738 protein-coding genes, 9 tRNA genes, 3 rRNA genes, 1 other RNA gene, 20 pseudogenes and 1 riboswitch (2 of these 772 only partly in view) are annotated in these 922,746 nt (G+C 44.3%); of the genes and pseudogenes, 311 read left to right on the top strand and 460 right to left on the bottom strand.

Annotated elements, in window-relative coordinates; genetic code table 11:
* From ACGHVY_RS09125 to ACGHVY_RS09210, 18 genes are all read right to left on the bottom strand, one after another.
* Positions 1 to 304, bottom strand: partial view of a KdsC family phosphatase gene (locus tag ACGHVY_RS09125; protein ID WP_390598546.1) — the 5' portion only. 203 nt of this gene lie to the left of the window's left edge; only the first 304 of its 507 coding nucleotides appear in the window; the start codon lies at positions 302 to 304; its stop codon lies beyond the left edge, outside the window.
* A gap of 1 nt (position 305) precedes the next feature.
* The gene (locus tag ACGHVY_RS09130) at positions 306 to 1,355 is read right to left on the bottom strand and encodes an N-acetylneuraminate synthase family protein (RefSeq protein ID WP_390598548.1); all 1,050 of its coding nucleotides are present in this window, start codon (positions 1,353 to 1,355) and stop codon (positions 306 to 308) included.
* Positions 1,352 to 2,101, bottom strand: coding sequence for a cytidylyltransferase domain-containing protein (locus ACGHVY_RS09135; protein ID WP_390598550.1), 750 nt, complete (start codon positions 2,099 to 2,101; stop codon positions 1,352 to 1,354). The genes ACGHVY_RS09130 and ACGHVY_RS09135 overlap by 4 nt, the downstream gene beginning before the upstream one ends.
* 25 nt (positions 2,102 to 2,126) lie before the next feature.
* The gene (locus ACGHVY_RS09140; RefSeq protein ID WP_390598551.1) at positions 2,127 to 3,311 is read right to left on the bottom strand and encodes a UDP-N-acetyl glucosamine 2-epimerase; all 1,185 of its coding nucleotides are present in this window, start codon (positions 3,309 to 3,311) and stop codon (positions 2,127 to 2,129) included.
* Positions 3,312 to 3,318: 7 nt separating this feature from the next.
* Positions 3,319 to 4,521, bottom strand: a complete 1,203-nt coding sequence (locus ACGHVY_RS09145) for a capsular polysaccharide biosynthesis protein CapF (protein ID WP_390598328.1) — start codon at positions 4,519 to 4,521, stop codon at positions 3,319 to 3,321.
* A complete protein-coding gene (locus ACGHVY_RS09150; RefSeq protein ID WP_390598330.1) occupies positions 4,521 to 5,612 on the bottom strand; it encodes a polysaccharide biosynthesis protein in 1,092 nt (363 codons plus the stop codon). The genes ACGHVY_RS09145 and ACGHVY_RS09150 overlap by 1 nt, the downstream gene beginning before the upstream one ends.
* A 17-nt stretch (positions 5,613 to 5,629) precedes the next feature.
* Complete coding sequence (locus tag ACGHVY_RS09155; RefSeq protein ID WP_390598332.1) at positions 5,630 to 8,056, bottom strand: GumC family protein; 2,427 nt, start codon at positions 8,054 to 8,056, stop codon at positions 5,630 to 5,632.
* Positions 8,057 to 8,065: 9 nt separating this feature from the next.
* A complete protein-coding gene (locus ACGHVY_RS09160) occupies positions 8,066 to 8,899 on the bottom strand; it encodes a polysaccharide biosynthesis/export family protein (RefSeq protein WP_390598553.1) in 834 nt (277 codons plus the stop codon).
* 16 nt (positions 8,900 to 8,915) lie between these two features.
* Positions 8,916 to 10,844: a polysaccharide biosynthesis protein gene (locus ACGHVY_RS09165; protein WP_390598555.1), complete on the bottom strand. Its 1,929-nt coding sequence runs from the start codon at positions 10,842 to 10,844 to the stop codon at positions 8,916 to 8,918.
* A 290-nt stretch (positions 10,845 to 11,134) separates the two neighbouring features.
* The gene (locus ACGHVY_RS09170; protein ID WP_390598556.1) at positions 11,135 to 11,704 is read right to left on the bottom strand and encodes a UpxY family transcription antiterminator; all 570 of its coding nucleotides are present in this window, start codon (positions 11,702 to 11,704) and stop codon (positions 11,135 to 11,137) included.
* Between the two features lie 141 nt (positions 11,705 to 11,845).
* Positions 11,846 to 14,887, bottom strand: coding sequence for a hypothetical protein (locus ACGHVY_RS09175; protein ID WP_390598558.1), 3,042 nt, complete (start codon positions 14,885 to 14,887; stop codon positions 11,846 to 11,848).
* A 45-nt stretch (positions 14,888 to 14,932) separates the two neighbouring features.
* Positions 14,933 to 16,171: a hypothetical protein gene (locus ACGHVY_RS09180; RefSeq protein WP_390598560.1), complete on the bottom strand. Its 1,239-nt coding sequence runs from the start codon at positions 16,169 to 16,171 to the stop codon at positions 14,933 to 14,935.
* On the bottom strand, positions 16,105 to 17,214 hold the full coding sequence (locus ACGHVY_RS09185) for a FimB/Mfa2 family fimbrial subunit (protein WP_390598562.1): 1,110 nt from the start codon (positions 17,212 to 17,214) through the stop codon (positions 16,105 to 16,107). The genes ACGHVY_RS09180 and ACGHVY_RS09185 overlap by 67 nt, the downstream gene beginning before the upstream one ends.
* 239 nt (positions 17,215 to 17,453) lie before the next feature.
* Entirely contained in the window at positions 17,454 to 19,262 is a 1,809-nt protein-coding gene (locus ACGHVY_RS09190; protein WP_390598563.1) for an Mfa1 family fimbria major subunit, read from the bottom strand.
* A gap of 11 nt (positions 19,263 to 19,273) precedes the next feature.
* Positions 19,274 to 20,713 carry a DUF3868 domain-containing protein gene (locus ACGHVY_RS09195; protein ID WP_390598565.1) on the bottom strand — a complete coding sequence of 480 codons (1,440 nt, stop codon included), beginning with the start codon at positions 20,711 to 20,713 and terminating at the stop codon, positions 19,274 to 19,276.
* Between the two features lie 12 nt (positions 20,714 to 20,725).
* Positions 20,726 to 21,310 carry a DUF3575 domain-containing protein gene (locus ACGHVY_RS09200; RefSeq protein ID WP_390599666.1) on the bottom strand — a complete coding sequence of 195 codons (585 nt, stop codon included), beginning with the start codon at positions 21,308 to 21,310 and terminating at the stop codon, positions 20,726 to 20,728.
* Between the two features lie 419 nt (positions 21,311 to 21,729).
* A complete protein-coding gene (locus ACGHVY_RS09205; RefSeq protein WP_390598567.1) occupies positions 21,730 to 22,935 on the bottom strand; it encodes a site-specific integrase in 1,206 nt (401 codons plus the stop codon).
* A gap of 128 nt (positions 22,936 to 23,063) precedes the next feature.
* Complete coding sequence (locus ACGHVY_RS09210; RefSeq protein ID WP_390598569.1) at positions 23,064 to 24,572, bottom strand: DUF3078 domain-containing protein; 1,509 nt, start codon at positions 24,570 to 24,572, stop codon at positions 23,064 to 23,066.
* A 189-nt stretch (positions 24,573 to 24,761) separates the two neighbouring features.
* Here ACGHVY_RS09210 and ACGHVY_RS09215 point away from each other — a divergent pair, with 189 nt between their 5' ends.
* The 4 genes from ACGHVY_RS09215 to ACGHVY_RS09230 all read left to right on the top strand — a co-directional run bounded on the left by ACGHVY_RS09215 (position 24,762) and on the right by ACGHVY_RS09230 (position 31,817).
* Positions 24,762 to 26,372 (top strand): CTP synthase, encoded by a 1,611-nt coding sequence (locus ACGHVY_RS09215; protein WP_390598571.1) that lies wholly within the window; start codon positions 24,762 to 24,764, stop codon positions 26,370 to 26,372.
* 25 nt (positions 26,373 to 26,397) lie between these two features.
* Positions 26,398 to 28,254 (top strand): membrane protein insertase YidC, encoded by a 1,857-nt coding sequence (yidC, locus tag ACGHVY_RS09220; RefSeq protein WP_390598573.1) that lies wholly within the window; start codon positions 26,398 to 26,400, stop codon positions 28,252 to 28,254.
* 80 nt (positions 28,255 to 28,334) lie between these two features.
* The gene (gene bexA, locus ACGHVY_RS09225; RefSeq protein ID WP_390598575.1) at positions 28,335 to 29,666 is read left to right on the top strand and encodes a multidrug efflux MATE transporter BexA; all 1,332 of its coding nucleotides are present in this window, start codon (positions 28,335 to 28,337) and stop codon (positions 29,664 to 29,666) included.
* A gap of 48 nt (positions 29,667 to 29,714) precedes the next feature.
* A complete protein-coding gene (locus ACGHVY_RS09230; RefSeq protein ID WP_390598577.1) occupies positions 29,715 to 31,817 on the top strand; it encodes a prolyl oligopeptidase family serine peptidase in 2,103 nt (700 codons plus the stop codon).
* 114 nt (positions 31,818 to 31,931) lie between these two features.
* Here the strand turns inward: ACGHVY_RS09230 and ACGHVY_RS09235 are convergent, their stop codons facing one another.
* The 4 genes from ACGHVY_RS09235 to ACGHVY_RS09250 all read right to left on the bottom strand — a co-directional run bounded on the left by ACGHVY_RS09235 (position 31,932) and on the right by ACGHVY_RS09250 (position 35,053).
* Positions 31,932 to 32,438 (bottom strand): flavin reductase family protein, encoded by a 507-nt coding sequence (locus ACGHVY_RS09235; protein WP_308746909.1) that lies wholly within the window; start codon positions 32,436 to 32,438, stop codon positions 31,932 to 31,934.
* A gap of 18 nt (positions 32,439 to 32,456) precedes the next feature.
* Complete coding sequence (locus ACGHVY_RS09240; RefSeq protein ID WP_390598579.1) at positions 32,457 to 33,455, bottom strand: MBL fold metallo-hydrolase; 999 nt, start codon at positions 33,453 to 33,455, stop codon at positions 32,457 to 32,459.
* A gap of 153 nt (positions 33,456 to 33,608) precedes the next feature.
* Entirely contained in the window at positions 33,609 to 34,706 is a 1,098-nt protein-coding gene (locus tag ACGHVY_RS09245; RefSeq protein WP_308746902.1) for a PspC domain-containing protein, read from the bottom strand.
* A 20-nt stretch (positions 34,707 to 34,726) separates the two neighbouring features.
* Complete coding sequence (locus tag ACGHVY_RS09250; protein ID WP_022139283.1) at positions 34,727 to 35,053, bottom strand: PadR family transcriptional regulator; 327 nt, start codon at positions 35,051 to 35,053, stop codon at positions 34,727 to 34,729.
* Positions 35,054 to 35,217: 164 nt separating this feature from the next.
* Between ACGHVY_RS09250 and ACGHVY_RS09255 the strand changes: the two genes are divergently transcribed.
* Positions 35,218 to 35,712 carry a GNAT family N-acetyltransferase gene (locus tag ACGHVY_RS09255; RefSeq protein WP_390598582.1) on the top strand — a complete coding sequence of 165 codons (495 nt, stop codon included), beginning with the start codon at positions 35,218 to 35,220 and terminating at the stop codon, positions 35,710 to 35,712.
* Between the two features lie 56 nt (positions 35,713 to 35,768).
* On the opposite strand, the gene ACGHVY_RS09260 is transcribed toward ACGHVY_RS09255, so the two are convergent.
* The 3 genes from ACGHVY_RS09260 to uvrA (ACGHVY_RS09270) form a co-directional block, all read right to left on the bottom strand.
* Complete coding sequence (locus tag ACGHVY_RS09260; protein ID WP_308746900.1) at positions 35,769 to 37,280, bottom strand: peptide MFS transporter; 1,512 nt, start codon at positions 37,278 to 37,280, stop codon at positions 35,769 to 35,771.
* Between the two features lie 98 nt (positions 37,281 to 37,378).
* Entirely contained in the window at positions 37,379 to 37,858 is a 480-nt protein-coding gene (gene ybaK / locus ACGHVY_RS09265) for a Cys-tRNA(Pro) deacylase (RefSeq protein ID WP_308746899.1), read from the bottom strand.
* 81 nt (positions 37,859 to 37,939) lie between these two features.
* Positions 37,940 to 40,765, bottom strand: a complete 2,826-nt coding sequence (gene uvrA / locus ACGHVY_RS09270) for an excinuclease ABC subunit UvrA (RefSeq protein WP_308746908.1) — start codon at positions 40,763 to 40,765, stop codon at positions 37,940 to 37,942.
* Positions 40,766 to 40,922: 157 nt separating this feature from the next.
* On the opposite strand from uvrA (ACGHVY_RS09270), the gene ACGHVY_RS09275 reads away from it, so the two are divergent.
* A complete protein-coding gene (locus ACGHVY_RS09275; protein ID WP_390598585.1) occupies positions 40,923 to 42,689 on the top strand; it encodes a LysM peptidoglycan-binding domain-containing protein in 1,767 nt (588 codons plus the stop codon).
* Between the two features lie 7 nt (positions 42,690 to 42,696).
* Entirely contained in the window at positions 42,697 to 43,431 is a 735-nt protein-coding gene (locus ACGHVY_RS09280; protein WP_390598587.1) for a porin family protein, read from the top strand.
* Between the two features lie 79 nt (positions 43,432 to 43,510).
* Here ACGHVY_RS09280 and ACGHVY_RS09285 read toward each other — a convergent pair whose 3' ends face one another.
* From ACGHVY_RS09285 to ACGHVY_RS09305, 5 genes are all read right to left on the bottom strand, one after another.
* Entirely contained in the window at positions 43,511 to 43,954 is a 444-nt protein-coding gene (locus ACGHVY_RS09285) for a DUF4293 domain-containing protein (RefSeq protein ID WP_308746896.1), read from the bottom strand.
* Positions 43,955 to 44,061: 107 nt separating this feature from the next.
* Positions 44,062 to 44,397, bottom strand: a complete 336-nt coding sequence (locus tag ACGHVY_RS09290) for a DNA-directed RNA polymerase subunit omega (protein WP_007752374.1) — start codon at positions 44,395 to 44,397, stop codon at positions 44,062 to 44,064.
* Between the two features lie 14 nt (positions 44,398 to 44,411).
* Complete coding sequence (locus ACGHVY_RS09295) at positions 44,412 to 45,215, bottom strand: outer membrane protein assembly factor BamD (RefSeq protein ID WP_390598589.1); 804 nt, start codon at positions 45,213 to 45,215, stop codon at positions 44,412 to 44,414.
* Positions 45,216 to 45,439: 224 nt separating this feature from the next.
* Entirely contained in the window at positions 45,440 to 45,865 is a 426-nt protein-coding gene (locus tag ACGHVY_RS09300; RefSeq protein ID WP_308747330.1) for an amino acid-binding protein, read from the bottom strand.
* Between the two features lie 32 nt (positions 45,866 to 45,897).
* On the bottom strand, positions 45,898 to 47,196 hold the full coding sequence (locus tag ACGHVY_RS09305) for a phenylacetate--CoA ligase (RefSeq protein ID WP_308747331.1): 1,299 nt from the start codon (positions 47,194 to 47,196) through the stop codon (positions 45,898 to 45,900).
* Between the two features lie 134 nt (positions 47,197 to 47,330).
* Here ACGHVY_RS09305 and uvrB point away from each other — a divergent pair, with 134 nt between their 5' ends.
* Positions 47,331 to 49,364: an excinuclease ABC subunit UvrB gene (uvrB, locus tag ACGHVY_RS09310; RefSeq protein ID WP_390598591.1), complete on the top strand. Its 2,034-nt coding sequence runs from the start codon at positions 47,331 to 47,333 to the stop codon at positions 49,362 to 49,364.
* A gap of 404 nt (positions 49,365 to 49,768) precedes the next feature.
* Here the strand turns inward: uvrB and ACGHVY_RS09315 are convergent, their stop codons facing one another.
* A complete protein-coding gene (locus tag ACGHVY_RS09315; protein ID WP_308747333.1) occupies positions 49,769 to 50,473 on the bottom strand; it encodes an SGNH/GDSL hydrolase family protein in 705 nt (234 codons plus the stop codon).
* Positions 50,474 to 50,916: 443 nt separating this feature from the next.
* On the opposite strand from ACGHVY_RS09315, the gene ACGHVY_RS09320 reads away from it, so the two are divergent.
* On the top strand, positions 50,917 to 51,393 hold the full coding sequence (locus ACGHVY_RS09320) for a hypothetical protein (protein ID WP_308747334.1): 477 nt from the start codon (positions 50,917 to 50,919) through the stop codon (positions 51,391 to 51,393).
* A 272-nt stretch (positions 51,394 to 51,665) separates the two neighbouring features.
* Positions 51,666 to 52,094, top strand: coding sequence for an Hsp20/alpha crystallin family protein (locus ACGHVY_RS09325; protein ID WP_390598593.1), 429 nt, complete (start codon positions 51,666 to 51,668; stop codon positions 52,092 to 52,094).
* A 122-nt stretch (positions 52,095 to 52,216) separates the two neighbouring features.
* On the opposite strand, the gene ACGHVY_RS09330 is transcribed toward ACGHVY_RS09325, so the two are convergent.
* Genes ACGHVY_RS09330 through ACGHVY_RS09350 form a run of 5 tightly spaced genes read right to left on the bottom strand, consistent with a single transcriptional unit; the run spans position 52,217 to position 58,144 of the window.
* On the bottom strand, positions 52,217 to 53,332 hold the full coding sequence (locus ACGHVY_RS09330) for an ABC transporter permease (RefSeq protein WP_308746199.1): 1,116 nt from the start codon (positions 53,330 to 53,332) through the stop codon (positions 52,217 to 52,219).
* 25 nt (positions 53,333 to 53,357) lie between these two features.
* Positions 53,358 to 54,461 carry an ABC transporter permease gene (locus tag ACGHVY_RS09335; RefSeq protein ID WP_390598595.1) on the bottom strand — a complete coding sequence of 368 codons (1,104 nt, stop codon included), beginning with the start codon at positions 54,459 to 54,461 and terminating at the stop codon, positions 53,358 to 53,360.
* A gap of 2 nt (positions 54,462 to 54,463) precedes the next feature.
* Positions 54,464 to 55,942 carry an ATP-binding cassette domain-containing protein gene (locus ACGHVY_RS09340; RefSeq protein ID WP_390598596.1) on the bottom strand — a complete coding sequence of 493 codons (1,479 nt, stop codon included), beginning with the start codon at positions 55,940 to 55,942 and terminating at the stop codon, positions 54,464 to 54,466.
* 15 nt (positions 55,943 to 55,957) lie between these two features.
* Positions 55,958 to 56,869 carry an HlyD family secretion protein gene (locus tag ACGHVY_RS09345; protein WP_390598597.1) on the bottom strand — a complete coding sequence of 304 codons (912 nt, stop codon included), beginning with the start codon at positions 56,867 to 56,869 and terminating at the stop codon, positions 55,958 to 55,960.
* 15 nt (positions 56,870 to 56,884) lie between these two features.
* Positions 56,885 to 58,144 (bottom strand): TolC family protein, encoded by a 1,260-nt coding sequence (locus ACGHVY_RS09350; protein ID WP_390598598.1) that lies wholly within the window; start codon positions 58,142 to 58,144, stop codon positions 56,885 to 56,887.
* A 172-nt stretch (positions 58,145 to 58,316) separates the two neighbouring features.
* Here ACGHVY_RS09350 and ACGHVY_RS09355 point away from each other — a divergent pair, with 172 nt between their 5' ends.
* Positions 58,317 to 59,210 (top strand): helix-turn-helix domain-containing protein, encoded by an 894-nt coding sequence (locus tag ACGHVY_RS09355; protein ID WP_390598600.1) that lies wholly within the window; start codon positions 58,317 to 58,319, stop codon positions 59,208 to 59,210.
* A gap of 3 nt (positions 59,211 to 59,213) precedes the next feature.
* Here the strand turns inward: ACGHVY_RS09355 and ACGHVY_RS09360 are convergent, their stop codons facing one another.
* The 19 genes from ACGHVY_RS09360 to glmS all read right to left on the bottom strand — a co-directional run bounded on the left by ACGHVY_RS09360 (position 59,214) and on the right by glmS (position 85,370).
* Positions 59,214 to 60,260 (bottom strand): mannose-1-phosphate guanylyltransferase, encoded by a 1,047-nt coding sequence (locus tag ACGHVY_RS09360; RefSeq protein WP_308746205.1) that lies wholly within the window; start codon positions 60,258 to 60,260, stop codon positions 59,214 to 59,216.
* A gap of 461 nt (positions 60,261 to 60,721) precedes the next feature.
* Positions 60,722 to 63,142 (bottom strand): GumC family protein, encoded by a 2,421-nt coding sequence (locus ACGHVY_RS09365; RefSeq protein ID WP_390598601.1) that lies wholly within the window; start codon positions 63,140 to 63,142, stop codon positions 60,722 to 60,724.
* 10 nt (positions 63,143 to 63,152) lie between these two features.
* The gene (locus tag ACGHVY_RS09370; RefSeq protein ID WP_390598602.1) at positions 63,153 to 63,956 is read right to left on the bottom strand and encodes a polysaccharide biosynthesis/export family protein; all 804 of its coding nucleotides are present in this window, start codon (positions 63,954 to 63,956) and stop codon (positions 63,153 to 63,155) included.
* A gap of 34 nt (positions 63,957 to 63,990) precedes the next feature.
* The gene (locus ACGHVY_RS09375; protein WP_390598603.1) at positions 63,991 to 65,130 is read right to left on the bottom strand and encodes a glycosyltransferase family 4 protein; all 1,140 of its coding nucleotides are present in this window, start codon (positions 65,128 to 65,130) and stop codon (positions 63,991 to 63,993) included.
* A 45-nt stretch (positions 65,131 to 65,175) separates the two neighbouring features.
* Entirely contained in the window at positions 65,176 to 66,234 is a 1,059-nt protein-coding gene (locus tag ACGHVY_RS09380) for a glycosyltransferase family 4 protein (RefSeq protein ID WP_390598605.1), read from the bottom strand.
* Entirely contained in the window at positions 66,231 to 66,590 is a 360-nt protein-coding gene (locus ACGHVY_RS09385; RefSeq protein WP_136013463.1) for a DapH/DapD/GlmU-related protein, read from the bottom strand. Before ACGHVY_RS09385 ends, ACGHVY_RS09380 begins: the two co-directional genes overlap by 4 nt.
* Positions 66,591 to 66,718: 128 nt before the next feature.
* Positions 66,719 to 67,771 (bottom strand): glycosyltransferase, encoded by a 1,053-nt coding sequence (locus tag ACGHVY_RS09390; protein ID WP_390598607.1) that lies wholly within the window; start codon positions 67,769 to 67,771, stop codon positions 66,719 to 66,721.
* A gap of 15 nt (positions 67,772 to 67,786) precedes the next feature.
* Positions 67,787 to 68,944: a glycosyltransferase family 4 protein gene (locus ACGHVY_RS09395; protein ID WP_390598609.1), complete on the bottom strand. Its 1,158-nt coding sequence runs from the start codon at positions 68,942 to 68,944 to the stop codon at positions 67,787 to 67,789.
* Between the two features lie 83 nt (positions 68,945 to 69,027).
* Positions 69,028 to 70,212, bottom strand: a complete 1,185-nt coding sequence (locus ACGHVY_RS09400) for a hypothetical protein (protein ID WP_390598610.1) — start codon at positions 70,210 to 70,212, stop codon at positions 69,028 to 69,030.
* A 108-nt stretch (positions 70,213 to 70,320) separates the two neighbouring features.
* Positions 70,321 to 71,553: a lipopolysaccharide biosynthesis protein gene (locus ACGHVY_RS09405; RefSeq protein WP_390598612.1), complete on the bottom strand. Its 1,233-nt coding sequence runs from the start codon at positions 71,551 to 71,553 to the stop codon at positions 70,321 to 70,323.
* A 122-nt stretch (positions 71,554 to 71,675) separates the two neighbouring features.
* On the bottom strand, positions 71,676 to 72,941 hold the full coding sequence (locus ACGHVY_RS09410; RefSeq protein WP_390598613.1) for a nucleotide sugar dehydrogenase: 1,266 nt from the start codon (positions 72,939 to 72,941) through the stop codon (positions 71,676 to 71,678).
* Positions 72,942 to 72,967: 26 nt separating this feature from the next.
* Positions 72,968 to 73,936, bottom strand: coding sequence for an SDR family oxidoreductase (locus ACGHVY_RS09415; protein WP_390598614.1), 969 nt, complete (start codon positions 73,934 to 73,936; stop codon positions 72,968 to 72,970).
* Positions 73,937 to 73,978: 42 nt separating this feature from the next.
* Positions 73,979 to 75,112, bottom strand: coding sequence for an MraY family glycosyltransferase (locus ACGHVY_RS09420; protein ID WP_390598616.1), 1,134 nt, complete (start codon positions 75,110 to 75,112; stop codon positions 73,979 to 73,981).
* Between the two features lie 23 nt (positions 75,113 to 75,135).
* Positions 75,136 to 75,714 (bottom strand): UpxY family transcription antiterminator, encoded by a 579-nt coding sequence (locus ACGHVY_RS09425; protein ID WP_308746222.1) that lies wholly within the window; start codon positions 75,712 to 75,714, stop codon positions 75,136 to 75,138.
* A gap of 350 nt (positions 75,715 to 76,064) precedes the next feature.
* Entirely contained in the window at positions 76,065 to 77,012 is a 948-nt protein-coding gene (locus ACGHVY_RS09430; RefSeq protein ID WP_308746223.1) for a site-specific integrase, read from the bottom strand.
* A gap of 245 nt (positions 77,013 to 77,257) precedes the next feature.
* Positions 77,258 to 80,485 (bottom strand): carbamoyl-phosphate synthase (glutamine-hydrolyzing) large subunit, encoded by a 3,228-nt coding sequence (carB, locus tag ACGHVY_RS09435; protein WP_390598617.1) that lies wholly within the window; start codon positions 80,483 to 80,485, stop codon positions 77,258 to 77,260.
* 9 nt (positions 80,486 to 80,494) lie between these two features.
* Positions 80,495 to 81,574, bottom strand: coding sequence for a glutamine-hydrolyzing carbamoyl-phosphate synthase small subunit (gene carA, locus ACGHVY_RS09440; RefSeq protein WP_390598618.1), 1,080 nt, complete (start codon positions 81,572 to 81,574; stop codon positions 80,495 to 80,497).
* 27 nt (positions 81,575 to 81,601) lie between these two features.
* The gene (locus tag ACGHVY_RS09445; RefSeq protein ID WP_308746226.1) at positions 81,602 to 83,485 is read right to left on the bottom strand and encodes an amidophosphoribosyltransferase; all 1,884 of its coding nucleotides are present in this window, start codon (positions 83,483 to 83,485) and stop codon (positions 81,602 to 81,604) included.
* Between the two features lie 40 nt (positions 83,486 to 83,525).
* Positions 83,526 to 85,370, bottom strand: a complete 1,845-nt coding sequence (gene glmS, locus ACGHVY_RS09450) for a glutamine--fructose-6-phosphate transaminase (isomerizing) (protein ID WP_390598620.1) — start codon at positions 85,368 to 85,370, stop codon at positions 83,526 to 83,528.
* Between the two features lie 362 nt (positions 85,371 to 85,732).
* Between glmS and gltB the strand changes: the two genes are divergently transcribed.
* The 4 genes from gltB to ACGHVY_RS09470 all read left to right on the top strand — a co-directional run bounded on the left by gltB (position 85,733) and on the right by ACGHVY_RS09470 (position 94,299).
* The gene (gene gltB, locus ACGHVY_RS09455; RefSeq protein ID WP_390598622.1) at positions 85,733 to 90,280 is read left to right on the top strand and encodes a glutamate synthase large subunit; all 4,548 of its coding nucleotides are present in this window, start codon (positions 85,733 to 85,735) and stop codon (positions 90,278 to 90,280) included.
* 69 nt (positions 90,281 to 90,349) lie between these two features.
* Entirely contained in the window at positions 90,350 to 91,696 is a 1,347-nt protein-coding gene (locus ACGHVY_RS09460; RefSeq protein ID WP_390598624.1) for a glutamate synthase subunit beta, read from the top strand.
* A 4-nt stretch (positions 91,697 to 91,700) separates the two neighbouring features.
* Positions 91,701 to 93,368 carry an asparagine synthase B gene (asnB, locus tag ACGHVY_RS09465; RefSeq protein WP_308747163.1) on the top strand — a complete coding sequence of 556 codons (1,668 nt, stop codon included), beginning with the start codon at positions 91,701 to 91,703 and terminating at the stop codon, positions 93,366 to 93,368.
* Between the two features lie 172 nt (positions 93,369 to 93,540).
* On the top strand, positions 93,541 to 94,299 hold the full coding sequence (locus ACGHVY_RS09470; protein ID WP_390598625.1) for a glycerophosphodiester phosphodiesterase family protein: 759 nt from the start codon (positions 93,541 to 93,543) through the stop codon (positions 94,297 to 94,299).
* A gap of 91 nt (positions 94,300 to 94,390) precedes the next feature.
* On the opposite strand, the gene ACGHVY_RS09475 is transcribed toward ACGHVY_RS09470, so the two are convergent.
* Complete coding sequence (locus tag ACGHVY_RS09475) at positions 94,391 to 94,687, bottom strand: thioredoxin family protein (RefSeq protein WP_308747165.1); 297 nt, start codon at positions 94,685 to 94,687, stop codon at positions 94,391 to 94,393.
* Between the two features lie 315 nt (positions 94,688 to 95,002).
* Here ACGHVY_RS09475 and dapF point away from each other — a divergent pair, with 315 nt between their 5' ends.
* From dapF to ACGHVY_RS09505, 6 genes are all read left to right on the top strand, one after another.
* Positions 95,003 to 95,815 (top strand): diaminopimelate epimerase, encoded by an 813-nt coding sequence (dapF, locus tag ACGHVY_RS09480; protein WP_390598627.1) that lies wholly within the window; start codon positions 95,003 to 95,005, stop codon positions 95,813 to 95,815.
* Between the two features lie 37 nt (positions 95,816 to 95,852).
* Positions 95,853 to 97,085: an LL-diaminopimelate aminotransferase gene (locus ACGHVY_RS09485; protein WP_390598629.1), complete on the top strand. Its 1,233-nt coding sequence runs from the start codon at positions 95,853 to 95,855 to the stop codon at positions 97,083 to 97,085.
* A gap of 72 nt (positions 97,086 to 97,157) precedes the next feature.
* Positions 97,158 to 97,919, top strand: a complete 762-nt coding sequence (locus ACGHVY_RS09490) for a hypothetical protein (protein ID WP_390598631.1) — start codon at positions 97,158 to 97,160, stop codon at positions 97,917 to 97,919.
* 143 nt (positions 97,920 to 98,062) lie between these two features.
* On the top strand, positions 98,063 to 98,419 hold the full coding sequence (locus tag ACGHVY_RS09495) for a P-II family nitrogen regulator (RefSeq protein WP_308745811.1): 357 nt from the start codon (positions 98,063 to 98,065) through the stop codon (positions 98,417 to 98,419).
* A gap of 14 nt (positions 98,420 to 98,433) precedes the next feature.
* Positions 98,434 to 99,873 carry an ammonium transporter gene (locus ACGHVY_RS09500; RefSeq protein ID WP_390598633.1) on the top strand — a complete coding sequence of 480 codons (1,440 nt, stop codon included), beginning with the start codon at positions 98,434 to 98,436 and terminating at the stop codon, positions 99,871 to 99,873.
* A 146-nt stretch (positions 99,874 to 100,019) separates the two neighbouring features.
* Positions 100,020 to 102,209 (top strand): glutamine synthetase III, encoded by a 2,190-nt coding sequence (locus tag ACGHVY_RS09505; protein ID WP_390598635.1) that lies wholly within the window; start codon positions 100,020 to 100,022, stop codon positions 102,207 to 102,209.
* Between the two features lie 126 nt (positions 102,210 to 102,335).
* Here ACGHVY_RS09505 and ACGHVY_RS09510 read toward each other — a convergent pair whose 3' ends face one another.
* Complete coding sequence (locus ACGHVY_RS09510; protein ID WP_390598637.1) at positions 102,336 to 102,896, bottom strand: RNA polymerase sigma-70 factor; 561 nt, start codon at positions 102,894 to 102,896, stop codon at positions 102,336 to 102,338.
* A gap of 214 nt (positions 102,897 to 103,110) precedes the next feature.
* Between ACGHVY_RS09510 and ACGHVY_RS09515 the strand changes: the two genes are divergently transcribed.
* From ACGHVY_RS09515 to ACGHVY_RS09535, 5 genes are read left to right on the top strand one after another with little or no spacing between them, the layout of a single operon-like run.
* Positions 103,111 to 104,046 carry a FecR family protein gene (locus ACGHVY_RS09515; protein WP_390598638.1) on the top strand — a complete coding sequence of 312 codons (936 nt, stop codon included), beginning with the start codon at positions 103,111 to 103,113 and terminating at the stop codon, positions 104,044 to 104,046.
* Between the two features lie 43 nt (positions 104,047 to 104,089).
* Positions 104,090 to 107,470 carry a TonB-dependent receptor gene (locus tag ACGHVY_RS09520; RefSeq protein ID WP_390598640.1) on the top strand — a complete coding sequence of 1,127 codons (3,381 nt, stop codon included), beginning with the start codon at positions 104,090 to 104,092 and terminating at the stop codon, positions 107,468 to 107,470.
* A gap of 40 nt (positions 107,471 to 107,510) precedes the next feature.
* Complete coding sequence (locus ACGHVY_RS09525; protein ID WP_390598641.1) at positions 107,511 to 109,463, top strand: RagB/SusD family nutrient uptake outer membrane protein; 1,953 nt, start codon at positions 107,511 to 107,513, stop codon at positions 109,461 to 109,463.
* A gap of 34 nt (positions 109,464 to 109,497) precedes the next feature.
* Positions 109,498 to 110,766, top strand: a complete 1,269-nt coding sequence (locus ACGHVY_RS09530; RefSeq protein WP_390598643.1) for a discoidin domain-containing protein — start codon at positions 109,498 to 109,500, stop codon at positions 110,764 to 110,766.
* 37 nt (positions 110,767 to 110,803) lie between these two features.
* Complete coding sequence (locus tag ACGHVY_RS09535) at positions 110,804 to 113,776, top strand: M60 family metallopeptidase (protein WP_390598645.1); 2,973 nt, start codon at positions 110,804 to 110,806, stop codon at positions 113,774 to 113,776.
* A gap of 104 nt (positions 113,777 to 113,880) precedes the next feature.
* Here the strand turns inward: ACGHVY_RS09535 and ACGHVY_RS09540 are convergent, their stop codons facing one another.
* The 5 genes from ACGHVY_RS09540 to ACGHVY_RS09560 all read right to left on the bottom strand — a co-directional run bounded on the left by ACGHVY_RS09540 (position 113,881) and on the right by ACGHVY_RS09560 (position 121,022).
* Complete coding sequence (locus ACGHVY_RS09540) at positions 113,881 to 114,459, bottom strand: HdeD family acid-resistance protein (protein ID WP_390598647.1); 579 nt, start codon at positions 114,457 to 114,459, stop codon at positions 113,881 to 113,883.
* 219 nt (positions 114,460 to 114,678) lie between these two features.
* Positions 114,679 to 117,039 carry an LruC domain-containing protein gene (locus ACGHVY_RS09545; protein ID WP_390598648.1) on the bottom strand — a complete coding sequence of 787 codons (2,361 nt, stop codon included), beginning with the start codon at positions 117,037 to 117,039 and terminating at the stop codon, positions 114,679 to 114,681.
* Positions 117,040 to 117,241: 202 nt separating this feature from the next.
* Positions 117,242 to 119,101 (bottom strand): SLC13 family permease, encoded by a 1,860-nt coding sequence (locus tag ACGHVY_RS09550; RefSeq protein WP_390598649.1) that lies wholly within the window; start codon positions 119,099 to 119,101, stop codon positions 117,242 to 117,244.
* A 556-nt stretch (positions 119,102 to 119,657) separates the two neighbouring features.
* Positions 119,658 to 120,803: an iron-containing alcohol dehydrogenase gene (locus ACGHVY_RS09555; RefSeq protein WP_390598651.1), complete on the bottom strand. Its 1,146-nt coding sequence runs from the start codon at positions 120,801 to 120,803 to the stop codon at positions 119,658 to 119,660.
* A gap of 78 nt (positions 120,804 to 120,881) precedes the next feature.
* Entirely contained in the window at positions 120,882 to 121,022 is a 141-nt protein-coding gene (locus ACGHVY_RS09560) for a hypothetical protein (protein WP_390598653.1), read from the bottom strand.
* A 359-nt stretch (positions 121,023 to 121,381) separates the two neighbouring features.
* On the opposite strand from ACGHVY_RS09560, the gene trpB reads away from it, so the two are divergent.
* The 12 genes from trpB to ACGHVY_RS09620 all read left to right on the top strand — a co-directional run bounded on the left by trpB (position 121,382) and on the right by ACGHVY_RS09620 (position 132,801).
* Entirely contained in the window at positions 121,382 to 122,563 is a 1,182-nt protein-coding gene (trpB, locus tag ACGHVY_RS09565) for a tryptophan synthase subunit beta (protein ID WP_390598654.1), read from the top strand.
* Positions 122,564 to 122,610: 47 nt separating this feature from the next.
* Positions 122,611 to 124,017: an anthranilate synthase component I family protein gene (locus ACGHVY_RS09570; RefSeq protein WP_390598656.1), complete on the top strand. Its 1,407-nt coding sequence runs from the start codon at positions 122,611 to 122,613 to the stop codon at positions 124,015 to 124,017.
* Between the two features lie 53 nt (positions 124,018 to 124,070).
* Entirely contained in the window at positions 124,071 to 124,637 is a 567-nt protein-coding gene (locus ACGHVY_RS09575) for an aminodeoxychorismate/anthranilate synthase component II (RefSeq protein ID WP_308745789.1), read from the top strand.
* A gap of 4 nt (positions 124,638 to 124,641) precedes the next feature.
* Positions 124,642 to 125,637, top strand: a complete 996-nt coding sequence (trpD, locus tag ACGHVY_RS09580) for an anthranilate phosphoribosyltransferase (RefSeq protein WP_390598659.1) — start codon at positions 124,642 to 124,644, stop codon at positions 125,635 to 125,637.
* Between the two features lie 2 nt (positions 125,638 to 125,639).
* Entirely contained in the window at positions 125,640 to 126,419 is a 780-nt protein-coding gene (trpC, locus tag ACGHVY_RS09585) for an indole-3-glycerol phosphate synthase TrpC (protein ID WP_390598661.1), read from the top strand.
* Positions 126,420 to 126,448: 29 nt separating this feature from the next.
* Positions 126,449 to 127,072 (top strand): phosphoribosylanthranilate isomerase, encoded by a 624-nt coding sequence (locus ACGHVY_RS09590; protein WP_390598663.1) that lies wholly within the window; start codon positions 126,449 to 126,451, stop codon positions 127,070 to 127,072.
* Positions 127,073 to 127,091: 19 nt separating this feature from the next.
* Positions 127,092 to 127,865, top strand: a complete 774-nt coding sequence (gene trpA / locus ACGHVY_RS09595; RefSeq protein WP_390598664.1) for a tryptophan synthase subunit alpha — start codon at positions 127,092 to 127,094, stop codon at positions 127,863 to 127,865.
* Positions 127,866 to 128,105: 240 nt separating this feature from the next.
* The gene (locus ACGHVY_RS09600; RefSeq protein ID WP_308745794.1) at positions 128,106 to 129,146 is read left to right on the top strand and encodes an asparaginase; all 1,041 of its coding nucleotides are present in this window, start codon (positions 128,106 to 128,108) and stop codon (positions 129,144 to 129,146) included.
* A 555-nt stretch (positions 129,147 to 129,701) separates the two neighbouring features.
* The gene (locus ACGHVY_RS09605; RefSeq protein ID WP_022137887.1) at positions 129,702 to 130,067 is read left to right on the top strand and encodes a PleD family two-component system response regulator; all 366 of its coding nucleotides are present in this window, start codon (positions 129,702 to 129,704) and stop codon (positions 130,065 to 130,067) included.
* Between the two features lie 15 nt (positions 130,068 to 130,082).
* Positions 130,083 to 131,243 carry a sugar transferase gene (locus ACGHVY_RS09610; protein WP_308745795.1) on the top strand — a complete coding sequence of 387 codons (1,161 nt, stop codon included), beginning with the start codon at positions 130,083 to 130,085 and terminating at the stop codon, positions 131,241 to 131,243.
* A gap of 14 nt (positions 131,244 to 131,257) precedes the next feature.
* On the top strand, positions 131,258 to 132,202 hold the full coding sequence (locus tag ACGHVY_RS09615) for a glycosyltransferase family 2 protein (RefSeq protein WP_390598667.1): 945 nt from the start codon (positions 131,258 to 131,260) through the stop codon (positions 132,200 to 132,202).
* Positions 132,154 to 132,801: an acyltransferase gene (locus ACGHVY_RS09620; protein WP_390598668.1), complete on the top strand. Its 648-nt coding sequence runs from the start codon at positions 132,154 to 132,156 to the stop codon at positions 132,799 to 132,801. The genes ACGHVY_RS09615 and ACGHVY_RS09620 overlap by 49 nt, the downstream gene beginning before the upstream one ends.
* A gap of 560 nt (positions 132,802 to 133,361) precedes the next feature.
* Here the strand turns inward: ACGHVY_RS09620 and ACGHVY_RS09625 are convergent.
* Together ACGHVY_RS09625 and ACGHVY_RS09630 are read right to left on the bottom strand one after the other, a co-directional pair.
* The gene (locus ACGHVY_RS09625) at positions 133,362 to 133,973 is read right to left on the bottom strand and encodes a LuxR C-terminal-related transcriptional regulator (protein ID WP_308745798.1); all 612 of its coding nucleotides are present in this window, start codon (positions 133,971 to 133,973) and stop codon (positions 133,362 to 133,364) included.
* Entirely contained in the window at positions 133,963 to 134,667 is a 705-nt protein-coding gene (locus ACGHVY_RS09630) for a hemerythrin domain-containing protein (RefSeq protein ID WP_291589486.1), read from the bottom strand. The genes ACGHVY_RS09625 and ACGHVY_RS09630 overlap by 11 nt, the downstream gene beginning before the upstream one ends.
* Before the next feature lie 206 nt (positions 134,668 to 134,873).
* Between ACGHVY_RS09630 and ACGHVY_RS09635 the strand changes: the two genes are divergently transcribed.
* From ACGHVY_RS09635 to ACGHVY_RS09655, 5 genes and pseudogenes are all read left to right on the top strand, one after another.
* The gene (locus ACGHVY_RS09635) at positions 134,874 to 136,049 is read left to right on the top strand and encodes a phosphoribosylaminoimidazolecarboxamide formyltransferase (protein WP_308745799.1); all 1,176 of its coding nucleotides are present in this window, start codon (positions 134,874 to 134,876) and stop codon (positions 136,047 to 136,049) included.
* Between the two features lie 183 nt (positions 136,050 to 136,232).
* Positions 136,233 to 136,385 (top strand): annotated as a pseudogene (locus ACGHVY_RS09640) (flavodoxin domain-containing protein); the annotation flags it as partial.
* Positions 136,375 to 136,578 (top strand): annotated as a pseudogene (locus ACGHVY_RS09645) (DUF2023 family protein); the annotation flags it as partial. The pseudogenes ACGHVY_RS09640 and ACGHVY_RS09645, both read left to right, overlap by 11 nt.
* 54 nt (positions 136,579 to 136,632) lie before the next feature.
* Positions 136,633 to 136,842: pseudogene (locus ACGHVY_RS09650) on the top strand (TQO small subunit DoxA domain-containing protein); the annotation flags it as partial.
* A gap of 201 nt (positions 136,843 to 137,043) precedes the next feature.
* A pseudogene (locus ACGHVY_RS09655) lies at positions 137,044 to 137,347 on the top strand (SPASM domain-containing protein); the annotation flags it as partial.
* A 160-nt stretch (positions 137,348 to 137,507) separates the two neighbouring features.
* Here ACGHVY_RS09655 and ACGHVY_RS09660 read toward each other — a convergent pair.
* The gene (locus ACGHVY_RS09660; protein WP_390598670.1) at positions 137,508 to 139,814 is read right to left on the bottom strand and encodes a family 20 glycosylhydrolase; all 2,307 of its coding nucleotides are present in this window, start codon (positions 139,812 to 139,814) and stop codon (positions 137,508 to 137,510) included.
* A 70-nt stretch (positions 139,815 to 139,884) separates the two neighbouring features.
* A complete protein-coding gene (locus ACGHVY_RS09665) occupies positions 139,885 to 141,048 on the bottom strand; it encodes an IS4 family transposase (protein ID WP_002561845.1) in 1,164 nt (387 codons plus the stop codon).
* 284 nt (positions 141,049 to 141,332) lie between these two features.
* On the opposite strand from ACGHVY_RS09665, the gene ACGHVY_RS09670 reads away from it, so the two are divergent.
* Positions 141,333 to 142,247, top strand: a complete 915-nt coding sequence (locus ACGHVY_RS09670; RefSeq protein WP_390598672.1) for a cation diffusion facilitator family transporter — start codon at positions 141,333 to 141,335, stop codon at positions 142,245 to 142,247.
* Positions 142,248 to 142,386: 139 nt separating this feature from the next.
* Here the strand turns inward: ACGHVY_RS09670 and ACGHVY_RS09675 are convergent, their stop codons facing one another.
* The 3 genes from ACGHVY_RS09675 to ACGHVY_RS09685 form a co-directional block, all read right to left on the bottom strand.
* Positions 142,387 to 144,708 (bottom strand): TonB-dependent receptor domain-containing protein, encoded by a 2,322-nt coding sequence (locus tag ACGHVY_RS09675; RefSeq protein ID WP_390598673.1) that lies wholly within the window; start codon positions 144,706 to 144,708, stop codon positions 142,387 to 142,389.
* 85 nt (positions 144,709 to 144,793) lie between these two features.
* Positions 144,794 to 145,174, bottom strand: a complete 381-nt coding sequence (locus tag ACGHVY_RS09680) for a hypothetical protein (protein WP_308745803.1) — start codon at positions 145,172 to 145,174, stop codon at positions 144,794 to 144,796.
* A gap of 46 nt (positions 145,175 to 145,220) precedes the next feature.
* Positions 145,221 to 146,819 carry a TrkA C-terminal domain-containing protein gene (locus ACGHVY_RS09685; protein ID WP_308745804.1) on the bottom strand — a complete coding sequence of 533 codons (1,599 nt, stop codon included), beginning with the start codon at positions 146,817 to 146,819 and terminating at the stop codon, positions 145,221 to 145,223.
* Between the two features lie 184 nt (positions 146,820 to 147,003).
* Here ACGHVY_RS09685 and ACGHVY_RS09690 point away from each other — a divergent pair, with 184 nt between their 5' ends.
* The 7 genes from ACGHVY_RS09690 to ACGHVY_RS09720 are packed head-to-tail and all read left to right on the top strand — an operon-like array spanning position 147,004 to position 156,877.
* Positions 147,004 to 147,879, top strand: a complete 876-nt coding sequence (locus ACGHVY_RS09690; RefSeq protein ID WP_336617217.1) for a calycin-like domain-containing protein — start codon at positions 147,004 to 147,006, stop codon at positions 147,877 to 147,879.
* 18 nt (positions 147,880 to 147,897) lie between these two features.
* Entirely contained in the window at positions 147,898 to 148,572 is a 675-nt protein-coding gene (locus ACGHVY_RS09695; RefSeq protein WP_308745812.1) for an HmuY family protein, read from the top strand.
* A gap of 2 nt (positions 148,573 to 148,574) precedes the next feature.
* Positions 148,575 to 150,719, top strand: coding sequence for a TonB-dependent receptor domain-containing protein (locus tag ACGHVY_RS09700; protein ID WP_390598675.1), 2,145 nt, complete (start codon positions 148,575 to 148,577; stop codon positions 150,717 to 150,719).
* A gap of 35 nt (positions 150,720 to 150,754) precedes the next feature.
* Positions 150,755 to 155,155 (top strand): cobaltochelatase subunit CobN, encoded by a 4,401-nt coding sequence (locus ACGHVY_RS09705; protein ID WP_390598676.1) that lies wholly within the window; start codon positions 150,755 to 150,757, stop codon positions 155,153 to 155,155.
* 52 nt (positions 155,156 to 155,207) lie between these two features.
* Positions 155,208 to 155,906, top strand: a complete 699-nt coding sequence (locus ACGHVY_RS09710) for a hypothetical protein (RefSeq protein WP_167965844.1) — start codon at positions 155,208 to 155,210, stop codon at positions 155,904 to 155,906.
* 33 nt (positions 155,907 to 155,939) lie between these two features.
* Positions 155,940 to 156,554 carry a MotA/TolQ/ExbB proton channel family protein gene (locus tag ACGHVY_RS09715; RefSeq protein WP_167965846.1) on the top strand — a complete coding sequence of 205 codons (615 nt, stop codon included), beginning with the start codon at positions 155,940 to 155,942 and terminating at the stop codon, positions 156,552 to 156,554.
* Positions 156,551 to 156,877 (top strand): DUF2149 domain-containing protein, encoded by a 327-nt coding sequence (locus tag ACGHVY_RS09720; RefSeq protein ID WP_308745808.1) that lies wholly within the window; start codon positions 156,551 to 156,553, stop codon positions 156,875 to 156,877. Before ACGHVY_RS09715 ends, ACGHVY_RS09720 begins: the two co-directional genes overlap by 4 nt.
* A 220-nt stretch (positions 156,878 to 157,097) precedes the next feature.
* Here the strand turns inward: ACGHVY_RS09720 and ACGHVY_RS09725 are convergent, their stop codons facing one another.
* Together ACGHVY_RS09725 and ACGHVY_RS09730 are read right to left on the bottom strand one after the other, a co-directional pair.
* Positions 157,098 to 157,766: a bifunctional 4-hydroxy-2-oxoglutarate aldolase/2-dehydro-3-deoxy-phosphogluconate aldolase gene (locus ACGHVY_RS09725; RefSeq protein ID WP_390598677.1), complete on the bottom strand. Its 669-nt coding sequence runs from the start codon at positions 157,764 to 157,766 to the stop codon at positions 157,098 to 157,100.
* Positions 157,767 to 157,840: 74 nt separating this feature from the next.
* Positions 157,841 to 158,866 (bottom strand): sugar kinase, encoded by a 1,026-nt coding sequence (locus tag ACGHVY_RS09730; protein WP_024988009.1) that lies wholly within the window; start codon positions 158,864 to 158,866, stop codon positions 157,841 to 157,843.
* Positions 158,867 to 159,118: 252 nt separating this feature from the next.
* On the opposite strand from ACGHVY_RS09730, the gene ACGHVY_RS09735 reads away from it, so the two are divergent.
* On the top strand, positions 159,119 to 160,183 hold the full coding sequence (locus ACGHVY_RS09735; RefSeq protein WP_390598678.1) for a LacI family DNA-binding transcriptional regulator: 1,065 nt from the start codon (positions 159,119 to 159,121) through the stop codon (positions 160,181 to 160,183).
* Between the two features lie 30 nt (positions 160,184 to 160,213).
* Positions 160,214 to 161,704, top strand: a complete 1,491-nt coding sequence (locus ACGHVY_RS09740) for a UxaA family hydrolase (protein ID WP_390598680.1) — start codon at positions 160,214 to 160,216, stop codon at positions 161,702 to 161,704.
* Positions 161,705 to 161,816: 112 nt separating this feature from the next.
* On the opposite strand, the gene ACGHVY_RS09745 is transcribed toward ACGHVY_RS09740, so the two are convergent.
* Genes ACGHVY_RS09745 through ACGHVY_RS09760 form a run of 4 tightly spaced genes read right to left on the bottom strand, consistent with a single transcriptional unit; the run spans position 161,817 to position 166,243 of the window.
* Positions 161,817 to 163,421 carry an MFS transporter gene (locus tag ACGHVY_RS09745; protein WP_390598682.1) on the bottom strand — a complete coding sequence of 535 codons (1,605 nt, stop codon included), beginning with the start codon at positions 163,419 to 163,421 and terminating at the stop codon, positions 161,817 to 161,819.
* Entirely contained in the window at positions 163,418 to 164,488 is a 1,071-nt protein-coding gene (locus tag ACGHVY_RS09750) for an HlyD family secretion protein (protein ID WP_390598684.1), read from the bottom strand. The genes ACGHVY_RS09745 and ACGHVY_RS09750 overlap by 4 nt, the downstream gene beginning before the upstream one ends.
* Positions 164,489 to 164,502: 14 nt before the next feature.
* A complete protein-coding gene (locus ACGHVY_RS09755; protein ID WP_390598686.1) occupies positions 164,503 to 165,822 on the bottom strand; it encodes a TolC family protein in 1,320 nt (439 codons plus the stop codon).
* Positions 165,803 to 166,243, bottom strand: coding sequence for a MarR family winged helix-turn-helix transcriptional regulator (locus tag ACGHVY_RS09760; protein ID WP_390599667.1), 441 nt, complete (start codon positions 166,241 to 166,243; stop codon positions 165,803 to 165,805). Before ACGHVY_RS09760 ends, ACGHVY_RS09755 begins: the two co-directional genes overlap by 20 nt.
* Positions 166,244 to 166,422: 179 nt before the next feature.
* Between ACGHVY_RS09760 and ACGHVY_RS09765 the strand changes: the two genes are divergently transcribed.
* Genes ACGHVY_RS09765 through creD form a run of 3 tightly spaced genes read left to right on the top strand, consistent with a single transcriptional unit; the run spans position 166,423 to position 168,698 of the window.
* A complete protein-coding gene (locus ACGHVY_RS09765) occupies positions 166,423 to 167,022 on the top strand; it encodes a hypothetical protein (protein WP_390598687.1) in 600 nt (199 codons plus the stop codon).
* Complete coding sequence (locus ACGHVY_RS09770; RefSeq protein WP_390598689.1) at positions 167,023 to 167,319, top strand: winged helix-turn-helix domain-containing protein; 297 nt, start codon at positions 167,023 to 167,025, stop codon at positions 167,317 to 167,319.
* Positions 167,320 to 167,345: 26 nt separating this feature from the next.
* Complete coding sequence (gene creD / locus ACGHVY_RS09775) at positions 167,346 to 168,698, top strand: cell envelope integrity protein CreD (protein WP_390598691.1); 1,353 nt, start codon at positions 167,346 to 167,348, stop codon at positions 168,696 to 168,698.
* Between the two features lie 598 nt (positions 168,699 to 169,296).
* On the opposite strand, the gene ACGHVY_RS09780 is transcribed toward creD, so the two are convergent.
* From ACGHVY_RS09780 to ACGHVY_RS09945, 34 genes are all read right to left on the bottom strand, one after another.
* A complete protein-coding gene (locus ACGHVY_RS09780; RefSeq protein ID WP_390598692.1) occupies positions 169,297 to 169,503 on the bottom strand; it encodes a hypothetical protein in 207 nt (68 codons plus the stop codon).
* Between the two features lie 20 nt (positions 169,504 to 169,523).
* Complete coding sequence (locus ACGHVY_RS09785; protein WP_390598693.1) at positions 169,524 to 169,916, bottom strand: ribonuclease H; 393 nt, start codon at positions 169,914 to 169,916, stop codon at positions 169,524 to 169,526.
* Positions 169,916 to 170,434: a hypothetical protein gene (locus ACGHVY_RS09790; protein ID WP_390598694.1), complete on the bottom strand. Its 519-nt coding sequence runs from the start codon at positions 170,432 to 170,434 to the stop codon at positions 169,916 to 169,918. The genes ACGHVY_RS09785 and ACGHVY_RS09790 overlap by 1 nt, the downstream gene beginning before the upstream one ends.
* Positions 170,435 to 170,608: 174 nt before the next feature.
* Positions 170,609 to 171,271: a hypothetical protein gene (locus ACGHVY_RS09795; protein ID WP_390598696.1), complete on the bottom strand. Its 663-nt coding sequence runs from the start codon at positions 171,269 to 171,271 to the stop codon at positions 170,609 to 170,611.
* Between the two features lie 12 nt (positions 171,272 to 171,283).
* Positions 171,284 to 171,781 carry a hypothetical protein gene (locus ACGHVY_RS09800; protein ID WP_390598697.1) on the bottom strand — a complete coding sequence of 166 codons (498 nt, stop codon included), beginning with the start codon at positions 171,779 to 171,781 and terminating at the stop codon, positions 171,284 to 171,286.
* Between the two features lie 15 nt (positions 171,782 to 171,796).
* On the bottom strand, positions 171,797 to 172,027 hold the full coding sequence (locus tag ACGHVY_RS09805) for a hypothetical protein (RefSeq protein WP_390598698.1): 231 nt from the start codon (positions 172,025 to 172,027) through the stop codon (positions 171,797 to 171,799).
* A gap of 88 nt (positions 172,028 to 172,115) precedes the next feature.
* Positions 172,116 to 172,670 (bottom strand): hypothetical protein, encoded by a 555-nt coding sequence (locus tag ACGHVY_RS09810; protein ID WP_390598699.1) that lies wholly within the window; start codon positions 172,668 to 172,670, stop codon positions 172,116 to 172,118.
* An 11-nt stretch (positions 172,671 to 172,681) separates the two neighbouring features.
* Positions 172,682 to 173,209 carry a hypothetical protein gene (locus ACGHVY_RS09815; protein WP_390598701.1) on the bottom strand — a complete coding sequence of 176 codons (528 nt, stop codon included), beginning with the start codon at positions 173,207 to 173,209 and terminating at the stop codon, positions 172,682 to 172,684.
* Position 173,210: 1 nt separating this feature from the next.
* Positions 173,211 to 174,254: a hypothetical protein gene (locus ACGHVY_RS09820; protein ID WP_390598703.1), complete on the bottom strand. Its 1,044-nt coding sequence runs from the start codon at positions 174,252 to 174,254 to the stop codon at positions 173,211 to 173,213.
* Positions 174,251 to 174,733 carry a hypothetical protein gene (locus ACGHVY_RS09825; protein WP_390598705.1) on the bottom strand — a complete coding sequence of 161 codons (483 nt, stop codon included), beginning with the start codon at positions 174,731 to 174,733 and terminating at the stop codon, positions 174,251 to 174,253. The genes ACGHVY_RS09820 and ACGHVY_RS09825 overlap by 4 nt, the downstream gene beginning before the upstream one ends.
* Positions 174,733 to 175,002 (bottom strand): hypothetical protein, encoded by a 270-nt coding sequence (locus ACGHVY_RS09830; protein WP_390598707.1) that lies wholly within the window; start codon positions 175,000 to 175,002, stop codon positions 174,733 to 174,735. Before ACGHVY_RS09830 ends, ACGHVY_RS09825 begins: the two co-directional genes overlap by 1 nt.
* Positions 174,983 to 175,456 carry a hypothetical protein gene (locus ACGHVY_RS09835; protein ID WP_390598709.1) on the bottom strand — a complete coding sequence of 158 codons (474 nt, stop codon included), beginning with the start codon at positions 175,454 to 175,456 and terminating at the stop codon, positions 174,983 to 174,985. Before ACGHVY_RS09835 ends, ACGHVY_RS09830 begins: the two co-directional genes overlap by 20 nt.
* Before the next feature lie 25 nt (positions 175,457 to 175,481).
* Complete coding sequence (locus tag ACGHVY_RS09840; RefSeq protein WP_390598711.1) at positions 175,482 to 175,868, bottom strand: hypothetical protein; 387 nt, start codon at positions 175,866 to 175,868, stop codon at positions 175,482 to 175,484.
* Between the two features lie 188 nt (positions 175,869 to 176,056).
* Positions 176,057 to 176,572, bottom strand: coding sequence for a hypothetical protein (locus tag ACGHVY_RS09845; RefSeq protein ID WP_390598713.1), 516 nt, complete (start codon positions 176,570 to 176,572; stop codon positions 176,057 to 176,059).
* A 135-nt stretch (positions 176,573 to 176,707) separates the two neighbouring features.
* Positions 176,708 to 177,301: a tyrosine-type recombinase/integrase gene (locus ACGHVY_RS09850; protein WP_390598715.1), complete on the bottom strand. Its 594-nt coding sequence runs from the start codon at positions 177,299 to 177,301 to the stop codon at positions 176,708 to 176,710.
* A gap of 32 nt (positions 177,302 to 177,333) precedes the next feature.
* Entirely contained in the window at positions 177,334 to 178,140 is an 807-nt protein-coding gene (locus ACGHVY_RS09855; RefSeq protein WP_390598717.1) for an N-6 DNA methylase, read from the bottom strand.
* A 66-nt stretch (positions 178,141 to 178,206) separates the two neighbouring features.
* On the bottom strand, positions 178,207 to 178,506 hold the full coding sequence (locus ACGHVY_RS09860) for a hypothetical protein (RefSeq protein ID WP_390598718.1): 300 nt from the start codon (positions 178,504 to 178,506) through the stop codon (positions 178,207 to 178,209).
* Between the two features lie 14 nt (positions 178,507 to 178,520).
* On the bottom strand, positions 178,521 to 179,105 hold the full coding sequence (locus ACGHVY_RS09865; protein ID WP_390598719.1) for a hypothetical protein: 585 nt from the start codon (positions 179,103 to 179,105) through the stop codon (positions 178,521 to 178,523).
* Positions 179,106 to 179,136: 31 nt separating this feature from the next.
* The gene (locus ACGHVY_RS09870; protein ID WP_390598721.1) at positions 179,137 to 179,331 is read right to left on the bottom strand and encodes a hypothetical protein; all 195 of its coding nucleotides are present in this window, start codon (positions 179,329 to 179,331) and stop codon (positions 179,137 to 179,139) included.
* Positions 179,332 to 179,348: 17 nt separating this feature from the next.
* Complete coding sequence (locus ACGHVY_RS09875) at positions 179,349 to 180,560, bottom strand: hypothetical protein (protein ID WP_390598722.1); 1,212 nt, start codon at positions 180,558 to 180,560, stop codon at positions 179,349 to 179,351.
* A 78-nt stretch (positions 180,561 to 180,638) separates the two neighbouring features.
* On the bottom strand, positions 180,639 to 181,019 hold the full coding sequence (locus ACGHVY_RS09880; RefSeq protein ID WP_390598724.1) for a hypothetical protein: 381 nt from the start codon (positions 181,017 to 181,019) through the stop codon (positions 180,639 to 180,641).
* Positions 181,007 to 181,291, bottom strand: coding sequence for a hypothetical protein (locus ACGHVY_RS09885; RefSeq protein ID WP_390598725.1), 285 nt, complete (start codon positions 181,289 to 181,291; stop codon positions 181,007 to 181,009). Before ACGHVY_RS09885 ends, ACGHVY_RS09880 begins: the two co-directional genes overlap by 13 nt.
* 1 nt (position 181,292) lies before the next feature.
* A complete protein-coding gene (locus tag ACGHVY_RS09890) occupies positions 181,293 to 182,177 on the bottom strand; it encodes a hypothetical protein (protein WP_390598727.1) in 885 nt (294 codons plus the stop codon).
* An 11-nt stretch (positions 182,178 to 182,188) separates the two neighbouring features.
* Positions 182,189 to 182,845, bottom strand: a complete 657-nt coding sequence (locus tag ACGHVY_RS09895) for a hypothetical protein (protein WP_390598728.1) — start codon at positions 182,843 to 182,845, stop codon at positions 182,189 to 182,191.
* Between the two features lies 1 nt (position 182,846).
* Entirely contained in the window at positions 182,847 to 183,032 is a 186-nt protein-coding gene (locus ACGHVY_RS09900; RefSeq protein ID WP_390598730.1) for a hypothetical protein, read from the bottom strand.
* Positions 183,033 to 183,058: 26 nt separating this feature from the next.
* Positions 183,059 to 183,472: a hypothetical protein gene (locus ACGHVY_RS09905; RefSeq protein WP_390598732.1), complete on the bottom strand. Its 414-nt coding sequence runs from the start codon at positions 183,470 to 183,472 to the stop codon at positions 183,059 to 183,061.
* A complete protein-coding gene (locus ACGHVY_RS09910; protein WP_390598733.1) occupies positions 183,469 to 183,651 on the bottom strand; it encodes a hypothetical protein in 183 nt (60 codons plus the stop codon). Before ACGHVY_RS09910 ends, ACGHVY_RS09905 begins: the two co-directional genes overlap by 4 nt.
* Positions 183,652 to 183,839: 188 nt before the next feature.
* Complete coding sequence (locus ACGHVY_RS09915) at positions 183,840 to 184,883, bottom strand: ubiquitin carboxyl-hydrolase (protein WP_390598735.1); 1,044 nt, start codon at positions 184,881 to 184,883, stop codon at positions 183,840 to 183,842.
* Between the two features lie 2 nt (positions 184,884 to 184,885).
* Positions 184,886 to 185,356, bottom strand: coding sequence for a hypothetical protein (locus tag ACGHVY_RS09920; RefSeq protein ID WP_390598737.1), 471 nt, complete (start codon positions 185,354 to 185,356; stop codon positions 184,886 to 184,888).
* A 1,348-nt stretch (positions 185,357 to 186,704) separates the two neighbouring features.
* On the bottom strand, positions 186,705 to 187,973 hold the full coding sequence (locus tag ACGHVY_RS09925; protein WP_390599668.1) for a reverse transcriptase domain-containing protein: 1,269 nt from the start codon (positions 187,971 to 187,973) through the stop codon (positions 186,705 to 186,707).
* Between the two features lie 10 nt (positions 187,974 to 187,983).
* Positions 187,984 to 188,634: a hypothetical protein gene (locus ACGHVY_RS09930; protein WP_390598738.1), complete on the bottom strand. Its 651-nt coding sequence runs from the start codon at positions 188,632 to 188,634 to the stop codon at positions 187,984 to 187,986.
* 14 nt (positions 188,635 to 188,648) lie between these two features.
* On the bottom strand, positions 188,649 to 188,858 hold the full coding sequence (locus tag ACGHVY_RS09935) for a hypothetical protein (RefSeq protein WP_390598740.1): 210 nt from the start codon (positions 188,856 to 188,858) through the stop codon (positions 188,649 to 188,651).
* Positions 188,859 to 188,860: 2 nt separating this feature from the next.
* Entirely contained in the window at positions 188,861 to 189,136 is a 276-nt protein-coding gene (locus tag ACGHVY_RS09940; protein WP_390598741.1) for a DUF3846 domain-containing protein, read from the bottom strand.
* Positions 189,137 to 189,439 carry a hypothetical protein gene (locus ACGHVY_RS09945; RefSeq protein WP_390598743.1) on the bottom strand — a complete coding sequence of 101 codons (303 nt, stop codon included), beginning with the start codon at positions 189,437 to 189,439 and terminating at the stop codon, positions 189,137 to 189,139.
* 25 nt (positions 189,440 to 189,464) lie between these two features.
* On the opposite strand from ACGHVY_RS09945, the gene ACGHVY_RS09950 reads away from it, so the two are divergent.
* Positions 189,465 to 189,902 (top strand): hypothetical protein, encoded by a 438-nt coding sequence (locus ACGHVY_RS09950; protein WP_390598744.1) that lies wholly within the window; start codon positions 189,465 to 189,467, stop codon positions 189,900 to 189,902.
* Positions 189,903 to 189,949: 47 nt separating this feature from the next.
* On the opposite strand, the gene ACGHVY_RS09955 is transcribed toward ACGHVY_RS09950, so the two are convergent.
* Together ACGHVY_RS09955 and ACGHVY_RS09960 are read right to left on the bottom strand one after the other, a co-directional pair.
* A complete protein-coding gene (locus tag ACGHVY_RS09955; RefSeq protein WP_099290273.1) occupies positions 189,950 to 190,192 on the bottom strand; it encodes a hypothetical protein in 243 nt (80 codons plus the stop codon).
* Positions 190,193 to 190,266: 74 nt separating this feature from the next.
* On the bottom strand, positions 190,267 to 190,893 hold the full coding sequence (locus tag ACGHVY_RS09960) for a hypothetical protein (RefSeq protein WP_390598746.1): 627 nt from the start codon (positions 190,891 to 190,893) through the stop codon (positions 190,267 to 190,269).
* Positions 190,894 to 192,596: 1,703 nt separating this feature from the next.
* Between ACGHVY_RS09960 and ACGHVY_RS09965 the strand changes: the two genes are divergently transcribed.
* The gene (locus tag ACGHVY_RS09965; protein WP_390598748.1) at positions 192,597 to 193,685 is read left to right on the top strand and encodes a hypothetical protein; all 1,089 of its coding nucleotides are present in this window, start codon (positions 192,597 to 192,599) and stop codon (positions 193,683 to 193,685) included.
* A gap of 86 nt (positions 193,686 to 193,771) precedes the next feature.
* On the opposite strand, the gene ACGHVY_RS09970 is transcribed toward ACGHVY_RS09965, so the two are convergent.
* From ACGHVY_RS09970 to ACGHVY_RS09995, 6 genes are all read right to left on the bottom strand, one after another.
* On the bottom strand, positions 193,772 to 195,571 hold the full coding sequence (locus tag ACGHVY_RS09970; RefSeq protein WP_390598750.1) for a M20/M25/M40 family metallo-hydrolase: 1,800 nt from the start codon (positions 195,569 to 195,571) through the stop codon (positions 193,772 to 193,774).
* A 443-nt stretch (positions 195,572 to 196,014) separates the two neighbouring features.
* Positions 196,015 to 196,284 carry a hypothetical protein gene (locus tag ACGHVY_RS09975; RefSeq protein ID WP_390598751.1) on the bottom strand — a complete coding sequence of 90 codons (270 nt, stop codon included), beginning with the start codon at positions 196,282 to 196,284 and terminating at the stop codon, positions 196,015 to 196,017.
* Positions 196,285 to 196,387: 103 nt separating this feature from the next.
* Positions 196,388 to 196,870: a hypothetical protein gene (locus ACGHVY_RS09980; protein ID WP_390598752.1), complete on the bottom strand. Its 483-nt coding sequence runs from the start codon at positions 196,868 to 196,870 to the stop codon at positions 196,388 to 196,390.
* Complete coding sequence (locus ACGHVY_RS09985) at positions 196,825 to 198,309, bottom strand: KilA-N domain-containing protein (RefSeq protein WP_390598753.1); 1,485 nt, start codon at positions 198,307 to 198,309, stop codon at positions 196,825 to 196,827. Before ACGHVY_RS09985 ends, ACGHVY_RS09980 begins: the two co-directional genes overlap by 46 nt.
* Positions 198,306 to 198,692 (bottom strand): hypothetical protein, encoded by a 387-nt coding sequence (locus ACGHVY_RS09990; protein ID WP_390598754.1) that lies wholly within the window; start codon positions 198,690 to 198,692, stop codon positions 198,306 to 198,308. The genes ACGHVY_RS09985 and ACGHVY_RS09990 overlap by 4 nt, the downstream gene beginning before the upstream one ends.
* Positions 198,693 to 198,694: 2 nt before the next feature.
* On the bottom strand, positions 198,695 to 199,135 hold the full coding sequence (locus tag ACGHVY_RS09995; RefSeq protein WP_390598755.1) for a hypothetical protein: 441 nt from the start codon (positions 199,133 to 199,135) through the stop codon (positions 198,695 to 198,697).
* 272 nt (positions 199,136 to 199,407) lie between these two features.
* Between ACGHVY_RS09995 and ACGHVY_RS10000 the strand changes: the two genes are divergently transcribed.
* From ACGHVY_RS10000 to ACGHVY_RS10040, 9 genes are all read left to right on the top strand, one after another.
* Positions 199,408 to 200,709, top strand: a complete 1,302-nt coding sequence (locus ACGHVY_RS10000; protein WP_390598756.1) for a DUF935 family protein — start codon at positions 199,408 to 199,410, stop codon at positions 200,707 to 200,709.
* 2 nt (positions 200,710 to 200,711) lie between these two features.
* Positions 200,712 to 201,293 (top strand): hypothetical protein, encoded by a 582-nt coding sequence (locus ACGHVY_RS10005; RefSeq protein ID WP_390598757.1) that lies wholly within the window; start codon positions 200,712 to 200,714, stop codon positions 201,291 to 201,293.
* A complete protein-coding gene (locus ACGHVY_RS10010; protein ID WP_390598759.1) occupies positions 201,290 to 202,090 on the top strand; it encodes a hypothetical protein in 801 nt (266 codons plus the stop codon). Before ACGHVY_RS10005 ends, ACGHVY_RS10010 begins: the two co-directional genes overlap by 4 nt.
* Before the next feature lie 42 nt (positions 202,091 to 202,132).
* Entirely contained in the window at positions 202,133 to 203,386 is a 1,254-nt protein-coding gene (locus ACGHVY_RS10015) for an ATP-dependent Clp protease proteolytic subunit (protein WP_390598760.1), read from the top strand.
* A 132-nt stretch (positions 203,387 to 203,518) separates the two neighbouring features.
* Positions 203,519 to 204,568: a hypothetical protein gene (locus ACGHVY_RS10020; protein WP_390598761.1), complete on the top strand. Its 1,050-nt coding sequence runs from the start codon at positions 203,519 to 203,521 to the stop codon at positions 204,566 to 204,568.
* 79 nt (positions 204,569 to 204,647) lie between these two features.
* The gene (locus tag ACGHVY_RS10025) at positions 204,648 to 204,944 is read left to right on the top strand and encodes a hypothetical protein (RefSeq protein WP_390598762.1); all 297 of its coding nucleotides are present in this window, start codon (positions 204,648 to 204,650) and stop codon (positions 204,942 to 204,944) included.
* A gap of 12 nt (positions 204,945 to 204,956) precedes the next feature.
* Positions 204,957 to 206,300 (top strand): DUF2586 family protein, encoded by a 1,344-nt coding sequence (locus ACGHVY_RS10030; protein ID WP_390598763.1) that lies wholly within the window; start codon positions 204,957 to 204,959, stop codon positions 206,298 to 206,300.
* An 8-nt stretch (positions 206,301 to 206,308) separates the two neighbouring features.
* Positions 206,309 to 206,764: a hypothetical protein gene (locus tag ACGHVY_RS10035; RefSeq protein ID WP_099290257.1), complete on the top strand. Its 456-nt coding sequence runs from the start codon at positions 206,309 to 206,311 to the stop codon at positions 206,762 to 206,764.
* Positions 206,765 to 206,773: 9 nt separating this feature from the next.
* Entirely contained in the window at positions 206,774 to 207,256 is a 483-nt protein-coding gene (locus ACGHVY_RS10040) for a DNA N-6-adenine-methyltransferase (protein WP_390598764.1), read from the top strand.
* Positions 207,257 to 207,388: 132 nt separating this feature from the next.
* On the opposite strand, the gene ACGHVY_RS10045 is transcribed toward ACGHVY_RS10040, so the two are convergent.
* From ACGHVY_RS10045 to ACGHVY_RS10055, 3 genes are all read right to left on the bottom strand, one after another.
* Complete coding sequence (locus tag ACGHVY_RS10045; protein WP_390598765.1) at positions 207,389 to 208,258, bottom strand: nucleotidyl transferase AbiEii/AbiGii toxin family protein; 870 nt, start codon at positions 208,256 to 208,258, stop codon at positions 207,389 to 207,391.
* Positions 208,259 to 208,261: 3 nt separating this feature from the next.
* Complete coding sequence (locus tag ACGHVY_RS10050) at positions 208,262 to 208,846, bottom strand: type IV toxin-antitoxin system AbiEi family antitoxin domain-containing protein (RefSeq protein ID WP_390598767.1); 585 nt, start codon at positions 208,844 to 208,846, stop codon at positions 208,262 to 208,264.
* Positions 208,847 to 208,912: 66 nt separating this feature from the next.
* Positions 208,913 to 209,686, bottom strand: a complete 774-nt coding sequence (locus ACGHVY_RS10055; RefSeq protein WP_390598769.1) for a metallophosphoesterase — start codon at positions 209,684 to 209,686, stop codon at positions 208,913 to 208,915.
* Positions 209,687 to 209,893: 207 nt separating this feature from the next.
* Between ACGHVY_RS10055 and ACGHVY_RS10060 the strand changes: the two genes are divergently transcribed.
* The 39 genes from ACGHVY_RS10060 to ACGHVY_RS10250 all read left to right on the top strand — a co-directional run bounded on the left by ACGHVY_RS10060 (position 209,894) and on the right by ACGHVY_RS10250 (position 253,050).
* Positions 209,894 to 210,247: a hypothetical protein gene (locus ACGHVY_RS10060; RefSeq protein WP_390598770.1), complete on the top strand. Its 354-nt coding sequence runs from the start codon at positions 209,894 to 209,896 to the stop codon at positions 210,245 to 210,247.
* A gap of 292 nt (positions 210,248 to 210,539) precedes the next feature.
* Entirely contained in the window at positions 210,540 to 214,409 is a 3,870-nt protein-coding gene (locus ACGHVY_RS10065) for a phage tail tape measure protein (protein ID WP_390598771.1), read from the top strand.
* Positions 214,410 to 214,428: 19 nt separating this feature from the next.
* Entirely contained in the window at positions 214,429 to 215,421 is a 993-nt protein-coding gene (locus tag ACGHVY_RS10070; RefSeq protein WP_390598773.1) for a DUF6046 domain-containing protein, read from the top strand.
* Positions 215,412 to 216,764 carry a hypothetical protein gene (locus ACGHVY_RS10075; protein WP_390598774.1) on the top strand — a complete coding sequence of 451 codons (1,353 nt, stop codon included), beginning with the start codon at positions 215,412 to 215,414 and terminating at the stop codon, positions 216,762 to 216,764. The genes ACGHVY_RS10070 and ACGHVY_RS10075 overlap by 10 nt, the downstream gene beginning before the upstream one ends.
* The gene (locus ACGHVY_RS10080) at positions 216,748 to 217,650 is read left to right on the top strand and encodes a hypothetical protein (protein WP_390598776.1); all 903 of its coding nucleotides are present in this window, start codon (positions 216,748 to 216,750) and stop codon (positions 217,648 to 217,650) included. Before ACGHVY_RS10075 ends, ACGHVY_RS10080 begins: the two co-directional genes overlap by 17 nt.
* Positions 217,647 to 219,329, top strand: coding sequence for a hypothetical protein (locus ACGHVY_RS10085; RefSeq protein ID WP_390598778.1), 1,683 nt, complete (start codon positions 217,647 to 217,649; stop codon positions 219,327 to 219,329). The genes ACGHVY_RS10080 and ACGHVY_RS10085 overlap by 4 nt, the downstream gene beginning before the upstream one ends.
* An 8-nt stretch (positions 219,330 to 219,337) precedes the next feature.
* A complete protein-coding gene (locus tag ACGHVY_RS10090) occupies positions 219,338 to 221,605 on the top strand; it encodes a hypothetical protein (RefSeq protein WP_390598780.1) in 2,268 nt (755 codons plus the stop codon).
* A 67-nt stretch (positions 221,606 to 221,672) separates the two neighbouring features.
* Entirely contained in the window at positions 221,673 to 221,846 is a 174-nt protein-coding gene (locus tag ACGHVY_RS10095; protein WP_390598782.1) for a histone H1, read from the top strand.
* Positions 221,847 to 221,966: 120 nt separating this feature from the next.
* Positions 221,967 to 225,716: a hypothetical protein gene (locus ACGHVY_RS10100; RefSeq protein ID WP_390598784.1), complete on the top strand. Its 3,750-nt coding sequence runs from the start codon at positions 221,967 to 221,969 to the stop codon at positions 225,714 to 225,716.
* 48 nt (positions 225,717 to 225,764) lie between these two features.
* Complete coding sequence (locus ACGHVY_RS10105) at positions 225,765 to 226,070, top strand: hypothetical protein (RefSeq protein ID WP_390598785.1); 306 nt, start codon at positions 225,765 to 225,767, stop codon at positions 226,068 to 226,070.
* A gap of 23 nt (positions 226,071 to 226,093) precedes the next feature.
* Positions 226,094 to 226,408: an RNA-binding protein gene (locus ACGHVY_RS10110; RefSeq protein ID WP_390598787.1), complete on the top strand. Its 315-nt coding sequence runs from the start codon at positions 226,094 to 226,096 to the stop codon at positions 226,406 to 226,408.
* Positions 226,409 to 226,468: 60 nt separating this feature from the next.
* A complete protein-coding gene (locus ACGHVY_RS10115) occupies positions 226,469 to 227,158 on the top strand; it encodes a hypothetical protein (RefSeq protein WP_390598789.1) in 690 nt (229 codons plus the stop codon).
* The gene (locus tag ACGHVY_RS10120) at positions 227,151 to 228,092 is read left to right on the top strand and encodes a hypothetical protein (protein ID WP_390598791.1); all 942 of its coding nucleotides are present in this window, start codon (positions 227,151 to 227,153) and stop codon (positions 228,090 to 228,092) included. Before ACGHVY_RS10115 ends, ACGHVY_RS10120 begins: the two co-directional genes overlap by 8 nt.
* A 4-nt stretch (positions 228,093 to 228,096) precedes the next feature.
* Positions 228,097 to 228,984: a hypothetical protein gene (locus ACGHVY_RS10125; protein ID WP_390598793.1), complete on the top strand. Its 888-nt coding sequence runs from the start codon at positions 228,097 to 228,099 to the stop codon at positions 228,982 to 228,984.
* Positions 228,974 to 229,546 (top strand): hypothetical protein, encoded by a 573-nt coding sequence (locus ACGHVY_RS10130; RefSeq protein ID WP_390598794.1) that lies wholly within the window; start codon positions 228,974 to 228,976, stop codon positions 229,544 to 229,546. Before ACGHVY_RS10125 ends, ACGHVY_RS10130 begins: the two co-directional genes overlap by 11 nt.
* Positions 229,543 to 231,612, top strand: a complete 2,070-nt coding sequence (locus ACGHVY_RS10135; RefSeq protein ID WP_390598796.1) for a hypothetical protein — start codon at positions 229,543 to 229,545, stop codon at positions 231,610 to 231,612. Before ACGHVY_RS10130 ends, ACGHVY_RS10135 begins: the two co-directional genes overlap by 4 nt.
* Positions 231,613 to 231,728: 116 nt before the next feature.
* Positions 231,729 to 232,262, top strand: a complete 534-nt coding sequence (locus ACGHVY_RS10140) for a hypothetical protein (RefSeq protein WP_390598798.1) — start codon at positions 231,729 to 231,731, stop codon at positions 232,260 to 232,262.
* 284 nt (positions 232,263 to 232,546) lie between these two features.
* Positions 232,547 to 233,773 (top strand): hypothetical protein, encoded by a 1,227-nt coding sequence (locus ACGHVY_RS10145; RefSeq protein ID WP_390598799.1) that lies wholly within the window; start codon positions 232,547 to 232,549, stop codon positions 233,771 to 233,773.
* A gap of 75 nt (positions 233,774 to 233,848) precedes the next feature.
* Positions 233,849 to 234,916 (top strand): exonuclease SbcCD subunit D, encoded by a 1,068-nt coding sequence (locus tag ACGHVY_RS10150; RefSeq protein ID WP_390598801.1) that lies wholly within the window; start codon positions 233,849 to 233,851, stop codon positions 234,914 to 234,916.
* Positions 234,904 to 237,228, top strand: a complete 2,325-nt coding sequence (locus tag ACGHVY_RS10155; protein WP_390598803.1) for an SMC family ATPase — start codon at positions 234,904 to 234,906, stop codon at positions 237,226 to 237,228. Before ACGHVY_RS10150 ends, ACGHVY_RS10155 begins: the two co-directional genes overlap by 13 nt.
* Positions 237,203 to 237,688 carry a crossover junction endodeoxyribonuclease RuvC gene (locus tag ACGHVY_RS10160; RefSeq protein ID WP_390598804.1) on the top strand — a complete coding sequence of 162 codons (486 nt, stop codon included), beginning with the start codon at positions 237,203 to 237,205 and terminating at the stop codon, positions 237,686 to 237,688. Before ACGHVY_RS10155 ends, ACGHVY_RS10160 begins: the two co-directional genes overlap by 26 nt.
* An 89-nt stretch (positions 237,689 to 237,777) precedes the next feature.
* Positions 237,778 to 238,380: an RNA polymerase sigma factor gene (locus tag ACGHVY_RS10165; protein ID WP_390598806.1), complete on the top strand. Its 603-nt coding sequence runs from the start codon at positions 237,778 to 237,780 to the stop codon at positions 238,378 to 238,380.
* Positions 238,364 to 238,984, top strand: coding sequence for a hypothetical protein (locus ACGHVY_RS10170; protein WP_390598808.1), 621 nt, complete (start codon positions 238,364 to 238,366; stop codon positions 238,982 to 238,984). The genes ACGHVY_RS10165 and ACGHVY_RS10170 overlap by 17 nt, the downstream gene beginning before the upstream one ends.
* Positions 238,981 to 240,348 (top strand): DnaB-like helicase C-terminal domain-containing protein, encoded by a 1,368-nt coding sequence (locus tag ACGHVY_RS10175; protein WP_390598810.1) that lies wholly within the window; start codon positions 238,981 to 238,983, stop codon positions 240,346 to 240,348. The genes ACGHVY_RS10170 and ACGHVY_RS10175 overlap by 4 nt, the downstream gene beginning before the upstream one ends.
* A gap of 64 nt (positions 240,349 to 240,412) precedes the next feature.
* Positions 240,413 to 241,219 (top strand): KilA-N domain-containing protein, encoded by an 807-nt coding sequence (locus ACGHVY_RS10180; protein ID WP_390599669.1) that lies wholly within the window; start codon positions 240,413 to 240,415, stop codon positions 241,217 to 241,219.
* 31 nt (positions 241,220 to 241,250) lie between these two features.
* Entirely contained in the window at positions 241,251 to 241,505 is a 255-nt protein-coding gene (locus tag ACGHVY_RS10185; protein WP_390598811.1) for a hypothetical protein, read from the top strand.
* An 80-nt stretch (positions 241,506 to 241,585) separates the two neighbouring features.
* Entirely contained in the window at positions 241,586 to 242,620 is a 1,035-nt protein-coding gene (locus ACGHVY_RS10190; RefSeq protein WP_390598813.1) for a toprim domain-containing protein, read from the top strand.
* A gap of 1 nt (position 242,621) precedes the next feature.
* Positions 242,622 to 244,337, top strand: coding sequence for a PHP domain-containing protein (locus ACGHVY_RS10195; RefSeq protein WP_390598815.1), 1,716 nt, complete (start codon positions 242,622 to 242,624; stop codon positions 244,335 to 244,337).
* Positions 244,334 to 246,511: a DNA polymerase III subunit alpha gene (locus ACGHVY_RS10200; protein WP_390598817.1), complete on the top strand. Its 2,178-nt coding sequence runs from the start codon at positions 244,334 to 244,336 to the stop codon at positions 246,509 to 246,511. Before ACGHVY_RS10195 ends, ACGHVY_RS10200 begins: the two co-directional genes overlap by 4 nt.
* Before the next feature lie 21 nt (positions 246,512 to 246,532).
* The gene (locus ACGHVY_RS10205) at positions 246,533 to 247,306 is read left to right on the top strand and encodes a PolC-type DNA polymerase III (protein WP_390598819.1); all 774 of its coding nucleotides are present in this window, start codon (positions 246,533 to 246,535) and stop codon (positions 247,304 to 247,306) included.
* Positions 247,307 to 247,310: 4 nt separating this feature from the next.
* Complete coding sequence (locus ACGHVY_RS10210) at positions 247,311 to 247,577, top strand: hypothetical protein (protein ID WP_390598821.1); 267 nt, start codon at positions 247,311 to 247,313, stop codon at positions 247,575 to 247,577.
* 29 nt (positions 247,578 to 247,606) lie between these two features.
* Positions 247,607 to 248,131, top strand: a complete 525-nt coding sequence (locus ACGHVY_RS10215) for a hypothetical protein (RefSeq protein WP_390598822.1) — start codon at positions 247,607 to 247,609, stop codon at positions 248,129 to 248,131.
* A 165-nt stretch (positions 248,132 to 248,296) separates the two neighbouring features.
* Positions 248,297 to 248,590 (top strand): hypothetical protein, encoded by a 294-nt coding sequence (locus tag ACGHVY_RS10220; protein WP_390598824.1) that lies wholly within the window; start codon positions 248,297 to 248,299, stop codon positions 248,588 to 248,590.
* A gap of 11 nt (positions 248,591 to 248,601) precedes the next feature.
* Positions 248,602 to 249,060, top strand: a complete 459-nt coding sequence (locus tag ACGHVY_RS10225) for a glycoside hydrolase family protein (protein ID WP_390599670.1) — start codon at positions 248,602 to 248,604, stop codon at positions 249,058 to 249,060.
* A gap of 8 nt (positions 249,061 to 249,068) precedes the next feature.
* Positions 249,069 to 249,281 (top strand): hypothetical protein, encoded by a 213-nt coding sequence (locus ACGHVY_RS10230; protein WP_390598826.1) that lies wholly within the window; start codon positions 249,069 to 249,071, stop codon positions 249,279 to 249,281.
* Positions 249,274 to 249,870, top strand: coding sequence for a DUF6549 family protein (locus ACGHVY_RS10235; protein ID WP_390598827.1), 597 nt, complete (start codon positions 249,274 to 249,276; stop codon positions 249,868 to 249,870). Before ACGHVY_RS10230 ends, ACGHVY_RS10235 begins: the two co-directional genes overlap by 8 nt.
* 121 nt (positions 249,871 to 249,991) lie before the next feature.
* Positions 249,992 to 250,438 (top strand): DUF5675 family protein, encoded by a 447-nt coding sequence (locus ACGHVY_RS10240; RefSeq protein WP_390598829.1) that lies wholly within the window; start codon positions 249,992 to 249,994, stop codon positions 250,436 to 250,438.
* Positions 250,429 to 252,015: a phage terminase large subunit gene (locus ACGHVY_RS10245; protein ID WP_390598830.1), complete on the top strand. Its 1,587-nt coding sequence runs from the start codon at positions 250,429 to 250,431 to the stop codon at positions 252,013 to 252,015. The genes ACGHVY_RS10240 and ACGHVY_RS10245 overlap by 10 nt, the downstream gene beginning before the upstream one ends.
* A 15-nt stretch (positions 252,016 to 252,030) precedes the next feature.
* Positions 252,031 to 253,050: a hypothetical protein gene (locus ACGHVY_RS10250; RefSeq protein ID WP_390598832.1), complete on the top strand. Its 1,020-nt coding sequence runs from the start codon at positions 252,031 to 252,033 to the stop codon at positions 253,048 to 253,050.
* A 108-nt stretch (positions 253,051 to 253,158) separates the two neighbouring features.
* On the opposite strand, the gene ACGHVY_RS10255 is transcribed toward ACGHVY_RS10250, so the two are convergent.
* Positions 253,159 to 254,061 carry a helix-turn-helix domain-containing protein gene (locus ACGHVY_RS10255; RefSeq protein WP_390598834.1) on the bottom strand — a complete coding sequence of 301 codons (903 nt, stop codon included), beginning with the start codon at positions 254,059 to 254,061 and terminating at the stop codon, positions 253,159 to 253,161.
* Between the two features lie 159 nt (positions 254,062 to 254,220).
* Here ACGHVY_RS10255 and ACGHVY_RS10260 point away from each other — a divergent pair, with 159 nt between their 5' ends.
* The 12 genes from ACGHVY_RS10260 (at position 254,221) to ACGHVY_RS10315 (ending at position 261,917) form a co-directional block, all read left to right on the top strand.
* Positions 254,221 to 254,439, top strand: a complete 219-nt coding sequence (locus ACGHVY_RS10260; RefSeq protein WP_390598835.1) for a hypothetical protein — start codon at positions 254,221 to 254,223, stop codon at positions 254,437 to 254,439.
* A gap of 13 nt (positions 254,440 to 254,452) precedes the next feature.
* A complete protein-coding gene (locus tag ACGHVY_RS10265) occupies positions 254,453 to 255,577 on the top strand; it encodes an aldo/keto reductase (protein WP_390599671.1) in 1,125 nt (374 codons plus the stop codon).
* Between the two features lie 12 nt (positions 255,578 to 255,589).
* The gene (locus ACGHVY_RS10270) at positions 255,590 to 256,639 is read left to right on the top strand and encodes a cyclophilin-like fold protein (RefSeq protein ID WP_390598837.1); all 1,050 of its coding nucleotides are present in this window, start codon (positions 255,590 to 255,592) and stop codon (positions 256,637 to 256,639) included.
* 1 nt (position 256,640) lies between these two features.
* Entirely contained in the window at positions 256,641 to 257,219 is a 579-nt protein-coding gene (locus ACGHVY_RS10275; protein ID WP_390598839.1) for a DapH/DapD/GlmU-related protein, read from the top strand.
* Entirely contained in the window at positions 257,216 to 258,211 is a 996-nt protein-coding gene (locus ACGHVY_RS10280) for a flavin reductase (protein WP_390598840.1), read from the top strand. Before ACGHVY_RS10275 ends, ACGHVY_RS10280 begins: the two co-directional genes overlap by 4 nt.
* A gap of 6 nt (positions 258,212 to 258,217) precedes the next feature.
* A complete protein-coding gene (locus ACGHVY_RS10285; protein WP_390598842.1) occupies positions 258,218 to 259,033 on the top strand; it encodes a carboxymuconolactone decarboxylase family protein in 816 nt (271 codons plus the stop codon).
* Positions 259,034 to 259,041: 8 nt separating this feature from the next.
* Positions 259,042 to 259,611 carry a flavodoxin gene (locus tag ACGHVY_RS10290; protein WP_390598844.1) on the top strand — a complete coding sequence of 190 codons (570 nt, stop codon included), beginning with the start codon at positions 259,042 to 259,044 and terminating at the stop codon, positions 259,609 to 259,611.
* A gap of 134 nt (positions 259,612 to 259,745) precedes the next feature.
* Positions 259,746 to 260,027: an HU family DNA-binding protein gene (locus ACGHVY_RS10295; RefSeq protein WP_390598845.1), complete on the top strand. Its 282-nt coding sequence runs from the start codon at positions 259,746 to 259,748 to the stop codon at positions 260,025 to 260,027.
* 207 nt (positions 260,028 to 260,234) lie between these two features.
* Positions 260,235 to 260,516, top strand: a complete 282-nt coding sequence (locus ACGHVY_RS10300) for an HU family DNA-binding protein (RefSeq protein WP_390598847.1) — start codon at positions 260,235 to 260,237, stop codon at positions 260,514 to 260,516.
* 8 nt (positions 260,517 to 260,524) lie between these two features.
* Positions 260,525 to 261,112 carry a hypothetical protein gene (locus ACGHVY_RS10305; RefSeq protein WP_390598849.1) on the top strand — a complete coding sequence of 196 codons (588 nt, stop codon included), beginning with the start codon at positions 260,525 to 260,527 and terminating at the stop codon, positions 261,110 to 261,112.
* 51 nt (positions 261,113 to 261,163) lie between these two features.
* Positions 261,164 to 261,466: a hypothetical protein gene (locus tag ACGHVY_RS10310; protein ID WP_390598851.1), complete on the top strand. Its 303-nt coding sequence runs from the start codon at positions 261,164 to 261,166 to the stop codon at positions 261,464 to 261,466.
* 130 nt (positions 261,467 to 261,596) lie between these two features.
* Complete coding sequence (locus ACGHVY_RS10315; RefSeq protein WP_390598852.1) at positions 261,597 to 261,917, top strand: hypothetical protein; 321 nt, start codon at positions 261,597 to 261,599, stop codon at positions 261,915 to 261,917.
* A 310-nt stretch (positions 261,918 to 262,227) separates the two neighbouring features.
* Here ACGHVY_RS10315 and ACGHVY_RS10320 read toward each other — a convergent pair whose 3' ends face one another.
* The 6 genes from ACGHVY_RS10320 to ACGHVY_RS10345 all read right to left on the bottom strand — a co-directional run bounded on the left by ACGHVY_RS10320 (position 262,228) and on the right by ACGHVY_RS10345 (position 269,636).
* Positions 262,228 to 262,491 carry an HU family DNA-binding protein gene (locus ACGHVY_RS10320; RefSeq protein WP_390598854.1) on the bottom strand — a complete coding sequence of 88 codons (264 nt, stop codon included), beginning with the start codon at positions 262,489 to 262,491 and terminating at the stop codon, positions 262,228 to 262,230.
* 59 nt (positions 262,492 to 262,550) lie between these two features.
* Positions 262,551 to 263,531 (bottom strand): 6-phosphofructokinase, encoded by a 981-nt coding sequence (gene pfkA / locus ACGHVY_RS10325; protein WP_390598856.1) that lies wholly within the window; start codon positions 263,529 to 263,531, stop codon positions 262,551 to 262,553.
* A gap of 2 nt (positions 263,532 to 263,533) precedes the next feature.
* The gene (locus ACGHVY_RS10330; RefSeq protein WP_390598858.1) at positions 263,534 to 263,755 is read right to left on the bottom strand and encodes a winged helix-turn-helix domain-containing protein; all 222 of its coding nucleotides are present in this window, start codon (positions 263,753 to 263,755) and stop codon (positions 263,534 to 263,536) included.
* An 18-nt stretch (positions 263,756 to 263,773) separates the two neighbouring features.
* Positions 263,774 to 266,332, bottom strand: a complete 2,559-nt coding sequence (gene glgP / locus ACGHVY_RS10335; RefSeq protein ID WP_390599672.1) for an alpha-glucan family phosphorylase — start codon at positions 266,330 to 266,332, stop codon at positions 263,774 to 263,776.
* Between the two features lie 202 nt (positions 266,333 to 266,534).
* Positions 266,535 to 268,754: a patatin-like phospholipase family protein gene (locus ACGHVY_RS10340; RefSeq protein ID WP_390598860.1), complete on the bottom strand. Its 2,220-nt coding sequence runs from the start codon at positions 268,752 to 268,754 to the stop codon at positions 266,535 to 266,537.
* A gap of 12 nt (positions 268,755 to 268,766) precedes the next feature.
* Complete coding sequence (locus tag ACGHVY_RS10345; protein WP_390598861.1) at positions 268,767 to 269,636, bottom strand: helix-turn-helix domain-containing protein; 870 nt, start codon at positions 269,634 to 269,636, stop codon at positions 268,767 to 268,769.
* 200 nt (positions 269,637 to 269,836) lie between these two features.
* Here ACGHVY_RS10345 and ACGHVY_RS10350 point away from each other — a divergent pair, with 200 nt between their 5' ends.
* The 15 genes from ACGHVY_RS10350 to ACGHVY_RS10420 all read left to right on the top strand — a co-directional run bounded on the left by ACGHVY_RS10350 (position 269,837) and on the right by ACGHVY_RS10420 (position 283,823).
* A complete protein-coding gene (locus ACGHVY_RS10350) occupies positions 269,837 to 271,270 on the top strand; it encodes a TolC family protein (RefSeq protein WP_390598863.1) in 1,434 nt (477 codons plus the stop codon).
* Between the two features lie 16 nt (positions 271,271 to 271,286).
* Positions 271,287 to 272,282: an HlyD family secretion protein gene (locus tag ACGHVY_RS10355; protein ID WP_390598865.1), complete on the top strand. Its 996-nt coding sequence runs from the start codon at positions 271,287 to 271,289 to the stop codon at positions 272,280 to 272,282.
* Complete coding sequence (locus tag ACGHVY_RS10360; RefSeq protein ID WP_390598867.1) at positions 272,279 to 273,460, top strand: ABC transporter permease; 1,182 nt, start codon at positions 272,279 to 272,281, stop codon at positions 273,458 to 273,460. The genes ACGHVY_RS10355 and ACGHVY_RS10360 overlap by 4 nt, the downstream gene beginning before the upstream one ends.
* The gene (locus ACGHVY_RS10365) at positions 273,457 to 274,635 is read left to right on the top strand and encodes an ABC transporter permease (RefSeq protein WP_390598869.1); all 1,179 of its coding nucleotides are present in this window, start codon (positions 273,457 to 273,459) and stop codon (positions 274,633 to 274,635) included. The genes ACGHVY_RS10360 and ACGHVY_RS10365 overlap by 4 nt, the downstream gene beginning before the upstream one ends.
* A 241-nt stretch (positions 274,636 to 274,876) precedes the next feature.
* Positions 274,877 to 276,379, top strand: coding sequence for a F0F1 ATP synthase subunit beta (gene atpD, locus ACGHVY_RS10370; RefSeq protein WP_390598871.1), 1,503 nt, complete (start codon positions 274,877 to 274,879; stop codon positions 276,377 to 276,379).
* A gap of 25 nt (positions 276,380 to 276,404) precedes the next feature.
* The gene (locus tag ACGHVY_RS10375; RefSeq protein ID WP_390598873.1) at positions 276,405 to 276,662 is read left to right on the top strand and encodes a F0F1 ATP synthase subunit epsilon; all 258 of its coding nucleotides are present in this window, start codon (positions 276,405 to 276,407) and stop codon (positions 276,660 to 276,662) included.
* 5 nt (positions 276,663 to 276,667) lie between these two features.
* Positions 276,668 to 277,735, top strand: coding sequence for a F0F1 ATP synthase subunit A (atpB, locus tag ACGHVY_RS10380; RefSeq protein WP_390598875.1), 1,068 nt, complete (start codon positions 276,668 to 276,670; stop codon positions 277,733 to 277,735).
* Between the two features lie 32 nt (positions 277,736 to 277,767).
* Positions 277,768 to 277,983 carry an ATP synthase F0 subunit C gene (atpE, locus tag ACGHVY_RS10385; protein ID WP_289300029.1) on the top strand — a complete coding sequence of 72 codons (216 nt, stop codon included), beginning with the start codon at positions 277,768 to 277,770 and terminating at the stop codon, positions 277,981 to 277,983.
* 18 nt (positions 277,984 to 278,001) lie between these two features.
* On the top strand, positions 278,002 to 278,523 hold the full coding sequence (gene atpF / locus ACGHVY_RS10390) for a F0F1 ATP synthase subunit B (RefSeq protein ID WP_390598877.1): 522 nt from the start codon (positions 278,002 to 278,004) through the stop codon (positions 278,521 to 278,523).
* Positions 278,508 to 279,065: a F0F1 ATP synthase subunit delta gene (locus ACGHVY_RS10395; protein WP_390598879.1), complete on the top strand. Its 558-nt coding sequence runs from the start codon at positions 278,508 to 278,510 to the stop codon at positions 279,063 to 279,065. Before atpF ends, ACGHVY_RS10395 begins: the two co-directional genes overlap by 16 nt.
* A gap of 4 nt (positions 279,066 to 279,069) precedes the next feature.
* Entirely contained in the window at positions 279,070 to 280,650 is a 1,581-nt protein-coding gene (atpA, locus tag ACGHVY_RS10400; protein WP_390598881.1) for a F0F1 ATP synthase subunit alpha, read from the top strand.
* 4 nt (positions 280,651 to 280,654) lie between these two features.
* Positions 280,655 to 281,518, top strand: a complete 864-nt coding sequence (gene atpG / locus ACGHVY_RS10405; protein WP_390598883.1) for an ATP synthase F1 subunit gamma — start codon at positions 280,655 to 280,657, stop codon at positions 281,516 to 281,518.
* A 13-nt stretch (positions 281,519 to 281,531) separates the two neighbouring features.
* A complete protein-coding gene (locus ACGHVY_RS10410; protein ID WP_390598885.1) occupies positions 281,532 to 282,362 on the top strand; it encodes a lipopolysaccharide kinase InaA family protein in 831 nt (276 codons plus the stop codon).
* Positions 282,359 to 283,156, top strand: a complete 798-nt coding sequence (locus ACGHVY_RS10415) for a metallophosphoesterase family protein (RefSeq protein WP_390598887.1) — start codon at positions 282,359 to 282,361, stop codon at positions 283,154 to 283,156. The genes ACGHVY_RS10410 and ACGHVY_RS10415 overlap by 4 nt, the downstream gene beginning before the upstream one ends.
* Positions 283,137 to 283,823: a hypothetical protein gene (locus tag ACGHVY_RS10420; protein ID WP_390598888.1), complete on the top strand. Its 687-nt coding sequence runs from the start codon at positions 283,137 to 283,139 to the stop codon at positions 283,821 to 283,823. Before ACGHVY_RS10415 ends, ACGHVY_RS10420 begins: the two co-directional genes overlap by 20 nt.
* Positions 283,824 to 283,886: 63 nt before the next feature.
* Here ACGHVY_RS10420 and ACGHVY_RS10425 read toward each other — a convergent pair whose 3' ends face one another.
* Both ACGHVY_RS10425 and ACGHVY_RS10430 read right to left on the bottom strand, forming a co-directional pair.
* Complete coding sequence (locus ACGHVY_RS10425; RefSeq protein WP_390598890.1) at positions 283,887 to 285,206, bottom strand: phage integrase SAM-like domain-containing protein; 1,320 nt, start codon at positions 285,204 to 285,206, stop codon at positions 283,887 to 283,889.
* Between the two features lie 377 nt (positions 285,207 to 285,583).
* Positions 285,584 to 286,027, bottom strand: coding sequence for a GNAT family N-acetyltransferase (locus ACGHVY_RS10430; protein ID WP_308745019.1), 444 nt, complete (start codon positions 286,025 to 286,027; stop codon positions 285,584 to 285,586).
* Positions 286,028 to 286,231: 204 nt separating this feature from the next.
* On the opposite strand from ACGHVY_RS10430, the gene ACGHVY_RS10435 reads away from it, so the two are divergent.
* Positions 286,232 to 287,212: a linear amide C-N hydrolase gene (locus ACGHVY_RS10435; protein WP_390598892.1), complete on the top strand. Its 981-nt coding sequence runs from the start codon at positions 286,232 to 286,234 to the stop codon at positions 287,210 to 287,212.
* Between the two features lie 2 nt (positions 287,213 to 287,214).
* On the opposite strand, the gene ACGHVY_RS10440 is transcribed toward ACGHVY_RS10435, so the two are convergent.
* Positions 287,215 to 287,565 carry a helix-turn-helix domain-containing protein gene (locus ACGHVY_RS10440; RefSeq protein WP_308745017.1) on the bottom strand — a complete coding sequence of 117 codons (351 nt, stop codon included), beginning with the start codon at positions 287,563 to 287,565 and terminating at the stop codon, positions 287,215 to 287,217.
* 166 nt (positions 287,566 to 287,731) lie between these two features.
* On the opposite strand from ACGHVY_RS10440, the gene ACGHVY_RS10445 reads away from it, so the two are divergent.
* Positions 287,732 to 288,259, top strand: coding sequence for a DJ-1/PfpI family protein (locus tag ACGHVY_RS10445; protein ID WP_390598894.1), 528 nt, complete (start codon positions 287,732 to 287,734; stop codon positions 288,257 to 288,259).
* Between the two features lie 393 nt (positions 288,260 to 288,652).
* On the top strand, positions 288,653 to 291,772 hold the full coding sequence (locus ACGHVY_RS10450) for an ATP-binding protein (protein ID WP_390598895.1): 3,120 nt from the start codon (positions 288,653 to 288,655) through the stop codon (positions 291,770 to 291,772).
* 13 nt (positions 291,773 to 291,785) lie between these two features.
* Here the strand turns inward: ACGHVY_RS10450 and ACGHVY_RS10455 are convergent, their stop codons facing one another.
* The 7 genes from ACGHVY_RS10455 to ACGHVY_RS10485 form a co-directional block, all read right to left on the bottom strand.
* Entirely contained in the window at positions 291,786 to 292,586 is an 801-nt protein-coding gene (locus ACGHVY_RS10455; protein WP_308745014.1) for a LytTR family DNA-binding domain-containing protein, read from the bottom strand.
* Complete coding sequence (locus ACGHVY_RS10460; RefSeq protein ID WP_390599673.1) at positions 292,579 to 293,610, bottom strand: sensor histidine kinase; 1,032 nt, start codon at positions 293,608 to 293,610, stop codon at positions 292,579 to 292,581. Before ACGHVY_RS10460 ends, ACGHVY_RS10455 begins: the two co-directional genes overlap by 8 nt.
* 43 nt (positions 293,611 to 293,653) lie before the next feature.
* Entirely contained in the window at positions 293,654 to 294,958 is a 1,305-nt protein-coding gene (locus ACGHVY_RS10465) for a TolC family protein (RefSeq protein ID WP_390598896.1), read from the bottom strand.
* Between the two features lie 2 nt (positions 294,959 to 294,960).
* On the bottom strand, positions 294,961 to 297,993 hold the full coding sequence (locus ACGHVY_RS10470) for an efflux RND transporter permease subunit (protein WP_390598897.1): 3,033 nt from the start codon (positions 297,991 to 297,993) through the stop codon (positions 294,961 to 294,963).
* A 10-nt stretch (positions 297,994 to 298,003) separates the two neighbouring features.
* Complete coding sequence (locus tag ACGHVY_RS10475) at positions 298,004 to 299,071, bottom strand: efflux RND transporter periplasmic adaptor subunit (protein WP_390598899.1); 1,068 nt, start codon at positions 299,069 to 299,071, stop codon at positions 298,004 to 298,006.
* A gap of 193 nt (positions 299,072 to 299,264) precedes the next feature.
* A complete protein-coding gene (locus ACGHVY_RS10480; protein WP_390598901.1) occupies positions 299,265 to 299,606 on the bottom strand; it encodes a type II toxin-antitoxin system RelE/ParE family toxin in 342 nt (113 codons plus the stop codon).
* A complete protein-coding gene (locus tag ACGHVY_RS10485) occupies positions 299,596 to 299,871 on the bottom strand; it encodes a hypothetical protein (RefSeq protein ID WP_390598902.1) in 276 nt (91 codons plus the stop codon). The genes ACGHVY_RS10480 and ACGHVY_RS10485 overlap by 11 nt, the downstream gene beginning before the upstream one ends.
* A gap of 121 nt (positions 299,872 to 299,992) precedes the next feature.
* On the opposite strand from ACGHVY_RS10485, the gene ACGHVY_RS10490 reads away from it, so the two are divergent.
* The 19 genes from ACGHVY_RS10490 (at position 299,993) to ACGHVY_RS10580 (ending at position 325,430) form a co-directional block, all read left to right on the top strand.
* The gene (locus tag ACGHVY_RS10490; protein ID WP_390598904.1) at positions 299,993 to 301,294 is read left to right on the top strand and encodes a Na+/H+ antiporter NhaC family protein; all 1,302 of its coding nucleotides are present in this window, start codon (positions 299,993 to 299,995) and stop codon (positions 301,292 to 301,294) included.
* A 106-nt stretch (positions 301,295 to 301,400) separates the two neighbouring features.
* Complete coding sequence (locus ACGHVY_RS10495; protein WP_390598906.1) at positions 301,401 to 301,952, top strand: 30S ribosomal protein S16; 552 nt, start codon at positions 301,401 to 301,403, stop codon at positions 301,950 to 301,952.
* 181 nt (positions 301,953 to 302,133) lie between these two features.
* Positions 302,134 to 303,129, top strand: coding sequence for a GntR family transcriptional regulator (locus tag ACGHVY_RS10500; protein WP_390598908.1), 996 nt, complete (start codon positions 302,134 to 302,136; stop codon positions 303,127 to 303,129).
* Positions 303,130 to 303,204: 75 nt separating this feature from the next.
* Positions 303,205 to 304,980 (top strand): L-fucose isomerase, encoded by a 1,776-nt coding sequence (fucI, locus tag ACGHVY_RS10505; RefSeq protein WP_308745006.1) that lies wholly within the window; start codon positions 303,205 to 303,207, stop codon positions 304,978 to 304,980.
* 100 nt (positions 304,981 to 305,080) lie between these two features.
* Positions 305,081 to 305,719, top strand: coding sequence for a class II aldolase/adducin family protein (locus ACGHVY_RS10510; protein ID WP_308745005.1), 639 nt, complete (start codon positions 305,081 to 305,083; stop codon positions 305,717 to 305,719).
* Positions 305,720 to 305,738: 19 nt separating this feature from the next.
* Positions 305,739 to 307,169 (top strand): rhamnulokinase family protein, encoded by a 1,431-nt coding sequence (locus ACGHVY_RS10515; RefSeq protein WP_308745004.1) that lies wholly within the window; start codon positions 305,739 to 305,741, stop codon positions 307,167 to 307,169.
* Between the two features lie 6 nt (positions 307,170 to 307,175).
* Positions 307,176 to 307,568: an L-rhamnose mutarotase gene (locus tag ACGHVY_RS10520; protein WP_308745003.1), complete on the top strand. Its 393-nt coding sequence runs from the start codon at positions 307,176 to 307,178 to the stop codon at positions 307,566 to 307,568.
* A gap of 20 nt (positions 307,569 to 307,588) precedes the next feature.
* Complete coding sequence (fucP, locus tag ACGHVY_RS10525) at positions 307,589 to 308,905, top strand: L-fucose:H+ symporter permease (protein ID WP_390598911.1); 1,317 nt, start codon at positions 307,589 to 307,591, stop codon at positions 308,903 to 308,905.
* A 191-nt stretch (positions 308,906 to 309,096) separates the two neighbouring features.
* Positions 309,097 to 309,651 (top strand): RNA polymerase sigma-70 factor, encoded by a 555-nt coding sequence (locus ACGHVY_RS10530; RefSeq protein WP_308745000.1) that lies wholly within the window; start codon positions 309,097 to 309,099, stop codon positions 309,649 to 309,651.
* Positions 309,652 to 309,704: 53 nt separating this feature from the next.
* The gene (locus ACGHVY_RS10535) at positions 309,705 to 310,691 is read left to right on the top strand and encodes a FecR family protein (RefSeq protein WP_390598914.1); all 987 of its coding nucleotides are present in this window, start codon (positions 309,705 to 309,707) and stop codon (positions 310,689 to 310,691) included.
* Positions 310,692 to 310,881: 190 nt separating this feature from the next.
* The gene (locus ACGHVY_RS10540; protein WP_390598916.1) at positions 310,882 to 314,232 is read left to right on the top strand and encodes a SusC/RagA family TonB-linked outer membrane protein; all 3,351 of its coding nucleotides are present in this window, start codon (positions 310,882 to 310,884) and stop codon (positions 314,230 to 314,232) included.
* A 13-nt stretch (positions 314,233 to 314,245) separates the two neighbouring features.
* Positions 314,246 to 315,847: a RagB/SusD family nutrient uptake outer membrane protein gene (locus ACGHVY_RS10545; protein WP_390598918.1), complete on the top strand. Its 1,602-nt coding sequence runs from the start codon at positions 314,246 to 314,248 to the stop codon at positions 315,845 to 315,847.
* A 31-nt stretch (positions 315,848 to 315,878) separates the two neighbouring features.
* Entirely contained in the window at positions 315,879 to 316,835 is a 957-nt protein-coding gene (locus ACGHVY_RS10550; protein ID WP_390598919.1) for a glycoside hydrolase family 18, read from the top strand.
* Positions 316,836 to 316,932: 97 nt separating this feature from the next.
* The gene (locus ACGHVY_RS10555; RefSeq protein ID WP_390598920.1) at positions 316,933 to 318,546 is read left to right on the top strand and encodes a BT_3987 domain-containing protein; all 1,614 of its coding nucleotides are present in this window, start codon (positions 316,933 to 316,935) and stop codon (positions 318,544 to 318,546) included.
* 181 nt (positions 318,547 to 318,727) lie between these two features.
* Positions 318,728 to 319,660 (top strand): glycosyl hydrolase family 18 protein, encoded by a 933-nt coding sequence (locus ACGHVY_RS10560; protein ID WP_390598921.1) that lies wholly within the window; start codon positions 318,728 to 318,730, stop codon positions 319,658 to 319,660.
* Positions 319,661 to 320,014: 354 nt separating this feature from the next.
* A complete protein-coding gene (locus ACGHVY_RS10565) occupies positions 320,015 to 321,286 on the top strand; it encodes a DUF1735 and LamG domain-containing protein (RefSeq protein ID WP_390598923.1) in 1,272 nt (423 codons plus the stop codon).
* 824 nt (positions 321,287 to 322,110) lie between these two features.
* The gene (locus ACGHVY_RS10570) at positions 322,111 to 323,802 is read left to right on the top strand and encodes a helix-turn-helix domain-containing protein (protein ID WP_390598925.1); all 1,692 of its coding nucleotides are present in this window, start codon (positions 322,111 to 322,113) and stop codon (positions 323,800 to 323,802) included.
* Positions 323,803 to 323,978: 176 nt separating this feature from the next.
* Positions 323,979 to 324,638, top strand: a complete 660-nt coding sequence (locus ACGHVY_RS10575; protein ID WP_390598926.1) for a DUF4840 domain-containing protein — start codon at positions 323,979 to 323,981, stop codon at positions 324,636 to 324,638.
* 99 nt (positions 324,639 to 324,737) lie between these two features.
* Positions 324,738 to 325,430 (top strand): DNA alkylation repair protein, encoded by a 693-nt coding sequence (locus ACGHVY_RS10580; RefSeq protein ID WP_308744989.1) that lies wholly within the window; start codon positions 324,738 to 324,740, stop codon positions 325,428 to 325,430.
* A gap of 76 nt (positions 325,431 to 325,506) precedes the next feature.
* On the opposite strand, the gene ACGHVY_RS10585 is transcribed toward ACGHVY_RS10580, so the two are convergent.
* From ACGHVY_RS10585 to potA, 4 genes are all read right to left on the bottom strand, one after another.
* On the bottom strand, positions 325,507 to 326,838 hold the full coding sequence (locus ACGHVY_RS10585; protein WP_390598928.1) for an ABC transporter substrate-binding protein: 1,332 nt from the start codon (positions 326,836 to 326,838) through the stop codon (positions 325,507 to 325,509).
* Positions 326,839 to 326,927: 89 nt separating this feature from the next.
* Positions 326,928 to 327,719 (bottom strand): ABC transporter permease, encoded by a 792-nt coding sequence (locus ACGHVY_RS10590; RefSeq protein ID WP_308744987.1) that lies wholly within the window; start codon positions 327,717 to 327,719, stop codon positions 326,928 to 326,930.
* The gene (locus ACGHVY_RS10595; protein ID WP_022137161.1) at positions 327,713 to 328,513 is read right to left on the bottom strand and encodes an ABC transporter permease; all 801 of its coding nucleotides are present in this window, start codon (positions 328,511 to 328,513) and stop codon (positions 327,713 to 327,715) included. The genes ACGHVY_RS10590 and ACGHVY_RS10595 overlap by 7 nt, the downstream gene beginning before the upstream one ends.
* Positions 328,514 to 328,524: 11 nt before the next feature.
* Positions 328,525 to 329,916: a polyamine ABC transporter ATP-binding protein gene (gene potA / locus ACGHVY_RS10600; RefSeq protein WP_390598930.1), complete on the bottom strand. Its 1,392-nt coding sequence runs from the start codon at positions 329,914 to 329,916 to the stop codon at positions 328,525 to 328,527.
* A 138-nt stretch (positions 329,917 to 330,054) separates the two neighbouring features.
* On the opposite strand from potA, the gene ACGHVY_RS10605 reads away from it, so the two are divergent.
* The gene (locus ACGHVY_RS10605; protein WP_390598932.1) at positions 330,055 to 331,158 is read left to right on the top strand and encodes a redoxin domain-containing protein; all 1,104 of its coding nucleotides are present in this window, start codon (positions 330,055 to 330,057) and stop codon (positions 331,156 to 331,158) included.
* A 131-nt stretch (positions 331,159 to 331,289) separates the two neighbouring features.
* Here the strand turns inward: ACGHVY_RS10605 and ACGHVY_RS10610 are convergent, their stop codons facing one another.
* From ACGHVY_RS10610 to ACGHVY_RS10720, 23 genes and pseudogenes are all read right to left on the bottom strand, one after another.
* Positions 331,290 to 333,854: a glycosyltransferase family 1 protein gene (locus ACGHVY_RS10610; protein WP_308744984.1), complete on the bottom strand. Its 2,565-nt coding sequence runs from the start codon at positions 333,852 to 333,854 to the stop codon at positions 331,290 to 331,292.
* 38 nt (positions 333,855 to 333,892) lie between these two features.
* Positions 333,893 to 335,554: a glycogen/starch synthase gene (locus tag ACGHVY_RS10615; protein ID WP_374047377.1), complete on the bottom strand. Its 1,662-nt coding sequence runs from the start codon at positions 335,552 to 335,554 to the stop codon at positions 333,893 to 333,895.
* Between the two features lie 201 nt (positions 335,555 to 335,755).
* The gene (locus ACGHVY_RS10620) at positions 335,756 to 336,220 is read right to left on the bottom strand and encodes a V-type ATP synthase subunit K (protein WP_308744983.1); all 465 of its coding nucleotides are present in this window, start codon (positions 336,218 to 336,220) and stop codon (positions 335,756 to 335,758) included.
* Between the two features lie 73 nt (positions 336,221 to 336,293).
* Complete coding sequence (locus ACGHVY_RS10625; protein WP_390598935.1) at positions 336,294 to 338,129, bottom strand: V-type ATP synthase subunit I; 1,836 nt, start codon at positions 338,127 to 338,129, stop codon at positions 336,294 to 336,296.
* Positions 338,126 to 338,731: a V-type ATP synthase subunit D gene (locus ACGHVY_RS10630; protein ID WP_004297640.1), complete on the bottom strand. Its 606-nt coding sequence runs from the start codon at positions 338,729 to 338,731 to the stop codon at positions 338,126 to 338,128. The genes ACGHVY_RS10625 and ACGHVY_RS10630 overlap by 4 nt, the downstream gene beginning before the upstream one ends.
* 43 nt (positions 338,732 to 338,774) lie before the next feature.
* Complete coding sequence (locus tag ACGHVY_RS10635) at positions 338,775 to 340,100, bottom strand: V-type ATP synthase subunit B (protein ID WP_308744981.1); 1,326 nt, start codon at positions 340,098 to 340,100, stop codon at positions 338,775 to 338,777.
* A gap of 33 nt (positions 340,101 to 340,133) precedes the next feature.
* Positions 340,134 to 341,891, bottom strand: coding sequence for a V-type ATP synthase subunit A (locus ACGHVY_RS10640; protein ID WP_308744980.1), 1,758 nt, complete (start codon positions 341,889 to 341,891; stop codon positions 340,134 to 340,136).
* Positions 341,892 to 341,908: 17 nt separating this feature from the next.
* Entirely contained in the window at positions 341,909 to 342,751 is an 843-nt protein-coding gene (locus tag ACGHVY_RS10645; protein ID WP_308744979.1) for a DUF2764 domain-containing protein, read from the bottom strand.
* Positions 342,752 to 342,762: 11 nt separating this feature from the next.
* Positions 342,763 to 343,353 carry a V-type ATP synthase subunit E family protein gene (locus ACGHVY_RS10650; protein ID WP_308744978.1) on the bottom strand — a complete coding sequence of 197 codons (591 nt, stop codon included), beginning with the start codon at positions 343,351 to 343,353 and terminating at the stop codon, positions 342,763 to 342,765.
* Between the two features lie 454 nt (positions 343,354 to 343,807).
* Positions 343,808 to 343,918 (bottom strand): 5S ribosomal RNA (rrf, locus tag ACGHVY_RS10655).
* 72 nt (positions 343,919 to 343,990) lie between these two features.
* Positions 343,991 to 346,870, bottom strand: a 23S ribosomal RNA gene (locus ACGHVY_RS10660).
* Positions 346,871 to 347,017: 147 nt separating this feature from the next.
* Positions 347,018 to 347,091 (bottom strand) — tRNA-Ala (locus ACGHVY_RS10665).
* A gap of 54 nt (positions 347,092 to 347,145) precedes the next feature.
* Positions 347,146 to 347,222: transfer RNA gene (locus ACGHVY_RS10670), tRNA-Ile, on the bottom strand.
* 163 nt (positions 347,223 to 347,385) lie between these two features.
* Positions 347,386 to 348,915: ribosomal RNA gene (locus ACGHVY_RS10675) — 16S ribosomal RNA — on the bottom strand.
* The 16S, 23S and 5S rRNA genes sit together here with 2 tRNA genes alongside, the layout of an rRNA operon.
* A 965-nt stretch (positions 348,916 to 349,880) precedes the next feature.
* A complete protein-coding gene (locus ACGHVY_RS10680; protein ID WP_390598937.1) occupies positions 349,881 to 350,219 on the bottom strand; it encodes a hypothetical protein in 339 nt (112 codons plus the stop codon).
* Positions 350,220 to 351,657: 1,438 nt separating this feature from the next.
* Positions 351,658 to 352,665 carry a hypothetical protein gene (locus ACGHVY_RS10685; protein WP_390598938.1) on the bottom strand — a complete coding sequence of 336 codons (1,008 nt, stop codon included), beginning with the start codon at positions 352,663 to 352,665 and terminating at the stop codon, positions 351,658 to 351,660.
* Between the two features lie 22 nt (positions 352,666 to 352,687).
* Entirely contained in the window at positions 352,688 to 353,902 is a 1,215-nt protein-coding gene (locus tag ACGHVY_RS10690; RefSeq protein ID WP_390598940.1) for a clostripain-related cysteine peptidase, read from the bottom strand.
* 82 nt (positions 353,903 to 353,984) lie between these two features.
* Complete coding sequence (locus ACGHVY_RS10695; RefSeq protein WP_121767081.1) at positions 353,985 to 354,386, bottom strand: hypothetical protein; 402 nt, start codon at positions 354,384 to 354,386, stop codon at positions 353,985 to 353,987.
* 77 nt (positions 354,387 to 354,463) lie between these two features.
* On the bottom strand, positions 354,464 to 355,084 hold the full coding sequence (locus ACGHVY_RS10700) for a murein L,D-transpeptidase catalytic domain-containing protein (protein ID WP_390598942.1): 621 nt from the start codon (positions 355,082 to 355,084) through the stop codon (positions 354,464 to 354,466).
* Between the two features lie 138 nt (positions 355,085 to 355,222).
* Positions 355,223 to 356,083, bottom strand: a complete 861-nt coding sequence (locus ACGHVY_RS10705) for an RNA polymerase sigma factor RpoD/SigA (protein ID WP_002561589.1) — start codon at positions 356,081 to 356,083, stop codon at positions 355,223 to 355,225.
* A gap of 182 nt (positions 356,084 to 356,265) precedes the next feature.
* The gene (locus ACGHVY_RS10710; RefSeq protein WP_308746576.1) at positions 356,266 to 357,801 is read right to left on the bottom strand and encodes a trypsin-like peptidase domain-containing protein; all 1,536 of its coding nucleotides are present in this window, start codon (positions 357,799 to 357,801) and stop codon (positions 356,266 to 356,268) included.
* Positions 357,802 to 358,020: 219 nt separating this feature from the next.
* A pseudogene (locus tag ACGHVY_RS10715) lies at positions 358,021 to 358,134 on the bottom strand (dipeptide epimerase); the annotation flags it as partial.
* An 82-nt stretch (positions 358,135 to 358,216) separates the two neighbouring features.
* A complete protein-coding gene (locus tag ACGHVY_RS10720; protein ID WP_390598944.1) occupies positions 358,217 to 359,203 on the bottom strand; it encodes an NlpC/P60 family protein in 987 nt (328 codons plus the stop codon).
* Between the two features lie 98 nt (positions 359,204 to 359,301).
* On the opposite strand from ACGHVY_RS10720, the gene rnpB reads away from it, so the two are divergent.
* The 3 genes from rnpB (at position 359,302) to ACGHVY_RS10735 (ending at position 364,359) form a co-directional block, all read left to right on the top strand.
* An RNA gene (gene rnpB / locus ACGHVY_RS10725) (RNase P RNA component class A) lies at positions 359,302 to 359,665 on the top strand.
* Positions 359,666 to 359,686: 21 nt separating this feature from the next.
* A complete protein-coding gene (locus ACGHVY_RS10730) occupies positions 359,687 to 361,006 on the top strand; it encodes a YihY/virulence factor BrkB family protein (RefSeq protein ID WP_308746578.1) in 1,320 nt (439 codons plus the stop codon).
* 56 nt (positions 361,007 to 361,062) lie between these two features.
* Positions 361,063 to 364,359 carry a S41 family peptidase gene (locus tag ACGHVY_RS10735; protein WP_390598945.1) on the top strand — a complete coding sequence of 1,099 codons (3,297 nt, stop codon included), beginning with the start codon at positions 361,063 to 361,065 and terminating at the stop codon, positions 364,357 to 364,359.
* A 73-nt stretch (positions 364,360 to 364,432) separates the two neighbouring features.
* Here ACGHVY_RS10735 and ACGHVY_RS10740 read toward each other — a convergent pair whose 3' ends face one another.
* The 6 genes from ACGHVY_RS10740 to pstC all read right to left on the bottom strand — a co-directional run bounded on the left by ACGHVY_RS10740 (position 364,433) and on the right by pstC (position 369,534).
* Positions 364,433 to 364,978 (bottom strand): nitroreductase family protein, encoded by a 546-nt coding sequence (locus ACGHVY_RS10740; RefSeq protein WP_308746580.1) that lies wholly within the window; start codon positions 364,976 to 364,978, stop codon positions 364,433 to 364,435.
* A gap of 1 nt (position 364,979) precedes the next feature.
* The gene (locus ACGHVY_RS10745; RefSeq protein WP_308746581.1) at positions 364,980 to 365,582 is read right to left on the bottom strand and encodes a riboflavin synthase; all 603 of its coding nucleotides are present in this window, start codon (positions 365,580 to 365,582) and stop codon (positions 364,980 to 364,982) included.
* A 364-nt stretch (positions 365,583 to 365,946) separates the two neighbouring features.
* Positions 365,947 to 366,636, bottom strand: a complete 690-nt coding sequence (gene phoU, locus ACGHVY_RS10750; RefSeq protein ID WP_308746582.1) for a phosphate signaling complex protein PhoU — start codon at positions 366,634 to 366,636, stop codon at positions 365,947 to 365,949.
* Between the two features lie 57 nt (positions 366,637 to 366,693).
* On the bottom strand, positions 366,694 to 367,452 hold the full coding sequence (pstB, locus tag ACGHVY_RS10755; RefSeq protein WP_308746583.1) for a phosphate ABC transporter ATP-binding protein PstB: 759 nt from the start codon (positions 367,450 to 367,452) through the stop codon (positions 366,694 to 366,696).
* An 8-nt stretch (positions 367,453 to 367,460) separates the two neighbouring features.
* Complete coding sequence (pstA, locus tag ACGHVY_RS10760; protein ID WP_390598948.1) at positions 367,461 to 368,336, bottom strand: phosphate ABC transporter permease PstA; 876 nt, start codon at positions 368,334 to 368,336, stop codon at positions 367,461 to 367,463.
* A gap of 1 nt (position 368,337) precedes the next feature.
* Positions 368,338 to 369,534 (bottom strand): phosphate ABC transporter permease subunit PstC, encoded by a 1,197-nt coding sequence (pstC, locus tag ACGHVY_RS10765; RefSeq protein WP_390598950.1) that lies wholly within the window; start codon positions 369,532 to 369,534, stop codon positions 368,338 to 368,340.
* Positions 369,535 to 369,711: 177 nt separating this feature from the next.
* On the opposite strand from pstC, the gene ACGHVY_RS10770 reads away from it, so the two are divergent.
* The 4 genes from ACGHVY_RS10770 (at position 369,712) to ACGHVY_RS10785 (ending at position 374,532) form a co-directional block, all read left to right on the top strand.
* A complete protein-coding gene (locus ACGHVY_RS10770) occupies positions 369,712 to 370,524 on the top strand; it encodes a PstS family phosphate ABC transporter substrate-binding protein (protein ID WP_390598951.1) in 813 nt (270 codons plus the stop codon).
* A gap of 50 nt (positions 370,525 to 370,574) precedes the next feature.
* Positions 370,575 to 372,317: a glutamine--tRNA ligase/YqeY domain fusion protein gene (locus ACGHVY_RS10775; protein ID WP_390598953.1), complete on the top strand. Its 1,743-nt coding sequence runs from the start codon at positions 370,575 to 370,577 to the stop codon at positions 372,315 to 372,317.
* A 103-nt stretch (positions 372,318 to 372,420) separates the two neighbouring features.
* The gene (locus ACGHVY_RS10780; protein WP_308746588.1) at positions 372,421 to 373,863 is read left to right on the top strand and encodes a tetratricopeptide repeat protein; all 1,443 of its coding nucleotides are present in this window, start codon (positions 372,421 to 372,423) and stop codon (positions 373,861 to 373,863) included.
* Between the two features lie 30 nt (positions 373,864 to 373,893).
* On the top strand, positions 373,894 to 374,532 hold the full coding sequence (locus tag ACGHVY_RS10785) for a DedA family protein (RefSeq protein WP_308746589.1): 639 nt from the start codon (positions 373,894 to 373,896) through the stop codon (positions 374,530 to 374,532).
* A gap of 56 nt (positions 374,533 to 374,588) precedes the next feature.
* Here the strand turns inward: ACGHVY_RS10785 and ACGHVY_RS10790 are convergent, their stop codons facing one another.
* Together ACGHVY_RS10790 and tpx are read right to left on the bottom strand one after the other, a co-directional pair.
* The gene (locus ACGHVY_RS10790) at positions 374,589 to 375,473 is read right to left on the bottom strand and encodes a DUF3078 domain-containing protein (protein ID WP_390598955.1); all 885 of its coding nucleotides are present in this window, start codon (positions 375,471 to 375,473) and stop codon (positions 374,589 to 374,591) included.
* 156 nt (positions 375,474 to 375,629) lie between these two features.
* Complete coding sequence (gene tpx / locus ACGHVY_RS10795) at positions 375,630 to 376,130, bottom strand: thiol peroxidase (RefSeq protein WP_390598957.1); 501 nt, start codon at positions 376,128 to 376,130, stop codon at positions 375,630 to 375,632.
* A 137-nt stretch (positions 376,131 to 376,267) separates the two neighbouring features.
* Here tpx and ACGHVY_RS10800 point away from each other — a divergent pair, with 137 nt between their 5' ends.
* From ACGHVY_RS10800 to ACGHVY_RS10815, 4 genes are all read left to right on the top strand, one after another.
* Positions 376,268 to 376,831, top strand: coding sequence for an HdeD family acid-resistance protein (locus ACGHVY_RS10800; protein ID WP_390598958.1), 564 nt, complete (start codon positions 376,268 to 376,270; stop codon positions 376,829 to 376,831).
* 83 nt (positions 376,832 to 376,914) lie between these two features.
* Positions 376,915 to 377,394: a DUF4494 domain-containing protein gene (locus ACGHVY_RS10805; protein WP_005678170.1), complete on the top strand. Its 480-nt coding sequence runs from the start codon at positions 376,915 to 376,917 to the stop codon at positions 377,392 to 377,394.
* A gap of 6 nt (positions 377,395 to 377,400) precedes the next feature.
* Positions 377,401 to 378,075, top strand: a complete 675-nt coding sequence (locus ACGHVY_RS10810) for a YggS family pyridoxal phosphate-dependent enzyme (protein WP_390598960.1) — start codon at positions 377,401 to 377,403, stop codon at positions 378,073 to 378,075.
* Between the two features lie 15 nt (positions 378,076 to 378,090).
* Positions 378,091 to 379,068 carry a dihydroorotate dehydrogenase-like protein gene (locus ACGHVY_RS10815; RefSeq protein WP_390598962.1) on the top strand — a complete coding sequence of 326 codons (978 nt, stop codon included), beginning with the start codon at positions 378,091 to 378,093 and terminating at the stop codon, positions 379,066 to 379,068.
* Positions 379,069 to 379,193: 125 nt separating this feature from the next.
* Here the strand turns inward: ACGHVY_RS10815 and ACGHVY_RS10820 are convergent, their stop codons facing one another.
* Entirely contained in the window at positions 379,194 to 380,519 is a 1,326-nt protein-coding gene (locus ACGHVY_RS10820) for a PhoH family protein (protein ID WP_390598964.1), read from the bottom strand.
* Positions 380,520 to 380,651: 132 nt separating this feature from the next.
* Here ACGHVY_RS10820 and ACGHVY_RS10825 point away from each other — a divergent pair, with 132 nt between their 5' ends.
* Positions 380,652 to 382,142 (top strand): bifunctional folylpolyglutamate synthase/dihydrofolate synthase, encoded by a 1,491-nt coding sequence (locus ACGHVY_RS10825; RefSeq protein ID WP_390598966.1) that lies wholly within the window; start codon positions 380,652 to 380,654, stop codon positions 382,140 to 382,142.
* On the opposite strand, the gene ACGHVY_RS10830 is transcribed toward ACGHVY_RS10825, so the two are convergent.
* The 21 genes and pseudogenes from ACGHVY_RS10830 to dnaN form a co-directional block, all read right to left on the bottom strand.
* On the bottom strand, positions 382,110 to 382,484 hold the full coding sequence (locus ACGHVY_RS10830; RefSeq protein ID WP_390598967.1) for a RidA family protein: 375 nt from the start codon (positions 382,482 to 382,484) through the stop codon (positions 382,110 to 382,112). The genes ACGHVY_RS10825 and ACGHVY_RS10830 overlap by 33 nt on opposite strands.
* A gap of 106 nt (positions 382,485 to 382,590) precedes the next feature.
* Positions 382,591 to 382,812: pseudogene (locus tag ACGHVY_RS10835) on the bottom strand (DUF805 domain-containing protein); the annotation flags it as partial.
* 264 nt (positions 382,813 to 383,076) lie between these two features.
* Entirely contained in the window at positions 383,077 to 383,703 is a 627-nt protein-coding gene (locus ACGHVY_RS10840; RefSeq protein WP_390598968.1) for a sugar transferase, read from the bottom strand.
* Between the two features lie 52 nt (positions 383,704 to 383,755).
* Positions 383,756 to 384,586 (bottom strand): glycosyltransferase, encoded by an 831-nt coding sequence (locus ACGHVY_RS10845; protein ID WP_390598969.1) that lies wholly within the window; start codon positions 384,584 to 384,586, stop codon positions 383,756 to 383,758.
* A gap of 180 nt (positions 384,587 to 384,766) precedes the next feature.
* Positions 384,767 to 385,813, bottom strand: a complete 1,047-nt coding sequence (locus tag ACGHVY_RS10850) for a glycosyltransferase family 4 protein (protein ID WP_390598971.1) — start codon at positions 385,811 to 385,813, stop codon at positions 384,767 to 384,769.
* A complete protein-coding gene (locus tag ACGHVY_RS10855) occupies positions 385,814 to 386,905 on the bottom strand; it encodes an EpsG family protein (protein WP_390598972.1) in 1,092 nt (363 codons plus the stop codon).
* A 91-nt stretch (positions 386,906 to 386,996) separates the two neighbouring features.
* A complete protein-coding gene (locus ACGHVY_RS10860) occupies positions 386,997 to 387,986 on the bottom strand; it encodes a glycosyltransferase family 2 protein (protein WP_390598973.1) in 990 nt (329 codons plus the stop codon).
* A gap of 14 nt (positions 387,987 to 388,000) precedes the next feature.
* Positions 388,001 to 389,116, bottom strand: coding sequence for a polysaccharide pyruvyl transferase family protein (locus ACGHVY_RS10865; protein WP_390598975.1), 1,116 nt, complete (start codon positions 389,114 to 389,116; stop codon positions 388,001 to 388,003).
* Positions 389,117 to 389,157: 41 nt separating this feature from the next.
* Positions 389,158 to 390,429 (bottom strand): Coenzyme F420 hydrogenase/dehydrogenase, beta subunit C-terminal domain, encoded by a 1,272-nt coding sequence (locus ACGHVY_RS10870; RefSeq protein ID WP_390598977.1) that lies wholly within the window; start codon positions 390,427 to 390,429, stop codon positions 389,158 to 389,160.
* Entirely contained in the window at positions 390,372 to 391,370 is a 999-nt protein-coding gene (locus ACGHVY_RS10875) for a glycosyltransferase family 2 protein (protein ID WP_390598979.1), read from the bottom strand. Before ACGHVY_RS10875 ends, ACGHVY_RS10870 begins: the two co-directional genes overlap by 58 nt.
* Positions 391,355 to 392,818: a polysaccharide biosynthesis protein gene (locus ACGHVY_RS10880; protein ID WP_390598981.1), complete on the bottom strand. Its 1,464-nt coding sequence runs from the start codon at positions 392,816 to 392,818 to the stop codon at positions 391,355 to 391,357. Before ACGHVY_RS10880 ends, ACGHVY_RS10875 begins: the two co-directional genes overlap by 16 nt.
* A 117-nt stretch (positions 392,819 to 392,935) precedes the next feature.
* A complete protein-coding gene (locus ACGHVY_RS10885; RefSeq protein WP_390598983.1) occupies positions 392,936 to 394,036 on the bottom strand; it encodes a chain-length determining protein in 1,101 nt (366 codons plus the stop codon).
* Between the two features lie 5 nt (positions 394,037 to 394,041).
* Positions 394,042 to 396,456 (bottom strand): SLBB domain-containing protein, encoded by a 2,415-nt coding sequence (locus tag ACGHVY_RS10890; RefSeq protein WP_390598985.1) that lies wholly within the window; start codon positions 396,454 to 396,456, stop codon positions 394,042 to 394,044.
* Positions 396,434 to 397,030, bottom strand: a complete 597-nt coding sequence (locus ACGHVY_RS10895; RefSeq protein ID WP_390598986.1) for a UpxY family transcription antiterminator — start codon at positions 397,028 to 397,030, stop codon at positions 396,434 to 396,436. The genes ACGHVY_RS10890 and ACGHVY_RS10895 overlap by 23 nt, the downstream gene beginning before the upstream one ends.
* A gap of 365 nt (positions 397,031 to 397,395) precedes the next feature.
* Complete coding sequence (locus ACGHVY_RS10900; protein ID WP_390598987.1) at positions 397,396 to 398,334, bottom strand: tyrosine-type recombinase/integrase; 939 nt, start codon at positions 398,332 to 398,334, stop codon at positions 397,396 to 397,398.
* A 427-nt stretch (positions 398,335 to 398,761) separates the two neighbouring features.
* Positions 398,762 to 400,468, bottom strand: a complete 1,707-nt coding sequence (locus tag ACGHVY_RS10905) for a tetratricopeptide repeat protein (protein WP_390598988.1) — start codon at positions 400,466 to 400,468, stop codon at positions 398,762 to 398,764.
* Position 400,469: 1 nt separating this feature from the next.
* The gene (gene rlmB / locus ACGHVY_RS10910; RefSeq protein WP_308744237.1) at positions 400,470 to 401,213 is read right to left on the bottom strand and encodes a 23S rRNA (guanosine(2251)-2'-O)-methyltransferase RlmB; all 744 of its coding nucleotides are present in this window, start codon (positions 401,211 to 401,213) and stop codon (positions 400,470 to 400,472) included.
* A 56-nt stretch (positions 401,214 to 401,269) separates the two neighbouring features.
* Complete coding sequence (gene recN, locus ACGHVY_RS10915) at positions 401,270 to 402,931, bottom strand: DNA repair protein RecN (RefSeq protein WP_390598990.1); 1,662 nt, start codon at positions 402,929 to 402,931, stop codon at positions 401,270 to 401,272.
* 16 nt (positions 402,932 to 402,947) lie between these two features.
* Positions 402,948 to 404,165, bottom strand: a complete 1,218-nt coding sequence (gene coaBC / locus ACGHVY_RS10920) for a bifunctional phosphopantothenoylcysteine decarboxylase/phosphopantothenate--cysteine ligase CoaBC (protein ID WP_308744235.1) — start codon at positions 404,163 to 404,165, stop codon at positions 402,948 to 402,950.
* Positions 404,165 to 404,944, bottom strand: a complete 780-nt coding sequence (locus tag ACGHVY_RS10925; protein WP_308744234.1) for an exonuclease domain-containing protein — start codon at positions 404,942 to 404,944, stop codon at positions 404,165 to 404,167. Before ACGHVY_RS10925 ends, coaBC begins: the two co-directional genes overlap by 1 nt.
* Before the next feature lie 109 nt (positions 404,945 to 405,053).
* A complete protein-coding gene (dnaN, locus tag ACGHVY_RS10930; protein WP_308744233.1) occupies positions 405,054 to 406,175 on the bottom strand; it encodes a DNA polymerase III subunit beta in 1,122 nt (373 codons plus the stop codon).
* Positions 406,176 to 406,327: 152 nt separating this feature from the next.
* On the opposite strand from dnaN, the gene ACGHVY_RS10935 reads away from it, so the two are divergent.
* Entirely contained in the window at positions 406,328 to 406,702 is a 375-nt protein-coding gene (locus ACGHVY_RS10935) for a DUF3127 domain-containing protein (protein ID WP_044653421.1), read from the top strand.
* A 534-nt stretch (positions 406,703 to 407,236) separates the two neighbouring features.
* On the opposite strand, the gene ACGHVY_RS10940 is transcribed toward ACGHVY_RS10935, so the two are convergent.
* The 5 genes from ACGHVY_RS10940 to ACGHVY_RS10960 all read right to left on the bottom strand — a co-directional run bounded on the left by ACGHVY_RS10940 (position 407,237) and on the right by ACGHVY_RS10960 (position 412,472).
* On the bottom strand, positions 407,237 to 408,811 hold the full coding sequence (locus ACGHVY_RS10940; RefSeq protein ID WP_390598992.1) for a DUF3352 domain-containing protein: 1,575 nt from the start codon (positions 408,809 to 408,811) through the stop codon (positions 407,237 to 407,239).
* An 83-nt stretch (positions 408,812 to 408,894) separates the two neighbouring features.
* Entirely contained in the window at positions 408,895 to 409,653 is a 759-nt protein-coding gene (locus ACGHVY_RS10945) for an MBL fold metallo-hydrolase (RefSeq protein ID WP_308744231.1), read from the bottom strand.
* 8 nt (positions 409,654 to 409,661) lie between these two features.
* Entirely contained in the window at positions 409,662 to 410,651 is a 990-nt protein-coding gene (gene murB, locus ACGHVY_RS10950; protein WP_390599674.1) for a UDP-N-acetylmuramate dehydrogenase, read from the bottom strand.
* 19 nt (positions 410,652 to 410,670) lie between these two features.
* Positions 410,671 to 411,519, bottom strand: a complete 849-nt coding sequence (locus ACGHVY_RS10955) for a DUF4348 domain-containing protein (RefSeq protein ID WP_390598994.1) — start codon at positions 411,517 to 411,519, stop codon at positions 410,671 to 410,673.
* Positions 411,519 to 412,472, bottom strand: a complete 954-nt coding sequence (locus ACGHVY_RS10960) for an NAD-dependent epimerase/dehydratase family protein (protein ID WP_308744229.1) — start codon at positions 412,470 to 412,472, stop codon at positions 411,519 to 411,521. The genes ACGHVY_RS10955 and ACGHVY_RS10960 overlap by 1 nt, the downstream gene beginning before the upstream one ends.
* 135 nt (positions 412,473 to 412,607) lie before the next feature.
* Here ACGHVY_RS10960 and kbl point away from each other — a divergent pair, with 135 nt between their 5' ends.
* Both kbl and ACGHVY_RS10970 read left to right on the top strand, forming a co-directional pair.
* Complete coding sequence (gene kbl, locus ACGHVY_RS10965; RefSeq protein ID WP_308744228.1) at positions 412,608 to 413,795, top strand: glycine C-acetyltransferase; 1,188 nt, start codon at positions 412,608 to 412,610, stop codon at positions 413,793 to 413,795.
* A gap of 78 nt (positions 413,796 to 413,873) precedes the next feature.
* Positions 413,874 to 414,281, top strand: coding sequence for a DUF2721 domain-containing protein (locus tag ACGHVY_RS10970; protein WP_308744227.1), 408 nt, complete (start codon positions 413,874 to 413,876; stop codon positions 414,279 to 414,281).
* A gap of 69 nt (positions 414,282 to 414,350) precedes the next feature.
* Here ACGHVY_RS10970 and ACGHVY_RS10975 read toward each other — a convergent pair whose 3' ends face one another.
* From ACGHVY_RS10975 to purU, 9 genes are all read right to left on the bottom strand, one after another.
* A complete protein-coding gene (locus ACGHVY_RS10975) occupies positions 414,351 to 414,830 on the bottom strand; it encodes a ferritin (protein ID WP_308744226.1) in 480 nt (159 codons plus the stop codon).
* 141 nt (positions 414,831 to 414,971) lie between these two features.
* Positions 414,972 to 416,132: a diaminopimelate decarboxylase gene (lysA, locus tag ACGHVY_RS10980; RefSeq protein WP_390598996.1), complete on the bottom strand. Its 1,161-nt coding sequence runs from the start codon at positions 416,130 to 416,132 to the stop codon at positions 414,972 to 414,974.
* Between the two features lie 77 nt (positions 416,133 to 416,209).
* Positions 416,210 to 417,529 carry an aspartate kinase gene (locus ACGHVY_RS10985; RefSeq protein WP_308744224.1) on the bottom strand — a complete coding sequence of 440 codons (1,320 nt, stop codon included), beginning with the start codon at positions 417,527 to 417,529 and terminating at the stop codon, positions 416,210 to 416,212.
* Positions 417,530 to 417,542: 13 nt separating this feature from the next.
* Positions 417,543 to 418,268 carry an ATP-binding cassette domain-containing protein gene (locus ACGHVY_RS10990; RefSeq protein ID WP_308744223.1) on the bottom strand — a complete coding sequence of 242 codons (726 nt, stop codon included), beginning with the start codon at positions 418,266 to 418,268 and terminating at the stop codon, positions 417,543 to 417,545.
* Positions 418,253 to 418,864 carry a bifunctional phosphoribosyl-AMP cyclohydrolase/phosphoribosyl-ATP diphosphatase HisIE gene (gene hisIE, locus ACGHVY_RS10995; protein ID WP_390598999.1) on the bottom strand — a complete coding sequence of 204 codons (612 nt, stop codon included), beginning with the start codon at positions 418,862 to 418,864 and terminating at the stop codon, positions 418,253 to 418,255. Before hisIE ends, ACGHVY_RS10990 begins: the two co-directional genes overlap by 16 nt.
* A 195-nt stretch (positions 418,865 to 419,059) precedes the next feature.
* Positions 419,060 to 419,812, bottom strand: coding sequence for an imidazole glycerol phosphate synthase subunit HisF (hisF, locus tag ACGHVY_RS11000; protein ID WP_390599001.1), 753 nt, complete (start codon positions 419,810 to 419,812; stop codon positions 419,060 to 419,062).
* 52 nt (positions 419,813 to 419,864) lie between these two features.
* The gene (hisA, locus tag ACGHVY_RS11005) at positions 419,865 to 420,587 is read right to left on the bottom strand and encodes a 1-(5-phosphoribosyl)-5-[(5-phosphoribosylamino)methylideneamino]imidazole-4-carboxamide isomerase (protein WP_390599003.1); all 723 of its coding nucleotides are present in this window, start codon (positions 420,585 to 420,587) and stop codon (positions 419,865 to 419,867) included.
* A 91-nt stretch (positions 420,588 to 420,678) separates the two neighbouring features.
* A complete protein-coding gene (gene hisH, locus ACGHVY_RS11010) occupies positions 420,679 to 421,269 on the bottom strand; it encodes an imidazole glycerol phosphate synthase subunit HisH (RefSeq protein ID WP_308744219.1) in 591 nt (196 codons plus the stop codon).
* The gene (gene purU, locus ACGHVY_RS11015) at positions 421,269 to 422,126 is read right to left on the bottom strand and encodes a formyltetrahydrofolate deformylase (protein ID WP_308744218.1); all 858 of its coding nucleotides are present in this window, start codon (positions 422,124 to 422,126) and stop codon (positions 421,269 to 421,271) included. The genes hisH and purU overlap by 1 nt, the downstream gene beginning before the upstream one ends.
* A 442-nt stretch (positions 422,127 to 422,568) precedes the next feature.
* Between purU and ACGHVY_RS11020 the strand changes: the two genes are divergently transcribed.
* From ACGHVY_RS11020 to ACGHVY_RS11035, 4 genes are all read left to right on the top strand, one after another.
* Positions 422,569 to 422,642: transfer RNA gene (locus ACGHVY_RS11020), tRNA-Asp, on the top strand.
* 52 nt (positions 422,643 to 422,694) lie between these two features.
* Positions 422,695 to 422,768 (top strand) — tRNA-Asp (locus ACGHVY_RS11025).
* Between the two features lie 155 nt (positions 422,769 to 422,923).
* Positions 422,924 to 423,520 (top strand): type 1 glutamine amidotransferase family protein, encoded by a 597-nt coding sequence (locus ACGHVY_RS11030; protein WP_308746021.1) that lies wholly within the window; start codon positions 422,924 to 422,926, stop codon positions 423,518 to 423,520.
* A 22-nt stretch (positions 423,521 to 423,542) separates the two neighbouring features.
* Positions 423,543 to 424,001, top strand: a complete 459-nt coding sequence (locus ACGHVY_RS11035; protein ID WP_308746020.1) for a hypothetical protein — start codon at positions 423,543 to 423,545, stop codon at positions 423,999 to 424,001.
* A 69-nt stretch (positions 424,002 to 424,070) separates the two neighbouring features.
* Here the strand turns inward: ACGHVY_RS11035 and ACGHVY_RS11040 are convergent, their stop codons facing one another.
* Positions 424,071 to 424,763 carry a flavodoxin gene (locus ACGHVY_RS11040; protein ID WP_390599006.1) on the bottom strand — a complete coding sequence of 231 codons (693 nt, stop codon included), beginning with the start codon at positions 424,761 to 424,763 and terminating at the stop codon, positions 424,071 to 424,073.
* Positions 424,764 to 424,849: 86 nt separating this feature from the next.
* Complete coding sequence (locus ACGHVY_RS11045) at positions 424,850 to 425,896, bottom strand: alpha/beta hydrolase (RefSeq protein ID WP_390599007.1); 1,047 nt, start codon at positions 425,894 to 425,896, stop codon at positions 424,850 to 424,852.
* 241 nt (positions 425,897 to 426,137) lie between these two features.
* Here ACGHVY_RS11045 and ACGHVY_RS11050 point away from each other — a divergent pair, with 241 nt between their 5' ends.
* Positions 426,138 to 427,037, top strand: a complete 900-nt coding sequence (locus ACGHVY_RS11050) for a helix-turn-helix domain-containing protein (protein WP_390599009.1) — start codon at positions 426,138 to 426,140, stop codon at positions 427,035 to 427,037.
* A 62-nt stretch (positions 427,038 to 427,099) separates the two neighbouring features.
* On the opposite strand, the gene ACGHVY_RS11055 is transcribed toward ACGHVY_RS11050, so the two are convergent.
* The 11 genes from ACGHVY_RS11055 to ACGHVY_RS11105 form a co-directional block, all read right to left on the bottom strand.
* The gene (locus tag ACGHVY_RS11055) at positions 427,100 to 427,519 is read right to left on the bottom strand and encodes a pyridoxamine 5'-phosphate oxidase family protein (protein ID WP_390599010.1); all 420 of its coding nucleotides are present in this window, start codon (positions 427,517 to 427,519) and stop codon (positions 427,100 to 427,102) included.
* A 91-nt stretch (positions 427,520 to 427,610) separates the two neighbouring features.
* On the bottom strand, positions 427,611 to 428,489 hold the full coding sequence (locus ACGHVY_RS11060; protein WP_390599011.1) for a helix-turn-helix domain-containing protein: 879 nt from the start codon (positions 428,487 to 428,489) through the stop codon (positions 427,611 to 427,613).
* Between the two features lie 99 nt (positions 428,490 to 428,588).
* Entirely contained in the window at positions 428,589 to 429,920 is a 1,332-nt protein-coding gene (locus ACGHVY_RS11065; protein ID WP_308746015.1) for an MATE family efflux transporter, read from the bottom strand.
* Between the two features lie 311 nt (positions 429,921 to 430,231).
* A complete protein-coding gene (locus ACGHVY_RS11070) occupies positions 430,232 to 430,390 on the bottom strand; it encodes a hypothetical protein (RefSeq protein ID WP_390599013.1) in 159 nt (52 codons plus the stop codon).
* A gap of 39 nt (positions 430,391 to 430,429) precedes the next feature.
* Positions 430,430 to 431,959, bottom strand: a complete 1,530-nt coding sequence (locus ACGHVY_RS11075; RefSeq protein WP_390599014.1) for an STM4011 family radical SAM protein — start codon at positions 431,957 to 431,959, stop codon at positions 430,430 to 430,432.
* 33 nt (positions 431,960 to 431,992) lie between these two features.
* A complete protein-coding gene (locus tag ACGHVY_RS11080; protein WP_390599016.1) occupies positions 431,993 to 433,267 on the bottom strand; it encodes an STM4012 family radical SAM protein in 1,275 nt (424 codons plus the stop codon).
* The gene (locus tag ACGHVY_RS11085; RefSeq protein WP_390599017.1) at positions 433,264 to 434,118 is read right to left on the bottom strand and encodes an STM4013/SEN3800 family hydrolase; all 855 of its coding nucleotides are present in this window, start codon (positions 434,116 to 434,118) and stop codon (positions 433,264 to 433,266) included. Before ACGHVY_RS11085 ends, ACGHVY_RS11080 begins: the two co-directional genes overlap by 4 nt.
* Positions 434,105 to 435,115 carry an STM4014 family protein gene (locus tag ACGHVY_RS11090; protein ID WP_390599019.1) on the bottom strand — a complete coding sequence of 337 codons (1,011 nt, stop codon included), beginning with the start codon at positions 435,113 to 435,115 and terminating at the stop codon, positions 434,105 to 434,107. Before ACGHVY_RS11090 ends, ACGHVY_RS11085 begins: the two co-directional genes overlap by 14 nt.
* Positions 435,116 to 435,120: 5 nt before the next feature.
* Positions 435,121 to 436,194, bottom strand: coding sequence for an STM4015 family protein (locus tag ACGHVY_RS11095; RefSeq protein WP_390599020.1), 1,074 nt, complete (start codon positions 436,192 to 436,194; stop codon positions 435,121 to 435,123).
* A 210-nt stretch (positions 436,195 to 436,404) separates the two neighbouring features.
* Positions 436,405 to 437,538 (bottom strand): OmpA family protein, encoded by a 1,134-nt coding sequence (locus ACGHVY_RS11100; RefSeq protein WP_308746010.1) that lies wholly within the window; start codon positions 437,536 to 437,538, stop codon positions 436,405 to 436,407.
* Positions 437,539 to 437,693: 155 nt separating this feature from the next.
* Positions 437,694 to 437,885: a hypothetical protein gene (locus ACGHVY_RS11105; protein WP_390599021.1), complete on the bottom strand. Its 192-nt coding sequence runs from the start codon at positions 437,883 to 437,885 to the stop codon at positions 437,694 to 437,696.
* Between the two features lie 188 nt (positions 437,886 to 438,073).
* Here ACGHVY_RS11105 and ACGHVY_RS11110 point away from each other — a divergent pair, with 188 nt between their 5' ends.
* The gene (locus ACGHVY_RS11110; RefSeq protein WP_390599023.1) at positions 438,074 to 439,006 is read left to right on the top strand and encodes a YihY/virulence factor BrkB family protein; all 933 of its coding nucleotides are present in this window, start codon (positions 438,074 to 438,076) and stop codon (positions 439,004 to 439,006) included.
* Between the two features lie 389 nt (positions 439,007 to 439,395).
* Here the strand turns inward: ACGHVY_RS11110 and ACGHVY_RS11115 are convergent, their stop codons facing one another.
* Entirely contained in the window at positions 439,396 to 439,692 is a 297-nt protein-coding gene (locus tag ACGHVY_RS11115) for a YtxH domain-containing protein (protein WP_390599024.1), read from the bottom strand.
* A 30-nt stretch (positions 439,693 to 439,722) separates the two neighbouring features.
* Positions 439,723 to 439,983 (bottom strand): GlsB/YeaQ/YmgE family stress response membrane protein, encoded by a 261-nt coding sequence (locus ACGHVY_RS11120; protein WP_005678085.1) that lies wholly within the window; start codon positions 439,981 to 439,983, stop codon positions 439,723 to 439,725.
* Positions 439,984 to 440,239: 256 nt separating this feature from the next.
* Between ACGHVY_RS11120 and ACGHVY_RS11125 the strand changes: the two genes are divergently transcribed.
* Positions 440,240 to 440,506 carry a hypothetical protein gene (locus ACGHVY_RS11125; RefSeq protein WP_390599026.1) on the top strand — a complete coding sequence of 89 codons (267 nt, stop codon included), beginning with the start codon at positions 440,240 to 440,242 and terminating at the stop codon, positions 440,504 to 440,506.
* 83 nt (positions 440,507 to 440,589) lie between these two features.
* Here the strand turns inward: ACGHVY_RS11125 and ACGHVY_RS11130 are convergent, their stop codons facing one another.
* From ACGHVY_RS11130 to ACGHVY_RS11200, 15 genes and pseudogenes are all read right to left on the bottom strand, one after another.
* Positions 440,590 to 440,886 (bottom strand): YtxH domain-containing protein, encoded by a 297-nt coding sequence (locus ACGHVY_RS11130; protein ID WP_390599027.1) that lies wholly within the window; start codon positions 440,884 to 440,886, stop codon positions 440,590 to 440,592.
* Between the two features lie 268 nt (positions 440,887 to 441,154).
* Positions 441,155 to 442,111: a manganese catalase family protein gene (locus tag ACGHVY_RS11135; protein WP_390599028.1), complete on the bottom strand. Its 957-nt coding sequence runs from the start codon at positions 442,109 to 442,111 to the stop codon at positions 441,155 to 441,157.
* 152 nt (positions 442,112 to 442,263) lie between these two features.
* A complete protein-coding gene (locus tag ACGHVY_RS11140; protein WP_390599029.1) occupies positions 442,264 to 442,779 on the bottom strand; it encodes a porin family protein in 516 nt (171 codons plus the stop codon).
* A 57-nt stretch (positions 442,780 to 442,836) separates the two neighbouring features.
* Positions 442,837 to 443,964, bottom strand: a complete 1,128-nt coding sequence (locus tag ACGHVY_RS11145; RefSeq protein WP_390599031.1) for an OmpA family protein — start codon at positions 443,962 to 443,964, stop codon at positions 442,837 to 442,839.
* Positions 443,965 to 444,529: 565 nt separating this feature from the next.
* Entirely contained in the window at positions 444,530 to 445,735 is a 1,206-nt protein-coding gene (locus ACGHVY_RS11150) for a carboxymuconolactone decarboxylase family protein (protein WP_390599033.1), read from the bottom strand.
* Positions 445,736 to 445,867: 132 nt separating this feature from the next.
* Positions 445,868 to 446,272: pseudogene (locus ACGHVY_RS11155) on the bottom strand (aldo/keto reductase); the annotation flags it as partial.
* 125 nt (positions 446,273 to 446,397) lie between these two features.
* Positions 446,398 to 446,481: pseudogene (locus tag ACGHVY_RS11160) on the bottom strand (aldo/keto reductase); the annotation flags it as partial.
* A gap of 163 nt (positions 446,482 to 446,644) precedes the next feature.
* A pseudogene (locus ACGHVY_RS11165) lies at positions 446,645 to 446,848 on the bottom strand (cystathionine beta-lyase); the annotation flags it as partial.
* Positions 446,827 to 446,985, bottom strand: a pseudogene (locus ACGHVY_RS11170) (DUF3737 family protein); the annotation flags it as partial. The pseudogenes ACGHVY_RS11165 and ACGHVY_RS11170, both read right to left, overlap by 22 nt.
* A gap of 86 nt (positions 446,986 to 447,071) precedes the next feature.
* On the bottom strand, positions 447,072 to 447,338 hold the full coding sequence (locus ACGHVY_RS11175) for a cyclophilin-like fold protein (protein WP_390599675.1): 267 nt from the start codon (positions 447,336 to 447,338) through the stop codon (positions 447,072 to 447,074).
* Complete coding sequence (locus ACGHVY_RS11180; protein ID WP_390599035.1) at positions 447,339 to 447,590, bottom strand: hypothetical protein; 252 nt, start codon at positions 447,588 to 447,590, stop codon at positions 447,339 to 447,341.
* Between the two features lie 12 nt (positions 447,591 to 447,602).
* The gene (locus tag ACGHVY_RS11185; protein ID WP_390599037.1) at positions 447,603 to 448,634 is read right to left on the bottom strand and encodes an alpha/beta hydrolase; all 1,032 of its coding nucleotides are present in this window, start codon (positions 448,632 to 448,634) and stop codon (positions 447,603 to 447,605) included.
* A gap of 131 nt (positions 448,635 to 448,765) precedes the next feature.
* Positions 448,766 to 449,971 carry an MFS transporter gene (locus ACGHVY_RS11190; RefSeq protein WP_390599676.1) on the bottom strand — a complete coding sequence of 402 codons (1,206 nt, stop codon included), beginning with the start codon at positions 449,969 to 449,971 and terminating at the stop codon, positions 448,766 to 448,768.
* Positions 449,972 to 450,455: 484 nt separating this feature from the next.
* Positions 450,456 to 451,223, bottom strand: coding sequence for a class I SAM-dependent methyltransferase (locus ACGHVY_RS11195; protein WP_390599039.1), 768 nt, complete (start codon positions 451,221 to 451,223; stop codon positions 450,456 to 450,458).
* 220 nt (positions 451,224 to 451,443) lie between these two features.
* On the bottom strand, positions 451,444 to 453,111 hold the full coding sequence (locus tag ACGHVY_RS11200) for an ISL3 family transposase (RefSeq protein WP_390599040.1): 1,668 nt from the start codon (positions 453,109 to 453,111) through the stop codon (positions 451,444 to 451,446).
* Between the two features lie 129 nt (positions 453,112 to 453,240).
* Between ACGHVY_RS11200 and ACGHVY_RS11205 the strand changes: the two genes are divergently transcribed.
* A complete protein-coding gene (locus ACGHVY_RS11205; RefSeq protein WP_390599677.1) occupies positions 453,241 to 454,998 on the top strand; it encodes a 1-deoxy-D-xylulose-5-phosphate synthase in 1,758 nt (585 codons plus the stop codon).
* A gap of 89 nt (positions 454,999 to 455,087) precedes the next feature.
* Here the strand turns inward: ACGHVY_RS11205 and ACGHVY_RS11210 are convergent, their stop codons facing one another.
* Positions 455,088 to 455,978, bottom strand: a complete 891-nt coding sequence (locus tag ACGHVY_RS11210; protein ID WP_390599042.1) for a helix-turn-helix domain-containing protein — start codon at positions 455,976 to 455,978, stop codon at positions 455,088 to 455,090.
* 153 nt (positions 455,979 to 456,131) lie between these two features.
* Between ACGHVY_RS11210 and ACGHVY_RS11215 the strand changes: the two genes are divergently transcribed.
* Positions 456,132 to 456,803 carry a YitT family protein gene (locus ACGHVY_RS11215; RefSeq protein WP_390599044.1) on the top strand — a complete coding sequence of 224 codons (672 nt, stop codon included), beginning with the start codon at positions 456,132 to 456,134 and terminating at the stop codon, positions 456,801 to 456,803.
* 81 nt (positions 456,804 to 456,884) lie between these two features.
* On the opposite strand, the gene ACGHVY_RS11220 is transcribed toward ACGHVY_RS11215, so the two are convergent.
* The 3 genes from ACGHVY_RS11220 to ACGHVY_RS11230 form a co-directional block, all read right to left on the bottom strand.
* Positions 456,885 to 460,256 (bottom strand): S41 family peptidase, encoded by a 3,372-nt coding sequence (locus ACGHVY_RS11220; protein ID WP_390599046.1) that lies wholly within the window; start codon positions 460,254 to 460,256, stop codon positions 456,885 to 456,887.
* 22 nt (positions 460,257 to 460,278) lie between these two features.
* Positions 460,279 to 461,100, bottom strand: a complete 822-nt coding sequence (locus tag ACGHVY_RS11225; protein WP_390599048.1) for an MBL fold metallo-hydrolase — start codon at positions 461,098 to 461,100, stop codon at positions 460,279 to 460,281.
* Positions 461,101 to 461,329: 229 nt separating this feature from the next.
* Entirely contained in the window at positions 461,330 to 461,869 is a 540-nt protein-coding gene (locus ACGHVY_RS11230; RefSeq protein ID WP_390599050.1) for a flavodoxin family protein, read from the bottom strand.
* Between the two features lie 193 nt (positions 461,870 to 462,062).
* On the opposite strand from ACGHVY_RS11230, the gene ACGHVY_RS11235 reads away from it, so the two are divergent.
* Entirely contained in the window at positions 462,063 to 462,752 is a 690-nt protein-coding gene (locus tag ACGHVY_RS11235) for a Crp/Fnr family transcriptional regulator (RefSeq protein WP_390599052.1), read from the top strand.
* 72 nt (positions 462,753 to 462,824) lie between these two features.
* Here ACGHVY_RS11235 and ACGHVY_RS11240 read toward each other — a convergent pair whose 3' ends face one another.
* The 8 genes from ACGHVY_RS11240 to ACGHVY_RS11275 form a co-directional block, all read right to left on the bottom strand.
* Positions 462,825 to 464,102 carry an alginate export family protein gene (locus ACGHVY_RS11240; RefSeq protein WP_390599054.1) on the bottom strand — a complete coding sequence of 426 codons (1,278 nt, stop codon included), beginning with the start codon at positions 464,100 to 464,102 and terminating at the stop codon, positions 462,825 to 462,827.
* Positions 464,103 to 464,130: 28 nt separating this feature from the next.
* A complete protein-coding gene (locus ACGHVY_RS11245; protein ID WP_390599056.1) occupies positions 464,131 to 464,922 on the bottom strand; it encodes a cytochrome c biogenesis protein in 792 nt (263 codons plus the stop codon).
* A complete protein-coding gene (locus ACGHVY_RS11250; RefSeq protein WP_390599058.1) occupies positions 464,919 to 466,163 on the bottom strand; it encodes a cytochrome c biogenesis protein ResB in 1,245 nt (414 codons plus the stop codon). The genes ACGHVY_RS11245 and ACGHVY_RS11250 overlap by 4 nt, the downstream gene beginning before the upstream one ends.
* A 22-nt stretch (positions 466,164 to 466,185) precedes the next feature.
* Positions 466,186 to 467,667, bottom strand: coding sequence for an ammonia-forming cytochrome c nitrite reductase (gene nrfA / locus ACGHVY_RS11255; protein WP_390599060.1), 1,482 nt, complete (start codon positions 467,665 to 467,667; stop codon positions 466,186 to 466,188).
* Between the two features lie 42 nt (positions 467,668 to 467,709).
* Complete coding sequence (gene nrfH / locus ACGHVY_RS11260) at positions 467,710 to 468,306, bottom strand: cytochrome c nitrite reductase small subunit (protein ID WP_291591735.1); 597 nt, start codon at positions 468,304 to 468,306, stop codon at positions 467,710 to 467,712.
* Between the two features lie 162 nt (positions 468,307 to 468,468).
* Positions 468,469 to 468,960 carry a DUF4625 domain-containing protein gene (locus ACGHVY_RS11265; protein WP_390599062.1) on the bottom strand — a complete coding sequence of 164 codons (492 nt, stop codon included), beginning with the start codon at positions 468,958 to 468,960 and terminating at the stop codon, positions 468,469 to 468,471.
* On the bottom strand, positions 468,957 to 471,116 hold the full coding sequence (locus ACGHVY_RS11270; RefSeq protein WP_390599064.1) for a TonB-dependent receptor: 2,160 nt from the start codon (positions 471,114 to 471,116) through the stop codon (positions 468,957 to 468,959). The genes ACGHVY_RS11265 and ACGHVY_RS11270 overlap by 4 nt, the downstream gene beginning before the upstream one ends.
* A gap of 85 nt (positions 471,117 to 471,201) precedes the next feature.
* Complete coding sequence (locus tag ACGHVY_RS11275) at positions 471,202 to 471,516, bottom strand: hypothetical protein (protein WP_390599065.1); 315 nt, start codon at positions 471,514 to 471,516, stop codon at positions 471,202 to 471,204.
* Positions 471,517 to 471,679: 163 nt separating this feature from the next.
* Here ACGHVY_RS11275 and ACGHVY_RS11280 point away from each other — a divergent pair, with 163 nt between their 5' ends.
* The 4 genes from ACGHVY_RS11280 to ACGHVY_RS11295 all read left to right on the top strand — a co-directional run bounded on the left by ACGHVY_RS11280 (position 471,680) and on the right by ACGHVY_RS11295 (position 472,901).
* A complete protein-coding gene (locus ACGHVY_RS11280; protein ID WP_390599067.1) occupies positions 471,680 to 472,024 on the top strand; it encodes a DsrE family protein in 345 nt (114 codons plus the stop codon).
* A gap of 119 nt (positions 472,025 to 472,143) precedes the next feature.
* Complete coding sequence (locus ACGHVY_RS11285) at positions 472,144 to 472,314, top strand: hypothetical protein (RefSeq protein WP_390599069.1); 171 nt, start codon at positions 472,144 to 472,146, stop codon at positions 472,312 to 472,314.
* 61 nt (positions 472,315 to 472,375) lie between these two features.
* A complete protein-coding gene (locus ACGHVY_RS11290; RefSeq protein WP_390599071.1) occupies positions 472,376 to 472,696 on the top strand; it encodes a hypothetical protein in 321 nt (106 codons plus the stop codon).
* Between the two features lie 34 nt (positions 472,697 to 472,730).
* Complete coding sequence (locus ACGHVY_RS11295; RefSeq protein WP_390599073.1) at positions 472,731 to 472,901, top strand: hypothetical protein; 171 nt, start codon at positions 472,731 to 472,733, stop codon at positions 472,899 to 472,901.
* 61 nt (positions 472,902 to 472,962) lie between these two features.
* Here the strand turns inward: ACGHVY_RS11295 and ACGHVY_RS11300 are convergent, their stop codons facing one another.
* From ACGHVY_RS11300 to ACGHVY_RS11310, 3 genes are all read right to left on the bottom strand, one after another.
* Complete coding sequence (locus ACGHVY_RS11300; RefSeq protein ID WP_390599075.1) at positions 472,963 to 473,580, bottom strand: HU family DNA-binding protein; 618 nt, start codon at positions 473,578 to 473,580, stop codon at positions 472,963 to 472,965.
* Positions 473,581 to 473,851: 271 nt separating this feature from the next.
* Positions 473,852 to 476,098 (bottom strand): hypothetical protein, encoded by a 2,247-nt coding sequence (locus ACGHVY_RS11305; protein ID WP_390599077.1) that lies wholly within the window; start codon positions 476,096 to 476,098, stop codon positions 473,852 to 473,854.
* Positions 476,099 to 476,316: 218 nt separating this feature from the next.
* Positions 476,317 to 476,371, bottom strand: a tRNA-Ser gene (locus ACGHVY_RS11310).
* Between the two features lie 840 nt (positions 476,372 to 477,211).
* On the opposite strand from ACGHVY_RS11310, the gene ACGHVY_RS11315 reads away from it, so the two are divergent.
* Positions 477,212 to 477,616: a hypothetical protein gene (locus ACGHVY_RS11315; protein WP_390599079.1), complete on the top strand. Its 405-nt coding sequence runs from the start codon at positions 477,212 to 477,214 to the stop codon at positions 477,614 to 477,616.
* 286 nt (positions 477,617 to 477,902) lie between these two features.
* On the opposite strand, the gene ACGHVY_RS11320 is transcribed toward ACGHVY_RS11315, so the two are convergent.
* Together ACGHVY_RS11320 and ACGHVY_RS11325 are read right to left on the bottom strand one after the other, a co-directional pair.
* Positions 477,903 to 478,448 carry a hypothetical protein gene (locus ACGHVY_RS11320; protein ID WP_390599081.1) on the bottom strand — a complete coding sequence of 182 codons (546 nt, stop codon included), beginning with the start codon at positions 478,446 to 478,448 and terminating at the stop codon, positions 477,903 to 477,905.
* A 6-nt stretch (positions 478,449 to 478,454) separates the two neighbouring features.
* Positions 478,455 to 478,841: a hypothetical protein gene (locus tag ACGHVY_RS11325; protein ID WP_390599083.1), complete on the bottom strand. Its 387-nt coding sequence runs from the start codon at positions 478,839 to 478,841 to the stop codon at positions 478,455 to 478,457.
* Positions 478,842 to 479,490: 649 nt separating this feature from the next.
* Between ACGHVY_RS11325 and ACGHVY_RS11330 the strand changes: the two genes are divergently transcribed.
* The 5 genes from ACGHVY_RS11330 to ACGHVY_RS11350 all read left to right on the top strand — a co-directional run bounded on the left by ACGHVY_RS11330 (position 479,491) and on the right by ACGHVY_RS11350 (position 482,435).
* Positions 479,491 to 480,210: a WGR domain-containing protein gene (locus ACGHVY_RS11330; protein ID WP_390599085.1), complete on the top strand. Its 720-nt coding sequence runs from the start codon at positions 479,491 to 479,493 to the stop codon at positions 480,208 to 480,210.
* Positions 480,211 to 480,321: 111 nt separating this feature from the next.
* The gene (locus tag ACGHVY_RS11335) at positions 480,322 to 480,687 is read left to right on the top strand and encodes a hypothetical protein (protein ID WP_390599086.1); all 366 of its coding nucleotides are present in this window, start codon (positions 480,322 to 480,324) and stop codon (positions 480,685 to 480,687) included.
* 61 nt (positions 480,688 to 480,748) lie between these two features.
* Entirely contained in the window at positions 480,749 to 481,150 is a 402-nt protein-coding gene (locus ACGHVY_RS11340; RefSeq protein ID WP_390599087.1) for a DUF5071 domain-containing protein, read from the top strand.
* An 82-nt stretch (positions 481,151 to 481,232) separates the two neighbouring features.
* Positions 481,233 to 481,838: a hypothetical protein gene (locus tag ACGHVY_RS11345; RefSeq protein WP_390599088.1), complete on the top strand. Its 606-nt coding sequence runs from the start codon at positions 481,233 to 481,235 to the stop codon at positions 481,836 to 481,838.
* 24 nt (positions 481,839 to 481,862) lie between these two features.
* Positions 481,863 to 482,435 (top strand): GrpB family protein, encoded by a 573-nt coding sequence (locus ACGHVY_RS11350; protein ID WP_390599090.1) that lies wholly within the window; start codon positions 481,863 to 481,865, stop codon positions 482,433 to 482,435.
* Positions 482,436 to 482,599: 164 nt separating this feature from the next.
* Here ACGHVY_RS11350 and rsgA read toward each other — a convergent pair.
* A pseudogene (rsgA, locus tag ACGHVY_RS11355) lies at positions 482,600 to 483,292 on the bottom strand (ribosome small subunit-dependent GTPase A); the annotation flags it as partial.
* A 96-nt stretch (positions 483,293 to 483,388) separates the two neighbouring features.
* On the opposite strand from rsgA, the gene ACGHVY_RS11360 reads away from it, so the two are divergent.
* Complete coding sequence (locus ACGHVY_RS11360) at positions 483,389 to 484,078, top strand: hypothetical protein (RefSeq protein ID WP_390599092.1); 690 nt, start codon at positions 483,389 to 483,391, stop codon at positions 484,076 to 484,078.
* Positions 484,079 to 484,172: 94 nt separating this feature from the next.
* Entirely contained in the window at positions 484,173 to 484,448 is a 276-nt protein-coding gene (locus ACGHVY_RS11365) for a putative quinol monooxygenase (RefSeq protein ID WP_390599094.1), read from the top strand.
* Between the two features lie 141 nt (positions 484,449 to 484,589).
* Here ACGHVY_RS11365 and ACGHVY_RS11370 read toward each other — a convergent pair whose 3' ends face one another.
* From ACGHVY_RS11370 to ACGHVY_RS11385, 4 genes are all read right to left on the bottom strand, one after another.
* The gene (locus ACGHVY_RS11370; RefSeq protein WP_390599096.1) at positions 484,590 to 485,006 is read right to left on the bottom strand and encodes a pyridoxamine 5'-phosphate oxidase family protein; all 417 of its coding nucleotides are present in this window, start codon (positions 485,004 to 485,006) and stop codon (positions 484,590 to 484,592) included.
* A 79-nt stretch (positions 485,007 to 485,085) separates the two neighbouring features.
* Positions 485,086 to 485,910, bottom strand: coding sequence for a DUF6597 domain-containing transcriptional factor (locus tag ACGHVY_RS11375; protein ID WP_390599098.1), 825 nt, complete (start codon positions 485,908 to 485,910; stop codon positions 485,086 to 485,088).
* A 37-nt stretch (positions 485,911 to 485,947) separates the two neighbouring features.
* Positions 485,948 to 487,429 (bottom strand): ammonia-forming cytochrome c nitrite reductase, encoded by a 1,482-nt coding sequence (nrfA, locus tag ACGHVY_RS11380; protein WP_390599100.1) that lies wholly within the window; start codon positions 487,427 to 487,429, stop codon positions 485,948 to 485,950.
* A 39-nt stretch (positions 487,430 to 487,468) separates the two neighbouring features.
* The gene (locus tag ACGHVY_RS11385; protein ID WP_390599102.1) at positions 487,469 to 489,829 is read right to left on the bottom strand and encodes an ATP-binding protein; all 2,361 of its coding nucleotides are present in this window, start codon (positions 489,827 to 489,829) and stop codon (positions 487,469 to 487,471) included.
* A gap of 188 nt (positions 489,830 to 490,017) precedes the next feature.
* On the opposite strand from ACGHVY_RS11385, the gene ACGHVY_RS11390 reads away from it, so the two are divergent.
* On the top strand, positions 490,018 to 490,581 hold the full coding sequence (locus ACGHVY_RS11390; protein WP_390599104.1) for a 3'-5' exonuclease: 564 nt from the start codon (positions 490,018 to 490,020) through the stop codon (positions 490,579 to 490,581).
* 118 nt (positions 490,582 to 490,699) lie between these two features.
* On the opposite strand, the gene uxuA is transcribed toward ACGHVY_RS11390, so the two are convergent.
* The 5 genes from uxuA to ACGHVY_RS11415 form a co-directional block, all read right to left on the bottom strand.
* Entirely contained in the window at positions 490,700 to 491,869 is a 1,170-nt protein-coding gene (gene uxuA / locus ACGHVY_RS11395) for a mannonate dehydratase (protein WP_390599105.1), read from the bottom strand.
* A 38-nt stretch (positions 491,870 to 491,907) separates the two neighbouring features.
* Positions 491,908 to 492,720 carry an SDR family oxidoreductase gene (locus tag ACGHVY_RS11400; protein ID WP_308746487.1) on the bottom strand — a complete coding sequence of 271 codons (813 nt, stop codon included), beginning with the start codon at positions 492,718 to 492,720 and terminating at the stop codon, positions 491,908 to 491,910.
* 20 nt (positions 492,721 to 492,740) lie between these two features.
* Positions 492,741 to 493,811, bottom strand: coding sequence for a substrate-binding domain-containing protein (locus ACGHVY_RS11405; RefSeq protein ID WP_390599108.1), 1,071 nt, complete (start codon positions 493,809 to 493,811; stop codon positions 492,741 to 492,743).
* 375 nt (positions 493,812 to 494,186) lie between these two features.
* A complete protein-coding gene (locus ACGHVY_RS11410; protein WP_308746485.1) occupies positions 494,187 to 494,474 on the bottom strand; it encodes a YtxH domain-containing protein in 288 nt (95 codons plus the stop codon).
* A gap of 43 nt (positions 494,475 to 494,517) precedes the next feature.
* A complete protein-coding gene (locus ACGHVY_RS11415; protein WP_308746484.1) occupies positions 494,518 to 494,763 on the bottom strand; it encodes a GlsB/YeaQ/YmgE family stress response membrane protein in 246 nt (81 codons plus the stop codon).
* 219 nt (positions 494,764 to 494,982) lie between these two features.
* Between ACGHVY_RS11415 and ACGHVY_RS11420 the strand changes: the two genes are divergently transcribed.
* A complete protein-coding gene (locus tag ACGHVY_RS11420) occupies positions 494,983 to 496,185 on the top strand; it encodes an MFS transporter (protein WP_308746483.1) in 1,203 nt (400 codons plus the stop codon).
* A gap of 96 nt (positions 496,186 to 496,281) precedes the next feature.
* Here ACGHVY_RS11420 and ACGHVY_RS11425 read toward each other — a convergent pair whose 3' ends face one another.
* Both ACGHVY_RS11425 and ACGHVY_RS11430 read right to left on the bottom strand, forming a co-directional pair.
* Positions 496,282 to 497,763, bottom strand: a complete 1,482-nt coding sequence (locus ACGHVY_RS11425) for a RagB/SusD family nutrient uptake outer membrane protein (RefSeq protein ID WP_390599111.1) — start codon at positions 497,761 to 497,763, stop codon at positions 496,282 to 496,284.
* A 14-nt stretch (positions 497,764 to 497,777) separates the two neighbouring features.
* A complete protein-coding gene (locus ACGHVY_RS11430) occupies positions 497,778 to 500,903 on the bottom strand; it encodes a SusC/RagA family TonB-linked outer membrane protein (RefSeq protein WP_390599113.1) in 3,126 nt (1,041 codons plus the stop codon).
* 160 nt (positions 500,904 to 501,063) lie between these two features.
* Between ACGHVY_RS11430 and ACGHVY_RS11435 the strand changes: the two genes are divergently transcribed.
* From ACGHVY_RS11435 to bioD, 6 genes are all read left to right on the top strand, one after another.
* Entirely contained in the window at positions 501,064 to 502,173 is a 1,110-nt protein-coding gene (locus ACGHVY_RS11435; protein WP_390599115.1) for a DUF4421 domain-containing protein, read from the top strand.
* Positions 502,174 to 502,264: 91 nt separating this feature from the next.
* Complete coding sequence (bioA, locus tag ACGHVY_RS11440; RefSeq protein ID WP_390599116.1) at positions 502,265 to 504,679, top strand: adenosylmethionine--8-amino-7-oxononanoate transaminase; 2,415 nt, start codon at positions 502,265 to 502,267, stop codon at positions 504,677 to 504,679.
* Between the two features lie 222 nt (positions 504,680 to 504,901).
* A complete protein-coding gene (locus ACGHVY_RS11445; RefSeq protein WP_390599118.1) occupies positions 504,902 to 506,056 on the top strand; it encodes an 8-amino-7-oxononanoate synthase in 1,155 nt (384 codons plus the stop codon).
* Positions 506,053 to 506,712, top strand: a complete 660-nt coding sequence (locus tag ACGHVY_RS11450; RefSeq protein ID WP_390599120.1) for a DUF452 family protein — start codon at positions 506,053 to 506,055, stop codon at positions 506,710 to 506,712. Before ACGHVY_RS11445 ends, ACGHVY_RS11450 begins: the two co-directional genes overlap by 4 nt.
* Before the next feature lie 10 nt (positions 506,713 to 506,722).
* The gene (gene bioC, locus ACGHVY_RS11455; RefSeq protein ID WP_390599122.1) at positions 506,723 to 507,490 is read left to right on the top strand and encodes a malonyl-ACP O-methyltransferase BioC; all 768 of its coding nucleotides are present in this window, start codon (positions 506,723 to 506,725) and stop codon (positions 507,488 to 507,490) included.
* The gene (gene bioD / locus ACGHVY_RS11460) at positions 507,487 to 508,134 is read left to right on the top strand and encodes a dethiobiotin synthase (RefSeq protein ID WP_390599124.1); all 648 of its coding nucleotides are present in this window, start codon (positions 507,487 to 507,489) and stop codon (positions 508,132 to 508,134) included. Before bioC ends, bioD begins: the two co-directional genes overlap by 4 nt.
* A 42-nt stretch (positions 508,135 to 508,176) precedes the next feature.
* Here bioD and ACGHVY_RS11465 read toward each other — a convergent pair whose 3' ends face one another.
* The 5 genes and pseudogenes from ACGHVY_RS11465 to ACGHVY_RS11485 all read right to left on the bottom strand — a co-directional run bounded on the left by ACGHVY_RS11465 (position 508,177) and on the right by ACGHVY_RS11485 (position 516,277).
* The gene (locus ACGHVY_RS11465; protein ID WP_390599126.1) at positions 508,177 to 509,736 is read right to left on the bottom strand and encodes an ATP-binding protein; all 1,560 of its coding nucleotides are present in this window, start codon (positions 509,734 to 509,736) and stop codon (positions 508,177 to 508,179) included.
* A gap of 390 nt (positions 509,737 to 510,126) precedes the next feature.
* Complete coding sequence (locus tag ACGHVY_RS11470; protein WP_390599678.1) at positions 510,127 to 512,493, bottom strand: PAS domain-containing protein; 2,367 nt, start codon at positions 512,491 to 512,493, stop codon at positions 510,127 to 510,129.
* Positions 512,494 to 512,580: 87 nt separating this feature from the next.
* Positions 512,581 to 513,105, bottom strand: coding sequence for a biotin/lipoyl-containing protein (locus ACGHVY_RS11475; protein ID WP_390599128.1), 525 nt, complete (start codon positions 513,103 to 513,105; stop codon positions 512,581 to 512,583).
* A 61-nt stretch (positions 513,106 to 513,166) separates the two neighbouring features.
* On the bottom strand, positions 513,167 to 514,678 hold the full coding sequence (gene accC / locus ACGHVY_RS11480) for an acetyl-CoA carboxylase biotin carboxylase subunit (protein ID WP_308746472.1): 1,512 nt from the start codon (positions 514,676 to 514,678) through the stop codon (positions 513,167 to 513,169).
* A gap of 55 nt (positions 514,679 to 514,733) precedes the next feature.
* Positions 514,734 to 516,277: pseudogene (locus ACGHVY_RS11485) on the bottom strand (acyl-CoA carboxylase subunit beta).
* Between the two features lie 190 nt (positions 516,278 to 516,467).
* Here ACGHVY_RS11485 and ACGHVY_RS11490 point away from each other — a divergent pair.
* The 3 genes from ACGHVY_RS11490 (at position 516,468) to ACGHVY_RS11500 (ending at position 520,166) form a co-directional block, all read left to right on the top strand.
* On the top strand, positions 516,468 to 517,055 hold the full coding sequence (locus ACGHVY_RS11490; RefSeq protein ID WP_308746470.1) for a DUF3575 domain-containing protein: 588 nt from the start codon (positions 516,468 to 516,470) through the stop codon (positions 517,053 to 517,055).
* Positions 517,056 to 517,079: 24 nt separating this feature from the next.
* Positions 517,080 to 518,531, top strand: a complete 1,452-nt coding sequence (locus ACGHVY_RS11495) for a DUF3868 domain-containing protein (protein WP_308746469.1) — start codon at positions 517,080 to 517,082, stop codon at positions 518,529 to 518,531.
* 135 nt (positions 518,532 to 518,666) lie between these two features.
* Positions 518,667 to 520,166 (top strand): L-lactate permease, encoded by a 1,500-nt coding sequence (locus ACGHVY_RS11500; protein ID WP_390599130.1) that lies wholly within the window; start codon positions 518,667 to 518,669, stop codon positions 520,164 to 520,166.
* Positions 520,167 to 520,277: 111 nt separating this feature from the next.
* Here the strand turns inward: ACGHVY_RS11500 and ACGHVY_RS11505 are convergent, their stop codons facing one another.
* Genes ACGHVY_RS11505 through ACGHVY_RS11530 form a run of 6 tightly spaced genes read right to left on the bottom strand, consistent with a single transcriptional unit; the run spans position 520,278 to position 530,508 of the window.
* Positions 520,278 to 521,546: a Calx-beta domain-containing protein gene (locus ACGHVY_RS11505; RefSeq protein ID WP_390599132.1), complete on the bottom strand. Its 1,269-nt coding sequence runs from the start codon at positions 521,544 to 521,546 to the stop codon at positions 520,278 to 520,280.
* A 23-nt stretch (positions 521,547 to 521,569) separates the two neighbouring features.
* Positions 521,570 to 521,791, bottom strand: a complete 222-nt coding sequence (locus tag ACGHVY_RS11510; RefSeq protein WP_390599134.1) for a hypothetical protein — start codon at positions 521,789 to 521,791, stop codon at positions 521,570 to 521,572.
* Between the two features lie 14 nt (positions 521,792 to 521,805).
* Positions 521,806 to 523,212: a RagB/SusD family nutrient uptake outer membrane protein gene (locus ACGHVY_RS11515; protein ID WP_390599135.1), complete on the bottom strand. Its 1,407-nt coding sequence runs from the start codon at positions 523,210 to 523,212 to the stop codon at positions 521,806 to 521,808.
* A gap of 12 nt (positions 523,213 to 523,224) precedes the next feature.
* A complete protein-coding gene (locus tag ACGHVY_RS11520; RefSeq protein ID WP_390599137.1) occupies positions 523,225 to 526,530 on the bottom strand; it encodes a SusC/RagA family TonB-linked outer membrane protein in 3,306 nt (1,101 codons plus the stop codon).
* 10 nt (positions 526,531 to 526,540) lie between these two features.
* The gene (locus ACGHVY_RS11525) at positions 526,541 to 528,808 is read right to left on the bottom strand and encodes a prolyl oligopeptidase family serine peptidase (RefSeq protein ID WP_390599139.1); all 2,268 of its coding nucleotides are present in this window, start codon (positions 528,806 to 528,808) and stop codon (positions 526,541 to 526,543) included.
* Entirely contained in the window at positions 528,805 to 530,508 is a 1,704-nt protein-coding gene (locus ACGHVY_RS11530) for a S8 family serine peptidase (protein WP_390599141.1), read from the bottom strand. Before ACGHVY_RS11530 ends, ACGHVY_RS11525 begins: the two co-directional genes overlap by 4 nt.
* A 574-nt stretch (positions 530,509 to 531,082) precedes the next feature.
* On the opposite strand from ACGHVY_RS11530, the gene ACGHVY_RS11535 reads away from it, so the two are divergent.
* Positions 531,083 to 531,262 (top strand): hypothetical protein, encoded by a 180-nt coding sequence (locus ACGHVY_RS11535; protein ID WP_390599143.1) that lies wholly within the window; start codon positions 531,083 to 531,085, stop codon positions 531,260 to 531,262.
* Between the two features lie 211 nt (positions 531,263 to 531,473).
* On the opposite strand, the gene ACGHVY_RS11540 is transcribed toward ACGHVY_RS11535, so the two are convergent.
* Both ACGHVY_RS11540 and ACGHVY_RS11545 read right to left on the bottom strand, forming a co-directional pair.
* Positions 531,474 to 531,881, bottom strand: coding sequence for a helix-turn-helix domain-containing protein (locus ACGHVY_RS11540; protein WP_308744752.1), 408 nt, complete (start codon positions 531,879 to 531,881; stop codon positions 531,474 to 531,476).
* Positions 531,882 to 531,931: 50 nt separating this feature from the next.
* Positions 531,932 to 532,225 (bottom strand): type II toxin-antitoxin system HigB family toxin, encoded by a 294-nt coding sequence (locus ACGHVY_RS11545; RefSeq protein ID WP_390599146.1) that lies wholly within the window; start codon positions 532,223 to 532,225, stop codon positions 531,932 to 531,934.
* Between the two features lie 234 nt (positions 532,226 to 532,459).
* On the opposite strand from ACGHVY_RS11545, the gene ACGHVY_RS11550 reads away from it, so the two are divergent.
* Positions 532,460 to 533,209: a GNAT family N-acetyltransferase gene (locus tag ACGHVY_RS11550; protein WP_390599148.1), complete on the top strand. Its 750-nt coding sequence runs from the start codon at positions 532,460 to 532,462 to the stop codon at positions 533,207 to 533,209.
* A gap of 81 nt (positions 533,210 to 533,290) precedes the next feature.
* On the opposite strand, the gene ACGHVY_RS11555 is transcribed toward ACGHVY_RS11550, so the two are convergent.
* From ACGHVY_RS11555 to ACGHVY_RS11570, 4 genes are read right to left on the bottom strand one after another with little or no spacing between them, the layout of a single operon-like run.
* A complete protein-coding gene (locus tag ACGHVY_RS11555; protein ID WP_390599150.1) occupies positions 533,291 to 534,400 on the bottom strand; it encodes an AAA family ATPase in 1,110 nt (369 codons plus the stop codon).
* Positions 534,401 to 534,403: 3 nt separating this feature from the next.
* Positions 534,404 to 535,111 (bottom strand): RNA ligase family protein, encoded by a 708-nt coding sequence (locus ACGHVY_RS11560; RefSeq protein ID WP_390599152.1) that lies wholly within the window; start codon positions 535,109 to 535,111, stop codon positions 534,404 to 534,406.
* Between the two features lie 46 nt (positions 535,112 to 535,157).
* Complete coding sequence (gene prfH / locus ACGHVY_RS11565) at positions 535,158 to 535,778, bottom strand: peptide chain release factor H (RefSeq protein ID WP_175628934.1); 621 nt, start codon at positions 535,776 to 535,778, stop codon at positions 535,158 to 535,160.
* A gap of 4 nt (positions 535,779 to 535,782) precedes the next feature.
* Positions 535,783 to 537,180 (bottom strand): RtcB family protein, encoded by a 1,398-nt coding sequence (locus ACGHVY_RS11570; RefSeq protein WP_390599154.1) that lies wholly within the window; start codon positions 537,178 to 537,180, stop codon positions 535,783 to 535,785.
* A 488-nt stretch (positions 537,181 to 537,668) separates the two neighbouring features.
* On the opposite strand from ACGHVY_RS11570, the pseudogene ACGHVY_RS11575 reads away from it, so the two are divergent.
* A pseudogene (locus ACGHVY_RS11575) lies at positions 537,669 to 537,881 on the top strand (thioredoxin domain-containing protein); the annotation flags it as partial.
* 139 nt (positions 537,882 to 538,020) lie between these two features.
* Here the strand turns inward: ACGHVY_RS11575 and ACGHVY_RS11580 are convergent.
* The 10 genes from ACGHVY_RS11580 to ACGHVY_RS11625 form a co-directional block, all read right to left on the bottom strand.
* Positions 538,021 to 539,190 (bottom strand): metallophosphoesterase, encoded by a 1,170-nt coding sequence (locus tag ACGHVY_RS11580; protein WP_390599156.1) that lies wholly within the window; start codon positions 539,188 to 539,190, stop codon positions 538,021 to 538,023.
* A gap of 36 nt (positions 539,191 to 539,226) precedes the next feature.
* Positions 539,227 to 540,393 carry a metallophosphoesterase gene (locus ACGHVY_RS11585; RefSeq protein ID WP_390599158.1) on the bottom strand — a complete coding sequence of 389 codons (1,167 nt, stop codon included), beginning with the start codon at positions 540,391 to 540,393 and terminating at the stop codon, positions 539,227 to 539,229.
* A 25-nt stretch (positions 540,394 to 540,418) separates the two neighbouring features.
* Entirely contained in the window at positions 540,419 to 541,876 is a 1,458-nt protein-coding gene (locus tag ACGHVY_RS11590; RefSeq protein ID WP_308744743.1) for a RagB/SusD family nutrient uptake outer membrane protein, read from the bottom strand.
* A gap of 27 nt (positions 541,877 to 541,903) precedes the next feature.
* Positions 541,904 to 545,296 carry a TonB-dependent receptor gene (locus ACGHVY_RS11595; RefSeq protein ID WP_390599160.1) on the bottom strand — a complete coding sequence of 1,131 codons (3,393 nt, stop codon included), beginning with the start codon at positions 545,294 to 545,296 and terminating at the stop codon, positions 541,904 to 541,906.
* 10 nt (positions 545,297 to 545,306) lie between these two features.
* Positions 545,307 to 546,482 carry a FecR family protein gene (locus tag ACGHVY_RS11600; RefSeq protein WP_390599162.1) on the bottom strand — a complete coding sequence of 392 codons (1,176 nt, stop codon included), beginning with the start codon at positions 546,480 to 546,482 and terminating at the stop codon, positions 545,307 to 545,309.
* An 85-nt stretch (positions 546,483 to 546,567) separates the two neighbouring features.
* Positions 546,568 to 547,116 (bottom strand): RNA polymerase sigma-70 factor, encoded by a 549-nt coding sequence (locus tag ACGHVY_RS11605; RefSeq protein WP_390599163.1) that lies wholly within the window; start codon positions 547,114 to 547,116, stop codon positions 546,568 to 546,570.
* Positions 547,117 to 547,182: 66 nt separating this feature from the next.
* Positions 547,183 to 547,899 (bottom strand): LytR/AlgR family response regulator transcription factor, encoded by a 717-nt coding sequence (locus ACGHVY_RS11610; protein WP_390599165.1) that lies wholly within the window; start codon positions 547,897 to 547,899, stop codon positions 547,183 to 547,185.
* A complete protein-coding gene (locus ACGHVY_RS11615; protein WP_390599166.1) occupies positions 547,896 to 548,939 on the bottom strand; it encodes a sensor histidine kinase in 1,044 nt (347 codons plus the stop codon). Before ACGHVY_RS11615 ends, ACGHVY_RS11610 begins: the two co-directional genes overlap by 4 nt.
* Entirely contained in the window at positions 548,936 to 550,045 is a 1,110-nt protein-coding gene (locus tag ACGHVY_RS11620) for a sensor histidine kinase (RefSeq protein ID WP_390599168.1), read from the bottom strand. The genes ACGHVY_RS11615 and ACGHVY_RS11620 overlap by 4 nt, the downstream gene beginning before the upstream one ends.
* 120 nt (positions 550,046 to 550,165) lie before the next feature.
* Complete coding sequence (locus ACGHVY_RS11625; protein ID WP_390599170.1) at positions 550,166 to 552,643, bottom strand: carboxypeptidase-like regulatory domain-containing protein; 2,478 nt, start codon at positions 552,641 to 552,643, stop codon at positions 550,166 to 550,168.
* A gap of 368 nt (positions 552,644 to 553,011) precedes the next feature.
* Here ACGHVY_RS11625 and ACGHVY_RS11630 point away from each other — a divergent pair, with 368 nt between their 5' ends.
* Positions 553,012 to 553,407: a type II toxin-antitoxin system HicB family antitoxin gene (locus ACGHVY_RS11630; RefSeq protein ID WP_390599172.1), complete on the top strand. Its 396-nt coding sequence runs from the start codon at positions 553,012 to 553,014 to the stop codon at positions 553,405 to 553,407.
* Between the two features lie 199 nt (positions 553,408 to 553,606).
* Here the strand turns inward: ACGHVY_RS11630 and ACGHVY_RS11635 are convergent, their stop codons facing one another.
* The 36 genes and pseudogenes from ACGHVY_RS11635 to ACGHVY_RS11810 form a co-directional block, all read right to left on the bottom strand.
* Positions 553,607 to 554,419 (bottom strand): IS982 family transposase, encoded by an 813-nt coding sequence (locus ACGHVY_RS11635; protein WP_390599174.1) that lies wholly within the window; start codon positions 554,417 to 554,419, stop codon positions 553,607 to 553,609.
* A 71-nt stretch (positions 554,420 to 554,490) separates the two neighbouring features.
* Complete coding sequence (locus ACGHVY_RS11640; protein ID WP_390599176.1) at positions 554,491 to 555,159, bottom strand: SMI1/KNR4 family protein; 669 nt, start codon at positions 555,157 to 555,159, stop codon at positions 554,491 to 554,493.
* 497 nt (positions 555,160 to 555,656) lie between these two features.
* Positions 555,657 to 557,345 carry a group II intron reverse transcriptase/maturase gene (ltrA, locus tag ACGHVY_RS11645; protein WP_390599178.1) on the bottom strand — a complete coding sequence of 563 codons (1,689 nt, stop codon included), beginning with the start codon at positions 557,343 to 557,345 and terminating at the stop codon, positions 555,657 to 555,659.
* Positions 557,346 to 557,421: 76 nt separating this feature from the next.
* On the bottom strand, positions 557,422 to 557,586 hold the full coding sequence (locus ACGHVY_RS11650) for a hypothetical protein (RefSeq protein ID WP_390599180.1): 165 nt from the start codon (positions 557,584 to 557,586) through the stop codon (positions 557,422 to 557,424).
* A gap of 311 nt (positions 557,587 to 557,897) precedes the next feature.
* Positions 557,898 to 558,236, bottom strand: coding sequence for a hypothetical protein (locus ACGHVY_RS11655; protein ID WP_390599182.1), 339 nt, complete (start codon positions 558,234 to 558,236; stop codon positions 557,898 to 557,900).
* Between the two features lie 32 nt (positions 558,237 to 558,268).
* Positions 558,269 to 558,637 (bottom strand): hypothetical protein, encoded by a 369-nt coding sequence (locus ACGHVY_RS11660; protein WP_390599183.1) that lies wholly within the window; start codon positions 558,635 to 558,637, stop codon positions 558,269 to 558,271.
* A 69-nt stretch (positions 558,638 to 558,706) separates the two neighbouring features.
* Positions 558,707 to 559,021, bottom strand: a complete 315-nt coding sequence (locus ACGHVY_RS11665) for a hypothetical protein (RefSeq protein WP_008761633.1) — start codon at positions 559,019 to 559,021, stop codon at positions 558,707 to 558,709.
* A 72-nt stretch (positions 559,022 to 559,093) separates the two neighbouring features.
* A complete protein-coding gene (locus ACGHVY_RS11670) occupies positions 559,094 to 559,561 on the bottom strand; it encodes a macro domain-containing protein (RefSeq protein ID WP_044299318.1) in 468 nt (155 codons plus the stop codon).
* Positions 559,562 to 559,994: 433 nt separating this feature from the next.
* The gene (locus ACGHVY_RS11675) at positions 559,995 to 560,330 is read right to left on the bottom strand and encodes a hypothetical protein (protein ID WP_390599184.1); all 336 of its coding nucleotides are present in this window, start codon (positions 560,328 to 560,330) and stop codon (positions 559,995 to 559,997) included.
* Positions 560,331 to 560,491: 161 nt separating this feature from the next.
* The gene (gene ltrA / locus ACGHVY_RS11680; RefSeq protein WP_390599185.1) at positions 560,492 to 561,958 is read right to left on the bottom strand and encodes a group II intron reverse transcriptase/maturase; all 1,467 of its coding nucleotides are present in this window, start codon (positions 561,956 to 561,958) and stop codon (positions 560,492 to 560,494) included.
* 724 nt (positions 561,959 to 562,682) lie between these two features.
* Entirely contained in the window at positions 562,683 to 563,054 is a 372-nt protein-coding gene (locus ACGHVY_RS11685; RefSeq protein ID WP_390599186.1) for a hypothetical protein, read from the bottom strand.
* Positions 563,055 to 563,096: 42 nt separating this feature from the next.
* Positions 563,097 to 563,498, bottom strand: coding sequence for a DUF6578 domain-containing protein (locus tag ACGHVY_RS11690; protein ID WP_390599188.1), 402 nt, complete (start codon positions 563,496 to 563,498; stop codon positions 563,097 to 563,099).
* Positions 563,499 to 563,578: 80 nt separating this feature from the next.
* Complete coding sequence (locus ACGHVY_RS11695; RefSeq protein ID WP_390599190.1) at positions 563,579 to 563,950, bottom strand: hypothetical protein; 372 nt, start codon at positions 563,948 to 563,950, stop codon at positions 563,579 to 563,581.
* Positions 563,951 to 564,045: 95 nt separating this feature from the next.
* The gene (locus ACGHVY_RS11700; RefSeq protein ID WP_390599192.1) at positions 564,046 to 564,672 is read right to left on the bottom strand and encodes a hypothetical protein; all 627 of its coding nucleotides are present in this window, start codon (positions 564,670 to 564,672) and stop codon (positions 564,046 to 564,048) included.
* 76 nt (positions 564,673 to 564,748) lie between these two features.
* Positions 564,749 to 565,198, bottom strand: a pseudogene (locus ACGHVY_RS11705) (tyrosine-type recombinase/integrase); the annotation flags it as partial.
* A gap of 1,112 nt (positions 565,199 to 566,310) precedes the next feature.
* Positions 566,311 to 566,799 carry a hypothetical protein gene (locus ACGHVY_RS11710; RefSeq protein ID WP_390599193.1) on the bottom strand — a complete coding sequence of 163 codons (489 nt, stop codon included), beginning with the start codon at positions 566,797 to 566,799 and terminating at the stop codon, positions 566,311 to 566,313.
* A gap of 55 nt (positions 566,800 to 566,854) precedes the next feature.
* A complete protein-coding gene (locus ACGHVY_RS11715) occupies positions 566,855 to 567,445 on the bottom strand; it encodes a sugar O-acetyltransferase (RefSeq protein ID WP_390599195.1) in 591 nt (196 codons plus the stop codon).
* Positions 567,446 to 567,463: 18 nt separating this feature from the next.
* Positions 567,464 to 568,006: a hypothetical protein gene (locus ACGHVY_RS11720; protein WP_308744716.1), complete on the bottom strand. Its 543-nt coding sequence runs from the start codon at positions 568,004 to 568,006 to the stop codon at positions 567,464 to 567,466.
* Positions 568,007 to 568,040: 34 nt separating this feature from the next.
* Positions 568,041 to 570,233 carry a glycosyltransferase gene (locus ACGHVY_RS11725; RefSeq protein WP_390599197.1) on the bottom strand — a complete coding sequence of 731 codons (2,193 nt, stop codon included), beginning with the start codon at positions 570,231 to 570,233 and terminating at the stop codon, positions 568,041 to 568,043.
* Positions 570,230 to 571,261, bottom strand: coding sequence for a pesticidal protein Cry7Aa (locus ACGHVY_RS11730; protein WP_390599199.1), 1,032 nt, complete (start codon positions 571,259 to 571,261; stop codon positions 570,230 to 570,232). The genes ACGHVY_RS11725 and ACGHVY_RS11730 overlap by 4 nt, the downstream gene beginning before the upstream one ends.
* On the bottom strand, positions 571,261 to 571,392 hold the full coding sequence (locus tag ACGHVY_RS11735; protein ID WP_308744713.1) for a hypothetical protein: 132 nt from the start codon (positions 571,390 to 571,392) through the stop codon (positions 571,261 to 571,263). The genes ACGHVY_RS11730 and ACGHVY_RS11735 overlap by 1 nt, the downstream gene beginning before the upstream one ends.
* A 224-nt stretch (positions 571,393 to 571,616) precedes the next feature.
* Positions 571,617 to 573,161: a PKD domain-containing protein gene (locus tag ACGHVY_RS11740; RefSeq protein ID WP_390599200.1), complete on the bottom strand. Its 1,545-nt coding sequence runs from the start codon at positions 573,159 to 573,161 to the stop codon at positions 571,617 to 571,619.
* Between the two features lie 31 nt (positions 573,162 to 573,192).
* Complete coding sequence (locus tag ACGHVY_RS11745; protein ID WP_308744711.1) at positions 573,193 to 574,302, bottom strand: sialidase family protein; 1,110 nt, start codon at positions 574,300 to 574,302, stop codon at positions 573,193 to 573,195.
* Between the two features lie 12 nt (positions 574,303 to 574,314).
* On the bottom strand, positions 574,315 to 575,775 hold the full coding sequence (locus ACGHVY_RS11750) for a RagB/SusD family nutrient uptake outer membrane protein (RefSeq protein ID WP_390599202.1): 1,461 nt from the start codon (positions 575,773 to 575,775) through the stop codon (positions 574,315 to 574,317).
* Positions 575,776 to 575,789: 14 nt separating this feature from the next.
* Positions 575,790 to 579,053 (bottom strand): SusC/RagA family TonB-linked outer membrane protein, encoded by a 3,264-nt coding sequence (locus ACGHVY_RS11755; protein ID WP_390599204.1) that lies wholly within the window; start codon positions 579,051 to 579,053, stop codon positions 575,790 to 575,792.
* Positions 579,054 to 579,123: 70 nt separating this feature from the next.
* Complete coding sequence (locus ACGHVY_RS11760; RefSeq protein WP_390599206.1) at positions 579,124 to 580,548, bottom strand: sialate O-acetylesterase; 1,425 nt, start codon at positions 580,546 to 580,548, stop codon at positions 579,124 to 579,126.
* Positions 580,549 to 580,567: 19 nt separating this feature from the next.
* Positions 580,568 to 581,803: an MFS transporter gene (locus ACGHVY_RS11765; protein WP_390599208.1), complete on the bottom strand. Its 1,236-nt coding sequence runs from the start codon at positions 581,801 to 581,803 to the stop codon at positions 580,568 to 580,570.
* A 3-nt stretch (positions 581,804 to 581,806) separates the two neighbouring features.
* Positions 581,807 to 583,447, bottom strand: a complete 1,641-nt coding sequence (locus ACGHVY_RS11770; protein ID WP_390599209.1) for an exo-alpha-sialidase — start codon at positions 583,445 to 583,447, stop codon at positions 581,807 to 581,809.
* A 117-nt stretch (positions 583,448 to 583,564) separates the two neighbouring features.
* Positions 583,565 to 584,476, bottom strand: a complete 912-nt coding sequence (locus tag ACGHVY_RS11775; RefSeq protein ID WP_390599210.1) for a dihydrodipicolinate synthase family protein — start codon at positions 584,474 to 584,476, stop codon at positions 583,565 to 583,567.
* A gap of 24 nt (positions 584,477 to 584,500) precedes the next feature.
* Positions 584,501 to 585,529, bottom strand: a complete 1,029-nt coding sequence (locus ACGHVY_RS11780) for a hypothetical protein (protein WP_390599211.1) — start codon at positions 585,527 to 585,529, stop codon at positions 584,501 to 584,503.
* 47 nt (positions 585,530 to 585,576) lie between these two features.
* Positions 585,577 to 586,329, bottom strand: a complete 753-nt coding sequence (locus ACGHVY_RS11785; protein ID WP_390599213.1) for a FadR/GntR family transcriptional regulator — start codon at positions 586,327 to 586,329, stop codon at positions 585,577 to 585,579.
* A gap of 417 nt (positions 586,330 to 586,746) precedes the next feature.
* On the bottom strand, positions 586,747 to 589,167 hold the full coding sequence (locus tag ACGHVY_RS11790) for an ABC transporter permease (protein ID WP_390599215.1): 2,421 nt from the start codon (positions 589,165 to 589,167) through the stop codon (positions 586,747 to 586,749).
* Positions 589,164 to 589,880, bottom strand: a complete 717-nt coding sequence (locus ACGHVY_RS11795; RefSeq protein WP_390599217.1) for an ABC transporter ATP-binding protein — start codon at positions 589,878 to 589,880, stop codon at positions 589,164 to 589,166. The genes ACGHVY_RS11790 and ACGHVY_RS11795 overlap by 4 nt, the downstream gene beginning before the upstream one ends.
* A 21-nt stretch (positions 589,881 to 589,901) precedes the next feature.
* Complete coding sequence (locus ACGHVY_RS11800; protein WP_390599679.1) at positions 589,902 to 592,307, bottom strand: ABC transporter permease; 2,406 nt, start codon at positions 592,305 to 592,307, stop codon at positions 589,902 to 589,904.
* Between the two features lie 12 nt (positions 592,308 to 592,319).
* Positions 592,320 to 593,567, bottom strand: coding sequence for an efflux RND transporter periplasmic adaptor subunit (locus ACGHVY_RS11805; protein ID WP_308744703.1), 1,248 nt, complete (start codon positions 593,565 to 593,567; stop codon positions 592,320 to 592,322).
* A 119-nt stretch (positions 593,568 to 593,686) separates the two neighbouring features.
* On the bottom strand, positions 593,687 to 594,988 hold the full coding sequence (locus ACGHVY_RS11810) for a TolC family protein (protein ID WP_308744702.1): 1,302 nt from the start codon (positions 594,986 to 594,988) through the stop codon (positions 593,687 to 593,689).
* 376 nt (positions 594,989 to 595,364) lie between these two features.
* Between ACGHVY_RS11810 and ACGHVY_RS11815 the strand changes: the two genes are divergently transcribed.
* Genes ACGHVY_RS11815 through ACGHVY_RS11830 form a run of 4 tightly spaced genes read left to right on the top strand, consistent with a single transcriptional unit; the run spans position 595,365 to position 600,294 of the window.
* Positions 595,365 to 596,723, top strand: coding sequence for a sigma-54 dependent transcriptional regulator (locus tag ACGHVY_RS11815; protein WP_308744701.1), 1,359 nt, complete (start codon positions 595,365 to 595,367; stop codon positions 596,721 to 596,723).
* Between the two features lie 7 nt (positions 596,724 to 596,730).
* Entirely contained in the window at positions 596,731 to 597,984 is a 1,254-nt protein-coding gene (locus tag ACGHVY_RS11820) for a HAMP domain-containing sensor histidine kinase (protein ID WP_308744700.1), read from the top strand.
* A gap of 56 nt (positions 597,985 to 598,040) precedes the next feature.
* A complete protein-coding gene (locus ACGHVY_RS11825; protein ID WP_390599220.1) occupies positions 598,041 to 599,066 on the top strand; it encodes an AI-2E family transporter in 1,026 nt (341 codons plus the stop codon).
* 55 nt (positions 599,067 to 599,121) lie between these two features.
* Complete coding sequence (locus ACGHVY_RS11830) at positions 599,122 to 600,294, top strand: glycosyltransferase (protein WP_390599222.1); 1,173 nt, start codon at positions 599,122 to 599,124, stop codon at positions 600,292 to 600,294.
* Between the two features lie 37 nt (positions 600,295 to 600,331).
* Here the strand turns inward: ACGHVY_RS11830 and ACGHVY_RS11835 are convergent, their stop codons facing one another.
* Both ACGHVY_RS11835 and ACGHVY_RS11840 read right to left on the bottom strand, forming a co-directional pair.
* A complete protein-coding gene (locus tag ACGHVY_RS11835; protein WP_390599223.1) occupies positions 600,332 to 601,576 on the bottom strand; it encodes an ABC transporter permease in 1,245 nt (414 codons plus the stop codon).
* A 31-nt stretch (positions 601,577 to 601,607) separates the two neighbouring features.
* Complete coding sequence (locus tag ACGHVY_RS11840; RefSeq protein WP_022138953.1) at positions 601,608 to 602,807, bottom strand: pyridoxal phosphate-dependent aminotransferase; 1,200 nt, start codon at positions 602,805 to 602,807, stop codon at positions 601,608 to 601,610.
* 181 nt (positions 602,808 to 602,988) lie between these two features.
* Between ACGHVY_RS11840 and ACGHVY_RS11845 the strand changes: the two genes are divergently transcribed.
* Complete coding sequence (locus ACGHVY_RS11845) at positions 602,989 to 604,224, top strand: fucose isomerase (RefSeq protein ID WP_308747113.1); 1,236 nt, start codon at positions 602,989 to 602,991, stop codon at positions 604,222 to 604,224.
* 515 nt (positions 604,225 to 604,739) lie between these two features.
* Here the strand turns inward: ACGHVY_RS11845 and ACGHVY_RS11850 are convergent.
* The 7 genes from ACGHVY_RS11850 to ACGHVY_RS11880 form a co-directional block, all read right to left on the bottom strand.
* Positions 604,740 to 605,555 (bottom strand): fimbrillin family protein, encoded by an 816-nt coding sequence (locus ACGHVY_RS11850; RefSeq protein ID WP_308747112.1) that lies wholly within the window; start codon positions 605,553 to 605,555, stop codon positions 604,740 to 604,742.
* A gap of 23 nt (positions 605,556 to 605,578) precedes the next feature.
* On the bottom strand, positions 605,579 to 607,081 hold the full coding sequence (locus ACGHVY_RS11855) for a fimbrillin family protein (protein ID WP_390599226.1): 1,503 nt from the start codon (positions 607,079 to 607,081) through the stop codon (positions 605,579 to 605,581).
* Between the two features lie 34 nt (positions 607,082 to 607,115).
* The gene (locus ACGHVY_RS11860; protein WP_390599228.1) at positions 607,116 to 609,554 is read right to left on the bottom strand and encodes a polysaccharide lyase family 8 super-sandwich domain-containing protein; all 2,439 of its coding nucleotides are present in this window, start codon (positions 609,552 to 609,554) and stop codon (positions 607,116 to 607,118) included.
* A 5-nt stretch (positions 609,555 to 609,559) separates the two neighbouring features.
* Positions 609,560 to 610,489, bottom strand: a complete 930-nt coding sequence (locus tag ACGHVY_RS11865) for a DUF5017 domain-containing protein (RefSeq protein WP_390599229.1) — start codon at positions 610,487 to 610,489, stop codon at positions 609,560 to 609,562.
* Between the two features lie 17 nt (positions 610,490 to 610,506).
* A complete protein-coding gene (locus tag ACGHVY_RS11870) occupies positions 610,507 to 612,129 on the bottom strand; it encodes a RagB/SusD family nutrient uptake outer membrane protein (protein ID WP_390599231.1) in 1,623 nt (540 codons plus the stop codon).
* A gap of 23 nt (positions 612,130 to 612,152) precedes the next feature.
* Positions 612,153 to 615,317 (bottom strand): SusC/RagA family TonB-linked outer membrane protein, encoded by a 3,165-nt coding sequence (locus ACGHVY_RS11875; protein WP_390599233.1) that lies wholly within the window; start codon positions 615,315 to 615,317, stop codon positions 612,153 to 612,155.
* A gap of 63 nt (positions 615,318 to 615,380) precedes the next feature.
* Positions 615,381 to 616,580 (bottom strand): glycoside hydrolase family 88 protein, encoded by a 1,200-nt coding sequence (locus ACGHVY_RS11880; protein ID WP_308747106.1) that lies wholly within the window; start codon positions 616,578 to 616,580, stop codon positions 615,381 to 615,383.
* 271 nt (positions 616,581 to 616,851) lie between these two features.
* Between ACGHVY_RS11880 and ACGHVY_RS11885 the strand changes: the two genes are divergently transcribed.
* From ACGHVY_RS11885 to ACGHVY_RS11900, 4 genes are all read left to right on the top strand, one after another.
* Positions 616,852 to 620,841, top strand: a complete 3,990-nt coding sequence (locus ACGHVY_RS11885) for a two-component regulator propeller domain-containing protein (protein WP_390599234.1) — start codon at positions 616,852 to 616,854, stop codon at positions 620,839 to 620,841.
* Between the two features lie 162 nt (positions 620,842 to 621,003).
* On the top strand, positions 621,004 to 622,083 hold the full coding sequence (locus ACGHVY_RS11890) for a glycoside hydrolase family protein (protein ID WP_390599680.1): 1,080 nt from the start codon (positions 621,004 to 621,006) through the stop codon (positions 622,081 to 622,083).
* Between the two features lie 45 nt (positions 622,084 to 622,128).
* The gene (locus ACGHVY_RS11895) at positions 622,129 to 624,177 is read left to right on the top strand and encodes a polysaccharide lyase family 8 super-sandwich domain-containing protein (RefSeq protein WP_390599236.1); all 2,049 of its coding nucleotides are present in this window, start codon (positions 622,129 to 622,131) and stop codon (positions 624,175 to 624,177) included.
* A gap of 386 nt (positions 624,178 to 624,563) precedes the next feature.
* Positions 624,564 to 625,919 carry an ATP-binding protein gene (locus ACGHVY_RS11900; RefSeq protein ID WP_390599237.1) on the top strand — a complete coding sequence of 452 codons (1,356 nt, stop codon included), beginning with the start codon at positions 624,564 to 624,566 and terminating at the stop codon, positions 625,917 to 625,919.
* A 79-nt stretch (positions 625,920 to 625,998) separates the two neighbouring features.
* Here ACGHVY_RS11900 and ACGHVY_RS11905 read toward each other — a convergent pair.
* A pseudogene (locus ACGHVY_RS11905) lies at positions 625,999 to 626,148 on the bottom strand (Arm DNA-binding domain-containing protein); the annotation flags it as partial.
* A 400-nt stretch (positions 626,149 to 626,548) separates the two neighbouring features.
* Between ACGHVY_RS11905 and ACGHVY_RS11910 the strand changes: the two are divergent.
* Positions 626,549 to 626,872, top strand: coding sequence for a hypothetical protein (locus tag ACGHVY_RS11910; protein WP_390599239.1), 324 nt, complete (start codon positions 626,549 to 626,551; stop codon positions 626,870 to 626,872).
* An 84-nt stretch (positions 626,873 to 626,956) separates the two neighbouring features.
* Here ACGHVY_RS11910 and ACGHVY_RS11915 read toward each other — a convergent pair whose 3' ends face one another.
* From ACGHVY_RS11915 to ACGHVY_RS11925, 3 genes are read right to left on the bottom strand one after another with little or no spacing between them, the layout of a single operon-like run.
* On the bottom strand, positions 626,957 to 629,326 hold the full coding sequence (locus tag ACGHVY_RS11915; RefSeq protein ID WP_390599240.1) for a polysaccharide lyase family 8 super-sandwich domain-containing protein: 2,370 nt from the start codon (positions 629,324 to 629,326) through the stop codon (positions 626,957 to 626,959).
* Positions 629,327 to 629,345: 19 nt separating this feature from the next.
* Positions 629,346 to 631,229 (bottom strand): alpha-L-fucosidase, encoded by a 1,884-nt coding sequence (locus ACGHVY_RS11920; RefSeq protein WP_390599242.1) that lies wholly within the window; start codon positions 631,227 to 631,229, stop codon positions 629,346 to 629,348.
* Between the two features lie 31 nt (positions 631,230 to 631,260).
* Positions 631,261 to 631,425, bottom strand: coding sequence for a hypothetical protein (locus ACGHVY_RS11925; RefSeq protein WP_308745435.1), 165 nt, complete (start codon positions 631,423 to 631,425; stop codon positions 631,261 to 631,263).
* Positions 631,426 to 631,486: 61 nt separating this feature from the next.
* Here ACGHVY_RS11925 and ACGHVY_RS11930 point away from each other — a divergent pair, with 61 nt between their 5' ends.
* From ACGHVY_RS11930 to ACGHVY_RS11960, 7 genes are read left to right on the top strand one after another with little or no spacing between them, the layout of a single operon-like run.
* Positions 631,487 to 634,687 carry a TonB-dependent receptor gene (locus ACGHVY_RS11930; protein ID WP_308745436.1) on the top strand — a complete coding sequence of 1,067 codons (3,201 nt, stop codon included), beginning with the start codon at positions 631,487 to 631,489 and terminating at the stop codon, positions 634,685 to 634,687.
* A gap of 23 nt (positions 634,688 to 634,710) precedes the next feature.
* The gene (locus ACGHVY_RS11935) at positions 634,711 to 636,375 is read left to right on the top strand and encodes a RagB/SusD family nutrient uptake outer membrane protein (RefSeq protein ID WP_390599243.1); all 1,665 of its coding nucleotides are present in this window, start codon (positions 634,711 to 634,713) and stop codon (positions 636,373 to 636,375) included.
* A gap of 30 nt (positions 636,376 to 636,405) precedes the next feature.
* Complete coding sequence (locus ACGHVY_RS11940) at positions 636,406 to 637,368, top strand: DUF5017 domain-containing protein (RefSeq protein ID WP_390599245.1); 963 nt, start codon at positions 636,406 to 636,408, stop codon at positions 637,366 to 637,368.
* 44 nt (positions 637,369 to 637,412) lie between these two features.
* A complete protein-coding gene (locus ACGHVY_RS11945; protein WP_390599246.1) occupies positions 637,413 to 638,900 on the top strand; it encodes a fimbrillin family protein in 1,488 nt (495 codons plus the stop codon).
* Positions 638,901 to 638,928: 28 nt separating this feature from the next.
* The gene (locus ACGHVY_RS11950; RefSeq protein WP_308745440.1) at positions 638,929 to 639,630 is read left to right on the top strand and encodes a DUF4627 domain-containing protein; all 702 of its coding nucleotides are present in this window, start codon (positions 638,929 to 638,931) and stop codon (positions 639,628 to 639,630) included.
* Positions 639,631 to 639,656: 26 nt separating this feature from the next.
* On the top strand, positions 639,657 to 640,457 hold the full coding sequence (locus tag ACGHVY_RS11955) for a fimbrillin family protein (protein ID WP_390599248.1): 801 nt from the start codon (positions 639,657 to 639,659) through the stop codon (positions 640,455 to 640,457).
* Positions 640,454 to 642,133 carry a DUF4955 domain-containing protein gene (locus ACGHVY_RS11960; protein ID WP_390599250.1) on the top strand — a complete coding sequence of 560 codons (1,680 nt, stop codon included), beginning with the start codon at positions 640,454 to 640,456 and terminating at the stop codon, positions 642,131 to 642,133. Before ACGHVY_RS11955 ends, ACGHVY_RS11960 begins: the two co-directional genes overlap by 4 nt.
* Before the next feature lie 3 nt (positions 642,134 to 642,136).
* On the opposite strand, the gene ACGHVY_RS11965 is transcribed toward ACGHVY_RS11960, so the two are convergent.
* The 17 genes from ACGHVY_RS11965 to ACGHVY_RS12045 all read right to left on the bottom strand — a co-directional run bounded on the left by ACGHVY_RS11965 (position 642,137) and on the right by ACGHVY_RS12045 (position 673,731).
* The gene (locus ACGHVY_RS11965) at positions 642,137 to 646,174 is read right to left on the bottom strand and encodes a two-component regulator propeller domain-containing protein (protein ID WP_390599252.1); all 4,038 of its coding nucleotides are present in this window, start codon (positions 646,172 to 646,174) and stop codon (positions 642,137 to 642,139) included.
* Between the two features lie 564 nt (positions 646,175 to 646,738).
* The gene (locus ACGHVY_RS11970) at positions 646,739 to 647,830 is read right to left on the bottom strand and encodes an O-antigen ligase family protein (RefSeq protein WP_390599254.1); all 1,092 of its coding nucleotides are present in this window, start codon (positions 647,828 to 647,830) and stop codon (positions 646,739 to 646,741) included.
* 520 nt (positions 647,831 to 648,350) lie between these two features.
* Positions 648,351 to 649,139, bottom strand: a complete 789-nt coding sequence (locus tag ACGHVY_RS11975; RefSeq protein ID WP_308745445.1) for a hypothetical protein — start codon at positions 649,137 to 649,139, stop codon at positions 648,351 to 648,353.
* A gap of 4 nt (positions 649,140 to 649,143) precedes the next feature.
* Positions 649,144 to 649,830, bottom strand: coding sequence for a M23 family metallopeptidase (locus ACGHVY_RS11980; protein WP_390599256.1), 687 nt, complete (start codon positions 649,828 to 649,830; stop codon positions 649,144 to 649,146).
* Positions 649,831 to 649,861: 31 nt separating this feature from the next.
* Entirely contained in the window at positions 649,862 to 651,529 is a 1,668-nt protein-coding gene (locus ACGHVY_RS11985; protein WP_390599258.1) for an ISL3 family transposase, read from the bottom strand.
* Positions 651,530 to 652,443: 914 nt separating this feature from the next.
* A complete protein-coding gene (locus ACGHVY_RS11990; protein ID WP_390599260.1) occupies positions 652,444 to 652,980 on the bottom strand; it encodes a DUF5043 domain-containing protein in 537 nt (178 codons plus the stop codon).
* A gap of 1 nt (position 652,981) precedes the next feature.
* Positions 652,982 to 654,790, bottom strand: coding sequence for a hypothetical protein (locus ACGHVY_RS11995; RefSeq protein WP_390599262.1), 1,809 nt, complete (start codon positions 654,788 to 654,790; stop codon positions 652,982 to 652,984).
* Position 654,791: 1 nt separating this feature from the next.
* Positions 654,792 to 655,850, bottom strand: coding sequence for a hypothetical protein (locus ACGHVY_RS12000; RefSeq protein ID WP_390599264.1), 1,059 nt, complete (start codon positions 655,848 to 655,850; stop codon positions 654,792 to 654,794).
* Positions 655,851 to 655,878: 28 nt separating this feature from the next.
* Entirely contained in the window at positions 655,879 to 657,684 is a 1,806-nt protein-coding gene (locus tag ACGHVY_RS12005) for a transglutaminase-like domain-containing protein (RefSeq protein WP_390599265.1), read from the bottom strand.
* Between the two features lie 65 nt (positions 657,685 to 657,749).
* Positions 657,750 to 661,799 carry a family 20 glycosylhydrolase gene (locus tag ACGHVY_RS12010; protein ID WP_390599267.1) on the bottom strand — a complete coding sequence of 1,350 codons (4,050 nt, stop codon included), beginning with the start codon at positions 661,797 to 661,799 and terminating at the stop codon, positions 657,750 to 657,752.
* A gap of 14 nt (positions 661,800 to 661,813) precedes the next feature.
* On the bottom strand, positions 661,814 to 664,426 hold the full coding sequence (locus ACGHVY_RS12015) for a glycoside hydrolase family 3 N-terminal domain-containing protein (RefSeq protein WP_390599269.1): 2,613 nt from the start codon (positions 664,424 to 664,426) through the stop codon (positions 661,814 to 661,816).
* 23 nt (positions 664,427 to 664,449) lie between these two features.
* A complete protein-coding gene (locus ACGHVY_RS12020; RefSeq protein ID WP_390599271.1) occupies positions 664,450 to 666,330 on the bottom strand; it encodes an alpha-L-fucosidase in 1,881 nt (626 codons plus the stop codon).
* 14 nt (positions 666,331 to 666,344) lie between these two features.
* The gene (locus ACGHVY_RS12025) at positions 666,345 to 668,627 is read right to left on the bottom strand and encodes a glycosyl hydrolase family 95 catalytic domain-containing protein (RefSeq protein WP_390599273.1); all 2,283 of its coding nucleotides are present in this window, start codon (positions 668,625 to 668,627) and stop codon (positions 666,345 to 666,347) included.
* A gap of 260 nt (positions 668,628 to 668,887) precedes the next feature.
* Positions 668,888 to 669,727: a histidinol-phosphatase gene (locus ACGHVY_RS12030; RefSeq protein ID WP_390599275.1), complete on the bottom strand. Its 840-nt coding sequence runs from the start codon at positions 669,725 to 669,727 to the stop codon at positions 668,888 to 668,890.
* A gap of 35 nt (positions 669,728 to 669,762) precedes the next feature.
* Positions 669,763 to 671,631: an ABC-F family ATP-binding cassette domain-containing protein gene (locus ACGHVY_RS12035; protein WP_390599277.1), complete on the bottom strand. Its 1,869-nt coding sequence runs from the start codon at positions 671,629 to 671,631 to the stop codon at positions 669,763 to 669,765.
* Between the two features lie 27 nt (positions 671,632 to 671,658).
* On the bottom strand, positions 671,659 to 672,465 hold the full coding sequence (locus ACGHVY_RS12040) for a DUF3805 domain-containing protein (RefSeq protein WP_308745457.1): 807 nt from the start codon (positions 672,463 to 672,465) through the stop codon (positions 671,659 to 671,661).
* A gap of 72 nt (positions 672,466 to 672,537) precedes the next feature.
* Positions 672,538 to 673,731, bottom strand: coding sequence for a hypothetical protein (locus ACGHVY_RS12045; protein WP_167966319.1), 1,194 nt, complete (start codon positions 673,729 to 673,731; stop codon positions 672,538 to 672,540).
* 243 nt (positions 673,732 to 673,974) lie between these two features.
* On the opposite strand from ACGHVY_RS12045, the gene ACGHVY_RS12050 reads away from it, so the two are divergent.
* The 7 genes from ACGHVY_RS12050 to ACGHVY_RS12080 all read left to right on the top strand — a co-directional run bounded on the left by ACGHVY_RS12050 (position 673,975) and on the right by ACGHVY_RS12080 (position 684,351).
* Positions 673,975 to 674,664, top strand: a complete 690-nt coding sequence (locus ACGHVY_RS12050; protein ID WP_390599279.1) for a response regulator transcription factor — start codon at positions 673,975 to 673,977, stop codon at positions 674,662 to 674,664.
* 9 nt (positions 674,665 to 674,673) lie between these two features.
* On the top strand, positions 674,674 to 676,455 hold the full coding sequence (locus ACGHVY_RS12055) for an ATP-binding protein (RefSeq protein WP_390599281.1): 1,782 nt from the start codon (positions 674,674 to 674,676) through the stop codon (positions 676,453 to 676,455).
* 134 nt (positions 676,456 to 676,589) lie between these two features.
* On the top strand, positions 676,590 to 677,528 hold the full coding sequence (locus tag ACGHVY_RS12060) for a DUF5106 domain-containing protein (protein WP_390599283.1): 939 nt from the start codon (positions 676,590 to 676,592) through the stop codon (positions 677,526 to 677,528).
* Positions 677,529 to 677,553: 25 nt separating this feature from the next.
* A riboswitch (cobalamin riboswitch) is annotated at positions 677,554 to 677,763 on the top strand.
* A 187-nt stretch (positions 677,764 to 677,950) separates the two neighbouring features.
* Positions 677,951 to 679,993: a TonB-dependent receptor plug domain-containing protein gene (locus tag ACGHVY_RS12065; protein ID WP_390599285.1), complete on the top strand. Its 2,043-nt coding sequence runs from the start codon at positions 677,951 to 677,953 to the stop codon at positions 679,991 to 679,993.
* Between the two features lie 15 nt (positions 679,994 to 680,008).
* Positions 680,009 to 681,988: a YncE family protein gene (locus tag ACGHVY_RS12070; RefSeq protein ID WP_390599286.1), complete on the top strand. Its 1,980-nt coding sequence runs from the start codon at positions 680,009 to 680,011 to the stop codon at positions 681,986 to 681,988.
* A 30-nt stretch (positions 681,989 to 682,018) separates the two neighbouring features.
* Positions 682,019 to 682,771: a DUF4465 domain-containing protein gene (locus ACGHVY_RS12075; protein WP_390599287.1), complete on the top strand. Its 753-nt coding sequence runs from the start codon at positions 682,019 to 682,021 to the stop codon at positions 682,769 to 682,771.
* A gap of 200 nt (positions 682,772 to 682,971) precedes the next feature.
* Positions 682,972 to 684,351: a tryptophanase gene (locus ACGHVY_RS12080; protein ID WP_390599288.1), complete on the top strand. Its 1,380-nt coding sequence runs from the start codon at positions 682,972 to 682,974 to the stop codon at positions 684,349 to 684,351.
* A 90-nt stretch (positions 684,352 to 684,441) separates the two neighbouring features.
* Here ACGHVY_RS12080 and ACGHVY_RS12085 read toward each other — a convergent pair whose 3' ends face one another.
* The 4 genes from ACGHVY_RS12085 to mutY form a co-directional block, all read right to left on the bottom strand.
* Complete coding sequence (locus ACGHVY_RS12085) at positions 684,442 to 685,074, bottom strand: 4'-phosphopantetheinyl transferase superfamily protein (RefSeq protein ID WP_390599289.1); 633 nt, start codon at positions 685,072 to 685,074, stop codon at positions 684,442 to 684,444.
* A gap of 72 nt (positions 685,075 to 685,146) precedes the next feature.
* The gene (locus ACGHVY_RS12090; protein ID WP_390599290.1) at positions 685,147 to 686,499 is read right to left on the bottom strand and encodes a gliding motility-associated protein GldE; all 1,353 of its coding nucleotides are present in this window, start codon (positions 686,497 to 686,499) and stop codon (positions 685,147 to 685,149) included.
* Between the two features lie 77 nt (positions 686,500 to 686,576).
* Positions 686,577 to 687,068, bottom strand: coding sequence for a single-stranded DNA-binding protein (locus ACGHVY_RS12095; RefSeq protein ID WP_390599291.1), 492 nt, complete (start codon positions 687,066 to 687,068; stop codon positions 686,577 to 686,579).
* Between the two features lie 87 nt (positions 687,069 to 687,155).
* Complete coding sequence (gene mutY, locus ACGHVY_RS12100; RefSeq protein WP_390599681.1) at positions 687,156 to 688,205, bottom strand: A/G-specific adenine glycosylase; 1,050 nt, start codon at positions 688,203 to 688,205, stop codon at positions 687,156 to 687,158.
* Between the two features lie 211 nt (positions 688,206 to 688,416).
* Between mutY and ACGHVY_RS12105 the strand changes: the two genes are divergently transcribed.
* The 3 genes from ACGHVY_RS12105 to ACGHVY_RS12115 all read left to right on the top strand — a co-directional run bounded on the left by ACGHVY_RS12105 (position 688,417) and on the right by ACGHVY_RS12115 (position 692,400).
* Positions 688,417 to 688,692, top strand: coding sequence for an HU family DNA-binding protein (locus tag ACGHVY_RS12105; RefSeq protein WP_390599292.1), 276 nt, complete (start codon positions 688,417 to 688,419; stop codon positions 688,690 to 688,692).
* Positions 688,693 to 688,976: 284 nt separating this feature from the next.
* Positions 688,977 to 690,551 carry a ribonuclease E/G gene (locus ACGHVY_RS12110; protein WP_390599293.1) on the top strand — a complete coding sequence of 525 codons (1,575 nt, stop codon included), beginning with the start codon at positions 688,977 to 688,979 and terminating at the stop codon, positions 690,549 to 690,551.
* A gap of 100 nt (positions 690,552 to 690,651) precedes the next feature.
* The gene (locus ACGHVY_RS12115) at positions 690,652 to 692,400 is read left to right on the top strand and encodes an AAA family ATPase (protein ID WP_390599294.1); all 1,749 of its coding nucleotides are present in this window, start codon (positions 690,652 to 690,654) and stop codon (positions 692,398 to 692,400) included.
* 5 nt (positions 692,401 to 692,405) lie between these two features.
* Here ACGHVY_RS12115 and ACGHVY_RS12120 read toward each other — a convergent pair whose 3' ends face one another.
* A complete protein-coding gene (locus tag ACGHVY_RS12120) occupies positions 692,406 to 693,962 on the bottom strand; it encodes an ATP-binding protein (RefSeq protein ID WP_390599295.1) in 1,557 nt (518 codons plus the stop codon).
* A gap of 472 nt (positions 693,963 to 694,434) precedes the next feature.
* Between ACGHVY_RS12120 and ACGHVY_RS12125 the strand changes: the two genes are divergently transcribed.
* The 6 genes from ACGHVY_RS12125 to ACGHVY_RS12150 all read left to right on the top strand — a co-directional run bounded on the left by ACGHVY_RS12125 (position 694,435) and on the right by ACGHVY_RS12150 (position 698,798).
* Positions 694,435 to 694,740, top strand: coding sequence for a DUF4248 domain-containing protein (locus ACGHVY_RS12125; RefSeq protein WP_308747221.1), 306 nt, complete (start codon positions 694,435 to 694,437; stop codon positions 694,738 to 694,740).
* 418 nt (positions 694,741 to 695,158) lie between these two features.
* On the top strand, positions 695,159 to 695,776 hold the full coding sequence (locus tag ACGHVY_RS12130; RefSeq protein ID WP_308747222.1) for a hypothetical protein: 618 nt from the start codon (positions 695,159 to 695,161) through the stop codon (positions 695,774 to 695,776).
* On the top strand, positions 695,766 to 697,145 hold the full coding sequence (gene dnaB / locus ACGHVY_RS12135) for a replicative DNA helicase (RefSeq protein ID WP_390599296.1): 1,380 nt from the start codon (positions 695,766 to 695,768) through the stop codon (positions 697,143 to 697,145). The genes ACGHVY_RS12130 and dnaB overlap by 11 nt, the downstream gene beginning before the upstream one ends.
* Before the next feature lie 192 nt (positions 697,146 to 697,337).
* On the top strand, positions 697,338 to 697,859 hold the full coding sequence (locus ACGHVY_RS12140; protein WP_390599297.1) for an HU family DNA-binding protein: 522 nt from the start codon (positions 697,338 to 697,340) through the stop codon (positions 697,857 to 697,859).
* A gap of 142 nt (positions 697,860 to 698,001) precedes the next feature.
* Positions 698,002 to 698,337, top strand: a complete 336-nt coding sequence (locus ACGHVY_RS12145; protein ID WP_390599298.1) for a hypothetical protein — start codon at positions 698,002 to 698,004, stop codon at positions 698,335 to 698,337.
* An 11-nt stretch (positions 698,338 to 698,348) separates the two neighbouring features.
* Positions 698,349 to 698,798 carry an N-acetylmuramoyl-L-alanine amidase gene (locus ACGHVY_RS12150; protein ID WP_294554796.1) on the top strand — a complete coding sequence of 150 codons (450 nt, stop codon included), beginning with the start codon at positions 698,349 to 698,351 and terminating at the stop codon, positions 698,796 to 698,798.
* 62 nt (positions 698,799 to 698,860) lie between these two features.
* Here the strand turns inward: ACGHVY_RS12150 and ACGHVY_RS12155 are convergent, their stop codons facing one another.
* The 17 genes and pseudogenes from ACGHVY_RS12155 to ACGHVY_RS12235 all read right to left on the bottom strand — a co-directional run bounded on the left by ACGHVY_RS12155 (position 698,861) and on the right by ACGHVY_RS12235 (position 719,782).
* A complete protein-coding gene (locus ACGHVY_RS12155; RefSeq protein ID WP_390599299.1) occupies positions 698,861 to 701,407 on the bottom strand; it encodes a zinc-dependent metalloprotease in 2,547 nt (848 codons plus the stop codon).
* Positions 701,408 to 701,515: 108 nt separating this feature from the next.
* Complete coding sequence (locus ACGHVY_RS12160) at positions 701,516 to 702,850, bottom strand: ATP-binding protein (protein WP_390599300.1); 1,335 nt, start codon at positions 702,848 to 702,850, stop codon at positions 701,516 to 701,518.
* Between the two features lie 184 nt (positions 702,851 to 703,034).
* A complete protein-coding gene (locus ACGHVY_RS12165; RefSeq protein ID WP_390599301.1) occupies positions 703,035 to 704,030 on the bottom strand; it encodes a lysylphosphatidylglycerol synthase transmembrane domain-containing protein in 996 nt (331 codons plus the stop codon).
* 81 nt (positions 704,031 to 704,111) lie between these two features.
* On the bottom strand, positions 704,112 to 705,047 hold the full coding sequence (locus tag ACGHVY_RS12170) for a phosphatase PAP2 family protein (protein WP_390599302.1): 936 nt from the start codon (positions 705,045 to 705,047) through the stop codon (positions 704,112 to 704,114).
* Between the two features lie 83 nt (positions 705,048 to 705,130).
* Positions 705,131 to 705,781 (bottom strand): CDP-alcohol phosphatidyltransferase family protein, encoded by a 651-nt coding sequence (locus ACGHVY_RS12175; RefSeq protein WP_308746548.1) that lies wholly within the window; start codon positions 705,779 to 705,781, stop codon positions 705,131 to 705,133.
* A gap of 56 nt (positions 705,782 to 705,837) precedes the next feature.
* Positions 705,838 to 706,305: a GtrA family protein gene (locus ACGHVY_RS12180; RefSeq protein ID WP_308746547.1), complete on the bottom strand. Its 468-nt coding sequence runs from the start codon at positions 706,303 to 706,305 to the stop codon at positions 705,838 to 705,840.
* 14 nt (positions 706,306 to 706,319) lie between these two features.
* Positions 706,320 to 706,799 (bottom strand): phosphatidylglycerophosphatase A, encoded by a 480-nt coding sequence (locus ACGHVY_RS12185; RefSeq protein WP_167966379.1) that lies wholly within the window; start codon positions 706,797 to 706,799, stop codon positions 706,320 to 706,322.
* Positions 706,800 to 706,889: 90 nt separating this feature from the next.
* Positions 706,890 to 708,179: an inositol-3-phosphate synthase gene (locus tag ACGHVY_RS12190; RefSeq protein WP_308746546.1), complete on the bottom strand. Its 1,290-nt coding sequence runs from the start codon at positions 708,177 to 708,179 to the stop codon at positions 706,890 to 706,892.
* 108 nt (positions 708,180 to 708,287) lie between these two features.
* Positions 708,288 to 708,694, bottom strand: a pseudogene (locus ACGHVY_RS12195) (carboxypeptidase-like regulatory domain-containing protein); the annotation flags it as partial.
* Positions 708,695 to 708,768: 74 nt separating this feature from the next.
* A complete protein-coding gene (locus ACGHVY_RS12200; RefSeq protein WP_390599303.1) occupies positions 708,769 to 710,061 on the bottom strand; it encodes a sensor histidine kinase in 1,293 nt (430 codons plus the stop codon).
* A 25-nt stretch (positions 710,062 to 710,086) separates the two neighbouring features.
* A complete protein-coding gene (locus tag ACGHVY_RS12205; protein ID WP_390599304.1) occupies positions 710,087 to 711,436 on the bottom strand; it encodes a sigma-54-dependent transcriptional regulator in 1,350 nt (449 codons plus the stop codon).
* 96 nt (positions 711,437 to 711,532) lie between these two features.
* On the bottom strand, positions 711,533 to 713,023 hold the full coding sequence (locus ACGHVY_RS12210; RefSeq protein ID WP_390599305.1) for a TolC family protein: 1,491 nt from the start codon (positions 713,021 to 713,023) through the stop codon (positions 711,533 to 711,535).
* Between the two features lie 131 nt (positions 713,024 to 713,154).
* Positions 713,155 to 715,767, bottom strand: coding sequence for an ATP-binding protein (locus tag ACGHVY_RS12215; protein ID WP_390599306.1), 2,613 nt, complete (start codon positions 715,765 to 715,767; stop codon positions 713,155 to 713,157).
* 83 nt (positions 715,768 to 715,850) lie between these two features.
* A pseudogene (locus ACGHVY_RS12220) lies at positions 715,851 to 715,997 on the bottom strand (ABC transporter permease); the annotation flags it as partial.
* Positions 715,998 to 716,007: 10 nt separating this feature from the next.
* Positions 716,008 to 717,255 (bottom strand): efflux RND transporter periplasmic adaptor subunit, encoded by a 1,248-nt coding sequence (locus ACGHVY_RS12225; RefSeq protein ID WP_390599307.1) that lies wholly within the window; start codon positions 717,253 to 717,255, stop codon positions 716,008 to 716,010.
* A gap of 164 nt (positions 717,256 to 717,419) precedes the next feature.
* Entirely contained in the window at positions 717,420 to 718,793 is a 1,374-nt protein-coding gene (locus ACGHVY_RS12230; RefSeq protein WP_390599308.1) for an NAD(P)/FAD-dependent oxidoreductase, read from the bottom strand.
* Between the two features lie 83 nt (positions 718,794 to 718,876).
* A complete protein-coding gene (locus tag ACGHVY_RS12235; RefSeq protein WP_308746554.1) occupies positions 718,877 to 719,782 on the bottom strand; it encodes a glucosaminidase domain-containing protein in 906 nt (301 codons plus the stop codon).
* 110 nt (positions 719,783 to 719,892) lie between these two features.
* Here ACGHVY_RS12235 and cdd point away from each other — a divergent pair, with 110 nt between their 5' ends.
* The 7 genes from cdd (at position 719,893) to ACGHVY_RS12270 (ending at position 727,996) form a co-directional block, all read left to right on the top strand.
* Positions 719,893 to 720,375 carry a cytidine deaminase gene (cdd, locus tag ACGHVY_RS12240; protein ID WP_390599309.1) on the top strand — a complete coding sequence of 161 codons (483 nt, stop codon included), beginning with the start codon at positions 719,893 to 719,895 and terminating at the stop codon, positions 720,373 to 720,375.
* A gap of 2 nt (positions 720,376 to 720,377) precedes the next feature.
* Positions 720,378 to 721,217, top strand: coding sequence for a helix-turn-helix domain-containing protein (locus tag ACGHVY_RS12245; protein WP_308746538.1), 840 nt, complete (start codon positions 720,378 to 720,380; stop codon positions 721,215 to 721,217).
* An 87-nt stretch (positions 721,218 to 721,304) separates the two neighbouring features.
* A complete protein-coding gene (locus tag ACGHVY_RS12250; RefSeq protein WP_308746537.1) occupies positions 721,305 to 721,886 on the top strand; it encodes a DUF417 family protein in 582 nt (193 codons plus the stop codon).
* A gap of 98 nt (positions 721,887 to 721,984) precedes the next feature.
* The gene (locus ACGHVY_RS12255) at positions 721,985 to 723,358 is read left to right on the top strand and encodes an FAD-dependent oxidoreductase (RefSeq protein WP_390599310.1); all 1,374 of its coding nucleotides are present in this window, start codon (positions 721,985 to 721,987) and stop codon (positions 723,356 to 723,358) included.
* Positions 723,359 to 724,152: 794 nt separating this feature from the next.
* A complete protein-coding gene (locus ACGHVY_RS12260) occupies positions 724,153 to 725,835 on the top strand; it encodes an ABC-F family ATP-binding cassette domain-containing protein (protein WP_390599311.1) in 1,683 nt (560 codons plus the stop codon).
* 49 nt (positions 725,836 to 725,884) lie between these two features.
* Positions 725,885 to 726,709: an NAD(+) diphosphatase gene (gene nudC, locus ACGHVY_RS12265; RefSeq protein ID WP_390599682.1), complete on the top strand. Its 825-nt coding sequence runs from the start codon at positions 725,885 to 725,887 to the stop codon at positions 726,707 to 726,709.
* A gap of 114 nt (positions 726,710 to 726,823) precedes the next feature.
* Positions 726,824 to 727,996, top strand: coding sequence for a DUF418 domain-containing protein (locus ACGHVY_RS12270; RefSeq protein WP_390599312.1), 1,173 nt, complete (start codon positions 726,824 to 726,826; stop codon positions 727,994 to 727,996).
* Between the two features lie 33 nt (positions 727,997 to 728,029).
* Here the strand turns inward: ACGHVY_RS12270 and ACGHVY_RS12275 are convergent.
* Positions 728,030 to 728,295, bottom strand: a pseudogene (locus tag ACGHVY_RS12275) (Fic family protein); the annotation flags it as partial.
* 421 nt (positions 728,296 to 728,716) lie between these two features.
* Here ACGHVY_RS12275 and ACGHVY_RS12280 point away from each other — a divergent pair.
* A pseudogene (locus ACGHVY_RS12280) lies at positions 728,717 to 729,970 on the top strand (IS1182 family transposase); the annotation flags it as partial.
* Positions 729,971 to 729,993: 23 nt separating this feature from the next.
* Here ACGHVY_RS12280 and ACGHVY_RS12285 read toward each other — a convergent pair.
* Together ACGHVY_RS12285 and ACGHVY_RS12290 are read right to left on the bottom strand one after the other, a co-directional pair.
* Positions 729,994 to 730,989: a transposase gene (locus tag ACGHVY_RS12285; RefSeq protein WP_390599313.1), complete on the bottom strand. Its 996-nt coding sequence runs from the start codon at positions 730,987 to 730,989 to the stop codon at positions 729,994 to 729,996.
* Positions 730,955 to 731,287 (bottom strand): hypothetical protein, encoded by a 333-nt coding sequence (locus ACGHVY_RS12290; protein ID WP_390599314.1) that lies wholly within the window; start codon positions 731,285 to 731,287, stop codon positions 730,955 to 730,957. The genes ACGHVY_RS12285 and ACGHVY_RS12290 overlap by 35 nt, the downstream gene beginning before the upstream one ends.
* A gap of 118 nt (positions 731,288 to 731,405) precedes the next feature.
* Between ACGHVY_RS12290 and ACGHVY_RS12295 the strand changes: the two are divergent.
* Positions 731,406 to 731,822: pseudogene (locus ACGHVY_RS12295) on the top strand (transposase); the annotation flags it as partial.
* Between the two features lie 81 nt (positions 731,823 to 731,903).
* Here the strand turns inward: ACGHVY_RS12295 and ACGHVY_RS12300 are convergent.
* The 3 genes from ACGHVY_RS12300 to feoB all read right to left on the bottom strand — a co-directional run bounded on the left by ACGHVY_RS12300 (position 731,904) and on the right by feoB (position 734,725).
* Positions 731,904 to 731,975: transfer RNA gene (locus ACGHVY_RS12300), tRNA-Cys, on the bottom strand.
* Between the two features lie 51 nt (positions 731,976 to 732,026).
* Entirely contained in the window at positions 732,027 to 732,242 is a 216-nt protein-coding gene (locus ACGHVY_RS12305) for a hypothetical protein (protein ID WP_390599315.1), read from the bottom strand.
* A complete protein-coding gene (gene feoB, locus ACGHVY_RS12310) occupies positions 732,239 to 734,725 on the bottom strand; it encodes a ferrous iron transport protein B (protein WP_308746754.1) in 2,487 nt (828 codons plus the stop codon). The genes ACGHVY_RS12305 and feoB overlap by 4 nt, the downstream gene beginning before the upstream one ends.
* 166 nt (positions 734,726 to 734,891) lie before the next feature.
* Between feoB and tilS the strand changes: the two genes are divergently transcribed.
* The gene (tilS, locus tag ACGHVY_RS12315) at positions 734,892 to 736,172 is read left to right on the top strand and encodes a tRNA lysidine(34) synthetase TilS (protein WP_390599316.1); all 1,281 of its coding nucleotides are present in this window, start codon (positions 734,892 to 734,894) and stop codon (positions 736,170 to 736,172) included.
* Here the strand turns inward: tilS and ACGHVY_RS12320 are convergent.
* Positions 736,157 to 736,993, bottom strand: coding sequence for a 4Fe-4S dicluster domain-containing protein (locus ACGHVY_RS12320; RefSeq protein ID WP_308746756.1), 837 nt, complete (start codon positions 736,991 to 736,993; stop codon positions 736,157 to 736,159). The two genes, tilS and ACGHVY_RS12320, sit on opposite strands and share 16 nt — an antisense overlap.
* 234 nt (positions 736,994 to 737,227) lie before the next feature.
* Between ACGHVY_RS12320 and rho the strand changes: the two genes are divergently transcribed.
* From rho to ACGHVY_RS12435, 23 genes are all read left to right on the top strand, one after another.
* Positions 737,228 to 739,414 carry a transcription termination factor Rho gene (gene rho, locus ACGHVY_RS12325; RefSeq protein WP_390599317.1) on the top strand — a complete coding sequence of 729 codons (2,187 nt, stop codon included), beginning with the start codon at positions 737,228 to 737,230 and terminating at the stop codon, positions 739,412 to 739,414.
* 296 nt (positions 739,415 to 739,710) lie between these two features.
* Complete coding sequence (locus ACGHVY_RS12330; RefSeq protein WP_308746758.1) at positions 739,711 to 741,177, top strand: sulfatase-like hydrolase/transferase; 1,467 nt, start codon at positions 739,711 to 739,713, stop codon at positions 741,175 to 741,177.
* Between the two features lie 89 nt (positions 741,178 to 741,266).
* Positions 741,267 to 743,120 (top strand): ATP-binding protein, encoded by a 1,854-nt coding sequence (locus ACGHVY_RS12335; RefSeq protein WP_390599318.1) that lies wholly within the window; start codon positions 741,267 to 741,269, stop codon positions 743,118 to 743,120.
* On the top strand, positions 743,117 to 745,081 hold the full coding sequence (locus tag ACGHVY_RS12340; RefSeq protein WP_390599319.1) for a histidine kinase dimerization/phospho-acceptor domain-containing protein: 1,965 nt from the start codon (positions 743,117 to 743,119) through the stop codon (positions 745,079 to 745,081). Before ACGHVY_RS12335 ends, ACGHVY_RS12340 begins: the two co-directional genes overlap by 4 nt.
* A 39-nt stretch (positions 745,082 to 745,120) precedes the next feature.
* On the top strand, positions 745,121 to 746,443 hold the full coding sequence (locus tag ACGHVY_RS12345) for an MATE family efflux transporter (RefSeq protein ID WP_390599320.1): 1,323 nt from the start codon (positions 745,121 to 745,123) through the stop codon (positions 746,441 to 746,443).
* Between the two features lie 57 nt (positions 746,444 to 746,500).
* Positions 746,501 to 747,823, top strand: coding sequence for a signal recognition particle protein (gene ffh, locus ACGHVY_RS12350; protein ID WP_308746762.1), 1,323 nt, complete (start codon positions 746,501 to 746,503; stop codon positions 747,821 to 747,823).
* Between the two features lie 207 nt (positions 747,824 to 748,030).
* The gene (locus ACGHVY_RS12355) at positions 748,031 to 748,897 is read left to right on the top strand and encodes a cytochrome c biogenesis protein ResB (protein ID WP_390599321.1); all 867 of its coding nucleotides are present in this window, start codon (positions 748,031 to 748,033) and stop codon (positions 748,895 to 748,897) included.
* Entirely contained in the window at positions 748,894 to 749,682 is a 789-nt protein-coding gene (locus ACGHVY_RS12360) for a cytochrome c biogenesis protein (RefSeq protein ID WP_390599322.1), read from the top strand. The genes ACGHVY_RS12355 and ACGHVY_RS12360 overlap by 4 nt, the downstream gene beginning before the upstream one ends.
* A gap of 17 nt (positions 749,683 to 749,699) precedes the next feature.
* Positions 749,700 to 751,082 (top strand): cytochrome c peroxidase, encoded by a 1,383-nt coding sequence (locus ACGHVY_RS12365; RefSeq protein WP_308746765.1) that lies wholly within the window; start codon positions 749,700 to 749,702, stop codon positions 751,080 to 751,082.
* A gap of 133 nt (positions 751,083 to 751,215) precedes the next feature.
* Complete coding sequence (folD, locus tag ACGHVY_RS12370; RefSeq protein ID WP_390599323.1) at positions 751,216 to 752,097, top strand: bifunctional methylenetetrahydrofolate dehydrogenase/methenyltetrahydrofolate cyclohydrolase FolD; 882 nt, start codon at positions 751,216 to 751,218, stop codon at positions 752,095 to 752,097.
* Complete coding sequence (locus tag ACGHVY_RS12375; protein ID WP_390599324.1) at positions 752,094 to 753,248, top strand: CapA family protein; 1,155 nt, start codon at positions 752,094 to 752,096, stop codon at positions 753,246 to 753,248. The genes folD and ACGHVY_RS12375 overlap by 4 nt, the downstream gene beginning before the upstream one ends.
* Before the next feature lie 64 nt (positions 753,249 to 753,312).
* A tRNA-His gene (locus ACGHVY_RS12380) sits at positions 753,313 to 753,388 on the top strand.
* 140 nt (positions 753,389 to 753,528) lie between these two features.
* Positions 753,529 to 754,803 (top strand): tyrosine-type recombinase/integrase, encoded by a 1,275-nt coding sequence (locus tag ACGHVY_RS12385; protein WP_390599325.1) that lies wholly within the window; start codon positions 753,529 to 753,531, stop codon positions 754,801 to 754,803.
* Between the two features lie 394 nt (positions 754,804 to 755,197).
* Positions 755,198 to 755,725, top strand: a complete 528-nt coding sequence (locus ACGHVY_RS12390) for a hypothetical protein (protein WP_390599326.1) — start codon at positions 755,198 to 755,200, stop codon at positions 755,723 to 755,725.
* A 160-nt stretch (positions 755,726 to 755,885) separates the two neighbouring features.
* Entirely contained in the window at positions 755,886 to 757,826 is a 1,941-nt protein-coding gene (locus tag ACGHVY_RS12395) for a hypothetical protein (protein WP_390599327.1), read from the top strand.
* Positions 757,827 to 758,518: 692 nt separating this feature from the next.
* Entirely contained in the window at positions 758,519 to 759,535 is a 1,017-nt protein-coding gene (locus tag ACGHVY_RS12400; protein ID WP_055230324.1) for a DUF3871 family protein, read from the top strand.
* Between the two features lie 290 nt (positions 759,536 to 759,825).
* Positions 759,826 to 760,098: a hypothetical protein gene (locus ACGHVY_RS12405; RefSeq protein ID WP_151942304.1), complete on the top strand. Its 273-nt coding sequence runs from the start codon at positions 759,826 to 759,828 to the stop codon at positions 760,096 to 760,098.
* Positions 760,099 to 760,252: 154 nt separating this feature from the next.
* The gene (locus tag ACGHVY_RS12410; RefSeq protein ID WP_270547427.1) at positions 760,253 to 760,840 is read left to right on the top strand and encodes a tyrosine-type recombinase/integrase; all 588 of its coding nucleotides are present in this window, start codon (positions 760,253 to 760,255) and stop codon (positions 760,838 to 760,840) included.
* A 587-nt stretch (positions 760,841 to 761,427) separates the two neighbouring features.
* A complete protein-coding gene (locus tag ACGHVY_RS12415) occupies positions 761,428 to 761,748 on the top strand; it encodes a hypothetical protein (RefSeq protein WP_117943105.1) in 321 nt (106 codons plus the stop codon).
* A 16-nt stretch (positions 761,749 to 761,764) separates the two neighbouring features.
* The gene (locus ACGHVY_RS12420) at positions 761,765 to 762,472 is read left to right on the top strand and encodes a hypothetical protein (protein ID WP_167509082.1); all 708 of its coding nucleotides are present in this window, start codon (positions 761,765 to 761,767) and stop codon (positions 762,470 to 762,472) included.
* A gap of 27 nt (positions 762,473 to 762,499) precedes the next feature.
* Positions 762,500 to 763,156, top strand: coding sequence for a hypothetical protein (locus tag ACGHVY_RS12425; RefSeq protein ID WP_390599328.1), 657 nt, complete (start codon positions 762,500 to 762,502; stop codon positions 763,154 to 763,156).
* Positions 763,157 to 763,641: 485 nt separating this feature from the next.
* A tRNA-His gene (locus ACGHVY_RS12430) sits at positions 763,642 to 763,722 on the top strand.
* Positions 763,723 to 764,078: 356 nt separating this feature from the next.
* Complete coding sequence (locus ACGHVY_RS12435) at positions 764,079 to 764,540, top strand: hypothetical protein (protein WP_390599330.1); 462 nt, start codon at positions 764,079 to 764,081, stop codon at positions 764,538 to 764,540.
* On the opposite strand, the gene ACGHVY_RS12440 is transcribed toward ACGHVY_RS12435, so the two are convergent.
* On the bottom strand, positions 764,529 to 765,119 hold the full coding sequence (locus ACGHVY_RS12440) for a hypothetical protein (RefSeq protein ID WP_390599331.1): 591 nt from the start codon (positions 765,117 to 765,119) through the stop codon (positions 764,529 to 764,531). The two genes, ACGHVY_RS12435 and ACGHVY_RS12440, sit on opposite strands and share 12 nt — an antisense overlap.
* Positions 765,120 to 766,733: 1,614 nt before the next feature.
* Here ACGHVY_RS12440 and ACGHVY_RS12445 point away from each other — a divergent pair.
* Positions 766,734 to 767,861, top strand: a complete 1,128-nt coding sequence (locus ACGHVY_RS12445; RefSeq protein ID WP_390596623.1) for an ISAs1 family transposase — start codon at positions 766,734 to 766,736, stop codon at positions 767,859 to 767,861.
* A gap of 154 nt (positions 767,862 to 768,015) precedes the next feature.
* Entirely contained in the window at positions 768,016 to 768,249 is a 234-nt protein-coding gene (locus tag ACGHVY_RS12450; RefSeq protein ID WP_390599332.1) for a PspC domain-containing protein, read from the top strand.
* Between the two features lie 79 nt (positions 768,250 to 768,328).
* Here the strand turns inward: ACGHVY_RS12450 and ACGHVY_RS12455 are convergent, their stop codons facing one another.
* Complete coding sequence (locus ACGHVY_RS12455) at positions 768,329 to 770,212, bottom strand: DNA polymerase III subunit gamma/tau (RefSeq protein ID WP_390599333.1); 1,884 nt, start codon at positions 770,210 to 770,212, stop codon at positions 768,329 to 768,331.
* Positions 770,213 to 770,436: 224 nt separating this feature from the next.
* Here ACGHVY_RS12455 and ACGHVY_RS12460 point away from each other — a divergent pair, with 224 nt between their 5' ends.
* Together ACGHVY_RS12460 and ACGHVY_RS12465 are read left to right on the top strand one after the other, a co-directional pair.
* Positions 770,437 to 770,733: a septum formation initiator family protein gene (locus ACGHVY_RS12460; RefSeq protein ID WP_308745487.1), complete on the top strand. Its 297-nt coding sequence runs from the start codon at positions 770,437 to 770,439 to the stop codon at positions 770,731 to 770,733.
* A gap of 3 nt (positions 770,734 to 770,736) precedes the next feature.
* A complete protein-coding gene (locus tag ACGHVY_RS12465) occupies positions 770,737 to 771,078 on the top strand; it encodes a hypothetical protein (RefSeq protein ID WP_390599334.1) in 342 nt (113 codons plus the stop codon).
* Positions 771,079 to 771,210: 132 nt separating this feature from the next.
* Here ACGHVY_RS12465 and ACGHVY_RS12470 read toward each other — a convergent pair whose 3' ends face one another.
* Together ACGHVY_RS12470 and ACGHVY_RS12475 are read right to left on the bottom strand one after the other, a co-directional pair.
* Positions 771,211 to 771,813: an OmpH family outer membrane protein gene (locus ACGHVY_RS12470; RefSeq protein ID WP_308745485.1), complete on the bottom strand. Its 603-nt coding sequence runs from the start codon at positions 771,811 to 771,813 to the stop codon at positions 771,211 to 771,213.
* 28 nt (positions 771,814 to 771,841) lie between these two features.
* Positions 771,842 to 772,075 (bottom strand): hypothetical protein, encoded by a 234-nt coding sequence (locus ACGHVY_RS12475; RefSeq protein ID WP_024987742.1) that lies wholly within the window; start codon positions 772,073 to 772,075, stop codon positions 771,842 to 771,844.
* 135 nt (positions 772,076 to 772,210) lie between these two features.
* Here ACGHVY_RS12475 and ACGHVY_RS12480 point away from each other — a divergent pair, with 135 nt between their 5' ends.
* Together ACGHVY_RS12480 and ACGHVY_RS12485 are read left to right on the top strand one after the other, a co-directional pair.
* The gene (locus ACGHVY_RS12480; protein ID WP_308745484.1) at positions 772,211 to 773,671 is read left to right on the top strand and encodes an aminoacyl-histidine dipeptidase; all 1,461 of its coding nucleotides are present in this window, start codon (positions 772,211 to 772,213) and stop codon (positions 773,669 to 773,671) included.
* Entirely contained in the window at positions 773,652 to 774,800 is a 1,149-nt protein-coding gene (locus ACGHVY_RS12485) for an endonuclease/exonuclease/phosphatase family protein (protein ID WP_390599335.1), read from the top strand. The genes ACGHVY_RS12480 and ACGHVY_RS12485 overlap by 20 nt, the downstream gene beginning before the upstream one ends.
* Positions 774,801 to 774,914: 114 nt before the next feature.
* Here ACGHVY_RS12485 and ACGHVY_RS12490 read toward each other — a convergent pair whose 3' ends face one another.
* From ACGHVY_RS12490 to ACGHVY_RS12555, 14 genes are all read right to left on the bottom strand, one after another.
* Entirely contained in the window at positions 774,915 to 776,525 is a 1,611-nt protein-coding gene (locus ACGHVY_RS12490) for an AAA family ATPase (protein ID WP_390599336.1), read from the bottom strand.
* Positions 776,526 to 776,632: 107 nt separating this feature from the next.
* A complete protein-coding gene (locus tag ACGHVY_RS12495) occupies positions 776,633 to 777,808 on the bottom strand; it encodes a mechanosensitive ion channel family protein (RefSeq protein WP_390599337.1) in 1,176 nt (391 codons plus the stop codon).
* Between the two features lie 142 nt (positions 777,809 to 777,950).
* Positions 777,951 to 779,768, bottom strand: a complete 1,818-nt coding sequence (locus tag ACGHVY_RS12500) for an alpha-L-fucosidase (RefSeq protein WP_390599338.1) — start codon at positions 779,766 to 779,768, stop codon at positions 777,951 to 777,953.
* Between the two features lie 148 nt (positions 779,769 to 779,916).
* Positions 779,917 to 782,991, bottom strand: a complete 3,075-nt coding sequence (locus ACGHVY_RS12505) for a glycoside hydrolase family 2 TIM barrel-domain containing protein (protein ID WP_390599339.1) — start codon at positions 782,989 to 782,991, stop codon at positions 779,917 to 779,919.
* 26 nt (positions 782,992 to 783,017) lie between these two features.
* Positions 783,018 to 785,342: a family 20 glycosylhydrolase gene (locus ACGHVY_RS12510; protein WP_390599340.1), complete on the bottom strand. Its 2,325-nt coding sequence runs from the start codon at positions 785,340 to 785,342 to the stop codon at positions 783,018 to 783,020.
* Between the two features lie 18 nt (positions 785,343 to 785,360).
* A complete protein-coding gene (locus ACGHVY_RS12515; RefSeq protein ID WP_390599341.1) occupies positions 785,361 to 786,944 on the bottom strand; it encodes a sulfatase in 1,584 nt (527 codons plus the stop codon).
* A 228-nt stretch (positions 786,945 to 787,172) separates the two neighbouring features.
* Positions 787,173 to 788,507: a PL29 family lyase N-terminal domain-containing protein gene (locus tag ACGHVY_RS12520; protein WP_390599342.1), complete on the bottom strand. Its 1,335-nt coding sequence runs from the start codon at positions 788,505 to 788,507 to the stop codon at positions 787,173 to 787,175.
* 37 nt (positions 788,508 to 788,544) lie between these two features.
* A complete protein-coding gene (locus tag ACGHVY_RS12525) occupies positions 788,545 to 790,479 on the bottom strand; it encodes a DUF5006 domain-containing protein (protein ID WP_390599343.1) in 1,935 nt (644 codons plus the stop codon).
* 33 nt (positions 790,480 to 790,512) lie between these two features.
* Entirely contained in the window at positions 790,513 to 792,318 is a 1,806-nt protein-coding gene (locus ACGHVY_RS12530) for a RagB/SusD family nutrient uptake outer membrane protein (RefSeq protein WP_390599344.1), read from the bottom strand.
* 16 nt (positions 792,319 to 792,334) lie between these two features.
* Entirely contained in the window at positions 792,335 to 795,664 is a 3,330-nt protein-coding gene (locus ACGHVY_RS12535) for a SusC/RagA family TonB-linked outer membrane protein (RefSeq protein ID WP_390599345.1), read from the bottom strand.
* Between the two features lie 333 nt (positions 795,665 to 795,997).
* Entirely contained in the window at positions 795,998 to 796,963 is a 966-nt protein-coding gene (locus ACGHVY_RS12540) for a PD-(D/E)XK nuclease family transposase (RefSeq protein ID WP_390599346.1), read from the bottom strand.
* A gap of 660 nt (positions 796,964 to 797,623) precedes the next feature.
* The gene (locus ACGHVY_RS12545; protein ID WP_390599347.1) at positions 797,624 to 799,618 is read right to left on the bottom strand and encodes a response regulator; all 1,995 of its coding nucleotides are present in this window, start codon (positions 799,616 to 799,618) and stop codon (positions 797,624 to 797,626) included.
* A 141-nt stretch (positions 799,619 to 799,759) separates the two neighbouring features.
* Positions 799,760 to 800,509, bottom strand: a complete 750-nt coding sequence (locus ACGHVY_RS12550) for a nucleotidyltransferase family protein (RefSeq protein ID WP_308745470.1) — start codon at positions 800,507 to 800,509, stop codon at positions 799,760 to 799,762.
* Between the two features lie 10 nt (positions 800,510 to 800,519).
* Entirely contained in the window at positions 800,520 to 801,950 is a 1,431-nt protein-coding gene (locus ACGHVY_RS12555; protein ID WP_390599348.1) for a phosphotransferase, read from the bottom strand.
* A gap of 112 nt (positions 801,951 to 802,062) precedes the next feature.
* Here ACGHVY_RS12555 and ACGHVY_RS12560 point away from each other — a divergent pair, with 112 nt between their 5' ends.
* Positions 802,063 to 806,010: a two-component regulator propeller domain-containing protein gene (locus ACGHVY_RS12560; protein WP_390599349.1), complete on the top strand. Its 3,948-nt coding sequence runs from the start codon at positions 802,063 to 802,065 to the stop codon at positions 806,008 to 806,010.
* Between the two features lie 144 nt (positions 806,011 to 806,154).
* Here the strand turns inward: ACGHVY_RS12560 and fsa are convergent, their stop codons facing one another.
* The 7 genes from fsa to ACGHVY_RS12595 form a co-directional block, all read right to left on the bottom strand.
* Positions 806,155 to 806,811 carry a fructose-6-phosphate aldolase gene (gene fsa / locus ACGHVY_RS12565; protein ID WP_308745467.1) on the bottom strand — a complete coding sequence of 219 codons (657 nt, stop codon included), beginning with the start codon at positions 806,809 to 806,811 and terminating at the stop codon, positions 806,155 to 806,157.
* Positions 806,812 to 806,878: 67 nt separating this feature from the next.
* Positions 806,879 to 807,931 carry a class I fructose-bisphosphate aldolase gene (locus ACGHVY_RS12570; RefSeq protein ID WP_308745466.1) on the bottom strand — a complete coding sequence of 351 codons (1,053 nt, stop codon included), beginning with the start codon at positions 807,929 to 807,931 and terminating at the stop codon, positions 806,879 to 806,881.
* Between the two features lie 28 nt (positions 807,932 to 807,959).
* Positions 807,960 to 808,706, bottom strand: a complete 747-nt coding sequence (gpmA, locus tag ACGHVY_RS12575) for a 2,3-diphosphoglycerate-dependent phosphoglycerate mutase (RefSeq protein ID WP_390599351.1) — start codon at positions 808,704 to 808,706, stop codon at positions 807,960 to 807,962.
* Positions 808,707 to 808,945: 239 nt separating this feature from the next.
* Positions 808,946 to 811,456, bottom strand: a complete 2,511-nt coding sequence (locus ACGHVY_RS12580) for a zinc-dependent metalloprotease (protein WP_390599352.1) — start codon at positions 811,454 to 811,456, stop codon at positions 808,946 to 808,948.
* Between the two features lie 17 nt (positions 811,457 to 811,473).
* Entirely contained in the window at positions 811,474 to 812,901 is a 1,428-nt protein-coding gene (locus tag ACGHVY_RS12585; protein ID WP_308745463.1) for a RagB/SusD family nutrient uptake outer membrane protein, read from the bottom strand.
* Between the two features lie 22 nt (positions 812,902 to 812,923).
* A complete protein-coding gene (locus ACGHVY_RS12590; RefSeq protein WP_390599353.1) occupies positions 812,924 to 816,517 on the bottom strand; it encodes a SusC/RagA family TonB-linked outer membrane protein in 3,594 nt (1,197 codons plus the stop codon).
* Between the two features lie 19 nt (positions 816,518 to 816,536).
* The gene (locus ACGHVY_RS12595; RefSeq protein ID WP_390599354.1) at positions 816,537 to 817,604 is read right to left on the bottom strand and encodes a FecR family protein; all 1,068 of its coding nucleotides are present in this window, start codon (positions 817,602 to 817,604) and stop codon (positions 816,537 to 816,539) included.
* A gap of 321 nt (positions 817,605 to 817,925) precedes the next feature.
* Here ACGHVY_RS12595 and ACGHVY_RS12600 point away from each other — a divergent pair, with 321 nt between their 5' ends.
* Positions 817,926 to 818,354 (top strand): hypothetical protein, encoded by a 429-nt coding sequence (locus ACGHVY_RS12600; protein ID WP_308745460.1) that lies wholly within the window; start codon positions 817,926 to 817,928, stop codon positions 818,352 to 818,354.
* Between the two features lie 1,065 nt (positions 818,355 to 819,419).
* Positions 819,420 to 819,932, top strand: a complete 513-nt coding sequence (locus ACGHVY_RS12605; protein WP_209319475.1) for a hypothetical protein — start codon at positions 819,420 to 819,422, stop codon at positions 819,930 to 819,932.
* 538 nt (positions 819,933 to 820,470) lie between these two features.
* On the opposite strand, the gene ACGHVY_RS12610 is transcribed toward ACGHVY_RS12605, so the two are convergent.
* The 5 genes from ACGHVY_RS12610 to ACGHVY_RS12630 form a co-directional block, all read right to left on the bottom strand.
* A complete protein-coding gene (locus tag ACGHVY_RS12610) occupies positions 820,471 to 820,986 on the bottom strand; it encodes an RNA polymerase sigma factor (RefSeq protein WP_390599355.1) in 516 nt (171 codons plus the stop codon).
* Positions 820,987 to 821,081: 95 nt separating this feature from the next.
* Positions 821,082 to 822,548 (bottom strand): ATP-binding cassette domain-containing protein, encoded by a 1,467-nt coding sequence (locus tag ACGHVY_RS12615; RefSeq protein WP_390599356.1) that lies wholly within the window; start codon positions 822,546 to 822,548, stop codon positions 821,082 to 821,084.
* 378 nt (positions 822,549 to 822,926) lie between these two features.
* The gene (gene pulA / locus ACGHVY_RS12620) at positions 822,927 to 824,927 is read right to left on the bottom strand and encodes a type I pullulanase (protein ID WP_390599357.1); all 2,001 of its coding nucleotides are present in this window, start codon (positions 824,925 to 824,927) and stop codon (positions 822,927 to 822,929) included.
* Positions 824,928 to 824,990: 63 nt separating this feature from the next.
* Positions 824,991 to 825,557, bottom strand: coding sequence for a crossover junction endodeoxyribonuclease RuvC (gene ruvC / locus ACGHVY_RS12625; protein ID WP_308744593.1), 567 nt, complete (start codon positions 825,555 to 825,557; stop codon positions 824,991 to 824,993).
* Complete coding sequence (locus tag ACGHVY_RS12630) at positions 825,554 to 825,856, bottom strand: DUF4286 family protein (protein ID WP_024988766.1); 303 nt, start codon at positions 825,854 to 825,856, stop codon at positions 825,554 to 825,556. The genes ruvC and ACGHVY_RS12630 overlap by 4 nt, the downstream gene beginning before the upstream one ends.
* A gap of 115 nt (positions 825,857 to 825,971) precedes the next feature.
* On the opposite strand from ACGHVY_RS12630, the gene ACGHVY_RS12635 reads away from it, so the two are divergent.
* A tRNA-Ala gene (locus ACGHVY_RS12635) sits at positions 825,972 to 826,045 on the top strand.
* 391 nt (positions 826,046 to 826,436) lie between these two features.
* On the opposite strand, the gene ACGHVY_RS12640 is transcribed toward ACGHVY_RS12635, so the two are convergent.
* Positions 826,437 to 826,649 carry a hypothetical protein gene (locus ACGHVY_RS12640; protein ID WP_390599358.1) on the bottom strand — a complete coding sequence of 71 codons (213 nt, stop codon included), beginning with the start codon at positions 826,647 to 826,649 and terminating at the stop codon, positions 826,437 to 826,439.
* Positions 826,650 to 827,132: 483 nt separating this feature from the next.
* Complete coding sequence (locus ACGHVY_RS12645) at positions 827,133 to 828,149, bottom strand: energy transducer TonB (RefSeq protein ID WP_308744590.1); 1,017 nt, start codon at positions 828,147 to 828,149, stop codon at positions 827,133 to 827,135.
* Positions 828,150 to 828,529: 380 nt separating this feature from the next.
* Between ACGHVY_RS12645 and ACGHVY_RS12650 the strand changes: the two genes are divergently transcribed.
* From ACGHVY_RS12650 to ACGHVY_RS12685, 8 genes are all read left to right on the top strand, one after another.
* Positions 828,530 to 831,523: a SusC/RagA family TonB-linked outer membrane protein gene (locus ACGHVY_RS12650; protein WP_390599359.1), complete on the top strand. Its 2,994-nt coding sequence runs from the start codon at positions 828,530 to 828,532 to the stop codon at positions 831,521 to 831,523.
* Between the two features lie 26 nt (positions 831,524 to 831,549).
* On the top strand, positions 831,550 to 833,163 hold the full coding sequence (locus tag ACGHVY_RS12655) for a RagB/SusD family nutrient uptake outer membrane protein (protein WP_390599360.1): 1,614 nt from the start codon (positions 831,550 to 831,552) through the stop codon (positions 833,161 to 833,163).
* Between the two features lie 101 nt (positions 833,164 to 833,264).
* Positions 833,265 to 834,284: a phenylalanine--tRNA ligase subunit alpha gene (gene pheS / locus ACGHVY_RS12660; RefSeq protein WP_308744587.1), complete on the top strand. Its 1,020-nt coding sequence runs from the start codon at positions 833,265 to 833,267 to the stop codon at positions 834,282 to 834,284.
* A gap of 98 nt (positions 834,285 to 834,382) precedes the next feature.
* Positions 834,383 to 835,582, top strand: coding sequence for an MFS transporter (locus ACGHVY_RS12665; RefSeq protein WP_308744586.1), 1,200 nt, complete (start codon positions 834,383 to 834,385; stop codon positions 835,580 to 835,582).
* Positions 835,579 to 836,256 carry an endonuclease III gene (gene nth / locus ACGHVY_RS12670; protein WP_390599361.1) on the top strand — a complete coding sequence of 226 codons (678 nt, stop codon included), beginning with the start codon at positions 835,579 to 835,581 and terminating at the stop codon, positions 836,254 to 836,256. The genes ACGHVY_RS12665 and nth overlap by 4 nt, the downstream gene beginning before the upstream one ends.
* Positions 836,257 to 836,348: 92 nt before the next feature.
* On the top strand, positions 836,349 to 837,608 hold the full coding sequence (locus ACGHVY_RS12675) for a phosphoglycerate kinase (RefSeq protein WP_308744584.1): 1,260 nt from the start codon (positions 836,349 to 836,351) through the stop codon (positions 837,606 to 837,608).
* A 254-nt stretch (positions 837,609 to 837,862) separates the two neighbouring features.
* Positions 837,863 to 839,047, top strand: a complete 1,185-nt coding sequence (locus ACGHVY_RS12680) for a DUF418 domain-containing protein (protein WP_390599362.1) — start codon at positions 837,863 to 837,865, stop codon at positions 839,045 to 839,047.
* 10 nt (positions 839,048 to 839,057) lie between these two features.
* Positions 839,058 to 841,262, top strand: a complete 2,205-nt coding sequence (locus ACGHVY_RS12685) for a tetratricopeptide repeat protein (RefSeq protein WP_308744582.1) — start codon at positions 839,058 to 839,060, stop codon at positions 841,260 to 841,262.
* Between the two features lie 58 nt (positions 841,263 to 841,320).
* Here the strand turns inward: ACGHVY_RS12685 and ACGHVY_RS12690 are convergent, their stop codons facing one another.
* From ACGHVY_RS12690 to ACGHVY_RS12710, 5 genes are all read right to left on the bottom strand, one after another.
* Positions 841,321 to 841,902: a Maf-like protein gene (locus tag ACGHVY_RS12690; RefSeq protein ID WP_308744581.1), complete on the bottom strand. Its 582-nt coding sequence runs from the start codon at positions 841,900 to 841,902 to the stop codon at positions 841,321 to 841,323.
* 79 nt (positions 841,903 to 841,981) lie between these two features.
* Entirely contained in the window at positions 841,982 to 842,503 is a 522-nt protein-coding gene (locus ACGHVY_RS12695) for a KdsC family phosphatase (RefSeq protein WP_390599363.1), read from the bottom strand.
* Positions 842,484 to 843,278 (bottom strand): DUF2520 domain-containing protein, encoded by a 795-nt coding sequence (locus ACGHVY_RS12700; RefSeq protein WP_308744596.1) that lies wholly within the window; start codon positions 843,276 to 843,278, stop codon positions 842,484 to 842,486. Before ACGHVY_RS12700 ends, ACGHVY_RS12695 begins: the two co-directional genes overlap by 20 nt.
* A gap of 7 nt (positions 843,279 to 843,285) precedes the next feature.
* Entirely contained in the window at positions 843,286 to 843,621 is a 336-nt protein-coding gene (locus tag ACGHVY_RS12705; RefSeq protein WP_390599364.1) for a hypothetical protein, read from the bottom strand.
* A gap of 2 nt (positions 843,622 to 843,623) precedes the next feature.
* Positions 843,624 to 844,160 carry a nitroreductase family protein gene (locus ACGHVY_RS12710; protein WP_055221928.1) on the bottom strand — a complete coding sequence of 179 codons (537 nt, stop codon included), beginning with the start codon at positions 844,158 to 844,160 and terminating at the stop codon, positions 843,624 to 843,626.
* 101 nt (positions 844,161 to 844,261) lie between these two features.
* On the opposite strand from ACGHVY_RS12710, the gene ACGHVY_RS12715 reads away from it, so the two are divergent.
* Positions 844,262 to 844,537: a hypothetical protein gene (locus ACGHVY_RS12715; RefSeq protein ID WP_308744579.1), complete on the top strand. Its 276-nt coding sequence runs from the start codon at positions 844,262 to 844,264 to the stop codon at positions 844,535 to 844,537.
* Here the strand turns inward: ACGHVY_RS12715 and ACGHVY_RS12720 are convergent.
* From ACGHVY_RS12720 to ACGHVY_RS12730, 3 genes are all read right to left on the bottom strand, one after another.
* Entirely contained in the window at positions 844,472 to 845,014 is a 543-nt protein-coding gene (locus ACGHVY_RS12720) for a beta-class carbonic anhydrase (protein ID WP_390599365.1), read from the bottom strand. The genes ACGHVY_RS12715 and ACGHVY_RS12720 overlap by 66 nt on opposite strands.
* A 139-nt stretch (positions 845,015 to 845,153) precedes the next feature.
* On the bottom strand, positions 845,154 to 846,953 hold the full coding sequence (locus ACGHVY_RS12725) for a RagB/SusD family nutrient uptake outer membrane protein (RefSeq protein ID WP_308744577.1): 1,800 nt from the start codon (positions 846,951 to 846,953) through the stop codon (positions 845,154 to 845,156).
* A gap of 12 nt (positions 846,954 to 846,965) precedes the next feature.
* Entirely contained in the window at positions 846,966 to 850,082 is a 3,117-nt protein-coding gene (locus ACGHVY_RS12730; protein ID WP_390599366.1) for a SusC/RagA family TonB-linked outer membrane protein, read from the bottom strand.
* A 238-nt stretch (positions 850,083 to 850,320) separates the two neighbouring features.
* Between ACGHVY_RS12730 and ACGHVY_RS12735 the strand changes: the two genes are divergently transcribed.
* The 6 genes from ACGHVY_RS12735 to ACGHVY_RS12760 all read left to right on the top strand — a co-directional run bounded on the left by ACGHVY_RS12735 (position 850,321) and on the right by ACGHVY_RS12760 (position 856,052).
* Positions 850,321 to 851,319 carry a GNAT family N-acetyltransferase gene (locus ACGHVY_RS12735; RefSeq protein WP_308744575.1) on the top strand — a complete coding sequence of 333 codons (999 nt, stop codon included), beginning with the start codon at positions 850,321 to 850,323 and terminating at the stop codon, positions 851,317 to 851,319.
* A 174-nt stretch (positions 851,320 to 851,493) separates the two neighbouring features.
* Positions 851,494 to 851,898: a methylmalonyl-CoA epimerase gene (mce, locus tag ACGHVY_RS12740; protein WP_308744574.1), complete on the top strand. Its 405-nt coding sequence runs from the start codon at positions 851,494 to 851,496 to the stop codon at positions 851,896 to 851,898.
* Between the two features lie 29 nt (positions 851,899 to 851,927).
* Positions 851,928 to 853,481 carry an acyl-CoA carboxylase subunit beta gene (locus tag ACGHVY_RS12745; protein WP_390599367.1) on the top strand — a complete coding sequence of 518 codons (1,554 nt, stop codon included), beginning with the start codon at positions 851,928 to 851,930 and terminating at the stop codon, positions 853,479 to 853,481.
* 32 nt (positions 853,482 to 853,513) lie between these two features.
* Entirely contained in the window at positions 853,514 to 854,434 is a 921-nt protein-coding gene (locus ACGHVY_RS12750) for an OadG family transporter subunit (RefSeq protein WP_308744572.1), read from the top strand.
* A 24-nt stretch (positions 854,435 to 854,458) separates the two neighbouring features.
* Positions 854,459 to 854,890: an acetyl-CoA carboxylase biotin carboxyl carrier protein gene (locus tag ACGHVY_RS12755; RefSeq protein WP_390599368.1), complete on the top strand. Its 432-nt coding sequence runs from the start codon at positions 854,459 to 854,461 to the stop codon at positions 854,888 to 854,890.
* 1 nt (position 854,891) lies between these two features.
* A complete protein-coding gene (locus ACGHVY_RS12760; RefSeq protein WP_308744571.1) occupies positions 854,892 to 856,052 on the top strand; it encodes a sodium ion-translocating decarboxylase subunit beta in 1,161 nt (386 codons plus the stop codon).
* Between the two features lie 160 nt (positions 856,053 to 856,212).
* Here the strand turns inward: ACGHVY_RS12760 and ACGHVY_RS12765 are convergent, their stop codons facing one another.
* A complete protein-coding gene (locus ACGHVY_RS12765; RefSeq protein WP_308744570.1) occupies positions 856,213 to 857,217 on the bottom strand; it encodes a class II fructose-bisphosphate aldolase in 1,005 nt (334 codons plus the stop codon).
* A gap of 371 nt (positions 857,218 to 857,588) precedes the next feature.
* Between ACGHVY_RS12765 and ACGHVY_RS12770 the strand changes: the two genes are divergently transcribed.
* The 5 genes from ACGHVY_RS12770 (at position 857,589) to ACGHVY_RS12790 (ending at position 864,045) form a co-directional block, all read left to right on the top strand.
* Positions 857,589 to 857,843: a type B 50S ribosomal protein L31 gene (locus ACGHVY_RS12770; RefSeq protein ID WP_004300906.1), complete on the top strand. Its 255-nt coding sequence runs from the start codon at positions 857,589 to 857,591 to the stop codon at positions 857,841 to 857,843.
* Positions 857,844 to 858,013: 170 nt separating this feature from the next.
* Positions 858,014 to 858,421 (top strand): hypothetical protein, encoded by a 408-nt coding sequence (locus ACGHVY_RS12775; RefSeq protein WP_308744569.1) that lies wholly within the window; start codon positions 858,014 to 858,016, stop codon positions 858,419 to 858,421.
* Between the two features lie 177 nt (positions 858,422 to 858,598).
* Complete coding sequence (locus tag ACGHVY_RS12780) at positions 858,599 to 859,654, top strand: efflux RND transporter periplasmic adaptor subunit (RefSeq protein WP_390599369.1); 1,056 nt, start codon at positions 858,599 to 858,601, stop codon at positions 859,652 to 859,654.
* On the top strand, positions 859,651 to 862,686 hold the full coding sequence (locus tag ACGHVY_RS12785; protein WP_390599370.1) for an efflux RND transporter permease subunit: 3,036 nt from the start codon (positions 859,651 to 859,653) through the stop codon (positions 862,684 to 862,686). The genes ACGHVY_RS12780 and ACGHVY_RS12785 overlap by 4 nt, the downstream gene beginning before the upstream one ends.
* Before the next feature lie 87 nt (positions 862,687 to 862,773).
* Positions 862,774 to 864,045 carry a TolC family protein gene (locus ACGHVY_RS12790; protein ID WP_390599372.1) on the top strand — a complete coding sequence of 424 codons (1,272 nt, stop codon included), beginning with the start codon at positions 862,774 to 862,776 and terminating at the stop codon, positions 864,043 to 864,045.
* A gap of 95 nt (positions 864,046 to 864,140) precedes the next feature.
* Here ACGHVY_RS12790 and ACGHVY_RS12795 read toward each other — a convergent pair whose 3' ends face one another.
* From ACGHVY_RS12795 to ACGHVY_RS12835, 9 genes are all read right to left on the bottom strand, one after another.
* Positions 864,141 to 865,376: a sodium ion-translocating decarboxylase subunit beta gene (locus tag ACGHVY_RS12795; RefSeq protein WP_308744565.1), complete on the bottom strand. Its 1,236-nt coding sequence runs from the start codon at positions 865,374 to 865,376 to the stop codon at positions 864,141 to 864,143.
* On the bottom strand, positions 865,376 to 867,205 hold the full coding sequence (locus ACGHVY_RS12800; protein ID WP_390599373.1) for a biotin/lipoyl-containing protein: 1,830 nt from the start codon (positions 867,203 to 867,205) through the stop codon (positions 865,376 to 865,378). The genes ACGHVY_RS12795 and ACGHVY_RS12800 overlap by 1 nt, the downstream gene beginning before the upstream one ends.
* 29 nt (positions 867,206 to 867,234) lie before the next feature.
* Complete coding sequence (locus ACGHVY_RS12805) at positions 867,235 to 867,495, bottom strand: OadG family protein (RefSeq protein WP_308744563.1); 261 nt, start codon at positions 867,493 to 867,495, stop codon at positions 867,235 to 867,237.
* Between the two features lie 659 nt (positions 867,496 to 868,154).
* Positions 868,155 to 868,991 (bottom strand): FecR family protein, encoded by an 837-nt coding sequence (locus ACGHVY_RS12810; protein WP_390599374.1) that lies wholly within the window; start codon positions 868,989 to 868,991, stop codon positions 868,155 to 868,157.
* 8 nt (positions 868,992 to 868,999) lie between these two features.
* Positions 869,000 to 869,590, bottom strand: coding sequence for an RNA polymerase sigma factor (locus ACGHVY_RS12815; protein ID WP_390599375.1), 591 nt, complete (start codon positions 869,588 to 869,590; stop codon positions 869,000 to 869,002).
* 77 nt (positions 869,591 to 869,667) lie between these two features.
* A complete protein-coding gene (locus ACGHVY_RS12820) occupies positions 869,668 to 871,242 on the bottom strand; it encodes a peptide chain release factor 3 (RefSeq protein ID WP_390599376.1) in 1,575 nt (524 codons plus the stop codon).
* A gap of 5 nt (positions 871,243 to 871,247) precedes the next feature.
* The gene (gene rfbD / locus ACGHVY_RS12825; RefSeq protein WP_308744559.1) at positions 871,248 to 872,096 is read right to left on the bottom strand and encodes a dTDP-4-dehydrorhamnose reductase; all 849 of its coding nucleotides are present in this window, start codon (positions 872,094 to 872,096) and stop codon (positions 871,248 to 871,250) included.
* The gene (locus ACGHVY_RS12830) at positions 872,097 to 872,642 is read right to left on the bottom strand and encodes a DUF4924 family protein (RefSeq protein WP_390599377.1); all 546 of its coding nucleotides are present in this window, start codon (positions 872,640 to 872,642) and stop codon (positions 872,097 to 872,099) included. It lies immediately after the preceding gene.
* A gap of 10 nt (positions 872,643 to 872,652) precedes the next feature.
* A complete protein-coding gene (locus ACGHVY_RS12835; protein ID WP_390599683.1) occupies positions 872,653 to 873,306 on the bottom strand; it encodes a LysE family translocator in 654 nt (217 codons plus the stop codon).
* 583 nt (positions 873,307 to 873,889) lie between these two features.
* Between ACGHVY_RS12835 and purL the strand changes: the two genes are divergently transcribed.
* The 4 genes from purL (at position 873,890) to ACGHVY_RS12855 (ending at position 883,050) form a co-directional block, all read left to right on the top strand.
* Positions 873,890 to 877,594 carry a phosphoribosylformylglycinamidine synthase gene (gene purL, locus ACGHVY_RS12840; protein WP_390599378.1) on the top strand — a complete coding sequence of 1,235 codons (3,705 nt, stop codon included), beginning with the start codon at positions 873,890 to 873,892 and terminating at the stop codon, positions 877,592 to 877,594.
* Positions 877,595 to 877,868: 274 nt separating this feature from the next.
* Positions 877,869 to 881,885, top strand: coding sequence for a two-component regulator propeller domain-containing protein (locus tag ACGHVY_RS12845; RefSeq protein WP_390599379.1), 4,017 nt, complete (start codon positions 877,869 to 877,871; stop codon positions 881,883 to 881,885).
* The gene (locus tag ACGHVY_RS12850; RefSeq protein WP_390599380.1) at positions 881,882 to 882,433 is read left to right on the top strand and encodes a chromate transporter; all 552 of its coding nucleotides are present in this window, start codon (positions 881,882 to 881,884) and stop codon (positions 882,431 to 882,433) included. The genes ACGHVY_RS12845 and ACGHVY_RS12850 overlap by 4 nt, the downstream gene beginning before the upstream one ends.
* Before the next feature lie 68 nt (positions 882,434 to 882,501).
* Positions 882,502 to 883,050: a chromate transporter gene (locus ACGHVY_RS12855; protein ID WP_308744553.1), complete on the top strand. Its 549-nt coding sequence runs from the start codon at positions 882,502 to 882,504 to the stop codon at positions 883,048 to 883,050.
* A gap of 73 nt (positions 883,051 to 883,123) precedes the next feature.
* On the opposite strand, the gene ACGHVY_RS12860 is transcribed toward ACGHVY_RS12855, so the two are convergent.
* Positions 883,124 to 884,710 carry a glycoside hydrolase family 10 protein gene (locus ACGHVY_RS12860; protein ID WP_390599381.1) on the bottom strand — a complete coding sequence of 529 codons (1,587 nt, stop codon included), beginning with the start codon at positions 884,708 to 884,710 and terminating at the stop codon, positions 883,124 to 883,126.
* Positions 884,711 to 884,727: 17 nt separating this feature from the next.
* Between ACGHVY_RS12860 and uvrA (ACGHVY_RS12865) the strand changes: the two genes are divergently transcribed.
* On the top strand, positions 884,728 to 887,499 hold the full coding sequence (uvrA, locus tag ACGHVY_RS12865; protein WP_390599382.1) for an excinuclease ABC subunit UvrA: 2,772 nt from the start codon (positions 884,728 to 884,730) through the stop codon (positions 887,497 to 887,499).
* 113 nt (positions 887,500 to 887,612) lie between these two features.
* Here the strand turns inward: uvrA (ACGHVY_RS12865) and ACGHVY_RS12870 are convergent, their stop codons facing one another.
* From ACGHVY_RS12870 to ACGHVY_RS12915, 10 genes are all read right to left on the bottom strand, one after another.
* Positions 887,613 to 888,959: an energy transducer TonB gene (locus tag ACGHVY_RS12870; RefSeq protein WP_390599383.1), complete on the bottom strand. Its 1,347-nt coding sequence runs from the start codon at positions 888,957 to 888,959 to the stop codon at positions 887,613 to 887,615.
* Between the two features lie 125 nt (positions 888,960 to 889,084).
* Entirely contained in the window at positions 889,085 to 889,636 is a 552-nt protein-coding gene (locus ACGHVY_RS12875; protein WP_390599384.1) for a DUF6705 family protein, read from the bottom strand.
* A gap of 12 nt (positions 889,637 to 889,648) precedes the next feature.
* Positions 889,649 to 890,248, bottom strand: coding sequence for a hypothetical protein (locus tag ACGHVY_RS12880; protein ID WP_390599385.1), 600 nt, complete (start codon positions 890,246 to 890,248; stop codon positions 889,649 to 889,651).
* A 255-nt stretch (positions 890,249 to 890,503) separates the two neighbouring features.
* Positions 890,504 to 891,175, bottom strand: a complete 672-nt coding sequence (locus ACGHVY_RS12885) for a hypothetical protein (RefSeq protein WP_390599386.1) — start codon at positions 891,173 to 891,175, stop codon at positions 890,504 to 890,506.
* Positions 891,176 to 891,262: 87 nt separating this feature from the next.
* Complete coding sequence (locus ACGHVY_RS12890) at positions 891,263 to 892,318, bottom strand: hypothetical protein (protein ID WP_390599387.1); 1,056 nt, start codon at positions 892,316 to 892,318, stop codon at positions 891,263 to 891,265.
* A 34-nt stretch (positions 892,319 to 892,352) separates the two neighbouring features.
* Positions 892,353 to 894,167 carry a transglutaminase-like domain-containing protein gene (locus ACGHVY_RS12895; protein WP_390599388.1) on the bottom strand — a complete coding sequence of 605 codons (1,815 nt, stop codon included), beginning with the start codon at positions 894,165 to 894,167 and terminating at the stop codon, positions 892,353 to 892,355.
* Between the two features lie 170 nt (positions 894,168 to 894,337).
* The gene (locus tag ACGHVY_RS12900; RefSeq protein WP_390599389.1) at positions 894,338 to 895,888 is read right to left on the bottom strand and encodes an O-antigen ligase family protein; all 1,551 of its coding nucleotides are present in this window, start codon (positions 895,886 to 895,888) and stop codon (positions 894,338 to 894,340) included.
* A gap of 258 nt (positions 895,889 to 896,146) precedes the next feature.
* Positions 896,147 to 896,632: a hypothetical protein gene (locus ACGHVY_RS12905; protein WP_390599390.1), complete on the bottom strand. Its 486-nt coding sequence runs from the start codon at positions 896,630 to 896,632 to the stop codon at positions 896,147 to 896,149.
* Between the two features lie 4 nt (positions 896,633 to 896,636).
* Entirely contained in the window at positions 896,637 to 896,867 is a 231-nt protein-coding gene (locus ACGHVY_RS12910) for a hypothetical protein (protein ID WP_167966660.1), read from the bottom strand.
* Positions 896,864 to 898,294, bottom strand: coding sequence for a carbon starvation protein A (locus ACGHVY_RS12915; protein ID WP_390599391.1), 1,431 nt, complete (start codon positions 898,292 to 898,294; stop codon positions 896,864 to 896,866). The genes ACGHVY_RS12910 and ACGHVY_RS12915 overlap by 4 nt, the downstream gene beginning before the upstream one ends.
* A 109-nt stretch (positions 898,295 to 898,403) precedes the next feature.
* Between ACGHVY_RS12915 and ACGHVY_RS12920 the strand changes: the two genes are divergently transcribed.
* Positions 898,404 to 899,855, top strand: a complete 1,452-nt coding sequence (locus ACGHVY_RS12920; protein ID WP_390599392.1) for a glycoside hydrolase family 10 protein — start codon at positions 898,404 to 898,406, stop codon at positions 899,853 to 899,855.
* Positions 899,856 to 899,960: 105 nt separating this feature from the next.
* Here ACGHVY_RS12920 and ACGHVY_RS12925 read toward each other — a convergent pair whose 3' ends face one another.
* From ACGHVY_RS12925 to ACGHVY_RS12935, 3 genes are read right to left on the bottom strand one after another with little or no spacing between them, the layout of a single operon-like run.
* Positions 899,961 to 901,160: a DUF4369 domain-containing protein gene (locus tag ACGHVY_RS12925; RefSeq protein WP_390599393.1), complete on the bottom strand. Its 1,200-nt coding sequence runs from the start codon at positions 901,158 to 901,160 to the stop codon at positions 899,961 to 899,963.
* A 7-nt stretch (positions 901,161 to 901,167) separates the two neighbouring features.
* A complete protein-coding gene (locus tag ACGHVY_RS12930; RefSeq protein ID WP_390599394.1) occupies positions 901,168 to 902,589 on the bottom strand; it encodes a RagB/SusD family nutrient uptake outer membrane protein in 1,422 nt (473 codons plus the stop codon).
* Between the two features lie 20 nt (positions 902,590 to 902,609).
* Positions 902,610 to 905,879 (bottom strand): SusC/RagA family TonB-linked outer membrane protein, encoded by a 3,270-nt coding sequence (locus tag ACGHVY_RS12935; RefSeq protein ID WP_390599395.1) that lies wholly within the window; start codon positions 905,877 to 905,879, stop codon positions 902,610 to 902,612.
* Positions 905,880 to 906,221: 342 nt separating this feature from the next.
* Here ACGHVY_RS12935 and ACGHVY_RS12940 point away from each other — a divergent pair, with 342 nt between their 5' ends.
* Entirely contained in the window at positions 906,222 to 907,934 is a 1,713-nt protein-coding gene (locus tag ACGHVY_RS12940) for an ISL3 family transposase (RefSeq protein WP_390599396.1), read from the top strand.
* Positions 907,935 to 908,011: 77 nt separating this feature from the next.
* Here the strand turns inward: ACGHVY_RS12940 and ACGHVY_RS12945 are convergent, their stop codons facing one another.
* The 7 genes from ACGHVY_RS12945 to ACGHVY_RS12975 form a co-directional block, all read right to left on the bottom strand.
* Positions 908,012 to 910,372 (bottom strand): PDZ domain-containing protein, encoded by a 2,361-nt coding sequence (locus ACGHVY_RS12945; RefSeq protein ID WP_390599397.1) that lies wholly within the window; start codon positions 910,370 to 910,372, stop codon positions 908,012 to 908,014.
* Between the two features lie 232 nt (positions 910,373 to 910,604).
* Positions 910,605 to 912,728, bottom strand: a complete 2,124-nt coding sequence (hepC, locus tag ACGHVY_RS12950; RefSeq protein WP_390599398.1) for a heparin-sulfate lyase HepC — start codon at positions 912,726 to 912,728, stop codon at positions 910,605 to 910,607.
* A gap of 16 nt (positions 912,729 to 912,744) precedes the next feature.
* Positions 912,745 to 914,433: a RagB/SusD family nutrient uptake outer membrane protein gene (locus ACGHVY_RS12955; RefSeq protein ID WP_390599399.1), complete on the bottom strand. Its 1,689-nt coding sequence runs from the start codon at positions 914,431 to 914,433 to the stop codon at positions 912,745 to 912,747.
* A 12-nt stretch (positions 914,434 to 914,445) separates the two neighbouring features.
* Positions 914,446 to 917,427 (bottom strand): SusC/RagA family TonB-linked outer membrane protein, encoded by a 2,982-nt coding sequence (locus tag ACGHVY_RS12960; RefSeq protein WP_390599400.1) that lies wholly within the window; start codon positions 917,425 to 917,427, stop codon positions 914,446 to 914,448.
* Between the two features lie 24 nt (positions 917,428 to 917,451).
* Positions 917,452 to 919,224: a RagB/SusD family nutrient uptake outer membrane protein gene (locus ACGHVY_RS12965; RefSeq protein WP_390599402.1), complete on the bottom strand. Its 1,773-nt coding sequence runs from the start codon at positions 919,222 to 919,224 to the stop codon at positions 917,452 to 917,454.
* A 10-nt stretch (positions 919,225 to 919,234) separates the two neighbouring features.
* Positions 919,235 to 922,477, bottom strand: coding sequence for a SusC/RagA family TonB-linked outer membrane protein (locus ACGHVY_RS12970; RefSeq protein WP_390599403.1), 3,243 nt, complete (start codon positions 922,475 to 922,477; stop codon positions 919,235 to 919,237).
* Positions 922,478 to 922,514: 37 nt separating this feature from the next.
* On the bottom strand, positions 922,515 to 922,746 hold the end of the coding sequence (locus ACGHVY_RS12975) for an alpha-L-fucosidase (RefSeq protein ID WP_390599404.1). The gene runs 1,187 nt beyond the window's last position; the window shows 232 of its 1,419 coding nt (coding positions 1,188-1,419); its start codon lies beyond the right edge, outside the window; it ends in the stop codon at positions 922,515 to 922,517.

Genomic DNA, 922,746 nt, shown 5'->3' on the forward strand with positions numbered 1-922,746 from the left:
CACCTATATAGGCAACTTGTGCCAAAGTGATCGATAATTCCTTACACAGATTCTTTACAATAGAAAGTTTATCTTTTACTCCAAGATAACAATAATCCACTTTCAATTTATCTGCACGACGTTGTACTATTTGAGTATTCTCACCAGTAATAATCCCCACGGGAATATGAAGATTGTGGGCAAATAGCACACCTGCACTATCATATGTGTTGAACTTCTTTAATTCTACATTGTCAGCATCATAATACATCCCCCCATCAGTCCACACCCCGTCAATGTCGGTAAGAATAAGTTTCGGCAGCATATTATAAGATGTACTTTGGGTAAATTATTTCATTGGCAGGAATATCTTCCTTAACAGTATGGCCAATTACTAAATCCTTCTGGCTCCATTTGAAACCATCGCCAGGACTAAGCATATGTATATCTTCTTCTGTAATAATCCCACCAGCTTTCAATGCACGTTTGCTTGCAATAGAACGTTCAAGCTTCTCCTTGGCAGTAGTAACATTCTTATCGATATACAAATCCTCAGTTCCAAGCCATTTTTCTGCAATACGAATGTCCCTAATCATACGGTTTACACCATCGGGTCCCAATGAACCAGCCTGGTCGGTACCTTTCATGTGACGGTCTATAGTGATATGCTTCTCTATAATCTCAGCTCCCATACCTACTGCTACCACAGGAGCCGAAATACCGATAGTATGATCTGAAAAACCTATTGGATACTGGCTATAGTGTTTCTTCAAATAACTGATAGTTTTAAGATTAAGATTATCAGGATGTGTAGGATATTGTGATACACAATGTAATATTGAAATATTGGAATGGTAACGCGTAATCGTGTCAAGAGCATTATCAAGTTCTTGTTTTCCTGCCATACCAGTAGAAAGAATTATAGGTATCTTAGTTTCTGCCATCGCTGCAAGCAAAGGAAGATTGGTAAGATCACGACTCGCTACTTTCAAATAGTCGGGAGTAAAAAGTTTAAGCAATGACATGCAACCTTTAGCACAAAGTGTCTCAACAAAATCGAGACCTTTTTCCTTAGCATACTTATATACTTCATAATGAGCCTCGTCATCAAGTTCAAGAAAGGCACGATGTTCGCCATAAGTACGACCAAATGAATTAGGAGTATCGTAGATACGATTCATCTGTGAATTAGTCAGTTCTTCGTTAAGATCACGCTTAGTCATCTTAACTGCATTCATTGGCCTTAAATCTATACCAAATGTTTCCTCTTTAACAGGACGAGAAATCAATTCGACTATTAACTTTGCCACATCAACAGAACCATTATGGTTTTGACCAATCTCACCTATAATATAAGTTTCACCTTTAGTTATCATTTTGAATTTTTATTTATTTGTTGAACCATTGCATTATAAGTATCCGGATGCTCATCGAGATAAGACACAACTTCATCAATTGTAGGATATGGATTTACCTTACAAAGCTCAGCATAAACTTTCTGTGCATTAGCAAAATCTTCAAGCGTATCTATTGTAAGGCGTATATTCGAACGACCTTTAAGACAAATAGGGCCTTCAATCCATTCTACCTTAAAAATTGCAGGGTTTGAATATATGTAGTTAGTTACATGTTCATGATAGATTTTCTCACTTGTTAAACGCTGTACCTTCTTTAATGCATCTAAAGAGACATATTCTGCCCAAAAGCCAAAATGAGTTTTAATGGAAGGGAAACCGTTAATATCAAAACTAATATACTCAGCATCAGCCTTATTTGCAACTTCAACCAATTTCTTAATTGAGTTCAGCTCAAGAAAAGGATTATCAGAGCAGATACGGATGATTCTATCCACTCCATTTGCTTCTGCTGCATCTATAAAACGCTTCAAAACATCATTTTCTTCCCCTCTAAAGCATATTATATTACGTTCTTCACAAAACTGTTCTATTACATCATTCTCAGAACCTACTGAGGTAGCAATAATAATCTTTGTATCTGCAATCTGATTTAATTTATCTACAAGCAAATCCAAAATACAATTATTATTATAAAATGGGCGTAACACTTTATGCGGTAACCTAGTTGACCCCATACGAGCCTGAACCAAAAATGCAGTTTTCATGTATTATTTTTTACTTATATAGAATTTATTTCTTTCTCCAAACCATCTTATCAACCACACCAGTATAACTCTGAATAATCTTCACCACCTTGTTGGCAACATCCTCAACATACACAGGTACAGGTATCCCATTATCCCCCTCGGCATTCATAGCAATAGCCGTATCTACAGCCTGAAGAAGAGATTTTTCGTCAATGCCTGCAAGGATAAAGCCAGCCTTGTCCAACGATTCGGGACGTTCAGTACTGGTGCGGATACAGACAGCCGGAAAAGGATGCCCCACACTGGTAAAGAAACTGCTTTCCTCGGGCAGGGTACCTGAATCACTGATCACAGCAGCAGCATTCATCTGCAGGCAGTTGTAGTCATGAAAACCGAGAGGCTCGTGGCGAATTACACGTTTATCCAATTGGAAACCGCTCTTCTCAATGCGGTTGCGCGAGCGCGGATGACAACTGTAAAGGATAGGCATGTCATACTTCTCAGCTATGGCATTGATGGCATTGAACAGTGAAAGGAAATTCTCCTCTGTATCTATGTTCTCCTCGCGGTGGGCACTGAGCAGAATGTATTTGCCCTTCTCCAAACCGAGACGTTGATGAATGTCGCTGGCTTCTATGTCAGCAAGATTGGCATGCAATACCTCAGCCATGGGACTACCGGTTACATAGGTACGTTCTTTGGGAAAACCACACTCGTGAAGGTATCTTCTTGCGTGCTCGCTGTATGCCAGATTTACATCACTGATGATATCAACAATACGTCGGTTGGTCTCCTCAGGAAGACATTCATCCTTGCAACGGTTTCCTGCCTCCATGTGGAAAATGGGAATATGAAGACGTTTTGCTGCGATAGCACTCAAGCAAGAATTGGTATCACCTAATATAAGCAATGCATCAGGTTTGATCGCATTCATTAATTTGTAGGAGCAGTTGATTATATTGCCAACCGTTGAACCCAAGTCGTCACCTACGGCATCCATATAAACCTCAGGATCGGCTAATTTCAAATCCTTGAAAAAAACTCCGTTGAGGTTGTAATCATAGTTCTGACCGGTATGCGCCAAAACTGTATCAAAGTATTTGCGACACTTGGTGATAACTGCCGCAAGACGAATAATCTCCGGTCTTGTACCTACTATGATAAGAAGTTTCAGTTTGCCGTTATCCGCAAACTTTACATCGCTATAATCTGTTTTAATATCTGCCATAATGTATTTATTCTACGGGTAAGAAATAAGTGTCCGGACAATTGGGGTCAAATGCCTCGTTGGCCCACATGAGGGTTACCAAATCGCAAGTATCAGAGAGGTTTATGATATTGTGAGTATAGCCGGGCAACATGTGTACAGCCTCTATCTTATCACCGCTAACCTCAAAATTCAACACTTCGTCAGAATCTATCCGGCGTTGCTGAATGAGAGCCTTACCCGATACAACAATAAAAAACTCCCATTTCGTATGATGCCAATGCTGCCCCTTGGTAATACCGGGCTTACTGATGTTCACACTAAACTGACCACAGTTCATTGTCTTCAGTAACTCGGTGAAACTCCCACGGTCATCTACGTTCATCTTCAACGGAAAGATTACCTTTTCTTGGGGTAAATAGCTAAGGAAGGTACTATAAAGTTTCTTGGCGAATGAGTTCCCGGGAATCTCGGGCATTACCAATGTTTGGGGCTGTGCCTTAAAGGATTCGAGTAACGAAACGATTTCACCAAGGGTTGCTTTGTGGGTAGTAGGCACAGCACAGTAACGCCCGTCAGCATTAAGGACTGTCTCCACACCGTCAAACTCACAATGATGTTCTTCACCTTGCAAAGCATTTATCATTTCTTTTACAAGGTCATCAATATAAAGAAGTTCAAGCTCTGCACCGGGATCATTAACCTGTATGGCAAGGTCGTTGGCGATGTTGTTGCAGAATGTGGCAACCGCACTGTTATAATTAGGACGACACCATTTGCCAAAGAGATTCGGGAAACGATAGACCAATACTCTGGCACCTGTTTCTCTACCATATTCAAAGAACAGTTCCTCACCCGCCAACTTGCTCTTACCGTAATCGCTGGTACCGTAACGGCCAATCAGGGTTGCCTGGATGCTACTTGACAACATCACGGGGCAATTGTTCTTATGAGCCTTCAAACAATCGAGCAACATTGACGCGAAGCCGAAGTTGCCGCTCATAAACTCGCTATTCTCTTTGGGACGGTTTACACCTGCCAAATTGAAAACAAAGTCACAGTCAGAACAGTAAGCATCCAGTTCCTCCTGACTACTGTCTATGTCATACTCATAAACAACGTCAATAACAAGACCGCCATAACAGCGGGCCTTTCCTTCCTTTATATTGTTGAGTTCGGCACAAAGATTCTTTCCTACAAAACCTTTGGCACCTGTAACCAATATCTTCATTATTCTGAACGGATTTCTTTAGACTTTGCACGCTCTATTAAACCGAGATCTTCCTGAATGAAACGTAAGCGCATAAGCTGTTCCTTCATCCCCTCAACATCCAGACGTGCGGTATTGTGAGAGTGATAGTCCTCAATTGCTGAAACCTTCTCATTACCTTCCACAAAGAACTTGTCATAGTTGAGGTCACGAGTGTCGCAAGGAATGCGGTAGTAGTTGCCGCAATCAATAGCTTTTGCCATTTCCTCACGGGTAACCAAAGTCTCATAGAGTTTTTCACCGTGACGGGTACCGATGATCTTAACCTCGGTTTCACCGTATTTAGGATCAATCCTGGAATAAATCTGCTTCAAAGCTTCAGCAAGCACATCCAAGGTGGCGGCAGGAGCCTTCTGTACGAAAAGGTCACCATTGTGACCATGGGTAAAGGCATAGACAACGAGGTCTACCGCATCATCCAAAGTCATCATGAAACGGGTCATATTGGGATCGGTAATGGTTATGGATTTACCCAACATGATTTGTTCCACCCACAAAGGAATAACCGAACCACGCGATGCCATTACATTGCCATAGCGGGTACAACAGATAGTCGTCTGAGCACCTTCACCTAATTCCCGTCCCTTCGCAATAGCCACCTTTTCCATCAAAGCTTTGGAGATCCCCATGGCATTGATGGGATAAGCCGCCTTGTCAGTAGAAAGAACGACTACATTCTTCACGCCGTGATCAATGGCTGAAAGCAGCACATTGCTTGTGCCCATCACATTGGTCATGGCCGCTTCCATAGGGAAGAATTCACAGGAAGGCACCTGTTTCAAAGCGGCAGCAGCAAACACATAGTCCACTCCACGCATCGCAACATCCACAGATTCACGGTTACGAACATTACCAATATAAAACTTCACCTTTGACGCCTGTTCGGGATGCTGTGCCTGAAGATGGTGACGCATATCATCCTGTTTCTTTTCATCCCGTGAAAAAATACGGATTTCCTTGATATCACTTGTGAGAAAACGACGGAGTACGGCATTACCGAATGAACCTGTACCACCTGTGATTAACAGGACTTTGTCTTTAAACACTGACATATCTTTGATATTTTTTATTAATTAGTCTTGTTTTTTACCTTATGCTCCCCATAACCGTAACCATAACCATATCGTTTACCATAGCCATAGTATTTGCCATATTTACCATAACCATAGTAATAGCCATATTTCTTCTTCTGAAGATTCAAACCATTGATGGCAATACAGAGATTAGGCAGTTTATTGTTTTCGGCAAGTTCGTTAATCAAAGTGAACTCTGCCTTACGGGTGTAATCAGCACGACATACATAGACGGATAAATCCGCCACACGTCCTATTAGCAAAGTATCTGTTACCATACCTACCGGAGCCGTATCCAATATCACATAATCAAAGCTCTTCTTAAGTGTTTCAACAGCTTTCTCCAATCCGTCACGAGCCAATAACTCTGTCGGATTAGGAGGAACTGTACCACCAGGAAGAATATATAAGTTCTTGTTTATATCAGAAGCCTGTACCAAATCAATCAGATTTATAGCAGGATTAGTCAGAAACTGGGTAATACCATGCTCCTTTCTAGGTATGTTGAAGACCTTATTCAAGCCCGGTTTACGGATATCAAGCCCTACAATTACAACTTTCTTGCCTAACAAAGAAAGACTGATAGCCAAATTAGCGGATACAAAAGACTTCCCTTCACCACTCACTGTAGAGGTCACTAAAATTACATTCTTGCCATTTTCAAGCATGAACTGAAGATTGGTACGGACATTACGGAAAGTCTCGCTCATCAAATTGTTCTGATTCTCAAATACGGCAATAGAACCCGTCTTTTCATCTGCCAATGGAATATCACCAATAACAGGAAGCGAAGTCAGTTTTTCAACATCTACACGACCTTCTATCTTAAATTTGGTCAGACCAATCAGATAAATGATACCTACCGGAATACCTATTCCAAATACCAAAGCCGCAAGATAAATCGTACTCCGCTTCGGAGAAATTGGAGCGCCGTCCGCCTGTGCCTCGTCAATAATCTTGGCATTATTGGCTATAGCAGCCAAAACAATGGCATTCTCCTCACGCTTTTGAAGTAACATCAGATACAAGCCAGACTTGATTTCCTGCTGGCGGGCAATACTAACAAACTGACGTTCCTGAGTGGGCGCGTCACTGATACGACGAGAATAGCGGCCTGCCTCACGAGCTAAATCCGCCCTCGTAATTTCCAGACCTTTCAGCATTGCATCCAAAGTGGTCTGTATGTTGCCACGCATCGCACGGATGCTGGCATTAAGATTTACAATTGCCGGATTGTTTTCAGTCGATGTACGCAACAGACGGTTACGCTCGGACACCATTTCATTATACCGGTCAATTGCTCCCGCTACACTAGCATCCTGTAAACCGACATTCGAAGGCAACACTTCATATTCGGCACCCTGCAGATATCTTTGCAAATCCATGACAAGATTAATCTGAGTCTGATTCTCCACGCGTTTCTTCTCATATTCGGCATTACCAGCCAAGGCTATTTGGGCTTCACTTGTCAAATCCGTAATACCTGCGCTACGCTTGAAGTTCTCCAAATCACGCTCTGTACTGCCCAGTTCTTTTGAGATAATACCGATACGTTCGTCAATAAACTCGGCTGTTCTCTGAGCCACCTCATTCTTGTCATTGTTGGCATTGATATTATACATTTCAAGCAGCTTGTCTATATAGTCCTTACCACGTTGGGTATTGGAGTTTTTAAGTGAAACGGTTACTACTGAAGTAGCCTTCGAGGTAGGGATTATTGACAGGGAACCGGCGTATCCTTTCGCTACAGAAAAAGGTCTGTTAATATAAGCCGTGATATGGCGTTCTTTTGTTACACTCTCAGGACGAAGTGATGACAAGGTATCGTTGTTCGCAAAAAAAGCAATTGTACCTTCATCGGTCGGGAGTACGGCAGGCAATTTCTCAAAACGTTTCCGGTACTCTTTTTCTCCCACCTTAATCTGTACATCCATCACACCGGAAGGTTGCAAGGACATATCTACTTCCATTGTCTGAGGAAGTTTATCCGCTTCCTGAGGAGTCAGGCTCACTAAGACAGGAGAAGTGCGATACAGTTCCTTTTTGGGAAACCTGTCCTCGTCCATATAAGTCACGAACAATCCCAGAGAACTGACCACCTCCCTTGCCAATGTTCTGGAACTCAAAACTTCAATTTCATTCTCTATATTACCCGATGAGGAGACAAAACCGTTCATCCCCATCTTTTCCAGTTCGGATGACATATTCGCACCACCGCCTTTCTTCTCATCCTTGATCAGGACTGTGGCGGAAACATTATAAATGGGGGTTGTCAAACGTAAATACCCCCATGCTAAGGCAACACAGACTATTACCGAAGCTACGAACCATGGCCAATGAATCAGATAATGGAAAAGGATTTCCTGAATATTGATCTGCTCTTCAGATTGTACTCCCGTTTTTTCTTTTCTTTCCTCAATCATATGATGTTATTATCTGAAGATTGTTACTAATAAACTTGCTAATGAAATCAAGATAGATGTAGCTGAGAACCAAATACTCGTACTGTTGCTGATATCCGAATTACGGGCCTTCGCCTTATTCGGAGTCACATATACAATATCATTCTGCTGCAACCAGTAATAAGGGGAAAGCAGAGTTTCAGCCTTATTCAAATCCAACGTTATGATCTGCTGCTTACCGTCAGCATCTTCACGAATCAATTTTACATTGTCACGCATTCCATAAATCGTCATGTCACCTGCCATGGCCAAAGCCTCCAACAGGTTCACTTTCTCATTGCTGATAGTGAATGTACCGGGACTGGCAACTTCACCCAATACGGAGATTTTATAGTTGACCATACGGGCGGTAACAATCGGAGTTTCTTTGATGTAAGGTTTCAGCTTCTCCATTATCATTTGCTCCACTTCCTTTTTGGTCAGTCCACCAACTTTCAATATTCCCAATACGGGAAAATTGATATTACCCTCATTATCTACCAGATAAGTCTGTTGGGAGGATTGGGAAGCACTCTGTGAGTTTCCGGCAGTCATACCGGCAGAACCGGTCGCGGTCAAGTTGAAAGGAGCCGCCAGTTCAGGGTTGGTACATGACACCACAACAGTAAGCTGATCTTTCGGCATTATCCTGGCATCATACAAAGTTTCCTGTTGGACAGCCTGTCCCACCACTTCAGAATCCTGCAGATAAGGAACTTTCTTATAGGACTGGCAGGAAGCAAGCAGAAAGATGGCAACTAAGCAGGAAAGTATTCCCCTAGCTTTTATCTGCATACTTGTAGCAATGCAAAATGATGTATTCATAATATATTCTAGTTTATTATTCTTTATCCAGTACCTCAAATCGCGGAGAATTCTTCGACTTGAATTCAGGCACTACTTTCTTCATCAGTCTGACCGTATCCATTATCTCTACAGCACGGGAAAGTCTCTCAAACTCTGTGTACGTATCAAGAATATCGGCATATTCATAACGACGGACTTTAGCAATCATAATCTTCTTGTTCTCAGTCGGAATCGTATTTTCCTTATCACTCAATACTTCCTCATAAAGCTTCTCGCCAGGGCGCAAGCCAGTGAATTCTATTTTGATATCCTCACCCGGACGGTAACCCGCCAGTTCAATCATACGGGTAGCCAAGTCTACAATCTTAACAGCCTTACCCATCTCAAAGACAAAGATTTCATTACCCTCTCCCATCGTAGCAGCCTCCATTACCAGGCGACAGGCTTCGGGAATGGTCATGAAGAAGCGGATGATATCAGGATGAGTGACTGTGACAGGGCCGCCATTCTCTATCTGTTCCCTGAAACGGGGAATGACCGAGCCATTGCTGCCCAATACGTTACCAAAACGGGTCGTGATGAATTTGGTATGACCTTTCACTTTTCCCTCACGAATGGCACAACCCAGACTTTGAACATAGATTTCAGCCAGACGTTTGGAGCATCCCATAACATTCGTTGGATTCACGGCCTTATCAGTGGAAACCATGATCATTTTTTCAGCACCATACTCCACAGCCATATCAGCTACCTGACGGGAACCTGTGACATTCACAAGGACAGCTTCGCAAGGGTTTTCCTCCATTAAAGGCACATGCTTGTAAGCGGCGGCATGAAAGACAACCTGAGGATGGTAAAGGTCAAATACCATACGTACGCGCTCTTTCACACGAACATCACCGATCACCGGAATAAAATCTATGGTAGGATAATTCTTTTCAAATTCCAAACGGACATTATGCAAGGGAGTTTCAGCAGAATCGAACATGATGAGTTTCTGAATACCCATCTGTACCAACTGACGGCAAAGTTCGCTGCCGATACTACCCGCAGCACCTGTTACCAGTACAACCTTACCCCGGAATTCTTCCGCAACCTGACGAAGGTTTATATTGATTTCGGCACGTCCCAGCAAATCTTCAATCTTGATGGGACGTACCCACTGATGGAAGTTTCCGTCAGAATCCGCCTCACTGATGGTAGGTGCAATCAGAGTTTTAAGGGAATTGCTCTTACAGTATTCCAAGAGACGGTTTTCCTCCAGACGGGTATCTTCGTAACGGGCAAAAAGAATACCCTTAATACCACGCTTACGCATGATATAGTCGACATCCGATTCATTTTCAAAGTAATAAATGGGAAGATCAGCCAGGCGCCGGCGGCTGTTATTCTTGCCATAGACATAAAAGCCCGCAACCTTATAATGCGCACTGTCGCGGAGACGGATTTTCAGGGCGACACTCTCTTCGTCAACACCATAAATAAGGATACGTGTGTTCTTTTTATTTACCCAGTCCAACAAGAAGTCATAGGTGATAATAAGTGATACACGAAAGACTGTCAGCGCAGCCAGTGTCAACAAACCGTCAAACAAGAGATAGGAAACTTTATAATTATCAGGTAACAGCGTTTCAGATATAATCCAAAAGGAAATCACTGACAAACATCCGACCTTGAACAGGACGGCACACATGATGCGCCAAAGCTCACGTGCCTGAGAAAAGCGGATGGTATTACGATAGGTGTGGAACAACAGAGCTCCTGCAATAGTTGCCACAAAAGAAACTCCGACAAACTGGCAAAGCATCCAATCGTTCATCGGAACATGTGCCATATAATGAATGACAGCATAAGCTACCAACGAACATAAGACAGATATTACTGTGTCAATCCCCAAAATAATCCAATAACTCAAGTAATTCTTACGAACATATTGAGCTATACCCCTTAATGTCTTTTCCATTATAGTATAAACGAATAAATTATATTTCAAATTGATTTATTTGACCGATAATTATCACCTTTGATATTTACATACATTTTCACATTGCATCTTTATAAAAAAATGCAATTCATAAATACTTTCATGGATTTTTATTTATTCGAGAGGTTATCGGCATATAGATATAACTTTTTATTGCCGATATCAGATAGACTGTCTGCTAGATTTTGCAAACTTTCATTACATTCTTGTAGTAAAATCCCCATACCCCCATAAAATAAACCGATGATTAATCGTGTAATTCCCCTTTTTTATGATACCGGCTCTACACATCCTACCGGTATATCTACACATGCACACCCTAGCATTGTCAATCGGACAGCAACCTTTGATTTCCCATTCACATTTACCAGCTCCCCTTCCAGTCCTGTTAATGGTCCTTTGATAACCCGTATCTTCTCTCCCGGTGCCAATGGCGATGTGCTCATACTAATCGTCTCATCCGAATAGTCGAGCATAAATTTGAATCGCAACATTTGCTGGTCGGGAATGACGGCCGGAGTACTCTCCCCACGGAGTACCATGTAACGGCTGATTGCGGATAAAGTCAAAACTTCTTTTTGTTCATGCGGATCAACGTGAACGAAAATCATCATCGGAAGTAATACCCGATCAACAACTTTACGGCGATCGCTCCATTGATGCACTTCCTGTTGAATCGGAAGGAAGTTTTCAATCCCCATTTTGGTAAGACGCTCACTCGTTTTTTTCTCGTGACAGACACGTACAATTGCCACTAACCAACGTTTAGAGCGCGCTACGCTTCTGCCAATCACATCTGTTGGCAGAACTTTTCGATCGTCATTTTTGTTAATGATCATGTATTTTTACCCTTCATTTTTCCGTCACTTTACAGACAACGGAATGAATTTGGTTGCAAAGATAGATAAAATTATAAATAGCAAACAAGAAAAAACACTTTCTTTTTACTCACAAATCTAAATATATGGTTAAAATGGGTATTACTTTTCCACACAACGAACAAAGCAAGCATCCTTGCCTCCACTTGTACCCCAACTGCCCATAGGATAGAAATCAAATGTAAAATAATTGAAGTCCCAAGCTACATTGTCTGTCATTGTATTATTTATTTTATTCTGACCGGTCTTGTCATACCAGTATATTGCACCGGGACGCATATAGATGTCATAAAACAATGGACAGTCTTTAACACCATGAGGATATAGAGCGGTGCTATCTGTCGGGAAATATGTATTTCTACTTGAAGCGTATCTTAAAATTCCTTTATATTGATTTCCTGCCGATTCACCTCGAAAATCCTTTCTATGTCCATAACCGGAAGCACCTATCGGAAAGAAAAGATTTTTTCCTGTTCGTTCGTTATAAACAAAACAGCCTCTCATTCCGCGTATTTTTGAGGTTGTGTAATCATAACCGTATACATCATTAAGATCATCAGCAACTTCTTTTGCCCCATCTCCATATAATACTCCATATCCTTGTTTAATATCTCCACTATCAAACAAGGCCTGATAGTCTGCGGCACTGGCAACCTTCCAACCGGTTTTAGGCTCTGTGAAATCAGAATTTTGGGTTATATCACTCCACTTTTTCTTTTCACTGCTTCCGGCTATTGTAAACAAGCCATCTGCAGGATATGATTTGTTGAAATCTTCCGGTTTGACATTAACCCAATATTCTTTGGGATTTTTATTATTCAACGCATCAATAGGATAATCCCAATTACCACGCCCAAACAGAGAGCCCTCGTCCAAAGGTGATTCCGCTTCTTCTGTTTTTGTCCTCATGTTCTTGGTATGCCATCTCGTTCCGCCTGCTATCAGATCGTCCGGGCTGTCACCCTGCCGTACAAATATCAAGTGATAACAAGTATAGTTGTGATATTCAATCCTTATAATAGCATAACGGGAAGTATTGGCATCACATGTTCCATCAAAATTGACATTAAAATCAATCTCGGAACCTGTTTTTCCATATACGGTATCTTTTATACATTCTGACATCCCACTTCCTTTATCAAGATTGACAACCCGGCCTGCACTGCCATCACTGTTGCAATATCTTACAACATATGCTTTCCACGGTCCTTCTGACACAAACGTTTCAAACCGGGTTGCATTCTCCTTTGGCAAGCGTTTCAACACCACATGAAACGGATCACTCTTTCCGTTACTGCGATATATGCCTTTGGGATTTACAATACGACGCACCTGATAAATGGTTACCATATTTTCAAACAGCTTTTCCAAACCTTTCAGCTTGGTAGTAATCTTGACTTCCGCTTTCCGATGATATGCAACATAAGGATTGTTGCCTGTATAAGCCGTTTCTTTTATTAATTGTTTGGCACGTGTATACATCGGAATAAATACATTGTATGTATTCATTTCGGTGGGATCTTTCTCCACACGGTATGTATCTTCCAAATCGGAGCCAGTTGTAGTATGTTCTCCCACGCTCATCTCTGTGTATGTGCGCTCCCCTCTTTTAGGAGCTTTCTCATAATGTTCTTTATTCGAATCTACATTTACCGAAGTGGTCGTCGTAGGAATAACCAGATCTACCGTCTTATGTAACGACAGAAAGCCATTCCATTGTTTATCATTCGGGCTGTCCATTTGATAATAATACACCGACTTATCTGCATTGTAAGGAGCCCAACGATTGTCCTGGATTTCCGCCTTTATATATTCAATTTCACGTCCACCGGTATTAACCTTGATGGGGTACATCATAGAGTGATTATATAGGTATGAAATAAAATAGGGCTCCGGAGTTACCACACCCGGTTCCGGTTCTTCATATTCGATATGCCAGTCTACATCATTGGCGAAATTGTTGAATCTCAGCGTTAGCTTGTAATGACAGTTACGCTTGGCGTTATAATCTTTATAAATATCCTGTCCAAGCATGAACCGATATTTTATAGGACCGTTACCAAGCTTTTCCGAATTGATGGATATGTAATAAGCATCGACCTCTACATATGTACCATACGGTTTATCGTCTTTATGTATATAACCGGGATCTCCAGGCATTCCCGGAGCATCAAGACCATCTTTTCCATCAGCATCCTGCCGTTTATCCTTGCCTTCCCCCTGTATATTCTCATAAAAGTAAACGGCAACAGAGTCTTCGTGATGCGAACCATAATAAGGTTTCCCCCGTGTAATACGCGGCCCTTTATATTCATGGTCGAAATCTGTCGGTGGGTCACCTTTATAGTATTTTATCTCTTCGCCATCCAACAATGTCTTGTCCAGCCCGTATCCTTCCGCACCTATATTATTCTCCTTCCCTAAATAACATTGTGACGGGATATCCTTTATCTGCACCGATTTAAGGTATACAAAAACACCTTCTTTCAGGCGACTGCCGTCATAAGCGACTGTAAGCTTCGAAGCAGCCCGGCGTAACCACGAATGCAGGTAGATAGTCGGCCTGTTGATGGTAAGAGGTTCATCTTCCGGCTGGTCTTTCTTGGTTGATGTGAAATATCCAAGCATCTGACTGTTCCTGCCGACCTCACCGGATACATTATGCCAGGTAAGCGGCATACGCTTGAGTCCCTCCTTGGTCTTGATATAATCGGAATACTTGGTAAGAAGATCGGGAATATTGGCAACTGCATAGATATAGTATCTGCCAAAAGGTATTTCTTTCAATTTGAAAGTGGCACGCGGGGTCTGCGTCTCTGCCGAGATATTATTGTCTGCATCCGCATCCACACGTTTTTCATCAGTTGTTTCAAAATCAAAAATCTGACGGCTCTGATTCTCTACAAGATTTCCGTCTTCGTCATACAACAAAATATAAAGTGTCTCTATCGCCTTAATCGCATTTCCCGCTGCTCTTGTGCTCCGCGTAAGCCCGGAAGCCATGGGACGGAAATCCACTGTGGCGGATACTATACTCTTGCCTTCCCCGATAGATTCCGGCCTTTCAAACCAGTCATCCACACAACTTGCCGCACTGAAAGCAAGTATGAAAAGAAGTGTATATAACGTGTAACGTCTCATCATTTTATCGTATTATTATTCTTTCTTATTTTGTTGTTTCTATTCCATTTATAATCCGAAATCCGGCTCAAGAATAACCTCACTATATGGTATTACATCTACTTTTACGCCTTCCTCCCAGAAAGTGACGTCAACCAGTACATGAGTGTTTCGGAAAAGGGCTTTCAGATTCGGGAAAGGCTGGGTAAACGACAGTTCGTTCTCTTCCGGAAGTCCGGTCCCACCTTCAGGATGCTTCTCTGTCAGATGAAGCGTCATTGTGTAGACTTGCTCTCCATATTCCTGCGTTCTGTCTTTGAGATTTTTGCTTTCCGGCAGATAAAACACAGGAAAAATCTCTTTGCCGGGAGTAGGTGCTTCATTCACATGGTACGTGAGACCGGAAACGAGTGTCGGAGAACGGACGATAACTTCTTCGTGAGTCTGTCCGGAAGGGATATCGTAATCCTGTATCCATCCTCTCCTATCCGCCAAGCTCGCATCGTCCAGATGTTCCTGTGACTCATCAGCCATTTTCTTCAGCCACTCGATCCAAAAAAGCGGCTCGTCCTCAAAGAACATTTCTTTTTCCTTTTTATGGGGGATCAGATAAGTTTCCCCGACTATTCCGGAAACAGCAATTGCGTCCACACTGACAGCATTCTCACGCTCGTTCGTGAAACGGAATGTGAACTTGGTAGCGGCACGGACCAAATAGAACTGCCGCTCTACCAAGCTCTCCTCATTGACCGGAACATCATACACCGAACTCATGGGAATGGGGATTTTATAGTCGGGGGCGAAATGCAGTTCGTCCACAATGCTCCTGAATGTATTATCGCCTGCTGCCAATGCTTCCAGTTTTCCGTGAAGCTCGGAAGATACACTCTTTTCGTTGGCTATCAGGTATATTTTCTTAGTTTCATTCCGCGTAACCTTTAAAACCCTGAAACACTCAGTTTGAGGTGTGTTACCGAAGTCTACATATACATTGTGCTCCACACTGCCGTCCGCATGAAGGATAACGATGCGCAGCGTATACATATATTCGACAGGATTATCTGCCGGGGTATCAATGGCGCGGGTTTTGTCAAGAAGAGCAGTACGAAGGATAAGCGTAGCGGTGTGGTCGTCCGGCCATACTTCGTCCATATAGCCATTCGTTCCGCTACTACATGCTGCCAACAACAATGCCCAACTGACAAATGCTGCCGTCCATATCATATGTTTCAGTATTTCTTTCACTCTATATCTACATTGGAACGCACCACTCTCCATGAAAGGATTTGTATTACTGTACTTACCCATTTATTGTCTTCATCAAGGAAAAATGTCATGTTATACTCATCTGCCCGGTCGAGAAATTCCTGTTCGGACATATTCCTGTTACATTCGCCTCTTACCAACAGAGCGTAGTCGATAACCGGAATGGAAACGACTAATTTTCCTTCGGTAGTACGAATCGTCAACATCGGACGTGGGTACTGATTCCAGTCTCTTTTCACCAGCCTGCTTACCGTAAGTTCTGCTACGGCTGCTTTGACTGTTGTTACAGCACGGTTCCCGGCTTCGGATATTACACTCGCACCGGCTTTTGTTGGTATATCAACGCCTGCTTCACCCGAATAGGTAGACCAGGCACGATAGGTAATCGGCTCGTCATTGATCAATGAATTATCATGTGCCATCCAACCGTTCCGGTCTTCGATGCTAAAGACAAAGTCGTCAGCGTTTATATCTTCTCCGGAAAGATGCTGAAGCACCACACGGAAGACATTCGTATCTTTTGTCAGCGGCATGACGTATGTATATTCGCCCCCGTCATCATTTACAGGCAGACTGACATCGAGAGTGCCATGAAACAACGGATGTAAGTCATTCTTGGAACAAGTGATATATTTTTGTGTATCTGTTGTTGCATCCGTCACTATATCATATTGCCGTTTCAACTTACAATGCAAATCTTCCAGATGACAGCCATGCGATGCGTCGGGCAAAGTGAAGGATTCTTCATTGTCAAGTCCGCACCAGGCGACAAGGTGATAATCACCAGGGGCAAGGTCGAGAGTCATGGTATAATCGCCTGACGCAAGGATACTGCCTTGTTCGGCAGACTGCCATACCAACTCTCCATCGGGATTGAATGCGTAAAGTCTGACGGACTTCACTTCATGAGCAAAAGCGTCGGCAAACTTCAAGTTCATGTCATAACGGAATTTCAGACGGTAGCGCACGGAGCAGTCACCTTCATCGTTATAAATCATGCCGTCACACGACACGAGCAGGAAGGCACTCACTGCGACTGCCAGCACTGTTATTCCCCATTTTTTGATATAAGACAGTGTGTTCATTATCTATCATTTCTTATTAATGATCATATATATAGTCTGTGACCGAAACCACAGTGGAAATGTCTGATTAAGTGGAAACCCTGAATCTTCTTCGGATTTCAAAATGGCATCTCTCTTTGCGCCGATGCCCAAGCGCTTTCTTTACATTAAAAAGATGGCGGAACTCTTTCCCGACGGGAAGCGTCCCGCCATCAGGATTACTTAGTGGTTGTTTTTATGGTTCTGTTTACTATGAATAATCACCATTCCAAATCAACATTCTGTTTTACAACTCTCCATGAAAGGATATTGATTTGTGCAGCAAGATAAGTGTCATCGTCTGTCGGATGTTGCGGAATGATTTTTTCATCAGGATTCAAAACCGGAGTTCCGAGACCAGCTACCGAGTTGATGGCAATATCGTAAATATGGTTACGTACTACACCGTACTTACCTTTAGTATCTTCGGCACTTTCTTCATGCTTGATGTCAGTATAGTAATATGTTTGACCGGATGACCATACCCTTGCACCGATCGAATTCTTATTGGCAAGTACTTTATTTACCTCATCGTGAGTAGCGTACGCTTTTCCATCTGCTTTATAGAATGTTACATCTTTTACCGTTTCTTCATTCAATTGCAAATAGCTCAAATATCTTTTGCTTTCTTCTGAAGAATTATCTGCTACACCTGCCTCTATTCCGGAAACAAGTTTCACCATATCCTTGCTAATTGATACCAGTTTCTCATCTTCGCCATCTACTTCTTTTGTATAAATCTGAGTATTTACAGTACCCAACATTGCCGTCAACGCGCCATCTTCCGTATACTGAGTTCCGCCCCATTCCGCCAGACTAAGAGGAGTAGCAACATTATTCTCATCTACCGTCACCAATACTGCTGCAATAATCGCCTGAGTACGATTGCTTGGTTCATCAGCCGGGGTGTAAGTGGACTTTGTTCCATCATTATTATCCGCAGCATTTTCAAGACAGTATGCATTGTGCCCATCATATGAGGTAGAATTTCCATTCTCAACTCCTTTAGTGCCAACCTTTTTAGATATTTCATTATATGATAAATAACCAAGTGTAACATCTGCCGGATTCTGCGCCCAATAAGAACGATAAAGAGCAGGCATATTCCAAGTCCAACCTAAATTCCAGTTAGAAGCTACTTTTTTGAAAAGATATGTCTTGTCAGCAGTACCCGTCACATCCCATCCGGTGAAAATGGCATATACCACTTTTGCATCTGCTCCTTCACCAACAGTAATATTAGTTTCACTGTCTTTTGCTGTTTTCAACGGAACAGCCACATAGTCTTGGCCACCCAATGTTACTGTTTTAGGAGAAACACTTTCTTTCCATGCAGTATACAATCTTGCTTTAGCCCATACACGCTCTACATAGATATTTACCGGATCATCAATGGCTGCATCAGGTTTAGTTTTCAACTTATCTGCAGTTACCTCAACTTCACAACAGAATTTTTCGGAACCAAATACAGAACTTGTCATCAAGAAACCCTCCTTAGTAGAACCTGACGACGCTATTTCATCACGAAGCTGATTCAAAGACTTGTTAGCATCGCCTAAGAAACAGCCGGCACCGACCCCACCGTTAAGCACCGCAACCATAGACTTAAGACCATCTACATTGTCATCCTTATCCGTTTCAATAACAAGTACAGCATTCACCTTTTCTTCAATATTAGGCATTTCGCCTTCACCACTTCCCAAATCTTTACCTTCAAGTGAATAATCATAATAATTCTTCCCTTCACGTCTTACCGGACAAGCAGAACCATCTGCTTTGAAGAAATAGAAACGTATCGATTTCACCTCATTTTCATTTGCCAGTCCTTCTTCAAACAAATCTCCATCCTGATTTCCGGGATTCACAGTAGCACGCGTTCTGATAGCAGCCGGATTCGCGATCTGAACAGACAGGAAACGGCTTTGACCGTCAAATTCCGGACTGTCGTTTTCGGGCATAATTTCATCGTTGGAACAAGCACTAAATGCCATTACTCCAAGCAAGCCCCAAAATAAATTTGATAACTTCATAAAATTAAATGTTAATGGATTAATAAATTATTTTCAGCTTTCTCTATTTTATCTATTTCAATAAGGATTATCTCAGCCTGCTCTATTCCCATCGCCTTCGCATCATTCAGGAATCCTCGCGCACTATCATAGTCCTCAACAAGGAAGGCATATGCCCCACGGGCGTAAACAGCTTGTGGTGAATTTCCCGCTTTCGGAAGATAGCGCTTTGCACTTTCAAGATCCTTACGTTGCATTGCGGAATTCGCCGCATTCAAGTTGGCCGTCTCATCATCAGGATACATTCTCACAGCCGTTTCGAACACATCGTTAAATTCTGCGCTTCCCGGTTCGTATGTCCGTGCCACGAGATAAAACTCATTGAGACTGAGTTTCTGAGGTTGTGTCCGCATGATGCGTTTTATCTCTTCCACATCACTGAAGCTGCGGATAACATAGTCTATACGATAATCGGTATGACGCAATGCCGGATAACAGTTCTGCAACAAGAAGCGGTATTCCTCCGGATAAGTCCGCTTTATCTTCGCTTCTTTTGCATCCGGTTCCAGACTACTGTCAATCATGTTCAGTATCTCTGTGCGGTGTGCCAGATTTGTCTTCTCAACATAGCGCCGCAACCCTGCCCAATCTTCCGGCTCATAGTCCGTGATTATCACACTATCCTTGAAATGATATAGCTGATTGATATAATGTTTCAATGCCGCCGTACGGCCTATTGCCAAATCCCGATTATGAGAGTACGGACTTTCAGGCGACGCATACCCCTTAAGCCATACCGAAGTAATAGTGATATCCTTGTCGTTCCGTACAGAATCGATGGAAGCTTGGATTTTACTCAATTCATGTGTATTCCGACGATATTCAGGATAAATAACCGTCTTATCGACCGGGAAATCAATGAAGGCCGAGCCGGAAAGCGAACGGCTCTTGACCGCCTCTGCCTGAGGGTAGACATAGAGCAACTGCGGAGAAAGAGGAACCACTTCCATATAACCTCCCAACGGCTCTACACATTCTGCCAATAGCGTGTTGCAGCAGCCGTAATCGCTACGATACAATTCCAGTGCGGCTCCGTTCATCCATCCATAATAAGGGATAATGGCATGGTATGCCACATCGGAGGGTTTTGAACGTGCTTTGAATGACATTTCTTTTGCACCGGACAGCATACTTTCGCCATTACGCACATAATAATAGTAACGTTGGCGGCCATAAACTCCTATTGACGGAAGCTCGAGCGTATCTGTCGCACACACAAAGCGGGGAGTAAGCAATACAGCCCTGTTTACGTCCACATCCAAAGGTGACAAGCCCATGTTCATGTCAACCACTATATATTCACCGTTCCGTTCAATCCTGAGACTATCGGTGGTCACCCCGACAGTTTGCTGGGCATTCAGCATACAGCCTGCCCCCAACAATGCTGTTATAATAAGAATTATCCGTTTCATAACTAAACGCTTTTAGAATAAATAGACTAGATTTACCGCCGCTTTAGTAGGCCCGAAGTAATTATGCGGTTTATTTTCACCGACTTTCTTCCCACATCCGGCACACCTGAAGCGGTCATAGCGGGTATAGGAATAGCCTACACCGATTTCGGCTTCGATATTCCAATGCCGCCCTAATATCCAGGCATAACCATAAGCAACGCCTGCACCAACAAACCATCCTTGATACCGAGTGTCTTTAAGAGTAGAAAAATCTGTGCCCAATAGGTTGAAATCAGTATCTATACCACCGATATTATACTGCCCACCATGTAAATGAGCTCCAACAAAATGCCCCGCAAAGCGGTCACAGAACCAATAACGGGCTTCAGGCTGCACAGCCCAGTGCTTCCACCGACGATCATGTGATAATGTCCATGCATTGAGCTCTCCGGAAACGTCCAATGTCCAACGGGGAGCAAGCCCTACCTCAAGACCCGTATTTATATTCAGAAAAACATCGGATAGAATATTGGTCTTTATTGCCACATCCTGTGCACTGGCCGGGTGAGCCACCATATTCATGACTATTATCAGAAGAAAAATCCCTAGCTTCATCATTTGTGTGTATTCTTATGCTAAATATTTGTTGTTATTTCCCTCGGAATAGCATTCAAACAGACAGCAATAAACAGATTAACAGTTTACTGATAATCCAAGAATATAACTTGTTTTTAGTTTCCCTTTTAAATATGTTTATGCCCCAATTCTATCTGTTCGATAGCTTAATCCGATACTTCTCTTATCAAGAAAAGTACCGCTAATACTAATAGCTGATATTTACATATTTGCATTATATCGGCACGGTAATCTGCTTAACATTTGACAAAAAATGCTAATATTTTTTGTTGCGAAACAAAAAAGTTTATTCAATATAATATCGTATAGCTTATTTTTTGTAATTTCGCGCCATCTAATACTTTTCTTGATAAGAAAAGTACCGGGGTTAACAATGTGTTTTCATACTTTTTCTGTTATTACAACGAATTGATAATAAGACTATTAGCTTTATCAATAGCAGAAGTATCCAATGAAGCAAGATAAATTTTCGTAGTATTTTCAGAATCGTGCCCCATAGCTTCACAAATAACCGAGATAGAGATGTTTTTGCTTTTAGCTATGCTTGCCCAAGCATGGCGGGCAACATATGTTGTCAATACAACATTCAGACCCAACAGTTTTCCAATCATTTTTAATTTCCTGTTTATCAGGTGTGCCGCATTCTGATATTGCCGCCTCTCATTTTTACCTGTATCTTTTATTATCGGCAGCAGATAAGGCGTATCTACCGTATCATACTTGTTGATAATCTCCTGCATGGGCTTTTCCCATTTGATAAAAAGCTGCTGGTTCGTTTTATGACGCCGATAGGACAAGATACCGTTCCGGATATCTTTCTTTTTAAGAAATGCCATATCCACAAATGACATCCCGCGGGTATAGAACGAAAACATAAAAATATCCCGGGCATAATCCATCGACGGGGAAAACCTCAACTCCATATCCCTTATCTGACGAATGACTTTCATGGGTACAGCACGCTTCATAGTCTTGTCAATTCCGGTATACACATGTTTGAACGGATTACGCTGCACGGTCAGCTCCTTGTCTACGGCACGGTTATATATTGCCCGCAAGTTTCTCATATAATAGGAAGAGCTGTTGGGGCATACTCCGGCAGATTTCAAATACGTTTCATACTCGACCATAAGGACGGAATCGACTCCTTCAATCAGTATATCGCCACGATTTCCCATGAAACGCTCGAAACTATTCAGAGCCGCCGTGTAGGTTTCGGCAGTACGTTCTTTACCGATCTGCTCCAATTGCGTAATAAGCTCCCGACCAAACGAAAGAAAACCGCCGACGGAAGGAGATTGGTAAGATCTCACTACATCTTCTGAAGTAAAGGTATCTTCAGAACGCTCGAGTCTCAGGACTATTTCCCGAAGACGGGACTGATCTTCCAAAACACATTTCTTCAATGTAACCAGATAACGTGTACGAATTGCATCATCAACAGGAATGATGATTAACGACAATCGTTTGTCCCATTCTGAGGGAAAAAGCTTGTAGCCGGTGTTTATCCATCTCACAACCCTGTTATGAGTCACTTGATAAAACAAAGTCCCCTCTTTTTCAAGAACAGAGGATGGACGAAATTTAACTTTTACTGTTGCCATATAAGTTATATTTTGAATTAAACAATTAGTGATATAACAAATATGGAAATAAAAAAAAGAGACCGAATAACTTTTTATTGTTAAACTGTCTCTTTCTATTTCTTTTTTAGGGTTTACTTAGAATCCATCTACCATTTATAATTAATACCGAAACTGAGCAATTCTTTCAACTGGAAGAAACTGTCGCCCTCAGTCGGTTTGGAACTGTCATCAAAACGGGTATGCACATAAAGTTTGGTGGAGAGATAACGGTTCAGGACAAAGTTGAATGTGTTCTCCCATTCAACACGTGCCCAATGATAATTGGTCAGATAATTGAGACGGGATTCCAACGTTACAGCAGAGATAATGGTCCAGTTGAGCGTTGACTGTAATTGGGAACCGAAGTCATTCTTGGAACATTTACCTTCATCCAAACCGAATTTGACTTCATCTACTTCTGAACTGCCGATATAACGCAGGTTGTAAGTCAACGGCGCCATAAAAACGGAAAGGTTGAATTTCTTCTTATTCAGTTTGTAGTCCATACCCACACTGACAGCCAAATCTGCCGGTGACATGAATGTTGAAACCAATTCTTCGGCATTTGCTTTATAACCGTTGAAGAACTGGGTCTTAAATTCTGAAGAAATGGTATAATACCAATTCTTCAGAGCTCTTAAACCTAATTTATTATACAAACGGAACTGGTCGGTATTAAACAAATATTTATGGTATTTGTCCGAAGGAGTGGACGTCATACCCACTTTAGCTTCGAGCTGATTCTCGAACAGGACCTTTTCGTTATCATTGTAATTTGCGAAAACCTGAAAAGTCGCCAAGCCGGAAAAGTTACTTTCGCCACCCTTGTACCAGTTATCCGAGAGGTGGTTCTGGCTGATTTGCAGCGATCCGCTACCACCGGTCACCCACCAGTTAGGACGGCTGATCTTTATATCTGCCTTACCTACATTATCATCCATGTTTTCCGGCTGGAAGAGATGAACGACACTGGCTTTTGGAGATATTTTCGGTTTTATGTCGCGACGGAAAACATCACGGCTCATAATGCGGTCTTCCGTAGTGACTACCAGTTCCGGTTTTTGCAGATAAAGGTTCATCAATGCCTTATTGACTATTGTATTGGCACGTTGGGTCTTGGTAAATGCCAGCGTGTCATAAGGAAGAAGTCCGGCCGTAAGCTGGGGAGTGGTATCCGGCAGTGCGGGTTTCCATTCCAGCTTTGAATATTGTGCCATCGGAGCATAATAATATGCCAGCGGAGTAAACAAGCGGAAGTAGTCGGGATCGGACGGAATGTAACGTGCGGGCACAGACAGATCATTCAGATAATCCAACTGGGCAATATACTTATTATATAAATAAGAAACCGTATCCAATTTTGGAGTCGGGCCCGACATATTAAGTTTGAGCATCAAATATTTCTGAAGCTCTGCTGAAAGCGTATCCGCTTTCACAACTTTGGCTTTTGCCACAACTTTTGAAGTTTTGACTGTCTTGGCGGGTTTAACCACTTCAGGGGCAGGTTGCACCGAGTCTACCGGAAGTGCAGAATCATCGGCAGGCTCCTGTGCGTAAAGCGATAACGATAATAGTGACAGGATAAAAGCTGAACATAAAGTAGTAATTCTCATCATATTTGTCTATGGTTTAGGCTGCAAAGCTACATTATTTTGTTCAGAAATCATAGGAATCTTTTAAAATTGCATTTTTTAATAAATTTGTAGAGACGAAAGACAGCATTCTTCCTCTTTTTTTTATAATTTTGCGCTTTTTAAGTTCGTAAGAATACTACTAAGTAAACAATTTTTAAAACAGTTATAGCTGTGGGAGAAACAAAGTATATTTTCGTCACCGGTGGTGTTGCCTCTTCATTAGGAAAAGGGATCATCTCATCATCCATCGGTAAGTTGCTGCAAGCAAGAGGTTATAATGTAACCATCCAAAAGTTTGACCCGTACATCAATATTGACCCGGGAACATTGAATCCTTATGAGCACGGAGAGTGCTACGTAACTGTAGACGGTCATGAAGCCGACCTCGACTTAGGACACTATGAGCGTTTCCTGGGCATACAAACGACAAAGGCGAACAACATTACTACGGGACGTATCTACAAGAGCGTGATCGACAAAGAACGCCGTGGAGATTACTTAGGAAAGACAATCCAGGTGATTCCTCATATCACGGACGAGATCAAGCGGAATGTGAAACTGCTGGGTAACAAATACAAATTCGATTTTGTTATCACCGAAATCGGCGGTACGGTAGGTGACATCGAGTCACTCCCCTACCTCGAAAGCATCCGTCAGTTGAAATGGGAACTCGGGAAGAACGCTCTTTGCGTACATCTGACTTATGTTCCTTATCTTGCCGCTGCCGGAGAACTGAAAACAAAACCGACACAACATTCGGTAAAGGAACTTCAGAGTGTAGGTATCCAGCCGGACGTATTGGTATTGCGTGCCGAGCATCCACTGAGCGACGGATTGCGCAAAAAGGTGGCACAATTCTGTAATGTGGACGATAAGGCGGTAGTACAGTCTATCGATGCGGAAACAATCTACGAAGTGCCCATCCTGATGCAGGCACAGGGTCTGGACAGCACTATTCTCGAAAAGATGGGACTGCCGGTAGGAGAAACTCCGGGGCTCGGTCCTTGGCGCAAATTCCTGGAACGCCGTCACGCCGCCAAAACTAAAGAACCGGTCAATATCGCACTAGTTGGAAAATATGATTTGCAGGATGCTTACAAATCTATCCGTGAGGCTTTATCACAGGCAGGTACTTACAACGACCGCAAGGTGGAAGTTCATTTCGTAAACAGCGAAAAGCTGACTGATGAGAATGTGGGCGAAGCACTAGAAGGCATGGCAGGTGTCATGATCGGTCCGGGATTTGGCCAACGCGGTATTGACGGCAAGTTTGTCGCTATCAAATACGCACGTACACATGATATTCCGACTTTCGGTATTTGTCTGGGTATGCAATGTATTGCCATTGAATTTGCACGCAACGTACTGGGATATGCCGATGCCAACTCACGTGAAATGGATGAAAAGACTCCGCACAACGTGATAGACATCATGGAAGAGCAGAAAGCCATCACTAACATGGGAGGCACAATGCGTCTGGGTGCTTACGAATGTGTATTGCAGAAGGATTCCAAGACTTATCAGGCTTACGGACAGGAGCACATTCAGGAACGTCACCGTCACCGCTATGAGTTCAACAATGACTACAAGGCACAATACGAGGCTGCCGGCATGAAATGTGTAGGTATCAACCCGGAATCGGACTTGGTGGAAATTGTAGAAATCCCGGCTTTGAAGTGGTTCGTTGGTACGCAATTCCATCCGGAATACAGCAGTACGGTATTGAACCCGCACCCGTTGTTCGTAGCGTTTGTGAAAGCGGCTATCGAAAACGAAAAGTAATTAGTAATTTGTAATTAAAATAAGAATGGATAAAAACACCATCACAGGTCTCGTTTTAATAGGTATATTATTGGTAGGATTCAGTTTTCTGAGCCGCCCCAGCGAGGAGCAGATAGCTGCGCAAAAGAGATACTACGATTCTATTGCCGTAGTACAACAGCAAGAGGAAGCGCTGAAAGCGAAAACGGAAGCTGCACTGGCTAACAGTAAGCAAGAGACTGCCGCATCGGTAGCCGATTCTTCCGCTCTGTTTTTCAATGCCATACATGGAACCGACTCCAAAGTCAGTATCCAGAATAATGTAGCGGAAATCACTTTCACGACTAAAGGCGGACGTGTATATTCAGCTATGCTGAAGGATTACATGGCACAGGACAAGAAGACTCCGGTCATGCTGTTCGACGGTGATGATGCTTCGATGAACTTCAACTTCTACAACAAGGAAGGTGCTATCCAGACAAAGGATTACTTCTTTGAAGCTGTAAACAAAACGGACAGCAGCGTTACTATGCGTCTGGCTGCAGACAGCGACAGTTATATCGACTTCATCTACACCCTGAAACCGGACAGTTACCTGATGAACTTTGAAATCAAGGCGACAGGCATGGCGGACAAACTGGCAAGCACCAACTATGTGGACATCGACTGGTCACAACGTGCCCGCCAACTGGAGAAAGGGTTCACTTACGAGAACCGTTTGTCTGAACTGACTTACAAGGTCACGGGAGATAACGTAGATAACTTGTCGGCTGCCAAAGATGATGAAAAGAAGTTGGAAAACCGCATCGACTGGGTGGCTTTCAAGAACCAGTTCTTCTCTTCTGTATTTATTGCCGAGCAGGATTTCGAAAAAGTTTCTGTAAAATCGAGAATGGAACAGCAAGGAAGCGGATATATCAAGGATTATTCGGCTGAAATGAACACGTTCTTCGATCCGTCAGGTAAGGAACCGACAGAGATGTATTTCTATTTTGGCCCGAACCACTTCAAGACGCTGAAAGCACTGGATAAGGGTCGTACCGAGAAATGGGAACTTCATAGACTGGTATATCTGGGCTGGCCGTTGATTCGCTGGATTAACCAATTCATCACAATCAACGTATTCGACTGGTTGTCCGGCTGGGGGTTGAGCATGGGTATCGTACTGTTGATTCTGACTATCATGGTGAAAGTCGTGGTTTATCCGGCTACCTGGAAAACTTATATGTCTTCTGCCAAGATGCGCGTGCTGAAACCGAAAATCGACGAAATCAACAAAAAGTATCCGAAGCAGGAAGATGCGATGAAGAAACAGCAGGAAGTGATGGGACTTTACAGCCAATACGGGGTAAGTCCGATGGGCGGCTGCCTGCCGATGCTGTTGCAGTTCCCTATCCTGATGGCTTTGTTTATGTTCGTGCCAAGTGCTATCGAGTTGCGTCAACAGAGTTTCTTGTGGGCGGACGACCTTTCCACTTATGACGCGTTCATCACATTCCCGTTCCATATCCCGTTCTTGGGCAACCATCTCAGCTTGTTCTGCTTGCTGATGACAGTAACCAACATCTTGAACACGAAGTACACGATGTCTATGCAGGATACCGGTGCACAGCCGCAAATGGCTGCTATGAAATGGATGATGTATCTGATGCCGATTATGTTCTTGTTTGTCTTGAATGATTATCCGTCAGGTTTGAACTATTACTATTTCGTGTCGACATTGATTAGCGTGGGTACTATGATTCTGCTTCGTAGAACGACTGACGAAACGAAGTTACTGGCTATCCTTGAAGCCAAAAAGAAAGACCCGAAACAAGCGAAGAAGACCGGATTTGCTGCCCGCCTGGAAGCGATGCAAAAGCAACAGGAGTTATTGCAACAGCAAAGACAGAATAAGAAATAAGGAATAAAATCCTATATATTCTGAGAAAGCCGGACATCCTATTATGGTTGCCCGGCTTTCTTTCTCTAAAAATAAAACATATGAAAACTAAATACACTTATAAACAAATTTGGACGATCACCTATCCGATCCTGATCAGTCTGATTATGGAACAACTGATCGGTATGACGGACACGGCTTTTCTCGGACGTGTCGGTGAAATCGAACTGGGGGCATCCGCCATCGCAGGTGTGTACTATCTCGCTATCTTTATGCTGGCTTTCGGCTTCAGTATCGGAGCGCAGATATTGATTGCCCGTCGCAACGGAGAAGGGAATTACAAAGAAATAGGTCCGATATTTTATCAGGGCATCTATTTCTTATTGGCAGTGGCAGCTATACTGTTCACACTATCCATCGTTTTTTCACCATATATATTGAAGAATATCATTTCTTCTCCGCACATTTACGATGCAGCCGAGAGTTATATACACTGGAGAGTCTATGGATTTTTCTTCTCTTTTGTCGGTGTGATGTTCCGTGCATTCTTCGTCGGTACGACACAGACCAAGACACTGACACTGAACTCGGTCGTAATGGTGCTCTCAAATGTAGTATTCAACTATATTCTGATTTTCGGTAAATTCGGTTTCCCACAACTGGGGATTGCCGGTGCTGCCATCGGTTCTTCACTGGCCGAAATGGTTTCGGTGATTTTCTTCATCATCTATACCTGGAAACGAATTGACTGCAAGAAGTATGCACTGAATATCCTGCCTGAATTTAGGGGAGAAACGTTGAAAAGAATCCTTAATATTTCCGTGTGGACAATGATTCAGAACTTTGTCTCCTTATCGACATGGTTTATGTTTTTCCTGTTCGTGGAACATTTGGGAGAACGATCGCTGGCAATCGCCAATATTATCCGTAACGTGTCGGGGATTCCATTTATGGTCGCTATGGCTTTTGCCGCCACTTGCGGTTCATTGGTCAGTAACCTGATCGGTGCAGGAGAACAGGATTGTGTACGGGGAACGATCCGTCAGCATATCCGTATCGGATATGTATTCGTACTGCCGATATTGATTTTCTTCAGCCTGTTCCCGGAGCTGATTCTGCGTATCTATACAGATATGCTGGACTTAAGGGCCGCATCTATCCCCTCACTTTGGGTATTATGTTCAGCCTATCTGGTGTTGGTGCCTGCCAACGTGTATTTTCAGTCGGTATCGGGCACGGGCAATACACGAACAGGACTGGCTATGGAACTTTGTGTACTGGCTATCTACGTGGCTTATGCAGCGTACTTTATATATTATCTGCGAGTCGATATTGCATTCTGCTGGACTACGGAGCACATATACGGTATTTTTATCCTCATCTTCTGTTACCAATATATGAAAAAAGGAAACTGGCAGAAAAAGAAGATTTAAATCCTTTTTTCACTATCTTCGCAAGAAAATAAACATTTTATAAAATATATGAGACAAGCTAATTTATTTATGATGTCGGCAGCAATGTTGTTAGCTGCCTGCGGTGGAACCAAAGACGCAGGCAAGACAGACCAGGTGCTTATCGAGAAATCGGATATTAAGATTGAAGGGAAGCGCATGACTCCCGAAGCACTTTGGGCCATGGGACGTATCGGCGGATTCGCAGTATCGCCCGACGGAAAGAAAATTGCGTATACGGTGGCTTATTACAGCGTACCGGAAAACAAGAGTAACCGCGAAATCTTCGTGATGAACGCAGACGGTAGCGACAATCGGCAAATCACCCGTACCCCCTATCAGGAGAATGAGGTGACATGGATCAAAGGGGGCACCAAGCTCGCTTTCCTAAGTAACGACAACGGAAGCAGCCAGCTCTACGAGATGAATCCCGACGGCAGCGGTCGCAAGCAACTGACCGACTACGACGGTGACATCGAAGGATATTCTATCTCACCGGACGGCAAGAAGCTCTTGTTTATCTCACAAGTAAAGACGAAAGAAAGTACAGCCGACAAATATCCGGATCTGCCTAAAGCTACCGGCATTATTGTCACTGACCTGATGTACAAACATTGGGATGAATGGGTGACAACGGCTCCGCATCCCTTCGTTGCGGATTTTGACGGCAACGGCATCTCCAATATCGTGGATATTCTGGACGGTGAGCCGTATGAAAGTCCGATGAAGCCTTGGAGTGGCATAGAGCAACTTGCCTGGAATACAACCTCGGACAAAGTTGCTTATACCTGCCGTAAGAAGACAGGACTGGCGTATGCGGTTTCTACCAATTCGGATATTTATGTCTATGACCTGAATACAAAGAAGACTGAAAATGTCACCGAAGAGAATAAGGGATATGATACCAATCCGCAATATTCACCGGACGGCAAGTATATCGCTTGGCAGAGTATGGAACGTGACGGTTACGAAGCTGATCTGAACCGTCTGTTCATCATGAATCTGGAAACCGGTGAGAAGCGTTTTGTCAGCAAGGCTTTCGAATCGAATGTGGATGCTTTTGTCTGGGGCGCAGACGCCAAGACTATCTATTTCACAGGTGTATGGCATGGAGAGTCTCAGATTTATGTGCTGGACTTGGCGAATGATTCCGTAAAGGCGATAACTTCGGGAATGTATGATTACGAAGGTGTGGCTCTTTTCGGTGACAAGCTGATTGCCAAGCGTCATTCTATGAGTATGGGTGACGAGATTTATGCAGTGGCATTGGACGGTACAACCACTCAATTGACACAGGAGAATAAACAGATTTATGACCAGTTGGAAATGGGTAAAGTGGAAGGCCGCTGGATGAAGACGACAGATGGCAAACAGATGTTGACGTGGGTAATCTATCCGCCACAGTTTGATCCGAACAAGAAATATCCTACTTTGTTGTTCTGTGAGGGTGGGCCTCAAAGTCCGGTCAGCCAGTTCTGGTCTTATCGCTGGAATTTCCAGATTATGGCGGCCAATGATTATATCATTGTCGCTCCGAACCGCCGCGGTTTGCCGGGATTCGGTGTGGAATGGAACGAACAGATCAGTGGTGATTACGGCGGTCAATGCATGAAGGACTACTTCACGGCTATTGACGAGATGGCAAAAGAGCCGTATGTAGACAAAGAACGTTTGGGATGCGTGGGTGCCAGCTTCGGAGGATTCTCCGTATATTGGTTGGCCGGACATCATGACAAACGCTTCAAGGCATTTATTGCCCATGACGGTATCTTCAACATGGAAATGCAATATCTGGAAACTGAAGAGAAATGGTTTGCCAACTGGGATATGGGCGGCGCATACTGGGAAAAACAGAATCCGGTGGCACAGCGTACTTTCGCCAACTCCCCTCACCTCTTCGTAGACAAATGGGACACTCCGATTCTCTGCATCCATGGAGAAAAAGATTATCGTATCCTGGCTAATCAAGCGATGGCTGCTTTCGACGCTGCCATAATGCGTGGTGTTCCTGCCGAGTTACTGATTTATCCTGATGAGAACCACTGGGTTCTGAAACCACAAAACGGGGTGTTGTGGCAACGTACTTTCTTTGAATGGCTGGATAAATGGGTAAAAGAGGCTCCATCAAAATAAAAATCCGACCGGACAAGATAAACCTTGGAAGATAGGAAACAAAAAGAAGCCCCTGTTCTCAATCTCTTGAGTTCAGGGGCTTCCCCATTGCATTCATAAAAAAATCCGCTAAATTTATTCCGAATATATATTTTCAATTTCTACAATATACATCTTATGAAAACCGCCATGTGCACCACCATACCACTTTTCCAGTGATTCTTTATCCAGGAAACATTCCGGTTTGATACCGTCCGCATAGAGTTTCTTACATTCCAGGCTCAAGCGGGCTTGCTCGAACAGCACATTTCCTTCCTCTGTAAATATAGGTCTCAATCCGGTTTCTTTCACTTTATCTACATTCCGTCCGGATTTGGAGCCACAGACTGCATGGATTTTCTTATTTTCTTCTCCCAAGAAAGAAAGTGTCAAGTGATCATTCTTTTCTATAAATTCATATGTATAGCGCTCGGGACGAACGAAAACAAAAGCAACGGGCTTATTCCACAACCAGCCGATACCGCCCCAACTTGCCGTCATTGTATTGAACTTCTCTTTCGTGCCGGCTGTAACCAGCATCCATTCTTTTCCGATAGCTTCGAAAAAGTTTTCTTTCAAGTCTTTAATTTCCAGCTTCTTCATCTCTTTATTCATTTATAGTTATTTCTTTTTATTCAGTTTTACAATCTCTCCCAAACAAGGGATTTCTACCGGAATCTTTCTTTTCTTCGCTTCTGCCGAAAAGACTTTCGGGGGATCATGCAACGGTTCGTCAGACAAGTCGAATGTGCCGTAATGCATCGGGATAGTAAGTCCGGCATGCATTTCTTCCGCCGCAGTCAATGATTCGTAGGGCGAGATATGGTTAGGACGCATAAACCAGCGGGGTTTGTACGCGCCTATTCCCAACAAGGCATAATCCGGCGGCCCGAATAAGTCAGGGATTTCACGGAAGTGGCTGGAATAGCCTGTATCTCCGCTATAATATAGAGAAAGCCCATCACCTTGCAACATAAAAGCTCCCCACAGCCGTTGCCCGCCATCACGCACGGAACGTTTGCTCCAGTGTTGTGCCGGAAGGAAAGTAATCTTAAGCCCTTCGTCTTCCATCTGCTGATACCAGCCGGCTTCAATAATCTTCATCTCAGGAAACCAACTCTGGATAAGTTCCCCTGTCCCCAGTCCGCAGAAAAGTTTCATTTGCGGATTGTTCTTCAAAAGGCGGGCGATACTTTGTTTATCCAGATGGTCGAAATGGTCGTGACTGACAAGCAGGTAGTCAATCCCTGTAAAGATGTCAGGATTCGCGGGAAATTCGCTCTGTCGCTTTACAAAAGGAATATTACCGAACACCGGATCGAACATGATTCTTTTGCCTGCCAACTGAAGGAAGAAAGAATTATGCCCCAGCCATATCAAAGAGTCTCCTATCACCGCATCCAATGAACGGAGATAGCAAACTTTCGGATTCCATTTTACCGTCTTCTTTTCTTTGCGCTGGGGATTGGGCGAGAGGCGCCATTTCAACACGCTTCCCATCCCCGGACGGAAACGGTGCTGCCTGTTAAAAAAGCGTCCGCGTACCATCGGATTTCCCCGCCAATATGGATTGACGGTAGTCAAACGTTCGTTTCTCCTAAAACATATATGTTCACCCATTTTTATCTCTTGAATACGTCCTTACAAACTTAATAAAAATTCTCGACTTACGATAAATAAAAACAAACAAAAAATGTACCCCGGACACACTATCGGGGTACATTTAGTTATAAAAGAATAAATATTATCCTTTTTTAATAGAATGAGCGTTAGTTAAGAGCAGTGTAAACTGTATAAAGGCAGATGCCAACCAAGGGCTGAAAGATTAATAATCATAATGACGGCACCCAATATCCATAGGATTAGCAGTGACCATTTCAAGCCTGCCCCCATCGGTGACCAGTGGAACAACTGGCGAAGAATGGTATAAAGGAAAGCTCCCAATGGAATACCGATCAAGGCAACTCCGGCAATCGTGCCAAGCAACGTCATCATTGGAGATATGGAAGTAACCGGTATCCAGTTGACAGCAGGCAACATCTCGTAAAGTAAAGCACCACCACTGACCGCTATTGCAACAGCCGCAAACACCAAAGCTACCAATACAACAGCAAGCACAAACAACACAGGACAACAGATAATCACAAGGGCTACCAGGAATATCTTAAAGAGAACGGCTGCGATGGAAACAAATACATCTCCCACTTTCTGAAGAAACGTACGGGGCTTGCCGGAGTTCATATAGTTGTTGACCCCGTCTGCTACCCGTTCAAAACCATCCGTCACCGTTTTACCTATATTCTCAATAGTCACTGCCTCTCCGCGCATACTCAGCTTTTCTGCTGCCGTATGAGCTTCCGGAATAACAATCCATCCGATAATATAGAGGATAATCATCGGGCAATAAGGAACAAATACCAGAATTATCATCAAGATACGTACCAATGTGATATCCCAGCCAAAATAGGCGGCCAGCCCTGACGCTACCCCACCCAGCAATTTATTGTCCGGGTCACGAAACAAACGGCGCGGAGCAGCGGTACGTGTATAGCTTTGGCCGGCAGAGGCGGACTGTTCCGTTTTTTTCTGCGAATCCGCATCATCCTCAACAATCCCGAAATCTTCCGGCTTCCCTACACGGGCTATGATTTCTTCTACATCCGAAACAGTAATGACCTGTTTTCCTTCGGCTATCTTCTCAGCAAACAGTTCGGCAATACGCATTTCAATATCGTTTACGATTTCTTCCGCACCTTCCTGTTTACGAAAGTAATGTTTCAGATTAGACAGATAATTGTCTAGCAGACGGTAGGCATCATCATCTATATGATAGACAGTTCCTCCTAAATTGATGGTCAATGTCTTTTTCATTTTAATTTCTTCTTTTCGGATTATCTATTGGCAATATGGTTCACTGTTTCGTTCAACTCTTTCCAGGATATTTCAAGTTCTCCCAAAAAGGCCTCTCCACTTTCTGTAAGTTTATAATATTTGCGTGGCGGTCCTTGTGTAGATTCCACCCATTCATAACTTAACAGGTCGTCATTCTTCAGACGTGTCAGCAAGGGATACAAGGTACCCTCTACTACAATCAGTTGAGCTTCTTTCAGCTTCTGAATAATATCTGAGGCATAAGCAGGCTCCTTATGCAGCAAAAGCATGATGCAATATTCGAGCATGCCCTTTCTCATTTGGGATTTTACATTGTCTACTTTCATTATTCTCTTCTTTTGTATGGCACAAATATATGCATTACTTTAGTACCTTGCATTGCAAAGTACTATAAATTAATAATAATTAAAACATTAGAGAGGCTACACCTTATTATAAAAAGAAATAATGGTTATATTTGCGCCCGTTAAACCACAAAAAGAAAATACGTATGTTTACTATTCGAAAAGCAACGGTCGCCGATTGCGAACTTATCAATAGGATGGCAAAGGAAGTTTTTCCCGCCACTTACAAGGAAATCTTATCTCCCGACCAACTGGATTATATGATGGACTGGATGTATGCCCCTCAGAATATTCTCAAGCAAATGGAAGAAGGGCATATCTATTTTATCGCTTACAAGGATGGTGAATTATGCGGATACGTTTCTGTGCAACAACAGGAAAAGGATGTTTTCCATCTTCAGAAAATTTATGTACTCCCCCATTTTCAAGGAACGCACTGCGGTAGTTTCTTGTTCAAGGAAGCGGTCAAGTATATCAAGGAAGTGCATCCGGCACCTTGCCTGATGGAACTAAATGTAAATCGCAATAACAAGGCGTTACAGTTTTACGAACACATGGGGATGAGGAAACTGAGGGAAGGTGATTTTCCAATTGGAAACGGATATTATATGAATGATTATATCATGGGACTGGATATTTGATAAAAAAGGCTTGCAAAGTAATTTGCAAGCCTTTTTTCATTAGGATAATTAATTTATTATTTCGCTACACGTTCCAGCCATTTCAACATGAAGATCATTGTAAACATTGAAATCATACAAGCTACAACAAACACTGTCCACGTCATCCAGATAGGAATTGATTCATATAAAATCGCACCAATTACAAGCAATTGATTGCCCAGGGCAGTCGCACCTAGCCATCCTCCTTGCATGATACCCTGATATTTGGGCGGAGCAACCTTAGACACGAATGAAATACCCAACGGAGAGATATACAACTCGGCAACTGTCAAAATCAAGTAAGTAAACATCAACAGGAACGGAGTTACTTTTACCGGTGAAGTTCCGACCGCAATAATGTCTTTGTGCAAGGGCAGATTAGCAAAATAAGAGCCGACAGCCATTACTATAAATGCTAATGCAGCTATTCCCATACCGATAGCAATCTTTTTAGGAGTTGAAGGTTCTTTACCACGTCTGCGCTGACTGGCAAAAACAGCCATAATCACCGGAGTCAGGAAGACTACGAAGAATGGATTCAACGACTGGAAAAGCTCTGCTGAAATCGGCATACCGAGCAGATTCAAGTCTGTATATTCCTTTGCAAAATAAGTCAATGTCAAGCCATTCTGATGGAATGAGAACCAGAAGAAAATAACCACTCCAAACACAGCAAACAAAGCATACATACGCTGCTTCACTTCCTGGGCACTCATTTCTACAGTAGCAGAAGACGTAGCAGCGGCAGCTTTCTTACTCGGATCCGGGAAATTTTTCTTATTCAATAAATAAATGGTCAGGGAAATAACCATAGCAATGATAGCTACTCCAAACGCATAATGGAATCCTGTTGTAAAGACATTCAGATAATCAGAAGCAAAGGCCGTATAATCCTGTACCGGAGCTGTAGACGCCTTTGCCACTAATGTATGGTATGTTTCAATTGCTTCAGGCGACAGAGTACCTGCCAAATGACCATGACACAAAGCAGGAAGGTCAGCGTCATAATTATATCCGAAAGTAGACAACCACCAGTTACGTACCCCAACAGCAGCAAACGGAGCAAATATAGCACCGATATTAATAAACATATAAAACAATGAAAAACCGGAATCACGCATACTGGCGTACTGAGGATTATCATACATCTGTCCTACCAATGCCTGCAAATTCCCTTTGAATAACCCATTACCAAATGCAATAACAAACAAACTAACGCATGTGATAACTAAAAAAAGCATCCGGTTATCCACCGGAGTCTTTGATGGAATAGCCAACAATAAATAGCCGACCGCCATCAGTACGATTCCCGCAAAAATAGTTCCTTTGTAATTTCTCGTTTTATCAGCAATAATACCGCCGAGCAAAGCAAGAATGTAAATAGAAAAATAAAAAGTTGAGTAAATAAATCCTGCTTCTTTTCCATTCATACCAAACTTGGCTTGTAAGAAAAGCACAAGGATTGCCATCATAGTATAGAAGCCAAAGCGCTCGCCTAGATTGGCCAAAGCGGCTGCTACCAGTCCTTTAGGGTGTTTGTTAAACATAGAATATAAGTTATTAAATTAATGATTTATTTGTCGGTAATCACATATATTTTGCAAATATATACTTTTTCTTGAATTTTGCACAATTATCTATCCAACTAGTCCTCAAATAAACGACAAATTTCCGCTCTTGATTCGCGAACCAAATCCTCCGGCGCTAATTTTATCTGAAGTCCCCTCACACCGGCACTTACATAAATATACGGAAATTGCTGACAAGTTTCATGAATATAGGTAGGAAAATGCTTCTTCATGCCGATAGGAGAACAACCGCCCCGGATATAGCCGGTAAGTGGAAGAAGTTCTTTCACAGGTATCAAATCGCACTTTTTATTACCGGAAGCCTTGGCTGCCAATTTCAAATCGACTTCGTGTTCGCCCGGAATGACACAAACAAAATATCCGCTTTTGTCGCCATGCAGAACAAGTGTTTTGAATACCTGCTCTATGTTCTCACCTAAGTTAGCCGCCACATGGATGGCACTCAAATCGTTCTCATCAACCTCGTAGGGAATCAATTCGTAGGCTATCTTCGCCTTATCCAACAGCCGTGCGGCATTCGTTTTATTGATTTTCATTTTCGTTGTATTTAAAGATATGATATGATAAGTGCCAACCCGTCGAAGACTGTTCGACAAGTCGGCACTTTATAACTCAGATTAAAGTCCCAGTTCTTCGCGAAGAAACTTGGGTGTATATCCCTTATGGCTCTTCGCAACTTCTTCAGGTGTTCCGTAACCGAGGAGCTCTCCCCCGCCCTTACCACCTTCAGGCCCCATATCGATGATATAATCCGCCATTTTTATCACATCCAGATTATGTTCGATTACAATAACCGTGTTGCCCTTGTCTACAAGTTTGTTCAGTACCCCCATCAGTACCCGTATATCTTCAAAATGAAGACCGGTAGTCGGTTCGTCAAGGATATAAAGGGTTTTGCCCGTATCCCTTTTTGAAAGCTCCGTTGCCAGTTTCACACGCTGGCTCTCGCCGCCGGAAAGCGTAGTGGAAGACTGTCCCAACTTGATATATCCCAATCCGACATCCTGCAGAACTTTGATTTTATTCAAGATTTGCGGCACGTTTTCAAAAAATTCTACGGCACGGTTGATGGTCATGTCAAGTACATCGGCAATGGATTTTCCTTTGAAACGGACTTCCAGCGTTTCACGGTTATAACGTTTGCCATGGCAAACTTCACAGGGCACGTAGACATCAGGAAGGAAATTCATTTCAATAGTCTTATATCCGTTTCCCGTACATGCTTCGCAACGCCCGCCCGAAACATTAAAGGAGAAGCGCCCCGGTTTATAACCGCGAATCTTCGCTTCCGGCAATCCCACAAACAAGTTACGAATATCCGAGAACACACCGGTATAAGTAGCCGGATTGGAACGCGGCGTACGCCCCAGCGGAGACTGGTCGACATTCACGACCTTATCTATATTTTCCAATCCTTCGATAGAATCATATTCCAAAGGATCCTGCAAAGAACGATAGAACTTCTGCGAAAGAATAGGCTGCAATGTCTCATTTATCAAGGTAGACTTCCCGCTTCCCGACACTCCCGTTACACAAATCAGTTTTCCTAGCGGAAACTCGACAGTAACATCTTTCAGGTTATTACCCTTCGCCCCTTTCAGCCAGATAGATTTTCCGTTTCCTTTTCTACGCTTGGCGGGAACCTCTATCTTCATTTTCCCGTTCAGATACTGGGAAGTCATTGTTTCAGTCGTCAACATCTCCTGCGGAGTTCCGGCAAAGACCACTTCCCCCCCCAGACGTCCGGCTTTCGGTCCCATATCAATTACGTAATCGGCAGCCAGCATCATATCTTTGTCATGTTCCACTACAATCACGGAGTTTCCCATATCACGAAGCTCTTTCAATGAATTGATAAGACGTAAATTATCGCGTTGATGCAGGCCGATACTCGGCTCATCAAGAATATAAAGCACATTCACCAACTGGGAACCTATCTGTGTAGCCAGGCGGATACGTTGGCTCTCCCCGCCGGAAAGGCTGACCGAGCTACGGTTCAAAGCCAGATAATCCAAACCGACATCCAACAGGAACTTCAAACGTGTACGAATCTCTTTCAGAATCTCTACTGAGATTTTCTTCTGTTTGTCGGAAAGAAATTCGTCAACTTTCATCAACCAGTCATATAACTCATTGATATCCATGTTGGCCAGTTCATTGATATTCTTATCGTGAATCCGGAAATGCAATGCTTCCTTATTCAAACGAGCCCCTTTACATTCAGGGCAAACAGTGGTTTTAGCAAATTGCTCCGCCCATTTCTGCGCTGTAGCAGAAGCGTCTTTCTCCTGCAACATTTGAATATACTTCACAACCCCCTCATAAGTAACGAAGTAATCAGAAGAAGTACCAATCAGTGAACTCTTGATTTTAATCCGTTCATCAGAACCATACAAGACTTCGTCAATCGCATCGTCGGGCAATTCTTTCACAGGCGTTTTCAAAGTCGCGTCATACTTTTCGAGTAACGCGCCTATCTGCCAGAAAATCATGGCATTCTTATATTTGCCCAAAGGTGCTATGGCACCTTCATATATAGAAAGGTCACGGTCGGGAATTACCTTATCCACGTCAATCTGATTAACCACACCCAGCCCTTTACACCTCGGACACGCTCCTTGCGGAGAGTTGAACGAGAAATTATGCGGAGCCGGCTCACGGTAAGACAATCCTGTGACCGGACACATAAGACGTTTACTGTAATGACGGATACTTTCGGATTGGGCATCCAGAATCATCATCAGACCGTCTCCCTGACGCATGGCAGTAGCCACGCTCTGTTTCAGACGCCGGTCGTCCTTTTCTGTGACCACCAATTTATCAATAACGACTTCTACATCATGATTCTTGTAGCGGTCGAGTTTCATGCCATGCGTTATTTCACGCACTTCACCATCCACCCGTACATATAAATATCCTTTTTTGCGTACCTGCTCGAACAGTTCCCTGTAATGTCCCTTGCGGGCGCGAACCAAAGGGGAAAGCAGATATATTTTCTTTCCTTTATAATCTTTCAGGATCAAATCCAGAATCTGTTCCTCAGTATATTTCACCATTTTCTCGCCGGACAGGTACGAATAAGCCACTCCCGCACGGGCATAGAGCAGACGGAGATAATCGTATATCTCAGTCGTTGTCCCTACGGTAGAACGGGGATTCTTATTCGTGGTTTTCTGTTCGATGGAAATAACCGGACTCAAGCCTGTTATTTTATCGACATCCGGACGTTCCAAGTTGCCCAGGAAATTACGGGCATACGCTGAAAAGGTTTCGATATAACGGCGTTGTCCTTCAGCAAAAATGGTATCGAAAGCCAAAGAAGATTTACCACTGCCGCTCAATCCGGTAATGACCGTCAGACTATTACGGGGTATTTCGGCATCAATATCCTTCAAATTGTGCACGCGCGCACCGTACACGTTAATATATTCTGTTTCCTGCATATTCATATCCTTCATAAATGCTGCAAAATTAATGTTTCCACCCGAAATATGCTCCTAAAAAAGCAGAATATTATTTTCTTAACTCAAATCTTATGAAGATATAGGGCATTATTTGTACCTTTGTTCCTTGATTTCAAGAACCAATAGTTATAATTTGATGAAACCGATAAACCGAATATTCTTATTTCTGCTTTTTATAAGCGTTTCATACGCGGTCAGTTATGCACAGGAAAACCAATCCTATTTCTTGCATACCATCGAAAAAGGACAAAGTTTATACTCTATTTCCAAGATGTACAATGTCACCACATCGGATATTGTCCGTTTGAACCCCGGTTGCGACGAGAAAATCTACGCCGGACAAACGATCAAGATTCCCAAAGGAAAAGAGAGTCAAAAAGGAGAGACATTCCATACAATTCAAGCCGGAGAGACTTTATACAAACTGACAACCATGTATAATGTATCCGCAAAAGATATTTGTGAAGCCAATCCCGGTCTGAGTGCCGAGAACTTCCGCATCGGACAGGTTATCCTGATCCCGCAGAAAAAAGAGGAAAAGGCCATCACTACTCAGACACCGGCCGAACCGAGCAGCAATATCCAAGGTCCGGTAGTTCCCAGATGCAAGGATATGCATAAGGTGAAACGCAAAGAAACTATTTTCAGCGTGAGCCGTGAATATGGAATCAGCGAACAGGAACTGATTGCCGCCAATCCCGAATTGAAAAAAGGAATGAAAAAGGGACAATTCCTTTGTATCCCCTACCCGGCAACAACTACTGTACAGCCTACTCAAAAAGAAGATCCTTACGCTATTCCCCCAAGCAACAGTGAACTTTTCAGCAAGAGTAAAGAGGCTCCCAAAGAAATGTCTACCATAAAAGCTGCATTAATACTGCCTTTCCAGGAAGACAAACGTATGGTGGAATATTACGAAGGCTTCCTTATGGCAGTAGACAGTTTGAAACGTACAGGAACTTCACTCGACTTATATGTATATGATAGCGGCAAAGAAGTTTCTACATTAAATGCGATTCTTGCCAAAAACGAGATGAAGAAAATGGATATAATCTTCGGCCCGATGCACCAGAACCAAATCAAACCATTATCCGATTTTGCGGAAAAGAATGATATCCGCCTGGTGATTCCTTTCTCCAAGAAGGGTGAGGAAGTATTCAATAATCCCGCTGTTTATCAAATCAACACGCCACAATCATACTTGTATTCGGAAGTTTACGAGCACTTCAACCGCCAATTTCCTAATGCCCACGTTATCTTTATTGAACCGGCAAGTGCCGATAAAGAGAAAGCGGAATTTATCAGTGGACTGAAGCAAGAGTTGAAAAACAAAGGAGTATCAATGCAAACTGTTAACGAGAGTGCAACAAAAGAAACATTAAAAGCGGCACTTCGTAGCGGAAAAGACAATATTTTCATTCCAACCACAAGCAAGAATGTATTACTAATCAAGGCACTTCCCCAGTTGACCTTGTTAGTCAGGGATAACCCTGAACAAAACATTCATTTGTTCGGTTACCCGGAATGGCAAATCTACACCAAGGATTATCTGGAAAGTTTCTTTGAACTGGATACATATTTCTATTCCTCGTTCTACACGAATACCTTGTTTCCGGCTGCCGTGCGATTTACCAACAATTATCACAGATGGTACAGCAAGGATTTAGCAAGCGAGTGGCCTAATTACGCAATGCTCGGATTTGACACCGGCTTCTTCTTTTTGAAAGGATTGTCACGTTATGGCTCAGAACTTGAAAACAACCTGGCTAAAATGAATCTGACTCCCATCCAGACCGGATTTAAATTCCAACGTGTAAACAACTGGGGCGGATTTATTAATAAGAAAGTGTTCTTCATACGTTTCACTAAGAATTTTGAATTAGTAAAACTAGACTTCGAATAATACGAAAATGATAAAGATAAAACCATTTTTGATTGCCACACTCCTGCTCACAGGTTTTACCCTTCCTGCTATTGCTCAAATCGGAGAAGCACGAAACAATTTATCTGTGGGTATCAACGGCGGCGTCAACTTGAATAGTACCTCTTTCACTCCGACCGTCAAGCAAAACAGCCTGATGGGAATCACCGGCGGATTGACGGCACGTTATATTTCTGAAAAGTATTTTGCCATGATTTGTGGCGCACAGGTCGAATTGAATATCTCACAACGGGGATGGGATCAGTTATTCGAAACTGTATCACTAGATGCCAATGGGTATGAAGTGACTTCCAAGGATCCCACCAAAACTTATACCCGGAAGATGACGTACATTGATATTCCCTTTCTCGCCCACCTTGCTTTCGGACGAGACAGAGGATTGCAGTTCTTCGTCCACGCAGGTCCTCAAATCGGCTTTCTGATAAGTGAATCAGAGACAATAGAAGGAATAGACATGAACAGTCTGTTGGATACCCAGAAAGCACTATACGGTGTCAAAATTCAAAATAAATTCGATTACGGTATTGCCGGTGGCGGCGGTGTGGAACTCAGAACAAAAAAAGCCGGCAGTTTCATTGTAGAAGGACGTTACTACTTTGCCCTATCCGATTTTTACAGTACAACGAAGAAAGACTATTTTGCACGTGCGGCACATGGGACAATTACCATAAAGCTCACTTATTTATTTGATTTGAAAAAATAGAGCATCGCTTTAGAGATCAAAAAGCGCCGCTTTAGGATGACTAAAGCGGCGCTTTACGTATCAGATATGAATGCTCAAATTACCTCAACCTATCTGCTGCCTTTACCATCACCTCATCCCGTCCGATAGCGCGAACAGCCAATATATTCAGGATAATAGAAACAAGCGGCAAGCATAGCGCCCAACCAATACGGAACAAATTCGCGTCATTTTTCAATGCAAAATAAAAAGCAAGGAAAGCGATGTAATAACCTACCAGTAACAGGCTATTAAAGATTGTCATACGAATCTGCAACATACGGTTCTTAAACAAGAAAATTGTAGCGGCAGCCACCAAGGTACTAAGCATTAAAATGCCAAATAATCCCCATGTAGACTGGAAAGTGCCATTTACCCCCATCCCCAAAGCCTTGAAGGGATGCTCTCCCGTCGTATCAATAAAATAGCCCATCGGCAGGCACATCGCCGCAACCAGCAATCCTGCAACAATCAGTAAATAAACTGTTTGAATCCGTTGAATCATAAGTTTTCTAATAGTAGTTAAGTTAAACAATAATAGCCAAGCAATAAGGAGCAGGGATCAGTATCCCACTTACTACTTGACTATCAATTCTTTCGTCAGAAAATAAATTACTGAAGTTTTTCTTTTTCCTTAGCAGGATTTCTATAATATATTTTCCCTTCGATGTATTCTTGCGTAGCAATCAAATCCGGTTTCGGCAATTTCTCATAGTAGCGAGAAATTTCGATTTGCTCTCTATTCTCAAATACCTCTTCCATATTGTCAGTATATGAAGCAAACTCTGCCAATTTCTTAGAAAGATCGTTTTTGATTTCCACACTGATCTGATTAGCACGCTTACCAATAATGGCAACAGTTTCATAAACATTCCCTGTGTCAGAACAGAGTTCCATCATGTCACGGGTTACCGTCGTAGTAGGAGCATTCGTTTTTTTGTAGTCCATAAATCTATTTAAATTTAGTCTTTAATTACTTTCTGTGATTCATTGAATATCTTTTCCGCCTCTTTCAGGTATTTGCTTTCCGGAAATTCATTCTTAAAAGCATAATATTCATCAACCGTTTCACGGTAGCGGTCCATTTTCTTATCTTCCACACTATAAATAGCCATTTCGTGCCTTGCACGCAGAATCAAGATGGAAAGTTCTTCGCGATAATCGGTATAAGGATAATCTTTCAGAGCATTCTGAGCTGTGATAACACAAGACTCATAGTTATTGCCCATGTAATTACCCAAATTATAATACAGTCTGGCTGAATAAAGCTCCTTCAGCACCAACTTATCCTGCAAAGCAAAAATCATATCCTGTGCTTCCTGCTTCTTTGTGCTGTTCGGAAAATATTCCATGAACATCTGCAACTGCTGGATAGCCTGATAAGTGCTTGACTGATCCAAACGCGGTTCCGGTGTATCCAGATACAACGCCTTACCTGCATGGAAACGTGCCAGTTCAGTAAAAGTACCACGGGGGTATGTGTTGAAATAGGTGATAAATGTCTGGGCGGCCGTCTGATAATCTTTCTGGTTATAGTAGCTCATCCCCAACATATACAAAGACTCTTCCGCCTTGTCGGTTCCTTTAAGAATGGTGATTAACTCATTCAACAGAGTAGCCGAACGGTTATACTGCCCTTTCGCAAAATAGTTTTTGGCGGCTTCGTACTTGTATTCGTAATCGGTGCTTTTCAGCAATTTATTATACTCCCCACATGAAGTAAGAGTGGCTGCCGCAAGCAAAGTTATAATGATATTTTTCTTCATCCTATTTAAAAATAATGCGCAAAGTTACTTATTCGCTGGGAATTTAGCAATTAATCTATGTTTTTTAATACATAAAAGGCGTTAAACATCGACAAAAGGGGAGAAAATGACGTCAAACCGTAAACAATATGCGGTGAACAAACTGCACTATCCACTAAAAGCACAGCCCATCCACCGCATATTATTTGCCATTCATTGTTTACTTCCTACATTCAATCTGAAATTTACAGTTTATACAAGTCGCTCGCTGCCAACAAGTCGACCTTCTTTTCTTTCAGCACTTCGATGCACTTATCCAGATTGCTGGGGCGGATCACCACATTAGCGATATTGTTATTGGCAAACGAATACATATATTCGATAAAGACCCCTTCATCAGATAAGAATCCCAGTACTTTAGCCAACGCGCCCGGTATGTTCGGGCAGCTAATGCCGACCACATCAGTCACATTCACTGCAAAATGGTTATCTTTCAAAGCTTTATATGCTCTATCCGGGTCGGATACGATTCCACGCAAAATACCAAAATCGGCATTTTCTGCGATGCACAAGGCAGAAAGATTGATATTTTCTTTCGCCAGCACTTCAGTCACTTCCGTCAAACGGCCTGACTTATTTTCCAAAAAGATAGAAAGTTGTTTTGCTACCATAATTGTAAAGTATTATATTGTAAGTTCAGGTATTAAATTTTTCTGTTATCAATCACTCGCTTCGCTTTGCCTACGCTACGCTCAATGCTGCGCGGCTCTACCAGCTTCACGTTGACTCCCAAGCCGAGCACGCTTTGCAGGCGTCCCGCCAGTTTCTTCTTCAAAGCCAGCATCTTGTTAATCTCGTCGGAATAGAAATCCGGACGAACTTCCACCTGAAGCTCCATCGTATCGGTATTGTTTTCACGACCTACTATCAACAGATAATGCGGTTCAAATTCCGCCATCTCGAGAATAACAGATTCGATTTGCGTCGGGAATACGTTTACACCACGGATAATCAGCATATCATCACTACGTCCCAGGATGCGGTCCATTCGTACCAATGTACGGCCACAAGAACACTTATCGTAATGCAAAGCGGTCAGATCGCGCGTACGGTAACGAAGCAACGGCATACCTTCTTTAGTAAGATGTGTAAATACCAGTTCGCCTGTTTGACCGTGCTCTACCGGTTGCAAAGTATTCGGATCGATAATTTCGGGGAAATAATGGTCTTCATTCAAGTGAGTGCCATGCTGGCATTCACACTCATAGCCAACCCCCGGCCCGGCTATTTCACTCAAGCCATAAATATCATAAGCCTTGATGCCCAGCTTTTCCTCGATTTCATGACGCATATTTTCCGTCCAGGGTTCCGCACCGAACGCGCCGACCTTCAACTTGAATTCTTCACGCGGCAGACCGGAATCCTTGATAGCATCCGCCAAATAAAGTGCATAAGAAGGTGTACAACAAAGTACCGTAGAGCCGAAATCATGCATCAAAGTAATCTGTTTCTCCGTATTTCCACTGGACATCGGGATAACGGAAGCCCCAATATTTTCAGCTCCGGCATGTGCGCCCAACCCGCCCGTGAAAAGACCATATCCATAAGATACCTGGAATATATCAGAACGGCCTGCCCCATATGCGGTAAAAGCACGGGATATGCACTCCGCCCATGAGGACAGGTCCTTACGGGTGTATCCAACGACAGTCGGCTTTCCGGTAGTACCGGAGGATGCATGGATACGTACAATCTGACTCATCGGCACCGCACAGAGTCCGAACGGATAATTATCTCTTAAATCATGTTTCGTGGTAAACGGCAGTTTCACAATATCATCAATGCTATTGATATCATCGGGAGTAACCCCCATCTCCTGCATCTTCTTCCGATAAAAAGGCGTGTTGTGATAAACGTAATCTACAATTTTCTTGAGTCGTATGCTTTGAATCTTGCGAAGGCTTTCGCGGTCCATACACTCAATGCTCTCATTCCAAATCATGTGTTTCTGGTATTACTAGTTGTATGAATCTGTTTTTTGATATTAATATGTTGCAAAGTAAAGGATTTATTTGGAAAAATGATTTGTAATCTCGATTATTTTGCCGAATATTGCTCCACTTTTTAGGATTAACTATGAATTTTGAACTAACATCAGCTTACAAGCCTACCGGGGATCAGCCGGAAGCTATCGCACAACTGACTGAAGGGATACTCCAGGGAGTCCCTGCACAGACTTTATTGGGAGTCACCGGCTCGGGAAAAACATTTACCATTGCCAATGTGATAGCCAATATCAACAAACCGACATTGATTCTGAGTCATAATAAAACGCTGGCCGCACAGTTGTATGGCGAGTTTAAAGGATTTTTCCCCAATAATGCGGTGGAATATTACGTTTCTTACTATGATTACTATCAGCCGGAAGCCTATCTGCCAAGCAGTGATACATATATAGAAAAGGATTTGGCTATCAATGACGAAATTGACAAGTTGCGTCTTGCCGCCACCTCCGCCCTACTCTCCGGACGAAAAGATGTGGTGGTAATCTCTTCCGTGTCCTGCATCTACGGTATGGGAAATCCGTCGGACTTTTACAAGAATGTAATCGAGATAGAACGGGGACGCATGATGGATCGCAACGTATTCCTTCGCCGGCTGGTAGACAGTTTGTATGTGCGTAACGATATTGACCTCAACCGTGGTAATTTCCGCGTGAAAGGTGATACGGTGGATATTTACCTGGCTTATACGGACAATCTGCTTCGTGTCACTTTCTGGGGAGATGAAATTGATGGCATAGAGGAGGTAGACCCTATTACGGGTGTCACTACCGCTCCATTGGATGCTTACAAGATTTATCCGGCGAATCTGTTTATGACTACCAAAGAAGCCACTCTCCGCGCTATTCACGAAATAGAAGACGACTTGACCAAACAAGTGGCTTTCTTTGAGTCCATCGGCAAAGAATATGAAGCTAAACGGCTCTATGAACGGGTCACTTACGATATGGAAATGATTCGGGAACTCGGTCATTGTTCCGGTATTGAAAATTATTCCCGCTATTTCGACGGTCGTGCTGCCGGTACCCGCCCCTACTGCCTGCTTGACTTTTTCCCGGAGGATTTTCTGATAGTCATTGACGAAAGCCACGTCAGCGTACCGCAAATCCGCGCTATGTACGGGGGAGACCGTGCACGTAAAATCAATCTTGTAGAATACGGTTTCCGTCTGCCTGCCGCTATGGACAACCGCCCGTTGAAATTTGAAGAGTTTCAGGAGATGGCGAAACAAGTCGTTTACGTCAGTGCCACACCGGCAGATTACGAGTTAATCCAGTCTGAAGGTATTGTTGTGGAACAAGTGATCCGCCCTACCGGCTTGTTGGATCCGATTATTGAAGTCCGTCCGAGCCTGAATCAGATTGACGACTTGATGGAGGAAATCCAACTGCGGATCGAGAAGGAAGAACGTGTGCTTGTCACTACGCTGACCAAACGAATGGCGGAAGAGTTGACAGAATACCTTCTTAACAATAATGTAAGGTGTAACTATATCCATAGCGATGTCGATACCCTCGAACGTGTCAAAATCATGGATGATCTCCGGCAAGGAATCTATGATGTACTAATCGGGGTGAATCTGCTTCGTGAAGGATTAGACCTCCCTGAAGTGTCCCTTGTAGCCATTCTTGATGCAGATAAAGAAGGATTCCTCCGCTCACATCGCTCTCTGACACAGACCGCAGGACGTGCCGCACGTAATGTAAACGGAAAAGTGATCATGTATGCCGACAGGATGACGGACAGCATGAAGTTGACCATTGACGAGACTAACCGTCGCCGTGAAAAACAATTGGCGTATAATGAAGCAAACGGCATTACTCCACAACAAATCAAGAAGGCTAGAAACCTGGCCGTATTTGGTAATGCAAACTCCGAAGCAAATGAATTGCTGAAAGAGAAACATGCTTATATTGAACCTGCCACGCCCAATATCGCAGCCGATCCGGTGGTACAGTATATGAGTAAACCGCAAATGGAAAAGAGTATCGAGCGTACCCGCAAACTTATGCAGGAAGCTGCCAAGAAGTTGGAATTCATTGAAGCTGCCCAATATCGTGACGAATTACTGAAACTGGAAGATTTAATGAAAGAAAAATGGGGATAAGATTTTTCATTCTCCATCTATTACGGAAGATGGAGAATCTTAACAAGTCTATAATACTGGAAGCAAACATTTAACGAGTGTTATAAAAACACTAATCATTCACTGATAATTTGCAAATATCACGAAAGTCCGTATCTTTGCACTGTGTTTTTCATAGTATTAGATTTAAGGTTAACAAAGGTTGGAGCAAGGCGTTGCTCCTTTTTTTATGCCCATACTTATCCTGCATTTCTTATTTCAGCACAGCATATAAAAATAGTGACGCTATCCGGGTAGGATACCGTCACTATCGTAACCACATAGCGTCACTATACCAACCGGATAGTGACGCTATTTTATTCACTAGTTTCGACTACAAAAATTCACTTATTTATGACCGATGTATCAAAGTCTGCCAATATTCTTTAAAGCGCCTTGTCTATCGCTGCTTTAATCAACGGCTCCATTATATCATATCCCTCACCCGTCGGATGAACCCCATCTTTTGTATATTGAGGATTCAAAGCTTGATTATCATCGGCCACCATTGCCTTATAATAATTAACGAACGGAATTTTATTAGCTTTAGCATAAGCCTCTATACGGGCATTCAAAGCCTGAATCTTCTGTGGAGCATCCTTTATCTCCATTCTCCATTTAAAAGCCGCAGCAGGAAGTACAGAAGTCAATATCACCTTTATCTTATTTGCCTTAGCCAGTTCGACCATAGAAACGATATTGCCAAAAGTATAATCTTCATTGTAAGGATTCGTGTTTTCTGCCACATCATTGGTTCCGGCATTAATGACTACCAAAGCCGGAGAAAGATTTATCACATCTTCACGGAAGCGCAGCAAGAACTGATAGGAAGTCTGTCCGCTAATACCACGACCGATATATCCGTTCGTCTTAAAAAAGTCCGGATGAGTCCGCACCCATCCTTCGGTAATGGAATTTCCCATGAACACAACCCTTTTCTCTTTTTTTGCCGGTTTCGGCAATGCTGCATTCTCTTTAGCATAGCGAGCCAGGTTTGCAAAATCCTTTTTCTGAGCAAATGTCTCTCCTATTGAGAAACTAAAACAAATAACAGCCAATAATACCCACTGGCCTATCCTTTTCCTTTTCATCTTTATATTTTTAAGTATTAGTGTATTAATTGCACGCAAAGATAAAGATTTCTCTTATATTTCGTTGCTTAACCAGCAAATAAGCGTTAATGCGAGCCCTCAAATCCTTAATCTATGTTATATAACATATTGTTTTTCTTGAATTATTTGCTATTGTCGCAAAAGTCCGTACCTTTGCAATGTGTTTTTCATAGTATTAGATTTAAGGTTAACAAAGGTTGGAGCAAGGCGTTGCTCCTTTTTTTATGCCTATACGTTTGGAATCCTAAAAAGAATAGATGAGATGCTATCGGTTATAACGCCAAACACGTGGATACCTATTCAGGATTAAAAACCAATATCCGGGAACTATTTGCAAGAGTAAAAATATTTATCGACTTAGCAATAGACACCCCCATTTCATTTGGAGAGAAAATTATAATTGAAAAATAATAATAATAATAATGGAACAACAACCTCAACTCAACGACCACAACAAGCAGGAGTATCCTCCCATGCATACAGCAGAGCATTTATTAAACGCTACCATGGTAAAAACCTTCGGTTGCCCGCGCTCCCGCAACGCCCACATAGAAAGAAAAAAAAGCAAATGCGACTATATTCTTTCATCTTGCCCGACAGCGGAGCAAATACAAGCTATCGAAAACAAGGTAAATGAAGTTATCAGTCAGAATTTACCAGTAACTGTCGAGTTTATGACACACGAACAGGCAAAGGACATCGTAGACCTAAGCAAACTGCCCGCTGACGCCAGCGAAACACTTCGCATCATTCGTATTGGAGATTATGATGCCTGTGCCTGTATCGGCGCGCATGTATCCAATACCTCTGAAGTTGGAAGTTTCAAAATCATTAGTTATGATTATGATGAAGAAAGACAAACGCTAAGATTAAGATTCAAATTAGTCGAGAAGAAATAAACAGATTATCAAATTAATACCTATATTATATAAAATAAATAAAAACAGAACACATTTTGGCATCAAACAGGTAAAATTGACATTGTTTTAATGACAAATAGACAAATTTAGTCATAAAAATCTCCTGGCATAAGGTTTGCACTATTAAGAGTGAACGACGGTTCAAGAACAGACGGTGAATACCGGAATAATCCCCACCACCGGAAGTGAAAGTTCCGAAGTTCAAACTTGAATTAATAAAATGTTTAACTTAAAGATAGGAGACTAAAATTATGATGCCTGTTAGAAGAACTCAAAGTTGGTTACCAAGTATCTTCAATGATTTCTTTGATAACGATTGGATGGTAAAAGCAAATGCTACTGCACCGGCAATTAACGTTTTGGAAACAGAGAAAGAATACAAAGTAGAACTGGCTGCTCCTGGTATGACAAAGGACGATTTCAATGTTCGCATTGATGAAGACAATAACCTTGTCATCAGCATGGAGAAGAAGACTGAAAACAAAGAAGAGAAGAAAGATGGTCGCTATCTGCGCCGTGAATTCTCATACTCTAAATTCCAGCAAACAATGATTCTGCCGGATAATGTAGACAAAGAAAAAATTGCCGCATCCGTAGAACATGGCGTTCTGAACATCGAACTTCCGAAACTCTCAGAAGAAGAAGTGAAGAAACCGAATAGACAAATCGAAGTAAAATAATACGGTAACCAACTAAATCACTGGGAACAGTGATGGAAATGATAAAGACAGCTCTTTCCAATAAAAAGGAATGGGCTGTCTTTTTATATACATATAGATGTATCCCTTTACGCAGATGTTCCTTATTGATTCTTCCGATAACTGACCACCGCCCAACTATTAAACACAACTGCAAAGGACAGCAATATTCCCAACTGTGGTAATAAATCAAAGAACCCACTTCCTTTGAGATACACCATGCGCATCACTTCCATGAAATAACGCAAAGGATTGAGCCTGGTAATCCATTGTGCCCACTCCGGCATACTGCTAACCGGAGTAAACAGCCCGCTCATCAATATCAAAATCAACAGACAGAACCACATCACGAACATTGATTGCTGCATCGTAGCCGAATAGTTGGAAATGACAAGTCCGAAGCCGGACATCACCAACACGAAAAGAACCGCAAAGAAGTAAATCAACATAAAATGCCCGACAGGTACTATACCGTAAATCAACCATGCCAATATGAAACATAAAGTCAACACAATGAAGCCAATCAACCAATAAGGCAGTAGTTTGGCAAGAATAAAGACGAACTTCGGAACCGGCGTCACATTGATTTGCTCAATTGTCCCCACTTCCTTTTCGCTAACCACATTCAAGGCAGGCAGAAAGCCGCAAATCAACGTCAGCAACATAACCATCAATGCCGGAATCATGTAAAGTTTATAGTTCAAATTCGGATTAAACAATCCCTGGGTATCAATACGGATAGAAGGAAAAGCCCCGGAAACGGTAGCTGCTTCAGGACGTTCCGAACGTAGTTCGGCAGCATAGTCATTGACAATAGAAGCCAAATAAGAACTTCCAAGTCCCCCCTTCGTTCCATTCACAGCATTGGCAGCTATCAAGATATGAGCATCCTCGCCGTTCATCCAGTCCCGTTCCAGATGCCTCGGTATCTCCATTACAATATCCGTCGTTCCGGTTTCAATATTCCGAAGTCCTTCCTCATACGAAGCCGGCACTTCCACCAGACGGAAATAAGTGGAAGCAGCAATCTTATTCACCAGTCGCCGGGAAATAGCCGAATGGTCATTATCCACTATATTCAGTTCGACATTCTTGATTTCCAGGTTTACCGCCCAAGGCATCAGCAGCATAATCATACACGGAAAAACAAGAATCAGTTTCGGTAGAAACGAATTGCGCAGCAATTGTTTAAACTCTTTTTCTATCAGGAACTTTATCATAAGTAATTATCCATTTAGCCCATTATCATTCCAAGCGATATTTGAATTTCTTGAAGCTGACTGTTATAAGCACCGTCGCCATCAACAACAAAATACCAATCTCCTTACATACCAATACCACCGGCACACCTTCAATCATCAGTTTCCGCACCGCCTGAATATACCAACGCGCCGGGAGTATATCCGATATCCACTGAAGTATCACCGGCATACTTTCTATAGGGAAAATCATCCCCGACAACAGCATAGTAGGCATCATTAGCATCAAGCCCGATACCAACATAGCAGCAACCTGCGTCTGCGTTACCGATGAAATCAGCAACCCCAAAGCCAAAGACACAAAAATAAACAACAGAGATACCGTTATCAACCAAAACAAACTTCCCGCTACCGGGACATCCAGCACAAAAACCGAAAGTAGCAGGATAGTTATCAAATTGACAAACGACAAAACAAAATAAGGTACAGCCTTCGCCAAAATAATAAATAACGGTTTCACCGGCGAAACCAACAATACTTCCATAGTCCCTGTCTCTTTCTCGCGAACGATGGAAATGGAAGTCATCATAGCACAAATCAACATCAGAATCAGCCCCATCACCCCCGGTACAAAATTATAAGCACTTTTCATCTGAGGATTGTACAGCAGCTTTATGTCAGGAGTCAGACAGGCAACCGATACATCGGGCGGCAACATCTCCTGCCCTGCCATAGAGACAATTCCAGTCGCATAATTAACCTGCGAGGTCGACATATTCGGATCCGTCGCATCAACAATCAACTGTACACGAGCATCTCCCGCATAAAGCCCGTCCATAAAACGTTCACCAAAAACAACTGCCATGTCAATCTCACTCCTCAGAAAAGCAGCTTCCATCTCTTGAGGTGAATGAAAACAGGCAGTAACCGTAAAATACTCACTGGCATCCAAACGATCAATAATCTTCCGTGTCACCATATCATTAGAAGGATCGAGTACAGCCAGGCGTACATCTTTCACTTCTGTACTGATGGTAAAGCCAAACAGAATAATCTGCACAACCGGCATCCCCAGCAGAATCAACATCGTCCGCCGGTCACGGAAAATATGGTAAAACTCTTTCTTTACAAAAGCAATAAACTGTCTCATAATCAATCTGCTTTGCGCACCGCACTGCGGGCTAATTTTTGGAAAACATCATCCATCGTCTCCACTCCGAATTGCTTTTTCAGACGGGCAGGCGTGTCAAGAGCCTTGATCTGTCCGTCCACCATAATAGAAATCCGGTTACAATATTCCGCTTCGTCCATATAGTGCGTAGTTACAAATACAGTAATCCCCCGGTCGGCAGCCTGATAAATCAATTCCCAAAATTGCCTTCGCGTGGCAGGATCCACTCCCCCGGTCGGCTCATCCAGAAAAACGATTCTCGGCTCGTGGAAGATTGAAACCGAAAAGGCAAGTTTCTGCTTCCACCCCACAGGAAGGCTTTTCACTAAAGTATCCCGCTCGGCAGAAAAGCCCAAACGCTCCAGCAATTCCTCAGTCTTCCGTTCTATTTCCTGCTCTTTCATTCCATAGATTCCGGCAAACAGGCGGATATTCTCCCATACCTTCAAATCTTCGTATAAGGAAAACTTCTGGCTCATGTATCCGATATGTTTCTTTACCTGCTCCGCCTCTCGGAAAATATCATATCCTGCCACCTTTCCCACGCCCGATGTCGGTCGGCTCAGCCCGCAAAGCATTCGCATAGCCGTTGTCTTTCCGGCACCGTTAGCACCCAGAAAGCCAAAGATTTCTCCCCGGTTCACTTGAAAGGAGATATGATCTACTGCGGTAAAACTGCCGAAACATTTGGTTAGCCAGCTCACTTCAATCACGGGTGCCGTCTCATGCCGTACTTCATCCCGTTCCAACGAAGGCGGACAAAGGATAGAAGCAAATTGTTGCAGAATACGCTCAGGCGTATCGATGCCATGAATTTGTCCATGATTGATAAAAGCGATCCGGTCGCATTGACGGGCTTCGTCCATAATAGGAGTCGAAACAACAATCGTAATCCCCTGCTTCCGCAAATTCCTGAGCATCTGCCAAAACTCCTTGCGCGACACAGGATCCACACCCGTAGTTGGCTCGTCCAGAAATAAAATATCAGGTTTATGAATTAACGCGCAACTCAATGCCAGCTTCTGCTTCATCCCCCCCGATAAGGCTCCTGCCCTTCTCTTTTTGAACGGTTCTATCTGCTGATAGATATCCTTGATCAAGTCGTAATTCTCCCGAATTGTTGTATGGAATACCGTAGCGAAAAACTCCAGATTCTCTTCCACCGAGAGGTCTTGATAAAGTGAAAAGCGACCGGGCATATATCCTACACGCGTACGAATCTGTTTATAGTCCGAAGTTACATCCAATCCGCCGATAGCCGCCGTCCCCTTATCAGCCAGCAATAGAGTAGTCAGGATACGGAACAAGGTACTCTTTCCCGCACCATCGGGGCCAATCAGCCCGAAAATCTCTCCCTGCTCTACCGCAAAAGAAACTCCTTTCAGCACTTCCACCTTTCCATAGCTTTTGCTGATTTCTTGCGCAACCACTATGGGTTCTCTTCCGTCTGCCACTTTCATCTCGATTCTCCGTTTTCAGTTTCCAGCCTTCAGTTTTACTCCGCCATACATGCCTATCTTCAGTTCTCCGTCATTTTTCACAGCTATTTTCACGGCATATACCAGATTAGCGCGTTCATTCTTTGTCAGAATAGTTTTAGGAGTAAATTCCGAACGGTCGGAAATCCATGTAATCACGCCCGGATAGGCTTTCTGCTCCGAATTTCCGTAATCGGCATAGACAGTCACCTTATCCCCCAGTTTCACTTGTGACAACTGTCCGGAAGTTATATAAGCCCGCAAGTACATTCCGTCAGTTTCCGCCACTTTAAATAATGGCCTGCCGACAGATGCCAGTTCACCGGCTTCCGCATATTTTGCCAGTACCGTACCTTCAAGAGGCGACTGGATATGGCATTTGTCTAACTGGTCTTCCACCTGTGCCACCTGTATGGCTACCGAATTTCCCTGTTCCGTCAGACTATTCGTACTGTTCAGCAATGATGATTCCTGGGCAACAAGCTGCCTCTCGAGCAATTTAACCTGTGCATCCCAGTCATCCAACTGTTTCCGGTTTGCCGCACCCGCAGCAAGCAAATTCTCCACCCGTTTCTTTTCACGTTCGGCCGTAGCAATCTGCTGTTTGGTAGCGGCAATCTGTTTGGCAAGGTCAGGACGCTGGCTTTCCACGGATTTCATACTGGCTTCCAGTTGCAGCTTCTTCAGATATAACTGCACGGTATCGACCAACCCGACTTCTTCACCCGCTTTCAACCTTGTACCTTCCTCTACGTCCAACTTTAACAATTTTCCGGCAGCTTCGGCAGAAACAATGACTTCCGTAGCTTCAAACGTACCGGTCGCGTCATAATCAGGTGTTCCATTTCCGCAGGCAGACAACATCACCAATGCCATCCCCCATATTCCTATCTTCGTTATTCCTTTCATATCCTGAGAAGTTATTTAATAATTCGTTGTATATTTCAATTGATAAATGCCCATCAGCCGCTGAATTTCATGCAGGGCTTTCGACTGACGCGCCAAGTTCTCATTAGTCAGTTCCCGAAGCATCTCGGTCACGGTCAATGTTCCATTAGCCACCTTTGCCTCCGCCGCTTTACGGATATTGGTACGCAGACGGATAATCTCATTATCATCCTCCATCTGCTTCTCCAACGAACGAATCGCCTGATCCTGCTGCGTCATTTGCAAACGCGTATTGAAAAGAAAGACATCCCGGTTATTGTCCAACTGACGGCGTTTGGTTTCAATCACCCGCCGGTCGTTTTTCAACGTATATAAACTACCGAAATTCCACGAAAGTCGGACACCTGCAATATAATAAGGAGAGAATTCATTCTTCAGCATATTCAGCCCCGGATTTCCATAAGCTCCTTGTACAAACAATCCGAATTGTGGAAGATGGCGCACATTGAGTGCTTTCTTCTGCACTTGCAATCCGGCTCCCTGTGCATCAAACAAGGACAGCTCCGGCCGGTGTATTTCACTGATAGCTGAAATCTCATTCTGAGGAACGGGCTTCTCCAAAGTTACCGCCTGAGACAGTTCTTCCCCTACCAGCAACGAAAGCATTTTCAAATAGGCGGCACGTGACGAAACAAGGTCTACCCTCTTCTGACGGGTATTCAACTGCTCCACTCTCACAGCGTCCAAATCTGCTTGATTGGCTATTCCATTTTCCACATAAGCAGTAATCTGACGATAATTCCGTTCCAATTCATCTTGCAGTAATGCATTCTGCCGCAATTGCTCGTCAAGCAGCAGAATCCCGAAATACAAATCATTCACACGGCTGTTCAATGCATACATATCCACATTCAGCTTTTCTTTTTCTATCTCAGCTTCCGCCGTTACCTGTTTCTTCTGCATCCGGATTCCGCCACCATCCCAAATTTTCTGTTGCAATTCCAACATTACCTGATACTGGTCTTTAGGTAATCCTTTTATATCCACTCCGGGAAGTTTCACAGGAATTTCCGTCACTTCACTCTGGTAAGAAGCTTTGGCCGAAAGAGCCAACTGAGGCAAATATCCCTTGGCTGCATTTTCCAAACTATATTCCTTTGTTTTCTCGACCAAACCGTACTGATGTACCAGCGGATAATTTTCCTGCGTTTTCCGTTGACATTCTTCCAACGTAATTTGCGCATACACACCCGATACAAACAATAAAAAGGAGAAACTGAAAATCATTCTTTTCATACGCATTATTACTTTATATTCTTCGATTTCTTCGGAAGACAAAGATAGGCCTTTTGAAGATACATTCACATTCTGAAAGTCTGCAAATATGTCCTGATAGTTCGATAAAACAAAAGAAAGAAAGGTCGTTTGGAGCTTTTTATTATCTTTGCCGGAAAACTGAAGAACAAAGATGGAAAAGAAAACACCCCTGAATATAGGACTGGAAATACTAGGGAATCTGGATATCGTCCGGCATAATGAGTTCCGTTTTATATCCCCGCACTTCGGGTTCGTAAACAGTTTTGCCAGACTGGAGTCGCTTCTTATCACATTAGATCAGCCATACCGCATAAAGGAAGGACGTATTGCAATTATCAAACAAGGGTATGCACGAGTACTAATCAATCTGATAGAAGAGACTTTTCAACCGGGCAAGATGTTGTTAATAGTTCCTAATTCCATTCTTCAGCTCATTGAAGTATCTCCGGATTTTGACATGCAAATGGTAGCGATGGATTCCGAGTTTCTTCCTATAACCGGCAAGGATGACTTCTTCACTCATCTCTCACAATTACAGAAAAACATCATATTATCTCTGACGCCACAAGAAAGCTACCAATTTAAAAGTTATTTTGACCTCATGTGGAACATATTACAAGAATCACCCTTCCACCGGGAAGTAATTCAGCATTTACTGGTCAGTCTCTTATATAATATAGAATATCTTGCCCATAATAACGGGAATGCACAAAACCACCAGACACGCCAGGAGGAAATCTTTCAACGTTTCATTTCGTTGGTCAATACCTATAGTAAAAAAGAGCGTAACGTCGTTTTTTATGCAGACAAACTATGTCTCACCCCACGCTATCTTAACACGGTCGTTCGGCAAACCAGCCAACAAACAGTAATGGACTGGATAAACCAGTCCATTATACTAGAAGCTAAAGTATTGCTAAAACATAGCAATCTGCTTGTTTATCAAATTTCTGATGAATTGAATTTTCCTAATCCTTCTTTTTTCTGCAAGTTTTTCAAACGGATGACGGGAATAACGCCACGCGAATATCAAAACCCGAAATAAGCCTTATTTTGAAAATTCCTTGATACGTTGTTCTTCTTCCAGTTTGCAAATCAGCAACGTATTGTCTTTTTCGGCAATGATATATCCATCCAGTCCCTGCACTACCACCCGTTTTTCTTCGCTGGTATGCACAATACAGTTCTTACTGTCATACAGGCGGATATCGGCTCCAACTGTGGCATTACCTGATTTATCCTGTGGCAATAATCCACGCAGTGCTCCCCATGTACCCAAGTCCGACCAACCGAACGAAGCCGGCAGTACATAGATTTCCTGTGCTTTCTCCATCACTGCATAGTCAATAGAAATACTTTCGCACGTGGGAAACAACTTCTTAATCGTTTCACTCTCCTTCTCTGTATAGAAATCCGGAAAGATACGGTCGAAAATCTGTGCAATCCCCGGAGCATATACACGCATCACGGAAGTTATAGTACGCACATTCCATACAAAGATCCCGGCATTCCAAAAGAAATTGCCTTCTGCCAAATACTTCTCTGCAGTCTCCTTATCCGGTTTTTCCTTGAATGAATCTACTGTGAAAATCTCCTTATCTGTCATTATCTGTTCTCCGGCAGCAATATATCCATATCCGGTTTCCGGACGAGTCGGCTTGATACCTAGAGTAACAATAGCACTGCTATCATTCGTAAAACGAAGCGCTTTCTCCACCACCCGACGAAATTCTCCCGTATCAAGAACCAATGCATCCGAAGGAGTCACTACGATATTTGCATTCGGGTGTTTCTTTTTAATCTTCCAACAAGCATAAGCTATACAAGGTGCCGTATTCCGTGCACAGGGTTCCGCCAGAATGTTACTCTCCGGCATCTCCGGCAACTGTTCCCGAACAATATCAATATATTTTTCAGAAGTTACCACCCACATATTTTCCTTCGGGCAAACACCGTCAAAACGATCGGCCGTCAACTGAATCAGTGACCGTCCGCATCCCATTACATCAATAAATTGTTTTGGACATTCCGGTGTACTCATCGGCCAAAAACGGCTGCCAATGCCTCCAGCCATTATTACGACATGATTATCCATACCTGTTATTCTCCAATTTTTTAAATAATTGCGCAAGTTACTCCAAAATGTCCGAATTTACAAGGAAAACAAAAGAAACTAACCAAAACATCTATAACGCATGGTCCTTTTATCCTAAAGCATAGCTTTAAAGGTCACAAAGCTACGCTTTATGTTTATCTCTTATTCGTACTCCAGTTTCCGTCTTTGCTTGCTATAAAAAATATATCAACGATCTTCGCAGACAGTTGATATAAAAGGAAATCACACCGGCTTTTAGCCGACATGAGGGCGTGGACCAGGAACATACCGCTGTACGTTTCCTGACCTACAAAATGTAGGGTTCTTCATGTGTGTAGCATGAAGTTAGGGACCTACATATTCCATCTCACTTTGTGTAAAAGTATTAAAAGCACTTTATGTCATATCGACCTGTATATATCAGAATACAGGCAGAGATATAATGTCTATTTATTCAGCATTTATTCTTTATCTCCATGATTTTCTCCATAGCCGTAACCGTAGCCATAACGTTTGCCATAACCACAGTACTTACCATATTTGCCATAACCATAATAATAGCCGTATTTTCTTCTCTTCAAATCCAAACCATTAATAGTAATGCAGAGATTAGGCAATTTATTATTCTCGGCAAGCTCGTTGATTAAAGTAAACTCTGCCTTACGTGTGTAATCAGCACGACAGACATAGACGGATAAATCAGCTACACGTCCGATAAGCAACGTATCAGTTACCATACCTACCGGAGCCGTATCCAATATCACATAATCAAAATTCTTCTTCAACGTCTCAATAGCCTTCTCCAATCCGTCACGAGCCAATAACTCTGTCGGATTAGGCGGAACGGTTCCGCCGGGAAGAATGAACAGGTTCTTGTTTATGTCAGAAGGCTGTACCAAATCCATCAGATTCGTGGTTGGATTAGTCAGATATTGAGTTATACCATGTTCTTTTCGAGAAAGATTGAATACTTTATTCAGTCCCGGTTTACGAATATCAAGACCGACTATTACTACTTTCTTTCCTAATAAAGAAAGGCTGATAGCTAAATTGGCAGATATAAAAGACTTTCCTTCACCACTAATGGTAGAAGTTACCAAAATTACATTCTTACCATTCTCAAGCATAAACTGAAGATTGGTACGGATATTTCGGAAGGTCTCGCTCATGAGATTGTTCTTATTCTCAAAGACGGCAATAGTTCCAGACTTTTCATCTGCTAATGGAATATCACCGACAACAGGAAGCAATGTCAGTTTTTCAACATCCCCCCTACCTTCAATCTTGAACTTAGTTAATCCAATCAGATAGATAATACCTACCGGAAGCCCCATTCCTACAACAAAAGCAGCCAAATAAATCATCATTCGCTTAGGAGAGACAGGCTTATCATCCGCTAATGCCTCATCAATAGTCTTGGCATTATTTGCAGTAGCCGCCAAAGTTATGGCATTTTCTTCACGTTTTTGAAGTAACATCAGATAAAGTCCCGCTTTGATTTCCTGCTGACGGGCGATGCTGACAAACTGACGCTCCTGAGTAGGAGCATCATTAATACGACGAGAATAACGATTCGCTTCACGAGCTAAATCATCTTTTGTAATTTGCAATCCTTTCAATGTAGCATCCAATGTAGCTTGCACATTGCTGCGCATTGCTCGAATACTAGTATCCAAATTCACGATGGTCGGATTATTCTCTGTCGATGTACGTAGTAAGCGCTTTCTCTCAACCAACATTTGATTATATCGGTCTATCGCGCCAGCCGATGCGGCATCTTGGAGTCCAATATTACTAGGCAAAACCTCATATTCATAACCTTTCATATAGCGTTGCAAGTCCATCACCAAATTAATTTGAGTCTGATTTTCTACGCGCTTCTTTTCATATTCCGCATTACCCGTTAATGCAATCTGAGCTTCACTTGTCAAGTCAGTAATGCCAGCAGTACGCTTGAAGTTCTCCAGATCCTGTTCTGTACTTCCTAACTCCTTAGAAATAATGCCAATACGTTCATTTATAAATTCCGCAGTCTTTTGTGCCACTTCATTCTTATCATTATTAGTATTGATATTATACATCTCAAGCAACTTATTGATAAAGTCTTTTCCGCGTTGTGTATTTGAATTCTTTAGCGAAAGCACAGCAACTGAAGTAGTCTTTGAAGTAGGAGCTATTGACAAAGCTTCACTATATCTTTTTGCTACAGACATCGGGCGACTTATAAAGGCTTTAATATGTCGTTCCCCCTCTTCTCCTTTCTGTAGATTCACTGCCAATGTATCTTTATTTTCAAAAAAAGCAATTGTACCTTCATCTGTTGGGAATACAGCAGGCAACTTATCAAATCGCTTCTGATACTCTTTGTCTCCTACTGTTATTAAGACATCCATCATTCCATTCGCCAATAAGGTCATTCTTACCTCCATCGTTTCTGGAAGTTTTTCAGCCTCCTGCGGCGTCAGACTTACTAGCACGGGAGAAGTACGATAAAGTTCTTTTCCCGGAAATGCATCTTCATCCTTATAAGTCACAAATAAGTTCAACTGATTCACAACTTCACGAGCCAACGATTTAGACCGTAATACTTCTATTTCATTATCTATATTTTTGGATGATGACATAAAACCATCAAGCCCCATTCTTTCAAGTTCGGAACTCATACTTTTTCCACCACCTTTTTCTTCATCTTTTATCAGAACAGTAGCAGAAATATCATAAACAGGAGTTGCTATATGCAAATATACCCATGCAAAGATTATGCAAGCTACTACCGAAACAACAAACCAAGGCCAATGAATCAGATAACGAAAAAGAATCTCTTGAATATTAACCTGCTCTTCAACCTGTCCATTGTACCTTTCCTTATTTTCCTCCAACATAATAGATTTATTATTTTAAAATTGTTACCAACAGACTCGCTAACGACACTAATATAGAAGTAGCGGAAAACCAAAGACTTGTACTATTGCCAATATCCGAATTACGAGCTTTCGCTTTGTTAGGAGTTACATAGACTATATCATTTTGTTGTAACCAATAATAAGGAGACAAAATTGTCTCTGCTCTATTAAGGTTCAGAGTTATAATTTGTTGTTTACCATTGGCGTCCTCACGAATCAATTTCACATTGTCACGAAGTCCATACACTGTCATATCTCCTGCCATAGCTAATGCTTCCAATAAATTCACTTTCTCATTATTGATAGTGAATGTACCGGGATGGGCAACTTCTCCAATGACTGATATTTTATAGTTTACCATGCGAACAGTGACAATAGGAGTCTCCTTAATATAAGGCTTCAGTTTTTCTACAATCACTTGTTCAGCCTCCTTTTTCGTTAAGCCTCCCAATTTCAGCTCACCTAATACAGGAAAGTCAACAGTCCCCTCATTACTTACAAGATAAGTTTGTAATGTAGGCTGAGAGGTTATGTATCTATTGGCGTCACTAACATTCACTGTTCCAGCCACAGTAAGATTAAATGGCATCGCCAATTCCGGACTAGTACATGACACAGCAATAGTCAACAAATCCTTTGGCATTATCTTAGCATCGTACATTTTCTCTTGTTGACTTATTTGTCCTACTATTTCCGTATCCTGAAGATAAGGCACTTTTTTATATGACTGACATGCGACCAATAAAAAAGACAACATCAGTCCAAATGGTAATTGTTTATACACTCTATTCATACTATTTTTCTCATTTTTTTACTACTTACATTTTTTATTCACAACAAGATACTCTATCATTTCTATGAGAAAAGAGGTCTGTTAAATAGTTAATATATTTTTCAGTCACTTTTTCCCAAGTATAATTTTCCAAAATAAGATTTCTATTGAATTCAGTAGAAGCAAATATTTCTATTTCATGGGTTATACTATATTCAATCGCACTACATAAATCTTGTTCATCTTCCGCTCTTACCCATACAGCTTTGTCATCCTGCAATACTTCCCTGTTACCTTCAATATCAGATGCAATTATTGGCACTGACAATCCCATTGCTTCTAATAATGCGACAGACAGTCCCTCGCTTGTAGAGGGAATGCAAAATGTATATGAATTCTCTATCAAAGATGTTTTTTCCTCCCCATATACAGCACCCGTAAAAATAATATCATTCGACCGGCTTGCTAATAATCTCAAAGAGTTTACATATTCAGGATTCGCATCATTATTTCCTGCTATCACTAATTTGTAACCAGCATGATTGGACTTTATAAATGCATTAATCAAAACATCTATATTCTTAACGGGTACAATACGTGCAACCACAAGAAAATATTTTTTAGAAAGCAGCCCATATTTATTTAGAAATTGCAGCTTGTCCTCAACCAATGCCGGAGGATTAATGGCCGTAGGAATCGTAACCACATTTTTTCGGTAATTCCTATTATAATAGTCACTTTGCGCATTACTTACCGTTATCACATTTTTGTTGATTTTTGCCGAAAACCATTCCATAAACCGAAGAATTTTTTTTTGCTTCATGCTATATTTAGTATTCTTCCATTCATGTCCATGTCCTTGCATAACAGATTTTATTCCAAACAGACATGCTAAGGGACTTGACAATGCCGGAGGCCAAGCATTGTAATGAATGACATCAATATGTTTTTCTCTGAATACTGCATTGATTGTTGATTTTAAACCAAGTAAAGGCTTGCATAAAAACATACTTTTAGGACCTTTTTGATAAATCACCTTAAACCCATTAATCCACTCAACTGAATAATGGTCGCTTTCGCAGTATACAATGGGTTCATGCCCTTTCTTTACCAGTTCTGTTGCCAAATTATACATGTAAGATTCTATTCCACCCAATTTACGAATATCCCTACCTCCAATAAATGCAATTTTCATATCTTCTGAAATGTTAACTATAAACCGTTTGAAACATACGTTTTTTCACAGCAGTCCCATATACCTTTCGGTAAATTTTTCTTTAGAAAACCCATCTACTAAAAGCTGATACCCATGATTACCTAGTTGAATCCTCAGAGATGAATCAGCCAAAAGTTTAACTAACGACTCAGCAATACTGTTACTATCACCTATATGATGTAAATAGCCGTTTTGACCATTGTGAACAATATACTTGTTATCTCCTACATCAGTAGCAACGATAGGAAGGCAAGCATTTAATGCCTCAAGCAAAGAATTACTTGTTCCTTCAAATATACTCGTAGAAAGATATATGTCAGCTTTATCCAAAAGTTCAGGAATATTATCGGGAGCAATAATAATTTCAACGTAATTTTCAAGAGAATGTCTTTCAATCCATTCTCTGATTTGTGTTTCAAGTTTTCCATATCCCACTATAAGATATCTATAAGGAATATTATTTTGCGATAAGATTTTTACAGATTTAATGGCTGTAAGATAATCCTTTGGCTCTACAAATCTGCCAACAGAAATTATCATAGGCACATCCTTAGCTTTTCTACTTATTTGCGGAGATATATTCTCAAAGCAATTATGGATAACGATATTTTTCTTTTTGTTAAAACCGTTTTCTGAGAAAAACTCAGCCCCCGAATAGCTATTGTAAATTGTATAATCAGTCAGATAATTATGAATCAATCGTTCGAGAATCTTCTTCTTAAATGGTAATCTCGAACTCCTTATGCCTCCGAAGATCTTCTTTACTCCGCATATCCTTCCTATAATAGTCCCGAACACATTACAAAATGTAAGATAATTGAATAACGAATCAAATTGCTTTTCTCTAAAAACTTTTGTAATGGATTTTAATTTCGCATATTGACTACCAACAGGGATGAAAATCTCTATCAAAGAATTGGATTTCAAGATGTCGACATTTTTAGGTTCTGCGCCCTCCAAACCATAGAAAGAGATAAAAGTTACAGAGCATCCTTGTTCACCAAGACACTTTGCCAACAAACAAGCTTGTTTTTCCGCTCCCCCTGCATTAATAGTTGGAGAAAATATTGCAACTTTTTTCATTCTACCACTCTATCTTTGATATAACGTGCAGGATTACCTGCCCATACTTGATTGGCTGGAATATCCTTTGTTACCACAGATCCAGCACCAATAATGCTACCTTCTCCAATAGTCACGGAGTTACAAACAATTACATTCATCCCTATAAACACATTGTCTCCAATATGAACCTCTCCAAGACGGAATTGACGTCCCGGTTTACTAGGATCAAGATAATGAGTTAGTATTTTCACACCAGAGGTTAATGCCACTCCATCACCGATATGTACATATTCCGGATGCATTGTATCAATCAACACGCCGCCGTAGATAAAAACCTTTTTTGGTCTTTTCGATTTGAACTGTACTCCAGCCATCTTTAGAAAGAACCACCGATGATGCCCCCTTATCGGCAAATGTGCCAACATTAGCCATAAATACGACCACAGTCGTTTAAAAGAAAAATATTTAAACATATAGAATAAATTATAGAATAAGCTTTTCTCTACTTAAACAACCCCACAAAACTATTATTTCCTTCATAATGATATGGTTGTACGATCTTCATCTTCAAAGTTTTTATCATGGCATAACCTAAAGCCTTCACATCATCTACATCCACAACATACCCTCTTTCAGGCGTCACAATCCTGTCAATAATAGGAACACTACGTGTAGCAACTACAGGAACCTGCAACCACATCGCTTCATGTAGTACATTTGGATTACCTTCTCTACGCGAAGGTAGAACAAAACAGTCAGCATATTTCATATAGGGATAAGGATTGTCTTGAAATCCAACAAAATCAATACATTCTTCCAAGTGTTTATTTGATATTAAACTTTGTAACATACGGTAATATTTCAAATTTTTTGAATGATCACCTACTATAGTTAGTCGCAAGTTGGCGTTAGTTCTTTGTACATTAGCAAAAGCTATAATCAACGTATCAAGCCCTTTTATAGGATGTACTCTTCCACAATATATAAAGTTTATTGTCCCCTCTATAAAAGGATTTTTCGAGTTCTTAAGTCTTTCAGATATTATTTCCGTATCAATTGGATTAGGAATCATCCTCATCAAACTTGTTAGATGTGGAAAAACCTTTTGTAATTCACTTTTCATCTCATCAGATTGCAACACTATCGCTGACGCATTCCCATAAGTCAACCATGCTAGCATTTTGATATCAGGCCGCCACGCACTCCAACCAGTATTATTACGAATAATAATATTCTTCACCCCAGCTATTCGTGCGGATAAAATTGTACGAGGATTCAAATAATGAAGCGATGAAAATACCGCATAGGGATGTTCACGCTTTATAAGACAATACATGCGCCACGATACGAAATCCCAAATATTTCGTATTTTTATATGTATTGTCAACATCCATTGAGGTACAAATTTTTTCAAATCACCCACCTTTTCACATACAAATACGATTTTTACTTCATACTCACTGCGGGGTAGCATCTTTGCAATAGTAAGTGTGACACGTTCTGCGCCACCGACATCGCTTGGGGTAAAAAACAAAATCTTCTTTCTGATTTTCATTATTTATATCAATTTTCACAAAAGAGGCTTAGATTCAATTATTTTCTTGATAATCATACTATTTCCTTCAATACTAAACTTCTCCTTGCATGTTCGACAAGCATTATCACCTAACGTTTTTCTCAATTTTTCATCGCTAAACATACGTTCCATAGCATAAGCCAACACGTCTGTATTGTTTGGTTCAATAATAAAAGCATCCTTTTCATGCGTTAGCCAGTTCATTGCCTCGCCCACGCGAGTTATAATAATAGCCTTTGATGCAGCCATGTATTCACCTAATTTAGTTGAAAAACAATATTTATTTTGTTTAGTCGTTAGCTTGTTTATTACAACGAATGTAGCCTTAGATAGATATTCACACAGTTCATTATTAGGTAGATAACCTGCAAACTGTACCTTTTCCCTTATGCTATACTTATCTATAATTTCAAATATCGCCTTTTCATGTTTTGTTTCTTTCGGATTGCCTGTTGAAATAAAACGTACGTCAAAAGGTAATCTTTTTGATGCTTTTGCAAAAGCCTCCAACATATCTAAAAATCCATCTTTTTGCTGAGAAAGCGTTCCTGAATGGAAGATATATGGAACATCAGCTTCATCACTTCTATCTATCATCTCATATTGCGGAAAGTCAACCAAAATAGGAACTTTCATTATACAAACATTTGCAGAACAATGTTGTCTTGCATAGTTTACCAAAGCATCACTTATCGCTATCACACCATCTAATTTCGGCATAACTTTATGTTCAAACGCAGTACGCAATTTAATTCGTTTAGGTGTCTCTTCCGATGTACCAAATGGGAGTTCACATAATTCCTGCATGTATAATGCTCCACATAAATGTGCTATTTTTTGTATCTCAAATGAATAAGGATCACATCCGTTATACGCATAAACTACATCTCCTGCCAACAAATATCTTTTAAGATAACGTTTCAGTCGATAGCGATCACAATAATCATTTATGCGACGTATAATTATATTGCTCTCACGTAGTGGTGTACCTTTTATGTAACAAAAAGGTATCCTTTCGTATACACCTTTCCCTACTGTATTCTTAGGCTTTTTGCCATATACTTCTGTACGAGTATAAATAAGAACTTCACACTCTATGCCTTGGCTTATCCAAGCTTTAGCATAGCAAACTATGCGTTTTACTGCAGCCATTCCATTAGGAAATGGTTCTTTTGTGATTATATAGACTTTCATATTATTGCAGATATAAATTTCTTGCAGATTATTCGTGAATATTACCTTTTCTTTTGAGGGTTAAACACGCCATAAAACCAAAAAGTAGTAAAAATTGGAATCGATAATATTTGATAAGATATAGCAGATAAACAAATCAGAATTGCTAGTCCCCAAGTTCTCTTCTCATAACTATCTTCTGCCAATTTTCTTGATGACAGAAATAATATAATAAAAAAGAATATACCTAATATAAAACCATACATCCCCAGTATCTTCATTAATCCATTTGCCAATGCATAATTTGTGGTTATATGGGTCCTAAAAAATGAATGCTCAAAATTCCTGCTATATCCCAAAATGGGATCATTCATTAAATTCATCCATTCAAAGGGAATTGCATCTAACCTATCTATTGACCCTCTGTATTGCCCTTTCTCCATCGTCTTAGCAGCCCATTCAAAAGAATCTTCCAGATAAGATACATCTTGAGCCTTTATTATTTTATCGTTTATTTTATTTGACATAAAATCTAATTGAGATATACCATAAATTATCGGAAGCATGACAAACAAGAAGATAAATATGGATTTTAAATTAATTTTCCTTATAAGAAAGATGGAATAGGTTACTAAAACAGATACGAAACCTGTAGTAGACATTGTCGATATCAAAGCAAGCAAAAGCCACCAAATATTGCTGTTTTTTCGGAATTTTATTCCATTTTGACAAAGATTACAAAAGATAGCTAAAGTTAGCATAATAGCAAAACGACCAGGCTCCCATGAACATCCTGCATTCCTCAGTATTCCCTGTTTTGATAATCCTTTTACAGGATCCATTAAAGTAAAGATATATAAAACATTATTGCCCATATTCGTTTCTTGAAATAATCGGAAAAATGAGGTAGAAGCTGGAATAAGCAAAACTATAATCCAAAAAAACAAAGCTATCTTACAAAACCAGACCATCACACGTTCATATATTGGAAGCAAGCGATAGCCATATATTTGATTTTGAATATATGCTATAATTATAGCATACACCATAAAGAAATGGTATGATAATTCTTCTGTTGTAAAAATCTCATATTTGAGTAACGAAAAGATCGCCCATAAACCATATATTACCAATATTCCTAAGAAACGCTTATCACGAAAAGATACTTTATTCCGTTTACATAAAATATAAGTTAATATTATAGGAAAAAGTAAAGGTACAGGATTACCAGACAATGTTGTGACCATACGACTAGTCTCGGGCGTAGCCTGACCCATATATATAACCATGACAAATATGTAGAAATAGTCAAACCGACTAACTGCTTTATTTATAGCCTCTATCATTAGTATGTATTAAGATAATCTCACGAATTGTCTATAATAAATAAATATTGCGAGAAAATAAGAAACAGAACTAATGATGCGCGTAGCTATTGCCCCATATAAACCAAAAACATATACTCCTAGTATATATCCCACAATCGCAATACCGCCACTAATCCATGCTACATTTCTTATGGGTTTCCCTTTCCCATGAGCACCTAAAAAACGATTGAAAACATCTCCTAATCCTTGCATCATACTTCCCACTGCTAAAAAACAGGCATATACTGCAACTGACTGATAAGATTCATCATAAAGTATGTCAACTATTGGAAAGATGAGCAATATGAAACCTAAGAGTGATAGTAAAGACATCCCTATTGTACCCACAATAATTTTACGCGAGATTGTACTTTGAGAAGCAAATTGTTTGAAGTAGGTTGTACCTATAACATTAGGAAGCATCGCCAATGGACTGGTAACAGTTAAAGCTAATGTATAAAAGCCCACGTTCACATTATTACTTGCATATAAACCTAGACTTATGCCAGCCACATATTGTACCGACACATTTGCCAACGATCCATAATATACCTCTAAACCATATTTCTTATTTTCTTTATATAAAATCTTCAGAGATTTTTTTAGGTTAGAAAACGATGGAGAATTCTTCCATATCAGAATGATTAAAATAACAACAGATATTCCATTTTGTAGCCATAACATTTTCTCTACACTCGCACCGTATTTGCGATAGATAAAATATGCAAGCAACAAATATATCAATGATGGGAATACTCGAGCCGCTGCAATCATTGATATACTATTATCACCTTGTGACGTAGTATTGATATAGTTCAGCAATATAGCGGGACTACAAACTGGCAACACCCAGTAAAACAAATATGCGTAGTCCTTATGAAGAACAAGTTGATGAACTAATCCACAAATACACATCAAAATGACTAGTACAAATACAGTAATGCACAATATCGTAATTACAGCTCCTTTCAATTCAGCACACTCTTTTGGCGATTTTGCAACCGCCAATAATCTGCTACCAGAAACAAAATACCCTAACAATAATATACCGGAAAAAAATGCTATAAAATTGTTTATATAACGAACATCACCATAATCAGCAGGAGATAGTGAATGTGTGTTAAGAACAGAAACGACAACTCCTAACACAACCCCTATAAATGTTGTGCTATACAACAGAATGATTTGAGAAAAACTTTTACTATAAAACTTTTTTATCACAGTACAAAAAGAATCAGAAATTAGTATATACCTAAAAAAGAGGATATGTGTTTGAAGTGTACCTCAATAATTAGACAACAAGCTTTTAAGGATCACTCCAATTCTAACACATCCTCAATTTATTAGAGCTTTCCGTCAACTAACTCCCTATCCATGACACCTTTCACATCATAGATTATATGTTGCTTGTTTAGCATTGATACAACATCTAATGGTTTGAACTCATCATGGGCCACTGCCATAATTGCGGTATCAAATTTATCAACAGGAAGTTCGTTGGTAATGTCAATGCCATATTCATATTTTGCTATGACAGGATTGGCCCACGGATCGTAAACGGTGATATGAGCATTATATTCCTGCAATGCACGGTAAATATCAACTATTTTCGTATTACGAACATCCGGACAATTTTCTTTGAAGGTAAAGCCTAAAATAAGAATATTTGAATCTAAAACTTGAATGCCTTTCTTTAACATCAACTTAACTACTTGCGTGGCAACATATTCCCCCATGCCATCATTCATACGACGACCTGCTAAAATTATTTCGGGATTATAGCCATAACGTTGTGCACATTGTGCCAAATAGTAAGGGTCAACACCAATACAATGACCGCCTACCAGTCCTGGCTTGAATGGAAGAAAATTCCACTTCGTAGAAGCGGCTTCCAACACATCAAGTGTGTCAATATTCATCTTGGTAAAGATTTTAGAAAGTTCGTTCACGAAAGCAATATTGATATCCCGCTGTGAATTTTCTATCACTTTGGCAGCTTCGGCTACTTTTATTGTGGGGGCAAGGTGTGTCCCGGCAATAATTACAGAAGCATATACTTCGTTCACTTTCTTCCCTATCTCTGGAGTAGAACCGGAAGTTACTTTCTTAATCTTTTCAACAGTATGTAATTTATCTCCCGGATTAATGCGTTCAGGAGAATAGCCTGCAAAAAAATCTTCATTAAATTTCAAGCCTGAAACTTTTTCGACTACAGGAATACACTCGTCTTCTGTCACACCGGGATAGACTGTAGATTCATAGACTACAATATCTCCTTTTGAAATAACCTTACCAACTGTAGTACTTGCACTATAAAGTGGTGTCAGATCCGGATTGTTGTTCTCATCTACAGGTGTAGGAACAGCAACTACATAAAAATTACAATCCTTGATCTTTTCAATATCCGCCGTACAAGTAAAGCCATTGGCTAGTGCTGATTGTAATAACTCATCGGACACTTCAAGCGTAGCATCGTGACCAGCCATTAAAGCATCTACACGCGATTGATTCATATCAAAACCGACAGTTCTATATTTTGTCGAAAAAAGACGGGCTAAAGGAAGTCCAACATAACCAAGACCGATTACGCAAATTTTAATCTCATTCATTACTTTATGTTATTGTTGTTGATTTATTAAATATTTTCCCAATACCAACGTACAGCCTCTCTTAAGCCATCGCGCATACTATATTGGGGTTCATAGTTAAGAAGGGTCTTAGCCTTATCAATACAAGCTAAAGAATGTGGAATATCTCCCTGTCTATTCGGTCCGTGAACCACTTCTACATTAGAGATATCAGAGTCATATTCACTTAGAAATTCTTTCAGATAACCTACAAGCATATTTAATGTAGTGCGTTCACCAAAAGCAGTGTTATATACTTGGTTTACAGCATTAGGATTAGTAGTAGTTATAGCCAGTAGATTCATCTGTATTACATTATCAATATAGGTAAAGTCGCGACTATATTCACCATCACCATTAATTACCGGGCTTTCGTGTGCCATGAATTTCTTCACAAACAAAGGAATTACCGCTGCATACGCTCCAAAAGGATCTTGACGACGACCAAATACATTAAAATAACGCAATCCGATATATTCCAAACCATATGTCTTTGCAAAAACATCGGCATATAATTCATTTACATATTTAGTGATTGCATAAGGAGATAACGGCTTACCAATCACATCCTCCACTTTAGGTAAAGATTTACTATCACCATAGGTGGATGAACTTGCTGCGAATACAAAACGTTTTACCCCCGCGTCACGAGAAGCAACCAACATATTGAGAAAACCACCGATATTCACATCATTCGTCGTTATCGGATCTTTTATAGAACGCGGAACAGAACCTAAGGCGGCTTCATGTAATACGTATTCCATACCATCAACAGCTTTACAGCAATCATCCATTTTACGAATGTCACCTACCATTAACTCAAAAGTAGATGGATAATTTGCCAACAAAGGCAAAATATTTTCCGATTTTCCCGTAGCAAAATTATCTAAGCAACGCACTTTGTGCCCTTGTGACAATAAATGCTCACACAGATTGGAACCTATAAATCCGGCTCCACCCGTTACTAATACTTTCATGTTTATTGTATTTTAATTAATCTACTTGAATATGTTTATCAATCATATAATATGCAGATAAGTCTTGTACCACTTTCTTCCAGTTATCTTTTCATGTTTTACAATCGCACGATTTATAATAATATGTAATACGCACCAAAACACTAAGTCAAACAACAGCATAAATGTCGCATTTATATAAAAAGACAATATAAAATTAGCTGCTACTAGAAAGAGCGATAATAATAATAATGTAACCATTACAGTACGTACCCTCATTCCTGTACGTAACAGTTTATGATGAATATGATTCTTATCCGGTAAAAAAGGATTACGACCATCTTTTGCTCGAGAATAAAACACACGTACTACATCAAGTAAAGGAATAAGCAGCGTAGAAATAGTTACCATATTCAGATTTAATTCAAACGGATCCCAAGACTCTTGCCGTGTCCAAAAATGAAGAATCAAAAAACTAAGTATATAACCAAGAGTAAGACTTCCGGCATCTCCCATAAAGAGTTTTCGACCTGATACGCTAAATACATTATAATAATAGAAAGTAGCGACCACTCCCAAAGTAGCAGAAGCTAAAAGAGCATGAGTCCACTGACCAACAAATGCACAAACTATGATTAACAATCCCAATGCAATACAAGTAAGTCCTGAAGCCAAACCATCAATTCCATCTATCAAATTAATGGCATTCGTGATATAGACCACAAGAAAAACAGTTAAAGGCATGCCAATAAATGCAGGAATAGTATTAAGTCCCAATAATCCTCCCAAATCATTAATCCAGAGACCGGAAAGTGGTAAAAAAGAGGCTGAAAGAATCTGCACCACAAATTTATAACGATAACTCACCCCTACCAAATCATCCGCTACTCCAACAAGATAAAGCAATGTTGTGCCGGCAACGAGGAAAAGATAACGCATGAACAAGCTGGATGACCATATAGGAGCAACAGGTTCATTCATGTAATAACGAACCCCTGTAATAATACACAAAGATATTAATATAACAGGCAAAAAAGCTAAACCACCCAAACGAGGAACAGGAGTTTTATGTACTTTACGGGCATCAGGTACATCAAACAGACGTTTCTTATAGGAAATAAATATTATTCTTGGAATAACAATAGTGGCTAATAGTACTGAAAGTAAAAAAGTACCCCCAATATAAATATACATCATAACAATTTATCGTATTTTTAGGCTTAATTCTTTTCTCCAACCGGTTCCACATACCCCACCGGCATATCTGCACAAGCACAACCTAACATATTGAGCCTAACGGCAATCTTACTTTTTCCTTCTACCATCACAAGTTCCCCTACAAGCCCTGTCAAAGGACCTTTAACTACACGTACTTTCTCACCACGCGCCAAAGGAGCACTATTCATACAAACTGCTTCATCCGAATAATCGAGCATAAAGCGGAAACGAGCCATTTGTTCATCTGGAATTACAGTCGGACTGCTCTCACCACGCATTACCATATACCGACTTACTGTAGAAAAAGAAAGAACTTCTTTACGTTCTTTCGGATCTGCATGCACAAATACCATCATCGGAAGCAAAACGGATTCAACCACTTTACGACGGTCGCTCCATTGATGTACTTCCTGTTGGACCGGTACAAAATTCTCAATTCCCATTTTGGCTAAACGCTCTGCCACTTTCTTCTCGTGATGCATACGTACGAGAGCTACATACCAGCGTTTAGAGTGTGCTACGCCTTCCCCTGTCCCAATATTAGGCCCAGCATTTAAAGTTCCTTCTTTTCTTAGAATCATACTTTTTTACCCCTTATGTTTCTGTTACTTCTTAGGTAACGGAAACATAGGCGGCTGAAGACCTGCCACAATAACAAGAAGAAATGCATACAAATGGGGAAGTTTGAGAATTTTCTGCCTGATTTACAGAGTAATTCTTTCAGTGCAGACAATAGGAATCATTGAACATGAGACAAATACATTTCATGTTCGGATACATTTTTATTATATATTTAAATAAAAAGAGAAAAAAAAGGAAATTTGCTTGTACGCTATTAACAAATTTGTCTATATTTGCACCGAATAATTTCCGTTACCTAAGAAGTAACAACCGCGCATTCTAACTGAATATCAACTATTTAATACAATCATTATAAAATTCCCCTGCAATTCCTCACGTAAGAATAATTCAATCGGTTTACTTTTGTACGTTCGTCAAGTTCAAAGCCTTTTAGATAAATTTGTGTTGTCTTGATAGATTTATGGCCTAACGATTCACTTATCATTTCAATAGGAACTCCCCGATATTTAGCTGTAGTAGCCCAGGAATGCCGGAATGTATAAGAAGTTATGGCTGAATGAATATGTAACCTTTTGGCCAAGCTCTTCAGGTCGTTATTAAAACGACGCAAGGTGGATTGATATTCTTTATAGGCAGCCTCTTCGTCCCGCTTGTTCTTTCCGCTTAATATATAGAAAAGATAATCAGGATGTTCGGGAAGAGTTGACGAGTGGAAATTACGAAGTTGGGAGACAGTGTCTGACGCCGACTCTAATATTTCCACACTCATGGGAGTTCCTGTCTTAATACGATTGTATTTCAGAATATTTCCTTCCAGATTAGATTTTTCCAGATGAGCCAAATCGACAAAAGGCATTCCACAGAATAAAAACAATAGATTGGCAATGGCCTGTGTCCGTCGTAACTTATCGGACTGCGGGTCTTTGTAAAGCAACGTATGTAGTTCGTTTACCGGAATAGCTTTCTTCTGACGAGTATCCACTCCGGTGAATACATCACGAAACAAACGATGCACATAAGGAGCCTGGTGAGCATCTACCCCTTTATTATATATGCAACGTAACATCCGCATATAAGTAGAGATAGTGTTAAGCTTCAAGCGACAAGCCAACAAGTAGTTGCTGTATCGCCTCAAGTTCTCACGAGTAATTTGGCTGAATGACACACACGATGTCCTACAAAACACAGTGAAAGAGCGTAGCGCATTTTCATAAACATGTGCTGTAGCATAGCGCCCCTCACGGCGCAAGCACTCCACATAATTGTTTGCACATACAGTAAATCCGTCTTTTCTCATAATTTACTATTTATTAATTTATAAATTCAGCATGATATTACGAGAAATAGAACGAATTTCCAATAAAGATGGCTATTAACTAAGATTTTCTTATAAAATTTTTAATAACCTATACGATTTAATACTTAAATTGGCGTATCAGTCAGAAAGTAAACAGAAAAAGGCCATTCCCGAATAAACAGGAATGACCTTCTACTTTTCATTTCAACACGATGTTATCATGCTATCAAAAGCATGACATCCTGTTACTTATATTCCGCCCAACTCTTGATAGCGATATCATCGATACTCATCGTGCAGAAAGCATTAATGAATGCACTTGCGAGACGGGCATTCGTAATCAACGGAATATTCAGATCGATAGCCGCACGACGGATTTTGTATCCGTTGTCCAACTCTCCGGCTGTCAGGTTCTTCGGAATGTTGACTACCATATCAATCTCTTTGCTATGGAGCATTTCCAAGGCTTGCGGATGTCCTTCTTCACTCGGCCAATAGACATGAGCACTCTCAATACCGTTTTCGGCAAGTGCTTTGTGTGTGCCACCGGTCGCAAAGAGTTTATACCCCTTATTCACCAACATACGGGCTGCATCCATCATATCGGCTTTCTGCTTCATCGTACCTGTAGAAAGCAGGATATTCTTTTTAGGGATGCGATAACCTACGGAAAGCATTGCTTTCAACACAGCACAGGAAGTATCAGTACCGATACAGCCGACTTCACCGGTAGAAGCCATATCTACCCCCAACACCGGATCGGCTTTCTGCAAACGGTTGAAGGAGAATTGAGAAGCTTTGATTCCAACATAATCCAGCTCGAAAAGATTCTTTTCCGGTTTTTCGACAGGCAAGCCGAGCATGACTTTCGTTGCCAGTTCGATAAAGTTTATCTTCAATACTTTACTGACAAACGGGAAGGAACGGCTGGCACGAAGGTTACATTCGATGACCTTGATATCATTGTCTTTTGCCAAATACTGGATATTGAACGGGCCGGAGATGTTCAGAGCCTTGGCTATTTCGCGGCTGATACGTTTGATACGGCGGACTGTCTCCACATATAGCTTTTGTGGAGGGAACTGAATAGTAGCGTCACCGGAGTGTACGCCCGCAAACTCGATATGTTCGCTGATAGCGTATGCTACGATTTCCCCATTTTGAGCTACGGCATCCATTTCCACTTCCTTGGCATGCTCGATAAACTGGCTTACCACTACCGGATGCCTCTTCGATACGTTAGCAGCCAGTTTCAAGAAACGTTCAAGTTCTTCCTGATTGGAACAGACATTCATCGCGGCGCCTGAAAGTACATAAGATGGACGGACAAGCACGGGGAAACCTACTTCGTCAACAAACTCGTTGATGTCATCCATAGAAGTCAGTTCCCGCCAACGCGGCTGGTCTACTCCGATACGGTCGAGCATGGCAGAGAATTTTTCGCGGTCTTCGGCGTTGTCAATGCTCTTGGCGCTTGTACCGAGGATATTGATGTTCTGTGCATCCAGGCGCAACGCCAGGTTATTCGGAATTTGTCCACCGGTAGACACGATGACACCATGCGGATTTTCGAGTTCCAGAATATCCATTACACGTTCGAAAGTCAGTTCGTCGAAGTAGAGACGGTCACACATATCGTAATCCGTAGATACGGTTTCGGGATTATAGTTAATCATGACGCTGCGCCACCCTTCCTTGCGGATTGTGTTCAATGCCTGCACGCCACACCAGTCGAACTCTACCGAAGAACCGATACGATAGGCACCGGACCCCAGTACGACGATAGATTTATGGTCACCAAGATAATGAACATCGTTTGCTACGCCACTATAAGTAAGATACAGATAGTTAGTCTGTGCAGGATATTCGGCTGCCAGCGTATCAATCTGTTTCACAACCGGAAGAATACCTACACTCTTACGATGCTTGCGGACATAGAGAATGCCATCCTCCATATCACCTTCGTAGCCAATGCCACGGGCAACCTGAAAATCCGAGAAACCTTGAACCTTAGCTTTACGAAGCAGTTCGTACGGCAAGTCTGCAATCTGTTTGTGGTTGTTTCCCCAGCTATGCAACTCTTCAGAAGTTTTCATGATGTTCATCAGCTTCTGAAGGAACCATTTGTCTATTTTCGTCAGTTCGTGCACCTGGTCGATAGTGTACCCGGCACGGAATGCTTTCGAGATGACAAAAATACGTTTATCGGTCGGTTCACGAAGTGCTTTGTCAATATCTGGAATAACCAATTCCTTATTTTCCACAAACCCGTGCATGCCCTGCCCTATCATCCGAAGACCTTTTTGAATAGCTTCTTCAAAGGTACGACCGATGGCCATTACTTCACCGACTGATTTCATGGAAGAGCCCAATTCCTTATCTACTCCATGGAACTTACCCAAGTCCCAACGAGGAATTTTACATACTACATAATCCAAAGCCGGCTCGAAGAAAGCGGAAGTCGTTTTCGTTACAGAGTTTTTCAAGTCGAAAAGTCCGTATCCCAATCCTAGCTTAGCGGCAACGAAGGCCAACGGGTAGCCGGTCGCTTTGGAAGCCAAAGCCGATGAACGGGAAAGACGGGCATTTACCTCAATTACCCGATAATCTTCGGATTCCGGGTCGAAAGCATATTGCACGTTACATTCACCGACAATACCGATATGACGGATGATGCGTATAGCCAGTTCGCGGAGCTTATGGTATTCTTTGTTGGTTAGTGTTTGAGAGGGAGCAATAACGATAGACTCACCGGTATGGATACCCAGCGGGTCGAAATTCTCCATATTACAAACTGTGATACAGTTGTCGAAGCGGTCGCGTACTACTTCATATTCCACTTCTTTCCAGCCACGAAGTGATTTTTCCACCAGCACTTGCGGAGAGAAAGAAAAAGCCTTTTCTACGAGAACGTCCAGTTGTTCCTCGTTATCACAAAAACCGGAACCCAGACCACCCAACGCATAAGCAGCACGGACAATCACCGGATAACCCAATTCTTTCGCAGCACAACGGGCCGCTTCCGCATTTTCGACGGCTTCGCTCTTGATAGTCTTTACATTAATTTCGTTCAGTTTCTGCACGAAAAGTTCACGGTCTTCGGTATCCATAATAGCTTGCACCGGAGTACCGAGTACCTTTACATTATATTTTTCGAGGATTCCTTCCTTATATAAGACCACACCGCAATTCAAGGCCGTCTGCCCACCGAATGCAAGCATAATGCCTTCGGGCTTCTCCTTCTGAATCACTTTCTCCACAAAGTACGGAGTCACCGGCAGGAAGTAGATTTGGTCTGCTACTCCTTCGGAAGTCTGCACGGTAGCAATATTCGGGTTGATAAGAATCGTTTCAATCCCCTCTTCTTTCAAGGCTTTGAGTGCCTGCGAACCGGAATAGTCGAACTCACCGGCCTCACCGATTTTCAGGGCACCGGAACCCAACAGCAATACTTTCTTTATATTTTCTTTCATGATTGTCGGTTATTTAAGCAGGTTTACAAATTCGTCGAACAGAAATTCCGTATCCGTAGGGCCACTGGCTGCTTCCGGATGGAATTGTGCTGAAAACCAAGGATTCGTCTTATGCTTGATTCCTTCGTTGGAACCGTCGTTCATGTTGATGAAAAGCGGCTCCCAATCTGCCCCTAACGTATTATTGTCTACGGCATAACCGTGATTCTGGGAAGTGATGAAACAACGTTCCGTACCTACCATACGCACAGGTTGGTTGTGGCTACGATGTCCGTACTTCAATTTATATATCTTGGCTCCACCGGCTTTCGAGAGTAATTGGTTACCCATACAGATTCCGAAGATAGGAAGTTTTTCGTTTTCCATTGCTTTGCGGATATTTTGTACCGCAGCGTCACAGGTATCCGGGTCGCCCGGTCCGTTGGAAATAAATAATCCGTCAAACTCGAGTCCGTTGAAGTCATAATCCCAAGGCACACGAATCACTTCGACATCACGTTTCAGCAGACAACGGATGATATTAGTCTTTACTCCACAATCTACAAGAACAACTTTCTTTTTATCCGCACCTTCATTATAGCGAATCACTTCCTTGCAACTTACTTTATCTACGTAATTAACGCCTGCATAAGCAGCTTCGGGAAGATTATCCGGGGCATCGTCAAAAACAATTTTTCCCATCATCACACCATGTTCACGAAGTACTTTAGTCAGTTCGCGGGTATCAATGCCCGTGATACCGGGTACTTGCTCACGCTTCAGCCAGTCGCCAAGACTCTCGGCTGCATTCCAATGGCTATATTCATAAGAATAGTCACTTACGATAATCGCTTCCGCATGGATTTTCTCACTTTCCATAAAAGTTGCAAGCCCGTTCGGTCCGATAGTAAAAGGGGGAACTCCGTAGTTACCTATCAGAGGATAGGTAAGCGTCATCAACTGTCCGGCATATGAAGGGTCGGTGAGACTCTCGGGATATCCGGTCATGGCAGTATTGAAAACTACTTCGCCCGCCACCGGCTTCTCGTAGCCAAACGACTTACCGGAGAACCGGCTCCCGTCGTCAAGGATTAATGTCACATTTCTCATTCTTATTATTGAATCATTGTATGGTTGTTAGAATTGATACATTTGCTCAATGTAATTGATGAATGCCCGGTTCACCATTTTCACACCACCTGGTGTAGGATAATTGCCGCTGAAGTACCAATCGCCCGTATGATTCGGACAAGCCTCATGAAGCCCTTCCAACGGCTGATAAACGATTTCTACTTTGGCTTTCGTCCCTTTCGGTGTCAGCAGTTCCACCATTTTGGCGGAGATTTCTTCATCAGTGAAAGGAGCATAGATGTCTTTTACATAGTTCACCATCTGCTCTTTCGGTAGTCCTACCTGGTCTTTGGATTTACGATAAGCAGCCGCAATCACATCTTTCATATCACGTTCTTTCAAAAGCTCGATAGCTGCCTTGAAAGCGATAAATTCGCTCATCTTCGCCATGTCTATACCGTAATAATCAGGATAACGCACTTGTGGAGAAGAAGATACGATGACAATCTTCTTCGGGCTGAGACGGTCGAGAATACCGATAATACTTTGTTTCAGTGTCGTGCCACGCACAATGCTGTCGTCAATTATCACCAGGTTGTCGACACCGGGTACAAGACTTCCGTATGTAATGTCATATACATGCGCTGCCAAGTCATTGCGGCTGTTTCCTTCAGCAATGAAAGTACGGAGTTTGATATCCTTGATAGCCACCTTTTCACTACGGATACGGCGGGAAAGGATGACTTCCAGTTCTTCCATATTCGGATTATGCCCCAATGCGGCAATCTGCTGCACTTTCTCTTCGTTCAGATAAACGTCCAGTCCTTGCAACATACCGTAAAAAGCTACTTCTGCAGTATTCGGGATAAAAGAAAAAACCGTATGATCGATGTCATTATTGATAGCCTTCAGGATTCTCGGAACCAATTTCTCGCCCAGTAGCTTTCTTTCTTTATAGATATCTACATCACTACCACGGGAAAAATAGATGCGTTCGAAAGAACAAGCCTGTTTTTCACGAGGCTTATTAATTTGTGATGTCCGCAGTTTACCTTCTTTGCTAATTAACAAAGCCTGTCCGGGTTGCAGTTCTTTAATTTCCTCTACAGGGACATTGAAAGCTGTCTGGATAACCGGACGCTCGGAAGCTAAAACAGCTATCTCGTCATCCTGATACCAGAATGCGGGGCGAATCCCCCACGGGTCGCGGATAGCGAAAGATTCACCGCTTCCGGTCAGTCCGCAGATAACGTATCCCCCATCCCACTCACGGCTGGAAGTACGCAATACATTAGCCAGGTCGATATGCTCTTCTATATAATTGGTGATACCCATACCGGTGAGCCCGTCGGCCTCGGCAAGATTAAAGACACGTTCTACTTCACGATCAAGACGGTGTCCCACTTGCTCCAGCATGATATAGGTATCGGCATATTTTCGCGGATGCTGGCCGATAGCTGTAATACGGGCAAAGATTTCGTCCACGTTCGTCATATTGAAGTTACCGCAGAGAGCCAGATTCTTGGCGCGCCAGTTGTTTCTTCTCAAAAACGGATGTACATAAGAGATTCCGGATTTCCCGGTGGTAGAGTAACGGAGATGTCCCATATATGCCTCACCGGCAAAAGGCAAAGTTCGTTTGGCATACTCCGCATCATGCAGTTGTTCGGGAGTCAAATCCTTGAAATTGGTCTGCACATTTTCAAAGATTTCGGTAATAGCACCGGAACCCAGAGCACGTTCGCGAAACATATATTCTTCGCCCGGATTGGCTTCCAGTTTCACGCAAGCCAGTCCCGCACCTTCCTGCCCACGGTTGTGCTGCTTCTCCATCAGCAGATAAAGCTTGTTCAAACCATACATCCACGTTCCGTACTTCTTTTCGTAATACTCCAGCGGTTTAAGCAGGCGTATCATGGCAACGCCACATTCATGTTTCAATTGTTCCATTTATACAAATCCAAATTACCTGTTATATATATTACAAGGATTATTCCACAGTGACAGATTTAGCTAAGTTCCGGGGCTGATCCACGTCCATTCCCTTACAAACCGCAATGTGATAAGCAAGCAATTGAAGAGGTACCGTAGTAATTAACGGATTAAGACACTCGATTGTTTCAGGAAGCTCGATACTGCAATCGGCAATCTTGCTGATAACCGTATCTCCTTTTGTCACAAAAGCAATCACCTTTCCCTTCCGCGCCTTGATTTCCTGAATATTGCTCAGCACTTTTTCATACAAAGCGTTTTGGGTGACAATCACTACTACGGGCATTTCCGCATCAATCAAAGCAATCGGACCGTGCTTCATCTCCGCAGCCGGATAACCTTCAGCGTGAATATACGAAATTTCTTTCAACTTCAACGCACCTTCGAGAGCTACGGGATAACTATATCCGCGTCCCAAATAAATAAAATTATGCGCATAGGTGAATGTTTTCGAGAGCTCCGCCAATTTATCATTCAACTCCAACACTTCTTTCATCTTCTCAGGAATCTGATTCAATTCCCGCACGACCGAAAGATAATACTGCTCGTCAATCATTCCTTTTTCTTTAGCTAATGTCAATGCCAGCATCGCCAACACAGTGACCTGTCCCGTGAATGCTTTGGTAGAGGCCACTCCAATCTCCGGGCCTACGTGAATATACGAACCGGTGTGAGTGGCACGGGGAATCGAAGAACCGATAGCATTACAAATTCCATATATAAATGCCCCACGGCTCTTTGCCAATTCCACCGCAGCCAATGTATCGGCAGTCTCACCACTCTGCGAGATGGCAATCACTACATCTTGTTCGTTAATCACAGGGTCGCGGTAACGAAATTCGGAAGCATACTCCACTTCTACCGGTATGCGGCAGAAACTCTCAATCAGTTGTTTGCCGATAAGTCCGGCATGCCAGGAAGTTCCGCAAGCCACAATAATAAAACGTTTGGCACTCAGCAGTCTCTCCTTATTATCAATCACTGCCGAAAGCACTACGTTGTCCGCATCTACATTGATACGTCCGCACATACAATCATGGATACAGTCCGGCTGTTCGAAAATCTCTTTCAACATAAAGTGCGGATAACCGCCCTTTTCCAATTGTCCGAGATTCAGTTCCACTTTCTTCACCTCAGGAGTCATTTCTACATTATTCAAATCAACGACTTTCAAATCTTCCCTCCTGCTTATTACAGCAATCTCTCCGTCTTCCAGATAAACCACCTTATCTGTATATTCTACAATCGGAGTGGCATCCGAAGCTAGAAAAAATTCATCTTCTCCAATACCCACCACCAACGGGCTGCTTTTACGGGCTGCGATAATCTCATCCGGATGCTCTTTATCAAGAACGGCAATCGCATAAGCACCAATCACCTCTCCCAGTGCCAACTGAACGGCGGCCAGCAAACTAACCTGATTGGTAACTTTCATGTATTCTATTAATTGAACGAGGACTTCGGTATCTGTACTGCTTTTAAAAATGTAGCCTTTGGCTTGAAGTTTTTCTTTGAGGACGGCGTAGTTTTCAATGATACCGTTATGAATGAGAGCGAGTTTTTCGGAAGAAGAGTAATGAGGATGGGCATTAGCTGAACAAGGTTCCCCGTGAGTGGCCCAACGGGTATGGGCAATTCCGATTGTACCGGAAATATCTTTCTGTGTGACGAAATTTTCGAGTTCGGAGACTTTCCCTTTCGTCTTATACACATTCAACTGTTGGTTATCACTGATTAATGCTACCCCTGCGCTGTCATATCCACGATACTCTAATCGTTTCAACCCTTTTATAAGGATGGGGTAGGCTTTTCTTTTACCAATATAGCCTACTATTCCACACATATTATGATATTTTTATTTCGGCTGCAAATATACACATTCCAAATAACATAAAGATAATAATTTCGATATTTATTTGACAGAAACGCATAAAAAAGTTACAAACACATCAAAACGTTAAATAATACAATCTTTTTATCTCAAAAAGAAACAAATTACAATCACTTTCAAATAATAGATAGCAAGCTAACAAATTAAAAGCTATTCAAATGATTTTAATTACAAATTAAAAGAATAAAGAACAGACTTTGTTTTTCGTGTCACAGAAAGGTAACATCTTACTATCATTATGAAATTAAATATTTATTTTTGCCAAACATTTTGATACATCAAATAGGTATTATCATACAATAAAGCTAGTAAGAATGAAGAAACAAGAACTTTTTAACAACGAAACAGAAGGATTCCCTTACCAACGACAGTCCAAACAGACGGGCTTGTACGAAGCGGCATACGAACACGATGCCTGCGGTGTTGGTATGCTGGTAAACATTCACGGAGAAAAGTCACACGACATTGTTGAGTCGGCTTTAAAGGTATTGGAGAACATGCGCCACCGTGGCGCCGAGGGTGCGGACAACAAGACCGGAGACGGTGCAGGCATTATGTTACAAATCCCGCATGAGTTTATTCTATTACAAGGTATTCCCGTTCCGGAAAAGGGACGTTATGGTACCGGTCTGCTTTTTCTGCCCAAAAATGAAAAAGACCAGTCAGCTATTTTGAGTATCATCATCGAAGAAATCGAAAAGGAAGGACTTACGCTGATGCATCTGCGAAACGTCCCGACCTGCCCGGAAATCCTGGGAGAAGCGGCTTTGGCTAATGAGCCGGATATCAAACAGATGTTTGTCACCGGATTTACGGAAACAGAGACCGCCGACCGCAAGCTATATCTAATCCGTAAGAGAATCGAAAATAAAATCCGGATGTCAGCCATTCCGACAAAAGAGGACTTTTATGTTGTTTCGCTCTCCACAAAAAGCATTATATATAAAGGTATGCTTTCGTCATTACAGCTACGCAACTATTATCCCGACCTGACAAATAGTTACTTTACCAGCGGACTGGCTTTGGTACATTCCCGCTTCAGTACCAACACGTTCCCGACATGGGGATTGGCACAGCCTTTCCGTCTTCTGGCACACAATGGCGAAATCAATACGATTCGCGGTAACCGCGGCTGGATGGAAGCCCGCGAAAGTGTACTATCCTCTCCCACTCTCGGAGATATAAAAGAAATTCGTCCTATTATACAGCCGGGTATGAGTGACAGTGCTTCACTGGATAATGTCTTGGAATTTTTAGTAATGTCGGGATTGAGCCTGCCTCACGCAATGGCAATGCTTGTACCGGAGTCTTTCAATGAGAAAAATCCCATCAGTGAAGATTTGAAGTCTTTTTATGAATACCACTCTATACTAATGGAACCTTGGGACGGGCCTGCCGCCCTGCTGTTCAGCGACGGACGTTTTGCCGGTGGTATGCTCGACCGTAACGGCCTGCGTCCCGCCCGTTACCTGATTACGAAAAATGACATGATGGTGGTTGCTTCGGAAGTCGGCGTAATGGATTTCGAACCGGGAGATATTAAAGAAAAAGGACGGCTGCAACCGGGTAAGATTCTATTGGTTGACACGGAAAAGGGCGAAATATATTACGATGGTGAACTGAAAAAACAACTGGCGGAAGCTAAGCCTTACCGCACATGGCTGTCTACCAACCGTATCGAACTGGACGAATTGAAAAGCGGACGCAAAGTGCCTCATCATGTAGAGAACTACGACCGGATGCTCCGTACTTTCGGCTATTCAAAAGAGGACATCGAAAAACTGATTATGCCCATGGCCAGCACCGGCGCAGAACCAATTCATTCAATGGGTAACGATACTCCTTTGGCAGTGCTTTCGGACAAACCGCAATTGCTTTACAATTATTTCCGCCAGCAATTCGCCCAAGTGACGAATCCACCGATCGACCCGCTACGCGAGGAACTGGTGATGTCATTGACGGAATATATCGGTGCTGTCGGCATGAACATTCTGACACCGAGCGAAAGCCACTGCAAGATGGTGCGTCTGAACCATCCGATTCTAAGCAATACCCAATTGGATATTCTATGTAATATCCGCTATAAAGGTTTTAAGACTGTAAAGCTTCCAATGCTTTTTGAAGTAAAGAAAGAAAAGGCTGGTCTTCAGGAAGCACTAAGCGAACTATGCAAAATGGCGGAAGAATCCGTGACGGAAGGCGTGAACTATATCATTCTGAGTGACCGTGATGTGGATGCCGACCATGCAGTAATCCCGTCTCTCTTAGCAGTAAGCGCTGTTCATCATCACCTGGTTTCCGTAGGCAAACGCGTTCAGACTGCACTGGTAGTAGAAAGCGGCGAGATACGCGAAGTGATGCACGCAGCCTTATTACTTGGTTTCGGAGCGAGCGCATTGAATCCGTATATGGCATTTGCAGTGCTTGACAAATTGGTGAAAGACAGAGATATACAATTGGACTATGCTACAGCCGAGAAAAATTATATCAAGTCCATCTGCAAAGGTTTGTTCAAGATAATGAGTAAGATGGGTATCTCTACCATCCGTTCATACCGCGGTGCAAAGATTTTCGAAGCTGTCGGTTTGAGCGAAGAGTTAAGCAAGGCTTATTTCGGGGGACTCGGTTCACCGATTGGCGGTATCCGGTTGGAAGAGATTGCCAGAGATGCCATTGCTTTCCACGAAGAAGGCTTTGCCGAAAAAGCCAGCGGTTTATTGCCGAACAAAGGGTTATATTCTTTCCGCAAAGACGGAGAAAAGCATGCATGGAATCCCGAAACAATCAGTACGCTACAATTAGCTACCCGACTAGGCAGTTATAAAAAATTCAAAGAATATACCCACATGGTAGATGAAAAGGAGAAACCTATCTTCCTGCGTGATTTCCTGGGATTCCACCGCAATCCGATTTCTATCGACCAGGTAGAGCCGGTAGAGAATATCCTGCACCGTTTTGTTACGGGGGCCATGTCTTTCGGCTCTATCAGCAAAGAGGCTCACGAGGCAATGGCTATCGCCATGAATAAGATTCACGGACGCAGTAATACCGGTGAGGGCGGCGAAGACGCTTCCCGTTTTCAGCCGCTACCGGACGGCACTTCTTTGCGAAGTGCAATCAAGCAGGTTGCTTCGGGACGTTTTGGTGTAACGGCGGAATACTTGGTCAATGCAGACGAGATTCAGATTAAGATAGCCCAAGGAGCAAAACCGGGTGAAGGCGGACAACTTCCAGGATTCAAAGTAAACGACGTAATTGCCAAGACACGCCACTCTATTCCAGGAATTTCTCTGATTTCTCCCCCGCCCCATCACGATATTTATTCGATTGAGGATTTGGCTCAATTGATCTTCGATTTGAAAAACGTGAATCCACAAGCCAAAATTAGCGTAAAACTGGTTGCGGAAAGTGGTGTAGGCACGATTGCCGCGGGTGTGGCAAAGGCAAAAGCGGACTTAATCGTTATTTCCGGTGCCGAAGGGGGTACGGGAGCCTCTCCCGCTTCTTCTATCCGTTATGCGGGTATCTCTCCCGAACTGGGATTGAGCGAGACACAGCAGACATTGGTATTGAACGGACTCCGTGGTCAGGTGGTTCTGCAAGCTGACGGACAATTGAAAACCGGACGGGATATTATCTTAATGGCATTGATGGGAGCCGAAGAGTATGGTTTTGCCACTTCTGCACTGATTGTATTAGGTTGTGTGATGATGCGTAAATGTCATCAGAATACTTGTCCTGTGGGAGTTGCCACACAGAATGAGGAGTTACGTAAACGTTTCCATGGACGCAGTGAATATTTAGTCAACTTCTTCACATTCCTGGCGCAGGAAGTCCGTGAACATCTGGCCGAAATGGGATTCACCCGAATGGATGATATTATCGGACGTACAGACTTAATTGAACGTAAGTCCAGAGCAGATGACCCGAATCCGAAGCATGCGTTAATTGATTTCACCAGGATGCTGGCACGTATTGATAACGTTGCTGCCATTCGTCATGTCACCGACCAGGATCATGGAATCTCTACTGTAAAGGATGTGGCTATCATTGATGCCGCTCAAGATGCTATTGAACACGAGAAAGAAATCTCCCTGGAATATACGATCGCAAATACAGACCGAGCAATAGGCGCCATGCTTTCAGGAGTTATCGCGAAGAAACATGGTGCTAAGGGATTGCCGGAGCACACGCTGAATGTGAAATTCAAAGGCTCGGCAGGCCAGTCTTTCGGTGCTTTCCTTGTACCGGGCGTCAACTTCAAACTGGAAGGTGAAGCGAACGATTATTTGGGTAAAGGGCTGAGTGGAGGACGTATTGCCGTACTTCCCCCTATCCGTAGTAACTTCGAAGCTGACAGGAATACAATTGCAGGTAATACATTGCTTTATGGTGCCACAAGTGGTGAAGTGTATATCAACGGACGTGTAGGAGAACGTTTCGCTGTACGCAACTCGGGTGCCATCGCTGTAGTGGAAGGTGTAGGCGACCACTGTTGCGAATATATGACCGGCGGACGCGTCGTAGTCCTCGGGCAGACCGGACGTAACTTTGCTGCCGGTATGAGTGGCGGTGTAGCCTATGTATGGAACAAAGACGGTAACTTCGATTATTTTTGTAATATGGAGATGGTGGAATTATCCCTTATCGAAGAGGCAAGCTACCGGAAAGAATTACACGAACTGATTCGTCAACACTACCTGTACACAGGTTCCAAACTGGCACGAACAATGCTTGATGACTGGAATCATTATGTAGATCAATTCATCCAGGTAGTACCCATCGAATACAAAAAAGTATTGCAGGAAGAACAGATGAGAAAGTTACAACAGAAAATTGCAGATATGCAAAGAGACTATTAACCATCAACCGGCAAGGTACCGGAACCAGTTTTCTATGACTAAAATTAAACTTAAAAACTTAAAAAGAATATGGGAGACCCTAGAGCTTTTTTAAATATACCCCGGCAGGAAGCGGGATACCGCCCTGTAAGCGAACGAATCACTGATTACAGTCAGGTAGAACAAACGTTGAATACAAACAGCCGTAAGTTGCAGGCTTCCCGCTGCATGGATTGTGGCGTACCGTTCTGCCACTGGGCATGCCCGATAGGGAATAAACAACCGGAATGGCAGGATGCATTATTCAAAGGAAAATGGAAAGAGGCATACGAAATCCTGTCATCTACTTGTGATTTTCCAGAATTTACAGGACGTATCTGTCCTGCCCTCTGTGAAAAATCCTGTGTGCTAAAACTGTCATGCGACCAACCTGTGACGATTCGTGAAAACGAAGCGGCCATTGTTGAAGCAGCTTTCCGCGAAGGATATATACAGGTACAAAACCCGAAAAGAAACGGAAAAAAAGTAGCGGTTATTGGTGCGGGGCCTGCCGGACTGGTTGTAGCGAACCAGTTGAATCTGAAAGGATACAGTGTTACATTATTCGATAAGGACGAAGCTCCCGGCGGACTGCTCCGCTTTGGCATCCCCAACTTCAAACTAGATAAGAATGTGATCGACCGCCGCATGAATATATTAGTTGCGGAAGGAGTAAAGTTTGAAATGGGAGTAGAAATTGATGTCAATCACTTGCCGGAAGGATTCGATGCTTATTGTATCTGCACAGGAACACCGACAGCACGCGATTTAAGCATTCCGGGAAGAGAATTGAAAGGTATCCATTTTGCCCTCGAAATACTGGCTCAACAAAACAGGATTTTGGCAGGGCAGACTTTCCCAAAAGATAAATTAGTGAATGCCAAAGGAAAAAAGGTGCTTGTCATCGGTGGTGGAGATACGGGGTCCGATTGTATCGGAACCAGCGTGCGCCAAGGAGCCATCAGTGTAACTCAAATTGAAATCATGCCCAAACCACCTGTGGGACATAATCCGGCTACTCCGTGGCCGCAATGGCCGATAGTCTTCAAAACGACTTCCAGCCACGAAGAAGGTTGCACACGCCGTTGGTGCCTGACTTCCAACCAGTTCCTCGGAAAGAATGGAAAAGTGACAGGCGTAGAAGTAGAAGAGGTGGAATGGGTTCCGGCAACAGACGGTGAACGCCCGACAATGAAACCTACCGGAAAAAAAGAGGTAATAGAGGCGGATATGGTATTGTTGGCTATGGGATTCTTGAAACCGGAGCAACCGCAATTTGCCGATAATGTATTTCTTGCCGGAGATGCAGCTACCGGAGCCAGTTTGGTAGTACGCGCCATGGCAGGCGGACGGAAAGCCGCCACAGAGATAGATGCTTATTTAATGACTAAAAATTAAAGTTATGTGTGGAATAGCAGGTATACTCAACATAAAAGCCCAAACCAAGGAGCTAAGAGATAAAGCACTGAAAATGGCTCAGAAAATCCGTCATCGCGGGCCGGACTGGAGCGGAATCTATGTAGGCGGAAGTGCCATCCTGGCACACGAACGTCTTTCTATTGTCGACCCGCAAAGTGGCGGGCAACCCTTATACTCGCCCGACCGTAAACAGGTGCTCGCCGTAAACGGTGAAATCTACAACCACCGCGATATTCGTGCAAAATATGCCGGGAAATATGATTTTCAAACAGGCAGTGATTGCGAGGTTATTCTTGCCCTTTATAAAGATAAAGGTATCCATTTCCTGGAAGATATCAGCGGTATCTTTGCCTTTGTCCTTTATGACGAAGAGAAAGATGAGTTCCTGATTGCCCGTGACCCTATCGGCGTCATACCTTTATATATAGGTAAAGACAAAGACGGAAAAATCTACTTCGGCAGCGAACTGAAAGCTCTTGAGGGATTTTGCGATGAATACGAATTATTCCTTCCGGGACATTACTATTACAGTAAAGAAGGAAAAATGAAACGATGGTATTCACGTAGCTGGACAGAATATGAAACAGTAAAAGATAACGATGCGAAAGCCGACGATGTGAAAAAAGCATTGGAAGATGCCGTTCATCGTCAGTTAATGAGTGATGTACCTTACGGAGTACTTCTTTCCGGTGGCCTGGACAGTTCTGTCATTTCCGCCATTGCGAAGAAATATGCAGCCAAACGTATAGAAACAGACGGAGCAAGTGATGCATGGTGGCCGCAACTTCATTCTTTCGCCATCGGTTTGAAAGGTGCACCCGACCTGATAAAAGCGCGTGAGGTCGCTGAATATATAGGTACGGTACATCACGAAATAAACTACACCGTGCAGGAAGGGCTGGATGCAATCCGTGACGTTATCTATTTTATCGAAACATATGATGTAACCACCGTGCGGGCTTCCACTCCTATGTATCTATTGGCACGTGTCATCAAGTCCATGGGTATCAAGATGGTGTTGAGCGGTGAAGGTGCCGATGAAGTTTTCGGTGGTTATCTCTATTTTCACAAAGCCCCTACTCCACAGGCATTCCACGAAGAAACAGTACGTAAACTATCGAAACTACATATGTATGATTGTCTCCGAGCCAACAAAAGTTTATCGGCCTGGGGTGTAGAGGGACGTGTCCCCTTCCTCGATAAAGAGTTTCTTGATGTAGCAATGACGCTGAATCCGAAAGCCAAAATGTGTCCCGGAAAAGAAATTGAAAAGAAAATCGTACGTGAGGCTTTCGCCGATATGCTGCCGGAAAGCGTGGCATGGAGACAGAAAGAGCAATTCAGTGACGGTGTAGGATATTCCTGGATTGATACATTGAAAGAAATAACCACCGCTGCGGTAAGTGACGAACAAATGACACACGCAGCCGAACGTTTCCCAATCAATACTCCACAAAATAAGGAAGAATATTATTACCGCAGCATCTTTGAAGAGCATTTCCCCAGCGAAAGTGCGGCCCGCTGCGTACCGAGTGTTCCCAGTGTAGCCTGCTCTACAGCAGAAGCGCTGGCATGGGATATTGCCTTCAAAAATCTGAACGAGCCAAGCGGACGCGCAGTAAAAGGAATACATGAAGAAGCCTATACTTAACTCGTCAAAAAGTAATAGAATGGATTATTTCTGTTACTCTTTTGTAGCATTTCTATTCTAAAATTCCAAGGATTAACGCAGATTAGCACATTATTGTCTGATTTGCGTTTTCTTTTTTATAATTTTGAAGCCAAACCCAATTAATCTATTAAACCTTTTAAAGACCAAACAAATGAATTTAAAGAAAATGATGATGGCTTCTGCCCTTTTAGTAACTACTTGCTGTATGCAGGCACAGACAAAAGTAATTGCCCACCGTGGTTTTTGGAAAACTCCGGGTTCATCACAAAACAGTATAACCGCACTTCAAAAAGCAGATTCCATCGGCTGCTACGGTTCAGAATTTGACGTATGGATTGCCAAAGATAACAAGTTGGTTGTCAACCATGACCCCGTTTATAAAATGCGGCCAATGGAATATTCCAAAGGGGATGCACTGACCGGACTGAAACTCTCCAACGGAGAAAACTTGCCTAGTTTAAAGCAATATCTGGAAGCAGGAAAAAAATGCAATGCCAAATTGATACTTGAGCTTAAAGCGCATAGCACCAAGAAACGTGAGACAAAAGCCGTACAGGAAATTCTTGCTATGGTAAAGAGTATGGGATTGGAAAACCGAATGGAATATATCACTTTCTCTCTGCATGCTATGAAAGAATTTATCCGCCTGGTACCTGCTGGAACTCCGGTATTTTATCTGAATGGTGAATTATCTCCAAAAGAATTGAAAGAACTTGGTGCTGCCGGACTTGACTATCACATGGGAGTGATAAAGAAACACCCCGAATGGATTAAAGAAGCTCATGACCTTGGCCTGAAAGTTAATGTATGGACAGTGGACGAAGCAGAGGACATGAAATGGCTGATTGAAAATAAAGTAGACTTCATCACTACCAATGAACCGGTTGTCTTGCAGGAAATCTTAAAATAAACCGGTCTTCAGATACAAACAGCGTGGATAAAGTGGGCATCAACACTCATTTCATCCACGTTTTTACATAAAAATATATCAGGCAGTATCATTATTTGAAATCATCTAATACATCTTTCAGCTCTTCCACCGTCAGTTCTCCTACCTGCCGCCACAGTTCATGCCCTTTATGCAATAAAAGAAAAGCAGGTACAGTCTCTACATTATGTGCATCAGCCACTACTCTGCTTTCTTCTGCATTCACTCTTATCAATTCTACCGTTCTCTTTTCGTAAGTACGGAGTACAGGACCTATCCACTCATAATGAGGCGACCAATCCGCATAGAATACAACCAAAACTAAATGGTTGGTTCTTGCTGCCACTTCTAGTTGTTTTTGTATATCCATAATCTTCTATATTATAATATTGTATGTGGTAGAACAATGAATATAGAAAAAGGTTCTATCATGAGAAAACACCTCAAAAAACTTCATATATTATGGAAGAATATGCAAGACACATCTGTTAAATAATAATTTCAAAGAATCAACCGCCATATTATTTCATTTTAAAACTTAGATAGCATATATAGAAAACGATTGAAAGTTTCCTAAAAACAAATAGAGATTAGATATACTTTCATATAAAATATAAGCCAAAAAGTCATACCTTTGTAACGTTATAAAACAAAAGGATACAACAATAGATAAATAAAAAGCAAAATGACAACCAAAATCAAGTTCACAAAAATGCATGGAGCGGGAAATGACTACATATACGTAGACATCACCAAATGTCCGGTAGCAGCCCCTGAAAAGAAAGCAATCAAATGGAGCAAGTTTCATACAGGAATTGGAAGTGACGGACTCATTTTGATTGGAAACTCTGATAAGGCTGATTTCAGTATGCGTATTTTCAATGCAGACGGTTCGGAAGCCATGATGTGTGGCAACGGAAGCCGTTGCGTAGGCAAATATGTATATGAATACGGCCTAACCGATAAAACAGAAATCACACTGGATACATTGTCGGGAATAAAAATACTGAAACTTCACGTAGAAGGGAAAACAGTTACCGCAGTTACAGTAGATATGGGCCGTCCGTTGGAAACAGAAGAAGTTCATTTTGAAGAGAAGTATCCTTTCCGGTCAACTAAAGTATCAATGGGAAATCCTCATCTAGTTACTTTTGTGGATGATATTACCCGAATTAATTTACCGGAAATCGGTCCTGAACTGGAGAATTATCATCTTTTCCCTGACAGAACAAATGTAGAGTTTGCACAAATTGTCGGCAAAGACACCATACGGATGAGAGTTTGGGAAAGAGGTTCAGGAATTACCCAAGCTTGCGGGACAGGTGCTTGCGCCACAGCAGTAGCCGCCTTCATCAACGGGCTTGCAGGAAGAAAAAGCAATATAATAATGGACGGCGGCACAGTCATCGTTGAATGGGATGAAGCATCGGGACATATATTGATGACGGGACCGGCAACCAAAGTCTTCGATGGGGAAATTGAAGAAGTTGAGAGTTGAAAATGAATACTGTATAGAAACTTAAAACAATAACAATATGGCATTAGTAAATGAACATTTTTTGAAGTTACCGGGAAGTTACTTATTCTCGGATATAGCGAAAAAGGTAAATACTTTCAGAATAACGCATCCCAAACAGGACATCATCCGGCTAGGTATCGGTGATGTTACTCAGCCGCTGCCCAAAGCCTGTATCGAAGCAATGCATAAAGCGGTAGAAGAACTGGGCAATAAAGATACATTCCGCGGATATGGCCCTGAACAGGGATATGATTTTTTGATTGAAGCAATTATAAAGAATGATTTTGCCCCACGCGGGATTCACTTTTCCGCTTCTGAAATATTTGTCAGCGACGGGGCAAAAAGCGATACCGGAAATATAGGTGATATTCTTCGCCATGACAATAGCGTAGGCGTTACAGACCCCATCTATCCGGTATATATTGACAGTAACGTCATGTGCGGACGTGCCGGAGTACTGGAAGAGGAAACGGGCAAATGGAGCAATGTTACATATATGCCCTGTACGAGTGAAAACAACTTCATTCCTGAAATCCCGGACAAACGAATAGATATTGTCTATCTCTGCTATCCGAACAACCCAACCGGCACAACACTAACCAAACCGGAACTGAAGAAATGGGTGGACTATGCTTTGGCAAACGACACGTTAATCCTGTTTGATGCCGCATATGAAGCATATATCCAGGACGAAAACGTCCCCCACTCTATCTACGAAATTAAAGGGGCGAAGAAATGTGCCATTGAATTCCGTAGCTTCTCAAAGACAGCAGGATTCACCGGAGTACGTTGCGGATACACGGTAGTACCGAAAGAGCTTACTGCCGCAACGTTGGAAGGCGACCGCATCCCGCTCAACAGATTATGGAACCGCCGCCAGTGCACCAAGTTCAACGGTACTTCCTACATCACCCAACGGGCTGCGGAAGCTGTTTACAGTGCGGAAGGCAAGGCACAGATTAAAGAAACGATTAACTATTATATGACCAACGCAAAAATCATGAAGGAAGGACTGGAAGCTACCGGATTGAAAGTTTACGGTGGAGTGAACGCGCCCTATTTATGGGTGAAAACTCCGAATGGCCTATCCTCATGGCGATTCTTTGAACAGATGTTGTATGAAGCCAATGTTGTCGGCACTCCCGGTGTGGGCTTCGGACCAAGTGGCGAGGGATATATCCGCCTAACCGCTTTTGGTGAACGCAACGACTGTATTGAAGCTATGAGAAGAATAAAAAACTGGCTCTGATAGTATTTCGCGCGCTACTATATACATGGACCGTACATCCACATTTTTCTAACTTTTAAAGGTAAAAAGACGATGAAAACGACGATTAACAAAAAAAAGGGGGTAATAACAGTAGCATTATTACTGACAGGGCTTGTACCATCCGCGATGATGGCACAAGATAAAGTAGAAGCCTCCGTAGGAGCTGATTTAGTAAGTGGTTACATTTGGCGTGGCCAGGATTTGGGCGGAGTCAGTATTCAGCCTTCACTGGGAGTCGCTTACAAAGGTGTCTCACTCGGAGCATGGGGTTCTGTAGGATTCGAATCGACAGATACAAAAGAGTTGGATTTAACTCTTGGTTATTCGATAGGTGGTTTTAGCGTTTCGGTGACAGATTATTGGTTTAATACACAGGTGGCAACTGGTGTAGACGATGATGGAGAAACGATTTATACAACCAATAAGTATTTTAAGTATGCCGCTCATTCTACGGCTCATGTGTTTGAAGCACAGGTCGGATATGATTTCGGTCTGCTAGCCATCAACTGGTACACGAACTTTGCAGGTGCCGACGGAGTGAAAGAGAATGGTAAAAGGGCTTACTCTTCCTATCTTGCCCTTAGCGCACCGTTCAGATTGGGTGGTCTTGACTGGGCTGTAGATTTAGGCATGGTACCTTGGGAAACAACTTTCTACAATGGCTATACAAGCGGGTTCTCTGTCTCTGACGTCAGCCTCAGAGCTTCCAAGGACATCAAAATAACAGATTCCTTCTCCGTCCCGGCATTTGCCAAAGTATCTGTCAATCCACGCACGGAAGGAGCTTATTTCACATTCGGACTAAGTTTTTAAGAGAGAATTTAGAATATCAAAAGAGTGTATAGGGGCAAGGTGGTTAGAGTTTAGATTTTATCGGTTTGTTGTATGGTAACCTGCTATGGCTACCACTACCCTATACCTCTTTCTTTACAGATCAACAGTAATAATTAAGGTATATGAAAAAGATTGAAGCTATTATCCGTAAAACCAAATTCGAGGACGTGAAAGATGCTCTTCTCGAAGCGGACATCGAATGGTTCTCTTATTATGATGTAAGAGGTATTGGGAAAGCACGCCAAGGACGCATCTACCGCGGTGTAGTCTATGACACCAGTACCATCGAACGAATACTTATCTCTATTGTCGTACGCGACAAGAATGCCGAGAAAACGGTACAGGCCATCATCAAGGCCGCGCAAACCGGAGAAATAGGCGACGGACGTATCTTCGTCATCCCCATCGAGGATGCCATCCGCATCCGCACTGCCGAACGCGGCGACATAGCCCTCTACAACGCCGAACAAGAACATTAAATATATAAATTATTATGGATATAAAATATAAGAAACACAGCTTTACGAAGCTGTGGATAGCCACTACTATGTTCATTTTGTGCTGTTTTACTATGGATTTGTCAGCACAAGACAAAGCCGCTGCCGATACTGTTGCAGCAATTACAGAGACAATTACTGAAGTTTCAACACTCCCTGCCGAACCTACGGGAGAAGCTCCGGATACTATCGGCGAACTGGCTTTAGGATTAAATACGGTTTGGATGTTACTTGCAGCTATGCTCGTGTTCTTCATGCAACCGGGATTTGCCCTGGTAGAAGCAGGTTTCACAAGAGTAAAGAATACCGCCAATATTCTGATGAAGAATTTTGTAGATTTTATGTTCGGCTCTCTACTTTACTGGTTTATCGGTTTCGGGCTTATGTTCGGCGCAGGCGGATTCATCGGAATGCCCCACTTCTTCGACCTGTCTTTCATGGATAACGGGCTGCCCAAAGAAGGATTCCTTGTTTTCCAAACCGTATTCTGCGCCACTGCCGCTACCATTGTATCAGGAGCAATGGCGGAACGTACGAAATTCTCCATGTATCTGGTTTATACAATCTTTATCAGTGTGCTGATTTACCCGATTTCCGGTCATTGGACTTGGGGCGGCGGTTGGCTGATGAACGGTGAAGCAGGTTCTTTTATGATGAACCTTTTCGGAACGACCTTCCATGATTTTGCAGGTTCCACTGTTGTTCACTCGGTAGGTGGATGGCTTGCTCTGGTAGGTGCCGCCATTCTTGGCCCGCGTATCGGCAAATACGGTAAAGACGGTAAATCAAGAGCTATTCCGGGACATAACCTGACAGTTGCCGCCCTGGGTGTATTTATCCTTTGGTTCGGATGGTTCGGGTTCAACCCCGGTTCCCAGTTGGCAGCAAGTACCGAAGCAGATGCAAACGCAATCTCACATGTATTCCTGACAACCAATCTTGCGGCCTGTGCCGGTGGTTTCTTCGCTCTGGTAATCAGTTGGATGAAGTATGGAAAACCCTCTTTGTCATTAACACTGAATGGTGTACTGGCAGGCTTGGTAGGTATCACCGCAGGATGCGATGCCGTATCTCCCGCAGGAGCCGCGTTGATTGGTGCTATCTGTGGCGTTGTGATGATATTCTCAGTTGACTTTATTGATAAAGTCCTGAAAATCGACGACCCGGTAGGCGCTTCTTCCGTACATGGTGTTTGCGGTTTCTTAGGAACGATTCTTACAGGTTTGTTTTCCACCAGCGAAGGTCTGTTCTATGGATACGGTTTCGGATTCCTCGGAGCACAAATCTTCGGAGCACTTGTAGTCGGAGTCTGGGCAGCAGGTATGGGATTCATCATCTTCAAGGCTCTTGATAAAATTCACGGTCTGCGCGTTCCGGCACGTGTCGAGGAAGAAGGACTTGATATTTACGAACACGGAGAATCCGCTTACAACTAAAAATGTCTGCTTATAAACTAATAAAACAGACTATATAGATTTAAAAACAGATTTCTATCTCGGGCGGGTTTGACCGCCTTCCCGGGAACTATACAGAGAAAGATTATTTGCTCTAACATATTTAACAACAAATCAAATTAGGTATTATGTCAAAACTAAGATTCAGAGTAGTAGAAACAGCTTTCAAGAAGAAAGCGGTTGAGGTAGCAACCCCTGTCGAACGCCCGTCGGAGTATTTCGCCAAGTACGTATTCAACAAGGAGAAGATGTTTAAATACCTTCCCAGCAAGGTATATAATGCACTGATTGACGCTATTGACAATGGTGCTCCGCTAGACCGCAGCATTGCCGACGAGGTAGCTGCCGGCATGAAGAAATGGGCTATCGAGATGGGAGTCACCCATTATACACACTGGTTTGCGCCGCTGACCGAAGGTACGGCAGAAAAACACGATGCTTTCGTAGAACATGACGGCAAAGGCGGCATGATGGAAGAATTCACGGGCAAGCTGCTTGTACAGCAGGAACCTGATGCTTCCTCTTTCCCGAACGGTGGTATCCGAAATACATTCGAAGCCCGTGGATACAGTGCCTGGGACCCTTCATCTCCTGCATTTATCGTAGACGACACTCTTTGTATCCCGACCGTATTTATCGCATATACCGGCGAAGCCCTCGACTACAAAGCACCACTATTGAAAGCACTTCGTGCCGTGGATAAAGCAGCAGTAGACGTTTGTCACTACTTCAACCCGGAAGTGAAGAAAGTAGTTGCCTATTTGGGTTGGGAACAGGAATACTTCTTAGTGGACGAAGGTCTGTATGCCGCACGCCCGGATTTGTTAATGACAGGCCGTACATTAATGGGACACGACAGCGCCAAAAACCAACAGTTGGAAGACCATTACTTCGGTGCTATCCCTACCCGTGTTGCCGCATTTATGAAAGACCTTGAAATTGAAGCTCTAAAACTGGGTATCCCCGTAAAGACCCGTCACAACGAGGTTGCACCCAACCAGTTTGAGTTAGCTCCCATCTTTGAAGAATGTAACCTGGCAAACGACCACAACTTGCTAATCATGTCATTGATGCGTAAAGTAAGCCGTCGCCATGGCTTCCGCGTATTGCTTCATGAAAAGCCGTTCAAAGGCGTCAACGGTTCCGGCAAACACAATAACTGGTCATTGGGAACCGACACGGGCATCCTATTGATGGGTCCGGGCAAGACTCCTGAAGACAACTTGCGGTTCGTTACATTCGTAGTAAATACGCTAATGGCAGTTTATCATCATAACGGGTTACTGAAAGCATCTATCTCCAGTGCCACCAACGCCCACCGTTTAGGAGCGAATGAAGCACCGCCGGCAATTATTTCGTCTTTCCTGGGTAAGCAGTTGTCGCAAGTATTGGATCATATAGAAAACAGTACAAAGGATGACTTAATCAGCCTCAGCGGCAAACAGGGCATGAAACTGGATATTCCGCAGATTCCCGAATTGCTGATTGACAATACCGACCGGAACCGCACCTCTCCTTTCGCCTTCACCGGCAACCGTTTCGAGTTCCGTGCCGTAGGTTCCGAAGCAAACTGTGCTTCCGCCATGATTGCATTGAATGCAGCCGTAGCCCACCAGTTAACGAAATTCAAGAAAGACGTAGATGCCTTGATTGAAAAAGGAGAACCGAAAATCTCTGCCATCCTCGAGATTATCCGCGGATACATCAAAGAGTGTAAAGCCATTCACTTTGACGGCAACGGTTACAGCGATGAATGGAAAAAAGAAGCAGCCCGCCGCGGTCTGGATTGTGAAACAAGCGTTCCTGTCATCTTCGACAACTACCTGAAACCGGAAACGATTGCCATGTTCGAAGCTACCGGCGTAATGACAAAAAAAGAACTGGAAGCCCGCAACGAAGTGAAATGGGAAACGTACACGAAGAAAATCCAGATTGAAGCCCGTGTACTGGGTGACTTGGCAATGAACCATATCATCCCGGTAGCAACCCAGTATCAAACGGATTTGATTAATAACGTCTATAAGATGCAATCCCTGTTCCCGGCAGAAAAGGCAGCCAAGTTATCCGCCAAGAACCTGGAACTTATCGAAGAGATTGCCGACCGTACCGCTTTCATCAAAGAGCATGTAGACGCAATGGTGGAAGCCCGTAAAGTGGCAAACAAGATTGAAAGCGAACGAGAAAAAGCCATTGCCTACCATGACACCATCACTCCGGCACTGGAAGAAATCCGTTACCACATCGACAAGCTGGAACTCATTGTCGACAACCAAATGTGGACGCTTCCGAAATACAGGGAACTATTATTCGTAAGATAGAAAAAGAAAAATGCCCGATGAAGATTTTTTCATCGGGCATGGAATAGAGATTATCTACTTCTTTTGTTGGTTGTTTTAAGTTTGCAGTGGAGGGGTGCCGTGAGGCAGTCCTCTTCTTTTTATACCCTACACACTCAAGAAGATAATCAACAGGCGTATGTTCTCTCTTAAGAAACGCAGAGTGATAGTCATATTCTTTTCCACCGTCTTTTCTGAAATAGCAAGTTTCTCTGCGATTTCACGGTTGGTGCACCCTTCCTTACGGCTCAATCGGAATATTTCCTGTTGGCGGGGAGAAAGCTCCTTCAACAACTGTTCTATGTATTCTCCCAATTCATGTGCCTCTATCTCCTCTTGAATCCCATGCCAATCATTACCATTTTCAGTGATAGTATCCAAAACTGTCAGCTTATAAGCGTTCTCATTAAAACTTTTCCGCATATGGCTAAAGATAAGATTGCGGGTGGCTATAAAAAGAAATCCCTCAAAACTTTCATTTTCTTTTAAAGATTCACGATAATTCCAGAGTTTCAGAAACACCTGTTGGACAATATCCTCAATATCTGCATCCGAAGTAATATAAAGACGGGAAAAGTTACAAACCTTTCCCCAATATCTTTTATATATTATAGAAAATGCGTCATTATCACCTTTTTTCAGTGCAGCTATCAATTCACGGTCTGTCATAAGATTTATTAATTACAGGCGCAAATATAAGTACTAATATTAAATATGAGTATATAAACGCTAAAATTATTATACGCCCATCCCCAATTATTCCTCTATACCATACCAAAAGTCCCCAATTCAAACATAAAATTCACCCTTCCGAAAAAAAGTTCTTTTTAAGGGAGGGTTAAAATATAGTTGCGAGTATTTAATGTAGATAAGCAGAAAAAGAATGGAAAAAAAAGAGGTAAACAAATTAATTAAAGGCTTACTGGCTGACAAACTCAGTTGGGAAGAAAAAGAAAAGTTGTCCCGAGACAAATTGGTAGAAGAAAGGATGAAACGGCAATGGAGACACGCTGCGGAAAATCCCGAAGACCGGGAAATGGGAGAACGGGTATGGAAACGTCTCGAAAAATGTAGAAAGCCTGCAAAACCAACCCGCTATCAATTCTCCTTCCAACGCTTTGCTGTTGCCGCTTCCATCATTTTGTTTGTCATGGCGGGAAGTTTATGGCTTTTAAAACAAAATTGGGAAAGTACAACAGAGTATATCGGTTTCACTGCCGACAAGGCCTTGATGTATATGCTTCCTGACAGTTCAAAAGTATGGATGAAGACAGGCAGCAATATACGTTACGCAAAAAACTTCGAGAGCCAAAGGGAAGTCTGGTTGGAAGGCGAAGCGTTATTCGATGTGACCAAAGGAAAGAAACAACATTTTATAGTACATATTCCCAAAGCGTTTATCGAAGTAAAAGGAACTTCTTTTCAAATCAAAAAGAACAAGTACAATAAAAATGAAGTAGCCCTGTTTGAAGGAAAAGTAGAATTCAATATCCAGTCCACCAACCAATGTATCGCCATGAATCCGTTGGATAAAATAATCTATGACCCGGAGACTGCAGACATAACAGTGGAAAAAGTAGAACATATGAATTGGGAAAACGGACGTTATCTGTTTACGGACATCACACTAACACAACTAATAGAAATTATCAACGACAGATATGGTTCGCAAATCACTCTTGGCAAAGATGTGAATAAGAAATATAAATATTCGGGAAGCCTCTACCATGATGAGACTTTGGAAAATGTAATCAAGAAACTATGTTACAGCATGAGCTTGAAAGTCGAGAAAAAAGGAGAAGAAATTCTCATTTACTAATATCTTTTTTATTAATCATTTAAATAACTAAAAATCTAAAAGCATGGAGAACAAAACATTCTCAACCAAGCAACGGTACGTAAAATGTATCATCTTGGCACTGCTGCTTTATCCGATTACTTTGTTTGCCGCTTATGGGCAAATAGCAGTGAAAGGAGAATCCCTCAGTGTCAAAGAAGCAATCCAACAAATTGAAAGACACAGCAACTACGTCTTTTTCTACAATGCGACATTGCTCAAAGAAATGGGAAAAAAGAACATTGATTGTAAAGGTTCTATTGAAAAGGTCTTGAATGAAATATTCAAGAACACGAATATAGAATATATGATTGATGGCAATGAAGTCGTCTTAAAAGTAAAAAGTGCTCCGGTAGCGCCCCAGCAAACCAAACAAAAGAAGCGTACTGTGACGGGTACAGTATTTGATGCGAACACAAAAGAAACCTTAGTCGGCGCAAACGTAAAACTAAAAGGAACCGATGTCGGTACTATCACTGACCTGGACGGTAATTTCAGTATCAGCGTCAACAGCAGTAAAGATGTGTTGGTAGTATCATATATGGGGTATAAGACAGTAGAACAAGCCGTTGAGGACATGGGAGTCATAAAAATCGAATTACCATCCGACAGCGAGTTGCTGAATGAGGTAGTGGTCGTAGGATTCGGAACGCAGAAAAAGGTATCCGTAGTAGGCTCTATCACCAACGTCAAAGCCGCTTCGCTGAAAGTTCCCACTTCCTCATTAACCAACTCTTTCGGCGGACGTCTGGCAGGCGTAATCGCCACAACTTCCAGCGGAGAACCGGGCAAGGATGCCTCGCAATTTTACATTCGCGGCATCGGAACATTTGGCGGACGTGCCACTCCGTTAATCATGTTAGACGGAGTGGAAATCAGTTCCACAGACCTGAATTACATTCCTGCCGAAAACATTGAAAGCTTTTCTATTCTGAAAGATGCTTCCGCCACGGCAATCTATGGTGCACGCGGTGCAAACGGTGTAATGCTGGTAACGACAAAATCCGGAAAGGAAAACGAAAAGACCCGTATCAATGTCAGTGTGGAAAACTCATTCAATGTGCCTATGAGTTTCCCAGATTTTGTAGACGGAGTCACCTACATGGAAATGGCCAACGAAGCACGTTATACCCGTACCGGAACTTATGACGGCCTGCTTTACACACAGGAACAGATTAACAACACCCGTGCCAACAAGAATCCGTACGTATATCCTAATGTCAATTGGAAAGACCTGATGTTTAAGAATATGTCTATGAGCCAACGGGCAAACATCAATGTCAGTGGTGGTGGTTCAAAGGCAAACTACTACTTGAGTTTACAAGCAAACCACGACTCCGGTGTCTTGAATAACAAGAAACTTTATTCATTCGACAATAACGTAAACGTATGGAGTTATACTTTCCAAAGTAATGTGGATTATAAACTCACTCCTACTACAAAAATACAATTACGAATGAATGCTCAACTCCGCAATAGCGGTGGTCCAAAAACCAGTACAACCGATTTATTTGCAGAAATGTTATCGGCCAATCCTGTTAACTTCCCCGCTTACTATCCAAGTAGTGTCGCCCCTTCCGGAGTTGATCATATGTTATTCGGTAATGCATTCTATACAGGTAACTTGCTATACAAAAATCCATATGCAGACTTAATGACCACCTATGGAGAAGATTTTCAATCAACCATCCTAACCACAGTCAAAGCAGAACAGGAGTTGGACTTTATCACCAAAGGACTTAAACTGACCGGATTAATCAGTTTTAAAAACTGGTCGAAATCTTACTTCACCCGCACAATCGAACCTTATTATTACATGGCAAAAACAGGTTCTTATGATCCATATGACCCTGAAGCCGCAAACTATACCTTAGAACGTGTAGGTACTAGCGGAAAGGACTTCATCACTCAATCCGACCCTGAAAAATCTGCCGACCGTACTTTCCAGTTTCAGGCAGCCTTGGAGTGGTCACGCAATTTCAAAGGAATCCACGACCTATCAGCGATGTTACTCTACCTACAACGTGAATACCGTGTCAACCCATTACCTACCCGTAATCAGGGAATATCCGGCCGTTTCACCTATGCTTATGACCAGCGTTACTTGTTCGAGGCCAATTTCGGTTATAACGGAACCGAGCGTCTGGCTTCTGGTCACCGCTTCGAAATGTTCCCTTCCTTTGCAGCAGGCTGGGTCATCAGCAATGAAAAATTCTTCGAGCCAATAAACAGAATTGTCACAAACCTTAAAATCAGAGGTTCATGGGGGTTAGTCGGTAATGATGAAACAGGAACGACAGATATACGTACCGGAGCTAAAGGTCCCCACTTCATTTATCTGACTAATGTAAATCTGAATGATGACAATCACCAATACACTACTGGAGTAGATATGAACGTTACTTACAAAGGTCCTGCCGTCACACAATATGGCGTGACAAATGCAACCTGGGAACGGGCGGAAAAACTAAACTTAGGTGTTGACCTCGAATTATTCAGCAAACTATCTTTGACTATCGATATCTTTAAAGATAACAGAAGCAATATCCTGCTCCGTCGTGAACGTTTCCCCGAATATTTGGGATATGAAAACGCTAAACCCTGGGCTTCTATCGGTAAGGTAGAAAACAAAGGGTTGGAAATTGCAATGAACTACGTACAAGAGATTGGCAAAAACTGGAGTTTCGACCTGCGAGGTACATTTACTTATAACCGTGCCACTCAAGTATATTCTGACGAAGCATATCGTGCAGAAGAATATCGCCGCCATGACGGAAAATCTCTGAACGGTACATGGGGATACGTTGCCGAGCGTCTTTTCGTTGACCAAGCAGACATTGACAACAGCCCGACACAAAAATTCGGTAACTCACCGATGCCAGGTGATATTAAGTATAAGGATATGAATGGAGATGGAATTATAGACGGCTCCGACCAATGTGAACTCTCCCCTTATGGTTCCACTCCGGGCATCATGTATGGCTTCGGTTCCACCATACGCTACAAAAATTTCGACCTCGGGTTCTTCTTCCAAGGGGCGGCACAACGGAAAATCATGGTCAGTGGTATCCACCCGTTCGGAAATACCCGAAAGAATGTTCTGCAATTTATTGCGGATGATTATTGGAGCGAATCCAATCCCAACCCAGACGCAGCTTATCCCCGTCTCGAATACCGTGATGACGCAAACAACAACCGCCAAAACAGCAGCTACTGGTTGCGCGACGGCTCATATATGCGTCTGAAAAATGCCGAGCTCGGTTATACTTTCAAATACGGACGTATCTATCTGATTGGAAATAATCTGCTGACATTCAGCAAATTCAAATTATGGGATCCGGAATTGAGTTGGAACGCTTACCCGCTGTCACGTACCTTCAGCATAGGCATGCAACTCAATTTCTAAAAGAAATTTTCAAATAGTATAAAATACAAGAAATCTATATATGAAATCAAATATACTTTATAAATTCATTATCGGAGCAGCCGTAATGACAACCAGCCTTACATCATGTAATTACCTGGATGTAGTGCCTGTAGAACAAGCTACCCTTGACGACGCTTACAAAAAGCCGGAACTTACATTAGCCTACCTATATTCTTGTTATAGCGGATTGAAAAAGTGGAATCCGGTGGACTACTACAACGAAGATGTAGCATCCACCGACGAATATGTACTTCCGCCCAACTGGAACGGAGACGCCTATAATATACAAACCAACCAACGCTCGTCAGCTACCGGCGGTGGTTGGACCTGGCGTTATTGCGGATATGACCCTATCCGCACATGTCACTTATTTTTAGAAATAGTAGACAAAGCCCCCAACCTGACAGACGAACAACGCACCACATGGAGAGCGGAAGCGGAATTCCTTATAGGTTACTACCATTTTATGGTATTACGCAAATATGGTCCCTGCCCCATCATGGACCATGCATATCCGTCAGATGTGACGGGCGACGATATGCCGGGACGTTCACACTATGACGCCGTGACGAAGTTCATTACCGACCAAATAGATAAAGCAATGCCTAACCTGCCCGACCGCTGGACAGGTGGAGACTGGGGACGTGTAGATAAAGTGGTGGCAAAAGCTATCAAAGCGCGGGTACTTCTTTATGCGGCATCTCCCCAATGGAATGGAAATAAACTGTACGAATCAGGACGGTTAAAATGGGAAAATAGCCGTTGGGAAACTCCGGGATATGGGAAACAGCTTGTCAGCCCTGTATATAGCGAGCAAAAATGGATAGATGCCAGAGACGCTTGCAAGGAAGCATTGGATTTCGCCCTGCGCCAGAATCTCGAACTCTACCAGGAATCCAACTTCGACGAACTGAAAAATGTAGATGCCAGCCAAAAAGACTTTATGAAATATGTATTCCGCATGCGTTATGCTTTGCTATCACGTGCAAATGCCACAGGCAAATGTCAGGAAGTTGTTTGGGGACTTGCCGACCAAAGCAGCATTGTCAATGGTTGTCTTCCTCGCCGAATGTTTAAAAAGACAGATAACACATGGCAGGACGGATGGTCAGGCGTATCTCCTACACTCGAAGCTATCAAACAGTTCTATACCAAAGATGGTTATCCCATTACCGACGAGAGCCGCTTCTATCCTCAGGACGAATGGTACGACATTGCCGGACAAAACATTATAAACAGTGAACCCTCCTACTCGGGAGAGCTTAATGCCAATGAAATCATTAAGTTAAACACCCATCGTGAACCACGTTTCTACGCCTGGATGGCTTTCAGCGGCGGAGAATACGGAACCAAACTTGTAAAAAACGCACCAATCATACTGAAAATGAGAGATTCGGAAGCACAAGGATATAATCCCAGCATCTCAAGCAGAGATTATTGCCGCACAGGTTTCCTTTGCCAAAAATGGGCTCACCCCGGACTTGCATATAGCGAAAACGGCTCGGACAACAACGGTTCGTTAACTGCCCCACGTCCTATTATCCGTATGGCGGAACTATATCTGAACCTGTCAGAGTGTTATGCAGCCTTAGGAGAAGAAGATAATTTCTTAGGAGCAATCAATCCGGTTCGTACCCGCGCAGGTATCAATGCCTTAAAGGCAAGTGATGTGACCAAAGGCAAAGACGACATGACAGAGTGGGTACGCAGGGAACGATTCATCGAGTTCTATGGTGAAGGCATCCGTTTCTACGATATGAGACGCTGGTTGAAAGGCAAGGAAATTATGGGCAAGGGACTTCACGGATTGAATATGGTAGGCTATGTAGGTCCGACTTTTACGCAATTCAACCAGGAGACAGTAATGCCCGAATACACAGAAGTATCATGGGACGACCGTTTGTACTTAATGCCTCTTTATTATGAAGAAGCGGACAAAAGCGAGAACCTGATACAAGCACCAGGATATTAATCTTTAAACGATTTAGATGAAAAGAAAATCAGTTATGAAAAAATATATTTATATGACCGCTTTGGCTTTATCCAGTCTGGGAATATTGTCAATAGCCAGCTGTTCTGACGATGATTTTAAGAACAAACCTCAGACAATCGACATCAACGACATCGCACTCACCCCTATCAACGGCGGATGCGAAGTGGAATGGACCCCTGACCCGGAAGACAATAACTTTGTCTTCCTTCACATAGAATTTACAGACCATGATAACAAACCTCGTTCTTATAATGTCAGCCGTTACGGAAGCGAATTGGTTACTCCATTCGTAAAAGACGAAGACGGAAACCCGGTTCTCAACGAAAATGGAGAATCGGTAAAGATGGTTATCAAAGATTTAGTAAACCAGGAATATGCATTGCATTTCTATGCTTACAATAATGATAATAACCGCATTGATTTGGGAAGCCGTTCCATCACTCCATTGGATTACAAGCAATGTACTCCCGACTCTATTTTTGCAGTAAGTATCTCTGCAAAAGGCGGACGAAAAGTGATACTGGAATGGAAAGAGCCTCAAATCAAAACCAGTTCCACTTCCGACAAGGTGTTTTTCAGATTCAAATTCGGAGAGGATATTGTGGAAACCAAAAACATTGATTTGGGAATACACCATGCAGAATTTATCTTGGAAAATTCCGGTGAATGTACCGTAGAGTACGGTACGGTATCAGCTATCGGAAAAGAATGGGTGAGAAAGTATAACGGCACTCTCAATGTGGTCAAATTCTACACTCAGGAATTGTGGGAAGCCAAGGACAAAGCAGGTTGGACAGCAACTTGCGAATCCGTACAAGAAAGCGAAGGGCCTGTCAGTTCATTGATAGACGGTAATATTAATACCTTCTGGGCATGTAGCTGGAATCCGGCAATCTTCCTCGATAAATACATAATTGACATCACACTACCGGAAGAGCAAGATATGGTAGGAGTAATCCTACAACAAAGACAAAGCAATTCTATGGGTTATTGGCGCTTGGTTCAGCACTTTTCCATTGAAGTGAAAACAGAAGATTCCGAAGAATATACAATGGTCATTCCGGAAGGAACTTTAACGAATGAAGGAGCGACGGATAAGGATAATTTGGGTACTGCTTATCTGGCAAAACAGAACTTCGACCTTGAGCAGATTTACCGGACCAAGCAGATTCGTTTGTGTCTATGGGACCCGCTGAACAGTGAATTTACAGAAAACCCGCAAAACCTTTGTATGGGTGAATTTGGTATCCTTATTAAAGACCCTGCTAAAAACGATGAGTAACCTTGAATATTATAATAAACCAATTAATCAAAACACAATGAAGAAAATTTTATTCACTCTATTATGCTCCCTCTTTCTTTTCACCGCCTGCTCCGATGACGATGAAAGAAGTGAAGCAGCCCCCTATCTCCGAATACCGGAGATAGCCCAATCGCTGCATTACTTGAAAGACGTTCAAAGGGAAAACATAAAAATAGAAACGAACTGTGAAGACTGGACTATCACATCTGATAAAGACTGGTGCGACGCGCACCGTATCAGTAGTAATCCGCAGATGTTCCGTTTGGCATTGGACGAAAACAATGAACTGAACCTGCGTGAAGCCAAACTTACCCTGAAAGCAAGCGGAATTACAGAAACAATCACAGTGAAGCAACTCGGAACTCAACCGGCTATCCTCGTAAGTCCTGAAAAACTGGATAACCTATCCGACACAAAAAATAATTATGAATTGGTAATCACTACGAATGTGTCCAGTTTCAAATGGGATATTCCTGAAGAAGACAAGACTTGGCTTTCAATAAGTGAAGCACCGATGGAAGACCTTACACGCACCATGATAGACAGCAAGTACATACTTACTGTACAAAGTAATATCGAAATGAAAAAGCGTTCTTCTACCATCATATTCACAGGTACAGGAAACGAAGAGGAACATCCTACGGCAGAGCTTCCCATTACTCAAAGGAAACGTTCTACAGACGCGGGAGATGTTGAGGTTGGAGAAGATATAAAAATTAAGCCAGGTAACGCATGGGCAAGTTCGGAACATCCTAGCCAGCCAATCAAGAACTCATACGACGGAGCACTGGGAAATGACGCACCTTATCATACACATTGGTTTGACCCCATTGAATTCCCCGTAATCCTGGAATTCTATTTTGATGGAACACAAGATATGGACTATATCGTGTATTACGCCAATAACAACAATAAATTCAAGAAAGTGAAAGTGTATTATCTTGATAGCAAAGATATTATTTCTTTCAATCAGGATAGCGAACGTCCTACAACCTCTCCATCAACAGGTAAAAAATGGATAGAAGTAAACAAAGAATATACACTACAAGAAACACAAAGTGCCCAAAAACTTATTCTGCCGGAACGCTTGCAGCAAGTAACGGGTATTAAGATAGCAGTGGAAGAATCATACGGAGCAGGTGCCGCCTGTAATGAAATGGAATTCTATCGCAGCAATGCTTCCCATCTTGATGCACAACTATTGGGAGTTTTCAAAGACATCACCTGTTGCGAGTTGAATGACAATGTTACAGACGATGACATAAACAGCCTGCCCGGATACTTTGCACAACTGGCTTTCCAAATCAAGGAAGGGACTTATACCGACTGGGAAAAGAAATTCCGTATCCAGGATTACAATCCATACAGCGATGTATTCCAAACAGCCGATGCCATGTTAATAAAGAAATATGGTAACCAGGATAACATTACAGGCATACATGTAGAGGCAGGAGACAACATCATTGTATTGGTAGGCAATACACATAATAATGAAATCTCTCTTCAAGTACTTGGAGAAGAAACAGTCAATAGTGATAACGGAGCGTATGTACAAACAGAATCTCCTACCACAGCTCAAACGATTCAACTGACCAAAGGAGTCAATAAGGTCGCAATAGATAAAACAGGTATGCTCTTTATCTTATATACAGCCGATCCTACCAATGCGCAAAACCAACCTATCCGTGTACATATCCCTTATGCAAGCGGAAAGGTCAGTGGATTCTTCGATTTGGAAACGGATAAAACAGACGCTAAATATACAGAACTACTTGATAAGGCAAATTACAAATACTTCGGTGTACGGGGAAAAGAAATCATATTCTACTTCCATACATCGGAACTAAGGAAAGTAGCACCTAACAATATTGTGGCAGCTATTAACTTATGGGACGATATTGTCGGTTGGGAGCATGAGATAATGGGCTTTAATGGTGACTTACGCAAAAAATATAATAATCATATCTTTGCCATTTCACCCGAAGGCAGCTATATGTGGCAGTCTGAATACAGAGTAGGATTTGTATATACCTATCTCGAAAATATCCTGTTGCCTGAAAACGTAAAAGCAAAAGAAGACAATGCCTGGGGACCTGCGCATGAAATCGGACATATCCATCAAAAAGCGATTAACTGGCCGGGATGTTCCGAATCATCCAACAACTTATTCTCCAATTATGTCATCTACAAGATGGGGAAATATCATTCACGGGGGTATGGACTTTGCCGTGTCGCAAAGACACGATTCGTAGACAATGATCCATGGGTTACATTCGGAGAAGCTACGCATCAAAATGAGGATACGGAAATACATATGCGTATGTACTGGCAATTATTCATCTATTATCATCTATGCAAAGACAATAAAAACTTCTGGCCTGAGGTATTTGCCAAGATGCGTGAAAAATATGCCGGAGTTTATACGGAAAGTAATCCGGGTAAATCACAAATGATGTTTGTAGAAGCCGTATGTGAAACAGCTAAGGAAGACTTAACCGATTTCTTTGACTTTTGGGGATTCTTCACACCAGTAGATGACCTAAAAATCGAACAGTACGGTACATTCACCTACACGGTTACAGAAAGTATGATTAATACAACGAAATCGAGCATTTCCAAGTATAAGAAAGCGGCTCCTATCCAGTATATCGAAGACCGGAAGAAAGCATGGTTCGAATCGGGTCTTAACGAATATCGTGATAAGGAGTCCGGCGATGTCGGTTATTATACGCAGTTCCAAGGAACAAACGCAACATTCAATAACGATGACGTAACCGCTACTATATCAGGAAAAGAAATCACCGTAGCTTCAAATGTAGGAAACAAAGCCGTTGCATTTGAGGTCAGAAAAGGAAACAGTAGTGATGGGGAACTCGTTTATTTCTCCAACGACTTCAAGTTCACTCTTCCCGACAATATTAAAACGAGTGAAGTGAAATTATGGGCTGTTCAAGCAGATGGTGCCCGAAAGAGTATTAAAGTGAATTAGAATACCCGACTAACACAAGACACTATTATATATGAAAAAGGACTATTCCATATTTTAAATGGAGTAGTCCTTTGTTTTTAAGCCTCTTTAAAATAATATCAAAATCATTCGATAATCTTTGCATCCTCAATATCGTCATCGTTATGTGACATCGGAGTCTGTGGACGGCGGCGCGCAAACTTGAACCAGTTTATCAACTCAGAAAGCGAATAAACCAAGCTGCTGATACCGATAATGATAAATGCAGTATTGCGCACACCTGTCGGATTAAACAAAGCAACGATACCTGCAAGAAGAATCAAAACAGGAATCAGATAAAATGCTCCGGGAACAGGCATCCAGCGACGAGCCGCAGACAGAGAAGCAATCTGTTGCACACCACCCATAATCAGAATAAACCCTAATAAAAACATCAGGACATCCGCAAAAAACTCAGGCATTACAATCAACCAAAGTCCGAATAACAAGCTACCGATTCCTTCAATCGGGAAACGTGGAACGACTTCATCTTCCACCCTTTTCCGTCCGAAATAACCAAAAAGACTAATAACACCAGGAATCAAAAAAGCGACTCCCACTGTAATAACAATATAACTGGCAGCCGCATTCGGCCAAATCACCAGGACCAAACCTATCACGAGTGCAAAGAGAATACGAATAAGGGAATAATTAATTGTTTTCATAAATTCTATATTTTTTTCACCTAGTCTGTTTCAATACTTTTGCGAATATAAGTGTTTCTACTGATATATAAAAATAACAAATAAACATTGTAATAAGTTCGTAACAAATTCACTATAGCTATCGCATCTCACAATTGGACGACCAGACTGATGACAATATTTACCTTGCTGTCCGTTTGCTCCATAAAGATGAAAGCGGAAAAATAAAAGAGGAAAAATTTAGTAGTTTATCACCTTGTCGCTGTTCGAAGACGTAACATACCAATCTGTATTAGTACTCTGATCATGTGCCCAATCCGCAAACTTACCATACGCCTCTGTTATCACAGTTCTTTCTGTCGGATAAGCAAATTTATCGGGGACACAAAGAGCCCATGTATTATTGACAGCCTTGATAACCTCAAGTACATTACTATCTGCCAACTGACCGTTCGCTGTTGCCGAGTTAAATTGGTTCAAATGAACTTCCGTCCTTTTTTCGCCAGTCCCCTGATAGGCTATGAAGAAGTCTAAATTATTTGTCACACTCGGAATGGATACGGCATTTTTAAGTTTAACCGTCATCTCAAGAGTATATACATCTGTAAGAGATGTACTTGCATTTCCAGTATTCAGCATAGGACGTTGTGTGCCTGTATACCCATATACATAATGTGCATCCCCAAACAAAGGTATGACAAGTTCACTGCCATTCGTCTCATATGACGCATTTTCAAATATACGGGAAGCAGACAAGGAACCGGCTCGTTGAGTTGCGCCCGCACCAAAGTCCACCGCTTCCACATTACTCTTATTTATTCCCAGTATTCTTAATCCGGCACCCAATTGCTTCACGGCACCAACTGCCCGAAGGTCAACTGTATATTTTAATTCTTTCACTTCATTACCGGCAGTGGGCAAAGTCACGTTTAATACAATATCATTGAAATCATAGTCGCCTGCTTTCGGATAATTATCTTCGAAAGCATAAGAATAAACGGCATTTCTAATCTCTACATCGTCGGGGTTATCATCAGAATCATAACCTTCTCTTATACATCCATTTTTATCCTCATCAGCAGGAAGCAAAAAATCAGCTTTTCCCGGATTGCAATAGGTAGCGGAGTTTTGCAATCCCTTATACACCAGCCAATCAAAAGCAGACCATTCCCATTGTGCCGTACCGTGAGATGTCTGGTCTTTTATTTCGCAAATAATATTATTCGTTATTTTAAAATCGGAATATGGCAATTCTGAAACATTACCTACTATTTCATCAATCTTCAATAAAGCCTTTCCAACAGTAGGGCCAAAAATATATTTGCATAAATCAGCCTTCTCGCAAACCAACATAGACTGTGCTTCCATCTCAATCTTGCCATTACTCCCATTTCTGCTTAGTTCTCCGCAAATAGCCTCAGAAGTATGCCCCATCAGCAGTTCACCAAACTGGAATTTATTTTCGACTTTGATATGACAGCCATTTTTGATAGACGTATTATTGTTCCCCTCTATGTCTTCAGCCCCAATAAAACCATGATTCACCAACATCATGCCATTGGTAGAAGCCATATACTTATCCAATTCAAGTTCTCCATAATTATAGAATTCACCTACACCCCCATTAAAATCTAAAACCGAACAATTAATATTTCCCGCATTGTAGTTCTTGCATCCAGCAGAACCATTTGTTATTCGGATATCTCCATCACCTTTGATACTTCCACCTTTCAACACAGTCATATATGAAGCGGCAGTTAATATTAAACTTGCATCATCATCTATTTCTATTTTTCCTCCATCTTCTACTATAACCTCTGTGATATTATCAAACTGAACCGAATTGTTAATAACCCACGTGCTATTATTGGGAATAATTACTTTCACTGTCTGAGCTCCCCCACTAGTTCCGCTATTCTTAAATCCTGCTTTAAAAGTATTTCCTTCCCCAATCTTAAACCAACGCTCACTTTGGCCGAAAACAGGAAATTGGTCATAGTTACCACCCCATCCAGCGTCTGCACCAAGATCCCATCCTGGTTGTATAACAGTAGCTTCTGTCATTTTACCAGCAATAAACTCTGCTGTATAAGGAGCTTCCATGGTAGGTATTCCTCCCATTGTCACACCCCGTGACGTAGAACATGCAGATATATCTTTATCTCCGAAATAAGCTCTTACCTCCCCATTTTGAATCGTTACCGGCTGCACAAGATAATGTCCTTCCTTATCCACACGTGCAACAAATACTTTATCGAGTGCGGTCGCACAGTCCATCACGACATCTAAAGAGGCGTTTTGATTCACAGTACCTTCCGCCAACAGTTTGGCATTGCTTTCCGGATTTAACGGATTCGCATCAAATATCCGTATCGGATAATCCTCTCCCAAATCACCGTCCACCGCAACGTGCGCAGTCACACTGCGGGCCATAGTCCAATCTCCGTCAGGATCGATATTCTTTACCGGAAAAGTTTCTTCGTAAATCTGTCTCAGTTGGTCTGCGTTAAACAGGTTTTTCTCATTATCCACGCAACTGATAAAAGCGGCAGAGGTTGCCAATAACGAAAAGGTCAACGCTTTTGCAATGTTTTGTTTCATAATCTCTAAATGCTTTAGTTCGTTTTATTTATGCGAAAAATCGATCACCCCTAATATGCTGATAATCTGCCAGCAAAGATAATTGTATTTGTAGACATAAAATAAAAAAAGACCATATTTTTCTGAAGTGCCCCCTAAAAGTTAGACAAAAACTTTTAGGGGGCACTTCAATTCAATACAGCCTTCATTTTTTCTTCTTTAATCAAAAGGGGAAGATTAAAGGTAAAACAAATATCATCACAATCCCCATAACAATCTGCAATGGTAATCCAACCTTTACATAATCCATAAAAGTATATTGTCCGGCAGGCATTACCAATGCATTAGGCGGTGTAGAGAATGGAGAAGCAAAACACATGCTTGCCCCCACCGTCACGGCAAACAGGAATGGAACCGGGCTGACTCCGATTTGTATGGCACTCTGCAAAGCAATCGGCGCAAGCAATACTGCCGTAGCCGTATTACTGATAAACATAGTCATCAACGATGTCGTGAAATAAATACCTGCCATTAATGCCAAAGGCCCATAAGTCCCCAAACCATTGACCAAAGTGTTTGATATATACTCCGAAGCCCCTGTTTTCTCCAAAGCCAAAGACATGGGAAGCATGGCGGCAATCAATACGATACTTTCCCAATTAATCGTTTTATAGGCAGCTTCCACATTCCGGAAACATCCGGTCAAGACCATCAATATGCCCGCTATCATTACGGCAGTAACCGGAGCAACCGGAATAAAGTCGAATACCATCATTGCCACCATCAACACCATGATAGCGGCAGCTACCGGAGCCTTATAATCCAAAGTAACTTTAGCCGCCTCTGCCAAAGGCTGTCCTAAAACGACCCAATCGGAATCTTCCTTGCTGAGACGCGCTATGTTGTTCCACGTACCCTGCACTAAAAGAACATCACCGCTATGAATCCGTTCATTACCCAAATCCTGCAATAAATATTCTTTTTTACGACGAATCCCCAATACATTGACATTAAATAAATCACGGAATCCGGCTTCTTTGATGGTTTGGTTTATCAAATTGGATGCCGGCATTAATACTATTTCCGCAATCCCTATGTCATAGAAATCAAGAGAATTTGTTGAGCTTTTTGTTTCCTCAGTTGCATGGTCGTCCAATATTTCCAATAGATAATCCTCTGCAAACAATTGAATCTTTTCAAAGTCGCCCGTTATATATAGAATATCTTCTGCCTGCAACACAGTGTCCGGTGCCGCAAACTTCTGCGTGATAGTTTTCAGAAAACGATGCTGTGACGCATCCCCACGACGGACTTCTATAATATTAAGCCCATATTTGCGGCGGATATCCAAATCAATAATCGTCTTACCCAAAAGACGTGACTCCCCTATCACCTGCAAACGGAATAAATTACTTGAAAGTCCGTATTCATTGACCAATTGCTTCAGTGATTTACCCGAACGGGAATTGTCATCCTTCTTTCCTTTCTTGGAAAGAAACCATTTACTAAGCGGCATCAACACCAGTGTACCGACAGCTACACAAACAAGACCTACCGGCAGGAACGAGAAGAAAGAAAGCGGTTCGAGCCCGGCTGAAGTCAGTGTGTTTTGTATCACAAGGTTCGGTGGAGTACCGATTAAAGTCATCATACCACCCATACTGCTTGCGAAAGCCAACGGCATCAGCAACCTGCTCGGATTCATTCCGGCACTCATCGCCAGGCTGACCACAATAGGAAGCATCAGCGCCACCGTTCCGGTATTGCTGACAAACGCACCAATGGCAGAAGTCACCAGCATGACCAATAGAAACAGGCGTGTTTCACTCGTTCCCGCAAGTTTAAGGATACGGGAACTTATCATTTTTGCCAGCCCTGTCTGGAAAATAGCCCCGCCTACCACAAACAATCCAATCATCATAATGACTACCGAATTGGAAAAACCGGAAAGAGCTTCATCGGGGGTTAATATCTGAAAAATGAGTAAGGCCACCAACGCACAGAGCGCCACAATATCCGAACGAATCTTACCGTTCACGAAAAAGATAGCCGAAAGAACGAGAATAATAATGGTTATTAACATAAGTGTAATTAAATGATTATTTTATTCTGACTTTATCAAAGACCAATTCAGGCAGACAAAAATAGAAAATATTCCCACTTGATAAAAACAAATTAGATATGTTTTCAGTCCTAACACCAAACAAGAAACAAACAGCACCATAAGTGACTTACTAATAAGCTACATTAAGTTGATTACCGGGCACTCACTATCTTCACCACACTTCAATCAACTTAAAATGAAACAGTTATTATGAATAAAAGCCAGATTTATTGGCTTTCACCATCCTTCCCCCTTTCACTCGTAATGGCTATGACAGCCATATATATACAGCATGTTGGATATATATGGCTAAGACATTGAGTATATATCCCCAATACGCAGGGTATATATACCTTGTACCTCAACTATTAATACCCTACATATCAAACATTAACATCTGACAATTCAACAGTTAATAGCTAACAGGGAATTTGCTTATAGTATATTCTGATCAGCTATAATGAAAGTGAACCCTGCTTATAAACATCTATGAATATAAGACCATTTGCAAGGTAACACAAAAAATAAAAAAGAATCAAAGTGCAGTTTCTAATATCTTACGTGCAACAGTTCCTGTCACAGTTCCGTTCTCCCCATACTCAACACCACGCTCATTGAAACGGCGTTCGATTTCCAGGATAGTCTCCTGCCCTATGTTTTCTTCATGCAGACGGGTAGTCAGTCCCAGTGAGCGGAAGAATTCTTCTGTATTGCAGATTGCTTTATCAATCCGTTCTTCTCTCGTACCGGAAGTGATTCCCCATACTCTTTCACCGTATTGTAGCAGCTTATCACTTTTCTCTTCACGAAGCACTTGCAGAGTAGCAGGAAGAACGATTGCCAAAGTATGGCCATGAGTCAGTCCGTGCAATGCAGTAATCTCGTGACCAATCATATGAGTGGCCCAATCCTCAGATACCCCCATGGCAATAAAGCCATTCAGCGCCATGGTGGCCGAAAGCATGAAGTCAGCCATCAGTTGATAATCGTGCTGGTTCTCACGGATTTTCGGTGCAATTTCTACTAATGTTTGCAGAATACCTTCTGCCCAGCGATCCATGACGCGGCTCTGCCCCGGAGTAGTCATATATTGCTCCATCACATGTACAAAAGTATCCGCCAGTCCGCATGCCACCTGATGAGGCGGTAACGTAAAGGTTACTTCCGGATCGAGAATAGAGAATATCGGGTAATTGGCATAGAAAGGATATTTCTCTTTTGTCTCACGACGGGAAATTACCGCCCCGTTATTCATTTCCGAACCGGTAGCGGGAAGAGTCAATACAGTAGCAAGCGGCACTGTATGGGTGGCAGGACGTCCGGCAAGTACCAACTCCCAGGCATCACCGTCGTACAGGATACCTGCGGAAATCAGTTTTGTGCCGTCAATCACAGAACCGCCGCCAACGGCCAATAAATAATCTACTTTCTCTTCTTTACCCAAAGCAATCGCCTTACGGAGAGTTTCGATAGCAGGATTGGGCTCAATCCCCCAAAACTCTATGGTAAAATGATTCTTCAGCGCTTCCTTTACTTGATTATACACACCGTTTTTCTTCACGCTTCCACCGCCAAAAGTAATCATAATACGTTTGTCGGACGGAATCTCTTTAGCCAGCCGGGCAATCATCCCGTGACCCAATATCAGTTTCACGGGATTTTGAAAGATAAAATTTTCCATATCTTGTCTCTTGTTATTATTTCGGTTATAATTCACTATCCATACAAAGATACTCGAATTATCCGAAACCTTTCAGAATCAGGCAACAAATTGTTGCGCAATGGAAAGAACCATAGCCGACAGCCAAGGTTGCATATCTTCTGCCACCAATAACCAATAAAGCAATAATATAATGAAAATGGCAATAGCGATGCCTACTAAGACTTTTCTCTGTTTCATACTTGTTTTTGTTTAAAAATTCAATATTTATAAGAACAGTTCAGCTCCGAAATTGTTCTATAATCAGAAAAATGAAGGCAAAAAAGAAAAAAAGTAATATTTTGTTTGCAGTTTCAAACAAAGTGTCTATATTTGCCCCCATAAAATAACAAAAGACAATGAGAACTATATTAGTAAATACATATTGGTGGTGGCGCCCGTTACAACTCCGACAGTCGTAAGGGAGCAGTGCTCGTATGTATATACCTCATTAAAGATATAACAGATTTGAAAGAGCCCTGTCGCAGCTTGCGACAGGGCTCTTTTTATTTACCCGTTTTTGAACAAGAATCAAATAATAACATAAAAAAGATAGGATTATGAAAAGTTTTCTAGTTGACCAGGATGGCTATTACGGAGAATTCGGTGGAGCTTACGTGCCGGAGATTCTCCACAAATGTGTAGAGGAACTGAAGAATAAGTACCTCGAAGTAATTGAAAGTGAAGACTTCAAGAAAGAGTTCGACCAATTGCTACGTGACTACGTAGGACGCCCTTCCCCACTCTATCCGGCAAAGCGCCTTTCAGAAAAGTACGGTTGCAAATTGTATCTGAAACGGGAAGACTTGAACCATACGGGTGCCCACAAAATCAACAACACCATCGGACAAATCCTGCTGGCGCGCCGCATGGGAAAGAAACGTATCATTGCCGAAACGGGTGCCGGACAACATGGCGTGGCAACCGCTACCGTATGCGCACTGATGGATATGGAATGTATCGTTTATATGGGAAAGACGGATGTAGAACGCCAGCGTGTCAACGTAGAGAAAATGAAAATGCTGGGAGCTACGGTAATCCCTGTTACTTCGGGAAACATGACCCTGAAAGATGCCACTAACGAAGCGATCCGTGACTGGTGCTGTCATCCTGCCGATACTTATTATATCATCGGTTCCACCGTAGGCCCTCATCCTTATCCCGATATGGTGGCACGCCTGCAATCTGTTATCAGCGAAGAAATCAAGAAACAGCTCATGGAGAAAGAAGGACGCGATTATCCCGATTATCTGATAGCCTGCGTAGGCGGCGGAAGCAATGCTGCCGGAACTATCTACCACTATATCAATGACGAACGGGTAGGCATTATCCTGGCGGAAGCCGGTGGTAAAGGTATAGAGACAGGAATGACCGCCGCTACCATCCAACTTGGAAAAATGGGAATCATCCACGGAGCACGTACATACGTCATTCAGAACGAAGACGGACAGATTGAAGAGCCATACTCTATTTCTGCCGGACTGGATTATCCGGGAATCGGTCCGATTCATGCCAACCTTGCCGCACAAAGACGTGCCAACGTATTGGCCATTAATGACGATGAAGCCATAGAAGCTGCTTACGAACTGACGAAACTGGAAGGAATCATCCCCGCACTGGAATCGGCACATGCACTAGGCGCTTTAAAGAAACTGAAGTTTAAACCGGAAGATGTGGTTGTACTGACGGTTTCGGGACGAGGTGACAAAGACATCGAGACTTACCTAGCGTTTAACGATTAGCGACAACTGATTAATAGACAGACCATCAAAATTCAAGATTAATAAAAATGAAAACATTTAATTATACTACCCATTGCAAACAGGTGCTCGGAGATATGCATACTCCTGTCAGCATCTACCTGAAAGTGCGCGATATGTATCCGCAGTCTGCATTAATGGAAAGTTCCGATTTTCATGCCGGAGAGAACTCTTTATCATTTATTGCTCTTTGCCCGCTGGCAAACATCGGCGTAAACAACGGTATCGTAACAGCCAATTATCCGGACGGCAGCCGTACCGAAGAGCCGTTAACTAAAACATTCACTGTAGAAAAAGCCATGAATCGTTTTATCAGCCAGTTCCAAGTGACCGGAGAAAATAAAAATGTATGTGGACTTTACGGATATACCACTTTCAACGCAGTAAAGTATTTCGAGCACATCCCGGTGAAAGAAAGTCATGATGAAGAGAACGACGCAGCAGATTTACTATACATATTATATAAGTATGTCATTGTCTTCAACCACTTCAAGAATGAATTGACACTAGTAGAAATGGCATCCGAAGGAGAAGAAAGCGGTCTGCCGGAACTGGAAGCCGCCATCGAAAACAGAAATTATGCTTCTTACAATTTCTCAGTGACAGGCCCCGTCACCAGCCCTATCACGGACGAAGAGCACAAAGCAAATGTCCGCAAAGGAATTGCGCATTGTATGCGCGGCGATGTTTTCCAAATCGTAATCTCCAGAAGATTCATCCAACCTTATGCCGGGGACGATTTCAAAGTTTATCGGGCACTGCGCAGCATTAATCCTTCCCCTTATCTTTTCTATTTCGACTTCGGCAGCTTCCGTATCTTCGGCTCTTCACCGGAGACACACTGTAAAATTGAAAATGGGCGTGCATATATCGACCCGATTGCAGGCACCACCCGGCGTACCGGCAATGTTGTCCAAGACCGTGAACAGACTGAAGCGTTGCTTGCCGATCCCAAAGAAAATGCCGAACATGTGATGCTGGTAGACCTCGCAAGAAATGATCTTTCACGCAATTGCCATGATGTACGGGTACTTTTCTACAAAGAACCGCAATATTACAGTCATGTCATCCACTTGGTAAGCCGTGTCAGTGGTGTGCTGAATGAAGGGGCGGATAAAATAAAAACATTTATCGACACTTTCCCGGCCGGTACACTTAGCGGTGCACCGAAAGTACGTGCCATGCAACTAATCAGCGAAATCGAACCTCACAACCGCGGAGCGTACGGCGGTTGCGTCGGTTTTATCGGACTAAACGGCGAACTGAATCAAGCTATCACCATCCGCACGTTTGTAAGCCGCAACAATGAATTATGGCTTCAGGCTGGTGGAGGTATTGTGGCACACAGCCAGGACGAATACGAACTGCAAGAGGTGAACAATAAGTTGGGAGCATTGAAAAAAGCAATTGATCTGGCTGTAAAATTAAAGAATTAGACGGGCAACAAAGAAAATAATTTAAGCAACAATTTTACGAAGAAAATAAAGAAATGAAAATATTACTTTTAGATAACTATGACTCTTTCACCTACAACTTACTGCACGCAGTGAAAGAATTGGGAGCTACGGATGTAGAGGTAGTCCGCAATGACCAAATAGAACTTGATGAAGTGGAACGGTTCGATAAAATCATCCTGTCTCCCGGACCGGGTATACCCGAAGAAGCGGGATTGCTATTACCTATTATAAAGAGGTATGCTTCTACCAAAAGTATTCTAGGCGTTTGCCTGGGACATCAGGCTATCGGCGAGGCTTTCGGAGCACGTCTGGAAAATCTGAAAGAAGTATATCACGGGATACAGACTCCTGTCAGTATCCTTAGTCAGGATATACTTTTTGAGGGATTGGGAAAGGAAATTCCTGTCGGACGATACCACTCCTGGGTAGTAAGCCGGGACGGTTTTCCAGACTGCCTGGAAATAACGGCAGAAAGCAAGGAAGGACAAATCATGGCATTGCGCCATAAAACTTATGACGTACATGGCATCCAATTCCATCCCGAGTCCGTATTAACTCCGCAAGGAAAAGAAATTATCAAAAACTTCCTAAACGATTAAAGTTATGAAACAGATTCTATACAAACTTTTCGAGCATCAATATTTGGGACGCGATGAGGCGCGTACTATCTTGCAGAACATCGCACAAGGAAAATACAATGATGTACAGGTGGCATCACTAATCACTGTCTTCCTGATGCGTAACATTTCCGTTGAGGAATTATGCGGTTTCCGTGACGCATTGCTTGAGATGCGCATCCCGGTAGATTTGAGTGAGTTCGCTCCGATAGATATTGTAGGAACCGGTGGTGACGGAAAAAATACGTTCAACATTTCTACGGCTTCCTGTTTTACGGTGGCCGGGGCAGGCTTCCCGGTAGTTAAACATGGAAATTATGGGGCAACATCAGTGAGCGGAGCCAGTAATGTGATGGAACAACATGGTGTGAAGTTCAGCAGTGATGCGGATCAACTGCATCGTAGCATGGAGCAGTGTAATATTGCTTACCTGCATGCCCCCTTGTTCAATCCTGCTTTAAAAGCGGTCGCTCCGGTTCGCAAGGGACTTGCCGTACGCACTTTCTTCAATATGCTCGGCCCGTTGGTGAATCCGGTATTACCGGCCTATCAGCTTTTAGGGGTTTACAATCTCCCGCTGCTACGTCTCTATACCTATACTTATCAGGAAAGTAAAACGAAATTTGCCGTTGTCCATAGTCTGGACGGATATGATGAAATCTCTCTGACCAGTGAATTTAAAGTGGCAACCAGCGGCAACGAAAAAATTTATACTCCTGAAAGCCTCGGGTTCTCCCGTTATAAAGACACCGATTTGGATGGTGGGCAAACACCGGAAGATGCCGCTAAAATCTTCGATAACATCATGAATAATACAGCGACCGAAGCTCAGAAGAATGTAGTGGTTATCAACTCCGCTTTTGCCATCCACGTAATTTGTCCGGAGAAAACGATTGAAGAGTGCATTGCCATAGCCAAAGAATCGCTGGAAAGTGGACGGGCATTGGCTACTTTGAAGAAATTCATTGAATTAAACAGTTAAACATGAAAGATATATTATCCGAAATTATAGCCAACAAACGATTTGAGGTCGATCTGCAAAAGCAGGCTATTTCCATCGAACAGTTGCAGGAAGGCATCAGCGAAGCTCCGGCTATCCGCTCCATGAAACAAGCACTGGTTTCTTCAAAATCAGGTGTGATTGCAGAATTCAAACGACGTTCGCCGTCTAAGGGATGGATAAAGCAGGGAGCGCTCCCGGAAGAGATTATTCCGTCTTATGTGAAGGCAGGCGCTTCCGCCCTCTCTATCCTCACCGACGAGAAGTTTTTCGGCGGGAGCCTGAAAGACATTCGTACTGCACGCCCTTTGGTAGAGGTTCCTATTCTCAGAAAGGATTTCATCATTGACGAATACCAGCTTTACCAGGCAAAAATCGTCGGCGCGGATGCCGTGCTCCTTATTGCGGCTGCCCTGGAACTGGAAAAATGCAATGAGCTTGCAGAGAAAGCTCACTCTCTGGGATTGGAAGTCCTGCTGGAGATTCACAATTCTGACGAATTGGGCTATATCAATAAGGAAGTGGATATGGTAGGAATCAACAACCGTAATTTAGGAACTTTCTTCACTGATGTGGAAAACTCTTTCCGACTGGCAGGACAACTTCCCCAGGACGCAGTGTTGGTATCCGAAAGCGGCATTTCTGATCCCGAAACTGTAAAACGTCTCCGGGCAGCCGGATTCCGCGGATTCCTGATTGGTGAAACATTTATGAAAACCGGACAACCGGGAGAAACTTTACAGAATTTCCTGCAGGCAATATAATAAACTAATTATTCAAAACGGACAGCCCTATGATCAACGGAAAAATTATCAAAGTATGCGGTATGTGTGAAGCTGAAAACATACGGGACGTAGAATCACTTGAAGGTATTGACATGCTGGGATTTATCTTTTATCCCAAATCTCCCCGGTATGTCTACGAGCTTCCGGCCTATCTCCCTATCCATACCCAACGTGTCGGAGTTTTTGTGAATGAGGACAAACAGGTAGTCAGCATGTTTGCGGATCGCTTCGGACTGGACTGTGTGCAACTGCACGGAAATGAGTCTCCGGAATACTGCCGGTCACTGCACGCCACAGGATTGAAAATCATCAAAGCCTTTTCAGTAGCCCGCCCCAAGGATCTGGTAAAGGTAAATGAATATGAGAAGGCGTGCGACCTGCTCCTGTTCGATACCAAATGCGAGCAATACGGCGGTTCGGGCAACCAGTTCGATTGGAGTATCCTATATACATATAACGGGCATGTGCCTTTTCTGCTAAGCGGTGGCATCAACCCTTACAGTGCCAATGCGCTGAAAGACTTCAAGCACCCCTGCCTTGCCGGATACGACCTCAACAGCCGTTTTGAGTTAAAACCGGGAAAGAAGGATCCGGAACGTATCCGGACATTCCTGAATGAACTAAAATCATAATTTTAAAATTCCAATAATCATGAATAGAATTAATCAACTTTTCAATAGCAATAAGAAAGATATACTTTCTATTTATTTCTGTGCCGGTGATCCTACCCTGGACGGTACTGCCGATGTAATCCGTACGCTCGAAAAGCACGGAGTCAGTATGATTGAAGTCGGGATTCCTTTCAGTGACCCGATGGCAGACGGCATTGTCATTCAAAATGCCGCTACCCAGGCATTACGCAATGGCATGTCCCTTAAACTTCTTTTTGGACAATTGCGCGACATTCGCAAAGATGTGAATATACCGCTTGTACTTATGGGATACCTGAACCCAATCATGCAGTTCGGATTTGAAAACTTCTGCCGTCAATGCACGGAATGTGGCATTGACGGAGTTATCATCCCCGATCTTCCTTTCCGTGATTATCAGGAACGGTACCGTATCATCGCCGAACGCTACAACATCAAAGTCATCATGCTTATCACACCGGAAACCAGCGAAGAACGGGTACGTGAAATTGACGCGCATACAGACGGATTCATCTATATGGTTTCATCCGCGGCAACCACCGGGGCGCAACAGGATTTCAATGAACAGAAACGGTCGTACTTCAAGAAGATAGAAGACATGCATCTGAATAATCCGTTGATGGTAGGATTCGGCATCTCCAACAAAGCGACTTTCCAGGCAGCTTGCGAACATGCTTCGGGAGCAATTATCGGCAGCAAATTTGTCACTTTGCTTGAAGAAGAAAAAGACCCGGAGAAAGCTATCCTGAAATTGAAGGAAGCGTTGAAAAAATAATGATAGCCAGCAGTAAGTAGTTAAAGTAATCAGACCGGCTATTATCGCACAGTCCTATGGACTTTGACTACTTACTTTTAAAGATACAGGAACCTTTTCTTTTAAATCATCGTATATTCCCGTATAAATATTCATATTTACTATATTTTCGCACAAACTAGAAACAAATTCATAATTTACTATTCATAATTTGTAATTAATCGGTATCTTTGTCAGCGTTTTAACAGAAATTCAACGATTATGAAAGTAGATACTCCCTCTGTTTTGTTAATTTACACAGGTGGAACTATCGGAATGATAGAAAATCCTGAAACGGGTGCTTTAGAGAACTTTAATTTCGACCATCTGCTCAAACATGTTCCTGAGCTGAAAAGATTCAACTACCGCATCTCTTCCTATCAATTCGAGCCCCCTCTCGACTCTTCAGATATGGAGCCTGCTTATTGGGCAAAACTGGTAAAGATTATCAATTATAATTACGAGTATTTTGATGGTTTCGTCATCCTTCATGGGACAGACACCATGGCTTACACCGCTTCCGCTTTAAGCTTTATGCTGGAAAACCTAAGCAAACCCGTTATCCTCACCGGCTCGCAACTTCCTATCGGTACCTTGCGGACAGATGGAAAAGAAAATCTGATTACCGCCATTGAAATTGCTGCCGCAAAGAATCCGGACGGCACAGCCATCGTTCCCGAAGTATGTATATTCTTCGAGAATCACTTAATGCGCGGCAACCGCACCACCAAAATCAATGCGGAAAACTTCAACGCATTCCGATCCTTCAATTACCCTCCATTGGCACGCGTAGGTATCCATATCAAATACGAGCCCAATCTTATCCGTAAGCCCGACCTTACCAAGCCTTTAAAACCACATTATCTGTTCGATACGAATGTAGTCATACTGACGCTCTTTCCCGGTATTCAAGAGAGTATCGTAACTTCTCTCCTGCATGTTCCCGGATTGAAAGCAGTAGTCATGAAAACCTTCGGTTCAGGAAACGCACCACAAAAGGAATGGTTTATCCGCCAATTAAAGGAAGCCACCGAACGGGGGATTATCATCGTCAACATCACCCAATGTGCTTCGGGAGCTGTGGAAATGGGACGCTACGAGACGGGAATGCATCTTTTGGAAGCCGGTGTCATCAGCGGATATGACAGCACTCCCGAATGTGCCATCACCAAATTGATGTTCCTATTAGGACACGGATTATCCAATCAGGATATCCGAAACAAAATGAACTCCTGCTTAATAGGGGAAATCACCAAACCTTGAGTGTATAATATATATCCATTATATATTCATTGAAGTCCCTTAATCTTCTCTTTTACATAATCCTGTAAAAGAGAAGATTAAGGATTTTTCCCATCCGAAAGAGTGTCAATCAAACCCGATAGAGCCAAAGTAAAACCAAAACAGAAGTATATTTGCTTTCCTTACATAAAACAGCCCTGAATACATCTTATATATAAGATATGCAACTATTTTTGTCTGAGATTTGATTAAAACAATCAAGCAATATAACTATATGATAAAAAAAACAATGCTATTCATGCCAATCACTGGAATAACAATGGCAGATACTATTAAACTGAGTATTGACTTGTCGGCTACGAAGCTACCAAGAATAATCGTCATGAACAGATTAACATCATTAAACTCTTGCTGATTTACATTTTATAGAGAAAGTTATACATATCACGAATTTTAGCTCCCTATATTAAGAGTTTATTCTAAAATAATATCTATATTTGCACAGTGTTACAAATCAGTGACAACAAGCTAATCTATAAATCAATAACAAAGCAAGCAATAGAAAAGTCTATTCATATGAAAAAAAAAATTTTACTAGTCGACGACAAGGCGACAATCGGAAAAGTGGCCGGTGTTTATTTAGGAAAAGATTATGATTTTACCTATTTGGAAGATCCTATTAAAGCTATAGAGTGGCTTAATGAAGGAAATATGCCCGATCTTATCATTTCGGATATCCGTATGCCACTTATGATGGGAGATGAATTTTTAAAGTACATGAAGAATAACGAGTTATTCAAGTCAATTCCCATCGTCATGCTATCCAGCGAAGAAAGTACGACAGAAAGAATCAGATTATTGGAAGAAGGAGCTGAAGACTACATTTTGAAGCCATTCAATCCATTGGAACTTAAAATCCGAATAAAAAAGATTATCGACTAACACCAAAATTCCTACATGCAATATTTTATTTATATAGGCAAAGATAGTAAAACAATCGAGCTGTTCTCCAAACTAAGTATAGGGGTATTTTATGCGATATCGAATTGTAATAAAGCTATCAAAGTGCTGGATAAGATACGGGAAAAATATGACACTGCTCTGTTTTTTGAGCAGGTAAGCCTGTCTAAAGATATTGCTGATATACGCTATATGCGCCAAAAATATCCGGGACTTTATATGGTACTTGTGATTGACTCTTTATCCAAAGAGGAAGCAGCAGAGTATCTCAAAGCAGGAATTAATAATACCGTCAAATACGAGACTACTCACGAAGCCCTGACCGACTTATCAACCTTCCTCAAACGCAGGAAAGAACAGAAGATTAAGGCTCTTCAGCTCAAAGCACAGAATATAAATGCTTTTAAGTTGCCGCTATGGAAAAGAGTTTTTGATATATTCTTTTCGGGAATGGCAATCCTATGCCTTTCTCCTCTTTTGATACTCACGGCATTAGCCATCCGGATAGAGAGCAAGGGGCCTATTATCTACAAATCCAAACGGGTAGGAAGCAATTATCAGATATTCGATTTCCTCAAGTTCCGTTCGATGTATACCGATGCCGACAAGCATCTGAAAGACTTTAATGCCCTTAACCAATATCAGGAAGAAGAACAGGACATTTGGGGAGAAGAAGAACAGGAAACAGCACTCAACGAAAATGCCGATGAAGAAGAAATTCTCCTGATATCTGATGACTTCGTTATCACCGAAGAAGATTATATCCACAAGAAATCCAAAGAAAAAAACAACGCTTTCGTTAAACTGGAGAATGACCCGAGAATAACGAAGATTGGACGTTTTATCCGCAAATATAGTATTGATGAACTGCCACAGCTCATCAATATATTAAAAGGAGATATGTCGATAGTAGGCAACCGCCCTCTCCCGCTCTACGAAGCCGAACTACTGACCAGCGACGAGCATATCGACCGTTTTATGGGACCGGCAGGGTTAACCGGCCTGTGGCAAGTGGAAAAAAGAGGTGAAGCCGGAAAACTTTCCGCCGAAGAACGCAAGCAACTGGATATCACCTATGCAAAGACATTCTCTTTTGGGCTGGATATAAAAATTATTTTGAAAACAGTTACTGCATTTATTCAAAAAGAGAATGTATAATCCTCTTTCGGACGATGGACTCCTATATCTACATAATAGATGATTTGGTATTCTTCTTCACAGGGGCTTTATTCCTATATCTTTTTGTAATGGCAGTAGCTTCACATTTCAAGCACATCATCTATCCCAAAACTCAAAAGAAGTACAATTGCGCTATTCTCATCCGAAAAGATAGCCCGCTCCTTGCCATCCATAAAGAAGGGCCTTATGAGTTTATCGCTTATAATGACTTATACCAAAGCATCATCAGTTTAGACAAAGAACAGTATAGCCTGGTACTTATCCTATCCGATACGGCTTATGCCCTGTCGCCACGACTGATGGATAATATATATAATGCCTACGATTCAGGCATACAAGCCATCCAATTGCATACAATCACAGAAAACCGCAAAGGTTTTCGAAACCGTTTCTGCATCTTATGTGATGAAATAAAAAACAGTCTTTACAGAGCAGGAAACACACAGTTCGGATTATCTTCCAATCTACTCGGAACCAATATGGCTATTGAATTGGAATGGCTGCAAAAGAATCTGAAAAGCTCAAAAACCAATATCGAACGTAAGTTGCTCCGGCAGAATATCTATATCGATTACCTGCCGGACGCCATTGTTTACTGTCAATCCGCTCCTGCCTGCCCATACCGGAAACGTATCCGGAAGATGGCTTCCTATTTACTCCCTTCCTTATTAGAAGGAAACTGGAGTTTCTTTAACCGAATTATACAGCAATTGATACCTTCTCCGTTAAATTTATGTATCTTCGTAGGTGTTTGGGCTTCATTGATTACAAGATACAACTGGACTGCATCATTTAGCTGGTGGGTTCTGCTTTTCGGCTTATTGATTACATACAGCCTGGCAATCCCTGATTATTTGGTAGAGGATAAAAAGAAGAAAAAACATTCAATATGGAGAAAAAGACATTTAAACAACGAATTAAAGGAAACCCCGGCTTAAGACAGGCTGTCCACCGCTTCGTCATGCATCCCGTGAAGACCCGCCCTAACTGGTGGATACGTCTTTTCGGTTTCATCTATCTGAAACGTGGCAAAGGCTCTGTTATATATCGTAGTGCACGCAAAGATCTTCCACCCTTCAATCGGTTCTCGCTAGGGAAATATTCTGTTGTAGAAGACTTCTCCTGCCTTAACAATGCAGTCGGCGACTTGACGATCGGAGATTACACCCGCATCGGATTAAGAAATACAATCATAGGCCCCGTTCATATCGGCAATCACGTCAATCTGGCCCAGAATGTGACTGTCACAGGGCTCAATCACAATTATCAGGATGCTGAAAAGATGATTGATGAACAAGGGGTCAGCACACAGCCGGTCGTTATTGAAGACGATGTATGGGTAGGCGCCAATTCGGTGATTCTTCCGGGGGTAACTTTAGGAAAACATTGCGTAGTGGCTGCCGGAAGCGTAGTCAGCCGTCCTGTTCCGCCCTATTCCATATGTGCGGGATGCCCTGCTAAAATTATCAAGGCGTACAATTTTGAAACAAAAGAATGGGAAAAAGTAGAAAAAGTACCTGTCAGTAACCATAAATAATGAGAATAGTTGCGCAATATACCTGATATTGGTGATTGTGGAGCATACTGAAACCCACTACCTTTGCAGTATCAGAATTGAATTAATTAGTCATAATTTTATTACGTAGCCACATTTAAGTAAAAATGAAATAGAGTCCCGCCGAAGCGATTTCGTCGGGATTTTGTTTTTAATATATCGTCAAGCATAGATAATATCCTGCCAAACCTACAAATAAGTGCACAATCAAATTTCAGAACCAAAAAAAACGAGCCAATTCCTTTATGGAACCACTCGCCTCACATCAGAAAAGCCTTAAAGGCTTTTCTTTTCATTACCTCTTTTTTCCTGAAAACTAATCTTCTTTTTACCCTAAAACGTTTACCTATTGTTATCCTTTTACCTTCTATTAAAACTTTCCTATTGAACTAAAACTTTAATACCTTAAATTTATTGTCTAATCTAATACCTTCTATTTTCTTTTATCTTATAAACTAATAGCAATTTCCCAATTGCACTGCAAAGGTACGAATAATTTCCGTGTGCGCAAACGGTTTTATATTTAATAACATTTCAGCCGACTACAAATCTTTCACATCACTCAGCGCAACCAGCTTATTTACAATAGCATAGATAGTTAAACCGGCTGCACTATGTATTTGCAATTTTTTGCTAATATTCCTCCTGTGAGTGATGACTGTGTGAATGGATAAAAACAGTTTTTCCGCAATTTCCTTATTTGTCATTCCTTTCACCACACAGATCACGATTTCTTTCTCCCGCTGACTAAGTGCATCCTGATTATCTGTTTCTTCTTCCTCTGAAGCCACATCCAACAAACCGGTAATCTTCTTAGAAAGTATTTCCAAATCATCGAAGATAGAAATAGACTCATCGTACTTGCTCAACAAGGAAGCGTCTACAAAAGAAGTGACCAAAGCTATCACACGTATTCTTTTACCGGACATTTCTTCCCGGAACTTACCCACATCGAAATAATCGCCGAAAGTCGGATTGACAATCAGCATATCAGGACACTGCGTCCGGACACAATCATGCAACGCTTCGACAGAAAGCAATTCGATGGGTTGTATCTTTACATTAGAAAGACGTTTTAAAGCAGCAGTCAATCCGCCGCGAATAATCACAGAGGTTTCCGCAATCGCAATTCGGATAACTTCGTTATTTTTCATTTTCTCTAATCCTCCTTTCCAAGTTCAGAATAGCAGGAACAAAAATATAATCTTCCACCTTACAATGAGATTCCAAACCGGCCTCACAAGCATAAATATCAAAAAGAGCCGCATTTAAAAGATTCTCATTGGCCTTGGCTGGACAATATTTAATAATAATATTCTTAAGTTCCGTCAACTTCTCTCCTACCTGGTCATGATGCTTGGAGAATGTACTGATTTGATAATTCTTCGGAGCATTCCCCGCAATCAACGCATCGACATACTTGAACACGGTTTTCTCTTCATAATCCATATGCTTACGTACTTCGCGTGTATATTCATCGAAAAACTTCAGAATAAGAAAAGCGACATCATCCTGTGAGCAGTCGATAGCCTCAATCAGTTTGCGCCGTATAGCGGGAAGAGAAAAATCAAGGAAATAACTATGTGCTTGTCGCAAATAGTCAATTAATCCCGGTATGGAAATATTATCTTTATCACCGTTCAACCGTGAAAAGCCTTCAGCTATGAAATTGACCACAATCAGAAAAGTCTGGCAGTCTACCCCGTTCTGCTCACAGACTTCTTTCACTGTTTTATCTCCGAAACCCAAGGATAGTCCGAAACGGCTCATCACTTGCAATAAAGAATAATCGTCACTGATGAGATCAATCATCTTATCAGTTGATTTATATTTTTGTAAATTATCCATCGATACCTACTTTATATTAGAGACTGCAAAGAAACGGAATATTTCACTGAAACGCAATCATTATTTATAGGTATTTTGAATCATTACAAAATCCAAAATACTAATTACATGCTACTATTTTGCATAGCAAACCTAGGTGCGCATCTCTTTTTTTAGTAATTTTGTCGCTATCAATTTGTAATTAATAACTCATAATAATTAATAAAATGGCAAACGAACTCGAATTGAAATACGGCTGCAACCCCAATCAAAAACCTGCCCGTATTTTCATGAAAGAAGGTGAACTCCCCATCGAAGTACTGAACGGACGTCCCGGCTATATCAATTTGCTGGACGCATTCAACAGTTGGCAATTAGTAAAAGAACTGAAAGAAGCTACCGGACTACCGGCTGCCGCTTCCTTCAAGCATGTCAGCCCGGCGGGTGCCGCCGTTGCAGTGGAGATGAGCGATACACTGAAAAAGATTTATTTTGTGGATGACGTGAAACTGTCACCACTGGCAACAGCATACGCACGTGCGCGCGGTGCAGACCGCATGTCGTCTTACGGTGATTTTATCGCATTGTCCGATACTTGTGATGAAGAGACAGCACGCATCATCAATCGTGAAGTGTCGGATGGCGTTATCGCACCGGATTATACCCCCGAAGCTCTGGAGATTCTGAAAAATAAAAGAAAAGGTACATATAATGTAATAAAGATAGATCCGGCCTACCGTCCGGCTCCTATCGAACACAAAGATGTTTTCGGCGTAACTTTCGAACAAGGAAGAAATGAACTGAAAATTGACGAAAGCCTTTTGGAAGAGATGCCCACATCCAACAAGGAAATTCCGGCTGATGCCAAACGTGATTTGATTATTGCCTTAATCACCCTGAAATATACGCAGTCCAACTCCGTATGTTATGCAAAGGACGGACAGGCAATTGGCATCGGTGCAGGCCAGCAATCCCGTATTCACTGTACACGCCTGGCGGGCAACAAGGCTGATATCTGGTATTTGCGCCAACACCCGAAAGTGATGAACCTGCCATGGATTGAAAAGATTCGCCGTGCCGACCGCGACAATACCATAGACGTATATATTTCAGAAGACCACGAGGATGTATTGGCAGACGGCGTTTGGCAGCAGTTCTTTACTGAAAAGCCGGAAGTACTGACTCGCGAAGAAAAACGTGCCTGGCTGGATACCATGACGGGAGTAGCCTTAGGATCGGATGCTTTCTTCCCTTTTGGAGATAATATCGAAAGAGCACATAAAAGCGGTGTCAGCTACATTGCACAACCGGGCGGTTCTGTTCGTGACGACCATGTTATCAGCACTTGCGACAAGTATAATATGGCAATGGCATTTACGGGTATCCGCTTGTTCCACCATTAAAAAACAACCCCTATAAAAGGGAAGATTTACATAAGTTAATCCCAACTTTTACCAAAGTTAACTTCTTATTTTATATATCCCCATTTATAATGAATATGAGACTGTTATTCCATTATAAATGGGGATTTCCTATTTCTAAAGGACACCCTATCTTTGCGGCATTACATTTAAAACAAAATCAAGATGAATAAAATTGGAGTATTTTATGGTTCCACTACCGGAACGACAGAAGACCTTGCCCGCCGGATTGCAGAGAAATTGGATGTCTCTTCGGAACACGTATTCGATGCATCCAAACTTACAGAAGCATTGGTAAATGAATATGATGTGCTGGTGTACTGAAAGAATCATCCCTGGTGAAATCAGGATTTTCCTTAATCACATTTATGAGTTTAAGAAAGGCGTACGCAACATGGTACTCTATACAATGAGCAGGGAGCACGAAGAGTTTGCCGTCCGCCGGTTGAAAAATCAGAAAATCAGTTATATGATACAAGAAGTAGGTACGAATAAAATCAACCTGTTTTTTGCGGTGGGAAATACCCATTAGATTATCTATTACAATCTAAGCTACCCAAAAACAAATGGAGAAGAACTGGCACAATTTCCACTTACTAATATAAAGAATGATTACGTAGCCAAAGTAGCCCCGGGAAAACATAGCCTTATCATTCCATTAGGCAGCAAGGCAACCCTGACAATAAGAGACAATACACTGAACAATCTGCCTGAGGGCCGGTATGAACTAATCTTAGTTTTTCTAAAATTAGATTGGCAGTATGCAATGATTTAATTCCCGTTATATATAAATTTATTCGTCTGACAGTTGTTGAACTTTCGTCTGACAACTGTCAGACGAAAAAGAAACAATTGTCAGACGAATAAAATCATGCATCATCAGTCATAAATTCATTCAGTATTAACGACTAATTTGCACAAGTTCGAAATTAGTTCATAACCGTGCGAGAATAAATTAACCCTATGCAAACATGCCCTAATAAAAGTGCTCGACTTCATCCGTACCACCCGGAAAGAAGGAATTATCTGTGCCAGCTACGGATGCGAAGGGTTTCTGGGAAACTATGAAGGAGAAGTACGAAGATGATTTTGGGGAAATATGGCAAACGAGATTCCAACCTTACCGTGACCGTTCGTGGATGAAAAAAGACGAATGTGCCCGATGCAAATACTTCCGCTATTGCCAAGGCAATGGCATGCATTTACGAGACAATGAAGAAAACCTATTGGTATGCCATCTGAACAGACTGACGGATACTTCCACTAAAAATTCGAAATAAAGAGGTTCTCACCCTATATATAGTTACTGAATCTATAAGATGACATATTCTAAAAGAGGCAAAGCGGATAAAAGTATCACTACTTTCACCCGCTCCTGACCTAACCTAAACTTGACCTAATATTACAATTCTAATGATAACTGATTATTAGAGAACATTTTTATTCATGTTTCAACCATTCTTTCGGAAGAACCGTCTTTTCACCTTTATCGTTTACCAATTCCATTTGCAGCACACCGCCATTGCAATCGAAGTAACGTACTTCCATCGGATGCAATCCGGCCTTCAATGCTTTCTGCACGATAATCTCTACCGGAGAATGTGCACCATCGTTATCTCCTAGCAACTCGCCATCGAGCTTCAATGTGCTACCGTCGTCCGAGAGAAGAGCAAATGTATAAATGCCGTCGGCAGGAACTTCGAGATAGCCGGTCAGCACCAGTCCGATGTCTCCCTTCACTTCTTCGGGAATAGATACGGATTCTACAATGTACTCTCCTTTTACAGGAGCCGCGTCAATATCCGCACAGAGATTTCCGCGGAAGTCGTGCCATACAGCTTTCAGTCCGGGTTGTAAAGAAGCCGGTGTTGTTGCTGCTTCCGCATAAGGGGCTTTGATATATTTTGTACGTACCACGTCCGAAGGAGAACCGTCCTTGCGGAAAGTACGGAAAGTAAAATCCGTTGTTTCCTTTACTTTCAGGGCACCGTCATAAAGAGACGATTTCCTGGTAGGCATACTTCCATCCGTTGTATAGCGGATTTCAGTGTCCGGCAACGGACAAGTCAAATTCACCGTAGCATCATCAATAAATGCGTTCACCTTATAAAATCCCTGCAAATCGGGGATACGGTAATTTACTCCCATCACATCCATACGTTTGAATTGCGGAACAAGCTGACAGTAGAATTCTTCTAGTCCCGGTTTGGCTGCCGGCTCTGCCCAGGCTATTTCGCTCAATGCCATCATACGGGGAACAATCAAGTATTCAACGCGCTTCATCGTCGGAACCCATTCCGCCCAAAGATTGGCCTGTACACCCCAGATATATTCTTTCTGTTCCGGTGACAGTCTGTCATCCGCATATGGGTCGAATGCCAGTATTTTCTTAACCGAATTCTGGTCTTGAGCATAGTCGAAGTAGAAATATTCGTTCGGGCAGGCAATCACTTTTTGTTGTTGCGTTGTTGCCGTAGGCAGTGCATCCTTCGCCCAACTTCTCCACCATGTAATGGCAGCGTCCGAAGATAATCCGTCCTTCACCACTTCATCCCAGCCTACGAGTTTCTTTCCATTGGCATGGAAGAATTTTTCCATATCACGTACGAACCATGCTTGAAGTTCTTCCACCGAACCCAATTTCTCTGTGCGGATACGTTTCTGGCAACGAGGACATTTCTTCCAATTATTCTTTTCCACTTCGTCTCCACCCATATGTACATACTGATAAGGAAAAAGTTCGAAGACTTCCTTGAAGACATTCCGGCAGAACTCCAAAGTCTCATCTTTACCCGGACAGATGGGAGAAGAGAATATCTCTCCCCACCCAATCAGTCCGTCGCAAGCTAAATCAGGATACTGGCTGATAGCTGCCAGAAAATGCCCCGGCATATCAATCTCAGGAATCACATCAATCCCTCTCTGTGCGGCATATGCCACTATCTCTTTAATATCATCGTGTGTGTAATAACCACCATACAACGTGTCGCCCTCTACAATGCGTATCTTGTCCTCAGGAATCTGAAAATCCGTATTATCTTCCTCTATCGCACGCTCCATGCAAGTACGGTCGTGCGTATTGAATTTCCTCCATGCCCCTTTTTCAGTCAGCAGCGGATATTTTTCAATCTCGATGCGCCACCCCTGGTCGTCAGTGAGATGCCAGTGGAATTTGTTCAGTTTGTATAAAGACATCAAGTCCAATATATGTTTTACTTCCTCTTTATTCCAAAAGTGGCGGGAAGCGTCCAACATAAATCCGCGCCATTCAAAGCGAGGTGAGTCTTCTATCTGTACGGCAGGAATGGAGTAAGTCCGCTTCACACCCTGTATTTCCACCTCAGCGGGAAGTAACTGACGAATAGTGGTAATAGCGGAAATAATACCCGAATAGTCATTAGCTTCTACTTGAATAAATTCGGGTGTGGACTGAAGCTTGTAAGAACCGGGCTTCCCGCCGGTATTCTCCAATTGGAAGTAGACATCCACCTGATTTTTATCAGCAGTGACTTCTACAGAAGACGATACTACGTTTCGAAGAATCTCCTGCAAGTAACCGACTGCCGGAAAGAGTGACTGGTCGGATACTCCAATCTTCATTTCATCTTTAAAAACGAAAGCGCCCGACTGCTCGGTCAGACTTACAGGGGTAGGCAAAATTGCAACTTCTTGCTTGACAACAGATGTGCAAGCAGAAAACGCACAAGCTGATACAATCAGTAGAGAGATACTTAGTTGTTTGAACATGGGTTAACTATATTAATAAATTAATTGTCCTGTTCACTAGTGTCCCGTTAAAATCGGGACGAGTTATTAATTAATCAAATAATCCCGGAATAAGGGGATTAAATTGTTCTTTGACATCATTGAAATTAGTCTTATTAAACAGCTCTTGTAAAGGCGTTTTATCTGTTAATGAGATGCTAAGAATCTGCAAGACCTCATAAGTTGAACGATTCAGTTGCATATCATATTGGACAATAGCTACTAAACAATAGGTGATGATAGCAACACTAATCTGTATTCGAACCGCATTCTCGGTAGTACCCCAGAACCTTTTTATCTTAAGGTGTTGTTTCAGCCATTTGAAGAAAAGTTCCACGAACCATCTTTTCTTATAAAGATTGGCAACATCAAGTGCAGATATGTGTTTGGCATTCGTCAGGAATGTGAATTCACGATCATCCTCTTCATCATAGAAACGGATGACTCTGAATGATTCAGGATACTTCTTTTCAGAAGTGTACCCTATCAGTTTCACTTCCGCATCTGAAAGGATATTCTTCGGCATTCTACGCTTCCATTTACAGAACTTGCATTTCAGATTAGACTTCGCTCTGACTACAAAGAAAGAACCTGTAAGATGAATCCGATAAAGTTCTTTAAACGAGTCATACGCTCTGTCAAATATATAATAAGCATTTGGCTCATAATTAATTGCGGACATTTCTGTTGAATCATGCCTGGATGCTGTAGTTACTGTATAAAAGGCTGGAAGTTGTGCTTCTATGTCATAAAGGACATGAGCCTTAACTCCACCTTTTTTCTTACGGAACTTCGCCCAAGGGAATGTAGCCAAACATAAAGGAATCGTAGTGGAATCAAACGCATACTTCCTTCCTGGAATATCCAAGATGTGAGTCGATCGTTTTTCACATGCTTCCTTCATCATATAGAAAGCAAAATCTTCGAAGATTCTGTAATCCCGATTCTGATTGGCAGATGCAAGCGTAGTTTTGGCAATGGGCTCACGACCCAATCCCAAATGATAACGCTTTCCTTGATGTGCTTCCAAAGCTACAATCAAGTCACGAAGACTTTCACGATTACTGAGTTGACCGAACATCATTGCAAGTAACTGACTCCAGCAAGTGAAATGTTTCACATAACGATTGCCATCATACTTGTCTACAAGTCTTCTGAACTTATCATTGTTCAAGAATTCTACTAACTGAGCGAAAACATATTTATCTTGGTTCATTTGAGGTCACCTTAATTGACCTCAAAGGTATGATTTCAAATCGTCGCGCCTAAAAAGTAGTATCTAATAGACTATATTTCAATTATTTCAAAGAACTATTTATCCACTTTTACGGGACAGTAATGTGTCCTGTTTTTAATTGGCCATCTATATATAATACAACTAAAACAGGTAAACTACTAAAAGAGAATGAAAAGTTTTTTGTATCCCGGATTCACAAATTGCTATAAATGATTATCTTTGAACCCAATTATCACAACAAATAAGGATAAAGACCCGCTTAAATGTCAAGAGAAAATATCTTAATCAAAACCTCATGGATTAGCACCATCGGCAATGCAATCCTGTCTGCATCAAAAATCATTATTGGTTTGTTAGCCGGAAGTCTGGCTGTACTTGGAGATGGTATCGATTCGGCAACGGATGTAATCATCTCTATCGTCATGATTTTCACGGCACGGGTCATCAGCCGTCCGCCTTCAAAAAAGTATGTGTTCGGCTATGAGAAAGCAGAAGGCATCGCGACCAAGATTCTGTCGCTTGTGATATTTTATGCCGGTATGCAAATGCTACTGTCGTCCGTCACAAGCATCTTTTCGGATGAAGTGAAAGAAATCCCATCGGCTATCGCCATTTATGTGACTATATTCTCTATTGTCGGCAAACTGCTGCTGGCTTCGTATCAATACAAACAGGGAAAGAAAATAGACAGTTCGATGCTGACGGCAAATGCGATAAATATGCGTAATGATGTTGTCATTTCGGCAGGAGTCTTATTAGGCTTGCTTTTCACTTTTATATTCAAATTACCCATACTCGATGCGATAACGGGATTAATTATCAGTCTCTTTATCATCAAATCGTCCATCGGAATTTTTCTTGATTCAAATGTGGAGCTTATGGATGGAGTTAAAGATGTCAATGTATATAATAAGATATTCGAAGCTGTCGAGAAAGTACCGGGAGCAAGTAATCCACACCGGGTCAGGTCGAGAATGATAGGAAACCGGTATATAATCACACTCGATATAGAGGTAAATCCGCATATAACGATTACACAAGCACATGAGATTGCCGGAGCGGTGGAGAAAAGTATCGAAAGCTCGATAGACAATGTCTATGATATTTTGGTGCATGTGGAACCTGCGGGAGAATGCCAGACGGATGAGAAATTTGGCGTGGACAAGGATATGGTCTGATGCGGCTATACCTTGATATTTTTCGTCTCACCTTTCTCTTTCATTTAACACCGACTCTCTGAAACCACTTGATACATAGTACTAAAAAAAATGGTGACAGGTTGTATGCAACCCATCACCACCCGAAAAAAAATAATTATTAATAACTAATCTTCACCCCGGCAAAGAAGCTTCTCGGCAACGAAGGACCATAGATATAGCCCGAATCACGGTCGGGTCCTTGATCGAAGTCATTCTGATAAGCGTTGAAAATATTCTGTATTCCGGCGTTCACCTGCAAGTTCATTGACTTATAAAGTTTGAAGTCATAGGCAGCTTTCAGTCCGATGTCGAAAAAGTCTTTCGTATTTACCGCAATCGGCTTATCAAGGAATCCAGGCACGACTTCGTGAGGAATCAACATTGAACCGGTATATGTACCGGAAAGAGCGATAGACAACGGTTTGACCGGAGTATATGTCGCAGTGAAATAACCATAAGTATTCGGTGTACGCATCATTTTCTTTACTGCCGGCGCATCCGGATTCCATTCATGAGGTTCACTATAATGGCTTTGCTGCAAAGTGACTCCTGCTTGAATCTGGAATTTGCTCAGATAGGCCATCTTTCCTTCCAACGTAAATCCCATTACCCGCGCCCCCGGTGCATTATAACGGGTACGTGTCAGAATGCCATCCACTACTTCTCCATCAGTGAGAGCAAAGACATCGGATAATTTGGTATAAAAACCCTCCACGAGGAAGTTTACCTGGAATGCACCAAAACGCTGGTAAATATCTGCAGAAACGCTCAGACTCTGCGACCTTTCTTCTTTCAGGTTATCAGCAAGTTCAACCATTGCCACATTACCCCCTACGTTCTCGACGTGCAAATCCTCATCGAAAGCCTGTGGAGCACGGAAACCGGAAGAATAACTTAAACGAAGATTGATATCTTTAGTCGGATTGAATCGCAGATTGGCACGAGGGCTGAAAATGAGATGATCTATCAGATTATGCTTGTCAAAACGACCACCAATCAGGAATCCCCAATGTTCATTCTTCCATTCATTCTGCAGGAAAGCACTACCGATATTTACTTTCTGGTCTACTGTGCGGTTGTATCCCCACATATTATCTTCCAGTTTGTCCTGATTAAATTCTACTCCGGCAGTAAAGTCGGAAGGCATGAAAATACATTTACCGAAACTGTACACATACTGTGAGCCTGCCATCCAGTTTAAGTCCGTTGTATTTCCATAAGCATTCAAGTCTTGTCCGCCGCCATAATAGCTGTCGCGGTTGATATGCTGTGCGGAAGCGAATACGTTGAAACGATGTTTTTCATTAGGTGAAAAATAATCGAATTTCACGCCACCGCCATTAATAGAATGTTCTGTTTGTTCGGCTACATTCGCTTCATGAGGCGGGCGGTTCAGCAAGTCTCCTCCCCTACGGAATTCTTCCATGTGGTGATATTCGAAAGTCAGTTTTGAATAAGTACTTGTCTTCAGGAAAGAACGGAAACCGACGGTCTGTCCATGTATTTTAGGGATTTCAGAGTATCCGTCTCCATCATGGTCATATGCGGAACGATGACGATTCTGACCAAAGATATATAAACCGGCACGCTGGTCCTCCGTCACAAGTGAAGCATTCAGTGCCGTACTGTTATCGAAAGCATCTCCGTCACCAATCCCCGTAATCGTATGAGACAACATACCCGAATTACGAATCGGCTCTTTGGTGATGATATTGATCGTACCCGCAATAGCAGACGAACCGAACAATGCCGAACCACCGCCACGCATCACTTCTACACGCTCTATCATACTGGCAGGAATCTGCTCGATGCCATATACACCGGAAAGCGCACTGAAAATAGGACGAGAGTCCAACAGAATTTGTGTATAAGGCCCGTCCAGTCCGTTGATACGCACTTGCTGAAAGCCGCAATTCTGGCAATTGGATTCTACACGTACTCCCGGCTGAAAACTCAACCCTTGTGCTAAAGTCGTCGAGTTGGTATTCTCAAAGATTTTCAAATCAACCACATTCACCAATGTCGGTGCCAAACGACGAGTCGTTTCATTACGGTTGGCAGAAACTACCACGCCATCCAATGCCACTGCGTCTTCTTCTATTTCAAAATCCTCTTCCAAGGTACGTCCCTTTTTCAAGGTTACATTCCGCCTTACCGTTTTATAACCGACAGAACTTACTTCGAGCACGAAATTCCCTTCGGGAAGATTCTTCAAAAAGTAATGTCCGGTAGCATCAGTTACGGTTCCGATGGTAGTACCCTTCAATGCCACTGTGATATATGGCAGATGCTCCTTCGTGTTTTTGTCAAGGATATGACCGATAATGTTAGCATCCGATTTACGTAATTCCGGATGATTAGGATGTTCATGGGCTTGTCCTCCGAGAGCAGGCAACAGTGCACAACACAAGTAGACAAGCGAAAAGATATATTTCTTCATTTTTCGTTTGTAATTCGTTCTTCGTTAAGTATTCACATGAAAAAGCAAATAATATCCTACCTCGAACAAGGCAGAATGTCATCAGTTAAATAGCGAAAAAACGAAATGCGGGCGGAGCGCGGAGTGCAATCACTCCATGATAAGGAGAACGAAAATGTGTATGCTGCAGACAGCCGAGCAACAGACACAATAAAAAAGGAATAAAAAGGGAAAGAGCAAATACAACAGCCGCACCGTCCGCCATCAAATGAGACAGGAGATGAATATGTATCAGTTCGACTGTTGAATGCTGATGTGCCGCCCCTTTCTTAAACGGATGTGAATGCACGATTGTCACGCCGTTGACCACATGCACGTGGGCAAAGAATGTAAGACTTGCCAGATACGACACAAAGAGTATCGGCAAGAAACAGCGCATGATATTCAATAACAATCGTTTCACCTCATTTTTACTTTGGGACGGCAAAGATACAAACTATTTGTTTAACAATCAATGCTTCTACGGAGTACTGTTAATATACAGCCGAAGCTATCACTTGTATAAACAGGATCAGGAATACCATAGCAATCGGATAAACGGTCGCATATGCCACGCTGGGGATATTACTGTCTACCATCGAATCGGCGGCAGCCAAGCCGGGTGTACTGGTCATACCACCGGTAATGGTTCCCAATAAATCGAGCAAACTGATCTTGAACACCAGGCGTCCGACAATAGTTGCAATAAGCATCGGCACCAAAGTAATGGCAGCCCCTACTCCGAACATCAGCAATCCGCTTTCCTGAAAAGTGGCTACGAGATTCTTGCCGGCGGAAGTTCCGACTTCGGCCAGGAAAAGAAGCAGACCTAACTGGCGCAGCAACTGATTGGCAGGCCCCGACATCGACCAGATGACAGGCCCGGTCTTACCAACAGCACTCAGTACAAGGGCTACCATCAGGACTCCCCCGGTCAATCCCGGCGAGAATGACAGGCTTTCGGAAAAAGAGATATTTATTTTACCGAACAATACTCCCAGTACAATACCCATTGCAATCGGGAAGAAATCAGTATCAGAAAGTTTCTTTGCATTGTTACCCAATAGTCTGGCTACTCCTTTGATCCCTTCTTTTTCACCGACTACCATCAGTTTATCACCAAATTTCAAAGCCAAATCGGGAGATGGGGACAGGTCGATACCGCTTCGCCGAACACGGGTTACCGTACAACCGAAATTCTTCTGCAAATTCAAATCTCCAAGCTGCTTGTTAATCATATCTTTTTTGGTGAGCAACAAAGATTCTATTTCCTGTGTCTTATCCAAAGGAAGCTCTCCTTCTTCACGATCACCGACTAATAGAGCTAGTTGATTCAACGATTCTTCACTACCTACTGCCTGAATATAGTCTCCCTCGTGCAATACTGTATGAGCGGTAGGAATGGATATTTCATCTTTATGCTTCAAACGGGAAATAACAGCCCCCGTCATGGCACGTGCATTGATTTGCATCAGGCTACGGTTGAATACATTCCCGTTGGTAATGCGATAAATACAAGTGCTAAGTTCCGGGAATTGTCCGCGGCGTTCTATTTCCAGACGTCGTGCTTCCTTATCCAAATCCACCCGCATGATTTTAGGCAGCAGTTTGACAAACAAAATCACACCGATAACTCCGAACGGGTACGCAATACCATAAGCTATGGAAGCCAAAGGTGAGTGTGTGCTGTCGATGGCGACGGCCAAACCCGGCGTACTGGTTAGTGCTCCGGCAATCAGGCCTACCACACTGGGTGTGTCGATGTCAAACGCATACTTCAATCCTACTGCTGTGAGACAGGCGGAACAAATGATAAGCATGGTAATAAGGATCAGCGTCTTTCCCTTGCTACGGAAAGAATCGAAAAATCCGGGCCCTGCCTGAATACCGATGGTAAAAATAAAAAGCACCAAACCGAAATTTCCCAGTTCTTTGGGAATGATAACACCAAAGTGCCCGAAAAGAAGCGCGATAAAGATTACCGCCGACACATCAAGAGATAACCCCTTAATTTTAATTCTTCCCAACATAAATCCCAATGCGACAATCAGGAAAAGGGAGAAATAAGAGGAATGCAACAAGTCAATAAACATAAAAATAAAGGTTAGTTAGTTTTAAGGGCGCAAAGGTACGGATTTTATTTCAATCCGCACAACATACCTACATATGATTAATGCTCCAACTCTTTTTCATTTCTTTTGGGTATTTTATCACTTTACACTTCCCTGTAACTTTGCCACCGGAAATTTAATTAATCATTATCTATCAAAATTAAGTATGAAAATCTTAAACTTTTGGATGGTCGCCATTATGGCACTATCATTCTCAACAACATTTGTTTCCTGTAGTGACGACAACGATGATACAAATCTCGCAAAAGAAATTGCCGGCATTTACAATGGATATTCAGTCGGTGAATGTAATATGTTCTCTGATTATTTATTGGGCAATCAATCTACCGTAACAATTACCGCCAACGAAAACGGTACCATCAATTTGGTATATAAATCCGGTTCAGGAGATTTCACCCTGAATAATCTGAAATTATCTTCCAAATCATTCAGTGGTTCGGGCGAAGTTGCGATGTCTATGGGTGGTGGCACGGGTAGTAGCTACGATTACACATTAGAAGGTAGTGTAAATGAGTCTAACGTATTAACCTTGAAGGCTAATGTAGACATTCCGGCACCGATGGGAAAGATGGAAATAATATTCATGCAGGGAGAAACCCCGATAACTTATAATATAGCCGCCACCTATCAGTATAACAGTTCATTATCTATCAGTGTTATGGGTTCATCCTACGGTTCGACCAATGACTGCAAGGCTGTTATCAAACGTGCATCGGATACAACGGCAGACATTACTCTAAGTGGCTTCGCTAATTTGACAGGCGGTGGCGGTAACATGAGTTTAGGTGATTTCACCATCAACGGAGTAAATGTAACAGCCGGAGCAAACGGAACCTATTCACTTAGCTTGGGAGAATATGAATCTACCGACAGCACAGGAAAAGCTATCACAGGAGAAAGCCTGAGCGGTACAGTCGCAGCAGACGGTACAGCTACCATCAACACTGACTTCAAACCAGGCAGTATGCCAATGGCTATTTCCGCAGTCTTTACAGGAAGCAATACAGCAAGTGCAGAATAAACAATCCAAATGAAAGAAATGAGAAGAAGCAGTAACGCTATTTTCAAATATACAATAATGCTGGGAGCGGCTATGTCGCTCTCAGCTTGTAATGGAATATTTGAAAATATTTATGACGCCCCCATCGAAACTGAGATGGAAATCAAAGAAAACAGTTTCTCGCAAGTCAAGACTGTTGAATATACAGAATGGGCATACATTGAGCTATCCAACCGCAAGGTAACGACCGTACCGATCGGGGAAGAATACGAAAGCCAAATTCCCGAGGATTGGGATTTTGCAATTCACCGTTATGATATAAAGACCAACGGTGGCGCTGCCTGCCAGACTAGCTACACAAGTATTGATGACCTGAAAACAAGTGGAAAGCTCCCCGATGAAAAAGACTTTGTAAAAGATGAATGGACGACTGATAAAATAGCTATTGACATGTCGGGCATGATGGATGGAAACATTGTTTACACGGAATCTTACCGTAATGCTGTTTTATCCGGTTGGCTGGATGTGAACACCTCTACAATGCCACCTGTGTACACCATGTCGAACCAGGTCTTTCTGATACGCATGAAAGACAATACATACGCAGCTATCCGTTTCACCAACTACATGAATGCCAGAGGTATAAAAGGATATATTGATTTTGATTTCTCATATCCGCTTGATTTCGACGACAACAACGAAACCAATAACTAAGAATGAAACCTATATTTATTATATCAGCACTGTTTTTTTCCTTTATAGCAACTTGTGCCACATTCGCACAACAATCAACTTATCACATCAGCGGACGTGTAACAGATACAACCGGGGACCCACTTCCCGGTGCTACGATTTCTATCAAAGGAAAAGGAACCGGAACCATCACAACCGCTGACGGTTCATACACTCTCCGATTACCCGAAACAGGTACATATCTTATCACGGCTTCTTACGTGGGTTATCAAACTCAGGAAAAAAGACTAATCGTAGGACGGGAAAAAAAATTAAACTTCTGTTTATCGGAAGACCAGTTTGACTTGGGAACCGTAGTAGTGACAGGTACACGTACCCCCAAACTGCTGAAAGACGCTCCTATCATCACCCGCGTAATCACGGCAGATGATATCAAGAAAGTAGACGCAACCAATGTAGGACAATTATTACAGTCCGAACTGCCGGGAATTGAATTTTCTTATTCAATGGACCAGCAGGTTTCTATCAATATGCAGGGATTTGGCGGCAATTCAGTACTCTTCCTTGTAGATGGCGAACGGCTGGCAGGTGAAACTCTAAATAACGTCGACTACAACCGACTGAACCTCGACAACGTGGAACGGGTGGAAATCGTCAAAGGAGCGGCATCTACCCTGTATGGTTCAAGCGCAGTGGGTGGAGTAATTAATATTATTACCCGTGAATCCGAAGATGCATGGAACCTAAACTTAAACAGCCGCTTCGGGGAACATAACGACCAGCGATATGGCGGAACTTTCAGCTTCAAAGCCGGAAAGTTCAATAGCCAGACGAATGTACAGCATACGGTATCCGACTCTTACGACGTGCCGGAAGGAGATGTCACGACTATCTTCGGCAACCGTACATGGAACGTAAAAGAACGTCTTGTGTACAAACCGTCCGACCAACTCAAACTGACGGCCCGCGGTGGATATTATTTCCGCGAACGGGACAAGACAGGTGATAGCAAGGACCGTTATCGTGATTTCAACGGCGGGCTGAAAGCCAACTATGACTTCAATGTCATGAGTAACCTGGAAGTTGCCTACACATTCGACCAATACGATAAAAGCGACTATCTGACTTCATATAAATATGATATACGTGATTATAGCAACGTACAACATAGTGTACGGGCACTTTACAATTATACATTCAATGACAAGAATATCCTGACCGTAGGCGGAGATTATATGCGCGACTATCTGTTGTCGTATCAATTCACGGATAACGGAAGCCATACGATGCACTCGGCAGATGCATTCGGTCAATTCGACTGGAACCCGACTGAACATTTCAACGTGATTAGCGGTGTACGCTTTGACTACTTCTCACAATCCAGTGTGCGCCACGTCTCACCGCATATCGGATTAATGTATAAAATAGCCAATTGCTCGCTCCGTGGTTCGTACTCACAGGGCTTCCGCTCTCCTACACTCAAAGAAATGTACATGAATTTCGATATGGCGAACGCTATGATGATTTACGGTAATCCCGACCTGCAATCGGAAACGAGCCATAACTTCTCGCTCTCTGCCGAATATACCAAAAGCCGTTACAACTTCACCGTATCAGGATACTACAATCTGGTCAATGACCGGATTGACCTGACTTCTTTTCGTGATACGGACGGAAGATGGGCACAACTATATATCAATACGGAGAAAGTGGACATCGCCGGTGTAGATATCAATGCTTCCGCCAAATATCCCTGCGGATTGGGAGTGCGCGTTTCTTACGGATACGTCCACGAGTTTATGCGTGATGGCCAAATGAAGTTCTCCAGCACTCGCCCACATTCTGCGACAGCACGTATCGAATATGGCAAATCGTGGAATAACTACCAATTCAACCTCTCGTTGAACGGTCGCGCCTTATCCAAGGTGGAAACAAATAAATATGTCGGAAACAACCCGGATGAAGGAACTACCGGAGTAAGTTATCCCGGCTACACAATGTGGAACTTAACTTTAACACAAGGTATCTGGAAAGGAATCAGTCTCAATATGGCTGTCAACAATATATTCAATTATATCCCCAGCTATTATGATGCAAATTCTCCCTATACCCTGGGAACTAATATTTCTATCGGACTGACATTAGACGTAGACCGGTTCTTCAAATAAGAAAAAATAAAACTACATACAAAGCTAAAAATAAAATGAAAAAGAAAAGTAAAATCATCTTAGGCGTGTGTATTGTCGCAGCCGTCCTGATAGGCATATCTATCTGGAACGCCTGGTTCAGCGCCACAAAGATTGCTTTCGTCAACTTCCAGACCATACAGCAGGGAAGCATATCGAAAGCCAACGATAACTCATCTATCAAACTCAGTGAAGTGTCTCTCGACAATCTGGACCGCCTGACGGGTTATGACATGGTATTTGTCAACGGCATGGGCTTGCGTATTGTCGAGGAGCAACGTCAGCAAATACAGCAGGCAGCGGACAAAGGCGTGCCCGTATATACTTCCATGGCAACAAATCCTGCCAACAATATTTGTAATCTTGACAGTGTGCAACAGAATCTGATACGCGGCTATCTGTCGAACGGCGGAAAAACCAACTACCGGAATATGCTGAACTATATCCGCAAGGTGATTGACGGCAAAGCCTCTTCCGTACCGGAAGTGGAAGACCCGGCAGAAAGACCGTCCGACATGCTGTATCATGCCGGACTTACGAACCCAGACGATGAACTGGAATTCCTCACCGTCGCTGACTACGAGAAATTCACGAAAGAGAACAATCTTTATAAAGAGGGGGCAAAGAAAATTATGATTACCGGACAAATGGCGGATGCCACCGGACTGATTAAAGCACTCGAAAAAGAAGGGTACAATGTTTATCCCGTGCAGTCAATGACAAGGTTTATGTCTTTCATCTACAAAATTGAACCGGATGCTATCATCAACATGGCACATGGACGTATGGGCGATAAAATGGTGGATTACCTGAAAGAAAAAAATATCCTGCTATTTGCCCCGCTCACCATCAACAGCCTTGTAGATGAATGGGAAAAAGACCCGATGGGAATGGCAGGCGGATTCATGTCACAGAGCATCGTAACCCCTGAAATCGACGGAGCGGTTCGCCCCTTTGCGTTATTTGCACAATACGAGGACGAAGAAGGATTGCGCCATTCCTACGCCGTCCCCGAACGTTTAAAGACTTTTGTATCTACGATAAACAATTACCTGAATCTGAAAACAAAGGCGAACAATGAGAAAAAGGTGGCTATCTATTATTATAAAGGACCGGGACAGAACGCATTGACCGCTGCCGGAATGGAAGTGGTTCCTTCACTTTACAATCTTCTGGTTCGTATGAAACAGGAAGGATACAACGTATCCGACCTGCCAGCCAATGCCGAAGAACTAGGCAGAATGATACAGGCGCAAGGAGCCGTATTCAATACTTATGCAGAAGGAGCATTCAACGATTTCATGCAGAACGGACACCCCGAGCTGATAACCAAAGAGCAATACGAAAACTGGGTGAAAGAATCGCTCCGCCCAGAGAAATACAAAGAAGTAGTGGATGCTTTCGGTGAGTTCCCCGGAAATTATATGGTGACTCCCGACGGCAAACTGGGGATTGCCCGCCTGCAATTCGGAAATGTCGTCTTACTGCCGCAGAATGCTGCCGGAAGTGGTGATAACTCTTTCCAGGTAGTGCATGGCACGGACATGGCTCCGCCACACACCTATATCGCTTCATACCTGTGGATGCAACACGGCTTCAAAGCCGACGCTCTTATCCATTTCGGTACGCATGGCAGCCTTGAATTCACTCCAAGAAAACAAGTGGCATTGTGCAGCAATGACTGGCCCGACCGTTTGGTAGGTGCGGTACCTCATTTTTATATCTACTCTATCGGTAATGTAGGAGAAGGCATGATGGCTAAACGCCGTTCTTATGCGACGTTGCAATCTTACCTCACTCCGCCTTTCCTCGAAAGCAGCGTACGCGGCATCTACCGGGAGTTGATGGAGAAGATTAAAATCTATAATAACTCCCAGAAGGAGAATAAAGACCAGGAATCCCTGGCTGTAAAGACGCTGACTGTGAAGATGGGTATCCATCGTGACTTGGGTTTGGACAGCATTGCCGGCAAACCTTATTCGGAAGACGAAATCGCCCGCGTAGAGAACTTTGCCGAAGAGCTCGCTACGGAGAAAATCACAGGACAGCTCTATACCATGGGAGTTCCTTACGAACCGGAACGGATTACTTCGTCCGTCTATGCAATGGCGACAGAGCCTATCGCTTACAGTCTTTTGGCGCTTGACAAGCAACGCGGCAAAGCTACGGATGCCGTCAGCAAGCACCGCAGTCTCTTTACACAACAATATCTGTCTCCTGCCCGTTCATTGGTGGAAAAGCTGATGGCTAATCCTGCATTAGCTACGGATGAACTGATTTGCCGCACCGCAGGAATCACACCGCAGGAACTGGCAAAAGCACGTCAGATAGAAGCCGACCGCAACGCCCCGAAAGGCATGATGGCCATGATGATGGCTGCGGCAGCCAAAAAAGATAATGCAGAAAAAGGAAATGCCGGCAACGGTCATCCTGCTATGGCAGGAAAAGGAAAATCTCCTCATGGCAAAATGCCCGAAGGAATGAAAGAAGCCATGAAGAAAATGGGAGCTGACATGGACCCGAAGAAAGCCATGGAAATGGCTAAATCAATGGGGGCAAGTCCTGAAGCTCTGAAAAAGATGGAAGCCGGAATGAAGGCGAACAAAGAGAAAGCGGAAGCCGCTAACACTTCAGGCAAACCGGAAACTGCAACAGAAAAAAAGGAAAAGCCACAAGGGATGACAGCCATGATGGCCGCTATGGGACAAGCTCCGAAAGAATATAATAAGGAAGAAGTAGAATTCGCATTAGCTGTGAGCGAAGTAGAACGCACCATCAAGAATGTGAATAACTATAAGAGCGCCCTTCTGACAAGCCCTGAAAAAGAACTTGGCAGCCTGATAAATGCCTTGGACGGCGGCTACACCGCCCCTACTCCGGGCGGTGACCCGATAGCGAATCCGAACGCATTGCCTACGGGACGTAATATGTACGCCATCAACGCTGAAGCAACTCCTACGGAGTCTGCCTGGGAAAAGGGTATCGCTCTTGCCAAACAAACGATTGAAACGTATAAACAACGTCACAACGATTCCATACCACGCAAGGTGAGCTATACTTTATGGTCATCCGAATTTATCGAAACCGGGGGTGCTACTATCGCGCAAGTTCTTTATATGTTGGGCGTAGAGCCTGTACGTGATGCTTTCGGTCGTGTCAGTGACTTGAAGTTGATTCCTTCCGCAGAGTTGGGACGCCCGCGTATTGATGTAGTAGTGCAGACTTCCGGACAACTCCGCGACCTTGCCGCTTCCCGCCTGTTCCTAATCAACCGGGCAGTGGAAATGGCTGCCGCTGCCAAAGACGACACGTATGAGAATCAAGTAGCAGCCAGCGTGACAGAGGCCGAACGTGTATTGACGGAAAAAGGATTAAGCCCGAAAGATGCCCGCGAAATATCTACATTCCGTGTATTCGGCGGAGCCAACGGTTCGTATGGTTCGGGTATTCAGGAAATGGTGGAAGCCGGTGACCGCTGGGAGAACGAATCGGAAATTGCCGCAACTTATCTCAACAATATGGGAGCTTACTATGGCAATGAGAAGAATTGGGAAGTCTTTCAGAAATTTGCTTTCGAAGCTGCGTTAACCCGTACAGATGTGGTGGTACAGCCCCGTCAAAGCAATACATGGGGAGCGTTAAGCCTCGACCACGTTTATGAGTTTATGGGTGGAATGAACCTTGCCGTGCGCAATGTGACCGGCAAAGACCCGGATGCTTATCTCAGTGATTATCGCAACCGCAACAATATGAAGATGCAGGAGCTTAAAGAGGCTGTCGGAGTGGAAAGCCGTACAACAATCCTGAATCCCGCCTATATTAAAGAAAAGATGAAAGGCGGAGCTTCCTCAGCCAGTGAATTTGCGGAAGTTATCACAAATACCTATGGATGGAATGTGATGAAACCTGCTGCTATCGACAAAGAGCTTTGGGATAATATCTATAATGTATATGTAAAGGATGAGCTCAACCTAGGAGTAAAGAAATACTTCGAACAGCAGAACCCTGCCGCCCTGGAAGAAATGACAGCCGTCATGCTGGAAAGCGTCCGCAAAGGATTGTGGAAAGCAAGCGAGGAACAAGTAGCAGAGCTGAGCAAACTGCACACGGAAATAGTAAACACCTATCGTCCGTCCTGTTCGGGATTTGTTTGCGACAATGCGAAGCTGCGCGATTTTATCACTTCAAAATCCAACGCGCAAACAGCCGCACAGTATAAAGAGAACATTTCTAAAATCCGTGAAGCCAAGACAAACGGAGAAGATAAAGGAGTGGTGATGAAAAAAGAAGAGATGAACCAGGCTGCGGAACAGCAGACAAATACATTGAGCAATGTAGCCGTAGGCATCGCTGTTATCATCGTCATACTCGCTCTGATACTCTTTGTGCGCAAGCGCCGCAAAAACAGTCAGGTGTAAATCAGGAACCGGTAATTTAGAATTTGTAATCAGTAACTTGTAATTAACAATAATGGATACAGTTGTCCTTGTACTTATGCTTCTTACAGCATTCAATTTTCTGTTGAAGCAAACGTTTTGGAAAGCAATAGCGGTGGGTGCTATCGCTGCTGTCTGCGCTGTGTTTGCCGGATTGATGTGGCCGTATGCCATCGAGCAATCGAAATCACAGATAGCCAACTGGCTCGGCAACCAGCCCTTGATGCTGGATACCTCTGTGATTCTGAGTATCGAGGTCTGCATACAAATGGCTTATGCCATGCTGGCTGTCCACGTAGCCAATGATTATCCGGTCAAGCCGCGCATGATAGTGATGTACCGCTTTCTACGTTGGTTCCCGGGATTATTGATTTTCCCGGTTTTATTCAGCGGATTGGTATATCTCATCTTTGCATTTCCCGGCACTTCTTTTCAAACGATAGCCTGGAGTTACGCCGCCTTTATCCTGGTAGTGATACCCTGCGGAAGATACCTGTTGCTTTATCTCCTTCCGGAGAAGGAACTGCGGCTGGAACTTTTCTTCCTGACCAATGCACTGGTAGCCATACTGGGCATCGTTGCAACCGTCAATGGAAAAACGTCGGCAGCAGGTGTCAGCGAAATAGACTGGAAAGCGTTGTTGGGCGTGATAGCTATCGCATTGGCCGGTGGAGTCTTAGGACTCTTCTGGTGGAATATCCGAAGCAGGCGAAAAGAAAAAAGCATGAAATAAATAAAGAAATAACTTATTAAATAATCAACAACAATGAACTACATATCAGATATATTGTATTGGATTTCAACAGGATTGCTTGTTCCTGTCATCGTGTTATTAATCATCCTTTTCTGCCGGGCTATATTACTTGCCGGCAGTTTCTACGGCCAGTATTTATCCATCCGTAAGACAGAAGCCCTGCTCCGCAACGAGCTGGGGAAATTAACTCCGGATACTGTCGGGGATTTAAGTTCCAAACTGCCGGAGAAATCCCGTTCACTTGTCATCATGTACATGCGCCAAGTGCTGGATGCCCGTGATACTCCCGCGCAGGTACAACGTCTGCTTGCCAACTTTGAGATTGCTGCCGACAAAGACCTTGCTATCTCCAAAACGTTGACGAAGCTCGGGCCAATCTTAGGATTGATGGGCACATTGATTCCAATGGGCCCCGCCCTCGCCGGACTGGCAAGCGGTGATATCGCTTCGATGGCTTACAATATGCAGATAGCCTTTGCAACGACCGTAGTCGGACTGGTGGCAGGCGCAGTAGGTTTCCTCACGCAGCAGGTAAAACAACGTTGGTACTTGCAGGATATGACCAACCTCGAATTTATCTCCGAGTTACTCAATGAAAAGCGAAACAATAAAACCACAGAGAAATGAAACACAACTTATTACGAAAAGAAGACGATGCCGACCCTATCAGCGTAGTATCCAATTTGTTCGATGTTGCTATGGTTTTCGCTGTCGCCTTGATGGTGGCTCTTGTCAGCCGGTATAACATGACGGAAGTGTTTTCGCAGGAAGACTTCACAATGGTGAAGAATCCTGGCAAGGAGAACATGGAAATCATCACCAAGGAAGGAGAAAAAATAAACCGCTACACCCCGTCCGAAGACCAGGACAAGAAAGAAGGAAAACGAGGCAAGAAGGTAGGCATTGCCTACGAACTGGATAACGGGGAAATCATCTACGTACCGGAATAATCAACCGACATATTCACGGATAATATGCACGCATATTATCCATAAAACAAGCCACCGAAATGAGTCACTCATTCCGATGGCTTATCCCCTTTAAACACCTTTAAACAAAATGAAAATATGCCTCATTTACTAACTAAACTAACTAACCCTTCGAGGCATATTTTAAAGAGGCTGTCGCACAGCCCCCTTTCTTATATAGATGGCTCTCGCCCTCTAAATCTTATTTACGAGCTTCAGCGATATAGCCGAGAGCTTCTTCGCATTTTGCAGTTATATAAGCCCAGTCTTCTGCTGCCACTTTATCTTTCGGGAACAGTTTAGAGCCCATACCTACGCAGAATACGCCGGCTTTAATCCATGCAGTCAGGTTTTCTTTTGTAGGTTCTACCCCACCGGTCACCATCAGCTTAGACCATGGCATCGGAGCCATCAAGCCTTTTACAAAGTTTGTTCCGTAAACGTCACCCGGGAATACTTTGCAAAGGTCGCAACCTACTTCCTGAGCGAAACCAACTTCAGATACAGAACCACAACCCGGAGTATAAGCTACCGAACGACGGTTACATACCTTAGCAATTTCAGGATTGAACAACGGGCCTACTACGAAGTTAGCACCCAGTTGCAAGTACAAGGCAGCAGTAGCCGGGTCAACGATAGAACCGATACCAATAGCCATTTCAGGACATTCCTTTGCTGCAAATTTCACGATTTCAGCAAATACTTCCTGTGCGAAATCACCACGGTTGGTAAATTCAAAGGCACGAACGCCACCGTCATAACAAGCCTTTACTACTTTCTTTGCAACTTCTACATCTTTGTGATAGAATACAGGAACCATTCCTGTAGAGCCGATTTTATTCAATACGGCTATTTTATCGAATTTTGCCATCTTATTATTTACTATTTTAAAAATGAATTGGTAAATGAGTTGTTTTTTCAAACTCTCAACTCTCTATTTTCAGCTTATCTTTGTACGCGACCGCTTGCGTCACCACCAGCCAATGCTTCAACTTCTTCTACAGAAACAAGGTTAAAGTCACCATTGATAGTATGTTTCAAAGCAGATGCAGCCACAGCAAATTCAAGAGCTTCGCCCTGGTTAGGTTTAGTCATCAAACCGTGGATGATACCACCGGAGAAAGAGTCACCACCACCTACGCGGTCGATAATCGGGTCGATATCGTAACGTTTTGAGGTATAGAATTCTTCGCCGTTGTAAATCATGGCTTTCCAGCCGTTGTGAGTAGCAGAGAAAGATTCGCGCAATGTAGAAACCACATATTTGAATCCGAATTCTTTCATCATCTGCTGGAAGATACCTTTGTAGCCTTCAGCGTCAGTGTGGCCAGCCTCAACATCTGCGTCCGGTTTGAAGCCCAGGCAAAGTTCTGCGTCTTCTTCGTTGCCGATACATACGTCAACAAACTGCATCAACGGCTTCATGATAGACTGTGCTTTTTCTTTTGTCCACAGTTTCTTACGGAAGTTCAAGTCAACAGAAACAGTTACACCGTGACGTTTTGCAGCTTCGCAAGCCAGACGGGTCAATTCGGCAGCCTTGTCAGAGATAGCCGGAGTGATACCGGACCAGTGGAACCAGTCAGCACCTTCCATGATAGCGTCAAAGTCGAAGTCAGCAGCGTCGGCTTCAGCAATAGCAGAGTGAGCGCGGTCATAGATAACCTTGCTGGGACGCATAGAAGCACCAGTTTCAAGATAGTAGATACCTACACGGTCGCCACCACGAGCAATAAAGTCTGTCTTTACACCATACTTACGCAATGCGTTAACAGCAGACTGTCCGATTTCGTGTTTCGGCAATTTAGTTACGAAATAGGCGTCATGTCCGTAGTTGGCACAGCTCACGGCAACGTTCGCTTCTCCACCACCATATACTACATCAAAAGAATCAGATTGAACAAAACGAGTATTACCCGGAGTTGATAATCTAAGCATGATTTCGCCTAATGTAACGACTTTCTTTCCCATAATCTTATGTTTTAAATTCTAAGTTATTAATATTATGAACTTTCAATTTATCATTTTACGCCCATTTTTATTGTTAACACACTGACTATATGCTTATTAAACCAATAAAAGGTTAACGTCACATACCTTTCGTGTGCGGGCACAAAGATACAACAATTTTCGTAATTACAAAAATTGTTATATATTTGTATCGAAAATATTAAGATTATTATTGTGTGCGAGCACATATACCTATATTAATAAGGTTATCGTATGAATAAATTGCCCGAAAGGATTAGAATCAAAGACATCGCCCGCCTGGCGGATGTATCGGTGGGAACAGTAGACCGCGTCATTCACGGACGTAGCGGAGTATCGGAAGCAAGCAAAAAACGCGTAGAAGAAATCTTGAAGCAGCTTGACTACCAGCCTAACATGTACGCCAGCGCTTTGGCATCCAACAAGAAATATACATTTATCTGTCTTTTGCCGGAACATTTGGAAGGTGAATACTGGACAGCCGTGGAGCTGGGCATCCATGAAGCTATCGCTACCTATTCGGACTTCAATACTTCAGTGAAAATCAACTATTACGACCCATACGATTATCATTCGTTTGTCGACGCAAGCGAAGCGATTCTGACTCTTCAGCCGGACGGAGTGATGGTAGCTCCCACCGCCCCCCAATATACAAAGGGATTCACCGACCAGTTGCAAGCATTGGATATACCTTATATATATATAGACTCCAATATCAAGGACGTTCCTCCCCTCGCCTTCTTCGGTCAGAACTCACGCCAAAGCGGATACTTTGCCGCACGGATGATGATGTTACTGGCACGGGACGAGAAAGAAATCGTTATTTTCCGTAAAATACATGAAGGAATTGTAGGTTCTAACCAGCAGGAGAACAGAGAAATCGGTTTCAGGCAGTACATGGAAGAACATCATCCGTCTTGTAATATACTGGAGCTCGACTTGCATGCCGAACGCAATGACGAAGATAACGAGATGCTGGATGAATTCTTCCGCGCCCACCCGACAGTGAAGAACGGAATCACCTTCAACTCCAAAGTCTACATCGTCGGCGAATACCTGCAAAGTCGCGGAAAGAAAGATTTCAATCTGATAGGCTATGACCTTCTGGAACGGAATGTCACCTGCCTGAAAGAAGGAAATGTATCCTTCCTCATCGCCCAGCAACCGGAACTACAAGGCGCCAACGGTATAAAAGCTCTTTGCGACCACCTCATCTTCAAAAAAGACGTGACTTGCATCAACTATATGCCTATCGACTTGTTAACAGTAGAAACAATTGACTATTACCATAGCAAATAACAACGAAATACAACTTTACAAGTACATTACATGGAAACAAAGTATTTAAGAATTAATCCTGCCGACAACGTTGCCGTTGCCATTGTTAACCTCCCGGCAGGAGAGCATCTTTCTGTAGATGGCATTGAAATTACATTGAACGAAGACATTCCCGCCGGACACAAATTCGCATTGAAGAATTTCGCAGAAGGTGAAAATGTAATCAAGTACGGTTATCCTATCGGACATGCCCGAATGGCCAAACAGCAGGGTGACTGGATGAACGAGACGAATATCAAGACCAACCTCGCCGGATTGCTGGAATATACCTATAACCCAATTCAGGTTTCTTTGGATATTGCCCGCAAAGACCTTACCTTCAAAGGTTATCGCCGCAAAAACGGTGACGTAGGCATAAGAAACGAAATATGGATTATCCCGACCGTAGGCTGCGTGAACGGTATCATCGGCCAATTGGCTGAGGGGTTGCGTCGCGAGACTGAAGGCAAAGGCGTGGATGCCATCGTTGCTTTCCCGCACAACTACGGCTGTTCCCAACTTGGCGACGACCATGAAAATACGAAGAAGATTCTTCGCGATATGGTGCTTCATCCCAATGCAGGAGCAGTGTTGGTAGTAGGCTTGGGATGCGAAAATAATCAGCCGGACGTATTCCGCGAATTTCTAGGCGAGTTTGATGAAGACCGTGTGAAGTTTATGGTCACTCAGAAAGTGGGCGACGAATACGAGGAAGGCATGGAAATCCTGCGCGATTTGTATGCGAAAGCCTCTAAAGACGAACGTACCGATATTCCTTTGTCCGAGCTCCGTGTAGGTCTGAAATGTGGTGGTTCCGACGGTTTCTCCGGTATTACTGCAAATCCGTTGCTGGGTATGTTCTCCGATTTCCTGATTGCACAAGGCGGCACAAGCGTACTGACTGAAGTACCGGAAATGTTCGGTGCAGAGACTATCTTGATGAACCGTTGCGAAAACAAAGATTTGTTTGAGCAGACTGTACATCTGATTAATGACTTCAAAGAATACTTCCTGTCGCACGGAGAACCTGTCGGTGAAAACCCGTCTCCGGGAAACAAAGCGGGCGGTATCTCTACATTGGAAGAAAAAGCGTTGGGATGCACACAGAAATGTGGAAAGAGTTATGTATCCGGCGTGATGCCTTATGGCGAACGTTTGCAGAAGAAAGGGCTTAACCTGCTTTCTGCTCCGGGCAATGACCTGGTGGCAGCTACCACTCTTGCGGCAAGCGGATGCCATATGGTACTTTTCACAACCGGACGTGGAACGCCATTCGGTACTTTTGTCCCGACAATGAAGATTTCCACCAACTCGACTTTGGCTAAAAACAAACCGGGATGGATTGACTTCAACGCAGGTGTCATCGTAGAAAACGAACCGATGGAGAAGACTTGCGAGCGCTTCATTGACTACGTTATCAAAGTGGCAAGCGGCGAGTTCGTTAATAACGAAAAGAAAGGTTATCGTGAAATTGCTATCTTCAAGACAGGCGTAACTTTATAAATCGCTTCTTATTCCGTATTCTGATAAAAAGAAAATATTGTTAGAATTATAATACGAGTTGCTATCCCCTCACTCAATGACAAATTGAACGGGATAGCAACTTTTTTTTATATTAAACCATATCGTCACCCGTTCTTTTAAATGTGACACGAAGCGTCTTATGAAACGGAATGAAACGGGAAACAACAGCAATGATGATTGATATAACCAGTAGATAGCCCAGTATTTCTTTCAGTGCAAGCAATAAACTTTGCTGTTGCAAGGTGGTATATAAAGAATTAGTTGCCAGTTGTGCCGCCTCGGCATTTCCGTGCCCCTGCGCCAGTGCATTGTTCAAAGACTGGCTATACCGTGACGCTGCCAGCGGGTCGGCAGTCGTTATAGTCTCCGACAAAGAATACATATATTTTTGTTCCAGCCGGTACAATACATTGTTATAAAACGAAGTAGCCATAATAGGCGTCAATACGGAACGGAAAATAATCAGAAAGAAAGCATTAGACAATAAGAATTTCGGATTCAAATCTTCTACGGCAAACAAAGCAAAAGCTATAATCAAAACCAACATTCCCAAGCCACGAAAGAATATAGGCAGATATAACATCTCATAGGTACTATTCGGAGAGATACCGAAATACAGGATACCGAAGAATATCACAAAGCAACTCATTCCCCCCGCTATCAGAAAACGGAAACGCCAACGCTGCCAGCGAAACCACCAGAAACAGATAAACGCACCGACTATATATCCGGGAAGCAGATAGATATAAAGAGAATAGGTATGCGTAGTATCCACTTTCAGAATAATAGTCAGATAGTTGGTCAATAAAGTGGTCGATGTACTGAAAAACATGACAAGCATCATATAGAGATAACCGACAATCGCTTTGGCTTGAAATAAGGGCGCAAGACTTACATAAGGCTTCTCCGAACGGCTCTGATACCAGATAAACAAGGCAATCAATATAGGGGCAATGATGATATACGCGCATATCTTACCGGACGCCATCCAGTCGAGCACTTTTCCATAATTGATAACATACATCAACATCAGCAGTCCGGTCGATATAACAAACATTTCACGAATATGCAAGTCGGACAAGGCAACGGCTTTAATAGGGCGGTTATGACGGAAACAGATGATAACAAACAAGATAGCCATCAAAATCAGTACCATCATAAAGTAATACATATATTTCCAGTTATAATGATAGGCCAACTGAGCAGTTACCAGCATCGATGCCTGTCCCCCACCGTACACCAACGGATAAAAATAAGAATAGAACTCGCTGCGTACATTCTTCCGGCTGAAAATCTTTTGGGCGTAACGGATAAACCACAGCATAAGAAACCCTTTCAGGAAGCCGACGGTAAAACTGCACACAATCAGAATATCGGCATTCTGTGTACGGGCGCAAACCCAACTCAAGAAAAATTGCAGTACCAGGTCAATCAACAATAGTGATTTCACGGAAAAGGCAGCCAGGACTTTAGGAATAATGGGATATGCGATAGCCATACCTGCCGAAGCGGCATAATATCCCATTGTTATGTCTTCCGAATTCGTACCGAGTGTATTCGAAACTTCGAGCATACTACCCGTATAGGAACCATTGAGCATAGTGACGGGAAGAATCACGATGAAGATACTGACAAGTCCGAGCCAATCGGGCACCCATTGACGGACAGGTGCTTCCAATTCCTTCATCGTTATCATTTGCGCAGAGCTTCTGTTTCCACCATCATGCCGGCTCTCAACTGTGCCATTTCTTCCGAAGAGACATCTTCCAGTTCAATCCGTACCGGTATCCGCTGTTGTACCTTTACAAAATTTCCGGCGGAGTTATCCGTAGGAACCAATGAATATTTGGAACCTGTCGCTTCGGAAATAGCGGTGACTTCTCCACGGAAAATCTTTCCGGGCACTGCGTCCACTTTTATACGTACTTGTTGGCCGATATAGATATTGGCAATCTGCGTTTCTTTATAATTGGCGGTAATCCATTTGTCCTTGTTGCGTACCAGATAAGAGATGGTCTGTCCCGTCTGTACATACTGACCCGGTTCCAAAGTCCGCCTGCCCATGTATCCGTCATAGGGAGCCATAAGAACCGTATAAGACAAATTCAGTTTAGCCAAGTCAAGGTCTGCTTCCTTACGCAAAATGGCGGCTTCCGCACTCGTTGTTTTCTTGCTTGTTTCCGTATATTGCGAGAGTACCGACTGTTTCTGAGCAACCAATGCCTGATAACGCGCCTTTGCCGCTTCATAGGCAGCTTTAGTTTGCTCAAACTGCTGCTCCGGGACGGACTCTTCTTTCAACAAACGTTCAAAACGATGATAATCCTGCTCCAGTTGCCAGAGTTTCGCTTCAGCTTCAGCAATATTGGCGTCCTGCACCGCAATATTCTTATGGGAAGTCTCAATACCCGAATGAAGCACTTCCTGCGAACCATGTGCATCCAGCAAAGCAGCTTCCGCTTCCTTCACCTTGATTTGATATTCACGGTTATCAAGCACCAGTAAGGTATCTCCCTGACGCACATATTGATGTTCTTTAAAACGTACATCTTTTATATAGCCCGAAACCCGCACATTCAAAGGCGCCACATATTGGTCTACAAAAGCGTCATTCGTCACCTCATAATTTACATAACGCCAAAAGTAAGTGGCAGTCCACCAAAGGCCGGAACCTGCCAGACAGATACATACCAAATTTAAAATAATATTGCGAACCCTGAGCTTTTTCAGCCTCTTCTGTTTTTCTTTCAATCCATTTGCCATATCTGTTCTGTATATTAAAGACGACCACAAGCCTTCTGAAGTTGATAATAAGTATAAATCACACGAGTACGTGCAGTAACCAACTGCAACTCGACATTCAGACGGACGGAATTTGCGTCGAGCAAATCAGTCAGGATAGCCAGTTGATTCAGATAACGGTTCTGCATGATACGGTAATTTTCTTCCGCTTGCCGGACGGACAGTTTCAAAGCCTCTACCCTCTGCATGGCTTCCCGATGCCGCAAAAATGAGGAACGTACTTCCATGCGGATTCCCTGCATCTTCTGCTCTTCCTCGTTCTTCCGCAAGGACATCATCATTTTGCTCTCTTTTATTTTATGATTGTTCTTATACAATGAGGATAAAGGATAAGAAACCGATACGCCCACATTCCAGTTATTATTATACATATCCGCCAAGGTGCGCGAAACAGGACGTGCCAATGTATTCGATGCATATAACGATATGCCGGGTAATGAGAAAGACTTGGTTGAACGGATTTCATTCCTAGCCAATTCCGTTTGTGCACGAAGCAATTTCATCACCGGGTCATTCGCATAAGCCTGAACGATATAATCATCATAAGATTGCAAGGCAACTGCTTGATAAAGCAGGGCAGTATCCGGCTGCAATAATACATTCTCGTCCTGTCCCAACAGAATATCAAGTTGCTGTGATACAAGCACAATGCTGTTTTCCGTTTCCTGCAAAGACAGGCGGTCGTTAGTCAATTGCATCTCACTTCGCAATACATCATTATTGGTAATCAGCCCTTCTTTTTTCATCCGCCGTATATCGTGCAACCGAAGTTCCGATTCTTCAATGTTTCGCATCAATATCTCATGCTGCTTAAAGAGACTGAAGAGATTCATATACTGATTCAGCAGTTTCAGTTTAATCTCCGCGCGGTCGGTCAAAGTCTGCAATTCGGCAACTTGCTTTTCAATATCCGCCTTATGGATAGCACTTCGGATTTTACCGCCCTGATAGAGAGGTTGCGCCAAATCAATCGCATAATTTTGTGACCAATCCGGCGCGTCCGGGTAGAGAGGTGCGGACAGTCCCCGTTCCCAGACAACGGGTTGACCGACGAATCCGCCTTTCAGTCCAATCTGTAGTTCCGGTAGTCGCGCAGTTCTTGCAGTCCGTGTCCGTTCCTGCGCCATAGATTCTTTCATTGCATCCGCCTGAAGTTGCAGGCTATATTGTACGCCCCGTTCAAAGAGCTGGTCGACAGTAAGAAATAAAGAGTCTGTTTGTGCGTTTGTCAATTGGGGAAAAGTAAACAGGCCGAATAAAATTGCCGGATATAGTTTATACTTTTTCAAGGACATCGTAGACAGTATTTAATTCAGATAACATCGTTTCAATACTTTCAATACCGATAATGTGTTCTGCATATACATAAACCTGGTCTAAAACCGGACGAATCTGCTCTTTAAACTCTTCACCCTCCGGAGTCAGAAACACCAGTTTATTACGGCGGTCGTTCGGGTCTTCTTTCCGGCAGACGTATCCTTTCTTTTCCAGATTACTCATCAAGTTAGTCAGGCATGCTTTATCCTTCGCTATACGCTCCGCCAATATCTGCTGGCTGATGCCTTGTTCGTGCCATAAACAGCTCAATACTTGAAGCATCTCGAATGTAATACCTGCGTTGTTCTTCTTTAATGTCCGTTGCATAGACCGGCGAAAAGCCATACGTGTGCGGACAATCTGTAACATGAGTTCCCTGAACTCCGCTCCTTCTCTCATTCTAATAATCGTTTTTATCTTTTCGGGTACAAAGGTACGTATTCTTATCGAATTAGTCAAACATTTGACTAATTTCATCTATCCAACTTCTTTTTTGAACCTATTTATTGAAATAATCAGATAAAATCTTGTTCATCTTAAATGTTTTATTTTACTTTGCATCACAAAGTACTTTTCATATGAATAAAGATAAAGCATTAGAATCGGTAAATGAGATAAAAGAATTGATGGAAAAGTCCTCAAAGTTTATCTCTGTTAGCGGACTTGCCGCAATCTTGGCAGGCATTTACGCATTGGCTGGCGCGTACATCGCAACACTGGTTATCACACCGGAGACGCATTTAATCGTCACATTGGAATTAATGGCTATAATAGCCTTGTCGGTATTGGCAGCCGCAGCCGTTACTGCCGGCATCCTGTCCTACTGTAAATCCAAGAAGACAGGACAGAAGTTTTTCAGCCGGCTCACTTATCGGGCATTATGGAATTTTTCGCTTCCGATGCTGGCAGGCGGCATTGTATGTATTTCTATCCTGATGCACGGGTATTATGATATTCTGGCATCTGTCATGCTTCTATTCTATGGGCTGGCTTTGGTCAATGCATCCAAGTTTACCTATTCCAGTGTGGCATGGCTGGGATATGCTTTCATTTGCCTGGGCGCTATCGACTGTTTCTGGGCGGGTCATTCACTTCTGTTCTGGACGATAGGTTTCGGCGGTTTCCATATCCTTTATGGTATATTGTTCTATTTACATTACGAAAGAAAGAAATCATAAATGATAGAATCATTCCAATATATTAATAAAGCATTCGAAAGCAAGGTACGACTGGGTATCATGGCTGTTCTGATGGTTAATGAGGAAGCTGACTTCAATTTTCTGAAAGAGCAGCTCGCATTGACCGACGGCAACCTTGCCAGTCATACCCGTGCCCTGGAAGAACTGGGGTATATCGTATGCAACAAAAGTTTTGTCGGACGAAAGCCGCGAACTGCCTTTCAAGCGACTTCGCAAGGCAGGGAAGCTTTCAAAGCTCATATTGAAGCTCTGGAGCAATTTCTAAAATCAAAATAATTCATTTATCTAAACACTATCAGCTTATGGACGGTTTCAATGAAAATTCAAACGAGCAACAAGTACAGCAACCTATGGGATGCCTACACCGTTTCTCCAAAACAATCAAGGTTGTCATCATCGGGGGATTAATCCTTCTTCTGATGATTCCTATGTTCATGATTGAAAATCTTATTTCCGAACGGGGACGCACGCAGGAAGAAGCAATCAATGAGGTAAGCGAGAAATGGAGTCTCGCACAGACCGTTACCGGTCCTTATCTGAATATCCAATATCCGGTGGTTACAGAGAACAACGGAGAAAAGAAGGTGTCAATCAAAGACCTGATACTCTTCCCCGACGAACTTTTGATTAACGGGCAACTAAAGACCGAAATCCTGAAAAGAAGTCTCTACGAGGTCAATGTGTACCAATCGGAACTGACTCTGAAAGGTTCTTTCAGTTCGGAAGAACTGATAAAGAGCAGAATAGATATGGGGCAACTGCAATTCGACAGAGCTGCTATTTGTCTGAATCTGACCGACATGCGTGGTATCAGCGAACAGATTAGTATCACCCTCGGAGACTCCGTCTATGTATTTGAGCCGGGAATGGATAACAGAGGGATTGATAATACGGGCGTACACGCCATTGCGGATTTATCGGAACTGAAGAACAATAAGAAACTGCCTTATGAAGTAAAAATCAAACTGAAAGGCTCGCAATCCATCAACTTCATTCCACTGGGTAAAACAACCCGCGTCGACCTGAAAGCCAATTGGAACACACCGAGCTTTACAGGAAGCTATTTACCCAATAACCGGGATATTACCGAAAAAGAATTTTCGGCACAATGGCAAGTCCTGAACTTGAACCGGAACTACTCACAAGTAATGATTGACTATACCAATTCCAATATCAAAGACATAGATAATTCCAGTTTCGGCGTCAACTTCAAGATTCCGGTAGAGCAGTATCAGCAATCCATGCGTTCAGCGAAGTATGCTATCCTAATTATCCTGTTGACATTCGGAGTTATCTTCTTCACTGAAATTATGAATAAAACCCGTATTCATGCTTTGCAGTATTTGTTAGTGGGATTGGCACTCTGTCTATTTTACAGTCTGCTCCTCTCCTTCTCCGAACACATAGGCTTCAACCCTGCCTATCTGTTATCTGCCGCACTGACTATTATACTGGTAGGCGGATATATGTTCGGCATCACCAAGAGAAAGAAACCGTCATTAATCATGTCCGGGTTATTGGGAGTCCTCTATCTTTATATATTTGTCCTTATCCAGTTAGAGACTTTTGCTCTGTTGGCAGGCAGCTTGGGATTATTTATTATCCTGGCAATGGTGATGTATTTCTCAAAGAAAATAGATTGGTTTAATGAATAATCAGCTTTTCTTCTGAAACACTTGACAAACGACTTTTTATTTTGTATCTTTGAAGAAAGAAAAGTGATAAACAGCATGAGTAATATAAGAAAAATAGATACATAAATAGCATTTAAACTGATATTTTTTAGTATCAGAAGAAATATGGTATAGGGCAATAGTCTAACGATTATTGCCCTATTTTGTTTATATTTTTACTTAAATCATTTAATCTATTTCCGAAAAACGCAAAAAATAGTTTTTAATAAACTTGGATACCGTTTATAATAAACTATCCAAAAGACTATTCAACTTTAATATCAACTCCCTGTTTATCAGGAGTTAATTTTAGGGAGGTGTGCTATTCCTAACATACAGCCGTACATGAGCCGGTTAATATTAGAATTTGTTTCGAGTACAAAGATATACAGAGTTATTCAATATAAGACGTTAATTGTCAGATTTTTGTGTCGATTTTCACTTTCCGACAAAAGTGAAAGGAGTATCGAACTCATTACGAGATACATGGACGATAAAAGCCCCCGAAAAAACGTTGTTTTCGAGGGCTTTTGATGTTTTACAAACCTGTCCATTTTTGAAGGGAACCGGTTGTTCGGGGTCAATCGGCGTATCGTCGATTGACGGGTTTGACGTGTATCTCGATACGTCTGTCGTCCAAGATTCGGCGGACGGCTTTCCATAGGGGAAGTTTTTCTACTCCGGCCAGTTTCATGGCCTCAACTATCATTGTGTTTTCAACTAATTGGAGGTAGTCTTCTTCCCGAATCTCGATGTATTTGTGAAGGTCTTTTTTGAGTCTTGCCATAAGTCGCGAGTTTTGAGTTGTTATTTCTCGCCGAAATCAGCGGGCGTTTCGCCCCAAAGGGAATTGTTCCAGTGGAGCACTTCGATTTTGTCGATTTCGGAGGCCATCGCTTTGAGAAAAATTTCCGCTTTTTTGAGTGCGGCGTTTCTTTTGCGCGAGGCTGTTCGTTTCTCGTTAAACCACGTCAGGGCTGTAAGACTGTCGGTGTAGATGATTGCCGGACTGAAACGATGTTCGATGATGTATTTTGCGGCTTCGACAACGCCCAAAAATTCACCGATATTGATGGTCTGGTTTCCGATATTCCGTTCAAAGAGGAGTTCGCCGGTGGCCAAATCAACGGCTCTATACCGGGTAACTCCTCTTTTCATCGAATGTGCCCCGTCGGTGGCTATTCCACGTTGCGGGCGCATTACAAACCGGGAATGGTCGGTGTGCTGAATCCGTCGTCGGCCATTCTCCGCAGAAGTCTTGCGGCAGCGGATTTGAAGCTGTTGATTACGCCTTCCAAGTTTTCGATGTCGGTGCGGCGTTGTAACAGGGAGACAACTCCCGATACTGTCTTGCTGGAGTATGAATTACCTCTCAGCGGGTCGAAGTAAACGGTTTTGTTTCCGAAGTTGACGGTTACCCGGTAGGTTTCACCCGGTATCACCAGTGTGTCGATCGTGGCCTTGAAAAGAAGCGGTGTAGCCGCTATTACGACAAAACCGTTGCGTGAGTGCATTGCTTTGAGTTCGACCGAATACAATATGTTCGGCTGGACTTTGCCTTTCAGGTCTTCAGACAATACACAAATTTTCTTTTTGTAAGGTGAATCCTCACGTACTCCTCGCAGTTGCTTCGTCTTCGAATGGCGCGACACGAATCCAATGATCTCGCCTGTTCTTTCCGAGGTCGCAAATTTTAATTGCGTTCGCTCTGATATCATACTCCGTTCTCATATTATTCCAATCTGGTTTTACGGTCAATTAACAAAATGTAAATCAGTCATTATTATTAAAATCATATCGCAAATTTATATTTTCATTTCGGAGTAAGCAAATAAATTTACGACTATTTTTCGACCGATAAACGGGCTATTTACAGAGAAAAACGAAGCCTGTTACCACAGTCTTTCGTCTTCGGAAAAATGGCTGAAACGTTCGTCTGTAGTGGATGTTGAGTGGTTTCCGTGACATTTCCAGTACCGATAGACTCTTTCGCTTTTCCCCATACGGAAATAAATATCGTCGGCATTGATATATTGCACCCCTTGCTCGGTGGCTGGATTGATCCATGTGGCGGAATTTTCTATCCGAGGGTTCTTCCCAACGTATAATTTTTGCTTTTCAGCCCCGAAAATGAAGATGTTCTGCATCCGCACGTCATCGTCCACATCGAACCGACGGGCGTATGCGGCAAAGTCGTAGATGTCGGTTTGGAGCAGGCTTCCTCCGAAGTATGCTGCCGCGCTGTCCTTCAGCTTGCAGAATGCCCGATTCAACGGCTGGCGAAGTCGGATTTCGTTCAGCCGCTGAATTGTGACGGCATCATTGGTGACGTACACTACACGGAATCCGTTTCGGGTGGTGTCGCATACTTCGAGATGCCGGACGACTTCCTGTGCCCGGTTGATGCTGTCGTCTATCGGGTCTCGTGTGCTGATACAGTCTTTCAGCAGTCCAATACAGATGATCAGTATCAGGAGTATCCACGGAAGAAGCCGGAAGCCTATCCGCCAGCGGATTTCCCGTTCGGTCTGTCGTTTTAACTCTTGTTCTGTCATGGCGCTATTGGATTAAATGTGTTTCGGAAGGATTAGCAATCCCCGTTTGTTGAGCTCTGCACGGAGCATTTTCACTAATTGCTCCAAGGTTTTCACTTCCTGCCTTTCGCCGGCTTTGCGATGAAACAGCGGGGCGAAATAGAGTTTGTGGTCGTCCTTGGTCGGATACGAGAGGCCGCCGAGGCAGATTTTGTCCGTCCGTATCTGGAACAGTCCGTTGACCAGTTGACATTGTTTGGAGGACGGTACCGTGATTGCGTATTCGGGAAGAGCCCCGGCTACCATTTTCAGGATAGGCCGGATGACTTCATCCGCATAGTTCGGTACTGAGATTGTCAATTTCGGCACGGGTTGCATATCGGCCTCGGCACGTTCGATTGTGTCGAGCTGTTCGGAGACTTTCGCATCGCGCCGAAAGTAGCTGTTTAACAGTTCTTCTATTGTCATAACGTTGCTTTTGATGGTTCGTGTAAATAAAGAATAATGGTCCGGACGAGGGAACCGGTGCAAGCCGCCCTGTTATTTTTATGCGGCAGCTTCGTCGATGTGCTGTTGCGCTTCCTCAACAGAGGAAATTGCTTCGTCGATGGCATCGATGGCATCGGTCATACGGGAGCCGTTGTCCGATGATTGGAGGCTTTCTGGCATGTTGTCGTAGGCGTCCTGTTCTTCGTCCTTGATCTCGTTCAATGATGCGATGATTTCGTCGAGGGAATCTTTCACATCTTCGAGTTGTTTTCGTCTGTCTTTGTTCATGATTGATTGGTTTTATTGATATGAGTGGATGATAACTTTCCGGAAATTTCTCGGGATTCTGAGTGCATTTAGTTTTTTCACAAGACAATCAAGGCGGGCAATAACCTGATGCCGGGGCGAAACAGACGATGTCCCCTGTCTTGCGGGAGAATATGGTTACGCTTACTCCGATTTGCTTTCGGGCGGCTTTCTTCGCGTCCCGCAAGCGGACGAAAGAGAGCCGGTTTCCGTACCATTTGTCGCAGAACCAATAGTTCGTGGTTGTGAGCTTTGAGGTTGTGATACCGGTAGCGGTATCTGTTTGGGAAGCAAGCAGCAGTTCTGCCGCATTCCGGAGAAAGTCCGGCCAGTCATGGTACGGCATTTTCGACTGCCAGAAGTAGTCTTTGAGTATTAACGGTTGAATACTGGCTTCTTTTCCGGTATGGTAGCCTAAAATGTCTGCGTAGGAGATTTGGGTGGTGCCGTCCGATAATGCGGAGACGCAGACCCCGCCATTACGACCGGTCGGCTCGAATTTGCCCCAAACGGATTTCACTTGTCGAACCGCAACTTCCGGCATGCCGTTTTCGTTTGTTCCGTCGTGCAACAATACCGAGGCGGAATGACGGAGTTTCTTCGCTAATGATTTCGATATGAACATGGTATCAGTATTTAGAACGGTAACAGCAATACGGTATAGCTAACGATTCCCTCGCCTTCCCATCCTCGCATTTTCAGAGCGGATTTCAGGTTCGTATAACATTTCACAAACCGAGAATATGGGCTATTTTGGTAGTGTTGACGTTCTATCTCGAATCTTTTTGCATTGGCCAGATTCAGCAATTCATCATCACGACACCCCATGTGAAGTCCGTCGGTTTTGATTTGCCTGAACAGTTCGCTGATTTCCGAGAAGTTTTTCTCTATAAGAGAGACGCTATCACAGTATTCCGGATATAGTTCTCGTATAACCGGAAGGAATTTCGTAACTCCTTTCAGTTTGAGCCGGGGATTATTCTTTGCGATTTTTCGTAATTCCCGGAAAAGTTTTTCGACTTCTGTAAGCTGAATCCGCTCCCTTTTTTCAAGGTTTATGAAGAGTGTATTGGAATTACTGACACGTATGAGATTGTCTGTGATCTCATAAACAACGCCCTCGATAAGAGGACGCAGGAGGTATTCTTTTCTATCTGTTTCCATGTTAATCGGTCATTTGTATGAATCGAACATAGTCTTCGGTATCGTTAAAGCCTTCATCGTTAATGCGTTCGGCCAATTCGTCGAGTGTCAGGCGTTCGACTTCATATTCGGTTTCGTCCTCTTCGTCGATAACACTGCGGGAAGGACTGTTTCGCCAGGCGTCGAGCAGTTCGGCGTCCGAAACATTGCGTTTCAGATGATTGCAACTCCAAACGAAAGCATAGAACCGTTCTTTGCTGGAAAGGGAGCTAATGTCGTCCGCCGTTGCCGAACGAAGGAAATTACCGGCAAATTCCTGTACATCGTCTTCGTGGATGTCCTGTACGCCGATGTGCCATGAATTGTCCGCGCTATTCCGTCGCATGTATTTTACCTGAAGCAGCATGTTTCGACGATAGTCAGCCGGAGTGTCCCCGAATATTCTACGGATCTCTGCAATGGCATCGTCGGTCAGGCAAACAAAATCACCGTCTCGAAAAGGAGGCAGATTCGGTTTTACCTGCTCCTCATTCATAACGGAATGAAGATGCTGCTCGATGCACAATTCTTTGTAGTAATTCCAAAGTGTTACGAGCCAGTCGATGTTGACTTCGTAGAGGTGGCGTTGCGTGTCTCGTTCGTTGGTTTCCGGATTGAACAACGTACACGTTCCATCTGGGCGAACCTCTTCCAGTTTGTACATGGTATAGACGGGATAATCACCCTCTTCTTCGACGTAAACTACATGCGGAAGCCATCCTTCAGGATGTTCCTTTGCCTGGCTGATGTTGTGAATAAGATGATTGCTGATGGTCGTGAGTTGTTCATGGTATGACTGCACGTGGAGACTGTCGGGTGTGTTCGCTTTCTGGATGACACGATAGTCTTCCCATAGATGGGCATCCGATACGCCTTGCACGTAGGCGTCGTACTCCGCTTGGGTAGAAAATTCGATGTCATGAACTGCGCCGCCGTTGTCCATCAACCATTCGGCTGACGGGATTTGGCCGGTTTCGTTATAGTATTTGGTGGCATCGCCACCGAAGATGATTGTTGCTTTTGTCATTGTTCAGGGTGTTTGGATAAGTAATCTTGAATGGATTCGTAGCGATTCGGTATGGCTGCATTCTCGTTGAACCCGTTCAAGCAATGCAGCAGTGCCTTTTCCATGCTGACGTACCGACGCGAGAAAGATTGGATATTGTCCAGGCAGTAAGCCTCTATGGCATATTTGAACGGGGCAACTCGCGGGCCGTCTTCTTTGCGGAGTTCCACATACCATCTGAAATCAAGTCGCAGGCGGAAACCGTCCGACTCTCCGTTTTTCATCAGACGTTCTTCGTCCAAAAGCCTGCGAACGTAAGCGGCATCGAGCGGGCCGTCATACTCTCTGTAACATTTAATTCGGGCAGTGTAAACAGCAGCGTATTGCCGGATGTCGTCTTCGGTAAGACGATATTCTTTCGGATAGAAGTCCAGCACTTCTTTTGTTGTGACGGAAATGATTCGTCCGTCTATTTCAATTTCGTAAGTCTTATTTTCCATTACATGTTTTTGTTAGTGAATTTGGGTCGTGCTCGCTGAACGATGCGCAGATCGGTATAACCGATGGCTTTCAGTTCATTGAGCAAATCCCTGTATTCGTTTTCTTGCGCGGGAGACGTATCGGCGATTACACCGGCATAGTCTGCGGCTCCGTGTTGACCGACGTGCATGTAGGAGGTAGTCATATAGCTACTTCGGCTCCACGGCTCATCCGGAAAGAGTGCGATGATGTCACCGTTCTTCCATCTTCTAAAAACTACCTTCGTCATGGCGGCCGCAGATTTCTGTGTTCACGATGATATCGCCTACGGTTTTCGTATCATGGTGGAGCCGGTCGAGGATGTCGTCGATGTTCTCCTCGGATACGTCGTCACCAGTCCGGTTTTCGATGTCGTAGCGAACAGTGACGTAAACCGTCTTGACTTCGGTTGCCCGAGAACCGATGTTGTTTCCGGCGATACCATCGGGAGACGTAATGTCGAATTTCATCAGTCGGGCAAGGCGGTCGTACTCCTCGTCGTAGAACCGGTTGTATTCGTCCTGATACTCGTCTTTGTAGCAGGTGCCGCTGTTGGGGGCCTCCGGGTCCTCCGGCTCGATGAATGCGTCGAAGGGCAGTTGGTGTTTGTCTACCAGACGGGCTACTGCCAAGTCGCTGGCAATCTCCATGATGGACGAGTTGATTTCGTCTTTGTTTTCTTTGTAATACAGGTGTAAGTCCATATTGCTGTTTTTTAGAATGTTATTTTTACGATTCGGGAGGGTGTATTCCGAGTGCGAAAGCAAGAAAAGCGAGCGTTCCCGCATAATGTTCGGGGTGAATATCGAGTCTCTGCTCAATGGTGCCGTCATGGTCATCAATGCCGCCGGCTTTCAATCGACCCATCTCGTCCAGATGAACATGGGTTATATTGATATTCCGTGAACCGGATCGTCCGTGAAAAAGCATCGTCACGGGATAGCCACAGCCTCCGTGCTCATCGGTTATCGGATACGACGTGATAGCTCCGCCATGTCGGATAAGCAGGCACTCGATGAGCCGTTTTGCCTGCTGTTGCAATTCTCTTTGACGCTCTTGCAGTTGGAAGTATTCCTGTACGGTCGGAGCGTCGTTGTCGGGATAGTCCCGACGCATGTAGGCCGTTATGGCAGCCTTTGTCGAACCGTAATCATGAATTTCTCCGCCCGCGATGATGAAACTGCTCAGCATTTCGGCGTCCGATGCGCCTTCAGACTGCCGGTACACCTGACAGAAAATATCGTCCGCGTGGTCGATATGCGTGTTGCCGGTCGATTTGTACTTGACAGTATAGTCTTTGTATTTCATAATTTGACGATGTATTTTTCTATTAACTCCGCACGTAGTTTTCGGTTGCCCTGTGCAATGCGGGCGATGAGTTTCTGAATGCGTTTGTTTGCCAGTTCGGCGATTTCCTGCGGTGTCGGCTGGGGCATTGCGAATTTCCGGCAGGTCTCGGAGCAGTATTTCTGGCGGGCACGAAGCGGTTTTCCGCAGACCGGACAGCGGCGCTTGCCATCCTTTTCGAGAATCCCCAATACACCAGTATGGAGACCTTGCCACCATTCCAGACGGTCTATTTCGTAAGCCTGAAGAGTTACGTTGTTGGAGAAGTCTCGGGCCTCCAGTTCGACCGAGATTTCGGAGTTCTCCACGATGACTTTGATGGCCGGGTCGTCATAGGGAGTGCCGTCGTTATCGAACCAGATGATGAAGGTCGGATCGTCCTGTTCGGCATAATCGCCCAACGAGAGTTCCGTCAGACCATTGTTTTTCAGAATGGCCACGATGGCGGCCATGATATTGCTTATGTTGTCCATAAAGAAGAGGTTTTATAAAGATTAGTTGATATGTTGAAGAGACCGGCGTTACCCGTCTCTTGATTTTTCAAAAAAGGTGGAGCTGTCGGGACTCACGTCTGGACAGCTCCGGTTATCATTATGGCGAATGATGTATCAATAATTGAGTTGGATGGTTCCGTAAACTCCGGCAATCTCTTCCTGTCGGATTCCCAGATAGACCATTGTCACTTGCGGCGACGAATGTTTGAGAATCATCGATAACAGGATCAGCGCTTCGGTTGTGCGTCCCATCGATTCGTAAACGTAGCGACCGAAAGTCTTGCGGAAAGTGTGGCTGGAAAACCGTTTGATCGGCAGCCGATACTTCACCCGTAAATATTTCAGGGTGTCGTTGATGTATTGCGCAGTATAAGGTTTCTTCGTTTTGGGGTTGCAGATGACCGGTAACCGTTTGTCCGGTGAGCCGAGTAGTTTATATAGCGACGTGATCCGCCGCTGTACGTTTTCGTTGAACGGAATCTGGCGCGTCTTGCCGGTTTTCTGTTCGATTTTGTAGAGAGAGTCTCTTTCGAGTACGTCTTTCCATGTCATTGACCGGACATCGGATACACGGCAAGCCGTACAGAAAGAGATGCAACAGTAAAGTTCCCAGAGGTAATTGCCGTCATCGTGAAGGCAGGAAAGCAGACGGATGAAATCCTTGAATTCCAGCGGTTCGGCAGTGGTAATTTGACCTTTGACTGACATGGGCAAATAGAATTTACGTTAATGATACGGCATCAGGTGCCTGTTTGAGGTGTCGGGGATTCCTGAAAGAGGTCCATGACTTTCGCCCACGTTTCCCGCATTCGGAAATAGTCGTCGTAGCCTTCCTGATTGATGAAGAAGACGAAAGGCGGAATGTCGGCCTGCTTGAAGTGGTTGTACTCTTTTTCGTCGAGCTTGCGGACAGAGGGAAGCCCTGTTCTGCATAGTGCTTCATTGACAATCCATGCTCCCCGGAAGTTGTTCATACGGAGTGAATCGATGCAGACTACCTCACCCACACAGCCGTTTATCAGGAAGTTGCACACGCACATCAGGCAGCAGGTGTAGTCGATGTCCCATGCGACCAGGTAGCTTTGCGGACGGTCGGCCTTGGCCGCCAACAGCGTCCGGCCGCTGCCTGCCGTGGGGTCGCATATTGAGATGATTTTGGACGGCGATTCTTGCTTGTCCATAACCATCTTCGACATGAGGTCGGTGATGTGTGCGGGCGTGAAGAACTGGCCTTTCTGTTGCTGGCCGCTCTGGGAGGTCAGAGCCATGAACAGGTCGCCGAAAGCATCGTACCAGCCGTGCCGTTCGATTTGCTGCGACATGATTTGTATCCATGTGGCGAACATGTCGTAAAATACTTTGGTCTGCTCTTTATTGTACCTCCAATCGGAGAGCGGAGGCGTGTCGGGGAGCGAGAACCCGTGTACGATGTAGCGCAGCAGGTCTTGAAAGACGGTCTTCACGTCCAGTCCGTTCCGATACGTGAAGTCGTTGATCTGTTTTTCCAGTTCCCGGACTTCTGCCGGAGCATTGTATCCTTTACTCATAACAGTTGAAGAATAAAAAAGGCGGAGAACTTTCGCTCTCCGCCTCGGGTGAATAAATTGTGTTTACTATGTCGTTTCATCGGGTATTTCACAGCCCGTATAGGGATGATATAACGGTGTGTTGCCGACCGCTTCGGCGTCAATGGCAAAGCTGCCGAGTTCCACATCATAGAAGAGTTCCAGTTTCATCGGTTCGGTGGAGGCAATGTGTTCGGCCTCCGATTGCGACAAACCGGAAATCATCAGGCTTTTTACCCTTTTACGGAAAGTTTTCGGGTTGGTTTGGGGTGTCGTCCAAACCTCAACGATTTCCTCTTCGTCATCGGTAATGGCGACAGAGTGGTTGAGAGTATGCAATTCTTTCATCATTTAGGTTCTTCTTATTCTTCGTCCCAATAGTTTTTCTTGTACAGCTCCCGCTGCTGGTCGAAAGACAAAGAGTTCCACCAGGCGTCGAGGTCCTCGGCACCGCCGGACAGCCGTTTGTTTTCTTCCGGGTCAAAGTGTTTCCACCACTGGTACATTCGTTCTTTGTACTCTTTCAATGAGACGAAATAGTGAGCCTCTTCGCACGAGTCGCACCAAAAATCATCACTGGAATCATCAATGTCCGAGATGTATTCATTGGTATTGCCATCGACCCATGCCCGGATCTGAATGTCACGGGAGCCGCAACATTCGCATACGTTGATTTGACTTTCATCTTCCTCCTCCCTTTCGGTAACGAACCTTTGTCCGTCATAGAGTTCGCACGCCCGTTCCACGATTTTGTCGCGGGCGTTGTTGCCCAGTTCGGCATAGAAGCGTTCGGCTGCACCTGACAACGTAACGCTGCTCAGACCGCACCATTTTGCCCAGAAATGGTCGGACATGCTCCCGAATACGGTTTCGCATTCCGTTTTGCTCCAGCGGTTCCACATGTAGTAGAAGAAGCTGGATACGATGTTTTCGTTTGTTCGTTTCATATTTTAGATAGATTGTATAGATTATTGTCGGTCAAAAAATGAAATCGACGATGACACGTTTGTCGCCGGAGAGTAATCTCTCGTGATTTACATCATCGTATTTGTAGGTGCTGTATTTCTTCGCTTCACGGATATATTCTCCACGCACCCAGACCGGAGCGTTTTCGTGGTCCGAGAAACGGAAAAGCTCTCCTCTTTTGAGTGCTCGGATTGTTTTCTGCTCCATAGCCACCAGTCGTTTATTTATGCGGCAATCCCAAGTTGTCGGGCGGCATTCCGCATTTCTTCGTAGCTGATGCGATGACAGCCGGCCGTCAGAATGTCGTTCTTGTATGAATTGATAGTCCAATTATGGTTGTTGGCATCATGGACAAGGTCATGTCGGAAGTCGGCTTCGTTTTTGTGGAAAAGTTCAACCAATTTCCAAAGGCGGACAGCTTCCTTGGTTTTGACCTGAATGCCCATTGAGGTCTCGATGTGTCCGTTACGTACCCGGAGCAGTGCATTGAAGTCAAGACCGCGGGGAATGGAGAACCATCTACTTGAGATTTCCCCCGAGTACCACAGTTCTTTTTTCTCCTCGAAAGACATGTCGGCTATGAGGTGTCGCTCCTTTTCCTCACGCAACCATCTCTCACGACGTTCGGCATACTGCTGCTCCCGTAGTTCTTTATTACGACGATTGATTGCGTCCTGCCGTTCTTTACGTTCGGCAAAATGCTCCCACAGCAGCGGATCGCCGGTACGGTCAATAAAGAGTTGAGAGAGCTTGGCTTTGTATTCTGCGGCTGATGCGGGCTGAAGCAGACCTCGTGTAAGAATATCGAGGAACAACTCCTGATGTTCGGACTTGTTTTCTCTCGGCAGCTCACTGGAATAACGAGGTCGTTCGCCTGTTACGGTCCAGAATTTCGTTTTGTCTTTTTTGGCGGTACTGCTCAATTTGGTCAGTACCGGTATGAGCCAGCGACCGGTTGCAGACTTTTGCCGTTTGTCGAGCCCCCAGAATTCAATCCAGCGACCGATGTTGAGCAGGCATTCTTTGACATGTTCCGTATAGTTTTGAGTACGGGATTTCTGTTGTGCATTGATGTATTCGCTGATTTTTTCTATCTGATCGACGATGTAATAGGCCGATTCGCAGTAACTGCTTTCCGACAGCTTGTCTTTGTACAGGGAAACTGACCGATGCGTGTCGAAAACCTGTTCTCCGCAAGGAATCGCATTCCGCACCATGCCCATGTGTTTGCCGGTGGTGCTGGAATAAGTACGGGTTGTTACCAGATAGGCTATTTGCCCTTGTTGATTCGTTTCTATAGAGGCACATCGGAAATGTGAACCATAGGAATAAATATCTTTGCCCTCGAAATAGAAGTTGCGCCCATTCCGTGCGCTATCCTGACTTTGATGTGCCCATAGATGGGCAACCATCGGGGCATCTACGACGTATCTCATGATGTTTCTGTTTTATCTGTTGAAGAATAGTTGAAAATGAAAAAGAGAAGGCGATGACCTTCTCTCTCGTGTTAATTTTTATAATCGTTCGAGAACCTTCCGGAGGAATTTTTTGCTCAGAACCTGTTTGCAGACTGTGACACCGGACCACCCGTTACCGGAGTTCTTGTCGAGCAGTTCCCTTATGAATGTCAGCCAATCTTTGACCGGCTTTTTGTTCAGTACGACCAACAGGCGTTCCGCTTGAATCGTCCAGTCGTGGAATTCCGGAGACCAAGGGGCGTTTGTCAGCTCGGACATGGAAATCGTGAACATGTTTTTCCCGATTGGTTTGACGGCCGGATTTTGCCCTACGCCGCGCACTGTATCGGCAATAGCCTGTTCAATACGTTCTTTCTCCCGTTTATACTGTTCTTCCAAACGGTCGAGTGTGTTGATTTGGTCAGCTAAAATACCCATCCGACAAAAGGTCTTTTTATGCCGAGTTCCTCGCTTGCCTCACCACTTCCGCATTCACATTCGCCGACGGGTTGTCCTGAACCGCATTTGCAGAGATCGATGCCCCAATGATTGACGCAATGATTGCAGTTACAAAAGACCTGCGGAAGATGTTCTCCCATAAATCCGATACGGTCGAAAACTTCGCGGCTCATGCTGTTACTTGCACCGTTCTCGAATGTTACAGTCATCGCTCCGCATACGCATTCCTGAATATATTGTACGGGGGTCATATTACGCAGTTTTAAGTTGGAATTCGATGCCGGAAGGCAGTTTGGTGTAGTCCACTTTTTTCAGGAAGCGGTCAAATTGTTCCTGTGTAACGATGTCGTTCTTGGAAGCATAGTCCCGCCAGTTGAATACGCCCGTGTTTCGATGGTCGTAGTAGATGAAGTTGTCGAGTGGCATTCCGCAACGGAGTACATGGAGTTTGACGGAAAGTTCCAAATCTATTTTTGCCTTCTCATTTGCGGCAGCGGACTTGAGGTCATTGATTTTTTTCCGCTTGGCAGCAAGTTGGGCTTCATGTCTGCGCTTTTTGATGTTTGCCGGCAGGTAATAACCTTCGGCAATTCGGGATTCCACAAGCTGGAATTCTTCCGTAGTAAGAGGGGTAAACTGATAGCGGACGGAGGTGTCCTCAAATTGTTCTCCGGTCAGTTTTTCAAGTTGTTTGATTGCAGCACAGGCTTCCTCCTCCCAACGGGCGGGTATGCCCATCATCTGAAGCAGGTAGGTAAAGTAAAGTTGGTCTTCCGCCTCACGAAGAAATCGGTCGTACTCTTGTTGGGTAATACGGAGTTCGCTCATTGTAACCTCCTTGGAACTGTTTCGCAGGTGGTAGAATCCGTTGCCTTGCGCATACATCGGTGCTCCTTTGGCATCGCACAGGTGTAAGGCGATGAACGGGCGCAGTTCGGGAAAGGCCTCTGCAATTTGTTCATGGCAACACCCGGCCATGCACCATTTCCAGACGCCGTATTTGTCCTTTTCGTAGATGGTTGCTGTAACGCCGAAGTCGGCATATCCGTTGCGGCAGTCATCATCGAGCTGTACCTTAACGTCTATTTTGTAGCCGTTTATGATTTTTGTTGCGTTATATTTCAGTTTGTCAGCCATTGCGATATGTGTTAGTTTGTTGATAATGCAAATTCCGGGAATGGGAGTTCCAGACCGAATGTGCGGAGATGTTCGGTCTGTTCTTGCCGGTTGTCTTCGGTAATTTTATCATCGATGTAAGCCTGACATTCGCTTTTGATCTGCTCGATTCCATCATTACCGAAAAAGCCCCAGCAACTGTCCAGTATTTCGGTGTCGTCATCCTCCGGCGTAACCTGAAATCCGTACACTTCACCATGCAGGTATTCGTTGTATGTGTCGATTTCATTTTGGAGGTATTCCTCGATTTTCTTGCGGCGGGATTGCGTGAGCACTTTCCAGCCGTATTCCTTTTTTACCTGTGCGACACTGACCGCCACTATTCCGAACCATCCGCTGTCCCATCGGCACGAGAAGGGGCCGGATGAAATGCTGAGACCACTGTGGTCATAGAGGAAAAGGTTCAAAGCGATATGCTTTTGCAGGAATGATTTCCGAATGTTTCCGGGGCGGCCGTCGCATACTTCGTCGAAGTCGAAATGTTCGTCGAACTCCTTTTCGGGACGGTAATGCCGGTGTGCCGTGTAGAACGTACCGAGGTTGCTCCACTCGCGCGGACTTTCGGGACAGTCATCGTAGTAGATATTGATGTGGTGTCCTTTATAGGTTATTTGTTCGTATCTGTTCATATCAGTATGTATAAGCAGTTTCCAACTCGCTTTCGTAATTCTCGAAAGCTATAAGGTTATCTTCGTCCGTCACATCCTGATCCCAGAACAGTTCGACAAAACGTTCTATCACATCCCGCATGGCGCGGGTGTATTGTTGGAGGTATTTTACGGCCCTCGTGCGCCAATCTGTCGTTTCGTATTGCATGATGATTTATGATTTTGATTGTTCATTCAAATGTCGTTTCGGTAGTCGAGCAGGTATTGCTCGAAATGGTTCTCACAAATGATCTGGTTACGGTCAATGTCTGTGGAAAAATCATCCCACTTGTAACCGTAATCTTTCAGTAATTCTTCTTGCTCTGATCGGCTGAAATCCGTTACGTCGATTTCGCCTTCCCGCCAAAGCATGTTGTCCGTTGCGAATTTTCGGACTTCGGGCACATTGTGCGCATCGTGCAAAAACTCTGTCGGGTATCCGAGATACCGCTGATAAATCCGATTGGATTCCGTTTCAGCACACGGTAGCAAATCACGGTGGCAGGTATTCGGCTCACAATACCAGAATACCGTGTCCGATATTTTCAAGCAGAATTGCAGTTGGTCGGGATCGGTGCATTGAATGTGCGGGTTTAGAAGTCGCTTCATGCGATTTCAAATTGTACCGAGAAGTGGAATTCTTTTCGGAGGTGAACAATTTCCGCCATCGCTTCCGGGTCCTTCCCGTATGGATAGAAGATGGTGAACTGGCGGGTCAGGCATCGGATGCCTTTCTTTCGCAGTTTGTACAGCAGGTATGCCCTGCGTCTGAGTTGTTTCTTATTCATTGTCGTTACATTTTTAGAAGATACATAATGATGCGACTACCGATGTGGGGCATGGCTTTATCCTTCTGATGTATGGTCTTCCGGAAGGATCCTGAGGCACGGCGTGTAGCCAGCGCCTCAGGATCCTCTCAAGGAAGACGAACTGAAAGTATCGGCCCATCACATCAAGCCTGCCAGGCGATGACGGCCTACTTCTTACGCCACTGGGCCATTTTCTTTTTGACGTCGATGCCGTTGTCGTCGAGCATCTTTTTCAGTGCGGCCAGCAGACGCCATCCGTTGCCGTCTTTATACTCTTCGGCCTTGGCCGAAAGGAACGCAAGCGACTGGTATTTGTCCAATCGCCGCCCTCTGTCGTCAATGGCCGTACAGTCGTGGAACCGAATGAGGTTTTGCATGGTGTAGAATGCGCCGGCACCCTTGTAGGCATCTACCCACACCTTGCTCTGGGGTGTGGCGTGCTTCATCTTGAACCGCTTGTCGTTGAACTTCTTCACGGCATTGTAGAGCTGGGTGGCATTTTTAGCCGCTCCGATATGGTAGGCTGCAAGACGCAGCGGGCTGTAGAGTTTGGGGTGCAGGTCTTGTACGAAGATGTTGTGGCTGCCGAGACGCTTGTAAGGAATGCACTTGCATTTCTTGACCGGCAGGCTCTCGACATGCGTTTTCAGTTGTTCGATGTAATCTTCCGCCATAGCCGTAGCGACCTTGACGTTGAACCAGCGGTTCCTATCTGCGAAGTTCTCGGGGTCGTTGCGCTCCATCTTCATTTGAGCACGCAGTTCGTCGAGCAGCATCCTCCACTCGTACTCATAGCCCAGACGGTGGATCATCTCGGTCACGCCAACCGGACTCCAAGCGCCATAGTCCTTGTAGGAGAGCATGTGGAACATCTGCGCCATGACGAAGCGGCGGAACAGACGGCGGTTGGGTACGGTTCCCTTTTCGAGGATGTAATCGAAAATCGGGTCGTTGTCGTCCAGAATCGACAGCTTGCCGTCCTTGTTCGAGGCGACATAATCGCCGCCGTTGGCTCCCTGCATGGCAAACAGGCAGCTCACGTCCACGCCGACACTGCGGAGCGCCTCGATGCGTTCGTGCGCCGTTTTGGGCAGTTGTGCTTGTTTGATTGATGCCGCAGGGTTTTCTGCGATGGTAACTTTTTTGCCTGCGATTGCAAGTTCCGTCCCGCATGTCGGGCACGTAACATTCGTCTCTTGTTTTCTTCTCATGATTAAATAGTTGATTGATTATTATTCGGCTCTACCCATTGTCTGAGTATTACCAGATCCTTGTCTTCTTTGCTCTGCCAGAACCACCTGCCGAACTTCTCGGGATTCCATTTGAAGCCGCCGAGCAGTTGGCAGAGGATGAATAGTTCCAGTTCGATTTGTGATTTGTCGCGCCGCTCTCCATAGAGCATGTCATCGTCATTCAGTTCCCTTTCCGGCAATGCCATGAAATAGCGGCGCGATGTACTCTCGCTGCGTTCCGACGGAATCGAGTGCTTGTAACGACGGTACAGTTCTTCCACTTTCGAGAAGAACTCCTCTTCACTGCAATGCGGCACTCCGAGAACGCCTTCATACGAGCCGTCCCGGATGACGTACTTGCCGTTTACTTTGAGACTTCGCGTTTGGAAGTCGACCTTGAAACGCGCCCCGTTCTCTACAGCACGGACAGTTTCCTGATAGATATTGTCCATAGCTCCTATGAATTGGCTATGTCCGTTCTTCTGAAGGCGGGAATGCTCAGCTTCAGATTGTCGTTAATCAGGAATTTCCTGTCGCACTCGCAGATGATGTGGGTGTCCGTTACCCGTTTGATTCTCCGTGTAACTTCGTCATGGGAGGTGTATGGCTTCCCGTCCCTGGTCCCGTTATCTATATCTCCCGAGATATGGTACCAGTTTCCGATTTCAATGTCTTTTACGTTCATTTTTTATCTGGTTAAATTGTTTGTCATTAAATGCACTCGAATCGCTGACGCATGGCTTTATAGCGTTGATGACTACAGTCTGTCCTGGATCCAGAACCAGGTAATCGCCTGGTCAGGATCCAGGTAGAATACTGTATGTTAAATTCGATTCCTCGTGCAAAATCGGGCTGCGTTGCCCGTAAGTCTCAATCAGGCCGGCACATTGCTTTATCAGTTCGATATGAGCAGCTATTCAGCTACGGACCTTGTCCACAGGCATCTAATCAGATGCCTTGGACTACGGTCCTTGATGTTATTAGCTGCACCATTAAACTCCTGACCTTGACCTTTTCACTTTGTGCTAAGTTTTGCGGTTCTTAGGATCGTGGCACGTTGCTTTAATATGTCGATGTGCGCCGCGATTTGAAGTCCGGGCAGCGACGTCGTGTTCCTGATAGTGAATAACGACGTCATTGCCGGGACTTCATTGCTTGCGGCACGCTGATTCTTGTCCCCTGAACCGCAGTTTTCCGTGCTGAAATCTCATTCGGACGGTACATTCCTTTATTTTCCTGATGTGCGCAGCTCTGTTCTGCTGGCCTTTGCTCTCCTCCATCCATTCGGATGGAGGGGGCAGCTCAGGCCGCAAGTTCAAGAGCTGCATAACTGAAATTCCGACCTTGACTTTTTTTGTAGCTGTGTACTCAGCTTCTCATGATCCTCAGAATATCGGCATATTGAATCATATTCCTTGAATCATGCTTTTTGTGCTAAAGAAGAAGTTCTCATAATGACGGCACATTTCTTTATTTGCTTGATGTTGCCCGCGAGAGCCAAGCTCTTGAGGAGTCTGAAGGTGATGGTTCGATCACCTTCAAGACTCTCGATAGAGCTGGGTTACGCGCGGGAATCTCAAACTCATTCCTCGAACTTCTGCTGATGTGTTTCAGTTTCTTTCGTGCAGATGTCTGGCTGGATGGCACATTACTTTATCACTTTGATGGTTACAGGCTATTGCCAGAAGAAATCCTGAGTGAAACCGGTCGATAAACCGGATTTCACTCAGGATAATTCTGGTTAAATTACCTGTAATATGAATTCCAGCCCTTCATCAGCTTGCCGTGTACTCGGCATTGTTACAGTGATGCTACCAGCGTGTTGTACGCAGCTCGACTTGTCAGCATGGCATTCCGCATGCAGCCAATCGTCAGGTAGCCGGGGATGTTGCCTCCGGTTTTGGAGCGATTTGCTTTCACATTGCGACCACGCCCCCGGACGATACATCCGTCAGACTTGTTTCTGACATATCCCAGACCTCCGACTTTGCGTTTGCCGGTTGCAACTGCCCGCAGACAATCCATGACAAACATATTCAGTTGGTCAAGGTCTTTCCGCACGTTACATACGGGAAGAATCTGTGTCGCCCAACTGAACTCGCCGTTGCCCTTGTACAGGTAACGGTTCACGGCATGGACGGCTTTCGTCAGCGTCGTGTCCCGACAGCGAATCGTTCGTTGCTCGATCTCTTTCTGGAAGGTTTTGATACGGCTGGATGAGAGCGAAATCATCTTGCCTTTGATGCTGTACCCGAGAAATTTGAACCAGTTGTCTGCGGTAAGGTACTCCACCTTTTTCGGATTGAGCTTCATGGACTTTCCGGCAAGTCGCTTTTGGAGCAGTTCCATTGCTTTTTCATAGTCGGCACCGACAAAGAGCATGTCATCCGAATAGCGTACATAGTAGCCGTTCAGTCCCGACAATTCTGTGTCGAGGTCGTACAGGAGCACATCGGCCAGCCAGCTTGCTACGGCGCAGCCCTGCTTGAGGGACTGGTAGCGGCTTTGGAGGGTGTTGTGCTCGTCGAAGTAGAGGTCCGAATGGTAGTATTTGCGGAGTACGTCGATGAGAACCGAGCGGCCGTGTTTGGCCTCAACCTTATCGAATGCCTCATCGACGAATTGAATCGGTACACTGTCAAAATACTTCGAGAGGTCGGCTTTCCAGCCCAAAACTCCGTTCTTTGCAGCGTTCACGATTTGATGACTGACTTCGGTAACCACTCGGCCGCAGCCTATTCCTGTCTGGTAGGACTTGCAGGTTTCGTGGAGCATTTCAGGCATCAAGTCAAACAGGAGGTCGTTGGCGATACTGAGTATCACACGGTCCATCGGCTCGTTTACATACACTGTGCGGAACTCGCCGTTGTCTTTGGGTATTTGAGCCGTATGGGGCGGCGAGATTTCATACTTTCCCAGCATCATGGCTTCAGCCATTGCCAGCCGGGTATGTTCGTCGGTCAGCCGGATGAGCTGGTCTTTCCGGATGTCTTTGCCCACACCTTTCTCGATTGCTTTCGTCCATCGCTCGATGTCGAAAAACATTTGCAATATCTTATCTGCCATTATTTGTGATTCTTTATGCACTTTCCACAACAGGGATAACCTGCTCGTCTGGCAGCAGCATCTCTTCGTTCGAGAGATAGTAGTATATCTCTCCATCCACCTCCTCTGCCTCATCCGAAATAGGTGCTCCAGTCTTATCGTCAATCAGCCTGTTTTCCAAACTTATCAAGGATACCAGAACATCTTCTTCATCGTGTGTTCCCCGGAATATGGTCAGTTTCCTTGCTAAATATTCTCTATTCTCCCACGTTATGGTCTGGAACATATCTTCCACCTCCGGGAAATTGTGGCAAAGAACCGAAAACAGCCTGTAAGCATCGTTCTGGAGCATCAATACGATACTTTCCATCAGGCAAAGTTGAGACTCTTTGAGCATGGCAGACAGCACATTCATCCCGGCGCCGTTTGTTTCTGCCGCCATCATAGCTTGCCAATATCCATTACTGGACAAGTCCAGCCAAGGAAGCAGTTCGGCAGCCCTTACAGAATAGGAAACTCCAACTTCTTCAGGATTATCCTCGTCCGTGGAAATGAGTTCTATTAACGTGTCGGCGCTAACAGGGTCTTTTACTGGCAAGCATACTTGCATTTTGCGGAGGGTGTCCGTGCTGTCATCAGCCCATTGGACGTAACCGCCGAATCTTATAAAATCGTATCTGCTCATTTTTCTTCTCTGTTTTATACTCCAAGCTCCTCTGGCTCTCCGTCATCAATAACCCTATAAAAACGATCTCCATCCGCCCACTTTTTGGCTGCGATACTCAGTTCAAACGCCTCTTCAATGGACAATCCGTTGGCAGGTATGGATAGTAGCATTTCTCCCATGCACACATCGCTTTCCATGTACTCCTTTTTCAGCTTGTCGAGCGTTATTTTATCTTTATCCATAGCTACTTGATTTGTTCGTCATTGCACACGAGCACATCCCCGACAATGTAGTCTGATATACTCGGGTAGTTTTCTTTGAAAATGCGTGTTGCCTCAGGGTTATATGCGAGGTCGTTTATTTTTCCCTCTTCGTTCACGACCATGATTTCCGTTTCGTCCAGAAATACAAGTTCGATGTCTCCGCCGACTATTGCCTGCATTTCTTCCAGCGTAAAGTCGGTTCCATTGGCAGGTTGCACCGATTGGCGCGTCCCGTTTGTTTTTATGATTTCCGCCATTTATTTCTTATGTGTAAAAGTTATTATGGTTTGACCGTCATAACCGAATTTTGCTTTTAGACCAAAAGCCTCGGCATCGGAACTGATGCAGCAGATGTCCCAAACATTTAGTGCATGGGCACAGGTTATGACAGTGTTGTTTTCTGAGATAAGCGGTGATTTGCCTTTCAGCGCAGCACCGCCGCATATTCCGCGCAGGATTACTCCGCGCTGGTGGGTAGTAAGTTCTTTTGTTTCCATCGGCAAATCGGAATTTGTTAAAGAATAGATGCTATCCGAATAATCCGGTCGGAATTCGGGCATATTTTTTTGTCGGCATAAGTTCAGATTGCACGTATCCGACCTGTTTCAGAATCCGAAACAAGGAGCACACGGAGCTGTCAGCACGCGGATTCCGACCCAGACGAGCAAGAGCAAGCCTGCGACAAATACCGTGTTCAGAATGGCGTCCTGCCGTTTGCGGGCAAAGGCGATTATCTTTTTCATGGCTTTGATTATTACGGTTCGACTGCAATCGGGCATAAAAAAGGCACGAGTTTCCGCCCGTGCCTGCACCGATTATTTCACACTGCGTTATGCCGCCGGCGTCGGCGATGGTGGCAGTATCGGCATTTTAATGATACGGCACCTCTCGTTGATGAGCACACGATATACCCGCATGAGGTTGCGCCCGCGAAAACTGCTGACCGTTACACTTTGCACGCCTGCTTCACCCAAACGTTTCAGCGTGGGTTTGGCAGCTTTGAAATGCTTGAAGCAGCCGTAACTCTCAGTTCCGGCATTGTTATATACGTCTATCATATTCTGTTCTTGTTACATTAGTTTTTTGAGGAATTTCCACGCCTGCGGGCTATATCTCCGGCACACGAAATTCTCTAACGATTCGGTGCGTTCATATCCGCAATTCTGGCATAAGTACCGCACAAATTTGTGCGTGATGAAGTGCAGCATCCCCGTTTCATGGCTTTTACAGCGGTCGAAATACGGAGAGATGCCGAGCGCAAAGTGGGCAGAAAAATTTTCCGCCACTTCATTGAAAGCGATGAGTTTATACATGGCATGAAACAAGAAAGACAGCGCACATTTTCTGCACGCTGTCCTGCTTCGATTGTATAGGGTTCGTTATGCCGTTACGCTGCTATCGCTACGGTTTCCGCTCCGTTTCTCGGTTTTCTGCCACGTCTGCGGGCAGGCTGTTCCGCCACCGTTTCGGCAACGGCTACGGATGTCGCACTTTCGGCAACAGGTTGTTCGGCAGGCTGTTCGGTCTGCACCTCTTCGGGCTGGGCGATGTCTTTGGGCAGTTCCACACGGAAATTCAGTGCCTCCATGAGTGCTTTGGTGGCATTGTGGATGTACTTCTTGCGGTCGCGGGCAGAGCGTTCCAAGTCCTTTTTGGTCGGCATTAACCCGATTCGCGCCCATACGCTCGCATCGAGGTCGAAGACTTTGACCGTAATGCCTGCGGAGGTGCGAATGATGAGCCGGTGCGGAGTTCCTGCACGGAGTTTCGAGCGGATACCGTCGTTCGATTCACGGAGCAGCGATTCTTTCGTCTTCACTTCCCAGAAAGTCGTTACCACGTTACGCAGTACACGGAACATTTCGTCCTGCGTTTTCACGGTCGCTTCGTAATCGGCACCGAAAAAGTGCATAGCCGTGTTTTTGCCGTCTTTGCCGGCATACTCGAAAACCACACCTGCGGCATTAACTGCCATGTTTGCAAACTGTTCTGCATTTAACTTACTGATTGCCATAATGATAAAATTTAGTTGGTTTCTATGCGATAGTGCATATTGAGGGCACTGCGGAATCGAACCGCACGTTCTGCGGATGGCAAAACGGCACGACCTGTGCGTGCCCAAAAATCGCACGCTACCTTTCACCCGATAGCGTGCAGATTTCATCTCAATTTGCACCTCACTAAAACGCGCCCTATACTCGCTATTTCGGAAAAAAGCCCTATATTTGCATCGTTCACACGCAAAGACGATTTTCCGCTGTCATGGCAAGCCCGACTACTCCAATTTCGACGGGTGCTTCTTTGGCACGTCCCCCGTCTTTTCCAACGGGGCAGCTAACATTCGGGCGGTTGGCGGCTGGTGATTATGGGCATGACATTGGCAATGCTCTTTTCTCAAGCTCCGTGCGGATTGTTTTTACCGCATAGCGATTTTTATCTCCGGCTGCGCAAGGGCAGACTTATGGCATTATTTTATCGCCTCCCTTTTCCATACGACTCTCGCCCTCCCAAATTCACGGGCTTTGCGTATGCGGACAAAATACACGTATTTCGACCGTTCCGACTTGCTACATTGGTTTGTAGTCCTGCGCGGTGTGGTTGTTTGACACCCTCTTTAATCGCTCCAAAGCGAACAGGCGAATTTTTGTTTGTCCGAGCTACAAAAATAGGTTTCCCACAAAAAAGGCTCTTTGTTTCTCGCTGTTGCGGTTTTTGCTGTCTGTTTCTTACTTACTGACTTTTTTTGTTTTTACTATTTACAGACTTGTTGCGGTTGTGTCGCTTTTGAAAGTCTGTATATTTTTTGTTTCTGTTTTCCCCGTCTGTTTGTCGGGGCTGTTTCCCTTTCGGTTCAATTCAACAATAACACAAAGTTTCTAATCCTCCAAATATTTTTTTTCGCTTGAATCAAAAAACGGCTCTAAAATGAGAGTGAACGCCCGCGCGCGAGGGTTGTTTTTATTCGATTGAAAATCAATCTATTACAGAAAAGAAAATTTTTTTTTCAAAAAAATATAGGGTTCAATGCTTAAAAACAGACTGAAAGAAAAACTATATATATTGATAGTCAATTATTTGCGAGTTAAAAACAGACTAAAAAACAAGGGAGAAAAATTTTTTGCTTTCAATCCGAAAGAATCAAAGGTCTATTTATAGACTTTTAGTTTCACTTTTCTACAAAGTGAAGGCATTAAAATACTGAATAACAGCATACTAATAATTTTAAAAAGAACGGGGTGGGTACTACCTCCGGTGCGGATTCGATACGCGCCCTACGGCCTGATTTTCAAGTCCCGTTTTTGGCTCTGACTTTTTTGTTCAAAGTTTGACATGATTCCGGGGGATTATTTGCTCAAAACAGCATGTGCTTTGCATAGGAGGAAGCATGTCCGGTTATAGACAGACTTTGCAAGCATTACCGTCGGTCCGTTGTTTCTTCCGGATTTTATCGATGCTTATTATTTATTGCTTTGGACGATACGATTATACCGTTATAATTCGGACGCTAAAAATGTTCTTGTGTGGGGGTTTTGTATAGCCGGTCGCATATATAGTCTTGCATAGAAATTTGTGTGCTAATGTATTATCGAATTTTTTGTTGAAACTTTTATTAGGTTTCCCTAAAAAGAAAATTGATAATTTAAGTCCGCTTTTCCACGACAATCTATATCTTTGCCTAAAGTAAACCTGTATATAATTTATAGATGCCCTTACCGTATGAGTAAATGCAAGTCGGCAATCCATGATTTCTTCCGATGTTACAGACCGGAGAATGAGACGCACGAACTGGCCATAGAACAGTTTTGTGCCCAGCGACGTTTTGTGGTCTCCATCGATGGAACGCCCGACAAGCGTTTGCCCGTAACATACGAGCAATTCCGCCAATGGTTCGAGACGGATATGCCCCGGCGCGGTGATGTCGTGGACCTTGTGGGGCAAGGGATTTCAGGGATTGTCGAAACGGTAGGAGTAAATCAATCCGTATGCTTGTACGTCTCGATCAGAGGAGAGGAATTGAACACCTCTTCCGGATGTTTCGAATATACCTCGTTGGAGATAGCCGACGAGGAGTCGGTTCTCCGTCTGCAACGGGCGCTTTATCGGGAGGGATTGGTTTGGAACCGATGGCGCAACAGAATCAGACCGCGCGAAATACCCAAAGAAAATGTCCAGTACCAGATCAGCGTATTGGGTCGGAAAATCGGCTACGGCGTGTTTCGGGAAATCGATGCCGAGGGACGGATTGTCATGTACTGCATGAAACCGGAGGACGGCCCGGTGCGTTATTCGTTGCGTGAAGTCGTCGGACCGGCAGAAGATTACCAGTTGGAGCCTATCAATGTCGGACAGCGTGAGGAGCTGGCAAAAGAGCTGGAAAAGGCCGGTGTCCTTTGGAACGGGTTTTACAAACGGATCGAGCCTGTCAATTATCTGGTTCCGGCAGGAAAAGGCTACTACTACCTGGACGAATTCTGGGAGGTATGCAAGACCATCGAGCAAGGCAAGGCCAAAGGAGTGAAGTATTTCAATAACGGGAATTATTCCCGGTATCGGGAACCGATGGAGGAACTCCGAAGGTATATTTTGAAGGAACTGGGTGCCGGTGCTGTCTCCCGTTCTGAAGAGACCGTGTATTACTACTTGAAAGAGTTCTGGAAGGTTTGTAAAACGACGGATAAAGGACGTCGGAGAGATATAAAGCGCGCCAAAGCCGGTAACTATTCTCCGGATGAAGAGAGTATGAAAAAACTCGCTTTACAATTACAGGAGAAGCGAAAAGAACAATTAGCAAAGTTAAAATATTAGCCAAGTGATTTGTTTATGGAAGTTATCCCATAAACAAATCAAGAATGAACTTTCGATTGGTAGAACTCTTGTAATGCAATATAACATCATTCGATTGTCTGCTGCAACTCCGTTATCCACAGCGGTTCGGGATTGGGATCGCCGAGGATATACACCTCGCGATATTGCCGTCCCGGTTTCAATCCTTGTCTTTTTACCTGTTTGCCAAGTTCGCGCCATGTTTTGCCAATGGTTTTCAAAGGGCCTCTATGGACAGCAACGGCAGCCTCGACGGAAGGCAACACCATTACCTCGTAACCGTCGCCTGCGATTGCTTCGTTGCCGACCGGATATGCCGTAACGACATCGACTTCATACCCGTTCGGAAGCCGGCGCATTTCGTATAGGGCCATGCCTATCGCTCCGATGGCTGCACCCTGGGCGTTGAGTGCACGGTAGAGTTCATAGAGCCCGTTTTCTATTACAGGAACAAGCTCTTTGTCGCCGAACCCCGAAGCGGTATGGCGGGTGTAGGCGACACGAACTGCCGGCAGCGTTTTTATTTCGGCGGTGAAATCCGTGTTTCTCGGCGGCACGATGAACGAATGATTCGTTTTGCGTCCGCTCGTCTTTTTCGCCATGAGAAACTTTACGGCAGCAAGGGCATGAGTGGCGGCTACATGAAAAATTTCCTCGACTGACACCGATTCGTCGGCAGCACTGCACCGCCAGCTGTCGGGACCGTACCAATAGGCCGGCGTCCCCTTGTATCTCCAATAACGGCAGTCGCTGATGGCAATGTCGGGCGTCATGACTGGACGGCGCCCGATCAGTTCCTCGGCCGCATCTTGCAGCATGTGCGCCGCTTCGCCGTCCGGATCGGAGATGTCGGCGGAGTCGATACCCTCCCAAAAGAGTTCGGCCTCGGGATAGCGTGCTACGATTTCACGGATCTTGCGGAACACGGCATAAGGATCCGTACCCACGGGAATGACGGTCGTGGCAGAGAACGTGCAGTCGGGGGCGATTACACAGAGCAGAGTGCCGCCACGCACGGTACAGATGTCGGTCGTTATCCGGCTCAGTTGTTCGGCATGCCCTGCACCGCGCAGTTCCGTATGCCGCTTTACCCATTCGGCATCCGCCAGTTTTTCGGCAAGAAGCGGCGGAAGCGTTATTTCGATATGTTCCAGCTCGTCCAAATCGCGGATGATGTCGGCGGCGATCCGGATAGCGCTGCGCGAATCGTTGGAATAACCGGCTATGGCGCCGGGTGTCGCAATACGGACGGAATACTGCATGTAGCCCTTCGAGGCGAAGCTGACGGCCTCCGTGCCGGAGGGTTCGGCCGAGAATACGCAGTCCGCCGCCATCTCTGAGGGAATCCGCTCGAACAGATAACCCGTTCCCCGACCATAGCCCGTTTCCTCGTCGGAGACGAGCGAGATGGAGACCTTGCCAGGAAGATACGCTTTCAGCCGGGCGACATACGTGTAGGCGAAGAGCATGGCCGCAACGCCGCCCTTCATATCGCCTGCACCGCGTCCCCAGACCATTCCGTCTGCGACCTTGCCGCTCCACGGATCGTCCGTCCATCCCGGTTCTTCTCCTGCGGGCATCGTGTCGAGGTGTCCGTTGAACATTACGTGCCGACCCTTTCCGGATAATTCGACCGAAGAGATCAGATTCGGCAGCGACTCCTGAATGGCAAGCGTCCTGTAAGGCAACTTCGCCTGCTTCATATATTGTTCGACCAACTCCATTGCATCGCGGGTATCGCCCGGCGGATCGGCTGTCTTGCACCGGACGAGGGCGGAGCAAAGCTCAATCATCCGCTGCTTGTCTTCCTCGACCCACTGCAAGATTTTCGTTTTGATTTCTTCATATATAAATTGCTTGCCCATCATAAATAAATTATTTATTACCAACTGTTTAATGTGATTGGGCGGCAAAGATAGCCAACTTATCCGAAACAAAATATTTATAAAAAATCTTTTTGCTTATTTAGCAATTTGCATATCGGTATCGGTAGGAAACAAAACCAATACCGACACACGATTGCAAAATCCATAAATAGAGCACACTTAAAAATAAAATCATATACTGGAAGTATTTCCATGTATCGGTATTCTCTATCTTCTTCTAAAGAAGAAGCAAGGTAGAGGGTATAAATAAAGCACTTCCGCTACGCTCCAGTGTTTATTTATACCCTTTAATGCTCACCCCTAAAGGGGTTCGCTATGTTTTTCTTTTAGTAGATAAAAAGAGAAAAGTAAGATAGTAGTATAGTATATATAATATATTACTGCATCTTACTTTTCTGTTTTATAGAATCGGAAATAGTAGCCGGTCAGCCTCCATCGGGACTTTTCCTATGCCCGTAGGTCTGCTCGAACTTCTCCCTGAAAGCCTTTACCTCCTCTTTGGGCAGATAGCGGCGCACTTCGCCGCAGAGCCGGTCATACTCCTCCAGAGAAAGCGTATCGAGGTCTGCCATTTCAATCTCCACGTCCGGATGTAACCGCCGGAAATAGAATCCCGCCGCCTGTGCATATTCGCCTTTGCAGGCCCGGCTGACCGTCTTGACGGATGTTCCGGTGATTTCGGCGCACGACTGCATCGACTTGAATACGGCGACCAGTATGCGTGTGTGGCCGAACAGCAGCACCTGTTTCGGGTGCCGGAATGAACTGTTACTTTTTCCTTTGTGTTTCATGCGGTTTTCATTTTGTTATACGTTGCAGGATTCGGGTAACAAGCGGGATGTTTTCCATGTTGATCCACTCTTTTGCCACGTTCCAGCTCAGTGATTTGCTAAAACAGATACTCTTTTCCATGAGGATATGATACGACAGACGCCCTTCCGTCGGTTTGAGTTTCAGGTCATGCAGTTCACACAGCCCGTTCTTCCAGAATATGCAGCCGCGCTGCGTCTGGAGGGCCTGCACCATCAGTATCGGGAACGGGATGGCTCCGACCAGCATACCGACAGCCCAGAATGTAATCCGCAGTCTTTCCTCATATCCGGCCTCTATCAGTCGCCAGATGTCTTCCGGTGTGCCCAGACAAGGTGTCAGGCATTGTCTCCGGCAACGGGGACAGTCGCAGCTCACGGGATAGCGTCCCGTCGCCCTTGAAATCTTCTCGGTCAGTTCCTTGCTCATTCTGCTTCCTTCGGTTGTTGTTCGGCATTTCTTCTGTTCCACAATTCGATGATTTTCTCCCGACCGAGTAATGACCATCGCTTACGGGTACCGAATGCCCATCGTTTCTGGGTTTTAGGATTCGTCCAATAGTACGGCACGTTGATTTGCCATTCCCGGTATTCCGGCAGGACTGTCCATTGCTTTTTCACGAACCGACAAATGCCGCTATCTTCCAGGAATCTACTCATGCGGCTGGCTGAAATACCAATTTCCCGGGCCAGTTGTGTGGGTGTGAAATAATCCACACCTTCCGTCAGATGGCTGTACGGGTTCTCCACCCGCCGGCGTCCGGACGGCAGTTCCGGTTGTCGTGGCGGCTCTTTGCTCCACAGTTCGAGAATCTGGTCACGGCCGATCTTGCTCCACCGCTTCCGTGTTCCGGCCGCATAACACTTGCCGGTGCGCAGGTTATTCCAGTAATACGGCATGTCGATCTGCCAGCTTCGATACGGCATGAAGGCCACCCACTGGTTTTTAGAGAACTTGCAGATGCCTTTCTCAGCAAGAAACTGATGCAACTGCCGGGGTGTCGTGTTCAGCTCCTGCGCAAGCCATGTCGTCGAATAAAAGTCCCGTCCCTCAATCAGGTTGTCGTAAAACTCCACCTTGTAGGAATCGGCGTCGATGCGTTCCTGTTGCAGGTGTATTTCATGCCGTTGGGCGATAATCATCTGCTGCGCCTCGTCGAGGCTTTGCGGCACAGGCAGATTCTCTGTGGTGTTCATGCCGCTTTCAGGTCGGGGTTCCAACGTGGCATACCCCCGTGTCATCAGTTCGTTGATTTTCGTGTTGCACCACTGCGAGAACTCCGGCGACAACTGCCGGGCGAACTCCATCGCCAGTTCTTCATCGATCCATGTCGCCCCGTTGTTCCGGCCGCGCGTAGTGAATATCTGGCTGTCGAGGCTCTCCGAGATGCCCTTCTCGACCAGATGCTGGCGGTAGCGGACGAAATCCGCCTTGCGCAGAATCTCTGCCGGAAGTACGCCGAAACTGCGTGCCATCTGCGTGGCGTTGATCATCATCTTGTTGTTGGCGGCACGAAAAGAAATCGGATGGTCCTGATAGCTGAACACCACGTCTTCCTGCGTCGTGTGCTGCGTTGCTTTGGCAGACTGTATGGCCGCATCTTCGAGCAGTTCATTCAGCCAGGTCTCCACTGCGGCGCACTTCTTTGCCGCGATGGAATTTTCGCGCCGCATAGGGCGGATCAGCTTATAGACATCGTATGGGCTGATGGCCCACATCTCGCGTCCTTTCTTGCGGAACGGAATCTGAATACTGGAGGGCAACTGGCGGATGGCCGCCTTGTCGGTCAGCAGTTCTTCCCGTCCCAATACTTTGCAGAGGTCATGCAGATTCACCCATGCCAAGGTTTTGTCATCGTTGAACAGCACCCTTATCGGATACTCTTCACATGGTATTGTGCTACTTTTCATTTTGTATTACTTTTCATCTCTTTTCCTTCTAAATCACGTTGTTTGCAGAATTTCCGGAACTCCTTGCGCCGCTCGTCATACGCCTGCCGTTTGTGTGCGATCTCACGTACTGTGAAATAGCGACGCTCCACTCCGCAAAGGCGGTCGTACTCCTGCAATGTCAGGTTATCGATATCCGAAAGTTCAATTTGCACATCGGGATGCGCGTGCCGGAAATAGAAGCCTCCGGTGGCCACATACTTGCCTGTGCAGGAAAACGATATGCTTTGGAGATTGATACCTGAAAAATCCGCCGCGCTGTGCAGCGAGCGTACCACAGCGATGAGTACATACGCTCCGTTGAAGACCAGCAACTGCTTCGACGGTAAAAATGGACCTTTCATTTTCATAACTCATTGGTGTTTGGTGTGGAGACCAGTTCTTCATGGGTAAACCGTTGTTGCGCTTGTATGAAGATGTAGGAGTCGGAACACACGAGACCGGTCAACATCATCTGCGACATGCTCTCCAGCAGGTACATGCCGAATGCAGGGTCGGTACAGCAAAGGAACGGCAGGGCGAAAGATTCTTCCGCCAGAGAGTGTTCCGTGGCAGCATCGACGGCAAATCGTTCGTCCGGCGGTATGCCGTACATCTTGCCCAAAAGGTCTATCCACAAGGCGAACCCTGCGATAAATTCGGCAATCTTTTCTTCCGGTTCCAGTTTCACGGATTGCAGATAGTGTGTCATGTCAAAATAAGTTCGGGTATCGGTGGCGGTGAACAGCAAATCCGGAAACTCACCGAACCGAAGTCTGAACCCTTGATGATTTTCTATTGTTCTCATTTCTCAAAAATATTAAATTTTGCAGGCAAATATATACTTTTCGGCTCAATTTTGGCTATAAATTTGCCTGTATTTTTTTTCGTTATTAGTTCATACATAGCAATTTACAATTAGTTTTTCCGCATAAAAACAGACAAAAAGTCTGTAAATAAACGTCCGCCTATTTTGTATGGTAAACCGAACATATTGGAACCGATTTGTTCGTATGGTCTGAGGGTGTCGGATAACCCATTTTTTCGGGATCAAACTATTCTTTTTGAAACCCGAAAAAAATGCAGGAAGAAGGAACATTTAACCGCGAACTACTCGAAAGCATATTCCACACGTCGAAAAAAACGATTCAGGAATACGTGCGGGAAATCGAACGGCACAACCGCTACCGTTCGGTGCGCTCGAACATGCAGTTGGGGACCATTCTCGACGACCGGGCGCGTCTGATCGACCTGTACGATGCATGTCTGCAACAGGATGCGCATATCCGCGCCGTCATCGAGACGCTCGAAAGCCAGATTCTCGGAGACCGCTATATGCTTGCCCGTCAGAACGACAAGGGCAAGTACGTCAAAGACATCAAAGAGAGCCAGAAGATACAGGGTTCGCAGTTCGACAAGATTATCCGTGGTGTCATCGAGGCCAAGCTCTACGGCTACACGCTGCTGGAAATCATGCCCGATATCGACCCTGATACGGGTCGCCTAAAAGAAGTGAACAGTATCGAGCGTCGCAACGTCCTGCCCGAACAGGGTATCGTCGTCAAGCGGCAGGGCTTGTGGCTTCCGCACTGGGACATCCGCTCGGCCGCCTACAGGAAACGTTATGTGCTCATCAAGACGGGAGACCTGGGACTTTTCTCGGCCACGACACCGTTGATTCTCGCCAAAAAGTTCACGGTCGCCAACTACGTCAATTTCAGTCATACCTACGGCCAGCCCATCATCCACGGAAAGACCGTCAGCGAAAACAACATGGACCGCAAGCGTCTGGCGCAGGACATCTCCAATGCCGCCCAGAACAAGGTGATCGTGACGGGGTTGGAAGACGAGGTGGATATCAAGACCTTCACCATGTCCAACAGCGAGAAGATTTACACCGGCCTGATTCAGTTTGCCAACCGGGAGGTCTCGAACCTTATTCTCGGCTCCGAGTCAATGGCCGGAGGCATGCAGTCGTATGTCGGTTCCACCAAGGCACATCAGGACATCTTCCGCGACCGCATCGAGGTGTACCGCCGTTACATCGAGAACGTGATGAACGAGCAGATCATCCCCCGGCTCGTAGAGATGGGCTATATCCCCGCCGGACTGGAATTCAAGTATTCCAACCGCATCGACATGAACAACGAGGACCGTATCAAGCTCTACGCGCTCATCACGGACAAATACGAAGTGGCGGCGGACGAAATCGAGAAAGAGTTCGGTATAGCGGTTGGCAAGCAGCTCAACGTGATACCCGGTATGGGAGGCGGCATTGCAGTCGGCGGAAGTTCCTCCGACCGGGGCATCATGTCGGACGAGGAATACTACAAACGTTACGGTCATCCCCGTGGTGTAAAACAAACCGATACCAACCCGTAGCCATGAGAATCACCCTCGAACAATTCTGCGAGCAGTGGGCACCGAAAGGCAACGGCCGGTATCTGCCCAACAAGATGGAGTTCAACACCCATGACTTCGTGACAATGGCCGGCGAATACTCCAAGAGCCGGTTCCGCACCAGCTTTGCCGAAGGCGGCTTTTACGGCAGCGGCAAGCCGTGGCCAAAGCGCAAATCACGCTGGGGTCGGAAATTCACCCATCCCGTAATGAACGAAACCGGAACTTTGGCGCGCTCCATCACCGGGGAGGTCAGTCGTATGGACAAAACCAACATCACCCAACGCGGCTACGGTGAACTGAGGAAGATTTTCCGCCGGGGAGCCCATTATACCATCCGAACCAAACCGACCAACCATAACCAGCATGGACAATATGGACACCTAAAATGCTATGCTGCCATACACAATACCGATCCAGCGCTGAAACTTTATAAAGTTAATAAAGGTAGTGATAAACTACCTGAGCAACGGCAGTTTATCGGCATCAGCCCGAAATTGAACCATACCATCAACCAACTGTTTATCCCCATCCTGTTCCGGGGATTTCCCTTTCCGAACCCATGATCAGAGACAAGAAACCATATAATCCACCCGTAAACGGTTCCGCTCTCGGAGCGGAACAACCTGCGGTCGTCGTGCCCGAACAGGTATCGGAGAATCCGTTCGTGAACATGTATCAGGCTGTCCGCCGTGCCATCCTCACATTGCGGGCAAATCCGGAAGAGCCGCAAAGTCCGCCGTTTTTCAAGACCATCATGATCGACACGGGGCAGTTCTCCCGAATCGTGCGCAGCGAGAATCTGGAAATGGAAATCGCCTTTCCGGCCATCTTCATCCGCTTTGTGAACGTGCGCTACCTCGTACAGCAGCAACGTATCGGCGAGGGCCGCGCCACCATGCGCATCCGCTTCATCCTCAATACGCTCAATCACACCGATCCGGAGCGGGAATGCGACCCGTTCATCGTTTTCCAGCGGTTGAACGTCGCCATTCAGGATGCCAAAAGCCATGAGCCGGCACTCACGGAGCGGTGCAATCTCCTTTACTTCGACATGCCTGTGACGACCAACATGTTGCAGGCGTACTGGGTGGATTACGAGGTCTGGTTCCGGGAATCCTCCGCCTGGAAATACCGGAACTGGGTCGAACGCTATCTGGTCATGCCGCCCTTCACGCAACATGCCGATGCTCCGCAGCACGACACGGCAGGACACGGGCATCACGCCGAGCCGGTTTACGAAAAGGTTACGGGATTCGAGCCGTCGGTCGATGTGCCGGACCTGCCGGAGGAGGATGAAAAAGAACCCGAAGAGGAAAAGCCGGACGAGGATGTCCCGAATGACCCCGGAAGCGGATTATAAACCATTTCACACGAGCGAAGCTATTCTTACCCAAAGGAAAAGATGAACACGGAAACTTTTGAACATATCGTCTGTCAGTCGGGCGCCGGTCGTCCGGCTTCCATCCGCTTCTTCGGCCGCATCACGGAAGAGAGTGCAGGGCGTTTCAGCGAGGCGTTCGACTTTTTGGAGAACATCGTGCGTCCCTCCCTTATCCGGGTACTCATCAACTCGGAGGGTGGCTCGGTACTGCACGGCATGACGGTCTATGCCGCCATACAGAACGCTTCGGTGCCTACCGAATGCGTCATCGAAGGCATGGCCGCCTCGATGGGCTCCGTCATCTGGGCCGCCGGGGACAAGTCGTTCATGCGCGATTACGGCATTCTGATGATTCACAACCCGTTCCTGCCTGACGATGACGGGGAACAATCCGATTTGGTCAAAGCCTTCACAACGCAGATCGAGACCATTTACCGCAAGCGGTTCGGGTTGAGCCGCGAGAAAGTCCGGGCCATCATGGACGGAGATACCGGGCAGGACGGGACATTCTTCGATGCCGCGGCAGCCGTGAAGGCGGGCATCATCCCCGAAAGCCATGTGCTGAAGACCAATAAGCAGCTTCGGGATAAAGTCCGCGCCGATCTGTCGGGTATCACGGACACGGCGGCCATACAAGCCGTAATGAGCCGTATTACCCCGTCCGAAACAGAGAATCACCCTTCGGAGAACAAAACCTCTATTCTTAATACGAAACTTAATCACACATCCATGAACGAAGAGAAAACATTATCCCCGGAATACAGCGCGGTGGTCGCTTCGCTCGGCATGCAGGAGAAGAACGGGGTCAAGGACGTGCTCTCCCGCATCTCGGAGCTGGCCGGTGTGGAGGCCAGACTGGCCGAAGCGGACAAAGCACTGAACGACGCAAAGACCGTCATCGCCGGTAAGGACGCCACCATCGGCAATCTCCAGAAAGACCTTGACAGTGCCACAGCCCGCTTGCAGGCTTATGAACAGAAAGAGGCCGATGCCAAAGCAAGTGCCATTCAGAGCTTCTTGCAGAAAGCTGTGGACGAAGGCAAGATTGAGGCGGATACGGTGCCCGGATGGAAAGAGATGGCTGCCACGAACTTCCAGTTGGTGCAGGACACCATCGGTTCGATTCCCGCCCGCGAGAAAATCAGCGAGCAGATCGCCACCGACCCCGACAACGCCAAAGCGGCCGCCGATGCCCTGAAGAGTGCCGGCCAGAAGATGGCCGAACAGGTCGAAGCCGTCGTGGGCAAGGACTTCGCCTTCAAGAAACTGCAATAGCCCCGTCCGGCGGGAGACGTACCGTCCCGCCACCTCGATACACATAAACTGATTTGCCGGAAGTGGTTTACCGCTTTGAGTCGATGCTCCCTGTTCGCGGCCGAGATTCTAACCCAGAAAATCACTAACACAATGGCAGATACAGTAACTTTCTTACAGAACGGCTATGCCGGAGAGGTGTTGGAAGACCTGCTCACCTACACGGCGCAGGGCAACGACACCTTCCGCGAGGGTCTGATCCACATCAAGTCCGGCATCCAGCATAAGTACACTCTTCCCGCCATCCGGCTGGGAGACATCATTCAGGACAACGTCCCCACTCCCCAGAGTTCGCACGGAGCCAAAGGCGAGAACGGCGAGAACGAATACCAGTTCACGGAGCGTCATCTCGAACCCGCCGAGTTCATGGTTTACCTCGAATTCAACCCGCGCGATTTCGAGGCGTATTGGAAGTTCGCGCAGCCGACGGGCAACCTCGTCTTCCGCGAGCTCGATCCCAAGTTGCAGGCCACGATGCTGCGCCTTCTGATGGACAAGAAAAACGAGTTCATCGGCAATGCCATCTGGACTTCGGCCAAGGGCGGTGCGGCCGCCGCAGGCATCACGGCTCCTGCCGGTGCCGTGCAGATCGGAGCCGGTAAGGAGAAATACTTCGACGGCGTAATCAAGCGTATCATCGACAACGTGAACGCCACCGACGCCCAGACCATCGCAGGCGGTCAGTGCATCGTCTCCGGTACGACCGAGCTCAAGGACGGTGCTGCGGTCGAGGCAGCCCTCTACTCGATGTGGCGGAAATGTCCCAAGCAGATCCGCAAGCGCTCGGGCCTGAGCATCGTCATGGGCTGGGAAGCGTGGGACGCCTACGATCAGTATATCACCGACAAGATGGTGAAATACTCCGAGAACAGCGAGGTGAACCGCTACCGCTTCAAGGGCAAGCGCATCATCCCGATCACGGGCGTGCCGGAGCACACCATCGTCATGGGCAACTTCACGTCGGGCATGGACTCCAACCTGTGGATGGGCGTAGACTACGCCAACGACACCGAGGTCCTGAAGGTGGACCGTCTGCAATCCAACTCGGAGCTCTTCTTCTTCCAGATGCGCATGAAGATGGACGTGAACATTGTCAAGCCTGCCGAGATCGTCGTCCATACGGCCTACACCAAAACGGCATAACCCTTTACCGAATCACCGAATATCAACGTGCGGGGGATGGACACCATACTCCATCCCCCTTTTTCATACCGAACTATCTATGGCAAAGACTCAAACGACCATTCCCGAAACAGATACCGCCCAGCCGGATGCGACAGTAGCCGCACCGCCGGCAGCAACCGTAGAGAAAGATACGGCAACCGAGAAATCCCCGAAGAAAGAACAGGTACAGAAAGCGGCGGCCGAGATTCCTGCTGCGGCGTTGGCCATCCTCGGAAAGTTCCCCGACTACAAGGAACTCTACATCGATGCCGACGGCAGCATGTACACGCCGCAGACCGCTCCGGCCATCCGGGGCAAAGCTATTCTTTACAAGAATCCCTATTACAAATCATAACACGCAGGCGATATGGCATTAGGCAATGTAATCATCAAGGATGTGGACGGCAACCTGCCGTATGCCGCATCCGCAAGCAACGAGAAAATCACGGGCCTGCTGTTCGACGTATCGGGGCAGCCCGACCTTTTTACCTCCGGTTACGGTAAAAGCAACGAGGCGAACGTGGCGCTGGGCGATGTAATCTGCATCACCAGCCGCAAATCCTCCGTGCAGGACTTCGGCATCAAGGAGCGTGTCGCGTGCGACCTTGACGAAGAGACGAACGAAAACTTCCTGTTCGGCATTCCGGCCTATCACATCCGCGAGTTTTTCCGCATGAGCGGCAACATCGACGGTTCGGGGCGCCTGTATGTCATGTTCGCGGACTGCTCCGAGAACTGGGATGCCCTCGACGTGATGCAGCGTGCCGCAGACGGGCTCATCTCGCAGGTGGGTATCTGGACCGAGCAGCCGCTGTGGAAACTCAACGGCGAGCAGGAAAAATACAACCTGAACCTCGTCAAAGGCATCAACGACAAGGCAGTGGCTCTGGCCGAGCTGAACCAGCCTCTGTCAGTGGTACTGTGTGCCAACCCGTCCAACACGGGCGGCGACACGGAAGAGGCGAAGGTCATCGACCTGAACCGCATTCCGTCGGCCATCTGCGAATCGTCCCGTACCAGCGTCATCTTCGGCCAGGCCCGAAACGACCAGAACGCGACGATTCAGTACCGCAACCCGAACCATACGCCGGTCGGTTTTCTGGGTGCTGTCATGGGTGCCCTTGCCAAGGCAAGCGTTCACGAGTCCATCGCCTGGGTGCGTCAGTTCAACCTCTTTACCGACGATTTCCAGCAGATCGAACTCGGGTTCGGCGACCTTACGCTCGATGCCGAGGACGAATTCGTATCGACCAACCTGTACGAATCCCTCTCGCCGGTGCTGCTGGACGAGCTGGATGACAAGGGATACATTTTCCCCATCAAGTATTCTGGCCGGGAGAACGGTATCTACATCTCCAAAGACCAGACCTGCTCCAACGGAGACTACCGCACCATTGCCCGCAACCGCACCATCAACAAGAGCCGCCGTGCCGTGCGCGAAGCCTTGCTCCCGTATCTGCACAGCCCTCTGATGGTGAATCCTGCAACGGGCTTTCTCGCACCCTCGAAAATCACGGCCTTCAAGACCCTGATCGGTGACATACTGGCCAAGATGCAGACGGCGCAGGAGATCAGCGGCTATGCCGTGACCATCGACCCCAACCAGAACGTGCTGGTGGACGATACGCTGCGCATCAGCTATGTCATCGTACCTGTCGGCGTGGCCGTGAAAATCTATGTCGAGGAGGGCTTATCACTAACCGCTAAATAGATGTAAACATGGCAATCATAAACAACGTCGCATACTCTTGGTCGATGATTACCCTGGCCAGTACGGCCTTGGGCATCGAGGAAGGCTCCACCGTACTCGAAGGCGTTTCGGGTATCAAATGGAGCAAGAAACGCAAAATCGAGCCCAACTACGGTCTGGGCGGGAAACCGGTCAGCCGGGGTTTCGGCAACATCTCCTACACGGCGAGCATCACGATGGACTATGCCACGCAGCAGACCCTACGCTCTACCTACGGCAGTCTGATGGACATCGGAGAGTTCGACCTGATCATCTCGTTCGCCAACCCGATGGCCAGCGACGACTGGACGACCACCACCGTCACGCTGAAAGGCTGTATCTTCAGCGAGGACGGCATGGAGAGCCAGCAGGACGACACCAATATCGTGCATGAATTCGACCTCAATCCGTTCGATATCCAAATCGGTGACGGGGATACCATTTAGGGACGGATTATGGATGTAACTTTTGAAGGAAAATCCTCGACAGGGAAAAACGAATGGCTCACACCGCCACATATTCTGCGGCGGTTGGGGCCGTTCGATTTGGACCCTTGCGCTCCCGTGGACCGACCGTGGAATACGGCGGCACACCATTACACCATCGAAGATGACGGGCTCAAGCAACAATGGTTCGGGCGCGTGTTCTGCAATCCTCCGTATGACACGGCACTCATCGTACAGTTTATCAGGCGTTGCGTGGAACACCGCAATGCCATTGCCTTGACTTTTGCGCGAACAGACACAAGGTTATTCCACGAGCAGGTGTTTCCGAATGCGGATTCCATTCTGTTTATTAAAGGACGTCTGAGTTTCTATCACGTGACAGGACAGCAGGGAGGTACGGCAGGCGCTCCGTCCTGCCTGATCGCTTTCGACAAAGAAAATACCGCAGTGCTGGAACGCTGCGGTATCGAAGGTAAATTGGTAAAAATTTGAGAGTTATTTACTGTTTTCGTGTTCCGGAGATATGCCGACAGGCCGGAGTGTGACCAGAAAATCTAAAAAGGACAGTAAAGCGTTACTGAGATAAACGATGGCATCTGATTTCCATGCAGATACCATCGTTTATTATGCTTGAATATAAAGTGTTTCCCAGTATTTCTGCAATCGTTCTTTTATTACGGTCATTACTGTTTCAAAGGACAGCTCCTCCGTGTATTTGATTTTCCGCAAGAAGCCTTTCCAGAAAGCAATACGTGTCGGATTTTTCACGAACCCTTCCGTAAACAAGATGTGATCCGGTTTGTATCCGGTTTCTCTATTCGAGAAGGTGGCGACAATAGCCTGTTGCAACATCTCTTCGTTCACTTTGTTGCTTACCAGAATGCGGTACACGTCAAAAAAGTCTTTCATCCGGCTGTTCTCTTCCGCCAGATCAATCATGGCTTGAAATTTCTCCGCTACGACCGTTTCCAATGAATAGGCCATGATATTGACAGCCGGAGTTTCTTTCAGCAATACCGGATAGTCCAGTTCTTCGGGTTTCGGTGTAATTACATCTCCGAACCCGATATCCATTGAAATGATTTGACGGATGGTATCCATCCGAGCCGTAACATGGAGTCGTATGCCATGATATTCCTTGTTTACCGTAATCTCTTCAGCCGAGATGCTTTCTGTGTCGAACGTCACACCATCCTCCGGACAAGACACGGCGCATATCTCCTCGAATGCCATTTTTACAAACTCCTTGTCCCTGCTGATTTTATCGCCGAGGAAGTCTATGTCCAAGGTCGGACGTGCACGGAACTGTTCGTGAGCATACAGCAACGCACCACCTTTCAGAAAGAGTCTCTCCCGAAAACGGCTTTGAGACAGGCGATACAACAAGCGTTCTTGAATGTAACGGGTCAATATGAGCTGGTAACCCAACTTTTCCGCTTTGGATATGTTCAGGAGCTTTGCCCTGACTGATTTTCCATAATCTTTTTCTCCCATATTTTATAGCTGTATTTCCAGATATTTTTTCATTGTCGATGCTACACGCATAATTTTGGCGTATTTCATCAGTTTATCGATGTCCCGCGTCTGGCGGTTCAGGTAGTTTTTCAGTATCTCGGAGCTGACATCAATACCGACTTTGTTCCGGTGTTTTATGGCGTCACAGACCGATTTTTCGATGTCATAAACGGGAACAGCAATCCCTTCTATGACGGTATGTGTGATTCCGGTTTCATAGGCCACTTCATCCCATCGATATATCGTAATGGGAGGATATTCAGGAGCCCTTACTTTTCTGTTGCGCGCTATGGCAATATAATACTCAGTCGGTATTTGGGTGGTCAGTCCATAATGAGACCATGCAGAGTACATACACAGAACACCCCCCGGAATGACTTTCTCAACATCAATCATGGTTTTAGCCATTTCATCCGGCAACAGATACACACCTGGGCGTATGCGAACCAAATCTCCGTTTCTGACCAGTTCCAGTACCTTGTAATACGTTGTGCGGTTTACGGCCTTCGCCTGATTCGCAGTAATGTAGCCTCCATTATTCCGTATGATGTTCTCAATATGCTCCATGTCTTCTTTTATCTTTTGTACAAAGTTACCACAAATTTTCAATACAGTGGTACATTTGTACAAAGATTATTCCTCGACTATCTCAATATATCGAGTCGGATCAAATGAAATATGCTCATTGCCACCGACATATCCTAATTGATTCGACAGGCATCTGGTGTTTCTGATCGTTGCGTCGATGTTTCGGTGAGAGTGCCCGTATATCCAATATTCAATCGGACACGCTTCGATATAGTCTGTCAGGTCCACCATAAACGCTCCGTTGATCGGACTGTCTTGAAATTCAGGAGCCATCAGCAGCGATGAGGGGACGTGATGTGTCGTGACCACGATGTGCTTGGCCTTGCTCCGTTTTACGGCCTCGTTCAGAAACCGAAAACAGCGAAAATGCTCCTCGTTGAAGCGGGTCCACCTCAGTATGTCGTTCTCGCAACGGATATTCCTAAAATCATTCACACGCATAACGGTTTCCGCAGCTTTGTCGAACGGAATCTGTGCCCACAGAGTTGTCACGATCAAATCGACTTCCGCACCCCATGATACAATGTGATTGTTGTAATAACGAACATTGGGACGAAGGGCATAACTCCATCCGTCTTCCATCGTTGCCATATCGAATCCCCGGTAAAACTCATGATTGCCCGGAATAGCGATTACTTGTTCGTAATGGTCGGCTGCCCAGTCCCAAAACGGATGTCGCTCACAGTATTTATCGCCCAGATGTCCGATGTCACCGGCAAGAACAAGAATATCTCCCGTTACGGTCAAGGGATGTTTCTGCAAAAAACGGCTGTTTTCATCAAATTCCAGATGAAGGTCGCTTGCGTATTGTATCTTCATTTTCTCTATATATCAATATCGTTGTTATCTGACGGAATATGACCGCAAAAGCAGGTTCTTATCCTATATATAAACAGGTCTCGTATTACCTCGAAACCTGTTGCAAGATACGAATAAACAGGCAGATAGGCAATTTTTATCTGCGAAATTACACCCGTTGAAGCGATAAAGCCGCTATTCCTTTTTGTAACCAAATATCACGCAGAAATGGAAGATAAGAATCTTACGCTGGAGCAGGAAGCCCAGATTAAGGAGAAAGCGGCCGCGCTGAAGGCCGAGAAGAAAGTCCGCAAAGTCTATCCGATGGTCGTGTTCGGCGATACGGAATGCGGCGAGAAAGAGTTCTACGTCGCCTACATGGGCGAACCGACCTTCCCGCAGTTCTCGAAGTTCATGGCGGCATCGAAGAAGGACGAGGTGAACGCCATGCGTCAGCTCGCCCGCGACTGCTTCCTCGACGGCGACAAGGAACTGGTGGACAACGAATCGCTGTTCCTCTTCGGTCTGATGTCGCAGCTTTCGGAGATCATCACCACCCGTCAGAGCCTGCTGGTAAACTGATAGACACCTGGGCGGTACGTGACGACCAGCGGATTCGTCAGCGGCTGATCTATATCCGCCACTACTTTCCGGGTGTTCATCTCGACAGCATTACGGACGAGGAGTTCGCCATGCTCTCCGAGGAGGCGTTGTGGCTTCACCAGCAGGTACTCGTCTCCCGTCTGACCCTGCAACCGCCGTCTCCCTGATCCGCTTCCCGAAGCCTCGCAGCCCTTGTGACTGCGGGGCTTTCCTTTTCAGTCCCCGGCAGCCGAAAAGGGCTATTCTTTCAACGGATGTAAACACGCTATTCATGGCTCAAACGCAGAATTACGAAGTCTATTACGATATAAGGGTCAATGCCACGGAAGGAACCGAGCAGGTCACCGCCTTTGCCAATGCCGTCGAGAAGCTGAGCAAGGGCCGTGTGAGCTTTGCGCCGGTCGTGACCAACATCAACGAGATGATGCAGGCCGTGGAAAAGACCTTCCGTGGTAAGAACGGCAAGAAGAAGGATTTCAACTTCGACCTGGAAATCCGGACCGGCGAGACGGAGAAGCGGCTGGAGGGTGTCAAGAACCTGCTGACCGAAATCAAAGAGCTGACGCAGGGCATCAGGCTGACCATCAATCCCGGTGAGAAAATCGACGGCCGTGCGCTCCGTAATCAGACCAATAAGCTGGTCGGCAAGAAAAAATTGGACGAGCAGCAGGCCGAGGCGAAACGGAATGCCGCTTCGGCAGTCAAGAGCGTCATGGACACCCAGCGGACGGTCACCCGTTCCATCGGCAAAATCAACTCGGCCCTCGCTCATTTAGAGAAAGGGCGTGAAGTAAACATCAAGACCGATGCGGCCCGTGTACGCTTGCAGGAGATTCTCACACTTTTAGGCAATATCCGGGGTGCTGCCTCTATGACGCTGCATCTGGGTACGGCAGCTCCGGCAACCTCCGTTCCTGTCGGTCCGGTCGTGCGGCCTCCGTATGCTCCGGTCGCGGCGGCCGGACTCTCCGACAAAGAGCAGGCGGGGCTGAACAAACGTCTCTATGCGGACGAGGCCATGAACCGCCAGCGCATGCAGCAGGCCAAAGAGAAAGCCGCCTTGCAGGTGGAGACCTTCCGCCAGATGTCGGAGATCCGTGCCGCCGAGCGTGTCGCACGCCAGCGGGAAAACGAACGTGCGCGTGCCGACCGGGAGTTGCGCAAGACATCCGAGCGCACCCGCCGTGAGGAACTCAACGCGGAGAAGAAACGCCGTCAGGCCGAGGAGACCCAGCGGCGGCGCAACGCAGCCCGTGCGGTGACTTCCATGCGCCGTCAGGCGGCTTTCGAGGATTCCGTGTACGGCAGTAAACGCCGTGCGGCCATCAACCGCATTCAGTATTCCAAGGCTCCGTCGTGGCGGAACCTCCCGATGGCCGGGATGCTCAACGCCTATATGGCCTACAACTTCCTGCGCACGCAGTTCACGGAGGCCGTCGAGTATTCCAACATCATGCAGTCGGCACACTCGATTCTCCGGGTTGCCGATTCCGACCTGGCGACCTTCGAGGGACGTTTCGACCGGATGGCCCGGTACGTGCGCCGCATCGGCGTTGAAACCAAATTCACGGCCATCGAGGTGGCGGGTGCGGTGAAATTCCTCAGCATGGCCGGTATGGGTATCGAGACCATCAACGAATCGATCCGCCCGATTACGAACCTTGCGCTCATCGGGGACAACGACATCTCGCAAATCGCCGACCTCGCCACCAACATCCAGACCGGCTACAACATCAAGAACACCAGCATGGGCTCGGTGGCCGACATCCTGGCCTCTACCGTTTCGCGTTCCAACGTGAACATCATCGAGATGGCCGAATCCTTCAAGATGGCGGCCGGTTACCTGCGTCTGTCAGGCGTCGATTTCACGGAGGCGTCCGCCGCTATCGGCGTTCTCGGCAACATGGGTATCAAGGGAACGATGGCGGGTACGGCTTTGCGAGCCATGTCCACCCGTTTCGCCAAGCCGACCAAAGAGGCACGGGAGGCGTTGGACCGCCTGGGTGTGAAATTTACACGCATGGAGGACATCTACGGCAAGCAGGTGGAAAAACTGCGTCCGCTGGCCGACATCTTCGAGGACCTGAACAAGAAGGGGGCGACGATGGCCGACATGCAGACCATCTTCGGCAAGATCGGAGGCAACGCCGCCATGATGTTCGTCAGCAACTACGGACAGCTCCGCACGCTTGCATCGCAGAACCGGGCATCGCAGGGCATCTCCTCCGAGCTGGCACAGGTCAAGCAGGACACGACCAAGGGGTTGTGGTACCAGATGACCTCCCAGCTCACGGAATCCTTCATGCAGGGGTACGAACTCGTCGAGCCGGTCATCCGGAGCACGCTGAAAGACTTCCTTGCCAAGTTCAATTCCCGCGAGTTCGCCCGAGGACTCGCCTCCATCGGGCAGGGCGTCATGAGCCTGCTCTCCGTGCTGGGCAACTTCGCTTCGTGGATGACCCGCAACTTTTACTGGATCGAGCCGCTTCTGTTCACGGGCTTTGTCGCCACGCGGCTGTTCAAACTTGCCGGTGCCCTGACCAATGTCGGTGTTGCGGTCGGCTTTATCGGCAAACAGGCCGCCGGTAACTCCATCGCCGAGCTGGTTTCCGGTCTGACCGGCCTGACCGGTGCCCGAGGAATCAAAGCACTCTCTTTCGGGAACAAACGGGCACTTGTCACAGCCTTGCAGGCCGCCGGAGTCAGCGGCAAGGGAGCGATGGGACGTGCCTTGCTGCAAGGCGGTGCCGGTTCCTTCGCCGCCCGTGCCGGATTCTCATCGCTGTTCTCCTCGCAGGTCGCTACGGGCGGCGGTCTGGTCGGTGCCGCTGGTTCCCTGAGTGCCATCGGCACAACCGCCGTAGCCGCCACGGCCGGCATTTCGGCCTTAGTGGGTGCGTTAGGCTGGGTCGCTTACAAAACATGGCAGATTAAGAAAGCCAAAGATGCCGTACTGGAAGACATTACCGCCAACGAGAAATACCGCTATCCGGTTATTGAAGACCTGTACGCGGCCTTGCACAAAACCTACCAGCAGGCCCTCGACACCAAAAAGGCGGTGGACGACCTGACCACGGGCAAGACCATCGAGGAGAGCAGCGGCCATAAGATCGGCGCTTTTACCAAAAACTGGTGGTCCGGTTGGGCCGGGAGCTTCGCCGTCGGTGCGTCGGAGGGAATGCTTACGATCGACGATGTGTACAGTCCGGAAGACGCCCGTCAGGACGACAGCCGCGAGGCCATTACGGCCATTGCCCGCCGTGACAGCCAGTCGCGTCTGAATGCCGCCTACGCCGAGTTCGGCAAGATGTCCGACCCGTTTGAAGTCCGTGCCTTTATCGAGAACATCGCCCTCAAATACGGCCAGCAGGCGGTAACGGCAGCCGAAGCCGCAAAGAAACTCGGTCTGGACAAACCTTTCTGGTTCGAGCGTAACGGCAAGGTTACCTATACTAACGCTCTCGGAGACCTGCCGGAGGTGGCTGCGGCCTATACACCTACCTACGCCGCCTACCAGAACAGCACCACCGTGAAACACATTACCACGGCGGCGCAAGGCTATCTCGACGCCATCGAAAGCATGGCCGGAGCCCGTGCCCTGATCGAAAAGTCGGGATTCGACTACGGCGAGCTGCCCCGTGGCGGCTTTACGCAGAACAAAGACGGGCTATGGGTGCAGAAGGCTTTGAACGCGCAGGCTACCGACAAGGAGCGTCAGGAGATGCTGGCCGGCCGGCAGCGTGTGCACCACCTGTTGGTAAACCTTTCCGGCACCCTGCGCCAGGTATTCGGCGGTTCTTCGGAAGCCGCGGAAAACATCCTCCGCAAGGCGGGTTTCTCGGCCGCGCTCTACGCCAACGAGCCGGACTCGAATGATACCTCCCCGTTCAACGCCAACCGCATCACGAACATAGGAGATGACGACGGCGGCGCGGGCGGCAACTACTCCGGTACGGGGCGTCTATCTTCGGCGGCTCCCAAGCAGGTCATCGTCAACATCACCAACCTGATGAGCGTGGAGACCATCGACCTGTTGAAATCGCCCGAAGGCCAGACCGCCGAGATCCAGCACTTCAAGGAACAGATGGCGCAGGCCCTTATCGACGTGGTGCATGACTTCGACGCCTCGTGGAACGGTTAATTAACGAAAAGACAACGACATGAAGAACCTATTCGGCAGCAGATTGCTCAATATCGGAGCCTCGACACTTCTCAGCGGAGGCATCCTTTCGCACGGCGGACTGGGCGGCTACATCAGCGATACCGTCCGTCGCGCCATCGGTCTGGGACTCGCGGAGTTTCAGGACGGTGCCGTGCACTACTTCTCCAAGAACAGTGACATCCTGAAACGTGCCGTCATCCAGTTCGCCTGCCAGACCGCCTACGGCATGCTCCGCTCTTACCCCCGCTATATCAAATACTGGGAACAGAAAGAGCGGGACAAGTACCTCGAAACGCAGTCGCAGAGTGCCATCGTCAACAAATCGGGACAATACTACCAGCTCATCAAGGAGCAGCAGGCTGTGGCCGAGAAGAAGAACTACACCGACAGCATCGTGGGTCGCACGGTGGCGGACTACATCGAATTGAAAATCAGCGGTGAGGGAACCTACTACGACAAGGAAAGCGGCAAGGTGGAGCCCAACAGCAAATACGGGCTGATCACCTTCGTCGATTTGGGTCCGCAGGTACAGCTTTCCTCGAAGAACAACATCGTGCTGACCACGGTGCAGGGCCGCGACTATACCCGCAAGGAGTTCATTTCGGGCGGAGATCTGGAATTTACCGTAAACGGTCGGATAACCAGCAAATATCCCGACGTGTATCCGGAAGCCGAACTGTCTAAATTCCTGAAAATCGTCCAGTACAAAGGTGTCATCGACTGCGACAACACCATCCTGCGGCAGTTGAAAATCTCGCAACTCATCATTCTGGGTTACTCGCTTCCAACCGCCGAATACCGAAACGTGCAGCCCTATACCTTGCAATGCGTGGCGGTGGAACCCTCCGAGGCGGTAGAGCTGATTTCCAAAGATGCGGAGGTCGTGGACGAAGCCATCGAACATACGAACAAATGGATCAAGTGGGTACGGTTCGGCACCGACGTCATCGACCCGACCTCCATACTAAAATTGAACAACCTATGGCTGTAGCACCGCTCGACGTACTATGCTGTCGTATTTCCATCGGCGATCCCGACCCGGGGAACCCGATGGCGATACAGAACCCCGTCACACTCACGGAGGTGCAAAATGTCGAAATCGTCGAAACCTACAAGAAGCTCATCGGCACGGCGACCATCCGCTTTCCAAAAGGGACCGTTTTCCGTTCCACCATCGTCGGAACTGCCACCCTCGAAGGCAAGGATGCCAGCCGGATAACCACCGAGGTCATGCAGGACGGCGTGGTCATTGAGAAACGTTCCAGCTACTCGGCGATGGACGCCACGACCTTCAAAATCGGGCAACGGGTGCGTATCCGTTTGGGATATAACGGGATGTTGCGCACGATGTTCGACGGGTACATCACCGGCTACAACACCGAGAGCAGCTTCGAGTTGAAATGCGAAAATATGGCCTACAAGCTCAAACTGAAACAGGCTCCCAAGTTCGAGACGCCGGCATCGGGCACGAATGTGAATGATGTGATGGAAGGCAAACACAACCTTCTGAAAGATACCGGGTTCAAACTGCACTCCGAGACCAAACGGTTCGACATCCAGATCGGAAAAATTAAAATCACCGACAACTTCACCGTGGCCGACATCCTCTCGGCGTGGAGCCGTTACCGCATTTACTGCTTTCTGAAATACGACGAGAACAGTCCCGACCAGATGCCTGCCATCGCCATCGGCCGCCCGTATTCATCGGCCAAGAGCCAGCCCCGGTTTCCGGAAGACACGTCGTCCGGCCCTTTCCGCATACGCTTCGACACGCACGTGGCATCGTCGGACTTGAAAGTGCTCAAAACCGACCCGAAATTCCTTGCCGTGCAGGCCAAGGCATTGGGTTCGGACGAGAAATTCTTCGAGGTAACGGTGCGCCTGAATCCCGACTACGACCCGAATACTCCCGGCAGCAAGGAGTTTCAGACCGTGAACGCCACGCAAATCAGCAAAAAGACGCACAAGGTCACGGGCAACACCACGGCCAGCGGCGCACAGACCCGCACGAAAGCCGACCTCTCGACCTACACCATCGTGCCCTACATGTCGCCGAACATGAAAATCAATTCCGACAAGCTCGTCGAGGAGGCCATCGAATACTTCCGCAGCTACAACCTGAACGGCATCAGCGGTTCGGTGACGCTCTTCGGGGATTTCGGGTTATATCCGGCTTGCCAGGTGGAGCTTACCGATGACCGGAACCCCGCCAAGAACGGCACCTATATCGTCGAGGAGGTTACGACCACCTTCGGGACGGGAGGCTACCGGCAGAAAATCACGATACCGCATAAAATCAAAGGAACAAAGACAACGTATGGAGACAAAGCATAACTCACAGGACAACAACCGGCGGATGATACAGGAGGCGATCCGCAAAATCGCATTGGGGCGCAGTATCGAGCGTATCGAGATGGCTCCGGGCGGCATGGGCGGTGTGGGTACCGCCCGCATGATTCACGGCTATGTTGCCAAGATACATGACGACCCCGGCGATGAAGAGTTCGCCGACTACGGCGGCACGGTGGACGTGGGCGAATATCCCGACGAGACGGCCTCGGCGGGCGGTATCATCCACAAAGGCGTGTTGCTGGCTGCCGCGCGGAACAACGAGGGCGGTTTTCTCATCGTGCCGACTCTTTTCTCGGAGGTAACCATCGTCCTGGACGCTGCCACCCGCCATGCCTACATCGTCAACTACTCCCATGCCGAGACCATCCGCATGGAGGCACACTCCGAGGTACGTATCGGTATGACGGAAACCGAGGCTCTCGACCCCGACAGCGACTCCTCGCCCGACTACGACGAACTGGAACCGACCGGAAACGAAGCCCATACCAACTACACGGCCGACGGTATCACGGCAACGGTCAGGAACGACAGCGGCAAAGAGTCGTCGGTCGTGCAGGGTGCGGAAGAGATCACGCAGACCGTCGATAAGTCGGAAGTCAAACAGACCGCCGACAAAATCGTGCATAAGGTAAATTCCACGACCGTTGCCGTAGCGGATAACAAAGTGACGCTCGGCGACGAAAACGCCACCGAACCGCTTGTTTTGGGGAACGAGCTGGCGCAGCTCATGCTGGACTTCCTGACAGAGTGCAGCAAGATCATGACACCTACGCTGATGGGAACCATGCAGCCGCTGAACTTCCCCAACTTCCTCTCGCTGACCTCCAAGATTCAGAAATTCCTGTCCAAAACCTCCTATACCAAATGAGCGTTACCCTTCATCCCGGCATCGGCGGTCTGGATCCGCAGAGCCTGTGTTACAGCATCTACCGCCAGTTATACCAGACCTTCTTCAACGCCCAGGAGCGCAAGAGCGAGGAGAATCCTTACGGAGTGGAGGAAGGTGACGACACGTCCATCCGTCTGCACAACACGGCTTACGGGTTTGCCGAGGCGATTTCGTCCGGTGTTTCCGGGGAGGGCGGCGGCACCGGTAACTGGGCCGGCTATCTGCCCAGAAGCGGCGGCGACATGCAGGGGCCGTTATGCGCCGACTACGGCTTTGCCGCCGGCATCGACAACCGTCGTCTGCTGGAAACGTACCGCACCTCGCAAAGCGATGACGAGGGAAACATCATCGGTTACACCTACGGTATCCGCCTGACCGGCGACGTACATGTCGGCGGCAACCAACTCTTTGTGGGCGGTATGCAGCCGCTCCGTTGCGAGCAGGCTACCGGTACGATTTACCTGAGCGGGAAACGGGTCGATTTCGCCGACGCCCACCTTTCCCTGACCGGAAGTATCCTGTTGGGCGAAGCCAAAGAAAACGGAGTGCTCCTGACTTCGGACAACCTGCTCATTCATGGACGCGAAGTCTATTACGGCGGTAATGCCAACCTTCCCACCGTGGACTGGTCGATGCACGACGCTACTGTCGCCGGTTCCCTCAAAGTCACGGGAGCGGCGACACTCTCCGGAAAGCTGCGTGCCTTGCAAGGCGTGGAGTTGGGAGACGGCGGGCGTCTGCTCTTCTCCGTTCTCGGGAAGAGTGTATCCTGTCTGAGCGACCTTACCTTTTCAGCCGGATGCGGCGTGCGAATCAGCGGAGTTACCGTACTCAAAGGTTCCAGTGTGAGCGACATCCGGTTGGAGGGTGCCGACGGCGACCTGCTTGTGGGCGGCGACCGCACGGTTAAAATCCGGTTGATGTCGAACCTCACGGACATCGACGGCGAGCATGTCCTGCTCTCCCCATACGGGGCGGCGTACTTTCCCGACTCCATCCGGGTGCGGCACAACTACGGCGGGGACTTGCTCTCATCGTACCGCACCGACAGCGAGGACGAAGGCATCATCATCCATAAGCGGCTGCGCTTCGGAAGCACGGGCGGCTGCTATCTGAACGGAGAGGACGACATGCTGGCCTTCGTTTCCCGCAGCGACCACACCCAATCTCCCGGCGGTCAATACGAACAGGTTGCAACACTATTGTTCCATGCACCCTCGACCAGCCGTTACGCTCCGCTGACCCGAACTTCAAACTCCCTGCGCATCGGTACATTCGGGGACTTTATCGTCGCCCTGAATCCCGTCGAGGTCACGGGGCACATCGGTATCGACGGGAGCTTCACCCGTCTTACGGCGGAGGGGCTATTCTTTACCGACGACATCTGTCTCAGACAGGTTAAGGACGGCATCCGTCACAGCGGTAACGCCTATTTCGACGGCAGCCTCTCCTCGGAGCGGTTCACCTCCGGAATGGCCGGTACCGGTTGGGCGATCCTGCGCAGCCGAACGACGGGAAGCATCTCGGCGACCTTCGACGAACTGACCGTCCGGAAACGGATGCGGCTTTACGAACTGGAGGTGCAGCGTTCCTCGGCGACCAACGGAGCCTTGTGGGTAACCGATACCTGTTCGGGGGACAGTGTCGAGAAACTGTAAATCAGACTATGGCCCTATACGAATATTCCCGATTCAAGATACGCATCGACCCCGGTTCCAAGAAACGGCAGGGCTTGCACACCGGAGACGTCGTGCGCCGTCAGTACGTGGACGGCACACAGACCTTTTACAGCCTGATGGTCGTACTGACCACCGGTGAGGACTCCGTGCCATTGCCTGACGGGAAGGAGGCATCGTCGCCGTATTTCATCGGTGCGCTCATCGAGGGTGACGAGCCCCGCGACGGGGAGCTGCTGGATTTCGTGCGCCTCACGAGCCTGACCGATGAACGGCGCAGCGGCGCCATGTACCTGACCGCTTCGGACGAAGAAGCCCCGTACATGGATGTCATCGACGGCATGGGGACGGAACGTTCCTTGTTCCGCCCAGCATCGCTTGCCGCGTTCGGTTGCAGTGACAACGTGACATGGAGCTATCATTATCTCCCCTCGGAAGGTCCGGCCAGCCGGATTATCCGAATCACCCGTTCTACCGGTCAGACGGCAGCTTCAGTCGGTTTGCAGATTCCGTTTCCCCGGTCCGTCTCCCATCCCCAGCGTCTGGTCATTTCCTTCCGTATCCGTGCCTCCAAGGAGCTGTCCGCCGTACCGTTGCGCTTCGGGTATGCCGACGGCACAGAGACGGAAGGACAGGACACCGTGGACGTTACGACCGAATGGCAGTACCGGTTGTGCCTGATTACGGTGGATTTCCCTGCGGAATATGCCCGCGTACTGGCTTTCGACCTTTCCGGACATCTTGAACAGGGTGACTGGTGCGAGGTAGGCGACCTCAATGTCTGTCTGTTAGAAGACCTTTCCTCCTTTTCCGAAGCCGCCAAAATCCGTATCGGGCGCATCACGGGAGTTATCGACCCGCTGTTCGGCATGCTGCAAGGTTACGGGGCTTACTTTCAGCGTCTGTACGCCACGCGGGATGTCCATGTGGCCGGTACGCTGACCGCGGGTGACGAGGGCGGCTTCGGCAGCACTTTCTACGCCGGACGCATTCACAAGAACTGCATCCTCAATTCGCTGAACGGCAATTTCACCACGACGGTCGCGCGCCTTTCATCCCACTCTCCAAGCGGTATCGGCAAAAACATCCTGCTCCCCGTTAGCGGCGGGACATTGCTTTGCCAGAAAGAAGCATGGACGGAGAAACACGCGGGCGAGCATTACTGTCTATCGTTCTGGTGCTACTGCCCGTCCAAACAAGAAACCTCGTTCGATATTCTTCACGGGGGAAAGGTGCTTGCCAGCCTTATAATGCCCCAATCCTGGCAACGGGTACATATCGCTTTCGACATCGAACCTGTCCCCGGTAGCGACCTTTGCATCGATTTCCGCACCGAGAACCGGGTAGTCTGGTTTTTCAGTTCCCCACAACTCGAAAAAGGGAACGTTCCAACGCTATATCAACCCACGGACGACACCTTGAACGAAACCGACGAATACGGGGCGTGGTTCTGCCGGGGCGGTGTGGGCGGCACGATCCAGCACCCTCTGCTGCGGTTGGAGCCGGACGGTTCCATCCGTGCCGGCAACGATTCGTTCGTCATCAACCCCGACGGCAGCGGATACTTCTCCGGCGGCCGTTTCCGCTGGAACAAAGACACCATCATCTTGCAGGATGTCACCATCCGCTGGGAGGACCTGGACGAGGAGATGCAGGAACAGATGAGACCCCGTTTCGTCACCGTCGAGGGCGGTACGGTGTTTCATTATTCCGATGCCGTTTCCGGCCATCTCTGCGACCCGACGGAAATCCTCCTGACCGGTACGGCGCAAAACCTGACAGCGGATTCCTGCCGTTGGGAACACCTCGCCGCGGACGGCGGATGGAAAGACACCGGAGGGAACACGTCCGTTTACACGCTCACGCCGGACTTTCCCGGCTGGGAAGGACGGAACGTACTGACGCTCCGCTTCGTCGTCCGGTCGTCCGGCACATCGTATCATGCTACCCATACCGTCTCCAAACAATACGACGGCAGTGACGGCTATTCTTTGCATGTGGAGTCCGATTCGGGTACCGTTTTCCGTAACGAGATAGTCGAGACGACACTCCGTGCCCGCCTCTACAAAGCCGGGACGGAGATTACGGACCGGATTCCCGATGAACAGTTTCTCTGGAGCCGTATCAGCGACGATGCCGGGAGCGATGCCCTTTGGAATGCGGAAGACCACCGGGGACGCACGCTGCGGATTACCGGGGAGGATGTGTGGCGCAAGGCGGTATTCAACTGCGAGGTATTCAATCAGGCAATGCGATAAACAACCGCGTTACGGGTGAAATTCCAAAAAATTCCTATCTTTGCGCCTGAAAATAAAAAACATTGATATGAAAGAACTTGTAGAAAAAATCAACGGACTGATGGAGTCCTTCTCGAAAGATGCCAAGGCTCAGATGGAAGCCGGAAACAAAGCTGCCGGCACCCGTGCCCGCAAAGCATCGTTGGAACTGGAGAAAGCACTGAAAGAATTCCGTAAGGTTTCGATCGAGGCTTCGAAGTAAGTCCGTTCGGCAACATCGAAAAAGAAGCATGGCCAAAGGGCCATGCTTCTTTTGTTTTTACCGTTCTCGGTTATAAACTCATTGCCCACACATACGGCTATTCTTATACAAACAAAACGTATGAGCAGCCGACAACTTATCGCCCGTGGGCAAGCCACGATATACATACAGAAAGATTCCTACACGATCAGTCAATCGCTCGGGGAATATGTCTTCCCCGCAGACCATTCGGGGAAGCTACTCTCAGCCGTTACCCTGACCTCGACCGTCAAGGTCATATTGGGCGATTCGGAATACCAGGACTTTACCATCGGAGCGATTATCAAGCCGGCGGGCTTTTCGTCCATTACAGTGGACAACAGCCGGAAGACAGTGACCTATACGCTTGCCGCCGGAACGACAACCCTTGCCGACCACGGTTCACTGGACATCCCCGTTACCATTGCAGGAACATCTTACCGCCTGTCGTTCGTCTGGTCGAAAGCAAAATCCGGTGCGCCGGGTGCAGCCGGTGCCGATGCCAACCTGCTGGACTGGGTACGGGAGTGGAATACGGGGAAAACGCTCATCGACAGCCATACCGTCATCACGCCGAAACTCTTTGCCGGTGTGAAGAATACGGACGGAACCATTACGGGTACCGCCATCGGACGTTTTGCCCTCAGTACGAAAACCGCGTCGGGCAGTATTGTTACCGAAACCATCGACGGGATCTGCGGGTTCAGGAACGGTTACAAAACCTTTCTTCTGGATAACGGCGGCAATGTCCAGCTCGGTTACGGCGAGCAGTTTGTCCGCTATGATGCCGCAACCGGTAAAATCACGTTCGGTGCGGGTGTCAGTCTGAACTGGACCAATGCCATCCAGCAGGCTAAAACAGAGACCCTGAACGCTGCTGCCGCTACTGCCCAGAGTAAAGCGGACGCTGCATTGGGCAGTGCCAAGAGCTATGCCGATACGAAGAAAAACGAGGCTGTCACGCAGGCAGGCAAAGATGCGGACAGTAAAATCTCCACATTGACCACTACGCTGAACGCTTCTATCGCCGACGCCAAGAAAGCCGGTACGGATGCCCGTGCCGTAGCGGATGCCATCACCTCGAAAGCCAATACAGAGGGCTGGTCGAACAAGCTGACCTACATCGACGCAAACGGCATATTCACGGGAAAACTATCCGCCAATACCGTCAGCGCCATCAACATCAACGCCTCGCAGATTACGGCAGGCACCATTGCTACCGCCCGTCTGAATGCTGCGGAAATCCGCTCGGACATCATCAATGCGGCCTACATCAACGGTCTGACGTGTGCTTTCGTCCGGGGCACCATCGGGGGCTGGACCATCGGAGCCACCACGTTATCCAACAGCCACATCGTGCTGGACAGCGGCAACAAACGGGTGGTCGTTTACGGAGAGAACGCCGGTGTCGCCAACGGCAGGCGCGTGCAGCTTTACTACAACTCCGATACGGATTTCGGATTTTTCGCCACGGATGCCGCCGATAATTGCCTTGCCCGTTTCGGCTCGGCCAACCGGATTGCCGGCTGGAGCATCGACGCGACCCGCATCTACAAGAACAACATCGCATTGGGTGCGGACGGTTCTATCACGAACGGCAGCAAATGGAAGCTGAACAACGATGGTTCCGGCTGTATCGCTTCGGGAAACATTTCATGGAATGCGGAGGGAGTGGTGACCTTTTCGGCAGCGGTGTCGCTGAACTGGACCAATGCGGCCAACTCAGCCTTAGCCTCCGCCAAAACGTATGCGGATACAAAAAAAGCGGAAGCCGTCGATGCAGCGGCGGCAGACGCTACCAGTAAGTCCGATGCGGCCAAAGAACTGGCGCGGGCGATGGCTTTCGGTAAAATGCTCTACCGAGACCCTACTTTCCGCAAGGGCAACAACAGCACCAGTGTTTACAACAACGCCGCGAACGGTACGGTGACTGTGACCCGAACCAGCGCATCGGCTCCCAATGACAGCGGTTATATACTGGAGATTAAAACTACCGGAAATGCTACTCCTGGTTTCGGCGGATTCACTTTCCATACCACTACCGGCTACAAAAAGATATTTATCGCCCGTATCATCGCCAGGATTCCGATCGGGCGACAAATCGCCTGGGCCACAAACAACATCGGCACGGGAGGTACCAGCAAATGGCTGACACCGACCGCCGGGACGGGAGACTGGTGCGAGTACATCTACAAAGTGGAATGCGGCACGGCATCCTTTTCCACGACCAATTTCTTTTATCTGACCGAAGGGGCCGCTGCCACGGCCGAAGCACCGATTACATGGCAGGTGGCATACGCCACCGTGTTCGATGTCACCACCTCGGAGCGTTACACAACCACCATAGACGCCAACGGCATCTATACCGGTACGCTTACTGCGGCGCAGGTCAATGCCGTCGCCATCGATGCAGGCAGCATCCGGACGGGGACGCTCAGTGCCGACCGCATTGCGGCGGGGAGCATCGACGCTTCCAAACTCGATGCGGCCAGCATCAAGGCCAACATCATCAACACGGACTATATCAACGGTCTGACCTGTACATTCGTTCGAGGTAAGATCGGCGGGTGGACCATCGGGGCGGACAACATCACGGCCGGCAGTGTCGGCACCATCGGCGCCATGCCGATTCAGATCCGCTCCGCGGCCAGCGGTTCGGGCTATTGGTACACCGGTGCCTACAAACCGCTCGGTATCGTGATGACCTGGCACCAGAGCAGCAATGCTGGGCATGTGGTCTTCGGGCAGATCGCCGCTTCGGGCAGTACGGTCAAGACAGGATTCCTCGGTATCCAGATGATGACGTGGGATAACGTGGAATACTTCTGTCTTTCGGCCAACTATACCAAGTCGGGCGCCAAGGAGATTTACAACCGCATTGCCGGCTGGGCTTTCGACAACACCCGTATCTGGAAAAACAACGTCTCGCTGGGTGCCGACGGCTCCATCACCAACGGTACGCGGTGGAAACTCAACAACGACGGTTCCGCCTCGTTCGGCTCGGGGCGCAGCCTTTTCAACACGGACGGTTCGGGACAGGTGGCCAACGGCAAATTCAAGTGGGATGCCGCCGGGAACATCACCGCGCAAGGCGGGCAATTCAAGGACGTGACCATACAGGGAACCATCCGCAGCGCCTTTGTCCAGAACGACCCGTCGATTTGGATCGTAGTAGGCGGCGGCACGACCAGTGAGGTACAGACCGACCCCGTGCATTACGACAACGTGGTGTGTACACAGACGGGAGGCTGGAACGAAAACATCAACCTGCAATGGACCCTGGAAAACTCCGGCCGCCGGATTTGCCTCGTCAATTACAAATGGGGCTCGACCATCTCGACGGGCTACATGTCCATTACGGCACCCAGCGGCAAATACTTCTTCGAGGACGGCATCTCGAAAACGACGCTCAAATTCTCCCGGGAGGTCATCGAAATGATCGGTTACGGGGATGACAAAACCTTCTTCGGCTGGATCGTGCTCAACCGCCGCGACCTGATGACTACGGGCAAATACGGGAAATACTTGCAGGTACTGGCTTCCGGCATCGTTACGGGCACCGCTTCCAGTGCCTCTATCAGCTACAACACCTTCGACGGTTCGGCGGGTGTTTCCGTTACCCGTCTGGGGAAAGGTCAATACCGGGTTTATCTGCCATCGTCATGGGGGCTGGCCAGCAAATACATGGTTGTGGCGACCGGCATTTTCTCTACGGTGGACAATACATCCATCTATCCTTCCGTGAAGGGTATCTACTCCTACTATTTCGACATCTATACGCAAGACGACTCCACACGCAACGACGGTTCCTTCAATTTTATGGTCATCAGCACCAATAACTGGGACCATTAGCAAACCATCGGGCGCCCATGCCGCTATTCTTATACAAAACGATAAAACATGATGAACATCATCCGCATCACAACGACAAAGACAGCGCAGGAACGTACCGAGCGCGCCTTCTACAACCTGGATTTCACCATCACCGACAGCGCATTGGAGCGGGTGGTGGCGACTGTTTACACACCGGAAAGCCGTCCCGACAGCGACACGCCTCCGGTCTTTATCGGCACCATCACCTACGAAAACGGGCAAATCTTCTGTTCGTTGCCCAAGGAAGCGGCCATTGCCGGACTGATGGCTGACTTCGAGAACCTTATGGTGCAGATTCAGTCCGCCGTCACTGCCGCGACCGCAACCGAATAATCCGAAAACCAATTATCAGCAATATGGAATTAAACATCAAGGACCGGCTCTACATCCCGGTCATCCTGCCCAAAGACGGCACATTCAAGGAGTTCAACACCAAGAAAGAGATCCTGCGCAAAATCGAAATCTCCGCCGAGGAACGCGAAGCGGTCGGCCTGCACGAGAACCAAGAGAACGGACGCATCGAGTGGGACATCGAAAAAGACACGCCGCAGTCCATCGCTTTCACGACCGACGAACTGGACTACCTGAAACAGGCGTGCGAGAAAATCTCGGACGAGAAACTGCCGGACGACATGTGGATGGTGGTGGAGAAGATCTACGATGCCGCTTAATCCCTATCCGTAACACACGGCCCCGGCGCACCTGTGTCCGGGGTTTTTCAATACTTGTTTATGGCACGCATGGACATCACGATGAATCCCTCCTTGGGAGAGGTAAACACCTCGGCCGGTCTGGCCGGCAAGGTGTTCTATCCGTTCCGTCTGTCGGGAGAACAGGACGAGACGCGGGTACGCGGGGAGATTACCGTCCCTGCGGACTTCGCCGTGCGCCGCCGTGGCGAGCAGGGTTTCCACGTCCAAATCCCTTACACGCCGCTCTACAAGGAACTGCTCGTGCGCCTGCGTCTGGACAACGGAACGGGACATCCCGAATATGTCATCAACTCCGCGAACAACACCACCTGGTTTCCCGTGTATTTGCAGGACAGCGAGGGTGCGATGCGGGCCATCCGGCTCTCCGAATACGAGACCGTCAACGAAGAAGGCCGTTACCACCTTGTCCTCCGGGACGGCTGCCTGCTTCTCTATTCCGGCGACACGACCGATCTGGAAATCGGTGCCGCCAAATACCAGAACGAGGTGTTCCTGCTGAAAGCCCTTCCGGGAAACCTGTACCAGTATCCCACCACCGGAGTCGGTCTGATCGACTTTCTGCACGGCAACTTCGAGAACAACAACCTCGCAGCCAGACTGCAAGCCGAGTTCAAGGGCGACAACATGGTCATCATCAACGCCTACATGGACTCCGTCACCGGAGAACTCCTGCTGGAAACCGAAGAAAAGGAGGAACAGCATGGGTAAATATACCGTTACCGAAGGTCAGAACCTGTATGACGTAGCCCTGCACCTGACCGGTTCCATCGAGGGCATTGTGGACCTGCTGATCTGTAATCCCGCACTCTCTCTGGCCGACACGCTCCGCAGCGGGGACGAACTCTTCTACACGGACGATTTCGTCATCAACGCGGATGTGGTCGCCCGATACCGCCGGGAACAAATCGTCCCGGCCGGCGGAGAACGGAACGTTTATCCCAAGCATCCGTCGGGCGGCCGCCGTCTGTGGTTTACGCTGGAAGCCGCACAAATCGCTACGGCTTTCTCTCTTTCCGGCAGCGGTACCGCCGAAATCGACTGGGGCGACAACTCCGCGTTGGAACCCGTAGCGTTGAGTTCTTCGGTGCGGTTTGTCGAGCACCGTTTCGACAATACCATCGCCACGCTCCGACAGGTACGCCTTTACGGAGACTTCACCCTTCAGAGCCTCGATTTGAGCGCGAGCGGCGCCCGTCGCATCCGTCTGTCCGAGCCGCTTCGCTGCGAGCGGTTCTCGCTTTGCGGCGGTTCATGCCCGTTAGACTTCGCACCTCTGCTGGACGGCGTCTTCCGGATGGACCTCAGCCGCCTGAACTGCGGGACGTTGCTGCCGTTGGCGGAGTGCCGGCAACTGATGACGCTCGATCTGACGGATGCCGACGTAAGCCGTGCTGCCGTCAATGAATACCTGATCCGGCTGGTTACCCACCATTACGGCCGCCGCAACTGCGACCTCACACTGCCCGTCGTTCCTTCCGGCACTTATGCGGAACCCGTGCGGAATGCGGCGGGAGAATGTCTCCCCGCCACCGGTCTGGAGGCTGTCTGGCTGCTCACCCACGAGGAGAGCTGGAACGAAGGCGGTGCCTGGGTCATCCGTACCCCTGAAAAAAGCTATCGTTACACCCCCAATCAACCTTGAGCCCATGAGCCGAACCCTGAAAGAAATATACGACGAAGTCGTCCGGGAGCGCAACAAACGCATGGAACTGAACGAATTTTCCAGTGACTCGAAGCTCTCCATCCTGAACGGTATCACATGGACGGTCGCTGCCGTCATCCACAGCTTCGAGACCCTGCTCGATGTCTTCGCCTACGACATCTCCGAGACCATCAACCGGCGCATCAACGGCACTCCGGATTACTATGCCCGTGCCCTGCTCCAGTACCAGAAAGGCGACGAACTGACCGTCCGCGAAGACGGTCTGGCTTTCGGGTACGCCTCCGTGGACGAAAGCAAGCGTATCATCACACAAGTGTCGTATGACGAAAGCAGCGACGACGTGAACCTCGACAGCAAGCTGGTCCTGAAAGTCGCCACCGGGGACAAGGGCAACCTGTCCGCCATAGATGAAGAGGAGCTGGTACAGATTCGCGCTTACCTTGCCAAGATCAAATTCGCCGGTACCCGCGTCGAGGTAACCTCCCTGCCTGGCGACCTGCTGGTGCCCCGGCTTTCCGTCTTCTGGGACGGCGCCATCTCCGAGGCGGAGGTGTTCGACAACATCGAAGAGAAGCTGAAGGAATACATGATGAACATCGAGTTCAATGCCGTCGTCTATGTCTCCAAAGTCATGGAAGCCATCCGCTCGGCCGAGCATGTGACCGACGCGTGGATCGACGAAGAGGCCACGCCCCGGCAGGGAGTCTTTTTGGCCTGCCACAACAGCGACGGGACCCTGATGCCGATGGAGCGCATTGCTCGGATGCGGCACACCGCCTCCGGATACCTGCGCCAGTCCTCCGGGAAGGGAGATGAAGAGCAGATACCGGGTTTCCGACAAGCCCTAAAACTCAGCGTCGATGGACAATAACAGATACCGGTTGCCGACCGACAGGCTCATCAACCGCCTGACCCCGCACTATTTGTCGGGACGGCGTTACATCCTGCTGTTGCAAAGCCTCGTATGGCCGTTGCAAAGCCTGAACGACCGTTTCTGCGCATGGGCACGGGAGCGGCAGATCGAGGCGCGCATGACCTCGCAGGTAATGTGGTTCGAGTGGTGGCTGAACTACCGGTTCCGCCGTTACTTCCGCGACGCATCCGATGCCATCCACATCACCGACAGCACACCGCTCGGCGTGGATCTCTACCACGAGGACGCGACGGTCGGCCGGCCGTTCACGGTGTGGTACGAGGGTGAGCAGGTCACGACGGATAGTGACGACGAAAATCCCCGGCCGTTCCATTTGCTCACCGAAGAGAAAGCCATTGCGAAAGTCAGCTTCATGGTATGCGTGCCGTCCATCACCATCCCCACGCAGGAGTTCGTTTACATGCTTTCCTACGCGGTGAATACCTACCGCACGGCAGGCAAGACCTACCTGATCAAAATCGACGGCGAAGAGCTCAAACCCAATAAAACGAAATCATGAAAGAATTCATCGCGGAACCCGGCGGCCGTTACACCTACGCCGACGATATCATCAACTTGCAGGACATGGTGTTGGCCGTCGGCAGCCTGCTGGACGGCTGTTCCAACTTCATCATCTCCGGCTGTCAGTGCCAGGGTGCCGTCATCACCCCCGGATACGTGTGGTTGGGCAGTAAAATCCGTCGTTTCGAGGGGTGTGCCGACGCTTCGTATCCGTACTACATCTACGAGAAAAACAGCAACGAGTCGGTCACCTACGCCAACGAAGTCAACAAACGCGGCCGTGCCTGCTACCTGGCTTCGGGCGGACGTTCCGTGCCCGACACGGCCGATCCCGTCACGGGAGCCTTGCCACAGTTCATCGAGGTAACGACCGACTATGCACCCCGGTTGGCGGATAAATTCTTCGGCCGCTACGCCCTGATGACCGACAGTCCTTTTACCCGACAGACCGTTCGCAAAGACCTCCTGCTGACCGGCACCCTGACCGTCGAGAAAGGTATCGAGAGCAAACATTCACTGCTGGTCTCGCCGACAGGCAGCAAAAAGATTCTGCGGGGCTACTTTCCCGAAGCCTCCGTCGCCCGTCTCGAAGCCGGCACGAATGCGGCTCCCGTCGCCGCTGTCGTATTCGACCTGCTTAAAGGCAGCGTCATCATCGAAAGCAAAGGCGTTGTCGCCGCCACCTTCACGGAGCGTCTCTGCACCTTGTCCGACCTGCGCAGCGACACGGTGCGTGCCGGTTCGCTTTTCTTTACGGGAAACCAACTGAAGAACATCTCCGAACGAAGCGACAAGGGAACCGTCCGCATCAACTACGACGGCTACAATGAGGGCACGGCCTACTTCCGGAACTTCGAGGTGTACGACGGCAAGCGATGCACGCTGCCGCTGTTGCAGGTCTGCGGAGCCGACAAACGGGTGGCGGTACATGCCGTGCTGGCTGTCGATTCGGCGCATGGCATCACGCTCTCGGACGCAGACCACGTCCTGACGGATGCCGCATTCGGCGGTACCATACGCTGGTGCGACCAGTCAGGGGCGGAAGCCGCCATTGTGGGCTATACCGCAGACAAGCATCCTCATTTTTCCATCACCAACGCGGCAGGAGGCATTCTGCTCGTCCCGAAAAACTTCGTCGACGTGCAGGGCGATTTGCAGGTAAACGGCATCTCCATCGCCAAGACCTACGCCACGCAGCAAGCCCTGACCGACGGGCTGAACAAGAAAGTGGATGCCGTCGAGGGCAAGGGGCTATCGACCAAAGATTTCACCCAAGAGCTTTACGACAAACTGAACGCCATTGCCAGCGGCAACTTTGCCGGGGAGGACACGCCCCAGAGCGAAGGGTACGTCACTACGACACAGGTCGCCGCCGAACTCCGGAAAAAAGCCGACCGTCTGTTAGGAGGACTCAATGAAGGCGAGCAGCAGACCGCCGCCGGGAATCTGGGTGTCCATTCCAAGAAAGACGCCGACAACCGTTTCGGCCGTCTTGCAGAGCTGTTCCAGGACTACATTGCCTATTTGGTCGGTCAGGGCAAAAGTTCGTCCGATGCCCAGCAGATACTTCGGGACAAGTTGGCCGCCGCCGGCAGCAAAGACCTTGCAGACAACTATGTGCGTCGGGATAAGAAATTATCGGACCTCGCATTATCCGATGACGATGCCCGCAAACTGGCCTGCAAAAATCTCGGTGCTGCCTACGCCGCCGACTACCAGCCCAAACTGCCCGACACCGGCTGGCTCCAGATGTCGAACAGCGGTTCGGGAACCGATACCAGCAAGCTGTTCGTACGCCAGATCGGCAGCATCGTCTGCATTCAGGGCCGTATCAACACCGCCCGGCGTGACGGCAGCAACGAGGGCGGCATCATCGCCGTCATTCCCAACAAGGTCGAGCCGCCCAAATACGGCTTGCGCACCACGATGGCGCACTGGAACGACGACCACAAATACAACCGGGGTTCGTCCTTCACCATCGATGCCGGAAGCCGCTACGTCCGCATCTACGAACGGGGCATGTACAACACGGAAATCAATATTCACTTTTCATACATGACGTAACATGAAAAAGCTCAACATCCAGCGCGACCTGAACAGCCGCGCCGCCATCAGCGAGAAACGCCGTCGCACGCACAGCGTCGCCCAGTCATCTGTCGAACCTGTAAAACCCGAAACACATGGCACAAGCGAAGAAACACCGGGGCGCGAGGATCACCCGCAAAGCGGAACCGAACCCCGCAAAGCGTCCCGGAAGGTCCGGAAGGCCGAAGGGGACGTATAAGCGTTACCTTTTCGAGGAGACCAAATTAGGATTCTTCCTCAAATACGAGGTTCCCGAAGTGTTCCAGCTTATCATGCAGTCGTTGCCGGCGGGCAGACACCGTGCTCCGCCCTTGCCGCTGATCCGTATCGTCTGCTCGGCCTCGAAAGACCCGTCGCTCAGGAAGCCCAAGTTCCGGCGTTACATGGAACTCTACGAACGGGACGGCCTCTATTGCCGCCGCGCTACCGTGATGACCCCGGCAAAGAAGCCCTTCTACGACGAGATGCGGCGGCGCAAGCTGGAAAAATTCATCTGCCGGAACCGAAAACTCATCTCCGCCATCCGCCGCCAGATGGTCGAGGACGCCTCGAAGGTGGACACGTCGAACCTCTATCCGGCGGAGCGCCTGCGTCTTCCGTGGCAGACCCCCACGACGGGAAAAACCTGAAACGATTATTCGCAGGGTAAAATAAACCACTTAAAAACAGTGCGTTATCCACTTTTTCAGCAAACATTCAACCGTTTATTTTGCCCGTTCGTGAAAGGAGGCTATTTTTGTAAACACTCAATTGAATCCGCCCGTTCGGGCGGCGCATAGGGAAAGTGATAAACGGACCGGAACTGTCCGGCTTTCCATCCAGATTCTAAACTGAAGAGCGGCGGTGCATCCGAACCCGTCCCTCGTCGTCTTTTAGATTCTTCGGCATTAGTAATTTTATCACTTTCAACACTATGCAAGACGAAAATCTTGAAAGAGAGAATCCGGTTTCCGTGGAGGACTTATTCCTTGCCTCGCAGGAGACCTATGCCCAGGCGCAACAGCGGGCGCAGGAAGAGAACAAGGCATTCGCCCGCACCGAATTCTTCCGCATGGACAAGTTGGGCGTGTACCGCCTGCGCGTCCTGCCCATCGCGCCGACCACCGACGGCGTCCTTGCCCGTCCTGGCTACGAATTCCCCGTCCACCAACTGCTGCTCGAACTGGAGAAACCTTCCACGGGCGGCAAAGCCTCGTACCTGTACGTGACCGTTCCGCGAGCTACCGACGCCGGTTATCCGCTGGACCTGATCGACATCTACCGCAAGGCCGCCGTGGCGGAGGCCAAGGCACAGGGGGACGACAAGCTGGCCGAGAAAATCGGCGGCGGCAGCTTCGGCGGCGGTCTCAAGTACAGCTACGGCCACGCACTCTACGTCCTCGACCTCGATGAACGGGCCAAAGGGCTCCAGCTTCTCACGCTCTCGCACAGCCAGTTCAAGGACCTCGACGAGCGTAAGTTCAAACTCTGGCAGAAGAAACTGGCCAAGAACCCCAACTATCCCTGTCCCGTGTGCTCGGTACACGATGCCTATCCGGTAGAAATCGAGAAGAAAAAGAACGGCGGCAAGACCGAATACCTCGTGAGCATCGACAACGAAAGCGACACCGACGTGCTCTCGAAGGAGGAACTTTCGGCCCTGCTCTCCGCACCCCGCATTCCCGACATCATCTACCGCTACTCGCGCTATCAGGCCGAGGCGACCGTCGAGTATCTCAAGCAGTGCGATGCCCGTTACGGCATGTCTATCATGGAGACGGACGAGATGAAGGAGGCCATCGAAACCATCATGGCCGCCCTCCCGAAAGAGGACACCAGTTCCTTCTCGTTCGACAAACGCACGAAAGACAACAAGGACAACCCGGCGGCCGGAGCCGCCACCCTCGATGACCTGTTCGAGCGGTTCGACAGCTTGCAGGAGCAGGGGTTGGGCGACCGCACCGAGCAGGGACAGGAACTTCGCGGGCTTATCCGCGCCTACATCGAGCAGGAAAGTCTCCAGATCCGTGTGACCCGTTCGACCTCGAACAAAGACCTGCTGAATATGATCGAGGAGGCGATGCAGGGTCCCGTTCCTTCCGAAGAGGAGGAAGCACCGGAACCGCCGGCCGAGGAGGAACCCCGTCGCCGTCGCAGATAAACAGACACATAGAGTTATTCATTTCAGGGAAGGAGCAGCCTTGTGCTGCGCTTCCCTTTCCTACATCACATGCTTATGCCAAAGGAAAAGAATTATCCGTGTCTGTTATTACTCAATGACATACACGTATCCAAAGATAACATACCCGAATTTACGGCCAACTGGCGGGAGGCCCTCGACATCTGCCGGAAGATGGATATCCGGGACATCGCCCTCGGCGGCGACCTCTTTCTGAGCCGTGCCGCCCAGACGCTCGACGTGCTGCTGGCCGTTCACGACGCCCTGTTGCTGGCTGCCGAGTACGGCATGCGCGTCACGATGATCAACGGCAACCATGACAAGGTAAACCAGGAATCGCCGCGCGGCTACTGCCACATCTTCGACCAACACGACAACGTGCTGGTCGCGGACGACTACATCGCCTTGCCCTGTCCCGACGGACAGCGGTTCATCCTGCACATGGTCGCTTACTTTCCGGAGAACGGCAGCTTCCCGGAGCAGCTGGAGCGGGTGCGTCTCGACCCCGAACGGTTGAACTACCTGTACATCCATGAAGGCATCAACGGGGCACTGTCCCAGCCGTCCGACAACGAACTGCCCGTACACCTCTTCGAGGCGTTCGACAAGGTGTTCGTCGGCCATTACCACAACCGGTGCATCATCCCGAAAACCCGTATCGAGTATATCGGGTCGAGCCGTCAGCACAACTTCGGCGAGGACGAAGAGAAGGGCTACACGGTCATCTACACCGACGGCACGCACGAGTTCATCAAGAACAAGGTGAACACGCGCTACAAGGTGCTGGATGTGCCGGCCGAGCGGGCTGGCCTGCACCTCATGGACGAACTCCGGGAGATCGATGCCGACGGACGCTACAAGGTGAAAGTGCGGGTCCATGCCCCGCAGGCGGCCTTGAAGTCGGTGGACAAGGCCGCACTTCTGGAAGCCGGAGCCACCAAAATAGAGCTTATCGCCGACGATGAAGAGATGCTTGAAGCCTCGTCCTCGTCGCTCTTCGAGAAATTCGACAACCGCCGTATCCGCGAGACCTACGAGGAGTTCTGCCGCGAGAAGCAGATCGATGACATCGCTGTCGGACTGGAATACTTATCTAAAATCGGAAATGTACCATGTGGAAACTGAAAACCATAGAGGCGGAAAACCTGTGTGCTTTCCGCCGCCTGTCGTACACCTTGCAGCAAGGCGTTACGACCCTGATATTCGGCGACAACCGTGATAACGACTCCCAGCAGTCGAACGGTGCCGGGAAATCCGCCCTGTTGGAGTGCATTGCCATCGGCATCACGGGCAGTCCGCTGCGCAAGATACGTTCGGAGGAGATCATCAACGATACAGCCGAGGAGTGCCGCATCGACCTGCATCTGACAAACGACGCTTCCAATGAGGAACTCGTTGTCTCACGCTGTATTCCCCGCAAAGGGACATCGACGGTTGCCTGCACGCTCCGGCGAGGCGGCAAGAACGTGGAGACGGACGAAGCCGTACAGCCCTCGGTCGATGCCTACAACCGCTACATCCTCGACAAACTGGGTATTACGCGGGATGAGCTGCTGAACAATTTTATCCTCTCGAAATACCGCTACGAGGACTTTCTGTCGTCGTCGGACAAGGAGAAAAAGGAGATCATCAACCGCTTTTCGAACGGCATCCTTGTGGACGAAGCCATCGCCCGTGTCGAGGAGGACATCGAGCCGCTCGGTCGCGAGCAGCAGCGGATAAACCTCGAACTGGCCGGCATCGACGGCCGTATCGAGATGTTGCAGGAACAGATCGACCGCGAGACGGCGGCGGGCGAAGAGCGCGGGCGTACCCGTGCGACCCGCATTGCGGAGCTCGAAGCGGCCATCGCCGACAAACGGGAGCAGATACGTGTCCGGAAAGAGTCGGCGGATGAAACCGACGGGACGATAGTGAACCTCCGGCAGGCGGACGAAGCGTTGCAGGAGCTGGAATCTTCGGACACCTCGCTGGAAGAGTGTCTGAACGCCATCGAATCGTTTATGCCGCTCTTCCCGAACACACGGCGCACGGACTGGAACCGAGCTCTCCGGCTCAAAAAGGAGGATATGGAAATTGCCCGGGCCTCACTTGCCAACCTCGATGCTGCGGTCAAGCACGCCGAAAGGACGCTGGCGGAGAAACGTGCGGCGTGGGAGCAGTTCAAAAAGGACTACGCCGGTTTCTGCTCGCAGTACGAGGAACAGACGGCAGGCTATCGGTCACGGTTGCAGGAGATAGACAGCCAGTTGCGCGACCTTGCCGGACGTTTGGACGAGCTGCGCCGCAAGCGCCGTACCGTCTCGGCAGGTATCGACGAGCTGTCCAACAAACTGGCCGGTTCGATTGCCTGCCCCGCCTGCGGGCACGAGTTCCTGGTGGCTCACCCCGGATTCGACATCGAGGCGGGCACGAAGGAGCTGCGTCTTCGCCAGCAGCAACTCGGAGCGTTGAACGGCCGCATAGAGACCGGGGAGAGACAATCCGAAGAGGTAGAGATGCAGCAGACCCGTATCCGCACCGAACGCCGCAACATGGAGAACGAGCACCGGAATTGGGAACAGAAACTGTCGGAACACGAGCGTGCGGTGCGCGGTGCCACCAGCAGTGTCGAGGATGCCGAGCATAACCGCAAGCGCACCCAAGCCGGGATTGCCGCCATGCAGGAGGAGATCGACGGCATCCGCCGCAAGGTGTTCGACGAAATGTTCGGCTTCATCGACGAGCGGGAGGCCGCACTCGGTCGGGAGAAGCGCAAGGCCGAGGAGGACATCCGTTCGGCGGAGTGTGCCGTGGAGACCCTGAAAGAGACCATCCGTGAGGTGAACGAAGCCGCGACGACCGACCTGACCCAGTCGCTTCGCGCTACGCTGCAACAGGAAAAACAGCGCTCGATGGAGACCGCCAGACGCAAATTCGATGTGGATGACAAAGTGCGGGCATTGGAGGTACAGCGGGAGCGTTTCGTGCGGTTCAAGACCTACTTGGCCAACACCAAAATCGAGGCACTCAGCCGTATCACCAACGAGTTCCTCGTCGGTATCGGCAGCGACATCCGTATCCGTTTCGACGGTTATACGGTGCTCAAGAGCGGTAAGGTGCGCGAGAAAATCTCCATTTCATTGCTGCGTGATGGCGTGGACTGCGGCTCATACGGCAAGTTCTCGGCAGGCGAAGCCGCACGGGTGAACCTGGCGACAATCCTTGCCATGCAAAAGCTCGTCAACGCCAATTGCGACGACGAGAAAGGGCTGGACCTGCTTGTTCTCGACGAGATACTGGAAGCGGTGGACGAAGCCGGTCTGGCGTCTATGTTCGAGGCGTTGAACGCCCTCGGCGGGACCGTGCTGGTGGTATCGCACGGGAATGTTGCGGAGGGATATCCCAATAAACTGGTAATCGTCAAGGAAAATGGAGTATCGCGCATCGGAGAATAGCATCCTGACAAGGGAGCAGGTACTGGCGTTGGACATCGCCACGCACACGGGATATTTCTCGCTGCACGAGGCGGGGACGTGGAATTTCACCGAATCGAAACGGCGTAACGGCAACAAGATGCACGGGGCATTCCGCACGATGCTCCTCGCCTACATGCGCCGCTACGACATCCGTCAGGTCGTGGCCGAGGATGTGGCCGTGAACCGCCACTTCTACGACCTGCGCCGTTTGGCGGAGCTGCGGGGCATTTTACTCGAAGTCTGCGACGAGCTGGATCTTCCCGAGCCGGAGTTCGTCAATCCCGCCACACTCAAAAAATGGGCGACGGGAGACGGGCGGGCGACCAAGGAGCAGATGATTCGCGCCTGCAAGAGCAAATACGGCATCGTACCGGTAGATGACAACGCCGCCGATGCCTGCCATCTTTATCATTACTATATCCGCAAATATCGTATTTAAGAAAAGGTTATGACAAACATTTATAGAATTGACGCACATAGGATTGCTGACAGATTGAGATTCAGATTGAACCATCAATCCGTCGGCCTATGGAGCAACAGGGAAAGCCACTCCCGGAAGAGGAGTTAAAAAATATCGAACTGCGTACCGAGCTGTTCAACCGCTACATCCTGCCCAACAAAAATTTGGTGTACCGGCTCTGCATCCGTTACACCTATTTGCAGGAGAACATTGCAGACAATTACAGCGAGGCACTGGTGAACTTTTTCAAGTACATCACCACCTACGATCCCCAGCGGAGCATTCTCAACTGGATACACATCGTGACCAAACGGTTCGTCATGGAGCAGAACCGCCGTCACGGCCGCCTGCCCGTTTCGGAAAACGTGAATGTCTATTCGCTGGCCTCGTCGCTGAGCGATGAAGACGACACGCACGGCAACGCTATGGGGATGGAGAACTACCGGGAATTTTACAACGACGACATTCTGAACGCCCTCGACTCGCTCAAACCCATCTACCGGGAAGCCCTGCTGCTTCAACAGGCAGGGTACAAGTTGGAAGAGATCGTCGAGATTTCATACCGCAACGGCAACATGAAAAGCCGGAGCCTCGACACGATGAAGAGCCGGATTTTCCTGGCGAAACAGCAGATGCGCAAACTCATTACGCCCGATGGAGAGAAACGATAAAACCCGTGTGACGGTATCGCTGTTCGAGACGCTCGTGCGCCGGCTCATCGACGCCTCGTTCCGCTTTCCCGGCGGAGAGTCGGGACGGCGGACAGTGGCGGCTTGTTTAGAGATGCTGCGCACCCGCTGCGGCGGGGAACTCTCCGACGAGCGTATCGCGGACTTCTGCATCTGTCAGGTGCATGCCATCAGCCGGTTTGACGGGAACTACCTGTCGTGCCGATGGATGCCGTCACACTCCTTCGGGCCCAAAGCCCGTGAACGCTTCGCCGCTACCACACCGGTGCGCCGTTACCACGAGGACCGATGGCTTCAGGAGGCCGGGCTCAGCCGCACCGCCTTGCCGCTGCTGCTCAAAGACCGGCGTGAACATCCCTTGTGGCAGTTCCTCGATCCGGCATACGAGGAGGCGACCAAACAGCGGGTGGTGAACACGCCTGTGGGCTACTACGTCTGCGGCATTTCGACCTTGCTGTGGAATCCGTTCTCGGCCGCCTGCCGGACATGTTCCCGCGCCGACCTTTGCCGCAAGCGTACCGCCGCCCGTTATCCGGAACTCTACCGCTTGCGCCGTGAAGAAGCTGAAAGGAGGAACCGCCCATGAAAAACGCACCTGTCAATCCTTTATCGGCGGAGTTCCTCTACGAGCTCTATGCCGCCGCTCTGCGCTACGACACCCTGTGCGGCGTGGTGGCGGAGAACCTATGCAAGGAGTACCTGCCGGACCGCAGCTTCCAGAAAATTCAGGAGGTCATCGCCAACCATTACCGCACCTACAAGTCCCCGCCGACGTATGCCACGCTCTCGCAGACATTCCAGGGTGACTACGATGCCATCGAACTGTTGGAGACCTTCCGCGAGTACGAGGAGGAGAACACCAACACGGAATCCCTTACCGATATGCTCGAAGGCTACATCAAGGGCGTGCGGTTGCAGAAAGTCTATACCGAGGTCGGCAAGCTCTACAACCAGAACCGTCAGGACAAGGCCGAGGCGCTGCTCGCCGAATATGCCGGGTGGCTTTCGTCGTTCACGCTACGCAGCACGGCATTCGTGGACGTGGCGAAAACCTTCCGGGAGCGCTTCGAGCACAACCGCCGCCGCGAAGCCGAGAGCCGCGAAAACCGTCTGCCGCAGGTGTGCCGGTTCTACATCCCGTACCTCGACGCCCTGAACGGCGGCCGGAACCTCCGGGGACAACTGACCTGCTTCCTCGCATCGACGGGTGTGGGCAAATCCCATCTGGCCAAACACATCGGCATCCGCGCCGACATCGACGACGGCCTGCATGTACTGCACTACCAGTTGGAAGGCTCCGAGCAGGAGGCGTTGGATGCCTATTCGGGCGGGATGATTTCCCGCAATGCCTACTACTTCGAGCAGGGGAAGATTTCCGACAGGGAGTTCAAGCACTTCGAGGAGCTGGTGATGAGCTATGCCGGCAGTATCACGGTGCGTTCGTTCCCGCGCTTCGCCGCCCGCATCTCGACGATGGACATCAAGAACGGCATTGCCGAGTACCGTAAAATCAACGGCTACTCGCCCGATGTGGTCATCGTGGACTCGATGGACCTGCTGACCGACGCCACGCGCCGTCAGTGGGGAGCCGAGCATGAACGTTCCAAGCGCATTGCCGTAGCGAACGACCTCAAAGACCTGGCGGCGGACGAGAACGTGTGGATGGTGGTGACCTACCAGAGCACCATCGAGGACCGGGACTGGCTCAACAACGAGCGGAATGTGCTGACCGAATACAACTGTTCGGAGGCAAAGGGACTGGCGCGTCCCTGTACGCACCTTATATCGCTCAACCAATCATCGGCCGAACGGAAAGAGTGCCTGATGCGCCTGCATGTGGCCAAAAGCCGGTTCTTCCGGAAGGGAGACACCATCAAAATCGCCACCGACTACGACAACGAAGTGTTCTACGATCCGCAGCGGTCGATGAGTTTAGCGCAGGAGATGTAAGTTTTCTGTGTTTTTCAGTGAATTACAGTTGATTTATGCTAATTTTGTGATGAAAAATGGTTATATAATGAAAATTACGGTTCAAAATACGGAAATCAATGTCGTGAAAGTCAATGGCGAGGACTATATCTGCCTGACGGATATGTTACGGGCCAAGGATGGAGATTTCTTCATCACAGACTGGTTGCGCAACCGTAATACACTTGAATACATCGGCATTTGGGAGAAAGTATATAATCCGGATTTTAATTATGGCGAATTCGCCACAATTAGAAATCAGTCCGGACTCAACAGTTTCAAGATAAGTGTCAAGGAATTCGTGTCGCGGACAAATGCAATATGCCTTCAAGCGAAAGCCGGAAGGTATGGCGGGACATACGCTCATCAGGATATTGCCTTTGAGTTTGCGATGTGGATAAGCCCGGAATTCAAGATTTACATCGTCAAGGAGTTTCAACGACTGAAAACGGAGGAGCAAAGATTGCTGGGCTGGTCTGCGAAGCGGGAGCTGTCGAAAATCAACTACCGGATTCATACGGATGCCATCCAGCAGAATCTGATTCCAGCGGAGGTGACAGCGGCACAAGCCAATATCATCTATGCCAATGAGGCGGACGTACTGAATGTGGCGATGTTCGGTATGACAGCGAAGCAGTGGCGCGAAGCCAATCCGGAACTGAAAGGAAATATCCGAGATTATGCTTCCATTAACGAGTTGATTTGCCTGTCGAATATGGAAAATCTGAATGCGGTTTTCATTGAACAAGGGATGGCACAGGGTGAACGGCTTGTAAAACTGAATGAAATTGCAATCCATCAGATGAACGTGTTGGAGAGCGGGGATATTCGTGAGCGGAATTTATTGAAATAATATAATAGGCTGAAACGACGAAATCTGAAGTATGCAGGAATACGGAGTAGATAAGAACCGTGTCAAACGGGCAAAGACGATTTTACGCAACCGCAAAGGCCGTAAGATGACAGAGCGGTTTGCGTGCGATGTATGCCGGGTCGTATATGATTCGGGCTGGGTCTATACTGCCGATGACGGGGATTTTCACATCTGCCATTCCTGCCGCAACAAATACCTTCCGGGCAAAATGCAACGCTGGAGACTTTATTCGTCCTCTTTTGAATCCAGCAAAAAGAAGCACTAAGAGGTAAGTCCTCCCGTCAGTCAAGCAAAAAATTCTTCTTTCCATAACCCGTCGCAAATTGCGGCGGGCTATTTCTTTATATGTACACCGGGAAAGAATATGACTTGCTTGTGGCCGAGCTCCGGGCGGAACTCGGGGCACGGACGGACGGCGGCGGGAAGAACCTCATCGCCCGGTGTCCGTTCTGCGGCAAGGACGGGAAATTCGGGGTCTATATCGGCAAGGAGACGGTACGCAAGAAACCTTTCATGGCGCACTGCTTCTCGTGCGGGCGTTCGACCGCGACTTTGGGCAAGTTGCTCGAAAGCCTCGGCCGGATGGACCTTCTGCCGACGGAAACGGTGGCTTTCGACGCGCCGCTTCCTAACGTACTGTTCCCGTTGGAGGATGCGGAGGACGAGGTGGACGACGAATTGGGTATCGTTTCCCTTCCGCAATACTGGCGGCGCACCTTTACCCATCCTTATCTGCAAAGCCGGAGATTTACCTACGACGATTACGACCGCTTTCCGGTGGGCACCACCTGCCGGCTGAACCGCCGCTGGGACGACTATGTGATTTTCCCCGTCATCGACGCGGGCGACACGGTGGGTTACGTGGCCCGTCATACGTGGAGCAAGGCGGAAATCGACCTCCATAACCGCCGTGCCGCACGTGGCGGGGGCTACAAGATGCTGCGCTGGCGCAACTCCACCGAGAACGACTTCGTGAAGCTGCTCTATCATTACGACGGCATCGTGGAGGGCGAAACCGATACGGTCATCCTGACCGAAGGCATCTTCGATGTGGTCGCCCTGACCCGCAAATTAGACCTGTACGACAACCGCCGTATCGTCGCCGTCGCCACCTTCGGAAAGAAGATCTCCCATACCCAAATCTACAAACTCCAGACGAAAGGTGTCCGCACGGTGGTCATCGGTTACGACGGTGATGCCGTGGAGGCCGTCAAGCATACCGCCTCGGAGCTCTCCGCCTATTTCGAGGTCTTCGTGGCGGATATTCCCGACCCGGAGAAAGACTGGGAAGACCTCACGGCGGAAGAGATTTACCGGGTTTTCGCCTACGGGTTGAAAACGCCTGTCGAATATCAACTTACCAAAATACAACAGAAATAGCATGAATCAACTGCATGAATGGCTGGAAGCGCACCGCATCGCTTACCGGTCCATAGACCGTGAAGTGGTCGAAATCGAGGGTTTCGGCAAACTATTCCTCGCGGACCTTTCCGGGGTGGAGTCGATTTTCCGGGTCAAAGGCGCGGAGGTGGAATTCAATCTAATGGAACGTCCGGAGGTGCTGCTGGCCGAAGGCATCGAATACGTCGCCTTCCCGTTCGGGGACAACTGGTACTACTACTCCCTCCGGGAGGGCTTCGGGTTGAACATCCTCAAATACGTGGGGCGGCGGGTTTCCTGCAAGCGGAAAACCCCGTTCGTGAACTTAGGCGTCCATACGCCTTACGAGCTGCTCAACGCCTCGGGCGACGTGTCGCAGTGGGTGCGGAAAGCCGTGTGGATGGGCCATACCGCCCTCGGCATCTGCGACCGGAATACGATGGGTGCGACGCTGGCGTTGCAGAAAGCCTGCGACAAGGCCGGCATCCGTCCCGTCATCGGATACACCTGTACACTGGCGCACGAAGGCGAAAAGGTGGAGGTGAAAATCTACTGCCAAAGCCAGCGCGGACTCAGGAACCTGCTGCGCATTCAGAAAGCCGTCATGGTGGATGCTGCGGACGCGACCGTCCCGCTTCCCGAACTGCTCCGCCGGGGCGAAGGGAACATACTGGTGTTCGGCAAACTCTCGCCCTTCTGGATGGAAAAGAACCTGCATGCGGTAAACGCCCTGCGGGAGACTTTCGACAACGTGTTCTACCAGGTGGACCTGTCGGAGTACAAGGCCGAGCGGTTGGATGCCGAGGTGCTGAAAGCGACCGCCCATTTCTTCCACACCTTCTACGACGTGCGGAACGACAGCTTCCTGGTGGAGCCGATACTTATCGCCGACTGCTACTATCCGGACAAGGACGAGGCCCGCACGAAAATCGCGCTCAACAAAATCGCCACGGGTGCCGCCCATGCCCAGAGCGACGACCAATACTTCAAAGACATCGACGAACACTATGCCGCCGTGTGTGCGCTCTTCGACGGCGAGCGGTGGGACACGGACGTGCTCTTCGAGCGGATGTGCCGCCACACGGTAGAGATCGCCGAGGGTGCCGAAGCCCGTTACCAGACCGAGCGGAACTACATGCCCCGCTATGACATGACGGCGGAGGAGCGGCAGCGTTACGGCGACCGTTACGCCATGTTCCGATACCTGTTGGAGGACGGCTTCCGGCGGCTCGTGCCCCGAGAGCGTGCGGAGGAGTACCGCAAGCGGTTGGAGAAAGAGGTCTATATCCTCGAATCGACCGACAACATCGACTACATGCTCGTGCAGTACGATACCGTGAACTGGGCACGCCGCAACGGCATTCTCGTGGGTTGCGGGCGCGGTTCCGCCGGCGGTTCGCTCGTGCTGTATCTGTTAGGCATCACGCTCATCGACCCCATCCGGTACAACCTGCTCTTCGAGCGTTTTCTGCTGCCCGAGCGTGCCGGGCTCTATCCCGAACGGGTAACCCTCCTGACCGACCGCGTGCTGTCGGACCGTGCCGTCCGCATCCGCTTCGACAACGGCGTGACCCTGCGGCTCGACCGGGATGCCGAGTTAGTGATTGTCCGTGACGGGAAGCGCCTCACAGTCTATGCCGACCAGCTCCGGGAAACGGATGACGTGCTTTTCGATAACCGCGACCTGTTGTTCAACCTGCAAAGCGACCTCCTATGAAAATCGTACACATCCGGCAGGAAAAACTTCCGGATCGCATACCGTTAGCGGACAGCTTTGCGGGTGACGGTTATCGGCAAGGTCCCGGCGGACAGCTTCCCGACGTGGACATCGACTTCCAGTCCGATCGTCGGCAGGAGGTCAAGGAGTATCTGGAGCGGCGGTACAACACCGACGGACGGCAGCAGGTCTTCTCCGCCGGTACGCTCACGACCCTCAAAATGAAAGCCGTGTTGAAAGACGTCAGCCGCGTACACCGGGTGCCGGTCGGTGTGGTGAACTACATCACGGCCATCTTCGGGGACGACAACATGACCTGGACCGACCTGTTCAAGCTGGCCGCCACCAACAAGAAAGTCCGGGATTTCATCCTACGGTACCCGAGGGTCATCGAGGACATCCGCCCGCTTATGGGTCAGCCGCGTTCCGGTTCCGTCCATGCCTCGGCCATCATCATCACGCCCAAACAGCAGGACGGCGAGCCGATGGAGTGCTTCGACTACACGCCCATCAAGAAAGTGGACGACCTGCTCATCTCCGAGCTGGACGGATACTCCATCGACGAGGTCGGGTTGCTGAAAAATGACTGCCTGGGTATCAAGGAGCTGTCGAAAATACAGGCGGTCATCGACATCTGCAACCGGGAATACGGTGCGGGGCTCTCCTTCGAGGGCATCGTGCGCAGCGGTTTGGATGACGAGAAGACCTTCCGCATCCTGTCGGAGGGCTACACGCAGAACGTCTTCCAGTTCTCCTCGCCGGGCATGACCCGCTTCCTGCAAGACATGCGGCCGCAGTGCATCGGCGACCTGATTGCCGCCGGAGCGTTGTACCGTCCGGCGACGCTCGATTCCGGTTCGGCGGAAAAATACCTGCTCTGCCGCCGTGAGGAAGTAGCGCCCGTTTACCTGTGGGGAACCTACGATGCCCTGAAAAACACCTACGGCGTGCTGGTCTTCCAGGAACAGCTCGCCCAGATGGCCCGTGAAGTCGGAGGCTTCTCGCTGGCCGAGGGCGTGCGGCTGCTGAAACTCATCTCCAAAAAGAAAATCGACGTCATCCGCGCCATGAAGGAAAAATTTATGACGGGAGCTGCCGCCAAAGGATGCCCCAAAGAAGATGCGGAACACATCTGGGAAATGATCGAGGCCGGCGGCGGTTACCTGTTCAACGCCAGCCATGCCACCGCCTACGCCGTCACCAGCTACGTGGGAGCCTACCTCAAAGCCAACTATCCGACAGCCTTCTACACCGTGGCGTTGCAGTGGGCCGACGACAAGGAAATCCCGCTGCTGATGTCCGAGATGGAACTCTGTTCGAAAGCCCGCATCGTGCCGCCCGAGATCAACACCTCCCGGCAGGTATTCTTCACCGACTACGGCACGGACGAAATCTTCTGGTCGCTCGGCCGCATCAAACAGCTCGGGGCCAAAGCCGTCGCCTGCATCGTCGGGGAGCGCGAGAAAAACGGTCCTTACACCTCCATCGAGCACTTCATCCACCGGATATTCCGGTACAAATTGAAGAAATACGCTTACTGGGACGATCCCGACAACGCTGAAGAATCCGTGCGGGTGCCGGTCAATGCCCGGCATGTGCGGAACATGATTCTGGCCGGATGCTTCGACAAGGTGGAAGGTATCGGAGCGGTGACGGAGCGTTACGGCCTGCTTGCCCGTGCTGCGGCTGAACTGGGCTTCATGCTTTCGGAGAAAGACTTCCCCGAAGAGCTGGTCGGGCGGCATTACTTCTGGAGCCGCCGGCAGATTGCCGTGTCGGGCATCGGCTCGGTGGACTACCGCCGCATCTTCGAGGCATCCGAAGCCCGTGCGCTCGTGAAAGGCAAAGCCTCCTACCTGAGCCTGCGCGACGTGCTCGACCCTGCCAGCGACGGACGGCGTGCCGCCGTATGCGCCTCCGTCACGGAGCTGTCCGAGCACACGTACAAAGACCGGGCGAGCGGCGAGCGCAAGCGGTTCGTCAGGATGACACTCCAGCAGAATAACGACGTGGCGGAGATGGTCTGCTGGAGCGAGACCTGCGAAGCCCATCGGGAGAAAATCTCCGCCCTGAAAGACCGTATCGTCATCGTGTCGGGGACGATCAAGTACAGCGACTATTCCGGCACGAACAACCTGCAAAGCACCAAATCGACAATCATTCATATCGTATGAGAACCAACCTATTCGGATAATATGGCAACACCCAAGACAGAACAAGGAATCTATACGGCCGTCGTGCTCGACTTCGAGACCGGCGGTCTGGACTGTACGCGCTGCGCCTGCACGCAGATCGCCATGCAGGCCGTGCGGCTCGACACCTTCGAGGTGCTGGGACGCTATACGAACTACATCGCCCCTTACGACAGGCAGCCTTTGGGCGGGGCTCCCAAACGCAAAGTGCTCAAAACACGTCGGGAGATCGAGCAAGAGAACGCCTCCGAGCCGATGGATTATGAAGCTGCGGCACTGAACTACACCGACATCACGATGGAGCTGCTGCGGACACGGGGCATTCCCTTGAAGCAGGTGGCAGCGGAGGTCATCGACTTCGCCCGCAAGCATACCCTGAGCAAGGGTGTCCGTTACAAGCCCGTGCTTATCGGGCAGAACATCCCGTTCGACGTGGGCTTCCTGCAACAGATGATGGCTTATGCCGGATTGCAGAAAGAGTTCGCGCAGGTATTCGCCGGCACGACGGATTTCTACGGGAACTTCCAGCCCCATTACCTCGACACCATCGACCTGGCACGACTCTGTTTAGCCGCTGATCCGCAGGTCACGTCCTACAAACTGGAGCTGGTCGCCGAACGTCTCGGCATCGAGCTGGACGATGCACACGACGCCGATGCCGACGTGACGGCCACACGCGAGATGGCCGCCCTGTGCAGCCGCCGTCTGCGGCAGAACGGGGAAATGGACGTTTCGCAGCAGCGGACACCGAAGACAAGAGACCATTTCAAAATCTGAAGCTATGGAAGAGAAGAAAGAAGACAAGATAGAACGGGTCACGTTCCAGGTGGAAGACCGCATGACCTACGGGGTGTTGAACTACGACGGCAATGAGCTAATGGCCGCCATTACGGGGTATGACCTGAATGTGGTGTTCAACATGCGGCTCATCAACTCGCTGGCGGATGCCGAGGCATGTGCCGACGCACTGGCCGATGTGTTTTACCAGACACTGATGGAGCAGCTTATTTCCAGAAAGGCGGATTTTATTCAACCGCCGAAGCCGTAATTCTCTATTCTTTTTCAAACGACAATGTGATGAAAAAGAAAGATAACGATAAGACGAACGAGGTGTTGCCGGCGGTGCCTGTCCCTTTGGCGGACAAGCCGCTGACCGAAGAGGAGGACAAGTTCTGCGAGCTGTACGTCTCCGGCGGTCCGCTCTATGCCGGCAACCACCGCAAATGTTACGAGGAGGTGTTCGGCAAGGGCAAGAACGTACCCATCGCCAGCCGTCTGCTGCTGGGACGTCCGCATATCTCGGCCCGCATCCGGGAGATGATCGACAGCGTACAGTTCGACGTCGAGACCATCGCCACCCGGTTGCAGGTGGCCGAGACCCTCAAAGCGGTGATGAGCGAAACCTCCTCGGCCGAGTACACCGACAAATTCGGCGTACCCCTCTCTCCGGCACCGTTGCGCGCCGTAGCCGTCAATGCCGCCAAAGCCCTCATGGAGCTGTATCCCATCAAGTGCTCGCAGGAGACCAAACTCCGTATCGACGGAGGCGAAGGCGGCGTAGTCTTCAACGTCATCGTCCCGCAACCCACACCCCATGAGTGAAAATAAAAACCGCCCGAAACTCAGCCGCCGCACGGCAGAGCGGTTGCTTTACATCCTCGTTATCCTTGTACTGCTGCTATACGGACTGTTCAGGGATTCCGAGGTCGCCGCCCGGCTTATGGAGGCCATTACGAACGCTTTTTCCATCTTAATACAAAATCCATCATGACACAGGTAAGAAACTTCATCAGCGACAACTTCCGGACGATTATCATCATCGTCTCGTTCGTCGTGACCCTCTATGTGCAGCACGTCAGCAACACCGAGCATATCAACGAACTGACACGCCGCTGCCAGACGTTAGAGCTGAAAGTGCAGGACCAGTACGAACGTATCGACGCCATCAAGCTCGACAAGGCCGTCTTCGAGGCCACCATGACCCAGTTCACCTCCTTGCAGACCGACATCCGGGAGATGCGGGAAGACATCAAGGAACTCTTGAAGCACAACAACCGATGAGCAGATGGATCTTGTCTGTTGCGCTCCTCCTGTCCGCCGGGCCTGTCCGGGCGCAAGACGCACGCTTCGAGTCGGCCGTGGCCTGCATCAAACGCTACGAAGGCATGCACGACCACCGCCATCTCCCGTATGTCGGTTACGGGCACAAACTCCTGCCGGGCGAATCATTCCCGGTGATGGACGAGAAACTTGCGGACTCGTTATTGCGTGCCGACCTGAGAAAGAAGTGCGCCGTATTCCGCCGTTTCGGGGCGGACTCCCTGTTGCTCGGCGTACTGGCCTACAATGTCGGGGAATACCGGTTGTTGGGTTACGGAACACGGCCGAAAAGCCGACTGGTGTGCAAACTCGAAGCCGGAGACCGGGACATTCATTCCGAGTATGTGGCATTCTGCCATTACAGGGGGAAAGCCGTGCCCTCCATCCGGAGGCGGCGGGAAGAAGAATTCAAATTACTATTCATCAAATAAAAAGCGCTATGATCGAAAGAAACTCAAAAGTGAAGATAGTGGCATCGTCCCAGCTTACGGAGATGATGCTGGAAGAACTGGTCGGGAAAACGGGTGTCGTGTCGGAAGACCTCACGGGTCCCGAACGTCGCGGATGCAAGGGATATATGGTGTTCCTCAAAGACCCGTACCAGGAGGAATACGAGTGGTTCATCCCCACGGAATCGGTCTGCCATGCGTAGGAGTACCTTGTATCTAAGCCTCGCCGTGCTGTTGCTCGGTGGGGCTGTCGCAGTCCTGTGGCAGCGCAACGGCTATCTCAAGGAGGAACGCAACCGCCACCGGAGCAATACCGAAGCGTTGCTGTCGGATATGAAACGCATCCGTGTGGATTCGACGACGATGGCGGTGGATGTGAATGCGCTGCGGTTGCGGGTGGACGAATACAAACGGCTGCGTGCCGAGGATGCCGAGAAAATCAGGCGGCTCGGGGTGAAAATCAAAAACCTCGAAGCGGCTGCGCGGCATGAGGTTGAGGTGGCCGGACCGATAGATGCCGTGATACGGGACACGGTGGTTGTCCGGGATACGGTGCCGATTCTGCGTCAGAGAGTGGAGATGATTACACCGCACATCCAGCTTACGGGAATCATCGAGGACAACCGGCTGAGGGGTGAGATACGGGTGCCGGTGACGCTACACCAGGCAGTGTGGGTGGAATATAGGGGCTGGTGGTTCTGGCGGCGAGTGAAGGCCGTGCATCAGACCATTTCGAGCGACAACCCGTATGCGGAGATACGGTATTCGGAATATATACGGCTATCAAAATAAATTAGAAGAAAGATGTACAGCATCGTCATGTCCCGGTACAGTAGGTATCGGGATATTTTATTATAACCGTTTCCGGCTTCCGTACCGCTATTCTTTGATGTAACTCTAACAGCATCAAAGAATGAAACTGCTTCTCAGACGCAAATACAAGGCGGAAAACTATACCATCGGCGACCTGTCGATCGACGGTCGCTTTTTCTGTCATACCATCGAAGACAAAGTCCGTGAATTGCCTGCCCGGTGCCCCGACACGCCGTCGGGGCGCTCGTGCCGCTGCAAGGAGAAAGTGTATGCCCGCACGGCGATTCCGGCCGGCACCTACAAGGTGACGATGGAATACAGTGCACGGTTCAAGCGGGTGCTGCCGTACCTGCATGACGTGCCGCATTTTTTGGGGATTCTGATTCACAGCGGCAATACGGAAGAAGATTCCGCCGGGTGCATCATCGTGGGGAAAAACACGGTCAAGGGCAAGGTCACCGAATCGCGCAAGACCTCGGACGCTCTGAATGCCCGGCTTGCCAATGTTCCTGACATTGAAATCGAGATTGTGGAAGCATGGCGCTGAAGAAACTGAAGGCTCCCGAAAGTCTGAAAATCGACTTCTGTCCGTCCCCGAAGCAATACGAGCTCTGGAAACTGCTCCAGCCCGAATGCCCGTTGTGCGGCGGTGAGGTGGAGCAAATGCTTATCGGGTATGACGCCAACCGCAATCCCCGCTACAAGCCTTATTGCAAGCGCTGCAACAACCAGAACATCCCGCAGTTGGTTCTGGGCGGCGGAGCTGCCGGCGGCGGCAAGTCGTTCGTATCCAGCGTGTGGCTGGTGAGCAGTTGCATCCGCTTTCCGGATATCCGTGCCGTAGTGGCCCGAAAGACGCTGAAAAGCCTGAAAGAATCGACGTGGAACACCATCCGCATGGTCATCAAGCAGTGGGGACTGGTGGAAGACGAACACTACCACATCAACAACGTGGCCGGTACACTGCGGTTCTGGAACGATTCGGTCATCATCATGCTCGATCTGGCCGACCAGCCGTCCGACCCCAACTTCGAGCGGTTCGGTTCGATGGAGGCGACGATTGCCGCCTGCGACGAGGTGTCGGAGGTCACCCAGAAGGCCATCGAGGTGCTGTTCTCGCGTCTGCGCTGGAAGACGCACGAAACCTTCAAAGTCTCGAAAATGCTGCTCACGACGAACCCCACGACCAACTGGATACGGGGACGCTTCGTGCAGGACGATAACGGCGACCGGGTGACGCCCCGCGAGGGCGAAGCCTACGTGCCGTTCTCGGTGTTCGACAATCCCGACATTGCTTTCCGCCAGACCTACGAAGCCGCTCTGAACAAAATCAGCGACCAGGCGACGAAAGAACGGTTGCTTTACGGCAACTGGGACTTTGTGGAGGCCAACGACATGGCGATCTACAACCGTTTCGACGGAACCGTGCATTTAGTCACGGGTCTGAAAGAGCGGGTGTACGACCCCACGCGACCGCTGATTACCGTATGGGATTTCAATGTGGCTCCGCACATGAGTGTGCTGCTTGCCCAGATCGACTACGACAAGCGGAAAGTCTATATTCTGGAAGAGGTGCTGGGCACGGCTGCCGCCAAAGAAAACAACACGCCGGCATTGGCCCGCCGGATGAAAAAGAAACTGCTTCTGGACAAACAGATCGGCGGCGTGGACGTGACTGGCGACCCGGCCGGTCTGCAACGCTCCACAGCCTCCGAGGACGGCATCAACAACTTTACGGTCATCACGGAAACATTGGGACAGGGTGTCCTGCGTCCCCGTGTGAAACTGCTCAAAAAACAGCCGCCCCAGATTACGCGGTGCGAGTTCGTCAATGAAGTGCTCGACGGTTACAACGGCTGGGAACTGCGCATCGACCTGCGCTGCCGCAAACTGACGGAAGACCTGATATACCAGACAAAAAACGAGGACGGCACCAAATCCAAGCAGAAGGTAACCGACCCGAAGACCGGTGTGAAATACGAGAAATACGGCCACCTGTCCGACTGTTTGGATTACCTGCTCTGCTACTACCTGCGGGATAGCTGGCACAAGTACAAAAACGGCAATGCGGGAAACTACCAGGTGGTATCGACAGCATTGCTTCAGGAAGGATTCAACTATTAAAGAAAAAGACAATACATGTACAGAAGATTTCTTAACAACGAGGACTATTTGGGCATCATCACGCAAGAGGCTCTTTCGCAGATGACCAGAGGGAACAGCGACCGGTTTATCCAGGCGGAGGAGTCGGCCGAGATGAGCATTGTGGAGCATCTGTCGGAGAACTACGAAATCGAGCGGGAACTCGGCAAGGGGAAATACATCGCGGAATACGACCGCCGGATTACGTTTCCCGTGGGAGCGCATATCTACCATGAGGGGACGATTTGCGAGGTCATCCGCTCCATGAGCGGCTACAAAATTCCGGCGGTAAAGACCTTCTGGCAGGAGCATGTGGATGTCAATCTGGACACGGCGACCATCGAACGTTATTCGCAGTTCGGCACCTATCACCCGAATGACCTCGTACTGTACAACGATGCGGTGTACATCTGTACGGCCGAGAACGGGTATAAGTTCGGCGAGATCCGCATTCCGATGGTGGAGGGCTGGTTGGAGGCGGAATATACCTTGTGGCAGCCGATAAACTACCTTCTGTGGGATGTGGTGGAGTTCGAGGGAGCATTCTATACGCTGATGACATCGGACGGGTTCGACAACAACGTCACACCGATGGAATCCGACTGCTGGGGAGCCATCGCGGACTACGATTCCGCCTATAACGAATATGAATTTTCAGAGCACGAATATGTGGTGTACGAGGGGCGTGTATTCTATCCCGGAACGGATGTCAATGCCGACCTGCCACAGCGGGGAGTGAACCTCACGCCGCATGATCCGCGCAACTACAACCTCAAAAAACACATGGTACGGCTGGCGTTGTACGAGCTGACGAAACTCATCGCCCCGAACAACGTGAGCGTGGTCAGGATGCGCGATTATGAAGATTCGATGAAGTGGCTTGCGGATGCGGCGAAGCTGCGGTTGAATCCGCAGATTCCCCGGAAAGTGGCCGAGGACAACAAGCCCGTGACGGACTGGCAGCTCGCTACGTTCCAGACGGACTACGACCCGTGGAAAAATCCGTGGATGACGTGACATATCCGATACGCAGTTGCATTCCAGAACGGTTTTATTGCAACTGTGTAACCAAGAGAAATGCTGTCGGGTACATATCCGAATGCAGACAGAACTATTGAATCCGGATTACACTTTCCGAACACTTGCGCAATATTCCGATGGCGTCATTCCTGTCTGTTTTTTGAACATGCGGCTGAGATGCTGCGGATATTCAAATCCGAGTTTGTAGGCGGCTTGTGCAATCGTTTCTCCGCTTGACAATTCGTTTTTTACTTGTTGGATAATATATTGCCGGATATAGTTGCTTGCCATATCGCCTGTCGTTTTGCGGATTACATCCCCGAAATAATTCGAGGACATGCAGAGTTTGTCCGCACAGTATTGTACGGTAGGCAGTCCGAGTGATAATTGTTGTCCCTGTTCAAAATAAGAGGAAAGCAAGGCGTCGAATTTCATCAATATATCCGAGTTCTCCAATTTTCTGGTAATGAATTGTCTGTTATGAAAACGCAGACAGAAGTTCAGCATCAACTCGATATACCCTACGATGATTTTATCTTGAATATCATCGTGGTGTTTTTGAAGTTCATCCTGAATTTGTCTCATCAGCGAAACGAACAGATCATGTTCTTCTTCCGTCATGTGCAGCGCTTCGTTCACACGGTAATCGAAGAAGGAGTAGTTTTTGATGTTTTTTTCCAAGTGAGTATTGTGCAGCAGATCCGGATGGAACAGCAATGCCCAGCCTGTTATTGACACCCGTTCACCATTGTCTTCTTTTCCTCCAATCTGTCCGGGAGCAACACACATGAGCGTCCCTTTCTTATAATCGTACTTACCGCACCCGTAATCCAAATCGACCGTTGCATCGTCTCGGAGGAACAATCCGTACACATTGTAGTTATTCAAACTATGGCGAATGGGCGATACTTTCTCGTAATCGATTATGCAGATCAGCGGATGCTGTTCCGCTTGTCCGAGATAGCGGCTATAATCATTTGGATTTCTGACCTTCAATATTTTGCTCATAGGACATATCGTTTTGCTATTCAACAACAAAGATACTCGCTTTTGATGAAAATAACGATTATATGCCCTGAAATCCGTAAAAATGATACGAACTCCCCACTTATCGTTAAGCCCGGCTTTATAGGCATTCATAATTTTGCATTATAAAAAATAACAAGGATGATGAACCGACAAACAGATGTTCCGGAAGAGATGTATGACGATGAAGTCGTGTGTTTTTTCGCCGACCGTTATCACGTCACGCCACGAAAAGTTATGCAACGTTTTGTAGAGCAGGACAGTCCTGTCTCGGAAGCAGAAACGACACCCGGCACTTTCCGGTTGGAGGAAAATGAAATGGCGATTCTTCGGGATATGATTGCCGTTTATCATTCATAATCATATAGGAATTATGGACAGAAGAGACTTCTTGAAAACAGCATCGATGACGGCTTTGTTAGCTGCCGGAGAATGGACGGGCATGTCGAAACTTTTCGCTCAGTCTTCTTCACAAGCGAAAAACAGTTATTCAAACGGAAATAATTCGTCAGAAAACATGGAATACAGAAAACTCGGAGGACTGGACGTGTCGGCCATCGGTCTGGGCTGCCTGCCGATGGTCGGTTATTATGGCGGGAAGTATGAAAAAAGGGATATGATTGCCCTTATCCGACGTGCTTATGACAAAGGCGTGACCTTTTTCGATACGGCGGAGGTGTATGGACCGTACACCAGTGAGGAATGGGTGGGCGAAGCCTTGCAACCCGTGCGCGACAAAGTGAAGATAGGGACGAAATTCGGCTTCGGTGTGGAGGAAGGCAAGCCGACTGCACTCAACAGCCGTCCCGACCATATCCGCCGTGCAGTGGAAGGGTCGCTCCGGCGACTGCGTACAGACCATATCGACCTCCTGTACCAGCACCGTGTCGATCCGAACATGTCGATGGAAGAGGTCGCCGGCACGGTCAAAGAGCTGATGCAAGAAGGAAAAGTTTTGCATTGGGGATTGTCGGAGGCGAGCGCACGTTCCATCCGCCGCGCCCATGCGGTATGCCCTGTGTCGGCCGTGCAGAGCGAGTATGCCATCTGGTGGCGCGAACCCGAAACGAAGATATTCCCGACGCTCGAAGAGCTGGGCATCGGATTCGTTCCCTACTGCCCGTTGGGGCGTGCTTTTCTTACGGGCGCAATCGACGAGAATAGCCGCTTCAAACAGGGAGACCGTAGGTGGAATCTGCCGCAATTCACGCCCGAAGCTCTGCGGCACAATATGCCGCTTGTTGCTCTTGTCCGCAAATGGGCGGAGCGCAAAGGTATTACTCCGGCGCAGTTCGCCCTCGTGTGGATGCTTTCGCGCAAGGCGTGGATCACTCCGATACCCGGCACGACCAGTCCCGACCATTTAGATGATTTCCTCGGTGCAGCTACTGTTCGTCTCACTCCCTACGAAATGGAGGAGTTCGACAAAGAATACGCACGAATCGACCTTATGGGCCACCGTGCCGACCCGTTTACTGAAAGCCAAATCGACAAATAAAGAGTATAAATTATGAAAAAGATTTTATTGATTCCGCTCTTATTGTTCGCCGTCTTTTCTATGGCGGCTTGCGGAGACGGTTCGGAAGAGCCGTTCACTCCCGAACAGTCCGAACAACCGGAAAATCCGGGTGGCGGTGATGGTTCCGATGATAACCCCGACACGCCTACTCCCGGCGGGAACGGTCGTTACCTCGTCCTTTATGCTTCCCGCACGAGCAATACCGAACGTGTGGCGCAACTGATTCGGACGACACTCGACTGCGACATTCTCGAAGTAGAACCGGAGGTAGACTATGACAGCGACTACAATGCCATGTTGGAACGCGCGCAGGAAGAACTGGCCGCTATCCGTCGTGGCAATTATCCGTCCGTCAAGACATCGATGGAAAGTTTCGACGGTTACGACATCGTGTTCGTCGGTTATCCGATCTGGTACGGAAGTATGGCGACGCCGATGCAGGCGTTCCTGCACTCCCATGCCTCGAAACTTGCCGGGAAACGAATCGCCCTGTTCGCCACAAGCGGTAGCAGCGGAATTTCCACTTCGGTCGATGAAGCCCGCAGCCTTTGTCCGGATGCAACGATAATCGACCGAACCTTGTTGCTGACCTCTTCAGGGCTTTCCCAAATGGCCACCCGTGTTACTGCATGGCTGGAGGAAATCGGAGCGAGCAGGGAAGAACCAGAAACACCAGGAGAAACATCTATGAAAGTGAAAATTTCGGTCGGCGACCGCACGATTACCGCTACGATGGAGGACAATGCGGCAGGCAGGGATTTTCTTTCCCGTCTGCCGTTGGAGGTTACACTGAATGATTACAATAACACGACTGAGAAAATCTTTTATCCCGATCCAGCTCTGACGACCGAAGGCGTAGCACGCGGTTGTGCTCCCACGCCCGGCGACATCACGATTTATGCGCCGTGGGGCAACGTAGCGATTTTCTGCAAGAGTTGGTCGCATAGCAACGAACTGATAAAAATCGGTCGTATCGACGGCAATGACATCGAGGCTCTGACCGTCACAGGAGATATAACGGTAAAAATCGAAAGGGAATAATATGACGACAGCCGATTTCAAAGAGTATGCAAAGACGGGACAAGCTCTCGACACGGAGGAAATACACCGTTTTATGGACGAGATGAGCAACGAGGCACGTCGCGTTACTTTCCGTCTGAATACGACTTATCATACGCCGGATGAAGTACGCGGACTGCTTTCCGAATTGTTCGGCTGTGAAGTACCGCAGTCGCTTCGCGTCTTTTCTCCGTTCTACACGGACTTCGGAAAGAATATCGCCATAGGCGAAGAAGTTTTCATCAACGCCTGCTGCCACTTTCAGGATCACGGCGGCGTGACGATAGGCGACGGATGCCAGATTGGACACAACGTAGTGTTTGCTACGCTCAATCATGGACTTTCGCCCGAAAAGCGGAAAACCACTTACCCGGCTCCCATCGTGCTGGGTAAGAACGTTTGGATCGGCTCCAATGCGACTATCCTGCAAGGCGTGACTATCGGAGACAACGCTGTCGTTGCGGCGGGAGCCGTTGTAACAAAAGACGTTGCGGAAAATACGGTCGTGGGCGGTGTTCCGGCAAAGTTTATCAAGTCAATCTGGAATAACGAAAGAATATGATGCGAATTTTATTAAGTGTAGTGTTTCTGTTCGGGCTGTTATCATGCAGCACGACAGAGAAAAATAAAATGAATCACCCCAATATCATGGAAACAGAAAAGAAGAATATCGGAAACCTGCTTGCTCTCTATCCCAAACCAATGACTGTTGTCGGTGCGGAGGTCGATGGCAAGGTAAACTGGCTTGTTGTGGGCCATACGGGTATCATTGGTCACGACCGGATTCTCGTTAGCATGAGCAAAAGCCATTATACCAATCAAGGGATAAGGAAGTCAAAGAAGCTCTCGATTAACCTCGTGAGTCGTGAAATGCTGCCGAAAGCCGACTACGTGGGCAGTGTGAGCGGCACATCGGTTGATAAATCAAACGTATTCGAATACCATTGGGGAGAGAACGGTACGCCCGTAATCGACGCCTCACCATTGACGATGGAGTGCGCCGTGGTGGACATCTACGAAACCGATGGCTTCGACAACTTCATCTGCTCCATCGCCAACACTTACGCTGCTCCCGATGTACTTGACGCTGACAGGAAACTCGACTATACACGGTTGAAACCTGTACTGTTCGAGTTCCCGACCTATTCCTACATCGCCACCGGAGAGATTATCGGCAAGTGTTTGAACTTGGACAAGCAGCCGGGAATGTGCGCCAAGGAGCCGATGGCCGCCGACGGTATCGTGCGCCTGTCGAAAATCGAAGTTTACCCACAGCACCTCGACGAGTATATGAAATATGCGACGGAAGTAGGAGAAATCTCGCTGCGCACCGAACCGGGCGTGCTGACCATGTACGCCGTCGGCGAAAAGGAGAATCCATACGAGATAACCATTCTCGAAACATACGCAAGCCGTGAAGCATACGAAAAGCATATCGCCTCGGAGCATTTCCAGAAATACAAGCAGGGAACGCTGCACATGGTCAAGTCGCTGGTGCTGTCCGACCAGACGCCGCTCAACCCTGCGAACCGAATCAATAACTTCATTCAATAATGAATCATGAACCGAATTATTTTAATTACAGTATTTACCGTTTTAACATTTAATGTTATGGCACAGGAAAAGATAGTACAGACCGCCGGACGCGACCAGTTAGGCGAGTTCGCACCCAAGTTCGCCCAACTCAACGACGATGTTCTTTTCGGCGAGGTATGGAGCCGCACCGACAAGCTCGGTCTTCGTGACCGCAGTTTAGTAACGATTACCTCTCTTATCAGTCAAGGTATTACGGACAACTCGCTGACATATCATTTGCAGTCGGCGAAGAACAACGGCATCACCCGCACCGAGATAGCCGAAATCATCACCCATATCGGCTTCTATGCCGGTTGGCCGAAAGCATGGGCAGCATTCCGTCTGGCGAAAGACGTATGGGCGGAAGACACGACCGGCGAGGATGCCAGGGCAGTATTCCAACGTGAAATGATTTTCCCCATCGGCGAACCCAACACGGCGTATGCCAAATATTTCACCGGCAACAGTTACCTCGCACCGGTTTCGCGTGAGCAGGTAAGCATTTCCAACGTGACTTTCGAGCCTCGCTGCCGCAACAACTGGCATATCCACCGTGCAACGAAAGGCGGCGGACAGATGCTTATCGGCGTAGCGGGTCGCGGCTGGTACCAAGAGGAGGGCAAACCCGCCGTGGAGATCCTGCCCGGTACAGTCATCCACATTCCGGCAAACGTGAAACACTGGCACGGTGCGGCGGCCGACAGCTGGTTCGCTCACCTTGCATTCGAGGTCTCAGGTGAGAACACTTCCAATGAATGGCTGGAACCGGTCACCGACGAAGAATATGACAAACTCAAATAATAAACATCATGTATAGGTTCTTATTGATATTACTGTCGGTGGTCGGCATGGCGACCGCCACCGACGCACAACAAAGACAGGATATGAGCAAAGGAAAATCAAACAGCAAAATACTGGTAGCCTATTTTTCGGCGACGGGAACGACGGCACGAGCTGCCGAAAAACTGGCGAATGTTACGGGCGGAGAGCTTTACACGATTACGCCAGCCAAATCTTACACGAGTGCCGACCTTGACTGGAACGACAAGCAGTCGCGCAGTTCGGTAGAGATGAACGACCCGAAGTCGCGGCCGGCAATCAAGAGCAAAAAGGAAAACATCACAGATTACGATGTCGTCTTCATCGGTTATCCCATTTGGTGGGATCTCGCCCCGCGGGTCGTCGATACGTTCATCGAAAGTCACGACTTGAAAGGTAAGGCAGTCATTCCGTTCGCTACTTCAGGAGGAAGTACAATCAACAACAGTGCGGCGACATTGAAGAAAGATTATCCTGCTCTGAATTGGAAAGAGGGGCGTCTTCTCAATCGTGCCGATGAGAAAACCATTCGCGAATGGGTTAACAAACTGGGATATTAGCATTTAATGGCGAAAGAAAGGCATTATACGACAATGATTATCGCTGTCGTAGCTGTCTTTCTCTGCGTCGCATATTTATTTCAACGTTTCTATCTTGAGGTAGGTTTTCACATGCTATACGAGAATATCCTAATATGAATAAAAAACAATTGATACGTCTTATTTCTCGGGAACTTGAATTGCCTATATCTCAAGAAAAAGTCACGATGGTTCTTGATAAGGCCATTGAAATAACCAACCGGACACTTGAAACGGGAGAATCGGTGAAATGGTCGGGATTCGGGTCATTGGTTATCAAAGAAGTCTTTCCCCAAAAACTTTATTCTCCCAAACTGGGGAAATATATCATGACGAAAGGTGGTTGGAAAATAGTATTCAAGGAATCAGGCAAAAAGAAACGCACAAGGTTGGAATAATTTTTTGCTCTGTTTGGGGAACTGCTTGTATGATAGTTTGTAAGTGATTTGTAATCATCGACGTATGTTGCTCATTCCAAATGATTGCTCTATATTCTAATTGACGATCATTTTACAGGAAGTGCTAATTATCAGCGGTTTATTACACTAATTTTAATTATCTTTGCGTTCGTAAAACGAATATATCACTAAAAAATATCGAGCATTATGACAAAAGCTGAAATTGTAGCAGAGATTGCGAAGCAGACGGGAGTGGAGAAAACGGTAGCAATGAATGTCGTGGAGGCGTTTATGGAAAGCGTGAAGAGTTCGATGATTGCAGGCAATGAGGTGTTCCTGCGCGGATTCGGCAGCTTCATCATCAAGAAAAGAGCCGAGAAGGTCGCCCGCAACATCTCGAAGAACACGACGATTACGATTCCCGCCCATAACATTCCCGCGTTCAAGCCGGCCAAGACATTCCTGGCTGCCGTGAGGGACGCTAAATAGCAAGACCGATGGCCGTAGTCAGAGAGCGGATTATCCTCCGGAAAGGTCGCCGCAGCGGCGATAAGATGCCGCACCGAATCGACATCAAGGAGCTGGCAGAGGGCGATTCCTTGCTCGTCGAGATTGTCATAGACAAAGCAAATGATTTGGCGTACCGGTGTCTGTTCGAGCCGGAACTGCTTGCCGGACGGCGCGGTGTTACTTTTCGGGTCAGCGGAGAACAGGTGTACTGGTTGTCCGGATTGCAACCGAAGCCGTTGCTGAAACAGCAGGCGGACCAACTTGTCCCGGACGTCGAACACGTGGAAGAGGTCGGACCTAAACGGCGCGGCGGAAAATCGGGTCCCAGAGAGCGCAAGGTGCTGGTATTCGATGAAGAGGGAAAACTGGAAGCCGTGACACGCTCTCTGAAGGATGTGGCGAGGTTGAGTAACCTGCGGGAGAAAGCTATCGACCGGCTCTGCAAAACCAAACGGGTGTCGTCGGAGACGGGCTATTCGTTCCGATACTGGTGGAAGGTGCTCGGATTCGATATTACGGATTTTACGCTGACCGTCTCGCAGTATGACGAGCTGTGCAAGCGGAAATCGGAATAGACGAAAGGCGTGGGATGAGATTCATTTCACGCCTTTTTTATCGGCAGGCTCTTGTCCTGTATCCGGGATGCAGATGAATGCCGTGTCGGAGAAGGTGACTTCGGCGGCTTCATCCGGAGAGAAGATGCCTTCGGTGACGAGTTGTTGCATGATTTCCCGGGCTTGCTGCTCACGAGAGGAGCTATCGCTGGTGGCAGAGGCCGGCTGCGGAGCGGACGGGTGATTCTGATTCTTGTCCATTGTCTTGCAAGGGTGGCTGCTGCCCCTACAGACCGGTTATGTTCATATACGAAAAGCGTGGGACATCAGCTTGCCGTAATCGAGGTTCTGGTAAACCCTACACATAACAAGTAACGCCCACGCATAACGTGAGCATTCAGTCTTGTTATCCCATGTGTAGTGAATTTACCAGATTCCGATTTACGGGATAAAAGCCAAACGCTTTCCAATATTTTTCTTAAAACACCGCAAAGATAGCGATTATTTGCCGTGTTTGCATAATGAAGCCGTAAGAACTTATGAAAATACCTCATTTATCAGTTCTTACGGCTGGGTTTCCGATGTCCGAAAACTATATATATTACCGGACTTTGTACAAGGCAATCAGCCGGCCGTTTTGCATATCGGCGATGAATGTTCCGTTGGAGAGGGTGCATTCGTGGATGTGCGTATCTTCGGGGTCGGATTGAAGAAGGGATTGCCGGGCGGTTTCGTCGATTACCTGCATGGCGACACCTTGTACGGTTGCGGTGGTGGCATCGGCGGGCAGCGTCATAAGCTGTTCCAAGAGCGATTTTTCCATTGACCTGAATGTTGAGACCTTATGTCCCTCTCAGGTCGGTTATACATGCGAAAAGCGTGGGACAGAACCCGCCCGCACCGAGGCTCTGGCAAGCCCACCCGCAAACAAGTTAAGCCCACGCTACGCGCAGGCGTCCACTGTCTGTCTTGCGGGTTTGAAACTGCCAGATTTCGGTGCAAGAACAAAAGCTAACGCTTTTAATATCTTAAATCTTCTGCAAAGATAGGGATTCTGCCTGAAAAAACAGGGAATATAATAAAGAAAGCTATCGGAAAATTTCCGATAGCTTTCCTGTTCAAGAATAGATTGTACGTTATTTTATTCTCGTCGGGACGAATGTGATTCGTTTTGTCCCTTTGGAGACGGTGTACTTCTTGAGTTTTGCCGAATAGTAGCGTCGGGGCGGAACGTCCTTCAACACAAAAGAACCGAATTCCGCCCATTTCACAGGTTCGCCGGTCGCGAGAGTGCGTTTGGTTATCTCGACGGCTTTGTCGAGTATCAGCGTGATTTTATCTTGCGATATGGGCGGGTCGAGTTCGTAGGATATAGCTCGGATCAGTTCTTTCTTATTCATATTATCTCATTTTGCAATTTCTATCTTATGGACAAGCCATCTCACATCGAGTTTAACGGTCATATCGAGAGCATGCGTACCAGTTCGATATAATCGCGATTGATGCCTTTGTCGTGTTTAATAGCCTTTGAGAAAGGCACATAGACTATTTGGCTGTTTCTCACGCCAATCATCACGTTGCGTTGTCCCTCCATCAGCGCTTTGACGGCGGATTCTCCCAGGCGCGATGCAAGAATCCGGTCCAACGATGTCGGCGATCCGCCCCGTTGGAGATGTCCCAGAATCGTCACTCGGGCATCGTATTGCGGGAACTCCTTCTTGACCCGTTCGGCCAGTCCGAATGCTCCGCCTGTCTGCGGATTCTCCGCCACCAATACGATTGCCGAGTTTTTACTTTTGCGGAATCCGTTGTTGATGAGTTCGGCCAGCTGGTCGACTTCTGTTTCCATTTCGGGGATAATTGCCGCTTCGGCTCCCGATGCGATGGCTCCGTTGAGCGCGAGATAGCCGGCCCTGTGTCCCATGACTTCCACGAAGAACAGGCGTTCATGGCTGGTCGCCGTATCGCGCAGGCGATCGACAGCCTCCATGATGGTATTGAGTGCCGTGTCGTAGCCGATCGTGGCATCCGTGCCGCTGAGGTCGTTGTCGATGGTTCCCGGCAGTGCAATAACCGGAATGTCGTATTCGACTGCGATGTCCCGAGCACCGGCAATCGTGCCGTCGCCGCCAATGACCACCAGCGCGTCGATGCCGGCGGCGACCATGTTGTCGTAGGCTTGCCGGCGGCCTTCGGGCGTGGTGAACTCTTTGCAGCGGGCTGTCTTGAGGATCGTGCCGCCCTGCTGAATAATGTTGCTGACGTTCTGCGATTTCAGGTCGATGATTTTATTTGTCACCAGTCCCCGGTATCCGTGTTTGATCCCTTTTACCGAAAACCCGTGGTAGATGGCCGTGCGTGTCACGGCCCGGATTGCGGCGTTCATGCCGGGAGCGTCTCCTCCCGATGTCAGCACGCCTATACATTTTATCTGTTCCATGTCTAAAAATAGTTGTTGAAGTGAACGATGAACGCGATTTCGTTTTTCTGGGGCAGCGGTTCGAATTCAATCTTATCCTCGCGCGCCAACCACCCGATGGCGGCATTCAGGTCGCAATCCGAAAGACCGCACTCTTTTTTCAATTCGTCATACGTTCTTTGAACGTTGTCGCTCAATATCTGCCAAATAATACCGGCATTGAGCCCGATACTGTGTTTATCCATGATTTTATCGTTTTAATGTCAGAACCAGCGCACGTAACAGAAGTCCTGTCTGTGCGGCAATTTACCGTTCTTGGGGTACATGCGGAACGCCAGTTTGAAGCTGCCGGCATTCGACACCCCGATTTTCGCGCGGAAGGTATGAAGCGAGCCTTCGCGATGCGTCATTTCGAACGGAGTGACAGAATAGATACGCTCCTTGCCATTCTCGTTGTGAACGGTCACGAATTCCACGCCGATGGCATCGTCCAGACCTTTCTCATCCACGACGACGGAGACCTCGTAGTCGCGTCCTGCTTCGATGGTAGCGTTCAGTCCGTCGCCTACCTCCAATGACTTGATTTCGATAGAATCCCAGCGGTCCGCCACTGTCGCTTTCCATGCAGCCAGCGATTTCGCTTCGGCATATCCGTCGGCGGCCAGGCTCCGGAAACGGGCAGCCAGTTTGCCGTAGAACTTGTCGTAGTAGTCGTCCAGCTGTCGCTTCATCGTATAGTGCGGAGTGATCTGTGCCAGCGAGTTTTTAATGTACCGAACCCACCCTTCGGAGTATTCCTTGTCCGTGCGCTTGTAATAGAGCGGCAGAATCATGTGTTCCAGCACATAATAGATGGCCGTGGCATCCAATTGGTTTTGGAACAGCGGATTATCGTAGGAGGCCTCCGCCGGGAGCATCCATCCGGCACCTTTGCGGTAGCCTTCCGCCCACCAGCCGTCGAGCACCGAAAAGTTCAGCACGCCGTTCATCGCAGCCTTTTCTCCCGATGTTCCCGATGCTTCGGCCAGACGGGTCGGCGTATTGAGCCATACATCGACACCGGCCACGAGCCGGCTTGCCAGTTCCATGTCGTAGTTTTCGAGAAAGACGATTTTGCCGAGGAACTCCGGGCGATGCGAAAGTTCGATGATCTGTTTGATAAGCCCTTTCCCTGCGCCGTCGGCCGGATGTGCCTTACCCGTAAAAATGAACTGCACGGGGCGTTCGGGGTTATTCACGATTTTCGCCAGCCGTTCCGTATCGGAGAAGAGCAGGTGCGCCCGCTTGTAGGTGGCGAAACGGCGGCCGAAGCCGACCAGCAAGGCATGGGGATTGAACTTTTCTACGATGGGTCCGATAATCGACGGATCGAGCTGGCTCTTCTGCCAATCGGCCTTGCACTTGCGTTTGAGGTATTCCATCAGGTCGTATTTCATCCGCATGCGTATCTCCCAGATGCGCTCGTCAGGCACGTCGTAAATCGCCTGCCACCGTTTTTCGTCGGACTGGTTCTTGAAAAACGCTTCGCCGAAATATTCCGCGTAGAGTTCTTTCCACCGAGCCGCGCACCACGTCGGCAGATGCACGCCGTTGGTGACGTATCCCACGTGGGTTTCTTCGGGGAGATAGCCTTTCCACAGGGGCGCGAACATCTCCTGCGAAACGGCGCCGTGCAACTTGCTCACGCCGTTGACCTCCTGACAGGTGCGGCAGGCGAACACGGACATGCAGAACTTCTCCTCCCTGTCATCGGGTTCGTTCCGTCCCATCCCCATGAGCGTATCCCACGCAATGCCGAGCCTGGAGGCGTATTGCTCCATGTACTTCCGGAACAACGGCTCGTCGAAATAGTCGTGTCCTGCCGGAACGGGAGTATGTACCGTATAGAGCGACGATGCACGCACGAGCTCCATCGCCTGGGCGAAAGTCAGCCCCTCGCCGATGTAATCGCACAGTCGCTGAATGTTGATCAGTGCGGCATGTCCTTCGTTGCAGTGGTACACCTCTTTTCGGATGCCCAATGCCTTGAGTGCCATCATGCCGCCTATTCCGAGCAGAATCTCTTGTTTGAGCCGGTTCTCGTTGTCTCCTCCGTAGAGGTGATGAGTGATGAACCGGTCGTATTCGCTGTTCATGCTGTGGTCCGTGTCGAGCAGGAAGAGCGAAACCCTGCCGACATTGACCCGCCAGACTTTGGCGTGTACGGTGAAGTAATCGGTATAAGGGACATGAACGACCAGTTGTTGCCCTTCCTGGTCCAGCACCTTCTCGATGGGTAGTTTGCCGAAGTGCTGCGCCTCGAAAACCTCGCATTGTTCGCCGTTCATCGTGATGCTCTGGTCGAAATATCCATGCCTGTAGAGCAAGCCCACGGCGCAGAGATCGACATTGCTGTCCGATGCCTCTTTGAGATAGTCGCCGGCCAGCACGCCCAGTCCTCCCGAATAAATTTTCAGGATCTTGTTCAATCCGTATTCCATGCTGAAGTAGGCCACCGAAGGACGCCGGACATCGGGTTTTTCGTCCATGTATTCGCGGAAACGGGTATAGATATCGTCCATGCGGGCGATGAACGACGGGTCGGCGGAGAGTGTTTCCATCCGCTCGTAGCCTATCATCTCCAACAATACGATGGGGTTGTGTCCCGCCTTTTCCCACAATTCGGGGTCGAGGTCGGCATAGAGCGCGGTAGCGTCGTCGTGCCACGTCCACCATAGGTTGCGCGCCATTTCGGAGAGTTTCTCCAGTTTCTGCGGCACATGGGAGGCCACTGTGACTTCATGCCATGCCGGAGTGTTCGTTTTACAATTCAGGTATTCCATCATTCTATTAAATTTTATTATGGTTGCCGATTCTTTCGCATGTAAAATTACAGGAGTCCGGAATAGTTTCGGTGTCCGTTTTTTACCCGCGAATAGTCCAAACCTTACAGCGCAAACGAATCGGACACAGATGGTCGCGTATGGAACACGACGTCCCGAATTCCGGTGAAATTCGGGACGTTACAAGAAAAAGAAAGGAGGCTCAGAATTTGAAGCCGGCACTCATATAGACCCCTACGTTTTTGTACAGATTGGAATAATTGGCCTGAATGGCAATGGGTCCCAGCAGGAAATCATACGAAACCCGAAGAGCACATCCCCACAAATCGCCGCCGCTAAACATATCTTCGATTTTGCGGTTTTCTTTTCCGTATTCCCCCAAGGCTGTTGCGTATATTTTTTTGTGGATGCGGTATCGGAGCGCCAGTTTCGCGGCGGCGAAATTCCGTTCGACGATATGTACGTTCTGGACGCTTTCCCACGCTTTCTGCCACGGCAGATAGTCGGCATCGACGATTCCTCCCACATAGTTCCGGTAGATATACGGCAGGTCATCGCTGAAGAGGAAGCGTCCCTGTACCGATGGCAGGAGGCACAGGCGCGAGCCGAGCCGGATCGCGGTTCCGGCGTGAAAATCCAGTGCCCCGGACGGAGCTTCGCCATCGTATGAAATGCCGTCGTCCGTGTATAGGGTGCCGCGTATCTGTATCCTGCTTCCATGCGTGGGATAATATACCCTGTCATACGTGTCCATTGTAAAGTCCGCGAAATAGTTCAGAAAAGCATCGGAGTGGATTTCATGTGGCGTTCCCTGCCGTTCGAACAATTCGGAACGATAGTCGAAGTATTCGAATTGCGCCCCGATTTTCATGCGGAAATTAGCGATGTCGCGTGTATAGTATCCGGCCAACGCATGGGATGCGAACTTCATTGTTCCGACATCGTGTTTGCCGGCGTAAAGGTCGAAATCGTGATACCCCAGCCGATAGGACGCGCCGAATTTGGCTCCGAACAGATGCCCGAAAGCGTACCCTGCTTCCAGATAGGGGTTTTTCGATATGCGCCCCGTAACGGAATAGTGATGTTTGGTCGCCAGTTGCTGGTTGTTGGAGAGATTGACCAATATGCCCGCCAACTCTTCCGTGTCGAAACGGACTCCGATATTGATTTTGCGATAATCTTTCATTTCCAGCAGAAATACCAGATCGTGCGGGTCCGTATTCCCCAAACGGTACTCCACCCGTGAAAAGATGTCGAAGCCCTGCAATTTGACTAATGCACGGTCGATCTCTTCCTGCGATATTTCCGAATATTCCTGTAATCCGATTTTTCTGCGCACCCATTCCTTCTCTTTCCCTCCGATGCCCTCTATTTCGATTTTGCCTATCGAATATGTTCCGGCCAAACAGGGCCTTGTCGTCTTTTCGGGCGAAAAGTCGGGAGCGTTGTCATGGTATATGTATCGACGCAGGGCAAGCAGGTCGTCCCATCTGTCCCGCGCAGCCTGTTCGCCGCGCAACAGCATCGTATCGATGGCTTCGGTCTGGAAACTGGCGGCGTTGTATCCTTTCAGTGCCGGATTGATATAGAGGTCGGCCTGTTCTTTATTGCTGCGGTATTTCGGTTGCCCCATGATTCCGACCAATTGGTCGAGCACGGTAGAGGCCGATTTCAGTTCTTCTTTGCTCCGCCATCCCGTACTCAAATCGATACAGATGACCACCTCGGCCCCCATCTTTTTCACGACATCCACCGGCAGATTATTCAGTGCACCGCCATCGACCAGCAACATCCCGTTCCATTCCACCGGAGCGAAAACACCCGGGATGGACATGCTGGCGCGCATGGCAAGCGGCAGGGAGCCGGAATCCAACACGACTTCCTTTCCTTCGACTATATCGACGGCCACGCACCGGAACGGAATCGGCAGATCGGAAAAGCGGTCCACGCTATGATATCCTACGGTGAGTTTGGAAAACAGGTTCAATATATTTTGCCCGGCAACGTATCCTCCGGATGTAAATGCGACTTTTTTCTCCTTAGAGAGCGGAATATGCAGCTGATATTTCTCTTTTTCTTCTTTGGACAGAAACGCTTTCGACTCCCTTTTCACCTGGTCCTTGATCAGGAATAACCAATCCTGATTGCGATACATACTGTCGAGGGCGGCGGCATCGTAACCGATGGCATACAATCCTCCCACGATTGCCCCGATGCTCGTCCCGGCGATATAGTCTATCGGTATTTCCGCCTCTTCCAGGACTTTCAGCACTCCGATTTCTGCGGCGCCCTTGGCTCCACCGCCTCCGAGCACCAGTCCTACTTTACGACGTTCCTGCGCATACGCATCGGAGCCGTTCCAGCCGGGCAAGAGCAACAGGAGGCAAAACAAACATCTAATGAAGCATTTATCTTTGTTCATCCTGTCTTGAATTTATCCTTTGTTTTTCTGTTGTCTGAATTCGGACGGCGAGCATCCCAATCGCTGCCGGCAATACCGTCCGAAAAACGAAAGATTGGGAAATTCGAGCTCGTCGGAAATTTCCTTGATGCTCTTCGCGGAATTTTTCAGTGCGTCGGCCACTTCGCGCGTCAATGCTTCGTGTATCCATTCCGAGGCGGTCTTGCCGCTGGCCCGTTTGACCGCCGTAGAGAGATAACGCGGTGTTTTGCAGAGGCGGTCCGCATACCATTGTACCGAGCGCGGCACGGGCTTGGTCGAGGAGAGCAGGTCGATGAACGCCTGGCAAATCTGGTGGCGGGACTGAAGCGGTTCTTCGGCCGGAGCCGTTTCCGCCGCTATGTGATTGCTGAGCACGTGCGCCGTCTGATAAAGGAATGCCTGCAACAGGCAGCGCATGACCTCGTCGTAGTAGAGATGGTCGATGTGTACTATTTTCCGTTTGAGGAAATGATAATCTTCGAGCAGTTCTGCGGCTTCTTTATCGGAGAGGTGAATCTTGAAATTGCGGTTCATATAGAACACCTTGTTCCAGAGATCCGCCGAATTCGGAAATATCCGTTTGGAGAAGTTCGCCGAACAGCAGGCCAGATATCCCTTGAAATCGGGACTCATCATCGTGTGGGCTGCTATCTTATCCGGCGTGCAGAATGCTATGTCGTTCGGCTCTATCGTATAGGGCGTGCCGTTTACCTCTATCTGGAAACGCCCGTCGAGACAAAAAAGCAGCATGCGCCAACCTTTGTTTTCGTCGAATCGGACGAAATCCTTGGCGTTTTCGAAGATGACGAAATGTTCCGACAGGAATCTGAAAGATTCTTCATTATTGGATTCGAGTTGCATGTGATTCGGTTTTTAGAAATTATTTCAGGATACAAAAATATGTTCTTTTCGGATACGGCAGGTAGTCGAAAACTCTTATTGAGTGTTCGATATTTACCAACACCCGTATGGTGTAGAATATCGGCTATCTTAGCATACGGATGGATAACCGCATATTCTGGCGAATAGGCCATTTTTGCAGCCGAAACAAAAGCAGAAATATGAAGACACGAATTTTAACGGGGTGGCTGCTCGTTTCGGCATTCACGGTGCAAGCTCAAACGATGGAGCTTTCGATTGAAGAGTGCCGGACGCTGGCCATTCAGAACAACAAGGAGCTACGCATCGCGAGCGAGAAAGAGCAGGCGGCTTATCACCGGCGCAAAGCCGCTTTTACGAATTATTTGCCCAAGGTCTCGGCGGCAGGAGCCTATATGCGCACATCGGACGAACTGTCGCTCATCAGCGACGGGCAGAAAGATGCGTTGAGCCATCTCGGCACCAATGCCGGACAGCAGTTGCAGGGTGTAGTCCAGCAGTATCCGTCGCTGGGCGAGCATCTCGGCGCGCTTGCCGGCGGGCTCGATGCGGCCGGAGCGGGATTGGTGGATGCCTTGCGTACCGATACGCGGAACATGACGGTGGCGTCTGTGATGCTGACCCAGCCTGTCTATATGGGCGGCAAGATCGTAGCCTATAACAAGATTACCCGTTTTGCGGAGCAAATCGCCCACAGCCAGCACGACCAGCAGCTGCAAGAGGTGATTCTCGAAGTAGACCGCACCTATTGGCAGATTGTCTCTTTGCAGTCGAAGAAGCGGCTGGCCGAGAGTTATCTCGAACTGGTGCGGAAGCTCGACGGCGATGTCGAGCACCTGATTGAGGCGGGAATGGCCACTAAGGCTGACGGCTTGAGCATCAAGGTGAAAGTCAATGAAGCGGAGGTGACACTCATCCAGATCGATAACGGTCTGGCACTGTCCAAGATGTTGCTTTGCCAGTTGTGCGGTCTGGAGATGACAACGGAAGTCCGGTTGCGGGATGAAGCGGCGGAGACGTTGCCCGAGACGACGCTGCTGACCGTTGCGGACCTGGAGACCGCACTGGAGAACCGGCCGGAACTGCGCAGTCTCGACATGGCACAACAGATCGGCAAACACAAGGTGACGATCGCCCGCTCCGAGTTCATGCCCAATGTGGCGCTTACCGGCGGTTATCTGGCGAGCAATCCTTCGCTGACCAACGGATTCCAGAAAAAATTCAACGGTATATGGAATGTCGGCGTAGTGGTGAAGGTGCCCATTCTAACCTGGGGCGAACGCCACCACAAGGTGCAGGTTGCCCGCCGCGAAGCCGCTATCGCCACGTATCAGTTCGACGAGGCGACTGAGAAGATCGAGTTGCAAGTGACGCAAAGCCGCCAGAAAATGCAGGAAGCGACCGAACGCTATGCGGCCGCCTCGCGCAGCCAAGCGGAAGCCGATGAAAATCTGCGTTGCGCTACCATCGGCATGCAGGAGGGTGTCATTCCCGTCAGCAACGTGCTGGAGGCACAGACGGCATGGCTGTCCGCGCATTCGGAACAACTTACCGCCCGCATCGATGTGATGCTCGCAGATCTCTATTTACGCAAGGCTTTGGGTACATTGAAATAATTAAATAACAGAGTATATGAAAACGAACAATCAGCAAAAAGGGATTCTTTTGACGGCCGTAGCGATGCTTGCGGCAATCGCAGTCGTCATCATCATCGGGCTTTCGCTGCCCGAAAAGGAGGAGTATATTCAGGGTGAGGTCGAAACGACGGATTACCGCGTTTCGTGCAAAGTGCCCTCGCGTGTGCTGCAAATCCGTGTCGTCGAGGGCGACCGCGTGCAGAAAGGCGACACGCTCGCCATCATGGAGGCTCCCGACATGGCCGCCAAGCTGGCACAGGCCGAGGCCGCCCGTTCGGCTGCCGAAGCATTGGAGATGAAAGCCCGCAACGGTTCCCGTCAGGAGCAGATACAAGCCGCATACGAGGTGTGGCAGCAGGCGGTGGCAGGTTTGGCGGTGGCCGAAAAGACCTTCCGCCGTATAGAGCGGCTGCACGGCGAGGGGGTTATCGCGGCCCAGAAGTTCGATGAGGCGCAGGCCAAATACGACGCCTCCGTCGCTACGGAACGCGCGGCCAAGGCGCAATACGACATGGCCGTGAATGGAGCCCGCCATGAGGACAAGCTGGCCGCCGAAGCGCAGGTGACACGGGCGCAAGGCGCCATTGCCGAGGTGACCTCCTATATGAACGAGACGATTCTCACGGCCTCGGACGACGGTCTTGTGACCGAGATTTTCCCCGAAGTCGGCGAGTTGGTCGGCACGGGAGCTCCGATCATGAACGTATCCCGTATGGACGATGTGTGGTTCACCTTCAACATCCGCGAGGACCTGCTGCCGGGCATCACCGTCGGCAAGGAGCTTACGGCTTACCTTCCGGCTCTCGACATCGCTGTCCCCGTGCGTATCACGCGCATGAAGGACGTGGGCAGTTTCGCTGTATGGAAGGCGACGAAAGCCCTCGACCGTTTCGACCTGAAGACGTTCGAGGTGCGTGCCCGTCCCGTATTGCCTTTCGAGGGGCTTCATCCAGGCATGTCGGTTGTTCTCCGTAAAAGCGAAATCGAATGAAATATCGTGGAATTACAGGAAGACTGAAGGCTATTTTCCGGCGGGAGTTGGGTATCTTCTCCCGCCGGCCCATCTTCCTGTCCTGCATGCTCGTCATGCCGGTAGTATGCGTAATTTTCTTCACGTCGCTGATGCGGGCCGGTTTGCCGACCGGGCTTCCGATGGGACTGGTCGATCAGGACCGCACGCACATCACGCGTATTCTCGCACGCACGATGGAGGCGTTCGAAGCCTCGGAATTCACGGACCAGTACGACTCGTTCACCGAAGCCCGCGAGGCGGTGCAGCGGGGTGAGATCTACGGATTCTTCTACATCCCGAAGGGCACGACCGAGCAGGCGATGGCCAGCAAGCAACCCCGAGTGTCGTTCTACACCAACGAAGCCTACTTCGTTCCGGGAACCTTGCTGATGAAGGATATGATGACGACCTCCGAGATTCTTTCGCTGGCACTGACCCGCGAGACGCTTTACGCCAAAGGGTATAACGAAGACGAGGCGATGGCCGTGATCCGTCCCATCGTCACCGAGGCGCATCCGCTCAACAATCCGACGCTGGATTATTCCGTCTATCTCTCGAATATCGTGCTGCCGGGCATTCTGATTCTGCTCATCATGCTCTCGACGACCTACACGATCGGACTGGAATGGAAGCAGCGGACGCAGCGTACATGGTTCCGCATGGCCGATTACTCCGTAACGACGGCTCTGGTCGGCAAACTGTTGCCGCAGACGGTGCTATATACACTGATGATCGTCTTTTACGACGTCTATCTGTACCGGTTCATGGGATTCCCGTGTAACTGCGGCATTGCGACGATGATGGGCATCGGTGTCCTGACCGTACTGGCCGCACAGGCGTTCGGCGTCTTCCTGTTCGGTGTTTTCAGCGGCCAGATGCGCCTTGCGATGTGTCTGTCGTCGCTGTGGGGGATTCTTTCGTTCTCGCTGGCGGGATTTACCTATCCGACGACCGCGATGGCTCCCGTGCTGGAGCATCTGGCGGCATTGTTCCCGCTGCGTCATTACTATCTGCTCTATGTCAACCAAGCGCTGAACGGCTATCCGATTGCCTACGCATGGCCCTCGGTCGTCGCTTTGCTGCTTTTCATCATGCTGCCGCTAACGGTCAACGGCCGTTACCGTGCCGCGTTCCTCAAATATCATTATAAGCCATGAAATCGATACGCAATATTTTCCGCATCTGGTACGATGAGTTGGCAGACCTGGTCAAGGACAAAGGCATCCTGATATTCATCATCTTCGTTCCGCTGGCCTATCCGCTTCTCTATTCGTGGGTCTATACCAACGAAGTTGTGCGCGAGGTGCCGGCTGTTGTCATCGACGACAGCCGCACGGCGCAAAGCCGTGCGTTCATCCGCATGGTGGACGCTACGCCCGACGTCGAAATCGTGGCGCATTGTACGACGGTCGCCGAGGCCGAGGAGTTGTTGCGGCGTCGCGAGGCATTCGGCATCATCCGCATTCCCGAGAGTTTCACGAAAGATATCTGGCACGGTGACCAGACCTTCGTCGGTATCTACAGTGACATGAGCAGCATGCTTTACTACAAGGCTCTGCTGTTGGCGACGACCAAGGTATCCCTGGAAATGAATGCCGACATCAAGGTCGGTCACATGCCGGGCACGACCGACCGTCAGGACGAGATACAACATACGCCCATCGAGTACGATTATGTCGCGTTGTACAATCCGCAAAGCGGTTTTGCGGCGTTTCTCATACCCCCTGTGCTGATGCTGATTCTCCAGCAGACACTGCTGCTCGGTGTCGGCATGTCGGCCGGTCGCACGCGCGAACGCTTTCGCGGGTCGCTCATCCCGTTCCACCGCGACTATAAGAATCCCGTACACATCGTACTGGGAAAGGCTGCGGCCTATTTCGGCATTTATTTCGTGATGTCGGTTTACGCCTTTACGGTTGTCACGCACGGATTCTCGCTGCCGCAACTGGGCGACCTTGCTACGCTTACGGTATTCGTTACGCCGTTCCTGCTCGCGTGCATCTTTCTGGCGATGGTACTTTCGTCGCTCGTATGGCGGCGCGAGGACTGCATCCTGCTGTTCGTATGTCTTTCCGTGCCGCTGCTCTTCATCTCCGGCGTGTCGTGGCCGTGGCCTGACGTTCCCGCCTTCTGGAAATGGGTGGCCTGTCTCTTCCCTTCGACTTTCGGCATGAACGGATATGTCCGTATTCAGTCGATGGGCGCGACGCTTTCGGATGTCGCTTTCGAGTTGCGGGGGCTGTGGATCCAGACAGGAGTCTATTTTGTCATCGCCTGTCTGATTTACCGCAAGCAAATCAGACTGATCGCGAACCGATACCTCCGCAAGTAAGTTTCTACGAATACGGTTACACCCCCTCCGCCAATAAACGGAGGGGTGTTTTTTTGTACGAAACAGGAGACGACCATGTGCCGGGTCGTCTTCTCCCATATCCGTTTCGGACTTATGAGTGTTCGATATGTTGTTTTACGGAACGGACGGTATATATCGGACAATCTATGAGCCGAAAAGATAACCGCCGCGTCGCGCATAATTAGTTGCTTTGCTGTACGAAATAAACAAGACAAAACAAATGGAAGGATACATTTCTCAAATCATCGGTCCGGTCGTGGATGTCCATTTCCCGAATACGGCAGAGAAACGGCAGTTGCCGGCCATCAACGAGGCTCTCGCAATCCGCAGGGATAACGGCACGGAGTTGATTGTCGAGGTCCAGCAGCATATCGGCGAACATACGGTGCGCACGGTGGCGATGGATTCGACAGACGGCCTGCGGCGCCACATGAAAGCGATTCCGCTGGGCAGCGCTATTTCCATGCCTGTGGGCGAGCAGATCAAGGGCCGCCTGATGAACGTTACGGGTCAAAGTATCGACGGCATGCGCGAGTTGGACCGGACATCCAAGGCTTCTATTCACCGCGAGCCGCCGAAGTTCGACGAGCTGGCCACCTCGCAGGAGGTGCTTTACACGGGCATCAAGGTTATCGACCTTTTGGAACCCTATGTCAAGGGCGGCAAGATCGGTCTGTTCGGCGGTGCCGGCGTCGGCAAGACGGTGCTCATCATGGAACTCATCAACAACATCGCCAAGGGGCATAACGGTTTTTCGGTCTTCGCCGGCGTGGGCGAGCGTACCCGCGAGGGCAACGACCTGTTGCGCGAGATGATCGAATCGGGCGTGATCCGCTACGGCGAAGAGTTCAAAAAGAGCATGGAAGAGGGTCACTGGGACCTCTCGAAGGTCGATTATGACGAGGTGGCCAAGTCGCAGGCCACGCTGGTGTTCGGTCAGATGAACGAGCCTCCCGGAGCCCGCAAATCGGTGGCTTTGTCGGGGCTGACGGTCGCCGAATCGTTCCGCGACAGCGGCGAAGAAGGAGCCTCGAAAGACATTCTCTTCTTCATCGACAACATTTTCCGTTTCACGCAGGCCGGTTCGGAGGTTTCGGCCCTGCTGGGGCGCATGCCCTCGGCCGTAGGCTACCAGCCCACGCTGGCTACGGAGATGGGGCAGATGCAGGAGCGCATCACCTCTACCAAGCACGGGTCCATCACCTCGGTGCAGGCGGTTTACGTACCGGCCGACGACCTCACGGACCCGGCTCCCGCCACGACCTTCACACACCTCGACGCCACGACCGTGCTGAGCCGCAAAATCGCCGAGCTGGGCATCTATCCCGCCGTCGATCCGTTGGAATCCACATCGCGTATCCTCGACCCGAACATCGTCGGGACGGAGCATTACGAAACAGCCCAGCGGGTGAAACAGATCCTGCAACGCAACAAGGAGTTGCAGGATATCATCGCCATCCTGGGCATGGATGAGCTATCGGACGAAGACCGCTTGACCGTGAATCGCGCTCGCCGCGTTCAGCGATTCCTCTCACAGCCCTTCTCCGTAGCGGAACAGTTCACGGGCGTTCCGGGTGTCATGACACCCATTGCCGAGACGATCCGAGGCTTCCGGATGATTCTCGACGGCGAGGTGGACCATCTGCCCGAGCAGGCGTTTCTGAATGTGGGCACCATCGACGATGCCATTCGCAAGGGCGAGGAGCTGTTGCGCAAATCGTAATTAAGGAACTAAAAAACATGTTGATATGCAGCTTACTATTGTGGCTCCGAGCGGCATTTTATGCCACACGAGCGTCGAGAAAGTCACCTTCCCCGGATCGTTAGGAACTTTTACCGTTTTACCCGGCCACGCGCCGTTGATCGCCCAACTGACAGCGGGTAAAATCCGCTATGCAACCGGAACAGAAGAATACGAACGGGAAATTAAACGAGGCTTCGTCAGAATAGAGCGAGACACGGTGGTAGCCAATGTCGAACTTTCCGAGCCCTGTTCCCAAAAATAAATATCATGCAATGGAGATATAAAATATTGTTTTTTCTCGCCTGGCTGTCGCTTCCGTTCCACGCGAATGCGGAACAGTCGGAACCCGATGTCATCGGTGTGGTCATGGAACATATCGGCGACAGCTACGAATGGCACATCACGACTGTCGGCGACCACGAGATTGCCGTATCGCTGCCCGTTATCGTCCGCAGCAATACGACCGGATGGCACTGCTTCTCTTCGTCGCGGCTGCACCACGGTACCGAATACCGGGGGTTGCGCATTGCCGACGAGGGCCCCTATGCCGGCAAGATCGTCGAACGGCAGGCCGACGGCACGGACCTGCGGCCGCTGGACTTGTCGATTACCCGGACAACGGCGGGGCTGCTGATAAACAGCACGCTGTTCGTGCTGCTCGTGCTGGGTGTCGCACGCTGGTATCGCCGGCACAGGGCGACCGAGGAGGCACCGCGCGGACTGGTCGGACTGTTCGAAATGCTCTGCTCGTCGCTCCTGGACGGCATCATCCGTCCCTGCGTCGGCGAACGGTGGCGCAAGTTCGCACCCTATCTGCTCACGGTGTTCTTTTTCATCCTCGTGAACAACCTGATGGGACTGATACCTGTTTTCCCGGCAGGTGCCAATGTGACGGGCAATATCGCTGTGACGTTGGTGCTGGCTATGGCCACATTTCTGGCCATCAACCTCTTCGGAACGAAACACTACTGGAAGGATATCTTCTGGCCCGACGTGCCGACGTGGCTCAAGGTGCCGATTCCGATCATGCCATTGATTGAGTTCGTCGGCATCCTGACCAAGCCGTTCGCTCTGATGATCCGTCTGTTCGCCAACATCATGGCCGGCCATTCGGTGATCCTGATTCTCACGTGCATCGTTTTCGTCACGGCGAAAATGGGCGCGGCGGTAAACGGTTCGATGACGGTGGTGTCGGTACTGCTCAGCGTCTTCATGAACTGTCTCGAACTGTTAGTGGCCTTCCTGCAAGCCTACGTCTTCACGATGCTCTCGGCCGTGTTCATCGGACTGGCGCAGGAGACGCCCCGTACAGAACAAAATGCAGAAATAAAATAACAAACAAGTCAAACTTCAAATTAAGTTGAATTATGGAAACTTTAGGAATTTTCGGTGCTGCCATCGGTGCAGCTTTGGCCGTCATCGGTGCGGCTTTCGGTATCGGCAAAATCGGTTCGTCGGCGATGGAGGCCATCGGCCGCCAGCCCGAAGCGGCAGACAAGATCCGCACGAATATGATTATCGTCGCAGCGCTTATCGAGGGTGTGGCCCTGTTCGCCGTGGCCGTATGTTTCATGGCGTTGTAATCCTTAAAGACAGCAACCATGGGACTGTTACAACCCGAATCGGGATTGCTGTTCTGGATGACGCTTGCGTTCGGTACGGTGTTTTTCCTCGTGGCGAAGTTCGGTTTTCCGGTCATCGTCAAGGCTATCGACGACCGTAAGCATTATATCGATTCTTCGCTTGTCGCAGCACGGAAAGCCCGTCAGCAACTATCCGAAGTCGAAACGGAGAAACGAATGATGCTCATGGAAGCGGAAGCCGAACGCGCGGGTATTCTCCGCGCGGCAGCCGGGGAACAGGAACGCCTGTTGTCCGAGGCCCGGGAACAAGCCGCCAAGGAGCGTGCCCGTCTGGTGGCAGATGCCCGCGCCGAGGCCGAAGCGGAGCGTGAAGCAATCCTGCGCGATGCCCGGCAACAGGTAGCCCTGCTCGCCGTGGCCGTTACGGAAAAGATGCTGCGGCGAGAATTGCAGGACAGAACCGCACAGGCTGCGCTGGCGGGGCAACTGCTCGATGAAATCGAACACTCGAAATACGGAACGACATGTACACCGGACTGATAGCTACGCGTTATGCCAGGGCATTGGCCGACTTCGCCGCTGCAAACGGTGAGGAGCGGAAGGTTTACGACGAGGTGCTGCATCTGATTGCCGTCTATGAAACCGACCCGTCGATACGGGAAGCCCTCTTTTCACCCGTATTGCCGGCTACGGCCAAGCAAGCGCTGTTCTGGCAGGTGTCGGACGGCAGAATAAGCCGCACGTTGAACGGATTCATCGCGTTGGTCCTGCGCCGTCGTCGAGAGAAGTTCCTGTGTTTCATGTTGCACTCCTACATCTCCCTGTACAAGCAACGACACGACATCCTCGATGCCAAGCTGACCACAGCCGTTCCCGTAAGCGATCAGGAGGCGGAGCGGATTGCCGGACTGGCGCAGATGCGGACCCGCAGCCGGGAGGTGCGGCTCTGCCGCAAAGTGGATCCGTCGCTCATCGGCGGTTTCATATTCCGGCTCGATGATCTTCTGGTCGATGCGAGCCTCGCGCATCAGCTGAATGTGCTGCATCGACGATTTGGACATAAACAGAACAGAATCGTATGAAATCATGAACACAGAACAGATAAAACCATCGGAAGTTTCGGATATACTGCTTTCCGAATTGCAAGGCATCAGTCTCGCGGCACAATGTGCCGAGGTAGGTACGGTGTTGCAGGTCAGCGACGGCGTGGTGCGTATTTTCGGATTGCGGAACGCCGAAGCGAACGAACTTTTAGAGTTTGATAACGGCATGAAAGCCGTAGTAATGAATCTCGAAGAGGACAACGTGGGCGCCGTGCTGCTCGGTCCCACCGACCGAATCGAGGAGGGCGACCTCGTGCGCCGCACGGGCCGCACGGCTTCGATCTGCGTGAGCGAACGCATGTTGGGGCGTGTGATAGACCCGCTGGGCAGTCCGCTCGACGGCAACGGTGCTATCGAAGGCGAACAGGTGGAAATGCCGCTTGAACGCAAGGCGCCGGGTGTCATCTTCCGGCAACCGGTGAACCAGCCGCTGCAAACGGGCCTGAAAGCCGTCGATGCGATGATTCCCATCGGCCGCGGGCAGCGTGAGTTGATTATCGGTGACCGACAGACGGGCAAGACCGCCATCGCCATCGATACCATCATCAACCAGCGCCGTAATTTCGAGGCCGGCGAACCGATTTACTGCATCTATGTGGCCATCGGTCAAAAAGCATCTACCGTGGCCGCACTCGTAGAAACGTTGCGCCGCCACGGGGCGATGGACTACACGGTCGTCGTGGCCGCCACGGCCGCCGATTCGGCAGCCATGCAGTATTTCGCACCTTTCGCCGGAGCCGCTATCGGCGAGTATTTCCGCGATACGGGACGCCATGCGCTGGTCGTGTATGACGACCTTTCCAAGCAGGCCGTGGCCTATCGCGAGGTGTCGCTCGTGCTGCGCCGCCCTTCGGGCCGCGAAGCCTACCCGGGGGACATCTTCTACCTCCACTCGCGCCTTTTGGAGCGTGCCGCCAAGATTATCGACCAGCAGGAGGTGGCCGAGCAGATGAACGATCTGCCCGAAACCATGAAAGGCAAGGTGCGCGGCGGAGGTTCGCTCACGGCACTGCCTATCATCGAGACGCAGGCGGGCGACGTGTCGGCCTATATTCCGACGAACGTCATTTCGATTACGGACGGTCAGATTTTCCTCGATGCCAATCTTTTCAATCAAGGCAACCGCCCGGCCATCGATGTGGGTATCTCCGTGTCGCGTGTAGGCGGCAACGCCCAGATCAAGGCGATGAAGAAGGTGGCCGGAACCCTGAAAATCGATCAGGCGCAGTACCGCGAGTTGGAGTCTTTCTCCAAGTTCAGCAGCGACATGGATGCGGTGACGACCGCCGTGCTGGACAAGGGACGCAAGAATACGCGCCTGCTCGTGCAGCCTCAGTACAGCCCGATGCCGGTCGAACGGCAAATCGCCGTCCTGTACTGCGGTACGCACGGACTGATGCGAGATGTTCCGCTCGACCGCGTTGCCGACTTCGAGCGGGAGCTGCTCCGTGAACTGGAAGGCTCGGAGGTGTTTCCGACCCTGCACGGCGGCGTAATCGATGAAGTGACCGGAACCGCCATCGAGGCTGCGGCCGAACGGGTATCATCCAATCTGAAAATATAGGCGTATGGCAGCACTCAAAGAGATAAAAGCCCGCATGGCTTCGGTCCAAAGTACGCTGAAGATTACCTCGGCGATGAAGATGGTCGCGTCGGCCAAGTTGCACCGTGTGCAGGCGACGGCTCTGGCGTTGGCCAAATACGAGAGAGGGCTGTCTGATATCGCACGGGCATTATGCGCTGCCCCGGACTGGAAAGTCGAGTCGCCGTTGATGTCGCCGCACGACAAGCGCGAACGAGCCGTCGTCGTGGCGTTCTCGTCCGACGGTTCGCTATGCGGGTCTTTCAACGCCAATGCCGTCAAGGCTCTGACGCAGCAGGTCGAGATGCTCCGGGCCGAGGGATTCGACCGCGTGACGGTAATTCCCGTCGGGGAGAAAATCGCACAGGCAGCCCTCAAGGCGGGGTACGATACGGACGAGCGTTTTCGGTCGTTCGTAGCAAAACCGACCTTCGAAGGTGTCGCCGCATTGGCCGACCTGCTGATGGAGGAATATGCTGCCGGTAAGACGGACAAAACGGTATTGGTTTACAACCATTTTTTCTCTATGGGGCATCAGGCTCCCGTGCAGGATGTCTTTCTGCCGATGACGATGATGACAGGAGAAGAGTGGTTCGACTGCGCCCCGGAATACATCTGCGAACCCAGAGCGGAAACGCTTCTCGCGGCACTGCTGCCCCATACGCTTCGCTCACGGCTCTATTCGGTGCTGCTCGACAGTGCCACAGCCGAGCAGGCGGCACGTACCGTCGCCATGCAGACGGCGACGGACAATGCGAAGGAACTGCTCGACGATTTGTCATTAACCTACAACAAACGCCGCCAACAAGCTATTACAGATGAGTTGGCCGACATTACACCTAACGAATGATTCATTATAAGTCATGAAAATCCTCATCAATCCCGCATACGAACGTTTCCGCCCGTTCGTCGAACAACTTTCCCGTCCGCTCTTTTTCGCCCGACACGGAAAGACGCTTCATGACGGACGCAACGTGGTCAAGCTCTTCGAGGTCGATGGCGTGCGGCTGGCGGTCAAGAGTTATGTCCGGTTGTCCGCGTGCAACCGCATGCTGTACGGCACGCTTCGCAAGAGCAAGGCCATGCGTGCCTACCTGTATGCCGACCGGCTGCGCCGTCTGGGCATCGACACGCCCGAGGAGGTGGCCGTGGTGGAGATACGCCGGCGGGGCATGATGCGGCAATGCTATTTCGTGTCGCTGTACACCGACTACGAATCGATCCGGCCCGCGACCGAGCTGTTCATGCAGCGGGAGGAGGCGAAAAGCGTACTCGACGGCGTGGCCGGATTTCTGGTCCGCCTGCACTGGGCCGGCGTGGAGCACAAGGATCTGAACGTCGGGAATATTCTCTATAAAAAAGAGAGCGGAAGCAGGGGTGGCGGTTATGGTTTTCAGGTCATCGACACCAACCGGATGTCATTCCGCAAACGCTTGTCCATGCGCCGTCGGCTGCGCAACATGCGCCGTCTGTCGTGCAGCGCTCCGGCCTATCTCTACATCCTGCACCGCTATGCGGAGGCGTTGCGCACCGATGCCGACGGCGTACAGTTCAAAGGGGTCGTTTGCCGTCTGGCGTTCGAGTGGCGGCAGCGCACGAAAGGAAAAATCAAAGGCATATTCCGTCGGAGCAGATCCCTGCCGCGGACAGAATACGAAGACGTATATACCACACCTATTCCCGGCCGCTTATGAAACGCAGTATCGTTTTTTCGACCGTCGCCGTATTTCTGACTGCCTGTCAGGTCGAATACCATCCTTACGATACCCGCATCGACGGCCAGACGGGTATCAATGCCCGCAACATCGCCCGCATCGAGGCGGCATGCGAAGGGAAGCGGACGATCCGCTTCGCGCAGATCAGCGACACGCAGCGCTGGTACGACGAGACCGAAGATGCCGTGAAAGCCATCAATGCCCGCGACGACATCGACTTCGTGATCCACACGGGCGACATGGCCGATTTCGGCCTGCGCGACGAGTTCGAGCGGCAACGGGATATTCTCGACAAATTGCAGGTGCCGTATGTCGTGCTGCTGGGCAACCACGACTGTCTGGCCACCGGCGAACGGATTTTCACCAAGATTTTCGGAGCGGTCGATTTCGCGTTTACGGCCGGGAACGTGCGCTTCGTCTGCCTGAATACCAATGCGCTGGAGTTCGACCACGACACGCCCGTCCCGAACTTCGATTTTATCGAACGGCAAATAGCGGATTTCCCCGCCGGAGCCGAAAAGAGCGTTGTGGCCATGCACGCCAAACCCTATTCGGAGCAGTTCGACAACAATTTGGCCAAGATATTCCAGCGGATGATACGGCAATTTCCCGCGCTGCAATTCTGCCTGAACGGCCACGGGCACAATTTCGCCGCCGAAGATCTGTTCGACGACGGGGTAATCTATTACGAATGCGACAATATCGGAAAAGAGAATTATCTGCTCTTTACCATTACCGAGGAGGGGTACGACTATGAACGGGTGGAGTTTTAAGCGGCTGATCGCCGTATCGGCCTGTTGTCTATGGCTGTTGCCTACGATGGCCCAGGAACCGTCGTTCGTGCCGCTCGCCAACATTCAACTCGACAACAGCAAACGCCTCGATTTTCGGGAGCATCGGGGTTATGAAGGATGGGAACGGGTGCTTCCCACGCATGTCAAGGCACAATACGCCGGCGGCATGGGATTCCTGTCGGTAGGCTGCGGTTGGGATTACGGACGCAAATGCCGCTGGGAGACCGACGTGCTGGTCGGCATTCTCCCCAAAGCCTGGTCCGACCGGACGCACACGACGTTCACGCTCAAGCAGAATTACATCCCGTGGAGCATCCGGTGCTGCGACCGTTTCGCGATCGAGCCGCTGTCGTGCGGTATCTATCTCAACCTGATTACGGGCGAGGATTATTGGGTACGGGAATCCGACAAGTATCCCGGCGACAGCTATTACGGATTCACCTCGCGGCTGCGGACGCATCTCTACGTCGGGCAGCGGTTTACCTACTACTTGAAAAACAATGGTCTGCTGCGCAATATCACGCTCTATTACGAACTGAGCGCTAACGACCTCGATATCATCGCCAAGTGCGGAAACCGGTCGCTCGATCTCTCCGAAATCGTCTATTTCTCCATAGGTATCAAGTTCCAGCTGTTGCGATTATGAACGGATGGAAAAGTGGAATCATCCTGAAATAAAAAATGCCGCCCTTCGCAGAGCGGCATTTTCTTATATGGCTTGCTGTCCCCAGCTACCGTAACGAGCATTCATCCGCTGACGCAGTTCTTCCTGCTTAGTGTTTTTGTAGTAGTGCTTCTCGATGGTTCGGGCGCTGTTGCCGGCCATCTCGGCGACGTGGGTGATTGGAGTGCCCGCATCGAGTTCGCTGGAAATGAATGTGCCTCGTGCCGTGTACCACGTCATCTTCTCGTCGATACCCAGAATCTCGCAAACCTTGTCCAGCGTTTCGCTGACGAGGGTTGAGAAGCTGCCACGGCGCCCCATCTTCTGTTTGTCGGTCACGTGTTTCTCGGTATAGACCGGGAAAACGTAGTTGCCGATGCCTTTGCCTCTGTATTTTTCCAGAATTACCATCAGGCGGTCGATGAGCAGGGGTTTGGCCAACTTGGGGAATTTCGTGCGCTCATAGACAATCATGCCCTCCTTTTCGTTAATCATGTCCCACGTCAGATTGACGACATCGACGTTGGCCATACCGCCGCTGTAAAAGCTGAAGAGGAAGAGGTCGAGGCAGAGCTGCTCCTGCTCGGAGAAGAGGCTGCGGTCCATGAATTCCATCCGGCGGATGATGTTCGGATTGACGGCTTTGGACTCGAATTGTCCCCATGCCATCTTTTCCGCAGCCGCCTCGAAGATTGCGGGATTGGCTCCGTACATGTGCAGTTCGTCTTTGGCGTGGTTCACCAATGCCCGGAAGATGCGAAGGAATTGGCGCAAGCCGGCACGATTCCCGTTTTCGATGCCGCGCCGTTCCAGATAGACGATGTATTCCAGTAAGAGTTTCTGGGTAATGTCGGTGAAGTAAAAGCGGGACAGGTCTTTGTTGTACTGTTTCTGGGTAAAGGCCGAAAGTGAAGTACGGAACTGCTTGTACATGCTGGCGGTGCCGACACTCTTGACGAGTTTGCCGTTCTTGAATTTCTCGTGGTTCTCGAAGTATTCGATTCTGGTGTCGATGAGCTGGAGAACGGTCAGCACTTTCGATTCCTGCTTTGCTTTTTCCTCTTCTTTGGGTTTGAAGCAATCGGCCCATTGCAGTACGGAGAAGTTGCGGTCTTCCTTTTCCCACCGTTCGGCGACGGACATGTACTTCTCTTTGAGTTCGAGGAGCAGCTGGTTTTTCTTGAGGTACTCGCTGGAGGCGGATTCAAAACTCTGGGTTTCGTTGTTCCAGCATTTGTAAGCTCCGGTGATGCTGACCACTCGCGGAATGCGGGTGTAACCGGTCTTGTAGAAAATCATTTCCAGTTTGACCATCTTGGGGTCCTGGGGGTCCTTGCGGCCTTTGAATGTGATCGAACAATACATATCGTTAATTTTTTAGTGGCTCATGTATTCCTGCCGGTTCCCTACATGGAAACCTACATAAGAATAGAACAATCCACCGCATTCGGGTGGGACCGGAGTTTATCCGTTACCCCAAACACCAATTAACTTATTGATATGTAGTTGTTTTAGTCTATGCGGATTTTGACGTTATTGGAATTGGAAAATCCCAAAGTTTATTATAAACAGAAATCAGGTTTATTAATAACGGAACATTCTGTTGTAAGAATAGAAGAACCTAATTCTGCTAAATAGGAGTGCATTGATAAGTACGCCCGCCTATATGGTAATATAAGCAAACACATTTTTCTTTTCCCCTAAATATACGGATAGTTCAAACCTGTTTTTTTATGATAGTATCAAAAAGTTCTTTTCAGATATACCATATCCGTCAATAGCTTGCCTTCTTCATAAATCGGGTGGTCATAATTGTCAGTAAAGAAATTCTCTATACGATGGGAAATTGTGAAACCGCAATGCTCGTAGAAAGATATGGTAGAAAGCGCATCTCCCGTTCCCACCAACATTTCAGTACATTTGTCCTGATAATACTCGAATAGAAATTCAATTAAACGTTTCCCGTATCCCTGACGTTGGAAAAAAGGAACAGTAGCAATATTCTTGATTTCATAAATACCTTCCCCTTCACGAGTTACTACACAAGCAGCTTTTAATCCATTGTCATACAGAACGAACATATCGCCACGTTCCAAATACCGGTCTATCATATCCTCTTGTTCATCAGCCAAGAGTAACAGTTCGAGGAATTCTTTCTTATCTGAAATTACTTTTTTTATTTCCATGTTTTTAAATATTGAATGGTTCAGAAGTCATTTGTCAGTCCGCTTTATTTTTGCGTCCAAACCCTTAAAATAGCTCCTTGCAAAGATATGAAAATTCATCTTGCAAACAATTTTTCTAAAATGAACTTTAAAAGCACATTCTTGTTAACTTGTCACCGCAAGGTATAATAACCAATAATAAACCTATAACTAAAAATTAAAATTATGTGCACTAGAGTCGTTTACGCAGGAACCAATAGTATGGTAGCCACCGGTCGTTCTATGGATTGGAAAACAGACATGCATAGTAATCTTTGGGTATTTCCCAGAGGAATGAAACGTAATGGAGAAACTGGAGAGAACTCGCTGGAATGGACTTCCAAATACGGTAGCGTAGTGACTTCTGCTTTCGAGATAGCCAGTACGGACGGGATGAATGAGAAGGGACTAGTCGCCAATCTGCTTTGGCTACCCGAAACCGAGTATCCGGTAAGAGATAAAAATAAACCGGGACTTGCCATTACAGCATGGGTGCAATATATGCTGGATAATTTTGCAACCGTGGAAGAAGCTGTTGCTTATATTGACGAAGACACCTTTCAGGTCGTTTCGGATATGATGCCGGACGGTTCCCGTTTGGCAACTTTACATTTGTCTATCTCGGACGCTACAAGCGACTGTGCTATTTTTGAGTATGTAGGCGGAAAACTGACTGTATATCATAGCAAAGAATATAAAGTTATGACCAACTCCCCCACCTACGACAAACAGTTAGCCCTTAGCGAATACTGGAAATCAATAGGTGGATTGAGCTTTCTCCCCGGAACGAATCGTGCCGCCGACCGTTTTGCCAGAGCCAGCTTCTACATTAACGCAGTCCCTAAGACCGATGACGAAAGAATTGCCGTTGCCAGTGTCTTCAGTGTCGTGCGCAATGCTTCCGTTCCTTATGGAATTTCAACTCCCGAAAGTCCTGAAATCTCCACCACACAATGGCGAACAGTTTCAGAAAGCAAGAACCTAAGATATTTTTTCGAATCAAGTCTGACTCCTAATACCTTTTGGGTAAATCTTCGGGATTTGGATTTATCGGAAGGAGCTCCGGTACTTAAATTATCTATCGCTAACGGAGAGACATATCATGGGAATACATCCAAGGAGTTTAAAACAGCAGTCCCTTTCAAATTTATGGGAGTAAAAGGATAACACTATTGATTGATTTTCCTATTATCTAAAATAGTATTCATATTCTCCAAAGCCCACCCAACTAAACCTTCAATATGAGGAATCAAAGTCCCTCCTACCTCCGTCAAGTTATATTCCACACGAGGAGGGACTTCCGCATATACTTTCCGTTCCACCAAGCCGTCAGCTTCAAGAGTGCGGAGAGTAACCGTCAGCATTCTCTGAGAAACATCTTCTATTGTTTTATGAATATCGCTGAAACGCATAGTGCCGTTTGCGTTCAAGGTAATAAGCACCAGCATCGACCACTTGTCTCCCAAGCGGCTGAGCACATCTCTTACGGGACAATTTCCTGTCGGGTGAAAGTTTTTCATCTTTTAACGTTTTGTATTTAGTTGAGTTACAACAATAGTTACTCCCATGTAACTTCCTTATTTATAGGTGCGTTCTTGCTTTTCTCCACAAAGGAAGATACATTTGCATCACAAAAGTAATAAACTTACTAATAATAACTATTGTTTCATTTAAATAATTATGATTATGGCAAAGAAAGTAGCAGTTTTAGCAGTAAATCCGGTAAATGGTTGTGGATTATTCCAATACTTGGAAGCATTTTTCGAGAATGGCATTTCGTATAAAGTATTTGCCGTATCGGATACGAAGGATATTAAAACAAATTCAGGAATCAGTCTGACAGTAGACGATGTGATTGCTAATTTGAAAGGTCACGAAGATGAATTCGATGCACTCGTTTTCTCTTGTGGCGATGCCGTACCTGTATTTCAACAGAATGCGGACAAACCTTATAATATAGATTTAATGGAGGTAATCAAAGCCTTTGGAGATAAGGGGAAAATAATGGTCGGACACTGTGCCGGTGCAATGATGTTTGACTTCGCAGGCGTAACGAAAGGTAAAAAAGTGGCAGTTCATCCATTAGCGAAACCGGCTATCCAAAACGGAACAGTTACTGATGAACAATCAGAGATAGACGGTAATTTCTTTACCACACAGGATGAGAATACGATTTGGACAATACTGCCTCAAGTTATCGAAGTATTGAAATAATGCCGGACAAAGTAAAAGCAAGGCAGAAAAATAAATAAGTATTTCACAAACTCTTCCTATGAGGAAGTACTTTCCTCAGTGTGCAACAGGTCGTTCCTTTTAAATGAACGGCCTGTTGGTTTTAAAAGAAAACCCATAGATATATTTCACTAATATTCAAACACTTAAAATTCTATACTTCAGAAAAAAGAAGTGCATGGAAGCACTTTATACCGACAAGAAAGGGGAATGTAAATTCTGTCCTAAAAAATATCAAAAGGCTTAAAGTAACTACTAAAACAGGCATTCCGGCAAAATTAATCATAGAAATAGTTTTTCAATCCGTTTTTTCACTACATTTGTACTGCTATAATAAAAACTATAAAATAAAGATCCCACAAACAAACATTTCTCATGGATATAAAAAAATGCCTATGGCTCTTTTTTCTATGCTTCTTGTCTACGCCATCCCTTTTAGCCCAAAGAAACTACATAGATATTCCGAATTACATCTTATGTATTAATTCTTATGCAGAATCTGCACCATGGAGTAGCCGCATGATTTCTACCATATCGGAATATGTCCAAAAGGACTCTCAACTGGCAATGTATGCGGAACATATGAACACACTGATGACGGACAACGATTCCATTTTGGAGGATTTCAGGAATATGATTTCTCAAAAATACTCACAGCCACGCCCCCGGTTATTGGTGTTATTGGGAAGTCCTGCATTCACACTGAGAGATGAATACAGAAAATTCTGGGGAGATATACCTATTGTTCTCTGTTCGGAAGAAGACTTTCAAGGACCACAGAAATCTTATTTTAAAAAACAGGCAATTGCATCGGCTGACCGTATTCCAATCGCTCAGTTCGCTGATCCGTATAATATGGTCTTCCTGTATTCCAATCTCTATCTTCGTGAAAATGTACAGCTAATCAATCACATAAATCCCAATCTCAAGAAATTTATATTTATCGGCGACGAACGGGAAATCAATCTAAGTAACAACTTGGATATAGAGGACGAATTAAAAACGTCCCATCCACATATCGAATATCAGTTTATAACACCCAAGAAAATGACGACCAATCAATTGCTCGACTCCCTATATCGTATCGACAGCAAAACGACAGGCGTATTATTCGCGTCCTGGTTTTATAAAACGATATTTGCCGGTAATTTATCATTAGTAGCTAATGACCACAAACTTATCGTGACAACGACCGCACCTCTCTTTACGCTGAACATGACAGATATTACCGAAGAAAACGGGGGAATGATAGGCGGCTATACCTACAACCAAAAGAAATACAATCAGGAATTAGTCCATGCCATTTCATCCATTCTCCAGGGAAAACAAGCGAGGGAACTTCCTTTCTACATACCGTCGGACGGCGGTCCTATCATCAATTATACAGCATTACTGCGCAAAGGGTTCTCCCCTTCCATGTGTCCTTCGAACACACGCTTTCTACATAAGCCACTTTCATTTTGGGAACAAAACCAATACTTCATCATAGGCTCTTTATCTTTTATCTTTATACTTGCCTTGTTTTTCTTCTATCGTATCCATAGCCTGAATATCATAAAGAAAATGCAACAAAAGGAGATAGATGCCATGGCTAATTACAAAAACCTGATAAACAATATGCCTATCCTGTATATGCAGGAAGAACTGGTTACGGATGAAAAAGGCATGCCTGTCGAACTGATTTATCGAAAAGTCAATGCCCATTTCGAGAAGAACTTCCTTCCCCAAGAAAAAGTAATCGGAAAGAAAGCAAGTGAGATTTTCCCGGAGTCGATGCCGGAATTTCTGCATTTCATCAAGAAAGCACTCGACGAAAACAAGGCGGTAACTTTCCCCTATTACTTCAAGAAAATAGATACTTTCTATGACGTAATACTCAAAGGGACACAACATAGCAATATCATCGACATATTCTGTCTGGACAGTACGGAATTGCACAGAGCACAACAAAAGCTAAGTACTATCAACAATAAACTTTCCATGTCCCTCGAAGTGGCCAATATCGTGCCGTGGAAATGGGACTTGCAAAGCCGCACGATTTTGTGCGACATCAACAAACCGATAGAACTTAGCACATTCGGGAGAGATATATCCGAGGAACAACTGGCAGTGCCCGACAATCAATATTTCTCCAAGATATTCAAAGAAGACCGCATGCGGGTAGAACAAGCCTACAAAGACTTGATAGAAGGGCGTTCGAATAAGGTGAAGGAAGAATACCGCATAGTCAACGTCCACAAGGGGCTTCACAGGATAGACTGGGTAGAAGCCCAGGCTGCTGTTGAAACCCGGGACGAAAAAGGAGATCCGTTGACTTTGGTAGGTTCTTCGCTGATTATAACCGAACGCAAGAAGATGGAACAGGAGTTGGTGAATGCCAAAAACCGTGCGGAAGAATCAAATCGTCTGAAATCTGCTTTCCTGGCAAACATGAGTCATGAGATACGCACTCCTCTCAACGCCATCGTCGGTTTCTCAGGCATATTGGCCTCTACCGAAGAGGAAGAGGAAAAACAAGAATACGTGAGTATCATTGAAAGCAATAACACTTTGTTGCTGCAACTTATCAGCGATATCCTGGATTTATCCAAGATAGAGGCAGGGACACTGGACTTTAATTATTCCAATGTCGAGATTAATGATTTAATGAGCGATTTGGAAAGCAGTTGCCAGCTAAAGCTCAAGTCGAATAAGGTAAAACTGGAATTTATAGTTCCAGAAAAGCCTTGTTGCGCACATATAGAGAAGAACAGATTATCCCAGTTAATCATCAATCTCATAACAAACGCGATAAAGTTCACCGACCGGGGCAGCATTCGTTTCGGCTATAAACGGCAAAATGATGAATTATACTTTTATGTCACGGATACCGGTTGTGGTATCCCACAGGACAAACAGGACAGTATTTTCGGGCGTTTTGTCAAGCTGAACTCGTTTGCGCAAGGCACAGGGCTGGGACTTTCAATCTGCCGGACTCTCGTTGATAATATGGGTGGTAAAATCGGTGTGGAATCAGAGGTGGGAAACGGTTCCACGTTTTGGTTCACATTGCCCTACAAGCAGGCGGAGGCGGTAGTAAAAGCTCCGCAAAAAGAAATGCAAACCACCAGCATCGAGAAAGACAAACTGGTGATTCTGATTGCCGAAGACAACGAAAGCAATTACAAACTGTTCGAGTCTATTCTAAAATATGAATATCACCTGATACATGCCTGGGACGGGCTGGAAGCTGTCAATCTGTTTAAGGAGTACAATCCGCAAATCGTATTGATGGACATCAACATGCCGGTCATGGATGGATATGAAGCTACCAAGGAGATACGAAAATATTCGGCCAAGGTGCCGATTATAGCCATCACAGCCTTTGCTTTTGCTTCGGACGAACAACGGGTGATGGAAAGCGGATTTGACGGTTATATGCCCAAGCCTATCAATGCCCGCTTGTTGAAAGCACAACTTGTCGACATCATGCAGAAACGTATTATCCTGCTGTAAGGCAAGCAGTCGTCTAATAATTCAGCCACATTCTGAAAGAAGCCATTTTGTCTTTGCTGACGATGATTTTATCCTTGAAAGGCGGCAATACATGGACGACTGATTTCCCCAGGAAGTAGGATTCGATACGTTGGATGGCATCAATACAGACCAGCGTCTGACGGTTCGTGCGAAAGAACCGGTCGGGATCCAGTTGCTCACACAATCTGTCCAAAGCCAAATCAATAAGATATTCCCGGTTCTTGTGCGTCACGGCAAATGTCAATTTATTCTCTGAATAAAAATAAGCAATGTCACTGACTTGCAGAGTAAGCAGTTTCTCGCCACTGGAAATCAAAAAACGTGTGCGGTACTTTTTATGCGCAGACGAAGAAGACTCCTGCGCAACAGCAAGCTGCTGCAAGACTTCCATCATCCTGCTTTCAGATTTGAAATCATGGATATAGTTTTTGCTCAGTCCCTCAAAACGCCGGATAGCCTGCAACAGCCGTTCCTCATGAATCGGCTTCAAAAGATAATCGATGCTGTTCACCGTAAAAGCACGCACGGCATATTCATCATAAGCAGTGGTAAACACAATCATGCTTTCAGGACGGGCTTGTTCTATAAAAAGGAACGAATTACCGTCGGTCAACTGAATATCCAGAAAAAGAATGTCAGGATGGGGATGCCGGGCGAACCACTCCACTGCCTCTTCGATATTCCCCGGCAATAACTGTACTTCCCAATCGGGACGCAAAGCCGACAAAGTGTCACGAAGCAAACGGGCAGCCGGAATCTCATCCTCTATTATAGCAGCTTTTATCTTACTCATGGAGCAAAGGTATTTTGACTGTAAACTCTTGCAAATTATTCTCTATCACAATATCACGATTACACAGCAATTTATAGCGGGCGGAAAGATTCTTTAATCCTGTACCGAAAGCGGTCGCACTCTTCTTAGCCTGTATCCGGTTTCTGACCACCAGTTCTTTCTCCTTTTCGAGATAAAAAAGTTCAATGGTCATCGGCTTTCCCATATGGATAACATTGTGTTTTATCACATTTTCCGCCAGCAGTTGGATAGTGAGCGGTGGAATCTGAGAGTCCAGACAGACTTCCGGCAGGCGGTTATCAATATGGATACAGTCTCCCAGCCGCACCCGGTGCAGGAAAATATAAGAATTCAGAAAATCCAGTTCTTCCCGCAAAGTTGTCAGCCGTTGATTCTGGCACTGAAGCGTATAGCGATACACGTCAGAAAGATGCTGGGTGAACAGTTCCGCATTGGCAGGGTTGTAACGGATTTCAGAAATCAATGTATTCAGGCTATTAAACAGGAAATGGGGATTCAACTGGTTTTGCAATGCAGTATAACGTGCCGTATTGTTTTCTTTTTGCAGGGCGGTCGCTTCCCGTTGCAGCTTCAATGCATTCCGCATGGAACGATTGGCTAACAGCAATCCCAAAATGACCAGTTCCACCAGCCACACGGTAATCAGAATCCGCCATCCGCCATTGGGAAACACAAACGGACGGGCCGCTCCCGCCAACAGTTTGGCTGTTATCAGCAAGCCGTAGTTCAATAAGAAAAACATTCCCATTACGACCATATAGACGGATATTAATTTCCAACGACGGTGCAGGTTCAGCGCGTACTGATTATCCATCCATGTACTCAATCGCATCGTCGCATATCCCAATACATTAAATGCCAGTATGAAGAAAGTCAGTGTGCCGGCAGAATGAAATACATCGGCAACCTCGTCGGGAAAGGTAGCATAATTAATCAATAACAGAAAAGAGAATACTCCCAGTCCTGAAAATAACGCTACATATAATAAGGTATTCAACTTCATATTCATATCACAACCGATTCTTCTCATACAAAATTACTATTTTTTAGCGATAATCACAGCCATGGAGCGCTTTTATTAATTCCGAGTAATGTCCTTGTGCCGCCGCTTTCGCTTGCACATAGTTTACCTGGGAAGTCTGCCGGTAGGTCTGCGCATCGATAACTTCCACCACAGACACCTTTCCTTCATTGTAACGCTCCACTGCTTTCGCCTCGTTTTCTTCCGCTTTTGCCAACGAACTTTCACTCAAACGGACTCGTTCGATGGCTTGTGACAATGCCTTGCGCGCTACACCCACTTCCAGTTCCACCTGGTCTACGACTTTGTTCAGATTATCTTCCGCCATTCCGATGCGTAAGGAAGAAGCACGTTTCTCGCTTTTCCGTTTTCCCCATTCAAAAATAGGAACGGATACTTTGGCGTAAACGGCATAGTTAGGGTCTAAGTCTTTCTTGAAATTATAACCGGGAGACGAGTAACTGCCATCTACTCCTACATAGAATTGAGGTTTGAATTGCGAATCGTTCAACTTTTTAGAACTCTCGGCTATGCGGATACGGTCATAAGCCATCCGGATTTCAGGACGTGTCATTCCGGTGGAAAGCCATAGAGAATCGTTCATTGCCACCAATGGTATTTGGAAATCCAGCTCTGTCGTATTTTCCAGTTGAACCCCAATCATAGAGTTCAATGCCATCCTGCCCGTTTCAAAATTACTTTGTGCCTGGAGCAGTTGATATTCCGCTTCATTCAGTTTCACTTCCGCCATCAATAAGTCCTGCGGGTCTACAAGCCCGACTTCCACCCTTTCCTTAATTGTCTTTACCAGAGAGGCTATCGAATTACGGAAGTCTTCGGCAACGGACACAATCTCCTGCCGGGCTACGGCACTCCAGTATTGCATATCCGTCTGATAACAGACTGCATCATTCAGCACGTTCGCCTGGTTGCTTGCAAACGACTGCTGATGTTGCGCCATACGGATAGATTCCAGTACACGCCCGCCTGTATAGACCGGTTGCAGGATGGAAAGAGAAGTTCCATAATTCAAGTTCTTTCCTTCCACTGTCTTCGACAATCCCAGGGAAGGGACATCCAAGGTCAGTTCCAACGGATTGCCTGTGTACTGGAAGTTGGCGGCTCCCGAAAGTTTCGGTTTCAAATCCGCGCGTGCGGACTTCTCTATTTCTACGCTGGCGGCAATATTTTTTTCTGCCGCTTTCAGGTCGTGATTATAATCCAATGCCATCATCCGGTATTTCTCCAATAAGGGGCTTTGCTGCGCCATGGCGGGTAAAGCCAGAAAAGCGCAACAGTAAAAAAACGGATAAAATATTCTTTTCTTCATTTTTACTTTCCTTTTACTTTATAGAACATAGAATACAGTGCAGGAGTGACAAACAGGGTCAGCCCCGTAGCAAACGTCAGTCCGAAGATAATGGTAGCGGCCATGCCGCCGAACGCTACATCAAACAACAGAGGAACCATACCGAAAATGGTTGTCGTAGCCGCCATCAATACCGGACGGGTTCGGGAAACCGTAGCCTCAACGATGGAAGTGTACAAGTCAATCCCGCTCCGGTGCTGCACGTTAATCTCATCAATCAGTACGATTACATTCTTGATAATCATTCCGAGCAATCCCAGCCAACCGGCTATCGGGAAGAAACCGAAATCAAAGCCTGTCAGCAACATGCCGACAGCGATGCCTATCAGCGAGAGAGGCAGGATGCAAATGATAATAACCGGTTCGCGGAAGTTGCCGAACAAAGCGACCAAAATAACAATCAATGCCAGAAATGCTAATGGAAAATATTTTGCGATAGCCTGCATTGCTTCTCCCTGGTCTTTATACTGTGCGTCCCAGAAGAAAGTATAACCTTCGGGAAGTTGCATATTCTCGATTTCCTGCCGGATTTCCCCATGTACTTCTGCCATCGTATATCCCGGTTTCACACCGCACATGGCAGCCATTGAAAGTTGGCGGTTATAGGTTCGAACCTGTGGAAATTCCCAAGTTGTCTCTATCCGTTCCGTCACTTGTGAAAGCGGAGCCGACCTTTCTCCGTTCCAGATAGAGAAATCGCCTAAGGAGCCGGTGTCGGTTATATCTACATTGCCCGATTTCAAAAGTACGGGTACTTTCTTTTCATCATCCCGGTAGATGCCAACGGGCAATCCGTCATTAATAGACTTCACTGATTCCATCATAGAAGCCTTGGTGATACCTAACGCTCCGGCTTTCACCGGGTCGTACACCGGGCGGATAACCATCGACATATTACCCCACTCATTACGGGCATCCGCAACTTTCGGATTACGCCGCATCACTTCTATCGCCTGTCCGACCAACGAATCGAGCACGGCAGGGTCCGGCCCTAGGAAGCGGGCTTCGATAACCGCTTCCGTCAACGGGCTCAGTTCGAACTTATTTACTTTAATCAGCGGTTCCGGGAACTTGATTGAAATCGAATCCTGCAAACGGGCATGCAACTCGCGAGAAAGTTTCGACGTCTTACATTTTACCAGTATCTGCGCATAATTGGACTGAGGACCGAAAGATACATTAGACAGATAATAACGCGGCGGTGTCCTTCCGGCATACGTAGACACCATCTCCGTCTCCTCTTGTCCGCGAATAAAATCCGCCATCTCCATTGCCATCTTATCCGTCTCTTCTATCCGTGTCCCTTCGGGCAGCCACATATCCAGCGTGAAATATTGTTTGTCCAATGCGGGCACAAACACTTTCGGAATAAACTTAAAGCTCCAGGCAGCCAATACTAGCATCACGACCATGCATCCTACGGTGGCATACCGGTGATTAATCACCCACCCCAGAGCCGAACGGAACTTATCATAATATTTACCTGCAAAAAGAGCAGCCTTAAGTTCATCGGGTCTTGGCCGACGGACAAACTCCTGAATAAAGAAAGGAGTCTGCGTCAGCGCAAAGACCCAACTGAACATCAGCGAAACGCCGATAACTACAACTAAGGATGACAACAACTCGCCGGTAATGTGCGGCGAATAATATATAGGTAAAAAAGTTAAAATAGCAATGATTGTTGCCGCTAATAACGGTAATGCCGTCGCAGAACAAGCCCTCATGATAGCCACCCGCTTACGCATTCCCCGCTGCATATTGACCAATGCCGAATCGGAAACCACGATGGCATTATCCACCAACATTCCCATAGCAATGATAATAGCGGCAAGTGACATACGCTGCAAGGCTATTCCCTGTGTCAGCATGACTATCAATGTGGCAAAAATAGAAAAGACCAATCCGCTGCCAACCAGGATGCCGTTCTTGAATCCTATAAAGAAAAGCAGAATAGCAACCACCGTTACAACAGAAATAATCAGGTTTAAGATAAATCCCTGATTTGCCACGGCCGATTCATATCCCTGGTCGTAAATCGTCTGCAACTCAAACCCTTCGGGCATCGTCTCCGAGAATTGGTCTATCTTTACTTTAACAGCTTCCGCCATATCGACCACATTTCCAGTGGGAACGGTAGAGATGGCAATTCCGACCGCCGGTTTTCCGTCAATCCGCATTTTATTGGCGGGCGGTGTTTGATAGCTTTCTTTTATTTCGGCAATATCCGCCAGCCGGAAATGTTCTCCTGTACGAGATACGATAGTCAGATTCCGTATATCGTCCAAAGAATAGAAATTCCCGGTTGATTCGATACGTATCCTGTTCACTCCGGCATCAATACCACCGGCATCCACCACCCGGTTCTGCGCATCGAAAGCACGGGAAATATCCGCCGTAGTAATGCCGCTCCGCGCCATCACAGACGGACTGAGGATAACATCAATCGTAGGAGACTGTACACCATAGATTTCTATCTTCGCTACGTCTTTCACTTTGAGCAACTCATTCTTGATAAGCTTTGCCTGGTCTTCAAGTTCCCGGTAAGAATGTCCTTCACCGGTCAATCCATAGAAAACACCCAATACGTCACCAAAATCATCGTTTACTACTGACGGGCCTGCCCCGGCAGGAAGTTTCGTTTGCACATCATTGACTTTCCGGCGAAGCTTGTCCCATAGCTGCTGCATCTCGTCCGCACGGATTTCTTTCTTTACGTAAACCGTTATCTTAGAAAGCCCTGCACGGTTTTCCGTCTTGAGGTAGTATAATTCCCCCAATGACTGTATAGACTCTTCCAAAACATCTGTCACCTGCGACTGCACTTCGGAAGGAGAAGCTCCCGGATAAGGAGTCAGCACCAATGCCTGTTTGATTGTAAAGGGAGCATCTTCCAGCTTTCCCATTTTCACATAGGAAAGCAGTCCGCCGCCCAATACGAGCAGTAACAGCAGAATAGTCACCGACTTTTTCTGCAAGAAATATTTAACGAATTTCATACTTTTCCACTTACTTTTGAGCAGTTACCGGTTTTTCCTGTTTCTTATTCATGACTTCTACCGACGTTCCTTCCGACAGAAAACGCAGTTTGCTGACAGCCACCGTTTCTCCTGCCTGCAATCCACCTTTCACTTCCACTTTTCCATCCGGAAGCAATTCACCCAACACCACTTTTTTCCTTGAGACTTTTCCTGTCGCATCATCTACCGTCCAGACATAATCTCCCTCACTAGGGCGATGGCTGAGAGCCGTTTGCGGCACAGTCACCATCGGAGCCGATGATGGAGACGGAAGTTCAAGCAGCATCTTCCCGGAAATACCTGCGCGCCATTCTCCCTGTTTATTAGGCAGCAACGCAGTCAACAGAAAAGAAAGATTGTTCCGCGTAGTGCTTTTGGAGACTTCCACTACTTTTGCCGGATATACGGCATCCGGGCGAACATCAAAACGGACGCCTACTTCTTTTATTTTTTCTGCTTGAAACGCTATATCTTGCGTGATATACGCCTCTATCTTCAGTTGAGTGATATCAATAAAAGAAACGACAGGTTGAGTCGCTTTTACATCCTGGAACTTCTCGATATACACCTCTCCGACATATCCGCCGAAAGGAGCAACCAGCCGGGTATCATTCAGTTCATTCGTTGCCGTTTCAAAAGCAGTTTTGGCAGAAGTATAATCGGCACGTGCCTTTTCATAGGCACTAGCTGATAAATTGTCTTTCTCATACAGCACTTTTATCCGCTCAAACTCCGCTTTTGCCTGATTGTAGACAGCTTCCGCACGCTCTTTGCGAATACGGAAATCACGGGAGTCTATTTCAGCAATAATATCCCCACGATGATAGAAATTTCCGGCATACACCTCGAAGCGGTCAATCGGGCCGCCTACCCTGAAAGAGAGTTCTGTTTCCTTGAATGGTTTTGATATAAACGAGAACTCACGTTCCGATGAGGGCATCAGGGTTTCCGCTTCCGCTACCTTCACCCGTACAGGTTCATCCGCCTTTTTCTCTCCCCCACAGGAAGCAAACAGGCAAAGGCAAAAAATACATACTGAGAATTTAGTCGTTGTCATTCTATTCTAAATAAGTTATGTTATCAACGGCGCGAAAATAGAGAAAAAGGGAAAGAGTATCCGTTTTTTAATTTCCGAGACGGAAAAAGAAGGAGATGAAACGGAAAAAGAAAAGATGAAAGAAGGTAAAAAAAATCCTGTCTCACTTAATATTGTGAGACAGGACATGCTATATTCTACTAGAAGTCGTCAACTAAAGAAAACCATTCTTTTTCAAAATTTCAAGTAATTCTTTATCAGAGATACTAATACGTTCGGACTTATCATAAATAAAGTGCAAACCTATTTCCATATCTTCGTCAGATAACACCAATATCAATGTTATAACTCTGGCACCACCACTTTTACCTTTTCCTTTCGAAGAAATCGCCATACGAACTTTACGAATGCCCTTTCCTAAATCGGCACCTTGCATCGGATTCTCTTTTAAAGATTCAAGCAAATTAGCATAATCTTCTTTAATAGAGCGGTATTTCTTAGATAATCTTTTAATTTCCCGTTCAAACTGTGGATAAATCTTAACTTTATAATTCATCCAGTAAGTCCTCCGCAGCTCTTCCCTCTAAACGTCCCTCCATCCTCAACTTGATATCCTTACAAGCCAAATCAAATCCTGCCAGAATTTCAGACTTTGTCATCTCTGTATCGCCAATTTCCTCTTTATTAGCCAAAGTAGATGCTTTTTCCTTTTCTGCCACCAATTTCTTAATGCTCTTCAAGGCTTTTTTCATATAATTTTCATCATCAGCTATATAACTCAACTGACGAAAGAATTCCGAATTTAGATTCATCATTTCCATTACAATCTCCTTTCTTCCTTTAATTTTCTGTACTACAAAGATAACGAAACCAATTAAATAACACTACTTTTGCACCGCTATTTCAATTTTGAAACAATATTAAGTACTATAATGCTAATTTATGACTGAAGAAAAAATACATAAAGACCGTACCGGAAGCTGGTGGGCACTAAGTCCGTTGCTCGTATTCTTATGCCTTTATCTCGTGACTTCTATCCTTGTCAACGACTTCTATAAAGTACCTATCACGGTTGCTTTCCTCGTTTCTTCCTGCTACGCCATCGCCATTACCAAGGGATTGAAACTGGACCAACGCATCTATCAGTTCTCCGTGGGAGCTGCCAATAAGAATATTCTCTTGATGATATGGATATTTATCCTTGCCGGAGCCTTCGCGCAGAGCGCCAAGCAGATGGGAGCCATCGACGCGACCGTCAACCTGACGCTGCATATTCTCCCCGATAACCTGTTGCTGGCAGGAATATTTATCGCCGCCTGCTTCATCTCCCTGTCCATCGGAACCAGCGTAGGCACCATTGTCGCCCTCACCCCCGTTGCTGTCGGACTGGCGGAAAAGACAGAAATAGCCCTTCCTTTTATGGTAGCTGTCGTGGTCGGCGGTTCTTTTTTCGGAGATAACCTGTCGTTTATTTCAGATACAACCATCGCCTCAACGAAAACACAGGAATGTGTGATGCGTGACAAATTCCGGGTAAACTCCATGATAGTGGTTCCGGCAGCCATCATCGTATTGGGCATTTACATCTTCCAGGGATTATCCATCACCGCACCCGTCCAGATACAGACTATCGAATGGATAAAGGTTATACCATATATAATAGTATTAGGAACAGCCGTTGCCGGCATGAATGTAATGCTCGTATTAATTATAGGTATATTGACGACCGGAATCATCGGCATCGCTACCGGAAGCTTCGGAGTCTTCGACTGGTTCGAAGCTATGGGAACCGGAATAACAGGAATGGGGGAACTCATCATCATCACCCTGTTGGCAGGCGGTATGCTGGAAACTATCCGCTATAACGGCGGCATTGACTTTATTATCCGGAAACTGACCCGCCACGTCAACGGCAAGCGGGGCGCAGAATTGAGCATCGCCGCCTTGGTAAGTATCGCCAACCTGTGTACCGCCAACAACACCATCGCCATCATCACCACAGGACCGATAGCCAGGGATATTGCCCAAAAGTTCCATCTCGACCGGAGAAAGACCGCCAGTATTCTCGATACGTTCTCCTGCCTGATACAAGGGATTATCCCTTATGGAGCGCAAATGCTGATTGCGGCGGGACTCGCCAATATCTCCCCTATCAGTATCATCGGCAATCTCTACTATCCTTTCACGATGGGAACCTGCGCATTACTCGCTATCCTGTTCCGATATCCGAAACGATATTCGTAAAAAAGAGGCAAAATGTTTGTCAATCAAAAGAAAAGCCGTATCTTTGCGCCCGCTATTACGAGATAATAGCATAATTCAAATCAATCATTAAAAACAATTATTTAAAATGGCAACTAGAATCAGATTGCAGAGACACGGACGTAAAAGTTACGCGTTCTATTCAATTGTAATTGCAGACAGCAGAGCACCACGTGATGGTAAATTTATTGAGAAGATTGGTACTTACAACCCTAATACCGATCCTGCTACAGTAGATTTGAATTTCGACGCTGCATTGGCATGGGTACTGAAAGGTGCACAACCAAGCGACACTGTACGTAACATCCTTTCTCGTGAAGGAGTTTACATGAAGAAACATCTTCTGGGCGGTGTAGCAAAAGGCGCATTCGGAGAAGCAGAAGCAGAAGCTAAATTCGAAGCTTGGAAAAACAACAAACAGTCAGGTCTGGCTGCTTTGAAGGCTAAACAAGACGAAGCTAAGAAAGCTGAAGCAAAAGCACGTCTGGAAGCAGAAAAGAAAATCAACGAAGTGAAAGCAAAAGCACTCGCTGAAAAGAAAGCTGCTGAGGCTGCTGAAAAAGCTGCTGCTGAAGCACCTGCAGAAGAAGCCGCAGCTCCGGCTGAAGAGGCTCCTGCAACAGAAGCTGCTGCTGAATAATTTTCGGCAGATTCCGAATAAGAAATCAGGAAAAAGCTATAAATCCTCTCCGGTTCGCCGGAGGGGATTTTTTTATTTCATTTTATGCTATAAAACATAATAAATAATTAGTCCTTTTTAGAATAAAATGCCTTTCTTTGCATCAGCATAGTTCAGCACAGTTATCTTTTATAAAATTAATATGAAACGAACTGATAGAAAAGCAACATTCGGACAACAGTCGAGTAAGGTCACGCAATTAGCAGATACTCTTAGTCAGGCTATTTCCAGGAAAGAATTCCTTGAAGGAGATTCTTTGCCTTCTATCAATCAGTTGAGTGCACAATACGGAGTATCGCGTGATACGGTATTTAAAGCCTTCCTTGATTTACGCGAACGGGGATTGATTGACTCCACTCCCGGAAAAGGATACTATGTAACGAGTCTGGTAACAAACGTTTTACTGCTCCTCGACCAATACACTCCTTTTAAAGAAGCACTATACAACAGTTTCGTCAAGCATCTGCCTATTAATTATAAGGTAGACTTATTGTTTCATCAATACAACGAACGACTGTTCAATACCATCATCCGTGAATCCGTAGGAAAATACAATAAATATATAGTGATGAATTTCGATAACGAGAAATTCAGCACCGCCCTAAACAAGATTAATCCTGCCAGGTTACTGCTACTTGACTTCGGCAAATTCGAAAAAAAGAAGTATTTCTATATCTGTCAGGACTTTGACGAGTCATTCTATCAGGCATTATTGTCACTGAAAGAAAAAATGCACAAATACCGCCAAATCGTTTTCCTGTTCTCTAAAGGACTGAAACACCCGCAAAGCAGCAAAGAATATTTTATCCGTTTTTGCGAAGAGCAGGGATTCTCGTATGAAATACAGGAAGATATTGAAAACCTGGTGGTACGAAAAGAAACAGCCTATATTGCTATCAAGCAACAAGATGTAGTAAAGGTAGTGAAACAAGGAAGGCTGGAAGGACTGAAATGCGGAAAAGATTTCGGTCTGCTGGCATACAATGATATTCCTTCTTACGAAGTTATCGATGAAGGAATTACTTCATTGAGTATTGACTGGGAAATGATGGGGAACGAAGCGGCAAATTTCGTCCTCAACGATGCGCCTATACAGAAGTATCTTTCTACTGAAGTCAGGCTTCGAAAGTCACTCTAATTTTTTTTGCCACACTATCAGCACAGTTCAGCACAGGTATTAATTAATTAACTATATAATAAAAAAAAAGAAACCATGAAAAAGTATCCGAAAATCGGGATTCGTCCCACCATCGACGGTCGCCAAGGTGGCGTTCGTGAAAGCCTTGAAGAAAAGACAATGAATCTGGCTAAGGCAGTAGCCGAATTAATCAGCAGCAATCTGAGAAACGGTGACGGAAGTCCTGTGGAATGTGTTATTGCCGACAGCACTATCGGTCGTGTTGCCGAAAGCGCAGCTTGTGCAGACAAGTTCGAAAGAGAAGGTGTAGGTTCTACTATCACTGTAACTTCCTGCTGGTGCTATGGTGCTGAAACAATGGATATGAACCCTCATTATCCGAAAGCAGTCTGGGGATTCAACGGAACAGAACGTCCGGGTGCTGTATATTTGGCAGCCGTATTGGCAGGACACGCACAAAAAGGTCTTCCTGCATTCGGCATCTACGGACATGACGTTCAGGATTTGGATGATAATACAATTCCGGAAGATGTTGCGGAAAAGATTCTTCGCTTTGCCCGCGCCGCACAGGCAGTAGCTACAATGAGAGGTAAATCTTACCTGTCTATGGGTAGTGTATCTATGGGTATTGCCGGTTCAATCGTTAATCCTGATTTCTTCCAGGAATATTTGGGTATGCGTAATGAGTCCATCGACCTTACAGAAATCATCCGCCGTATGGACGAAGGTATCTACGACCATGAAGAATATGCGAAAGCAATGGCATGGACAGAAAAGAACTGCAAGGTAAATGAAGGGGATGACTTCAAAAACCGTCCCGAAAAACGCAAAACCCGTGAACAGAAAGACGCTGACTGGGAATTTATCGTGAAAATGACAATCATCATGCGCGACCTGATGACCGGCAACCCCAAACTGAAAGAGCTGGGATTCAAAGAAGAGGCTTTAGGACACAACGCTATCGCAGCCGGTTTCCAGGGACAACGCCAATGGACAGACTTCTATCCGAACGGTGACTATCCCGAAGCCCTGCTTAATACCTCTTTCGACTGGAACGGTATCCGCGAAGCATTTGTCGTTGCTACTGAAAACGATGCCTGCAACGGTGTAGCTATGCTGTTCGGACACTTGCTGACCAACCGTGCTCAAATATTCTCTGATGTACGTACTTACTGGAGCCCTGAAGCCGTGAAACGTGTAACCGGCAAAGAATTGACCGGTCTGGCAGCAAACGGTATCATCCATCTTATCAATTCCGGTGCAACGACTCTCGACGGTTCCGGCCAGTCATTGGATGCAGAAGGCAACCCGGTAATGAAAGAACCGTGGAACCTGACTGACGCAGACGTAGAAAACTGTCTGAAAGCGACCACTTGGTATCCGGCAGACCGTGACTACTTCCGTGGAGGAGGCTTCTCGTCCAACTTCCTGTCAAAAGGCGGTATGCCCGTTACTATGATGCGTCTGAACCTGATTAAAGGCCTTGGCCCTGTCCTGCAAATCGCAGAAGGATGGACAGTTGAGATTGACCCTGAAATCCACCAGAAACTGAATATGCGTACAGACCCGACATGGCCTACTACCTGGTTTGTTCCCCGTCTGTGTGACAAACCTGCTTTCAAAGATGTATATTCAGTAATGAATAACTGGGGAGCTAATCACGGAGCTATCAGCTACGGACACATCGGTCAGGACTTAATCACTCTTGCTTCTATGCTTCGCATCCCGGTATGCATGCACAATGTAGAAGATAACGAAATATTCCGTCCGGCAGCATGGAATGCATTCGGCATGGATAAAGAGGGAGCAGATTACAGAGCTTGTACCACTTACGGTCCTATCTACAAATAAATAAAAAGTAGTCGCCCCATATCAATTAATAAATTAACTTTGCCGTATGTATAGGGACGGATTACCTCTGTCCCTACAAACGGCTTTAATAAATTACACTATGATTACTAATGAACATATCGAACAATTCATAGAACAAGCGCATCGTTACGGAGACGCTAAACTAATGCTTTGCAGCAGCGGAAACCTCTCTTGGCGAATCGGTGAGGAAGCACTTATTTCCGGCACAGGCTCCTGGGTTCCTACCCTCAGAAAAGAGAAAGTTTCTATTTGCAATATCGCAAGTGGAACACCTACTAACGGTGTAAAACCTTCAATGGAAAGTACTTTCCACCTGGGTATTCTCCGCGAACGCCCGGATGTCAATGTAGTGCTTCATTTCCAGTCGGAGTATGCCACAGCCATCTCCTGCATGAAAAACAAACCGACCAATTTTAATGTAACAGCAGAAATCCCCTGCCACGTAGGCTCAGAGATTCCCGTGATTCCTTACTATCGCCCCGGTTCACCGGAACTGGCCAAAGCAGTAGTGGAAGCCATGCTCGAACACAACTCTGTCTTACTGACCAACCACGGACAAGTGGTCTGCGGAAAAGACTTCGACCAAGTGTACGAACGCGCTACCTTCTTCGAAATGGCGTGCCGCATCATTGTTCAGTCCGGCGGTGATTATTCAGTATTGACACCGGCAGAAATTGAAGATTTGGAAATCTATGTATTAGGAAAGAAGACAAAATAATATCCGTACATACCATACCATGAAAGATACCAACAAAAACATATATTTAGCAGCAGACTTTGGAGGAGGAAGCGGTCGGGTTATCGCCGGCTTCCTTCTCCACGGTAAGCTGGAATTGGAAGAAATTCACCGCTTCTCCAACCGCCAGGTTAAACTGGGGAATCATGTTTACTGGGACTTCCCTGCCCTGTTTGAAGACATGAAAACTGGACTAAAATTAGCCGCACAAAAGGGATATACCGTCAAAGGAATTGGCATCGACACTTGGGGAGTGGATTTCGGATTGATTGACAAGAACGGAAATCTACTAGGTAACCCTATCTGTTATCGGGATGCAAGAACAGACGGAATGCCGGCAGAGGTTTTCAAAATCCTGGACGAACAGAAACATTATGCTGCCACCGGAATACAAGTCATGGCTATCAATACACTATTCCAACTGTATAGCATGAAACGGAACCGGGACCCGCAACTGGAAGTTGCCCGCCAACTTCTCTTCATGCCCGACCTTTTCAGTTATTACCTGACCGGAACAGCTAATAATGAATACTGCATCGCTTCCACTTCGGAACTGCTTGACGCAAAACGTCGGGACTGGTCGCAAGACACAATTCACGCACTGGAACTTCCCGAACATCTGTTTGGTGAAATCATCCAACCGGGCACTATCCGGGGAACGTTAAAAGAAGACATCGCACGGGAAACCGGACTAGGTGCAGTAGATGTGATTGCCGTAGGTTCACATGACACAGCCAGCGCCGTTGCAGCCGTTCCGGCAACAGAAGCTCCTATCGCCTTTTTAAGTTCCGGCACTTGGTCGCTCCTGGGCGTTGAAACGGATGAGCCTATACTGACAGAAGAAGCACGGAAAGCCGAGTTCACTAATGAGGGGGGCGTAGGAGGTCGCATCCGGTTCCTGCAAAATATTACGGGACTGTGGATTCTACAACGCCTGATGAGTGAATGGAAAGCACGCGGAGAAGAACAAAGTTATGATGCAATCATCCCACAAGCCGCCGAAGTAGAGATTAATACAATCATCCCTGTCGATGATCCGGAATTTATGAACCCGGAGAACATGGAGACTGCCCTTTTGAATTATTGCAGAAACCACGCTCTCCCGATTCCCCAGAATAAAGCGGAAATTGTTAAATGCGTGCTCCAGTCATTAGCATCCAAATATCAGCAGGCGGTAGAAAAGCTCAACCGTTGTCTCCCCTCTCCGATTCGCCAGTTAAACATCATTGGAGGAGGTTCGCAGAATAAATTACTCAACCAACTTACAGCCGACGCACTCAATATCCCTGTTTATGCCGGTCCCGTAGAAGCCACAGCCATAGGCAATATCCTGACACAGGCAATGGCCAAGGGAGAAATCAGCAACCTGCAGGAGCTAAGGGAGATTGTAAGCCGAAGCGTTACACCACAAGTATATTACCCTAAAAAATAAAAGTATATGGAAACACCCAAAACCGGTTATCAAGTTCAATCTTACAACGTCCCCGTCAAAAGATATTGCCAGACTCTTGACTTACGCGATTCGCCGGAATTGATTGCCGAATATCGTAAAAGACATAGTGAAGCGGAAGCATGGCCTGAAATCCTTGCAGGTATCCGGGAAGTAGGCATCCTCGAAATGGAAATCTATATTCTCGGCACGCGTTTGTTTATGATTGTCGAGACCCCTGTCGACTTCGACTGGGACACAGCAATGGCACGCCTGAACACACTTCCCCGTCAACAGGAATGGGAAGAATACATGGCTATCTTCCAACAAGCCGCTCCCGGAATGAGTTCCGCGGAAAAATGGAAACCAATGGAAAGAATGTTCCATCTATATAATACCTAATAAAATAAGCAGAAAGAACCATGAAACACATCAAACAGTCCATCCTATCCAAAGATGGCGTCAGTTACCTTATCCCTTTTATTCTCATTACCTCTTGTTTTGCGTTATGGGGATTTGCAAATGATATTACCAATCCGATGGTGAAAGCATTTTCTAAAATCTTCCGGATGAGTGCTACTGATGGAGCACTGGTACAAGTAGCCTTCTATGGCGGTTACTTTGCCATGGCTTTTCCGGCAGCAATGTTCATCCGTAAATATTCTTATAAAGCAGGCGTTCTGCTAGGTCTCGGTTTATACGCTTTCGGTGCGTTCCTATTCTTCCCCGCTAAAATGACAGGAGAATATTACCCGTTCCTGATTGCCTATTTCATCCTGACTTGCGGACTCTCATTTCTGGAAACAAGCTGTAACCCATACATCCTTTCCATGGGAACGGAAGAAACATCCACAAGACGTTTGAATCTTGCCCAGTCTTTCAACCCTATGGGTTCTCTGCTTGGAATGTATGTAGCCATGCAATTCATTCAAGCCCAATTACACCCGATGGGTACTGAAGACCGCGCCCTGCTCAATGAAAATGAATTTCAGGCCATCAAAGAAAGCGACCTTGCTGTTCTAATCGCCCCTTATCTTATCATCGGGCTGGTTATCGTAGCGATGCTGCTTCTGATACGCTTCGTAAAAATGCCGAAGAACGGGGATCAGAACCACAAAATAGATTTCTTCCCGACATTAAAACGTATTTTTACCCAAACACGTTATCGCGAAGGTGTGATTGCCCAATTCTTCTACGTAGGTGCACAAATCATGTGCTGGACATTTGTCATCCAATATGGTACCCGTCTGTTTATGTCACCGGAATTCGGTATGGATGAAAAGAGTGCGGAAGTACTCTCGCAGCAATACAACATCATCGCAATGGTTATTTTCTGTATCAGCCGTTTCATCTGTACCTTTATTCTGCGTTATCTGAATGCGGGTAAATTATTGATGATTCTGGCTATTTTCGGTGGAATTTTCACTTTAGGCACTATCTTTCTTCAGAATATCTACGGATTATATTGCCTGATAGCCGTTTCAGCCTGTATGTCTCTGATGTTCCCCACTATTTACGGCATTGCCTTGAAAGGTCTTGGAGATGATGCCAAATTCGGAGCAGCCGGTCTTATAATGGCTATCCTCGGTGGCTCTATCCTTCCTCCATTGCAGGCAAGCATCATCGACATGAAAGAAATCGGCTGGTTACCGGCAGTCAATGTGTCATTCATTCTCCCGTTCATCTGCTTTCTTGTAATCACCTGTTATGGCTACCGCACAGTGAAAAGGAACTGGTAGAAAACATACTTAAAAATAGTGACGCTATCCCATCGTGATGCCGTCACTATCCCACTCGTATAGTGACGCCATCCGCAAGGGATAGCGTCACTATTTTTATTTACCTTTTTTCATAAACAATTTGCTTTTTCTTCGTATCTTAATTTTATTTGTCTACATTTGCTTTTGATTCCCAATAATTTATAAATTCAATGCCCACAAAACAAGACAACATATTACTAGCAAAACAATTCGGAATAATATTCGCTGAGTATTATTCAGTAGTAAAATATTTCGCCTTTATGTTGCTTAAATCCGAAGAAGATGCAGAAGACATTGCCCAAGATGTTTTCACAAAATTATGGACTCAACCCGAGATATGGACAAAAGTTCCCAATTTGAAACCTTATGTCTATACTCTTACCAAAAGTACGACTCTCAATTTTATCAAACATAAAAGAATAGAATCAGCCTATCAGGAAAAAGTAATAGAGAAAAGCTTAGTAGAAGAACTTTCCCAAACAGAAGATCCTCTTAACGACATATACTACAAAGAAATTCAACTAATCATCAAACTAACCCTCAGCCGTCTTCCCGAACAGCGCAGAAAAGTTTTTGAAATGAGTAGATTTGAAACTATGAGCAATAATGAAATTGCCGAAAAGCTGAACATTTCAGTCCGGACGGTAGAACATCACATCTATCTAACCCTTCTTGAAATGAAAAAAATATCTTTTTTACTTTTTTTCGCACTTTTCTTTAAGTAGTCCGCCTTAGTTAATTGAGATATTAATGTAACAGCTCTAATTAATATCTCAAAATGAAGAACTATTTTCAAAAAATACTAGCCTTATTTACCGGGAATGACTACCCGGAAGCCACCCGACAGGAATTCTACCAATGGTTGGTAGACGAAGAATATGTGTCCGAGAAAGACGAAGCATTGCAATATCTGTGGGAAGAAGGATACAAGCAAGGGAAAGCTCCCAATATACATCAATCATACGAACAATTAAGAAAGAATGCGGGTATTCCTTCCGTACGGGAAGAACGGAGAATCCGTCCGATCCACATTTGGCAGGCAGCCGCAGCCGTATTCTTTATAGTAGCTGCTTCTTCCATCTACCTTTCTACCATAGGAAAAAAGACAGAGCCTAATTTATTACAGCAATATATCCCGACAGCAGAAGCACGGACTCTCACCTTGCCCGACGGGACCAAAGTACAACTGAACTCACAAAGCACCCTTTTATATCCGAAGGAATTCACAGGCAAAGACCGTAGCGTATTTCTGATCGGTGAAGCCAATTTCAAAGTGAAGCCGGATAAGAAGCACCCGTTTATCGTCAAGTCGAATGATTTTCAGGTAACAGCACTCGGAACTGAATTTAATGTAGCTGCATACCCTGAGAATCCGATAGTAGCGGCAACCTTGATTTCGGGAAGTGTGCTCGTGGAATATGATGATTTAAAATCTCAAGTTATTTTAAATCCTAACGAACAGTTGGCCTATCATAAATACACCCGCCAGCACCATCTGGACACTCCCGATATGAATGATGTCACAGCCTGGCAACGTGGCGAGCTGGTATTCAGAGAGATGAGTATAAAAGAGATTATAACCATATTAGAACGTAAATATCCATATACTTTCGAGTATCGCCTGAAGAATCTGAAAGAAGATAAATACAGTTTCCGTTTTAAAGACCGGGCAACACTATCGGAAGTAATGGATGTGATAGTTAATGTAGTAGGTCAGATAGACTATAAAATAAAAGAGGACCGCTGTTACCTGATTCCTAAATAATCCAGAAATCAAAATCACAGTAAAAACGAACAACAATACCAGTAACCTTTTTAACCCTTTACAGACATGCAAAAAAGTATCCGGAACAGAGCCCGAACTCTATCCCGGATATGAAATCAAAATTCTCAATATTAGAGTTTTACTCTTAATTACCGTGAAATAAATTAGTTAATAATCTAATACTAAGAAAATGCTACAAATTTATGAATTTATAGTAAACCAGTCTGCAAAGGAAAGAAGTTTTTTACTTTTTTTCTGTTTGTTATTGATGCAAGCACCCACCTTTGCGCAAAACAGTGCCAAGATTACTATTCAAAAGAAAAATATATCTGTAATAGAGGCACTTAAAGAAGTAGAAAGACAATCCGACTTCTCTGTCGGTTTCAACGATTCCCAATTAAAAAACAAGCCTGTTTTAAATCTTGACCTAAGAGCCGTAACATTAGAAAACGCCCTTGTACAAATACTCAAAGGTAGCGGGTTCGCCTATCAGTTCAAAGGGAAATACATCATGATTATTCCAGACAACAAGCCTAAAGAGACTCCTGTCAAAAAAGTGACGGGAAAGGTAGTTGACGAAAGCAATGAACCTTTAATTGGAGTAAATATCAAGGTAGAAGGAAGCTCTGAAGGAGCTATCACCGATATGGATGGCAATTTCACAATTACCGCTTCTCCGGGCAATGCATTAAGTTTTACGTATGTAGGATACACGCCCCAAACTATGAGAATAACAGACAGGAACACCTATGAAGTAAAATTGCAAAGTGACACTAAGCAATTGAATGAAGTAGTAGTGACAGCCCTCGGTATCAAACGCGAACAAAAGGCGTTAAGTTATAATGTACAGCAAGTAAAATCGGACGAACTGACTCAAATCAAGGACGCAAACTTCGTTAATAGCCTGAACGGTAAAGTAGCGGGTGTCACGATCAATTCAAGTTCATCCGGTGTAGGTGGCGCCAGTAAAGTAGTGATGCGCGGAACGAAGTCCATTGAGCAGAGCAGTAACGCGCTGTATGTTATCGACGGCATACCGATGTTCAATTTCGGTGGCGGTGGTGGCACGGAATTCGATTCAAAAGGTGCTACAGAAAGCATTGCCGACATCAATCCTGAAGACATCGAAAGCATTTCCGTGCTGACAGGCGCAGCAGCGGCCGCCCTCTACGGTAGCAACGCAGCCAATGGAGCTATTGTTGTCACCACCAAAAAGGGAAAAGTAGGAAAGCTACAGGCAAGCGTATCCACCGGCATCGACTGGATGAATCCATTCGTAATGCCCAAATTCCAGAATCGCTACGGAACAGGAAGCTATGGCAAAGCAAACGGTTCTACAACCCTCAGTTGGGGACCGAAGCTGAACAACGCGAGCCGTACGGGATACGAACCCACTGATTTTTTTGAAACGGGGGCAGTGTACTCCAATTCCGTCAGCTTGTCTGCCGGTTCGGAAAAGAACCAGACTTTCTTCTCCGCAGCAGCGACCAATTCCGACGGAATGGTTCCCAACAACAGGTATAACAGATATAATTTCACTTTCCGCAACACGACCAGTCTCCTCAACGACAAGATGAAGCTCGATGTCGGAGCTAGCTATATCATTCAGAACGACCGTAATATGGTCAATCAGGGTGTATATTCTAACCCGCTGGTATCGACTTACCTGTTCCCTCGAAGCGACGACTTCTCATTGGTGAAAGTCTTTGAACGCTGGAGCGATGCGCGCAAGATCAACTTACCATATTGGCCTCAGGGCGAAGGTAATCTCCGCATGCAGAACCCTTATTGGATTTCGTACCGTAATCTCCACGAGAATGACAAGAAGCGTTACATGATGTCCATCGGGCTAACTTACGATGTACTGGACTGGTTGAACCTGTCGGGACGTATTCGCATCGACAACTCCAACAACACGTACGAGCAGAAACTCTATGCCGGAACCATCGCCACGCTCACCGACGGTAATCAGGGACACTACACGATTGCCAAGAATGAAACCAGCCAAACGTATGCCGACTTCCTGGTGAACATCAACAAACGCATCAAAGACTTCACCCTTGTAGCCAATATCGGTACGAGTTTGAGCAACAATATCAGCAGTACCTTTAGTTACGGTGGACCGATACAAGAAAACGGAATCCCCAACTTATTCAACGTGTTCGACCTCGACAATGTGAAGAAGCGTGCCGTCCAAGAAGCATGGCAAGACGTGACGTATTCCATCTTCGCCAACGTAGAAGTAGGCTGGAAGAGCATGCTCTACCTCACCTTGACGGGACGTAACGACTGGGCTTCACAAATTCACGGCACTACAGATCCTTCCTTCTTTTATCCGTCGGTAGGTCTGTCGGCAGTAATCACCGAAATGGTAAAATTGCCCCAATGGGTAGATTACCTGAAAGTGCGCGGTTCGTACAGTTCCGTAGGTTCTCCCTACCCCCGTTATCTGACTATACCGACTTTCCCATACGATGCTACCTCGCAACAATGGAAAGAGAAATCCATCTACCCTATCGGCACGCTCTATCCCGAACGTACCAACTCTTGGGAAGTGGGCGTAGACGCAACGCTGTTCCGCGACTTCAAAGTAAGCGCTTCCTTCTATTACGCCAATACACACAACCAGACATTCGACCCGCAGCTTTCGGTCTCTTCCGGTTACGAGAAGTTGTATGTGCAGACAGGCTCCGTGCGCAACGTGGGCGTGGAAGGTATGTTAGGCTACGGGCATACTTGGAGCGGTTTCAACTGGAACACCAGCTTCACCATTTCCAGCAACCAGAACACACTGACCGAATTGGTAAGAAACTATGTGCATCCCGAAACCGGAGAAATCATCAATAAAGACCGGCTTCCGCTGAAAACATCTGACGGACGCGGATTGGCACAGGCTGAGTTTATATTGAAAGAAGGCGGTTCACTGGGCGACCTTTACACCCGCTCCGATGTGGTGCGCGATGACAAGGGAAAAGTCCAGATAGACGCCACCGGCAACGTCTCCAAAGTGGGCAATCTGAACGACATCAAACTGGGAAGCGTATTCCCGAAAGCCAATCTGGCATGGAACAACTCCTTCTCTTACAAAGGTATCAACGTAGGATTCCTGATTTCCGCCCGCATCGGAGGTATTGTATATTCAGCTACACAAGCTGCCATGGACGAGTACGGAGTTTCCGAAAGAACTGCCGCCGCCCGCGATGCCGGTGGAGTACTCGTCAACGGACGCACCATAGTAGATGCACAAAAATGGTTTGAGGTCATTGCCGGTTCCAGCGGCTTGCCCCAATACTATACGTATAGCGCGACGAACGTCCGCCTTCAGGAAGCGCGCATCGGCTATACCATCCCCCGTCGCTGGATAGGCAATGTATGCGACATCAATGTATCGCTTGTAGGCCGCAATCTTTGGATGATATACAATAAAGCGCCGTTCGATCCCGAAAGCGTGGCCACTACCGGCAACTTCTACCAGGGTATCGACTACTTCATGATGCCTAGCAGCCGTAACATCGGGTTTAACATTAAGCTTAACTTCTAAAACGATGAATAGCATGAAATACATAAAACAGTTCAATCTGACAGTGATGTCACTCGTCACACTACTTATTGCAGGTAGTTGCATGGACAGTGATATCAACCGCAACCCTTTTGAAACCACTCAGGAAGAGATGGGGCGGGACAACTATAATGTAGGTTCCAAGCTCAAAACTCTTGAAGGACAGGTCATCCCTACACAGGAACATTTGTATCAATTCATGGAAGCCATGTGTGGTGGCGCTTATGGCGGATATTTCAGTGATACGCACACCGGATGGATTGAAAAATTCTCAACATACAATCCCAAGTCGGATTGGTTGGAAGGAGCCTTTTCCACCATCTTCACCAACACCTACCCCAACTATCGCAATCTGATGAAGCTGAGTGACGTGCCCGTTCCGCAAGCCATCGCCAAAGTACTGCGTGTGGCCATCATGCAACGCACTACTGACATGTTCGGTCCCATCCCCTACAGCAAGATAGTGGTGGAGGGAGAAGCCGCCGCGTTGAGTTCTCCCTACGACTCGCAGGATGTTATCTACAAGCAGATGTTCAAGGAATTGGATGAGGCCGACCAAGCATTTGAGGACAACCTCACACTCGCCCCCGATGCCCTGAAGAAGCTTGACGACGTTTATTACGGAGACGTGGAGAAATGGCGCAAATACCTTCATTCTCTGCAACTCCGCATGGCAATGCGCCTCTGCTACGTGCCTGAGATGAAAGAAGAAGTGCAACGGATAGCCGAAGCGGCAGTGACGGCGGGCGTAATTACGGACAATGCCGACAACGCCCTGTTTCACGTAGCCGAAAACCGTTCTGCCCTCTGTTTCAATACTTGGAACGACTATCGGATTGGCGCCGACATCCTATGCTATATGAACGGCTATCAGGATTCCCGCCGCGAAAAGTACTTCACCATGGGCAAAGGCAACGGCAAGACAGACGGCACCGCCGGCAGCAAGGAGGGCTACTACGGCATCCGCATCGGCACACTGCCGACAGGCGTGACCGACGACCAACTGAAGAGCGTCTACTCCAACCGCCTCATGACCGCCACCGACCCTTACACCTGGATGACTGCCGCCGAAGTGGCATTCCTCCGTGCCGAAGGCGCGTTGCGGGGATGGGCAATGGGTGGAAAAGCCAAAGACCTCTACGAGCAAGGCATCGCCCTCTCCTTTGCCCAACACGGAGCATCGGGAGCTGAAGTTTATGCTGCCGACAACAGCATGGTGCCCGCAGCCTACGCCGACCCACTGGGCAAATACGACACCAGTGCCCCGTCCAACATCAAAATCGCGTGGAACACAGACACCAAAGCAGATCATTTCGAAGAGAATCTCGAACGCATCATCACGCAGAAGTGGATTGCCATCTACCCGCTGGGCATCGAAGCATGGAGCGAACGCCGCCGCACGGGTTATCCTAAAATGCTGCCCATCGTCGACAATAAGAGCTCATATTCCGAACTTACCGACATCGGTATACGTCGCCTGCAATACCCTGGCAGTGAATACAGCCTTAACGGGGGACACGTAGAAGAAGCCGTAGATATGTTGGGGGGAGACAGAATAAACATCCGTCTCTGGTGGGATTGCAAACCGAACAATTAATTGAAAGTAAAACCTTGAAAAACAAAAAGATATGAAACACAGATATTTGAAATCCAATTTGATGGCTTGTCTCCTGACAGTCGCAATAGCCGGAGGATTCCTGTTTACGTCTTGCGAAGACTGGACAGACCCGGAAGAAGTGGACTACACCATTCAGGACCCAAGTAAGCAAAATCCCGAACTTTGGGCACGCTATACGGAATCACTGCGCGTCTACAAGCTCGAACGTCCGCACTACATCACCTACGCCAACTTCAACAACGGCGTTGAGCCTTCAAAGAACGAAGGCGAATATCTCCGTTCACTGCCCGATTCGCTGGACTTTGTCACGTTGGCAAACTCAGAGAACATCACTGCTTCCGACCGTGAGGACATTCCCAGACTACAAGAGAAAAGCACCCGCGTGCTTTACCACGTAGATTACGCCAAGAAGATGGCGGAACTCCCCGATGACGCTACTCTGGGCGCATGGCTGGACAAAGCGGTAGCCACTGTTGCAGAACTAAAAATGGATGGTTTCGCTTTCAGCGGATTACCTCTTTACGGCGGAACGGATGACGAACAGGCTGCCCGCAAGGCATCTGCACGGCTGATTGTCTCTAAACTATCCGCTACCGGAAAAGCGCTCGTATTTGAAGGAGATCCTAGCTTTGTGGATGCCGCCGACATGGAAAAGCTGGACTACGTAGTGCTCAAGACTGCCGATATAGAGAGAGCTGTGGCTTTGAAACTGCTTGTGGCAAATACACTGGAAGCCCATCAAACGCTATTGAAAGCACAACTGATACTCGCCACCAAGATGAACGGCAAATTAGCGGACGAAGACGGGAAATGGCATAACGCCGTGCTCGAAATGCCCAATCGCGTAGTCGGCTTGGGTCCTTTGGGAGGAATGGCAATATACTCCATAGGTGAAGATTATTATCAACCTGAAAGGAATTACCATACTTGCCGGACGGCTATACAGACGATGAATCCGTCCATGTAAGATGAAAGTAAGAGGATGGTAATGATGAAATATTAGTTTGCCGGAAACCGAAACTAATGACAAAAAAACAATGTATAAATACTATAAATTCAATCTTATGAATAACTCATTCAAATACTTCGCTCTCTTCCTATTGCTGGTAGCAATGACGGGATGCACCGCAGACGATATCGTACAAGCTGGAGGCACACTTCCCGACGAAACGCCGATGAACAGCGTGGGAGGACAGTTGCATAGTGGAAAGACTTTCTCCAACATGATTACCGTCGGTATGTACCAAGACGACGGACCAGCTACCGAAGAAATAATTTATACGCTGACAAAACCTGCCACAACGCCCGTTACGATAAAAGCCGTTCCATCTCCGGAACTCGTAGCAAAATACAACAGTGACAACAGCACCGAAATGAAAGAATTTCCTATTGAGAATGTGACCTTTGAGAACGGCGGTTCACTCACCGTATCCACCGGAAAGAAAATATCCGAAAATATTAGTATCACCCTTTCGCCAGAAGGACTGGAAACAGGAACACTCTACCTGCTGGCAATCACTTTGGAACGGGACTTTGCAGGAATAGATGTGCAAGCTGCTAAACAAGTGGTTTATTATAGAATAATCTTCCGGGAAAAGATAACAACATGCATGCCTGAATATGACCCCATAGAAATTCCGCCGCTAATGCCTGACCTAACTTCTGTGTTCTATGTAAACACTGAAACCTACCAGCCTTTGATTGCCGGTGTAGTGGGTGTATGGGTTGACTACTGGCAGTTTTTCAGTTTGGGAAACATTGTAAACCTCAAAAAAGCGACGATAGACTACGATGCCAGCAGTGGACACACTTTGCTCCAACTGGGTAGTGACCTTTCTTATGTACTGGAACACAAAGACAAATATATTCGCCATCTTCAGGAAAATGACCGAAAAGTATGCCTCTGCATTGAGAATGGCAGTCAGGGCATAGGTTTCTGCAACATGAATACAACGCAAATAATTGATTTCGTCCGTCAGGTGAAAAACGCGGTAGAGCGTTATCAACTGGACGGTGTGAACCTATGGGATGACGACAGCAAATACGGCAAATCAGGAATGCCGGCAATGAATACCACTTCATACCCCAAACTGATAAAAGCCCTTAGCGATGCTATGCCCGAAAAGTTGCTGACAGTGGTAGATAAAGGAAACGCTACGGAATATTTCTACGATGTCGCCCAGTGTGGAGGCATTGAAGTGGGCAAATACATTGATTACGCATGGCACGGTTATGTTTCGCCGACGGAAGACTTGCAAATCATCAATCCCAACGCGGAAGGTAGCGCACAGGCTTATAGCAAATATACACGTAAGCCCATTGCCGGATTAGATGAAGCCCATTATGGAAACGTGAACGTACCTTGTTATAATGACAATAATCCTGAGATTCGAAATATTGCATCAAAAGCCATAGCCCAATGGAGATCTAGTGGAAATAAAAAAAATAATATTATAGTTTACGGAAGTGACCTTATCGGCACAGAATACGGTGGTTATGAAGGTGCCATTGAGACTATGGTCGGTGACGTATCTCTTTTTCAATTCATGGATAACGGCAATGGCTGGGACTTTGATATGGACGATTTCACATGGGGAGACACATCGTATATGGGAATCTTTCTGGATAATACTTTAAACGCAGGTCCTGATCTGAACACTTACAGAAAAGACTGGTAATACGAATTAATCAGAAAACCTGATTAGAACAAGAAGAAAAGAATAAAAACAACCATCAGTGGCGGTAGGAATTACGTTAAGTTTAATCATTAAAACAAAGAAAGGAGGGCTCTTATGAACATAGATGTACGTATCGTCCAACCGAAAACTGAGGCTTATTAATAAATTAAAAAAAATACGTATGAAAAAGTTATTATTTGCAGCCATAGCAATTATGGCAGTGTTCGCTACAAGTTGTAGCAACAGTGATGACATGACGGTAGCATCTCAAGATGCTCAAGGTACAAACGCAACTCGCAGTGTAGGTGTGAAAACTCCTAAGTTGACCACTTACATTGAAACGAACGACATTAATCCGTTGAATATGGGTGAATACACATTCGCCGGTACGGATGAGCAAGTAGTGGATCATGTGATATTGTTCGCATCGAATATTCGCGGCACGGTTTCAACTGTAGAGTTGTATCATAACCCGAATCAGACTTACATTCTGAACAATAGAAATACGTTGGTAAAACCATTGCAGGACAAGGGAATCAAGGTATTACTCGGTTTGTTGGGTGACCATACAGGTGTTGGGTTTGCTAATCTGACAGAAAGTCAAATCACTTCATTTGCAAACCAAGTTGCAGATTGTATTGAAGCCAACGGACTAGACGGTGTAGATTTTGATGATGAATACGCCGAATATGGAAAAATTTCAGGTACTCCGTCTCCTAGCGGCACTAACTTCAGTGCACTGATTACAGCTTTGCGTGCACATTCGAAAATGGCCGGCAAACTAATTACAGCATTCCATTATGGTTATGCAACCAGTTTCAATCAGACTGCTAAAGATGCTCTCGATTATATGTGGCCTAACTTCGGTATAAGGAATGCTCCTTCCGGATTTGCAAACAGCAAATGGGCAAAAATGTCAATACAATATACCCAAGGAACTCCTGGTGCAGGTCAAATCCAATCTGCATCGAAATCCTATAGCGGTTATGGAGCTATCATGATGTTCAACGTACGCAATTATGACGCATCCGGAACAATGAATTATTTCGCACCTAATGTATGGGGCGGAAAGACAGTTAGTTGGTCTGGTACTTCTTATCCAAAGAATTACTAGCAGATTTGCGTGAACCTATTTGACGTAAGTTTCTGCAAGACTTTACAAAAACAGGTCTCGCATTAAATGAAGCAAAGAAAAAACTGGGAGTGTCTGTCCCAAAGTACACTGCCATAAAGCTATACTTTCACTGGTAGCACTCCCGTTTTTTCATTTCGAGACCAAAGCCAACAGCTATGAACAAAGCTAATTCTCATAACAATACTTCACCGTAAGAGAAAGCATCAACAACATCCCGTCCACCCATCGGCAACACCCGACAGACGGACATTAACAAAAACAGAAAACCCAACGAAGAAATTCGAAACGACATATATTTATCAATCCCCGTAAAAAAACAAAAATTCAAATGCCATGAAAACAACAAGAACCCTCCGAGGCATCCTAACTAACGCCTCCTTCGCAAGCCTTGCAGCAGCTATGCTACTATCCGTAGCCGCCTGCGACAACAAAGACTACAGCAACGCCACTCCTTTCGACAACGTAGTCTATCTCGACGTCGCCCAACAGAAGGACGTGGCAAACTTCACCTTCAACCGTCTCATTGAAACCGGACAACAAACAATCGCCGCCCAACTCTCGCAGCCAACGGGTAGCGATGTCAACGTCAGCTTCAAAGTAGACCCCACCTTGGTAAGTTCCTACAACGCCCGTCTGGAAACAGACTACACCTTGCTCGACTCCAAATATTACACTCTCTCCACCGAGCAAGCCATCATCCCGCAAGGTAAAACCACCTCTGCTCCCATCACCATCGACTTCGCCGCCCTCACTGAACTCACCATCGACGACGGCTACTTGCTGCCCGTCACCATCAGTCAGGCAACAGGGGGAATCGGTATTCTCGACGGCTCGAAAACCATTTGTTACATCATCCGACGTTCCAGCGCCATCACCACTGCCGTCAACCTGAAGGATAACTATTTCGAAGTGCCCGGATTCGACAAAAACAGTCCCACTGCCGGCATCGTGAACGGTCTGAAACAACTCACCTTTGAAGCCATCATCCGTGTGAACGACTTCAAATACGGTTCCGAAACGAAAAACATCTGTACCATCATGGGCATCGAGCAATACTGCCTATTGCGCCTCGGTGATGCCGGATTCCCCTTGCAGCAATTACAATTCGCCGCCCAGGAAAACAAAATTCCCAATGCCGACAACAGCAAATTGCTGCTCCCCAATGAATGGTATCACGTAGCCGTAGTTTACGACACCGAAGCGCGCACCGCCTCCATCTACGTTGACGGACGTGAACAAAGCCACGCCGAAGACTACGGAAGTGGCGAAGCCATCAACCTCGGCCTGCAGGAACGCGGCAAACAGTTCATGTTCAAAATAGGTCACTCCTACGGCGAACCCGATGACATGAGCCGACAGCTCGATGGTGAAATCTGTGAAGTACGCATATGGAACACAGCCCGCACACAACAGGAAATCTACAAGAATATGTACAACGTAGAAGATCCCGAGAACGCTCCCGGTCTCTGCGCCTACTGGAAGTTTAACGAAGGCGAAGGCGACATAGCCAAAGATTACTCCGGTCACGGAAATGATGCGAAAGCCTACAACAAAGCAGTACTATGGCCTGCAGGTATCGAAGTGACACAGAAAAATAAAGAATAATCATCCTTCGGAAGCTACTAACTCTTCCAACGCTCATATGATTAACTGGTGGGAAAGTTTCGAGCCCCAAATAAGAGTAGTAGCAACCGAAGATTTTTCACCTTTAAACACTGCCACATTTTTGTTCTTATCTTAAGTATTATACGGGGAAGAACAAAAATGTGGCAGCGCTAATAATCAACATTTTAAGTCATTAGCCCCTTATTTTCTATAAGTTTACAAAAATCATCTATAGTCTTTTCACTTTTTATCAGAAGAAAACTGCATTTTTATAGCACAACTTACCAAGTAATAAAACAACAATAGAGTTGCACTTGTACATCCTAATGGAAAAATGGTACATCTCTTTTGCTATTTTGCAGGCTATCAAACGATATTCTACCAACAGAACGTAATTAAACCATACCTTTTATCGTATTTTTAATACCAAAACACGACTATTCAACATTCAAGACTAACAGTAGCATCTACTTATTAGAACTTATCATTATTTTTACTTCGTAGAAACAGACCAATCATACCTTTTTATAAAAACCTGACCTGCATTATCTGTTCAGTTTATATATATGGGAAAATACAGAATGGTATTTATTGAGTTATTCCTCAATAATACCCAATACACAATACGCTCTCCAACGTATCAATTTTATACAGTAAACAAAGTGTTCAACAAATAGAACTGATTAATAATTGTTACTTAGAGGATATTCACCATTTCTCAAAAAATGATGTAAAATATTAGGATAGTGAATTTCCTCTTTTTTTCTCAACGAAAGAAATGGGGCTATTTCATCTGAGTGACGTCACTAAAAAAACAAATTAACATGAAATACTTAATACAAACGTCATCCCTCGTTTCCGGCGGCATAGCGGTACTCATTCTTTATCAACTCAACTTCACCTCAATACTCCTGGCAGGAGGAATCACAATCTATTGGATTATAGCCCACATTATTACGATACAGAAAGAGAAAAATCTTCTGAAAGAAAGCAGCCAATATTTCATAGACTCTTTTGAGAATATCCGTACGCCACTTACATTAATCCATACGCCACTAAAAACAGCGTATGATGACATATGCACCGAAAATATCAGACAAGAGTTATCATTAGCCATCCAAAACATAGCTTACCTCAATGTACATTTAACCAGATTAATGGATTTGAAGCAATTGTTCATAAATTCTGAAAAGCTGGATTCCTCAGAATACGAATTGGGGATATTCATTAAAAACAGAATTGATTCTTTACAGACACATGCTGCCAACAATCTGGTAGAACTGAATATAAAAACAGACTTCAGTTATACCAGCGTCTGGTTCGACCAAAGTAAAATATCACCGGTCATCGACAAATTCATAAAAAATGCCATAGACCATACCGATCAAAAAAAAACGATTACCCTGTTAATCACCTCAAATTCCAAAAACTGGCAAATAAAAATAGCTGATTTCGAAAACAAGAAACTAGTCCAATGCTACAAATGCAAAAACTGGCAACTGCCTAAACGAAAAGAAGAACTCGAATACAATTTCGCGAAAAATATATTCTGCAAAAAGCTGATAAAATTATGCAATGGAAAGATTATGATTAATCACTCCAACCGCTCCATTACTCTGGTATTCCCTTCAAAAGATTCACCGGAAAGTGCCTCCAAACATGCTGCCATACAAATTGCGTCAAATCCGGTAGAAGAAAAAATAGATACCTTGTTCGGCAAGGACTCACAAAAGAGAAATTCCGCCAAACCGTTGGTCGTTCTTGCTGACAGCAACAAAGAATTCAGATTATACCTGGAAGAACGTCTATCAAAGGATTTTATTGTAAAAGGCTTCGGAAACGGCACGGATGCTTTAGAATGTATAAAAGAGGAATACCCGGATTTAGTGATTTGCGACATCATGCTTCATGGAATGTATGGCAACGAACTATCATCGAGGCTAAAAACATCGAGAGAAACCTCTGTTATTCCAATCATTCTTTACGGTTCACGCATAGACATAGGACAACGCAGCAAAAGAGAAAGTTCCCTCGCCGACATATTCTTATGTATGCCTTTCCATATCGAAGATTTAAAAATTGAAATGAATGTCCTTATCAAAAACAACCGTTTCCTCAGAAAATCATTCCTGCAAAAAATATTCGGAAAGCAATTTCTGGAGGTTGAGGAAAAGGAAATCTTAGATGAGGGCAATTACGACCTCATCAATCAGGTTAAAGAATTTATTCTAAGAAATATAGATAAAGAAAATCTGACGATAGATGAAATCGCTTCTGAATTATATATGAGCAGAACCGCTTTCTTTAATAAATGGAAAGCACTGACAGGAGAAGCACCCAAATACCTGATTTACCGGATTCGCATGGAAAAAGCACGTGAGCTATTGGAAAGCGGGAAATACTCCGTCAGCGTTCTTCCGGAAATGATCGGGTTGAAGAGCCTTAAGAACTTCCGCCATAAATACAAAGAGTATTTTGGGATAACGCCGAGCGAGTCTATCACGAAAAAACAATAAAGCAAATACTGAGTTATATAGCCGAAGATCCCATTAACAGGGATCTTCATAACAATACTCATACAAAAAATTCTTTCTTTTTTTATTCTTTCATGCAGTATTCTATTAGCCGTAGCATTTACACTATGTACGTACACCTTAATTTTGAGAATTAATAATCTAATTTTTTAAACAGTATGAAAACTTTAACTAAAATGAAAAAAGTTTGTTGTTTTAATCGCTTTGTCTTGTTTGCAATGGCACTGAGCATAGTTTCTTCTTTTACAGCATGTAGCAGTGATGACGATGATTCAAACATTCCCGTATATTCCCTAAAAGATGTTGATGGTACTTATTCCGGCACAATGCTGACGGAATCCGAGCCTGTCAATTCACCGGAAAATGCAAAAGAGGGAGAGAAACCGGCAGGCGCCGAAGTTACCGCCGAAGTAAAAGACAATCAGATTATGATTAAGAAACTTCCGGTTGACGACCTGATTAAAAGCATTATTGATAACGATGAAGTGGCAGAAGACATCATTGCTAATCTTGGTGAAATCAACTACAATATCTCCTATACGCCGACTTTCGATGAAAATAAAAACAACATCTTACTTCAACTAAAACCTGAACCACTAAAAATAGAGTTCATTGCACCGGTGCAAGCACAGGAAGAGGGTGAAGAACCTGCTAAAATTCTTATAACAGTAACGATTCAAGCAGAAAAGAACGGTGCTTACACTTATGAAGGCAAAAAACTTGCGTTCATTATCAAAGCAACAGAAGTAAAAATCGGAGAAGATAATTATCTCGATTTCCCTATTACAACATTCACTTTCAGCATGGTCAAGAAGTAATATAAACCTTCGCTGGAAGAAAAAACTAAAATGGAGCATGTCTGCGCGCAAGGCATGCTCTTTTTCTATATATTTGTGAAATATAACCAACTGTACAAAATGACAACAACAGAAAACATTCGAAAAGAATTGCAGGATTTAGTAGATTCCAAGTATCAGGAATTTCATTCTGCCCTAGTCCCCGGAGTGGAAAATATCCTCGGCATACGTATCCCGCAGTTACGGACACTGGCTAAAGAAATCACAAAGAGAGAAGACTGGCGCATATTCGTGGAAGCAAACGATACCAAGTATTATGAAGAAACAATGCTTCAGGGAATGATTATCGGACTGGCCAAAATGGAGCTGGACGAACGGATGAGATACGTAAGCATGTTCGTTCCACGTATCGACAACTGGGCGGTATGCGACATTTTTTGCGGTGAACTGAAAACAGCCGTGAAGAAAGGAAAAGAAACAGTATGGCAGTTTATTCAGCCTTACCTCGCATCTCCCAAAGAGTTCGAAATCCGCTTCGGGATTGTGATGCTTTTCCATTATATAGATGAAGGACATATTGATGCATTGCTGGCATACGCAGACACTTTCAACCATGATGCCTATTATGCACGAATGGCTATGGCCTGGATGCTATCCATCTGCTTCATCAAATTCCCAGAAAAGACAATGGAATACTTGAAACAGAGCAAACTGGACAACTGGACTTACAATAAAGCATTACAGAAAACTATCGAGTCTCTCCGTGTAGACAAGGAAACAAAAGACGTACTCCGCAATATGAAACGGCGATAATGACACCATAAAAATAAGACTCGGCAAACATTCTGCTTACCGAGTCTTATTGCTAATATGTACCAAAAAACCAACGTTAATTCCTCTTTACCTTTTTTCTTCTGCTTCTTCGCCTTTGTTGTTTCCGGCGACTGTAACGTTGCCATCTTTTATATATCATCCAGCCGCTCATCAAAGCAACAACGACAAAGATGAGAATGGTGATACCTACTCCTAAATTATCCCCCTTAATACGTGACCAGATATCAAGAACTTCTTTCGTCTTATCACCGAAGTCACGAATCATAGCGCATCGTTCCACTACCTTGTGGTCGGGATATTGAATCTTGTCAATCTGTATGCTATCGGCACCCGGTCCGAAGAAATAACTCAAATCAGCAAAATAGGTAAGTGTCGTGTCTATCTTCTCTTCCAGAATCTCCTGAGTAGCAATCGAACTTACATATCCGCAGAAATCCATATTTCTCAGAGCAATGTCCGGACGGCACATGAAGTTGATAAAATAACTGGCTGCTTCCGGATTCCTCGCATATTTCGGAATCACCCAACCGTCATACCATATATTACTTCCTTCCTTCGGAACCTCGTAATCCAAGTCCACACCTACCGCATCGGCTTCTTCAATCGCCCATATAGCGTCACCGCTCCAGGTCATATTCAGCCAAGCCTTGTTCTTCGTCATCATCTCCTTGCCGAAATCGGCTTCCCAGCCAGCTATATTCGGTTTCAGGGCTTTCAGGTATTTTTCCGCAAGTTCCATAGCCTGCGGAGAATAGTCGTTCATCAGTTCTTCCACCGTCACAGTCCCCTCTTCCAGTTCCTTGGCATGCGCATAGATAATGGCCGTACCGTAAGCGTCACGGTAACTATCCTTCATCAGTATTTTGCCGGCATATTTCTTATCCCAAAGACAATCCCAGGATGCTGCGACCGAATCAGGAACATAAGCCCGGTTATAAAGGATTCCCGCAGTCCCCCACATATAGCATACTGCATAACGGCTGGCTTCTTCACCCGGCTGGCTCAGTTTATTAATCTGCTCCCGTATGAACGGAGACACATTTCTCATATAGTTGGGAGAATGGGCAAAGTTCGTGTCGATAGGCAGAAGCAGGTGCTTCTTCAACATACGCTCAATAATGTATTCCGAAGGACAAACCACGTCGAAATCCTCATGACCTTTCTCAATCTTGGTCAACATTATCTCATTAATGTCGAATGTCTGATAAACGATGCGGATATTTTCACCAGTCTGTTCCTTATAATATGCCTGAAAATCCTCGAGAACACCTTCCCCGATATAATCCGCCCAGTTATAGATTTTGAGAACCCGTTCGCGAGGCTCGCCGGAATTATAACATCCCGTCAAACTCAGCAACAACAGGATAGCAGGAATTATTCTTTTCATAATTAATAATTTTACAATGTGCAAATATGCCAATACTGAAAACGTGCTGCCATGCAATTAGCATATCAGCGCATTGGCATATTGAATAACTATTTTTTCTTCGCTTTCCCTGCCCGGTAATTGATTACAATAAGCAACGCCAACACCACCACAAAAATAATAGCGGAAAGCGGGCGAAGCTCCGGTGTCAGACCACCTTTGCGGGCATCAGCATAAATATAAGTAGAAAGCGTCTCCAAGCCCTGGTTGCCGATGGTAAACACTGTTACGGCAAAATCATCAATAGACAGTGTCAACGCAAGCATAAAGCCACTAATCATTCCCGGACGAATCTCCGGCACAATGACTTTCCACAGGGCTTGCATGGGAGTCGCCCCCAAATCGAGGGCAGCTTCATAAATATTCGGATTCATCTGCTTCAAGCGGGGCAGAACGCTCAACACAACGTAAGGCGTGCAGAAAGTGATATGTGCAAGCACCACGGTGGTATATCCTTGCGTGATTCCCAAAGAAACAAACAAAAGGAAAAGCGAAATACCGGTGATGATATCTCCGTTCAGAATAGGAATGCTATTCACAAAACTAATCGCTTTGCGCGAACGGGATTTCAGATTAAAGATGCCGATAGCAGCCACACTACCCAGCAGGGTAGATGCCGTTGCAGCCAGCAAGGCGATAGTAATCGTATTAACCAATGCATTCATCAAAGAATGATGCGTGCCCGTGGTGAAAAGCGAAGTATAAAGTTTGGTAGAGAAACCGGTCCAGTTGCCCAGCACTTTCGCTTCGGTGAAGGAATAGATGACGATAATCACGATAGGAGAATAAAGCAGCAACAGCAATATCCACAAGTAAGCCTGCGCAAATATTTTCTTTACCATAGCCCCCCCCCTTCGTTAGAATTGTCCTTATCATCGGTACTGAACAAGGAAGTAGCCGCAATCAGCAACAGCATGATAAGTGAAAGCGCTGCTCCATAATTCCACATACTGTTATTGATATTTTCCTGAATCGTCGTACCGAAGAGTTTGATGTTGTTCATCGTCAGCAGCTCGGCAATGGCGAAAGTCGAGATAGTCGGCATGAACACCATCATGATACCACTCATCACCCCCGGCATGGAAAGCGGAAGAACCGCTTTCAGAAAGACTTGTACGGGATTGGCGCCCAAGTCCTGCGCAGCTTCGATATAACTATGATCCATCTTCTGCAACGTGTTATAGATAGGATAAATCATAAAGGGGATAAAGTTGTACACCATACCGAATATCAAAGCTCCTTCACCCAGCGGCACGCTGAAAAAGTCGAATAGGGCAACCGTAGCCAGGGTACGCACCAGGATATTCACCCACATCGGCAGGATGAACAGGACAACCATCGTTTTGGAACGGTTCAGCTTGCTGTTGCTCAGTATCCAGGCAGCAGGATAACCCAGCAAAAGACAAACAAGGGTGGTGATGATAGCAATACCTATCGAATAGACAAAGGTATTGATCGCTTCAGGATGTTCGAAGAACTTCTGAAAATTGGCGAGAGTCAAATGACCGTTATCGTCGGTAAACGCATACACGACAATCAAGAACAACGGTATGACCACAAAGATCGCCGAAAAAATAATGTAAGGGAGAGTCCAACTCTTACGTGATGACAAAAAGACTAAAAACCTCTTATTCACTTCCTTTCCTGTTAATCGGTTATTTTAATTACACGAATGGCATCCGGGGGGATGGTAATACCCACGCGGTCACCGTCGTCCCATACATCATTCGTATCTACAAACACATTCTCGTCCCAGTCGGAAAACACCGTCAGATGATAATGGTCACCCTTATAAAGGATGAATTTCACCTCTCCCGTCAGCGTTCCGTCTTCTTCATTATCCTGAAGAATCACCTTGTCGAAGTCCACTTCCACTTTGACATTCGTGTCGGGTTCTATACCCGCTACCGAAGCACACTCAAAGCTGCAACCGAGGAATTCCACATGAGTGGCATCCAGCAACTTTCCTTCAAAAGTATTGCAGATACGCTCTTTCTTCATGATATGAATATCGAAAGGCTTCACCAGCAGGCCGACTTCCGCCCCCACCTCAAAATGATGGTAATCCTGCACAAGGAATTCATAGCCGCCGCAAAGCACCGTCATTTCATAATGCACCCCCTTGAATATGGAAGTCTGCACCACTCCTGTCAACTGTGCCATGTCCGAAACGGGGAAGATATAAAGGTCTTCCGGGCGGATAACCACATCTACCGGAACATTCTCACCGAATCCTTCGTCCACACATTCAAACTCCGTACCGCAGAAACGTACCAGCTTGTCATGAATCATCGTACCGTTCAAAATGTTACTTTCTCCGATAAAGTCCGCAACAAACGAATTGATAGGCTCATTATAAATATCAATCGGCGTACCGATCTGCTGAATCTTTCCTTCACTCATCACGACAATCGTATCGCTCAGCGTAAGAGCCTCTTCCTGGTCGTGAGTGACGTAAACAAACGTGATTCCCAAAGATTTATGCATTTCCTTGAGTTCCATCTGCATATCCTTACGCATTTTCAGGTCGAGCGCTGCCAGCGGTTCATCAAGTAACAGCACTTCCGGCTCGTTGACAATGGCACGGGCGATGGCAACACGCTGCTGCTGACCACCGGAAAGAGAATCGACATCGCGATATTCATAATCCGTCATGCCTACCATTTTCAAGGCGGCTTTCACTTTCTTCTCGATAGTCTGCTTCGGCGTCTTTTTCAGTTTCAGGCCGAAAGCAATATTGTCGTAAACATTCAAATGCGGGAACAGGGCATATTTCTGGAATACCGTGTTCACCGGACGCTTATGGGGCGGAGTTTGTGTTATTTCCATCCCCGAAATTCGGATTTCGCCTTCCGAAGCTGTCTGAAAACCGGCAATGAGACGCAACAACGTGGTTTTCCCGCAACCGGAAGGGCCGAGTATCGTGACAAACTCGCCTTTTTTCACGTTCAGAGTCACATCATCCAATGCTGTTTTCTCACCAAAATACTTCGAGACATGGCTCACCTCAATGATGGATTTATCTTCTTGCATATTCATACTAAAGTTTGGGTTGCAAAGGTACACATTTCTGTCGTTTTCACCTACGTGTTAATCTAATATAACAGTGTTTTTCGATGTCCGAGAGAAAAATAATCTATCTTTGCATAAATATTTATTCACTAATCTTACAAAAGCATGAAAAAATTAACTTATTTAGTTATTGCAACAGCAGCCCTGGGTATGGTGGCTTGTACCGGTGGAAACAAAGCCGGCTATGTTGTTACAGGTACAGTAGAGGGCGCAGCCGATGGTGACACCGTTTATCTCCAGGAAGCTACAGGTAGAAACTTAACAAAACTCGATACTGCTGTAATCTCCAAAGGAACTTTCACCTTCAAAGGTACACAAGATTCCGTTGTCAGCCGTTATGTCACTTGTGAAGTAAACGGAACACCTTTGATGGTTGATTTCTTCCTCGAAAACGGGAAAATCAACGTTGCACTGACCAAAGGTAATGACTCTGCCACCGGTACTGCAAACAACGATGCTTACCAGGAACTCAGAAGCAAAATCAATGACATCAGCAAGAAGCTGAATGCCATCTACGAATCAATGGGAGACTCCACTTTGAGCGACGAGCAAAAAGAAGCCAAGCAAAAAGAAGGTACCGAGTTGCAGGAACAGTACGAGAACGCAATCAAGGAAGCTGTACAGAAGAACATCACCAACCCGGTTGGCGTATTCTTGTTCAAACAGACTTTCTACAATAACTCTACTGCCGAAAACGAAGCATTACTGCAACAGGTTCCGGCTAACTTCCAGAACGATGAAACAATCGTAAGAATCAAAGAACTGACCGAAACACAGAAAAAAACTGCCGTAGGTACCAAGTTCATTGATTTCGAAATGGAAACACCGGATGGAAAAGCAGTGAAACTGTCTGATTATGTAGGCAAAGGCAAAGTTGTATTGGTTGACTTCTGGGCAAGCTGGTGTGGGCCTTGCCGCCGCGAAATGCCTAACCTCGTAGAAGCTTACGCTAAATACAAAGGCAAAAACTTTGAAATCGTAGGCGTATCTCTCGATCAGGACGGTGCTGCCTGGAAAGAATCCATCAAGAAACTGAACATGACTTGGCCGCAAATGTCCGACCTGAAGTTCTGGCAAAGTAAAGGTGCACAACTCTACGCTATAAACAGTATTCCTCATACAGTATTGATCGACGGTGACGGTACAATTATCGCCCGCGGTCTGCACGGAGAAGAGCTGCAAGCTAAAATTGCAGAAGTTGTAAAATAAAAAAAGACTGTCATGCATTGAAACAGTCTCTTGATTGAAAAAAGTCAGCCCCTGCAATCTTTGAGAATGCAGGGGCTGATTTTATATATAAAAGTAGCAGGGAGATTCACTCTCCCCTACTTTACTTTTAATTAGACAAACCAACGTACGTAGCAGAAGTCCTGACGATGTGGAAGTTCCGGGTTCTTCGGGAACATACGGTAAGACACCTTGAAGCTACCGGCATTCGACAAGCTATGCTTAACTTGGAATGTATACAAGTTACCCTCTTTCTTGATTACGTTGAACGGTTCTACCGAGTAAACGTGTTGCTTACCGTCAGCAGTCGTATAAGTCGTCACCAGTTCGAGTCCTATTGCATCATTCAAGCCTTTTTCATCAATCACGTAAGTGATAGTATATTCTTTTCCGCTTTCGATGTCGCCTTTCTTCAGTTCTTCTACTGTATCTGAAGATACGATTTCGATAGAATCCCATTTAGCAACCACTTCTTCTTTCCAAGCTGCAATTTCTTTTGCTTTCGCATTGTTATCAGCAGACAAAGCAGCGAAACGTTTAGCTTGCTTGCAATAGAACTTACTGAAGTAATCATCCAACTGGCGTTTCATTGTATAGTGAGGAGCAATCTGAGCGATAGAATTCTTCACTACCTTGATCCAGCCTTCAGAATATCCCTTCTTGTTGCGTGCATAATACAACGGCATAATTTCAGTTTCAAGAATGCTGTAAATAGTAGCAGCATCCAATTGATCCTGATGTTCCTGATTCTGGTAAGTACGTTTCTCAGTCAACGCCCAACCTGCACCTTCGCGGTAACCTTCCAGCCACCATCCGTCTAATACGGAGAAGTTGACAACACCGTTCATCAATGCCTTTTCGCCGGATGTACCGGATGCTTCCAACGGACGGGTCGGAGTATTCAACCAGATATCAACACCGGAAACCAGACGACGGGCCAACTGCATATCGTAGTTTTCGAGGAAGATAATCTTGCCCAGGAATTCGGGACGACGGGAAATCTCGATAATACGCTTAATCAAGCCCTGTCCTGCTCCATCGTGCGGGTGAGCCTTACCTGTAAACAGGAACTGTACCGGATAGTCAGGATTGTTCACAATCTTAGAAAGACGCTCCAAGTCGGTAAACAGCAAGTGTGCACGTTTGTAAGTAGCGAAACGACGGCCGAAACCAATCAGCAATGCATTCGGATTAATTTTATCCATCAGCGAAACGATACGTGAAGGATCGCCCTGGTTCTTCAACCAAGTATCGCGGAATGACTTGCGGATATAGTCAACCAACTTATTCTTCATCGTCATACGGGTCTTCCAGATCTCTTCATCGGGCACATTGTAGATAGCTTCCCAAATCTTAGGATTAGACTGGTCGAACCAGAAGTTTTCGTTGAAATATTTAAAGTACAGTTCTTTCCATTCCGTTGCGCTCCAAGTCGGGAAGTGAACACCGTTCGTCACATATCCTACATGGCTTTCTTCGGGGAAGTAACCTTTCCAGATAGAAGAGAACATCTCCTGAGAAACCTTTCCGTGCAGCCAGCTCACACCGTTCACTTCCTGGGAAGTGTTGCAAGCAAAGACAGACATACAGAAACGTTCGCCCTTGTCACCCGGATTGTTACGTCCGAGATCCATCAAGTCGTCCCAAGTGATACCCATTCTGGCAGGATAACCACCCATATATTTACCAAACAAGCCTTCGTCAAAATAGTCGTGACCTGCGGGAACCGGCGTATGAACCGTATAAAGAGAAGAAGCGCGAACCAACTCGATAGCCTGATCGAAAGTCAATCCGGTAGCTACGTAATCACAGATACGCTGAACATTAATCAAAGCAGCATGTCCTTCATTACAATGATAAATATCTTTCTTGATACCCAATGCTTTCAGTGTCAGGATACCACCGATACCCAACAGGATTTCCTGTTTCAGACGGTTTTCCCAGTCGCCACCATAAAGCTGGTGAGTGATAGGACGGTCGAACTCACTGTTCATTTCATTATCCGTATCCAACAGATACAAAGAGACACGTCCTACATTAACACGCCATACGTTAGCATGAACATAATAATCCAGGTAAGGAACATCCACTACCAACGGCTTGCCTTCCGCATCCATTACGCGGTCGATAGGAAGCTGACCGAAGTTTTGCGCTTCGTAGTTAGCAATCTGCTGTCCGTCCATGGACAATGTTTGAGTAAAGTAACCGTAACGATACAAGAAACCTACCGCACACAAATCCACATTGCTGTCGGAAGCTTCTTTCAAGTAGTCACCGGCCAATACACCCAGACCACCGGAATATATTTTCAGGACGCTGCTCAAGCCATATTCCATACTGAAATAGGCAACGGACGGACGCTTTTCATCCGGCTTCACATCCAAGTAATCTCTGAATTTCGTATAAACTTCATTCATTCTTCTCAGAATCACCTTGTCTTTTGCCAGAGTTTCCAGCTTTTCATAGCTCATACGTTCCAACAGCAGCACCGGGTTCTGTCCACATTCTTTCCAAAGTTCCGGATCTAGATCTCTAAACAGTTCAGTCGCTTCAAAATTCCATGCCCACCAAATGTTGCGTGCGATTTCAGACAACTTCTCCAACTCTACCGGGATACGTGATTTTACAGTAACCTCTTTCCAGTTGGGAGTATTCACATTACTAACTTTAATTTTCATAATGTTTTTGTTTACTTATTGATGAATAAATTTTTCCTTTAACTCAGTTGACGCTTCATAGCATTGCGCAAAGCAATGTCGTAAGCCTCATAATAATATTGTATAAAGTGTTTCCACAAAGCCTGTTCCGCCACTTCAGCGGCACGCTTGCGGATTTCCTTCACCTCTTTTTCCGTCTTATCGGCAAACAGCGTAATCGTATCCTTGATACCATCCGCTACTTCCGAATAGTTATAGTCCGAGCGATGCAACACTTCCACCCCATCATTAATGCCATGCTGGTTTTTCAGGCTGTTCACCCAAAGTCCGAATCCCGCCAGATCGGTAGTGATTGTCGGCACATGGAATGCTACGCTTTCCAACGGGGTATATCCCCAAGGTTCATAATAAGAAGCATACACGCTCAAATCCTGTCCGAGCAATAAATCATAATACTCTTTATTCATGATACCGTCGCGACCGTCCAGATAACAAGGCACGAAAATAACCTTAACCTTATCTTCCGGACGATTTCCCATTCCCATATATTTCAGCATATCCAGTACCTGGTCATGTGTCATATTATGCAGCCAATGAGTAATGAACGGCACTTCAAGCGGAGTATCGAACTTTTTCTTGCTCTTCAGGCGTTCCTGCAAATCCTCGCGGGGATCGCCTACCCAACCGGGAACATTGATAAATGCCAATACATTCTTATGCAGGTTCTTATCTCTGTTCAAGCGGTTCAACGATTCCAGGAATACATCAATTCCTTTGTTTTTGAACTCATATCGCCCACTGGTTCCGATAATTAACGTATCGTCATCCAGATTTGTTCCCAGTAACTTATTCGCCACATTCAGCATCAAGGCACGCGCACGCTTACGCTTTCCGGTGAATGTACTTCCTTTCGGCACAAAATCATCCTCGAAACCGTTCATAAGGACTACATCCGCCGGTTTGTCCAGCAGTTCCTTACACTCGTTGTTGGTGATTTCGCTAACCGTAGTAAAGCAGTCCACATAGTGCGCGGTCTGTTTTTCAATCGAATGTTTCGATTGCATATTCAGTTCCTCGGCCATCTGGTCGCCATTGTAGGCAAAGAGATAGTCGTACAACGGTTTGTTGTTACCAGCGATAGAACGACCGATAGAAGTAGCATGGGTCGTAAAGATAGTAGCCACCTCGGGCACAGCTTCCTGTACATAAAGTGCTCCCATTCCCGTCATCCATTCATGCGCCTGATATACCACCTTGTCCGTTTCTGTCAGGTTGTAGTGATAGAAACTCTCCACTACTCTGCCCGCAGCATACGAAAACATAGAAGCTTCGTCGTAATCGCCATAAGCGTGCAACGAATCTACTTGATAACGATTCCACATTTCTGTGTATATATCGTTTTTTTTCTCAAAAAAAGGTTGGAAATCGACTAGAATGACTATGGGTTCACCGGGGATATTCCATCTTCCTATACGGACAGAAAGTTCGTCATTTTCAAGTGCGTGCTTTTTCCAGGCAGCACATAGATTATCCGACTCGATGAATAGAGGGTTCTCTTTTCCTTGCCACACATCAGGACCTATAAAAAAAACTCTGTCACGGAACTTCTCCTGCAACGTATTTGCCCGTGTAGACAAGACAGTGTATATCCCTCCCACTTTATTACATACTTCCCAGCTGGACTCGAAGATATAATCGGGGGTTAATAAATCTTTTACCATATAATATATTAAAACTCTTTTTAGTATGCGAGTGCAAAAGTACACATTATTCTTTGAAAAATAATACTTTATGCGAAAAATATGAGTTAAGAAGAAGAAAGAAACGTTGTCATACAAAGAAAAAAGAAGATCCCCTTGCACATGCAAAGCAGCATGCACAAGGGGATTGAAAGTCTTTTATAGGAAATATTCCTGCTAAAATTATGCAACGAGTGCACTACCGATCAAGAAGGTTGCAGCCAAAGCAACGATTGCATAAAGCTCGGGGAATACGGCAAGAATCAAAGTATTACTAAATACATTGTGTCCCTGTCCGATAGCTGCGATACCGTTTGCACAAACCTGTCCCTGACGGATAGCAGAGAATAAGGCAACCAGTCCCAAAGCAATACCTGCACCAAGAACTGCAGATGCCTGAATCGCTGTAATTTCAGGAGTCAAAATACCAAAGATAGTCTGAAACATGAAGTAGCCGGCAAAACCGTAAAGACCTTGCGTACCCGGAAGAGCAGTCAATACAAGGAAGTTACCGAATGCACTATCATTCTTCTTCAAAGCTCCGATAGCAGCGTTACCTGCAATAGTTACTCCGTAAGCACTACCGATGCCTGACAAACCAACCATAACCGCGATGCCAATGTAGGCGATAAACAAATTCATTTCCATAATCTTATTCTATTTTTTATTGTTTAATTCTTAAAATATTAATTCTCGATTTCTAATTTTTAATTTTCAGTTTTTAGTTTCTGAACGGCTTGTACTCCTTGCCACCGCCTTCGTATCCGGAGTTCTTGAAGAACTCAACGAATGTCAGACGCATCGGGTGAACCATTGCACCGAGCACATTCATAAAGATATTGATTGCATGACCGATAACGAAAATCAGCACCATCACGATAGGGCCTGCTATTACATTATCCGGACTCATACCTACTGCCAGACTATTGAATACTCCCGCCAGGATACCACCGGAGAGTCCGAGGGCAAACAAACGAACGTAGGACAAAACGTCTCCAAGTAAGCCGGTAACCATGTTGTATGAATCCCACAAACCGAGTCCGATATTCATAAATATGTTCTTTCCCGGACTATTGAAAAGGAATATCATAGCACCGGAGATACACAGAACAACCTTATATGCCGTACCTCCTATCCACAACACGCTCGGCAACATCTCCGAAGAAGAGAATAAAAACGAAACGGCTGTTGAAACCAGCAGGATAATCCATCCAATCGTTGCTACTGCATATTTGAACCCAAACTGAATCGTCTGATTCACAGCTTTCAGTACCATACCGAACAGAATCTGAATAACACCCAAAATCAACGACAACTGGAACATATCATTGTTGTCCATCAGGACAGCATGTTTCAGACGCTGAACAATAGGCCAGTCCAAATCATAGATATTCGCTCCGAAGAATGTACCCGTCAGCAGACCGCAGAAGAAAGTTGAAACAGCCAAGACCTGTATCAGCGAAATAATCGACTTCGCTGACGGAGTTACCTTCTTTGCCAGTAAGCGATATGCCGTAGCTCCCAGGAACAAGAACAAACCGTAGCCCGAGTCTCCCAGACAAAGTCCGAAGAAGATCATAAAGAACGGGGCAAAGAACGGGGTCAAGTCCAGTTCATTATACTTCGGAAGCATATACAGCTTGCAAATCGGCTCGAACCAGGCAAAGAATCCCTTATTATTCAGTCGGATAGGCACATCATCACCCGGCATCGGATCTGTAATCTCATAATATACATGCGCGTCATTCAGATAAGCCTCTATCTCCACTTTGCTGTAAGCAGGAGCCCATCCTTCAATCAGCATCAGTTTGTCACCGGCAGTCTGTTCGGAACTCAATACGACTTTAGAAAATTCAATCTGACTTTGCAATTCCTTTATAGCTGCCTTCAAAGAAGGAATATCCGTCTCGGAAAGTGCGACGAGCTTCTTTTCATTCTCTTCAATCGCCTGTTCGGTCGTATCATAAAGCGCTTCAAGACGCGACAGAGAGTATGCGGGCAGTTTCGCCTGCTCCACATCCAAGTCCACCTCTTGTCCGGCTTTCGTTACGGTCACGAAAAATACTTTGGAAGAAATGCGGTTTACAATCATTGCATTGTACTCCGTTTCCCACTCTTCTTTGTAGTTTCCTTCCGAACAGCTATAGAAACCGATCACATAACCGGCATCTTTCAGTTTCTGAATACCGTCCGGTTCAAAGTTACCCCAAGCTTCCAGCGCTTCTTTCTCTTTCGCATAGCTTTGTAACTGCTGGGACAACTTTCCGTGTTCCGTCTGCAGGGCGTCCACCTCGTCCAGTACTTGCATACCGCGGGCAGCCGTTCCACCTTCCGCAGCAATCACAGCATTCTTTTCATGCTTCTGATTCTGAAGCAACTTCAAAGTAGCCGCCAAGCGGTTGGACAAGCGAATATTCTCTTGCAGCTCCGTGTTATCGGCAGCGCCTTGCTGCTTCTCCACAATGTGAACCACACCAAGTTCACGCAGGCTGTTCAGGAATCCTTCGTACTCCTTGTGATAAACCAGGAATGTGAGTTTCTTCATTTTTGTAATCATGCCTCTACCTCCTTCCTTTTTTCTTGATGGGACTTCATGATCTTTTGCGAAGACTTCGACAGGTTTTCTTCATCTTCCATAAATCGCTTGATCTTTCGCAATGCATCCTGATAGCCCGGTATCTGCACCTTCTCAAAAAGATTTACTTTCTGAGTGGTCTTTTTCCTTGCATGTTCTAACAAATTCAGCTTGGCGAGCATAAATTCACGTTCAATTGCCGTATGAGCAAGCTCCTCCAAAAGGTGGATACCGTCGGCATACCACTTGGGAGCGTTAAACATACTGTACGGACGTATCTCGAATTCTACATTTTCGAGCAACGGCACACGTACACCTGCAATTTTCTTCACGCCAAGATGAACATCATTTACCTTTATTAATGAAGCGTCAAACTCATTCCAAAGGGCGAACATGGCTTCATAGGCTTGAATCTGTTGTTCGAGCCTATCCTCCAAATCAGCCGCTTCCGTTTTGCAGCGTTTCACTTCCATGCGGAGAGCACTTTCCTTGTTCTTAATGATAGGAAGCGTACGCACCCGCACTTTCAGTTGCTTTTCAAGCTGCTGAAGAGAGGTTTTGTTATATTGAAACTTTATAGCCACGTTGTTAATTACTAATTATAAATTATTAATTACAAGTTTATTATTATTCGCCTTTTGGCCAGTATTGATCTACCAGTTCTTTCTTGATATTCACTTCTTCCGGACGGAAGTATCTGCCAAACAAGCCCCAGGCTACATCCAACATTTCAGTAGTATCCAGATTGACATCGATAGCCAACAACTGATTCGAATAATCCTTCGCGAAAGCCAACGTACGTTCGTCGTAGTTCGTCAGGTCGAAACCGTTTTCCATCTTCGTCTTGGCGTTAGCGGCATCGGCATACAGACGTACGGCAGCATTCATCACCTGCGGATGGTCTTTACGTGTCTTCTTACCGGTAACCAACTGTTTCAGACGGGACAACGAACGGAACGGGTCGACAATAACCTTACCGATATCGCTGTCACGACGCAGGAACAACTGACCTTCCGTGATATAACCCGTATTATCAGGCACAGCGTGCGTAATATCGCCACCGGACAAAGTAGTCACCGCAATAATCGTAATCGAACCGCCTGAAGGGAACTGTACCGCCTTCTCGTAAATCTTCGCCAAATCCGAATAAAGCGAACCCGGCATAGAGTCTTTCGAAGGAATCTGGTCCATACGGTTGGACACGATTGCCAACGCATCGGCGTAGCTGGTCATATCCGTCAACAGTACCAGAACTTTCTCGTTGTTGTTTACTGCAAAATATTCGGCGGCAGTCAGTGCCATGTCCGGAATCAACAGACGTTCTACCGGCGGATTCTCGGTCGTGTTCATGAAGCTCACGATACGGTCGAGCGCACCTGCATTGGAGAATACATTCTTAAAGTACAGGTAGTCGTCATTCGTCATACCCATACCGCCCAGGATAATCTTATCCGTTTCGGCACGCAGCGCCACGTTTGCCATTACCTGGTTGAAAGGCTGGTCGGGGTCGGCAAAGAACGGGATCTTCTGACCGGATACCAGCGTATTGTTCAAGTCGATACCGGCAATACCCGTTGCAATCAGTTCCGACGGTTGTTTACGTCGAACCGGATTCACGGAAGGTCCGCCGATTTCCACTTCCTGTCCCTCAATCTCCGGACCGCCGTCAATCGGGTCACCGAAAGCGTTGAAGAAACGTCCTGCCAACTGCTCGCTTACTTTCAATGTAGGCGATTTGCCAAGGAACACCACCTCGGCATTGGTAGGAATACCCTCCGTACCTTCAAATACCTGCAAAGTGACATCGTCACCGGCAATCTTAACCACCTGTGCCAGTTTACCGTTCACAGTGGCAAGCTCGTCATACCCTACCCCCGTCGCTTTCAACGAACAGGTAGCTTTGGTAATCTGAGTAATCTTGGTATATATCTTTTGAAAAGCTTTTGTTGCCATCTATATATTTACTATTTAGCTAGTTACTATTTACTATTTGATACTTCTTTCGGCAATCAATTCCTTCAGTTGCTGTTGGAATCCTTCATACTGCTCTGATTTAAACTTCGAGTAGTTCATCTGCTTGCAGATATTAATCATCTTCTTGAAATAATCCATTACTTCGTTGAAGTTATCAAACTCGAATTCCGTATGGCAGATGTCAATCACCATATTCAGAATATCTTCCTGGCGTTCCATCGGAGTTACCGCGTCGATTTCGTCGAAAGCATCCTGTTGCAGGATAACGAAGTCAATCAATTCCGACTTCCAGAAAGTAACATGATATTCCACCGGTACACCGTCGTCACCGAGGATATTAATCTGTTCGGCGATTTCCTTACCGCGTTGGAGACGGGTCTTGAGTTCATTTACCTTGCCAATCCATTCACCGTTGATATGGTTCTTGATATATTCTTCAAATTCCGGATATTCGATATATTTGGAATAAGAATCAATCGGGTTCACAGCCGGATAACGTTTCTTATCGGCACGATCCTGTTCCAAGGCATAGAAACAACGGGCCACCTTCTTCGTATTCTCAGTTACCGGTTCTTTCAAGTTACCACCGGCAGGAGATACCGTACCGATGAATGTAATGGAACCAGTTTCACCATTGCCGAGTTTCACATATCCCGCACGGCCGTAGAAGTTGGAGATGATAGCCGAAATATCCATCGGGAATGCATCCGGTCCGGGCAACTCTTCCATACGGTTGGACATCTCACGCAAAGCCTGCGCCCAACGGGAAGTAGAGTCCGCCATCAACAGAACCTTCAATCCCATTGAACGGTAATATTCCGCCAGTGACATCGCTGTATATACAGATGCTTCACGGGCAGCTACCGGCATGTTGGAAGTATTGGCGATGATGATGGTACGCTCCATCAGCTTACGCCCTGTGTGCGGGTCAACCAATTCGGGGAACTCCGTAAAGATTTCCACAACCTCATTCGCACGTTCACCGCAAGCGGCGATAATAACGATATCCGCTTCCGCCTGTTTGGAGATAGCGTGCTGAAGCACTGTCTTACCTGTACCGAACGGACCGGGGATAAAGCCTGTACCACCTTCCACAATCGGATTCAACGTATCAATTACACGCACACCGGTTTCCAGCAATTTGAAAGGACGCGGTTTTTCCTTGTAGTTCGTCATAGCACGTTTTACCGGCCATTTCTGAATCATAGTCACAGGGATATCGTTTCCTTCTTCATCTGTCAGGATAGCAATCGTATCCTCTATCTTATAGTCACCTTCCGGCATAATGGTCTTAACGGTAGCCGTTCCCTCCATAGTGAACGGAGCCATAATTTTCAACGGCTGGAAGTTTTCGTCCACCTGTCCCAACCATGCAGAAGCCTGCACTTTGTCACCGACACTTACCAATGGAACGAAATGCCATACACGCTCTTTATCCAACGGATACGTATATTGTCCTCTTTTCAGGAAAACTCCGTCCATCTTGTCGAGGTCATTTTGCAGACCATCGTAGTTTTTTGATAACATACCCGGACCTAATGTCACTTCGAGCATGTGTCCTGTAAATTCGGCTTCGGCTCCCACCTTCAGTCCACGGGTGCTTTCAAACACCTGGACATATACATGTGAACCTACAACCTTAATCACCTCCGCCATCAACTTATCGCCACCGGTCGAGATATAACAAATCTCATTCTGAGCTACCGGTCCGTCAACGACGAGGGTCACCATGTTGGCAATAACGCCACTAACAGTTCCTTTTGTTGCCATATATTTTTAATAATTTATTATCTGAATTCTGCAGGGATCTGCACTTCGTTCTTCAGCGATTCGATGATGCTTCTGAACAACTGATTACCTCTCTCCTTATCCAATGAAATCCACCGTTCAATCATTTCCAACTTCAACAAGAAAGCGAAAATACGTTCAATGGTAAAATAATCAAAGAAGATGGCATCTTCCATCCAGTTCCACCGCAAAGCGTCGAGTTTTTTCTCACGCTCCACCAGTTCCGTAATCTCACTGATTTTCACCAACGATTCAAAAACATCCACCTCGCCGGACAATCCGAAGTCGCGGGCACTCGACGTACGCAAAGCTTCGCATACCTCCGTGTTTCCTACGACATTGGAAGCAATATCCCATTTGAATTTACGGCTCGTAAACGCGACAAGGATATTATTAATGTTGAGATTGAATTCAAACCAGGCAGAAACAAACTTATTCCCACATTTCATGGCATATTCATAATACAATGCAGCCAGATGGTCTTCGTGCAATACCGTGCTTTCAGCCGGTGTATTCAAATAATCGATGATAAATGTAGAAAGATAAGCCGGAAATTCTTTGGGACTGATTTCTCCGCCTTCTCTTAGAATAGAAATGTATTCGGTGAGTTCCGCAGCAGAGTAGTTTCCCCGTTTGTCGATTTCCGCTTCCTTATCTTTGAGAAGTTTCAGCACATTCGCATTATCAAACTTCAGATAAAACAAGTCAATCAACTTCTGGTCCGAAGCAGACAATCCGTTATAGATTTCAGTTTTAAAATCGGCTACTGTATAGCTCAGTTTGCTGTCTTCCAGCGAAAGTTCCGGCAAACCCGCTACCAAGTAATAGTACTTACTACTCATAGTCGCTTCTTTTAAAATAGCATTTCTACTAATTGAGGACGCAAGAACGCTTTGAAGTAATTCATGAATTCTTCTTCTCCGAAGTTCACCTTATAGGAACCGTCCGCAGGAGAAACGGTGAACAAAGTCTTGATACCGTTTACTTGCTGTATAGTCACTCCCTTATCCAATAAAGCTTTCGCATGAGCTGCGAAATACTTTCTCAGTGATTCGGCATCGGCTGTCGAGATAACGATAGGTTCGTCAACACTCCATTTGGAAGCCAGTGCAACGATAAACGCATTCAGATAATCTTTATCTTGTGCGAAATCTTTCACAGAAGTAGTTACTAACTTGTCAGTTACCATAGTAGCGACCTCAGATTTGAGTGCATTTACAGCCTGACCGGCAAACAGTTTTAATTCTGATTTTGTATTTTCCACCAATTCGTCGGCAGATTTACGAGAGGAATTTACAATTGATTCTGCTTCTTTACGAGCATCCTCAATGATTTTTTTTGCTTCTTCCTGAGCATTCGCGATAAGTCTCTGCGCTTCTTCGTTTCCTTTTTCCACGCCTTCACGATAAATCTTATCGGTCAACTCTTGAATTTTGTTTTCCATATCAACAGGAGTTATTTAGTATTATTACTATATTAATTGTGTACCTTTCTTAGATTCTCGCCAAATTTACAAAAATCAATTTGATAAAAAAGAGAAAGATGAAAAGAAAAAGATTCCCTTGCGAAAAAATTACAGTTATACACTGTTTTTATTCCGTTTTTTCCCCTTTTTTATAACGAAATGACACTTTTCTGATTTTATCAGGTGAGAAAGCAAATATAAGGAATCTAAAAGACATTTGAAAACGGATAAATACTGGAAACGGAAAATGGGATACTAAAAGAGGTATATTAAAGATTAAATAACAAAAGAAGGTTATTCGGATAGTAAAGCTTTCAAATTTGCTTTAAACGTTTAATAAAATAATTGTCGGTGACAAATATAGCTAAATTTTCTCAGACTACCAAAAAACAGAAATCCCCTTGACTCTTAATGAATCAAGGGGACTCTTCAAAAACGGCGGCTACCTACTCTCCCACTGTTACGCAGTACCATCGGCGTGACGAGGCTTAACTTCTCTGTTCGGAATGGGAAGAGGTGGAACCCTCGTGCTATAACCACCTGAATAAGGTTATGACATGATGAAAAAGTAAAATTAGCAATAGCTAAACGTATATATCGCGACCCGTACAGGTCCGAAAGAAAGTGAACGGGCAATTAGTAATGCTCGGCTATGATGTTACCACCTTTACACCTGCATCCTATCAACGTCATCGTCTTTGACGACCCTAAGAAATCTAATCTTGTGGCTGGCTTCGTACTTAGATGCTTTCAGCACTTATCCAATCCCGACTTAGATACCCAGCGATGCACCTGGCGGCACAACTGGTAAACCAGCGGTCAGTCCAACACGGTCCTCTCGTACTAGTGTCAGAGCCACGCAAATTTCATACGCCCACGATAGATAGAGACCGAACTGTCTCACGACGTTCTGAACCCAGCTCGCGTGCCACTTTAATGGGCGAACAGCCCAACCCTTGGGACCTTCTCCAGCCCCAGGATGTGACGAGCCGACATCGAGGTGCCAAACCCCTCCGTCGATATGAGCTCTTGGGAGGGATCAGCCTGTTATCCCCGGAGTACCTTTTATCCTTTGAGCGATGTCCCTTCCATGCGGAAACACCGGATCACTATGCTCTAGTTTCCTACCTGATCGACTTGTATGTCTCCCAGTCAAGCGCCCTTATGCCATTACACTCTACGGACGGTTACCAATCGTCCTGAGGGCACCTTTAGAAGCCTCCGTTACACTTTTGGAGGCGACCACCCCAGTCAAACTACCCACCAAACAGTGTCCTCCTTTTTAGGAGTTAGAACTCAAATAATCAAAGGGCCGTATTTCAACAGCGACTCCACACAAACTGGCGTCTGCGCTTCAAAGTCTCCGGCCTATCCTACACATCAATTACCCAAATTCAATGTTAAGCTATAGTAAAGGTTCACGGGGTCTTTTCGTCCCATCGCGGGTAATCGGCATCTTCACCGATACTACAATTTCACTGAGCTCACGGTTGAGACAGTGTCCAGATCATTACACCATTCGTGCAGGTCGGAACTTACCCGACAAGGAATTTCGCTACCTTAGGACCGTTATAGTTACGGCCGCCGTTTACTGGGGCTTCAATTCAATGCTTCTCTTGCGATGACATCTCCTCTTAACCTTCCAGCACCGGGCAGGTGTCAGGCTGTATACGTAATCTTTCAATTTTGCACAGCCCTGTGTTTTTGTTAAACAGTTGCCTGGACCTATTCTCTGCGCCCAACTCTCGTTGGGACCCTTTATCCCGAAGTTACAGGGTCAATTTGCCTAGTTCCTTAACCGTGAATCACTCAAGCGCCTTAGTATATTCAACCCGACTACGTGTGTCCGTTTGCGGTACGGGTACCTTAAAGATTAAGTTTAGCGGATTTTCTTGGAAGTATGTTTACACGCACTATTGGATTGTTCCGAAGAACGTTCCATACTATCAGGTTCGACTCTTGCGGTGGATTTGCCTGCCACAATCAACATCTACACCCTTCAACGGACTATTCCGTCAGTCCGCGGCGCTGTCACTGCTCCGTCTCCACGTCACTCCTTAAGGTAGTACAGGAATATTAACCTGTTCTGCCATCGGCATCACCGTTCGGCTGAGCCTTAGGACCCGACTAACCCTGATCCGATTAGCGTTGATCAGGAAACCTTAGTCTTTCGGCGAGGGGGTTTCTCACCCCCTTTATCGTTACTTATACCTACATTTGCTTTTCCACACGCTCCAGCAAAGCTCACGCTTCACCTTCGACGCAGAGTGGAATGCTCCCCTACCGATCATTACTGATCCCATAGCTTCGGTAAATTGCTTGATGCCCGATTATTATCCACGCCAAACTCCTCGACTAGTGAGCTGTTACGCACTCTTTAAATGAATGGCTGCTTCCAAGCCAACATCCTAGCTGTCTTAGCAATCTGACTTCGTTAGTTCAACTTAGCAATTATTTCGGGACCTTAGCTGATGGTCTGGATTCTTCTCCTTTAGGACATGGACCTTAGCACCCATGCCCTCACTCCTGGGATCGAACTACTGCGCATTCGGAGTTTATCAAGACTTGATAGGCGGTGAAGCCCTCGCATCTTATCAGTCGCTCTACCTCACAGTAGTAATTCCCAAGGCTGCACCTAAATGCATTTCGGGGAGTACGAGCTATCTCCAAGTTTGATTAGCCTTTCACCCCCACCCTCAGTTCATCCGGAAGCTTTTCAACGCTTATCGGTTCGGTCCTCCAGTTAGTGTTACCTAACCTTCAACCTGACCAAGGGTAGATCACTTGGTTTCGCGTCTACTCCTTCCGACTAATCGCCCTGTTCAGACTCGCTTTCGCTTCGGCTACACATTTTAAAATGCTTAACCTTGCCGGAAAAAGTAACTCGTAGGTTCATTATGCAAAAGGCACGCCGTCACTTCTTACGAAGCTCCGACCGCTTGTAGGCGCATGGTTTCAGGGACTATTTCACTCTTCTGTTCGAAGTTCTTTTCACCTTTCCTTCACAGTACTGGTTCGCTATCGGTCTCTCGGGAGTATTTAGCCTTACCGGATGGTCCCGGCGGATTCACGCAAGATTCCTCGTGTCCCGCGCTACTCAGGATACCACTACGCTTCGTTTAGCTTCGAATACCGGACTATCACCGTCTATGGTTTCATTTTCCAAAGAATTCTTCTCACTAAATGTCTTGCGACAACGTGGTCCTACAACCCCATATATGCCGTAACATACATGGTTTGGGCTAATCCCCGTTCGCTCGCCACTACTAGGGGAATCATTATTATTTTCTTTTCCTACAGGTACTAAGATGTTTCAGTTCCCTGTGTTAGCCTCTTGCTATGCAAGATGTCATTCCTTCAGAATGACGGGTTATCCCATTCGGAAATCTCCGGATCAAAGGTTATTTGCACCTACCCGAAGCTTATCGCAGCTTATCACGTCCTTCATCGCCTCCGAGAGCCAAGGCATCCGCCATGCGCCCTTGCTTACTTTCTTTCAAACTGACTTCTTTCCAACTTGGCACTGCCTGGGCAATGTTGATGAGGAAAGAACGTACGGTTCGATATATACTTTTAGCTCTTTACTAAAATTTTACTTTTTGTTATCATCATGTCAAAGATCGTTTTCTCTTTTCAGAGAGAGTGGAGAATAACGGATTCGAACCGTTGACCCTCTGCGTGCAAGGCAGATGCTCTAGCCAGCTGAGCTAATCCCCCAAGAGGTTATCAAGAATCTGGTTTTTGGCTTTCGCTTTTCCTCCTTCTTGAGCTTGGTAGTCCCAGGCAGAGTTGAACTGCCGACCTCTACATTATCAGTGTAGCGCTCTAACCAACTGAGCTATAGGACTAGTTCAACCTTGTCTACCTGATGTTAGACTCGGCTTCTTTTTTCTCTTGTTTATCTCTATCTATAATTCTATAGATGGTTGATCTATATTCTATAAATAAACAAGTACCAGTAGTACAAAAAACAGAACCTCAATAAAGTCATTTGTTACGACATCGCTCCAGAAAGGAGGTGTTCCAGCCGCACCTTCCGGTACGGCTACCTTGTTACGACTTAGCCCCAATTACCAGTTTTACCCTAGGACGCTCCTTGCGGTTACGTACTTCAGGTACCCCCGGCTTTCATGGCTTGACGGGCGGTGTGTACAAGGCCCGGGAACGTATTCACCGCGCCATGGCTGATGCGCGATTACTAGCGAATCCAGCTTCACGAAGTCGGGTTGCAGACTTCGATCCGAACTGAGAGAGGTTTTTGGGATTGGCATCCTGTCACCAGGTAGCGGCCTTCTGTACCCCCCATTGTAACACGTGTGTAGCCCCGGACGTAAGGGCCGTGCTGATTTGACGTCATCCCCACCTTCCTCACATCTTACGACGGCAGTCTCTCCAGAGTCCTCAGCATGACCTGTTAGTAACTGAAGATAAGGGTTGCGCTCGTTATGGCACTTAAGCCGACACCTCACGGCACGAGCTGACGACAACCATGCAGCACCTTCACATTTGCCTTGCGGCTATAATGTTTCCACTATATTCAAATGCAATTTAAGCCCGGGTAAGGTTCCTCGCGTATCATCGAATTAAACCACATGTTCCTCCGCTTGTGCGGGCCCCCGTCAATTCCTTTGAGTTTCACCGTTGCCGGCGTACTCCCCAGGTGGAATACTTAATGCTTTCGCTTGGCCGCTTGCTGTATATCGCAAACAGCGAGTATTCATCGTTTACTGTGTGGACTACCAGGGTATCTAATCCTGTTTGATACCCACACTTTCGAGCCTCAGTGTCAGTGACCAGTCTAGTGAGCTGCCTTCGCAATCGGAGTTCTTCGTGATATCTAAGCATTTCACCGCTACACCACGAATTCCGCCCACCTCTACTGTACTCAAGACTGCCAGTTTCAACTGCAATTTTACGGTTGAGCCGCAAACTTTCACAACTGACTTAACAATCCACCTACGCTCCCTTTAAACCCAATAAATCCGGATAACGCTCGGATCCTCCGTATTACCGCGGCTGCTGGCACGGAGTTAGCCGATCCTTATTCATATGGTACATACAAAATCCCACACGTGGAACATTTTATTCCCATATAAAAGAAGTTTACAACCCATAGGGCAGTCATCCTTCACGCTACTTGGCTGGTTCAGACTCTCGTCCATTGACCAATATTCCTCACTGCTGCCTCCCGTAGGAGTTTGGACCGTGTCTCAGTTCCAATGTGGGGGACCTTCCTCTCAGAACCCCTATCCATCGTTGTCTTGGTGGGCCGTTACCCCGCCAACAAACTAATGGAACGCATCCCCATCGATAACCGAAATTCTTTAATATCTCTCTCATGCGGGAGAAATATACCATCGGATATTAATCTTTCTTTCGAAAGGCTATCCCCGAGTTATCGGCAGGTTGGATACGTGTTACTCACCCGTGCGCCGGTCGCCATCTCCAGTTTGCAAGCAAACTGAAATGCTGCCCCTCGACTTGCATGTGTTAAGCCTGTAGCTAGCGTTCATCCTGAGCCAGGATCAAACTCTTCATTGTAAAAGTATTATTAATCAGCATTACTGCTGTTTTTTGCTCTGTTCAGGATGCCGTACAATTTATTGACTCTATTTCAAATACCTGTGTCTCACTTATATTTCTATAGTTGGAAACAAGCATTGACGGTTCTATTTTTTAACTTGTACTACTTGTATTGTTTATCAATATTTCAAAGAACTTGTCGCTTTCGTTTCAAAAGCGGGTGCAAAGGTAAGAGGTTTTATTTTAACTACCAAACTTTTTCGGAAGTTTTTTTGTTTTTTCTTTTTAAACTCATTTCTCAGGCTCTCTTGCGAAAGGGAAAGAATAATTAAAAAAGAAGGACTAAAACCGTTTTCTTTGCGATTCGGACTGCAAAGATAAGAACTTTTATTTCTATTATCCAAACTTTTCTGGAAGTTTTTTTGTTCTTATTTTTAAGCCGGAGCTCGCTTTATCACTAAGTCATTATTGCAAGGCTTTCTTCTCTTGGAAAGCGGGTGCAAAAGTACTCCCTTTTAGTATATACTCCAAATATATCACACTCTTTTTTCTAATTATTTTTGAATGGTGATGATAACTCGCTGATTGATAATGATGTTGTAGAACATATTTTTTAGAATACGAGAAGGCGGGGGCGGCAAAGGGAACAAGGGGACACCTTATTATATTCACGTGCGTGTATACGTGCGTACGTTATGCGCGCGAAGGGATTAAAGACCGAGAAGAAAAAAAATGGAAATTACAGGAGAAAACAGAATGGAAATTACAGGAGAAAAACAAAATGGAAATTACAGAAGAAAAAAAGATGGCGGTAAGATTTATTATAGATAAAAGGGATATTCAGAAAAAAGCAAGAGGATGTCCGTATGGGGAAAATGGACACCCTCTCTAGGAGACAAACCAAAAAGACGACTTTCACAAGCTATCTGCCGGTTCGCGACCTCCGTCATAAATCCGGGGAAGGATTACGAAAACGGACTTCATCACTCCGAAGATTGACGCAAACTAACCAGTTCCGCCCATTTGTTCAGGCTCAAGTCAATGCCGCCTTTTTCCAAGGAATGCAGAGAGGAAAGGAAATATTTTATAATACGCTCAGGATTATCACACATGACATAGGTCAGCTCACCAAGGGCATAACGAAGACGCGAGATTTGGACATAGTCTACTTGGGTACAGGAGTCATCCATAGAAGCCTCAACCAAATTATCCAGGATTTCATAAGCCTGGCTTTGTTCAGAACTCGTTAACTCACTTATGGGCTTGTGCATAATAGGGTGCTGCATCAAACGGATGATGTTCTCTTTAAAATCGCTGCTCATCGTTATTGTCTTGTTTGCCGCATCAGTTCCCGGTGGTGCGAGGGTTTATATATAAAAAAGAGAGCGTGGAAACTATCTACTCATGTCATATATAGGTATCGGCTAAGACCCCTCGCGAACATAAGTGATAGCCCCACGCTCAATTGGGTATATAACAAGATTATATATACAAAAGATGCGTGAGACCCGTCACTTATTACAATTCGCGAATAAAAATTAGCCGATTTTCATATATGAATGTAACAAATAACCGTTCTCAATAAAACTATCAAAAACTTACTTTCTTCGCTAGAAAGTAAACTATGACAAAAGTAGCAATTTATATTTAGCAAGCAAACAATATTGACAAGGAAATGACTATGAGACATGAAATTATTTTGGTTATACGTAGGCGACTTTCAAATCCCCCTCCAATTAGCATTTTCGGCTTAAAGACAACGCATTCATGAGTTAAAATCAACGGGCGATGGAGTTACGCTGCTCAGCCCCTCTGCAAAGAAAAAGAAAACATTTCTCATATTCTCATAGCATACACCGTAATTGCATATAAATCAACAAGATAGCGCTATGAGAAATAAAATCAAAAAACGGTATTTCTCATACGTTTTCCACCACTTTAGCCTAAAAACAGTGTATTTCTCATACGTTTATCAATCATTTCTCATAAGGAAAGCAACACTTCCGAAGCAGAAGAATCATTAAACAGCAACATCTTTCAAGGTAAACATGAAGGAATGTACCGCTTTATTTCATATCATCAAGCGGTACTTTACAACACACGAAGCAGACTCCCGGATGTCATCCCACTATTGTCCGGACATCTTTCCTTAGCCATCTGTACATCCTCCCTTAGCCATGTGAAAGGGCTCACTTCTGTAAACAAATAAGCTAACAGCCGTAGATAGATACGACCACATATATGAACAAAAAAGCCCACAATTGTGAGCCCCTACACATGATGAAGGGAAAACATTAGAATAAAGGATTGACATACAACATACAAAGAATGACATATAATATATAAGGAGGTTACGTATGACATATAAGGAACCGACATATAATATATAAGGGCTTTACGTATGATATATAGGAGAAAAAGAAGAAAAACGGGTACTTGCAACCGAAACAGGCATAAGATTAGAGGCAATATGAAGCAAATCAGGCACAAAAAGCAGCCGGCATGGAGTATATAGACTTAGCACAAGGAAACACATATCACGCTGATTACAAGCACATTACTTATTAAAAGTAAAAAAATCAGTATGAGGGCAAAAGTTACTATCAGGGGGATAAAACGACCTGACACCATAGAGGAAACAACGATGAACAAAGGGATTCAAGATATTTATGAGGGTATGAGGGCAAAACTCAACAAAACTTTTTTTCGGGAAACACTAAATTCAAGTTATAAGCCAAACAGTTGCTTGTTCAAATATGTCTATTTAAAACGCACGGAAGACATAAGAACATTCATTATATTTCCAGTTTCCTCTGCTGTGGAATACAAAGAAGCAATGCATGCCTTACCCGTTTCAGGGCTGAACAATATAGAGAACTGCCAGATTAACGATGGACGAGTTTCATATTTCACAGATTGCATACGCATAATGCTTCCATTTACCACTTCTTTATGTGTATCAAGAACTGAGAAATCGTAACCATCCAATTCTGCATCGCGCCATGACTCAACACACTCTTTGAAATATTCTTCACCCGTATTAGTATCATAAACCCCAATCACGGTTCCCCATATGCTATCACCAATTGCAAAAGTATGATACACATTATCAAGCGTATCCGTCTTTTCACAAAGGGCATTTTCAGGTGCACGGAAAACAACAGTACCATCACTATACTCACCATATTCCAAAGATACATCCAGCGGTGTAGAGACGCTACCCAAATAAACCAACAATAAAATTCCCCATAGAATTACAGGAGTTAATACTAAAGAGCCGACTATATACTTATCTCTGCCTAAAATTTTCCGTTCTTCTTTGGGAAACAAATCCGAAACTTGTTCTGACAAACAAAGATAGACAAACCAAATAACCCCCAAAATCAAAGCTCGTACAATCTGTGAAAGACTTCCTAAGCCATAATCATCATAATCACCCCCTAACAATTGTAATACATTGGAAAGGAAAATCACGACCAGATAACTTTTCCCTAAGAAAACCGCATTCGAACGTTTATGAAGAAAAGCTAGTATAGTATAAATAGCCAATCCGGCAATTCCCAAAGTGTAAGCAATATCAATTAATGCTATAAAGTAGGTAAAGAAAGCCCCTAGCCCCGTATCATAAGCATCTAAAGAAAAACTAGCAATCGAAACAACAACAGTTATTGCTGCACCGAAACCTACAACAAAAAGAAAAAATGAAAGCCAGCCATGAACTTGCATGTCTTTTTGCGGTGTCAAAGGAGTAAGATTTTGTGTATTCATTGTAATATAGTCTTCAATTCAGTTACCAACCTGTTTCATTCCATCCGGCAGCGGAGTACCATTGCAAAGTACGATAAAATTTATTCATTGTAGAACTAGACTCTCCATAAGGTATATAGGTCGAAAAGCCTTCTGCTTTTTCCATAGAAAACATATTCCCAGTTATTCCTGAATAATTCTCAGGAGTAGTCTTCCAAAATATAACAGCCTCATCAAAAGCTCTGCGCCACGATTGATAATCCTCATTATCTTTTCCACCTGTCAAGTCTTGTATCAAATTATCAAAATCATAGTTTGCACGTTCACGACTAAAATCATAAAGTAATATACCACTACGTTTCACCTCTTCTTTATCTTGAATATACTTGGGAATAATAGTTTTAGTAATCGTGGCCAAATTATCCAAAGTGGCACTATTAATCACAGAAGTAGCAACTCCACCTGTCCAATTGCCATATGAACTTGGTATAGTACCTGTATAATACTTTTCATAATAACCGAAATAGGCATTTGCTATATTTATTGGCAAATCATTTTCTGTAAACATCTCCGGAACAACCGCACCGTAAGGAGCCCCAGGACCAGGTATCTCAGTCGGTGAACCAATAAAATACTCTGCGCAATCACGTAGTTCGTAAGCTACCTCAACAGCTTGCATAGAGCACGAATCAAATAAAATAAATTTCAAAGGTTTAGGAAAAGAAGATAATAACACATCATGAAAATCCGGAATATTCATTTGAGTCCGACGGTAATACCCGATTGAACGAGAATTGACATCTGTAGAAGCCGGCACCCATGAAGAACTATGAGATAGAAAAACAAAACCATAACTATCGGCAGGAAAATAACTGACTGTCTGAGAAATAACACTAGACATCACGTTCTTATCTAAAGGGTTTTGTTCCGGATAAGTAAAAAGGGTATCTGCTACCACCTTACCATTCTGTTTTTTCAGCGAAATAAGATGAGGAACATCATCAACCATTTCGCTATAAACCACTAAATTGCATTTTGAATAGTCAACCTCTTCCATTCCCTTTTTCATATCTCTAAAATTAGCCTTAAAGAGGTCGGATAATTCATTTACACCATTATCCCCTACAATATACACCAATACGGTACGTCCTACCTGCTCACGCGGCTGAGGAACCACGGGGCCTTCCTCTTCCTCATGGCAGGCTGCCGCCAACATAGCCAAACAGAACAACAGCGATAATATTTTAATATTTTTCATAATATCTTCATGTTTAACGTGACAAAGATAAAAAAATAAGAGATGCCAAACTGCATCTCTTATCATATTAACAAATCAGTTATTATTCTTCCGGTTTCGTAAAGCGGAACTTTTCACCATCAATCCGCGATACCGTTATTCTATTGCTCCGCTTATATTTATTCAGGATTTTCGTTGCTTCCTTCTCCAGCTTCTTTTTGTTTTCGGAGAAGTAAATCATACAAGTACTATTCTGCTGCAATTGATTATCTTCTAAGAAATTCTTCAACTGATAACTATATAATTCACGATGAGCCAAGAATCCTTCCTTGCTAACTTTTGCGCTGTCCAATATCTGAATGTCCGTAAAATAGACTACTGAATCAGTGAATGAAGCAGAGATTCCAAAAGCATAAACAGGTTTAGAATGGTCTTTTTTCAAGGAAAAAGCGGAGCACATGGTAAATACAAGTGCGATGGCAAATAGTATTTTTACGTATTTCATATCATATAATTTTAATTGTGGCAAAGGTAACAAAAAAGAGGAAACAACCTCTATTTATCTTGAAGAAATAGCATTTCTTAGTCATAGATCCATAACAGGACGGGCTTCTTTGCTGCCTTGAGCAATATATCCACCTCTTTCATCACTTCATCGGAGATTACAGGACATCCCTGACTGATGCCCAACGGAAGATGCATCGGATAAACTTCCGTTTCAGGCATAGGAGAATAAGAATGCAGGACAACAGTACGCTTGAAAGCATTATCATTTGTCGCTTCCAATCCATGCAACTTGTAATGTACATTGATCCCCCACTTGCTGTACGAACGTATCCCTACTTTATACTTCCCCAAAGAAGAGCAGTAACTCCCTTCCACATTGCTGAAAACAGGTTTGGAAACCGTACTGTTCTTACCGTATCCATGCGCACACAGACTGGCATATTTGATAGAATCCCCCTTCATATCCCATACAAAGAACCGCCTTCTTCCCGAATGCAGGCTGAAATCTACCAGGAAGCAGTAGTTCGTATTATATCCGTTTTTCGAACAATAAGCCTTTGCCGCCTGCGCTTTTTCACGCAAGCGCTGTTCGGTTTCAGCAGGTACGGCAGTTTTGGAGACAGTACATCTCCCGTACGCCATCCACCCCACTCCCAGGAGAATAAAAACAGACAGGATTAAAATAAACTTCTTCATATAACCAGCATAGTATTAAGATAGAACCAACAGCGGACGGTTATCAAATAAAAAGTCGCATAAGTACATTCTTCCATAATGAAAAGTGCGACTTATGCGACTCAAATTCTTTTTCTTTCAGAAACTGATATTTCTTACTTATCCCAAGTAAGATTTGAGCAATTTACTACGATTACTTTGTCTAAGTCTTCTAATTGCTTTTTCTTTAATCTGGCGAACGCGCTCACGTGTGAGACCAAACTTATCGCCGATTTCCTCTAACGTCATTTCCTGTTGTCCGATACCGAAAAACATCTGAATGATTTCTTTTTCTCTATCGGTTAACGTAGAAAGAGCTCTATCAATTTCCCTCGCAAGAGACTCATTAACCAGAGAACGGTCCGCCATAGGCGAATCATCGTTCACCAACACATCCAGCAGGCTGTTGTCTTCTCCTTCCACAAAAGGCGCATCCACCGAAATATGACGGCCGGATACCTTCAGTGTATCAGAGATTTTATCAACAGGGATTTCCAGTTCGTCTGCCAACTCCTCGGGAGACGGACGCCGCTCGTTTTCCTGTTCGAACTTCGAGAAGGCTTTGCTGATTTTATTCAGCGAACCTACCTGGTTCAACGGGAGACGAACAATACGCGACTGCTCTGCCAATGCTTGCAGAATAGACTGACGAATCCACCATACAGCGTAGCTGATAAACTTGAATCCACGTGTTTCATCAAACTTTTCGGCAGCCTTTATCAGTCCTAAATTGCCTTCGTTAATCAAGTCAGGCAAACTCAAACCCTGGTTCTGGTACTGTTTGGCCACAGATACGACGAAACGAAGATTGGCACGTGTCAGTTTTTCCAATGCCACACGGTCACCCTTACGAATGCGTTGAGCGAGTTCTACTTCTTCCTCGACAGTAATCAGGTCTTCACGGCCGATTTCCTGCAAATACTTGTCAAGAGAAGCGCTCTCTCTGTTAGTGATACTTTTGGTAATCTTTAGTTGTCTCATTCTTTAAAAACAGATTTGGAGTGCAAAGTTACGACAAATAATTTGTTAACATACAAAATTAAGTAACTTTTACACTAAATTTTTCTACTAATAAAACAAAAAGAGATGCCGACAAGTTGTCTATCGGCATCCTTTTTCTAATTCATTAGCTTATCCCGTATCTTGTTACCTTATTTTATACCTTATTCCTGAGTCAAATCAACTGCAAAGTATCCACGTTTACCGGAAGGGAATACACCTGTCAGGAACAATACCTGATTGGGTGACTTAACGGCAGCTTTCATTACTTCTTCAAGGTCGCTGACTTTACGCATCGGCTGGTCGTTAGCTTTCAGGATGATGAATCCTTTGCGAACGCCTGCATCCGACATCTTACCGGAGGAAACTCCCGTCACTTGCAGACCGTAGCCCAAATTCAATTGTTTTTTCAAATCATCCGGCAACTCTTTGAAAGCAGCTCCCAGGATTTCCATACCTGCGTCCTTCACAATCTTGGTAGTACCCTGTTCGTTCTTCAACGTTACTTCAACGGTCTTTTCCTTCTTGTCACGCATCAGTTTGACTTTCACTTTGTCACCGGGACGATGTTTAGCGAGTGCTTCCTGCAAGTCAGCCATATTAGATACTTTCTTATTATCCACACCGATAATTACGTCATCCACTTTGATATCAGCTCCTGCAGCAGAACCATTCTCTACGATTTCAGAAACCCATACTCCTTCTACAACACCCAGTTCTTTAGCTTTATCTGCCAGTGTCTTACCGGATTTATCAATCGGTTGACGGTCGTCCATCAAACTGCTACCGATAGAGCCACCACGGATACCGAGCAACGCACGCTGTACAGTTCCATATTGTTTCAAGTCGGCAATGACTTTCGTCATAATGCTGGTCGGGATAGCAAAACCATACCCTGCATATGCCCCTGTCGGAGAAGAAAGCACAGAGTTGATACCTACCAGTTCACCTCTGGCATTGACCAATGCGCCACCACTGTTACCCTGGTTGATAGCAGCATCCGTCTGGATGAAAGACTCTATACCACCATTATATACTCCCAACGAACGGGCTTTTGCACTTACGATACCGGCAGTTACAGTAGAATTCAGATTGAACGGGTTACCTACTGCCAATACCCACTCTCCTACTTTCAACGCTTCGGAGTCTCCGACCGGAATAGTCGGGAAATCATCCCCTTCAATTTTCACCAATGCAAGGTCAGTGCTGGGGTCGGTACCAATCACACGTCCTTTAAATTCACGGTTGTCATTCAGCTTCACACTGATTTCATCCGCACCTTCGATTACGTGGTTGTTCGTTACGATATAACCATCTTTTGAGATAATCACTCCCGAACCAAAACCAACACGGGGCTGAGATTGTACCTGACGCTGCTGTCCGCGTCCATCACCAAAGAAGAAATCAAAAATGTCCGGCGCTTGCTGAACCGTTCTTGTTTTAGCTTCTTGAGTAGACCTTATATGTACAACAGCATGAAGCGAATTTTCCGCAGCTTGAGTCAAATCGACAGGTTGGGCGTTTACCGCGTCAAAAGCAGCCAATTTGACATTGGGATTCTGCTTGAACATCTCATTAAAAGATGTCTCTGTAGCAGCTTCGTTAGATTGCAACAATTTGTAAGTTGTCAATCCTGCAACTCCTGAGCTAAGAAGGACAATAGCTCCTACTCCCAGAATGTTCTTTGTTGTCTGTTTCATGATTTATAATTCTTTAAAATGTTAATATTCGACATTGTTTTAACTTTTACGACGTTAAAATAATAACAAATATCGTTCACTTATTCTACTTGTCACACTTTTTTGTCCTCTTTTAACAGAGAATATTTAGGGCTTAACAGCGATTAACGACAACAACTGACAAATTTACATTCGTTGTATGTCAGTTGTCATTAACACTCTGACATTCATTCAGTAAGACTATATTTTCATGACACCTATTCCGGGTAAATCATTCAGGGTGATTTTTCCCTTCACTACCTCTACCCCTCTAAAGCGGTCGTTAGAGATAAGCAGGTTGCCGTCCATGTCGGCAGAATGCCTCAACTTCAGTTCATACGGGAAAAATCTCTTCTGTTTTGCATGTTTTCATAGTTATGGTAAGACGATAAAAGGATTATTGCGGCAGATAATAAGGATTACGTTCCGTAGTATTCATACCTTTCTCCTTATTTATATATGGTAAGAAGCGGACAGCAAAAAGCAGGCGTCCCGTATTAAATTCATCGTAATTCTTATCGGCAGGCTCGAAACTGCTGATATGCACATCACCCAAAGCATGAATAAACCGCTTGTCTCCGAGATAGATGCCCACATGAGAAATTCCCTCCTTTCGCCCGGCAGTTGCTTTCCGACCGAAAAACACCAAATCTCCGCGCTGCACATTGGAGAAATCGGACGCTATCTCGATACGCTCCCCCACATATGCTTGTTGCGATGCATCTCTCGGAATGATAATATCGTGCATAAAAAGCACTGTCCGAACCAAGCCGCTGCAATCCACCCCTTTCGAAGAAGTACCCGCCCAAAGATAAGGGAATCCCATCATAGTATATGCCGTCCCAATAATACTTTCAACGTCCTGTTTCAGTGACGCTCTCCATTTGCTTTCAGGTTGCGAGATAGATTTGGGGATATAGGCTTGCCGGCCGTCCGGATAAGACACTTTATAGAAATGCCCTTTATTTCCTTCCCACTTCAAGCGATTGCCTGCTACCACATCGGAGACTGTCTGCGATTTCCCGTCCGGTTTCTCGTAAGTGAATCCATGATGCGAAGTGACCACAATCTTTTCGGCACGGTTCCATTCATTATATTGTTCTTTAGACATGGGGGTGATTACCATACGGTGTACCCATCCGGTATAATCGTCCGGTGTCTGAATCTCGTACCAACCGGTATATTGAAGCACCTTGACCGGCATTCCTAATAATGCCTGCGTACTCATGCCGGAGGTAAACTTACCTTCTTCGCGCATATTGCAAACAGAAATATGTACTACCCCATAAGCGGAATCAGCAGGCATGGGACGTATTTCCTGAGCTTTCAGCCCCATTGCGGCCATCACCAGAAAACAGCAGAAAAAGAGGATATTTTTCTTCATCGAATCACGTTTTATAGATAGCAAAGGTAGAAATTATTTCTATTTGTGACACTTTCTTTGGCGAAAACAAAATAAATGACGTACTTTTGCAGTCTAAAGCAGTTGGCCGGTCTGTCGCGTGCACGTTTCGTGCAGGAGGAAAGTCCGGGCAACACAGAGCATCCTACTTCCTAACAGAAAGCTGTCCGCGAGGGTAGAGTAACGTAGAAGAAAATAACCGCCGCTCCTTTTGGGGAGAGGTAAGGGTGAGAAGGTGGGGTAAGAGCCCACCAGCCGCATGGTGACATGTCGGGCTGTACGTCTTAGGAGTTGTAAGGTCATGTAAACCGGCGTTATGAGAGTTGCTCGCTCCATGTCGGAGGGTAGACCGCTAAAGTGTCGTGGTGACACGCCACTCAGATAAATGACAGGCACCTTATTTATAATAAGGTACAGAACTCGGCTTACAGGCTGACTGCTTTTTCTTTTTTTAAACTCTGAGCCATGAAGAAGAAAATCACTGATATATGGAAATTCCTTACGTATGACATCTGGCGCATTACGGAAGGTGAAGTGACCAGGACTAAGTTCTCGCTCTACAATATCATTAAGACCATTTATCTCTGTATCAACCGTTTTACGAAAGACCGGATGGCAAATAAGGCATCGGCTCTGACATACAGTACCCTGCTTGCCATTGTCCCGATACTCGCTATCCTGTTCGCCATCGCACGCGGATTCGGGTTCGACAGTTTGATGGAACATCAATTGCGCAACGGGTTCGGGGGAAACATAGAAACCACGGAAGCCATCCTCTCCTTTGTAGATTCATATCTTTCACAGACCAAAGGTGGTCTGTTCATCGGAATCGGTTTGGTGATGTTGCTATGGACGGTTATCAATCTGGTCAGCAATATAGAAATCACATTCAACCGTATCTGGGAAGTGAAGAAAGCGCGTTCCATGTACCGCAAGATTACGGATTATTTCTCCATGTTCCTGTTGATGCCGATTCTGATTGTAGTCTCCGGCGGTCTTTCCATTTTCGTAGGTACCATGCTCAAGCAGATGGACGACTTCGTGCTGCTGGCCCCTATCATGAAATTTGCGATACGCCTCATCCCTTTCGTCCTAACCTGGCTGATGTTCACAGGGCTGTATATCTTTATGCCGAACACAAAAGTGAAATTCAAACATGCATTTATCGCAGGAGTCCTGGCGGGAACCGCCTATCAGGTTTTTCAGTACCTATATATCAGCAGCCAGTTGGGAGTATCGAAGTACAATGCCATCTACGGTAGTTTCGCCGCCTTACCTTTGTTCCTTCTCTGGTTGCAAATATCCTGGACTATCTGCCTGTTCGGGGCGGAACTGACATATGCGGGACAGAATATCCAAAGTTTCAGCTTCGACCAGGATACGAGAAATATCAGCCGCCGTTACCGCGACTTTATCTCTATCCTGATTATGTCTCTTATAGCCAAACGATTCGAAAAGAACGAGCCGCCCTATACAGCTTCGGAAATATCGGAAGAACATAAGATACCGATCCGGCTCACCAATCAAGTGCTTTATCAATTGCAGGAGATAGCTTTGATTCATGAAGTCGTCACAGACACCAAAAGTGAGGAAATCGGCTATCAGCCGTCAATGGATATCAATCAACTGAACGTAGCTATTCTGCTCGACCGTCTGGACACCTATGGTTCGGAGAACTTCAAGATTGATAAAGACGAAGAATTCAGCGACGAATGGAAAGTGCTGACCGAATCCAGAGAGGAATATTATAAAAAGGCAAGTAAGGTATTACTGAAGGACTTATAAAAAAGTGATGCCTTAAATCATGGAAATGAACTTAAACACAATTATATTAAAAAAAAATGAAGAAACTACTACTCAGTGCTATTGCCCTATGCTTTGCAGGAGCAATCACGGCACAAGAATCTCCGCTATGGATGCGTCATTGCACGCTTTCTCCGGACGGTACTACCATTGCCTTTACTTACAAAGGAGACATCTACACCGTGCCGGCTACGGGCGGACGTGCAACACAAATCACCACTAATCCGGCTTTTGACACAGAACCGGTATGGAGTCCCGATGGCAAGCAGATCGCCTTTGCATCCGACCGTATGGGAAGTCTCGATGTTTTCGTTGTATCCAAAGACGGCGGAGTCCCCCAACGACTGACTACCCATTCCGGCAGTGAGAAACCCATTGCTTACAAAGACAATAAGCATATCTTATTCACTGCTAATATCACGCCCTCTACTGAAGATGCCGGATTTCCTTCCGGCCAGTTCCAGCAGGTATATGAAGTAGGCGTAACAGGCGGACGCCCTGTTATGTTCTCATCCATGCCGATGGAATGTATCTCTATCAATAAAGACGGAAGATTGCTCTATCAGGATAAGAAAGGATACGAGGACTACTGGCGCAAGCATCAGGTGTCCCCTATCGCCCGTGATGTCTGGATGTATACTCCGGGAAAGACACCCGTTTATCAGAAACAAACCACTTTCGGTGGTGAAGACCGCGAACCGGTATGGGCTCCCGACGGACAGTCATTCTATTACTTGAGTGAAGAAAAAGGCTCTTTCAATGTATTCCAACGTACTCCCGGAGCCGCTACCGCCAAACAGATAACTTTCCACACCAAGCATCCCGTCCGCTTTTTAAGCGTAGCTGCCGACGGCAAACTCTGCTACGGTTATAACGGTGAAATCTATACGCTCGCTCCGGGTGGAAAACCGCAGAAAGTAAACGTTACTATCCTGTCGGACAAGAACGACAAAGACATCATCCGCCAAATCAGATCGAACGGCGCTACCGACATTGCCGTATCCCCTAAAGGAAAAGAGGTGGCATTCATCATGCGCGGCGACGTTTACGTTACTTCAATCGATTACAAGACAACGAAACAAATCACGAATACTCCCGACCAGGAACGCAACCTGAGCTTCTCTCCCGACGGACGGACGCTAGTCTATTCTTCTGAACGCAACGGACTTTGGCAACTCTATACTTCAACCATCGTGCGTAAAGACGAAAAACAATTCACTTATGCTACCGAACTGAAAGAGGAACGCCTGACAAAATCCAATGTTGCTTCTTTCGAACCACAATTCAGCCCTGACGGCAAGGAAATAGCATTCCTGGAAAACCGCACCGCTATCCGTGTCATCAACCTGAAAAGCAAGGCTGTACGCACCGTGATGGATGCCAAATACCAGTATTCCTATGCAGACGGCGACCAATGGTTCCAATGGAGCCCCGACAGTAAATGGATTCTTTCGGACTTCATTGGTATAGGCGGCTGGAACAATAAAGATGTCGTGTTGCTGAAAGCTGACGGTAAAGGTGAAATGGTCAACCTGACCGAAAGCGGATATGGCGACAGCAATGCCAAATGGGTACTCGGCGGAAAAGCAATGATATGGAACAGCGACCGTGCCGGATACCGCAGCCATGGTAGCTGGGGAAGCGAAAGCGATGCTTATATCATGTTCTTCGACGTAGATGCCTACAACCGTTTTATGATGAGCAAGGAAGACCTCGCTTTACTTGAAGAAGCGGAAAAAGCCGAGAAAGCGGAGAAAGACAAAAAGGAAAAGGCGGAGAAAGAGAAGGCCGACAAGAAGAAAGATAAAAAAGGAACCAAGACGGAAGATAAGAAAGAAGATTCGGACAAGAAAGAGAAAGAAGAAGAAGTAAAACCGCTGACTTTCGACCTCGAAAACCGCTTTGACCGTATCGTCCGCCTGACTGTAAATTCCTCCCGGCTCGGCGATGCCGTACTTACTCCGAAAGGTGACGCACTCTATTATCTTGCAGCATTTGAAGGCGGCTATGATTTATGGGAACATAAACTGAAAGAGAACAGTACTAAAATATTATTGAAAGGAGTTGGCGGTGGCGCATTGATACCCGACAAAGAAGGAAAGAACATCTTTATGTGCACAGGCGGACAGCTGAAGAAAATCGAAATTGCCGGCAGCAAAATCACCCCGATTAGCTTTGAGGCTTTCTTCGATTACCGTCCTTATGAGGAACGTGCCTATATCTTCGACCACGTCTACCAGCAAGTAAACGACAAATTCTATGTTGCCGACCTTCAAGGTACCGACTGGAAAGGATACAAAGAAGCATACCAACGCTTCCTGCCTCATATCAATAACAATTATGACTTCGCCGAAATGCTGAGCGAAATGCTCGGAGAACTGAACGCTTCACATACCGGAGCCCGCTATGGAGCAGGAAGCAGTGCGCTACCTACCGCTGCTTTAGGTGTATTCTATGACGAATCATACGATGGCGCCGGACTGAAAATCAAAGAGATTATGGCTCAGAGTCCTTTCACTCAGAAAAAGACAGATGTAAAAGAAGGATGCATCATCGAAAAAGTGGATGGAAAGGTAATTGAAGCCAACGCAGATTATTTCCCGTTATTTGAAGGAAAAGTAGGACGCAAAGTCATACTTACCGTATATGACCCCGCTACCAAGAAACGTTTTGAAGAGACAGTGAAAGCCATCAGTTACGGGGCTCAAAGCGAACTGCTCTACAAACGTTGGGTAAAACGCTGTGCACAAAAAGTAGAAGAACTATCCGGCGGACGTATCGCCTACGTACACATCAAAGGAATGGATAGCCCGAGCTTCCGTAAGATGTATTCCGAACTGTTGGGACGTTACCGCAATAAAGAAGCAGTTATCGTGGATACTCGCCATAATGGCGGCGGATGGCTGCACGATGATGTAGTAACGCTGCTCAACGGAAAAGAATACCAGCGTTTCGTTCCACGCGGACAATACATCGGCAGCGACCCATTTAACAAATGGTTGAAACCGTCATGCATGTTGACTTGTGAAGACAATTACAGTAACGCGCACGGTACCCCATACGTATATAAGACATTAGGCATTGGTAAATTAATAGGTACTCCTGTCGCGGGAACCATGACTGCCGTATGGTGGGAACGGCAAATCGACCCGTCTATCGTATTCGGCATCCCGCAGGTAGGTTGTATGAATATGCAAGGAAAATATCTTGAGAACCAGACTTTACAACCCGACATCCTAGTCTACAATGAACCGGAAGCCAGTCTGAAAGGGGAAGACGCCCAGTTGAAAGCAGCAGTAGACCATCTGCTGAAAGAATTATCAAAGAAAAAATAAACAATAAAGGGCTGTGATGAAAAAACTTTCGATCACAGCCCTCTCTTTTTTAATCTGAGAATCTATTTTTCAATCAGTAGCGATTATACGAAACCACTTTCTCTTTCGGCTTCCTCATCTTCTTACGCTTCTCTTTCACCGGATACCCTATCGCAATATCCAGCAATACACGTCGGGAAGCAGGAATCCCCGTCAGCCGCTTCATTTCCTTTTCATCAAACCAGCCCAGGATACACGATCCCAGCCCTTCACTTTCAGCAGCCAATGTGATATGAGCAGCAGCAATACCGATATCAATCAGCGGAAAATGCTTATCCTTCACTTTCCCGCCGAGTAAAGAAGTGATATTAGCCGATTCTTCCACAATCAGTATATGCACGGGAGCATCCTTGGCAAACTTATTCATTCCCAGCCCTGCCGCCGCTTTGCCAATCTTCAAAGCCAATTCGCGGTCGGTTATCACCACAAACTTCCACGGCTGCGCATTGCAGGCAGAAGGAGCCATACGCCCCGCCTCAATAATCCGTTCCAGCTTCTCCACTTCCACCGGGCGTTCTTTATCATACGCGCGGTCGCTCTGACGGGAAAGCACTAATTGCAGAAATTCACTATCTTCCATCTCACTTATATTGAATCATCCGACTGATATACTTGCCTATAATATCAAACTCGATATTCACCACACTTCCAATCTCAAATGTATGGAAATTAGTATGCTCATAAGTATAAGGAATGATAGCTACCTGGAAAGTGTCATCCGTAGGGTTACATACCGTCAGGCTGACACCATTCACAGTTACCGAACCTTTGTCCACAGTGATATATCCCCGTTTCGCCATTTCCTTGTCAAACGCATACCGGAAAGTGAAATACCAACTTCCTTCCGCATCCTTTATGTCAACGCAGGTTGCAGTCTGATCTACATGTCCCTGCACGATATGACCGTCCAGACGGCCATTCATCATCATGCTGCGTTCCACATTCACCTTATCTCCCACTTTCAGCAAACCGAGGTTAGAACGTTCCAGTGTCTCTTTCATGGCAGTTACAGTGTATGTCTCGTCCGTCATACTCACCACCGTCAGACATACGCCGTTATGAGAAATACTCTGGTCGATTTTCAACTCATTCACAAACGAACACTTAAATGTAAAGTGTATATTCTCCTGGTCTTTCACCAGCGCTACCAAAGTAGCATATTCTTCTACGATTCCGGAAAACATAATGTTATTTACGATTTTACGATTTAAAATACTCTTTTTATAGGGTCCAAAGATACAAATAAGCTGGCAGGAAAGAAAAATAAGAGCATAAAAAAAGGGGCTTTTCACAAAGCTCCTTTTTCAGTTTTCAATAGGTATTAGTTTTTTTTAAGGTAAAAAGATTGTTTTCAGGATAACGGTGCAAATATAGGTGCTTTTACCGATACTATCCAAATTATAAAACATGTCATATAACATCTTTTTGAAAAATCTTTGGATTTATTATCATTTGAAGCAAGAACACCCGTAACTTGTCCGTTACAGTTGACAAATATAAGACAATTTTTTAAGGAGCCCTAATTTCTGTTTAAAAATATGCAAATATTTATTTCCCGGGATAGTGCTCTTCTGTCTTTCCACGGTGCTTTAAGACCTTTGCATCAATGAAAAAGACGATTTCTTCGGCGATATTGGTAATGTGGTCGCCGGAGCGTTCCAGCTTACGGAATACACTGACCAAATCGACGCAAGTAAGTGCTGCTTCCGGGTGTTCAATGATATAATTCGCCAAAATTCCGGTAGCTTCCGCATTGATTTCATCCAATAAATTATCTTTAGAAAATATCCCCGCTGCCAGTTCGATGCTCTCTTCGTTCAAGGCACGTTTCGCCAGTTCCAGCATAGACAATACCTCTGCCTGCATTTCCGCCATACGAAGGCGATTCAACAGTTCCGCGTCAAGTACCGGCTCCTTGCAACGAATCACAAAACGCGCGATTCCCTCTGCAAAATCACCCAAACGCTCCAGATTAGTATTGATTTTCAGCATCGCCAAAACAAAACGAAGGTCGATTGCCACCGGATTGTATAATGCGATAATATCTTCCACATCGCTGTCTATCTTCAACTCGAAAGCATTCACCCTGCGCTCACGAACCATAACTTGTTGAGCCAGTTCCTTGTCAAGTGTCAAGACAGCCTCTCCGGCACGGTCAAGCTGATTATACACCAACGTCCACATTTCATCAATTTCCTTCTTCAACAGGATGAGTTCCGATTCTATAAACTTTACCATAATCTATTATATATAAATGATTAATATTCTGTTAACTGCATTCCAGGCATGGATGCATTAGCCGAAGCGGCCCGTTATATAATTCTGAGTAGCCTCTCTCTCCGGATTGGTGAATATCTTTTTCGTCTGGTCGAACTCCACCATTTCGCCCAGATAAAAGAAAGCAGTCTTGTCGCTCACGCGAGCCGCCTGCTGCATATTATGCGTGACGATAACAATCGTATAGTCCTTTTTCAGTTCATGAATCAGTTCCTCTACTTTTGCCGTAGAGATAGGGTCGAGCGCAGACGCCGGCTCGTCCATCAACAGTACCGAAGGAGACACCGCCATCGCGCGGGCAATGCAAAGACGCTGTTGCTGCCCGCCGGACAATGCATAAGCCGACTCCTTCAACTTATCTTTCACTTCATCCCAAAGCGCCGCTCCTTTCAGCGTCTCTTCCACCCGCTGGCGGATGAAAGCGCTATCTTTTATCCCATTCACCCGAAGCCCGTAAGCCACATTCTCGAAGATGCTTTTCGGGAAAGGATTGGGACGCTGAAACACCATTCCCACATTCTTGCGCAACTCGTCCACTTCCACACCTTTCGCATAGATATTCTGCCCGTCGATACGGATTTCTCCTTCCAGGCGGGTAGCGGGAATCAAATCGTTCATTCGGTTGAAAAGCCGGAGAAAGGTAGACTTCCCACAGCCCGAAGGCCCAATAAAGGCAACGACCGACTTCTCCTCAATCTGCATGCTGATACCTTTCAATGCATGGAAATCACCATACCAGAAGTTCACGTCACGCGTATCTATTTTCACTGTATCCATATACTAATTTAGTTCGTTTTTACTCTTCTTTCAAAATACTTTCTCAATGCATTTGCCAGTAGGTTCACCAGCAGAATAATCACAATCAACACCAAAGCCGTGCCGTAAGCCAACGGCAACTGTGCTTCCATATCCGTTCCGCTCGTAGAAATCACATACAAATGATAAGGCAGTGCCATGCACTGATCCAAAATACCCGTCGGCAACTGCGGCAGGAAATATGCGGCACAAGTGAACAGGATCGGTGCCGTCTCACCCGAGACACGTCCCAACGCTAAAATCAACCCCGTAATAATATTCGGCATCCCCAGTGGCAGAATGACGTGCCAAATGGTCTGCAACTTCGTCGCTCCCAACGCCCGGCTGCCTTCACGCATACTGTCGGGAATCGCTTTCAACGCTTCTTCCGTTGTCCGGATAACCAAAGGCACACAAAGCAAACCTAACGTCAATGAACCGGCAAGTATGCTATCCCCAAAACCCATATAATTGACAAATAACGCCATACCGAACAAGCCGAACACGATAGAAGGAATACCGCTCAGATTGTTGGTCATCACCTGTATAAAACGCACCAGCTTACCTTTCGGGGCATATTCATTCATATAAATTCCGCTCATCACCCCTATCGGGAAAGCAAACAACGCACTGCCCGCCATCAGATAGAAGGTTCCGACAATAGCCGGCCAAATGCCGCCCCCTGTCATTCCGTCCGTAGGAGACGACGTGAGGAACCCCCAACTGATAGCGCCGCTCCCCTTATAAATGATGAAGCCCAAAATCGCAAACAATATCAGCACGATGCAAAGGCTCAACAACCGGAATATTCCGAAAGCAATCTTCTGCGAACGGTGTTTGGCCTTATTATTACTCTTTATTTCCATGTCATTTACTACGTTTTAATCCTTTAGAGGAAATGTACTCCACGCTAAAGTTGATAATCAATGTAATGAAGAACAAAACGACACCCAGCAGGAACAAAGCCTGATAGTGCGGCCCGCCGGCGGGTGCTTCTCCCAGTTCTGCCGCAATAGTAGCCGGTATGGTACGCAGCGGTTCAAGAATCGTCGTCGGAATCACGGCTGCATTGCCTGTCACCATCAGTACCGCCATCGTCTCTCCGATAGCCCGCCCGATGCCAAGCACCACCCCCGAAGTAATACCCGATATGGAATACGGAATCACCACCTTATATATAGTCTGCCACTGCGTAGCCCCCAATGCCAGACTCGCCTCCCGCATAGCACGCGGACAATTCCTCATCGCATCTTCCGTCACCGTTATAATGGTAGGCAATGCCATTATAGCCAGCACGATACTGCCTGCCAGTCCGCTCTCCCCTACCGGAAGATCAAACATTTTCTGGATCATCGGGACAATGACAATCAGTCCGAAAAAGCCATAGACAACGGAAGGAATACCGCTCAGCAATTCGATAATGGGCTTCAGCCAGTTCCGTACTTTCGGATCCGCCACCTCGGACATATAGATAGAAACCGACAGCCCGAACGGCAAAGCGAAAAGAATGGCAAACAGACTCACCCACAACGTACCGGCAATCAATGGCAGAATACCGAACTGTGCGGCAGGAGTAGCCGTAGGAAACCATTCGGCACCCGCAAACACATCTTTCACGGAAATCGTGTTGTCTTCTATGAAATGCACCGCGTCCGGATGAATAATAAACTTCTGCGGCACAAACGCCACAATACCGGGCGTTTTCTCTACCAGCTCCGTAATCTTGTCGCCTGCATACTCATAAGCAGGACCAAGCTCTTCTTCCGTATAATACTGTGTGATATCCTCTAAACGGAAGACCCGGATAGGAAGGTCTTCCCCACCGAGTTCTTTCCAGTTCGTTATCTCCTCGTCAAAAACATTCTTTATCTGAGCAGGGCTCAGTACGCTTACCTTATTCGTCTTGTTCAGTGCCAGCACATATCCTTCCTCAATCACCTTACTCTTGAACAGCCCGAAGGCCTCCGTAAACAGGAAGAGCACAATCAGCAAAATAGTAATACTTGTTACGAAGCCGCTACAAGTCAACACTCCTTCTATAATCTTTTCTAAAACCTTCTTCATACCTGTTGATTTCTGATGCAAAGAAAGCATCTCTTTATTAAGGCGGTGTGACTAACGTTTGAAGGAAATGTTTCAATCCTGTTACATTTGTATTACAAGTATCATTTCCCCGCCACATGAAACGGAAATGTAATATCCGATTGCTTTATTTGCATCAGCAATAAACAAAGAATCATCATGAAAATAAGAAGAAACTTACTAATAGCCCTTTCCCTGCTCTCGCTCAGTGCCAGTGCACAACGCATCAAAGGTAGCGACACGGTATTACCCGTCGCGCAACAGACAGCAGAACGGTTTATGAACCGGTATCCCGATGCCCGCGTCACCGTGACCGGCGGTGGAACCGGTGTCGGCATCTCCGCCCTGATGGACAACACTACGGACATCGCAATGGCCTCCCGGCCGATAAAATTCAGCGAAAAGATGAAAATCAAAGCAGCCGGAGAAGAAGTGGACGAAGTAATTGTGGCCTACGATGCCCTTGCCGTAGTGGTACACCCTTCAAACCCGATAAAACAGCTCACCCGCCAACAACTGGAAGATATTTTCCGCGGAAAGATAACCAACTGGAAGCAAGTAGGCGGAGACGACCGCAAGATAGTGGTTTACTCCCGCGAAACCTCTTCCGGTACTTACGAGTTTTTCAAAGAGAGTGTCCTGAAAAATAAAAACTATATGGCGAGCAGCCTTTCCATGCCGGCAACGGGCGCCATCATCCAATCCGTCAGCCAGACAAAGGGAGCTATCGGATACGTCGGACTGGCATACGTATCCCCCCGCGTCAAAACACTCTCCGTATCTTATGACGGAAGCCACTACGCCACGCCCACAGTAGAAAACGCTACCAACAAGACCTACCCCATCGTGCGCCCGCTTTATTATTATTACAATGTAAAGAACAAGGAACAAGTCGATCCCCTGATTCAATATATTCTTTCACCCGACGGACAGGACATTATAAAAAAGAGCGGTTATATTCCGGTTAAATAAAAAAAATGTCCTACTTTTGTAGCCTGAATCATGTATTAACATAAATCGTTATGACAGATATTAAAAACGAAGAAGTAGCAGGTGAAAAGAAAAGCCTGAACTTTATAGAGCAGGCAGTAGAAAAAGACTTGAAAGAGGGTAAAAACGGTGGAAAAGTGCAGACACGTTTCCCGCCCGAACCTAACGGATACCTTCACATCGGCCATGCCAAAGCAATTTGCCTTGATTTCGGCATCGCAGAAAAACATGGCGGTGTATGCAACCTTCGTTTCGACGACACAAACCCTACCAAGGAAGATGTGGAATATGTAGAAGCCATCAAAGAGGATATCCAGTGGTTAGGCTACCATTGGGGAAATGAATACTACGCTTCCGATTATTTCCAGCAGTTATGGGACTTCGCTATCCGCCTGATAGAAGAAGGAAAAGCATATATCGACGAACAGAGTTCCGAACTGATTGCGCAGCAAAAAGGCACTCCTACCCAGCCGGGTGTGGAAAGCCCTTACCGAAACCGTCCTATCGAAGAAAGCCTGGAGCTTTTCAAGAAAATGAACAGCGGCGAGATTGAAGAAGGTGCCATGGTACTCCGTGCCAAGATTGACATGGCCAACCCGAACATGCACTTCCGCGACCCGATTATCTATCGTGTAGTGAAGCATCCGCACCACCGTACGGGCACTACATGGAAAGCCTATCCGATGTACGACTTCGCCCACGGACAGAGTGACTTCTTCGAAGGAGTGACCCATTCATTGTGTACCCTCGAATTTGTGGTACACCGTCCGCTCTACGACCTCTTCATCGACTGGCTGAAAGAAGGAAAAGACCTGAACGACAACCGCCCCCGCCAGACCGAGTTCAACAAGCTGAACCTGAGCTATACGCTGATGAGCAAACGCAACCTGCTGACTCTGGTAAAAGAAGGGTTGGTGAACGGATGGGACGACCCCCGTATGCCGACAATCTGCGGTTTCCGCCGTCGCGGTTATTCTCCGGAATCCATCCATAAGTTTATCGACAAAATCGGTTACACTACTTATGATGCATTGAATGACATCGCCTTGCTGGAAAGCTCCCTTCGAGATGACCTGAACAGCCGCGCTATCCGTGTATCCGCAGTTGTCAATCCCGTGAAACTCATTATCACGAACTATCCGGAAGGACAAGTGGAAGAACTGGAAGCCATCAACAACCCGGAAGACCTGGAAGCAGGAAGCCACCTCATCGAGTTCAGCCGCGAACTGTGGATAGAACGCGAGGACTTCATGGAAGATGCTCCCAAGAAATATTTCCGTATGACGCCGGGACAGGAAGTACGTCTCAAAAATGCCTATATCGTGAAATGCACCGGTTGTAAGAAAGACGAGAACGGCGTGATTACAGAGGTTTATTGCGAATACGACGCCAATACCCGCAGCGGTATGCCCGATGCCAACCGCAAAGTGAAAGGTACATTGCACTGGGTAAGCTGCAACCACTGTATGCAGGCAGAAGTGCGTTTGTACGACCGCCTGTGGAAAGTAGAAAATCCACGTGACGAACTGGCGGCTATCCGCGAAGCTAAAAACTGCGACGCTCTGGAAGCCATGAAGGAAATTATAAATCCTGATTCATTGAAGGTATTGACCAACTGTTACATAGAGAAGTTCGCAGCAACCCTGCCACAACTCTCCTACCTGCAGTTCCAACGAATCGGTTACTTCAACATAGATAAGGATTCAACCCCGGAAAAACTAGTGTTCAACCGCACAGTAGGCTTGAAAGACACTTGGGGCAAGATTAATAAATAACAAAGCCAATCGGCTTAACTTTATAAAATGGGGCTGTGACAAAAGAAAGTATGACGCTTTTGCAACAGCCCCATCTTAGCAATCAAAAAACGATAAAATTAAAATGGGTAGAAAAAATTCACCGTCCGCAAGAAAGGAACTTGTCGAACTAATCACAAACTACGAAGCTGCAAAAGCTAAAGAACAACAAATCTATCTGGACGGAGATCAACTGGCTGACATCGCTGACTGGTATGCCACCGAACGAAAATTCAACGAAGCACAGGAAGCCATCACATACGGACTTCATCTGCATCCGGGAAACACTGACTTACTGATAGAGCAGGCCTATCTTTATCTGGACACTCAAAAACTACAAAAAGCCCAAAAAGTAGCCGCTACAATCACCGAAGAGTATGAACCTAATGTGAAAATGCTGAAAGCCGAACTCCTGCTCAACGAAGGTAAGCTGGAAGAAGCAGAAGAACTTTTAAATTCGATAGAGGATGCCGGCGAATTCGTTAGCCTCACCGACATTGTATATCTCTTCCTGGACTTGGGCTATCCTGAGAATGCCAAGGAATGGTTAGACAGAGGTAAATCCCGGTATGCCGGAAATCAGGACTATCTGGCTCTTACGGCTGATTACCTGCTTGCCACACAACAGAATGAAGCTGCCGTCGAAACCTACAACAAGCTGATCGACATAGCTCCATATAATGCCTCTTACTGGGTAGGACTGGCAAAATGCCATTTCATCGAAGAGAAAGTAGACAAGACGATCGAAGCTTGCGATTTCGCACTGGCAGCCGACGAGAAATGCGGAGAAGCCTATGCTTACAAAGCACATAGCTTTTTCTACCTGAACAATGCGGACGAAGCCATCGAGAATTATCAAAAGGCTATTGAGTATAAGGCAATTCCACCCGAATTGGGCTATATGTTCATAGGACTGTCATACGCCAATAAAGAAGACTGGCAGAAGGCAGACGAATATTATACGAAAGTAATCGACTCTTTTGAAAAAGAAGGAGACAGTGACTCTATCTTATTGATAGACACATATACCAGCAAGGCTTATGCCATCGCCCATCTGGAGAGATATGAAGAAGCTCACCTGCTCTGCGATAAGGCCAAAAAACTAGGTCCGAACGAAGGACTTAGCTATCTGACGGATGGAAAAGTATATCTGATGGAAGAAAAGGAAGATCAGGCGGAAAAATCATTCAAAAAAGCAATGGAAATTAATCCCGGCGTAGATATGTGCTATATGGTAGCTTCCACTTATTCGGACAATGATTATCTGTATGAAGCCAAAGAATACTACGAGATGGCATACCAGCTCGACCCGAAGTATGAATTGGTAACGGAAAAACTGAGCGTTCTCAGCCTGATGAGCAACGAAATAGAGGATTTCTTCAAATACAACAATGAATGTAAGAATCCGCTCGACTCAGATGTCATTCTGGACTTGCTTGCCAACCCCAATCATAGGAAGGAAGACGAGAAGACTCTTAAAGAGGTATTAAAGCGCATGAAAAAAGAGAGCAAAAAAAAAGATAAATAATCAATTTAATAAACTCTATCCCTAAAAGACATGGAATCAGTAGCTTTTATCCAGTGGTGTCTGGATCATTTGAATTATTGGACTATCACCTTATTAATGACCATCGAAAGTTCTTTTATACCTTTCCCTTCGGAAGTGGTCATCCCGCCGGCTGCCTACAAAGCAGCAGTCAACGACGAGCTTAATATTTATCTGGTGGTTCTGTTCGCTACTATCGGGGCTAATATCGGAGCGTTAATCAACTATTATCTGGCAAAATGGTTGGGACGCCCCATCATTTACAAGTTTGCCAACAGCCGTATCGGACATATGTGCCTCATTGATGAAGCCAAAGTACGCAACGCCGAAGTCTATTTCGACAAACACGGCGCACTTTCCACCTTTATCGGCCGTTTGATTCCCGCTGTCCGGCAACTGATTTCAATTCCTGCCGGACTGGCTCAGATGAAATTGCATACCTTCCTGCTCTATACTACTTTGGGAGCCGGATTATGGAATACTATCCTGGCAATCATCGGTTATCATTTGGCTAAAGTTCCCGGCATTGAAAGTGAGGCACAGCTTATAGCCAAAGTGACGGAATACAGCCATGAAATAGGCTACGGATTTATTGCCATCGGTATATTTATCGTTGCATTCCTGATTTATAAAGGGATGAAGAAAAAATAATATATTTCAGGCACGGATTTCAAAGATAAATCCGTGCCTGAATTTTCTCTTTAATTTTAGAAATTGAACTGCACCCCTACTCCCAATATCTCCTTAAACTGCACACGGGCACCTTTCGTCCCGTCTTTCTGCGCAATCTTCACATCATCGTCATACATCAGATTGGTAGTAAGTGTAGTCGAGAACCACTTATTGATAATCATATTCACCTGCACTTCCCAGTTGACGTCTATATTCAGCGGCTTATGCAAATAATCGGAATATAAGTCCAGACGTGAATATACAGTCATATTTTTCAGAAATTCATATTTCACTTCCCCCTTCAGGTTGGCACCGAAGCTGGACAGCAAATGCCTGCCGGGAGCCACTCCGTAAGCTCCTTCATCAGAGAGACGGTCATTCAGGACAAATGTACCGCGCCAGGAAGCAGGAGACAATACGACCGTAAATATCTTGCCAGGGTCATACGTGAAGCCCAAACCCGTAGTCAGATAACCCGGAGACATAAATTCAGAAATAGAAACATCCTTATTGACCGAATAGTCATATCCCGGAGAGAACTGGGTCTGAAAAGTGGCAAACGCACTCGCATACCAGTTCTTGGCAATGGCGTAACCATAATTCGTATTCAAGTAGATTTTATCATTCGCCTTTCTTGTCCCGTCCTCACCCGTCTTGTTCAATCCATAAGCCAGCTCGATACGGTTGTTCCACAGATGCTTTCCTTTCTTATAATTAATTTGGTAAGTACCTTGTAAGTCAAAAGCTACGGAATTATCACCACCGGCAGCCCAGTTGGTAAGGCTGACCTGCGTTAGTTTCAGTCCGGCAAATCCTTCTTTTGTCCAGGGAGAAGTTTGTGTACTATCGGCAGTCTGAGCCGAAAGAGTTCCAGCGCCCATACATGACAGGGCGATGAATAGAGTTTTCATCTTGTTCATGATAATCGTTGAGGTTTAGTGTAGAAAAAACACAACCTAACAAGAACATAAGTTTGGCGAGATACCAAACTCATTACCAGTTCTCATTAGGTCAAAATCTTTAGATAAGTATCAGCCGCAGGCATTTTCAGCCGCAAATACTACTTTATACTTATATTATTTTATGGCTGCCAGTGCCTTGTCATAATCCGGCTCCTGTGTAATCTCAGGAACAAGCTCTGTATAAGCTATTTTACCGTCTTTGCCGATTACGACTACCGCACGTGCCAGAAGCCCTGCCAATGGACCGTCCGCCATACGCACCCCGTAGCTTTCGTCAAAATCAGAGAAGCGGAAGTCTGACAATGGAATCACATTCTCGATACCTTCTGTCGTGCAGAAACGTGCGTGTGCGAACGGGAGGTCTTTAGAGATAGCCAGCACGACTGTATCCTTCATCCCGGCAGCCATCTTGTTAAACTTACGTACAGACGTAGCACACACGCTTGTATCCAGACTAGGAAAAATATTCAGAATCATATTCTTACCGTTCAAGTCCTTCAACGAGAAAGAAGATAAATCCGTTTTCACCAGTTCGAAGTCAGGAGCGACTTTACCTACTTGTATAAATTCACCGATCAGTTTCACCGGTTGTCCTTTGAAATTTGTTGTTGCCATAATGCATTTATATTTAAAATTTACTTTATATAGAAAACAACTATTACCCAAAATATGTTCACGAAAAAACTTTTCTAAATTCAAATTGTTATTCCACAACGAAATCACTCTAGTATTCAATTTAAAATATAAAATGTATGGAAACAGTATTCAATGAGATTCAACATTCAGTAAAAAACTGGTGGACTTCCCTTCTTTTAGGTGTCGTGTATATAATTGTAGCCCTTTGGCTCATGTTCTCTCCGCTGAGCAGTTACGTAGCGTTAAGCATCGTTTTCAGTGTATCCATGCTGATAAGCGGCATTCTGGAAATCATCTTTGCCATCAGCAATAAAAAAGGCGTGCCCAGTTGGGGATGGTATGTAGTAGGCGGGCTGATAGACCTCGTACTGGGTGTTTATCTCGTAGCCTATCCGATAGTCAGTATGGAAGTCATTCCGTTCATCATCGCCTTCTGGCTTATGTTCCGCGGCTTCTCCTCTACCGGTTACTCCATCGACCTGAAACGTTACGGAACCCGCGACTGGGGCTGGTATATGGCTTTCGGCATCCTTGCCATCCTCTGCTCACTACTGATATTATGGCAGCCTGCCATCGGAGCACTCTACGCGGTGTACATGATTTCTTTTACTTTCCTCATTATCGGACTTTTCCGTATCATGCTTTCATTCGAACTCAAAAATCTGCATAAAAGAAAATAAAAAGCTTTCGGCACTTACTTTGGTATTTTGTTTATCTTTGTAGGCAATTTACATATATCAATTAATTAAAAAGGAAGAAAATTATGGCAATGCATACATGGTTTGAATGTAAAATCCGTTATGAGAAAGTAATGGAGAACGGAATGCAGAAAAAAGTAACCGAACCCTATCTCGTTGACGCGCTTAGCTTTACAGAAGCCGAAGCACGAATCATCGAAGAAATGACTCCGTTTATTTCAGGAGAGTTTACCGTTTCTGACATCAAACGTGCTAACTATAGCGAACTTTTCCCCAGTGACGAAGAAAGTGCCGACCGCTGGTTCAAATGCAAACTTATTTTCATCACGCTGGATGAAAAAAGCGGTGCGGAGAAAAAGACTTCCACACAAGTGCTGGTACAAGCTGCCGACTTGCGTGACGCAGTGAAGAAACTGGACGAAGGAATGAAAGGAACAATGGCGGATTATCAAATCGGTATGGTATCCGAAACACCGTTGATGGATGTATATCCTTACAGTGCCGGCCCGAATGACAAACCGGAGTTTGATCCGTCAAAAGCATAAGTGACAATGAGTATTGCTGACAATTTAAAGCAAGTGCTGGCCGAACTCCCGCAAGGAGTCCGGCTAGTTGCTGTCTCAAAATTCCATCCCAACGAAGCGATAGAAGAAGCATATCGGGCGGGACAGCGTATTTTTGGAGAAAGCAAGGTGCAGGAAATGACAGCTAAATACGAAAGTTTGCCCAAAGACATCGAATGGCATTTTATCGGACACCTGCAAAGTAACAAGATCAAGTACATGATACCATACGTAGCGATGATACATGGGATTGATACTTATAAACTACTCGCGGAAGTCAACAAACAAGCTGTCAAAGCGGGACGCACCGCCAACTGCCTGTTGCAGATACACGTGGCGCAGGAAGAAACCAAATTCGGTTTCAGCCCTGAAGAATGCCGGGAGATGCTGGACACCGGAGAATGGAAAGCACTCACCAACGTGCGCATCTGCGGATTGATGGGAATGGCCAGTAACACCGACAACATAGAACAAATCAACCGGGAATTCTGTTTACTTGATAGGCTCTTTAATGAGCTCAAAGAAACTTGGTTCGCCGGCTCGGACGACTTCCGGGAGTTGTCGATGGGAATGTCACATGACTATCACGAGGCTATCGCCGCAGGAAGTACCCTGGTACGGGTGGGAAGCAAGATTTTCGGAGAACGCAATTATAATATTTAACCAATCATCATGACCATGACCGATTTAAAAACTACTTTCGCAGGGCTTTCTCTTAGAAACCCTATCATCATCAGTAGCTCAGGACTGACCAACAGTGTCGGCAAAAATAAAAAGCTGGCCGAAGAGGGTGCCGGAGCTATCGTTCTGAAATCACTGTTCGAAGAGCAGATTATGCTGGAAGCAGAACAACTGAAAGATCCGGCCTTCTCTCCCGAAGGCAGCGATTATCTGGAAGAATATATCCGTGAGCACAAGTTGTCCGAATACCTGACTTTGATTAAAGAAAGCAAGAAAGTCTGTCCTATTCCTATCATTGCCAGCATCAACTGCTACTCTGACTCCGAATGGGTAGACTTTGCCAAACAAATCGAAGAAGCCGGTGCCGACGCATTGGAAATCAATATTCTGGCACTACAATCGGACGTACAATATACATATGGTTCTTTCGAACAACGCCATATCGACATTCTCAGTCACGTAAAAAAAACAATCAGTATTCCGGTTATCATGAAATTGGGCGACAACCTGACCAATCCCGTAGCGTTGATCGACCAGCTCTACGCTAACGGTGCCGCAGCGGTTGTCCTCTTCAACCGTTTCTACCAGCCGGACATCAATATCGAGAAACTGGAGCACATCTCAGGCGAAGTGTTCAGCAATGCTTCCGACCTCGCTACTCCACTCCGCTGGATTGGAATCGCGTCTGCCGCAGTAGACAAAATCGACTATGCAGCATCCGGTGGCGTTGCCAATGCGGAAGCGGTAGTAAAAGCGATTCTTGCCGGTGCGTCAGCAGTAGAGGTTTGCAGTGCGGTTTATCAGAATACCAACGCATTCATCGGAGAAGCGACACGCTTCCTTTCTACATGGATGGCACGCAAAGGATTTAACAGCATCGCCCAGTTCAAAGGCAAACTGAATACGAAGGATGTGAAAGGTATCAATACCTTTGAACGTACGCAATTCTTGAAATATTTCGGAAAGAAAGAATAATTAAATTTACGATTAGACGATTTACAATTTACGATTGAAGTTAGTATTAAGTAATTAGTATGAATATATGCTTATATACTTTCAAAAGTAATTTCAATAGTAAATCGTCTAATCGTAAATCGTCTTTACATCAAATTACTAGCCAACTCACTCAACTCACTTCGTTCACCCTTCAGCAGGTTGACGTGTGCAAAGAGGTTCTGATCCTTCATACGGTCAATCATATACACCAGACCATTAGACTGACTATCCAGATACGGCTGGTCAATCTGTTGTATATCTCCCGTAAAGACCATCTTCGTACCTTCGCCCGCACGAGTAATAATTGTTTTTATCTCATTCGGAGTCAGGTTCTGGGCTTCGTCGATGATGCAATACATTTCACTCAAGCTACGCCCGCGAATAAATGCCAGAGCTTCAATCACCAGTTGCTCGCTTTTCTGCATATCCTCAATACGCTTCACTTCCGTAGAATTAGCGGCAAACTGACGCTTTATCACGTTCAGATTGTCAAACAACGGCTGCATATAAGGAGCCACTTTCTCCTGTGCATCTCCCGGAAGAAAACCGATGTCCTTATTAGAAAGAGCCACCACAGGGCGTGCCAGCAGAATCTGTTTGTAATCCGTCAGTTTCCCTAAAGCGGCTGCCAAAGCCAGCAACGTCTTGCCAGTTCCTGCCTTTCCGGTCAGTGCCACCAGTTTTATATTCGGGTCGTTCAAAATCTCAAAAGCGAAACTCTGTTCGGCATTACGAGGTTCGATTCCATAATTCTTACCTTTCATCACACGGCAGATGGAGTGAGTGAAAGGATTGTAACGCGCCAATACACTATTGCGGTCACTTTTCAACACAAAACATTCATTAGGATGAACCAAATCCTTAAAGTCGAACTCACCCAGGTCAATTCCTTCTTTAGAAGAATAGATACGGTCTATCAACGCCGGATCCACATTTTCAAAGATTTCATTGGATTTCTCGAACACATCCGCATTTACTACCTTATCCGTGATATAATCTTCGCAAAGCAGACCGATGGAACGGGCTTTCATGCGTAGGTTCACATCCTTGGTCACCAGGATGGATTTCATTTTCGGATATTTGGCAGTCAGATACTCGGTTGCCGCCAGAATCAAATGGTCGGGTTTCCTGATAGGAAAAGAGTCCCACACCTTGGGGGCGTCCACCTTACCGGTCACTACGAACAGACGTCCCAATCCTTCACCCAGTTTCACTCCTTCAGTGAAAAGCTCATCGCTGGTCAGCACATCCAGTTCGCGTACAAACTCACGGGCATTGAAGTTTATCTGCTCGTTTCCTTTCTTGAACTTGTCCAGCTCTTCGAGCACGACAAGAGGGAGATAAATATCATTTTCCTGGAAATTCTTCAGGCAATTGTAGTCGTGAAGAATAACATTTGTGTCCAACACAAAATTTTTCTTAATTCCCATGATTTCTTAGATTTAAATGTTGATATTTGCAATCTCAAATCGTCAACCCTGCATTTCCGGTTGGATTGACGGTTCTAAAGATAAACAAATTAACGGGCAAAAAGGATTGCCCGGAGTTAAATTTTATAAAACATGGACTATCAGAACACTTTAAAGTACTTATATGAAAGTGTGCCTATGTTTCAGCAAATAGGAAGCAAAGCATATAAGCCGGGATTAGAGACTACACACAAATTGGACGAATATTTCGGGCATCCTCATCAACAATTCAAAACGATACATATCGCAGGCACAAACGGAAAGGGTTCCTGCTCACATACTATCGCGGCGGTATTACAGTGTGCCGGCTACCGGGTCGGATTATTCACCTCTCCCCACCTGATTGATTTTCGCGAACGCATCCGCATCAACGGTGAGATGATACCGGAAGAGTATGTAGTCAATTTCGTGGAAGAACACCGCGCGTTCTTCGAACCGCTACACCCCTCTTTCTTCGAACTGACCACTGCCATGGCATTCCGTTATTTTGCCGACCAAAAAGTAGATGTAGCAGTTATCGAGGTAGGCATGGGCGGACGGCTGGACTGTACAAATATCATCCATCCTGATTTATGCGTTATCACCAATATCGGCCTCGACCACACCCAATATTTGGGCGACACGCTGACGAAGATTGCCAAAGAGAAAGCCGGCATCATCAAGGAAGAAGTCCCAGTAGTCATCGGCCGAGCCGAAGGGGCGGTGAAACGCGTGTTTACCATGAAAGCTAAAGAAATGAATGCGCCCATCGAATATGCCCGTGAAAATTCCCGCGAATGGAACATGGAAATACTTACTTATCCGAAATTACAGAAAATAAGGACGGAAATGGACGAAGTCATTCAGACCATATACCAAATAATCGAAGCAATAGACGCACAGTCAGAAGAGCAGGGAAATCAAATGCGGCAAGCATTACTCATGTTAGACATATCAAACAGTATACATGCGATAGACCAAATACTCGACAAAAGAAAAGACGCTATCAGAATCAATAATGAAATGTTTCCTTTCGGACTTTTCACAGAGTTGAGCGGAGCCTACCAATTCGAAAATATGTTCACCATTCTGAAAGCTCTTGCAGCACTGACCCGTCTGAACTATAACATCAAGCCCCAAAACTATTTCGATGGTTTTGCAAACGTATGTCAACTCACCGGTCTGATGGGGCGTTGGCAGAAAGTACACAGCTATCCGGATATTATCTGTGATACGGGACATAATGTCGATGGAATCGAATATATCCACGTACAACTCAACTCTATCCGAAAAACTTCCGGTCAGGAGATTCATTTCGTATTCGGCATGGTCAATGACAAAGACATCAAGGGTGTCCTGCAAGTATTGCCGAAAGATGCTACCTACTACTTCACCAAAGCGAGTGTGAAGCGTGCGCTGCCGGAAAATGAGTTGATGGAACTGGCAGAAAAGGCCGGATTGAAAGGAACTGCCTACCCTACTGTGGTAGATGCCGTACAGGCAGCAAAAAAGAACTGCCCCCCAAAAGACCTTATCTTCGTGGGAGGCAGCAGTTTCATTGTCGCCGATTTGTTAGCGAACCGCGATACACTCAATCTCTACTAACGCATCCTTTGGCAGAGCTTTTACAGCAACCGCCGAGCGTGCAGGAAAGGCTCCATCGAAATAGGTGGCATACACGCCATTCATCCCTGCAAAGAGAGACATATCCTGAAGAAATACAGTAGTTTTGACAATGTCAGCCATTGTCAATCCTGCTTCTTCAAGGATGTGTCTGATATTCTCCAACGACTGGCGTGCCTGTCCTTCTATCCCTTCCGCCATCTCTCCTGTAGCGGCATCAATAGGCAACTGACCAGATATAAATACCATTCCATTAGCTTCTATCGCCTGACTGTAAGGTCCGATAGCTCCGGGTGCTTTCTCACTGCAAATTACTTTTTTCATATTTATTCCTGTTTTTGTTTTTACTAACTTTCAAAAGTAGTAAAAAAAAAGCCTCCCACAAAATGAATTTCGCAAGAGGCTTCACTATTTCTTCTTAAAAAGATTATTAAACTTTCTCTTCAGCCGGAGTTTCAGCAGGTTCCGCCACTTTCACCTCTTCTCTCGAAACGTTTACAGTCACATTTACAGATGTCGGTTGTGGATGATACGGCATGCGGTTTTTAGGATCTTCACCGTATTGGTTAGGCCCTACTGTACCATCGGCAAACAACATGTACAATGCAAAAATCCAACCTACGATAGGAATACAGCACAACAGAAGCAACCAGCACAGCTAAAAAATATATCAACTATCTTCACAGACCGTTGATATAGTGGGAAATTCACATCGGCTTTAACCTCCGATGACAGGGCGCGAATTAGAAATATACCGTCGTACCTTTCCAATTCACAATGTAGGAGAATCATGCTTTTTACAGCATGAAGCTAGGGACCTACATTTTTTCATCTCACATACAAACACTCTTAGTTTAATTACATCTCAACATTTTATTTTATACCACTTTTATTTTCCAAAATTGTCCTGTACATCTTAGAACTTCTTGCCAAAGCAGATGTTCAAAAAAGTCTTTACCAATATCTTAAAATCGAACCACCAGGAACGGTGTTGCAGATAGAACAAGTCATAACGCAGGCGACGTAGCATCTTATCCATTGTATCCGTATAACCATTATACAAAGTAGCATAAGAGGTTACTCCCGGACGAATCTGATACAAGTATTGATAACGTGGATCGTACTTTATTATTTGATCTATATAGAACTTCCGTTCCGGCCGAGGGCCTATAAAAGCCATGTCTCCACAGAAAACATTCCATAACTGCGGAAGTTCATCCAAATGATGTTCCCGCAGGAATCTGCCGATTTTAGTCAACCGAACATCTTTCCCGCCGGTATAAAGCCGAGGCCCGGCAGACTCCGCATCCAACCGCATACTGCGGAACTTATAAATATCAAACGGTCGTCCGAAACGCCCGATACGTTCTTGCTTGAATATGGCCGGTCCACCATCTTCACGTTTCACTGCTATATAGCAGATTAAGAATAACGGAGAAAAAACAATCATTAAAACTATCGCAACCATACAATCCCCAATCCGCTTTACATTGCGTTCAAAAGCATTCATTCCATCCGGAATGAATTCCTCACTATACCCCATAATTATTATTAAAGAATTCGATTATTAATATTTGTTTGCTGTTCCAAGTAACTTATGAATTGCTATGATTACCATTCATATTTTCCAAATCTTTCAAAACTTGTTTATTGATTCTCTTTCTTTTTGAATCAAAGCACCATCCCCATTTATTGAAATACTTAATCATATTTAGAATATGAACCTTTAGCATTTTAAAACTCGTCTTTGAAGCTGCTGCATGAGCATGAATAATAAATACACCTGGGAAAAAAATAGTTTTATACTTTTCATGAATTCGACGAGTTATATCTATATCTTCCGGATACATGAAGAAACGCTCATCAAACAAACCAATTTCTTGTAAAACAGATATTCTAAAAAACATAAAACATCCCGATAGATATGGCACATTCATTATTTTATCATAGCCGGTAAAACGCAATTGAAACTTATAGATTCGTTTTTTTATTATGAAGTCTGGCAAAAAACGTTTAAAAAGCAAATCCAAAGGAGTAGGTATCAATTTACATAAACACTGTAAATCACCATTTGGATAATATACCTTAGGCATAATCTGTCCAACATCTTCATTCTCATCCATATACTCAACTAATCTTTCCAATACTCCATTCTCAAAATATACATCAGGATTCACCACTACATGATAGGTTGCTCCTAATTCTATCGCTTCACGAATAGCAATATTGTGTCCGGCACCATATCCACGATTGATGCTGTGAATATAACGTACTCTTCCCGACACTTCTTCCAACTCACGTAACCGATCATCTGACGAATGATCAATAATAAAAAGTTTATCAACTGGAGCCGCCAAAACGCAGTCCATAATTTTCCTTATCTCACTTGAACGATGATGATAAGAAACTATTGAAGCTGTAATCATCTACTACTAAATATTATATTCTTTAAATAATTATATGTCCAACCACAAAACAATCTAACAGACTTGAATATATCAATAGATGTATACAGAGAACCTAAAGTATAAATACCTCTCTACAGACACATTGTGTAAAAGAAGAAAGAGCCTCCATATTCTAATTCCAGATGGGAATAAAATCATTTATATTCTTAAAAGTTCTTGATAATAAGCCAAATGATTCTCTGCCATTCTTTGAGTAGTAAAATTATTACAAGCTCTTTCATAGGCCAGTTTTCCCATGGCATTTCTATTTTCATAGGCGCTGATAATAGCCTTTTGCAAAGACTCTACATCTTTTAATTTAAAGTAACATACCTCATTATCCCGAAATATCTCATGGAAAGAAGGTATATCCGAACAAACAATAGCCCTTTTAGCCAAAGCGGCTTCTACCATTGCTAATCCAAATCCTTCTGAGTATGAGGGCATCACATACACATCAAAATAAGGTAGATAATTACACGGATTCTTCTGATAAGAAAAAAATATAACCCTATCTGATATACGTAATTTTTGAGACAATGACTTCAATTCTTTTATATTGGGCCCTTCACCAATTATAATAAATACATATTCCTGCAAATATTGTAGTGTTCTAATTATCTGGTCCAGACCTTTTCGCGGAGTAACAAAGGCATATGTACCTAATATCTTATATTTTTTTCTCACTTCTAATATTCTTCTTACAATCTCTTTATCTCCTTCTCCATCCATACTAATTACACAGCCATTATAAATAGTAGTTATTGGAGCTTTTATATATCCTTCATACATACTTTTTAACTGCTCAGATATACTCACTACCGCATCAAATCCAGACTGTATAAAACACCAGTATTTCGTAAACAAATACGATAGAATAAAATTGTATTGATACCGAAAACTACGATAAGTGTCTTGATGGAGAGTAGATACCGTTTTTGCCCTTTTTATTTTTTTCTTCCATTTAGCAACATACATATCAGGACGCAAACAATGGCTATGAATAATATCGTACTTCTCAAAATCAATAGGAGCTTTCATTGTTATTTTTTCAACAGGGCAGTTGAAATACATAGCAGATGGAAAATCATCAAAGTAAAAGACATCTATTTCAATCCCCTGCTCCACTAAATAATCAACTATATTTTTTACTACTATTATTGGCCCCTGATTTCTCAAAGACGGAAGGATATAGGCGATTTTCATTTATGAGTTGAATAAGAAAAATGAATACTCAGTGGAATAAAACCAAATAAAAATATAACGTATAGAATATATCAACAGATAATTAGAAAAAACAAACAACATTGTTCGCCTCTCAGAAACAGACTTCGCGTTTTTAATAAAAAACGAGAATAAAAAGAAATAAGAGAGAATAAAATATTGACACATTCTTGTCAAAAAGCCGAAATTCATTGTAAGAGCTAATAAAAGAATAAAAATATAGAACATATTAGAATAAAACCGTCCCATAGATGAACTATAAAGAAGACTTTTATATCTCCTAACAATATATATAAAAGGAATAGCTTCAATAAATGTCAATATATTCAAACCTCTAAATTCACCATTCTCACTCTCCAACAAATATTTAGATAATTTCTCTCCAATCCCCTCAGATGAACCCAATACAGACAAACACTTTTCTATTACTGATAAAAGGATTTTATCTACGATTTTAGTTATACTTAAAATAAAGAAAAAGCAAATAGCAATTATTATATATTTTACATTCAGATTGCGATTCATTACTAATGCCAGCAATGCAATTAATGCTGTGTAATGAAAGGCCGCAGCCAAACAAATAAACAAGCAGAATTTTATTTTTTCTTTTCTCAAAAGAAAAGGAAATGCCCACATCCATATTATAGTCATAGCTATAGCTTGTCGTAGAAGAATAAAATTATATTGTAAATATAGACGTGCTGCGAAAAAAAACAAAATAAAAAAAAGGCCTGTTCTTATTTCATTTTGTTTCATACTTTTATAAAACAATACTACTAACAGAAAATTAGTAAACAACAAATAGAGATTAAAATTATTTCCAAATAAGTAATAGCATAATGATGAATAAAACACATAACCTATTTCTTGTCCTCTAATTTCCCAACTTGAATCTTTATAATCCGAGAAAAAACTAACAATATTCAATGGAGCGTTATATATATTTTTATAAGTACCGTAATCGAAAATACCTACATCGTATCCCACTTCTAGAGAACTCCATCTTCCTCCGGCAAATATAACAAGCAAACATAATGAAAAAAGGAGAAATAAACTTTTAATATCATTATTCATCTTAAGCGAAAAGGTGTCAATGTATGACAAGACATAGAAAAACAATATAAATAATATGAATGGAACGGCATTACTAATCATACACCACACATCAGTTACGCCACCAAAGCAGATTACGGAACAATTGACTTACTTTTCTCGCTGTATCTATAATATAACACCTCAAATGAAAAGGGCAAGCGACTATTTTCAAAATCAAGCATTCTCTCAAACTCACATTGATTGTTTTAGCATACTCTTTTATCTCTATGAAAAAAGGGTCTTCCTTAGATAATCCGGGATCATTATCAATCAAAACTTCCAATAACATATGAATACGTGCATAAAAAATACTTTTCTTACAGACTTCTTCTAAACCATGCGCCTTAATTGGATGTAAAATAAAATCATTCATACTTTTGGCATATTCCCAAGTGTTCTGAAAAGTATGCATACAACTATTTCCATGTTGCACATAATTATACATATGCTTATCTATAGCTCTCACCTTTTGTACCTTGACTGCCAATCGGACATTCATTATATAATCTTCACCATAAGGCATTGATTTTGGTAAGTCAAATACTAAAGAATCAAATAAATCTCTACGATAAAGTTTTCCACATACAGACAAAGGAGTTCTACCTTCCAACAAAGCTTTTAAGAACTCTATATTATTCCAATCATTCGAAGATGCCTGTGTACAGATTTTACGAACTATTTTCCCCTGTTCATCTACCATATAGATTTGACTTCCTATAACGATATCCACCCCCGCTGCTCTATTATTATACAAATCTAATAAAGCATCTTTAGGCAGCATATCATCGCCATCTACAAAACAAAGCCAGTTGCTTCTTGCTACTTCTACTCCCTTTCGTCTCGCAGCAGTAACTCCTGCATTAATCTGGTGAACTACTTTTATGCGATTATCCTTTAAAGCATATTCATCACAAATATTCGCACTTTCATCCTGGCTACCATCATCTATCAACAATAACTCAAAATCCGCAAAAGACTGTACTATTATAGAATCAATACATTTTTTTAAGAAAGGAGCAACATTATAAACAGGAACAATAACACTTATCGGTCTATCCATAAATAAAACTTGGTCTATATATTCAATGATTCCATTAGAAATATTTTCGCCTTCTCCCTCTCTATATCCAACATTTGATTCACTTTCGCAAAATCTACCGGGGCATACAACATTTTATCTGTTACATCTTCCAATGAATGCACCCAACGTTCTTCCAACTTAAATTTCTTCAGCAAGGAAGTAAGCCGCGCCATGCCACGCTCTCTATTCGCCATCACGACAAAAGGCTTATTAAAAAGAATCGAGAAAACTGTGCCATGAAAAGAATCCGTAATAACATATTCTGCATCCATAAATCCACGCAGCCAATCTGTTACAGGAGGAAAAACACATTGATTAATATATTTCTTTCCTACTTGACTAAAATTCATTTCTGGCATCACAACATTTGGAGACAAACCTAAAGTTTGAGAGACTTTTCGAACAATAGCTTGCTTCTTTTCCGACTGATCCAACACATACGTCATTAATTTATTCCCAGAAGCAGAAGTCTGCTCTTGCTCTACCAAATAAATATAATCTTCTTTATTCAAAAGCATCGTCGGATCTAACAAATGGACCGCATCAACACCTAAATACTTTTTGCACAATGCAACTCCACAATCTTCACGAACGGAAATTGCATCAAATTGCTTAGCTAAAGCAGCACATCGCCTCGTCTGCTTCCTAGAAAACTCCCAATCCGAAGTTCCAAAAGAAGCTGCATAAGCTATACGTTTCACACACTGACCAACTGCAAAATCCAAAAAGTAATTAGACAAGCAATAAGAATATATAGGACGCCAAACTTGATCGCTACCTACTATATAAGCATCAAAATGATACTTGTGAAATTCTTCTTTTGTATTTGATGAAATGGGTTCCGTAGTCGTTATATATTTACGAATAAACGGAATAGTTTTCTGAGCAATACTCTGTTCTTGTTTGTCTGTAGGATAATAAAGCCCTTTATACTTTATCAGACGTGCAATCAACTGTTTCACTTTAACTATTAAAGGACGTTTCCATTTTCTATCCTCTGTCCATACCTCATGTCCCATTCGCTTCAATACTGTTTGTAATGCATAAGCCTGAAGCAATCCACCATAATTAGTATGAAGAGGTTGGGTCAATATACAAATTCTCATCATGCCAAATTGTATTTTCTATATTCCTTTATCAAAGTACATCTCTAATTTAATTTCTTCATCAGTTTTTGCATCTTACCACTCACTCTATGCATCAGTCTATTCCACCATCCTTTTCTCAATGCTTTATTTATAGCTCTACTTACACTATATTTTTCCAACAATGAAAAGAAATAATCTCTATTAGGATGTGTATGTGGAGATTTTTCCAATGGTGAATTTCCAATAAACACTTCTTGATAAGTTACCTTATGAGAATTTTCAAATAAAATTCCTTTTACCTTTTCCAAAAGCTCCGGATTATAAATCAATACTGCACTAACCCCCTTATCGTCATCATAATACGGTAATATTTTTTGTATTTCCCAAAAATCACCCAATGTTATATCAGACTCGCTCTTGCCACACTTACTAGGACAGTCATAGCAAGATGGCCGTAAATATAAGTCACTAAGAAAACCTTTCATATAAATATTTTCAGAGAAGACATCCGAAAGTAGAATTTGTTTTTTCTTTTCATTGGAATCAGTTAAAGTTATAGCTAGGACAAAACTGAATTTTTTCCAGCCTGAGCGTTTATCTCTAAAGAAAATATTACTTATGTGTTTTTTACCGTAAATATCATTAGCAAACAATATTTTCTTTCTACCCTCACTCGCCACTTTCTCGTCTAAGTAATTTTGCCAGACCTTCGGACTCGGAACACCATGACAAATAATATCTAACGTCACAAGATTTTTATAATCTTTAAATAGATATCTTTTTAGTCCGGCTATCTGACAAGGAGTACCGGAAAATAAGACTAAACGCCCCTGTTTTAAAAATAGCTTTACCTGTGCATAACTATTGCCGATATGACTTTGAACATATTTACTTCCACGAAATGCACTCAATCCTTCTTTCGTCTCTGTATAATCATGCACTACCTGCCATTTATCATTAAAACGTGCTCCAAAAACAACTCCATTTTTTTCCAATATATATTCTGAAAGCAATGAAAAAATCCCTCCTGAAGAACTTAACAAACGTACTTTTTCATTAGAATTCTTTGCAGCCAAAACCACAAGTGGCTGTCTCAATTCCCCCTGGTTAATGACAGGACATACTTTTTCGCATAATCCACAATTTATGCAAATACATTGATCAATGTGAGGGTACAAGAATCCTTCTTGATCCTCTCGCATTGCAATACATTTCTTAGAACAAACCTGAACACACGCATTGCATCCACAACAATCTTCTTTTTTAGTTAAAACTATCATTTCAACATATGTTTTACTTTCAAAACTAGATTTCTCAAAATCAAATACAACCAAGGAATTTTGATTACTACTTTCAGCAAATATTCTTTAAAGGTTAACTTGTCAGAAATAGTTAGTTTTTTACTAAAAAGTTCAACATCCTTTTGATTACAATATTTAAGACTTACTTTCAATCTCTCGCGTAAGTACTTAATACGTATAGTCTCTTTTAATCTTTCTTTTTCGGAATCACACAAATCATTTATCTTGTCTAAAGTATATAGAATTGTATTTTCGTAAGAAGATATTTTCGATATCTCCTGATTATATCTTCTGTATTGTCCACGTGAATGAGAGTCTGAACGCTCTAATACACTGAAATAAGAATCTGCTAATGTATAGCATTTGAAAGAGAAGAGTAGCGGCAATAACATCTGCCAGTTCTGACCAGCATCCTTACTGACGTAAATTTCGCGGGATGGATTTACTCTGTCTAAGGCACATAACTTAATCACATAATTTCCTGGAGGCCATATAAAGCTCGTACTATATAAGCAATTATAAAATTGGTTACAATCAAGATTAATACCCTTAGTTTGAACATAACCTTTCATATTCTTTTCATGTACATAAGTAGGCAAGCATCTTACAGCACCATAGTCATTACTCAGTTCTCTAAATTTACGGACAAAAGAAGAAATGGCATCCGATCTATTATAAAAATCATCACTATCAGGCCAAGCCAGAAATTCTCCTTTTACCCATTTCAAAGCATTATTTATAGCTGCCGATTGTCCTTGATTACTTTGATAAGTGTATTCGAGGCTGTATCCACGTTTCTCAAATAGGGGGATATAGGACAGTATCACTTTTTTTGAATTATCTGTGGAGCCATCATCTACCACAAGCATTTCTACAGAAGGATAATCTTGCTTGAGTATGGAATCTAACAGACGATGAATAATCTCTCCGGTATTGTAACAGGGGGTTATAACACTGACTAAACCTTCTTGCATATTTTATTTTTGATATATTGAACAGTCATGATTCTCATCGATTTATTCAATGCGACATAAAAGCCCAATAAAATAACAGCTATCGTTGAAGCAATGGATATAATAATGAAACGACAGAAACCTTCTTCATGAATGAATCCTTTCACCCACCATACTAAACCCGATGAAGCTAAAAGAACGACCATACAGCGTATAAAAACGGTATATATATAATTCTTAAAAGAGAATGCAGGTATATATTTATGTATTGTCCATACATTTGACAAGAGTCCAATCATTACTGCTATTATATTAAACAGATAAGATGTCACAGGAGATAACCCTAATTTAAAACCTATATAAGAGACAGGGATTACTGATAAGTATAAAGTGCCGTTAATCAAACTTGGCCGCTTGATTTTTCCAGTTGCATGGGCTGCAGTTACAACTACAACAGACATTGTTGCAAAAAAATTGAATAACAGTGTACACACACAGAATTGCACAGTATATTCAGGTACAGTCTTCAACCATAATGATAAAACAAAATGCATTTCTGCAATTAAAGGCAATGATAACAGTAACAATAATAGAAATGTCAATTTTGAAGCATTCATTACCAAACTAACCATACGTGAGTATTCTCCGGTAGCATAACTTTTTATTATTTGCGGCTTTACAGCTATAACAATATTTCCGGCAAAACTCATTACAGCTCCCTGTACTTGACCGGCTATACCACTTGCTGCATTCAATAGTGGTCCGAAAAATGTATTAAGCAACATATTTACACCTTGCGTACGGGCTACTGTCGACATATTACCATATAAATCCCATCCAGAAAAGGAAAGTATAGGCTTAACGTTTTCAAAATGCCATTGATAGAGTAACTTACTTTCGTCAAAGTGACGAACACAATATAAGCGGTAAATATATGCAACTATGGTCGAAACTAGAAAGATTAGTAATGCGTAAAAAATCAATTTATCAAAGTCTCCTGCAACCAATAAAAAAACTATCAACAATTTAAGTATGACATTCAGTATTTCTACATAAGCATATACATCCATCTTCTCATGAGCTATTATACATGCATTATAAGGTACTTGTGTGACTGATACAACAGCGGAAAGTATGGAGAACTGATATACCCACATTGCTGCATTCATTCTGTCGGCTGGTATCACAAGTTGTGTTTTCAGAAACCAAAGTCCAATAGTTTCGGCTATCAGAATTATTAATAATGCAATAGTTATATGGATTAATAATGCAGAATTGAAAGTGATTCTCAATTTATCCTTATTATTCTCCCCCATTTCATACATCAAAAAACGTGCTGTAGCTCCACTCATTGATGCATTAAGAAAAGAAAACATAGCAACAATTCCGCCGACCACATTATAAATGCCAAAATCTTCAACGCCCAAAACTTGTAACACGACACGCGAAGTATAGAGAGTTACAGTCATAATCAAGAGCATTCTTATATAAAGTAAGGCTGTATTTTTTGCTATTCGCTTATTGTTTTCGGATATGACTGATATCATTATACTGTATTATATAAGAACAATAATAAAATATAATCTTTACATCTTAACTTCATTCTTGAAAGCACTCATAAACGCCTTACCTAATAAGAACCAACCGATGGTACCGAAAATAGATAGAAATACAAATAGAAATATATAAATACTCCTCCTCATACTTGAAGATTCAATAGGTACAACCGCTGGTTCCACTATCGCAAAAACGGGCTTCCCCTCTTGTACTTTAGCTCTAGCTACCTGCAATTGATTAGCTACTTGACTATAAACTTGATAAAACAAGTTCATATCATTTTGTAACCGCTCCTGTTCCGCACGTACACTTTGAAGAATTAAATTATCATGTGCATCCACATAATCTGCATATTTTTTTTGAGCTACATAATACTCTTGCTTTCGCTCTTCAAATAGCTTTTCCAAATAAACACAATCTTCTTTTGCTTTTGAAGTCCGGTATGAAATAATATATTCTTGCAAACGATGAACTACGGAATCTGCAACAATCGCAGCTACTTTAGGATCTTGTAAAGTAACATTCACACTAGTGATAGCTGTTTTCTTATCAACTGTAGCCGTAATCTTTTTCTTTAACGCACCAATTTGAGCATTTTCGTCCTTTGTTAAGATTATTAATCTGCCTTGTAGTTTCTCCTTAGAAGATATTTCTTCTTGAATAAACCAAGACTTTACCAGACTATTAATGATTCCCGGCAAACCTATTACATAGTTCCACCAAGGTGATGACTCTGTCATCAAATAGGCAGAAAGCATTTTTGGTTCACCTTCGTTGTCAACGACCTCCATATTCAGTAACTCCAACAAAAAAGGAGTAGAAGATACGATATCAGATGATAAGGATGCATTTAAAGCATCAGTACCACTCTTTATACCAGTCCCCCCTCCCAAAAAAGAGGCGGCTACCCCAGCTATTCCACTATTTCCTTTCTCACCTCCCATCTCCGGTGAAAGTGTAACTCTTACCGTATATTCTTTAGGAATGCTTAATCCCACAATAATACCAATCACTAAACCGATAATAACTGCTTTATAAAGTTTCTTACGAATAGCTATTATTTTACGAATGATATCCAGTATATCAATCTCCAACTCTTTCGATTCCTCCTGCAATGATTGCTCTGACATAATTATCATTTCTTTATCAGATTAGCAATAGAAGCAATCATCATTCCCAATGAACTGAATGAAGTAGCATACCCTAGAATATTGCCGATATTCGCATTCTTCTTAGTCTTGCCAGGTACAATAATCTCACATCCCGGTTCTACCTGCTTTTTACCACTACCTTTCACCTTCGTTACCTGACCATTCATATAAACGATGAACTTCTTGCTTTTCTTCGCATTATCAGAATACCCGCCTGCTTGATTCAAATAATAGTCCACACTCTTACCGCTAATATAAGAAACTGTATTTGGAACCATCACAGCACCGTTAATAGTAACCGTATTATTATTTTTAGGAATTGAAATTACATCACCTTCACGCAACACAATATCGGCAGAACTTCCCGGTTTATCCAGTGCTTTTTCCAAATCGATACCAACAGTAAAAGTATCTTCAACACGGACACCCAAAGAATCAAGCATAGCTTCTCCCAATTGGCGACTCATCAAACGAATCACATCCCCCATACGTTTCTTCTCGCCGGCATTGGCTACACGAGTCAGTTTTGCACCACGCAAATAGGCGTAGTTCGTTACACCTCCGGCTTTGCTAATTAAATCAGAAAGACGTTCCTCACGGCTGGTCATAGCATAAGAACCGCCAAAAAGGATTTCCCCCTCTACCACTACATTCTGTTGGGGTTGATAGCCGGGACTTCGACGTACATAAACCTCGTCATAAGGTTGAAGTACAAATCCCGGCTTCCCATCCACCACAAACCCCTCTTTCAGGGAAAATGTATATATCTGACCGATTGTATCGTTGTCTACGATGCTTCGGGGATTTTTGATTCTGCGCGATACATCCACACGGACAATGGAAGCTGCTTCACGCAAACCACCAGCCTGAATGACAAGGTCTTCGAGCGTCATATTATCCGCATAGGGATAAGAGTCCGGCTGGGCCACTTCGCCGTGGATGACAACATTTCCTTTATCCTCCAAATCATGAATACTAGGAATATAAAGAATGTCGTTTTTCATTAAGATAATATTTGGGGAAGTACCGTCCATGATTGCTTTGATATCCACCGGAACAACTTCCGTTGTGAGGTCTTCCCGTTGACGGTAAAGAACAGCACGGTTCAGGAAAGCATCCCCTGTAAGACCTTGTGACTCGCAAACAAGCTCGCGAACGGTATTCAGTTTGCCGTTCAATTCATAAATTCCCGGACGGTAGACTGCACCACGGATTTCAAGCTTGTTGACAAAACGGTTGAGGATAGCTTCGGCTGTCACAACATCACCGTTTCTCATTTTATAAACACTGTAATCTAAATCCTTGACTGTATTTACTTCATACTCTTGCCCGTTCTGACGCACTACCCGCAAAGAACGGGTATAGGCATCCGCCTCAAATCCACCGGCATAACCGAGAAGAGTAGATAACGATTCGCCCTGCTTCATTTCGAAACGCATCGAACGCTTTACTTTTCCATCAATCTTTACCAAAACTTCATAAGCGGGAACAATGACCACATCACCTTCCTGAAGACGAATGTCATCTTGAACATTTCCCTTCATTATGAATTGGTAGACATCAATCGCAGCGATGTTCTTACCGCCCCTTACCAACTGGACATTGCGAAGGCTTCCTATATCACTGACTCCCCCTGCCCGATAGAGCGCATGAAACACAGTAGAAAAGGATGACAAAGCATAAGTGCCGGGCTGAACAACTTCACCCATCACATTGATCTGAATCGTACGTATGTTGCCCAGTGTCAGACGAATATCTGAAGTCGGGTCGACCGTATTATTAAGACCATTATATATCTTATTTAATGTTTTCTTGAGATAATTATTGGCTTCCGTAATCGTCAGCCCGTTCAAATTGACGGGGCCGATTTTCTGAATATTGATAGTACCGTCAGGAGAAATCTGCTGACGAATGGTGTTCTGGCTGGCTCCCCAAATATCAATAATCACCTCGTCACCCGGACCAAGACGGTAGTTTGAAGGAGTAGCAAGGTTAACACTAGGTTCAAAAGTCAAGTTTCGGGTATTGAATATATTTCTTCCGAAGACCTGGTTTCCACGTGCGAGGTCTTGTATACCCGGACGGTCTTCCAGCATATCGGAAGTATTTTCTTTCATTTCTTCACGCAGACGCGATTCATTAACGTCAGTGCCGGTGGCATTGGAAGTATTTACATTATTCTGACGTTCATATAGCTGCTTCACACGCATCGCCTGCTCCTTGGTCACACCTTTACGCGCCAGTTCCGAGGCCAATTGCTTTTGTTCTTTCCCTTGTCTGATGCCGTCTTTTACATATTCAAGGACTTGAGGGTCGCTCATGCCCTGAGCCATCAAAGGAGAAGAAACTCCCAGAATCAGAATAAACAGAAATGTACTAAAGTTTTTTTGTATTGTCATTGGTAATTCTTGTAGATTCTACATAACCGATCGGCATATCCACGCAAGCACAACCAAGCATATTCAAGCGAACTGCAATTTTACTCTTGCCTCCTATCGTGACAAGTTCGCCAACAAGTCCGCTCAGAGGACCTTTGATGACACGGACTTTCTCGCCACGCGCCAAAGGAGAATCGTTCATACAAACTGCTTCATCGGAATAATCGAGCATGAAACGGAAACGTGCCATCTGCTCATCGGGAATAACTGCCGGAGTGCTTTCCCCACGCATCACCATATAACGGCTGACCGTAGAAAATGAAAGGACTTCCATACGTTCTTTAGGATCGGCATGAACGAATACCATCATCGGAAGCAGTACAGTATTGACAACTTTACGACGGTCGCTCCATTGATGCACCTCTTGCTGGACAGGAACGAAAGTTTCGATTCCCATCTTAAACAAACGCTCGGCTACTTTCTTCTCGTGATGCATACGAACCAATGCTACATACCAGCGTTTTGAGTGCGCTACGCCTTCCCCTGTCCCACAACCGGGCACGGTGCTAATAGACTTTTCCTTTGTGAAAATCATATTTTTTTACCCCATGTTTATCCGTTACTTCTTAGGTAACGGATTTTTATTTGCTACAAAGATAGATAAAAATAATAATAGGAAACAAGCAAAAACTTCTTTTTTTCCTTTTTCTCTTAAATATAACCACATAAAAGTTTCTGAACATGGGGAATAATCCCTTCATGCTCTGTGACTTTCTGTTTCCTAACTTCAAAAAACGTTTGTTTTGAAGATTAGGTATCCATTTCCTTTCTTCCCTCATGTTGCCTTTTTTCCTTTTTATTGTATTTGTATGCGTTCTGGCCGTATATCATCCGTTACCTAAGAAGTAACGGAACTATGAAGTCCCTAAACCCTAATACTTTAGCTACATCATTCCGAGCTTATTTAAAACTCTTCACGTAAGAATAATTCAACTTATTTACTTTTGTTCTCTCTTCCAGTTCAAAGCCTTTTAAATAGATTTGTGTTGTCTTGATTGATTTATGCCCCAGCGATTCGCTTATCATTTCGATAGGAACCCCTCTGTACTTCGCAGTGGTGGCCCAAGAATGACGTAACGTATAAGACGTTACGGACGAGCGTATCCTCAACTGCCTCGACAGGCACTTCAAATCATTGTTAAAACGTCTCAAAGCCGACTGATACTCGCGATACGCCTTTTCCTCAGTTTTCTTATATTCACCGCTCAATATTCGGAAAAGATAGTCGTTTTTGCCGGAATTAGCCACACTATATTCATTGCACAAACGGGCAATGGCATCCTGCGCCGAATCCAGAATTTCGATGCTCATAGGCGTACCGGTTTTCATACGGTTGTACTTCAAAAGTCCCTGCTCCATATTAGACTTTTCCAAATGGGCGAAATCCACAAAAGGCATACCGCAGAACTGGAATAACAGATTGGCGACAGCCTGCGTATGGCGAAGTTTCTCCGTCTTCGGATCTTCATTCAGCAGCGTATGAAGCTCGTGTATCGGAATCGCCTTTTTCTGCCGGGTATCGACACCTGTAAACACATCCCGGAACAAGCCTGGTATATAAGGAGCCTGCCTACTGTCGACACCACGGTTGTAGATACAACGCAGCATACGCATATATGTAGAAATCGTATTAGGCTTCAAACGCAAAGCCACCAAATAGTTGCTATACGCCTTCAACGTATCACGGGTCACCTTACCGAAAGTAAGGTTTTGATTCCCGCAAAATTTCGAGAAAGAACGGATAGCATGTTTGTACACATGCGCCGTTGAATAACGGCCCTCCTTCCGCAAACGCTCAATGTAATCGTTTGCACAATTAGTAAACTGATTTTTCTTCATAAATAAATAATTACTCATCTGGTTAGCCATCAAATGACGGATTGAATATAACAAGATTACAGGTAAAATAGGTCACTATTTTAGGAATACTCACTGTTTCCCATTAAAATTCGAATATTTTCTAAAAAAAGAATCGCGATGATGCAGTATTCCGGGAATTTCTGCATTTACCTTACAAAGACAAGAAATAAAAAAGATAATCAGACCTATATCATAAGACCTAAAACCTAAGCTTGACAAGTGGGGAAAAAATAGGAAAGAGAGAGAGAGTTTTATTAACGTCCCCAAATGAGAACCCCCTGCTAACTTCACGGTCAGCAGGGGTTTTATTCAGAATTTAATAATGACAGAGTCAATGATGGCAGAGCTCAGAGTGGCAGCAGAGTTCAGAGTGACAACCAACGCACCCCACCGATACTCCCCTCTTCTACTTGCAGTATTTCTTAATCAGTTCGTCCACGTTCGGGTCGCCCAGTTCCTTCGCTTTCTTAAAGTTTCCGCAAGCCTCGTCCGTCTTCTTCAACTGTATCTGGCAAAGTCCCAGCAAACGGTAGGCTTCACCATACTTCGGATCTGCCTTCAGGATACCATTCAAAATTTGAATAGCCTCTTCATAGCGTCCTACGCGCAGATTTACCACAGCATGCTCAGCCTGATAAGTCAGGTCTGCCGGATTCAACTCGACAGCCTTCGCAATATCATCCAATGCACGTTGATATTGGCGTGCTTTCAAAGCAGCCTGTTCGCGATAATAATAGAATACATCATTCACCTGACCGTTGACAGCTTTAAAATAAGCATCATAATCAAGCATCGCATTTCGCGGTTCTCCGGCATTCATATTTATCTGTGCACGTTCCAGCAAATAAGGGGCAAAGTCGGCGGTAATCGGTTGCGGGCAACGGGCGATGCAGCTATCCATCAATGCCAGAACTTCTTTCGGTTTGGCTTTCATCAGCTCCTTCGTCTTGGCAGTACTGAAAAACGTGGCAGCAGAAGCCATATTGCTGGCATTTACTTTTTCATAAGCCGCCAAAGCTCCGGCATAATCCTGCCGGGCAAATAAAATATCCCCTTCCAGTTGCACGTAGATAGGCAGCGGGTCGATAGCAATCGCCTGACGGACATTCTTCAAAGCAGTATCATACGTCCAGTCTTTATACGTTTTCTCCGGTTTCGATAGTTGATAAGCATACATCAGCTTACCTATATTATAATATACATCATCCTTCTTCTGCGCTATTTTCAGAGCCTGATTAAAGTCGGCAACGGCTTTATCGAACCAGGATTGATCGTCCTTACCTTTAGCTATGTAATAATTCGCACGGCGCAGATACCCATCTACATTAGCAGGAAACTGGCGGATAAAATCATCCAGCAACATACCGTAATCCTCTCCCGACAGGCTGGAAGAAGCCATGAACAAGTACACCAATGCTTGATCTTCCGTATCGGGCAACCCCTTCCGGATACCGATACTTTTCAGTGCCGCATCCCCCAAAGAAAGAGCGCTAATCTTCTGGGACATGGCAAAGGCAGCTCCGGCAGCATAGCAGGTAGTCACCGTGTCAAGTCCGGACGACTTCTGCGCGATACCGAACACCTGACCTTCCACGTTCATCACCGGACAGCTCACCATCTTGTCTTTCATCTGCATGCTCAACGTATAGTAATGATATTCGCCAGCCACCTTGGCAACCTCTTTCACCTTCCCCGATACACAAGCAATACTTTTCTGCGTAGAATAAGGAAGCATCCACGCATCAGCCCCCACTGCCGGCGCTGTTTTTGCCACCACCAATGCAGGAACTTTCTTTTCGGTAATAGCTACACGAAACTTGATAACATCATACATATCATTCGCCCCCAGTATGGTACTGACAGGCATTTGCTTGCCCTCGGCCGTGATAACCACCGCACGCTCGGCACCTTTAAAAAGAGAATAATCGGACAGAGCCAGCCCGTCTTCGGATACAAAAAATCCGTTTCCGGTATTCAGCATCTTATCATTCTTGTCGTAAGTCACCACAGAGAAGACAGCGCGTTTCGCCTTCTCTACCCATTTAGGAGTTTGTGCCATGCTTCCCTGTGCCAGAAAGACAAACAGCAAAGGCAGGATTAAAATCTTCTTCATATCAGTCGTTGTTTCTTTGTTTCACAGCTTCATAAATCAGGATACCGGCAGCAACGGAAACATTCAGAGACTCGATTGTCCCCAACATCGGTATCTTCACCCATTCGTCGCAGAGCGCCAGGTTCTCATAAGACACCCCCGTATCTTCCGCACCCATGATGATGCATAAAGGTCCTGTATAATCCGCTTTCGTATACTCATAATCCCCCTTCTCGGTGGCAGCCACAATACGGAAACCGCTGTCTTTCAAGTATTGCAGCGTCGAACGCAAATTCTGTTCACGACATACCGGAAGCGTATGCAACGCCCCTGCGGAAGTCTTCACGGCATCCGCGTTCACCGACGCACTGCCACGGGCAGGAATAATCACAGCATCTACGGCGGCACACTCGCAAGTACGGGCAATCGCACCAAAATTACGTACATCCGTCACCCCGTCCAGCATCACAAAAAACGGATTCTTACCCTGTTCGAACAAGAAAGGGACAAGATCTTCCGTCTTCTGATAAGTCACCGAAGAAATGAAAGCAATCACACCTTGATGATTCTTCCGTGTGATACGGTTGATACGCTCCACCGGAACACGCTGAACAGGAATCAGCAGACCTTTCAAAGCTGCAAAAAGTTCCTTGGAAAGTTCACTCTGAATGTCTTTCTTTACCAGAATTTTATCAATCTCTTTTCCAGCCTGAATGGCTTCTATCACGGCACGAACGCCGAAAATCATTTCACTTTTATCTAACATCGCGGTTATTTACTATTTTACTATTTACCAGTTAACTATTTGTCTGCCCCTAATCGCTACTTGCTGTTTAACAGAGCTTTGGCGTTACTGAGAGCGGCTTCGGTCAGCGTAGCGCCGCTCAACATATGAGCAATTTCCTCTACCCGTTCTTCATCGGTGAGACGGCGGATATGGCTATTCGTTTCCGTATCACTGTCTTTCTTATATACTTTATAATGCGCACGTCCGCGGGCAGCGATTTGCGGCAAGTGGGTGATGCTGATAACCTGGCGGTTCTGCTCGCCCATCTCCTGCATCATGTCCGCCATGCGGTCGGCTATCTCACCGGATACTCCGGTATCAATTTCATCAAATACGATAGTCGGCAACTTCACGGCTCCGGCAATCATCGCTTTGATGGAAAGCATGACGCGGGCTATTTCACCGCCCGAAGCCACGGAAGATATACTCTGCAACATACCGTTCTTATTGGCGGAGAACAGGAAATTGACCGTATCTTCCCCTTGCAATCCCGGTTCTTTCTTGAGTCCCATTTCCACCTGAAAACGAACGTTCGGCATTCCCAGCGGAACCAGTCGGGCAGCCAGTTGCTTTTCCACCTCACGGGCAGCCTTCGTACGGGCTTTGGTGAGCAGTTCCGCCTGCTGTTTCACTTGTTTGTACAGCTCTTCCTTGCAACCGGTCAATTCGGCAATACGGTCATCATAAGAAGTGATAGCGGATAGTTTGTTACGATACTCTTCCGTCAACGCTATCAGTTCGTCGAGTGTCTGCACGCGATGTTTCTGCTGCAGGGAATAAATCAGGTTCAACCGCTCATTTACTTCATCGAGCCGCATAGGGTTGAACTCTACGGAATCGCTTTGCGAAGAGACCTCGTGCGAAATATCTTTCAATTCGATATAAGCACTTTCCATCCGTTCAGTAAGTTCCTTGGCAGGCTGATACACCCTTTGCAGACTGTTCAGCGTGTTCAGGCTATCCTTCAAATAAGAAAGTAAACCACCTTCATCGGAAACAAAAGACTGTTCCACCCGATAAAGCCCCGCCTTGATTTCTTCCGCATGACTCAGCATTTCGGCTTCCTGTTCCAGCTCTTCCTGCTCGCCTTCGGAAAGGTCTGCTTCTTCGAGCTGCTCCAGTTGGAAACGGATATAGTCTTCATCCGCACGGCTTTTCTCCGCCAATGCCACCAACTCCGCCAATTCGCGCTCAGTCTGCTTCCATTCGGCATAACGGGCATGGTATTTCTCCAACGCAGCATCATTATGTGCCAAGATATCAAGCACATTCAACTGGAAACCTTCTTTATTGAGCAACAGATTCTGATGCTGTGAATGTACGTCAATCAACAGTTCGCCCAGTTCCTTAACCTGTGCCAGCGAAGCGGGAGTATCATTGATGAATGCCCGGCTCTTACCGGACGCATGCACTTCGCGACGCAAAATGCACTCCTCGTCATACTCCAGTTCATTATCTTCAAAAAATGGGCGCATACCGTAGCCCGATATATCAAAACGAGCCTCTATTATACATTTGGAAGCTCCACGACGAATGGCCTTCACATCAGCACGCTGCCCCAGCAGCAGTCCGATAGCTCCCAGAATGATTGATTTTCCGGCTCCCGTTTCACCTGTTATAACAGAGAAGCCTGTCTCGAAACCGATATCCAGCTTCTCTATCAATGCGTAATTCTGAATGTATAGCGAACGTAACATTGGAATAAATTGAGAGTTAAGAGTTGAGAGTTGAGAGTTCCAATCCATCAGCCAGACGGTCGACAATATCTTGCGCCACTTCCGTTTTCGGTTTCAGCGGATAATCCGTCCGGCCTTTCCGGTCGATGATACTGATTTTATTGGTATCGTAGCGGAAACCGGCCCCTGCGTCATTCAATGAATTGAGCACGATAAAGTCGAAGTTCTTGCGTTCCAGCTTGCCTTCGGCATTCTGCTGCTCGTCATTGGTTTCGAGGGCGAAGCCTACCAACACCTGTCCTTTTCTTTTCGTGGCTCCCAGAGCGGCTGCAATGTCCTTCGTTGCCCGAAGATGCAGTGTCAGTTCTTCTTCCTTCTCCCGCTTTATCTTCCTGCCGGCCACTGTCTCCGGACGATAATCAGCTACTGCCGCACAGAGAATTGCTGCGTCGGCATCAGCAAAACAGGCTTGCGAAGTGGCATACATTTCCTCCGCAGATTCCACATCGACACGGCAGATACGGGAGTGTTTCGTCTCCAGTTGCACAGGCCCCGCAATCAGCGTAACTTCCGCACCACGGCGGGCACATTCTTCCGCCAGGGCAAATCCCATCTTTCCCGAAGAGTAATTACCGATAAAACGGACAGGGTCTATCTTTTCGTAAGTCGGTCCGGCTGTTATCATAATCTTTCGTCCTTGCAACTCACCGCTTGCCGAGAAAAACTCGTCTAATGTGCGGATAATGACTTCCGGCTCCTCCATACGTCCCTTCCCTACCAGATGGCTGGCAAGCTCTCCCGTTCCCGGTTCGATAATATGATTGCCGAACGAGCGCAGTATATCCAAGTTCTTCTGAGTGGAAGGATGGGCATACATATCCAAGTCCATGGCAGGAGCTACGAATACGGGAGCTTTCGCCGAAAGATAAGTGGTTATCAGCATATTGTCGGCTATTCCGTTCGCCATCTTGCCGATGGTAGAAGCGGTGGCGGGCGCAATCAGCATGGCATCCGCCCACAAGCCGAGGTCAACATGACTGTTCCACGTACCGTCACGCTGGGCAAAAAACTCGCTGATGACCGGTTTGCTGGTCAAAGCCGAAAGAGTGATGGGAGTAATAAATTCTTTTCCCGCCGGAGTAATTACGACTTGCACTTCCGCCCCTTGCTTAATGAGTCCGCGGATAATATAGCAAGCCTTGTACGCGGCAATACTGCCGGTAATTCCAAGAATTATCTTTTTTCCTTTTAGCATTATTTTGTAATCAAATTACTCATTTCACGCAGACGGATTTTGGTCAATACCGCCTTAGTGTTCAGCGTGAAATCGCTGTTCAAAATCCAACTGTAATATCCGGGATCTTTCTTCAGAACCTCGGCTACGGACATTCCTTTGTATTTTCCGAAGTTAAACACTTCCACCCCATTATCATCATACACCATGCGTCCTGCAAAGTCCACATTCTTACTGTAACTGGAGTAATCTGCCAGATATGCAATATCATTCTCAAGGTCGGGATAACGGTCAAGTTGCGCCTTCAACACTTCGTAGGTAGCCCGTGTATCCGCTTCTGCGGTATGCGCATCCTCCAAATTCTTTTCGCAATAGAACTTGTAGGCGGCAGACAGGGTACGTTGCTCCATTTTGTGGAAAATCACCTGTACGTCTACAAATTTCCGCTTCGTCATGTCGATATCTACTCCGGCACGCAGAAACTCTTCCGCCAAAACCGGAATATCAAAACGGTTGGAGTTGAATCCAGCCAAGTCACAGCCCTCGATATCACGGGCAATGTTCTTTGCCACTTCTTTGAAAGTAGGACAGTCGGCTACATCCGCATCATAAATGCCATGCACGGCGGAAGACGCTTCCGGTATGTGCATTTCGGGATTGATACGCAGCGTTTTCGCCTCCTCGTTCCCGTTCGGGTACACTTTCAAATAACAGATTTCAACAATGCGGTCTGTGTTGATATTGGTTCCGGTCGTCTCAAGATCGAAAAAGACGATGGGGTTTTTCAGGTTTAATTTCATTTCTTGTTATTTTATAATCACCTCAGATTAAACAGATTCACACAGACTCAAATTCTCTCAAGGAAAATCTCATCTGTGTGAATCTGTCCAACCGTATAGTAAAATTTAATTAATCGTTCAGCATCATAGGCATCAGTAGCATCAACAGGTCTTCGTTCTCTTCCTGTTCGACAGGGATGATAACTCCGGCACGTGACGGGTCTGCCAATTCGATAACCACCTCGTCAGCCGAGATATTATTCAGGATATCAATCAGGAAAGTAGACTTGAAACCGATGCTCATTGGGGTACCTGCATACTGGCATACCTGCGTTTCTTCGGCAGAAGTGGAGAAGTCGATGTCCTGTGCGGAAATCACAATCTGGTTTTCCTGCATACGGAGCTTAATCAAACTGCTCGCTTGCGACGAGAAAATAGATACACGGCGTAGGGCACCTACCAACTGCTGGCGGTCTACGGTCACCTTGTGAGGGTTGTTTTGAGGGATTACCGAGTTGTAGTTCGGATAACGCCCTTCGATGAGACGGCACACCATGCGGTATTGTTCAAGCATGAATACGGCGTTGCGTTCGTCAAACTCAATAATCACGGTTCCCTGTTCTTTCGGCAGCAGGTTCTTCAACAGTGTAGCTGGTTTCTTCGGCAGGATGAAGGCTGCGCGTTCGTTGCCTTTGGCTGCCAACGTCTTGCAACGCACCAGTTTATGACCGTCCGAAGCCACCATGGTGATGTCTTCTGTTGTAATATCGAAATAAATACCGTTCATCACGGGACGAAGTTCGTCGTCGGCAGTGGCAAATACGGAACGGTTGATACCACCCAGCAATACCTCCGCATCCATTTCTACGCGGACTGCATTGTCGCCCAGCGTGGCCGACTGCGGAAATTCATCCGCGTTCTGCCCCATCAGGCTGTATTTTCCGTTCTGGTACTGCACTGTGATTTCGTAATTCTCCGGATTGATGTCAAATGTCAACGGTTGTTCCGGTATTTCTTTCAGTGCATCAAGCAATGTTTTCGCTACTACGGCAAAACGCCCGTTTGTATCGCCATTCACTTCAACGGTAGTCACCATCGTTGTTTCGCTGTCGGATACAGTCACAGACAATGTTCCGTCTTCCAGTTCGAAGAGGAAACAATCGAGAATTGGCAGCGCATTTTTTGAATTAATCACACGGCTGATGGCCTGTAAATGGCTGGAAAGAGCAGTACTTGAAACGATAAATTTCATATATTTTCGTGTATTTAAGTTTTAAATGTTCTATCGCACAAAGTTACGAAAAAAGATTCGTGCCACCCAACAAAACAAAAGAAAAAACAGAGTTTGTGTGAGGGATATTCCTAAAAAATCGTAACTTCGCCGCAGAATTTAAATTAATCGCAATGGAATTTACAGGAAAAATTATCGCTATACTCCCCCCGAGAGGCGGAGTTTCAAAGACTAGCGGCAACGAGTGGAAATCACAAGAGTTCGTTATCGAAAACCACGACCAATATCCGCGCAAAATGTGCTTCGATGTATTCGGTGCGGACAAAATCGAGCAGTTCAACATTCAGATGGGCGAAGAACTGACCGTATCGTTCGACGTTGATGCCCGCCAGTGGCAAGACCGTTGGTTCAACAGTATCCGTGCATGGAAAGTTGAACGTGTCGGCGCAGGTGCTCCGATGGCTCCGGGTGCTCCCGTTCCACCGCCGGCTCCGTCAGCTACTCCGGACTTCACACCGGGCGATGCAAAAGACGACCTGCCATTCTAATCTAAGCCGAAAAGTATTCCGCTTAACGATACAGATAAAAAAACTCCCGGTGAGAATGATTCTTGCCGGGAGTTTTTTTACGCCCACACTTTGTAAAGATTCCGCCACGGGCTAAACAGGCTTCATCCCAGGGATGAACGGCAGTCTGCTGCGGGACGGGAAAAATCTGCCCACGGGTTACGGAAGGAACCAGGCAACATCAACCACAGCACTTCTCCTTTTCTCAGAATCCCATCAGCAACAGCAGCAGCTTTTTCTCTTTCTTTTTCTTTCTGTTTTTTATATTCTTTTCTACTCTCTTCTCTTCTCTTGGGTTATGGTTGGGTTTTTACGCCCTGCCAGAAGGCGTTTCAGAAGTTTTTTTGATGCAAAAAAAGAGGCATACTTTTCGACTAGTTTTTTGTAGGTTTTCCGTAGATATTCCATTGGGGTTTCATTGGGTTTTCTACTTTTCAAATCCGGTAATTCTTAGTTGAAACGCCCCCTTCTTCCACATAGAAAAAAGACTGTCGAATGAGATTTCCGAGCAGGATTTTACTCGGTTTTATACCGCAAAACGATATTGGGATACACCACTCCATCAGCACAGGTGAACTGGGCAAAAAGTATAAAATTGCGAAAAAAACCGGAGTTGCGCAGGAAGAAATCCGGCACGAAATGGACTTGTTTTTCCGCCTGATGAAACAGGTGGTCGAAGTCTGCCATCAGCATGAAATGATAAGAATCGGAGAGGCTATCCATTCCTGCCCGGTACGCTATCGCTCCATCAAGTACGTCGCCTTTATCCAACTGGCGTATGTAGCGCGACAGGCTGTCTTCATCGGGAGCCAGCAATAGACGCCCGCCATAGAATACGGCATACATATGCGGTGTCGGTTTCACAAAGGTAGTTAGTTGCGTAAACAACGTTGTTTGAGGCAAGCGGTAGACGGGATATGCCTTATTGGCAGTATAACAAAAAGTTATACGGGGCGTCTTCGCCCCTTCTTCGGCAGGAGCAGTGTTGACAAGTGAGCGCAGCATCCGTTCTGCTTCCGTCACGTCCAGCACAGACAGACTCAGAACAGCCGCCGCACCCTGCAACGTGTCTTCACGCTGAAACAGACAGGCCACCAAATCGTGTCCGGTATTCTCCATCAGATAGCGCGACAATTCCCGGTTTCCTTCCTGCATCTCGGCAGTACGGCCTGCGGTCGCATATGCCTGCATGTCTCCGTAAGAGAGCAAGGACGTCCAGTCCGTGATGCTTTGTCTGCTGAAATAAAAAGCGGTAGAAGGCAATACTTCACCCGGAAATCCTTTCACGGATTCCTGTTGGCGGAGCAGGTTGATAAAGTTAAAGCAGGTATCCGCGTCATGGCTGACTCCTGTAAAATAGATAAAATCGTCCTTCATCTTCATATCGAACTCCGTCCATCCCATCATGCCGTTCACACGGGTGTATATAGTGGCGGCAGCCGTACTTTTCTTCGGAGCAAGCACTCCCGTGAACGTAGGGTCGTCCGCCAGCGAACCGCCTTTCTTATAGACATCAATAACGTCTTCCACCAATTTCTTTTGGAAACTCAACGCCATGAAATCGGGTGTCAGGTAGCAGGCAAGGAAATCGCCGTCCGACAGAGGGTAAATCATTATTTCCTCTCCTTTGTAGTCGAATTTCTTCGGTGGATAGAGCGACGAGATGTATTTCTGCGTGAATCTGTCAATCAATTCCCTGTCTCCATTTCCCAAACGGCAATAAAGCACTTGATTACGGTCATTATCCGGTTCGTGGAAGCTAATCAACATTTGATTCATTTGCCGGCTCAAGCCGTGGGGACTGTCTTCCGAAAGCGCATAGAGCGACTGTTTCAGGTAAGAGAAAAGTTTGGAGACGTGTAGGTATTGGTGATTCTTGCTACACGTCAAACCGTCTATCTCGGTGACAAACTCGAGCACGTCATCAGTTGCAAATACTGCGGAAGCGGTGGTCGGCACCAGTTCGTAGAGGTTGAAATCCTTCTGCCCTTCGGCTGCCGACAGTCTGAAAAAAGAGTATAGGGCGAAACCTGCGCACAAGAGTACAACAGAAGAAGTGACCGCTATTTTCACTATCGTACGAAGTTTCATAATATTCGCTGTTTATCGGTTAGGTGCAAAAATAATAAATTCTACAAAGAAAACAAAACTTTTGCTAAATATTTCACCGACAATCAGAGATGAATTTCCAATCCGTCATATGCCAGGTGAATATCCTCCGGGAGCTCCCGTTCAACCTCGGCATGCAAGCCCATGTCATGGCTCATATGTATAAAGTAGGTTTTCTTTGCCTGAATACGCCGCGCGACTGCCAACGCTTCCTCCAAACTCTGATGCGTGGGATGCGGGGCAATCCGTAGTGCATTCACTATCAAAACATCTATCCCCGCCAATTGTTCAAAAGATTCTTCGGGCATGGTCAGCATATCGGTGATATAGCCCAGTTTCCCGATGCGGTAGCCTAGAATCGGCAAGCGTCCGTGCATGACGCGCAGGGGAAGTATTTCCGTATGGTTAATAAAAAAGCTCTGTCCCGGCTCTATTTCCTGCAAAGGGATGTCGGGCACGCCGGGATAACGGTGGTCTACGAAACAGTAGGGCATGCGCAGGCGCAATGCTTCCGCTACATATTCTTCGGCATAAATCGGCACGGAACCGAAGCGGCAGAAGGGACGCAAATCATCCAGTCCGCCTACGTGGTCGTAGTGCTCATGCGTGATGAGCACGCCGTCTATCCGTTCGTAAGGGAGATGCAATACTTGTTCCCGGAAATCGGGACCGCAGTCTATCAGTATCCGTGCGTCGTCTGTCTCTACGATAGCAGACGTACGCAAGCGATTATCTTTCGGGGCGGCAGAAGTACAGACCGCACACGTACAGCCAATCTGGGGCACTCCTGTCGATGTTCCACTTCCTAAAATTATTACTTTCATTTCTCTTGTCACACAAAATTTACTTCAGGATGAATGTCTATGCCGAACTTCTCACGCACGGCAGCCCTCACAGCATCCGAAAGCGCAATAATGTCACTGCCTTCCGCCCCACCCCGGTTCACCAGGACAAGCGCCTGCTTATCGTGCACTGCCGCGGGGCCCAAGGCTTTTCCTTTCCATCCGCATTGGTCTATCATCCATCCCGCGGGGATTTTCACCCGCCCGTCAGGCAGTTCATAATAGGGCATCCTCGGATATTCCTGTTGCAAGGCCAGCAGTTTTTCTTTAGGGACGATGGGGTTCATAAAGAAGCTGCCTGCATTTCCCATTACCTTCGGGTCGGGCAACTTGCTTTCGCGGATGTCAATGATTACTTTCCGGACTACCGGCAACGTCAGTGCAGGGTATTTGTCAAGCTCCTGACGGATGGTTCCGTAGTCGAGTGTGTAATGTTCCTCTTTGCCAAGCCGGAAACGCACGTGGGTGACAAAGACCGACTTATTCTCAGGGCGCTTGAAGATACTGTCGCGATAGGCGTACCGACATTCTTCTACGGAATAAACGCGCTCCTCACCCCGAATGTTCACTGTCTCCACAGCGGTTATCAGGTCTTTCGCCTCGACACCGTAGGCTCCGATGTTCTGCACGGCACTTGCTCCCACTTCACCGGGAATCAAGGAGAGATTTTCCGCGCCGTACCATCCGTGTGCCACGCAGTATGCCACAAAGTCATCCCATACAACGCCTGCACCCACCCGCACGGACACGAAGCGCGAATCTTCTTCCGTCACTTCGATTCCTTCGATGCGAGAATGGAGTATCAACCCGTCATAGTCTTTGGTAAACAGCAGGTTACTGCCGCCACCTATATGCAAAAAAGGTGTCGTAACGGCACCTTGAGCAATCTGTTGTTGCAATTCTTCTACTGAAGTATATTCTAAAAAACGGGCGGCACTGACATCAATGCCGAATGTATTGTAAGACAAAAGAGAATACATCATCTATACTGTTTTAGGGTTATATACTTGTATCTTCAAACTTATACAGCTCCCATTCTCCGGCTTTCCGGCGGAAATAAAGGATGTTGGAGAAGCCGTTGCCTATACCTTTCAAGGCAAGGATTTTCATATTGGAATTGTCATCATTCCGCTGTCCGTAATTGATATTGGAGAGACGCTCGGAAGGCAGTTCGGGCTTGAAGGCGAACCACTGGTTGACATCGAGGCTCGTCTCCAGAATGGAAAAGTCATCATCGGGGTCACTGGTGACGAAAGCCAACGGGTCGCTCACACGCTGACTCTGAAAGAGACTGTCGGTGGCAAAACGCCCGAAGAACTCTACAAAGTTCTCCTTGTCATTCCGTTCGATAGGACGCAGATTGATTGCTTCCAGTATCCACGCTCCTTTGATACGCTCAAAATAATACCTCTTCATCATCCGTGTCTTGACGAATATCCATTCTACCTGTACGGATGTGAGCGAGGTGTCTCCTACCAAGTCCATATCTTCTTCTCTATCAAACAGGAGCGTATAATAGTGCTGTTTGGTGAATAAGTTTTCATGCTTCCAGTGGCGTTCGTCGATATTCGACTTCTCGTCTCCATTGTAGTAGGGCAACGGAAATTTCACACGCTGACGCTGCAAGGCATCATCGGAAGCAAAATTATAGACAAAATCGTCGAAAGATTCGTCAGCCTGTATAGGCTGCGGATCTTCCGGCAATTTATCTTCGGGGATAGAATCAGTCTGATGACGGATTGAATCCACTTCTTGAGTAATAGATGCGAAGGGGTCAATCTTGGATTTCTTGTTGTTACAAGAACTCAGCATACTGAGCAATATGACCCCTGCAATTAGTTTTTTCATTATTTCAATTTCTCTCTTAACTTTTCAAGCATATCCACCGTCATGCTTTCCAAATTGTAGGCCGGCTTCCACCCCCACTCTTCACGAGCACAAGTGTCGTCCAGGCTATCGGGCCAGCTATCAGCGATGCGCTGCTTCAAGGGGTCTATGTCATAAACCATCTCGAATTGCGGCACGTGCTTCTTGATTGCCTGATAAATCGTCTCCGGGTCGAAACTCATAGAGGCGATATTGAAAGCATTGCGATGTATCAATTTTGCCGGGTCGGCTTCCATCAGCGTAATGGCTGCGTTCAGCGCGTCCGGCATATACATCATATCCATCAGGGTGCCTTGTTTGATGGGGCACACGAATTTTTCTCCTTTCACTGCCGAATAATAAATGTCGACAGCATAGTCAGTGGTTCCGCCACCCGGAGGTGTCACGTTCGAGATAATGCCCGGAAAACGGACTGCGCGCGTGTCGACACCATATTTGTTAAAATAATAGTCGCTCAGCAACTCGGTGGTTACTTTGGTGACTCCATACATCGTACGAGGACGCTGGATAGTATCCTGCGGTGTTTGTGTGTGCGGCGTAGTTGCACCGAACGAGCCGATAGAACTGGGAGTAAACACTGCGCATCCTTGTTCGCGTGCCACTTCCAATACGTTCCACAATCCGTCGATACCTATTTTCCAAGCCAACTTGGGCTTCGACTCTGCCACGACCGACAACAGCGCGGCAAGATTATAAATCGTATCAATCTGATACTCCTTCACCACAGAAGCTATCGCTTCTGCATCCGTCACATCTGCAATAGCTGACGGGCCTGACTCTTTCAACTCTCCTTTAGGTTCTGCACCCGGGATGTAACCAGCTACTACATTTGCATTTCCGTAACGTTTACGTAGCTCCATCGTTAGTTCGGAGCCAATCTGTCCGGTGGCTCCAATAATCAAAATGTGTTTCATTTTTTCTTCGTACTTAAATTATTAAGCTAAATAGCGCACAAAGTAAGCACTTTTTTTTCAGATTTTAATCAAAAAGACATTGTTATTCCAAGAAAAATTGTGTCCTTTGTAATCGAACTTAATTACTCAAACACTATGTACGGTAAAATGAAAGATTTCCTCAGCCAGACATTGGCTGAAATCAAGGAAGCCGGTCTTTATAAAGAAGAACGACTGATCGAAAGTGCGCAGCAAGCTGCCATCACTGTAAAAGGTAAAGAAGTGCTGAACTTCTGCGCCAACAACTACCTGGGACTATCCAATCACCCCCGACTGATTAAAGCTTCCCAGGAAATGATGAACCAACGCGGATACGGTATGTCGTCCGTACGCTTCATCTGTGGAACACAAGATATACACAAGGAACTGGAAGCCGCTATCTCTGACTATTTTCAAACAGAAGACACGATTCTATATGCTGCCTGCTTCGATGCAAACGGTGGTGTATTCGAACCACTTTTCTCGGATCAGGATGCCATCATCTCGGATTCTTTGAACCATGCTTCTATTATCGATGGTGTACGCCTTTGCAAAGCCAAACGTTACCGCTATGCCAACGCTGACATGAACGAACTGGAAAAATGTCTGCAAGAAGCACAAGCTCAACGTTTCCGCATTATCGTTACCGACGGGGTATTCTCCATGGATGGCAACGTCGCTCCGATGGACCAGATTTGCGACCTTGCCGAGAAGTATGATGCACTGGTTATGGTAGACGAGTCTCACTCTGCGGGTGTGGTAGGTGCTACGGGACATGGCGTAAGCGAACTATATAAGACGCACGGACGTGTGGATATATATACAGGCACTCTGGGCAAGGCCTTCGGCGGTGCGCTGGGCGGATTCACCACCGGCCGCAAGGAGATTATCGATCTGCTGCGCCAGCGGAGCCGTCCGTATCTGTTCTCCAACTCACTGGCTCCGGGCATTATCGGTGCAAGCCTTGAGGTATTCAAGATGCTGAAAGAGAGCAATACGCTGCACGACAAGCTCGTTGAGAATGTTAATTATTTCCGCGACAAGATGACGGCTGCGGGATTTGATATCAAACCGACCCAGAGTGCTATCTGCGCTGTGATGCTGTATGACGCGAAATTGTCTCAGATTTATGCAGCACGCATGCAGGAAGAGGGTATCTATGTGACCGGATTCTATTATCCGGTGGTTCCGAAAGACCAGGCACGTATCCGTGTACAGATTTCCGCAGGACACGAGAAGGAGCATCTCGACAAGTGTATCGCTGCCTTTATCAAAGTAGGTAAAGAACTCGGTGTACTTAAATAAAACATTTTCTTTTCTTCCGTTGTTATTATAGCAAGCATAAGATTGCGGCAATAACAACGGAAGATTTTTAATTTATATATGGAAGAACTGACTCTCACCACTCCTACCCTGCTTTTCTCGGCAGTCTCACTGATTTTATTGGCTTATACCAATCGTTTCTTATCGTATGCACAGCTCGTACGCCAACTGCGCGACCGTTACATGGAGAATCCCACGGATATTACCGTAGCGCAAATCGAGAATTTACGGAAACGTCTGAACCTTACCCGCACCATGCAGGGGCTGGGGATTGCCAGCTTGTTCCTTTGCGTGGTCAGTATGTTTTTCATCTATATCGGATTGCAACAGCTCTCTGCCTATGTATTCGGGGTGGCTTTGTTGCTACTCATCGCTTCTCTCGGCGTATCTTTTCGGGAGATACAGATTTCTACCCGTTCACTGGAGATTTATCTGGGAACAATGGAGAAAGGGAAAAATAAAAAATAAAAAAAGCCGCCCGGAACAAATCCGGACAGCTTTCTCATCATATAGTATAAATATATTCTCAGACTATTATCAACGTTGTCCCAGTTGTGAGTCAACAAAGAAGATACCAGTATCACCGGCTTTCTTGATTTTATCAACGATTCCTTGTGCAGTAGCTTCTTCTTCTACTTGTTCGCGAACGAATCCCCACAGGAAGTCTTGGGTTGCTTTATCTTTTTCAGCAGCAGCTACGTCAACCAGCTTGTCTATCAATGCAGAGACATGGCATTCGTGTTGGTAAACGTGCTCAAACACTTCCAGCGGAGTGCCCCAACCGTTAGGTACTACATCTATTTTGTCAACGGTGGCAGTTCCACCACGTTTGATGATATAGTCGGCCATTGCATAAGCGTGTCCCATTTCTTCTTGAGACTGCTTTTTCATCCAATGTGCAAATCCACTGAAACCTTCTTTCTCAAAGTAGAAGGACATTGCCAAGTAGAGATTAGCAGACCACATCTCAGCCGTAATCTGTTCATTGATTGCCTTTTGTAATTTTTCTGAAATCATAATCGTATTCTTTATTAAGTTGTTAATGTAGTTTCTTATTGAACTCATTACAAAAATAACAAGATTTCAGTCAAAATTGTTCCATGCTTCCCGCATTTTTAAACTACATTCACACTTCAGGCGTGGATACTTATTTTTTAATTACACCAGCTCGTCGGAAGTATATCCCTTCGGCAGTTCACGGCAGTTGTAGCCGGATGCCATGATTTCACCGTATGCACCTGCCGAACGAAGGGCTATCAGGTCGCCACGCTTCACTTTGTTCAGGTCGATTGCCTTACCGAAAACATCGGACGACTCGCAAATTGGCCCTACTACATCGTAAGCTTCTACCGGTTCTTCGGATGTAATATTTTCCATTTTATGGTAGGCTTGATATAGAGCCGGACGAATCAGGTCGGTCATACCTGCATCAAGGATGGCAAATTTCTTCTTCGCTCCCTGTTTTACATACAGAACTTTGGATATTAACGTACCGCACTGACCAACAACCGCACGACCGAGTTCGAAATGCAAAGTCTGGTAGGGACGCAATTTCAGTTGCCCGGCATAAGTGGCAAAGTAGTCTTTGAAGTTCGGGATTGCCTGGCGGTTGGGATGTCCGTAGTCAATGCCGAGACCACCGCCTACGTTGATGTGTTCCACCAGGATACGACGGGCCTCCAGTTTGTCCTGCAGTTCGTTGACACGGTTGCAGAGGGCGATAAAGTCGCCCATATCGAGAATCTGCGAACCGATATGAAAGTGAAGCCCGATGAATTTGATGTTCTTCATTTCCTGGGCTACGTCAATCACTTTGTCCATATCCTGCATACTGATGCCGAATTTGTTTTCAGCCAGTCCGGTAGTGATATTGGCGTGAGTATGCGCGCCGACATCGGGGTTGATACGGAAAGCAACATTGGCTATCTTATTTTGAGCGGCAGCCAGTTCGTTGATTACTTCCAGTTCGGGGATGGATTCTACGTTGAAGCAGAAGATGCCGTATTCCAGTCCGAGGTTGATTTCCCAATCGGCTTTGCCCACTCCGGCAAAAACGACTTTGTTGGCAGGAAATCCGGCACGGATAGCGGCACGGATTTCTCCACCGCTTACACAATCGGCTCCCATTCCGCTCTCACGGATGATGGTAAGTACTTTCGGGTTGGCATTTGCTTTGACAGCATAATGCACTGAATAATTAGGATATTTGGCAACCTCGTGGTTTATAGCCGACAATGTATCACGCAGCACCTTGGTATCGTAGTAATAAAAAGGGGTCTGCAAAGTGCGGAACTTATCGATTGGAAATATTCCTTTCATAATTCGGAAAACTTGTTTAGTTAGTTAAAAAGAGCGCTTTTATCAGATTGGTAAAAGCGCTCGTGTTATTTGTGGAATTATTTGTTGTTGAAAAGCATATTGCTCAGCGACTGTAACGCTACCTTCTTGTCGCATTCCCGAATGAGGAAAGAGATGTTGTAGTTACTTCCACCGAAAGAAATCATTCGCACTGGTATGTCGCGCATCGCATCGAGCGCTTTTGCTTCGAAACCGACGTTTTCCCATTCCAGGTCACCTACAACGCAGATGATACACATTTCTTTGTCAACAGTCACTGTTCCGTATTTTTTCAGGTCATCGAGGATTTCGTTCAGATGCTTGGTGTTGTCGATGGTGACAGATACACCTACTTCCGAAGTACAAATCATGTCGATGGATGTCTGGTAGCTTTCGAAGATTTCAAATACTTTACGCAGGAAACCGTGAGCCAACAACATACGGCTGGATTTAATCTTGATGGCTGTAATGTTGTCTTTGGCAGCTACCGCCTTGATTTTACCTTTTTCCGTGTCGTTGGATATCAATGTGCCGGGAGCTTCCGGATCCATTGTGTTCAACAGGCGTACGGGGATATTGGCATATTTGGCAGGCTGGATACAGGTCGGATGCAGGATTTTCGCACCGAAGTAGGCCAGCTCGGCTGCTTCTTCAAAGTGAAGCTGACGAACCGGGGCTGTCTTGTCAACAATACGCGGGTCGTTGTTGTGCATACCATCGATGTCTGTCCATATCTGAATTTCGGAAGCATTCACGGCTGCGCCAATCAGGGACGCGGTGTAATCGCTACCACCACGTTGGAGATTATCTATCTCACCGTAAGCGTTGCGACAGATGAAGCCTTGCGTAATGTAGATTTCCACGTCCGGATAGAGGTCGAGTTGCGCCTGCAACTTCTCCTTAATATATACAGGATCCGGCTCTGCGTTTTTGTCAGTACGCATGAATTCCAAAGCCGGAAGCAATACGGACTTCGCGCCACATTCCTGCAGGTAGAAGTTTACCATAGCCGTAGAGATAAGCTCGCCCTGTGCCAAAACCACTTTCTCTTCAAACAAAGTGAAAAGGTCTTTCGTGTAGGAGCGGATGTAGTCGAAGTGAGATTTGATGACTTCCAAGCCTTTCTGTTTATATTCCTGAGTTGCAAAAAGCTCATCAACGTGCTGTTTATATTTAGCTTCCAGCTTATTGATAATCTCGTTGGCACCCTCCGGATTCTTCTTATACAGATAGTCCGAAATTTCCACCAATGTGTTTGTCGTACCTGACATAGCTGAAAGGACAACAATCTTCTGTTCACCATCGGTAATCAATTTGGCTACTTCCTTCATGCGCTGAGCAGAACCTACGGAAGTTCCTCCAAACTTTAAAACTTTCATTTTCGTTACTGTTTTAGTTATCTATATTTAAATCTATTTCTATTGTTCTCTGCCGGGGCATGTATTCGTTGGTGACATCTACTATCTGATGGTCGGCACAACGGTATACCCTGCCGGGGTATTCTTTCAGCAATTGCAGGTTGTGCGTCGTCATCACTACGGATGAACCGGTCTTACAAATATCGTGCAATAGCTCGACAATGGACTTCCCTGTTTCTACGTCCAGATTTCCGGTTGGTTCATCCGCCAGAATGATGTCCGGGGAATTGAGCACGGCACGCGCTATTACGATGCGTTGCTGTTCGCCGCCGGAAAGCTCATTAGGCAGTTTGTAACCTTTGTTGGACATTCCGACCAAATCGAGCACTTCTTCAATACGTTCCTTTATCTCTTGTTTGTTTTTCCAGCCTGTGGCGCGGAGCACAAACTCAAGGTTGTTGTAAACGGTACGGTCCGTCAGCAGTTGGAAATCCTGAAACACAATGCCTAACCTCCGGCGTAACTGCGGGATGTGCTTGCGTTTGATGGAACGCATATTATAGCCCAGCACTTCCGCTTCACCGTCGATTACATCCAGTTCGCCATACAAGGTTTTGAGCAGGCTCGTTTTGCCGGAGCCGACTTTTCCTATCAGATAGACAAACTCGCCTTTGTGCAGTTCAAGATTGACATCATTCAGCACACAGAGTTCCTGTTGATGGATTTCTACGTTCTTATATTGAATTAATGCTTCTTCCATGTACTGCTATGTCTTTCCTGCAATTCGCGTGCAAGGTCTTCGATGCGATAGCCTTTTGAAGTGAGTAATACAATCATGTGATAAATCAGGTCGGCTCCTTCGTAAATCAGGCGCTCGTCTGTTCCATTGGTTGCTTCGATGACTGTCTCTACTGCTTCTTCACCTACTTTCTGCGCCATCTTATTGATGCCGGACTCAAATAGACTCGTCGTGTAGGAGCCTTCGGGCATTTCTTCGTGACGTTTGTCGATGAAGTCTTGCAATGCTTTCAAGAACATTACAGGTTCTTCGTTCTTCTCCCCCCAGCAAGTATCCGTACCTGTATGGCAAATCGGACCTACCGGATTCACTTGTATCAGCAGGGTGTCATTGTCACAATCGGCTTTGATAGAAACTACGTGAAGGAAGTTACCGCTTTCTTCTCCTTTCGTCCAAAGACGGTTCTTTGTACGGCTGAAGAAAGTTACTTTTCCGGTTTCTACCGTTTTATCATAGGCTTCTTTATTCATGAAGCCCAGCATCAAGACTTTACGTGTTTCGTTGTCCTGTATGATAGCCGGAACAAGTCCGTTCATTTTATCAAAATCCAATTCCATTTTATTTAATATCTTAATTTACTATTTACGCATAACAATACCTTCGCCGCAGCCTGAAGGCTAATTTTTGCACCACGGTAATTACCTGATGGTAATTCCTTCGCCGCAGCCTGAAGGCTAATTTTTGCACCACGGTAATTACCTGATGGTAATTCCTTCGCCGCAGCCTGAAGGCTAATTTTTGCAACGCAGTAATTACCTGATGGTAATTCCTTCGCCGCAAAGATACGATTTTAATTCGGGAATTTTAATTTCTCCGAAGTGAAAAACGCTGGCTGCCAGCGCCGCATCTGCTTTTCCTTGCAAAAAGACATCACGGAAGTGTTCTTTGCAGCCTGCACCACCCGAAGCAATCACGGGGACAGAGAGTTGCCCCGCCAATGCGGCAAGTGCTTCATTCGCATACCCGGTCTTTACTCCGTCATGATTCATGCTCGTAAAAAGGATTTCGCCCGCTCCACGTTCCTGTGCTTCTTTTGTCCATTCAAACAGGTCTTTGTCGGTTTCGATACGTCCTCCGTTCAGGTAGCACTTCCAACCTTTTTCCGTTTGCTTGGCGTCTACTGCCAATACACAGACCTGCGAGCCGAAATTCTTGGCAATCTCATCAATCAGTTGCGGATTGCGGATAGCGGAGGAGTTGATAGATATTTTGTCGGCTCCGGCATTCAGCAGACGGTCCACGTCACTCAGTTCGTTGATTCCGCCGCCTACGGTAAACGGAATATTGATATTGGCAGCAATACGTTTCACCAAGTCCGTGAATGTCTTACGCCCCTCATGACTGGCGGTAATGTCAAGGAAAACAAGTTCATCGGCTCCTTGTTCACTATAAGCCCGTCCCAACTCTACCGGGTCACCTGCTTGACGCAAATTAACGAAATTCGTTCCTTTCACGGTTTGTCCGTCTTTGATATCCAGACAAGGTACTATTCTTTTTGCTAACACAATCCTATTTTTATTTACTGTTTGACAATTTAAAATCAGACAATCAAAGGTCTCAATCCAAAAAGATTTTCAAGTCTTTCAGAGTGAGCCGCCCTTCATACAGTGCTTTTCCAAAGATCACTCCTGGCACTCCGGCTTCGTTCAAGGCAATAATGTCATCGACATTACTTACTCCACCGCTGGCCATTAGATAAAGGTCGGGGAATTTTTCCAACATTTCCTTGTACAAGTGAATGGAAGGCCCTTTCAACATCCCATCACAACTGATATCCGTGCAGATTACTTTTCGGACACCTTTATCTATATAGTCTTCGAGAAACGGAAAAAGTTCACAGGCGCTTTCGTCCTTCCAGCCGTTTACGGCTATCTTATGCTCTTTTACGTCCGCCCCCAGGATTATTTTATCACTTCCGTACACTTCCAGCCAATGACAGAACAATCCGGGATCTTTCACGGCAATGCTGCCGCCCGTCACCATTTGCGCACCGCTTTCGAAAGCGATTTTCAAGTCTTCATCACTCTTTACTCCGCCGCCAAAATCTATTATCAAGGAAGTACGGGTAGCGATTTGCTCCAACACCCGATAATTGACTACATGATGAGAAGCAGCTCCGTCCAAGTCCACCACATGAAGTCTGCGGATACCATTGGCTTCAAACTCCTTGGCAACTTCCACCGGATTTTCGTTATATACTTTCTTACTGTCGTAATCTCCCTGGGAAAGACGTACGCACTTTCCGTCAATAATATCAATGGCTGGAATAATTTCTATCATCTATTATCTATTTGCTAAAAGTTTATTATAAACGATGAACGAGTTTATTATAAACTATGGTGGAGTTTATTATAAACGGCAACATAGTTTATTATAGATTCAAAAAGTTCGTCAGAATCTTCTCTCCCGTCTTACCGCTTTTCTCCGGATGAAACTGGGTGGCATAAAAGTTATCTTTATGCAAGGCGGCACTAAACGGATGAATATAATCAGTCGTAGCAGCGGTAAAGTCGCAAGTCGGCACATAAAAACTATGCACGAAGTAAACAAATTCTTCGTCGGTAAATCCTTCAAAGAGTTTACTGTTCGTTTCTCCGATTGTGTTCCAACCCATATGAGGTACTTTGTCTTCGTGCTTCTGCGGAACAAAACGCTTCACGTCTACATCAAAGATATTCAAACAGTCCACTCCCCCTTCTTCGGAATAACGGCACATCAACTGCATACCGAGACAAATCCCGAATACAGGCTGGCGCAGGTTCTTTATCAGCTCGTCCAATCCTGTCGCTTTCAGATGGTTCATGGTAGTTTCCGCCTCTCCTACTCCGGGGAAAATTACCTTATCGGCTGACTGGAGTTCTTCTTTATCGGCAGTAATCACCGCTTCCACTCCCAACCGCTTCAAAGCATAATCCACAGAACGGATATTACCGGCATTGTATTTTACGACTGCTACTTTCATCAACTAAATATTACTGTTTTATTTTTATAAGCCAAAATTTTACGTTCAATGTGCTTCTGTACCGCACGTGAGAGAACGATTTTCTCCAAGTCCTTTCCTTTGTTTACAAGGTCTTCGATAGCGTCTTTATGAGTGATACGCACTACGTCCTGTTCGATAATCGGACCTGCATCCAGTTCTGTCGTCACGTAATGGCTGGTTGCACCGATAATCTTCACACCTCTTTGGAAGGCAGCGTGATATGGCTTCGCACCTACGAACGCAGGAAGGAAAGAGTGATGGATATTGATAATCTTATTCGGATAAGCGTTTATCATCTGCTCGGAAATCACTTGCATATAGCGTGCCAGTACGATAAATGTGATTTTATGCTTGGCAAGCAGTTCCATCTCCTTGCGTTCTTGTTCTTCTTTTGTTTCTTTGGTAATAGGGAACAAATAGAAAGGAATGCCGAAACGTTCGGCCACATGTTGCAAATCGGGGTGGTTGCTTATAATAAGAGGTATCTCCACATTCCACTCTCCGGCTGTGTAACGAGCCAGCATATCGAAAAGACAGTGTGACAGCTTAGAAACAAAAATAGCCATACGCGGTTTTACATCCGAAAAATAAAGACGGAAATCCATTTCGTATTTTTGACCATAAAGTGTTCTGAAATAATCTTCAATCTTTTCCTGGGGAACCAGAAAATCTTTCAACTCCCATTCAATACGCATGAAGAATATGTTTTCTACATGGTCTACATACTGGTCCAAATAGATAATATTTCCTTTGTTTACCGTAATAAAGTCTGTCACTTCCGCAAGGATTCCCGGTTTGTCGGGACAGTGCAATAACAGTTTGGCTGTTGTCATCATTCTTTTTACTAATTTACGATTCCAGGCAGAACCTTTTCCACCTTTCTTATTTTAGTCCGCAAAAATAACGATTTATTGCAAAATTACGAATTATTCAAGCAGAAAGTTGATATAAAAACGGTGATTTCTTACAGATAGAAAGATTTCGAGAGTTCTTTTCTATGAAGAGGATGACAAACTTCAGGATAGTGACGCTATCGTCTTTGGATAGCGTCACTATCTCATTATAATGGCGTCACTATGATAACCGGATAGCGTCACTATCCTGATAGAAGAAAAAACAATATTTTTTTTCATTACAAAAGTACTCAAAATGAGACACTAAGCGTTTTTCTTGTTTTTTCTTGAAAAAAACTTTTCCTAAAACGCTTGCAGATTTACAAAAAACAACTACCTTTGCACCCGCAATCGAGAGAGATGCAGATTAATAAAATGAAATTCTGGTGCGTTAGTTCAGTTGGTTAGAATACATGCCTGTCACGCATGGGGTCACGGGTTCGAGTCCCGTACGCACCGCTTCTTAATGAAGAGGCGGAAAGAATAAAAAGAGTTAGTCTAAATAAAATTTGGTGCGTTAGTTCAGTTGGTTAGAATACATGCCTGTCACGCATGGGGTCACGGGTTCGAGTCCCGTACGCACCGCTTCTTAAGAAAAATAAAAGGCTTTGTAATCCAATATTACAGAGCCTTTTTATTTTCTCATATTTCAAAAAGAGCAGTTGCCATGTAGAATATTGACATTTTAGGTGCGGATTAGCCGAATTACACTATCTTTGTACACGAAAAAAAACAAAATCATGAAAGAGGTAATATTCGTAATCTTAAATGAGTTCGCCGATTGGGAAGGTGCATTTATAGCTACTTGTCTAAATCAGGGAGTCAAGCCCGGAAACCCCATTACTTATAAAGTAAAAACCTTATCGATAACCAAAGAGCCCGTTAGTTCAATAGGCGGATTCAAAGTGCTGCCCGACTACGGACTAAAAGATATGCCGGAAGATTATGCCGGTTTGGTATTAGTCGGTGGCATGAGCTGGTTCTCACCTGAAGCTGAGTTGATAGTTCCACTAGTAGAAAAAGCCGTCAAAGAGAAAAAATTAGTTGCCGGAATATGCAATGCTTCCGTTTTTCTTGGTATGCATGGTTTTCTTAATAAAGTAAAACACACCAGCAATACAATCGGATATCTTAAACAATATGCTGGAGATAAATATACAGGTGATTCCAACTACATCAACAAACAAGCTGTAAGAGACGGAAATATCGTAACTGCCAACGGAACCGGGCAATTGGAGTTTTGCAGGGAAATATTATATGCATTAGAAGCCGACACAGCCGATGCGATAGAAGAAAGTTATCTGTTTTATAAAAACGGATTCTGTCCGGAACAATAGAATTAATCTAAAAGAATTAAACATGGTGCACTTGGTATATTGTGATGATAAAACGAAAGTATTGGAGAAAATACTTGATGGCAGTAAAACAATGGTGGTTCGCGGTGCTGCCGGACGAAAAATCCCGCACAGTCGGGTAAATGAAGGTGAAATCCTCTATTTTATGCAGAAAGGCTCGAAGAAAATTTCAGCCAAAGCTACGGTAACTCATGTCGAAAACTATCAGAAACTGACAGAAGAAGAGATTATCACTATCCTTGCTCATAACCAGCCAAAACTTAATCTGACAGATAAGCAGAAGGAACGTTGGCATAAGAAATGTTTAATACTGATAGGATTCTCCAATGTGGAAAAGATTGAGCCGGCATTTGACTTTGAACACCAAGGAAATATGGATGATTGGTTGATTCTTGAAAAAATCGAAGATGTGGTTGTAGGTACAAGTATTCCGTATAACTACGAAAAAAGTAAGTTCAGATAAAACCAATAAGAACAGATTTACAAATAAAAGGCTTTGAGTTCCGGATTCAAAGCCTTTTACTTATACATATCATTTACTTGTCATACCCATACCCCGCAACCATTTCAAAACGGACTCTCCGGAGTCGGAAACATTATTACGGGAAATAGCAAGCCCTTTCTGCATTTTGGCTCCCTTTTCCAATGAAGCAATGGTCTTTTCCGCTTGTGAAAAACGGCTTCCACCATGTGTACAGAATGGTATAAGGGTTTTACCAGTAAAGTCATATTCATCGAAGAACGAATAGAGTGCCATTGGCATATCATACCACCAATTCGGAAAGCCTATAAATACAATATCATAGTCGGCAAGATTCTTGATGTGTGTTGCCAATTTCGGACGGGCTTTCGAGTCAACTTCCTTTTTGGCAGCATCTATTAATTCCTTATGTGTACCCGGATAAGCATGCGCGGTCTTAATCTGAAATAGGTCTCCGCCCGTCTCTTCGCTGATGAGGGTAGCTATATATTCGGTATTGCCATAAAGTTTACCGTTCGATACGAGACGGCTGGCACCGGATGAGGTATCTACGCCATCTGTTTCGGGCGAAGTGAAGTAAACAACAAGCACCTTGCCTTTAGTCGGTGCTATACTTGCATTGACTGTTGTTGACTCTACTTCAGGCATTTCCGCCAAATGATTAACTGCTATTGCGTTAGCATAAACAACAAAGCCACAAGCCAGCGCTGCTAAAGTTACGAATGATAAATAAATTTTTCTCATTATCTGAATATTATTAAGGATAAGAAATACTACATTGAATATCACGACATCAAACTGATCTTCAAGCCATTGTCCCGATAAAGCGACTACAGTCTTTTTCCAAAAAAATCCACCAATTTATTCACTGCCATCTCTACATATTCGGGAACATAGTAAGTCTGGATATGAGTAGCCCCGGGTATCAGGAATAATTCCTTGTCCGCAGTTCCGGTTGCTTTTTGGAAGGCTTCATCAGTCATATAGAAAGTATCGGCTTTGCTGCCTGCCAACATGAGCAATGGCTGGTTTATCAAGTCAACGTTAGAAGTAGCGTCCCATGTCATCAAGTCAAGCAAGCTGCTGACCGTATATCTGAAAGTGGAATTTGGATGAGCATGAGTTTTGCCATAATAGATAAATCCTTCACGGTATAAATCGAACGGCAGTTGGGCTATTTGTTCATCGGTTAAGTTGGATTCTCCTGTATATAAAATTTTACCACCTAGCATTTCTTGCGCACGGGCGTCTGTTGCCTGTTTCAGCCTTTCCTGAATGGTAGAAATCTGAGAACCCATAAAACCTTCTCTTCTGACTTTGCCGGAATTAAACATACTCAAAGTAGCTACCGCCTTTAAACGCTTGTCTGATTGAGCGGCTTTTAAAGTGTATCCGCCACCGCCACAGATTCCGAGAATACCGACCCGCTCCGTATCAACACCCAGATAATGAGTAATATAATCAATCATGCCATGAATATCTTCAATACGGCAGGCAGGCTTATCCGTATTGCGCGGTTCTCCGCCACTTGCTCCCTGAAAAGAAGCATCCGCCACCAGGGTGATATATCCATTCTCTGCCAAACGCTGCGCATAAAGACCGGCAACCTGTTCCTTTACTCCTCCATTGGGATGCGCCACAACTATTGCCGCATATTTCTTTGCAGGATTATAATCAGCAGGCACATATACATTCGCTGCGATATCTATTTCATGTAATTGATAAGTGACAGGATGGATATTCACCTTACCTTCGATATTTTCTTTGAGTGCATTCTCATAAACCAGCCCGAAAGAATTGTTCTGTGCGGAGAGAGCCGCAATACCTTGAGTTAGTATCATCATAACAACAAAATTGAGAGTTAAATATTTCTTCATAATGGTTTCTTTTAGTCTGAATATTAATTTTCGATAATGCAAAGTTGGGAAGATTTTCCGGACAAGGCAATAGACGGATTACTGATATGCTAACACATTTTACTGATTGTATAAAGCTATCTATCAGACGACTAACACAGATTACGGATTAACCAACCTGAATTACAGTTTCTAAGACATACCATGCTTATTTATCACATAAAATCATTAACTTTGTAACAAAGCAAATCATAAGAAGATTATGGGAAATATAATAAAGTTAGAGACAATTCAGGAATACAACACATTGCTAGGAGTAGAAACGCTACATCCCCTTATTAGTATAACGGACTTTTCTAAACTAAAATCAATCCGGCATTGCCGGAAAAACTTCGGTTTTTACTGTGTATTCTATAAAGAACTTACATGTGGTACATTACAATATGGCCGCAATAAATATGACTATCAAGACGGAACATTAGTGTTCATCTCCCCTAATCAAGTGGCAGGCGTGGACGACGGGGGAGAAACAGTCAATCCCAAAGGGCTCGCACTGATGTTTCATCCGGACTTGTTATATGGAACCCCGCTTGCCCGAAGAATGAAGGACTATACATTCTTCTCTTACGAATCCAATGAAGCCCTGCATATGTCCGAGCGTGAACGCCAAATCATCCTCAACTGTTTTAGTGAGATTCAAGAAGAACTGGAACACGCCATCGACAAACATACCAAACAAATCGTAGCTTCGAACATAGAAACTTTACTCAATCATTGCGTCCGCTTCTATGAACGTCAGTTTATCACCCGAGAAACAGTCAACCGGGATTTGCTCGGCAATTTCGAACGCATACTAAACTCATATTATGCGTCAGACAAACCACAGACGATTGGCTTACCGTCCGTCGGATATTGTGCTGAGCAGATGCACCTCTCACCCAATTATTTCGGAGATTTGATAAAAAAGGAAACCGGCAAGTCCGCTCAAGAGTATATCCAGTTGTCTGTCATGGAGAGAGTAAAAGAACTGTTAGCGGAAAACAACAAAACAGTCAGTGAAATCGCCTACGAACTCGGTTTCAAGTATCCGCATCATCTGAGCAGAATATTTAAAAAGGTAGTAGGCACAACTCCCAATGAATACCGGCAGCAAGTCGGATAGAGGAAGAGAATTTCTTCCTCTATCTGTGCAAGTAAGTATCTCTATTCTATATATTATAAGTTCTATTCTACAACAAAACTTTCAGACTTGAAGTTACTATAAAACCTTCCGGAAGTTGCCGTAAATTTCAATACACAATAGTCGGGGTCGGCGACTCCTTCGGGATAATACATTGTATCGCCTTCCTGCCAAATCATTTCTTTACTGCCACTGTCGGTCAGCACTTCCATGGTGCCGCACAACATGACTCCCCTGAAGAAGCGGTTATCACAAAAATAAATGCAGGCATGACTGTTTTTCCGGTATTGCGTAACACGCATTGATGAAGTATTCGTAGTCAGATAAATCGTTTTTATCCCTTCCCGTTTACGAGGTTGCAACATAGCTTTAATATTGGGAAATCCTTCGCTGTCTATGGAACCGATAAAAGCTGTTTTCTGCTTATCAATCATGTTTCCTACCGTTTTTTCTGCGTCTCTCATCTTTTTACAGTTTAATTGGTTATTAATGATGCAAAAGTAAGGATATTGAGTAGAGCCGGTGCAATAAAAAGAAAGGGAGAAATAGTACTTTTCACGGTTTATACTTCTTACGGAAGAGTAAAGGTGTTTCCCCCGTATGTTGCCGGAAGCAGCGGATAAAATAAGAAACCGTTGAGAAATGAAGTTCAAACGCAATATCCGATATCGGAACGTCTGTATAGGCCAGCAATTTCTTTGCCTCATCTATCACTTGATTCTGGATGTATCGCTTCGCACTAAGTCCCATTACCGAAGTAATGATTTCATTCAGGTAATTGGGAGTGATACAAAGTTTATCCGCGTAAAACTGAACAGAATGTTGTTCCTTCAAATGAGCTCCGACCAAATGGATGAATCTGTCTATATGGATATTATTGATTTCTTTATCTGTGGTGATTTCCTCATTCAAAACAGCTTTCTGATAAGCCCGTTCCAACAGCATCAGAACTTCATAAAGCAATGCCCTCAAAACATGCACATCATTCTGTTTGTAAGAGTCAATCTCCATTTTAATATTGTGCAAGACTTGAAGGACACGTGTATAAAGTTCGTCCGAGAGATGCAACTTGGCTGATTTTCCCGGTTTGAAAAACGCAAGATGCCGGACAAACATGGAATCTCTAAAGAGAGACGATAAAAACTCATCTTCAAAAATCAAGGCGTATCCGTTTGATATATGATGTGTATCCCAGTTCCGAATCTCTCCCGCTTTAGAGAAAAACACATCTTGAGGAAAAGCCTCATAAGTACGGTTGTCAATAGAAAAGCTCCCCTCTCCTTCCGTTATAAAAGTAATATCATAATAAGTCAGCGTATGAACAGGACTTGCTGCCAAGAACTTCTTCACATATTTCAGTTCTACGACATCAATCAAAAGTTCACTGCCATATTTATTCTTATGGAAAGTATATCGGGGAATCGAGTTCTTCATTATGGAGTACAAAAATAATATTCCTTATCAAATATTCCAAAGCTTTTCCACTTTAGAGAGAAACGAAAACAACAATAGACTATTTGATAAGAAATATCTCTAGGACATTCTCTTTTGGTTATATCGCAAATACCAAATACAAATCAGCAACGAAACCACCGTCGACAAGGGCGGAGCAAAGCCCATGAGGAACAGCGAGGAACTGTCTATCCGGCTGAAGCAGTACGACAACGGAATACGGAACAGGAAGGTCGCTATCAGACTGTGAATCATCGGGAACAATGAATTTCCCTGTCCGCTGAAGTAAGAATTGATACAGAACACAAAACTTACAATGATACAGTCGATACTATACCCCCGCAAATAATCCGCCGCCATTGTTACCACCGCCGCATCCTTGGAGAAGAATGCGGTAAGCGTCTCCGGCAGGAATTGCGAATACACACAAACCGATACACCGAAAACAAGGGCAATTCCAATGCCCGAAACCAAGCATTTATTCATCCGCTGTATCAGTCCCGCACCGTAATTCTGTGCCGTCATGGTCGCCACTGCCGATGATATGGCCATTGGCGGAAGCATCGCAAAGACGATGATTTTCTCTACAACACCTAAAGACGCTGACGCGATAACTCCCATTTGATTGACAATGACCGTTATAATCAAGAATGAAATATTGATTAACGCATCCTGTAATGCAATAGGCGCTCCCAGTGCCATTATCTTTTTGGACAAGTTCTTGTTCAACCGGATATCTTTCCGTGTAAACTCGAAATGGAATCCATGCCGATGTAAGAACCCCAACGCGATGACAAAGCTACCTCCCTGGGCAGATATGGTAGCCAATGCGGCTCCCGTAGCCCCCAAATGGAAATAACCGACCAAGATAAAGTCGAGGACAATATTAATCACACACGCCAATCCTACAAAATAAAGTGGCGTCTTGGAGTCGCCCAATCCACGCAGGATGCCACATACAACATTATATCCTATAATGAATAAAATACCAGCCGAGCATACCAGGATATAACTTTTCGTATCGGCCATTGCTTCCGTAGGGGTATGCATCAGTTCGGCTATCTGCCCGTGAAACACGACCATGACCAAAGTCAGCAACACTCCTACGATTGAAAACAGCCATACAGAAGAACCGATTGTAAACGCTACCTTCCGGTTATCTTTTGCTCCGGTGGCAATAGCAATCAGCACGGTTGTCCCCGTCGTAATGCCAAGAATGATGCCTGTAATCGTCTGCATCACTTGGCTACCGATAGCCACAGCCGCCACACTGGCAGAATCATCATATTGCCCCACTACAAACAAGTCCGCCCCGCCATAAAGTGCCTGAAGCACGTTGGCAATAAGGAAAGGTACTGCAAATTGCAGCAATACTTTCGGAACACTCCCCTGTGTCAAATTCAACTCTTTCATAGTTTCTTCGATACTTTACCTCTTATCTTAAATTGTTACAATAAAAAAAGTGCCGGACAAGCGAATGATTTACACCATTCATCTTATCCAGCACTATAATTATCTATTATAGCACCCTCCGATGAGGATTTTTATGCCTGTCCCTATTTTCGGGCTGCAAATATGGGCTTTGTTTTCATAACTACCAAATTATAGCTGAATTTTATTGTTTTTATGATACAATCGGATATCAATGTGATACCAATTTCAACCCGTTAATGGAGCAAATCAGTGTGAAGAAAAAGAACAACCGCCCCGCACTTGCAGGTTCTTTAAAGAAGAAGATAGAATTTGGAATTTTTACGGTTTGCCAGAGACAGGTGAAACCCTTTAGGATAGGTTACTTCCGTCACTTCATTCAGCAAGGTTTCCTTGGATGTAAGCGGCAGTTTATAGATATTGTCAATGATGTCATAGATGTCCATATCCATAGATTCTTTTATTTAAATTGGTATACTTTATCCGCTTTTCTATTTCCTAAAGCGGAAAAAAGCAGGCAGGCGATCGGGATTCAACGTGTAGCGGGCATGGTCTTTCAAAAACGGTTCGGAATTCATCACTGCACAAGAATGGGTTACTGCCGACATCATTTCCCAATCTTTCTGCGAGTTGCCAACAATCAATACTTGCTCCAGAGGGAAAGCTAAAACTTTACATATATGGAGTACTCCTTTCTTTTTGCCGGCTTCCTTATGTACAACTGTGATAAGGGGTGGCTTATAAAATACCTGATAAGGTTTTGCTTTTAATCGGGAAAGAATGTTCTCCCTCTGTTCTTTTTCATAAACCAGCATGCTATACTTATAGACTTGGCCTTCATAGCTATGCGCCGTCATCTTTACGGATTCCCCGTTTACATCCAGTAGTAATTCAACCGGTAAACATCGGCTCTGCTCGTCATACAACAATAATCCGCCGTCTGCAAATACCCCACCTTTGAACAAACAGAAAAGAGTCTTACCTAATTTTCTCCGCGCCTGTTCCACTGATAAAGAAGTAGCCAGATATAATGGGACAGATTGCGCCATATAGCGTAAGACATTGGCATAACTTTCCGGGACTTTCCCTTGTGCATCGGTCAATGTTCCGTCTACATCAAAAAATATGGCAGTAATCAAAGGCTTATCCGGTATCCGCCAAAAGGCACTTTCGCCCATTATGTTATGCAAAGGATGATTAGTCAGATTACTGAAAGCAATGTAACAATCACAAACTTTCCTCTGACAAGAAAGTGAGGTATCCAGCTTTTGACTCTGATAAAAATTGCCTATCTTCACCTTACTCCTAGGACAGGCAAAGATATCCCCTTTCCAGTCGATGAAGCAAGCACTTCTTCCCCCTGAACATTTCTCCCATTGAGCCGGAGCGTTTCGCAAATCATACTCGAAAAGATTATCCAATTGAGTAAAAAAACGAATATCTTCATCACTCAACGGGGATTTCAGTCCCTGCATGGCGTTAATAAACAGATAAATATCCGGTAAAAGGGCATTTCGCAAATCAGCAAGTAGTTTTTTTGCCGACGGATTGCCGACAGCTCCGGCACAGACCTGTATTCCCACATTATGGAGTATATGAAGTTGCCGGACAAATCTCTCTACCGAAGTCATTTCCGGATGAAAGCTAGCCCAAACCTTTATCTTACCCCTCAACGACGGAGTTGCCTGGAGTTCGTCCAGCCATTCGTCGGCAGGAAAAGACAGGTTAGTCTGACAAGAAATTCCAGCAACTTGCGGCAATGCGGCAAGCCGCATTATTCCTTCCCTGTAATAGCGATGTATGAGTGCTTCCCCGTAGGGAATGATAAATAGTTGCAAAGACTCTCCTTCCCATTGTTCAATAGCGGTAATAAAACGGTTCCATGCCTGCTTGTCCTGCATCGTAGATGCAGGATGAGACTTCTTGCCGAAGGGGCAATAAGAACAAGCATAGTTACAACTATTCAGTTTGCCTCGATAGTATATACGTCGGACGGAAAATAAAGAGCCTTCGTTTGCCATTGCCATTTCATTCTAATTTCACTCGATCTTCATTCAGTAGGAATAAGTATCCATTAGCTGCCTGATTCCCGGAGTGATAAATAGCTGACCGATATAATCAGAATAGCCTAGCCCTTCGGAAGTCAGCCAGATACGTTCAGGGGTTTCCTCTATCCAGTGCCGTTTCGCCAGTTGGTGGAACAACGGAATCCTGTCAAGCGGTTCCCCAAAACGCCGAGTATATTCAGTCTTGTCAATCCCCATATAGTACATCAGGTTCTTGATGATGAAACGCTGTTGTTGTTCCTTTACGGAAAGGATAAATCCGTTCCGAGCTACGGTGAAATCAAAGGTTGCCATATATTCGTCTATTTCGCGGGCAATACATTGTTGGCAGACTGTATATCGGGTGGCATAGTGCAAATCTCCCAAATAACTGCGTCCGCCCGAACCGCACGAAAGCATTACTTCATCACCACATGAAACTTCCGCGTCAGTGGACGGATGGTGAATAAAACGCCGCATGGATGTTTGCAAGAAGCCTTTTGCTTGCAATAACTCGCAGGCGGCACGATACATTCGAAAACAAACATCATCCGGTTCCCGTTCGGTAATGCCCGTACCCTGACGCACATATAGCGGATAAATAAACAGTTCGTTCGGCTGGAACCGGAGCGCTTCTTCCAGTGAATAGAGGAAACTTTCTACCGTCTGTCCCTTAATGCCATAAATCAAGTCGATATTGAAATAGGGAAAATCCATTTGACGAATGCTTTCCAACGCTTGATAAATAGCGTTTTGCCGGGGACGCCTTTTGATAGCTTTCAGTTCTTCATTTTGAAAACTCTGTATGCCGATACTTACGCGAGCTACTCCCGCCTGCCTCAAAACATTGAGCCGCGAACGGTCTGCGTATTCCGGTGAAGTCTCTACGGAAGTAAAGGCATGAGACGGATTCACGCCGAACAAAGCGGCAGTAGCCATTAGCTGTTCCAGTTGCGGGACAGTCAGCAGCAACGGAGTACCGCCGCCAATGGCAAAGCTATTGAACGCCAGTCCGCCAGTGAATGGTGAAAGTTGTTGCGCCTGTTTGTGAAGGGCGTCCAGATAAGTGGCGATATATTCGGTACGGTTCGTTTGCAGAGAGAATAAGTTGCAATATCCGCATTTATGGCTGCAGAAAGGAATATGAAAATAGAGCGCCGCCTTTCTGCCCTCCAATCGTTCCAGATATGGGAGCAGTGAAACCGGAGCAGGAAAAGGGCGATACGCCGTTTTATGCGGATAGCTATACATATAGTCTACATATCGTGATAGCGGTTGATTCATTGTTTCGTCAGGATAAAATGTTTATAAGGAACCGTGTAGACCGTTTCGTGGGATATGCAATGATATTCGTAGCCGTCTTCACCGTAGCAGGTTCCGTGGTCGGAAAGGGCAATCACCAGCGTGTCGGCACGTTTCTGAAAAGCCTCAAACAAGCGGGGCAACTGGCTGTCGATATACCTCAATGCCGCCGCGTGGGATTCCTTATCGTCTTTCGTTTTGCCTTTCACATAGTGACAGTTCGGGTAATGGATAGCGGAAAAGTTGATATACATGAAGATACGTTTGTCCGCAGAGTAATTCTCCAGTTTCTTCAATACAAAATCAATTTGCTTCTCCGTACTGTCAGGAGCCGTGCAGCCAAAGGTCGGCAGCCAGTAGCTTTTCGTAAAATAACCGGGAAACACACGTCCCAGTTCATTGCGTTTGCTGAAGAAATTCACGCCGCCTATGCAGATTGTCTCATATCCCGTATTGGCAAGGCTCTGCACGAAAGTAGCTTCCGTAAACGGATAACTGCCTTTTGGTGGGATACGCCCCGTCCCTGCCTGCACGGGAAAAAACAGCCATTTACGGCTACGCAAGGAATGAGGCTCTGCCGGTGAAGGAAGAAAGCCTGCAAAAATTGCAAAATGAGAGGGATAAGTAAAATTTCCCGGTGCGTGCCTTTTCTCCCACAAACCGCCGTGACTGTTCAGAACCGGTGTCCCTCCAGCGGCTTCTTCCGCTTTACTCACATCGTAGCGCAATGTATCAAAGCAAAGCATAAGTATATCATGTGTCCCTACCATCCGGTTCATATCCATATCGGGATACTGGTTTTGTTCTCCGGCCGGTAGTTCATCTATCTGCATGGTCATATTTCTTTTTTATTGTTCTTATCTGTCGGGTATAAATAGAATTGTGAGTGTACATATCCTGATAAATGTGGTCGCCTTGTCCGTTGGCTTCAATGATGTAAGGAGTGTCCGTACCTCTTTCTATCAATACATCCACTCCGGCATACTGCAAATCCAGTGTTCGGACGGTTTTCCTGCATAAGAGGTAAATCCGTTGCCGGACATCTTCCGGCAAAGAAAGTTCGCTCCATAGGCGTGCGTTGTTGTTCAGGTGCAGATTGGTGATACTCCCTTTGCTACATCTGACTACCACATAATCAACCTCTGCCTCTCCGCATACTACCCGAAGATCATAATTTTCTCCCTGCAACTGCTCTTTAGGTATCCATTCTTCCAAAATAGCCCCGGTATACATCACCGCTTCTGCTAATGGAAGAATATCTTTCTCCTTAGTCAGACGATGAATACGTTTTGTATTATGGATAATTCCGTCCACCTCCTGCAAGGTAGTATAAACCACCCATTTCTTCTGGCACGGCTGATAACGGATTGCCATAATGCCGCCTGCTCCCGAACCATAACGGGGTTTTAAAAAACACCCCCTGCCGAAATCAGAAAGTGTTTGCAGCAGTTCATCGAAAGAATGTGGAACAGCCAGCATCGGAGTCACACTCAGATCATTGGCTGATAAAATCTGTTTGGTTTCCTTTTTATCAAGAGCCTGCAATAATGCATGAGGCGGATTAAAAAAATGCACATCATCAGGCAATGTTATCTTGTCCAGCCGTTGTAATACAGCTTTGTATTCTTCATTCAACAAGGCATATTTCAGAAAATCCGTTTCGCAGCTTACCCATGGTTCCAGTTTGACAACTGCCTGCCGCAATGATGACAGACAGTTGAACAATTCTTCATAAGTCATAAAGCGGACTTCCGTCTGTAAGCCCTTGCCGGCTTCGACAAAGTATTCGACACGTTTGGACGGAGAGTTGCTGACAACAATTATCTGCATCCCCCCTACTCCGTAATCATCGGGCAATACCACAGTTCACCGTCGTACTCATCAGCTTCCTCCGTTTCGGCAATATCTATTTTCATGGGAAGTTCCTGCAATTTCTTCTTCATACCCTTGCTCAAATAATTATAACGCATATTGATGAACTTCAAATGGGCAATCTTATCCATATTGTCCAGCAAGAGTTGGGCACCTTCATCTTTGAGGACGCCTGCCGAAATATCCATTGTCTCCAACTGAGGAAGGATATCCGACTCCAAGAACATTCTTACAATCTCATCTTGTTCTTCCGAGTTAACAATACCCAGATAAGTCAGTTTCGGAAAACGCGCCTTGGAGAAAAGCGGGCGGAATATCTCAATATCAGCTTCAAAGCCGTAATCTTCCACACCGACATACAGAACCAGTTTTTCCAAATTCGGAAAATCGGACGCTATTATATCCTCTACAACTTCCGTAGGAAGACCGCCACTGATAATCTCCAGTGAACGCAACTTTGGACGTGAAGTTTGTCCCAGGCGCAGGTTATTCGTTCCTTTTATTTTCAAGTCTTTCAATTTGGGCATAGCATCGAGCAACGGGCTGAGGTCTGCCTGTTCAATCCAGGATATCTCCTGTTCTTCCTGGTCGATATCCCCCCAAAACAAGCCTTCGATTTGTGCAAACTTATCTTTATTCTCGAGTATTCCCTTTAGTAAAGCGGAACAATCTTCACCTTCATAGTCCCAGCAACCGATAGTGATTTGCTTATACTCAGGCAGATGTTTGTCTTTCAGGATTTTATCCAATAGATGAACATCGTTTTCGTATTCATCATAACTCAAAGTATATTTTTTGGCTTCAACTTTCATCTCACGTGCAGTTTCTTCTGCTGTTTCCACATAGCCTTTCTTTGTTTTCTCCGCAATAAGTTTATTGGCAGCTTTTTCAGCTTCTTCAGCGGTCGAGTAGTTTTTTACTTGTGTCTGGCCGTCTGTTCCCAGTTTGCCATAATTAACGGTTACGTCTGTTCCGGCTACATCTATACTCCAAAATTTCTGTGACTTAAAGTCTTGAAATACGAATACTCTTTTCATAATACAGTTTTTAATAGTTGATATTTGCCCATTCAAAGTGCCACAACGCATAAATGACATCTGCAAAAATAATTATTTTCCGCCACGTACAAAGCAATCGCATACTAAACTTTCAAAACAGACAAATAAACATAAGAATAAATAAACATAAGAAGGGCTACCCCGTTTTTTCGGAGCAGCCCTTGCTTATTCTGTTTTTATACTTCTGTATTAATCTTCAATAGTACATATACTTACACGGTTCCAATCCGGTTCAGTAAACATGTCCCCTACACCCTGACCTTCAGCAGTGATACGGGAAGCATTAATCTTGTATTTGTTGACCAAGATAGTCTTGACAGCTTCTGCACGTGCGGCAGCTATTCTAGCGTTGACTTCCACACTACCTTCCGGAGAAGCGTATCCCTTGATAATCACTTTTGCATCAGGATATTTCTTCATGTAAGAAGCTACACGTTCCACATTCGGCAACTGTGATGCATCCACAGATGAACGCCCTTGTCTGAAAGTAATGATAGATTCCGGAACGCGGGCAGTCTTGACTACTGTTTCAACAGGAACTACCTTTGTACGACATTCTTCCAGATCTTTCTGCAAGCCGTTGATTTGCCGGTTGGCAGTGTTCAATTCGCCATCCTTATTGTTCACTTCAGAACGAAGAGCATTGATTGAAGAGTTCAGACCGTCGATTTCTGCCTGATTGTAAACTTTCACTTTAGCAAAATGGTGAGTTCCGTTACTTGTCTTAAAGTGGTAAGTCAATCCTGCTGTCAACTCGAAAGCTGCATTATTGGCATTGAAACGGCTCTTCGCATCGTTATAATCACCTTGCATATCATATACAATAGCTGGTTTGATTCCCAATGTCCATGCTTTCGACTCACCAAGATTGAAATTGAAATTCAATCCAAAACGGGTAGACCATGAATTTTCGTCACCGTCACCATTTACATAATAATGCAACCACCCCATTCCGGCTACCGCCTCTACCTCAAACAAACGAGGCTGACCTTGATAACTTGCGAACAAGTTCATCAAATTGACTTTACCCAACAAGCTGACATCCGAAGCATCGAAAGCCGTTTTACTCGGAGTAGTATTGATATATCCCATTCCCTGGAATCCCAAGCCGAAAATAGGAGTTAATTGTTTTGAGAATCCAACTCCGAAAGCAGGACGCATACTCTTAAAGAAAGCGCTGTGAGTGAGAGGAGTGATTGCTCCTGCATTTACTTCAACAGACCAGTTGTCTGTAAACTTCGTACCTTCTACTACTGATTGGGCATTTGCAGTAAATGCACCCAATACAAAAGCTAATAAAATAATAGACTTTTTCATAATCATTTTTTTTAAAACTGTAATGTTTTGCATGCTAAATAATTAGAAATGTTTTTATGTGTTCCATGTCTAACTTTTTAGTTCATAATTAAGTTTGTTATTCACACTAAACAACATATCGTATAAAAAATTAGTTCACATGCTTGTAAGCTAATTAACAACTATTCACTCAACCAGCCTGTAATCCGATTCCTTGCATAGAAATAATAGAAAAACAGCCCTATCCAACTAGTAAGAAGAATTAATACAATAGCCAACAGTTTCTTTTCCCAAGGTGCATAAAGGCGTCCTATTTCCAAAGCTGCCTTAATAGTCAGTACTAAGCCAACCACCCAAATTACAAATCCAACCATAACAATACAAATTCATTAATATTAATTTAAAAATCACATTTCAATATATAAACAACAAAAGCATATGTTGGTTTCTAAAGATTTGTCTTTTAACAAAAAAATCAAAAATGCAAATCCGATTGATAGATTTTTTATATAATACCCGAACAAACAAATTATTATGTTCGTTAGAATAAAGAAAATACCAAATGAAAATCTTAACTCAAAGCAAGAAAAAGTTATCTGTTTCTATCAAAATAATAAGAGATACTTTTCAAGGATTTATTGATGACAACGTCATGAGATTAAGCGCATCGCTGGCTTACGCAACCTTGTTCTCAATCATCCCCCTGCTCTCACTTCTTATTACTATCGGAGTAATACTCAATATAGATTTCACAAATCAGTTATATGCCCAACTGGAACCCATTGTCGGCTCCAAAGTGATTGACGCACTTCAAGCAATTATGGAAAATGCAGAGAAAACCGAATCATTTTCATTTGCCACTATTATCAGCATAGGTGTCACCATTTTCGGTGCAACGACAGTTTTCGCGGAAATACAAAGTTCCCTAAATACCATTTGGGGAATAAAAGCCGTCCCCAAGAAAAGTTGGCTTAAATATATCAAAAACCGATTGCTATCTTTCTCCGTTATCCTTGCTTTCGCTTTTATACTGCTGATTACTTTTACTATTACCAATCTCATCACAGAAATAAGTAATAAATTCATCACCAACAATCCGGATGTGACAGAATCCTTGGTGAAAACAATAGGAATAATTATTAATATAGGTGTAACCACTGTAATATTCACTCTCATATTCAAAATTTTGCCGGATGCAAAAATCAAAAACAAAGATGTATTTGTAGGAGCACTTGTCACTACCGTATTATTACTAATCGGACAATGGGGAATATCCCTTTATATCGGATTTGCAAATATTGAAACTGTATATGGAGCGGCAGCGTTTATGGCTATTTTCATCACATGGATTTATTACTCAGCCATTATCATATATACAGGGGCAGAATTTACGAAAGCATGGGCGAATAAGTTAGGCGGAAAGATTTTTCCGGACGAATATGCCGTGGCAACCAAAGTTATTGAAATACGTGAAGAAAACAAACCCATTACTTAACTCCAAGTACCAGTTTCAGTAGCATTTGTTATCTATCTGAAACTGGTGAGGCAAACAAGCAACTTATCTTCTAGCATCGGCCGAGAGTGTATAAATCTCGCCTTTATTCTCACTTTCTTTTATCTGGTTTCTCATACGTACCATTTTTCTCAATTTCTCAATCTTCCGACCTGATGAAAAATGATATACAATTGCACCAATAACTGAGCCCACTGTCAACCGAAGCCATAAATTGAAACTATTAGCTTTCATAATCAATTTGTTTTAATGGTTAATCATTCAGAATATCCTTAGTTATCACCATAATTGTTCTCTAACCGATAAATAGTAAAAGGGGAGAATAGCTTTCACTCACACTATCCTCCCATTGCAGAACAACAATACTCTAACTATTTTTTAGCTTTATCCGCCATAGCATGGACTTTATCTCTTACATCATCCGCTTTTTCGGCAACATAAAAAGTTCCGTCAGCTACTTTGTCAGCTACTTTTAATCCGGCATCCAATACTTTATCATTCACCGTGTTGATCAAATCAACACTATCTCCGGTTACTTTCTGAAATGCATGATTTACTTTTTCTTTCACACATTTCCCTTTAGGTGAATGCCAGAAACGATAGACCAGCACACCAATTACCGAACCGACTCCCAGTCCGATAAGAAAATTAGATTTTCCTCTTTCCATAATGAAGTTTAAGTTTTAAAAGTTAATAAATCAGAGTTCTTCGCTTCTAGGGTGTTTTCTAAACAAGGACAAAATCCATAATAGCAACACAGCACCCACAACCGAAGTTATAAGACTACCTAGAATACCACCAGCAGCGATACCTAGTAAACCGAATACCCAGCCGCCCAAAAGACCGCCGATAATACCTACAACTAGATTAATCAAAAGGCCGAAACCTCCTCCTCTCATAATCTTCCCTGCCAAAAAACCGGCAACAATTCCAATGATAATGTACCAAATCACACTCATAATTAAAGAATTTAGGTTTATATATAAATTTCAAAAAAGGTTATTGTTTTTCCCAGTTACAACAAGATTATCACGTATAAAAAAAACGCCATTTAGTATTATTTAGTTCCAATCAAGTCATATATTTTAACTCTTATTTTACATTCATCCTATTTCAGCAACATTCTGAGCAATATTAAGAATAATTAAAAACTCAAGTTAAACCTCCACATTCCACAATATGTTTTACTAAATATGAAACATTAAAAAACGGAATATGAAACATTGCGATAATTTATTTCTTACAGGCCAAACCGAGTATGACGACATACATAAGATGTGTTCAGACGCATACGCCAAAGGACGTATGGCAGAAAGAGCACTGGCTATCGAAGCCTACAGATTACGTTGTAACAATCTGTTTGGTAACAGATGCATGACCCGCTCCTTCTTCGGAACGTTGACCAAGAAAATATGTGACGGAAATTGCTGGTATCTGAATCAATACAAATTAGAATTATATAAACTGGAAACTGATAAATGAAAGGACAGGATATATACTGTCCTTTCTGAAAGTAAATAATGACATATTATGTTTCGGATGCATAAAACATATTTTAACAAAGTTCAATCAAGCGCCTTTTTCACTTCTTTTTTGGCATTATTATAACCTTCCTTCATTTCCTTCTTAGCTTTATCGGCTCCCTCCTTGACCTGCTCTTTAGTTTCCTTCCAAACTTCCTTCACACTATCCGCTCCCGCTTCCATTTTATCAGAAGCTTTATCAAGTGCCCTGTTAGCAGATTCCTTCGCATTCTCCATCCGGTTGTTAACCTTATTCTGCGTTATTTTATCCCTGCAAGAGGTCATAGACAATGATGCAGCGCACATCAACGCCAAAGCCGCAAACATAAATTTTCTCATTTTCATTTTCTCTCAAATTAATTGGTTTACAAAATAAAATCAGGAATTCCGGCGAAAGTTTTCCGAGCTTCTTTCGCCGGAAATAAAAACATGAACTTGATTCAAGAATCTAAAGCATTACTTCTTATCTGACTTCTTGCCGGAAGTTGCAGATTTGCTTTCTTTAGCCAGAGTTTCCCTTTTGGCACTCTTTGCCTCCTGTTTTTTTTCAGTTTTCTTATTCATAACACAAAAATTAAAAGTTTTAAAATAGATTATACGCAACCGTTTATTGGGGGCTGCCTTTTTCTGATTTCTGATAATTACACCACATCAGTTCCTTTTCAGGAGTTGCGGTAAGCACTTCATTACTGCGTTCGTCAGACAACTGTTTGTCCATTTGAGCAATCTGTTTTTCGGTACGTTCCGTCCCTTCCGGTTTTCTGTCCACCAGCCCGTTTGTCCTTCTCACCTCTTCCAGCGGATCGTCGATATACTGCCACTCTTCTTTCAGTCGTGAACTCTCACCTTCATTCCATGGACCACGAAACTCTTCACCTTTTGACAGATTAAAGTAAAGGTTGCTATATTTTGGCGAAGTTTGCAACACTGCGGGCGGGAAGTTCGGTTGAATAGTATTCAAAGCGGCCTCAAACTGCTGGAAGTGAGTAACTTCACGAGTCATAAGGAAAATAAGGGTTTCTCTTACTGAAGGATCTTCAGTAAACTTCAAAAGATTTTCATAACCAATCTTGGCACGACATTCATTCGCCATATTGGACTGGAGATCCACCGTAAGTTCCGCATTGGCAGATACATAACTTCCACACCATGGATTTCCGTTACTATCTGTCAACATAGGACTACCGGGGGCAACCACCACACACTGCGGATTTGTAAACGCCTGCTGGATAAACTCTTCCTTAGCAGACTTACCATCCATTAGTTTGCGAATATCCATCGTCTCTGCAGCATCCTTCATTTCACCATTTACCGGTCCGAGAAGCATCTGAATAGTAGCCCCCACTATTTCAAGATGTGCCAGCTCTTCCGTGGCAATGTCCATAAGCATATCATACTTATCCGGGAACGGGTTATGACAACTGAAAGCCTGTACAAAATATTGCATGGCTGAAGTAAGTTCTCCATTGGCACCACCGAATGCCTCCAGCAATATGCGTGCGAAACGTGGGTCCGGTCTGGAAACGCGGGCATTGAATTGCAAATCTTTTACATGATAAAACATAATCAATTTTTTTAAGTTAATAATTCAGGTTGATTAAGATGTACATCTATATTTATAACATGTTATTTTATATGTTCACACATTCTTCTAATGCGACGTCGTCAGAAAAAATTTGCCGGATAGCATAAACTCCATCCGGCATACAACAAGAATCAGAATTTATAACCATAACCTAACATGATAACGACATTGTCATTCTCGGCAAACATAAATTTCGCTTCGGCATTTAAAAAGCTACGTTCTGACAAAGGTAATGTAATACCACCTCCAAGATTAAAAGCAAACTTAGTCGAGTTACTTCTATCCACCTGAGCAGTCACCCCATTGACCTCAACATCCTGCTTTCCATAAAAGTTATTCTGCATACCAATTCCCGCAAGAGGATAAACAGAAAATCCTTGTCCATCCTTATTGAAATTGAACACATAATGGAAGTTTATATTCACATCCAGCCCCGTCACTTTGTCTTTAGGGAAAAAGAATGTGAGATCAGGAGCTATTCTAAGATTATTGGCTATTACATAGCGCCCCTGCGCTTGCAAACCGAATCTTTCGTAATTAGTCTGGTAACCAAGGCTTCCCATTAAAGAACCTTCACCTTTTCTAGTTTGAGCATTCACTCCGAAAGCGGTCATTACGACCAAAATCAATAATAAAAACTTTTTCATAATCAAGGGATTTAATTAATAATATATTTCATCTAAAACAAAACTCTGGCTTCCTTACTATTCTTCAATAGTACAGATACTTACACGATTCCAGTCAGGTTCGGTAAACATATCACCCACGCCCTGTCCTTCGGCAGTAACACGGTTTGCTGCTATCCTATATCTCTTAACCAAAATTGTCTTGACAGCCTCTGCACGTGCTGCAGCCAGTCTAGCATTGAGTTCGATACTACCTTCCGGAGAAGCATATCCTTTTATTACTACTTTCGTTTCCGGATGCTTATTCATATAAGAAGCTACACGTTCCACATTCGGAAGTTGCGAAGCGTCAACGGATGACTTACCTTGTCTGAAGGTAATGATTGATTCCGGAATGCGGGCTGTCTTGACCACTGTTTCTACCGGAACCACTTTTGTACGACAGTCATTCAGTTCCTGTTGTAGTCCACTGATTCTTTGGTTAGCAGTATTCAACTCACTATCTCTAGTGTTCACTTGCCCTCGAAGCGCATTTATAGAAAAATTTAAGTCGTCAATTTCAGCCTGATTGTAGACCCTCACCTTATTGAAGTAATGTGTTCCATTGCTCATCGCAAAGTGATATGTCAATCCCGCAGTGATTTCGAAAGCAGCATTATTAGCATTGAAACGGCTTTTTACCTGATTATAATCTCCCTGCATATCATACACGATAGCAGGTCTGATACCAATGGTCCATGCTTTGGATTCACCCATATTGAAATTAAAGTTCATTCCGAAACGGGTAGACCATGAATTTTCGTCACCGTCACCGCTCGCATAATTGTGCAACCACCCTACACCGGCCACTGCTTCAATTTCGAATACACGCGGAGAACCGAGATAAGTGCCGAAAAGATTCATCAAATTCACTTTACCCAATAAACTAACATCAGAAGCATCAAAAGTAGTTTTACTTTGGGTAGTATTCACATACCCCATTCCCTGGAATCCCAAGCCGAAATTAGGAGTCAACTGTTTCGAGAACCCTACTCCAAAAGCAGGACGCATACTTTTAAAGAAAGCACTATGAGTAAGAGGAGTCACTGCACCAGCATTTATTCCCACCGACCAATTATCCATAAATTTAGTACTTTCAATAACTGTTTGGGCCTTCGCTGAAAATGCCCCCAATACACAAGCTAATAAAATAATAGACTTTTTCATAATCGAATATAATTTAATGTGACGTCTTGTTTATCATCTACACGAAAACAACATATCCTAAAAAAAATTAGTTCGTAATATGTATTTCACATTAACAAATATTTGTCTTTCCCAAATCGAAAGAATACACCATTTATTGAAAAGCAAAACAAATATGCATATTTATTAAAAAGGTCTATAAAAATAAATCAAAATCAGATAAATGAAGGAATATATTATTAGTCACTAAGTAATAGAAAGTAAATATCAGCGACAATCATATTATTTCATATAGTTATAAGGATAAAAAGGCAATTATATATACTATTCATACCTCATAAAGGAATAGCTAATCTTTAAACAGAGTAACTATTGTACTAATAATTAAATTGTATAAATAATCAATAGAAAAAGACAGAAAAGGCATATTTATTTATTCAAATTCATAATTATGCCTTTTCCCATTCAAAAGAACGACTATATTATTATAAGTAAATATTAAAAATAGGACAATATTAAAATATACAAATCACTAAAAATAACATTTTCCAATTCACATTTGGTACACTAATCTCATTAAAATCAACTATCTTTCCGGGATCACCTCATTCAGACAAGCTATGGCATTGAGTGTACGCGGATAGCCGATGAATGGCAATAATTGTGTGACGACAGCCAGCAACGTATCTTTATTATTACCCACGTTGACATTTCCCTGTATGTGTCCCTTAACTTGCGACTCACAACCTCCTAAGGAAACAAGTATTGAAAACGTTATCAACTCGCGTGTCTTTACATTCAATCCTCTACGAGTCTGATAGTCTCCGAAGCAGTTGGCGGAGAGATAACGCTGGATATGCTTCTGATTTTCGGGAGCGTTCTTATGCATCTGTTCTATCCGTTCACCAAAAATGGATTTCTGTAACTCCAGCCCTTTGTCGAAACGGGTTTCAAGTGATACAACCGACTGTCCCTCTAAAGGAAGACGCACGCCACGGGCAAGTAATATATCATTGGTGATACCAATAAAATCCCGCACCTTAGCCATGCCTGCATAAGCCACTGCCTGATAAAGGATTTCCTTCACTTCTATCGGAGCAATGCCTTCATTAAGGGCGTTTTCGAGTGTAATACGGTATTCAGACTGTCCTTGCGAAGCAATATTGGATGCCAAAGTTACCATAAGGCGGGTTTTAGTGTCCAAGTCACCATATCCCTGCACCTCTTTTGTAAAATTACTAAATATTCCGTCCAACTCGGGGTCGGTGGCTTTTAATCCGGTTGCCACGTTGTCTTTCGTTGCTTCGGCATATTGCCGGTCGTCTACACGTTCCAGCCACGTATTCTTGTTAGTCTGCGGATTACATTCGATAGCCAGATGCGAGAACCAGCTATCGGGGGCTGCACCGTGCCAATGTTCTATGTTCGAAGCGATTTCAACCACATCACCGGGAAGCAAACGACGTGCCGCTTTACCACGTTCCTGATAATAGCCCACACCTCCGACAGCAATCAGGATTTGTCCTCCTGTATGGCTATGCCAGTTATTCCGGCAACCGGGTTCAAAAGTAACATTAAACATGGGTACATTCAAGTCTTCATTAGCAGTCAGCGGTGCCAACCAAGATTTTCCCGTGAAATATTGTTCAAATCCTGCATTCTCCTTTCCTATCGGAAATGCGCTGATGTTTTGAGGAACTTCTTCTTTTTTCATATTCTGTGCACTTATAGATTGCATCGGAATGTGTATCATCCCGACGACTGTTACAAAAATAAAAAATAATCTTCTCATATGATATACATGGGTTATTATTCACAAACTCTCTGATAAACAAATAGTAACTCAACGTCCCACCCGTTTAGCCAATTCTTCCGGATAGCGTTCTCCCGCAAGAACGATTTCTGACAATTTTTTATTAATGACCGCCATTTCCTCTATGGGAACATTTTCATCAACACGATGCTGATAGTACAAATCAATGTGGTCTGTCCGCAAACGTTTTAATGACCCCTCCACAGAACGACGGATTGTTTCGGGATGACTGTCCAGCAATTGTTTCCCGTCTTTCATCTGAATCCCAAATTTCGTTGCAATAACCACTTTATCACGGAGAGGTTTCAATGCTTCCCCCACCAATTCTTCATTGATATAAGGACCGTAAACTTCGGCCGTATCAAAAAAAGTGACACCAAGCTCGTATGCCTTACGAATAAGATTTATCATTTCATTCGTATCAGATGCAGCACCATAACCATGGCTCATCCCCATACATCCCAAACTGATAGCAGATACTTCAAGGCCGCTTTTTCCTAATTTCCTGTACTTCATAATCTCTATGTTTTTTTATTATTATTTTCTAGTAGTGCAAAGTTAGCTGTTCTATACCAACTCTTTATGATACAAATTACAGATATAAGAACCAAAATTACTGATTCACAGGACTGGTAGCAAATTTAAGTTCCCACCTGTTTCTGCTGTTCCGCATTATAACGGTCGCCGACAACCGGAATGGCTGCCACAGAATCTTCCAACTCTTTCCTAATAGTGTCCGTACAGTGGGCGGATACTTCTTCATCAGGCGTACAGATAAAGTCATGCCGCATGCACGTCCGAAAGTTTGATGGAATCCTTAGGCGGACTTACTACCCGTATTTATTATTTCAATACCCGCCTCAACCTGTTTAGTCCTTCTATCAACCGCTATCGCGGACACGCGATATTGATATGGATAAAACCTTCACCAGCTTCTCCATCCCCCCCTTCGTTCACCCATAATTTTTCTTTCTCCAACAAGTTCTTCACAATCTCGTCCGACGACTGGAGTAGCACTGCACAATCCACCCAAACCAAATAAGTACCTTCCAACATCACCACCGGAAATTCAGGCAGATATTCTTCGAAGAATGCCAACCCAAGTATTCGCCGTTCAGTTCGGAATCATAGACAGTTACATTCTCCGTATTCCAAAATGCATCTTTGGAATTGACAACCGCATTACGTATTTCCACATTCTTGCAGTACTGGAACGAATAGTTCCCATTTTAGGGTCACATCTTCCGGTTGAAGGTCGTGAGTTGCAAATAGAGGACGTTCACCTCCATATTCTTTCGTTCCATTAGTTTATTTTTTAGTCTGTTATTTCAAAAGTCACATTTACACTTCCTGTACCGACGGCAGAAGCCAATCCCGAAGGATTCGTTATACCTCCCAGTCGGGTGTAAGTATATGGAGTTGAAAAACTCTCATAAAACAATACCACACAAGTAGAGCTGTAAAGCATCAAATCTCCCGTTTGAATGGTTCTTGGATTGAAAGAAGCTGTCGGCAAACTGTTTTGCAGATAAAACAGTTTTTCATTGCCATTCAATTCGGACATCTTTACTGTCAGTGGCAGTTATTTCTTGAATTCTTTAGTTGTTTCATTACTCTCCAAAGTAGCATTGAACGAAACAGAACCAATTGTTATTTTAAGGTTATTGCTCACAGGGACGTCTTCATTATTATTGTTATTATTACTAGAGTTGCTATTTTCATTATCCGGGAGAAGCTGCTGCCCTCTCCCCTGTAATGGTTCCCCCTCGCCACATGATACGGAACCAACAGATAATGCCAACAGGACACAGATTGCTATTATATAGTATCTCATTATGATTCATATTTATTTCTTCAGATACTCCTTGAAGAAAGATTCCAGTTTATTAAACGGTATAAGGCTCACACGGTCGTAAAGGTCTACGTGTCCTGCACCGGGCACTATATACAGTTCTTTTGGTTCGCCAGCCAGTCGATAGGCATCCTCACTGAATTCGCGCGAGTGGGCGTTCTCTCCGGTAATGAAAAGCATAGGGCGGGGTGAAATCGTTTCAATATCTGCGAAGGGATAGAAATTCAGAAATTTCACGTTGCTTGAAAAGGTTGGATGAGTCGTAGTCAGAGAAGTTGCTCCTTCGGGAGTGAATTCTCCTCTCTGTGTCCGGTAGAACTCATAAAATTCGCGTTCTATCGGAGTGGACTTCTCGGTCAGTTCATGCACTGTGCCACCGGTGTATTTCGTCTCTTCCCCCAAGAATTCCGCATAACGCTGTTCGGCGGCTTCTGCCATAATCTGCTTTCTCTGTTCCAGGGTCAATGTGTGTTTCAGTCCGTTGCGGCTGGCTGTCCCCATATTATACATACTGATTGTTGCAATGGCTTTAAGACGAGGATCTATTTTTGCCGCACTGATAGCGAAACTTCCACTGCCGCAAATGCCAATTACACCGATAAGATTTCGATCGACAAACGGACGTGTACCCAGAAAATCTACCGCGGCACTAAAGTCTTCCGCATAGACTTCCGGTAGAACGGCATTGCGCGGTTCGCCTTCACTCCCACCCCAAAAAGACAGATCTATGGAAAGTGTCACAAAACCCCGTTCCGCCATTTTCGTTGCGTAAAGATTCGCACTCTGTTCCTTGAGAGCTCCCATAGGATGCCCGACAATGATTGCAGGGTATTTATCCCCTTCTTTCATATTCTTTGGCAGAAACAAATTTCCGGCTACCTTCATTTTATACTGGTTGGAAAAAAAGACTTTCTCCACACTTACCAAATCACTTTTATAAAAGTTATCCGCATCTGTCTGTGCAGAAGAAAAACCAGTTCCGAACATCATAATAAATACAGTTGTTAATAATAAAATCCGTTTCATATCTCTAGTGTTTTAGTAATTAAAGAATTGATTATCTACTTTTTACTTTGCAAAAATACGGTAAAATAAAGAGACTGCCTGTAGATGAATTACTGACATTATTACCCAAATTACAGATTATATTTTTTTCATCATCCTGCTATAATATCCATTTTAACCTGTTTACGGGAATGGGGCACACAAACACGTAAATAAACAAATACCATACTTGCAATCAGAAAAAGCAGTGCACCGAAAACGGAATAGCGCGTGCCCATTTCCGTAATGAAAGCTCCGCATATAGCCGTGCCAATCGTCGTACCCAAATTGGCGGAAGTCAAAAACATTCCGTTGGCAAAATCAGGAGCTTCGGGAGCGGAATCCGTAATCATATACTGCATATTATTACTAGCTATACCTGCCAATACACCTAAAATCAAGATGATTATCACCATAGCCGTAATCCATTTTCCAACGAAGAAGAGACAGATATATGAGACTAAGAGTGCAAAAGGCATGATGATAATTGAACACTTGGCGTTTACAGAAAGTAGTTTCCCCGCTATCACATTCCCCACAATATTTGCCAGACCATATACAAGCAGTACGGTACTGATTACACTATAGGAAACTTCCGTCACTGTTTTCAAGTAATCCGACATATAGCTGAAGAATCCGAACATGGCTCCATTAATTAAGGTTACGGCAATGATTGAATACCACATCGCCGTTTTCTTCAATACGCTAAGCTGTGCACCATAAGATACTTTTTCTTTCACAGGCATGGAGGGTATAAATAGAATGGTAGCCACAAACACCAATACATTCACAACTGTGAAAAACAACATCGCCATAGAGAACGAAACTTCGCTGGCAATGAAACTAGTCACCGGAACGCCCAGTACCATACCGGCGGACACACCAACAAAAACTTTAGAAACAGCCTTGGGAGCCTGTTCCTTGCCGACAGACGCCGCGGCTACCGTAAAAGCCATCGAGACATAGACCGGATGCAGGAAAGCGGGAAGTATCCGGGCAATCAGTAATATGGTGAAGTTAGAAGTAAGCATGGAGATTATATTGCTTACTGTAAACAATCCCAATGCCAGCAACATCACTTTCTTCCGGTTCATCCCCGAAAACAATAAAGGAGTCATAGGGGCCGACACAGCCACCACCAACGCGAAAACACTTACCGTCCAGCCAGCCTGTGGTACGGAGACGTTGAACGTTTCAGCTATCAAGGGCAGGATACCCACTACTCCCATTTCGGTATTTATAATTCCAAACACACCGACCGTAAGGATAAAGACGAGCAAACCGCCCGAACTGAGTTTTAGTTTATTCTTTTGTTCCATAACTATTATATGTAATTTATAATTCCAACGCCAGTTTATAGGCGTTTTCAAGATATTCTTTATCAATCTGCCTCGCCAGTTTCTCGCATCCGGTACAACCACCGGCACAATACAGCCCACCTCATTCCAACCCAGCGCCCGGTTGAGAAGACGAATCTTTTTGAGGATATTTATCATCAACAGAAATGGCGTAAAGCCTGCCGATAAATGATTTCATATTCTCTATTAAATCAACTCCATACACGCTGAGGTACAGAGTTCTATTTGACGTTACAAAGGTCGGGAGAATAAAGTGAAGTGATTGTAGATAAATTACAGAGATAATAACCCCAATTACAGATTAATAGGAAATTCTAAAAAGACAGGAAATAAATACATATGTTTCCTGTGGAGACAGAAAATATTTGCAGTAAAGACAATCTTTATACTTGAAAACCAAATTTTACATGAAAGAAAAAATATTGAGATTAGAGTCAATAGAGCCTCAATATCCGAACTGGCATTGACAAACAAATATCTGTTTTGCCGAATTATCATCAAACACTTCTTCTTCAAATCCTCCATACTTATGAATAATATGAAAGCCATTCCATTCCAAATATGAGTCTAATTCTTGAGGGAAAAACATTCTCATATCCAGATTTTGAATAGAATCAAACTTGCCATTGATAAAATAATGCCATTCTATGCGATTAATCTGAGTCTTATTCTCATATCGCATAGTCTGCTTTATCAAGACTTTCCTTCCGTCGTCCGTTGTATACGCAGCAATTTCCCTCTGCTCTTTTTCACCTTCAACTATATATTGGATATTCGGATTAAAACAATCAAACATAAATAAACCGTCGTCTTTGAGATGATTCTTAACTACATTAAATACCTTAAATAAATCTTCATTCTTATATAAATGATGAATCGAATTAAATGGAATAAAGATAAAGTCGTATTTTCCCGACAAATTCAAAGTTCTGATATCTGCCTCGATAAAACTTATTTCTAATCCTGCTTCGGAAGCTTTCACCTTTGCCTGGGCAAGCATTGAAGGGGTGTAATCAACTCCAGTAATATCATATCCTTCCTTTGCAATGGGAAGAGTAAGTCTGCCTGTACCACAACAAAGTTCAAGTATCTGCGCATCCTTGTTTTTAGGCAGCCACCGCTTATAAAAGTACAAATCATCCAGATTGGTATTCATCGCATCATAAATATTGGCATCATAAATTAAATCACCCACTTTATAATCACTATTCATATATGTCGTCCTCCAATGTCTATTATCTACTATTTTTAGGTTTATCATCTCAGTCACATTTTCCAAGGTCGGTAATATAGGTAAAATAATCCGTAATCTATATACAAACCGAATCTAAAATCAGCAGTATCTTTGCAGTGTGATAAAAACAACAGGTATAAACGTAAAAAAACAAATTGATATGTATTTAGGTTCTTCGTCAAATTTGGTGGTACTTCTTCTATTGTGAATAAAGAATCTTGGCTCTCAGTAGTTTAGTTCCTGCCCTATTGTACATCTGTCTTTTTACCGCTTTAATTTTATTCACTGTCCCCTCCAATAATCCGTTACTGAAGGGGATATCAATAGCTGCCTGTACTGCCTCCCAGTCTTTTTCAATACCATATGCAAAGTTCGTCAGTGCCATATTCCGTGTTGCCTTCGCTTTTTCAATCCACTTTCTAATATCCTTATCATAAGTATTCCCATTAATCATATCTCTGAAATTCTGACACACGCTTAAGAGTTCTTTAATCTGTGGTGAGGATTTATACAGTTCCGCTAGTTTAGGATTATCCGATTTTCCCTTTAGAATGTATTTGCGTATCTGATTCTGTGAAACTCTCTGTGTTTTACTTCCGTTTTCAATGCTCTCATTATGCTCCTTGACTTCCTTCCTCTTTTGTTGATACATTTTTCGCAAGCTTGATGTTATCCTTCCAATAAGTGCGCCACTGATTTTACTCCCCATTTTTTGTGCCAATATTTTTCGGGTAATACAGCCCGCACTAATGATTGTAGCCAGTTCGGATACATATTTAAGAGCTGTCTTCTGTTGCTCATTCAAGTATGCCCCTATTCTCCTGTTGTGAATGAGCTTATAAATGTAGCGACTTTTCTTGCCCAAATGTGTGGCTGTCTGCTCAATGGTCATCCCCTGCATTTTTAAGTTCAGGCTTTCCCTGTATATCTTCAATTTTTCTCTGTGTCGGACATCTCCCATGTTAAATATGTCCTGAAGAATTAACGAAGAAGCCGTGTCTCTGTCAGGATATTCGTACTTGAGCTTTTTCTTGGTCTGACGAATCATTTTCTCTATTTCCGGTATCATCGTGTCCGTCATATTCTTGGTTAGATGGAACCGGTCGCAGATTTGTGTAACACCAGGGATTATTCTGTTTATAGCCTCTGTGAAACATCTTCCACGGTCTCTCGTTATATATTGTATTTGAGGATTCCGGATAAGCCAGTTATCAAGCGCTTCTCCGCTTCTATCCTCTAACAAAGCAATAGGCATGTGTGTCATCTGGTCTACGACCACACTCATATAATCCTTACCTTTTTTATAGGCAAAATCATCAATACCTACATAAATACTTTTATTATGCATAGGATTATGTTGCCCGCACTGTTGTAGGATGCGTAAGCAGGAAGAGCTACTGGCCGTTATATGGAACAGTTGCAAAAGAGAAGAGGCCTTTCGAGAAGTAAGTTCCAAGCTTATCGATCTGATGCGTTCCTCAACAAGATAGCTCCGTCTACCATACCGACGAGCCAGAAAAGACAACGGTTCGCAGAATATTTTTTGCGGACAAGAAACATTGTCACAATAATATTTGCCAACCTTTATGACTAACTCCAAAGCATGATCGTAAACTTCAAGATCCTGAATATGACGGGAGTAGTAACTGTGCAACCGGTGACTGAAATGTCCACAATAAGGACAGGAAGCCCCCTTGCCAGCCGTATGTAAAAAGACCCTCAATGAGCCAACAGCTTCAGAGATACCATCTTGTTGCAGATTATCGTAGCCAAGACTGAAGCTGAAATCATGGAATAATCCCCTATTTGTAGGAGTGTTTTCTTTTTTTGATGTATATTTGTACGTTGTAGATATGGCTTGTTGCATGGTAACTTTTAATGATGTGGTGTCTTTAAAGTTACTAAAAAGCAAACATATCTACAACTTTTTATAGGATTAAGAAAGAAGAAGACCGTTGAAATAAAAAAGAGATTACCACCAAATTTGACGAAGAACCTGTATTTAGAAAATATTTACTCTCCCGCAGACGTAAAGAAGTTATCGTTTCAGGAACTCAATGATTTAAGTAATGAAATCCGTGCGTCACTCCTGCAAAAGTTGAGTGAACACGGCGGGCATTTCGGCCCTAATTTCGGAATGGTGGAAGCGACTATTGCTTTACATTATGTATTCAACTCACCGGAAGACAAGATTGTTTTTGATGTATCGCATCAAAGTTATGTGCATAAAATGCTGACCGGACGGAAAGACGCTTTCCTCTACCCGGCTGAGTATGACAATGTATCCGGTTATTCCGAACCGCAAGAAAGCAAGCATGATTTCTTCGTTATCGGTCATACTTCCACTTCCGTCAGCCTGGCTAGCGGATTGGCGAAAGGACGCGACCTGACCGGCGGCAATGAGAATATCATAGCCGTGATAGGCGACGGCTCTTTAAGTGGCGGCGAAGCATTTGAAGGATTGGATTATGTAGCGGAGCTTGGTACAAATATGATTATTATTGTCAATGACAATCAGATGTCTATTGCCGAGAATCACGGTGGTCTGTACAAGAACCTGAAAGATTTGCGTGACAGTAACGGTCAGTGTGAATGTAATTTCTTCAAGGCTATGGGATTGGATTATATGTACGTGAACGACGGCAACAATGTGGATGCATTGGTTGAGGCATTCTCTAAGGTGAAAGATATTCAGCATCCGATAGTAGTACACATCAATACTCTGAAAGGCAAAGGGTATGAACGTGCAGAACAGGACAAAGAGACTTATCACTGGCGTACTCCGTTCAATATAGAAACCGGAGAATCAAAGTTTGACGAAACTGCGGAAGATTACAGCGAAGTGACAGCCCAATATCTGCTGAAAAAGATGAAAGAAGACAAGCGGGTGGTAACAATCACTTCGGGCACTCCTGCCGTTCTCGGATTTACTCCCGACCGTCGTCAGGAAGCAGGCAAGCAGTTTGTAGATGTCGGTATTGCCGAAGAACACGCGGTGGCACTTGCTTCCGGTATTGCGGCTAATGGGGGAAAACCTGTCTATGGAGTATATAGCACATTTATCCAACGCTCTTACGACCAGCTCTCGCAAGACCTCTGCATCAATAATAATCCGGCAGTCCTCTTGGTATTCTGGGGAACATTATCCGGTATGAATGATGTAACTCATCTCTGTTTCTTCGACATTCCTCTTATCAGCAATATCCCGAATATGGTCTATTTGGCACCAACCTGCAAAGAGGAATATCTTGCCATGTTGGAATGGGGTATCCGTCAGAATGAGCATCCGGTTGCTATCCGTGTGCCTGCAACAGATGTGATTAGCTGTGGCGAGTCTGTGGAATCCGATTATAGCGTTCTCAATCGTTATAAAGTCGCTCATCGTGGCTCGAAGGTGGCTATCGTGGCGTTAGGTTCGTTCTTCGGATTAGGACAGTCGGTGCTGTCACTGCTGAAAGAAAAGGCAGGTATTGACGCTACGCTTATCAGTCCCCGATATATTACCGGTATTGACAATGAGTTAATGGAAGAGCTGAAAGCCGACCACCAACTAGTGATTACATTGGAAGACGGTGTGTTGGACGGTGGTTTCGGTGAAAAGATTGCCCGCTATTATGGCGCCAGCGATATGAAAGTACTTAATTACGGAGCGAAGAAAGAATTCGTAGACCGGTACGATGTGCAAGAGTTACTTCGTGCCAATCATCTGACAGATGAACTGATTGTAGAAGATATCAGAAAGATTATCGGCTAAAGAAGTCCTAACCAGTTCATTATATATTCATATGTAGGTTGATGCACTTCCGTAACGGGAGATATGCATCAACCTACTTTTATTTCCAGTCAAATCCGTAGTCCTTTCCGATAATTCAATGGAGTTTGCCCGGTATTTCTCTTAAAGAATTTGCAGAATCCGGCAGCATCACTAAAGCCCAGTTCGGAAGCGATGTCTCCTATCGTGGATTTGGTTGAACTCAGCAATGTACGGGCTTCCATTATCAGTAGTTCATTAATAATGCTGTTTACACTCTTTCCTGTTCCTGCACGGACGATGCGGGCAAGATATTGTTCGCTGATAGCCAACTTATCCGCATAGAAAGCGACGAAATGCTCTTCCCTGAAATTCCGGGTGACAAGCGCGTGAAACTCTTGCAGTACATGGTCTTTATGGCTAACCTGCTTTTTAATAATTGTCTTTCGAGAAAGGAAATCGGCTATATCCAGAAACAAAGCATTGCACGCCGCCTGTATTCTCCGGAAAAGAAACTGGTGTTTTATATTCAACAAACGCATAAGCACTTCCAGTTCACGACGGATGATTTGAGCTTCGTATGCAGTCAGTTGTATGGTATATTGCTTGTTCTGCCTCATCGTCGCCAACAAGATAGCGGTTATTTGAGTCAGATAAGAATCATCCGTCCGCATGGATTCGGAAATGGAAAGAGTGATAAACTTTATATCGGGACTTGAATATAAATGGTCGGTGAGATAATTTGCTCCATGAATAAGCAGCATATTGGGCTCTATCGCAATAAATTCTCCATTCAGCAAAATCTCCGAACGACCTTCGAGCACAAGTATCATATACAGTTCCCGGTTAAAATAGCGTTCATTTTCGGGATAACTCCTATCTTTGTATTCACTCATGAAACAAACGACGTCCTCTTCGTAATGAGGAATTTCAGGATGTTCCTTCAACAACTGCTTATTATCGAAAATTCGTGATTTCACCATTTATGCCTCCTTCTTTTCGATGTAAAAATACGATTTGTTTCGGATATGACAAAAACTGTGTGGAATTAGATAATTCATTTCCAGCAAAAAAGCAGGAACTTTGCATATCCTTTTCAATTCATAAGAAGGAATCAATTAAAAAGTTTTGAAGATATGAGAATGAAAGACGTTTGCAAAAGATATTTGGTGTTTATTATAGGATTGTATTTTCTGGCTGCCGGAATAGTATTAATCATACGTTCGGCATTGGGAACCACCCCTATATCCAGCGTAAACTATGTATTAAGCCTGAATAGTCCTTTATCATTAGGCACTTGCACCTTTTTTATCAATATGGTACTTATCTTGGGGCAGTTTTGGTTAATCCGAAAGAACAGAACCCGGCAGGATATTATCGAGATTCTTCTTCAATTGCCCTTCTCCTTTATCTTCTCGGCATTCATTGATTTCAATATGACAATTACCAATAACCTGCATCCCGAGAGTTATGGAATGTCAATAGCGTTATTGCTTACAGGATGTATGGTGCAATCTATCGGCGTGGTACTGGAGTTGAAACCCAAAGTCACTATGATGAGTGCGGAAGCTTTTGTGAAATATGCTTCCCGCCGCTACAACAAAGAGTTTGGGAAATTCAAGGTCTATTTCGATGTTACGCTAGTCACATTTGCGGTACTACTTTCCCTTCTCCTCTCCCAATGCATTGAAGGAGTACGCGAAGGCTCTCTTATCGCTGCCTGTATCACAGGATATATTGTCAGTTTCCTAAATCAGAAGATAATGACGAGGAAGACACTCTACAAGCTCTTGCCCGTTTTGAAATAAAACATAATAAAAGCCGTTTCTTCGGAAAGAGAACTTTAAATCTCCCAAAGAAACGGCTTTTATATTTCTCTTCGATATTTACTATCTATTCTGACTGTCTATTTCTTTAAGCAATTCGCCAACAGCCGTTTTCAGTTGCGTATCCTCTCCTTTCACCACTGTTTCGGGGGCATTGGCAACTTTAATATCAGGTTCCAACTGGCTATTTTCCAGATAGCTTCCATCCGGCAGACGATAACCGATAATAGGAATACCGAATACCAGTGAAGGGTCTTGCAATGTTTCCCAAGATACACTTGTCATTGTTCCCGGCACAGGCATACCGACCAGCTTGCCTATCTTCTGATGCTTGTATACCCAGGGAGTGCCATGCGCATTCGAGTAGTTGGCTTCGCATTGCAACATGATAGAAGGTTTATTCCAGCGACGGCTCGGCATATCACAGGCTTCGCGTCCGCGCACTACCTGCGTAAAGTATTTCTGACCACTGAACAGTATTTCGATATCTTCGTGCAGACGACCGCCACCGTTGAAACGGGTATCAATTACAATTCCGTCACAGTTGTTGTATTTACCCAAAATATCAGAGTAAACAGTACGGAAACTACCGTCGCCCATAGATTGAATATGAACATACCCAAGGCGTCCGTTAGACCATTTCTCAACATCGGCGGCACGTTGTTTTACCCAACGTTTGTATAGCAATCCGTTCAGTTGTCCGCTTGTGATAGGCATCACCACTTCTTCCCAACGTTCTTTGCTTTGCGGATTATAAAGTGAAATCAAGGTTTTCTTTCCGGCTTTGTTATTCAGCAAGTAAGTAATGTCATTATCGGGTGCCAGTTCTTCACCGTTTATCTTTTCGATAATGCAGCCGGCTTTTACTTTGGTACGGGAATGGTCGAACGGCCCTTTCTCGATTACCTCAGCGATTTTCATTCCTTTTTCCTGGTACTCCCAATCGAACAATAAGCCCAGATTAGAGGTCACATCTCCCCCACCTCTCGGAGAATAACGTCCTCCCGTATGCGAAACATTCAGTTCGCCCAACCATTCGCTCAATAGTTCCGCAAAATCGTAGTTGTTATCAATATGAGGCAGGAATTTGCGATAGGCAGCCGTCATAGCATCCCAATCAACTCCATGCATAGTGAGATTATAGAAACGTTTTTGATGTTGCTTGTACACATGGGCGAACATCGCTTCACGTTCGGCAGCCAAATCCATTTTCATTTCAGCCTGATAACCGATTGATTTCAATGCATCCGACTTCGCATCCATTTTCTGCATATTTCTACTACCCAATAAGAAAATATCCCCTTTCTTATCCAACATCAATGATGCCCAACCGGTATTGAGTTTGTGCAGACGCTTCGTATCTTTTTCACGAAGGTTCATTTTCCAAAGGTCATATCCACCTTCGAAAGCTGAGAAATAATAAAGATTCTCTCCGTCTTTTGAAAGTATAGCACAACCTAAGTCGGAAGAGTTGGGAGTCAGACGGACGATGCGGTCTTCAATGCCGTTAAGCTCTACTATTATATCTTTCTTGTCTGCTTTATCTTCGGATGCTTTATCCTCGTCAGCCTCATCCTTGTCGCTGTCTTTATCTTTATCCGACTTACTTTTTTCTTTATCAGCCTTTGCTTTTGGAGATTTATCAGACTTATCCTTTTTGGACTTATTTCCGTCTTTCTTCTTGTCGTCGTCTTTTTCTTTCGCTTTCTTCTGTTCCTTTTCTAATTCTTTGAGCAGTTCGAAATCTTCTTTACTCAGACGATAGCGGTCATAAGCATCCTGATTGAGGAATACCAGCATGACATCCTGTTGCGACCCCCAGGAAGCATGCGCACGCATACCGTAGCGTTCAGTCTGAAAAAGAATGGCATTTCCGTCCAGTACCCAACGCGGAGAACCGCTAATATATCCGCTGTTAGTCAGATTGGTGATAGCACCGCCCTGTGCGCTGACAATACCTATATCCGAATAAGGGTCGTGACGATTACCTATAAACTCAAGAGTAAACCATTTGCCGTCCGGTGACCATTCGTAATCAAATCCACCTCCGGTATTATACCATGTGGAGCCGTCCGTCACTTGACGAACTTTCTTCGTTTTTAAGTCAAGTACCATTAAGCGGTTACGGTCTTCAATGAAAGCCAGTTCCTTGCCGTCCGGGGAATATTGCGGATAAGCACGTTCTACCGTTTTGGAAGGAAGCAGTACTTCTTCCTCGATAAGAGTTGCATTGGGGAAGTTGGCTTCCTCTTTACGGGATATTTTGGCGGTGTAGAGTTGCCAGTTACCCGTCCGTTCGCTGGCATAAACCAATGTCCGGTTATCCGGGGCAAAGGACACTGCGGCTTCTTTAGCCGGTGTGTTCGTGATTTGCTTTGTTGTAGTGTAATCCGTTGAGGTGACAAAGACATCGCCACGTACTATGAAAGCAACCTGTTTGCCGTCCGGAGATACAGAAGCGGAAGTAGCACCTTGAGAGAACTTGAGGGAAGCAATCTCTTTTTCGTCATCCCGAACAAGTTCGACGCTTACTTTCTTCGGACGGGCATTTGCTTCCTGTGTATAAAGTTCTCCGTCATAGGTATAGCACAATGTACCTTTGTCACTGATTGACAAGAAACGTACCGGGTGCGTACGGAAGGTAGTTACCGCTTTTACCTCTTGAGGGACATTCGACGTTTGCGGAGTATTCAGTGAGAAGTTATAGACATTGAATGAGCCACCGTTGCGCTCGCTAAGAAAATAGACAGAATTGCCGTCGGGCGCATATACTGGATTGCGGTCTTCCCCTTCCCGATTCGTCAGATTGGTATGTTTTCCCGATTGCGTGTTATACAGCCATATATCTCTGGTTATAGAAGAAGTATGGTGTTTTCTCCATTCATCTTCGAAGCCTTTACGGTCTTGATAAAGAAAGTTTTTCCCCGATTTATCAAAGCAAACCCATTCGGCAGGGGTAGCGAGTACTTGCTCGGTACGTCCTCCACTAACAGGTACTTTATATAATTCCGTCATTGCTCCGGTAGGGAACAAAGCACTGCCTGCCGGGTCTTGAATAGATGCAGAGAAAAGTACATACTTTCCGTCCGGAGTAAAAGCCGAAGGAATCTCCGAAGCGGAATGATAAGTCAGCCTTTGGGCGGTTCCGCCGTCGGCAGGCATGATAAAGAGGTCGAAATTCCCATTCCGGTCGCTGGCAAATGCAATTTGTTTTCCGTCGGGCGACCAAACGGGGTTGGCTTCATAAGATGCTTGTGTTGTTAACTGAACGGCTGTCCCACCTTGTGCGGGGACTTTGTAGATATCGCCTTTATAACAAAAGACAATCTCCGTTCCATTCGGTGAAATACGTGCGTCACGCATCCACAAAGGAGTAATGGCATAGCCGGACAATGCGGTCAATGCCAGTGCCAAAGAAGTTATTAGTTTCTTCATATCAAATTATTATATATATATTTTATTCCGACAAATCGGATTGAATTAGTTTTCCCGTGTGATTATAGAATATCCTGTCGCCAAAGTCTTTGTAGAAGAAAGCATATTTATCTACTCCCGTACAATGGCAGACGCCAATCTGACGTGGAAGATATTCTTTCAGATAATCCGCAATGACCTGATATTTCCGTTCTTCAGCGTTATGAATATGAAATCCTCCCAAAAGCAAATTACAGGGAGATTCGGGGAATGCTGCACGGACTGTTCGCAGGATATTTGTTATTCCCCGATGAGAACAGGCGCTCAATACGGAAAGCCCATCCGGTTCTACCAGCACTACCGCCAATTCATCCTGAAAAGTATCCGGTATATGGCAACCGTCTTCTTTCTGAACCCTGAAACGTTCGAAATGGGTATCTTCACGGTCGATAACATCAATAGAGGGAAAAAGAAATACGCCGGGAAACAGTTCGGTCTGTTCTTCGATAAAACGGAAACGGGAAAGGTCGAAAGCCTGCGTATGCTTCATTCCATTTTCGCGTTCATCCTTGAATTTAGGTGAGAAGGTTTCGCGTTTGCAGATAATTACAGCCTGTTTGTTCAATTCAAGAAAATGACGCAGACCTCCCGTGTGGTCGCTATGTCCGTGGGATAATATCAGATAATCGACTTTTTGCAAGTCAATATGCAGCAGGCGTGCGTTACGGATAAACAAATCGGACGCTCCCGTATCGAAGAGTAATCTATGTCCCGATGTCTCGATATATAGAGAAAGACCGTGTTCTGCCTGTAATTTACGTCCATAGACACAATTCTCCACAAGAGTCGTTATTGTATAGCCCATGATGCTTAGTTATTAAACGAATCATACAAAATAAAAAGTTCTGCCACAAAATTATAATAATTCTGTGGCAGAACAAGCAATCCAGTCAATTAAAATTCTTGACTTTTCAATCTATTCGATTGAAATATCATTTTCATGCTTTAAAAGGTAACATAAGATAGCGTCACTATCCGGTCGTCATAGCGTCACTATCCTGCAAGCATAGCGTCACTATAATGAGACAGGACAGTTATACCATTTTTCCCATGTCATAGGCTTCCTGCATATAAGGAGTATCTTTAATCTCCCCTACCTTCCAGGCGCCGATTCCATAAACCGTTCCTTTTTCCTGTGGCCCTTCCAAGCAATCGAGGAAGCCACGGAAACCGTCGATTGTGCGCTCCATTATTGCTTTGTTATCCTCTGCCGCTGCAATAATGAAATAAAATTCCTTGTTCGTTATCTCCGTATAGCGCGCGCAGCAACGGTCAATCATTATCTTCATCTGTCCGCACATCGTATAGAAATAAACAGGAGTTGCCATTACGATAACATCGGTAGCAATCATCTTCTCCACGATTTCCGCCGCGTCATCCTTCTGCGGACAAGGCTTGCCGTACATACTGCAAACACTACACCCCGTACAAGGATGAACCGTTTTGTCTTTCAACACAATCTTTTCCACTTCATTGCCCGCTTCGAGAGCACCTTTCATAAATTCATCACAAAGCAAATCAGAATTGCCGCCTTTGCGCGGACTGGACGAAATTATCAGAACTTTTTTAGCCATAACTTTACTTTATTAGTTTTATCTTTAGAATGATTCAGTCTTTTCACTCTGCAAAAATAGACAATTTATAGCGTAGCAGATGTATATAAATTACAGAGATATATACCCTAATTACTGATTCAAACATAACAAAAGATTTTTTCTACCGATATTTAATTTATATCTTTGTCCACGATACGAACAACATGCTGCAATGAAAAAAATACAACTGACCGACATACATAAAGAAAAGCTGTTTCAAATCCCTCTTTTCCGGGATTTGCCTTTGAATATAAAAGAATCTTTATTAGAAAAACTGGATTTCGTAGTCTATGCAGCAGACAAAAAAGAGATAGTTGTCACACAAGGAACGCCTTGTAACAAACTGTATGTGTTGTTGGAAGGGAAATTACGCACGGATATTATCGACGGACTGGGAAACGAAGTGATGATTGAATATATCATTGCGCCACGCACTTTCGCCACTCCGCACCTTTTCAACTCGAACAATACTTTGCCGGCTACTTTCACTGCCCTTGAGGACAGCGTAGTGCTTATGGCAACCAAAGATTCTACGTTTAAAGTTATCAGCCAAGACCCGCAAGTGTTGCACAATTTTCTCTGCATTGCGGGTAATTGCAACATTTGTACCGTATCACGGCTGAAACCGCTCTCCCGCAAGACTGTCCGGGAAAGATTCATCGTTTATCTGTTCGAGCATAAGAAGAAAGATTCCCTGATAGTAGAGATTACACATACGCAATCCCAACTTGCCGAATACCTCAATGTATCGCGCCCTGCTTTGTCGAAAGAAATAAATAAGATAATCAAGGAAGGGCTTATGACCATGGAAGGGAAACGGGTGGAAATTCTGAACAAAGTAGCTTTAGAGAAATTCATATAATAAAAATGTAACGCAGCTTAAACTTTCGGTTTTATGCTGCGCCATACTTATCAGAATATCATCCCTATTTAATTACCATTTTGTGAAAAACACTCTCGGATTGATATTCAACGATACCCATCCCCAGTCTTGCCAACTCTTATGGTTGCCGCCTTTCACCGCATCCATCGTCTTTGTGCCACGCATGAAAGAATAGCCGGCGGAGAGTTTCACATCTTTCATCACCGACCAGTTAATCTGATAATCAACTTCCGAACCTAAGGACTTCTTCAAGTCCGGCAATTTAACCGCCGTAGTGAAATAGTGATAATTCAATTCCATATCCACCTTGTCCGACGCACGGAAACGGCCACCGATACGGCTGTCCATTAAACCCGGCGCATAACCGTCCACAAATAGATTCGCATAGAAATAATCCATGCTTCCGTAGAACTTATGATGTGTTCCGTAGAGAGGGTCGAACGCTTTAAACTTGTCGCTGTTTCCCTTATCACCGCTCAGATAATCGAATCTTACCACCGCTCCCCATGTCTTGTCAAAAGCATAAGCAGCCTGCACGCTTCCCATTAATGCCGACACTTTCTCAGCACCTTTATTCTTACCTGTTTGATAGTAGAAAGCACCGTCCAGGTTCCAGCTACCGGGCTTATAGGTAAGATACGTTCCCATTGTTTGCAGATAACGGGTATGCGAATCCTGCGTAGCCGCGTCCCCGGTTTCCAATCCCAGGTTCATAAACAGCAGAGAAGCGCCGAATGGGATTGCATCCGCTTTATAGTGATACCATACTGTCTGCATATTCTTATAAGGCTGTGCGCCGGAAGCATAATAAGTACCGCCTATCTTCTTCTCGTCATTCTGGTTGAAGGCAAGAATAAGGTGCACTTCGTTATTCTTATTCGCATATCCCAGTTTCAATGCGTCATGATAACGTCCCGCCACATTCCAGTCCAGTCCGCCCAAGATACGCTCATCGTCATAAACCAATGCCTGACGACCTAACTGGGCAAAAAGGCCGTGTCCGAAATCAAGTTTTGCCCATGCTTCGTTCAGGACAAAACGCCCGTTCTTGTCAATCTGCGGGTCTTGCCCCCAAACTCCGACGTGCTGTGCCGACATCTTTATTTCCAAGTCCGAACGCTTGTAGTCAATCGACAAACGGGCACGGTTGTTGATAGACGATGCGGCTTTCACCCCTTCATTACGAGGAAACCAGGCTCCGTTCCGATATTCCGCCCGAGGTCTGATTTGCATCGACATCGAGAACTCATTTTCCTTCTCCGTGTTTTGTGTGTATGCCATGCTTGGCAATAGCATCATAAGCACTAATGACCAATAAAATGTCTTCATTGTATTCCAATTTAAATGATTTGATATTTCAATTCAAATTATAAGTGTGTACACTGACTCCTTGTGCCGACGGAAGATAATTGATTCCATACCAACACATCTGTAATAAAACAAACGATACTAACAAAATAACTAATGCCGGACGCGCTTTCAACGGTTTGCCCAATCGGAAATGGATATATACCAGATAGGCAAACCAAGTTGCCGCCGCCCATGTTTCTTTCGGGTCCCAAGCCCAGTAATGTCCCCAGGCTTCTTTCGCCCAGATAGCCCCCGTAAGCATTCCCAATGTCATAAATGCCAAACCTACATAGGTGAGGTTGTCGCATAAATCCATCTCTTTTCGTTCTATATCCTTCTTTTTGAACCAAAGCAGATAGACAGCCATCACCGTCGCCGCTCCCAACATGGCATAGGCGAACATGTACACGATGACATGAGGCGCAAACCACGGGCTTTGCAAAGCAGGCATTAATGTCTTGTTGTGAATCTCCGGTTTGAAGATATTGATACAGATAAATACCAGCGAGAGGATACAACTGAAACTAAGAATCCATTTGTACTTCCAACGCACATAGGTAATCAATCCTGCCAACGGAAGGAAGAAAGAATACCATAAACGCGTCTCTCCCATCGTCCGCATGGGCGGGCGTTCAAGAGAAATCCACATTCCAATCATAAAGCTGAAGAAAATAGCCAGTCCCAACAGAGTAAATCCGTAAGCCCAGCCCGGTTTCGTTCCCTTCCAGGCCGCAAAAGCTCCGATAACCCAACAAACCAGTGCGGCTATGGCAAACAGTACAAAATAGTCCCAACTCATGCTTTATCCTCCTCTTTCCTCTTTTGTGCATTCACGAACAGGCAGAGAGCTCCTGCCATCATCATTATAATCCCTGCGTAAACTACCGGCAACCAAGGGTCGCGCACCAGTTCGAAAACGCTGACATCGCTCCATCGTCCTTTTGTCTCGTCATAACTAAGCTGATAAATTTCCCATCCTGCCACTTCCATCGGGCGGTTGACTTCGATTGTACCTTCGGTTATCGTTCCTTCCTGCATGTAAATCTTCACTTCCGACGCAAACCGTTGCGGTTCCCGTTCCGGCATCACAAGGCTGGTCAAAGAGTCCAGACGCATTGCCCTGTACGGAAAAAGAAAACTACCGCAGCTCACCCAGCCCTCTTTGGTCAGTTGATTCTTCTGATTGACAGCTTTCAGATACACGGCATACGTTGCCCCCATCGAATGAAATTCTGTGAACTTCAAGGTATCTTCGGTAGCTACGGAAGCCGCCATTGGGATAGACTGCTCAATGGTAAGTTGCCAATCCTGCAAGTTACCGTTTGACACGCCTTCTTCCAGCAGCAAATGTACCGGAGATTTTTCAGGAAGCGTGCGGCCTGTCTCATTGTCAATCAACATCAGTTTCGGGGGATATTCGTCGATAGTGAAATCCTTCAGTTCGATAGCCAATGGAAGCTCTACCAACTGTCCTTTATCGTTGGTAGCCCGCCATTCGGCATTGCCCATGCGGGTTGTCATTTTCAACCGTTGCATATCGGCGTTTCCTAAAGTGGCCGCTATCAATGCAACAAACAATCCGATATGATTGAGAAGGAACGAAAGACGTCTCCACTTAAAAGGAAAGCTGGCACGAAGTATCGTCAGTCCCAATGCAGTAACCATCCAAAAGTAAAGCAGAACGAAAGGCCAGGACGCAATCATTTGTGAGAATCCCAGCAAATCCGTTGAAGCATTTGAAGCATGACCGGAAGGAGCTTGCCGGATAAGTCCCATTACCACCGTCATGCCGACCACCCACAACAGAGCGGAAACAGCAGCAGAATAATGACTAAACCATCCGAATAAATAAACACGTTTACGAAGAAGGTGCATGGCTATCAGGGCAATGATATAAACCACTGACACAATCACATTGACCGGACAGGCAAACAAATCCCAGTTAATAGCACCCACTGTCATTTGCAGCAATATGCCTATTATCAGTAATCCTGCGCCAATCGTCAGCCCTTCTTTATAACTCCACGGTTTGCTCCACATATATGTCTATCTTATATTTGTTTTATATCTGCGCCAAACGTCCGTTTTCTTTCGCTTTCTCCAACCAGGCAGGAACGGTTGTTTTCAAGAACTTCTCTTTCGCAGCTCTTTCAGCGTCCATATCCAGGCCGATATATTCCTGTGCCTTTGCCTTCGTCGAGATGTCCGGCATCGGAACGTCGCCTGTATATCCATTCTTCGCCAATACTTTGGATACGGCAAGACGGGCTTGCATAGCGCGGTCGAGCCCGTGGGAAAGGATTCTCTGAATTTCCTGCGGTGCGTGGAAAGAACCGCCGTGTGAAGCCACTCCGAAGTCCCAACGCCACTGTGCCTGACGAATCAATGCAAGAACATCTTTCATTTGAGCTTCTGTTGCTCCGTTGTCCCAGGCGAATTTAGCTTCGATATGTGCTTTCGCCAGTTCTTGCTCCAAGCGGTTGCGGATTTCGTTCGCTTTGCGTTGGCGTTCGTAGACGTTATTGCGCAATGTCTCTTCGCTCTCACGATGACAAACCTGGCAAGTGCGGTCAATCATAGCCAACGGGCTTTGGATATGGTGGTCACTGAATTTCACGCCGCCTTCACTCTTATAAGGCATGTGGCAATCGGCACAGGAGACACCTCTCTGACCGTGAATACCCATCTGACAAATTTCATAATCAGGATGCTGTGCTTTCAGAATCGGCGTGCGGCTCAGTTTATGGATATAATCGTAGAAACCGGCCTCATCATAATAGGCTTCCATATCTTCCACCGTGAACCCTTTATCCCAAGGGAAAGTAAGGTATTTGCCATCGCCCTTGAAGTAATATTCTACGTGGCATTGCGCACATACCAGTGAACGCATTTCTTGCGGAGTAGCTTTGGTGATGTCTTTTCCCTGACGTTGGAAAGCCTCAATCAGAGCCGGACGGCTGATATGAAGATTCATCGTCTCCGGGTCGTGGCAATCGGAACAGCCAATCGGATTTACGATTTCGGCGCCCATGGCTCCCCATTTATTATTATAGAAAGAATCTACGCCTATGGCTTCCATCATGCGGGGAACATCCGGGCTCTTGCAAGTCCAACAAGTTGACGGCTGAGGACCATCGGTCGGATTCACGGGTGCTCCGGTACGCAGTGAAGCGGTAATGTCTTCAATAGCATGCATGTGTCCGCGCGGAGTGGAATAGTCTTTAGAGAAAGCATATCCGGCCCAGAGGACAACCATTTCGGGGCGTTTCTCCAGTGCGTCGACTGCAATGTTTCCATTGAACTCGCTTTCAAAATCAGTCTTTGCCGTTTCCGTCCAAGTCTGATATTCACGGGGGAAATCATCCTTGAAGAGTTCATTCCGTGCTTCAATCCCCTTGATGACGTTCTTGCGGTTATTGAAGATGCTGGCGACTTCCGCCCTGCGCTCCATCAACGCAGAAACGCATAATCCCAAAACAAATACAACGACCATTGAACCTCCGAACAACAGCCATCCTTGCCATGATTTTAATTTCTTTTCCATTGTATATCGGTTTTATTATTTTATTACGTATTTCATTTCCTGTTAATCTTTATTATTCACCATCTTCCGGAGCCATTCGGGGACGGGCGATTCGGGAAGGGGAACGATAGCTCCCGGAGTGCCGGACAAGGAGTTCTTTCCGCCGTGAGGAACATCGCGGTGACAATCCCAGCAAGCCTTCCCCTCTCCTACTTGCGACAGCATATAGTCAATCTTTCCCGTCTTCACAAACTCGGTATTGAGCTGTGTATGACAGCGGATACAGTTATTCATTATCACTTCGGAACTGGCTTCGTGAGCCTGGATAACCTGCGGTTCGCTTTTCGTGAGAAAGGCGGCGACGTGCTTCATACCGTCTATACCTTTAAAAGTCCATTTCTTCACGGCATTTTCATGCGGCACATGACAGTCATTGCAAGTGGCGTCACGGGCGTGCGAACTATGGAACCATGTCGCGTAGTAAGGCGTCATGATATGGCAATTCACACATGCAGCCGGGTCGTCTCCCAGATAAGTATGCGCACGGAGCATATACATGAAGAGCGCTCCCCCGCCCACAATAACACCGCCAATGATGACAGCCGCTACCTTCCATTTATACGAAGGAAATAGTCGATTTATTATTGGTAACTTCATCATATGAAAAAGTATTTTTTACAAAAGTAAAGGTTTTGAAACAAAAAAGGTGTAATATCTATTACACCTTTCAAAAGAAAAAATACTCTTTATGCAAAAAGGAAGAATCCGTTGTTCCGCAGACTGGAAATCTTCCGTTTTTCCATCTACGGAGAACGATTTATCTTATTCGTCGTGATGATGGTCTTCATCTTCCACTTCGTTGCTCAACTTGATATTGCGGGCGACATAAGACTCATTACCTGCGGCATCCGTACAATAAACCATCAGGTGATAGTCTCCCGGAGTCGCATCAGCGGGTATCACAATGTCGTGATGATGAATATGCGCCGTTTTCTGTCCCGAAATATCATAGGATTTGTTGAAACTGAAATCTACGGTTGCCCCGGCAGCCCTGCTATTGCCGCCATGCGAATGGTGGTCAAAGTTGCTGTGTATCTCAATCTTATAAGATTTCAGCATAACGTCGTCCGATAAGTCCATTTCCAAATGAACCCCGTGTTCATTTCCTATTTCAAGGGCTTGCCCTTCTTCCGGTTCGTGAAGTTCAATCAGCGGTTTGGTAGTATCACTGGAGTCGTCGTTATCACAAGAGACAAATACAAAAGCGGACATAGCCAAAAAGGCAATTATCGGGAGATAAAATTTATTTTTCATTTTAGGATTTTTTTAAATGGGATTTTGATTAATAACTGGAAGTTACGTCCCGGTTCGGGGATTTCAACTTTCCTGTAAAAACTAAGATGATTGTAATATCGGGTATTGAAGATATTACGGGCGGTCAGGGTGATTTCTATTTCACTGTTTCCACCTGTCGGAATGTTTAATGAGCCGCCCAAATGGAAAAGGTTTGCCCCGGACGTACGGTCTTCGTTACGGTCGACACGGTTCTGACGGGCGATACTTTGCCATTCGGCATAAAGCATATAGCGTTTATGCTGCCAAGTCAATGTATTCCGCATACCGGGCGGTGGAGAGAAGCTCAACGGGATATGTTCGTCACAATTATAGGTGTAGACATATTCGGCGGAGATACGATAATTGAAGTTGCGTAGAAAACGAACATCTATCGTGGCTTCCGTTCCCGCGAATAATGCTTCTGCTCCGGTGTAGCGATAGATTTGTCCGGCATGGGGCAATACAGACCATTCGCCGGTAGGACGCAGGAAGATATAATTGCTGAACCAACTGACAAAGGGGGAAACGGAAAAAGAGATTCCCCGGTAGTTCAGGTTATAAGAGGCGTCCAGTTGCCAGCCTTGTTCGGACTTCAGCGTCGCGTCTCCCTGCTCATGGCGGAAAGTGCCGTGATGCACACCGTTGGCGGCAAGTTCGTTCGCACCGGGCAGGCGGAAGCTGCGTCCTACATTCAGCTTTATCATATGAGCGGCCGAGGGCGTCCACACAAGCCCTAAAGAAAAGGAGTAATCACCGAAGTGTTCCTTCACTGCGTGGCTGTTCCACTTATAGAGGTCTATCTGTTCTTGTTCATATCCTTGTTTCCGAAGATAATCGGCAAGATAGGCGTCTTCATGGGCAGAGATGTTGATATGTCCGTAGTCATATCGTGCTCCGCCGCTAATGGAGAGGAGATTGTTAGGTCGATAGGTGGTGAGCCAAAGCAATCCGGTGGTGGAACGGTGGTATTCGGGCAGTAAGAACGAATAGCCGGAGATGCCGTTTCGTTGATGTTGTCCGTCCCAACCCAGCGTATGCTCCCACGAGGAAGAACCGACAAAGCGGGCTTTCACCGAAGCACTGTAAGTATTCAGGTTAAAAGCCAGTTCTTTGTCCGGGTCTTTCTCCGGTGCGGGTTGCGAACCGTAGTGGGTATGGAAGGCACTCCATTCTTCACGATGGTTGTTCTGGAAGCCCAAATCACCCGACAGGATTAGTTTCTCCCACGCGTATTGCTGATGGGTAGTCACTTTCAGATGATTCACCTTGCTATATGGCAATTCAATATTGCGGCTGTCTCCGTCATCTTCTACGCGGGACGCGTCGGGCACGCCGTGCGCTCCCGGAAAGAAACCGGTCTTTTGATATACATTGCTTACGGAGTAGTTCGCCTTATATCCTTTTCTTTGATATTGGGTGAAGAATCCGACGTTGCGTTCGATACCTGCCGTGTTCTTTAACTTACGTCCGTAGACGGGCATTTTCTGCGTGAGATAAACGATGGTATCCGTAGGGATACGATAATCTCCGAAATACTGTTCCGAGTAGCGGATATGGGAGTACCAGGCATTCTTCTTTATTCCCAGCATCAGTGAGCCGCCAATCGTTCCATTGACAGATTTGCCTAGAAGAGTAACGTCTCCAAAGACACTGTTGTCAGCAGGGACGGGTGGCGGGGTTATATCAATCACTCCGCCCATCGCGTCGCTGCCGTACAGTAAGGAAGCAGGACCTTTCAGGACATTGACCGCTTCGATATTGAAAGCATCGAGTTCCAAGCCGTGGTCGGCTCCCCATTGTTGCCCTTCCTGCTTGACGCCATTCTCCAATACGGCAATCCGGTTGAATCCCATTCCACGAATCATCGGTTTGGAGAAGCCGGAGCCTATATCCATCGCTTGCACGCCGGGGATGTTCTCCATCGCCTGCATGAAGTTTCCTGTAAAATGTTTGCGCAGAAAATCCTGATTTACCACTTCAACCGTGAGCGCAGACTTCTTGGCTTGACGTTGCTGGTACGTTTCCGTCACCACAACATCAGGTAAAAGCATACTCTTGATTGAATCGGACTTCTGTGCGTGGACGGGTAAGGCTACAATCAGCCCCAGTACGCCCGAAATAATTCCGATACGCATCAATTACAATTTTTATTTAATGTGTAAAATGAGTATGAGGACAGGTTACAGTGAATCTGTCTTCTTAGTAAATTTGAATATGTAATTATGCGACAGGGGGTGCACGCAGTTGATGCGAATAAGTCCATTTGCAAACGACCTTATCCTGGGTAACAATCAGCTCATAAGGAATGAGCGTCAGTATGCTATGAAATTCTATTGGTTGAGGTTCCGTGAAAAGGGAAAGAGAGTATTTGCATATCGCACAATCATCTGCATGATTCCGGGAATGCTCTGCATGAGAACATGACTTTTCATCCTCGCTTCCATGATAGTGAAAGGTCTTCACTGCAAAGAAAGGAATGAATGTCATGAATAACATCCACGCTATGTATGCTCTTGCTTTTCTCTTATGATACATTCTCACCTATTTATTATATAGAATAGCGGGAGCAAATATAGGCGTATGAAAGTGAACGGACAAATTATCAGGCTTAATATGTGTTATTAAAAGAATCTATAACAAACGAATTTCAAATTTAATTCACTACTTTTGTTGTATTGAACATTTTAAATTTAAAACAATGAATGAAAACGACAAGTTAAATATCCTGTGGACAACCGACAATAAAGATACAATCTTTAATATGTTGTCAATGTACGCAATAAACTCTAAAAACAGAGGTTGGTGGAAACATATAAATGTAATCCTTTGGGGAGCATCGGTAAGATTAGTGGCAAACGATACACAAGTTCAGACAGAAGTATTGGAAATGCTACAATCAGGAATAACAATTGAAGCATGCCAGGATTGTTGCAACAATTTTGGAGTAACTTCAATTATTATCAATTTAGGTATTACCGTTAAATACATGGGAGCTCCACTAACAGAATATCTGAAAAATGGAGAAAAAATACTATCTATTTAGGAACCTGTTTTTAAACTAGATACTGCATCTCTTTCAATGTCCAAATAAAGATTACAAAACTATAACAATAGAACATTACGCATATTCTTTTTTTAATAAGAACAGTGATATGGGACACGATGTCTGATCTGTTTTCATGGTTAGATGGAAATTATCTGCTTACCGGGCAGACTGATGATGCCGAGTTAAAGATTAATGAGAACAAAATGAACGGTAATCTACAAGATATTTGGGTCAGTATAGAGGAAGATATGAGTAAAGAGGATATAGAAGAATCTTATTTGCAATAAATGTTCATAACAAACGGATTAACTTCCTAAACGGTTAGTTAGCCGACAGCCATTACTAATAATGAAAATAAAAATAAAAAATAAATTAATTGATGAATTGGAGAAAATGATAGAATTATTACATCAGACAGGTTGGCATAAACAAGCGGTTTGGTATGAGAATAAGTTGAAACTAATAAAAGAAAGTGAAGAAGGCAGCGCATCCTTTTATCAAAACCTTCATGAAGTTGATGCTTCACTTTCAGGCATGGGTTCGTTCTCTGATCTACCAATGAAACAAGAGTTTGCCGATCAACAATGGGATTTGGCAGTAAAAATCCATCAATTAATTTTAGAAAATATTGGTAACACGCACCTGTGCGACATGATGTCATATAAATGAATGTTCAAGGTACTATTCCACGAGCTTGGAATGTATGATTGACCCCATTGTTCCGTCAATGGAAGCCTACGACAGGTGCGGATTTCCCCTGTATTGTGCTGCCGGACAACGTAACCCAACCGAAAGGTGCAGGCTGAACCGTGAGGGAAAGCCAATGGCTGCTAACATCGGCGGTCTGGGAGCAAGGCTGGAACGGAATGGTTAGATTAAACGAACTCATATCAAAAACTTTTTGGTTATCAAGCCTCTTTGAGAAATCGATTATCTCATTCTTCCTGTTTCCATACATAAAACACAGTTCGTCCCGAACCTCTTTTACGCAGTTTCCCCTCTTGGATAAAAGTATTCAAATCATCAACAGCTTTCAGCCGGGCTACTCCTGTCAGCCTGCTGTATTCCATGCGGGTAATTCCACCATTTCTCTTTAGGAACTCCTGTAACATTTGGAGACGTCGTCCGATAGGTATCTCCGTTTTGGAAGTAGTCCCGCCGGAATTCTCCACCCGTTCGAGTTCTATTTCCCGATGTATTTTCTTTTTAAATCCTTTGGAAGTGCGTAGATGAACATTATCGAAGCGGATAGACTCGGCACGGATTTCCTTCTTATTCATTACTTTATGTGTACATTTCAATGAAATGCTGAAATGCCCGAGTTCACCCAGTTCTACAATATATCCGTCTGCCAAAACTTCAGCAAGTTCATCAACGACAGCACCAAGCACTCCTTCAATAATATTATGGGGAAAAGGCTGATGGCGGGATACACGTTCTAAAAATTCTTTTTTCGAATAAGTTCCACTTGGGACGATGCGGGCATGAAGAGGTTGTTTCTCTCCTGTACTATTAGGGTCAGGTGTTTCATACAAATCATAATATGCACTCATAAGGATATCATTTATTAGTTGTTTATACATTTAATACCTTATTCGCTGACATTTGCCTCTCCCTTCCCTGAGCTTTACGCTCCGTTTAGTATAAAAATAATCGTCTGACAACTGTTTCTTTTGCGTCTGACAGTTGTTAGACGAAAAGAGAACAGTTGTCAGACGAAAGTTCAACAGCTGTCAGACGAATAGCTTATCGCATACAAAGGTACAACTTTATGTAATGCGACCTTTAAATCTTAGGAAGAAAAAGCCAGTTCTTCCTAAAAAATTAATCCCCCAACAGCAACTTAGTCACAGCAGCAGTATTCAACGCCCATTCACGGGTATATACTTCGTCCGCTTCCGGTGCATCAACCAACTTCAATCCCTGTGCCTGTGCTTTGACAGCCAACAGTTCGCCAACGGTGGTTTTCGCATCCAGTTTATCCAGGTACTTCTCGACAGCTTGTGTATCCAAAGAAAGAATGGTCTGTCCGCCGAAAGGTATTTCCAGCCAGACGATTTCTCTTTCTTTCACTTTCAATACCCCGAAAACAAGTCCTTTCTGCAAACTTTGGGAAACACGTACCTGATGCTGAACGCAAGAAGGGTCGTAAGCCACTCCGGTCTTCTCTGATATCTTCATCGGATAAGCAGAGTTCATCCAACCGACTACCAAATTTGGAGAGATTTCACCATTACTATACGCATTGCAAGTGAAAACCACATACTGCGCACCTACACGGTTCAGTTCATTCAAATCGAGTTCGATATACTCGGCAGTACCTTTCTTGTCGGGGATGCTTCGGATATCTCCGCTATGTTTGGCGCCGATAGCCTGCAATTTGAAATAAGAGCAAACTTCCGTCGTTGACGGCAAAGTGATGTGACAACTCAAGTCCATATCCAAATGCTGTGCCGGAAGCCCTTTTCCCCACTGCATGAACAGGCGCACCTTATCCCCTTCTACCGGGAAACGTGTTCCCTGCAAGGCACAGGAAGTATCCTGAACCGTCTCGCTACGGTCGCCGATAGACAACGGGATATGGAACAACATAGGGTCGATATATATGCTTTTGTTCTCCCCCTCAACCGCCGCATTGGCAAAACGGGCAGCCACGACTTCCTTACACAAGTCCTGCACATCTTTCACCATTGCTTTAAGCTGGTCTTCCATATAAAGACTCACCAAATAGTGAGGTTCTATCAAATGAGCATTGCCGCCCAAAGGTTTCACCATTCTCTTACGTCCTTGCTCAAAGTAGTTTTCCGCATACATGCCCAAAGTAACCACCAGACGAGCCGGCAACAAATGAACGACTTCCTTGAATGCAGCCAATGTCTCTTCCGGCCCGAACCAAAGCATATTGGCAAACAAGGAACGTGCGAACATACCCGGTCGTTGCTTCAACAAGGCGAATGTCCGTGCAGCATCCGCCTTCAAACGGTAACAGTCCACCTCTCCCTGCCAAACCGTATATGCCTGACAGTAGAATATATCCATCAACTCCTTCAAATTCCCGAATCCCGGCTTACGGGCATATTCCGCCAAACGCAACGCACGTATCATACGTACCCACATCTCTCTTTTCGGATGCATGATTTCGCAAGCCTTCTCCGCGTTCATCTCCAGATTATTCAGCCAGAGAGCTACCATTTTACATTCACGGCGGACGTATTTCAACTTCAGTTCCTCACGCTTCGCCTGAGCAGCCGAACGGCTTTTATCCAAAACAGCGGTTATATGCGCATTGTTTCTACCCGCCTTACGGATGATAGTCTTAGGTTCGATGATTTGCAGGAATCCGGTTTTCTTGTACCACAGATAACGCAATATATCGTTCGGAGTGGAGAAATAGATTTGCGCTTCCTGTGCCCTGTCCTGTTCCACCAATGTATCTATCACCAGCATCAAAGTTTCTTTCATCTTGATTCCGACTGCCGGCAACGGAAGTTCGCCAAGCAAACTCTTCAAGCTGTCCACTTGTGTGGCATCAAGAGCCGTACGCGATTCAAGCAGGTCACGGAAGAAACCATTCAAATCCTCTTCCCGCCAAAGTTCAAGGACTTTCAGCTTGCTTCCCTGTCCGAAGTATTCCGTAGCGGCCGTTTCAAACGGAGTTCCGCAGAACGGGCAGCCGTTGTATCGTTCCAAAGGGAAAGTATTATCGGGAACCACGTGTCCGCAGGGCAGCTTCACGCCTTTCTTGCTATTGAAGATGTTGGCAATCCATGTTATCAAATGGTCTAATCCTGTTTCTCCGGTAGGTGTATCCCAGCCTTTCACCAATGGAGCCCAGTTGAGCGTCACGCCCAATATTTCTTTCATCACCTGAAGAATCTCCACCTGCTGCGCCGGATACAACTGATTGACAGCATGGAGCAACTCTTCGGATAAGCTATATCCCACTTTTCGAAGTTGAGCAACCAATGTTACAGTAGTCGAAGTCAATGCTTCCCGCTTTTCCGCTCCTTCTATCAAAGGCAAATAAATTGCATTTTGCCTGATAGTTACTTTCAATAAATCTTTTTTCATACGTTGTATTTTTTAAGTAAGGTAATCGGGAGACTGTGAATCAATGGTGCATTCCTGCGGTTTTTGAAGTAAGCCTTCCTTGACCTTAGTTTATAAAAAAAAGAGGTAGAACAGGCCGGAGTTGAACCAGCAATAACCACTTTTAAGAAGTAAGCCCCGGTTGACCTCATTTCAGATAATCCCGAAGCTACTGTCCTACCTCTATATTTGTTTTTTTGTGGAGCAGACCGGAGTCGAACCGGTGACCGTCTCTACCCACTGAGCTATTGCTCCTTTGCGAAACTGGAAAACGGATAATCGTACTGGTAATGTTCTACCTTAAAGAGTGTGTTGAAGTAACCCGTACTTGACCTGTTTTCTTGTTTCTTCGACAAAGATAGACGCAGTGATGCGCAGCCTTTTTGCGTAACTCAAACTTTTTTGCTGTTTTCTCAAAAAAAACAGTAAAAAATGAATGAACGGGACTTATTTTGCAAGATTACAGAAGAAAAACGAAGACATATAGGTGATAACTCAACAGTTTTCATACTTTTGCGTATAGCGGAGATATTAACGAATTAATCTTCCTGCCGTTATCAGCAAATTTGCAGGGAAAGATATGTTGTTTTCCGGTTGGAAATCTATAAAAACATTACATATCTATCAATCACAAATAGAATGTTTACGAGGCATAGAAGATTTGGTTCGGATTGATACCTTAGTTTTTGGGCATAATAGAAAGCTAACCGATATTGGCTGTATCAACCTTTTGGATTATGCCGGAGAAGTTTCATTTGAAAAGAATAGCAGACTACATGATTATTCTATGCTGACGAATAACCGGAATATTCATAATCTTTTCATTTCGGATTTGGACGATTTGGAATTTATTAAAAACATGAAATCCTTGTCATCATTCAAGTTTTGGAATTGCAAAAATGGAGATTTATCTCCCTTGTTGGCAAACCCTATATTGAAAGAAGTGTACTTCACACCAAACAAGAAACATTATTCGCATACATTAGAGCAGATTAAAATATTGATAACAAGCGAATGAACTGCCCTAACGGTCAGCTATCCGCAAACCATTATCAACAGAGAAAAAAATGAAAGCATTATAGAATAGCAATAAATATGATTAAGCAAACCAAGATTTTTAAATTTATAATCCCTATTGTAGTATTCATTCTATTGTATGCTGTCTCAACAATTAGAAACAATAATGTAAGAAAGGATGGCATATATTCTATAGTAACTCTTGTTAAATACGGTTCTGCTTATAAAGGGCAAAGTGCAAAATATGAATTTGTATATAATAAGACTTTATATAAAGGAAGTTTTTTTATATCATTTGCCGAGAGTAAAAACACTCCAATCGGAACCCGTTACTTTGTAAAATTCTTAGCAAAAGCCCCCGACCGACATCTTATATTAGACAGCGTACCATCCTGGTTTACTCTAAAAGCACCAGATAAAGGATGGAAAACATTACCTACACAAAAACAACTACGAATAATGATGAAAGATAGCTTGAATTAAAATGCTGACACCGAACTTTATTTGTAAATTAATAAACGAAAAATGAAACAGAAATACTATATAATCAAACTCTTATTGAAAATATGGTTTGAAATATTATGTATTAGTCTATTGTGTACTACGGGTATTCTTTGGCTAAGGACTCAAAATATAAAACCTGTACCAGATATAGAAAGATTCGTCCCGAACAGATAAAACTATTTTGGTCAGTTATCGAAAAGAAGTGTATATTGCATTGGAAAAGCATCTTATATCAACTGCGTATGTACGGCTTACCGTCATAGGATTAATTATTACCCTGTAATGATTGCATATAAACAGAATCCAGAACAGCACCTTCCCAATGAATAGCAGGCGGGTATTGTTTCCAACCTTTTTCCGGTGGGGACAGTACCCATGTGGGGACAAACTCGTCCCCCAAAGCCTTATTGTATTCAGGGTTGCTGACGGCATACCTCACTACGATACGCAAAGGATTGCTGACACCCAAAAATTTGGGATATGTCGTTGTAGTATTATATTTCACCCCATCCACATAAAAACCGAACTGGCGTACTTTATGTCCCCCTTTAATGACACCCGACACTTTTTCATAAGTGGCTAAAGTGTATCGGTTACCTTCTGCCAACGCACGGGCTTTATGTATGCTATTATACCATGTCCAGCCGGAACCTGACATTGCGAAAAGATATAAAAGGTAAATGGATAACGAAGTCTTTTTCCCATCCGTAGCCCACTGCTTTTTCAATAGCGAGCCTACTATCATAACAAAAGCCCCCACCCCTAACAGGGAGACACAAACCAAAACCGGAATATTCATGTACTCTATCATACTGTTTTAGAATATTCTTTTCTTCAAATAATATACCAAAAAATCAATAGCTTTGCCGATAACGACACCAAAAACACTAAGTGCCAACGCTATGTAAACTGCAACAATGAACGGTTGTTCGTCTATCCACTTATTGACAAGTACGGACATCCGGGAAAAGACACCACCCGCAACAGTCAGAACGATGGTCAGGGCAATATGTATCTCCACTAGCTTATCCTGTCTGTTTGAATCTATTTCGTCATCTTTTAAATACCTGACAAGCCACAGGCACGGAACAAACAGAAACAACATGAAAAATGCAACAATCGCCATTTCTTCCCCGGAGATTTCATGCAATCCTCTGCCGAAAAAGCGGAAGCCTATTATTATTGCTATACAGGAAGTTATCATTTATGCCACTATTTTTAGTTTGTATTCTTAATCGTACATTCTTTCTCAATAGCCTGACAATTCGTTTCCGGCTATCCTAATTCTTACCACCAGAAGCGCATCTACGGAGAATAGAATTGTATCGGCTTTGTTACTAATAACTCCTGATTCATATCGGATTCTTTAGTTTACAAAGTTACGGATATGACAGGAAAAAGGCAAATTTAAATCAAGAAAAGATAATAAACACACGGATATACGATATTGATAACAATAACAAACAGCACTTCAATCTGCAAAGCAAGCATCCGGAGATACCTGTATCGTTTCAATAGAGATCAACAATTAGACTGATAGGTACTTTCAACTAATCTTTTTTCATACATTGTGTTTTAAGTAAGGTAATCGGAAGACTGTGAATCAATGGAGCATTCCTGCAGTGTTGAATCGACAAAGATAGGCGCAGCGATGCGCAGCCTTTTTGCGTAACTCAAACTTTTTTGCTGTTTTCTCGAAAAAAATAGTAAAAAACGAATGAACGGGACTTATTTTGCAAGAATACAGAAGAAAAGCAAAGACACATAGGTGATAACTCAACAGTTTTCATACTTTTGCGTATAGCAGAGATATTAATCATTAATCTCCCTACCAACAATAAACACATCATATTATGAAAAGAGCATTTATCTATAAAGACGAGAAATCTCACAAATTCTGGTGTATTGATTATAGTGGCTGTGATTTCTCCGTAAATTACGGCAAGTCCGGCAGCATCGGCAAGTTTGAAATCAAGGAATTTGAAACGGAAGAGGAATGTCTGAAACAAGCTGAGAAACTTATTCGCTCGAAAGAGAAAAAAGGATATGTGGAAGACACCGGATTTGACTTTATGAACAGAATCTATATCGATTCCGAAGAATATGGATTGCACCCCAAAACTTCCCACCCCCAATTTACCGAACACTTTACGGAAGAATTCTACTACGACTGTATAGACGAAGAAGCACCGTTCGGCAGCGATGAGGGAAGTGATACTTTGGATTCGCTTGAAGAAGCTATCAGAAAAAATCCTAATCTCAACTTCACGGATTATCCCCAATATTTAATAGAACATGACTGGGGCATGGAATATATTCCTGTTGAAACTCTCGACCCGGAATCAATAAAAAAACTGGCTTCGAAAAAAGAAATGGACATGACGCAAAGCGACATGGTGACTTACGCTACCGCCTTTGGACAAATAAAAATCACTGGTCGTCTCTCACCCGAATTACAGGAACGGGGAGTAAAGGCTATCAAAAGACTAGCCTTGCTTTGGGAAAATGATTTGTCCGAGATTCAAAACAGAATGATTGATGACTTGCTTTCATTTCCTATCAGAAAGGATTGATAATATGAGACTGACAGGTAGAAAATATATGAGATAGAGGTTAGGAACTACACTATGAGGTGTGGTTATTAATACATTATGAACAATTAAACGAAATTAAAAGTAGAATAAATGAATACAGTAGAATTAGTTTATGCTTTAAAGAGCAGGTTATATGATAATGCCATAAACTTATATAAAGACGCTTACAACAAGCCCGTCGATGGCTCAGATGATTACTCTGAAGCAATAAAGACTTTTCAAACTTTATCTGAAAAAGAGAAAGAGCATATTCTTTTTTTAATAAGAACAGTGATATGGGACACGATGTCTGATCTGTTTTCATGGTTAGATGGAAATTATCTGCTTACCGGGCAGACTGATGATGCCGAGTTAAAGATTAATGAGAACAAAATGAACGGTTATCTACAAGATATTTGGGTCAGTATAGAGGAAGATATGAGTAAAGAGGATATAGAAGAATCTTATTTGCAATAAATGTTCATAACAAACGGATTAACTTCCTAAACGGTTAGTTAGCCGACAGCCATTGATGAATATGAATGAACAAAAATTGATACCTAAAGATAAATTTGATTTAGATGCAGCCAAGCGCCTGTCATTGGCTACCCCTGAACAAGTATCGGCTGTGGCAACCCCTCTTTTGGAATGGATTGCTGACATGAATTGGCCTGTAGCATTAGAGATTATTCATGTCTTACCCAAGTTTCACAAAGAACTTTTACCAAGTATTGAGCCAATACTGTTAAATCGGGAAAATGACATCATTTGGAAATATTGGATTATTAGTCAACTTTTAATTCAATTTCCCAAAGAAAGCCTATTGACGCTACTTCCTATTATACAGGAATATGCCAACCTTATCCCGCATAATGAGGATGAAGAAGATTTGAAGGAAGTATCTTTAGATTTCTTGGCTTGGTATAACAAAAGAGAATGAACTTTCATCAATAATAAACAGATAAATCACCCTAACAACCGATTATCCACTGAACATTTACAACTAATTAAAACAATATAATATGGATAAGAACACTATATTTGAATGCTTTTACACAAAAGCAACAAAAGCGATAGAGAAAATCAGTAAACAAGGTATTAAGGATATTTATGCCATTTCTTTCTGGAAAGACAATGACGAAGATGACCCAAGATGCCCGACAATAACAATTAGTTATAATACCACCTCGCAAGTGAAATCGGAAAAAGCGGATGCCAGTAGCACAATGGAAGCCAAATGGAATTTTGCTTATTGGCTGCAAGAAGATGTTGCAACGATAGGTGGCAATGACAAAAATCTTCGTCAATTATTCAAAGAGGAAGGTTGGTTCTATACCCAACGAGATTTGTCGAAAGCAGAACAACTTGAAGAAGAAGGCGATGATACTGCTTATAAACAATTAGAAGAAAAAGACGAGCAAATGCAATCAGCATTTATGAATATAATCATTTCTGTTGCTCAAGAAATCCATAAAAAAGGTGTGATAAAAGAAAAGTTAGGGAAAGAAATTCCTATTATTATTCACGAATTGGAATACTACGACCTGCCAATCGGGTGGACGACCAAAGGAAATCCCCGACCTTTAATTGATGAGTTCTTGAAATGGTATGAAGAAGGTTGCAAGTAAGGTTAGTAACAATTAGCTCATGACATGGAACAAAAGAAATTAACTGAATTATCATTAGACGAACTTTGGCAATTATTCCCCATAACCCTGACTGCACACCAAGACTGCTGGACAGACTGGTATAAGGAAGAAGCAGAGTTGCTGAAAGAGAGACTTCCCTGCATTGAGCGTATTAGCCATATAGGCAGTACAGCAATTAAAGGAATTTGGGCAAAGCCTATCATAGATATACTTGTGGAAATTCCGAGAGAAGAAAAAATCACCGATTTGAAAGGCACAATTGAAAGATGCGGCTATATCTGCATGGCAGAGAACAACAGTCGCATTGATTTCAATAAAGGTTACACTTTACAAGGATTTGCCGAACGGGTATTTCATCTGCATTTGTGTTATGAGGGAGATAATGACGAATTATATTTCAGAGATTATCTTCAAACAAATGCTGCCATTGCCAAAGAATATGAACGACCTAAACTTGGTTTGTGGAAACAATATGAGCATGACAGGAATATGTACACTTTCTACAAGGGGGATTTCATAAAACAATACACACAGGAAGGGAAACAGCTTTTTACAGGCAGATATGACAATAAGTAACAAAAAGGCTCTTTTATAAATCAGTACAAAACATAAATCACTATCAATAAAAAAAATGGAGAAAGAGGAATTATATATTAAAATCCAAGTGTGTTTGATGTCTATAAATGAGCGTAAAACGATGCAGGCATCCAGTGATACCTGCATCACATTTTGAGTAGAAATCAGCGGCTTGCATCCTTGCGGTTCTTCACTTCTTCCACAAGTTTGGTAAAGGATTTCTCCTTTTTACGTTTCTCATGTTCGGAAGCGGAGAAATGCCACGCTTCCCGACGAAGTTTCAGATAGCTCTCATAAACTTTTGAATCCAATGCGCCACTATTGACTGCTTCTATAACAGCACAGCCCGGTTCGTTGATATGTTTGCAATCCTTGAAACGGCACGACTCTGCATAGTCGGAGATTTCCAGTACTTCGGCAAGAGAATCGGGATTGTCAATAGCCAAGCCAAATTCACGGACGCCCGGAGTGTCGATTAAAACACCCGAACCGTTCATCAATACCATTTCACGACGGGTCGAAGTATGACGGCCTTTTCCTGTGGACAGGCTTATATCAGATGTGAGCAATACCGACTTTTCACAAAGCGCATTCACCAAAGAGCTTTTCCCCACACCCGAAGAACCGACAAATACAACCGTTTCACCTTCTGATATGGATTCGCATAGCCGGAGAATAGTCTCCGGTTGACGGATACTTGTAAAAAAGACGGGTATCTGACAGGCGATATGCTTTATTTGCTTTTCAACACTCTGCCTGTCAAAATTCAAATCGGCTTTATTGAGTACCAACACGGAACTGATATTTTCTTCTAATATCTGAGCCATAAAACGTTCTACCCTGCGGACATTGAAATTATAAAGACACAAGAATTACTCCCGAAAGGAATCATCCGAGAGCAAACGAAAGGAAAGATAAAGATAATAATAAAAAAGATTAAGCAATTTATTTTGTTGAAACAATTGAAAAAACAGACAGAGAAAGATTGGTTAGCCGATAGTTTTTGTATTTTTGAATGTTTTAAAAAACATTCAAAAATGAGAAAAACTTCTTCCACCGCAAATAGAATCCGAGAAAAGTGTAAAGAGTACTTAGTTTCTGCGCTAATATTCATTTTATTTCTCTGCCTATTACTACTCTTCAGATGCAAATCTCGTGGCGAACGTATAAGAGAGCACCGGGAAAAAAGAGAAGCGGCAAAAGTTATGTCAGAAATCCAGGCTATTGAATCGGACAAACACCCTGTATATACCATTCAAGGCAAAAATAAAACACTTGAACTTCCTATGGAAATTACCGACAAAGGAAAACTTGTTTCTGTCATAGTGAACGGCAATAAAACAGGTTTTCAACTATCTGATGAAGATAGTGAGTTCACAGTTTCTCCACAAGGTGTATTGACATGGCATGAGACGGGAGTGCTGACAACTGAAGAAATAGGCGGAGAGGAAACAGTATGGAAACTACAGGAGAATATAGAGAATGACAGCCTCACTATACGTCTGCTTAATGTCCGGATTGGCAACTGCGTACTGCCGGAAGTTAATGCAAAAATCATCCGAACACAAGAATTTCCTTATCTTATGGGAACAAAGGCTTGGAATATGTTATTATCATCTTTGTCGTCAGAACAAACCAAGTAAGTGTTTTCTATCAATTAAAATAGTATCTTTGCCTTCGGCTTTCCGCTAATTACTGTGCGAAAGTGATTCTTTTAATCATATAAATAAAAAGACTATGATCAGATTAAATGTTTTTGTCCGTGTTAACGAAACAAACCGCGAAGAAGCGATTAAAGCAGCCAAGGAGCTGACTGCCTGTTCTTTGAAAGAAAAAGGATGTATTGCTTATGATACTTTTGAAAGCAGTACCCGTCACGATGTTTTCATGATTTGCGAAACATGGCAGAATGCCGAAGTATTGGCAGCTCACGAGAAATCTCCTCATTTCGGCAAGTATGTAGGTATCATTCAGGGATTAGCTGAAATGAAACTGGAGAAGTTTGAATTCTAAATGAACTGCAAGGTTGTCCAAAAAGCCTTGAATTCATAAAATTCCCCTTATTACAAGCTGCTGTAATAAGGGGAATTTGTTGTTTTAGAAACTTTTCAAACTGTCTCGTTAAGTCCGGTATTTCTATCTTCCCAACTAGAATCAGCCCAGATTCTTATGGATAAATGTCCCTTCAATCCAATAAGTTGCGTAATTCGATTCAAATTTCAACAGCACATAGCCCGGGTCAGCAGGACCTCCCGGAAAATGTTCGATAAACCAGTCCTGCCAAAGTTCCTTTTTCATCTTCTCATCGGTTACTACTTCCACTGTTCCTGTTAACGCTACACTGTCTCCCTTATCCTGAAAGCATAATCCGGCTTTCGGGTTTGATAAGAAATCAAGTGTTTTCAATGAATCTGCTCCAGTAGACATCCAAATGGTGGAAATGCCTTCCGCGGAGATTTTACTCATTGGTACAGGACGGGGATAACCTTCTTTATTTACGGAAGCAAGGGTAACAACCTCACATCTCTGCAACAGTTCTACTGCTTTCTCTTTCATTGTTTTAGCGGTCATAATCTGATTGTTTTTTATTACCTTGCAAAGGTAACGGTATATCATTCCGCTTTATTGTAAAAAATCGACTTTTACCAATCTACTTTCGTGGCTCAACATAAGTAAGCGTTGTATCTTCCGGAACTGTAAGTGAAAGAAATGATGCAGGTGTATTGCCTGACATTGACTTAATTTCTTTCGAGAAATGCGCTAAATCATAATATCCCGCATCAACTGCCGTAGTCAGCAAGTTCACAGATGTTGTATTTCTCAACAACTCTACAGCATTTTTGAATTTGACAATACGGCTATATTCTTTGGGGGTGAAGCCGGTGTAATGCTTGAATTTTCGCTCAAAATGACGCTGGCACAAACAGACTTCATCCATCAGACTGCGGACTGAACGCTTTCCTCCGGAATGATTAATCATATTCACCGCCATAACCACACGAGAATCGGCAGGCTGATAATGCCGGGTCAAATACATTAATAAATATTCCTCCACTACTCGTATTCGATCTGCGACAGACTTTTGTTCACTTAATCTTTCAATAAAGGTATCATCAAAAACAGCTTTCATCTCATTGGTACTGATTCTGCTGTTTACAAACTCATGCAGAGATAAGTTGGTGAAACAAGATAACCCGGAAGGTAAAAAACGAACGCCAAACATATGAATGGATTCAGCATAAGTGACAAGTTCGGAATACTTTGTCATCGGCCCTACAAAATAGGAACGGTAAGGTTGCATAATCAGGCTTTCCTCTTCCACAGCAGTAGCCACCTCCCCCAACGTAAAAATAAAATCGGTGCAACCATCCGGCAGGATATGGATGCGCATACCATATTCCGGATTGCCTTTAAATTCCCAATAATTATCAATATAGGGAGCAAGCAGATGAGAAGGCTGATATTCTGTGTACATTTATCTATTTTGCACGCAAATATAACGAAAATAAATTCTAATCAACGATACGTCCGTTTGCCTTTGCTTTCCGAAGCCACTCTGGAACCACTTCTTTCAGGAATTTATCTTTGGCTGCCCTTTCAGCAGCCATATCCAAACCGATATATTGTTGTGCCTTCTCTTTTGTCGAAATATCCGGAAGTGGAACATTACCCGTATACCCGTGCGACACCAGGATTTTGCTGATAGCCATACGGGCTTGGAATGCTTTATTCAACCCATGTCCCAAAATACGCATTGTCTCCTGTGGTGCATGAAAAGAACCGCCATGCGACGCTACACCAAAATCCCATCTCCACTGTGCCCGGCGAATCAACAGCAACACTTCTTTCATTTCGTTTTCTGCAGCTCCTCTGTCCCAGGCGAACTTGGCCTCGATATGGGCTTTGGTCAGTTCTTTTTCTAACAGGACACGCAGTTCGTTCGCTTTCCGCTGACGTTCATATACATTTTTACAGAGTGTCTCCTTACTCCCACGATGGCAAGTCTGACAAGTACGTTCAATCACAGCCAACGGATTCTGAATATGATGGTCGCTATATTTTACACCGCCTTCATCATTGTAAGGCATATGGCAGTCGGCACATGACACACCACGCTGACCGTGAATGCCCATTTGGAAAATCTCATAATCGGGATGCTGCGCCTTCAGTATAGGGGCACGACTCAACTGATGGATATAATCGGTAAATCCGATTTCATCATAATACTCTTCTATATCTTCGACCGTGAAACCTTTATCCCAAGGATAAGTCGGATACTTTATATCGCCTTTGAAATAATATTCTGAATGGCACTGTGCGCATACCAACGAACGCATCTCCTGCGGACTAGCCTGTGTGATGTCCCTACCCTGACGCCGGAATGCTTCTACAAGAGACGAACGGCTGATGTGCAAATCCATATTCTTAGGTTCATGACAATCGGCACATCCCACAGGATTTACAATTTCGACTCCCCATGCAGCCCACTTATTATTATAAAAGGAATCCACTCCGATAGCTGCTATCATGCGAGGTGTATCCGGACTTTTACACATCCAGCAACTCGCTGGCTGAGGGCCGTCAACAGCACTCACAGGGGCACCGGTACGAAGAGAACGAGTGACATCCTGCAGAGCATACATGTGTCCGCGCGGTGTGGAATAATCCTTAGAAAAAGTATAGCCAGCCCATAAAACGACCATCTCGGGACGTTGCGCCAAAATATCAACAGATATTCTTCCATTCAGGTCGCTGCGCAAATCGGTCGATGTCGTATCAACCCACGTTTTATATTCACGCAGGTAGTTTTGGGAGAAAACGGAGCTGCGTGATTCTATTCCGGTTATCTCAACCTTCTTGTTATAAACCGTATCGTTTACAACTTCCGACCTGTGTTCCATCAAGAGTGAAATAATTACTCCCGATGCAAAAATAACAGCCATTGCAAAGCCGAACAGTAACCATCCCTGCCAGGGTTTCAGTTTATCTTTCATTGTTTGTTTTTCCTTTTAGGTGTAACGCTGTTTATTGTATTAAATTGTATTTGCCAAAGATAGAATAACGGAGAAGCAACTGCCCTTGCCCACTTCCGACTGTACCTCTATACGACCTGCCAGTCGCTCGATAATCACTTTGCAAATGGAAAGCCCCAACCCACTCCCTTGTTCAAACTCATCCGTCTTGTAGAAGCGGTCAAAAATCATCATAAGTTCTTTATCGTCAATGCCCTTGCCGGTATCTTTTACATAGACGCAAATTTCCTGTTGTTCTTTATTCATTTTACATCCCAAGGTAATCATTCCCGTTTTGGTAAACTTGTTTGCATTATTCAGAAAGTTGGAAATGACCTGCGTAAAACGGAAGTTGTCGATGTTAACAGGCAAAGAAACCGTTTCATCCAGTTCGAGAAGAAATTGCAATGAAGGCTGGATCAGCGTTTGATAGGTCATATAAATCTCTTTCACTGTTTTTGTAATATCACACTCCTTAATCTCAAAGGACAAACTTCCCGAATCCAGACGGGATATCTCTAATACATCATTCACCAGTTTTAAAAGCAAATCATTGTTATTATTGACTATTTCAAGCATGGCTGCTCTTTCTTCCGGTTCTATCTCGTCCGATCCTTCGCCTACCAGCAGATTGGTGAAACCGACAATGGCATTAAGCGGTGTACGGATTTCATGACTCATGTTATTCAGGAATGATTGTTTCAATTCGGCTTTTTCCGCTATCTGTTTCGCAAGGATTAACTGTTGTTCATGTTCTACCAGTTTCTGTATGTTCTGCATGATGCCTGCCAACATAACCTCTCCTTTCGCATCTTTCAAACTACTGCACCGAAACTCATACCATTTGTAATCCGTTCCTTTCGTTTCAAAGCTAAAACGTATTCGTTGTATTTGCATACCGGAAGATTTATGAGACGTCTCATAAAATGAACTCAGCAACTGTACATCGTCAGGATGAGTATATTTCATCATATCCTCCTTTGTGAATCTACGCTGTGCAAGCCCGACCAACTGTACATAATTGTCATCAAACTCAAGAACACCTTCCTGAATATTCCAAAGTGAGATTTTACCCCCATCCATAGAAAGCGTCAGTCGCTTGTGGACTTCTTCCAATATTTGAAGATTCCGCCGTTCCATCAACGAACGCCGATGTGTACGCAGCAGACTGATGGTAACCAAAATAAAAGAGAGTACGAATACCCCGCCCAGGATATAAAATTCTTTCCGGTAGCGGTCATAAAACGGATAATTAATCATACGAACATTTTTCGGAACATTACTAACATTGCCTGCATATTCGGAAAAATACATCCAGTCCAGCACATATTCTTTTTCCAGCTCCCTTATTTTAGGCATTCCGATCTTCTCTTTCTTCAAAAGGTGCATAGCAAGACCGACAGTAGCCCTTGCCGAAATCTCTTCCGTAGCCATATAGCCGCCTACTATTTTGGCATTTTCACCAAAACCTTCACGAATACAACTAAACGAAGGAATATTCAAAGCGGTTACTATCGGAATTGACATCATATCCAACTTGTCCAGCAAAAACGCTTGTTTTTCCTGCTCTCTATTTGAATGTTCCAGCATGACCAGCAGAGCGGCTCCTTTTATATAGCGAAAGGGACAGAGACTTATGGTCAGTCCACTCCTTTTAATACTATCATTTGCCAAGCCGGGTGTCAGATTGAAATATTCAATCATCTCCGTCAAATGCTTATAATCGCATTCTTGTACATATGCTTGCTGGTAACCCAGCACTCTTACATTTTTCCTGTCAACCACTCTGGAAAGTTTAGCAAAAGATTTATGCCCGAGGAAAGTAAGGTCTATGTTATAAATAATCTCCATATCGGTATGGGGATACAATGTTTTTATAAAATCAATATTACGTTTCAGGTCAGGACTGTCACGCAATACATACACTTTCTGCGAATCGTATTCTTCTATCAATTCTTCATTTGGAAAATGTACATTACAAGCTACCACAGGAATGGAAGATAACAACCGATGACGAGTGGATAAAAGAGAATAGATTGCATGGTCGCCAATAGTCAGAATAAGATCTGTGGATTTACTTTCAAGCAGTTCCAAATATTTCCTTGTATGCTCCACTTCCTCTTTCTCATTAAATTTATTGCAATCAAGATAAAACGTATCAAATATGGGCTCTATTCCTTGTTGCCGGAACTCCTGGCACAACAGCTTCTCCATGTTTTTATTACCGATATCATTTATAGACATGGAATAGATTAGGGAAATACGCTTGGAAGACAAATTATTAGTGGCATACCAATGTTTGTAGTTTAGTCCACTTATAAAAACGAACAAGGAAAGAATGAAAATTAAAAGGTATGTAGATTTAAAGTATGTTTTGCTCATGTCCTTTGTTTATGTAGAGCAAAAATACGACAAATTCCGTAATAGAGAGATTTTTTGGAGAAATATTTTTCCTTATGCCTGTTTTAGTTCATTTTTTAACCAAAACTCTCTGTTTACCAATCCTGTTATTATATTTTTCCAACCTCATTTTTTATACTATCTTTGCCATGGAAAAAACAAAAGAAGCAATGAAAAATTTTGCAGCGATCGACTTTGAAACAGCCAATGGCAAACGTACCAGCGTATGCAGTGTCGGTGTTGTCATTGTGAGGGACGGTAAGATTGTGAATAAAATCTATCGGCTGATTCGTCCTGCTCCTAATTATTACACGCAATGGACAACGGCTGTTCACGGACTAACTTATGACGATACAATAGAAGCCGAAGATTTCCCCGATGTATGGGCTGAAATCAAGCCGCTGATAGAAGGGCTGCCGCTTGTAGCGCACAACAGCCCTTTTGACGAAGGTTGTCTCCGTGCGGTTCACGAATTATATGATATGACTTATCCTGACTATAAGTTTTATTGTACTTGCCGTACTTCGAGGAAAGTATTCGGAAAAGAGCTGCCCAATCATCAGTTACATACGGTAGCGGAACGATGTGGATATAACTTGGAGAATCATCACCACGCACTTGCTGATGCCGAGGCCTGTGCCAAAATTGCATTACTTATTATTCCCGAACCAAAGAAAGCGAAACCGGCAAAAAAGGCTGATAAAGATACGCACGTCAGAGATTTATTTGATTGATTCAATTATCTTTCAATCGGTGACGACAAAAAAGGACAAATAAAAAACACTACAACTATTATTTCAATCAATAATAGCCGTAGTGTTTCTATGATAAAGTGCTAATTATGTACTCCGATTAGAGGATAGACTTAGCGATACCCATTTCCAAACCGCGAAGTTCCGCCAATCCACGAAGGCGGCCTAAACAGGAATATCCGGGGTTTGTTTTCTTCTTCAAGTCGTCAATCATCTGATGTCCGTGGTCGGGACGCATAGCGATAGAGCATTTACGACGTTGTTGCAGAAGGATAAGAGCCTTCATTACGCTGTACATATCTACATTTCCTTCCAAATGGTTAGCTTCATAGAAGTTACCTTCTTCGTCACGTTGTGTACTGCGCAAATGTACGAAGTTCACACGGTCACCGAAACGTTCCATCATACCGGCAAGGTCATTATCGGCACGTACGCCGAAAGAACCTGTACACAGGCAAAGACCGTTGGATTCGTTAGGTACGGCTTCAATCAATTTCTTGAAATCCTCTTCCGTACTCAAGATACGCGGCAGGCCTAAGATTGTGTAAGGGGGGTCGTCCGGGTGAATCACCAACTTCACTCCTACTTCATCGGCTACGGGAGCAATTTCCTTCAAGAAGAAAATCAAGTTGGAACGAAGTTTTTCAGCGTCAATGTCATTGTAACGGTCGAGTGCTTCCTGGAATTGCTCTACTGTGAAGCTTTCTTCAGAACCCGGAAGTCCGGCAATCATATTGCGAACCAACAGTTTCTTATCGTCTTCGCTCATCTGTTCGAAACGAGCTTTTGCTTTAGCTATTTCTTCAGGAGTATAGTCTTTTTCCGCATTCGGACGTTTCAGGATAAAAAGGTCGAAAGCTACAAAAGCTGCTTTCTCAAAGCGGAGCGCTTTAGAACCGTCGGGCATTGTATAAGCAAGGTCAGTACGTGTCCAGTCCAATACAGGCATGAAGTTGTAGGTAACTACCATTACGCCACACTTCGCCAGGTTACGGATGCTTTCCTTGTAGTTTTCGATATATTTCATGAAGTCACCAGTCTGCGTCTTGATATGTTCGTGTACAGGTACACTTTCTACCACAGACCATGTCAGACCTACTTCTTCAATCATTTGCTTACGCTTCATGATTTCTTCCACTGTCCATACTTCACCATTCGGAATGTGATGAAGTGCGTTTACTATGCCGGTAGCACCTGCCTGCTTAATATCCCACAAGCTCACCGGATCGTTAGGCCCATACCAGCGCCAAGTTTGTTCACATAAATACATATATAATTCCTATTTACAGATTACTGATTATGATTATTTTAGATAGAGAATGCGTCAAAACCACCGTCGATAACAGCTACTGTACCTGTCACGAAGTTAGAAGCATCACTAATCAGATAGTGGATTGTTCCATAAAGGTCTTCCGGTTCGCCAAAGCGGTTGAATGGAGTATGAGCAAGAATTGTCTTTGAGCGGTCGGTCAAAGAGCCGTCAGGGTTAGTCAATAATGTACGGTTCTGCTCAGTCAGGAAGAATCCCGGAGCGATAGCATTTACACGCAAGCCATTACCGAATTTCAGAGCCAGTTCGCCTGCCATATATTTAGTAAAGTTAGCGATAGCTGCTTTTGCCGCACCGTAACCAACTACACGAGTCAACGGACGAAGTGCCGATTCCGAGCAGAAGTTTACGATAGAACCCTTCTTCTGTTCTACCATGATTTCAGCAAATACCATTGTAGGTAATACTGTACCGAACAAGTTCAAGTCTACTACCTTTTTGAATGCGTCAATCTGCAAGTCGAAGAAAGTTTTGTCCGGTGCAATTGTTGCACCTGCCATATTACCGCCTGCAGCGTTCAACAGTACATCAATACGGCCATAGGCTTTCATGATTTCTACCTTGTTACCTTCCAGTACTTCCTTGTCCATTACATCAGTATAAAGGAACATAGCTTCGTTTCCTTCAGCCTTGATGCTCTCTACCAACGCTTTTCCCGCTTCTTCGCTTCTGTCGAGTACAACAACTTTTGCACCTTCCTTAGCGAGGTATGCAGCAATTCCTTTACCTAAAATTCCGGCTCCACCGGTGATAACAACGACTTTGTCCTTTACGTTAAATAATTCATTCATGGTTTCTAAAATTTATATGTTTACAGTTTATTGTTCAGATAATATTTCAAGTTCTCCTTGAGGAGAATATCTATCGGCATCAGGTTTACTTTTTCCGAATGTTGCTTGAATAGCAAATGACTACATAAAGACTTGATTCCTTCATACCCCTGTCGTTCGGGACGCTGTGCAACCAATGCGGTAATGACACCTTCCGAAAGTAATTGTGTATTTCTCTCGATAAGGTCATAACCTACCAGTTTCACCGATTGCATGGTTCTTGCTTTCAGATAATTCCCCAAAATATAGCAGGTAGAATTGAAAATAACAGCTCCTTCGATGTTGGGATTTGCTTCAAAGATTTCATCCAGTTTAGTGAAATTGTACACCGAGTCATTGATTTTCAACTCCACTTCATGCAGATTCCCAGTGAAGCCTATATCTTTCAGATAACGGCAAAATCCTTCCCTACGGTTTTTCCCCTGATTAGAGTCATTCTTTCCGCTATGGATAATTCGTGCCATGAGAATATCGGAAGCAGGAGAAATCCTGTCTGTCAGCAGTCTGGCGGCAATAACTCCGGCATCATAAGATTCCGTACCGAAATAGGCTAACTGATGCTGTCCCTCAATGTTGGAATCGACATAAATATAGGGAATCTCGTATCGGTCAAGTTCCCGCGAAAGCCGGATAACGGAATCGGTAAATAACGTAGCAATCAACACTCCGTCCACCTTTTCATCCAACAGATTACGGACTATGTCATCAAAAGTCTTATTGTTATACTGGTCAAAGAAGAGTTTAGTAATCGTTATATTATAAGACTCCATCTCAGAAGCTGCCTTATCAATACCTTCTGAAATGGCTTCCCAATACTCTCCCTGAACAAAAGACGGGGTAATTGCAACAAAGTGATACTGCTTTTTGGACGCTAATGAACGTGCCATGAGATTCGGCTGATAATGAACCATCTCCAAAATAGTCTGCACCTTTTTCCTGTTTTCCTCAGATACCCGTCCACGATTATGAATAACCCTATCCACTGTACCGACGGAGACACCTGCCATTTTAGCAATGTCCACAATACGAATATTTGAGAATTCTTTGTCCATTCTTAATAAGTATCTTGTTTTTCGCTGACAAAAGTAAAATGAATTATTGAATTAAGCAACAGTGTGTGCGCACACACATGATAACACAACACCAATTATTATACTAATTATCAACTAATTACATCAAAACGAGTTTAAACACATATGTTGTTAAACATAAGAAAAAGTATAAAAGCAGCAAGAAAAAGTAGTCCCGAAAGGGAGTAAAGAAGAGAAAAGAAAGACTTTTCATTCCGAAAAAGAATAAAAAAGAAGAGAAAAAACAACAATGTGTGTACGGACACACAAGAATATTCAATACAGATAAAAAACGAATGGAATGGAAAAGAAATTGGTAATCAATTAGATATTAACTGACTACCAATTCCGGGAATATTATTTCCCTAACTTTTCTTTTGCTTTTCCAGCCACTTTATCAGCTTCTTCTGCTACTTTATCAGCAATTTCAGCACCGGTTTCCACAGCTTTAAGTCCGAGATTCATTGCCTTTTTTTCTGCACAAGCCGCTGCCGCTTCAGCATCACGACCAATGCGGTGGATAGCATCATAAATATCACTTTCCAACTGCTTTGCTTTTGCTGTGCGTGAAAGACGATAAGCAACTGCACCGAGGATTGACCCGATTCCAAGTCCAATCCAGAAATTTCCATGTTTACATTCCATAATTAAGTTCAGTTTTTAGATTAAAAAATAATATATAGATTTCTTACTTAGCTTTTGAAAATAAAGAAGCAATCCATAATACAAGAATAGCCCCTACAGTAGAAGTTATCAAACTTCCGATCAATCCCGAAGCTGCAAGTCCGAAAAGGGCGAATACCCAACCACCTAACACACCTCCAAGAATACCAAGTAACAAATTTATGACAAGACCAAAACCTCCGCCGCGCATAATTTTGCCTGCAAGGAATCCGGCCACAATACCAATAATAATATACCAAATAAAGCCCATATCATCCTCCTTTTTTATTTAACAACAGCAGGTGTGACGAATAGTTCAGTCAGTCAAAAATGAATTAACGACAATTTACAATCCTTAGTTTTAGGGGAGATATTACAAAGACTTTCTTCATATCATATAGAATTAATCGTAGTAAATATATTAAGAAACAGGAAGTTTACGTACCTTTGCAGCCAATTTTTTCAGGAACATCTCTAAAGAACAGGTATTATGGTACAGAATCAGGAACAACCCGTAGGAAAAATAACATTCTCCATTTTAATCGCATTGAGTCTTTCACACTGCCTCAACGACCTTTTACAATCCGTAGTTTCAGCAGCTTATCCACTATTCAAAGATGATTTAGGACTGAGTTTTGCCCAAATCGGTCTTATCACATTGGTTTATCAACTTTCGGCATCAGTCTTTCAACCAATTACCGGAATCATTTTTGATAAATATCCCGTTGCATGGTCGTTACCTATAGGAATGAGTTTTACAATGATAGGTTTGATAAACTTAGCCCTTTCCGATACTCTTCATTGGATATTAATATCTGTCTTTTTAATCGGAATCGGTTCTTCCGTATTGCATCCGGAAGCCTCGCGTATCACATTCCTTGCTTCGGGCGGGAAACGCGGGTTGGCACAGTCACTCTTTCAGGTAGGCGGCAATTTCGGCGGTTCATTAGGTCCTCTACTGGTAGCTCTGCTGGTAGCCCCTTATGGAAGACAACATCTTCTTATATTCGCATTTGTCGCGTTGGCGGCTATTGCTGTCATGTATCCGATATGCAAATGGTACAAGGCTTATCTCAATCGGATGAAGGCTCAGACTGTCAGTGTCAGAAAGCCGGTTCATCTCCCTTTGCCTATGGACAAAACGGCTATCTCTATCGGGATATTATTGATATTGATTTTCTCGAAATATATCTATATGGCAAGTTTGACCAGTTACTATACGTTTTATCTGATTCATAAATTCAATGTTACAGTACAGGAATCACAGCTATATTTATTTATATTCTTGGTTGCTACGGCTATCGGAACATTGGTTGGCGGACCTGTGGGCGACCGCGTGGGGCGGAAGTATGTTATTTGGGCTTCAATTCTGGGAGCTGCCCCATTCAGTTTATTAATGCCTCACGCTAATTTGGTATGGACTATTATCCTTAGTTTCTGTGTGGGATTGATGCTTTCTTCCGCTTTCCCTGCCATATTACTTTATGCGCAAGAACTGCTTCCTACCAAACTTGGACTAATATCAGGACTGTTCTTTGGATTTGCTTTCGGAGTTGCCGGTGTTGCATCGGCTGTGCTTGGCAACTTGGCGGACAAGACGAGTATTGAGTATGTTTATAATATATGTGCTTATATGCCGTTGCTGGGACTGGTCACGTTCTTTCTGCCTAATTTGAAAAAACAGAAAATATAAGATAAGATCCTCAATATAGAAAATAGTCGGCACGCATCCTCACGATGCATGCCGACTCACAAGTTAAGGTCAAAGTCAAAAAATTAAGAGAGCTATTTATAGGTTAGGATTAGCGTTAATTTCTTTTTGCGGGATAGCATATAAATAATAAGTACTGTTTGCTATAAACGGCTTTCCGTTCGGGAAGTTAAGGAACCAATGTCCCAATGGATTCCGCTTGGCAAAGCTGCCACCTTCCTGCCAACAGTCTACTTCCATTTTTTGTTCATCTTCCGACAAGGCTATACGCTCCACAGCTTTTTGCGTACGAAGTACATCTGTAATACCAAATCCTTCTCCCCAAAGTTCGCGGCGACGTTCCATCAGAATCTCATTGATTACATCTTCCTGAGATTTTCCTGTTACCTCATAATCCCCTACTCCACGGGCATTACGCAACATATTCAAGGGTGCTACTGCCTGTGCCAACGCCACGCCATCACGTACTTTTGCTTCAGCTTCAATCAAATACATTTCAGCGGCACGCATCAAGACCAAGTCAGCCGTATCATCTGCACGCATATGGAATTTCTTATATCCCAAATATCCTTCACGCATCCACTGAAACAAAGGCAAACGAATATCACCTTCGGTAAATGTGTCTTTTAAATGAGGATCAGCCATAAAACTGCTATAAGCTCCGACGTATGTGGCATCCAAATAATAGAAATTATAGCTGGCGTCCGACTGGGAAGGAATTTGAGGGAATCCCCATATCCATTCTTTATTGGCAATATTATTAAAACCTTCATACTCGGCAGTAGTTGTCATCAATGTATATCCTGCACGGGCGGCTTCGGCAGCTTTTGCAGCTTCTTCCCACTGTCCGGTCAGCAAATAGGCACGAGCCAGAAGACCGTTGACGACTGCTACATTCGGTTTGAACTTCTGGTTATCACCACTGCGAACATAGTTTTTCAAATAATCCTGCGCCAAGTTCAAATCATCAAAAACACGCTGGTAAACCTGTGCCACTGTCGATTTTCCTTTCGGTACTGTTGCACTATTACTCGGTTCGGTATAAATAGGAACACAAGGTGCATCCTTATCCTTCAAATAGGTAAATTGATAATGCTGTACCAGATGCAAATAGCAAAAAGCACGCAATGCCAATGCTTGTCCCTGTACCTGTCGGAGTTCTTCCGAATCCCCCTTGATAGAAATGGCAGTATTACAATTATCTATCGTTTTATATATCAGATACCAGGCAAACTCAGTTCTACCGTTCGAAGAAAGTGCTATATCATTAAACTGATACGAAGAGTTGAAACCATATTTCGGACGGGAAACAACATCACTTGCCATCATATCATCCAGACACTGAAGCGCCCGATAGCCAATATTGGCATAGGTACTTGAATAATCGAACAGATTATACCAGGCACCATTTACAAGTGCCTCCGCATTTTCGGGTACAGATACCTTGTCCGAACTTACCGCATCTGTGGGATCTGTATCCAAAAAGCTACTGCTACAGCTCGTTGCCAGAAAAAGGCCGGCGACTGCTGCAAGAATGGATTGAATTTTTATTTTTCTCATAATTTAGTCTGAATTTAGAAAGAAACGTTGATACCGCCGGAAATGGTTCGCATAGCCGGATAACGGTAATAAGTGATACCGGTAATTCCCTGTTCAGGATCCAGTCCCTGATTCCGATGAATGGTAAACAGATTATCTCCTTGTACATATACCTGCACACTGCTCAATGACAACTTACTAATCCATTGTTTGGGCAAGTTATAAGAAAGCGTCAGGTTTTTCAATCGCATATACGAATTATTCTGCAAGAAACGGGTAGAAGCCGAGTTCCAGTTATTAGAGGTAGTACTCAATGCAGGAACATCTGTATAGCGATTGTCGGGAGTCCATCTTCTTAGAATCTCCGTCGACCAGTCGCGTCCTTCCAAACTACCATTGTGCAGAATCATCGTAATATCACGATTGTAGATATATCCACCGATACTATAAGCGAAGATCGCCGAAAGATCGAATCCTTTCCAGGAAAGAGACGTATTGAATCCGCCATACACCTTCGGAAGAGACGATTTATTGACATAATAATAGTCGGCCGAACCATAATCGTTTGTTGTGACACGTCTTCCGGTCGGATTCTTATTTGCATCTTTCTCATCCATATACCACAGCGGATCTCCGTTTTCCGGATCTACTCCTGCCCACTCTATCATATAGAAATCGTAGACAGAACGACCTACCTGCAACTTGTTCACGCCACTTCTCGGCATATCCTTCAAAGGAAGATCCGTCACCTTATTCTTATAATGCGTCAGGTTCATTCCCAACTTCCATACCCAACCGTTCTGATTGATAATTGTTCCATTAAGAACCATTTCAATACCCGTATTTTTTAACGCTCCTACATTTTCGTCAATAGAGCCATATCCCAAGGAAGGAGCTATCGGACGCGAATAAAGCAAATCTTTCGAACGACGGGTAAAGAAGTCGAACGAACCGGAAAAACGGTTGTTAAACAGAGAAAAATCGATGCCGACATTAAAGTTCAGGTTCGTTTCCCATTTCAGATTCGGGGTTGCCATACGGTCGGACACTAACGCATTTTCTCCCAAGTTGGAAACAATGGCATAAAGTCCCTTACTTGCATAGTAAGTACCGAGGTTGTCATTTCCCTGCGCACCGTAACTCATCTTCAGAGTCAAGGCAGACAACCAGTCGGAAGTACTTGCCATAAACTCTTCCCGGTCGATACGCCAGGAAGTACCCAGCGACCAGAAATTTCCCCAGCGAGTCTCCGGCGCAAAACGTGAAGAGCCGTCACGACGATAGGATGCCGAGAAGAAGTATTTATTTTGATAATCGTATAATGCTTGGGTCAGATAACCCACCAACGCATAATCAATGCGATATCCCGAACCTCCGGTCAACTGTGAACCGACTACCAGCTCCGGCATATCAGGCTGCGCCATTTTGGAACGTGATGCCGTCAGTTCATCGTAGCGGTAAGAATAAGCCTCCACACCGGCAAGGACATTGAAATGATGTTCACCGATTGTTTTGTCATACGTGGCGATATTGTTCCAAGTCCAGGAGAAAGTACGGGTGTTCATTCGGCTGGAGCCACCCCCGTTTTCCTTGGCAGGGCCTAACTTTGGATTTGTATAATCCAACGTATTGTAGTTTATTAAATCGAAATTAAAACTTGTCTTGAATTTCAATCCTTCTATAATCGTAGCTTCCAGGAAAGTACGGCCGGAAACTTCATCCTTCATTCGCTCTGATTTATCCAAAGGTAAAGTAGCCGGCAGATTCCAGTTTGCCATCGAACCGGAAGGACGATAGGAACCGAAATCATAAATGCGGTCTCCATTCTCATCCAATTTGTAACTACCGTCGATATTCATTTCATAAATCGGATAAAATCCCGGCATGGTACGTCCTGCGGTAATCACATTACTGGTTTTGGAGTCGGAAGAAACCGGATAATTCTGCATGGAATGTGCAAAACTCAGATTGACTCCTCCCTTCAACCAAGAAGTCATTTCGCTGGTGATATTCGAACGAAGATTAAAACGCTGGTAACCGGATTCGAGTGCAATACCTTTGTCATTCAGGTATCCGGCAGAAAAGAAATACTGATTGGCTTTACCGCCACCGGAAACACTTAGATTCAATTCTGTGCGAAGTGCCTGCTGTTCCATAGCGTCACTCCAGTCGGAATTCCATAACGGACGGGCACCCGCCACCAGTTTACCATCTGTACCGACCGGTTGTGCATATTGCGGTCCATAAGGATTGGGACCTCCACCCATCAATTTCGTTACCAATTCCTTGGAAGCCTGTGCGGCAGCAGTTGCGGGAGTATAATCCGAGCTTTTGGCATACTGATTGCGCAATGCTTCCCAATACAGTTCAAAGTACTGGTTCGTGCTGACACGGTCATAATCACGGACAGCGCGATTGGAACCTCCTAAAGACGCTTTCACTTTCACCGTTGCCTTTGAGTCCTGTTGTCCCTGCTTGGTAGTGATGATAATCACTCCATTCGCACCACGTGAACCATATAAGGCAGCCGAAGCGGCATCTTTCAAAACAGTCATCGAAGATATATCATCGGGATTGATAGAGTTGACGCTACCGTCGAACGGAACCCCGTCCACCACATACAACGGAGCACTGGAAGCATTGATAGAGCCGATACCACGAATACGGATTTCCGCATCTGTACCTGGCTGACCGCTTGCAGCACTCGCCTGTACCCCGGACACCGTACCTTCGAGTACACGCGACACACTGGAAGTCTGCAACTTCTCAATCTCTCCTGCCTTCATTGTCGAAGCAGCCCCGGTAAAGCTATATTTCTTGGCGGTAGCATAAGCTACTACCATCACCTCTTCCAGTTCCTTGCTTTCAGATTCCAGCGTAACATTAATCACATTCCGGTTATTGACCGGTTGTTCCACTGTCCTCATTCCTACAAAGCGGAAAACTAATGTACCGTTAACGGGAGCTTCGATAGAGTAATTCCCGTCAATATCGGTAATGGTGCCGGAAGAAGCTCCTTTCAGTTGTACGGAAACACCGGGCAGAGGTTCCCCTTCGGAACTGACTGTGCCCGTCACGCGTTTTTCCTGCTGCGCTTCCGCATACACATTTCCTGCGAAAAGCAGCAGAAACGCTACTAATAAACGTAAATAGATTCTCATAATTTTGTGGCTTAAGATTTATTTGCTTGCTGTAACTAACAGTATATAGAAGTTTTTTGTTTAGGAAACGAAACATTTTTTAGATGATTGTTAGCATAAATCAGCGAAAGGTAGTACTTTCGTAAAACCAAAAACATCTATAACGGCTACGAAAAAGTGTATGGTAAGACAGATTATTTTATATATTTCTCTGTTATTGTCACTCTCCTTACAGGCACAACCTGAAAAGGAGAATATTTCTGTAACCGACAGCGTGCAGGAAGATTCTGTAAGTATCGCCAAACCAAACGCTTTCAAAAGAGCTATCAAGAAATTCATGAATTTCAGTGATTTTGATACGCTTTACATCAGTCCCAACCGCTACAATTATGCATTAATGACTACGCATTTCAGCAACTTCGAGTATTATTCGGTCACCAGTGAGTTGCCTCAGCCACAGAAACTCAGTTTTTCTCCTAATCCACATAACAAGATAGGACTATACTTCGGTTGGAGATGGATTTTTCTGGGATGGTCTGTCGATGTCGATGATATTTATCGTAAGACAAACCGCAAGAATAAAGGGACAGAGTTTGATTTAAGCCTTTACAGTTCCAAGTTGGGCGTAGACATCTTCTACCGCCGTACAGGTAACAATTATAAGATTCATAAAATCAGGGGATTCTATGACGAGATTCCTTCCAATTATTCCGAAAACTTCAACGGACTGAAAGTGGATATCAAAGGACTGAATTTATATTATATATTCAATAACCGGAAGTTCTCTTATCCTGCCGCTTTCAGCCAGTCGACCAACCAACGGCGTAATGCAGGAACATTCATCGCAGGTTTCTCTATCTCCAAACATAATCTTGACTTTGATTATCAGCAACTGCCGGAATATATACAGGAGAGGATGAATCCCGGAATGAAAGTCAACAAGATAAAATATACCAATGCCAATATCAGTTTCGGCTATGCCTACAACTGGGTATTCGCACGCAATTGCCTGGCATGTCTCTCTCTCACCCCCGCCATTGCCTATAAGGCTTCCGACGTAGACGCGGAAACCCACGAAGGAAAACAATGGTACAGCAAGTTCAATCTCGATTTTCTGATTCGTGCAGGCATTGTCTACAATAACGGGAAATATTTTGTCGGCTCGTCTTTTGTAGGGAAAAACTATAATTACCACCGGAACAATTTCTCATTGGACAACGGATTCGGTACACTTCAGATATATGCAGGATTCAACTTCCATTTGCGCAAGGAATACAGGAAGAAGAAATAAAAATGCATACATCAGAAAGCGCAAACTTGCTTGCTTATCCAAAGAATCTTTGTACATTTGCCCCGTTCTTTTCTTTAAAAACAAGAACTAAATGAAAAAACAACGTCATATACAGACCACACGCACCTTTCTTTCCCGCTTCCGCTACTGGGGCAGAAAGAATTATGCCGCTTTCGCGAGCATGGGACGTGAATTCCAAATTGGTCATCTGCATATCAATGTGGTGGACGTTGCCCTTCGCAAGCAGAATGCTGCACAAACTATCCCTTATCATACATTTATGACACTTCAAGAAATCAAAGACCAAGTGTTGGCAGGCATAGACATATCGCCCGACCAAGCCGCTTGGCTGGCCAACATGGCCGACAGCGAGGCGCTTTATGCCGCCGCGCATGAGATAACCGTCGCACGTGCTTCGCACGAATTCGACATGTGTTCCATCATCAACGCCAAGTCCGGCAGATGTCCGGAGAACTGTAAATGGTGCGCACAATCCTCTCACTACAAGACGCAAGCCGAGGTCTACGACCTCCTTCCCGCCGAAGAATGTCTCCGACAGGCAAAATATAATGAAGCCCAAGACGTCAACCGTTTCTCCCTCGTCACCAGCGGACGGAAGCCCTCTCCCAAACAGATTAGCCAACTTTGTGATACAGTTCGCCACATGCGGCGGCACTCGTCAATTCAGCTTTGCGCTTCGCTAGGCTTGCTCGACGAAGAAGAACTGCGTTCTCTGCATGAAGCAGGCATAACCCGCTATCACTGTAATCTGGAAACTGCTCCTTCCTACTTTTCAACGCTCTGCTCCACTCATACACAGGAACAGAAACTTGCTACTCTCGACGCTGCACGCCGTGTAGGAATGGATATTTGCTGTGGTGGTATCATCGGTATGGGAGAAACGATGGAACAACGGATTGAATTCGCTTTCACTCTGGAAGAACTGAATGTCCAGTCCATTCCTATCAACCTGCTAAGTCCGATACCCGGAACGCCGTTGGAAAACGAAAAGCCTCTAAGTGAAGAAGAGATTCTCAGGACGATTGCCTTGTTCCGTTTCATCAATCCGACGGCCTTTCTGCGTTTTGCCGGCGGACGTTCTCAACTCTCTTCTGAAGCTATGCGCAAGGCATTGTATATCGGCATCAATTCCGCTATTGTGGGTGACCTGCTGACGACGCTAGGTTCTAAAGTTTCGGAAGACAAGAAGATGATCCAGGAAGAAGGGTATCATTTCGCAAGTTCACAGTTCGACCGCGAACATATATGGCATCCCTATACTTCTACTACCGACCCGCTTCCGGTTTATAAAGTGAAACGGGCGGATGGTGCTACCATTACCCTTGAAGACGGACGGACACTTATTGAAGGAATGTCATCCTGGTGGTGTGCCGTGCATGGATACAATCATCCGGTATTGAACCAGGCGGCAAAAGACCAACTGGATAAAATGTCTCATGTGATGTTCGGTGGATTGACACATGAACCCGCTATTAAATTGGGGAAATTACTATTACCATTGGTTCCGCCATCCATGCAGAAGATATTCTATGCAGACTCCGGTTCGGTAGCCGTTGAAGTTGCCTTGAAGATGGCTGTACAATACTGGTATGCAGCAGGAAAGCCGGATAAGAATAATTTTGTAACTATCCGCTCCGGCTATCATGGTGATACCTGGAATGCCATGTCCATATGCGACCCGGTGACGGGAATGCATAGCCTCTTCGGCTCGGCACTTCCCGTCCGTCATTTTGTTCCGGCTCCGACTTCCCGATTTGACGGGGAGTGGAATCCTGAAGATATTATCCCTTTGCGGGAGACGATTGAAAAACATTCGGAAGAATTAGCGGCACTGATTCTTGAACCGATTGTGCAGGGAGCAGGCGGTATGTGGTTTTATCATCCGCAATACCTGCGCGAAGCGGAAAAGCTCTGCCGGGAACACGGACTTCTTCTCATCTTCGATGAAATAGCAACGGGATTCGGACGGACAGGCAAACTTTTCGCCTGGGAACACGCCGGAGTAGAACCGGATATTATGTGTATCGGAAAAGCATTGACCGGCGGATATATGACGCTTTCTGCGGTTTTGGCAAGTAATCAGGTGGCAGATACCATCTCCAACCATGCGCCGGGGGCCTTTATGCACGGGCCTACCTTTATGGGAAATCCACTCGCTTGTGCGGTGGCTTGCGCATCAGTCCGCTTGCTGATTGAATCCGGTTGGCAGGAGAATGTAAAACGAATCGAAGCCCAATTAAAAGAAGAATTGGCACCTGCACGGGAGTTGCCACAAGTAGCTGATGTAAGGATACTAGGGGCAATCGGAGTCATTGAAATGAAGCGTCCGGTGAATATGGCATATATGCAACAACGCTTTGTGGAAGAAGGAATTTGGGTACGTCCATTCGGCAAACTGGTTTATCTGATGCCGCCTTTCATGATTACTCCCAAACAACTAAGTAAATTGACTTCCGGATTACTCAAAGTTATTCAAAAAAGATGACATACAAAGGCAAGATTTTCTCATCTTCTCCCTAAAGTTCGTTCCTCGGTGAGCAAAGGGCTGTTCCTCGGTGAGGAAAGGGTCGTTCCCCGGTGAGGAAGACTGCCTTCATCGGTGAGGAACTTACAGGGTATTTCGTAGATACAATAAGTATCTCATAAACAATAAATTATGTTTTCTATTCATCCTATAATCAATACCAGTTATCAAAAATCATAAATAATGACATTAGACTTTATAAATCAGGAGCTTCTTGTTCTAAAAGAGAAGAAGAACTATCGCTCTCTCCCACCACTTATCCACGATGGACGGGATGTTATTCTGAACGGACAACGAATGTTGAATCTGTCTTCCAACGATTATCTCGGACTGGCTAATGATGTATCATTAAGAGAGGAGTTCTTAAAGACGATTACTCCCGAAACCTTTCTACCTAGTTCCTCTTCTTCCCGGTTGCTGACAGGTAACTTTTCCGATTATCAAGCGTTGGAGCAACAACTGACAGCTATGTTCGGAACAGAAAGCGCACTTATATTCAATAGTGGTTATCATGCCAATACAGGGATTCTTCCTGCCGTCAGCAATGCGCAGACATTGATTCTTGCGGATAAACTGGTACATGCCAGTCTGATAGACGGAATCAGATTGTCATCCGCAAAATGTATCCGGTATCGCCACAATGACTTATCCCAATTGCAACGACTGATTTCTGAGAATCACAACGCATATGAGCAAATCATTATTGTTACCGAAAGCATATTCAGTATGGACGGAGACGAAGCTGACCTTCGCGCTCTTGTCCAATTAAAAAAGGACTATTCCAATATTCTTCTTTATGTGGACGAAGCACATGCTTTCGGCGTACGGGGAGACAACGGATTAGGATGCGCTGAAGAACAGGACTGTATCAACGATATAGACTTTCTGGTAGGAACATTCGGGAAAGCGATAGCCTCAGCAGGCGCTTACATTGTCTGCCGACAAGTTATCCGGGAATATCTAATCAACAAGATGCGCACGTTTATATTCACAACAGCCCTTCCGCCTATAAATATTCAATGGACTTCGTGGATATTAAAACATCTGCCCGCTCTCCAACAGAAGAGAACTCATTTGCTGCGAATCAGCAACAAACTAAAGACTGCGCTTGCCGACAAAGGATATAACTGCCCTTCGGTAAGCCATATTGTCCCTATGATTGTCGGAGCAAGTGAAAATACTATATGCAAAGCAGAAGAAATCCAACGCAAAGGATTCTACGCATTGCCTGTACGTCCGCCTACGGTTCCCGAAGGGACATCACGTATCCGCTTCTCATTGACAGCGGACATCACCGAACATGAAATCGACCAACTCATAAAACTGATAAACGGATGAAACAACATTTTATCATAAAGAACAATCAAAAGCATCTACTGCTTTTCTTCGCAGGCTGGGGAATGGATGAAACTCCATTTTTGCAAATCCGACCGACCGATAAGGATTGGATGATTTGCTATGATTATCGTTCATTGGAGTTCGATGCCGGCATCTTACAGGAGTATTCCGAAATCACCCTCATCGCCTGGTCAATGGGAGTATGGGCAGCTTCTCAGATAATGAAACAATATCCATCCCTGCCCCTCTTCCAAAGTATCGCTATCAACGGCACTCTTTATCCTATACACGAAACGAAAGGGATTACCCCTTCCATTTTCGAAGGAACCCTGCAAGGATTGAACGAACAATCCCTGCAAAAGTTTCAAAGACGCATGTGTGGCTCAATAGCCGATTACAAGGTTTTTCAGACAGTAGCTCCCCAACGTCCCGTTGAAGAACTTAAAGAAGAGCTTGCTGCCATACAAAAGCAATACTTATCATTGCCACCGTCGGACTTTACATGGCAAAGAGCCATCATAGGAAAGAACGACCGTATCTTCCTGCCGGATAACCAATGGCTGGCATGGAGAAATAAAGTGGATTCCCTTGAATATGCAGAAGCCGCCCACTATCAACAAGAACTCTTTCATAACGTAATCATGCAAATCAACTAATTATTGATTTATGGATAAACAACTAATTGCCGAACGTTTCTCTAAAGCCATTCCCACCTATCCGCAGGAAGCAAACGTACAGCGGCAGATTGCAGATAAAATGATTCACCTGCTTACAGAACACATATCCTTTCCCTGTTCTAAAGTAATTGAGTTCGGATGCGGCACAGGAATTTACTCCCGTATGCTGCTCCAGGCTCTACGACCGGAAGAATTATTGCTAAACGACCTTTGCCCGGAAATGAAGTATTGCTGTGAGGATATATTAAGAAAGGAACAGGTTTCCTTTCTTCCGGGAGATGCAGAAACAGTTCCTTTCCCTGCTGAAAGCACATTGATAACTTCCTGTTCAGCTCTGCAATGGTTCGAATCTCCTGAAAACTTTTTCAAAAGATGCAATGCTTTACTCAATAAGCAAGGCTATTTTGCTTTCAGCACTTTCGGGAAAGAGAATATGAAGGAGATACGTAAACTAACAGGAAGCGGTCTTCCTTATCGTTCACGAGAAGAACTTGTAACAGCCTTGTCGCCCCACTTTGACATACTCTATTCGGAAGAAGAACTTATTCCTCTTTCGTTCGATAACCCACTAAAAGTGCTTTATCATTTGAAACAGACAGGAGTAACCGGCATATCCGGCTCACCTTCCCAACAACTGCGAACACGTCGTGACTTGCAGTTATTCAGTGAACGTTACACACAAGAATTTACCCAAGGCACTTCAGTGTCCCTGACCTATCATCCTATTTATATCATCGCAAAAAAGAAGAAAGTATGAAACAAAATGTATATTTCGTAAGCGGTATCGACACCGATGCCGGCAAGAGCTACGCCACCGGATTCCTAGCCCGTGAATGGAACAAGAACGGACAGCGTACCATCACTCAAAAATTCATCCAGACAGGAAACGTCGGTCATTCCGAAGACATCGATTTGCATCGTCGTATTATGGGAATTCCCTTCACTAAAGAAGATGAAGAAAAACTCACTATGCCAGAGATTTTCTCCTATCCCGCTTCTCCGCATCTTGCTTCCCAACTGGATAACCGCCCTATCGACTTCGATAAAATCAAACGTGCCACTGAAGAACTGAGTGAACGCTATGACTCTGTCCTGCTCGAAGGCGCAGGCGGACTAATGGTTCCATTAACCACTGAACTTCTGACAATAGACTATATCGCCCAAGAGAACTATCCGCTTATCTTTGTCACTTCCGGCAAATTGGGAAGCATCAATCATACCCTGCTTAGTCTTGAAGCCATACAAAAGCGCGGTATTGTACTGGATACAGTACTTTATAATATGTATCCTACCGTAAAAGATAAAACGATTCAGAATGATACGATGAACTTCATTCAAAACTGGTTGAAGAAATATTTCCCGGATACGAAGTTTATATTGGTTCCGGAAATAAAAGAATAAAAGACTTCTGACTTCAAAAGACTAACCTCACTATTTACCGGGCTAGTTTTTTGTTTCTACAATCCACTTCTCAATATTACGGGTTTCCGCACTGAAATTCACCCCTATCTTAAAGAGTTTACGTTCATCCATTTCGAAAGGAAGAGCGTAACGCTTGTCGTTAATTTGCTGCAAAGCCTCTTCGGCTGTGCCATTCAGTTTAAACTCCATTATATAGATGAATTTATCAGTCCGCAAGACAAGGTCAATGCGCCCGTCACTCGTATTATATTCCACGTTGACGTAGAAGCCGACCAGTTTAAAAACAATGAATAATACATTCTCGTAATGCAATTCCTGGTCACGAATCACTTCGTAGGTAGTATCCGCAAAGAAACTCTGCAAGCGGCGGAAGAAAGAGTTATAATCTCCCGATTCCACCTCACGAACAAACTTCTGAATTTCAAACGGAGACTCTACTTTATTAACATTTGCATAAAAAGGAAGCAAAAAACGAACAAATCCTTCTTCCACTTCACGGTTGGGAAAACCCAAACGATACATACCAAAACGTTCATCATACCCCTTGATAGTGAGGTATCCACTTTGATAAATCACCGGAATAGGATTGGTAGATTCAGAGTCAATGCTGTTCAGCACTTGCACATCGGTTTCTTCATGTGCCATCCGTTCCAGGTCATAATGATGTTTTTTCAGTAACTTCACCAAATAGGTAGGCGTACCCGTTTCAAACCAATAACTGCCGAACTCCTTGCGTTTGAAAGCGTTAAGCAGACTGAATGGGTTGTACATGCCGATTGAATTGTGCGTAAAATGATAACCGTCATAACACTCTCTCAGTTCTTCACAGAGTTTGTCATACGTTATACCTTGCGCTGCTGCAAATTCATGGAGTTCTGTTTCCAGATTTTCGTGAATTTCACGCTCGCTGACACCGCATATTTCGATATACTCATTCCACATTGAAATATCATCCAGATTGTTCAAGTCACTGAATACACTGACTTTGCCAAACTTTGTCACACCGGTAAGGAATGCAAACTTAATGCAGCCGTCCATTGTTTTGAGCGCTCCATAGAACGGTTTCAAGGTATTTCGGAATTGTTCTTGAAGTTCCTCATTACCAATGGCCTGCAACATAGGTTTATCATATTCGTCAACCAAAATGACCACACGTTGCCCTGCCAATTTACAGGCACGCTCTATGATACCGGCGAAACGCAAGGAAAACGAACGTTCGGACGGCTCGGCACCGTAAAGTTTCTCCCACGCTGTCAGCGATTTATCAAGTATATTATTCAGACTTTCCAGTGTGTCATACTTTTCAATATTAAGGTCGAGATGCAATATAGGATATTTAATCCAGTCTTTTTCCAACTTTTCTACTGCCAGTCCTTCAAACAGCTCCTTCTTTCCTTGAAAGTAAGCCTCTAAGGTAGAGATGAGCAGACTCTTTCCGAAACGGCGCGGACGACTCAAAAAGTAATAACGCCCAGTCTTTACCATTTGATATATCAATGCCGTTTTATCAATATAGAAATAGCCATCCTGACGAAGGCTTTCAAAATTCTGAATACCGATAGGATAAATTTTATTGCTCATACTCTCTGCTTTTATAAATCAATACCTGTCTTGCAAAGATATATATTTTTAATAGAACTCTTTATTCGTAGAGGGTTAAAAGATTCTGTTCCGCAATTCATTCTGTACATCTGCCAAAAAATTCAATGCTTGCAAAGGGGTGGATTGCGACAAGACTTCGACGCCTGCCGCCGCGATACGTCGAAACGACTATTTCCTCGGTGAGGAACGGAGTCTTCCTTTTAAAGGAACAGCGCCTTGGTTTTAAACCAAAACAGGCAGTAGTAACAAATTATATATCAACCTCTTACAGTACAAAAATCCCGTTCCTATTCATCTCACACACATCAGCCCGGTGATAGAAAAGGAGATAGAGACGGAGATGAAGGAAGAAAATAGAATAAACTCCCTCTAATCTTCATATAAACAGAAAGACCACTTCTCCAACGCCCTTCTCAATATCTTATCCGAAATCGGTTTCGTCACAAAATCATTGCAGCCGGCTTCTAAAGCCAGTTCCTTATCCGCTTCAAAAGCATATGCTGTCAGAGCGATAATAGGAATATCTTTGGAATAAGAACGGATGATATGAGTAGCTTCCAAACCATTCATGCGCGGCATTTTTATATCCATCAGAATCAAGTCCGGACAATACTGTTTGTACATTTCTACGGCTTCAAATCCATCTTTAGCCCAAAGTAAAGTATAATCCTTTCCTATCATATTCTTTAGCAGGATAAAGTTACTTTCTACATCTTCGGCAACCAGAATCCTCTTCACTTGTTGCGAACGACTTACCGGATTGCTTTTAGGTTCCGTTCTCGTTACCTTGAAAAGCGTTCCCGATTCTCCCACTTCCTCACAGGGGATTGTAAAATAGAAAGTCGAACCTTTACCCAGTTCGGAATTCACGCCTATTTCTCCACCAATCTTTTCAATAATCATCCGGCAGATAGAAAGTCCCAAACCTGTGCCTTGCGCAAAACTGTTCAGTTTGACAAAACGGTCGAAAATATGGTCTACCTTTTCCGGTTCTATTCCGATTCCCGTATCTTTCACATATACGCGAATCTTTTGTTCCATTCGCTCAAAGCCAAAGCGAATCTCACCCGTATAAGTGAACTTACTTGCGTTGGTGATAAAATTCGTTATCACCTGCATGATGCGATTCGGGTCACCTTCCATTAGTAGGTCTTCTTCTCCATTATCAAAGATAAGATTCACCCCTTCTTTCACACGTTCCTTATGAACCGTATAAATCGTTCGGCACGCTTCACCGAGATTCATCGGACGTTTCACATACTCCAATGTACCCGCTTCTATCTTCGATAAATCCAATATATCATTAATTAGCTGCAACAGAATATCCGAATTCTGATTGATAATATCCGAATAAAGTTTCTTTTCCTCGGCAGTATTGGCGGCAGGCAGCAATTGAGAGAATCCGACAATCGCATTGAGCGGTGTCCGTATCTCATGGCTCATATTGGCCAGGAAAGCACTCTTCAGCCGGTCAGACTGTTCGGCTTTAATCCGCGCTTTGATAAGTTCCTGCTCAATATTCTGAAGATTGGTGACATCCCAGGAGATACCAATCAATAACGGTTCACGCCCTTCCATCGGGACAAGCGCTTTCAACGTCTGCACGATACGTGCTTCTCCCGAAACCGTCAGATAAGTTTCCTGCATATCAATGCGCTTATGAGTGCGAAGCAGTTCCAAATCATCCTTACGGAACTTTTCCGCATCCTCATGCAAGGAGAATATCTCAAAGTCCGTATGCCCTATCGCTTTGGAAGCAGGGATACCGGAATGGTCGGCAAAAGCCTTGTTCCAATACAAATATCTAAGTTCATCTTCCGGGTCTTTCACAAACAGGTAAACAGGGATATTATTCAAAATACCATCCAATAACTGATTCAGTTCGCGAAGCTCATCCCGCTTCTTTATCACATCCGTAATATCCTGGGTAAAGAACCAAACAAGCTCCTGGTCATTCTCATGAATCAGGAAAGTAGACACTTGATGAATCCTTTTCTTATCGTCCCCCACACGCACATACGCGGCACGGTAAGCAAAACTACCATCGTTGTCACGTATTTCCTGAAGCCGCTTTCCCCACGCCTCTTTCGTTTTCATGGAGACAGGCAAGTCATACACCTTTTGCGTACCCATCTCTCCGGTTACTCCGTATTCTTCTATAAATTGCTTATTGGCATACACCAGCGTCCCATCTTCTGCCACGGCAAGAATACTGTCGCTCACTTTATCGAGTACACTCTTGAATACTTCCAGTTGCCTTTGCGTAGCCACCCCTTCCGTTATATCACGGCACATAATCAACACATATTCCTTATCCAACGGGAAAATACGGTTTTCGTAATAATGATGCCTGCCATTAAAATCCAGTTCATGGTGCGCAGCCGAAACGGTTCCTGTAGTAATCGCATGATGCATATTGGAATGTATATTCTGATAGGCTTCCGGGGGCACCATATCACACATGTGCATTCCCACAAAATCCTTGTTTGTCACTCCGACGTGATTGGTTTCTTCGTTGGACACGACTTCAATCCCCACTTCCTTGTGATTAAAGACTGTCAGCATATCCGGCAGAGAATCCAGTATCTTTACAGCATATTTTTCCTTGAAACTAATGGAGTTATCCTCCTCTTTCTCTTGTTTGAGGGACAGAAGCTCCTTCCTGAGTTGCTCATTCTCTTTTCTGAGTGCCTCTAATTGCTCTGCTAATGCTTCCCTTGTTTGTTGACTGTTCATGGTATAACGGATAAATACGTACTTATCTGCCAAAAGTAAATATTTATTTGGAGATAAGCACGTAAAATCCCATTTATTTTCCAAGAATCATTCAATCACCATGATTCGGTCATTTAATCCCACTTTCATGCCGTCTTCCACGAACACTTCTTTTACAACACCGTCCGTCACCGAACGTATCTCGTTCTCCATCTTCATAGCCACCAATACACAAAGCGGATCACCGCGTTTCACGCTGTTCCCTTTCTTCACATACGTTTTCAGTATGACTCCCGGCATAGGAGCCTGCACTACCTGCCGTCCTACCGACTCGGCAGCAGAACGTGCATTGTGTATCTTCTCCATCTCTCCTTGTAATTCAATCTGATACAATTCCCCCTTATTCATTATCGTATAAGAATTGTTGGAAGAAGGAGAAATCTGCACCCCATGCGAATGATGGTCGATAATAATCGAATGAATGGAGTCACCCCCCATATTATAATCGACCTCATATACTTTACCATTGACCGCAATCTTCTTGATTGGCCCGTCTTCCAAGATTTCCACCTTATATTCACTGTCCGGCATATCCTGAAGTCTGGCATAATATGTAGCTAATGTTGTACCCATAACCTGCACTATTATTTTTTAATTTTTAATTCTCAATTCTCAATTTAATAAGATTCTCAATTTAATAATTATTGGCTGTCATCTGCAACTTACCGTAATACTTCCAAAGCGATTCCCCCACCACCGGCAGAGTCGTGGCACGCGAAGCCGCTTCCTTCTCCCGTTCGTAGTGCCGCACCGCGGCCGCAATGACAGCTACCGTCGGGTCGGTATTCTGGCGGCGTTTCAAGTCTTCCTTATCAAAGCGCGTATCAATAAACGTCGTATCATATTCGCCTTTCAGGAAAGCGACATTCTTCAACACACGCTGATGGAAAGGAATAGTGGTCTTGATTCCCAGAATCTTATACTCACGCAAGGCACGAGCCATATTCGAGATGGCCGATTCGCGGGTACGTCCCCAACAGCAGAGTTTTGCAATCATCGGGTCATAATGCAGCGAGACCTCAAATCCGGCATAAGCCGCACTATCCAGACGCAGGTTACGCCCTTCGGGAGCTTCACGAACCGTAATCACACCGGGAGAAGGCATAAAGTTATTCTCCGGATCCTCCGCATAAATACGACATTCAATAGCAGCCCCGCTAAACTTTATATCATCCTGTTTGTAAGGTAGAGGATTACCCGCAGCCACCGTTATCATATCACGTACCAAGTCGACACCGGTACATTCTTCCGTCACCGGATGTTCCACCTGCAAACGAGTATTCATTTCAAGAAAGTAGAAATTCTGCTCCTTATCCATCATAAACTCCAGGGTTCCGGCACTATAATAACCGATTCTCTTACAGGCTTCCACTGCCACTTTCAGCATCTTCTTCCGAGTCTCTTCCTTTACAAAAGGAGACGGAGATTCTTCAATCACCTTCTGATTACGTCGTTGAATAGAACATTCACGTTCACCCAAATGAACCACATTTCCATATTTATCGCCCATAATCTGCACTTCGATATGGTGCGGATTCTCTATATACTTTTCGATATAGACAGCATCATTGCCAAACGATGTCCCCGCTTCGGACTGGGAGAGCCGGAGAGCCGTTTCCGCTTCCTCTTCGGAACGCACCAGGCGCATCCCCTTTCCCCCGCCGCCGGCAAGTGCTTTCAGCATAATGGGATAACCTACTTCATTGGCAACTTTCTTCACTTCATCAATTCCCTGTACAGGCGTCTCCGTTCCGGGAACAATCGGCAGTCCGGCTTCACGCATAATCTTACGCGCTTCCGTCTTGATTCCCATTCTGGCGATAATATCCGCACTCGGCCCGATAAAAATCACCCCTTCCTCTTCACAGCGACGGGCAAAGTCCGCATTTTCCGACAGGAAACCATATCCCGGATGAATGGCCGCCCCGGTCTTTTTGGCGATAGCCAATATCAGTTCCGGTTTCAGATAAGAAGTATCTTCGGGCGATTCGGAGATGCAATAAGCCTCTTCCGCATAGCGGACGTGCAAAGCTCCGCGGTCAACGTGTGTATAAACAGCCACCGTCGAGATATTCATCACCCGGCATGTACGGAAGATACGCATCGCTATTTCCCCCCGGTTGGCTACTAATATTTTCTTTATCATAATCTTTTTCTTTTTAATGAACACTCTTCATTCTCAGCTCTCCACTCTCAATTTATTAAAGCGGAATATTAGAATGTTTCTTGGGCGGATTGGACTGCCGCTTGTTGGCAAGCATCTCGAAACTGCGAATCAGGCGCAGGCGGGTTACCGCCGGGTCAATCACTTCATCCACATAGCCCAGCTCCGCCGCACGATAAGGATTGGCAAACTTCTCGCGATAATCGTCTTGAAGTTCTTTCCGTTTCTCGTCGGGTGTCTGCGACTTCTCTATCTCTTTCCTGAACAGGATATTCACCGCACCGTCCGGCCCCATAACGGCAATCTCGGCAGTAGGGAAAGCCAGGTTCACATCACCGCGGATATGCTTGGAGCTCATTACATCATAAGCGCCGCCGTATGCCTTGCGGGTAATCACCGTAACTTTGGGCACGGTAGCTTCACAATAGGCATAAAGTAATTTCGCGCCATTACGGATAATACCGCCATATTCCTGGTCTACTCCCGGCATGAATCCCGGCACATCGACCAACGTCAGCAAAGGAATATTGAAAGCATCGCAGAAGCGGACAAAACGGGCTGCTTTGACAGAAGCGTTAATATCCAACGTACCAGCCAGCACCAACGGCTGATTGGCAACCACTCCCACTGTCTTTCCGTTCAGACGAATATATCCGTGACGATGTTCGGGGCAAATTCCGACTGCAATTCGAAGAAATTATTATCATCGGCTACAGCTTCAATCATCTCCTTTATATTATAAGGTTGGTTCGGATTGGTGGGAATAAGGTTGGAGAGTTCCGGCGTCAGGCGGGTCGGCGAATCGCTGGTAGCAACAAACGGGGGTTCTTCCATATTATTTCCGGGAAGATAGGAAATCAGTTCGCGGATATAGTTGATACATTCAATATCATTCTCGGCAGAAAGATGGGCTACGCCGGACTTGGTCATATGAACGCCTACTCCGCCAAGGTCGTCCTTGCTCACCTCTTCCTGCGTCACACTTTTCACGACATCGGGGCCGGTAATAAACATATATCCCGAATTCTTCACCATCAGGATAAAATCGGTCAGTGCAGGAGAATAAACAGCGCCACCCGCGCAAGGGCCCATAATGGCGCTAATCTGCGGGATGACGCCCGAAGCCATCGAGTTGCGGAGAAATATCTCGGCATATCCCGCCAAAGAACGGACTCCCTCTTGAATACGTGCACCGCCGGAATCATTCAGCCCGATGATAGGAGCTCCCATCTGCATCGCCATGTCCATCACTTTGCAGATTTTCTTGGCATGCGTCTCGGACAAGGCGCCGCCGAAGACTGTGAAGTCCTGCGCAAAGACATAGACTAGCCGTTTGCCAATCATGCCATATCCCGTCACCACGCCATCACCCGCAAATTTCTGCTTCTCCATGCCGAAATCGGTACAGCGATGAGTTACCAACTTGTCCAGTTCGATAAACGAACCTTTCTCCAACAGTAAATCGATACGTTCACGGGCGGTCAGCTTGCCCACGGAATGTTGTTTTTCAATGCGGGCGTCTCCGCCGCCTTTTTCTGCTTTTCTGTTCAGTTCTTCCAGATTCTTGATAAGCTCTTTCATAGGCTCTATTTATTTAAATTACACAAAGGCACTTTTATATAATAAACGTACGATATTCCGAAAATGTTAGCGTTTATGTCTTTAAACATAATTTATCGGCAAAAACTCTTTTTTACGGGCGACGTCAACAATCACCCACCTTTGCTTGTTTAGCATTCATCATTTTAATAAAACCTAGACCCTAACGAAAATGAGAACAGTTAAATTTCTATTAGCAGCCTGTTTCCTGCTCGCACTCGGCACAAGTATTCGCGCTCAAGTGCAGCAGAATGAAACTTACTTACCCAAATTTGCAATCAAGACCAATGCCCTCTATTGGGCAACCACCACTCCCAACCTTGGCTTCGAAGTAGGACTGGCGAAGAAACTCACCCTCGATGTGTCCGGCAATTACAATCCGTGGGAATTCGGAAACGACCGTCAGTTAAAACACTGGCTTGTCCAACCGGAACTACGCTACTGGCTCTGCGAACGCTTCAACGGAAGTTTCTTCGGACTGCACGGACATTACGGAGAAATGAATGTCAGCAATCTGAATTTCCTCGGACTGGGACACGACCGCTATGAGGGTAACTTCTACGGAGCCGGTATCTCTTATGGTTATCAATGGCTGATCAGTAAGCGCTGGAGCATGGAAGCAACGATTGGTGTGGGATATGCTCATCTGAAATATGACAAATATGCCAGCAACAACAAATGTGAAAAACTCGGTCACAAAAACCGCAATTACTTCGGTCCGACCAAAGTCGGCCTCAGCTTCATTTATATCATCAAATAATCGAACTCTCTAAAACTCACAAGGATGAAAAGAAAAGTTATTTATCTATTTATAGCACTCGTCGCCACCCTGTTACCGGCACACGCCCAGAAATTCCTGAACGATGCACTCACCCTCTCCAATGTATCATTGTGGCAGCAGGGAAATTCCCTCTATGTCGGCATGACCTTCGACATGAAGAACCTTACCATAGGTTCGGCACGAAGCCTGAGCCTCACTCCGTTATTGACAGACGGACAGCATAATGTCCCCCTGCAAGAAATCATCGTCAACGGGAAAAGACGTGAAAAAGCATATATCCGCGGACTGGCTATGACCAAACAGGAGCCTACCGCCATCATCGTTCCTTACAACAAGCGGGAAACATTCAATTATACACAAGTCATCCCCTATAAACCGTGGATGGCGAATGCGTCCCTGCAACTTGTAGAGAACCTGTGCGGATGCGGTAATTATCAGGAAATGAACGCTCAAGAGCTGATTACCAACGACGTATCGACCGAAGCCAAACGGCTGAGTGCCATGTCCCCCATCGTAGCCTATATCCAGCCTACGGTGGAAGTGGTAAAGAATCGTAGCGAACAATACGAAGCGCATCTCGATTTCCCGGTCAACAAGTTTGCCATCCTTACCGACTTTATGAACAATCATGCCGAACTGGTAAATATCCATTCCATGTTCGACAAGATTCAGAATGATAAGAATCTGACTATAAAAGGTATCGGAATTGAAGGTTTTGCCTCTCCCGAAGGTCCGCTGGCGTTCAACGAACAACTGTCCAAGAAGCGTGCGGAAGCTCTGAAAGACTATTTGGTGAAAAACGAAAAAGCGTCTTCCAAACTTTATAAAGTGACTTTCGGCGGCGAAAACTGGGACGGACTGGTGAAAGCTCTCGAATCTTCATCCATGAAGGATAAAGATACGTTCCTGAAAATTATCAGAAATACGACCGACGACGCCAAACGGAAACAGGAAATCATGCGCGTAGGCGGTGGAGTCCCTTATCGTACCATGCTGAAAGAAATCTATCCGGGACTGCGCAAAGTGAATTGCAAGATTGACTATACCGTTGTCAATTTCGATGTGGAACAAGGACGCGTCATCATTATAGAAAATCCGAAATATCTGAGCTTGAATGAAATGTATCAGGTAGCCAACAGTTATCCGAAAGGCAGCAAGGACTTCGTCAATGTATTCGACATCGCCGTACGTATGTATCCTGCGGATGCAGTAGCCAACCTGAATGCAGGAGCAGTCGCCCTGTCACAGAAAGACTTGGACAGAGCAGTGAAATATATGGAAAAAGCAGACCATACGACCGCCGAATTTATAAACAATACCGGAGTCTACAATTTCCTGAACGGAGACATCAGCCGGGCTATGGCAGCCTTCGAGCAAGCTGCCCGATTAGGTAACGAAGCAGCTCAAGCGAACCTGAAACAGTTACAGCAAATATTAAGTGTGAAGATGAAATAGTAAAGTGTAAGATGAAATAGTAAAGTGTAAGATGAAATAAATAGAAAAAATCTATTTGCCGCATCGACCCAAGTGAGACGTTTGTTTGTTATACTCATAACAAATGAACGTCTCACTTTTTAAAACCAGACCACTATGACCTTGATTCTTGCCATCATTCCGGTATTGTTATTAATCATATTAATGGCATTCTTCAAAATGCCGGGCGACAAAAGTAGTATCATTTCCTTAGTCGTAACCATGCTGATTGCGCTCTTCGGCTTTGCCTTTTCTGCCGACAATCTGTTCTATGCCTTTTTATATGGAGCGTTAAAAGCAGTCTCCCCTATTTTAATCATCATATTAATGGCAATTTTCAGCTACAACGTATTGCTGAAAACAGAAAAAATGGAGATTATAAAGCAGCAGTTCGCTTCCATTTCCACCGATAAGAGTATTCAGGTATTGCTATTGACTTGGGGATTCGGCGGATTACTGGAAGCGATGGCAGGATTCGGGACGGCAGTTGCCATTCCGGCAGCTATTCTTATCAGTTTGGGATTCAAGCCGATATTCTCGGCTACGGTCAGCCTGATAGCGAATAGTGTAGCTACCGCTTTCGGAGCTATCGGAACTCCGGTACTCGTACTGGCAAAGGAGACAAACCTGGATGTTCTGAATCTTAGTACCAATGTCGTACTGCAATTATCAGTCCTCATGTTCCTTATTCCGCTTGTACTGCTTTTCCTTACCGACCCCAAATTGAAATCACTCCCCAAGAATCTGTTTCTGGCTTTATTGGTAGGCAGTGTTTCTTTAGCCAGCCAATACCTCGCTGCCAGATATATGGGAGCGGAATCTCCGGCTATCATCGGAAGTATCCTGTCTATCATCGTCATCGTTCTCTATGGCAAACTGACTGCATCCAAAGAAGAAAAGGCACGGAAAAGTTCGTTGAAGACGAAAGATATTCTGAATGCATGGAGCATTTATCTGCTTATTCTATTCCTTATTATTCTCACAAGCCCGCTATTTCCGGGATTGCGCCACACATTGGAGAATAACTGGATTACGAGAATCAGTCTGCCTATCAATGCTTCCACCGTAAATTACACTATTTCATGGCTGACTCATGCGGGAGTATTGCTTTTCGTGGGTACTTTCATCGGCGGATTGATACAGGGAGCAAAAGTAAAGGACTTGTTTATCGTACTTTGGAATACGGTGAAACAGTTGAAAAAGACTTTCGTCACGGTTATCTGCCTGGTCGGATTATCCACCATTATGGACGCTTCGGGAATGATTGCCGTTATTGCCACGGCACTCGCCACCGCTACGGGAAGTTTATATCCGCTATTCGCGCCGGTCATCGGTTGCCTGGGTACGTTTATAACCGGAAGCGACACCTCATCCAATATCCTTTTCGGCAAACTGCAAGCAAGTGTAGCGGGACAAATTCATGTCAGCCCCGATTGGCTTTCCGCCGCAAATACGGTAGGCGCTACGGGCGGTAAGATTATCTCCCCGCAAAGTATCGCCATCGCCACTTCCGCCGGAAACCAGCAGGGCAAAGAGGGTGAAATCCTGAAAGCAGCTATTCCGTACGCATTAGCTTATGTGGTAATTACCGGAATTATCGTCTATATTTTCAGTTAATTCCCCGAAAGTAAGTTTGACATAGTAAAATGTTGCAACTTAAAGATACTAATTCTTTGAAAAAAAGAAAGTCCGAGCTTGCGAAAGTTCGGACTTTTAATATTAAAAATTTTATTTTACTCGCGTAAAATGCAATCTCAGTGGAGCTGATTTCATGACAGGGTTTTCTCCAAAATCCTTGTACATGTCATAAATGTCTTTCATGAAATCCGTAGGTTCAAAGTCATCAATCGTACATTCCAATATATCTCCTTCACCAGACTGGATAATACGAAAGCCGACAACCGCTGAACGTAATTTTGTATTAGTAGCCGAAAAGTTTACATTAAGTGAGGGAAACTGCAATACGGCAATCTTAGCAATTACCTGCGATAGTGGTGCACTTTCTTCTTCGATAGTTTTTTCGACTTCCTCTTTATAAGTTATCACACAAGACGAAGTTCCGAAATAATTTTTCAAATCACTATTTAAAGTAGGAGTAAAAGTGTATTCTTCGTGAGAATTACCTTCAAACTTAATCTTATCTGAAGAATTTCCTGTTGGAAATGTACTCGTGTCCTGTCCCCACATTGTTTCATAAAATTCTGTATTAGAAATCTTATCGAATGCCCAAGTACCTGTAAGCAAATATGGCCCATTAATAACAATTGTAATGGTAGCATTATCACCATGTGCATATCCATCTCTTTCCGCCAAGCGTAGAACCAGCTTGTCCTTTCCTTCTTCCTTTTTCAAAAATTTAAGTGCTACTACACCGCTATTCTTGTTGTTAAGTACTGTTGCATACTTTCCTCCTACAAACTCAAAATGCGTACCTTCAATTGCAGTAGACAAAGGATCGACCTCAATATCCAATTTCGTTTCTTGTGGGACTTTATAAGGTTTACCTTCCAATGTTTCAAGAGTGACGCCATAGGAAGTACTTTCACTTAAAATCCCCTTATCGGTATTAAATGACATAAGAATCGCTTTATTACTAAGCAACTCAACAGTCGTATAACTCATAAGTCCAATTTTAAAGCCATTAGGAACTGTACCTAAATTTACAACTAACTCTTTCACATCATCCCCAATGTTTTCCGGAATACGTTTCACCGAGAGTACAGCTTCTGTTTCACCAGCTTTCAACGTAAATGCTTTTTCTGCAACAGTAAAATCTGTTCCCTCCACAGCTGTTCCTGAGAAAGAAACAGGGATAGAGATTGTTGTAGCAGCAGCTTTGTCAGCAATAACCTTTAACTCTACTTCTCCTTTTGCCATAGAATAGCGCGCCTGAGCAAAATTAAGTTCCGACACCGTTACCGGGTCATCATCATCGGACGAACAAGAAACCATTACAAGTGAACACACTGTAATTAAACAAAACAACATCTTCTTCATAATCTATGATTTTAAATTAATAATTATTGGACTATATGTTGATTATATTCCTCTTTGATGGCGTCTATCACTGCTATTTCATCTGCATTCAGCACTACGGGATCAGGAAGTTTATAATAATCACCCGCTCCAACAGATTCTATACGTGGCGGCACCTCATCTATATCCTCACAAGCGGAATAAACATTGCCAATCAATAACAGACATGTAATCAAAACCCATTTATGCCTCATATTCTTTATCATAATCGTTCTCCTTTTTATTTCTCAATTAATTCCGTATATCCCGGATTTTGTACCAACCCGTCCACCAAGTCTATTTCCCGTGCGGGAATTGGAAGCGTATACATATATTTTTTTGTCACATACTTCCGTCCGTTATATGCCGTCCAGTATTCCGGCATTCCGTTTCTCTTTTGTTCAAAGAAACGATCACCTTCTAAAAAGAGTTCCTTTCGCCGTTCACGTAAAATCAGCCCCATCAATGGCGTTAAAGCATTGCCTTCTGCGTCAGTCCTGATAACCTCCATATCTTGGATTGGTGGCAGATTATTCATTGTCAGATCCTTGTAATCACTGATACGGTGTGAACGAAGTTCATTGACTGAACGCAATGCCAGTTCCTGTTTACCGATATGATAATAACATTCTGCTTCCATGAGTTTAAATTCGGCCGCCCGCATGCCACAAAAAAACGTTTTTATAGCTATTCTTTTATTATCCACCCAAAGAGCATAACGGATATCGCTTATTTTCTCTTCTTCCGTAAATGTATCCAGAAATCTGCGGCTTACCGGGCGATACTGAAGATGAGTTTTGGAAGCTGTAATTTCCATAGAACTTGACATACTTCGGTAAGCCTTCAATAACTGGTTACCTGCAAGGTCGTAATTGGTGGTCATCATCTTTTTATAAGCTTCACCTTCCAATAAAGTGTACTTTGCCAGTAGTTCCTGTACCAATGGCAGAACTTTCTCCCACTGCTTTGTCCAAAAGTAAAGACGAGCCAGATACCCCTTGACCACATCTTCTGTAAAACGATAAAGATCATCGGAGATATGATAAGACAGAGAATGATTTAAATCAGACTCTATTAAATCGATTGTTTCCTGCATCGTACTACGAAGCGGTCTTTCTTCCATATCAAATGTCATTACCAAAGGCACGCCTTGTTGGTTGTTCAAATTGCCGGTCTGTGGCATTTCGCAATAAAGCCGAAGCAATTGATAATAGGCGACAGCACGCATAGCATAAGCGGTAGCACGTACTTCATTAGCTTCGGCGGTTCCACTCTCCTTCATTTCGTTCAAGACTATGTTGCAGTCACGTATTATCTGATATGGCATCCAGTAATACTCAGAAACACTCGCTACATTAAGCCAAGTTCCTATATAAATTTGCAAAGCACGCCCACTCTGTGATGTCAGGCAGACTTCAAAATCATCTCCATATGCTGCATCCAGATTTATCAGACTGGATGAATTTCCCAGTAACACCTTATCTTCACCCCTATCGATCTCATCCAAATGGTTATGCATTAAGGCAGAGAACTCTTCAGCAGTTTTGGGAATTGTTTTTCCATAAGGTTTGATATCCAAATAATTGCTGCAAGACATGAAGCATAAGACCACAAGTCCGTATATACATAAACTAATTTTTCCTCTCATAGTCTTCCTTTATTAAAATCCGACGGATAGTCCCATTGAGAACGTACGAGGAGTAGGGTAAACTGCTCCCGGAGTCTCGGGGTCAATGCCGGAATAGTTTGTAATTGTAAATAAGTTACTCATGCTGAAGGATAATGCCAATGAATTGATATGCACTTTCTGCATCCACTTTCCGACGAAATTGTACCCCAACATGATTGAGCCAAGTTTAAAGTAGGAAACATTTTCCAACATGGAAGCTTTGTTGATAGCATCTGAGTTTACCACATAATCAGACAATCCCAGATAATCACCCCGAGCGTCAATGATGCGCGGATGAGCATTAGTAATCGGATTATCAGGTGTCCAACGATTCACAGCGTCTTTTCGCACATTTAAATAATTTACATACAAATCATTTTCTTGTGTAAAAGGAGTTTCTACGACATGGGCTTCCATTGAACTATAACCTACCGGACATGTTATATTATTGAGGATTTTTCCGCCTAAAGAATAAGTTCCCCCTATGTTTAAATGCAACTGTTTATATGAAACAGATATTGAATATCCACCGTTCGTAGGAGCCGTACTCGTTCCCAAGTAAAATGCATAATTATTTTTATCATTACGGTCGGCAGCAGTTTGAAGTACAGCATCAGGACGGGTTTCATAAGTATAAACACCCGTTTTTTTGTCAATTCCCTGTACTTTTCCACTGATAATTGCTCCCAAAGGGTAACCTACATAATTAGTTCCCCAAAAAGATTTATTCCCATTATATTTTAATAATTTGTTTCGGTTATAAGCAATATTGGCAGAAACTGTCATATCCCAATCTTTAGTCTTGACCATATGAGCATTCAAGGTAACTTCAACTCCTTGGTTCAATAGCTCTGAAGTATTAAATGATTGTGTAGAAAATCCAGTCGTATAAGGTACATCAACAGAAGTTACAGCATCACGTGTACGGCGGTCATACAATTCAGCCTGCAAATGAAAGCGTTCGTCGAAAAAGCCTATGTCCATTGACACCTTCATATCACGTGTCTTTTCCCAACGCAGGTGAGGGTTTGGAGCATTTTTTATCATGCCGATACGATAATAATCAGTATCAGTCCGGCGGAATGACGTATCATAGTCCATTACCAGTTGCGGATAGACACTTTTGTTTATGTTTCCTGTATATCCGAATGCCGCACGAAAGGACAGACTACTGATTATAGGCTTTAACGATTGCATAAACCTTTCCTGGTCTACATTCCATGATAATCCCAGTGAGCCGGTAGGGTTAAACTGCTCTTTGCTACCGAAATTATTAGACCCGTCGGTACGTCCGGTAAGGCTAAGAATATAACGTTGCTTAAACACATAATCGAAGGAAAAATAGAATGAAGCAAAGGCGTCTTCCGTAATACTTTGTCCCAATAGCCCATCCATGATAGCAGCATAGGACAATAGGTCGGAATATTCCAACTTAGTATCCGACGGATAAGTAGGCATGGCAGAATTACCCGTGACAGGATCATACCCATACCGCTTTTCATAAATACTCTTGGCGTATTGTCCCCGGATTTCGCTTCCCAACAAGGCACTGATGTAATGGTCGTCAGCAAAAGTGTTGAAATAATGTAACTGTCCCCGCAGGTTGTAATTTGTATTGTATGCTGATGATTGTGTAATAGAGCCATATACACGATTAGTGTTACTATCGTTAAAAGGGCGGTCTATCCATGCTGCATAAGTATTCTTCCCATTAATATTATCGGACATATCCGCAACATAGCCATACGAAGCAAGTCCTTCAAAGCTCAAATTATCAAGGATATTCACACTCAGATTAGCAATCAATGAAGCCGAAATATTTTTTGTTTTGCAAGATGTCTCATCTATTTCCCGAATAATATTATATCCTCCTTCGGGCAATTTCCATTTGTACTGTCCGTTGGCGTTAGCTATCGAATAATAGGTATTATCCGCCGAGTAAGAACCGTCTTCATTATAGACTTTTTCATAAGGATTGGCGAAATAAGCGTATTTGAACGGATCTACATTCAGTGAAGGAGAGCTGGAGTGTTGCATAGCCATATCGGCAGTAAAAGCAAGTTTTACCCTTTTATTAGGTTTCATATCAATCTTAGCACTCACATTGTAACGGTCATAACCTGTCTTTCTCACTAATCCGTTATTTTGTGAATAGCCAAAAGAGACATAATAGGAATTTTTCTCCGAACCACCTGACAAAGATAAGTAATGGCTTTGTGATATAGAATTCCGAAACAACTCCTTGAACCAGTCCGTGGAATGTTCTCCCAATGCTGCAATTTCCGCATCTTGTTGCTCTTTCGTCATACCCGCATATCGCTCATACCCCAAACGAATCATACCAACGACACCTATTACCGGATAATGGCCACCTTCCGCAAACCCCTTGGCGGAAAACTCATCCCACAACTCTTGTTCCCAAGCCAATTTTTCTTTAGAATCCATCAGATTAGCATCATGAGGGGGAGCAGTAACAATAGAAACATTCGTTGAGTAATTGATTTGCATCTTACCCTCTCTACCTCGTTTCGTTGTTACCACAATAACCCCGCCTGCTGCACGTGAACCATAAATAGCCGCAGCGGAAGCATCTTTCAATACAGTGATAGACTCAATATCGTTCGGGTTGATACCGGCAATGCCACTAGAGTATATGTCATTAAAATCTCCCGCCTTGATCCTGCTAGTCTCAATACTCGGTATGTCCCGTTGTAAAGGTACTCCGTCCACTACCCACAATGGTTCGGCATTACCTGTAATCGTATTCGTGCCACGAATACGAATCTTTGCTGATTCTCCCGGACGTCCGGAAACGGCTTTCACATCCATACCGGCAACCTTTCCCTGCATCAACATATCCAGATTGGCGGTAGGGGCACCTTTCAGGTCTTTTGCCGTCAATGTCACCAATGAACCAGTAGTACGGCGTTTTGTCGTACGCTGGTAACCGGTGACCACCACCTGATCCAATTCCGACATATCATCCACCAAAGTGATATACCCCGAAACAGGCTTTGTCACTTTCATAAACAAGGATTTCATCCCCACATACCTAAACTCAATTTGAGTATTCCTGTCCACCCATAAAGAAACTTCGCCGCGATCATCGGCGACAACTCCCTGTGCTTTCCCTGAAACTATTACCGTAGCTCCCGGCAACGGGTTCCTGTCCGCATCCACTACTATCACCTTGACCAAGATAGTGGCAGCACCTTTCGGCGACTGAGCAAACAGACCTACAGCAATACAACAGAAGCAACCAAACAAACATGCTTTGAAAATTTCCAGATGCTTCATAAGTTTGTTTCTATTTATGATTAATAATATCTATATGTCTATGCGATTCATGAAGAAGATTTTCTACAAAATAGTAACGGATCAGATTCTGATAATAAGGGCACATCACGCCATGATCTTTTCCCGGAAGGATAAACATGTCAAACCGCTTATTTGCCTTAATCAAGGCATCCGCCAACCGGTAAGTGGAAGAAGGCGGGACATTCTTGTCTACATCCCCCGTGATTAGCATCAGCTTTCCTTTCAAGTTATTTGCCAATTCCATATTGGTCGGGATGTTCACGGAGAAAGCCGTTTTTCCCGTCTTCGGGTCTGCTTTTTCATCCAATCCATGAAATGTCTCTCCCCACCATTGAATATAAATATTGTTATCGTGATTGCCGGAAGCAGCTACTGCCACTTTATAAAAATCGGGGTAAGTCAACATAGCTGCTACCGTTTGAAAAGCTCCTCCGGAATGTCCGTAAATGCCTACCCTGTTCAAATCTATATACGGATATTTCCGAGCCAACTGTTCGATTACATATTTATCATCTGCCAGCGGATAGTCGCGTAGATTACCATAACTGAAACAATAAAAATCATGTCCACGCAGTGGAGAACTGCCTCTGGGTGCCACATTAATCACAATAAAACCCAGTTCCGCCAAAGACTGGTTCCCATTATCATCGAGTACAAAAGACTGCGGAATCTGATCGTCTTGCGGTCCCGGATATACATTGCTGATTATCGGATATTTCCTGCTTTCGTCCAAATTGAAAGGAAGATACATCAATCCGTATAAGTCCGTTTTCCCGTCAGCGGCTTTCACTTTCAGCAAAGTGGGCGGTTGCCATCCGGCTTGCTGCAAATCGCTGCCATCCATTTGCTCTACCTTATAATTCTTTCCCGGATTTTCTATGGACAACACATTCATCACCGGCAACAAATCTATACGGGAATATTTGTCTATTGCATATTTCTTGTCTTCTGATAGAGATAATTCATGATTACCATTACCGGGCGTCAACAAAACCTGCTTTTTACCATCCAAGCGTGCCTTATAAAAGAATGTATAATAAGGATTTATATTTTCCTCATTTCCATATCCGGCAAAAATAATTTCTTTTCTCAGCGTATCGACACTGGCGATACTGCCTGCTACAAGATTTTCACCCGTTGTAATCCGGTTCAACAATTCTCCATTAGCATTGTAAAGATAGTAATTCCCTTTCCCCGTACGTTCCGACCACCAAATGAAATACTTACCCTGTTCCAGTATTTTGTAATTGAACAAAGTTAAATTGATATGAGGGATACATTCTTCCGAGATCAGTTCGGTCACTGTTCCATCTTCCACATTAATCCGGCAAAGGTCTACCTTATCAGCCTTACGGCTTCTCCGTGTTATATAAAGAGCGGTAGATGAACGGAAAAAGTCCATCGCCACCAGTTGATCAGGATATTTTTCAATTGGTAATAACCTCCCTTCTCCATGATCGGCATCATACCAGTATATCCGATATTGGCGTACTCCGGCATCTCCCGGCATAGGCATCTTGAATGTATTCGTGACAGGTCGCGAATGACCGAGCGAATGAATCAGGCTTACTTCCTTCACTTCGCTCATATCTTGCATCATATAAATATACCGGTGTCCCAACCAGAATCCTCTGGAATTGGCAGATAGCGTATCTTTCGAATTATGATATGTATAAGCGGCATCCTCTTTTCCGTCGAAAGTGATTCTTTTTACTCTTCCGGACCGATTATCACGAACAAACAAGTCATAACCGCATCCAAGCATAGAATACAATGAATCGGCAGAATGGCAGGATTGTTTGTAATCCGGCCTTTCAATCCTCTTCTTTATCAAAGGCACCTCGGACAATTGACCGTCATTCATATTATAAACCATTGATTTGCCTTTCTTGTCCAGGTGAAAACGGCTGAAATCATTGTTTTCAAACCGGAATCCATATAACCTGATATTTTTTGCATCCAACGTATCTCCGGTAATCCGGGCATATTGAAGGACAAACCGTTCATTGTCTTTTATCAAGTTCCGCTTCTTACCGTTTTTTGCATTCACCAGATAATATTGGTGCCCACTTTCACGTCTTACATCATAAGTAAAGTTATGACTGCCTTTTATCCAATTGGGATAAAGGGACTTCCCTTTTATATATTGCTCCAGCGAATCAGCGGAGAATCTTTCCGCTTTTGTCCAATTAGCATCCTGCGCCAGAGCGGATATAAAGAAAAGGCCTGACAGGAATGCAATAACCAGCCTTTTCATTTCTTATACTCCACAGCTAGTTTGACCGCCTGCAATGCGTCTATAATGCCTCCGCTCACACAAAGTCCTTTTACCTGCATCGGACGCACGCTTTCTATTAATATCTCTTTCACCTGCGAAGCTTTCAACTTAGGAAAGTAAGCGCGTATCATTGCTGCTACAGCCGTGACCACAGGAGCTGCGATACTCGTTCCCTGTGATTCGGTATATTCATTTCCTACAGTGACTGATATTATTTCCGTACCCGGCGCAAAAACATCCACCTCATTCTTTCCATAATTGGAAAAAGAACAGGGTTTTCCTTGTTTATCCGATGCGCCGACCCTCATATAATTTGCGAAAGCATTTCCCGATTTGTCTTTTGCCGAAGGGAAATAGGCTACCCTATCAATATTCTTCTTATTATTGCCTGCCGCCTGAACTAATAAAACATCTTTTTTTGCCGCATAGGCAATAGCATCATTTACCATGCCGGCATCAGGAGATGTATATTTGCCTAAGCTCATATTAATGACTTTGGCACCATTATCCACTGCATAACGAATGGCACTGGCTACATCCTTGTCATATTCATCGCCATCCGGCACAGCACGGATAATCATCAACTTAGCCTGTGGATAAATCCCCGTCGCCCGAGCATCACCGATTCCCTGTCCCGCAATCACTCCGGCTACAAAAGTGCCATGGTCACAGCCTTCCACTTGCAAAACCGGATTTCCGTAGAAACAATCTTTCGGATTCTTCAAGTCATCTCCCATCAACAACCGTTTATCCGCATCATTCTCTATGCCGTCAATACGTTTTTTCATCAAGTCAAATTGTATCCGGTGCGTATTTCTCACCTCTTTCCAAAGTGCATCCTTGCCGCCTTTATACATATCGACAAACAGTGTCTGGCACGCGTCGTTCCACTTTTCACTTTCTACGGATAAATGCGTAAGTCCATTGATAGTCAATGTATCCATATCAACTTCGGGAGTCGTTTTCAAGACGGAATCTATCAGTTGATAGGCTGCATCTTTCATTGCATTATATCCGAAGAACTTGATATAATTGACAATGCCCGCTTTCTTTTTCATCTTTTCATAATAAGCGTATTCCGCAGTGTCTTTCGCTGACGTCGAATCTATACCTTTATATTTAGGAAAAAGCCGTTTGAATTCACGATATTCTTCTGTACCGGCACTGGTCATATTAAAACTTTTATCCTTAGTTCCCAAGAAGTTCCAACCGTGCAGGTCGTCAATATACCCATTCTTGTCATTATCTCTTCCATCCGCCTTTTCTTTAGGATTCCTCCAAAGAGCAGGTTGAAGGTCGACAATGGTGGTGTCTATACCGGAATCAATAATGCCGACGACCAATGACTTTACGGGTTTGATTTTCTTTGCTTGTAAGAAAAGGAGCGCTTCGTCCGATCTGACTCCCTGCAAGGTGTCTTTGTACATTTTGTGCCAACCAGATGAGGAAGAAACCTGCCCAAAAGAGGGAGTCGAGATGCTGAAGCAGGCAATCAGGAGTGCAGTAACACTAAACACTGACATAAACCGTGTCTCTTTCATTTGTGTGATGATAAGTTCTCTTCTCAGCCCCGAAGAAGAATCCTTAAAATACGAAGGCGTGGGGACTATTAACTTATTTTGGAAACAAGGCGTCTGGAATGCCGTCGAAGCAAAATAAGCAACAGTCTCCCACGCCATATATTATGACGCGAGAGATGCTAACCTATCTCCTTCTAAGTTTTCCAGACTTTTGTTTCGAGAATCAGTTAAACACTTTCGTGTATTCTAAATTTCTAATATGTCTGCCACATTACTGTGACGTTGCAAATATAACCGTTTATTTTTGATTATAGACATCTTTTTTTGCATAAATTTAGTTTTTAACAGATGAGGGTGCTTCTTCGGCATTTGGGTTGGATAATTTCCATACAGATTAGAACTCAGTAATCATTACATAATAAAAAAAACATCTATCATACTATCATTCATTTTTATATTATGTTAATTATCAGAAGAATAAGTATGATAGATACCTTTTTGGAAATGTATCTATCATACTTTTATCGCAAAAAGTTGGTATCTATCATACCAATACTGTATCTATTTTAGTGTAGTATCAGGTGAAAATACCCATATAAAGGCATAAAGATACCCACTTTATAGGATGATAACCCGTATTTGACAGCTTAATAATCCATTAGGAATAGCAGTCTTTTTATAGCCCACATATGTAGGCTGTATAGCCCGCATATGTAAACCGTACAGCCCACGCATGAGGGCTGTATATCACACATATGTGGGCTATAAAAAGACCGCTATTCCTAATGGATTATTAAGCCATGATAGTCGGATTTATACGGATTCATTGCAACAAAAACAAGCTATCTTACGCCTGTTCGACCTTTATTCGGCTGTTTTATTGATGATAGATACCCTGTTTTTGGTGGTGTAAGTATGATAGATACCTTCTTGTAAAATCATCTATCATACTTATTCTTCTGATAATTAAGATAATATAAAAATGAATGATAGTATGATAGAACTTTTTTTCATTATGTAGAATATTTTATTCAAGTCCATGCGATTCCAAACAAATTCTTTCTGAATAATAGATAAAAAGGGTAGACTTGATAAGCCTACCCTTTATTGAATTATTCTACTTATTACAAATTTTGAATTATCAAATCTGCATTGATATTAAGATCTGTATATAACTTTTTAGCCAACGAGACGGAAATTTTTCTTTTTCCATTCATTATCTGACTAAATACAGACTCATTTACCCCCAATAATTCCGCCGCATCCTTACGCTTTAAATTCCGACTATAAAAATAGTCTTCCATACATTGAATAAGCGGATTTTTCACTCTCAAAGGCAGAATATTCAAAAAACTATCTTCATATTCTGCACTTAGTTTAGCAAGACGGGATATTTCACGAACATATTCGTTATCCTCTCCCGGCTCCAGCAATCCTTTTTTCGTTGCTTCTTTAATTAATACATCCATACGAGAACGTATTTCATCATACTGTTCCCGTGTTGTGATGCAGTTGATGCTTTTGTCTGCCATAATTATTTTTATTAAGTTGGTTAGCCCAATTCAACTAACTGCTCAAAAAATTAAATCTCTGAACAATCTATTTTATCATATTCCTCGTGAGTACCTACAAACCTCAGTTCCATCACTCCACCGACGAATAATACAACAGCCACAATCCTATATTTGTTCCCTCCTATATTGAACACATATCTACCGTTTTTTACATAGTCTGCCGAGGGAAATGTGGCTTTTACATCATTGTGACTCTGCCAGATAGCTTCCGATACCTTCTCAACCCAAGCATTCAACGGTTTAACCGCCTGCGAATGCTTTCTAACAAAATCACTTAATAACAACTTATTAGATAGTATCAACTTAAATCTTGTTTTGTCATTGCAAATATATAAATTAATTTGCAATATTGCAAATTACATCTGAATATCATATAGCGATTCTTACTTTTCTGTTTTGCACAAAAAGCTTCCGAGGAAAGTATACTATCACATAAATTCGCTACATTTGTATTCATAATCAATCAACAATGATAGTAGATAGGCTCAATTACATCTTACTAATTGATAATGTCCAAACTTAAAACAAACGTACACATGAATACTGATTTTATAAACCTGACGAATGAAAACCTTGCCGACGAGCATTTATGTTGCATTATCCGCAGTAAGAAGTCTCATCCGGGTATTGATGCCAAACGCCAATGGCTTTCCGACCGGCTCAACGAAGGTCATGTCTTTAGAAAATTAAATGCAAAGGCTACGGTTTTTATCGAATATGCCCCTCTTGAAACAGCTTGGGTTCCTATCGTCGGCGACAACTATTATTATCTGTATTGCTTATGGGTACTGGGTAGTCCCAAAGGAAAAGGGTATGGAAAATCACTCATGGAGTATTGTCTGGCTGATGCGAAAGAGAAAGGTAAATCCGGTGTGTGTATGCTTGGGGCAAAAAAACAAAAGAGCTGGCTTTCCGACCAGGCATTTGCCAGGAAGTTCGGCTTTGAGGTTGTCGATACTACTGATAATGGATATGAATTGCTTGCTCTCTCTTTTGACGGAACAACACCCAAGTTTGCGCCAAACGCCAAGAAGCTAGAAATTGAAAACAAAGAGTTGACGATTTATCATGATATGCAATGCCCTTATATCTCTCAATACATTGACAGAATAAAACAGTATTGTGAAACAAATGACGTTCCTGTATCTTTCATCCAAGTGGATACGCTAGAAAAAGCAAAGGAGTTGCCTTGTGTCTTCAATAACTTCGCTGTGTTTTATAAAGGTGTTTTCGAAACAGTGAACTTAACGAGTATCGACTATTTAAAGAGAATACTCAAGAAATAAATGATAGCTCCGGCTTTTCTCCTAATATCCTGCAAATTGATTTGCAAATAGTTTGAAAAGCCGGAGTATAATACTCCTTGATTATACCACATGATACACCACTTCATGCGCTTCCGTCAACAAAGGAATCTCCAGTTTATCCAACATCTTATCCAGTACGGATTCGGGAAGTGCATATTCCCTGCTCTTATTCTGTTGACGCCAAGTGTGATACGGTTGTTCCAGATAGACAATCTTCACTTTTGCGCCATAATCCACAAACAAGTCTATCAGTTGTGCCCGCATCTGACGGGTAATGTTTGTTGCATTCCAAACAAAATCCTGCCCTTTGCGAAGATACGTTCGTGCTTCTTCCTTTGCCGTTTGCACTACCCACCCGTTCGCTGATTTGTCCGTAGGGCTCAATTTGTACTTTCGACGAATGGCGTCCAGGCTCACCACCGGCATATCCATGCCGGAAGATTGGATATAATAATCTTTCCCCATTCCCGGAAGCCCTGACAACATCGTGACTTCACATTTAAACTGTTCGTGGGGGACATAATCAATATAACTGCCCGCTGTATGGAAGTAATGAAAGCGTGCATAATCAGTGGCAAACCCTCTCGGTTTGTTCCAACAATCCTGTTCGCGGCAGAAAATCTCAAATAGTTCCACAGCTTCCAACAACTCTTTTTTATCGTCACAGACACGTCCCCTGACATCGGCTTCGGACAGTATCTTCAATAATAATGCATCTACCCGCAAAGAAGCCTCGCAGAGCTTTTTTACAGAGTCCGGCTTTTCCATCAGCCAAATGGGTAACCCATGATAACGGACTAAAGACGCAATCTGTTCCCGGATACGGAAGGGGGCGGGACAATCCCGATATAAAATAGTACGGGCAGTGTATTCCCCTTTGCGGGCATGTCCTTTGGCAGACACTCTCCCCTCTCCCTCATCCACAGAGGTCGAACGTTTCTCCACATCATGCAACAATGCGGCTGACCATACTATTTCTTTCTCCAAAGCAGAAAGAGACTGATAAGCAGCAGATTGCTGCAATGCTTCCAGCACCATACGGGTGTGTACCGCTACATTCCCTTCCGCATGATAACGAGTATCCTGCGGAACGGTATTCATTTCGCGCACCCACCCGAACTGTTGTTCGAGTGAGCTCCACGATTTATCTTCTATCAATTTCCAATCCATAACTTATTCCTCCTTTTCATTAGCAAATTCCCAGGTAAGCCGGGCACGCTTCCAGTTACGCGTCCAATGCTCGTCTGTCTTGACGTGCCCTTTCCGCACATACTTAAATACATTCTGCGCAAATCCGCTTACCGGATACTCTTCGATATTACGGCTGACTACCCCTTCACGGGTACAAGCCTCTTTTGTCCACGGGTCGCAAGAACCGAAGACCGACGGTTCTTGTGCCATATGGATGATTTCCTGTTTCAGAAGCTCCGGCGTCAAACCGGAAACAGGCTCTATTTTCAACTCCGGAACAGTAGGAAAATCAAATAAAGCCGCATAGAACTTCACTTCTTCCCATGACAGCCACTGGTCCATGCAACGAACCGCAAACACATAAAAATGCGTTTCCAACCGCTGATATTCAATAGAATGTACGGCATACAGATTCTCTCCGAAGATTTCTATATCACCTAAATCATTCTTTATCAGTTCCCAACGCTCACGCAGTTGCCTCGTCCACGGTGAAGTGGTCGGCGCAGCATGCGAACGGGCAAAGACACCCCACTGGCTCAAACAATTATTCTCTCCGTCCAACTTTTCGGTATGTACCAATGTCCCAATCCGTTGGATGTCCTCCCAATACGTATGATTAATCCGGTCATCACTAGTCGTTCCGGGAGAGAACGGATAGTGATAGGTACGACCATATTTCTCTGATATCATTTTCTTCTTCTTTTTTAATTAATTACTAAATTCTTAAATCACACAGCTAGATGAGCGACTCTTGAATCACCTTCACCGGATTTCCCCGTTGAAGATGATTATGGTTGCTCCAATTCTCCTGTGCCTGAATCATGGCTTGTTCCATTGTCCAGGACGAGAGCTTCACCAGCAAGCGTTCCGTAGCCAATTTCTTATTCTGCCATTGCGAGCGTTGGTCGGAAGCTACCACACTCATCCCTGTCGGGATATGCACTGCACGGACAGCAGACTCAGTTTTATTGACGTGTTGCCCGCCCGGACCGGAAGCCCGCAGGGTTTCATAACGGAAATCATGTTCCGTTGCCTCCTGACTTTCGGACAGGACAAAGGAATGTACGCCGACAAACCAATTCTTACGCTTATGATAAATGCGGTACGGGCTTTGGGCAATCCATTGCACCGTTCCTTCCCATTCATCAACCAATTCACCGCTAGCTGCGCCTTGAAGAGAGATTGTAGCCGAAAGCAGCGTCCGGTTCACCGGACCTGTTTCCCGTTCTATCATCTCTACTTTCAATCCTTTTGCCTGTGCCTGTCTCACTATTCGTTCAAGCACCAATGCCACCACCCGGCAACACTCCGCAGGTCCCCTGCCGGAAGTTATCTGCAAATAGACTTTCTCTTTCATCGCATCACTCCTTATTCATTCGTACGATACGGGGCATAAATCTACCTTGTACTTCCACCAGCGTCTCCTGCGTATGCATCACCCGGTCGATGTCCTTGTATGCCAACGGCATTTCTTCCACACTTCCGCCAATCAAGGTCACTCCGGCGTGCGACAACATCTTTTTCAAAGCCGATTGCGTAAAGCTGTCCTTCGCCTTTTGGCGGGACATGGCTCTGCCCGCTCCGTGAGAAGCAGAGTTCAAAGCGTCTTCCACCCCCTTGCCACAAACGAGGTATCCTGCCGTAGCCATGCTGCCGGGAATCAATCCCGGTTGTCCTTCTTGTGCCGGAGTAGCCCCTTTGCGATGCACGATTGCCATACGTCCCGGAGCAATCTCTTCCTTCCAGGCAAAGTTGTGATGATTGTTGACATTGGCAAGCGGCTTCAATCCCAGTGCTTTCGCCAGGTTCAGATGAATCCGTTCGTGGCAGGCACGGGCATAGTCTCCTGCCAGGTTCATGCTCATCCAATACTCCTGCCCTGCTTCGGAATCCAAATCCAGCCAGGCAAAATGCTGCGCTTCACGGGGAAGCCGGCATACTTCACGCGCCAACAAGCTGTAATGTTTGGCAATGGCAGCTCCCAGTCCGCGCGAACCGGAATGTGACAATAAAGCCACATAACTCCCTTCGGGAAGATTCAGCACATTATGTTCTTGCAAAGTTATTTCTCCAAACTCCACAAAATGGTTTCCACCACCGGAACTTCCAAGCTGGCGTACCGCCTTTCCCTGCAAATCCCTCAATAAAGGAGTCAGACGGAATTCTTCCCTGTCCAGCACCTCATGTTCCTGCTCAAAGCCTAATCCGCCGTCCATACCGAAATGGGTGAAATCCTTCAAGGCTTCTTTTATCTGATACGAATACCGTTTCAGGAAATCCGCACCGGCATCAAATACCGTCAGGCTCATCCGGCAGCCGATGTCAACTCCCACGGCATACGGAATCACCGCATTGTCGGTGGCAAGCACTCCGCCGATAGGCAACCCGTAGCCGGCATGGGCATCGGGCATCAGTGCTCCGGCTACCGTCACGGGCAGGCGCATTGCCAGGTTCATTTGCTGTTTGGCGAGCGTCTCGATGAATTTTCCCCCGTAGGTTTTATACATCAGCGGCTCGTCCGATAAATCATAAGTCCTGAAGTCCTTCGCTATCACAGTGGGCGAAAGGCGTTCGGCGAGCTTATTCCAAATTTCGTTGTTTTTATAAGATTCGGGATGTTCGAGTATATCACCCAATGTCTTTTCAATCTGTTCTTTGGTGGCATGTTTGCAATGTTTGCTTACAATATCCACTACCAGACTACGAGCTACATTATCCCGGTATCCCAGTTTACTTAAATCTTTTAATCGTATTCCCATACTTTTTTTCTGTTCGCATACAGCATTCCCTGACCACCCCACAGGCGGCAGACAATGTAATACACGGTATAACCAATGCTTCGGAAACGGATACAAAACATCCATTCACAGCATTGAAGTGAATTATTTTAAAAATAAAAAATGTGATTGCAGGACTAATCAACCATTACCGCGTAATAGTAGAATTGCGGTAAGCGTAAGAAAACAAAAAGTTGCAAAGCCTCATCCTCCCGACGAGACAACTTAGTCCTAAATTGAAAATATTATTGTTCCAGCATAATTTATACCCTTTCCAACTGTTTTAAAGGGTGAATACTCATTTTATCGCGGCAAAAGTAATGCTTATTTTCTTCTCTTCCAAAGAATAAAAGACATTTTTTAGCATTAACTAACTGTCGAAAGGAAATTTCGCCAAGTGTTCCGGGCAAATTGCCATTTCGCAGGAACTGTAATCCCCCTATCTTTGCATCAGAGAAAATAAATAAAGAAAAGAGTATATCGGTAAAGTGGATATCTATCAGATTAACGTAGATAAAGAGCAGGATTTAGTTGCTGCATTCGGCATCCGCAGCATCCCCACCCTGCTGCTGATTCCGATGAAGGAAGAACCGAGAATTATGCAAGATGCCATGCCCAAGGAGCAGCTAAAGAAAGCTATTGATGAATTTCTGTTGAAACAAGATAACGAAGCCAAGCAATAAACTTCGATTTTTTCTCGTCATGGAAACTGCCCTCTGTCAGTCTTTTGAAGATTGGCAGAGGGCATTATATTATAGCGGAAATGCTATGCAAGAAATCACTGTGTAGCGAAAATTCCGGATGCTACCCGGAATCCCCAGCCTAATATAACTTTCGCTGGATGCCTGCATCGCCTACTACATAATAGGTATTACCTTCTATCAACACGGCACGACCACGTTTCTTCTCCCGGTTTTCCTTATTATCAACGTTAACACCGATAACCTGCCCATTGTAGAAAGTGGAAATATCTTTAAAAATAGTATGTCCCACTATGATGTGCCCTACTTTATAACGCTTCAGGATTTCTTGCAGGTCTTTATTTTCTAAAGGTTTATACTTTTCGTCTGTCCTCACCAGTCCGCGATACCATATGGGCCCGTCATTACCATACAGAAACTCAGTGAGTGGAGAAAGTGCCTTACGCTCCTTTTTACTCATAAAGAGTGCCTTGCTCATTTCCCTATTCACCGTAGGAATACTTAAATCCTTATCATAAAACAACTTACCCAATCCGGCATGTACATATAAGTCCGTACCTATAATCTGCATCGTATTGCGGGTTGCAAGCCAACGCCCCAGTTCCGTATCAGAACCGAACAGTTGAGGATATTCCTTCCCCAGCTTTTGCGCCAGTTGCTTGTATTTATCTTTTGTATAGCGAAGGTCGTTAGACAAAACAAGGGCTTCATGGTTGCCTAAAAGGAAAGAGACGTGCCCGCCGGCTTTAGCTGCTTCGTCTTCCAGTTTATAGAATAACCAAAAGATTTGCAGTACGTCTTTACCCCGGTCGAAAACATCTCCAATGATAATCAAGTGATTTTTGCCGAAACTCCACTGATATTTATCATTGATGACCCCGTTTCCCTGCAACAGGCTGATAACGCAATTCAACCTTCCGTGAGGGTCTGACATCACAAATACCTTTTCCGGACGGGTATATTTCCAATCCGGTCGTTTCAACGGATGAAGTTTTACATCGAACGGATAGTTTCCTTTGTGGTCTGTGACACGAAAACTGAAATCTTTGGGTAATACAGCATAAGTCTTGTCGGTAATCTTTCCTTTCTTATTAACGCTGATAACACGCGCACTGCCGTCAGGCTGATAAAGTATGTAAGGCCCGTCACCGGACAATTTATCCTTCTGTTCTTTCTTCTCTTTGTGGTCTTTCTTCTTATCCCCCGAATGATAAGTTCCGGCACTTATGCCGGAACTTATTAATACGAGTACAAGTGTAGAAAGGAATAATCTTAAAAAACGAGTCTTCATATTCTTTTCTCTTTCTGATAACTATTGTGATTACAACTATTTAATCTTCTTCAATTCCCCTTCATCATTCATAGCCATAATGCTTTCTCCTTCAATGAGCACAGCACGGGTTTCCTCATCTTCAAAAGCGTCAGGGTGGTTGACACAAATGTCACAGACTTTCCCGCCATAGTTAAACTTTATACGGCTATTTTCCGTATGCCCGACAATTATGCGCTTAATATTATAATCGCCCAATAACTTAGTGACATCCGCTTCTTTTATTGGATTATAACTACTACTGGTTTTCACCATTCCACGATACCATAATGGCCCGTCATAGTCATCATCATAAAGAAAATCAGCTATATCCGGGAATTGCTTCTTCCGTTCTTCTTTCGTGAGGTAGATGCTCTTGCCCACCAGTTCGTTAATTTCGGGAATAGTCTCCGTACGTTCCATGAAAGCCTTGCTCAATCCTGCGTGTACATATAGGTTATCACCTACAATCTGAATAGTATTTTTAGAACGCAGCCAGTTCCCCATTACATTCGTTAGTCCCCACATCTTTCCGTAGGTCATATTCATTGCCTTTTGTGAGAGGTTGTTGTATTTGGCAAACGTATATTTCAGATTGTCACGCATCACCATTTCTTCATGGTCGCCCAATATGGTCGTTACTCTGCCGCCCGCAGCCTGCGCTTCAAATTCCAGTTTATAGATAAGCCATAAGATAGGAAGCACGTCCGCACCACGGTCGAAGATGTCACCGTCAATAACGAGATGATTGTTGCCATATATCCATTCATATTGGTCGTTAATCACCTGTCCTGTTTTCAGGATAGCGGCAAACAAGTCGAAACGTCCGTGAAGGTCGGAGACGGCAAAGGTTTTTCCATACACAGTAGGGTCATTCCATGCCGGACGCTCAAAGTTCTCAATCTTGTCAATCGGCACTTGGAAGAGGAATTTATTATCATCCGAATACACATCCAGTTTCAGACCGGCGGGCAGGCCGGACTCCTCACGGATGCTAAGCGTATTATCTTTCGTGACTTCCAGTATTTTAAGCTTACCGTTTTCATAGAAAAGGTAAGGCCCGTCATTGCGGAAGTGTGTAGCTTCCGTTATATCCGGCCCTACGGGAGCCAAATCTTCACCGCAGGAATAAAGAGCGGTGACAAACAAGCCTAAAAGGAAATAAATGCTATATATCTTTTTCATAATTTCTATACGTTAATGCGGTTAATCAATGCAATTCATATTCCGGGTTCTGAACCATATTCTCATTGTATTCCATTTCGTGATTAGGAACAGGAAGTACTATCTTATAATAGTTCCAGTCGAAGGAACGCGCTTCTTCGGGGACTTCGCTCAAATAGTCCGTGCGTTCCACCTTCTTATTGTTTCTGATTAAGTCGAAGAAACGCTGCCCCTCTCCCCAAAATTCGATACGACGTTGTTCAAGCACCAAGTCCAAAGTAATAGCATCGTCCGGCAAATCATCCAGACTCTCTCCTGTACGTGCATAAATCGGTTTCAAATATTTGCGGGTATTCGTTATATCATCCTTCTTCACTGCGGCTTCGGCTGCATTCAGGTAAAGTTCGGACAAGCGGAAAATCGGAATATTGGCGTCCTCATAACTTTTATCTCCTTGTGCCGGATATTTCAAACAAAAAGGTTTGCTGCTACTTGCCGTAGAAACCATTTGGCTGCGGACATCATCGGATTTCTCTTTCATGTACTTCTTCCAGTACTTTTCCGTGGCTATCAGGTTATATTTGGTACAGAGATAACCGATTGACGATTTACCCGGACTGTCGGTTGTCAGGTTTACAATCTCGAACAACAATTCACTGTTGAACGGAGTCGCCCATATTTTAGCATATTCGTCATTCGTCCATAGTTTATAACCTTGCTTCTCCGCCCCTTTGATAGCTTCGATGGCTACATTGTAGGCTTCACCGTTATTTCCCATGTAGAGATAGACACGGCTCAACAAAGTCATTGCCGCCCATTTATTGATTTTCCCCTCTTTCTTCACCGGACGCAGCAGCTTCACCGCTTCAATCAAATCGTCAGTGATTGCCTTGTAGCATTGTGCAGTCGTATTGCGGGACGGTTTGAAGTTCTTGTCTTCCACCACCTTATCAATGATAGGTGCAGCCAATGACGCACCGTTATCTTTGAGATAAGGATAGCCGTAAAGACGCGTCACGTCAAACAACAGCAGGGCACGGATTGCCAAAGCCTCCCCTTTCAGATCGTCGTGATACACCTGTTCGGTCAGCTTTTCCAGTTTCGGAGTCGTTATTTCCCTGTCGGGAACCAACGCTATCTTTTCAATATCCCGCAACAGGATATTCAGATTCTTGGCTACTCCGTAATACATTCCCCAAAAACCGCTAGGGCCGTTCGTTTTGTTATACTTGAATGTATAGTAGTTCACATTGGTGCTGGAAGATTTATAAGATTTCATGTCATCCCCCGTCAAATCACCGTAGCACACCATATCGGCGCCGTAATAATTGGACGACTGCATACTGCTATATGCACCATTCAGCACAAACTCAAAATCTCTTAATTCAGTCAGCGAACCTTCGGTTTCAATAGCCGTGGAAGATTGCAAATCCAGCCAGTCATTTCCACAACCGCTTAACAAAGTTGCAAAGACACCTAAAGCTATATATTTTATCTTTTTCATACTTACTCATTTAATAGGTTAATGCATTTAGAATTTAACTTCCAAGCCGAAAGTATATGTTCTCATCGGTGGAGTATCCCAACTTGGAGACGAACCCGATTCCGGGTCAATGTAATCATACGCTGCCCAAGTCAACAGATTATTGCCCGACGCATATAAGCGTACATTGTCAATACCGACTTTCCGTGTCCATGTTTTCGGTAGGGTAAAGCCGAAAGTCAGATTCTTCAGGCGGACGTAATCACCGCTGTACAGACGACGGCTTGTGGCATAGTCTTTCATAGATATGGAACGACCGATTACAAAACGTTCGATATTAGTCTCGTCGCCTTCTTTCTGCCAACGTTTCCGGTAATAAGTAGGAATATTCAGTGTACCGTCACCACCATGTTCCAACTTACCTGCCGCACCGTCATAATTCCATGCACCGAAAGAGAAATTCAGGTTGAAGTTCAAGTCAAACCATTTGTAGGAAAGGCTGTTGCCAAAGCCACCGGTAATAGTAGGATCTGCACATTGCAAAATTACTTTTTCCGCCTTACGCGGGTCTTTGGTGGTCTCCTTGTTCAGTTTTCCGTTCTCGTCTGTCGAATTTTTATAGAACATCGGCTCACCGTCTGCCGGATCGATGCCTGCAAATTCAATCATATAATAGGTAGAATAAGGCAAGCCCACCTTATGTATAGTCGTTCCGCTAGTCACTTGCTTCAAGTCACCGTCCAGCTTCAATATCTTATTGGAGTTGTGTCCCAGATTCAGGCTGCTGCTCCAACGGAAATTCTTTGTTTCGATATTCGTTGAACGGATTTCCAGTTCGTAACCCTTATTCTGCAATTTACCGATATTGGAAAGGTAACTGGAGAAGCCGGTAGACAAAGACAATGGACGGCTATAAAGCAGATTCTTTGTGGTACGGACATAATATTCAAATGTAACATTCAGTCTGTTGTCGAAAAATCCCAAGTCAATGCCGGAGTTGAAGTTATAGTTAGTTTCCCAGGTCAGTTCCTTGTTCTCCAGTTGCGACTGCGATATGCCCGGATTATTATTGTAGTTGCTGGTGAGGCTGCTCAATCCCAAATAGCCGTAGTAGGAAGAAGGCAACGTTCCGTTCACACCATAAGACACCCTGAGTTTCAAATCGCTCAACCAATCCTGAACAGGTTTCATAAAGTTCTCGGAACTGACTCTCCATGCTCCCGATACCGACCAGAAGTTTCCCCAACGGTTCTCTCTTGCCAAACGTGAACTTCCGTCCGTTCTCCAACTGGCGCCCAAATAATATTTATTATCGTAATCGTAGTTGGCACGTGTGATATAAGAGACAATGCGGGTCGCCTTGTTGGAACCGCCCATACTTTGATAGACCACACCATTGTTTATCTCCGGCTTATCCCAGCGTGCGAAGTTGGAAATGGTAGCGCCCAATCCGTCCGATTCCTTGCTGTTGATTTCATAACCTGCCAACAAATCCAGGTTGTGTTTCTTCTTAAACTTGGTCTGATAGGTCAGGATATTAGACCATGTCATATTCGTAATATCATTATAGTCCTTGCTGAAACGTCCGTTGTCGTCGTCACCGTCACTGGTACGCGGATCTTTCCATGCACGCGACTTGTTCATCACAAAGTCATAACTGTATGTCGATGTAAACTTGATGCCTTTCCAAATGTCGAAAGTCGCATAGACAGTATTGAAAGAGCGGGTTACATATTCTTTCTTGAAGTTGAAGGAATTGGATAACATAGGATTGCGGTCGTCCAACTTGATAAGTTCACGGTTCCATGTGCCGTCCTCGTTCCATACGGGGTCGGAAGGAGTAGCACCGTTGCGTGTACCGTAGATAGGAGAAGTGTAGGTAGTACCTTCCGAGTAAGTATCCTGGTTTACTCTTGAGAATTGTATTTTGGCGCCTATATTCATCCATTTAGCCATTTGGTAGTCCACGTTCAAACGGGCGGAAACACGTTCCAGTCCGGAGTTAATAGTAACACCTTCCTGCTTCATGTAGCCGATAGAGGTGTAATACTTAATCTTCTCCTGTCCGCCGGAAGCAGAAAACTCATAATTCTGATGACTACCGTTGCGGAACAGATAATCGTCCCAATCCGTAAAGCCGCACCAAGGTATCGGTGCATATTGGTCGACGTTCGCATCCGCATACGCCCAAGCCTCATTCTCGGTCATGCCCGGATGCAGCCCTTCTTCCATGGCATCCTCATCCACTTTGCCGGTGTAGGATAACGCGTAATTGCGCAAACCTTCGTGAATCATATTCCGCCGTTCCTGTCCGCCCATTATCTCGCGGAAAGGCATGGCGAAGTTAGAAAATCCCCAGTCGGATTTCAGTGAGAAGACCGGCTTGCCCGACTTTCCCTGTTTGGTAGTGATGATAACCACCCCGTTTGCTGCACGCGAACCGTAGAGCGAAGCGGCAGCAGCATCTTTGATAACAGTAATGCTCTCGATATCAGACGTATTTAAGGTAGACATCACGTCCAAACCGGAATCACTGCCGGATGCACCGATGTTGCCGGACAATACAGGAACACCGTCCACTACATAAAGCGGAGAGTTGGAAGCATTGAACGAACCCATACCACGGATACGGATAGACGTGGACGAACCCGGTATGCCCGAACCGCTATTCACACTGACACCGGGAGCCGCTCCCTCCAACATCTGCTGGAATGATACGTTAGGAACATCTTTCACCGCTTCCGTCTTTACAATACTGGCGGAACCTGCATAAGCCGATTTCTTAAAAGTACCATATCCTGTTACTATCACCTCTTCCAACAGGTTATTATCCACTTTCAAAACTACATGAACCGCCTTGCCGGGAGTGACAACCACTTCCTGCGAAGTGTAACCGATATAAGAAACCACCAAAGTAACTTTCTTATCCGTTACTTCCAAATGAAAATTACCATTCAAGTCGGTCATCATACCATTCGTCGTACCTTTTACAATCACGTTGGCTCCGATAATCGGTTCGCCATTATCTTCGGTCACCTTACCTGTAATCGTATAACTCTTTTCCTGTACAGCAGCGACTTGCCCCTTTGCCGGTTCAGCCTTACGGATGGCAATCACTCCATCATGCACCGTATAGGTCAGCCCGCTATTTTGCAGGCATTTGTTGAGCACCTCGGAAATCAGTTCATTCTTCACATTCAGGTTTTCCACCCGGACTTTCTTCGCATCACTTGTGCTGTAAATAAATGTAAAGTCTGTTTGTTTCTGAATTTCCCAAAGCACTTCATTCAGTGTCACATTTCTAAATTTGGCTGTAACGGTAGCCTGTGCAAACACTGATGCCTGCATAAGCCCTGAAGTCGTAATACAGAGAAAGAGGAATGTCATGCAAAGACGTCTTCCATATTTCCCCAGTCGGTTAACATTACGTAGTTTTTCCATAAAACAGGGATTAATGATTAGTAAATATTTTAATAGTTTTTCCTTCCACGTCGACAGAAACCCTGCCCGTCTGTTCCAGTAATTCCACAAGCGGAGTTATCTCATTATAGCGGTTGATATAGCAGCCGAAGCGCAATTCCTTTGTAGCCTCATCGCCATAGACTACGTTCATATCATACCAACGGGCGAGTGTTTTCATAATATCTTCCAGTCGACGGTCTTTGAAGTTAATCTTTCCATGTATCCATGAAGTGTAGAATGCGGTGTCTACATTGCGGACATTTATCTGATTACTGCCCGGAGTGATGCAAGCCTGTTCGGACGGTTTCAGAATCCGGTTGCTTCCATTTTCTGTCTGTACCCTTACTGAGCCGCTGACAAGCGTTGTCTGATATTCCTCATCTGCGTAAGCGGATATATTAAAGGTAGTTCCCAATACCTCGATATCCATCCCTTTGGTTTTTACAATAAAGGGATGCCCCGTTTTGCTTACTTCAAAATAGGCCTCTCCTTCCAGTTCCACCTGGCGGCAGTCTTTCGCAAACTGAACCGGAAAGCGGATAGAACTCATAGAGTTCAAGTGCACCTTACTTCCGTCGCTCAACGTCAACTGGTATTCGCCGCCGCGAGGAACGTTTACCTTATTATAAGCAAGTTTATCGGATGAACGGTCAGGAACCTGCCGGTAATTCAATGCGGTGGAGTCCACTCGGATAACTGTCCCGTCTTTTTCTTTCAGCTCTACCCCCGAAGTGGATTTCAGGTCGATTGTCTCCCCGTTATCCAGCATAAGGGTGGCTTTCTTGCCGCCCGGAATGATTTGCTCCGTTGCATGAGCTACCGAATGAGGGGCATCGTAAGTGTTACTCTTATAAATTGCGAAAGTAGCGATAGCCAACGGAAGAATAAGGATGGCGGCATATTTGCATACGTTCAACAGACGGTATCTGAAACGATGATGTTGTATTTTCCTCTGTACCCCTATCCAACCGTTTTCCGTACTGAAAGCCTGCCTTTTCTGCATATTCAGTTTTATGTTCTCTTCACGGCAGATTTCCTGAAAGAGCCGTTCGTTTCCGGCAGATTCGTTTCTCCACTGCGTCAGTTCCGCCAATTCTTCCTCTCCTATTTCTTCGGACAAGTACTTGGCAATAAGCCTTGCGATATAGAAATATTGGTTTATCATAATTCACATGTTTTAATCGTTGTTTATACTAAAACAGGTGAATTGAAAAGCAGGGTGTATTAAAAATGATTTTTTTTAAAAGAAACTATAAAAAGTAGAAAAGCAGGTAATAATAATCCTTCAAATATCCGCGCAATTTACGATAGGCTATCTTCTTTTGAGAGTGTACCGTCTCTCCCGAAATATTCAAAGCTTCCGCAATCTCCGGGTTGGTTTTTCCTTCAAGAGCCAGCCGCATAATGCTTTTCATCTGGGGCGGCAGCTTGTCGATAGCATCCACCAATATACGGTAGCTTTCTTCGGCGATAACTTTATCCTGAAAGAAAGAGTCTTTGCCCATTTCCATTACTTTTTGGGCATACTCGTTCATGACTTTGGTATGCTCCAACTCATTCAGGGACTTATTACGTACTGAAGTATAAAGGAAAGATTTAATCTGATGGACATACATAAAATCGTCCCGCAACTGCCACAACTTGACAAAACATTCCTGAACAATATCAGCGGCCAGCGCATCATCTTCAACATACTGATTAGCAAACATACATAGGGCTATGTAATATTTGTCAAATATAAAGCGGAACTGCGCTTCATCAGTCAGTCTAATGCTTATGTTTTCAGTTGTGCGAATCACGTATATCCTTTCTTTTGGTTACAAATATACCATTTGAAAATTATTTAACCAAAAAAAAATGAATTATCACAATCTTTGCCGCATTACAAAGCCCTCGAAAAAGTCATCACGATAGCTGTTGCCGATAGCAATTTCATACGATTTTATGAATATATCATTATTATCAAACGATTCAATGTGAGCGGTATTGACTATATATGACTTGTTTACCCGCAGAAAAGTGGCTTTAGGTAATAAGTCGAATATGGCTTTCAGGCTCATACGGGTGATGATGCGCTGGTCGCCCAGTTGGATAATGACATAATCTTTCAGTCCTTCGATAAAGAGAATATCGGAGAAGCTGACTTTGAAATACCGGCGTTCAGCCTTTACGAAGAAATATTCGGCGGCGACGATTGTTTCGATGGCTTCCTTTTCTTCTTTCAATAACAGGGAGTGATAGGCCAATGCTTTGTCCACTGCTTTTTGAAAACGTTCCGCTTCGACAGGTTTTATCAGATAGTCTATGGCATCCACTTCGTAGCTGTCCAGTGCATACTCCGTATAGGCAGTGGTGAAGATAACCAATGTCCGCTTTGAAATCGTCCGTGCAAATTCAATTCCCGTAATCCCCGGCATCTGAATATCCAGGAAGACTAAATCGACTCCGTGCTGCTCCATATATTCGGAAGCAGTAGCGGCACTGTTAAAGCTGCCTGCCAACTGAAGATTGCCTGTCTCTTCTATCAATAATTTCATGGCTTCGCGTGCCAACGGTTCATCATCTACTATTATACAATTCATAATGTTATACTTAAAATTACGGAATAACGGGTTTCATCTTCTTTTAGCTCCAGTTGGTAGCAGTCGGGATATAACAGCCCTAACCTGCGCTGAATATTCGCAAGGCCGATTCCGCCCACCTTGCCTTTGCTGACGGCAACGGACGGTTTGGAGTTCTCGCAATGAAACTCCAACCGGTTATCGTCTACTTTGAAAGAGATACGAACAGACGAAGGGTACTCGCTATCGAAACTATGTTTTACTGCATTCTCTACAAAAGGGATAAACAACAACGGCTGAATCCAAATAGATTCAATATCCCCCTCTTGCTCCATTGTGAACCGGAAATTATCACGGCGTATCTTTTCGAGGTTCAGATAATCGTTCAGGAAACGGATATCCGAAGCTAACGAGACTCTTTCGCGCGAACTGTCATTGATTTGATAGCGTAGCAAATCTTCGAGTTTGAACAGGACTTTGGAAGCCTCTTCCGGGTTTCTCTTTATCAGGACATTGGCGTTATTCAGCATATTGAAAAGGAAATGCGGGTTAATCTGATTTTTGAGAAACGTCAGTTCGGATTGCAAGGTGGTGGATTCCAGTTCGTCAATGCGCAGGTTGTAGCGCAGCCAATGGGTGAACAGTGATATGGCTGCCGAGCCTGCCGTAACGAAGCCCATCGTAAGTATCCCCGAGAAGGCATTGATAAATGTAGCAAATCCATCGGGATTCCTGACGGGCAGAATCACTTCAAAAAGTGCCCCCTGGGTAATCGAAAGAAAAGTGATTACCACTAGATTCGTTAATATGGCAGCCCCGATATAACTGCCGAAACGATTCTTCAACAAGAAACGGGGTACTAATAAATACAAGTTCGCATATATCACCGCATCCATAGACAAAAAGTAGACCAGGCATCCGACCAACCGTTTCCAAAAAGAGACGATTTGCAAAGGCTCGTACCAAAATACATTGATTGTAATCAGCAGGACAGCCGATTGCAACAGGAGATGCCTGTGTATCCTGCAATGAGGACTTAACAGAAAAGAATTGATTGTCATGCTTCCCCCCCTTTCAGTTCCAGCCGTATGCACTTCGTTGTCAATAACAGTTCGTAACGGTTGCCATACAGCAAGTTCAGTCTTTGCCTGATTCGCTCCAGTCCTTTGCCCGCAGAGAGGTCAAGTTCCGGACAAATGCAAGTGAATATAACCGTGCCCCTCTCCGCTTGTAAATGGATTTTTAAGGAAACGGAAGCTGATAGTTGCCATTCGTGCAGCAACTTCACGACATACTGCACAAAAGGGATGAAAAGCAAAGGCGGAACCAACATTCTGTTCACTTCTCCTTCCGAGGTAAGTTCATAGTTCAATCTCGCCGATGAACCCTGTTCCAATGTCAGATAATTGGTGAGGAAAGCGATTTCACTGCTAAGAAGCACTTTCTGCCGGCTACAATCATAGAGTTGGTAACGAAGCAACTGGCTCAACTTCATCAGCATTTTCGACGCCTTATCCGGCTCGCTTAATGTCAGTTCTCCCGAATGATGCAAGGTCTTGAAAAGGAGTTCCGGACTGACTTGTTCTTTCAGTTGCTCCACTTCGGAAAGCACGTGGGCTTTCTCCATTTGCGAGACGCGCTGATGGTCTATCATCCATTCTTTCAGGAGCACGGTCATCGTTCCGCCTATCATGCAAAGCGTCGACAGTATAAAAGAAGAGATATAGTCCATTATCATCGGAACTGAAAAGTAGGCCCCCCGTGCATGGAGTTCCGGCCAGTGAGAATAAGCCAGATATTCTACTATCATCTGTATCAACAGCGCAATTATCATTGCAGCAGAGAGTAAGAATGAATAGGCGAGGTAACGCCTTTTCAGCAGGAATTTCGGGAACAGCCAAAAGAGGTTCAGACAAACGACAGCGACATAGGTGAGCAGATAGATGAAAGTAAATATATAAATCCAGGCGCCCAATATCTCCCGGTAGTCCATAAAAAGAATAAAGACCTGATTGAAGGAAATAGTGCCCAGCACCATAATGAGCACCAGATACCGTACCCACCGGAATTCCGGACTGACGAGTAATTTATATAAAAAGGCAGAGTCATTACCTGTTGCGATATTGCTTGTTGCGATATTGCCTGCTGCCATTGATTCGGTTGCCATACGCTTTATTGAGGGATTTATTAAGGAATACATTGTTACCGGAATCAGCTATTCCCAGCGTACACGGCTTCCCGGGCACGAAGATAAAGCTTTTTCCGGTAAGGTTTCTATACCATTTGGCTAAAATTCAAGTTTATAACTCACATTTGTCAGTATCGTGGAACCGTCGCTGACATCTATCTTTCCGGTTTTCACGTTATATTCATGTCCGTAGTGTTCTTTCGCTCCGGTAAAGTTGAGTCCTTTCACGGCAAATTCATGGGATACTTTCTTCTTGTTGATGCGATAGCTGACGGTGTAGTTGCCGATAAACATGGGGGAATATTGTTTGGAGAATGCTCTTGTTTCGTCATACTGCACTTCTTTGTCGGGGTGGTTCATCGTCGCTTCCACGTTAATCGGAGAATAGCGGTCGCCGCCTTGTAAGGTCAGCTTCAGATTGATGCTAAGGATATTCTGCTTGTTGCGTCCCAACATCCATTCTTTGCCGACAAGTCCGTTGATGACATAGTTCCGGTTGAACTTCGTGTTGTACCATTTTCCGTCTCCACCACGGTAGCGGGAATCGAACAGGGAGCCGGAAATCATGTAATAGAATCCTTTCTCCAAGAAGCGTTCGAGGGTGATGTCGATTCCGATATTACGGCCTTTTCCTTTGTTGACGAGAGCGTCTTCCACATAGAAGTCAGAGCGGTTGAGCACGGAATAAGAGCTGTCCGCCATGACAGGGACGTCGTGCAGGAACTGGATATACGGTTCTATTTTCAGATTCATCCGGTCGGAAATCTTGTAGCCGAAAGATAACATAATGTGCTGGGCTTTTGTGAAGTCGAGGTCTTTGTTGACAGACTTGTCGCCTGTGTTTTTCGTCTTTACAAAATAGACGTCCATTTTTTCCATGCGGCTGTACATTCCATAAGCGATGGCAAAAGTAGCTTTCGGGGTGGCTTGCCATTTCAGACCGGCACGGGGTTCGACAGACCATTTATTGTTCAGGGTCAGAAATTGTCCGTAGATGCCGGCGTTGAGAGTCCAGCGGTCGCCCAGTCCGACAGAGGAACTGTTGTAGGCGGAAATCAGGCTCGTATTGCCGTCGCCTTGGGAGACGGTTTCCAATAAATGAGCTTCATAAGGGGCGATGGCGAGGTTCATATTATAGAACATGGCGTTGTAGGTGAAGCCTGTCTTATTGGTGAACCGATTGCTGAATTTGCGGTTGAAGGTACTGGTCAGTATCAGGTTGGTATGTTTCGATTCCAAGTCCATATAGGGAGTGGATTCCAAAGCATGGTTGAACATGGATGCCCCGCCGTCCAGTTGCGAGTAGGTGGCGGCAACGGTTGTTTTCAGTGATGCGTCGCTATTGAAGAAATAGCGGTGGCTGATTCCGCCGGCTGCCATATATTGCTTGTCGCGTGACTCGCTGCGGTCGCCAAGATACTCCCATTTCTCAGTATTCTTCTCCATGTCGCTTTTAAATTTGTCTATCAGGCTGGTTCCCCAAATGGAGAAAGTTCCGGCTTTCTGCGTCGGGAAGTTAAGTTTGAAGTTCAAGTCCTGATAGTCCATTGTTCCTCCGTCAAGATTGAGCAGTCCAGTGGTGGAGTAACGGTAGTTGAAGATATACGATGCTTTATGTTTCTTGCTCAAAGGGCCTTCGGAAGCGACGTCAATGCCCATGATTCCTACCTGGATGGTATTTTCATTCTTTTGGTTGTTTCCATTGCGCAGCTTCATGTCGAACACGCCGGATACGGCATTTCCATATTCCGCCGGGAAAGCTCCGGTGAAGAAATCGGAATTTCCGAGTACCTGTGAGCTAAGGGAAGAAAGGATTCCCCCGCCTAAGGTGGCAATATCCGCAAAATGATTCGGGTTAGGGATTTCTACGTCTTCCAGTCTCCATTGCAACAGATGGGGAGCATTGCCGTGAATGGAAATCCCATTCGAGGAAACACTGGGAGCTACTCCGGCAAAAGCGGAAACCAGGCGTGCAGGGTCGTCAAATCCGCCTGCATAACGGCTTGCCTCTTCCACACTCAACATGCGTGCTCCGGTGGTAGCCATTTTGTTCATCGCCTCTTCTTTGTTTGTCCGGGCACGGACTACTACTTCGTTCAGTTCGTTCACACTCTCTTTCAGAGGTATCTCCAAGTAGATTTCTTTGGCGGAAGTCACCAATATTTCCCTGAAAACACCGGTTTCATATCCCATAAAGGCTGCCTCTACCGTATGCCGTCCGACAGGGACTTGCCGGATGGCGAAATGTCCGAGACTGTCCGTTGTCGTCCCCATTCCTTCTGTGCCTGCCAACTTCACCGTAGCATACGGTATAGGATACTTCGAGTCTCCGTCGACTACAATCCCGCGAATCGTCTGAACGGGGCGGCTTTTCCGTTCCGATGTCTGCCCGAAAGCAGCTACGGACACCAATAAAGCAATTAATAAGAGTATCCACCCTCCATAACGATACATCTTCCGTGTGAGTTCTTCGCTCAACACTCTTTCCAACGTTTTAAGCACTACCCCACATTCATCTACTGATACTCCCGAACGGGTTGCTATCTTCTCCAACAACATAGTTTTATTCATCTTCATGACTTATTCTGTTTTTTTATTTCGACACGAAGATAAGGGACAGGACAGTGCACGTTTTTCAAATGAGACGAACGGGCTTTGTTTGTAGACAAGATATGGGATTCAGACCTACTTGTGAAACAATAAAATTACGGTATAATTATAAAAGGTAGCAAAAAATCTACCAACCCCTTGCAAATAGTAGAACTTTTACTACCTTTGTTGTGTTGAAAAATAATTGATATGGTAAAGTCATCCGAATTTCATCGGCAGGGCACTAAAGAGATAGGAGAAGGATTAAGAAAGAAGATTATTAAGGATATGGAGCTTGAATAAAGCTCTCTCATTTTCTACCATATATTGATTTTGATGTTATAAATTTTGCTAACATGGGAAAAATAAAGGTTACTATTGAAAAAGGCGCTGACTTATTCGGTGCATGGGCTGAAAATATTCCAGGCATTTACGGCGAAGGCAATACCGTACAAGAAACTAAAGATAATATTTTGGCAGCCGTTGAATTATACAAAAAGTATAATGATGAGATTCCTGCGGAGTTGCAAGGTGATATGGATATAGAGTGGTTTTTTGATGTACAATCTTTCTTGCAGTATTATAGCGGCATCTTTACCAAAGCTGCTTTGGAAAGAATTACAGGTATTAATCAAAAACAATTAGGTCATTATGCCTCAGGGCTTAAAAAACCACGGAGAGCACAAGTGGAAAAGATTGAAAACGCACTACGGGGATTTATTAAAGATATGAGCATGATACACTTACTATAAAAGTATTTTAGTACATTTGAATGAATTGTTTAATTGGCTTCCAAACCTATGGAAGCCTTTTTATTTATCTCTTCACGGCACCAATAGCCAAACCTTTTCAATCCAAATGTTCTATATTTAAGATTACAGTAAAAAGCAGTTGCTCTAAAAAGAATGAAATACAGAATAAACTGTATAAATTAACGTGAGTTCGATATAATCAGAACATAGCCAGTTGCCCGTCATTTACAAATTTCACCTCAATGGCGGGTTTCTTTTCAAAGAAACAATAGGCTGCTATTGCTGACAATGCATTTGCTATGAAGTTATTAAATGAACGATGTCTGGAGTGTTCAATCTGTGCAATGTTCTTCAATTCGTCATTGACAGTTTCAATCAGAGCTCTCTTCCTAAGCAATATCTTATCAGCGATACTCATCAAGGAGTTCTTCATATTATTCTTGACCTTAGTAATCGTCTGTATACCATTAAGAAAGAGGTTCTCGAACAAAGTCTGACCGATATATCCCTTGTCCGCACACAATTTTCCCTTTATGTTTTCCAGAAACTTTCCTTGTTTCAATGGTTCCCTGTCATCCACATTGCCGGGAGTAAACATAAAATTGAGAATCTCTCCTTTATCATTGATTATCAGATGCAGCTTGAATCCGAAGAACCATCCCATAGAGCATCTTCCACGCTCGGCAAGTCCTTCGAAAGTCTTGTGAATCAATATTCGTTGGTTACGGCAGACACGGAAGGGAGTGGAATCGACAAAACTGATACCGGTACAACTGCCTAGCAGAACCTTTTTGATGAAAATGGTCAGAGGGAGAAGTATTTCTTTTTCCAGTTCCACAAAACGATTATAAGACACACATCGGGGAAACATTGGTATGTGAATATCCCAATTCACCACATTTGCAAGATAGTGTAGTTCATCAGGTTGTGTGAATACAGACAAATTGTTTAAGTCAATGTCTGGATTTCCAATAATGTAGTCATCCATATATTGTTTTACTTCATCTTTCATATTTTATTCATATTGACGATAATGGGTTGCAGCTTTCCGCCATTAGGCGGAACAAGTGCTTGTTAGTAGCATCATTCCATTTTATACATTTTTTTCTCCCAACCTTTTAATTCTTGAAGAACAGGTTTAGGATTTTGCAATATCTGATTTAGAAATTCTATAAAGTTAGGTGCTAATACTTCCGTTGCAGGTGTTTCGTAATCAAAGAGGACAATTGCACCTTCTTTATTCTCATTATCTGTCAATTTAAGAGCTATCACGCCATAATCAGAATATTGACCTATCGCAAAATACCCTTTATCAAGAATTTCCTCTTGCAGTTCCTTATTATTTTCAATTAGGATTTTATTCCATGAATGAATGGGCTTTGGATATAGACGAACATCTAAATCCCAAAACATTTCATAAAAGTGTTTATATTTCAAGTAGGTCTTGTATGAAAGCGGAAGGATAACATTTAATTTACTTTCTAATTTGGAAATATCCTCGTCTGAAATTTGATTATCTATCACTTTCCATACATGGTCTTTGTCCGTAATAATGTTCACCATATAATTAGTATGTTCCGGTTGAGTGACATATATCTTAACCGATTTCCCTTGAAGTATGCTATTATCTAACGAAGCCTGCATTTCAGGTTCTATGGGTTTCTCGTAAAAAGGAACATACATAAGATATTCTCTATGTTCTTTCACAAAGCCCAAGCATTCATCTACATATTTCTTTACTACTTCTTCCATACTATTTTGTTTTTTAAATTCGCTACTAATTGTTTTCAGCTAATTGTTTTCAGTATTTAGTTGTTTGTTAGACCGTTCCTAACTTATCATGTAACCCTGTTTGTGATAATATTGAATAGAAATTATCAAATTTCCCGATCAGTTCATTAAAAGATGCGAACTCATATCTTTCGGAGAATAAACAATTCCCTGTTTCGATACTAAGGATTTCCATAACACAAGAATTATCATCCCATAGTGTTACACGACCTAAATTAGTATCATTATCTATATCAACATACATACTATGTACATAATCCGTATTTTCATGTATTGTGTATGTACATGACTGATTATTAATCTGTTCTTTTATATAGGAAATGAATTTTCGTATCATATTATTTTATCGAGTAGGTCAGCCCTCTTTCGGGGGCTTTCCCCTCTAAGAACCGTACTTGATAGTTTCCCATCATACGGCTCAAGCATTTCTAAATTTAATTTTCATAAATTAAACCGGCTCAACTTACTTTCCTAAAAGTTTTCCCATTAGTCAGTTCTCGTTTCGCACAGAGTTTCCACGTAAGATATTCCTGCCATTGCGGGTCAAACGGATTGAGTTTTGCTTTGACCTTTCTATACCTTAAAATAGGGATGTCGGCTAATTGTTCCAACCTTATCCTTTCTTTGTTATCGGCTTTCTTGAAGTCTGTGGCGAACACCCAGTTTCTCTTCCCTTCCATTTTAAAATATCTCTCCTTTACCCATCGCCAAGTTTTCTTGTCATGTCTTCTGTGTGCCCACCTTTTGAGTTGTTTCACCAGTATGGTGTCCAGATCGCTGAACGTCTTCTTGGCGGATACAAATCTAAAGTAGTTGCCCCAACCTCTGAGTACCGGATTTAGTTTCCCGATCAAGTCCTCCTGTTTAGCGACTTTATTCTTGAAGACCACTTCATGCGTTTTCTCCACAAACCTCTTGATACTCTTCTTTGAGGGTTTAATCAATACGTTCCTTTTATATCTTCGTATGTTATATCCCAAGAAGTCGAACCCTTTAGTGATATGGGTTATCAACGTCTTCTCCTGCGAGAGTTCCAGTCCCCTGACGGCTAAAAAGTCTTTTAAGTCCTCCCTTATCTGTTCTAGCAGTTCCTTTGTGTCCGCTGAGACAACAAAATCATCCGCATAACGTATGAGATGAACTTTGGTACGGTAACGTTTACCGTTCACGTACCTTTCTCTGTACTTCATTAGCAACATCTTTTCCATTCCATCCAGTGTGGCGTTTGCAAGTGTTGGCGATATAATACCGCCTTGCGGTGTTCCAGCCGTTGTAGGAGTGAGCAACTTGTTAAAGATAGCTCCACATTTCAACCACTTTCTTAGTATCTGCTTGTCGATTGGTACATTATCTACAAGCCATTCATGGCTGATATTGTCGAAGCATCCTTTGATGTCTCCCTCCAATACCCACATCGGTGGGTTAGGTTGGTGGCTGAACAATATGTGTATCGCATCTATGGCATCTGCCGTACTCCTGTATCTTCTGAACCCGTATGAGTTCGGGTCAGCCATTGTTTCCATTACCGGTTCGAGTGCCATTAGATATAACGCCTGCATTGCCCTATCTTTCATGGTGGGTATGCCCAGCGGGCGTTTCTTGCCGTTGCTTTTGGCAATGTACACCCTTTTCAGTGGAAGTGGCTTGTAGCCCCTCCGTCTCAACGAAGCAACCGCTTCGAGTTTATGCGCTTGGGTAGTCCATTTGATTTGGTCTACCCAAGCGGTTCTTTTTCCTTTGTTGGAAGTAACCCGTTTTACCGCCAGCGCTTTTGCGGCAAACGAGGTAGTCAGGATACGCTGCAAGGCTTTCACCTTTGCGTATCTCTTTTCCTTTTGAGCCTTTACAATCCGAGCTTGAAGCTTCCGCACAGCGGTTTGAAGCTTGTTCCAGTCTATGCTGTTCCAAGCCCCTTTGGGTCTGCTCCTGTGTGAAGACGCACACTTTGTTTTCACTCCGTCCATTTGCTTTTCTCCATTTAAAAGTTCTTCCTTCATTTTGTAAAGAAACACCAGGCAGAAGTCAGCCTGCTTTCGCAGCGGGATAATGTCACCTTGCTTGTCACGCAGGCATTGGCTCAATCCCGTATCCTCCCTCATTACAAGGGTGGCATTCGCTTTTTCCACCATCTCATACCCGCATACCATTCGGCTTTACTTACGTTCGGCTTACCTGTCATTCATGGCAGGAGATATACGGGCTTACCAAGTTTCGCCCTCCAACTTACGGACGGATTAGGGTCTGTCCATCTGCCGACGGTGCTTTGTCCGTGTAACCCTCACCAAAAGAAAGGTTATCCGACCGTTTACCATTTTGGTCAAGGCTCGCCAGCATCTTGAGCCTTTCATTAGTCACGACAGTTCCCGACAGTTCAATTAATTTACCCATACCGTCCAGCTTAGCCCCTTAGTCGCCTGATGCTGGCGGCAGTTGATTCCCCTCACGGTTCTGTCTTCCCTTGCGGCGGGTTCGTTGTCGAACAGCTTCACACAACGTCATTGCTGGTGATGCATGTGTTCCAAGCTACTGCTGACGGAACAGCAGGTTCAGACAGCCTGTTTTCAACCCGTGAAATGGGTGCTGAACAATTAAGAGAGGCGACTTGCTTGTCGCACCTCAGTTGCTAATGGGTTGCAGCTAATCGCCATTTTAAGGCGATTGAGGTGCATGTTGTGTTTATTCCTTGCAATTTTAAGAATCTATTCAGTAGTAATATCAAAATCTTGTTTATTTCTCCATGCTATCCTAAGATAATCACCTCTTATTAAACCTTTATCACGGTAATATCTAACTATTTCAGAGGGCGACCAATCCTTGCCATTGGAAAATAATGTTCCGATTTCTATTAACTTTTGAAAAAGAACTGCACGCTTTTCAACATCATCAGTAGGCATAGAAATAGAATAGTATGGTTCTACTTTTTCAAATCCAAGACTGATAAGTTCATTCTTAAAATTGTCATTATTATTAGCTATCAATATATTATTTCCTGCCAATTCAATAGCAACGACTTTATCTTTTAATTTTTCATTCATCATATTAAACACTAATGTGTTTCAGCTAACTGCGTTTAGCTGTTTAGGTGATTGTTATGTGCCTTATTGTTCTCCTCTTCTATTTTCATAAGAAATATTTCTTGCAAATCGCCACTTATTATTTTACCGTTTAGAGTTAATTCAAAAAATCCTTCTTGTTCGGCAAAGGATGATACATTATCCAGTTTGGCAAAAACATTAGATAGGGTATCTGTCATAACTAAACGCACGAAAGTTTTTAGCTCTTTTCGCTGTTTTTCATTCAACTGGCTATATAACTCTTTACTATCATTCCAAGGCTCATAACCACCTTCTATTGATGGAGTATTTAGAGTGTTGAAATATCGACTTAAGTTATCCATTATTTCTTTTTTTAATGAATTGACAAATTCTACATCATTCATATTTTTCCATTTTTAAGTTGCACATAATGTCCGGCAGATAATCGACTATTAAGGTACTTTATCTGTTTGTTAGCAATCTAATTCATTTCCGTTTAATAATTCTATATCTCCTAATGCTTTATATTCCCTGTCCAAATCTTCTTTTGTGAATAGGTAATAATTGTCCTCAAATCTTGGCATATCATAGCCTTTTACAAAAGATAAGAAAGAGAATATTTCTGCATCTATATCTATACCTTGATTATCCTTGTTATCCAAAGCAAATAATAGATTATCAGCTTTCATCGAAATTCTATTTCTAATACCTTCTACATTATATTCTTCATTATCAGGTAACTCTTTAAGTATCTGATAGAAGTTTATTATCTGTTGTTTTACTTTCATTCATAATTTGTTTAGTGATTGCTAATGGGATGCAGCTTGCCGCTGTTAGGTGGCACAGGTGCTTGTTATAAGCTAATTTTCGTATTCAATCTTGTAATCTTCATATACATTGAATACAGTTTCACAATCAGATAAAATACTTTCAAGCAAAGGTTTGACCTCACTATTCCAATCCAACTTACCCAAACCTGCACCTATTTTCGGGAGCGACACAGTTTTAATACCTCTGCTTTCGCATACTTTTTTCAAGCGTTTCAAGCCTTTATTCAGATATGTAAGTTCTGCATGATACATATCCGGTTGTGTAGCGATGTAGATTATACCCGGAGAGAAACCTTTGATTTCTCCTATAAACATATCACCTGCTTGAAACTTGGTGTTTCGTGTGTACTTCTTAAAGAGTTTTTGGATTTCAGGGAATTGACTTGATAGCTTAAAGGCAAGCCCAGTTCCTAATCCTTCTTGTGAGCCAACAGCCACACCTTGCGCTATGTACTCATCTTTGCTTTGCAATATATCTCCCGAAATGTATTTTATCATATTGTTTCCGTTTTTCTGTTGCTTATAATAGGTTTGTGAATAACTGACCGTTAAGGCAGTTCATTCGCTTGTTACCAATATTTCAATCTCCACTTACCCAAATTGTGTTTTTATCTATTATCATAGGACGCAAATTCTTAACGAACTCTATTATAATTTTCATTGATTGTTTATCCGACGTCTTTATATAATCATTTGCCAAATTAATAAGTAATTCAAGATTTTGAGGTATCAATCTTGTATCTCCATATTCATCAATACTCAATCCTGTCTTTACATGAAACTGCAAGAAGACGGGTTGTAATATTCTCAATTCAACATCATTCAAAGCGAAGTGATGATTATTCATTGTATTGCTAAAATCTAACATTTCAATTATTTGTTTATTGGTAATGGTAGCTAACCGACCTTTACGGGGAGGTTAAGCCGCTTGTTACCTGCTTTTTCGAGTTATTACAATATCATCAAAACTTAATAGCAAAGACTGACCGTTTGGTCTATATTCCTTCCAATCTTCAATGTCGGGACTTTCATAATCCATCATTATATGATAAAAGGAGTAAAGACCGAAATTTTCTTGAGGTAAGTCCGGCAGACTATGTATGTCATAACATCCAACACCTTCCAATCCTTTTTCTTCAATCCGTTTTAACCATCCTAAAGCCTTATCTATTTGTTGAAGATAGGGAAGTTCCTGTTGATTGCCATGCTTCAAAGCATCAACAGTTTTTATTCGTTCTTTTTGTAATAACTCAATTATATCTTTCATTTTATTTATCGGATAGGTCGGAGGCATTGCTGCCCCTTTCCCCCCCCTAAGAACCGTACTTGATAGTTTCCCATCATACGGCTCAAGCATTTCTAAATTTAATTCTCATAAATTAAACCGGCTCAACTCGCTTTCCTTGAGGTCTTTCTCTTAGTCAGTTCTCATTTAGCACGGAGTTTCCACATCATATATTCCTGCCATTCGGGGGCGAACGGGTTCATTTCTGCTTTAACTTTCCTATACCTTAAAATAGGGATGTCGGCTAATTGTTCCAACCTTATCCTTTCTTTTTTATCGGCTTTCTTAGAGTCTGCGGCAAAGCCCCAGTTTCTACGCCCTTCCGTTTTGAAATATCTCTGTTTCACCCATCGGCGGCTTTTCTTGGGATGTCTTCTGCTTGCCCATCTCTTGAGTTGCCTTACCAAGATGGAGTCCAGATTGCTGAACGTCTTCTTGGCAGATACAAACCTAAAGTAGTTTCCCCATCCTCTCAGTACGGGATTGAGCTGCATAATCAAATCCCCCTGTTTGGCGGTCTTGTTCCCGAATATAACCTCGTGAGTCTTTTCCACAAATCTTTTCACGCTCTTCTTTGCGGGTTTTATCAATATGTTCTTTTTGTATCGGCGTATATTGTAACCCAAAAAGTCAAAGCCCTCGGTGATATGTGTAATCAGCGTTTTCTCCTCCGATAGTTCCAGCCCCCTGACGGCTAAGAAGTGTTTCAAGTCCTCTTTGACTTGTTCCAGCAGTTCCCTTGTGTCAGCTGATACGACAAAGTCATCCGCATAACGTACCAAATGGACTTTGGGGCGATATCGTTTTCCGTTCACGTATCTTTCCCTGTACTTCTTTAGCAACATCTTTTCCATTCCGTCCAACGTGGCGTTCGCCAACGTCGGCGATATAATGCCACCTTGCGGTGTCCCTGCCGTTGTGGGGGAGAGTAACTTGTTGAAGACCGCTCCGCATTTCAGCCACTTCTTTAATATCTGCTTGTCGATTTGTACATTATCCACAAGCCACTCGTGGCTGATGTTGTCAAAGCACCCTTTAATGTCTCCCTCCAGTACCCATTGTGGCGGGTTAGGCTGGTGGCTGAACATTATATGCAGCGCATCTATGGCGTCCGCTGTGCTTCTGTATCTTCTAAACCCGTATGAATTCGGGTCTGCGGTCGTTTCCGTCACAGGTTCGAGAGCCATCAGATATAATGCCTGCATTGCCCTGTCTTTCATGGTGGGTATGCCCAACGGGCGTTTCTTGCCATTGCTCTTGGCGATGTACACCCTTTTCAGTGGAAGTGGCTTATAGCCTCTCCGTTTTAACGAAGTTACTGCTTCGAGCTTTTGCGCTTGGGTAGTCCATTTTATATTGTCCACCCCTGCGGTTCGTTTCCCTTTATTGGAAGTGACACGTTTGACTGCCAGCGCTTTCGCAGCAAACGAGGTAGTCAAGATACGTTGCAAGGATTTTACCTTGTTGTATCTCTTTTCCTTTTGAGCCTTTACAATCCGTACCTGAAGCTTTCGCACAACAGCTTGTAGCTTGTCCCAGTCCATACTGTTCCAAGCTCCTTTCGGTCTGCCCCTGCGTGAAGATGCACACTGTGTTTTCACTTCGTTCATTTGCCTTTCTTCATTTAAAAGTTCTTCATTCGTTTTGTAAAGAAACACCAGACGGAAGTCTGCCTGTTTTCACAGTGGAATGATGTCGCTTCGCTATTTTATATTATGTATGGCTACGCTCAATTCCTATCCTCCCTCATTACAAGGGTGGCGTTCGCTTTCTCCATCCTCTCATACCCGCATACCGTTCGGCTTTACTTGCGTTCGGCTTACCTGCTGTTCATGGCAGGAGATATACGGGCTTACCAAGTTTCGCCCTCCAACTATCGCCCGGGTTAGAGCCCGTCCATCTGACGGCGGTGCTTTGTCCGTGTAACCCTCACAACAAGAAAGGTTATCCGACCGTTTACCATTTTGGTCAAGGCTCGCCAGCATCTTGAGCCTTTCATTAGTCACGACAGTTCCCGACAGTTCAATTAATTTACCCATACCGTCCAGCTTAGCCCCTTAGCCACCTGATGCTGGCGGCAGTTGATTCCCCTCGCGGTTCTATCTTCCCTTGTGGCGGGTTCGTTGTCGAACAGCTCCACACAACGTCATTGCTGGTGATGCATGTGTTCCAAGCTACTGCTGACGGAACAGTAGGTTCAGACAGCCTGTTTTCAACCCGTGAAATGGGTGCTGAACAATTAAGAGAGGCGACTTGCTTGTCGCACCATTGTTGCTAATGTCCAGCGGCTAACTGACTTTTCAGAAGTTAAGCCGTTTGTTATCAGTCATATTTTTATTCAGAGCTTTTATATTTACTATATTTCTCAATCCATCCCTCTTGAGAATATAATTCACCACACAATCCATCAGATATGTCAGCCAAAGATGTCACATCTTTTTCTGAATTAGAAATCTTCCAATCATCAATATCTTGTTCAAAAAAGAACAGAGTATTATGAATTGTGGAATCCACCATTTTATAGACTATTTGCCTTATGAGTTCTACATCTTCATTTTTAAGGTTATTTATGGCTTCATGTAGTTTCCGGTCAGATGTACTTTTCATGTGCCCTGAAACAGTTCCTTCAAAAACAAATAAGCTATTATCCCTTACGCTTTTGACGAAATCTTTTCCAAATTGATTTAGTATTTCTTTTGTTTCCATTTTATTTCTTTTTTGACTGATAATGTTTGGCAGCGTGCCGCTTTAAGCGGTGTGCTGTTTGTTAGCAACCTCTTTAATACTAACGTCTCCCAACACTACAATATAAGAGTTGAAGGTCATTCCATTCACTTCTTCTTCATCTCCGTCAGCCTTAACAAGACTTTTAAGAAGGCTTGAAACTGGAACTAATAATTGAGGATTGTCGGTCGATGATTTATACTTTGTATAAATCGCATTTATTTGATGGACTGTTCCTTGTAGAGTAAGTAGTCCGTCACTTGTTTCATAATGCGCATCGTAGATATATTCTATTGTTTGGGTGATGTCAGTTAATGTTTTATTAAAAGCAAAAACATCCCATTTAACCATATCGCCTATGCTGAATGGTTGACCGCAACATTGCATCTGCCATCCTTCATAAAGTACTGTACAATATGTTTTCATATCTTTTATTTTTATTGGTTGCTAATGGTTTGCAGCTAATCGCTTTCAGTACGATTAGCCACATGTTATCGGCATATTGATTATTTAATGATAGTCAAATCTCCATCTACAAATCCCACTGCGATATGTTCTACTTTAAAAAGTTTTAAATCAGTAAGATCCTTGATTAAATCTTTGAGGATAGGTGCAACAATTTCTAACACTTCTTCCCATTTTAGATTGCCTGAGATTTCAAAATCAGGACAACTCCTTTGAGTTGGTTCAAAACTTTCATCACATGCCCAATCTTCATCCTTTTCATCAAACCAAGTAGAGCCGACCATTTCTATGCCATAAGGTTCATAAAGATTAAAGCTCAAAGCCACAATATCAGAAGGCAATTCTTCTGTTTTATCAATATTGACAATCCATTTTTTGATAATTTCCTTTAAATCATTCGTTTTAGTATTCATTTTTCTTCCTATTAAAAATTAAACATTTTATTAAGCCGATAATGGTTTGTGAATAGCTGACCATTAGGGCAGTTCATTCACTTGTTATTCGCATATTATTCCTGTTGCCAATATGGGTGCAAAGCTGTTTCAGCTTTGAAATTCGGGATGTTAAATTCATAAATCCAATCAAGGCGAGTCCAAATGCCAGAGTTTTCACCGACCATAAGCATCCTTTCATTACAAAAAACAGCTTCCATTTCATAAGGGCGACGACCAATTTCAAAGTTCATAACTATAAACCGAACAGGGGATTTCTCTTGCTTTGGAATCACAATAGAATTGCATTGAAAAACCGATTTAGCTTGTTTACCTATGGACTTGTTGTTTTTACTCATTGCTTCAATAGCTTTCTTTGCGTTTCTTGATACCACCTTTGGATTGTAACCTGGACCATATTGGGGGTTGATATCAGCAGGCAATAAGTTCATTTGCCTTGATAGCTTTACAAGTCCCTCGATAATCATCTCTTTTATATTCATTGGGTTGATTTTACAAAACTCTTCCCATGCGGCAAGTTGTTTTTCTGTAGGAGAATTTTCATCCCCGACATCAAACCACGCAACAAAATCCCCGTCCAAAGAATTTATGTTAATTGAATGTTCGGTTTCATATAATCCAAGTTCTCCAATTCTCCAAAATTGGGGATTAAAACTTGATATGTTATTTATTGTTTTAGTCATTTTCTTTCCTTTGCGAATAACGTTATGCTAACAGCGGTCATTTAATGTTTCGCTGTTATTTTTTCTAAGTATTTTATTAAATCTCTTCTTCTAAAATATCGTCCAACGGACTTTTAATTTTGCTTTTGTAAGTGTCTGCAATATGGACGTACATCTCTGTTGTCTTAATATTTTCATGCCCCAACAGTTCTTTTATGATTTTCAAGTCCGTTCCTTGTTCTATTAAATGTGTAGCGAACGAATGGCGGAACAAGTGGGGATATACTCTTTTTGTTATACCTGCTTCATGGGCTATCTCTTTCAGTTTTTTGGAAACGATACTTTCAGAGAATTGTACTCCGGCTTCACGTTCAAAAAGCCACTTTTCCGACTGATATGCTATCCTATATTCTTCCAGTTTATTGATAAACGGTTTGGATAGCAGCGTATATCGGTCTTTCTTCCCCTTCCCCTTTCCCTGTCGCACATGTATCAGTGAACAGGAAATGTTTATATCATCCGGTTTTAAATTCAGCATTATGTTAATTCATTTTCTTATCTACTTAATGACAATATTGGGCAAATTTACGCTATTTCCTTCTATTCTCTATTCTGATTTTCATCACATACATTCTGATAACTCATCAATATCGGTATAACGTCCCTAAAATACGGTTTTATTTCATCACCCACAAAAAAGCTGTTAGTTTTTTCCTCTATCCTATAAAATAGTCTCTCTTGACTGGCAATTGCACAATGATCTGTTACATAATTCATAACTATACAATGATCAGTCTCCTATTCTCAGCATTTATAAATGCCACTATGAGATCATTGCCGTTCATCGATTTCACCTGATTGTCGAAATACCGATGAATAAGGAGATAGCGGGTGAAAGCAAGTGGTAAATTCAAGTAAAACTGAACATCAGCGGTTTCACCCTGTCTTTTCAAAATATCCCTTGAGCTAAAACAAATATCATTATAGCTAATCCGGATATGCTTATAGCTAATCGAAATATGCTAATAGCAAATCCGCTGTCAGGTATTAATAGATAATCCATCAGGATCTATATATCCAACACATTGAATCTATATACTTACCGCATTGAATCTATATATTCAGCACGGTGGCTCTATATGTCCAGCAATCGGTATAAATAAATTTGAAAGGTGAAAGCAATAACGGGAGATTTCACCTTAATTTTCTCTACGCTTTCACCCGCTATCTGCTTATTCATCGATGTTTCAGAGATAAGGTGAAACAGGTGGAATTTATAAGTCAAAAGTTCATGTTATACTTATGTGAATCAGTAATTAATTTGATACCTTCGGTTTACCTCTACTGATTATTAAAGATAAAACAACTTTTGTTTCTTCTCTCATTCCCCTGCATTTTCACAATTCCGCGACAAAGAACAAACTCATTTTCTTCTTGGTTTATCATGGATATTGAATAAGAAAAACATAACAGAATAAGCAATAATTCATAATTAGCCTATCCAAATGAGAAATATAAACGATAAATGATTACTATTTACTCTACAAATCCACTCATTTCCTACTATAAAACCAGAGTAATCGCAACAAAACAGATTTCGATATATAGGTCAAAAAAAATCCTTTTTTAGTTGGCTATACAAAATTATCTTCAAAAAGACTACAATACGACAATCAATCCTATGACAGTCAATGCCGTATATACACAGTTGATATAAAAGGCAACCATTAATAACCGGGGGATATATTCCGGATTCTTGAATAAGGATGAAGCCTGACTGACCAACAAAGAAAGGAAAAGTACAAGACTAAAAATGACCTGGCTTATCAGCAACCATACCGGATATTCCGGTATAGAAGATACTGCCCATGTCTGAAGCAAAGGAGTAATGTTTTGCAAAAAGACATGAGCGGCAAAATAACTCAAAGAAGGTACAACTTCCTTTTTCTGCCGCAGAAGTGCATTTATTGCATAAATACCCATTCGAATTTGTCCCACCAGTATGGAAAGTTGAAAAAAGTAGAAAATCCAAGATATTGGATTTTCCGTGATTCTATCGGTTACGAAGTAATCATAAAAACAGAGTGAGGACACGCAGCTTATTGCTATAAGTCCGGCACAAATAAATGAAGCACTTCTTTTATTCATAACTTGCAGTATTCATCTCTACTTTACAATATATCTCCCCAAGCAGGCTTAACCGTTAAGGAAAAAATCCGGTTTTGTCTTTATCGGTTATTTCCCGAATTACCTTACAAGGGACTCCTGCGGCAATTACATTTTCCGGAATATCCTTGGTTATCACACTCCCTGCACCAATCACCGAATTCTGTCCGATAGTAACGCCACCCATAATATGAACTCCAGCACCAATCCATACATTATCTCCAATAGTTATCGGACGGGCATAACATCCGCCCATGACACGTTCCTGCGGGTCGAGTGCATGATTTGCCGTGTACAGCCCTACTCGTGGACCAAACAACACATTATCGCCTATCGTAATATGATTCCCGTCCAACATGATACAATCAAAATTAGCGAAGAAATTATTCCCGATACTTATATTAAATCCGAATTCACACCGGAAGTTGGGTTCAAAGTGAACACTATCGCCGATATGTTTCAACAGTTTTCCCAATAACGCTTCACGGATTTCTTTAGGTTTCCCATATGTAGCATTGTATTCATTAGTCAGAAAGACTGCCTGCTCCCTTCTCTGAACCAGTTCCGCAGACAAATCATTATACATTTCTCCTGAAAGCATTCTTTCACTCAATTTTTTATTTTCCATATATGTCATGGCGTTTTCTTAAAGTCCCTTTGTTATCACCGGAAGTCCGAAGAAGCCTTTCTGTAAAGTCAGTGTCTTTGTTTTGCCTGTCCGTGTCTTATTATAAGTAGAAAGTGATACGTGCAACGTTTCCACCGTCCCATTCTCAAAAGCCACTTGCAGATAGTATTCCTTACGCACACCATCCGACACATAACGCCGTCTACCTACCCTGCGTGTTTTCTTATGCGTCTCCTGATACTTCTTCTGCACAATAACTTTTTCTTCCTGCGTCGAAGCAGGATCCGCCAGGCAATAATTGCCCACAAGGAACAGTGCATAACTGACAGCCCCCACACAAATCACATGAGAAAGCAGATTGAGTATTTTATCTTCCCCCGCCGTCAGCCATGCCCACTTTTTATAAAGGGGAATTGTAAGAGCAGCTATCATCAAAGCCACTCCGACAGGTATCCACCAATCGGCCAACGTATCTTCATAAACAATATAGCCGACGGCACACGAAATAATAACTATAAAAAGCATCAGTACACGAAGTACCTTAATAAATACAGATTTCATGATATTGCAGTATTAACTCTGCAAATATACGGAATTAGTCAGATAAAAGAGAAAGTCGCGCCATCAAATAGCAAACGGTGGATTCCGCTCCCTGGTTCAAATTGATATTATTTTCTTCCAGTCCGTCATAACATCCACCGGTAGCCGGATTGTAAACAATCTGGTGCAAATGATTATTTCCCAGAAACCAGTTGAAAGCATCTCTTTGCATACGAAGATATTTTTCTTCCTTAAAAACCTGATAAAACGTTTTCAAAGCAATCACCATCCCCGCCACATCCACGGGCTGTTCGCCAAATCCATGGCTGCTCTTCCCTTTATGCATCCATCCCTGATTGGAAACCACCTGAATACGATTCCCTACAAATACTTTCTTCAACAGGAACTCGAAAGATTCATGAGCTATTTCTTTATACTCTTCCCTGCCGATAGCCAAATGAGCCAATAACATAGCTTCCGGCAAGATAGCGTTATCATAAGTGAGATACGTCTCAAACCATCGCCAATGAGCTTCCGCCGTCCGACGATATATCTGAGCCAGTTTGTTAGCCAACAGCCAAATGCACGCATCAGTCTGCGCCGAAGGACATTCGCGGCTATAATAATAGAAGCCTTTAAGCATAAAAGCGATACTGCGGGGAGACTCTATCCGGTCGAACCGTTGGAAGGTACGTTTGAGAACAGCTTCAGCCTCTTCCTTCCACGGGGCGGGAAAATGTCCGGCACAAGAAATAAAATATCCCAAAGCACAAACAGCACGTCCATTACTATCATCCAGCCCCACTTCCTGATTTTGTGAGGTGAATATTCCATCTTTATCTACATAATTCAGAAAAGAACCGTCCGGCTGCTGACAGTAACGGATAAAGTTCAGATAGGTCTTGACATATCGTTCTTTCACTTTTCCCTGTCCCGTAGCAACCATCTGACACATCGCCATTAACGCACGTGCCGTATCATCCAATGTATATCCGGTGGAACTGTCCGGACGATTTCCCTTCGAAAACTGGATAATACCCCACTGCCGGCTCATGCGCCGGATATGATAGGTGTCTATGGGAGGCAGGGAGTAAATCAGTTCGTCTTCGACCCTACCTGTTTTCTGGAAAAGACAGGCATAGGCAATAGCCACATTCTCCCAAGCTGTAGCTGCTGTCTTCTGCAAGCCGACAAGTTTCATCTTAGTCCGCAGCTTTTCATCGGCAAGCAGATGATTGGCAGCTTCGGACAATTGCGCAGAATTCTTAAAGTCGAAGATAATACCGGAATCATCACTCAACAATTCCAACGCATGAGGAATAGGAGTAGCTATAATCGGACATCCGCAACTCAGCGCATATACAAATGTACCGCTCACGGCCTGATTCGGGTCGCTTGAAGTAAAAAGATACACATCCGTCAACTGCAAATATTCCAATAAGACAGGAAGTTCAAGATATTGATTGATAAAGAGCACATATTCTTCCAGATGCAACTCCTTTATTTTCGCTTCCAGGAAGTTACGATACTTCTCTCCTTCCTGTTTCAGCACTCCCGGATGCGTTTTGCCGATAATAAGAAATATCACGGAAGGATTGGCTTCCACAATAGCCGGTAAGGCATCCAAAGTGGTCTCAATACTTTTGCCGGGACTAAGCAGGCCAAAAGTGGAAAGCACGCGTCTGCCCGACAGTTGATAGAAATCTTTTAGTTTGCTCTTGTCTCTGAACGACACTAAATGGGTTCCGTGAGGAATCACCGTGATTTTATCTTCATCCACCTGATAATCCCGCAGGAGAATCTCGCGGGAGTTTTGCGTCATCACTACCAGATTGGCACAAGCTGCCATCATTCTTCCCACACTCCGGTACAGGGCGGGGGAAGGTTGCGATAGTACCGTATGAAAGACAAGAATCACAGGTTTGAGAAGTTGCTGCAACATTTGCAGAAAGGCTTCTTCCTGCGCTGCATATAGCCCGAATTCGTGCTGTACAAGCACCATTTTAACTTCAGAATTTTCATTCAATTGCCTGGTCAAAGCAGCATAGGCAGAAACATCCGAAGTATTAAGAACGTATTCCACATCTTCCGTATACGTGTGTTGTTCCGTGTCGGACTCCACCGCACATATCTTTATAGAGTAAGAATCTCCAAACTTTGACAGGATAGCCCGGATTAAGTCCTGGGCAAAAGTGGCTATGCCACATTCACGAGGAGGATAAGTAGTAATACATATTATTTTTCTCATTTGATTTGTTTTATTAATTCATCCAATAACTCTGTCAGTTGTACTGACACGCAAGCCACATATTTGTCGGCTGCTCCATAATAGATGTAGAGAGTGTCGCCAAACAAGGCAGTGCCCGTGGGGAAACAAACTCTGTTGACTACGCCGGACAGTTCATATTCTGTCGCAGGCGTGAACAACGGATAAGGCAAACGGGATATTTCAATAGCCGGATTGTCTATATCCAACAAAGCCGCGCAAGCGGAATAAACATAACCGGAAGGAGTATCATACACACTGTGATAAATCAGCAGCCACCCCACGCCCGTCTCTATCGGGGGACATCCGGCTCCGATGTAACTCGACTCATGGTCGTGATAGGGAGCCAGCAGGATACGTTTGGCAAAATTCTGATAGTATCTTTTCCAGAACTCTTTCGTCAGCATATCAAGACGTTCTACCGCCACATACTGGATATCAGGACGGATACGATGCATAAAGTAAAACTTCCCATTGATTTTACGGGGAAAGAATACTACATTCTTATCCATCATATAAAGCGGATGTCCTTTCTCATTTGTCGCTTCCCGCTTATTGCCGGAACGGAAATACTTGCTGATGATAGCCTGTTGGGTACGAAGCATTTCCCGGAATTGCGGATAGGTTATCTGGGAAGTAATAATGCCCTTTTTCTCGAAATGCCTCAAATCGGAAGAAACTGCCAAGGCTCCCACAGCACTATATCCATCATAGGCTGTATAAGTGAGATAATAGAGGTCTTCTATTTTCACAATTCGGGGGTCTTCCACTCCTTGGCACTCATAATCAAACTCGGAAGCCAACAGGGGAACCGTATCCCTCTCTACTACAGTCAAAGGGCCTTCAAGCCGGCAATAACCGATGGATGAATAATTTCCTTTTTTTACTGCACGATAAAACATATGCACCGTATTTCCTTCGGCAATCACCGCCGGATTCATCACACCTTCGTTTTCAAACTCAAGTGAAGTACCTTCCAAAATAATACCTTCTCTTTTTACTCGCACCATTATGCCTTGGGTATTATGCTCATTCCTTTGTCACTCTTACTCTGCTTTTCTCTCTGATAATCAGTCAGTACTTTAATCTTCTTGTCCGATTTTCCTTTCTTTGCTTCTCTTTTTTTCTCTTGACCTTTCATAATTCATTTCTTTTTTAGGATAGTTTATATTCGGGGATAAAATAGACGGGATTTCCTTTCTTGCAAGTTACGGTATTAATTCCCGGAAATACGACAAACTTCTGATTATTATTCTTTTATAACAGTAAAGGACATTAAGCAGAAAGACAAGACATAGAAAAGGCAACTAATCCATAATTTGAAGTAGTTGCCTTTAATTAAAAATTGCAGAAGTATTATATTTCTTATTTCATACTATCATAAAGTGCTTTTGCTTCCGCTGCCGTGAATGCACGGTTATACACCAGATAATCATCTATATAGCCATCCATAAAGTTTTCATAAGAACGAGAACCCTCTGCTCCTCTATACATTGCACCGATAAAATAAGGTTTCCGGTCAATAGGTTTCAAGCCTTTATTGAGTGCTTCCGCTTCTTTTACCCCGTCAATATACAAATAAGTGCTTCCATTGGCATGCACACATACATAATGATGCCACTCTCCATCCGTCATAGCTTTTGTCTTATAATCGGTCCAGTTTCCGGAAAGACCTGTATACTCAATGACGTATCTTATGAACGGATTGGACTTCTGAAACCTGAACCAAGTCTGCTTATTCTTTCCATCTGCACTGGCATTAGGACCAGATCCATGCTGGAATACACCTATATTAGTAGCTGTCTTATTCGATGTTTTCACCCAGAAAGAGGTAGTCACCGGAGTGGCCTGGAAGTCTAATGCATCATTATCCGGCAACGACAAGAAAGCATAATTCTGATTATCCTTACTTCTGAACTCGGCACAAGTAAATCCTTCCTTACGGGCAGGTGCATTAAAGTTGACATCCATATTATCTCCCAGTTTAAGAACTTCCGGATGAATGCCATTAGGACCCATATCTTTACTGTCACCCTCAAACGGATAGAAAAGAACAATATCTTTACCAGGCAATACAGTGATATATCCTTCCTGCTCGGCTGTAGAAGTATTCATATCATTAGAAGCGACTAAAGTAACTTTATACCTACCGGCAGTTGAATAAGCGACAGTCGGATTCTGCTCATTGGAAGTAGAGGGCGTTCCACCTTCAAATGTCCAGTTCCAGTGAGTAGGACGTCCCAAGCTGGCATCTTTGAATGATACGGTTTCACCTTCTATAACCATACACCGGTCTGCCGTGACGTCTGCCGCTACTGAGTTCTTATCAATAATATTCAGATAGTTCTCTTTTGTAAGCGTAGCCGTCGTCTTGGGATTAGTAACGGTCAACTTCACAGAGTAGACTCCCGGTTCAAATACCAGACTCGGATTCTGTTCTGTCGATGTAACGGTACGACCTTCTGTAGGAATAAATTCCCACAACCAGGTAGACGGGAAGCCTATGGACAAATCCGTGAAACCAATAGTCTCATCACTCAATGCCTGGGTTTTATTGGATTTAAAAGCTACAGTAATTTCATCAGGATAGACAACAGTTATATATTGCTGTATCTCTGTTTCTGCATTGTCAGTCCCCCGGCCTACTCTTAATTTCACGGTATAAGTTCCCGGATAATTATATACAATTTCCGGGCTGAACAAGTTAGACACACTGGGTTCACCACCCTCAAAAGCCCAGTCCCATCGTACAGGCTCTCCGGCAGACTTATCCATAAAACAGACCTTCTCCCCGGCAGATATGGTTTGCTTGTCTGAAATAAAATCTGCATTCAACAGTACTTGTTCTTCGTCTTTGCAGGCATAAAAGCCCCCTACACATACGAGCAAGAAATATATTATCTTTTTCATATCAATCTATTTTTTAATTCTATGCATTGTTTTATTGCAACTGTGACAACTCAACATTCTGAAAAGCAATACCGCCGATATTCTTGAATCCATATTCATATAACACTCCAATCGTACCGTCAGGATAACGGGCAATATCAGAATATCCTCCATAATCACTGCCTGTATAGGAATATTGCTTCTTCCAGGTTACGCCGTCGTCCTCGCTCATCTTCAACGTATTATTATTGCGATTGGTCTGGCTATCCGGATTCGAGAACAAAATAATTCCTTTACCATCATCTCCCAAACCGTAAAAGAGTATGGAACCCTGACATATCGGCTCTTTCAATGTAGTGTACTTACACGGACTCCATGTCAGTCCACCATCCGTACTGGTGGAAACCATTCTATATTTCTCTGTATTGGACTGCTTACGCATATTCAGCATTAAATCACCGTTACTTAATTCGGTTACGGTACTTTCATTCGTATAGTCCACGTCCATGATACCACCCAAATGCCAGGTTTCCCCTTTATCATCCGAGTATATCACATGAGAACGCCCCGCACCGGAAGTAGTGGTATTGTGATTACACGGAACCACAATTCTCCCCTTATGAGGTTCAAACTGTTTTACTATTCCATGACAAGGTCCCGTAGCATACCATCTGTATTTGTCAGGGGTGACGGAAGCGGTTATGTCTTTTTCTTTTGCCCATGTCAATCCCTCATCATCCGAATAAGTCATAAATATGGAATTAGTCCCCGTTGCTCCCGGATTCCAGCAAGATAATAAAATGACGCGATTGATATCCGGAAGATAAATAGGCACTTGATTACGGCAACGATTTTCGCCATCATCCTTGACCGTTATCAACGGTCCCCAAGTCTTCCCTTTATCTGTAGAACGCTTTAATACGATGTCGATATCCCCTTCATCTTCAGGTCCATTACGACGTCCCTCGGCAAATGCCAATATCGTGCCACTATTAGTAATCACCATAGTGGGAATTCTGAAATAAGCATATCCTTCCCTATTGATAGAATAAGGCTTGCTTGTGGGAACCGGTAAAGAAGATATGCTCGGCTCCACATCATTGCATGCTGTCGATATAAACAACAGGCACACCCATACAAATATTAAGTTTAAATTCTTCATTGCTTCTACTTTTTAATAACCGTCAGTTTGTTCCAAATTAGGATTCAAGTCAATCATCTTCTTCAAAATCGGGAAATACAATGGAGTGGATTTACCAACCAGATTAGGTATATAACTATAAATATCAATAGTACCCGCATGGTGCGCCCGCATCAAGTCAGGCCAACGTTTCAACTCAAAACATAATTCCCTGCCCCGTTCGTCCAATATTTCTTTCTGCACTACTTTCTGATCCATGCTTCCGGTATAAGCTCCGATTCCGGCACGATTACGGGTAGAGAACATGGCATCAATAGCCTTTTGTACATTGTCACCACCCAGGTAACATAACAATTCCGCTTTCAGCAATTTGACTTCGCCCAAACGATAGACTACGATATCATTATCATAATAACGGTCGTCAGTATAAGCTGTCCCCCGAAATTTGTTCTGTGAAGTAAAGACTACCGCCCCTTTTGAATTTATGGCATTGATGTACGCTGACGAAGCCCGGTTGTCCTTATCACTAAAAAGTGAAATCAGACGAGGAGACGGAGCATACACATGGCGGGCTATTGTGGAATTAGTATACGGAATGTCTTCTTTGTTCACGATATCGTTAGTCAGCAGTCCGGCTGCGGCAGACATGGACAACGTAGACATATACATATTGTTATATTCATCTTTCTTCAGATAAATAGAGAAAATGATTTCGCTGTTCTTCTTGTTTGCCACATCGAAAATATCCGCATATTTATCCATCATACTCACTCCACACTTTTCCACTTCTTCCAATGCGGAAATTGCATCCGTCAAGTCATTCTTGTCATTACTCTTCTGAACTGTATATTTCCATGCCAACGCTTCTGCTTTCAGACATAATGCAGCAGGTCTTGAAATCCGGTTCTTATCCAGAATATTCGTTTCCGGGAACAAGTCGATTGCAGTCCGGACGTCTGAAAGAATTTGCGTCATCACTTCAGAAGCCGCATTACGCGCCGGACGTGATTCCTTATCATAGGATTCCGTCGGATTTAAAACAATAGGCACGTCTCCCCACATCTGAGTTAAAGTGAGGTAAGCCTTTGCCCTGAAAGTATATGCCTGCGCCAAAATACGTTTCTTCTCATTTTCCAATGTAAAGTCAATTCCCGGAGCATATTTGATTATCATATTACAATGATGAATGTTCTCATAGAAAGTACGCCAGTCCAATCCATATTCTTCATTCAACTCATGCTGATGCGAACGCGAAACGCCGCCAATCACTCCCGATACCATAGCATCTCCACGGTCTTCTCCATACAGAGTAGTACTAGTCATTCCTCTATAATCCGAATAAAGACCATTCAGGTAACCTTTCACGTCAGATTCCGCTTTCCAATAATTTGCCATAGTTATTTCAGAAATAGGCTCTATCTCCAAAATAGATTCACAACTACCCAAACTGCAGGCAGCCATTATACTAAACATTATTAATTTAGTTCTCATCATCGTTTACTTTAATGTTACATTGTAAATTTTACAGAGAATATAAACTGGCGCGGGCGGGAATATTTACCGGCATCAGCACCAATTACCTCAGGAGTAAGTCCGTCATAGGCAGTCCAATATCCTAAATTATAGACAGCAGCCGTCAAGTCCAACGTTTCAATCTTAGCGGCACGCAACCACTTGGTACGTAACGGATACGACAGGGAGACTTCACGAAATGCCAGATAGTCACCTTTCTTTATATATAAAGTATTGGCACTACCACCGCTAAAACCAATTGTCGAGCTGCTTGGACGACCATGGTTACGCTTTCCATTGTCCCAGTCGGACTCCACATCATAACGGGGAATAGAAGCTATATCACCCGGCTTGTGCCACATCTTGCTACTGGCTACATCATGAATCGTTGCAAAGTTATTCCGTGAATTTGCGTTCGCCTGTGCCCTGAAATGGTTATCAATCACATTACCTAACGAAAAGTCCGTAGCAATCCGTAAAGTAAAATTCTTGTAAGTGAAAGTATTATTGAAAGACCCCATCTTATCTGGATGAATATAACCTACGAACACCATGTCTTTGGAGTTGATGATACCATTTCCATCCACATCACGCCAGATTGCATCACCGGCACATTTTCCTTTACCCAGCCATCCGGAAGATACTCCTTCATCATATGGAGCATTGGCCGCATCCTCATCCGTAGAATAAACTCCGTCCAACTGATAAGCAAAGCGGGAACCGAAGCGCTCTCCTTCCGCAAATCCGCCAACCTCAACATATTTTCCCAACTTCGGGTCGAAAATGATTCCGCCACCGGTACGATTCTTATCTGCACCATTATTGGGCAATTTACCGATTGTTGTTCTCCAAATCGAGAAGTTGGCATCTATATTCCAACGGAAATCATGAGTTTGTATCGGAATCGCATTGATAGCGATTTCCACCCCTTTCGTGTTCAAAGAACCGAAATTGGACTTGATGGAAGCAAATCCCGTTTCCGACCATAAGTTCTCGTTCAACAAACGGTTTGTTGTCTTTTTATAATAGGCATCGAAAGACAGATTGATGCGGTTATTCAGGAAACCGGCTTCAAGCCCCAAATCGGTTGAGGTTGTTTCTTCCCATAACAGATTACGGTTCATAAGCACCGTATTCAAGATACCTGCTTCGCCTGCATAGTTCTTACCGGCTTCATAAGAGCCTTCCGTATTTTCGAGCGCAAGATTGTCATATCCTGTTTTTCCCCAACTGGCTCTAAGTTTCAAATTGCTGACTACTTTCGACAAAGGTTCAAAGAAAGCTTCACGATGCATGTTCCATCCGGCAGATACACCCGGAAAAGCTGCAAACTTGTGATTGGCCGCAAAGTGGGAAGAACCGTCATAACGGATACTTGCAGAAAACAGGTATTTCATATCATAATTGTAATTGACACGTCCAAAGTAACTGTTCATCTTCTTCTCCTCAAAAGTGGAAGTAGTCTTGGCTGATTCAGCCGCAATACCGTTCAGTGTTTCAATATAATCCGATGTACCGCCATAACCGGAGCCGCTGAAACGATACCAGTTATCATAAATATAGTTGCCACCGGCCATCAAATCCAAATTATGCTTATCCTTTATTGTCTTCGTATAGTTCAAAATAAGGTCATACTGATAATGCAGGTCCATATTATGCGCTTCGGACACCGGTCTGTTCTTCACCACTTCATTGTATCTTTCGAAATTATGGTCTTTACCTTCATTATTGGTGTACGAGAACATGGGTTTGAGATGCAGTCCCGGAATAATTTCCCAATCCAGTTCGGCAGAAAGATTGATTCGGCTCACCCTGTTTTCCTTTTCCTGATAATAAACTTCATGCAGACGAGTACGGAATGAGCTTGTCAGCTCACCCGGAGCCGGAGTTCCGTCTTCATAATATTGGCGTACCGTAGGTGGCATCTTGGCAGCCCGCGACATTACATTGTTCTCGTTAATGCCCGCTGTTGTTCTCATGGAGTAGTTTACCATACCTCTTACTGTAAGGTTCTTGCGAATCTTGTACGAAGCATTTGTCAGAAAACTCCAACGATTGTAATTAGTACCTACAACAATACCGTCTTGAGTAAGATAACCCAAACTCATATAGTAAGTCGCTTTCTCGTTACCCCCGCTGAAGTTTATATTAAAATCATGATTGACCGGTGTCTGGAAGAGATTATCCTGAAAGTCCGTTTCCTTAAAAATCAACATCTTGCCGGGATTGGCAGGGTCTTCCATCATCTCCCACCCCTGGTTATACAACAGATCCTCTACATACCCCTGACCATAATTAGTTATATAGTCATCCAGAAAAGCGGTCGTATTCAAAGCATTCCGTTTGTTGGCAGTGCTCATTGCAAACGTGCCTGACAGATATTTATCCGGGTCGGTTGTATGTAGCGCAGCCGTACGGGTTGCGGTAAGATACTCACGGGCACCGGACAACGGCATTCTTTTCGGCTGGTGGTCTACAGACAATCCATAGCTGAAAGAGATGCTTCCTTTACCTGCTTTTCCCTGTTTGGTCGTAATCATAACGATACCACGGGAAGCCTTTGAACCATAAATAGCTGTCGAAGCTGCGTCTTTCAGTACTTGTATCGTTTCTATATCCGCATAATTAATATCCTTCATAGTACGAATCACACCATCAATGATTACCATAGGAGAATCACTTTCAGGTGCGGTAGTCGTTCCGCCGCGTACTATAATCTGAGGATCGGATCCCGGCTGGCCGGAATTTACACGGATTTCCATTCCCGGTACTTTACCCTGCAACATTGACATCGGATTTCCTGTCGGTGAAATTGCCATATCTTTTGAATCCACCTTAGTGATGGCACTCGTCAATGCTGTCTTAGACTGTTTACCATACCCGATAACAACAACATCCGACAAGGCAACCGAACTGCTTTTCATCGTCACCAGGATGTTGCTCCGCCCCTTCACCGGTATTTCCAGTTTTTCCATTCCTACAAATGAAAATACCAGAATACCATCTGCCGGAGCAATGATGGAATATTTCCCATCCAAATCTGTTACTGTTCCTTGTTGAGAACCTTTCACCAGAACCGAAACCCCTATTAACGGTTCGCGTGTATCGTCCAAAACAACTCCGTTCACAGTTACCTTCTTTTGTTCTATACCCGAAGCTTCGAGTGAAGCCGAAAATGCAGGCATGTAGAAAGAGAGGATAACCAGTAAGATACTCGGCATGCGGAATAGCTTACTCTTTAATAAAAATGCATTTAACATAAATTGTAGATTACAAGTTAATAACTCTAATTTTAGGTTTTTCTATTTTCTCGTCTCATATATTATAAAATTATTTGGCAACAAAAGGAGAAGCCGGCAATCCGAAGTTTGAAAATAAATTCAACGGCTGATAATTCCTGAACCCGTACTTAACCCCTACCGGTTCGGGAACTTGTTCGCTAGTCAGCACCACTTTGGTTTTATTATCAAAAAGAACAGCCTTCGCCGGATAATAAACACCATCTTTTCCGGCAATCTCAAATCCGACAATTTCCCGGTCATACGATGTCATCCCCATTTCCGCGTAATCGAACTCCACAATTATTTTTTCTTTATCTATTGCAAAAGACTTGTAAAGAGGACCGCTATAAGGTGTTCCGCTACGCTGGTAAGTTTTTGCCAATGCCCACAGGGCAAGCCGTTTCCCTACACTCTCCTTGTCAGAGGGATGTACACAGGTACGATTTCCAATATCCACCGTGACAACCATACCTGCATTGGGAATCTCCTTCAAACATTCCAATTGTACTTGCCGGATTTCAGCAGCATCCGTCTTATCCGCATTTTTCCGCCCGTAATCATAGGGGGCTATCTGCACATAATAAAAAGGAAATTCGCCCTGGTTCCATTCTTTCCGCCAAGACTCTACCATCGCCGGAAACAACCGTTTATATACCTGAGGATTATTTAAGTTACTTTCGCCCTGATACCAGATAGTACCTTTAATGGTGAATTGCTTTATCGGATGAATCATCGCATTGTATAGTAACGTAGGTTCATCTTTCGGTCTGGCAATGTCTTTAGGGTCTTTGGTCAGTACTGATAAAGATATTTCCGGAAACTTTTCCGTATATACCTCTTTATTAATCCACGACTCAATCTTGGAACCGCCCCAACTGGAACAAATGACGCCTACCGGCACATTCAAAATTTTACGCAGATAACTTGCAAAGAAATAGGCAGTGGCACTGAAATCCGCAACATTAGCCGGAGTAGATTCCATCCAGGAAGTTGCCATACAATCATCCAGCAATGTCTGGCTACTATTTATTTTAAGCGTAACCATACGGATATTATCAGATGGCGAAGCTGTTGCAATTACGTCACATGAGCCTTTTACCGATTGTCCCCTGAATCCCTTTACAGGCATTTCCATATTCGACTGTCCCGAACATAACCATACTTCTCCTATCAGGACATTGGTTAGTGCCACCGGTTCCCCGTCGGATATGGTAATAGTATAAGGGCCGCCGGCAGAAGGCGTCTGTACCTGTAGCTTCCATGTACCGTCCGATGCGGAAGTGGTTGTATAGGTTTTATTATCCCAAGATGTTTTAACTGTGATTTTTCGGGAACGGGCAGCCCATCCCCACAGATTAGCATTGGTATTCTGCTGCAATACCATATCATTCCCTATTATTGCCGGTAGCTTTACCTTTGCTACCAAAGGTAAAAGACAAAGCATACCGGCAATTATGCATAGTACCTTTTTCATGATTTATAGTTTTAAATGATTAATCTTTCATATCAATGGTCTTAGGCCGCAGACATGTGACCAAAATGACCAGCATAATCAATACGAATATCGCCAGAAGCGCGAAATCGCGTCCCAAATGTCCGGCATCCGTAGATTCTCCCAAGATACCGGTTATTGCCGCTCCCGCAAATACTCCGCACATATTCATAATACCATAAGCCGTCGCCCTGTAACGGGCTGAAACAAACTGGCAAAGAATCGGCATATTATTTGCGTCGAACATTCCGAATCCCACTCCGAACAAAACTGTTCCCATCACCAATGCGAAAATGGAATGACCGAATCCGATGAACAATAAAGAGGGGATAATAAAAGCCAATCCCAAAGCTCCCGTATATACTCTTCCACGCACATTTTTGAGCACCCATCGGTCAGATATATATCCACCGGCTAAAACTCCGAACAGTGAAGATAAAGCGATGGAGATGGTAGACATCGGTCCTGCCACGGAAATATCAATAGACAGGCTCTCAGAAAAGAGAGTCGGCAACCAGTTTTTTGCCGCCCATCCCGGAGTGCCCGGCACGCAGAAGTAAAACAAGATAATCCAGAAAAAGACATTGGAGAACAACATACCCAAGCTTTTCAGAACCGGTATCTTTTTCACTTTCTCTTGTATGGCAGAGACAGTTCCCCTTTCCTTATCCCGTAAGAAAAAAGCCAGAATGACGCCATATCCTATACCAATAATACCAAACCAGTGGAATGTACTATGCCAGGAATACATGGCGGCAAAAGTAGCTCCGAAACCACCTATTGCCTGCCCGACATAAAGTCCCGTCATATGTATTCCCACTGCCAGCGAACGTGTCTTGTCCTGATGAAAATCAGCTATCAGAGACAGTGCGGCGGGCAAGTATAGCGCTTCACTCACTCCCATAATTCCACGAAGCCAGTAAAGCTGGTCAAAAGTAGTGGCATACCCCATCAGGTAAGTAACTCCGGACCATATACACAAACTGCCTACAATCAACCATTTACGGCTCATACGGTCGCCGATAATCCCGGAAATGGGACTCATCAGTCCGTATATCCACAGGAAGACCGCCATCAATCTGCCGAAATTGGCTGCCGATTCCAGTTCACGGACATCTGTCATCATAGGAATCCGCATGGTAGAGAGCATCTGCCTGTCCATATAGTTGAGTAAAGCAACTCCCCATAACAATCCGACTACCACCCAAGGATATATATTTGAAGTTTTACTGTTCATGACCTACCTGTTTAGAATTTCCGTCAAATCAATTTTAATAAAAGCCATATTTGCCTGGCTGCTTTCATATAATATCCCTATTGAATTTTCATCTATTGAAGTGATACTGGAATAACCGGCACTACGATATTGGTCAAACAGAATCCAGTATTTCTCAGGCCATGTCAGTCCGTCGTCAAAACTAACTTTCAAAGTCAATTTATCCCGTGTCTTATAATCACTGGGATTGGCAAATAATAGTATGCTTTTCTTTTCTCCATCCACAGTATAATCATGGCGATGTAAACTTGCCATACACGTCGGTTCCACCAATGCTTTCCGTGACGTGGGATGCTCTGTCCATGTTTCGCCCAAGTCTGTCGTCGTACAGATTCTCCGGCCATTCACTTCTTTATTACCCCGATTTCTGTTATCGCGCATATTCAGCATTACAGTACCGTCACTTAATTGGGCTGCATTACATTCCGTCACATTCGAATAAGCCGGATTGCTGGTTGTCCATGTCTTTCCGTGGTCTTTACTATATGTAATATTGGAGAATGCTGCTCCTTTATCATCACGTCCTTGTGTAGGAAAGACCAGAGTACCATCCGCCAGTGTTATTCCTTGTCCGGGAGCCGGAGCAAACAACCACCATTCTGGGCGTTTGGTCTTACCTGTTATATTATCGGGGAAGCTCCATGTCAGTCCGTCATCCGTGCTTTTAGTTATCAGGAACTGACAGGTCTCTTTCAGACCAGTTCCGGGTTGCGAGCCTTTCTTTCGCCACTGGTGTATCCAGTAAGTACTGTTTTCATTCAAGCCCTCTATCCACTTGCCATTATCATCCAATGCACCGTGCATCCACAATCCGGCTATATAAATATCATTTGTGTGTTTATCCACAAGGATGCACGCATCACTCACTCCATTAAACTTTTGCGGCAGTCCTCCCCATTCTCCCATATCCAACACCGTCTGGATGGGTTGCCATGTCAGTCCTTTGTCAAAGCTACGATGAAGAGCGATATCTATGTTTCCCTGCAAATCGCGAGTCAAATCATAACGGGCATCAAATATAGCCAGCAGAGTTCCGTTGTTACTGGTAGCCAATCCCGGAATACGTGAAGAAACAATACCATCCTGTCCTTTCTGTCTTAGTGCCACTCCCACTCTTAGGGGGATAGCCTCCTTATTCGAGACTTTCAGTTCTCCCCGACTGGTTTTTATCCGGCTGCAATTCACACTAATGCGGTGTGTCAATGGAACCGTATCCTTCAATGTCACTGCTATCCAAAACGACAAGGAATCATCTTTCACTTGTATATTATCTGTAAAAGATATCTTCCGTGCAGCGGGCATCGGTTTACATATCAGACGGGATTCATCTATCAGCCCGTTTTTATGAGTTCCATATACCGCAACAGAAAGGATATCAGACAAGTCCGTACTTCCTTGCAAATCGACATCAATCTGCCGGATAGTGTAAGGACGGCTGCCTGTTTGAATCAAAGTTGCCTTAATAGTCGGATTAATCTGCTTCTTGACCAAAACAGGGATGACAGGCCTTTCCAGTTCGAACCTTATATCTTTACCCAAAGATATATCCGGTATCCATAGCAAAATCATCGAAAATATGATAAATATTTTCTTACTTACTTTCATAGTATCTTTATTTTAGGTAATTTTGAACGCATTTAACTAGATTAGGGGGAGATAGACAGGAAGTAAAGTAGCTAACCCCAGCAATACACTTTTACTGTCATCTCCTCTTTCTTATCACTAGAACTCAAAGAATTTTATCGCATCCAAATCACTTTTTAGTTTTTCATACTCTTCCGCTGAAAAAGTTTTTATCGGCAACCGGCAACTGCCGCAATCAATACCTATCAGTTTCATGATAGCTTTACCGCCACGTACACCTCCACCATATTTTATAATAACTTCCACTGTACGTATCGACTTCATCTGCCAGGCACGTGCCGTTTCCACCTCATTTTTCTTCATAGACTCAAAAATGGCATGGTAGACATTAGGGATATAATTGTATGTACTTCCCACACCTGCCACTGCTCCCATAGACAAACCTGCAATCAGAATCTCGTCAAAGCCATGCAATACTTCAAATTTATGCTGCTCCAAGTCGATGCAAGCCCCCATCTCCATCAGGTTATTATGAGTAAATTTCGTACCTACCAAGTTGGGCATTTTCTTCTTACCCTCTACCAAAAATTTATCTACCGACAAGTTAACTCCTGTGATTGACGGCATATTATAATAATAGAAAGGCAACTCACTGGCAACCTGACAAATCGGCGTAAAGAAATCGACCAGTTCATCTACTGTCCCCGGCTTGAAAAAAGAAGGGGCAATTGAAGCGATAGCATCAGCTCCCGTTTGTGCGGCATGACGTGCCAGTTCCATGGCATTCCGCTGACAGTTTGAACCGACATGTGCAATCACCTTGAAACGCTTGGCGGCAGAAGCTACCCATTTTTCAAGAATTGCCTTACGCTCGTCAATCGTCAACGAAGAAAATTCACCGGTTGTACCGCACACAAATACCCCTTTCACGGGGGTGGATGCTATCCAGTCGGCATACTTATCAATAACAGATAAATTCACATCCCCATTTTCATCCATTGGAGTGAAGGTGGCCGCAACCATACCTTCCAGTCTTTCATAATTGTTCATAGTGCATTTAATTAGATTATTATTTTATTTCAACTTTCGGAAAGTTCCTTTCAATATTAACGGTGTCCGTATGCCGGGCTGTACCTCACCGCTTACTACAAACACTTGGTTTCCAATAGAAACAGCATTTGTAGTAACAGGGACAGGATAAGGACAGTCGAACGAATCGACCAGAGAATCCGTATCCGTACTGACCACCCGCAGTTTACGGCTGAATCCCGGATGTCCGGAAGATGTAGGCAAAATCTCTTCCACTCCTCCCAATAGCAGAATCTTGTCTTCTCCATAAGGTAGGGCAGTACCCGCCATTACCGGAAAAGAACCGGTCATTTTATTCCATTTCTTAGTGTCCGGTTCAAATACGTACCCCTCCGTATATTCCACCATCGCCTCATCCGGTGCATAACTTCTTCCACTGAAGAGGTAAAACCGTCCTCGTTGAGCCACACCTACCGCATAAGAAAGGGAAGGGCCGTCCCACCCCGGCATTTCCTGCCATCCTTTCTCTTTATGAAGTAAATCAAGCATATAAAAATGATGAGTCGACCGTTCATTTAACATAGACTCCTGCCCCCCAGCAATATAAATACAATTATCACAAATTGCTCCCGCTGCATTAGCCAACGGAACCGGCAAAGACGGATAACTGACAGAATCTATCACAAACGAATCTCCTTCTTTTTTTATCAGAAATACTTTATCACTACACTGCGCACGGTCGCATCCTCCGATACACAATAAACCTTCCGGCAAACTTATTGAAACCCCATAAGCAAGCGGACGGTCGAGGAAATCATCATACACAGTCCATTCCTTTGTATCCAAGTCGTAACTATACAAAGCAGCCCACCAAGTCTTAACACCACCCTCCCAAGGATATTTGTCAGGAAAGTTGGCACCACCCAGCACAAGCAACTTACCTTCCACTATCCCGGAATATGCACCTGCTAATCCAACATTCTCCGACATACCGATGCATCCTGGGAGCAGCAATGTATTTTCCCATTGTACCTCTATCCCTTTTCCTCCTTTTCTAAAACAAGATGTATTCATAGACAATAAAATTAAGGATAAACATGAAATTATCAGATGCCGCTTTTTCATATACCTTCTATCTTTTCACTTTCTTCTTTCTCCGCCATCAATTCCTGGCTACGGTTTACCTTGAAAATCTTATAGACTTCAAAATGTCTTTCGATAGCATCCCGGTAGCCTTTCTCATCCCCCTTCTTGATAAAGTCCAGCAAATCGGCATGAGTAGCTATCCGACCGCTTTTGCTCATTTCTATATTTATGGGTTTCAAGTAATCCTTGAATTTCTCTTTCACATAGACAAGTATAGGATGAATGATTTCCTGAAATTCAGATATGATTTTATTTCCGGTGATTTTATACAGTTTCGTATGAAAAGCCGATTCACTAATCAATGCATATTCGTTATTCTCAAAAACGATACCCATTTTTACGATTTCGCTCAGTTCCTCGATGTCCTTAGGAGTTATCTTACGGAAAATGTCAGTTGATATTCCTATTTCAAGTGCAATTCTGAAATCCAACAAGTCCAAAATTGTTTCTTCACTCAAGACACGGGGGTCTATCACTCTTTTCATTCCCCCCAAAATGGAAGGTTCAGTCAGAACCATTCCCTTGCGGGGACGCGCATGAATCAACCCCATCATTTTCAGACGGCTCAATGCCTCTCTGACAACACTCCTTGCAACTCCCAGTTCCGCCGCCAGACTATTCTCATTAGGAATAGAGTCTCCACGTCCTAAATCATTCTTTTTGAAGTAGGTAAGCAGACTGTCTTCTACCTGGTCGATTAACGTTGTTTGATTGATTTCTATCTTCATATCATTAGGCTTTTGTTATTTGTATTATTTGTCAGACAAATAATACAAATGCAATATTAAGGGATTTTTTTTAGAATACAAGAAGATAATAATAGAAAAATAAGCATATATGTTGAAAAACATACTTTAGGATATGAACGGAGAAGAATCAGGAAATGAGATATACTTGTGAGAAATAGAATGAAAAGAAAGGGCATAAAAAAAGGCTATCTATCCCAGACAGCCAATCCTTTTTGTTAACCTTAAATCTAATACTATGAAAAACACACTGCAAAGATACGGACTCTCCGCATATCTCCAAATTTTCGGAGTAAAGAGGCATATCTTATAACATGGTTTAATAAAAGCAATAGACTCGTTAACATTTAACATAAATATATCGGATATTAACGAATACCCGATGGAGTGATTCAGAGATTATTCATAACGTAAAGAACGGGCAGGTTTGCTCATAATTATCTTCATGGTCTGGAAAGCTACCGTTACGAATGAGATAAACAGCATCAGCAATACAGGCACAATAAAGAACCATGCTTTCAAATCCGTACGGAAAGCATAATGGCTCAACCAGGCATTCATACTAAACCAAGCTATCGGCAGGGCAATGACAACCGCTATCAGAATCAACTGGAAGAATCCCTTGACCAACTGATAGAAGAGTGTCCAACGGGAAGCTCCGAGGACTTTCCGTATTCCCATTTCTTTGGTACGTGTGGAACATGAAAACATGACCAATACCCAAAGTCCCAGACAGGAAATGAAAATTGCCAGTCCGGTGAAAGATCCAATCATCACACCGAATACTTCATCCTGGCGATACTGGTGGTCGAAGAACCGGTCGAGGAAGAAGTAGTCGAAACTGGAATCCACAAAATATTGGTTCCAAATCTCATGCACCTGCGATACCAATTCGCGAGGGTCGCCGGAAGTCATCACGATAGAGACATAACGTTGTGGCAACCAGCCAATCTTGTCTTTATGAATCAGCATGATAGGTGTGTAATTCTTGCTCAATGCCTGTTGATGATAATCTTTCACTACTCCGATAATCTGCATCGGAGCATCGGTACATTCAACAGTCACCAACTCCCCTATCGCCTCATCATTAGATGTGAAACCCAGGTTACGTACAGCCGTTTCGTTAATCACCAGTTTATCTACATCGTCTCCATAATCTTCCGAGAAACTTCTTCCGGCTATGACTTGCAATCCATAGGCATCCACATAATCGGGGGCACAAGCAAGCATCTCATACAAACGGTTTTGCTTCAAAGCATCATTGGTGCGGCGGTTGGAAAGGAAGGTCGCCACTTCCTCGCCCGGCACAGCACCGGAAAAGGTGACCCGATGTACCAACAGGAGACGTGCTATTGCTTTTTTCATCGCTTCCAGTTTCGTATTCAGTCCCTCGGTATGTCCGGGGAACTTGACCACTAATGTCTGATTGGTCTTAACCCCCAAAGACTGGCTGCGCATAAAGTTCAACTGCGTAAAGACAATCAATGTGCCGCAAAGCAATATCATCGAAGCTGTATATTGAATGATAACCAATACTTTCCGTATCCGTTCGCCGGATTTGCCATGCAGGAATTTTCCTTTCAATAACGTAATCGGTTTCCGGTTCAGCAAAGCCAGTGCCGGATAATATCCGGAAAGGAATATCCCGGCAAAGAAAACAAGAACCAGCAAAATCCACCAATAATCCATCAGCCAAACGGAGAAAGTAACGGTACGGCCTACCAGTTGGTTAAAATACGGAAGAACCAGTTCTATCAATCCTACCGCCAGTACAAAAGCTATCAAATTCATCACCAATGCCTCAAACAGGAACTGGTGAATCAACTGCTTACGGAAAGCTCCCACTACCCGCCGTACTCCCACTTCTTTGGCACGCTCCATCGAACGGGCTACAGTGAGGTTTATATAGTTTATCCAGGCAATAGCCAATATAGCAATGGCAGCGAAAATCAAGGCAAGCATAGAAGAACGGTTTCCCTTTGTCTCCGCTTCGTATCCTACTTGCGGAGTGAGATGTATATCCGCCAGAGGGACTAAAGAGACTCCCCATATCTTGTTTTTCAGTGCTTCATCCGTCTTGTACTTTTCCGCCATTACGGGAAATCCTTTCTCAATTTCCGCTTTCCTTTCGGGAGAGTCAAGCAGGACGTAGGTATAGGCCTCGTGCTTGTACCAATATTCCTGCATATATTCAGGAAGAGATTTGTATGAAATCAGAAAACTGTAATGTATATGCGAGTTGGAAGGCATTTCTTTCATCACTCCGGTCACTTCACACGATATCTTGTCGTATGCTCCGGTAAAGATGAATATCTTTCCGATAGGGTCTTCATCCTTGAAATATTTACGGGCGATGCGTTCGGTGATTACGACTTGTCCCGGCATGGAGAGACAGGTTTTCTTATCGCCTTTCAGAAGTTCGAAATCGAAAAGGCGGAAAAAGCCGGGTTCGGCATAGGCTATCTGATTCTCCCGCAAGGTCAGTTCACCGTATTTCACTATTTGTTCCGGTTGGAGCAGGGAGCCGATTCGGGTATAGTCCTCTATTCCGGCAAGATTCTCTTTCATTGCCGAACCATATCCGAAAGAGCTGCTTGCCCAGTAGTCGGTCAGCACTTCCCCCTCGTGGAACGTACTTTGTACACGGTAGATACGATCGTACTTCGTGTGCATTTTATCAAAGCTGAATTCAAAGGTCACATAGGTAAGAATCAGCAGTGCCGACGCCATGCCAATCGCCAGTCCGAATATATTGATGAAGCTGAATCTTTTCCGTTTCATCAGATTCCGCCAGGCACTATTCCAGTAGTTTCCTATCATATGGTTTCGTTTTTAGCCGGCGTATTCCTTTCCAGCGGGCGGTTGATGTTTTCGGCTACAATTTGTCCGTCCAGCAATTGGATGACGCGATGTGCGTACATTGCATCCCGTTGGGAGTGGGTGACGGTGATGATGGTAGTTCCCTGACGGTTCAGTTCGCTTAACAGTTCCATTACTTCTATACCGTTCACCGAGTCCAGGTTTCCGGTAGGTTCATCGGCAAGAAGCAACTTACAATCCGTCACTACGGCACGGGCAATGGCTACACGCTGTTGCTGCCCGCCGGACAGTTGTTGGGGATAATGGTTGGCACGATGCTGCAGGTTCACTTTTTCGAGCACTTTATTCACTCTTTCTTTACGCTTGTCGGCTTTGACACCCATATAGACAAGGGGTAATTCCACATTCTCATATACGGTCAGTTCGTCAATCAGGTTGAAACTCTGGAAGATAAAGCCAAGATTGCCTTTTCGGAGAACAGTCAGTTGGTTCTCGTTCATTTTATCCACCTGTTTCCCTTCAAAGAAATAAAAGCCGGAAGTAGGAGAATCGAGTGTACCCAAAATATTCAGCAACGTTGACTTACCGCATCCCGAAGGGCCCATTATGGCAACGAATTCCCCTTGTTCCACCTGTAAGGTGACTTCGTTCAATGCCTTTGTCTGCACTTCTTCGGTTGTGAAGAGTTTTGTCAGTTTTTCAGTTTTAATCATAATCAGTTCAATATTTATTAGTTATTCATATTTTAAGATACACATCGGTTTCAGGCAGATAATGCGCCACACTTGTTGAAAGACGGTAAGAAACGCAATCAGCATCAGCAGCACGAAAGCAGTTGCATATATCCACCAAGGCAACGAAACGTGGAAAGCATACGTTTCCAACCAACCGTTCATCAACACTGCCGACACGGGGATGCCGATTGCAGAAGCCAATACAGTGAGCAGCATCAGTTCCTTAGTCAAAATAAAGAACAGACTTCTTTTATTTGCACCGAGCACTTTCCGAATCCCCACTTCTTTCAAGCGCGACAAGGTTGAAAATAGTGTTACAATCCACAATCCAAGACATGCTACAAACACAGCAAGCAAAGAAGCACTGGCAAATATCCAACCAAAATTACGGTCTGACTTATATAGGAAAGTATTCAAATCATTCAAAAAGAAGTAAGAAAATAAAGAAGTCGGAAAGTATTCACGATACATCTGCTCAATCTCCGTCAAAGTGCTATCTCCTTCTCCGTCTGTCAGGCGGACTGAAATATAAGGGGTCGCAATAAACGGTACCCGTTCTTTCATAAAGAAGATAATAGGTTTGTAAGCCACGGAAAGTGACTGCTGGTGATAGTTTTTCACCACCCCGATAATTTCGAGCGGCTCGCCTACCACCTCCATCTTAACCTGCTGTCCCAATGCGGCTTCGGGCGACTCGTAGCCTAACAGCCTGACAGCTTCCTCGTTAAGCACTATCCGGTTGAGGTCACCGCCAAAATCCTCTGAGAAACATCGCCCACAAATCATAGCAGGCATATAGGCAGATAGATAATCATAATCTACGGCAAACATTTGTATCAACTTCACTTGTGAAGGGTCGCTTCCATAGGGACGGTTGGTGAAATAATTGGCTACCTCCACCCCGGGAACAGCTCCCGAAACTGTTACATGGCTTACGTCCGCCCGCTGCTTCAGACGCTTGGTGAAACTTTCCATACGCAATGCCAACCCCTCGGTAAATGAAGGATATTTAATGACCAACATACGTGAATGAGAATCGACGGAAGCCTCACTTTGCATATAGCATACCTGCCGAACCACTGTGAACGTACCAACAATCAAGACAAAAGAAGCCAGAAACTGAACCACAATCAGCACTTTCCTTATGCGGTTGCCGCGTTTACCGTGCAACAGTTTCCCCCTCATAATTTCCGACGGACGTATAGTAACCATCAGCCAGGAGGGATAGAGCCCTACGACAAACGTACCGATAACAACCACTCCGGCTACAACTCCCCAGAAAGCCGGTAACATAAGTATATCCGTCCCGAAACTTTGCCCTGCCCAGCGATAAACAAGGGGTAAAAGGAGTTCCAGCCAACCAAGAGCTATCAGCGTAGCCAGCAGATTCATGAAGCCAGACTCGAGAAGTCCCTGGATAATAATCTGACGGCGCGAAGCACCAAAAATCTTGCGCAACCCGAACTCACGTCCGCGTTCCAGGAAACGCGCTACGGTAAGATTCAAGGCATTTGCCCAACCTATCAATAGCAGGGAAACGGACATCACCAACAGTATAAGAACCGCTGTCCGGCTGCCTTTTATCTCTTTCTCGTAGGCTTTTTGCGGAGTGAGGTGAATATCTTTCAGCGGTATCAACTCTACCGCCCAAGTCTTATGTTTCAATGCATCGGTCTTATACTTATCGGATATATTGAGAAAAGCCGCTTCAATCTCTGCCGGAGACTTTCCGGACATCAGGCGGACATAGGTGTAAACCCCGTGAATGTACCAAATATCCTGCCGCTCTTTAGGAATCGTATTATATGAAAGTAAGAAATCATATTGCAGATGAGAGCGAACGGGCATATCTGCTATCACGCCGGTTACTTCAAAGTTTTGCTGCGATGAAGACGTACTGAAAGTCAGTATCTTGCCTATCGGGTCTTCTTCATCAAAATAACGGTTTGCCGCACTTTCGGTCAGCACCACCGTATTAGGACGCACCAGTTGCCCGCTCTTATCTCCTTTAATTATCGGGAAATTGAATATCTCAAAAAAAGCAGGTTCGGTGTAGCAGTAATGCTCTTCGGCAAACCTCTTTTCGAAGTAATTCACCACTTGTTCGCGGTCTTGTGCCGTCAAACGGACATATTTCTCAATGCCGGCAATTTCACGGCTCATAGTGGGCGCATGTCCGTAAGCTGTAGTCGCCCAGTTATCTGTCAGCGTCTCACCCTCATACAACCGGCTTTCGACACGATATACACGCCCGGTGTCGTGGAATGAATCGTAACTCAATTCCGACCAAACATAAAGTATGATGAGCAGTGCTGTTGCAATGCAGACAGACAGCCCCGCTATATTTATCAGTGTCAGAGATTTCTTAACCCGCTGACTACGTATCACTTGTGAAAAGTAATTTATCATATTACAGACTTATTTCAATATCAGTTTCTCATTATCGCCAAACAATTCATATCCCGACACAATCACCCGGTCGCCAGGCTTCAGTCCTTCGGTAACCTCATAGTACTGCGGATTTTGTCGTCCGATGCGAATGGGGCGGCGAATAGCAAATTTACCACTTTCATCGACAACATACATCCATCGTCCGCCGCTTATTTGAAAAAATCCGCCACGTGGTACCAAAATAGCCTGTGTAGGATCGCCCAACTGCAGATTGATATGATAGGTTTGCCCTGCACGTATATTCTCCGGTCGTCCGGCTGTAAACCGCAAGTCGGTACGGAACTGCCCGTCTTTTACTTCCGGATAGGGCTTTGTCACCTCCAGTTCATAGCTGGCACCGTCACGTGTAAAATCAGCCGGCAGTCCGGGCACAACACGCTCCACGTAATGTTCGTCAATCTGTGCCTGCACCTTCAAATCAGAAGTGATTATCTGACCGATATGCTCGCCCGCAGCTATTGATTGCCCTATCTGTGCGTCAAGGTTGCCCACCTGCCCGTCAATAGGCGCTTTCACCTTCAGGTTCTCAATCCGTTCGCGCACCAGTGCAAGACTCCGCTTCATATTACGTATGTTCTCGTCCAAGCTGCTTACCTGACTTTCACGAAAAATGTTATCCTGACGAATCCGCTCGTCAATGACATCCAACTGTTCTTGAGCCGCATCATACTCTTCCTTGGCAAGGAGGTAATCCTCTTTTGCAATGAGTTGCTCTTTTATCAAGCGACTGTATTGCTCGTAACGGCGCTGTTTCACTATCCTGTCTTTATTCAGCCCGATACGCTCTTGTTTCAAACGCAGGCGTTCCTGCTCCATGCTGATACGGGTATTACGGAGTTCGTTCTCCTGATAAGCCAAATCCGCTTCGCTCTGCATAATACCGATGTTTAGTAACGGATTGCTGAGACGCAGAATCACATCGCCTGCCTTCACCATGGCACCTTCTTCTTTCAGACGTTCTTCCACACGTCCGCCTTCCACAGCGTCCATATAAATAATGCGATTAGGCATTACCTGCCCGATGACACGAATATAGTCGTTAAACTCACCACGGTCAACGGTAGCAATCGTCAGACGTTCTTTCTCCACAGCCATGGTAGAGGCAGTATCCCTGAAAATGAAATATAAAATAACGGCAATGACAAAGGCTATGCCACCTATTATATATAGGTGTTTGCGGGTAATGCCGGGTTTGCGTTCAATAGGTGTATCCATAAGGAATCAATCAAAAATAGGGTTATTATAAATTAGTTATTCGGAAAACCATTATCCTGTTATTCGGGAAGCATCAACTCTGTTATTCAAGACATATTAATTCTGCCCTTATAAGAAACTTATAAGAAAGTTCCTTCCCGATAATATTTCTCCAGTCTCATCATCATTTCTACCTGCAAGCGTACACGAACCAGTTCAGCTTTAGCAGAGATAAAACGATTGCGGGCTTCCATTAACTGAAAGACAGAGATAAGTCCTTCTTCCCACTTTCGTTCGGATTCTTTCAAGACCAGAGTTTCCGCACTCAATTGCTGCAATGCCTGCTGATGTTCCATATAGCCGGCACGCAGGGAAAGAAGGGTCTGTTCAATGTCGGTATATAATTGTTGCTTCTCCAGTTCTTCTTCATTCTTCAGGCGATACAAGTTCAGCTTCAGCTTCCTCTGATTCGTCAGACGTTCAAAACCGCTCAACAAAGGGAAAGAGATACCGATGCCGATATATTTTCCTATATTATCCCGCAATTGCCTGGCAGAAAATGCTGTGTTGTAGAAATTGGAACCGACCGTAAAGCGAGCATAAACAGAAGGAGAAAAAGCTCCGCCCGCCATCGCATATTCTTTACGGGCGGCTTTCTGCTTCAAGTCAATCATACGCATGGCAGGAAGTGTTTCCAACGATTGCCCATACAATGTTTCCGTAGAGGGGAGTGAAAACAACGGGAGTTTATTCAATTCGGCAATCGTATCCTGAATGACAAGTGTATCGCCCCGCCGAAAGCTCATCAACTGTTCCAGATGCAGCAATGCCAACCGGCAACTATTGGCACGGGATTGGTAACGATATATATCGCCTTCCCTACGGGCTTTCACCTCTTGCAAGTCGGAGACGGATTTCAAACCCAGTTCCACAAATGCCTCGGTTTGTTTCATATATCGTTCGCTCAACCGGCTTTGCTCCAAAGCAAGATTCAGAAGTTTTCTTTCCAAAACCAGCTTGTAGTAAGCATCCGTCACTTGATAAGCGAGTTCATTCTGCCTGTCTTTCAGTTCCCATTCGCTACGCTCCCGGTTTATTTTCCGAAAACGTACCTGATTGATACGTGAGAAGCCTTCAAACAAAGATAAAGTCATATCAAGACCTACTGTTCCCTCTTCAAAAGTCTTTTCCGTATAACCATTGGTATCCGGGTCTATCGAACGCCCGAAACGCTTTCCTGTTTCTGCATTGGCTACTATGCGGGGAAGGAATGTACCGATAGCGGCGGTATAATCCGTTCGTGCTTCCTTTATGCCGATAGCACTATTCCGTACAGAGGGATTCTGTTTCCACGCCAGGCGGATACATTCGTCCAAACTCATTGCAGGTTGAGCATACGCAATTGCGGGTAATAAAAACAATAAAAAGAAAATGTTTCTCATTCTTCAGTATATATGCGATTGTGTTCTATACGAATAAAAAAGCAAACATAATGCCACAATATTTAAACTACTGATTACAAGACAGATGACACACACCGCACTCTCGTTCCCGTCCAATTATTACACACCATAACGTCTAAAAATTGGACGTTATCAATAAAGAGCCACCATAACCTGCATACAAACAACAATTATTCAGCGTTCAGGCCATAAGTCTTCCACAGACAGGACATAGAATAAAGCCATGTTTCAGGAAATGTATCATAAAACGTCTAATTATTGGACACTCCCTTGCAGGGAAAAGCAAAAACGAATATCTTTACCCGAAAACTTAAAGAATCATTCAACCCAGACAGATACCCCCAATCTTACATATATGGAAACCGGAACTATTTTAATAGTAGATGATAATAAAAGTGTGTTGACTTCTCTGGAGCTATTACTCGAAAATGAGTTCAGCACCGTCCGTACTGCTGCCAATCCGAATCAAATAACGACACTGCTCACTACCACTTCCATTGATATTGTAATCCTTGACATGAATTTCTCGGCAGGTATCAATAACGGCAACGAAGGATTGTACTGGCTGAAGCGTATTCACGAAATCCGCCCTACCCTCCCTGTGGTGATGCTGACTGCCTACGGAGATGTGGAACTGGCCGTAAAAGCCTTGAAGAACGGAGCCACCGATTTTCTTCTCAAACCCTGGGATAACCGGACACTGGTTCAGAAAATAAAGGAAGCATACAATCATAAATCGAACGGGAAAAGCTCCCCAAAACCAAAGAACCCAACCACCGGCTCCGGTAATCCGAACAAACCGGAAATGCTGATAGGACATTCTCCTGCCATGCTACAATTAATAAAGGTGGTCAATAAAGTAGCCAAGACCGATGCCAACGTCTTGATAACCGGAGAAAACGGAACCGGAAAGGAAATGCTGGCAAGGGAGATACACCGCCTGTCTCCACGCAATACCCGCTCCATGTCAAGTATTGATATGGGAGCCATCAGCGAATCCCTCTTCGAAAGCGAACTTTTCGGTCACGAGCGCGGAGCTTTTACGGACGCTTATGAAAGCCGTCCGGGAAAGTTCGAAGCAGCCAGCGGCAGTTCGCTTTTTATGGATGAGATTGGGAATCTTCCCCTTGCATTGCAGGCCAAACTACTGACCGTACTGCAAAACAGGAATATCACCCGAATCGGAAGCAACAAAGTCATCCCCGTTGATATCCGGCTCATTTCCGCCACCAATAAAGACATTCCGGAAATGGTGAAACAAGGAATATTCCGCGAAGACCTGTTCTACCGTATCAACACCATCCACCTGGAAATCCCTCCATTACGGGAACGGGGAGACGACATACTCCTGTTCATCGAAACTTTTCTCCACCGTTTCGCATCAAAATACCAACGTCCGGAAATGCGGATGCATGAGCAAACGATTGAGAAACTACGCTCCTACCACTGGCCGGGCAATATCCGGGAATTACAGCACACTATCGAGAAAGCCGTTATATTATGTGAAGGCAACGTGATACGTCCCAAAGATATTCTGGTAAAACAAACCTGGAAACCGCTGACCACCAGCACTGTCCCCAATCTGGAAGAAGTGGAAAGACAGGCCATTGAAACAGCTATTCTGCAAAATAACGGAAACCTGACTGCCGCTGCCGAGCAACTGGGAATCAGCCGTCAGACACTCTATAACAAACTAAAACGCTTCAAACCCTGAACAACACATGATATTCAGCCGACACATCTATTGGATTATATTGCTACACGTCATGCTCATTCTCGTCACCTCGGGAACAGGTGCCTGGCTTATCATCTCACAACGCGGATTTGTAACAGGCACATTATTGATTGTCTGTTCCCTCTTCCAAATCAGCGGACTGGTGAACAAGCTAAATTCATTCAATCAAAAGTTGCGTATCTTTTTCGATGCCATAGAAGATAAAGACAATATGCTCTACTTCCCCGAACACCACGTCAGCAAGGAACAGGAAAAGCTGAACCGTTCTCTCAACCGCATCAATCTACTGCTCGCCAAAACCCAATCTGAATATTCCAGACAGGAACACTTCTACCGCTCACTCCTGGAAGAAGTGCCCAGCGGGGTATTGGCATGGGATTCTACCGGAAAGATAATCATGGCAAACAGTGCCGCCCTCTCCTTGTTAGACTGCCAGCAATTAACCCGATACCGGCAATTGGAGTCCCTGTTGCAAGAAAAAGGGAGAAAGGAACATCTCAGCCTTTCGGAAAGCCGGATGAAACTACAAGATGAGACAATCACCCTCTTATCTATCAAGGATATCGGCGACGAACTTAGCGACAAGGAAAGTGAATCATGGAACAAACTAAGCCACGTGCTCACCCATGAAATAATGAACACCATTGCTCCCATTATCTCCCTGTCGCAAACACTATCCGCCTATCCGGACATCAACGAAAAAGCGGTTCGCGGGCTCCGCATCATTCAGGCGCAAAGCGAACGCCTGTTACAATTTACCGAATCATTCCGTCACCTCTCCTACCTGCCCCAACCCGAAAAGAGACTTTTCTCACTTTCGGCAACCCTGCAAAATCTCCGGGAACTCCTGTCCGGCGACTTCAAAGAAAACAATATCGCCTTCACACTGACCTGCCGTCCCGAAACAATTTATATGAAAGGCGATGAGAACCAACTCTCCCAAGTCCTGCTCAACCTTCTGAAAAACGCCATGCAAGCGCTGGAAGGAAAGAAAGAAGGAAGAATCAGTATCCGCGCACAGCAAGACGAACGCATATCCATTGACATTGAAGACAACGGCTCAGGGATTTCACCCGAGTTACAAGAAAAGATATTTATTCCTTTTTTTACTACCAAATCAGAAGGCAGCGGCATCGGATTAAATCTATGCAAACAAATCGTCCGCCTTCACGGCGGGCATCTCACCATTCAGGAAAGCAAACCCGGCAAAACAGTTTTTCATATTGATATGCCATTATAAAACAAACCTTTCCACCTCTTTGAGTGTTTATTGTGTAAACGAATTACTTACACGATATGAGCATCAAAGAACAATACTGGAAATATTCCCTCATTGTCATTATCCTGTTTATGGGAGTTATCATCTTCCGGCAAATCACTCCCTTTCTAGGGGGATTGCTGGGAGCACTTACCATCTATATACTGGTACGTACGCAAATGAACCACCTGACGGAAAAGCGGAAAATGAAACGCAGCGTCAGTGCGCTACTGATTACGGGAGAAACCATATTAGTGTTTCTTGTCCCTCTCGGATTGACAATATGGCTGGTAGTGAACAAACTTCAGGACATCAATCTGGCCCCGCAGACTCTCATCGAGCCTATCCAGCAAGTAGCGGAGTTTATCAAGGAAAAGACAGGATATGATGTACTGGGCAAAGATACATTGTCATTCATCGTCTCCATTCTCCCCCGCATCGGACAGATAATCATGGAAAGTGTCAGCAGCCTTGCCATCAATCTGTTCGTCATGGTATTTGTACTTTACTTCATGTTGATAGGCGGGAAAAAGATGGAAGCATATGTCAATGCCATTCTCCCGTTCAATGAGTCAAACACGCAGGAAGTGATTCACGAAATCAATATGATTGTACGTTCCAACGCTATCGGTATCCCTCTGCTGGCTATCATCCAGGGATGTGTTGCCATGATAGGCTATCTTATCTTCGGAGCGCCCAATATTTTACTATTAGGTTTCCTCACCTGTTTCGCTACCATCATTCCGATGGTGGGCACTGCCTTGGTATGGTTTCCCGTAGCCGCCTACCTTGCCATCAGCGGGGACTGGTTCAATGCCGTCGGACTCACTGCATATGGAGCTATTGTCGTCTCACAGTCCGACAACCTGATTCGTTTTATCCTTCAAAAGAAAATGGCAGACACCCATCCGCTGATTACCATCTTCGGAGTAGTCATCGGTTTACCGATATTCGGATTTATGGGAGTTATCTTCGGCCCGCTATTACTCTCGCTATTCTTTCTTTTTGTCGATATGTTCAAGAAAGAATATCTGGATTTACGAAATAACCTGCCTTCGAGATGAGGGACTACCGAAAAAATGCGTACTTTTGCGGTCGTAAAAACGACACTATAATTCAATGGAAGCATTTACATTCAATACTGTCGAGCTGATTCTTTTATCGGCGGCAGGTATTCTTTTTATCATTCAGCTTATTTACTATTTCGGTTTGTACAACCGGATATACGTACGTAACAGAGCAGTGCGCAAAGAGGAAGTTCACTTCACACGGGAATTGCCGCCACTTTCCGTCATCATCTGCGCGCGCAACGAAGCTGATAACCTGCGTAAATTCCTTCCAGCTATCCTGGAACAGGATTACCCACAGTTTGAAGTCATTGTCATCAACGACGCTTCCACCGACGAGACAGAAGATGTGCTGGGATATATGGAAGAGAAATATCCCCATCTCTATCATAGCTTTACACCGGACAGCGCCCGCTATATCAGCCACAAGAAACTGGCTCTGACCTTAGGCATCAAAGCCAGCAAACACGACTGGCTTGTATTCACGGAAACGAACTGCCTGCCCGCAAGCAACCAATGGCTGAAACTGATGGCACGCAACTTCACCTCGCAAACTCAAATCGTACTGGGATACAGCGGATACGACCGCACCAAAGGCTGGCTGCACAAACGTGTCGCATTCGACACCTTATTCCAGTCATTACGCTACCTGGGCTTCGCCCTGGCAGGAAAACCATACATGGGCATCGGGCGCAATATGGCTTACCGCAAAGAATTATTCTTCAAGCAAAAAGGATATTCCAAATATCTGAACCTGCAACGCGGAGAAGACGACCTGTTCGTCAACCAGATGGCAAACAACACCAATACCCGTGTGGAAACGGACTTCAACGCGACCATGCGGATACAACCCGTTTACCGTTATAAAGACTGGAAAGAAGAAAAAGTCAGCTATATAGCCACCTCACGCTTTTACCGCGGAGCACAACGCTACTTATTAGGTTTTGAAACCTTATCACGCCTGTTATTTTACGTTGCCTGCATCGCCGGTATCGTATTCGGCATCCTTAGCTTCCACTGGGTAGCAGCAGGCATTGCGTTATTACTCTGGCTGATTCGCTACACCGTGCAAGCCGTTATCATCAATCAGACTGCCAAAGAAATGGGCGGCAACAGGAAATATTATTTCTCACTGCCTGTATTCGATATCCTGCAACCGATACAATCATTAAATTTCAAACTCTGCCGCTTCTTCCGGGGTAAGGGAGACTTTATGAGAAGGTGACAAACTCGTTCACTTATATATAGAAGAGAAAAGGGATTTACTCATATCTCATAGAACTTGCCGGATTGATTTTAGTAATCAGGAACGAAGGGCCTATCAACATCAGGACGGCAGCCAGCAATGTGCCGATATTAATCAGAAGGAAAAGCAGGATATTGAAAGAAACCGGAACGGTATCCACATAATAGGTCTCCGGATCGAGCCTGAAAATACCGAACCGGGATTGAAGGATACAGAACGCCAGCCCGATAGCATTTCCCCAAAGCATACCTTTGCCAATCAGGAAAACAGCAAACCAGAGGAAGGTCTTACGAATCGTAAAATTGGTAGCTCCCAAAGCCTTCAGGATACCAATCATATTCGTACGTTCGATAATGATAATCAGCAACCCGGAAATCATGGTAAAACCGGCAACGCCTACCATCAGAATCAAAATCACCCACACATTCAAGTCCAACAAATCAAGCCATGCAAATATCTGGGGATTCAACTGTTCGATGTTACGCACATAATACACGCCGCCCAGTTCATCCTGTTGGTTGTCAGTGTCGACCGCTATTTCATACGTCGTATCTTCGAGCTTATCATAATCTTTCACTTGAAGTTCCACCCCGGTCACCTGCTCCGGCTGCCAACCATTTAAGCGGTTCACCAGGTTCAGGTCAGTCAATAAAAAGAGATTATCGTATTCGGAAAAGTTCGTCTGATAAATCCCGGCAATAGTCAACCGACGCGCACGGACATCGTCCTGTATATAATAGGTATATATTTTATCCCCCAGCTTCAACTTCATCTTCGTAGCCAAAGCCTTGGAAATAAGCACTTGATTGCTGGAAACCGAATCACTGAAAACGGGAATCTCGCCTTCCAACAGATACTCTTGCATGAAACGAGGGTCAAACTCCGGCCCGACACCTTTCAGCACCATTCCCTGAAAAGCATCATCCGTCTTTATCATGCCCGGTTTGGTAGAGAAACGCTGTACATGGCTTATTTCAGGATAGGCGGCAAGGGCTGCCATCATGCTATCCCCTACCATAATCGGATGAGTCTCATAAGAACTCGCCGCATCCAGATTGGTAATCTGGATATGCGAACCGAATCCTATGACTTTATTCCGCACTTCACCTTTAAACCCGATAACCACCGCCACGGCAATAATCATCACAGCCAGCCCGATAGCAATACCCGCCATGGCAATGAGGACCGCAGGACGTGACACCTGCTTTCCGCCATCGCTTTCACGATAGATACGCCGGGCTATGAAAAGTGATAGAGACAATTTTCAGTGATTAACGGTTAGTGATTAATGATTAATCCACTCTTCCCGGATACGCTTCCAAAGCCTTCTGCAAGACAAAAAGCGCGCGGGTTAAATCTTCTTTCTTCAACACATAGGCAATACGGACTTCGTTGATACCGGAACCCGGAGTTGTATAAAAACCGGAAGCCGGAGCCATGAATACCGTCTGTCCTTCGTATTCGAAGTCCGAAAGACACCAGGCACAGAACTTGTCCGAATCATCTACCGGAAGTTTTGCCACCGTATAGAAAGCCCCCATCGGAATCGGAGAATAAACACCCGGAATACGGTTCAAGCCGTCAATCAGGCATTTACGACGTTCCACGTATTCGTCATACGTCTCGCGATAGTATTCTTCCGGAGCATCCAGTGAAGCCTCAGCAGCAATCTGTCCAATCAAAGGGGGACTCAAACGAGCCTGGCAGAACTTCATAACAGCGTCACGTATCTCTTTGTTCTTGGTAATCAGCGCACCGATACGGATTCCACATTCCGAATAACGTTTCGAAACGGAGTCAATCAGTACCACATTATTCTCGATGCCTTCCAAATGGCAGGCAGAGATATAAGGAGAACCGGTATAGATAAATTCACGATAAACTTCGTCGGAGAAGAGGAACAAATCATATTTCTTCACCAGGTCACGAATCTGATTCATCTCGCGACGGGTGTACAGATAACCGGTCGGGTTATTCGGATTACAAATCAGTATCGCTTTGGTGCGTTCATTTATCAGCTCTTCAAATTTCTCCACTTTCGGAAGCGAGAAACCTTCTTCGATAGTCGTGGCAATGGTGCGAATTTTCGCTCCGGCAGAGATGGCGAATGCCATATAATTGGCATAAGCCGGTTCCGGAACAATAATCTCGTCCCCCGGATTCAGGCAGGAAAGGAAAGAAAACAATACCGCTTCCGAACCACCCGATGTAATGATTATATCGTCTGCCGTCAGGTTGATATTGAACTTTGCATAATATCCTACCAGTTTCTCGCGATAGCTACGGTAACCTGCGCTGGGACTGTATTCCAGCACTTTGCGGTCAATGTTGCGTATCGCGTCAATCGCGGCCTGAGGAGTGGGCAGGTCAGGCTGTCCGATGTTCAGGTGAAATACATGGACTCCGCGTTGCTTGGCAGCGTCTGCCAAAGGAGCCAGTTTTCTGATAGGAGATGCAGGCATCTCATTTCCGCGAATGGATATGGTTGGCATAATTTTAACTACAAATTACTTAATTACTATTTACTTTTTCTACTTGGAGTTGCAAATGTACGCAATAATTTGAATACAGAGACATAAAAACTTTAAAAACCTTAGCAAGGTTAAAAACGTTATGGGATTTTGAAAATAAAGCTATACATTTGTCATACGGAAAACTTAAAACAATATCATAATGACCATACACCTTATCTCATTCGCGTCAATCCTTCATAAACAAGCCACGCTGCGCAGTTCGCATGAAGGGATTTTAAGCGAACTCGAAAAATATTATACTGTCAAGCTTGTCGATTATCAAGATATGGATAAGTTGACAAGTGATGATTTCAAGATTATTTTTATCGCTACCGGCGGAGTGGAAAGACTGGTCATCCAACATTTCGAACGCCTTCCCCGCCCTGCCATCTTACTGGCGGATGGCATGCAGAACTCACTTGCAGCCGCCCTGGAGATATCTACATGGCTTCGCGGAAGGGGAATGAAAAGCGAAATCCTTCACGGTGAATTGCCGTCCATTATACAACGTGTACATATACTTTATAATAATTTCCGGGCACAACGTTCTTTATTCGGCAAACGTATCGGAGTCATCGGAACTCCTTCTTCCTGGCTGGTTGCCAGTAATGTTGACTATCTGCTGGCAAAACGCCGTTGGGGCATCGAATACATAGACATTCCGCTGGAACGTGTCTATGAACATTTTCAACAAATCACAGATGAACAGGTGGGTGCTTCCTGTGCCGCAGTCGCCTCGCAAGCTCTCGCCTGCCGCGAGGGAACTCCCGAAGATATTATCAAAGCGATGCGGCTATATCGGGCTATCAAGAAAGTATGCGAGGAAGAGAAACTGGAAGCATTGACATTGAGCTGCTTCAAACTGATTGAGCAAATCGACACTACCGGCTGTCTGGCATTGTCCTTGCTGAACGATGATGGAATAATGGCAGGCTGCGAAGGTGACCTTCAATCCATATTCACCCTGCTCGCCGTAAAGTCTCTAACCGGAAAAGACGGATTCATGGCAAACCCTTCCATGATTAATGCACGTACCAACGAACTTATATTAGCCCACTGTACCATCGGGCTCAAACAAACGGAAAGGTATATTATCCGTAATCATTTCGAGACAGAAAAAGGAATTGCCATCCAGGGACTGCTCCCGACGGGAGACGTGACTATCATAAAGTGCGGCGGCGAATGTCTGGACGAATATTACCTGTCTACGGGAACACTATCCGAAAATACGAATTATATCAATATGTGCCGTACACAAGTACGCATCCGCATGAATACTCCGGCTGAATACTTCCTGAAGAATCCATTGGGCAATCATCATATCCTGGTTCATGGAAACTATGAAGATGCATTAAACGAGTTCTTCTTGGCAAATGCTTGCAAACGAACTGAATAAACCCGTGCCACATTTTTGTATTATTCTTAAGTATTATAGGGGGGAAATACAAAAATGTGGCAGAGCTAATAATCAAACAGTTAAGTCTAAAAACGTCCTATTTTTAAGATAAGTTTACAAAAAACAATAGGATGTTTTTGCCTTTTTCTGAAGGGAAACTGCACTTTTCCTATATCGCACTAATAATCAAAAGATTACTATAACATTCATCTATTATCTTCATATCCAACAGGCAAGTATCTAATTACACTTATGCAACTGCCTGGACAGACAAGTGCAACAATGCGGTTACTCTTGTGTATCACTCCAGTTACACAAGTGCAACCGGATAATTCATTTAGATGAATTGATTAATAGAACGGCAGAAAAGATTAATAGACTAGGAAGAACTTACTAAATCTTCCTATTATTCATCCAAATCAACAGCGAAGTTAGATATTTATATCTTAGATACGGAAGAAACATTCAATGCAAGCATTTAATTGTTTCTTCCGTATCTTTTTATAATAGTATCATCAATCATTATTATCAGGCATACTGAAAGTATTGATTTCATTAGCAGCCAATGTCACTCCGGAAGCTATACTATAATGATAATATCCTCCACTATCTAATTTTATGCGGATCAGATGTCCCGCACCTAAAGTTTGCGCAGGAACAACGGCACGAAATACAGTATCCGATACTTTTTTCATAATAATCCATTCTTCAGTTTCAGCGTCTTTCAGCGTGGCGGTTTGCTTCAACAAATCCACGGTTACCGTACGTTTTGCCTTCATTTCGGCAGAAACACCCACTTTGTCCGAAGGCAAAATGACTTCCACCAATGCCAACTTGTGAGCAAAAGAAAGGGTAATGGAAGTATCGTCCGCAGTAGAAGTGGTATGACCCGCCAGAAGAAGATCACTTTGGTCATAGGCATCTCCTACAGACTGGTCTTTTGCCACCTGATGTTCAAATGTAGTAGTTGTGACAGAAGCTGAATAAGGATAATAACTATAAAAATTCACCGAACTTCCATCTATCGGGAAAGTGATGGCCTTCTCTGCATCCAAGTGATTGCCCTGATAGACATATTTCAGATTTCCCTGACCGTCTATCACATTCAAGCTACTACGATTGACCGCAAAAAGCCCCAACTCGTCATTTGCTACAAAAACAGTTTTATTGCCGGTAGTGGCAGTGCGGGTCAACGAAGAAATACCTATCTGAAAAGATACTTCTTTTCCTGCATTGGATGCAACAAGAGTATGCTCCATCTCCGCCTGTTCACAAGAGAATAAAAGACCGGATGCCATTATTATTCCCATCAGTATATTTTGTTTATTCATATTCGTTCGTATTTAAAAGATTACTATTTCAACTCTGTCATGGAAATTTCCGCTATATAGAAATCCAAATTAGCAACACTGGGATGGCCGAAAGCGATAAAGTAGTCAGCCAACGCCTGTTCGGTCGCTTCGCGGGAGTCCGCTTCCGCATGCCCATACGGATCCACTACCACTTTGGAAAAGTCGAAATCCAGCGTGTATTCCTGATACGTATCTTTCAGATTTACTTGTAGATATCCATTGTAGTTTCCTGAAGCGACAAAGACAGCAGTTTTCAAGTCTGTTCCATTGGCATTCTGAATAAAACACCGGAGATTCGTCCCATTTGTCCCTTTAGCTTTCAGCGTAATTCTGTATTTTGTCTTTCCGGCATTTTTCATACGATAGCCTGTATAGCCAGCAAACCATGACCCCTTGCTGATAAAAGTAGTACGAATGACATTGTGTCCTATTGTCTCATCTTTTTCTACGACAGATTTCAACTGACTTTCGTCCGGAGTTGCATTATTTCTTGTATAGAACCATGTACCTTCTGTTATTTTGCCTAACGGGTCATTCAAGCCATATACCATTGTTCCCAACGGTAAATCTTCAATCAAGGTTCCGATTAAGTTCTCACTTCCGGCCACTTCATTATTACTGCCATTCCCCCAATCAGCAATCGGTTCTTCATCGGTAACGACCTCTATTTTATTAAGTCCCACAGTGACACTGCAAGTATATCGCATTCCCGGTTTCAGTTCACTTATCTCTTCAGTCAAGCTCCACTGATATTCCCGGTTCATCTTTGATAATCTGATACTGGCAACATGGCTATCATCAATAACCGTAGGAAATACCTGCCCGGAAGCTCCATTGGCATCTTCTAAAGCTACAAAACTAATATCTTTTACCTCTGTAACCGCCTCAAACTGTCCCGATACTAAATTAAAATCCGCTTTTGTATTCATTCCGGCAACAGTGATAGCCGATTCTTCCAGATATTGATCTGTGACCCCATCCCCCGCAATCAACTTGAATATAACTTCCGACAATACAGGACGAAGTTCAAAAGTCACCCTATTATTATCCTTACTTAACCCCTTACCATTGCCGGCATATAAAAAGCTAAAATTAGCAGCAGTTGCCTGATTGCTTACATTCAACGGATACCTGTCATCCGTCAAATCCTCTTTCCATGGATAATAAGCAATGATATCCACTTTACTTCCATCCTGCGGATAATAAAGCACATCCTCCTTGGCGGTCGGAGTAAAATAACCCAGCGGCTCCACAGTGGTCTGGTATTGCACATTCTGATAAGATGCCACACACTCCGCCGTATTCTCTTTCAGCATATACATCCCGACAAATTTACCGGCTTTCCAGATTTCTCCTTCAGTTTCCGGATCAAAAGTATAAGCTTTACCGGACAATACAGCCGGAATCTGCTCCAATCGGCTGTCTTCCGTATCGCTATTCTCACATCCGCAGAAAAAGGATGCAATGAACATTCCTGTAATTATATTGAATAACTTATTTTTCATATTGGTATTCATTTAAAAGTTTTTCATTCGTTGTCTATAAATTCACCGTCACAGATTTGCCGCACAACATCCCTTGCGGCATGGCTACTGTTATCCGTTTACCGCCATAATCCACTATGATTTCTTTGCAATCCGGATTCATCGTCGCATCCGCAACAGACAATTTGTCTTTATCTATCAGCACTGCGCAAGGAGCCGATACGGACAATTCTCCGCGAGAAGCCTTCAAGCGAGTTCCCTCTTTATAAAAGACCGCTTCCACCACTTCACCGTTATTATTCTCAACAGCCTGTACCAGCGTATCATTGCGCAATACCTGAAATGGCAGTTTGTCCGCAGGCATTTCATCGCCGGCATACACTACATAGCCATAAGTATCATCCACCGGAGTCCGGGAATGGTCTATCCACAGACGAAGGATATCTACTTGTCCGGGCAAGTCCTTTTTCCCTTTGTTGGCACCATTCCGTCCCACCCAGTCCGTTTTTTTGGTTTCGTAAACAAAAGAAGCGTTTCGGGTATATTCGGGCAATATAGTATAAGAGAATTTACCTTTCTGCATCACCCACACAGGCTTGTCGCCCACAAAGAATGACCATACTCCCTTCCCTACCGGTATTTGCCTGCCATCCTGCATCGCCAACACATCACTTTCATGTAACGTCTGATCAATCGTAGTGCGAATCGTTCCCTCCATTTGCGGATTCAGGTTAGTGATTCCGGCTCCCAAAGCTATCATATAATCTCCCAGCATGAAATAGGATTTGTAAGCCTTTACACCATAAAGAACTTCGTTTTTCCGAACATTATTTCCTTTATCATTCACACCCTCCTTTTCCGAAGCGTTCATCTTCTCAAAGAGATAACCTGCAACGGCATTCTCTCCGCCATTCGTAGCCGCAGCAGCGAAATTATGCTTGCTGCAATACCCTCGCCAGTTAGTAACCGGCACCAGCCTGTCCATTCCTTCTCTAGCCGTGACTCCCGGTGTGGCGGTCACATCCCAGGCACCGATTACCTGAGCATACTCATTTCCACGTTTCTGAAACAAAGTCATGCCATCCGTAGGATAGAAATTATAGGCATCAGCGAATCCGGGAGCACTTTCAAGACCGTCGCAACGAACGGATGCCATATTCACAAAGATATGGTAACGATCATTTTTCTTTATCAACTTATCATTATTAAAGAACCAGCGCGTTCCGCTATATAATCCGGCAGGACAGCCGTTCATATTAATATTCCGCTGTTCCGCTTCTTTTTTGAAACTGTTCAGTTCATTCTGCTGCCGGGTATCAAAAGAGTCCGACCAGTCCTTCAACAACTGTCTCGCTATGCCCAAAGAACGGATATCCCTTTTATCAGGATTATATTGGGCGGTACTCCTATCTAAATACGGCAACGGATACCCTTTATAATAGAACCAGTTGCTACCCTCGATATAGTTGAACAACGTTTCTACATTATCCTTATCCAGTTTAGTTTCCCAAAGAGTGTTCTTTAAAGAAGTCAGCATACCAAGCGCACTCAATGTACCGTCAATAGGATATCCCCAAATCAGGCATTGCATTCCATGTCCCCAGCCAGCTCCGTCTGCGGTACAACCTTCCGTCCAAAAAGCCTCATCATAGACAGGTTGTGCCGTACGTCCGATTCCCCGCTTTGCCACTTCACTCAGCAGTTCAATCATCGGTACCGACTGATACATCACCGCTACCGGAAGCAACGAACGGTATGCCAATGCATTGCCACCTACCCACCAGACATGCTGACGAAAACGTTCAATCTGCACTACATTCTTATCCGTCTCGTCCTGCCGGAGAGGTTGTGTCCACGCCTGCAATCCCAATACTTTCAGCATATCGCAAACCTCCGTCAATTCCCGGTCTTTATTCTTTCCGGCTTCTACCTTATCCATCTGCTTCAGAAAACAGAAATAGGTATTAACCGCCGCCGTAGGAATGGCAAAACAGGAAGCATGAAAACGATGTACCCTATTGCTGCGGCTCACTTCCAGATTGCCATAATGAAGAATTGCTTTCTGACACTTTTTAAACACCTTCTTATCCAAAGAGTATCCCATACGGTCGGTACGGAACTCTTCCGCCACCTTCCAGATACGAAAGAATGCATCAGACAGAAGCTCTCCGACAGCTCCCTGGTCATTGCCCGCCATCACTTGTTGTTCTCTTTCTTCCAGGTCAGCGAAATGACCGTCATCCTGCCAGTGAGCAAGAATGTCCGGCAATGGCATAACACGCTTCAACTCATGACCGCGGTAAGGAGTGACAGCATAAAAATCACGGAAATGCTTTAGTCCTTTCTCCTTTTCCGCATCCAGCGGAGTCCGCTGCGCTTCTTCAAAATAGCGGTGATAATTATCGAAAGCCAATTGCCTTTCCGCATTCTGCGCAGACACCAGCGAAACGGCTGAAAAAGCAGCCACTACATATAAATATTTCAACCTTACCATAGTCCTCATCTTTCCTTAACTGTTATTTTTATCTCTCTTACTGCACTTTCCACATTCCACATATTGGCGTTACGCGCTACAAACGTCACGACATATTCACCCGGAGCCATATATTTATATGTGTATGAGGGAGCGGTCGTATCTAACGATTTGATGGGAGTTCCTTCATCGGGAGACACAGCCGAAGGATCAAGCTGCTGACTGATAGCCCATATTTCAGCCGGCAACCCGGTGTTATCTGACGAGGGTTGAAACAGAAGTCTCGTCGCACTCGGATTATAATTACCTGCCGGCTTTCCTTTCGGAAATACATACGTAAACCCAAATTCCTTTTCAGGATTGGTCATCTTGATTTCTTGTCCTTCCACCATTTTAGTCAACGTCAAAGGTTCAATATCGAAACGGGGCTGATACTCTTCCGAAGCCGGAGTCTCATACTGAAAAGCCAAATAAAACTTTTTATCCATATAGCCGGATAAATCCCCGTTATCCGTAACCGTTTCGGTAGTTACGTTAGGACATGTAGGAACTTTCCAGCCACCTGCCCCTGAAAGTTCCGTCCATGTGGCTTCTTCAATTCCCTGGGCAGTACAAAGTCCTTTAAAGTCTTCCGATACATAAATATGCATATTGGCACGATTCTGATAAGAAGGCTTTGTATATACCTGTTTCATCGTATACGACAAACTCATAGACTCCACATCCACCTTCAACCGGTCTTTATTGGCATATTTATGACCGTCTTCACCCGAATAAAACACGATATAATCCGGATTTCCATCAAAATCGAATGTCACTTCATCCCCGACGTAAATCTCCTGCTGTTCATTGCGAAGATTCACGCCAAAATCAATACTATCCACACTATCGGCATCACAAGAGGCAAAGAAACCGCCCACAAGCAATAATCCTACATATATATTTATCTTTTTCATAATGTTACTTTTAAGAATTACCAGTTTTCATTTTGTCCACACGTCGGGTTCGTGTTCAATTCGGCTTGGGGAATAGGAAGATACAAATGTTTCTCTTCCAGATTAATAGCCGGAACAGCTTTTACATTTGTCAAATCATACCCTATCCTGCTTCCATTTTCATCAGTTGCCTGTTCTTTCAGCAACCGTATCCGGTTAAAGAAATAATCTTTCCCATACCGGCGCAGTTCCATATGGCGTGGCACTTCGAAGCATAATTCCCGTGCACGCTCTTCACGCACAAACTCCCGGAAATCTTCTGCTCCGCTAAAATCACTTAAAGAAACCAAAGTTGCTCCAGCACGTCTGCGCACATCATTCACTGCATCGACAGCTTCCTGAGTAGGCCCGCCATTTACTTCATTGGCACATTCGGCTATCATAAGCAATACGTCGGCATAGCGCATTACCGGAAAATTAATTGAAGAGTTGTTACGTGCCCACGGGCGTACCGGATCATATTCCGCTCTCCATTTACCCGGATTTCCATCTTCCTTTTTAGCTTTTTCCGCATCAGTAAGAGGAGTCTTTACGGCTTTATTGTTGTTCGTCTGATAGGTATAATCTCCAAAATTCCACCATTTACGTGCATCTTCTTCTTCATACATCTTGAAAAGGATACGCGTTCCATCATACCAGGCATAAGCAAAAGGAGTGTCCGGATCGGTCTGAAGCCCCTGGCTGATACCAAGATATAATCCCACCTTACCGCTTTCATTAGTCTTATCCATTCCATTTCCATAGAATTCCACCTCAAACATACTCTCCCGGTGAATTAAATCGTACTGATTGGAACACATATTTATAAACATGGCACGATATCCGTTCACACCGTCCGTTTCGGGATAAAGCTCATGAAGCCTGCTCTTCTTCACTTCACGTGCCCATTTCAATGCTTCTCCCCATGTGTCCGCTTCTACCGGATAACCGGCTTCCCACATATATGCACGAGCCAATAACGCCTGCACCGTTGTCTTTGAAATACGCCCCGGAGCATTCAGTTCGTCCGCCGGACGACAAGCCTGTTCCGCATCCAGCAAATCCTGAATAATCTGTTCATAGATTGCAGATTGCGGAGATTTTTTCAGTTGTTGCTGAGAAAGATCGCGCACCACTTCCAGACGTAAAGGTACTTCTCCCCAGAATGCAACGAGATTCATATAATAGAGAGCACGCAATGCTTTCGCCTCTCCGATAAACATCGCTTTTTTCTGTTTGCCACCGCACTCTTCTTCGGTACGGGACTCAATTGCGGGAATGTAGTCATTCGCCCGGTTGATGCCCTCGTATAAATCCTTCCATGTAGTCTCGATGCTAGCATCCGTATTATTGTAATTATAAGTGGAAACCTGGACATTATCTATTCCATACGAACGATTATAGACACAGATATCAGTACCAGCATCCAAGTCACCCCACAGGTTTTGTCCGTAAGTTCCCACTGCTCCCAATTTGTCATAGACTCCTGTAAGCCCTGCCATACAGGTTGTTTCATCATGGTAGAGGTTGTTTTCATCCAGACTTCCATACACCTCTGTATCCAGAAAATTGCAAGACGAGAAAGCTAAAGCTGCTATTGCTATATATATTATTTTTTTCATGATATTCTCCTGTTTATAACTAGTTATAATCCTAATTTCACACCAAAAGTATATGAAGTAGTTTTGGGATAAGCCGAATAATCGAATCCGCGCGTCAATGCAGAGTTGCGGGTAGAGACTTCCGGATCATAACCGGTGTATTTCGTCCATGTCCACAAGTTCTGTCCGCTCACGTAGAGTCGTAAAGAAGAGATTCCCAAACGTTTAATCAATTTTACGGGGAAATTATATCCCAGTTGCACATTCTTCAAACGAAGGAATGAAGCATCTTCCACTACTCTGCTTGTATTGATATTGCCGATATCCCCTTTCACCCGGCACAGATAATTCGTATAATTACCTTCCGTATATGTACCGTCACCATTATCAATACGCGGTGTCCAATGGTCTTTGGCCGACGCCAACAGGTTTGCATTTCTGGACGTCATGTTTTCCAACTTATAACGGTTGTAATTAATCACATCATTACCATACGACCATTGGAAGAAAACACTTAAGTCAAATCCCTTATATTCAAAGTTGTTAGTAAAACCGCCGATATGTACCGGGAGTCCGTGTCCGATCACCGTCTGGTCTTCCGGTGTCACTTTTCCGTCTCCGTTCACATCACGCAACTTCATGTCACCCGGCTGAATATTATTACGGTCCTTCGTATTGTTAGGAATACCATCTTTCAACACGAACACTCCCGGAGATACCTCATTGAAGTCCGAATATTGATAAACCCCGTCATACACATATCCATACATTTCTGAAATCGGATGACCGACACGGGCAATATAGAGATTCTGAATGGTAGGATATTGAATATTGGATACCCAAAAATCCTGATCACCGGAAAGCCCTGTTATCTTACTCTTGTTGAAAGAGATATTGAAACCTGTCGTCCATTTGAAGCGTCCCTTTCCGCCAACAAAGTTTACGGTATTGAAAGCAAATTCCAGTCCGCGGTTGCGAATACTGCCAATATTCTGCTGCACCTTGCTGAAACCCAATGATAAAGGAACTTCCGCATCCAACAAAAGATCTTTGGTTTCTTTATTATAAATATCGACCTGACCGGTAATGCGATTATTAAGGAATCCGAAGTCCAATCCGATATTCGTTTGATAAGTAGTCTCCCACTTCATGTTCTTATTAGCCATTTGTGAAATATAAATGGCAGGATTGTCTATATTATTGCCGAAAGCATAATTCTGATCGCCCAGGAATAACAATTGGGACGGATAGTTCTTATACGTATTACAGTTACCGGTAGCTCCCCAGCCGGCTCTCAGTTTCAGGTTCGACAGCCAGGTACGGGTTCCTTTCATAAACTTCTCTTCCGAAATACGCCATCCGAAAGAACCGGAAGGGAAATATCCCCATTTGTGATAAGGAAAGCGGGAAGTTCCGTCAGCACGCACGGTCGCTGTCAGTAAATAACGCGATTTCCAGTCATAATTGAAACGGGCGAAATAAGAAGCAATCCGGTCATCGAAATTTGTGGAAGTCAATTTATCCGGCGTACCGTTAGATATTCCCCAGAATCCGAGTGCATCCCACGGCACCATAGAAGAGCTGGCACCCAGTACCGATACGTTTTTACTATTCAAAGAACCGCCCAACATAGCCGATATATTATGACCTTTCACTTTTTTCCGATAAGTCAATGTATATTCATTCGACCATCCCGTCCATTCTTTATACGAAAAGTTTCCATTCGAATGTTTGGCGGAATATTTGGGATCTCCCCAATAAGTATCCGCATTATTATAAGCCTCACTGCGATCTGTACGCCAGTTGTAGGCAAAAGTAGCCCTAAACACCAGGTTTTTGGCAATATCCCAATTCAAATAAGCATTCATGCTCAGTTGCCGGCTTAATGTCTTCGAATACATATTCTCAATCGTTTTCACCGGATTATAAGGATAGTTCGGGTCTTGTTGCATCAAATCGTCCTGCACCTTATCCGGATCGGTATAATATACCGGTTGATAGGCCAATACCTGATAAAGAAAATATTGTGTGGCCCCACCTCCGCCTTGTGAAGGAGCCGACCCTTTGGAAGTATTATTCGAAAAATTAAAAGTAAGACCCGCTTTCACTTTCTTCGAAATCTGCTGGTCGAGTGTAGCACGAGCTTTCAGGCTCTCATAAGATGAGTTGACAATAATTCCCTGTTGATTATAATAAGAGATACTCGAACTATACTTGGTACTTTTGGTACCGCCGCTCAAAGCAATGTGATGATTGGTCATCGGTGCGGAACGGAACACTTTATCCTGCCAGTTGATGGAAGGAATATTTGCGTAATCTTCCAATACCCGGTTACGTCCCAAAGCTTCATCGTACCGATAAAAAGTTCTTGCCATCTCCGAAGCAGTCTGCGCTTCTTCCTGAAAAGCTACATAATCCTGTCCTTCCAGCAACTTCAAGAATTTCGGTTTAGCCTGAAAAGTGATATATCCGTCGTATGTGACACGCGGCGCACTTTCCATACCGCGTTTGGTAGTGATGATAATAACGCCATTAGCACCGCGAGCACCATAAATAGCCGTTGCGGACGCATCCTTCAATACGTCGATAGATTCAATATCATTCGGATTCATTGCAGCCGGATTGGCATCTTCCGTAGCAAAACCGTCAATCACATACAAAGGACTGCCATCCGACGTTTCGGAAATGCTATTACTGCCACGAATGACAATATTAGCCTGCGAACCGGGTTGCCCGTCACCTGTAACTACCTGTACTCCGGCAATACGGCCACCCAAAGCCTGGTCGAAAGAAAGCACCTGGCTCTTGTTCAGATCCCCCATATCAACTTTGGCTACCGAACCGGTCAAATCACTTTTCTTCACCGTTGCATATCCCACGGCAACCACCTCATCCAGTTGTACTCCGTCTTCTTTCATCACCACAGTCAGCGTTTTCTTGTTTCCGACAGTCACTTCCTTAGTAGCATATCCGATAAAAGAGAACACCAGCACGGAAGATTGTTTAGGGACAGATACCTTGAAATTTCCGTTCAGGTCTGTTATCGTTCCCGTTTTTCCTCCTTTTACAGTTACATTAGCCCCGATAATGGGTTCGTTCGATTCGTCCATTACCTTTCCACTGACCGAAATCTGTGCAAAAGAGAAGGTAAAGGAACAAAGCGCCAATAATAATAAACTGACACGTTTCATACTTTGTCGATTTTTCATAATACGATTGTTCTAATTAATGCAAATTCGTTTTTTGTTTCAATTGTTATCCTGAAAACCAGTCTATTTACCTATATCCTTTTTACGTTTTAATGCTTCCAAAAAATAATAGTCCGCATAATTCAGCGGAACGTCAATCTCCACTCCATGAGGAATACTTCCTACCGAATGTTTCAGAATAAAACATCCGTTCGTTCCAATCTCCGCCCGATAAGCGGGTGTACTCAGGCTTTCCATGATTTTATCCGCCGTTCCTTTATATTTCATATCCGGCGCATAACCGCTCAGTTCGTACAAAGCGGAAGCTGTAATGGCAGCCGCCGATACATCCCGCGGTTCATTGGGAATATTCAAGGCATCATAATCCCAATACGGAATCAAGTCGGAAGGAAGTTTCTGATTCGTAAAGATGAAATTGTATATATTGCATGCTTGCGTCAAATAAGCAGGATTGCGGGTATACCGGTAACACATCGTATATCCGTAAAGTGCCCATGCCTGCCCTCTCGCCCAAGAAGATTCATCCGCATATCCCTGTGCCGTCTGTTTTTTGCGCACCTCTCCGGTTTCCGGGTCATAATCTACTACATGATAGCAACTGTTATCAGTACGAAAATGATTTTTCAACGTTTGATCGGCATGGCTGACTGCCATATTATAATAGGTGGAATCTCCGGAAAGACGTGTCGCTTCGAAAAGTAATTCCAGATTCATCATGTTATCAATAATCACAGGACATTTCCATCCCCTCTCCGCCTGCCAGCTATTGTTCACGTCCCACGATTGAATCACTCCTGCATTCGGACGAAAACGGGTTGATAACGATTTCGCTGTCCGGACAATGACTGAACGATAGTCCTTATTTCCCAGGCGCATCCCGTTCAGGAAACTGCATCCTGCCATAAAGCCCACATCATGATGCCAAGTGAGGTATTGCACCGAATCGAGCGCTTCCGTATATTTCACAGCCAGTGTTTCCCATTTTTTATCTTGTGTAAGATGATACAAATACCACATACTTCCCGGAAAGAATCCGCTCGTCCAGTCCCGATACGGAACATAAACTGTTTTTCCGTCCTTATCCAATGTACGCGGATTCAATACTTGCCCGCTTGCCTCTATTTGGTTGGTCATCAGAGAGTACTGTTCAACGGCATTATTCACATTATCCGGAATAAGTTCGCCGGTTGCAACCACTTTCGATTTGCATCCAATGAAGAATAAAACAGATATTCCTGCCAGAGTTAAGAAAGAGTTTCTCATATAATAAATATTAGTTTTGTTATTCACACCGCAAAGATAGCAGCCACCCGGAAAAAGCACCGAATCCTGAATCCATAAAGAATACATCATGCGTCTACACCCCTTCCCAACATACATTGGGGACTCTAAGCGTAGTATTTTTAGACTCAGAACGTACCTCTTATTTGCCACAAATCCATTGCAAAAAAAGCACATTCAAACAAAAAGACTTATATTTGCAGTCTAACCAACAATCTATTATAAAATGAATTTCGGCAAATTTTTATTTTATATGTATATCTTCTTGCTGTCCGCCCTGAAATGTACGGCGCAGGAAATATCCTTCAACCACCTGACTACGAACGATGGCCTTTCCAACAATTCGGTCATGGCTATCTATCAGGATGGAAAAGGCTTTATGTGGTTTGGTACCCGAAATGGTGTAAATCTCTATAACGGCAACAGATTCATCACCTACAAATTTAGTAAAAACAATCCCAATAGTCTGATAGACAACAAAGTATTACACATTACCGGTGACGGAAAAGACGAGATTTATATCATAACCGCCCAAGGTATTTCTGCATTTAACACAGCCCGAAATCAATTTAAAACGTTATTGCAGGGTACAACAGGAACCATGTGCTACCATAAACAATTGTATATTTCACAAAAGAATAAAATCTATCGATATGAAAACAAACGTTTTGTGCCTTTTTATGAATTGAAGGACTCCCCTTCTGTCAATATCAACGCCTTATATATAGAAGATGAATATACTTGGATAGGAACGGAAGAACACGGGCTGTTCCGGCTCGATAACAAACAAGAAGCCGTTCATCTCCTTCCACAAGGGAATATTACCAATATCTTCAAGGATTCTACAGGGAAAGTATGGATAGGCACTTGGGAACAGGGAGTTTATATCATCAACGGTGCCTCAATCTCCAATTTCAAACACAACGAGAATGACCCGACAAGTATCAGTTCTAATTTCGCGCGGAACTTCTGCGAAGACAAGGATGGGAATATATGGATAGGCACCTTCAACGGTTTAAATAAGTTCAATGCCTCCAACAATACCTTTACCCACTACCAGAAACAAGAGACGGACAAAAGTCTGACCAATTCGTCCATCTGGAGCCTGCTATGCGACAGACAAGGAACGATCTGGGCGGGAACCTATTTCGGAGGAGTCAACTATTTCAACCCCAAAAGCCAGATATACCGGCACTTCCAAGCTGCAAAAACGGAAAATAACGGCCTAAGTGCTCCCATAGTAGGATGCATCACGGAAGATAGCCTGCACAATGTATGGATAGGTACCGAAGGCGGAGGAATCACTAAATATAATCCTCAAACAAATACATTTCAATGGTACAAACACAGCAGCAATCCCAATAGTCTTTCACACAATAATGTAAAAACCATCTATTACGATCATCCTAACAAAATCTTATGGATAGGTACCCATATGGGAGGATTGAACAAGCTGGATCTTCGCAGTAACAAATTCACCCGTTATCATACAAATAGCGACAAGGGTTCTCTCCCTTCAAATATTATCCGGGAAATTGTTCCTTACAAAGACAATCTTCTTCTTGCCACTCACAAAGGAGTCTGCCAGTTTAATCCCAAAACTGAAAAAGCGGTTCTTTTATTTCAGGATAGTCCTATTAGCGGTACCGTATCGGTTCATGTAGATTATCAGGGAACGCTTTGGATCAGCGGAAACGGAGAAGGTGTCTATGCCTATCGGGACGATACAAAGAAAACAGAAAACTATAAACATAACCATGCGTTAGAACATAGTATCAGCAGCAATCATATCGGACGCATCTACGAAGACAGCCAGAAAAGACTATGGTTCTGTACTTCCGAAAGCGGTGTTGATTTATATAAGCACGAAACGAACGACTTCGAGAACTTCGACGAACAAAAGAATGGCTTGGGAAGCAACTGCGTATATGATGTATGCGAGCTTTCTCCGAATAAGATTTTATTCACCACCGATATCGGGTTCTCTATTCTGGACTATCCCAGCCGCAAATTCACAAACTATACGAAAGAGAACGGACTTCCCCTATCTGCCATTAATGAACGTTCTGTTTTTAAAGCATCCAACGGAGACATCTATATCGGAGGAACGGACGGTATGATTTCTTTTCGGGAAGAACATATCAACTATGTCCCCCAAAGCTATCAAATCCATCCTTTCAGCTTGTCTGTCAACGGGCAAGCCGTACAAGTCAACGATGACAACGGGATTCTGCAACACTCTCTTGCCAACAGCTCTCAAATCACATTGAAGGCCGACCAGTCCATGTTCAGTATCGAATATGCCATATCCAATTATATTCCTTCCAACAGGGATGACCTTGAATACTTTCTGGAAGGTTTCTCCAAAAACTGGACCGGCCTGTACGGACAGCACACTATCACCTATACCAACCTGAATCCGGGAAAATACACATTAATAGTACGTGCCAAAAACAATCAGCTCATTCCCGAAAGTCATCTCGATATTAAAATATTACCACCGTTCTACCGCACTGTCTGGGCTTACTTACTTTATACGCTTTGCATCGGTGTTATCCTCTATTTCATCGTCCGCACTTACAAGAATCGTATCAAACTTCAGGAGTCTCTGAGATACGAACAAAAACACGCGGAAGATATCGAACAGCTCAACCAGACAAAGCTCCGTTTCTTTACGAATATCTCCCATGAGTTCCGCACTCCATTGACACTCATCATCGGGCAGATGGAAATGCTGTTACAGGCACGTTCCTTCGCGCCTTCCATTTACAACCGGATTCTGGGTGTATATAAAAACTGCCTGCAAATGCGTGAGCTGATTACCGAACTGCTCGACTTCCGCAAACAGGAGCAAGGATATATGACAATCAAAGTGAGCGAACACAACCTGGTAGACTTTGTATACGAAAGCTATCTGTTGTTTCAAGAATATGCCGCGCAACGGCAAATCACATTCAGATTTAACAAGGCACAGGACGTAATTCCGGTCTGGTATGATAAAAAACAACTTCAAAAGGTGATGAACAACCTGATATCCAATGCATTCAAGCACACCAAAGAGGGAGGAAAAATCACAGTTTCCGTGCGTAAAGGCAACAAGGAAATAGTGATTGAAGTTACCGACAACGGTTCCGGCATCACCCAGAAAGACTTGAACAAGATCTTTGACCGTTTTTATCAGACCGAACAATCAACTTCCCCATCTTATATGGGAACAGGAATCGGATTGGCACTGACCAAAGGTATTATCGAGCTGCATCACGGAAGTATAGAAGTATATAGCGAACCGGGCGAGGGAGCGACCTTCAGTGTACATCTCCAAACGGGCAAGGAACATTTTACACCCGAACAAATCTGCGAATCCGAAGAAGACTCCCCTATTGAAGGAAACCTGCTCCCGGACTTTGCCCAAAATCTTCTGAGCGAACAAGAAACCTTAAACTCCGACTCCTATGCCGAGAAAAAACGGGATATAAAAATTGTCATTGTGGAAGATAACGAATCTCTCCGGGAAATGCTCGCCGGCATATTCGCCCCATTCTACCAGGTGTTCACCGCTTGCGACGGAGAAGAAGGATGGGAGAAAGTGCAATCGGAGCATCCTCATCTTATACTAAGCGATGTTGTAATGCCCAAAATGTCGGGAACTGACTTATGCAAGCTAGTCAAGGAGAATTTAGAAACCTGCCACATTCCGGTGGTACTCCTCACGGCAAGAACGTCTATCGAACATAGTATGGAAGGGCTGCGCCTGGGTGCCGATGACTACATAACCAAACCATTCAATGTCAACATCCTGTTATCCCGTTGCAACAATCTGATTAACAACCGAATCATGTTACAGGAGAAATTCAGCAAGCACCCGCAGGAAACCCCGCAAATTATAGCTACCAATCCGATGGACAAGGAGTTTATAGACAAAGCCATGAAAATTATAGACCAGCATATAGACAACATGGAATTCAATGTAGATATGCTTGCCCGTGAAATAGGAATCGCACGAAGCAAGCTATTCACCAAGCTGAAAGATATCACCGGCAAAACTCCGTATGACTTCATTGTAACCATCCGTTTAAAACGGGCGGCAATCTTGTTGAAAGAGCATCCGGAACTGAATATATCGGAGATATCCGACAAACTAGGTTTTTCGTCTCCACGGCAGTTCAGCAAGAGTTTCAAAGAAAAATATCAGGTAGTGCCGCAAGCATATCGAAAAGGAGAAAGTGACGAAAAGGCGGTTTAAAACAGTTTTTGGATTCAGGAAGCACCTATTTGGGACTTTAATACCACTTTCTTTAGAAGAAAAGTCACTTTCTTTGCTTCCGAAAACTAATTAAAAATTAAAGCAATGGCTATGAAAACTTATTATCCGACTCTTTTATCCCTAATCTTTGTGCTATATGCGATGCATACTCATGCTCAAAAACTAGAAAACTTACTAGTCATGAAACAACAATCACAGAATGAGTTGTTTCATCGATTGGGCAAAGCTCCCCGCACTCCGGCTTTTGAATGTGAAGGATATTGGAGTTGGGGAAGTTCCGTTATCAAAGGAGAAGACGGAAAATATCATATGTTTGTTTCCCGCTTCCCTAAGTCACTGCCTTTCCATCCGGGATGGATGATTGCCTCGGAGATTGTACATGCTGTATCCGATGCACCTGAAGGTCCTTACCAATTCTGCGACATTGCCCTGCCGGCACGTGGTGCGCAATATTGGGACGGACGCTCCACCCACAATCCGCGTATCCTGAAGTACAAGAACAAATATTACCTTATATACATGGGTTCTACCCACCCATTCGGTGAACCGACTTATGATGAACTGACATTAAGCAGCCCATGGTGCATCGTCGGACGTGTCAATAAACGCATCGGATTGGCTGTTGCAGATTCTCCTTACGGTCCTTGGAAACGTTTCGACGAACCGATATTAAAGACAAAAGCCAATACTTTCTATAGCTATTTAGCATCCAACCCTTCGCCTGTTATCCAAGAAGACGGCTCGGTGATGATGATTTTCAAAGGAAGGGCTCATACTGAAAACGGCAAATACTCGGACATGGCATTAGGAATCGCTTATGCTCCCAACATTGAAGGGCCTTACACGGTATTGAACAATGACCAGCCCATCTTCCAGGTAGACGGTCAAGGAGAAGCCGAAGATCCGTTTTTGTGGAAAGACTCTAAAGGGTATCACGCCATTTTCAAAGATCACGTAGCCAAATATACAGGCGAAAGAGGTGGCGGAGTCATGGCTCACTCGGCCGACGGCATCCATTGGACTGTAGATAAAGACCCGAAAGCCTATTCACGCACCGTAGAATGGGAAGATGGAAAAGTTGAAATGCAAGGACAACTGGAACGCCCGTTCCTTCTCTTTGAGAATGGAAAAGCCACACATGCCTTCTTTGCAACAATGGATGGTCCCGGCGGATTTGAGAACGCCACAAAATCATGGAATATGGTAATTCCTTTGAAGTAAGGGATAAAAGGTCTTTTTAGTACTAATATCGCAAATAAACTCTGAATGAGAAAGCAACTATTACTATTTCTTCTTATCACGTGCTGTACAGCTCATGCACAAAAGTCTTTCAGCGATTCGATAACACTAATCAAGAGGAATTATATACATGCAACTCTTGGTGAAGATGAAGGGAAGAGAGTTCTTCTCAAACAGCTTGCAACCATTCCCCGGGAGCAAGAAGTATCCGATCAGAATGTGATTGAGTTACAACAGCTATATCCTATTTCTTCCAAAGAAATCAAGTATCTCACAAATACTCTTTGTGCGGACGGATCATGGAAAGACATCAATTACAAAGATACTAAACGTTCCGGCTGGGAGCCCAAAATTCATGCAGAACGAATCTTGAAGCTTACCAAATATTATTATCAGAAACAGCAACAACTGAAACCTGCCCAAATATCCCGACTGGCTAACACAATCCACCAGGCAATGAATTTCTGGTTCAAACATGAGCTGGTATGTCCCAATTGGTGGTATAATCAAATCGGCATACCACGCACACTCGGACCGGCTTTCTTACTATTCGAAAAGGAAATGAATGAAGAAGAAAAGCAGGCAGCCGTCAAAGTCATGATGAACTCCGCTTTCGGAATGACAGGGCAGAATAAAGTCTGGCTGGCAGGCAATGTATTAATCAGAGCTATCCTGCAAAATGATTGGGAACTGGTTAAAGAAGCACAAAGAAACATAAGTTCTGAAATATTACTTGGTCAAAAAGAAGGAATCAAAGCAGACTGGAGCTTCCACCAACATGGTTCACAACAACAATTCGGTAATTACGGATTGTCCTTTATATGCAATATGAGTTTCTATGCGGAAATGTTTGCCGGGACTTCCCTTGCTTTTTCTAAAGAACAACAGAAAATTCTCACTTCTCTCCTACTCGAAGGTTATCAATGGATTGTATGGAGAGGATATTGGGACGTAAACGGATTGAACCGGCAACTATTCCGGAATGCGGATATCGACAAAGGATTCAAGTTGCTTTTTGCTGCATATTCTCTGATGAAAAGCAGCGAACCGGAAGTTTCAGGAAAAATACAAGAAATGATCAACCGGAATTCCATCTCTTCAAAAATTCCCGAAACGTTTACCGGAAACAAACATTTTTGGGAATCGGATTATACAATTCACCGTACTCCCCGATGGATGGCTTCCGTACGTATGGCTTCCGAACGAGTAATTGGTACAGAACTGGTGAACGAAGATAATCTGAAAGGATATTACATGGCTGACGGCGCGCTATACACTTATGTACGCGGAGACGAATACCATAACATTTTTCCTTTCTGGGATTGGAGAAGGATTCCGGGAATTACCACTTATGAAAGCAATGCCCCTATTCCAAATCCCAACAAAACTGATTCCCGAAATCACAGTTCTTGCGTCGGCGGAGTGACTTACGAGAACACAGGTATCACTGCCATGCAACTGAAACGCAATAAATTGGAAGCTAATAAGGCATGGGTATTCACGGATGATTACGTACTATGTATGGGAAGTGACATTCATGCGGACAGCACAGCTACTATTATGACGTCCATCGACCAACGATTCAGTAAAGGCAAAGTATGGTCTGATGGCAACAAACGTTTCTTCCATAATAATACAGGATATATTATATTACAAGCGGACACTTGCATCGCTCTGACCGAGAATAAAGAAGGACAATGGAAAGACTTCATGGGAATGTACAGACCCGAGGTCTTAAAAAATGAACTATTCTCCATTTATTTGAAACATCGCAAAGATATGCCTGCATCTTATATATATCTGACACTTCCAGCCACCACGCAACAAAAAGTTCGCAATTTCGACAGTAACTCTATCCGTATTATCCGTAATGACAAAGAAGCGCAAGCAGTTGTTATCAAAGATTTATGTTACGCAAGTGTTTATCATCCTACTCAAATATTAATAGAAGGTCAGAATCCGATAGCTATATCAGAACCGGGAACTTATATTATTCATACAAAAAAGGGGAATTTCGTTGCTCATAAACCTTTCATAACCGAAAATAACGGTAAGAATCTTCCATTTTTTGAATGAGCGATTCCACTTGAGGGATACTTAGGGAGATTAACCTCCCATGCTAGTAAAAATGACACTAAATATACAGAATAAAAAATCGGCCTCTATAATACGCTTCCAAATTTTATCGTTATATTTGCAAATAGAGTCAACTTATATACATTAAATGGAGTTTCCTAAAGCTTATGGAAGTAACAAGAATGAAGCCTTTGTAGAAATTGTAATAGGATTAAAGGAGGAGAATAATTATACATATGAATAACCAAATAAAACAAAATATTACAGAATATCAAAGTATTATAGAGTATATTCGTAATTCTATAGATGATGGGAAATGCGATTTTTATCCTAAATGTAAGAAGTTAACATTGCAATAAATGTAATATACCATTGGAATAATATATATGCAAACCGAATCCCAAAACATAGAATTCAAAGAATCCTGGCGCGATGAATATCTGAAATGGATATGCGGATTCGCCAATGCGCAAGGAGGTCTTCTTTACATCGGTGTAAAAGACAATGGCGACGTATGCGGTATACCAGACACTAAGAAGTTGATGGAAGATATCCCCAACAAAACTCGTGATATGCTCGGCATTCTGGTAGATGTTAATCTGAAAGAGAAGGATGAAAAGCAATATTTGGAAATTGCAACAGAGGCATATCCTTATCCGATCAGTTTTCGTGGCAAGTATTACCAGCGGAGCGGTGCAACCAATCAAGAGTTGAAAGGTGCGGCACTTGACCGTTTCATGCTTCGCAAACAAGGAAAGACCTGGGACAGCGTACCTGTACCTTATTTGAAAACTGAGGATTTAGACAACGCTACTTTCGACTTATTTCGCAAATATGCCAAACGAAGTGAACGCATGGAAGATGCTGATTTAATGGACAACAATCACGGTCTGTTAGAAAAACTTCGGCTTTATGAGGGCGATTATCTAAAACGCGCTGCTGCTTTGTTGTTTCATCCTGACCCGGAACGCTACGTGACCGGAGCTTTTGTAAAGGTTGGTTTTTTCCGTGAAGGAATGGATTTAGTATATCAAGATGAAGTACATGGCAATCTGTTTCAGCAAATTGTGAAACTAATGGACTTACTATGTACTAAATACATGAAAGCCATCATAACTTACGAAGGTATCCATCGAATAGAAACATTGCCTATACCGAGGGAGGCTTTGCGCGAGGCGTTATTGAACGCCTGCATTAACAAGGATTATGCAGAACCTTCTCCCATACAAATTCGCGTATATGAAAATAAACTGGAAATTGTAAATGGTGGTGTTTTACCAGACGGCTGGACAGTGGAAACACTACTATCTTCTCATCGTAGTTTCCCTTACAACCCCGATATCGCCAATACATTCTTTCGTTCAGGAGAGATTGAAGCGTGGGGACGTGGTATTGAGCGTATCATTATAGCTTGTAAGAATGACGGATTTTCCACACCGGAATTCCGTTACGATGTTTCAGGTATTTGGACGGTATTCAAGTTTGAGTATCCGGAAAGAGCAACTACCCAAAAGACTACCCAAAAGACTACCCAAAAGACTACCCAAAACCTGACGGAACAACAGCAGGCTATGCTATCTTTCTTAAAAGAGCATCCCGAAGCGACCCGAAAAGAGATAAGTGAAAGTCTTCTCAACATCACAGAAGATGGTGTTAAGTATAATCTTTCACGCCTTCAAGAACTTGGATTATTGGAGCGTGTAGGAGGTAGAAAACAAGGTTATTGGCAAATTATAGAGTAAAAGCTTATGGATGATTTAGGAGAATTTGAAAGTTGGCATGAGGATTTAATGGCATGGGAATGCTTTCAAGATGAACTTGACTCCACAACTTTTCTTCCACATCCAATTTGCAACTGAATTGGGAAATCTTGCCGTTTACGGCGATACGGCACATCACCGGCACAAGCCCGATTTTTTTCGGGACATTGCGTTTGAGATAGAATAATACTCTGAAAGTGCTTCTGCTCATAACTCTACTTTTTTGTTTGCAAAATTATTTATGGTAGAGCCGAATGACGGTAAGCAAAACACAGCGTATCGGTGCGAAGAATAGTAGAACTGCACAAATCTGCCCTTACATACTAACTGTATATCAGCATATCCGTAAGAGATGTGTTATATATAAAAGATTGGCGTGGATGTCTGTTGTTATCATCATCTTGTTGAAGGGTTTTGCTAGGACCTTAGTCAGAGATGTTGGTATTCAACAGCATCCATGCCTTTTTTGTATCCGGTCGGTTATCAAAATCCCCATAATAACCTTAAATCATACGCCCACCATCCGACATACAAAAGACTGGATGCATGTTGTACCACATCAACAAAATATATATCACCCACTATTGTGGAACACCTTAAAAAGAAGCATCATGTCGAAATGGATAAACATAAACGAAGCAGCGGTAAAGTATGGATATAACAAAGCAATCATCCAGCTCTGGGCGGAAATGAAAAGATTTCCCATATCATATGAAGAGGATACTCCTGCCATTGACGAGAAAAGTTTCCAAGAATTCATAGATAAATGTAAAAGAGGTATCACAGCAGAGTACATTGACACACTGGAAGAACTGTGTATTTCAAAAACAAGAATCTGTGATATTTATGTCGAAATCATTGGAAGACATGTAAAATATAAACACACAAGAAAAGGGGTATCAAAAGCCGGATTCCATCAGAATCCTCAGCTCTAGATACCCCTTATTGAAAAACAAACCCGGACGGTTCTTATTAAAACCAACTAATCGTCCGTCTACCCAATTTTATCAGAAGTCAAATTATACGACCTTTGTCACACTCTTTCCACAATCTTTCCCTGTCGGCAAAGCAATCGTAGCAGAAGTCTTTCCAATTTCCACTTTCATTTCTTTCAGTTGTGTGTTCATCGTCGGGTCTGTTACTGAAATTTTGTAGCCTTTTCCCTCTTTCTCGATAAGCAACACACAAGGAGCGGAAACTTTCACTGGGATTCCCTGCCATCTCAACGTTTCGCCGGCTGAATAGAACACAGCTTCCAGTACTTTCTTATCAGTTGACTGGACAGCTTGTACCAATGTATCATTTCTAAGCACTGCAAACGGATTCTTCTTCGCCGGAAGTCCTTCGCCTGCATACACAGCATAACCATATGTATCATCCTTGACTTCCCGGCCGTGGTCTACCCAAACACGGAGAATATCAGCCGTTTCCGGCAGATTCTTCTTACCTTTGTTCGACAGGTTTCTCTTCAACCATTCGTTGGGGCGAGTTTCGCAACAGAAGAATGCCTTTGATGTAAATTCCGGCAAAGGCATATAAGCGAAGCCGCCCTCTTGCATTACCCACAACGACTTACCTTTATTTATCAACGAGTTGACACCGGACGACGGTTCAAGCTGCTTCTTTCCGTCATACAGAGTGACTTTCCCTTGATGAGCAGTCTGCTCCATAGTAGTGCGTATCGTACCTTCCTGCTCCGGTTCCAGATTGGTGACGCCGGCTCCAAGAGCAATCATATAATCGCCCAGCATGAAATATGACTTATAAGCCTTTACCCCGAAAGCCACCGGATTGATGATGTTCACATCCTTTCTTTCCCTGGTCATAGCGTCCACTTTCTCGAAGATAAAGCCTGCCACCGCATTCTGTCCACCATCTGTCGCTCCACCTGCAAAGTTGTGCTTACTGGTAAATCCTCTCCAATTGGTAAACGGTTTCAGTTTTTCCTGTCCTTCACGGGCTGTAATTCCGGGCAGAGCCGTCAAGTCCATAGCTCCTATCACTTTCCGGTATTCATCCCCTTTACGCTGGAAATAAGTAAGTCCGTCATTCGTATAGATATTATACTCATCTGCAAAGTTGTTGGCACTTTCCAAACCGTCACAACGGTTGGAAGCCATATTCACCAGCATATAATAATCAGCATTACGCTTAATCAGATCATCATTATTGTAAAACCAGCGCGTACCGTTATAGTGCCCTGCCGGATAACCGTCCATACGGATATTATCTTTTCCCGCTTCCACAATCAACTGTTTCAATTCGCGGACTTCATCATCCGTGAAAGAGTTAGGCCAACGGGTGACAGAAGCTTTCATCATTTCATAATAAGGGATATGAGCCGACTTCCCTTCATAATACACCATTGAATAACGATCCAGGCAAGGGGGGATAAATCCTTTGTAATAATAGAATGTGCTGCCGCGATAGAAATTAAGCAATGCATCCGCATTCTCACGGGTCAAAGTTTCCGCCCAGGGAGTCCCACGGAGCGTCCATAACAAATTCTGTGCACTCTGTGCTCCGTGAATAGGATATCCCCATACGAGACACTGCAGACCATGTCCCCAACCGGCTCCATCTGCGGTGAACCCCTCATTCCAAAAAGCATCCTGATAAGTAGGCTGCGACACACTGCTCAAGCTACCTTTCGCTACTTCCGCCACTACATCTACCATCGGAATGGAATCCATCAATACAGCCGTCTCCAACAGCGGACGATAGGCAAGCGCATTTCCACCCACCCATGAAACATGATGGCGGAACCTTTCCACACTTACCACATTCTTTTCCGTATCATCATTACGTTTGGGTTGCGTCCACGACTGCATCGCCAGTTTTTTCAGCATATCACAGGCAGATTTACGAACAACCACCGTATCTCCCGGAATATCCATCTGATTGAACAAAGCGTAATAAACCCCGCAAGCCGCTTTCGGAATAGCGAAGCAAGAAGCATGGAAACGATCGTTCGGCTGACGGCGGGTTTCAATATCCCCATATCTCAACACAGCCTTCCAAAAACGTTCGGGAATCGTATCTACCTTTGCTCTCCGAAAGTTGTTGGCTATCACCCACAGGCGTTCAGTTGCGTCGGCAAGGTAAAGTCCCATATTCTGCTGGTCTTGAAAAGAGACGGATTTCAGCCAGTTACGGTCGTGAATCTCCTTTTCATAAGCTATCAAATCTTCAAACTGCCCCTCCTCATTCAACTGTTTCAGGTAAGTATCCGCATTGTTTATTTTCATACGGATAGGATAAGTACTCATATTCTTTGAATAATACTCGCGCAACTTATGTATCGCGTTTTCTTTATCCGACTGTGCAAAAACAGTCACGAAACCTATCAGCAACAAAAACGACAGGCAAAAATCTCTTTTATTTTTCATATTTTACCGATTTAAAATTTTATTCAATAAACAGCCAGTTCAATCCGAACAGCTCCTTCTTCGGAGTACCTTCAGGACGCACCTTCACAGTATATATCCCGGCTTCCGGAAATTTAACCTTACCCAAATGTCGGGTGTAGAATTCACCGAATCCTTTAGGCCCAGCCAACGTCACAGCCTTCACAGAATCCACACCTTCCACTTCCACACAATAAGGCTGTCCGGCAGAAACCGAATCACAAGCATAGCAGATTGACAATTCCCTCTCCCCTGCTTCAGGAATATACACTTTCCAGAAAACGACATCATCAGCCGCCCCCCATCCGCGGATACTGGTAGGAGATATATAGCCCACTCCGGTGACATCTATCCCTTTCGCACGTTCCAGTCCGCCTGCCAGGGATGCCTTCGCCTGTCCCATCGCAATACCACCGAAGTTGATTTCGCCACAGAAACCGTTTTCCGCCTGCAATTCTCCCTCCACTTCCAGTTCGATGACCGAATCATAAAATACCGGTTCGCTTATCGGGCCCCGTACATGCAAAAGTAAGCCTTTCTGTACAAATTCCACATTTTCATTATTCAAAGAAGGGATACGAGCAGTCAATACCTTATTTTTCAAGCCATTGACACGTATGACACCATCCGAAGGCCACTCGAAGACGTGCAGATACACTTTTGTCTTGCCGTCTTCAGCACGTTGTGTGATAAGTCCCCAGTCCTGTGACTCCTCGGCAAAAGGAGAAGGATATGTACCGTGGAAGCCCACCTTATTCTGATGTATCATCTTACCGATTTCAGATATACGGGTTTTGATTTCGGGCGGGATGGAACCATCTGCACGAGGGCCGATATTCAACATCACATTGCCACCTTTATATATCCCCTTCACGATTTCGCGTACGAAGTACGTGGTAGAGCGCCAATTCTGGTCATCTCGGTTATAGCCCCAAGTATGATTGAAAGTAGCTGCCGTCTCCCAGGTATGGCCAAGAGGCCGGTCGGGAAATTCGTTATCACCCATCGTCTGAAAGTCAACGCCGTTATCACCCACCTCGTGAATCCCAAGGCGCGTATTTACCAATACGGCAGGATCAAGTTCGCGAATCATGGCAAGCATATCACGCATCTGTTTTTCGGTCATCTGCCCTTCGGCAACAGGGTCTTCACGCCAACAGTCGAACCAGAACAGTTTCACGCCATAGTCCTTTATCAGTTCGGCTACCTGCGGCATTGCCTTCTCACGCCAGTATTTATCATATTCTTCCTCTGTCGGCAACCGGCGGTAAGGCGCCGATATGTCTCCGCGTCCTGCCGCAACGCGGTCAAAGCCCGGTTTCTGTTCATCCGCATAGTCCCAGTCGTTGTTACGTCCGTTCGGATGCCCCCAATCCAGCCAATGTGAATAATAAGCACAAAGTATAATACCGTGTTTCTCACATTTTTCTTTCAGGCATTTCAATACGTCAAAATTGGTTCCCGACAGTTTTCCATAAGTATAGTCACTGACTTTCGAGTTCCAGAATGCAACTCCGTCATGATGCTTCGTCACAAAAGTGAGATATTTGAATCCCCCTTCTTTCGTAGCAATCACCCAATCTTCTATCTCCTTCTCGGAAATCGGCATACGTTTAGCCATCTGATCCCAGTCTGCCTTTTGTACCTTATTATGGCAACGTATCCATTCGGCATATTCCGAGTTACGGACTTTCTCGCCATAAAAACGACCGGATGCCGGAGTACACAATGACCAATGAATCATAATGCCGAGACGTGCTTCTTCAAACCACTTGACCCTCTCCTTCTGTGTCCGGGGAAGAAGATCTTTTTCTTTTTCGGGATTTCGCTTGACGCAACTGAAGAATAACAAACCTGCGACAAGCACCAACCAACTTTTACTCATAATCACTTTTTTGATATTAGATTTTTTGATATTAGTCTTCGCTACAAAAGTAGGACATACCAAAAGTCTTCAGGGGCACATAGCGTACAATGCAGGTTAACTCTACGTACAAATCACCGTCCCAATACAGTACAGCCACGATTTGTACGCATTGTGTCCGTCGTTTGTACTGATGATGCAGGTAGTAAATTGCCATAGTTCCGACATTTGCCGTATCAGTTTTAAAAAACAGAAATGTCTAATCTTAATTTAAGAACATGAAAAAGAATCGAATCTTATTTTCGAAAAGAAGTCAGTCCTTCTTTTGGATACTGCTCTTCTCTATTTCCACCGTCTTCGCACAGGTTGCCATAACCGGAGTGGTGACAGACGAAACCAAAGAACCGATGCCCGGTGTAAGCGTCATTGTTAAAGGGACAAAAACGGGAACCGTCACCGATGCCAACGGACGCTACCGCATATCAATGCCGAAAGGTTCATCCGTACTTACCTTTTCTTTTTTAGGATATGCAGTAAAAGAGGTTACGGTAGGCAACAAGAAACAAATCAACGTAGAAATGAAGGAAGACGCCAAGATGCTGGACGAAGTAGTGGCAATCGGATACGGCTCGGTGAAGAAAAGCGACCTGACGGGTGCTGTCAGCAAGGCCGATATGGGAGACCTGACAAAAGCGGCGGTTGCTTCCATTGACCAGGCACTGGCAGGACGTATCGCAGGTGTACAGGTAGTTGCTACCGACGGCCGGCCGGGAGCCACCTCCAACATTGTCATTCGAGGCAGTAACACCATCTCCGACAGTTCCGACGGCTCTCCTCTTTATGTAATCGACGGATTTCCGATGGAAGACCCCAACTTGGCTGCCTACAACCCGAATGATATCGAATCCATCGACGTGTTGAAGGACGCATCGGCTACCGCTATCTACGGAGCCCGCGGCGCCAACGGTGTCATCATCATACAGACGAAAAGAGGAAAGGAAGCTCCCCCTACCGTGACTTACGACGGTTACTTCTCCTGGCAGACAGAGCCGCAGTTCCTCAAAATGATGGGAGCTTACGATTTCGTGAAGCTACAGACGGAACTGAACCAATACAGCGAACAATACTTGGACAGAACCTACCTGAGTTATGACGAAAAGTTGGGTCGTCATCAAACACTGGAAGATTACCGCAACAGAAAAGCATACAACTGGCAGGACATCGTGCTGGACGGTGCGCCGTTCACCAGCCATCATGTTTCGCTCAACGGTGGAACACAACGTACCAAATATAGCGCAAGCGCCTCATATTTCCACCAGAAAGGTACATTGACCGGTTCCGAATACAACAGCTTCCGCACACGTCTGACCCTCGACCAGCAGGTTACATCCAATGTTACCGTAGGATTTACCGTGAACTACGCCAACAACAGGACACATGGCGCCAACCCGTCCGAGAGTCATGGCGGATGGACATCAAGTCATTACCTGTTCTATTCCATATTAGGATACCGCCCATTGGCTTACAAGTTGGACGAGGATATACTGAACCAGCCTTTTGACCCGAACATCAACAGCGCCACCGACTATCGGTATAATCCGGTGAAAACCGTTCAGAATGAAGATTCCGGCAATTTAAGCCGCCAACTGAACATGAACGCTTACCTGACCTGGAAAATCACCAAGAAACTGGAATTCAAAGTGACAGGTGCCCTGAGTTCGAATATCGTCAGAAGTACTTCATTTAATAATTCAGAGACTTATTGGGGCGACGCACGCTACCAGCCCGACAAACAGAACGGTAGTTTCAACTATACGGAGTACAACAACTGGTCGAATGATTATACGCTGACCTACCGCACCAAAGTGAAGAACCATAATATCTTAGGTATGTTGGGAGCATCAATTTCCAGCAACCAATACCAACGTCTGGGCGGTCAGGCATCACTGGTTCCCTGGGAAGAACTCGGACTTTGGGGAATAGACCAGGGAACTCCCAAAAAGATTTATGCCGAGAAGACAGAACAACACATGATGTCCTTCTTCGCACGTGCCAACTATGACTGGAAATCCCGCTATCTGCTCACCGGAACAATCCGCGCCGACGGTTCTTCACGCCTGATATACAACAAATGGGGATACTTTCCCTCTGCATCCGGAGCCTGGAGAGTATCGGAAGAAAAATTCATGAAACCTGTCCGGAAGTGGATGTCCAACCTGAAACTAAGAGCAGGCTGGGGTATCACGGGAAACAACCGTACACAGGAGAACTATCCGTCACATCTGCTTTATGCAGGTAATGAGAATTACGCATTCAACAATACAATGTATCCCGCTATTTACATCCGTCAGATGGCAAACAAGGATTTGAAATGGGAATCCACCTATCAGACTAATATCGGACTGGATCTCGGATTCTTCGGCAACCGCATCAATGCTGTCATCGACTATTACAACAAGCATACCAAAGACCTGTTGTTATATGCCGACACTCCCCCATCCATCGGATTCGAACAAGTGCAGCAGAATATCGGCAGCGTACGCAACTCCGGTTTTGAGTTCGCCATCAATACAGTCAACCTGAAAGGTGGAAACAATAAGCTGAAATGGACAAGTTCATTCAATATCTCGTTCAACAAGAACGAAATCACCGCATTGTCCGACGGACAGACAAGCCGCGTAGTGGGAATCCGCTACCCTGAAATTCCGGATATGTACATCGCCAAGGTAGGCCATCCGCTTTCCGAAATGTACGGATATGTATTTGACGGAGTGTACCAATACGAAGACTTCAACGAAGTATCACCGAACAACTTCGTGCTGAAAGACGGTATCCCCGACAACGGACGCAAGAGAAGTGAAATTCGTCCGGGCGACCCGAAACTGAAAGACATCAACGGCGACGGCAAGATTACGACGGACGACCGTACCATCATCGGTCACGGACTTCCGATACATATCGGCGGTTTTACCAACCGGTTCGAATACAGAGGATTCGATTTAAGCATCTTCCTGCAATGGTCTTACGGTAACGACCTGATTAACTACAACCGCAAACTGCTGGAAGAACTCAAGAGTGCGCATACCAACCAACTGGCAACAGCAGTAAACCACTGGACGCCCCGCACGGTCAACGCAGACGGTTCCATCACTCCGGGGAACTACACCAATTACCTTTGGGCTCCCACCAGAGGTTTCTACGAGCCGGGCTTCAATACCGACCGTGAAGTGGAAGATGCATCGGTACTTCGCTTGAAAACAATACAACTGGGATATAACTTCCCCGCCAAATGGCTGAAAAAGGGCAAAATCAAATCGCTGCGGCTCTACGTCACCGGACAGGACTTGATAACATGGACAAATTATTCCGGCTACGACCCCGAAGTATCCACCCGCAACTCGTCCATGACGAGAGGCTTCGACTACTCGGCATATCCACGCTCGGCAACCTATACATTCGGTGTGAAAATGAGTTTGTAATAACTTGATAAAACGAAAGAAAAATGAAGAAACTATTGATATATATCGGATTGACAGCCTGCCTGTCGGCTTGTGACTTTCTGGAAACAGATACTTACGATGAGCTGTCGGAAAACAATGTGTACAACAATCTGGAGAGTTGCGAAGCGGGACTGGCAGGAATCTACGACCCGATGAGCAATTCAAAACTCTACGGCGGCCACCTTATCACGACCTGTGATGCCGGTTCGGACATCATGGTGTACAACAAGCAGTATAGTATCGGAATGACAAAGCTCTATCTCAACAACTATACTTCCGTAGACAAGGAACTGAAAGAGACATGGACGGAACTGTACAGAGGTATCAACCGCGCCAATACCTACATCGAAGCCATCACCGACAAACCGGCGGACGTATGCAAAGATGAACGCACCAAACAACGCCTGCTGGCAGAAGCCAAAGGCCTGCGTGCCCTGTACTACATGAACCTGGTAAGTTTTTGGGGAGAAGTCCCCTTACGCCTGACGGGCACCCGCGACTTGAACTCGCAGAAACTGGCGCGCAGCCCGCAAATCGACATCTACAAGCAAATCATTTCAGACCTCGAAGCCGCCGAACAGGGTTGTCTCACCGCTGATGAACTGGCAGAAGCAGGCCATATATCGGTAACTACCGCACAAGCACTTATGGCAAGGGCATATATGTGGATGTCCGGCTATCCGGTATATGCCGACAAATGGAATGAAGCACTGACCTACGCCCGCAAGGTAAGGGACAGCGAACTGCACGAACTGGTTCAGGAACGGGGTGAACTGAACGGTTATGAAGCGCTCTTCATCGACTTGTGCTCCGACAAATATAACTGGAAAGAAAATATGTTTGAAGCGGAAATGTATGGCAACGACCTGAACATCACCCGCGAATCCGGTTCTATCGGCCTCTCTATCGGAATCACACAAGGTTCGGCCCTCGATCCCGACAACGGTTTCTGTTACGGTTTCTACAACGGTACACGTATTCTGTTCCGTATGTATGAAGAAAATGACAAGCGCAAATGGTGGAACTTCTCCAACTATGGTTTCCAGACGGAAAAGATAAACGAAAATACGGAAAAGGTAACCCGCAAATACAAGACGGAATCCGAACTGAAATCCATGCGCGACGGAGATGCTGCCAAATACCGCAGGGAATATGAAGTTGTACGCCCGCTGACACAATACACCACTTCCATCAACGTCCCTATCATGCGTTATGCGGATGTATTGCTGATGATTGCCGAAGCTGCCAACGAAGTGAACCAGGCTCCTACCCAAGAAGCGGTAGACGCTATCAATGAAGTAAGAAAAAGAGCCAAAGCCAGCGAAATCAAGCTGAGTGACTATGATTTTGAAAGTTTCCGCGAACTTGTCCGTGACGAACGTGCCCGTGAACTGTGCTACGAAGGCAACCGCAAAATGGATCTCCGCCGTTGGGGCAAAGATTATTTTGAGAAACGCATCAAGATGCTGGCAGACCAGAACATCATCGTAGGCGGAGAATATGACGGCGATATGATTGGTTATCCCATCATAGTGAGTGGTTCTTATGCAGGTGTCAATATCAAGGCACAACCCGGCATCGAACTGCAACCCAAACATATCTATTTCCCCATTCCGGAAACAGAACTGAATACCAATCCGATATGCGGACAAAACGAGGGATGGTAATTTTATAAACGATAAAAAGAACAACGCTTTATGAAGTACAAAAATACAATACTATACGGAATGTTCCTGCTATTTGCAGGTACATTCGGTTCCTGCGACAACAACGGCATTGACGACCTCGATTTCAGCATAGGTCTGAACAATCCGCAAGAAACCTTTAAAGCAGGCGACCCTGTCACTTTCAATCTGTACGGAGACCCCGATTATCTGCTCTTCTATTCAGGAGAATACGGCAAGAAATATGCCAATCGTAACCGGACAACGGCTGACGTGCAAGACTTAAGCCTAACATACAATCTGGAATTAAAACATGCAACCAAAAGATTCAGAAACGGAATACGGGTACTGATTTCAGAAGACTTCAACGGGATTTATGACGAAGAAAACATCAATAAGGCCACTTGGAGCGATATGAACGGACAATTGCAAGTACCTGTTATAGAATCGGAATATGAAGGTTATGCACACGGCACCGTCAGCGACGTACAGGTTGATTTGTCCGACTACAAATACAAAAACTTCTATCTGGCAATTGAATATAACCTGCCTGCCTTGAACGATGAAGAAAAAGAGCAAAAGTATGTTCATCCCGATGTCTACTTCTATCCGAAGTTGAATCAGACCATAGATGGAAAGATGACGCAGAAGACATCTCCCAAAGCTGATTTTGGCTTTAACTTCGTAAGAATCAAATCGAACGATACTTCGAGTGACAATCCGACCGTTACCGCAGTGGACGACTCGAAAGTCTCCATCAACGGGCGTAACGGAAAAAACGGCACATATGTATGGGCAATCAGTTTACCAATAGATGCGGCAAAAGTCAGTGCCGACGAAGGGCTTTCCATCAAGAACTATTCCGCCGCCTTACCCAGCTACACACATATTTACAATGAACCGGGAGAATATACAGCCACTTTCGTGGCACGCAACGCCAACGCATGGAATTTCACGGAACAGGTAAGAGAAATCAAAATCAAAGTGGTGGAATAACAGTCGATGATATATTATCAAACAAATAACATAATTAAACTCACATGAAGAATAAATTATTTTATACGGCATTATTGATGACCGCTGCATCACTCTCATTCTACGGATGCGACAATGACAGTGAGCAGGAAGACGAAATACAGCTCACCGATACGCCTCTTGTATTAACCGGAAAGACTTACAGCTTCGACCCGAAGGCTACAGGTGGAGAGTGGAAAAACGGAAAAAATATCGGTGTATTCCTGACAACGGAGAATGGAGAAAACATTTATGAGAATGTATTGTATAAATCCCTTGAAGTACCTGCGGGATATTTCGCCCCGCCTGTAGGAGACAATCCTATTTATTTTCCGCAAGACGGCAGCAAGACGAATCTCATCGCCTATTTCCCCTATTCGGAAAATCTGACGGAGAACCGCATATCAATGGATATATCCAATCAAAACAGTGCATCGCCTTTCAATTTCCTTTATTCCACCAATTGCAAAGGAGTGGGCAAAGACAATAATAAGGTAGCTATGGAGCTTCGGCCGGTATTGGCGCAAGTCGTACTCGACCTTGTCCCCGGTGACGGAGTGACGAAAGAATACCTGGAAGAAGCGACTGCCATGCTGAAAGGGATAGATACCAAAGCACAGTTCAATCTTCTGTCCGGTCAGTTCGAGAATCTCGAAGCAAAGAAGGACATCACGATGAAAGCCAGTGCAACAGCCAACAGCGACACGGCACAAGTGATTCCGGCATCTTCGATTGAAGGATACCAGCTTTACGTTTCATTCCCGAAAATGAACCGTGAATATACTTGGGAATTATCGGAGAAGTTGGCCGAACTGAGACAGGGTTACCGTTACATATGTACTGCTACGATCTCTTTGGATAAGATTACCGTTGAAACAACGGAAGAACCGATTGCAGACTGGGCAGACGGCAATCAAATTACGGGAAATCTGCAGGAAAACTGGATACTGAGAACAATCGACGATTTACCGGCAGGAGACATAAAAGCAGAGACAGCAAATGACAAACCCTGGCAATACGAAATCGGTGACTGGATATTTGTAGCAAAGGACGTCAGTCAGGCCGGAGCGGCAGCAGTAGTCAACGATCCGTCTTTGGGACATAATGTGATACATTGCAAAATAAACGATAACAATACCTGGTATAAGACTTATATCGCTCACAGAATGCAGTCTCCGAAACGGGAAGTATATACTCTCAAGTTCAAAATGAAAGGTACTGCCAACAAGTCGGTAAGATGTTTCAGCTTGAGAGAAGATAAAAAGATTATAGCTATCAACGCTGCTGACAATAAATATCAAGGAGCTTACATATTCAACCTTACAGATGAGTATAAGGAATACCGGATAGACTTCGATTTCTCCAAACAAGTTTTAAGCATCTATGATACCGTCACAGAATATACAGCAACAACCGATGAAGTTCTGGACAATCTGTTTCTCCAGTTCTCACCTGCGAGCAACGATACCGAATTCTATCTGTATGACGTAGTACTTGAACTCAAAAAAAACTAATTGATAACAACTCTAAAAAACAAAAAGTATGAAAACAATGAATTTTAAACTGGGATTGGCATCCTTATTGGCTGCTGCCCTTCTGACTTCAGTGAACGCAAAAGCATCTGACAACAACGCCGACAAGCAAAAAGACAAAGTGGAGATTAAAGCTATCGCCAGTCTGCCCGTGGGAAGTATAGCCCCGGTACAAGACGATAAAGCCAATCCCGAAGAGACAGACATATGGCTTTACCGCGTGGCAGGAGAACTGGAAACGGGAGACGTGAAAGTAGAACTCGACAAAGCGTTGAAGCACAACGTAATCCGTTGTGACTTCTATCAGCAGAAGAGCTGGTATGGCACTTACTTGTGTTATCGTACCAAGAACCAGGAAATGCAACGCAAAGTGTACCGTCTCACCTTCAAGGCAAAAGGCACTTCGGGCAACAACATGAAAGTTATCATCATCGGCAACAACGGTAAGGAATGCGTCATTGCAGCACGCAACAACGAATCCGAAACACCTTCAGGATACAGACAAATCAGCTTGAAGAAGGATTACACCGAGTATGCGCTCGATTTCGACTTCTCACAGAAAGTGAAAGCTCCTTATCCGTATCCTGACGGCAACGGCGAACTGGGAGAAACATCGGACGAAGTGCTGACTAATTTCTTCATCATGTTCTCTCCGAACAGCGAATTCACCAAATTCGTACTGGACGACGTGAAACTTGAACTGAAAAAGTAACACTATTCCCCTAACAACAAATAATCATGAGAACACAATACATACGATTGGGAATGATGTCATTACTGGCAATCCTTCTCGGCTCGTGCAGTCAGGATGTGATGGACGATATATCCCCCCGGGAAACGGGTAAAGAGATTGTTTTCAGCACCACCATCATGCAGACACGCACGCAGACCACCGATCGGAAGACTGTGTTTGTAGACGAAGACCACATAGGGGTCTTCGTCCTCAACCGGTCCACTTCCACATCTCTTCACACCAACCTGGATTATCTGTATAAAGAAAACGCATGGAACTCCGAAGCTCCTATCACTTTCCCACTCGACGGGAGCGATGTCAACTTCTACGCTTACTACCCGTACGCAGAAGGAAACACGGCAACCACTTTCGACTTTACCGTAGATACAGACCAGGCCACCAACGGCTTGAACCACAGTGACCTGCTGCTGGCTAAGAACGAGACATCGGAAGCGAACGACGACGCAGTTACGCTTTCGTTTACCCACGCTCTGGCACTACTGGAAGTAAAAGTCTCCCTGCCCGCAGGAGTAAAAGCAGACAAAGTGACACTGAAAGCCCACACCACCGCTTCAGTAGACCTCAAGGGACAGGCCGCAACTGTAAAAACAGATGTTGCTATATCCGAAATCACCCTGATGAAACTCAACGACGATACCTTCCGCGGTGTAGTCCCCGCACAGGAATTAAGCGAAAAGTGTATCCTAATCATCGGTGACAACGGCGCATCATACAGGTACACAGCCGGCAGTCCGCTGACACTGCAAGCCAACAGTATCAACACCTTAACCGCTACCTGCCAATGAAACTATCGGGAAACATGCTGGGGAAGAGTATCTTCTACCTGCTTTGTTTACTGGTGACAGCGGCCTGCCATTCCGACGAAAAGCCGGAAGAGGCAGGCCCTTTGCCTGTTATACCAGAACCGGAACCGGAGCCTGAACCGGGAACTCCCGATTGCAAAGCATGGACAGATTTTATGGCAGGCAACGAAGCGAATGTACTTCTTGATTTCTCCTATGCCGGATACGGACACGGAGAAACAGCACCACCCGATGTATGGACATTGGGATATACTGTTTATGACGTCACCGACTACGGAGCTATCCCCGACGACGGTAAATCCGACCGGGAAGCCTTACTGAAGATTCTCGATAAAATAGGTATCAACGGCAACCGCAAAGCCAACGCCCTGATTTACTTTCCCGAAGGTGAATTCATCCTCTATGATGAAAGCGACCGGGGAGACGCAGACAATGACGTGAGAATGCAGATACGTGCCGGAAACTTCATACTGAAAGGAGCCGGACGAGACAAGACCACCATCACCATGGCAGCCCCCTACCCGCCCCTGCCCAACGTGGAATGGGCGGGGTCCATGTTCGACATCAAGAACTGGAACGGATTCTCGAACTTGCTTGCAAACGTAACGGGAAGTTCTCCAAAGGGTAGTTTCTCCGTAGAAGTGGCTTCTACGGGAAGTATCCGACCGGGCGACCGCGTCTGTCTGAAACTGGAAGACAACTCTCCCGAACTGATTGCCGAAGAGTTGCATCCTTACCAATGGATGAGCTCCATGACACAGTTACAGACGCAAGGCGTGCAGGTGTACGACTTCCACGAGGTGAAATCCGTCAGCGGCAACCGCATCACCTTCGTCGAACCTATCATGCATGAAGTAAATCCCCGCTGGAACTGGACAGTATGCCACTACGACTGCTACGAGAACGTGGGAGTGGAAGACTTGTCTTTCAAAGGACAGGCAGGAGAGAACTTCATTCACAGTCAATGGTATGAAAATTCAGCCTACAAGCCACTCAGCTTTCAGCAGATAGTCAATGGCTGGGTACGCCGGGTAGACTTCTACAGTGTCAGCGAGGCAGCCACTTTCACCTTGTGCGCCAATATATCCGCCTACGATATCCGCATCGGCGGAAACCGTGGACACTGCTCCGTACATACTTCCGGCTCATCGCGGGTGTTGATAGCGGACGTAAGGGACGAAGCAAAATCAACAGCTATGGCAAATGCAGGACAATGGCACACAGTAGGCGTCAGCAAGCAATCATTGGGCACCGTCATCAAGGACTGCACCTGGGGAAATGACACTAATTTCGAATCACACGCCACACAGCCCAGGGCGACTTTGCTGGATGGCTGTACGGGTGGTTTTCTCCAGTCCCACCAAGGTGGGGACACGAACCAGTTGCCCAATCATCTGGACGACTTGGTGCTTTGGAATTTCTGCGCCACCCGCGTGCTCTCCAATGAAGCCACCAACTGGATATGGTGGAGTGACGAACGCGGCTGGAAATTTCTTCCGCCGGTTATCGTAGGTTTTCATGGAGAAAATGTTGATTTTGAAGTATCACAAGTGAAACTTATGGAGAGTTACGGCCAAAAAGTTAATCCGAAGTCTCTCTATGAAGCACAGTTACAATGCCGGCTGGGATATTTGCCGGACATTGATTATCTGCAATAGAGTTTACTCCCGACTGTCTTCCTCTTCCTTATTCCCCGTCCGGTAATACAGCGGACTGATACCATACATATCTTTGAAACAACGGCTGAAATAACGCTGGGAGCTGAATCCTGTACGTTCCGAAACTTCGGTAACGGACAGGTACAGCTCATGTTTCAACATCCAGGCGGCCTTCTTCAAACGTATAGTCAAAATGAACTCATTCGGTGTCTGCCCTGTGATAGCCTTTATCTTGGTGAAGAAGTTAGTACGGGAGATATATAACTCCTTAATCAAATCGGACAACGAATACTCCGAGTTATCCAGGTTCTTTTCGATAATGGCAACCGTGCGATCCAGCAAATCCTTATCCATCGGATTAGTAGCCAACATCTGCACCTGTGTCTGCGGCTGTCTGCTGAACTTCTCCTGCAATACCCTGCGGCTGTTCACCAGATTATTACATCTTGAAATCAGCAGGCTCACATTGAAAGGTTTGGTGATATAATCATCCGCGCCAATCCGCAATCCTTCGATAGTATGCTCGATGGCAGTACGCGCCGTCAACAGTACGACAGGGATATGGCACGTCTCAAAGTTCGCCTTTATCTGCCTGCAAAGCTCTATCCCCGTCATCTTGGGCATCATAATATCACTTATAATAATGTCCGGCATCACTTCCTGCGCCTTTTGCAATCCCTCCTCTCCATCAGGAGCGGTAATAACCTCATAATAAGGTTCGAATAAGCCTGCCAGCATCTCCCTCAAAGAAGCATTGTCTTCTACAATCAGCATTTTGGCCCCTTTGATTCTGTTCTGTACATCTTCGTCCATTACTTGCTGTTCTAGTTGCAACTGCGGTTCGGCAGGCATACTCAAAGGTTCTTCCTTTACAGGTTCCGTATCAATCTGCTCTTTCAGGAAGTGTTCTTTTCCCAGTTTCAGGTAGATGGTAAAGGTAGTACCTTTATCCAAATGGCTGCTGACCTCAATGCGCCCTTTATGCAGTTCGATAATACCCTTGCTCAAAGCCAGGCCGATGCCCGTTCCCTGTGTACCGACCGAATCGCTGCCCACCTGATAGAAACGTTCAAAGATCTTTTCTATCTCTTCCGGACTGATGCCTGCACCGCTATCACGGACTTCAATCACCGCTTCTTCTCCTTTCTTATATACATTCAAAGAGATAGTCCCCCCTTTCGGCGTATATTTGAATGCATTGGACAACAGGTTGTTTATCACTTTCTGCAACTGTCGCGAGTCATACCACACTTCCAGTTTCTCCTCTCCCTTGTCGAACCGGAAATGTACGTTGCAAGTAGCGGCATACTCCACATAAAGAAGATAATTCTCATACAGAAAATCAACCAGTTCATGCCTGCTCACCTTTATCTTCATATGCCCCTGCTCCTGCTTGCGGAAATCGAGCAACTCGCTAATCAACTCGCGTAGCTGCAAACCATTCTTATAGATGTTCAGCAACTTATTGTAAGCCGCAGGCGAGAAAGACTGCCCTTGCAACAGCATTTCTATCTGCCCGATGATGATGGTCAGCGGAGTGCGGAACTCATGCGAAATATTGGTAAAGAAACGGAGCTTCGACTGGTTCAGTTCCTCTACATCACGGATATGCTGCTGCTCGTATTTCAAAGACTCCTGCAACCGGATGCGGTCACGATATGCCTTTATGAGATAGAACAGGATAATACCTGTGACAATGACATATAGCAGATAAGCCCAACCGGTCTTATAGAACGGCGGCAGGACGGTTATCGCCAGGCGGCACTCCGACTGGTACACGTGATTCGCACCCGCAGCCTTGACAATCAGCGTATAATCTCCCGCGGGAAGATTGGTGTAGGTAATCATCTTCTGCCCGTGAGTTTGCGCCCACTCATCCGAGAAACCTTCCAGTTTGTAAATAAGCTCGTTCTTGTTCGCTGCAATATAATTAGTCATCGCAAATTCAATGCTCAATACGGAATGGTTGCTTTTCAAAGTTATGGAAGAAGCATCATAGAGAGAAGATTTCAGTATGCCGGTTTCATCATTGATGCCGACTTCATTGCCGTTTACCCATAACCTCACAGGTATAATATTATAAGGTTTGAGAGGAATATCCAAATCTTTCTCATAGAAAGAAATCATGCCTTTCACTCCACCCAGGAATATTTCTCCGTCCTTACACTGATACAGTGAGTTCTCGTTGAGCGTAGTAAAAGGAAAGCCGTTTTCGCTATTATGATTGTAGAATAGCTTGGTGTAATAGTCAAAGATGGTAAAGCCCTGGTTGGTAGTCAGCAACAGTTTTCCGTTTTGGGATTCTGTGATGGAATAAACACAGTCGCTCCCAAGCCCGTTGTTGCGTGCGTTGAAGTTCTCGAACTTACCCGTCTCACGGTAATAGACATCTATGCCCGAGCTGACCGTAGAGAACCACAGGTTATGATGCCGGTCTTCGATAATACTGGTAATAATATTGTCGCTAATCGTATTCTCCGCTTCGGGAGTATATTTGTAATTCACCAGTTGCCCGGTATCAAACCGATAGGAAAACACTCCCTTACCTTCCACCGCAATCCACAGGATTCCTTGTGAGTCAATGAACAAACGGTGGCAGAACAAGTCGAGCAACAGGGTAAACTTCTCCGTTTTCGGATTGAAGCGATATACTCCGTCATATGAAGCTATTAAAAGTTCCCTACCATAAGGAATAATATCCAATACGACATTCGATGTCATTTCACCCGCCATTTCAGGCATCCTGTATTGTGTAATCCGGTCGGTTTTCATATCCAGCTTGTTCATCCCTTCCTGATGAGTGCCAATCCAAAGCACATCGTCCTGCGCATCATAGTACAAAGACTTTATATTATTATGAGACAGCGAATTGCTTGCTCCTTCTTTATGCTTATACCACTTGAAACATTTCTTCCTGCGGTCATAATAGTTCAGTCCACCCCCTTCGGTGGCAATCCACAGATTCCCCAGCCTGTCTTCCGCCATGCATCCGATGACGGGATAGTTCAGCCCTTCACTTTCATGAATACCGGGACGATAATAAGTATAAATTTCATATTCGGGATTAAAGTAGTTCACTCCGCCGAAGTAAGTTCCCACCCACAGCGTACCTTGATGGTCATTAATAATACAATAGACGGATGAATTACTCAAGCTGCCCGCCATATCCGAAGGCGCATAGCAGGTAAACTTCCGTGTTTTCTTATCAAACTTGTTCAGGCCGTTGAAGGTGGCAATCCACATATTCCCCTGATTATCTTCGCAACAGTCTCTTACCGAATTGGACGAAAGTTCTTTCCGCCCGTTTTTCCTGCCATCCGTATAATTGACTATTCCACTGTCCGACAGGTGGAAAAGTCCGTCCTCCCAAGCAGATATCCATATATCCCCGGACGTATCCTGATACAGATTATAAATATAGACCTGAGGCAATACACATTCCGGCACACTGTGTCCTTTTTTGAGGCAATACAATCCTTTACGTGTCCCAATCCACAGATTACCGTCCCTGTCTTTCAACAGAGACACAATCAGCAGATGGACATCCAAAGAACAATAAGGTTTCAACTGCCGCGATTGCGGGTCGTAATAATTCACCTGCCAGTCTCCACCCGTAAACAGCGTATCGGCTCCATAGGTAATATTATATACTCCGCCTTTCTGGATGGTATGAAACTTTTCCGAATGCATATCAAACTCACATAATCCTTCCGAAGTCTGTATGTACAGCGTTCCTTTATCGTTTCCACAAATAGCTCTCACAAGATTACCCACAAGGGAACTCTGGTCTTCCTTATCATGCTTATAGTATTGTATCCGGTTGCCGTCATACACGTTAAGCCCGTCACGCGTACCCATCCATATCCGTCCGAGTTCGTCCTTATGCAGAGCATAGACGGAAAACTGAGAAAGTCCGTTTTCGGTAGATAAGTAATTGAAAGAAATGTCTTGGGCAAAAAGAGTGGTGGTTCCTAAAACGGCTATCAACCAAAGGCATAACCGCAAAAGCGCATTTAAAGAGTATAAATGTGTGTATCTCATAAATATTCTGTATTATAGAAACGGAACAAAGATACTAAAAAAACAAGTATAGTTATACTTAATTATAAAATCTCTTATTCACATTCATCACGGTTTCCTTAGGTACTCATTCATAGACAGTTCCGGTGAAGAAACGACAAAAAATACAGTATTCACCAATCTTCACGCCTTCACGTCCCTCATAGGATTTGCATTCTTCCGACTCATATCAGCAATAAAATGACACATAGTACATAAAGGAAGGAGGACCGATTATGGTATAATTCAGGTAGCCAGCAGTCTTTTCAATATCAGCCAACTCCAGTTGTCCACTTAGACAACTATAGCCGTCTGATTGGCTGACTAAAGTTGACCAGATAGCCGACTTCAGTCGGCTTATGTGCGGATTGGATGATTGAGCAAACAAGAATTAGACTTTGTGTCCATCTCTCTTGATATATTTCCCTCAGCAGTGAAGGCTGTGAAGATTGTGAAGCAAACATTTCCCCCTTGTATGTTCACAGTATTCAATTTATATAATGACAGTTATCTTCGTGTGAAAGAGATGAATAGAAGAATAGTAATTTATTTCTCCAGAAGTCGCTGTTTAATTTCCGCTATCATTTTCAAGACTCCCGTACTCTCGACTTTTACTTCCATATTCAAGATGTATTCGCCCATCAGCCGGAAACGCAACATATCTCCCATTTCATAGTAGAGCATAGCTAATTTATATCTCGGAGTTACGCGGCAAGGAATCATGTCCGCACTCAATTGATAAGCCTTTATTGCCTCATCAAGACAGTTACACGCAACATACAAATCACCTATGTCACACCACAATTCAGAAGTTGGAATAACAGTTGCCGAAAATCTCATAATATCCAAACTCTTGGAAGTCGGGTAATATCGGAAACTATATTGAGCATAAATATCCAGTAAATGAGGAAATGCCGCCAACTCTTTCTTATGGCGGTTGAAATACAGTTCCGATTCACTAACCGATTCTCCGAACGGATTTCTATAAAACTCTTTTATAGAAGAATCTAATATGTAATATCGATAACATCCATAAGAGAAGAAGCACAAACAGACAATACTTACACCATATATAATAAATTTTTTCAAAGGCAATTTGCATACGATTTCCTGCCAGACATTCATTCCTCCCAACAAAAAAGGAGTCATTATCCATAATAAAAATGTATGGCTCGGATATGAAAACATCGAAAATATGACAAATGCAATAAATGCACCTCCCAATATAAGATTATCCTTTTGGAGAGCATTCAATAACACCACTATGCAGATAGCAAGTGCAATGAATAACCCTAATATCCCCAGTTCAACCGCTATTAGAAAGAATTCATTATAAGGATAAATTATATTATCTGCCAATATCTTGTATTGCGAATCCGGATTTTTCTGAAAATAATGGGCTTGATAGTACATATATTCTTTAGGAAAACTTCCGATACCATGCCCCGCTATCGGAGAATCGGCTATCATGTCGGCTGTGATTCTCCAAATTAATAAGCGACCATTTGCAGAATCTTGTTTATAGTAATAAGCACCTATAATGAGAAGAACTCCAATCAACAATAATATACAACGCACCCATAGCCGTATTTTCAAATATCCTCTATATTTATACCAAATAAATCCGCAACCAATCATTGCAGCCAGCCGGCACGAGAATCCGACAGGACAAGAACGTATGCAAACAACAAAATCAGCCCCGACAAACCGAGTTTCAATAATTTATTATGTAAGACTTGCATTTGAAATATCCCAAATGCTACCGTAATGGCCAAACTCATGAATATTCCCAATTGTCCGGGGTTACCGAATGTTCCGGTTATTTCAAAAGTTCGATGAAGACTTTCTGCCCAATGTAATTGCTGGCAAACTGATAAAAAAGATTCGTAAACACTGATAATTATAATAATCCATGATATATACAGTTTCTGACGTAAACTCCGGGCAACAATATAGCAAAAACAACCTATCGCTCCTTTTGACAGAACAAACAAATTGAAACCTTCCGGATGAATACATAAACTTATTATGAGTATGATGACATAACATACTAACAAGCAATCTATACAGTTTAGTTTTACTGTCTCTTTTCCGAAAAGGCTAATCTTATGCATACTAGTTTTAAAATATCAATTCATCACTACAAAAGTAACTCTACTCAATCATCATTATGGATAAAATCTGCAAAGTCTTTTTCAAACTGCTTGAATCCTCCTGAATAGATTTTGTCTATTCGTTCAGAAATTGTTGATGAATCATCCACATCTTTCAGAGAGTACACAAACCTTTTCAGCATATCTCCAGGTAGTTCTTCAATCCAAAACGCGACAAGCGCATGTGAGAGCGTGTAAGAATACCCCTCATTAGTAAATTCTTCAATCATAAATTCATCTCGCAGACCATTTATAAACTCAAGAAGATTAATTTCTCCCAACATATACATTGAGCGGATTCTACCAAATTCATAATCCGTAAGTGAATGCCGGACTCCTTTCTTTGTTATCACGCTATTCTCAAAATATCTGGCCAAACCTTCATTAAACCATTTAGGAATATGTACCCCTATTATATGTCTAGCGAAATGATGACTAAGCTCGTGATAAATAATGGAAAGAGTTCTTTTACGTCCATTTTCCGCTCCCAATATTACAATCTTATTCTGAGCTGTCACATACAAGCCGGCCACTTTTTCCCATGTTGTTACACCAATACTTTTTAGAAATATCTTAGCCGCTTCCTTCTTCTCAAACATATAGAGGTGAACAATAGTCAGAGTATCGGGCAATCCGAATTGCGAATAAAATTCAGCTTCGTGCACAAACATCTTTTCTATTTTTCCACGCTCCTCTTCAGACAGAGGGTCACCGTTATATTCAATCTGCAATACCTGTCCGCAGAGTTGAACACAAAAAATAAACAGTGACAAAAGAATTAATGATATACGCATAATGTCATTTCGTAGATTTCTGTTTCAAATATTTTTTCTTTTCGCGCTTATCCATGTCCTGCATGATAAGTTCATCATCAGTCAATGCCTGATAATAAGACCTTTCCTTAAGCTTCACGTCTCCTTCAACCGTACGGAACATCGGAATGAAATGAGAATAAGGATAGCCGTTAAACTTCTCTCCTGTGAATTTATTTTTGTCCAGGAAGAAAAAAGAAATTGATATGCCGTTACTACCGGCCAATCCTATAGGCTGTCCGGTCAGTATAGCCTCTCCCGGCTGAACAAGAATTTCAGCCATGAAAATATATATGGAAAAAGTATTGTCGGCATGGTATATGAGCAAATGGTCGGGATGATGTATTCTGCAAACAACCCCACCCCTTGTTGCATAAATTGTATCTCGTTCGTTCAAACGAAACCTCATAGTCTTTCGTGATTCCCTCATGTCAGTTTCCCAATTAATCTTTTTACCACTTTTCACGGGTAACGCATAAGGAGTAGTAATCTTAAATTTGTCAGGGAATTTGCCACGACAAATATAATAGTAACCCCACTCTTTAAACGAATTGTCTACTTTCGATTCAAAATCTTTAGTATATACCGTATTCTTTCCCGGAGACAGGTTATAAGACTCATCCATTTCGCGATACAAATAGTAATCGCAAAAATCCTCATTGTAATAATTCAAGGGTTCTTCGTCAAATTTGGTGGTACTTCTTCTATTGTGAATAAAGAATCTTGGCTCTCAGTAGTTTACTTCCTGCCCTATTGTACATCTGTCTTTTTACCGCTTTAATTTTATTCACTGTCCCCTCCAATAATCCGTTACTGAAGGGGATATCAATAGCTGCCTGTACTGCCTCCCAGTCTTTTTCAATACCATATGCAAAGTTCGTCAGTGCCATATTCCGTGTTGCCTTCGCTTTTTCAATCCACTTTCTAATATCCTTATCATAAGTATTCCCATTAATCATATCTCTGAAATTCTGACACACGCTTAAGAGTTCTTTAATCTGTGGTGAGGATTTATACAGTTCCGCTAGTTTAGGATTATCCGATTTTCCCTTTAGAATGTATTTGCGTATCTGATTCTGTGAAACTCTTTGTGTTTTACTTCCGTTTTCAATGCTCTCATTATGCTCCTTGACTTCCTTCCTCTTTTGTTGATACATTTTTCGCAAGCTGGATGTTATCCTTCCAATAAGTGCGCCACTGATTTTACTCCCCATTTTTTGTGCCAATATTTTTCGGGTAATACAGCCCGCACTAATGATTGTAGCCAGTTCGGATACATATTTAAGAGCTGTCTTCTGTTGCTCATTCAAGTATGCCCCTATTCTCCTGTTGTGAATGAGCTTATAAATGTAGCGACTTTTCTTGCCCAAATGTGTGGCTGTCTGCTCAATGGTCATCCCCTGCATTTTTAAGTTCAGGCTTTCCCTGTATATCTTCAATTTTTCTCTGTGTCGGACATCTCCCATGTTAAATATGTCCTGAAGAATTAACGAAGAAGCCGTGTCTCTGTCAGGATATTCGTACTTGAGCTTTTTCTTGGTCTGACGAATCATTTTCTCTATTTCCGGTATCATCGTGTCCGTCATATTCTTGATTAGATGGAACCGGTCGCAGATTTGTGTAACACCAGGGATTATTCTGTTTATAGCCTCTGTGAAACATCTTCCACGGTCTCTCGTTATATATTGTATCTGAGGATTCCGGGTGAGCCAGTTATCAAGCGCTTCTCCGCTTCTATCCTCTAACAAAGCAATAGGCATGTGTGTCATCTGGTCTACGACCACACTCATATAATCCTTACCTTTTTTATAGGCAAAATCATCAATACCTACATAAATACTTTTATTATGCATAGGATTATGTTGCCCGTACTGTTGTAGGATGCGTAAGCAGGAAGAGCTACTGGCCGTTATATGGAACAGTTGCAAAAGAGAAGAGGCCTTTCGGGAAGTAAGTTCCAAGCTTATCGATCTGATGCGTTCCTCAACAAGATAGCTCCGTCTACCATACCGACGAGCCAGAAAAGACAACGGTTCGCAGAATATTTTTTGCGGACAAGAAACATTGTCACAATAATATTTACCAACCTTGATGACTAACTCCAAACTATGACCGTAAACTTCAAGATCCTGAATATGACGGGAGTAGTAACTGTGCAACCGGTGACTGAAATGTCCGCAATAAGGACAGGAAGCCCCCTTGCCAGCCGTATGTAAAAAGACCGTCAATGAGCCAACAGCTTCAGAGATACCATCTTGTTGCAGATTATCGTAGCCAAGACTGAATCTGAAATCATGGAATAATCCCCTATTTGTAGGAGTATTTTCTTTTTTTGATGTATATTTGTACGTTGTAGATATGGCTTGTTGCATGGTAACTCTTAATGATGTGGTGTCTTTAAAGTTACTAAAAAGCAAACATATCTACAACTTTTTATAGGATTAAGGAAGAAGAAGAGGAAAACCATCGAAATAAAAAAGAGATTACCACCAAATTTGACGAAGAACCATTCAAGTCCAAATTTCTCAGATTATTCCTTTCCCATTTGCCTTGCACTTCACTACGAGTACGTGGTAATATCACATAATCCAGGGATTGGGCATGAATATGGTCAATAGACAATGCCAGAACTAATATTATCAAAAATTTAATGTACTGTTTCATAGCTTAATTAGTTAATGAAAATAGTTCCTTTTAATACCAGGAGCTATTTCTAGTTCAATATTATTTTCTTTTAAATCACTTGCAATCTTTTTCAAATCACTATAATCTACGCAACTTATGACATATCGATGCGATTTATTATTATGAGTTATAATGTGCAGATAAACATTGCCATAAGCAGCATTTTTAAACATGATTTTTCGTATCTTCTTATACATAAATGTCTTATTCCAGAAATTGTAGAACGAATTTTTAAATGTGATACTGTCTGATTTAAAGATTACATAATTAAATCCAGTAGCAGCTATTAAAAAAATAATTGTGTAAAAGAGAACCATGCCTTTGACATAAATATTAAAAGGACCATCTACAAATCTCCGATAAGTAAAAAAAGTTGCAATGGGAATAAAACAAGCCCAAACTATATTATGCTTGAATATACTTCTACGATATTCTTTATACATCTGTTATTTTTATTGGTTCACTAAATCCTGAAATATAGAAATAGTGGAATGAAGAATATGATAGAAAAACATCATTTATTCATTGGAGTAACTATATATCCTTACCAACTTCCACTATTTCTTCTTAACTCAAAAATAAAAAATATAGAGTATGAAATTTATTCAGGTTGTTGTTTCCAACCGATATAAATATAATTCAATTTTTTACCATATTCTGTAGGTGTAAACCAAATATTCTTTTTCAATTCTATTTCTATTGTACGATATACCGATACTGGAATCGTAGCATAAGGTTGAAAAGATGCAAACCTAAATTTCACTTCTGATACTTTTCCTGAATTCGGATCAATATACATCACTATTGCAAACCTTGCACCTTTTAGCTTTCGTTTCTCAATATCAGAAAAAGCGTTATTAACGATTGAGAAACATTTAGGTCTTGTCCAATTCTCTTCTTCAAATTCAACGTTATTATCTAGCATAGAAACCTGTTCACCAGTACTTTTGAATATTTTATCAACATAAGTCAACTTGTTGTCTTTATTATAAAGAGTTATAAAATCTGAATCATCTTGCACATCACACTGGTATGTATAACCATTTTCATGAAATGTCTTCGTTGATTTATAATAGTTCTCTTGTGCAGAAATTTTTAATGCACATATAGCAATAATAATTGTAATTATTGATTTCATATTAACAATCTTTTGTTAGTTTACGCAAATTTGAAAATGTAGAGAGAAGAGAGCGATTTTTATCATACAAATAATCCTTATAAGCTTTGTCGTTTTTAAAAGCTTTCACAGCATTATTCATACACTTCTGAGCACCATCTATAGTAGAATGCGGTAATAAATTACCTTTAGTATCAAAGTAAACGTCAAAATCAGATATTGACATCATCCTATCATCTTTAACATACATAATTTGCCATTTACTCCCTAACTTATATTCAGATAACGATTGTAAATATTGATATTGCGCATAATGAGCCTCAATTTCCAAATTTACCACCGCATTTACATAAGAGCTTTGTGATGCTTCTTGATAAGATTGATAAGCATGCCACATCTCATGAAAAAGGGCATTACTTTCCATACTCATACCCAATGAAATCCCAGCAGCACTTCCTTCACCAAAAATAAATGCCGAATAGCCTTCATTATTAATTTGAATAGACAATGTCTTTCCATTAAGAGCTTTAAGCAAACCATTAACCAATGCTTCCCCCATACAATTATTCATTATTTTTCTAAGCATACGATTGAGAGTTTTCCAATTAGCTTCTGTCATCTTGGAATTTCGAAATAACTTCTTAGCTATTGTATCAGAAACCGCTGGAGCTACAGGTTCATCTACCACAGGCGGAGTCGGTTGAGATAAATCTCCAACACAACTTCCACCACAACCTATACTACCACAAAGTGGACAAACATCAGGTATTGGGTCCGGGTCAACTGGAAATACCGGATCAGTCCCTTCGCCTGGTTCGAAAGGTTCACCAGGACCAATAGGCGGTACAGTCTCGCCGCCAGTTCCACCAGGCACGCCGGGTTGCTCCGGTTGACCAGTTCCACCAGGGGTATCAGGCGTAATATCCACTGGAGGAATCCATACGCTATCCGGTTTTCCGTCCCCATCGGAATCATACAAAATCTCATTATTATCTTCATCCCAAAAGTAACCGTCTCCCAAATCTGTATAATTGCCTAATCCATAGTTCCAGTCGTCATTATCAGGCAAAGGGGGTAAAGAAGGATATCCATCTCCATAATCCCATTCGCCAAAACGGGTAGTGGCAACAGCCATACGTCTGAAAGTCATTCCTTCTAATATTGAACGCAAAACCTTTACTCGCTGTCCAAGGGTTTCCATATCACCCGGTATAAAAACGCCCTGCATTTTCACACCGTCGATATAGCGATTAACCCTCACAAGACGACCATTCAGAGGATTCGTATAGATAGCTACACCAGAGAAACAAGCTTTATCACTGCAATTGATAAACAAGTCACAAATATTCTTTTTGTGTTTTACATAGCAATCTTTAGTAGGTATAAGAGTGAGGATGTATTGCCCCAAGGCTTCCGTCTCAACATCTTTCACTATAATAAGTTTTTGAGAAACAGGCACTACACTGACACGTGCTACTCCTCCTTTAAAATCATAAGATGTAACCTGATATCGGGTGTTTGTCTCTATTGAAATGTCATAACCCGCTAAATTCCTTTGAGCAGAACCAACTACATTATCCCACTTTGGAGCAAAATCCTGCGGAGACAGAGATGTCTTACTCATTTTTCCACCTGTACGAGTATTTGTGCTACCTTGCATCATCTTCTTTTCAAAAAAGTCTTTGGCTTCCTGCAAAGTAAAGCCTTTCATATCTGTTTGTGACAGTGAGGGGGATTTTACCAATTCTTCATCCGTACAATTGACCGTAACAATGAGAATCGCCATCACGCACAGCACAGCGTAAATATAAGTCCTTTTCTTCATATCCATATCATTTTAATCCTTTTCCTTTCATTTTTAGTTGAAATTTATAATCCCACCATCCAAACCATTTTTTATAGTTGTCCGGCTGAAACAGAGGTTCTACCTTTTTGCAGAATTCTTCACTTAAACGGGATAACCGGCTATACTTCTCTGAACCGGAGATTCCAGCTTGTCCCATAATCCTATATTCCTCTATCGCATACTTGCCATAAGCTGTCTTGAATTCTTTTATCTGCACTGAATTCAGTCCGAACCGAGACTTCATGTCATAATCCAACTTGGCATGATTTATTGCGTTCCAACGTGTTTGAATATTGGGGAGCGTTTTCGTTACGTTTTGTTCCAACTTCTCTTCAAGATTTAATAAATCGATTTCTATTTCCCCATACGGTTTACCTGAACGATATGCCTTTTCACGCATCCTTTTGTGTTCTTCTTCAAATCCGGCAATATCCATTGCATCCTTATAAGAAATCCCATATCTGTCCATATTGATAAATGTTCGTGTCTCCAACGCTCTATAAGTAAAATACCAGTCAGCGTCTTCTTCTCCCAGCAATTGAACAATGCGCTCTTTATGCTTTCTATTCATCTCATTCTCTTTTTCATACTTCACGGACTCTTCATCCGTCCCTTTCCATAACGCATTATGTTCTTTAAATTGCTCTCTCTCCATTTCATACAATGTACGCATCTTATTGTAAGGAATGAGACGATTGTCACTCAACATCTGGTAACGTTCCCCATCTTGGGTACAGTAACTCCAAGTACGATATTTACCGCCATAAAAGGTCTGATTAATGATTGTTCCGTACCTCTTGTACAATTTGCTTTGCTCTGTTCGGAACTGTTGAGAAGTCATCTTCCGACTCTTCAACCCATCATTCTCCTGATTTAAAGACGTTAGAATTTCTTCGTAAGCATCCGCCTTTTCAGCATCCACCCCATACGTCTTCATTACATACTCTTTGTGCTTACCTACATCTGTGTTCTGCACATTTCTTGTTTGTGCATAGCCTATACCTCCTGTCAGAAGCAAAGCCAGGGAAAAAATAATTTTTCTCATAAGTTAATAATTAAAAGTTAGAATATATTTACCACCATATCTGGCGGCCATTTTCGTATGTGAAAGGACGTTCTTCACGTCCCTTTGTTAGATTTCGAAGCCATAACAGGGCATTTTCAGGAACTTTATCATAAATAAGGCTATCTCCTTCAGTTTTTTTCCGCCCCAAACTTTTCCATTCGCCGTTCCAGTAAAACAGTTCGTAAGTATCTGTAGAAATGATAGCATTATCATCATTACGTGGGGCAAAGCCAAGTGCCCCTATCCGAACTGATTTATACAAATCAACCCCGACCCACATATCCACACCGCCACCAACCTGATAATAAGTGAGGGGATTTCCATCAAAGACATTCATCATTGCACTATCATCCTGAATGGCTTCACAAGCTATAGGACGAAACGATACAGGTGTTCCATCTGAATGATAAACAGAAAATTCGGCTATACTGAATGTTCCTTTAGGTCTTAAATAACGCACATATCGAAAAGCCTTATCCGTGCTTATATTTACTTTTTGTATCTTGCTTTCCGGTATCTCCGTTATTCTATAAATTTCTTCTGCATCCGAGAAGTCGGATTGATTGGCTCCTTCAAATCTCCCCATCACCATTGTCTTGGCAAAATCGACAATACGCATATTCAAGGGAAACTTACGTTTCAACACCACCTTCTCACAACGAAAGGTATCCAACGATATTTCCCGAACCGAATTTCCGGTTACTACCACCGGATTGGCTACAGGAAAAAGCTCTCCTTTTTTCCATTGAACAGGCAGATAGACTATCCCGTCACCAAGGTCAATTGCTTCTTTCTTACCATCATCAGTCACCTTTACTCCTGTCCCCACATACGAGAATGTAGTAGAAGTGGAAGAAGCAACCGGTATCCAACCGGCAGGTGAAAAGACGGATAAATAGTTAGTATCTGTTGTCTTGGATTTGTCTACTGATATTTGTACATTGCGCGAACCTATCTGATGTAATTCCGTGACATCGACAATATCATTATATAGGAATAAATCGGGAACATCAGAAGTTCTTCCTTCCGTTGTCTGTACACTGTAGACTTTACGATATATTTTAGGTGTCTTTCGTGACAAATAAGCATCGTTTGTCACTTTATCTGTATTTGGCAACGGATAGATTTTCCCGTCAGGCAAGATAACCGAAACAAAGGAATGTCCATTATTACTGCTCCCCCAATAAGGAACAAACTCATAGGAACATGGTATCCCGGATGCCCTCAAAGCCATGACTAATAACGCGGATCGATCGTCACATTTACCATATCCGTTGCGAATAAGAGAAGAATAAGATTGTGGAAGTTCTCCATTATTTGCCGGAGAAAGGTTTAACTTCACTTGAGAATTGATATCTTTTGCTGCTTGAATGATATCAACCATATTCGCAGACCTAAAATGCCGTTTACAATCCTGCTTCCAGTAATATTCCAGAGGCTCGTCTACTATTCTATAGGGAAGAATGTATTCTAAGAATTGCTCAAAGCTATAATCTTTCAGAAAAGAAGATTCTTCTTTCAACAGGAACGATTCCTCTAAAGAAGAAATCAAAGAATCGGACTTTACAACGTCAATATCATAAACGATATTCTCTCCTGCCGAATGCTTGCCTGGCATATTACTAACCAGGAAACAAGCAGCTTCATACTTTTCACTGTCGCCGGAAAGTTTATAGTGTTCCAAGAAAGAGGTAAGCTCTGTTTGGTTACTTGTCGAACTCTTTGCTGTCTCCCAAGCTCGACTCTCATAGTTGTTAGAAGTGCATCCATACAGGGCAATGATGCCTGCATAGACAAAATGTTTTATTTGCATGTTTTTTTATTTCATACTGATGTTTACCCTTTGTTGAGCAAACATCAGCTTATTAATTGTATGTCTTATCGCACCGACAATTCTTCTATCGAAACCTGTGCCGGATTGCCATTCAAAGAGGTGGCATCCAAACGGATGAAGCGAGTAGATACTTTATCTTTGAATTGCACCGTTTGCGGAACGGGGTTGTTGATGATATTACTGAACTCGCCATTGGTCAGTACTTCTGTCCATGTCTTCCCATCGTTACTTATCTGAAATTTATAGCGGAAAGCAGTGGTCGGCTTTGCTTCGGCTCCTGCGGGAGCGTATGTAAATCCTGCAATAACAGTCTGCTCTCCCAAGTCAATCGTGACAGGAGATGATGACAACAGACGCCAAGCATCTTTGGACATACTTTCTTGTGCTGCCTGCGGTGATTCGTCTTGCAGCGGAGCGGCATAGTAGGCTGCTATCCGGGATACGTTGGCTGTCAAGCGACATTCGTCGATAGTCACCCGGATTTTATTGGCTTTCACGGTAGGGATACGCAGCAATCGTTTATAGCCAATTGTGGTTCCCTGTCCTACGATTTGCCATCCTTCGGGCGTCAGCGCCTCTACTGTGAACTTCTCCACCCGCTGTCCTTTAGCGATGTCTTCCTGCAACATTATTACGTTGACAGAAGTTTCCTGTTCCAACTGATAAATCCGGCTGTCTTGCGGTGCGGCACACCATAGGTTCATTCCGTCTTTTATCTTGTCCGATGCGAATATATGATTTCTGCATTCGGCAAATTCTTTCAGCCGGGCGGCGTCCGCTTCGCTGATAAGTCCCCGTTTATCCGGCGGGATATTGAGCAGAAGAACAGAGTTGTAGCCCACGGATTGATAATAGATTTCCATCAAGTGTTTCAGTGTTTTCACTTGTGCATCCTGTTCTTTATGGTAAAACCACCCCGGACGGATAGATACGTCCACTTCCGACGGATACCAGAACAACTCACGGGCTTTCGCCAATATCCTGCGACTGCCCAAATCATTGGTGGTGCTGGAGATTCCGAGATATTTGTTGTTTTCGGCAGCACGGCTGTAAATACTCGGAGTACGTACCGTAGCTCCCCATTCGGTTTCACGGCCAATACCTTTCTCGTTGCCTACCCAACGCACATCATCGCCCATGATAGCCGCAACAGCTTTGGGTTGCAGGCGGCGGATGGTTTTATAATAAGTATCCCAGTCGTAGACCTGCTTCTTGCCGTTAGGCCCTTCGCCGTTGGCTCCGTCGAACCATACTTCGTGCACTTCCCCATAATTAGTCAGCAACTCAGTAAGCTGGCGGACAAAGAAAGCGTTGTATTTCGGAGAATCCCCATAACAAGCAGCATTCCTGTCCCACGGAGAAAGATAAACGCCGAACTTCATACCGTATTTGTCGCACGCCTGACGAAGTTCTTTCACAACATCCCCTTTCCCCTGTTTCCAAGGAGAGGAAGCAACAGAATGAAGAGTCGTTTTCGTAGGCCACAGGCAAAAACCGTCGTGATGCTTGGCAGTGAGGATTACCATTTTGAATCCTGCATCTTTCAACGTCCGGACCCATTGTTCGGCATCCAACCCGGAAGGATTGAAAAGGGCGAGGTCTTCTTTGCCGTCTCCCCATTCATTACCCGTGAAAGTGTTAATGCCGAAGTGCAGGAAAGCAGTCAGCTCCAGTTGCTGCCAGTTCAACTGCTCCGGAGTGGGAACCAGACGGGCTGCCATATCCACTTTCTGTTCCAAGGTGGCGTCTGCCGGAAACCAGAGATGTTTTACAAAATAATCTTCTTCGGCATGATATAGTTGCGGATACGATAATTCTCCCTTTTCATTGATTAAGCGAAAACCGCGGTTGTTCCAGTAACGATGAAAACCGCCTATATTGCTATTGATATAGATTAATTCAAATGAATGCACGCCTTTCTCCAAGGCGATTGATTTACGACTTACCGAATGGCGGATTAGTTTGCCGCTATTGCTAATCAGCAATTCACCGTCTATTTTCAGTTCGTCCATCTCTGTGGTCATATAATACACACCATCAGCGGGAACTTTGAAATATCCCCGATAGAGAAAAGCACCGTTCGCTTCGGGAGCAATATCCAAGTTGAAGTCAGAAACAATCTCCGGATTGCCCCAACCTGCATCCAGTAGGTCTGTGACGTAGTAATACTTGCCGGAAACGCGTAATAGTTCTGCACCGGGAAGCAATTTCTTAGTATCAGTCAATGCAGGACGCACTGTTTCTTTTCTGACAGTTATTGTCCGTGTACGACTCAACTTACCGGAAGGAAGACGGGTCGCTATTTTCAGGACGGCATCGTTTGTGAACGATAGTGGAGCCGTGTAGAGCGCAGATTGCGCAGTAGGCGTACTTCCATCAAGCGTATATACCATGTCCAGATTGCGGCTGTTACGAAATGAGAGAGATGTTTTGTCTATCACCGCTACATAGTCCGACTGAGGTCCTTCGGGCAAAGGTATGTGATAATTGACATTGTACGCATCCAAACGAGGGTGCTGGTTATCAAGGCGACGGACAAAAGAAGTGAAATCCTTGCGGGACTTTTGCGTCCATGTCAGCTCTGCCATTGCGAGCAGACGGGGGTACAGCAAGTATTCCGTATGTTCCGGAGTAGGCGAATACTCCGTCCAAAGGTTAGCTTGCGCACCAAGTATGTGATGCTGCTTGTCAGGAGATATTCTAGCTGCCACAGGCTCATAGTGGTACGCCTTTTCGAGAGAAATGCCATAACCGATAGCCACAGGCTCCACTTCCGGCGCACCCTGCCCGTTATAATCATAGTAGGCGTATTGCAGGGGAGTCATAATGACATCGTGTCCCATATTGGCAGCCGTAATCCCCCCCTCTTCTCCTGTCCATGACATGACGGTGGCTGTGGAAGCCAGCCCGCCTTCCAATATCTCGTCCCAGCCAATCATTGCCTTTCCATGTTTCAGAAGCATCGCTTCCGCACGGTGCACAAAGTAACTTTGCAGTTCGTGCTCATTTTTCAGATGTTCGTCCCGCATCCGTTTCTGACATTTCCGGCAGCGTTTCCAATGAGTCTTGGGGCATTCGTCTCCCCCGATATGGAAATACTTACCGGGAAAAAGAGGGACAACCTCATCAATCACATCTTCCAGAAAGTCGAAGACACGGTCGTTTCCCGCACAATATACGTTGTCTTCCACTCCCCACTGGTTGCGAAGCCGGAAAGGTCCCTCTATACAGGATAGTTCGGGATACGCCGTAATTGCGGCAAGTGCATGACCGGGAAGTTCTATCTCCGGAATAACGGTGATTTGACGGGCGGCGGCATATGCCACCACTTCTTTTATTTGTTCCTGGGTGTAAAAGCCCCGGCAGATACTTCCGTCTACATTATGACGAACGGAGCCTACCTCTGTCAGCAAAGGATATTTTTTCACTTCAATCGTCCACAAGTGGTCGTCCGTCAGATGCCAATGGAAATAGTTCATCTTGAACATTGCCATCAAGTCGAGTTGCTTCTTGATGAAACCCACATCCATAAAATAACGGCAGACATCAAGCATCATGCCGCGATAAGCAAAACGCGGTTCGTCTTCTATGGAAACGCAGGGAAGACCCCAATGTATATTTTCTACTTTATGGGGATTCTGGATGGCAGGCGGAAAGAGTTGCATCAAGGTCTGCATCCCATAAAAGAGTCCGCGCAGGCTCTTGCCTGTCACGTCGATTTTATGATTGGCTACATCCAGCCGATAACCTTCTTCGTTTAAGGGCAAGGTGGTGTCTATCTTCAATGTTATGCTGTTTTCGTACGCTTTGTTTCCCTGCGTGTTGCTTTCTTTACCATTATTCCTGATTGGGAACGGGTATCCGGTGGAACGTTTCATCTGCTCCCTAAAATACCCGGCAATGCGTTTCACCTCTTCCGTACCGGCAACAAAGGCTGTTTGGGAAGTGAGTTCAAATACTCCCTGCTTCATCCGGATATGTTTGGGGTAAGGAATGACAGAAACTTCTTTCTCACTCTGACCGGCTGCGGACACTTCTAACGACAACACGCAAAGTACCGCTATTAACCAACTATTTAATAAAAGTTTTCTCATCTTTATTCGTTATTTTACATAGCATTCTCGCCATAAGTCATTTTCACATTCAGGGAAGTATGGTTATTTACGGGTACTTCCTGTTTCAGGTATCCTTTCTTTTCAAAGACCAGGATGTCGCCTGCGGATACACGTACCTTGTATTTCCCTTTTGAATCGGTTCGCCCTACTTCACGCCCGGATACCTTCGAACGGATGGAAACACCATCTATCAATGTAGCCTGCACATCTCTGACAGTGCCGCTTACGGTTATCTCTTTTCCGCTTGCCGCGGATTTGGTTACGGAAGACGACGGAAGATTGTCCGGGGCAGAAACGGGTTGCCCGTCTGCTCCAAGGAGCTGTCTGTCCGCTCCGATATGAATAGTTTGCCTTAATAAAATACGGTCGGAAGCGGTTCCCAATTGCAGTTCAAATGCACCGGGTTCTATCAATCGCCGCCCGTCCTCTAATGTAAGGGCAAGGTCGGCAACCGGGAAGCTGAGGACGACTTCCCTGCTCTCTCCCGGTTGCAATTCAACTTTCATAAATGCGCGCAGTTGCTTTATGGGGGTGACAACTGAACTTACTTGGTCGCGCACATAAAGTTGAACAACCTCTTTCCCTGTTTTATTTCCTGTATTTCGAAGTTGCGTCTTTACTTGGACGGAATCATGTTCCAAAGTGACCGTCATCTTCTCCAAAGAGAAAGTGGTGTAGCTCAATCCATGCCCGAACGTCCATAAAGATGCGGGAGACGAGAAGACGTAATCCCTGCCGGGGGCTTCATAACTGCCCGGCTTTTTATAAAATCCCTTGTCGGAAGGCAAATGATTGTAGTAAGCCGGCAGATGCCCTACACTTTGGGGAAAGGAGAAGGTCAGCTTTCCCGAAGGGTTCACCTTACCGAAAAGAATATCGGCTATGGAGTTGCCAGCCTGTTCTCCTGCGTACCATTGCGCAAGAATGGCAGGAATATGTTCTTTCTCCCAAGGTATACAAAACGGTTTTCCCGACACAAGCACAAGCACTACCGGTTTTCCGGTTTTATAGATTGCCCGGATCAGGTCGCTTTGCGCTCCCGTCAGTTGAAGGTCGTGCAGGTCAAAGCCTTCTCCGCAATTCACCTGGCTATAATCGCGTGCCAGCGATGCGCTGGAGCTACCGCAAAAGAGCAAAGCGACATCGCTCCGGGAAGCAATCTCCACCGCTTCGGAAATAGCAGAGGTATCCTGGGACATCAGACTGCATCCACGCGCATACCGGACGATAGCCTTGTCTCCCACCAAGCGCTTTATCCCTTCCAACGGAGTGACACCATCCTTATTATCCCGGCTCCAAGTGTAATCACCGAACTGTACTTGCGCGGCATTCGGCCCGATGACGGCAATCGAACGTATCCGGCCGATATTCAACGGTAGCAATCCGCCTTCATTTTTCAACAACACGGTAGATTCATCCGCAATCTTACGAGACAGGGCGATGCTTTCCGCATCATGCATTTCCTGTTTGCCGAACTTCTCCCCATACGGGTCTTCAAACAAGCCTGCCGCAAATTTGGCAGTGAGTACGCGGCGTACAGACTCATCAATCACGCTTATGTCCATCTGTCCCTTTTCGACCAGTTCTTTCAGATACGGATAACATTCGCTGGAAGCCTCTACATCGAGCCCCGCACTGATGGACTGCACGGCACATTCTGCCGGGCTGCCGGCTGTGTGATGAAAGTTCTGCAACATATCAATGGCTCCCCAGTCGGAATAGACATATCCCTTAAAGCCCCATTGCTTCCGCAGAATATCAGTCAGCAGATAGCGGGAAGCGGAATTGGGAACACGGTTCCATGAGTTGTAAGTGGACATCACGGCCATCACGGGCAACCGGGTGACTACCATCTCAAACGGTTTCAGATATACATCGTGCAAATCTCTTACTCCGCATTCTACGGATGCAAGGTTCAGCCCGCCCAGCGGATTGCCATGAGGACCGAAATGTTTCAACATCGGAGAAATGCCATTATCCAGATAACCGACCGTTTCCGCACGGGCGAATATCCCGCAAAGGAAAGGGTCTTCTCCATAGGATTCTTCCACCCGTCCCCAACGCAAATCACGGACCACGTCAATGCAGGGAGCCAAGACCTGACGCATTCCCTGCGCATGCAGGTCACGGGAGGTACAGGCGGCTTTCTGATAAGCCAGCGCCGGATTGAAAGTACTTCCCAACGCTATATTCTGAGGATAAATGGTGGAACCTTCGTGTGCGGAACCATGCAGGGACTCCGCTACGGTAAATACAGGAATTCCCAACCGGGTACGCTCTGTCATATACTGCTGGACAGCACGCATATTCTTGCTGCAATTCTCCCCCGTCAACGGGAAACCTTCTACAAATCCCCAGCCGATATTCCCGGCAAAAGCGGATAGTTTCTTTTCATCCAGCACCTGTCCGTCAAATATATTCCAGGAATGTAAATGGCGGATTTGGGCTATTTTCTCTTCGAGCGTCATCCGTCGCAACAGGTCTTCCACTCTTTCATTGATTGGCAAAGACGCATTTTTATAAGGATACGCTTGTCCGCTCGCATCAGAAAAAGAGCACAAAAACAATACGAATGATAGCAGCGGATAGTTGATATAGTGTTTCATCTGTTTTCTATTACCGGTTACTGTCAGTTTTTCAATGGTTTCAATGAGATATAACGGGGACGGAATAATTCTACGGCAGTAACGGATTCCGGTTCGATACGTATATCGTACTCTCCGGCAGGTAATGTCACCGTGCCTACCGCTTCGATGATATCGGCTCCATTGCTGACTTTCTTTGTCAGTCTCTTGCCACCTAATGTAACCGAATATACTCCCGCTGCTCCCTTGCTTGCTTTACGCACTTCTTTTCCGGCATCACCTTCTACCAATTCATCCTCATATTTAGGTGCAGGAGCGACATAGGCGATACCGACTTCATAAGTCATCGGTTTGTCCAGACGGACAGACCATACTACCGCATCCCCTTTCTGTGTCATATTCTGTACACACTGTGCCTCGACTTCTTCACCGCCATAACGGGCATTCCCTTCCAGACGGGAATCAAACGTACGCAGATAATCCACCGGTTGAGTGGTAGAGAGACGACGGCGGGAGTCCGCTTTGAGTTCCGATGTACATTCCAGTACAACGACTGTATTGACAGCATCCGGACAATTCAACGGGACGTCCACCCATACGTCTTTTCCGGAACGGACATATTTCAGGCTCTTTTGGGGATTACTCAAGAGATAGGCACGCTTCACGTCCGTAAGCAGTCCGCCGACACATAACTTTCCGTCTTCCGGCCAGTCGAACACGTGCAGATAGAGTTTGTTGCCTTTCCGGGTCGTTTCTCCCCACGACTGAACTGCAAGCGGGGTGGCTTTGGTTCCTCTGATAGAAGCTTCGCCGTTTACTTTCCACCAGTCGGCTATTCCTTTCAGAATCGTCCTGTCCGGTGTGCTGAACTTCCCGTTCCCCATCGGGCCGATATTCATCAGGATGTTGCCGTTACGGGCCGCCGCTTTGACAAGCAACTTTATAAAGAAAGAAGCGGGCTTGTAGTCATTGTCATTCTCATTGTAGGCATATGAGTTGTTGGTCGTAGGGATACCTTCCCAATAGCTGTCTCCATAGTTGCTGAATTCGTAGGGGCAGTCGTTGGTATTGTAATAGTCATAACGGTCGAATCCGGCGATAGCACGGCCGTTGATAATAATATCGGGACTTGCCTCACGGGTAGCTTTCACTATACGGATACATTCTTCCACCGGAAGCTTATGGGGAGTATCATACCACATGATATCGGGGTCGTAATTAGCGATTAGTTCGCGTATCTGCGGAATCGCTTTCTCATCTACATATTTACGGGCAACGGGAAGAAATTCCTTACGGGTTTCCCACCAGTCGCGCCCGCCCAGCAGTTTATCCCCGCCCGGATTGTCATAGTCCCAGTCGTTGCCCACTCCGTTCTTCTCGCCCCAGTCGAACGCGTGAGAATAATAAAAGCCAAATTTGATTCCGGCTTTGCGGCAGGCTTCCCGGAGTTCCTTCATCGGGTCACGACCGAATGGGGTTGCTTTGACGATATTGTAATCACTCACTTTCGAGTCGTACATGGCAAAGCCGTCGTGATGCTTGGACGTAATGATGAAGTATCCCATACCCGTCTCCTTGGCTATACGTATCCATTCTTCCGCATCGAACTCTTCGGGATTGAATCCGGCCACCACTTCTTTCTTATATACTTCGACAGGAATCCGTGCCATACGCTGTATGTGTTCTCCGTATCCGTTATAACGCTTCCCGTTCCATGAACAGGCTAACGGGGAGTAGACTCCCCAATGAATGAACATACCGAAGCGGGCATTGTCGAACCATTGCATTCTTTTATCAAGTTGCTCTTTATCGGGCACCATTGCCGACAACCCGGTTTCCGATTCCGGCTGTTTCTGCGCAAAACAGGATAATGTACTTGCAGACAATGCTGCTGTCAGGATAATAGTACTAAAATGTTTTTTCATGTTTTTCATTCTGATTATACTTTCTTCCCCATAGGAGAGTTTATTGTAAACTGTATCTTTTCGCCTGGTTTCATCTGTTTCTCCGTTATCTTTCCCAAGAAAGGATTGAGCAGTTTCATCACTCCTCCTTTTTCCGATTCGATGATGATGGAACTTACCTTGCCTTTTTCGTAAGAGGCAGTCACCAGGAATGCCCCCATCGCCCGCAGGTTACAGTAGGATGCATCCTGCCATTTGGTCGGCATGGCCGGGAATACCTTAATCACTCCGGTATGGCTTTGCAGCAACATTTCCTGAATGGCAGCGGCACAGGCGAAGTTGCCTTCCAATGTGAACGGACGATAAGTAAATTGTGAGAAGCCTGCTTTCAACTGGTCGCCATTCAGATGGAAACTGTTCGGGCCGCAAAAGGCTTTGATAAAGATGTGCAGGTTGCGCAAGGCTTCGTCTCCGTCGAATACACGGGCTTTCAAGTTGGCAAGCCATGCGTAAGTATATCCTGTCCACCAGTCCGGTCCCAACTGCTCGATATTCTTAATGGAACGGAGAATCAAGTCGATGTCTCCGTTACCCCGGCTGGCATCAATGATACCGAAAGGATGAAAAGCCAGCAAATGGGAGAAGTGACGGTGAGATTCGGTCAAGGGAGTCCCCGGAGCAATCAGCAGGCCGCTTTCATTCTTCGCGAAGTCGGGCCACTCGGTTAATTGTCTCTTCCAGTGGGCAGCTTCGTCTGTCAATCCCAACGTATCCGCCATCTCTTCCGCTACTATATAGGTAAGGCGGATATTAGCCAGGTCGTAGTTGGTGGTTTCCTGAAACCAGGCATCTATCCGGTTGTCATTGATTTCCGGTGATGAGGAAAGCGGTAACTTTCTCCAGCCTTTCTTATCCCTGACGGAAATGTTCTCGAAATAACGGGCTACCTCTTTTACCCATGGATAGGCTCTCTGAGACAGAAACTCCGTATCCATGCTATACTTCCATTGCATATAGAAATGATGTGCAAGCCATCCGGCAGCAGTAGGCGAATTGGCGTACTGGCTCCATCCGCCGATAGGTTCTCCTGTCAACGTGGCAATGCAAGCTACGTTCATCCCTTCCACACCATAGAACTTGCGGGTAAACTTCCCGGAGTTTTCTTTTATCTGCCATAGCCAGTCAGTGAAAACGGATGATTCTTCCAGATGATTGGAGGAGTAGCCCGGCCAATAACTTAACTGGGTGTTCAAGTCATTATGGAAATCTCCGCGCCATGGCGGGGTTTGCCCGTTATCGGCAGTCCACACAGCTTGCAGGCAGATGGGAGGCGCTCCTTTGCGGGAAGCAGAGGCAAACTTATACATTTCAAGGTGCCATTGCTTTTCCAACAGAGTGTCCGGTATATGTATGCTTGACTTCTTCCAATACGCTTTCCACCATTCTTTGTGCTTGTCCAAGCTGCTTTCAAAATCATCATTCATGGATTGGGATATGTGATTCAACGCTCCTTCCTTTTCGGAATACCATGTACCGGCGGAAGTCACACAATACTTTCCTTCCAATTTTTTACTGGGAAGTGAATTCCAGTTCACGGCTATTTCGTAGGAGGCGTCTCCCCAGCCTTGTTGATGATAGAGCAAGGTGGTAGGGGCAATTTGTTTCACTTCCCCCAGTTTATAACCTAAAGAAGTCAATTTATTCACACCCGGCTGATAATCCAATGCGGCTTCATTTTCTTCATATTGCGGTGTCAGCAGTCGTACCGTCAGCGCATCGGGCAAATTTTCAAATAAGAAACGCCCGCCTTTTTCGTTGGCAGGAACAAAAATACGGGCTTTCGCTCCTTTCTCCCATTCTATGGTACAGACAGCCGAAACCAGGTCGAGTTTTACATTCGTTACTTTTCCCAAAGAAGCCGTATTTAATTCAATAGCTCCGGCAGGTATCTTTGTCGGTGCGGAGTCGTGTCGTGTCCGCTCGTCAATCAGTTCATGAACAGGGGTTATATTCTTTTTGGCAATCACCTGGTCGCAAATGAACCGATACGTATAATCGGGAGTGTCGAACTCCTCGACCGGACGCAAATCCCATAAGTCCGCACGGTCGATTGCAATACGCAACCGCCCTTCCTTTTGCCAGATTAAAGCACCGGTCAATCCATTTCCCAGCGGAATAGCCTCATCCCATACTTCCGGAAGCTTATCGAAAGCGAGGTTATAATAAAAGGGGGATGATTCGGTTTCCACCGTTCCTAACTTACAGGAACAAAGTAATCCTGCAAAAACAATCATCTGTAAAAAATACACTACCTTCATATATTACTTAGATTTCATAAATATTCTTTCATCTCGACATTGCAAAGATGCGACAAGCAATCAATATCAGTATGCACTTTACGTACTTTCAACGTACACATACAATACAAATAACGCTGTATTTGGATTATAGGCGGGGTATTGTACCTCAAATGGAGCTATCTGCACACAATGTACGCCCATGAACGGCAGATATAAAAACAGAGCAGCCGTTTCAAGTTATTACCCGAAACGGCTGCTCTGTTTTTGTCATATGTTATTTACAATATCTCTCTATCTTCCCACTTTCCGCCATGCCACTCCACCACCGACGTGAAACCTGCTTTCTTCAAAGCTGCCAAGCCTTCGAGACGGGCATTGTTTATTCTTTCGGGATAGTGGGCGTCACTGTTCACTTGCACGCGGATACCCAAGGCCTTCAAGAAAGTGAAATAACGTTCATTGGGATAGAACGTGCCTAATTCGTGATAAGCCTTGGTGTTGATTTCGACAATATATCCACGACGGGCTATCTCTGCGAAATAATCGCGGACTAAAGTATCATACCACGGTTCGTCCAGTAATCCGGGACGGTAGCAGGAAGCATTGTAATGCATCTTGTCCGCATGACCGACAATATCGAATCCACCCAGTTCGACCATACGAAGCAGGTTCCTATAATAAAGGCGGACAACGGAATCCAGGTCACCGTCGAAATGCTTGTCTATTAACTGGCGGAAAGTATCTGCCGGAGTATCAATATCTACGATATTCCCTTCCGGGGAATACAGCATATGCACGGAACCTATCCGGTAATCGAGCGGCAGTTCCTGGAAACGGAGTGAAGCGGGGTTGCTGTCTTCATTCAGGTAATCTATTTCAAGGCCGATGGCAAGCTCTATCTTATCCGCATATTTCTTTTTGAGACGGGAAAATTCGGAAAGGTAATCTTCCATTCTGTCCCATTCCATTGTCCATGCAGTAGGAAACGGCAACGGGGCATGGGAAGAGATGCCATAGGAAGTAAAGCCTTCGCTGATAGCAAAACGGATAAAATCTTCCATGTTAGCTCGTCCGTCGCAATAAAGACAGTGGCTATGATAGTTAGTAAGGTTTGTCATACCAGGTTATGTTATCGGGGTTACAGCGGAACAAGTCAGCCTTCTATTTCGCTGAGTTCCAACCAGCGCATTGTTTTCTCGTCAATCAAGTCGTTCACTTCGGGCAGGCGTTTCGATTTCTCGGTCAGTTCGTCAACGGAAAGCGTACCGCTGCAAAGGAGTTCCTCAATCCGGGCTTTTTCCGCTTCCAGGTCGGCTATCTCCTTTTCCAGTTGTTCGAATTCGCGTTTTTCCTTGAAGCTCATCTTCCGCTTGTCGTTCAGGCGGACACGGGCGGTCTTTTCTTCCTGCGGTTTTTCGGCTTCTTTCTCCTTTTGGGCTTTCGCGTCTTTCCAGTCGCGGTAGTCGCTGTAATTTCCGGGGAAGTCGCGGATGTCTCCCTGTCCGTTGAATACCATCAGGTGGTCTACTACCTTGTCCATAAAGTAACGGTCGTGGGAAACGACAATGACACAGCCTTTGAAGTTCTGAAGATATTCTTCGAGCACATTCAATGTGATAATATCAAGGTCGTTGGTAGGCTCGTCCAGTACGAGAAAGTTAGGGTTACGCATCAGGATGGTACACAGGTAAAGACGGCGGCGCTCGCCCCCACTCAGTTTGTAGACATAGCTATGCTGGGTTTCGGGGGTGAATAGGAAATGTTGCAGGAATTGTGAGGCGGTCAGTTTCTTTCCGTTGCCCAGTTCGATGACTTCGGCAATATCCTGAATGACGTCAATCACTTTCATTTGTTCGTCAAACTGGAGTCCGTCTTGCGAGTAGTAGCCGAAACGGACTGTTTCGCCGATGTCCACCGTGCCGCTATCGGGTTGTACTTGCCCCATTAGTATCTTGATGAAAGTCGATTTTCCGGTTCCGTTGTTTCCTACGATTCCCATCTTTTCGTAGCGGGAGAAGATATAGGAGAAGTCTTCCAGGATTTTCAGGTCGCCGTAACTCTTGTACAGATGGTCGGCTTCGAATATCTTGCTGCCGATATAGGATGCTTTTACTTCCAGTTTTACGTTATCGTTATTGAAACGTTGCTTTGCCACCTTTTCCAGTTCGTAGAAAGCGTCTTCACGGTAACGGGCTTTGTGTCCGCGTGCCTGTGGCATACGGCGCATCCAGTCAAGTTCCGTACGGTAGAGGTTGTTGGCACGTTCTATTTCTACGCTTTTAGCTTCGATACGTTCCTGGCGTTTTTCGAGGTAATAACTATAATTACCTTTATATTGATAGACTTGCTGATTATCTATTTCGATGATTTCCGAACAGACACGGTCGAGGAAGTAGCGGTCGTGGGTCACCATCAGCAGGCTGAGGTTGGTACGGCGCAGGTAGTCTTCGAGCCATTCGGTCATATCAAGGTCGAGGTGGTTGGTAGGCTCGTCGAGAATCAGGAGTTCCGGTTCGGTTATCAGAGCGTTGGCGAGAGCGACACGTTTCAACTGTCCGCCGGAGAGTTGTTTCACCTTCTGGTCGAAGTTACGGATTTTGAGTTGCGAAAGGATTTGCTTGGCTTTCTGTTCGTATTCCCAGGCTTTCTCCTGGTCCATACGTGCCAAAAGGTTTTCCAGTCCCGGATGCCCTTCGGTTTCCATGCAACGCTCGTACTCTTTGATGAGTTCTACGGTGCTGTTGCCGTGATGGAAACAGGCTTCGAGTACAGTCAACTCTTCGGGGTATTGCGGGTCTTGTTCCAGGTAATCCACACGAAGGTCGCGACGGAAGACAATGTTACCGCTATCATAGCCTTCTTTTCCGGCGATGATATTCAGTAAGGTGGTTTTTCCACTGCCGTTCTTCGCTATCAGTCCTACACGCTGACCTTCGGCAATGCCAAAAGATATATTTTCAAAAAGAACCAAGTCGCCGAAGGACTTGGTCAGGTTGTCTATCTGTAAATAAGGTACTGCCACGTAATTTAGTGATTAGTCGGTTAGTGATTAGTGATTAATAATCACGGATTTATACTCTTCAATGACGTTGCAAGGCTCTCCTGCCTTTATCTTGCTCCATGCCAGTTTCATCGGGTCGATGATGCGGTCATTATATTGGAGCACAGGGGCTTCACGGTTGCCGTCAATCAATGTCTTCCATTCCATGCCGTCCACTTCGTTGGCAAGAATCGCGCAGACCGTGATACCGACAGCCAGCCATTCGTCTTTCTTCTTCGAACCAATCTTGCCGCTGTCAATCACTTGCTGAAGTTTTTCGAGGTCTTCTTCGATTCCTTGAAAGTCTTTCTTCAGTTCTTGTTTCACGGTAGATACCACCCATTCATATCCTTCATTAATCTGGTAGATTTCTGAAAGGCGTACGGGAATCAGTTCGGCGGGATACTTCTCTCCTTCCCTACGTATTTCCAAAGTGGCGATTACGTCTTCGGCTTCTTTCACAATTCCGCCTTTGGGGACAGTGAAAGAGCATTCGAAAGCAATATCGTCAATGCCTGTAATCCATACATGGGAAGTATAATAGGTTCCTTCTTCCTGGAACATTTCTTTGCTGTACGCACATTCCAACGTTCCGACTTTTACCAATGAAGCCGAATCGTTCTCACTCAGTTCCTGGCGGATGGCATCTTTGCCATAACCGGCCTTGCCTTTAAATGCGGAAATACGGAAGTTGCCCGACCATACATCGGGATTATAGAAAAGAAAAGAGCCTTCGCCATCTTCAAACTCATTCCAGTCCGATGGATAGTTCATGGAAAACCATGCTCCGGGAGAGATAAATTTCTTGCCTTGCATCCTTTTTCATTAAATGATTACTTGGCAAAAATACAATAAAATAGGGAAATTGCATGAAGATTAGATAAGAAACTATTTACCTATCGGCTGTATTTTCCTGCGCACCTCTTTGGAAATTTCCAAAAACATATAGTTCAGCTTGCCGGAATGGATGCCTTCCTCATTCTCTTTGTACTTCTTATTGGCGTATTGTTTGGATTTCTCGAAGGTGAGCAGTGACATTTCGTTCTGCGACTTGCCTACCATTGTGGAATCCAGTTGTTCGTCGGGGAAGAAGTCGTCCAGGTCGACGTCGCCAATCATCGTTGTTTCCAGGAAGTTCTTGTCGGTATGCGAATTGTCGGTATAATAGCCCACAAACATATGTCCCGGTGTACGCACAAGGATAGGGTCGATATTGATGGCACGAAGCAACGAAGCGAACAATACACTACCGTCCACGCAGTTGATTTGCGAAGATTCCAACGCATCATCAAACGTACGGACACGTTGCGAGAATACGACATTGCTCGAAAGGCTGGTATTGGAAACAGAGCTGTAACGGAATTTGCGTTTCTGCAAAATATTCCAAAGGGCATACACCTGCTTGTCTACCGCTCCTTTAGCCTTGCTCTGATAGCCGAGGAAACGATTGACGATACGGGTATTCAATGCTTCGCGGAGCAACTGGTCAATCATCGGGTTCTCTTCATTGACGTAGGCGGCAAAGAAAATACTTGTGTCATGGAACTTGGTTCCGTTCGCCACATATCCCAACAGACATTCGTTGATACTGCGGACAGAGAAGGTACGTACCCGTTGCCCCAAGTCTTTCCCGTTCATCTCGACGGTCACGGCAACGCTCACCGGCTCGGCTTGCGCGTTATTTTTCAATGCTTCGTAATTCCATATAATATCCGGGTAAATCGTATATTCCGTTCGCGGCTTGTTCAATACGAACTCCGATACGGAACGGGAGAAGAAAGGAGTTTCGGCCACTTCAATACGTACACGGCTGTATGCGGTCTTTGATTTCAGCCGGATGGCAATACATGATTTCGGGTTTCCCAGATAAGTGGAATCCGAAGGTATGATAACTTGCGCATCAGTAGTGGCTACGGACAGAATGGCCGAAGGGAAGATGTTTCCGCCCAAATCGTCGGCTATCTCAAAGCCGGTATTGAAAGAGGTATATTTAAAGACAGACACACCGCCAAGCAGGAGCAGCAGTACGATAACCGCACCTATCACTTCGCGCTTATGCCGTTTCAAGTCAATTTTTATCATCGTTTGTAGTTTCTATTATCAAACATTTCTATCCTATCTCGCTAACAAAGATAACAAATAGCAAACGTTTTTTCCTCTTGCAACCGACAAAAACTTCCATATTCGGTATCAAATTCCCATAAATCAAAGAATGTAACGTGATTGTAACATCTGTTTCATCTGACCGTAACAAAGTCTCCTCATCTTTGCATCAAAATAAAATAAAAACGTAACTTTGTCATATCACATTAATAAATACATCTTATGAACGAAACCCGTATTTTAGTTGTCGACGATGAAGAAGACCTCTGCGAGATTCTGAAATTCAATCTTGAGAACGAAGGTTATGAGGTAGATACCGCAAACTCTGCCGAAGAAGCACTGAAGATGGACATCAGTAGCTACCATTTAATCCTCCTCGATGTGATGATGGGAGAAATCTCCGGATTCAAAATGGCGAACATGTTGAAAAAAGACAAGAAAACAGCCAAAGTGCCTATCATCTTCATCACGGCAAAAGATACCGAAAACGATACCGTGACAGGATTCAACCTGGGCGCGGACGATTATATCTCGAAGCCTTTCTCCCTGCGCGAAGTCATCGCCCGTGTGAAAGCCGTATTGAGACGTACGGCGACGACGGAAACGGAAAGAGCGCCCGAACGGCTTACTTACCAGACGCTTGTCATCGACATCACTAAAAAGAAAGCGAGTATCGACGACGAAGAAGTGTCATTGACCAAAAAAGAATTTGAAATCCTGCTTCTACTGGTACAGAATAAAGGACGCGTATTCTCACGTGAAGATATTCTGGCACGTATCTGGAGCGACGAAGTGTATGTACTGGACCGTACTATCGACGTAAACATCACCCGTTTGCGCAAAAAGATAGGCATATACGGCAAATGCATTGTCACACGTCTCGGATACGGATACTGTTTTGAAGCTGAATAACTATTTATCATGAACCTGCCTGTAACTCAAAGACATTTTCTTTCTTTCAGCCGGAAGCTTTTCCTTTCGGTCATTTCGTTGTTCCTGGTATTCGCCGTCTGTTTCATCGCGTACCAGTACCAACGCGAACGGGAATATAAAGTAGAACTGCTGAATACCAAATTGCAGGATTACAACAGCCGGCTCTACGAGCGGCTGGATGAGCAACCGCTTGATAACAGAATTATCAACGATTATATCAATAATCATATTCTGGAAGACTTGCGCGTTACGCTTATCGACCTGGATGGGAATGTGGTTTACGACAGTTATCCGAACCACGACGAGCAGATGGAAAACCATCTGAACCGTCCGGAAGTACAAAAGGCGCTGAAACACGGAAACGGATATGACGTGCGCCGTACTTCGGAAACGACAGGAGTTCCTTATTTTTATTCGGCTACACGTTATAAGGATTATATTCTCCGCTCGGCATTACCTTATAATGTCAGCCTTATCAACAACCTGCAGGCAGACCCGCATTACTTATGGTTTACCGTAATCGTGACTTTGCTGCTGATGATTATCTTCTACAAATTCACGAACAAACTGGGGACTTCTATCAGCCAGCTCCGCGAGTTTGCCATGCGTGCCGACCGGAACGAGCCTATCGAGATGGCGATGCAATCGGCTTTCCCACACAATGAACTGGGAGAAATATCGCAGCATATCATCCAAATCTACAAACGGCTGCACGAAACGAAAGAGGCTCTCTACATCGAACGCGAGAAGTTGATTACCCATCTTCAGATTTCGCACGAAGGACTGGGAGTATTTACGAAAGACAAAAAGGAGATTCTTGTCAACAATCTCTTCACCCAATACAGCAACCTGATTTCGGACTCTAACCTGGAAACTACGGAAGAAGTCTTTGCCATCAACGAACTGAAAGAGATTATACATTTCATCAACAAGAACCAGCAACAACGTTCGAGAAGTAAAGACGAAAAGCGAATGTCTATCACCATCAACAAGAACGGACGCACGTTCATCGTTGAGTGTATCATCTTCCAAGACGCAAGCTTTGAGATTTCAATCAATGATGTCACCCAGGAAGAAGAACAGGTGAATCTGAAACGGCAGTTGACACAGAATATCGCGCATGAGCTGAAAACGCCTGTCAGCAGTATTCAAGGGTATTTGGAGACTATCGTCAATAATGAAAACATACCGCGCGAGAAGATTAATGTGTTTCTCGAACGCTGCTATGCGCAAAGTAACCGGTTGAGCCGGTTGCTGCGTGACATTTCCGTACTTACCCGCATGGACGAGGCTGCCAACATGATTGACATGGAACGGGTGGATATCAGTGTACTGGTAGGAAATATCATCAACGAGGTTTCACTGGAACTGGACGAGAAACATATCACGGTGGTTAATTCTTTAAAGAAGAGCATACAAGTCAAAGGTAATTATTCCCTGATTTACTCCATCTTCCGTAATCTGATGGATAACGCCATCGCATACGCCGGAACGAATATTCAGATTAATATCAATTGTTTCCGTGAAGACGAAAGTTTCTATTATTTCAGTTTTGCCGATACGGGTATAGGCGTATCCCCCGAACATCTGAACCGTCTCTTCGAACGTTTCTACCGGGTAGACAAAGGCCGTTCGCGGAAGTTAGGCGGAACGGGACTGGGACTGGCTATTGTGAAGAATGCAGTGATTATTCATGGCGGCATCATCTCTGCCAAGAACAATCAGGGTGGCGGGTTGGAGTTTGTCTTTACATTGGCAAAGGAGAAGTAAGATTCTTCAAGAAGCAAAGTTCTTAAAAAAGAAGACAGAGAAGAAAAGGAAGAAAAATTCTTTGTATAAAATGAAAAGGCATTATCTTTGTCTTCTATGTAATTCATAGAAGTTCAATATAATAACAGCCAATTATGAAAACGAATCTAAATATTCTTTCGATTGTATGTATTCTTTGTCTTTGTGCCTGCAAAAACGGCAATGCTTCCGGCTTAAACAAAACCGAAGTAGCACAGGATACTATCAAGACTTTCACATTACCCACCATCCCGACAATGATGACGGCGCCGGAACAACGGGCGGATTTCCTTGTCAAGCACTATTGGGATAACGTAAACTTTGCCGATACCAATTATATCCATCACCCCGAAGTGACCGAACAGGCTTGGGCGGACTATTGCGATATATTGAACCATGTTCCATTGGAAACAGCACAGCAAGCTATGCGGAAAACTATCGAACGGACAAACGTGGATAAGAAAGTATTCACTTACATCACCGATTTGGCAGACAAATATTTATACGACCCTAACTCCCCTATGCGTAACGAAGAGTTTTATATCCCTGTACTGGATGCCATGATGGCTTCTCCCGTACTGGAAGAAATAGAAAAGGTACGTCCCAAAGCCCGTCGCGAACTGGCTCAGAAAAACCGTATCGGAACCAAAGCATTGAACTTTAACTATACATTGGCTTCCGGCGCACAAGGTTCCCTTTATCAACAGAAATCGGACTATACCTTACTATTTATCAATAACCCGGGATGCCACGCCTGCACGGAAACAATCGAAGCATTGAAAAATGCGCCTGTCATCAATCAGCTTCTAGCACAAAAGAAGCTAACCGTCCTCTCTATCTACCCCGACGAAGAACTGGACGAATGGCGGAAACATCTGAATGAATTCCCGAAAGAATGGATTAACGGATATGATAAGACCTTCGCTATCAAGGAACAACAACTGTATGACTTGAAAGCCATCCCTACCCTTTATCTCCTGAATAAGGATAAAACCGTTCTTCTGAAAGACGCCACCGCGCAAGCTATTGAAGAATATCTTTTATTACATCAATAAACCTTGCAAAAAACAAATAAACTATCTATCTTTGTCGCGCATTGGTTCGCAGCCCTCAAAATATACGAGGAAAGCGATTAAAAGGGAATCAGGTGTAAATCCTGAACAGTCCCGCTGCTGTAAGTTCTATAAATGTGTTGCGAGCAACCTACTTTTAGCCACTGGAAAGAAACTTCTGGGAAGGCGCCCGCAACAGGAACGAGTCAGAAGACCTGCCGTGCACCCAATTTCACTGCTTTCGAGGAAAAAGCGTTGAGTCTAATGAACCGGACAATCCGTCTATCATTTCATTCATCACTCTGATTCAGAGAAAGTGTGTTTTAATTAATAAACTCTGCCAAGTTTATTTATGCGTGTCCGGTCGAAGGGATTTCGCCCGGACACTTTTAAAAGTGAAAAAACAGACCAGTAGTAGGATAAGGATGAGACATACAAGGCTATACAAAAGTATCTGTGCAGTACTCTACTGCCAACTTTTACTCCCGACACTTTTTGCGCAACAGCAAAAAGTGGATACAACGCATACATACTCCATCCCCGAAATTACTGTTTCCGATATTTATCAAACACGAGAGGTACGTTCTACCGCTCCGCTACAAGTACTTTCCAAAGATGCGCTAAAGAACCTGCATGCCCTGCAAGTTTCTGATGCCGTGAAGCATTTTGCCGGAGTGACCGTGAAAGATTACGGTGGCATCGGCGGACTGAAAACCGTATCCATACGCAGCTTGGGTGCACAGCACACAGCCGTAGGTTATGACGGAATCACCGTAACCGACTGCCAGACGGGACAGATTGACATCGGTCGTTTCTCGCTCGATAATGTAGACCAGTTATCACTTAGCAACGGTCAGAGCGATAATATCTTCCAGCCGGCACGTTTCTTCGCTTCGGCAGGAATACTGAATATACAGACACTTACTCCCCGTTTCAAAAAAGGGAAACGTACGAATATCAGCGCGGCTTTCAAGACGGGTTCATGGGGGCTTGTCAATCCATCCGTTCTGTTAGAGCAACAACTCAGTTCTAAGTGGACAGTCACAGCCAATGGCGAATGGATGTCATCGGACGGACAATATCCATATACCCTGCACTACGGAAATACAGAGGGCGACCTGACTTCACGGGAGAAAAGAAAGAATACCGACGTACAAACTTTTCGTGCCGAAGCCGGACTTTACGGCAACTTCTCCGATAAAGAGCAATGGCGATTGAAAGCCTATTACTTTCAATCTTCGCGGGGATTGCCGAAAGCCACTACACTTTATAACGACTATTCCTCACAGCACCTGTGGGACAAGAATACATTTGTACAAAGCCAATACAAGAAAGAGTTCAGCCAACAATGGGTATTCCAGACTTCCGCCAAATGGAACTGGAGCTATCAGCGTTATCTGGACCCCGACACCAAAAACTCTTTAGGAAAAACGGAAAACAGCTATTACCAACAGGAATACTATCTCTCCGCATCGGTATTATACAGATTATTGAGCAATCTTTCATTTTCCCTTTCGACGGATGGGAGTATCAATACAATGGATACTAATCTTACTAATTTTGCGCAACCCACCCGCTATTCATGGCTGACGGCTTTTGCAGGAAAATACGTGAATGACTGGCTGACAATCTCCGCATCCGCTTTGGCGACTATCATCAACGAAGATGTCAAGGAAGGCGGCAGCGCCGGCAATCACCGCAAATTAACGCCTTATGTCAGCGCTTCATTCAAACCTTTCCGTAACGAAGAGTTTCGTATCCGTTTCTTCTATAAGGACATCTTCCGTCTGCCAAGTTTCAATGACCTGTATTACCAGGAAGTAGGAAACACCAAACTGAAACCGGAAAATGCAAAGCAATATAATATCGGTCTGACATACAGCAAGAATGTATGTGCATTCATTCCTTATCTTTCGGCAACCGTTGATGCATACTATAACAAAGTAACGGATAAAATCATTGCTTATCCTACCAAGAATCTTGCTATATGGAGCATGAGAAACTTGGGAAGTGTAGATATCAAAGGTATTGACATCACAGGAAACTTATCTCTTCAGCCTTGGGAGAAAATCCGCATCAACCTGTCCGGTAATTATACGTATCAACGGGCATTGGACGTCACCAACCCTGATTTGAGTAAGGATAAATCGACTTATAAACATCAGATAGCCTATACTCCCCGTGTTTCTGCCTCAGGACAAGCAGGCATCGAGACTCCATGGATAAATATGTCTTACTCATTCCTTTATTCGGGAAAACGCTATACAGTGGGACAGAATATCGCAGCCAACCGACTGGATAGTTACAGTGACCACAGTATTTCGGCGAGCCGCGACTTCCGGATAAGAAAAGTTACAAGTTCGCTCAGCGTGGAAGTACTGAACCTGATGGATAAAAATTACGAGATTGTACGATACTTCCCAATGCCGGGACGTTCGGTAAGAGCAACGCTAAAAATAACATATTAAAAGCAGGATACTGATATGAAAAGGAAATTGACATATATATTTTGGTTCTGCCTGCCCATCCTATTATTATTCACGGCTTGTGATGATATGGAAGATAAGCCTTTCACTTCGGACATTGCAGGTGACCCGACTGAAACAGATACAGCCGAGCTCTATGCGTTATGTGAAGGACTATTCAATCAGAATAACAGTTCATTGATGCGTTTCTCTTTCGGCAACCAGAGAATGGTGCGCAACTATTTTAATACAATCAATCATCGGGGATTGGGAGATACGGCAAATGATTTAGCCATTTATGGCGACAAGATATATGTCATTGTCAATGTTTCCAGTACAGTGGAAGTAATAGACTTCCGTACAGGAAACTCCTTGAAGCAAATTCAAATGCTGACCGAAAACGGAAGTTCACGTGAACCGCGATACATCGCCTTTCATAAAGAAAAAGCGTATGTATGTTCTTATGACGGAACAGTGACACGTATTGATACAACTTCCCTCGCCATAGACGGTGTCACCTCCGTGGGACGTAATCCCGACGGAATCTGTGTACAAAACGAGAAGTTATATGTTTCCAATTCCGGCGGACTGGATTATGCATCCGGTCTGGGAGTAGACAATACTGTATCCGTGGTTGATATCGCCACATTCAAAGAAATCAATAAAATTACAGTAGGACCGAATCCGGGCAAGATTGTAGCCGGTACGGATGGAACAACCGTTTATGTAGCAACCCGTGGAGAAGATGTAGAAGCAGGAAATTATAACTTTGCAAAAATAGACTGTCTGACAAATGGAGTGACTCATTACAATGAGAAAGTACAGAACTTTGCCATTGACGGAGAGATTGCCTATCTATACAATTACAATTATAGTACGCAAACATCTTCTATCAAGACATTCAATCTGAAAACAGGAAAAACCGTTCGTGAGAATTTCATTACGGACGGAACAAATATCGATACTCCTTATGGAATCAATGTGAATCCTTATAGTGGCAACGTGTATATCACAAATGCTTATGATTACACCATATACGGAGATTTGCTCTGTTTCAACCAACAAGGGCAACTGCAATTCCGCCTGAATAATATCGGACTGAATCCGAACACGATTGTATTCAGCGACAAGGCTTCACAAAGCGACATTGATGATAATACCGAAGAAACTGAAAATTCATTGGCTTTCGCCGATAAAGTATGGGAATATAAGCCGGCTCCCGGACAGTTTATCAATACGAGTACGTCGGCTTACAAAGATGGATATACTTATGAAGATGTATTAAAAGAAGCTACCCGAAGGATACAACAGAAATCAATTATATCATTGGGCGGATTCGGCGGATATATCGTTTTAGGATTTCCTCAATCAATTCCCAATATAAAAGGAGAATACGATTTCAAAGTAAAAGGAAATGCTTATTATAATTTAAAGACAGGAACAGGGAAATTGGGTGGAAGCGCCGAACCTGGCATTGTATTTGTGTCCAAAGATGTAAACGGTAATGGAAAACCTGATGATGAATGGTATGAATTAGCGGGAAGCGAATATGGAAAAGATACAGAAACCCGCGGATATGAAATTACTTATTCCCGACCGGAGCCTGCAAACTTAGATATTCCTTGGGAAGACAATCAAGGTAATAAAGGAGTAATTTTCCGCAATAGTTTTCATGCACAAACGTCTTATTATCCGTTATGGATTGAAGAAGATAAAATAACATTCCAAGGAACACGCCTGAAAGATAATGCCATAGTAGAAAATGGACTATGGGTAGGTTATTGTTATCCATGGGGATATGCAGACAATCATCGCAATGATAAGGAAGACAGCAATTTCAAAATAGACTGGGCAGTAGACAGCAATGGCGAATCAGTTGTTTTGGATTGTATCGACTTTGTGAAAATTACGACTTCCATCAATCAGGATGCCGGACAGATGGGAGAAATATCTACGGAAGTCATAACCGTTGAGAACTTGCACTTAAAGAAGAATTAAATAATTAATAACTAAAAATCAGAAAAGAACATGAAGAAATTATCTTTATTATTACTACTATCAGTATTTGTATTTTGTAGTTGTGGTGACGATGACGATGTAAAAAACGAGGTTGTTGTTAGCTTTGAAAACCTGTTAACCAACATTGATAGTGAGTTCACTCCAACAGGTGACCAACCAACAGGTTATGACGTTTTTGAAACAAATATTAAAGACAATCAAAGCCTAATTGAATGCAACCACTATTATGCATCATGGGGGTTCGCAGGTGGATTTACTTATACTAATAAAACAGATATCACTACTCCTGGCTTTGGTAATAATAGCTCTATTACCGCAAAAGGTAAAAACGGAACAACTTATCTCACAGTATATACCAATAGCTATAATACAGCAAAAGTTATAAATCTTAATCAAGGTAAATACGCATTTAAAGGAACATGGGTTACTAACTCTACATATGCATATTTAGCAGTAAAAGATGGAAACGACGGCTATGAGAATAAAACCAAATTCGAAGATGGTGATTGGTTTAAAGTAACAGCCGTAGGGCATAATGCAGACGGAAGCGTAATTGGGAGTATAGACTTCTATTTAGCAGACTATCGCAACGGTAAAAAAGAAGTAATAAATAATTGGAAATGGTTTGATTGGAGTAGCATCAAGGATGCCGAATACATAACATTCGAAATGAGCTCTAGCGATAATAATCCTGATCCGAGCATTGGAATGAACACTCCAGCATATTTCTGTCTTGACGGTATTACTCTCATCGAGAAGTAAAAACAACCACACAATAAAAAAAGCCAGACTTTCTATTCAGAAGCCTGGCTTTTTTCATATTTCTCTTTTTACTTCTATATGCTTTCTATCCATAGAGAAACACTGCAAACGCATCACAGACTAACAAAAAGTCATTCAATACTTGTTAATTACACAAACTTTAGCTACATTCGTCGAGTAAAACGCTTAAATATACTACAATGGAATTACCTTTTGCCGAATCATGGAAAATAAAGATGGTAGAACCCATCCGTAAAAGTACTCGTGAAGAACGTGAGCAATGGATTAAAGAAGCACATTACAACGTCTTCCAACTCAAATCAGAACAAGTTTATATAGACCTCATAACCGACTCAGGAACAGGAGCCATGAGCGACCGCCAATGGGCCGGAATGATGCTCGGTGATGAAAGCTATGCCGGAGCAACCTCTTTCTTCAAACTGAAAGAGATGATTACGAAACTGACCGGATTTGAGTATATCATCCCGACGCACCAAGGACGTGCCGCAGAAAATGTACTTTTCTCCTATTTGGTACACGAAGGAGACATCATACCCGGCAATTCACACTTCGACACCACCAAAGGACACATCGAAGGACGCCGTGCCATCGCATTAGACTGCACCATTGATGCAGCCAAACAGACACAACTAGAACTCCCGTTCAAAGGAAATGTAGACCCTGACAAACTGCAAAAAGCCCTGACCGAACATGCAGAACGTATCCCCTTTATCATCGTAACCATCACCAACAACACAGCCGGCGGACAACCTGTATCCATGCAAAACCTGCGTGAAGTAAGAGCCATCGCCGACAAATACGGCAAGCCGGTACTTTTCGACTCCGCACGCTTCGCAGAAAACGCTTACTTTATCAAAATGCGCGAAGAAGGTTACCAAGATAAATCCATCAAAGAAATTACGAAAGAGATGTTCGCCCTTGCCGACGGCATGACAATGAGTGCCAAAAAAGACGGAATCGTCAACATGGGCGGCTTCATAGCCACACGCCGTGAAGACTGGTATGAAGGTGCAAAAGGTTTCTGCGTGCAATACGAAGGGTATCTCACTTACGGCGGAATGAACGGACGGGACATGAACGCACTCGCCATCGGACTGGATGAAAACACAGAATTCGATAATCTCGAAACACGCATCAAGCAAGTAGAATACTTGGCAAAGAAACTGGATGAATACGGAATCCCCTATCAGCGTCCTGCCGGCGGTCATGCCATTTTCATTGATGCGCCCAAAGTGCTGACACACGTACCCAAGGAAGAATTTCCGGCACAGACACTGACTATCGAACTCTATCTGGAAGCCGGTATCCGCGGATGCGAAATCGGCTATATCCTTGCCGACCGCGACCCGGTTACTCACGAGAACCGGTTCAACGGACTCGATTTACTGCGTCTTGCCATCCCCCGCAGGGTGTACACAGACAATCATATGAACGTGATAGCCGCCGCCCTCAAGAATGTATATGAACGCAGAGAAAGCATTACCCGCGGAGTACGTATCGCTTGGGAAGCCCCGCTGATGCGACACTTCACCGTCCAATTGGAAAAACTATCTATCTAAAAAACAAGATAAGTAATCAAATCAAGAAACGGTGAATAACAACCGGATTCCCCACTTATTATTCGCCGTTTCCCGATTTTCTCTTTCTATTCAGTTGAGCGTCCATGTCAACACAAAATCCGGATGGATACGATAACCAACTGTATAAAGTTCATGCAATTCCGTCACAAACTCTTGAACTTGAAACGTGCCCTCTTCCTGAGGAACAAAATGCGTCAGACGAAACTTGCGGAGATCGGCGTCAGCATCCTCCATACGTTTAAAAACCGCTTCCTTTGCAGACCAATGCAATAACAGGCTCCAAGTTGTATCTCCCTGATAAGTTTCCGCCTGTTCGTCAGAACGGACATAGCGGTCGGATACCCGATGGACACGTTGACCATATTGCTCAATATCAATGCCGACAGCAATCCGGGAACCAAGCATCACAGCCACATATCCTTTGGTATGAGAAATACTGATAAAGAAAGAACGATCCGCCAGATAAGGCTTTCCCTCGGAAGAATAACCAATTTCCTTATCCTCCCGTAACATAGAATACAGCAAAACACGAACGGACAGCCATTCCATCTTACGACGTTCGGAGACAAAGCGGTTCAGTTCCTGTTCGCAGAAGATTCTTCGCGCATCGGGCAAAAGAGCCAATAATGCATCCAAAGACTCTTCCATCTTCCAGACAGCCCACTGTATATCGTCCGTCTTATGTTGCAGAAATAACGCCATCTTACGTTTGCCTGATTATACTTTCGTGATTCTATTTTCGTAATTCGACTTTCGTAATTCTACTTTCAAGGATTATTCTTTCTCTTCCGCCCCTTCCGTATCCTTGGGCAGAATCGTGAACTTGACTTTCAAAATACGGCGGCTATCCATCTCCAATACCTCAAACTCGTAATTGTGATAAGTCACTTTCTCGTGCAATGCCGGAAACTCACCTTTAATCTCGAGCAACATACCTGCCAAAGTATCGGCATCCCCCACCACTTTTTCAAACTCATCCTCATCTACTTTCGCAATCTTATAAAAATCTGTCAACTGCGTTTTTGCTTCAAATATCCAAGTGTGGTCATTCAACACAACGTATGTACGTTCTTCATCGTCATACTCATCATGGATTTCCCCTACTATCTCTTCGATAATATCTTCCATCGTCACCAGTCCGGAAGTTCCCCCGAACTCATCTACAACGATGGCAATATGAATCTTATTTGCCTGGAAATCACGAAGCAAATCATCAATCATCTTCGTTTCCGGCACAAAATAAGCCGGACGAATCAATGACTGCCAACGAAAATTATCCCCTTTGTTCACATGAGGAAGAAGATCCTTGATATACAATACCCCCTTGATATTATCCCGCGAACCGGTATAAATAGGAATACGCGAATAAGCATTTTCGATGATACACTGCATCACTTCCTTGAAAGGTGTACGGATATCCAAATCGACCATATCCAGACGTGATGTCATAACTTCCTTCACAGTCTCTCCACCGAAACGGATAATTCCTTCCAGGATATTATTCTCTTCAGAAAGTTCCGCCTTATCCGTCAGTTCCAGCGCGTGAGACAGTTCGTCAACAGAAATATTATGGTTCTTCTTGGCAAAATGCTTGTTCAGAAAAGTTGTAGAACGTACCAGGACAGTAGCTATCGGATGAAATATTTTTTCCAGATAATAAATACCCGGTGCGGAGAAACGGCAAAAAGTCAAGGTCTTCTGTGCCGAATAAATCTTCGGCATAATCTCGCCGAACAGAAGCAACAGAAAAGTAAGTATTACGGTCAGTATCAAGAACTCTGCCAACGGAGAATGAAAAACAAAAACATTCATAAAGAAGAAGTTGCAGAGCATGATAATGGTTACATTCACAAAATTGTTAGTAATCAATATCGTTGCCAGAAGACGTTCAGAGTCACCAAGAAGGGCACTTATTTTATCATCGGAAGGATGATTGCGTTCGTCAATATCATTCCGGTCTGAAGGAGAAAGCGAGAAAAAAGCGATTTCAGAAGCCGAAGCAAAACCGGAAGCAAGCAGGAGCACACCTGCCAGTACTATGGCGATAATAGCAGAGATAGAAGGAGTGTTTACGGTAATACCGTTGAAAATATCAGCCAATTGGCTTAAATAACCATCTGAGTCCAAAGAGTATATATTTTAGTTTAACAAAAGATAATGTGCCAATCTGCCTGCGAAAACCTATCGGCACACTATCACATTATTTAGAACGGCAAGTCGTCTGCCGGATTATTTTGTACAGGTTGCGACTGCTGCATTTGCTGCGGCTGCTGCATTTGTTGGGATTGCTGTGGCTGTTGCGACTGCTGTGGCTGACCGACACCAGGTTGCTGTGCAGAAACTCCCACACCCGGATTAGCCCCTTTCGGAGACAGCATTTCCATATTATCCACATAAATCTCAGTGATATAACGCATAGCTCCCGACTGGTCACTGTAAGAACGTGTTCTGATCTTTCCTTCCAGATACAGTTTGTCACCTTTGTGCACATACTTGTCTACAATCTCAGCCAAACGGTTGGATGCAACGATATTATGCCACTCCGTCCTTTCAGGAATCTGGGTTCCATTTTGCAATGTATAGCCACGATCTGTCGTAGCTAACGGAAAAGTTGCTACTGCCGAGCCTGTATCAAAGTATTTCACCCGCGGATCTTGTCCCACGTTTCCTATCAATATCACTTTATTTACTGACATATATATATCAAGTTTATAATTCTTAGTTTCAAATCCGCTGCCAAAATTAAACAGAATAACAATAGGATGCAAGAATTGTTATAACTTTTATTTCGGAGCAATATACTTCTCAATAAAAGCGTGCACTAACCTGGAAACAGCATATTGCTCCAATTCTTCCGCCTTTATTTTCTGAAACTTACTGAAAGAAGCCGTCTCTTCGGGCAACGTCACTTCATAGAAATCAGCATAAATCACCCGGTGGGACAACACATGCTTCACCTCTCTGCAAACCGAACGGACTACCGGCTGCTCTCCCTGCGCAAAGAATGCCCGGAACTCAGGCAAAGCCAAAAACTCTTCTTCCGACAAAGCCACCGGAGTCTCTATCAAAGGCAACTCAAACAGATTCTTCCAGATATCATCTTCCGTCCGTTTATTAATAAAGGTATGCGCGCCCGCACGTACATAAATATAATTGAAATAACGGTTTGTCGTTTTCGTCTTATGCTGCTTCACCGGCAGTTTACCGACCAACCCTTTCGCAAGAGCCGAACAACTGTCCGCCAACGGGCAAAACAAGCAATCAGGCGACTGCGGAGTACACTGAATCGCCCCGAAATCCATAATCCCCTGATTGTAAAGAGCCGGCCGCTTCCTGTCCAGCATCTCATCCGCCAAAGCCGCAAAGAGCTTCTTCCCCTCTGTCGAATCAATCGGCGTGTCGATACCGAAATAACGTGAAAGTACACGATACACATTTCCGTCCACCACCGCATAAGGCATGCCATAAGCAAACGAGCAGACAGCCGCAGCCGTGTACTCCCCCACTCCCTTCAAAGCCAGCACTTCCGCATACGTTTTCGGGAAAACCCCGTTCATGCTTTTAGCGGCAGCATGAAGATTCCGGGCACGTGAATAATAACCCAACCCCTGCCAATATTTCATCACCTCATCCTCATCTGCATCCGCCAACGTCTGCACGTCGGGAAAACGCTTGACGAAACGAAGAAAATAATCATACCCCTGCACCACACGCGTCTGCTGAAGGATAATCTCCGAAATCCATATCAGATACGGATCGGAAGACTCCCGCCAGGGCAATTCACGTTTATTCTCCTCATACCACTTTATAATCGCTTCAGTAAACTCATTTATAAGACCGGTCTTCATGTATCATCTAACATTTATCTTGCATATACTATTCAAAAGCCACACAAAAGTAACTCTTTTGGTTCTAAGAAAACCCAACGCCACCATTTTTTTAGAAAAATGTGCATAATATATTTTTTTAGGAGCTTAAAAAGCTATATATTTGCAGTCCAAAAAATTAGCAATAACATAGTAATAATATTTTTTTTAAGGAAAAATGACTAAAGCAGATATTGTAAACGAGATTACAAAGAAAACTGGAATTGACAAGCAGACAGTTCTTACAACAGTTGAAGCATTCATGGAGGCTGTTAAAGATTCATTGTCTAACGATGAGAACGTGTATTTACGCGGATTCGGTAGTTTCGTAGTAAAGAAAAGAGCACAGAAAACCGCTCGTAATATTTCTAAGAACACTACTATTATCATCCCTGAGCACAACATTCCGGCTTTCAAACCGGCTAAGACATTTACAATTTCAGTAAAGAAATAATAAACAAGAGTATTAACCCATAAAATGTGAAGCTATGCCAAGCGGAAAGAAGAAAAAAAGACATAAAATGTCTACGCACAAGCGTAAAAAAAGACTAAGAAAGAACAGACATAAAAGCAAAAAATAATTTTTAGGTCTGGATCACACAGAAATAAAGAACAAACTTGCGAAGCTCGATGTCTTTCAAGTTTGTTCTTTGTTTAAGTAGCTAACCCAAAACGAACAATTTGTCAAAAAAGTTGTTCATATAAATGAGATTCAATCAATAATAAGGAAACAAAACAGTGACAAGTGAACTAGTAGTTGACGTACAGCCCAAAGAGGTATCCATCGCCCTTCTCGAAGACAAGAGCCTGGTGGAACTTCAAAGCGAAGGAAGGAACATCTCCTTTTCCGTGGGCAATATGTATTTGGGACGTATCAAGAAATTGATGCCCGGACTGAATGCATGCTTTGTAGACGTCGGTTACGAGAAAGACGCTTTCCTTCATTATCTTGACCTGGGTCCTCAATTTAACTCACTCGAAAAGTTTGTAAAGCAGACTTTAAGCGACAAAAAGAAGCTGACCTCCATCAGCAAAGCAACCCTGCTTCCCGACCTCGACAAGGATGGAACTGTATCCAACACACTCAAGGTGGGACAAGAAGTAGTGGTGCAAATCGTAAAGGAACCTATCTCCACGAAGGGACCGCGACTGACGTCCGAAATTTCGTTTGCCGGACGCTATCTCGTACTCATCCCTTTCAATGACAAGGTTTCCGTATCACAAAAAATTAAATCGAGCGAAGAACGCGCCCGCCTGAAACAACTGCTGATGAGCATCAAGCCGAAAAACTTCGGCGTCATCGTCCGCACGGTAGCCGAAGGCAAACGCGTAGCCGAACTCGACGGAGAGCTTAAAGTCCTGATCAAGCATTGGGAAGATGCGATGGCAAAAGTACAGAAAGCCACCAAGTTTCCGACGTTGATTTATGAAGAGACCAGTCGTGCCGTAGGTTTGTTGCGCGACCTCTTCAACCCTTCTTTTGAGAATATTCACGTCAACGACGAGGCTGTGTACAATGAAATCAAAGACTACGTATCACTGATTGCGCCCGACCGGGCCAATATCGTGAAACTGTACAAAGGCCAGCTTCCCATTTACGACAATTTCGGTATCACCAAGCAGATTAAATCCTCGTTTGGTAAAACCATCTCTTACAAGAGTGGTGCCTATCTGATTATTGAGCACACTGAGGCGCTTCACGTAGTAGACGTGAACAGCGGTAACCGCACCAAGAATGCCAACGGACAGGAAGGTAACGCACTCGAAGTAAATCTGGGAGCCGCCGATGAACTGGCGCGCCAACTGCGATTAAGGGATATGGGTGGTATCATCGTCGTGGACTTCATCGACATGAATGAAGCCGAAAACCGTCAGAAACTTTACGAACGTATGTGTGCCAATATGCAGAAAGACAGGGCACGGCATAATATTCTGCCGCTCAGCAAATTCGGGCTGATGCAGATTACACGCCAGCGTGTGCGTCCGGCAATGGACGTCAACACGACCGAGACCTGCCCTACCTGTTTCGGCAAAGGCACTATCAAATCGTCCATTCTCTTTACGGACACTTTGGAGAGTAAAATTGATTATCTGGTCAATAAACTGAAGGTTAAGAAATTCTCGTTACACGTCCACCCGTATGTGGCCGCTTACATCAACCAGGGACTTGTTTCCCTGAAACGGAAGTGGCAGATGAAATACGGATTCGGTATCAAGATTATTCCAAGTCAGAAACTCGCATTCCTGCAATATGTGTTCTATGATACACATGGAGAGGAAATCGATATGAAGGAAGAATTCGAAATCAAATAGACAGAAAAGGCGGCTCGTTGCAACGGGTCGCCTTTTTGTATCACATAATCACCGGAAATTTCATTTTTTATTCTTATTTTTGTAGGAAAATGAAAGAGTTATGAACCTACCTGCAAAGCGTAAACGTATTCCGTACGGAATGATGAACTTTATCGACGTCCGCGAAGATGACTGTTATTATGTGGACAAGACACGATATATCCCTCTTATTGAGAATGCGAACAAGTATTTCTTTTACATTCGTCCGCGCAGATTCGGCAAGAGCCTTACTCTTTCCATGCTTCACCATTACTATAATATATTGGAAGCAGACAAGTTTGAGAAATGGTATGGCGACCTCTATATAGGCAAACATCCCACTCCCGAACGAAATTCATATCTTATCATTTACTTGAACTTTGCCGTAGTTAACGCTGAACTGAAGAGCTACCGGCAGTCATTGGACGCACATTGCAATACAGAATTCAATTTCTTCTGCGACATCTATGCCCAATACCTTCCTAAAGGAATAAAAGAAGAAATGAACAAAAAAAAAGGAGCCGTAGAGCAACTGGATTATTTATATAAAGAATGTGTCAAAACCAATCAGCAGATTTATTTATTCATTGACGAATACGATCACTTTACAAACAAAATTCTATCCGAGCCTTCCTGTCTGGAAGACTACAAAAGCGAAACACATGGAACCGGCTACCTGCGCAGCTTTTTCGATACAGTGAAAGCCGGAACCTATTCCACTATCAAACGTTGCTTCGTGACAGGTGTCAGTCCCGTCACTATGGACGACTTGACCAGTGGGTTCAATATCGGTACCAATTATTCCCTCTCTTCTGAATTTAACGAAATGACTGGATTCACCGAAGAAGAAGTACGGGCAATGCTTGATTATTATGCCACTACCAGCGAGTTCCATCATTCTACCGACGAGTTGATAGAAACAATGAAACCGTGGTATGACAACTACTGTTTTTCGGAAAACAGTTATGGCAGGACAACAATGTACAACTCAAATATGGTACTCTACTTCGTAGATAATTATATTCGTAACGGTGGAGAAATGCCCCGTAATATGGTAGAAGAAAACATCCGTGTAGATTACAACAAACTACGGATGCTTATCCGCAAAGACAAGGAATTTGCTCACGATGCCTCGACCATTCAGACATTGGTACAACAAGGATATATCACCGGTGAACTGAAAACCGGATTTCCTGCCGAATCGGTAGCAGAACCGGACAACTTTGTCAGCCTATTGTTCTACTTCGGAATGTTGACTATCAGCGGAACGATAGAAGGAGAAACGAAATTGACTATTCCCAATCAAGTAGTTCGCGAACAACTGTACAGTTATTTATTGGATACCTATAACGAAGCAGAGCTCCGCTTTGATAATTGGGAAAAAGGGAAACTGTCCTCTGCCATGGCTTATCGTGGTGACTGGAAAGCCTATTTCGACTATATTGCCGAATGCCTGCACCGATACTCTTCCCAGCGTGACAAGCAGAAGGGTGAAGCATACGTACATGGATTCACATTAGCTATGACCGCCCAAAATCGTTTCTATCGCCCTATCTCCGAACAGGATAATCAGGAAGGGTATGCCGATATTTTCATGTCTCCCCTATTGGAAATCTACCAAGATATGCTTCATTCCTACATTATTGAATTGAAGTATGCCAAAGGAAAGGACAGCGATGAGAAGATAGAACAACTCCGACAGGAAGCTATCGCGCAAGCCAACCGCTATGCTGCCAGTGAAACGGTACAGAAAGCAATCGGTACAACGACTCTGCACAAAATCGTAGTTGTCTATCAGGGAATGAAGATGGTAGTGTGTGAGGAAGTTTAAATTATCTATTTCTCTTCCACTATCCACTTTTCAATATTGCGGGTTTCCGCGCTGAAGTTTATGCCGATTTTAAAGAGCTTCCGTCCGTCCATTTCGAAAGGAAGGGCGTAATGCTTGTCATTAATTTGCTGCAAAGCCTCTTCGGCCGTGCCGTTCAGCTTAAATTCCATTATATAAATGAATTTATCAGTCTGCAAGACGAGGTCGATGCGTCCATCGTTCGTGTTATATTCCACGTTGACGTAGAAGCCGACCAGTTTAAAGACAATGAAAAGCACGTTTTCGTAATGCAGTTCCTGGTCACGAATCACTTCGTAGGTAGTGTCCGCAAAGAAACTTTGCAAGCGGTGGAAGAAAGAATCATAATCACCGGAACGCACCTCACGAACAAACTTTTGAATCTCAAAAGGGGATTCTACCTTATTCACATTCGCATAAAAAGGAAGTAGGAAACGGATAAATCCCTCTTCCACTTCACGATTTGGGAAACCTAAACGATACATTCCAAATTCTTCATCATACCCCTTGATGGTGAGGTATCCGCTCTGATAAATCACCGGAATGGGATTGGTGGATTCAGAGTCTATGCTGTTCAAGACCTGGGCGTCGGTTTCCTCGTGTGCCATCCGTTCCAGGTCATAATGATGTTTTTTTAGCAACTTCACTAAACAGGTAGGCGTACCCGTCTCAAACCAATAGCTGCCGAATTCCTTGCGTTTGAAAGCGTTAAGCAGACTGAACGGATTGTACATGCCGATTGAATTGTGAGTAAAATGATAGCCGTCATAGCACTCTCTCAGTTCTTCACAAAGCTTGTCATACGTTATACCGCGCGCTACTGCAAATTCATGGAGTTCTGTTTCCAGATTTTCGTGAATTTCACGCTCGCTGACACCGCATATTTCGATGTACTCATTCCACATTGAAATATCATCCAGATTGTTCAAGTCACTGAATACACTGACTTTGCCAAACTTTGTCACGCCAGTAAGGAATGCAAACTTAATGCAGCCGTCCATTGTTTTGAGCGCTCCGTAGAACGGTTTCAAGGTATTTCGGAATTGTTTTTGAAGTTCCTCATTACCAATGGCTTGTAACATAGGTTTGTCATATTCGTCGACCAAGATGACCACACGTTGCCCTGCCAATTTACAGGCACGCTCTATGATACCGGCGAAACGCAAGGAAAACGAACGTTCGGACGGCTCGGCACCATAAAGTTTCTCCCACGCTGTCAGCGATTTATCAAGTATATTATTCAGACTTTCCAGTGTGTCATACTTTTCAATATTAAGGTCGAGATGCAATATAGGATATTTAATCCAGTCTTTTTCCAACTTTTCTACTGCCAGTCCTTCAAACAGCTCCTTCTTTCCTTGAAAGTAAGCCTCTAAGGTAGAGATGAGCAGACTCTTTCCGAAACGGCGCGGACGACTCAAAAAGTAATAACTTCCGGTCTTGACCATTTGATATATCAATGCAGTTTTATCAATATAGAAATAACCGTCATTACGAATCTTTTCAAAATTCTGAATACCGATAGGATATATTTTATTGCTCATACTCTCTGCTTTTATAAAAAATGCGCTTTCTTATTGCAAAGATACTGATTTTAGTAGATTTCTCTGCTATAGCAAGTTAAAAGAAAAACATTTCACCTACAATAAAAGTTTCACTGCCACTTTCTGCTTTAGCACTACTACGACGAGAATATCCTTAACTGCAGCTTCGGTCCAATCATTTGCTTGCTGAATAGTATTATTATTCGGATTTGACAAATCTGCGACAAGTACTTCAAGAACATCACTTTTACAAATTTTCTTTCTTCATAAAAAAATCTCAATTATTAATATTTACATTTATAAAAAATTACTTTCAGTAACTACAAAAATATGAATATTAAATTTTACATACATAAAAACAGTCAAATAAAAAGTCGTAACTTCAAGTTTAGCCTTAGAATATATTTGCTTACATTTGCACAATTTTCAGGGTCAAAAGCCCTATTTCGTTTAATTTAAAATTTTAAGAATCATGAAAACTCATGAATCAGCCAACGACGGCAACTGTATTAACGGTTTCAAGCATTTCTCTGACTTAGCGGTAGAGTATTTCCCGGATTTGTCCACTCCCAGTTCGGCCAGCAGAAAATTGCGCAACAGTATCAGAAGCCACAAAGAGTTGTGCGCTCAAATGACCGCAGCAGGCTACACAAAGAAAACAAACAACGTCAGTCCGAAGATGCAACTCATCCTCATCGAATTTCTGGGGGCACCCGTCATCAAGATACCGCCAACTAACAAAACTGCAATCGAAAGTGTAAACGCAGACAAGAAATAAAAGGAAAATCGAACTATATATTTTTAAATATATAGTTTATTATTTATTGTTTATAATGTGTTCTGACAAGCGTTCTGAGTCATTTTTCTTTACACACATAACAATCAATGATACAGCAACTTACACGAAGAAAAAGGTGTTCTGACAAGCGTTCTGCACAAGCATCCGTTTTTCTGCTCTCAAACAGAGCCTCTGATTCACCCGAACGAAGGCTATGTTCACTCCAAACAGACGCTCCGTTTCCCCCCAACGGAGCGTCTGTTTCATTTCGCACCCAATGAACCGCATCCCGGGACGAAAAAGGATTTTTTTAGCTCTGTTCTCCACCTGTCAACCCCTGCGAACCGTACTGAACATGGCTTATTGCATACCCATGAAAACTGGTATATATTTGCCGGAAATTAAAAACAATCGACTTATGAAGAAATTTAATTTCCAGTCCATGACGGCGCGCGGATTCCTGATTATCCCCAAATCTTTGCTGCAACAGCAGATTGACAACGGACATGGTTGCGAAGGGGATACAGAGGCACTCTTAATCATGCTTATGAAGGTCAACTATTCGGAGACGCAATATACCGGATATCAAAATAAGGAGTTCGTGTGCCGGCGGGGCGAAAGCATGCACAGCTACCGCGACTGGAGCCGGATTTTTAACTGGAGTATCTGCCGGACTTTCCGCCTGATTCATGACCTGGAAACCGCAGGAGTGATTGAAATCATCCCGCATGAAGACAAGTCCTTGCATATCCGCGTGGTGGAATATGACAAATGGGTGGGGAATCCCGAAGCGATGAAAAAGAAGAAAGCCGTCAACGAGAAGTTTTTCTACTTCTGGGACGAGTATCACGCCATTACGCAACTTCCCAAAGAGAACATAGCCAAAGTGCAGCGCGAATGGAAAAAACTCAGCAGCAAAGAGCAGCAACTCGCCATCGACAAAATCGAGGAATATTATTTCCATCAGACAAATTCCAAATATGTCCTGCATGCAGGCAGTTACTTATCTAATAAAGCTTTTCTTAATGAATACTGAGAACCGGGTTTCGCCACAAGCGCCCGAAGTGGAAGAGGCTATCATAGGCGCCTGCCTTATCGAGCAGGACGCCTTACCGCTGATAGCGGGGAAGTTACGCCCGGAGATGTTTTACGTGACACGTCACCAGTTGATTTTCAACGCTTTGCTTGCCATGCACCGGACGGGCACGAAGATTGATATCCTCACCGTGAAAGAGGAGCTTGCCCGGCAGGGAAAGCTTGAGGATGCGGGCGGCCCCTACGGCATCACGCAGTTGAGCAGTAAGGTGGCCAGTTCCGCACACATCGAGTATCATGCGCAGATAGTGCACGAGAAGTTCCTGCGGCGGGAGATGATTCTGGGATTGAACAAGTTGCTCGCCTGCTCGCTGGACGAAACCATAGACATCGGTGACACGCTGGTGGACGCGCACGACCTGCTCGACCGCCTGGAAGGGGAATCCGGACACCATAGCAATATGCGCGACATGGATACGCTGATGGCGGATGCCATGACGGAAGCCGAGGGGCGTATCGCCCGGAGCGTGGATGGCGTGACGGGGATTCCTACGGGGCTGACGGATTTGGACCGCATGACGTCGGGGCTGCAGAACGGAGAACTGGTGGTTATCGCTGCGCGTCCCGGTGTGGGAAAGACGGGATTCGCGCTGCATCTAGCACGAAACGCGGCAATGGCGGGGCATGCCGTAGCGGTCTACAGTCTTGAGATGCAGGGCGAAAGGTTGGCAGACCGGTGGCTGACGGGGGCGAGCAATGTCAGTGCCGGTCATTGGCGCGGGGGGACGGTGAGCGCGCAGGAGATGGCGGAAGCGCGCGCCGTGGCTGCCGGACTGGCACGGTTGCCGATTCATGTGGATGACAGTACGGTGGTCAGTATGGAGCATGTGCGTTCCAGCGCACGGTTGCTGCAAAGCCGGAATGAGTGTGGCATGATTATCATTGATTACCTGCAACTTTGCGACATGAGCAGCGGGCAGAACAACAGGAATCGCGAACAGGAAGTGGCACAGGCTGCGCGGAAGGCGAAGTTGCTCGCCAAGGAGCTGAATGTACCGGTGGTGTTGCTGAGCCAGTTGAACCGTTTGTCGGAAGGGCAGATAGACAGGCGCCCGGAACTGAGCCAGCTCCGCGAAAGCGGGGCCATCGAGCAGGATGCGGATATGGTGATGTTGCTGTATCGCCCGGCGTTGGCACGGGTCACTACGGATAGGGAAAGCGGATATCCGACCAAAGACCTGGGTGTGGCCATCATCGCCAAGCAACGCAACGGGGAGACGGGAAACGTTTATTTCAGCCATAATCCGGAAATGACGAAGATTACGGACTATGTTCCGCCATTGGAATATCTTCAGAAACATGCCAGATAAGGATGGGGAAAACGGTTGTTTTTGCGGTTTATTTTTCATTACATTATAGATTTGTTTTAGGGGGTTCAAAACGGTTGTTTTTTGCTTGGAAATATTTTATAAAATACTTGACTTCCCTTTCGTGGTTTTGTATCTTTGTATAGTCGGAAGGACAGAAAATAATTATTACTTAAACCTTAACTTTTTCAAATTATGAACGTATTAGTAGAGCGCTATCAGCGCAGAAAGAATGTGAGCGAGGAAGACTCGCAGGTATTGTATTATGTACGCCAGAAATCGGGTACTGTAAGGGTGATGGACGTCAACAAGCTGGCGGATGCCATCGAAGCAAATTCCTCGCTTACGGCGGGAGATGTGAAGCATGCTATCGAGGCTTTTGTGGAGCAGTTGCGCCTGTCGCTTACGCAAGGCGATAAGGTGAAGATTGATGGATTGGGGACTTTCCATATCACGCTGAGCAGCGAGGGCACGGAGAAGGAGAAGGATTGCACGGTGCGTTGTATCCGCAAGGTGAATGTACGGTTTGTGGCTGATAAAGCGCTACATCTGGTGAATACGAGTCATACCACTACCCGAAGTGAGAATAATGTGGATTTCGTCCTGGCGGGAAAGGGTGATGCTAAGGGTGGTTCCGAAGGGGGCGGCGCCGATGGTGGAAACGGTGGCGGTTCCGGCGAAGGGGATGACGGGGAAACTCCGGACCCGGCAGCATAAAGGCTGTCCCTTTCCTTGAGGTAAACCTTATTAATGAACAGTTCCACATGATTGCCGGGGAGTAGTTATTTTATCCCCGGCATGTGGTTCATGTTTTCTCTCCCATTTTCATGTTTCATTTTTCAATTCTCAATTTATTAAAATGCTAGATAAAATTATAGAGATTATCATGACGATTCTACCCTTTTTGGGCAGTAACCGTAAGAAGCGCAAGGTTATGGCGCAAGAGGTCAAGGAGTTCAGTGAACTGGTGAAAGGTCAGTATTCTTTTCTGATGCAGCAGTTGGAGAAGGTGTTGAAGGATTATTTCGACCTTAGTTCGAGGGTGAAGGAGATGCATACGGAGATTTTCTCGTTGCGGGGACAGTTGGCTCAGGCTGCGGCTTTGCAGTGTGTCAATAAAGAGTGTGTGCAGCGCAGTAATGCAGGTAATGCGGGTAATGCAGGTAGTGCAGGTATGGCTTTGAAAGAAGCTTGACGACGGAAGTGATGCGACCTATAAACCTGATAGTAGTCCACTGTTCCGCTACACGTGAGGACAGGGACTTTACGGAATATGACTTGGATGTCTGCCATCGCAGACGGGGATTCAACGGAGCGGGGTATCATTTCTATATCCGGAAGAATGGGGATATCAAGTCTACCCGGGCGATAGAGAAAATCGGAGCGCATGCGAAAGGTTTCAATAGTGAGAGTATCGGTATTTGTTATGAGGGCGGACTTGACAGTAAAGGACGGCCGAAGGATACGCGTACCGAGTGGCAGAAACATTCTCTGCGGGTGTTGATTCTTACTCTGCTGAAGGATTATCCGGGTTGCCGGGTATGCGGGCATCGGGATTTGAGCCCGGACTTGAACGGGAATGGGGAGATTGAGCCGGAAGAATGGATTAAGGCTTGCCCTTGCTTTGATGCTGAGACTGGCTGGGGAAAAGTGTAATCCCCCCAAAAAAGAAAGCGGCTCGTTGCTATACGAGCCGCTTTTTGTTATTTATAATCCTTTTACTTAGCATCAAATGCTGTATCAATCAATGCTTTCAAGTTCTGATAATGGCTCTTGTATATGCCACTTGAAGCACTTGCCGCACTGTTCAGTTCACTTCTAAGACTTACCAGTTGTCCGCGGGCAATGGCAGGCGCTTCCGAAGGGGAATCCGGGGAATAACTCATCGGATTAGAGTTATTTTTCGGCTTGTCGAGCATGGCAATCAAGGCGTTCACATAGACTTTTTGCAAAGCACGCTGATTGAAGTCGGGCTTCTTGCCACCTCTGAGGTCGCTCCAGATACCTTTCTTCAGGTCTTGGAACATTTCATTGGAAGTATAGGCTTTATTGCCGTTCATCAGTTCGTTGGTTGTCATTTTGTCCAGCGTGCGGCTGCTAAGCAAGCGCTTCAATATGTTACTCTGCACGCGGAAGATATAATTGAAGGTATTGACTCCGGCCTTTTCTGTCAGTTTGTCGTCCATCAACCAGGTGGGCGTGGTGAATAATTCTTTGTTCAAGAATGTCACAGCTTTCTTCTGCATATCCTTCGGCACAAATTCTACTGCTTTCACGTCGGTCTGTTCTACCGAAATCGGGGTGCTGTAAATACCGGCGACATTGGTTGCTACATGTCCCATATACAGGGAGAATTGTCCGGCTACGTTGCTGTATAAGGTGCTTGCCTTTTGGTAGCCCTCGTTCGGTTCGTATGTCCAGTTGATGACTTCGGGCATGATACGTTTCAGATTCTTGATGCCGTATGTGCCTGCCAGCACTGCGTCGTCTCCCAAGTCCTCGTTCTGGTTGCGGGGGTCGTCACGGTCGGTTTCCGTGCCGAAGGTGTAACGTTTGTCTTCCTTCAGTTTGCTGATAATCCACTTGTTCATATAGGGGAGTTCAGCTTCTGCCGTCTCAAATTCAGGCATCCAGCGGTAGCCCCATTCGATAGACCAGTCGTCGTAGATACCGATGCGGGGGAAGATTCCGGCACGTGAGATATTGTCTTCCGGCTGGGCGATGTAGTTGAAACGTGCGTAGTCCATGATGGACGGGGTGTGGCCGTTGGCTTCTACCCATGCTTTGTCTCGCAGTTTTTCTACCGGGACGGTGGCGGAAGAGCCGAAGTTATGACGCAAGCCCAGTGTGTGACCTACCTCATGGGAAGATACGAAACGAATCAGTTCACCCATCAGTTCATCGTCAAACTGGGGTTTGCGTGCTCCCGGGTCGATGGCTCCGGCTTGTACGATATACCAGTTGTAGAGCAGGAGCATTACGTTGTGATACCAGTTGATGTGCGTTTCGAGGATTTCACCGCTGCGGGGGTCGTGTACGTGAGGGCCGCTTGCGTTAGGAATGTCGGATGGTTTATAGACGATAGCCGAGTGGCGGGCGTCTTCCAGGCTCCATGTCGGGTCGTCCGTGGGGGCTTCTTTGCCGATGATGGCGTTCTTGAAGCCGGCTTTTTCAAAGGCTTTCTGCCAGTCGTTGACTCCTTGAATCAGGTAGGGAACCCACTTTTTAGGAGTGGCGGGGTCGATGTAGATGACAATTGGTTTCTTGGGTTCTACAAGTTCGCCTCTCAGGTATTTTTCCTTGTCCTCGTCTTTCGGTTCGAGACGCCAGCGGGTGATGTTCGCTTTGTATTTCATACCATGCGGGTTGCCGTCAAAGTCTTTGTAACCGACTGCGAAGTAGCCTACGCGGGCATCGAACAGTCTCGGTTTCATCGGTTCTTTGGGAAGAAGCAGCATGGAGCTGTTCAATTCGTAGGTCATAGGGCCGGTGGAATTGTAATATTGAGCCATCATTTTCTCCATAGGGCTGCCCATGGGCGGTTTGCGCTGGAAGGTGCGCACGGTGCGGACTTCGATATTTTGAGGGAAGGCTTTCAGTGTGTCGATGTAGCTGGCGTCGGGTATCATTGAGGTTGCGCCGATATTGTCTTTCGCAAAGTTGGAGAAAGAGAACATATCGCCGTCCTTGCGGATAAAGTCGGTCATTTCGATTACGTAATTTTTCGTCAGGCTGTCTTTGCGCATTGTCTTCAGCGGGAAGGTGGCGACGATGGGCTGGACGTTGGAGTTCAATACTGCCTGATACATTCCCAGTGTATCGGTAGAATGTTCCAGATAGGAGATTTGGCGGATAAACAGTTTGTTGTCACGTCCCAGTTCGAAGCGGATTACTTCGTCGCTGATATGGTCGCCGGGGTAACCGGCTTTGCGCTTCTGCTTGTCTACCGGGGCTTTTACAATACGGTTCACAATCAGTATGTCGCGTCCGAACAGTGAATCAGGTATCTCGAAGAAGTATTTTCCTTCTATGCAATGCACTTTGAAGAAGCCATTCATCGTCTTGGCTTTATTGGTGATTACACTTGCGTAAGGTTGGAAAGGGGATTTTTTGACTTTGGCTATGGAGTCGGCTTTAGCTTTGTCGGCAGCCATTTCGGTAGCACTTTTCTTTTTTTTCTTCTTCTTAAAGAGGTCGGTAGACTGTGCTCCGGCTGTCGGAATCAACATTGCCAGGAGCAACAAAAGGGTAGTTAGTTTTCTCATGCTTTTATTTTTAAGATGTTAGTAACTGCAAAGTTAACTATTCATGTGAGCTATCCAAATCATACTATCTTATTTTTACAAAGCGACATAAATTATTTCTTTTCCTGTTCAATATTGGCGCAAGATGTTGTCTAGTTTTCCGACAAGATAGAAAGGAATATTTATCAATTTGAAATTTTTTCCGTCCGTTGTCTTTACTTCATCTACGGAGTAAGGTTGTGACCATACCCTGACGGCAAGAGTCTGCGAAGAAAGATTCATGAATGAATGCAAAGAACGCAAATGAGCATTATGACCGGACTTGACTTCAATAGGATAAATCATAGAATCCTGTACCCAGACAAAGTCGACTTCCGCATTAGAACCGCTCTTATTGCGCACCCAGAAACAACGTTTCTGGCTGACTTTATCTGTCAGTGTCAACAACTCCTGCGCTACAACCTGCTCTGCTATCATACCACGCCAGGCATCCATGATATCTTTTGCCCCCAAAACTTCTTTCTGCACCTGTGCCGCATAATTGACCAATCCCGTATCCAGCCAAACCAGTTTCGGCATGCGCTTTATTTCCGGAGTTGCGGGAACCTCAGTAGCCGTAGTAGGATAGACCAGCTCCAGCAGCATCGCTTTTTCTAATAAACGAAAAGCCTCTCCTACTTCACGGGCATTATAGGACGAACCGGCAAATCCGCCTAAAGTTACAGCTTGTCCCGCTTTATGCCATCCTTCCTTTAGTATAAAACGAATGACTTCGGGAAGTTTCCTGCCCTGAGCATACTTTTCCACATCATCCCGATACCCTTGAAGAAGTGTTTCATAAGTGGACTCCAAAGATAAAATATCTCTGCGCTCTGCATAAAGTTGAACCACTTCCGGCATTCCCCCGATAAGGGTATATACATTGAACAGCAGCATCAGACGGTCATGGAAAGCAAGGGTTATTTCAGGCTTATCCAAAACCGGCAACAAGGATTCTTCGCCAATAGCCCCTAAAAACTCGCGAAACGAACAAGGACGTAGTGCCATGTATTGCACTCTCCCTACAGGAAATGAGATATGTACATCTACCAGATTTTCTAATAATGAACCGGCAGCAATGACATAGATATCCGGCAGTTCTTCATAGAAATAACGTAGCAATGCCACCGCCCTTGCCGAGTTTTGAATCTCATCAATAAAAAGCAATGTATTTCCCTCTTTCTTCGTTTTGCCACAATGTGCAAAAAACAGGGGCATCAAATCTTTTAACGGCACGGCTAGTTCAAACAAACCCGCTGCTTCCCGTTTCTCCAAATTCAAAGAAAGGTAATTCTCAAACTGTTTTCCGAATTCATTTACTACCGTCGTTTTACCGACTTGTCTTGCTCCACGCAAGATTAAAGGCTTTCTATGGGTGTCTTCTTTCCATCTTTCCAAATGGAATAATATATCTCTTTTAAACATGAGTTATAAACTTATTGATTTTCAATAACAAAGTTATGAAAATATTCCAAAAATGGGGCAAAACATATCCTTTTTTGTTTCAAAAATGGGGCAAAAGTGGTTCGATTTTGTTCCAAAAAGGGGGCAAGATAGACTGTTGTACTCAAATTGTTGCAGCAGCTCTATAAAGTAGACACTAAAAAAGTTACTCGTTTTTCTTCTTATTGCCAACTTTCATCAGAGCAAGTCCGATGACAATCCAGACCATTTCGCGCACGCGGGTAATCAATGCAGCATAGACTCCGTAAGCGCCGGAGAGGGAAAGACCGCCTACGGCGAGGGCGAATCCGCCTTCACGTCCGCCTAACTGCATCGGCAAGAAGAATAAAAGATTAGCGAGCAAAGAGGAGAAAGCGGCAATCAGGCAGCAGTCGGCAAAGCTGACGTTCGTTGTCAATACGTTCAGTATCAGCCATATTTCAAGGCAGCTAACGACACGGGCTGTATATTCGAGAAAGAGGGCTGCGTAAAAGGTACGTTTCTTTTGCTGGTGGAGAAGGGCGATTTGTGTATCTATATTTTCAAGTTTTTCCCGGTGAGTTTCGGCAAAGCGGAGCACTTTCTTTTTCAAGAAAGGGATATGGCTGCCCATGCGGACACAGGCTACTGCCATTCCGTGGCGATAACCTTTTATAAAAAGGATGGTAATCAGCAGGCAGAATAGGGTGATAGCTGCTAAGATAATGCCCATCACCCACCCTACCGGATACAGGCAGACGTAGAGCAGCACGGAACTTAGCCAAAAGCAAAAGTGGGAAAAGATATGCATCATCACATAGAGAATCACGGAAGATGTGGCTCTTTCTATGCCGACGTAAGGTTTCAGTTCCATGATACGATACGGCTCACCGCCCATCAGTCCGACGGGGGTCACATAATTGAGCGCGAAGCCCGTGACGGTAAATTTGTAGAGCCGGGCAAATGAGAAACCGGTCTTGCCACCACTACGGATGATGATATACCACGAGGTGGTATTAATAAGGTAGACGAATAGCCATAGTAGTAAAATCAAGGGTAAATATATTCCCGCACGCTTCAAGTTCGCCCAAAGTTCCTGATAATCCATGTCAAAAGTGAATATCATTATCAGGACGGCGATGATGCCGAAGGCGAGGAATATATTGCGGTATTTGTTCTTCACTTATACACTTGTTTACACATCGGCAGTCGCAACTGCCGAATTTTCCATTATAGAATATCTAAAATATAATTGCAGATACTACTACTTTATATATGTATAGTATCTGTCGAAGAATCTTCGGAATGCCGGGATTTTCATCAATACATATTCGAATATCAGCCAGCCTGCCAATGCGCATGAGATGCCAAGCAATACGTCGATAATATAGTGATGGCAGGAATAAACGGCTGTTCCCCAGATGCCTGCCATAATGATAGAGAAGAGGGTAATGACATACCATTTGCATTTGCCGATGATGGCATATACCAGGGCTACGACCATATAGGCCGCATGCAATGAAGGTACCGCGGCAAAAACATTCGCATTGCGCCCGTAGATAGAATCGAAGATTGATACTCCGAAGAAAGCGTCGAAGCGTCCCAAGCCCGCTACATTGCCCGGAGTGTTCAGTATCGGTTCGAAGCCGTAGTTGATGGCGTACCAAGGGGGAGCGGCAGGGTGGATATAATAACCGGCGAAACCGATTAAGTTGACGAAAAGGAATACCATGGCAAAGCGAAGGTACGTTTTTCTCTCCTTCTTGAAGTACAGGCAAAGGCCGAACAAAATGGGGACGGGAACCCAGCAGAGGTAGAAGATTCCGGCAAAGACGTCGGCTATCGCCCAGTTGTGCGCGGCAAAGTATTCGCAGGGAGTGACGAGGATGCCGTTGTCCATCACGCCGAAGAGGGATTTCTCCAGGTTGTAAAGTCCTGCCACGTCAATCGGGTTCACTTCGTAGTTGGGACAGATACGCATCCAGTCATATGAGATTCCGAAAATAGCGAAAGGCAACAGGGCTACTGCCAGTTTGCGGGTAGGCAGTCCGGCAAAGAATAAGACCAGGTAGAGTATCGCCATCAGCAAGTGCTCGGAACGAAGTCCGATGAAAATGCTCGTCAATAAAAGAAAGAGGGCCATGATGACCAGGACGGTAAGGGCTTCTCTCTTCGATGGCTTTTGAATGTTCTTTATCATTATAAGATTGCGTTTATGTGCCAATCAGAAAATATGCCGGTCTTTTCCTGACTGGCGTACCAACTTATCGGCATATTGAATAATTATTCTTTCATTGCTTTGTAGCAATGTCTCACACGCGCAAAGGCTGTGATATTGGCTAATACAGCAACTAAAGTCAGAGGAACGATTAATATCAGAATCGGTTCGAAAGCGGTGATGTCTTTAAATACGCCACAAAATAAAGCACCGAGACTGGTCAGCACCACGCGTTCGGGGCGTTGCATGAATCCTACCTTACATTCTATCCCCAAGCCTTCGGCACGTGCACGGACGTAACTTACCATCAATGAACCGATAAGCGCCACGAAAGCGATAAGTGCATAAAGGAAATAATCTTTCATTGACAGGTAGTAGCAGATACCGAAGAAAGTCATCAGTTCGCTGTAACGGTCGAGCACCGAGTCGTAAAGCGCGCCGAATTTGGAACTCATGTTACCCAGGCGGGCTACACGTCCGTCCATCATATCGAACAGTCCGGCAAACAGAATCACACCGCCTGCCCATCCGATGATGGCAAGGTCGTTTTCTCCACCATAGATTCCGGCATAAACGAACATACCCGCCGCTACCACATTCAGGATAAATCCGGTAGTGGTGATGAAGTTGGGAGTGATTCCTATTTTAATCATCCCGTGTATCAAAGGATTGATAATCTTATAAATCAGCTGTTGTAAATAATCTCTGTAATTCATGTGTCTAAATCTGTTTATATCTAAATCTTCTGTTTATTTCAAGTTCTTCAATTTCTTCAGTCTCTTCTTCCGAACAAGCTCCTTATGTCTATATTACGGTAAACAAAGAGACGCTGCATATTATAATTCCAGAACAGCGCGACGATTACCGCCACTACCACCTTGGGTATAATGAAAAAATCACCGAAATAGAGACTGAGCGTATCCCGCACCCAGGGAATCTTCGCCAAAGACTCCGTCAGCGCATATGTCCCCCATGTGTTCAGCCAAACGCTGCAAAGCCACACAATGACAAACTTGGCAGCCACATTCGTTTTTTTGCCTTTCGACTTAAATGTCCATTTATAATTAATGATGCAATTGACAATTCCCCCGTAGATGGCACCCGCCAAGGTAGCATATACATAGTAGACATCGAACAGCCTTACCAGAAGAATCGTTACGAGAAAGTCTGCAATGGTTGCCATCTGAGCAGAAAGCTGTGCCCTCAAAAACATGAAGAAGCCGCCTTTCTGGGAAATCATCCGCGCAATCTTTTTCAGCCAATCACCCATCTCGCTCCCACTAACAAAATAAAACTATACACTCCCGCCAAAATATCGTCCATCATAACCCCTACTCCACCTTTCAGGCTCTCCATCTTGCGGACGCCAAGCGGTTTGGCAATATCAAATGCACGGAACAGGACAAAAGCCGCGATGACGTACCAAAACCAGTTCTCATCATTCGGTACAGCCAGCAACGGTATCCACACTCCCACCATCTCGTCTACTACCACGCGCGAAGGGTCTTCCCCCCAATAAGGCTCCAACTTGTCCGCAGCCCAGATGCCGGCGAATGTAAATACAATCACCAAAACGGCGGTAATCCATAAAACGGTAGTAAAGGGAAACAGGAAATAAAGTGCAATCCAAATGATAGAAGCCAACAACGCCCCAGCCGTGCCGGGAGCAAAAGGAGAAAAACCGGAGCCAAAGCCCGTGCCTATAAAAACAGGTAGAAAGGAAGGTCGTTTCATTATTTGCAATAGAGTGTATAAGAATAACAAAACTTTCCCCTTGCTGAAGAAGGGGAAAGTTTATATATTTTTCAGGAACATCTTCCCGAATTAAGCCAAATAATCAGGTTCTTTTTCACCGATCATGTTACGCAATGTCTGTTTTACCATTCTCCATTGAGTGAACAAGTCGTGTTCCGGCTGGTGCTCGAAATCGTGCATCGGGCTCTTGCAGAAGAATGACAGCCAGGTCTGGATGCCACACATACCTGCACGCATTGCCAGGTCACTGAACAATACGAGGTCGAGTGCGATAGGAGCGGCAAGGATAGAGTCGCGGCAAAGGAAGTTCACCTTGATTTCCATCGGGTAACCCATCCATCCGAAGATGTCGATATTGTCCCATGCCTCTTTGTTGTCCTTGCGGGGCGGATAGTAGTTGATACGTACTTTATGGTAAACGTCTCCGTAGAGATCAGGATATTTTTCGGGTTCGAAGATAGTGTCGATAACAGACAGCTTGCTGACTTCTTTTGTCTTGAAGTTGTCCGGATCGTCGAGCACTTCACCGTCGCGGTTGCCGAGGATATTGGTAGAGAACCAGCCGTTCACACCCAGCATACGGGTTTTGAACATCGGAGCCAATACGGTTTTCATCAATGTCTGACCGCTCTTGAAGTCCTTGCCTGAGATAGGCACTTGCTTTTGCTTGGAAAATTCCCACATGGCAGGAGTATCTACGCACAAGTTGGGAGCACCCATTACGAACGGAGCATCTTCTGCGATAGCGGCATATGCATAACACATACTCGGAGAAATCACTTCGGTATTGTTTTCCTTCATTGCTTTTTCCAAAGCAGCGAGTGACATGTGCTCGTCAGACAATGGAATGTAGATTTCAGTACTTGCAGCCCAAAGCACAACGACGCGTTCGCAGTTGTTGGCAGCCTTGAAGTCGCGGATATCCTGGCGAAGTTGTTCCACCATTTCCCAGCGGGTAGCAGCTTTCTTGATATGTGTTCCGTTCAGACGTTTTGCCCAGTTGTGGTCGAAAGCAGCCGGCATCGGTTTGATGGCTTCCAATTCGTCTTTCACTCCGTTCAGGTCTTTTTCTTTCAAGACCTCAGCGTACATAGCAGCTTCGTATGCGTTGTCCGGGAAAATGTCCCATCCGCCGAAAACAATGTCGTTCAAATCCGTCAAAGGCACAACGTCCTTGATGAGTTTTTCTTCGTTGTTTTCCATGCGCATTGTGGCTAACTGGGTAATAGATCCTATCGGTTTTGCCAGTCCCTTGCGAGAGGCTAGTGTACCTACAATCATTGTGGTGGCAACTGCACCGCCGACTCCAACTACCAACACACCGAGACGTCCGGTAGCGGGTTTAATTTCTTGTTTCATTTCTATTCTATTAAAATTAAACTAAAATTGATGCAAAAATAAGATTAATTAATTACTAAAACGAGCTTTGTTTGCTATATAAACATTGCAATTAGCAGGATTTAACTTTTAAAAGGTCATGTGGAGACTTATTCTCAAACCGGACTTGTCGATTCCCGGAGAATCGCGGTAAGTAAGCCGCCACACGTATTCCAAACGTAATACCTTAAAAATGTTTTCAATACCTATCCCGGCTTCTACGTAAGGCGTTTTTCCCATTGTACGGGTATCCGCAATCGGAAAAGCGAACAAATCATCACTGAAAGCGGGATTGTTCTTGTCGCTCAAATGTCCGTACAGCCCACGACAGGAAACTATTTCACGCCATTTCAGTTTTCTCAACAACGGCACGCGGTCGAACAACCACCCGTTGAGGAAATAGGTAACATCCCATGAGAAGTACTCATCGTTCATAAACCCCATTGTGTTCATCAATGAGTAAGATTCTACCGGATGGTATAGGAAAGGTTGGCATTGACGGGAAAGATACGGGTATTTAAACTCCCCCAAAAGGTCTGTTTGGCGGAGGAACTGTTCTTATTTGACACAATTAAGGAAAAACAATCCGGAATCTGGTCAATCCGTCGGCATAAGTCCGCAAGGAGAAGGTGCATCCATGGCGCATCAGTACTTCGCGGATAAAGATAAGGCCGATGCCCTGACCGTTCGGTTTGGTGGAGAAGAATGGGCTGAACAGTTTCGCTTCCGTTTCTTTGCTGATGCCTTTGCCGTTGTCTGTGATTTCGATAGTGGCGGGAGACAGGGTACGGATGATGATTTCGCCGTCTGTTTCGATGCTTTCGGCGGCGTTCTTGATGATGTTCACAAGTACTTGCTCGAAAAGGGCGGCGTCCAGCATGACATCTTTCAGGTCTTCGTCTATTTTCAGACGGAGCTTGATACGGCAGTCGTTGCACATACCTTCCATGAAGCGTTTGCAGGTAAAAGCCAGATCGTTCAGGTTGACGGGCGAGACGGTGGGTTCGGGTATCTTCACAACGTCGGCAAAGCGGGTGATGAAACGGCTCATGGAGAAGCAGCGTTCGGTGCATACACGCATCACGTCGCAGATGTCGTCCATACCTTCTTCGGTGGAGAGGGCTTGTTCTACGGTGTCCAGCGTGGAAGTGATGCCGGCAGTCGTGTTGTTCACTTCATGGGCTATCATGCGGATTACCTTCTCGTAGGCTTTCTTTTCGGCTTTCATCACTTCGTCCGTCAGGCTTTCGACGAGGAAGAAAGGGTGTTGGAATCCATGGTCGATAAAGGAAGAGTGAGTGCAACGGTAGATATTGGAGTCGTTCAGGCGGACGGTGGTTGTCGCGCCTTTCGGAACGTTGGCAAGTTCCATGGCTAGCGGGGAGTCTATCTCGTTCATCTTCTTGCCTTGCACGTCTTCCGGGCGGACACCCAGCATTTTCAATGCCATCGGGTTGAGTTGCGAGAGGTCGTCGTCAAGGGTGGTGATAATGACGCCCATCGGGGAAGCGTTAATCAGTAAGTCGAGGAAATGATTCTGTTCGCGCAGGCGGAGACGTTCGTTCTTGAGTTGCTCCATCATACGGTTGAAGACATTCACGACACGGTCGGCTTCGTATTGTCCCACCGGGCTCAGGCGGCTGCTGAAATCCTGCTCACGCAGCAAGTCCATGCCGCTTTCGATGGTATTTAAAGGTTTTATGAGCTTCCGATAGAAGAATGCCAGATAAATGAGGATGAAGAGTACCAGTCCCTCACCTATGTAGAAGAAGAGCGTGTTCTGTTGGCTGGAAAGGAACAGCAATATGCCGCCCAGTGCCAGCAACAAGAAGACGAGGATGAAAAATAGTCCTTTTATACGCACGCTTATCTGTGGTTAATGGTTAATCCTATACAGTAATATTATATTTTTCGAGACGACGGTAGAGTGCGGCACGGCTGATGCCTAATGCCGTAGCTACCTGGCTCAAATTTCCTTTGTAACGTTCCAACGCCTGAAGAATGGTCTGGCGTTCTATCTCGTCCAATGTCATACCTGCCAGAGATGCGCTTTCGGCTGCTTTTACGTCATCGTGGCGAATGTACTGGGCGTCGAAGTCGGAAGCGTCGAGAAGCGGTTTGCCGCTTACCAGTATGGTTCGTTCTACCAGATTCTTGAGTTCACGGATATTTCCGGGGAAAGGCAAACGGCTCAGGAATTGCATGGCGTCGGCGGAGAAGTCCGTGTGAGGCAGTCCGTTGGCTGCGGCTTGGCGGTCGGCAAAGTGACGTGCCAGCAGCGGGATATCTTCACGACGTTCACGCAAGGCGGGCAGTTTTACTGTTATCAGGTTAATGCGGTAGAACAGGTCTTCACGGAAAGAACGTTCGCCCACCATCTTATGCAACTCGGCGTTGGTGGCGGAGACTACACGGATGTCGGTCTTGCGGGGGCGACTGTCGCCGAGCACCTCAAAGGTCTGGTCTTGCAATACACGCAGCAGTTTCACCTGGCAGGAAGGGTCGAGGTCACCGATTTCATCCAGGAAGATGGTGCCTTTGTCCGCCATCTCGAAACGTCCGATACGGTCAGCGGAAGCATCGGTGAAAGCTCCTTTCTTATGACCGAACATTTCGCTCTCGAACAGGCTTTGAGAGATACCGCCCAGATTGACTTTCACAAACGGGTGCTTAGCACGCTGGCTGTTGATATGGATAGCTTCGGCTATGAGTTCCTTACCTGTGCCGCTCTCGCCCGTGATTAGTACGGAAGCGTTGGTCTTTGCGATGCGGGCGATAGTGTTCAGTACGTCCGTCAGCCCCTGGCTGCGCCCGATGATGTGGCTGCGGTCGAAGGAGTCGCTTTGTTCCTGCGTAGCTTCTTTGGAAGTCGCCGAGAGTTCCAGGGCGGTTTCGATACGTCGCAACAGGGCGGCGTTGTTCCAGGGTTTTGTGATGAAGTCGAAGGCGCCTGCCTGCATTCCCTGCACGGCAAGTTGGATGCTTCCCCAGGCGGTCATCAATATCACCGGGGTTTCGGGGCGGAATATCTTTACTTGTTTGAGCAGCGTCAATCCTTCTTCGCCTGTCGTGGAAAGGGTGAAATTCATATCCATCAGGATTAAATCGGGAGTTGCGGAACGCACCACGTCCATGGCTTCCCGGGGAGAGGGAACTGCCTGCGCTTCATATCCCGCCCGTTTCAGCATAAAGTTGAGTGAAGAGCGCACTACACTGTCATCGTCAATTATCAGAATCATGATTCATGTTCTTTATTTATCAAAGGAAGCATTCTTGTGTTTTACAATACTGCAAATCTACAAAAAATAACCAACCATTTTCATGCTTTTCACTTTTTATTGCCGGATGATTTCATCAAAATCAGCTTCCAGTTCAGTGTTGGTACGGAAATCCCAAAGCGTCAGGCTGCGGATTTGATAGAAATAATACCAATAATAATAAAGTTCGGAAATATGTTTTTGTCTCGCCTGGTCTTTGGAGTTCTGCGCGTCGTTCAGGTCGAGGGTATTAATCTTGCCTATCAGGAAGGTTTCGATACTGGTCTTGTAGCGTTGCCGGGCGATGGCGTCGGCTTCTTTGGCGATAGTCAACTGTTGCGCCTGGTTATTAAAATGTTCCACCAGCAGGAAAATATCCTGATTGAAGTTTATCTGTTCCTGGCGAATCTTTGAAAGGACCACGTCACGGTTGCTCTTGGCTACACGAACTTTGCCGCGGCGTTTTCCCCAATCCAGGATAGGTATTTTGACACCTACCTGCACTATCTGGTTATCTTGCAGGTTTTTATAGACGGTGGGGAAGTTACGGTTTTCTCCGGTATATCCTATGCTGGCAAAGAGGTCGACGCTGCGCAGGTTGCCGCGTGCCGTAGCCACTTCATAGTCGGCTTCCAACTGGCGGCGACGGATATTCTGCGCGAATGAGTTACGTTCGAGCGCTTTGTTCAATACCGTATTATATTCCATCTTTGAGCCGTCTACGGCTTCGGGAATGACGGGGCGGAGTATCTCATCCTCTCCTACTCCCAGGAAAGCACGGAGCTGGAACATCTTGGCATTAAGGTCGCTCTCCGCTTCCGTCAAAGCAGCTTTCGCGTTCAGGGCGGAAAGCTTGAGTTGCAGGAGTTCGTTTTCGGAAATCTGCCCCATCTTCCGTTTGGCAAGGGCTACTTCGTAGAGGTGGTCGGCATTCTTCCGGTTCTGTTGGGCGGTGCTCAGGTTCTCGCGTGCCAGCAGGAGATTGAAGTAATAGGTGATGGCGCGCATCGTCACTTCTTCGGTAGCGGTGATGAAAGCGGCTTTCGCTTCGGCATAACGCACCGGTTCGATGCGCCTGTCCCACTTGATGTTGTTCACTCCGAAGATGGGTTGGGTAAGTTTCAGGGTTACGGGGACGGACATGAACTGGCGGTCGCCGTCGGAACCGAGCTGCTTCATATAGTCGAGAGAGGAAGTCAGGGAGAGTTTACCACCCGTCAGCCAGATGTTCTGGTCGATGGAAAGTTCACCGGAAAGCCCCAGCGCACTGTTGCGGACGAAGCTGTAGGAACCGTTGGAGTTCTGGTAGGAGCTGTATGACTTGTTGTAATTGGGCAAAGTGCCGGTAAGGTTGACTTCCGGCAGAAGGTCGGCACGGAAGGTACGGTATTCCCAATAGGCGGTTTTCAGTTCATTCAGGGCAACAGCCGCATCAACGGATTGCGAACGTGCCATTGCGATGGCTTCATTTAAGGTTATCTCCCTTTCTGTCTGTCCTTCTTTCTGTGCCGACAATGCCAATGGAAGGCAAGCTGCGGCAAGGGCTACTAATATACTTTTCTTTTTCATTATGCACAGTATTTTCCACTAAAGGAGAATCAAACGATGTGCCAAAAGAATAAGCTATTTATTTTCAACCGATTATAAAATAAATATAGTGTTCATTTTCGAACACTATACACAAAAACGGACGTTCGGGTTTATTCGCAATAGTTGGGAAGACGCACTGTGAAGCGGGTACCTTTACCCACTTCGGAAGTCACGGAGATAGAGCCTTTCAAGCGTTCGACAATAGTCTGGCAGATACTCAATCCCAGTCCTGCACCTTGTGTAAAGTTATCGACTTTATAGAACCGTTCGAAGATATGCCGGATACCTTCTTCCGAGATGCCGACTCCGGTATCTTCGACAAAGATACGGGTATATCCGGGTTCTTCGTCTTCTTCGTAGCCGAAGGTGATAAATCCGCTGCTCGTAAATTTAGCAGCGTTATTAATCAGGTTATTGACTACCTGCTGCAGGCGGACATTATCCGTTTTCAGATATTTCTTGTCGCTTTCGGGCATACGCAATACCAGTTCTACGCCCGATGGCATATTCAGCCGTTGCGAATCGTGGACAGTCTTTAAAAGTAAAGGCAGGTTGTGCTCTGCAAACACAAATTCCATCGTTCCGGACTCGATACGGGACAGGTCAAGAATATCGTTAATCAATGCCAGCAGCAAACCGCAGTTCTTATTAATAGTCGCGATAAACTGGGAGACTTCTTCTTCCGTGAAACTGCTTGTGTCACTCAATAAATCGGAGAAGCCTACGATGGCATTCAACGGGGTGCGAATCTCGTGGCTCATATTGGCCAGGAAAGCGGATTTCAACTTGTCTGCTTGAAGAGCTTTGTCGCGCGCTTCCCGCATTTCCTGTTCGGCCGTCTTATACCGCTGGATGCTTTGGCATACCCCCAATATGCTGTACAGTGAATCCTGCGTCAGACCACTGATAGCGGAAGAACGGTATTCCCACCACTCATATTCGCCATTCGCATTAAGCTGGCGGAAACTCAGACGAGGATTACTGTTGCCCCCTGCCAATGCTTTATCAAACTGCGGAATGATTTCCTTCAAATCATCCGGATGGATAGTACGGTTCATCTCCTCACGAGTGATAGTAGTGACTGATTCGTCATATCCCATCCGTACAAGGAAACCTTGCGGGAAAATAAAACAATTGGCTTTCATATCAAACTGCCAGGGGTATATGGAACTCCCGTCCAATGCCATATCAAAGAAACGCTTCTGCATTTCTTCATCCGAGATATTACGCGCAGAAAGAGCCATACCCGTAATGCCCACTTTCGAAAGAATCGGGACTATCTCACCGGATACCGGGAAGTAATTATCACCGTGCACCTCTTTCATAAAAGAACCTTGGGGTATCTGCACGCTTTCTCCCGTACGGGCTACCCGTTTCAACATTTCATGAAGAATGTCCTGCCCTTCATTATAAATATTGAAAATACTGCCTGCCATCATACCTTCATAAAAACGTCCGCCCGATTCGTACGGCAGATGGAGCATTCTCAATAAAGAACGGTTCGTGAAATGGATATGCAAGTCAGTATCATACGTTATCACGCCATCACGGATGGAGTGGAAGACATTATCAAATTCATTGCGCTGTTCTACCAGTTTGTTCTGTACCAGCAGGCGGGTCTGTGCTTGCACACGTCGTTTGGATTCGCGACGGTTGGCACGCATCAGCCATACGACAGATGCTATCAGCAAGGCCAGGATGGACGGATAAAGAAGGATAAAGAGGAATTTGTATTTCTCCCAATAGGGTTCGTTGACAATGGTTCCGCCGATGGCAGTCGCTTTATCAGGATTGACGTGGAAAAATTCCAGTTGCTTGTAGTCGTATATAAATCCCTGTGGGGCTTCCGTTACTCCGATATGCAGGGGGGATGTGCCCTTCAATACTTGTGAAGCTCTTTGACCTGCCAGTAACGCAGAAGCATAGGCATCACTGTCATAGGCGCAAAACACCCCGTTGGTCAACCCTACATTCTGGCTTGAAAAGACCGGAGCTTTGGAGTTCTTGCCTACGAACGAGAGGAAAGGAGACCATTTGGGAACTATCACAATACGACCGTAGCTATTGCGCGGATAACAAATCGCAGCAATAATGTGACTGGTGGTATAATTCTGAGTATTATAGACTTTCATCTCATAATCAGGGTTGTCCTGTTGGAAAGTTTTCCACTCTTCTTCAAAGTCGTCACGACCTTTATTACTCAGAAAGCTATTGTCTATCACGCAAATAACTTCTTTCCGCCGGGGAAATATCTTTTGCGCATGACGCAAGATGACATCAAAATCGGGGTTTGCCGTGAATCCGCAGACATTGGGATGGGTAGCAAGCAGCCTGTTGTCAGGATACTTGATGCCGAAAAAGACAACCGGAATCTGCAAAGGCAACGAGTCCCCGCATGCGAAAAGCGTATAGAAAGCCTCATCACTCGCCGTTACAATCAAATCCGTCCGACGCTCACGGGCACGCTCACAGAAACGTCGCATGATTACTTTCTCTGAATTAAATGCCCAAAAATCAGCATCCAGATATTCTGTCGTAATATTCACCTTCACCCCACTCTCTCTGAATCCTTTCACCAAACCTTGATTAAGGTCACTGTGCCAAGGAGTCTGGGAAGTATAAGACTGGATAAAGAGTATATTGAATGTACTTTCCGAAGCTGCCGCCCGGACGAGGACAGCTAAAAAGAGAACTACAAACAAGCAGTAATATCGTCTATTCATAAGCAAAAACCTGCATAGTTTTCAGTATTATGCGCACAAAGATAAGTTATTATATTGAAAACAATGCAAATAGCCTTGAATTTTTATTCCTTCCGCAATGCTTCTGCCGGCTGTCTACGGATTGCCTGGCGGACTGGAAAACAAGCATCGGACAATATCATCAAATCCATCAGGAAATAAGTGATACCGAATGTGATAAGAAAACGGATAATTCCCCAATCATAACTTCCTGTATCCGATTTATTTAATCTTCAGTTTATTCTTGTTCTTATATGCACTCATATCGTTGACAACCACCTTATCACCCGGCTGCAAACCGCCTGTCACTTCTACATATTCAAAATTGGAATCTCCTAACTGTACTTTACGCTTGACCATCTCTTTCTCGGATGTACAGACAAAAAGTTCGTATTCACCACGTCCCACATAATAAGAGCCATTAGAAATGCGCATCACGTCTTCCTTCACAGCATTCATCACATAGACATCTGTCTTCAATCCCGAACGCAAACGACGGTGATTGTCTTCCGTCAACTGAACAGTGAAGGAGATAACTCCATTCTTGGAAAGCGGTGTCACACTGCTCACGGTTCCTTCCAGTTTGTCACTGCCTATCTTCACAACTGCTTTTCCGCCTGCCGACACGCGGTCACCATACGTATCGGCAATCTCACCTTCTACTTTGAAGTGACTCAAATCAGAGATAACAGCCACCTGCTCGCCTTGCGAAATCTGCGCGCCAATCTGATTATTAATATAGGTAAGAATGGCTTTGCGGGGAGAGCGTATTTGTGCATCTTCAAAGGTACGCTTCATCTCCGCCAGACTCTTGCGGAAGATATTGAAGTCTAGTTCCTGCACTTTCAGTTCGGCGGCAGCCACTTCCTGTTCATTCTTATATTGCTGTCGGAGTTGTTCGTATTCGAGCTGCGCGACATTATAACTTAGTTCCGCCTGACGGACTTTATCCGTCGTTCCCGCTCCAAGGCTGTCCAGATAGTGTTCATTCCTCAGTTCCACTTTCATCCGGCTCAGTTTCATGGCGGAAACTTTAATCTGCATTGCCATATCGGAAAGTTTGGTCTGGCTGTTGACACGGAGCTGGTCGAGCTTATACTGACGCATTTTCTCTTCATCCAGAAGTTTCTGATACTGTGTTTCCGTACTTTGAAGGTCAAGTTTCAGAATCGGAGTGCCTACGTCCACACTATCGCCCCCCTTTTTGTAGATTTCGAGGATACGGGAATTGATAGGAGAATTGATAATCTCTTCAAATGCGGGGACTACCCTTCCCGAAGCGCTGACACTTACCTCGACCACTCCTTTATCGACCGTAGAAAGAACCAGCTCTTTCTTCTCCACCCCTGTCCTCAATACAGATATAAGCACACTAATGACAATAATCCCTGCCACCCCTATGGATGAATAACGAATTATCTTTTTATTACGTTCCTTCTTACGCACCTCTTTGGGAATTTCTCTGTCCATATCTTATCGTTTACGATTTTATCATGCATTAATCCGATATTTCATATACCAAATCTGTGCCAGAATCGTAAATCTCTGAATAAGAGCCCATAGACAAAAAGAAAGGGTGTCCGAAATCGAACACCCTGTACGGATTTACCGTTCAGAACCAGTTGATATCATTGTTACAGTTTCTTTTCCTGTTGAGGAGTTTCCTTCTTTTGTATCAAGTCTTGCCCCAAGTGGGTAGTTGCCTCAACCGCCTCCCTGTCACGGATTTCCTTTGCCTTACGGGCATAGACAATCATACGCATGGACTGGTCGTAAGTGAAATAATTCCATATCCAGTTGAGAAGAACTACTACCTTATTACGTACTCCAAGAATAGAACGCAAATGAACGACCAGCCACATTACCCAGGCAAACCACCCTTGCATCTTCACCTTACTAAATTCCGCAACGGCACGGTTACGTCCCACTGTTGCCATCGAACCCAGATTACGATAATGGAAAGGCTTCATCTCCTGTCCTTTTTCAAGGCGTATCAAGTTTTTCGCCAGCAATTCGCCTTGCTGGATAGCGACTTGTGCCAGTTGGGGATGCCCGTTCGGATAACTTTCGTCGGATGACTGGATGCATTGGTCGCCGATAGCAAACACATTATTCATTCCTTCCACACGGTTGAACGAATCGACCTTGATACGTCCGCCACGCCCTATCAACGAAGCATCCATATTTCCAATAGTCACTCCGGTGACACCACTCACCCATATAAAAGTACGCGTGGCAATCTCAGTACCATCCTCAAGTATGACTTTGTGGTCACGATAATCGGTCACACGCTTGTTCAGCAGTATATTCACACCCATTTCACGGAGAAACTTCTCCACATGGGCTGAAGAGTCTTCCGACATTCCGGCCAGCAATCTCGGTCCTGCTTCAATCAGATAGATGTGCATCAGGCTACTGGGCATATCCGGATAATCATTCGGCAATACAAACCTCTTCATTTCAGAAAGTATTCCCGCCACTTCTATGCCGGTGGCGCCACCGCCTACAATAACAATATTCAATAATTCCTGTTGTTCCTGTTTAGTGGAACAGGTAAGCGCACGTTCCAAATTCGCCAAAAGAGCATTCCGCAGTCCCATTGCTTCCGAAACGTTCTTCATCGGCATGGCTTCCTCCTCGATATGCTTGTTACCAAAGAAATTGGTAGTAGTGCCTGCCGCCAGAACCAGATAGTCGTATTCAACTTTCCCTATGGAAGTCTGGATTATATTCTTTTCCGGAAAAATGGCACGTACTTCCGCCATACGGAAATAGAAATCTTTCCGGTGCTGGAAGATTTTGCGGAAAGGGAAGGAAATAGAAGTAGGTTCCATACCCGCCGAAGCCACCTGATATATCAAAGGGGGAAACTGATGATAGTTGTTCTTATCTATCAATACGACTTGGAAGTCTGACTTTCTCAGCTTGTTAGCCAACTTCAGACCACCGAAACCACCGCCTACTATGACGACACGTTTCTTATCACTTTTTGCAATGTTCAGACTCATATTCCAATCATGTTTTATCTAAATAATAACACGCGGATGAGCCATTAAGTTTTTGCGGTATCCAACTTTTATCAAGAAGCGGCTTATCGCAGACGTAACCTGTCTCCCACCTCAGGGACATAGTCACCGTCCTTGCGGTTCATCTTATACAAGTTCTTAAGGCGGATACCATATTTCTGAGAGATGCCGTGCATGGAATCACCGTCTCTCACAATATATACAGTATGAGGTTTGGACGCTTTCTTCTTTTTGGCTTTCAGGTAGATGACATCTCCTTCCATTAAGGTATATTCGCGATGCAAGTCGTTGTACTTCACGAGCTTTTTCCAGCTAATATCCAGTTCCTTGCCCAAGTCCTGGAAAGTGTCCCCACTACGGGCAACGACATAAGCTATGTCATTGGCAATGTAAATCTGATGCGGATTCATCAGCCAGGGATTCTTTCTCAGTTTACGTTCTGAATAAACACCCTTGCGGTCATATTTATACAAGTCGTAGTCTTCAATAATCGTAATCAGACGATTGGCATAGGAAGGATCGGTGGCATAACCTGCTTTTTTCAGTCCACGCGCCCAGCCTTTATAGTCGGTTATATCCAATTTGAAAAGAAAAGCATAACGGGCACCTCTTTTGAGAAAATCGGAATGGTCTTCGTAAGAGTCACGTGGATGTTTATAGGCACGGAAACATTCGTTGCGCGCGTCATCGTCGTGACGCACCGTACGTCCCCGCCAGCTACTGCCACATTTGATGCCGAAATGGTTGTTGCTCTTTCGTGCCAACTGGCTATATCCGGCACCGCTTTCCAGCAGTCCCTGCGCCAACGTGATACTGGCGGGAATCTTATGAAGTTTCATTTGTTCGACAGCCAAGTCACTATACTTATTTATATATTCGGTATAACGGGCATTCCGTTTCTGTGCTTGCACTCCTGCGGCAAAAAAGAATACGACAGTCAAAAAGACAAGCCTATGCAATTTATTCTCCATTTTCATTCGGATGAGGATTATAGGACACAAAAATCTGAAAAATAATTGGGATTATCAATCTCTTTCCTAACTTTGTAACATTAATTGTAGAAACAAATACCTCAACGCATATGAAAGACCTCATAATTACCGCAGTTATCAAAGTATATCAATATAATGAGTTGAATGAGGCCGACCAGGCACTTATGAAAACAGCCATGGATGCAACAGCACGCAGCTATGCTCCTTATTCTCATTTCTCGGTGGGTGCCGCCGCGCTATTAGGCAACGGAACCGTTGTGACAGGAACGAATCAGGAAAATGCCGCCTATCCGTCGGGACTTTGTGCAGAACGCACAACTCTGTTCTACGCCAATTCCCGGTATCCCGAACAGCCGGTCGTTACTCTTGCCATTGCCGCAAGAACGGAAAAGGATTTTATTGACAAGCCGATTCCCCCCTGCGGTGCTTGCCGTCAAGTGATTCTGGAAACAGAACAACGATACGGACAGCCTATCCGTATCTTGCTTTACGGCAAGGAATGTATTTACGAAATAAAAAGTATAGGCGATTTACTGCCACTATCATTTGATGCATCAGCAATGGAGGACTAACTATGCTACAACAATATCACACAAAACTAAAAGGAACACTCGCGCTTACAGATTCTTATCTGACAGAGAAAGCATTGCAAAAAGAAAAAGGGCTATATAAGTTCATATGGGTACGCAACGGAAGCATCACGGTCGAGATAGACCATCAGGAGATGGTGCTTGCCAAAGATGAAGTAATTTCACTGACCCACCTGCAACATCTCGAATTTAAATCAATTGACGGAGAATACCTGACTTTGCTGTTCAACAGTAATTTCTACTGTATCTACGGAAACGACCATGAAGTATCATGCAGCGGTTTCCTCTTCAATGGTTCGTCCCATCTTATCCGTTTCACGCTGAACGAGACAGAGCGCATCGAACTGGATACCATCGCAGCAGCATTAGAAAACGAGTTCACCGTTTCCGACAGTTTGCAAGAAGAAATGCTGCGCATATTGCTGAAGCGGTTCATCATCCAGTGTACCCGGATTGCACGCCATCGCATGAATATTACCCGCGAAAAAGAATCCGGTTTCGAGATTGTACGCCAATACTATAACCTGGTTGACGAACATTATCGGACAAAGAAGCAGGTACAGGATTATGCCGATATGCTACACAAATCACCCAAGACACTATCAAATATCTTTTCGACTTGCAAACTGCCCTCTCCGCTCCGCGTGATTCACGAACGAGTGGAAGCGGAAGCCAAACGTCTCTTGCTTTACAGTAACAAAAGCGCCAAGGAAATTGCTGATATTCTAGGATTCGAAGACCAGGCTTCCTTCAGCCGTTTCTTTAAAAATATGACCGGACAGAGTGCCGGACAGTTCAGAAATACGCAAGAAGGGAAGAATTGATAAGGGATACGGAAGTATTGCCATTTTGGGGGTATCGGAAAAGCACGACCTTTGCGGTGTAAGTTAAACCAATTAAAACCCTACAAAATGAGAGAGAAATTTATCGCTTTACTGACCTTCACTTCAAGTCTGAAAAGTTTCGGTATCAAGTTTATCCGAGTAGCTATCCTGGTGGTATTCGTATGGATAGGCGGATTGAAGTATTTCCATTATGAAGCCGACGGGATTGTTCCGTTTGTGGCCAACAGTCCGTTCATGAGTTTCTTCTATGCCAAAGGAGCTCCCGAATACAAGGAACACAAAAATGCGGAAGGCGCTTTTGTACCGGAAAATCGCGCATGGCATGAAGCAAACAATACATACACTTTCTCTTATGGACTGGGAGCTCTCATCATGAGTATAGGTATCCTGGTATTCCTGGGAATCTTCTCCTCGAAAGCAGGGCTGATAGGCGATACTCTGGCTATTATCATGACGCTCGGCACCCTCTCCTTCCTCGTCACAACTCCCGAAGTATGGGTTCCCAACCTGGGAGGCGAAGAGTTCGGCTTCCCGTTACTGTCCGGCGCGGGACGATTGGTGATTAAGGATATTGTTATACTAGCCAGCGCCGTAGTACTTCTGTCCGATTCGTCACAACGCGTACTCAAAACACTTAAAAAAGACTAATCATACTACTGTAGAGAGTTCTGACTTCTTTGGGACACGGAACAAATCGTATTTCAGACTGTTATATAGTCTAATACAAATCGTTAAACAAAGAAGTTATGAAACAATATGATGCAATTATTATAGGGTTCGGCAAGGCAGGGAAAACTCTGGCTGCCGAACTTTCAAACCGAGGATGGCAGGTTGCCGTCATCGAACGCTCCGATATGATGTATGGGGGCTCTTGTCCGAACATTGCTTGTATCCCGACAAAAACCCTGATACATGAAGCGGAGATTTCTTCCCTGCTGTATTACGAAGATTTTCCGAAACAGGCAAACATGTATAAACAGGCTATTGCCCGCAAAAACCGCCTGACCTCTTTTCTCAGGGAGAGTAATTACAAAAAGTTAAGCCAACGCCCGAACGTGACTGTCTACACAGGAACAGCTTCTTTTATATCTGCCAATACCCTGAAAGTGGCACTCCCCGACGGGGATATAGAACTGCAAGGGAAAGAGATCTTCATCAATACCGGCTCTACTCCTATTATTCCGGCAATCGACGGACTCAAAGAAAGCCGACATGTGTACACCAGCGCCACTCTTTTGGATATGAATGTCCTGCCCAAACATTTGATTATCGTTGGCGGCGGATATATCGGACTGGAATTTGCGTCGATGTATACCGGATTCGGCAGTAAAGTAACTATCCTCGAAAGTGGCGACCGATTCATGCCCCGCAACGACCAGGATATTGCCCAAAGCGTCAGAGAAGTGATGGAAAGGAAAGGAATAGAAATTCATCTCAATGCCCGTGCACAGTCCATCCATGATACCAATGACGGTGTGACGCTGACTTATTCGGACGTGTCCGACAGCACTCCTTACTTTGTGGACGGTGACGCTATCCTCATCGCCACCGGACGAAAACCTATGATTGAAGGCTTGAACCTGCAAGCGGCAGGAGTGGAAGTGGATGCACACGGAGCTATCGTAGTAAACGATCAGTTGCGTACCACTGTTCCTCATGTATGGGCAATGGGCGACGTGAAGGGCGGATCGCAATTTACTTATCTTTCACTGGATGACTTCCGGATTATCCGCGACCAACTCTTCGGAGATAAAAAACGGGACATCGGCGACCGTAATCCTGTGCAGTATGCAGTATTTATCGACCCGCCGCTGGCTCACATCGGTCTCACCGAAGAAGAAGCCCTGAAAAGAGGTTATTCTTTCAAGATTTCCCGTTTACCGGCTACTTCCGTAGTCCGCTCGCGCACATTGCAACAGACGGACGGTATGCTGAAAGCTATTGTGAACAGTCACAGCGGAAAGATTATGGGATGCACGCTGTTTTGTGCCGATGCCCCGGAAATAATAAATATCGTAGCTTTGGCTATGAAGACAGGGCAAGAGACTGCTTTTCTACGCGATTTTATCTTCACTCATCCCAGCATGAGCGAAGGATTGAATCAATTATTTGATGTATAAAGACGTAGCAAAAGGGAGCAAAAGGATAAAGGCTTTCAGCGATATCGTTGAAAGCCTTCTTTCTGTATGGAAAGGTATAGCGTATGAGCCAATCAATTAGTAACAAACTTCATATAGCTTACCAGCAAACTTGTTTTGGATTAGTACTAAACTTTTTATGCACTAATCTCAAACTATAAACAAAGCTTTTGTTTTTATAAATGCAAGTTCTATTTTTATAAATGAAAGCTTTGTTTTTATAAATGCAAGTTTCATTTATAGTTTGTTATTAGTACAAAACAACTTTACTTCCTAATAACCGGAACTTTCTTATTAATGGAAAGCAACTTTTCTCTTAATGTTCTGTACATGATTTACGGCTAGTTTGAAAAGCTACAATAGTAGGAATAGAAGAATTACCAGCTTCGTGTAAGCCATAAAGTCTGCAAAACGAACAAATAGAATCTGTAAACCAAGCAAACAGAGGTTCTAAATTAAGCAAATAGAGCCTCTGAATTAAGTAAATAGAGGCTCTGATTTGAGTAAACAGAACTTCTAAAAAAACATTTCTGCCGAAACTGCATCGGATTTTACCGGAAAGTGTTATCTTTGCGGCCAAGTTAAACTATATACTTACTACAATGAGAATTTCCAAGTAAGACAACACTTCTAAGTAAACATCACTTTTCATTTATGCTTTTGACTTATCGTTAAGCATCACGAAATCCGTGTTGTTTAGCCAGTATTGTGTTTGTCGCCCCCTTCCCCGTGATTATCTTTCACTATTTCTTTCACTTCAAACCCAATAGACAACCATGCCTATAAGTATTCAACAAATCAGCTATATCCATCCGGATAAAGAAGTATTATTCAGTGACCTCAACTTTGCCATCAGTAAAGGGCAAAAACTGGGATTAGTCGGCAACAACGGCTGTGGTAAATCGACCCTGATGCAAATTATTGCCGGACAATTATCACCGTCTTCCGGTGTCATTGTCCGACCGGACGACCTTTATTACATTCCACAACATTTTGGACAATATAATTCATTAACTATCGCCCAAGCCTTACATATAGACAGCAAGCAAAAAGCCCTACACGCTATTCTGGAAGGAGATGCCTCAACAGAGAATTTCACACTACTGGATGATGACTGGAATATCGAGGAACGTTCCATCGCCGCCCTCGATTCGTGGGAGATAGGGCAGTTTCCCCTATCCTACCCGCTGCATCTGCTCAGTGGCGGAGAAAAGACCCGTGTCTTTTTAGCGGGTATGGATATTCACACCCCATCTGTCATCCTCATGGATGAACCTACGAATCATCTCGATTCTTCGGGCAGGCAACGTTTGTATGATTGGGTAGAGAAATGGCGCTCAACATTGCTGGTAGTGAGCCATGACCGTACCTTACTCAATCTTCTTCCCGAAATTTGCGAACTGGAGAAACATCAAATCACGTATTACGGTGGGAATTACGAATTTTACAAAGAACAGAAAGCCCTGATGCAGGAAGCCTTGCAGCAACGTATCGATGAAAAAGAAAAAGCGCTGCGGGCAGCCCGCAAGGTAGCCCGTGAAACGGCAGAGCGAAGGGATAAACAAAATGTGCGTGGCGAAAAAGCCAATATTAAAAAAGGCGTTCCACGCATCGTACTAAATGCGTTGCAGGGAAAATCAGAGAAAAGCACCAGCAAACTAAACGGCGTCCATCAGGAGAAAGCCGAAAAGCTGACTGATGAACGCAACCAACTTCGAGGTTCACTCTCTCCAACGGCTGCGCTAAAAACTGATTTCAACAGTTCTTCCCTGCACAACGGGAAAACGTTAGTTACAGCGAAAAACATTAATTTCGGTTATTATCCTAACCAGAACGACAATGATAGTCAAAACGAGAATGATAATCCAAGTGAAAATAATACCTTCGACAGCAGCAACAGCAGCAACCTGCCAGCGCAACTGCTTTGGCAAGCTCCCATCAGTTTTCAACTAAAGAGCGGCGACCGTCTCCGCATAGAAGGAACCAACGGCAGCGGAAAAACCACTCTTCTGAAAATCATCACCGGACAACTCGAGCCACAGGAAGGAACGCTCACACGGGCAGATTTCTCTTACGTTTATCTGAATCAGGAATACTCTATCATCGACGACCGGAATAGTATCCTCGAACAGGCTTACGCTTTCAACAGCCGGAACCTGCCGGAGCACGAAATAAAGATTATTCTGAACCGTTACCTGTTTCCCGCATCCGAATGGGATAAATCCTGCCGGAAACTAAGCGGCGGTGAGAAGATGCGGCTCGCTTTCTGCTGCCTGATGATTAGCAATAATACACCCGATATGTTTATCCTGGACGAACCGACCAATAATCTGGATATACAGAGCATTGAAATCATCACTGCGACTATCAAGAATTATGCAGGTACTGTCATAGCCATTTCACACGATAATTATTTCATTCGGGAAATCGGTATCGACCAACGTATTGTATTAAGTTAATCCATTGATATTTTATCCGATAAAGTCTCAAATATCAATACAGTTTTTTATACCTTCGCAGCGCAAAACAAAAGAAAAAAATAAAATGAGTCAAACAGCACAATCATGGTGGTTTGTCTTTTATAAAGACCAGCTATTACTTGAAAAGAAAGGGAAGGGTATATTTGCCCTTCCCTATGGAGAGATTCCGCCTATCGTTATTAAAGAAGAAACTACGGTACATACTATAACGACACTAGAGGGAAAGAACTGCAAATCTTTTTCCCTCTCTTCACCCATTGAAGAATCAGCACAATATGCAATGATAGGGCTTCGTGCCTCTTATGAGTACCTCCCGCCGGCTCATTATCAGGCGGCGGGAAAAGCGCACGAGATTCTGCACTGGGACAGAAACAGTCGTTTTTGCTCTGCCTGCGGCACTCCTATGGAACAGAAAGAGGACATCATGAAACGTTGTCCGAAGTGCGGTCGGGAAGTATATCCTTCCATTTCAACCGCAGTGCTCGTCTTAGTGAGAAAAGAAGATTCTTTGCTCCTTGTCCATGCCCGTAACTTCAAAGGAACATTCAACAGTCTCGTTGCCGGATTCCTGGAAACCGGAGAGACATTAGAGGAATGTGTAGCACGTGAGGTGAAAGAGGAAACAGGACTGGACGTGAAGAATATTACTTATTTCGGCAATCAGGCATGGCCGTATCCCAGCGGACTGATGGTCGGCTTTATCGCAGATTACGCCGGTGGAGAAATCAAACTGCAAGAGGAAGAGTTAAGCTCCGGAGATTTCTACACACGGGACAACCTGCCGGAACTTCCCCGAAAGCTGAGCCTTGCACGGAAGATGATTGACTGGTGGCTGGAATGTCCTAACAAATAAGCAGGTATGGAAAACATTATCAAAGGTATCCGACAATATTATCCGGTATCCGACAAGTCGCAGGAAGAACTTTCGGCCACATGGAATCGGAAAAAACAATCATAAAACAACCTCATGGAATTATCAACAAAAACACCGCGAATTGAAGTAGTAGACGCTCTCAGAGGCTTTGCCGTCATGGCTATCCTCTTGGTACATAACCTGGAGCATTTCATTTTTCCCGTCTATCCGGAAAGTTCTCCCGAATGGCTCACCATTTTGGATGCCGGGGTATTTAACGCAATATTCTCACTGTTTGCAGGAAAATCTTATGCCATCTTCGCCCTGCTTTTCGGATTCACCTTCTATATCCAGTCGCACAACCAGCAATTGAAAGGAAAAGACTTCGGCTACCGTTTTTTATGGAGAATGGTATTGCTGGCAGGCTTTGCCACTCTTAACGCTGCCTTTTTCCCGGCAGGTGATGTCCTGCTTTTGTTTGTTGTAGTCGGCATCGTACTGTTTATCGTACGCAAATGGAGCGATAAGGCTATTTTAATCACTGCTATCCTGTTCTCGCTGCAACCTATTGAATGGTTCCACTACATTATGAGCCTTTTCAACCCTGCCTATACCCTGCCCGACTTAAACGTCGGAGCGATGTATGCCGAAGTGGCTGCCTACACCAAAGACGGAAACTTCTGGGAGTTCCTGATAGGTAATGTCACTTTGGGGCAGAAAGCCAGCCTATTCTGGGCTATTGGCGCCGGACGTTTCTTACAGACTGCCGGACTTTTCCTGTTCGGTCTGTATATCGGACGCAAACAGTTGTTCGTCACCACCGAATCTCATCTGAAATTCTGGGTGAAAGCGCTCATCATCGCTGCTATCAGCTTCGCTCCTCTTTACTCTTTGAAAGAGCAAATCATGCAGAGTGACAGCAGCCTGATTCAACAGACAGTAGGTACCGCTTTTGATATGTGGCAGAAATTCGCGTTCACTATCGTATTAATTTCTTCTTTCATCTTGCTTTATCAGAAAACCAAGTTTCAAAAAGCCGCCTCCAACCTGCGCTTCTACGGTAAGATGAGTCTGACAAACTATATTTCCCAATCTATCCTGGGCGCCATTATCTATTTCCCATTCGGATTCTATCTGGCTCCTTATTGCGGATATACTCTAAGCCTGGTTATTGGCATTGTTCTTTGCATATTGCAGGTTCAATTCTGTAAATGGTGGCTGTCCAAACATAAACAAGGGCCGTTGGAGACAATATGGCATAAATGGACTTGGATAGGGAACAAATAATGTAAGAACATATAAATAGAATGATTTGAATTATATATAGCTGATAGCTTCCGCATGATTGATTGCCTCCAAATGTTCACGCATGGATTTCCCCGAAATAGTAACGCCTTCATTCACTACAAGGGTGTTTCCTGTAAAGTGAGCGTGTTGCCTTCTATACGATTACTTTCGTAGGTGTATTCAATATCCAAAGCATCCTGAATCTTTTTCAAGGCTTCTTCGGGCAATGGACGTAAAGCCGGTAGCTGTTCTTTAAGAACATCTACCTCTTTCAGCATAACATTTATATCTTCATTCATGGTTATTCTATTTCTTTAATTCGTTCCACTTGCTTATTCAAAAAGTAGAAGTATGGAAACAGTAATTGTAACTACGGAATCCGCAATCGAAAAGATAATGGAAAGAGTATTGGATAAGAAGTTACCAAAGCCTCCTGAATAGAATGTAGAGAAGACTTATAGTATTAATCAAGATGGATATGAAAATTGGCAGCATAAGAATACAGATTTATGCAATAGAGAAATAGATGAAGTGTTAGTTGGCGTATATAATAAACAGATATAATGTTATCCACCACAGAGAACGTAAGTAGTTGAAAAACAAAAGAGGTTGTGTCAAAACGTTGGCACAACCTTTTTTATGCACAAAGCCCAGACTTTCACAAGCCCGGGCTTTGTTATTACCCAAAGTTTTTGTATCTTTAGGCATAAAGTTTTCGTTATGGCAAAGTTACATTTTCGTCCTTACATTCCCAACCAAACAGTTCTTTTTCCCGGAAGAATTGATGAAAACATAGCAGCGAACGATCCGGTTCGCATAGTTAATACTGTTGTTGATAATCTCAATCTTGACAATTTCAAGAAGCTTTATAAAGCAACCGGTCGTTGTCCTTATCATCCTAAAATGATGCTTAAAGTGATTATCTATGCCTATATGAACAATATCTATTCGTGCCGCAAAATAGAGAAGCTTCTCCTGCGTGACATTCATTATATCTGGCTTTCCGGTAATGAACATCCGGATTTTATTACCATCAACCGTTTCCGTAATCGTGTAAAAGAAGAGATAAATAATGTATTTACGCAGTTGGTTCTTGTCCTTGCCGACAAAGGTTTCATCAGCCTTGACGTAGAGTATATCGACGGTACCAAGATTGAGTCCAGAGCCAACAAATATACTTTTGTCTGGCGCAAGACAGTCGAAAAGAACCGTACAAAGCTGATGGATAAGATCCGCATTCTCCTGGAGCAGGTGGATGAAGCCATAGCCCAAGAGAACTCCGCCAAAGACACTCCCGTAGAGTTCACACCCGCCATGCTCTCAGATATAGTGAATGAACTTAAAGAGGTGCTGGAACACCAGCCTGTAACAAAGGACAAGGAACAAAAGAAAGTCATCCGGGAAAAGAAGAAACAAGTCCGGGAACTAGAGGAGTACCGTGACAAGTTGATGGAATACGACAACCATCTTGACACTCTTGGAGAACGCAACTCCTATTCCAAGACCGATCCTGATGCCACCTTCATGCGCATGAAAGAAGACGCCATGAGAAACGGGCAGACCAAGCCCGGATATAATCTGCAAATAGGCACCCAGAACCAATTCCTCATAGACTTCCGACTGTTTCCCAACCCAACCGATACACTGACCCTCATGCCTTTCTTCCACTCCTTTGAGCAACGCTATAACCGCTTACCAACTGTGGGTGTGGCAGATTCCGGTTACGGCTCGGAAGAAAATTACCGGTTCATGCAAGATAATGGGATAGAAGCCTTTGTCAAGTACAACTACTTCCATAAAGAACAGCGTCCCCGTTATACTCCCAATCCATTCCATACGGAGAGTCTCCATTACAATGCGGAGGAGGATTATTACGTTTGTCCTATGGGGCAGCACATGAACCGTATAGGAACCAGACGTGACAAAACAGCTAGCGGATACATCACCGAAAGTGCCCGCTATAAAGCACAAAGAGGCGCATGGTAATAAACCTGTGTTTATGCGTATAGATTGCAAAGGCGGAAGATAAAGAATTTAGTATCGTTGACACCGTGTAGTTTGGCTCTGAATGCCTTTATTTTAGAGTTGATGGACTCGGCGGATGCGTTTGTAGATCGGTTATCAAAGAAGTTTATTATTTCATCGGAGTGTTCGTAAAAGGTAGCAGCGATGGTGTTGAAAGACTTAAAACCTGATTCAGCCACCTTATTATACCAACGAGCAAGATTGAGCCGGGCGGTATCGGGAGTGGATTTCTTGCTAGAAAATATTGCTCTGAGATGCTGAGATAACCAGTATGCCTCTTTAAGATCAGGATAGAGCGAGAACATCAGATCAATGCGCTGCCGTTGGGATTCAGTCCATTTATCAGGGGATTTGAACAATGCATAACGTCCACGGGCAAGTAGCTCCTTGAGAGTGTCGCCATTTGGAAGCCGTTCAGGCACATACTTCTCGCCTGATAATTTTGCTTGTTCACGCGCTTCGGTATCAGCATTTACGGCGTCCCAGCGATGCTTGATGCGTATCTCCTGCACGGCTTCCAGCGCCAGCTTCTGAACATGAAAGCGGTCAATAACGCGCTTTGCCCTAGGGAAAGCATAGCGGCATATACGGTGCATGCTGTCGGCCAGATCAAGAGTTATCTCAATCACCTTGTTGCGCAGACGACTGTTAATCTGTCTTAATGCGTGCAGTACCGTATCAGAGTCAGTTCCAAGTACTATGGCCACTATGGAATGTTTTCGCCCGTGAGCTGCTTTGTTGGTAACAATCGTATATAGTTCGCCATTACTCAATGATGTCTCATCAATACTCAGGTGTTCTCCGATGTTTTCAGGGAAGACACGCCATTGCTCGGCATGTAGTCCCTCTGCGGTGTCTTTCCATTGCCAGTAACCGCTCAGATGGCGTTTGTACTGACGCTCGAACAGGTCTCCGTCAATATCGAAGAACCACTCAAGAGAGCGGCCCGTAATCGGGTATCTGTCCAAGCATACCTTTTAAAAAAGCCGCGAACTCTTTCGAGAAGCGGGTGCCTTCAGCTACTATGTCCCAGCGTTTTGAAACGCTCTTACCTGTCTCAATCTCAACCCAACGGCGACGCTTGACGTGAAAGGTCATCTTCCGGCCTCTGACCGGGTAGTCCCGCACTGTGCTTTCCTCGTAGAACCCGTTGGGACGTAGCTGTCCGGCCTCATAGCCGTCAACTCCATTGTCACGTTCTTCCAGTGTCACATCAAGTGTTTCTTTGGTTTTTTCAACCTTGACCACTTCAAAGTATTCAACCATTTCCTCGGGCAGCAGGCACTCGGCCAGTTCTATATACGGATTCTTTTCCATTGCAGTTCTTTTTACTTCTGCAAAGGTAAAAATTTCATCTCACATACACAGGTTTATTACCATGCGCCCACAAAGATGCGAAGGGTGTCCTTTACGTGGCAGTTGCTTTAAAGCCCGGGGGAACCGTATTATAGAAGTTAATCACCGGTTAAACCAATACAAACGGCAGGCACGGGAAAGGTTACTCTCGGAAGAAGGCATCAGGCATAGGGGAAGGCGATGTATAGAACCGGAAGCAGTTTTTGGACAAATGAAACACAACATGGCATACAGAAGGTTCCGGCATGTGGGAGAAGACAAGGTTACAATGGACGTTGCCTTCTTTGCTATAGCTTTTAATATCAAAAAGATGTGTACAAAACTACTAAAAGCAGGAAAGAGAAGGAGTGAACACACTATATTTATCTTTATCAGACCACCTGTGACTCAACATACGACGAATATTAAGCCTTATTACCTAATTACTGAAAAAATAGTCGCATAGACAAAAAAAAGAGGAACGACTATTTTAAGATAAAAAAGGAGATGTGCCTTAGTTTTGACACACCCCCTTCACTGGTTACAGAGGTTCCTGGCGGATTCGAACCGCCGTACACGGTTTTGCAGACCGCTGACTAAGCCACTCATCCAAGGAACCGTAATTTCTCGTTTGCGGTTGCAAAGGTAGTACAAATTTTGAAATTACCAACTATCCGCAGCAATTTTTCTTTGTACTTTTTTTCTTTACACCACATTCATGTCTCTTCTTCTCCATCATATCCTTTAATTCACAGCCACTTACACAGCTATCGCAAGGATTAGCGCTTTCGCGCGTGCGACGAAAAAAAATATAAATCCCGTATATGACCCGGGCAATACAGAGTACAATCAGTACTCCGACCACCCATTCCTGCCAATTATTCATACAAATAGTCCTCCAATCTGATAAACCGCGAATGAAATAAGCCAAGCTAATGCCGTTGTGTAACCAGCAGCAAAGAGTGCCCACTTCCAACTACCGGACTCCTGCTTGATAGCCGCCAATGCCGCAATACACGGAAAGTAAATCAGCACAAACAACATATAACAGAAAGCAACCAGTGGAGTTATCGGTATCCGCTCCGCCAAACTGGCTTCATCGGCTTCCGGATCGTCTACATACAAAACTCCCAACGTACTTACAACCAACTCTTTCGCTCCTACTCCCGAAATCAAGCCGATACCCAGTTTCCAGTCAAACCCCATAGGCGCAATCACCGGCTCTATCGCACGGCCAAGCTGACCTATATAAGAATTTTCCTGCTGTTCGGCTACCGTCTCATATGCGTCATGATTCGGATAATACCCTAAGAACCAAATGATAATAGAAGCAATCATAATAATTCCTCCCATCTTCTTCAAATACTGGGCTCCTTTCTCCCATGTATGACGAAAGATTGATTTAGCTGTCGGCATCCGATAGGGCGGAAGCTCCATCACAAACGGAGTATCGTCACCCTTCACCAAAAACTTGCTGAACAAACGCGCCAATAGCACAGCCAGAAATATCCCAATCGCATAAATACTTAACAACACCAGACTGGCATTGTTCGGGAAGAAAGCCCCTACCAACAACAAATAGATAGGCAGGCGAGCACTGCAAGACATCAACGGATTCACCAGCATCGTAATAAGGCGACTTTTCCGATTCTCAATCGTACGCGAAGCCATAATAGCAGGCACATTACATCCGAATCCCATAATCAACGGAATAAACGACTTCCCGTGCAATCCCATCTTATGCATAATCTTATCCATAATAAATGCGGCACGTGCCATATATCCCGAATCTTCCATCAACGAAATGCAAAAATACAGAATAAGAATATTCGGCAAGAAGACAATAACGCCCCCTACTCCACCGACAATACCGTCAACCAGCATATCTTTCAGCGGTCCTTCAGACATATTATTGCGAATCAAATCGCCAATCTGCTCCACCAGCCACTCAATTCCCATCATCGGATACTCTCCAAGCACAAACGTACCCTCGAACATCAGATACATGAAAAGGAAAAAGATAGGGTACCCCCAAATACGATGAGTGACAATAGCATCCAGTACTTTTGTTGTCTGCGCCTGTTCCAAGTGGTTGTCAGTAAACGTCTCTTTCAGAGCACCGCTGATAAAACCATATTTTGCATCCGTAATAGCCGATTCACAATCTTCATTCATCGTGCTCTGAATACGTTTAGCCATTTTATCACGAATACTGAGAATAGCTTCCGCATTCGGCAAAGTACGCACGAAACTCTCTATGTCCGGATCGTTCTCCAACAGCTTAATAGACAGAAAACGAGTGGAATATTTATGGCGGATAAACTCGTTCTTGGAAACCTCTTCTTTTACAGCATCAATCGCTTTCTCCAAATCGGGACCATGATTGATGTGAATATGCCGGAATACACGTCCGGTTTTCTTATGTTCCCGCACATAATCTTCCAAATGCTCTTCTTCATGTTTTTTCCGGTCTTCCAGGGAATCATGCCATTCGGTCAGGTCTTTAAGCACTTCCGGATTCATATTTCCCTGTTTGTCAAAGAAATCCACCCCTTCATAGAGATTGATGACAACATGGAACAGCGTATCCAGTCCGCGATTTCTCTTACTTACCGTAGGTAGCATCGGAACTCCGAACAATTTGCTCAACAAATGATAATCCAATGTATTTCCACTGGCTTCCAGTTCATCATAAATATTCAGAGCTACCACCATACGGACATTCATGTCGATCAGTTGAGTAGTCAGATATAAATTCCTTTCCAGATTGGAAGAGTCTACCACATTAATAATGACATCCGGAGTTTCGTCGATAATATGACGGCGGACATAAATCTCTTCCGGTGTATATGCAGACAAAGAATAAGTTCCCGGCAAATCGACAATGCGGAAATGATAACCTTCAAAGTCGAAATACCCCTCTTTGGCATCTACCGTCACACCACTATAATTGCCGACATGCTCATGCGCACCGGAAGCCAGGTTAAACAAAGAAGTCTTGCCACTGTTCGGATTTCCGACCAACGCCACATTGATGGTACGACGTTTACCTAACGCCAACCGTTTCATCTCTTCTTCTTTTACAGATATATCTTCAGGCAGCCCTTCATGGTAAATAGTCTCTTCAGCCAGTTTTTTAGCTTCCTCTTCACTGACCACTTCAATCATCTCAGCTTCCTGACGACGAAGAGATATTTCATAACCCAGAACTTTATATTTAATGGGATCCTTCAGTGGAGCGTTCAACAGCACTTCAACTGTCTTACCTTTAATAAAACCCATCTCCACAATACGTTTACGAAAACCACCGTGCCCCAATACCTTAACGATGACACCTTTTTCGCCTGTTTTCAATTCGGACAAACGCATAACACTCAAAATTTTCGGCAAAGATAATTCATAACTTCGGAGCACGCAAATTATTTAGATTGTTTTTAAATAACAGGTATTTTCAATTTCTAAAACCCACTGCCTGCAACTAAAAACAATGCCCATTCACTTGAGATACTTTAATAAACTATTATCTTTGCAGCATATGATACAACAACGAATTATACAGTATATAGATAAAGAAGATTTATTTTCTTCCGACAGTAAGATTCTGGTAGCATTGAGCGGCGGTGCCGACTCGGTAGCATTGTTATGCATCCTTCATGCAGCAGGCTATCATTGCGAAGCTGCACATTGCAACTTCCATTTGCGCGGTGAAGAATCGAACCGCGACGAGCAATTTGTCCGCCAACTATGCAGAAAATATGAAATCCGCCTGCACACTGTTGATTTTGACACTACCCGATATGCAGCCGAAAAACATATTTCCATCGAAATGGCCGCCCGAGAATTACGTTACAACTGGTTCGAAGAAATAAGAAACGAATGCCAGGCCGATGTCATAGCCGTTGCCCACCATCAAGACGATAGCGTGGAAACGATATTGCTGAATCTAATCCGTGGAACAGGAATTACCGGATTATTAGGAATACGTCCCCGCAATGGAGTAATCGTGCGCCCTTTACTTTGTATCAACCGGGAAGAAATCCTGCATTACCTGCAAAGCATCGGGCAGGATTATGTGACAGACAGCACCAATCTGGAAGACGAATACACCCGTAATAAAATCCGGCTCAACCTCCTTCCTCTCATGCAGACCATGAATCCATCGGTAAAAAACAGCCTGATAGAAACAAGTAATTATCTGAATGACATATCTGTTATATATAATAGGTATACAGAAGAAGCCAAAGCAAGGATAGTCACGACAGAAGGCATCCGAATCCACGAATTATTAAAAGAGCCGGCACCCGAAGCTCTTTTGTTTGAACTCCTGCATCCTCTGGGCTTCAACTCCGCACAAATCAGAGATATTGCCAACTCACTTCACGGACAACCGGGAAAGCAGTTCAACAGCAAAGAATGGAGAGTAATCAAAGACAGGGAACTCCTTTTATTAGAAAGCATCCGGCCGGGAAACAGAGAGGGACTCCCTTTCCAAATCATCAAAGAGGAAAAAGAATATACATCAGACTTTCAAATTCCACGAGAAAAAGGAATTGCCTGTTTTGATGCAGACAAGCTGAATGAAGAAATTTCTTACCGGAAATGGCAGACAGGAGATACTTTTATCCCTTTCGGAATGAAAGGAAAGAAAAAAATAAGCGATTATCTGACCGACCGCAAATTTTCTATCAGACAGAAAGAACGCCAGTGGGTACTCTGTTGCGGAGAACGCATTGCGTGGCTGATAGGTGAACGGACAGATAACCGCTTCCGTATTGATGAAACGACCAAACGTGTCGTTATCTATAAAATAGTCTGAGGTAATTTCTGTTTCTTAAAACAATCAGACAGCAAGGCAGCAAAAGGAGTATCATATACTCTGGCCTTTTTTGTGCAAGCCTTTACGCAAGCACAACATTTAATACATTTGGCCTCATCCGTATGCAACTCGTCACCCTTGGTAATAGCTCCTGCCGGACAACGAACCACGCATAATCCGCAATGAGTACATAAGTTTTCATCTTCCACCCAAGGAGTGCGGGGAAGCGGTGTACCGCTTTTACGCAATTTAATGACCTTTCTCAGAAAACGGAACAAAGGAAAGAAAGGTTGTCCCGGACGTTTAATAGCGCGTACATCTACCGGATAAAGAGTATCCATATTACCGGCCGCGTTTATTTTCTCCATAATCTTTTTCCCAAATTCCGCAGCAAAAGCCAGATCAGAGTCATTAGGACGTCCGACAGCAATCGGGTGTTCATCGGTACTATACGAATGTTCTCCGATAAAAGTCGCCCCGGCAATCACCTTCATACCATGCGGTACGGCAAAAGCATCCAACTCCATTAAAGCTTTTTCGTAAGCGCGGTTTCCATAAACCACTACAAGAACGGTGGGAGTATCCAGACCGCGGATACCCTGCAAACGTTCCATTGCCAAAGGAGCCACATGCCCCCCATACACAGGAACCACAATAATAGCCAATGCAGACGCAGGAATTACAATTTCCTCAGTAGCCTGTTGAGTGACATTTATGGGAAGAATATTTTTTATGCCTGCTCCGTGAACAATCGCCTCAGCTATTTGTTTTGATGTATGTGTAGGCGAAAAATAAATTAAATAAGCTTCATTTACTGTCATACTATTTTCTTTTATCTAGCAAAGATACACTTTTACGTGGAAAAAAATGGTTGATTGTTCATGAAACCAAAAAAAATTATTATCTTTGCCCCGTTGAAACATTCTACGATTCAACACATACATCCCTAATTCATAATAAAAAACAAAACGTATGCTTGCATATCTGTAGCTATAAGCTGTAGTAATGCTGTCCGTAATTCAGCTAAAAGAAATATTAATAACTTACCATACTATATGTATAACATTATCCAATTAAACGACAAAGATCTGTCGGAGCTTCAAATTATTGCCAAAGATTTAGGCATAAAAAAAGCAGACTCATTCAAAAAAGAAGACCTTGTTTATAAAATACTCGATGAACAGGCAATTGTAGGAGCTACCAAGAAAGTGGCCGCAGACAAGCTCAAAGAAGAGCGCAAAGACGATAAGAAAAAACGTTCACCGCGTGTAACTCCTGCCAAGAAAGAAGACAAGGCGGCTTCCGCAACCAAGGGCGGAGAAATTACAAAAGCCAAAGAGACTACTCCTGCTAAGGCACAACCTTCCAAAGAGGCTGGTACAAACAAAGAAAAAGAAACTCCTGCCGTTGAAGCCAAAGCTGAAAATGCTGCCGCTCCCAAACGTAAAGTAGGCCGTCCACGCAAGAATGCTGACACTACTGAGAAAAAAGAAGTAGAGAATGTTAAGCCGGCAGTAGCTGTCAAAGAAGCGGAAGCTAAACCTGTTGTCGCAGCAGCAAAACCTGCTGAGACTGCACAGAAAGCAGTTCCGGCACAACAACCTGCTGAAAAGAAGGAGACAACCAATAAGCCGGTTGCAGAAGCAAACAAGCCTGATGCCGAGAAGAAAGTAATAGCAAAACCACAAAAAAAAGTTGCACCTGTTATTGACGAAGAAAGCAATATCCTGTCCAGTGCAGACGATGATGATTTCATTCCAATCGAAGATCTGCCTTCTGAAAAAATAGAGCTCCCTACCGAATTGTTCGGTAAATTCGAGGCTACCAAGACAGAACCGATACAGGTTGCACCCGAACAACCGTCTCATTCCCAGCAGCAGCAATCCCAACAACAGCAGCAATCGCAGCAGCAACGTCCGCGCATTGTTCGCCCGCGTGACAACAACAATAATAACAATAACGCTACCAACAACAATAATTTCCAGCGTAACAATAACCAGAATCAGAACCAACAGCGCCTGCCTATGCCGCGTGCCACTCAGCAGAACAATGCAAACGAACACCTTCCGGCACAACAACCGCAGGAGCGCAAAGTTATTGAACGCGAAAAACCTTACGAATTTGACGATATCCTCAATGGAGTAGGCGTTTTGGAAATCATGCAGGACGGATACGGATTCCTGCGTTCTTCCGATTACAACTATCTTTCTTCTCCGGACGACATCTACGTATCACAGTCACAAATCAAACTGTTCGGTCTGAAGACCGGTGACGTAGTAGAAGGCGTTATCCGCCCGCCCAAAGAAGGAGAAAAATATTTCCCGCTGGTCAAAGTATCGAAAATCAACGGACGTGACGCAGCTTTTGTTCGCGACCGCGTTCCTTTCGAACACCTGACACCTCTCTTCCCGGATGAAAAGTTCAAACTTTGCAAAGGCGGTTATTCAGACTCCATGTCAGCCCGTGTCGTAGACCTTTTCGCTCCGATCGGTAAAGGCCAGCGTGCATTGATCGTAGCCCAGCCAAAGACCGGTAAGACTATCTTGATGAAAGATATCGCCAACGCAATCGCAGCCAACCATCCGGAAGTGTACATGATTATGCTGTTGATTGACGAACGTCCTGAAGAAGTAACCGACATGGCACGCAGCGTCAATGCGGAAGTTATCGCCTCCACTTTCGACGAACCGGCAGAACGCCACGTGAAAATCGCAGGTATCGTACTGGAAAAAGCAAAACGCCTGGTAGAGTGCGGTCACGATGTAGTTATCTTCCTCGATTCTATTACCCGCCTGGCACGTGCATACAATACAGTTTCTCCGGCATCCGGCAAAGTGCTTTCCGGTGGTGTTGACGCTAATGCACTGCACAAGCCCAAACGTTTCTTCGGCGCTGCACGTAATATAGAGAACGGCGGCTCACTGACCATCATCGCTACCGCCCTAATCGACACCGGCTCCAAGATGGACGAAGTTATCTTCGAAGAGTTCAAGGGTACAGGTAACATGGAGTTGCAGCTCGACCGCAACCTGTCCAACAAACGTATCTTCCCTGCTGTCAACATTACCGCATCCAGCACTCGTCGCGACGACCTGCTGCTTGACAAGACAACGCTTGACCGTATGTGGATCTTACGCAAATATCTTGCCGACATGAATCCGATCGAAGCAATGGATTTCGTAAAAGACCGTTTGGAAAAAACCAGAGACAACGACGAGTTCCTGATGAGCATGAATAGCTAATCAACGGAAAACGATAAATAGTGACCAGGACATAAAAAACATCCTAACCACTATTATTCAGGCACGGATTATACGGATAGCGCAGTTCTTATTTTACCAAAACCGCGATTTCCATATAATCCGTACTTTATTTATATATTAAATTTTATTTGCGCCCCCCTCTTCTCTTTTTTTCAAAATTCCACTTTTGTACAAAATCCTTTCATTTATGTCCAAAACCACCCCTCTACCCTTTTTTACATTTCCTTTTTTTCTACTTTTGTTCCAAAATCAATATTACTTAATTCTAACCAAGAATGAAAACGATTTATCCTTTCATGGGTTTGGCCCTATGCGGCATAACAGCCCAGGCACAAGAAAAGCCGAATTTCCTTATTATCCAATGCGACCATTTGACGCAACGTGTCGTAGGTGCCTACGGCCATACACAAGGTTGCACCCTTCCCATTGACGAAGTTGCTTCGAGAGGAGTTATCTTCTCCAATGCTTATGTAGGCTGTCCTCTCAGCCAACCTTCACGTGCGGCTTTATGGAGCGGCATGATGCCTCATCAAACCAATGTGCGTTCCAATTCCAGCGAACCGGTCAATCCACGCATACCGGAAAGCGTACCGACTTTAGGTAGTCTTTTCTCCGAGAACGGTTACGAAGCCGTACATTTCGGAAAGACCCATGACATGGGGTCACTCAGAGGATTCAAACATAAAGAACCGGTAGCAAAACCATTTACCGATCCTGAATTTCCTGTCAACAACGACAGCTTTCTGGATGTGGGAACCTGCGAGGACGCAGTAGCCTATCTGAGCAACCCGCCCCAGGAACCTTTCATCTGCATAGCCGATTTTCAGAACCCTCACAATATCTGCGGATTTGTAGGAGCTAATGAAGGCGTGCATACAGATCGCCCCATCAGCGGCACTCTTCCCGAACTGCCTGCCAATTTTGATGTCGAGGACTGGAGCAACATCCCCACTCCGGTACAGTATATTTGTTGCAGCCACCGCCGAATGACACAGGCTTCCCATTGGAGCGAAGAAAACTACCGCCACTACATCGCAGCTTTCCAACACTACACGAAGATGGTATCCAAACAAGTAGACAGCGTGCTGAAAGCACTTTACTCTACGCCTGCCGGAAAAAATACCATCGTAGTCATCTTAGCCGACCACGGTGACGGAATGGCTTCGCACCGCATGGTGACCAAGCACATCAGTTTCTACGACGAAATGACAAACGTTCCGTTCATCTTTGCAGGTCCCGGCATCAAACAACAGAAAAAGCCGGTAGACCACCTGCTCGCACAGCCCACGCTCGACCTTCTGCCTACTCTTTGCGACCTGGCAGGAATTTCCGTTCCGGCAGAGAAAGAAGGAATCAGCCTTGCCCCTACCCTAAAAGGAGAAAAACAAACGAACACCCACCCGTATGTCGTCTCCGAATGGCATAGTGAATATGAGTATGTGACAACACCCGGACGCATGGTACGCGGGCCAAGATACAAATACACCCACTATCTGGAAGGCAACGGAGAAGAGTTGTACGACATGAAAAAAGATCCGGGAGAACGCAAGAATCTCGCCAAAGACCCTAAATACACCAAGGTCCTGGCAGAACACCGTGCAATGCTCGATGACTACATCGCCCGGACAAAAGACGACTATCGCAGCCTGAAAGTAGACGCCGACCCACGATGCAGAAATCACACCCCGGGTTATCCAAATCACGAAGGCCCCGGAGCACGTGAGATTCTCAAAAAAAAATAAAATAATAAAAAGAGCGGAGATTTCTTTGTAATCTTCGCTCTTTTTATTTCTTTTGCACATCATCTGACAAACAAACAACTTAATATCAAGTGAATAAACACAGATATCATACTATTGCAATCGTTGCAGCCATGCTTATACCGACAACTCTGCATGCAGCGTACAGCAATGCAGAACGCATCGCTCTATTGCAGTCATTGCTCGACTACAACGTACCATTCAGCACTGAAGTACCGATAGACAGCATCATCAAATGGGAAAAGATACTGGAACCCGAACTGGAACAACAGCAACAATACTCACTTCTATTCCAACTAAAACACCTGACCGTCCAGGCATTAATTACAAAAGGCAATATCAGTCTGGCCATAGATAAAGCCAACCTGATGTACCAAAAAGCTAAGGACATGAATTACGCGCCGGGAACAGCACTCTCACTGCAGGCCATTGGAAACACTTATCAAAGCTCGTCAGCCGCCGTCGCAGCCATCGAATCTTACGAAGAAGCACTGGAAGCTGCACGCAAAATTCCTAACGCAACCCCATACACAAAAACAATCCTATCCCAACTCATTCTGACCAAGCTCAAATATCGCCAACTGACAGATATAGGAAATTATATCCGGCAACTCAAATCCCTCTCCGACAAAAGCAAAAATCGTCAGGACGCCTTTTACCTGGCCTATTGCCAAGCATTCTACAACATACAGACGCGCCATCTTCCGGAAGCATTAACTTATCTGCAACAAGCCGACTCAATCAATCAGCATTCCGCCAATTCCTACTATCTCCTGATGACTAAGTATCTGTATTCCCGCTACTATACCGAATCCGAAGATTATATTCAGGCATTAAAGATATTTGACGAAACACCTTTGCACATAAGCACTGCAGCTTCATACAATTCCATTCCTATCCAGCAAGAACGCGCACAAATACTGGCACTGATGGGCAAAAACGAGGAAGCCTGCGAAACTTATGAATCATTGAATGCCATCAAAGACTCTTTGGAAACCTTGAATTACATCCGCCAAATCAATGAACTGCATACACTTTACCAAATTGACAAAAAGGAGTTAGACAGCCTGAACAGGCAGAAAACAATCCTCTATTGGAGTTGGTTTACAATCCTGTCCATAGTCACGCTAATCATATTTTTCATCTTCCTGATAAAGCGCAGCAATAAAAGGCTGCGGCAATCGCAATTAAAACTGGGAAAAGCCAAAAAACAGGAAGAAAACTCCATCTGGACGAAAAGCCTGTTCCTGTCTAATATGAGCCATGAAATCCGCACGCCACTCAACGCGCTGTCCGGTTTTTCCTCTATCCTGACGGAAGAGTCCATCGACAATGAAACCCGGCAGCAATGCAGTGATATTATTCAGCAGAATTCCGAACTGCTGCTCAAGCTAATTAACGACGTTATCGACCTGTCCAGCCTTGAAGTCGGTAAAATGACATTCAAATATGAGCAATGTGACGCAGTAGCTATATGCAGAAACGTAATCGACATGGTCGAAAAGATAAAACAGACCAATGCGGATGTCCGCTTCTCCACCTCACTCCGGAAATTGGAATTGACAACGGACAATGCCCGATTGCAACAATTATTAATCAACCTGCTCATCAACTCCACTAAATTCACCCCGCAAGGCTCCATTATCATGGAATTGGAGAAGCAAACAGAAGATATAGCCTTGTTTTCCGTGACCGATACAGGCTGCGGAATCACCAAAGACAATCAGGAAAAAATCTTCAACCGTTTTGAAAAATTGAACGAAAACGCACAAGGCACAGGGCTCGGCCTGTCTATCTGCCAACTTATCATCGAGCAACTGGGAGGCCGGATATGGATTGACCCGGATTACGATAAAGGCGCGCGTTTCCTGTTTACACACCCCATCCATCGCCACAAGCAACCAGAAAAGGAGAAAGCAGAATGAAACAGACCATACTCCTGATAGCCTTATTATGTTGTACCCTGACCGGAAAGGCCGGTACCGGAGCAGTATCCGAATCAGACAGCCTGCTGAAAGTATTGCAAACCTTACCTCGTGATACCATGCGTCTGAATGTCCTGAACCAAATTATCAGAATAGAACAGAACAACCACCAATGTATCCAATACTCAGATACATTACTGAAAGAAGCGCTACGGCTGGAAAATGACAAATACGCCGGCATGGCAGCATATTATCACGTCCTGTATTATTACAATCACAGCAAACAGGACAGTGTAGCCAAATGGATTACCACTATGGAACCCTATATCCGGAAATCTAAGATTTGGGGCTTTTTCTTTGACGCCAAACGCTTCCAAATAGACCTGTACACCTACAATGAACAATACGAACTGGCTATCAGCGAAGCAAAAAAGATGAAGCAGCAAGCCGACAAACAGAATTGCAGCCGGGGAGTCATAGCCGCTTACCAATGTCTGAGCAATGCCTATATCGGCAGCCAGCGCTGGGACAAAGGTATCGAATCGTTAGAAAACGCCTACCAGATGCTTACCGTCCAAGAGAATCCGGTGGTTCGTATCTCGGTACTGTCACAGTTGGTATCCGTCACCAAAGAAAAGAAAGACAACAAAAAAATGCTCAAATACTTGCAGGAACTGGAGAATGTACTAGATAAACACATCAGTAAAAATCCGTCTTTAAAAGAAGGGTTTGCCGATGTATATCTTTTCAATGAGCTTTTCTACACCTATTATTATCTGAATATCCATCAGCCCAAACGAGCTTACCCCCATCTGCAAAAATCCGGAAAATACTTGAACGAGGACACCTATTTCATGTACAAAGTACTTTATTTCGATACCCATGCCAAATATTATCAGGAAATAGGAGAATATATGCAAGCATCAGATTATATCGACACGACATTGACGATGCTGAAAAAGGATTTCACCAGTGACTACGCCGAACAACTGCTCGAAAAGGCAAGAATCTGGAAACAGGCGGAGCAAAGTGAGAAAGCCATCCCTTTGTACGAGCAGGCACTGGCCATTAAAGACTCGGCCGCAACCGTACTCTCCAACACCCAAATGGAACAGATAAAAAACAAATACCATACAGAAAGGACAGAACTGGAACAAGAAAAGCAAAACAACAAAACCCAACTAAGCTATCTGATTTTTATTTTTGTTATTCTGATTTTGCTATTTATCTTCATGGCACGGCTTTTCACAGTGCGAAAAGCATTGAAGCACTCGGAAAACGAAATACGGAAAGCAACAGAAAACGTACGGAAAACAAATGAAATAAAGAACCGCTTCCTTTCGAACATGAGTTATAATATCCGCACTCCGCTCAATAATGTAGTAGGCTTCTCACAACTCATCGCCTGCGAACCTGATATAGACAAGGAAACGAGACAGGAATACTCCAATATCATCCACAGAAGTACGGAAGTACTGATGAGGCTCGTCAATGATGTCCTCGACCTGTCCCGTCTGGAAGCTCAAATGATGAAATTCCAGCTACAAGATTATGACATTATCGAATTATGCAAGGAAGTATGCTACATGGCACATATAAAGAATGAGCAAACAGGCATCAAGGTTCAGTTCTCCGCCGATACGGATTCTCAAATAGTCCGTACCGATACGGCACGGCTGACACAGGCATTGCTTAGCACACTGGTTTATCCGCAGGGAAAAGAACAGCAACAAGAGCGAATCATCCGTTTTACAGTAAGCCGTAGCGGAAATATGATTCACTTCCGTATATCCAACTCCCCTTTAGCGGAACGTGCTTTTGTATCACAGGAAACCATCATCCGGCATGACATCAACCGATTATTGCTGAAACATTTCGGCGGCGACTACCTCGCTGATAATAAAACTTCCGAAGAACCGGAAATAGTTTTCATCTACCCCATTACTTCCGAATCGAAATAAAGCGCTATCTTTGCAAAGTGTAAACTTAAACGCTTAATTATGTATACCAACAAACAGATTTGGAGTGTCAGTTATCCGATACTACTGAGCTTGCTGGCACAAAATGTTATCAATGTCACCGACACGGCATTCCTTGGACACGTGAGTGAAGTAGCCCTCGGAGCTTCTGCCATGGGCGGGTTATTCTATATATGCATATTCACCATCGCATTCGGATTCAGCACCGGTTCGCAGATAGTCATTGCAAGACGCAATGGCGAGGGACGCTATACGGATGTAGGCCCGGTCATGATTCAAGGAATCATGTTCCTGTTTGCCATGGCACTGATACTGTTCGGCTTCACCAAAGCCTTCGGAGGAAACATCATGCGACTGCTCGTCTCTTCAGAATCCATCTACGAGGGAACAATGGAATTTCTCGACTGGCGTATCTACGGCTTCTTCTTCTCCTTCATCAACGTAATGTTCCGGGCATTATACATCGGCATCACCCGCACCAAAGTACTCACAATCAACGCCGTCGTCATGGCATTGACAAATGTGGCACTGGACTATGTGTTAATCTTCGGAAAGTTCGGCATGCCGGAAATGGGTATCAAGGGAGCCGCCATCGCATCCGTACTGGCCGAAGCCTCTTCAATTCTCTTCTTCCTGATTTACACGTACATTACAGTCGATTTGAAAAAATATGGCCTGAATCGTCTGCGCTCGTTCGACCCCGCGCTGCTGATGCGGATTCTCAGCATTTCCTGTTTCACGATGCTGCAATATTTCCTGTCGATGGCTACCTGGTTCGTGTTCTTTGTAGCCGTAGAGCGACTGGGACAACGCGAACTGGCAATTGCCAATATCGTCCGAAGCATCTACGTCGTGCTGCTGATTCCGGTCAATGCACTGGCAACCACCGCCAACAGCCTGGTGAGCAACGCTATCGGCGCAGGAGGAATCCGGTTCGTGATGCCGCTTATCAATAAAATCGCCCGGTTCTCGTTCTTCATTATGCTGGGACTCGTTGCACTGTCGGCACTGTTTCCGCAGTTCCTGCTTTCAATCTACACCAGCGAGGTTGCGCTTATCACAGAGTCCGTCCCCTCAGTCTATGTGATTTGCATCGCCATGCTCATCGCGTCGGTAGCCAACGTCGTATTCAACGGCATCTCCGGCACAGGAAACACGCAGGCCGCCTTATTACTCGAAACAATTACAATCATCATCTACGGTTCATACATCATATTCATCGGAATGTGGCTGAAAGCCCCCATTGAAATCTGCTTTACGATTGAGATAGTGTATTATACCTTGCTGTTGATTACAAGTTATATTTACCTCAAAAAAGCAAAATGGCAGAATAAAAAGATATAAATCCGAGAGATTTTTGTACATTTGCAGGCTCAAATATTAATCAGTAATTAAACAACTATGTTCGATAATTTAAGTGAAAGACTGGAACGGTCATTCAAGATTCTGAAAGGTGAAGGCAAAATCACCGAAATCAACGTGGCGGAGACGCTGAAAGACGTACGCAAGGCACTTCTTGATGCCGACGTAAACTACAAGGTTGCAAAGAATTTCACCGATACGGTGAAAGAGAAAGCTCTTGGTCAGAACGTACTTACGGCTGTAAAACCGAGCCAGTTGATGGTGAAGATTGTGCACGACGAGCTTACCCAGTTGATGGGTGGAGAGACAGCCGAAATCAATATCGAATCCCGTCCGGCAGTCATCCTGATGTCAGGTTTGCAAGGTTCGGGTAAGACTACTTTCTCCGGTAAGTTGGCACAAATGCTGAAAAGCAAGAAGAATCGCAAACCGTTACTGGTAGCCTGTGACGTTTACCGTCCGGCAGCTATCGAACAGTTGCGTGTACTGGCAGAACAAATCGGAGTTCCGATGTACTGCGAACTGGATAGCAAAAATCCGGTAGAAATCGCACAGCACGCCATCCAGGAAGCAAAGGCCAAAGGATATGACCTCGTCATTGTCGATACAGCCGGACGTCTGGCGGTAGACGAACAGATGATGAACGAAATCGCCGCCATCAAAGAAGCGATTCGCCCGGACGAAATCCTGTTCGTGGTAGACTCCATGACCGGACAGGATGCCGTAAACACAGCCAAAGAATTTAATGAACGCCTTGACTTCAACGGTGTGGTACTGACAAAATTGGATGGTGACACCCGTGGTGGTGCGGCCCTTTCTATCCGTTCGGTAGTCAACAAGCCAATCAAGTTTGTAGGTACAGGAGAAAAACTGGAAGCAATCGACCAGTTCCATCCTGCCCGTATGGCCGACCGTATCCTCGGTATGGGTGACATCGTTTCACTGGTAGAACGTGCTCAGGAACAATATGACGAAGAAGAAGCCAAACGCTTACAGAAGAAGATTGCCAAAAACCAGTTCGACTTCAATGACTTCCTCGGCCAGATAGCTCAAATCAAGAAGATGGGTAACCTGAAAGACCTTGCTTCCATGATTCCGGGAGTAGGCAAAGCCATCAAGGATATTGATATCGACGACAATGCTTTCAAGAGCATCGAAGCCATCATCTACTCCATGACTCCGGCAGAACGCTCCAATCCGGAAATTCTGAACGGTTCACGCCGCACCCGTATTGCCAAAGGTAGCGGAACAACGATTCAGGAAGTAAACCGCCTGCTGAAACAATTTGACCAGACCCGTAAGATGATGAAGATGGTAACCAGCAGTAAAATGGGCAAGATGATGCCGAAGATGAGAAAATAAGAAGCATCCATTTTAATTCTAAATAAAAAAGAGGAAGCCGTGGCGAGCGTGGCTTCCTCTTTTTATTATAACAGACATAGCCTTTCTCTAATTTTCGGGGCGTCCCATCACTATTTGATTGTAACGATTACAATTTTATAAAGATTTTAGGTGTTTATTCGTTTTTATTTCATTACTTTGCAAAAGATTACAAACAAAAACACAAGTATGCGTTACATCTATACGACAGGATATATATTATTAGCAGTTGCCATACAGCTATTTACAGGAAACTTCCCCGTTTCCTTCCTTGCCTTTCCGCTCAACATCATCTTTGCGGCAATATGGTTCCTCATACTCCGGACATTATATAAGGAATACAAAAATTCAGGCTTCACCCGCTTTCTTTGCTCACCTCAGACCAGTGCGCTATCCATTGGATTATTTATCGGCGGCTGCCTGGTGATAGGTCTTCTCCCCCAACTATCGGACACAGCGGCAAAGGCGCGCGAAGGTATTCCTGCCCTGCTGGGGTGTTATAATTTCATGACCGGCTGGATTTTTATAGCCATACTTCTCCTATTGTTAAGTAATCTCGGCATGATTACCATCCACGCCTTCCAACACCGCAAACAAGCACGGTGGCGCTTCGTGCTGAACCACGCCGGACTATGGCTCGCCCTATTTGCCGGATTCTTCGGAAGCAGTGATACCCGGACACTACGCATACCTGTATATAAAGGTGAACCGGCACGCGAAGCGTTCGATATGAACGGCGCGCCGCATTATCTGGATTATGAAATAGAGCTTGACTCCTTTGCCGTAGAATATTACCCGAACGGACATCCTTCCCGCTTTGCGGCAAATGTACGTCTGGGAGATGAAAAAGTAGTGCTCGAAGTGAATCACCCTTACGCCTGTCGGTTGGGAGAAGATATATACCTCACCGGCTATGATGTGATGAAAGGCAACGGCAGTGAATATTGCATCTTGCAAGTAGTAAAGCAACCCTGGAAATATGTGATAGTGGCAGGCATCCTGATGATGCTGGCAGGAGCGATTCTATTATTCATTAAAGGACCAGAAAAAGTATGATAAACTGGGATAATTTCTATGTATTTGCAGCAATATCCGTCTGCTTGTGGTTGGCAGGAGCTGTATCCGCCCTTCGTTCGTCAACGAAGAGCAAGACGGCAATAGCCTTTACATCATCCGGCATCATTGTTTTGGGCATCTTCATTGCCGGATTGTGGATATTTCTTCAACGCCCGCCTTTGCGCACCATGGGAGAAACCCGGCTATGGTACTCTTTCTTCATGGGAGTGACAGGACTGCTTACTTATATAAGATGGAAATACCGTTGGATTCTGTCTTTCTCGACACTCCTCTCCACCGTATTCGTCATCATCAACCTGATGAAACCCGAGATACATGACCAGTCACTGATGCCGGCGTTGCAAAGCATATGGTTTATCCCGCACGTCACGGTATATATGTTTTCCTACTCGGTACTGGGATGCGCCTTTATCATTGCACTGACCGGATTATTCCGCCACAAGGAAGAATACCTGCATACGGCGGACAATCTTGTCTATGCCGGAGTAGCCTTTCTTTCCATCGGAATGCTTCTCGGTTCTCTATGGGCAAAAGAAGCCTGGGGAAACTACTGGAGCTGGGACCCGAAAGAAACCTGGGCAGCTATCACCTGGATGGGATACCTGCTCTATATACATCTCCGTCTTTTCAGAAAAACCGGACGGAAATGTCTGTATGCCTTGCTCATCATCTCCTTCCTGGCTCTGCAAATGTGCTGGTATGGAGTGAACTACTTGCCGGCCGCCCAACAAAGCGTGCATTTATATAATCGTAATAACAACTAATTAAAATCAAATGTGAAATGAAAAAAGGTACAAAACTAATTGTAGCACTGTTGGTCGTAGTGGCAGCACTGGCAGTCACCTACCGGCTTATGCACCGGGTGCCTTCCAGTGATTTGGAAGCAAACGCCCAGATGCAGCAAATCATTACGGATGCAGGATGCCTGAGATGTCATACATCGACTCCCGATTTACCGTTTTACGCAAGTATGCCCGTAGCCGGAAAAATCGTGATGGAAGATGTGAGCGACGCTTACCGTGCTTTCGACATGACTCAGATGGAGAAAGATTTGAAAGAAGGCCGTCCTATCAATCCGGTAGACCTGGCAAAAGTAGAGAAAGTAATCCTTGACGGAAAAATGCCGCAAGCAAAGTATTATCTCGTACACTGGGGCTCTTCTTTCAACGATGCCAAAAAAGAAGTGGCACTCAGTTGGGTGAAAAACCACCGCATGGGACTATACACAGACCTGGCAGTCGCATCCGACTTTATTAACGAACCGGTTCGCCCCATCGCCGACTCTATCGCAGTAGACGTCCGCAAAGTAGTACTTGGCGAATTGTTGTACCACGACACCCGCCTGTCGGCCGACAATACCGTATCCTGTGCCAGTTGTCACGGACTGGATACCGGTGGTGTAGACAACAAGCAATATTCCGAAGGCGTAGGCGGTCAGTTTGGCGGTGTGAATGCCCCGACAGTCTACAATGCAGCCTACAACTTCGTCCAATTCTGGGACGGACGTGCCGGAACACTTGCCGAACAAGCTGCCGGCCCCCCGTTGAACCCGGTAGAAATGGCTTGCGAGTCTTTCAATCAGATTATCGACAAACTGGCAGAAGACAAGAACTTTGTCCTGGCATTCACCGAAGTATATCCCGACGGACTCAGCGAAAAGAATATCACAAACGCAATCGAGGAATTTGAAAAGACATTGCTGACTCCCAACTCACGCTTCGACCGTTATCTGAAAGGTGAAAAAGAAGCTATCTCCACAGATGAAATCGCCGGATACGAGCTTTTCAAGAAATACGATTGCGCCACTTGCCACGTAGGGGAAATCCTGGGTGGACAGTCTTACGAACTAATCGGTGTAAAAGGTGATTATTTTGCCGAACGACAGGCAGAAATGACCGAAGAAGACAACGGACGGTTCAAGCAGACACAGACAGAACGCGACCGTCACCGTTTCAAAGTCCCCGGACTGAGAAACATCGAACTTACCGCTCCTTACTTCCACGATGGCAGCATGGCTACCATGGACGATGCCGTCCGCGCTATGGCCAAGTATCAGCTAGGCATTGACTTGCCGCAACCGGAAGTAGACAAAATCGTCGGTTTCCTTCGTACACTGACAGGAGAATACAAAGGCAAGTTACTGACCAATAAGAATATAATTTAAACAACAAGAGAATATTCTCTCCGTTCAAAAAGAAGATGCTATATCCGGCATCTTCTTTTTTATGCTCCAATCTTTTTGGACAGTTCAGTTATTTATTTTACTTTTGCCCATCACCAATAAATACTCTGAAAATATGACTCTGATAGACGGAAAAGCCATTTCCGAACAAGTGAAACAAGAGATTGCGGCCGAAGTGGCCGAAATAGTGGCTCGTGGCGGAAAACGTCCGCATCTGGCGGCCATCCTTGTGGGACACGATGGAGGCAGCGAAACATATGTAGCTGCGAAAGTAAAAGCCTGCGAAGTTTGCGGATTCAAATCCTCACTTATCCGTTACGAAAGTGACGTGACCGAGGAAGAGCTGCTAGCCAAAGTACGCGAATTGAATGAAGACAGCGATGTGGACGGCTTCATCGTGCAACTCCCGTTACCGAAACATATCTCTGAACAGAAAGTAATTGAGACAATCGATTACCGTAAAGATGTAGACGGTTTCCATCCGATAAACGTAGGGCGTATGTCCATCGGGCTTCCCTGCTATGTGTCGGCCACTCCCAACGGTATCCTCGAACTGCTGAAACGCTACGAGATAGAAACTTCAGGCAAGAAGTGCGTCGTACTCGGACGCAGCAACATAGTCGGCAAACCGATGGCTGCATTAATGATGCAAAAGGCTTATCCGGGTGATGCCACCGTAACCGTATGCCACAGCCGCAGCAAAGACCTGGTAAAAGAATGTCAGGAAGCCGATATCATTATCGCCGCTTTGGGACAGCCCAACTTCGTGAAAGCTGAAATGGTAAAAGAAGGCGCAGTAGTTATCGACGTAGGTACTACCCGCGTGCCGGACGCAACGAAGAAATCCGGATTCAAACTGACCGGTGACGTGAAGTTTGATGAAGTGGCTCCGAAGTGCTCATACATCACTCCCGTACCGGGCGGTGTCGGTCCGATGACGATTGTATCACTAATGAAAAATACACTCCTAGCCGGCAAGAAAGCCATTTATCAATGAGACACACATTGTTTCTGATAATCACGCTTCTCTCCCTGTCCTGCACCTCACGGTCGCAGGCAAGGAGAGATTCTATTAATAATGCCTCAACAGACAGCCTCTCCGCAGTTGACAGTATTATACCAGCCGATACGCTCCGGCTCCTTTTCGTAGGAGACTTGATGCAACATCAAGGACAAATTAATGCCGCACGAACTGTAAAAGGCTATGATTATTCCACTTGTTTTGAATATGTCAAGGAAGAAATAGGCAGAGCCGATCTCGCCATCGCCAACCTGGAAGTTACATTGGGTGGAAAGCCCTATAAAGGTTATCCGGCTTTCAGTGCGCCGGATGAGTTTCTGACCGCGATTCATGATGCCGGATTCAACGTCCTCGTGACTGCCAACAACCACAGTCTCGACCGTGGCAGAGCCGGATTGGAACGTACCATCCAACTAATCGACACATTGAGGATTCCTCATGCCGGAACGTATGTCAACTCCGAAGCACGTGAAAAACAGTATCCTCTCCTATTGGAGAAAAACGGATTCCGCATCGCTCTGCTCAATTACACATATGGTACAAACGGAATTCCTGTTACCCCGCCCAACATCGTGAACTATATCGACACAACGATTATCGCAAAAGATATAGAAACCGGCAAAGCCCTGAAACCGGACGCAATCATCGCCTGCATGCATTGGGGGATAGAATATCAATCCTTGCCGGACAAAGAACAGAAGTTCCTGACCGACTGGCTACTTCAAAAAGGTGTCGACCATGTAATCGGTTCGCATCCGCACGTCGTACAACCTATCGAAGTCCGCACGGATAGCTTGACAAACGACAAGCATCTTGTCGTCTATTCACTAGGAAATTATATTTCCAATATGTCCGCCCGCCGCACGGACGGTGGACTTATGGTAAGAATGGAACTGGTAAAAGATAGTACCACTCGTCTCAACAATTGCGAGTACAGTCTGGTATGGACAGCCCGTCCGATGCAATCGGGAAAAAAAAATCATCAATTACTCCCCGTCAACCTCCCGGCTGATTCAATTCCTTTACAAGCACGTAACTCTCTGAAAATCTTTACGAATGATGCGCGAACCCTTTTCAGCAAGCACAATCGGGGAATAAAAGAATATACTTTTTACAAAAAAAAATAGCAGAATATTTTGGAGATTAAAAGATAATATCTATCTTTGCACCGCGTTAGAGAAATGCAAACATGGTGGATGTAGTTCAGTTGGTTAGAGCGTCAGATTGTGGTTCTGAATGTCGCCGGTTCGAGTCCGGTCTTCCACCCAACAAAAGCCCTTGTAAGTTAAGTACTTATGAGGGTTTTCTTTTTGTGGGTAGTGGTTATTTGGAGACCGAAATCATGCTAAATATTGCTTAATCTTCCTTGTTGTTGACCTATTGTTGACCCCAAATTAATAGATTAAGATGCTGACAATCAAAGCAGAAGTCCAACGGGACAAACAAAGGAGTGACGGTACTTACAACGTCAAGGTGAGATTTACACAGGACAGAAAGGTTAAAAGGCTATCGAGCAGTCTGTTTGTAGCCTCTAAGGATTTAACCAAGTCCTTCAATTTCAAGGAAGGTACTACCGTAAAGAGAGAAGTGGATAAGCTAATTCAGACTTACCAAGAGAAATGCGCCAAACTTCAATTAGAGGTAAATCACTACACCTTGGATGATATTTTTTCCTTCCTCAAATCGGAACGGGAGCAGACGCAGTCCATAGACTTCATTCAATATTGTAAGGAGTGGTTGGAAACGACAGACATCAAAGGAAAGAAGAATTATCAGTCTGCCCTCAATTCCTTCATAAGCTATTTAGGCAAGGAGCATTTAAAGACGGATGAAGTGACCTCTCAACTTCTAAATGGCTTCAAAGCTCACCTCAACCTCAAAAGAGAAAAACTGGTGCTTCAATTACAGAAGCAGGGTAAACGAATACCTTCCAACAGGACAGTTTCACTCTATTTGGGAAGTATAAGGCATCTCTTCAATGAAGCTAAGAAGAAGTACAACGATTATGATAAGAATATCATTCTGATACCCCACTCTCCATTTGAGCATGTCGAAGTTCCCAAACAGGAAGCCACACGTAAACGGGCATTATCGGCAGAAACAATTAATCAGATATTGAAGCTGCCCTATATCCGTAACGCCAATGGCAAGGAAAGAATCTGCCCGTTCAATTTAGCCAAGGACTGTTTTATTCTGTCCTTCTGTTTAATGGGAATGAACTCCGTTGATTTGCACAGTTGTGATGAGATTGAAGACAATGCTATCACCTATTACAGAAGCAAGACGACGGGTAGAAGGCTTGACAAAGCGAAGATGAAGGTCGTCATCCTTCCTGTCCTGTCTTCCCTCATAGAGAAGTACAAGGATTATACAGGCAGACGGGTGTTCAGATTCTATCAGATGTACAATACCGCCAACAACTTCAACAGAGCCATTAACCTTGGATTGAAACAGATTGGCAAGATACTGCAAGTAGATGATTTGGAGTTCTATGCAGCCCGCCACTCATGGGCTACCATAGCTCTCAATAAAGTGGGAATTGACAAATATACAGTCCATGCAGCGTTAAATCATGTTGATGAAACAATGAGGGTAACGGACATCTACATTGAACGGGATTTCGTCAACGAGAACAGGGCTAATGCTAAGGTCGTGAAGTACGTATTTGGGGATAAACCGTAAATATTGTATGGAATTTGTTTGGAATTTACGATTAAGTTGTTACCTTTGCGGCGGAATTCAAAAAGAGATTTGAGTTCTGTGCAGGTGGAATCAGTCTTCCACACAATTTAATTAAGAGCCAATGAACATATATGTTCCATATTATAAGAGCTCACACCGAGGTATAACCTCTATAAGAAGCTAGTCAGCAATTAGAGTAAAATCTATCTACAATACGTAGCGGCTTCTGCAACTAAGTTATCCGGTTCATTCCGGAAGTCTTAACTTAGAATGACATATCACTTAAGTTTAATCATGGGTGAAGTGTATTCTATTGTAAGCAATGAACTTAGCTGTGGAAGCCGTTTCTTATGCCCGCACTTAATTTATTTATTAATCCATTAATTCATGAAACATGAAAAACAATGAATTAAATCTTATCCAAGAAGATAATACTCTCCGGATAAGTAAGTCAAGGCAGAGCAACTCTGTTGACTTAAGAGTAATAAAATGGGCAGTAAATGCAGTATTGAATTTCGCTGAACTCACTGTAGTTCCTTATGTAACGCAAGGTATGCCCTACTATTACTTTGTGGCAAAATTCCCGAACGGTTGTACGGAAGAGGACGGTACGTATGTCGATGAAGATACGGTAGAGGTAGTCTTCAACCTTCTTCAAGGGAAATGGGAGACTCCGGACTACCTTGCGACCGAACATCCCGTAGTCAAGGATGAAGCCTTTGTGCAGAAATTACTTGAACGCATGATGAACGAGAGGAAGTGTTTTTACAAGAAGCCAGCCGTAACAAAGGACGGAGTGACCTACTTCCGAGGATATTACAAATTCTTCCGGGGAGTAGTGAAGTTCAGCATTCCACGAAACGAGAGTATTGATAAGTTCTTAACCGAGAAGGGATTCATAAACAGGAAGGAATTTATTTAGAAGTCTCAAATGATTAGGGAGAGGTATTGCGCCTCTTCCTTTTCTCCAAATAAGCACTTGAAGTAGTATTGTAGTCGGATAATTCCGGTTGGTATAAAACTCTTCAAGTGTCTATATAAGTAACATTTGAAGACTTTCAAACCTTTAAAATTAAATGGTTATGGAATTGATATTCAATATAATCAACCTCGAACGTGAAGAATTGACAATCAGTAAAGGAGAAACACTCCTAGACCTTTATAAACGGGAAGGCTATCCCGATAACGGCACTCCAACCAATCGTATTATTGAGAAGGTCGAGCCGGGTATCGGTGCTACCTATGCCGAATTGGAATGTAAACGCAATTCTGTTATTACCGAACCTGCTGTGCCTGTAATTATAGGTAAGACGGAAGGCACTGACTACCTGGGAATATATGAGAAGACTACCAAGCAGATGATAGAAAGCTACCTACTGAACGATAAATATGCGCCCAAGAAGCTGGTCACTACCCCCGAAGGGTATAAGGCGAAGTTAATACCTACATTTGAGAAGTTGAAAATCGACTGGCATAAGGATTACTTCTGCCTGTATGATGAATGTGAGAAATTGGTACAAGACACAGGGTATAGACCGGGAATCCGCATTGATGATTTTTTTGATTACGAACGCAAGGCATACGTGTCGGCTACACCATTAGGAACACGTAATCGGAAGTTCCTAGAGGGCGGCTTTAAGTGGTTGAGAATTGTGCCGGACTACGATTACAAGAAGGAAGCAACTTTGATTGTCACCCGCTCATTCAACAGAACCCTGTTTGAAAAATTGAGAAGATTGCTGCCTACGTCCAAATGTATCTGTATCTTTTATAAGAGTACTGACGGTATCGCTGCCATTATACAGAAACTATTGGCGGAAGGACTGATTAAGGACGAAGATTACAAAATATTCTGTTCGGATAAGAGCGTGAAGAAGTTGAAGGGAATGGAGCTGCATTATACACATGACCGCTTGGAATTACCACTGGCTAAGATTAACTTATTCACCGCACGCTTCTTCTCGGCTGTGGATATTAAGATTAACAAATTGGTGGACATACTTGTACTTAGCAACTACAAGCAAGCCATGCACACGATGATTGACCCGTTTACCGAAGCTGTTCAGATACAAGGACGCTTCCGCAACAAGCTGGACGGAGACAGAAGATACAACTCTCTGACATTTATCACCAACACTGACGACAAACTGGAAGTCAAGAGTGACAAGGAAGTCGAAAAGGAGATTACAACCAAACTCGAAAGCTATGTCACCATTAAGGACAAATACGATAATTCGGTTGATGAGATTACAAGGAAGGTTCTTCAGAAGGAGTTGACGAAGCTTAGCTTTAATGAGTTTCTGAATGATGAAGGTGAACTCACAGAGGAATCAATCGACCATGCGTTCAATGAAGAACGGGTCAAAGGATATTATCAATCTCCACAAGCACTAGTCAATGCTTACAATGAAACCGGGCATTTCAGATTACAAGTAATAGATAACAGTCAGGGAGTTGGAGAGGATGACTACCTGCCGTTGAAGAAGCTTTCAACTAAAGATGTATGGAAGTATCTTGCCAGTCAGTTGGAGCGGCTGGAGCGCAATAAACTGCGGATTCCCAATTTCGATTTCGATGCGGAAGTCCGGCTACTGGAAACCATGCACAGTGAACACTACTTTATCATTGATGCCTACTTGAAGATTGGTAAAGCTCCGATTGAAACAGCCAACTACTCAAAGAGTAAGATTGAGAAGGAATTGAAAGCATACAACCTTCAACAAGGTGAGAAGTTGCGTTTCAGCCCGAAGATACTGGCAGAGATAGAAGAAGATTTCCGGGAAGAAGTCGGAAGTCAATCTTATGTAGCCAAGTCTGACTTCATGGAAAGGCTTAGACGAATATTTGAAGCTAACGGCATTACCTTCAAGGTTCGTGGAGACGGAAAAAAAGAGAGCGATACAATGTGTAAGATTACCGAAGCCACAGTTGGTGATTATTTCGATTTCACTTTACACAACAGCCATAATCCGCCCTCATACAAACTTCTACGTTTTAAATCGGAGTTGGTACGAAACTCTTAAGGGGGCATATATAACCTCTTTCACGAAGTTTTATACCAATACAAATTCTGATTTTAAGTCGCTTTACAAGTTAGATAAATGACTCCTACCCTATCGGGTGTGGAGTTATTTTTCATTTATGAGCATTTCCGGTATCACTCTCATGCAACAGCTATCTCATTCCCTCGAACTCAAAAATATAGGTACTTGAAATTCATACCCCCGACCCTTTTCTTGAGGAAGTGTTTCTATTTGGAGTTTATGCAGTGATAGAGTGAAATATTTGATTTGTCAGTGAGTGTATCAGATGTATATCGTGCGCTAAGCTTCTGTGAAACTACTAACACCCCCATACCAATCATTAGGAAAAATGAAAGGATAACATGAATTGCCATTCAGCCCACAAACCTTTTGAACTTCTTAAATGTGCGGACTTATCAACGATTTGTATATGTCTACATATAAAGATGCACAAAGATAAGTGATAAGAAAGAACTTCATGTTAAGCCCTCATTTTGTCCTTAAATACACTATTTACTAATCTATTATTTATGCGTATGGAGAATTTAAAGATTTTATTGACGTTTGGAATAATTCTAATTGTGCCAGTAGTCTTAATGCCACAGTTCTTTATTGGATTATTAATACTGATTGTGGCTTGGTTAGCTTTCAGACAGAGAAATTTCTAATATTAACTTAATAAATTACAGATTATGGAATCAACATTACAGATTATGCCAGTACAGAGAACTAGTAGAAACTTTGGTGAATTTGCAGAAGAAGCGGTAATAATTGAAGAGCCTGTTATTAAGCAGAAGCGACCTCTATTCATTGAAGCCAATACGATTGAAGCCAGTTTGGAACATCTAAGGAATGATTGTATTATACCCGTATTCGCAAAGGACAACGAAGCTACATTATCTCATGTGGCTTTCATTGAAGCGGTACAGGATGCAACCAATACATTCTTTAGCGGTGAACAAATTGAATCGCCAGATATTCGTGTTTCTCATGTAATCAAGGGTAGGATTCCCGAAGCAATTCATAAGCCAGCCAACCAGTTATTAGAGAGTGACAAGACTATCTACTACGAAAGGTGCGCTTTTGTTATTGAAGTTCCTACTATCTATGAGACAGTGCACGGTAACAGGCTAACACTTACTATTGGCGGTGTCAGAGCTTACAACCATACCAATCTTTATTCAAAGAAAGGCGCGGAGCGGTTTAAAGTGTTTATTGGCTTTACTTGTAAGGTTTGCACAAATCTATGTGTATCTACAGACGGTTATCTTAGTTGCTTGGAAGTTACCAATACAAGGGATTTATATCAAGCGGTATTGGAGATGTTCCACAAATACGATGCAGCCAAACACATACATTTGATGCAGTCTTTAGGCAATACCAGTATGACAGAGCATCAGTTCTGCCAACTATTAGGTAGAATGAGACTTTATCAGTCATTACCGCAAGGCTATCAGAAAGATATACCTAAAATGTTGCTTACTGATACACAGGTTAACAATGTGGCTAAAGCGTATATCAATGACGAGAACTTTGGCAGCTTGGGAAATGATTTGTCTATGTGGAAGTTCTACAACTTGCTCACAGGTGCAAATAAGAGTAGCTATATAGACTCATTCTTGGATAGAGCCTATAATGCTACAGAACTTGCAACGGGTATATGTTCCGCTTTACATGGTGATGACAAGTATCAATGGTTTCTTAGTTAGTGGTATTACAGAGTACTTAAAAGGGGCATCCATATAATAAGGGTGTCCCTTGATTATTCATTACCTATTAATATTCAAAAGATTATGTTACAAGCGTTACTAGTCGTTATATCTTGGATTATCTTGTTACTTGTTATGTGTGCAATTTCACCTGTTGTATTCTTCTTGATGATTATTTGGACTATATACAAGATTATTACGATGAAGTAGTACATGAAGAACTAATAAGGGTATCTATATACTATATATAGGTACTCTTTCTATTTATAAACCTCTTAAATATTTGGAATATGGTAATAGAAGGCAGTCGCGAATACAAGGCAGCGCAAGAACTTGAAAGAGCCTTGAACGATTATAGTTGGAATCCTAAAAGGTTTGCTGAAAGTACAAAGTGTTACCACCGTACACTACAGCAGGAATTAATGAAAACCATAGTAGAGATTATTCGCATGGTTGGTAGTAAGGACTATGGTACAGACCTTAGGAATCAGGCATCACACGAACTTTGTCAACGGATAGTTGACAGTGGCGTGTTGGATGAAGCTCACCTACCTTTTATATAGGTTGAATGAAGTAAGGACATTATTTACTTAGTGTCCTTGCTTTATAATATTCACTTTGATAATTAGTGAATGTTTAGCTAGTAATCAGCAAGTTAGATATTCCAACTCAAAATTAATATTCACTTTTATTAGTTTCACTATAAAACAGAACATTATGTCACTTAAATATTCAAGTACAACAGCAGATTATTTGCAATGGAGCGAAGCGATGAACTTAGTAAGAAAGTTGGCAAGGGATAGTAATTATAAGATGTCACTTCTTATCGCTTTGGGTTGCTTCACAGGTCTAAGAATTTCTGATATTCTTGCTTTGAGGTGGAATCAGATACTAGATGCAGAAGAATTTACAATTATAGAGATTAAAACAGGAAAGCAAAGGACAATTAGGATTAATATGCAGCTACAGCAACATATCAGAGATTGTTATGAGCATATAAATCCAGTTGGCATAAATGCACCTGTATTAATAAGTCAGAAGGGGACAGTGTACACAGTTCAGAGAATCAATGTCATGCTGAAAGAGATTAAGAAAAAATACAGGCTACAAATAGGCAATTTTTCGTGTCATTCTCTTAGAAAGACTTTTGGCAGACAGGTCTACAACATGAATAACGATAATTCAGAGCTTGCACTTGTTAAGCTCATGGAGCTATTCAATCATTCCAGTGTATCAATTACTAAAAGATACTTGGGATTAAGGCAAGAGGAATTATTAAATACTTATGACTGTCTTAGCTTCTGATAATTGGGTTGGTATGAAAGTCCAGAATTTCTACTTATATGGGGATTTGGCAAGTTTCATACCAACCTTGAATTATTGAGTAGAGACAGCTCTCAACTTTTAATAAACAATAGTTCTTGCAAATTAAACAGCTTTTAGTAACTTTGCAACAATTTCAGATACTTAATGCGTTAAGCCTGAAAGGACTTATTAGTTAACATAGAGCGTTTAATGATATTACTTTGTCTTAGAAAATCGCCAATTTTCAAAAGCGGAACAAATGTAATACAACAGAACGCTCACGCCTTGTGTTTATACTCCTTTTTAGATTGTATATTCATAGTGGCGTGGGACTGTTGTTTATTTGTTCCGTGGGTGTTTGGCGATACCTCTAAGACAGATAAGAAATTAACAGTTCCCACGCTTTTTTTATTATGTAACAGTCAGTAGGGAACACTGACTATAATACATTTATTATACAAAATAGACAGTTCTAACCTGAAACTACCGCCAATTGGCAAGTGGGCAATATAATTGCGTATCCTCACACTTATTTCTGTAATTGACCCTTTCTATTGAGGGTATAGAAAGATAAATAATCTATCAAAATGAAAACATTTAAATTTATTGGACTATTTATAACCATTACTATTTTTATTTCATGTGCTACCAGTATTCCAATAAGCCTCTTATGTAATGAGCAACATATAGAAATATATGTTGACGAAGAATATGTTGGGCGAGGACAGGTTAACTATATTGTTCCCAAAGGAACTGATTATATTAAAGTTTCATGCAGGGAAAATGGTGTTGAAATATATAATAGGAATTATTATGTCAAAGGAAAGAAAAATCAATTGTTTGAATTGAATATTCCTAAGGATTATCGTTATTCTTCTGGACAACAAGTTAAACCTCAAATTAGATAATGTAAGTAATATGATTATGAAAAGAATCTTACTTTTAATAACAGTACTATCAATGTCTGTGGTCGTGTGTCACGCAGAGAAAATACCTAAGATTGTAAAGGTCACCGTTGAACCTAAGGATGCTGCCATATATATAAATAATGCTTTAACAGGTTACGGATATGCAGAATTTACACGTCCAAAGAAAAAAAATGAAGTTATAATCATCCGATGTGAATGTAGTGAATATAAACCGATTTTAACTAAATTTTATGGAGGGGATAAACGGAGTAGTTTGTCTTTCGCATTGCAGCAAGATGGATTTTATCGTGCTTCTGCCGCATCCGGTATTGTAAATAAATTTTTTACAATTGATTTGGATTCTCTTTATTATCGTGTGGATGGTGATAAAGTTAATGCTTCACCTGCATGGAAATTACTACATCAAATACTTTTGAACTACTTTGATGAAATTGCCGCTACTGATATATATGGTGGTTACTTACAAACTCCATGGCAATACAAGACATTTAGTCTATCTGAAAAGCAGATAAGGAATAGAGTAACGATTAGGGATATTTCGACACCTAAGCGTGTTGCTTTTCAAATAAAAGTTTCATCAGAAGTTGCAGGAACTATGGCTGCGAGACATGGGGAGTTTACTGAAGTAGACCGCATTCCTAAAGAGCTAGAGCCCTTGATTGAAGAGTTGCAAACACGTATAGGCAAAGTTAGTAGCCTTTAATTTTTTAATCATTTAATATTATAATTTATGAAAAAGTTAGTATTTACAGCTGGAATGGCATTCATCTTACTTACTCAGACAAATGCCCAAAATTTTAAAGAAACGTTTGACGCAAATTCTCTTGAATGGACAGAATGTGCTTTTGAAAGTAATAATGGTACAGCCGTCATAGATGGGGGCAAAATGACTATCGTATCAAAAGGAGAAAATAAAGGATTAGGAATTGCTCTTACTGCATTAAGTGGTGTAGCTACTAAAGTTGGTGCAAATACATTCTTTGAGACTCATTGTTATGCTCCGCTTGATGTACAAAAACCTTTCAAAATCAGAACGCACGTCAATATTCAGAAGTTGACAAATGACCGTACCACTGGATTAGTTTTTAATTATAGGGACGGAGGAAACTTCTATTGTTTCAATTTCAATAATGAAATGGTACGATTTGAACGTAGGGTGGATGGAATAGTGGTAGGAGCTATCCAACAAGGTGTAAAATGGAAAGATAAAAAAAAGGTTGACCAAGAATGGGAGCTTATAAGCGATGGACAGGTTCTTACATTCATTGTTGATGGTGTACAGATTCTGAAAGTACGTTATATGCCATTAGAATATACAGGATTTGGTTACTATACATTTGGTAAGCAGGAACTTCAAGTAGACGATGTAGAATTTATCCAATTATAATTTGAAAGTATCAAAAGGCAGCATTTGAAGCAACATTCACTTGCTGCCTTTTTAGTTCATTTCCTTCTCTTCTTAACCAATCTATGCTTATCCTTCTTAGCTGAATTTGAGAATAGTTGTTCTAACATTTCCCTTGTAATAGGTAAATATGTGACCTCTGTTAATCTAGTCTCTCTAATCTCTTGTGGTAAATAATGAATTGTGTTATTCCTCTTTGGTGTTACTTGCATATTTGTATGGAAATGAATAGATTGGTAATTGATTTATCTACAGTAAAGATACTAAGAAGCAGGGGAAGAACATAATACATGGAGCAAAGTCTTAAATATAGCATAGCAGGTACACATATATAAAAAATTCTACCCCTTGGGATAATAAGAAACAGTGATTTAGTTCTTGGTATGAGGAATAATTGTTAACTTTGCAGAGTAAGTTCAATGTTTACCTATTGTTGACCTTTGAACTTGCATAGAGATATTTAACGTGGTGGAAACAAGGAAGTTCAGTTGGTTAGAGCGTCAGATTGTGGTTCTGAATGTCGCCGGTTCGAGTCCGGTCTTCCACCCAACAAAAGCCCTTGTAAGTTAAGTACTTATGAGGGTTTTCTTCTTTATGATAGGATAGTACTTCTATCCCACAATTTAGGGCTCAGTTGTAATTCTTGGGGGATTAAGTTTTGTTAATTCCCTTCATGCATATACCTTTGCTAGCCTAAAAAGGAAGAAGCTCATATCCACTACTCCTCTAAATGATACCCTAAATGCGGCGCATGGTAATAAACCTGTGTTTATGCGTATAGATTGCAAAGGCGGAAGATAAAGAATTTAGTATCGTTGACACCGTGTAGTTTGGGCTCAGCCACAATTTAGGCTTAATCAGCACTCTTGTTTCCTAATAGTTTCCTAATTTAAAATGAACTAATATGCTGACTATTAGAGAAGAAATTAAGAAGGGTGAGATTAAGAGTGACGGAACTTACAACGTCAAGGTGAGATTTACACTTGAGCGTAAATTTAAGAGGTTATCAACCAACTTCTTTGTAACCTCTAAGGATTTAACTAAATCCTTAAAATTAAAGGAAGGAACTACCGTAAAGAGAGAGGTGGATAAGCTAATTCAGACTTACCAAGAGAAGTGTGCTAAACTCCAATTGGAAGTAAATCATTACACTTTAGATGATATATTGGAGTATCTAAAAGCAGAACGTACACGAACTCAATCCATAGACTTTATTCAGTTTTGTAAGGAGTGGTTGGAGACGACAGACATCAAAGGAAAGAAGAATTATCAGTCTGCCCTCAATTCCTTCATAAGCTATTTAGGCAAGGAGCATTTAAAGACGGATTTTATTCCCTTTACACATATATCCAAATTACTTCTTTAGTCTGATTTGAGTATCAATAAAATACAAGTCCTTGTCAATACCGTACAGCACATTGTTGGGAACGGCATCAAACACTTCATATTGGTCGTTATGGAACTCGTCTATATAATCCATTTCAAAGCCAAGCGCTTCCATATATTCAGCAATTTCATCTTCTGTTGCTTCCCGTTCTGCCAATATGTAAGGTTGTGTGAGAACTGCACTGAACTCTTGACGGCTGTTATAAGAGAAGCCAATCATCTGATAGGGTACATTACTAAAGAACTTATTATGTGCGTTAATGCGAATGAAGAAGTTCTCCAAATCATCCCCTGCATACTCAAAGTTATTCAGCTTGATAACAGACGATTTACCGTCATGGAATACTTCATTCTCACCGCCCTTATCCATGTAGGTAATATTGAGGTGTGACAAGTCAATCCATAAGTTGTTGGCGTTGGCAAATACTATCAGTTCTTTAATTTGCCTTCCCTTATAGCCCTCTGTTGGTTCAACTTCTCCTGTTGCTTCCTTACTTCTTCCGGTGATACAGGTTGCTTGCTCCAAGAGATTATTGATTGGCGGGTACGCTCTATCCATTGCTTGTGAAATTCATTAATATATTCCATAATTCATATAATTATGAGTTTATGCAAATGTAACCAATCTATTTGAATCTGACAATATAAAGATGTATTAGCGTACTACCTTTTAATGAGATTTATTTATATTATATACCTCAACTCAAATTTGGTAGTATCTAAAATCATACCCCGCCCCTTTAGATTTAGGTCGTGTTTCTATTTAGACTTTATGCTTTGATAAAGTGAAATTATTAGTCAGACAGTGAGCATGAGGTATATGTTATGCACTCTATAGCGGTGTAACTACTCTACACCCCTCACCAATCATTAGGAAAAATGAAAGGATAACATGAATTGCCATTCAGCCCACAAACCTTTTAAACTTCTTAAATGTGCGGACTTATCAACGATTTGTATATGTCTACATATAAAGATGAACAAAGATAAGTGAATGAATAGTACTTCATGTTAAGCCCTCATTTTGTCCTTAAATACACTATTTACTAATCTATTATTTATGCGTATGGAGAATTTAAAGATTTTATTGACGTTTGGAATAATTCTAATTGTGCCAGTAGTCTTAATGCCACAGTTCTTTATTGGATTATTAATACTGATACATTAAACGAAATTAATTCCCATGAAATGTTTGCGATGTTCCTACCCTCATACCCTCATAAATTGCTCCAACACCTTTATCCATCAGGCTTACAGCTATGAGGGAGACTCCTAAATCCCCTCTGATAGCAACTTTTACCCTCATACACTTTTTTTACCTTTCCAGATATAATATATTCATTATCAACATAATGAATGATTTATAGTATAAAATCAGCCAAGCTTATTATTACTATTTTCAGGGCTTTATCTACCTCATATACCCCCACCCTTATACTTGCACCAATCACAAATCCATGTTTTTATTCTTTTTTCTCCTATATACAACACATTAGCCCCTGTATATTAAATGCAAACTTCTGTATATTACACATCAATCCTTTGAGTTTCTTTTGCTCCCCTTTAATCATTTCAAAGAGCTCACTAATGTGAGCTGATATATTCACCAATGTGGACATATCTATTCACAAATGTCAGCTTATTTATCCACTATAGTGAGCCCTTACTAACAATTAAGGAAAGATGTGTAATCCTTAGTAAGAAAACATATCCGGACCTGCTTTACAAACTATAAAGTACTGCTTGATAAAACGCAGCTAAGCGGTACATTAGTTTATATCTACCTCAAAATATACCACACTCCATGGGTATTTTATTACAAAAGTATCGTTTTGCTTATGAGAAATACTTCAAAAAGGTATGAGAAATGCTATATTTTCGTTATAAATCAGTTTAATAGTATGAGAAATGGCATTTTTAATTTTATTTATCATACTATTATCTTATTGACTTACAACAACTTACTTTATAACCTATGAGAATATGAGAAATGATTTCGCTAAATCGCTTCTAGTAAGTCCGCAGTATGTCTAACTATTACACAGGGCAACCGCTCAATAATCTCTACATAGTTTTGACTTTTTTCAGCTTTTCTCTGAAAAACCTATAAAACCTTTTTTCCTGTGTTGTTCTATGCCTATATTTGTTCTGCAATCTCAAACTATATCGCCATATGAACCTACAAGAGTTTTCATCTTATGTTCCTGATGTTCGTAATGAAAAGAATCAAGTGTATACGGTCGAAGAAATCGTATTTATTGCGATGGTTTCAGTTCTTTGTGGTGCTGAAACCTGGAATGAAATAGAAATATTTGGTAATAGTCATGAAGAATATTTCAAGAACCGTCTTCCTCATTTATCAGGTATTCCCTCAGAAGATACTTTCAACCGTTTTTTCACTTTGTTGGATATTGAATGGTTTGAAGAAATTTTCCGCCTTTGGATTAATGATATTTGCAGTCAGCTTCCCGGTGTCGTTGCTATAGATGGCAAGGCTGTATGCCAAACTCCCCATTCAAAGGGGCATGGGATGAAAGATCGTTTATATATGGTCAGTGCATGGGCCGTACGCAATGGCCTTTGTCTGGGACAACAAAAAGTGGATGGAAAATCCAATGAAATAACTGCTATCCCTGAGCTGATAAAGGCTCTTGACCTGACACAGTGTATTGTGACCATTGATGCTGTTGGTTGTCAAAAAGCAATAACAGAGACAATTATAGATGCAGAAGCGGATTATATCCTGTGCGTTAAAGACAATCAGAAGAAACTCAAAGCTCAGATATTCTCTCTGCTCACAGAAGAAGACCGGATTTATCTGCCTTATAAGCAAAGCTATTTCCAACAGAATGACGGTCATGGCAGAAAAGAATACAGAGAATGTGTTTGTGATGCCGCTTTTTACCCGGAGCATTTTTATGCCGGTTGGAAGGGGATAAAAACTATAGCGAAAATAACATGTGTCAGGCAGGTTGGCAATGCAGAACCAACAACAGAAACAAGATGCTATATTTCTTCTTTGCCACAAGACCCGAAATTGATTCTGGAATCGGTCAGGTCACATTGGCAGGTGGAAAATAACTTGCATTGGCAATTAGATGTTTCCTTTAGAGAAGATTACACTAGAAAAACGGATAATGCAGCAGTTAACTTTTCACTCATGTGCAAAATGGCTCTTATCTTATTAAAGCAAAGTAAAAAGAAGATAGGGATAGCAGGAAAAAGAAAACTATGCGGGTGGGATGAGAAATACAGAGATGAAATACTCGGTATTCAAAGAATTATACCACCCGAAGAATAAAAGATAACATGTAGAGATTATTGAGCGGTTGCCCTGACTATTACAACTTTGCATAGACAGTCAGAAAACAGGATATAAATTATCCTACCTGCCACACAGACCAAATATATTTTTTATATTTGTACCGATATTCGCACTAAAATTTATACCATATATGGAAAATAACAAGAAACTAACCCGCTCTTCCAACCGCATGATTGCGGGGGTATGTGCCGGAATTGCTGAGTATTTCGGTTGGGATCCGACCTTACTGAGAATAATATATATCCTGGCTACGTTCTTCACCGCTTTCGCAGGAGTAATCATCTATATTATCTTATGGATTGTTATGCCGGCAAAAATGCCGTCGGACGGATATATAGACCGCATGAACAACAGATTACATTAAAAATAAAAGCCTTGCCCGATTTTTGTCAAATGACAACCAATCGGGCAAGGCTCATTTCATATGGATTCTTCACAAAAGACTAATATAACTCAAGTCCGAATTCCTCTTTCAGTTGCATCAAAGCCTGGTTCTTCTGAGCCATCATCTGGAACTTCTCTACACGCCCCACCGGCCGTATAGTTTCCGCCGCTTCACTGACCCTCACTTTCATTGCTACCTGGCTATTCCTCAACCGGACACGAAGATACTCCTGCAATTCAGGAATCAAGGCGGTAAAGTCTTTCGCCGCCATTTCATTATCCACTACAACTTCAAAAGTCGTCGAGTTTTTGAATAATGCCGGACGAAGCATCTGCATACGCTTCATTAGCGCATCCTGCTCTTTCGGCAACTGTGCTGCATATTCCTGCCAATAATAGTTCAAGTCACGGTCGTTGAATATCAAATCCTCTTCCGGTTGCATCTGCACCTTAGGAGCGGCAGTTGCAGCCGTATTCCGAGTCTCCTGCCCACGCTGCGGATTCTTGATAGACACGCCCAGGCTGGACATCTTCATCACCGGAACTTTCCGCTGTTCTTCCCTTACCGTTTGGGAAACTCCCGCTCCTGGTGACGGAGCTGACGAAGCCGCCGCATTCGGTGAAGAAGGCGATGCGGATGCGGACTGCGTCGCCGCAGGCATCTGCGGCTGACGGGCAGCAGTAGCGTAGCCAACAGCCTGTGTTGAAGTTGAAGACGGAGACGAATGAACAGGATTCTGCTGAACAGTGGTTGCAGAAGCAGCCTGCGGCTGCTGAGCTGCAGCGGGCTGAGTGAATACGGGTTTTATAGTCTTCTTAGGGCCACGCCCACCACTACCGTCATCCCCCTCGGTGGTAAGCTGCGCAACCTGTATCAAGGTCAGTTCTACCAGCAAACGCTTGTTCTTGCTGATGCGGTAATTCAAATCACATTCATTACAGAGCTTCATCGCCCGATACAGAAAAGGCAACGGACATTTCTGCGCCTGCTCCTGATAGCGTTGGCGTATGCTCGCCCCCACTTCCAGCAAAGGCAATGTCACTGCGTCCTTAGCTACCAGCAAGTCACGGAAATGAGAAGACAAGCCGGTGATAAAGTGACTTCCATCGAAGCCTTTATTCAATATGTCATTAAAGAGCAGCAGGGCGTCGCTTATCTTATTTTCGAGGAAGCAATCCGTCAGACGGAAATAATATTCGTAATCAAGTACATTCAGGTTATCAATCACGCTCTTGTACGTGATGTTGCCACCCGTAAAACTCACCACCTGGTCAAAGATAGATAATGCATCACGCATACCACCATCCGCTTTCATCGCTATCACGTTCAATGCTTCCGGTTCTGCTGTGATTGCTTCTTTCGAAGCTACATATGACAGGTGATTCACCGTATCCTCCACACTAATCCGGTTGAAATCATAAATCTGGCAACGGGAAAGAATGGTCGGAAGAATCTTGTGCTTCTCTGTCGTAGCCAAAATAAAGATGGCATGGCGGGGCGGTTCTTCCAGCGTTTTCAGAAACGCATTGAAAGCGGATGCGGAGAGCATATGTACCTCGTCGATGATATATACTTTATACTTGCCTATCTGTGGCGGAATACGTACCTGTTCCACCAACTGGCGGATGTCGTCTACCGAGTTATTGGATGCGGCATCAAGTTCGTGAATATTGTACGACCGCTGTTCGTTGAACGCCACACAGGATTCGCATTGGTTACAGGACTCGCCATCGGCGGTGGGCGTCATACAGTTAATGGTTTTGGCAAAGATACGCGCACAAGTAGTCTTTCCTACTCCACGTGGTCCGCAAAACAAATAAGCATGAGCCAGTTTTTGGGTGGCAATCGCATTTTTCAGCGTAGTAGTCAACGCCCGCTGACCTACCACTGATTCGAACGTGGACGGACGGTATTTACGGGCTGATACAATATAGTTTTCCATATCCGGGATTCTCTCTGTTTTTTTGCTTTTCGTGCAAAAATAGTGCAAACGAGAGCAGAGTCAAGCTTATTTGAACTATGCCGGATGCAACCTATTTTCGCTTTCAGTGCAAATGTACATAAAAAAGTGATAAGTAATAAAGGATAGAGAGAGAAGTTTTGAAGCCGAAGCGATAAGTTTTTAAGTTATTAGTTTTATCTTTGCGAAGATTAAAAGGAGAAGTTATGAGCAAATTAATCAATATCTGGAATTTCATATGCAGGCGTAAGTATCTCATTACGGTCGTCGCATTTGCTGTTATCATAGGTTTTCTGGACGAGAACAGCCTGGTTCGCCGTCTCGGATATGAGCGTGAAATCAGCCAGTTGAAAGAAGAAATAGAAAAATACCGGGTGGATTATGAAGAGAATACAAAACGTCTCAATGAAATAAGCACCAATCCTGATGCTATCGAACAGATTGCCCGTGAGAAGTATCTGATGAAGAAACCCAACGAAGATATTTACGTTTTTGAAGAATAAAGAATGAAACAATTAGTACCCGCTCTTTTTACTGTCGGCGCTATAATGACTCTTACCGGAGCCGCCGTATTTATTACCGGATGGTTTTATGCTCCCTATATATACACCATCGGAGCCGGATTCATCGCATTGGCGCAAGTGAACACCCCCGTCAAAGGAAAAAGCAAAACTCTGAAACGCCTGCGTATCCAGCAGATATTCGGGGCATTGGCACTCATACTGACTGGAGCTTTCATGTTCACCACACGTGGCAACGAATGGATTGCCTGCCTTACCATCGCCGCTATGCTCGAACTTTATACTGCCTTCCGCATTCCGCAGGAAGAAGAAAAGGAAAGGGCATAAAAAAGCCCATTCATAACTTCACAGTCTTGAACAGGCACCAACACAAACAAAATTTTAATTTTATATTCCGTCCTTTTCCACAAAGAACGGAATATTATTTCATTTTAACAATGATCAATTATAATTGTTTAATTATTTCTTTACCGGAGAATATCTTGCATTCAGTCCATCTACAATTTCTTTTGTGATGTTAAATGTACTATCAGCATAAAGCAGATTATCGAAACCTGTGTTGCTGAAAATCAAGCTATATCCGTGAGTTTTGTTATACTCTTTCAGGAAAGCATTGATTGAATCGCGGAACTGCAAGCTGTTCTTATTGTTTTCTTCCATCAAACCATTCTGAAGTTTGGTGCTCAAATCCTGCAAGTCTTGTTCCAACTTCACCAGACGGTTGTATTCCTGCTGAGCTCTGTCTTGTGACAGGAATGCATTATTTTCAACTTTTTTCTGGAAGTCTTGTTTTTCCTTATTCAGAGCGTTAGCTTTCTGGTTCAACGTCATACGAACGTTTTCGCTCTTCTTCACCATCGCCTCATTCAAGTCAATACAGAAGTTGTATTTAGCTAACAGCGAATCTATTTCAACATAGGCAATTTTCATTCCTGACAGTTCGGCGTTAGCCTGAGATGGAGCAGCAGTAGTTTGATTGTCAGCTTTGCCGGCACATTGTGAAAATAAAACGATAAACGCAAGAGCAGCCAAACCGTTCATGAGGTAGTTCATTCTATTCATAATTTAATAAGTATTGTTTTTTAAATATTTAATTCATACTATCGTTCAAGGCTTTTTCCAACTCATCAATAGAAAAACGCGGTTTCTTTTGTGCTTCTCTGTCCTGAGACTGCACACATCCGATTCCTTTCTTACGCAACGCTTTGTTCCCGCTCACGTGACCATTAGGGAACTTTCCACCTTTCGTAAAGAATACTTTCACCCCTAATAATGCCAGGGAAATAGCAACTATTAACAAAGTTATCAGTATAGTCTCAACCATTTCTATTAATTTTGTGAGTGCAAAGATAGGCTTTAATGAGATATGAGTTCAGATAAGCCAATCAAATTAACCATATTTAGCAATAGAAGAGGGCAAAACCACCCTTCTATTCCTTATTATAATAAAGAAAACAACATGGAAAAAAAAGACTTAAAGCCGGCTGGCGTATTCAAGTATTTCGAAGAAATCTGCCAGGTGCCGCGCCCTTCAAAGAAGGAAGAGAAAATGATTGCCTATCTGAAGGCATTCGGAGCTAAACATAACCTCGAGACCAAGGTAGATGAGGCAGGCAATGTACTGATTAAAAAACCTGCTACTCCGGGCAAGGAAAATCTGCAGACTGTCGTACTGCAATCGCATATCGACATGGTGTGCGAAAAGAACAACGACGTTCAGCACGACTTTCTCACCGACCCTATCGTAACGGAAATAGACGGAGAATGGCTGAAAGCCAAAGGAACCACCCTCGGAGCCGACAACGGTATCGGTGTGGCTACCGAACTGGCTATCCTTGCCGATGACAGCATTGAGCACGGACCGCTGGAATGTCTGTTCACTGTAGACGAAGAAACCGGACTGACCGGTGCATTTGCTCTGAAAGAGGGCTTCATGAGTGGTGATATTCTCCTGAACCTTGACTCTGAGGACGAAGGCGAAATCTATATCGGATGTGCCGGTGGCATCGATTCTGTCGCAGAATTTACATACAAAGAGATAGAAGTTCCTGCCGGATATTTCTTCTTCAAGGTAGAAGTGAAGGGATTGAAAGGTGGTCATTCCGGTGGTGATATTCACTTGGGAAGAGGAAACGCGAACAAGATTCTGAATCGTTTCCTCACGCGTATAGCTGATAATCACGACTTGTATCTCTGCGAAATCAACGGGGGAAATCTGCGCAACGCCATTCCCCGCGAAGCGTATGCCGTCTGTGCCGTCCCCGAGGATGCGAAACATGATGTACGTACCGAACTGAATATCTTCGCCAGCGAAATGGAGGATGAACTGTCCGTTGTAGAACCGGACTTGAAACTGGTTCTTGAATCGGAAACTCCCCGCAAGACTGCTATCGACCAGGATACAGCCAACCGTTTGATGAAGGCTTTGTATGCTGCTCCTCACGGTGTATATGCCATGAGCCAGGACATTCCGGGATTGGTGGAAACGTCTACAAATCTTGCTTCCGTGAAGATGAAGCCAAACAATATCATCCGTATCGAAACCAGCCAGCGCAGTTCCATTCTGTCCGCCCGCAATGATATGGCGAATACTGTACGTGCCGTATTCCGTCTGGCAGGCGCCGATGTCACCTTCGGCGAAGGTTATCCGGGATGGAAACCGAATCCACATTCGGCTATCCTCGAAGTAGCTGCCGAGTCTTACAAGCGTTTATTCGGCGTAGATGCCAAAGTAAAAGCTATTCATGCCGGATTGGAATGCGGTTTGTTCCTTGATAAATATCCGACATTGGATATGATTTCTTTCGGACCGACGCTTACCGGTGTGCACTCTCCCGATGAACGGATGCTTATCCCTACTGTAGATAAGTTCTGGAAGCACTTACTGGATATTCTGGTACATGTTCCAGTTAAGAAATAACAGACGGTCAGATCAGCGAATCGAGGGTTATGGTAATAGCGAAAAAAGAGTAGCTGTTACCATACTCTTTTTTGTTACGGGCGTATTGGGCATCAGCTTTCTTATCCCTTCTCATAGTATAGCACAAGATTTTCATTACAGGCAAGATTCTCTCTTCCAAGAAAAAGTCCCTTTTCGCGTCGTAAGCTGGAACATAGAAAACCTGTTCGACACTCACCATGACAGTCTGAAGAATGACCGCGAATTTCTTCCCGATGCGATGCGTCACTGGAATTACAGCAGATACAAAAAGAAGCTGGCTGATATTGCACGTGTCATCACGGCGATTGGCGAATGGAATCCGCCCGCCCTCGTAGGTCTTTGTGAAGTAGAAAATGATACGGTACTGCGTGACCTTACCCGCCGCTCACCTTTAAAGGAATTCGATTATCGTTATGTGATGACCGATTCTCCCGATTCAAGAGGTATTGATGTAGCTCTGCTCTATCAACGGGATTTATTCAAATTATTATCTTCCCGCTCCATTTCTATTCCACCCTTAAAACAACATCGCCCGACAAGAGACTTACTACACGTCAGCGGGCTGTTACTAACAGAAGATACGCTGGACGTATTCGTCTGCCATCTTCCAAGCCGTTCCGGCGGAGCGAAAGAGTCTGAACCCTATCGGCTTCATGCTGCTCAAATTCTACGAACGGAAGCGGATAGTATCTTGCACAAACGGCTCCACCCCCAAGTTATCATCATGGGAGATTTTAATGACTATCCGACCAATAAGTCTATCCGGAAAGTACTGGAAGCGGAAGCACCATCCCCTGCCTTATCTCCATTGAAACTCTATCATCTACTCGCCCGAAAAGCCAAATCCAAAGATTTCGGTTCTTACAAATATCAAGGCGAATGGGGATTGCTCGACCACTTGATCGTATCCGGTACTTTGCTGAACCGCTCCGGTGAGTTCTTCACCAGTGAGGAAAAAGCGAACGTCTGCCTGCTCCCCTTTTTACTAATTGAGGATAAGAAATACGGTGATAAAGAGCCTTTCCGCACTTATAAGGGGATGAAGTATCAAGGCGGTGTCAGCGACCATTTGCCTATTTACACCGACTTCGAGCTGATTCTACATTAACTGGAATTAAAAATAAAGAGTAAATTTCACTTTTCCATGAAGTTTACTCTTCATTGAATTTTAAAGTGGGGCATTTACTAAATATCCCTACTGGATATTATAATTCTATTTTTCTCACGCAATGGAAACTTCTTCCCAGTCTTCTACTGTTCGTGTGACGGATGAGAAGTTCACTCCGATACCAATTACTTTTCGTTTGTCTGCAAGATAAGGTCTGGCATAGCCAGTCTTTTCTATTTGCTCCAAAGCCTCCTGTGTCGTGCCGTCCATTTTAAATTCAAAGATATAGATGTAATCCTCCATCTCCAGTGTACAATCCACCCGTCCGTAGCTTTGACGGTCTTCGCAATGGATAGCGATGCAATATACACCTATCAGTCGAAGTAATAGATAAAAAGTGTATTGAAAATGCTTTTCTGTTATATCTATGTCTTTCAACGAGCCGTGAGAATCATAGGGAATACTAGCCAAAAAAGAGGTGAGAGAACGGCGGAACGCATCTGTATCACCCCGTTCAAGGTCCATCACGGCATCTGTTATCCAACTCGTCACTTCTTTACTCTTCGGCTTCATATAATTGGCTGCTAATACAGACAAGAATCCCTTCCGTACTTCGTTGTTCGGGAAATCGAGCAGATAGGTTCCCATTTTCTTATTATATTCCTTGATTGTGAGGTATCCGCTTTGAAAAATCATTGGTAGGGGTTGTTCCACATCCGCTTTGTAGTCTATAAACATAGTTGGGTCGTAGAATTTTCCTGTTAGTTCGTTCATCTGTTCGCGACTGTGTTGTAACAAACGTACCAGATAGGTCGGAGTACCAGTGGCGAACCAGTAGTCACGGATTTCATTCATATCAAAAGCATTAAGTATGCTAAACGGATTATAAATGGCGGCCATGTTCGTACTAAAATGATAACCATCATACTGCCGTTTCAACCAGTCCTTCATTTCCTCCACCGTACATTCGTATTTAGTTGCCAATCGCGAGATGGGTTCTGCGAAGTATTTCTCCAATTCTTCCTGAGTGATTCCGCATAGTGATTCGTAGCGTTCATCCATACTAATGTCTTTTGGTTGGTTGAAGCCACTGAACACACTTACTTGCGAAAATTTCGTAACTCCCGTCAACAATACGAATTTCAGATACTCGTCAGCTCCTTTGAAGGTGGAATAAAAAGATTTCAGAATTTCCCTGTGATGGTCTTCAAGCAAAAGTTTCTCTCCTACATGGTTGCGGATGTAAGTTCCGGTATCCAACACATCGAGAATGGGTTTGTCATATTCATCAATCAGTACTACCGCACGCTGTCCTGTCCGTTCATAAGCACGGCGGAGCAGTTCCTTGAAGCGGTCACCTGTAGTAGTGTAGTTCAGATTTTTGCCATAGATGTCTTCCCAATTACCTAAATACCCTTCAATAGTTGCTTCGAGCACTCCCGGTTGGGTATATGGCCCACCGTTAAAGTCAATGCGGAAAATAGGATATTGCAACCAGTCTTTTTCAAGATCGGCAATTGCCAGTCCGTCGAAAAGTTCTTTCCGCCCCTGAAAATAACAGGCAAGTGTACTCACCAGCAAACTCTTCCCAAAACGACGGGGACGACTCAAGAAACAGATTGAACCCGTTTGCACAAGGTTGTAAACTAAGGCAGTCTTGTCTACATAAACAAAACCGTCTTCACGAATGCGGTCAAAGCTCTGTATTCCAATAGGATATTTCATCTTTTTATCGGCTTTTTATGAATCACTAGACGAAGATACGTGAAAACAGGCATAAATACAAACGATTCCGGACATTATAAAACGAATTTTGTTGTACTACTTAACATTTAATCTGAATACTGATAAACCTTCAAGTCAAACTTGGGAACCATTGCCAGCAAATGGTCAAAGATGTCCGACTGGATACGTTCGTATTCTTTCCAAACCTTATTTCGGGAGAAGAAGTAAACCTGAATAGGCACTCCATACATCGTGGCCTCTTTTTGGCTGATAATCAAGTCCAAATCCTGGTTTACCACAGGCAAACTACACAAATAACGTTCAATATATACTCTGTAAATCTGGGAGTTCGTAGGCACTATGCCCTCTTCGGGCTGATAGTCCGCCATTAAAGGAATTTCCTTCCGATAACGGTCGAGCATTTCGGGCGTGCAGAATTGAAGCGTAGTCAAGTCCAGGGTTATATTCTTCATCACCCTTCGTCCTCCCGACTGCACCATTCCCCGCCAATTCTGAAAAGGAGTGCTGACCAAGGTATATGGTGGAACAGTAGAGATGGTATTATCGAAATTCTGAATCTTGACTGTATTCAGCGTAATCTCCTGCACCGTACCGTTTGCCTCACCGGAAGGAAGCGTAACCCAGTCGCCCGGACGGACCATATCATTGGCGGAAAGCTGGATGCCCGCAACAAACCCCAATATGGAATCTTTGAAAACCAACATCAAGATGGCTGCCGAAGCACCTAACCCCGCAAATAAACTGGCAGGAGATTTGTTCACGATGATAGCGATGATTACAATTCCGCCCACAAAAAAAAGGAGTACCTGCAATACTTGGATAAATCCCTTCATCGGACGGTCTTTCATAGATTCTTTTCCGTCATAGATGTCCATTATCATCAACAGGATACCATTTACAGCCAGCAGCAACGAGAAAATAATATAAACGACACAGGCTTTTTGAGAAATCAACAGCAGTTCCTTCCCACGAATGAAAGCCATTGGCAGCAAAGCATAAACAAGAAAAGCCGGAATGGTATGTATCAGGTGATGAAACACCTTACGCTTCATCAACAATGTATTCCATAGATGTGGTTTCCGGCGGGTGTACTGCTTCATCCCGCCCATAAGAATCGCCTGGCAAAGATAATTCAGACCGATGGCAATGGCAATCATCAGTATGGCCATAATAGTCTCATCAAAACGGTCGGCAACTTTCGGGTCAATTCCCCAATCTATCAGGATTTTGTTCATCCATTTTCCTAAATCTACTACTAGCATAACTTATATTCTTTTTTATTTAATAACAGCTAAATATGCATTTGGTTTAGAAAAAAAAGACCGGCGTCTGATTCACGAAAAATCAAGACCGCCAGTCTTCACTGATACTTTCCAAGCATATCTTTCAATGATGCCAACTCCGTCAGGGAGTTATCATCACTCCTATTTCATTCATTTCTACTTTTGCGGTTGTCGCGGTAGGCGTAGTAGCCTCTAATTTAATATAACGCGCCTGTACTTTCTGACCGAAAGCAACTGTCTGCGGCAACGGATTGTGCATAATATTGCTGAACTCTCCATTCGTGGGAACTTCCTTCCAGTTCTTGCCGTCCATGCTGACAAAGAATTTATAACGGAAAGCCATGGCCGGTTTCGCTTCCGCTTTCAACGGAGCATAGGTAAAACTGCTCAATGTCACCGTTTTACCCAAATCAATCGTAAGCGGAGAAGCAGCTACTTGTTTCCAACCGCTACGAGGCAGGTTATTCCAGTCTTCTCCCTGAGCCGCTTCCTCCAAAGGAGCCGCATAATAAGCACCAACCTGATTTATGTGAGCAGTCAGACGACATTCATTTATCTTCACCCGAAGTTGACTGGCTTTTACCGCAGGGAAACGCAGCATACGTTTATACCCGATTGTAGTGCCTTTACCAACTTCTTTCCAACCGTTATCCGTCAGAGCCTCAACGGTAAAAGCCTCTACCCTCTGCCCTTTCGTTATATCTTCCTGAAGCATCACGACATTGATTTCCGACTTCGGCTTCAAGGAATAAACGGCCTCACTACCCGAAGTGGCATTCCAGTAGTTTCTTCCTTTCCTCACCCGGTTGTCGGCAAATATCTGTTCCCGATAAGAGGCAAATTCTTTCAGTCGGTTCACATCTGCTTCATTTATCAGCCCTCTACGGTCGGGAGGAATATTCAATAAGAGCACGGAATTATAGCCTACCGACCGGAAATAAATATCCGATAGATGTTTCAGGGATTTTACTTTACTGTCTTCCGACTCGTGATAGAACCATCCCGGACGGATAGACACATCCACTTCCGAGGGATACCAGAACAATTCCGTAGCTTTCTCCAACATCTTACGGCTTCCTAAATCTTCCGCTTTGCTAAAGACACCCAGACGTTTGTTGTTTTCTGCCGAACGGGCATAAATGCCCGGAGTCAGTACAGTGGCATTCCATTCTGTTTCGCGTCCCAAGCCTTTCTCGTTTCCTACCCAGCGGACATCGTCTCCCATAATCGCCATCACCGCTTTGGGTTGCAGACGTTGGATAGTTTTATAGAAAGCGTCCCAGTCATATATTTGTTTCTTTCCGTTCGGACCTTCTCCGTTCGCTCCGTCGAACCATACTTCGTGCACTTCACCGTAATTAGTCAACAGTTCCGTCAACTGGCGGATAAAAAACTCATTGTAGCGGGGAGAATCTCCGTAACATTCCGCGTTTCTGTCCCACGGAGAGAGATAGACTCCGAATTTCATTCCATATTTATCGCAGGCCTTCCGAAGTTCTTTCACAACGTCTCCCTGTCCGTTCTTCCAAGGGGAAGAAGCTACGGAATGTTTGGTGGTAGCCGTAGGCCAAAGACAGAAACCGTCGTGATGTTTCGCTGTAAGAAGTACCATTTTAAAGCCGGCTTCCTTAAGGCTGCGTACCCATTGTCCGGCATCCAGTTCCGAAGGGTTGAACAGTGCGGGGTCTTCTTTTCCGTCTCCCCATTCGCGTCCGGTAAAAGTGTTGATACCGAAATGGAGAAAAGCAGTCAGTTCCATTTGCTGCCACAATAACTGTTGGGGAGTAGGTACCAGACGTGCCGCCAAATCTACCTTCTGTTCAAGTGTTGCATTTTGAGGAAATTCGACGTGCTTCACGTAATAATCATCTGACTTTTGTGCTTGTACGCTCAATGTTATGGCAGAGGATAATAATAGTGTGGTTAGGAGTTTGTTCATAATATACTATTTAATTAATGCTGATAGCACAAAGATAACATAAAGGTGTGATTTTCACTACTCCGGCAGAATATTTCTGACAATATTCAAAGAAACCGTGAAATCCACACCTGATTATATGTAATCTAACAGCCTATTGGTTCAACACTCATTTTATCGGATAAAGGGTAAATTCAAAACTCTGTTTCTTCAACGGAACCAAATATTGCGGCAGCACACCGGGACCGCAAGTAGCCGTTCCCACACCTGCCTGCTCTGCATCCAAGTGTACAGTGAACATTCCGTCACGTTCCAAGTCGTTGATATGACGGGCTTTCTCTAATAATACATCTGAGAAAGGAATCATACTGAACTGGAAAGTGCGATTGGATTCAACAAAGATACCTTCACCGGACTGATTCGTAAACTTCGCCCAACGTACATCTGTCCGGTTGCCTGTTGACTGCGGAGTGACATAGTAATGGAACATACGTTCGGGAGTTGTCCGATACAGCCCGATTCTGCCGGACTGGTCACGGTCGATATACGTTTCATCGTCACCGCGTCCCAGATAGGAAACCTGATCGTACGTATCATCTACACGGAACGTTAATCCCAGGCGAGCCATTGATTTCACAATTGCTGTATCCGGCTCGAAAGTTGTGCTTACTTTCAATGCACCGTTCTTGTCAAGTGCATAAATAAAATCAGCCGTACCTACTCTCTGTCCTTTTACGTTGAGTATTTCCACACGGGCGGTTGTCGAGTTCTTGCCTTCTTTCAGTGAAACGACTTTTTGGGTTATATTGTCCAGTCCTGCTCTACGCCACAGGCGTGCACCGTTCTTATCACGATTATCATTATCCGTAGCCGGACGGAAAAGGCTCAGTGTTACCGGGGTGGACAACAGCTCTTTGCCATTCAGATTCAAAGAGGTCAATGCGCCCGTTTCTTTATCAACAGTGAATGTAGTCTCACCTGCTTTTTGCGGACGATGAGCCGTAGAGTTCTTATTATCGGCAAGAACAAACTGGTCATAAGCCACTTCCCAGTCTTCAGCTATCATCGGGGAAGCCTCCTTGCGGGTCCAGCTAATATTCAGATAAGCCTCCCGGTCTTTTTTTGATAGAATAACATTACCCAACTGTATATCTATTGTAGCGTGCGGCTCACAATCCAATACATTTGTGCCTTCCGCCAGTCTTTCCCCACTATCTGTCGTTACATTCCAATGGAATATATATTCATTCAGATTGGAGAAATCGTACCAGTTCTTGATACGGAGTTTCATGTTCCGCCGGTCAAGTAATGTAGTCTTTATGTTTTGATAGACTTTCTTCACTTCAAGCAAATGCGGATGTGGTTCACGGTCGGCACCTACCAGACCATTACAGCAGAAGTTGCCGAAGCTGGGGATTCCTTCCGGACCATAGTCACCGCCGTAAGTCCAGTACCATTTTCCGTTCTTGTCTATTTCACGGAAAGACTGGTCCACCCAGTCCCAGACGTTACCGCCTTGTGCCATCGGTTCACTTTCAAAGACATCCCAGTATTCTTTCAGTCCGCCGCAACTGTTGCCCATTGCGTGCAGATATTCACAAAGGATGAAAGGACGATAGATGTCTTTCTTTGCCACATATGCTTTGATGTCGTCCACACTGCGGTACATACGGCAGTAAATGTCCGTATTGTAATTCTGTTCGGCACGCTCGTACTGTACGGGGCGGGTCTTTTCTACTGATTTCAGCCAGTCGTAGGTACGCTCGAAGTTGATACCGTTGCCGGCTTCATTTCCAAGCGACCAGATAACGATGGCGGGATGATTCTTGGAACGTTCGTACATACGGTGCGTACGGTCCATGTGTGCCGGCAGCCAGGTGCTGTCTTTGGCGAGGGAAGCGGGACCGTAACCCATGCCGTGGGATTCGATGTTTGCTTCATCAATCATATACAGTCCGTAACGGTCGCAAAGCTGATACCAATAAGGATGGGTAGGATAATGCGAGTTTCGAACCAAATTGATGTTATGCTGTTTCATCAGTTTGATATCCAGCTCCATTAATTCCTTGCTCACCGTACGTCCGAGTTGCGAATGTTCATGACGGTTGGTTCCTTTCACCAGTACCGGAACGCCGTTGATACAAAAACGTCCGTCCTTGATTTCCGAAGTGCGGAAGCCTACTTCACATCCGGTCAGTTCGGTGACTTTGCCTTGGGCGTCTTTCAGTTCGAGTACTAATGTATAAAGATTAGGATGCTCCGCATCCCAAGCCTTCACATTCGGAATCTTCTTTTCATCAAACGCGATGAAATTGCTCAATCCACGGGATTTTATCTGAATAGCATCCTGCAAGACTGCCTTGCCCGAAACATCTTTCAATGTGTAAGCAATAGAGCTGGCGGTAGCGGAAGGGCCTTCCACGGTAACTTCCAGTCCGAAGATACCATCTTTGTATTTATCCTTATCTAAAGAAGCGTTCAGTTTATAGTCGGCAATATACTGTTTGGGAGTACTGTAAAGATACACATCACGTTCGATACCGCTCAAACGCCACATATCCTGACATTCCAGATAAGCGCCCGAACTCCAACGGTACACTTCCAAAGCAACCACATTCTCTCCGTCATTCAAAACATCGGTGATGTCCCATTCGGCATTTGTTTTCGAACCCTGGTTGTATCCGAGCTGTTTCCCGTTCACCCATACGTAATAGAAAGAGATCACACCTTCACAGCAAAGCACTACACGGCGACCTTTCCAGTCAGCAGGCACTTTGAACGTACGACGATAGGAACCGACTTCATTCTCCGCATAAGGAACCAGTGGCGGATTCTTTTTAAAGTTGAACATTTTGTCGTCAAATTCATATGTCTCGTTGACATAAATAGCTGTGCCATAACCCTGACGTTCCCAGTTGCCGGGAACGTTGATGTCCGCCCAACCTCCGGTATAATAAGAAGGCTGATAAAAATCTTTCGGACGGTTATCGGGATTCTTCACCCAATGGAATTTCCATTTCCCGTTCAGGCTCATATAAAATGGGGACTGTTCGTATCCGCCCGGCTTTTCAATATCGGAAGCGTCGGCGTAAGGCCATACGTAGGTATGAGGGGCGAGTTTGTTCAGTCCTACCGCATACTGGCTTTGCCATTCGGGCAATACTTGCTTCTGTGCCGAAGCGAAAGATGCAGTCAGTCCTGCCAATAAGATTAAAAAAGTTCGTTTCTTTAAGCTGATGTTCATAATTGTTATTTTTAACTGCTTGACTACTATTCTATAATCACCTCATCAAAATAGACTCTCGCTTCCTGGTCGGGACGGACGTGTTCGGCGGGGCAAATCCCTGCTCCTTTTGCCGTTACCCGGACATAGCGGGCAGATACTCCGCCCATATCTATCGAGTAGTCATTTCTGTAAGTTCCTTCCTGATAGATTTCTTCCAAAGAGAAATTCAACTCCCCTATGGCACGGTATGCTCGGTTATCATCGGAAACCTCTACGCGAATCATCTTCGGCTTGTGTACTCCCATCCCATAATTCGTAATACAGCCAATGGCAAATTTATTCAGTTTTTCCTTATCAAGCAAATCTATCGTGAAAGATATAGAATCATTCCGAGTCCAGTTACACCACTCAAAATCTGTATATTTCAAGCTTCCCCGCAATCCGTTGACTAATAACATTTCGTTCTTCTTATTGCCAAGCAAAGGTTTTGCCGTAGCTTTGTTCCATGTGAGTTGCAATTCTAAGGTTTCTCCCATTTGCTTGCCGTTCATAAAAGTAGCCGCCTTCACCATTTGTGTCTTCGTCACACGGATAGGGCCGTCATAACGATGAGAGGACATAGCCGGGTCACTGCCATTCAGCGTATAGTGAATTTCCACGTCCGGGCGGAGACATTCCAGGTTCACTTCCAGATGTCCGTCCACCGGGGTCACCGTCTGCTGTATGTTATACATTGAGCAGGCGTAGATAATCCCTTTTTCTGCAATATGGGCGTTGTATGCGTCCATTCGTTTCAAGAATCCGGGCCAGTCTTTTGTACCTGCGGGCGTCCATGCCACCTCTGCCAAAGCTGCCAGACGAGGAAACAAAAGATACTCCACATCTTCCGGCTTATTGCAGAATTCCGTCCACATACAAGCCTGTACTCCCATTAACAAAGACTCGTATTCCGGTTTCCAATCCTTCTGCACCGGTTCGTAATCAAAAACATCTTTCAGTGTATTGTTTCCGAAATAGGTTACCGGTTCAAACCATTGCGGCCCCTGATAGCGAATCAGATACATGATGCGCGCCGGAGTCATGATAAAACGATGTCCCTTTTCGGCAGCTTTCAGAGCAGCCGTCCCCATTCCCTGCCAACCGAGGATGATGGATTCTTCGGGAAGAAAAGAACTGTTTGTCAACTCATCCCAGCCAATCACTTCGCGACCTTTTTTGCGCAGATAATCACTGATACGTTTCATAAAATAACCCTGCAAATCTTCTTCATTCGCCAAATGCTGCTTTTTCATCCGTTTCTGGCAAAGCGGGCATTTTTCCCAATTCGTCTTTCGGGCTTCATCTCCTCCCATATGAATATAACGGGAAGGGAAAAGTGCCAGAATTTCGTCAAAGACATCTTGCAGGAATGTAAAGACACTGTCGTTTCCCGCGCAATAGATTATTTCAGAATTCCGTCCTCCCAGTCCGGGAAGCACACCGATAAAGTCTTTCACAACCGGACAGGCAAGCTGGGGATAGGCAGCCAAAGCAGAGTTACTGTGAGCAGGTACATCTATTTCGGGAATTACTTCAATCTGCCTGTCGGCGGCATAAGCCACTATCTCCCGAATCTCATCCTGCGTATAGAAACCACCTATCGGAGTAGGCTCTCCACGCTTCGGGTTACGGCGTGAGTGGAAAGGTACATCCGTACGGTCTACTCTCCACGCTCCTACTTCCGTCAAACGGGGATATTTCTTTATTTCAATCCGCCAGCCGTTATCATCCGTCAGATGAAAATGAAGCTTGTTTATTTTCAGCATCGCCATGCAGTCGATGATTCGCAATACGTTCTCCTTAGGAATAAAACAACGTACCGGGTCCAAAAGTAATCCTCTGAAACCGAAACGGGGCTCATCCTGAACTGTCATTGCGGGAACACTCCAAGCGATATTCTGTACCGGTTGTTCTGATTCTATGGCAGCAGGCAGGAGTTGGCGGACAGATTGCAGGGCATAGAAAAATCCCTTTGTATCCGAAGCTTTAATAAGTATCTGTTCAGGGGTAATCTCCAGCAGATATGCTTCGGTTTTTAAAGAAGTATCCGTCACAAAACGGACTTGTCCTTCTTTGTTGCCGACATTCAATGCAGGAGTTATTCCGGCAGCATGGGTAAACAGATTGATAAAATTGTGGGCAATCGCAGCCTGCTCCTGATTTTCTACCGCAAATGCCGTTTTTGCAGAAAAGGTGAAGTTGCCACTGCCCGGCACAAACTGTGTCGGGCGTGGAACTATTGAAATTAAAGGGGATGTTAAGTTATCAGCCTGCAAAAACGCTGTCAACGGCGAAAGCAGTACGAGAATGATCAAGATGTATCTTTTCATGGCGTATGTACGTTGGATTTATTCCTTGTCTCTCTCCGGTGAGAAGCGGACAGGGTCATTGTATTGCTCCTGAAGTTTCAGCATTTCTTCTTTCAGTTCTTTCACTACCGATTCATATTCAGGCTGTCCATAGAGGTTATGCATTTCCGACGGGTCTGCCTGCAGGTCGTAAAGTTCCCACCAGTTGATGTCATTATAGAAATGAATCAGTTTATAGCGCTCCGTGCGTACGCCGTAATGACGTTTCACCATGTGCTCGGCGGGATATTCGTAGAAATGATAATAGAGAGCTTTCCGCCAGTCTTTCGGATGTTCGCCTTTCAGCAAGGGTACGAGGGATACACCTTGGATATCAGAAGGAATCTCCGCTCCTGCCAATTCGAGGAAGGTGGGTGCATAGTCGATGTTCTGTACCATTTCGGTGATGTCGCCTCTGCGGTCGAATCCTTTCGGCAGGCGCATGATAAGCGGTGTACGCATGGATTCTTCGTACATGAAGCGTTTGTCGAACCAACCGTGTTCGCCCATATAGAATCCCTGGTCGGAAGTGTAGACAACGAGTGTGTTATCCAGCAGTCCTTTCTCTTTCAGGTAGTCGAGCACACGGCCTACATTGTCGTCCAGTGATTTCACGGTCTTCATGTAGTCGCGCATGTAACGCTGGAATTTCCAGTTGGCAAGGTCTTTGCCTTGAAGGTTCTGTTTATAGAAATCGTCTATAATCGGAGTGTAGAATTTGTCCCAGGCGGCTCGTTGTGCTTCATCCATGCGACCGATATATTTCTCATACAAGGATTTCAGACGGGACTTTTTATCGGGACGAAGCATTTTGAGGTCATAAATCATGTCCATGTCCTTTACAATGCTCATCTCTTGTGCGGCAGCGGCGGGACGCTCTTCGTAGTCGTCAAAGAAATTGTCCGGCAGAGGGAAGGTTTTATCCTCGTACAAAGCCAGATTGCAAGTATCCGCCAACCAGTTGCGGTGAATCGCCTTGTGGTGAATCAGGAGACAGAAAGGTTTCTCCGGGTTGCGCTTGTTTTCTATCCAGTCGATAGCATCATCGGTGATAAGGTTCGTGATGTATCCATGTTTTTGGATAGTGTCATTGTTTTGTGTGATGAAATCCGGATTGTAGTAGTCGCCCTGTCCGGGGACAATTTGCCAGTAATCAAATCCGGACGGCAAGCTTTCAAGATGCCATTTACCCACCAGCGCTGTCTGGTAGCCGATTTTCTGCAACAGTTTCGGGAAGGTCTGTTGCGAACTGTCGAATACGCAAGTGGTGTTATCGTAGAATTTATTAGCACAGCTATGTTTTCCTGTTATCATGCAGGCGCGGCTGGGACCGCTTAATGAATTGGCCACAAAACTTTGAGTAAAACGTACGCCGTCGGCAGCAATGCGGTCGAGATTCGGAGTTTCCATGTAGCGCGTGTCGTAACAGCTCATCATCTGCGCTGTGTGATCGTCCGTCATGATGTAGACGATATTCAAAGGTAGTTGCTCCACAGGCTTTTGCTTGTTTGAACAGGAAGCAAGGGAAGCTACGGCAGCTACTCCTGCCAGAGGAAAGAACAAGTTTGGTTTCAGTTTTTCCATAAAAACAATTTTATATTAGATTGTAGCAGCAAAGATAGGAGACGATAGTAAAAAACGACTTCCATTAATTACCAATTAATTTCCAATAATCTCCATTTCTGCATAACTCATCAAGAAATAAGCTGTATTCACAAAGATTTAAAAGAATGTCGGAAGTGGTAATGTATATATTAAAAACATAACTCCCGACATTCAACTATTTCAATTGCATAGATTAAATAAGGACTCTCATTCAATCGCTTTGATAAAGTTCGTCAAACTAGCATCCCAAGTCGATTTATAAGTTTCGACTTTATCTGCCGGTACAAAGATTGATTCCAAAGCATCGCAACCAACAAACCAAGTAGCTGAATTTTGACCAGGTATAACAGAGGTAGTATTAATCGTTACACTTCTCAAAGAACTACAATTTTTAAAAGCAGTTCCAAATATATTGGGATAATTCCCCTCAGGAAGTATAATGGTTTTTATAGAAGTATTGTAATCAGTTTCCGGAACCAAAGGAGTACCCATATAAAATGCATTAGCAGGAAAAGCTGTAGAAAGAAGCACACCTGATAAATCAATATTCACCACACTTGTTGTTTCTTTCAAAGGCTTACAAATATTATCTCTAAGTGCAGCTGTAGTAACAGTTGAAGTTGTTGTAACTTTTACGCTCACAACTCCACTAGGTATTTCAATGAGCGCACCACTATATTCAATAGTAATCCATGTACTTCCCGGATCTGCTGCCGCCTTGAATGTAACCGTTTTCATCACAGTCTGAGTTTTTCCATCAGAAATTAAAAAAGTCACAACCGCATCTCCAGAACTTGGATATACAACCCTTAGCGCAGAATTGTTAACTTCTATGGTCCAACCCGCAGGAACTGCATCTATCAATTTTATAATATAACCTTCTGGAAGATTCAGTTCATACGTTTGTTCTCCAGCAGTCTCCTTCTTATATTCATCCAACAAAAGCTTACTCAGATTTAGATATTTCGGTAAATCTACCGTTGTACCGCCATTCAATGTAATAGTAACTACATTATCTTTGTCACTTACTCCCGTTACAGGATGAGTTATAGGTCCAGGTACTGTCACCTCATTATCGCCAATAGTCAGTTTTGTAGAACCATCCGCATTTACTTCCACCTTGATATCATCTCCACCATTTACATATACAGTCTTACCGTCGACAACTAAAGGTTCCCCATTCAATGTCCAATACCATTTATCGTTTTCATCCTTTGCTACGCCAATAACTTCATCACTAGTACCACTGACCTCATTATCGGCATTATAATATAATGTAATAGGAGCTGCATGAAGGAAAGATATTTTATACCCTTCTTTTCCATCTTTTGTCACCTTTTCTACATCTGTTATATAGTCAGTAGCAGTCAGTATTCCTTGCAAGGAATTCAATTGTTCGACAACAGTTTTCTGCCATTTCTCTAAAGCAGAAATTCTTTCTTCCTGCCCGTTTACAGCATCCCATAATTCACCATCATCATAACTACAACTACCTAATAAAGTTGCTGCAAATACTGCACATAAAATCGTTCTTAGTTTCATATTATTATCTAATTAAAAAGGTTTATTATTCTATTTATCAATAAAGAATTACGTCACTTCTCCAAGGCATATTATGGTCTGAATATGTGTCGTCAATATAGAAGCGTACCCAATCTATCTCCATACGGGGAATCTGTGCATTTGGATTATTCTTCAACATATTTCTGGCTGTCAAATAACTCATTTCCATAGATGGATAATCGGGTTTAGCTTTATGTAAGAACATCATTGTTAAGATGTAATATAACCCTTCACTATTTACCTGGTCAGTAAACGGCCAACGTGCGCCCTGACGTTCCGCATCTGCTTGCGTAAGTTCAATCGTTTGTTTTCCATTTACTCCCATACGAACCGTCTGATTATCGACCCATTCTACCCAATAAATATGAAAATCACCAATTGTTCCAGCAATATCCGTAACGGCAACGGTAGGAGATATTTTACTTGTTCCAGTATTAGGTTTAACGTCTCCTAAATGGAAAGTCTGTTCCACTCCTGTCCGATAAGATGGAGTAGGATGCTTGGTATTATTCTCCATTACATCTATTTCTCCAAAATCCGGCCATCCATTCCACTGAGCATTTCCACCAACTTGTTCGTTACCCTGCAACCAAATTCCCGGTAACATTCCACTATAATCAGCACCACGAATACGAGCACGGGTTTCGATACGCATTCCTGGATAGATACGAACATTAGCCGCAGGCCATGTAGGGCTATTAGGATTTCCTCTTTGAAATTTACAAGAATAAAAAGCAGAGGTTCCAAATTCGAAAGTATTGCCTGTATTTGAAGATTTTGCTTTATCTTTCAATGAAATCATACGCAAATATCCTTCATCTGTCACCCAAGAGAATTTGACATTATCTACAGCACCTTGAGTTTCTACCGCACCTGTATTCTGGTCAGCAAGTCCAACAGGGTGTACATCACTAGTATATTCTCCATCATTACTTACTTTTGACATTACACATCCGGAAATCTTATGGAACTCATATGCACGGAAGAATTTCCACTTACCTTCCGGAAGCACTTTACCACTATTTGGATGAGGATCTCCCTCTTTCATTACTACGTAATTAGTCTGTCCCCAAGCTTTGATTGCAGTTTCATTCTTCGGAGAAACAAATAATTGGTCGGCATCCTCATACAGCCAACGTTCATCTCTCACTTCACTACCCATGTTTTTATGAATATCAATCTTCATTATAGCCAGTTTAGTAGCTTGTAAAGGATAGCGACTCATTACAGGAACAGTAGCAAGGTCCAATGTAAGTTCTTCATCTTCGGTCGTATTCACATCTTTCTTCATAGTAACCGGGGCACTTTCTATCGAGTTCGATCCGGCAGGAATAACCAACTCTGAAGGAAGATTTTCGTAACGTTCTTCTTCTCCGGCTTTAGGTGTAACAGTAATTGTCAGGTCATCCTTCAAGGTTGTATTAACGGAAGCAACCAATATGAAAGTCTGTCCCTCTTTCACTGTATTATCAGCATTGTTTTTTAAAGATACTTTTGAATAATGGTAATCACTTACAGTCACAATCTGCAAAGCACCTGTCATTCTATATCCACGGGCAAAAGCTGATATCTCAACGGAACGTTCTCTGTTGAGTCCTTCCTTTTTTACAGGAATCTGAATTTTTTTAGTTGTTTCACCTTTATTTAAAGTTACTACTGAAGGAAAATCGTCGAATATCAACTGTTCCACCGCCCCTTTATCCGTAGTAGCACTCAGTTTGATATTCAAATCTTCATTCATCGCTTTCTTCCCTTCTTCCGTACCTGTAACGTCAAAGGTAATTTCCAGCACCTCTCCCATTACCAAATCCGTACTGTTCAAGGTCATTTTTAAAGGTACAGGTTCTGCCAACGGACTCATACCATCATCCTCAGAACATCCTGACATACTCACTACTACCACCAGTAAGAGCAGCATCCACAAATATGTCGATTCTAAAATCTTTTTCATATACTATTCTTTTATAGAGTCTATAACATCTTATTATTTCCAACCCGGATTCTGTTTCATTTGCTTGTTCAGCTCCAGTTCACTCGGTGGAATAGGTAGCAGATAATCTCTCTTAGGATTGAACTGATAACCACCGGGTATCAATTCCTGCAAAGGATCCATCCATCCATTACCATCTACCAATACTTTGGATAATGCTTCCAGCCTGTCGTCAGCAAACGATTTATACAAAATACCATCATGCCCTAAGTATGCCCCTCTGCCACGTTTGCCAACAATTACCTTATCGGCAGCCCAACGCATCAAATCATCTAAACGATATCCTTGCAAAGCCAATTCTACGCGACGTTCACGGCGAATTTCCTGCATGACAGGAGTTAATGTATATCCATAATCTGTAAAATTCGGGTCTTTAACAGGTGTCACATAAGTTACCCCAGCACGCTCCCGCAAAGGTTTCAATGTCTTGTTCAATACTCCATCATCACATTTGCCCAATTCTTCAGCCGCTTCGGCATAGCTTAGCAAAGCATCGGCATAACGCATCATTACAAGTCCCGTTTCACTATCTCCTGAAACGTAAGTAGTATCTACTCCAAGGCGGATATGATATCCTGTCACATTCTTCGCATTACCATCACCAGACAGAAAAGGTGGATTAATAGCTTTATCCCCGCCCAAAATATCTCCCACTTTCATCGGACGGGAACCTTTGGAAGTAGACTTGAACTTATAACCGCTACTCATAATGGTTTCAGTAAGACGCAAATCCCGATTCTTGAAAGTTTCATTGAAATCTTTAAACTTACTATTATTGGGGTCAATAGGTGTTCCATCAGCATTTAAATAGGTATTCACCAAATCTCCGGCTACACCGGCAGGTCCATCCTGGTCGACAATTCCTCCACCCAGCAATCCGGATAAGGCATGAAATACACCGTCAGTAATCGAATATTTTCTCCAAAACAGCACTTCAGGAACTTTGGAATAATCCTTTTGATTGAATAAACGTCCATAGGCATCTCCCGGATTAATGACACCATTATCTGTATCTTTAGTATTTAATTTTATACCCTGTTCAAAAAGCATATCTCCCCATCTTAATACTTCTCCAAAGAAGTAAGTTGATTGATCGGTAGCAGCTGCAAACTCGTCATTTTTATGATATTTCTCCCATGAACCTTCATATAGTGCAACCTGCATAGCAAGTAACATAGCTGCTTCCTTGCAAATACGTAAGCCGCTATATTTACTTCTTTTGAATAATAATTTTTCCGCCCTGTCCAAATCTTCTAAAATAAACTTGGCAACCTCTCCACGATCTTTTTGTGGAATCTGTAAACCGGCTATCGTGGCATGTTCATCCCAAAAGCCATCCATAATAGGTATATTACCAAATTTCTTTAACTGCACGAAATGCCAGTAAGCTCTCAAAAAATAAGCTTCGCCCTTTAGCGATTTTACTTCGTCGGTTTCCATCTCTTCCGGCACCAGATAATAGTGGAAGAAATAATTCACATTACGCAAGTTCTTATAACCGGTTTCCCAATTTTCACTGCTGGAAAATAAAGTTTCCTCACCATTCAGGCGTTTATTATAAATCTCGGAAAGGATATTGTCACTGTTCTTCTCTTCTCCACGTATCCCCATACCAAATTTTGGCAATGACGGAAGTGCTGTATAAAGACCATTGATATATCCCCGCACTTGTGCTTCACCCGACAGAAACGATTCGTTGTTCGGAGCAGTCAGCGGCTCGCGGTTCAGAAAATCGGCACAAGAAGAGACGAATGTTCCAAGACCTGCAATCAATACTATATATAAATAAAATAGTTTCATACTTCTCTGTTATTTATTAAAAGGTGAAATCAAGACCAAATACAAAGTTTCTATTCATCGGATATACTTTACCGTTACCGTTTTCGTTAGCAGCAGAAGTAAGTCCCGGAGCAGTTGCATTACTACCACCTGCCCAAGTATTTACCTGATTCAGAGTTTCAGGATCAAAAGCTTTAGGCAGCTTAGTAATAGTAAACAAGTTGTCACATGTGAAATATACTCTCAGATTTTCCAGTCTCATGGCTTTCAAGAGTTTCTTGTCAAACGTATAAGACACTGTCAGGTTTTTCATACGCATATAGGCGGCGTTGACCATATAACGAGTTGTATTATAACCAATATTTGTATTATAATCCACAGTCTTGGGGTCTGTCAGACGAGGAAGATATCCTCCAGGATTTGACGGACTAAAATAGTCAAGATGTTCTTTAAAGAAATTCTTTCCGCCAAATAAGTAGGTACTTCCGGCTAAGGGGAAATCACGTTTAGCTACTCCCTGAAATAAGGTCGAAACAGAGAAACCTTTATATCCCAGATTCAAATTAATACCAAACGAATACTTGGGCGTTGTATTACCTATAACTTTCAAATCGCCGTGATCATCCAATGTTCCTTTCCCTGGGTCCACTTTACCATCACGATTAGTATCCAGATATTTCAGGTCACCTACCTGCCAAAGATTATCGTTCTTAAAGAAAGACAAGTCTTTGCTATTCAGATATGAATCAATTTCCTGATTTGTCATAAACAGATCATCAACCACAAATCCCCAAATTTCCCCCATATCCATTCCTTCATAGTAACCTTTATTACGATCCAAACCTGTGTGATTGTTATAGATAATACCCTCAGGGTTATTATATTTCGTAACAACAGCCTTGTAGTTGAATAGATTGAATCCTACTCCATAAGTGAAACCACATTTCAACTTGTCCTGCCAATTAACAGAAAGTTCCCAGCCACGATTACGCAAAGTCGCATTATTTATTTTAGCACGATCCTCAGGAATAATACCACTAACAGCAGGAATAGCTTCTGCCGGACCGATCATATCCTTTGTTGTACGCTGGTAAATATCAAACGTTACGGATAAACGGTTTTTCAACAGCATAAGATCCAGACCAAAATTGGCTGTGTCTACTTTTTCCCATGTAATGTACGGGCTAATCATTTTCGGAGTTAACGAAATTGTTCCTTTACCTATTGCATCACCTCCTCCTGGAAGCAACCATGCATTTACATTATTCGGGTCAAGAGTCATCATTCCCAAATAATCATATAATCCGGCACCATTCTGATTTCCTAAACGCCCGTAAGATACACGTACTTTTAGCTGTGACACAGGCAAATTTAAGTTCGTAAAATAATTAGTGCGGGCAATATCATAACCAGCAGAGAAAGACGGAAAGAATCCCCAACGATGTCCTGGCGCAAAACGGGATGAACCGTCATAACGTCCACTGAGTTCAAGAAAATAAGTATTCTGATAATTCCAATTCATACGAGTGTAAAATCCCATAGTGGCCCAGTGAGTACGGGCTTCTCCCGCATAGATGGCCCCATCAGCATTGTCGAATGAATATGTATCTTCACTCAGCATTCCATCCTTGTACATATATTCGCTGGAATTCTCTTGAAGCTCCATCTGATAACCTGCCATCACTTTGACTTCATGATCACCCCATTGATTCATATATGTGCTGGATACACTGGGAGACAGGTAATAATTAAACGCACTGCCCCGCGTCAATGACCCCAAACGAGTGTTCTGCCATTTCATTCCCGGATATTGATACCCCTGACGGTTTCCCGAAGTTTCTATTATCTGTCCATTAGGCAATGCATAGCGACTTTTCTTCAACTTAAAACTATTATTTTCAACATCCAAACGAGCCTTCATCTCTCCCATAATGTCCCATCCTTTTAGTGGGGTGATGATAGCCGAAAAAGAAAGTGCATCCGAAATACGATTTTGATTATAATTCGCTTTGTTCAGATAAAGCTGTTCATTCCAGGTAGGAGTTGAAAACTCAGCTTGTTCCACAGGTAATTGAGTCACACGAGTTGGAGAAGTATTCGCAATTGTACCATAAAAAATAGTCTGATTAGGCATCGGACGATTGATTATATTCACCGTTGCGTTATTATTAAAATGGAATTTTAGCCAGTCAGTTGCCGTAATCGTAAACTTGGTATTGATATTATATTTTTTCAAATCATCCTGTACTTTGTCCATCAATCCCTCTTGATAAGTATATCCTAAACCTACATAGTAAGTGGCTTTTTCTCCACCACCCTGTACGCTCAAGTTATGTGAATGGCGGACTGCACGATCTTTGAAATAATAATCAAACCAATCTGTGTTACCGTACTGGACATTATCTGCTGCCGCCCAACCGTCACCTGCCTGATTCGGACCAATGCCCGGGAACTCAGCAGAATAAGGGTTAGCCATGAATCCTTTTATCTTTTCGATGGTAGTATTGGAAATCTGAGCAGTACGTCCCATATTCACATCGCGCTGATTACAGTAGTTAGCATATTCCAATGAATTCATCATTTGCGGCATATTAATAGGAGAACTGAAACCAACCGTTCCACGATAAGTGACACGAGTCTTTTCTTTCCGTCCGCTTTTAGTAGTAACTAATACCACACCATAAGCAGCACGGGCACCATAAACCGCTGATGCAGAAGCATCCTTCAAGACACTGATTGTTTCAATATCGGCTGGATTCACATTTTGCATGCTCTGTTCCACACCATCCACCAACACATAAGGTTCACCACCATTGATAGAGCCGACGCCACGAATATTAAACTTGATTTCAGCGCCGGTTTCACCACCGACACCATCTGCCGCCGCGTCTGACGCAAAGTTCAAACCTGCCACATTACCTTGCAACGCACTTGTCACGTCAGTAACCGGACGATTAACAATTGCGTCGGATTTCACCGTAGCCACGGCTGCTGTAATCGTGTTACGCTTCTGCTTGCCCATACCCACTACGACAACTTCATCAAGCACTTTAGAGTCTTCTTTCAGAACGAAACGGTTACCTTCCAGCTTCGTTACCTTCACTTCAAGAGGAGTAAAACCTACATAAGAAATGGTCAACGTACTACCGACCTTACCTCTTACAGAAAAATTTCCGTCAATGTCGGTTATTGCACCTTCTTGCCCTCCTTTTACCATAACAGTAGCACCGATAACAGTTTCACCCTTATCATCTACCACTTGCCCTTTAATCATTTGTTGTTGTGCAAATGCTCCTAAGGGAAACAATAGGAGCAACAGAAGGACAACAAAGCAGCTTTGTTTTTTCATAAGCTTCTTTCTTTTCATAATATTACATTTAATAATAAAGACTTTATTTATTAGCTAACAAAAATAAATCTCAAAACATTCTAAGTCTGAAAAAGAATATCAGACTTTTTGCTGAATAACTCTTTCGGCTACAAAAATAGACAGGGTACGAAAATAGAATGTTCCAAAATCGCTAATTTATATCCAAATTTGTCTAAAATCGTCCATTTCATCGATTAATTAAGATATCACAGACATCTTTGAACATCTTACGAATCAAAAAAAGAAAGCGGGAATATTCGTTTCCGAATATTCCCGTCTCTTTTATATGTTATACTAATATAACTACAACAATTTTCCAACGAAGATGTATTATAGGTTTTCTATATCAGAAGATTGAAGACCTGTGTATTTGATAATCATATCAATGGATATTCCGTCCTTTCTCATCTTTCGAGCAATTTCAATTTGTTTCTTTTGCTCTCCCTTCTCCATTCCTTCTTTCCTTCCTTTTTTCATCCCTTCTTTCATCCCTTCTTCAGCCGCTTTTCTCCGCATCTCTTCATTTTTACGCCGTTCATCCTCTTCTACGATTTGATTGACTCTATACCGGTCCAATGCCTTATCATAAGCGATACGATTTTCTTCCGAAAGATCGGCAACTGCTGCCAATCTCGCCAGATGTTCAAACACTTGTTCTTTCAAAGCATCCGGCATTCTGTTCCAATTGCTCATATTCTTCAGTGCATAAATTAATTTATCATATAATGTATGGCAGTCCGACAAGTCCTTAATGAAATAAGGAAATTGCAAATAAATTTGCCGGAGATGCGGATTAACAATCTTCCCTGTATCACGGTCGGAAAGTACCGTATCCGTACGAAACTTCGCCTCTAAATTTTCCTCTTTGAAATTCATCAGGAAAATTCCATATATAGTAGGTAATCTATATTGTTTCCCATAAGCGACAAGTGGCTCTCTTGCAGTCATCGAATCCTCAGGAACAGGGACTTCTTTTGAAGAAGGAGATTCTATCTGCCGACTCACAGCACGACAAACATAATAAAGTGTACGATCTAGAAAATTACTGTGCCAACGGTTCTGCATCTCCACAATAATATACTCACCACTCGCTGTACGGCAATAAAGATCATAAATGATACCTTTGTCACTCACATTGTCCGCATGATCTTCCTTATCGAGAAAAGTAAGTTCTGTAATATGATGTTCGCCCGTAAGTAATTCGTTCAACAAAGTGATGAGCAAATTCTTACTGGCCGGTTGACCAAAAATAATTTTAAATCCTATGTCAGTAAAAGGATTGACGTATTTGGACATGATATTCTATTTTTATAGCAAAGATAGCTATTTAAATCCATAAATATGAGGAACCATCCTAATCTTTACGGATTTATAGCCTTTTATAGTAAGGGGATTCTCTTTCAATTCCTCTAAATAAATAAGAATAATGTTCTATTTTTCAGATTAAAGAAGAAAACAGGACTACTGAAAAAAGTAATCCAGAATCAGAAGCATCCATATTATCACATATATATGCATATTACCGACACAATACAGTATATATTTCCAAAGAATATGCACTTTCTTTAAAGAAATAAGTGACTTTCCTCGGTGAGAAAGGAAGTGTTCCTCACCGAGGAACGCCCTATTCCTCACCGAGGAAGCTCTCCATAGTCACCGACCAAGCCATAAAAGCCCTCGAAAAAGGCTATTTATAGGCTAGTTAATCATTATATGCGAACAGAAAGAAAATAATAAAGCGAGCCATATACTCACAATAAGTAAACATATGAATAGCAAATAAGAGAATTAGTTATTTTTTAGACAGGAATTACCTAATATCACAAACAGACATACATTCTTTCATCTAAAATGCAGAGCATTTTTTCCCTCATCACAAACAAGTGACCGATATATCAAAAACAGAAAGGATATAATATACAATTTTTCAGATCAGCACATTTTTAATCAAACCTCTCAACAACCATACTCTTTCAAAGCCTGCATCAATTTTGCCCCATTAATGGGTTTCACCAAATAATCATCGCAGCCTACTTCCAAAGCTGCTACCCTATCGGCTTCAAAAGCATGGGCAGTCAACGCGACAATTGGAATACGGGTATTGAACTTCCGAATCTCAGCAGTAGCAGTACGTCCGTCCATTATCGGCATTTTCATATCCATCAACACAAGGTCAATCGACTGGCTTTGTACAATTTCAACAGCTTTCTGACCATTTGGCGCATGCAATAATTTACATCTGTTTTTCAACAGTGAAGACACTAAAGAAAAATTGCTTTGAATATCTTCTGCTACCAGAATAGTCTTCTGCTCTTCTTCCTCCTCTTTGGCAGCCATTGCAGCATCCTTTCTAAGCTTCCTTCCGTTTCTCTGTTGAGAAGCAGCCGCCCCATCCTCATCTACTTCATTTATATATGGTAGAATAGCCCAAAAGAAAGAGCCTTTTCCATATTCCGACTCAAATCCGAGACTCCCCCCACAAGCTTCGACAATAGCTTTGCAGATAGATAAACCAAGACCGGTTCCCTGAGCAAACTCATCCAGTTTTTCAAACCGATAGAATACTTTATCTTTTTTATCTTCCGGTATACCGATACCTGTATCACGTACATAGATACGTATCCCCTCTTCCACTTCTTCATATCCCATCTCGATAGTTCCTTCCGGGGTATATTTAATAGCATTTGTCACATAATTCGTGAAGATTTGGGTAAAGCGTTTCTTGTCTAATTTTACCATACAGGTAGTATAAGGATTAATAGAGACCAAACGAACCTGAGAATTTTTAACACGCCATTGCATGGAAGTTGCCAATTCATCAAAATAAACAGCCAAATCAAACTTTTCATACTTCAATTCTACCGACCCGGCTTCTATTTTCGAAAGGTCTAATATATCATTAATCAATTTCAATAACAGATCATTGTTCGTATTAATGATTTTGCTGTACTCTTCTTTCTCGGACGGATTATCTGTTATCATCAACAAATCTGAGAAACCAACAATCGCATTCAACGGAGTACGAATCTCATGGCTCATATTCGCAAGAAAGGCGGATTTCAATTTATCAGATTGCTCTGCTTGTTTCCTTGCCTTTTCCAGCTCACCTATCATATGTTGACGTTCCGTCACATCATCCACCCGGATTACCACACCCTCTATCTCCCCTAAATCGTTATATACAGGGGTAGCGAATACTTCGATAGTGTGTTCATTATTGAGAAAGAACTGAATAGTCTCTACCTGACCGGATTTACGGGCACGTTGCATCACACAATTCTCACAAGGAGCAGTACGATTATAAGCAGTTTTATAGCAAAACTCCCCCTTTTTGTAAGCCTCATAAGAAAGACTCCTGCTACAAAGCGATACGTTTTCCCACTGTACAATATAATCATTAGTAATATAAGCTAGTCCGGAATTGGCATTGTTCAGCACCAATTCGTTATGACGAAGCAACTCTATCATCTTCTGCTCACTCTCGATTAACTCCTTTTTCGAACGTATGGCATCTTCGTAAAGATTTTCATACTTACGCTGCCATAAAACACGTTCAGTAACATCCTGTGTGATTACCAGATAATTCGTAATCTTACCGACTTCATTGAATAGGGAAGAAACTGTAATTTCAAAATGTTTGGTGCCGGACAGATAGGTTGGAAAACAACTGCGTAACTTATCGAAATCATACTCTACTGTGAGATGTACGGTTTCGCCATTCATTATTTGTTGTTTGTCTTTACCGGAAAGACTCGGAATATCGAACAGGCTACGTCCCAAAAGTTCTTCCCTGTTTTTTACCCCCATCGATTGCAATTCTGTATGGTTAACTTCAACCATGAAACCACTTTTATCGTATAACTCCAGACCGACGGATAGATTCTCAAAGATATTATACAATAAACTATCAGCTACCCCACTAATTAAAGCTAAGGGAGATTCATTTCTCATGCTACAAAATTTATGTAGTTCAACAATATTGTTTGTTTTATACAGGCAAACTTACATAAATCTTTTATACTTCGATAAAAAAGAGGTCAGAAAGTCCCTTTAGGTATCCTTATAGAGCACTTTGGTAGTAATGCCCTCATTCTAAAACCGCAAATCTTTTACAAATTCTTCCGCTTTGGCCAATGTCTCCGGCTTGCCGATATCAATAAGTTGCAATTTCTCAGACAGATACCCAAAAAAGTCCGTTTGCCGACAGGTAGCAAGATAAAAATCCATAATAGAGAACTTGCCTTCCCAACGAGGGGCATCCATCCACTGAAAAATGGCAGGAGAAAGAACATGAATACCACTGAATGCATATTCCTGATAAAGTGATTCATCATACTGGAAACCTTCCGGTTTCACTTGTCCCGTATCTTTATTAATCCATCCGCAGAGTTTCCGCCCGGTATCAAAAAGCAGATAACGGGAAGTTTTGCGCCGGCTGGCCAATAAAGTAGCGACACCACCATTCTGCAAATGGGATTCGTAGAGTTCTATCAGGTCAGTATCCGAAAGAATATCTACATTGTGCACGAGGAAAGGTTCATTGGAGTTCTCAAAAAAAGTGCGGGCTTTCTTTACTCCGCCCCCTGTATCGAGCAATAGGTCACGCTCATCGGAAATGTGTATAGTAAGTCCGAAATTGTCATTCGCTTTCAAAAAATCAAGTATTTGCTCGCCGAAGTGATGGATATTAATCACTATTTCAGTAAAACCCGATGCTTTCAGTTTCAGGATAACATGCTCCAACATCGGTCGTCCGGCTATGGGAACAAGGGCTTTGGGCATCGTATCGGTCAGTGGTTTCAGCCGGCTACCCAAACCGGCTGCAAATATCATTGCTTTCATACGATATCTTTTATACGGTTGCTTCGAACGTGCGCTCTATATTCTGTTCGCGGTGCACCAGTTCTACTTTTACTCCGAACTTCTGATTCAGGCGTTCCGCCAAATGCTGTGCCGAATATACGGAACGGTGCTGCCCGCCGGTACAACCGAAGCAAACGGACAAGTTACTGAATCCGCGTTCCATATAACGTTTCACGGAAGCATCCACCAAAGCATAGACATTATCGAGGAAACGAAGTATTTCACCATCTTCTTCAAGGAAAGTAATTACCGGCTCATCCAATCCGGTGAAAGGTTTGTAGCGTTCATATTTGCCGGGATTATTCACGGCACGACAATCGAATACATAACCACCGCCATTGCCTGTCGGGTCTTCAGGGATTCCTTTTTTATAGGCAAAGCTCATTACTTTCACTGTCAGTTGACGCTTTTTCAAATCGTCCGTAAACTGTTTCAGGCCGGTGAGTTCACGCAATACTTTACAGAGATACGGATATTCCGGATAGTCTTCTTTCAACAGTTCACGCAGGTTTGCGATGGCATAAGGAACACTCTGAATAAAATGGGGCTTTTTCTCGAAATAACCACGGAAGCCGTATGCTCCCAATACCTGCAAGGTACGGAAAAGAACAAAGTGGCGAAGCTGGCTGTAAAAATAAGGCTCGTCAATCGGCTGGTATTTGCGAAGGGCTTCTATGTATTCCTGCAAGAGTTCTTTGCGAAGGCTATCGGGATATTTCGCTTTGGCCTGCCACAAGAAGGAAGCAATATCATAATAGAACGGTCCCTTGCGCCCGCCCTGGAAGTCAATAAACCAAGGCTGCCCGTCTTTTATCATCACATTGCGGCTCTGAAAATCACGATACATGAAAGTGGCGGAAGAACTGCGCAGCAGGACATCAGTCATTTTCTGGAAATCATCTTCCAGTTTGTCTTCCTGAAACTCCATTCCGGTAGCTTTGAGAAAACAATATTTGAAGTAGTTCAAATCCCAAAGGATAGAGCGCTGATTGAACTCCGGCTGGGGATAGCAACGGGAAAAATCGAACCCGTCGGCTCCGGCAAACTGAATGGCGGGAAGCAGACGAATCGTTTTGCGAAGCAACTCTTTCTCTTCTTCGGAAAATACGCTGGTGGCACGCCCTTTCTCAATAGCATGAAACAACAGAGTGTCACCTAAATCTTCCTGCAGATAATAGGTCTTGTCTTCCGACACAATATGAACTTCGGGAATAGGCAGACCGTTTTTGCGGAAATGCCCTGCCATATAAAGAAAGGCTTCATTTTCGTCGACAGAAGTTCCATACACTCCGATTAATGTTTGTACGCCCGTCAGCCGGAAATACCGGCGATTGGAACCGGAAGAGGGCAATTCTGTTATATTTTCAGAGGGAACGCCCGTATATGCCTGATAAAGTTTCTGTAGTTCTTCGGTAATCATAGTCGTATATTTTCGAGCAAAGATAGGGATAAAAACCAAAAATAAGAGTCCCGATTCTACTAATATTCATCCGAATATATTATCTTTGTTTCAGTTTAACTGACCTGATTCCATGAAAAAAAGAATCTTTATACTACTATGCGTAGCATTTATCACACAGTTTGCCGGTATTCTCCCCCTTCAAGCCGGACATTATTACTATAAACAAATCTCTCTGAAAGACGGATTGCCGTCCACCGTGCGGTGTATCCTAACAGATGAACAAGGCTTTGTGTGGATAGGAACACGCTCCGGACTGGGACGATATGACGGGCATGAACTTAAAAAATACGTTTATCAAGCTGACAATCCTCACTCCATTCCTCATAATTTAATCTATCAGATGATAGAAGACAAGCAAAATAACATCTGGATTCTGACAGACAAAGGAGTGGCACGCTATCAACGGCAGAGCGATGATTTCTTTATACCGACAAATGAAACCGGAAATAACATCATCGTTTATTCTGTTTGCCTGACAAAAGACGGAGTCTTGTTTGGTTCGAAAAACAAGATATTCTTCTACAATTATCAGGATGCCTCTTTTCGTCTCCTGCAATCTTTCGACTTGGAACCGAATTACAATGTCACCCTGCTGAGTCTTTGGGATGAACATACACTGCTCTGTTGCAGCCGATGGCAGGGCTTGCTCCTGCTCGACTTAAAGACCGGAAAATGCATCCGTCCGCCTTTCGATTGCGGAAAAGAAATTATGAACGTATTTATCGACTCACAAAAAAGGATATGGGTGGCTCCTTACAATGGGGGATTGAATTGCTTCACCCGTGACGGCAAGTTGCTGGCAACCTATACTACCTGTAATTCATCTCTAAGCAACAATGTTGTATTAAGTCTCGCCGAACGGGAAGGGCAAATATGGATTGGAACAGACGGTGGCGGCATCAATATCCTCGATCCGGAAACGGGACGTTTTTCTCTTTTGGAACATATCCCCGGAAGGGATAACTATTCGCTTCCCGCCAACTCTATCTTATGTCTTTACAACGACCGGAACAATAATATGTGGGCAGGCAGTATCCGAAACGGGTTAATCAGCATCCGGGAAGTTTCCATGAAGACCTATACGGACGTATTACCCGGCAGCGACCGTGGACTAAGCAATGCAACCGTTCTTAGCCTTTTCCAGGAATCCGAAAACCGAATCTGGATAGGTACGGACGGCGGCGGCATAAACCGTTTCGACCCACTCACGGAAAAGTTCACCCATTACCCTTCGACCTGGGAAGATAAGGTAGCTTCCATCTGCCCGTTTACTTCCGGCAAATTATTGATTTCCCTTTTCTCGCAGGGAGTATTCATTTTCAATCCGGCAACAGGAGAAAAACAGCCTTTCACCATTGTCGATGCTGAAACAAACGCTCGTCTCTGCAACCGGGGAAAAGCTGTGAATTTATTACAAAACACACCGCATAGTATCCTATTTCTAGGGGAGCATGTCTATAAGTACAACCTGAAAGAGCAAACTTTCAGCATCGCTACAGAGCAGGAAGGACAAGATATTATCGGGGCACTGCTGCCAATCGGCAATTATCAGGATTATACTTATCTGAGCGATACAAAACATATCTATGAACTGGATAACCGTACAAACTGGCTGAAAGCCCTGTACTCTTGTCAGAAAGACATGATTATCAACTCTGTTTCACGGGACGAAGAAGGCAATTTCTGGATTGGAAACAATTACGGATTGGTGCATTACAGCCCCAGTACAAAGACAGAGACGCCGATACCGACTTCCCTGTTCGGTGAAATCACCTTGATAGTATGCGACCAGCAAGGAAAAGTATGGATAGGAGCCGACAGCATGCTATTCGCCTGGTTGATTAAAGAAAAGAAGTTTGTTCTGTTCGGAGAATCGGACGGTGTTATTTTGAACGAATATCTTTCCAAACCGCAATTGTTAAGTATGCAAGGAGATGTATATATGGGTGGAGTAAAAGGTCTGCTACATATCAACAGCAAGCTTCCTTTAACGACATCCGAACTTCCTCAACTCCAGTTGTCAGATGTCATTATCAACGGCGAATCCGTTAATGATGAACTAAGCGGCCATCCGAAAGGAATCTCCGTCCCCTGGAACAGTAATATTATCATTCGAATCATGTCAAAAGAGGAAGATATTTTCCGTCAAAAAGTATATAAATACCAGATAGAAGGACTAAACGACCAACAAATCGAATCTTACAACCCCGAACTGGCTATACGTTCCCTGCCACCGGGAAGTTATAAAATCATGGCTTCCTGCACTGCTAAAGATGGTAGCTGGATTCCTAATCAGGAAGTGCTGGAACTAACCATTCTTCCGCCCTGGTATCGTACATGGTGGTTCATCCTTAGCTGTGCAGTTTTCATTACCGCCGTCATTATAGAAACTTTCCGAAGAACATTGAGACGAAAGGAGGAAAAGTTAAGGTGGGCTATGAAAGAGCACGAACAACAGGTGTATGAGGAGAAAGTACGTTTCCTTATCAATATCAGCCACGAACTTCGCACCCCATTGACATTGATACACGCTCCACTCAGCAGGATATTGAAATCGCTCTCTTCCGATGACGGTCAATATCTTCCGTTGAAGGCTATTTACAGACAGTCACAACGCATGAAGAACCTGATAAACATGGTGCTTGATGTACGTAAAATGGAAGTTGGAGAAAGTAAAATGCAGATACAGCCTCATCCATTCAACCAATGGATTGAGCATATTTCACAGGACTTTATCAGCGAGGGTGAAGCCAAGAATGTACGAATCCGCTATGAACTCGACCCACGGATTGAAACCGTCAGCTTCGATAAGGACAAGTGCGAGACTATTTTAAGCAACCTGCTTATTAACGCACTGAAACATAGTCCCGAGAATACGGAAATTACAATTACTTCGGAATTACTTCCCGAAGAAAGCAGAGTACGTGTCTCTATTACCGACCAGGGAAACGGATTGCAGCAGGTAGATACCCGGAAGCTCTTTACCCGCTTCTATCAGGGAACGGGCGAACAAAGCGGAACGGGAATCGGGCTATCTTATTCTAAAATTCTAGTTGAGCTGCACGGCGGTTCCATCGGTGCCCGTAATAACCAAAAAGCAGGTGCTACTTTCTTCTTTGAACTGCCACTGAAACAGGAAACCGAAGAAATTATCTGCCAACCCAAAGCATATCTGAACGAACTGATTAGTGACGACAAGAATGAAAATATACCGGATGAAAATAATTTCGATACAACTTCCTACACGATTCTGGTAGTGGATGATAATCCCGACCTGACGGATTTCCTGAAGAAATCATTAGGGGAATACTTTAAGCGCATAGTGATTGCTTCGGACGGTGTGGAAGCACTACAACTTATCAAGAGCCATGCCCCGGATATTATAGTCAGTGATGTGATGATGCCGAGAATGAACGGATACGAACTTTGCAAAAACATTAAAGAAGATATTACTATCAGCCACATTCCTATCATCCTGCTGACGGCAAGGGATGATAAACAAAGTCAGTTGAGCGGCTACAAGAATGGAGCGGATGCCTATCTGACAAAACCTTTCGAAATAGAGATGCTGATGGAAATCGTCCGCAACCGTTTGAAAAACCGGGAATCCACCAAGAAAAGGTATCTGAATGCCGGATTAATTCCCGCAGCGGAAGAAAGTACGTTCAGCCAGGCAGACGAGACTTTCCTGTTGAAACTGAATCAAATCATTCAGGAGAATTTGGACAGCAGTGGTTTAGATGTTACATTTATCTGTAAGGAGATAGGGATGAGCCGGGCTTCGCTTTATAATAAGCTGAAAGCTCTGACCGATATGGGAGCCAATGATTATATCAATAAATTCCGGATGGAAAAAGCGATAACGTTAATCATAGGCACGGAAATGTCATTTACGGAAATCGCCGAGAAGGTGGGATTTACAACTTCACGCTATTTCAGTACGGCTTTCAAACAATATACGGGAGAAACGCCGACACAGTATAAGGAAAAGCAGAAACAGGAAAGGAAAAAAGAGTAACGAACAGCTACACGGGAAATACATATTTTTCAGGCACGGATTACACGGATTACACGGTTTTTGATTAATCAATCTCTTAAAACCGTGAAATTCCGTGTAATCCGTGCCTAATAATTTTAATATATTGCAAGTTTCATTGCCTACTCAACCATTCACTTTCTTATAGTCTTCCAGGAATTTCTTCAATCCCGAATCCGTCAACGGATGATTCAATAAGCCCTTGATAGCACTCAACGGACAAGTAGCAACGTCCGCTCCCACTTCCACACATTCGATGATATGCTTCGTATTACGGATAGATGCAGCCAGTACCTGCGTCTTGTAATCATAGGTGCGATACATACGTACAATATCGCCGACAAGCCCTACTCCATCTTCACAAATATCATCCAGACGTCCGACAAAAGGTGAGACATAGGTAGCTCCGGCTTTAGCCGCCAACAGTGCCTGTCCTATGGAAAAGACCAATGTGCAGTTTGTACGGATTCCTTTCTCCGTGAAATACTTGATAGCTTTGATACCATCGGCAATGCAAGGCACTTTCACTACGATATGCGGATTAAGAGCAGCCAGTTCTTCGCCCTCGCGAATCATACCTTCATAATCGGTTGCAATCACTTCGGCACTCACGTCGCCTTTGACAATCTCACATATCTTGATATAATGTTCACGCTGATTCTGCGTGCCCTTGATACCTTCTTTCGCCATCAGCGAAGGGTTGGTAGTCACTCCGTCAAGTACTCCGAGGTCATACGCCTCTTGAATCTGCTCCAAATTGGCTGTGTCAATAAAAAACTTCATACTTCTAATTTTTAATGGTTAACTATCTAATAGTCAAAGATAAGAATTTATTTCCATTCATCCGGAATTAAGCAATTGTTATTTCCGGGTCGAGATATACATCTTGGATGGTGTTCAACAACTCTACGCCTTCATTCATCGGTTTCTGGAACGCTTTACGTCCGCTAATCAATCCCATACCACCGGCACGTTTATTGACCACAGCAGTAATGACAGCATCACGCAAGTCAGATTCTCCATGAGACTCTCCACCGGAGTTAATCAATCCTACACGTCCCATATAACCATTGGCTACCTGATAGCGGCAAAGGTCAATCGGGTGTTCGGAGCTTAGTTCGGTGTACATACGCTCATCAATCTTACCGAAGCCGATAGCTTTAAAACCACCATTATTAGTAGGAAGTTTCTGTTTCACAATATCCGCTTTGATAGTGACTCCCAAACGGTCGGCCTGTCCGGTAAGGTCAGCAGCGGAATGATAGTCTACAGCACCTTTCTTGAAATCATTGTTACGCAGGTAGCACCAAAGAATGGTTGCCATACCCAGTTCGTGCGCATATTCAAAAGCCTCGGCAATCTCTACCAACTGGCGACGGCTCTGTTCCGAACCGAAATAGATGGTTGCTCCTACAGCTACCGCTCCCATATTCCAAGCCTCTTTAACAGTACCGAACAAGACCTGGTCGAAGCTGTTCGGGTAAGAAAGCAACTCATTGTGGTTCAGTTTCACGATGAAAGGTATTTTATGGGCATATTTACGTGCCACGGAACCAAGAATTCCGAACGTGGAAGCTACTCCATTACAGCCGCCTTCAATAGCCAGTTTCACGATATTTTCCGGGTCGAAATAAATCGGATTCGGAGCAAAGGAAGCACCGGCAGTATGCTCTATATCCTGGTCGACGGGAAGTATGGATACATACCCTGTATTTGCCAGACGTCCGTGCCCCAACAGGGTTTGCAAACTGTTCAATACGCGTATGTTCCGGTCGGAATCAATCCAAACCTTATCTATTGTATTGGGAGACGGAATATGAATCAATGACTTATCAATGGTTTCGCAAGTGTGATCCAAATAATAATTGGCTTTATCTCTTAGTAATTCAACTACTTTACTCATAACTTTGTTTTTTTAATGTATAACTATTCTATTTTTTCTTCCCCTGATTCGCTACTGCATCCATCAGCTTCTTTATTTCTTCGGGATTTCCGAGGAAATAATCATTAGCCACGTTCAGGTTTTCGTCAAACTCGAACACGTAAGGCACGGCAGTAGGCAGGTTCAGCTTTATAATATCTTCATCCGAAATATGTTTCAGATGCTTGATGATACCCCTCAAACTATTGCCATGAGCCACCACCAGTAAGGTATGGGCTGTTTTCAGACTGGGAAATATATCCGATTCCCAATAAGGCATAATACGTTCGATGGTATCTTTTAATGATTCAGTACGGGGGAGTTCGGCATCGGGAACTTCATGGTAACGATAATCGAAGCGCGGGTTTCTCAAATCATTCTCCGCAAGCGGATTAGGAGCTATATCGTAGCTACGACGCCATACGAGCACTTGCTCTTCACCATACTTCTCGGCAGTTTCCGCTTTATTCAGTCCCTGCAACTCTCCATAATGCTTTTCATTCAAGCGCCAGTTTTTCTCTACGGGAATCCAGTCCAGATCCATCTTGTCCAGCACACAGTTCAGTGTCTTTACAGCTCTTTTCAGATAAGAGGTATAGGCTTTATCGAAATTGAATCCATATTCTTTCAGTGTCACACCGGCTTTCTCCGCTTCGGCAACTCCTTTTTCGGTCAGGTCTACATCCGTCCAGCCCGTAAAACGGTTTTCCTTGTTCCAGGCACTTTCTCCATGACGAAGCAATACTATCTTTTTCATTCTTATAAATCTCCTTTCTTCTTTTTACATATAGAACATTTTGCTTCTCTACAAAGTTCACCAAAGAATGAATAGTTATCAATACCCGGAAAAGATGATTCTTTCAGTATATCAGTAAAATATAGGGAATATGTATATAAAAAATAAACTCACCTTTCCCCGAAAGGAAAAGCAAGTTTATTCAAGAAAAAGAGAGAATTTATATGTCCTGAAAATCTATCCCGATTTTCCGTTTTCTCTTAAAAGGCCATTGCAGAAACAGACGTGTCAGCGTTTTTACCATAATACGCTTCTTTTGTCTTCTTGATGTCACGTAGCAAAGCCGCATAATGGCGATAATTCAAATCACCTTCCTTACAAACAGCGAGCTGCTTTTCCACATATTCTTCAACCTTGTCAAAATGCGTTTCTACAAAGAGCAGGATATCAGAGCGGTTGAATGTCGCATTCGCATTGGCGATATCCTTACTTTCGGGATTCATCATACGTCCGATAAATGTCAGATAAGACCGTTGCAACTGGCGACGGAGATTATTTTCCAGCTCATTGGAAGCATTCAAAGGTTTCCATATCGCAGTGAACACATCATTCAGATATTCATCAAGCGGATACGGTTCCGAACCGCACAAAGAAGCCGAATAGATATTATACAACATCCCCGGTGCAAGCAATAGAGCGACTAAGGAACTTTGGCGGTCACGAATTTCGTCCATAGGTTTGACTCCCGTACAACTCACCACCTTATCGGGATAAAGCCAAAGCGGAGCCTCGAACAGATTGCGTCCCAGCCATTCAACAGCCTCTTTCTGTACACTACGCGGCAGGTAATCATAAGGTTTCATCCCTGGCAGATTATTAGAATAACGCCCCCCCAGGTTCTTCTGCACTTGCAGGGTATATTTCAGATGTTGGGCACGGACTGATTTATAAATCGTATTCAAGTCATCATACTGACCGTCAGGCTGCGCTGTCCAAGTCATTATATTTTCCATCACCCTTTTCAGATTCTTTATACCATATTCATTCGCCTTCATATTATTATCGCCCAAATCCTCACTTTGGCTGCGCGGGTCAGCACCTTTCCCTTCGTCACCGATAAACAACAGGCGATGGTCACCCTGAAGCTTTTTCGTGACTTCGGCACGTAATACTGTTTTCTCCTTAAAGGGGTCTTTAAATTCAGGACGATATTGGTAACCCCATTTTATTGCCCATTTGTCATAGTCGCCTATACGGGGGAAAAGCCCTTTTTCCGAAATCCGGTCTTCAGGCTGTGCCACATAATTAAACCGTGCATAATCCATTATTGACACCGTGTGGCCATTGGCTTCCACCCAAGCCTTGTCACGCAACTTTTCTACCGGCGTAGCCGAACTTGCCGCCATGTTGTGACGCAGACCGAGGGTATGCCCCACTTCGTGCGAGGAAACGAACTGAATCAACTTACCCATCAATTCGTCATCAAAGGTCATTGTCTGCGCACGCTTATCCAAAGGTCCGCACTGCACCATATACCACTTTTTAAGTAAGTTCATCACGTTGTGATACCAGCAAATGTGGCTTTCCATGATTTCTCCGCTACGAGGATCCACAATGCGCGGCCCATAAGCATTCTCATTTTCCGACGGCAGATAACGCAATACGCTATAACGTGCATCATCCAAGCTCATAGTAGGATCATTCGGCCATTCTTTAGCCATGATGGCATTTTTGAATCCGGCAGCTTCAAAGGCCGCATTCCAGTCGTTCACACCCGCTTTGAGGTAAGGTATCCATTTCTTCGGTGTTGCCGGGTCTATATAATATACAATGGGGCGTTTCGGCTCAGTAAGTTGTCCCCGACGATACCGTTCCGGGTCTTTCGGTTCCAACCGATAACGCTGGACAATAGCTCCGCGTACAGTAACCTGCTGGTTATCTGAAAACTCTGTTATCGGATTTTGGAAGAATCCCACCCGTTCGTCCGCCAGTCGTGGCTGCATGGGTTCTTTAGGCAACATTACCATGCTGGTATTCAATTTCACAGTTACCGAACCTGTTGCAGTAGCCGGCAACTTGCCGGAAGTGACATTGTAAGTGCGCAAGGTTGTCACCTCTACATTAATAGGATACGTCTTGATGGTATCCATAAATGTACGATCCTGTACCAAAGAACCGATACTAAGAATGGAACGGTCACTTGATGTAAAGCCACACGTCTTGTTATCGCTCAAAAGAAACTTGGACACATTGACAAGCTGCGCCTGAGTTTCCGGGTTTCTACCGATAACATCGAATTTAGCAATAACCGGATCTACCGTCGATTGCTTCAACGCTTCCGCTATCTTATCACCCGGACGGGCAAACTGTGACTGTACATACTCACGCAGAAAGAGAATCTTATCGTTATGTTGTTCCCAATAAACCACGCTCCGGTTCACCTCTTCGCCACTAATCATCTTGAAGCCTTGCGGCACGGCTTTAAAACGGGTAACAACCAACAATAACCGTCCCAACAAAGAATCCGGCACTTCAAAATACCAGTCATCTTTGATATGACGTACTGTAAACATCCCCTCACATTCACTGCCGCCTTCTTTCAGCAGTTTTTCATAAGGTGTAGTTTTCTTGACAGTGTCTTTCTTAACTGTATCTTCACGGACTCCCAGACCCTTCTTCCTAAATTCCAGCAGACTGGTATCGCTTGCCTGTACTTCGGCTCCTTGCAACGCCCAAAGCACCAATACAATTATCATCAAAATCTTTTGCATTGTTTTCCTGATTTATTTTATTCGTTAGTATTCAGTGTCAGATTCGGATTCTTTTCACGGGCAGCCATCGGGAACGGAATGATATACAAACGTGAATCCGGTTTCAACGTATATGTTTTCTGCTCCACATCTGTGGTAACCAACGGGAAAGTGCGGGTTATCGTCTTCGCATAGTCGGCTTCCGTATTGAATCGTTTCAAATCCCAGAATCGGCTGAATCCGAAGAGCAGTTCTTTACGACGCTCATTGATGATTTCCTGTATCATCTCACGTTGTGTAGCTGGTTCTGGCAGTACTGCTTCACTCCCCTTGATACGTTTCTCGCGCAACAAGTTCAGTACTTTGACAGCCCCGGATAAATCGTTTAACCGTGCATTAGCTTCTGCCAAAATCAAATAAACTTCGGCAGTACGCATACCTACAGCCATGTATTGAAACTTAGAATAGGTAAGGGCAGTATTCCATAAAGCAGCTCCGGAACCCTCGTCAAAATAATACTCAAGATTACCGGTCGTTTTGAAGAATAGGTTCAAACGCTCGTCATTATCTCCGAAAAGCTGTACCAGTTCCGGACTAATCATACCATAGGTATAAGCAGGATTGTCCGAGGTGCTACCCATATAAGCATAATTCAACACTTCCGGGTTGCCACCTTTGGCATAAGTTGAAACCTTAGTCGGCCCCCCGACGGCATCCAAAGCTATATAATCTATCAAGGCATTGTTCCGTTTCAAAGATTCCTCCGCCGCATCCTTAGCTTTTTTCCAGTCACGGTGGAACAAGTAAACGCGTGCCGCCAATGCATAGCCGAATGCTTTCGACGGATGATATACATTCACCGGTTCTTCCTGCAGATAAGGTAACGCATCCTCGATATCCTTGATGATAAAGTCATAGACTTGGGCAACAGTAGCTTTGGTAGGAGTCGCTTCCAAGTCATATTCGCTGACAATAGCAATACCACCGTCAGTGGCTGCTGTCTCCGGATTATAGGCTTTAGCAAATGTATTCACTAGAATAAAATGATCCCACGCACGCATGATTTTTGCTTCCGCTTTAGCCAGTTCCTTCACATCCTTGTCACCTGTACTATGATCTACCAATGAAATCACGATGTTAGAGCGTAAGATGTATTGATAACAGTTTGCATACAGATTATTATCACTTAATTCTTTACGATCGGCATCCTCATTAAAAGTCATATTGATTCCATCAGAGGAAAGATATTCCTTGCCGATAATATTCGATTCTTTTGACCAGACATTATCACTCAACAAAGCAAAAGATGACGGATAATAACTCCGGTTCGGCAAAGCCACCAATTCATAATAAGTCTCAGTAGAGTCCACAGTCTTCTTTCCTGTAGGGGTAATATCCACGTAATTCTCGCAAGCCGCAAATCCCAAGATAAGCAGAACCGGCAATATATAAAGTAATTTACGCATATCCTATATTCTTTTTAAATAATTAGAAACTTGTTGATAATCCGATAGAATAAGTCTTGGGTGAAACCATGCCGCGTGTGCCGCTGTTCAATCCGTAGCTTTCCGGGTCAATGTCGCTTCCTGCCTTACACCAGGTAAACAGGTTGTTCACTTGCAACTTCAAATTCAATGAATTAAGCCGGATTTGACGGCAGATACCAGACGGCAAACTATACCCCAGACTCAAGCTACGCAATTTCACATAACCGGCATCTTTCACATTAATATCACCATATTGCCACCAATCCTGGAAAGTACTTGCGTAAGTTTTAACCTTTGTGGGCATATCAATATACATACGTACATTTGCATCCGGTGCATCCGCACTCCAACGGTTGGTTATGTCTTTCAACGTCTGGCTTCCCACCTGGTCACTCATACTTACCACACTATTACGCAGTTTGTTACCGCCTGCATATACAAAGAAAGCATTCAAGGCAATTCCCTTGTAGCTAAGTCTCAAGGACACTGCTCCATTGAATTTCGGAGTCAACGAGCCAAGATTTACAAGATTCTCAGTACCTTTCAGTGACGATCCGGTAGTAATATTGGCAACCGTACCATCCTCGTTGAACGTCACCAGGTCGTTTCCGTCCTTATCCACCGCTACCGGATATCCATTTTCAATACGGTCTATACGGTAAGCCCAAAGCGTATTATAACTGGTTCCCTCCATAAAGTAGTTCTGCGGGCTCATAATAAAACTTGTCGAAGTGTCCGAATCACTATGATCCACCTTTAACATCTTGTTCTTGTTATGGGCAAAGTTGAAATCAACAGCAAAATTCCAGTCCTTCTTCCTGATGAGATTGGCAGTAAGAGAAAATTCGATACCCCGGTTGCGCATCTCACCGTTGTTCACTACACGTGATTTAGCCCCCAATGTAGGATCCATGTAGCGGCGTACAAGCAAATCAGATGAGTGGCGGTTGTAATACTCCAAACTACCATTGACCAAATTATTGAAAAGACGGAAATCCAGTCCCACATTATAAGTGGCTGTTTTCTCCCAACGGAGTTTCGGGTTCGGAAGATCATCATCATCATAAGTCAGGTAAGTCGTCTTGATCGGATTGCTCTGGGTCTTCTGCTTTACTACAAAATAGGTAGTCGAACTCTGATCCACATTACCGTTGATACCATAGGTCATACGTGCTTTCAGGAAGTCGAGCCAAACAATATCTTTCATAAATGACTCTTCCGACATAATCCAGGACGCCCCGACAGACCACAAGGGATGACGCTGGTTACGGATATCAAGTCCGAACAAGTCCGCCTGATCCCAGCGGATACTTCCGGATACATTATAACGGGACAAATAAGAATAACTTGCATTGGCATAAAAAGATGCATAACGATGACGTGATTCTTGCAACGTAGGCGACAGGCCACTCAAAGTAATCGTATTGCCGGAAAGTGCACTGGTTCCTACACCGTCACGGTATGCCTGCCAATCTATAATGTCAGAAGTCAGTGTCTGAGGATCGTATCCATACATTAATTGCCGTGTAGGTTTCGGAATCTTATTTTCCCTGAATTCAAGTCCGGCAATGGCAGTCACTGTATGATTCTTCCAACTTTTGTCAAAGTCTATCTGGTTACGTACAGTATAACGGTTACTGCTCAACTCATCTTGAAAGAACCGTCCGCCTTTCGGCATTGCCGAATTTCCATTCGTATCAATCATAGAGTTGTACGTCATACGCATCAAATAGGAGTCCTCCGCATCAAACACTTCACTCTTGCTATGATTCCATTCATATTGATACATGAAGTTATATTTAAACATCTTCAGGAATCGTGCCTGCAAACTGACAAACGGGCGGATGCTGACATTACGTGATTTAGCAGCACCTTCACCCAATGCATCAAGCACATTAAAACCAAATGTTTTATAAGGTGAAACACCTTCCGCCTTGTTCACGACACTTCCATTGTAAGCTCCACCCGAATATCCACTTACATTTACATAAGGAGAATTATAACGGTTACCATCGGCATCCATTATCCTTTCATAACGTTGTTGCATAGTGTAACTGGTAAACAGGGTATTCGGTGTATCGCTACTTCCCAGACGGGCGTCCACCCCGGCATTCACATTCAACCAACTGGTGATAGCATAGTTCGACTTATAATACAAGGAGAATTTATTCCTTTTATCATTTATCGTACGCCCCTTGTCATTTTCATAATTGAACGAAAGGAAGTGATTGTTTTTTCCGACTTTCTGCGATACAGACACATTATAACGCTGAGTTACAGCCGTGCGCCAGGCATTGTCACGATATTCTTTATAATAGTCATTATTACGCCACTGATTCAATGTGGCTTCGACTTCACTATTACTTAATGTACCATTCTCCCGATCCAGATAAAGTTGGAACAACGGATTATAGTAGCCAGCCTTATAGCTGGACAAAAAACCGGACGCACTGCCTGATTCGGCTACATTCGCATCAAACACCGCTGTTTGATAATCAATAATGTCGCTTGTAGAAGCCAGGTTCAAACTGTTGAAATTCGGTTTGCTGGTGATGAACCAATCAGCATTGATATTCACATGCGCACCCTCTTCTTTGGCCTGTTTGGTAACTACCACGATAACGCCATTCGCTGCCAAAGCGCCATAAATACTGGCTGCTGCGGCATCTTTCAAGACAGTAATGCTCTCTACATTATAAGGATTTATTTCACTCAAAGTCAGGTCGGTCGGCATGTCATCCACTACGATTAGCGGTTTTGTGCCTATCTTATCTGAGAATGTACCTACACCACGAAGGATGGGACTCATATCACCGTTATTCGGATTGATATCCATACGCAGGCCGGCTATTTGTCCTTCCAGAGACGAAGTCAGGTCTGTGTGCATCTGCCTTGTTAATTGTTCGGAATCTATAAAGCCGAAAGAGGCAGTAGAACGTTCGCGGCTAATGCGTTGATAACCAGTCACGACGACATCACCCAGTTGCTGTTTATCTTCATGCATAATCACATTGACATGAGTACGCCCTTTAATAGATACCTTTTCAGTTTGCATACCGACAAAAGAGACTTCCAATGTGTGGGTTTCCTCCATCACTTTACAAGTGAAATTTCCTTTGATATCGGAAATAGCTCCAAACGGGCTGTCGATTCCCCGGATATTCGCCCCCGGCAACGGATCCCCTTTTTCATCCACTACCCGCCCCTCAATGTTTCTGACTTTACGAGTAGTCGATGCAGGCTTCACTTTACGAACAGTGATAAAATGCTGTTTCACTTCATATTCAAAAGGCTTCCCTTCCAAGATTTTCTGAAGTGCCGCCAAAGGCGCCAACTGGCGTATGCTTACGCTTACCCGGTACGCTCCGACATCTTCACTAGGAAAATTCACCTTATAACCGGACACATTGCTGAACTGCTTCAAAGCCTCTCCCAGTGACGCTTCCTTTAGTTCCAAAGAAATTAATTTGCTGTCCGTATCTTGTGCCCGTCCATGCAGGGCAGTTACAAACATCAGCAATAAGAAAGCGACTTTCATCCATACGACCTTTCTCATTGCCTTTTTGTAAGACAATGTAATTTGTTGCTTTTTCATAAGAGTTGTATTTGTAAAGTTATATATGTTTAATCGTAATAGTTCCGTCCTGATAATCTACACGTACTTTTTCCAGTTTATTCAGCAGTTCCACCGCCTCGTCCAGGTGGGCGTTGCGGTTCGCCCAAAAGTTCAGGCGGATATTGTATAGTTCCACCCGTTCAAAATCGACATTCACGTTGTACCATCTGCCCAGAGAACTCATAATTTCTTCCAGTGACGAATCTTCAAAATAGAACATTCCTTCTGTCCATGCCGTATAAGTAGCTATGTTGACACACGATATTTTCTCTTCTCCGGTTTCCGTATAGGTCAAGTCCTGTCCGGGTTGAAGCACTACGGACGTAAGGCTGCTCGTGTTGGTCACTTGCACTTTTCCCTGCACCAATGTCACGTGGCGGTCTTCTGTTGTGTATGAACGTACATTGAATTTAGTGCCCAGCACATGGGTATCCATACCGTCGGCACTTACGATAAAGGGACATTTTTCATCCTTTGCCACTTCAAAACAGGCTTCACCTTTCAGCTCTACCCGTCGTTCCTTCCCGTTGAATGCGACAGGATAGCGCAGGCTACTTTCAGCATTTATCCACACTTTAGTCCCGTCGGACAATACCAACAGGAAACTTTTTCCACGTGGTGTAGTCAACGTTTGGCAACAGGTGGTATCCGGTGCCAATGTTTTCCATTCTTTGATATCCATCACACTGTCTTCCAACAGTTGTTGTTCATGATGACCGTCCATTTGCAGCATCACATGTTCTCCACTGACAGTTGCGGCAAAGAATCGCACCGGTTCCTCTTTTTTTATATAGGAAGAAGGAAGTAAAGAAGGTATAAGAAAGGCCAAAACCAAAACGGCAGCCACCGCAGAAGCCGCTACCCAAATACGTGTTTTCGTTTTTGCCTTGCGTCTCCTATCCAGGCTTTCACGCATCACAGCTTCCTTGCAAGCCATCAGGTCGAGAAATAACTCCTTGTTTTCAGGTACGCTAATCCACTGGTTGAACTCTTCCGTCTCCCTTAGTCGCGGTTCCTGTATCACACGCAATGCATAATCTGAATTCTGGTCTGGATTTTCCATCATAGTAATCAACTGTTTATCTTAATACGTAGAGCCAACCGAAATTAATGACACCTAAGAGAGATTTTTTTTCTTGATGGAAATTCAGAAAGAACAAATTGACTGGAAAAACAGGTACAAAAAAGAAACGCAAACCTCATATTTTATGCTATATAACAATATTCAAAGCACAGAACGAAGATAATGCTCTTTTTAGTTGCTTGCATAGATAGAATGACGTATTTTTATTACAATATTATTAAAGAAAATAACAGTGGATGTTTATTGTTTCGCTGTTAGCGTAACGTTAGCAATAAAGTTAAACAAATAAAATATCATCAAATCATGCTAAGTAATAAAGTGATAGACTATTTGAATAAACAAGGTGTATATTCGGAAAAAGAAGATAAAGCATATAAAAAGGCTTTGATAGATTTAGGAATTGATTTAAATAGTGATTTTGCATTCTTTTGTCTTCATACAACGGAAACAAGTTTTAAAGGGCGAGTTGGTAGTATAGATAATATATGTTGGTTTCTTGTATATTCAACTTATGCTCAAAGAGCAGAAACTTTGCAGAATAATTTGGAACTGCCGAAAGAATATCTTCCTTTAGATAGTTTTGAGGCGGAAGGCGTTTTTTTCTATAACCGTAATACAGGAGAAGTTCTCGAAATTGAATTGGGAGAAAAACTAATCAATTTTCAGAATGGAAAGCTGTCTCCACAATGGAAAAACTTCAATTCTTTTTTAGAATGGTATTTGGGATTATAATAAGTTATTGCTAACAAGCGAATGAACCACCCTAACGATCAGTTATTCACAACCCATTAGCAACGAGAGTGTAATCAATATAAAAACAGAAATATGCAAGAGCTTACTGATAGTAAATCTGAAATTCTGATATTTGAGTGTAATAGATTAGAGATTAATCCGAAAGAATATTGAATAGAAATAATAGAAGTTTCATTTATAAAAGGCGATAACTACATTTCAATTTCAAGACTTTCGTATGAGGATGAAACTTATATAGAATACAATGACCAAATAAATTGTTTGTATTCCAACTATAAAGATGTAAAGTTTGAATTGAAAGAGAATATTCTATCTATCCAAGTATTGAACAGTAATAAGAGATATAATATGCCTTGCAAAATACGGATTGTTTTAAATACTAATTGTAATAGCCTCAATGAAACATTTGAAATTTTGCAAGCACCAACAAAAGATTTATAAATGAAAATCCCAAAAAAGATCGATTATTCTCCGAACACTATTGACGATGAAAAAAGAAGAACTAATAATGTGTTTCCCTCTAAATTTGAAAGAGGATGTTCAAGTAGTCATTGATAATTTGAAAATCAAGGACGGAGATATTCATAAGAGGTCATATAACGTCAAAATTAATAATATCCTCTTAACAATACCGGAACGAATTTACTTTAGTGAGCCTGCGTCCGGGAATTTGACTACTATACAGAAATATATTTTAGACTGCATTTTCACCAAACATCATGATGGTTTTATTAGACAGAAGCATTTGCGCAATCTGTTATTCTGTACAGAGTATTGGATAATACCGTTCTGCTTTAGGTTATTAGGTGAATATGTAAAAGATATATTGCCTGACATAAAAGTTCAAATAGATAATAATATTGAAAATTACCTTTACTTTATATCTGAAAATAACGAGTTCTATAATAGAACAAAAAGCCAGATGATTAGCTATTGGAATTGTTATTATAGAAAGGAATATCCAAATCCTAAATCATATATAGGTTTTCAAATTTTTAGTGAGTTAGAAAATGCATATAACAAACGAATAAATATAATGCGAATATGAAATTTGAAGGAATTGATAAAAATAACGCTCACGCAAGAGCAATAGAATTACTGACAGAAGATTTTTTTTGGAGTGCTTCAGATGAATTATCTCCATTTGGTTCAGATGAAGGACATACTGCCTTGTGTGAATTCCGAAAATGGCGTAAGAAAAATAAAAAAATATCTGTTGGATATTGTATTGCCTGGGTTATAGAAAGTGTGGGAGAATTTGACGACTACGATGACTACAACGAAGAAAATCTTGTGGACGAACTCAAGATAAAAAGTCAAATAGATAATGATGAATTTGACGACCAACAATATATTTTCACTCTTGACTCCTCTGTCATTGCAACAGCATTAGGTCAATTAGTGGATGAAGGTTTGATAGAAGTTGATTACAAATATTTTGTTCAAGTGGCTATAAATCGTTTGAGAATTTGGGCTAACTTACATGAAAGTTGGAAGTATAAAAACGAATTTGTCAGACGGTTAAATATAATAGAGAAAGTACTTGAAAAAGCATAAAGCAATCAACAACCCTAACAAGTAAATGAACTCTCCCAACGGTTCACAGGCTTCACCATTCAGATGAACAACTATAAATCAGATATTTATGGTGAAGGGAAGTAGAAAAACAAAGCAAACAACCCTTCACATCCTTCACCTCTTTTTTTCATATGCTATGAGCTAAAGTAAATATGCTATAAGCAAAAAAGAATATGCTATAAGCTAAAACAAATTAGCTTATAGCAAATGACCCATTGGGTATTAACTTTTGAGTTATCAAGTATTAACTCTTGAGCTATAAGGTATTAACTCTTGAATTATCAGGTATTAATACCTTGTTTACAGGAGATATATGCCGTGCGTATTGGACATATAGATCCAATATGCCAGACATATAGCTCCAACACGTCAAACATATATGCCCAACAAATCCATATAAGTGCGTGAAGGGTGTGAAGGGTTATTTACTTTGTTTTTCCTACTTCCATTCACCATAAATATCTGACTTATAACCATTCAGCTAAAGTGTGAAACCTGTGAAGAGCAGGATTCAACATTAAACTGTAATAAGTAAAAAGACACTCAATCGTTTACGGAGTATTTTTAAAGCCCGGGCAATATGGGTTCTGACTGTATTATCACTGATATTTAATATTTCACTAATTTCCGCACATTTCTTTTCATTCAGAAAAAACTCCTCCACTACTATACGCATTTGCGGCGCCATCTGGCGGATACTCTCCTGCATCCGGGCTATTTTATCTTCATAGTCCCGATACTCTTTGGCAGTCCAACCGCTATAAAGTTCTTCCAAGTATCTTTCCGCATTCCGATTAACCACATTCTGATGACGTATGTGGTCAATGCAACGGTTCTTCACCATGACATAAAACAAAGGAAGTAAATCAGTTTCCTCTGTCAACTGCCTACTATTTTCAAGCACAGAGCAAAAGACATCATTCACGATATCCTTTGCACTTTCTCCGTCATTCAACAGATTATATGCATGAATATAGAGTTTCCGCCAATGTTTCCTGTATATTACAGCTATAGCATTTTGGCTATCATTCATGTCTTTCTGATTACTTTTTGCATTTAATTGAGCACAAAGATAGCCAAATAACACAAAAAACAATCAATTCATTAAAAAATATTAGGAGTTACATTCTAATATATTGACGTTTCATTTCTTTTCAAAAAGATGCGGTTTGTAATTGTATTCGGAAGTTCCGATTCATAATGCGTCACCATAATCATGGTTTTATTTTTACGTTGGCAAAAGGCTTCAATAATCTTCTTTACCCGACGACGATTATAAGTATCCAATCCATGAAGCGGCTCGTCCAAAATCAGCAATTCCGGATCTTTGACGAAAGCACGTGCCAACAGAGCCAGACGTTGCTCTCCACTGGAAAGCTGCAAGAAAGGTTTGTCTTTCAAACCGGCAATGCCGAATATATCCATCCACCACTCACAGACAGCCATCTGCTCCGGTTGGGGACGTTTGTACAGTCCGATACTGTCATGCAGTCCGCTAGCTACAATCTCGATAGACGGTAAGTTCTTGAGGTAGGCACGGTGCATCTCGGGACTTACATACCCGATGTGTTTCTTTATTTCCCAAATACTTTCCCCGGTTCCCCGTTTGCGTCCGAAAAGGCTGATGTCGCAAGCGTATGATTGTGGATTATCCGCACAAACCAAACTCAATAATGTAGACTTTCCTGCACCGTTCTCTCCGCTCAACGCCCATTTTTCCCCACGATGCACTGTCCAGTCCAGTTCGTTCAGAATAGTGCGGTCGTCATAGCGGATACTTACCTTATTCAGTTTCACCACTTCGTCCGAATCATAGTTGTTGCCGTCATAAGGCAAATCAATAATTCGTTTCTGCAATTCAGCAAAAGAGATAGCTGCGTCTCTATTGCGGAAAGCGGTCAGGTAGGCTTCGCGTTCCATCTTGGGAAACACTTCCATTTTATCGACAGGGATAACGTGAGTGATAAAGGAAGGTATATCATCCATCATAGAAAGCACCAGGATAATCTGAACGGACGACATCTTTGTCAGACGTTCGAGCAAAGAAAACAGAAGTTCGCGGGTAGGCGCGTCCAGTCCGATAAACGGGTTATCCATTATCAGGACGCGGGGGGCTGTCAACAGTGTCTTTGTGAGCTGGAATTTACGTAGTTCACCGCTCGAAAGAAGGATTATCTTTTTATCGAGAAGAGGTTCGATGCGGAAAAGTTCGAACAGTTCATTTTTCAGTTTCTCGTCCTTAATCTCTCCCAACATTTCGCGGACGTCCGGTGCTTCATCCTGATCGTGTGCGTTCCAACGCTGTTGGTAGTAATAGTTGGCATCCGCCGCTCCATAAGTATCACGGAACGCGATATATTTCACATTATCATAAACGGTTTGAGTAGCGGAAGGGGAAAAGTCATACTGGAGTGTTCCTTCACGTAGCGGATATTTTCCGGTCAATGTATCTACAAAAAGGCTCTTTCCACCTCCATTGGGGCCTACAATGGCTATATGTTCATCTGCACCGATAGTTGCCGTGACAGGTTTATCCAAACGCACAAGCGGGTTGCGTGCAACGCCCCCCGCCATGCTAAATGTATTTTGGCTCATATTTCTTATATTCTGTTTTATTTTTGACCGCAAAGGTAACAATTTTATCACAGGATAAGCACTTTTCTTATCTATTTACAGGAAAACCGTGCTAAAAGTTTGTTTTCAATACCGAATGAAAATGAACCAAGCCAATACTGAACATGAAATAGATGGCTGGATACTACATAATGTCGGCTCTATATGGCAATTTTGACGTAGGCATTCAGTCTCGTACGTGTCGCATAACAAAGCAGATAGGTATCTCCTGAATGTTACAAATACGTTTTATCATATTACATCCAAGCTAAGACAGGCCTTAAAAAGCAGGTGCAGGCAGCATACCTGTATATGCGGAAATTAAAAGCCGGCTCGTCAAAGCCAGCATAGAAGTAAGGTTTACTTATACATAATCAGCGCAGACTGACCGGGGACAATCACTTCCGGTCCGGTTTGCGTTCCCAGTCCGCGGACGTCTATCACGCCGTCTTTGCACACGACTGTGTATTTGCCGGCAGGCACTTCAAGACGGGCGGGAGTAGTACGGGAGTTAAAGGCTACAACAATATCGCCCCAACGATCCCCGTTCGCATGGTCTTTCAGATGGAACGCAATCAAATTCTTGCCCTCTACGGGAAGAAACTCCAAATGCTTCCGAACCTTGTCCGCATCTCCCATACGGAAGGCAGGATGAGATTTACGAAGATCAATCAACCGCTTGTAATACATGAAAACGTCTCCATTCGTCGTCTTGCGTCTCCAGTCAATGGCGTTGACTGCATCCGGGCTCTTATAGCTGTTGTCCACTCCCTGTTTGTCACGCATCACTTCCTCTCCGGCATAGATAAACGGGATGCCTTGCGAAGTAAAGACTACCGTCTGCGCCAATTTATCAAGACGGACAAGCTGTTCGGGAGTAATCCCCGGCATACTCGCTTTCAATCGGTCTGTAAGGCATAATCCATCGTGGCAAGAGACGTAGCTAATCATTTGAACAGGCTGTTCCGCCCACGGCTTCTGACTGTAATTCACCGAATCATAACGTACCTGCGGATGTTCTACGGCTCCGACAATACCGAACTTAACGCTATTTTCTCCCCCCGGAACTCCGGCAAGAAAAGCTCCTTTCGCCTTCTCCCAAACCGACCCGCAGAGTCCGTCACGCAATTCATCGGAGAAAACAGCTATTCCCGGCATATGGGCGACATTTCCTTTCATTGCCAGCGAATCAGCAGGATATTGGGGAGTCTCGGCTGCCCAACCTTCCCCATAGATACAGATAGTAGGATCTACTTCATTCACCGCCTTACGGATTTCGTTCATAGTCTCAATGTCATGAACTCCCATCAAGTCAAAGCGGAAACCGTCAATATGATATTCCTTCATCCAGTAGAGGACAGATTCTATCATAAATTTACGCATCATGGGGCGTTCGCTTGCCGTCTCGTTGCCGCATCCCGAACCGTTCGCCAACGTGCCGTCTTCTTTCTGACGGTAGAAATAACCGGGAGCGGTACGTTCAAAGTTACTCTCCACTGTATTAAAGGTATGATTGTAGACTACGTCCATTATCACCCGGATACCGGCTTTGTGCAATGCCTGCACCATCTGCTTGAATTCTTTCACACGGGTAGCAGGCTGATAAGGGTCTGTTGCGTACGAACCGTCCGGAACATTGTAGTTCAGCGGGTCATATCCCCAGTTATACTGGTTTTCGTCCAGTTTTGTTTCGTCTACGGAAGCATAGTCATAGGAAGGCAGAAGATGCACATGTGTCACTCCTAACTCAATCAGGTGGTCGATGCCGGTCAGCAGCTTATCCGAATTCATCGTGCCGTGTTCGGTCAATGCGAGGTATTTTCCTTTGTTCTTTATTCCCGAAGTAGAATCGACGGAAAAGTCACGATGGTGCATTTCGTAGATAATCATGTCGGCAGGAGATTTCAACGGCGGACGCCGGTCGCTCTCCCACCCTTCGGGGTTCGTCGTTTTCCAGTCAATGATAGCGGCGCGTTTTCCGTTCACTCCGACAGCATGAGCGTTAATACCCGGTGTGTCTCCCTGCCATTTATCGTTGATTTTCACGTTGAAAGCATAGAACTTATCGAGCAAATCCTTGTCTACTACAGTCGTCCAGATTCCGTTTTCACCGGGTTCCATCTTTACTGTTTCGTAGGCATGTCCGCCTTCGCCTTCATCATAAAGCATCAGGCGCACTTCTTCCGCTGTCGGCGACCAGAGAGTGAACTTGGTAGCCTCCGGCGCATATTCCATTTCCGTAAGACTTCCCGGACGAACCGGATATAGCTCGAAGGAAGCATATTCCTTTTTCGCCGAAGAACAACTCATAACTGTCGCCACTGTAGTCACCCCTACTATTGCTGAATAATTAATTCCCATCTTATACTCTCCTGTTCCTGTGATAACGATTTTCGCTTGTTGATTACCTTCTAACCTGTACGGTCACTTTACCTTATCCGGATTCTTCGCTATAAAATCCTTCCAACTGCTGTATCCTTTCTCTACAGCAGGGCGTCCCATTTGCAGAAAATGGCAATAGGCAGCAGCCAGACCGTCCGTCGCATCCATAAAGACAGGCATCTCCTCTTTCGAGAGACGAAGCATCCGCTGTAACATATCCGCTACCTGCTCTTTCGATGCCTGCCCGTTACCGGTAATAGCCATCTTTATTTTCAAGGGAGCATATTCGGTGATAGGAATGTCACGGCTCAACGCTGCCGCCATCGCTACCCCCTGCGCACGTCCCAGTTTCAACATAGACTGGACATTCTTACCAAAAAAAGGAGCTTCAATAGCCAGTTCGTCAGGCAGATAACTTTCAATAATGCCCAATACCCGTTCGTGGATATGGCGCAGTTTCAAGTAGTGATTGGCAAATTTGCGCAAGTCAATAATCCCCATGGCAATCATCTCCGGTTTGGTTCCTTTTATTCTCAGAACTCCATATCCCATGATTGTAGTACCAGGGTCAATCCCCAGGATTATCTTTTCCTTTACCGGCTGAATCACTCTATTATCTCCATTAATGTCGGAAACCCGATTACCTTATCCTTAAATATCTTTGTCAATTCGTCATTTAAACGCACTCCCTGTTCCAAATGCCAGCGATGCAGCAATCCGCTGCTCTCTACTTCCCACTGCAACGAATAAGCACTTCCATCTTCCCGATGGCTCAGGATCCGGCAAATGCGCGGCGTTTTCAGCGTTCCGTGTTTCTGTACTTCAGGGATATAGGATTCTTTTATCCAAATCAAAAAGTTATCGTGAACCTCATCGTCCACCTGAAAAGTAGTATTATAAATCAGCATATTTTTTTTTCAAACAATTATTTACCGCAAACATAGCAATTATTTCAGAATATTGCATTATATTTGCGCCAACAAAAAAGATTCGTTTACAAACGTTATCATATAAGGTTGAAAAGGGGCGTTAGCTCATCTGGCTAGAGCGTAACACTGGCAGTGTTAAGGTGATCGGTTCGAGTCCGATACGCTCCACAAATAAGGCATACAGTAACAACTGTGTGCCTTTTTTATGCCTATATACTTAAATAACGTCCTATTATGTAATCTAAAACATCAAACAATGATTCTATTAAGAAAACTGAAACAATGGTTTCAAACAATGAAATCAAACAATGTTTTGTCCAAGAAATCCCCCCCTACTATAACCTAGTAAAACCTAAAGGGACAAAACCAACAATGGTTTACTTCATAGTAAGAATCAAAAACGAACAAGTACGTATATCTACAGGATGTGAAGTGTACCCCAATCAATGGGAGAAGAACAAAGCTAAAGTAAGTAAACTGCTTCCTAAACTAGAATCAGATAATAATATTTCAAAGAATATACAAACAGAAATCATTATGAAGTGATAAAAAAAGACCTTTATTCAAGGTCTTTTTTTATCACTTCATCCATTTCCTTTATACGTTTCTTACGATCCTTGACAGGAGCGTCTTTTGTATCATTCTTGAACACATTGTCGGCACGGTCGGCAACTTCACCGCTCCACTCTTCAAATTCGTTCGTAGCCGGACGACCATTCGGTTCGATATTCTCTTCAGCAATCGAATCATGTCTGTTAATCATATCATCCATAAGTTTTCATTTTTAAAAGTTTATGGCTATAAGACAATCAGGAGCAAGAAAAGTTTGTTGTTTTAATGATTTTTGAAGAAAGCGGAATTGTTATTATACTAGGGGCAATTTCTGTTTCATGCTTTGAAACAAACAGTCTCATACCTTGATACATTTAGTTTCAAGCGTTAGAAACTAAAGTATCCAGCCTTGGAAACTCCAGTTTCCTACCACAGAAACTAGAGTTTCGACCGTTGGAACTGGAGTTTCCTGGCAGGAAACGGGTGATTAGACCGTATGTCCTGATGACTTCCCTATAACGACGACAAATGATTGACTACTTACTATAAACTAACAGAAAAAGTAATGTTGCAGATACTTTATCTGCAACACAACTGCAACAGGTATCTGCAACGCTGTAACCATCTAAAGTCCAATCGGTTATTCCAATTTTGTTGCAGATGGCAGATGTTTTATGTTTTTCAAACTTTGTGTAGAGGATACTTATTTTGCACGATAGCTCTTTGGTCGGAAAGGAATATACAGGGTATAATTGCTATCCGATGGTTTTCCCCCGACAAAAGCAGGCGACCATTTCGGCATCCCTTTTACAATACGAAGCGCCTCTTCCGCAAATTCCGGATGGGTGGAGCGAAGGATATGCGGACGAAGGATAACTCCCTCTTTGTCAATAGTAAATTCACACAACACATATCCTGAGACATTCTTTTCCAAAAGACTTGCCGGATAAATCATCTGCTCGGCAATATATTCTTCCGCACTCATATCCGGGAAATGAGCCAGCTCTTCCACTTGTTTTCCGGAAAGCGTTTGCGAACGGGGACCCACCTGATAAATACCTACATACATCGGTTTCTTGTATGCATCCGGTTCTTCCTTGCTGCGTTGCTGCAACTTTTTCAATAAGGCAGCAGCCTCTTCCGCCAAGGTCGGCTCCGAAATATTCTCACCTTTGGACAACATATATGCCGACTGGCAAACCAATACAAGCCGTTCCATCAAAGTTCCTTTGGCGGGCGACCACTTGCGCCCCATCTGCTCCTTCCCTTTCGCATCGGTAGAGAAGAAATAATACACCACCCCGTCCAAACCTGCACTGGAACCATCCAAATCCTGAATCTGCTCCGTGACTAAACGGAAAATAGCACCCAAAGACTGGTAAAGCGATGCACTGATTACCACCGATTTGGTTTCCACTTTCACCGTCCCTTTCTCCGCTTGCCAATAGGTGCGCGACAAGGTATTTGAAATCAAAGTATAACGTCCGTTCTTCTTCTCAACCGACATCGCATATTCGGGTGAAAAGGAAGGGATAGCCACAAAACACGCATAAGGTTGTTTTTGAAAGCCCGTATTTAGTAAAGAAAATACACTACGATAATATTCGCCCAACTCACCTTTATAAGTAGAAAAAGGTCGCACCGGCTCCAAATAATCTATCTGAGCCGCAAGGCGAAAAGAAAAGGTCAAAAGCAGAAAAGTGAAAACAATCTTTTTCATAAGTTGCCGGATTTTCGGTACGTATCGTTGGCAAAGATACAAATAATTTCGATGACACATGAAAAAAAATGTAGTTGAATAAAAACATCTTACTCAAACATTTACCCTGTGTGACAAACATAATAAAGAAAAGGGAGCGAATCACCGGCTTTATATCCCAGGAATGTGGAATACGCCACATAACACTGTGGAATTTTTACACAATTCCACAACAGGCCATTCTATAATTCAAAGATGTTTACCTCGTTTCCATTTAATTATATATCACTAAAAATCAACAAGTTTCACTTCAAGCACATATTATATACTGTATTTTGGCATGCTACTTGTTAAATATTAATAGGATTCAACCCCTATAATAAATCTAAACTTAATCAAACATGAAAGTAATAAGGAAAGACGAATGGTTATTAAGTATTCTTTTTATGTTTCTTTTACCATCTCATCTATTTTCGCAGGCTACAAGTATGCCTGAAGTACAACCTACGGAAATACAGGAAGTCCAGGGAGATGACGACAGAAAAATAAGAGGAATCATTTATGATGAACAAGGAGAAACAATCATCGGAGCCTCTGTATTAATAAAAGGTGAAGAGACTGGAACCACCAGTGATATGGACGGTAAATTTACTTTGGAAGCCCCACTAGGAGCGACCCTTGTTATTTCTTACATCGGATACCATCCGCAGGAAATAAAAGTGAGAAAAAGAACTACTCTCAATATCATACTGAAAGAAGACAATCAGTTACTTGACGAAGTGGTGGTAGTAGGATACGGAACAGTTAAGAAAAGAGACTTGACAGGTTCCGTTTCGGGCGTATCGACCAGGCAGTTCAAGAACCAGCCGGTGAAACGGGTGGAAAATATACTCCAAGGCCGTACCCCCGGTGTGGAAGTCACCGCAACAAGCGGTGTGCCGGGAGCGGGTATGAAGGTGCGTGTACGGGGTACTACTTCTATCAATAAAAGCAGCGACCCTTTGTATGTGATAGACGGAATCATCTCTTCCAGCGGTCTGGACGGCATCAACCCCTCCGATATCCAGTCAATGGAAGTGCTGAAAGACGCTTCTTCCACCGCCATTTACGGTTCGCGGGGTTCAAACGGTGTCATATTAATCACCACCAAAGGTGGCACCGAGGGAAAAGCCAGCATTACGTTCGATGCTTCCGTAGGTCTTTCCACCGTAAGAAAACAATATGACTTACTGAACGCATACGAGTATGCAACGGCACTGAACGATATCCGCGGTTCGTCCACCATCCCGGCCGGAGACCTCGAAGCTTACAAGAACGGGACGAAAGGAATCAACTGGACTGACCTTATCACCCACACCGGTGTCACGCAGGATTACCGGCTAAGCATATCGGGCGGAAATGCCAAAGTGAAATATCTTGTTTCCGGAAATGTATTGGATCAGGAAGCCGTCACCATCGAAACGGACTACAAACGTTACGGTATCCGGGCAAACATCGACGCAGACGTAAAACCGTGGCTGACAATATCGGCGAAGATGAACGCCAGCAGTCTGCACAAGCACAACGATGGCGCCAACTGGCTTCATATCACCAATTTCTCACCTACAATGGAAATGAAAGACCCGGAAACCGGCGTATACAACAGAGACCCGTACAACATCGCCAACGGTTCGAACCCATATGGAGAGTTGATGGTGAATTACAGCGACAGTTACAGCTATAACCTCAATGCAAACCTGACCCTTTTATTTAAAATCATGAAAGGTCTTACCCTCTCAGTGCAGGGCGGTTATGATTACGACCACAGTCCTTCATATTCTTTCAAGTCGAAACTGGAAGCACCGGGCGCAATCAACAGCATGAGCAATACGAGCAATACGCACAATTACTGGCAAAACACCAACAACCTGACCTGGCAAAGACAATTCGGCGACCATAGCGTCACAGCAATGGCCGTATGGGAAATAAGCCGTTCATGGGATACGGGCTTGCAGGCTACCGGCTCCAATCTGAATAACGAGAGTGTAGGATACTGGAATATCGCCAACGCAGCCATAAGGAACGCGAGCAACTCGTACACCGAAGCATCCCTGGCTTCAGGCATCATACGTGCCAACTACGACTACAAGAAGCGGTATTTCATCACTGCCGCATTGAGAGCCGACGGTTCTTCCAAATTCCAGGGAAGCAACAAATGGGGCTATTTCCCATCCGCAGCAGTAGCCTGGGACATAGCAAAAGAGGGATTTATGAACGACCAGCACGTACTGGAACAACTAAAGCTAAGAGGCAGTTTCGGTGTCACCGGTAATCAGGACATTGCCGCTTACAGCACATTAGGAATGTTGTCGAGCGCAGCTTATGGCTGGGGAACCTCTACCGCTTTCACCGGATATTGGGGCAACCAGTTCCCGACACCCGGCATCACTTGGGAAAAGACTTATCAGTATGACCTCGGTATAGACCTGAGTCTGGGCGGTTTCAACATTACATTCGACTGGTTCAAGAAAATGACCAAAGACCTGCTCTTCCAAAAACAAGTGCCCAAGTACAACGGCGGCGGCACTTATTGGGTGAACCAAGGCGAATTGAACAATACGGGAATTGAATTTTCCGTCAACACCTTCCCGGTGAAAGGAACCGTAACCTGGGAAACAAGCTTCAATGCCGCTTATGTAAAGAATGAAGTAACCGACCTTGCCGGCAGCGATTTCGTCCTGACAGCCAATTATAGTGACTTGGGCGGCGCGATGCAAATCATGAAACCCGGCTATCCAATGGGTTCTTTCTACGTATATCAATGGAAAGGGTTCGATGACAAAGGCGCCAACCTCTATCAGAAAGCGGACGGCAGCCTGACCACCAACCCTACTTCCGAAGATTTGGTAATCAAAGGACAGGCAAGCCCGAAATGGACACTGGGATGGAACAATACAATCAGTTGGAAAAACTGGACTGTCAATGTCTTCTTCAATGCCGCTACCGGATACAACCGTCTGAACATCAGCCGTTACACGGCAGCATCCATGACGGGCAACTCACGTTTCGTCACCCTGCGGGACGCTTACTTCAAAGGTTGGGATCACGTAAGCAACAAGGCGGAAGCAACCTATCCAAGCCTTACCAACACCGACAGCAAGAATTACGCCAACTCGGACTTCTGGCTGGAAGACGCTTCTTTCGTCAAATTGAAGAATATCAGCATTTCATACCGTATCCCGAGACGGGTTGCCAAGTTTGCGAGTATACAATTGTCCGTCAGCGCGCAGGATCTCTTTACAATCACCCGCTACAAGGGAATGGATCCCGAAGTTTATACCAGCTACGACGGTCTGGATTACGGTGCCTACCCTATCCCCCGGACAATTACTTTCGGTGCTAAAATCAGATTTTAACCATTGAACCAATAAAAAAGAACAAGATGAAAACAGCATATAAATATATCAGAAGGACATTGCCATTCGTTTTCGCAGGCTTATGCCTGGCATCGTGCAACGACTTCCTGACAGAAGACCCTAAAGGGCAATTGACCTCAGAAAATTTCTTCAGCAACAAAGAAGACCTCGATGCTTCACTGACTGCATTATACTCCGTGATAGCAAGTTCGCAAGCCAGCAACAACCTTTGCGGCACAAACTTTCTAGTCGGCGATGATATTTCCACCCACCCTTCCAGCAACAAGCAACCGCTTAGGGAACATGACCAGTTTGATGTAAAGGATAACAATTCATGGCTGTCCAGCATGTGGGAACAGCGTTTCAAAGTTATCAAGGCAGCCAACTTTATCATAAACAATGCCGGACGCACTCCCGACGTGTCGGATGAAGAAATCAAGGCAGCCATCGGACAAGCACATTACTGGAGAGCGTATTCTTATTTCTACCTGGTGACAACTTGGGGAAAAGTGCCCATCATGCTGGAAGAGGAAATCAATTACAACGCTCCGCTGAAAACGGAAGAGGAAGTATATGAACTAATCGTGTCCGACTTGAAAATTGCAGAAACCGACTGCCCCATAAAGTACACCAAAGAGCCTTATGCAAGAAACGGATTCAATATCGCCGTAAGCCGGGGAGCCGTGAAAGCAACGATGGCTTATGTTTATATGTGTATGGCGGGATGGCCGCTCAACAAGGGTACGGAATATTATGAACTGGCCGCCGGCAAAGCAAAAGAAGTTATTGACGGCACCGAGGATGGCACTTATGACTATAAACTGCTGGACGAATACAGCAAAGTATATTCATGGGAATACAATAATAAAAATACGGAACTCCTGCTAGGTATCTATTACAATAGGGATCAGACTAACCAGTCAGCCCCCTTGACCGACTTTCTGCAAGACATGAAACAAGGCGGATGGGGTGACACAAACGGGGAAATCAAGTTTTGGAAGGAGTTTCCGGAAGGCCCGCGCAAAGACGCCACTTATTTTCCCAAAATCATGTTGAATGACGGTGAGCTGCATGACTGGTGGTACGATACCGATCCCCCCTCCCGCGAAGTAGTCGCGCCCGTTTTCATGAAGACTGTGGAAGGAGCCGTACGCGGGACGGAATTTGATTATAAGAATCCCGGACTGGTCAATGCTGCAGGCGAAAAGACATTCCAGTTGATACGTCTTTCGCAGGTATATTGCTGGTATGCCGAAGCAACAGGACGATCGGGACAGACCAACGCCAAAGCTGTTGAAGTATTAAATAAGGTACGTAACAGAGCTGATGGTAAAGAATCCGATATTTATAAAGAAACGATGAGTCCCGAAGAACTAGCGGAAGCAGCCTACAACGAACACGGTTGGGAAATGGCCGGATATTACTGGGGCGGCATTGCAAGCCGGGCAAGAGATATGTTCAGAATGTACCGGTACAAAGACCATTTTGAATATCGCAAGGAAAACCCGGCAATCGAAGTGGTTGAAGGTTCCAAGATTTTCAGAAAAGAAATAGTACCCGTTACGGGCACATGGGATGACAGCAAGATGTATGTTCCCTATCCCTACGAGGATGCCATCCTAAATCCGAACCTAAAGTAAACTGCTCTACAAAAACGTCTATATAGATTTCACCAACTGAAATAAATATTATATCTTTGCAAGGTTTTTACCAAGAAACTGAATAACAATATATCAAGAATATGATAGCTAAGATTGAACAACTTCTGAAAGAGGTGGAAGCCTTGCACGCCTCCAATGCCGAAGAACTCGAAGCTCTCCGCATCAAATACCTTAGCAAGAAGGGAGCCATTAACGACTTAATGGCGGATTTCCGTAACGTAGCCGCCGAACAGAAAAAGGAAGTCGGCATGAGACTGAACGAGCTGAAAAACAAAGCGCAGGATAAAATCAACGCGCTGAAAGAGCAGTTTGAAAGTCAGGACAACGGTTGCGACGGACTGGATTTGACGCGTTCGGCTTATCCCGTGGAACTGGGTACACGCCACCCGCTTACAATTGTAAAGAACGAAGTCATTGATATTTTCGCCCGTCTGGGATTCAGCATCGCTGAAGGTCCTGAAATTGAAGATGACTGGCATGTATTCTCGGCACTGAACTTTGCCGAAGACCATCCGGCACGCGACATGCAGGATACTTTCTTTATCGAAGCTCACCCGGACGTAGTTTTGCGTACGCATACTTCTTCCGTACAAAGCCGCGTGATGGAAGTTTCACAACCACCTATCCGCATCATCTGCCCGGGACGTGTATATCGTAACGAAGCTATCAGCTATCGTGCACACTGTTTCTTCCATCAGGTAGAAGCGTTGTACGTAGACAAGAATGTATCATTCACGGATTTGAAACAGGTATTGCTGCTTTTCGCCAAGGAAATGTTCGGCGCGGATACGAAGATACGTTTGCGTCCTTCCTACTTCCCGTTCACCGAGCCCAGCGCCGAAATGGATATCAGTTGTAATATCTGCGGCGGTAAAGGTTGTCCGTTCTGCAAACACACCGGCTGGGTGGAAATCCTCGGTTGCGGTATGGTAGACCCGAACGTGCTCGACGCCAACGGTATCGACAGCAAGGTGTACAGCGGTTATGCTCTCGGTATGGGTATCGAGCGTATCACGAACTTGAAATATCAGGTGAAAGACCTCCGTATGTTCTCTGAAAACGATACACGCTTCCTGAAAGAATTCGAAGCGGCATATTAAATAAAAGTGAATAGTGGTTAGTGATTAACGATTAGCCGGCTGCGCAATACAACCGCAGGCATTAATCACTAATCACTATTCCGTTAATCACTAACTACATGGCAAAGGATAGACTCATTACTTCCAGTTATTGTTTCATCTTGGCAGCCAACTTCCTGCTCTACTTCGGCTTTTGGTTGTTGATTCCTGTTTTGCCGTTCTATTTATCCGAATTTTTTAAGGCCGGAAACTCAACTATCGGTATCGTGCTTTCCTGCTATACGGTAGCGGCACTCTGCATCCGTCCTTTTTCCGGTTATCTGCTCGATACTTTTGCCCGCAAGCCTCTCTATCTTTTCGCTTACTTCATTTTTATGATGATGTTCGGGGGATATCTTATTGCCGGTTCGCTCACCCTATTTATTATATTCCGAATCATTCACGGTGTCTCTTTCGGGATGGTCACGGTAGGTGGAAATACAGTGGTAATCGACATTATGCCTTCTTCACGCAGAGGGGAAGGATTAGGTTATTACGGGCTTACAAACAATACGGCGATGTCCATCGGGCCGATGTTCGGATTATTCCTGCATGATGCAGGAGTTTCCTTTGCAACGATATTCTGCTATGCGTTCGGTTCTTGTATCTTAGGTTTTCTATGTGCAAGTCTGATAAAAACGCCTTATAAGCCCCCTGTGAAAAGGGAACCGATTTCACTCGACCGCTTTATCCTGCTGAAAGGGATGCCGGCGGGACTTAGCTTGCTGCTTCTTTCCATTCCTTACGGCATGACAACCAATTATGTGGCGATGTATGCCCATGAGATAGGTATCCATGCACAAACGGGATTCTTCTTTACTTTTATGGCGGTCGGCATGGCTATCTCACGGATATTCTCTGGCAAGCTGGTAGACAGGGGGAAAATAACGCAGGTGATAGCTGCCGGATTGTATCTGGTTGTGTTCAGCTTTTTCCTGCTTTCGGGCTGCGTGTATCTGATTAAGTGGAATGATACCGTATGCACGGTTTTGTTTTTCGGCATCGCATTGCTGATGGGCGTTGGGTTCGGAATTATGTTTCCGGCATTCAATACGTTGTTCGTGAATCTCGCCCCTAACAATCAACGGGGTACGGCGACTTCTACCTATCTTACTTCCTGGGACGTGGGAATCGGTATCGGGATGCTGACCGGAGGGTATATCGCAGAAATCAGCACATTTGACAAAGCTTATCTTTTCGGAGCCTGCCTGACGGTGGTTTCCGCTATCTATTTCAAGATCAAAGTAACGCCTCATTACCATAAAAACAAACTACGATGAGAAAGAAAGAACGTTATGAGAAAGTAATCGCCTGGTTTCAGGAAAATGTGCCTGTGGCCGAAACAGAATTACATTACAACAATCCGTATGAATTATTGATTGCCGTAATCCTTTCCGCACAATGTACAGACAAGCGGGTGAATATGATCACCCCGCCCCTGTACAGAGATTTTCCGACTCCGGAAGCATTGGCTGCCACTACTCCGGAAGTAGTTTTTGAATATATACGGAGTGTGTCTTATCCGAATAATAAGGCGAAACATCTGGTCGGCATGGCAAAGATGCTGGTCAATGACTTCAATAGCCAGGTGCCGGACAATATGGACGACTTGATAAAACTGCCCGGTGTGGGAAGAAAGACGGCGAATGTCATTCAGTCCGTGGTGTTCAACAAGGCGGCAATGGCGGTTGATACACATGTGTTTCGCGTCAGCCACCGTATCGGGCTGGTGCCGGACAGTTGTACGACTCCGTTCAGTGTAGAAAAGGAACTGATGAAGAATATCCCGGAAAAACTTGTACCGATCGCTCATCACTGGCTCATCCTGCACGGTCGTTATATTTGCCAGGCACGCACTCCGAAATGTGACACCTGTGGTTTGCAAATGATGTGCAAATATTTCTGTAACACGTATAAAGTTACAAAAGAGGCATCAAAAGGCAAGAATAAATAACGATTTAATAGCAGGGAACCGAAATAAATAGTAACTTTGCGGTCGTTCTAAAAGAAGAATTTTAAAACACTTTTAAATAAAAATAGAGTATTATGCAGACAATTGACAAATTCAATTTTGCCGGTAAAAAGGCATTTGTTCGCGTGGACTTCAATGTACCCCTGGACGAAAACTTCAACATTACAGATGACACTCGTATGCGTGCAGCTCTTCCTACTTTGAAGAAGATCCTGGCAGACGGCGGTAGCATCATCATTGGCTCTCACCTGGGCCGTCCGAAAGGCGTTGCCGATAAATTCTCCTTGAAGCATATCATCAAGCACCTGTCTGAATTACTGGGCGTTGAAGTTCAGTTTGCTAATGACTGCATGGGTGAAGAAGCTGCTGTAAAGGCTGCTGCTCTGCAACCGGGCGAAGTGCTGTTGCTCGAAAATCTTCGCTTCTACGCTGAAGAAGAAGGCAAGCCAAGAGGTCTGGCTGAAGACGCAACTGACGAAGAAAAAGCTGCTGCTAAGAAAGCTGTAAAAGAAAGCCAGAAAGAATTCACCAAGAAATTGGCTTCTTACGCTGACTGCTACGTTAACGATGCATTCGGTACTGCTCACCGTGCTCATGCCTCCACAGCATTGATCGCTAAATATTTCGACGTAAACAACAAGATGTTCGGTTACTTGATGGAGAAAGAAGTAAAGGCTGTCGATAAAGTGCTGAACGACATCAAACGTCCGTTCACTGCTATCATGGGTGGCTCTAAAGTTTCTTCCAAAATCGAAATCATCGAAAACCTGTTGAACAAGGTAGACAACCTGATTATCGCAGGCGGTATGACTTATACATTTACTAAAGCAATGGGCGGTAAGATCGGTATCTCTATCTGCGAGGACGACAAGCTTGACCTGGCTTTGGACTTGATCAAGAAAGCGAAAGAAAAAGGCGTTAACCTTGTCTTGGCTGTCGACGCTAAAATCGCTGATGCTTTCTCTAACGAAGCAAATACAAAATTCTGTCCGGTTGACGAAATTCCTGACGGATGGGAAGGTCTTGACATCGGTCCTAAGACTGAAGAAATATTCGCTAACGTTATCAAAGAATCAAAGACGATCCTTTGGAACGGTCCTACAGGCGTATTCGAATTTGAAAACTTCACTCACGGTTCACGTGCAGTAGGAGAAGCTATCGTTGAAGCAACCAAGAACGGTGCATTCTCACTCGTTGGTGGCGGCGACTCCGTAGCTTGTGTCAACAAGTTCGGCCTGGCTAGCGGCGTATCTTATGTTTCAACTGGTGGCGGCGCATTGCTTGAAGCAATCGAAGGAAAAGTTCTTCCGGGTATCGCTGCTATTCAAGAATAAGAAAGTTTATAGCTAATTTTTACAATAGTGAAATAAAAGGGCAATTCTTTGTGAAAAGAGTTGCCCTTGTTTGATAAGTATCAACCATAATCAAATACAACCACTTACCCCGAATAAAGCTGTCGATTTCAAACAGAATAACTACATTGCAGGCGTGTAATACAGTTTTTATTCCAAGCACCGCTTAAATCAGAGGTAATACCGGAGATAAGATAAATAGAATACAAACCTATTAATAACAGAAACTAAAAATCATGGAACACAAAATCGCCGAACCAAACGCCCGAGTTGACGTTGCCGACGTATTAAGGGGATTAGCAGTAATGGGAATTATCCTCTTGCACAGTATCGAACATTTCAATTTCTACTCTTTTCCGAAAGAGGTTCCTTTTGAATGGATGAACTTCACCGACCAAGCCATCTGGAGAGGATTATTCTTCGCATTCAGCAATAAAGCGTATGCGGTATTCGCCCTGCTTTTCGGTTTTAGCTTCTATATCCAAGACAATAACCAGCAGCGGAGAGGAAAGGATTTCCGCCTGCGGTTCTTATGGAGATTATTCATTCTGTTTATTATCGGACAGTTAAACGCGGCTTTCTTCACCGGAGAGATATTGACGATGTATGCCATTCTTGGAATTATCCTGCCGATATTCTGCCGGATGAGCGACCGTACTGTCCTCATCTTCGCCACCTTGCTTATTCTTCAGCCCATCGACTGGGTGAAACTGATTTATGCTGTATGCAATCCTGACTATGTGGCAGGAGAAAGCCTTGCACGTTATTATTTCGGCATCGCGTTCGATGTGCAGAAGAACGGGACATTCCTCGAAACGGTTCGTATGAATATGTGGGAAGGGCAGCTAGCCAATATGACTTGGGCGCTGGAACACGGACGCATCCTGCAAACACCGGGATTATTTCTGTTCGGTATGCTTGTAGGGCGCCGCCAATATTTCCTGTACAGCGAAAAGAACGAACGCTTATGGCTGAAGGCACTGGCTTTCTCCCTTCTCTGCTTCTTCCCTATCTACGGAATCAACAATATGTTGCCGGAGTTTATAGAACGGAGTGCCATACTTGTACCGTTGCAGCTTATCCTAAGTTCATTCAGCAACCTCAGCTTTATGGTATTGCTGGTGACGGGATTATTGCTGACTTTCTATCACGTGAAAGACCGTAGTTTCTTCATGCGTTTCACAACTTATGGAAAAATGAGCTTAACTAACTATCTCGGACAATCAATTTTCGGTTCGCTTTTGTTCTATCATTGGGGATTCGAACTGGGACGGTATTTAGGAATTACATACAGTTTCCTTTTTGGCATCCTTTTTGTTCTATTACAAATGGTATTCTGTTCGTGGTGGCTCCGCCATCATAAACACGGCCCTTTTGAAGGTCTTTGGAAACGCCTGACCTGGATTGGAAAAAATAAATAATTAAATCACAATGAACGAAAAAACGATTAATGAACAATACGCATATATACGTACCTTACTTGAAGATAAAAGGCTCAAGGAAGCCTTGATGCAACTGGAATCCTTGTTGTGGCAGTGTCCCGACTGGGATTTACGTACCCGCCTGGAGCAATTGCAGACCTCATACAAGTACATGCTGGACTATATGAGACAAGGCGCAAACGACCCGGAACGGTGGAATCTGTTTCAGAAAATGGTGGCGGACACATGGGGTATCGCCGACCAATCGCGGCTGCTCATGTTGGATAACGCTTCATCAAGATATTACCATGAGGTGCGCCGCACTCCCGTATCACCGGAATTGTCGGGCTACGGTATTAAAACAATACTTCATATATTGGAGTCATTTAATGACGACTTGGCAGTCAGCGGATTACTATCTGACGAAAAGATGGATGAAGTTCTGAAACGACATGAAGATACACTCAAATTTATGTTTATAAGAACATGGACAAACAGTTCATGGACTACACAGGACGAAGAAGAAGCACAAGCCATGCTGGCATCGGAATTACTTCCGGGGGACGATTTATGCCTGTTCGTCAGTGCTGTCACATTGAGCTTGATGGACTGTTTCGATATGCGGAAAATCATGTGGCTGCTCGACGCATACCGCCATCCGAATGTCAATGTCAGCCAGCGGGCATTAGTAGGTGCGATGATTATTTTCCACATTTACAGAAACCGGCTCACTTTCTATCCGGAACTTATCAAGCGGGTGGATCTCATGGAAGAAATCCCTTCCTTCATCGATGACGTCGCACGTATCTATCGCCAGATGCTACTGTGTCAGGAGACGGAGAAAATCGACAAGAAGATGCGGGAAGAGATTATTCCCGAAATGCTGAAGAATGTTTCTTCGATGAAGAATATGAGGTTCGGCTTTGAGGAAAATGACGAAGAGAATGATGACAAGAACCCGGATTGGGAAGATGCTTTCGAAAAGTCGGGACTGGGAGATAAATTGCGTGAAATGAACGAGCTCCAGTTGGAAGGAGCCGATGTATATATGAGCACGTTTGCCGCTTTGAAGAATTATCCGTTCTTCCGCGAAGTGCAGAACTGGTTTTATCCGTTCAGCAAGCAGCAGTCTAATGTGCTTAAATCACTGAAACAAACGGGAAACCAGGGAAGCAGCTTACTGGATTTGATTCTCCAGTCGGGATTTTTCAGCAATAGTGACAAATATTCGTTGTTCTTTACCATCCACCAGTTGCCACAGATGCAGCAGGATATGATGTTGAGCCAGCTCAACGAACAGCAGGTGGCTGAATTGGCAGAAAAATCGAACGCCGAGACAATGAAGCGGTTCAATGAACGTCCGGGGACAGTCAGCAACCAGTATCTGCATGACCTTTACCGTTTCTTCAAGCTCAGTGTACGCCGCAAGGAGTTCAGGGATATTTTTAAAGAGAAGCTCGATCTCCATCATGTTCCCGCACTCGACAATATATTGTCTTGGGAAGATGTTTTATTCCCTATTGCCGATTTCTATTTGTCAAAAGAACGTTGGGATGAGGCTATCGAGATTTTTGAGGAGTTGGAGGCTATCGGTGAGTTTGAAGAAGACTGTGCGGAGTATTATCAGAAATTCGGATATGCGCTACAGAAAAGAAAGAAATACGCAGAAGCTATCCAAGCCTATCTGAAGGCTGATACATTGAAGCCGGATAATATCTGGAACAATCGCCACTTGGCTATTTGCTATCGGTTAAACAGAAATTACCAAGCGGCTCTCACCTATTATAAAAAGGTGGAAGAGATTGCACCGGAAGATGTGAATGTTACTTTCCACATCGGTAGCTGTCTGGCTGAAATGGGACAATATGAGGAAGCGCTGAATTATTTCTTCAAACTGGATTTCATCGAAAACAACTGTGTAAAAGCATGGCGTGGCATCGGATGGTGTTCATTCATCAGCCAAAAATACGAACAAGCGATGAAGTATTACGAGAAAATCATCGAACAGAAGCCATTGGCTATCGACTATATGAACGCCGGACACGTTGCCTGGGTGATGGGAGATATCCAGAAGGCGGCTGTTTTCTACGGAAAGGCGATTACAGCCAGCGGAAACCGGGAACGGTTCCTTGAAATGTTCCATAAAGATGAGGAATCTCTCCTCAAACAGGGTGTTCGAGAAGAGGATATCCCTTTGATGCTGGATTTAATCTAGTTTTCCGCCTTTCCTGAGATACAGGATTTCTTCCTGAGGTTCGGGATCAACTTATTAACTATAATTTCTTTAGCTCCCCGTACAGTTTTTGTATGGGGAGTCCCATTATATTGTAGAAGCTGCCGGAAATAGATTTTACTCCGATATAACCAATCCATTCCTGAACACCATAAGCGCCTGCCTTATCCATAGGCTGGTAACGGTCAACATAATACTGGATTTCATCTTCGGACAAGACATCGAACTGTACATCGGAAGAGGCGGTAAAGCTCTTTTGCCATTCGGTAGTGGTCAGGCAAACACCCGTGAAGACCTGATGGGATTTTCCCGAAAGCGTACGAAGCATCTCAACAGCCCCTTCCCTACCTTCCGGCTTACCCAGGACTTTCCCGTCCAACCAGACGATGGTATCCGCCGTCACCAACAATTCGCCCGGTTGCATCATAGCACGATAGGCGTCAGCTTTTTCACGGGCGATAAATTCCGGTATCTCCGCACCTGCCAAGGTATCGGGATAGGACTCATCTACATCAGGTAATGTCCTGACTATATAATCTACTCCCAAGCCCGACATCAACTCTTTTCTACGAGGTGAATTGGAGGCCAGTATGATCTGATATTTCTTTAGATTATCAAGCATTGTTTCATTTACGATTGGATAATTTACTATTCATGATTGGAAATACTGTTTGTTGATACCAATCATATCATTAATTTTATCACCAGCCAAAGGCGTCTTGTGCCATCCACAAGCCATGAGCTTTCAAGACTTGCTCCACAACATCACGCCCACAGCCACAGCCACCGTCCGCATAAGAGATGTACTTCGCAACGGATTTCACTTCCGGCACGGCATCCTTCGGACAGCAGGGAAGCCCACATTCCCGCATCACTTCAATATCGGGTACGTCATCTCCCATATATAATATTTCATCGTCAGCCAATCCGTATTTGTCACGGAAGGCACGATAATCGTGTATCTTCACCGCAGAGCCCATATATAAGTCCTTCACTCCCAAGCCTTCAAAACGGATGCGTACCGCCTCTGTCCGCCCACCGGTGATGATGGCAATATAAAGCCCTTTTTTCACAGCCAGTTGGATAGCATATCCGTCCTTGATATTCACAGTACGCATCGGCTCACCTGAAGGGTGCAGCGGAACTGTGGTTGAACTCAATACTCCGTCCACATCAAAAGCTAATGCCTTGATACGGGATAAATCATAATTGATGGTGCTCATGGATACTTTTACTCATTAGTTTATATATTTCCTGTAATGCCGGAGAGTCCGCCAACATCGCAAGATGATTGCTTATCACATTTTCATCATAACGTACAGCCGGCCCGGTTTGTGCATCACGAGGTGCCAGTTCGTGTACTTTACGCGCCGTTTCATCAATCAGCGGAAGCATGACATCGAAAGGCAGGTTATATTTCTCAAGCAATTCCGCTGCCAGCGCATACATATGATTAGTGAAGTTACAGATGAAAACAGCAGCCAGGTGAAGGCTCTTACGCTGTTCGGAAGTGGCTTCATAAACATTCTCCGAAAGAGTGGCGGCGATAGCTTTCAGAAGTTCCGCATCTTCCGGCCTTATGGCTTCAATAAAGAAGGGTATCTCTTGAAATTTGACTTCACGCTGTTTGCTGAATGTCTGCATCGGATAGAACACTCCGTAGCGCTCCGTATATCCTTCCCAAATACTCATCGGGATACTTCCTGCCGTGTGTACCAACAAGGCGTTCGGTTTGCCCTCCGTTATCTGGGGCAATAGCTCTACAAAAGCAGCATCTTTCAAGGATACGATATACAATCTGGCTTCTTTCGAGATTTCCTGTAAGTCGGTGGTATATTCTGCTTCCACCTGTCCGGCTAAGGCACGGGCGGATTCTTCAGTCCGGCTATATATCTGCACTATGCGGAAGCCTTTATGGTAGAGTGCTTTTGCCAGGTTGGTGGCCAAGTTTCCCGCACCGATAAACACAATCGGGGTGTCTTCTATACTTCTGTTCATCATCTCTTTACCGTTTTGCAATCCAAAATAGAATTATTCCGACTATAAGCAAGGTCAACGGCAGCAAATATCCTGACAGTGAGCCCAATAACGACATCACCAGACCGATATTCATCACCAGCCAAAGCCCCAGCAATACGAAGCCGATGGATTTATCACGCTTGAAAATAAGGAAGCAAATAGAAGCATATAGCAGCATGTTATCCTTATTCATCACCCAGGGTAAGCCGACGGAAGAAAAATGAATCAGTTTATCTATCAAATAAAGTGCTCCGATTACCATAAAGGTAACGGCAGTAGCCATATAGGTATCTTTACTGTTATTTGCTTTGGCAGCTCCCATTGTTATTTTCCTCCGAATTTATTGATATGAATTTTCTCCCACTGAAGATGTTCCTCATTGAAAGGTTTGCGTTCCATCCCTTTATGTCCGATAGCAATGACGGAAAGTATCTGAAGCTGTAAAGGAATATCCAGTATTCCATGGACAAATTCGTCGGAAGGCATTCCGGTAGCAGTAAAACGCTCACGTACCTGCACCCAGCAACTACCCAAGCCAAGGTCTTCGGCCTGCAACTGTATCATAATGGAAGCGATAGAAGCATCTTCGATCCACACATCACTCGCCAACGGATCGGCCATTACGACAATTGCCAAAGCGGCATCGGCAATAAAGGAAGAAGCCTGTTCTTTACAATGAGACAACTCTTTCAACATTTCTTTATCATCAACTACCACAAATTGCCAACTGTTACTGCGTTTGGAAGAGGGGGACATCAAGGCTGCTTTCATCAATGCAACAACTTCGTCCTGCGTCAGTTCTTCATCAGTAAACTTGCGCATACTGCGACGGTTCTTTATCAATTCACTGAAATTTTCCATATTATTTCCGGTTTCATTTGATTAATGTATGCAAAGATAAAGCAAACCAAGCGTAATAAGAAATAAAATAGTATCTTTGCACTGACAAATAATATCATGGTATGAAAAAGCGAATTACGCAGGACGATTACATTAAAGCGAATCGTAAAGCAAGCCGGGAGGCTGAAATTGAAATGTACGGACACCCTATTTGTCACAAACGGGTGCACCAGTCAAAGAAAGTATATAACCGCAAAAAGATAAAGGCAGCCAACAAAGAGCTGCCTTATTTTTTGTCCTTTTTTAAACGGATTACCTATAATATAAACGAATTATACTATTCTCGTCAACTCTCCGGTAGTGGAATCAATAATAAAACCGTAAACCTTCACGTCTGACGGAATCAGAGGATGGCGCACAATAAAATCAACTGTTCCTCGCACCGACTTCTCCGTATCTTCAAAGCCATCGAGCCACGAATGGAAATCGACTCCGCAGAAACGCATCATGTCTATATAATCCGGATTGATGCCCCGTGCCTTCATTTTCTCAAGCATTTCTTCGCTGTGCATATGACAGGCTCCACAATCGGAATGTGCAATCACCATAATTTCCTCTACACCCAGTTCAAAAATAGCAACGAGCAGACTACGAATCACACTACCAAAGGGATGGGAAATAACCCCACCCGCATTTTTTATCATTTTTACATCTCCATTCTTGATACCTAATGCGGCAGGCAACAACGCTGTCAGCCGTGTATCCATACAGGAGAGAATAGCAATTTTCTTATCGGGATACTTGTTTGTAATATACGCTTCATATCCCTTGTTCTCAACGAACCTTTTGTTGTAAGCAAGTATTTCTTCTAACATAACTTTTTGTTTTATTTGATATGTAACCATACAAAGATAAAGAAAAAACAAGAAAGAGGGACATATCATCGCGATATATCCCTCCTCCATAAATTAAAAATTAATCTTCATCTGTTTTTTTAACTTACAAAAGAGCTTCTTAATAATTCGGATTCTGATAATTCACGCCATTCTCTATCACATCCGTAAATGACTGCGGAATAGGGCGCACGGTATGAGTATTGTCCTGAAAATACTGACCGATATCCGGATTGGTTTGTTTCAGGTATTCCGATGACAATTTACCGGTTCTCTTCAAATCGAACCATCGGGTACTTTCACCCGCCAACTCTCTTGCCCGTTCGTCTAAAATATACTGAATATTCACTGTACCATTATATGTAGAGGCACCAGCCCGGCTACGTACCTTGTTTATATATTTATTCGCATTAGTTCCGCCTGTCAGATAAAAATCAGCTTCAGCAGCTAACAAATAAATTTCGGCCATACGCATCGTTATAATTGAAGCATTGCTCCCATAACGCCCCTTACTCCAGTTAGATACTGTAACGTTTGTCGTATTAAACTTGGATAAGGAAGGATAGAAATAATAAAATGGATTCAAAACGCTTTTACCGTCGTTCTGACGAGTATAGTTCATTTTCACTCTTCCATTATCATCATATAAATCTTCAATGTCCACAATCATATAAGGAGCACTCAGTTTCTGAGCCTTCAAAGTCTCATAACCGGCTTCTTCCGGACGAATTATACGGATAGCGTCATCGCCTGCTTTCAAAGACGTAGCAGTTGTTATGTTATTGGTCCTGTCCATTTCCGTAATTTTATCTTCAGACCAAGTGAAGTTTTTATTAGCTACCCATGCGGTCTTGAAAGAAGCGAAATAACGGGGGTCAAGTGTATTATCAGCCTCTACATACAAGTCCAATAAATATTTGGAAGGCATAAATTCACCTTCGGGATTACCTCCCCACTGTTTAATTCCATCTTCTGTCTTTTCAATAGCAGGAAAATAATAAGTATTACAGTAAAATTCCATCCAATTCAAGTTGTTCTGCCACTTGTTGACACTACCATACTGGCTACTACAAGCAATGGAAAACATAGACTCCTTATTATTCTGATTGTTAGCATCAGCAAATACTTCTTCATAAGAAGAATACATATAAGTATCCAGGTTTGCCCCACCGGCTTCACAATCACGAATCAACTCGTCTGCCAAATTCTTGGCTGCCTGCAAATAATCAGAGCAACCATATTCTTTAGTTGTCAGATAAGCTTTCACCAAATAGGCTTTAGCGGATTTTCGTAAGGCACGCCCCTCTTCTTCCGGACGGGATACAGGCAGATAGGTGGCAGCAAATTCCAGATCAGGAATGATACAATTCTTATAAACCTCCAAAGGCTCAACCCTGCCCGGAGCCATGTTTACACTTTCAGCTTTACCGGTAACAAGAGTAACCCCACCAAATGTTTCTACCAGATTATAGTAATATAAAGCTCTTAAAAAGTGCGCTTCTGCAATAGTAGCATTTTTCACTTCTACCGATTCCCAGTCAATAACTTTATCAGCTTGTGCAAGTGCCAAATTGCAGGAACCAATCCCATCATATCCGGAATTCCAGATACTTTGAGCCATATTCAAGTTCATTGCTCCTCCTTCCGCATATTTAAAGTAATTAGCATTCGTGTTCGAATTTTGTTTAGCCGTCCACAAATCAGTACCTGCTTCTGCTAGTTGAATATAAATCTGCTTGCCATTAAAACTACGCTGCAATCCGAAGTAACAATTGTTTATTGCCAACTGAAAACCATTTTGAGTTGTCATCAATGATTCAATATCCGAACCTCCCGGATTGTATTCGTCCAGAGAACAGGATACTCCTCCAAGAATCCAGACTGTAGCTAACAATACATTATATATTTTTCTATTTTTCATAACTCTCACTAATTAAAATGTTACATTTACACCAAATACAAATCTCTTGGTCAACGGGAAATTCGATGCACCGTTACGCTCCGGATCCAAGTCTCTCATCAACTCTTCTTTAGCGAAAATAAACGGATCGTAAGCTGTAGCATATACACGAAGTTTTTCCATATGAATCTTAGCCAAGCACTTTTTGGGAAGAGAATATCCCAAAGTGATATTTTTCACTTTGACATATGAACCATCCATATAAGCTAAAGAGGAGAAGCCGACATAATTACTTTTTTGTTCATGAAGACCCGGACGAGGTAAATAAGCTCCCTGGTTTTCGGGTGTCCAGTAGTCAATTCCTGTCGGCGAATTATCCCAGCTTGTGGTCGGGTTATAACGAGTAATAACATCATTGTTAACCATAAATCCCCAACGAGCCATGATAAAGAAACTCAAGTCAAAATCACGATAGGTGAAGTTATTCTGAAAACCGAGAATCCAGTCCGGTGTCTTCTTACCCAAGATAAAATAGTCTGTTTTATTACTGTACGTATGAATACCTTTATCATTGAACGAGCCATCTGTAGCTAGTTTGATATCACCAGGTTTACAGTTATACCGAGCGGCTTCATCTGCCTCTGCTGTCGACCAGATTCCCAAATTTTTATAGTCATAGAAGACACTGATTGCTTCTCCTTCAAATAGTTTTTCGTCTTTCACGTCTCCGTCCGGCAAAGAAACAATCTTTTCCTTATTGGCAGTAAAGGTTATATTGGAAGACCATGTGAAATTCTTCTTTACTATATTCTGAGTATTTAACGAGATTTCGACACCTTTATTATTTGTCTCACCAAGGTTCTGCCATGCTTTTAACGGTGAGCCCCAGCCCGATACTCCTGAAGTGATCGGCATCGTACGTGCATACAACAAATCTTTCGTATCTGTATTGTACCAGTCGAGAGTCAGATTAACTCTTCCATTAAACAATCCTAAATCAATACCAATGTTTGTATTGTAAGACTTTTCCCAGCCTACATCAGGATTACCATACGTTCCTCCAAACTGAATATGACCGACTCCGCTATTCCCGAAACCGACCCCGGTCGTATAGGTGTAACTTCCTGTAGTAGAAGAATAAGCGGCATCTTTACGGCCGGAATTTCCAGTTACACCATAGCCTGCACGAAACTTAAAATTAGACAGCCAGTTCTGTGTTTTCTCCATAAAAGCTTCGTCACTAATACGCCACGCAATAGCCGCAGCCGGAAAAGAGTCCCATTTATGTCCGACAGCTAAATGAGAAACCCCATCCCAACGATTAGAGAAAGTAAACAAATACTTACCTTGATAATTATAGTTGAAACGAAATGCATAAGACATTGATTGTGTCTGTGAGAAACTTGATCTTACTACTACTTTTTCCGTACCAGCTCCCAGATTGTGAAATGATTGCGAAGCAAGTTCCTGTCCCTGCGCATGACTCTCATTTGCTTCATCCTGTTTTTTTGACCAGGAAGTGATCCCTGTGATACCAAAATTATGATCTTTGGCCAATGTAAAATTGTAAGTCAGTACATTCTCCCATCTATAAGCATAAGAAGAGCTGTTATATATCTCAGCAAGAGGCGCCTGATAACCGGAAGTTATATTGGCAATCGATTTCTTTCCATAGAAAACCCCATTGCGGGCATTATTCAATGTAGTTCCAAGTACCGATTTGAAAGACAATCCTTTCAATGGAGTCAATTCCAGATAAGCATTACCGGCAAAATACGTGCTACGTGTATTGTTTACATATTGATTTTTGGCTTCATCAGCCATCGGATTCACCTTTCCCCCATCTTTACAATATTCATAGTTTATGTTACCTTCGGCATCATAAACATCACCTAATGGCAGGAAAGTCAATGCATTCACAAACACACCTTGGTTACGCGAATTACTATCGGTATACGTCAGATTGGTATTGAAACCGACTTTTGCCCAAGAGAAAATTGATTGATCCAAATTCAGACGCATACTGTAACGTTTACGATCATCGTTTTTAATCAACCCTTCTTCATTATTATAATTCAAAGAAGCAAAAACCTTTGTCTTTTCCGTCCCTCCTGTCACTGATAGGTTATAGTTTTGCTGAACACCATTTTTCCCCATTACTTCGTCTACCCAGTCAATCCATTTACCGGCCTCATAAGCTTCAAGTACCCCTGGTTTATCAAAGATTGTAGACATAAATTCCGGATATTCTTCGTTATTTTTTGTCCGCCAAGCTTCTTTCTTTAAATTAACATATTCATCGCCAACCATTCCATGAGGAAATTTGGCAAAGCCACTGATTCCGACGTAGGCATCAAAGTTAACCGTAGCTTTTCCCGTTTTACCCTGTTTGGTGGTAATAATTACAACACCATTGGCTCCTGCCGAGCCATAAATAGCTGTTGAAGAAGCATCTTTCAAGACTTCAATAGATTCAATATCCGCCGGATTCACTTGATTATAACTACCTTGAATTCCGTCGATAATAAACAAGGGAGTATTAGAACCATAAATAGAACGAGTACCACGCAATTGAATATCAACATCCGCACCTGCCTTTCCTGAAGATTTCATAATATCCAGACCTGCGACTTTCCCCTGTAATGCTTCCATCGGATTATTAACCGGGCTCATCGTAATTTCGCCACTTTTAACGGAAGTCACCGCACCCGTCAAATCGCGCTTCTTCACCATACCATAACCTATCACCACTACTTCATCCAAAGCCTGAGTATCCGCCACCATTTTCACATTGACCGGCGTACTGCCAGTTACAGTTACCGTCTGTTCCTTGTACCCGATATAAGAGATAACCAGCTCTTTCTTTCCCGCCGGGAGATCAATTGAGAAGTGACCGTCAAAATCTGTAATCGTACCCGTACTTGTACCTTTCACAACAATGGAAACACCAATCAGCGGTTCACCATTTTCATCAATAATAGTTCCTTTTACAGTTTTCGTTTGTGTGATAACTTGCACCATAGCATTAGAGGCTCCATCTCCTGCATAAACAGAAAAAGATAGAGGGGCACACAATAAGGATAGCCCTAAAATCATGGAAGTACGGCTACAATGTGTCTTCCACGCTTCAACAAATGCATAATCTTTCATTCGTTCTAATTTAAAGTTAATATTAATTATCCTTGTTTTACAAGAAAACAGTTGATTATAATCAATTAAAAGACGTTTATGATTCCAATAAGTACTCACCATTAATATCTTATTTCTCTTTTTCAATACATTTCTCAATTCAAAATGTAAAGCTAGAATACCTATAAATTCAAGTATTCCCAACAAAATCTCCATTTTATTGTTGCATGAAGAATAAAAAGTGTAAATTTGTACCTAGATGCCACTTAAACTAACAACATATTATAAAGGAAAGGATATTCCCGATTTATCGGGAAAGAATACATTCCACTCCAAAGAGCTGTTTCTTATTTATGAAGCGACTCCGGGGTATACACCTTTATTAATAGTAGCGACAGAAGACGGCAAACCGATGGCACGTTTACTTGCTGCTATCCGTAAAGCAAAGAAGTGGCTTCCCTCTTCGTTGGTCAAGCACTGCGTAGTATATAGCGAAGGCGAAGCTTTGGACGAAACTCTTTCCACTAATAAGGAAAAAGCGGAAGAAGTTTTCGGTGAAATGCTCGAACATCTCACTCAGGAAGCATCACGAACTTGCTTTCTTATTGAATTCCGCAATCTGAACAATTCCATGTTCGGTTACAAATTCTTCCGGAGTAATGATTATTTTCCGGTCAACTGGTTACGGGTGCGTAATTCACTGCACAGTATGAAAAAGACTGAAGACCGGTTCAGTCCGTCACGTATCCGACAGATAAAAAAAGGAATTAATAACGGAGCAAGAGTAGAAGAAGCACATACCGTAGAAGAAATACGCGACTTTTCACGAATGTTACACAAAGTATATTCTTCCCGCATACGCAGATACTTTCCTGCCAATGATTTCTTCCGGCATATGAACAGTATGTTAATCAAAGGGAAACAGGCAAAAATATTCATTGTCAAATATAAGGAGAAGATTATCGGCGGTTCGGTTTGCATTTATTCCGGCGAAGACGCTTTCCTCTGGTTTTCAGGTGGGATGCGAAAAACATACGCATTGCAATATCCCGGTGTGCTCGCTGTTTGGAAAGCGCTGGAAGACGCTCACGAACGTGGATTCCGGCATATGGAGTTTATGGACGTAGGGCTTCCGTTCCGCAAACACGGTTACCGTGATTTCGTACTTCGCTTCGGTGGAAAGCAGAGCAGCACGCGCCGTTGGTTTCGCGTCAGTTGGAATTGGTTAAACAAACTTCTAGTCAAATTTTATGTCTAAATGTAATCTCAAGATTACAAAACGACTTCCTGTGTTCCTTTCCTGCCATTTTTTATGCTTTATAACGCAACAATTAAATGCAGAAATATTTCTTTATTAGGTAAGAAATGCCTTTCTTTGTGCTGTTTTATGCCGTATAAGCACATAATTAAAACCAAATAAAAAAGTATAGTTATGAAGATTTCACACATTGAACATCTGGGCATTGCTGTAAAAAGCATCGAAGAAGCCCTTCCTTACTACGAAAATGTATTAGGTCTGAAGTGTTACAACATTGAAACAGTGGAAGATCAAAAAGTAAGAACCGCTTTCTTAAAAGTAGGCGAAACAAAAATCGAACTGTTGGAGCCGACTTGCCCTGAGAGTACCATTGCAAAGTTTATTGAAAACAAAGGTGCGGGTGTTCACCACGTTGCATTTGCTGTAGAAGACGGTGTAGCCAATGCTTTGGCGGAAGCGGAAAACAAGGAAATCCGTCTTATCGACAAAGCTCCGCGCAAGGGTGCAGAAGGTTTGAACATCGCTTTCCTTCACCCGAAATCAACTCTGGGTGTGCTGACAGAACTCTGCGAACATTAATCATAAACTCTAAAAACTAACAAGAACTCATGAGTAATCAACTTGAAAAAATTAAAGAGCTTATTGAACGCCGTGCCGTAGCACGTCTCGGGGGCGGCGAAAAAGCAATTGCGAAGCAACATGAAAAAGGGAAATATACAGCACGCGAGCGTTTGGCTATGCTGCTGGACGAAGGTAGCTTCGAAGAAATGGACATGTTCGTTGAGCACAGATGCACGAACTTCGGCATGGACAAAAAACATTATCCGGGTGATGGTGTAGTAACCGGTTGCGGTACTATCGAAGGACGTTTGGTATATGTTTTCGCACAGGATTTCACTGTTTCCGCCGGTTCATTATCGGAAACGATGTCATTGAAGATCTGTAAAATCATGGATCAGGCCATGAAGATGGGTGCTCCTTGTATCGGTATCAACGACTCGGGTGGCGCACGTATCCAGGAAGGTATCAACGCATTGGCTGGTTATGCAGAAATCTTCCAGCGTAACATTCTGGCTTCCGGTGTTATCCCGCAGATTTCAGGTATCTTCGGTCCTTGTGCCGGTGGTGCCGTTTACTCTCCGGCTTTGACGGACTTTACGCTGATGATGGAAAGTACTTCTTATATGTTCCTTACCGGACCGAAAGTTGTAAAGACCGTAACAGGTGAAGATGTAAGCCAGGAAAACCTCGGTGGTGCAAGTGTTCACTCAACTAAATCAGGCGTCACTCACTTCACAGCCAAGACTGAAGAAGAAGGTTTTGCCCTCATCCGCAAACTGTTGAGCTATATTCCTCAGAATAATCTCGAAGAAGCTCCATATGTAGATTGTACAGACCCGATCGACCGCCTGGAAGATTCTCTGAACGATATTATCCCTGACAGTCCGACCAAGCCATACGATATGTACGAAGTAATCGGTGCTGTTGTTGACAATGGGGAATTCCTGGAAATCCAAAAAGACTACGCCAAGAATATTATCATCGGTTTTGCACGCTTCAACGGACAATCCGTGGGTATCGTTGCCAACCAGCCTAAATATCTGGCAGGTGTGCTTGACAGCAACGCATCTCGTAAGGGTGCACGTTTCGTTCGTTTCTGCGACGCATTCAATATTCCTATCGTATCATTGGTAGACGTACCGGGATTCCTTCCGGGAACAGGTCAGGAATATAACGGCGTTATTCTTCACGGCGCCAAGTTGCTGTATGCTTACGGTGAAGCTACCGTACCTAAAGTAACTATCACATTGCGCAAGTCTTATGGCGGTTCTCACATCGTGATGAGTTGTAAGCAACTTCGCGGTGATATGAACTATGCATGGCCGACGGCTGAAATCGCAGTAATGGGTGGTGCAGGTGCAGTAGAAGTATTGTACGCACGTGAAGCAAAAGATCAGGAAAATCCGGCTCAGTTCCTTGCCGAAAAAGAAGCAGAATACACGAAACTGTTCGCCAATCCTTATAATGCAGCTAAATACGGTTACATTGATGATGTGATTGAACCACGTAACACACGTTTCCGTGTCATCCGCGCTTTGCAGCAGTTGCAAACCAAGAAACTGACCAACCCGGCTAAGAAGCATGGTAATATTCCGTTGTAATCCAACTTTTCACATTAAAAACAAGAACGATTATGAACAAAACCAAAATCGGAATATTCCTTTCTTTGCTATTGCTGATTGGGCTGACTTCTTGTGGAGAGAAAAAGTCTAACAACAAGCTGGTTCTGAACGAAATCCTGATAGATAACCAAAGCAGCTTTCAGGATGATTACGGACTGCACAGTGCATGGATTGAAATATTCAATAAATCATTCGGTAGCGCCGATTTAGCAGCTTGCTTGCTGAAAGTAAGCAGCCAGCCGGGCGATACAGTCACTTACTTTATCCCGAAAGGTGATATACTTACGGTAGTGAAACCACGCCAACACGCCTTATTCTGGGCAGACGGCCAACCCAACCGCGGAACTTTCCACACTAGTTTCAAACTGAATCCCGAAACAGCCAACTGGGTAGGATTGTTTGACTCCGGTAAAAAGCTGATGGACCAGATTGTAGTACCGGCAGGTGCTTTGAAGGCCGACCAATCGTTTGCACGTATAAGCGACGGAGCAGCAGACTGGGAAGTGAAAGGCGGAAGCAAGGACAAATATGTAACTCCGAGCACAAACAACCAGACCCTTGACAGCAATGCCAAGATGGAAAAGTTCGAAGAGCATGACTCGGTAGGTATCGGTATGTCCATTTCTGCCATGAGCGTGGTATTCTGCGGATTGATTCTTCTTTTTATTGCTTTCAAGATTGTAGGCAAGGTTGCCGTGAACTTGAGTAACCGCAATGCAATGAAATCTAAAGGTATCGACAAACGCGAAGCTAAAGAATTGTCACAAGCTCCGGGTGAAGTCTATGCCGCTATCTCTATGGCATTGCACGAAATGCAGGATGAAGTACACGACGTAGAAGAAACCGTACTGACCATCACTCGTGTGAAACGCAGCTATTCACCGTGGAGTTCGAAGATTTATACTTTGCGTGAAACTCCTCCCAGAAAGTAAGTCACCTTATAAAAAGTAAAAACGATGAAAGAATATAAATATAAAATCAACGGTAACTCATATAAAGTAACCATCGGAGATATTGAAGACAATATCGCTCATGTAGAAGTGAACGGTACACATTATAAAGTAGAAATGGAAAAACAGCCCAAAGCGGCTGCCCAACCGGTAGTAGTACGCCCTATGCCTAATGCGCCTACCGCTCCTACCCAAGTGGTGAAACCGGCCGCTCCGTCTACCGGTAAATCAGGTGTCAAGTCTCCACTGCCGGGCGTTATCCTCGACATCAAAGTGAATGTAGGTGATACTGTAAAGAAAGGACAGACCATCATTATATTGGAAGCCATGAAAATGGAAAACAATATCAATGCGGACAAAGACGGCAAGATTACTGCCATCAATGTAAATAAGGGAGATTCTGTTCTTGAAGGTAATGACCTCGTAATTATTGAATAATATGGGAGATTTTATAAACTTTTTAGGAAACAACCTTGCCGACTTCTGGACCTACACGGGTTTCGCTAACGCTACTGCGGGACATGTGGTTATGATTCTTGTAGGCTTGGTGTTCATCTATTTGGCTATTGCCAAAGAGTTCGAGCCGATGTTGCTGATTCCTATCGGGTTCGGTATGCTGATCGGTAATATACCTTTTAATATGGATGCCGGACTGAAAGTCGGTATTTACGAAGAAGGTTCAGTTTTGAATATATTGTATCAGGGAGTAACCTCCGGATGGTATCCGCCGCTCATCTTCTTGGGCATTGGAGCCATGACGGACTTCTCGGCACTTATCTCCAACCCGAAATTGATGTTGATCGGTGCAGCAGCACAGTTCGGTATCTTCGGTGCATACATGATCGCATTGGAAATGGGATTCGACCCTATGCAAGCCGGTGCAATCGGTATTATCGGTGGTGCGGACGGCCCGACGGCTATCTTCCTGTCCTCTAAGCTAGCACCTAACCTGATGGGAGCCATTGCGGTGTCCGCCTACTCCTATATGGCGTTGGTTCCGGTGATACAGCCGCCTATCATGCGTCTGCTCACCACAAAGAACGAACGTGTCATCCGCATGAAACCGCCGCGTGCCGTTTCTCACACAGAGAAGGTGATTTTCCCGATTATCGGTTTGTTGCTGACTTGTTTTCTGGTTCCTTCCGGTCTGCCTTTGCTGGGTATGCTGTTCTTTGGTAACCTCTTGAAAGAAAGCGGTGTAACCCGTCGTCTTGCCAATACGGCAAGCGGTCCGTTGATTGACACGATCACTATCCTGTTAGGTTTGACAGTAGGTGCTTCTACTCAGGCTTCGGAGTTCCTTACTTTCGATTCTATCAAGATTTTCGCCCTCGGTGCATTGTCGTTCGTTATTGCAACTGCGTCCGGTGTAATCTTCGTGAAGATATTCAACCTCTTCCTGAAGAAGGGCAATAAGATCAATCCATTGATTGGGAACGCAGGCGTATCTGCAGTTCCTGACTCGGCACGTATCTCACAAGTTATCGGCCTGGAATACGACCCGGCCAATTACTTGCTGATGCACGCTATGGGACCGAATGTAGCAGGTGTAATCGGTTCGGCTGTCGCTGCCGGTATCCTGTTGGGATTCTTGATGTAAGACGTAAGACAACTATCCTTTATAAGAAAACGCTTCTTTCTTTCGGGAAAGGAGCGTTTTTATTATCTTACATCTGTTCTGTTGTAGCAAACAAGAATAAAAAAGGCTGCAACCGTCAACCGGAAGCAGCCTTTCCTATTATATTGGAATAATCTGATGATTACTGAGCCAATTTGTTGTCTGAACCAAGTACGTTGATGATTTTGTGCTTGTACAATTTTTCCATATTGTCACGAGCCGGACCAAGATACTTACGTGGGTCGAATTCAGCCGGTTTTTCAGCAAAAGTCTGACGGATAGCAGCAGTCATAGCCAAACGAGAGTCTGAGTCAATGTTGATTTTGCAAACTGCAGAAGTAGCAGCTTTACGCAACCATTCTTCAGGAATACCGATAGCAGCTTTCAGGTTACCACCGAACTTGTTGATAGTTGCCACTTCTTCCTGAGGAACTGAAGATGAACCGTGAAGAACGATAGGGAATCCCGGAAGTTTTTCCATTACAGCATCCAAAACATCGAATGCCAATGGAGGAGGAACCATCATGCCGGTAGCCGGATCGATGTGACATTGTTCCGGAGTAAATTTATAAGCACCGTGAGAAGTACCGATTGAGATAGCCAAAGAGTCGCAACCTGTACGAGTAGCGAAATCAATAACTTCTTCAGGGTCAGTATATGTGTGGTGGTCAGCAGAAACTTCATCTTCTACTCCTGCCAATACACCAAGTTCGCCTTCAACTGTTACGTCAAACTGGTGAGCGTAATCAACCACTTTCTTAGTCAATGCAACGTTTTCTTCGTAAGGGAGATGAGAACCGTCGATCATTACTGAAGAGAAACCTGAATCGATACAAGACTTACAAGTTTCGAAAGTATCTCCGTGGTCAAGATGAAGAACGATTTCGGGATGTGCGCAGCCTAATTCTTTAGCATATTCTACAGCACCCTGAGCCATATAACGCAACAAAGTAGCGTTAGCATACTGACGAGCACCTTTAGAAACCTGAAGAATCACAGGAGATTTAGTTTCAACAGCAGCCTTGATGATAGCTTGCATCTGTTCCATATTGTTGAAGTTGAATGCTGGGATAGCATATCCACCTTTGATAGCCTTAGCAAACATTTCTTTCGTGTTTACCAATCCTAAATCTTTGTAATTTACCATTTTGTTTAAAGTTTATTGTTAGTGAATAAAAATTCTACGCAAAAGTAAGCATTATCCATCGAATAACGAACATCGGAAAGAAAAATATAGTAGAAAAAGGTTTAAATCGGCCATCTAAATCCAGCCGGAAAGCTAGTCCGGCATTAGATTGTAATGTCTACCTTGCAAATAAATGACTAAAAGATAAAATAGTCAGGTGGTGAGTAATTAGAGTGATCTCACAGAGCACCAAACCACTTTATCTTCTTTTTTTCTGCAAAACCTTTTTCTATTTCACATAAATGCATTATCTTTGCGCTCTGAAAATGACCATTACACTATTTCTTACCAAAATAGTAACAGAATATAAATTAAAAAAAACAGATACTGAAATGAAAAAAGGCCTTCATCCAGAATCATACCGTCCGGTAGTATTCAAAGATATGTCAAATGGTGATATGTTTTTGTCTAGATCAACTGTAGCAACAAAAGAAACCATCGAATTCGAAGGTGAAACTTATCCGTTGCTGAAGATTGAAATCTCTAACACTTCTCACCCGTTCTATACAGGTAAATCTACATTGGTAGATACTGCAGGACGTGTTGATAAGTTCATGAGCCGCTACGGTGACCGTAAGAAGAAATAATTCGATCTTTCTTAAAGATGAAAAAAGAGGAGATTCCCACTAGAGAATTTCCTCTTTTTCGTTTAAAACGCCACAGCAAGACAAACCAGATTTTTTTTAAAGAAATAGTTCCGATTCCTACTGATTTTCAAATAAAAAAAGTAACTTTGGCAACTTAATAACCCCCAAAAATGGAAATAACCCAATTGAAGCAAATGACAAAAGAAGAAGTCCTCAAATTCATCAGACAACGCCTGGCTTTCAGTCCGGAAATTAAAAAGCAACTCAAGTATGTAAAAGAAGAGGATTTCAGCAAAGAACATCGCAGATTCGAAATGTCGGGACAGGAAGAGACAACAGGATGGTGCACGCTCTTCAATACTGCCATATTAAATGAGTTTGCCGGCCTGGGTATCTACGATTACACTTCTTATCTTTTTCTTGATTTCGATAAAGGGACTCCAACCGTTTATCTCAAATATTACTCCGACAACGAAAACCTGGAATATGATCTCAACGGTTATTCCACAACCGAAATCATATTTACTATTTTCGAACTGACAATCTTTTCCGGAAAACCCAAAAGACAACGAAACTAAGATTTCAGAAAACAAATAAAAGCAATCCCCGGCAGTAACTTTATTGCCGGGGATTACTTTTATCATGCACATCGCACAAAAAAGAACGAACCTTGAACATTCATATCCGTAAGTTGTTTATTATCTAAAAAAAAGAAGAACGAATCAACGCGAAAACTCTAAACATCAGTGTGGTATATGAAGAAGAAATATGAATTAGTCCTGGCGGCTGTAATCTTGCTAGCCGGCTGCGGACAGAAAAAAGAGACGAAAGTAACAACAGCCCGTCCCGTAAAAACAACAACTGTAGAATCGAGATCGATTATCAGAAAAGATTTTTCGGGAATCGTAGAAGCTGTGGAGTATGTGAAACTGGCTTTCCGCGTCAGCGGACAAATCATCCAATTACCTGTAATCGAGGGAGAAAAAGTTAAAAAGGGACAACTGATAGCAGCAATTGACCCCAGAGACATTGCATTACAATATGCTGCCACAAAATCCGCCTACGAAACGGCTACCGCACAGGTAGAACGTAACAAGCGGCTCCTCTCCCGCCAAGCTATCTCCGTACAAGAATACGAAATCAGCCTGGCCAACTATCAGAAAGCGAAGTCCGAGTACGAATTATCCGCCAATAATATGCGCGACACGAAATTGACAGCTCCTTTCGACGGCTCCATAGAAAAGCGTTTGGTAGAGAACTACCAACGTGTCAATTCAGGTGAAGGCATCGTGCAGCTAGTCAATACACGTAATCTGCGCATTAAGTTTACCATTCCGGATGCTTACCTTTATCTGCTGCGTGCCAAAGAGCCGCGTTTCCTTGTAGAATTCGATACGTTCAAAGGGCACGTGTTTCAGGCAAAGCTCGAAGAATATCTTGATATCTCGACAGACGGCACCGGAATTCCAGTCAGCATCACGATTGACGACCCGTCTTTCGACCGGGATCTCTACGCCGTAAAACCGGGCTTTACGTGCAGTATCCGTTTTACGGCAGATGTGGGCCCGCTCGTGCAAGACAGTTGGACAATTGTACCGCTTAGCGCTGTATTCGGTGAAAGTGAAGGAAAGAAAATGTATGTATGGGTGGTAGAAGGCGACAAAGTCCACAAGCGTGAAGTTAGCGTCAATGCACCAACCGGAGAAGCCCAGGCTCTTATCTCCGCAGGACTAAAACCCGGAGAGAAAATAGTTATTGCAGGTGTGTATCAGTTAGTAGAAGGAGAAACTGTAAAAGAAATTGAGAAATGAACTTAGCTAAATATTCATTAGACAACACGAAGATCATCTATTTCTTTCTTGCTGTGTTACTAATAGGAGGAATCACTTCCTTTAGTAAGTTGGGTAAGAAAGAGGATGCTCCCTTCGTCATCAAGTCAGCGGTTATCATGACCCGTTATCCGGGAGCCGAACCGGCTGAGGTGGAGCGATTGATTACCGAACCGATCTCCCGCGAGATTCAAAGTATGAGCGGTGTGTACAAGATTAAATCAGAATCTATGTACGGGCTCTCTAAAATCACATTCGAGCTGCAACCGTCACTGGCAGCCAGTTCCATCCCACAAAAATGGGATGAGTTGCGGCGAAAAGTACTCAATATACAGCCACAGTTGCCAAGCGGTGCTTCCACACCGACCGTTTCCGATGATTTCGGTGATGTATTCGGCATCTATTATGGCCTGACAGCAGACGATGGCTTCTCTTACGAAGAAATGCGCAACTGGGCAGAGCGAATCAAGACACAGGTAGTCACTGCGGACGGAGTAATGAAAGTCGCCCTATTCGGAGTACAGACGGAAGTAGTCAATATCTTTATCTCGACCAATAAACTGGTGGGAATGGGGATTGATCCGAAGCAGCTCGCCAGTCTGCTGCAATCCCAAAACCAAATTATCAATACCGGAGAAATCCGTGCAGATGAGCAACAGCTACGGGTGACTGCCAATGGCATGTACACCACCGTGGACGACATCCGCAACCAAGTGATTACAACAAAAGCCGGACAAGTAAAACTGGGTGATATCGCCGTTATAGAGAAAGGATACATGGATCCACCTTCCAATATCATGCATGTGAATGGAAAACGTGCCATCGGCATTGGTGTCTCTACCGACCCGCAACGGGACGTAGTGCAGACAGGCGAAAATGTAAAAGCGAAATTAAACGAATTGCTACCGCTCATGCCTGTGGGACTGGAGTTGCAAAGTTTATATCTGGAGAACGAAATAGCCAACGAAGCCAACAACGGATTTATCATCAACCTGATAGAATCCATCTTGATAGTAATCGTGATTATCATGTTAGTGATGGGCTTGCGTGCAGGAGTATTAATCGGTTCATCACTCATTTTCTCCATCGGCGGCACACTGCTCATCATGTCTTTCTTTGGTGTCGGACTGAACCGTACTTCATTGGCAGGATTCATCATCGCCATGGGAATGTTGGTGGACAACGCCATTGTAGTGACAGACAATGCGCAAATAGCCATAGCCCGTGGAGTAAACCGGCGGAAAGCGCTGATAGATGGTGCCACCGGACCGCAATGGGGATTGCTCGGAGCCACTTTCATTGCTATCTGTTCGTTTCTTCCCCTCTACCTCGCTCCTTCCTCTGTGGCGGAAATCGTCAAACCGCTTTTCGTCGTACTCGCCATTTCGTTGGGATTGAGTTGGGTACTTGCTCTCACACAAACGACCGTATTCGGTAATTTTATTCTGAAAGCAAAAGCTAACAACGGTGCCAAAGACCCGTATGACAAGCCATTCTATCATAAATTCGCTTCAATTCTCCATGTGTTGATTCGCAGGAAAACATTGACGCTAGGCTCTGTGGTTGCACTATTCATCATTTCACTGATTATAATGGGAACGATGCCGCAAAACTTCTTCCCTTCCCTGGACAAACCTTATTTCCGTGCGGACGTATTCTATCCTGACGGGTATAGCATCAACGATGTCGTGAAAGAAATGAAATCAGTAGAAGAACATCTGGCAAAACAGCCGGAAGTGAAAAAGGTATCAATTACCTTCGGCAGCACACCGCTCAGATATTATCTGGCTTCCACCTCAGTAGGTCCGAAACCTAACTTTGCCAATATACTGGTGGAGTTGACGGATAGTAAATACACGAAAGAATATGAAGAGGATTTCGACGGATACATGAAAGCCAATTATCCGAATGCGATCACCCGTACAAGCCTGTTCAAACTGTCGCCTCCGGTAGATGCCTCTATTGAAATCGGTTTTATCGGCCCCAATACGGACACGCTTGTAGCACTCACAAACCAGGTATTGGATATCATGCATCAGAATCCTGATTTGATTAACATACGCAATTCGTGGGGAAACAAGATTCCGGTATGGAAACCGATATATAGTCCGGAACGGGCACAACCGTTAGGAGTATCCCGCCAAGGCATGGCACAGAGTATCCAGATTGGAACAACAGGGATGACACTGGGCGAATACCGGCAAGGTGACCAGGTGCTTCCGATTTTGCTGAAAGATAATACGGTAAATTCGTTCCGCATCAATGATTTGCGCACATTACCGGTATTCGGAACCGGCAACGAAACGACCAGTCTCGAACAAGTAGTTTCTGATTTTGATTTTCAGTATCGGTTCTCGAATGTGAAAGACTATAACCGGCAGATGGTGATGATGGCTCAGTGCGACCCGCGGCGTGGAGTAAATGCTATCGCTGCCTTTAATCAAATATGGTCAAAAGTGCAGAAAGAGATTAAAGTTCCTGAAGGATATACGATGAAGTATTTTGGTGAACAAGAGAGCCAAGTGGAATCCAACGAGGCGTTGGCTAAGAATTTACCGCTGACCTTCTTCCTGATGTTTGTAACATTACTGTTCCTGTTCCGTACCTATCGTAAACCAACAGTAATTTTATTAATGTTACCGTTGATTTTCATCGGAATCGTTTTGGGATTATTAGTCCTAGGCAAGTCATTTGACTTCTTCTCCATTCTCGGCTTGCTGGGATTGATTGGTATGAATATAAAGAATGCGATTGTACTTGTTGAGCAAATCGATCTGGAAGCGGCAACAGGAAAGAAACCTCTGGATGCAGTCATAAGCGCCACGACCAGCCGTATTGTTCCTGTGGCGATGGCATCCGGCACAACGATTTTAGGTATGTTACCATTATTGTTCGATGCCATGTTCGGCGGAATGGCGGCTACTATCATGGGTGGTCTGCTGGTAGCTTCAGCACTGACATTGTTTGTACTCCCGGTAGCTTATTGCGCCATTCAGCGGATTAAACCGGCGTAATGCCGGAGCAAGGTTTCCATCCGGCATATTATCATGTACTTAATGATTTCCTTATGAAACTTGAATTTACTATTTATTAAAAATAAAATGAGAACTCAACTTATAACTCTGTCACTGTTGTTCCTCGGTCTCACAGCCGAGGCACAACAACCCTATCTCAGCAGGGAAGCCTACCGGGATAAAGTGGAAGCGTACAGTCAAATCCTGAAACAACAGAAACTAAAGACCTTGGCCAGTGTTGAAGCACGGAAGATTGCCCATACAGGATTCTTGCCCAAAATAGATATCAATGCAGACGGTACACTCAATCTGAGTGACCTCAGCGCATGGAACGAGCCACTGGGCGAATACCGCAATCACACTTACCAAGGGGTATTTGTCGTCTCGCAACCTCTCTATACAGGTGGTGCGCTCAATGCGCAGCATAAGATAGCCAAAGCAGACGAAAAGCTGAATCAGCTTAATGAAGAACTCACCATAGACCAGATTCACTATCAAAGCGATGCTGTATATTGGAACGCTTCCGCCTCGCAGGCAATGCTGAAAGCAGCAGATAAATACCAGAGCATTATAAAGCAGCAGTACGATATTATTCAAGATCGTTTCAACGATGGAATGATCAGCCGTACGGATTTACTTATGATCTCTACCCGGCTGAAAGAAGCGGAACTTCAATATATCAAGGCCCGCCAAAATTACACACTGGCTCTGCAGAAACTAAATATTCTAATGGGAGAGGAACCTAACAATCCGGTAGACAGCCTTTATACGATTGATATGCCTTCTGCCCCTGTTCAGATTCTGTCCCTTGAGAATGTATTGCAACGTCGTGCCGATTATGAAAGCACGGAAGTCAATATCATGAAAAGTCAGGTTCAACGTAAAGCTGCGCTTAGTCAGTTTAATCCCCAGTTGAATATGTACTTCAGCGGTGGTTGGGCAACAGCTACTCCCAACCTCGGATATGATGTTTCATTCAATCCCATTGTCGGTATTAATCTGAACATTCCCATCTTCCGATGGGGCGCCCGCTTCAAGACGAACCGTCAGCAGAAAGCATATATAGGCATACAGAAGCTGCAACAAAGTTATGTGACAGACAACATCAATGAAGAACTCTCCGCCGCACTGACCAAACTGACGGAAACAGAATATCAGGTAAAGACTGCGACAGAAACAATGAATCTGGCAAATGAGAACCTCGACCTGGTCACTTTCTCGTATAATGAAGGGAAAGCCAATATGGTAGACGTACTCTCCGCACAGTTATCATGGACGCAGGCACACACCAATCTGATTAATGCTTATCTAGCTGAAAAGATGGCAATAACAGAATACAAAAAAGTTATCAGTGAATAAGAAAAAACAATTCACAAAGTCTATATATAAAGAAAACCGGAGAATAAGCCAAGATGCCCATTCTCCGGTTTCTATTTCTAAAGTCTGTTTTTCACTTATGCAAGGAAAGAAATCAACACACCCGCAGCTACGGCAGAACCGATCACACCAGAAATGTTACTTGCCATACAATATTGCAATACGTGATTCTTCGGATCATACTTCAAAGCAATCTCGTTCGCCACACGGCTTGCCATTGGAACAGCACTCAGTCCGGTCGCACCGATAAGCGGATTGATTTTCTTCTTGGAGAAGAGATTTACAAACTTCACAAAGAAGATACCGCCGGTAATGGAAAGTGCGAATGCAAGGAATCCACCGACAACAATGCCGATTGTCGTCCAGTTCAGGAACGCTTCAGCAGTCATCGTTGCTCCTACGGACAAGCCGAGGAAGATGGTGGCGGCATTCATAATGCTGTTGGAAGCAGCATCAAACAAACGGAATGTATTGGTTCCGATTTCTTTCACCAGATTACCGAACATCAACATACCAATCAAAGGAACCGCACTAGGCACGAAGAGCGCCACAACCGTAGTCACCACAATCGGGAAAATAATCTTCAGCACACGCAGATTCTTGATTTCCGTCTTCGAAGGATACTTCTTTTCTTGTTCCTTCATATTGATGCACAACTCTTTCTTTGAACAGAACAATTTCACTACCAGCGGAATAATTACCGGCACCAATGCCATGTAAGAGTAGGCAGCAATAGCAATCGGGCCCAGCAAATGCGGAGCAAGCTTAATAGTAGTAAAAATGGCCGTAGGCCCGTCCGCACCACCAATAATACCGAGAGAAGCCGCTTCTTGCGGAGTGAATCCCATCAGAATAGCCACCAGCAGCACGGTAAAGATACCAAGCTGTGCAGCAGCACCGAAAATAGAAAGATGCAAGTTACGTAACATCGGTCCGAAGTCCGTCAACGCACCGACACCCATAAAGATAATCGGCGGCAGGAACCCCGTCTTAATCAACATATAGTAGATGAAGTTCATCAGTCCCAATTCATGCGCAATGTCATGCAAAGGCATTTCCCAAATATTCTTCATTACTCCGTTTATCATTACCATACCATTCTCGTCGGCCTGAATCACCCCCATATCTCCACCGGGGAAGTTGGCAAGCAACACACCGAAAGCAATAGGTACAAGCAGCAACGGTTCATACTGTTTCTTGATTCCCAAATAAAGCAGAACGAACGCGATGGCATACATTATCAGAAACTGCGGCTCGGCAATAATATTGCTGAACGCAGTCATGTCGTACAAATTCTCAAATATCTCGTTCATTATCCTATTTTCATTAATACATCATCTTCTGAAACCGTGTCTCCCGGATTAACGCAGATAGCAGTTACCGTACCGCCAAACTCTGCACGGATAGCATTGTAAGTCTTCATCGCTTCCACATAACAGATTACATCGCCTTCTTTCACGGCATCCCCTACCTTCAAAGCCGTTTCCTGCGCATTCTTCACCAGGAAGAATTTACCTTCCAACGGAGAAAGCACATCCTGGCCCTCTCCTGCCGGAGCAGCGGCAGCAGGCGCAACGGGAAGTTCGGTGTCACCATAAGCAACAGTCACGCGGTATGCCTGTCCGTCTACCTGTACAGTCAGTGTCTTCGGTTTAGCGTCTTCTTCCGGCGACTTGTCTTTTTCGGCACGACGCTTGGCAACATCTTCCAAGAAATCCTCTTTAGCCTTACCGCTCTTGTAAGCCTCATACTGAGCCGGATGCATAGCATATTCGAAGAGCTCTTCATCGTCTTGTCCTACCTCCCATTTGTTCTCCTTCATCAACTTGCGATACTTGTCAAGATTATCCGGATAATTATCCTGCGGATTGCCTTCAAAGAATTTACGACCTTCGCGTTCCGCCTTTTCAATGATTTCAGGAGCAAGCTTGCCCGGCAGACGCCCGGCTTTACCCAAAATCATATCCCAAATGTCATCGGCAATCATACCCCAACGGTCTTTACCCTTTTCCATTGCCATCACATTCATCATAGCAAGGTTCTTCACATACTGACTGAACGGAGTCACCAACGGTGGATACCCAACACGAGGCCATACATAAGCAACCTCATCAAACAGTTTGATAAGAAGTTGGTCTTGCGTCATAAACGGCAGATTATGCTTAGCCTTATATTTATTGATAGATTCCAGATTGGATTCGAGGTCTGCCATCAAACTGCCCATCATGCCGCCGGGCAGTCCGGGACCAATCAGCAAGGAGTTCATCAAGCGGTTTTTCGGGCTGATATACAATCCAAGGAAGTCATCCATAAATTCCTGAATCATCGCACGTACCTTCATGTAGGCTTCCATATTGATTTCAGGAACCTGGTATCCGGCATCCTTCAACATTGCCTGCACACTGAGCAAGTCAGCGTGTCCCGTACCCCATGAAAGAGGTTCCATACCTACGTCTATATAGTCGCAACCGGCTTCGCACACTTCGAGGATGCTTGCCATATTGAATCCGGGACCTGCATGGCTATGATACTGGACAGGTATTTCAGGATGCGCAGCCTTGATATTCGCTACGATTTTGCCTAATGAAACAGGACGGCCGATACCCGCCATATCCTTGATGCAAATTTCGTCCGCTCCGAGTCTGATAAGTTCCAGCGCCATATTGGTGTAGTACTCTACCGTATGGATAGGCGAATGAGTGATGCAAAGCGAGCATTGTGAAATCATGCCGGCTTCCTTTGCGTAGGTGATGGAAGGAGCGATATTACGCACATCGTTCAATCCGCAGAATGTACGGGTAATATCTGTTCCCTGAGCTTTCTTTACTTTGTAAAACAATTTACGGACATCAGCCGGAACAGGGCTCATACGGAGTCCGTTCAGTGCACGGTCGAGCATATGGGTTTGAATACCGGCTTCGTGGAATGGTTTCGTCCATTCACGCACAGCCTTATTCGGATTTTCTCCAAACAATAAATTTACCTGTTCAAAACCACCGCCATTTGTTTCTACGCGGGCAAAACAGCCCATTTCAATAATGGCAGGAGCTACCTTTACGAGTTGATCTACACGAGGTACATATTTTCCGGCAGATTGCCACATATCTCGGAAAACCAAACTAAACTTTACTTCTCTTTTCATGTCTTTCAGTGATATAACTTTTTATAGATTTATATTTTTTCTACTTTAGTAACCTTGCCCTTACCCAATGTCACCACATTCACTGCGGCTGTAATAGCTGCCAGAATATTTCCCGGAACAGGCGCAGGACCTTTCGCTGCTTCCTGCTTCACAGGAACCACTTCTTCGGGAGCATATTTATTGACCAGAGTGATTAAAAATTTACCTAAATAAATCACAATCAGCAGAATAACAAATACGGTAGCCATTCCGACCACCATCAGCAGAATCGCTGTTTCGATATTTTCCATATAATAAATTATTAGTAATTAAAGTCGTTTATCTAAAATGCGTCCGAAAATACCATTTTTTTGTTATAAAATAAATTAAGAAAGGAATATAAAGTATAAATCCATAAATTACCCCGTTATCATATATATATAAAAACAATGTGAGAAAAGGCCCCTCAACCTTTTCTCACATTCTGATAAAACAATTATTAAATAAAAATACTCAATGATAAAAACAGGTTCGGCTTCCCATTTTGGCTTCATACCTTCTTAACCTATTAACCACCAAAAGGGCCGACCTTCTTTGTAAACCTCTCATGCGCTGTCACAGCGTTCATTTTTCAAATTAGTACAGCAAGTATAGTGTCCGGTTGTCAACCCTTTTATAGCCAACTATGTCTGTTTGATAGGAGGAAACGAGCCTAAAGAGCAATCACCACTGTCAACGAGGGGGCCGTTTCCCGCTTAAATACCCGACAACCATTCACCGCCAATTGTCTATTGTTTGTTTTGAGCTTAAAATTTTCTCTTCTAATTAAATCTCTATCGTTTCTTTCAAATATCATTAATAGCTCATCTATTAGGAAGAGAAAGAAACGTTTCTTTTTTACCAAGAAAAAACGAAGAAAATTTGAAGAAAAACGAAAAAGCCTCTTCCAGACGCTTAGAAGAGGCTTTTTTTATTTTAAAAATATTTCTTTTCCATGAAGTTCGTAACTGATTCCACACGAACCGAAAACATTTTTGAGAGTGGCGTTCAAGTCTCTCGTCAAGACCGTCCCGTTATAGGTAAGTCCGTCGCACTTCTCATGCCCCACCACCTTCACCTTAAATATATGTTCAATATCCGCCACTACATTTATCAGCGGGTCGTCTTCATATCCCAGAACTTCCGGAAACTCCGGATTATCCTGTTTCGGAACAAGAACAATCTTACTTTCATCACAACGCACACTTTCTCCGGCAACCAATGTCCTGTTGCCTACGGCAGTCTCCACCTTGACACTACCTTCCTCACAGTTCACGAACATTTTCTTTCCTTTCTGGTCAATCAGGAACTTTGTTCCCAACACCGTCACGTCACCGGCTTCGGTACAGACAGTAAATGTCTTGCCTTTGGTCACCTCAAAAGAAGCTTTGCCCAACAGTTGCAGTTTACGCTCCCAAAGCCAAGTAATCCGGTTGTAAGTCAGACAGGAGTTCTCCATCATCCGCACATTACTGCCATCCGGCAATTCATATGCCATAGCCGTAGTTTCCGTCACTATCTTTTTCTCCGAGAAATAATATCCTCCCACTCCCAAAAGAAGCAAGAACATGGCGGCTATCCCCCAAGAGAAGGGAATGCTCCGCCCAGCACCTTGTTTTCTTCTACGGCTCAAGGCAATCTTATGGCTTTCTTCACGCTGTAACTTTAGCTTATCGCTGATTTCTTTTTTGCGAGAGAACTTTTCACCGATCAGAGGAAGTTTTCCTTCTTCCAAGTATTTGTCTAAAGATTCTGTCCAGTTTTCCATATCCCACCTCAATTAAATATCCACAAATTAGCCATCACTGCCAACAATAAAGATTTACCTAAACGCTCCCGCAATCTGGTTATAGCCATATGAGTAGTATTATATACCGTACGGGAAGTAAGCCCCATCACCAGGGCTATTTCTTCCGGACTCATCTTCTTGTAGTATTTCAGATACAATACTTCCCGCTGTTGCTTTGTCAAGTCATTCAACTCTTTCTGCAAAGCTGCCAACTGCTCCTTTTCCAATTCCGAACGGATAATAGCTGTCTCTATGTCTATTTCCAAATCAAACCGATATTCATTGGTGCCTACTTCGTCCAGCGATTTGAGTGTTTCACTATTCTCCCTCTTCAGCTCGTTCACTATCATGTGTCTCAACGAAACACATAGATAGGCAGGTATGGATTGGGGAGCAGCACACGTTTCTCTTTTCTCAAAGATGTAAACAAACAACGACTGTATCGCCTCTGTCACCACGTTGTCATCACCGGCAATCTTCATGCCATATCCATAAAGCAAATCTGCATATTGGTCATAAAGCTGCCTGAATGCATCCTCATCCCCCTGCTGAATTTTATCCCAGGATAGTGTCTTCATTTCTCTTCGCTCATTTATATGAGATATGTTTGTTCTTTTTTTACCTGTTTTTTAGAAGAAAATACATCGACTATTTCTTAAAATTCTGATGTAAAGTGGAATCTGATATTCTTGAAGTCCATCTGAGCCATCTGAAGTACATAACCGGAATCGGCCAGGAACACATCGCGCCCTTCCCTATCCTTCGCCATATACTGATATTTACGCTTTTTGAAAGCATCCAGTTCCGCAGGGTCGTCACTCTCTACCCAGCAAGCCTTATACAGACTTACCGGCTCCCAGCGACAGGACGCATTGTACTCGTTCAACAAACGATATTGGATAACCTCAAACTGCAACTGCCCCACCGTACCGATAATCTTGCGACCATTGAACTGATTGACAAACAACTGTGCCACACCTTCGTCCATCAACTGGTCGATACCTTTTGCCAATTGTTTCTGCTTCATCGGGTCTGCATTCTCGATATACTTGAACATTTCCGGCGAGAAGCTCGGCAATCCGCGGAAGTGAAGCATTTCACCTTCCGTCAGCGTGTCGCCAATCTTGAAAGTACCGTTGTCCGGCAGACCGATAATATCTCCGGCATAAGCTTCGTCAATCGTTGTCTTGCGCTGGGCCATAAACTGGGTAGGCGACGAAAAACGCATCGTCTTTCCGTGACGCACATGCATATACGGAGCATTACGCACAAACTTACCGGAACAAATCTTGCAGAATGCCACGCACGAACGGTGGTTCGGGTCGATATTGGCAGTAATCTTAAAGATGAATCCGGTGAATTTAGGTTCTTCCGGTTTCACTACGCGTTCTTCAGCCTGCACAGGACGAGGGCTCGGGGCTATCTCTACGAAACAGTTCAGCAACTCCTGGACACCGAAGTTATTCAAAGCCGAGCCGAAGAATACGGGAGCGCAGTCACCTGCCAGATAAGTTTCAGCATCAAATTCAGGATAAACGCCTTCAATCAGTTCCAAATCACCGCGCAACTTGTCTGCCAATGCTTTTCCGATCTGTTCATCCAATTCTTCCGTATGAATGTCGACTGCCACTTTTTCCGTCACCATCTGTTTGGACGGCTGATACAAGTCCAGCTTCTGTTCATAGATATTATATACGCCCTTGAAACGAGCTCCCTGCTCAATCGGCCAGGACAAGGGACGAACCTGAATCATCAGTTCCTCCTCCAGTTCGTCCAGCAAGTCGAACGGGTCTTTTCCTTCACGGTCCATCTTGTTGACAAAGATGATTACTGGAGTCTTGCGCATACGGCACACTTCCATCAACTTGCGTGTCTGTGTTTCCACACCTTTCGCACCATCCACCACAATGATAACACTGTCTACAGCGGTCAATGTGCGGTATGTATCTTCGGCAAAGTCCTGGTGACCCGGAGTGTCGAGAATGTTAATCTTGTAATCGCGATAATCGAATTCCATCACAGAAGTTGTCACCGAGATACCACGTTGCTTCTCGATTTCCATCCAGTCGGATGTAGCCGTTTTCTTAATCTTATTGCTTTTCACTGCACCCGCCACCTGAATCTGACCACCGAAAAGCAACAGTTTTTCCGTCAAAGATGTCTTACCGGCATCAGGATGCGCAATAATGGCGAACGTTCGCCGTCTCAAAATTTCTGTATTATCTGCCATATATATTATAAGGTGTCAATGCATCGTTTCAGACTTTCCTCCCAATGAGGAATCTCGATGCCGAACGTTGTTTTTATCTTTGTCTTATCAAGTACGGAATAGGCGGGACGGTTTGCCTTTGCCGGATATTCCGCCGTATGCAAAGGTCTTACTTTGCATGAGGTGATTCCTGCCAGGCGATGAATAGCCACAGTAAAGTCATACCAAGAGCAGACCCCTTCATTGCTGAAATGATAGATACCACGAACTATACCTTTATTTATAATGGTATAGATGGCTTGTGCCAGGTCGTTGGCATAAGTAGGCGTCCCTATCTGGTCAAAAACGACTCCCAGACTATCGCGCTCTTTCCCGAGACGAATCATCGTTTTCACGAAATTATTGCCGAAAGTGGAATAGAGCCATGCCGTGCGAATGACGACTGCTTTTTCGCAGTAATTCATCACATCGTATTCTCCTTCCAGTTTTGTAGTACCGTATACGGAATCCGGACAAGGATCACAGTCTTCAGTATATGGGGTATGGGCTGTGCCGTCAAACACATAATCTGTAGAAACCTGTATCATTGCCGCACCATTAAATTGTGCAACGGTTGCCAGAGTTTTCGCAGCTTCGCAATTCAATTTGTAAGCAAGTTCCGCATTGTCCTCCGCTTTATCCACTGCCGTATAAGCCGCACAGTTTACAATCACTTCAATTCGCTTTTCAGCAATATAAGCCCAAACAGCACTTTCATTACAAATGTCGAGTTCCTGTACATCTGTGAAATAATACGTATGTTGCGGGTTCTCTTTTGCAAGCACCTGCATTTCGTTGCCAAGCTGACCGTTGGCACCCGTTACCAAAATTCTCATTTATTCATCAAGTTTTAATTCACCTTTGCGGTCTTTATCATAATAGTTCGCCAACATAGACAGGAAGCTAGTAATGGCTTCCATTGCTTTCGCTGTCCCTTCGCTGATCGTTTTTTTCTGAAGCCGGAGCAAAAGCACTCCATACAAGGCTTCAAAGCAGGTTTCCAATTCCGGTTCATTCTTCTTGCCATTTTTATTCCGCAATTCTACGATAAACGGCAATGCCTTGAAATAGGCGGCACTATAAAAAGGAAATTTAGGAGAAGAAGCCAGCGCGTTATGCAGTTCGGTCAGATTGATAATCACATTCTTATTAATCTGCAAATGTCCCGTTTCACGCACACCTTCCTCGCTCATCATTGTAATCAGGTTTCCATACCATTCCCGCATGGCAGGCTGCCGATCTTCCGGATAGCGGGAAATCACGTTTGCTTCCATCTCTTCCGGTTCACAATGATTGGCGCGGATCAGGTCTTCCTCTTGCCACATATATATAAGGTATTCAGCAATATTCTGCTCTTTCAGTTTTTGTGCAATCTGATTCATAAGCTATCTCCTAATAAATTGACTCTCCCAATAATGTATAAATCAATCCGGCCACGGACACCAGCATCACAATACTGCCAATGACACGGTTCAGTATCCAGATGCCACGCAGATTGAACTTGGTACGCACTTTATTTACGAAGTAGGTGATTCCGAGCCACCAAGTCAATGCTCCCGCAGCGATAGCAAAATATCCCGTTATCTCTTCAAAGACCAGAACGCCCTGCTGCACAAAGGCAAAACGGGCGAAAAGTCCGATAAATAGGAATATGATTAAAGGGTTGGAGAGAGTGACGAAAAATGCAGTAATAAAATTATGGAAATAAGACCCCTTGCTGGACGAAGCCGGACGAATGGAATTCACCGGATTGCTGCGAAAGGTATATAAACCAAAAAGGAGTAGCATGATACTCCCCAACAGTTGCAGATAGAAAATATTCTTATTGATATAATCGAATACAAAACTCATCCCGTAACCTGTAAGCAAAGCATAAGCTATATCGCTCAAAGAGGCTCCCAGACCTGTCACAAATCCGTACCAACGCCCTTTGTTCAAAGTCCTCTGGATACATAAGACACCCACCGGACCGAGAGGTGCGGACACAACAATGCCAATAATAAAGCCTTTAACTAATATATCGAATATTGTCTCTATCTGAATCATGCCGCAAATATCGCACTTTTTTATGATATGAGGATAGGATATTAACGTTTTTTCCAACGAATCACCCCCTATTTCATAGAGTAAGAGAAATTTAAAATAAGACTTTGAAAACGCAGGCAGCACAAATTATTCTTTTTGTTCCCAAAATCCAATTCATTTCCGTACGGTTATGAACTAATTTCGAACTTGTGCAAATTTGTCGTTAATACTGAATGAATTTATGATTGATGATGCATGATTTTATTCGTCTGACAATTGTTGCTTTTTCGTCTGACAGTTGTCAGACGGAAGAATAACAGTTGTCAGACGAAAGTTCAACAACTGTCAGACGAATAAATTTATATATAACGGGGATTAAATCATTGCATACTGCCAATCTAATTTTAGAAAAACTAAGATTAGTTCATTTCCGTACCCAAATGAACTAATCTATAAAAAGAAAAGCCGGAAAGATATTTATTTCCGTTTTTTTTCTCACCACCAATGAAATTGCTTATCTTTGCGCCACAGAAAAAGAGAAGAGTTTCTCCTGCAGAGACTTCAATCGTAAAATCGTAAAATCGTAAAATCGTAAATATACAACATGATTCTTTTTTTCAGAACCCCTTCCAAGAGCGTGATTGCCGTAGAGAGCAACCATCAGCTCACCCCTGACGAAAGTAATAAACTCTGTTGGCTTTTTGGCGAAGCCGTGATGGAAAGTGAAGAAAACCTGAAAGGTTATTTCGTCGGTCCACGCCGCGAGATGATCACTCCCTGGAGTACAAACGCAGTAGAAATCACCCAGAACATGGGACTTGAAGGTCTCAGCCGTATCGAGGAATATTTCCCCGTAAAAGATGAAAACGCTGATTACGACCCGATGCTGCAACGTATGTACAAAGGCCTCGACCAAAACGTATTCACGACAAACCGTCAGCCGGAACCGATCATCTACATCGAAGACCTCGAAGTGTACAATGAAAAAGAAGGTCTGGCACTTTCTAAAGAAGAAATGGACTATCTGAAGAAAGTTGAAAATGACCTCGGTCGTAAACTGACTGACTCCGAAGTATTCGGTTTCGCACAAATCAACTCCGAACACTGCCGCCACAAAATCTTCGGTGGAACGTTTATCATCGATGGTGTAGAGCAGGAATCTTCCCTGTTCCAGATGATTAAAAAGACGACACAGGAAAATCCGAATAAAATAATCTCTGCTTACAAAGATAATGTAGCCTTCGCAGAAGGTCCGGTTGTTGAACAGTTTGCTCCGGCAGACCACTCCAAGCCTGATTACTTCCAAGTGAAAGACATCAAGAGCGTTATCTCACTAAAAGCGGAAACACATAACTTCCCCACTACCGTAGAACCGTTCAACGGTGCTTCTACCGGTACAGGCGGTGAAATCCGCGACCGTATGGGTGGTGGCAAGGGCTCATGGCCGATTGCAGGTACTGCTGTCTACATGACTTCTTACCCACGTACCGATGAAGGACGCGAATGGGAAGAAATTCTTCCGGTACGCAAATGGCTGTATCAGACTCCCGAACAAATTCTTATCAAGGCATCCAACGGTGCTTCCGACTTCGGAAACAAGTTTGGTCAACCGCTGATCTGCGGTTCGGTACTGACTTTCGAACACACGGAAAACAAAGAAGTGTATGGTTACGATAAAGTAATCATGCTTGCCGGCGGTGTAGGTTACGGGACACAACGCGACTGCCTGAAAGGTGCTCCCGAAGCAGGAAACAAAGTCGTAGTAATCGGCGGTGACAACTACCGTATCGGACTGGGTGGCGGTTCCGTATCTTCTGTAGATACAGGTCGTTACAGCAGCGGTATCGAGTTGAATGCCGTTCAGCGTGCCAACGCAGAAATGCAGAAGCGTGCCAACAACGTAGTACGCGCACTTTGCGAAGAAGACGTGAATCCTGTGGTTTCTATCCATGACCACGGTTCTGCCGGACACGTAAACTGCCTTTCCGAGTTGGTGGAGGAATGTGGCGGTTTGATTGACATGAGCAAGTTGCCTATCGGTGACACGACATTGTCTGCAAAAGAAATCATCGCCAACGAGAGCCAGGAACGTATGGGGCTGCTGATTAAAGAAGAAGCTATCGAACATGTACGTAAGATTGCCGAACGCGAACGTGCTCCGATGTATGTAGTCGGTGAGACAACCGGTGACCATCGCTTCGCTTTCCAGCAGGCTGACGGTGTACGCCCGTTCGACCTTGCCGTAGAACAGATGTTCGGTTCTTCTCCCAAGACTTATATGATAGACAAAACCGTAGAACGTCATTATGAAATGCCGAAGTACGAATTGTCCAAACTCCATGAATATCTGACGAATGTATTGCAGCTTGAAGCAGTAGCTTGCAAGGATTGGTTGACAAATAAGGTAGACCGCTCCGTAACAGGTAAAGTAGCCCGTCAGCAATGTCAGGGTGAACTTCAGTTGCCGTTGAGCGATTGCGGTGTCGTAGCACTCGACTACCGCGGCGAGAAAGGTATCGCTACTTCTATCGGACACGCTCCGCAAGCAGCATTGGCGGATCCGGCTGCCGGTTCTATCCTTTCCGTTTCCGAAGCATTGACCAACCTCGTTTGGGCCCCGATGGCAGAAGGCATGGACAGCATTTCCTTGTCTGCCAACTGGATGTGGCCTTGCCGCTCTCAGGAAGGTGAAGATGCCCGCCTTTACACAGCAGTCAAAGCATTGAGCGACTTCTGCTGTGCCCTGCAAATCAACGTTCCTACCGGAAAGGACTCTTTGTCAATGACTCAGAAGTACCCGAACGGTGAAAAAGTAATTTCTCCGGGAACCGTGATTGTTTCTGCCGGCGGTGAAGTTTCTGACGTGAAGAAAGTAGTATCTCCGGTATTAGTGAACAACGAAAAGACAACTCTTTATCATATCGACTTCAGTTTTGACGAACTGAAACTCGGCGGTTCGGCTTTTGCACAATCGCTGGGTAAAGTAGGCGACGATGTACCTTGCGTACAAGATGCCGAATACTTCCGTGACGCTTTCCTTGCCGTACAGGAACTCGTAAACAAAGGACTGATTCTTGCCGGACATGATATTTCTGCCGGTGGTCTTATCACTACATTGCTCGAAATGTGCTTCTCCAACGTAGAAGGTGGTATGGAAATCAGCCTTGACAAGATGAAGGAACAGGATATCGTCAAGATTCTGTTTGCCGAAAATCTGGGTATCGTTATCCAGATCAGCGACAAGCACAAAGAAGAAGTGAAGAAGATTCTGGAAGATGCAGGTGTAGGTTATATAAAACTGGGTAAACCGACTGACGAACGCCATATCCTTGTATCTAAAGACGGGGCTACTTACCAGTTCGGCATCGACTATATGCGCGATGTATGGTACTCTTCTTCTTATCTGCTCGACCGCAAACAGTCTATGAACGGCTGCGCCAAGAAGCGTTTTGAAAACTATAAGATGCAACCTGTAGAATTTGCTTTCATGCCCGAATTCAAAGGTAAGTTCTCTCAATATGGTATCGACCCGAACCGTCGTACGCCGAGCGGTATCCGTGCGGCTATCATCCGTGAGAAAGGTACAAACGGCGAACGTGAAATGGCATACTCACTTTATCTGGCAGGCTTCGACGTAAAAGATGTTACGATGACCGACCTTATCAGCGGACGTGAAACACTGGAAGACGTAAACATGATTGTTTACTGTGGTGGTTTCTCCAACTCCGACGTACTGGGTTCTGCCAAAGGATGGGCAGGCGCATTCCTGTTCAACCCGAAAGCAAAAGAAGCATTGGATAAGTATTATGCCCGCGAAGATACACTCTCATTAGGCGTCTGCAACGGTTGCCAGTTGATGATGGAACTCAACCTTATCAACCCGGAACTGAAAAAGCAGGGTAAGATGCTGCATAACGATTCGCATAAGTTCGAATCACGCTTCCTCGGCCTGACTATCCCGACAAACCGCAGTGTAATGTTCGGCTCTCTGAGCGGCAGCAAGCTGGGTATTTGGGTGGCTCACGGAGAAGGAAAGTTCTCTCTGCCGTATGACGAAGATAAATATAATGTAGTAGCGAAGTACAGCTATGATGAATATCCCGCCAACCCGAACGGCTCCGATTATTCCATAGCAGCACTGGCTAGTGCAGACGGACGCCATCTGGCTATTATGCCTCACTTGGAACGTTCCATCTTCCCATGGCAGAACGGTTGTTACCCGGCAGACCGCAAGAACAGCGATCAGGTTACTCCCTGGATCGAAGCATTTGTTAATGCACGTAAATGGGTTGAAGAAAAAATGAAATAAAAACTTCTTTTATATTTCATCCAAGAAAGGCTGGTATTTTTTTGAAATACCGGCCTTTTCTTTTCCTCTTTTTTGCTACCGTAATTCCGTTTTTTGCAACTAAATCTCCATAAATAAACAGCTTATACAAATGGTGGCAAAATACCTGATTCGCTTCACTTTAAGAGCCGTGTTATCTTGCCATAAAATTTTGCAGTATCGGAAATTCTTATTAATTTTGTCAAACTTTCCCCCTCTGAAACAAGATTCAATAACCCTTAAAAGTCCTATTTGTATGAAAAAGTGGATTTTTCTATTATTATTGTTTCCTTTAACCTGTGTCGCTCAGACCTATCAATATCTAGGAGTAGAGGATGGGTTAAGCAACCGGCGAGTTTATTGCATTCAAAAAGATAGAACCGGCTATATGTGGTTTCTAACACACGAAGGTATTGATAGATACAACGGAAAAAGTTTCAAGCGATATAAGTTGATGGATGGTGACACAGAAGTAAATTCTCTGTTAAACCTCAACTGGCTGTACATCAACCAGGATGGAGTCCTGTGGGAAATCGGCAAGAAAGGTAAGATATTCCGATACGACCAGGTGCACGACCGTTTCGAACTTGTCTACAAATTGCCGATAGAGAACTTTCGCGACTTGCCTGCTCCGGTCAGTTTTGCCTGGCTCGACAAAAACAACCATATATGGCTGTGTAACGAAGAAACAATCTTTCTTTATAACACGGAAACCGATCAAGTATGTCCGATCAAGAATGAAATAAAAGAGGAAATCACTGACATTGAGCAGATAGACGAGTCACATTACTTCATTGGCACGGAAATGGGGATACACTATGCCAAACTGGAGAATGACACCCTGGAGCTTATCAATTGCGACAAGCTGGAGAATGTGAAGTTCCAGGTCAGCGATTTACATTTCGACAGAAAGGCCGGCAAACTATTCATAGGAACCTTCCTGCGAGGCATCTTTGTCTACGACATGAGTCTCAAGTCGGTCGTACAACCGAAGAACAACCTGAATGATATCACTATTAATAAATTCAAGCCACTGAACAAGAAAGAATTACTGATAGCTACGGATGGCGGCGGTGTGCACAAAATGAATACCGAAACCTTCCGGATGGATCCATATATCATCACAGACTACAACAGCAATAACAGCATGAACGGCAACAGCATCAATGATATTTATGTGGATGACGAAGAACGGATCTGGCTGGCTAATTATCCCATCGGAGTAACGGTACAGAACAACCGCTATTCCAGTTATAAATGGATAAAGCACTCCATAGGCAACAAGCAGTCCCTAATCAATGACCAAGTGAATGCAATCATTGAGGACCGGGACGGAGATTTATGGTTTGCAACGAACAATGGTATCAGTTTTTTCAATTCAAAGACCGGACAGTGGCGTTCGGTACTCAGTTCTTTCGATAAGTCGCAGGAAAATAAGAGTCATATATTCCTCACTCTCTGCGAGGTAGCTCCCGGAACTATCTGGGCAGGCGGTTATTCTTCCGGCGCTTACCAAATAGATAAAAAATCCTTTAGCGTCAGTTATTTCATGCCGCCGCTGTACACTCAAACCAGTATGCGACCGGATAAATACATACGTGACATCCGCATGGATTCACAGGGATACATCTGGTCCGGAGGATTTTACAACCTGAAACGTATCCATCTGAAAACACAGGACGTACGACTTTACCCCGGTTTGAATTCCATTACCGCCATCGTCGAGAAAGATGATAAAAGTATGTGGATAGGTAGCGCCACGGGCTTATATCTGCTGGACAAAGAATCCGGAAAATGGGAACGCATCAAGCTACCGGTAGAATCAACCTATATCTACTCTCTGTATCAGGCAAAAAACGGTTCATTATATATAGGAACGAGTGGTTCAGGACTCTTGATCTATGATTTTAACAAGAAGCTGTTCACTCATTATCACTCGGAAAACTGTGCCTTAATATCCAATAATATCTATACTATATTATCGGATGCGGATGAAGAAATACTGATGGGGACAGAAACCGGATTGACAAGCTTTTATCCTCAAGAAAAGAAATTCCATAACTGGACGGAGGATATGGGATTAATGACTACGCACTTCAATGCACTGGCAGGCGTACTACGCAAAAACAATAACTTTATCTTTGGCAGTTCTGACGGGGCAGTCGAGTTTCATAAAGACATGAAACTGCCCAGAAACTATTCATCCAAGATGATTTTCAGCGACTTCAAACTTTTCTATCAGACAGTTTACCCGGGAGATGAAAATTCTCCGTTAAAAGAAAGTATCAATGATACCAAAGTTCTGAAATTAGAATACAATCAGAATATTTTCTCCCTGCAGGTTTCTTCCATCAACTATGATTATCCTTCCAACATTCTTTATTCCTGGAAGCTGGAAGGATTCTACACAGAATGGAGCAAACCCAGCAGCGAAAATACAATCCGTTACACCAATCTTGCGCCGGGCGCATATACACTGAAAGTACGTACCATCTCCAATGAAGATAAACGAATCGTACTCGAAGAGAGAAGTCTGGATATTATCATTGCCCAGCCTTTCTGGCTGACATTCTGGGCAATGCTATTATATGCAGGCATACTATCCCTCATAGCTGCAATTCTACTGCGTATTTTTATTTTAAGAAAACAGCGTAAAGTCTCCGATGAGAAAATACACTTCTTCATCAATACGGCACATGATATCCGTACTCCATTGACACTCATCAAAGCTCCCTTGGAAGAGCTTCGCGAAAAGGAAGCATTAAGCAAAGAGGGGATTTCGAATATGAATACGGCTTTACGTAATGTGAATGCCCTGCTACGTCTCACGAGCAATCTTATCAACTTTGAACGGGCGGACGTATATTCTTCCGAACTATATATCTCGGAACATGAAATCAATACGTTTATGAATGAAATATTCAATGCGTTCCAGCAGTATGCCAATATCAAACATATCAACTTTACCTATGAAAGCAATTTCAAATACATGAATGTCTGGTTTGACAAGGAGAAGATGGAGTCTATCTTCAAGAATATCATTTCAAACGCATTGAAATATACGCCGGAAAATGGAAACGTGCAGATTTTCGTCTCAGAAACAACCGATTCGTGGAGCGTGGAAGTCAGAGATACAGGCATCGGTATCCCGGCCAGCGAACAAAACAAGCTGTTCAAACTTCATTTCCGTGGCAGTAACACCGTCAACTCCAAAGTGACCGGCAGCGGTATCGGACTGATGCTCGTATGGAAACTAGTCCGACTACACAAAGGAAAGATTAATCTGTCGAGCGTAGAGAACCAGGGTTCTGTGATTAAAATCACTTTCCCGAAGAACAGCAAACTCTATCGTAAGGCACATTTGGCAACTCCAGGCAAACAACAACGTCAGGAAATCAAGACTATCAGCGACGTTCCGCCTCCATCACCCGAGATTTACGAGACTGTACAAAAGAAGAAGAATGCAGACCACCAACGAATCTTAATCGTGGAAGATAATGACGAGTTACGTACCTATCTGTCACAAACATTATCCGATGATTATACCATCCAGGTTTGTTCCAACGGAAAAGAAGCCTTGATAATTATTCCCGAATATAAACCGGAACTGGTTATCTCCGACATCATGATGCCGGAAATGCGAGGGGACGAATTGTGTAAGGCTATCAAGAACAATATCGAAACATCACATATTCCCGTTATTCTGTTGACAGCCCTCAACAACGAGAAGGACATTCTCTCTGGACTCAACACCGGAGCAGACAAGTATGTGGTGAAACCGTTCAATATCGGTATATTAAAAGCAAATATCTCGAATCTGCTGGCTAACCGCGCGCTTCTGCGCAGCAAGTATGCCAGCCTGGAAGAAGAAGAAGAGGAGCACGATGAAGAGTGTATCAATTGCTCACAGGATATTGACTGGAAATTTATCGCAAACGTGAAGAAGAATATAGAAGATAACATCGATAATCCGGCTCTCACAGTAGATGTGCTTTGCAGCCTGATGGGTATGAGCCGCACCAGTTTCTACAACAAATTAAGAGCACTGACCGACCAGTCGCCGGGAGATTATATCCGGCTGATCCGCCTGAAACGTGCCGTAAGGTTGCTCAAAGAAGACATACATAGTATAACAGAAATAGCGGAAATGACAGGATTTAGTGATGCCAAATACTTCCGTGAAGTATTTAAGAAGCATTATAATGTAAGTCCCAGCCAATACTTCAAAGAAAAAAAAGCAGTAAATAAAAAAGAAGGAGAAAAAGAAGAATGAATATTTATCTCGAATCATTTGGAATTTTTTTTAAAATCGGCGCTTTTACCATTGGCGGCGGGTACGCAATGGTGCCGTTAATCGAAAATGAAATCGTCACCAAGCGAAAATGGATAGCACAGGAAGACTTTATCGACTTGCTGGCTATCTCCCAATCTGCCCCCGGCATACTGGCGGTTAATATTTCTATCTTTATAGGATATAAGCTACGCGGGATTAGGGGGAGTATTGTCACGGCATTAGGAACGATCTTGCCGTCTTTCATTATTATATTGGCTATTGCCCTGTTCTTCCATAGTTTCAAAGACAATCCGATAGTGGAACGCATCTTCAAAGGAATCCGCCCGGCAGTAGTAGCACTCATCGCCGCACCGACTTTTACGATGGGACGGTCGGCGAAAATCAACCGCTATAACCTGTGGATTCCCGTTGTTTCGGCACTGCTAATCTGGCTGTTGGGGTTCTCTCCTATCTGGATTATCGTCGCTGCGGGCGTAGGTGGCTTTCTTTGGGGAAAATTTAGAAAAGTCAAAGAAGTTGAGAGTTGAAAATGTAAAGTTGAGAAGGCAAGGATTACACGGATGCGCCTAACATTATTATATAAATTATTAATCATATGATTTATCTACAGTTATTCTATACGTTTTTCAAAATCGGGCTCTTCGGCTTCGGCGGTGGTTATGCCATGCTTTCCATGATTCAAGGTGAGGTGGTGACCCGCTATGGATGGGTAAGTTCGCAAGAGTTCACAGATATTGTCGCAATCAGCCAGATGACACCGGGACCAATAGGTATCAATGCGGCAACTTATGTAGGATTCACTTCTACAGGCAGTGTATGGGGGTCTATCGTTGCTACCTTTGCGGTAGTCCTACCCTCTTTTATCTTAATGCTGACTATTAGTAAATTCTTTCTGAAATATCAGAAACATCCGGTAGTAGAGTCTATTTTCAGCGGATTGCGTCCGGCAGTTGTCGGGTTGCTGGCTTCTGCCGCACTGGTATTAATGAACGTAGAGAACTTCGGATCACCTACGGAAGATACTTATTCATTCGTTATCAGTATCATTATCTTCCTGATTGCTTTTATCGGAACGAGAAAATATAAAGCAAATCCGATTCTGATGATTATTGCTTGCGGTATTGCAGGATTGTTGCTTTACTAAAAAATAAAGGATGAAGAACCGCCACACAGCAAAGTTCTTCATCCTTTATTTCTTATTCCTCATTATTCACACTTTATAGTTTCACCTTCTTACTTACAGACTTCGATTCATTATGAAGACGGTCCAAAGCTGTTACTACATAACGGTGTTTGGTTTTTCCCGTTTCGTATGGAAGCTTGTAGAAAGGATTGCGGGTAATATCTACAATATGTGAAGGATCATCGAGGTTCACCTTTTCTTTTCCGCTGAAGCGGTACACTACATATCGGACAGCTTTATCCATTTCTGTATCCGCCTTCGGAGCAGTCCAAAAAAGAACATAACCATCTTCTGTCCATACTTTCTTCATCTTGCGCACTTTGCCCGGAGCCTTGTCATCCATAAAGTCAAAGACAGGAATCAAAGCGGGATATTTATGATATTCACTGACTAAAGCGTCACGGTATCTACCTTGATTCTCGACAACAGCCGACGCATACCATTGGCAGCTACCGCCAATCGTCTGATAAGCACGTTGCAGAGCCATCTTCCGTGGAAGCTGATTGATGGAAGGATTCTGCGGATCGGCATGTTGGATAGTGTTCGGCACAGACTGACCGATAAACAACGGACGGTTTTCCGAGTGGGTAGCCCACCATTTCACCAATGTCTCGTAATCGGCCGCCTTATGCCCGACTTCCCAATAAATCTGCGGAATATTATAATCAATCCATCCCTCGCGTGCCCAAAGCAGGACATCGGCATACAAATCATCGTAATTCTGCAAACCGTTCGTATTACTTCCCAACGGGTCGCTCTTCTGATTACGGTAAATACCAAACGGACTGATACCGAATTTCACCCACGGTTTTATCCCGCGGATAGTCTCGTGAAGCTTCTTTATCAACACATTGACATTACTACGACGCCAGTCTGCCTTATTCGTGAATCCGCCGCCATAACGGGCAAAGCTCGCATCATCCGGGAAATCCAATCCCCTGACAGGATAAGGATAGAAATAATCATCCATATGGATGGCATCCACATCATAACGGGACACGATATCAGTCACAATTTTGCAAATGTATTCCCGGCTTTCGGGAAGTGCCGGGTCGAAGTATAACTGGTCGCCATACGTAACGAACCATTCAGGATGCTGATGGTAAATATGCTCCGGTGCCAACTGGCTCTTCAATGAAGTCTTCACACGGTAAGGATTAATCCAGGCATGAAACTCCATATTCCGCTTCTGGCACTCTTCAATCATAAACTGCATCGGGTCCCACATAGGAGAAGGAGTCTGTCCTTGCGTTCCGGTCAGGAAACGACTCCACGGTTCATGTTGTGAAGCGTACAGCGCATCCGCTTCAGGGCGTACCTGGAAGATAATCGCATTAATGCCGGCTCCCTGAAGAGAGTTCAACTGGCTAATCAACGTCTGTTTCAGCCGTTCGGTAGGAATACCGCGGAATTGTCCGTTGACAGCCTGTATCCATGCCGCACGAAATTCACGTTTGGGGTATTTATTGCCGGTTGGCACCTGCGCCCTCACTCCTACCGCAAGAAGAAGAGCTAAAAGTAAAAGATAGTTTTTCAGCTTCATAATATTCTTAAATCGTAATAATGTGACGCAAAGATAATACAAACTCCCGATAAATTCGCTAACTTTGCCGACTACCATAAAACAAGGAGTATTTTATGTCAGAAAACAACTATATTTCGATAAAAGGTGCACGAGTAAATAACCTAAAAAACATCGATGTAGATATACCACGCAACAAACTTGTTGTAATCACCGGATTATCGGGTTCCGGAAAATCTTCCCTCGCTTTTGATACGCTCTATGCCGAGGGGCAACGCCGATATGTAGAAAGTCTGAGCAGCTATGCACGCCAGTTCCTGGGTCGAATGAGCAAACCGGAATGTGACTTCATCAAAGGTATTCCACCCGCCATTGCCATCGAACAGAAAGTAAACAGCCGCAATCCGCGTTCTACCGTGGGTACCTCGACCGAGATTTACGAATATCTCCGCCTGCTCTACTCCCGCGTAGGGAAAACATACAGCCCCGTCAGCGGGCAAGAGGTGAAGAAGCATTCGACAGAAGATATCGTCAACTGTATGCTTTCGTATCCGGAAGGTACAAGGTATACAGTGCTGACACCTATCCGCCTGCGTGAAGACCGCACCCTGCAACAGCAATTGGAAATAGACCTGAAACAGGGATTCAACCGTATCGAAGTGAACGGTGAAATGAAACGTATAGATGAATATACACCCGCGGCAGGCGATGAAGTTTACCTGTTGGTAGACCGTATGGCAGTAACCAACACCAAAGATGCCATCAGCCGGTTAACCGACTCTGCCGAAACAGCCATGTATGAAGGCGATGGAACCTGTATGCTGCGTTTCTATCTTTCGGATGGGACAACCAAACTCCACACTTTCAGCACCAAATTTGAAGCAGACGGTATCGTCTTTGAAGAACCGAACGACCAAATGTTCTCGTTCAACTCCCCTATCGGCGCTTGTCCTACCTGCGAAGGTTTCGGTAAGGTGATCGGTATCGACGAACATCTGGTTGTGCCGAACCGTTCTTTATCGGTTTATGAAGGGGCTATTGTATGCTGGCGTGGTGAAAAGATGGGAGAGTGGAAAGATGAGTTGATCCACAATGCGGACAAGTTCGATTTCCCGATATTCACACCTTATTATGAATTGACGGATGCACAACGTCGGCTACTTTGGGAAGGCAACCAATACTTCCACGGTATCAACGATTTTTTCAAGATGCTGGAAGAGAACCAATACAAGATACAATATCGTGTGATGCTTGCACGTTACCGGGGAAAGACGCTTTGTCCGAAATGTCACGGCACACGTCTGAAACCGGAAGCCGGATATGTACGGGTAGGCGGTAAAAATATCTCCGAACTGGTAGATTTACCCATTACGGAATTAAAGCAATTCTTTGACGGTCTGGAACTCAACGAGCACGACAGCGATGTAGCCCGCCGTATCCTGATTGAAATTAACAACCGTATCCACTTCCTGATTGATGTAGGTTTGGGATACCTGACCTTGAACCGTCTCAGTAATTCCCTGTCCGGTGGAGAAAGCCAGCGTATCAATCTGGCAACATCACTGGGTAGCAGTCTTGTAGGTAGTCTTTATATTCTTGACGAACCAAGTATCGGGCTTCACAGCCGTGATACAGACCGGTTGATTTATGTATTACGCCAACTACAACAGTTAGGCAACACGGTAGTAGTCGTAGAACATGACGAAGAAATTATCCGCGCCGCAGATTACATCATCGACATAGGCCCCAATGCCGGACGCTTGGGCGGAGAGGTCGTTTATCAGGGCGACATGAAAGACCTTCAAAAAGGAAGCAACAGTTACACAGTGCGTTATCTTCTGGGAGAAGATGAAATTCCCGTTCCCGAACATCGCCGGCCGTGGAATAACTATATAGAATTGAAAGGTGCACGCGAGAATAATCTGAAAGGGGTGGACGCCCGTTTCCCACTCAATGTAATGACAGTCGTTACCGGAGTTTCCGGTTCCGGAAAAAGTACGTTAGTAAGGGATATTTTCTTCCGGGCACTGAAACGCGAATTGGACGAATGTAGTGAGCGACCGGGAGAGTTCTCTTCTATTGGTGGCAGCTTGCGCGACCTACGGAATGTAGAATTTGTAGACCAGAATCCGATTGGTAAATCATCGCGTTCCAACCCGGTAACTTATATCAAAGCGTATGACGAAATCCGTAAACTATGGTCTGAACAGCCTTTAGCCAAACAAATGGGTTACACAGCCGGATTCTTCAGTTTCAACAGCGAAGGCGGGCGTTGCGAAGAGTGTAAGGGTGACGGAACCATTACTGTAGAAATGCAGTTCATGGCCGACTTGGTGCTCGAATGTGAATCCTGCCACGGAAAACGTTTCAAATCCGACACACTGGAAGTGAAATTCCACGATAAAAGCATCTATGATGTATTGGAAATGACCGTGAACCAAGCTGTTGAATTCTTCAATGAACATGGACAGAAGAAAATTGTGAAGAAGTTGCTTCCCTTACAGGACGTAGGATTAGGATACATCAAACTGGGACAATCCTCTTCCACCCTTTCCGGTGGTGAGAACCAGCGTGTGAAACTGGCATTCTATCTGAGTCAGGAGAAAGCAGACCCGACCATGTTTATCTTTGATGAACCGACTACGGGGTTGCACTTCCATGATATCCGTAAATTGTTGGATGCTTTCGACGCGCTTATCCGTCGGGGACATAGTATTGTAATTATTGAGCACAATATGGACGTTATCAAATGCGCCGATTATGTGATCGACCTCGGACCGGAAGGTGGAGATAAAGGTGGAAATATAGTAGCGGTAGGTACTCCGGAAGAGGTAGCCGCTTGCGGAGCAAGCTATACGGGGCAGTTCTTAAAAGAAAAACTGAAATAGACACTATAAAACAGTCTGTACAAATTAAGAAAATAGAATTCAGATATTTCTTCCTAGGTCTGAATTCTATTTTCTCATTTATACAAAATCAAGGACAGCCCCCTGAGATAAGTTTAATCATTCACATACAGCTTATAAAGCCTTTTAAAATACTCCCTGGAGATATTCCCTGTTTTTCCAGAAGCATTTTTGTAATAAAACAGCATCCCTTTGTAGTAAGCGTCGTAATCAAACAAACCTTGATTGTTGAATGGATATTTATCAACTGTCCCGTCACGTCGTATAAAGACATGGGATGTTCTGGCAGGATTAGCTTGGAGATATATAAAATACTTACCATAAATGTCATAGTAAGAATCCTTACGGTATTTCTTCTGAGGTTTCTTGTTTATACCGAATGAATATAGCGTTCTTACAGGATTCCCTCCTTGTATGGCAGCAACCCATTTAGTCCGGTCGATAGTTTCCGTCACAATACTATCTATCTTTACACAGGAATTGTTTGATATATCAACATGGCTTACTGTTCCATCCTTCTCTATGACAAATGAACCATTCAATTGTATTTCTCCATCAACATTTATTCCTTGAGTTATATCATGCAGAAATGTATGTTTTCCTTGATAAATCGGCTTTATTTCCGGATTAAGAACAAGTATATCCGAATCGACAGGCAAAGTTTTTGCATTACGGAACACATCATTCAGATATTTCTCGAACGGCAGCAATCGCCCCTCGCCATCCGTCTTTACAATCACTCTGTCGCGCTGAGTAACCTCAACAGGAACACATCTATCAGCGATAGCGGGTTTCCATTTCAATGGTTCTTTTAAAACAATCTCCAAAGCGCTCTTTACAATGTCGCTCTTACATTGTATTACGGATGCATTTCTCATCCTACCACCTTTGTCAACCGTGTATTGATACAATATCGTATCCACGTAATATTTCAAGGCTGACGGAATCTGAATCTTACCATGTATCCACTGCGCCAGCTTATCTCTGCTATCGAAAGGACTTGAAGGTATATCCGCCAGTCGCGGCGGAGTATGCAGAGTAATCCTGTGAAACCGTACTAGCGAATCTTCCGGGATATACCGGCAGAAATCAATCAACATATATTTATATACATCCTTAGCCTGTTTTCCTGCATACATACATCTCGGGGCTTTTCCCACCACACGTATGATTTCATCTTCAAAAGCTGGATTTAAAGTATTCAAGTTACTAGAAATAAACACTTTTCCATCCCACGATACACTGACACACAACTGTTCAGTCCCTACTATTCCATATTTATATGCCTCTTGAGGAAATTGAATATTTTTCAATATCCAATCCGGTATTTCATCAAGCATCATCATTGAGTTCTCCGCATTCCTGTTATCACAAGGAACAGTCTGACTATAGGTATATACTCCTAAAAACAAAATTATAAAAGAAATAATAATCTTTTTCATCTCACTAATTGTTAGATTTCACATAAAAGAGTATTATAAAAAAATAGCACAAATTAGTCTTCCGACAAACGAATATTTACAGGATGACAAACAAATATCACCATACAAACATCATTTATAAAGATTTATTCATCAACTTTAGTCATTATGACATCAGTTGGAACAGAAAAGCCTATAGGCTTTACTTCTACCCAATCTTCAAGACCTTCTGTTGCATTCCAAATACCTATTTTTTCATTTAAAATCCAATGCAATTTATTAGGAGCTATGAGTTCCAAACTACCTCCAGTAATTCCATTCCCGTCAAAATGTTTCATCCGCTGATCATAAAAAGTAAATCCATTAAACCTACGTTTAGGACGATAAGCGCCACGAATGTAAATATGCTGTTCACTTCCCTTTCCACCTCCTAAAAACCATTGTGTATGAATATCATCTATGTAATTTTCTAGTATTTTCCCTTTTACAGATAAAGAATATCCACCAAATAAATATCTGATATCCAATACAGTATGCAGTTTTCCCTTATTAAGGGTTTCTCCTTCTACTAATTTAACAGTAAACACAGTATCCCCTTCCTCGTATCTCCATGTCCCAATATAATTTTCCATTGGATATTGTGCCTGTGCAACACAACTATACATAACGACTAATAAAACAAATAATATCCGTTCCATAACTATACTTTTTTATTTATTACAATCTAAATTTTCTAACTGACCACCACTATCTACAGTTCTAGCTTTCCAACCTTCCCATTTCTGAGTAATCTCACTGTACTTATTAAAAATAAGTTGCAAACCAGAAACTGATTGTTGTAGGAATTTAATATAATTGGATATTTTTTCCTCTACTCCACCAGGAGTTCCAGCATCTACCAAATCATTAAAATTTCCCATTATCGCTTCCTTATCATTCTGCAACCTCTCCACAAAACTCTGAAACGCTTCTTCTGAAACTATAACCAAGCTAGTACATCCAAAGTCCGAAATTATCCCATAAGTAAAGTTATCTATATCAATATACCCTTGATTATATTTTAAAGCCAACATCTCTAAATCTGCAAATGAAGGAATAGGACCACCTCCTGGGTGTGAATGATACCATTCAGTAACACTATTCGGTTTCACGGCACTCCAATCATATTTAATACTCCCTTGCGTTTGTTTATTAGGAGTATGAATTGATACACCATTGGCAATCCAACCATTCTCTTTTGACTGCGGTCGATAATAGACTCCAGCAAATATCTTTCCAACTCTAGCTATCAAGCTATCATTTTCATTCATTTCATTTGCCTTTTCACATGGATCCACATCAGGATCTTTCTCCTCTTTTTCTTCTACTGTACTATTCCCTGTGCTTTCGTCCGGATTACCTGTTGAGAGCTCTCCTGGATCTGGAATAGTATCCGGATCAGGGGGAGGTATAGGAGTTAGCCAATCATCTGGAGTAATAACTACCTCTGGAAGGCTTCCACCATTAATGTCTCCTACCCCTGGAATAACAACTTCCGGAAGGCTTCCACCATCAATATCCCAAGACTAGTCTTCTCCATCCCATAAATCATCCTCCCCACTTCTAGTGGAAATCTTCTTCTTTCTACCAAAAGCAAGTCCGGAAAGTTGAAAATTAGCAATCTGACGTTTTTCTTCTAATTCTGCTTGAGTAGATGCATTCAACAAAAAAACACCTTTCACTTTTATACCATTTTTATATGTATTAATACGAGCTATCATACTTGAATGAACCATAGAATAGATTGCAATTCCTGTAAACGTTCCTTTATCTACACAATTAATAAAGTCTTTACATACCTGACTGTTATGGACAGCATCATATTCCTTAGCTGGAATAAGTGTCAGAATATATTGGCCAACATTATTCTCCTTTACATCTTTTACAATAACTAACTTTTGATACACATTTGTGTGTTTAGCAATTCCTTTATCATTTTTATATTCTACATATAAAGCCTTGTATTGAAAAGTTGATATTATAGGGATATCATAACACTCCAAATTATGCTTAGAAGAAGGTATAGCACCCGTCCATTGAGGAGAGAAATCTCCTGGACGTATAGAATTATCAGCCTTTTCTTTTTCAGAACGAGTAGTTACACTCTCCATTGACTTTTCAAAAAAAGCTTTCGCTTCTTGCAAACTAAAATTTTTATTTTCGGTTCGTGAATCCATTTTTATTAATTCATCATCCATACAACTCCAAACTAGAAAGAACATAAGAAGTATAGATAAGCAACCAATATAAAGATAGATATTTTTCCTCATAATCAAATGTATTTTCTATTTTTTATTTTTCTGTTCTATTCTTTGCTTAAAATCATACATCCGTTTCCCCTTCCATTTCTTATATGAGTTACCTTTAAAATATGGACGAACCTTCTCACAAAACTCTTCATTATTTTTTTTCAATTTTTCTGTATTCTCTGAAGCTGAAAGCCTTTTTTGTTCGTTTATTATTTTATATTCTTCAATAGCATATGCATTATATGCATCCTTGAATTGGCCAATCTGCATTTTATTCAATCCATACCGTTTAGTAAGTATATACTCCAAATAGGAGTTATTGACCGCTTTCCATTTTTCCGCTACTTGCACAGGCAAATCTTTCTTTATCGCATTTAATTTATTATCCTCAATTTCCTGCAATTTTTCATTTCGATTTTTCAGACGTTCCCGCCACACTTTTTGACGCTGTCTAGAACAATCAACTTCTATTTCCGCTATCCGATAACCTTCATTGTAGGTAGCACCATACTTATCCATATTATCAAGCGCTCTAAATGTCATTTCTTTATAAGCGATATACCAATTTCCGCTTTCCGTACCTAATATTTGACGGATTTGTCCATTCAGATTCGACAACATCAACTCTATTCTCTCTATTTTCCGTTGTTCATCAATGGTTTCCGTCAACATCTTATCACGTTCTTTTTCCCATATACTCTCCGCTTTGTACAGTGCACGCATCTTTTCAAGAGGAATGAACTTTGTTTCACTCAAAACATGATAACGTTCCAATTCTTGCGTACAAGAACTCCATGTTTTATATCTTCCATTACTAAAGATCTGACTAATCATAACTCCATACTTTCTGTAGAGCTTCTTCTGTTCATTTTTAAACATGACAGAACCTATCCTCTTATTTTTCAATTGCTCGTTCTCACGCTCCAAAGATGGAAGAATCTGCAGTTCGTATTTATCTGCTTTCAAATGATGAATTTTATATATCTTCATCATATATTCCTTGCGTTTACCAATATCTACGCTTGAAATACTTTGTGAATAGGCAATACTTCCTCCTAATAGAAGTAAAGCCAAAGAGAAAATGATTTTCATAAGTTTTTATTATTAAAAGTTATAAGAATATTTATTACCACCATATTTGTCGCCCATTCTCATAAGTAAACGGACGTTCTTCTCTACCTTTTGTCAAATCACGAAGCCACAATAAAGCCCCTTTAGGAACATTTTCAAAAACAATATTATCTCTTATCGGTATTTTCTTTCCCAAACTAATCCATTTATCATTCCAATAAAACAATTCATAAGAGTCTGTTGAAACAACAGAGTTATCATCATTTCGAGGAGCAAATCCTATTATCGGGATAGCAGTCTGTTTTCCTAAATCCGCCCCTATCCACAAATCAAATCCTCCATTCACCTGATAGTATGTAAGGGGAACATTATCAAAAATAGTATTCATCATACTATCTGCCAGGATAGCTTCACAAGCAATCGGTTGGAATTGTAGAGGCATACCTGCGGAATCATACAAAGAAAATTCCGCAATACTAAACACTCCTTTAGGTTTTCTATAACGCACGTAACGAAACTTTTTACAAGATAATGTATTCACCGTTTGCATACGGCTTTCAGGCACTTTGACAATCTCATAAATATTTTCCGCATCAGAAAAATCCGAACGATTTGCACCTTCAAACAGACCACCAACCATGGTACGGGCAAATCCAACAATCCTCTTATTCAACGGATATTTGCGAATGAGCGTGACTGTTTCCTTATGAAGCGTATCAAAAGATAAATGATGAACGCCATCTTTGGAAACTATTATAGGCTTTGAAATAGGAGTTATTTCCCCATTTGTGAAATCAGAAGGCAGATATAGGATTCCATTTCCTAAGTCTAATGCTTCCTCTGAATCTTGAACTCCTTTACGAGTTCCAGTCCCTGCACTCTGAAAATTGCCGTCTACAGAGAACGCTATCGGAGTCCATCCACCTGGTGAGAAAACAGCCAAATAAACAGATTTTCCTTTTTCTGAATTAACGGTTACATGCAGAGTTCCTATCTGATGTACTCCTGTTACATCTAAAATATCACCATTGGCAAATAAGTCGGGATATTCCATTACGGGATAATAACTATGTGGCTGTTTAAACGTTATTGTATAGACTTTCCGATAAATCTTAGGTATTTTTCGTATGGGCAGAGCGTTAACTCCATTTTCATCATCATTCTGAAAGGTTACAACACTATCATTTGGCAGTATCATTGAGATAAAAGAGTGACCGTTATTACTACTTCCCCAATACGGTATCATTTCAAATGCAGCAGGGATTCCCGCTGAACGCAAGGCCATAACAACTAAAGCGCTTCTATCATCACATTTTCCATAACCTGTTTGCAGAAGCTCTGTATATGATTTCAATGAATCTTTATAAAAATCCGGTGCTAATTCAATTTTTACTTGTGCATTTATTTTTTGTGCCGCTTTTACGATATCATCACTATTATCTCCATTGCCAAACCGTTTAATACAATCCCATTTCCAATAATATTGCAAGGGCTCATTAGCAACCCTATATGGCAAAACATATTCACAAAATTGCTCAAAAGTATAATCTTTTAAATAAGGAGATTCTGCTTTTAATTGAAAAGAGTATTCCAATGACAATATAAGAGAGTCTGACTTTACTATATCTATATCATAGATTCGTTTTCGTTCATTACCACTAAGAGAATATTTATTAGGCATATTTTGAATTAAAAAACAAGCTGCCTTATACTTTTCCTCATCCTCCTGCCCTTTATAATGCTCCAAAAAACGGATTAGTTCTTCGCTATTTGTCACAGATTGTTCCGCTATTTTCCAAGCAGTCTTATCAAATGAAGAGGTACAACTAAATAAGAAAAAGAATATAAGTATTAACAAAGTCTGCTTCATAAGTATTTGTTTTGAGTGTCATTTTTTCACTGGCAAAGGTCGAGGTAAATAAGCATATACTCAGTACTATATCATACAACAATATGCCAAAATCGTACAATATGGTAAAAATTATACTGTCGTTTCACAAAAGTCGTAGAAATCCAACAATCCAACAAACAGATTAAACACTACTTTTTCAAAGTTTTTTTTATATCTCCTTTCATACGCAAAGTTTTTGTACTTTCCACTTTCACCTCTGTATTAAGAACTTTTAATCCCACCCTAAGCATTTGAGCCATATCTCCAACTTCACGGTACAAACAAAATAATTTATAATCGGGCAATATACGATGAGGCACCATATTACTAGCCAAAATATAACTCTCTATCGCCTTATCTATTTGATTTAATTCTTTATAAGTATCTCCCAAATCACAATACAAATCAGAAGTAGGAATAATCGTAGCAGCTTGTTTTAAAATAATAATTCTTTTGGACGCAGGATAATTCTTATAGCAATATTGTGCATATATATCAAACAGATGCGGGACTGATTGTAATTCCAATCTATGTCGTTCTACATAATCCGTTGCTTTTTCTGTCGTTTTGGTCGATGAGAAATAAAGCTTCCTTATATTATTCTTCAATAAATAATAGTCACATCCATACCGTATGATAAAAAACAGACAAACTATGATTATCATACACTCCACTATTTGAAATTTATATCCTACAGAAACACATCTATTTTTCTGGCATTGTATTCCTCCTAATAAAAAAGGAAACAACAACCATAACAATAACACATGAGACGGATATGAAAACATAGAAAATGTGAGCCACGAAGCAAATGTCGCCAAATAAATCTTATTGAGACCTTGAACAGAGGCATATTTAAAAACAGCTACTATAAGTCCCAAAACCACAACCAGCCCTATTAATCCAAACTCCACACCTATACGCAAAAATTCATTATAAGGATAACTTATATTATCCGCCAATCTCGCATATTGAGAATTAGGATGTGCATTAAAATATTGAGCTTGGTAATACATATATTGTTTCTCAAAAGTCCCAATACCATGACCTGCGAAAGGAGCATCCATAATCATTTCTGATGAAACACGCCATATCAGCAAACGTCCATCCGCAGAGTCCTTCTTATAATAATATGTAGCAACAATAAGTAATAACACTAATATAATGGCACCTAATTTCTGAAAGATGGAGAATTTCCACTTTCTATCTTTTTTGCTGAATAAATATAAGCTTCCAATACCTGCAAACATTGCCAAACATCCAGCACGAGACTCTGTCAGTACAAGTGTGGTGAAAAATAAAATTAGAAAAGCAAGCAGAATCCATTTTTGTCGAAAATTCCTCCAATATTCCCTATAAAGACCAATAAGTACAATAATCGCTATAGCTAAATAACCACCTAATGGCCCAGGATTGCCAAACGTTCCTGTCACATCAAAAACATGATGAAAACTCTTTATTAAATGTATTTTCTGCCCAATAGCAATGCCCGCTTCTACTACCCCTATCAAAATAATCCCATACAAACACCATTGCTTTTGTCGCATTCTTTTCGTTATTACATAGCACAATAAAAACAGAATCCACTTTGCTAATTCAAAATGAATAAATTCAGTTTGTCCCATATATAAATAAAATCCCACTATTACGCCATAACACAATAAGAAGACATCTATTATATTTAAAAACAGTTTATTCATTAACTTTCGCCATTATAACATTCATTGGAATAAAAAAATATTCACATATACATAACACAATCACTTATCGTTTACAAAAATGAGCAAAACAGACAAATCTCCATTCCCAATTAGTACACAAATAAGACAAAATAATACATAAAGATACCCCCTCCTAAATACAAGAATCCCCCTTGTTACACATATCCGTAGCAAGGGGGACTTATATGAGCGAAGCATTCATTCCACTCCGTCCTTCACACCTAATTCTCCATTTATTTACAAGTAAAATCCGAATCCTATCTTAACGCCGAAACGTGACATATCACCGTCATTGAAACGCCACTTATAATAAACGGCAGGTTCGATGGTTACTGTACGTGAAAGGAAATAAGCATATCCTGCTTCAATACCCAATCCCCAATCCGTCTGATGTTTTCCACCGCTCCAACGGAAACGGTTCCAGTCAAGTCCGCCACCCAGATAAATACCGGTTTTATTAAAGTAGAAGCGTACTCCTGTACCCAGCATGTATTCGTCTACCGGTTTCGACCAGTCCGCTCCGGCGTTTACCATCAAGGCAATGCCTTCGGCAAAGAACGTACCGACCTGTGCGCCAAGACCAAATTTTGCTTTATCATTTTTACTATACGAAAAGTCCAATCCTGACAATGAAGGATTAATAATCGTAGTTCCTTTCTCAAATTGTGCCTGTGCAGTGAAAGAGACTGCCAATAAGCAAAGAGCTAAAGCTAATTTCTTCATAAACTTACTTTTTTAAGTGAATAGATTGTTCGTCTTTTTTGCGGCGTTCGCGCATTTGTTCCTTTTTACGGAGCACTAACCAAAGAAGAAAGACAATGACATAAGAGACGCCCACTGTCAGAACTTTCTCTGTCAGACTAACTTCTGTGTTACGTGGCAACAAATAAGCCGCCGTTACTGATACATAAATAAGGAATGCTAACGCAACTCCCGTCGATTTCTTTATTTTCTTCATTCTGATAATTTTCTTGTTTTCTGCTTGCCCAGCCAAACATAGAACCAAGCTGCCGCAATCACTACACACGCTATGCCGATACCGTAGGAGACTGCATGCGAAAGTCCCACCCCTTCAGGAGCAATACATATATAAGTTGAACATACGCTTGTCATAAATAGTGCCGGTATCAAAGTTATGATATAAGGTTTCTTGGATACCGCCAAAAAGACTGTTATAGCCCACAAGGAAAACACAGCCAGAGTCTGGTTAGCCCAAGCGAAATAACGCCATATCATATTAAATCCGTTCGCATCACGCAAACTGTATAAAAGCAAACCGATAGCCACCACGAACATCGGAATGCAGATGTATAAACGACGGCGTATACTTTTTTGTTCCATGCCCAGAAAGTCCGCCACAATCAGACGGGCGGAACGGAAAGCCGTATCTCCCGAGGTAATCGGAGCGGCAATCACTCCCAAAATTGCAAGCACCCCACCGATTGCTCCCAACCATTCTTTTGTAATGGCATCCACAATAACGGAAGCATTGCTTTCTTCCATTCCGTTCTCATGGAAGAAGTAAGTAGCAGCGGCAGCCCAAATAAGAGCAACGATACCTTCGGTAATCATTGCACCGTAGAACACCGGGCGTCCATGATGTTCCGAAGTCATGCAACGTGCCATTAAAGGACTCTGCGTAGCATGGAAACCGGAAATTGCGCCACAGGCAATGCTCACAAACATAATCGGAAAAATAGGAAGCTCACTCGCTTCCGGATTTGTATTCTGCAATCCGTCCCACAATTCCGGCAAAGCAGGATGGTTGACATAAAGCATCACCAAGATTCCTACTGCCATAAACAGCAGGGCAACCGCAAACAACGGATAGATTTTACCTATGATTTTATCAACAGGCAACAAAGTAGCCAGAATATAGTAGGCAAACACAACAACTATCCAAAACGTCGCATCCAAGCTTTCCGGCGTCAGCTTTGCCAACAGCCCCGCAGGACCGGCAACAAAAACAGAACCTACTAAAATCATCAGGATGACGGTAAATCCTCTCATGACCTGCTTCGTCGTAAGCCCCAAATAGCGACCGATAATCTCCGGCAAACTTTCCCCGCCATTTCGCAAAGAAAGCATTCCGGCAAAATAATCGTGCACCGCACCTGCAAAAATACTTCCCAATACAATCCACAGATAAGAGGAAGTTCCGAATTTAGCCCCCATTATCGCCCCGAATATCGGACCTAATCCTGCGATATTAAGAAATTGAATCATGAATATCTTCCAGGTTGGCAAAGGGATATAGTCCACTCCATCAGCCTTGGTAAGTGCCGGTGTTTTACGGTCGTCGGGACCAAAGACGCGCTCCATCAGGCGTCCATACGTAAAATAGCCTACTATCAGCGCCAGCAGGCATAGAGTAAATGTTATCATAGGGTGTTGTTTTTTTAGCTTGGCAAATGTAACATAATCTCACGAAACAGCCCAATATTACCGACACTTTTACTAACTTTGCAGGGATTTAAAACAAAAAACAAAGAATATGCGTCGATATATTTTCATTCTTTCACTTTTGTTTCCTTTCTTATTCGTGGCTGCGCAGCCTAAACATGAAGTTCGTGCCGCATGGCTTACGGCTTTGTATGGTCTTGACTGGCCTCGCACACGTGCTTTAAGTCCTCAAAGTATCCGCAAGCAAAAAGAAGAACTAGTGGATATTCTCGATAAGTTGAAAGCAGCCAACTTCAATACCATCCTGTTTCAGACACGTACACGCGGAGATGTATTATATCCTTCATCCATCGAACCTTTCAACTCTATCCTGACAGGCAAATCGGGTGGAAATCCCGGATATGACCCGCTCGCTTTTGCCATTGAGGAATGTCATAAGCGAGGTATGGAGTGCCATGCCTGGATGGTGACTATCCCATTGGGAAACAGAAAACACGTTGCTTCTCTCAGCAGCCAGTCTGTCACCAAACGGGTGAAAGATATTTGCGTACCTTACAAAAATGAATATTTCCTTAATCCGGGACATCCGGGTACTAAAGAGTATCTGATGAAACTGGTGCGGGAAGTCGTAAGCCGTTATGATATAGACGGGGTGCATTTCGATTACCTGCGTTATCCGGAGAATGCTCCTCTCTTTCCCGACAAGTACGATTTTCGCCGATATGGTAAAGGGCGCACAGTAGAGCAATGGCGGCGGGATAATATTTCGGAAATCGTGCGCTATATATATAAAGGTGTAAAAGCGATGAAGCCGTGGGTAAAGCTCAGTGCCAGTCCGGTAGGAAAGTACCGGGATACTTCGCGTTATCCTTCCCGCGGATGGAATGCTTTCTTTACCGTTTATCAAGACCCGCAAGGATGGCTTGGCGAAGGTATCATGGACCAGATATATCCAATGATGTATTTTCAGGGAAACAGTTTCTATCCTTTTGCCCTCGACTGGCAGGAACAGAGCAACGGACGGCAAGTGATTCCGGGACTCGGCATTTATTTCCTTCATCCCGACGAAGGAAAATGGACGCGTGATGAGATAGACCGCCAAATGAACTTCATCCGCAGTCATAAATTAGCGGGTGAAGCACACTACAGGGTGAAATATCTCATGGAGAACACACAAGGCATCTACGATGAATTGGCGGAAAATTTCTATGCATATCCGGCTTTACAGCCCCCGATGCCTTGGCTGGACAATGTTCCGCCTACGGCTCCGTCCGAACTGAAAATAACGAATATCGAGAATGGATATACGGAATTAAAATGGCAGGCTGCTACGGATAATGACGAACGCAACAAACCGATGTACATTATTTATGCTTCCAATGACTATCCGGTAGACATCAGCCGACCGGAAAATATCGTTGCGCAGAATATCAGGGAGACAAGTTATATCTATGCCCCTATCCTGCCCTGGAATGCTAAAAAGCATTTTGCGGTTACTGCCGTTGACCGTTACGGAAATGAGAGCCTCCCCGTACAGGAGTAAATATACAAAAAGGCAACTAAATCCCAATGAGATAGTTGCCCTTATTATATTAAAACTCACATGAGCCGAATGACAAATTTGTAATATAGCCCTTTAAGAATATGCTTACTTACCGTAAGTCTCTACCAAAAATTCATCCAGGTAAGCACCACGCATATTCGATTTATAAAAATTCCCCTCTTTATCAAGCAGCAGACAAGTGGGAACACCGAGAATGTTATATTTCTCTTTTACATCACCTTCCAGTCCACCGGGATTGCGAAGTTGAGTCCACACCATTCCTTCCTCTTTCATAGCCTTTTGCCAGTCATTTTCTTTAGCATCCACAGAAATACTGATGATTTCGAAGTCCTTATATTTATTGTGCACTTTCACCAAGTGAGGAATTTCACCACGGCAAGGACCGCACCAGCTAGCCCAAAACTCCAGCATCACATATTTGTCCTTCGGAACTAAAGAAGAAAGCATCACCTTTTCTCCCTTCGTATTCAGAAGTTCAATATCTATATAAGGTTCACCGATAGCCAACTTCCTGGTCGTTACAGCAACTTCCTTCAGTTCTTCCAACCGCTTGGTTCCTGCCCACGGCCCTTCCAACAGTCCCAGCAACTCATCTATTTCAGAAGAAGTAGGAGTAGCAGTATAACCTTTTATTATGTAAGAAGCCTCATCAAAAGCAACTACCGAAGAAGTATTTTCCCTGATAAATTTCCATATAGCTTCTTTTACTTGTCCGGCAAATTCTTTCTCAGCCTTTACGATTTCAATGCCACGTTCCGTTGCATCTTTCCCTTCGTTTTCAGGTATAAAATATTCTTTTACATATTGATTCCCTAGTTTACTCAACTCTTCGGAAGCCTCTTGGGTAGACGCCTTCAGTTTATTATATAAATCCTGAGACGCAGAGCCTTTAATAACAGGCTTTCCCTTACGTTCCGGATTATAATAATAAGAAGGCAGGGTGGCTACATCTCCATCAAAAGTGATGTCACTATTCTCCAAATAAAAATTGACTTTAAACTTTTTATTCCGATAATCGGGCTGTTCCGTACCCGGTTCGTTAATGTCAATAATCAAAGAATACATCTCCGGAGCATCTATCTTTCCTTTCAATGAGAATTTACCATCCTTCACGATGGCACTATCCAGTTTTACCGGAGGAAACGCCTGTTCGTCCGATAACATTACTCTTGCACCCTCGGCATCACCTTTCAGCGTGCCAGTAATAGTGTAACCTTCTGCTTTCTTTTCCTGACAGGCCATCAGAGATAATGCACAAAGCATTAATAAGAATACTCTTTTCATAATTATTTTATATAGATTGATATTCGGGATTCTGCACCAACAAAGTATTTCCGGCCATAGCCGTTCTGGGAATAGGAAGAAGGATCTGATTGAAGGCTGGCAGTTGGGCTTTCTCGGCTGTTGTCCAGCTTTCAAATCCACCTTTCTGATGATAACGCACCAAGTCGAACCACTCTTCCCCGCTCTCAACGCTGAGTTCCATCAGCTTGTTTTTCAAGACCATGCCCAGCACATCCGCATCTGTGATACGATCTACGTAGTCTTCAGCATATCCGGCACGGTCGCACAGCGGACGCATTAATTCACGTGCGACATCATAATGCCCCAAGCGTGCCTCCGCTTCCGCCTTTATATAATAAACCTCGGGCAAACGCATGAAATAATAGGAATTAACGTCTGAATAACCATCTACTATCAAAGGATATTTTGCTGTTTTATTCGTGTTTCTTATGCCCTCATAAGTGGCTTGATAACGAGGATCCAATTTTCCGTCTTCTCCCATCGTTTTTCCCAAAGTAATCAGCAGTCGTCCTACTTCTGTGGCACTCCAATTTGAACTGACCAATTCGGAAGTCGCTTTATTAACATACGGAGCAAACAGCATTTCAGGAGAATTAAACTGGGTAGTGAAAACAGTAGTGAAATCTTCTTCCAGTCCATATCCACAGTCTTCTGCCTCATCTATCACCTCACCTGCCCATTCCGCCGCATTCGTATATTCACCCTTTGTCAGATAAACACGGGCCATCAATGCCTTAGCAACCAATGTACTAAACAAAGAATGTTCATATTGATAAGCAGGCGCATTGACAGAAGCGAACTCCAAATCATCTTGTATCAGTTTATAACAATCGGAAACTTTGGAACGGGCTTTCGGTTCATTATCACGTACCGGCTTTTCATAAAGAACGATACCGTATTCTGAATTGTTATCATAATATTCGCCAAACAAGCGCAACAGATGTATATTTATCAAGGCACGCATACAACGGGCTTCACCCAACATTTCATTTTTACGCGTTTCGGACAAATCGGAAGGATTACTCGTGTTTAAGTTATCAATGAATGAGTTTACTGCATTGATGATATAATAATAACCTCTGTACGCATTCTCGACGCCTATGTTTTCGACCTTTATAGCTGTCTTATTCTGGCTGTCGCCCATAAAATCCTTGGAACCGCTAGTATTCGTTTTGCCATAAGTGCCTGCCCAGACAGACATGCAAGCACGGAAGATACATACATCATAACTACGTACACTGCTATACACCCCACTCAAGGCCATCTGTGCAGTACTTGCATCAACAATTACAGTCTCATCATCCACCACGTGCTGAGGTTTGATGTCATCAATGCTCCCCATTAAGTCACAAGATTGAACCGCAACCGAGACAAACAACAGGGAGAGAAGTTTATAAATTAGTTTCATATATTCCTGTTTTTAAATCATTAAAACTGTACCTTCACTCCTAGAGAGAATGTACGGCTCATGGGATAAGGGTCACTGGAAGAACTCATTTGCGTCACTATGGTTCCGATTGACTCCGGATCCAAACCGGGCCAATTGGTGATGGTAAACAGATTGGTGACCGTAGCAAATACAGATGCATTCTTCACTCCCCATTTAGAAGTCATCGCCTGAGGCAATTTGTAGGACAGCGTTATGTTTTTCATACGCAGGTAAGAAGTCTTGAAAACATAACGGTCATTATCCGTCAAATTATAGGATTCACGCCCCATAAATACCAACTGGGGATAACGAACATTCGTGTTTTCAGTAGTCCACGTATTTCCATAAAGTTCGCGCAATACACTCTGTCCCAATGCTCCTACCATATCTGTTTGCAAATTACCGTAAAGAGCCTCGCCACCAAACTGGTATTGCAAGAGAAACGACAGGGCAAAATCTTTATAAGTCAATGTATTCAGCCATCCACCAAAACATTTCGGCTCAGGATTGGCTATTACTACACGGTCGTTGACATCAATCATACCATTACCGTCTATATCCTGCATAATATAGTCGCCCACCCCAGTATTGGTCTGATAAATCCCGGTAGGAGAAGCGGCATTCAATGCTTCCAGTTCGCTCAAATCCTGACAGATACCCTTCACCTTATATCCCTTCAAAGTTCCGGCAGGCATTCCTTCAATATAAGCATCCTGCATACCAGCACTGATGGTAGCACCGTTCAGACGCTTAATCTTATTACGGTTGGCAGCAATATTGAAATTCGTATTCCAGACAAAATTCTTGCTGCGGATGATATCACCGCCGATATTCACCTCCACACCATTATTGGTCATATCAATGATATTGCTGTAATAACTCTTAAAACCGGACTCCAGTATATGGGGCGCAGGAGCCAAAGCCCCGTCCGTATAGCGATGATAGACATCAATACTACCGGTCAGACGATTATTGAAAAAACTGAAATCCACTCCCACATTATATTCCGTAGTCATTTCCCAACGGACACCGGTATTGGGAAGCAAATCCTGCAAAGTGGTAGTGGAATTACCCATATATTTATCTGACCCCAAAAAGAATTGCTTGTAAGAAAAGTCAGCTACATTCGTAGAACCTGTCTTACCCCAACTAAAGCGCAATTTCAAATCATCTATCTGAGTGATACTTTTCAGAAACTTCTCATTGTTTATTCTCCAGCCCAATGATATGGCAGGGAATACACCCCACTGATTGGCAGGGCCGAATTTGGAAGAAGCGTCTGCACGAAGGCTGGCTTCAACCAGATAACGACTGTCATAATCATAAGTGGCACGTCCATAAACCGAATTCAACCCGCTACGCGAGTAGAAATCAGAATACTGAGTTATCATGCTTGCAGACCCCGGATTATTCAACACTTCATCATTGGGAAAACCCTGATACATATTACTGTTGGAATCCATCCAATAACGGTCTGCACCATATCCAGCCATAACGGTAATGCCATGTTTGTCTATGTTCAGGTTATAATCGGCACGGAAATTAATAGAAGTATTGGTTATTCCTGTATTATAAGTCGATAATAAGGAAGGAGACAAGTCCACCACATCATACTCAGGCATCTCTACTTTCATTTGAGTATTTTTCGGACTGAAATAACTACTCTTGAATGTATAGCGCGATATATTGATATCCGCCCGGAACTTCAATCCCTTCAACGGAGTAATTTCTGCATATGCATTTCCCAGGAACTGGTCATTGACATATTCTGCTTTACGCTGCAATTGGGCTACCGGATTAGCGTCATACATATATACGCCTCCTCCTGAGCCATAGGCTCCTGATACATTAATCCAATTGTAGTTACCATTCTCATCAAAAACCGACACATCAGGGCGTGTCTGCCAAGTACCGCTACTGGCTCCCATAAAGGATTCCTGCGAACCACTCTTACGGTTAGAATAAGAATAGCTCAAGGTAGCTCCCATAGAAACATAGCTATTAATTTCTGTATCCAAAGATAAACGAGCCGCGTAACGTTCCAAATTATCATTTATCAAGAGCCCTTCCTGATTTAAGCCGTTAAAAGAGAATGAATAGTTGGTCTTCTCCGAACCGCCGCGTACTGCTACATTATACTGATGAGTCGCTGCATTTTTGTTTCTCACTTCCTGTGCCCAGTCGGTGTTGGCTGTTCCATACTTAGAGTCATCTATTCCGTCATACGCCAATAAAGACGGAATGTCATTTTTATCATATTGGAGTACTCTTACTTTACCAAACTGATTCATTAAATCCACAATCTCGTTAGCATCGGACATTCCAATATTTACCGCATTCACCGTGTTTTTCAGAATCGTATTCTGCAACTCCTTGAACTCAAAAGTATTCAACGGATCATAGTTCTTCACCGGATTGCCGACAGAGAAAGTATAACCTGCCTCCACAGTAACCTTCTCGCCTTTCCGCCCGCCTTTGGTCTTGACTATGATAACTCCATTGGCGCCACGGGAACCATAAATTGCCGTAGCGGCAGCATCCTTCAGCACATCAATACTTTCTATATCGCTGGGGGCAATGTTCATCAAAGGATTCAATGAATTGTTTTCCATAAACATGGGTACTCCGTCAATGACATACAAGGGTATATTATTATCTTGTCCGGTCACCATATTAGGATATGGGGAAGTGATGCCACGCACATTAATCTTCAATGCCGCACCCGGCTCGCCGCTGGTAGTTGACACTAACACCCCCTTGATATTACCCGCCAACATATTATCCATGGTGGCGGAAGTGGCCGAAAGTCGTTCCATCTCTTTTTTATCCATAGAAGCAATCGAGCTTGTCAGGCTCTTCTTATTCTTGCTGCCATAGCCTATTACTACCACATCATCCAAGACAATATCATCCGGTTCCAACACCACATTATGAGAAGAGACACCGGTATAGAGATATACCTGAGTCTTCATCCCGATAAATGAATAAATGATTTTTTGTCCTTTAGTACCCTGGAATTTCAAATGATAACGGCCGTCAACATCTGTCACCGTTCCGTACGTAGTACCTTCCAATGAAACCGAAACTCCCGGAAGTTCTATCCCGTCCTTGTCAGTCACCTTTCCTTCTAAAACTGCTTCTCTACTTTGTTCTACAGAATGCACTAAATTCATGTTTGTCTTATCAGACTCACCGGACATCCCGGCCACGTTCGAAAAAGAAGGACTGGCAAATAGAATTAGTGCAGAACAACAAATCCATTTAATCATACGAGTTTTTTTATATTCATGATTTGTTTTGTTTCTACGTTAGAATACAAATATATGAATTATTATACAACTCTTTAGTTTTTTTGAATAATAAATCAAGATTAGACTAAAAAAAGTTCAACTTAAAAAAAAAGTAGCCCTATATTATAATTCTTTGTTATACATATTCATTTCCAAGTTCAAGGGATTTACATATTGCTCATGGATGGAATACTTTCTTTACCGTTCAAAATACGTAATACTACATAACGGTTCTTCGCCAAATTTGGTGGTAATCTCTTTTTTATTTCGATGGTTTTCCTCTTCTTCTTCCTTAATCCTATAAAAAAATTGTAGATATGTTTGCTTTTTAGTAACTTTAAAGACACCACATCATTAAGAGTTACAATACAACAAGCCATATCTACAACGTACAAATATACATCAAAAAAAGAAAATACTCCTACCAATAGGGGATTATTCCATGATTTCAGCTTCAGTCTTGGCTACGATAATCTGCAACAAGATGGTATCTCTGAAGCTGTTGGCTCATTGACGGTCTTTTTACATACGGTTGGCAAGGGGGCTTCCTGTCCTTATTGCGGACATTTCAGTCACCGATTGCACTGTTACTACTCCCGTCATATTCAGGATCTTGAAGTTTACGGTCATAGTTTGGAGTTAGTCATCAAGGTTGGTAAATATTATTGTGACAATGTTTCTTGTCCGCAAAAAATATTCTGCGAACCGTTGTCTTTTCTGGCTCGTCGGTATGGTAGACGGAGCTATCTTGTTGAGGAACGCATCAGATCGATAAGCTTGGAACTTACTTCCCAAAAGGCCTCTTCTCTTTTGCAACTGTTCCATATAACGGCCAGTAGCTCTTCCTGCTTACGCATCCTACAACAGTGCGGGCAACATAATCCTATGCATAATAAAAGTATTTATGTAGGTATTGATGATTTTGCCTATAAAAAAGGTAAGGATTATATGAGTGTGGTCGTAGACCAGATGACACACATACCTATTGCTTTGTTAGAGGATAGAAGCGGAGAAGCACTTGATAACTGGCTCATCCGGAATCCTCAAATACAATATATAACGAGAGACCGTGGAAGATGTTTCACAGAGGCTATAAACAGAATAATCCCTGGTGTTACACAAATCTGCGACCGGTTCCATCTAATCAAGAATATGACGGACACGATCATACCGGAAATAGAGAAAATGATTCGTCAGACCAAGCAAAAGCTCAAGTACGAATATCCTGACAGAGACACGGCTTCTTCGTTAATTCTTCAGGACATATTTAACATGGGAGATGTCCGACACAGAGAAAAATTGAAGATATACAGGGAAAGCCTGAACTTAAAAATGCAGGGGATGACCATTGAGCAGACAGCCACACATTTGGGCAAGAAAAGTCGCTACATTTATAAGTTCATTCACAACAGGAGAATAGGGGCATACTTGAATGAGCAACAGAAGACAGCTCTTAAATATGTATCCGAACTGGCTACAATCATTAGTGCGGGCTGTATTACCCGAAAAATATTGGCACAAAAAATGGGGAGTAAAATCAGTGGCGCACTTATTGGAAGGATAACATCAAGCTTGCGAAAAATGTATCAACAAAAGAGGAAGGAAGTCAAGGAGCATAATGAGAGCATTGAAAACGGAAGTAAAACACAGAGAGTTTCACAGAATCAGATACGCAAATACATTCTAAAGGGAAAATCGGATAATCCTAAACTAGCGGAACTGTATAAATCCTCACCACAGATTAAAGAACTCTTAAGCGTGTGTCAGAATTTCAGAGATATGATTAATGGGAACACTTATGATAAGGATATTAGAAAGTGGATTGAAAAAGCGAAGGCAACACGGAATATGGCACTGACGAACTTTGCATATGGTATTGAAAAAGATTGGGAGGCAGTACAGGCAGCTATTGATATCCCCTTCAGTAACGGATTACTGGAGGGGACAGTGAATAAAATTAAAGCAGTAAAAAGACAGATGTACAATAGGGCAGGAATTAAACTACTGAGAGCGAAGATTCTTTATTCACAATAGAAGAAGTACCACCAAATTTGACGAAGAACCATTATGTAATATTGATAGCAGTATCAAGCAAGAGACATAGATAAAAATCAAAGAGGAATAACAACTTTATGTTCCTTCTGATTTCTAAAAATAACGAACTTGACTTCTTTTTGTGTATCCACATATTTCAACGCCTCTTTCATATCAGCTAAATTATTGACAGGCTTTCCATTTACACTAAGAATAGCGTCATTCGGAGCAATAAAATCTCTGACCGGACTCCCCAAAGCATCTACTGAAACGACATAAACTCCCCGTTCCGTATCCATACCGGTAGCGGAGCGTTCTTCCAATGTATCCAGATTCTTAAACGTTACTCCTTTCCAAAGCATCGTCTTGATATCCGTAACATGACCTGCCACAAGCGGAACGGGCATAACAGGACTTTCAGCCAACTGTTTCAAATGAGAAGACAACACTCCAAAATTATTCATCGGAAAATTACGGAAACCTCCTTTCATTATCGCTTCAGAATCGTCTGCTACATTAAAATTACCTTCCGCAGCATCTATAAACTTGATTGCAGCTACTATAGAATGAGCATCTCCACCAAGTTGGCGAGCTGCAAGATACGACAAACTGTCTGTAAAGATATTATAGTCTACTTCCATTCCCCAGCCATACACTCTTATAGGTTTATATTTGGTCATTACAATATTACGTGAAAAAACATCTCCGCTATTTTTAAACCACAAATGCGGGTGAAGCGTATTATTAACGATAATATTATTTTCAACAGTCCGATAAAAACCTTCACGCAATTTAATCCCACCATTCAGACAAAGATTATTGTAAATTTGATAATTACTGGAACCATCGTCCAAATCGATATCCCATCCTCTATCACAACGCAACCGATTATGACGGATAATGATAGGTTCGATTACATCTGCCAAAATCAATGCCGGGTTTTCATCCGTAATTTGCGTCATTACATTATAATTCGGATGCCAAAAACGGTCACGCCCCCAAGAGTTGATAGTTCCATGGTCGCCCGTTTCTTTCACGGTGTTAAAAATATCGTTGTATTCGATAATATGTCCTCCCCAAGTACCTTCACTGATATTAATTCCGGCACGGGGAGTATCGTAAATACTGTTATGACTTACTGTAATGTTACGGCACATGGAAAGTTCCACTCCTGTAATCTGCTTTTCAAACAAACCGATAGTACATATCAAATTATCATAGACCTCACAATAAGCAGGATGATTGTCATTCTGAGAACCTTTAACAGTATCCATTTTATCCAAAGGAACAAATTCCCCGTACCTAAAACTCGGTGAACGTAGTCCCGCCCTATCTCCGACAAAGCAGATAGCACTGGCTCCAATAGAAGTCAGGTAAGAACCGGCCACTGCAGAATTGCGGTTATATTTATCAAAAAAGACACCGTTTCCACCTACATGATGGATATAGCAATCACGCAGGGTACATTTTTCCGTTCCCCTGAAAATAACGGCTCCTCCCCGGTATATCGTCCAGTCCGAACGGAGCAAAGGCTCATAATGTTCCATAAATGTCCGTATCGTTTGCGTCAGTTCTATTCCTTCAATGGTTATGTTTTTCACCGGATGGGATGAAGTTCCTGCTATTTCAATCAAGTTTTTAAGTTGCGGAGTTTCAAACACCAGCTCGTCTATATTTTCATCGGACAAAGGATAATAATACAACCAGCCTTCTTGTTTATCATAGTACCATTCTCCCGGAGCATCCAGTTCTTCAAAGATATTCTCTACCATCCTGTTTTCAGGATGGATTCCCATTGGACGGTTATTCTGCCAGCCACCTTCCAGTTGCAACTCTCCCTTTTCATTCTTACCTGTAATACGATAATGAAAATCACCCCAATCATGACTATGCATGGCATGAAGGTAACCTCCTTCCGGATTCTTCCATTTTTTCACTCGTTCCGGGGCTGTTGCCAAAGCAGATGTACCATTAAAACGAACAGCTGTTCTATCATAATCAGGATAACGCGCCATAGACCTCAAATCTCCGTTTACGATAAGCATATCCATAACCGGATTCCCTTTCACAGCAGCCCGCATGATACCATTTTTGTACTTTTCCCATTTCAAGTCCAAGGTAATTCCGCTCGATATTATAGCTTTCTCGCCGGGATAATTCCTTATTATCAATTCTTTTGAATCATTTCCATCATCAGAGGTCAGCACCAAGGGCTTGTCTAAAATATATTTTCCTTCCCTCAAATAAATTGTAGTACAGTTCTTATCCTTTCGAGCTTTTCCCACTGCTTCATGAATGATATGAAAAGGAGTTGCCGGACTGCCATCTCCACCGGATGATGCATAAGGAGAAACGTAATATATCGATTGAGCATAAATGCCTATAAATGGCATTGTTGATAAAAAAAGAAGGATTGTTTTTATTCTTCGTGTTTTCATATGATATGATTATTTGAGCTATATGTATAAACAAAGATAGACTAAATAAAATACTTAATTAACAAAAAATGAAATTTTAATAACTTTACGTACCATAAAAGAAATGGTATGGGGTGACATCAAAAAACAATCAATCCCATACCATTTCAGTTACCTGAAAAAAGAGCCAAATTATAAATCCATCTCTATATCAAAACTTTTACCTATGATACAAATATCAAAATAAAAAAATCTATTTTAATTTATAAGATAAATCATACTTTGTACCACCTACGGAAACTTCTACAGAAGCACCATCGGCATGGAATGTGCCGGAAGCTGCACCTGTATTATCTGTAAATTTAGCACTAATATTCAAGTTTGCACGTTCAGACTCATTCGTAAACGGATGGATTACTGTAATAAAACGTGCCGCACCTCCCATCGGTTTGGTTATACTCACCCTATACCATTTGCGTTGAAGTGTTTTCTCATTTTGCTTACTAGACGAGTAATTAGTGTTCCATTTATAGGCATATCCGGTAGTTGTTTCAACAAAAGTTTTAAAATACATATTATTGTTATCTTTAAATTTTGTATAAGCACCATATTGGAAGTTTGCACTGTTGTCATCAATAACAACATCACTCGCATTACCCAAATTAAAAGTCACATCAACCGTAGGAGTAGTTTTGCCGACATCATACCCCTCATCCACCAAAACAAAAAATGTCTTGTTCACAAAGAATACGGCACGACGATGTGTCAAGTCAGCATAGGACTTATTTTCCGTTACAAGCACATCGATATTGTCTTTGCTTTCTTGCAACAAGAATTTTCCGTTCATATAGCCATCCGCTATAGTAGCTGCATTTTTAGTCATGGTATTATGCATGGTTGTTGCCCGATATTGTTTACGCAAGTTATCACTTGCAGCATCTCCTCCATAAGTAAAGAAACCTGCATCCGGTAAGAAATTACGTCCGTCACGATACAAACTAAAGGTTCCGTTATCCGGCTGACAGTGCACATAGTTCTTGGGATTATTGTTATTCTTCAAAACCATCATTGTTGCATCCGGTGTCCACTTGCTGCGCAACATATAATAACCTCCATCCTTATAGAGTTGGATTAATTCTTCCGGTTGCTTTCCCTGTCTTCCTTCAGTTGCCATCCATTCTATCTCTTTATCATCAGGGAACATGGCCATATATCTACGGAAATTACCTAACAGTACACTTTTAGTCCATGAACTGGCACCTGTATCATTAAAATTATCAAAAGAATAATCGGGATACGTAATATCCATTACGAAACGGGCAGCTTTCTTCAATAATCCGACATAATTGGTCGGGAAATATCCGACTTTGTTGTTGACTTGTGCCATATTATAGAGCTTATTGCAAGCATAAACAGCTTCTATATGATAGCCCGGAGTTAATTCTACATGTACCCCATCGTCCAAAAATTGTGATTCTACCTGTTCAGTGATTTTCGCTGTACCTTCACTCAACCATTCTCCTGCTTTCTTAAATTCCGGCATTAATATTCCGGCAGAAACAACACTCTCCACTTGAGTAATAAGAATATTAGTCTCTTTATAATAATTCTTACGAATACATTCCACTCCATCCGACAGCGCAACAAGAAATGTAGAAAGCCATTCAGGAGTAAAGTTCTCCGATTGAATAAAATAAGACATTATATCAAGTTGTGCTTGTACTCGATGAGCAGGTTGAAGTCCATACCATTCCACATTTTTGTTTTTATCGACTTTCCCTTCAGGGCAAGGAAACGTTTTCAGCCAATCGCCATAAACCTCTATCCATGATTTGACATATTTTTCATCATGAGTAACCGTATATGCATTAGCCTGATATATCATCCACTGATGGCGATGCAACTGATAAACAAATTCAGCATCTCCCTTGTACTGTTCAGGGACATAATTCCAGTTTATTTCATCATCTTGTTTAAACAGGACATACGTTTCTTTCCCAGATGCATCTTTAGACTCATATTTATCTTTTATATAAAAACGATATTCTAAAGCCTGGTCAGCAATATTTTTATTGAAATCGCCAATAGAAGTCTGACCCAGATTTATATTAGGATTGGTAACATCCTCTCTATTCCGGTAGTATTCCAACAATTCGGAAGTAGCCGAGACGTAATCTTTCTTATCATAATATGCTTTCACTTTTTCCAAACCGGGATAATCAAGATTGATTACTTCAAAAAGTCTCGGAACTGTTGTTTCACTTCCACCATTATCCTCTTCCTTGACATGATTCTCAAAGAAAATAATCTTATCATCATTGCAGGCAGTCATGAACAGAGCCAGCAAAAAAAGCAAACTAAATATTTTTGAATTCATATTGTTTCAAATTTAATTAATTACCATTACTCCATCCCGGGTTTTGCCCCAAATCCGGATTCATATAAATTTCATTCTGGGGATAAGGGAATAAATACATCTTATCATTCCAGTACATTTGCTGTAACAACACCTTTTCATAAGAGAGGGAAGTGCCGCTCTTTGTTATCTTTACTCCATAAAGATTTCTGACTTCATCCAACCCTGCTATCCTCCAACGGCGAATATCATAGAAGCGATGTCCTTCAAAAGCCAGCTCAATACGGCGTTCGTTGCGAACCTTTGCTGTAAAGTCCGCTCCATTTTCAGTCACATGTTTCATATCAGCGCAGTCACGAACCTGATTCAAGGCTGCACGTGCCGTCAATGGACATCCTTCTGCCGTAGCATCCGGACCTTTCCACTCATTCATAGCCTCCGCATAATTCAACAATATCTCGGCATAACGGAACAAGACATAGTGATGATACAGTTTATTCGGTTTGTCCGGGTCAAGTGATACGGACGGATTCATATATTTACGCAGATAATATCCTGTTTTCGTTGAACCATCCAAGATCTTGTTTTTGCCACCTTCGAAAGTCTCCACCTTTTGTTTCTGCCATATAGAACCGTTAGTCAGTACGTTTTTGTATAAACGCAGATCGCGTGTTTCCTTATTGGAAGCATCATAATACATATTTGCCACATGAGTAGGATTATTCCAGTCAAAAGGAGTTCCGTCCTTCATTTCATAAGCATCTACCAAATTCTGTGTAGGCGTATTTCCTCCTTCCGCACCTTCATATCCCATCGGTTCATTGCGTGATTCAAAATCACTGGTAGTTTCAATGGCACGACACTCAAAAATCAACTGTTTGGACTTCAAGACCTCATTCCCCCCAAAATCCGAATACAACGGGTCAGTAGAAACTTTAGGCAATTGATATTTATTCATTTTTATAACCTCATAAGCCGCCTTAGCTGCCGCTTCCCACTTTGTCAAATCATGACCGGGGTTGTGCAAATCACTCGCCGCATACAGTAAAGCCCTTGATTTTAAAGCCAGTGCCGCGCCTTTGGTCACCCGACCTGTCTCACCTCTGACACCATCTTCCGGCAGTTCTCCTTCCCGGGTTATCTCCGTACATTCCTTTGCTATGAAATCTATCACATCCGCAAATGAAGTCTTTCGTACAGAATTAATCTCCTCCTGCGTATAAGTACGTGTTATCAAAGGAATATCCCCATAGCGCTTAGCCAGTTCGAATAAATAAAACGCACGCAAGAAACGGACTTCCAAAGAAAATTTAGAAGCCTTGTCTATCATTTCATCATAATCTTCATTATACTGAAAACGTTCAAGCACTTTCGGATCAAAATTTTCCAGGAATAAATTGGCGCTACGAACTCCGTTCCAAAAACTCCAGCCATCATCGACACGCTTTAGCGGGCTCCAAATACCATTGATTATATAATAGATACTATTATTTTCCCAAGTATAAACAGAGTTATCGGTAGCAGATTCCATCATCGCATCACTCACCCTCCCAAAATCAGTCGGCAAGAAACTGTATATATAAGCTACCGATGAGTTCATATTATTAAAATAACTGTAGGCTTCTTCCTTGGTTTTCCCGCTAGTTTCATCGTAATCAAGAAAATCACATCCGTCCAATAAAAACAGAGCGAAAGCCGCTACTACATAGTTCTTTATATTTCGCATAACTATCTTTATTTAAAAGTTAATATTCAGACCCAGACATACAGAGAATAAATCCGGATACCCCAATGTCAGATCTTCACAATTGAAATAATCAATCTTATCTATAGAAAATACATTCTGTGCCTTAGCATAAATCTGAAGTTTATCCAATTTTATCTTTTTCACCCATTTCTGCGGCAGATTATAATAGACATTCAGATTACGTAATTTCAAGAATGAACCATCTTCAATCCATTGTGTACTAGTCTGATAATTATTTTCATTTGACAATGTAGAAAGACGGGGTACATTGGCGACATCTTTCATAGCTTCTGTCCAACGAATCTTATCTTTCAAATACCAAGTCGCGATATTGGTATTGCCATTACGTAAGGGCTGATGTACATTTGCCACATTCAATTGTTTGGTCAGTCCACTCACTCCATTAAAGACCATATCTATTCCAAAGCCCTTATATTCAAAACCCAGATTCAATCCGAACACCATTTCAGGCACCGCTGTAGACTTGCCGATTGCTATCCTATCCTCACTATCTATCCTTCCATCTCCATTCTGGTCTTTATATTTCACATCTCCCGGACGAACCACCGAAAATGTTTGTTCCGGACTCTTGGCAATATCCTCCTCATCACGGAAATAACCAACGGCTTCCAATCCAAACAACTGCCCGACTTTATGTCCGCGTGTATATAAATAGTCGTAAGGCTGATAGACCTGTCCGTTTTCAACAATCTCACTATCGTTCAATGCCCAATTCGCATTTACAAAATAATTGAAGTCCTTATGTTGTCCACTCCATCCCAAACTCAATTCTACACCACGGCTCTTTACTTCACCTATGCAGGCTTTCGACGGGTCGATGCCTAGTATGCCGGACACATTATTATTAGCAACTAAAATATTAGTACGATGGTCATAGTACACCTCTACCGTTGCTGTGAAGTTCTTCCATAAACGCAGGTCTACCCCCACATTATATTTGTCTGCAGTCTCCAGATTCAGGCCATATACAGGTAACCTTTGTTCTTTCAAACCATTGACTACAGTCATACCATCTCCAAAAGGATATCCTGTACCCCCTGTCCAGAAATAATTCCCCAATCCATAATCAAGTTCATCTACCGCAGAACGTCCCCATGAAGCCCGAAGTTTCAACAAGTCCAGATTAGAAGCCCCTTTCAGGAAATCTTCGTTAGCCAAATTCCAACCGGCAGAAACAGCCGGATAGAAACGGAACTTATCACCTTTCAACAGAACACTTGTACCATAATAGTTGCCGACAACATCTACCATATAACGGTTGTCATAATTATAACCGACAAATCCCATGACATTCTGCCGATAGTAAGAGGCGTTATTTTCTAACGGTTCTTTCATATCCTGCCGATAGACAGCCGAAGCCGACAATTGATGCTTACCGAATGTGTAGTCATAATTCAATTTAGCCTCAACGCTGGCACGTATCAATTGGTCAGACAATACAGACTTGGTTATCTGCACCTTGCTATCCGTACCATAAGTTTCACTTACCGGGAGTCCCTCTTCCGACAGATAACCGACTTCATACTTATAAGTCTTACTACCTATATCCTGAAAAGTGGCGGTATTATCATAAGCGACAGCCACTTCCGCACTCAACCCTTTCAGGAACATAGAGAAATCTTGAGTAATTCGCATATCCGTTTCCAACATGCGACGATTTTCCTGTACATATCCCACATCTGCAATAGCCGCAATCGGATTCATCTTAAACAGAGTGTTACTCCCCCAATTATCATTCAATGTCTTCACCGGAAATGCAGCTGCAGGTACCTTATAAAAATTCTGGAAGATTGTATTAATAGCCGTATTCGGTCGCTTATCTTCTCCAATAATGCCATATAAGCCAAACTTCATCTGGGTGCTGGAAGTGATATCCACATCCAAATTCATACGCAGCCCTAGCTCATAAGTCCGTATTTGAGAATTATAACGGTCTGAATAGTGAGTATAATCTTCATTCAACAAACCAAACTTATTCTTATAATCCAACAATGCCATATAGCGTACTCTTTTTCCGCCACCACGCATCATTACGTTAAACTGATTGTTTTCGCTGAAGTTCCTTGTACCCTCTTCATACCAGTTAACGTTTGGATAAAAATTCGGGTTTGTACCATCCTTAAACCGTTCCAAATCCCTTTTCGTGTATTGCAACGGCAAGCCATCATAATACAGCGCTTCGTTCTGCGCCATAGCGTATGTATAAGCATCTGCCATTTCCGGCCGATTGACAGGAAAATCGAAACCATGACGATAGTTCACATCTACATCAAACGAATTATAAATACCTCTTTTTGTATTCACCAAGATTACTCCATTAGCCCCTCTGGCACCCATCAAAGCCGTAGCAGCACCATCTTTCAAGACTTGGACGGATTCTATTTCTTCTATTGTCATATTAGTCAGTCCCCGTTCAAATCCATCCACCAAAACCAAGGGAGCTCCGCTACCCAAACCACCACGACCACGTATATTCATGCCGGCATTAGCATCCCAACCAACCGTTTGAGTCAGATGAAGCCCTGATATCAATCCGAAAAGTGCGTTATTCACCCGGTCGGGAGAAGTCGCGTTCTTTTCCAGCAAGTCAGCATAAATAGCAGTCACAGACTGGGTTTGAGTGCCTTCTGTCCGCTTCAGAAATCCCAAATCAACAACCGCATCTTTCTTGATATCAAACACCAAATTCAGAGTATCCTCTGTGATTTTAATCCGTTTGGTTGCTATATCTGCATAATTTAGTTCAATATAATCACCTTTCTTCAACAGGAGTGAAAACAAACCGTCTTCATCAGTGACATTGTTATTTCTGTATTCTCCTACCTTTGATACCCTTACACCCGAAAGAGGTTTACCGGAGCCATCTTTCACAATGCCATTCATTATCTCCTGCGCCACCAGACTTACCGAAGAGATGAATAACAAGCCTATCGTAAATAATAATTTATTCATAATCAAATCGTTTAATTAATCTTATTACCAGCCGGGATTTTGAATCAATCCATATTTCTTATTGATTTCGCTTACAGGAAATGGCAATAAATACCAGTATTCATTCCAATAATATTTAATATCGTCACGCGTACTCACTACATACTCGAAACTACTTCCGACCTTCGTCGTTTCCAGCATTTCCATAGGACGTGTAGCCCATTCCGCACTTTTTTTATGACGTATCATATCAAAGTAGCGGACATCTTCCTGTCCGAATTCACGGGCACGCTCATCCAATAAATAGTTCAGCAAGGCATCACCTTGCGGCACTTTAGCGGAAGTTACTGCCGGCAACCCTGCACGTTCGTGCACGAGGTTCAGATAATCATAAGCAGTTTTCTCAAATTCATCGGGCACGTTAGCCTTTCCCAATTGGTTCATAGCTTCGGCTATACTTAAATAAATCTCTGGCATACGAATCATAGGACAAGAATAAGGCTTGCCTTTCATCTCATTCTTCTTGTCACGAATAAACTTGCGGAATCCATAGCCAAACTGTGTTTTCTTCTGCACAGAACTTCCCGAACCATATCCTTCGCGTCCGCCTTTATAAACTTCTGCTGTCCGTCCTTGCCATTTATCACCATTTACAAGCAAGTTTTCATATAAACGTACGTCACGGTTCGGCTGCCCTTTTTCATCAAAAAACGGATGTGCACGATGTGTCGGATTATTCCAGTCGAACGTAGAACCATCCTTCCATTGGAACATGTCCGCATAATTTCCACGCGGGATACCATAACCGGATTCATACATACGGAACGGTTTATCTACGCCATCATAGGTTCCCCAACGGAAAGAAGCCATCACAACCTCCTGATTGCCTTTCGTAAAATAGCCGTTTACATAGTCCTCTCTGGGATTCCCGGTATTTTCAATCCTATAATAATCACCATTCTGCTTGTTCAAACGTAAGAACTCCCTTCCTGCCTCCAAAGCAGCCTCCCAACGACTATCCGACTGATTTCCATACCAAGTCAGAAGTTCAGTAGCCGCTTGTCCGTCATAATAGGGTGCTTTATTGTTAAATAGTGGACTGGCGACAAACAAGAGTAAACGAAACTTCAACGCTTTAGCAGCGGCTGCTGTCATATGTCCATATTCTTCAGCGGTGGTAGACCAAGGCAGATCGGCTGCCGCCTCATCCAACAACGCAACTGTTTTATTGACTGTTTCTTCCAACGTCAGACGAGGAAACTGGAAAATCTCATCTGCCGCATACGCGTGGTCTATCCAAGGCATGCCACCATAGAAACGAATCATTTGAGTATAGTGAAAAGCGATAACTACTTTAGCTTCCGCTTTTCGAATACGCTTTTCGTCATCAGTCATATCGGGAACTTTATCTACATTCTCAATATAGATATAAGCCTTCCTTATACCAAAAGAGGGATTTCCAGTCACTTCAGTAATCTGTGAATGAAAAGGGAAATAAGGAAAATTGATACAACTGGAAGAAGAATTAAAGTCTCCGCGTGTCCATGAGATTACTTGTGCATACCCCATATCAGTATATCCATCCAAAATAAGTCCCTCAGGATGGCACCCCCTCAAGGTAGGCATAAAATCCCACAAACTCTTATAAAACTGGTTCATAGCTTGATCCGCATATTTTTTGGAAGAAAACACCGTATCAATAGACACATCGTCACTATTAGGCTTCTCCAAGAAATTATCACCGAACTTCAGGTCTTCACATCCAATGAATAAGCTAGCCAAAAATCCGCCCAAAATAATTAAACTTTTGTTTTTCATAATAATCATTTTAAAAAGTTACATTCACTCCCAAACTGAAGATTTTCATAATAGGATATGTATTCGTATCACGTGTCAATTCTCCTTCGGGATCAAAAACTTTCAATTTGTCAAATGTCAAGAGATTATAGCCTGTAAATTGAACCGTCAACTTAGAGGCACCGATAGCTTTTAAAATCTTCTGCTGAGTAATATTATATCCAATCGTCAGATTTTTCAATTTGATGTATGAGGCATCTTTCAGCCATACGCTCGACGTCTCCTGATTAGTCGAACTTGCGACGGACAAACGGGGATACACAGCCGTTGCTGCCGTTTCAGGTGTCCAACGCCCGTCAGCCATATATTGATAAAGTACTTGCCCCTCATAAAAAGGACGTTTATAAGCATTCGCCATTTCAATATCACACTGGGCTACTCCCGTCCAGTTCATGGAAGCAAAAAAACCTTTATATTCTCCACCCCAATTTAAGCCGAACGTATAAGCCGGGCGTTTGGGGGTTCCTATCTTGGTCTGGTCGTCATTATCAATTATATTATCACCGTTCAAATCTGCAAACTTAATATCACCGGGGTACTTTTTCCCTTGCGGTTGAGGCAGATCCGCACGAACATTACCATCCGCATCAAAGTCATCCTCATTATAGAACCCTTGTGCCAAATATCCGAAACGGGCTCCCACTTCATGTCCGGTACGCCACATATAAGGTTCGTTCGGTTCTACTTCATCCTGATAAATAATCTTATTTTTAGAATAAGAGACATTTGTATTTATATAATATGAAAAGTCCTTAATACGATCATTCCATTTTAAATCAACTTCATATCCTTGATTATTTACTTTACCCATGTTAACCACAGGTAATATGCCATTCATTGCAATCAAGGAAGGAACGGTACTACGCTGTATCAGAATATCACGACGATTTTCCCGGAAGTAATCAACTGTCAACTTCAAACGGTCGCTGAAGAAATAAGCATCTATACCGTAATTCTGCTTTAAGGCAGTTTCCCAGGTTACATTCGAATTTCCCAGCATAAGCTCTTTCGCTGCCGTCTGATAGGCTGTATTTGTCAATCCGAAAATATACCCGTTCTTATCCTGGTAGGCTTTTTGAAGCCAATCGGAATTGTTTATTGAATAAGAGTCAGGCAAATAAAGGAAGCGGTTACTGGACATGTTGTCATTACCGACCAATCCAACAGAAGCACGCACTTTCAGATAGGTTAAGAAATCATTTTTGGGAATGAATTTCTCTTCTGTTATAACATAGCCTATAGAACCTGCAGGGAATGTACCAAAACGTTTATCCGGCGCAAAGTTCTCGGAACCATTATAGCCAATATTAAATTCTGCTATATATTTCGACTTATAATCATAAGTCAAACGACCTACCAAGCCAACATAAGCAGTCGGGACATCCCAAAACTTATCAGGATAATTAGGATAGTACTTTTTACTTTGGTTGTACAGTAATAAGGCACCGACATTATGTTCTCCGAATTTGCGATTATAACGAATACTTCCTTCCACATACCAGTCACGGGCACGTTTTTTATCACCGGTTCCATAAGTTTTCATCATATTTTCCCCCGTTATCCGATACACAAGGCTCTTATCAAAATCAGAGTCTTCGACATCAAGTCCCGATCCGTCTATTTCGGATTTATAAAAAGGAATATATGTTTCCACATGTCCCCGTACGGTTTTAATGTAAGAGTAATCTGTATTATATGCCCCTTTCACTTCAATAGAAAGCCCCTTGGTTATAAAATCCAGATTTTGCGACAAGTTCAAATCGAATGTCATATTATTCGAGACTTTGCGGTCATAACCATAACCATAAAACTTATCAATTACTTGATTCTCCATTTTAACTCCGGGAAAACGTGTACTCTGTGTCACCACTTTTTTCCCGTCGACAATTCCCGGAGATGAGAATGGCAACGACCACGTAAGCTGTTTCCATACATTACCACTGCCTCCCGGGTCACGCTGGTTGCCTACAATTCCGCCCATGCCGAACTTTAACGTAGTAGTACGTGTGAGGTTTACATCAAGGTTGGCACGATAGTTATAACGGGTATAGCTGTAATTGTTATCATAATCAAGCCCATCCAGTTGTTTAAATAAACCGTTCTGAAACAAAAAACCTAACGATACAAAATAACGGATATCTTTTGTTCCTCCGGAAATGCTTACATTATGTTGGGTTTGAACAGCAGCCTTATTCATCAAATAATCATACCAGTTCACATTGGGATATAGAATAGGGGAATCCCCCAAACGAAAACGTTCCATATCATACTCCGAGAAAGCTAGCTGGTCATCTGCAACTCCGTCATTACGTTGTGCCTCTCTGAATAAAGAAGCGGTTGTATAACTGTCTGCCACATCTAGTATACGGGTAGGCATCTGGATGCCGACATTCGAACTAATCGAGATTTTAGCCTTTCCTTCTTCCCCCCGGCGGGTAGTGACCAATATGACTCCGTTTGCACCGCGCACACCAAATACAGCCGTAGCCGAAGCATCTTTTAAAACATTAATAGATTCTATTTCATTAGGATCCATTTGATAAAAAGAACGCTCCACGCCATCCACGAGAATAAGCGGAGCAGCTCCCCCTTCCGTCAATGAGCCCACACCACGTACAAAGATTTTCGCATTGTCAGCTCCCGGTTGTCCACTTGCCTGCATGGAAGAAACTCCGGACAACTGCCCTGCCAAAGAGTTGGTAACACTGGCACTGGGTGATTTCAGTAAAGCCTCCGTACCGACACTTGATATAGCACCGGTCAATGTCGCCTTTTTCTGCACACCGTATGCAACAACCATTACTTCATCCAGACTTTGTACATTTTCCTGCAAACGTACATTAATCCCCCTTCGGGAGTTCACCTTTATTTCTTGTGACTGGTAGCCAATAAATGAAACCGATAAAATTGAATTTCCATCAGGTACCGTAATTGTATAACGGCCGTCAATATCTGTGATAACTCCTGTGGAAGTCCCTTTCACTTGTACAGTAGCACCAATAATAGGTTCGCCACCCTCACTCGTAACAACCCCTGTTACTTTTATACTATTGTTCTGTTGTAAACCGGAACTGACCCACTCTTTGTCGGCGTCACTGCCCGACCAAATCCTACTCGTCTCTGCGGAATAACAAATCTCGCCCCACAAAGACGACCTGATACATACGGCGATAAATAAAACCTTCCGCATGCGACCTGTTAAGATGTTTTTCATACTTTGATAATATTAAATAGTTAAACAAAAAGCATCATTATAATTTCTGCTTAAATTTGAAAACCAGCGATTCATTTTTCAATCCTTTCGGCAGAGTTACTGTCACTTTGCCATCTTTCGTCCGATACTTCACGCTACGACCTGTTTGAAGCAATACCATCTTGCCGGCAGGTTCATTTCCTTCCCATACAATTTCCTGCGGCAATTCCACATTGTCCGGTAGTGCATAGATAGCATACAGCGTCTTTCCATCTTTATTAGCCGTGAAC

Origin of the sequence: Bacteroides sp. f07, from assembly GCF_042854785.1 — a bacterium.
Lineage (GTDB): Bacteria > Bacteroidota > Bacteroidia > Bacteroidales > Bacteroidaceae > Bacteroides.

Coding starts and splice junctions, on each gene's coding strand:
- ACGHVY_RS12445 (WP_390596623.1), top strand. CDS start 766,734: ATGAACCTACAAGAGTTTTCATCTTATGTTCCTGATGTTCGTAATGAA.
- ACGHVY_RS11840 (WP_022138953.1), bottom strand. CDS start 602,807: ATGCCAACCATATCCATTCGCGGAAATGAGATGCCTGCATCTCCTATC.
- ACGHVY_RS11865 (WP_390599229.1), bottom strand. CDS start 610,489: ATGAAAAAGATAAATATATATGTAGGATTATTGCTTGTGGGCGGTTTC.
- ACGHVY_RS10475 (WP_390598899.1), bottom strand. CDS start 299,071: ATGACAACGACTAAATTCTCAGTATGTATTTTTTGCCTTTGCCTGTTT.
- ACGHVY_RS11235 (WP_390599052.1), top strand. CDS start 462,063: ATGAAAAAAATACAACTGACCGACATACATAAAGAAAAGCTGTTTCAA.
- ACGHVY_RS11515 (WP_390599135.1), bottom strand. CDS start 523,212: ATGAGAGGAAAAATTAGTTTATGTATATACGGACTTGTGGTCTTATGC.
- ACGHVY_RS10445 (WP_390598894.1), top strand. CDS start 287,732: ATGGCAAAGAAAGTAGCAGTTTTAGCAGTAAATCCGGTAAATGGTTGT.
- ACGHVY_RS11785 (WP_390599213.1), bottom strand. CDS start 586,329: ATGAAGATAGAAATCAATCAAACAACGTTAATCGACCAGGTAGAAGAC.
- potA (WP_390598930.1), bottom strand. CDS start 329,916: ATGAATATGCAAGAAGATAAATCCATCATTGAGGTGAGCCATGTCTCG.
- ACGHVY_RS12570 (WP_308745466.1), bottom strand. CDS start 807,931: ATGAGTAAAGTAGTTGAATTACTAAGAGATAAAGCCAATTATTATTTG.
- ACGHVY_RS10780 (WP_308746588.1), top strand. CDS start 372,421: ATGGGTAGAAAAAATTCACCGTCCGCAAGAAAGGAACTTGTCGAACTA.
- ACGHVY_RS10030 (WP_390598763.1), top strand. CDS start 204,957: ATGGCATTAGGCAATGTAATCATCAAGGATGTGGACGGCAACCTGCCG.
- ACGHVY_RS12920 (WP_390599392.1), top strand. CDS start 898,404: ATGCGTCGATATATTTTCATTCTTTCACTTTTGTTTCCTTTCTTATTC.
- ACGHVY_RS10300 (WP_390598847.1), top strand. CDS start 260,235: ATGACAAAAGCTGAAATTGTAGCAGAGATTGCGAAGCAGACGGGAGTG.
- ACGHVY_RS09520 (WP_390598640.1), top strand. CDS start 104,090: ATGGAGAACAAAACATTCTCAACCAAGCAACGGTACGTAAAATGTATC.
- ACGHVY_RS12695 (WP_390599363.1), bottom strand. CDS start 842,503: ATGAGCACCATCAATTATGATTTATCCCGTATCAAGGCATTAGCTTTT.
- ACGHVY_RS11810 (WP_308744702.1), bottom strand. CDS start 594,988: ATGAGAAACATTTTCTTTTTATTGTTTTTATTACCCGCAATTGCGTAT.
- ACGHVY_RS10330 (WP_390598858.1), bottom strand. CDS start 263,755: ATGGATAAACACAGTATCGGGCTCAATGCCGGTATTATTTGGCAGATA.
- ACGHVY_RS11090 (WP_390599019.1), bottom strand. CDS start 435,115: ATGCAGATAATTGTTGTCAGCAACTCTCCGTCCAAACGTGTCGAATAC.
- ACGHVY_RS11325 (WP_390599083.1), bottom strand. CDS start 478,841: ATGATAACTTCCTGTATAGCAATAATAATAGGCTTCCGCTTTTTCGGC.
- ACGHVY_RS09635 (WP_308745799.1), top strand. CDS start 134,874: ATGGCAAACGAACTCGAATTGAAATACGGCTGCAACCCCAATCAAAAA.
- ACGHVY_RS09755 (WP_390598686.1), bottom strand. CDS start 165,822: ATGTCCTTGAAAAAGTATAAACTATATCCGGCAATTTTATTCGGCCTG.
- pfkA (WP_390598856.1), bottom strand. CDS start 263,531: ATGGAACAGATAAAATGTATAGGCGTGCTGACATCGGGAGGAGACGCT.
- ACGHVY_RS11860 (WP_390599228.1), bottom strand. CDS start 609,554: ATGGTAAGGTTGAAATATTTATATGTAGTGGCTGCTTTTTCAGCCGTT.
- ACGHVY_RS10150 (WP_390598801.1), top strand. CDS start 233,849: ATGCCAAAGGAAAAGAATTATCCGTGTCTGTTATTACTCAATGACATA.
- ACGHVY_RS12160 (WP_390599300.1), bottom strand. CDS start 702,850: ATGTTTAAAAGAGATATATTATTCCATTTGGAAAGATGGAAAGAAGAC.
- ACGHVY_RS12120 (WP_390599295.1), bottom strand. CDS start 693,962: ATGAGCAATAAAATATATCCTATCGGTATTCAGAATTTTGAAAAGATT.
- ACGHVY_RS10395 (WP_390598879.1), top strand. CDS start 278,508: ATGTACACCGGACTGATAGCTACGCGTTATGCCAGGGCATTGGCCGAC.
- ACGHVY_RS10000 (WP_390598756.1), top strand. CDS start 199,408: ATGCAGGAAGAAGGAACATTTAACCGCGAACTACTCGAAAGCATATTC.
- trpC (WP_390598661.1), top strand. CDS start 125,640: ATGAAAGATATATTATCCGAAATTATAGCCAACAAACGATTTGAGGTC.
- ACGHVY_RS11295 (WP_390599073.1), top strand. CDS start 472,731: ATGATTGACCCCATTGTTCCGTCAATGGAAGCCTACGACAGGTGCGGA.
- ACGHVY_RS09395 (WP_390598609.1), bottom strand. CDS start 68,944: ATGGCTGCAGTAAAACGCATAGTTTGCTATGCTAAAGCTTGGATAAGC.
- ACGHVY_RS10080 (WP_390598776.1), top strand. CDS start 216,748: ATGGAGACAAAGCATAACTCACAGGACAACAACCGGCGGATGATACAG.
- ACGHVY_RS12905 (WP_390599390.1), bottom strand. CDS start 896,632: ATGAAGAAATTAGCTTTAGCTCTTTGCTTATTGGCAGTCTCTTTCACT.
- ACGHVY_RS12655 (WP_390599360.1), top strand. CDS start 831,550: ATGAAAACAGCATATAAATATATCAGAAGGACATTGCCATTCGTTTTC.
- ACGHVY_RS10960 (WP_308744229.1), bottom strand. CDS start 412,472: ATGAAACACATTTTGATTATTGGAGCCACCGGACAGATTGGCTCCGAA.
- ACGHVY_RS12180 (WP_308746547.1), bottom strand. CDS start 706,305: ATGATTTCCCAGAAAGGCGGCTTCTTCATGTTTTTGAGGGCACAGCTT.
- ltrA (WP_390599185.1), bottom strand. CDS start 561,958: ATGAACGAAGTGAAAACACAGTGTGCATCTTCACGCAGGGGCAGACCG.
- ACGHVY_RS12235 (WP_308746554.1), bottom strand. CDS start 719,782: ATGGAGAATAAATTGCATAGGCTTGTCTTTTTGACTGTCGTATTCTTT.
- ACGHVY_RS12005 (WP_390599265.1), bottom strand. CDS start 657,684: ATGCAAATAAAACATTTTGTCTATGCAGGCATCATTGCCCTGTATGGA.
- ACGHVY_RS09690 (WP_336617217.1), top strand. CDS start 147,004: ATGAAAATCTTAAACTTTTGGATGGTCGCCATTATGGCACTATCATTC.
- ACGHVY_RS10425 (WP_390598890.1), bottom strand. CDS start 285,206: ATGTATTGTTCGATCACATTCAAAGGCCGCAAGGACCCCCAGGACCCC.
- ACGHVY_RS12495 (WP_390599337.1), bottom strand. CDS start 777,808: ATGCTAGTAGTAGATTTAGGAAAATGGATGAACAAAATCCTGATAGAT.
- ACGHVY_RS10275 (WP_390598839.1), top strand. CDS start 256,641: ATGACGACAGCCGATTTCAAAGAGTATGCAAAGACGGGACAAGCTCTC.
- ACGHVY_RS10095 (WP_390598782.1), top strand. CDS start 221,673: ATGAAAGAACTTGTAGAAAAAATCAACGGACTGATGGAGTCCTTCTCG.
- ACGHVY_RS12020 (WP_390599271.1), bottom strand. CDS start 666,330: ATGAAAAAACATTTTAGTACTATTATCCTGACAGCAGCATTGTCTGCA.
- ACGHVY_RS12615 (WP_390599356.1), bottom strand. CDS start 822,548: ATGAGCCAAAATACATTTAGCATGGCGGGGGGCGTTGCACGCAACCCG.
- ACGHVY_RS09370 (WP_390598602.1), bottom strand. CDS start 63,956: ATGAATAGAGTGTATAAACAATTACCATTTGGACTGATGTTGTCTTTT.
- ACGHVY_RS10145 (WP_390598799.1), top strand. CDS start 232,547: ATGCAAGACGAAAATCTTGAAAGAGAGAATCCGGTTTCCGTGGAGGAC.
- ACGHVY_RS09285 (WP_308746896.1), bottom strand. CDS start 43,954: ATGATTCAACGGATTCAAACAGTTTATTTACTGATTGTTGCAGGATTG.
- ACGHVY_RS11890 (WP_390599680.1), top strand. CDS start 621,004: ATGCATACTCATGCTCAAAAACTAGAAAACTTACTAGTCATGAAACAA.
- ACGHVY_RS12260 (WP_390599311.1), top strand. CDS start 724,153: ATGCCTATAAGTATTCAACAAATCAGCTATATCCATCCGGATAAAGAA.
- ACGHVY_RS12785 (WP_390599370.1), top strand. CDS start 859,651: ATGAACTTAGCTAAATATTCATTAGACAACACGAAGATCATCTATTTC.
- ACGHVY_RS11560 (WP_390599152.1), bottom strand. CDS start 535,111: ATGATATCAGAGAAATATGGTCGTACCTATCACTATCCGTTCTCTCCC.
- ACGHVY_RS11550 (WP_390599148.1), top strand. CDS start 532,460: ATGAATACTGATTTTATAAACCTGACGAATGAAAACCTTGCCGACGAG.
- ACGHVY_RS11045 (WP_390599007.1), bottom strand. CDS start 425,896: ATGAAGAAATATTTAACTCTCAATTTTGTTGTTATGATGATACTAACT.
- ACGHVY_RS10900 (WP_390598987.1), bottom strand. CDS start 398,334: ATGAAGAAAAATCAGTTTACTAATTGTGCAAACGATTACATTGAGCGT.
- kbl (WP_308744228.1), top strand. CDS start 412,608: ATGTACGGTAAAATGAAAGATTTCCTCAGCCAGACATTGGCTGAAATC.
- ACGHVY_RS12810 (WP_390599374.1), bottom strand. CDS start 868,991: ATGGAAAACTGGACAGAATCTTTAGACAAATACTTGGAAGAAGGAAAA.
- ACGHVY_RS09695 (WP_308745812.1), top strand. CDS start 147,898: ATGAGAAGAAGCAGTAACGCTATTTTCAAATATACAATAATGCTGGGA.
- ACGHVY_RS11580 (WP_390599156.1), bottom strand. CDS start 539,190: ATGAAGACTCGTTTTTTAAGATTATTCCTTTCTACACTTGTACTCGTA.
- ACGHVY_RS10650 (WP_308744978.1), bottom strand. CDS start 343,353: ATGGAAAACAAAATTCAAGAGTTGACCGATAAGATTTATCGTGAAGGC.
- ACGHVY_RS10480 (WP_390598901.1), bottom strand. CDS start 299,606: ATGAATTATAAAGTTAAGATTTATCCACAGTTTGAACGGGAAATTAAA.
- ACGHVY_RS11220 (WP_390599046.1), bottom strand. CDS start 460,256: ATGAAGAAACTAATAACTTCTTTGGCACTGGCATTGACCGCATTGTCC.
- ACGHVY_RS09530 (WP_390598643.1), top strand. CDS start 109,498: ATGAAAAAATATATTTATATGACCGCTTTGGCTTTATCCAGTCTGGGA.
- ACGHVY_RS09245 (WP_308746902.1), bottom strand. CDS start 34,706: ATGAAAAAGACATTGACCATCAATTTAGGAGGAACTGTCTATCATATA.
- ACGHVY_RS12410 (WP_270547427.1), top strand. CDS start 760,253: ATGTCACTTAAATATTCAAGTACAACAGCAGATTATTTGCAATGGAGC.
- ACGHVY_RS11405 (WP_390599108.1), bottom strand. CDS start 493,811: ATGGACAAAGAATTCTCAAATATTCGTATTGTGGACATTGCTAAAATG.
- ACGHVY_RS09715 (WP_167965846.1), top strand. CDS start 155,940: ATGAACTACATATCAGATATATTGTATTGGATTTCAACAGGATTGCTT.
- ACGHVY_RS09525 (WP_390598641.1), top strand. CDS start 107,511: ATGAAATCAAATATACTTTATAAATTCATTATCGGAGCAGCCGTAATG.
- ACGHVY_RS12515 (WP_390599341.1), bottom strand. CDS start 786,944: ATGGAAAAACTGAAACCAAACTTGTTCTTTCCTCTGGCAGGAGTAGCT.
- ACGHVY_RS12230 (WP_390599308.1), bottom strand. CDS start 718,793: ATGAGTCTGAACATTGCAAAAAGTGATAAGAAACGTGTCGTCATAGTA.
- ACGHVY_RS09460 (WP_390598624.1), top strand. CDS start 90,350: ATGGGAGACCCTAGAGCTTTTTTAAATATACCCCGGCAGGAAGCGGGA.
- ACGHVY_RS11540 (WP_308744752.1), bottom strand. CDS start 531,881: ATGGCAGACAAAAGCATCAACTGCATCACAACACGGGAACAGTATGAT.
- uvrB (WP_390598591.1), top strand. CDS start 47,331: ATGAATTTTGAACTAACATCAGCTTACAAGCCTACCGGGGATCAGCCG.
- ACGHVY_RS12595 (WP_390599354.1), bottom strand. CDS start 817,604: ATGATGGAAAATCCAGACCAGAATTCAGATTATGCATTGCGTGTGATA.
- ACGHVY_RS09610 (WP_308745795.1), top strand. CDS start 130,083: ATGCAATATTTTATTTATATAGGCAAAGATAGTAAAACAATCGAGCTG.
- ACGHVY_RS12580 (WP_390599352.1), bottom strand. CDS start 811,456: ATGCAAAAGATTTTGATGATAATTGTATTGGTGCTTTGGGCGTTGCAA.
- murB (WP_390599674.1), bottom strand. CDS start 410,651: ATGTATTCTCTTTTGTCTTACAATACATTCGGCATTGATGTCAGTGCC.
- ACGHVY_RS12415 (WP_117943105.1), top strand. CDS start 761,428: ATGAAAACATTTAAATTTATTGGACTATTTATAACCATTACTATTTTT.
- ACGHVY_RS11200 (WP_390599040.1), bottom strand. CDS start 453,111: ATGCAACAAGCCATATCTACAACGTACAAATATACATCAAAAAAAGAA.
- ACGHVY_RS12250 (WP_308746537.1), top strand. CDS start 721,305: ATGAGAGAGAAATTTATCGCTTTACTGACCTTCACTTCAAGTCTGAAA.
- ACGHVY_RS09295 (WP_390598589.1), bottom strand. CDS start 45,215: ATGAAGAAAAATATCATTATAACTTTGCTTGCGGCAGCCACTCTTACT.
- ACGHVY_RS10075 (WP_390598774.1), top strand. CDS start 215,412: ATGGCTGTAGCACCGCTCGACGTACTATGCTGTCGTATTTCCATCGGC.
- ACGHVY_RS11435 (WP_390599115.1), top strand. CDS start 501,064: ATGGTAAGACAGATTATTTTATATATTTCTCTGTTATTGTCACTCTCC.
- pstA (WP_390598948.1), bottom strand. CDS start 368,336: ATGGAAATAAAGAGTAATAATAAGGCCAAACACCGTTCGCAGAAGATT.
- ACGHVY_RS11345 (WP_390599088.1), top strand. CDS start 481,233: ATGGATAAGAACACTATATTTGAATGCTTTTACACAAAAGCAACAAAA.
- ACGHVY_RS11415 (WP_308746484.1), bottom strand. CDS start 494,763: ATGGGCTTTATTTGGTATATTATTATTGGTATTGTGGCCGGATTCCTT.
- ACGHVY_RS12650 (WP_390599359.1), top strand. CDS start 828,530: ATGAAAGTAATAAGGAAAGACGAATGGTTATTAAGTATTCTTTTTATG.
- ACGHVY_RS11935 (WP_390599243.1), top strand. CDS start 634,711: ATGAAGAAACTATTGATATATATCGGATTGACAGCCTGCCTGTCGGCT.
- ACGHVY_RS11820 (WP_308744700.1), top strand. CDS start 596,731: ATGATATTCAGCCGACACATCTATTGGATTATATTGCTACACGTCATG.
- lysA (WP_390598996.1), bottom strand. CDS start 416,132: ATGAAAGGAATATTTCCAATCGATAAGTTCCGCACTTTGCAGACCCCT.
- ACGHVY_RS12140 (WP_390599297.1), top strand. CDS start 697,338: ATGAACGTATTAGTAGAGCGCTATCAGCGCAGAAAGAATGTGAGCGAG.
- ACGHVY_RS09555 (WP_390598651.1), bottom strand. CDS start 120,803: ATGGAAAATTTTATCTTTCAAAATCCCGTGAAACTGATATTGGGTCAC.
- ACGHVY_RS12535 (WP_390599345.1), bottom strand. CDS start 795,664: ATGAAAAGAAAGAAGCTTATGAAAAAACAAAGCTGCTTTGTTGTCCTT.
- ACGHVY_RS11285 (WP_390599069.1), top strand. CDS start 472,144: ATGTCTGATCTGTTTTCATGGTTAGATGGAAATTATCTGCTTACCGGG.
- ACGHVY_RS11035 (WP_308746020.1), top strand. CDS start 423,543: ATGGTGCACTTGGTATATTGTGATGATAAAACGAAAGTATTGGAGAAA.
- ACGHVY_RS10210 (WP_390598821.1), top strand. CDS start 247,311: ATGGAAGAGAAGAAAGAAGACAAGATAGAACGGGTCACGTTCCAGGTG.
- ACGHVY_RS10175 (WP_390598810.1), top strand. CDS start 238,981: ATGAAAAACGCACCTGTCAATCCTTTATCGGCGGAGTTCCTCTACGAG.
- ACGHVY_RS11230 (WP_390599050.1), bottom strand. CDS start 461,869: ATGGCTAAAAAAGTTCTGATAATTTCGTCCAGTCCGCGCAAAGGCGGC.
- carA (WP_390598618.1), bottom strand. CDS start 81,574: ATGAGAAATGTGACATTAATCCTTGACGACGGGAGCCGGTTCTCCGGT.
- ACGHVY_RS12750 (WP_308744572.1), top strand. CDS start 853,514: ATGAACAAAACCAAAATCGGAATATTCCTTTCTTTGCTATTGCTGATT.
- ACGHVY_RS12690 (WP_308744581.1), bottom strand. CDS start 841,902: ATGCTTGATAATCTAAAGAAATATCAGATCATACTGGCCTCCAATTCA.
- ACGHVY_RS09740 (WP_390598680.1), top strand. CDS start 160,214: ATGGAAACAAAGTATTTAAGAATTAATCCTGCCGACAACGTTGCCGTT.
- ACGHVY_RS10490 (WP_390598904.1), top strand. CDS start 299,993: ATGACTGAAGAAAAAATACATAAAGACCGTACCGGAAGCTGGTGGGCA.
- ACGHVY_RS10215 (WP_390598822.1), top strand. CDS start 247,607: ATGAAAAAGAAAGATAACGATAAGACGAACGAGGTGTTGCCGGCGGTG.
- ACGHVY_RS11770 (WP_390599209.1), bottom strand. CDS start 583,447: ATGAAAGTAAGTAAGAAAATATTTATCATATTTTCGATGATTTTGCTA.
- ACGHVY_RS11265 (WP_390599062.1), bottom strand. CDS start 468,960: ATGAAAAATAAATTTTATCTCCCGATAATTGCCTTTTTGGCTATGTCC.
- dnaN (WP_308744233.1), bottom strand. CDS start 406,175: ATGAAATTTATCGTTTCAAGTACTGCTCTTTCCAGCCATTTACAGGCC.
- ACGHVY_RS09805 (WP_390598698.1), bottom strand. CDS start 172,027: ATGAACAAAGACAGACGAAAACAACTCGAAGATGTGAAAGATTCCCTC.
- ACGHVY_RS09570 (WP_390598656.1), top strand. CDS start 122,611: ATGAAAACATTTAATTATACTACCCATTGCAAACAGGTGCTCGGAGAT.
- ACGHVY_RS09660 (WP_390598670.1), bottom strand. CDS start 139,814: ATGTTCAAACAACTAAGTATCTCTCTACTGATTGTATCAGCTTGTGCG.
- ACGHVY_RS10155 (WP_390598803.1), top strand. CDS start 234,904: ATGTGGAAACTGAAAACCATAGAGGCGGAAAACCTGTGTGCTTTCCGC.
- ACGHVY_RS09760 (WP_390599667.1), bottom strand. CDS start 166,243: ATGAGAGAAGGAGCGGAGTTCAGGGAACTCATGTTACAGATTGTCCGC.
- ACGHVY_RS11050 (WP_390599009.1), top strand. CDS start 426,138: ATGGGAAATATAATAAAGTTAGAGACAATTCAGGAATACAACACATTG.
- ACGHVY_RS11720 (WP_308744716.1), bottom strand. CDS start 568,006: ATGAAATCTGTATTTATTAAGGTACTTCGTGTACTGATGCTTTTTATA.
- ACGHVY_RS12470 (WP_308745485.1), bottom strand. CDS start 771,813: ATGAATAGAATGAACTACCTCATGAACGGTTTGGCTGCTCTTGCGTTT.
- ACGHVY_RS10410 (WP_390598885.1), top strand. CDS start 281,532: ATGAAAATCCTCATCAATCCCGCATACGAACGTTTCCGCCCGTTCGTC.
- ACGHVY_RS12900 (WP_390599389.1), bottom strand. CDS start 895,888: ATGAATAAACTGTTTTTAAATATAATAGATGTCTTCTTATTGTGTTAT.
- ACGHVY_RS09710 (WP_167965844.1), top strand. CDS start 155,208: ATGGATACAGTTGTCCTTGTACTTATGCTTCTTACAGCATTCAATTTT.
- ACGHVY_RS10345 (WP_390598861.1), bottom strand. CDS start 269,636: ATGCAACTCGAATCCAATAATGAAGAATCTTTCAGATTCCTGTCGGAA.
- ACGHVY_RS11970 (WP_390599254.1), bottom strand. CDS start 647,830: ATGATTGGTTGCGGATTTATTTGGTATAAATATAGAGGATATTTGAAA.
- ACGHVY_RS09835 (WP_390598709.1), bottom strand. CDS start 175,456: ATGGACTTACACCTGTATTACAAAGAAAACAAAGACGAAATCAACTCG.
- ACGHVY_RS09390 (WP_390598607.1), bottom strand. CDS start 67,771: ATGAAAATCAGAAAGAAGATTTTGTTTTTTACCCCAAGCGATGTCGGT.
- ACGHVY_RS09320 (WP_308747334.1), top strand. CDS start 50,917: ATGGAACAACAACCTCAACTCAACGACCACAACAAGCAGGAGTATCCT.
- ACGHVY_RS12070 (WP_390599286.1), top strand. CDS start 680,009: ATGAAAAGGAAATTGACATATATATTTTGGTTCTGCCTGCCCATCCTA.
- ACGHVY_RS09205 (WP_390598567.1), bottom strand. CDS start 22,935: ATGGCAACAGTAAAAGTTAAATTTCGTCCATCCTCTGTTCTTGAAAAA.
- ACGHVY_RS09670 (WP_390598672.1), top strand. CDS start 141,333: ATGTCAAGAGAAAATATCTTAATCAAAACCTCATGGATTAGCACCATC.
- cdd (WP_390599309.1), top strand. CDS start 719,893: ATGAAAGACCTCATAATTACCGCAGTTATCAAAGTATATCAATATAAT.
- ACGHVY_RS09700 (WP_390598675.1), top strand. CDS start 148,575: ATGAAACCTATATTTATTATATCAGCACTGTTTTTTTCCTTTATAGCA.
- bioC (WP_390599122.1), top strand. CDS start 506,723: ATGGATAAACAACTAATTGCCGAACGTTTCTCTAAAGCCATTCCCACC.
- ACGHVY_RS09820 (WP_390598703.1), bottom strand. CDS start 174,254: ATGACAAAAGCAACAATCATCTTCGGTGGCGATGCCACCAAATACTAT.
- ACGHVY_RS12080 (WP_390599288.1), top strand. CDS start 682,972: ATGGAATTACCTTTTGCCGAATCATGGAAAATAAAGATGGTAGAACCC.
- ACGHVY_RS10625 (WP_390598935.1), bottom strand. CDS start 338,129: ATGATTACAAAAATGAAGAAACTCACATTCCTGGTTTATCACAAGGAG.
- ACGHVY_RS10415 (WP_390598887.1), top strand. CDS start 282,359: ATGAAACGCAGTATCGTTTTTTCGACCGTCGCCGTATTTCTGACTGCC.
- ACGHVY_RS12375 (WP_390599324.1), top strand. CDS start 752,094: ATGAGACACACATTGTTTCTGATAATCACGCTTCTCTCCCTGTCCTGC.
- ACGHVY_RS11985 (WP_390599258.1), bottom strand. CDS start 651,529: ATGCAACAAGCCATATCTACAACGTACAAATATACATCAAAAAAAGAA.
- ACGHVY_RS12830 (WP_390599377.1), bottom strand. CDS start 872,642: ATGAATCAGATTGCACAAAAACTGAAAGAGCAGAATATTGCTGAATAC.
- ACGHVY_RS10840 (WP_390598968.1), bottom strand. CDS start 383,703: ATGGGGTATAGTGAGGAATTCATTCCGGATGGAATGAATGCTTTTGAA.
- ACGHVY_RS09915 (WP_390598735.1), bottom strand. CDS start 184,883: ATGAGAAGAAAACAAGAGACGAATGTTACGTGCCCGACATGCGGGACG.
- ACGHVY_RS09770 (WP_390598689.1), top strand. CDS start 167,023: ATGATAGAATCATTCCAATATATTAATAAAGCATTCGAAAGCAAGGTA.
- atpF (WP_390598877.1), top strand. CDS start 278,002: ATGGGACTGTTACAACCCGAATCGGGATTGCTGTTCTGGATGACGCTT.
- ACGHVY_RS09355 (WP_390598600.1), top strand. CDS start 58,317: ATGGAAAAGAAAACACCCCTGAATATAGGACTGGAAATACTAGGGAAT.
- nth (WP_390599361.1), top strand. CDS start 835,579: ATGAGAAAGAAAGAACGTTATGAGAAAGTAATCGCCTGGTTTCAGGAA.
- ACGHVY_RS12680 (WP_390599362.1), top strand. CDS start 837,863: ATGGAACACAAAATCGCCGAACCAAACGCCCGAGTTGACGTTGCCGAC.
- ACGHVY_RS11670 (WP_044299318.1), bottom strand. CDS start 559,561: ATGATAAAATACATTTCGGGAGATATATTGCAAAGCAAAGATGAGTAC.
- ACGHVY_RS09140 (WP_390598551.1), bottom strand. CDS start 3,311: ATGGCAGATATTAAAACAGATTATAGCGATGTAAAGTTTGCGGATAAC.
- ACGHVY_RS12510 (WP_390599340.1), bottom strand. CDS start 785,342: ATGAAAAGATACATCTTGATCATTCTCGTACTGCTTTCGCCGTTGACA.
- ACGHVY_RS12255 (WP_390599310.1), top strand. CDS start 721,985: ATGAAACAATATGATGCAATTATTATAGGGTTCGGCAAGGCAGGGAAA.
- ACGHVY_RS09625 (WP_308745798.1), bottom strand. CDS start 133,973: ATGAAAAATAACGAAGTTATCCGAATTGCGATTGCGGAAACCTCTGTG.
- ACGHVY_RS12735 (WP_308744575.1), top strand. CDS start 850,321: ATGCCACTTAAACTAACAACATATTATAAAGGAAAGGATATTCCCGAT.
- ACGHVY_RS12360 (WP_390599322.1), top strand. CDS start 748,894: ATGATAAACTGGGATAATTTCTATGTATTTGCAGCAATATCCGTCTGC.
- ACGHVY_RS09795 (WP_390598696.1), bottom strand. CDS start 171,271: ATGACAGAACAAGAGTTAAAACGACAGACCGAACGGGAAATCCGCTGG.
- ACGHVY_RS12970 (WP_390599403.1), bottom strand. CDS start 922,477: ATGAAAAACATCTTAACAGGTCGCATGCGGAAGGTTTTATTTATCGCC.
- ACGHVY_RS10005 (WP_390598757.1), top strand. CDS start 200,712: ATGAGAATCACCCTCGAACAATTCTGCGAGCAGTGGGCACCGAAAGGC.
- ACGHVY_RS11525 (WP_390599139.1), bottom strand. CDS start 528,808: ATGAAAAGGCTGGTTATTGCATTCCTGTCAGGCCTTTTCTTTATATCC.
- ACGHVY_RS10290 (WP_390598844.1), top strand. CDS start 259,042: ATGTATAGGTTCTTATTGATATTACTGTCGGTGGTCGGCATGGCGACC.
- ACGHVY_RS11665 (WP_008761633.1), bottom strand. CDS start 559,021: ATGAAAGTAAAACAACAGATAATAAACTTCTATCAGATACTTAAAGAG.
- ACGHVY_RS09380 (WP_390598605.1), bottom strand. CDS start 66,234: ATGAAAAAAGTTGCAATATTTTCTCCAACTATTAATGCAGGGGGAGCG.
- ACGHVY_RS12105 (WP_390599292.1), top strand. CDS start 688,417: ATGACTAAAGCAGATATTGTAAACGAGATTACAAAGAAAACTGGAATT.
- ACGHVY_RS10455 (WP_308745014.1), bottom strand. CDS start 292,586: ATGAGTAAGATAAAAGCTGCTATAATAGAGGATGAGATTCCGGCTGCC.
- ACGHVY_RS12800 (WP_390599373.1), bottom strand. CDS start 867,205: ATGAAAAGAGAAGTAAAGTTTAGTTTGGTTTTCCGAGATATGTGGCAA.
- ACGHVY_RS11365 (WP_390599094.1), top strand. CDS start 484,173: ATGATCAGATTAAATGTTTTTGTCCGTGTTAACGAAACAAACCGCGAA.
- trpA (WP_390598664.1), top strand. CDS start 127,092: ATGAATAGAATTAATCAACTTTTCAATAGCAATAAGAAAGATATACTT.
- ACGHVY_RS09485 (WP_390598629.1), top strand. CDS start 95,853: ATGGCATTAGTAAATGAACATTTTTTGAAGTTACCGGGAAGTTACTTA.
- ACGHVY_RS12775 (WP_308744569.1), top strand. CDS start 858,014: ATGGAAATAACCCAATTGAAGCAAATGACAAAAGAAGAAGTCCTCAAA.
- ACGHVY_RS12030 (WP_390599275.1), bottom strand. CDS start 669,727: ATGACAAACCTTACTAACTATCATAGCCACTGTCTTTATTGCGACGGA.
- ACGHVY_RS11740 (WP_390599200.1), bottom strand. CDS start 573,161: ATGAAAAAGATAATATATTTCTTGCTCGTATGTGTAGGGGGCTTTTAT.
- ACGHVY_RS11635 (WP_390599174.1), bottom strand. CDS start 554,419: ATGAAAGATGAAGTAAAACAATATATGGATGACTACATTATTGGAAAT.
- ACGHVY_RS12725 (WP_308744577.1), bottom strand. CDS start 846,953: ATGAAAAATAGAAAAATATATAATGTATTGTTAGCTACAGTCTGGATT.
- ACGHVY_RS12465 (WP_390599334.1), top strand. CDS start 770,737: ATGAAACAATTAGTACCCGCTCTTTTTACTGTCGGCGCTATAATGACT.
- dnaB (WP_390599296.1), top strand. CDS start 695,766: ATGAATACTGAGAACCGGGTTTCGCCACAAGCGCCCGAAGTGGAAGAG.
- ACGHVY_RS11725 (WP_390599197.1), bottom strand. CDS start 570,233: ATGAGAAAAATAATATGTATTACTACTTATCCTCCTCGTGAATGTGGC.
- ACGHVY_RS12875 (WP_390599384.1), bottom strand. CDS start 889,636: ATGGAACGGATATTATTTGTTTTATTAGTCGTTATGTATAGTTGTGTT.
- ACGHVY_RS09475 (WP_308747165.1), bottom strand. CDS start 94,687: ATGGATATACAAAAACAACTAGAAGTGGCAGCAAGAACCAACCATTTA.
- ACGHVY_RS09430 (WP_308746223.1), bottom strand. CDS start 77,012: ATGAGAAAAGACGGATTTACTGTATGTGCAAACAATTATGTGGAGTGC.
- ACGHVY_RS09840 (WP_390598711.1), bottom strand. CDS start 175,868: ATGCGTCGGGACTATCCCGACAACGACGCTCCGACCGTACAGGAATAC.
- ACGHVY_RS10680 (WP_390598937.1), bottom strand. CDS start 350,219: ATGAGCAGCGATTTTAAAGAGAACATCATCCGTTTGATGCAGCACCCT.
- atpB (WP_390598875.1), top strand. CDS start 276,668: ATGCAATGGAGATATAAAATATTGTTTTTTCTCGCCTGGCTGTCGCTT.
- ACGHVY_RS10590 (WP_308744987.1), bottom strand. CDS start 327,719: ATGGTAAAGAAAATATTTGCGCAGGCTTACTTGTGGATATTGCTGTTG.
- ACGHVY_RS11445 (WP_390599118.1), top strand. CDS start 504,902: ATGACATTAGACTTTATAAATCAGGAGCTTCTTGTTCTAAAAGAGAAG.
- ACGHVY_RS11510 (WP_390599134.1), bottom strand. CDS start 521,791: ATGATAAAGAATATGAGGCATAAATGGGTTTTGATTACATGTCTGTTA.
- ACGHVY_RS09895 (WP_390598728.1), bottom strand. CDS start 182,845: ATGAACAGATACGAACAAATAACCTATAAAGGACACCACATCAATATC.
- ACGHVY_RS09330 (WP_308746199.1), bottom strand. CDS start 53,332: ATGATAAAGTTCCTGATAGAAAAAGAGTTTAAACAATTGCTGCGCAAT.
- ACGHVY_RS09900 (WP_390598730.1), bottom strand. CDS start 183,032: ATGCAATACGAAACGACAGATTGGCGCACGAGGGCCGTAAAATACCTC.
- ACGHVY_RS12185 (WP_167966379.1), bottom strand. CDS start 706,799: ATGAAACGACCTTCCTTTCTACCTGTTTTTATAGGCACGGGCTTTGGC.
- ACGHVY_RS09545 (WP_390598648.1), bottom strand. CDS start 117,039: ATGAAACAAAACATTGCAAAAGCGTTGACCTTTTCGTTATTGGCAACC.
- ACGHVY_RS09910 (WP_390598733.1), bottom strand. CDS start 183,651: ATGAATAAGAAACAACTCAGACGCAGGGCATACCTGCTGTACAAACTG.
- ACGHVY_RS12485 (WP_390599335.1), top strand. CDS start 773,652: ATGTTCCAGTTAAGAAATAACAGACGGTCAGATCAGCGAATCGAGGGT.
- ACGHVY_RS12685 (WP_308744582.1), top strand. CDS start 839,058: ATGAACGAAAAAACGATTAATGAACAATACGCATATATACGTACCTTA.
- ACGHVY_RS11780 (WP_390599211.1), bottom strand. CDS start 585,529: ATGAATACATCTTGTTTTAGAAAAGGAGGAAAAGGGATAGAGGTACAA.
- recN (WP_390598990.1), bottom strand. CDS start 402,931: ATGTTACGTTCGCTATACATTCAGAATTACGCATTGATAGAGAAGCTG.
- ACGHVY_RS12610 (WP_390599355.1), bottom strand. CDS start 820,986: ATGAATGATAGCCAAAATGCTATAGCTGTAATATACAGGAAACATTGG.
- atpE (WP_289300029.1), top strand. CDS start 277,768: ATGGAAACTTTAGGAATTTTCGGTGCTGCCATCGGTGCAGCTTTGGCC.
- ACGHVY_RS09385 (WP_136013463.1), bottom strand. CDS start 66,590: ATGGCTGGAGTACAGTTCAAATCGAAAAGACCAAAAAAGGTTTTTATC.
- ACGHVY_RS11305 (WP_390599077.1), bottom strand. CDS start 476,098: ATGAAAAAAGATTTATTGAAAGTAACTATCAGGCAAAATGCAATTTAT.
- ACGHVY_RS12855 (WP_308744553.1), top strand. CDS start 882,502: ATGATTTATCTACAGTTATTCTATACGTTTTTCAAAATCGGGCTCTTC.
- ACGHVY_RS12820 (WP_390599376.1), bottom strand. CDS start 871,242: ATGGCAGATAATACAGAAATTTTGAGACGGCGAACGTTCGCCATTATT.
- ACGHVY_RS11640 (WP_390599176.1), bottom strand. CDS start 555,159: ATGGAAGAAGTAGTAAAGAAATATGTAGATGAATGCTTGGGCTTTGTG.
- ACGHVY_RS09495 (WP_308745811.1), top strand. CDS start 98,063: ATGAAAAAGATTGAAGCTATTATCCGTAAAACCAAATTCGAGGACGTG.
- ACGHVY_RS10785 (WP_308746589.1), top strand. CDS start 373,894: ATGGAATCAGTAGCTTTTATCCAGTGGTGTCTGGATCATTTGAATTAT.
- ACGHVY_RS09280 (WP_390598587.1), top strand. CDS start 42,697: ATGATAAAGATAAAACCATTTTTGATTGCCACACTCCTGCTCACAGGT.
- ACGHVY_RS12060 (WP_390599283.1), top strand. CDS start 676,590: ATGAAAACGAATCTAAATATTCTTTCGATTGTATGTATTCTTTGTCTT.
- ACGHVY_RS10735 (WP_390598945.1), top strand. CDS start 361,063: ATGAAGAAACTACTACTCAGTGCTATTGCCCTATGCTTTGCAGGAGCA.
- ACGHVY_RS11075 (WP_390599014.1), bottom strand. CDS start 431,959: ATGGCAAACGAAGGCTCTTTATTTTCCGTCCGACGTATATACTATCGA.
- ACGHVY_RS12885 (WP_390599386.1), bottom strand. CDS start 891,175: ATGGATGATGAATTAATAAAAATGGATTCACGAACCGAAAATAAAAAT.
- ACGHVY_RS09815 (WP_390598701.1), bottom strand. CDS start 173,209: ATGGAAACAGATAGAAAAGAATACCTCCTGCGTCCTCTTATCGAGGGC.
- ACGHVY_RS09550 (WP_390598649.1), bottom strand. CDS start 119,101: ATGTTAATAACCATTATTATTCTCGTTCTTTCGGCTATCTTTTTCGTG.
- ACGHVY_RS09860 (WP_390598718.1), bottom strand. CDS start 178,506: ATGAAAGAATTGCATACTCTCAACCACTCTGTCGCCATTACCGATGAC.
- ACGHVY_RS11190 (WP_390599676.1), bottom strand. CDS start 449,971: ATGGAACAAAAGAATAAACTAAAACTCAGTTCGGGCGGTTTGCTCGTC.
- ACGHVY_RS10790 (WP_390598955.1), bottom strand. CDS start 375,473: ATGAACAAGATGAAAACTCTATTCATCGCCCTGTCATGTATGGGCGCT.
- ACGHVY_RS09235 (WP_308746909.1), bottom strand. CDS start 32,438: ATGAAGAAGCTGGAAATTAAAGACTTGAAAGAAAACTTTTTCGAAGCT.
- ACGHVY_RS10685 (WP_390598938.1), bottom strand. CDS start 352,665: ATGAATACACAAAATCTTACTCCTTTGACACCGCAAAAAGACATGCAA.
- ACGHVY_RS10710 (WP_308746576.1), bottom strand. CDS start 357,801: ATGAAACAGACAACAAAGAACATTCTGGGAGTAGGAGCTATTGTCCTT.
- ACGHVY_RS10805 (WP_005678170.1), top strand. CDS start 376,915: ATGGCAATGCATACATGGTTTGAATGTAAAATCCGTTATGAGAAAGTA.
- ACGHVY_RS11630 (WP_390599172.1), top strand. CDS start 553,012: ATGGGAAAAATAAAGGTTACTATTGAAAAAGGCGCTGACTTATTCGGT.
- ACGHVY_RS11390 (WP_390599104.1), top strand. CDS start 490,018: ATGAAAAATTTTGCAGCGATCGACTTTGAAACAGCCAATGGCAAACGT.
- ACGHVY_RS09620 (WP_390598668.1), top strand. CDS start 132,154: ATGGAGAAAAAGACATTTAAACAACGAATTAAAGGAAACCCCGGCTTA.
- ACGHVY_RS10100 (WP_390598784.1), top strand. CDS start 221,967: ATGAGCAGCCGACAACTTATCGCCCGTGGGCAAGCCACGATATACATA.
- ACGHVY_RS09325 (WP_390598593.1), top strand. CDS start 51,666: ATGATGCCTGTTAGAAGAACTCAAAGTTGGTTACCAAGTATCTTCAAT.
- ACGHVY_RS09970 (WP_390598750.1), bottom strand. CDS start 195,571: ATGATGGGCAAGCAATTTATATATGAAGAAATCAAAACGAAAATCTTG.
- ACGHVY_RS12450 (WP_390599332.1), top strand. CDS start 768,016: ATGGAAAATAACAAGAAACTAACCCGCTCTTCCAACCGCATGATTGCG.
- ACGHVY_RS09185 (WP_390598562.1), bottom strand. CDS start 17,214: ATGAACACACTGTCTTATATCAAAAAATGGGGAATAACAGTGCTGGCA.
- ACGHVY_RS09890 (WP_390598727.1), bottom strand. CDS start 182,177: ATGGCTGACAAACTGAAATATAACGCAACAAAAATCATAAACGGCTAC.
- ACGHVY_RS12330 (WP_308746758.1), top strand. CDS start 739,711: ATGAAAACGATTTATCCTTTCATGGGTTTGGCCCTATGCGGCATAACA.
- ACGHVY_RS12055 (WP_390599281.1), top strand. CDS start 674,674: ATGAACCTGCCTGTAACTCAAAGACATTTTCTTTCTTTCAGCCGGAAG.
- ACGHVY_RS11570 (WP_390599154.1), bottom strand. CDS start 537,180: ATGGGAATACGATTAAAAGATTTAAGTAAACTGGGATACCGGGATAAT.
- ACGHVY_RS10925 (WP_308744234.1), bottom strand. CDS start 404,944: ATGAAATTAAACCTGAAAAACCCCATCGTCTTTTTCGATCTTGAGACG.
- coaBC (WP_308744235.1), bottom strand. CDS start 404,165: ATGCTAAAAGGAAAAAAGATAATTCTTGGAATTACCGGCAGTATTGCC.
- ACGHVY_RS10990 (WP_308744223.1), bottom strand. CDS start 418,268: ATGGAAGAAGCATTAATTCAATATAAGAACGTAGAAATCCATCAACAG.
- ACGHVY_RS10845 (WP_390598969.1), bottom strand. CDS start 384,586: ATGATTACAGCTTCAATAGTTTCTTATCATCATCGTTCAAGTGAGATA.
- ACGHVY_RS09360 (WP_308746205.1), bottom strand. CDS start 60,260: ATGGATAATCATGTCGTAATAATGGCTGGAGGCATTGGCAGCCGTTTT.
- ACGHVY_RS12150 (WP_294554796.1), top strand. CDS start 698,349: ATGCGACCTATAAACCTGATAGTAGTCCACTGTTCCGCTACACGTGAG.
- ACGHVY_RS11535 (WP_390599143.1), top strand. CDS start 531,083: ATGAGGGCTGTATATCACACATATGTGGGCTATAAAAAGACCGCTATT.
- ACGHVY_RS12455 (WP_390599333.1), bottom strand. CDS start 770,212: ATGGAAAACTATATTGTATCAGCCCGTAAATACCGTCCGTCCACGTTC.
- atpD (WP_390598871.1), top strand. CDS start 274,877: ATGGAAGGATACATTTCTCAAATCATCGGTCCGGTCGTGGATGTCCAT.
- ACGHVY_RS09365 (WP_390598601.1), bottom strand. CDS start 63,142: ATGTTGGAGGAAAATAAGGAAAGGTACAATGGACAGGTTGAAGAGCAG.
- ACGHVY_RS09665 (WP_002561845.1), bottom strand. CDS start 141,048: ATGAACCAAGATAAATATGTTTTCGCTCAGTTAGTAGAATTCTTGAAC.
- ACGHVY_RS10375 (WP_390598873.1), top strand. CDS start 276,405: ATGCAGCTTACTATTGTGGCTCCGAGCGGCATTTTATGCCACACGAGC.
- ACGHVY_RS11730 (WP_390599199.1), bottom strand. CDS start 571,261: ATGGTGCGAGTAAAAAGAGAAGGTATTATTTTGGAAGGTACTTCACTT.
- ACGHVY_RS11180 (WP_390599035.1), bottom strand. CDS start 447,590: ATGAGATACTATATAATAGCAATCTGTGTCCTGTTGGCATTATCTGTT.
- ACGHVY_RS09825 (WP_390598705.1), bottom strand. CDS start 174,733: ATGGAAAATAAGACTTACGAAATTGAAATAGACGGACGAATCATTTCC.
- ACGHVY_RS09600 (WP_308745794.1), top strand. CDS start 128,106: ATGAAAGTAGATACTCCCTCTGTTTTGTTAATTTACACAGGTGGAACT.
- ACGHVY_RS12600 (WP_308745460.1), top strand. CDS start 817,926: ATGCTAAGTAATAAAGTGATAGACTATTTGAATAAACAAGGTGTATAT.
- ACGHVY_RS11145 (WP_390599031.1), bottom strand. CDS start 443,964: ATGAAAAAGTCTATTATTTTATTAGCTTGTGTATTGGGGGCATTTTCA.
- ACGHVY_RS09955 (WP_099290273.1), bottom strand. CDS start 190,192: ATGTATAAACTCATCGCTTTCAATGAAGTGGCGGAAAATTTTTCTGCC.
- ACGHVY_RS11080 (WP_390599016.1), bottom strand. CDS start 433,267: ATGAATCAACCGCTATCACGATATGTAGACTATATGTATAGCTATCCG.
- gltB (WP_390598622.1), top strand. CDS start 85,733: ATGAAGAAACAAGAACTTTTTAACAACGAAACAGAAGGATTCCCTTAC.
- ACGHVY_RS09885 (WP_390598725.1), bottom strand. CDS start 181,291: ATGACCCCCGTACAATATATTCAGGAATGCGTATGCGGAGCGATGACT.
- ACGHVY_RS10580 (WP_308744989.1), top strand. CDS start 324,738: ATGACAACAACAGAAAACATTCGAAAAGAATTGCAGGATTTAGTAGAT.
- ACGHVY_RS12955 (WP_390599399.1), bottom strand. CDS start 914,433: ATGCGAAATATAAAGAACTATGTAGTAGCGGCTTTCGCTCTGTTTTTA.
- ACGHVY_RS11880 (WP_308747106.1), bottom strand. CDS start 616,580: ATGAGAAACTCTTTCTTAACTCTGGCAGGAATATCTGTTTTATTCTTC.
- ACGHVY_RS12555 (WP_390599348.1), bottom strand. CDS start 801,950: ATGATTACCGAAGAACTACAGAAACTTTATCAGGCATATACGGGCGTT.
- ACGHVY_RS11270 (WP_390599064.1), bottom strand. CDS start 471,116: ATGCGTATCGGAATTATTTCGGGCGTACTGGGGCTGATTGTAGCCTTA.
- ACGHVY_RS10610 (WP_308744984.1), bottom strand. CDS start 333,854: ATGAAAATTAAAGTTAGTAATGTGAATACTCCCAACTGGAAAGAGGTT.
- ACGHVY_RS10635 (WP_308744981.1), bottom strand. CDS start 340,100: ATGGCAACAAAAGCTTTTCAAAAGATATATACCAAGATTACTCAGATT.
- ACGHVY_RS10255 (WP_390598834.1), bottom strand. CDS start 254,061: ATGAGCAAAATATTGAAGGTCAGAAATCCAAATGATTATAGCCGCTAT.
- ACGHVY_RS11750 (WP_390599202.1), bottom strand. CDS start 575,775: ATGATGAGAACTAAATTAATAATGTTTAGTATAATGGCTGCCTGCAGT.
- ACGHVY_RS11195 (WP_390599039.1), bottom strand. CDS start 451,223: ATGAATAGTGATTATAAAGTGGGTGATTTAATTTATGATGCCAATATT.
- ACGHVY_RS12915 (WP_390599391.1), bottom strand. CDS start 898,294: ATGATAACATTTACTCTATGCCTGCTGGCGCTGATAGTAGGCTATTTT.
- ACGHVY_RS09275 (WP_390598585.1), top strand. CDS start 40,923: ATGAAACCGATAAACCGAATATTCTTATTTCTGCTTTTTATAAGCGTT.
- ACGHVY_RS12095 (WP_390599291.1), bottom strand. CDS start 687,068: ATGTCAGTAAATAAAGTGATATTGATAGGAAACGTGGGACAAGATCCG.
- atpA (WP_390598881.1), top strand. CDS start 279,070: ATGAACACAGAACAGATAAAACCATCGGAAGTTTCGGATATACTGCTT.
- carB (WP_390598617.1), bottom strand. CDS start 80,485: ATGAAAGAAAATATAAAGAAAGTATTGCTGTTGGGTTCCGGTGCCCTG.
- tpx (WP_390598957.1), bottom strand. CDS start 376,130: ATGGCAACAACAAATTTCAAAGGACAACCGGTGAAACTGATCGGTGAA.
- ACGHVY_RS12395 (WP_390599327.1), top strand. CDS start 755,886: ATGGAATTGATATTCAATATAATCAACCTCGAACGTGAAGAATTGACA.
- ffh (WP_308746762.1), top strand. CDS start 746,501: ATGTTCGATAATTTAAGTGAAAGACTGGAACGGTCATTCAAGATTCTG.
- ACGHVY_RS10520 (WP_308745003.1), top strand. CDS start 307,176: ATGGAAACACCCAAAACCGGTTATCAAGTTCAATCTTACAACGTCCCC.
- ACGHVY_RS11120 (WP_005678085.1), bottom strand. CDS start 439,983: ATGAGTGTGATTTGGTACATTATCATTGGAATTGTTGCCGGTTTTTTG.
- ACGHVY_RS09960 (WP_390598746.1), bottom strand. CDS start 190,893: ATGGCAATCAGTAAGTTAAATGCAGAACAGTTTGCAAACATGGCAGTT.
- ACGHVY_RS10905 (WP_390598988.1), bottom strand. CDS start 400,468: ATGAAGAAGATTTTAATCCTGCCTTTGCTGTTTGTCTTTCTGGCACAG.
- ACGHVY_RS10340 (WP_390598860.1), bottom strand. CDS start 268,754: ATGAACAAAGATAAATGCTTCATTAGATGTTTGTTTTGCCTCCTGTTG.
- ACGHVY_RS12550 (WP_308745470.1), bottom strand. CDS start 800,509: ATGAAAGCAATGATATTTGCAGCCGGTTTGGGTAGCCGGCTGAAACCA.
- ACGHVY_RS11335 (WP_390599086.1), top strand. CDS start 480,322: ATGAATACAGTAGAATTAGTTTATGCTTTAAAGAGCAGGTTATATGAT.
- ACGHVY_RS10815 (WP_390598962.1), top strand. CDS start 378,091: ATGACCGATTTAAAAACTACTTTCGCAGGGCTTTCTCTTAGAAACCCT.
- ACGHVY_RS12675 (WP_308744584.1), top strand. CDS start 836,349: ATGCAGACAATTGACAAATTCAATTTTGCCGGTAAAAAGGCATTTGTT.
- ACGHVY_RS12745 (WP_390599367.1), top strand. CDS start 851,928: ATGAGTAATCAACTTGAAAAAATTAAAGAGCTTATTGAACGCCGTGCC.
- ACGHVY_RS11320 (WP_390599081.1), bottom strand. CDS start 478,448: ATGATAGAGTACATGAATATTCCGGTTTTGGTTTGTGTCTCCCTGTTA.
- ACGHVY_RS09425 (WP_308746222.1), bottom strand. CDS start 75,714: ATGATTCTAAGAAAAGAAGGAACTTTAAATGCTGGGCCTAATATTGGG.
- ACGHVY_RS09560 (WP_390598653.1), bottom strand. CDS start 121,022: ATGAAACAGAGAAAAGTCTTAGTAGGCATCGCTATTGCCATTTTCATT.
- ACGHVY_RS11960 (WP_390599250.1), top strand. CDS start 640,454: ATGAAACTATCGGGAAACATGCTGGGGAAGAGTATCTTCTACCTGCTT.
- ACGHVY_RS12345 (WP_390599320.1), top strand. CDS start 745,121: ATGTATACCAACAAACAGATTTGGAGTGTCAGTTATCCGATACTACTG.
- ACGHVY_RS12085 (WP_390599289.1), bottom strand. CDS start 685,074: ATGGCGTTATTTCTGCAACATAAGACGGACGATATACAGTGGGCTGTC.
- ACGHVY_RS11590 (WP_308744743.1), bottom strand. CDS start 541,876: ATGAAAAAGATAAAATATATAGCTTTAGGTGTCTTTGCAACTTTGTTA.
- ACGHVY_RS12130 (WP_308747222.1), top strand. CDS start 695,159: ATGAAGAAATTTAATTTCCAGTCCATGACGGCGCGCGGATTCCTGATT.
- ACGHVY_RS10320 (WP_390598854.1), bottom strand. CDS start 262,491: ATGAATAAGAAAGAACTGATCCGAGCTATATCCTACGAACTCGACCCG.
- ACGHVY_RS12025 (WP_390599273.1), bottom strand. CDS start 668,627: ATGAAGGTAGTGTATTTTTTACAGATGATTGTTTTTGCAGGATTACTT.
- ACGHVY_RS10880 (WP_390598981.1), bottom strand. CDS start 392,818: ATGACTGTAACTCTCTATACTTCGCGTGTCGTGTTACAAGTTTTGGGC.
- ACGHVY_RS11950 (WP_308745440.1), top strand. CDS start 638,929: ATGAAAACAATGAATTTTAAACTGGGATTGGCATCCTTATTGGCTGCT.
- ACGHVY_RS10560 (WP_390598921.1), top strand. CDS start 318,728: ATGAAAAAGTTATTATTTGCAGCCATAGCAATTATGGCAGTGTTCGCT.
- ACGHVY_RS11855 (WP_390599226.1), bottom strand. CDS start 607,081: ATGAAAAATAAGTTATTCAATATAATTACAGGAATGTTCATTGCATCC.
- ACGHVY_RS12590 (WP_390599353.1), bottom strand. CDS start 816,517: ATGAAAAAGCAACAAATTACATTGTCTTACAAAAAGGCAATGAGAAAG.
- ACGHVY_RS09305 (WP_308747331.1), bottom strand. CDS start 47,196: ATGATTTGGAATGAGAGCATTGAGTGTATGGACCGCGAAAGCCTTCGC.
- ACGHVY_RS11830 (WP_390599222.1), top strand. CDS start 599,122: ATGGAAGCATTTACATTCAATACTGTCGAGCTGATTCTTTTATCGGCG.
- ACGHVY_RS09905 (WP_390598732.1), bottom strand. CDS start 183,472: ATGAAGCGACTTCTAAACCCGCACATTCAATGCACCGATCCCGACCAA.
- ACGHVY_RS10640 (WP_308744980.1), bottom strand. CDS start 341,891: ATGGCAACAAAAGGAACTGTTAGTGGCGTTATTGCCAACATGGTGACC.
- ACGHVY_RS09165 (WP_390598555.1), bottom strand. CDS start 10,844: ATGGAAAAGACATTAAGGGGTATAGCTCAATATGTTCGTAAGAATTAC.
- ACGHVY_RS12435 (WP_390599330.1), top strand. CDS start 764,079: ATGCTGACTATTAGAGAAGAAATTAAGAAGGGTGAGATTAAGAGTGAC.
- ACGHVY_RS10135 (WP_390598796.1), top strand. CDS start 229,543: ATGAAAGAATTCATCGCGGAACCCGGCGGCCGTTACACCTACGCCGAC.
- ACGHVY_RS09170 (WP_390598556.1), bottom strand. CDS start 11,704: ATGATCATTAACAAAAATGACGATCGAAAAGTTCTGCCAACAGATGTG.
- ACGHVY_RS09705 (WP_390598676.1), top strand. CDS start 150,755: ATGAAAAAGAAAAGTAAAATCATCTTAGGCGTGTGTATTGTCGCAGCC.
- ACGHVY_RS12355 (WP_390599321.1), top strand. CDS start 748,031: ATGCGTTACATCTATACGACAGGATATATATTATTAGCAGTTGCCATA.
- ACGHVY_RS09845 (WP_390598713.1), bottom strand. CDS start 176,572: ATGGACAACATAAGCAATATCATGGCCGCCATCGTGGCCATTCTGAAA.
- ACGHVY_RS09880 (WP_390598724.1), bottom strand. CDS start 181,019: ATGGGTATTTTAGCTGACCAAATCAACACACTCGACCGTTTGGAAGAA.
- ACGHVY_RS12645 (WP_308744590.1), bottom strand. CDS start 828,149: ATGAAAAAGATTGTTTTCACTTTTCTGCTTTTGACCTTTTCTTTTCGC.
- ACGHVY_RS10570 (WP_390598925.1), top strand. CDS start 322,111: ATGAAATACTTAATACAAACGTCATCCCTCGTTTCCGGCGGCATAGCG.
- ACGHVY_RS12795 (WP_308744565.1), bottom strand. CDS start 865,376: ATGAACGAGATATTTGAGAATTTGTACGACATGACTGCGTTCAGCAAT.
- purU (WP_308744218.1), bottom strand. CDS start 422,126: ATGATGACAACAGCCAAACTGTTATTGCACTGTCCCGACAAACCGGGA.
- ACGHVY_RS09340 (WP_390598596.1), bottom strand. CDS start 55,942: ATGAAAGTGGCAGACGGAAGAGAACCCATAGTGGTTGCGCAAGAAATC.
- ACGHVY_RS09240 (WP_390598579.1), bottom strand. CDS start 33,455: ATGGGTGAACATATATGTTTTAGGAGAAACGAACGTTTGACTACCGTC.
- ACGHVY_RS12075 (WP_390599287.1), top strand. CDS start 682,019: ATGAAGAAATTATCTTTATTATTACTACTATCAGTATTTGTATTTTGT.
- ACGHVY_RS11620 (WP_390599168.1), bottom strand. CDS start 550,045: ATGGCAACCGAATCAATGGCAGCAGGCAATATCGCAACAAGCAATATC.
- bexA (WP_390598575.1), top strand. CDS start 28,335: ATGAAAACTAAATACACTTATAAACAAATTTGGACGATCACCTATCCG.
- ACGHVY_RS11795 (WP_390599217.1), bottom strand. CDS start 589,880: ATGATTAAAACTGAAAAACTGACAAAACTCTTCACAACCGAAGAAGTG.
- ACGHVY_RS10530 (WP_308745000.1), top strand. CDS start 309,097: ATGCCCACAAAACAAGACAACATATTACTAGCAAAACAATTCGGAATA.
- ACGHVY_RS12190 (WP_308746546.1), bottom strand. CDS start 708,179: ATGAAACAAGAAATTAAACCCGCTACCGGACGTCTCGGTGTGTTGGTA.
- ACGHVY_RS11065 (WP_308746015.1), bottom strand. CDS start 429,920: ATGAAAGAGTTGAATTTGACACAGGGGAGTGTTCCGAAAGTATTGCTG.
- ACGHVY_RS10435 (WP_390598892.1), top strand. CDS start 286,232: ATGTGCACTAGAGTCGTTTACGCAGGAACCAATAGTATGGTAGCCACC.
- ACGHVY_RS10190 (WP_390598813.1), top strand. CDS start 241,586: ATGTACACCGGGAAAGAATATGACTTGCTTGTGGCCGAGCTCCGGGCG.
- ACGHVY_RS09605 (WP_022137887.1), top strand. CDS start 129,702: ATGAAAAAAAAAATTTTACTAGTCGACGACAAGGCGACAATCGGAAAA.
- ACGHVY_RS10720 (WP_390598944.1), bottom strand. CDS start 359,203: ATGAAGAAAAATATCCTCTTTTTCTGCTGTTTTCTGGTGATGGCCGCA.
- ACGHVY_RS10365 (WP_390598869.1), top strand. CDS start 273,457: ATGAAATCGATACGCAATATTTTCCGCATCTGGTACGATGAGTTGGCA.
- ACGHVY_RS11250 (WP_390599058.1), bottom strand. CDS start 466,163: ATGTGGAGCAAACCGTGGAGTTATAAAGAAGGGCTGACGATTGGCGCA.
- ACGHVY_RS09725 (WP_390598677.1), bottom strand. CDS start 157,766: ATGGCAAAATTCGATAAAATAGCCGTATTGAATAAAATCGGCTCTACA.
- ACGHVY_RS11140 (WP_390599029.1), bottom strand. CDS start 442,779: ATGAAAAAGTTTTTATTATTGATTTTGGTCGTAATGACCGCTTTCGGA.
- ACGHVY_RS10140 (WP_390598798.1), top strand. CDS start 231,729: ATGGCACAAGCGAAGAAACACCGGGGCGCGAGGATCACCCGCAAAGCG.
- ACGHVY_RS11910 (WP_390599239.1), top strand. CDS start 626,549: ATGTCGAAATGGATAAACATAAACGAAGCAGCGGTAAAGTATGGATAT.
- ACGHVY_RS09790 (WP_390598694.1), bottom strand. CDS start 170,434: ATGATATCAGAGCGAACGCAATTAAAATTTGCGACCTCGGAAAGAACA.
- ACGHVY_RS11470 (WP_390599678.1), bottom strand. CDS start 512,493: ATGAACAGTCAACAAACAAGGGAAGCATTAGCAGAGCAATTAGAGGCA.
- ACGHVY_RS12765 (WP_308744570.1), bottom strand. CDS start 857,217: ATGGTAAATTACAAAGATTTAGGATTGGTAAACACGAAAGAAATGTTT.
- ACGHVY_RS09965 (WP_390598748.1), top strand. CDS start 192,597: ATGAGTAAATGCAAGTCGGCAATCCATGATTTCTTCCGATGTTACAGA.
- ACGHVY_RS11290 (WP_390599071.1), top strand. CDS start 472,376: ATGAAAATAAAAATAAAAAATAAATTAATTGATGAATTGGAGAAAATG.
- ACGHVY_RS10110 (WP_390598787.1), top strand. CDS start 226,094: ATGGAATTAAACATCAAGGACCGGCTCTACATCCCGGTCATCCTGCCC.
- fucP (WP_390598911.1), top strand. CDS start 307,589: ATGAAACACATCAAACAGTCCATCCTATCCAAAGATGGCGTCAGTTAC.
- ACGHVY_RS10240 (WP_390598829.1), top strand. CDS start 249,992: ATGAAACTGCTTCTCAGACGCAAATACAAGGCGGAAAACTATACCATC.
- ACGHVY_RS11925 (WP_308745435.1), bottom strand. CDS start 631,425: ATGGCAATTTACTACCTGCATCATCAGTACAAACGACGGACACAATGC.
- ACGHVY_RS10430 (WP_308745019.1), bottom strand. CDS start 286,027: ATGGAAATAAAAAAAGTAATTTCAGATAAGAAAGAATTCCTCGAACTG.
- ACGHVY_RS12270 (WP_390599312.1), top strand. CDS start 726,824: ATGGAATTATCAACAAAAACACCGCGAATTGAAGTAGTAGACGCTCTC.
- ACGHVY_RS09130 (WP_390598548.1), bottom strand. CDS start 1,355: ATGATAACTAAAGGTGAAACTTATATTATAGGTGAGATTGGTCAAAAC.
- ACGHVY_RS09180 (WP_390598560.1), bottom strand. CDS start 16,171: ATGGGTAAGTACAGTAATACAAATCCTTTCATGGAGAGTGGTGCGTTC.
- ACGHVY_RS11845 (WP_308747113.1), top strand. CDS start 602,989: ATGACCATACACCTTATCTCATTCGCGTCAATCCTTCATAAACAAGCC.
- ACGHVY_RS09830 (WP_390598707.1), bottom strand. CDS start 175,002: ATGACGAAGGTAGTTTTTAGAAGATGGAAGAACGGTGACATCATCGCA.
- ACGHVY_RS10045 (WP_390598765.1), bottom strand. CDS start 208,258: ATGGGAGAAAAAGATTATGGAAAATCAGTCAGGGCAAAGCTCCTGAAC.
- ACGHVY_RS12945 (WP_390599397.1), bottom strand. CDS start 910,372: ATGAAAACACGAAGAATAAAAACAATCCTTCTTTTTTTATCAACAATG.
- ACGHVY_RS09230 (WP_390598577.1), top strand. CDS start 29,715: ATGAGACAAGCTAATTTATTTATGATGTCGGCAGCAATGTTGTTAGCT.
- ACGHVY_RS12585 (WP_308745463.1), bottom strand. CDS start 812,901: ATGCGTAAATTACTTTATATATTGCCGGTTCTGCTTATCTTGGGATTT.
- ACGHVY_RS11990 (WP_390599260.1), bottom strand. CDS start 652,980: ATGAAATCAATAATTACAATTATTATTGCTATATGTGCATTAAAAATT.
- ACGHVY_RS10170 (WP_390598808.1), top strand. CDS start 238,364: ATGGAGAGAAACGATAAAACCCGTGTGACGGTATCGCTGTTCGAGACG.
- ACGHVY_RS12665 (WP_308744586.1), top strand. CDS start 834,383: ATGGCAAAGGATAGACTCATTACTTCCAGTTATTGTTTCATCTTGGCA.
- fucI (WP_308745006.1), top strand. CDS start 303,205: ATGAAAAAGTATCCGAAAATCGGGATTCGTCCCACCATCGACGGTCGC.
- ACGHVY_RS12520 (WP_390599342.1), bottom strand. CDS start 788,507: ATGAAACTAAGAACGATTTTATGTGCAGTATTTGCAGCAACTTTATTA.
- ACGHVY_RS09875 (WP_390598722.1), bottom strand. CDS start 180,560: ATGAGATACGTCGTAGATGCCCCGATGGTTGCCCATCTATGGGCACAT.
- ACGHVY_RS12050 (WP_390599279.1), top strand. CDS start 673,975: ATGAACGAAACCCGTATTTTAGTTGTCGACGATGAAGAAGACCTCTGC.
- ACGHVY_RS10295 (WP_390598845.1), top strand. CDS start 259,746: ATGAATAAAAAACAATTGATACGTCTTATTTCTCGGGAACTTGAATTG.
- ACGHVY_RS11600 (WP_390599162.1), bottom strand. CDS start 546,482: ATGATAAACCAATATTTCTATATCGCAAGGCTTATTGCCAAGTACTTG.
- ACGHVY_RS12860 (WP_390599381.1), bottom strand. CDS start 884,710: ATGGTAGTCGGCAAAGTTAGCGAATTTATCGGGAGTTTGTATTATCTT.
- ACGHVY_RS11555 (WP_390599150.1), bottom strand. CDS start 534,400: ATGGATTGGAAATTGATAGAAGATAAATCGTGGAGCTCACTCGAACAA.
- ACGHVY_RS09735 (WP_390598678.1), top strand. CDS start 159,119: ATGAATAAATTGCCCGAAAGGATTAGAATCAAAGACATCGCCCGCCTG.
- ACGHVY_RS12175 (WP_308746548.1), bottom strand. CDS start 705,781: ATGAATTACAGAGATTATTTACAACAGCTGATTTATAAGATTATCAAT.
- gpmA (WP_390599351.1), bottom strand. CDS start 808,706: ATGAAAAAGATAGTATTGCTTCGTCATGGAGAAAGTGCCTGGAACAAG.
- ACGHVY_RS11105 (WP_390599021.1), bottom strand. CDS start 437,885: ATGGTTGGATTTGTAATTTGGGTGGTTGGCTTAGTACTGACTATTAAG.
- ACGHVY_RS09575 (WP_308745789.1), top strand. CDS start 124,071: ATGAAAATATTACTTTTAGATAACTATGACTCTTTCACCTACAACTTA.
- ACGHVY_RS09615 (WP_390598667.1), top strand. CDS start 131,258: ATGGACTCCTATATCTACATAATAGATGATTTGGTATTCTTCTTCACA.
- ACGHVY_RS12870 (WP_390599383.1), bottom strand. CDS start 888,959: ATGAAAAAGATTATTATTTCTTTTATAATTTTGTTTTTAGGAGTATAT.
- ACGHVY_RS11920 (WP_390599242.1), bottom strand. CDS start 631,229: ATGAGTAAAAGTTGGTTGGTGCTTGTCGCAGGTTTGTTATTCTTCAGT.
- ACGHVY_RS12605 (WP_209319475.1), top strand. CDS start 819,420: ATGAAATTTGAAGGAATTGATAAAAATAACGCTCACGCAAGAGCAATA.
- ACGHVY_RS11375 (WP_390599098.1), bottom strand. CDS start 485,910: ATGTACACAGAATATCAGCCTTCTCATCTGCTTGCTCCCTATATTGAT.
- ACGHVY_RS12340 (WP_390599319.1), top strand. CDS start 743,117: ATGAAACAGACCATACTCCTGATAGCCTTATTATGTTGTACCCTGACC.
- nrfA (WP_390599060.1), bottom strand. CDS start 467,667: ATGGAAAAGAAATTAAAATCATGGCAAGGATGGCTGTTGTTCGGAGGT.
- pstC (WP_390598950.1), bottom strand. CDS start 369,534: ATGAAGAAGGTTTTAGAAAAGATTATAGAAGGAGTGTTGACTTGTAGC.
- ACGHVY_RS12720 (WP_390599365.1), bottom strand. CDS start 845,014: ATGTTAGAAGAAATACTTGCTTACAACAAAAGGTTCGTTGAGAACAAG.
- ACGHVY_RS12420 (WP_167509082.1), top strand. CDS start 761,765: ATGAAAAGAATCTTACTTTTAATAACAGTACTATCAATGTCTGTGGTC.
- ACGHVY_RS12960 (WP_390599400.1), bottom strand. CDS start 917,427: ATGAATAAATTATTATTTACGATAGGCTTGTTATTCATCTCTTCGGTA.
- ACGHVY_RS10090 (WP_390598780.1), top strand. CDS start 219,338: ATGGCCCTATACGAATATTCCCGATTCAAGATACGCATCGACCCCGGT.
- ACGHVY_RS12545 (WP_390599347.1), bottom strand. CDS start 799,618: ATGAGAAATGAATCTCCCTTAGCTTTAATTAGTGGGGTAGCTGATAGT.
- ACGHVY_RS12045 (WP_167966319.1), bottom strand. CDS start 673,731: ATGATAAAAATTGACTTGAAACGGCATAAGCGCGAAGTGATAGGTGCG.
- ACGHVY_RS10265 (WP_390599671.1), top strand. CDS start 254,453: ATGGACAGAAGAGACTTCTTGAAAACAGCATCGATGACGGCTTTGTTA.
- ACGHVY_RS11115 (WP_390599024.1), bottom strand. CDS start 439,692: ATGGAAAGAGGAAAATCTAATTTTCTTATCGGACTGGGAGTCGGTTCG.
- hisH (WP_308744219.1), bottom strand. CDS start 421,269: ATGAAAGTAGCAGTCGTAAAATACAATGCCGGTAATATCCGTTCTGTG.
- fsa (WP_308745467.1), bottom strand. CDS start 806,811: ATGAAGTTTTTTATTGACACAGCCAATTTGGAGCAGATTCAAGAGGCG.
- ACGHVY_RS09400 (WP_390598610.1), bottom strand. CDS start 70,212: ATGGTCACAACATTGTCTGGTAATCCTGTACCTTTACTTTTTCCTATA.
- ACGHVY_RS11500 (WP_390599130.1), top strand. CDS start 518,667: ATGACCTTGATTCTTGCCATCATTCCGGTATTGTTATTAATCATATTA.
- ACGHVY_RS11095 (WP_390599020.1), bottom strand. CDS start 436,194: ATGAAAAGAGTATTCGTATTTCAAGACTTTAAGTCACAGAAATTTTGG.
- ACGHVY_RS09250 (WP_022139283.1), bottom strand. CDS start 35,053: ATGAAAGTAGACAATGTAAAATCCCAAATGAGAAAGGGCATGCTCGAA.
- ACGHVY_RS12755 (WP_390599368.1), top strand. CDS start 854,459: ATGAAAGAATATAAATATAAAATCAACGGTAACTCATATAAAGTAACC.
- ACGHVY_RS12400 (WP_055230324.1), top strand. CDS start 758,519: ATGGAATCAACATTACAGATTATGCCAGTACAGAGAACTAGTAGAAAC.
- ACGHVY_RS11660 (WP_390599183.1), bottom strand. CDS start 558,637: ATGAATGATGTAGAATTTGTCAATTCATTAAAAAAAGAAATAATGGAT.
- ACGHVY_RS10645 (WP_308744979.1), bottom strand. CDS start 342,751: ATGAGTAGTAAGTACTATTACTTGGTAGCGGGTTTGCCGGAACTTTCG.
- ACGHVY_RS11685 (WP_390599186.1), bottom strand. CDS start 563,054: ATGGAAACAAAAGAAATACTAAATCAATTTGGAAAAGATTTCGTCAAA.
- ACGHVY_RS09940 (WP_390598741.1), bottom strand. CDS start 189,136: ATGGCGGAAATCATAAAAACAAACGGGACGCGCCAATCGGTGCAACCT.
- ACGHVY_RS12705 (WP_390599364.1), bottom strand. CDS start 843,621: ATGGGAGCTGCCAAAGCAAATAACAGTAAAGATACCTATATGGCTACT.
- ACGHVY_RS12770 (WP_004300906.1), top strand. CDS start 857,589: ATGAAAAAAGGCCTTCATCCAGAATCATACCGTCCGGTAGTATTCAAA.
- ACGHVY_RS11430 (WP_390599113.1), bottom strand. CDS start 500,903: ATGAGAATCTATTTACGTTTATTAGTAGCGTTTCTGCTGCTTTTCGCA.
- ACGHVY_RS09410 (WP_390598613.1), bottom strand. CDS start 72,941: ATGAATGAGATTAAAATTTGCGTAATCGGTCTTGGTTATGTTGGACTT.
- pulA (WP_390599357.1), bottom strand. CDS start 824,927: ATGGGAATTAATTATTCAGCAATAGTAGGGGTGACTACAGTGGCGACA.
- ACGHVY_RS12880 (WP_390599385.1), bottom strand. CDS start 890,248: ATGAATGAAAATGATAGCTTGATAGCTAGAGTTGGAAAGATATTTGCT.
- ACGHVY_RS10825 (WP_390598966.1), top strand. CDS start 380,652: ATGGACTATCAGAACACTTTAAAGTACTTATATGAAAGTGTGCCTATG.
- ACGHVY_RS10615 (WP_374047377.1), bottom strand. CDS start 335,554: ATGGTAAAAGATTTATTAACCCCCGATTATATCTTCGAGTCCAGCTGG.
- ACGHVY_RS10895 (WP_390598986.1), bottom strand. CDS start 397,030: ATGATTTTCACAAAGGAAAAGTCTATTAGCACCGTGCCCGGTTGTGGG.
- ACGHVY_RS11975 (WP_308745445.1), bottom strand. CDS start 649,139: ATGCGTATATCATTAATTCTTTTGTCACTGTTTATTTTTTGTGTTCAA.
- prfH (WP_175628934.1), bottom strand. CDS start 535,778: ATGAAAGAGAAAGTCTATTTGCAGATAACTTCCGGCAGGGGACCTGCG.
- ACGHVY_RS11085 (WP_390599017.1), bottom strand. CDS start 434,118: ATGCAGATAGATGAACTACCGGCCGGAGAACAAAACCAGTATCCCGAT.
- ACGHVY_RS11300 (WP_390599075.1), bottom strand. CDS start 473,580: ATGAGTGCATATTATGATTTGTATGAAACACCTGACCCTAATAGTACA.
- ACGHVY_RS12630 (WP_024988766.1), bottom strand. CDS start 825,856: ATGCTGATTTATAATACTACTTTTCAGGTGGACGATGAGGTTCACGAT.
- ACGHVY_RS10220 (WP_390598824.1), top strand. CDS start 248,297: ATGACACAGGTAAGAAACTTCATCAGCGACAACTTCCGGACGATTATC.
- ACGHVY_RS09785 (WP_390598693.1), bottom strand. CDS start 169,916: ATGCGCCCGCAACGTGGAATAGCCACCGACGGGGCACATTCGATGAAA.
- ACGHVY_RS12155 (WP_390599299.1), bottom strand. CDS start 701,407: ATGAGAAAACTAACTACCCTTTTGTTGCTCCTGGCAATGTTGATTCCG.
- ACGHVY_RS09415 (WP_390598614.1), bottom strand. CDS start 73,936: ATGAAAGTATTAGTAACGGGTGGAGCCGGATTTATAGGTTCCAATCTG.
- ACGHVY_RS09515 (WP_390598638.1), top strand. CDS start 103,111: ATGGAAAAAAAAGAGGTAAACAAATTAATTAAAGGCTTACTGGCTGAC.
- ACGHVY_RS12115 (WP_390599294.1), top strand. CDS start 690,652: ATGAACCTACCTGCAAAGCGTAAACGTATTCCGTACGGAATGATGAAC.
- ACGHVY_RS11385 (WP_390599102.1), bottom strand. CDS start 489,829: ATGAGCAAAACATACTTTAAATCTACATACCTTTTAATTTTCATTCTT.
- bioA (WP_390599116.1), top strand. CDS start 502,265: ATGAAAAAACAACGTCATATACAGACCACACGCACCTTTCTTTCCCGC.
- ACGHVY_RS12425 (WP_390599328.1), top strand. CDS start 762,500: ATGAAAAAGTTAGTATTTACAGCTGGAATGGCATTCATCTTACTTACT.
- ACGHVY_RS10935 (WP_044653421.1), top strand. CDS start 406,328: ATGGAATTTACAGGAAAAATTATCGCTATACTCCCCCCGAGAGGCGGA.
- ACGHVY_RS10185 (WP_390598811.1), top strand. CDS start 241,251: ATGCAGGAATACGGAGTAGATAAGAACCGTGTCAAACGGGCAAAGACG.
- ACGHVY_RS09255 (WP_390598582.1), top strand. CDS start 35,218: ATGTTTACTATTCGAAAAGCAACGGTCGCCGATTGCGAACTTATCAAT.
- ACGHVY_RS11495 (WP_308746469.1), top strand. CDS start 517,080: ATGAAAAGAAAAGTTATTTATCTATTTATAGCACTCGTCGCCACCCTG.
- ACGHVY_RS10730 (WP_308746578.1), top strand. CDS start 359,687: ATGAAGAAGAAAATCACTGATATATGGAAATTCCTTACGTATGACATC.
- ACGHVY_RS10465 (WP_390598896.1), bottom strand. CDS start 294,958: ATGAAGAAAAGAATATTTTATCCGTTTTTTTACTGTTGCGCTTTTCTG.
- ACGHVY_RS11315 (WP_390599079.1), top strand. CDS start 477,212: ATGATTAAGCAAACCAAGATTTTTAAATTTATAATCCCTATTGTAGTA.
- phoU (WP_308746582.1), bottom strand. CDS start 366,636: ATGGTAAAGTTTATAGAATCGGAACTCATCCTGTTGAAGAAGGAAATT.
- ACGHVY_RS10060 (WP_390598770.1), top strand. CDS start 209,894: ATGGAAGATAAGAATCTTACGCTGGAGCAGGAAGCCCAGATTAAGGAG.
- ACGHVY_RS12225 (WP_390599307.1), bottom strand. CDS start 717,255: ATGGACAGAGAAATTCCCAAAGAGGTGCGTAAGAAGGAACGTAATAAA.
- ACGHVY_RS12530 (WP_390599344.1), bottom strand. CDS start 792,318: ATGAAACTATTTTATTTATATATAGTATTGATTGCAGGTCTTGGAACA.
- ACGHVY_RS09510 (WP_390598637.1), bottom strand. CDS start 102,896: ATGACAGACCGTGAATTGATAGCTGCACTGAAAAAAGGTGATAATGAC.
- ACGHVY_RS09505 (WP_390598635.1), top strand. CDS start 100,020: ATGTCAAAACTAAGATTCAGAGTAGTAGAAACAGCTTTCAAGAAGAAA.
- ACGHVY_RS09850 (WP_390598715.1), bottom strand. CDS start 177,301: ATGTCAGTCAAAGGTCAAATTACCACTGCCGAACCGCTGGAATTCAAG.
- folD (WP_390599323.1), top strand. CDS start 751,216: ATGACTCTGATAGACGGAAAAGCCATTTCCGAACAAGTGAAACAAGAG.
- ACGHVY_RS10450 (WP_390598895.1), top strand. CDS start 288,653: ATGGATATAAAAAAATGCCTATGGCTCTTTTTTCTATGCTTCTTGTCT.
- ACGHVY_RS11595 (WP_390599160.1), bottom strand. CDS start 545,296: ATGGAAAAACTACGTAATGTTAACCGACTGGGGAAATATGGAAGACGT.
- ACGHVY_RS12815 (WP_390599375.1), bottom strand. CDS start 869,590: ATGAAGACACTATCCTGGGATAAAATTCAGCAGGGGGATGAGGATGCA.
- ACGHVY_RS11940 (WP_390599245.1), top strand. CDS start 636,406: ATGAAGTACAAAAATACAATACTATACGGAATGTTCCTGCTATTTGCA.
- hisA (WP_390599003.1), bottom strand. CDS start 420,587: ATGATAGAAATTATTCCAGCCATTGATATTATTGACGGAAAGTGCGTA.
- ACGHVY_RS10745 (WP_308746581.1), bottom strand. CDS start 365,582: ATGTTTTCCGGAATCGTAGAAGAATATGCTACTTTGGTAGCGCTGGTG.
- ACGHVY_RS11690 (WP_390599188.1), bottom strand. CDS start 563,498: ATGAAAACATATTGTACAGTACTTTATGAAGGATGGCAGATGCAATGT.
- ACGHVY_RS10545 (WP_390598918.1), top strand. CDS start 314,246: ATGAAATACATAAAACAGTTCAATCTGACAGTGATGTCACTCGTCACA.
- ACGHVY_RS10280 (WP_390598840.1), top strand. CDS start 257,216: ATGATGCGAATTTTATTAAGTGTAGTGTTTCTGTTCGGGCTGTTATCA.
- asnB (WP_308747163.1), top strand. CDS start 91,701: ATGTGTGGAATAGCAGGTATACTCAACATAAAAGCCCAAACCAAGGAG.
- ACGHVY_RS11275 (WP_390599065.1), bottom strand. CDS start 471,516: ATGTATCATAAGAGAAAAGCAAGAGCATACATAGCGTGGATGTTATTC.
- ACGHVY_RS11735 (WP_308744713.1), bottom strand. CDS start 571,392: ATGAAAGGTCAAGAGAAAAAAAGAGAAGCAAAGAAAGGAAAATCGGAC.
- ACGHVY_RS10585 (WP_390598928.1), bottom strand. CDS start 326,838: ATGAAAAGAATAATTCCTGCTATCCTGTTGTTGCTGAGTTTGACGGGA.
- ACGHVY_RS10010 (WP_390598759.1), top strand. CDS start 201,290: ATGATCAGAGACAAGAAACCATATAATCCACCCGTAAACGGTTCCGCT.
- rlmB (WP_308744237.1), bottom strand. CDS start 401,213: ATGTTAGATAAAAGTGAAATGATTTTCGGCGTTCGTGCCGTGATAGAA.
- ACGHVY_RS11895 (WP_390599236.1), top strand. CDS start 622,129: ATGAGAAAGCAACTATTACTATTTCTTCTTATCACGTGCTGTACAGCT.
- ACGHVY_RS09210 (WP_390598569.1), bottom strand. CDS start 24,572: ATGATGAGAATTACTACTTTATGTTCAGCTTTTATCCTGTCACTATTA.
- ACGHVY_RS11040 (WP_390599006.1), bottom strand. CDS start 424,763: ATGAGAAAAATTTATTTATCATTCGTAACTTTAGCAGCGCTGGCTTGT.
- ACGHVY_RS10055 (WP_390598769.1), bottom strand. CDS start 209,686: ATGAAGATACAATACGCAAGCGACCTTCATCTGGAATTTGATGAAAAC.
- ACGHVY_RS11425 (WP_390599111.1), bottom strand. CDS start 497,763: ATGAGAAAAATAAAAATTCAATCCATTCTTGCAGCAGTCGCCGGCCTT.
- ACGHVY_RS11930 (WP_308745436.1), top strand. CDS start 631,487: ATGAAAAAGAATCGAATCTTATTTTCGAAAAGAAGTCAGTCCTTCTTT.
- ACGHVY_RS09345 (WP_390598597.1), bottom strand. CDS start 56,869: ATGAAAGGAATAACGAAGATAGGAATATGGGGGATGGCATTGGTGATG.
- ACGHVY_RS10535 (WP_390598914.1), top strand. CDS start 309,705: ATGAAGAACTATTTTCAAAAAATACTAGCCTTATTTACCGGGAATGAC.
- ACGHVY_RS09865 (WP_390598719.1), bottom strand. CDS start 179,105: ATGAAACGAACAAACGAAAACATCGTATCCAGCTTCTTCTACTACATG.
- nrfA (WP_390599100.1), bottom strand. CDS start 487,429: ATGAAAGATAAACTGAAACCCTGGCAGGGATGGTTACTGTTCGGCTTT.
- ACGHVY_RS12245 (WP_308746538.1), top strand. CDS start 720,378: ATGCTACAACAATATCACACAAAACTAAAAGGAACACTCGCGCTTACA.
- ACGHVY_RS12835 (WP_390599683.1), bottom strand. CDS start 873,306: ATGATTCAGATAGAGACAATATTCGATATATTAGTTAAAGGCTTTATT.
- ACGHVY_RS10695 (WP_121767081.1), bottom strand. CDS start 354,386: ATGAAATACGTAAAAATACTATTTGCCATCGCACTTGTATTTACCATG.
- ACGHVY_RS11775 (WP_390599210.1), bottom strand. CDS start 584,476: ATGAACAATTATGAAAGACTGGAAGGTATGGTTGCGGCCACCTTCACT.
- ACGHVY_RS10020 (WP_390598761.1), top strand. CDS start 203,519: ATGGCAGATACAGTAACTTTCTTACAGAACGGCTATGCCGGAGAGGTG.
- ACGHVY_RS11585 (WP_390599158.1), bottom strand. CDS start 540,393: ATGAAAAAGATATATAGCATTTATTTCCTTTTAGGCTTGTTTGTCACC.
- ACGHVY_RS12710 (WP_055221928.1), bottom strand. CDS start 844,160: ATGGAAAATTTCAGTGAATTGATAAAGAACCGTCGCAGTATGCGCAAG.
- ACGHVY_RS12490 (WP_390599336.1), bottom strand. CDS start 776,525: ATGAAATATCCTATTGGAATACAGAGCTTTGACCGCATTCGTGAAGAC.
- ACGHVY_RS09920 (WP_390598737.1), bottom strand. CDS start 185,356: ATGGACAATATCTATCAGGAAACTGTCCGTGCTGTAGAGAACGGGGCG.
- ACGHVY_RS11125 (WP_390599026.1), top strand. CDS start 440,240: ATGAAACATTGCGATAATTTATTTCTTACAGGCCAAACCGAGTATGAC.
- ACGHVY_RS09190 (WP_390598563.1), bottom strand. CDS start 19,262: ATGAAGTTATCAAATTTATTTTGGGGCTTGCTTGGAGTAATGGCATTT.
- rfbD (WP_308744559.1), bottom strand. CDS start 872,096: ATGAGAATTTTGGTAACGGGTGCCAACGGTCAGCTTGGCAACGAAATG.
- ACGHVY_RS11760 (WP_390599206.1), bottom strand. CDS start 580,548: ATGAAAAAGGTACTATGCATAATTGCCGGTATGCTTTGTCTTTTACCT.
- mce (WP_308744574.1), top strand. CDS start 851,494: ATGAAGATTTCACACATTGAACATCTGGGCATTGCTGTAAAAAGCATC.
- ACGHVY_RS12850 (WP_390599380.1), top strand. CDS start 881,882: ATGAATATTTATCTCGAATCATTTGGAATTTTTTTTAAAATCGGCGCT.
- ACGHVY_RS10495 (WP_390598906.1), top strand. CDS start 301,401: ATGGCAACTAGAATCAGATTGCAGAGACACGGACGTAAAAGTTACGCG.
- ACGHVY_RS10510 (WP_308745005.1), top strand. CDS start 305,081: ATGATTACTAATGAACATATCGAACAATTCATAGAACAAGCGCATCGT.
- ACGHVY_RS12210 (WP_390599305.1), bottom strand. CDS start 713,023: ATGAAAAAGAAAAGTATATTAGTAGCCCTTGCCGCAGCTTGCCTTCCA.
- ACGHVY_RS10350 (WP_390598863.1), top strand. CDS start 269,837: ATGAAGACACGAATTTTAACGGGGTGGCTGCTCGTTTCGGCATTCACG.
- ACGHVY_RS09175 (WP_390598558.1), bottom strand. CDS start 14,887: ATGATGAGACGTTACACGTTATATACACTTCTTTTCATACTTGCTTTC.
- ACGHVY_RS12385 (WP_390599325.1), top strand. CDS start 753,529: ATGCTGACAATCAAAGCAGAAGTCCAACGGGACAAACAAAGGAGTGAC.
- glgP (WP_390599672.1), bottom strand. CDS start 266,332: ATGGAATACCTGAATTGTAAAACGAACACTCCGGCATGGCATGAAGTC.
- ACGHVY_RS11410 (WP_308746485.1), bottom strand. CDS start 494,474: ATGGAATGTAAACATGGAAATTTCTGGATTGGACTTGGAATCGGGTCA.
- ACGHVY_RS09810 (WP_390598699.1), bottom strand. CDS start 172,670: ATGTTCATATCGAAATCATTAGCGAAGAAACTCCGTCATTCCGCCTCG.
- ACGHVY_RS11610 (WP_390599165.1), bottom strand. CDS start 547,899: ATGAATTGTATAATAGTAGATGATGAACCGTTGGCACGCGAAGCCATG.
- ACGHVY_RS09375 (WP_390598603.1), bottom strand. CDS start 65,130: ATGAAAATTGCATTTATTGGAGGTAGGGATATTCGTAAATTGGGTGGA.
- ACGHVY_RS10565 (WP_390598923.1), top strand. CDS start 320,015: ATGAAAACAACAAGAACCCTCCGAGGCATCCTAACTAACGCCTCCTTC.
- ACGHVY_RS10105 (WP_390598785.1), top strand. CDS start 225,765: ATGATGAACATCATCCGCATCACAACGACAAAGACAGCGCAGGAACGT.
- ACGHVY_RS11465 (WP_390599126.1), bottom strand. CDS start 509,736: ATGAGCAATAAAATTTATCCTATCGGTATTCAGAATTTTGAAAGCCTT.
- ACGHVY_RS12205 (WP_390599304.1), bottom strand. CDS start 711,436: ATGATTCTGATAATTGACGATGACAGTGTAGTGCGCTCTTCACTCAAC.
- ACGHVY_RS12780 (WP_390599369.1), top strand. CDS start 858,599: ATGAAGAAGAAATATGAATTAGTCCTGGCGGCTGTAATCTTGCTAGCC.
- pheS (WP_308744587.1), top strand. CDS start 833,265: ATGATAGCTAAGATTGAACAACTTCTGAAAGAGGTGGAAGCCTTGCAC.
- ACGHVY_RS11625 (WP_390599170.1), bottom strand. CDS start 552,643: ATGAAGATGAATAAAACTATGTTGTTGGAGAAGATAGCAACCCGTTCG.
- accC (WP_308746472.1), bottom strand. CDS start 514,678: ATGATAAAGAAAATATTAGTAGCCAACCGGGGGGAAATAGCGATGCGT.
- ACGHVY_RS10860 (WP_390598973.1), bottom strand. CDS start 387,986: ATGGATAGACCGATAAGTGTTATTGTTCCTGTTTATAATGTTGCTCCT.
- ACGHVY_RS10130 (WP_390598794.1), top strand. CDS start 228,974: ATGGACAATAACAGATACCGGTTGCCGACCGACAGGCTCATCAACCGC.
- ACGHVY_RS12910 (WP_167966660.1), bottom strand. CDS start 896,867: ATGAAGAAAATAAAGAAATCGACGGGAGTTGCGTTAGCATTCCTTATT.
- ACGHVY_RS09160 (WP_390598553.1), bottom strand. CDS start 8,899: ATGAATACATCATTTTGCATTGCTACAAGTATGCAGATAAAAGCTAGG.
- ACGHVY_RS12480 (WP_308745484.1), top strand. CDS start 772,211: ATGGAAAAAAAAGACTTAAAGCCGGCTGGCGTATTCAAGTATTTCGAA.
- ACGHVY_RS11870 (WP_390599231.1), bottom strand. CDS start 612,129: ATGAAAAAAATAATATATATAGCAATAGCAGCTTTAGCTTTCTCGTCT.
- ACGHVY_RS12215 (WP_390599306.1), bottom strand. CDS start 715,767: ATGAATAGACGATATTACTGCTTGTTTGTAGTTCTCTTTTTAGCTGTC.
- ACGHVY_RS12460 (WP_308745487.1), top strand. CDS start 770,437: ATGAGCAAATTAATCAATATCTGGAATTTCATATGCAGGCGTAAGTAT.
- ACGHVY_RS11340 (WP_390599087.1), top strand. CDS start 480,749: ATGAATGAACAAAAATTGATACCTAAAGATAAATTTGATTTAGATGCA.
- ACGHVY_RS10200 (WP_390598817.1), top strand. CDS start 244,334: ATGAAAATCGTACACATCCGGCAGGAAAAACTTCCGGATCGCATACCG.
- ACGHVY_RS11615 (WP_390599166.1), bottom strand. CDS start 548,939: ATGACAATCAATTCTTTTCTGTTAAGTCCTCATTGCAGGATACACAGG.
- ACGHVY_RS09290 (WP_007752374.1), bottom strand. CDS start 44,397: ATGGACTACAAAAAAACGAATGCTCCTACTACGACGGTAACCCGTGAC.
- ACGHVY_RS10885 (WP_390598983.1), bottom strand. CDS start 394,036: ATGTCAGAGCAATCATTGCAGGAGGAATCGAAAGAGTTGGAGATTGAT.
- ACGHVY_RS12505 (WP_390599339.1), bottom strand. CDS start 782,991: ATGAACATCAGCTTAAAGAAACGAACTTTTTTAATCTTATTGGCAGGA.
- ACGHVY_RS10270 (WP_390598837.1), top strand. CDS start 255,590: ATGAAAAAGATTTTATTGATTCCGCTCTTATTGTTCGCCGTCTTTTCT.
- ACGHVY_RS12965 (WP_390599402.1), bottom strand. CDS start 919,224: ATGAAAAACAAAAGTTTAATTATTTTGGGCGGATTTTTGGCTAGCTTA.
- ACGHVY_RS11965 (WP_390599252.1), bottom strand. CDS start 646,174: ATGAGATACACACATTTATACTCTTTAAATGCGCTTTTGCGGTTATGC.
- ACGHVY_RS11420 (WP_308746483.1), top strand. CDS start 494,983: ATGGTACAGAATCAGGAACAACCCGTAGGAAAAATAACATTCTCCATT.
- ACGHVY_RS12170 (WP_390599302.1), bottom strand. CDS start 705,047: ATGATAAAGAACATTCAAAAGCCATCGAAGAGAGAAGCCCTTACCGTC.
- ACGHVY_RS10770 (WP_390598951.1), top strand. CDS start 369,712: ATGAAAATAAGAAGAAACTTACTAATAGCCCTTTCCCTGCTCTCGCTC.
- ACGHVY_RS09470 (WP_390598625.1), top strand. CDS start 93,541: ATGAATTTAAAGAAAATGATGATGGCTTCTGCCCTTTTAGTAACTACT.
- ACGHVY_RS11215 (WP_390599044.1), top strand. CDS start 456,132: ATGAGAATGAAAGACGTTTGCAAAAGATATTTGGTGTTTATTATAGGA.
- ACGHVY_RS10260 (WP_390598835.1), top strand. CDS start 254,221: ATGATGAACCGACAAACAGATGTTCCGGAAGAGATGTATGACGATGAA.
- ACGHVY_RS10830 (WP_390598967.1), bottom strand. CDS start 382,484: ATGAAAAAAGTAATTTGCAGTGAGAAAGCACCCGGAGCTATCGGACCT.
- creD (WP_390598691.1), top strand. CDS start 167,346: ATGGACGGTTTCAATGAAAATTCAAACGAGCAACAAGTACAGCAACCT.
- ACGHVY_RS11745 (WP_308744711.1), bottom strand. CDS start 574,302: ATGAAGAATTTAAACTTAATATTTGTATGGGTGTGCCTGTTGTTTATA.
- ACGHVY_RS09995 (WP_390598755.1), bottom strand. CDS start 199,135: ATGAGAACAATAGAAAATCATCAAGGGTTCAGACTTCGGTTCGGTGAG.
- ACGHVY_RS09500 (WP_390598633.1), top strand. CDS start 98,434: ATGGATATAAAATATAAGAAACACAGCTTTACGAAGCTGTGGATAGCC.
- ACGHVY_RS10230 (WP_390598826.1), top strand. CDS start 249,069: ATGATCGAAAGAAACTCAAAAGTGAAGATAGTGGCATCGTCCCAGCTT.
- ACGHVY_RS12010 (WP_390599267.1), bottom strand. CDS start 661,799: ATGAGAAAACTTTTATTAAATAGTTGGTTAATAGCGGTACTTTGCGTG.
- ACGHVY_RS11110 (WP_390599023.1), top strand. CDS start 438,074: ATGAAAATCTTAACTCAAAGCAAGAAAAAGTTATCTGTTTCTATCAAA.
- ACGHVY_RS11695 (WP_390599190.1), bottom strand. CDS start 563,950: ATGAATACTAAAACGAATGATTTAAAGGAAATTATCAAAAAATGGATT.
- ACGHVY_RS09765 (WP_390598687.1), top strand. CDS start 166,423: ATGAATAAAGATAAAGCATTAGAATCGGTAAATGAGATAAAAGAATTG.
- ACGHVY_RS10070 (WP_390598773.1), top strand. CDS start 214,429: ATGAAGAACCTATTCGGCAGCAGATTGCTCAATATCGGAGCCTCGACA.
- ACGHVY_RS11520 (WP_390599137.1), bottom strand. CDS start 526,530: ATGAAGCATCTGGAAATTTTCAAAGCATGTTTGTTTGGTTGCTTCTGT.
- ACGHVY_RS10955 (WP_390598994.1), bottom strand. CDS start 411,519: ATGAAAAAACTAATTGCAGGGGTCATATTGCTCAGTATGCTGAGTTCT.
- ACGHVY_RS10015 (WP_390598760.1), top strand. CDS start 202,133: ATGAACACGGAAACTTTTGAACATATCGTCTGTCAGTCGGGCGCCGGT.
- ACGHVY_RS10555 (WP_390598920.1), top strand. CDS start 316,933: ATGAATAACTCATTCAAATACTTCGCTCTCTTCCTATTGCTGGTAGCA.
- ACGHVY_RS12305 (WP_390599315.1), bottom strand. CDS start 732,242: ATGAATAATTGGCAGGAATGGGTGGTCGGAGTACTGATTGTACTCTGT.
- ACGHVY_RS09335 (WP_390598595.1), bottom strand. CDS start 54,461: ATGAGACAGTTTATTGCTTTTGTAAAGAAAGAGTTTTACCATATTTTC.
- ACGHVY_RS10890 (WP_390598985.1), bottom strand. CDS start 396,456: ATGACAATACAAAAAAACTTTAGTACATTTCTGTTTATTCTGATTCTG.
- ACGHVY_RS12760 (WP_308744571.1), top strand. CDS start 854,892: ATGGGAGATTTTATAAACTTTTTAGGAAACAACCTTGCCGACTTCTGG.
- ACGHVY_RS10550 (WP_390598919.1), top strand. CDS start 315,879: ATGAAACACAGATATTTGAAATCCAATTTGATGGCTTGTCTCCTGACA.
- ACGHVY_RS10035 (WP_099290257.1), top strand. CDS start 206,309: ATGGCAATCATAAACAACGTCGCATACTCTTGGTCGATGATTACCCTG.
- nrfH (WP_291591735.1), bottom strand. CDS start 468,306: ATGATGAAGTTACCAATAATAAATCGACTATTTCCTTCGTATAAATGG.
- atpG (WP_390598883.1), top strand. CDS start 280,655: ATGGCAGCACTCAAAGAGATAAAAGCCCGCATGGCTTCGGTCCAAAGT.
- ACGHVY_RS12405 (WP_151942304.1), top strand. CDS start 759,826: ATGGTAATAGAAGGCAGTCGCGAATACAAGGCAGCGCAAGAACTTGAA.
- trpD (WP_390598659.1), top strand. CDS start 124,642: ATGAAACAGATTCTATACAAACTTTTCGAGCATCAATATTTGGGACGC.
- ACGHVY_RS10205 (WP_390598819.1), top strand. CDS start 246,533: ATGGCAACACCCAAGACAGAACAAGGAATCTATACGGCCGTCGTGCTC.
- ACGHVY_RS10285 (WP_390598842.1), top strand. CDS start 258,218: ATGAACCGAATTATTTTAATTACAGTATTTACCGTTTTAACATTTAAT.
- ACGHVY_RS11915 (WP_390599240.1), bottom strand. CDS start 629,326: ATGAAAAATAAAAGAGATTTTTGCCTGTCGTTTTTGTTGCTGATAGGT.
- ACGHVY_RS10975 (WP_308744226.1), bottom strand. CDS start 414,830: ATGATTTCAGAAAAATTACAAAAGGCAATCAATGAACAGATTACGGCT.
- ACGHVY_RS10605 (WP_390598932.1), top strand. CDS start 330,055: ATGAAAAAATTAACTTATTTAGTTATTGCAACAGCAGCCCTGGGTATG.
- ACGHVY_RS11955 (WP_390599248.1), top strand. CDS start 639,657: ATGAGAACACAATACATACGATTGGGAATGATGTCATTACTGGCAATC.
- ACGHVY_RS10195 (WP_390598815.1), top strand. CDS start 242,622: ATGAATCAACTGCATGAATGGCTGGAAGCGCACCGCATCGCTTACCGG.
- ACGHVY_RS11755 (WP_390599204.1), bottom strand. CDS start 579,053: ATGTTAAATGCATTTTTATTAAAGAGTAAGCTATTCCGCATGCCGAGT.
- ACGHVY_RS11280 (WP_390599067.1), top strand. CDS start 471,680: ATGAATGAAAACGACAAGTTAAATATCCTGTGGACAACCGACAATAAA.
- ACGHVY_RS11995 (WP_390599262.1), bottom strand. CDS start 654,790: ATGGATATGAAGAAAAGGACTTATATTTACGCTGTGCTGTGCGTGATG.
- ACGHVY_RS12540 (WP_390599346.1), bottom strand. CDS start 796,963: ATGTCCAAATACGTCAATCCTTTTACTGACATAGGATTTAAAATTATT.
- ACGHVY_RS12000 (WP_390599264.1), bottom strand. CDS start 655,850: ATGAGAAAAATTATTTTTTCCCTGGCTTTGCTTCTGACAGGAGGTATA.
- ACGHVY_RS10515 (WP_308745004.1), top strand. CDS start 305,739: ATGAAAGATACCAACAAAAACATATATTTAGCAGCAGACTTTGGAGGA.
- ACGHVY_RS10705 (WP_002561589.1), bottom strand. CDS start 356,083: ATGAGACAACTAAAGATTACCAAAAGTATCACTAACAGAGAGAGCGCT.
- ACGHVY_RS09990 (WP_390598754.1), bottom strand. CDS start 198,692: ATGAAAGGTCCATTTTTACCGTCGAAGCAGTTGCTGGTCTTCAACGGA.
- ACGHVY_RS11350 (WP_390599090.1), top strand. CDS start 481,863: ATGGAACAAAAGAAATTAACTGAATTATCATTAGACGAACTTTGGCAA.
- ACGHVY_RS09730 (WP_024988009.1), bottom strand. CDS start 158,866: ATGGGAAAGAAAGTCGTTACATTAGGCGAAATCATGCTTAGATTATCA.
- ACGHVY_RS12065 (WP_390599285.1), top strand. CDS start 677,951: ATGAGACATACAAGGCTATACAAAAGTATCTGTGCAGTACTCTACTGC.
- ACGHVY_RS12500 (WP_390599338.1), bottom strand. CDS start 779,768: ATGAACAAACTCCTAACCACACTATTATTATCCTCTGCCATAACATTG.
- ACGHVY_RS12015 (WP_390599269.1), bottom strand. CDS start 664,426: ATGAAACACTATATCAACTATCCGCTGCTATCATTCGTATTGTTTTTG.
- ACGHVY_RS10850 (WP_390598971.1), bottom strand. CDS start 385,813: ATGAAAATCGCCTATATCCTTCCGTCTTTGAGAAATCAGGGGCCAATA.
- ACGHVY_RS11330 (WP_390599085.1), top strand. CDS start 479,491: ATGAAAAGAGCATTTATCTATAAAGACGAGAAATCTCACAAATTCTGG.
- ACGHVY_RS10235 (WP_390598827.1), top strand. CDS start 249,274: ATGCGTAGGAGTACCTTGTATCTAAGCCTCGCCGTGCTGTTGCTCGGT.
- feoB (WP_308746754.1), bottom strand. CDS start 734,725: ATGCGTTTGTCCGAATTGAAAACAGGCGAAAAAGGTGTCATCGTTAAG.
- ACGHVY_RS11505 (WP_390599132.1), bottom strand. CDS start 521,546: ATGAAGAAGATGTTGTTTTGTTTAATTACAGTGTGTTCACTTGTAATG.
- ACGHVY_RS11885 (WP_390599234.1), top strand. CDS start 616,852: ATGTATATCTTCTTGCTGTCCGCCCTGAAATGTACGGCGCAGGAAATA.
- uvrA (WP_390599382.1), top strand. CDS start 884,728: ATGTCAGAAAACAACTATATTTCGATAAAAGGTGCACGAGTAAATAAC.
- ACGHVY_RS11060 (WP_390599011.1), bottom strand. CDS start 428,489: ATGAAGAACTCGATTCCCCGATATACTTTCCATAAGAATAAATATGGC.
- ACGHVY_RS12845 (WP_390599379.1), top strand. CDS start 877,869: ATGAAAAAGTGGATTTTTCTATTATTATTGTTTCCTTTAACCTGTGTC.
- ACGHVY_RS11675 (WP_390599184.1), bottom strand. CDS start 560,330: ATGAAAGATATAATTGAGTTATTACAAAAAGAACGAATAAAAACTGTT.
- ACGHVY_RS10700 (WP_390598942.1), bottom strand. CDS start 355,084: ATGAAGAAGTTTATTTTAATCCTGTCTGTTTTTATTCTCCTGGGAGTG.
- uxuA (WP_390599105.1), bottom strand. CDS start 491,869: ATGTATTTATGTGAACAAACTTGGCGCTGGTATGGGCCTAACGATCCG.
- ACGHVY_RS12805 (WP_308744563.1), bottom strand. CDS start 867,495: ATGGAAAATATCGAAACAGCGATTCTGCTGATGGTGGTCGGAATGGCT.
- ACGHVY_RS12440 (WP_390599331.1), bottom strand. CDS start 765,119: ATGGATAGAGCGTACCCGCCAATCAATAATCTCTTGGAGCAAGCAACC.
- ACGHVY_RS09675 (WP_390598673.1), bottom strand. CDS start 144,708: ATGAAGAAATATATCTTTTCGCTTGTCTACTTGTGTTGTGCACTGTTG.
- ACGHVY_RS12640 (WP_390599358.1), bottom strand. CDS start 826,649: ATGGATGATATGATTAACAGACATGATTCGATTGCTGAAGAGAATATC.
- ACGHVY_RS10945 (WP_308744231.1), bottom strand. CDS start 409,653: ATGAAAGTAATAATTTTAGGAAGTGGAACATCGACAGGAGTGCCCCAG.
- ACGHVY_RS10470 (WP_390598897.1), bottom strand. CDS start 297,993: ATGAAATTCGTTAAATATTTCTTGCAGAAAAAGTCGGTGACTATTCTG.
- pstB (WP_308746583.1), bottom strand. CDS start 367,452: ATGGATACAGTGAAAATAGATACGCGTGACGTGAACTTCTGGTATGGT.
- ACGHVY_RS11055 (WP_390599010.1), bottom strand. CDS start 427,519: ATGAGAGACGCAGAAAAAACGGTAGGAAACATGATTGATAAGCAGAAA.
- ACGHVY_RS09750 (WP_390598684.1), bottom strand. CDS start 164,488: ATGGCAAATGGATTGAAAGAAAAACAGAAGAGGCTGAAAAAGCTCAGG.
- ACGHVY_RS10740 (WP_308746580.1), bottom strand. CDS start 364,978: ATGGAAGATAGTGAATTTCTGCAATTAGTGCTTTCCCGTCAGAGCGAC.
- hepC (WP_390599398.1), bottom strand. CDS start 912,728: ATGAATTCAAAAATATTTAGTTTGCTTTTTTTGCTGGCTCTGTTCATG.
- yidC (WP_390598573.1), top strand. CDS start 26,398: ATGGATAAAAACACCATCACAGGTCTCGTTTTAATAGGTATATTATTG.
- ACGHVY_RS11715 (WP_390599195.1), bottom strand. CDS start 567,445: ATGGAAAATAAAAAATTGAGTGAAAGAATGCTTTCAGGAGAAATGTAT.
- ACGHVY_RS11945 (WP_390599246.1), top strand. CDS start 637,413: ATGAAGAATAAATTATTTTATACGGCATTATTGATGACCGCTGCATCA.
- ACGHVY_RS10165 (WP_390598806.1), top strand. CDS start 237,778: ATGGAGCAACAGGGAAAGCCACTCCCGGAAGAGGAGTTAAAAAATATC.
- ACGHVY_RS11475 (WP_390599128.1), bottom strand. CDS start 513,105: ATGGGTACAACATTAGCTACATATTATGCCAGACTTCAGGATATGCCG.
- ACGHVY_RS10420 (WP_390598888.1), top strand. CDS start 283,137: ATGAACGGGTGGAGTTTTAAGCGGCTGATCGCCGTATCGGCCTGTTGT.
- ACGHVY_RS09150 (WP_390598330.1), bottom strand. CDS start 5,612: ATGTCAGTGTTTAAAGACAAAGTCCTGTTAATCACAGGTGGTACAGGT.
- ACGHVY_RS10970 (WP_308744227.1), top strand. CDS start 413,874: ATGGAAGAACTGACTCTCACCACTCCTACCCTGCTTTTCTCGGCAGTC.
- ACGHVY_RS11710 (WP_390599193.1), bottom strand. CDS start 566,799: ATGAATAAAAGAAGTGCTTCATTTATTTGTGCCGGACTTATAGCAATA.
- ACGHVY_RS10245 (WP_390598830.1), top strand. CDS start 250,429: ATGGCGCTGAAGAAACTGAAGGCTCCCGAAAGTCTGAAAATCGACTTC.
- ACGHVY_RS12040 (WP_308745457.1), bottom strand. CDS start 672,465: ATGCAAGGCAAGAAATTTATCTCTCCCGGAGCATGGTTTTCCATGAAC.
- ACGHVY_RS12935 (WP_390599395.1), bottom strand. CDS start 905,879: ATGATTAAATGGATTTGTTGTTCTGCACTAATTCTATTTGCCAGTCCT.
- ACGHVY_RS09315 (WP_308747333.1), bottom strand. CDS start 50,473: ATGAAAAGGAAAAGGATAGGCCAGTGGGTATTATTGGCTGTTATTTGT.
- ACGHVY_RS10115 (WP_390598789.1), top strand. CDS start 226,469: ATGGCACGCATGGACATCACGATGAATCCCTCCTTGGGAGAGGTAAAC.
- ACGHVY_RS11150 (WP_390599033.1), bottom strand. CDS start 445,735: ATGAGAAGATTATTTTTTATTTTTGTAACAGTCGTCGGGATGATACAC.
- ACGHVY_RS10250 (WP_390598832.1), top strand. CDS start 252,031: ATGTACAGAAGATTTCTTAACAACGAGGACTATTTGGGCATCATCACG.
- ACGHVY_RS09870 (WP_390598721.1), bottom strand. CDS start 179,331: ATGGAGCAGAAAACAATCCGAGCACTCAAAAGAGGAGAGCTTTTCCGT.
- ACGHVY_RS10775 (WP_390598953.1), top strand. CDS start 370,575: ATGACAGATATTAAAAACGAAGAAGTAGCAGGTGAAAAGAAAAGCCTG.
- ACGHVY_RS09135 (WP_390598550.1), bottom strand. CDS start 2,101: ATGAAAACTGCATTTTTGGTTCAGGCTCGTATGGGGTCAACTAGGTTA.
- ACGHVY_RS11900 (WP_390599237.1), top strand. CDS start 624,564: ATGCAAACCGAATCCCAAAACATAGAATTCAAAGAATCCTGGCGCGAT.
- ACGHVY_RS10025 (WP_390598762.1), top strand. CDS start 204,648: ATGGCAAAGACTCAAACGACCATTCCCGAAACAGATACCGCCCAGCCG.
- ACGHVY_RS11655 (WP_390599182.1), bottom strand. CDS start 558,236: ATGATGAATGAAAAATTAAAAGATAAAGTCGTTGCTATTGAATTGGCA.
- ACGHVY_RS09445 (WP_308746226.1), bottom strand. CDS start 83,485: ATGGAACAATTGAAACATGAATGTGGCGTTGCCATGATACGCCTGCTT.
- ACGHVY_RS11825 (WP_390599220.1), top strand. CDS start 598,041: ATGAGCATCAAAGAACAATACTGGAAATATTCCCTCATTGTCATTATC.
- ACGHVY_RS10620 (WP_308744983.1), bottom strand. CDS start 336,220: ATGGAAATGAATTTGTTTATCGCCTACATTGGCATCGCGGTTATGGTT.
- ACGHVY_RS11650 (WP_390599180.1), bottom strand. CDS start 557,586: ATGGGTAAATTAATTGAACTGTCGGGAACTGTCGTGACTAATGAAAGG.
- ACGHVY_RS11100 (WP_308746010.1), bottom strand. CDS start 437,538: ATGATTATGAAAAAGTCTATTATTTTATTAGCTTTTGTATTGGGTGCA.
- ACGHVY_RS09685 (WP_308745804.1), bottom strand. CDS start 146,819: ATGTTTATTGACTTGTTGCATTCCTCTTATTTCTCCCTTTTCCTGATT.
- ACGHVY_RS10160 (WP_390598804.1), top strand. CDS start 237,203: ATGGAGTATCGCGCATCGGAGAATAGCATCCTGACAAGGGAGCAGGTA.
- ACGHVY_RS12890 (WP_390599387.1), bottom strand. CDS start 892,318: ATGAAAATCATTTTCTCTTTGGCTTTACTTCTATTAGGAGGAAGTATT.
- ACGHVY_RS12715 (WP_308744579.1), top strand. CDS start 844,262: ATGAAAAAGCGAATTACGCAGGACGATTACATTAAAGCGAATCGTAAA.
- ACGHVY_RS12290 (WP_390599314.1), bottom strand. CDS start 731,287: ATGGTTGAATACTTTGAAGTGGTCAAGGTTGAAAAAACCAAAGAAACA.
- ACGHVY_RS11130 (WP_390599027.1), bottom strand. CDS start 440,886: ATGAGAAAATTTATGTTTGCGGCTTTGGCGTTGATGTGCGCTGCATCA.
- ACGHVY_RS09985 (WP_390598753.1), bottom strand. CDS start 198,309: ATGAAAAGTAGCACAATACCATGTGAAGAGTATCCGATAAGGGTGCTG.
- ACGHVY_RS10460 (WP_390599673.1), bottom strand. CDS start 293,610: ATGAAGTTGAATACCTTATTATATGTAGCGTTATTTTCAGGACTGGGA.
- rho (WP_390599317.1), top strand. CDS start 737,228: ATGTATAACATTATCCAATTAAACGACAAAGATCTGTCGGAGCTTCAA.
- ACGHVY_RS09720 (WP_308745808.1), top strand. CDS start 156,551: ATGAAACACAACTTATTACGAAAAGAAGACGATGCCGACCCTATCAGC.
- ACGHVY_RS09490 (WP_390598631.1), top strand. CDS start 97,158: ATGAAAACGACGATTAACAAAAAAAAGGGGGTAATAACAGTAGCATTA.
- ACGHVY_RS11530 (WP_390599141.1), bottom strand. CDS start 530,508: ATGGCGTGGGAGACTGTTGCTTATTTTGCTTCGACGGCATTCCAGACG.
- ACGHVY_RS09855 (WP_390598717.1), bottom strand. CDS start 178,140: ATGAGTAAAGGATACAATGCTCCGGCAGAAGTCCGGGAACTGGAAAAA.
- ACGHVY_RS11875 (WP_390599233.1), bottom strand. CDS start 615,317: ATGAAAAATCGACAAAGTATGAAACGTGTCAGTTTATTATTATTGGCG.
- ACGHVY_RS09260 (WP_308746900.1), bottom strand. CDS start 37,280: ATGTTTAACAAACACCCTAAAGGACTGGTAGCAGCCGCTTTGGCCAAT.
- bioD (WP_390599124.1), top strand. CDS start 507,487: ATGAAACAAAATGTATATTTCGTAAGCGGTATCGACACCGATGCCGGC.
- ACGHVY_RS09780 (WP_390598692.1), bottom strand. CDS start 169,503: ATGGCAAGACTCAAAAAAGACCTTCACAAATACATCGAGATTCGGGAA.
- ACGHVY_RS10940 (WP_390598992.1), bottom strand. CDS start 408,811: ATGAAACTTCGTACGATAGTGAAAATAGCGGTCACTTCTTCTGTTGTA.
- ACGHVY_RS10040 (WP_390598764.1), top strand. CDS start 206,774: ATGGATGTAACTTTTGAAGGAAAATCCTCGACAGGGAAAAACGAATGG.
- ACGHVY_RS09350 (WP_390598598.1), bottom strand. CDS start 58,144: ATGAAAAGAATGATTTTCAGTTTCTCCTTTTTATTGTTTGTATCGGGT.
- ACGHVY_RS11805 (WP_308744703.1), bottom strand. CDS start 593,567: ATGGATACACCTATTGAACGCAAACCCGGCATTACCCGCAAACACCTA.
- ACGHVY_RS11225 (WP_390599048.1), bottom strand. CDS start 461,100: ATGGGCTATACAATAACGACTCTTGTGGAGAATTGTGTCTATGGACGT.
- ACGHVY_RS12125 (WP_308747221.1), top strand. CDS start 694,435: ATGAAAACTCATGAATCAGCCAACGACGGCAACTGTATTAACGGTTTC.
- ACGHVY_RS09935 (WP_390598740.1), bottom strand. CDS start 188,858: ATGGATAAAGATAAAATAACGCTCGACAAGCTGAAAAAGGAGTACATG.
- ACGHVY_RS10875 (WP_390598979.1), bottom strand. CDS start 391,370: ATGCAAGAAGGTTTAGTCAGTGTTATAACCCCCTGTTACAATACCGGA.
- ACGHVY_RS09195 (WP_390598565.1), bottom strand. CDS start 20,713: ATGAAACGGATAATTCTTATTATAACAGCATTGTTGGGGGCAGGCTGT.
- ACGHVY_RS11135 (WP_390599028.1), bottom strand. CDS start 442,111: ATGTTTTATCATGTAAAAGATTTGCAATTCAATGCCCGCGTTTCCAGA.
- ACGHVY_RS12145 (WP_390599298.1), top strand. CDS start 698,002: ATGCTAGATAAAATTATAGAGATTATCATGACGATTCTACCCTTTTTG.
- ACGHVY_RS11450 (WP_390599120.1), top strand. CDS start 506,053: ATGAAACAACATTTTATCATAAAGAACAATCAAAAGCATCTACTGCTT.
- ACGHVY_RS12390 (WP_390599326.1), top strand. CDS start 755,198: ATGAAAAACAATGAATTAAATCTTATCCAAGAAGATAATACTCTCCGG.
- trpB (WP_390598654.1), top strand. CDS start 121,382: ATGAAAAGTTTTCTAGTTGACCAGGATGGCTATTACGGAGAATTCGGT.
- ACGHVY_RS12320 (WP_308746756.1), bottom strand. CDS start 736,993: ATGACAGTAAATGAAGCTTATTTAATTTATTTTTCGCCTACACATACA.
- ACGHVY_RS11790 (WP_390599215.1), bottom strand. CDS start 589,167: ATGATAGGAAACTACTGGAATAGTGCCTGGCGGAATCTGATGAAACGG.
- dapF (WP_390598627.1), top strand. CDS start 95,003: ATGACAACCAAAATCAAGTTCACAAAAATGCATGGAGCGGGAAATGAC.
- ACGHVY_RS10540 (WP_390598916.1), top strand. CDS start 310,882: ATGCTACAAATTTATGAATTTATAGTAAACCAGTCTGCAAAGGAAAGA.
- ACGHVY_RS12930 (WP_390599394.1), bottom strand. CDS start 902,589: ATGAAACTAATTTATAAACTTCTCTCCCTGTTGTTTGTCTCGGTTGCG.
- ACGHVY_RS12365 (WP_308746765.1), top strand. CDS start 749,700: ATGAAAAAAGGTACAAAACTAATTGTAGCACTGTTGGTCGTAGTGGCA.
- ACGHVY_RS09945 (WP_390598743.1), bottom strand. CDS start 189,439: ATGCCCGAATTCCGACCGGATTATTCGGATAGCATCTATTCTTTAACA.
- ACGHVY_RS10125 (WP_390598793.1), top strand. CDS start 228,097: ATGAGCCGAACCCTGAAAGAAATATACGACGAAGTCGTCCGGGAGCGC.
- ACGHVY_RS10440 (WP_308745017.1), bottom strand. CDS start 287,565: ATGAAAAACTTTCACCCGACAGGAAATTGTCCCGTAAGAGATGTGCTC.
- ACGHVY_RS09930 (WP_390598738.1), bottom strand. CDS start 188,634: ATGAGCAGATACGATTTTATAAGATTCGGCGGTTACGTCCAATGGGCT.
- ltrA (WP_390599178.1), bottom strand. CDS start 557,345: ATGGTATGCGGGTATGAGATGGTGGAAAAAGCGAATGCCACCCTTGTA.
- ACGHVY_RS09630 (WP_291589486.1), bottom strand. CDS start 134,667: ATGGATAATTTACAAAAATATAAATCAACTGATAAGATGATTGATCTC.
- ACGHVY_RS11245 (WP_390599056.1), bottom strand. CDS start 464,922: ATGAGTTGGGACTATTTTGTACTGTTTGCCATAGCCGCACTGGTTTGT.
- ACGHVY_RS12700 (WP_308744596.1), bottom strand. CDS start 843,278: ATGAACAGAAGTATAGAAGACACCCCGATTGTGTTTATCGGTGCGGGA.
- hisIE (WP_390598999.1), bottom strand. CDS start 418,864: ATGGAATTGGATTTTGATAAAATGAACGGACTTGTTCCGGCTATCATA.
- ACGHVY_RS11210 (WP_390599042.1), bottom strand. CDS start 455,978: ATGGTGAAATCACGAATTTTCGATAATAAGCAGTTGTTGAAGGAACAT.
- ACGHVY_RS09745 (WP_390598682.1), bottom strand. CDS start 163,421: ATGATAACGATGAAGGAATTGGAAGCACCTGTCCGTCAATGGGTGCCC.
- ACGHVY_RS09300 (WP_308747330.1), bottom strand. CDS start 45,865: ATGGTAGCAAAACAACTTTCTATCTTTTTGGAAAATAAGTCAGGCCGT.
- ACGHVY_RS11070 (WP_390599013.1), bottom strand. CDS start 430,390: ATGGATATGGACATCTATGACATCATTGACAATATCTATAAACTGCCG.
- ACGHVY_RS10865 (WP_390598975.1), bottom strand. CDS start 389,116: ATGATGAGAATTTGTATATTGACCCAACCTCTTCATACTAATTATGGT.
- ACGHVY_RS11185 (WP_390599037.1), bottom strand. CDS start 448,634: ATGAAACGGATTTTATTATTAACAACTGTATTTATTATGATGTTCGGA.
- ACGHVY_RS10575 (WP_390598926.1), top strand. CDS start 323,979: ATGAAAACTTTAACTAAAATGAAAAAAGTTTGTTGTTTTAATCGCTTT.
- ACGHVY_RS11850 (WP_308747112.1), bottom strand. CDS start 605,555: ATGAATAAACAAAATATACTGATGGGAATAATAATGGCATCCGGTCTT.
- ACGHVY_RS11815 (WP_308744701.1), top strand. CDS start 595,365: ATGGAAACCGGAACTATTTTAATAGTAGATGATAATAAAAGTGTGTTG.
- ACGHVY_RS11700 (WP_390599192.1), bottom strand. CDS start 564,672: ATGACTAAAACAATAAATAACATATCAAGTTTTAATCCCCAATTTTGG.
- ACGHVY_RS10065 (WP_390598771.1), top strand. CDS start 210,540: ATGGCTCAAACGCAGAATTACGAAGTCTATTACGATATAAGGGTCAAT.
- ACGHVY_RS11400 (WP_308746487.1), bottom strand. CDS start 492,720: ATGAATGAATTATTTAACGTAAAGGACAAAGTCGTTGTTATCACCGGT.
- tilS (WP_390599316.1), top strand. CDS start 734,892: ATGATACAACAACGAATTATACAGTATATAGATAAAGAAGATTTATTT.
- ACGHVY_RS10855 (WP_390598972.1), bottom strand. CDS start 386,905: ATGAATAATGATATTAAAAGTTTATTTCTCCTTTTTTCATTATGTTTG.
- ACGHVY_RS10360 (WP_390598867.1), top strand. CDS start 272,279: ATGAAATATCGTGGAATTACAGGAAGACTGAAGGCTATTTTCCGGCGG.
- ACGHVY_RS10485 (WP_390598902.1), bottom strand. CDS start 299,871: ATGGAAATGATGAATCTAAATTCGGAATTCTTTCGTCAGTTGAGTTAT.
- ACGHVY_RS09590 (WP_390598663.1), top strand. CDS start 126,449: ATGATCAACGGAAAAATTATCAAAGTATGCGGTATGTGTGAAGCTGAA.
- ACGHVY_RS09540 (WP_390598647.1), bottom strand. CDS start 114,459: ATGAAAACAATTAATTATTCCCTTATTCGTATTCTCTTTGCACTCGTG.
- purL (WP_390599378.1), top strand. CDS start 873,890: ATGATTCTTTTTTTCAGAACCCCTTCCAAGAGCGTGATTGCCGTAGAG.
- ACGHVY_RS10690 (WP_390598940.1), bottom strand. CDS start 353,902: ATGAAAAATATTAAAATATTATCGCTGTTGTTCTGTTTGGCTATGTTG.
- ACGHVY_RS10120 (WP_390598791.1), top strand. CDS start 227,151: ATGGGTAAATATACCGTTACCGAAGGTCAGAACCTGTATGACGTAGCC.
- ACGHVY_RS12925 (WP_390599393.1), bottom strand. CDS start 901,160: ATGAAAAGAGTATTCTTATTAATGCTTTGTGCATTATCTCTGATGGCC.
- ACGHVY_RS10085 (WP_390598778.1), top strand. CDS start 217,647: ATGAGCGTTACCCTTCATCCCGGCATCGGCGGTCTGGATCCGCAGAGC.
- ACGHVY_RS10050 (WP_390598767.1), bottom strand. CDS start 208,846: ATGGAGCATATTGAGAACATCATACGGAATAATGGAGGCTACATTACT.
- ACGHVY_RS10355 (WP_390598865.1), top strand. CDS start 271,287: ATGAAAACGAACAATCAGCAAAAAGGGATTCTTTTGACGGCCGTAGCG.
- ACGHVY_RS09535 (WP_390598645.1), top strand. CDS start 110,804: ATGAAGAAAATTTTATTCACTCTATTATGCTCCCTCTTTCTTTTCACC.
- ACGHVY_RS10820 (WP_390598964.1), bottom strand. CDS start 380,519: ATGGGAATTAAGAAAAATTTTGTGTTGGACACAAATGTTATTCTTCAC.
- ACGHVY_RS12730 (WP_390599366.1), bottom strand. CDS start 850,082: ATGAAAGATTATGCATTTGTTGAAGCGTGGAAGACACATTGTAGCCGT.
- ACGHVY_RS11490 (WP_308746470.1), top strand. CDS start 516,468: ATGAGAACAGTTAAATTTCTATTAGCAGCCTGTTTCCTGCTCGCACTC.
- ACGHVY_RS09145 (WP_390598328.1), bottom strand. CDS start 4,521: ATGAAGATATTGGTTACAGGTGCCAAAGGTTTTGTAGGAAAGAATCTT.
- ACGHVY_RS10985 (WP_308744224.1), bottom strand. CDS start 417,529: ATGAAAGTTTTAAAGTTTGGAGGAACTTCCGTAGGTTCTGCTCAGCGC.
- ACGHVY_RS09975 (WP_390598751.1), bottom strand. CDS start 196,284: ATGCAGTCGTGCGCCGAAATCACCGGAACATCCGTCAAGACGGTCAGC.
- ACGHVY_RS09420 (WP_390598616.1), bottom strand. CDS start 75,112: ATGATGTATATTTATATTGGGGGTACTTTTTTACTTTCAGTACTATTA.
- ACGHVY_RS10810 (WP_390598960.1), top strand. CDS start 377,401: ATGAGTATTGCTGACAATTTAAAGCAAGTGCTGGCCGAACTCCCGCAA.
- ACGHVY_RS12790 (WP_390599372.1), top strand. CDS start 862,774: ATGAGAACTCAACTTATAACTCTGTCACTGTTGTTCCTCGGTCTCACA.
- ACGHVY_RS09200 (WP_390599666.1), bottom strand. CDS start 21,310: ATGAAGCTAGGGATTTTTCTTCTGATAATAGTCATGAATATGGTGGCT.
- glmS (WP_390598620.1), bottom strand. CDS start 85,370: ATGTGTGGAATAGTAGGCTATATTGGTAAAAGAAAAGCCTACCCCATC.
- ACGHVY_RS12525 (WP_390599343.1), bottom strand. CDS start 790,479: ATGAAAAAGATTTTAGAATCGACATATTTGTGGATGCTGCTCTTACTG.
- ACGHVY_RS11370 (WP_390599096.1), bottom strand. CDS start 485,006: ATGACCGCTAAAACAATGAAAGAGAAAGCAGTAGAACTGTTGCAGAGA.
- ACGHVY_RS12560 (WP_390599349.1), top strand. CDS start 802,063: ATGAAAAAAAGAATCTTTATACTACTATGCGTAGCATTTATCACACAG.
- ACGHVY_RS12895 (WP_390599388.1), bottom strand. CDS start 894,167: ATGAAGCAGACTTTGTTAATACTTATATTCTTTTTCTTATTTAGTTGT.
- ACGHVY_RS11765 (WP_390599208.1), bottom strand. CDS start 581,803: ATGAACAGTAAAACTTCAAATATATATCCTTGGGTGGTAGTCGGATTG.
- ACGHVY_RS09155 (WP_390598332.1), bottom strand. CDS start 8,056: ATGATTGAGGAAAGAAAAGAAAAAACGGGAGTACAATCTGAAGAGCAG.
- ACGHVY_RS10305 (WP_390598849.1), top strand. CDS start 260,525: ATGGCCGTAGTCAGAGAGCGGATTATCCTCCGGAAAGGTCGCCGCAGC.
- ACGHVY_RS10500 (WP_390598908.1), top strand. CDS start 302,134: ATGAAACGAACTGATAGAAAAGCAACATTCGGACAACAGTCGAGTAAG.
- ACGHVY_RS11030 (WP_308746021.1), top strand. CDS start 422,924: ATGAAAGAGGTAATATTCGTAATCTTAAATGAGTTCGCCGATTGGGAA.
- uvrA (WP_308746908.1), bottom strand. CDS start 40,765: ATGCAGGAAACAGAATATATTAACGTGTACGGTGCGCGCGTGCACAAT.
- ACGHVY_RS12475 (WP_024987742.1), bottom strand. CDS start 772,075: ATGGTTGAGACTATACTGATAACTTTGTTAATAGTTGCTATTTCCCTG.
- ACGHVY_RS10800 (WP_390598958.1), top strand. CDS start 376,268: ATGGAAACAGTATTCAATGAGATTCAACATTCAGTAAAAAACTGGTGG.
- ybaK (WP_308746899.1), bottom strand. CDS start 37,858: ATGAAAATCAATAAAACGAATGCCGCACGGCTGTTGGATAAGGCGAAG.
- ACGHVY_RS11240 (WP_390599054.1), bottom strand. CDS start 464,102: ATGAAGACATTTTATTGGTCATTAGTGCTTATGATGCTATTGCCAAGC.